Below are 915,551 nucleotides of genomic sequence, written 5' to 3'. Positions count from 1 at the left end.
TCGTCGAGTTGGTTCAGGAGGTCCTGCTGGGTGAGGATCCCCTCCTCGCTGCCCGGTGCGTCCAAGACGAACCGGAAGGAGGCGATCTGGTCCCGAAGGTCAGCCAGGACTTCGTCAAGTGGTAGGGAAGCCGCCCTGTGCTTGGCGGCGCCCTGATCAGCCGGGGGTGTCACGGAGTCCGCCCCATATCCGCTCTCAGCATTTCGATCTGTCGTGCCACCTGGACGACCGCACCGACGACGATGATCGCCGGGGGCCGTACTCCGCTGGCCGTCATGTCGTCCGCCACAGTCGCGAGGCTCGCCATGAGCGTGCGCTGGCTCTGCAGCGTACCGTCCTGGATAACCGCGGTAGGTGTGTCAGGCGACCGACCATAGCGCATGAGGGTGTCGGCGATCACATGCATCCGCTCGACCGCCATCAGGAGTATGAGGGTGCCCTGGGAACGGCCCAGCGCCTCCCAATCCACCGTCGAACCCGCCCCACCCGGAGCGACGTGCGCGGATACGACGTGGAACTCCTGCGCGACGCCGCGGTGGGTCACCGGAACACCGGCCGCCGAGGGAACGGCGATCGCGCTGGTGATGCCGGGGACCACGGTCACCGGGATCCCCGCCTCGACGCAGTGGAGCACTTCCTCGGCCCCGCGGCCGAAGACGAACGGGTCTCCGCCCTTGAGGCGTACGACGAACCTGCCCGCGCGAGCGTGCTCGACCAGTGCCGCGTTGATGTGCTCCTGCGTCATCGAGCGGCCGTACGGGATCTTGGCCGCGTCGATGATCTCGACGTCTCCGGCCAGTTCGTCCAGCAGCTCACGCGGGGCGAGGCGGTCGGTGACCACGACGTCGGCCTGTGCGAGCAGGCGGCGGCCGCGAACGGTGATCAGGCCGGGGTCGCCGGGACCTCCGCCCACGAGCGCGACTCCGACCGGCTTGTGCCGCGAGTGGCGGGCGTTGAGCGTGCCGTCGCGCAGGCCGTCGACGACCGCGTCGCGTACGCCCGCGGCGCGTCTGGGATCTCCGCCGGCCAGTACGCCGACCGTGGTCTCGCCGACCCGTCCGCCGGCCGGGGTCCAGGCGGCGGACGCCTGCGCGTCGTCGGCGCGCACGCACCAGATCCGCCGGTCCTCCGCCTCTGCCGCGACCGCGGCGTTGATCTTGCCGTCGTCGGTGCACGCCTGTACGAGCCAGGCGCCGTCGCAGTCGCCGTCGCGGTACGGCCGCCGCTCCCAGGTCAGCTCCCCGCGCGAGGCGAGGTCCTCCAGGGTCGGCGTGACCTCCGGGGACACGAGCACCACCTCGGCTCCGGCGGCCAGCAGTGCGGGCACACGCCGCTGGGCCACGCGTCCACCGCCGATGACGATGGCGCGGCGCCCGTCGAGGCGCAGGCCGAGCAGGTAGGGGGGCACGATCTGGATCTCCCGGGTCGGGCGGGCACGGTTGCCGGCCATCAATGGTTCCTCAGCCACTATTCAGCCTTCAAGGTACTCGGACCTGGTCAAGCCTTGTCCGCGACACCGGCGGAGTCGAACGTGGCGACCTCGCGCAGCACGCGTACGGCGCTCTGCACGAGCGGGAGCGCCAGGAGCGCGCCGGTGCCCTCCCCGAGCCGGAGTTCGAGATCGACGAGGGGCCGGAGCTCGAGGTGCGCCAGGGCCGCGGTGTGGCCCGGCTCGGCGGATCGGTGGCCTGCGACGCAGGCGTCGCGTACGGCCGGGGCGAGGGCCGCGGCGGCCAGCGCGGCGGCGCCCGCGATGACGCCGTCGAGGATCACGGGGACCCGCTCGGCCGCGCCGCCGAGGATGAAGCCGGCGATCGCCGCGTGCTCCAGGCCGCCGACCTCGGCCAGTACGGCCATCGGGTCGGTGGCGCCATCGAGCCCGGCCCGCGCCAGGGAGGTGGCGACGACCTCGATCTTGCGGGCGTGCGTCGCGTCGTCGATGCCGGTGCCGCGGCCGGTGACGCTCTCGGCCGCGCGGCCGGTGAAGGCGGCGATGAGGGCGGCGGAGGCGGTCGTGTTGGCGATGCCCATGTCGCCGGTGACCAGGCAGCGATGCCCTGCCGCGACCAGGTCGCGAGCGATCGAGATGCCGGCCTCGACCGCCTGGCGCACCTGCTCCGGCGTCATGGCCGGCTCCAGGGTCATGTCGGCGGTGCCGTGCGCGACCTTGTGGGAGATGAGCCCCTCGGCGGGCGGCAGCTCGGCCTTGACGCCGATGTCGATGACGCGGACCTCGGCACCGGTCTGGCGGGCGAAGGCGTTGACCACGGCACCTCCGGCCAGGAAATTCTGCACCATCTGCGCGGTCACCTCCTGCGGCCACGGCGTGACGCCCTGGGCGTGCACCCCGTGGTCGGCGGCGAACACGGCGACCGCCGCGGGCTCGGGCATCGGCGGCGGGCAGACGCCCGCGATGCCGGCCAGGCGCACCGACAGCCCTTCGAGCACGCCCAGCGCACCACGCGGCTTGGTCAGCCGGTCCTGATGCTCGCGGGCGGCGTTCATCGCGCCCTCGTCCAGGGGACGTATCGCGGCGATCGTCTCGGCGATGATGTCCATGTCTTCTCCTCGTTGAAGCGCACTGTGAACCGTAGAGTCGGAAGATCGTTGGGGTGAACCGAGGACGCCCGCGAGCGCGGAGACCAGTGCCGACGTGGTCGCCGGGTCGCGTACGGCGACGCGCAGCCAGTCCGGGCCGAGCCCGGGGAACGTGTCGCCGCGCCGCACGGCGTAGCCTCGCGACCGAAGCTCCTCACGTACGCGCGGAGCGTCCGGCACGCGTACGCAGACGAACGACGCCCGCGCGCCCGGCACGACCCACAGCCCGAGGCCCTCCAGGGCGGTCACGAGGCACTCACGATCCGCCACGAGGCCGCGTGCCCACTCCTCGGCCTCGGCGAGCGCACGCGGGCTCACACAGGCCTCGACGGCCGCCAGCGCGGGCGTGGACACCGCCCACAGCGGCTGTGCCGAGGCGAGCCGCTCGACCAGCTCCGGTGAGGCGAGGACGTATCCCGCCCGCAGCCCGGCCAGGCCCCAGGTCTTGGTGAGGCTGCGGACGACGACCAGGCCCGGCAGGCGCGTGCCCGCGAGGCTCTCGGTCTCCCCCGGCACGCAGTCCATGAACGCCTCGTCCACGACGAGGGTGCGGCCCGCCCGTGCGAGCGCGGCGACGGCCTGCGCCGGGTGCAGGACGGACGTCGGGTTGGTCGGGTTGCCGATCATCACGAGGTCGGCGTCGTCCGGCACCGGCCCGAGCCGGAAGTCCCCGTCGAGCAGCACGCGCGACACCGTGTGCCCGGCGGCCAGCAGCGCGCTCTCCGGCTCGGTGAACTGGGGATGCACGACCACGGCGTGCCGGGGTGACAGGACACGGGCCAGCAGGACGAACGCCTCCGCGGCCCCCGCCGTGAGCAGCACCTCCTCCACGGGACGGCCATGCCGGAGCGCCACCGCCCGCCGCGCCCGCGACGGGTCCGGGTAGGCCGCCAGCCCGGCGACGCTGTCGCGAAGCATGCCGGCCAGCCACTCCGGCGGCATTCCCTGCCGTACGTTCACCGCGAGGTCGACCAGGCCGGGCCCGACCTCGGCGTCACCGTGGTGACGCAGGTCGACGTCAGTGCGCATGGACGTGGGAGGGGTCGTCCGGGTGGTGGTGCGGCTGCTGCGGCGCGCCCACGCGGTCCTCGAAGCCGGGCATCGCGATCCGGTAGACGCACGCGTCGCAGTTCATCCGGATGTCGCCGTGCAGGGTCTCCTCGTAGCGCTCGACGACGAGGTCGGCCAGGCCGTCGCAGTCGCCGATGACCTCGGCGCAGCGCACCTCGGCACCCTCGAAGGCCCGTGCCTCCGAGGCGACGCGGTCCGGCAGCACGCCGGGGAACAGGAAGTAGGGCAGCACCACGATCCGCGCCGCGCCGAGCCGCCGGCAGCGTTCGAGTCCCTCGGGCACAGAAGGCCATGCCAGCGAGACGAAGGCCGTCTCCACCATGGCCAGGCCGCGCCCCTCCCAGAGCAGGCGGGCGGCCTTGCAGACCTCGGCGTTGGCGTCCGGGTCGCTGGAGCCGCGGCCGACCAGCAGCACCGCGGTGTCGGCGCGCTCGGCCGGGTCGAGTACGGCGTCGAGGCGTTCTTCCAGCAGCCGCAGCAGAGTCGGGTGCGGCCCGAGCGGGCGGCCGTAGGAGTAGGTCAGGCCGGGGTGGCGCTGCCGCTCGCGGGTCAGCGCGGCCGGCATGTCGCCCTTGGCGTGCCCGGCGGCCACCAGCACCAGGGGCACCGCGGCGACCCGCCGGTGCCCGGCGCCGTACAGCGAGGCGACGGCGTCGGTCAGCGGCGGCGCGGACAGCTCGATGAACCCTCCGGCCACGTCCACGGGCAGCCGCGTACGCAGCCGCTCGACGAAGCGGCCGAACTCCGCGACCCCCGCCTCATCACGTGTCCCGTGCCCGACCAGCAGCAGCGGCGTCATTCGTCCTCCTCGTCCGGGTGGTAGAGCAGGGCGTTGAGGGCGGCGGCGGCGACGGCCGACCCGCCCTTCTCCGAGACGTTGCTGACGGCGGGCAGGCCGCTCTCGCGCAGCGCCGCCTTGGACTCGGCGGCGCCGACGAACCCGACCGGCAGGCCGATCACCAGGGCCGGGCCGACACCGCACTCGATGATCTCCTCCAGCGCGGTCGGGGCGCACCCGACGACCCAGACCGCGCCCGGCCCCGCCTTGACGTAGGACAGCCGGACCGCCGCCGCGGACCGGGTGAGGCCCTCCGCCTTGGCCAGCGAAGCGGCGGACGGGTCGCCGATCGAGCAGATCGTCTGCCGCGCGGTGATCCCGGCGGCGACCATCGCGACGTCGGTCACGATCGGGGCGCCGTCGCGCAGTGCCCGCAGGCCCTGCCGGAGGTAGGACTCTTCGGTGACCAGGTCGGTGGCGTAGTCCAGGTCGGCGCTCGCGTGGATGACGCGCTCGGTGACCGTACGGGTGAGGGGACGCATCGCGGACAGGTCGACGCGCGAGCGGAGGATCTCCAGGGACCTCGACTCGATCGGGTGGATGGTTCTCATGTCTCCTCGATGGCGTCGGCGGGGCAGACCTCGACGCAGTCACCGCATCCGGTGCACTGGTCGAGGACGTACAGCGGGCCGGTGCCCAGCGCGGCCCAGTCCGCGGACGGACGGATCGCGCGCTCGGGGCAGGTCAGCAGGCACGCGCCGCATCCCGTGCAGCGGCCGGTGATGCGTACGGGAGGCGTACTCAGGCCCATTGATACCCCCTGGGGGTTACAAATCGCCCGGCCACCGTACGGCTCCGGCTCGATCCGACGACCACGACGGTGAACATGTCGACGCGCGCGGGGTCGAGCTCCGCGAGCGTCGTGACGGTCACGGCCTCGTCCGTACGGGTGGCGTTGCGGACGTACCCGACCGGCGTCTCCGGCGGGCGGTGCTCGGCCAGGATGCTCAGCGCCTTGGGCAGCTGCCAGTCGCGCGCCCGGCTGCGGGGGTTGTAGAAGCACACCGTGAAGTCGCCCTCGGCGGCCGCGGTCACCCGGCGTTCGATGACCTCCCACGGCGTGTGCAGGTCGGACAGGGAGATGTAGGCGTGGTCGTGGCCGAGCGGCGCGCCCAGGAGGTTCGAGGCGGCCACCGCGGCCGTGATGCCGGGCACACCGTCGACGTCGATGTCCGTGCCCGCGAACTCCAGGGCCGGGCTGGCCATCGCGTACACGCCCGCGTCGCCGGAGCCGACCAGCGCGACGGCGTTGCCCGCCGACGCCTCCTCCACGGCGGTACGCGCCCGCTCCTCCTCCTGCCCGAGTCCGGAGACGATCACCCGGGTGCCGGGACGGATCAGGTCGCGTACCTGCTCGACGTACTGGTCCAGGCCGACCACGACGGAGGCGCGCTGGAGCGAGGTGATCGCCCTGGGGGTGAGCAGGTCACGTGCGCCGGGACCGAGGCCGATGATCGACAGCCGTCCGCGCGGCGCGAGCCGGGCGACGGCCGCGGTGGCGTTCGCCGACTTGTGCTTCTCGACGAGGAGCGGCGCGCCCGGCCCCGCCGTCAGCAGTGCGGCCGCCTCGGCGACGCTGGGCGTGCCGACCTCGGCGCGTACGACCTCCGACGGGTTGGGCACCTCGACGGAGGCCAGCGCCCCGGCCGGGTGCGTGACGACCTCCCAGCCGCGTTCGCGTGCGACCTGGAGGATGCCCTCCTCGTCGGCCTTCAGGTCGGCGGTGGCGAGATACCGGACCGACGCGGCGGCCAGCCCGCGGTCGGCGAGGACCTCGTCGACCAGCGCGGACACCTCCTCCGCGGTGACGCCGCGCGCCGAGCCGACGCCCACGACGAGGGACTTCGGCCGGTAGACGAGGGCTCCGCCGAACCAGCCCTCGTGGCACATGCAGGCGATCTCGTCATGGTCGGTGACGAGGATGCGGGGAGCGTCCTCGGGCGCCTCCGGTGACACGTTGGGGGGCAGCGGAGGCAGCGGCCAGCCTTCCGCGCCCTCGAGACGCACAGGCTCGCCGGACAGCACCGCGGCGCCGACATTGGCGAGCAGGCCGGGATTGTGCACGGTGAAGCCGAGGTCGGCGCCGTAGGAGTCGAGCGGGGTGACGTTGCTCGCCTCGCTGGCGGTCGTCACGACCGGCGTGCAGCCGAGGACCCCGGTGAGCCGTTGCGCCAGGAGGTTCGCGCCGTGGTGGCCGCCGAGGACGGCGACCGCGAAGGCCATCGACTCGTCCACGCACACGACGGCCGGGTCGGTCGTCTTGTGACCGAGCAGCGGCGCGAGCACCCGCACGGTCGCGCCGACGGCGAGGAAGCTGACCACCGCGTCGCAGGTACGCCACGCCTCGCGCAGGGCGTCGGCGGCCTTCGCCTCGGTGAGCAGGACCACCTCGTCCGGCCAGGCGGCCTGGAGCGTGGCGGCCGCCGTACGGCCGCCCGCGGTGGCCGCGACCACGCCGATCATGAAAGCCTCCCCGCCAGCAGGAACACCGGATTCTGTGCCTCGAGCCGGAACGAGCCGCCCGGCAGGTCGGCGAAGCGCGAGGCCGCGAGCTGCACGCCCTCGACGGCATAGCCCGCGTCGGCGAACAGCCGGCGGGCCGGCGCGACACGGTCGAGGGCGGCGTAGGTGGCGACGACGGTCGGCGGGCGCCGGGCGAGCACGCCGTCGAGCGCGTCCAGCCCTCCGCCGCCGACGAAGGCCGCGTCGGGATCGGGCAGCCCGGCGAAGGCCGCCGGGGCGCTCTCCTCGACGACGCGCACGCTCGCCGGACCGGCGTTGTGCCGGATCAGCTCGCACGCCGCCGGGTCGCGTTCGATCGCGATGACCGCCGCGTGGTGCGCGGCGCACTCGATGCCGACCGAGCCGCTGCCCGCGCCGACGTCCCAGACGAGCATGCCGAGGGTGGGGCGGAGCCGGGCCACGGCGACGGCGCGCACCTCCCACTTGGTGATCATCCCGGCGCGGTGCCGGTAGTCGTCGCCGGTCCAGGCGCGCGGCGGCGCCGCGGGCTGGTTGTGCGTCCGCACCGCCCCGTCGGCGGACCCGTGTACGGCCAGGACCACGTTCGGCTCGGCCCACGAACGCGCGGCGGCCTCGGCCGGCGTGCACCGGGTGACCCGCTCGTCAGGCATGCCCAGCCGTGAGGCGACGTACAGCGTGCGGTCCCAGCCGATGAGCTCGGCGCCCAGCTCGGCCGGGCCGCATCCGGGCGCGGTGAACACGGCGGTCTTGGCCATCGCCCGGCAGGCGTTCACCGCCGTGCGTGGCTCGCGGCCGTGCGCGCTCACCACCACGGCGTCGTCCCACGGAAGGCCCGCCCGCGCGAACGCGCCGGCCACCGAGGAGACCGCGGGAAACACCTCCGGCGTGTGACCGCGCTCGCGCAGGGCCCGCACGATGCCGAAGAACCCCGGGTCGCCGCTGGCCAGCACGACGGCCTCCTCGGCGTCACCGACCTGGTCGAGGGCCGCGGCGACGTCGCCCATGACCACCTGGCGCACGTGCGCCGGCGGGCGTACCGCCTCGAGATGCCGCCGTCCTCCGGCCACCAGCGTGGCCGAGGAGAGGCGGTCCATCGCCCGTTGCGGCAGCGGCGAGCCGTCGCAGCCCACGATCGTGATCATCTGCCGAGCCGCCCGTACATCGCGATCATGCGCTGACCGGTGAAGTCGACCAGCACGACCTGCGCGGCGATGCCCGGACTCTCGGGCGCCGCCGAGGCGGCGAACTCCTCCAGGACCCCCGCGACCCGGCGGCACAGCTCACGCCCGGCGCGGCCGAGCAGCCCCTCGGCCTCCCACAGCTCGTACGCGTGCCGCGCCGTGTTGGCCTCGGCGACCTTGGCGACCAGCTCCCCCGAGCCGCCCATGCTGAGGGTGATCTCGGCGAGCAGGGCGGTGTCGACCCTGGAGCGCGTGTAGTGCGTCATCAGCACGCCCGAGGCGAGCTTGGTCAGCTTGCCGGCCATGCCCACGAACACGACCTGCGTGATGCCGTGCTCCACCGCGCGGCGCAGCGCGGCGCCGGTGAAGTCGCCGACCTCCACGAAGCACACGTCGGGCAGCTGCGGCAGCAGCCGCATGGCGCCCTTCTCCGTACGGCCGCCGGTGCACAGGACGAGCGTCTTCTCGCCCTGCGCGGCCATCACCGCCACCGCCTGCTCGACGCTCGCCCGCCACGACGCCGTCGAGAACGGGCGCACGATGCCGGTCGTGCCCAGGATCGAGATCCCGTCCAGGATGCCGAGCCGCTTGTTCGTCGTCTTACGTGCCATCGTCTCGCCATCGGGTACCGAGATGATGACGCGTACCCCCCGAGCCTTCAGGTCCACCGACTCCCCCACTGCCTGTTCGATCATCTGGCGCGGTACGGGGTTGATCGCCGGTCCACCGAGCTCCAGGCCGAGGCCGGGCTTGGTGACGACGCCGACCCCGATGCCGCCGTCCAGCTCGATGCCCGGGGTCTCCCGCCAGGAGGCGGTCGCCGTCAGCCGGGCACCGTGCGTGACGTCAGGATCGTCGCCCGCGTCCTTGATCACCACTGCCTCGGCCCGGTCGGCGCGGATCAGGCACGAATCCACGGCGAACGTCACGCGTTGCCCGGAGGGCAGCGCCACCTCGACGACGTCCTGCGACCGCCCGGACACCAGCGCCTCCGTGGCCGCCTTCGCCGCCGCCGAGGCGCACGTGCCGGTCGTCCAGCCGGTGCGCAACGCCTTCTGCCGCACCTTCATGGTCCGCGGCATATCGGGCTCGTATGGCGTGTCAGCCACCCCGGAGCACCTTCCGCGCTCCTGCCTCGGCACGCCGGTGACCGTGGAAGTGACCGGGATGGTAGAGGTGCGAGCGGGTGCCGCCCGCCTCCAGGGCCGGGCCGACGAGCACCAGTGTGTGCTTCCACAGCTTGTGCGCGCGTACGGTGCCGGCGAGCTCGTCCAGGCGGCAGCGGACGATCAGCTCGTCCGGCCACGTGCACTGGTACGCCACGACGCAGGGCGTCTCCGGCGGGTAGCCGCCGTCGAGGAGCTCGTCCTGGAGCTGCCGCGACCGTGCCGCCGAAAGGAACAGCGCCATCGTCGTGCCGTGCCGGGCGAACTCGCGTACCTCCTCGCCGGGCGGCATCGGCGTCTTGCCGCCGCCCAGGCGCGTGAGGATCACCGACTGGGCGACCTCGGGGATGGTGAGCTCGCGGCCGACCGCCGCGGCGACCGCGGAGAAGGCCGACACGCCGGGGATGATCTCGGTCTCGAGGCCGAGTTCGCGGCAGCGGTCGAGCTGCTCCTGAACCGCCCCCCAAAGGCCCGGATCACCCGAGTGGATCCGCGCGACGGTCAGGCCCTCGGCGGCGGCGCGCTCGTAGTACGGCAGCACGCCCTCCATGGGCAGCCGCGCCGAGTCGACGATCTCCGCGTCCGGGCCGGCGTGTTCGAGGACGTCCTCGTGGACCAGGCTGGCCGCCCAGATCACCACGTCCGCCTCGGCGATCGCCTTGGCGGCACGGAACGTCAGCAGGTCCGCGGCTCCGGGGCCGGCCCCGACGAAAACGACTCGGCCCATCACGGCCGCCCCCTCGCGTGCAGTTTTCCGCCCAGGCCCGTACGGCGCCCGGGAACGATCAGCGTGGACAGGTACGGGACCGGGCCCTCGATCTCGGCCGCGCGCCTGATGTCCTCACCGGGCAGGCCGAGCCGCGCGCCGTACACGGCGTCGTCCAGCCGGCCGGTGTCGGCGACGGTCGCGAGCACTTCGCCCGCGACCTGCCCGAACTTGTAGGCGATGACCGTGTCGCCCGTCTCCAGCGCGGTACGCAGGCCGCCCGTGCCGCCGGTGAGCGGCAGCAGGTGGAGCGACTCGGTGCCCTCGGCCAGCACGGTGCCGGAGCGGGCGGCCAGGTCCTGCATCGCGGTGACGCCGGGGACGGTCTCGACGACCACCTCCGGCGCGTGGCCGCGTACGGCCTGGGCCAGGTAGGTGAAGGTGGAGTACAGGTTCGGGTCGCCGATGGTGGCGAACGCGACCGTGTCCGCGCCGTCGGCGAAGGCGCGGGCGACACGCTGTGCCGCGGCGTCCCAGGCGTTCGCGCGCCGCTCGGTCACGCCGCCGCGGTCGTTGAGCGCGAAGACGACGCGTTCGGCCGACCCGACGTGGGCGCGCACCACGGCCTCGGCGCGACCCTGCTCGTCCGGCGCCATCACCGGCACGAGCACGAGGTCCGCCTCACGCAGGACGCGTACGCCCTTGACGGTGACGAGCTCGGGGTCACCGGGCCCCACCCCGACGCCGACCAGCCTCACAGCTCCCCCTTGAGCAGACTGAAGAGCACCATGTCGGAGCGGCCGCCCGGCACCAGGCGTGCCTCGCGGAGGACGCCCTCGCGGGTGAACCCGGCGCGCTCGGCCACCTGCTGAGACGCGACGTTGCCGGTGGCGGCCAGCAGCTCCAGCCGGTGGAAGCCGAGCCCGAAGACGTGACGGGCGACCTCGCGTACGGCCTCGGTGACGTAGCCGTTCCCCCGGCCATCGGGCCCGAGCCAGTAGCCCGTCTCGGCCACGCGGCTCTCCCAGTCGGCACGGCCGATCCCGATCACGCCCGCGAACCGGCCGTTCGCGCGCGGCACGATCACGAAGTGGGTCTCTCGCGCGGGGTCGCGGTACGCCTCTTCGACACACCACGTCAGCGCCTTGTCGTGGGTGTACCCCGGCGCCCAGGGCATCCACTTGCGTACCTCGTCGTCCACGGCCGCGAGGGCGTCGCCGGCGTCGCCCGCGGCCGGCGGGCGCAGGGTCAGGCGGTCGGTGCTCAGCGTCGTGGGCTCGAAGCGGGCCATCACAGCTCACTCTCCAGCAGGCTGTAGAGCACGGCGTCGACGTGCCCGGTGCTGATGAGCATCGCCTCGCGCTGGATGCCCTCGCGGGTGAAGCCGGCCTTCTCCGCGACGCCCTGGGAGGCGAAGTTGGTGACCGCCGTGAGCAGCTCGATCCGGTGCATCCCCTTCTCGAACGCGTACGCGGCCACGCCGCGGGTCGCCTCCACGGCGTACCCCTTGCGGCGCGCCCACGGCGCGATCCAGTAGCCGACCTCGACCCGGCCGTCGGTCCAGTCCGTACGGCCGAGGCCGATGGAGCCGGCGAAGCGGTCCCCGGCGACGATGGCGAAGTTCATCGCACGCGCCGGGTCCGGGTGCGCGTGCGTCGTGCACCAGTCGATGGCGGTCTGCTTCGTCTGCGCCGAGGCCCACGGCATCCAGCGCAGGATCTCCGGATCCCGGCTGGCGGTGAGGACGCCCTCCGCGTCCTCCTCCTCGAACGGCCGCAGCAGCAGTCGCTCGGTCTCCAGCAGAACACCCTCATCGAAAGTCATGCGGCCGCCCCCACGAAACGCGTTGCCATCTGAGGTATCCCAGCCCAGTGGAGATGGAGGTAGGAGGCAAGGCAATTAGCCGAGCTGAAACCGTCGGGACCCTCCACCGACCACTGCCAGGCGGGCTCGGAGCCCTCCCCACGCGAGCAGACGGTCCGGTGGAACTCGTGCCCGCGGACCCGCTCGCCCGCCCGCGACACCGGTGAGTCTCGCACCGCCACGGCCTCCCGGTAGCCGAGCGTCAGTCGCCCGGTCATCCGTGCCTCCGCGTCGAGCACGCCGCACATCGGGGCGTCGTCGAGCCGCCGGGCGAGGTAGAGGAGCCCGGCGCACTCGGCGTAGATCGGCCCGCGGAACGCCGCGACGGCACGCCGCAGCGGCTCGTTGGCCGACAGCTCCGCGGCGTAGGCCTCGGGGAACCCTCCCCCGATCACGACGCCGTCGGTGCCTTCCGGCAGCGCGGTGTCGCGCAGCGGGTCGAACCTCACCACCTCGGCTCCGGCCGCCGCCAGCAGCTCGTCGTTCTCGGCGTACCCGAACGTGAACGCCGAGCCGCCGGCGATCGCGATCCGCACGCCGGTCGCGGCGGGCGTCACGACCGTGGCCGGATCCCACGGCGAGGCGGTGACCGGCCCGGCGGTGTGCGCCAGCGCGACGAGGGCCCGCAGGTCGCACGAGTCACCGACGAGCGCGCCGAGGCGTTCGACCGTGGCCAGGGCCTCGGGGCGGCGCTCGGCGGCGGGGATCAGGCCGAGGTGGCGCGACGGCGTGGCCACGTCGTCACGGCGGCGGAGCACCCCGAGCACCGGCAGCCCGGTCTCCTCGACGGCCGCACGGCAGATGTCCTCGTGCCGGTCGGAGCCGACCCGGTTGAGGATCACGCCGCCGATCCGCACGCCGGGGTCGTACGTGACGAAACCGTGCACGAGAGCGGCCACCGAGCGGCCCGCGGAGGCGGCGTCCACGACGAGCACCACGGGCGCGCCCAGCAGCTTCGCGACGTGCGCGGTCGAGGCGAACTCGCCCGCGCCGGCGGCACCGTCGTACAGGCCCATGACGCCCTCGATCACGGCCAGGTCCGCGCCGGCCGCGCCGTGCAGGAACAGCGGCGCGATGAGCTCCTCGGCGGTCAGCCACGGATCGAGGTTGCGGCCCGGCCGCCCGGCGGCGAGCGCGTGATAGCCGGGATCGATGTAGTCCGGGCCCACCTTGTGCGGTGAGACGTCGAGACCTTGCGCGGTCAGCGCCGCGATCAGCCCGGTGGCAACGGTCGTCTTGCCGCTCCCGGACGCGGGAGCGGCGATGACGAGCCGCGGGACCGTCACGCGGCCCTCCGGGCGGGCCTCACCACTCGATGCCCTTCTGGCCTTTCTGGCCGGCGTCCATCGGGTGCTTGACCTTGCCCATCTCGGTGACCAGGTCGGCGATCCCGACGACCCGGGGGTCGGCGTCGCGGCCGGTGACGATGACGTGCTGGTGCCCCGGCCGCGCGGTCAGGGTCTCGACCACGTCGTCGACGTCCACCCAGCCCCATTTCATCGGGTAGGTGAACTCGTCCAGCACATAGAGGCCGTACGTCTCCGCGGCGAGGTCGCGCTTGATCTGTTCCCAGCCCTCGCGGGCGTCCGCCGCGTGGTCCTCCTCGGTGCCGGGCCGCTGGATCCACGACCAGCCCTCGCCCATCTTGTGCCAGTCGACGCGGCCGCCCTCACCGGACTCGCCGAGTACGCGCAGGGCGCGTTCTTCGCCGATGCGCCACTTGGCCGACTTGACGAACTGGAACACCCCGATCGGCCAGCCCTGGTTCCAGCCGCGCAGGGCCAGCCCGAAGGCCGCCGTCGACTTGCCCTTGCCCGCGCCGGTGTGCACGATCACCAGCGGCCGGTTGCGCCGCTGGCGGGTGGTGAGCCCGTCATCGGGCACGCTCGCCGGTCTGCCCTGCGGCATCAGGCCACCACCCTCCGGTCGCGTACGACGTCGGCCAGCCCGTCGGCGGCCAGATCCTCCAGGCGTACCGACTCGGCGCCGAGACGTGCGGCCAGCCGTCCGGCGAGGCCGAGGCGCACCGGGCCACTCTCGCAGTCGACCACCACGGAGGCGGCGTCCCGCAGCAGGTCAGAGGCGCGCAGCGCGTCGTCCAGGGAGCCGTGTGTCGCGCGTCCGTCGGTGACGATGACGAGGAGGGGGCGCCGCGCGGGGTCACGCTGGCGTTCGGTGCGCAGGACGAGCGCGGCCCGCACCAGCCCGGCGGCGAGTGGCGTGCGGCCTCCCGTGGGGAGCTCGCCGAGGCGCCGTGCGCCGGCCTCCACCGAGGAGGTCGGCGGCAGTGTGGTCTCCGCCGAGGTGCCGCGGAAGGTGACCAGCCCGACCTTGTCGCGGCGCTGGTACGCGTCGAGCAGCAGGCTGAGGACCGCGGCCTTGACCGCGCTCATGCGCTTGCGCGCGGCCATCGAGCCGCTGGCGTCGACGACGAACAGCACGAGGTTGCCCTCGCGGCCCTCGCGTACGGGCTCACGGATGTCCTCGGCGCGGATGACCAGGCCGGTGCCGGTGCGGCCGCGCGAACGCTGGTGCGGCGCGGCCGCGAACAACGTCCCGGTCAGGTGGACCGTACGGCTGCCGGGCCGTGCGCCGACCGTGCGCCCGTACGGGGTGCGCGCACGTGACCGGCGGCCCGGCGCGCCCTCGCCGATGCCCGGCACGACGAACAGCCGCGGCCGGTAGACGGCACCGGCCGGGGAGGGCTTCGGCCGGTCGGCGCGGGTCTTCTCGTCCTGGCCGCCACCGGAGAGCGCCTGCCCGATGTCGACCAGGGCGCCCTCGCCCGGGCCGCCCTCGGCGTGCTCCTGCTCCTCGCGACCGCCCGAGCCGGGGCCGTCCGGATCGGGTTCGGGTTCGGGCTCGGTGTCGGTCTCGGACTCGGGCTCCGGGTCGCGCGCGGTCGTCTCGCCGCTCTGATCGTCCAGGTCGAGGTCGGGCGCGGGCCGCGGGGGCGGCACTTTGCCGGGAGGCGGGTCCTCCTCCACGTCGTAGTCGCCGGTGCGGTCGAGAACCTCGTCGAGCGTGTCCTCGTCCAGCCCCGGAGCGTCGAAGGGGTCGCGGCGGCGCCGGTGCGGCAGCGCGAGGCGCGCGGCGAGGCGTACGTCGGCCGGCGTGACGGCGCCGCGGTCGTGCCAGGCGGCGAGCGCGATGGCGGCGCGTGCCATCACGATGTCGGCCCGCAGCCCGTCGACCTCGAACTCGGCGCACACCGCGGTGATCTGCCGCAGTGCGCCGTCCGACAGCACGACCTTGGACAGCCGGTCGCGCGCCTCGCTGATGCGCCAGGCGAGCTCGGCGTCGGCCTGGGACCAGTCCGCCGCGAACGCGGCGGGGTCGGCCTCGTAGGCGAGACGGCGGCGTACGACCTCGGCGCGCTCGTCCGGGTCACGCGTCGCGGCCACCTCGGCGGTCAGCCCGAACCGGTCGAGCAGCTGCGGGCGCAGCTCGCCCTCTTCGGGGTTCATGGTGCCGACCAGCAGGAACCGCGACGCGTGGCGAATCGAGACGCCCTCGCGCTCGACATAGGACTGGCCCATGGCGGCGGCGTCCAGCAGCAGGTCCACGAGGTGGTCGTGGAGCAGGTTGACCTCGTCGACGTACAGCAACCCGCGATGCGCGGCGGCGAGCAGGCCCGGCTGGTACGCGCGGACGCCGTCGGTGAGCGCACGCTCGAGGTCGAGCGAACCGACGAGACGGTCCTCGGACGCGCCCACGGGAAGCTCGACGAGCCGCGCCTGGCGTACCTCGCCGGCGCGGCCGGCCTCGGCGTGCGGACCGTCGGGGCATTCGGGGTCGGGCGCCCCGGGGTCGCAGGAGAACCGGCAGCCGGCGACGACGTCGACGCCGGGCAGCAGCGCGGCGAGAGCGCGCACGATGGTCGACTTCGCCGTGCCCTTCTCCCCGCGCACGAGGACGCCACCGACCGATGGCGACACCGCGTTGATCAGGAGGGCCAGTTTGAGGTCCTCGAGTCCCGCGACGGCGGAGAACGGGTAGCTGTTCACCCGGCGATCGTCCTTTCCTCGGGTTTGCGCGCCCGTAGGTGGCCTGTCATCGGCGGCCGGAGTCTCCTGGCTGCCGGATCGTCGCCCATCCTCGGCCTTCCGGCTCACGCCGTGGCTGTCGGTGAGGAAGAACTTCCCGGTCACAGTTGCGCGACAGCCCCGGAATCGCACCGGGTTCCTCCGCGAACCGCCGATGCACAGCATGACATACGGCCCATCGGTCCTCGACATGCGCACGGAACCGGAGACCTGCGGGCGCCGGATGCTTGAATGAGGCGGTGCTTGAATAGAACGCGTTCTATTTCATGGGAGGCGCGGATGAAGCTCGGCATCAACCTCGGCTACTGGCAGCGGGATCCCGTGGACGACACCGAGACGGTGCTCGCCGCCGAACGCCTCGGCTATGACCAGGTGTTCACCGCCGAGGCGTACGGCTCCGACGCCTTCACCACACTCACCTGGTACGGCGCGCGCACCTCGCGGATCGGGCTGGGCACGGCGGTGACGCAGATGTCGGCGCGCACCCCCGCGGCCACCGCCATGCACGCGCTCACGCTGGACGGCCTGTCCGGCGGGCGGCTCGTGCTCGGGCTCGGCGCCTCCGGCCCGCAGGTGGTGGAGGGCTGGTACGGGGTGCCGTTCGCACGGCCGCTCGCACGGACGCGGGAGTACGTCCGGATCCTGCGCGACGTCTGGCGGCGCGCCGAGCCGGTGACCAATGACGGCCCGCACTACCCGCTGCCGCTGCGCCGCCACAGCCCGGACAGCGGCGTCACCGGGCTGGGCAAGCCGCTGAAGTCGATCGCGCATCCGGTGCGGCCGGACATCCCGATCTACCTCGGCGCCGAAGGGCCGAAGAACGTCGCGCTGTCCACCGAGATCGCGCAGGGCTGGCTGCCGCTGTTCGTGGATCCGAGCCGGATCGAGCCGGTCTTCGGCGAGTCCCTGCGGGGCCGGCCCGAGGGTTTCGAGATCGCGGCGACGGTCACGACGATCGTCAGTGACGACCTGCCGGCCGCGCTGGAGGTCGCGAAGATCCCGCTGGCCTTCTACATCGGCGGCATGGGCGCGCGGGACACCAACTTCCATCTGGACCTGATCGGCCGGCTGGGCTACGCCGAGGAGGCCGCGCGCGTACAGGAGCTGTTCCTGGAGGGACGCCGCGACGAGGCGGTCCGCGCCGTTCCCGACGGGCTGGCGGACGCCATCTCCCTGCTCGGCCCGCTCGGCCGGATCAAGGAGCGCCTCGCTCTGTGGCGGGAGTCCCCCGTGACGACGCTGCTCATCGCGGGGGTCAAGGACGAGCCGACGCTGCGGGCGATCCGGGACTTCGTGCGGGACTGACCGGCCGGGCGTCAGTCCCAGGCGCGCGAGAGCATCCACCCTCCGCTCGCCTCGTCATGGCGCAGCTCGTAGACGCCGATCTCCTTGTCCGGGGTCGCTTCGACCTGCCAGAACTCCCGCGCGGTCGTCTCCTCGGCCTCGGGGTTACGGTCGCGCCACCAGTCGCGCGTGGTCACCCAGTGGTCCAGCACCCGCAGGACGGTGTAGAGGCGGCCGTGCCACACGAACCGCGACGGCCGCCCGTCCACGAGCCAGACGTCCACCGGCTCGCCGTAGGACCGGCTCATGTGGACCTCGTCCATGCGTCTCGCGGACGCCGTCTCGCACCGCTCACTCCGCCCACGCGGGCCGCCTGCCTTCCCGGTCGATCGGTGCCGTGATGCCCGGGGGAAGGCGGGCGTCATCGAACATACGTTCGCATCGGGGGTTTTGGGAAGGGCTCGGCGGGTAACGCTCGGACTCCCCGGCGACCGAGAGGTGATCATCCAGGCCCGCACCACAAGGCGATACCGGCGCGACACCGTGGACGAATCCGGGACACTGACCATCAGACGGCTCTTTTAGGATCGTCCGTACGACACAAAAGGGTGAGCCGCATAGCATTGGACAGGTAAAGTGCCATGTCGTGGCAAGAGGTGCTCGAACGACGACGGTGAGTGACCTCAATTGTCGGGATGACCTGCATAAATGAGGCTCAAAGGTAGTATCGGGCAAAAACTCCGACCATCGCCATCGGGGCTCGCGTACGCTTTAGCGGCGGACGACATCCCTGGGCGAACGATCCGTCGCTCTCCGCCGCCACCGGCCACGACCCTCCATCCCCCTCACCGCTTCCCCTCCCAACCCCTCCCGTCCAGGACGGTCGACCTGGAGGTGCTCGATGTCCGATTCTCAAAGCCCCACGGTCCGCCGGCGCCGCCTGGGCATGGAACTCCGCAGGCTCCGTGAGTCCTCCAGCCTGATGATCGAGGATGTCGCCCGGCACCTCGAATGCTCGATGTCCCGCGTCAGCCGGATCGAGACGGGAAAGTCGGTCGCCCGCATCCGCGACGTTCGCGACATGCTCGACCTGTACGAGGTCGGCGACTCAGGGCAGCGCGAACAGCTGCTCACTCTGGCCAAGGATGCCCAGCAGCGGGGCTGGTGGACCGAGTACGAATCGGTGCTATCTGCCGGTCTGGACACCTATGTCGGGCTTGAGGCGTCGGCGGCCTCGATCCGCTCGTTCCAGACCCACCTCATTCCCGGGCTGCTGCAGACCGAGGAGTACAGCCGCGCGCTGATCAAAGTCGGTCAGCCCACCGAGAGCCCGGCCAACATCGACCGCATGATCTCCCTGCGCCGCAGGCGCCAGGCGATGCTCGCCGAGGCCGGCACGCTGGAGATGTGGGCCGTGCTCGACGAGGCGGTGCTCCGCCGGCCGATCGGCGGCCACCCGGTGATGCGGGCCCAGCTCGCCCGCCTGCTCGAGGTGGACGAGCTGCCGAGCGTCACGATTCAGGTGCTGCCCTTCACCCGCGGCGCCCACCCGGGGCTCGGCGGCGCCTTCACCATCATCGGCTTCCCCGACCCGACGGATCTCGACGTCGTGTACGTCGATTCACCTGCGGGGAACATCTTCCTCGAGAAGGACAAGGACGTCCGTCGTCATACGACGTGGTTCGACCATCTGCGAGCCGCGGCATTGCCGCCCGACGAATCGACCGACTTCATCGCCGCCGTCGCGGACGAGTTCAAAAATACGTCCCCATATCAACGGGGATGACTGTTTCCCACGAAAGGAGCGCGAGGGATGAGTGACGAACCCGATATCACGGACAGTGGCTGGCGCACGAGCAGCCGCAGCTCCCAGGGCGCTGACTGTGTCGAGGTGAACGTGATCGACACCGCGAACGAGCACTGACGATCTGCCCATGACGGCCGGCCGCGAGAGACCTCTCTCGCGGCCGTTCGCGGTTCCGGCCGGTACGGTCGGGGCTCTACCCCCCGAGCGAAGGAGAACGCATGCTGCCCTGGTCGGCCCAGCTCGCCGGACGGATCGGCGAACACACGATCACGAGCGAGCTGCTGCGCGGCAACCCGCTGGGCGACCCGCACGAACGGCCGGTGGAGGTGTACGTCCCGCCGGGCTATGACGACGAGCCGGAGCGACGCTACCCGTCGGTCTACGTGATCCAGGGGTACACCGGCCACCTCCCCATGTGGCACAACCGGGCGCCGTGGCGGCAGCCGTTCCCCGAGCTGGCCGACCAGCTCTTCGCGCGCGGCGAGGCCCCGCCCGTGATCGTGGTCTACGTCGACGCGTGGACGTCGCTCGGCGGCAGCCAGTTCCTGGACTCCCCCGGCACCGGGCGCTACCACTCGTACCTGTGCGAGGAGGTCGTGCCGTGGGTCGACGCGCATTACCGGACCCTGGACGACCGCGACCATCGGGCGATCACCGGCAAGTCCAGCGGCGGATACGGCGCGATGATCACGCCGATGTTGCGCCCGGACGTCTTCGGCGCCCTGGCCACCCACGCCGGCGACGCCCTCTTCGACGTCTGCTACCGCACGGACTTCCCGAACGTCGCACGTGAGCTGCGCGACACCTACGGCGAGCCGGTCGACGCGGCGATGCAGACGTTCCTGGCCGACTTCCGCGGCCGGATCGCCGGCACCAAGAAGACCGACATGGGCTTCATCGAGCAGTACGGCTACGCGGCGTGCTACTCCGCCGACGAGGACGGGACCGTACACCAGCCCTTCGACGACACGGGACAGGTGATCCCGGAGGTCTGGGACCGCTGGCTGGCCTGGGACCCCGTACGCATGGCCGCACGCCCGGAGTACGCCGAGGCGCTCCGCTCGATGAAGGCGATCTGGATCGACGCGGGCACCCGGGATGAGTACTTCCTCGACTTCGGCGCCGTGGCGTTCCGGCGTGCGGTCGAGGCAGCGGGGGTGGCCGACGACTCCGTCTACTTCGAGCTGTTCGACGCCGGGCACGGCGCCATCGAGTACCGCTATCCGCTCGCCCTGGCGTGGCTCGCCGAGCGCATCAGTCCCTGACCTGCCCCGGCAGGCTCGCGCGGAAGACCGTGCCGGACCCGGACAGCTCGATCGGGCCGCCCCGGTGCCCGGCGAAGACGGCCTCGCCTCGGCTCAGCTCCGTCTCCCGGCCGTCGCGGCGCAGCCGCACGTCGCCGTCGGCGCACAGCAGCAGCTGCGGGCCGGCCGCCGGAAGCACGGGGCGCTGCCCGGCGTCGAGACGGGAGAGGCGGAACTCCGGCGCGGGCGTCACGTAGACGTCCTCGCCGGAGTGCCGCTCGGGCTCGACCACACCGGGCGGGCTCGGCTCGAACGACGCGACCGACAGGAGCTCGGGTACGTCGACGTGCTTGGGCGTGAGCCCGGCACGCAGCACGTTGTCCGAGCCGGCCATCAGCTCGACGCCGGTGCCGCTGAGGTAGGCGTGCGGCCGGCGCGGCGGCACGTACAGCGCCTGGCCCGGCACGAGACGCACCTCGTTCAGCAGCATCGCGACGATCACCCCCATGTCACCGGGGTCGCGCGCCGCGAGTGAGGCGTACGGCTCCGGCGCGACGGCACGGGCCTCGGTCACCACGTCCTTCGGGGACGGCCAGGTCAGCAGCGCCTCGACGGCGGCCTTCACGTCTCCCGCCTCGAGCAGGGCGGCCACCGGGCCCAGAGCGGGCACGCGGCCCAGCAGCTCGGCGCTCTCCCGCGGGTCGCGCAGACCGCACAGCGCGTGAAAGTCGCTCAGCGCGCAGAGGATCTCGGGCTTCGGCCAGGAGTCCTTGTAGTTGCGCGCCGGATCGCCGGCCGGAGCCCGCTCCGCCGCGAAGCCACGCTCGGCCTGTTCGCGGTCGGGGTGCACCTGCAGGGACAGCGGCTCGGCCACGGCGAGGACCTTCAGCAGGAACGGCAGCCGTGGCCCGAAGGCCGACACGGACGCGGACCCCAGCGCGGCCTCCGGGTCGGCCGCGATGAGGTCGCCCAGCGCCTGCCCGGAACGCAGCCGCGACGGCGCGGCGGGGTGGGCGCCGATCCACAGCTCGGCCTCGGGCCGCTCGGTGGGCGACGGCCGGCCGAGGAAGCCGGCGAGCACGGTATGCGATCCCCAGGCGTAGTTCTGGATGGGGTTGTCGAGTAGCTCCATGTCAGACCATTTCGGGATCGTGAACCAGGGCGGCGACGCCGAGGAGCCCCGCCTGTCCGTCGAGTTCGGACCGCACGACCTCGGCCCGCCGTACGAAGGCGAGCCCGGCGTAGGTGTCCAGCGCCTCGCGCAGTGGCGGCTCCAGGACGTCCCAGGCGCGAGCCACGCCGCCGCCGATCACCACGCGGTCCAGGTCACAGAGGGCCGCGGCGGACGCGATCCCGGCCGCCAGGGCACGCGCGGACCGCGCGAACGCGGCGATCGCGACCGGATGACCGTCGCGGGCCGCGGCGGCGAGCGTCCTGCCGTCGGGCGGGGAGGCGCTCCAGCCGTTGGCGAGCGCCCAGCGCACCATCGCGGGGCCGGAGGTGATCGTCTCGACGCAGCCGCGCGAGCCGCACGGGCAGGGGTCCCCGTCGAGGTCGACCACCGTGTGCCCGATGTGCCCGGCGTTGCCGGTACGCCCGGCGTACACCCGTCCGTCGAGGATCAGGCCGCCGCCGACGCCCGTCGACACGACCATGCCCAGCATCGCGCGTACGCCGCGGCCGGCGCCGTAGTGGTACTCCCCCACCGCGCCCGACACCGCGTCGTTCACCAGGACGACCGGCCGCCCGGCCAGCAGCTCGGCGAGGCGGTCACGGACCGGGAAGCCGCGCCACCCGGGGATGTTCACCGGGCTGACGGTGCCCGCGACCGCGTCGAGCGGACCGGCCGAGCCGATGCCCGCACCGGACACGTCCTCGCCGCCGATCGCCTCGGTGACGACGGAGGCGAGGGCGGCCCAGACCGCCTCGGCGTCACCGGAGGGCGTCGGGCGGGTCACGAGCGGGCCGAGGGTGCCGCCCGGCCGGACCGGGGCGGCGGCCAGCTTCGTGCCGCCGATGTCGACGGCGAGCACGCCCGGCCCGTTATGCCCTCTGGCCCCGGTGGCTCCGGTCGCCGGCTGAGCGGCCCCGGGCACCGCCGCCTCCCGTACATCTGTCAAGGTCGAAGCTCCAGCACGACCACACCATATGGCTCGATCACCACCTCCTCGTGCACCGGGCCGGAGGGTGTGATCTCGGGCGTGATCTTGAGCTCCGCGTCGGCCTGGCTGACGAGGACGGCGAACCGCGTCCCGTCGGCGCGCACGAGAACGTCCGCCGACACCCGCGGATCCGGGACGGTGACCGGGCGGCGCACCCCGGCGAGCCCGGCGAGCGCGTCGTAGAGCCGGTAGGCGGGGTCGGGGTTGACGCGTGGCGTGACCGCGGCCATGTGCTCCAGCGGATAGGTGCACAGGACGACCCAGCCGTCGCCGTGGCGGCGGCGCAGCACCGCGGGCCGCCCGTGCCCGTCCACCGCGACCACCTCGGCGGTGGTGGGCCGGACCGGCAGGTACGAGCGGCTGTGCTCGGTGCCGGCGGCGCGGAAGGCCAGGGTGGTGCCCTCGGTGAGCGGGCCGAGGTCGGCGGTGAAGGTCAGCTCGACGACGTCGTCCTCGATGGGGTCGGCCAGGCCGTACGTGAGCCGGTGCTCGACGCCGAACATGGCGTTCATGTGGGAGTACCAGGGACCGCGCTGCCAGCCGTGCGATCCCGCGCAGTAGGAGACGTACACCACGGCGCCGCCCGCGGCGAGCTCCTCCAGGCGGTACCAGCCCGGCCCGGTGAGCTGCTTGGCGGACGGGACCAGGTACAGCCGCGCGTCCGGTGCGATGCCGCCGGTCTCACGGGTGAGGCCGACCGGCAGGTCCGCCGCCCGCGCGGTCACGTACGCCTGCCGCAGCGCGCCGAAGACGTCGGTGCGGTCGGCGGCGTGGGTGAAGGAGAACCCCGTGTCCAGGATGGACGGCACGACGAGCGCGGTGTCGGTCTCGGCGCGCTCGCAGGCCGCCAGGTCGATCCGGGCGAGGGTCTCCCCGAACCGGCGCATCTCCTCCAGGGCCGGCTTCGGCGTCCCGTCGACCGTCGTGAGGCCGAAGTGCAGCTCGAACGGGTGATGGCTGTACGGCGGCTGGTCGACCAGGTCGAAGTCGGTGTTGTTCCAGCCGAGCCAGCCGGTCGCCCCGCCGAGCAGGCTGTTGTGCAGGACCTGCCGGTAGTAGTGCGCGGCGTTGTCGTCGGAGACGAAGTCCGAGGAGCAGCCGAACTCCTCCAGCACGACCGGGCGCCCGTACGTGCCGGCCAGCTCGCAGATGAACGCCGTGTTGTAGTGCTGACGGACCAGGTCGTTCTCCATCCGGTACACGTGCGGGCCGACGAAGTCGGTGACGGCGGCCAGGTCGCGTACGGAAAAACCGTTGTCCTCACCGGTCACCTCGACGCCCCAGGCGCCGTCGCCGATCGAGACGGGCTCCTTCGCCCCTCCTGCGCGCACCGCCTGGACCATCAGCCGGGCCCAGGCCGTCACCTGCTCGGTCGGCGCCTTGCCGCCGTAGATGGGCATCTCGTTGGTGATCAGCCAGCCCGCGACGGCCGGATGCCCGGTGTAGCGGCGGGTCATCTCCTCGGCGAACCACGCCTGCCGGTCCACCATCCACACGTCCGCGTAGAGGTCGCGGCCGTCGCGCCAGGCCGGATCCCAGTTCTCCCCGGACATGTGGCCGACGATGAAGGTCGGGATGGTCGCCATACCGCGTTCGGCGTGGGCCTCCAGGAAGTCGCCGTAGTGCCCGGCGAGCGTCTCGTCGATCCGGTCGGGCTCGGGCATGAAGTCGGGCCAGTAGTAGAAGGACCGCGTGGTGTTCAGCCCGTGCTCGCGCAGAACGTCGAGCTCCTCCCGTACGACGCGTGGGTCGTAGGAGCGCCACATCAGCGGCCCGCCGACGCGCGACCAGAAGTTGACGCCGAGCCACGCGGCTCCCGGCAGTTTGGCGAAGTTGCGATGCAAGAAGGTGCCTTTCGGATCAGGACTTGACGGCGCCCGCGGTCAGGCCGTGGACGAGGAAGCGCTGAAGTGCCAGGAAGCCGACCACCACCGGCAGGCTGATGACCAGCGAGGCGGCCATCACCTCGTTCCAGTAGACCTGCGCCTGGTTGGCGTACTCCCGCAGGCCGACCGCGAGGGTACGCGTCGACTGGTCGGTGAGCACCGAGGCGAACAGCACCTCGCCCCAGGCGGTCATGAACGCGTAGATCGCGACCGCGACGATGCCCGGCGCGGCGACGGGCAGGAGCACGCGGAACAGCGTCCGCATCGGTCCCGCCCCGTCCACCCGCGCGGCCTCGTCCAGCTCGCGCGGGATCGTGTCGAAGTAGCCGGCGATCAGCCAGATCGAGAACGGCAGCGCGAACGTGAGGTAGGTGATGATCAGCCCGAGCCGGCTCCCGTACAGCGTGATGCCGGTGTAGCGGTCGATGTTGACGAAGATCAGGAACAGCGGCAGCAGGAAGAGGATGCCCGGGAACATCTGCGTCGACAGCACGACCGTCATGAACGTGCCACGGCCGGCGAACCGGTAGCGGCTGACGGCGTAGCCGGTGAAGATCGCGATCGCCACCGAGCAGACCGTCGCGCAGGTCGCGACGACCAGGCTGTTGATGAAGTAGCGGCCCAGCGGCACCGTGTGCCACATGTCCACGAACGGGCGGAAGGTCACGTGCGAGGGGAACCAGGTGAAGGCGCCCTGGACGTCCTGCAACGGCTTGATCGACGAGACCACCATCACGTACAGCGGCACCACGGTGAAGACCGTCAGGAAGGTCAGCACGATCCGGCGCGCCCAGCGCACCGCCGACGACTCACGCATGACGGCTCCTCAAGCGGCCGGTGCCCAGGTAAACGAGCGTGACGACGAGCAGGACCGCCAGCAGCAGGACGGACATCGCCGAGCCCAGACCGAAGTTCCAGGTGATGAACGAGGCGTTGTAGATGTGGATGGAGATCATGTCCGCGTTGGCCGGGGGCTGGTTGAACAGGATGTAGGCGGTGTTGAAGTCGTTGAACGTCCACAGGAACAGCACGAGCAGCAGCACCCGGTTGACCGGGCGCAGCAGCGGCAGGGTCACCGACCGCAGTTTGCGGACGAACCCTGCGCCGTCGATCGCCGCCGCCTCGTACAGGTCGCCGGGCACGCTCTGCAGCCCCGCGGTGAGGGTGAGGAAGGCGAACGGCCACAGCCGCCAGATGTTGATGATCACCAGTGCGGCGAAGCTGTTGCCGCCCAACAGCCAGAACGGGTGGCCGTGGACCAGGTGCAGCTCGTCCGAGAGCACGTTGTTCACCATGCCGCTGTCGCGCTGGAACATGAACCGCCAGGTGATGACCGCGGTGAAGACCGGCAGCGCGTACGGGACCAGGAACAGGGTGCGCAGGGTCGCGCGGCCGCGGAACGGCTTTTGGAGGAACACGGCGGCGGCGAGCCCGAACACCCAGGCGCCGGCCACGACCAGGACCGTGACGGCGGCCGTGATGAGGAACGAGTGCAGCAGGTCCTTGCCGACCGGGCCGTGAGTGTCCATCGCGACGCGGTAGTTGGTCAGGCCGCCGTACGGCGCCGCCGTCCAGTTGCGGATGAAGAACTGGGTCAGGTGCAGCAGGCTCATCCACACCCCGACGAGCATCGGGATGATGTGAATGGCGAGCTCGGCGATGAGCGCCGGCACCAGGAGGACGTAGGGCAGCAGGTTCCGGGTGGGCCGGCGTCGCCGTCGGCGGGGCCCCCCGGGGGCGCGCGCGGGCGCGTCCCCGGGAGCGGTGATGGTGTCGCTCATCCGCCGGTTTGCATCTTCTTGTTCGCGGCGGTCAGCGCGTTCTTGATCGTCTGATCGTCGACGGTCTTGCCCGAGGCCGCGTCGGCGATGAGCTGCTTGACCGTGTTACCGACCAGGGTCTCGAACTGCGCCTCTTCCGGGATCATCGGCAGGGTCTCGGCGGAGTTCGCGAGGATGTCCTTGAAGGTCTTGATCTCCGGCGTCTGGAACTTCGGGTCGTTGTACGCCTGCGGCACGACGGGCAGCGGGCCGAGCTGGGTGTCGAGGATCTTCTGCTCGTCGGGGCTGGTGAGGAAGTCGACCAGCTTGAGGGCGCCGTCCTTGTTCTTGGTGTTCTTGAACACCCCGATGTTGATGCCGGCGACGTGGCTGCTGACCTTGCGCCCACCTGGCGGCAGCGGGTTGATCACCGGGATCGGAACGACGCCGAACTCGCCCTCTTTCATGCCGTTCTCCGCCAGGCCCTTGGGGGCGTAGCTCTGGATCATCATCATCGCCGCCCTGCCCTTGGCGAAGTCCTTGAGCATGTCGGAGTCGTTGACGTATTCGGCGTTGCTCGGGTTGACGACCTTCTGCCCGGCCATCAGGTCGACGTACTGCTTCACGCCGGCCACCATCTGCGGGGAGTCGAAGCCGGGCTGCCCGCCCTGGAAGAGCTTCGCGCCGTTCTGCGCGCCGAACATGAACGCGAAGTGTGAGCCCTCGGTGTAGCTCGCGCCCTCCATGACGACGCCGTACTGCTTCTTGGCGGGGATCGTCAGCTTCTTCGCGTCGGTGACCAGGTCCTGCCAGGTCTGCGGCGGCTTGAGGCCCGCGTCGGCGAACAGCTTCTTGTTGTAGAAGAGCCCGTACGCCAGGCCGTAGAGGGGCACGAACGCCGGGGGCTTGCCGGCCGCCCCGGTCGAGGTGAGCGTCGAGGGGATGAACTTCGCCTTGCCGCCGACCTTGGCGATGGTCGCGTCGTCGAACGGCTGGAACGCGCCGGTGGCCTGGAGCGAGGCGGACCAGGTGTTGCCGACGTTGACGACATCGGGCCCCGCCCCGCTGGAGGTCGCGGCGAGGATCCGGTTGAGCAGGTCCGGCCAGCCGATCACCTCGAGCTTGACCTTGATGCCGGTCTTGGCCTCGAACTTCTTCAGCTCCGGCCCGAGCACCTGCTGGTCCTGCTGGATGCTGCGCCCCTGGTTGCTCGCCCAGTAGGTCAGCGTCTTCGGCGACGACTTGTCGCTCCCGCCGCCGCTCCCGCAGGCGGCCAACCCCGCTGCGAGCATCACACTCGCCGCCAGTGCCGCGATTCCGCGTGCCTTCACCTTGTGTCTCCCATCAACGGTCAGTCGTGAGGCCGCCCCCGGCCGAGCGCGGACCTGACCTGGACTCCACAGGTGGGATCCGGACCGTTCCGCGTTCCGGTTAGTGCATGGGACCACTAAACCGGTTTAGCGTCAACAGTCCGTCACCGAATCGAACCATTTCAGTCGAGAGCGGTCAAGCTTCCGAACGCCGCGAGAAAGGTGTCCACGAGGCGTGCCTGCAGGTCCGGGGGGAAGTCATCGGGGGCGAACAGCGCCTGCACGACGAGCCCGTGGGCGAACGCGGCGGCGGCCGCGGCCAGTTCACCCGGATCGGCCGGGGCCGGCAGTCGCCCGGCGCGCTGCGCGGCCTCGATGTGGCGGCTCAGCCGCTCACGCCAGCGTTCGTAGCGCGCCTTCTGCCGGGCGGCCAGGGCGTCGTCGCCGAGCGCCCCGTCCCAGAAGCTCACCCACACGCGGCTCATCGCCGTCGTCTCCGGCGTGAGCGGCAGCACGTCCAGCAGCGCGGCGCGCAGCGCCTCCATGCCCTCGTCCGCCGGGACCCGCCGGTCGCGCTCGTCGGTGCGCTCCTCGGCGATCTCCAGGGCGTGGCGGACCAGGGCGCGTTTCGTCGGGAAGTAGTGGGTGAGCAGCCCGGTCGAGGCGCCCATCTCCGTCGCGACGGCGCGCAGGGTCAGGCCGCCGAAGCCGCGGGCGGCGAGGACGCTCCAGACGGCCACGGACACGTCGCGCCGCCGGGCATCGTGGTCACCGGGGGCCGGCATGCGGGTACCTCCTTCTGTCGTCGTGGGCTACGGTACATAACAAACGTTCGGTACGGATCGGAGATCGTCGGATGTTCGCGCACCCTCTCGCCGAAGACGCGGAACTGCGGCCACTAGAGCCGTGGCACGCGGATGAGTTCGCCGCCCACGCCGACCGCTCGCGCGCCCATCTGGCGCCCTGGCTGCCGTGGGTGGAGATCGTCGACGACGTGGACAGCGCGCGGCGGTGGCTCCAGACCTACGCCGACCGGCAGGCGCGGGACGAGGGCCGGCTCTACGGGATCTGGGTCGGCGGCGTGCTGTCCGGAGGCACGCTGTTCCGCGTCTTCGACACCCGGGCCGGCATGTGCGAGCTGGGTGTCTGGCTCGCCCCCGAGGCGGAGGGCCGCGGGCTGGTCACGCGGGCGGCCCGGCACATGATCGACTGGGCGGTCGGCGAGCGCGGCATGACGCGCGTGGAGTGGCGCACGATACCGGCCAACGAGCGCAGCATGGCGGTCGCCCGGCGACTCGGGATGACGCGCGAGGGCGTGCTGCGCGCGTCGTTCCCGCTCGGCGGCACCCTTCACGACACGGTGGTCTGGGCCCTGCTCGCCGACGAGTGGAACAAGGGCGGCTGAGGCGTCACCGGGCCGGTCCGGTGCTGCCGCGCGGCGACAGGACCGCCGTCGCGTGACACTCGCTCTCCACGGGCCGGCCGGTGGCCAGGTCGGCCAGGCGGCGGGCCACCTCCGCGCCGTACCCGGCGATGTCCAGGCCGACCGCGGTCAGCGGCGGATGCACGAGCCGGCAGAGCATCGAGTCGTCCCACGCGACGATGGACAGCCGGTCGGGCACGCGGATGCCCATCTCGGCCGCCACGCCCAGGCCCGCGACGGCCATGACGTCGTTGTCGTACATGATCGCTGTCGGTGGCGCGGAGGAGGCCAGCAGCCGTCGTGTCATCCGCGCGCCCGCGTCGCCGGTGTAGTCGGTGGTGCCGCCCGACGGGGTCACGCCGAGTTCGCGCGCCGCCTCCTGGAAGACCTCCTCGCGCATGACGGAGTGCCAGAGCCCGGGCAGCCCGGCCACCCGCGCGATGCGCCGATGTCCCAGCGCGACCAGGTACTCCATCACCGAACGCACCGGCGCGCACTCGTCGTTCCAGAGTCCCGGCAGATCACCGATGCCCTGCGGGCCGCCCACGACGATCGCCGGCATGCCGAGCTCGGCGAGGACCTTGGTGCGCTCGTCGTCCACGGCCAGGTCGACGACGAAGACACCGTCCACCCGGCGCTCGGCCCACCAGCGGCGGTAGGTCGCCTGCTGGGCGCCCTTGTCCTCGGTGACCTGGAGGAGCAGGGCGATGTCGCGGCTCGACAGCTCGCTCTCGATGCCGGAGATGAGCTGCATGAAGTAGGGCTCGATGCCCAGGGTGCGGGCCGGCCGGTCCACGACGAGGCCCAGCACGCCCGCGTGCCCGCCGGACAGGGCGCGCGCCGTACGGCTCGGCTGCCAGCCCATCTCCTTGGCGATCTCCAGGATGCGGGTCCGGGTCGCGTCCGACACGCCGGGGCGGCCGTTCAGCGCGAACGAGACCGTGCTCTTGGTGACACCCGCCCGCCGGGCGATGTCCGCGATCGTCGGACGCTTCATTCGACCCCAAACCCCGACTTTACTTAACCGGTTTTGCGAAGAGATCTCACTTTAGCCGTTGACCGGTCCGGATGCTCCGCCGGCACTGTGAGATGCGCTGCGGCGATCGCCGGGGCATCCTGTCCGCATGCGGGTGCGCTGTGTCGGAGCGATCGTCCATGACGCCGGGGGCCGCCTCCTGGTCATCCGCCGGGGACATCCGCCCGGCGAGGGCCTGTGGTCGCTGCCGGGCGGCCGGGTCGAGGCGGGTGAGTCCGACGCCGAGGCCGTCGTACGCGAGCTCGCCGAGGAGACCGGATTGCGGGTCGAGGCGGGGCGGCTGGTCGGCCGGGTCGAACGCCCCGGGCCGGGCGGGCTGACCTATGACATCCATGACTACGCGGCGACGGTCACCGGCGGGACGCTGGCCGCCGGCGACGACGCGAGTGACGCCCGATGGACGGCTCCGGAGGAGCTGCGTGGCCTGCCGACGACCGACGGCCTGCTCGAAGCGCTGGCGGACTGGGGCGTACTTCCCTCAGGCAGCGGATGAGGGTGGCCCCTCGCGGGACCACCCTCGCCACTCCTTACACGTACGCGGCCTCGTCGGCGATGTCGACCTGCGCCCGGTCGGGCAGCAGGGCGAGCGCCGTCAGTGTGATCAAGGAGGCCAGGACCATCACCGCCGAGATCGCCCACCAGCCGAAGTCGTGCAGCAGCCAGGTCGCGAGCAGCGGTGCCGGGCCTCCGGCGAACACCGAGGAGAGCTGGTAGCCGATGCCCGCACCGCCGTAACGGAGCTTGGTCGGGAACACCTCGGCGATGAGCGAGGCCTGCGGCCCGTACTGGATGGCATGCGGTATCGCGGCGACCATCACGGTAAGGAAGACGACGATGCCGACTTCGGTGTTGAGCAGGGCGAAGTAGGGGAACGCGACGATCGCCAGCGCGATCGACCCGATCGCGTAGACGCGCTTGCGGCCGAGTGTGTCGCTGAGGTTCCCGAACACCGGGATGAGGATCAGCTCCAGCGCGGCGGCCGCGGCGATCGCGTTCAGAGCGAAGGTCTTGGTCTGGCCGGCGTCCTCCACGATGTAGGTCAGCGCGAACGTCGTGAGGATGTAGAAGGGCATCTGCTCGGAGGCCCGCACCAGGGCGCTGAGCACGATCTCCTTCGGGTGGTGCCTGATGACGTCGGCCACCGGCACCTTCGCGACCTTCTTCTGCTCGACCACCTCGGCGAACAGCGGCGACTCCAGGACGCGGAGCCGTACCCAGAGCCCGATCCCGACGAGTACGAGGCTGAACAGGAACGGGATGCGCCAACCCCAGTCCTTGAACGCGTCCCCGCTCGTCCTGGCCAGCAGCGACATCGCCACGGTGCCGAGGAGGAGGCCGATCGGCACGCCGATCTGCGGCCAGCTCGCCATCAGCCCGCGCCGTTTCTTGTTGCCCCACTCCATGGAGAGCAGGACCGAGCCGCTCCATTCCCCGCCGACCGCGATGCCCTGCAGGATGCGCAGCACGACGAGGATGATCGGGGCCGCGATGCCGATCGAGTCGGTCCCGGGCAGCACGCCGATGAGCGCGCTCGCGACCCCCATCAGCAGGAGGGTGACGATGAGCGTGGCCTTGCGGCCGAGCCGGTCACCCCAGTGCCCGAAGATCGCGGCACCGATCGGCCGGGCGCCGAAGCCCACGGCGTAGGTCGCGAAAGAGGCCAGAGTTCCGGCGTAGTGCGTGGATGAGGGGAAGAAGACATCCGGGAAGACGACGGCCGCCGCGGTCCCGAAAAGGAAGTAGTCGTACCACTCGATCGAGGTGCCCACCACGCTGGCGATCGACGCCATGCGTATCTGTTTCCCTCGCTCCTTTTCGTCGACCGTTCGTGCGCGCCGTGCCTCGCCTGGCTCCAGGACCATGGATTCCTCCTGTCGCCCCCGATTTCGGTAATGCGGGACGTTACCCCCGTTTTGGGCTACAGAAAAGAAGCCGAGCTAACCAATAGTGTCGAATGTGGTGTGGGCTTCCCACACACCCGCGCTCAGCGCAGCGTGGCCGGCAGGTCGCGTGCGTGCAGGACGGTCAGCTGCGACACCGCGCGGGTCAGGACGACGTAGAGCCTGCGCAGACCGGGTGATCGTCCGTCGGCGGCCGGCCCCGCCTCGGCGTCGACGATCGCGGCGGGCTCGACGACGATGACCTGGTCGAACTCCAGTCCCTTGGCCTGGGTGGCGGGGGTGACGACGAGCCGTGAACCGGCGAAGCCCTCGGCCAGCGGCACGTGCTCCGGGCCCTCCTCCGACAGCAGCGCGAGCAGGGCGGGTACGGTCGCGTCGGCCGCGATGAGCCCGACCGATCCCTCCCGCGCGAGGGCCTCACGGCAGGCACGCGCGACCTCGGCGTCAAGGTCGGTGACAGGGCGCATGTCAAGCGAACCGGGCGCGGATCGTACGGACGTGGGGGGCTTCAGATCGGGCGCGATGGAGGGTAGTAGCCGGCTCGCGAAGTCGATGATCTGCCGCGGCACGCGGTATCCGCGGTCCAGCACGGTCCGCTCGGCGTCGGGCTTGCCGAGATGGCGCAGGAGAGTCGCCCAGTCGCCGACCGCCCACGGCGTCGTGCCCTGCGCGATGTCACCCAGAACGGTGGCCGACCCGGTCTCGCACCGGCGCCCGATCGCCCGGCACTCCATCGCCGACAGGTCCTGTGCCTCGTCCAGGACGACGTGGCCGAGGCTCGGCGTGCGGTTGATGAGGTCGGCCGCCTCGTCCACGAGGACCGCGTCGGCGCGGGACCAGCGTGCCGACTTCGGGCCCTTCGCGGGCTTGGCCCACAGCAGCGCCGCCTGCTCCGCGGCGTCGAGCAGCCCGTCGGCCGCCTCGGCGAGAAAGCCGGCGTCGGACAGCAGGCGCATCACGACGCGTACCGGGTCGAGCGCGGGCCAGGCCAGGTCGACCATCGCCTTGACCGGACGGGTGCGGCGCACCGCCTCGTGCGTACGGTCGTCGCACGCCTCACCTGCCGACTCGATCCGGACGAGGATGGCGTGGGCGATGCGGTGGGAGAGCAGGTCGCGGCCGGCGCCGTACCTGACGCCGCGTTCGCGGAGCTCTTCCGCCATCTCGGCGATCTCGTACGCGGGGACGCGCCAGCGGCGGGTGCCGCGGGGCAGTACGAGTGCCTCGCCGGGCTCGCGCAGGTGGCTCCAGATCGCGCGGCGCAGCACCTCGGCCATCCGTGCGTCGCCCTTGGTCCGTGCGGCGGCGGGCTCGTCGCGCACCCTGACCGGGACCGCCTCCAGCAGCCCTTCGAGGGTCCGCTGCCTGACGTCGATCTCGCCGAGCGCGGGCAGCACGCCGCGGATGTAGTCCAGGAACGACGCGCTCGGGCCGATCACGAGCACGCCGCCGCGGCGCATCCGCTCGCGGTGCGCGTACAGCAGGTAGGCCACGCGGTGCAGGCCGACCGCGGTCTTGCCGGTGCCGGGCGCGCCCTGCACGCACAGCGTGTGGTCGGCGTCGGCACGGACGATGTCGTCCTGCTCGGGCTGGATCGTGGCGACGATGTCGCGCATCGGGCCGACGCGCGGGCGCTCGATCTCGTCGATCAGGATCCGCGACTCCGCCGGGGCGGTGAAGTCCTCATCCTCCAGCGCGGTGAGCTCCCCGCTGGAGTAGCCGAACCTGCGCCGCAGCGCCAGGCCCATCGGGTCGGCCGTGCTCGCCCGGTAGAAGGGCCGCGACATCGGCGCCCGCCAGTCGATGACCAGCGGCTCGCCGTCGTCGTCGTGCACGTGACGGCGCCCGACGTACAGGCGCTCCTCGTGGTGGTCCAGCCGGCCGAAGAACAGCGCCGTCGTGGGGTCGTCGCGCAGCGCCTCCGCCCGCTTGCCGAGCTCGAACCTGAGCACCTGCTCCGACACCGGGTCGCCGCCGGCCGCCGACGCGTCGAGACTGAGCACGTTCTGCCGCATCCGGTCGAGTGCCGTACGCGAGCGGCGCAGGTACGCGCGTTCGGCCGCGATCTCCGCGTCGGTGTCCTCGACGTCCTGGGCAGGCATGACGGAACCCCTCGGGTCGGTGTGGGAGCGCGAAATCGCTAACTTAGTACGGAGCGGCGCCCGGCTCACCCCAATTTCCGTCCGCACCGGGTGCGCTATCGTTCGATCTTGGTCGAACCCTCGCTTCAGGAGGTCACATGCGCGCGATCGTCGTCACCGAGTTCGGCGGGCCTGAGGTGCTCCGGCCCGCAGAAACCGAAGACCCGAGTCCGGGGCCCGGTGAGATCGCCATCGACGTCGCGGCGAGCGGCGTCAACTACCGCGACGTGTACGAGCGCACCGGCGCGTACCCCAAGGACCTGCCGTTCATCCCCGGCGGCGAGGTCGCGGGCCGGGTCAGCGCCGTGGGCGAGGGCGTGTCCGACGTGCGGGTCGGTGACGTGGTCGCCACGTCCGCCGTGAACGGCGGCTACGCCGAGCGGGCCGTCGTCGCGGCCGACTACGCGGTCCCGGCCGGCGACGCCGGCCCGGAGAAGGCCGCGGCGGTGATCCTGCAGGGGCTGACCGCGCACTACCTGACCCACTCGACGTACGCCATCAAACCGGGCGACACCGCGCTGGTGCACGCCGCCGCCGGTGGCGTGGGCCTGCTGCTCACACAGCTGGTCAAGCTGCGCGGTGGCCGCGTGATCGGCACGGTCTCGACGGCGGACAAGGAGAAGCTCGCCCGCGACGCCGGCGCCGACGAAGTGGTGCGCTACGACAACTTCGCCGAGGAGGTCCGCCGCCTCACCGGAGGTGTGCAGGTCGTCTACGACGGCGTCGGCAAGACGACCTTCGACGACAGCATGTCCGTGCTGCGTCCCCGCGGGATGCTGGCGCTGTACGGCGCGGCCAGCGGCCCGGTGCCGCCGGTGGACCCGCAGCGGCTCAACGCGGCCGGTTCGCTCTTCCTGACGCGGCCCACGCTCGTCCACTACATCGCCGACCGCGAGGAGCTGCTCTGGCGCTCCCGCGACCTGTTCGACTGGATCGCATCGGGCGACCTCACCGTGCACATCGGCGGCCGCTACCCGCTCGACGACGCCCGGCGGGCGCACGAGGACCTCGAAGCGCGCCGCACGACCGGAAAACTGCTCCTCATCCCCTGACCGCGACGCTCAAAAGTCGCGGTCCGCGTCGAACCAGCTCAGCGCCCGGTCTTTGCTGATCTTCGCGCGGGCCGCCAGCAGGATGACCGCCTCGCCCGCGTCCTCGCGTTCGAGCGCGTCGATGCCCGGCAGCTCGTTGATCGCGTGGACGAACGCGCGAATGCCCTTCTCAGGGTCATCGGCGGCTTCGGCGGCACGGAACGCCTTGGTCGCGCGCCGGGCGCTCGCGGCCGGCCAGGCGCCGAACGGCAGAGCCTGGTCCCGCTCGAACCACCCGGCAGCCCGGAGGCCGGCCACGGACGCCTGCGGCAACGGGTGGTCCTTGAGCTGTTGCCGCAGGTCCCGGCCTGCGGCGGCGTCGATGTTGGAGGCCTCGAAGTCGCGCAGCTCCGGCCAGGTGGTCAGTGCGGGCAGGCCGGTCAGGTCGGGGCAGTCGACCAGTTGCACCCGCCGCAGGTGGGACAGCTCGGCGAGTGCCTTGAGGTTGGTGAGCCGGCCGGACAGCCGCACCATGGTGAGCTGCGGGAACTGCAGCAGGCTCGCGCAGTCGAAGGGCTGCCGCAGCGGTTTGACGCCGACATAGACCGAGGTGGCCTCGCCGAGGGCGGGCAGCGGCGGCAGCTCCGAGGGCGCGGCGTCACGGGAGGTGCTGGTGTCGGGGTAGAAGTACAGGTGCGGGCATGTGCCGCCGGGCGCCGTCTCGGCCCGCAGCCGCGACAGGTCACCTTTCGCGGTGAAGGTACTCGCCGCCGGCGGCAGCACGATCTTCAGCCCCGCGCCACGCAGTGTGACGGTGAGATGATCGATACGAGCCACGCCGGCGTCGGCGGTCACGAGGGTCGTCGGGACCCAGTGGAACTGCTCGATCCGGCGCCGGTGGGACCAGGCGAGAAACCCGACGTCGTTGCCCTGGTAGCGGAGTTCCCGCGGCCAGTGATAGCCGGCGGACCGGGGGAACGCGTCGAAGGCGGTCCAGTCGAGCACGTCATCGGGTCCGACGACCACATCCGGCTCGGCCGCACCGGGCACGACCGGCCCGATGCTGAGGCTGCCTTGTCCGGGCGGGACTTCGATCAGGTGGCTCGCGGGCCCAGTCAGTGATAGCTGGATGTTTTCAGGTCTTACCATCCCACCATCATGGGTGATGGCCGCCCGCGACCGAACATTACGCGGCAATCGAGACACGTGCCGGCCCGCCTTCGGCCCGTGGCAGGGACTGAACACGCCTTGAGAGCCTGCTGTGACGGGGCTGAACGACCGGGCCGGTCATCGAAGTCGCCACAGGTCCTCGCTCACGCGGACCCCGGGCAGCCCCGGAACCGGCGCCGTGACCGCGTCGAGCACGTACCGGTCGTCTTCCTCGTCCATCGCGGCCCGGAGGCGCGTGCCGTCGGCCAGGATCACCGTCCACAGTCCGGGCGGTTCGGTGTCGCCGTACAGCACGTACGCGCCGAAGTGAGCCGCGAAGCGTTCGGCGAACTCCCGGCGGCCGACCCGGTCGGCCAGCCGGCCCTCGATGCCGACGCCGAAACCCATCGCGAAGTGGCCGGAGACCTGCCGGTAGGTGCAGAACGCGGCGAACACCCGGTCCTGCGGGACGTCCTTCAGCTTCTCGACGAGTCGATCTTCATGGCCGACGAACAGCTCACGCTCGGCGATCTCAAAGCAGTCGAGCAGGAACGTCCGCAGCTCGGCCTCCGGGACCCGGCACGACGACAGGCCGTCGTAGCCCGTGGCCTTCGTCTCCGTCACGCCGCCACCCTAGGCCGGCATCCCGCAGGACCACGGGCCACGTCAGACACGCCCCAGGTGCGCCTGCGCGTACCTGCGGAAGGCCGTGACGAGACGGCCGTGATCGCCGGCGCGGGTGGCCAGTACGACGTGACAGGGCTCGACGCCCTCCAGCGGGATCGTGGTGAGGTCGGGACCTCGTAGAGGACCGTGACGTGCAGGTGGTCGGTGGGAAACGGCAGCCGTGCCACCACCGCGTCCACACGATGGTCCAGCAGAGCGGCGCGTGGTTCGTTCCAGGCCAGGTGCAGGGTGCGCGCCGCGGCTTGGCCGGCGGAACGGAGTACGGCCGTGGCGAGCGGGAGGAAAGGCTGGGGGTGGGCCACCCGCAGCAGGCGGCCGGCACCGGGCGGGAGCTCGGCAGCCCGCTGGCCCGCCGTGCTGCCTCCGGAGTTCACCGCGCACGCCAGGCAGGTGCTCGGCCCGGACAAGCTGCTGGTCAGGGGGCTGTCCGTCATCCTGGACACCGACCGCGAACGGGCCAGGGCGACCGCGCGTGAGACCGTGTCGGCCCGCCTCTGGCAGCCGTCGTACGCGGCCGCCCTGACCCGGCTGGGGTACTCCCGGCAGGACATCGCCGAGGTGAGCGACCGGCTGGTGGACGCGGTCGTCGCCCACGGTAACCCGGTCGCGATCGCGGACAAGGTGGCCGAGCATCTCGCCACGGGCGCGGATCACGTGACGCTGCTGCCGCCGATCGGCACCGATTTCGCCGCCGGTGTGGACCAGTTGGAACACCTCGCCCCGGCGCTGGTCGACATCGGTTGATCAATTACGGAACCATGCGGGTCGTCCCACTAGTCTGAGCCTTCGTTGACACAGGAGGGTCGGACGGTTGTGACCGGTAATCACGTGATCGGCCCGTTGCGGCCCAGCGATCCGCAGCAGCTCGGGGCCTACCGGATCGTCGGCCGCCTCGGGCGTGGCGGAATGGGAATCGTCTATCTCGCCGAGAACGAGGGTGGCGAGCGGGCCGCGGTCAAGGTGATCAGCCCGGATCTGGCCGACGACGAGATGTTCCGCGACCGGTTCCGTCGTGAGGTCGAGTCGGCCCGGCGGGTCCGGAGGTTCTGCACCGCGCCGGTGCTCGACGCGCAGCTCGACGGCGAGCCGCTGTTCATCGTCACGGAATTCGTCGACGGCGCCGACCTCGATGAGTTCGTGACCACCAGCGGGCCGATGCGCGGGTCCAACCTGGAGCATCTGGCCGTGGGCGTCGCGACGGCCCTGACCGCCATCCACGGCGCCGGGGTGATCCACCGCGACCTCAAGCCCGCGAACGTCCTGCTGTCATCCGTCGGGCCCCGCGTGATCGACTTCGGCATCGCCCGCGCTCTGGACACGGTCTCCGGCGCGACGCGTACGGGGCAGTTCATCGGCACCCCGGCCTACATGGCGCCCGAGCTGATCTCGGGAGACACGGCGTCGCCCGCCTCCGACGTCTTCGCCTGGGCCTGCGTCGTCGCCTTCGCCGGGACCGGCCGGGCGGCGTTCGACGGGCCGACCGTGCCCTCCGTGCTCTACCAGATCTCCCACGGCGAGCCGGCCTTGGACGGGCTGGACGAGGGCCTGCGGGACCTCGTCGCCCGCTCGCTGGACAAGGACCCGGCCAAACGCCCGTCCGCGCAGGAACTGCTCGACCTGCTCACCGGACGGCCCCACGCGAAGCCCGCCGAGGCCGCCGACACGGTCGGCCGCACCTGGGCCGTGCCGAGCGGCCGGTGGACGACACCGGACGCGCCGCCCACGCAGGCCCTGCCGCCAGGCCCCGCCCGCGACCGGCGCGGCGGCGGGCCGCCGGCCGCGTTCCGGAGGCCGCCGGTGCTCGCCGCCGCCGGACTCGCCGTCGTGCTGGTCGTCGGCGTCAGCGCGTTCCTGCTGTTGCGCGGCCCTGGCGGCCCGCCGAGCAAGACCACCACGCTCTTCTCCGACGACTTCTCCAACACCAGCAGCGGCTGGTCCGGGTCGACCTGGATCTCCGGCAGCGGGTACTCCCAAGGTGGCTACCGCATCGACGCGGGCGACATCACGCCCGTGCGGTGGCAGAAGGCCCCGATCGTGGGAAACGTGCCGGACCGCACCCTGATCAGCACCGACGCGACGGTCAAGGCCGGCCCGCCGTACGGCCAGGTCGCGGTGTACTGCCGCGGTAACGGGAGCGGCAGCCAGTCCTCCTCCTACGACTTCCTCGTACGGGCCGACGGGCAGGGCGCGTTGATCCGCAAGGAGGCCGGGGCGAAGGGGTCGACGGAGCTCGCGCGGAAGCCGTCCGCCGCCGGGTTCGACAAGGGGAAGAAGAACCGTCTTCAGGCCGCGTGCGAGCAGGACGGCGGCAAGATCCGCCTGCGCTTCTGGATCAACGGCGACCTCGCCGCGGAGGCGACCGACCGGGACGGTCCGCTGCCGGCCGGCAACGTCGGCCTGATGGCCAGGTTGGACAACGGCGGAAGCGGCGGCAACACGCAGGCGCTCTTCGACAACTTCGACGTGTCCTCGATCGGCTGACATGGTGTCCGCCCGGGGGGCGACCCCCGGACCCCCGACGTGGGGGCTCCGCCCGCACGCCCCCAGCGGGCCGGGGTCGGAGGGCGGCGTTCAGGTTCGTCTCAGCGGCGTTACTCGAAGACCGGCTCGTAAGCGGTGGTGGGTAGCGCCTGATCGTCGGGTCCTGCGTTGCCCTCACAGCTCGAACCAGTAGGTGAGGCCGCTCTCGTCGGCATTGAAGCCGCAGCGGGCGGAGAGCTGCCGCAGCAGGAACACACCGCGCCTGTCCTCCCGCAGGTCGCAGCCGCCATGAATGGTGGGGACCGTGGCCGCGCCGCCGTCGGTGATCTCTAATCGCAGGCCGGTGGGGATCTCGATGACCACGACCGTGACGGTCGGGCCGTCGGTGTGGATCACGGAGTTGGTGACCGCCTCGCTGGTCAGCAGCAGTGCGGTGGCGGTCTCGGGACGGTCGCCCAGCGTCTTGGCCACGAACCTGCGCGCCGACGCGACCTCGGCGGCGCGACGCGGAAGAGTGATCGAGCCGAGCACGGACCCGCCGGCGGGCCCACGGGCGGGCGTAGTCCGGTCACGGTGGCCTGTTTCGCCTATATCACGACCATCGGCATGGCCGAACGCTGTTTCGCGCATGGCTGTAAACCCTCTCGGGGGCGGCTTTAGGGGGCATAAAGCAACTATGCTGTGAGCATACGACCACAATGTGTGACCATGCAACAGGGGGTCGAGTTCGTCTCGAACATCGGAGTGCCGACGCAGTGAACCTCAATACCCTCCATGAGATCGCCACGATCGCCGACCCGATCGAGCGCGCCTGCGCGCTGGGCCGGGCCATGACCGAGCAACAGAGCCTGGTCGAGGAGGCGGCCCGGATGCGGCGCCAGGCGATCGCCGAGGCCCGCGAGACCGGCCACCGGCTCGAAGAGATCGCCAACGTCCTGGGCGTGTCCCCCGGGCGCATCTCCCAGATGCGCAAGGGGCCGGCGTCCCGCGCTCCGCAGTCACCGGCCGAGCCGAGACCGCAGGTCATCGTGCACCGCGCGCTGCCCAGCGCGACCAGCATGAACGGGCCGGTCACCGCGGCCGAGAGACAGGGCCTGCGCCCCGGCATCCGCATGCTCTACGTCGGCGCCGAGCCGTCCAGCGAGCACGTCGCGACGTGCCTGCGCATCCAGACCGGCGACGAGGTCGTGGTCCGCCGGCGCATGATCTTCGCGGACGAGGTGCCCGTACGCCTGGTCACGTCCTACTTTCGCGCCGACCTGTTCGCCGGCACCTGCGTCGAGCGGCAGGAGCTGATCAAGCCCTCGATGCAGGAGTGCCTGGAAAGCCTGGGTCACACGTTCGGACATGCCGAGGAGACCCTGGTGGCCCGGCCGGCCACGCGTTCGGAGACCGACGCCCTCGAGCTCGAGCCGGGCGAGTGGGCCGTTCAGGTGCTGCGGGCCTCCTACTCCGGCGACGACACCCCCGTGCACATGTCGGAGTCGGTCTGCGCCGCGAGCCGGCACATCTTCACCGTCAGCCAGGCGGCCGGACCACGAGAGTTCTGACTCACATGTAGGCCGTCATCCAGCGGTCCAGCTCCGTGAAGAACTTCTTCCGTACCGGCTCCGCGGACAGCGCCAGGTCGTGCAGGCCACCGTCGACGCGCACGCAGGTCACGTGGGGACCCAGCCGCGTCGACCACCGTGCGATGTCGTCGACGTCGAGTACGACGTCGGCGCCGTTCACGTCGCCGTTCTTGCCCCGTGCGGTACGGGCCGAGGCCATCACCAGGACGGGCACGTCGATCGCCAGCCCGGTGTGCGTCTGCCGGTGTGCCCGCATGACCGCCGACAGCCAGCCCAGGCGTACCGGGAACCCTCTCGCCGGCTTCCAGGCCAGGTCGAAGTCCCACTCGCCGTCATGGTCGCGGTGGATGCTCCGCACGTACGACTCCGACACCCCGGTGGGGAACACCATGGTCGGACGTACCTTGGCCGCGGCGCGTACGAGCGGCCCGACGAGCGCACGCACGGGCGCCGGGACGTTCAGCTCCAGGAACGGGCTGTTGAGGAACAGCCCGTCGACCAGTCCCTGGCCCTTGACCCGGTCCGCCCACAGAGCCGCGATCAGACCGCCGGTCGAGTGCCCGTTGAGGAGCAGTACGTCGTTCTCCTCGCGGATGAGGCGCACCGCCTCGTCGATCTCCGGGAAGTAGTCCGACATGCTGCGCGCGAAGTTCGGGGTCTGGTGCGGCAGCAGCGAACGGCCGTACTTGCGCAGGTCGAGCGCGTAGAAGCTGTATCCGCGTTCGACGTAGAAGTCGGCGAGGTGGGCCTGGAAGAAGTAGTCGACGAAGCCGTGGACGTACAGCACGGCCTTGCGCCCCGGCGCGCGCCGCCGCACCAGCGTCGCCACGACCTCGCCTTCGGCGTCGTCCTCGAAGGTCAGGCGGATCGACTCGTAGTCCGCGCCCAGAACATCCTGTTCGTCCATGGCGGATCAGCGTACGGGCACGACCCGCTCCAGCACCACGAGGGGGATGACGCGGCCGGCGCCTCGTGGCGCCCTTTGCCCGTCTCGGCCACCGGGCAGCCGGTGTTATTCGATCCGTGAAATGGTCGCGATTCGCGACCTCCCACCCATGTCGGGCACAAAGGCTTTCGTTACCCGCCGCTCCGGCACTGGGACGTTTCGAAATTCTCCGTAGGGTTCGATCGCGGTCTCGGCCACGCGGTAACGTCCGGGCGAAACAAGGGCTCGCACGGCAAATCCCGCACAACCGTGCGCGGTTTGTCACGCCCACAACCGGAGGGAATCACCGGCATGCACAATCGCCTCGGAAAAGCTCTTACCTGCGCCACCGTGGTCGCTTCCACGATCGGATTGTTCGCGGTCCCCGCCCAGGCCGCGTCGGCGGTCAAGGCGCCCATGGCGTCTCCCGCCCGCCCCATGTACTTTTCTTATGGCTGTGACGCTGGGCGCGCCTGTCTGAGGCTCAGGGCCAGCGTGGCCAACCCCTGGTGGAACGTGGAACACTGCGGCGACAACCCGATCCACGACTATTACGATTACACCATCGCCAACGGCAATGGATTCTCTGTTTACTACCAGAATGGCACATGGGACTACACCGCGCCGTGGACGCAGCGGACGCTGGACAACACCAACCTGGCCACCATGGTGCACGTGTACTGCTGAGGATCGCTCATGTGACGGCTCGGGGATCACGGGGGTGATGCCGGAGGTCTTGTCGCCTCGGACCCGGTCGGGGCGCGTACGTCTTCTGATTTTTTTCGTGGTGGTGTCGAATGGGGCCGGGTCCGTTCGTAGCCAAGGTGAGAGGCCGGCAACGGGCCGGTCGCCGCTCACCGGAGGCTCACCATGTCCGTCACCACCACCCCGACCGCCACCACGACGACCGCCACCGCCACCGCCGCCCCTGCCAAGTCGCTGATCGCCGGTGGCCTGACCGCGGCGGCCCTCGCCGCCGCGGCGACCGCGACCCTGGCCGCGGTGGGTAAGGCCGCGGGGATCAGCCTGGTCGTCGGCGGCGGGCCGATCCCGGTGTCCGGGTTCGCCGTACTGACCGTCATCTTCTCCACGGTCGGCCTGGCCCTGGCCCTGATCCTGGCCCGTACGGTCCACCGCCCGCGCACCGTCTTCGTCCGCACCACGATCACCCTCACCGCGCTGTCACTGATACCCGACCTGGCCGCGGACGCAGCCGGAGCCACCAAGATGCTGCTCATGTCAACGCATCTGCTCGCCGCCGCGATCGTCATCCCGGCCATCACCCGCCGCCTGTCCGCCTGACCCCAGGGAGTTCGCCATGAAGCAGTACCTGCTCGCCGTCCAGTACGACGAAAGCGCGCCGTGGCCGGCCGAGGCGGATCGGGCGCAGCGGGGCCGTACGACCAAGGTCAACGACGAGATACGGGCCGCCGGTTCGTGGGTGTTCGGCGGCGGCCTGCTGCCCTCCTCCGCCACCACGGTCGTCCGCCCCGGCGACGGGACGACCACGATGACCGACGGCCCGTTCGCCGAGACGAAGGAGCAGCTCGGCGGGTTCTGGGTGATCCGGTGCGAGGACCTGGACCAGGCGCTGGCCTGGGCCGACAAATGCGCACTGGCCTGCGGGTCCCCGATCGAGGTACGCCCGTTCGACGACGAAGGGGAATGAGCACGGATGGATCTGGACGGCGTCTACCGGACCGAGTACGGCCGGTGCGTGGCCACGCTGACGCGTCTCCTCGGTGACATCGGGCTCGCCGAGGAGGCCGTACAGGACGCGTTCGCGGTGGCCCTCCAGAAATGGGACGAGACGCCGCCCAATCCCGGTGCATGGATCGTGACCACCGCCCGCAACCGGGCGATCGACCGCCTGCGCCGCGAATCCACCCGCCAGGCCCGCCACGCGCAGGCCCTGCTGCTGCAGCAACCCGACGAGCCGCAGGAGGTAGGACCCGTGCGCGACGACCAGCTCCGCATGATCTTCACCTGCTGCCATCCGGCGCTGTCGCCGCTCGCGCAGACCGCGCTCACCCTGCGCCTGCTCGGCGGGCTGGAGGTGACGGAGATCGCGCGGGCCTACCTGGTGCCGGAGGCGACCGTATCCCAGCGGATCGTCCGGGCGAAGAAGAAGATCCGCGACGCCGGTATCCCCTACCGGGTGCCCGACGCCGCCGAGCTCCCCGATCGGCTGACACCGGTGCTCACCGTGCTCTACCTGATCTTCAACGAGGGATACACGTCCACGTCGGGCGAGCTGCTGCGGACGGACCTGTGCCGGGAGGCCGTACGCCTGGCGCGGGCGCTCGCCGAGCTGATGCCCGACGAGCCGGAGGTGCTCGGGCTGCTGGCCCTGCTCCTGCTCACCGAAGCCCGGCGGCCCGCGCGGGTGGGGCCATCGGGGGAACTCGTGGTGCTCCCGGAGCAGGACCGGTCGCTGTGGGACCGGGAACTGATCGCGCAAGGGCATGAGCTGGTACGGCGGTGCCTGCGCCGCGACCGACCGGGGCCGTACCAGTTGCAGGCCGCGATCAACGCCGTGCACACGGACGGGCCGGCCACCGACTGGGCGCAGGTGCTGGCGCTCTACGACCAGTTGTTGCGGCACACCCCGTCCCCGATCGTGGCGCTCAACCGCGCGGTCGCCGTCGCCGAGGTACACGGACCGGCGCCGGCGCTGGCCATCGTCGATGAGCTGGACCTGCCGGGCTACCACCTGCTGCCCGCCACCCGCGCGGACCTGCTCATCCGCCTCGGCCGTACCGCCGATGCCGTCGCCGCCTACGACGAGGCGATCGCCCTGGCCACGAACGACACCGAACGAACCTTCCTGGAGACGCGGCGGGCGCGCCTGACGCCGTCCGACGCGCGCCCCACCTGAAGGGATCGCCTTACTAGGCGTTCCCGGCGCTTGCCAGGGCTTCGGCCAGTACCAGTGGGTTGAGGTAGTCGCGGTACGAGACGACCAGGCCGTCCCTGATCCGGAGTACGGCGATGATGGTCTGGTGCAAGGGCGCGCCTGAGGCGATCACGGTGCCGTGGGCGTCGTACTCGACGATCACCACCTCCGGGTCGGTGGTCTCGTGGATCACCGTGTTGCGGTACTCCTCGAACCTGACGAAGCCCTTGGCCTGGGCGGTCAGGAACTCCCGGATCCGCTCGCGGCCCTCGATGCGGCCCGGGACGCCGGCCGGCCGGTACGGCCACTCGATGTGACCGTCCGGGTCGATCAGGTTCACGAACGTTTCGGTGTCCATCTCGCGGCCCGCGCGCAGGACCTGCTCGACGACTTCGCGTGCCGTGGCGGTCATCGCCACTCCCCTTTTCGTTGAACGCTCGTTGATTGAACGACCGTAGAACGAAGGAGAGCGTCGGTCAACGGCCGTAGAATGAAGACGTGACCGAATCGAGCGCCCGCCCGACCCGGGCGCAGCGGCGCCGCCAGACCGAGGAACGCATTCTCGCCGCGGCCCGCCAGATCTTCGCCGAGCTCGGCTACGACCGGACCACGATCCGCGCCGTGGCGTCGGCCGCCGGTGTCGACGCCGGTCTGGTCATGCACTACTTCGTCAGCAAGGATCTGCTCTTCGCCCGTGCCACCGAGGTTCCCGCCGACGAGTTGCCCGGCGGCACCTCGGACGAGGTGGCCGAGGCGCTGCTCACGTCGCTGGGCAGGCGCCTGACCGGCGAGCCGACGGCCTCCCTGGCGGTGCTGCGCTCGATGCTCACGAACGCCGACGCCGCCGATCGCTACCGGGCCGCCGCGGAGCCTCAGCTCGACCATCTCACCGAGGCGATACCGACGCCCGACGCCGACCTGCGCGCCAGCCTGCTGAGCGCGATCGTCCACGGCGTGATCGCCGAGCGATACCTGCTGCGCCTCACGCACCTCGCGGACGCCTCGCCCGAGCAGATCATCGACCTGCTGCGCCCGTGCTTCCAAAGCCTGGCCACACCCCCGCCGCCCGCACTCTGACAGGAGACCGAGATCGCCTCCATCCACCACGAAATCCTGATCGACTCGAGCCCCGAGACCGTATGGGCCGCGATCCGCGACGTGGGCGCCGTACACGAGCGTCTGCTGCCGGGGCGTGTCTCTGCCGCGCACATCGACGGCGACATCAGAACCCTGGTCTACCCGGACGGCCGTACGGTCCGCGAGCTGATCGTCGACATCGACGACGAGACACGGCGGCTCGCGTACGCGGTGGTCGAGGGCGCGCGGGGCGTCACCTACCATCACGCCACGTTCCAGGTCATCGGCGAAGGTGAGCGACGCAGCCGGCTCGTCTGGATCACCGACATCCTGCCGCACACCAGCGCCGAGGGAGCCCGCGCCCGGATCGAGCGGGGTGCACAGGAGATGAAGGAAACGCTGGAGAAAGCCGGTCCTTAGCGGTCCGCCTGTGCGGAGACCACGGCCACACGAGCACCCGGCATCGAGGGGAAACATGGACGAGCAGAGCGTCATCGAATGGTCCGCCGCGGCGTGGCTCAACCCGCCGTTGCATGCGGAGGAGGACGGCGACGCGCTGCTGGTGACCACGCGGCGGGACAGCGACTTCTGGCGTACGACGAGCTACGGCTTCGTCCACGACGACGGGCACGCGCTGCTCACCGCGTTCCCGTCCGGGTCCGCGGTCGAGGTCGGCTTCGTGGCGAACTTCGACGAGCTGTTCGACCAGGCCGGACTCATGATCCGGGTGGACGCGCAGACCTGGATCAAGGCCGGGATCGAGCTCAGCGACGGCCTTCCCCAGCTCGGCGCCGTCGTCACCCACGGACGGTCGGACTGGTCGGTGGCGCCCGTGCCGGAGTGGGCCGGGCGCCGGGTCACCGTACGCGCGAGCCGGGCCGGCGACGCGGTGACGGTACGGGCACGCTGCGAGGACGAACCCTGGCGGATGGTACGGCTGGCGCCCCTCGACCCGGATGCCACCGCGGCGGCCGGACCGTTCTGCTGCTCACCGACGCGCGAGGGCCTGACCGTCCGCTTCACACGCTTCACCAGCGGCCCCGCTGACCAGGCCCTGCACGCCTGACCAGTCGCTCGGCAACTCCGCCACTTCCACGCAGTCGCCCTGCGTGCCATCACTCGTCCAACTGCTCTTTCGCCATGCCGGGGAGGTCATCTGAAGGTCTCCATCAGTTCCTGGATCAGACGGCGAGAGGAGTCTAGGGGCTCTGCCACGGCCCCGATCCGTTCGAACCTCGTCTCGAGTCCGGCCACCTCGGACGCCTCCGGTACCAGTCTGCCCCCGTTGAGCGCCTCGACGTAGGCCACCATCCCCTCCTTGAGCGTCACGATCTTGAAGGGGCCGTCCAGACCGAAGTTGGCACCTGCGGTGTTGGGAACCACTCGCAGGGTCACGTTCGGCAACTCCGAGAGTTCCAGCAGCCGAGCGAGCTGATCTCGCATGACCTCCTTGCCACCGACATGAACCAGCAGAGCGGTCTCCGCGAGTAAGACCCACACGTCGGGCGGGTCCTTCCTCGTCAGCAGGTTCTGCCGGGTCATCCGCGCATTCACGGCACCCTCCACGTCCGGCCATCGACCGGCCGTCAGGACAGCCCTGGCGTACTCGGGCGTCTGGAGCAGGGCAGGTACCAGTTGTCCGGCGTAGATCTTCATCACGGAGGCGCGGACCTCCGCCTCGGTGAAGGACTTGAACCAGTTGGGGTCGTGGCCGAGGCGCGCGTAGTACAGCAGCACGCCGAACAGGCCGCCCGTCCTCCACGCCTCGTCCACCTGGGCGGCCTGGGCGTCGGTGAGCTTCGCCTCGGCGTTCTCCAGTCGGGAAATCGACGAGCGCGCGCAGTTGAGCAGGTCGGCCAGCGCGCCGCCCGACGCACCTTGCTGCATCCGGTGAAACCGCAGCAGGTAGGCCATGAACGCCCACAGCGACGATCGCGGGTCGGGGGACTCGTTGATGTTCATCGGCACAGGCTCCTGGGCGGGGAAGTTCCAGAAATTCCTGGGAATAGTGACACACAATGGCGCGCCGGTGATGCTGGTCCACGAAAGAACGCCATTCGACGATGCGACATATACGGACAGGAGTCCCATTTCACATGCCGGCGCAAAGCGATCCCTATGACGCCCCGGCGATACGGGCGTTCGGGATCATGCTGAAGAAGATGCGGGACGCCGCCGAACTCACCCAGAAGGAATTCGGGGAGACGCTGGGTTACAGCCCGCAGTTCATCGGCCAGATCGAGAGCGCGAGAAACATCCCGTCCAAGACGTTCGCCCAGGACCTCGACACGTACTTCAAAATCGACGGGCTGTTCCTCGAACTCTGGCATCTCATCAAGGACGCGCGCCGCCTGGGGATGTCACCGGCCGGCTTCTCCAAGTACGTGGAGCTGGAGCGGAGCGCCACCACGATCCGTATCTTCGAGTCGCGCTTCGTCCCTGTGCTCTTCCTTACCGGCGACGACGCGGGTGTTCTCGACCGCCCGAATCCGCCGCACGTGTTCCTCGTCATCGACGAAGAGGCGTTATGGCGAGCAGAAGGACCGCGCGAAGGCCGGTTCGCCCATCTGCTGCGGCTCACCGAGCGGCCCGAAATATGCCTCCAGGTGCTGGCGCACGACACCGATTACCCGCCGGCGCACTCCGGGAGTTTCACCGTTTTAGGATTCGACGGCGACAGCGATGTCGTCTACATCGAATCCGCCGGACTGGGCAGCCTGTTCGACACGCCTTCCGCCGTGAAAAGCTGCGTGATGCGCTTCGACCTGCTCCGGGGCCACGCTTACTCGGTCACCGAATCCCGAGCCATCCTGGAGAGAGCGGCCCACTCGCCGGATTCGAGGTCGCCCTCCAACTGATGCCCAGCGTCCTAAGAGAATGACGGGGTATCGGGCCCTCCAGCGGGACGGTGGTCAGGTCGGGACGCAGATGGCCGGCGTCACCGGTCGAGATGGCCACGGCCTGCCCGGCAGCGATGATCTCGTACGTGTCCTCGACGGCCTCGACAAGGGGGCCGTCGGGCGCGCGGCGTCCGTCGGGCCGAGGGTCGACACGCCAGAAGGCGCTCCAGATCGGGTCGGATCTGCGCACCCGGGGCAGGGGCTCGTCGGCGATGTCGTCCAGCGTGACCGACTCCTTGCCTGCCAGGCGGTGCTCGCGTGACAGCACCACCACGCGAGGCTCGTCGTGGAGGACGGTGACGTGCAGGTGGTCCGTCGCGAACGGCATGCGTGCCACCACCGCGTCCACACGGCGGTCCAGCAGCGTCTCGGCGAGCGGCAGGAAGACTTCGCCCACCGGGGTCAGACGGCTGCCCCGAGGCGTGCGGTCCAGCAGACGGGTGCCCAGTTGCTGTTCAAGGCGGTGGATCTGGCGGCTCAGCTCGGCCCCAAGGGCGTGCGGGTCAACGCCATCGTGCCCGGTCCGACCGCCACCGAGCTGAACACGGCGCAGATGCCGATATGGGAACAGCTGACCGCGAGCAGCTACCCCGCCCGGCGCCCCGGCACCGCGGCGGAGATCGCCGATGCCGTGGTCTTCCTCGCCGGCGACGAGGCGTCCTACATTCACCGCGTGCTGCTGCCCGTCGACGGCGGTGCCCTGACCCGCTGACCTCTCGCCGCCCGTCACCTCGCGCCCACGGCTCAGCTCTCACTCGCCCGCTTCGAGGTCGCCCTCCAGCTGAAGGTAGGTCTGCTTGAGCCGGTCGAGGGTCTCCGGGTCGGGCTCGGCCCACAGCTCGCGGTCGGCGGCCTCCAGGAGGCGTTCGGTGATGCCGCGCAGCGCCCAGGGGTTCGACCGCTCCATGAACTCACGGTTCTCGGCGTCGAAGACGTACTCCTCGGCGAGCTTCTCGTACATCCAGTCGTCGACCACGCCCGCCGTCGCGTCGTAGCCGAACAGGTAGTCGACGGTCGCGGCCAGCTCGAAGGCGCCCTTGTACCCGTGGCGGCGCATCGCGGCGATCCAGCGCGGGTTCACGACGCGGGCACGGAACACCCGGTGGGTCTCCTCGCCGAGCGTCCGCGTCTTGACCTGGTCCGGGAGCGCGGAGTCGCCGACGTACGCGGCGGGGCTGCGGCCGGTCAGCGTGCGGACCATGGCGACCATGCCGCCGTGGTACTGGAAGTAGTCGTCGGAGTCGACGATGTCGTGCTCGCGGGTGTCCTGATTCTTGGCCGCGACCGCGATGCGACGGAACGCCGCCTCCATGTCCGTACGTGCCTCGCGGCCGTCCAACCCGCGGCCGTACGCGTAGCCGCCCCACACGGCGTACACCTCGGCGAGGTCGCCGTCGTCGCGCCAGTTGCGCGAGTCGATCAGCGGCAGCAGGCCGGCGCCGTACGCGCCCGGTTTGGAGCCGAAGATCCGGCTCGTCGCACGACGCCAGTCGCCGTGCTGGGCCGCGTCCTCCAGCGCGTGCGCCCGCAGGTGGTTGTCCGGCTCGTCGAGCTCGGCGACGGCCGCGATCGCGTCGTCCATGAGCGAGATGACGTGCGGGAACGCGTCACGGAAGAAGCCGGAGATGCGCAGCGTCACGTCGACGCGCGGACGTCCGAGTTCCTCGCGGGCGATGATCTCAAAACCGGTCACGCGCCGGGACGCCTCGTCCCAGACCGGGCGTACGCCGATCAGCGCGAGCACCTCGGCGATGTCGTCGCCCTGGGTGCGCATCGCCGAGGTGCCCCAGACGGTGAGGCCGACGCTGCGCGGGTACTCGCCGGTGTCGGCGAGGTGGCGCTGGAGGAGTGAGTCGGCGAGGGAGACCCCGACGTCCCAGGAGTTGCGGGACGGGATCGCCTTCGGGTCCACGGAGTAGAAGTTACGGCCGGTCGGCAGGACGTTGACGAGGCCGCGCGTCGGCGAGCCGGACGGTCCCGCCGGGACGTACCCGCCGTCGAGGGCGTGGAGTACCGCGTCGATCTCGCCGGACGTCGCCGCCAGGCGCGGCACCACCTCGTCGGCCGCGAACTCCAGCAGGCGTTCGACCTCCGGCACCGCCGACCCGAGCACCTCGGCGCAGACGGCCGGTGCCTTAGATGCGTCCCAGCCGAGCGTCTCCATGCCGACGACGAGCCGCCGCGCGACGGCCTCGAGCAGGTCGATCACGTCGGAGGCGGTACGCGCCGGGCCATCGGCGATCTCGGCGAGCCCGCCCGCGTTCGCCTCCGCTCCGGGGGTGGCGAGCAGGGTCTTCTCGTCCAGGCCGTACCGCGCGGCGATGGCCGCACGCAGGCCCGGCAGCGCGCCGTGCCGCCCGGCCCAGACCTGGGTGGCCCGCAGCACCGCGAGGACGAGGTTGACCCGCTGTTCGGGATCGGGCGCGTCGCCGAGGATGTGCAGCCCGTCCCGGATCTGCACGTCCTTGATCTCGCACAGGTAGCCGTCGACGTGCAGGACGAACTCGTCGAACGCGGTCGCGTCGGGCTGGTCGTCGATGTGCAGGTCGTGGTGCAGCTGGGCGGCCTCGATCAGGGTCCAGATCTGCGCGCGCACGGCGGGCAACTTGGTCGGGTCGAGCGCCTGCACCGTGGCGTACTCGTCCAGGAGCTGTTCGAGCTTGGCCAGGTCCCCGTACGTGTCGGCGCGCGCCATCGGCGGCACCATGTGGTCCACGATGGTCGCGTGCCCGCGGCGCTTGGCCTGGGTGCCCTCGCCCGGGTCGTTGACGATGAACGGGTAGACGAGCGGCAGGTCGCCGAGGACCGCGTCGGGGGCGCACTCCGCGGACAGGCCGAGGCCCTTTCCGGGCAGCCATTCGAGAGTGCCGTGCTTGCCGAGGTGGACGACGGCGTCGGCGCCGAAGGTCCCGTCGAGCCAGCGGTAGGCGGCCAGGTAGTGGTGCGAGGGCGGCAGGTCGGGGTCGTGGTAGATCGCGACCGGGTTCTCGCCGAACCCGCGCGGCGGCTGGATCATCAGCAGCACGTTGCCGAAGCGCAGCGACGCCAGCACGATGTCGTCGCCATCGGTGTACAGCTCGCCCGGCGGCTCGCCCCAGTGCCGCCGTACGCCCTCGCGCAGGGAGTCCGGCAGCGCCGCGAACCATCGCTCGTAGTCCGCCAGCGGCACCCGCGCGGGCGCGGCGCGCAACTGCTCCTCGGTCAGCCACTCCACGTCGTGACCGCCCGCCGCGATCAGTGTGTGGATGAGCTTGTCGCCGTCGGTCGGATGGTCGCCGACCTGGTAGCCGGCCTCCTTCAGCGCCGCCAGCAGGCGTACCGCCGAGACCGGCGTGTCCAGGCCGACCGCGTTGCCGACGCGTGCGTGCTTGGTCGGGTACGACGACAGCACGATCGCCAGCTTCCGGTCGGCGGGCGGCGTGTGCCGCAGCCGCGCGTGGCGTACGGCGATGCCGGCGACGCGGGCGGCGCGTTCGGGGTCGGCGGCGTACACCGGGATGCCGTCGGGGCCCTCCTCCTTGAAGGAGAACGGCACCGAGATCAGGCGGCCGTCGAACTCGGGGATGGCGACCTGCATGGCCGCGTCCATCGGTGACAGCGCCGCGTCCGAGGCGTCCCAGACCTCCCGCGACGTGGTCAGGCACATTCCCTGGATGACCGGGACGTCCAGAGTGGCCAGGGCGCCCGCGTCCCAGCCGTCCTCGGCCGACGCACCTGCCGCGAGCACCGTGACCACGACGGTGTCGGCGCGGCCGAGGAGCTCCATCAGGCCCTCGTCGGCGGCGCGCAGCGAGCCGCAGAAGACCGGCAGGGCGTTGCCGCCCGCCGCCTCGATCCGCTCGCAGAGGGTGTCGACGAACGCGGTGTTGCCGGACAGCTCGTGGGCGCGGTAGAAGACCACGCCCACGGTCGGCCGCCCCTCGCGTACGACGGGGTCGCCGTGCACGCCGTACGCGGGCATCGCCTGCGGCGGCGCCCAGGGCTCCTCGTCGCCGGGTGACAGCATCCCGGCCAGGAAGCGCGCCAGCTCGCGCAGGTTGCCGACGCCGCCCTCGCGCAGGTAGTCCAGGGCCTCGGTGGCGACGCCGGACGGCACGGTGGACAGGGCCATCAGCTCGGCGTCCGGGCTCGCCTCGCCGCCCAGCGCGACGAGTGGCAGGCCACGTCGCCGCAGGTCCTCGACGCCCTCGCGCCAGGTGCTGAGGCCGCCGAGGAGCCGCAGGACCACGGCGTCGACGCCCTCGCACAGCGCGTCCAGGTCGGCGACGCCGAGGCGGGCCGGGTTACCGGTCGCGTAACCGGCCGAACGAGCCGACAAGAGCTCGGTGTCGGCGGTGGAGAGCAGCAAGACGCGCACGTGTGAGTCCTTCCCTCGGGGGTCCTCGCCCCGGGCCGGGTGCCTATCGCGGACGGCGGGAAGTCTCCTGACTCTCAGGTCATCGCACGGCGGCCCGGACCCCCTCGTGGGGACCGGTACCACCACCCGCGGCCTTCCAGCTCGCCGCCGTGGCCGTATGCGCGGGCTCGCTACCTGATCACAGTTGCGGGACAGCCCCGGAATCGCACCGGGTTCCTTCCCTCGCCGTCGCGGGACAGTCTACGGAGACCAGGGCCCTGCCGATACGTGCCGGATGTCACCCTCCACGGCTACCGTGGGCGCATGAGCGGTACCGGGCTCATCATGGAGCGGGCCGAGGTGACGCCGCCGGCGCACCTGGCGCCGTTCGTCGCGCACTACTCGGGCTACCGCTACGAGGGCCTGCCGCCGGGCACCCACCACGGCCTCCCGTCGCCGTACCTCACGATCGTCATCAGCCTCGGCGCGCCGACCCGTACGACGGTCATGCCCGACCCGCGGCAGGCGCCGGCCGAGTTCGCCGCGCTCCTGGGCGGGATGCACACCCGGGCCGCGCTGATCGAGCACGACGGCAGCCAGTACGGCGTCCAGCTCTCGCTCACTCCCGACGGCGCGAGGTCGCTGCTCGGCATGCCCGCCGGCGAGCTCGCGTCCACGATCGTCCCGCTCGACGGGCTCGCCCACACGCGCATGGGCGAGCTCATCGAGCGCATGGGCGAGGCACACTCGTGGCCCGCCCGCTTCGCCATCCTCAACGAGGTGCTGTCTCGCGACCTCGGCCGGCTGCCGGCGCCTTCGGCCGAGCTGGGCCACGCGTGGCGGCTCCTGACCTCACGCGGTGGCCGCGTCCGCATCGACGACCTCGCACGCGAGGTCGGCTGGAGCCGCCGGCACCTCGGCGAGCGCTTCACCGCGGAGTACGGCCTGAGCCCCAAGGAGGCGGCGCGCGTCATGCGCTTCGAGCGGTCGAAGCTCCTGCTGACGCGGCGCGAACGGCCCGCACTGGCCGCCGTCGCGGCGGCGTGCGGCTACTACGACCAGGCCCATCTGGCGCGCGAGTGGAACTCCTTCATCGGATGTCCGCCGTCGGTCTGGCTGACCGGCGACGACCTCCCATTCATCCAAGACGAGGAGGTGGAGCCTTAGCGACGATAGGGCCATGAGCGATACCAGGATCTGGCCCTCGATCCGCTACTCCGACGCCCACGCCGCGATCCGCTTTCTCATCGACGCGTTCGGGTTCGAACGCGTCGCCGTCTACGAGACCGGCGATCGCGTCGACCACGCCGAGCTCCGCTGGCCTACGGGAGGTGGCGTCATGCTCGGCAGCGCCTCACGCGAGGACAGCTCCATCTCCGGCCTGCCGGCCGGCACCGGCTCGGTCTACGTCGTGACGGACGACCCCGCGACCCTGTTCAAGCGCGCCGTCGCGGCGGGCGCGACCGTCGTCAGGGCGCCGCAGGAGGAGTCGTACGGTCTGGGCTTCACCGTCCGCGACCCCGAAGGGGTCTTCTGGAGCTTCGGCACGTACGCGGGCGCCGGAAGCTGAGCCCGGTCACAGTCAGGGGATGAAGATGTCGGAACGAATCCTTGCCGGCGATCCGTTCGGTGGCCGGCAGCCGACCCAGCACGAACGGATGAGTGGGAAGCCCTGGGACGCGTCGTACCACGACGGCCCCGCGCCCTGGGAGATCGGCGGGCCGCAGCCCGCGATAGCGCGGCTGGTGTACGAAGGCGTGTTCGCCGGAACGGTGCTCGACGCGGGTTGCGGGAGCGGCGACAACACGCTCCACGTCGCCTCCCTGGGCCTGCCGGTGCTGGGCTTCGACGTGGCCGAGACGGCACTGGCGGCCGCTCGGAAGAAGGCCGAGGACCGTGGGATCGAGGTCACGTTCGCCGCCGCCGACGCGTTCCAGCTCTCGCGGTTGGAACGCAGGTTCGACACGGTGCTGGACTGCGGGCTGTTCCACTCCTTCGAGGGCGACGAGCGATCCCGGTACGCGGTGAGCCTGGCGTCGGTGACCGAGCACGGCGGAACCCTTTACGTGCTGTGCTTCAGCGACGACGGTCCCGACACCGGCCCGCACCCGATCAGCCGGGACGACCTGAGAGCGGCGTTCAACCCCGGCAGCGGATGGAACGTCGCCGCCATCGAACCGGACCGGGTACGGACGAGGTACCACGACGAGAACGGCGCACCGGCCTGGCTCGCGACGATCAAACGGGCCTAGACCGCCCTGGCCGGTGCGGGGACGATGACCCTTTTTCATCCTCGGGTGACCTCGTAGCTCTGTAGGACAGCGATGGTCTTGACGAGTGGCCGGCTTTGCCGGGGCTGCAACACAGCTTGCGGAGGAGTCTCCAGGTCTTGATCTGGACATTCGCGCGTTCGCCGGGCCCGCGGAGCTTGGCGTGTGACCGGTTCGCGCAGGATCCCCAGAGGCGGACTGCGGTCAGGCCGTGATCACCGCTGCTCCGCGCGCGGATTAAAAAGGGTCAGTGTATGGCGGCGTTCATCGTGTTGTCGTTGAGTGGGTTGTCTGCGTGTGCTTGGGCTCGGTGGGTGTGGTGGCGCGCCAGTGCTTTTCTGCGGCACGGAGGATGTCGTTGCCGAGTTGTTCGAGGAATCGGCCCGCGGTGGCGAGCCGGGTTCCGACAGCGGTGTCGGTTCCGAAGATGTCGGCGCCGCGCAGGGCGGTGGTGGCGAGTTGCTGGTTGGCGCGGACGCCGACCACCGCGGAGCGAAGGCCCGCGTTTTCGTCGAGGAAGTACCTGTGGCGCCGGCTTTGGCTGTCGCGGCCGCGGCGGATCAGCCCGTGCTGTTGTAGCAGGCCGACCGCGTGCGAGATTGTTGCCGCGCTGACTTGCAGGTGCTGCGCCAGTTCGGCGGCGGTGTAGCTGCCGGTCTCGGAGGTGAACAGGCAGGCCATCACGCTGGCGGCGGTGCGCGGCATGCCGGTCTCGATGATGGCCGCGGTGAGGTCTGCAATGAATGTGGCTGCCGCGCCGGGGTCGGGGCCGCTGCGCTCGCTGGCCTGTTGCGGGGCTGCCGGCGGGCGGGGGCTGCGTCGGGCGCGGTGGGTGCTGGCGAGCTGGGCCAGGTCCGCGCGGTAGCGGCCTGGCCCGCCGTTGCGTGCGACCTCGCGGCTCACCGTCGAGGTGGGACGGCCCAGGCGGCGGGCGATCCCGGCGTAGTCCAGGCCCTGCGCCAAGCCTTCGGCGATCTGCTGCCGGTCGGCTCTGGTCAGCCTGCGTCCTGGCATCCGGCCGGCTCCTCGGCTTCGGTTGTCTGGACGCCAGTATGCGAGCCAGTCGTCAGCCGTTGCAACGGGTGACCTCGGTGTTGCATTATCCGGCATCGTCATTGCAATCACCAATAGTGGCACCGAGCAGCGAAAACGATGCAAATCCGGGAGAGGCGTCGTTGACCGGTGTTTCGCGTCTTACCTAACGTTCGGATCCGGTAGCCGGACGACGGCACTCGGCGGTCTCCCATTGACAGGCGAGGTAACACCATGGCTGAGACCGCCGTCGAGCGGCCACGGACGCGTGCCGAGCGGACGGGGCCGGACACCCCTGGATCCGTTCCACTGCGCGAAGAGCCGATATTTGAGAGTGACCGCGCTTGCGGTGACCTGGTGAGGAGCGATGACATGCGTGCCAAGGGCATCAATTACGACACCGGCTTCACTCCCGGTGGGCGGAGTTCGCGGCCCGTCTTCGACGCTGAGGCCGTGCGGCGGGAGATCCGGGTCATCGCCGACGATCTGCACTGCGATGCCGTGCGGATCACCGGCGGCGACCCCGCGCGGCTGGCGCTCGCCGCCGGGCACGCCGCCGACGCTGGGCTGGAGGTCTGGTTCTCCCCGTTCCCTTGCGAACTGTCCGCAAGGGAGTTGGTGCCGTACTTCGCCGACTGCGCGGACCGCGCCCAGGAAGTGGGAGCAGATGTCTTCGTCGCGGGCTGCGAGTTGAGCCTGTTCGCCGCCGGTTTCCTCCCCGGAGAGGACACCTTCGCAAGGATCAATGCCGTGGCCAGCGACAACCCCGACGCGACCGAGGCATCGGCCCGGCTCGCCGAGATCGCTGCCCGGTTGGACGCCGTTCTGGCCGACATCGCGGCGACGGTGCGCGAACGGTTCCGCGGCAAGGTCACTTACGCCGCCGGAACATGGGAACAGGTCGATTGGGCGCCCTTCGACATCGTGAGCGTCGACGCCTACGGCGACGCCAGCGACGCTTTCCGCCAGGGCCTGCGTGAATACCTCCGGCACGGTAAGCCGCTCGCGGCGACCGAGTTCGGCTGCTGCACGTACCGAGGCGCGGCTGAGCGCGGCGGTTTCGGCTGGGCCATCGTCGACTACGAAGCCGATCCGCCTCGCCTCGACGGCAACTACGTCCGCGACGAGGAGGAACAGGCCCGCTATCTGCGCGAGATGATGGCAGTCTTCGAGAAGGAAGGTGTGGACACCGCCTTCTGGCTCACCTTCGCCGGCTACGAGTTCCCACATCGCACGGATCCGCGTTTCGATCTCGACATGGCCTCCTACGGGGTATGCAAACTCATGCCCGACGGCAGTCTCGCCCCCAAACGGTCCTTCCACGCCATGGCCAAGGCATACGAATGAAACACCGGAGAGCTACCCGGTGAACACCAGATAATCGGCATGACAGGACATGGTGGTGACCTGGCGGAAAGGCGGTGTCAGTGTCCAGCGCGCCGTTGTACGACACCATCGGAGCCACCTGCACCGTGACGCGACGCACCGAGCCCCGTCTCACCGCGCGGTCCTGGGCCGCGCTCGGCGACGCACGGACCGTACTGAACGTCGGGGCGGGCACGGGGTCCTACGAGCCCCCGGCCGCTACGTCCTCGCGGTCGAACCTTCGGTCTGGCTGACCGCGACCACCTGCCCGAGTTCGCCGCCTTGAGAATCCGCAGAGTCCTGGCGTCGCTGAACCCGCTCATCGCCGGAGGCTAGGGCGTCACCACCGGGCAGCCGAGCCACTGCTCGATCCGGCTCGGTGGTGGCGTGGCTCCGTTCGAGACGGCGATCCGCAGGGGTTCGAACGTGCCCCGTGGTCCCTCGGCGGCCAGGCGGGTGAAGAACGCCGACGTGGAGAGCAGGACGCTGGCCCGATGGCGGCGTACGCGCTCGGCCACCACCCGGATCGAACGCTGCCCGGAGTCGAGCACGGCGCTGGCCCCGGAGAAGAGCGGCAGGAAGATCGTGTTGCGGAGGCCGACGGGGTCGTAGGTCTTCGGCACCGAGAAGAGCACGTCGTTCTCCCGCAGGCCGAAGGACTCCATCGCCAGGTAGGCCTGCTCCGGGTCCCCGTGGGCGTACATCGCGGTGTACTGCCCGTACGCGGGAGTGTCGGGGCGGACCGGATACGGCGGGGCGGCTCGCGCCGCGGGCATCGCGGCGGCCAGCTCGGCGGGCGTGAGGTCGCCCGGCCGCCGGCCCGGCGCGCGCACCACCAGGCTCGCCGGCGGCAGCTCGGCCGCCTCCGGGTCGGCGAGCATCGCGACGGCGCCGATGCGCACGGTGCCGAGGAACGCCCAGACGAACTCCATCGAGCCGGGCAGCGCGATCACCACGCGGTCCCCCGGCCCGATGCCGCGGGAAAGGAGCAACGACGCGACGCGGGCCGCGCCGCGGTGCACCTCGCCATGCGTGTAAAGGTCATCGCCGCACAGGAACGCCACCCGATCCGCCCAGCCGAAGGCGTCCGTCCACCGGCTGAGCACCTCCGCCAGATTCGCATCCGGGGATGGTCCGGGCATGCGTGCTCCCCTCCCCTCATGGGCCCCTACGCGACATTAGGCCGGGTCGCGGTGCTGGGACAGACCCGTAGCGTGATCAAATAGATCTCGATGAGGCCATCTGTGGACACCCTTGGGGTTGCGTTGATCGGCTATGGCACCGGAGGTGCCGTCTTTCACGCTCCGCTCATCTCGGCGGCCCCCGACCTGGAGCTGGCCGCGGTCGTGACGTCGAATCCGGAGCGGCAGGCGAGCGTACGCAGCCGCTACCCGGGGGCGCGGATCCTGGAGAGCCCGGACCTCGTCTGGGCCGGCGGATACGACCTGGTCGTCATCACGACACCGAACCGGCAGCACGTCCCGCTGGCACGCGCCGCTCTCGACGCGGGCATCCCGGTCGTGATCGACAAGCCGGTCGCTCCGACGGCCGCCGAGGCCAGGTCGCTCGCCGGCGGTCCCCTGGTGGTCCCGTTCCACAACCGGCGCTGGGACGGCGACTTCCGAACCGTCGCCCGGCTGGCGCACGAGGGCGCGCTGGGCCGGGTCCTGCGCTTCGAGTCGCGGTTCACCCGCTGGCGCCCGCAGATCAAGCCGGGCTGGAAGGAGACCGCCGACCCGGCCGCCGCGGGCGGTGTGCTGTACGACCTCGGCGCCCACCTGATCGACCAGGCGATCACCCTGTTCGGCCCCGTGCGGCACGTCCACGCCGAACTCGACGTACGCCGCCAGCACGCGCAGGCCGCCGACGACGCGTTCGTGGCCCTGACCCACGCGGACGGCGTCCACTCCCACCTGTGGATGAGCGCGATCAGCGCCGATCTGGGCCCGCGCTTCCGTGTCCTGGGCGACGAGGCCGCGTACACGACCTACGGCCTGGACCCCCAGGAGGGGCAGCTGCGTGACGGCCTGACACCCTCCGACCAGGGCTACGGCATCACTCCCCCGGAGTCGTACGGACTGCTGGGCACACCGGGAAAGGCACGGCCGCACCGCACCGAACCCGGCCGGTACCAGGACTTCTATCCCCAGGTCGCCGCCGCGATCCGCGGCGAGGCACCACCCCCGGTGACCCTGGACGACGCCGCGACGGGCCTGGAGGTCATCGAGAAGGCCCTCGCCGGCGCCTCGCGGTAGAGCCGCCCGCCCGGAGCGAGTCACCGGGTCGCTGCCGGTAGGGCGGTTCGTGGACGCTAGGCGGTCGCCCGTCGGACCCGGTAGTCCCAGCGCCTCAGCACTCGGACCACCGTCTCCGCGCCGCTCGGATTGGCGCTGTGGACGAAGATCATGCTGATCTTGAAGGGACGGCCGTCGAAGGCGGCTTCTTCCAGCAGGGTCACGACCGGCATGATGCTGTCGTCGCCGCCCAGGTCGTGGTCCAGCCAGAGCTCGTCGATCTGCCGGCCACGATGCTCTTCGAGAAGCAGGATGCCCTCGCCGCTGCTACGGGCGACTCGCGTGGCCCTTGGCAAGGGGCGCAGGTCGTCGATGCCGAGGATGACCGGCACCCGTGCCTCGCCCACCCCGGCGTTCATCGCGACCTTGAGCCTGCCGGCGCGTTGAGCGAGGGGTGGCCCGGGCCGCCGGGTGCGACGACGGGCAGGCCGGGCGGGGCGCCGGACTCGATGAGGCGCTCCAGCGCGGCGGTGTCGAGGTGGTTCTCCACCAGGTCGCCGAGGGCGTCGAGCTGGGCCTCGCGCAGCGCGGCGAAGTCGGTGTCCGGTGCGGGCGTGAAGGCCCGTCCGGCCGTACGCGCGACGTCCGCCAGGAACGCGCGGCGGAAGCCGTTGTTCTCCAGCGCGCCGTGCCAGGTGGTGCCCCACACCGCACCGGTGCGGCAGCCGTCGAGGAACGGTTCGCCGCCCTCCACGGCCACGATGCCGTGGTGGATCTCGTACGCGTGCACCCGCTCGCCGTACGCCTCGCCGGTGGGCCTGCGCAGTGTCTTGTCCGGGGCGAACTCCACCCGTGCCGGCAGGAGGCCGAGGCCCTCGACCGGGCCCGCGCACGACTCGACGTCGTCGAGGATCTCCCGCGCGAGCATCTGGTAGCCGCCGCAGATCCCGAGTACGGGCCGTCCCTCGCGGGCGCGGCGGGTGATCTCGGCGGCGAGCCCGCGTTCGTGCAGCCAGCCGAGGTCGGAGACGGTGGCGCGCGTGCCGGGGAGCACGACGAGGTCGGCGTCGGCGAGGTCGCCGGGCGTCCTGGCGAACGTGACGTTCACGCCCGGCTCGGCCGCCAGCGCGTCCACGTCGGTGAAGTTGGAGATCCGCGGCAGCCGTACGACCGCGACGCGCAGTGTCCCCTGCCCCTCACGCGGGGGGACCGCGGCGCGGGCGGCGTCCAGCCCGAGCGAGTCCTCCACGTCGAGGCCGAGGCCGTCCAGCCAGGGCAGCACGCCGTACACATCGCGTCCGGTCAGCGCCGTGATCTGGGCGAGGCCGGGCGCGAGCAGCTCGGGCGCGCCACGGAACTTGTTGATCACGAACCCGGCGACCAGCCGCTGGTCCTCCGGCTCCAGCAGCCCCACCGTGCCGTACAGGGCCGCGAACACCCCGCCGCGGTCGATGTCGCCGACCACGATCACCGGCAGGTCGGCGGCGCGTGCCAGGCCCATGTTGGCGAGGTCGCCGTTCCTGAGGTTGATCTCGGCGGGGCTGCCGGCACCCTCGCAGATCACGACGTCGTACTCCGCGCGCAGCCTGGCCAGGCTGGCCGCGACGACCTCACGCAGCCGCGCCTTGTGCTCGCCGTATCCCATCGCGTCGACCTCGGCCACCGGGCGGCCCAGCACGACCACCTGGCTGCGCCGGTCGCTGCCGGGCTTGAGCAGGACCGGGTTCATGTGGGCGGACGGCTCGACACGGGCGGCGGCGGCCTGCATGACCTGCGCCCGCCCGATCTCCGCGCCGTCGGCGGTGACCATCGAGTTGAGCGACATGTTCTGCGCCTTGAACGGCGCGACGCGCACTCCGCGGCGGGCCAGCCACCGGCACAGCCCTGCCGTGAGCACGCTCTTGCCCGCGTCCGAGGTCGTGCCGGCGACCAGAAGCGCACCTCTCATCGCCGACCCCGTCGGAACGCCACCCGCCCGCAGACGGCCAGCGCGGCCGAGGCGAGCACGACCGCGCGGGACAACCGCACCGCGCGGCCGATGTCGGACGGCTCCGGTGCGGTGCCGTCCCCGAGCTCGGGGCGGTGCTCGACGCGGCTCTCGTACACGTTGACGCCGCCGAGCCGTACGCCGAGCGCGCCGGCGAACGCCGCCTCGCAGCGTCCCGCGTTCGGGCTGGGGTGCTCGGCGCCGTCACGCCGCAGGACCCGGTACGCCGCGCGCGGTGAGCCGCCGACGATCGGGGCGCACGCGGCGGTGAGCAGACCGGTGAGCCGCGCCGGCACCCAGTTGGCCACGTCGTCGATGCGCGCGGCGGCCCACCCGAAGTTCGCGTACCGGGGACTGCGATGGCCGACCATCGCGTCGAGGGTGTTCACCGCGCGGTAGGCGAGCAGGCCGGGCACCCCGAGGACGGCCCCCCAGAACAGCGGCGCGACGGCGGCATCGGAGGTGTTCTCCGCGACCGACTCGACGGTGGCGCGGGCGAGCTCCTTCGCGTCCAGGGCGGCCGGATCGCGTCCGCACAGGTGCGGCAGCCGGATGCGGGCGGCCTCCAGGTCACCGGACTCCAGCGCCTCACCCATCGCCCGGCCCTCGCGCGCCAGGGAGGTGCCGCCGAGCACGGCCCAGGTCGCGGCGGCGGTGAGCAGCGAGGTCCGGCGAGTCCCGGCGACGGCGCCTATCCCGGTGGCGCCCATCCCGGCGGCGCCGAGCACGCACAGGCCGGCGAACACCGCGCCACGGGCCTTCGAGTCGGCGTACATTCGGCGTTCGAGCCCGCCCGCGACGCGCCCGAACGCGGCGACCGGATGGCCACGCCGCGGATCGCCGGTCAGCGCGTCCAGAACCACGCCGGCGACCAGACCCCTCTCGATCGTCATGCGACGACCTTAGGCCCGCCGCATGAGTCCCCGCCTCTCGCGGCCAGCTTTCTCGGTCGGCGAAAGTGACGGCAAGGTCAGTGCGAATGAATCGCTTCATGAGCCTCTTCGAGAGAAGATCCCGCCAGGAACGCCGCGACCCCGCCGGCGAAGTTGGCGCACTCGAAGATGTCCTCGTGCGGGCATGCCAGGCCATGGGCGATGGCGGTGCGCGCCACCTGGGCCTGGGCGATCCGCTGGTCCAGCTCGGTGAGCTTGCGTTGGTACAGCTCCCGCCAGCCGTCGCCGGCCGGCGAACGAGACTCGACGAACGCTCTGACCTCCTGCAACGTAAAACCGGCATCGCGCAGCAGCAGGACCACGCCGACCAGCCCGACCGCCGATGGCGGATAACGCCGCTGGCCTGAGACCCGGACCGGCGCCGGTAGCACGCAGAGTTCTTCCCAGTAGCGCAGCGCGGAAGTGGCGACACCCGTGCGGCTCGCCAGCTCGCCGATCGTCAACTGCTCAGCCATTTGACTTCAAGTCTACTTGAAGTCGTTGACTGGCGATCATGCGGACAGCAGGTACATCTCTCAAGCAACGCGCGATCAAATACCTGGTGCGCCAGGCCCATCACCCCCAGGGCGTCGTCGGGTGGGCGAACGGCTGGATGTTCGCTCATCGCCCCTCCAACCGGCAGCGCAACCTCTGGGCGGTGTCGTTGCTGGACGTACGGCCCACCGACCGGGTACTCGAGATCGGCTTCGGTCCCGGCGTCGCCATCGCCGCGCTCGCCGGCCGCGCCAAACGGGGCCACGTCTTCGGCGTCGACCACTCGAAGGCCATGGTCCGGCATGCCGCCCGTCGCAACGCCGCCGCCATCCGCGCCCGCCGCGTGCAGCTCACGCACGCCTCCGTGGAGCGGTTGCCGAGCTTCGGCGATCCGCTCGATGCCATCCTCGCCGTCAACTCCGTGGGGTTCTGGCCCGACCCGGTGGTGCGGCTTCGCGAGCTGCGCCGTCTGCTCCGTCCCGCAGGACGCATCGCGCTCGTCAGCCAGCCCCGCTGCCCAGGCGCCACCCGGGACACCACGGTCCGGGCCGCCCAAGAGCTACGGGACCTGCTCACCGAGGCCGGCTTCACCGACACCCGGGTCAATACCCTCGACCTCGACCCTCCCGTCGCCTGGGTGCTCGCCACCAACCCGACCGACATGACCTCATGACCGCCGGCGGCGCACCGGCCGGGCTCCCGGCCCACATCCGACTCTCCGGGCTCGGACTCGTCCTGCGGGAATGGACCGCTGATGACCTGCCGGTGATGGTCGAGCTGTTCGACGACCCTCAGGTCGGCAACCGGACTCCGCTGCGCTCACCCTTCGACCTGACCGCCGCACACGTCTACTTGGACAAGGCCCGCCAGGACCGCGCCGCCGGCCGTCGTCTCCAACTCGCCATCACCACCGATGGCGACCACCCCAAAGGCGAGATCCTGCTCGCCCGCACCGGCGACCACGGCGGCGACGCCGAACTCGCCTACGCCATCGGCCCCCTCCACCGCCGCCAACGACTGGCCACCCGCGCGGTGCGACTGATCACCGGCTACGCCTACGACGTCCTGGCGATGAGCCAGGTCCTCCTCCGCATCGCCGAACACAATCACGCCAGCGCCGCCGTCGCCCGCGGCGCAGGTTTCGAACTCACCGGCGCCGACCCCATCACCCGAGGCGGCAGCCTCCACGCCTGGCGCCACCGCGAACAGGCGCGCCGCGACGGCTCCCGCTGGTGATCGAGCCCACGGAAAATCCCGGCTTGCGTTGGAGCGCGCTCCAACTTCTATCGTTGCTCCCCGAACGCCGCGCCCAGCCGGCCGAACGACACCGGCTCGAGGTCAACGGCGGCGCGCTGGACGAGAAGATCACGCACTACGAGAAAGCACTGGGGGAACAATGACCCGCGAAGAACGCTACGAGCACGGCCTGAAGGTCCTGCGGGAGATCGACGGCGAGGCCGGGCAGAAGGTCGTCGACTCTCTCGCCGACATCTCGCCCGAGCTCGGCAACCAGGTCGTCTCCTGGGCGTTCGGCGACATCTACGCCCGCCCCGGCCTGCCGCCCCGCGACCGGCAGCTCGTCACCCTCGGCATGCTCACCGCCCTCGGCGGCTGCGAGCCCCAGCTCGAGGTCCACATCAACGCCGCCCTCAACGTCGGCCTCAGCCCGGCCGAGATCGTCGAGGCCCTGCTGCACTCCGCCGTCTACTGCGGCATGCCCCGGGCCCTCAACGCCACCTTCGTCGCCAAGAAGGTCTTCGCCGAACGCGACCTCCTCCCCGTGGTCACCTGACCACGATCGACGGGCCGCGCGGCGGCAGGGGCCTCGGTACGCCCGGCGCCGTGGGGACCTGAGAGGATCACGGGGATCGGGCGAGGGAAGGACATGCGCATGGAACTCACGGCGGAGCCCTGTTCGCCGGTGCGGGTCGAGCACGCCGAGGGCCCGTTCTGGGACGGTGAGAGGTTCGGCTGGGTGGACATCATGGCCGGGCACCTGTGGGTGGCCGGCTTCGACGGCACGGCCCTCACCGATCCCCGGTCCTACGACGTCGGACGCCCGCTCGGCGCGGCCGTCCCGCGTAGCGGGGGCGGCTGGCTCCTCGCCGCCGGCACCGCCTTCCTCTCGCTCGACGAGGACGGCACGGTGACGCCGCTGACCGATGACCTGGCCGACGCGTCCGTGGTCCGGATGAACGACGGCAAGTGCGACCCGGCCGGACGGTTCTGGGCCGGGACGATGGAGTACGACGAGTCGCGGCCCGTCGCGTCGCTGTACGTCTTCGACGGCGCCGTCCGTACCGTCCTGGACGACGTCACGATCTCGAACGGGCTGGCGTGGAGTCCCGACCATCGCGCGATGTACTACATCGACACCCCGACCAAGCGCATCGACGTGTTCGACTACGACGAGCACACCGGCGAGGTGTCCGGACGGCGGACGTTCGCCGAGGTCGAGGGCGGAGATCCCGACGGCATGACCGTCGACGACGAGGGTTTCTTGTGGGTGGCGCTGTGGGGCGGCGGCGCGGTACGCCGCTTCGACCCGTCCGGGCGGCCGGTGGGTACGGTCCGGCTGCCGGTGACGAACGTCTCGAGCTGCTGCTTCGGTGGTCCCGGCGGCGACACTCTGTTCATCACGACGTCGCAGCAGGGGCTCTCACCCGAGCGACGAGCCGCCGAACCGGACGCCGGGCGGATCTTCCGCGTCGAACCGGGCGTCACCGGCAGGCCCGGCACGCGGTTCGCCTGACGCCCGGCACACGCCCCGGTCAGTCGGAGTCGTCGTCTTCGGGCGTGGCCCACCATTCTTCGAAGGAGCGGCAGCGGCCGTCCTCGGCGAAGCGCATGATCCACAGGTCGAGGAACTCCTCGTGGTCCGGCTCGCCGTAGCTCACCTCCACCCGTGCCACGGCCGTGTCACCGTCGACCGCGATGACCTCGCTGGTCAGCTCGAACTCCTCGTCGGGGCCCGTACGCTCCTCGTCCCACATCCGGGCGATCGCCGGCAGGCCGATCAGCGGCGCGTCGTAGGGGCCCTGCGTGTAGGTGGCGTCCTCGGTGAAGCTCTCGGCGAGCGCTTCGGTGCCGGGGCTCCGCCACGCTCGCTCGTAGCCGGCGATCCAGTCGGCCACCCGTTTCTTGTCCATGGGATCAGTGTGACGGATCACCACGTCCGAGAGGACGACGACGTCTGTGAACTATCGGGAGGTGTGAGGGCGAAACGGGCAATGGGGGCGTCACCCTCCACAAGATCGGTGACGAGCTCGCCGACGAGCGGTGCGAACTTGGCTCCATGCCCGGAACAGGGCGAGCAGACGACGATCGGTCCCGACCGGTCCAGGATGAAGTCCTCGCCGGGTGCCCAGGTGTACAGACAGGTCGTCTCCGACCGCAGGGCCGGGTCGAGGCCCGGCAGCCACTCTCGTACGTACGCGAGGGCGCGCTCCCGTGCCTGGAGGTCCACCGTGAAGTCACGGTCGTCGGCGGTGGTCACCGTGCCGTTCACGTGCTCACCGACCTTGAGCAGCGGGCCCTCGGGCAGTGCGTACATCTCCAGCGACTCCGGCGAGGCGCCATGCACGATCGTCGGCCACGGTCCGGGCTCGCGGCGGTCGAAGTAGAAGACCTGCTGCTGGGTCACGGTCAGCGGTGGCAGCGGCACGAGGCCGTCGAGCAGCGGACCCGCCCAGCCGCCGGCCGCCACGACCAGGGTCCGCGCGTGCCAGGTCTCGCCGCCCGCCTGGAACCGCACCCCGTCGTCCGCCGGTTCGAGGCCGTGCACGGGAGTCTCGTACGCCATCTCCGCGCCGCCCGTCGCGGCGAGCCGGACCATCGCCGCCATCGACGCCTCCGGATCGATGACGCCGCCCGACGGATCGTGCACGACGGGCCCGGAGAAGCGGATTCCCGGCCACCGCCGGGCGGCCTCGGCCTGGTCGAGGAGCTCTACGGACACTCCGTGCTCCCGCAGCAGAGCCGCCATGCGCTCGGGCTCACGACCGGGCCCGTGGTCGACGCCGCCGACGCGGTCGAGCAGCGGCTGCCCGGCCTCGGCCGCCAGGCGTTCCCACAGCGGCCCGGCACGGCCCGTGAGCTCGACGTAGAGCGGATCGAGGTACGCGCGGCGGAAGATCCGTGATCGCCCGTGCGAACTGCCGCGCCGATGACCGGCGGCCTGCGCCTCGAAGCCCGCCACGGAATGCCCGCGCCGGACGGCCGCCCACGCGGTCGCCGATCCGGACAGTCCGAGCCCTACCACCGCCACGTCCACGTTCCGCATGGACGAATCCTGCCGGTTCCCCGGCCCGGGACGCGCGGCGGGGTTCGTCCGGCCGCGGACCGTACGGTCAGGCCGCGACCCGCATGTGCTCCCGCGCCCATTCCTCGAAGCCGGTGAGCGGGATGCCGAGGGCCCGCGCGTACTCCGGGCGGGCCGGCTGACCGGCCACGTTCAGCCACTCGTGTGTGGCACCCATCCCTGGCATTCCAGCGGCGAGGGCCTCCTCCTCGGTCATGTCCGGTGCGGACAGCCGCGTGCCCAGGGCGCGCGAGAGGACCTCGGCGATCTCCGTCATCGACAGGTGGTCGCTCGCCAGCTCCAGTTCGACCCCGTCGAACCGCTCCGGCGCGGCGATGGCCGCGGCGGCCGCCCTGCCGATGTCCTCCACCGCGACCAAAGACAGCCGGGTCCCGGGCTTCAGGACGCTCACCAGGCCGCCCTCGATGCCGCGCGGGAACAGGAACGCCATGGACGGAAGGAAGTTCTCCATGAAGAAGCCCGGCTTGAGGAGCGTCCAGTGCGGGAATCCGGCCTCGCGGACCCGGTCCTGGATCGCGCTCTTGGCGCCCAGGGTTGGCTCCATCGAAGCCCAGCGGCCTTCGGCCCAGCCCGGGACCTCGGTGTGCCGGCCGGCGCCGGTGACGGACGTGTGCACGAACTGCGGCACCCCGGCGGCTCTCGCGCCCTCGACGAGGTTGACGCCCTGGGCCACCTCCCCTTCGAAGTCGAAGCCGTCCCCGGCCATGCCGGGCATCTGCACGGAGAAGACGGCGCGTACCCCCTCGGCGGCCCGGGTCACGGAGCCGCGGTCGTGGAGATCGCCGGTGACCAGCTCGGCGCCGAGGGCCTCGACGGCCTTGGCCCGGTCCGTGGCCGGGTCGCGTACCAGGGCGCGTACGGGAACGCCCGCCGCTCGCAGCGCGCGAGCGGTGGCCCCGCCCTGCCTGCCGGTGGTGCCGGTGACCAAGACGGGTGCGGAATCTGCGGACATGGCGCTCCTCGGCTGCTCCTCATAAACGGCGGGGTCCGCCGTTTATGAGGCGATACGATACGGCGGGGCCCGCCACTTAACAACCTGGAGATGACGCCATGCCCGACCGCCGCCGCGCGGACGCCCGGCGCAACTACGCGCGCATCCTCGCCGTGGCCGAGGAGGAGGTCGCCGCCCACGGCGCCGACGCCTCGCTGGAACAGATCGCCCGCACCACGGGAGTCGGCTCGGCGACCGTGCGCCGGCACTTCCCCACCCGCCGCGCGCTACTGGAGGCGGTGTCCCACAAACGGATCGAGGCGCTGCGGGTCCGCGCCCAGGACCTGACCGGCGCGGCCGACAGCCGGGGCGCGCTGCTGGAATGGCTGGGTGACGTCGTCGCCTACTGCGCCTCCGCCCGTGGCCTGGCGGCCGCGCTGGTCTATGACGGGGTCGCGCCCGACCCGGTGCACGACAACTCCTGCTCGGCGATGCTGGAGGAGGCGGGGGACCCTCTGCTGCGCCGCGCCGTACGGGACGGCGCGGTGGCCACAGGCGTGACCGTCGCCGACCTGATCACGCTGGCGGTCGGCATCGTCCTCGCGACGGAGCACCACCCGGACCCCACCGCCGCGGCGGACCGGCTGTTCGGGCTGGCCGTGGCGGGACTGGCCGGACAGGGTCCGGCGGCCACCTGAGCCGGGGGCCGAGGGTTCGCTGCCGCGCCGAGAACGCGGAGTGCGAGGCGATGCACACAAACCCGGTCTGGCAGGGTCGAACCGTGCATATTAAGATACGTATGCACCTTGCATGTAAAGTTTTGAAGGAAGGGGTTCCGGTGATCCCCCACCCCCATGTCTCCCTGTCGATGAACGCGCGATGAACGGGCCCGCAGCGGCCGAGGCCGGGCGTACCCCGCTCGACGAGGTCGCTCTCGGCAGCCTCCTGGCGACGGCGGCCGGTACCGGCCCGATCCGTCTCGTCGGCGCACACCTGCACGACCTCGCCACCCGGCTCGTCGTCGACGGCCTGACCGTCGAGGCCACCGTCCCCGGCCGCCGGCCGGCGCGCGCGCTGCGGCGGGCGCTCAAGCGGGCGGGCCAGCGGACGGCGATCGCACCCGTGGTCGATGACATCGGGATCAACCTGCCCTTCCCCGACTCCGCCGCCGACGTGCTCGTCTGCCGGCTCGACCCGCAGACGTTCCCGTTCCCCCGGCACACGGTCCGCGAGCTGGGCCGCGCCATCGGCCCCGGCGGCATGGTCGTCCTGCTCACCGGCCCGCGGCCACCCTGGCCGTCGGGGCTGGTCGACGCGTGGGCCGGCTCGGCGGGGCTGGTCCCCCAGGTCGAACGCGGCGTCGGAGGCGCGACGCCGTTCGCCGGCGCGGTCTACGAGTCGCGCCTGACGACGTAGGACCCCGCACCACGTCAGTGGTGCGGGGTCCCGGCGAACAGTCGTCACGGGGAGACGGCAGGCGTCACAGGTCCGCCACCACGGGGATGACGTCGCTGCCGATGGCCTCGAGCGGAGCGATCTTCCACACGCCGGCGACGGCGCCGAGGGCGGAGCCGAAGCCCTGCTCGGCGAGCCTGCCCAGACCGTCGACGATCTCGCCGGTCTTCTCCCCCTTCTCTCCCGGGTCGAAGATGAAGTAGCAGGTCTTCTCGATCTCGTCGTAGTCGCGGCCTTCGGCCTCGCAGTGCGCGCGGAGCACGTCGAGCTTGTGCTCCACCTCGGGCCCGGGGAACAGGTTGCACGCCTGGCCGTAACGGGCGACGAACCGCAGCGTCTTCTTCTCGCCTCCGCCGCCGATCATGATCGGCGGATGCGGCTGAGAGAGCGCCTGCGGCGAGTTGAGGGTCCGCGCCAGCTGATGGCGCCGGCCCTCGTACGGCCCGTCGCCGTCACTCCACATCTGCAGGCAGATCTGCAGCGTCTCCTCGAGATGCTCGAAGCGCTCGGCGACCGGCGGGAAGAACAGGCCGAGGGCACGTGCCTCGTCCTCGTTCCATGCCGCGCCGACGCCGAGTTCGGCACGGCCGCCCGACAGGACGTCGAGCGTGGTCACGATCTTCGCCAGCAGGCCGGGGCTGCGGTAGACGGCGCCGGTCACGAGCGTGAGCAGCTTGGCGCGCGACGTGTGCGCCGCGAGGTAGCCCAGCGTGGTGTACGCCTCGAGCATCTCGTGCTCGGCCGGGCCGACGCCCCTGATCTGGAAGACGTGGTCCATGACCGCGATGCGGTTGAACCCCGCGGAATCGGCCGTACGCGCCACCTCGGCCAGCTCCGCACCGAGCTTGGACGGGCCGTTCGGCCAGGTGAAGTCGGGAATCTGAAGTCCGATCTTCATTCGGTCACCTCCTCCTTCAATCCAACCATGTAATCGGGTAAGCCTGTAAGCGGAGGAGCGTCCGAATTTTATGCCGATACTCTCTCCGGCTCCGCCGACGGCTCGCCGAACCTCGCGAGGGCGAGCGCACCGGCCACCGCCAGCGCGAACCCCACGACGGCCACCCAGAGGAAGCCGGCCCGCGTCCCGTCGTCCAGCAGGAGCACACCGACGATGGCCGGCATCAGCGTCTCGGCGACCACGACGGTCGCCGTGGTCATGGTCACCGAGCCGCGCTGCAGGGCGGTCGCGAAGAACAGGAAGGCCACCAGGCCACCGGCCGCGACGACGTACATCGCCGGGTCGCGCAGCAGGTCGAGCGGGTAAAGGCTCTTCACGACCCGTGCGCCGATCGCGACGAAGCCGAACCCGAGACCGGCGGCCAGCCCGAGCGCGACGGAGCGGGCTCGTCCGCGCAGGCGGCCCGCCAGGACTCCCGCGACGGCGATCACCGCGACGCACCCCAGGAGCACGAGCTTGAAGCGCAGGCTGACCGTTGCCGGGTTCTCGTGGCCGGCGGAGAGCCCGAGCATGGCCAGACCCGCGCAGACCGCCGCGACCGCCGTCCACTCCTGCCCGCTGAGCCGTACGTGCAGCACGCGTACGGCGACCACCGCCGTCACGGCGAGGTTGGCCGCGACGGCCGCCTGCACCACGAACAGCGGCAGGGAACGCAGCGCCGCCAGCTCCGCCATGAAGCCCAGGATGTCCAGGCCGGTGCCGAGCACGAACGGCCACTGCCGGAGCAGGCGCACCAGCAGCCGGGGGTCGATGCCCGCGGCCACGGACGTCGACCGTGCGGCGACGGCCTGCAGCACGCTCGCCACGCCGAAGCACACCGCGGCGCCGATCGCGCCCAGCAGGCTCAGCACGACCACGGGACCACCCTCGGCTCGGGGCTCATGCCCCGAGCCTATGGCTCAGGCCGCCTGCCAGAGCGAGGCGTACTGACCTCGGTCGCGCAGGAGCTGGTCGTGGGTGCCGTCCTCGACCACGCGGCCCTGCGCCATCACGACGATCCGGTCCGCGTGGCGTGCCGTCTGGAGCCGGTGCGCGACCAGCACCGTCGTACGGCCGGAGGCGACGCTGTTCATCGCCCGGGTGACACGTGCCTCCGTGGCCAGGTCGAGGTTGGCGGTGGCCTCGTCGAGCAGCAGGATCGCCGGGTCGACCAGCTCCGCGCGCGCCAGGCAGATGAGCTGCCGCTGCCCGGCCGACAGCGAGGCGCCGCGTTCGGCGATCTCGTGCTCGTACCCTCCCGGCAGCCGCATGATCAGGTCGTGCGCGCCGACCGCGCGTGCCGCCGCCTCGACCTCGCCGGCGGAGGCGTCGGGCCGCCCGTACGCGATGTTGTCGTGCACCGTGCCGCGAAACAGGAAGGTCTCCTGCGGCACGTACCCGAGCTGGTGCCGGTACGCGTCCAGGTCGAGGGTGCGCAGGTCGTGCCCGTCGATGAGGATCCGCCCCTCCTGCGGGTCGTAGAAGCGCGCCAGCAGCTTGACCAGGCTCGACTTGCCCGCCCCGGTCGCCCCCACCAGCGCGACCGTCTCCCCGGGCTCGATCGTCAGGTCGACGCCGGCCAGCGCCTCCTCCCCGAGGCCCGGATAGCCGAACCGCAGGCCCTCCAGCCGGATCGCCCCGCTCAGCGGGCCGGGGTCGATCGGCTCGGCGGCGACGGGGGTGGCGACCGGCTCGGCCATCAGGTCGCTGATGCGCGCCATCGACACGCGTGCCTGCTGCCAGTCGTCGAAGACCTCCGACAGCTGCTGGATCGGGGAGAAGAACAGGTTGACGTACAGCAGGAACGCGATCAGCTCACCGGGGGTCAGCGAGTGGGCGCGCACCATGTGGTAGCCGAGCGCGAGCACGACCACCGCCGCGACGTCGGCCAGGAAGTCGACGAAGGGGAAGTACAGCGAGATGAGCCGCTGTGCGGCCAGCCGCGCGTCGACGTAGCCGCGGGTGATCCGCTTGAACTCGGTGTGGCGCCGTCGTTCCTGCGTGAACGCCTGCGACTCCCGTACGCCGGCCATGCTTTCCTGCAGGCTGGCGTTGACGACCGCGATCCGCTCGCGCGCCTCCCGGTACGGCTCGGCCGACAGTCGGCGGAACACCACCGTGGCGACCAGCAGCGGGAGCAGCACGAGCGCCGTCGCGCCGGTCAGCACCGGGCTCATCAGGGCCATCGCCACCGCGACCCCCACGAACGTGAACAGCGACGCGACCGCGCTGATCAGCCCGTCCTGCAGAAGCGAGGCGAACGCGCTCACGTCCGTGGTCATCCGGGTCATGATGCGCCCGGCCATCTCCCGGTCGTAGAAGTCCACGGACAGCCGCTGCAGCTGTGCCCAGACCCGGACCCGCAGGGCGTACATGAGCCGCTCACCGGTGCGTCCCGCCACGAGCGTGACCGTACGGGAGATCGCCAGGTCCACGAGGGCCACGCCGAGGAAGATCCCGGCGGCGGTGAACAGCGCGGACTGCGACCCGGTGAGCACACCGTCGTCGATGCCGTCGCGGGACAGGTACGGTCCGGCGACGCCGGCCAGCGCGTCGAGCACGACGAGCAGCAGGCCGAGCCCCAGCGGCGCGCGGTACGGCCGCAGGAACCGCCAGAGCGTGAAGTTGGGCGCGGGCTCGGACTCGCGGCCGATGTCGACGTCCGGCTCGTCGTCCAGGGGCGGCAGCGCGGCGACCCGCTCGATCATGTCGTCGTGGGAGAACGCGCCTCCCATGCCCGGGTGCCGGGCGGCAGGGGGCTCGGTCGGCGGTGCCGGGTCGAGGTCGGCCTCCAGGTCGTCTCCCTCCCCCGCCAGCAGGCGCCGGTACAGGGGGCAGCGGGCCATCAGCTCGGCGTGCGTGCCGTCGTCGATGACCCGGCCGGCGTCCATCACGGCGATCCGGTCCGCGAGCCGCAGCGTGGAACGGCGATGCGCGACGAGCAGCGTCGTGTGCTCGTGGAGTACGCGGCGGAGGGTCGCGTGGATGCTCTCCTCGACCTTGGCGTCGACCGCGCTCGTGGCGTCGTCCAGCACGAGGATGCGCGGGTCGGCGAGCAGCGCGCGGGCGAGTGCGACCCGCTGGCGCTGCCCGCCGGAAAGCGTCAGCCCGCGCTCGCCGACCACGGTGTCGTAGCCGTCGGGCATCCGCATGATGAACTCATGCGCCTCGACCGCGCGTGCGGCGGCCTCCACCTCCGCGTCGGTGGCCTCCGGCCGCCCGTAGGCGATGTTGTCGCGCAGGGACTCAGAAAACAGGAAGCTCTCCTCGAAGACCATGCCGATCTGGGACCGCAGCGAGGCGAGGGTGACGTCGCGTACGTCGTGGCCGTCGATACGGACGGCGCCGTCCTGCGGGTCGTGGAACCGCGACAGCAGCAGCGCCGCGGTGGACTTGCCCGATCCGGACGCACCCACCAGCGCGACGACCTCACCGGGCTCGATCCGCAGGTCGAAGCCGTCCAGGACCGGCTCGGACCGCCAGAAGCCGAACCTCACCGCCTCGAAGGAGATCTCCCCCCGCAGCTTGGGCAGGTCGCGTGCGTCGGGGGCGTCGGTGACCGCCGGGGTGGTGTCGAGCAGCTCGAAGATGCGCTCGGCTCCGGCGCGCGCCTGGGGCGCGGCGCTGAGCATCCGCGCGATCATCCGCGCCGGGTTGACGAGCAGGACGAGGTAGGAGGCGAACGCGAGGAAGGTGCCGACCGTGATCCGGTCGTGCAGGGCCAGCCAGCCGCCCAGCGCCAGCACGCCGACCTGTCCGAACGTCGGGATCGACTCGAGGAGCGGCTGGTAGCGCGCCTGCATCCGGATGGCGCGCATGCTGGAGCCGTACAGGCCGGACGCCGACTCGGCGAGGCGTTCGAACTCGCGGTGTTCCTGCCCGAAGCCCTTGACCACGCGGGCCCCGGTCACCGCCTGGTCGACGACCTGCGCGACGTCGCCGGTCCGCTGCTGGACGTCCCAGGTGGCCGGGTAGAGCCGGGTGCGCATGCGGTACGCCCCGAGGACGAGGATCGGCAGGATGACCAGGCTGATCAGGGCGAGCAGCGGAGAGAAGACGAACATCACGCCGAGCGAGGCGATCATCAGCACGAGGTTGCTGCTCAGCGCCGGCAGGACGCGCAACACCATGAGCACGAGGCTGATGTCGGAGTTGGCCCGCGAGACGAGCTGGCCGGTGGCGAGCTGCCCGTGCGCCTGCAGGTCGAGGCGTTGCAGCTCGCGGTGGATGGCGCCGCGCAGGCCGTACGAGACCTCCAGCATCACCTTGGACGAGTGGAACCGGCGCGTGCGGGCGGCCGCGAAGCCCACGGTCCCGAGCACGAACAGGACCAGCAGCCACGGGGCGAGCGGGGACTTCGAGGCGAGGATCACGTCGTCGACGACATGACGCTCGACGACCGGAACGGTGGTGCTGACGCCCGCCCAGACCAGGCCCGCGACGAACGTGCGGACCAGGCTGCCGCGCTGCCTGAGCACGAACGGGAGCATCCGGCGGATCCAGCCGCCCTTCCTGACGGCGGGAGCGGCGACGGTACGGGTCGTTGCCGATGTGGCGGCCCGCTCAGCCATCGGCGAGCCGTTCCATGAGGCCCGCGGCCAGCCGGAGCAGCTCGCACTCGGTAGGTGTCAGGCGTTCGGCCATGGCCTTGGCCAGCCACGCTTCGCGCCGCTCGGTGTCCTCGTCGAGCACGGCCATCCCCTCGCGTGTGATGTCGATCCGGACCTGTCTCCGGTCCACGTCGTCCGGGCTGCGGACGATCAGACCGTCGTTCTCGAGCCGGGAGAGCATCCGCGTCAGCGACTGCGGCTGGAGCCGCTCGGCGGCGGCCATGGCCGACGCCGTCATCGAGCCGTTGCGGGCCAGGAGATTGAGCAGGCTGAGCCGGCTGAGGCTCAGCCCGTAACCGACACGCTCGGCACGTAGCCGACGGCCGAGCCGGCTCATCCCCTGGCGCAACACGCCCGCGGTCGCACGGGCCTCATCGTTCCCCACACACTAAGCGAAGCTTATTATTCTTCGGCTGGCAAATGCTTAGTTGTCCTAAATAGCGATTAAATTGTCACGCATTGCGTACTGTTAGGTATATGAGGCGGTCCCGGTGCCTCGTCCGGGGACGGATGCCGGGAGCCGGTCTCAGCCGAGCTGGAAGACCGGGTAACCCGGGGCGATCTCCAGCAGCTTCTCGTCGGAGGCGTCCGGGCCGACTCCGTTGAAGAACATGCCGACCTCGAACTTCCAGCGCTTGAGGTAGGCGCGGAGGATGTCCGGCTTTTCCTCGTCGGCCAGCTCGGTCGCGGTGAAGACCTCGACGCGCCGGCCGATGTGCAGCTCGCCGCCCCCGGACACGCGCATGTTCCGGACCCACTGGGTGTGACCGCGCGGGGCCACGAGGTAGCGCTTGCCCTCGTATTTGAGCAGGTTGACGGGGGTCGTCCGCCATTCGCCACTCTTGCGGCCGCGCACGTAGAGGACCCGTGAGCCCAGCAGGCTGATCCCCATGCGGGTCAGGCCGCTGACCACCTTGCGGGTCGAGCGGTCCAGCAGGTTGTTGCCGACGATGAGGCGGGGTTCGGATTCGGCGGCCATCGGGTGCTCCTAAGCGTTCTGGCGAGCCCTGCGGGAGAGCAGTGCTCTTTCTTGAGAGCAGTGTGCATGGTGCCGCGGGCTACCGTCAAGAGCAGTGCTCTCGGAAAAGATAGGCGCTCTCATGGAAGAGCGAGAAATGCCGCGGACCGGCCGTTCGGTCCGCGACATCGAGGAGGTGGCTCGTCTGGTGTCCCGTTACTCCGGCCCGCGGAACCGCCCGGCGGACGGTGAACTCTGCCGCCGCGTCTCAGCAGGCCAGGGGCTGCGGGCGTGTTCTCGATAGGGGCAGGGGCCTGTCTGGAGCCCACCCGAGTCCACCCACCTGGAGCCCACTCACCTGGAGCCCACTCACCTGGAGCCCACTCACCTGGAGCCCACCCGCCCGGGGGTGCCATCCCACTCTCATTGTCCAGCCAGAACAGCGGCGCGCGACAGTAGAGCGGGGTTCTGTGGATAACCCCGGGTGGCGCCACCCAGGCGCCACCCAGGCGCCACCCAGGCGCCACCCAGGCGCCACCCGGCGACCAACATGACTTCCAGGCAGACCCTAAAGGCGGCTCCACCATGCGGCCGAGTCCGGGGGCAGGTCGCCGGCGTTCATCTCCGTGCTCGACAGTAGGAACGTTCCACTGATGTCGAGTCGTACGGGTTCCCGCCCGAAGTTGACCGCGCACACGAACCCCGGGTCGCGTTCGAAGACCAGGACGTTCTCCGGGCCGTCGAGCCAGCGCAGGACGCCGTCGCCCAGTGCGGGCAGTTCCCTGCGGATGCGCAGCGCGTCCCGGTAGAGCCGTAGCGTCGAGCCCGGGTCGCCCACCTGGGCCTCCACCGTCAGGTCCCGCCAGCCGGGCGGGACCGGCAGCCAGCTCTCGCCGACCATCGGCGGGCTGAAGCCGAACGGCGGCTCGGAGTACGCCCACGGAATCGGCACACGGCAGCCCTCGCGGCCCATGCCGTTGCCCCACTGCGGGTCCAGGAGGTATTTCGCCGGCAGGTCGGTGACCTCCGGAAGACCCAGCTCCTCGCCCTGGTAGACGTAGGTGGACCCGGGCAGCGCCAGCGTGAGGAGTGCCGCGGCCCGTGCCCGGCGCAGGCCGACCTCCCCGCCTCCGTACCGCGTGACGTGGCGCTGGACATCATGGTTGGACAGCACCCAGGTCGTCGGCGCGCCGACCAGGGCCGAGGCGGCCAGCGAGTCGTCGATGACCGCCCGCAGGTCCGCGGCCGACCAGGTCGCCTTCAGGTAGTGGAAGTTGAACGCCTGGTGCAGTTCGTCCGGGCGTACGTAACGCGACAGACGCTCGGCGTTGGGTGCCCACGCCTCCGCGACGCCGACCCCGCCGTAGGAGTCCAGGAGACGCCGCCACGAACGGTGGATGTCGTGCACGCCGTCCTGGTCGAAGTAGGGCAGTTCGGCGTGGCCGAGCATCTGGATCTGCCCCGTGTGACCGGCGTCCGGCAGGCCGTCCGCCTTGACCATGCCGTGCGCGACGTCGATGCGGAAGCCGTCGACGCCCCGGTCGAGCCAGAACCGCATGATGTCCTCGAACTCCGTGTGGACCTCGGGGTTCTGCCAGTTCAGGTCGGGCTGCTCGGGAGCGAACAGGTGGAGGTACCACTCCCCGTCCGGCAGCCGGGTCCAGGCCGGCCCGCCGAAGATCGACTCCCAGTCGTTCGGGGGGAGCTCGCCACGGCCCGGCCGGAAGATGTAACGGTCGCGTTCGGGCGCTCCCGGCCGCGCGCGTACGGCGCTCTCGAACCACGGGTGCGCGGCGGAGGTGTGGTTGGGGACGATGTCGACGATCACCTTGAGGCCGTACCGGTGCGCCTCGTCGACCAGCGACTCCGCGTCGCCGAGGGTGCCGAAGCCGGGATCGACCGCCCGGTAGTCCGACACGTCGTACCCGCCGTCGGCCATCGGCGAGCGGTAGAACGGCGTGAGCCACAGCGCGTCGACGCCGAGCCAGGACAGGTAGCGCAGGCGGCTGCGGACCCCGAGCAGATCGCCCACGCCGTCTCCGTCGCCGTCGGCGAAGCTGCGCAGGTAGACCTGGTAGATGACCGCGTCGCGCGCCCAGAGCGCGTCTCGCGTACAGGGCACGGCCGGATCCGTGAATTGCTGAGTCACTGGCAACTCCGTCAGGACGTGGCGGCACCGGCGTTGAGTCCGGTGACCGACCCCTCTGAAAGAACGACGGCGCGCGTCATCGTCAACACCATCGGGTTGCGCAGAACGTAACAGCGATGAAGCATGATGGAAATACCTTGCAGCAAATTCGCGCAAAACGCTACAAAGCGTCCCCCGCCGCAGGCCCGGTCGAGCCGCGGACCACCAGCTCTGGACGGAACACGAGCTCCGTGTGCGGCGAGCCGACGCCCTTGATCTCATCCAGGAGACCGCGTACGGCGACCAGCGCCATCTCCCGTACGGGCTGGCGGATCGTGGTCAGCGGCGGGTCGATGTAGCCCATCAGCGGTGAGTCGTCGAAGCCGACGACGGAGACGTCCTCGGGGACCCGCAGGTCCTGCCCGCGCGCCGCACGGATCGCGCCGATCGCCATCATGTCGTTGGCACAGCAGATCGCGGTGCACCCGCGGTCGAGCAGCTGACGTGCCGCGGCCTCGCCGCCCTCGATGGTGAAGATCGTGTTCGAGATCCACTGATCCACGTCGGTGACGCCGAGACGGTCGGCCATCCCCTTGCGGTAGCCCTGGGTCTTGCGGATCACCGGGACGAACCTCTCCTGGCCCACCGCCAGCCCGATCCGCCGGTGTCCGAGCTGGGCCAGGTGCGCCACGGCGAGCTCCATGGAACCGGCCTCGTCGCTGGAGACGAACGTGGCATCGACCTCGTCCGTGTACCCGTTGACCAGCACGATCGGCAGACCCCGGTCGGTGAGGCGCTTGTAGCCGCCATGATCGGCCTGGGAGTCGGCGTGCAGGCCGGAGACGAAGATGATGCCGGAGACCCCGCGTTCGAGCAGGAGGTCGGTGTAGTCGTCCTCGTTGATGCCGCCGGGCGCCAGCGCGCACAGCACCGCCGTGTAACCGTGCATCGCCAGGGTGTTCTCGATGACCTCGGCGAAGGCCGGGAAGATCGGGTTGGACAGGTCGGCGACGATCAACCCGATCAGCCCGGCGCGCGGCTGCCGGATCCGCGCGGGGCGTTCGTAGTCGAAGGAGTCCAGCGCCTCGATGACCGCCTCACGGGTCGCGGGCGCGACTCCGGCCTTGCCGTTGAGGACCCTGCTGACCGTGGCCTCGCTCACTCCGGCTTTCGCGGCGATGTCCGCCAGGCGCGTGCTCACAGGGTCGAATGTACCGCCGGAGACGGCCAACGGGGCTGCCGTGCCATGTCCGGACAGCGCACCACTTGCGCAATCTTTCTGAAATCCCTTGCCTGTCGTACGCATCGCCACCGGCGCCGCGGCCATCGGGAAGAAGATCTGGGACTTCGGCGGAGTATGGGTGTCAGCCAACGGTCTCGTCCAGAAAGGCACTCTCATGACGGAGACGGTGACGTGATCGCCGGCGCAGGAGAGCAGACGGACGACGCCGGGCTCGCCACGCGGTTCCGGCGGGATCCGGAGCGGTTCGTCGAGGTTCACGACCGCTACATCCACGACATCTACCGGTACGCCGCAGGGCGGCTGGACGCGCAGACCGCCGAGGACATCGCCGCGGAGACGTTCTGTGTGGCGTTCGGCCTGCGTGACCGGTTCGATCCGGCGCGCGGTGGCCTCCGGCCGTGGCTGTTCGGCATCGCGACGAACCTGGTGGCACGGCACCGGCGCAAGGAGGCCCGCCACTACCGGGCGCTGGCGCGCACGTGGACTGAGCCGACCGTCGGCAGCCACGAGGACCGGGTGGTCGCGGCGGTGGCCGCGCGGCGCATGCAGCCGCAGCTCGCCAGGGCGCTGACGAAGCTGTCGCAGGGTGAGCGCGACGTCCTGCTGCTCGTCGCACTGGGCCAGCTGGCCTACGACGAGGTGGCCGCCGCGCTCGGCATCTCCAAGGGGACCGTGGGTTCCCGGCTCAGCCGCGCCCGCAGGAAGCTGCACGACACACTCGACCAGGAGGCCGTCAATGGATGACCTGCGGATGCTCGGCACACTGCTGGCCGAGCCCGGCCCGACCCCGGAAATGCTCGAGCGCAGCCGGCAGCGGCTACGGGACACGATGCGCGGTCCGATCCGCCGGCGCCGGGCGAGGTGGCCGGCCGCGATGCTCGGGCTGACGGCCGTCGCGACGGCCGTCGCGGTCGCGGTCGCGATCGGGTCGCGGCCGGCTCCGGCGCCCGGCCGTTCTTCGTCGATGTCCGGTCGCCAGGTGCTGCTCGCCGCCGCCGTCAAAGCGGAGGCGAAACCGGCGAGCTCGGGCATCTACTGGCACGTCAAGAGGGTCGACGCCGAGCCGGACGAGCATCACAAGATCGTCGTCAGCACCTACGAGACCTGGACCCGCAGGGACGGCAAGATGTGGAGCCGCGAGGGTTCAGACCGCGTGCAGGCGGCCCGGAAGCGTACCCATTTCGAACTGGGCGGCAAGCGCTACACGTTCGCCCAGCTCCAGCGGCTGCCGACCGATCCGGAGAAACTGAAGGCAAAGGCCAAGGAGGCGCGCAACACATTTCCCGGCATCCTCATCTCCAACCTGGAGGATCTGCTCACCGAGCTGCCGGTCCCACCGAAGGTCCGCGCGACGGCGTTCCGCGCGCTCGCCACGCTCCCCGCCATCCAGAACCTCGGCAAGGTCAAGGGCGGCCAGCATCTGCGGTTCAGCATCGACGGCGCCGGGACCGACATAATCATCGATCCGAAGACGACGAACCTGAGCAACGAGGCCTTCACCGACTTCGGCGGAGAATGGGACTCGATGGGAACCTTCACCTGGACGAGCGAGTGGACCGACGAACTGCCGCGCTAGGGCCGGCCGGTCAGCAGCGGTAGTCGACGGTGGCGGTCGCGCCGGAGGAGAAGGACACCGAGCCGCTGCCGCTGCCGAGGCAGAGGGTGGCGGTGAGGGTCGCCGTCACCCCGGCGGACTGGCCGGCGGACAGGCTGCCGCTGCCGCCGGCGCGGATGCTCCCGTGGGTGCCCGTCACGCGCCAGTCCACCGGGCCGCCCTGCGCGACGACCGTGACCGTGCAGCTGCGGGAGCCGTTCATCGTGCAGCCGTAGACCGCCAGCGTGCCCAGGGCGGGTGGGCCCGGCGGGGGCGGGGGCGGCTGGGCGGGGGCCGACGCGGGTGAGGACGGGGCCGACGAGGGGCGCGGGTGCGGATGCTTGGAGTTCTTGGCGCCCGGGGTGGGGGTGGGCGTGGGAGTGCCGCTCGACGTGGAGGGACTCGGGCTGGGCGAGGTGACGTCGTCGCTGGGCAGCGGTCCGTCCGAGTCCGATGCCGAGGGTTCGCCGGAGGGCAGGGCGCCGGGGCTGGACGCGGCGGCCTGGTCGTCACCGGTGTTCTTGCCGTCCGAACCCGGCAGCGCGAACCAGATCCCCGCGATCACCAGGATCCCGGTCGCGACCGCGGCCAGGACGGGTGGCCAGCGGCGTGAGGTGTCGCCTCGTTCTTCGGGCTCGGCGTCGGCCGGCAGGTCGGCGCGCATCGCGATCGTGGACCGCATGTCGGCGAACTGAGGGTCGGACGCGGTGATGAGGACGTGCTCGCGCAGTTCGTCGGGGGCCGCGGCGAAGGGCATCGCGGTCAACAGGCGTGCGGCGTCGAGTCGGCGTTCGCCGCGCGTGCCGCAGACCGGGCAGCTGGAGATGTGGCGGGAGAGCCTCCCGCTGGTCTCCGCGTCGAGCGTCCCTCCGGGCGGACCCGCCAGCGCCGCGACACTCGGGCAGGCCTCACGCCCGGTCGTCGCCACCATCACGGCGGCGAAGGCGGCGTCGAGTTCGTGCCGGGCCTGCTCGAGGAGCGTCGAGGCCTCCTGCGGCGTCGTGCGCAGGACCTCGGCGAGCTCATCCGCGGCCAGCCCGTGTCGCAGGGAGAGGTCGAGCGCCTCACGTTGACGGCCCGACAGCACCAGCAGCGCGCTGTGCACGAGCCGCCGGGTCGCCTCGTCCGCCTCGGAGCCTCCGGCCTCGGCCGCCCGGTGGCGCTCGGCGTCCGTACGCCGGCGCAGGCACTGCTCACGCGTCACGGCGTACAGCCGGCCGCGGAACAGGCCCGGGTCCGGCAGGTCGCCGATCCGCTCCTGCATGATGATCATCGAGTCGAGCAGGGCGAAGGCGGCGGCCTCCTGGTCACGGAGCAGCACGTGGCAGTAGTCGAACAGCCGTACCGCGTAGAGGTCGTAGAAATGACCCGGTGCGGCTCCGTCGCCGGAGCGCAGTGACTGGACGAGCCACTCGTCGTCGGCCCGTTCGATGATCGGCCAGCCGGCCACATGTCCCCCTGCTGAAGTGCGGGCAAGCCGACGACTCAGACGCCCCATCCGAAACTTCGTTTTCAAGATCCTGCCATCAAAATCCGTCCGATGAAGGTCTAAGCCGTCAAAAAGTGTCGCCGGCCGCTGACCGAACGTGAGCATCGGCCCGTACGGTTCGAAACCACCTCCGCACGAGGACCGGTCCCGTACGGCCCACGCCGCCCGCCTGCGGTGGGAACGCTCCCACGAATTGCCTCCGACCCATTGCGTCGGCGATGTGACGGGCTTAACATTCCGGGCAATCGAAGCGCTTCGACAGGAGCGGGACATCGTGGTGAAGATCTCTGACGTGGCCCGGCACGCCGGTGTCTCACCGAGCACGGTGTCGTACGTGCTCAGCGGCAAGCGGTCCATCTCGGAACAGACGCGCCGCCGGGTCCTGGACAGTGTCCGGGTCCTCGGGTACCGGCCGCACGCCGGGGCACGGGCCCTGGCCAGCAGCCGCTCCAACGTCATCGCCCTCGTCGTGCCGCTGCGCTCGGGCATCCACGTGCCGATCGTGATGCAGATGGCGATCGCCGCCGTCACCACCGCGCGTACCCATGACCACGACGTCCTGCTGCTGACCCAGGACGAGGGAGTCGGCGGCCTGGAACGTGTGGCCGGCACCGCGCTGGTCGACGCGATCATCGTGATGGACGTCGAACTGCACGACGTACGGCTGCCGTTCCTCCGCTCGCTCGACCGGCCGTCGGTGCTGATCGGGTTCCCGGCCGACCCCGCCGGGCTGACCTGCATCGATTTTGACTTCGAGGCGGCCGGCGCCGCGTGCGCCGAGCACCTGGCCGACCTCGGGCACCGGGAGATCGCCCTGATCGGGGCGCCGCCCGCGGTCTACGAGCGTGGCACCGGGTTCGCCGAACGCACCAAGTCGGGCTTCCAGCGCGCGGCCGCCGAACGCGGCGTCCGCGGGCTCGTACGCCCCTGTGACCCCCAGGAGGCGCGGTCGACCGCGACCGAGCTGCTCCGCGACCACCCCGGCCTGACCGGCATCGTCATCCACAACGAGCCGACCATGGAACCGCTCCTGACCGCCTTCCGCGCGGCCGGGCGCCGCGTCCCCGACGACCTCTCAGTGATCGCCATCGCCCCCGACGAACCCGCCGAGCGCCTCGGCCTCACCTCGATCGCCATCCCCGCCGACGACGTCGGCGGACAGGCGGTCTCCCTGCTCATGGCCAAGCTCGACGGGCACGACGTGCCGGGGGCGACGTTGCTCCCGCCGCGGCTCGTCGTGCGTTCGAGTACCCCGGAACCCTGACCCGGCGAGCGCGCCGCACCGCACCGCGAGCGCCGTCGAAGCGCTTCAACAATGAAACGCGCCACCCTGGAGGAACCCGATGTTGAAGACCGGAAAGACGCTCGCGGCGCTGACCGCCGGCATGCTGGCGTTGTCCGCGTGCGGCGGGAACAGCGGCTCCAGTTCCTCTCCCAAGGAGCTGAAGCTGTGGCACTACGAGGGCCCGGACAGTGCCATGGGGGTGGCATGGAACCAGGCGATCAAGGAGTTCGAACAGACCCATCCCGGTGTGAAGGTGAAGTTCGAGGAGAAGGGCTTCGAGCAGATCCAGAAGACGGCGCCGATGGTGCTCAACTCCAAGGACGCCCCCGACATCCTGGAGTACAACAAGGGGAACGCGACCGCCGGCCTGCTCGCCAAGCAGGGCCTGCTGACCGACATGAGCGCCGAGGTCACCAAGCGCGGCTGGGACAAGCAGCTCGCGCCCAACATCGCCGAGACCGCCAAGTACGACGCCAAGGGCATCATGGGCGGCGACAAGTGGTACGGCGTCCCGAACTACGCCGAATACCTTCAGGTCTTCTACAACAAGAAGCTGTTCGACAAGTACGGCGTGAAGGTGCCCACGACCTTCGACGAGTTCACCGCCGCGATGGACACCTTCGCCAAGAAGGGCGTCACGCCGCTGGCCAACGGCGGCGCGGAGTACCCGGCTCAGCAGTACCTCTACCAGCTGGCGCTGAGCAAGGCCGACCGTCCCTGGGTCGACCGGTACGAGCGCTACACCGGCAAGGTCGACTTCCACGACCCGGCCTGGACCTACGCCGCGAACACCTTCTCCGACTGGGTGAAGAAGGGCTACATCGCCAAGAACTCCGTCAGCGTCAAGGCCGAGAACGCCGGCACGTCGTTCATCTCCGGCAAGTACCCGATGTTCTTCTCCGGCAGCTGGTGGTACGGCCGCTTCGAGAAGGAGATCAAGGACTTCGACTGGGACACCTTCCTGTGGCCCGGCACCAAGATGACGCTCGGGTCGAGCGGCAACCTGTGGGTCGTGCCGAAGGGCTCGGAGAACAAGAAACTCGCCTATGACTTCATCGACATCACGATGAAGAAGGACATCCAGAACCTGCTCGCCGACAACGGGGGCGTGCCGGTCGCGGCCGACCCGAACGGCGTCAAGGACCCGAAGAACAAGAAGCTGATCCAGAACTACCAGACCCTCGCCGGCAGCGACGGACTCGGCTTCTACCCCGACTGGCCGGCCCCGGGTTACTACGACGTGCTCGTGGCGGGAACGCAGAAGCTCATCAACGGCAGCGCTTCCCCGGACAAGGTGCTCGACTCCTTCGCCAAGCCCTACGACGAGAACCTCTCCAACATCGGCCACTGAGACCGCGGGGTACGGGCGCGCGGCCCGTACCCCGCACCCGGAGAAGCACCCATGACCCAGACCTTGAGCGTGCCGGCGACGGAGACGAAGCGAAAGCCCGTCGTGCGTCGCCGACGTGAGATGACCTACGCGGTCTACCTCGTCCCCAGTGGCGTGCTGTTCGTCGCCATCATCCTGGTGCCGTTCCTGATGAACATCGGCATCAGCCTCACCCGCTGGGACGGCATCGGAAGGCCGCAGTGGATCGGCCTGGAGAACTACACCCGGCTGCTGTCCGACGGCGAGTTCTGGGCCTCCTTCGAACACAACATCGCCCTGGTCATCGCGATGGCCATCATCCCGGCGGCGATCGGCCTGGTCCTGGCCGCGGTGCTGTTCGACATCATCGCCAAGCGGTTCGGTCCGCGTACGGCCTCGATCCTGCGCGCGTGCATCTACCTGCCCCAGGTGCTGCCGTTCGCGGTGGCCGGGATCGTGTGGTCCTGGATGCTCGCCCCCGACAACGGCGCGCTCAACGAGACGTTGAAGAAGGTCGGTCTCGGCTCGCTGCGCGAGGACTGGCTGGGCGACCCGAAGCTGGCGCTCTACACCGTGATGGGCGTCATGGTCTGGGTCCAGATCGGCTTTCCGCTCATCGTCTTCATGGCCGGCCTTCAGCGCGTCGATCCCTCGCTCTACGAGGCCGCGGAGATCGACGGTGCCTCGTGGTGGCGGCGGTTCTGGTACATCACGATCCCGCAGATCCGCCCCGAGCTGTACGTCGTGCTGCTGATCTGCAGCGTCGCCGCGCTCAAGAGCTTCGACAAGGTCTACATCCTCACGAACGGCGGACCGGGCAACGCGACGCGGGTGCCCGCCTACTACTCCTGGCAGAACTTCTTCGAAAAGACCCAGGTCGGGTACGGCGCGGCGATCGCCACCGTGATGACGCTGATCATCGTGGTGCTGACCGCGGTGCTCCTGCGCCGGCAGAGCAAGGCCGAGGAGGACGGCTCATGACTTCCGTCACCGTACGGCGGCGGACGCCGGGTTCGTACGCACTCCTCGTCTCGCTCATCGTGCTCGCGGTGGTGATGCTGCTGCCGTTCGTCATCATCGCCTTCAACGCGATCAAGTCCCCCGCGGAGTACTCCTCACACGGCCCGCTCAGCCCGCCGAAGAGCCTCTACCTCCAGGGCCTGAAGGACTTCTGGGAACGCGTCGACTTCGGTGGCAAGCTGCTCAACAGCCTGATCATCAGCGGCTCGGTGGCCGTCCTCGCGGTCATCCTGTCGGTGCTGAACGCCTACGCGCTGGGCATCGGCCGGGTACGGGGCCGGGTCTCCATCATGGTGATCTTCCTGCTGGCCAACACCATGCCGCAGGAGGTCCTGGTCTACCCGCTGTACTTCTTCTCCAAGAAGGTCGGCCTGTACGACACCAGGCTCAGTGTGATCATCATCTTCACCGCCATCCAGAGTGCGTTCGGCACATACCTGCTGTCCTCGGTGCTGTCCGCGTTCCCCCGCGAGATCCTCGAGGCGGCACGGATGGACGGTGCGGGCCGGCTGCGGATCCTGTGGCGGATCATCGTGCCGATCAGCCGGCCGACCCTCGGCGTGCTGTTCGTCTTCTTCTTCATCTGGACCTGGAACGAGTTCTTCCTGCCTCTGGTCTTCCTGATCTCCAACGAGAACCAGACCGTGCCGGTGGCGCTCGGTGTCCTGCAGGGCCAGAAAATGATGGACGCCACGATGACCAGTGCGTCCGCCCTGCTCGGCATCATTCCGGCGATCGTCTTCTTCCTGATCTTCCAGCGCACTCTCACCCGCGGCATCACCGTGGGCTCGGTCAAATGAAGGGGCTCGATTGAGGTTCACCGACGGCTACTGGATGCTGCGCGACGGCGTTCAGGCCTCCTACCCGCACGAGGTCCTCGACGTCACCACCGCGCCCGGCTCCTTCAGCGTGTACGCGCCGACGCAGGCGATCCGGCACCGCGGCGACCTGCTCAAGGGACCCGTGGTCACGCTGGACTACTCCTCGCCCATGCCGGACGTCATCGGCGTGACGGTCACGCACTTCGCGGGCGAGGAGGTACGGGAGCCCCGGTTCACCCTGCACGAGGAGGATCCCGGTGCCGTCGTCGAGGCCGACGACGAGGCCGTCGTGCTCACCTCCGGCGCGCTGTCCGTACGGGTCGCACGCACCGGCGACTGGCGCGTGGAGTTCTCCGCCGCCGGCCGGGTCCTGACCTCGAACGGGGCCAAGAGCACGGCCATCATGGAGACCGCGGACGGCGCGCACCACATCCGCGAGCAGCTCGACCTCGGCGTCGACCAGCACGTCTACGGGCTCGGCGAACGCTTCGGCCCGCTCGTCAAGAACGGCCAGAGCGTCGACATCTGGAACGCCGACGGCGGAACGGCCAGCGAGCAGGCGTACAAGAACGTCCCCTTCTACCTCACCGACGCCGGCTACGGCGTCTTCGTGAACCACCCCGGCCGCGTGTCGTTCGAGGTGGCCTCGGAGACCGTCGCGCGGACGCAGTTCAGCGTCGAGGGCCAGACGCTGAACTACTTCGTCATCTACGGCCCGACCCCCAAGGACATCCTGCGCCGCTACACCGCGCTGACCGGGCGGCCCGCGCGGCTGCCCGCCTGGTCGTTCGGCCTGTGGCTGTCCACGTCGTTCACCACGTCCTACGACGAGGCGACGGTCACGAGCTTCATCGACGGGATGGCCGAGCGTGACCTGCCGCTGTCGGTCTTCCACTTCGACACGTTCTGGATGCGGGAGTTCCACTGGTGCGACTTCGAGTGGGACCCGCGTGCCTTTCCCGACCCGCGCGGCATGCTCGAACGCCTGAAGGCGCGCGGGCTGAAGATCTGCGTCTGGATCAACCCCTACATCGCGCAGCGCTCGAAGCTGTTCGCCGAGGGGAAGGCACGCGGCTTCCTGCTCAAGAAGCCGGATGGCGATGTCTGGCAGTGGGACAAGTGGCAGCCGGGCCTGGCCGTGGTCGACTTCACCGACCCGGCGGCCCGCGAGTGGTACTCCGGCAAGCTCGAGGCACTGCTCGACATGGGCGTCGACTGCTTCAAGAGTGACTTCGGCGAGCGCATCCCCACCGACGTCGCCTACTTCGACGGCTCCGACCCGCAGCGCATGCACAACTACTACGCCTACCTCTACAACGAGACCGTGTTCGAGCTGCTGCGCAAGCGGCGCGGACAGGGCGAGGCGGTGCTGTTCGCCCGCGCGGCCACGGCCGGCACACAGGCGTTCCCGGTGCACTGGGGCGGCGACGCCGAGTCGACCTTCGAGGCGATGGCCGAGAGCCTGCGCGGCGGTCTCTCACTCGGCATGTCCGGCTTCGGCTACTGGAGCCACGACATCGGCGGCTTCGAGGGCACGCCGGATCCCGCGCTGTTCAAGCGGTGGATCGCGTTCGGCCTGCTGTCCTCGCACAGCCGGCTGCACGGCAGTGGCTCCTACCGGGTGCCGTGGCTGTTCGACGAGGAGGCCGTGGACGTCCTGCGGCGCTTCACCAACCTCAAGGCGCGGCTCATGCCCTATCTCCAGGCCGCCGCGCGCGAGGCGTACGGCGAGGGGGTGCCGATGATGCGGGCGATGGTCGTGGAGTTCCCCGGCGACCCGGCCGTGACCCATCTCGAACGGCAGTACATGCTCGGCGGGGACCTGCTGGTCGCACCGGTCTTCTCCGCGGACGGGGAGATCGCCTACTACGTGCCAGAGGGCAACTGGACGCACGTCCTGACCGGAGAGCCGGTCGCCGGCGGGCGCTGGGTGCGCGAGCGGCACGGCTTCTCGTCCGTACCGCTGCTGGCCCGGCCCGGATCGGTGATCCCGTTCGGCGCGGTCGAGGACCGCCCGGACTACGACTACGCCGACGGCGTCACGCTGCACGCGTACGCGCTGCCCGACGGCGCGCGGGTGACGACGGAGATCCCGGCGGCGAGCGGTGAGGTCGCGGCCACCTTCACGACCACACGGGACGGCGACGTCATCCGGGTCGTCGCCGAGGGCACCGCCGCGTGGCGGCTGCTGCTACCCGGCGTACGCGGTGCCACCGCCGAGGGCGGCACCATGATCGAGCATGAGTACGGCCTGCTGGTGGAAGCCGGCGGGAACGCGATCACCGTGAGGGGAATCGACCGATGAGCTTCGTATGGGGCGCGGCGACGGCGGCGTATCAGATCGAGGGCGCGGCACAGGAAGACGGACGCGTGCCCTCGATCTGGGACACCTACAGCCGTACGCCCGGACGCGTGTTGAACGGCGACACCGGCGACGTGGCGACCGACCACTACCACCGGTGGCCCGAGGACGTCGAGACCATGAGCGCGCTCGGTCTGGGGGCCTACCGGTTCTCGATCGCGTGGCCGCGCGTCCACGACCAGCGGGGCATCGACTTCTACTCCCGGCTCGTCGACGCGCTGCTCGAACGCGGTATCGCGCCGGTGGCCACGCTTTACCACTGGGACCTGCCCCAGTCGCTGGAGGACGCGGGCGGCTGGGCCGTACGCGACACCGCCCTGCGCTTCGCGGAGTACGCCGAGCGTGTCGGTGCCGCCCTCGGCGACCGGGTGCACACGTGGACCACGCTGAACGAGCCGTGGTGCTCGGCCTTCCTCGGGTACGCGTCGGGCGTGCACGCGCCGGGCCGTACCGAGCCCGCGGCCGCGCTGGCCGCGGCGCACCATCTCAACCTCGCCCACGGCCTGGCCTGCCAGGTGCTGCCCGGCCGCCACTCGGTGACGCTCAACCTGCACCACGTACGCGGCGACGCCGAGGCCGTACGCAAGGTCGACGCGGTGGCCAACCGGATCTTCCTGGGCCCGATGCTGAACGGCGCGTACCCGGCGGACCTGCTGGAGGACACCGCACGGATCACCGACTGGGCCTTCGTCCACGACGGTGACGAGGCCGCGATCGCCGCTCCCCTGGACGTGCTCGGCGTGAACTACTACTCACCGACGCAGGTGCGCACCTGGGACGGCGGCGCGCCCCGCGCCACCGCGGACGGGCACGGCGACGGCGCCGCCTCACCGTGGGTGGGCTGCGACGACGTCGAGTTCGTCAAGCAGCCGGGCCCGTACACCGCGATGGGCTGGAGCATCGACGCCACCGGCCTGACCGAGCTGCTGCTGCGGCTGCGCGACGAGCACCCCGCCACCCCGCTGATGATCACCGAGAACGGCGCGGCGTTCGACGACCGGCTCGACCCCGACGGAAGGGTCCGCGACCCGCAGCGGATCGACTACCTCCGCGACCACCTCGCGGCCGTCGGGCGGGCGATGGAGGAAGGCGCCGACGTACGCGGCTACTTCGTCTGGTCGCTGCTGGACAACTACGAGTGGGCGTACGGCTACTCCAAGCGGTTCGGCATCGTCCACGTCGACTACGCGACCCAGGAACGGACCTGGAAGGACAGCGCCGGCTGGTACCGCGACCAGATCACCGAACTCCCCGATGGACCCTCTTCGACCAGGAGGTCGTCGCCGTGAAACCCCGACCCCGGCTCGCGCTGCTGCCCGCCGCGGCCCTCGTGGCCTCGTTAGGCCTGGCGGTTCCCGCCAGAGCGCAAAGCACCTATCCCTTCCAGAATCCGCGTCTCCCGCTGAACACCCGGGTCGGCGACCTGGTGGGGCGGCTCACCCTCGACGAGAAGGTGTCGCTGCTCCACCAGTACGAGCCGGCCATCCCGCGCCTGGGGATCAAGGCGTTCAAGACCGGCACCGAGGCCCTGCACGGTGTCGCCTGGTCGACGGACGTCCACGACGGCGGCGCCGTCGTGACCGCCAAGGGCACGGTGTTCCCGCAGGCCGTCGGGCTGGCCTCGACCTGGGACCCGGCGCTCGTCAAGCGGGTCGGCTCGGCGGTCGGCGACGAGGCGCGCGGGTACAACACGATCAACCCCGACGTCTGGGGCGTGCAGCTCTGGGCGCCGGTCGTGAACCTCCTGCGCGATCCTCGGTGGGGCCGCAACGAGGAGGGCTACTCGGAGGACCCGCTCCTCACCGGGACGATCTCCACGGCGTACGGCTCCGGGATGGAGGGCGGCGACCCCGGGTACCTGAAGGCCGCGCCCGTCCTCAAGCACTACCTGGGCTACAACAACGAGGTGCACCGCGACACGACGTCGTCGGACCTGCGGCCTCGCGTACTCCACGAGTACGACGAGAAGGCGTTCTCTCCGGCGATCTCCGCGGACGCCGCGACCGGCGTGATGGCCTCCTACAACCTGGTCAACGGACGGCCCGCCACGGTCGACCCGAGCCTGAACGACGCCGTACGGTCCTGGACGCGCAAGGACCTGCTGAACGTCACCGACGCGGGTGCGCCGAACAACCTCACCGGCAGCGAGGCGTACTACGCCACCCAGCCGGAGGCCGACGCGGCGGTGCTGAAGGCCGGTCTGGACAGCTTCACGGTGGACGACACCGACGGCTCGAAGACCGCGGCCGCCGTCAAGTCCGCACTGTCGCAGGGGCTCCTCAAGGAATCCGACGTCGACACCGCCGTGCGGCACATCCTGAGCATCCGGTTCCGGCTCGGCGACCTCGACCCCGACGGCGGGCCCTACGCGAAGATCACCAAGGACGTCATCGACAGCCCGGCCAACCGGGCGCTGGCCCGGCAGACCGCGGACCAGGCCGCCGTCCTGCTGAAGAACTCCGGGCACGCCCTGCCGCTGGACGCCGCGAAGACCAGGAAGGTCGCGGTCGTCGGGCCGCTGGAGAAGACCCTCTACACCGACTGGTACTCCGGCGCGCTGCCGTACAAGGTGACCCCGCTGGACGGGATCAGGGAGCGGCTCGGCGCCGGCGGCTCGGTGACCGACAGCGAGGGCGCGGACCGGATCGCGCTCAAGGACGTCGCCACCGGGAGGTACATCACCGCCGGTACGGGCGCCGGTGCGGTGTTGAAGGAGAGCGCCACCAGCGCGGACACCACCACGCAGTTCGACGCGTTCGACTGGGGCCAGGGCGTGCTGACGCTGCGCAGCGTCGCCAACGGCAGGTACGCCGGGTACAACTTCACGAACTTCGTCAACGACCAGGACCAGCCGAACGGCTGGTTCGTCCAGCAGCAGTTCAAGCTGGAAAAGCAGGACGACGGCACGTACGTCATCCGGTACGCCGGGTACGAGACCGACCAGTCGTGGTTCGGCGACAAGAAGTACGTGGCGGCGGCCACCGACGGCACCCTCACCCTGACCACGGCGGACGGCGCGGCGCACTTCGCCAAGGACACGGTCTCCAGTGGCGTGGACGATGCCGTTCGCGCGGCTCGGGGCGCCGACGCCGCGGTCGTCGTGGTGGGCAGCATGCCGTTCATCAACGGCCGCGAGGACCACGACCGGACCACGATGGCGCTGGCCGAGGGCCAGGAGGCGCTGGTCAAGGCGGTGCGCAAGGCCAACCCGCACACGGTGGTCGTCGTCGAGAACAGCTACCCGACCACGCTGAACTGGGAGCAGGACAACGTCCCGGCGATCCTGTGGACCACGCACGCGGGCGCCGAGACCGGGCACGCGATCGCCGACACGCTCTTCGGCGACAGCGACCCCGCCGGGCGCCTGACCCAGACCTGGTACCGCTCGGACGCCGGCCTGCCGGACATCCTCGACTACGACATCATCAAGTCCGACCGGACCTACCTGTACTACAAGGGCGACCCGCTCTACCCGTTCGGGTACGGCCTGTCCTACACCGCGTTCCGCTACGGGAAGCTGCGCGTGACCTCCTCGGGCGGCCACGTCGACGCGTCGGTCGCGGTGACCAACACGGGGAAGCGCGCGGGCGACGAGGTCGTGCAGCTCTACACGCACCAGCGGACCTCGCGCGACAAGCAGCCGCTGCGGCAGCTGCGCGCCTTCCAGCGGGTGCGCCTGGCGCCGGGCCGGACCACGACGGTGCGGTTGCGGTTCGACGTCGCCGACCTCGCGCACTGGGACGTCACACGGAACCGTCCCGTCGTCGAGGGCGGGACCTATGACGTGATGGCCGGGGCGTCGTCGGCCGACATCCGGCAGCGCGCGACGCTGCCCGTCAGGGGCGAGACCATCCCGGCGCGCGACCTGTCCCGGCCGACCCGTACGGCCGACTTCGACGACTACAAGGGCGTGCGCCTCGTCGACGAGACCAAGGCGCGTGGCGACGCGGTCGGAGCCGCGGACGGCGACTGGGTGAGGTTCACCGGTGTCGCGCTCGGCTCCGGCGCGACGACGTTCACCGCACGTACGGCGGCGACGGCCGCGGGCACCGTCGAGGTCCGGCTGGACTCCCCCACCGGCCCGCTCGCCGGCACCGCCGAGGTCGCCCCGACCGGGGGCGTCTACTCCTACGCCACCTCGACCGCCGCGCTGCACGGCGCGAAGGGTCACCACGATGTCTATCTGGTCTTCCACGGCGACCTGCGCGTGAGCACCTTCTCCCTCCGATAGCCCGAGAGCCGGGCGCCCCGCCTCCTGCCCAGGGAACAGGGCGGGGCGCCCTTCGGAGATCACCGCTATCCGGCCTTCAGGAGCCCAAGGTGGGCACCGCCGCGATCGCGAGCGAGATCGACTGCGGTGGCACGGACGTCGGGCCGCGCGCGGTGTGATGCCCGCCGTACTGCGGTTTTCCACACCCTGAGTCGGCGGGCTTCCTCATGGCGCCGTGACACCGCCGATTCCTAGCGTTACCTGCATGATCGAAGCGAGCGGAGCGGAGCCGGCCGGCGGAATCGCCGGCTGGGCCGCCCACATCATGGAATCCCTCGGAGCACCCGGGACGGGCCTGGCCAACGGGATCGACACGGTCTTTCCCTTCGTGCCCAGTGAGGTGGTCCTGCCGATCGCGGGATTCACCGCGGGCCAAGGCCGGATGAGCGTCGTCGCGGCGATCGTCTGGGCCACCGTCGGCTCGGTCGTCGGATCGCTGGTGGTCTACTACGCGGGCGCCCTGCTCGGCCGCGAACGGACCCGGTCGATCGCCGCACGTATCCCGCTGGTCAGGCCGCACGAGATCGACCGGGCGGAGGCCTGGTTCGCGCGGCATGGCGGCAAGACGGTGTTCCTGGCCCGTATGGTCCCGGTCCTGCGCAGTCTGATCTCCATTCCAGCGGGCATCGAGCGGATGCCGGTCCTGACGTTCGCGGGTCTCACCGCACTGGGCAGCCTGATCTGGAACACGGCCTTCGTGATGGCCGGATACTGGCTGGGCGACAACTGGCGGCTTGTGGAGGAGTACGGCGGATTGGCGTCGAAGGCAGTTTTGATCGTGGCCGTGCTGGCCGCCGGCTACTTCGTGGTGGCCCGGCTGACGCGCTCCGGCGCACGGCACCGGTCGTGACGCGGTTCGTCCGGCACGGCGCGGGCGGCGTCCGCCTCGCCGTCGGCGTGGCGCTGGGGGCGCTGACCTCCACCGCCGAGCTGGTCTTCCTGCTCCTGACGGGTCCGGTCCTCCTGGTCCGCCGCACCCCGCCCCACTTCGTCACGGCCGCCGCCCGGCGGCTCGTACGGATCGAGCGCACGCGCCTGACCGCGCTGCTCGGCGCGGGCGAGAACGGGGAGGCGGGCGATCGCCGGGTGCTCGCCTACCTGGCGGTGCGCTGGCCGGTGGGCCTGCTCGGCGGCGGGGTGCTGTTCCTGCTGCTCTACGGCGCGGTGACGACGGTCGCGGTGCTGGCCGGCTGGCTCTACGGCGGACGGCCGGACGGCATCGCCCCGACCTGGCCGATCCTCGTCTATCTCTTCGCCGCCGCGACCGTCTTGCTCTTCCTGGACCTGGCCGGGCTGGCGGCGGTGGCCGCGTTCGAACGCGGGCTCGTCCGCCGGTTCCTCGGGCCGGACGAGCGGGCGTTGATGCGCGCGCGTATCGCCGAACTGTCCGCCAGCCGGGCCGGGATCGTGGCGGCCGTGGACGCCGAACGCCGGCGAATCGAACGGGATCTGCACGACGGCCTCCAGCAGCGCCTGGTGGCCCTGGGCATGCTGCTCGGACGGGCGCGGCGCAACGAGTCGCGTGACCTGCTCCGGCAGGCCCACGAGGAATCGCGGCGGGCGCTGGAGGAACTGCGGGACATCGCCTGGCGCGTCTATCCGGCGGCGCTGGACGACCTGGGTCTGCGTGACGCCCTCGCCACGGTCGCCGAACGGTGCGCCGTTCCGGTGCGGGTCCACTGTGACCTGCCCGACCGGCCGATCAAGCAGGTCGAGACGGCGGCCTACTTCACCGTACGGGAGGCGGTGACCAACGCGGCCAAGCACTCGGGCGCCACCCTGATCGACGTCTCGATCCTCCGGCGGGGCACCCTGGTGATCGTGATGATCACCGATGACGGAGCGGGCGGCGCCGATCCCGGTGGGGGCGGCCTGTCCGGGCTCGCCCGCCGGGTCGCGGCCCTGGACGGGCGTTTCCGCGTGTCCAGCCCGGCCGGCGGCCCGACCGTCGTGACCGCGGAGCTGCCGTGCGCGTGATCCTGGCCGAGGACTCCACCCTGCTGCGCGAGGGACTCGTACGGCTGCTCGCCGAGGAGGGGCACGAGGTCATCGCCGCCACGGCCGACGCCGAGGCGCTGCTCACCGCGGTCGCGGCCGACCCGCCGGACGTGGCGGTGGTCGACGTTCGCATGCCACCCACCCACACCGACGAGGGCCTGCGCGCGGCGCTGGACATCCGGCGGCGTCACCCGGGCGTCGGCGTCCTCGTACTCTCGCAGTACGTCGAGAAGCGCTATGCCACCGACCTTCTCTCCACCCACTCCCGGGGCGTCGGCTACCTGCTCAAGGACCGGGTCGCCCAGGTCCAGGAGTTCCTGGACGCCCTCGAACGCGTCGGCTCCGGCGGCGCCGCCTTCGACCCCGAGGTGGTCCGGCAGCTCCTCGCCCGCACGACGCACGTCGACCCCCTGAACGACCTCACCGCCCGCGAACGCGACGTGCTCGCCGAGATGGCACAGGGTCACACCAACCTCGCGATCGCCGGCCGGCTGCACGTCTCACGTAGCGCGGTCGAAAAGCACATCAACGCCATCTTCGACAAGCTCAGGCTCCCCCGGGACGGCGGCTACAGCCGGCGGGTCCTCGCCGTACTCCGTTACCTGGGCTCCTGAGCTCGGCGGACGGCGGCCACGCGGTCGTGGAGCGGTTACGATCAGGGGCCTTTGGTGGCTCTGGTGTCTTTGGTGGAAGGAAATCATGTCCGATCAGTACGAGGCGGTATTCGCTCGGTACGACACCGACGGGGACGGTCGGCTCACCGTGGACGAGGTGACCGAGGCGATCGCGGGGATGTTTCCGGCGGCCGAGGTGAACGACCTTTCGGGGATCGTCAAGGCACTGTTCGCCGAGTACGACGTCGATCACGACGGGCTGCTGTCCGTTGCCGAGTTCGTACCGCTGGCCCAGAACCTTCCCGAGCTCGGCTCCTAGGAACGAACGCCCTGGTCACCCGGGCGAGGCAGAGCGCCGAGCCGGACGAGCCCCGTACCACGCGCCGTGGAGCTTCTCACTGGCGGCGATGCGGTCGCGGTGGGAGCGGTGACCGGTACCGCCGTCGGTGCCATGGGCCTGCGGCCGCAGAAGGTGGCGCTGGGGCCGCTGGTCGGCGCCGCGGTCGGCCTGGGGCTCTCGCTCCGGTCCGCGCCGGCGCCGGTGGTGGCCACCACCACGGTGCTCACCTACCGGGTGCTGTCGTCGCTGCTGTTCCGCGACCCGCAGGTGAGCCTGCTGGCCGAGCGGGTCCGCCCCGAAGAGCTCACCTCGTCGTACCGCTTGGTGTACCGGACGCTGGTCGCCCGCCCTCTCGGTCAGGCCAGCCTGCCGATGAACCAGCGAGAGGCACTGCGGGGCGTCCGGGGCCGTATCGACACCATCGCCCCCGGACAGGACGGCGACGTGCAGATCCGTGGCTGGATCCGGTCGTACGCCGACAACGACGAGCCGATCTACGTGGGCATCTACACCTACCGCCACGAGGGCCGCGGGTACGTCAGCGTCGGCTTCCCGGTCCCCCAGGCCAACTTCACCGCGACCCTGCTCCCGCGCGCTCGCCCCGGTGGCGGCCTGGTCCTGACCAGCCGCAGCGGCCTCGACCAGCCCGGCCACTACCTGACCTACGTCGACCCGGACACCAGAGACCTCACCGCCCTGGCGGTCCACGGCTTCGCCGAACAGCTCGACGTCCATGTGGAAGGTGACGAACTGCGGGCCGAGCACTCCTTCTGGGTCTTCGGGATCCCGTTCCTCGTCCTCCACTACCGCATGCACCGAAAGCCCGCCTGACACTGATCTCGTTCAGGTGCCGACCCGGCCGACCGGCTGTTGCCGGAGCCAACTCGCAGCGGTCTCGCGGACCTGTTCGGCGGGGTCGTCCAGTGCCGCGCGGACCACGTCGGCGTACCGGCGGGAGTCCTTCTGCCACCACAGCAGGGACAGGATCGCCAGCCGGCGTACGCTCGCGTCCTCGTCCCGGGTGACGACCTGGCCGAGTAGCGGCAGGACCCGCCGGGCGACGGCCGCACCGAGACCGCGTTCGCCGAGTACGCAGACCGCGTGCCGGCGGATGATGACGTGTTTCGAGGTCAGCCCGCGGATCGCCTCGGGCACCTCCTCGACGGTGATGCCGCAGTACCCCCGGCCGGGCTTGAGCTCCTCAGCCAGCGCGGGGACGTACGCCGGCCGGCGCTCGACGAAGCCCTCCAGGGACCGGTAGTCGAGTCGCGGCGGGGCGACCGCGGAGTCGCGGAAGCCGGTGAACGGTGCGACGACGGCGCCGATCACGACCGCCTCGGGAAGACGGTCGGTCTGATCGAGCACGAGGTCCAGCCGGCCGAGGCGAGACAGCGCTCGGGCCACCCACGACTGGTCGGGCCCTTCACATCGTGTCAGCGCGTCATCCAGCGCCCGTACGACGCGATCGTCGGGCCGGCCTATGTCGGCGAGCAGCTTGGCGGCCTTCCCCACCCGGTCCTCGGCGGCGAGCATGGCGATCAGGACGGGAAACGCCGCCGGGCCGAGATCACGCAGCGCCGACGCGGCCTCTTCGCTGCCGATCGGGCCGCTGAACACCCCCAGCCGTGACGCGTGGAACGCGGCCCGCTCGGCCGGCGGAAGCAGGGCGACCCGCGCGAGCTCGGCCGCCCGCTCGTCGAACCCGGGGAAGTGCCGGCTCACCTCGCTTCTGGGAAGGACGCGCCTCACCAGCGTCTCGTGGTACTCGTCATCGAGAAGCAGCACCACGAAGTCCCGGTCGGTGAGCCCGCTCGAACGAAGGCTCGCCCGCGCCCGCCTGCACACGCGGACGAGCATCCCGAGGTACCTGCGGAACGTCGACGCCCACTGGCGGGTCGTTCCCCGGCAGGCCTCCGCGGTGAGTGCCCGCTCCCAGTCCCGGTCCAGATCACCGGGAAGCCACACGTCGCTGTAGTGATCCCAGTCGGCGGCGCTCCACCGCAGATCCGCCTGTTCCCGTGCGGGAAGCGACGCCAACGCCTCGACGGTGTTCATCCCGAGACAGGGGAGCGCGATCCGGCCATCGGTCTCGCGGTAGATGTGGTCCAGCGCGGCGGCGTAGAACCGTTCGCCAGGGTGCTCGGCGATCGCCGACCGAACGGCCCGCACCAGCGCATCCGTCAACGCGCCCTCGAAGGCCGCCCAGTCGAAGGTCCCTGCCACCCCGCCATCCTGCCCGACGGGAAGCCACTCTCCGACCCCAGCCCGCGGGGGGCGTGGGGGGCGGAGTCCCCCACACCGGGGTTCCAGGGGGTCGCCCCCCTCGGCTAGAACGGGTACGGGGCGATGTCGCCCTGCATGGTCACCCACTGGGTCTCGGTGAAGGCCTCGATGTTGGCCGCCGGACCGCCGGCGCGGCCGCCGGTGCCCGAGATGCCGACTCCGCCGAACGGGGCCGTGGCCTCGTCGTCCACGGTCTGGTCGTTGATGTGCACGATGCCCGAGGGGATGCGGCCGGCCAGGTCCAGTGCCTTCATGACGTCGCGGCTGAGGATGCCGAGCGACAGGCCGTAGTCCGTGCTCCGGGCCAGGTCGGCGGCGTCGTCGAAGGAGGAGAAGACGCTGACCGGCGCTACCGGGCCGAAGATCTCCGTGGTGTACGCCGGGCTGTCCGGGGTGACGTCGGCCAGGACGGTCGGCCGGTAGTACAGGTTCTCGTACGTGCCGCCGGCCGCCAGCCTGGCGCCCGCCTCGACGCTGGCGGTCACCACGGCGTGCACCTTCTCCAACTGGTGCGCGTCGATGATCGGGCCCAGCGCGACGGGCTCGACCGCGGGGTCGCCGACCGGCAGGGCGTCGGCCTTGGCGGCCAGCCGTTCGGTGAACTCACCGGCCAGGCTCTCGTGCACCAGGTGGCGCCCGGTGGTCATGCAGATCTGGCCCTGGTGCATGAACGACCCGAACGCGGCGGCGGACACGGCCAGGTCCAGGTCCGCGTCGTCCAGGACGATCAGCGCCGAGTTGCCGCCGAGCTCCAGGTGGGCGCGCTTGAGGAGGCGTCCGGCCAGCTCGCCGACCTTGCGGCCCGCGGCGGTGGAGCCGGTGAAGGAGATGACCCGCACGTGCGGGTCGGTGACCAGTGCCTCACCGGCGTCGGCGCGGCCGGGCAGCATGTGGAACACGCCGGGGGGCAGCCCGGCCTCCTCGAAGACGCGGGCGAGGACCACGCCACCGGAGACGGCCGTACGCGGGTCCGGCTTGAGGATGACGGCGTTGCCCAGGGCGAGCGCGGGGGCGACCGACCGGATGCCGAGGATCAGCGGGAAGTTGAACGGTGAGATCACGCCGACGACACCGACGGGGATCCGCCGGGCGAGGCTGAGCCGTTTCTTGGCCGTGGGCAGGATCTCGCCGGTCGTGTGCGAGGCGAGCGCGGCCGCCTCGTAACACTCCTGCGCGGCGATGTGGGTCTCCAGCGCCGCCTTGGGCGGGATCGCTCCGGTCTCGCGGACGATCCATTCCTCGATCTCGGCCGCGTGTTCCTCGAAGAGACGGCCGGCGTTGCGGAGCACCGCGGCCCGCTCCTCGAAGGAGGTCTCGGCCCAGGCCGCCTGCGCTTCGGCCGCCGCCGCGGCGGCGGATCCGATCTCGGTGGGGCCGGCGAGACCGGTCCGGCCGAGCTCGATGCCGGTGGCCGGCTCGACCACGCTCAGCTCGCCGGCGGCCGACGCGCCCCAGTCACCGCTGAACACCGATCCGGTCCAGATCTTCTCGTCGAGAAAGCTCATCGTCTCCCTGCCTTCGTCCTCGGTCGAACCAGCCGCCAAGCCGGACGCCGTACCCGAACCGGCCACAGCCTGGGGCTCCTTCAGAGCGGCGCCGCGAACCCGGCGTTCATCGCCAGGCTCAGCGCCTGCTCGGAAAGCGACTGCCCGTCGATCTCATCAGTGATCCGGCCCCGTTGGAATACCAGGACGCGATCACACAAATCGACAAGCTCGGTCAGGTCCGTGGCGGCGATCAGGACGATCTTGCCGTCATTCGCGAGGTCACGCACGATTTCGTGCATTTCGGCGCGTGCGCCCACGTCCACGCCACGTGTCGGGTCGTCGAGGGCGAAGACGGCCGGATCGGCGTCGAGCCACTTGGCCAGGACCGCCTTCTGCTGGTTGCCGCCGGACAACTGCGCGGTGACGTCGTACGGGCCGCCGCGGATGCGCAGCCGCCGGATGAGGTGTTCGGTCCGTTCGACCATCCGCCGCCGGGAGGGCATCAGGCCGTCGCGGCCGAGACCGAGCCGGCGTACCGCGGTGGCGTTCTCCCACAGTGACTGGTCCAGCATCAGTCCCCGGCCCTTGCGGTCGCCGGAGACGTACGCGACTCCGGCGGCGACGGCGTGGCGCGGCGAACGGGGCGCCGCGCCGCCCGGCAGCCGTACCGATCCGGTGGCCGGCCGGGCCCGGCCGCAGACGACGTCGAGCACGGCGAGGTGACCGGCGCCCTGGAGGCCGGCGAGCCCGACGATCTCGCCGCCGGAGGCGTTCAACGACACGTCGCGGAGCCGTCCGGCGACGCCGACGGCGGTGAGCGCGAGCGAGGCGGCGCCGCGCCTGGCCCGCTCGGCCCGCGCGACGGAAGGCGCCGCACCGCCGAGCATCGCGGTGACCAGGGAGTCGACGCCCACCTGCTCGATCTCCTCGCCGGTCAGCACGGTACGGCCGTCCCGCAGCACGGTCACCCGCTGCGCGACGCGCAGGACCTCCTCCAGGAAGTGGGAGATGTAAAGGACGGCCAGCCCGCGTTCGGCCAGCCGCTTGGTGGTCCCGGCGAGCCGGTCGGCGGCCTGCCGCGGCAGCGCGGAGGTGGGCTCGTCGAGGATCAGGACGCGCGGGTCCTGGAGCAGGGCCCGGCAGATCTCCAGGAGCTGCCGGTCGGCGAGCGACAGCGTCTCGACGCGGGCGTGCGGGGACACGTCCAGGCCGAGCTCCTCGAGTACGGGCGCTGCCCGGCGCTCCATCGCCCGCGTGCTCACCAGCCCGAACCGCCGGGGGCCGCCGAACGGGAAGAGGTTCTCCAGCACGGTCAGGTCGCCAAAGGTCATCAGCTCCTGCGACACGATCGCGATGCCGTGCGCGGACGCCTGCCGGGTGTTCGCGAAGCGGACCGGGTGACCGTCCAGCTCGACGCTGCCCGCGTCGGGCCGGACGGCACCAGAGATGATCTTGACGAGCGTGGACTTGCCCGCGCCGTTCTCTCCCACGAGGGCGTGCACCTGCCCGCTCTCGGCGGTGATCCCGGCGTCGTCCAGCGCGGCGACGCCGCCGTAGTGCTTGACGAGACCGGTCGCCGTCAGCATGTCAGCGGGCCTGCGACAGGGGCCTCAAGTTGCCGCCGACGTTGGCGAGGAGCTTGTCGATCTGCGGCTTGTACCAGGCGTAGGCCGCCTCCGGCGACTTCTCCCGCGCGATGACCTCATCGATGTTGCCGCTGTCGACCACCATGCCGGGCGTCTTGAACCAGCCGTTCGGCAGCTTCTTCCCGTCCCGTACGGTCTGGGCCAGGACCGCGGTGGAGATGTAGCCCTTCAGGAAGTGCTCGGGGTCGATGCCCGCGAAGTTGGTGCCGTCCTTGACCGCCTGCAGCGTCTTGGGGTCGACGTCGAAGCCCGCGGTGAGGTACTCCCCCTTCTCCTGCTGCTTGATCTTGGCGAGGTCGTAGCTGTCCGCGTCGCCGACGCCGAGGAAGGCGACGGCGTCCGGGTGCGCGTGCACCTGCGCGATCCACGCGTTGTAGTTCTGCGCCGGGTCGCTGTAGGTGTGGAACGGGCCGAGCGTCTTGATGCCCGGCGCCAGCTTGGCGAACGTCTCCTTGATGCCCTTGACCCGGTTGTCGAGCACCGGCACGCCCGGGTCGGTCTGGCCGATCACGACGGTGCCCTTCGTGTCGGCGCCGAGCTTCTTGACGGCCGCCTGGGCGAGCAGGCCGCCCAGCTCGTAGTTGTCGGTCCCGACGAAGAAACCCACCTTGCTGCCCGGGGTCGGCGCCGTGTCCAGCGCGACGACCGGCACGCCCTGGTCGACGGCCTGCGCCGCGGGGCGGGTGAAGATCGGCGGATCGAGGTTGAACAGGACGACGCCGTCCCGGTGGGTGACGACGAGGTTCTGGAAGAGCTGGACCTCGGCCGGGCCGTCGGTGTTGGGCGGGCCGACCACCTTGAAGTCGATGTTGCCCGCGTGCTGGGCCGCCGACGTCGCCCCCTGGTACATCTCACGGGCGAAGTTCAGGCTGTTGTTCGGTACGGCGATGCCCATCTTGAGCTTCTTCGAGCCCGAGCCCGCCCCGCTGTCTCCACAGGCGGCGGTGAGGCCGAGGACGAGGATCGCGGCGAGGCCGGCCCGCCATGGTGTGCGCTGGTTCATTCGTCGTCTCCTGGCGTACGGGCGGGGGGTCGGTCAGGCGCCGGCGGAACGCGTGCTCCGGAAGCGGCGCAGCAGGGTGTCCGCGCCGACGGCGACGAGAATGACGCCGCCGGTCGCGAAGGTGGTCCAGTTGATCGGGACCTGGAAGAAGGCCAGTGCCGAGGCGACGACACTGAGGATGAGGCAGCCGACGACCGCGCCCACGACCGATCCGCGGCCCCCCGCGAGCGGCGTGCCGCCGATGATGGCCGCGGCGATGGCGGTCAGCTCGTAGCCCTGGCCGACCGTCGGGTCACCCGCCATGAAGAACGCGAGCGAGAAGATCGCCGCCGTGCCCGCCATGAGCCCGGACAGCGAGAGTGCCGCGATCCGCGTGCGCACCACCGGCAGGCCGCTGAACGCGGCCGCCTCGGGGTTGGAGCCGATGGCCCGTACCCGTGCTCCGAACCTCGTACGGGTGAACAGGACGGTCAGCCCGACGACCAGGACGGCGGCGATCCACACCGCGGTGGGAACGCCGGCCACATCGCCGCCGAGGAAGGTGAAGAACGCGTCGTTCTGCGGCAGGTCGGTGATCTGCTTGCCGTCGGCCAGCGCGAGGCCGGCGCCACGGAAGAGCAGCGCCGTGGCGAGCGTGACGATGAACGACGGCAGGCCCATGTAGGTCGTCAGGACACCGTTGAGGGCGCCGAGAGCGGCCGACAGCACAAGGATCGCGAGGAGCGCGAACCACGTGCCGAGTCCGTCCCGGATGAGGACGGCCCCGACGACCATGCACAGGGCGTACATGCCGCCGACGGACAGGTCGACCTCGCGCATGGCGAGCGGGAAGACGATCCCACACGACATCAGCCCGACGTAGACGGTGTTGTGGGTGATCGACAGCAGGTTGCCGGTGCGCAGGAAGTCCGGGTGGAAGATCCCGACCCCGGCCACGATGACGACCAGGACGGCGATCACGCCGAACTCGTCGCGGACGAACCTCCGGTACAGCGGCCGGCTCGTCCTTCCGCCCCCCCGGTACTCGCCGGCGGAGCCGGTCACTGCTGGTGGCATCGCGGACATCGCTCCTCACGGCTCGGCGGGCGGTCTCGGTGGTGCGGTGACACGGTGCGAAGGTGCCGCGAGCATGGACGCATCGGTCCGCACCGACAAGCGGGCCGTTTCATCGAATGGAAACGCGGTGGTACGGCCGGCCGCCACGATTGGCCGCAATCCTGGTCGGCAAAACGGAGACATGGTTGTAGAAAGCCCGCGGTGAGGTTCCGGTGAACGGAACATCGCCCTTGCCGGGGCGTCGGGCGTGCCACAGGCTCGCCACCGTGAGCCGTACCTCAGGTGCCGACCGGGTCGCGCTGGTGACCGGCGCCGCGAACGGACTGGGCCAGGAGTTCTGTGTCGCCCTGGCCGCCCGCGGACACCGAGTGGCCGGGCTGGACGTCGCCGATCTCGCCGAGACCGGGCGCAGGGTCGCCGACTCGTGCGGCGGCGACCGCTTCTTCGGTGTCCGCGCCGACGTGACCGACCCGGCCGCAGTGACGGCGGCCGTGGACGAGATCGCCAAGGACCACGGCGGCCCGCACATCGTGGTCAACAACGCGGGGACCTACCCGGCGATCCCGTTCGAGGACACGACGCTGGACGAGTGGCGCCGGATCATGCGCCTGAACCTCGACGGCCCCTTCATCGTCACCCAGGCCGCGCTGCCCCACCTGAGGGCGGCGGGCTGGGGCCGGATCGTCAACATCGTCTCGGCCGTCGTCTTCCTCGGGCCGCCCGACATGGTCGCCTACACCACGTCAAAGGCCGGCCTGGTCGGCTTCACGCGCGCCCTCGCGAGCGCGGTCGGCGAGGACGGCGTCACGGTCAACGCGATCGCCCCCGGGCTCACCCGCACCACGACCGCGGAACGGACCGTCGGCGCGGACGGCGGGTTCGACCGGGTCCGTGCTTCCCAGATCGTCCCCCGGGTCGAGGAGCCCGGCGACCTGGTCTCGACGCTGCTGTACGTCTGCGACGAGGGGAGCGGGTTCCTCACCGGCCAGACCATCAACGTCGACGGCGGATCCGCGAAGCACTGATGACCAGCGGAGAGACGCGCGTGCTCGCCGGCCTCTGCGAGCTCCTGGTGCCGGGCTCGCGCGCGATCGGACCCGAGCACTACATCGCGCAGGCGGTCACGGGCATGTCCCACAGCGAGGAGGACGACCTGCACGCCGCGATCGGCCTGCTGGCGCCGGCCGTCAGGCAGGGTGTCGACGGACTGGCGCCGCTCGCGCGCTCGGCCGCGTTCGCGCTGGTCAGAAGGCTCGCGATCGAGGCCTACTACGGTGACTTCGCCGTCCACGGCCACACCGGCCCGACCGGCTGGGACGACATCGGCTTCGACGCGCCGCAGGCCCGGCGGCTGCGCAAGGACTGGTCGTTCCTGACCGAGCCGCCGCAAGCGCCCCAGCCGCTGCCGCCGGCGGCCGAGGTCGTGGTGGTCGGCTCCGGCGCGGGCGGCGGCCTGATCGCGGCCGAGCTCGGGCAGAACGGCCACGACGTGGTGCTCATCGAGGCCGGCGGCCTGTATCCGGCCGACACGCACACACGCTTCGAACTCGAGGCGCGGCACCGGCTGTGGTGGCCGGTACGCCACACCGAGGGCGACGATCCCGTCGCGCTGCTCGCCGGCCGCTGTGTCGGCGGATCGACGGTCATCAACACGAAGGTGGCGATGCGCGCCGCCGCGTCCGACGTCGCCGCCTTCCACGAGCGGACCGGCCTGCTCGGCCCGGACGGCGCCGCGTTCTCCCCGGCCGACCTGCTCCCCTGGTACACCGCCGTCGAGCGGCGGCTCGGCGTACGCGAGCGCGCCGACTGGACGCCGAGCGCGTACCGGCTGCGGGACGGGCTGGCGCGTCTCGGCGCGTCGTTCGAGCCGGTGCGGTCCTACACCGACTACAACTGCACCCGCTGCGGCTCGTGCCTGCAGGGCTGCCCGACCAACGCCGGCAAGTCCGCGCTCAACACCTTCATCGCGCCGGCCGTGGCGCGCGGGGAGGTGCGGCTGGTCACCCGCACCACGGTCGACCGGGTGCTGATCTCGGGTGGCGCGGTGACCGGGGTCGTCTGCGAGAGCGGCGTCATACGGGCACGTACGGTCGTGCTCGCGGCGGGCACGCTCGGCACCCCGCGGATCCTGCTGGGCAGCCCGGACTATCTGCGGACCCCGAGCTCGCGGCTCGTCGGCCGTACCATCGGGCTGCACCCCGCCCGGCTCGTCTACGGTCGTTTCGACGAGCCGCAGGACTGTCACCGCGTCTACCCGATCACCGGGCACTGCCTGGACCGCCAGGAGGAGTTCGTCCTGGAGGGCCCGACCATCCAGGACCCGGTCTCGTTCGCCGAAAGCCTGACGGACGAGGATGGCGGACCGCTCTGGGGCCGGCGGCTGGCCGGGGCCGCGGCGGACTACCGGCACTGGGCCGGGCTGCTCGTCATGGCGAACGACGAGAACACAGGCGTGCTCGAACTGGACGTACGCGGCGAGCCGGTCATCACCAAGCGCTTCTCCGCGGCCGAACGCGCCCGGCTGGACGCGGCGCGGGAGTTCGCCGTCCGGGCGCTGCGCGCCGCAGGTGCCCGCGAGGTGCTCTGGACCGGGCTGAGCACCTCACATGCGCAGGGCAGCGTGCCGATGGGCTCAGACCCCCGGCGCTCGGCCGTGGACGCGAACGGCCGGTCGCACGACGTCGCCGGGCTCTACGTCGGGGACGGCTCACTGGTCCCGGCGTCGCTGTCGGTCAACCCATCACTGACGATCATGGCGTTCGCCGCCATGGTCGCCGGCCACCTCGGGAAGGAGCTCACCGGATGAGCGCCCGGCCCGCCGCCCATTGCGCGGCCCCCCTCAGGAGAGAAGGGTTCTGACATGGATGCCTCGCAGGGACCGCCCAAGTCGGTCCTCGCCCGTGGACTGAGCCTGCTGAACGCCTTCGGCCCGTCCGACGTCGACCTGACCCTGACCGTGCTGGCGGCACGCAGCGGCCTGCCCAAGCCCACGGCACACCGGCTGCTGGGCGAGCTGGTGAGCTGGGGCGCCCTGGAGCGTACGCAGGCGGGTTACCGGCTGGGCATGCGCCTGTTCGTCCTCGGTCAGCGCGTGCCCCGGCCGCGCGGGCTGCGCGAGGCGGCGCTGCCGTACCTGGAGGACCTGTACGAGGCGTCCCACCAGAACATCCACCTGGCGGTGCTCGACGGCATCGACACGCTGTTCCTGGAGAAGGTCAGCGGCCGCCGGTCAATGCCGATCATCTCCCGGGTCGGCGGACGGCTGCCGGCGTACTGCACGGCGACGGGCAAGCTGTTCCTGGCGTTCGGTTCACCGGAACGCCTGCGGAGCGTGCTGCGCGCCGGGCTGGCCCGTCACACGCCGCACACCATCACGATGCCCGGCCTGCTCGAACGGGACCTCGCGCGGACGCTCGAACGCGGCTACGGCATCAACCGGGAGGAGTCGGAGATCGGGGTGTCCGCGGTGGCGGCACCGGTCTTCGACCACCGCCGTCGCGTCATCGCGGCGATCTCGATCACCGGCCACGCCAACCGCCTCGACCTGGAGCGCCTCGCCCCCGCCGTACGGACCTCGGCTCTGTCGCTGTCCCGTGAGCTGTCCCACGCGACCGCCAGCGGAACCCTCGTCCTGCCCGCCGTGGAGCCCGCTCCCGTACCGGGGCGGACGGCGCCCTGACCGGCCCCGGTTCACTCGTCGACGACGCCGGGGCGGTCGAGGTGGACGTCCTCGCTCGCCGGGCGGTCGAGATGAGCCGAGACGATCACGTTGCGCGGGTCGGCGTGCCCGCCGCGCCGCGCGGCGTCGCGCACGGAGATCAGGCGGAGTTCGGGCCGGTCGCCGCGGGCCCGCTCCTGTTCGACGGAGCGTCTCACCGCGCGGCGTACCGAGTCGACCTTGAACCAGGCGGTGCTGTGGTCCCGGCGCACCACCTTCACGCGGTCCCCCTCGTTGACGTGCGTGAGCCGGTGGAAGGCGGCCGACCCGCGAGCCGGGTCCACATAGCCGACGATCATCTCCGGGGTGGCTTCGGGCACGATCGCCCGGCCGGGCGCCGCCGGCCGTGACCTCCACTGTTGGGAGACGTGCCGGCGCACGGATCTGACCGGGATGCTCGTGTCGCCGAGCTCCACCCGCTCGGGGCGGGACCATTGCCGTACGGGCGCATGCCCCCTCGACGGCGCACCCTGCAGGTGCGCCATACCGGTGAGCATCGCGACCGCCACCAAGAAGGCGCCTGCGCTTCCGTTCGACACGCAGGGGGCGATACCCGGGCCGGCCGCCAGAGGATCGGATCGCCCGGCAAAAAATGGCTCAACCCCCGGCGAGGGCCGGGATTGGGCCGTTTACGACGCGTCGCATCACGGTCAAGACGCGCACATCGGCGGCGGTGAGTGGCCCCGCGCTCGTCCCGGCACGGTCGCCGGCCTGGTGCGGGCAACGTGCCCGGTGAACCTCACAGCGTCTCCGGGTCCTGGGCGAGCACCGTACGGCCCCCGTCCACGGGCACGGTCGCACCGGTGATGAAGCTCGCGCCGTCGGACAACAGATGCGCCACCGCCGCGGCGACCTCGCCGGGACGGCCCACCCTGCCGAGGGGATGAAGGCGCGCCATCTCGGCCTCGATCCGCGCGCCGTCCCCGCCCGCCAGCAGCTCCGTGTACCGCTCGGTGCCGATCGAACCGGGCGCGACCGCGTTGACCCGGATGCCGTGCGGGCCGTACTCCACGGCGAGCGCCCTGGTCAGTCCCTCGATCGCCGCCTTCGAGGTCACGTACGGCGCGCAGCCCGGCACCGCGCGCACGGCCTGGTGGGAGGAGACGTTGACGATCGAGCCGCCGGCGCCGGCCGCGAGGAACCTTCGCACGGCGGTCGCGCACCCGACGACGGCGAGCGCGAGGTTGAGCTCGATGCCGCGCAGCGTCTCGCTCGTGGGGGTGGAGTCGAACGACGCCGCGTCGCCGAACACCGCGGCGTTGTTGACCCACCCGGCGAGAGGCGCCGCCGCCTGCGCGAGATCGGCCGCCAGCCCGGCGACGGTCTCGTCGGCGGCGTCGCCGGCCAGGCCGACGAGGCGCGGACCGGCGGGGTGAGCGGCGATCCACTCGAGCGCCACCGGGTCACGCTCGATCGCCACGACCGTGTCCGCGTCACCGAGGAGCCGTTCGGCCACCGCCCTTCCGATGCCCCGTCCTCCGCCCGTCACCACGTAGGAACGGCTCATCGCTCTCTCCCTTCGTCATGTACCTCGTTGTAGTGTGGCAAAAAAGTTCGATCGAAGCAGTTCGATAGTCCGGGAGATGCCGTGCCGACCATCCGGGATGTCGCCGGTGAGGCCGGTGTGAGCATCTCGACGGTCTCGCTAGTGCTCAACTCACCCGAGCGGGTCGGCGACGTGACGCGTCGCCGGGTCCTGGCGGCGGTGGACGCGCTGGGCTTCGTCCCCAAGGCCGAAGCGGTCGCGCGGGCGCGTCGCGGAGTGGGACGGATCGGCGTGCTGGCGCCGTACTCCTCCTACCCCTCGGTCGCGCGCCGGCTGACCGGCGTGCTGCGTGCCGTCGGGAGCCGTCCGGTCGAGGTCGTGGTGTTCGACCAGCCGTCCGCCTCGCAGAGCACGTCCCCGCTGCTCGGAAGCCTGCCCGTCACCGGACGGCTCGACGGGCTCATCGTGGTGAGCCTGCCGCTGGAGGACGCCATCGCCCGGCGCCTGCTGGGGCTGGCCACGGTGCTGGTGGACGTACGCCATCCCGGCTTCGACTCCGTGCACACCGACGACGCCGCGGGCGGGCGCCTGGTCGCCTCGCACCTGCTCGCGCGGGGACATCGGCGCTTCGCGTTCCTCGGCGAGACGCAGGAGTCGGACCTGTACGTCTCGCCGTCGCAGCGGCGGCTCGCCGGGTTCCGTGCCGCTCTGGCGGAGCATTCGCCCGCGGTACGGCTCGCCGGGCACGGAGTCGGATCGGCGGTGGCCGCCGCGCGGGAGCTGCTCTCGGCTTCGGACCGGCCCACTGCGGTCTTCGCGGCGGACGACACCCTGGCGGCGGGCGTCATGCGCGCCGCGCACTCGCTCGGACTCGCCGTTCCCGGCGACCTCGCAGTGGTGGGCTTCGACGACGGCGAGCTCGCCGAGGCGCTCGACCTCACCACCGTGCGGCAGCCACTGGAGGAGTCCGGCCGCGCGGCGACCGAGCTCCTGCTCCAGCGCCTGGACGGGCCCGGCGCCCCGCGCTCGATCTCACTGGGGCTCGAACTGGTCGCTCGCGGTTCGAGCTGAGGCCCGCGCTCCAAAGGTGGAATTCGCCGTGCCGCCGGGTCGTTTTCACTGGTGATGACTCCTTCACTGGAAGAGCGACTGGCCGCGGAGCGGCTGAGGACACTGGAGCGCATCGCGGCACTCGACCGCGACCGCACCGGCCTCATCGAGTCCTCGACGTCCACCGGCGTGGACGACGAGCACGATCCCGAAGGCGCCACGATCGCCTTCGAGCGTGCTCAGCTCGAGGCGTTGCTGGACCAGTCGCACCGGCATTTGTCCGAGCTCGACCGGTCGCTGCGGCAACTCGAGGAGGGCGCGTACGGCCGGTGTGAGGTCTGCGGCGACGCCATCGCCCCCGAACGCCTTGCCGCCCGCCCCACCGCCAGCACCTGCATCACCTGCGCCGCCCGCGGCTGACTCTTCTCACGCTCATTTAATGATCGGCTCACCGGAGGCCGACCCCGGTCCCCGACTATGGGGGCATGTCCCTACTTTCCCGTCTACCGTCCCGTAGCTTCGCGTTGCTCGGTCTGCTGGCTGCCACCGGCCTGCTGTACGCCTGGGGGCTCGGCGCCTCGGACTGGGCGAACTCCTTCTACTCGGCGGCCGTGCAGGCGGGATCGCACAGCTGGAAGGCGCTCTTCTTCGGGTCCTCCGACGCCGCGAACTTCATCACGGTCGACAAGACGCCCCTGTCCCTGTGGCCGATGGACCTGGCCGCACGGGTGTTCGGCGTGAACGCGTGGAGCATCCTGGTCCCCCAGGCGCTGATGGGCGTGGCCACGGTCGGCGTCCTGTACGCGACCGTACGCCGGTCGCTCGTCGCGTTCGGCCCTCGTACCGCCACGGGCGGAGCCCTGCTGGCCGGTGCCTGTCTGGCGACGACGCCGGTGGCGGCGCTGATGTTCCGCTTCAACAACCCGGACGCGATGCTGGTCCTCCTGCTGACCCTCGGGGCGTACGCCCTGGTACGGGCGCAGGAGCGGGCGAGCACGCGGTGGCTCATGCTGGCCGCGGCCTTCGTGGGGCTGGGATTCCTGGCGAAGATGCTCCAGGCGTTCCTGGTGGTCCCGGCCTTCGCGTTGGTCTATCTGGTGATGGCCCCGACCGCCCTGCGACGGCACCTGTGGCAGCTGGCCCTGGCGGCGGTGACGCTTGTTCTGTCGGCCGGCTGGTGGGTCGCGATCGTCGCCGCCGTACCCGCGAGCTCGCGCCCGTACATCGGGGGGTCGCAGCACAACAGCGTGCTGGAGCTCGCGCTCGGCTACAACGGGTTCGGTCGCCTGAGCGGGGACGAGACGGGCGGCCTGGGCAACACGAACCAGGACGCCGGTTGGACACGCATGTTCGGCGCGGAGCTGGGAGGCCAGATCGCCTGGCTGCTCCCGGCGGCCCTCGTACTGCTGGTCGCGGGAGTCTGGGCGACCTACGCCCGCCATCGCGCGGACGTGGCACCGTGGTCTGAGCCGCCGCCCGCGCCGGGCCCGGACGTCTCGCAACCGTCCTCTGCCTTGCGCGGCGAAGGCGCTTCGTCCATCGTCCCCGGTTCTGCGGCCGTCGCCTCCTCCGTCGCCCTTGGGTCCACGGCCGCCGCTTCCTCTACCGCCGCCGGCCGCACGACCACCGCGTCCGCTGCCGGTCCCGGCACCGCGACCACGGCGTCCTCGACCGATCCCGGCCCCACCACCACCGCTTCCCCCACCGACCTCGACCCCGCGACCGCCACTTCCCCCACCGACCCCGGCCCAACGACCGCCACTCCCCCCACCAGCCCCGGCCCCACGCACCGCGCGGGCCCTACCGCGGAGCCCGATGTCGTGGCCCGTGCGACCTACTCGGGTCCGTCGTTGCGTACCGACCCGGGGTTGGCAGGGCTCGCGCTGTGGGGTGGCTGGCTGTTGGTCACCGATGCGGTGTTCAGCCTGATGCAGGGCATCTTCCACGGCTACTACACGGTCGCGCTCGCGCCTGCGGTCGCGGCGCTCGTCGGAATGGGTGCGGCCGCCCTCTGGGCGCACGCGGCCGGTGGCCGCCGGACCGGTGCTGGGCGGGTCGATGCTGGGCAGGTCGATGCTGGGCAGGTCGGCGAGCTCGATCGTGCCGACCGGCGCGTACACGATGGGGGTGGGCAGTCGCCCGTTGGGACGCCGGGGTCTCGACCGCGTGCGGCTTCGGCTGGACGGCGTGACGGTACCGCCGCAGCGATCGTGCTCGCGGTCGTGGTCGTGTTGACCGCGTGGTGGTCGTACCGGCTTCTCGGCCGCACCTCGTCGTTCGAGCCATGGCTGCGAGTCCCGATCCTGGCCGCCGGCCTGGTGGCGGCGTGTGCACTGCTAACCGGCCGATGGCTGACGAGCCAGGACGCGACCGACCGGGATCCGGCGGTCCAGAGGCCAACGCGCCAGGAGCCGACGGACCGATGGCCGGCCGACCATGAACCCACCGATCAGGACCACCCGGCCGACCGGGACCCGGCCGACCATGAACCCACCGACCAGGACCCGGCGGACCAAGAGCCGACCGGCCAGGAGCATGCGGGCCGGACGCCGACCGGCCCGGATCTGACCGGCCAGGATCTGAGGGGCCAGGGGACGGTGGACGGTCGACCGTCGCGGCGGCGGCTGACCGGTCGGGTACTCGCCGTGGGTGCCGGTCTCGCGGTCGCGGCCTCGCTGGCCGGACCGGCCGCGTACGCCATCGACACGGCGGCGACCCCGCATCGCGGGGCGATCCCGTCGGCCGGACCATCCGCCGGCTTCGGTGGCATGCGCGGACCCGGTGGTCTCCCGGGCGGTATGCGCGGCGGTTTCGGCGGACCGCCCGGCGGCGGTGCCCGGCAGGGCGGAATGCCCCAGCCCCCGAACGGCCGATTCGGCCCGCCCGGCCAGAACCCGGGCACCGGCGGCGCGGCCCCCGGAGCGGGCGGCATGCGAGGCGGAGGCGTGGGCGGCGGAGCCATGGGCGGCCCCGGCGCACTACTCGACGCGAGCACCCCGAGCGCCGAACTGACCACCCTGCTGAAGCAGAACGCCGGCGCGTACACCTGGGCCGCGGCGACGGTCGGCTCCAACACCGCCGCGGGCTACCAGCTCGCCACGGGCAAGCCGGTCATGGCGATCGGCGGGTTCAACGGCACCGACCCGGCGCCGAGTCTCGCTAGGTTCCAGCAGTACGTACACGCCGGCAGAATCCACTACTTCCTGGCCGGCTCCATGGCACGCGGCCGAGGCGGCGACAGCGGCGGCAGCGACGACGCCCAGCAGATCACCGCGTGGATCGCCCAGACCTTCCCCGCCCGCACCATCGGCGCCACCACCGTGTACGACCTGGGCTGATGATGAACGAAATCCGCCGTGACCGTCACATGGAACCGCCCGGCCCGCCGACTCCGCCACCGGCACCGTCACCCCCCGGCCACGCAGCCGTGAGGATGACGGACTCGGTGGGCCCCCGTCCCCAAAGCCGTACCGAGAGGAACAAGCGCAAACCGAGACGTCGCCGTCACGTACGGTGGTGACCGTCTGTCACGGGCGCAGTGAAGCCGGGTCGACCTCGGAGTCAACCGAAAGCTCCGACATGTCGCCGGATCGTGACGCATCGCCGCAGCTCCAAGGGATACGACAGCGACGGTCCCCGTCAGACCGTCGCGCCCCGAACAGCCTGTGGCGCTTACCGGCCACCGGCATCACATCAACGCTCCGGAGTCCGTACACTCAGATCGATCGACCGGCGCCCATAGCTCAGCCGGATAGAGCATCGGACTTCTAATCCGACGGTCGGGGGTTCGAATCCCTCTGGGCGCGCCACCCTTGCGCTGGAGCAGGAAACGACTGACCTGCGGGTACGCACCCCGAGCCTTCCACGACATATCCGGCACTGTCCGCTCACATCGATCGTCTGTGCCGAATGCGTGCCAGCCTCGTTACGGCACCGAGGTGTCTCTTCTCCCATGGAGATCATCGCCCTGGCCTGGTGACAGGCCGCCGGTGGCCACGTCATCTTGGCTCTCGCGCTTGCGCCAAGCCCACCGGGCCAGGGCGACCGCTCCGGCGATCGATGGCCCGAGCAGGCCCCACACGCCCACGTGGGTCTCGACGGGCAGGCCGAACAGCAAGGCCCCCGCCGCGACGCATAGGAAGAGCGCACCGACACCGATCATGGCGATATGGGTCCGCACGACTGTGTGAAATCCCGACACCGCGAGCACTTCCTGCGGCTTGTGCGGATCGTAGAAGACCTCGATGGCCTCACCCACGCCGGGAGGCTCGTCGCGTCGGACCGGGTGCCTGACTCTCGCCTCGACCTGACCGCCGTCGGCCGTTACGAAACGAACCACCGGCTCAGTGTTACGGCGGCGGATCGGGATTTCCCGAAACCCGAAACGTATCGTCCGCAGCCCACCCACTACGACGGCTTCAACGTGCGGACCCTGCCGATACAACTTCCACTCTTCACGGAGGCCCGTCGATGCTCCGTAGAGGCACACGAATCCCCAGATCCCGAAAAGAACCATGTACAGGTCGTGGACCCAGCCGTGGACTTCCATGCATGCTCCTGTCGGCGGAGTGGTGACTGACGACGGAGCGGGGTAGGTCCACCGTCCACGCCTGTCTGCGGCGACGCAAGCAGTATGCCGAATACACGCCCGAGCGCGACCTCGTTCAATTCACCTGGCATGGGCAGACCTGGCAGCGTCGGGAAATGGTCGGCGGATTCGGTGTCCTTCGTGACAGCAGGTCGATATGGATCCGCTGCAATGTCGGATCGGGATCCACGCCGAGGTCAGTGGCGATCCGTGCTCGCATGGTCTCGTACCGCGCCAGCGCGTCGGCCCGGCGGCCCGAGCGGTCGAGGACGACGAGCAGCCGCGCCCACAACGACTCGCGCAACGGGTATCGGGCCGTCAACTCGCACAGTTCCACCACCAGGTCGCCGTGGCGTCCCGCGGAGATGTCCAGGTCGAGCCGCCACTCCAGCGCGGTCAGATAGCGTTCGAGCAGCCACGGGGCCTCCGACTCCTCCAGCCGGCCGGACGGGACGCCCTCGAACGGCGTTCCGCGCCACAGGTTCAGTGCCTCCACGAGCCGCGCACGTCTCGCCGCGGTGTCGGGTGCGGCGGACGCGGCGTTCACCAACCTGACGAACCGCAGGGCGTCGACGCGTTCGGGGTCGGTGCGCAGGACGTATCCGGCGGGCGTCGAACCGATCGCCTCGGCCCCGAGCGCACTCCGCAGCCGTGCCATGTAGGTCTGCACGCTTCGACGGACGTTGCCGGGTGGGTCCTCGTCCGCCCACACCCCCGTCGCCAGGTGACCGACCGACACGACCTGGCCGGCCGACAGCGCCAGCACCGCCAGTACGGCGCGCAGCCTGCCCGCCGTGAGCGAGACCGGGCTTTCGTTCACCGCCACGTTGAAAGGTCCGAGTAAACCGACGGACAGTTGCCATTCGTCCAGGTCGCGGCTGGACGCCCTGATTTCCGCGTTGTGCGTGTTCATATGCCCCGAGATCCATGCGTGGTGTCGACGGCGGTCCCCTGCGCCTTCACCGATCCCTCCGCCTACGAGATCCGCACGCCCATCGAAGGTGCGTTGCGGCTGTTCCAGCAACAGGTCGGACGAATCTGAACGGGATCGGACGATACGCAGGCCGACCGCGGCGTACGGATCGTTGTCCGCCAGGACCCGCGATCGGCGTCTCCTCCCTTTTCAGGCGCAATTGATCAAAGTTGCGACGACTGGTCAGAATGAGGGGCATGGGCGACGGGGACGGACACGACCGGTCATCGACGAGGGGTGGCGCCACGCTGCCGCCGTCCCGCGACGATGACACGTGCCCGTACCAGGGCCTGGCGCCGTACGAGGCCGACAGCACCGCGTTCTTCTTCGGGCGTGCGCGGGCGACCCGGGACCTCCTTGGACGCCTGGGGCCCCGGCTGGAGGACGGCGGAACCATCCTGCTGGTCTCCGGCGCCTCGGGCGTGGGCAAGTCGTCGTTGCTACGGGCGGGACTGATGCCGGCCATGGCGAAGGGGATGCTGCCGGTCGCCGGGTCGGAGCACTGGCCGTGCCGGCTTCTCACGCTGACATCGAGGCCGCTGACGATGCTCGCCGGCATCTTGGCGGAGGTGTACGGCGAGCGCGCCGAGACGGTACGGGAGCGGTTACGCGAGGAGCCGCACCGGGTTCCGCCCGGGCCTTCGGAACGCCGCCTCCTGCTGGTGGTCGATCAGTTCGAGGATCTGTTCTGCCTGGTCACCGACGAGGAAGAGCGTCAGGCGTTCGTGAGAAGCCTGCACGCTCTGGCGGACGCACCGCACGGAGCCGGAGTGGTCATCGGCGTGCGCGCGGACTACTGGGACCGATGCGCGGCCTACCCGCAGTTCGCCGAGGCCATCCAGGACGGGCAGGTCATCGTCGAGCCGATGACCGAGGAGGACCTTCGGCTGGCCATCACCGGCCCCGCGGCCGCCGCGGGAATGGAGATCGAGTCCGGTCTGGTGGAGACCATCCTGGGCGAGCTGCGCGCCGAGCGGTCCGGCGGGGACCGGGACGAGGCCGGGACCCTGCCCCTGCTCTCTCAGACCCTGCTCAACACCTGGGAAAGACGCGAGAAACGCCTGCTGACCATCCGGGGATTCGAGGAGTCGGGCCGGGTTCGCGACTCCGTGCGCCGTACGGCCGACGCGATCCTCGAGGGGATGCCGGCCGAGGACCGCAAGACCGCACTGAGGATCTTCCGGCGGATGACTCTGATCACTGCCGGCGGCCGGGCGGTACGGCGCAGGGCGACGCTGGACGAGATCCATGCCGCTGCGTCCGCGCGTACGCCGGAACGGCGGGACCGGGTCGAGGCGCTGCTCTTCGCGTTCGCCGCCCAGCGCCTGGTCACCCTGTACGAGGACACCGCCGAGATCGCCCACGACGCGCTCCTGATCGCCTGGCCGACCCTCCGGCAGTGGCTCGAACCCGACCTGACCGCGCAGGCGGTCTACGACCAGCTCGTCGAGGACGCCGCGGAGTGGGCCGAGAACCACCGTGACCCGGCCTTCCTCTATCGCGGAGCCCGGCTGCTGTCCGTGCAGGACGCCCGGTCCCGCTGGAGCCGCGACGCCGACAGCTTTCCGCCGCCCGGCCCCACCGTGGAGGGCTTCGTCGCCGCGTCGGCACAGGCGGCGCGGCGAGCAGGCCGCCGCCGGGGTCTGGTCATGGCCGGTCTGGCGGTGCTGTCGGCTCTCGCCCTTGTCGCGGCCGGCGCCGCAATCGTCGCCGCGGGCAATGCCGATCACCAGCGGCGCCTGGCGGTGTCCCGTCAGCTGGCGGCGCAGAGTGAGGTGGCCGGCGATCCGGAGACCGCCGCGCTGCTGGCCGTGGCCGCCTGGCGTACCGCTCCCACCCCGGAGGCCCGTGTCCGCATGCTCGACGTAGCGGCGCGTCCGGACCGGGGGACCTTGTCCGGACACGGCAGACCCATCACCCAGCTGGCCTTCGGCCCTGGTGGCTCGGTCGTCGCCGCCGGGAGCGATAACGGGCTCGTGTCGCTGTGGGACGTCGCGTCGCACCGGGCACTCGCCCCGCCGATCGTCGCCGCGAAGTCCGGGTGCTCGGCGGGCTTCGCCCTCGCCTTCAGTCCCGCGGGGAAGGTCCTGGCCACGGCCTGCTACCGGTCCCTCCAGTTCTGGGACGTGTCCACGCATCGGCCGCTGGGCCCCGCGCTCGACACCGCGGAGTCGGTGGAGGCGATGGCGTTCAGCCCGGACGGACGGGCTCTCGCGACCTCGGGCTACGAGGGCACCACGCAGGTATGGGATGTGGCCGCACGCCGTCAGAGCGGGACGACCATCGGCCGTCCCAACTGGTCGAACGGCGCCCAGGCCGTCAACGCGGTGGCGTTCAGCCCGGACGGGAAACGCCTGGTCACCGCCGGAGCCGACGACACCGCGCGGCTCTGGGACACCGCCACCCACCGCCAGGTCGGGGACGCGTTCACCGGGCACACGGGCGATGTTCGCGCCATCTCCGTCAGTCCTGATGGGACCACTCTCGCCACCACGAGTGCGGACGGGACGGCGCGGATGTGGAATCTCGCCACCCACGACCAGGTCGGCGAAGCCCTGCGGGATCCGGACGGCAGGGGTGCCTTGCGCGGCTTCCACGACGTGGCCTTCAGCCCGGACGGGAAGAGAGTCATCACCGCGGGGGCCACCGGCTTCACCCGGCTGTGGGACCCCGCCGATCTCCGGCCGGTGGGTCCCGCGCTCGCCGACGAACGGCAACCCGTCGAGCACGTGGCGTTCAGCCCCGACGGGAGACTTGTCGCGGGTGCCGGCGAAGACGGCGTGGTGTTGCTCTGGGACCCGGCGATCCACCGGCAGGCCGGCGCCACGATGTCCGCCCTCTCCGACGTCGTCTTCAGCCCGAAGGGAAGAACCCTGGCCGCCGCCGGTCCCCGGACGGATGCCGGTTCGAGCGACGCGGATCTCGCCGTACGGCTCTGGGACGTGGCGACCCAGCGTCCGGTCGGCCGCTATCTGCGATCCGCGGACGGTCCCGCGTCCTATGTCCACGCGATGCGGTTCAGTCCCGACGAGAGGACGCTCACCACGGCGAGCACCGACGGCACCGTACGGCTGTGGAGCACCGTCACCCAGCGTCAGATCGGCACTCCCGTCTATTCGAACAGGGACGACTGGAGGGTGACCCTCAGCCCCGATGGCAGGCTCCTCGCGTTCCAGCATGGTCTTTCCATCGGGTTCTGGGACGTCGCGGGCCGCCGCGAGACGGGACCCCGCATCACGGTGCCCGGCCGCCTCATCTCGGCGGTGGCGTTCAGCCCCGACGGCTCCACGGTGGCCGTGGCGGGCGACGATCGCGCCGTGCGGCTCTTCGATGTGGCGTCCCGCCGCCGGACCGGGGCCCCGCTGCCCGGCGCCACCGATGGTGCGGGCCCCGACGATCTGGCGTTCAGCCCGGATGGCCGCACCCTGGCCACCACAGCCGCGAACGGCACCGTACGGCTGTGGGACGTCGCGCGTCACCGTCCGATCGGAGCGGCACTGACCGGCCACACCGACGCGGTCTACGCGATCGCGTTCAGCCCCGACGGCACGACTCTCGCCACCGGCTCCGCGGACGACACCCTGCGGCTGTGGGACCTGCGAACCCATCGTCAGATCGGGCCATCTCTGACCGGCCACACCGGCGCCATCGAGAGAGTCGCGTACAGCCCGGACGGACGCACGGTCGCCACCGTCGGCAACGACCGGACCGCACGGCTGTGGAACGTCGCCCTCCCCGCGGATCCCGCCGCCACGGTATGCGCCGACGTGGGCCGCCCCCTCTCGCGTGCCGAGTGGGAGCGCTACATGCCGGACGAGAGGTATCGACGAATATGCCCATGACGCCCCGCTGACGGACGGACCCAGGATGTTCCTTCGAGGTTTCCGGCGACGGACGGGCAAGCCCGTCCCGGAACTCGTCACGTTGTTCCGCTCGACCATCGACGGCGGCCGCCAGGTCCATCCCATCGCGGCCGACTTCCTGGAGCACTTCATGGACGGTGCGGGCGCCTCGAGGAGGATGTCGCCGCGCTGGCTCCGCTCGTTCCGGGTGATCAAGAAGGCCGAACGCCGCAACCAGCGCCGGTTCGAACGGCAGCTCGCGCGGGAGGCGAAGCTGCTTCGCGACGGCACGTCGACCTGGTTCCACGATCGGTGGGACGCGCGGATCAACGCGTTCATCGGCACGGAGCTGTTCTACGTCAGCAGGATGAGCCTGCTGCGCTCGGAAGGCTCGTTCGTGCTGAACCGAGCCGGAGCGGAGGTGCGGGTGTCCGGCACCGTCCGCCACCACTGGTTCGACCCCTATGACTGGGACCGTGGCCGATGGGTCTACATCCCACGGCACGGCTTCGTGCCCATCGCGGTGGGGCGTGAGCTGGTCGAGGCCGACGAGGCACGCAACTTCCTGATGGAGTCGCGGCATGTCCAGACGCTGCGGGGAACGTCCCTGGACCGCCCGTGGCCCCGGCGCGGCCGGACGGCGTTCGCGTGGTCGTCGGTGAGGACGAAGCACCGATGACCACGAGCCGGCCCTGTCCGCCCGACCCCGCCGAGGCCCGCACCGCGACGGACTTCGTCCGGTCGCTGGTGCGGCTCAGGCAGTGGGCGGGCGAGCCGTCGCTCAGCAGGCTCCGGTCCCTCGGCGGCCAGGCGGTGGCCCCGGACGGGACCACCGTCGACGTGTTGCCCAAGAGCACGACGTCCCACGTCCTGCGGCAGACCGACAAGCTTCCGCGGTGGGACTTCGTGAAGGCGTTCGTCACGGCCTCCCTCCGCTACTGCGACTATCCGGCCGAGCAGATCCCCGGCGAGCTCGAACGCTGGCGGGCGGCCAGAAGCGCCCTGGCCGGGCCGGTCGTCCGTACGGCGTCCGCGACGGACACCGAGCAGGGAACAGCGGACGCACCGGCAGAGGCCGGTCCCGGTAGATGGCCTGGGAGGGATCCCGCCGCCGAACTGCTGGCACGGCGGGTGGCCCGCGAGGAGGACAGGGCGCGTAAGGGACTGCTCGGCGGCTACAGCATCGCGCCGGTCTCCTTCGGGCCTTCCACCGACACGATCGCGAGTGCCGACCTGCACTCGATCGGCCGGTTCTTCAGCGGCCTGCGTCCCCAGCGCCTGCTGGTCGTGGGCGACTCGGGGGCGGGCAAGACGGTGGCCGCCATCGAACTGGTGCTGCACCTGGTGGAGCCCTTCATGACCGGGACGCCCGGGCGGATCGTGCCGGTGCGCCTGAACGCGGCCCGATGGACCCTCGGAAGCTCGTTCGAGCCATGGCTGGCCGAGCAACTGGTGCGGGACTTCGGGCTCTCGGCCAAGGACGCGACCCGGCTGGTACGGGACCGCCGGGTGCTGCCGGTGCTGGACGGGCTGGACGAACTGGACCCCGAGCCGTCCATGGGCCCGCCTCGCCGGGCGATCGGACTGCTGGCCGAGCTCAACCGGTACAGCGACCTGTCCGGACGGGGGCCCGGGGCCGTCGTCGTGACCTGCCGCACCGGCCGTCACGCGGAGCTGTCCGAGGCCCGGGCCGGCCTGGACGACGCCGCACGGATCCATCTTCACGACCTGAGCACCGAACAGATCAGCGTGTACCTGCACGCCCGGTGGCCCGACGGCCATCCCTGCGGTGAGCACCGTGACCGCATCCATGCCGCGCTGTCCGGAACCTCGATGATGGCCGTCAGGACCGCCCTCGCCACTCCGTGGCGACTGCTGCTGACCGTCACGGCCGTGGAGTCCGGCGCCGACCCGGCCGAACTCCTCCGTGCCGGCGACGACGATGTTCACAAGGCGGCGGCACGGATCACCCAACGACTGCTCGACGCCTACGTACCGGCGGCGACCGGCCTCAGCCCCCGTACCGGCCAGGGCGCGGCGTACGACCCCGGACAGGTTCGGTCGTGGCTCGTTCAGCTGGCCGCCCACCTGCGATGGCAGGCCGTCCACGCCGCCGAGACGGATCGGCCGCCGCCCGGCATGACCGCGATCGACATCGTCCCCCACCTGCTGTGGCCGATCGGCGGCCGGCGCCGGGTACGGGCGTTGCACGGCCTGTGCTGCGCGGTCTTCGCGGTCATCGCGATGGTGGCCTTCTGGGCGGGGGCGGCCGTCGACCGGCTGGGCGACCTGCGCAACGGGCTCACCGGTCGGCAGGGGCTCACCGTGGCGCTCATGGCCGGGTGGGTCTGCATCGCCACCGGTCTGGCGCTCTCCTCATGGCCGGCCGCCGCCGGCGGGAGAGCCAACGTCTCCCACCGATCGCGCATGATCGGGGGGGTGCTCGGCGCTCTGGCGGGCGGGCCGGTCGGAATACTCGGCGGCCTGGCCGGGCTCGCGCTGACCGGAGGCAGGGTCTTCGGGCCGGTCTTCGCCGTCGGCGCGGGAGCGGGAGGCGGGCTGGTGTTCGGTGCGCTCGCCGGGCTGACCGCCGCCGGGCGGCGGGGAGCCGGGCGCATGACCGTGGCCGAAGCGGTCCGTGCCGCCCCCGTCGCGCTGCTCGGTTTCGGACTGTGCGGTGCGCTCACCGGACTGCCGCCACTGCGGCTCGCACACGCCGGTCCACTGCCACTGGCCGTGGGCGTCACCGGCGCCTTCGCGCTGGCGTTCGCACTCGGCGTCGTCTTCAGGATCGCCACCGGCGGCTGGAGCAAGGACGTGGAGCTGGCCCACCCGCGCGAGGCCCTCCAGCGCAACCCCGCCATCGGTGTCGCCTTCGGCCTCATCGGCGGCGTGGCCGCGTTCCTGGTGTTCGTCATGAACCAGGGCATCGGCGAGTCGGTGGCCTGCGCGCTCGTCGGCGGCGTGACCTTCGGCCTGGCCTTCGGCGCGATCGCCTGGTGCCGCACCATGATCGGTTTGGTCGTCGCCGCCGTACGCGGCCTGCTCCCGCTGCGGTTGTGGACGTTTCTCGACTGGGCCTGCGAGGCCCGGCTCCTGCGCATCAGCGGCGCCACCTACCAGTTCCGGCACCGCGAACTCCAGGACTTCCTCACCCCCGCCGAGGACGACCCCAGGGGGTTCGCATCCGACGCGAACCCCCTGGGCCACCGATCCGGGTAGGTCGACGGAGCTACTGGGGGCAGGGCGAGTCAGGCAGCGTGTTGGTCTCGCTGTAGATGTCCCCGTCGCTCATCCAGCCCCACACGCCGTTGTCGGCCTGGGTCCACTCCCATCGGTTCGGGTGCGGGCCGTTGTTGCTCCTGCGGCCCTCCTTGCGGCACTTGAACCAGCTCGTGGTGGTGTACATGTAGCCGACCACCGTGGGGTTGTCTCCCCGTGAGTAGACCGGCGCCCCGTACCTGTTCTTGCACCACCAGAACGTGCCGGAGAACCAGCAGGACTCCACCTCCCGCGCCCCGGGCTGGGACTGCGCGGACGCCGAGGTGGCGGTCTTCGCTGTCGTCTGCGTGGCGGCGTGCGCCGCGGGAGCGCTCATCGACAGTGCCGCTCCCGTCGTGATGGCACCGGCGGCGATGGCCAGCACCAACGATCTCTTACCTGCCGTCGGTGCCGTTCGTGTTCCGAGCATGTCGGCGGTTCCTTTCTGACGAAGGGAGGAGTGTGTGCCCGCACTCCTGGTGACGCCCTCAGTCAAGGCCCCGGCGCCTTCAGATCTGCTTCAGCCGTGCTTCACCCTCGCCAAGGTCAGGTCGACGCGGATCCAGCCGGGGCCGTCAGCGTAGGAGGGCCTTGGTCTCCAGGTACTCCTCGATGCCGAGGCGGCCGAACTGGACCGCCTCGTCCTCGTCCTTGTAGGGCAGGATCGTCAGGACCGGACCGAAGATCTCCTCCTGGCCGATCACGGAGCCCGGGTCGACGCGGGCGGGCTAGGGAAGCTGGACTCCCACGGCGGTCAGGAAGAGCGCGAAGGCCGCGACCGCCGCCGAGGTACGTGCCGTGTCCAGCCGCTCCCAGCGGCGGATGGTCTCTTTCCAGTCCGCGGGCGGGGCACTGGCCTGCCACTTGTCCAGGATGGCGGCGTTGATGGGGACGGTGCCCGTGAAGGTGGCCAGGGTCCACCCGAGCATCGCGGCCATGGCCGCGCACTGGATGGCGAAGCCGCTGCCGCCTCCGTTCCAGATCGTGACGGCGATGCCGGTCAGCATCGCCGGCAGGTAGACGCCGGGAACCACCAGCCGCAGCGTACGGATCAGGGCCTGGCGGAGCCGGATCGACGGTTGCAGGTCGAGAGTGCCGATGGCGGCGCGTACGCCGAAACGGACCACGAACTCCGCGCCCGCCAGCATGCCGGCGAAGAACAGGTTGATGAGCTCGAGAATGCGCACGATGGTCCCTCAACCCTGTGACCGGTCCGACGTCGGAGTAAAACTACTGTCACTATAATTTTATAGTAGCAGTAATTGTAGGGCGTAGGACTATTCTCTGAGCGTGAGTGCACGAACGGTTGACTGGGCCGCGTTCCGAGCCCCCAGGGGTCCGGCACCCAGTCCCGAGGGGCTGCGTGAGCGCAAGAAGCGCGCGATGCGCCGGCAGCTGACCGACACCGCGACGGAGATGTTCCTGGAGCGCGGCTTCGACGCCGTTCCCATCTCGGAGATCGCCGAGGCGTGCGGCGTCTCGGAGAAGACGGTGTTCAACTACTTCCCGACCAAGGAGTCGCTGGTACTCGACCTTCCGGACACGGTGATGGCCGTGCTGCGGACCGACCTGGCCGAGCCGGACAGGACGCCCGTCGAGGCGGTGCTGCGGATCCTGGCAGAGGATCTGAACGCCATGATCTCCTGGCTGGAGGCGCAGGACGACAAGGCCTGGGCCAGCGCCGCGGTCCGGCGCTTCAGTTTGCTGATCATGTCCACGCCCTCGCTGCGCGCCCACCAGCGCGAGATGCTCGAACGTCTGATCGCCGTGGCCGCCGAGGTCCTGGCCGAGCGAGCCGGGCTCGGCCCCCAGGACCCGGAACCCCAGATCGCCGCGACCGCCCTCCTCGGCCTGTGGCCCGTGCAGTTGCACGCCTGGGGCAAGTACCTGGACGGCATCCGCACCCCTGCACAGGTCCGCGACGCGATCACCGCCGATGTCCATCGCGCGGCCCGGCTCCTCGAGACCGGGCTGGCCACGTTCGCCGACAACGCCCGGCCCCCGAACGCCACGGACACCGCCGTCCGGACCTAGGACGTATCTGACAGGTGGTGCGGGTCGTCTCCGTTGAGGTCATCGCCGCTGGGTGCGGCGAGGTCGGCCAGGTGAGCGGCGCACGGTCGACGGATTCCTGAACCCAGCCGGTGCCATCGATCGCGCCCTGGATCCCCGGATCCGCCGGCACCGCGAACACCCTCTCGGCGGGCACGGCGATGGCCAAGGTGGCGCTCACGCTCTCCTGGTCCACGGTGTGCACGCTCTTTGGCGAGTTCCTTGGCAAGGGTCAGGCGGACAGGCGGCGGGTGATGGCCGGGATCACGATCACGGCGGCGAGCAGATGCGTTGACATGAGCAGCATCTTGGTGGCTCCGGCTGCGTCTGCGGCCAGGTCGGGTATCAGTGACAGCGCGGTGAGGGTGATCGTGGTGCGGACGAAGACGGTGCGCGGGCGGTGGACCGTGCGGGTCAGGATGAGGGCCAGGGCCAGGCCGACCGTGGAGAAGATGACGGTCAGTACGGCGAACCCGGATACCGGGATCGGCCCGCCGCCGACGACCAGGCTGATCCCCGCGGCCTTACCCACCGCGGCCAGGGTCGCGGTCGCCGCCGCGGCGAGAGCCGCCGCGGTCAGGCCACCGAAGATCAGCGACTTGGCAGGGGCGGCGGTGGCGGTGGCGGTCGTCGTGGTGGCGGTCGGGGTGGTGGTGACGGACATGGTGAGCCTCCGGTGAGCGGCGACCGGCCCGTTGCCGGCCTCTCACCTTGGCTACGAACAGACCCGGCCCCATTCGACACCACCACGAAAAAAAATCAGAAGACGGACTCACCCGAGTGCCGTCGCGCTGCCAGGGCGCCGACTCCCGGTAGGCGCGCCTCCGCGATCGCCGGCGGCGGACGGCGATGTGCCGTACGCCGCCGGGTGACTCGCCGAGCCGTCGTTCGGTCCTCGTGCGGTCAGGACAGAGCGGGCTCGTACTCGTCCGAGACCGCACCGGGCACGACGGTGGTGTCGGGCCTGAGGGGTGACGGCTCGACCCGCAGCACCTTGGCCACGGATGCCGGGAGCCACCAGTTGTACTTGCCGAACAGCGAGACCAGGGCGGGCACCAGCAGGGCGCGGACGACGGTGGCGTCGAGCAGGATGCCGGCGCCGAGGGCCGTGGCCATCACCTTGATGTCGGTCTGGTTCGTCGAGGCCAGGGCCGCGAAGGCGAAGAACAGGATCAGGGCCGCGGAGGTGACCAGCCTGCCGGTGCGACCCAGGCCGTACTCCACGGCGTAGGAGGTCGAGCCGTTACGGTCGTACGCCTCGCGCATGCGGGCCAGGATTAACACCTCGTAGTCCATCGAGAGCCCGAACAGGAACGCGAAGATGAGGACGGGGAGCCAGAACGTGATCGCTCCGGTCCCGGCGATCCCGAAGACCGCGTTCGAGCCGTGTCCGTCCTGCCAGAACCAGGTCGAAAGCCCGAAGACCGCGGCCACGCTGAGCACGTTGAGCACGACCGCCTTCAGGGGCAGCAGGATCGAGCGGAAGGTCCGTACCAGCAGCAGGAACGTGACCAGGGCGATCAGCCCGAGCACGTACGGGAAGTTGTCGTAGACCGCCTTCTGGTAGTCGATGACGGTCGCGCCCTGGCCGGCGATGCCGTCGTAACCGGGCAGGTCCCTGGTCGCTTTGCGGACGGCGGTCACCGTCGCCACGCTGGACTGGTCCAGCGTCTCGTGGTCGGGGACCACGACGATGTCCGTGACGCCGCCCCGGCCGCGAGCCGCGACGATCGCCATCCGTACCCCGTCGACCTTCCGTGCCGCGGCGGCGAGGGCCTGGGCGTCCGCGCCGGGCTTCACCAGGAGGTTCATCGGGGTCAGGATCCCCGTGCCGACCCCGTTGTCGCGCAGCGAGACCAAGGTGTCGTGGGCGGCCCCGTTGCGGGCCAGCGCGTCAGAGCCGGTCTGGCCGATCTGCAGGCCGAAGATGGGCGCGATCGCCAGGACGAGTGCGACCAGGGCGGTTCCGGCGGCGAGCGCCGCGAGGCGCCGACCCTCACCATCAAGCCCCGACGGGCGGAGGCCAGAAAGGCCCCGCCGCAGAACGCCGAACCCGACGGCGTGGCCCTCACTCCGCCGGCCGTTCCCGGCCTGCGGTCACGACCAAGGGCCGGATCCCCTGCACGCCGGGACGCCCGCGACGGTACGGCCACCACGCCGGTAAGCCGGGCCGGCGGGAGATGGAACGCCGCCGCGGCGAGCAGATGGCGTACCCGACTTTCCGAACCCTGCTGCGCGGCGGCTCCATCCCGGCCAAGCTGTCCCCCGTGGAGGCCGTCGTACGGGTGCCCGACGACCCCACCGAGGACCGCGGCGGCGGGCCACGGCCCGGCGCCGGATCGCTTTGAACGGCTCCCCCGGTGCCGGCGGGCGACGGGCTCGCGGCCGGGCCTGCCCACGCCGGAAGTCGCTGACACGGACAGACCGGTCGCCAACGTGCTGGAGGTGAGCTCTGTGGCTCTGGATCGAGCCCTAACGGAGTCCGGTACGCCCACGCTGCGGGCGCTGCCGGACCAGGTGGAGCTTCTCCTCCGCCGCCTCGACGTGCCGCCGCGGCTGGCGGCGCACCTGCGAGCCGTGCACGACGTCGCGTACCGGCTCGTCGACCTGCTGGGCCGCCGGTATCCCGGCGTGCGGATCGACCGGGAGGCCGTCATCTACGGCGCCGCCACCCACGACATCGGCAAGTCCGTACGTACGGGAGAGCTCTCCGGGCCGGGTTCGGCCCACGAGGAGATCGGCTACCGGCTGCTGCTCGACCATGGAGTGACGGAGCGGCTGGCTCGCTTCGCCCGTACCCACGCCGAGTGGGCCGGGGCCGACATCGCGTTCGAGGATCTCCTGGTGAGTCTCGCCGACAAGGTCTGGAAGGGTAAACGGGTGCCGGAGCTCGAACAGCTGATCGTCGACCATCTCGCGGCGGCCTCCCGGCAGGAGCCCTGGGAGGTGTTCATGACGCTCGACGACATAGTCGGCGAGCTCGCCGAAGACGCGGACCAGCGGCTCGCCTTCCAGTCGCGGCACCCCGTCACGCCGTGACCCACGGAGTGAACGCGGCCCGGCGGCCGTTCAGTGGTCTCGATCGGTGACCAGGCGGGCGAGCGTCTCGAGCTCCCGTGCCGGGCGCTCCACCGGGGCGATCGACCACAGCTGACACAGCGCGTCCGCCAGCAGTTCGTCGGCCTTCCGCCGGCACCAGACGCGGCCCCCGGCCAGCTCGATGAGCTCGGCGGCGTCCATGAGCTCGTCGTCGGACAACGGCGCGTCCCGGTGGTACAGCGCCGCCAGCGAGTGGCCGGCCGGAGTGTCCGAGGTCAGGGCGGCGACCACCGGCAGCGACTTTTTGCGGTGGCGCAGGTCGGAGTGGATCGGCTTGCCGGTGACCTTGGGGTCTCCCCAGATGCCGAGCAGGTCGTCGACGAGCTGGAACGCGAGGCCCAGGCGCTCGCCGAACACGCGTAGGCGGCCCGCGTGGTCCGGACGCCCGGCGAACCGTGCGCCCAGCTCGCACGCGCATCCCAGCAGGGTTCCGGTCTTTCTCTCCGCCATGGTCAGGCATTCGGGCAGGTCGACGTCCGCGCGGGTCTCGAAGGCGATGTCCGCGCTCTGGCCGTCGACCAGGTCCTGTACGGCGGCGCTCAGCCGCCGCATGCTCTCCGTGGCGGCCGGGTGCTCGCTCCCCGCCAGCACGTCGAACGCCAGCGTCAGCAGGGCGTCACCGCCGAGGATCGCGGCGCCGACCCCGAACGCGGCCCACGTCGTGGGACGGTGCCTGCGGGTACGGTCGCCGTCCATCACGTCGTCGTGCAGGAGCGAGAAGCTGTGCACGAGCTCGATGCCGGCCGCGGCGGGCACGGCCACGGACGGCTCCGCGCCCACGGCCTCGGCCGCGAGCAGGGCGAGCGCGGGCCGGATCGCCTTGCCTCCGGCGGCGACGTCGGTCGGGTCGCCTCGCTCGTCCCACCAGCCGAAATGGTGGCCTGCGATCAGCCGCATCGAGCCGGGCAGCGTGTCGACGGCCGAACGTAATGCCGGGTCGACCATGCCGCGGCTCCATGCGAGTACCTCGCCCGCCGTACGGGCCGTTCGCGACTCACTGGTGGTGGTCATTCGCGCCTCTCGTCAGCGGGAGATTTCGATGTTCTCGAGTACGCCGAGCGCGTCGGGGACGAGGACGGCGGCGGAGTAGTAGGCGCTGACGAGGTAGGAGATGACGGCCTTGTCGTTGATCCCCATGAACCGCACCGACAGGCTGGGCTCGACCTCGTGCGGGATGCCGGTCTGGTGCAGGCCGATGACGCCCTGGTCGTCCGCTCCGGTCCGCATGACGAGCATCGAGCTCGTACGGCCACCGGTGATGGGGATCTTGTCGCACGGGAGGAGCGGCACGCCGCGCCAGGTCGTCACCGAGCGGCCGTGCATCTCGGCGCTGTCGGGATGGATGCCACGCCGGCTGCACTCGCGCCCGAACGCCGCGATGGTCAGCGGATGGGCGAGGAAGAAGTGTGACTTTCGGCGCCGGCTCAGCAACTCGTCCAGGTCGTCGGGGCTGGGCGGCCCGGTACGGGCGTGGATGCGCTGCTTGAGGTCGGCGTTGTGGAGCAGGCCGAACTCACGGTTGTTGACCAGCTCGTGCTCCTGCCGCTCGCGCAGCGCCTCGATGGTCAGCCGCAGCTGCTCCTTGAGCTGGTCCATCGGGCGGTTGTAGAGGTCGGCCACTCTCGTGTGGACCTGGAGGACGGTCTGGGCGACGCTGAGCTCGTACTCCCGAGGCGACAGTTCGTAGTCCACGAACGTCCCCGGCAGCACCGGCTCTCCGACGTGACCCGACGCCAGCGCGATCTCGGCCTCGCCCTGTCTGTTCCGTGGCGGCTTGGGGGCCGCGCGGAGGCGTTCGAGGTGGGTGCGGAGTTCTTCGGAGGCTTCGGTCAGCTCGTCGAAATCGTCGCGGGACAGCGAGAGAACGGTGCAGTGGGTGGCGGCTCTGGCGGTGAAGTCCCACGTGTCCTGCGACCCCGCCAACGCCCGATCACCGAAGTAATCACCATCCGCCAACACCCCCAAAACAATCTCATCACCATACTTACCAACACCAACCCGACTCACCCGACCATGGGCCACCAAAAACACCTGATCCGCAGGCCGACCCACCTCCACGATCACATCCCCGGCATCAAACTCCTGCTGCACAAAACGCCCCGCCAAAGCATTCAACGTCCCCTCATCACCAAACCCCCGCAACAAAGGAAGCTCACACAACTCCGGCGCGACAACACGCACCTCCGAACCCACCGAAGAAAAAGACACCCGCCCATCCCCCACCGCATAACTCAACCGCCGGTTCACCCGATAAACCCCACCCGACGCCTGAACCCACGGCAGCATCCGCAACAACCACCGCGACGAAATCCCCTGCATCTGCGGCGCCGACTTCGTCGTCGTCGCCAAATTACGCGCCGCCGCCGTACCCAAACTCAACGGCGAACTCTCAACACCAATACCCGACTGCGCCGACTCCGTCACGACACACACCACCATTCCGTGCTCGTACCGACCAAGAAATTGCCACCGCGATGACTTCGAGCGGGCATGGGCGCGGAGCAGCACGCCTATCTGACCCGGCGGGCTGCTCCGCGCCTTCGGTCACCCGTTAATCGCGCGTGGATGCGGTTTCTACGTTTTCGAGGATGCCGAGCGCGTCCGGGGTGAGGACGGCGGCGGAGTAGTAGGCGCTGACGAGGTAGGAGATGACGGCCTTGTCGTTGATCCCCATGAACCGCACCGAGAGCCCGGGCTGGTATTCGTCGGGGATCCCGGTCTGGTGCAGTCCGATGACGCCCTGGTCCGCCTCACCGACGCGGAGGAGCATGATCGAGCTGGTCTGGGTGTCGCTGACCGGGATCTTGTTGCACGGGAAGATCGGCACGCCGCGCCAGGCGGGCACCCGGTTGCCGGCCACGTCGATGCTCTGCGGGTAGACGCCACGGCGGCTGCACTCTCGCCCGAACGCCGCGATCGCGCGGGGATGGGCCAGGAAGAACGCCGGGTCCTTCCAGACCGTGGCCAGCAGCTCGTCCATGTCGTCCGGGGACGGTGGTCCGGTGCGTGTGTAGATGCGCTGCTTGAGGTCGGCGTTGTGGAGCAGGCCGAACTCACGGTTGTTGACCAGCTCGTGCTCCTGCCGCTCACGCAGCGCCTCGATGGTCAGCCGCAGCTGCTGCTCGATCTGGTCCATCGGCTGGTTGTACAGATCCGCCACTCTCGTGTGGACCTGAAGCACGGTTTGGGCGACGCTGAGCTCGTACTCCCTCGGCGACAGCTCGTAGTCCACGAACGTCCCCGGCAGCACCGGCTCACCCACATGGCCCGACGCCAGCGCGATCGCGGCCTCGCCGTGCTCGTTCTGGTCACCGGCGGGGCCGGCGCGGAACTGCTCCAGGTGAGTGCGCAAGGTGTCGGACTGGTCGACGATCTCCTGGAAGACCATCCCGGAGAGGGTCAGGACCGTGCAGTGGGTGGCGGCTCTGGCGGTGAAGTCCCACGTGTCCTGCGACCCCGCCAACGCCCGATCACCGAAGTAATCACCATCCGCCAACACCCCCAAAACAATCTCATCACCATACTTACCAACACCAACCCGACTCACCCGACCATGGGCCACCAAAAACACCTGATCCGCAGGCCGACCCACCTCCACGATCACATCCCCGGCATCAAACTCCTGCTGCACAAAACGCCCCGCCAAAGCATTCAACGTCCCCTCATCACCAAACCCCCGCAACAAAGGAAGCTCACACAACTCCGGCGCGACAACACGCACCTCCGAACCCACCGAAGAAAAAGACACCCGCCCATCCCCCACCGCATAACTCAACCGCCGGTTCACCCGATAAACCCCACCCGACGCCTGAACCCACGGCAGCATCCGCAACAACCACCGCGACGAAATCCCCTGCATCTGCGGCGCCGACTTCGTCGTCGTCGCCAAATTACGCGCCGCCACCGTACCCAAACTCAACGGCGAACCCTCAAAACCAATACCCGACTGCGCCGACTCCGTCACGACACACACCACCATTCCGTGCTCGTACCGACTGGGGAAACCGACGGGTGCAGGAATTCAACGGCCGGCCTTTAGGCTCGACCTTGAATTACACCTTTGCTCGCAATCGACGTTACGTTGCGTGTCCCTTTGATCACAATAGGCAATCGCGGGTTCGGCGACACTTTACGGAGCGGCGGCGAACGCCACGCCCGCCCCGGCCGCGATGACGACGACCAGGACGATGAGGACCGTGAGCGTGGCCAGCGGGTTCTTCTTGTGGGGTGGCAGGCCGGCGGCCTCACGGGCGTCCGCACGGCGGCGCGCGGATGCCGTCGGCGGCGGGGGCGGCTGACGCCGTGCCGGCGCGGGCGGCACGGCACGGGCCGCGTTGGGCGCCGACGCGGCGGGGGCCGGACCGGTCGGCGGCCGCGTGGGTGCGGGCGGCACCGGCTTGGGCGGTGGGGTGGGCGAGGGGGGTCTTGGCGATGGCGGCTTGGGCGACGGCGGCCGGGGCGAGGGGGGCTTGGGAATCGGAGGGGGCGCCTGACGGGCACAGAGCCCCGGACCGACACGCGCCCGCACCCGCACGATGCCCAGCACGCCGAGATCGACGCACAGCGGAGGCCCGAGACCGACGCCGACGGACAGAAGCGACGAGGGCGACACGTCCGCCTGGCCTCCCGAAGCCGCAGACCCCACGTCGGCGCCGACGTACAGCAGGCTCGACGACGGCGGCACCTCCGCCAGACCCCCAGGATCCGAAGACCCCACGCCGGCCCCGACGCGCACGAGACTCAACGACGGCGACGTACCCGGCGGGCCTCCCGGATCCGAAGCCGCAGTCCCTGCGTCGGCGCCGACGTACAGGAGCCTCCACGACGACACCTCTGCCCGACCCTCAGGATCTGAAGACCCGACGCCGGCTCCGACGTGCGCGAGACTCCACGACGGCGGCACCTCCGCCCGACCTCCGAGGTCCGAGGCCACAGGCCCCACGCCGGCGCCGGCGTGCACGAGACGCCGCGACGGCGAGACACCCGCCTGGCCTCCCGGATCCGGGGCCACAGGCCCCACGCGAGCGCCCGCACGCAGAGGGCTCGACGGTCGTGACGGGCGGGCCTGGTCGCCGGGATCCGGCGTCGGAGTCCCCAGGCGGGCGTCGGCGTGCACGGGACTCGACGAGGACGCCACACCCCCGGGATTCGAAGGCGCAGACCCCACGCGCGCCCCGACATGCAAAAGGCTCGGCGGCGACGGACTCCCACCGGCCTGACGTCCGGGATCCGAGGCCACAGGCCCCACGCGGGCACCCTCGTGCAGAAGGTTCGACGGCCGTGACGCGCGGGCCTGGGGGGCGGGATCCAGCGTGGGCGTCCCCAGGCGGGCATCGACATGCGCGCGACCCGACGACGGCAGCGCATCCGACCCACCCCCAGGATCCGAAGCCGTAGGCCCCACACGAGCCCCGGCACCCGCGCGACCCAAGGACCGCGACGCATCCGCCCCATCCCGGGGATCCGAAGCAGCGGGCCCCCCACGAGCCCCGGCACGGCCTCGGCGCGACGATCGCGACGCACCCGGCCGATCGCCATGTTCCGGTGCCGGGGAGGTCAGGTGGGCGCCGGCGTGCGGGGGGTTGGACGGCTGTGACGCGCTGGCCTGGGGGCCGGGATCCGGGGTCGTGTCCGCGGCGAGCGCGGGTGTCGCGGTCAGGCCGGTGAGGGTTCCGGCGGTGAGCACGGCGGTGTAGACGGTGCGCATGGTCAGCGGCTCTCCGGGATCTGCTGGAACTGTCGTTGCGCGGCCACGTACGCGTCGGACCTGACGCGCAGGGCGCCGCTGAACACGTGGGAGATGTTGAAGGTGAGGAAGATCCCGACCGCGAGCATGGCCGCCATCACGCCGAGCGGCACGATGGTCATCCCGCGCGGCCGTGCGCCGGCGAGGAACGGGAAGATCCCCACCACCAGGCCCGCCAGGACCGTCATGTAGAGCAGCCCCGCGGGAGGCCGGGATTTGGCGTCCATCGCCCGCTGACCGCGCGCCGCGGACACCGCCTGGACCTGTTCGACCACGGCGTCGCGGTCGTCCTTCTGGTCATCGGTGGCTGCGGGCAGGCCGGCCACTTTCGTGCGCAGGGCGTTCAGCCGCTCCTCGCCCTCGTCGGTGAGCCGGCCCTTCTTCATGTGCCCCCACTCGCGGCCGAGCACGAGGCCCGTGTAACCGCGCAGGTCGGCCTGCACGTCGCGCCCCTCCGGGGCCGGCAGCGCCGAGGCCGCCCAGTACGCCTCGACGAGGGCGTGGCTCTCGGCGTAGGTGTTCTCGCGCGCGGAGTCGGCCGTGGTCCACGGGACGACGATGGCGATCGCGAACACCAGCAGGAACAGCGCCGACAGCATCGAGCCGGCGTGACCCGCGGTCGCGCCGCCGGGGTCGCCGTCGTCCGAGCCGCGCCCGAACCTGCGGAACAGCGTCGCGGCCGCGATGACCAGGCCGACCGCCGCGACGACGGCGAGAATGCATACGAGCATGACCGACTCCATGTCTGGGGGTGAACGGAGGGGGCGTACGCCGACCGGTGGCTGAGCGTTATTTGACTATCACATTAAGTAACAGAGATCGAGCCGTACGTGAACCGGACAACGGCGTCTTTCCGGCGGGATACCTCGCGGCATGCCCGATATCGGGGTGGATGACCTGCTGTGACGTCGCCGGTACGCACCGAGCGCCCGATCGGGGGACTCTCTAACCTTCGCGCGACGTCCGCTTCCGGACATCACACCCCCTGGTCGGCACCCTCAATACGGAATCCCTATTTGTCTCCTAATTACCTGCATTAATCGGGCCCCTCGGGAATGGACCCCGGACGACCGGCGACGCCGGCCCCCAAGCGCACCGGCGGCCGCACGCGGGCCGGCCCGTCCGCCGCACCGCAGGTCGGACGCCCGCCGAGCCGCGAACCGCGGGTCCCGCGCCACCCTGACCGGACCCCTCTGCGCCGACCACGCGCACTCTTGGCGAAAATGTGTTCATTAGTGCATGATGCGAGCACGATTCGCGCACGAACGAGCACGCGTGGAGGCGGGGTTGGCGGATTATCACGTCGAGTCGGAGATCGGCAGTCAGCCGTCGTGCTGGCGAGAGGCGGTCTCCCGGCTCCCGGGGGTACGTGAGGCGCTGCCACGTGACGGCGAGAGCGTCGCGGTCTTCGGCTGTGGCACGTCGTTGTACATGGCGCGCGCGTACGCCGGGCTGCGCGAGTCCAGAGGCCTCGGCGTGACCGACGCCTTCGCGGCGTCCGAACTCCCCTTCGGCCGGCACTACGACCGCCACGTCGCGATCAGCCGTTCCGGGACCACCACCGAGGTACTCCAGGCCGTCGAGCACCTGTCCGAGAGCAGGACGGCCGAGATCACCGCCATCACAGCCGTCCCCGGAACGGGTTTCGCGCCCGGCACCCAGGCCGTCGCCCTGGAGTTCGCCGACGAGCGGTCGGTCGTGCAGACGAGGTTCGCGACCTCCGCGCTGGCGCTGCTGCGCGCCTCCCTCGGCGAGACGGTGCCGTACGAGGACGCCGCACGCGCGCTGGCCGCGCCGCTCGCCCCCGAGTGGCTCGAGGCCGAGCAGATCACCTTCCTGGGCCATGGCTGGACGAACGGCCTCGCGGACGAGGCGGCCCTCAAGGCACGTGAGGCGGCGCGGCTGTGGACCGAGTCCTATCCGGCGATGGAATATCGCCACGGGCCGATCAGCATCGCCCAGCCAGGGCGGCTGACCTGGGTGTTCGGCCTGGCCCCCGACGGGCTCGCCGAAGACGTCGCCGCGACCGGGGCCACCTACGTCACGAGTGACCTGGACCCGATGGCCCACCTCATCGTCGCCCAGCGGCTGGCCGTCGCCCAAGCGCGGGCGAAGGGCATGGACCCGGACCGGCCGCGCTCGCTCACCCGCTCGGTCGTGCTTTCATGATCGTCGCTCTCGACGTCGGCGGCACGTCGATGAAGGGCGCGATCATGGATCGCGCACTGGACCGGACCGCCACCGTACGACGGCCGACCCCGCGTGGTGAGGCCGCCGTCGCCGCGGTCGTCGACTTCGTCGCCGACCTCTTCACGCAGGCGGGCGGCGCGGAGGCCATCGGCGTCGCGGTGCCCGGGATCGTCGACGACGAGACCGGCGTCGCGGTCCATTCGGAGAACATCGGCTGGCACGACGCGCCCTTCCGCGACCTGATCGAGAAGCGCACGGGCGTACCCGTCGCGGTGGGCCACGACGTACGCGCGGGCGGCACCGCCGAGCTGCGGCTCGGCGCGGCGAGGGGGACGCGCAACTCCCTCGTCATCCCGATCGGCACCGGCATCGCCGCGGCGATGGTGATCGACGGGCATCTGTGCGTCGGCAACGGCTTCGCCGGGGAGATCGGCCACATGTCGGTGGGCGCGGACGAGCCCTGTGTCTGCGGCGGCACCGGCTGCCTGGAGGCGGTCGCGTCCGGCCCGGCGATCGCCCGCCGGTACGCGCGACGTACCGGGCACGAGACGACCGCGGACGCGGTCGCGGCCCGGGTCGCCGAGGGCGAGCCGGACGCCGTGGCCATCTGGGCCGAGACGGTCGGCTGGCTGGGCACCGCGCTCGCCGCCGCGACCGTGATCGCCGCCCCCGAGGTGATCGTGATCGGCGGCGGGCTGTCGCGCGCCGGCGACCTGCTGCTGGCGCCGCTGACCGAGGACATCTACGAACGCCTGACGTTCCAGCGCAGGCCGCGGCTGACCACGGCGCGCTTCGCCGACGAGGCAGGGTGTGTCGGCGCGGGACTCTGGGCACTCGACCTGTTGGAGTCGCGATGACGGTGCTGAGTGCGGACAAGGTGATCACCCCGGGCGGGGTCCTCGAGCCCGGCTGGGTGGAGGTCGACGACGGCCGCATCACGGCGGTCGGAGCGGGGGTCCCCGGCCGGTCCGACCTGCACGGCGCGGTGATCGTCCCTGGTTTCGTCGACATCCACTGCCACGGCGGGGGCGGCGCCGCGTTCGACTCCGCCGACGCCGAAGAGTGCGTGCGCGCCGCCGCGTTCCACCGCGAGCGTGGCACGACGACGGTGATGGCGAGCCTGGTCACGGCCTCCCCCGGCGACCTCGAACGCCGTGCGGCCGTGCTGTCCGACCTGGCCGCCGACGGTGTCGTCGCCGGGATCCACTACGAGGGACCCTTCCTGTCCGCCGCCCGCAAGGGCGCGCACGACCCGGCCCTGCTGCGCGACCCGGACCCCACGACGGTCAAGCGGCTGCTGCGCGTCCCGCACGTACGGATGATGACCGTCGCGCCGGAGCTGGACGGCGGCCTCGACGCGCTGCGGCGGGTACGCGACGCCGGCGCGATCCCCGCGATCGGCCACACCGACGCGACGTACGAGGTGACCCGCGAGGCGGTCGGCGCCGGCGCGCGCGTCGCCACGCACCTGTTCAACGGGATGCGCCCCCTGCACCACCGCGAGCCCGGCCCGATCCTCGCCCTCCTCGACGCGCCGGACGTCACGGTCGAGCTGATCGGCGACGGCGTGCACCTGCACCCGGCGATCGTGGCGCACATCACGCGGGCCAAGGGCATCTCGGGGGCGGCGCTGGTCACCGACGCGATCGCGGCCGCGGGCATGTCCGACGGCGACTACGAGCTCGGCGGCCTCGGCGTCGAGGTACGCGAGGGCGTGGCGCGGCTCTCCGGGGGCGGCTCGATCGCGGGCAGTACGGCGACGGCCGCGACGGTGTTCCGCCGCGCGGTACGCGAGTCCGGCATCACGCTGCCCGACGCCGTACGCCTGTCCGCGACCAACCCGGCCATGCTGCTGGGGCTCACGGACCGCGGCTCCGTCTCCCCCGGCCTCCGCGCCGACCTGCTCGTCCTCGACGAGGACCTGGCGGTGCGGAAGGTCCTCACGGGATGATCGTCACGGTCACGCCGAACCTGGCGCTCGACGTCACGTACGAGCCGCCGGAGCTTCGGCCGGGCCACGCTCACCAGGTGCCACGTGCGGGCGGCAAGGGGACCGTGGTGACCGGGACGGACGACTCGGTGGCCGGAGCACGGATGCCGGGGGCACGTACGGTGGTCGTGTCGCTGGGTGCCGAAGGTCTGCTCGCCGTCGCCGGTGAGGAGGTCCACCGGGTGCCACCGCCGCAGGTGGTGACCGGTGATCCCACCGACGCGGGCGACGCCGTGGTGGCGGCGCTCGCCGCGGGCGCGGGGTCGCCCTGGCCGGATCTTCTCGGTGACGCCGCGGCGCTGTCGGCCGCCGCCGTGCTCGCCCCCCTCGCGGGGTCCCATGACTCCGCCGCCTACGAAAGGTTCCGCGCATGCCCCTCGTCTCCACAGGAGAAATAGTCAGGACCGCACGCGGAGTCGGCGCGTTCAACGTCGTCCTGCTCGAACAGGCCGAGGCCCTGATCTCGGGCGCCGAGGCGGCCGGCCTGCCGGTCGTGCTGCAGATCAGCGAGAACTGCGTGCACTACCACGGCACGCTGGAGCCGATCGCGGTCGCGACGCTGGCCGCCGCGCGTACCGCCGAGGTGCCCGTCGCGGTCCACCTCGACCACGCGACCTCCGCCGAGCTCGTACGCGAGGCGGTCGCGATCGGCCTGGGTTCGGTGATGTACGACGCGTCGGCGCTGGACTACGACCGCAACGTCGAGGCGACCGCGGAGGTGACCGCCTGGTGCCATGACCACGGCGTATGGGTGGAGGCCGAGCTCGGCGAGGTGGGCGGCAAGGACGGCGTGCACGCGCCCGGCGCCCGCACCGACCCGGAGGAGGCGGCGCGCTTCGTCGCCGCGACCGGCGTCGACGCCCTCGCGGTGGCGGTCGGCACCTCGCGCGCGATGACCGACCGTACGGCGGCGGTCGACCTGGACCTGATCGCCCGGCTGCGCGACACCCTGCCGGTGCCGCTCGTGCTGCACGGGTCATCCGGCGTGCCCGACGTCGACCTCACCCGCGCCATCGCGGCCGGCATCTCCAAGGTCAACATCGCGACACACCTCAATCGGGTTTTCACCGACGCCGTACGCGGATATCTGGCGAGCAACCCGAACATCGTGGATACGCGGAAATATTTGGCCCCCGGACGCGACGCCGTGGCGCGCGAAGTCGCGCGGCTGCTCGGCGCGGTACTCGCCACTGCCTAACGGAATCCTTAGCCGCAGTGGCCTAGGATCGTCAAGACCCCGGAGGCCCACTGCGGCTGAACCGATCAGCCGAACCCCTTTGGGCGTGTTCGCGAGCTCCGGCAGGTCACGGGGGATGGGTGAAGGTCATTAACGGCGGCATCAGGGGCTGGGGAGCCCGATATGTCTGACAAGAAGGTAAATGGCGGCGACGTAGGCGGGCCCGAGGACGGCGACCCGCGGCGCGATCCGGGCGAAGACGGCGCGACGCCACAAGAAAGCGCGGACAAGGACGGCCCGGGTCCGGCGGACGAAACAACGGCGGACGAATCCACCCAGAGCAATTCCGCCCACGAATCCGCCGAGCCTTCGGGCACCGGCAAGCCTCCGGTTCCCGAGGACGACGACGGCGACAGGTCCGACGGCGAGGACGAGGACGAAGCGCCCGCCGCGAACGCCGCAGAACCCGGCGACACGGACGACACGGACGACACGGGTGAGACGGCCGGTCCGGCGTCCGGGAGCGATCTCGAGCGGACACACCCGGTCTCCGCCGACGAGACCAGGCCGAAGCTGGTGCCGCCGAACGGCGACGGCCCCGAAGGCGAAGACGAGAAGAAGGCGCCCCCAGTCACCCCGGCCGCCCGCGTACGGGTCGCGGCGGCCGCGGCCAAGGGAGCGCCCGGAGGCAAGAAGCCGAAGAAGCAGCAGGACCGCCGCATCAAGTACGCGCGGCGCGCCGCGTACGTGCTCGGTGTCCTCGTGCTGCTGCCCGTCATCGGTTTTGTGATCATCTACCTGATGACGCCGGTCCCCAGCTCGACGCAGCCCACCGCCAAGGCGCAGCAGTCGGTGTTCTACTACAGCGACGGCAAGACCGTGATCGCGCGCTCGGGCGACTTCGACCGCCGCCCGGTCGACCTGAACGCCGTGCCCCAGCAGGTGCGCGACGCCGTCATCTCGGCGGAGAACCGCAGCTTCTACAGCGACTCGGGCGTATCGGTGAAGGGTTCGGCGCGCGCCGTGTGGGCGACGCTGACCGGCGGCTCGCCCCAGGGCGGCTCGACCATCACCCAGCAGCTGGTCCGCAACTACTACAGCGGTCTCAGCCAGGACCGTACGGCCAGCCGGAAGCTCAAAGAGATCATGATCGCGCTGAAGGTGTCGCGCGAGAAGAACAAGGACTGGATCCTCCAGCAGTACCTCAACACGATCTACTTCGGCCGCGACGCGTACAGCATCGAGTCCGCCGCCGAGGCGTACTACGGCAAGCACGTCCGCCAGCTGACGCCCGCCGAGGGCGCCTACCTCGCCGCGGCGATCCAGGTGCCGTCGTACGCGGGTGACCTCACGGTGCCCGGCGCCCAGGCGTACATGCAGGCACGCTGGCAGTACGTCGTGAACGGCATGGTCCAGATGGGCAGCATCACCCCCCAGCAGGCGGCGGTGATGAAGTTCCCCACGCCGGAGAAGCAGAAGCAAAAATCGATCTTCGCCGGTGACAAGGGATACATGGTCAGCCAGGCCAAGGCCGAGCTGCGCACCATGGGGTACACCGACAACCAGATCAACATGGGCGGCTTGAAGATCAAGACGACGTTCGACAAGGACCTCATGGCCGCCGCGCGGCAGGCGGTCCTGAGCAACACCCCGGCCGGCACCCCGAAGAAAGTGCTGACCGGGCTCGTCTCGATCAACCCCTCCAACGGCGAGATCAACGCGTTCTACGGCGGCAAGGACTACATCGACCAGCAGTTCAACAACGCCTTCGACGCCAAGGTCCAGGCCGGTTCGGGCTTCAAGCCCTACGTCCTCGCCGCCGCCCTGACCGACGGCGAGAGTCTCAACACCTACGTCGACGGCAGCTCGCCGCAGACGTTCGCCGGGGTCGCGCTGCACAACGACCAGAACGAGAACTTCGGCATGGTCAACCTCGTCACCGCGACACAGGACTCGATCAACACCGCCTACATCAACCTGGGCCAGAAGGTCGGGCTCGACAAGGTGGTGGCCACGGCGGAGAAGGCCGGGATCCCGGACAAGCAGCTCGAACCGCACAAGGACGCGGCCACGCTGCCGCTCGGGGTCGCGGACGTCAGCGTCGAGCAGCAGGCGGCCGGCTACGCGACGTTCGCCGCCGAGGGCACCTATCACGCGCCCCACGTGATCAAGTCGGTGAGCGACAACGACGGCAAGACCCGAAAGCCGGACGTGACCCAGAGGAAGGCGTTCAGCCAGACCGTGGCGCGGGACGCGACGTACGCGATGCAGCGGGTCGTCGACGCGGGCACCGGCACCAACGCGGCTCTGCCCGACCGCAACGCGGCCGGCAAGACCGGCACGACCAGTGACGGCAAGCAGGTCTGGTTCAACGGGTTCGTGCCGCAGCTGGCGGCCTCGGTGGGGATCTTCCGTACCGACAACAAGCCGCTCAGCATCCCCGGCTACACCATCTACGGCGGTGACCTGCCGGCGAGGATCTGGCGCTCGTACATGGTGCAGGCCGACCGGGTGCTGGACCTGCCGCCCAAGTCCTTCGGCTCACCGTCGGTCTACACCGGCGGCGGTGGCGTGCGGTCGCCCGCCGGGCCGACCGTGCCGCGCCCGCGCCCGTCCGGGTCGCGACCCTCACAGCCCACGGGCGAGCCGACGCATCCGGTGCCGCCGCCGACGGGCGACCCGACCGGGCCGCCGGGCGAGCCGCCGCCGACCGGCGCCCCCCAGCGGCACCGGCAGAGCGACGCCTTCCCGGATCTGTCCGGCTGATCGCGGACCACCCGCCCGAAGCCGCTTTGGGCCTCCTACGAGGCTCAAAGCGGTCACTTCGGGCGGGTGTTGTATTCTCTCCATCAGGTCACGAGCGCCAGCGTCAAGCCCCGGCTAGCTGGCCGGCAACCCTCCGTCCGTGGCGGGGTGCCCCGGGTGATGACCAGGTCCGGCACGATCGTGCCGGGCAAGCGCGGACCCCTCGCGGGGTCCCATGGTCCCGCTGGAGGGCGTGCCTTGTCCGCTGTCATCGATCTCCCGCCCGTTCGTTCCGCCCTGCGCGTCGTCGGCGAGGACGTCCCCGTACCCGTCTCCGCCGGTGGGACGGTGCCCTACTCCAACCTCGACTACGCCGCGAGCGCGCCCTGTCTCGAGGCGGTGCGGAACGCCATCGACACGGCCCTGCCGTACTACAGCAGCGTGCACCGGGGGGCGGGTTACGCCTCTCAGGTGACGACCGACCGGTACGAACAAGCGCGGGACACCGTACGAAACTTCGTCGGGGCGTGGAAGCGTGACGCGGTGGTGTTCACCCGTAACACGACCGACGCGATGAACCTCCTCGCCCACGCGCTGCCCCCCGGCACGACCGTCGTGGTCTTCGAGACCGAGCACCACGCGAGCCTGCTCCCGTGGCAGCGCGGCAGCCGGGTCGTACGGCTGCCGGCGCCCGGGTCCCCGGCGGAGGCGGTCGCCGCGGCCGGAGAGGCGCTGCGGTCGGCGCCGGCCGGTCCGCGCCTGCTCGTCGTCACGGCGGCCTCCAACGTGACCGGTGAGCTGTGGCCGGTCGCCGAGCTCTCCCACGTCGCCCGCGAGCACGGCGCCCGCATCGCGGTGGATGCGGCGCAGGCCGTACCCCACCGGCCCTTCGACATGACCGCGCTCGACGTGGACTACGTGGCCTTCTCCGGGCACAAGCTGTACGCGCCGTTCGGAGCGGGCTGCCTCGTCGGCCGGGCCGACTGGCTGCGCGCCGCCGAGCCCTATCTCCTCGGCGGCGGCGCGACCGCGGGCGTGGACGAGGCCCAGGTGCGGTGGTCCGCCGACCCGCAGCAGCGGCACGAGGCCGGCACCCCGAACGTCCTCGGCGTCGTGGCGCTCGCCGCGGCATGCGAGGCGCTCACCGACTGGGACGCTCTCGTCGCGACCGAGGAGCGGCTCCTGAACCGCCTGCGCGACGGCCTGGCCGCCATCCCCGGCGTACGCGAGCTGTCCCTGTGGGGCGAGCCGAGCCCGCGCGTCGGCATCGTGTCGTTCGTCGTCGAGGGCCGTGACTCACGCGCGATCGCCGTCGAGCTGTCGGACCGGTACGGCATCGGGGTACGCGACGGGAAGTTCTGCGCGCATCCGTTCCTGCGGCGGCTGCTCGCCGACGGATCCGGCGACTGCCAGGGCGGCGAGGGCACCGCCCTGCGCGCGAGCTTCGGCATCGGCACGACCGAGCGGCACATCGACCGGCTGCTGACCGCACTGCGCCGACTCGCTGGCTGAAACACGCATGTCGGCCGCGCGGCACGGCGAGAAGCCGGGGCAGATGTCCGGAGAGCACCCCGCCGTCCCACCCGACTCGGCATACTCCGCAGCACCGCCGGTTTCATCCGGGTACGGTGGACGCCTCCGCAATCGAGCTTCCGGGGGGTGGCGACATTGACCGACGCGTGGGAGCCCGCGAACCAACTCGAGCACCAGCTCCGTGACGCGCTGCGCGATGGCGACCAAGACGCCTACTTCGCACTCGTGAGCGGGGCTGAACTCCACGTTCCACTGCCGCCGGGCGAGGGCGATCCGAACTCCGCCAACCCGGCGGCGTTCACCTGGCCGACGAGCAGTCGCGACGGGCGCACGCATGTGCTCGCCTACACCTCCAGTGAGGCCGGGCAGGCCTGCCTCGGCCCCACCTACCAGCAGTTCGTCCGCATGACGCTGGCCGACATGGCGCGTACGTGGCCGGACCAGGAGTGGTGGCTCGCGCTGAACTCCGGGCTGCCCATCGAGGGCTACCTGCCCGCGTGGTTCATCGGTCAGCTCACCGCGGGCATCGCCCCGATCCCGGGCGAGTCCCCACCACAGGACGTTCCGCCGCCCGCGGCGGAGACAGGGTCCCTCCACGCCGCGCCGCCACTGCCGGACGGCGAACAGGCGCAGACCCCGCCGCCCCTCGCGTCGGACCACGGCGTCCCGCCGGCCCCGCCCGGAGAAGAAGTGCCGCATCCGGGCACGGCCTCGGACGACCTGCTGTCGGTGACCATGCGCGACGTTCCGCCGCTGCGCGCCCACGACGGTGCCGTTCCACCCCCGCCGGCCCACGACGGCGCCTCACTCGTACCCGAGGCGGCGCCGCTCCCCGACGCCGTTCCTCCGCCACCGCCGCAGGCCGTTCCGGTGCCGCCCGCTCCCATGGCGCCCGTTCCGGTGCCGGTGCCGGCTCCGGTCGCGGAGCCGGTCTCGCCCCTTCCTCCCCTGCCGTCGCCGGAGGCCGCTCCGCCGCTGCCGGACGCACCCGTGCCGGATGGGCCGCCGCCGATCGAGCCACGGCCGCTCGACGGGCCCTTCGAGGTCGACGAGTCGCCCGTCGTGCTGCACTTCACCGCGGAGGCGGAGTTCACGCCGCTCGACGCCGAGGAGCGCACGCTTCTCGACGCGGCCTCGCGGGGCGACCGCAAGGAGTTCCTGCGGACCCTGCTGGGCGTACGCCAGATCTGGGTGCCGGTCGTCGAGGGCGGGGACCTGTTGCTGGCCCCCGGACGGCCGGGGTTCCAGTGGTACATGGACGACTCCTCCGGGCGCCCGGTCGTGCCTCTCTACACCGGGCCGGGCCGGATGCGGGACGCGATGGGCGGCCATCCGTTCGTGCTGTCCGATCTCGCCAAGGTGCTGCGGTTCTGGCCGGACCCCGCGCTGGAGCTGGTCATCAACGGCGGCACCGCGATCGGCGCCTCGATCCCCGGTGACCGCGTCACGGGCATGTCGCTCCAGGTGGACGCCGACGCGGCCGCCCGGCTGGCGGACGACTTCCCGGCCCAGAGCGACGCCGAACGCCAGATGTTCGACGTGCGGAGCGACCCGGAGATGGTCGTCAAGGTCCTGCTGGACACCACGGTGTTCCTGCCGGTCTGGAGCCGTACGCCGCCGGCCGTGCAGACGCGGCCCGGCGACGCGGAGTTCCCGTGGTCCTCGGTCCAGGTACACGGCCGCCCGTCCGTACTCGCCTTCACCTCCTTCGACTGGATGAAGGCCGCGGTCGGCACGACCGGCTTCGTCATGCCGACGTTCGCGGAGCTGATCACCGCCTGGCCCGAACACGACTGGTCGGTGTCGGTCAACCCGGGCACCCCCATCGAGGTCGCGCTGTCCGGCGACCAGATCCGCGCGCTCGCCGCCTCGGCGTCGGCTCCGATGAGCATGCCGGAGGCCACGCCGCCGCAGGCCGACGTCCCGCCGGCCGCCACCGAGGCGCCGGGCCTCGAGCCCGCACCTCTGGAGAGCGCACCCACGCGGGCCGGATCCCGCCGGGACGACTCCGGCGGCGCCGCGGACGCGCCCCCCGGCGCCTGGGCGATCATGCAGAAGGTCGTGCCGCACGAACAGGTCGCCTGGCATTTGGAACAGGCCTACGACCGGGTGGCCGGTTTCGTGCACCGGGTCCAGGACGTCGTCGACCTGAACACCCCGAAACTGATCTACGAGTCGCTCGGCCTGCTGCGCGAGGGCTCCCCGTTCGGCCCGGACGACACCGAGGTGCACGTCATCCGCTGGCCGGCGTACCGCTCCGGCCTCTACCGCATCCCCTTCGGCGGCCAGTCCGAGGAGGCGGTGCGAGCCTGGGGCGACAGCGGCTGGATGGTGGAGCTGCCGCCGTTCGGCGGCGACGGCTTCGCACCGGGCAGCGCGGGCAGCATCCGCGAGTACAAGGTCGACAGCATGCGGCTGCCGCACGGTTCGGAGATGTACGCCATCAGCAGCGACGGCTCGGAACGCTTCGTCGCGCGGTACGACGCCGACCGGCTGGCCTGGGGGGACTCAGAGTGATCAGGGACGGGTACACCGCGCGCTGGCGCGGCGTGGACTACGAGGCGGTGCCGGGCGTGGACGGCGAGGTGCGCCTCTACACCACCGCCCCGGCCGAGGGCTTCACCGAGACACGCCCCGGCCGGTTCGTGTCGATCGTCCGTGACGACGCGGTGGAGAGCCTGCACTACGTACGCACGCACTGCACCTGGCGCGGCGAGCCCTTCGTCATCATCGGAGAGCACGGCGGCTGGGTCCGGCTGGAGTACACCGGCGGCCGCGCCCCGGTCGCGGCGGCGCTGGGCTTGGACAACGTCGATGTCGGGGTGTACCAGACGTGGATCTCCAGCGAGGAGATCGAACAACTACGCGAGGAAAACATTTAGGGTTTACCGGGATACAACTCCGCCTGGGCGGTTGATTGCTCAGCCCTTACGTGATCGCATGATTCTTACCTGACCCTTGGTAAGCGTAGGGTCAGTATCAGAAGCGATCGTTGAGGAGGTTGTAGGCGGTGCTCGCACGATCGGTACGAAACCCACTGATCATCACCGTTGGCACAGGAGTTGTCCTGGTCAGCAGCACCGCATCGGCGGCACTGGCGGAGGCGACCCCATCGCCAACGGTAACGCCGCGAACGTCTCCGGGGTCACCATCCTCGTCGCCCACGAAAGCGACCCCGACCCCGTCGGATTCGCCTACCACTCCGCCGCCGCCCAAGCCGGCGCTGCACCTGAGCCTGTCTCGCGCGAGTACCAGCGCGGTCCATGCCGGGACAGCGGTCAAGTTCACCGCACATGTCACCGGTGACAAGCCGAGCGTGTCGGACGTGAAGCTGAGCCTCGGGACAGACTCGAATGCCAGCATCAGTGCGCACTGCACGCTCTCGGCCGGTCTGTGCAAGCTCGGAAACATCGGTAACGGGACGGATCAGGACATCGACTTCACGGTGACCGTCTCTACAAAGATGACGAGCGGGACCGTTCGAGTATCAGGCGAGGCGTTCTCCGGCAGCGTGGACAGCGGAGTCAAGCCGTACTCCCTCAAGGTGACGAAGACGCCGAAGTCGTCCTCGTCGAGCTCCAGTGGGTCGAGTGGCAGTAGCGGATCGAGCGGTAGCAGCGGATCGAGCGGGTCCAGCAATGAGACCACCAGTGGGTCGAACCTGCCGTTGAACTCCGGCAGTACCGGCTCGACGTCCCCGTCGGGCAACCCGGCCGTGCTTCCCTCGATCGCGCCGCAGCAGACGCCCTCGACCGCGCCCGGGCCCGTCGTGCAGAACACCGGCAACACCCAGTCGATGCGCGGCACCGCGGACGACGCCGACCAGCTGACCTTCGAGAAGCTCGCGAGCACGCAGGCCGCCTGGCTGGCCGCGCTGCTGGTGGCGTTCTCGCTGCTGCTGACGCAGGTCCGGCTCGGCCGCGCGGCCGTCAAGGCCCCCCGGGCCCAGGGCGCGCACCGCAGGACCCGGCGCTCCAACGGCGCCCACTGAGACCCGCACACGGGCGGCCACGGCCGCCCGTGTGGCTCCTGGGCGGCGTCCGGCACATGCCTGCCCGCGTGGCGCTCGCCACGAACGCCCTCGGCCGGACGCGTCCTAGCCGCGCATCAGGTCGTGGCAGGCGATCGCGGCGGCCGCGACCACGTTGAGGGAGTCGACTCCCAGGTCCATCGCGCCGCTGCTCATCGGGATGCAGACGGGTTCGTCGGCCTCGCGGAGCCAGCGGGAGGACAGGCCGTCGCCCTCCGCGCCCAGCATGAGTGCGACCCGTTCACCCAGCGGTGCCTTGTCGATCGGCGTCGCCGCCTGATCCGGGGTGAGGGCCAGCAACGAGAACCCGGCCGCGCGCAGCTCGTGCAGGCCGGCGTGCCAGTCCGTCATCCGGGCGTACGGGACGGCGAAGACCGCTCCCATCGACACCTTCACCGAACGCCGGTACAGCGGGTCCGCGCATCGAGGCGACAGCACGACCGCGTCGACGCCGAGGGCCGCCGCGCAGCGGAAGATCGCTCCCACGTTGCCGTGGTCGACGAGGTCCTCCAGCACGAGGATCCGGCGTACGCGCGCGCCGAGCAGGGTGGTCACCGGCGGCAGCGGCAGGCGTTCCATCGACGCCAGGGCGCCACGGTGCACCGGGAACCCGGTGACCGCCTCGGCCACCTCGTCGTCCACGACGTACACCGGAGCCTCCCCGAGCACGTCGGCCAGCGGGGCGGCCCAGCGGCGTGCCATGAGCAGTGACCGCACCGGATATCCGGTCGCGATGGCACGCCGGATGACCTTTTCGCCCTCGGCCATGAAGAGGCCGTGCTCGGCCTCCAGGCTCTTGCGGAGGTTGACGTCGCGCAGGCTGACGTAGTCGGCGAGGCGCGGGTCGGCGGGGTCGGCGACGGGGATCAGGCGAGCCATGCCCCCAGTATCCCGGCTCGGGTCACGGAAGCCGCAGCTGCGCGAAGAGCGCCCGGTGGTCGCTGGCGGGCTGGAGGTAGATCTTCACCCGCTCCACCGCGACACGCTTGTCGGCGAGCACGTGGTCGATGGTGATCGGCGGCCAGGGGCGGAACGTCGGCACGAGCCCCTGCCCGGTCGCGTCGGCCGCGTCGGTGAAGCCCTTGCCGATCAGCTCGCGCAGCGGGGCGTGGTCGAGTGTGGCGTTGAAGTCGCCGGCGACGATGCCGACCTGACCGTGCGGCGTGGCCGGAGGGATCTCACCGATGTCATGCCGCCATCTCGGGGCATCGCGGCCGAGCGGCGCCGGCGGGTGCGCGGCGGTCATGCGTACGGGAGACGTGCCGGGCACCTCGACGGTCGCGCTGACCATGGCGAACGTCGTCGGCCCCCGCTCGGGCAGCTCCTTCAGCGGATAACGGGAGTACAGGCCGCTGCCCTCGGGGCCGCTGCGCGGATCGATCATGCGGTACGGGAGCAGCCCCTCGATGCCGGCCTGGTCGAGGCGGTCGGCCGCGTCCGGGGTGAACTCCTGCACGCTGAGCACGTCGGCGCCGGTGCGGCGTACGAGGTCGACCAGTGACGCGTTGCCGGCCGCACCGAACCTCAGGTTGGCGGTCAGGATCCGCAGCTCCGGGCCTGTCGCGCGCGGCTGCCCGCCGCTGAACGCGCGGGGCAGCACGATCCCGGCGTACACCGCGGCGACGGCCAGCGCGACGCCGAACGCCACCCAGTTGCGGGTCAGCGCGGCGATGGCCAGCGGGATGACCACGCCCGCCGCGACGTACGGCACGATCGCCATCGCCGGGACCAGGACGGAGGAGAGAGAAGAGATCCGGTCCACGCCGACGAGACGCGCCACCGCCCACAGCAGCCAGCAGGCCACCAAGATCCAGGTGATCATCGCCATCCCTCGCCGCCGGGTGACCGGGCGTGACGTCGAATCGTCCTGCGCGGTCGCGAGTTCGGTCATTGCGTTGTCCCCCAGTCGCCGCCCGTAACCCCCGCCCTACTGTGCACGACGAAGCTGAGTCCGGGGTTCAGGTTCGTGCGTATACCGGATCGCATCTTGGCACGCGGCCGAGAACGGGCCCGCGAGAGCGTGCAGTCAACCGGACGTGACCCTAAGGTTTACCCGCCCTGCCGGATGACTCCGCAGTACACGGGCCTGGGAGCCCCTGATCGGCGCGCAGCGGGCGGGCTGCTCCTTTACCACAGAGCAAGGTTCTCAGTCATATCAAGATCGCGTTGACCTGCAATCTCTTCCCTCCTGTCTCTTTGGTCACAGCTTGCAAGGCGACTACAGTTCCGCTCTATATCCACCCATCCATCGCGAAAGAGGACAACCGTGAGCGGACGTCGCCGTAAGGAGATGCCCCCGGGCGGCACGCCCGACGACGGTCGGTCCGGCCGGCCGGTACCCCCGGGGCACGGGAACTCCGGCGACACGGGTCAGTTCGCACCACCGCCGCCAGGGCAGGGCCGACCGCAGGGACAGTACGGCGGCGGAGGCGGTCGCGAGCCGTACCGCGGCTACGGAAACGAACGGAACGACCCGCCTGCGAGCGGTGGATATCAGGGCGGCCCACCCGACGACCGTCCACCCGCTCCCGGCCGTGATGGTCCCGGTTACATCGGACCCGGTCTCGGCAGATCCGGCCTGGGCGGCCTCGGCGGGCCGGGCCTCGGGTCCGGGTCCAGGGCCGGGTCCGGCTATGGCAACCCGGGCTACGGAGGCGGTCCGGGTTACGGCGGCTCCGGTTACGGCGGTTACGGCAACCCGGGCTACGGCAACCCCGGTTACGGCGCCCCGGAGCCGGGTGGACCGGGCGCGGGAGGCCCAGGCCGGGGAGATCCGGGAGGCCCCGGCGGGTCCGGCCACGGCGGTTCGGGCGGCCCCGGCGATGACGACGACGACCGTGACTTCGGCCGCGACGACTTCGGTCACGGCGGGCCCGGCTCGATGCCCAGCGGCGCGGGCCGGCGGCGTGCGGTGCGCCGTCGTTCGCTCAGCACGCTGATCGGCCCGCTGGCCGGCGCGATCGGGCTGGCGATCCTGCTCGGCGCGGGCGTGTACGCGCTGGCCGGCAGCCGCGGGTGCAGCGGCGATTCGGTCCAGCTCAACGTCGCGGTGGCCCCCGAGGTCGCCCCGGCCATGAGTCAGATCGCCAAGTCGTTCGACGACGCGAAGCACTCGGTCGACGGCAAGTGCGTCCAGGCCAAGGTGAAGGCGTCCGACCCGGCCGGGATGTCCACCGTCCTGTCGGGCGGCGGCTCCGTCCCCGGCGAGATCAACCCGGATATCTGGATCCCCGACTCCTCGCTCTGGGTCACCATCGTGCACAGCACGCCCCAGGGTGCGTCGAGAGTGAGCCTGACGCCGACCTCGGTCGCCAAGACGCCGATCGTCGTCGCCACACCGCGGACGTTCGCCACCAAGATCCGCAACCAGGGGATCCGTCCCACCTGGGACATGCTGCTCAAGGCCACGGACGCGCTCTCCGCCGGCGCGGTGAGCAAGAACGACATGCTGCCGGCCGACTCCGTGCACCTGCAGATCCTCGACCCGAACCTCAACGCCGGTGGCATGGCCGCCGTCGTCATGACACACCAGTTGCTCCAGGGCGACCCGAACGCGAATCCGATCTTCACCCAGATCGTGCGCAACGTGCAGAACAGCCTCTCGCCGACGCCTCAGGCGCTGTTCGCCAGCTTCCACCGGCAGCTGCACGGGCGGTCTCCGGTACTGATCGTCCCCGAGCAGTCGGTCTGGAAGTTCAACCAGGGCAACCCGGCCACACCGGCCACCGCGCTCTATCCGAGCGAAGGCCTGCTCAGCCTGGACTACCCGTTCACGCTCGCCACCTCCGACCAGACGAAGGTCCGCGCGGCCGGGCTCCTCGAACAGGCGATGAGCAGCCCGCAGGCCACGAAGGCCGTACAGGCGCTGGGGTTCCGCACTCCCGACGGTCACCCCGGTGACGGCTTCACCGCGAAGAGCGGGCTGAGCCCCCGGATCCCGCGGGCGCTGCCCTCCCCCGGCACCGGTGACGTCACCGACGTCATGCAGGCATGGACCAAGCTCTCGCTGCGCACCCGGATGCTGACCCTTCTCGACGTGTCGGGGTCGATGGCCCAGCCGGTCGGCAAGGGCGTGACCCGGATGCAGGCGACCGCGCAGGTGGCCCAGGGCGGGCTCGCGATGCTGCCCGACGCGACCGACCTCGGCCTTTGGACGTTCTCCACGAACCTGAACGGCAGTCTGGACTACCGGACCGAAGTGCCGATCGGGCCGCTGTCCACGCGGCTCGGGTCGGGGACGCGCCGGCAGGCGATCCTGTCCGCGCTCGGCCGCGTACGGCCCAAACCCGACGGCAACACCGGCCTGTACGACTCCGTCCTCGCGTCCGTGCGCTCGCTGAGGAAGACGTACAAGACCGGGTACTACAACTCGGTCCTCGTGCTGACCGACGGGAAGAACGACGACGACCACGGCATCTCGCTGAACAACCTGCTCGCGACGCTCAAGCGGGAGGCCGACCCGGATCGGCCGGTTATGGTCATCTTCATCGGCTTCGGGCCGGATGTGGACATGGGGGCCATGCAGAAGATCGCCGTACAGAGCAACGGCGAGGCCTACCACGCCCTGAAACCGCAGGATGTGCAGCGAATTCTGCTGGAGACCATCGCCCGCCGTATCTGTGCCCCAGAGTGTCACTGAGAGGTCGACACGACTTCATATCGGTCTAATCATTCGGGAGAGGATTTTCTGGGATTAGTGGTTGGATCCTGTGAACCAGGCTCCTCAGAACGGCGTCTTTAATACGGAGGCCCGACGGGAGCGGGGCGTCGGGCCTCCTTCTTCATCTCCGGGGGCTGTCCGGCATGACACTCTCGGGAGGCTCTTGTGGCCGGTTGGCCCAGTCTCGGTCGTGTAGAGGATCGCCGACTGGCGCAGGCACTGCGCGACGGTGATGCCCTCGCACTCGCGGAGATCTACGACTTCTACGCTCCGCGCCTGTTCGACTACTGTCACGCACTGCTGCGTGACCAGGATCTGGCCGCGGACGCCCTGCACGATTCGCTGATCGCCACGCGGGAGCACATCGGCAAGCTGCGTGAGCCGGAACGCTTCCGCAGCTGGATCTACTCGATCGTCCGCAACGAATGCCTACGGCAGCTCGGCGACCCCGACCGGCCCCAGCAGCGGCACGAGGCGCCCGAGCAGTCCGAGGACGCGTTCCTGGACGCCGAAGAACGTCAGCGGCGCGAAGAGACCCGGCAGCTCGTGCACAGCGCACTGGCCGGGATGGCGGCCCGCCACCGCGAGGCCGTCGACCTGTCCGCACGGCACGACCTGTCCGCCGAGGAGCTCGCCGGAGTGCTCGGCATCTCCACGCAGCAGGCCACGGAGCTGGTCGCCCAGGCACGCGACGACCTGGACAACTCCCTCGCCGCCGCCATCATCGCCCGTACGGGCCGCGGCGACTGCCCGAGCGTCGCGGCGCTCGTGGACGAGGACGAGTGGCCGCTGCCGACGGAGGTCTGCCGCAAGCTCATCCGCCACATCGAGTCCTGCCCGGTCTGCCGTGACCGCCGCAAGCGCAAGGTCTCCACGAACCGCCTCATGCAGGTGCTGCCGGTCGCGGCCATGCCCTCCGACCTGCGGATGGCCGTACTCTCCCTCGCGGAGGCGCCCGACCAGCACGAAAACCGCCTGCGCATCGCGCAGCGCGCCGAGCCGTTCGACGTCTGGGGCTGGCCGACGAGCCTCGAACGCCGCGCCCAGCCGGCGCGCAAGGAGAGCCGGCGCGGCGAGGGCGGCTCGTCCCGCCTGCTTCCCGCCATCGCGGTCGCCGCCTGCGTCATGCTCGTGATCGGCGCTATCTTCCTGCTCACGAGCGGTGGCGACTCGGACGGCTCCAAGAACCTGAACAACAAGGTCCCCGGCGGTGTCGCGGCCGCTCCCAGCGACAGCGCGTCGGACTTCCCCTCGCCGAGCGACAGCGTCGAGCCTTCGCCCTCGAAGTCCAAGCACTCGCCGTCGCCCACCCCGACCAAGAAGACCCCCACGCCGACGCCGACCAAGGCCCCGCCGAAGCCGCCGGCCCCGCCGACCCACAAGCCGCCGACGCACAAGCCCCCGAAGCCGGGCACGCTGTCCGTCAGCACCTGCAGCATGGATGTCGGCGACGACTCGTGCGACATCACGCTGACCGCCCAGGGCGGCACCGTGCATTGGAGCGTCTCGAGCGCCACCGGCGTCTCGGCCTCCGGGAGCGGCACCTTGCCAAAGGGCAAGTCGGTCACGGTGACGGCACACAAGCCCAGCCCGTGCTCGGCGTCGGGTACCGGAACGGTTTCGTTCTCTCCGGGGGGCAGCGCCTCGGTGCAGTACGACTGCCTCCTCGGAGGCTGATCCCGGCGGCATCGGTGTTTACGTGGTCGGGGGCCGAGTGCCAGGATGCGACGCATGACCCCCGATGCCGCCACCTTCAAAGCGGCCCGCGACTTCCTGCTTGCGCGCGCCGACGACTACGAGACCGCACGCAGCGGCTTCCGCTGGCCTGACGCGACGGGTCTCAACTGGGCCGTGGACTGGTTCGACGGTGTGCTGGCCGAGGAGTCTCCCGACGCCACGGCGCTGTGGATCGTCGAGCAGGACGGTTCGGAGGCCAAGCTCACGTTCGCCGAGCTCGCCGACCGTTCGAGCCGTGTCGCGGGCTGGCTGCGGGCGAACGGCGTCGGGCGCGGCGACCGGATCCTGCTCATGCTCGGCAACCAGGTCGAGCTGTGGGAGACGATGCTCGCGGCGATGAAGCTCGGCGCCGTCGTCATCCCGGCGACGACGCTGCTCACCCCGGCCGACATCACCGACCGGATCGAGCGCGGCGGTGTCCGGCACGTCGTCACGCGCGCCGACGACACCGCCAAGTTCGAGGGCCTCACCGGAGACTGGACCAAGATCTCGGTCGGCCCGGCCGAGGGCTGGCTGTCGTACGAGGACGCGGCCGGCGCCGAGCCGTACTCCGGGGGCGACGAGGCCACGCACGGCGACGACACGCTGCTCCTGTACTTCACCTCCGGCACGACCGACAAGCCGAAGCTGGTCGAGCACACCTACGCGTCGTACCCGGTGGGTCACCTGTCCACGATGTACTGGATCGGCCTGCGCCCGGGCGACGTGCACCTGAACATCTCCTCGCCGGGCTGGGCCAAGCACGCGTGGAGCAACCTGTTCGCGCCGTGGAACGCCGGCGCCTGCGTGCTGGTCTTCAACTACACCCGTTTCTCGGCGGCCGCGATGCTCGACGTACTGAAGCGGTGCGAGGTCACGAGCTTCTGCGCTCCGCCGACCGTGTGGCGCATGCTGATCCAGGAGGACCTGTCCGCCTGGCGGCTCGGGCTGCGCACGGTCGTGGCGGCGGGCGAGCCGCTCAACCCCGAGATCATCGACCAGGTACAGAAGCACTGGGGCCTGACGATCCGCGACGGGTACGGCCAGACCGAGACGACGGCGCAGATCGGCAACTCCCCCGGGCAGACGCTCAAGCCGGGCTCGATGGGCCGCCCGCTGCCCGGATACACGATCGCTCTCATCGACCCCGCCACCGGGGAGGAGAGCGACGAGGGCGAGGTCTGCATCGACCTGTCCGAACGTCCGGCGGCGCTGATGGTCGGCTACTCCGGCGACGCCGAGCTCAACGACGCGGCGATGGCCGGCGGTTTCTACCACACCGGCGACGTGGCGACGAAGGACGCCGACGGCTACATCACCTTCGTCGGCCGTACCGATGACGTGTTCAAGGCGTCGGACTACCGGATCTCGCCGTTCGAGCTCGAGAGCGTGCTGCTGGAGCACGAGGCGGTGGCCGAGGCCGCCGTCGTACCGGCGCCCGATCCGGTACGCCTCGCGGTGCCGAAGGCCTACGTCAGCCTGGCGGCGGGCCACGAGCCGACGGCCGAGACCGCCCGCGCGATCCTCGCCCACTGCCGGGAGCACCTCGCGCCGTACAAGCGTGTGCGCCGCGTGGAGTTCGCCGACCTGCCCAAGACGATCTCGGGCAAGATCCGGCGCGTCGAGCTGCGGGGGCTGGAGGGCGGCGAACGCCGTCCGGAGGAGTTCCGAGAGGACGACTTCCCCGATTTGAAGTCATGATCGGCCGACAAACCGTCCGTCCGTAAGTCGAGGTCGTGGCGTCCTGCCGCGGCGTTCCTGTAACGCAGGGTCAGAGCTTCCTGGGCCTTTGCCGAGATAGGTCACCCACCGTAATTGAACAATTCATATTTGCCATCAAAAGCTGCCAATGAGGTCGCTTTTAGTGGCAAGATCCTGTGAACCATCGTTACGAATGGGGCGTCTGCGCCCTCGTGCCACCACCAGTTCAGCAGGAGGACCACGTGGCCGGCTGGCCGAGTATCGACAGGGCCGACGACCAGCGTCTCGCCCAGTCGCTGTATGCGGGTGACGCGACCGCCATGCCCGAGATCTACGACGCGTACGCGCCACGCCTGTTCGACTACTGCCACGTGCTGCTCCGCGACCAGGAGGGCGCCGCACTCGCGCTGCACGACTCCCTGATCACCGCGCAGGAGCGGATCGGCACGCTGCCGGACGCGCGGCTGTTCCGCGGCTGGCTGTACTCCGTGACCCGTAACGAATGCCTCCGGCGCCGCGCGTACGCCGACCCGCCCGCCGAGCGCCGGCGTGCTCCGGAGGCCGCCGGGCTGGAGGCCGACGAGGCCACGCGTCAGCTCGTGCACGCGGCCCTCCTCGTGCTCAACGGCCCGCAGCGAGAGGCGCTGGACCTCTCCCTGAGGCACGAGCTGGACCCGCACGAGCTCGCCGAGGTCCTGGGCGTTTCGCCGCACGACGCGTCCGTACGCGTGGCACAGGCCCGGCACGACCTGGACGACGCGTTCGCCGCCGTCGTCGTCGCGGCGACCGGCCGCGACGACTGCCCGAGCGTGGCCGCGCTGGCCGGCCCGGTCGACGCGCCACTGGACTCCGACACCTGCGCGAAGCTCGCCCGGCACATCTCGAACTGCCCGATCTGCGGTACGCGCGGCAACCGCAAGGTCGCCACCGCGCGGCTGCTGCACGCCATGCCCACGGCCGCCATCCCGGGCGCGCTGCGCTCACGTGTCCTCAGCACGGCGTCCGCCCCCGAGCTCGCGGACCTGCGGGCGACCATCGCGATGCGCGCGGAGCCGCCGTCCGAGCCGGAGGCCGAACCCGAGCCGGAGCGTACGGCGCCGCGTCTCTGGCCGGTCTTCGCGGGGGTCGCCTGCGTCATGGTCATCGTGGCCGCGGTGTTCTTGATGATGCCCGGCTCGGGCCAGCAGAAGACGAGCGGCGAGGCGCCCATCGCCTCCCCGAGCGACTCCTCGTCCTTCTCCTCCGACGACCCGGACCCGTCCGACTCGGCGGAGCCCAGTCCGAGCGACAGCTCGGGATCGCCCACTCCCTCGCCGTCCAAGTCGAGCAAGACCCCCACCCCGGGGGCGTCCTCGAAGCGTCCCGGCGGAGGCCACCAGCAGCCGCCTCCGGCGGCGCCGCAGGGCCCGGGCACGCTGTCCGTGTCGGGCTGTCACATGAACGGCACCCAACACTGCTCGGTGACGTTGACCGCGAGGGGCGGCCCGGTCAACTGGCGTGTGTCGGGCACCAGCGGGAGCATCAGCGCGGGCGGAAGCGGCAGTCTGTCCGCCGGCCACACCGCGTACGTCCAGGTCACCCGGCACGACAGCATCTGCCTGAGCGGCGGCAGCGGCTCGGTGTCCTTCTCCTCGGGCGCCAAGGCTTCCGTCACCTGGAGCTGCTGACCGGCCGGGGCGGGGTTCCGCCCCGGCGTTCCCCGAGTGGCCCTTCAACCGGGCCGCTCCAGGCCGTACGGTCGAGAGCATGAGCCTCAGCGAGAAGGCCGCGCGTCTGCGCGCGCTGCACCGTGACGAACGCCTCCTCGTGCTGCCCAACGCGTGGGACGCCGCGAGCGCACGGGTACTCGCCGACGCGGGGTTCGCGGCGCTCGCCACCGCGAGCTACGCCGTCGCCCACAGCCTCGGGTACGAGGACGGCGAGGGCGCGCCGCCGGAGGAGATGTTCGCGGCGGCCGCCCGCATCACGCGCAGCGTCGACGTCCCGGTCACGGTCGACGCGGAGGCCGGCTACGGTCTCGCACCGGACGAGCTGGCCGGGCGCCTGCGCGAGGCCGGGGCCGTGGGCTGCAACCTCGAGGACACCCTCCACGGCGAGGCGGCGGGCCCTGATCGCGCCCTGGCCGACCTGACGACACAGGCCGAACGCGTCGCCGGGCTGCGGGCGGCCGACCCCGACCTGGTCATCAACGCCCGTACCGACGTCTTCCACGGAAACGCGCTACCCGGCGCCTCGGACGAGGAGATCCTGGAGGAGGCGGTTGCGCGTGGCCGCGCGTACCTCGAGGCGGGAGCCGACTGCGTCTTCCCGATCATGGTGACCGACGAGAGGTCGATCGGCATTTTGGTCGAGCGGATCCCGGGGCCGGTCAGCGTCATCTACCGGCCCGGAATGCCGCCCCTGGCCCGGCTTGCCGACCTGGGCGTCGCCCGGGTGACGTTCGGTCCGGGCCTGCACCGCGTGACCATGACGCTCCTCGGCGACCTCGCCAAGAAGCTGTACGAGGGCGCGGAGCCGTACTAACGCGTCTAGGCCTGTCTCGAAGCCCTCGGTCCGGGCCGCGCCCTGTCTGGAGCTCGCCCTGTCTGGAGCTCGCCCTGTCTGGAGCCCACCCGTCTGGAGCCCACCCGTCTGGAGGTCGCCCCGTCTGGAGGTCGCCCCGTCTGGAGGTCGCCCCGTCTGGAGCCCACCCGTCTGGAGCCCACCCGTCTGGAGCCCACCCACCTGGAGCCCACCCACCTGGAGCCCACCCACCTGGAGCCCACCCACCCGGGGGTGCCATCCCACTCTCATTGTCCAGCCAGAACAGCCGCGGGCGGAAGTAGAGCGGGGTTCTGTGGATAACCCCATGCGGCGCCGCCCAAGGGCCACACGGGCGGCGCCACACGGGCGGCGCCACACGGCTACAGCACGACTATGAGACAGACCCTAGATCGCGCCCTCGTCCAGCACGCGGTGGGCTCGCTCGATGAAGACCGGCACCGACGCGCCGATCTGCTCGAAACCCTCCCCCACCGTCGCCTTCTGCAGGAACCTCGCGTGGATCCCCTCCAGGATGACCGCGAGCTTGAAGCAGCCGAAGGCCACGTAGAAGTCCAGGTCCGCCAGGTCGAACCCGGTGAGCTCGGCGTACCTGCCGGCGAACTCCCTGCGGGTGAGGAACCCGGGCACGCTGGTGACGGTCGACCCGACCGCCGCGGGGGCCCGGTCGGTATCGCCGGCGTCGGCCCAGTACACGAGCGTCAGCCCGAGATCGGACAGCGGGTCGCCGAGCGTGGACATCTCCCAGTCGACGACCGCCGCGATCTCCGGCTTCGGCCGCAGCCGTACGAGCGCGTTGTCGAGCCGGAAGTCGCCGTGGACCAGGCCCGTGAGCCCGTCGGCCGGCAACCGCTCCCCCAGCCGCTTGACGAGCCGGGCGTACGCCTCGTCCGTCCCGCTGCCGGGGTCGGCCGGATGCGATGCCTCCCACTGCCGGCCCCATCGTTTGAGCTGCCGGGCCATGTAGCCCTGCGGGCGGCCGAACTCGGCCAGTCCGGCCTGCTCGACGTCGAGCAGGTGAATGGCGGCGAGCGCCTCCGCGAGGCGCTCGGAGAGCGCGCGTGCCTCCTCGGCCGTGACGTCCACCGCGTCCTCGGGCGTGCGCAGGACGCGGCCCTCGACGTGGTCCATGAGGTAGAACGGCGCGCCGATGACGTCCTCGTCGGTGCACAGCGCGAGGGGCGAGGGCACGGGTACGTCGCTGCCGGCGAGCGCGGAGAGAACGGTGTGCTCACGGCGCATGTCGTGTGCGGTGGGAAGCACGTGGCCCAAGGGGGGCCTGCGGAGTACGACGCGCCGGTCGCCGAGCCGTAGAAGATAGGTGAGGTTCGACCGGCCGCCGGCGAGAAGCTCGATCGCGGTGATCGGCTCCTCCCCGGGCAGTGTCTCCGCCAGCCAGGACGACAGGCGGGGGACGTCGATACCGGGTACTCCGGCCACCTGGTCAGTCATGCGCTCTCCTCGCTCGGCTCACGCGCCTATTAGAACGCGACTCGGTATGCGGACGCGAGCCGCCCCTCGGACGCGTCTGACAGATCCCTGTCCTCCTGCGCGGCGCACGGCCCGGCGGGCACGCTCCACTCGGCCGGATCCGGCCCCGAGGGGGTGGCCGGGAGTCACCAAGGGTACGCACTCGAACCGTCGATGCATCAGAACGGCAGCAAAGGGGGAGGCCAGCACATAACTCCGCAAACTAGACTCGGCCGGACAACGACCCGGCTCATCTCGGAGAACACACCACATTCTTCTTTAGGACCATTCGGGGCCAGCACCACGACCCGACTGGGGGGAACTCATCGTGTCCGACGCATGGCTGCCCGGAGCCGGAAGACTCCATTCCCGACACGACGGCGGCCCGCTGCAGGGCGGTGCGCCACGCGCCGTCTGGCATACCAGTGAGAACGACCCGCTCATGATCTCGGCGCGCTCGGTCGCGTACCGCCTGGAGCAGCGGGGCAGGAACGCCCACGTCGTGTGGAATCCCTTCACCGGCGAGATCATGCAGCTGGTGCCGGCCACCCAGGCCGCCGTGCTGCTTCCGGACGGCATCGGCCGCGAAGGCCGGCGGTGCCTGCAGATCGTCGTGGTCGGGTTCGCACGCGAGCCCTTCACCGGCGGGGCGATGAAGGGCCTCGGCATGATCGTCGACTGGCTCGACGCGTGGCAGGTCCCGCGGCGCTGGCCGGCCGGCGAGCCGCTGCCACCGCCGGAGGCGTACAGCGCCCGCCAGGACCGGCGGCCGTGGGCGCGGGGCGGCCATTTCGGCGTCTCTCAGGTGCCGTACGCCGCCGGGCCCGGGCCCGGCGCCATCGACACCAACCGGATCACCGGCCGCGAGCCGCCGGCGGGCGTGCCTCAGCTGACACTCCCCGGCAGCACCGAGGGCCCGCGCTCGTCCCGTCTCATGTCCTCCGATGCCGTGCAGGTTCCGCTGCCGCCGCCCGTACCGCCTCCCGAACCAGCTCACGTACGAGCGAGCAGCCCGACCTGATCTGGGGCTCGGTCGCGCCTCCGTAGCCGATCACGAGGCCATGGACGCCCGGCGTGACCGCGTGGCGCTCCTCCAGGGTGGCGAGCAGCACACCGCGTTCGGCGGCGCGCTCGGTCACCTCGCCGGTGACCCCTTCGGGGAGTTCGACCACGAGGTGCAGTCCGGCGGTGTCACCCCGCAGGGGCAGGTGCCCGAGCGTCTCGACGACGGCCACGCGCCGCCGCGCGTACTCGGCGCGCATGCGGCGTACGTGACGGTCGAGGTCCCCGCGTTCGAGAAGGATGCGTACGGCCTCCTGGGGCACCACGGCGGTCCGGTCGCTCAGCCGCCCGCGCGTCTCGGCGATCGCCTCGACCAGGTCGGGCCGCGCCACCAGCCAGCCGGCGCCGAGCCCGGGGGCGAGCGTCTTGGACGTCGTACCGAGATAGATCGTCAGGTCCGGGCCCAGGCCGTACAGGGCGGGCAGCGGAGCCACGTCGTAGCGGAACTCACTGTCGTAGTCGTCCTCGACGACCAGAGCGCCGTTGCGCCGCGCCCAGGCCAGCAGCGCCTGGCGCCGCGGCACCGGCAGGCGGCCGCCGAGCGGGTACTGGTGCGACGGCGTGGTGTAGATCAGGCGCAGCCCGCCGGGAAGGGCGTCCACCACCAAGCCGTCCTCGTCCACCGGGCACGGCACGACCTCCGCGCCCCGCGCCGCCAGGACCTCACGCGCGGTGGGGTAGCCGGGCTCCTCGACGCCGACGCGGTCACCGGGCCGCACGATCGTGGCGGCGAGCAGGTCGAGGCCGTTGGTCGCGCCACGCGTGACCAGCACGCGCTCCCGCGAGCAGGCGACGCCACGGCTGCGGCGCAGGTAGTCGACGAGCGCGGTGCGCAGGCCCGGCAGGCCCCGCGGATCCGGCCGGGCCACCGGCGGGACGGTCACCGCCAGCCGCCAGGCGCGCCGCCACGCCGGGGTGTCGAGCCCGTCGACCCACGGGATCCCCGGCCGCAGATCGATGTCGGGCGCCTCGGCGGGCCGGCCGGGACCGCGGTGTGCGGTGCTCTCGGCCCTGACGGCGTCGTCCGTGGCGATGTCGGCGACGTACGTGCCCGAGCCGTGCCGTCCTTCCAGCCAGCCCTCGGCGTAGAGCTGCTCGTACGCGGCGGTGACGACCGTACGGCTGACGCCGAGCGCCGAGGCGAGCGCGCGGCTGGAGGGCAGCCGCTCTCCCGCGCGTACCCGCCCGTCGTTCATGGCCTCGCGCAACTGGCGCCCGACCTGGACGCTGAGCGGAAGCTCCGTACGACGCTCGACGACCACCGGCAGGTCGAACTGGTGCCGCGACAAAGTGGCTTCTCCCTTCGGCGCTCCAGTGGCCATTCTGCGAAGGCCACTTCGATCCTAACCTGAGCGGTATGAGCACCAACGCCGCGCTTTCCGCCACCGAACGCACCCGCATCCGCCGCCTACCCGAACGCGCCGGCAGTGACCGCGACGAGCTGTACGCCATCCTCGACGCGGGCCGTCTCTGCCATCTGGGTGTGATCGTGGACGGCTCGCCGCGCGTCCTGCCCACCGGGTACGGCCGCGACGGCGACACCCTCTACCTGCACGGGTCGACCGGTGCCGTCAGCCTGCGCGCCGAAGAGATCTGCGTCACCGTCACCCACCTCGACGGACTCGTCCTGGCGCGGTCGGTCTTCCACCACTCGATGAACTACCGCAGTGCCGTGATCTACGGGCGCCCCCACCTCGTCACCGACCCGTCGGAGAAGCTCGCCGGGCTGCGCGCCGTGGTCGAGCAGCTGACCCCCGGCCGCTGGGACACCGCCCGCAGGCCGACGCGCAAGGAGCTCGCCGCGACGGCGGTGCTGGCACTGCCGCTGGACGAGGCGTCGGTCAAGACGCGCCAGGGACCTCCCGGAGACGACGAGGAGGACTACGCACTGGACGTCTGGGCGGGCGTGCTGCCGGTGACCCAGTCGTTCGGCGTCCCCGTGCCCGACCCGCTGCTGCGACCCGGGATCCCGTACGACGGAGTGTGACGTCCCCCACACTCTCCCGGGTCTTCGCCGCCGATCTGCCGTCCTCCTCACTCAAAGTGTCCTGACAGGACTTATGGTGAAGGTCATGAACGACCGGCTGGTCTGGATCGACTGTGAAATGACCGGGCTCGACCTGGCGCGCGACGCGCTCATCGAGATCGCGGCCTTGGTGACCGATGGTGAGCTGAACATCCTCGACGAGGGGATCGATCTGGTGATCAAGCCTCCCGAGGAGGCCGTACGCCAGATGTCCGAGGTGGTGCGCGACATGCACACGACCTCGGGCCTGCTCGAGGAGCTGGGCGCCGGCATCACGCTCGCCGAGGCCGAGACGAAGGTCCTCGACTACGTACGCTCGCACGTGCCGGGGGTGAAGAAGGCCCCGCTGTGCGGCAACTCGATCGCCACCGACCGGTCCTTCCTCGCCCGCGACATGCCGGCCCTCGACACCCACCTGCACTACCGCATGGTCGACGTCTCCTCGATCAAGGAGCTGTCACGCCGGTGGTACCCACGCGCGTACTTCGCCAGCCCGGCGAAGAAGGGCGGGCATCGGGCCCTCGCCGACATTACCGAGAGCATCACCGAGCTGCGCTACTACCGCGCGGCGGTGTTCGTCGCCCACCCGGGGCCGGACTCGGACACGGCACGCGCGATCGCCGCGAAGCTCGTTGACTGAGGACCCGCCGGGAACCGCTACAATTCTTAAGGCCGCCAAGTGCGGCACATGGTGGGTGTAGCTCAGTCGGTAGAGCACCAGGTTGTGGTCCTGGGTGCCGGGGGTTCAAGTCCCCTCACTCACCCCATTCGGCGACGGTCCCCCGCGGGACCGTCGTTCTTTTTGCGCCGTGACCTGTAGATCTTCATCCCACTTCGAGCGCGTCACGGCTATGCTCCGGCCTTACAGGCGCCCCCCGGAGGCCGGATGAGTTCGCCCCTTCGAGTCATGGTCGTGGACGGCGACCCCTCCGTCGTCTCGCTGCTCAGAAGCAGCGAAGGGGTTGAAGTGCTGCCTGAGCCCCGCGAGCCCGTAGAGGCCGCGGAACGCCTCAGACCGGACGTGGTCCTGCTGGGCCTGGGCTCGGCCGGCCATACCGCCCTCCTGAGCCGAACGGCCCACGTGTTCGTCCTCTGCCCCGAACCCTCCTCCGCCGTCGCCGCCCTCCGCGAGGGGGCGAGCGGCCACCTGAGCCCCCGCCAGCTGACCGCCGGCAAACTCATCCAGGCCGTCCGAAACGCGGGCCGAGCCCACCTGGGCCTGTCCGCCCGCGAGTCGGAGGTCATGGACCTGATCGCGAGCGGCCGGTCGAACGGAGAGATCGCCCGGGAGCTGTTCCTGAGCGAGAAGACGGTGAAGAACCACGTGAACCGCATCTACGCGAAGCTCTCGGTGACCTCACGAGTGGCGGCCATCACACTGTGGCAGACCGAGCTCTAGCCCTGCGTGTACAGGGCTTCAGACGATTCGCGACCGGTGTTGGGGGGCTGGTAAGGTTACGGACGTCGTAAGCGCCGCTAGCTCAATTGGCAGAGCAGCAGACTCTTAATCTGCGGGTTCGGGGTTCAAGTCCCTGGCGGCGCACCCGTGTTGACCTGGGCATTCTCGATCGCATCGAGAGTGCCCAGTGTTCGTTTTGGGATGGTTTTCGAGCCGTGGGTGCTCGGTGGGTGCTCGGATGTCGTGATCTTGTCGCACTAGATCCGCGCGGCCATCCGACACGGCTTGCGTCGCGCGATAACGGACGGCCCGAAGTGGCCATCATTAGCCGCCGAAATTCGTGACCTGCCTCGTCCGGGCTGCCGTCCCGCAAGCACCTGTGGGGCTCGAAAACCTCGGTCAAGGCTGGTGACCTGCGGCGTTACCGCACGATCATTACAGCCCGTACGGGAGGATCAGCGCTTGTGCTGGCCTCATTCCTATACAAGTCGATCATCTGGTTCGCCCAGTTCGTGATTCTGCGGTTCCGTGCCGACGTTGACAACGAGGTGGAGATTCTGGTTCTTCGCCATCAGCTGGCGGTGCTGCGCCGGCAGGTCGCCAAGGTCAGGACCGAGCCAGCCGATCGGGCCGTGCTCGCGTTGTTGTCTCGGTTACTGTCCCGCGGACGCTGGCCGGCGTTCTTTGTGACACCGGCAACGCTCTTGCGCTGGCACAGGGATGCGGTCCGGCGAAAGTGGACCTACCCGCCTCGTCGTGGTGTGCGACCACCGACAGCCGCCAAGATCCGAACGCTGGTGCTGCAGCTGGCCACCGAGAATCCCTGCTGGGGACATCGGCGCATCCACGGAGAACTCCTCGGCCTGGGCTACAAGCTCGCCCCCAGTACCGTGTGGCTGATCTTAAGGCGGGCCGGAATCGATCCAGCACCCCGCCGGACCGGCCCGACCTGGACTCAGTTTCTCTCCGCGCAGGCCAAGACCGTGCTGGCCTGTGATTTCTTCACGGTCGACACGGTGTTCTTCAAGCGGATCTACGTGTTGTTCTTCATTGAGATCGCCAGCCGCCGGGTCCACCTCGCCGGCCTCACCGCCAACCCGAACGGCATGTGGGTGCTCCAACAGGCCCGGAATCTCGTCATCGACCTGGACGAGCGCGCCGATCGGCTGAGGTTCCTCATCCGCGACCGCGATACCAAGTTCACCACCAGCTTCGACGACGTATTCACCTCGGTCGGCATCAAAATCATCAGGACGCCGCCGCAAGCACCGCGGGCGAACGCGATCGCCGAACGCTGGGTGGGCACCGCCCGCCGCGAATGCACCGACCGATTGCTGATCTTCGGCGAACGCCACCTGCGGGCCGTGCTCACCGAATACAGCCGGCATTACAACCAGCACCGCCCCCACCGATCGCTCCAGCAAGTCGCACCAGAACCTCGCCCCTGCGTGGTCGACATCCAACCCGCACGCGTCACCCGCCGGAAGATCCTCGGCGGCCTGATCAACGAATACTCGCAGGTCGCGTAGCGGAATTAGAGTTTTCGAGCCCCACAGGTGTCCTCCATGAGTACCAACATGCCGCGTGACCTGCGCGGACGCAATTTCCGGCACCCGCAGCGCCGCACCCGGTACGTACGCGTCCGATCCATTGCGGCGATCGTTACTGAGCTGTGCGGTGGCTGCTAGGCGCTGGCGAGCTGGGCCGATGCGCTCTTGCCTGTGCCGGTGGGGGTTTAGCTGACAAACCTTCGCCCATCGTCTCTCGTGCTCGCAGCGCCGAAAAGGCGGGACGCCGAGTTCCGGCCTGCAAGCTACGGCTGAACCTCGCCCACACCTCGGAGATGCCGGGCGGCAGAGGCCCGGCTTCTCCGTCAACGCAGACGGCCGTAATCCGGCCCTCGGCGGAACGGCGGCCCTGTTCGGCCCACTCTTCGGCCACCGGCCGGGCCCAAATGCTTCTCGAGCCTGCCAGCCGAACGTTGGTTCGTCCACGAAACGGCGGACTCTAGCTCAGAGCTCGTGGCCGAGTTTTCGACACCTACAGGCACCAGACCTGGAGCCATTTAAATTTTTTAATAGCTCCTAATTTGAACGAGCAACTCCGAAGGTTCATCGCCGCCATTAGTATAGATATTAATTTCTACTTCTTCCTCACTGACTGGAACGGTCATGCAGATCGTCTCATCGGGATCACAAAACCTCAAGCGCGCACTCGGCAGCGAAAGGTGTCCAGAGAATGCGTGCACGAGATCGGTTGTTACCTCTGACGCCTCAACACACGAAACCATGACTAGCCCGCTAGCAGTTTCTCTAACCCCTACGTACACTGAATCAGGACCGGCATGTATGGATACCGCTGCCGCATCCCAATCTTCATGTGGATCGACACTCTCGGGTGCCGCAATCACCAACAGTCCATGCGAAAACCGGGCCGTGAACGCTCCCAGGTGCACTACATCCGCCTTTTATCTTGGAAGTGGATCAAACTTGTACCAATCCCCCTTGAGCGTTCTCACCATACCGCCTTGCTGGCGAGCGCAGGGCTTACATTGGGGGTATAGCGTCCACGGCCCCTTTGGCGCGAGCTTATTGGGGGGCTGGTGGTCGCCGGTCCAATGGCCGTCGTCATATCCGGATTCTTTGGCATCACAGGTCGAGCAACCGTTCGCCTGACCTGCCTCGTTAACCAAAGTCTGTTCGTGGCCAGGATCGACCCGGTCGCCGCGAGCAGCACTAACACCCTCAGCAGGCCCGTCCGGACCCAGTGTTTGTTGTACGACGCGGCATTCATCTGCGGCGTTATGGACCAGCACGGGCGTGCCGTCTGCCTCCACATAGTAGGTGTGGAGGTTCGCGATGGTGAGGTTGTTGACGGATCGAGGCTCGGTGTAGTGGCGTGTGGCTGTGATCTTGACCGTGTGGCCGGTGACTGTGCGCAAGTGTGTGCCGGCGTGGAGGTCGGTGGCGTTGGTCCAGTGGCCTGAGGGTCTGTGGCCTGGTCGTGTGGTGGTGGCCCAGAAGGGATGTTGGTCGGTGGCGGTGATGGTGGCGGTGTGGTGGCCTTTGTCGCCGTCGGTGTCGATAGTGACGGCGGTGAGATGCTTGGTTCCGTGCCCGCGGATGAGGGCTACGACGGGCTGAGGTTTTGTCTTCCCTGTAACCGGGTCGGTGGCGAGTACTTTATCGCCAATTTTGATCTTGCCTATGGCTTTATGTTTGCCGTTGGCGAGGAGTACGCCGGTATCGGGGGTGAAGCTGTTCGCTGCTGTACAGCCCGCCTTTCTTACAGTGTTGATTGCCTTACGGACGCGGGGGGCTGCTTTGCGGGCTTTGAGCGCCAGCCCGAGGAACTTTCCTAGAAACTTCAGGCCTCCGGCTAGGGCCAAATCCTCTGGGCCTCCATAGAGAGTCGACAACGCGAACACAGCTACACCGAGCATGCTGCGCCACTTATCCATGGTGCTATCGAACGACTAGGCCTTCGATTTCAGCTCGCCCATACAGCTCCTCCCGGACGTTGTCCGGTTGACCGAACGAACACAGCCACAGATGACCCCGCCCCTTGGCTCCACCCTCATTACAAGGGCTTCATCGCTACTACGAGCGGGTCCGCCGGCGCGCCCCGCGACGGCACTCGACCCCTCACGGTTTCCTCCGCTTGGGACACTCCCCATCACCACCCCTGAACAGGGCAGCAGTATCAGGGCACGCCTTCTCCCGTTCCACGCGAAAGCAGCAGATCAAGCTCGCGTCGTCTACCTGCCGGACACCACCTGGCCGGTCAGCGGACATCCGCCAGACTTCGGCTCCCGGATACGGCTTCAGCGACAAGCCCGCCGCGCCGGGTTGGGGCGTCGAACGCATCGCCGCCGCGTGGGCCGCCCTGATGGAGCGGCTCGGCTACGACAGGTACGGCGCGCAGGGCAGCGACTGGGGCACCAGCGTCACCACGTGTCTCGGTCAGCAAGATCCTGGGCACCTGGCCGGTATCCACCTGATCCCGCCGCTCGCCGCCCCCGACCCGGCGACCTTCGGCGACCTCAGCGACACCGAGCGGGCGGCCCTTACCGACCTGGAGCATGCCGGACAACAGGAAGCGGGATACGCCGCCGTCCAATCGACCAAGCCGCAGACGATCGGATACGGCCTGGCCGACTCGCCGGCTGCGCTGTGCGCCTGGATCGTCGAGAAATTCCGCACCTGGACCGACTGCGACGGCCATCCGGAGAACGCGATCAGCAGGGACGAACTGCTCGACAACGTGATGCTCTACTGGCTGCCCGGCACCGGCGCCTCGGCCACCCGGCTCTACTGGGAGAGCTTCCGCCAGGTGCAGGAGTGGTTTAGCCGGGCCACCACCGACACCATCGACGTTCCGGCAGGCTCTTCGATCTTCCTCAAAGGGATCCCGCGCCCGTCCCGCCGCTGGACGGCCAAACGCTTCACCCCATCCGGCACTGGAACGAACTCGGCAAAGGCGGCCACTTCGCCGCCCTGGAGCAACCCGACCTGTACGTCGATGAACTACGTACCTTCTTCCGCCACGTCCGCTGACGGGGAATTCGATTGCCGATTCGCCAGCGCGTCGCCACAATTCCGACCATGGGTCTTGCCGAGTGCTGCCTGCTCGTGACCGGGATGCCGGGAGCCGGGAAGTCGACGGTGACCAGGCTGGTCGCCGAGCGACTGCCGCGCGCGGCACGGCTCGACGGAGACGAACTCAACCAGATGGTCGTCAGCGGCTACGTCTGGGCCCTGGGCGAGCCCGCCGACGAGGCGGTCCGGCAGGTGACGCTGACGCACCGCAACCTGTGCGCGCTGGCCGCCAACTTCGCCGACGCCGGCTTCACCCCCATGATCGACGCGATGGTCCCCACCCGGCGAAAACTGGACTTCTTCCTCGACCATCTCGCACCGCGCCGGGTCCTGTTCATCGTCCTCACCCCGGGCATCGAAGCATGCCGCTACCGCAACACCATCCGAGACCCACAAGACCGCTTCGACTTCGACGACTACGAAACCCTCGAAGCCGACATGAAACGCGAACTCGGCGACGTCGGCTGGTGGTTCGACACCGCGGCCCTCACCCCGGACCAGACCGCCGACCAGATCATCGACCAAGCCCACCACCGCGCCCCTGCGAACTGACCCAGCCTTCCGGTCATCGGCATGAGGGCGCGATCAGCGGCATGTTGGTGCGTTTGATTTTGGCGGCTAGCCTGGCGCAATGCGGTCGGCGGCGGAGCTGCGGCAACGGTGGTTGGACCTTGTCCCATTGATGATTGCTCGGGCCGGTATGTACACAACCAGTGGCGGCGCCGCGGTCGACATCCAACTGCGTGGGTTACTGGCCGACCTGTGTTTCCTCGACGAGCGCGAAGGCGACCTCGACAGCACGCACGAGGTGATTCGTCGTTACGGCAAGCTGGGCGTGGTGGGGCCGTTTGCGGCCATGTTCGGCAATGAAGGGAACTACGTCGCGGAGGTCGCCTCGGTCTGGGCGGAGCAGTTCCACCGCTTGGGCTACCTCCAGGTCGACCGGGTCCTCGATGCACGGGCCTGGGATCAGTTGATCACCGGATTGGCCGAGTGCTTTGACGGCAAGGATGTGCGCCGGAGCGAGGTCGAGGCCACGTTCGGACCACCCAGCCTCGTCGCCGACCGACGCGTACTGTGCTATGCGCCAACCGACGGTTCGGGTTGGGTATTCGTCGACTGCTACACCGAGTGGACCAACCGCTACGTCACCGGGTCCGGACGCTACGAAGGGGAGCGGGACAACGATCCGCTCGTACGGTCCGTCCGGCATCCCACGCAGAGCTTCGAGGCCGGCCTGATCCTGACCTTGTATGGCAAGGTCCTGCGCTGGGGCCCGGGTTGGTGGCAGCAGCAACCGTCTGGCCTCACCGAGGAGCAGCAGGCTATCGCCGTCCAACTGCGCCGCATCGAGGCTGCCGATCCCTCACAGGCGCTCAAGTCTCCTCGCGGACACCCTCGACGCGCCTCGGACATCTGACCCAAACGACCGTCAGCCGCAATGCACTCGTCATCGGCATGAGCGTGGTGCCGAAGCCGCTAGCCAGTAAGGCTATTTCCAGCGCACCGATCACACGGCTCGGCCGGTTCACTCAGCGCCGCCGACATCTTGATCCGTGGTTCCTACTCCATCGCGCGTGCTGTCCGACGCCCCGTGGTGCCTGTCGTCGGTCATGTCATGCCTGCTGCCGGCCACAGGGGGTGGCCCGGCACATCCTGCGCGAACGGTGCGTTCCTGGCCACGTGAACGGGGACTGTACGGTTTTCGGCTCTGTCGCTCTTTCGGTGGTGACGGAGGGTGTTGCGATGCCACGATGAGCCCGGTGCAGTCTTAACGATCTTGTTAAAACCGTGTTTTCTGGGCTGTCGGCCCTGGTCATCGAGGATGTCGCTGACGAGGGCGGCTGATCCGGGTGCGGGCCCGCAGCCGGGAGATTCCCGTAGCGTGCCCGGGATGTGCTGTGGAGACTGTTCATGTCCATGCGTGGTGTGAGCGGACCGTGGCCGATGTTCCGGTCGACGGGCGGCGGGTGGTGGTGGACGTGCGGGTCCGCCGGCTCGCCTGCCGGGACTGGCGGTGCCCCGGCGGACGTTCCGGGAACAGGTCTGTGGGGTGCTGGAGCGTTATCAGAGGCGAACAGTCCGCCTGTCTGCGCAGGTCGGGGCGGTGGTGCGGGAGTTAGCGGGCCGGGCCAGTGCCCGCGTGTTCCTCGCGCTAGGAGTGCAGCTCTCCCGGCATGCAGCGCTGCGGGCTTTGCTGGGTATCCCGCTGCCGGCGGTGGCGACACCGCGGGTCTGGGCTTGGATGACTTTTCGCTGCGACGGTGTCCCGCTCGAAAACTCGGTTCGTACGGTGACCTGGGGTTTTGCTGCGGGATCAGAGCTGCGACTGAGACCATCTCTAGGTGCTGTTATCGCTCGTCTATCGCTTGCTGAGGTGCTTGTTCGGCCTGCTCGCGGCGCTGGTCCGGTCTGACCTGTCCAAGGACGTTGAGTTACTCGTGCTGCGTCACGAGAACCAAGTGCTGCGCCGTCAGGCCGCAGGCCGGCCGCGATGGGATCACACCGACCGGCTCTGGCTCACGGCGCTGTCACGGCTGGTGAACCGCTGCCGATGGGCCGAGATCTTCCCGGTCACCCCGACCACGATCTTGCGCTGGCACCGCAGGCTGGCGGCCCGAAAGTAGACCTTCACCGAACGGCGCCGGCCAGGACGACCCTCCACCAGTGCGTCACTCAAGACGCTGATCCTTCGGATGGCGCGGGAGAACCCGACCTGGGGCCATAGGCGGATCCAAGGTGAGCTGGCGCGGTTGGGGTATACCATCGCCGCTTCCACGGTGTGGGAGATCCTGCACACCGCCGGCATCGATCCCGCGCCGCAGCGGACCGGGCCTAGCTGGCGGCAGTTCCTGGCCGCCCAGGCACACGCGATCCTCGCCTGTGACTTCCTGGTGGTCGAGACGGTACTGCTCAAACGGTTGTACGTGCTGATATTCATCGAGCACGGCACCCGAAGACTGCATCTGGGCGGAGTGACCGCACACCCGACCGGTGCCTGGGCGGTGCAACAAGCCCGCAACCTCACCATGGACTTAGGCGACCGCCTCGAAACGCTGCGGTTCCTCATCCATGATCGCGATCCGCTCTTCACCGCCGCGTTCGCTCATGCGAACGTCGGGCAGGCTGGATCGACATGGTGTGGTCGCTGTTGTACGGCCTGACGCGGAACACTCTCGGTGTGATGTTGCTGCGGATCCGCGGTGACGCCGCCAAGGACATCGAGATCCTCGTACTGCGTCATCAGCTCGCGGTGTTGCGCAGGCAAGTCGACCGTCCGGCGCTCGAGCCAGCAGACCGAGTGCTGCTAACCGCCTTATCGCGCCTGCTGCCACGCGCCCGCTGGAACGCATTCGTCGTAACGCCGGCCACGTTGTTGCGGTGGCACCGTGAACTGATCGCTAGAAAATGGACCTACCCGCACAAGACACCGGGACGGCCGCCGGTCCGCGCCGAGATCCGCCAGCTCGTGCTGCGCCTGACCGCGGAAAATCCGTCCTGGGGGCACAAACGGATCCAGGGTGAGCTGCTCGGGTTGGGTTACCGGGTCGGGGTTGCGACCGTCTGGCGGATCCTGCATCAAGCCGGTATCGACCCCGCGCCACGTAGGATCGACACCTCCTGGACTACCTTCCTGTGCGCTCAGGCGGCCGTTCTCGCATGTGATTTCTTCACCGTCGACACCGTCTTCCTCCAGCGCATCCACGTGTTCTTCGTGGTCGAGATCGCCAGTCGCCGTGTCCACGTCCTGGGCGCAACCCGGCACCCGACCGGTACGTGGTGACGCAGCAAGCCCGGAATCTACTGATGGACCTAGACGATCGCGCCCAAGGCTTCCGCTTCCTCATCCGCGACCGGGACACCAAATTCACCGACGCCTTCGACGCCGTTTTCACGGCAGCCGACATCCGAGTACTGCGCACTCCGCCCCGAGCTCCGAAAGTCAACGCCTTCGCCGAACGGTGGATCTGGTCACGCGCTGTGGCGAGGTGTTCGGTTGGTGATCCAGGTGGCGAGTGCCTGGGTCAGACCTGTGATGTCGTCGCCGACCCAGCCGATGTAACCATCGGGACGGACAAGGGCGGCACCGGCGGGGATTTCGAGTGCCGGGTCGGCCCGGATGATCAAGGGGCCATGCGGGCTGTCGGGCAGCTCGGGTCGGAGCTGGTCGGAAAACAGCAGGATGACCGCGCGGCCGGAGTGCAAGAGCTCAGCGAGCCGCCGCGGGCCGGCATCGGTGGCGAGGGTGGTCTCGGGTGCTCGGGCACCCAGCAGCGGATGGTCGGGCCCGGGTAGCTCGTAGCGCAGCGCCAAACCAGACATCAGCCCGGACAGCCGCGCGACCACGTCAGGGAGTTCGGCGAGGTCGAGCATGAGACCGCGCAGAGCGCTGGACTCGGGTGCGGTGGGGTTCATGATGGCCCGCTGAGCCAGGGTCAGTTGCAGCGACTGCGCGGCGGCGGGGTGTCGTTCGGCATGGTAGCTGTCGAGCAGCCCGGCGGGGGCGTCGCCGCGCAGTTCGGTGGCCAGCTTCCAGCCGAGGTTGGTCGCATCCTGGATACCGAGGTTGACTCCTTGGCCACCGAGCGGGGCGTGGATGTGTGCGGCGTCGCCGGCGAACAGGATCCGGCCGTGGCGGTACTGCTCGATCTGGCGGGTGGCGTCGCTGAACCGGGACCCCGCCAGCACCGCGCGCACCTGCACACGGTCGCTGTGGGTGGCCCGCAACGCTTGAGCGACTTCCTCATGAGTCACCGGGCCTTCGTCGGTCTCGGCGAGATCGGCGCCGGTGCGACCGAACATCATGCGGAACCGGTGGCCCTCGACCGGGTGCAGCAGCGTCCAGCGGTCGCCGGCGTGGTGGACGTAGTCAGAGAAGTGCTGCCCCGGAGGTGGGGTGTCCCCGGTGAGGTCCAGGTCAACCACGGTGGAGCGACTGGTGGCGGGGTGCCCGGGGAATGCGACGTCGCTCAGGCGACGCACGGCGGAGTGCGCGCCGTCACAGCCGACCAGATAGCGGGCCCGCCAGCGACGTTGCTCGGTCCTGATCTCGACACCGTCTTCGTCCTGAGCGACGCCGAGGACCTCGTGACCACGCTCGACCAGCGTGCCGTTCCCGGTCAGCAGGCGTTCGAGGTGGCGTTCGATGCGGCTTTGCCCAATGGCCAAGCTGGCTGGGTAGGGCGTGTTCCACGCGGTGTAGTCAAGCCGCACGGGCAGCCCGGCGAAGTGCCCCACGCGCGACAGAGTCCGGGTCGCCGGGTCGGAGATCTCATCGAGCAGGCCCCGCATGTCCAGCACTTCCGCGGTGCGCGGTTGGATACTGCCGGCCCGGGACTGAGGGTTGGGGTGTTCGGCCTTCTCCACCACGATCGCCTTCGCGCCGGCCAGGGTTAGCTCGAAGGCCAGCATCAACCCGGTCGCACCGGCCCCCACGACCAGAACGTCGGCGTCGATCTCCCCGTACGGGTCTGTCATCGCGAGGGTCTCGGAGTGGTGATGCGCCGGGCGCGGCGGCGGCGGAGTGCGACTTGCAGTGCAACCAGCGCGATGACCAGCACGATGGTGCCGGTGAGGCCGAGGTAGCTGTGAAACAGGAGCGGGACGAGGAACATGAGACTCTCCTTCAGACGTGATGGGTCGCGGGTCCGGGGGTTACCAGGTGACGGGCGGGGTGGTGAGTTCGTCGGTGATGCGATCGGCGTGGACGCGAAGCTGCTGGTGGGACACGGCCAACCGCAGAGTGGGGATCCGACGGAATAGCCGTGTGAACACTTCTTGGAGTTCGATACGTGCCAGGCTCGCGCCGATGCGGTAGTGAGCGCCGTGGCCGAAGGTGAGGTGCTGGTTCGGGGAGTGCTCGATGTCGAACTCGTCGGGGCGCTCGAATGCCCGCGGGTCGCGGTTGGCCGCTCCGGAGCCCGTCTTTGGCGGCATCCGAGGATGCCGCATTGGTCATGCCGGCAAGCCGGTTCGACCAGTCCCGAAGCCGGGTGTGGTCGGCGTATGGCGCGCCGAGTAGTTCGCAGATCACCATGACCGGCAACGGCGTGGACAATTCGGCGTGCAGATCGACCGGCGGGACGGGCAGGCCGCCCAGGATCTGCTCGACCAGATCGGCGACGTGGGTGCGCAGCATCGCCATACGTTTGGCGGAGAACGCCGGCGCCAACAGGCGCCGCACGCGCCGATGCTCGGCGTCAGTGCCTTCGCGTGCGAAGGCCTGCAGCGCCGAATCGTTGACCTTGGCTGCACCGGCCGGGTCCGGGCGGGAACGGGCCAACCGTGGATCCGCGGCCAGGGCCTTGGCCGCGGGGTACCCGCAGACCAGCCATGCGGTATCCCCAACCGGGGTGCACACCCGCGAGACGGGGGCCTGCTGTTGCAGTTGCCGGTATCGCGGCGCCAACGCCAGCAGGTCCTGCCCGCGTGCGAACGGCAGCCGATCCATGCCAAACCCCTCTCCTTGCCGGCGCCGAGAGCCCGCTAAAGTCCCGGTGCGGCGCCATTTTTAACCGAACCATGTACACTCTCTGGTGTACACCGTTGAGGATACTAGAGGAAGTCCGGTGGTGGCAAGGTGAGTAAGGAAAGGTCGAAGGCAACGCGGCAACGGCTGGGCCGCGAAGAGCGCCGAGCCCAGCTCGTGGCGGCGGCGGCCCGCTCGTTCATGCACGCCGGTTTCGCGGCCACCAGCCTGGACGACGTCGCCGCCGCCGCGGGGGTCACCAAAGCGATCATCTACCGGCACTTCGAGTCCAAGCACGACCTCTACCTCGCGGTCCTGCTCGACACCCGCCGACGCATCCGCGACCACGTGCGCGACCCGCAACTCGACGCCGACACCGTGGCAGAACTCGCCCTGGCTGCCCGCGAGGCCCCAGACGGTTTCCGGCTGCTGTACCGCCACGCCCGCCAGGAACCGGACTTCGCCGACTACGTCGACGAACTGGACACCAACGCCACGCACACTGCCGAGACCCGATTGCGTGAACGCATCCCCGACCCGGCCCGACGCCGATGGATCGCCGCCCTCGTGGCGGCCCTCATCTTCGATGCCATCCTGACCTGGCTCGACACCGATCAGCCCGTCGAACCCGACGAACTTGCCCGCACCCTGCAGGCGACCGTGCGGGCACTGACCGCCGCCCAGGCCCCCTCGGCTGAAACCGCGACGTCATGACGACGACAGGGTCGGCGACGGTGTCGGTGTCGGCCCGGGCTGCGGCCAGTGGGACAGCGATCCGCCCGGTGCCCACGCCGATCTCCACACCCCGGCGCCCGGTGATCGCGGCGAGCAGCTGAGCGGTTTGCGCGGCGGCTGGGAAGGCATGTGAGAACTACGCGGCAGTCGTCCGGGAAGGCGTGGGTGTTGTCGTTGTCATCCGTGATGACGTTCCATCCCGCCTGGGTTGCCAGGTCGAGTACGGTGCCGGGCCGCCCGGGTCCGGCCAGTGGTCGTGCGACCAGCGTCACGATGTTCCCTTCTCTCGATTCGACTCGCCATCGCTAGGTCCCTGCGCGGGTGCGGGGGGATCCAGGCTCGACTTGGCGGATGGGGTGAAGGAAGGCCGCGGTTCTCTCCTGTGGGTGCCGAATATCGTGTCACAGAGGCTGATCTGGGGTTTCGCTGTGGTCGGTGGCTCGTCTCCGGCAGGATCGCGAGATGGCACTGCGGTTGTTGTACCTGATCGTCTTACGGGTGTTCGGCTGGATTGCGCTGCTCGCCCGATCACAGGCGTCGAAGGACGCAAAGATCCTGGTGTTGCGCCATCAGCTCGCGGTGCTCCGCCGCCAGGTCGCGACTCCCCGGCCTTCGTGGGCGGACCGGGCGATCATTTCTGCGCTCGCGCGTCTGCTCCCCCGACGCCGCCGGCATCACCTGTTCATCACTCCGCGGACGCTCTTGCGTTGGCACGCCGATCTGGTGAAACGACGTTGGACCTACCCGAAGCGCGGGCCGGAACGACCACCGATCCGACCCACCATCCGAGCCCTGGTGCGCCTGGCCGCCGAGAACCCGGACTGGGGATATCGGCACATCGCCGGGCAGATCGCCAGCCTGGGCCGGAAGGTATCTCCGGCCACCGTTTGAGCGATCTTGAAGAAGGCCGGCTTCGATCCAGCGCCCCGGCGCAGCGACCCGACCTGGGCTCAGTTCCTCAAAGCCCAAGCATCCGGAATCTTAGCTTGTGACTTCTTCAGCGCCGAGACGGTCATGCTCGCGCGGCTGTACTGCTTCGCCGTGGAAGAGCACGCCACGCGGCGGGTCCACGTCCTGGGTGTCACGGCGCATCCAACCGCCGGCTGGGTCGCCCAACAAGCCCGCAACCTGATGCTCGACCTGGGCGATCGGGCCGGCGACTTCCGATCTTGATCACGGACCGAGACAGCAAGTTCACCGCCCTGTTCGATGAGGTGTTCACGACCGAGGGCATCCGCGTGGTGCTCACCGCACCGCAAGCCCCTCGGATGAACGCGATCATGGAACGGCGGGTTGGCAGCGTACGCCGCGAGATTCTCGACCGGATCCTCATCATGAACGAACGCCACTTGCGCACGGTCCTCGCCGAGTACGAAACCTACTTCAATGAACACCGCCCGCACCGGGCCCTGAGCCAAGCCAGCCCGCTGCGAGCGCTGCCCGACTCGGTCGACGCCGACATCAAGGTCACCCGACGAGACCGACTCGGCGGCCTCTTACACGAATACGCCCAGGTCGCATGAGGTGACACGATATTCGGCACCGACACGCGTAGTGTGACACGATTTCGGCACCTACAGGGTTCAGTTTCAGCGCAGTTCATAAGCACTAAGACGCCGCCCCATCGAGTGGATTGCGGCGTCTGAGCACCAGACGTGTATTCGACTTCCTCGCTACCTACGCGAACTTCTCTTGGGTGCATATATAAGAAGCAGGGCTACGCACACGGCGACGACTACTGCCTCCCCCAACAACGACACCCAGCGAGGAAGACCAAATTCTTCCAGAAGGAAGCCGAGTCCGAGGTTGATAAGAAAAGCCACGACTACCGCTACACAGAATTGCTGTACGGAAATATTGCGCTGTCAATTGCCGCGCCGTGACATATTTACGTGACCTTTCTCATTTGATCAAAAATTCTATTCGGCGAAGTACAACCCCGTACCCCAGGCGAGACCAAGGAATCCACCGATGACTCCACCGCCGGCTGCGCCGCCGGCCACTGTAACGGGACCACCCAAAGGCCCTATCCCGCCACCGATGACCGTGCGGGTGCCGAAAACCGCATCCGTGGGCTGTGACCTGCAGGCTCTCCAGAACAGCTGACGAGTACGGACGCGTCACGATGACTCATCGTGCTGTTGCGCCTGCCCTATCTGGCGCTTTCGAGCGTGTTCACGTTGATGCGGCTGCTGCCGATGAGCGACACCGACAAGGACACCGGAGGACCCAAAGATCTGCCCACCATCAGGAACCTTCGAGAGACCTACCCTGACCGCCCCTATAGTTGGTCAGCCTGCCTACACTCGGGAGCTGAGACCGTGCTCGGCGGGTTTGTGCATGATGGGTGCGTGGACATGTCCAGTGGTGAACAGGGCGGCCGCATTGTCGGTGGTGCCGCTGAACAGGCATCCGACGGCGTGTGCACCTTGTCGGTGGAGGCACCCGACTCCGGCCGGCCCGGGGAGTTCGCGTCGATCGGCGAGGCGGTCACCGCCGGGTTGGCGCGGGCGCGTGCGGTGCGGGTGGTGATAGGTCCGGGCACGTATCGCGAGGCCGTGACGCTGCGCGGGCAGGTGGAGCTGGTGTCCGCTGGTGACGGCCCGGTGGAGCTGGTGTGGACGTCCGGCACGGCCCTGCAGGTCTTCGGGTCGGTGCGGGTCACCGGGATCACCATCGCGGGGCCCGCGATCAAGAACATGAGCACGGTCGAGCTGTCCGAAGGGACGCTGGTACTCGACCACGTCGAGCTGCGCCGCGAGGCCGACCAAGCGAGCGGAGGCCTCGAATCCGACGACGGCGAAATCTTGAACCTTGCGTGGGCAAAGTCGCGGACTTCGATGGCCCTGCAGTTTTGCCGGGTCGACGGCGCCCGCGTCGCCTATAGCGCCGGCGCAACGGGCGTGATCGAGCGGTGTGTCTTCACCCGTGCCACCGATGCACAGATCTTCGTCGTGGACGGCGCGAACGTGCAGGTTCGGGACACCACGGTCACTGCGCCGAGCAAGAACGGCGTGTGGATCTCCAACGCCACAGCGATCCTCGAGCGTTGCACATTTGAGGACTGCGGGTGGAACGCCGTGCGGGGCGCCCTGCAGTCCGAGGTGACCGTCTCGGACAGTACCTTCCGCGGGGGCCGTTATCCGGCCGTGGCCTCCACCGACCGGTCGAACGTGACGGTCGTCGGTTGCACGATCACCGGTGATGCCGTAGTTACGAAGCAGGGCGGGCAGCTCACGTTGCGGCGGAGCACGGTCAACCGGCCGGCGATGAGCGGGGCCTACGTGACGACCATGGGCATGGTGACCATCGAGGACTGTTCAATCAGCCAGGCCGGCTCCACCGGGATCACGATCGAACCAACCGGCACCGTCGTGGCCACCAACACGCGGGTTGAGGGCGCCAAGACGGGCGTCGAGGTTAATGGCGGGAGAGGCACCTTAACCGGGCTGACGATCACGGACGTGGTGGAGGCTGGTGTCAACATCGCGCAAGGTGGCCAGGTCGAGGTTGTCGGCGGCACGGTACAGCGATGCGCGACCGGGATAAATGCCGAGAATGACGATAGCCATGTCCTCGTCCGCGGCATGACGATCCTGGACGCGCAGGTCGCCGCAGTCGCCGTGGATTCGGGCGCACGGCTCACGGTGGAGGAGAGCACGGTCGAGCGGAGCGTAGTGGGGTTGGCCGCGAGCGGCTCGGGCAAGCTGACCGTGCGCGGCTGCACGGTGACCGAGACCGCGCGCAGCGGGGTGCTCATGTCCGGCGAGGCGCGCCTGGACGCGCGGCGGCTGGCCGTGCGGTCGAGCGGCGGCGCGGGGTTGCAGGCCAAGGACACCGTGCGGGTGGAGGTGTTGGACAGCGAATTCGTCGACGGTACGGCGGAGGGCGTCCGGATCGACGCCGGGTGCACCGGCCGACTGGTGCGCTGCCGGATCGCCGGCAACGCCGACGAGCCGGTGCTACGCGGCCGACAGGTCCGCATCGAGGACCCGGTCGAGGGCACACCCGAGCAGCGGCGACTGCCGGCGGGCGCCGGTGCGGAGGACGTTCCACCGTTCGTTGCAGACAGGGTGCGGTCGGCGCCGGTCACCATGCCGGACAACATGGAAGAGTTGGACGGACTGGCGGAGCTGAACCAGCTCATCGGGCTTGAGCCGGTGAAGGAGCAGGTCCGCACCCAGATCAACCTGGTTCGCAACGCCAAGCAACGCGAAGCCGTCGGGTTGCCGGTGCCGCCGATCAGCCGGCACCTGGTGTTCTCCGGACCGGTCGGCACCGGCAAGACCACCGTTGCCCGCCTTTACGGCCGGCTGCTCGCCGCACTCGGCGCGCTGGCCACCGGCGAGGTCATCGAAGTCGGCCGTAGTGACCTCGTCGGCCAGTACCTCGGCGCCACCGCGCTGAAAACCAGGGCCGTCGTGGAGTCGGCGCTGGGCGGCGTGCTGTTCATCGACGAGGCGTACACGCTGTCCCGCACGTTCGGCACGAACTCCGACCTCGGCCTCGAGGCCATCGACGAGCTCGTCCGCCTCATGGAGAACCACCGCGATGACCTCGTCGTCATCGTCACCGGCTACACCAGGGAGATGACCGAATTCTTGGATATCAACCCCGGTCTGCGCTCCCGGTTCTCCCGCACCATCGAGTTCCCGGCCTACGACGCCGACGAGCTCGCGCAGATCATCCAGCTGCAGGCGAAGAACCACCACTACCGATGGTCCGACGACGCGCTCGCCAAGATCACCCAGCGCTTTCACCGCGCGCAGGACGCAGACACGCTCGGCAACGCCCGCGACGCCCGCACCCTTTTCGAGCAGACCATCGAACGCCAGGCCGCACGCCTCGCCAACCACCCAGGCCCCACACCCGACCAGCTCACCGAGCTGACCGTCACCGACCTCCCTGAGCCGTTCTGACGCGAAGCAACGCGCATGGCAGCTCGTCAACGATGCACTTCCCGCTTTGGCGCGAGGCTTTTCTGAGCTGGCGAACGATCCGACCATGGAAAAGGTGGTGGATCGAGCTATCAACCTGTGGGGCTCGAAAACTCAGTCTCACGCCGCGATCTGGGGTTTCACTACGGGATCACTATCGGGGCTGGCAACGTCCCGGGGTGCTGTTGTCGATTCTCTACCGGTTGATCCGAGCCCTATTCGGCCTTGCGCTTGCCGAAAATGCCATCCGGGCAGGTAAGAGCTTTGGAGGCCGGCACGGACCCTGTGCCTGCCGAAAACTACATCCGTGCAGGTGAGAGCTGTGATCGCGCGTGTCGGCGCCCCACTGCGGGACGGCTCGGCTGATTGCGTCGGAAGTGTGGTGCCGGGGCGCGGTCGCCGCGGCGTGATGGTTGGCCGTGTTGTTACGGCTGGCGTACCTGACGGTGTCCCGCTCGAATACTGAGTTACGTGGCTTGGCCTGCGGCTATGCGGCGTGGTGGTATTCGTTGATCAAGCCTGCCACGACGGGTTTTGGGCGGATGTGGCGTAGGTCGATGGGTTCGGCCGATCCCCGGATCGGATGGGTCTCGGTGTCTGGAGGCCGTTGGTGTCGGGATTGGTGCGGCCTGTGGCCGTTGTAGTGGATCAGGTACTCGCGGAGCACCAGGGCCAGGTGGCGTTCGCCGACGATCAGGATCCGGTCCAGGAGCTCGCGGCGCAGGGTTCCGATCACGCGCTCGCAGATGGCGTTCATCCGTGGGGTTCGCGGCAGGGTGGTGGTGATCCGCAGTCCCTCGGCTTTGAACACCTCGGCGAACGCGGTGGTGAAGAGCGAGTCGCGGTCGTGGATCACGAATCGCAGGCTGTGGATGCGGTCGCCCAAGTCCATGGTCAGGTTGCGGGCTTGCTGCACCGCCCAAGCCCCGGTCGGGTGCGCGGTCACCGTGTGGGTGCCGAATATCGTGTCACAGGGTTTGATCTGGGGTTTCGTCGCGCTCGTCGGCTTGGCTCCGGCAGGATCTCAGGATGGCTCTGCGGCTGCTGTACTTGATCGTCTTACGGATGTTCGGCTGGATCGCGCTGCTCGCTCGATCCCAGGCGTCCAAGGACGCAGAGATCCTGATATTGAGGCACCAACTCGTGGTGCTTCGTCGCCAGGTCGCCGTTCCCCGGCCGTTGTGGGCGGACCGGGCGATTCTTTCCGCGCTCGCGCGGCTGCTCCCTCGGCACCGTCGGCAGCACCTGTTCCTCACGCCTCGGACGCTTCTACGCTGGCACGCTGAGCTGGTGAAGCGGCGGTGGACCTATCCCAAGCGCGGGCCGGGGCGACCGCCGATCCGGCCCGCGATGCGGGCCCTGGTCCTGCGGTTGACGGCAGAGAACCCGACCTGGGGCTATCGCCGCATCGCTGCCGAGATCGCCGTGCTGGGCCGGAAGATCGCCCCGGCCACCGTCTGGGCGATCTTGAAGAAGGCCGGGTTCGATCCCGCACCACAGCGCGGTGACCTGACCTGGGGCCAGTTCCTCAAAGCCCAGGCGTCCGGGATCTTGGCCTGCGACTTCTTCAGCGTCGAGACGATCACACTCGCCCGCCTGTACTGCTTCGCCGTCGTCGAGCACGCCACGCGTCGTGTCCACGTGCTGGGGGTCACGGCGAATCCGACAGCCGGCTGGGTCGCTCAGCAAGCCCGCAACCTGATGCTCGACCTGGGCGACCGAGCCAGCGACTTCCGATTCATGATCAGAGACCGGGACAGCAAGTTCACTGGGACTGTTCGACGAGGTCTTCAAGGCCGAGCGCATCCGCGTAGTGCTCACCGCTCCGCAGGCACCTCGGATGAACGCCATCATGGAGCGGTGGGTGGGGAGCGTACGCCGCGAACTCCTCGACCGGATTCTCATCATGAACGCCCGCCATCTGCGCAGGGTCCTCGCTGAGTACGAGGCCCATTTCAACACCCATCGTCCACACCGGGCTCTGAACCAGGCCAACCCTGCGCGTGCCGAAAACTACACCCATGCAGGTGAGAGCTGTGATCGCCCGTGACGGCGTCCCACCGCGTGACGGCTCGGCTGATTACGTCGGCAGTGTGGTCCGGGGGCGCGGTCGCCGCGGCATGATGGTCGGCCGTGTTGTTACGGCTGGCGTACCTGACGGTGACGAACACGTTCGCGGTCCTGCGTCTCCTTCCGATGACCGATCGTGACAAAGATGCCGAGATCTTGGCGCTGCGACAGCAACTCGCGGTCCTGGAGCGCCAAATGGGCAGGACGAGAGTCCGGTTCGCACCGACCGACAGGGCATTCCTGGCAGCCCTGCCGCACCGCCTCACGCCGACGCGCTGCACCGGATGCGGCTGCTGGTGCGCCCGGACACGGTGCTCCGCTGGCACCGCGACCTCATCCGGCGTCGGCACGCTGCCCGGTCAAAGCCGAAACGGCAAGGCCGGCCGCCGACGGTGCGTCCCATCCGGGCGCTGGTGTTGCGCCCGGTCCGGGCGAACCCCAGTGGGGGTATCGACGGGTGCACGGCGAGCTGCTCGTGCTCGGGGTGAAGGTCGCTGCCTCCACGGTGTGGGAGATTCTCCAGGACGCCGGGATCGACCCAGCACCCGAACGCGCCGCCAGCACCCGGGCCGCCTTCCTGCGGTCCCAGGCCGACGCGCTGCCGGCGTGCGACTTCCTGGAGACCGTCACCCTGACCGGAGCGCGCTTGTACGTGCTGGCCGTGATCGAGCACCGCACCCGCCAGATCCGCATCCTGGGCGCGACCGCGCATCCAACCGCCGCATCAGGCTGCCCGTAACCTCGTGATGGACTTGGAAGAGGCCCGATGCCAGGCACGGTGGATGATTCGGGACCGCGACGGCAAGTTCCCCGGGCTACTCGACGCCGTCCTGACTGACGCGAGCATCAAGATCGTGCTCACCGGAGTCCGGACGCCACGCATGAACGCGATCATGGAGCGGTGGGTGCTGACCTGCCGCCATGAGCTCCTGGACCGTACCCTGATCTGGAACCGACGCCACTTGCTCCATGCGCTGCGCGAGTTCGAGACCTTCTACAACCTTCATCGCCCTCACCAGGGCATCGCGAACGCCCGCCCGCGCACTCCGCTGCCCCCGCCCATCACCGAACCCGACCAGATCACCCGGCCGGACGTGCGAAGACGCCAACGCCTCGGCGGAATACTCAACGATTACGAAAATGCCGCTTGACCTTCATGGACGGGGTTTTCGGCAGGGACCAGGGTCCGTTTGTAGGTCCAGCGCCGCTTCAGAGGTCGGCGTGCCAGCGAAGCACGGTGCCAGGTGTGACGAGCAGGCCGATCCGCCGGGATCGGGGTAACAACCGTGTCAGCGCTGCGATCATCGCCCGATCGGCCCACGACGGCCGAGGACGTGCGACCTGACGACGCAGCACCGCCAGCTGATGCCGCAACACCAAAATCTCCGCCTCTTTGGAAGCATCCGACCGCGCCAGCAGGGCGAGCCAGCCGAGTATGCGGACGAAGATGAGATAGAGCAGTCGTAGCGTCACAGGGCTCAATCTTGTTCGGCTCGTGCATCGCCCGCCCATCAGACAGGAAACCCCAGGTCACAACTGGTGGCCGAGTTTCCGGCACCTACACGCTTCCGCCGCGTCGAGAAGATCACCCTCATGCTCTCGGGCATGGAATCGGACCGCGGCTTCGGCAACGCCCGATAAGACATCAAGAGGACATCCGGTTCGTCACTGCTGACAGCGGGTGATCGGACGCGAGGACGCTGCCCGCGCGTGACGTACGGGCCGCCGAGTGGGATCGGCTCTACCGGATGGGTTGTGGGTGGGTGAGGTCGGTGATGCTGTTGTCGCCGTCGATGAGGGCCAAGGCGACCTCGGTGAGTTTGCGGCCGTTGTCACGCGCGTAGCCGCGCAGGGTGGTGAACGCCTGGTCCATTGACAAGTCACGGCGTTCGGCGAGAAGGCCTTTGGCCTGTTCGATGATGATCCGGGTGTTCAGCGCGTTCTGGAGTTGCTGGGAGAGCAGATTCTGTTCGCGGGCGGCGCGTTCGGACAAGATGCCGATCGTGGCGACGTCGGCGAAGGCTCGGCCCAGCGCAAGGGTGGTGTGGTTCAGGCCGGTGGGGTCGACGCTGAACAGGTTCAGGGCGCCGATGACGCGCTCCCGCAGGCGCATCGGCAATGCGTGCACCGCGACGAAGCCCGCTTCGGCCGCCGCCGCGGCGAAACGGGGCCATTGCTGCGGCTGCGCGGTCAGGTCGGCACAAGACACCGGCTCCCCCGTGGTGAAACAGTCCAGACAGGGGCCCTGTTCACTTTGCAGCTGGAACAACTCCAGCTGTTTGGCCTGCAGGGTGGATGCGGCGACGAGTTGCAGGCTGTCCTGCTGGTCGGTGAGCAAGATCCCGGCGGCGTCGACCTCCAGCAGGTCCGCGCACCGTTCGGTGAGCGTGTGCAGGAACTCGATGACGTCGAAGTCGGCGACCAAGGTATCGGCCAGCTCCACGAACACGCGCGACAGCTCCTGTTCGCGTGACATCTCCACTCCTCCTTTCACCACATTCTCCTCTTCGCCGTCCCCCGGGTCGAGGGAGCCCACGGTGGTCGGTCAGTCATCGTCTTCGCCGCCGAACCGCAGCTGACGGTCAACGACCAGCTGAGCGGTCTCGGTGATGCTCATCGCGTGCGCGAAGGCATAGGCGCGCAACCGCAGCAGTGCCTCCTCCAACCCGGTGTCGAGCTGGCCGGCGACCATTCCGGTGGCCTGGTAGACCTCCACCTGTCCTCCGGACAGCCCGTCGGGGGGCAACGTCTGCTCGACGTTCGACGTCTGATCAGTGTCGGAACGCGCCTGGCGCAGCACGAGTGTGAGCGCGGCGGAGGTGAAGGCCAGCGCGTCAGCGAGCTGCGCCGGCGTCAACGGCCCCGGCCGCTTTCGGTACAGGTCCAGGACACCGACCCGGATCGCCCCGACCTGCAGCGGAAACGCGAAAACCGCTCCAGCTCCGGCCAGGAGTGCCTCCGGTACGAACATCGGCCAGCGGACCGCGGCGTCGTCTGCGGCCAGGTCGGGAGTCAACACCATCACCCGCTCCGTCCACGCCTGCACACACGGTCCCTCACCCAACGTGAACTGGGTCTCATGCAAAACGCCCGAAATCTTGTCCGTCGCATGAATCAACAGACGCCGATTCACATCCTTTGCCAACCACAACGCGGCCCCATCCAGCCCCAACGCCGGTACGCAGGCAGCGCACACACTCCCCACCGAGACGGTCCCCCCGGCGACATATCTGGTGACCAGCTCCCAGATCCTGTCCATCCGGCCCTCATCCACGCCAGGGTCCCGCGTCCACCGTCATGATCCGCTCACCGTATGCCAGCTCTCAACTCATCCGTCCGCCGATCGCAGGTCGCCTGTCAGAGGGTCTCGCGGGCGATTTGGTCCAGATACCGGCATGCGCTTCGGGCCGTACCGGACTCACCGGAAGTCATACGGCCTCCGCCATTGCGGCCGGGTAATGGCCGATTAAACTCCCTTCACTCAACCTCCGCTCGCTTCGCACGGAAACAGGCAAGCCGAGCAAGCCTCATCACCTGGCCTGATCATCGTCGCGGGGGGTCACCTTTCGGGACGGATTGGACAGTGACTCCCAGGCCCCACCCCACCGACTCAGGGTTCAGCGGTTCGTCCGGTCCGGGATCATCAGCCAGTCCAGTCGCTGTGACATCTCTCGCGCACAGGTGATCAGGGCATTCACGTGATCCGTGGTGTCCTCTGCCCGCCACAGGATCGACCACGGGTAGTGGGTCACCGGTTCGATCAGGGGCCGCCAGGTGGTTCCTGGGAGGGCGGAGATGCAGGAAGCGGGTACGCAGTACAGGCAGCGTCCGGCGGCGACCAGTGCGGCGGCGGCGCGGATGCTCTCCACGGTGCCCTCGTACACGGCGGGAGTGAACCCGGCCGCCCGGCACAGCTCAACCACGAACTGGTTGAACTCCGGCGCCTGGGCGTCCTCGGAGAACAGCAGCGGCTCCTGCGCGAGCGTCGCGACCGGTACACCGTCCAGGGACGCGAAGCGATGCCCGTCGGGCACCAGTACCCCCAGCGGGTCCTGGCGGAACAGGTGCGAGGCCACCCCGGCCGGGGCGAGCGCCGCACGGCCGATCCCCACGTCCAGTCGGCCGTCGAGAAGCCGGTGGTACTGCTCGGGCACGCTGGCCTCGACCTGGTTTATCACCAGATCGGGATGGCGGGCCTGGACCTCCTGCAGGATCTGGGGCATCGATTCGCAGCCGGCGTCGATGATGCCGACCCGCAGCCTGGGCGAGGATTCGACCGCGCTACGAGCGACTTTGGCCGCTCGGTCCACCTGGGCGATGATTTGCCGGGCCTCGACCAGGAATACCGATCCGGCCGCGGTCAGCGCGACATGGTGCGTGCTGCGCTCCAGCAGCTGGACCCCCAGCTCGCGTTCCAGCCGCTGCACCTGCTGGCTTACCGCCGACTGCACGATGTGCTCCCGTGCGGCCGCGCGGCCGAAATGCAGCTCTTCGGCCAGCGTCACGAAATAACGGAGCTGGCGAAGCTCCATACCCGCCACCTCCTTTCCTCACCACAGCGCACCACGACGGTCCGCTTTGTCCATATGTCAGGCCGTCCATACCTGTCTAACCGTCCGGACTCTTCCACTTCCCCCCAAGTCATCGCCCACGCTCCGCGCCCAAATCGGCGTGTCACCAGGGCGAGTGGATGAGTGCCTGTACCAAGATGCCGGTCATGGCCTGGGCTGCCAGCCATCGGCGTCCGGGTGGCATGTGCGCAGCCGGAGCGATGAGCATCCAGGCCGCGTACGGCAGCCAGATCCGTTCTACCTCCCCACGGGTGAGCCCGGCGAGGTCGAGCGTGGCCGCGCCGACCAGCGCGGCAGAGGCGAGCAGCGCGATCCCAGCGTAGGCGCATTCAGCCTGCGGCATCGACCGTCTGATGCCGTGGCGCAGCGACCGGGCCAGCGTCGGTACGGTGTGGGCGACCGCAGGGCCGACGAGCAGGCCGAGGACGGCGAAGTCGCCGATGAGGAAGTAGAGATAGGAACGGCGGCTCGAACCTCCGGTGGCCAGGTAGGCCTGGTGCGTGGCGGCAACGCCGTCCGGCCACCAGAACCCGGCCAGCGTGAACATCGCCGGCACGATCGTCATTGCCGCGAGCACCACGGCGACCACCGGCCATCGCGGCCGGGCCAGGACCAGTACGGCAAGCGGCGTCGCGAAGAGCGGCAGCAGGCCGTAGCTGAGATAGGGCAGGGCGCCGAGCAGCAGGCCCGCTGTGACGGCGCAGACCGTGGCCCTCCGCCGGCTGGGGGCGGGCGGGGCCGCGGCGAGCGCGAGCAGCGCGGTCGCCCAGGTTCCGACCCCGAGGAACAGGGCGTCCATGGTGGTCGCGATCCATACGGCCAGCGGTGCCAGTGCCAGGAACGGCACGGCACGGCGGGCGAGTTCCTCACCGGCCAGGGCCTTGACCGTGACGGCGATGGCGGCGGCCGCCGAGCTGCCGGCGGTGATCACTACGGCGGCCGCCCATCCGGGTCCGTGCAGTCCGGCCGCATCCAGCCCCCACAGGATCAGCGTCGGGCCGGGCGGGTGGCCCTTGACGTGGATCGGGTACTGCTGGGCTTTTTGGGTGAAGGTGGCGAGCCAGCGCAGTGGGTGGTCACCGATCGACGCCAAGCCGTTGGAATACTCACCGGGCTGGGTGATCGGCCCGATGAACCCTGCTGCCCCGTCGGAGATGGCCAGCGCCGAGGCCCACGCGACCGCGGCCGCCCAACCGAGCAGCACCAGGAGCGGCCATCGCAGCCGGCGGGCGAGTACGGGGAGCACGGTGAGGATCAAGACGGCTGTTCCGGCTGCGGGCAGAACCTGCCAGGTGAGCAGGCGTGCGGTGGCGTGCAAGGGTGGCAGGTCGTCCTGTGGCGAACGTCCCGTCCGGTGCAGGACCTCTCCCCAGGCGAAGACTCCCGTGATCAGCAACGCCCAGACCGTCACCGGGACCCACTCGGTCAGGCGGGCATTTCCCGACGTCGGTCGCGCCACCTTCGGAGCATCGAGCCGTGTGGTGGGGATCATCGGAGGTCACGCCCGGCCATGCGGCGGCGGTGCAGGGCGTGTCCGAGTCGGACGGCGTAGATGATGGCGCTGATGGCGAACAGGGCGGCAACCAGCAGGAGCCAGCGGCCCAGGTAGGGCTCCTGGGTACGGCCGGTGGCGGCCAGGTAGGTCTGCCGGCCCTGCTGGATGATTCCAGGGAAGAAGAGCAGGAACAGCAGCCCGGTCCCCAGGGCGGGCACGCGGATGTGGTTCACCGCCGGCACGAGCGGCGCGGTCGTGGCGTGACGCGGCCAAAGTGCGTGTAGCGCACCGGCGAGCGAACGGTCGGCCAGGGCATAGAGGGGGAACACGACGAGGTCGTGGCCGATGACGGCTGCGGCGAACCAGGCGAGCATCACCGGCCACTTCCCATCAGCGCCGGCCTGCAGCGCTGCGTAGCCGGCGAGTGCGAAGCAGCCGATGAGGGCGAGCAGGTGCAGCGGGTTGGCCCCGTAGAACTTCCTGACGGCCGCCAGGGCCTTGCGCACGTCGGGCCTTTTGAAGGTGCTCAGGACTTTATGCATGTCCGGCGCTCCGGAACTCGATGGACCGCACCCACTTGGTGTTGTGCACGCCCGGCAGCGCGGGGACGATGACGCGCGCGGGGTAACCGTGGTCGGCGGGCAGGTCGGCGCCGTTCACCCGCAGGGCCAGGAGCGCGTCGGGGTCGGTCACCTGGTTGGCCTGCAGCACGGCCTGGCTGAAGGTCCCGCCACGTTCGAGCGACCGTACGTGCGCCGAGGCCGGGCGTGGCACGCCGGCGAGTGCGGCGAGGTCACGCAGCCGTACGCCACTCCAGGTCTGTACGGTCGACCAGCCTTCGACGCAGGCGATCGGCAGCCGGGCCGTGTGCTGGGGCATGGCCAGCAGCCGTGCCCGGTCGAGCTGGATCACGCGCGCGCCCGCGACCAGCACCAGCCGCCAGCCCTCGCCGACGTCGGCAGGCCTGATCGACGCCGAGGCCGCGGTGCGGTTGACCGGGAAGTCGGCCGCCGTCTCCCGGTAACCGCCGCGCGGCGCCAGCAGCGCCACCCGGCGAGCGGCTCCGCCGAGGCTCTGCCCGACGGTCAGGACGGCGACGAGAACGCTGCCGCCGCCCACGACGGTCAGGACGCCGCGCCGGCTGATCGTCGCAGGGGCGGGGTCGGCGGCGACCAGCCCTTCGTCATCGAGGGGTTCGGGTCGCGTGTCGGCGCGGGAGGTCCGCATCTCCTCGCGGAACGAACGGGACCGCAGCGCGCGCACCAGGTGCGGAAACTTGATCGTGGCGTGCACGGCGAACGCGGCGAGGAACACCCACGCGCCGTAGAAGTGGGCGGTGTAGAAGCTGAACCCGAACAGGTAGTCGTACTGGATGTTGAGCACACCGGTCGCGATCTCGAACAGCACGCCGCCGACCAGCAACAACAGCGACAGCCGCTCGACGACCTGGGCGAGTGAACGCGCCGGCGGCCACGCGAACAGCTTCGGCACCACCGACCACAGCTTCGCCAAAACGATCGGCACCAGGACCAGCCCCAGCGTGACGTGCGCCCCTTGGTTGAGCCGGTACAGCCACACCGGACGGGTCGGCCAGTCGAAGAACGGCAGCCGCAGCCAGCCGACGTGAGCCGGGAACGCCTGACCGAACCTCGGCGCGTACGCGGCGTACGACAACAGCCCAGTGATGATCACCACGGGCAGCGCCACCAGCAGGACCAGGCCCAGCACCGAGGTCAGCCACGGTCCGCGCAGCGGGCTCCGCCAGGCCTGGATTCTGTCGAGTCCGGGTGGACGGCGCCGTTCCAGGGCGCGCCACAGCGCCGCGGGAAAGCCGTACTCCGCGGGATCCGCAAGCGGTCCGTCATCACCGCGGGACTTCGCGGTGTGGCACCGGCGACCGCCCCTCACGAGGGACACCTGACGAGCTCGGCGAACCACCGACGGTTGCGGGCATAGGTCCTGGTCACCCGCAGTCCTGAGGATGCGGCCAGTTCGGGCAGGGCATCTGCTCCGACGACGGCCCAGGGGAACCAGGAGCCGATGCTGCCCACAGGGCCCCGCAGGCGAGCGGCTCCACGCCACAGGCCGGCACCGTGCCGCTCGATCTCCAGCAGCACGGTGCCTGAAGGCCTCACCATGGAGATCGCGCGGCGCAGCAGCGTTCGCGGTGATCCGCCGATGCCGATGTTGCCGTCGGCGAGCAGCACATGGCGCCAGTGCCCCTCGTTCGGCAGCGAAGCGAACGCGTCACGTTGGAGGGCGGGCGCGCCGCGTGCTCGGCATTGCCTCACCGCACGTGGAGATGTGTCGACGCCCAAGGCGCGCACACCTCTTTCCGTCAGAGCCTGGACGAGGCGCCCCGGTCCGCATCCCAGATCGATGGTGGGGCCGTGGCAGTGTTTGAGCATCCAGTGGTCATCTTGATCAGCGAGCTCATGCCACCGGCCCACTGCCAGCGACATCAGACGTCCGTCGGCCAGCTCGAGGCGACGGGCGTGGCCGCTCAGCGCCGCCTCGAACGGCTGGGGGTCGCTTTCGGTGTCGGTCGTCCGTTGCATCGTCACAGCAGCTTTCCCACTTCGGCGGCGAAGCGGGTCATGGGTGCGGCAGCCGCCACGCGCACTGCATCCTCGACGGTGTCCACGTCGGACAGGGCCGGCAGTAGGGCCAGACGAAGGCCACGCCGGCGCAGCGCCTGCTCGGTACGAGCACCGGTGTCAGGCCGTGACGTCTCGACGCCGACGATCGCGGAAGCGGCTTTCGGATCACGGAGCCCGAGCGCCCACCAGCCGCCGTCATCGGCCGGCCCCAGCACCGCTTCCACACCCGGCGCGTGCAGCCTGCGCCGGCAGGTCTCCAGCAACCCGCGATCGATCTGCGGAGTGTCCATGCCGACCTGCAGGGTGGGCAGGCCGGGCAGCATCGCCGACGCGTCCAGATGCGCCGCTGCGATGCGCTCGCCCAGGCAGGAGCCACGCTGGCGGACGGTCCGCACCTTCCGCAGGGCCGAGGTGAGCTCACTGCCACACCGGACATTGGCCGGATCGCCGGCCAGCGCGAGCACCGTCCGGCCCCCGGGAAGCGCACCCACCGCGTCCAGGGTGTCGAGCAGCGCGGCCGCCGCGATGGCGGCGGCCTGTTCGGGCGTCGCCGGCGGGCACAGCCGGGTCTTGACCCGGCCCGGTACGGGCGCCTTGGCCAGAACCAACAGAATCATCTCCGGTCCCCTCACCCTGCCGGTCGGCCTCGGCTTCGTCACCGGCACGCGACCTTCGTCATGTCGCGGGCGGCTCGAAGGGTTCCGCGGACCGAGCCGGAGACCTTCGACTTTCCGCCGGCCCTGGCCCGATACGGCACGTCGATCTCATGAATTCGCCAGCCCGCCTGGACGGCGCGCAGCAGCAACTCCAGCGGGTAGCCGAACGCCCGATCGGTGATGTTCAGGTCGATGAGCCGCCCGCGGTCGGCCACCCGGATGGGGGCGACGTCGTGTACGGGGGCGCCGCGGTGACGCAGAAGCGCCGCGAGTACGGCGTTGCCGGCGCGGGCGTGCCACGGCTGAGCGGATCGGTCGACCGGGATCCGCCGGCCCACCGCCAGGTCGGCGCGGCCGGCAGCCACGACGGCGGCAAGATCGATGAGCGCGGCCGGGTCGATCGAGCCGTCCGCGTCGATGAACGCGACAAGGTCGGTGGTCGCCCACTGCAGGCCGGTGTGCACCGCGGCACCGTAGCCGCGATGTGATTCGTGGACGACGCGAGCGCCCAGCCCGGCCGCAATCCGGTCAGTGCCGTCGGTGGAGCCGTTGTCGACGACCAAGGCGTCGAAACCTGAGGGCAGTGCTGCGACCACCGCAGGCAGCGCATCGGCCTCGTTCAGACACGGCAGGACCACATCGATACGCATGATGATGATTCGGAGCAACACCGCACGCGGATTGCCCGATCACACGAAACGGCGGGTTTTGATGCTGATCGCCGACAGGTTCAGCCGGTCGATGTGACCGAGGTCCGCAGCGGAGCGGTGGCGAAGTCGCGTAATCCCAGCGCATCTCTGCGCGCGGTGACTGGGGCAGGTCCGTCGACACGACCATGGGATTGACACCACTCGACGGCCTGGTCATGGCCACCCGCTCCGGCAGCATCGACCCCGGCCTGCTACCTCCATCGGCTCCGCATCGGCATCGCCGCGATGGCCGCCTCCCTCAGCGTCGCCCTCGACCCGGCCGCGACGACACCCCCGACGCGGAGATCACCGCCACCGGTGCCGCCGTCCGCGCCTTGCGCGAAGCTGAGCGGGCTGCCCGATCTTCTCCGCCCCTGTTTGCAGGCAGCGCTGCCGTCGAGGGCGGCTCAGATGTCTTTGAGAAGTTCGGCCCGGAGGCCGCTCAGCGCGCGGTTGATGAGCCGGGAGATGTGCATCTGAGACAGGTGCATCAGCTCGGCGATTTCGGTCTGGGTCTTGTTGCCGTAGAAGCGGTGCAGCAGGATCATGCGTTCCCGCTCCGGGAGTCCCTCGAGTAGGGGGCGCAGGGTGACGTGGTCGACGATGTCTTCGATCGCCGTGTCGTTCCCTCCGATGAGGTCGCCGTAGGTCGCGGCGTCCTCATTGTTACCGACCGGCGTGTCGAGCGAGAACGGGCGGTACGCGTCGAACGTACCGACCACCTCGACTGCCTCTTCCACGCCGATCTCGAGGACTTCCGCGATCTCCGGGACGGTCGGCGCGCGATTGTGCTCACGGAAGAAGTCCTGCCGGGCATCACGCATCGCCAACCGGAGCTCCTGGAGGCGGCGGGGCATGCGCAAAAGCCACGTGTGGTCTCGGAAGTGCCGTTTTACCTCACCGGTCATCGTGGGGGCCGCATAAGCCAAGAAACGTTCACCGCGGGCTGCGTCAAAGCGGTTGATAGCCTTGACGAGGCCTAGCATTGCGGCCTGTCGCACATCCTCGAGAGGCTCGTCATGTTGTGCGTATCGCCGTGCAATGCCATAGGCGACCGGTAGATGCATTCGTACCAGCTCCGAGCGGAGCTCCTCTCGCCGCGGGTCCGCGTGTGTCAATGATTTGAGTTCGTTCAACAACGCCTCAGCGTGGCCGTCATCGTAGTCGATTCTGGCAGGCATGCCGACCTCCCTGAGAGGACTTTGACAAAGCAGGTTGGAGACATCGTCCAGGCATGCTGACCGTTCTCTGCCAATTTCTGTAATGGCGGTACGGATGATTCCCTGGTTAAGTCGTGGTCGGTAATCGCACAGGCGCTCGTCAGTGAGGGGAAGGGAACGTTCCGGCCCTAGGGGCCACATCATGGATGGCCCGGTGTGTGGCGCGCCCGATCTGGCAAACGAGACGCCGCTGGTGCTGCTGGACGACCGGTTGGCCGGCATCTAATCAGCAACGCTGCGATGTTGACGGCGAGGGCGAGATGAGCGCGACGTGCATACGATCAGGTAAGCGCGGTGGCGTCAACACGGAAACCTCGAACCTGAGCTCAGACCATCACACGAGCTGATGACCAGGTGATCATCATGTGCTGATGCGTGTTCATTCGGTCGGTCGGCCCGTACATGGAGTGTTCGTTGGCGGCCAACCATGAGGGGATGCCGGGTCTTCGCCAAGGACAACAGACCGACTACCAGCCTGAAAGGCGTCGTGATCGCTTGTGGTGATGGGCCTTGCTCGGATTGCCGGTGGCCGCGGTCGGGTCGGTGGTCTTGGCTGGAGAGTGGTCGGCCGGCCTTCGGGAAGGTCGCGCCGACGTCTTCGGGTCCTCAGATGCGTCGCGGAGCTCCCGAAAACCACTGGCGGTCGTGTTTCAAAGGAGGAGCCACATGATCGGCCTGGAGGATGGCTTGAACTTGGAGGAACTGATGGAAAGGGTGGCCTGCGGTGACAGGGAGGCCTTCGAGCGCATGTACGCGGCGGTGTCCGGACCCGTCTACGGACTGGTGACGCACGTGCTGCGCGATCGAGCTCAATGCGAGAAAGTGACCCAAGAAGTCCTGGTGGAGTTGTGGCAGACAGCGCCACGCTATGAAGCGTCCCACGGCAGCGTGCTGGCGTGGGTAATGTCTTGTACGCATCGCCGTGCGGTCGACCGGAAACGCGCTGACCGAGGCGATCACACCGGTGCGGACGGATCCGCGACGAGCCGGCGTTTGGGCCAGGGCACGGGTGAAGGCGACAAAAGAACAGAGCACCAGCAGGTGCGGGACGGTTGGGACACCCTCACCGAGATACAACGCGAGGCGGTGACGCTGACCTACTACGCCGGCCATACCTACCCGCAGGCCGCCGCTCATCTCCATACCTCCCACGACGCGATCAAGACGTCGCTGCACGATGCCCTGGTGCACCTCGCGACCGCCCGGACCCCCGACGAAGACATGAGCCCACTTGCCTGAGCAGGAACCGGACGGCCCGGAACGCCTGATCAGACAGTGCCAACACTCTCGAAACCTGGCTCCGGCACAGGTTCCGTGGCGGTGCGCGGCGTCAGTCCAGAACCCCAACCTCGCGGCACCGAGACGATGAGGGCCATGAGGTAATCCCCGTTCTCCAGCGTTAAGTCGCCAACCGGCACGATGGGTCATCCAGCACGGACGCGGTCCAAACCCGGCACAGCCCACGCGTAACGGCACGACGCGGGGACCTGATCAGGTTTCACAGCTCGGTCACCGCGGCGGTCGTCGCGTTCTTGGGCGGTCATTGTCGCGGCGCTCGCCGACGAGGCTCGGAGCGCGTTGGCCGGGGCGGCGGACGGCGCTCCTCCCGGTAGCCACGCTCCGACTCCGGCTCACCGCGCTCATACTCATCGCCCTCGTCCTCGTCGTCATAGGCGTCCGACGTCTCTTCACGCTCCGGCACTCGAGGCCGCTCTCGCCGGGCCGAGTCCTTCCTTCTGGCCGGCGCTTCCGGTCCCTCGCCTTCCCCGGGCTCTGTGCCCTTCGTGGTGCCTGGACCCCGCAACGTGTCGGCACGCTGCCGCAGCTTGTCGCTGAACGACTCGATGCCGCTGCTCGCCACCTTCCTCACCACCGCCATGCCCGATTCGACCAAGCGGCCACGAAGATCCCCAGTGAGCTTGTCCAGTGGGCCGCCCAAAGCCGTGTGGTGTAGCAGTTCACTAGGCTCTATGGGAAGTTTGCCCCCGCTGCCGCCGAAAGCGCCAGGAGCACGGCCGACCGGATCTTACGGTTTCGCCCCAGAACGTAACCCCCCACGACGGCGACCGCCATCTGACATCCGCACTTCATGCCCTACTCCCCCCTGCGCGACTCATGATCATGCGAACCTGGCGACAGCGTCCGGATGACGAACGTCGACATGCCACGTAGGGGCCACCAGAGCCACTGGGAAAGATCACCGGATGCCCCGTGGACATCGCGATAGGTCCGTCCCGGGCCCACCTCGCCAGGAACCGGACGCGACCCGCATCATGCAGACACAGCCAGCCGCAGGTCACAGTGTCGTTCAACTCGACTTTACCCCCGCAAATCGGCCAGAGCCGCCCTCGCCCTGATGCGGATCGCATGGCCATCGATTGCGGTGATGACCCCTTCCGGCTGTTACCCGTGCGGCTCAGGTGATGTTGGCTCAGGGGCAAGCGGCCACGAGAGCACGGCTCCTCCTACCGACGATCCGGCCCCGCACCAACCGAATCCGGACGGCCGCTCCGTTGCGAACCTCGACTCACCACTCCTAAGGAGTCGGCCATGGGTGAGACATGAAGACGTATCTGCCTGCGCCGTCGCCGGAGACCGTGCGCGCCGCCCGCGCCTACCTGACACCGCGCCACGCCATCGGCGCGGACCAGATCCTGTGGGACCTCACCGAGCATCCCCTGCCCGACCCGGATGCGATCGACGCGGTCCTCGCCGACTCCGATCGAGCCCAGCAAAGCCCCGGCGACCAAGCCCAAGCCGATGGAGATAGCCGCCGCACGAGTGGTCCTGGGGGCGGCCCCCTGGACATGGACCAGACCGAAGCGCGTCTACTTGATGCCGCACAAGCATCAGCCACGAGGTTCGTGGAGATTTGGTTGGCGTGGCTTCGCGCTTGGTGCCGGTCGGCGACGTGGTGGCGGATAGGTGCCATGGATGAGGTAGTGCATCCCGGCTTCGGTGATCTCGGCCTTCCCCAGGCCACCGCGTCGGGAGACCTTCACCAGGTGCCGGTTCTGCAATACGCAAGCCAGGGACGGCAAGTACACCTCTACCTTCGACGGTGTGCCGCTCGAAAATGGGGTTATGTGGCCTGATCTAGGATTACGCAGCGTTGATATTCGCTGATCACGCCGACGGCGGGCTTTCGGCGGATGGATCACAGGTTGGCCACGTCTCGGATCGGCTGCGTTTCGATGTTCGGGGGCCATTGGAGCCAGGATTGGTGTGCCTCATGCCCGTTCTAGTGGGTTAAGGTACTCGCGGAATATCAGGGCCAGATTGCGTTCGCCGATGATCAGGATCTGGTCAGGAGTTCACAGCGGAGGGTTCCGATGACGCGTTCACAGAGGGCGTTCATCCGCGGCGTATGCCGCAGGGTGGTGATGATCCGCAGGCCTTCGGCCTTGAACACCTCGGCGAACGCGGTGGTGAAGAGCGGATCGCGGTCATGGATCAGAGCCGTAGTGCGCTGATGCACTCGCCCAGCCGCCCTTTCATTGTTCCGTGAGCAGGCGCAGTTCGCCGTTCTGCGGATCGGGTACCGCCGTTCCCAGCGTCGCGTAGGTATTCGAGAGAGCCGCGGGGTCGAGGCTGGTTCAGATCTGGGAGGCCGACGTGCTGGTTGCCGTATTGCGTCTCGCTGAGGATCGCCTTGACCACCTCGGACTGGCGCGCGTCCCATCCGGATATCGCACGAGTGAAGCGGCCTACAGGCCCCGCGGCGACGAGGATCTGGTTCGATATCGATGAATAGTGATCCGCGGGCACCCTGCCCTGACAGCGACTTCCGCGGCGCCGTCGAGGAGATCGGGCACGGCGCGGTGCACGAGCTGCTGACGCCGACCACCTCACGCCCGAACAATCCCCCGTCTTCATCGACGATCCCGCTCTCATCGATTCACTCGACTCACCGCACCACCCACCCGCAGGCGCTTTGCTGCCTAGCAGGAACCACACCATGGACGCGGCCGGTGCCGATGTGACAGGTGAATTGAATTCTGCATCACAGCACCATGGTTTGGGGAGAGATCAAGCCCCTTGGACCTCCACTTAGGTCCGTGCAGGCAGTCTCCTCACCGGCATTGGCGGGTGATCGGCTGTGGTGATGGGCTTTGGCCGGGTCAGGTGTTTCCGACATGACACCGGCGGGCTTGACTGAGAGGACCAGCCGGGCCCGTGCCCGGTCTCCCCAGTATGACGAAGGAACCTGTGATGGTCCCCAACCAGACCGAGGCCCTGGACGCCGCCGCGGTCAGCGCGAACGGCCAGGCGCCACACTGTGAGCACCTCGACGGCCTAACACCGGTCACCCCTCAGACCAGCTTCTGCCCGGACTGCCGGGCCGACGAGGACCGCCGGGCGATCCTGTTGATCTGCCTGACCTGTGGCCGGGTCGGGTGTTCGGACGGTTCACCCAACCAGCACGCCAAGGCCCACTACGAAAAGACCCACCATCCGATCGCCGCGGCCGTAGCGCCGGGCCCGCGGTGGAGATGGTGCTACGTGCACCAGCGTCTGGTCTGACCGGTCCGTTCCCCGGCCCGCAAGAACCGGGTTCATGCTCAGCCCACGCTTGGCTGCCCAGAGCCGCCGTCGCCCCTGATGCAGAACGCATCGTGATCGATTGTGGTGATGGCCCTTTCCGGAATCGGCTGTTTCCCGCATGGCTCCGCTGAGGTTGGCTCAGGGGTGAGCGGACACCAGAGCAGCGCCCCCTCCCACGGGCGATCGGGCGCCTGCCATGGACCGGCCCGGAAGACCTTCCCCTTGCAAGCCTCGACTCATTACTCCGAAGGAGTCGGTCATGGGCACCATCGCCTGGGAACATTCCCGGACTGGTCACCGAGATGATCGCCCTTGCCTCCACCCTCCGAGCCCGCAGACCGATAACCGGCCACCCTGCGACAGGCTCCCGTGCGGACCGTCTATCTCGCTGGGCGAGACGAGCGCGCTCATGACCAGCGGCCCTGAACCGTCATCGGGCCGGCTTCGCCATGGGTGAGGACATGAGGACGTGGCTGCCTGCACCGTCGCCGGAGATGGTGCGCGCCGCCCGCGCCTACCTGACACCGCGCTACGCCACCGGTGCGGATCAGGTCCTGTGGGACCTCATAGAGCATCCCCTGCCCGACCTGGATGCCATCGACGCGGTCCTCGCCGCCTCTGATCGAGCCCAACGAGGCCCCGGCGACCAACCCCAGCCGATGGAGGTGGCCGCCGCACTGGTGGTCCTGGAGGCGGCCCGCCTGGACATGGACCAGACCGAAGCGCGTCTGCTCGATGCCGCGCAAGCATCAGCCATGGGATGGGAACAGATCGCCGCGATCCTCGGCCTCACCGTCGAAGAAGCCAAGGAACGGCACCAGCAGCTCAAACCCCGCCTGGACGAACCCGTCGCCCACGTTCTCCCACCACGCCCTCACGGCCAGACGCACCGGCCCAGAGCCGTCACTCGAACCGGCGACCGCTGAACGTCTGCGCTCCCTGCGACCCGGCAAGACCGACTCCGGCCGAGTAGTCGGCGCACGGTCCTGGAGCATCGGATATTCCGGAGCCTGTCCATCCTCCACCGCCAACCACCACCATCGTTAGGTTGGGCCGTGAGCCGCTCATCGATGGAACGGCAGATGTGGTCCCCACGCCTCGTCCACTGTCAGCGGCAGGCCTCGATCGTGGCAGACACGCTTGACCGCGGGGAGATCGGGACGCGTACCGTACGGCGTCATCACTAGCGCCACGCGCATCCGGATGCGCGGCGAGCAGACGAGCGAACCCCATCTTGCTGATCCGTGGCGGGGAGGACCTCGTCACCGTGGCCGCGCTCGCCGGCCTACTCGCCTGGGGATGCTGAAGGTGTACAGCCACCCACCTCACCTCACCAACGAGGACGAACAGGGCACCCTACGCCGGCTGACCATCGACCGCTGATCGCGCGGGGCTGGTCAGACCCCCGGGCGAGGACACCGTGGGCTGAGGACGCTCACCGGTGAGGGGACCGCGGTGACGAAGAGCCAAAGAAAATCTTATGTGGCCGGAGTAGACATTCGCTGTCGTGCTGGGTAGTGTTCCCGATGTCGCGAGAGAAGAGAACATCAAAGAGGCACGGGAGACAACGAACTACCCGTGGACATGGTGAGCACGACGTCAGGTGCGCTGGGGCTTGGTAACGGTAGGTGGCTCCGGGCAGTGACGGATGGCCCGTTGGACGCGCTGGGGCGAGGTTGGCAGGTCCCAGAAGGTCCGGAAATCTCCGGGTCGCAGTGAAGTGGGAAGTTAGACGTCAGGTGCGCCGGGGCCAAGTTGAGGGAAGTGGCTCCGGGCGGTGGCAAGCGGCCGTCGGACGCGCTGGGACGAGGTTCGTGTTCCAGAAGGTCCGGGCCGGTACGGAAAGGTTTTGAGGAAGATCAGAGGAGAAGGGGAGGGTCATACGCCGTCGGATCGCCCGCTGCCGGTTGTGTTCCGCCGCGCGGGTACCGCAGTCCCATCGGAACGAAAGGTGGTCTTCGGTCACGCTTACGCGATCCCCGCACTCCGCGCCGTCTCAGATGGCCGGTGCGGATACGACAAGCCGACGTCCTCGTCGGTAGATGGTGTTGATACCTAAAACCCTGGGCCCCGGTGCTACGGCACCGGGGCCCTCATGATGTGGAGGTTCAATGGATCAAGCCGAGCAGAGCATGGCCGACAAGTTCGACGATGACGACTACCCCGCCTACACCATGGGCCGCGCCGCGGAGATGCTCGGCACCACCCCGGGATTCCTGCGCAGCCTGGACGAGGCGAAGCTGATCACCCCGCAGCGCTCGCCGGGCGGCCACCGGCGCTACTCCCGCTACCAGCTCCGCCTGGCCGCCCGCGCCCGCGAACTCCTCGACGATGGCACCCCGCTGGACGCCGCCTGCCGCATCATCATCCTCGAAGACCAACTCGCCGAAGCCCAACGACCCAACAACACTCGGTCACTCCAAGATCACTGAACGGGGCGACTCGTTCATGGTGTCGGCCAAGAACTTCTCAGCCGGCGCATCCCGACCGTGGTTGGCGCCATCTCCGCGCCCCGCAGCTCGCTATCGCCAATGCCCGGCCTCGACGCCATCAATGCGATCATCTCCGCCTCCAATCGAGCCCAGCAAGCTCCGCCCGCCGCTGCGGTCCAGTAGCTGCCCGAGGCTGCCGCACGCACAGGAGGTAAATCAGAATGCTCCTGCGGGGAGGTGCGCGCCATGGGAGTTCACGATGGTCCGATGGTGCGGCGCTCGGGCGATGCGACTTCGCGCATGAACCGTGCCCGTTCGCTTGAGCGCGATTTGCTCGCCGGTAGTTTCCTGAGACGTTCCTCGTGACCTCCTCCGTGCGGCGAACGACCGCCAGGCGTCGCTGCGCTTGGCGGTCGGATCGCTGTTGAGGCACTGGAGGCTCAGAGGCCTTCATCTAGGTAGGAGCCGCCAGGTATGAACGATGCCTGGCAGGTTCGGATCTAGCCGATGAGGGAGGAGATGACGGCGCCGGCGGCGCCGATGATTCCGTGGGCGGTGCCGGTGAGGATGCCGACGACAGAGTCGACGAGGCCACCGAGGATGGGTATTCCCATGTCAGATACTCCTTCTTGGAGGGGGCGTTGCATCGATTGAGTGAGGGTGGAAGGCGGGCGGTTATCCGGTGCAGGTAGGTACCGCCGGGGAGCTGCCGACGCAGTTGTTCGTGGTATTGGCACTGATCGGCGAGCTGGTGGTGGTCATGGTGCCGCCTTGGCGATAGACGCCACCGGCGTTCAGGGCGGCGTTGTTGGCGGTCACGGCGGTCTGGGTGAGGGTGGTCGCGGTGGAGCTGACCGCGGCTATGCCGCCGCCCCGGAGCGTTGCGGTGTTACCGGTCATGAACATCGGACTGCCGGAGACGCCGGTGGTCGTCAGCGTCCCCCTCCGGCCGTTGTAGATGCCGCCGCCGCTCAGCAATGCGCTGTTGGTGGACACCGGGCTGTTGGTGAACGTCGCGGCGGGCGCGGTGCCAGAGGGGGTGTCGGCGTTGGCCAGGCCACCGCCGTTGCCCGTGGCGTGGTTGCCACTCAGCCTGCTGCCGGTGAGGGTCACCGCGCCGTGGTTCAGGATGGCGCCACCGTCACCAAGGGCGCTGCCGTTGGTGAGTGCGACCGCTGTGGTGAGGGTGAGGTCACCGGTCGAGCTGACCTCGGCGATACGGAAGGGCAGCAGCGAGGCGCGGCTGATGGTCGCGGGGCCGATCATTTCGATCGGGGTGGTGATGACCGGCAGTGCGTCGGCGAGGCCGCCATGGCTGGAGGTCATCCTGTACGTACAGCCCGACGCCAGGGCGAGGGTGTCCTTGGCCGGGGTGGAGTTGGCGAGGTTGACGGCGGAGACGAGAGCGCTTTCGCTGCACGCCACGGGAATGGTTGTGGCCCACGCCGCGGGCACGAGCGTGATCATTCCCCCAGTGACAGCGGTGGCTCCCACAAGGGCCTGGATGATCGTGCGGTTATGTCGCATAGGGCCCACCGTCCTGCCTGGTGCAGAACGGGGAAATGATCGATAATCAGGTCGGTTATCATGCGAAGCGATAACCGCGCTAAATGCAGCTGCCGGCCACCAGGAAGTAATGATCATTTCATTACGAGACACCTGCCGTGGCATCCGACACCCTTGATACAACGGTCCTGCAGTATAGATCGTAAAAATACACATAGATGCTAAGATCAACGACTCGCACGGATTGCAAATTGGTCTAAATGAAAATTTATCACGCTATTTCCGTACGTGGGCGTTTAGCCCGTTCTTTCGCTACTAGACGGTGCGTTTGACCGTTTTTTGTAGCCAAGGTTTACTAAGAGTGCTTTCCGTGGACGGGACGTCATTTTCGTAGATCGTATAGATGCTGGATAATCGGCCGCTTGGTTGTGACCCGGGGTTATTTGTATCGGTGAGCAGGCGATGCCCAGCAGAGCAGTCGATGCTCGTGGCGTTACGACTGCTCTATCTGACCTTCGTTCGTCTTCTTGGCCGGCTTGTTTGTGGCGCGGTCGGGTGTCCTCGTCTGCGTGCAGGCGCTGCTGGGCGGGATCGGAGCGCCTGCACGTGTCGGTGCCGGTAGCGCTCTGAGCGGGCGAGGATCTCGCGGCGTATGAGGCCGACCCAGCGCCATGATCGCGTTCATGCGAGGCGCCTGAGCAGCGGTGCGCACGACCCGGATGCCTTCGGCGCCGAACACCTCATCGAACAGCGCGGTGAATTTGCTGTCCCGATCACGGATCATGAACCTTCCGCCGCGATCGGGGCAGCACCCGGACCAGCGCTGCGATCATCGCGCGATCGGCCCACGACAGCCGAGGCCGTGCGACCTACCGCACCGAACGTGTCGCCTGGCCGCAAGGAATCAACGCAAGTGGACACATCACCGATGGTCCACGCCAGAACACGGACAGGCGCACTTCCGCTGCCAGGCGCCGCCCGCCAGCCGGCCAGACATTCTCTACTAAATTGGTTCCATTTATAGGGATTGTGAGGGAATATCGGCTCATGGGTGTTGATCTCATCGACGGGTCGTCGTACGAGCGAGACCGTGCTCCACGTGGTGCCGGAGGGATATCACGGCGCAGTCTGCTGCGCTATACGGCCATGGCCGGGGCGGGAGCCGGTCTGGGTCTGGTGGGGGGAATGGCGGGCTCGGCGTCGGCGGACGACACGTCGGAGCCGATCGTGAAGCCGTTGCCACCGGAGCTGTTCACGGTGTTCGGCAGCAACGCAGAGATGAAGTGGGAGGCGATGCAGGGACAGGGATACACCACCCCCATCGACCGATTCTTCGTGCGCGACCACACTCGTACCCCCCTCATCGAGGCCGCGACCTGGCGGTTGAAGCTGTGGGGCACCGGGCTGCGCGGCGCCCCCACGGAGGCGGCCCCGATCGAGTTCGACTACGACCAGCTGCGCAGGCTCCCGGCCGAGACGGTCACGGCGTTCATCGAGTGCACCGGCAACGGCCGCAGCTTCTACACCAGCCAGCAGCAGCAGACGGTCACCGGAACCGCATGGGGCCTGGGCGCGGTCGGCGTCGCCCGCTGGCGCGGCGTACCGTTGCGGACAGTACTGGAGCTGGCCGGCCTGAGCCACCATGCCGTGGACGTCATGCCGCGTGGGCTCGACGACGAGTGGACCGACGCCGGCGTGAACCATGGCCACGTCCGCCGTCCGCTGCCGGTCACCAAGGCGTCGCGGGACGTCCTACTGGCCTATGAGATGAACGGCGAACCGCTGCCACCCGACCACGGCTTCCCCGTACGGCTGGTGGTCCCCAACTGGATCGGCATCGCCTCCATCAAGTGGGTCGGCGACATCCAGGTCTCCGACCACCAACTGTCATCGCCGTGGGACACCCAGTACTACCGGTTGTTCGGCCCCGGTTACCCGGCCGAGGGCAGCCCGCCGATCACCCGCCAGGTCACCAAGAGCGCCTTCGAGCTGCCCCGGCAGGCCCAGCTCAGCGCGGGCCGGACCCACATGCTGCACGGCCGCTCGTGGTCCGGCAACGGCCGGATTCTCCGAGTGGAGATCAGCACCGACGGCGGTACGACCTGGCACCAAGCGCATCGCCAAGAGCAAGAGGGCCACCGTGCCTGGCTGCGCTGGACCTTCCCATGGCGCCCCGCGCACCAGGGCCCCTACGAACTGCTCGCCCGCGCCGTCGACGAGACCGGCCACGCCCAGCCCGACACCGCCCGCTACAACACCCTGGGCTACCTGTTCGACGCCGTCGTCCGGCACCCCGTCACCGTCAGTTGACCTCACCTGGCTCGGCTGATCGCTACACCGGCTCCGGTCCGACTTGGCCCGTCCGGTGTCCCACGCCCGGTCACCCGCGAGACCGCTGACCCGGTAAGCCCGCTGCGCTCAGGTCCCGGACGGCAATCTCCAGTTGAGCACCGTCCCTGCCGAGTGCGCCACCGGTTGTGCTGGCACACGTCGCGGCGCTGACCAGCAGGATCCGGTTGTTCACCGGCGTGACCGTGCTGTCGATGCTCGACCCGGTGCGCGTCGCCGAGGACAACGCGACCGTCGACCATCTCTCCGGCGGCAGGCTGGAGCTGATCGTGGGCAAGGGCGCCGGGCCGGGTGGAACCGGTGTGTGACCGTCCCGAACAAGCGTCACCGAACATCGACGTACAGCGCTGACCTGCGAAACCTCGAAAAACCGCAGGTCAGAACATAATTAGTAAGACCTTGACACGTCGAGGTCATCGCACGTGCGGTCGGCGGCCGTCGACCGGGGCGGCCTTCCCCCAGGCCTGTGGGGTTTCGGACAGGAGCCCTTCGCCATGACCTGCGCCCGACGATGGCCGTGCTGGCGGAACGCTGGGTGCTCGGTGGGTGCTCGGATGTTGCGATCTTGTTGTCCGTCGTAGTGGATCGCTAGCGGTGCGCTTGCCGAAATTCCATCCATGCACGTCAGGCGGCATTGTGCGTGGCTGGCATGTTCAGTGACGGCCAGGCAGTACACCTGCGCTTCGTTCAGCAGGTCGACGGTAGAGAAGTCGGCGACGATGATCGCTCCGGCCTGAGACCGCAGGAACCGCTTTTGTGGGGTCCCTACAACGCGGCGGCTCCGGTGTGCGTCATGCGGGACATTGTTGTACCCGGTGGTAATCGAGGAGGGTTTAGGCAGCTCCAGGCGGGGCCCCGGACCCGGACGTCGCCGAAGGCGCTGGTACGTGGGAGGCTCAGCCGGTGTTCAGTCGTGTCGCCATCGTCAACCGCGGAGAGGCCGCGATGCGGCTCATCCACGCCATCCGGGATCTTTGCGCGGAGACCGGGGCGCGGATCGAGACGGTCGCCCTCTACACCGACGCCGATCGCGACGCGACCTTCGTCCGTGAAGCGGACGTCTCCTACTCGCTGGGTCCCGCCTCGGCCCGCCCGTACCTCGACCATGCCGTCCTGGAACAGGCGCTGGTGGAGACCCGGGCCGACGCCGCGTGGGTCGGTTGGGGGTTCGTCGCCGAGGACCCGGCGTTCGCCGAGCTATGCGAGAAGATCGGCGTCACCTTCGTCGGACCGAGCGCGGAGGCGATGCGCAGGCTCGGCGACAAGATCGGCGCGAAGTTGATCGCCGAGGAGGTCGGTGTGCCGGTGGCGCCGTGGAGCCGCGGCGAGGTCGCCACCCTTGAGGACGCGCTGCGCGCCGGCAACGACATCGGCTACCCGCTGATGCTCAAGGCGACCGCGGGCGGCGGCGGGCGCGGCATCCGTATGGTCGCCTCGGATGAGGATCTGGCGGACGCCTACGTGCGTACCAGCCAGGAGGCGCTGCGCGCGTTCGGCTCCGGTGTGGTGTTCCTGGAGCGCTTGGTCACCGGCGCCCGGCACGTCGAGGTTCAGGTCATCGCCGACGGGCAGGGCACCGCGTGGGCGCTGGGCGTACGGGACTGCTCGGTGCAGCGGCGCAACCAGAAGATCATCGAGGAGTCCGCCTCTCCGGTCCTGGCCCCCGAGCAGGTCGTCGAGCTGAAGGCGTCGGCCGAGCGGCTCGCCGTGGCCGTCGGCTACCGCGGCGCCTGCACCGTCGAGTTCCTCTACCATCCCGGCGAGAAGCTGTTCGCCTTCCTCGAGGTCAACACCCGGCTGCAGGTCGAGCACCCGATCACCGAGATCACCACCGGCACCGACCTGGTACGGCTGCAGCTACACGTGGCGAACGGCGGGACGCTGGACGGCGCCCAGCCGGGCGAGACCGGCCACGCCATCGAGGCCCGGCTCAACGCCGAGGATCCCGACCGTGACTTCGCGCCCGCCCCGGGCCGCATCGCGCGACTGGTGCTGCCCGCCGGGCCCGGCATCCGCGTGGACACCGGCGTCAGCGAGGGCGACAGCATCCCGGCCGACTTCGACTCGATGATCGCCAAGATCATCGCCTACGGCAGCGACCGCCAGCAGGCGCTGGGCCGGCTGCGCCGCGCGATGGCCGAGACCACGGTCATCATCGAGGGCGGCGCGACCAACAAGAGCTTCGTGCTCGACCTGCTCGACCAGCCCGAGGTGATCGACGCGAGCGCCGACACCGGCTGGATCGACCGCGTACGCGCCGAGGGCCGCCTGGTCAGCCACCGGCACTCCGCGATCGCCCTGGCCGCCGCCGCGATCCGGGCCTACCACAACGAGGAGGAGGTCAGCCGCCGGCGGCTGCTGTCCACCGCGCACGGCGGGCGGCCGCAGGTGCAGCACGAAAGCGGCCGTCCGCTGGACCTCAAGCTCCGCGGTGTCGGCTACCGGGTGAGCGTGGCCCGGGTCGGGCACAAGCGGTTCCGCGTCGGCATCTCCGGCGGCGACGCACTGCACATTGTCGACGTCGAGGGCGAGCGGTTCGACGAACACAGCGGCCAGATCGTGGTCAACGGCCGTCGGTTCCGACTGGTGTCGGCGGCCCACGGGCCGATCCACATGATCGAGGTCGACGGCGTCGCGCACCGGATCAGCGGCGACGAGGGTGGCGTCGTCCGCTCCCCCGCACCCGCGTTGGTGGTCGCGACGCCGCTTGCCCTTGGTGACGAGGTCGAGGCGGGCGCGCCGATCCTGGTGCTCGAAAGCATGAAGATGGAGACGGTGCTGCGCGCGCCGTTCCGCGCCCGCGTCCGTGAGTGCCCGGTGTCGGTGGGCAGCCAGGTCGAGACCGGCACGCCGGTGATGCGGCTGGAGCCACTGCCCGACGGGGACGCCGGGCAGGCGGAGCCGGTCGCCGAGACCGTCGAGATCGAGCTGCCCGCGGAGCCCGCTGCGGCATCCGCGGCCGATCGCGTCGAACGCGGCCTGCAGGACCTGCGCAGCCTGCTGCTCGGCTTCGACGTCGACCCGCATGACCGCGGGCGGGTGCTGTCGGCCTATCTGGCGGCGCGCACCGAGCTGGGCGGGCGGCCGCTCGAGAGCGAGCTGGATCTGCTCACGGTGTTCGCCGACCTGTCCGAGCTGAGCCGGAACAAGGCAGGCGGCGAACTCGACGTCGAGCCGGGCAGTCCGGTGCACAGCCCGCGCGAGTCCTTCCACAGCTACCTGCAGAGCCTCGATGTCGAGCGCGCCGGAGTGGGCGAAGGCTTCCAGGCCAAGCTCACCAAGGTCCTCGCCCATTACGGCGTCGCAGGCCTCGACCGTACGCCGGAGCTGGAGGCCGCGGTCTTCCGGATCTTCCTGGCTCAGCAGCGGATGAGCACCAACGTCGCGATCGTGTCGGAGCTGGTGCGCCAGTGGCTAGCCGGCGCGCCGCCGATCGAGTCGCTCAGCGAACGCGCCGGGCTCACCCTCGAGCGCCTGGTCGAGGCCACGCAGGTGCGCTTCCCCATGGTGTCCGACCTGGCCCGCGGCGTGGTGTTCCGCTGGTTCACCCAGCCGTTGCGGCGCCGCAACCGCGCCAGGGTCTACGCCGCGGTGCGTGAGGACCTGCGCTACCTGGACAACAACCCTGACGCGCCGGACCGTGCCGGGCGGATCCAGGCCATGGTGGCCAGCTCCGAGCCGCTCGTCCGGCTGATCGGCCAGTGGATCGGCCGGCTCGGGCGGGACCCCGCGCCGCTGCTGGAGGTGCTGACGCGCCGCTACTACGGCAGCCGTGGGTTGTCCGAGGTCGCCGCGCGGGAGACCGCGGGCTGCCGGTTCGTCACCGCTGAGCACACCGGTGCACACGGCGTGACACGCGTGGTCACCAGCGCCGTCGACTTCGCCGCTCTGCCCGACGCGATCGGTGCCGTCGGCGGTTTCGCCGCCGACGTGGCCGAGCACGGGCTGGTCGCCGACCTGTACGTCACGTGGGAGGACCAGCCGGACGCCGACGCGATGGCGGTGCGTCTCGGACGGCTGCTCGCCGAGCACCCGCAGCCCGCGGGCGTCCGCCGGATCACCACGACCGTCGCCGGCACCAGCGGCGCCGTGATGCACCACCACTTCACCTTCCGGCCCGACGGTGCGGGCTTCGCCGAGGACCGGCTGATCCGCGGCCTGCACCCGCAGATCGCACGGCGCCTGCAGCTGCAGCGCCTGCGCGAGTTCGACCTCACGCGGCTGCCGTTCGCCGACGAGGAGATCTACCTGTTCAAGGCCGTGGCGCGCAGCAACCCGGCCGACGAGCGACTCATCGCGATGGGCCAGGTACGCGATCTGACGCCGTTGCGCGAGGCCGACGGCAGACTGGTCGCGCTGCCCGCGGTGGAGGACGCGATCACCGCATGCCTCGACGCCATCCGCAACATCCAGGTGCAGCGACCCCAGAACAAGCGGTTCGACACCAACCGGATCATGATGTACGTCTGGCCGTCCACCGAGCTGTCCGCCGACGAGCTCAACACACTGGTCCAGCGCGTGCTGCCGACCGGCGCCGGCGCGGGGCTGGAGGAGGTCCAGTTCGTGGCCCGCCAGCGCACCGCCGCGGGCGAGCTGGCCGAGGTCGCCGTGCGGATCACCCTGGACCCGGGACACGGTGCGCGCCTGCACGTCGACAAGCCGTCGACGGAACCGGTGCAGCCGCTGGACGACTACCGCCAGAAGGTGCTGCGCGCGGCCCGGCGCGGGAACGTCTACCCGTACGAGCTGACCGACCTGCTCGCCGGACCGGCGGGCGACTTCGTCGAGCACGACCTCGACGACCACGGCGCGCTCGTGCCGGTGGAGCGGCCGAAGGGCAAGAACTCCGCGGCGATCGTGGCGGGCGTCGTCACGACGCCGACCGGGCGGTACCCCGAAGGCGTTACCCGCGTGGTGCTGCTCGGCGACCCGACCAAGGCGCTGGGCGCGCTGTCGGAGCCGGAGTGCTCACGGGTGATCGCGGCGCTCGACCTCGCCGAGCGGATGCGGGTCCCCCTGGAGTGGTTCGCGCTGTCGGCGGGCGCGCGGATCTCGATGGCCTCGGGCACCGAGAACATGGACTGGGTCGCGGCCGCGCTCAAGCGGATCGTCACGTTCACCCAGGACGGCGGTGAGATCAACATCGTGGTCGCCGGGATCAACGTCGGGGCCCAGCCGTACTGGAACGCCGAAGCGACGATGCTCATGCACACCAAGGGCATCCTGGTGATGACGCCGGACTCGGCGATGGTGCTCACCGGCAAGCAGTCACTGGACTTCTCCGGCGGCGTGTCGGCCGAGGACAACTTCGGCATCGGCGGCTACGACCGCGTGATGGGGCCGAACGGCCAGGCGCAGTACTGGGCGCCCAACCTGCCGGCCGCCCGCGACGTGCTGATGGCACACTACGACCACACCTACGTCGTGCCCGGCGAGACGGCGCCGCGGAAGGCGGGCACCAACGACCCGGTCGACCGCGACGTCTCCGCGTTTCCGCACGCGACCGCCGGTAGCGACTTCACCACCGTCGGCCAGATCTTCTCCGCAGCTCACAACCCGGACCGCAAGAAGCCGTTCGACATCCGTACGGTGATGCGCGCGCTGTCCGACCAGGACCACCGGGTGCTGGAGCGCTGGGCGGGCATGGCCGACGCCGACACCTCGGTGGTGCAGGACGTGCACATCGGCGGCCGGCCGGTCTGCCTGATCGGGATCGAGTCGCGGTCGGTGCCGCGACGCGGCTTCCCACCCACCGACGGGCCGGACACCTACACCGCGGGCACGCTGTTCCCGCGGTCGTCGAAGAAGACCGCACGGGCGATCAACGCGGCCTCCGGCAACCGGCCGCTGGTCGTGCTGGCGAACCTGTCCGGTTTCGACGGCTCACCGGAGTCGATGCGCAAACTGCAGCTGGAGTACGGCGCGGAGATCGGCCGGGCGATCGTCAACTTCGACGGCCCGATCGTGTTCTGCGTGATCTCCCGCTACCACGGCGGCGCGTTCGTGGTGTTCTCCAAGGCGCTCAACCCGAACCTGACCGTGCTGGCGCTGGAGGGCTCGTTCGCCTCGGTACTCGGCGGCGCCCCGGCGGCGGCCGTGGTGTTCTCCGGTGAGGTGAACAACCGCACCGCAACCGATCCGCGGGTGACCGAGCTGCAGGCCCGGATCACGGAGACCAGCGGCGCCGAGCGGGCCGCGCTGGGCACCCGGCTCGCCGAGGTCCAGTCGTCCGTCCGGGCGGAGAAGCTCGGCGAGGTCGCCGCGGAGTTCGACCGGGTGCACAGCATCGAGCGCGCGGTCGAGGTCGGCTCAGTGGACGCGATCATCAGCGCCGCCGAACTGCGGCCGCGGATCATCGAAGCCATCGAGCACGGATCGGCTCCGCGGCTTCCCAAATAACGCGTCCGGCCGTGACCTCCCGGCCAAGCGTGTCACTTCCAGGGCGAAGACGGGCTGCTCGAAGTGGGCCACGCGGGTGATCCTGTACCGCCATTAGATCTGAGTACTGGGTATCCGGATCGTACGCACCGCTGCTCAGGCACCCCGTATGAACGCGATCATGGAACGCTGCCGCGAACTCCTCGATCGGATCCTCATCGTCAACGGCGCGCATCTACGCAAGGTCCTCACGGAATACGAGGACCACTTCAACACCCGCCGGCCACACCGTGCCTTGAACCAGGCCGGGGCGCCCAGACCGTTACCCGATCCTACGGATGCGGACATCAAGGTCATCCGACGAGATCGACTCAGAGGGCTCATCCATGAATATGCCCAGTTTGCATGAGGTGGCTGAATATTCGGCACCGACACGGTGATCAGGGCGCCAGCGCGAGGACATCAGGCACCGAAGTAGGTGAACGCGCCCCAGTCCCGGTGGTTAGAGTGCCGTGCACGGGCATGGACCTGCGCGTGCCGGAAGGCGTCCACCCTGGTGGCGCCGTCGGCGAGGCGGGCGTAGAGCTCGGTGAAGAAGGTGGCGGCCACCTCCGGCGCCACGGGCCACAGCGCCCCTACGACGGCTGCGGCTCCGGCGCGGAGGAACGCCGGCGCCAGGCCGTGCAGGTTGTCGAAGAAGTCGTACCTCAGCAACGCGGATTCGCAGGCGCTCAGCGTCACCAGCTCGGTCCTCCGCAGGTCACGTTCCAGGATCTGATGGGCGTGCAGCGAGCCGCCGGCCAGGTAGAGGCGGGCGAATAGTGGCGCGTCAACGTCCTGTGTCCCATGCGCGGCCAGGTGCAGGTACCGGGAGGTGCCGAGTGCTTCCAGCGCGGCGGCTGGGGTGGCGTCCGGCCCGGTCAGCGCTCGGCCGCCGAACAGCCCGGCGACGCGTTCGGCTTGCTCGTGCAAGGACGGTTCTTCGGGCAATCCGTCCGGCAGACCGCCCGCGGCGCTGGCGATCGCGCACATGGACTGGCTGGCGGACGCGGCGGGAGGCATCCGGAACAGGCACTCCACCGACGGCAGGACGGTCACGATGAAGTGGTCGGCGAGGACGCCGCCGCGGAACGGCAGCAGGTGCAGTGGAAGGAAGTACAGTGCTTCGTTCGGCCAGACGACCAGCCGGGTCCGGCCCGCGTCGGCGAACTCGGCCAGCAGGGCGAGCACCTTGCCGGACAGGAACCTCACGAACTCGGCCAGCTCGTACTCACCGGCCCGGGTGATGTCCCGGTGCAGCGGGTCTTGGAGGAGTTCTCGCCGCATCCGCGCGATGGTGGGCCCGAGCCAGGAGCCGATGATCCTCGTGCTCTCGAAGCCGGTCTCCGCCGGGGTGGACCAGATCGTCTGGGTACGGGACTCGTTGAACCGGGTCGCGTCTGGGCCGGCTACGGGCAGCTCCGCCATCCGGTCCTTGTCCATCATCGTCACGTGGACAGCGGCCACTGACGTCCCGAACGCACCGCAGAGCAGGTTCAGGAGCACCGCGTCAGCGGGCAGCGCCTTCTGCACCTCGGGCAAGGGGCGGAACGGGGCCGCGGCGGCGTGGGCCATAAGCCGGGCGTTGTCCATCCTCTGCGCCTGCCGCTTGAGATTTGCCAGCCGCTGGGTCTCGGTTGATCCACGTTCCTGCTCGGCGTCGTGGAGGAAGGTGCCGATGACCGCCTCGGGGTCTAAGTGCAGGAGCGACCGTATGTCCCACGGGTAGTGAGGGCCGTCGAGGACGATGTCCTTCCTCGGGACGAGCCGGGCGAGGACGCGGAGCATCTCCCGGTCCGGCCGCGTCGGCCCCGGCCGGGCCAGCGCCCCGGCCAGCGCCTGACCCTTGAGGAGGATAATGAACTGGGCTACGCTCACGGCTCCGGAGGCCGTCCTCAGGGCGGACCAGCGTCCCAGCAGCATCTTCAGGGAGTACACGGCGGCTCGGCCGCCGGCCTCGGGCAGGCTCGCGAGCGCCGTACGGACCATCGCCACCAGCGCGGGGAACATCGACGACGCGTCGATACCGGCGATCCAGTCGATGGACAAGTCGGCGACGGCGCTCACCAGCCGGTCGAGTGCGAGCATCGCCAGGTCATGGTTGCCGCTCTGCGTCAGCGTCGTGACCGCCCGGACGAGCAGCAGGATCGTCCATTCGTCCTGCTCGCCGTCCGCTTCGGTGAGCATCGCCCGGATCCGGTGGTTGGTGACCATGACCACGATGCGCGACAACGCAGGCTCGCCCGACCACCGCGCCGCCTCCGCGGCGGCCTCCAGAGAGGCGGGGTGCGGGCTCTCCGCGCCGGACCCGCACACGAGCGCGTGTATCCGGTCGGCTGCCACGGCCGCGAGGGACAGGCCCCGTTCGCTCACCGGCGTCGGCACGGCGCCGAGCAGCCGCTCGCGGCACCCGGCCGGATCATCGGGCAGGCAGTGCGCCGCCGCACGGTCGAGGAACATCCGCTGTGCTTGCAGGTCGGGATCGAGGGCCGTAAGTAGCCACACCGTCTGGACGATCTCGCGGGCCGCGTCCGCCAGCCCAACCTCGGCCAGCAGCCGGAGGAAGGTGACGCCGGTCAGCACCGTGCGGATCCGGCCGTCGGCGGCTGGGTCCAGCCGGGGCAGGAGTATCGGGCGGTCGACACGTCGGCCAGAGGGCAGGAGCACCAGCCGTAGGGGCTCGGCTGCCGAGCGCAGCAACGCCACGGACCGGGCACGTCCGCGAATGACGTACAGCCACAGCAGCCGGCCGCAGGCCAGCGGTTCGCCGTCGGGCGGGAGTAGCGTCACCGCCTTGTCACACCATCGGTCCACGTCGGCGAGGCTGCCGCCGCCGTCGGCGAGGTGCCGGGAGTACGCGGCGAACGCCAGGTGCGTCAGCGCCTCGCCCTTGGCCACACCGGCGGTGCCCTCGGCGGCCGTCGCGAGGTGACGCACAGCACGGCCGAGCCCGACGCCTGGCTCGGGCATCAGCTCCTCGATTTCCGTGTCCGCCGGCTGGCCGGTCGCCCAGCCTCTCGGCAGGGACCAGATCTCACGCAGGCGACGGAGCTCCCGGCCCAGGGTGTATTCGCGAGGGTCGAGGGCCGATTCGAGCGCGTACGGCGCCAGGTGCAGCATCCCGGCGACGAGGTGCCCGGTGGCGGCTGCCGCGGGCCTGGCGGCATCGATCATCCGGTCGGCGGCCTCGTGCGCCCGCCGGTACAGGTCGTGGTCATCCGCGACCATGAGGACTTCGGTGGCCGCTTGCACGAACGCCCGGCCGCTCGCGAACACTGCGGCCGGATCGCCGTAAGCGTGCCTCACGGTCCACTCGTGTAACAGGCCCGCGATCGAGCAGCCGACGGTCCGCGACTCCTTCGCTGCCACCCAGCTCGCTTCGGCCAGGACGGGCACGGAAACGCCTGCGAGCAGCGCCGGGTCTCGCCTGATCCGGCTCAGCGCCTCGCGGGTGGTGATCACGCCGTCTAGGATCATGCCGGACAGTTCCACGAGGGCGGCCATGGCCGCGGCGTCCGGCTCCGTCATGGCCCGGTCAACAGGATCGTGGCGACGCGCGGCGGTATCTCGGCGCGATAGGGCACCATCCCGAACCGCGTCTCCTGCCGGGTGGCGGCCAGCGCGAGGTCGGCACGGCAGGCGGAACCGACCGGCGTCCGCGCCACCAGACTCAGGCGGTATACACCTGCGAGGGCGCGCGCCACGAATGCCCACTCGGCCTGCTTCTCGCCCTCGCCTTCGGCGATCACGTGGTCCGGGCCAGGGGTCTCGCGCGTCATCTCGGCCGTGAAGAACTTGAGGTTCAACCCGATCCGCACCGTAAGGCGCGCGGTGGCCGGAGCTGAGGTGCGCAGCGGGTCCATCGCCCAGATCACGGGCTCCACGGAGCCGTCGTCGGGCTCCGGGCTGAGCATCACCGACAGCCGAGCACCGATCACTGGCTCGGGACCGGTGCGAAAAGTGCAGGTGATCATGACCAGGTGGTAAAGGTACTTGTCCTCGTCCCGGATCAGTGTCTTCGCCGGCTCGGCTTCCAGCCAGGGACTCCCCGGCCGGAGCAGAACCGCCTCGGACCGCCCAATGCTGACCTGCCCGCTAACCCGACGATCACCGGGCCCACCCAGAACATGCCGCCGAACGAGATCCACGTCCGCGCAGGCGACCTCGGGTAATTGTGGAACCTCCATAAATGCCTTTCAGTATCGCCGTCAGAGCCAGATGAACGACCCGGAAAGGTCCTCTCCACTGGCGAGGGTAAGGGAATTCATCGTGAGCCGTCACAGACCAGCGCGAAAGGCAACCGAGGAAAAGGATCACCGGTGAGCGAGTCGGAGGTTTCGGACAGGGGCCGTGCGCCATGCCTGCGCTCGACGATGACCGTGCCAGCGGGATCGTGGGTGCTCGTTGGGTGCTCGGATGTCGTGATCTTGTCGCGCTAGATCCGCGCGGCCCGTGGAGCCCGAAGACCTCGGTCAGGGGGTCGGTGACCTGCGCCGTTACCATACGATCACTGCGGCCAGCACGGCTGGATCAGCGCTTGTGCTGGCCTCATTCCCGTACAAGTCGATCACCCGGCTCGCCCAGTCGTGATCTTGCGGCTCCGCGCCGGCGCCGGCAAAGAGGTGGAGATCCTGGTTCTTCTTGATCAACTGGCGGTGTTGCGCCGGCAGGTCGGCAAGGTCAGAACCGGCCGACCGGGCTGTGCTTAAATATGCGTTCCCCGAGTCAGGCCGACCCTCTCCGCGTGCAAGAAGCCAGACGCACGCGGACGCGGGTCGGGGTCTGCGAATTCGGGGAACGGGGGTTGTGGGGGTGCTGGGTCGAACCCGCCGCCGGCCCCGCCGAGCGCGGCACGCGCTCTGCCTCGCACGGGTACCGTCAACGCATGACCCGCGAGGAAGAGACAGCAGGCACGTCGCTGCCTACCCCAGGGACCGCCGGCGCGCTGCTCAGTGACCTGTTGTGGGAGGTTTCGGCATACGTCGAACTGCTGGGCGAGGCCATGCTCGCCGATCTGCCGATCAGCACGGCTTCGAGCGGGATGCTCATGACCGTCTACGCCGAACCCGGCATCACCGTCGCCGAGATGTCCCGCCGTAAACCGAGAACCCAGCAGGCCATCAGTCAAACCGTCGCCCGCCTCGAGAAACTGGGGCTGATCGAGCGCCGCCTGAAAGCGGGCCGTGGCGTCGGCTTGCACCTCACGGACGACGGCCGGAGCATGGCCGAACAAGCCTTCGACCGCGAACGCTCGGCTGACGAACAGCTACTCGGGATCCTCGGCGAGGAAACCCACGACGCCCTGCGCAAGCTGCTCATTGAAGCGCGCAACCTGCTCCGCCCTGAACGGTAGACACCCGCTGGGCCCGGCAGACAGCCGATGACCATCCTCCCGGGCCTGGACGATGCCATGGACCTCCGCCACTGGAACAGCTCGGCGGCATCCCCAACACAAGACCTTGTTGTAACAAGATCTTGTGTTAAAGTGCTGGCAGAGCCAGGCCGGAGCGCCTGGCCGCCGGAGATCCTGACGCCGGTTGTGGTCTGCGGGAGCACCTTCGACCACGACTTGAGCGCGAGTTGTCTCGTCGCCGACGGCCGTGGCGCACGTAGCTAAGGAGCGTTGTGATGGTCCATGCATCTCTTGTCGACGTCATCAGTCTCGGCGGTCGCCGCGCGGTGGTGACCGGGGCGGGGTCCGGCATCGGGCGGGCGGCTGCCGTGGTGCTCACGAAAGCCGGCGCTTCGGTTCTCGCTCTCGACATCAGCGAAAAGGCTCTTTCGGAAACAAAGGCCATCGCGTTGCAGGTGCCGGACGCGGAATTCGACGCCGCAACAGTCGACGTTTCGGACCCTGCCGCAGTCGACAGCGTCCTTAGCGGGGAAGGCCTCGATATAGTCGTCAACTCGGCCGGGATCATGGCGCCGGAATCGCTGGCGACGACCAGCGGCAAGGACTGGGATCGTGTGCTGGGGGTGAACCTGACGGGGTACTTCAACGTGCTCAAGTCCGCCGTTCCCCGCATGAACCGTCCCGGAAGCGTGATCCAGATATCGTCGATGATGGGCCACATCGGCCTCGCGTTTCCCGCCTACACGGCCAGCAAGGGAGCAATTCTGTCCCTTTCCCGGCAGCTCGCGGGCGAGTTCGGCCCGGCCGGAATCCGGGTCAACTCGGTGAGCCCCGGAATGATCCGGACCGGAATGACGGAGGACAGTCTCTCCAGCGGCGACCAGCGCGATCACATCACCGGACGCACTCCGCTACGCACGGTAGGTGCGCCGGAGGACGTCGCCCACGCGATTCTCTACTTGGCGAGCGACCTGTCGACATTCGTGACGGGCACGGACATCCTGATCGACGGCGGACTGATTTCCACCCTCAATCTGTGAATCCGGCCGTATCGGCAATCGCCGATGGTTGGTTCGCATCGAGTTCTGCCTCGGCCGGGAACGGCCGGCCATCGGAGCAAATAAAGAATGAACAAAAGCTATATGATCTTCGCGTTGGACATCAATACTCGGCCACCACCGTTATTTGTCGCCATGGGCGGCTTGTATCGCACGACTATAGGATCGGTACGTTCACACCGTGATCGAGCACGCCACCCGCCGCGCCCATATCCTGGGTGTAACGGCCAACCCGACCAGGCCATGGGTCACCTAGCAAGCCCGCTGCCTCATGCAGGAACCGGGCGAATGCGTCATCGACATCAAGTTCTTGATCAGGGATAGGGACCTCGAGTTCACCGCCATGTTTGATGGGGTGTTCGGATCCGAGGTCCGCGTACCCCCATCGGGCACTGAACCAGGCCGGCCCGCTTCAGGCTCTTCCAGACCCGGTTGACGCCACGACCAGGCGCCGCGCGTCAGGTCGTGACTCATGCGGCGCCTGGTCGATGCTCAACTGGTCTGTTCGAAGATTGCGCAGGAGTGAAAATGCCAGATGTCGTTGTTGACGTTGCCGAGGCTCCAGGTGAACCAATGAGCACCCTTGGAGTACGTGGGGGTGGTGTAGGTGAATTCCAGGGTTGTGTCGCCGGTGGCGACGGTGACGGGTGTCTGGGCGTCGAGTTGGTATCGGGTGGTCGTAGTGCCAGCCGTGACCAGGTGGAAGACCAGCTTGTAGATGTGGCTCTCGCCGTCGGGTATCCGGACGTAGGGAACGACGACCTGCTGGACCGAGGCCGGTATTACCTTCGGGTCGAAGCCCGCATAGGTCGAGTTGAAGGCCTGGACGCCATAGAGGACCAACTGGGTGTTGGGTGCGTAGACGTGCTGCGGGTCGAGGGTGCCGACCAGCGACCAGCCGGTGGCCTTGGCGGGCGAGACCACCGTCGTGGTCGGAGTGGCGGCGACGTTGACGCCGGCGGCGCCGGCACTCACCGGAAGCAAGCCGACGGTGAGGGTCGCCAGCACGAGGAACGAGGCGCGACGCATCTCAGGCTTGTGGTTTCGAGTTGGTCTTCGCACAGTGGGTCTCCTTCGGAACAACTGGGCTGGCGGCGCCAACCCGACTGCGTTCAGATGCCAGCGCCGCGTCGGCCGGCACATGGTGGTACTGGCGCTTCACCGCCATGGAAAATTCGACAGCGGACGACAGATGTTGTTGGGGATGAGGTGTCGGCATGGTGCGGCGTGGCCGAGGTTGCGGCGGCCCCGGGAAACAGTTCATTCGGGGGTCATTCACAAACTCAGCATCAGGTTTGGCTGATGTCCCTGGCGATACGATGTCCTACGTATCGCTGGCTTCCCGCGTGCGTATCGTTGACTCGCTGAGCAGATCGTGGTCCATCGCGTAACGGACCAACGCGATCCGAGATTCGACACCCAGCCGGGCATAGACGTGCTGCAGGTGAGCGGTTGCCTGCGTGGGCTGATCACCAATCGGCGGGCGCGTGGGTGCCGGATATCGTGCGCCGCTCGAATTTCGCCGAGGATCGGGATCCGGTCCAGGAGTTCGCGGCGGAGGGTTCCGGTGACGCGTTCGCAGATGGCGTTCATCCGTGGCGTCTTCGGCAGGGTTTTGATGATCTATGGCTCTTCGGCTTTGACCACCTCGGCGAACGCGGTGGTGAAGATCGGATCGCGGTCATGAATCAGGAAGCGCAGCGTGCCGAGGCGGTCACCCAGGTCCGTGGCGAGATTCCGGGCCTGCCGCGCCGCCCACGCACCGGTCGGGTGCGCGGTCACTCCGCCGAGGTGCGGTCTTCGGGTGCCGTGCTCGATGAACACCAGCACGTACAACCGCTTGAGCAGCACCGTCTCTACTACCAGGAAGTCACACGCGAGGATCGCGTGTGACTGGGCGGCCACCAACTGCCGCCGGCTCGGCCCAACCCGGCGCGGTGCCGGATCGATGCCGGCGGCGTGCAGGATCTCCCACACCGTGGACGCGGCGATCGGATATCCCAGCCGTGCCAGCTCGCCCTGGATCCGCCTATGGCCCCAGGTCGGGTTCTCCCGCGGTGGCTGCTGGTCCGCCGCGGCCTCGCCCCGAACGACCGAGGCGAGCCGGAGCCGGCGTTCTCCCTGTGCTTCGTTCCTGCGGGCACGACCATGACCGATTTGGTCCGCGTCGCCGACGCCCGCTGGGCGATCGAGGAATGCTTCCAAGGCGCCAAGAACGAGGTAGGCATGGACGAATACCCAGGTCAGACGCTATGAAGGCTGGCACCGCCACATCACCTTGGCCATACTCGCCCACGCCTATCTCGCCGTCGCCGCCGCCCATGCCCCAAGAGCGGCCGCGGTCTCGTCCACCTCACCCGCAGCGCGTGGGCGGCACTCATCATGACGTTCAAAGCCGTACTTTGCCACCGCCTCCGAATTGATAGAGCCCGAGGAATCCCCCATGTACCTCGAAGGTCGCATGGGCGCCCAGGCCGACCGCTGGTGTCTCGATGCTCCCGCGCGTGGTGGTGTCGACAAATTTATGGACTGCGGGGCTCGCCATCGTCGGAACGTCGAGGCTCACACTGCCTTCCAAGGCTTTCCGGGTGTATTTGGGAAGCTTCACGAGCTTCACCCAGACCGTACGGCACCGCGTCGAGCGCCAGACCTGTAGCGTGCCCCCACGCGCGTAGATCTTTCCGTTCTCCCCGCCGGCGACCGGAAACAACTTGATGACCTCACCGCGGGTCTTACCATCGGTCTTTTCGCAGGCACCTCCGCCGACAGATCCGACGACCGGATGGCTCGGCGTACTCGGCCGCGCCGATTCGGCCGGGGGGCTGAGCGTACTTGACATCACCGCGGTCTCACTCGTACACGCCGACGCCAATCCGATCACCGCACCGGAAATCACCAGCTGGGAAATCTTGTCGATCAGGCCATTAGTACTTGAATTGTCCATCGCGCATTTCCGTTCCGTCGTGTCTGCGCGGACAAGCTTCACCACGCCAGGCCATTGCATGGACCGTCGCCGGGGATTCGATGGAAACCGCGGGTGTCGATCCAGCCCATCCGGTCCGTGCACAACAGCAGATGAAGGCCGGAGATGTCACCAGCCAACACCGGATTGGTGCCTGCGGGACCGAGGCGGGATCGGTAGAGGGGGCCCACCGGGCTCCCGTCCCCCACTCGGACCTGCTGCACCGAGAACACTCCGTCGTAGGCGCTTGAGGTCACCGGACGGTCCTGGGCCGCCACGATGATTCGCTTCCCGTCCGGGCTGACGAGCGCCCCCCAGATGTACGGCAGTCGCTTCGACTCGCGCAGCAATACGGCACCGGCGGGCAGGACGCGATGCGCTCCCTTGGTATCCAGCAGCCTCATCTGGGCCGTGCCGTTCACCGGCGGTCCATCGTTCTGGCCGTCAGCGGAATCACGGAAGAGATAGGCGAGATAGCGACCGTCAGCAGTCCACGAGAGGCTGCTGATTCCAGCGGAACCTCCATCTCGCCACCTCTGCCAAGTCCCGGAGCGAATGTCGAGAACCCCGATCCCAGGCGTTCCCCGTTCAGAACTGCACGCACGATAGGCGTACGCGATCCGGTGACCGTCCGGTGAGATCGCGATACCGCCGATCGGAGTCACCGTGACATGTGGAATGTCCCCGCCGGAAAGCTTCGCGAAACGAATTATTCGTCCGACCGCGGAGACCTTCAGCTGAAAGGTATCAATCGCGCAGTCATTGCCACCGGTTGCTTCGGTGAGGACATAGAAGGTCTGGTCAGGGCCAGCAGCGACGTACCGAAACGAAACAGGCATCGGCATCGTTCGGACGTCACTTACTCTGCCCGTCGCCGTGTCCTCGACCAGCAAACGCGAAAGATGGCCCGGGCTCGACTCGGTGTCCGTGGTGACAAGGAATCGCGGCATTCCCGATCCCGTGGCCGGTCCCGCAGCAACGTATCTCCTTGCGATCGCCGAAGCCCCGGTGATCGCCGTCACGACCGCGACCGCGACCGCCACCGGTGTCAGCCACGCTCGGGACCGGCGATCCGTGATGACGGGCGGCGGCCGGTGCTTGTGCTCATCGACGGTCGCGGCGGTCGCGCGGATGGCATCCCGAAGCCGCTCCTCGATACTGGTCATGATTCTTCCCCCAGTTCCCTTGCCAGAGAACTCAACGCCCGGGACATCGTGGATCGGACTGTTCCTGGCCGGATCCCCAGCGTGCGGGAAATCTCGGCATCGGATAGCTCAAGGTAAAAGCGGAGTATCAGAACCTCGCGCTTGCGTCTTGGCAGCCGCCGCAACGCTCCCATCACGTCTCGCTGGTCTTCGCGCAACAGAACCGCAGACTCCGCCGACCACACCGGGCGCTCATAAAAGTGCACATGGCGCCATGCCAGCTTGCGCCGACGAAGCACCTGACGGCAGCCGTTGAGCACGGCGCTCCGGGCGTACGCGAGCAGTTTCGCCTCATCCCGCAGATCAGGCGCCGTCTTGAACATCCGCGCGAATACGTCCTGTACAACGTCTTCCGCGCTCGCCTCATCTCCGAGCATTACGACGCCGAGCCGGATCAACCCGACCTGCTGCTCGCAATACAACTTCAGCAATGACCCGTCGGCGGCTCGCCGCACCCGCGTCGGGGCTTCACCACTCATATCCCGCATCCTTCATATTCGTTAGATGCACGAAGCCCCCGCGATGCTGCCTCCGCTGGGCACCAACGTCAGGATCAACGAGGCGCCGACGGAGGCCGTCACGGCGGCTTGTGGTGACGCACGCTCCGAGATCGGCCCGTCATCCTCGTGGCAGGACGAAGATGACCGACGTTGGTGCGAAATCGGTTCAATACGGACACGGGCGGCGGTAAAGGGTCTGGTGGATTTCGCGATCGCGTTGTCGGCGCCAAACGACCCACGCGGCGTGGCAACGAGGCCATCTCCTGATGCGAACCAAGGGCCACGACCCTTGCCGCAGCGGCTCCATGGTCGCCGGTGTCGGCTCACCAAGGCTTGAACGGGAAGGATGTGCCATGTCGAAGACCTACTTCGGCCGGGTGGCGGCCGGGGCGTTGGTCTCGGCCGGCCTGATCGGCCTGACGGCGACGACGGCCGGGGCGTGCACCGGCACTCACACTGTGGCGATGGTCCACCGCCTGCCGCGGCACCCGTTTCCGCAGGCACATGACCACCCATCATGCTCACCCGCAGCGGACAGCGCCTCTCCCCCGCACAGATCACATCAATGCATGTCGTACAACGCGGACGAGGTTTTCGGCACGCACAGGATCCGGCCGTCTTGGCGCAGGCCGGACCGGGCTCGGCAGCGGTAGCGGCTGGCGGCCGCCGCCGGACGACTCGTCACCGCCGGGAAGGGGGATCTCCCGGTACGCAGACTGGTAGCGACCGGCGCTGGTACGACACCGCGGCCGCGGTGAGCGCCCAGCCGTAGACGCCGAAGGCGAGTGAGGCGGCGCCCCCGAGCCCGATGAGCGTGTACCCGGCCATGGGGGCGTAGACCATGCTGCACGTCCCGTACAGAGCAAGGGTGGGAGCGACGATCCAGGCCGGCACCAGAGGCAGGAAACGTGGCACCCGTCTGCCCGCCAACCCCATGCACCATCGCGGGAACCTCATCCCCCACGGGCGGACCAGACCCAGCAACAGGAAGACCGCGGGGCCTACCAGAACGAGAGCCAGGAGAGCGAAAACGAACAACCGGGGGCCGGGCAGAATGCCCTGGTCGGAGTACAGCTTGTCGTACCAGTGGGTCAGGCCGGCCGCGTGCAGGCCGTGCAGCCCGAGATAGGGCAGGAACGCCAGACAGCCCGCATAGGCGAAGCGGCGTACCCGCTGGGGAGCCGCACTCGGGGCGGGATACGCGACCCGCGCCATGTCGGGAGCATGCTCACGGCCGCACCGCGGGCAGGTGCCCTCCGTGCGGCGCCGCCACGATGTCGCACTCACGGCGAACAAAGCTCCGAGGGCCACCGCGACAAGGCGTTCGGTGAAGGCCGTCCAGTCACTGTTTCCATCGCGGTCGCTCACCGTCCCGGTCAACACCAACTGGATCAGATCGAGGAGCACGAAGCAGCTTCCCGCGAGTGACAGGCCCGCCACGCTCCCCAGCGTCCAGAGCACCGGACGCGGATACGAGCGCCCCAGGGGCGTCCGGTCGCCCGTACGGCGGAGGCGCCCATGAACATCACCGCGGCACCGGGAAGAGCACCGTTCTGGATTCCGATGAATGTCCGGCGGCCCAGGAGTGCGCTCATCAACGCCAGGCACCCGAATCCGATGGCGAGCACGGTCGCCGCGTGATTCACGGCCTCGGGCCGATCTCGCCACGACCGCCACGCCCACCGCCGCCCGAGCGCCTTCGAGGAGTTCGGCACCGTGGCCTCCCGCGGCCGTCGGAGAAATGATCTCCAAGGACCATCACGCATGCCCGCGGGGCTGTCCTCCCTCGCTGAGACGATCCGGCTCACCCGGGAGAGGGGGGCACGCGAGCAAGGACTCGGTGCTCATCCAGCTCAACACGCTCGCCATCCACCGTGACCGGATACACGAGTTGGGAGCTCAGCGTCCGCGAGGCAGAGCCGACGAGGCAGGCAGACGACCGTGCGGGGCGTAACGCTCGTACGAGTGCCGCAGCCGGTAGCCGGTGAGGATCGCGCCATCGATCGCGTAGCGAATACGCCCAGGTCACATGGGGTGACGCAGTATTCGGCGCCCACAGTTCTCAGCGTCGACCGCCAGGACCGCGCCGGGCGCGATTGGGGTTCAGAGGTTTCGGTACGGCCTGCTGAAGAATCCGACCGAGAAGGACACCGACACGCCCAGTCCGGCGACGATGATCACGGCCTCCGGGTCGGCCGTGCCGCCCAGGACGTTCCCAGCGAGTAGCGCGGAGGCAGGGTAGGCGAGACCGGCACAGGTGACCAGCAGGCTCATGACTCTACCCAGCGCTCGGGCAGGCACTGTCTGCTGGAGCATCGTCATGTAGAAGACGTTCACCATCGCTTGCAAGGACGCGGCGGTGAACAGCGCCGCGGTCGCCACCACCAGCGAAGAGCCCACCGGGATACCCATCAGAGCAAGTCCCTCGGCGATGCCGAGGCAGAGTGCGATAAGCCCGCGACGGCGCAGGCGAAGGAGTGTCGGGCCCAGCAGTGCTCCGATGACCGAGCCGCCACCGAGGCCGGTCATCATGATCCCGAACCCGGGGGCTCCGCGGCCCAGCGGACCCTGGGCGAAGCTCGGCAGCGCGACCTCGATCAAGCCGACAGCGGCGAGGTTGAACACGAGCGTGGTCAGCAGGGTCATCCTTACCAGGGGCGAGCTGGACGCATACCGCAGCACCGATCGCCAAGTCCGCAGTCGGTCGCTGTCTTGGACGCCGTCGTTGGCGTGCTGCGCCGCCGTTTCATCGGCTGTTTCGACCGCCGGCCTGGACGGGCGGATCGCCATCAGGGTCAGGCTGGATACCAGGAAGGTAATCGCGTCGATCAGCAGCCCCACACCGCTCTTGAGCGACCCGACGAGCGTTCCACCTAGCCCGGGTCCGGCGATCCTCGACGTGCTCTGCATGATCTGGATCAGGGAGTTGCCTGGAGCGAGCGACTCGGGACGTACGATTTGCGGCAGTACGGCGAACGAGGCCGGCATGAAAATTCCGCCGAGGATGCCGAACGGGACCGCAACCGTGATCATGGCCCACAGGGGGATGTGACCATCGGCGGCGAGCGCGACGAAACCGAGCACGACGAGGGCACGGAGCGCGTCCGCGGCAAGCATCACCGGCCGGGCGCCCACGCGGTCGGCAAGCGCTCCGCCGACCGGGAAGAGGGCCAGCCTGGCCGCTCCGTAGCAGGCCAGCACCACGCCGAGGTTCGCGGGGCCGCCACCCTGGTTGAGCATGACGAATGGCAGTGTGACGAGATAGATGCCGTCGCCAACCTGGGAGAGCAGCTGGCCGATGAGGTACAGCGCGAAGCGTCGTTCCCGCAGCGGAGCCAGCAAGCGGACGGCAGGCTCTCCGGAGGTCACGGCCGTGCCCGCGACACGGGGTGGGCTCGCCGTCACGCGCGCCTACCCTCGGAGGCGGCCGTCCAGGAGGTATCTGCGTATTCGCCTGCCTCGGCGCGCGAGCGGCGGCGACTGATTCGGCGCGCCGACCGCTGAGCGGCCAGGCGATACCCTTCCTGGTCAGCCCGCATGACCAGGATCAGGTTCGGCCTGCCGCCGCACGCGCTTACGGAGGCTCCGTGGTCGCATGTCGGTCCAGGACAGCCTCGAAATGATCGAGGCAGGCCGCGAGGCAGCGGGCCGGGCGGCAAGCGCGGCGACCACACGCTCATAAGGTTGCGCGAAATGTCCGGACAGTGGCGGCACCTTCTCACCAGGTGACGGGCAATGTGTGGATGCCGTAGAGGAGCGCGCCATCCTTGAAGGACAGTTCCTCGACGGGGGCCGCGAGCCGGAGGCCGGGAATCCGGGCGAACAGAGTGTTGAACACGATCTCGAGTTCGACACGGGCCAGGTTCTGGGCGACGCACCGGTGGATGCCGTGGCCGAAGGCCAGCTGATGCCGCGCGTCGCGGTCGAAGTCGAGTTTCTCTGGCTGGGCGAAGACACTGTCATCCCAGTTCGCCGCCGCGGTGGACACGACAACAGCGTCGCCCTTCTTGACCACCATGTCGCCGACCTCGATGTCGGCTTGCGCCACTCGCAGCCCACTCGGATCGGTGATGCTGGTGTGGCGCAGGATCTCCTCCACCGCGCCCGGGGTGCGGCCCGGATCGGCCCGGATCGTGGCAAGCTGCTCGGGGTTCTCGAGCAACAGCACGGTGCCGAGTGAGATCACGTTGGCCGTGGTCTCGTGCCCGGCGCTCAGGAGCGACAGACACAACGCGGCGATGTCCTCCTCTTGGAGGACGCGCTTCTCCTGGTTCTTGGCGATGACCCGGCCGATCAGGTGGTCGCCCGGCGCGGCACCCGACTCCTCGGCCTCCTTCGCCTTCGTCGCCACGAAATCGCTGAGGTAGCCCCGAAGCTTGGCGCCCGACTCCCAGCGTTCGTCCCAGCTGCTGTTCCGGCTGGCCATCACCTTGCTGGCCGATTGGAAGAGCTCGCGATCGTCGTAGGGGACGCCGATGAGTTCACAGATGACCTGCGAGGCGACCGGGCGACAGAGAGCTTCCACCAGGTCTGCCGGCCGGTCGCCGTCCAGCATGACCGTGATGTGATCGTCCACGATTTTCTGCACGCGGGGCCGCAGTTCCTGCGTGCGTTTGTGGGTGAACTCGGGGATCACCATCCGGCTCAGCGCGGTGTGCTCCGGCGGGTCCAGGCTCATGAGGGACGCATTGACGTCTTCCCTCAATTTTCGGGATAGCGGGAGGAAGAAAGGAAAATTAGGGTGTAGCCGGTTCGTAGTGACATTCCCGTTGGCGAGGAATCGGCGGACGTGCTCATAGCGCGTGATCAGCCAGGCGGTCCGCCCGCTAGGCAGAGTGATCTTTGCGAGCGGTGCCCCGGCTCGCAGCTCAGCGTACTGGTCCGGCGGACGCATCGGGCAGGACCGTGGCATGGGGAATGATCGCGGACGGGCGTCGTCCGTGGGCGGGTTGACCATTTTCGGGACTCTCCCCTCGGAGGTGGAACGAACGGCCGCTCGGCCGCTGCGCAGGCCCGCGGGACGTGAGCTGGTTTTGCAGGTTTCTGGCCAACGGTCCCAGTCGACGCCCTCTGCTACCGGGCGCACATGTCGCCGGCCGATCCGTCGGCTACGTCGACATCAGAGTCAATCTCAACGAACGTGCTAAATACGCACGGTGTCACTGCCCCGCTCCGGGGAGGCTTCGGGAATCGCGCAGGACGGGTCCGAGAGCCCCTTCAGCTGGCGGTACCCCATGCCACAACAGTCGCCCGTGATGTCCTCGTCGAGCGCGTCGACTGGATGAGGAACGTCGATGGGCTCGAGACGTGACAGATCAATGGGGTCGACCTCATCGTCTATCCACATCAGACCACCGTCGGTGATCAGATCCAGATGCGCATAGGCCATGTAGGGAACGCGGGACAAGCTCTGGTTGTGTTGTCCGAAACCTAGATGAAGACCGCAACGGCGCTCGTTGATATGAGAGTTCGCGGTGATGTACTCATCGATACCATGATTCGTACCGAGCCCGAACTCGCCGACATTACGACCATTCGGGCTGTCCAAGCAGAGCTGGAACATCTCTTGGAGCTTCGCGTTGTCACAGGTGAGATCACGAGCCTTTCCGGCCTCGATCTCGACTCGGACCGGGTTGTCGGCCAGTTTCGCGTTCAGGTCGCTGATGATATTAGCGTTGTACGCGCCGTCGGCGACCAGGACTCCTTCGACACTGACCGGGTAAGTGGCGATCTCCCCCGCGGGGAGGATGGTGAAGCCACCAGGGCGCCACACACCTCGGTTGCTGAGCCACTGGTACTTCTCACTGTCGAGTTCGACGGTGATGTCAGTTCCGCCCGACGTCGTCACACGTACCCGCCTGGCGCTGTTGACCCGGTGGAGCAACGTGGCATTGAGCCTCGACAACTCCCTAGGACTGACATTGAGCGCCTTGGTGAAGAAATCAGTGGACGCGCTGATGATTCGCAGAATCATGGTCTTGTCCGGCCCGTAGTGGCCCAGGATGGGCTGGAACACGTCGAAGTGCGACATCGTGTCCCGCTCCAGGGTGATGATGACCAACCGGCCCTGCAGCGCGGACCGATCTGGCAGCGCCTCGGCGAGCCGTCCGGCGAAGCTCTCGTCCTCCAACGGAAGCATGGGAACGATGGCAGCGTTGAAGCCGCGATGCTTGAGACCGAGCGCGACCCAGGCAGCGGGCTCGCGGCTGTCAGGCGTGTAAGTGATCACGAGTGTGTCCCCACCCGTGATCGCCACGAAGTCATCCAGCAACGCGTCAACACCCTCGAAGACACGCTCATCGACCATCTGCCCAGTCATTGTCGCTCCCCAAAATTGCGGATCCAAAGTGACGATCTTCCGCCCAAGGCGTCGTGACTCCTCCGGCGTCATGCCGGAGGAGTCACCACTGCTCGCGAGCAACCCGACCGGCGCCTTACCTTTCCCTTAGTGCTCCCGCGCAATAACCGCCGGTTTCGAAATCTCCGGACCTGTGGTAGGCCGCGCACTTATGCCGGTACAAGACAACGCAGCGGGCGAACCCCACCCCGACAGAGTTGGCCTGAGACCCGACCAATCGGACCTACCGAAACCAGGACACGCCCGAACGCGCGGCAGTTGATATTGCGTGAGCACTTACCTTGCGGGCGTCAGCCATGACTCGATGCTCATCGAGTTTCGAGGTACCACGCAATCATCCCGAATTCCATCCGCTGCTCGCCCGTTCCCTGCTCGGGCGAGGGCTCGGACTCGGCCATGGTGGTGAGCAGGTCCTGCAGCTCCCCAGGATGAACCATAACGTCCCCAGAATTAGCCATAACCTGAGCCTCCTTCGACACGAAATCGATGATGTTTCGAACAATACACCCGCACCGTACCAAGGCGGCCGTCAATATCCAAGGCCTCTACATCGCTTTCGCATGGCACGGTGGGCCCTTCACTAGAGATGCTTCGAAAATATGTTAATTGTCTTGACATTGGCCGGGTGTCGATTAACTGTAAAGGGCATTAGTCGAGGTAGCCCAGGCGTAGCGGCGAGACCCACCTAGTTCCCTCCGTCGCCTATTTCGAGGAAGTCGGCCGGCCGGTTCGCTCGCAGGTCCCGGAGCTGCCGACGAGAGGTGAGGTCAAGCTTCTTGAAGATGCGGCCCGCGCCGCGAAGCCCGCCGCACCGATCGCGGCCAGCATGTCGTGCGCGAGACGCAGATGGGTCCGGGCGTCGCCGCGCCTGGACTCACGGCGCAACCACTCCCCATGGGTCAGGTGTGTGCGGGCCAGGTCGACGACACCCTGGGTGTGCTCCAACCGGTAGATCGCATCCTGGTGGACCTCCTCGGCCCCAGAACCATCGCTGAGGAGCGCGCGCGAGGAGAGCTGGACGCCGATCGCCCAGTCGGTACCGCATGCCTGGGTGCGTTCCACCAGGCGCTCCAGCGCCGATTCGGCGAGCCGGGGCTGCCCGCTGCGCGTAGCCGCCTCCACCAGCTCCGGCAAAGTGGCGGCGGATCCCAGTTCGTCGTGCCGGCACGCCGCGCTCGCGGCCTCCAGCGCGACGTCGTAGCGGCCGATGCCGTTGTGCAGCACCGCGTTCGCGTGGTCGATCACGGACAGAACGCGGCCCACACCCCCTTTTACGCAACATGCCGGTCCAGGGCTCGATCAGTGAGGCGATCTGTTCGCCACGCCATGCCCCGAGCATCACGCCGGCCATGGAGGGGACTCCTGGCGGCATGACCGTCCAGGAATGGGCGGGCCGATACGGACGGGCCACGACCTCACCGTCGGTGATCGGGGCCGCCAGTTGATCAAGAACCGATCGCGGAACGCGTTTTCGGACGGCACCGGAGTTGGCCCTGCTCCGAGCGGAACTTGGACGGTCCAAGTGCGCTACATCTATCCATTCGGATAGGACCTTCGAACAGTTGATCCAAGCATGGCCGGCTCCTGCCGCATCGATGCGCGGTCAAGAACCGACACCGCCGCCCAGCTCGATCGCGCGGCGGACGTCGGCGGCATATGCCTCGGGCTGTTCCCAGGCCGCGAAGTGTCCGCCGGCTGGGTGCTCCACGTATTCGCGGACGTTGAGGAATGCCTCGGCATAGCCGCGCGGCGCCGGGAGGAAGTCGTCTGCGAACACGGAGAGTACGGTCGGCGTGTCGACGCGAGGGGCAAGGGCCGGCGGTTCGACGTAGGTGGCGAACGACGTGGCGATCGCGCCGGTGGTCCAGTAGGCGCTGACCCAGGTGAGGATGTCGTCCGGGGTGAAGGCTCCCTCGCCCGACCACGCCTGCAGCTTCTCGGTGATCCACGCGGCGAGCCCGGCGGGAGAGTCACCGAGGGCCACGGCGAGCGTGTTGGGCCGGGTCGACTGCTCGGCGACGAATCCGCCGTTGGCCCGGGACCACTGCCCAGCCTGGGCGGGATAGCCGGCCGCGTCGGGGGCGAGCCTGGCCGGGTCCGCGGTGGCGGCACGGCGCAACGCGACGTTGGTGAGGTGCAGTGACGCCACCCGGTCGGGGTGCTCGGCCGCGAGGATCTCGGCAACGATGCCGCCGACGTCGCCGGCGGACAGCGTATAGCGGCCGTAGCCGAGCTGGTCGAGGGCGTCGGCGACGATGCCGGCGATGCGGTTGGCCGACATGCCGGGGGTGGTGAGCGGCGGCGCGAACGGGAAGCCCGGCAGCGCCGGCACCACCAGATGAAAGTCGGTGAGCAGGGGCAGGACGCGCTCGAAACGCAGCACCGAGTCGGGCCAGCCGTGCAGAAGGACCACCACCGGCGCGTCCGGATAGGCCGACCGCTGGTGAATCAGGCGCAGCTCGGTGTCGCCCGACCTCACCGACCGCCAAGGCAGCCCGTCGATGCGGCGCTCGTGCACGCTCCAGTCGAAATCGTTCGCCCACCGGTCGAGCAGGGCGTCGAAGGTGGCGCCGCCGACGCCGCGGGTGGGGTCGTCGCTCCACGGGACGGTGACGCGACGCCGGTGCCGGAGACGTTCTCGGAGTTCGTCGTTCATGTGTATGAGCATACACATCGATGTGTATGCTCATACACATGAGAACCCGCGATGCCGCCGCCACCCGGCAACGGATCCTCGAGCAGGCGCAGCGCCAGTTCGCCCAGCGAGGGTTCGCGGGGGTCACCGTCACCGGGGTGGCCGCCGCCGCAGGGGTGTCGCCCAACCTGATCACGCGCTACTTCGGTGGCAAGGACGGCCTTTTCCTCGCGGCGACGCGGGTGGAGATCCCGGTCTCGATCTCGATCGAAGGCGACCGGTCCTCGCTCGGTGCGCGGCTCGCCGCGAGCATCGTCACGCGCTGGTTCGACCTGCCCGGCGAGGATCCGCTGCTCGCGCTGCTGCGCGCAGCGGGGGAACGCCCCGAGGCGGCGGAGGCGCTGGCCGCCTTCTACGACACCAACGCGATGGAGCCGCTGCACCGCTACTTGCGCGACACCGGCCTGGACGACGCGAGCGCCCGCGACCGGGCCGCCGCGATCGATGCCTTCGTCGTCGGCGTGCTGACCCGCCGCCGACTGCTGCGGTCCGACCTGGGCGACCGTGCCGAGCTCGAGGAGTGGCTCGGCACGACGATCCAACGCCTCGCCGACGGCTGATACCCGGCACCAGGGCTGGTTCTCCGGCAGAACAACGACATGCCGGCCGGTGCGGGGACGCTGCGCCAGAGTGCTGCGTGGCCTGCGAGGCCTGCTTATCGGCCGACGCCGCGGAGCTCAGTGGGGACTCGGCCGTCGTTCTCGCATATGAGGAAAGGGGCCGGAGTGACCCGGCCCCTTTCGTGATCAGGCGTCGGCTACCGCCGGGCCTCGTAATCGTCCATCGCGCGGCCGAGCTTCGCGAACTTCTCGGTGCGGTTCACCGCAGGCTGGACGGGCGGGTTCATGGGCCGGTTCGTGTCGATGTAGCGCCAGCCGAGGTTGCTGAAGGCGACGATGATGTAGTCACGCTTCGCCTTGCCGGGCAGCGAATGCACGATGCCCGCGTCTCCGGCCGCGAACGCCGTCAGCCCGGTCTTGTGGGCGAACGTCACCTCGGCGGCGTCCTGGCAGGGCTGCGCGGGATAGACGTACTTCCCGTCGGTCGGGTCGTCGTTGACCGTCACGGTCCCGTCGGCGCCGATCCACCGCTGCGCGATGCGCTGCGGCATGCCCTGGGTCGGGTAGGAGTAACCGCAGTAGTTCGTCGTCGACAGGACGTTGTTCCACCCCTGTTCGCCGAGTTCCTTCATGAAGAACGCGCGGGACGAGGCGCTCAGGACGTCGCTGGTGACCGGCTTGCCGTTCGGGGCGGTCCATGCCCGGCCCGACACGCCGTTGATGAGCATCAGCAGCTTGGCGGTGTCGAGCGACGACATCGTGACGTACGGGGACCAGTCGCCGTTGGCCGGGTCGGTGCCCTTCAGCTGCAGCATCTCCAGGCCCATGTCCTGGAACTCCTGGTTGAGCCAGTCGACCCCGCCGTGCTCGTGCATCACCTTGATGAGCGTGCACGCCGCGCCGTTGTCCGAGACGGTGATCATCCGGTCGAAGTACTCGCCGATCGTCCGGGTCGTGGCGCCCTCACACCGGTCGGAGGGCTTCGTCGGCGTGTAGGCATAGGTGTCGCTCAGCTTGATGGCGCCTTTGTCCACCAACTGCATGATTCCGAAGCCGACCATCAGTTTGATGATCGACGCCGGGTAGGGCTCCATGAAATCGAGAGGCGCGTTCTCGCGGCCGGGGACGGTATCGGTCGTTCCCTGCCCGTTGGCGGCGTCCCACTGGTCGGTGTCCCACAGGCGGTACCGGACCGCGGTGGTGTGGAGGTTCTTGTCCACCGGGACGGTGACGCCGTCCTTGTACTTCGGGCTCATCAGGACGTTGCCGGAGGAGAGGGCACGCCCCTTCTTGTCGAGCTCGATGACGGCCACGTCGACCTGCGGTTGCTGATGGATCGTCGTGGCGGCGGCGGCGCTCACCGCGGGCGCGTGTTCCGGGCGCGCCGGTTCGGCCTGCTGCTGAGCACGGAGGGCGCGCGCCTGGGCCGATCCCGGCGGGGTCGTGTCCAGGACGTCGCCGAAGTTCAGCCCGGCCATGGTCTGCTGGAGCCGCTCGGCGAGGTCACCGGACCGGTGCGTGGCCGCGTCGGCCGGTTGAATGAGGGTGGCCGCTAACACTGCCGCGCCGCCGAGCGCGACCAGGCCTCGACCGCGTTTGCGAATTCGATGCAAGATCATCGCGACAGAGTAACCCGAACGTAATCGCCCGTTGAGGCTGTCCGCAAAAGAATGAAAACGTTACTCGCTGGTCTGTGCGACGGGTATCGCCGGTGACGTTGCGGTCGATTGCGCTGGTGCGATTCAGGGAGCGTCGTTCTGGAACTGGAACTGGATCCGCACGGAACCGTCGATCGGGATGATCAGCGTCGAGTTCCCCGCCGACCACACCTCTGGCACAAGGAACATCCGGTCCTGGCCGATCACGAGGAGCCGCAGCCTTCGGTAGCGATACCGGAACGTTTGGCCCTCGGCGTCGGGTAGCCGTGACTCCTCGACGACCAGGCTCCGCAGATACAACCTCTCCTTCGTGTCGAGGATGACGCGCGGTAGGCGGCCGAGATACACCGCCGTGTCCCGTGCCTGGCCCCGTCCGGACCACTGCGCGACCGTCGCGGTGACCCAGAACACGGCAGTCACGATCAGCACGTAGATCATGAAACGGCCGGTCCGTCGTAGCATCGCGCCGGGGTCGGCGTGGGCGGGCGTACGGGTCGCCGGGCCGTCCCAAGGCGCCTCGCCGATGAGGTCGGACAGCCGCCACGCGTACGTGGCGAGTCCGCCGCCGGTGATCACGAGTAGCGGCGTCACCAGGCTGTACGCGGCCCACTCGCGCACCAGTCCGTACGCGAACAGCAACACGATGGCGGCCGCGAGCACCACCGCTCCCGTCACTTTCGCGGCGCCGATGAGTCGCCGGATCCGGCGCGGCGGCAAACCCACGTTCGTGATCCTGCGGTGGATCGCCGCGTGCAGCAGGAGCCCGCCGGCACCGAGCAGCGTCAGCAGCAGGACCGGCACCAGCAGGGGTTGTGGGCTGCGCATGATGTAGTCCTGGGTGCCCAGGCCGATCGTGTCCACGTCGATGCCGAAGTACTCGTACAGCGCTCGGGATGATACGTACCCGAAGTAGAAGAGCAGGGCGCTCAGGATGGTGACCGGTGCTATCGCGGGGGCCCATGATCGGAGCCGTTGCGACAGCCCGCTGTCCTCCCGCTCGCCGCCACCACCGTCATCCATTGAGCGGTGGCCGCTCGCCCTGGGTGGCCATTGCCTCCGGCGACCGTTTGTCTCCGTCCGGGCGCGGGCCGCCTACCCCGCCGGATTCGCCGGGATCCGGTTTCGGCGGGGGGAACAGCGGGATCGTCCTGCCGCCCCGGCCCTTCACGTCCGCGACGAACGCGGCGCATGCCTGCTCGGCTCCCGGCTTGCATCGCACGTCACCGGAGAGCGACAGACTGGTGTCCTGCCGGCCCGTATCGTCGTCGAAGACCAGGGGAACCACCCCGACGTAGCAGGGCACGTCATCCGCCGTGAACGTGAAGCCCCAGCAGGACGGGCCGGCGCAGGAGCCTCCCGATACTTTGAACACGTCGGTTCGATCCACTCGGATCGCAGTCACCTTGGCCGAAATGCCGTCCGGCACGTCACCCAGCAGGCTGATCTTCACACAGTGCGTCTGGTTCACCGTGTCGGTGCTGTTGTCGTTGCTGCCGGTCGGCAACGTCGGTAACCGGGCGTAGGGCCGGTCCACCTTGGGTGCCGGATCGTCGGGGCCGGAGGGCTCCAGAGGCGGCTGCGACTCCGCGCTCGCGACGCCGGACGGCAGCGGGTCCGCGGTCGGGTCGCTCTTGCCACCGCACCCGGTGAGCAGCAGCGAGGACAGCAGGATGGTCACCAAGCCGATCGCGAGGCTTCGTATGGTGCGGGAAAACGTGGGTGCGGCTGCGGCTTGGGAAAACAGTTCATTCGGAGGAGCATTCATCAACTCAGCATCACGGCCGGCCGATGCGCCTGGCGATACGTCGTCCTACGCATCGCCGGCTTCCTGCCTACGTACCGCCGAGCAGCAGGTCACCATCGAGCGGAACGAACGCCCGCGTTCACGTCCGCCGTGTCGGCGGACGGACGTACATGGGCAGACTGAGACCGTAGGCCTGAACCGGTGTCACGGCATACGACCCGACAGCCGAACCGGCGTAGTCTCGCGCGTCGTTGCCTACTACTCCCCGAGCCCGCTCACCAGGTCGGACAGGTTTTTGGGCAAGGCATCTCGGGCCGCGGCCAACCGCGCCGAGCGGTCGCTCGGTCTCGGCGCGGTTGGGTGCCTGGAAGATGATTAATTGTAGATATAAAGCCAGTATAGGTACTGCTTGGTGAATGAGAAATAAGCATACGTGCATTTGTACGGGTAACCTTCACGCTCATACTGCTGACCATCATCCACACAGGATGACTTTTGAGCGTAAAGATTCCCGGTGAACTGCCATGCAGCCGCATGCGCGTCTGGAGCGCTTATTCCAACGGCCGCTATTGAAGCGAGTCCGACACTCGCTAGAAGTGTACGTATGCGCATTCCAATTCCTTCTTTGACGAAGTCGATGTTCGCTGTTTCGCGAGCCAGGCCGTGGCTAGGCGTCGTTATGCCGATATCTCGGCCGCGACGCAGTAGTACTTGACGTAGCCCCTGGTCGGGGAGGTTACGAGATACCAGGCGTTGGAAGTGCCGTAGCAGGCCGTGTAGGTGCCGCCGGCGATGGGATCGCATCCCGAGGCGTACCACACGCCCTTGGTGAGGCTGCCGACTACTTTGCTTCCGGTCGAAGGGGACTGGTTGATGGGAGTGTTGCTGTAGCGGGCCTTGACATGGCAGAGGCTTGAAAGCGGCTTAACCGAAGTGACCGGAGTGGATGTGGCGGCGAATGCGGTCCCGCCGCCGAGCAGTGCCGTTGTGGCGAGGCCGCCGGCGACGACCGAGGCGCGCATGAATGTATTGAGGTGCACGATCGAATTCCTCCTCCATTGACCCGCCGCTCACCGCACGGCAGGAAAAAGATTGTCTTTGTACAGACGCCTAAGATCCCAAGATGCGAGTCACCCTGAGGAAGTGGTCACTCGGCGCCGGCTCAGGCGATCCGCCAGGACGGCGATCACGGCGCTTACGGCACCCGTGCGTATGCGCATCTGCCTGCCCCCTCTGATCACGACGCCTCCCGCTCCCGGCGGAACGGGTCAGGCATCAGTGACCCAACATTCCGCAGGACGCCACAGAAGTGAATCCGGCAAATGACTCAATCAGGAGGCTTCCTACTCACGCCGCTTCCGTGCGTGACCAAGACATCTGACACTGCGGGCCGCCCCACCTGACGATCAGGGATCCGCGCAAGCCGGGCCCGTACCGGCTCACCAGGGTGAGTGGACGACGGCCTGTACGACGATGGCGGTCACCGCCTGGGCGGCGAGCCATCGACGGCCGGGTGCCGGCCGTAGTGCGGTGGCGACGGTCAGCCAGGCCGCGTACGGCACCCAGATCCGCTCTACCTCGCCCCGGGTGAGGCCGGCCAGGTCGAGCGCGATCGTGCCGGCCAGTGCGGCGGCGGCGAGCAGGGCGATGACCGCGTGGGCGCGCTCGGTCTCGGGGAGGGCACGGCCGATGCCGCGGCGTAGCGCACCGGCAAGCGCCGGGACGCTGTAGGCCACGGCCGGGCCCGTGAGCAGGCCGAGCACGGCGAAGTCGCCGATGAGGAAGAACAGGTACGGGCGGCGGCTCGACCCGCCGGTGGTCAGGTAGGCCTGGTGGGTGGCGGCCACTCCGTCGGGCCACCAGAAGCCCGCGAGGGTGAATGCCGCCGGCACGACGAGCATCGCGGCGAGCGCCGCGGCCACCACCCGCCATCGCGGCCGGGCCACGATCAGGACGGCCAGCGGCACCGCGAACAGCGGGAGCAACCCGTAGCTCAGGTAGGGAAGTACGCCGAACAGCGACCCGGCCGCGACGGCGCGGGCGAGGCCCTTCCCCCGCCGATGGTCCGGTGCGGTGGCGGCCAGCGCGAGCAGCGCGGTCGCCCAGGCTCCGACTCCCAGGAACAGGGCGTCCATGGTGGTCGCGATCCACAGGGCCATCGGCGTGAGGACGAGGAACGGCAGCGTCCGGCGGGCGAGCTCCTCGCCGGCCAGGGTCCGTACGGTGATGGCGATGGCCACGGACGCCGAGCTGCCGACCGCGATGATCAGGGCGGCGGCCCAGCCTGGTCCGTGGAGACCGACCGCGTCCAGTCCCCAGAGGATCAGCATCGGGCCGGGCGGGTGTCCCTTGACGTGGATCGGGTACTGCTGGGCCTTCTCGGTGAAGGTGGCGAGCCACCGCAGCGGATGATCACCCATCGCGGCCAGGCCGCCGAAGTACTCACCTGGGGTGGTGATCGGGCCGACGAGTCCCGCCGTGCCTTCGGAGACGGCCAGCGCCGACGCCCACCCGGCCGCCGCGACCCATCCCACCGGGACCAGCAGCGTCCATCGCAGACGGCGGGTGAGCACGGGGGCGACGACGATGATCAGCAGGGCGGCGCCGACGGCCGGCAGGAGCTGCCAGGTCAGCAGCCGTGCCGTCGCGTGCAGCGGCGGCAGCGCGTCCTCTGGTGAGTGCCCGGACCGCCGCAGGACGTACCCCCAGGTGAAGACTCCGGCGATCAGCAGCGCCCACGCCGCGACCGCGTACCATCCCCGCGCACGGGTGGCCGGTGCGGGGCGCGCGCTCTTCGGAGCATGGGGCCGCGTAGTGGGGGTCACCCTTTCGCGGGTCACCGCGCGGTACCGGGCACGGCCGATCCGTACGGCGTAGACGACGGCGCTCACGGCGAACATCGCGGCGACCAGGACCAGCCAGCGGCCGAGATAGGGCTGCTGTGAGTGCCCGGTGGCGGCCATGTAGGTCTGCCGGCCCTGCCGGATGATGCCGGGAAAGAAGAGCAGGAACAGCAGCCCGGCACCCAGAGCCGGCACGCGGATGTGGTTCACCGCCGGCACGAGCGGCGGTGCGGCGGCCCCGCGGCGAGGCCACAGCTTCGGCAGTGCCCGGGTGAGCGAACGGTCGGCCAGCGCGTACAGCGGAAAGACGACCAGGTCGTGACCGATGACGGCGCCGGCGAACCAGGCGAGCATCACCGGCCAGGCCGGGTTCGCGAGGGTCCGCGACGCCGCGTAGCCCGCCAGGGCGAAGCATCCGATCAGGGCGAGCAGGTGCAACGGGTTGGCGCCGTAAAAGTCCTTGACGCTCTTCAGCGTGTCGCGCATGTCAGCCGCTCCGGAACTCGATGGACCGCACCCACTTGGTGTTGTGCACACCCGGCAGCGCGGGGACGATGACGCGCGCGGGGTAACCGTGGTCGGCGGGCAGGTCGGCGCCGTTCACCCGCAGGGCCAGGAGCGCGTCGGGGTCGGTGACCTGGTTGGCCTGCAGCACGGCCTGGCTGAAGGTCCCGCCACGTTCGAGCGACCGTACGTGCGCCGAGGCCGGGCGTGGCACGCCGGCGAGTGCGGCGAGGTCACGCAGCCGTACGCCGCTCCAGGTCTGTACGGTCGACCAGCCTTCGACGCAGGCGATCGGCAGCCGGGCCGTGTGCTGGGGCATGGCCAGCAGCCGTGCCCGGTCGAGCTGGATCACGCGCGCGCCCGCGACCAGCACCAGCCGCCAGCCCTCGCCGACGTCGGCAGGCCTGATCGACGCCGAGGCCGCGGTGCGGTTGACCGGGAAGTCGGCCGCCGTCTCCCGGTAACCGCCGCGCGGCGCCAGCAGCGCCACCCGGCGAGCGGCTCCGCCGAGGCTCTGCCCGACGGTCAGGACGGCGACGAGAACGCTGCCGCCGCCCACGACGGTCAGGACGCCGCGCCGGCTGATCGTCGCAGGGGCGGGGTCGGCGGCGACCAGCCCTTCGTCATCGAGGGGTTCGGGTCGCGTGTCGGCGCGGGAGGTCCGCATCTCCTCGCGGAACGAACGGGACCGCAGCGCGCGCACCAGGTGCGGAAACTTGATCGTGGCGTGCACGGCGAACGCGGCGAGGAACACCCACGCGCCGTAGAAGTGGGCGGTGTAGAAGTTGAACCCGAACAGGTAGTCGTACTGGATGTTGAGCACGCCGGTGGCGATCTCGAACAGGATGCCGCCGACCAGCAACAACAGCGACAGCCGTTCGATGACCTGGGCGAGTGAACGCGCCGGCGGCCACGCGAACAGCTTCGGCACCACCGACCACAGCTTCGCCAAAACGATCGGCACCAGGACCAGCCCCAGCGTGACGTGCGCCCCTTGGTTGAGCCGGTACAGCCAGACCGGACGGGTCGGCCAGTCGAAGAACGGCAGCCGCAGCCAGCCGACGTGAGCCGGGAACGCCTGACCGAACCTCGGCGCGTACGCGGCGTACGACAACAGCCCAGTGATGATCACCACGGGCAGCGCCACCAGCAGGACCAGGCCCAGCACCGAGGTCAGCCACGGTCCGCGCAGCGGGCTCCGCCAGGCCTGGATTCTGTCGAGTCCGGGTGGACGGCGCCGTTCCAGGGCGCGCCACAGTTTCGCCGGGTAGCCGTACTCGGTCTTGTGCGTAGAGGGCATCGTCGGTCGCCGCCGATCAACGCGGCGGTGAGGTCGCGACCGCCGCGCTCACCTGGTGGTCTGTGGTCATACGACTCACCGTAGGTGTCGTCACGCTCACCGAGGGTCCCCCCGGGACGATCCGTAAGGGGTTCGTCAGGCCTGCGAGACCTGGCCGCCGTCACCGGTTCGTAAGGGCACGGGAGGTGAACTGCCAAGCGTCACTCCCGCTGCCATCATGATGACGGAAAGTAAAGCGCCGTCATCACTCCGTAAGGGTCACCGGGCGCCGCAGGGGCATAGCGTCCGCCGCATGATCGATGTCGTACTGCCCTGTCTCGACGAAGCCGCCGCCCTGCCCTGGGTGCTGGGCCGCATGCCGGATGGCTACCGCGCGATCGTGGTCGACAACGGCTCCACTGACGGGTCGGCGGACGTCGCCGCCGCGCACGGAGCCCAGGTCGTGCACGAACCCCGGCGCGGGTTCGGTGCGGCCTGCCATGCCGGGCTGCTCGCCGCCACGAGCGACGTCGTCTGCTTCATGGACGCCGACGCGTCTCTCGACCCCGCCGAGCTGCCCGAAGTGCTTGCCCTGCTCCGCGATGCCGACCTCGCGCTCGGCCGCCGCCGTCCGGTGAAGCGTGGCGCATGGCCGCCGCACGCCCGCCTCGGCAACGCGCTCGTGGCCCGGCGGGTCGGGCTCCGCGACATCGGGCCGATGCGCGCCGCGCGCCGCGAGCCGTTGCTCGATCTCGGCCTGGCCGACCGCCGCTCGGGCTACCCGCTCGAGATGGTGGTCCGCGCCGTAGGGCGCGGCTGGCGGGTCGCCGAGACCGACGTCGCCTACCACCCGCGTACGGGCCGGTCCAAGGTCACCGGGACGGTCCGCGGGACGTTCCAGGCCGTACGCGACATGCGCCGGGTGCTCGAGACCGTCCGATGAACGCCACGTTGCTCGTCATCGCCAAGGAGCCGGTCCCCGGCCGGGTCAAGACCCGGCTCACTCCTCCGTACACGCCGGCACAGGCCGCCACGATCGCCGCCTCCGCGCTGGCCGACACGCTCGAGACCGTCGCACGTACGCCCGCGCGCCGCCGGATTCTCGCCCTTGCCGGAAACCCCGGACCTTGGCTGCCGCCCTGCTTCGAGGTGGTGCCGCAGCGAGGGGACGGGCTCGACGAGCGGCTCGCGAACGCGTTCGCCGCCGCCGGCGGACCCGCCGTGCTCGTCGGCATGGACACCCCGCAGATCACCCCGGCGATGCTCACGGACGCCGCCCGGCGGCTGGAGGACTGCGACGCGGTCTTCGGACCGGCGGCCGACGGCGGGTTCTGGCTGCTCGGCCTGCGCGCGCCGGACCCGAGCATGCTGCTCGGCGTGCCGATGTCACGGCCGGACACCGGCGCGTGCCAGCTTCGCCGTCTCGACGGGCTCCGTGTCGCGATGCTGGAGACCCTGGTCGACGTCGACACGGCCGCCGACGCCGTACGTGTCGCGGCGCAGGCACCCGGCACCCGGTTCGCCGCGGCGGTGAACGCGCCATGATGGGCGGGCTGTACGAGGGTTCGCTCGCGGGCCGGTGCCAGGCCGAGATCGAGCACGCGGACGGGCGGACCGAACGGCTGCCGGTGGACGACTGGTGTGCCGGACGGCCTGGCGACGACGCACTGCTGGACCGCTGCGCCGGGCCGACGCTCGACATCGGCTCGGGGCCGGGCCGGCTCACCGTCGCTCTCGCCGAGCGCGGCCTGCCCGCCCTGGGCATCGACGTCACGCCGTACGCGGTCGAGATGACCCGCGCGGCCGGCGGGCTGGCGCTCCTGCGCGACGTTTTCGACCGCGTACCGGGCGCCGGACGCTGGCAGACCGCACTGCTGGCCGACGGGAACATCGGCATCGGCGGCGATCCGAAAGCCCTCCTGACGCGCGTCGCCACCCTCCTGGACGTGGACGGCCGTGCCATCGTCGAGCTGGGCGACTCGACGCACACCGAACTGCTGCGCCTGCGCGACGGCGGGCGGGTGAGCGAGTGGTTCCGCTGGTCCTACGTCGGCCTCGACGCGATCGACGCGTACGCCCGCGCGGCCGAACTGCGGGTACGGGAGATCTGGACGGACGCGTCACGAACGTTCGCGGAACTGACCCGCTGACGCGCGCGGCGACGGGGCTGCCTATGATCCGCCGCGGTCAGGCTCCGGCGGCGGCGAGGACGCCTTCGTAGTCGTCCAGACAGGGATCGCAGACTCGCAGGTGCGCGGCGACACCGGGGAATCGTTCTTCGGGGCTGCCGCCTGCGAGCCGTTCCTCCACGTAGAGGTCGAGCAGGTCGAAGGTCTCGGCGCAGCCCACGTCGAGGGGGTCCGTCCGCAGGAAGCGGTCCAGAGCTGACCGGCCGTTCATGATCGCCCCACCTCGTCGCGTGTCAGATATCCATTGGCGACCAAGTTCGCGCGCAGCTTACGCCGGGCGTCGAAAAGAGTCTTGTACAGAGCGTTGCGCGTGGTGCCCAGCTCGATGGCGAGCGCGTCCACCGGCATGCCGCCCAGGACGAGGGCCGCGAAGATCGTGCGCTGACGCTCGGTCAACTCTTCGTCGACCGCCCGGCGCACCGCCGAGACCAGATCACGCCCCTCGGCCTGGTCCGCAGGGCGGACACCGAACCGGTCGGGCAGCCGATCCCACTCCTCCTGCTCCAACGGCCACGTCCGCCGCTGCCAGAAATGGCGTCCGATCTTGTTGGCCACCTCGAGCACGACGAACTTGTAGGCCCACGTCGTGAACCGGCTCTCCCCCCGGAACCGGCCGATCTTCGCGATGATCGCGATCACCGCGTCCGCCGCGGCCTGGTGTGCGAGATCGTCGAGTTCGGGCCCCTCGACGCCGATGGCCGCCCGGCGCCGGGACACCTCACCCCGCGCGACCCGCAACAGCAGCTCATGAAGGCTCGCGACCGCCTGTTCACGCGCCGGCCCCGAGCCGGTCAGCGCACTCACCCAGTCGAAGGAGTCCCCGTACGCGACGCGCCGGTGCGCGAGATCAGGTTCCGCCTTACCGGCCGGCTCCGATGGCGACATGGGTCGAGCCTACGGTGCCGCTGATCCGTACGAGCCGCACAGGTCCCCTGGTGACGGGCGCCCTGTGGATCTTACGAAGTGCGTACGCGGGGCGATTCTCCGTAAGCCCCGCCTGTACCGCCGGTGCCAACAGTCGTTGAACGCGTTCCCCCATGAGCAACCGAACGGCAAGGAGCATCGTGAAGACCATCGCCCGTATCGCGATCATCGGAGCCGCCGCAGCAGCGGCGGCCGCATCCGCCGCCCTGCCCGCCTCCGCCGCGAACACCGGTCAGACCGCCCCGGTCTTCGTCCAGACCGACGATCCGAGTGGCAACACCGTCGTCGCCTACCACCGTGCCGCCGACGGCACCCTCACGCGTACCGCCGTCTACCCCACCGGGGGCCTCGGCGGGGTGGCGGCGGGTTCGGTCGTCGACCACCTCACCTCGCAGGGTTCCCTGGCCTACGACCGGAGCAGCGGCCTGCTGTACGCGGTCAACGCCGGCAGCGACACCATCACCGTGTTCGCGGTCCACGGCGACCGGCTCCAGCGCACCCAGATCATCTCCACCGGCGGAAGCTTCCCCAACAGCATCGCCGCACGTGGCGGCCTCGTGTACGTCCTCAACGGGCTGAAAGGCGGGTCCATCCAGGGCTTCACACGCGTCGGGGACCGTCTGGTCCGGGTACCCGGCTGGAAGCGCGGCCTCGGCCTGTCCGAGAACGGCGGCACCCCTGCCGAGGTCGCCTTCACCCCCGACGGATCGAAGCTGGTGGTCACCACGCGGGGCAACGCCGACAGCGTCGAGGTCTTCTCCGTCGGCCTGCTCGGCCCGGCGGCCAAGCCCGTCGTGTACACGAAGGCGGGTTCCGCGCCATTCGGCTTCACCTTCGACGCGCGGGGTCACCTCGTCGTGACCGAGTCCGGGCTGAACGACGTCGCGACCTTCGCCATCGCCCGTGACGGCAGGCTCACCCGGCTCGACGAGGTCGCCACCGGGCAGGCGGCGACCTGCTGGGTCGTACGGAACGGTGACCACGTTTATGCCTCGAACGCGGGAAGCGCCAACCTGTCGCGGTACAAGGTCGGTGGCACCGGCTCGCTGACGGCTCTCGGCGAGACCGCCACCGACGCCGGCACCGTCGACGCGGCCGTCTCGTCCGATGGACGCGACCTCTACGTCCAGACCGGCGCGAACGGCGTCGTCGACGAGTTCCGTACGAGCGCCGACGGCTCGCTCACCCGGATCGGCTCGGTGACCGTGCCGGGCGCCGTCGGCGGAGAGGGCATCGCCGCCGCCTGACCCGTGGTGGTGCCCGCGTGCCCCGCGGGCACCACCCGCTGACGACTCAGACCACTCCTACCAAGGACAGCCTCATGCCGCTCCTTAACCCCGGCGACCGGTTCCCGTCGCTGACCGTCCCGCGTCTCGGCGGCGGTTCACTCGTCCTGCCCGACGCGCTGCACGGCCATTTCGGCGTCGTCCTGTTCTACCGCGGGCACTGGTGCCCGTACTGCAACGCGCAACTGCGCGCCTTCCAGCGCGGGCTGGACGGGCTCGCCGAACTCGACACCAAGGTCGTCGCCCTCAGCGTCGAGAACGAGGCCACCACGCGGGCCCTCGCGGACAAGCACGGCCTGACGTTCCCCCTTGGGCACAGCGCGGACGCGGACGCGCTCGCGGCGGCGACCGGCGCGTTCGTCAACGAGGACCCGGAGTACGTCCAGTCGACGGGCTTCGTCCTCGACGGCGAGGGCAGGATCATCGTGAGCGTGTACTCCAGCGGGGCGATCGGACGGCTTCTGCCCGACGACGTCACCGGCCTGGTCCGCTACCTGCGACAGCACGCGGCCGGCTAGCCGCTCACCGGGTGCCGGGCGGGACGTGATGGGACGTTCCGCCCGCATCCGTGCCCGCGCCCGCCGTCACGCCCCGGCGGGCCGGTGACTCGGAGGACCGGACGTAAGACGGGTGAGCGGTACCGTCGCCAACCCTGTATGACGAGTTCACTCAAGGGCCGCACCGCGCTGGTGACCGGCGCCGGACGGGGCATCGGACGGGCGATCGCACGGGAACTGGCCGAACGAGGGGTAAGCGTGGCACTGGTCGCACGTTCACGCGACGAGCTCACCGACAGCGCCACGTCCGTCCGTGACCTCGGTGGCTCGGCAGTGGTGATACAGGCCGACATCGCCGATCCGGACCAGCTCACCCGGAGCGTGACACGCGCCCGCGACGAACTCGGCGTCGTGGACATCCTCATCAACAACGCCGCCACCGTGTCCCCGCTCGGGCCGAGCGTGAGGGTCGACCCCGCCGACTGGGCGGCCGCGATCGGCCTCAACGTCGTCGCCGTCGCCTCGCTGACCTTCGCGTTGCTGCCCGGGATGCTGGAGCGGAAGTGGGGGCGTGTCGTGAACGTCTCCAGCGGTGTCGTCGCCCGCCCGGCTTCGATGATCGGCGGCAACGCCTACGTCACCGGCAAGACGGCGCTCGAGGCGCACACCGTCAACCTCGCCGCCGAACTGGCCGGCAGTGGCGTCACCGTGAACGTCTACCGTCCCGGATCGGTCGACACCGCGATGCAGGCATGGATCCGCGGCCAGGACCCCGACCGGATCGGCACCGGCCTGCACCGGCGATTCACCCGCTCGTACGACGAGGGCACTCTCATAACCCCGGAACGGTCGGCGAAATCGCTGCTCGACCGGCTCCCGCACGAGGCCACCGGACAGATCTGGGACGTCAGGGAGCCCGGCTGACCCATACTCGCTCCCGAGGCAACGACACCGACCCGTACGAAGAGGTATTCATGACCGCAGTGATCGCGTTCGACGTCAACGAGACCCTGCTGGATCTCCGCCCCCTCGACACCGTCTTCGAAGATCTGCTGGGCTCGGCCGCGCTGCGTGGCCAGTGGTTCGCGCAGATGCTCCAGCTGTCGTTCGTCGGCGGACTGACCGGGGAGTATGTGGACTTCAGCTCCGCCCAGCACGCGGCACTGCGCATGCTGGCCGAGCGGCACGGCCGTGCCGTCACCACGGACGAGGCCACCGCGGTGGTGAGCCGGATGAGCGCGTTGCCGGCCCACGCGGAGGTCGACGGCGCCCTCCGGCGGCTGCGCTCGACCGCGCTCACCGTCGTGGCCCTGGTCAACTCGCTCGAGTCGGTCGCCGAGGCGCAGCTGACCAACGCCGGAATCCGCGAATACTTCGACGGCGTCGTCTCCGCCGACACCGTGAAACGGCTCAAGCCCGCCCCGGAGCCCTACCTCGCGGTCGCGCGGACCTTCGGTGTCGGTATCGCCGACGTACGCCTCGTCGCCGCACACTCATGGGACGTGTCGGGAGCGCTCTCAGCCGGCTGTAAGGCCGCCTTCGTCGCCCGCCCCGGCATGGTCCTGAGCCCACTCGGTGCCCGGCCCGACATCGTCGGCGCGGACATCTCCGAAGTCGTCGACCAGATCATCGCTGCCGACGCCGGATAGCCGCGAGCCGTCACGAGTCGGTGGATCCACCCGACATGACGAGGGTGCGGGTGGGGAACGGGATCTCGATTTCCTCCAGCTGGTAACGCCGGTGAAGCCGCTTGATGAACTCGTGCACGACTACGTACTGGTCGGTGAACTCACGCGTCCGCAGTGTCACCGAGAAGTTGATGCCCGACTCGGCGAACGTGTGGAAGCGCACCGAGGGCACATGGTCATCGACACCGCCGTCCACGCCGGCCATCACCTCCTGGGCCACGTCGACGGTGACCTTCTCCACCTGCTCCAGATCGCTTCCGTAGCCGACGCCCACCTGCACCGTCACGGACAGGTCCTGCGCCGGCCGGTGGTAGTTCGTCAGGATCGCGTCGGCGAAACGCGCGTTCGGGACGATCACCAGGTTGCCGGCGAGCTGGCGGATGGTGGTGTTCCGCCAGTTGATGTCGACGATGTAGCCCTCCTGGTCGCTGTCCAGCCGCACGTAGTCCCCCGGCTGCACCTTGCGCGAGGCCAGGATGTGCACCCCCGCGAAGAGGTTGGCCAGCGTGTCCTGCAGGGCCAGTGCGACAGCGAGGCCGCCGACGCCGAGAGCCGTCAGCAGCGGCGTGATCGACACGCCGAGGCTCTGCAGCAGTACCAGGAGCCCGATCCCGACGACCACCACGCGGACGATGTTCACGAAGATCGTCGCCGACTGCGCGACACCCGCGCGGGCGAGCACGATCGAGGACACGGCACCGGCCGCGAACCGCGCCACCGCGATGGAGACGGTCAGGATGAGAACCGCCACCAGGAGCCGGTCCGCGTCATGCCGGGATCCTGGTCGCAGGTGCACGACCGACACCGACACCCAGAAGCCCAGCACCGACACTGACACCAGAGCAAGGTCGCGCAGCAGCGTGAACAGCAGGTCGTCCCACGCCCAGCGCGTACGGCCGGCACGCCGGGTCAACCAGCCGAGCACCATGCGAAGGCCGAGTCCGATCACCACCGCGGCGACGGCGACGGCCGCGGCCACTGCCAGGCGCTCCCAGTCCGTCGGGTCCGCCACAGGTGCTTCCAGGGTCATTTCAGGAGTAAATTGGATCATCGAGACTTATCATTGCATAATGCAACGATTATGCGTGAATCCGGATGAAGCTCCCAGTCCGGGCGGGCGAACCGGATGCGAGAACACTTCACGTGGCGGACCGGTGCACTGTGCAATGGTTACTCACCTGCCCGGTACACCAGGTAGAACAGGTCTATGGCACAGCACGCCGCCGAGCCGGCACTGAGCGCCGAGCCGCCCGAGGACGACGTCAACGCGGTCACCTCGGCGGTGCTCACGGCGTCCCGGCTGCTGGTGGCGATCTCGGCCCGGTCACTGACGGCCGTCGAGGAACAGGTGACCCTGCCGCAGTTCCGGATGCTCGTCGTCCTCGCCACTCACGGCGAGATGAAACTCGTCGGCCTCGCCGGACGGCTGGCCGTCAACTCCTCGACCGCGATGCGCATGGCCGACCGGCTCAGCGTCGCCGGCCTGATCGACCGCCGGGTCAACCCGGCCAACCGGCGCGAGATCGCGCTACGCCTGACCGAGTACGGGCACCGGATCGTCGAAGACGTCACCGCGCACCGCCGTGAAGAGATCGCCGCCATCGTCACCCGCATGCCGGCCGACCAGCGCACCGGCCTGGTCACCGCGCTGCGCGCGTTCACCGATGCCGGCGGGGAACCCTTCTTCTCGCTGACGGCCCGCGACGCGCTGTCCATCGGCTGGGACTGACCTCCGAGTACGGGCGCCGGCGGGGGCCGGGCACCGTCGTCACCAGCCGCCCATGTACGCCCTCTGTGACAGGTTGCAATGAGATCTTCTCTTGCAGATACCGGACTGATTGATCGTCCGGCCGCCGGAGTTCGCATTGATGACATGCTGAACTCCACGCATGAAGTTGGGACTGTTGAAGGGGGCCGAGATCCTGTTGTAGCCGCCATTGCCGTCGCGTTGGTCGCCACCACCCCAATGGTGATCGAACGCCACGGCCGGAGACCTCGGGATCAGCGCCGCATCGGCCTTGACGTGCGACGACACCCCACCTCCGAACACCACGACCGCAACGGCCATCGCCGCTACAGACGACATATCCACCACTGCCGTGGAGAACAGGCCACTCGCGTGGCGACGGAACATGTCATTGCCTCCCGGCGCACGAATCAACCCCTATGAATCCCCTACATCGCGTACGACGACATACATGCCCCGGCAAGTACTGTTAGCCACACCACAGCGGTCAAAGCGCAGATATTTGCTCGGGCTTTTCCGTCCCAGCGCCGCCACGTGACGCGTCCGGGCGCGACCCGCCTTTACCGCCAAAATCAACCGCAACCGCCCGAAGTTCGCGTCATCGGGGCGCGGGATGTTCTCCCGGATTGCCCGGCTCGGGCATTGACGGACCCTTGACTGCTGGTTAACTTCCAGGAGAGCGCTCTCTGCTCGTCGACACGTGCGCCCCGCCAGCGCCCGGCAAGGGTTCAGGAGCATCCCGCCATGCACGCACGATCAATTCTCCCTGCCGTTCTCCTGCTCATGGTGACAACGTTGTCCTCCATCCTTCTCACCGAGGGCACGGCATCGGCCGCCGCGATCTGCAACAAGTACTGCGACGCACGCGACCCCGCGCAGAGTCCGCAGGACCGGGTGCCGGTGACCGCCACGCTTTCCGGCCGCCAGATCCAGCTGCACTTCGACGACACCGACGCGATGGGCTGGGGATCGGTCGGCAACGGCGGCGCCGGTGACCAGGTGTGGCTGGACCGCTCGATGGACGGCGGCCGGACCTGGAGCGACGGCAGCCGCCTGGGTGCGACGACCGTGCCGTCCGGGCAGGGCGGCTGGCGCACTCTGATGTACAACGTGGACGACTGGAACACCCAGGGCGTCGGCGCGCTGCGCGCGTGCGGCCAGGTGGCGGGCGCCATCGCGTGCACCCCCTGGGCCCGTACGACCTGGAACGCGGGTGACCGGCGCACCGCCGCGGCCACCGCCCTGATGATGTCCTACGACCGGGGCACCAAGCTCTTCGGCGGCAACGGCTGGTGGACCGCCGCCAACGCGCTCACCGCCGTCATCGACAACGTCCGCGTCACCGGGATGGGCAGCTACCGGTACGCCATCGCCGACACCTACGACAGGAACCTCGGCGCGCAGGGCGGCAACTTCACCAACGACTACCTCGACGACACCGGCTGGTGGGGCCTCGCCTGGGTCGACGCGTACGACCTGACCGGTGACGGCCGCTACCTCGCCACCGCGCGTACGGACGCGGACCACATGTTCGCCTACTGGGACGGCACCTGCGGCGGCGGCGTCTGGTGGAGCCAGGCGAAGACGTACAAGAACGCCATCACCAACGAGCTGTTCCTCCAGCTCACCGCCGCGCTACACAACCGCATCGCCGGAGACACGACGTACCTGAGCCGGGCCCAGAACGAGTGGTCGTGGTTCCAGCGCAGCGGCATGATCAACGGCGACCATCTGGTCAACGACGGCCTGACCAGTGGCTGTGCGAACAACGGCCAGCAGACCTGGACGTACAACCAGGGCGTCGTCCTCGGCGGGCTGAGCGAGCTCAACCGGGCCACCGGCGACGCCGGGCTGCTGACCACCGCGCGCACGCTGGCCGACGCCTCCAGCACCAGGCTGACGAGCGGCGGCGTGCTCCGCGAGCCCGGGGAGGGCGACGGCTGCACCGGCGACGGCCCCTCGTTCAAGGGCGCCTACGTACGCGGCCTGGGCGCGCTCAACGGCAGGCTGTCCGGCCATCCGTACGCCGCGACCCTCGCCGGCTGGGCCAACAGCGCGTACACCCACGACCGCGACCCGCTCGACCAGTACGGGCCGCACTGGGCGGGCGGCAGCGGCACGAGCGACTACGGCTGCCAGCAGAGCGTGCTCGACCTCCTCAACGCGGCCGGCTGATCGACGGACGAGGGGCGCCGGCGACGCGGGGGCCGGGTGCGGCCGTACGGGACCGTGCCTCCGGCGCGCCGAACCGGCTAGTGGGGTGTCCACATACGTTCGCCGGGTGTGATCATGCGGCTTTGGGGCGGGGGCGGCCCCAGCGTTGCCCGCGTTCGCTGCGGATGCGGGCGCGTTCGCGGCGTTGTGCGGCCAGGATGTCGGGGTGGCGGGCGTTGGTGTTGCGCCAGCGCAGGTAGGCGTGTAGCCGGCGGGCCAGGACGGTGTGGTTGGGGTGGTCGGAGTTGCCCATCGTGAAGGTCCGCAGAGCCGAACTGGGCTTCGATGGGGTTGGCCCAGGAGGCGTAGGTCGGGGTGAGGCACAGCTCGACCTTGTTCTTCTTGGCCCAGGTGCGGATTGCTGGTGTCTTGTTCGCCGACAGGTTGTCCATGATCACGTAGATCTTGGCGCCGTCGGGGCGGGCTGCCTGGATGGATTTGAGCGCGGCCAGGGAGTGGTCGCCGCCTTTGTGTCTGCGGGTCACGCCCCACGCCTTGGTCATCGCCCAGGGAGTAACAGCCGTGGAAGTAGCGGATGCCGTGGGTGCGGCGGTAGGTGGCGGGCAGCCGGTCCGGCCGTGTCTGCGGTGCCCACGCCGATCCGTGGCAGGGACGGATCGAGAGCGGTCCGAACTGGTCGACTTCCACGTCCGGGTGCGCTGGAAGGAGATCCGGCGGGAATGCAGGATCTGCCGTAGCCGCTCGCGTCCGACATCGATTGTTCGGATGGGGTTGTCGGCCAGGTAGGCGGCGAGTTTGCGGATGCTCCAGTGCGTGAACGAACGCCCCGGCTTCGCCGGGCGTGTGGTGGCCGTCGTGGCGATGAACTCAACATCATCATCACTGATCAGGCGGGGACGGCCTCCCGCCCACTTAGGGTCCAGGGCTGCCAGCCCCGACTCGTTGAACGCATGGATCACCTCCCGGACGGTGTCCTCATCCGCGGCGACCAGCCGCGCGATCGCCGGCACCGGCGTCCCCGACGCCGAGGCCATGATCATCATCGCCCGGCGCACCCGGATCGACTCGTGTTTGCCCCGCCGCACGATCTGGGTCAGCCGCTGACCTTCCTGATCACTCAACCGACGTGCCCGAACCGGTTCTGCCACCCGATGGCCTCACTCTCAACAGCGAACAGGTCGCTACCGACCCTGAGGCCAACAAGCCCCGCCATCACGGACGCCGACCGGCGTGTCACCAAACCCCGTAAACGTTCGTGAACACCGCACTAGGGGCGTGGCCGCAGGTGCTCGCGGAGGAAGGCGATCAGGTGGCCCATCGTCTCCCGGCTCGACCACGGCAGTCCCGATTCCTGGTGGCCGAGGAAGGCGACGTCACCGTGTCCGGCACCCTGAAGCACGTACCGGCGGATCATCCCCTGGCGGGCGCCTCCCGCTGCACCATGGCTCAGCTCTGGAACGAGGCGTGGGTCCTCTGCCCGGACAGCACGCTGGGCCGGCTCACGATGAGTCTGTGCGTCACGGCGGGTTTCGAGCCGAGGATGGCCGCGAGCGTCAACGACATCGGCACCGCGATCGGCCTGGCCGGCATCGGCTGGGGCATCACGATCGCGCCGGAACTCACGCCCGCCGGGTCGGAGGCGAAGCTCGCCCGGATCCCGGTCGACGGGCTGGACACCGTCCGGCACAACGTCGTGATCGTCCGCGACGGCGAACACCTCTCCCCCCGCATGGCCGCGGTGATCGACGCCGTACGCGCGATCAGCGTGGAACCTCATGCCACCGACGCCGGCTAGGCAGGACGTCCGGCTGTGTATAGTCGCCCCTGTCACGCGATTCGAGGAGGTGAGCCCGATGCACACGAACCGTCCTGTCCGGGCACTCCTGATCGCGGCGTCTGTCTGACCCCACGCTCAGGAGCTCGTCCGTCGAGCATCCATGAGCGAAGGAACAATGACAGCCAAGCCTTTCCACATCGCCGTACCCGACGACGTCCTGCACGACCTGCGGACGCGGCTCGCACGTACCCGGTTCACGGCAGTGTCCGACCCCGCGTACTGGGCGGCCGGAGTCGATCCGGGCTACCTGCGTGAGCTGGTCACCTACTGGTCGGACGGGTTCGACTGGCGGGCGGCCGAGTCGGCGCTCAACGCGTATCCGCATCATCTCGCCGAGATCGCCGGCCGGCAGGTGCATTTCGTGCACATACGCGCCGAGCGCGTCGAGGGCGCGCCCGAGCCGTTGCCGCTGATCCTCACGCACGGCTGGCCGAGCAGCTTCGTCGAGATGCTGCGCGTCGCCGAGCGGCTGGCCGACCCGGCGAGCCACGGCGGTGACCCCGCCGACGCGTTCGACGTGGTCATCCCCTCGCTGCCGGGCTTCCTCTACTCCGAAGCACCGCAGGAGCCGTTCACCCGCAGGCGCGTCGCCGAGATCTGGCACACGCTCATGACCCACACCCTCGGCTACCGGCGCTTCGGGGCCTTCGGCGGTGACATCGGGAGCGGGGTGACGCAGTGGCTGGGCGCCCTGTACCCCGAATCGGTCGCCGGCGTCCATGTCACCTCCGCGGTGATCACGACCAACTTCCAGAACGGCCCGCCGACCGCCGACGAGCGGTCGTTTCTCGACGCTCTCGACGCGTACAGCGCGAACGACCAGGGTTATGGGGCGATCATGAGCACCCGGCCGGACACGGTCGCCGCCGCCCTCATGGACTCCCCTGCGGGTCTCGCCGTGTGGATCATCGACAAGTACCGCGACTGGAGCGACTGCGGCGGCGACCTGGAGACCCGCTGGGACAAGGACACTCTGCTGACGGTCGCGACGCTCTTCTGGGCGACCGGAACCATCGGCTCGTCATTCCGGCAGTACTACGACTATCCCCGGAACAGACCGGTCCCGGCGATCACCGTGCCCGCGGCGGTCACCCTGACCAATGAACCGGCGTACATCGGCTACCCGAGGAGCCTCGCCGAACGCCTCTTCGCCGACCTGCGTCACTGGCGCACACCGGAACGTGGAGGTCACTTCATGGCGCACGAGGAGCCCGGCCAGGTCGCAGGCGAGCTGCTGACCTTCTTCCGGCCCCTGAGGTCCGAAGGCTGACGCGCGGCCCCCGCGGCCACCGCGCCGCGGGGGTTGTCATTAAGTGTCGTGTCATCTAATGTCGTGTCATACATCGAGACGGGCGCAATCGCCCGTCCGGCTGAAACAGCCTTGTGTCATGACAGGAGAACCAAGATGAGCTTCCGGATCTCGATCGACATCCAACGCTCGCCCTCGGACGTGTTCGCCTTCGTCGCCGACTTCCGGAACATGCCTCGGTGGTACGAGGCCGTGGAGCGCGTCACGGCGACGACCGCGGGCTCCGCCGGGCAGGGCGCGCGGTTCCAGATGTTCCGGTCGCTCCCCGACGGTCACGCGATCAACGAGGTCGAGGTGACCTCGTTCCAGCCGGAGGAAGAGATCACCTTCACCTCGATCGAGGGCCCGACGCCCTTCCAGTACCGCTACCGGCTCGAAGCGATCTCCGGCGGCACCCGGCTGACGCTCGACGGGCAGATCAGCGCGGAGGGCCTGACCGGACCCGCCGCCCACCTCGGCGGCCTCGCCGAACGGCTCTTCTCCCGTGGGATGAAGACCAACCTGCGCGCGCTCAAGCGAATCATCGAAGCACAGCACGCCGGTGCCTGAGGAACGTCGCTACACGCGGGCCACGGTCCGCGGGCTGTTGTACCCCTCCACCTGTAGCAGCGGGCGGCCCGAGGACAGCGCGCCGGCGGGCCACGAGAGCGTGACGGTCCGTGACTCGCCGGGCAGCAGCCACACGTAATTGTGGCTGTACAGGGTCGGCAGGACGCGCTTGCCGCTCCTGTCGTCCAGCAGTGACAGCCGGACCATCGCCGCGACCGCCGAGCCCCGGTTCTTGATCGTCGCGGTCAGCCCCTGGCGCGAGCCGGAGCGGGTCAGCTGCCCGGCGGAGGCCGAGACCTTGACCTGCCCGGCCCCGTTCAGCGCCTTCATCGCGGCGGGGGTGCGGTAGCGCCAGTAGGTGTTCTCCGACAGCTGCCGCCCCGAACCGTCCTCCAGGGTCAGCCGCAGGAGATGCAGGTCGGGCAGGTCGTCCGTCCAGCCGGCGGTGAACGCCTGCGCCGTGGCCGAGGACGCGACGTCGACCTTCGCGCTGCGGGCGCCGCCGAGCTCCCGGCCGGACAGGTCGTACGCGCGAGCCCGTACGGTCGCGCCCTTGAGCGCACGCGCGGTGTGGTTGACCGCGATGACCTGCCACTTCAGCGGGTCGGCCTGGACGTGCAGAGGCTCGCAGGCCGTGCGCGCCCCGTAGTAGGTGCCGTTGACGTCGAAGTCGTAGTCGTAGGTCTGCCACACCGTGCTGTGCCAGGCCGGGTGCGACATCCACAGCATGAGGCCGCTGGCGTCGTTCCACAGGTTGGCGTTCCATGCCTCGAACATGTTGCGCGTGTTCTCGTAGTTGACGAACTGCGCCTTGCGGGCGAAGTCGTCGAGCCCCTTCGCCGTGTCGAGGCGGGCCTCGATGGCGGCCTTGTAGTTCTGCGGTGCCTGGTTCCCGTGCTCGCTCCAGTCGTGGTAGAACCACGCTCCGCCGATCGGCCACTCAGGCTCGTCGCCGACCATCCGGCGCAGGCTCTCGGCGGTGGAGACGACGGGCATGCCGATCTCGGTGTGGAAGCCGAAGCTGTGGCTGCCGTACGACGAGGGGTCGTAGTACTTCTCCGGCTCGACCCAGTTGTACGGGCCGCCGCCGGTGATGATGCCCCCGGCCGAGTTGTTCTGGTACAGGATGCCGGGGGCCTGCGACTGCACCGCGTCACGCATGCCCTTGTCGATCGCGTCCGGCGGGTTGCCCTCGTTGGCGCCGCACCACACCACGACACAGGGGTGGCTGCGGTAGCGGAGCACGGTGTCGGCGGCCAGGTCGTTGTACGCCTGGTGGTCCGGCGGGTCCATCCCCCAAGCGTTGGGGAAGTCGTTCCACACCAGGATGCCGTGCTCGTCGCAACTGGCGAAGAACTCCTCCCGGTCACTCGAACCGACCCAGTTGCGGATCATGGTGAAGTTCATGTCGCGGTGCATCCGCACCGCCGCGTCCATCCGGGCCGGGTCCATCCGGCGCAGGAGTTCGTCCCACCCCCAGTTGCCTCCGCGGGCGAGGACGCGCGTTCCGTTGACACTGATCTTCAGCGGCTCCGGGGTGTTGGTCACGGACTTCACGTCCGTCCACTTGTCACCGTCGTCGGACACCTGGATCACGTACGTCTTCGGGTACGCCTGCTCCCAGACGATCGTCACCCGGTCGAACCGGCGCGAGGAGTCCAGGTCCACCTGGATCCACTGGTCGTCCTCGTACTCCGACGACCAGCGGCTGCCCGGATTGCCGTCGGTGGCGTTCTTCGCCGGGTTCGACGAGTCCTCGGTCGAGGCCTTGACCGACTTGTGCAACGCGAGGTCGGTGCCCGGATCGGCGCTGTCGACCACGGACAGCGACCACAGTGAGTTGCCCCAGCTGGTGTTCCGCAGGCCGCACTGGATCCGCAGGTAGCGTGCGGTCCGCGCGGCGAAGTCCTCGGTCTGCAGGCTGGCGTCGCCGCTGTTGAAGGGCAGCGGCACCGCGGTGTTGTCGACCGACTCGGCGTCGGTCCAGGCCGAGCCGTCGGCCGACACCTGCACCACGTACGTCTGGGCGTACGCCTGCTCCCACACCAGGTCGACCTGGTCGAACGACTGCACGGAGCCCAGGTCCACCTGGATCCACTGGTCGTCCTCGAACACCGAGGACCAGCGGGTGCCCGGGTCGCCGTCGGTGACGTTGCCGGGCTGGTGGTCGTCCTCGTCCACGGTGGAGGAGGTGGCCTTCGCGTGCTGGGCCAGGTCCGTCCCCGGCCGTGAGCTGTCGAGGACCGAGAGCGTCCACAGTGACGATCCCCACCCGGTGGCGCGTGTCAGGCACCTGATCCGCACGTACTGGGCGTTCTGCCGGCCGAGCGCGACGGACTGGGTGTACGCGTCACCGGTGCTGGTGAACGGCAGCGGCACCTTGGACTCGTAGCCGAACTGGCGGATGCCGAAACGGGTGGTGCGCCGGTCGCTCTCCTTGCCGTCGACCGAGGCGGTCATCGTGAGGTCGTGCAGGTCGGGGCTGCCGAGGCCGTTGGGCCACCACAGCTTCGGGTCGCGCAGCCGCAGCCGGTCGAAGGCGTCCGGGGTGAAGGTGACGTCGACGCTCTTACCGGCCGGGACCGTGACGGCCTGGGAGATCCGTACGTCGTCGAAGGAGGCGGTGACGGTCGTCTTGTGGTCGGACGAGCCGGCGTTGCGGACCGGGACGACGATGGTGAGTTCGGCGGTGGAGGTGTCGGGCAGGCCCGGGAGCGCGGTGTCCACCCGTGCGTCGCCGATCACGACGTGGCCGGTGGACCGCAGCCGTACGTGGTTCCAGATTCCGGACACGCGGTCGCGTACGGCGGGCATCCAGTCCCAGCCGGACGAGGCGAGGTACGTCGGCGAGTTGAGGTTCATCTGCTGGGCTCCGGCGTCCACCCAGGACTCGCCGGCCGGGCCCTTGTCACCGGGGCTGCCGGGGACGGGCATCGGTGTGATCTTCACCGCCAGCGCCTGTTCTTTCGCGGCGAGCAACGACGTCACGTCGTGGGCCGCGCGGGCGAACGGATACGTCAGCCCGCCGACGTGCTGTCCGTTGAGCCAGATGTCGGCCTGGTGGTTGACGCCGTCGAACTCCAGCCAGACGTGACGTCCCGGCCCGGTGGCCAGGCCGCGCGGCAGGTCGAAGTCGCGCTTGTACCACCAGGAGTGGCGCGACAGAGCCTCGGGGATGTGCAGGTTGTTCAGGCCGGCGACCGGATCCGGCAGGTGGCCCTGCTCGACCAGCGAGGCGAGGACCGTGCCGGGGACGGTCGCGGGCAGCCACCGGCTGGTGTCCACCGAGGTACGGGACAGGTCCGCGCCCTCGCCGCCGGCCCAGTCGTCCATGGTCAGCGTCCAGCCCGACTCCAGCGGCACCGTGCCGTCCGAGGCGACCTTCAGCTCAGGGGCCTTGTGGTCGTGCGTCCCCCAGTCGGTCCAGCCGGTGGCGGAAGGCCGGTGGCCCGGCGCGGTGCCGTACACCTCGAAGCCGTTGAGGCCCAGGGGGTTGGGGTTGGAGCGCTTACGGGCCGTCATTCGCACCCACCGGGCGGCGACCGGCCTGTCCAGGTCGATGTTCACGACACCGCCGGTGCCGGCGGTGGTGCTGTGGACGCTCGTCCACGAGTGGTTGTCCCGTGACGTCTCCACGGCGAAGTCGAGCGCGTAGCTCGACAGGATCTCCTTACCGGTGGTGCCGTCGGCGGGGTTGCCCGTGGCGGGCGGCACGAACACCGGGTCCTTCTCGTCGGCCTCGAAGGTGAGGCGGATCGACGTGACCTGACAGTCCGCCTGCAGGTCGACCGAGATCCACTGCGGGTCGCCGTCCGCGGCACGCCATCCGGTCCCTCTCACTCCGGGCGAGGTGATCCTGTCCACGACGAACTCGCCGGGCGTGGGCGCGTAGTCGGTCGAGGAGACCCTGATGGGGCGGTACGCGGCGAGCTCGCCGGGTTGGGCGGGTGCGCTCCTCCGCTCGGCGGCGGAGCTCGTCCCCGGGATCACGGCGGCGAGGCCGAAGCCGGCCAGGAGAGTGGAGCCGGTGGCGAGGACGGATCGTCGAGAGGGGTGACGCAACTGATTCGGCTGATCTGTCATGAACCGGTCCAATCCAAGTACGAGCCCAGCGGGGGGCCTATGACAACGTTGTCATAGGTACGGCTTGGTGTCCGCTTCTGTCAAGACTTACGACTATGTCCGTTTCCGAGGAAAGTGCGCCGCACGGTCTCGCGTGTGACCGGCATCCCGATGCGACGCGCTTCGCCCGAATGGCGCACACGGCGGGGCGCCGGTGACCGATAATGGCCGGTAACCGAGGATCTATCCGGTCCTCGTTCCGGGGGTCGTTGGTCTTTTCGAGTCGCTTCGGAGGCAGGGACGATGGCCGAACAGCGTGCGGACGGGTACACGGTCGACACCACCGCGGGGCTGCGCGGCTTCCGTGACGGGACGTTGGCGAACGTGGCCGGCGGGCTTCCGGACCTGGGGCAGATGATCGCGGCGGCCGGACTGACGCCCGACGCCTTCCCGTCCGTGGTCGCCGGTGCCGGCCGCAAACGCGACGCGACCCTCGACACGATGCTGCGGACGGTACGCGGCCTGACCAGCACCGCCGACGGCCACATCGACGACCTGACCCGTGCGGCCGCCGGCTACGACGGGGCCGAGGACGCCGCGCTCGCCACGGTCGCGGGCCGGGACCCCGCGCCGGGGGCCGACCGGCCCTCCGCCAAGGACCCGAACGGGAGTGTGCCGTCCACCATCCCGGCGGACACGACGTCGCCGGCCGGCGCCGGACCGGACGCCGTCCTCGCCCTGTACGGGCGGCTGGAGAAGCTGTGCGGCGCCCTCGGGCTGGCGAACGCCATCCGGCCGGCCGGCGCCCTGCTCACCGCGAACGTCCGCGACCCACAGCCGTTCGGCGACGCGGCCCGCCGGCTCGACCAGGCCCAGGCGTCGGCGAGCCGGCTCCACGCGGACGTCCCCGCGGGACTCGACCTGCTCGCCGCCGACTGGACGGGACAGGCCCACGACGCGCACCGGGACGCGACGCTGAACACCTACCAGCCACCCCTGGCCGCCTTGCAGGACCATGCCCAGAACCTGGCCTACAAGGACCTGCAGAGCCAGGATGCGCAGCGGCGGTTCCACGACCGCATGGTGATCATCCTCGGCTGGGCGTTCATGGTGCTCTCGGTGTTGATGGCCATGGTCGGGTTCAACTTCATGTTCGCCGGAGCGGTCCTGCGGGGCATCGTTTGGCTGGGGGCCGCGTTCGTCTTCGCGACCGTCGGCGCCGTCAAGGCCCTGTACACCGACTGGCCGGAGTAGAACGCCGCGTCCGGCGACTATTCGATGCCTTGCTCGAGGGCGTAGCGCACCAGCTGTGCCTTGTTGTGCAGCCGCAGCTTGCCGAGCGTGTTCTGCACGTGGTTCTGGACGGTCCGGTGCGAGAGTACGAGACGCTCGGCGATCTCCCGGTACGTCAGGCCCGTCGCGACGAGGCGCAGGACCTCCGTCTCGCGGCCGGTCAGCCGGGGGGTGCCCCGCTCCGGTGAACCGCCGAGGCGGTGGTACTCACCCAGGACGAGGCCGGCCAGGCCGGGCGTGAAGACCGTCTCGCCGGCCGCCGCCGCCCGTATCGCCGTCATCACCTCGTCGAGCCGCGCGGACTTCACGAGATATCCGGTGGCGCCCGCGGTCATGGCCTCCAGAACATTTCGCTGCTCGCCACTCGCGGACAGGATGAGCACGTGGATCGAAGCGTCGGCGGCCAGCAGCCGGCGGGTGACCTCGGCGCCGGGCATGTCGGGCAGCTGGAGGTCGAGCAGTACGACGTCCGGACGGGTCGCGCGGACGAGCCGCAGCGCCTGCGCTCCATCGGCGGCGGTGCCCGCAAGGGTGAAGCCCCGCTCCGCCAGTTTCTCGGCGAGGCCATCGCGCCAGATCGGATGGTCGTCGACGACGAGCACCCGCGGCGGCTCGTCAGTCGCGCGGCACACGAAGCCCCACCTCGGTCCCTTTTCCCGGCGTGGAGATCACATCGGCCTCCCCGCCCACCTCATGGATCCGGCCGACGATCGACTGGGCGACCCCGATGCGGCCGGCCTCGACCGCCTGCGCGAGCCTGCTCGCCGCGAACCCCGTGCCGTCGTCGCGTACGGTCACGGTGACCGCTCCGCCCTCGTCCTCCAGCAGCACCCAGGCCCGGGCGTCCACGCCCGCGTGGCGGCGCGCGTTGCCGAGCGCCTCGCCGGCCGCGGCCGCCAGTGCCTCCGCGGTGGCGTACGGGAGCCACACCGCGTCCCCCGGACAGGAGACCGTGATCCGCCCGCCGGCAAGGGGCTCCAGCAACGTCCGCAGGTCCACCTGCCCGTCGCGACCGGGCGACGGCGCCCCCGTCACCAGCGATCGGAGCGCCTTCTCCTGTTCGGCGGCCAGCCTGGCGAGGTCGGCGGCCTCACCGCCGAGTTCCCGGCCCCGCATGCCGACCAACGCCAGAACCTGCAGGACCGAGTCGTGGATGTCGCGGGCGAGCCGCTCCCGTTCCGCCGTTGCCGCCTCCAGCCGGACGGCGCGATCCGCGGCGGTCTCCGCGCGGAGCACGAGGCGTACGACATGGCCGCCGACGATCCCGGCGATCAGGAGCAGCACGATCCCGTTGAACGTGTTCTGCGGCAGTGCCCGGCGCTCGAGCACGTCCGCGGCCGAGACCGCGGCCGCTCCGGCCAGCCCTGCCCACGGTCCGCCCGCGACGGCGCATGCCAGCACCGAGGCCGCCGCCCAGGAGACCGGCAGAGTGGCCGCACCGTGGTCGATCCGCGCGGCCGTCTCGACCCAGCGGGTGCCGATGACGATTAAGACCGCGACCACCACATCGGCGGCGGCGAGCCAGGCTCTTCGCTCCGGGGACCGCGCGTAGGCGACCGTCGTCGTCGCGGACCAGCCGGCCATGATTCCGAGAACAAGAATCCCGCCCGCGGGATGTGCGTACCGCCCGTAGTTCCCGAAGATCAGTACTCCGGCGTAGACGAGGGTCACAAGGCGGAATACCCCGACCGCCCGCCACATCTGCTCCACCACGGTTGTGACAGTAAAGGCCATTGCCCACCACGCGCGAGAGCGTTGATTCCCCCGTCGCGGTCCGGCACTCGCCCGGGCGGCCGCGAATCACGTGTCGACCCTGAACGGATCGTGTTCGGCCAGCAGCTTGTCCAGGCGCGCCTGGTCCACACGCCCGGAGACGGTGGCCTCTTCCTGCCGGTCTCGCACGCATTTGGCAAGCGTGAACGTGGAGGTCACCGCGTACAGCAGGGCGAGCCCGAGAAAGGCACGTATCCATCCGCCGACCGGCAGATAGGCGATGCCGATCACGCAGGCCGCCAATGACACGCCGAACGAGATGGCCGCCTGGACGAGGAATGCGGGGGTGGTGCTTGACTTGACCGTTGTGCTCATGCCGTCATCGTCACCTCCTACGGCCATCCGCACATGAGCAATAGTGCTCAACTCCGGCCGCCGGCGTGCCCGCCCGTGTGCCGCAGGGCGCGCTCGTGGTGCGGCGGCGCGATTAGCAACCACCCGGACATTTCGTCAGAACGACGGTCAGCGCGGGACAGCATGGCCGACATGACGGATCCGGGTCTAAGATCCCCATCCTACGGGCGGCCGGTCCCGTCTCGAATCGAGCGATATCACGGGTGATGGCACATGGAGCAGCGGAAAACGCCGGTTATGCGATTCGCGGAGCGCGCGATGACGAACGCACCGTCGTACGCGCGGCCCAGTGCCGAGAAGAGCGCCTCGTGACCGCGCCGGAGACCGAAGGCGCACATTCCGGCGCGGTGCCGCTGTACGGGCAGCGCTTCGAGGCCGACACCGAGGCGCTGTTCCGTGAGATGCGGCGCGACCACGGGCCGGTCGTGCCGGTCCTGCTCGAAAGCGGCGACCCCGCGTGGCTGGTCGTCGGCTACCGCGAGGCGCAGCGCGTCCTCTCCGACGGGCAGTTGTTCGCCCGTGACCCGTACCGCTGCCACGGCGCGGAGTACGTGCCACCGCAGGCCGTGGGTTACACGCCCGGCATGCTGATGTTCCTGGACGGGCAGGTGCACGCGCGCCGCGCCGGCGCGGTCGCCGCCGCGCTCGGCGAGGTGGACCAGTTCGGGCTGCGGGCCGACTGCGAGCGGTTCGCCGACCGGCTGATCGACTCCTTCGCCCCCGCCGGTGAGGTCGAGCTCATGGAGCAGTACGCGTACCGGATGCCGGTGCTCGTCATGGGCGGCATGCTCGGGCTGCCCGACTCCGAGCTGATGGGCGTCGCCCAGGACATGAAGACGATGAGTGACGGCCGCGAGGATGCCCTCGACGCGTACGTCCGGTTCATGGCGGTGATGACGAGTCTCATCGAGACCAAGCGCGCGCGGCCGGGGCGTGACGTCCTGTCCCGCCTGCTCGGCTACGCGACCGGAGTCACCGACGAGGAGCTGATCCAGGACATCCTCGTGGTGATCTCCGGCAGCCAGGAGAACACCGCCAACTGGATCGGCAACACGCTGCGTCTCATGCTGACCGACGACCGCTTCGCGCTGACCCTCTCGGGCGGCCGCCGCAGCGTCGGTCAGGCGCTGAACGAGGTGCTGTGGGAGGACACGCCGGTGAAGGCCACCCCGGGCCGCTGGGCGACCGGTGACACCGAGCTCGGCGGCCAGAGCATCCGGGCCGGCGACGTGATGATCGTCGGGCTGGCCGGCGCCAACGCCGACCCGCGGGTACGGCCCGCCGTCCACGGTGACTCGGGCGGGAACCACGCCCACCTCGCGTTCGGCACCGGCGACCACGGATGCCCCCACCCGGCACCGGAACTCGCCGAGGTCATCGCGCATACGGCCATCGAGGTGCTGCTCGACCGGCTCCCGGACCTGCGCCTCGCGGTTCCGGAGGACGAGCTCGAATGGCGGCCCGCCCTCCACGTCCGCGGCCTGTCAGTGCTGCCGGTGAGCTTCACGCCCGCGTACGTCATCGAGGGCGGCTGACCGGCGTACGGCCCGGCGGCCGTACGCGCGTCCGTTCACCCGGCGGGCCGGTCGGCGTACATCGGGCTGAACTCGGCGGGTAGGGCGATCAGTCCGCGCATCCACACGGACGGACGCCATTCGAGCTCATGCGCGGGCACCGCCAGCACGATGTCCGGGAGCCGGTCGACGAGCACCTCGATCGCGGTCTGGACGATGGCCTCGGCGATCTCGCGCGCGGGCTGCGGGCATCCGTGGAGGCCATGGCTGAACGACATGTAGGCCTGGTTTCCGGACGCGTGCGCGTACGAGGCGGGCCGTACCTGTGAATCGGCGTTGGCCGCCGCCAGCCCGAGCACGACCACCTCGCCCTTGCGGATGTGCCGGCCGCCCAGCCGTGTGTCCTGGATGACCCACCGGCCGACGAAGTTCTGGGTCGGCGTCTCCTCCCACAGCACCTCGTTCAGCGCCTGGCCGACGCTGCGGCGGCCACCGGACAGGTTCAGCGCGAACCGGTCGTCGGTGAGCATCAGCCTCAGCGTGTTGCCCATCCAGTCCGCGGTCGTCAGCTGTGCCGCACCCATCGTGAGGAACAGGTCCGACGGGATCTCCTCCGGCGGCAGCCCCGCGGGATGGGCCAGCAGCCGGGACGGGTAGTCCGCGCCGGGTCGCGCCTGCTTCTCCTCGACGAGCCGCCGCATCCGTGCGACCACGCGCTGGTGCGCCCGTACGGCCTCCTCCCCCTCGTCGGCAGAGGCGGCGATGTCCGCGGCCAGGCTCGGCGCGTCGGCCTCGGACAGGCCGAACAGCCGCGCGATGGCCAGCACCGGCAGGCGGAGTGCGTACTGCGCCATCAGGTCGGCCCTGCCGCTCTCGGCGAAGGTGTCGATGAGCTGGTCGGCGATGCGCTCGACCTGGTTCCGCAGCTCGAACTGGTCGACCGCGGCGAGAGCGTCGCTGAGCGCGCCACCGCGCCGCCGATGCTCCTCCCCTTCGGTGAACACCGAGCACGGCTGGTACTCGGCGTACGGTCGCAGCGCCCAGTCCGCGGGGATGTCCTTCCAGGCGTTCCAGCGGCGGGAGTCACGCCCGAAGATCTGGGGATTGCTCGTGACGTGGTGCACCTCGCGGTAGCCCAGCACCAGCCACGCCGGTACGTCGCCCTCGAGCAGGACCGGCGCCACCGGCCCGTGCTCGCGCCTGATCTCCCGGTAGATCGCGGCCGGATCGCTCTGGAACCGCGGCCCGTACAGCCGTACTAAGCCGTCGCCCGCGCTCGGCGCGCCGGGGCGTTCATGCATGTTCTCGACCATTCGTCATCACCCGTGGTACCTGATCGCTCAGGGGAAGGAACGTCCGCCCGCGCGCCGTGGTCAGTGCGCGCCCTCCAGCGCGGTGGACAGTCTGTAGAGGTGGTTCACGAGCGTGATCAGCACGGCCTTGCCGGACTCGCGCTCGCGGGCGTCACAGTCGATCAGCGGCACGTCGTCGGACAGGTCGAGCGCCTTCCGCAGGTCCTCCAGCTCGGGCATCGGTCCGCCGAAGTGGTTGCGGGCCACGATGAACGGCATGCCGTGGTGCTCCAGACGGTCGATGGCATACCAGGAGTCCTCCACCCGGCGGGTGTCCACGAGCACGACGGCGCCGAGGGTGCCGGAGAACAGCCGGTCCCACAGGAACCAGAACCGCTGCTGCCCGGGAGCGCCGAAGAGGTAGAGGACCATCTCGTTGTTCAGGCTGATGCGCCCGAAGTCGAAGGCGACGGTGGTCGTCGTCTTGTCCTGAACGTCTCCCGCGTCATCGATGCCGACGCCCGCCCGCGTCATCGTCTCCTCGGTGCTCAGCGGCCGGATCTCGCTGACCGAGCGGACCAGCGTCGTCTTTCCCACGCCGAATCCGCCGACGATCACGATCTTCAGTCCGTCACTGGCGGTGCTCCGCAACGGCGTACGTGCGGCCTGGTCAGAGCTTTTCAAGTCCAAGGAGCACCTGCTTCAGGGTCGCGGGATCAGGGAGCTTTTCCTTGACGGGAGCCGTGGACGGATGCCGCGCGGTGATCCGGCCGGTGTCGAGCAGGTCGCACAGCAGGATCTTCACCACGCTCACCGGCAGACCGAGCTCCGCGGAGATCTCCACCACCGCCGTCGGGCTGTGGCACATTCTCAGGATCCTGACGTGCTCGGACTGCATGCCCGGCGTGGGATCGCACTCGCTGACGATCAGGGAGACGAGGTCGATCGAGCTCTCGTCCACGCTGCTGCGCCCACCCGTGACGATGTACAGCCGGTCCGGGTTCTCCTTGTCGAGGGGCCGTGAGGTCATCGCGCGCCGGCGTCCTGCTCGGCCTGCCTCGGCTGGGCTATGAGGTACTCCCCGAGCTGTTCGACCAGTTCGTGCATGTTGTGCCCGATCAGGCCGACATCGGCCTCGTCCGAGGCCACGACGGCGAGGTGGGCGCCTTCGCCGGCCTCCACGATGAACAGCAGGCCACCGTGGAACTCCGTCATGGACTGCCGGAGTCCCCCGGTGCCGTCCCCGAACTCCGCGGACGCACCGTAGGACAGGCTCTGGATTCCGGAGGCGATGGCGGCCAGCTGGTCGGCCTTGTCGATGTTCAGCCCGTTCGTGTGACAGAGCTTGAGACCGTCCTTCGACAGCACCAGGGCGTGCCGGGTCTCGGGCGTCCTCTCGAGGAGGTTCTGCAGCAGCCAGTCGAGGTCACGTTCTGTGGTCTTCATCGGGTTCTCGGGGCGATCGTCCGGTGTCGTGCCGGAGGCTCGGCCCCTGCCTCCAATCTCTTGTTACGTGAGTACGTCCTGGCAGGGATAACCGAGGTCATCAGGCGTCGTCGGGCGCCGGCGCGGGTACCCCGCCGCCCGCACCACCGCGGCGGCCGGCCTCGCGGAATGCCCGGAACCTCTCGCCCGGGTCGGTCGCGGGCTTGGCGGGCGCCGCGGGCTCGGCGTCTGCCGCGGCCGCGCTCCGCGGTGCCGCCGCCAGCGTCTCGCCCCGGCGACGCCTCGGCAGCCCGGCGATCACCTCTCCCGTACCGGTGGGGCCGCCGGCCTCCTTGTCCGCGAGGGGATCGGCGTCCCACCGCGCGGAGTCCGGTTCGGACGCCGTCAGGCCGACCGGCGTGGCGTCCGGGGTCACGGTCGCGCCGTCCTCCGCCTCGGCGGGGGACGGCACCTCCGTGGCCGGCTCGGTCACGGGTGCCGCGCCGGCCACCCGGGCGGCGACGCCCGAGGCGCGGGAGGCGGCCGGAGCGGTGCCCGGCCTGCCCTGCGTGATCAGCTGCCGCGGGATCAGGACCACGACGCCGGTGCCTCCTCGTGAGGACGGCCGGAACGAGACGGTCATCCCGTGCTTACGCGCCAGGCAGCCGACCACGGCCAGGCCGAGCCTGGTGCCGGACAGCGTGGTCAGGTCCAGCGCCTCCGACGACACCGTGCGCTCGGCGCGCTCCAGCGCCGAGGGGCTCATCGTCAGCCCGCCGTCCTCGATCGTGACGACGACGCCCGCGTAGACCTCCTCCACGTACACGTGCACGTCCTCGGAGGGAGGCGAGAAGCTCGTCGCGTTGTCCATCAACTCCGCGAGCGCGTGCATCACGCCCTCGGCGGCGTACCCGGCGATCGCGACCGTGCTGGTGGAGTGGATGCGCACCCGCTGGTAGGCGCTGATCCGGCCGACCGCGCCGCGCAGGACGCTCTCCATCACGATCGGCTTGGTCCAGCGGCGGCCGGAGCGGGCGCCGGTCAGCACGGCGATGCTGTCGGCCAGACGGCCGGCCTGGGCGGTGCTGTGGTCCAGTCTCAGCAGGTCGCCGAGGACCTCTTCGTCGTGCCGGTTCTCCATCTCGCGCAGGTCCGCGAGCATGCTGGTGGCCAGCGCCTGTACGCGGCCGGCCGCGTTCGCACAGGCCGACATGGCGGCCGCGCGCATCCGCTCCCCCCTGCCGACCGCGTCGACCAGGGTCTGCAGGATGCGCAACTGTGGGTCGGAGTCCGGCTGCTCGACCTCGGCCAGCGCGGTGTCCCCCGACGCTCCGGAGCGCAGCCGCTTCACGACCGCGGGCAACGTGTCGTCGGCCAGCCGCATGAGCTCCGCCTCTGTCGTCGTCACGCGCTCGCGGAGCCGGCGGGCGGACTCGAAGGCATAGGCGGCGACGGTGACGGCGGCGCAGACGACGAGCGCCGCGACACCGACACAGGCGGTCACGACTCCGCGCTCCGCCGCGGGTACGGCGAACGTCGTGCCGAGCCAGGCGGCACCTGTGACGATCACCGTGGCCAGCAGGATGAGCCGGGCTCGGTCCATGGCCGGGCGGTCCGCTCGCCGCCGGACTGAAGCTTGTGCTGACATCGATCAGGTCCTCATCGGCGGTTGGGTACGGGGTCTGCGCCACGCGCGCCGTGGCCCGCTCCGAGCGACGGAACGCGACCGGCTCGGGCGGTGGCCGGGAGGCCGGCACACACGGTTCGCGCGCCGGCCGGACCGTACGCGGTGATCTCCAAAGGTCGTCGTGCCTGTCCAGTGGCAGTTCTCGGCTTTTTCGGCTTCATTTCCCGTCACAGCGATGACGGCTCGCCGCGACTCGATCCACATGTACGTGGACGTGGGTGGGGAGCACGGCCGGGGAATCGCGCGCTCGGCCGGTTCGGAAAAGCGCATGGGCGTCCCGGAGAAACGGAAGGGCCGTTCTTTGCCGGAGTTCTCAGGTCGACCATTCGCCATCACCCGTGATGCTTGCTCGCCAAAAGACGGGTCGTCTGCCCGTAAAACGGGCATCTTAGACCTCCGCCAGTTGCATCGGCGAGCGTTCGACGGATTGACCTTCGTTCTGACGAAAAGTCTGGTCAGCGGCACTACGGACGTCAATGCGCGGGACGGCGCAAGCCGAAGTCGCCCTCGTCGCCGCCTGTTCATGCCGGTCCTGCTGGACAGGGTCCGACCTGGCTTTTCGCTGAGCGCGGCGGCTCGGGCCCGGCCAGTATCGCAGGCGATCGAGCCGATGGCGATCCTCATCCGCAACCCCGGTCGCCCCGGATGATCACGCGTCGGGTCAAGATCATCGAGGTCGGCCACGGCGGCTCCGGCTTCGCCACGGGGCCGAAAGTGGACATCCGGCTCGTCTCTGTGGCCGTCGCGGCAGAGCGTGCGCTGAGGCCCTCGCGGCATAGGTCCCGACCCGGCGTTCGCCTTCGCCCGACGTGGTCGCGGCGGGCCCGCCGCGGCTGCCATGCCCCGGCCGGATCCGCGGTGATCCGGCGGTCTCCCCAGGTCGGACGGTCGAGCGGCTGCTGCCGGACCGGCGAGAGCCGCATCCGAAAATAATCAAATGTAGCTTTTTGGGAGTTCTGCGCCCATCATTGCGGAGGTTCGTCGGCCCCGCATCTCCCCGCCAGGAGGCGTCGTGCGCTTTTCACTGTTCCGCCAGCCCAGAAAAGTGTTCCTCTGGATCGCCGTACTCGGCCTGACCATTTCTGTCAGCTCAGCCGTCCGCGCCGACACGACGCCCGCCCGCACGGCGGCACCCGCCGCCGCCGCCGCGCACCGTGTGCTGTTCGACAACACCAAGGCCGAAACGGCCGGCAACGCCGACTGGATCATCGGCACCAGCCAGCCCGACCCGCTGGGGCAGGACTCGACCCCGAACGCCGAGACCGACTGGACCGGCGCTCTGTCCTCCTGGGGCGTGGCGCTGCAGAAGACCGGTCAGTACAGCCTGAAGACGCTGCCGGCCGGCAACACGATCACCTATGGGAACACCTCGAGCGCCCTGGACCTGTCCAACTTCGACTCGTTCGTGCTGCCCGAGCCCAACGTCCAGCTGAGCTCGGCGGAGAAGACCGCGGTCATGCGGTTCGTCCAGAACGGCGGCGGGCTCTTTCTCATCTCCGACCACACCGGCAGCGACCGCGACAACGACGGCTGGGACTCCCCCAAGGTCATCAGTGACCTGCTCACCGCCAACGGCGTCGACAACACCGATCCGTTCGGCTTCTCGGTCGACAGCCTGAACATCACCACCGACAATCCGGTCGCGATCCGCGACGGCTCCAACCCGATCATCAACGGCCCGTTCGGCACGGTGAGAGGGAGCATTCTGCGGAACGGCACCACCTTCACCCTGCACCCCGCCGACAACGCGAACGTGAAGGGCCTGGTGTACCTGACCACCGCGACGCCCTCGGGCAACACGGGGGCCTTCCTCGTCAGCAGCACGTTCGGCAGCGGCCGGGTCGCCATCTGGGGTGACAGCTCCACCATCGACGACGGCACCGGGCAGTCGGGCAACACCCTGTACGACGGCTGGAACGACCCCGCGGGGACCGACGCCGCGATCGCGCTGAACACGACCGCCTGGCTCACCGGCGGTTCCACCGGCACGCCCGGCGGGGTCGGCGTCACCAATCCCGGAGCCCAGACCGGGACGGTCGGCACCGCCGCACGTCTGCAGATCTCCGCCTCCGACGGAGCCGGCGGCACCCTGTCCTACCGGGCCACCGGCCTGCCGTCGGGCCTGTCCGTCAACGCCTCGACCGGGCTGATCTCCGGTACGCCCACCACCGCCGGGACGAGCCAGGTCACGGTCACCGCGACCGACTCCACGGGACCATCCGGGTCGGCGTCGTTCACCTGGACGATCAGCGGCGCGGGAGGCGGCGGGACGCAGTTGCTCGGCAACCCGGGCTTCGAGACCGGCACTGCGGCGCCTTGGACCGGCACCGCCAAGGTCATCTACAGCGGGACCAAGGAACCGGCGCGGTCCGGAGCCTGGGACGCCTGGCTCGACGGCTACGGCACGACCACCACCGACACGCTGAGCCAGCAGGTCACCATCCCCTCCAGTGCCCGCTCCGCGACGCTCTCCTACTGGCTCCACGTCGACACGGCCGAGACCGGCACCACGGCGTACGACACGCTGAAGGTCCAGCTCGTGAACGGGTCCGGTACGGTCCTGGCGACCCTCGCCACCTACTCCAACCTCGACCATGTCACCGGCTACGCGCAGCACAGCGTCAGCCTGAACGGCTACGTCGGCCAGACCGTCACGCTGAGGTTCACCGGCACCGAAGGCACGCAGAAGCAGACCTCGTTCGTCCTCGACGACACCGCCCTCACGACCTCCTGACAGCTCGCCGGACCTGGCCGACCGTGGCGCCGCTATCCGAGTGCGTGGTCGCGGGCATAGCGGATCGCGGCGACGCGGTCGGCCGAGCCGGTCTTGGCGAAGATCCGATTGATGTGGCTCTTGACGGTGTGGGCGCTGAGGCAGAGGTCGGCCGCGATATCGGGGTTGGTCATGCCTCGGGCGATCATCGCGAGGATCTCCGCCTCGCGCCGCGTCAACCCGTCGGGGAGCCTCCGCGGGCGTCTCTGCGGTCCCGCGGCCGCGACCAGCGCGGCCTGGACGCCGGGGTCGAGGACCGAAAGGCCGGTGGCGGCGCTGCGCAGCGCCTGGGCGATGTGTTCTCGGCTGGCGTCCTTGGTGAGGTAGCTGCGGGCGCCGGCGCGCAGGGCGGCGAGGACCGACGAGTCGTCGGCGTACGTCGTCAGGACCACGATCGCGACGTCGGGGTGGCTCTGGGTCAGCCGGCGCGTGGTCTCGATTCCGTCGAGTACGGGCATGTGGAGATCGAGAAGGATCGCGTCGGGATGCTCGGCGGCGACCGCGTCGAGAGCGGCCTGGCCGTCGGCCGCGGCGGCCACCACCTCGATGTCGGGGAGCAGGCCGAGCAGCACGACGAGCCCCTCACGCACGCTGGCCTGGTCGTCGGCGACGACGATCCGCAGCGGTGTGGGCCGCCCGGTCACCGCGGGACCTTCGCCATGACGACCCAGTCGTTCCCGTTCCGCCCGGCGCTCAGTGTGCCGTCGAGGAGAAGGAGGCGTTCGCGCATTCCGGTCAGCCCGTACCCGGCGTTCGCCGTGGCGAGTCCTCCTTCGCGGTCGCCATCACCGCCCAGGGGGTTGACCACCACGAGGCTGGTGTCGGCGTCGGCGTAGTCGAGCCGCATCTCGACGGGCTGGTTCGGGGCGTGCTTGGCCGTGTTGACCAGCGCCTCCTGGGCGATGCGGGCGAGCGCGAGGCCGGCGTCGGGCGGCAGCGGGCGCGGCACGCCCTTGACCTCGAAGGTCACTCGTGCGTCGTGACGGAGCCGATGGTCCGCGCTCAGCCTCTCCAGTCCCTCCGGGAGCGGCAAGGTCTCCCCACGGAGGGCCTGTACGGCCCGGCGGGTCTCGCTGAGCCCGTCGGCGGCCATCCGGTGGGCCTGGTCCAGGCGCTCGACCGCCTGTGCCACGTCGTTCCGGTCGGTGAGAACGGCCCGGGTGAGCTGGATGTGGACCCCCAGCGCACCGAGTGAGTGAGCGAGCACATCGTGGATCTCGCGGGCGATACGTGCGCGTTCTTCCAGGGCCGCGACCGCGGCCTGCTCTTCGCGAAGCCGCTCGGACTTGGCGAGCAGGGCGGCCGACTGGTCGGCCCGTACGCGATGAGTGCGCCGGTTGAACCCCATCAGGAGGGCGACGAGCAGGTAGCCGGGGTACTCGACCGTGACCCAGGCGGTCGCGCCGAGTGCCAGCCCCGCCGCCTCGATCGCGGCCACACCCAGCCCCACGACGATCCACCCGGCCGCCAGGCTCGTGCCGCTTCCCGCCGACAGCGCCGCGATGACGCTCAGCACGATGAAGTTCCCGCCCCCCGGTGTCGCCGATGCCACGCCGCACATGACGGTGATGGCCCCGAGGACGTACGGCAGCAGGAAGGCGTAGCGCCCGCCCGAGGTCGCCGGCCGGTCGGCGAGGGCCCACACGACCATGAGGACGGCCGTGACGGTGAACACGGCGATCTGTACGGCGACATCGGCGGTACCGGGTCCGTGGGCGGCGAAGGTGAAGACGCCGACGAGGACGAACCCGACCGCCCGCGCCGTCAGGTTCGCGACCCGCAGCATCCCCCGATTGCCGCTCACGGCCTGGCGGAGATCGCGCGACGCGATGTCACTCACGGGACGCCTCCTTCCGCCGCCCTGGCCGGCCTCCGGGCGTGGCAGGACCGACGGTAACGCAGCGGACCTCCTGGTCCCGGCCCCCCAGGGTGGATTCGCGGTATGAGATTCCGCGCCGCGGCTCATACCGGGCTCATACCGGGGACCCCCGCGAATCAGCCCGGCGGGCTGACGATCCCGCCCGCCGCCCGGGACGACGCTGGAGCCCGGCAGAACCGACCGGAGGAGTCCCCCAGATGTCACCTTTTCCCGCCGTCCGCCCGCGGAGCCGGCCGGCCTCCGGCGGTCGGCCGGCCTCCGGCGGTCGGCCGGCGACGGCCCTGCGCCGGCTGCGCTGGCCGGTGGTGATCGTCTGGGTTCTCGCCGTCGTCCTGCTCGACCCGCTGGCCGGCAGCCTGTCCAAAGTCACCGACGACAGCGCCTCGGCGTACCTGCCGTCCTCGGCGCCCTCCACGCGAGTCGCCCTGCTCCAAGGCGCCGCCCGGCACGGCCAGCCCGAGAGCGGCCAGGCGACCGTGGTGTTCGCCCGCGACGGTGGCCTGACGGGCGCGGACCTGGCGGCGGTCGCCTCGGCGCATGCCGCCGTGGGAGGCCTGGTCGGCCGGGTCGGCGGGCTGAGCGCGCCCGGTACGCCGCAGCGGTCGGCCGACGGGCGAGCGGAGGAGTTCACGGCGACCATCACGACACCGGCCCACGGCTCGTCCAGCGCCGCGGTGCGGGCGGTCCGGCGGGCCGTCGGCGGGGCGGCGAACCGCGGCGGCCTGCGGGTCGCGGTGACCGGGTCGGCCGCGGTGACCGCCGACGGCGGCATCGGGAACACGGCCCCCTTGCTGTTCACGGCCCTGGCGATCGTGGCGCTCATCCTCCTGCTCGTCTACCGGAGCCCGGTGCTGTGGCTCCTTCCCCTGGGCGCGGCGGTCGCGGCACGCGATGTCGCCAAGGTCGCCGCCCACGGCCTCGCCGGGGCGGGGCTGACCGTGAGCTCGCTGTCGACCTCGATCCTCGGCGTGCTGGTCCTGGGCGCGGCCAGCGACTACGCGCTCCTGCTCATCCACCGCTACCGGGAGGAGCTGCGGCACGGTGCGGCCACCGAGGACGCGATGGCGGCCGCGCTGCGTCGTACGCTGCCGACCCTGGCCGCCTCCGCCGCGACGATCACGGCCGGCCTGCTCTGCCTCCTGGCGGCGGAGTCGACCTCCCTGCGCGGCCTCGGCCCGGTCGGCGCCGTCGGCATCATCGCCGCCCTGCTCGCCGAGACCACGCTGCTTCCCGCGCTGCTCCTCCTCTTCGGGCGTGCGGCCGTCTGGCCACGGATCCCCCGCGAAGGCAGGCCTGGACGCGAGATGTCCCGCTTCTGGTCGGGCATGGGCACCCGGATCGCCCGGCATCCCGTACGTATCGCCCTCGCCTCCGTACTGCTGCTCGGAGCCGCATGCGCCGGGCTCGCCACCGTGCGGACCGACAACGATCCGGTGGCCGTCGTGAAGGGTCATCCGGGCAGCGTGATCGGCGCGCGGTTGCTCGCGGAGCACTATCCGGCCGGCGACATCGCCCCCCTCGTCCTTCTCGTCCCGCCGGGCGAGGCGGACACCGCCGCCGAGACGGCACGGACCACACCGGACGTCTTCTCGGTCACGGCGGGAACGCCGGCCGGACGTTACGCCGGCTATTCGGTCAGCCTGTCGGTCCCTCCCTACGGCGCGAAGGGGTCCGCGGCGGTCCAGGACCTGCGCGACCGGCTCGACCGTTCCGCACCGGGCTCACTGGTCGGAGGGGATCCGGCCGTCCAGTACGACACCACACGGGCGGCCCACCGCGACGCTCTCGTGCTCATCCCGCTCGTGCTCGTCGTGATCCTCATCGTCATCGCCCTGCTGCTGCGCGCGATCGTCGCGCCGCTGGTGCTGGTCATCACGACGGCGCTCAGCTTCGCGGCCTCTTTCGGGCTGTCGAGCCTGCTCTGGCGCTACGTGCTCGGCTTCTCCGGCATCGAGGCACAGCTTCCGCTCTACATCTTCGTCTTCCTCGTCGCGCTCGGCGTCGACTACAACATCTTCCTCAGCGCCCGCATCCGCGAGGAGGCCCGGCACGGCGGCACCCGGCAGGGCATTCTTCGTGGACTCGGCGTCACCGGAGGCGTCATCACCGCCGCCGGCACGTCCTGGGAGGCACCTTCGCCGCCCTCGCCCAGCTCCCGTCCGCCCCCATCGCCGAGGTCGGAATCGCCGTCGCCCTCGGTGTCCTGCTCGACACCCTGCTGGTCCGCACCGTACTCGTCCCCGCCGGCCTGCTCATTCTCGGAGAACGCGCCTGGTGGCCCGCGCGACCCTCAGGACCCGGCCAGAGGCGATGACCACGACCATCCACGTCAGGTCGCCGTGGCGAGCCGTCGCAGGGCCAGTTCCGCCAGGAGCGCGGCACCGTCGGTCAGGACCGCGTCGTCGAAGACCGCGTTCGGCGCGTGGTTGTTCGGAGCGGTACGCGGATCGCGGTCCGGCGGGCACGCGCCGAGGTGAAGGATCGCTCCGGGCACCTCCCGCAGGACGAAGGAGAAGTCCTCGGCCGCCGCGATGGGGGCCGGCATCCAATGGAACCGCTCCGCGCCGTACAGCTCGCTCACGGTGGACGCGACGAGCTCCGCCTCGGCGTCGGCGTTGACCGTCACCGGGTAACCGAACGTCTCCTCCAGGGTCACGGTGAGGCCGTGGGCGGCGGCAATGCCGGACACCAGGTCGTGTACACCCGTGCGGACACGTTCTCGCGCCTCGGTGGAGAAGGAGCGCATGGTGACACCGAGCCGCGCCTCGGCCGGGATGGTGCCGGACACGGTACCCGCGTTGAAGGCGCCGACGGTGATCACCACCGGGTCGAAGACGTTGAAGGTCCTCGTCACGAAGGTCTGGAGGGCGAGGACCATCGCACTCGCCACCGGGATCGGGTCCTTGGCCAGGTGCGGCATGGAGCCGTGGCCGCCCGCGCCGGCCACCGTCACCTTCAGGTCGTCGGTGGCCGACATGATCGGGCCACGTCGCGTACGGAACACCCCGTGAGGTGTGCCCGCGGAGTTCACATGGATGGCGTACGCGGCGACGGGTCGCTCGCCGACGGCCTCCAGCACCCCTTCCTCGATCATGTGGCGTGCGCCGGCATGACCCTCCTCACCCGGCTGGAACATGAAGACGACGCTCCCGGCGAAGTCCGTGCCCGAGAGGAGACGTGCCGCGCCCACGAGCATCGCGGTGTGCAGGTCATGTCCGCACGCGTGCATCCGGCCCTCGATCTCGGACGCGTACGGGAGGCCGGTCCGCTCGGTCAGCGGCAGCGCGTCCATGTCGCCACGCAACAGCACGGCCGGGCCCGGCGCCGGGCCGCGCAGCACCGCCGTCACCGAGGACAGCTTCGCGCCTTCGGTGATCTCCACCGGGAGCCCGTCCAGGGCCGCGAGCACCTTCTCCCGTGTGCGCGGCAGCTCCAGGCCCAGTTCGGGCTCCCGGTGCAGGGCGCGCCGGAGGCGTACGAGGTCCTCGTGCAGATCCGCGGTGGTGACGATATGAGCCCCCATCGGCTCAGGCCGCCAGGATCTTGGCGAACTCGGCCGGGCCGGCCAGGTGCGGGAAGTGGCCGCCGCCCGGGAGCACGGTGACGGTGACACCGGGCAGCAGCGACTCCAGCCAGTCGCGGTACGCCGGCGCGAGGTCGTTCCCGGCGACATGGTGGTACGGGACGCCGCGCGCGTAAATGGTGGCCAGCTCGCGGGCGCGGCGGTCGTCGAGTTGCCCGGCCGGACCGGTCATGAGTTCGGCCCAGTACCCGAGGAGGAGGTCCTGACGAGGTGTGGTGGCCGTACGAACGAGCTCACGGGCGGCGGGCGGCAGCTCTTCGATGCCCATCCCGGACAGCAGGCTCTCCCAGACCCGCAGATAGCCGGGGCTCCGCAGCGCCGGTTCGGACCGGCGCAGCAGGGCGGCGAAGGCACCGGCCCACAACGGCTGATCCACGTTGATCACGCCGCGGACCGGATAGGCGGCGGCGTAGCTCGTGGCGAGCGCGCCTCCGTACGAGTGACCGACGACGACCGGCGCGTCGAGCCCGGCCTCGTCCACGGCGTCGTGCACGATCGCGGCGATCTCGTCGAGAGGGTAGGTCGCGCGCGGCGGGGACTCCCCGTGGCCGGGCAGGTCGAAACACACGGTGCGCCGCCCGGGGTCGACGACGGCCAGCTCGCGCAGGGCGGGACCCCACTGCCGCCGGTCATAGCTCAGGCCGTGCAGCAGGACCAGCGGCGGGCGGTCGTCGTCGGTGCCGTGACTGTCGGAGGCGAGCTCACCGAAGTCCGTGGTCATGGGGGTCTCCCGTCGATCGAGGTCTCGTCAGGGAGGCGTAACTCCGGGGTGAACGATCCGTACGTGGCGCCGGTCACACGTTCCAGCGGGCCGGACCGCCGGGGGCCGGCTGGTAGCGCGGGAACCGCCCGGTGCGCAGCGACGCCCGCAGATGGGCGCCGGCCAGCGGCGCGGCCGACTCGACTCTCCGTACGGCCGCCCACAGCGCACGGGTGGCGTTGACGCGGGCGCGTTCGGCCTCGTCGGGAGCGGTGCGCTGCCGGCCGCCCCGCCCGCCGGCCCGCCGTAGCTCGGCCACCAGAGCGGCGCGTTCGGCCTCCACCGTGGCCGCGCGGCCGGCGTCACCGGCCCGGTCCGCCGACTCCAGCCGCTCCTCCAGCGCCGCGAGCCGCTGCCGGTAGGCGCGCCGGGCGGTGTCGTCGAGCACCGGATCACCGGCCGGCACGTGCAGGCCGGCTCCGCCCGCGACGAGGTCGAGCGCCGCGATCTCCCGGCCCGGCGCGGCGAGCAGGGACCTCAGGTAGTGCATTCCGCGCAGGTCGCGCAGCCGGGCCGTCTCGGCGCCGGCTTCGAGCAGCCAGTCGTCACCGTCGCGGATCAGCCGCCACTCGCCCTCCGGTGGACCGAGCGTGGACGTGAACCCGTCCATGCCCAGACGCCGGGCGATCGAACGGGCGCGGGCGAGGTCTTCGGCGGCACCGGCCTGGTCGCCTACGGACCGCGCGCGGGCGGCCAGGGTGCGGGCGAGCCACGGCAGGGCACCGGCTCGCTCCTCGATCGCGATGGCGGCGTCCAGGTGGCGGACGGCATCGCCCGGCCGGCCGAGGTGGGCTGCCAGCCGGCCCAGGTAGTCGTCGACCGGCCCGGTGATCGTGTTGGCCCCGCCCCAGACGACCAGGCGTCCCGCGTACGGCAGCAGGGCCCCGTACAGGGCCTGGGCCGCCGCCGGCTCGCCCACCTGCGACGCGACGACCGCCAGGTCGGCCACGGCGCCGATCCACCGCGGACCGGATCCGGCGAGCACGCTCGGCAGGAGCCGCTCCAGCTCCAGTCCGGCCTCGACCTCGCGACCGGACTCGAGCAGGGACCGGGCGGCCATGGCCTCGTAGAAATGGCCGGGCCTGCGCCGGGCCTGGTCCTGCCAGGGGGCGACGAGCGACGTGTGGTCGCCGCGCAGCGCGGCGACGGCACCTCGCAGCGAGCCGACCAGGCGTTCGGTGTCGGCCAGCCCGACCCGCCGCCCGCGCTCGGCGACCTCTGCCGTGAGCGCCTCCGCGACGTCGAACCTGCCGCGCACGGTCGCCAGCATCGCCTGCCGGGCGGACACCACCACCGCCGTCTCGGCGTCACCGGCCAGCTCGCCGGCGCGGGCGTACGCGGTGAGCGCCGCCTCGGCGGCCTCCAGGTCCGCCAGCTCCGCGAGGGCGGTGAACCTCCAGAACAGCCCGCGCCGCTCGGCGACGTCGTCGCCCGCGCGCCGGGCCAGCTCGACGATCTCCGACGCGGCGGTGAGGCGCTCACGGGCCGCGGCCGGGTCCCACAACGCGTGCAGGCCGGAGTCCCGGACCTCGGCGAGCGTGCCGGGCGCGCCGCTCGCCCGTGCGAGCGCGACCGCCTCCTCGACCAGCGCGCGGCGGCGGGCCCCGGCCGACGGGTCGCCCAGCAGCTCACGGCCGAGACGGGCCAGAACCCGTGCCCTGACCTCGGGCGGCAGGGACCGGCCGGCCGCCTCTTCCAGCAGGCGGAGCAGGCCGACGTCGAGCTCGAGGAAGCCCGACCGCGACGGTGCCGTCAGCGCCAGCCGCACCACGGCGCCGGGGCCGTCCAGACCGGCGACCTCATCGGCGAACGCGAGCGCCGCACCGGGCAGACCTCCGGAGACGAGCCACAGCGCGTGCACCGCCTCGGCGGACAGGCCGGGGACGAGCGCGGCGAGCTCGGGTTCGGCCAGTCCGCCGAGCCGGAGCTCGGATCCCAGCCCCAGCGGTTCCTCCGCGGTCGCCACGACCATGACGGGGCCCGAACCGAGCCGGGGCACCAGGAACGCCAGCGACTCCACCGCGTCCGCGCCGGCCCGGTCGACGTCATCGACCACGACCAGGCGGGGCCCGCCACCGGCGTCCGCTCGCGCGCGGCGGTCGAGGTCCGGCCCTGAGCCCCCGGGCGATGGACCTGCCACGTCCAGCAGCTCTTCTCCGGTGGTCCGGCCCGGACCGTCGGACGTCCCCGCCACCCAGTGCACCGGGATGCCTCGTGCGCGGGCCAGGGCGGCGGACGCATGGACGAAGGCGCTCTTACCGGCCCCCGCCGGCCCGGTCACGACGAGATGGCCACCGGCCCCGGCCGCACCCTGCCGCAGCAGCCGTTCGACGGCGGCGAGCTCTCTGCGCCGGCCGATCAGTTTCACGCGCCCACAGCGTACCGACCGGCATCTCTACCGGTCAGGGCCGCCGCCGGCCCACGGCACCCGCGTACGAGAGCGGCAGGGGTGGGACGCCGCGATGACGCTCACGGCGGTGAGCTGCCGGCATCCGGATCCCGCATCGGGTCGGTCGGGATCGCGACGAGCAGGGACGTGCCCTCCCCGGGCGGGCTGGTCACCGAGATACGGCCGTTGAGCGCCTCGACGCGGTCCTTCAGGCCGACGAGGCCGGTTCCGCCCGAAAGATCGGCTCCGCCGCATCCGTCGTCGCGGATCGACAGCCGTACCGTCTCGTGTTGCAGGTCGAGGTCGACGCACACCTCGGAGGCGTGCGCGTGCTTGACGATGTTCGTCAGCCCTTCGGAGACGGTGTAGAAGACGGCGACCTCGACGCGTTCGGGGAGACGGCCCTTGACGCCGCCCATCCGCAGGCGCACGGGGATGGGCGAACGTCGCGCGAGCGAGCGTAGTGCCGGGGGCAGACCGGACCGCGTGAGGATCGGCGGGACGATGCCGCGGGAGACCTCCTGCAGGTCATCGAGGATGTCCGACAGATCGTGCACCAGGCCGTCCAGCAGTTCCCTGAGCGGTACCTGGTCGGGCCCGTCGGCGGCGTTGCGCAGCTTGAGAGCCAGGGTGACGAGCCGCTGCTGGGCTCCGTCGTGCAGGTCACGCTCGATGCGCCGCCGGCTCTCATCGGCGGCCGCGACGACGCGTGCGCGGGAGCTCAGAAGATCGCTGCGGCTCTGCGCGTTGGCGATCGCGCTACCCACCAGCCCCACGAACTCCTGCATCCGGTCCTCGGTGACGCCGTACGCCGGTTCCGCGTTGATGCAGTGGATGATCATTGCCCCCCACACGCGTCCCTCGACCTTCACCGGGCAGCCCACCACGCAGCGGAGGTTCATCAGGCGCGCCCAGTGGCCGATCGCGGTGGTGTTCCGCTCGTAGTCGTTCATTCGCGCCGGCCGCTCGGTGCTCCGCACGGTGCCGGTGACGGTGCCCTCCTCGATCGGCCAGTGCCCGTCGAGGGGCGGCATCACCTGGGGCACGCCCGGGTCGTTCCAGTACGCGACGACGTTGGCCGTGTCATCGGGCTCGAATCGGACGATCACGGTGTGAGCCGCGTCGAGCACATGGCCCACCTCGGCGGCGACGGCCGTGAAGACCTCCGAAGGCGAGCTCCCGCAGGCGACGAGCGTGGCGACACGGCGCAGGGCCCCCTGCATGTCCGCGACCTGCTGGAGCTTGGCCTGGCTCGCCGCGAGTGAGGCCACCATCGTGTTGAGCTGCCTCTTGAGGGCACCGACCTCGCCCGGCGACGCCTCCGGCGTCCTGGCCTCGGCACCGCTCTCTTCCCGGTCACCGGCCACGAGAACGACGCGACGCACCGGGCGGGCGATGACCCTTGTCACGTAGACGACGAGGAGGAAGATCAGCAGGATCGCGATCACCCCGGTCAGGGCCACGGCGACGGCGGTCTCGCGGCCGGTGACGGCCGAGCGTCGCTCGGCGGCGTCGGCGACCGCACGCTGGGTGTTCTCGAACGTGGTGCCCTGTTCACGCAGGGTCGCCAGACGCCGTGTCCCCTCCCCCCTCTGCAGTGCGGACCGCAGGATCGCGGACCGCGCCGAGAGCGGACTGTTCTGGGCCGTCGTCACGAGCGGGCCCAGATAGCCGCGCACGTAGGCGTCGTCGGCCTGGACGAGCCGCCGGGCGGCTGCAGCCTGACTCTTACTCCCCCGGAACGCCCCCACCTTGGCCTCCGCGGCGTCGAAGGCGGACCGGGCGGCATCGTATTCCCGCAGAGACTCCTGGTCGCCGACGAGGGCGAGGGTCTGGGAGTCGGCATCGAGGTCGAAGAGGAGTCGTTCCAGCCGACCGGCGGAGATGAGAGCCGCCGTGGAGTCGCGCGCGGCCGTGTCCGCGTCGCGCATCTCGGTGATCACCCGGGACAGGGCGCCGAAGGTGATGGCCGACAGCAGAGCCATCACGCCGCCCGCGAGGAGGATCCGGAACGCCGGCCCCCGGCGCCGGACGTACCTCAGCCCTTGTGCCAGTGCGCGCATTCTCACGGATCTTCCCGGCCGTCAACGACCTGGCGGGCCCGCACGAGGATCCTCTCCTTCTTGGCGGGGAGGGGGACGGACAGGCGGCCGGCCGCCGGGTCCAAGGCTCATCGAGGGACGAGTGATCGCGACTCCCCATCATCGAACGGTCACCCGAGCCCGGGTAATGCCGAAATGTTCCTCCATGCGGGACCTGCCGTGTATCGGCCGATCGGGCAGGTTGTTGCGCTCGATCCCGCCGTGCCACCGCAGGAACGGGCGGGATGCCGCCGGTCGCCCTCCCGCGCCCGGAGACGGCACGCCGAAGGACCATCGCGTACGGCTCGGTGCGCGGGAGTTCGTCGTCGCCGGCCCGGTGTTCCGGTCCGGCCGGTGTCATAAGGGCGTAACACCTGCCCGGACGGGGGATATGACGTTGCCGCCGATCTGCTAGCGCTGTCGCGGCTACCGGTCGACGTAGGCGATGGTCTGCGGGCCCTCCGGCAGGACGCACACCGATGCCCCGTCACCCGCCGCGGCCAGGGCGGCGGAGACGCTGTCGCCGACATCGTCACAGGACCGCAGGTGCGCAGTTCGCAGCGCCGCCTCGTCGAGGTACGGGCTGAACACCTGGACCGAGGCACGGGCCAGGATCCGGGCCAGGATCTGCACCTGCCACTGGTCCGGAACCGTCTCCGCGCGGGCGGCGATCCGCGCGAGCAGCTCTTCGGCCGACCCGGCCGACGCGAGCACCTCGCGGAACGACCCGTGATCGGGAAAACCGTCCCGGCACTCGGCCGCGCAGATGATCACACCACCGGGCCTGACGACCGAAGCGGCCGCCGACATGCCCTTCACCGCCTGGTAGAGATTCTGATCGAGCGGATAACCCGAATTGGACGTGACGACGACGTCGTACGACCGCGGCACCGGGACCATCGCGGTCTCCCGTACGCGCCGCCGCGCCGCCGCGTGCATGGCCAGGATCTCCCCTCCGAACGCGGCCACCACGCGCTGGCTCCTGTCGAGGATGACATCGAGGCCGAAGTCCACTCCCGTCCCCACCGCGATCGCCCGGACGTCGTCGTGCACGGGGTTGCCGTCGCACACCCCCCAGGTCGCCGACGGGTCGCCGATCCGCCGCGCGTCGTGCAGAGTCAGCACGGTCCGCAGGCCGGCCAGTCCGGGGGCGACCAGCTTCGGGCCGCCGCTGAAACCGGCGAAGAAGTGCGGCTCCACGAAACCCGTCGTGATCCGGACGTCCGCCTCGACCCAGTCACGATTGAGCCAGACCGGCACGTCGGCCCCGTAGCGCCCGCGCCACACCAGCGTCTCGTCGGCCCGCGCGTCGTGGTTGACGATGCGCAGCGTACGGGCGAGCTCGTCACCGAACATCGCCCGGATCTCCTCGGGCGTGTTGCCGCGGTGGGTTCCGGTGGCGATCAGCACGGTGATGTCGTCCGTACGGACGACGCCCTCGAGCTCGGCGAGGATCGCCCTCAGCATCGGCTCTCTCGGCTGCGGGCGGGTGGCGTCACAGACCGAGATGGCGACCGTCTGTCCGGGACGCACGACGGACCGCAGGTCCGGTCCGGCGACCGGCCGGCGCAGGGCCCCGCGCAGCGTCGCATCGACGTCGGCCGCCGCGTCGATCCGCCGCGGCTCGATCACGGTCGTACGTGACCGGGGAAACCGCACCGGGAGTCCGCTGTCGCCGAAGGCGAGGGTCACCTCGTACGGCTCGTCGTGTGCGGGCATCAGGATCGGGATCCGGTCGTGGCGGCGTCCGGGAACGAGTCGATCATCGAACTCTCCGATCGGGTGAGAGCGCTGCGCCGGTCCGGTAGCCCGTCTACGGGGCGTATGCGGGGCTCCAACCTATGCCGACCCCCAGCGCGGGTGTGACGCCCGCCGCGATGGAGTCGCGCGGAGACGTTATTGACCCCCCCTTTACCTGACAATTACGATCTGCGGGCCCCGACCTCGCCACCGAGGAGTGCCATTGCGGTCGAACAAGCCAGTCCCTCGGAAACACCGGCCCAGGAAATCGGCGGCCATCGCCGCGCTGACATTGACCGTTTCCGCACTGACGATGGTCGGCCCGGCCGCGGACGCGGCCCCCGCCTCCCCGAAGAACTGCAGCGCCGACCCGGGCAGCCACCTTTCCTCGGTCCCGAGTCCCGAGAAGTTCTTCGGCTTTCCCCTCGGTAAGGGCCAGCAGCGTGTGGTCACGACGGAAGAGATCCGCAAGTACGTCGAGGCCGTGGGCAGGGCGTCCGATCGGGTGGTCACCGGCACGATGGCGCACAGCGCGTCCGGACAGTCGCTGCCGTACGCGATCGTGTCGGATGAGGATCAGGTACGTCCTGGGCGGCTCGACAGGATCGCCGAGCAGATCCGGGAACTGCGCGACCCTCGCAGGCTGAGCCCGGCCGCGGCGGCGCGCATCGCCAGGGACACTCCGGCGATCGTGTGGGTGACGGGCAACGTCCACGGCGGCGAGAAGAGCGGCGGCGACGCCGCGCTCAAAACGCTGTACGAGCTGGCCGGCGGACTGTCGTGCGACGTCGCGAAGCGCAACCACGATCTCGTCACGGTCATCGTCCCGACCCAGAACCCCGAAGGCCGCGACTCCGGCCGCCGGACGAACGACTACGGCTTCGACCTGAACCGCGACTGGTTCGCGCGGTCGCAGCCGGAGACCGACGGCAAGGTCGCGATGATGCGCGGCTATCCGCCGCAGGTCTACGTGGACGCCCACGAGATGGGCGGCTCTCAGTACTTCTTCCCGCCGAACGCCGACCCGATCCACCATGAGATCGCGAGTGAGGACGTCGACTGGATCAACCGCATCGGGAAGGCGAACGCTGCGGCCTTCGGCTACAACGGCGCCTGCGGGGGCGCGGTCACGACGGAGTGCTACTTCAACTACGAGTCCTACGACCTTTTCTACATGGGCTATGGCGACACGGTGCCGACGACCGGGTTCGGTGCCGCCGGCATGACGTTCGAGAAGGGCAGCGCCTCCGCCGTCGAGGACAGGGTCCAGCAGCAGTTCAACACGCAGTGGGCCACGACGGGCTGGGCCGCCGACAACAAGCACGAGCTCCTGAGCGGCTATTACAAGATCTGGAAGGACGCGCTGGCCGAGGGCAAGGACGGCGCCCTCGAGCCGAACGAGGTCGTACAGCCGGCCAACGAGGTCCGGTTCCCGGTGCCGGACATCAAGATCCGGTCCTACTTCCTGCTGCCCGACCGCCAACTCGGCGACACGCGCCGGCTGGTCGAGCGGCTGCGCGGCATGGACGTCGAGGTGTACCGGCTCAAGAAGGCGGTCACCGTACCGAACGCCCGTATCTTCGGCGGTCGCAGCGCCAAGGGACTCAAGGTCCCGGCGGGGGCGTACTGGATCCCCATGGCACAACCGCAGAAGCACTGGATCCAGGCCCTGATCGGTGAGGATCCCTACGTACCCTTCCCCTACTTCTACGACGTCTCCTCGTGGAGCAACCCGCTGCTCTCGGGCGTCGACACCGTCTACACCGGGGACCGGCTCACGCCCAAGGCCGACCGGGTCGGGCGGATCGACGGCGGCATCGGCGTCCGCGCCCCCGCCGGCGGAGCGTACGCCTACCCGCTGGACTCCGCGGCCGCGTCCGAACTGACGTTCAAGCTGCTCGGCCGTGGCGTCGCGCTCACCCGCGACCTGGCGACCGGGGTCGTGAGCCTGCCGGCGAGGGCGATCTCCCCGGGCGCGCTGGACACGCTGGCCCGCCCGCTCGGCGTGACGGTCGACGGGCGCCGGCGACCCGCCTCGGGTGTCGCGCTGCGCAGGCCCGACGTGGGCCTCTTCGCCGGCACCGGCATCTCGACCACGTCGGGGTCCTACGGCGAGGCGCGCTACGTCCTGGGGTCACGCTGGGGCCTCGACCTGACGCCGGTGACCACCGCCGACATCAACGACGGCACCGCGGCGTTCACCGGGCGCACCGTCCTCCTGATGCCGGACGGCGGCAGCTCGAACGCCGGCCTGACCGCCCAGGGCCTGGCCAACCTGAAGGCCTGGGTCGAGAAGGGCGGCACCTACGTCGGGCTGCGCAGCGAGGGCACCCGGGTCGCGCGGACGGCCGGGCTCACCTCGACGACCGAGAAGGCGCCGCCGGCCGACTACACGGTCATCGGCTCCCACTTCCGGGTCGACGCGGACACGACCAGCCCGGTGGCGCTCGGGCGCCCGCGGGAGGACTTCCAGTTCAACAACTCCGACCCGATCCTGACCCCGACCCAGACCGGCACCAACGTGCTGCGCTACCCGGCGGACGACACGTTCTGGTCCAACGGCTACACCGTGGGGGCCGACGCGCTGAAGGGCACGGCGGCAGTGGTCGACGAGCCGGCGGGCGCCGGAAGCGCGGTGCTCTTCGCCTTCGACCCGCTGTTCCGCGCCTACAACGAGGTCGGCATCCACCTGGTGGCCAACGCGCTGCTCGCCGGCGCGCCGGTCCAGAAGGCGGTACCGGCGACTCCGGGAGCCGGTGCCGACTCCCTGCGAGCCGCGGCGGCCAAGGCCCCGGTACGCGCGGATCTCGGCGGCGAGTGGCGGCCCATCACCGTCCAGGTGGCCAAGGCCGACCTGGCGCGGGCCGAGACCGTCATCGGCCGTTACACCGACACCGCGAAGTCCGCGGTCGCCGGCGACTCGGCGTACATCACGATCCCGAACCCCGGAGGGCTGTCCGCCCACGAGCACCCGTTCCTGCGGGACATGGTCCGCGCCCTGCACGACACGGGCGTTCCACTGCGCTCACTCGTGGCGTGACGGAGGTCTGACCGGTCGTGAGACGGACATGCCTGGCCCGGGTCGTACCCGGGCCAGGCATGGAGGGTCCGCCCGCCTCTCAGCGGTGCGGGATCTCGTGGTTGGCCTGGAACAGCCCGTCCGGGTCGACGGCCGTGCGGATCCTCAGCAGCTCCTGCCAGGCCGAGGTGTCGAATCCGGTCGACGGGTCGACGGGTTCCTCCTGGAAGTTCAGGTACTGCCGTCCGCGTGAGTAGGGCGCCATCGCGTCGACGACCCGCTCGCAGTCGGCGATGGTCTGCTTGGCGGACTCGCCGACCATCATGCCGCCGGCGATCAGCTGGTACCGGCCATCGAGCTTCGCCAGGGCGCCCGCACCGGGATGCGGACGGCCGAGCGCGCCGCCGAGCTGGCGGAGTTCGGCCCCCAGGAAGAGCGAGCTGCCCGAGTCCGCACCGGCGACCTCGACCAGCCGGTCCACGGCGGCCTGCGGGAACTCGTCGAGGAGCGAGGAGCGCCCACCGCCCGGTGTGGGCTGTTCCGGATCCATGTGCAGTCGCATCAGTGACGCGGCCGGCACCCTGCCGAAGGTGTCGATCTCCGGTGACAGCTCCCGCAACGGCGCCAGGAACCGCTCCGCCTCCGCGTCGTCGGCCAGTACGGCGCCGTCGATGACGACCAGGTCGCGGCCGCGGAACGGCTCGGGAATCTCCGGGATCGGCGGAAACCGCAGGTGCCGGTAGGACGTGGTCACCGCGTCGGGCGCCTCGGCCGCCCAGGGCGCCCATCGGCTGAGTACCCGGTGCGCGTCGCGCAGGTCCCAGACCAGCATGCCGGCGTAGGCGGTCTCGATCGGATGGAGCGTGAACTCGATCGCGGTCACCACCCCGAAGTTGGCGCCGCCTCCCCCGCGTACCGCCCAGAACAGCTCCGGCTCGTGCCGCGCGTCGGCCCGGACCAGCGAGCCGTCCGCGGTGACCAGCTCGACGGCGGTCACGCTGTTGGCGGCCAGCCCCAGCGATCGGGCGTACCAGCTGACACCTCCTCCGAGCGAGTAGCCGATCACACCGGTGTCCGGCGACGATCCGTGCAGGGCCGCCAGGCCGTGCCTGGCGGCCTCCTCCACGATGGTCGGCCACAGCTCGCCGGCCTGGACTCGCGCCCGGCGGGCGTCGGGGTCGATCTCGACCCCGGTCATCCCGGACATGCGCATCAGCACGCTGCCGCTCAGGTCACCGAACGCGTGGGCGTTGTGGCCCGAGCCCAGCGGGGCGACGCGGAGCCCGGCCGCCGCGGCTGCCCTGACCACGGCCGCGACCTCTTGCACGTCATGCGGAAAGGCCACCGCGGCGGGACGCAGGTCGACTGCGAGCGCCCACGTCGTACGGGCACGGTCGTACTCATCGTCGCCGGGCAGGTGGATCCCCCCGCCCGCCAGCCCTCGCAACGACGACGGATCCCCGCCGGCCCCACCCGGCAGCATGGTTTCGCTGGTCAATTTCGGTCCCCCTGATTCACGCGTCCATCCACGGGATGAACGGTCCCCTCGGTCATTTCGCGCGTCGACTCTTACGGATCCAGGGAACGGTGAACAGGGGCAGACCTTGCCCCGGCTACGGCGCGGGCGGGCGGCCCATGCCGTCAGTGTGCTCGGCCGGCGTGGGCCGCCATGAGCTCGCGCAGCTGCCCGGCCGCACGGCTGCCGGGCGCCGCGGTGAAGACGACGAGCAGTTGCCCGTAGCCGTCGTTCTCGAGGATCTGGCATTGCAGGTCAAGCGTGCCGATCACGGGGTGCACCAGGGTTTTGGTGCCCGATCGGCAGAGCGCCGTTCTCTGCTCCTGCCACAGCCGCTCGAACTCGGCACTCTGGGAGAGCAGCGTCCTGATGAGCCGGTCCGCACGTGGGTCACCGAGGTGGACGGACCGGGCGCGCAGCTCGGCGATCCGGGCGCGGCCCTCCTCCTCGTGTTCCTCGGGCGGATGGATCGACCGGGAGGACGGGTCGGTGAACCAGCGGTACGTGCTGTTGCGCGCATCACCGGTATGGACGGAGTGGTCGCCCAGCAGGGCGATGGCCGCCGGGTTCTGGACGAGGGTTTCGCCCAGGGCCGTCACGACCATGGCCGGGGACTCCCCCAGGCCATCGACGAGCTGACGTAGCGCAGGGGCGACGTCCTGGCTGGGAGCGGGCCGCGGGGGTGGTCTGCGGTCGCAGACGCGGTACAGGTAGTCGCATTCGTCGGCGGTCAGGCGCAGCGCCCGCGCGATGGCGTCCAGGATCTGCGGCGACGGCGGCGCGACGCGCGCCTGCTCCAGGCGCCGGTAGTAGTCGGCCGACATGGCGGCCAGCGCGGCGACGTCCTCACGCCGCAGCCCCCTCGTGCGCCGCCGAGGCCGGGCGCCGATCCCGATCTCGTGCGGCTGCAACGCCGCCCGGCGGGCGCGCAGAAAGGCGGCCAGTTCCTCCGAACTCACCCCGTCATTGTCGCCGCACCTCCCATCGCCCGCGCGTCCGGGGCATGATCGGCCGGAATATGCCGTCCGGGAGGTCAGAACAGGGTCGGCTGTGACGGCTCGCTCGTCGTACGCCGGCCGTGCAGGGCGAACTTGTCCTCGATGGCCTCGTCCGGGTCCGGCAGGCCGTATCGGGCGATCACCGGGCGGATCCGGTCGCTCAGCCGGTCGCGGTACCACCGCGGTGTCTCCGAGCCCTTGGAGTAGAGGTCGCCGTAGTCCCGCATGAGCTCGGGATGCTCATCGCGCAGCCAGCCGAAGAACACGTCCTTCACCCCGCCGGACAGATAGAGGGGCGTGTAGAGAACGCTCGTCGCGCCCGCCGAGACGACCGCGTCGACCAGCTCGTCCAGTTGTTCGGGCCGGTCGGTGAGCATGGGCAGGATGGGCGAGAGGAACACCGTGGCCTCCATGCCGGCCTCCCGGATGGCGCGCAACGTGGCCAGCCGCGCCGCCGTGGTCGCCGTTCCGGGCTCGACGGACTGCTGCAGCCGCTCGTCCATGAACGAGATCGACATGCCCAGATGCACCGTGGTGACGGCACTCGCGGCGGCGAGACGCTCCAGGTCGCGGCGGATCAACGTGCCCTTCGTGAGGATCGAGAACGGCACCCGGAACCCCGCGAGCGCGTCGATGATGCCGGGCATCAGCGCGTAACGGCCCTCCGCCCGCTGGTAGACGTCGGTGTTGGTGCCGAACGCGACCCGCGGAGGTGGCTTTCTCTTCCTGGCGAGCTCCTCACGCAGCACCTCGACGATGTTGACCTTGACGATGATCTCTCGGTCGAAGTCGTCCGCGATGTTCAGCTCGAGCCTGGTGTGGGTGGGGCGGGCGAAACAGTAGCGGCACGCGTGGGTGCATCCGCGGTACGGGTTGATCGTCCATTCGCCCGGCAGCATGCGCGCGTCCGCCGGCACGTGGTTCAGCGCGCTCTTGGCCAGGATCTCGTGGAAGGTGACCCCCTGGAACTCGGGGGTGCGCACGCTGCGGACGAGGGACGACAGGCGCGCGAGACCGGGAAGGGTGCCGACGTCGACGGCGTCGGTACGCTGCGCGTCCCATCGCGTCGTCGCGCGCGTGCGGGAACCGCGGTCGTCCTCGGAAGCGGCCGGCATGTCCTGCTCTCCTTCCAACGGGACCTGGTGGTCCAGCATAGAAGAAACCCCCGACAGAACCTGAAGCAGTCCATCCCGGTCAACACTGTCCACGTTCCTCGCCAGTGTGGACTTTACGGTCCGGTCGGTCGCTCCGCACACGACGGACTCCGCGGCCTCCTCCGCGTCACGTGGGGAGGCCGCTATCTCGCACCCTCGTCGATCTGGACCGGGTACCCCGAACGCAGCACGGCGACGGTCGACGGCGGCGTGATGACGCGGGCGTCGCCGCGAACCGGGCGTGGGCGGCGGGTCCGGTAGCCCGCCTCCGTCCATTCGGCCAGCCGCGCGCCCACGACGACCGCCGGTCCACCCTCCGCCAGAACGAAGGTGCCGTCCGGCAGGTCGCCCCACGGGAGTTCGTGAAGCCGGCGGCGGCGCGTACCCCTGACGAGACGCTCGCCGTGGAGCCGCGCGTTCATCTGCTTCGCCGACGGCGGCTCGCCGCCGAGTTCTTCGGCCCATGCGGCCTGGTAGGCCTTGTAGGCGCCGTAGCGGCACTCCCCGCACGGACGGTGCCCGGCGGCGAAGGAGACGGCCTCGTCGTGGAAGAACAGCCAGGTGAGACGGCGCGGGCGCCACTGCTCGTCGTGCCGCTCCTTGAACCGCAGCGCACAGGTGATCCATAGGTCGCCGCCGTGGAAGCGGACGATCTCGTGGCCGGAGTGGAGGTTTCCGCGATTGCCCGTCCAGGCCCCGCGAAGAGGTATCGCCTCGATGTCGCCCAGGGGGGTGACACGGTTCCGGTACGGCACTTCGCTCGCCCCCCAGCCGGGCGAGACACTCGCCCGACGCCTCATAGTGGACTATTTGGTCCCACTCGCTGGAGCCTACCCGATGGGGTCTCCAAGTGCCCGCCGCCGGTCTTACAGGGCCTCTGGGCTGCGATGATGCCCGAAATGATGGGATAGCCTACTGGAGTGCAGCTCCGGCAGCTGGAGTCGTTCCTCGCCGTTGTCGAGGAGGGACAGTTCGCGCGAGCGGCAGCGCGGCTGTTCTTGTCACCCCCGGCGGTGACCGGCCACATCCGCCAACTCGAACGCGAGCTGGGTACGCCGCTCCTGCGTCGTTCGCCGGTCGAGCTGACGCCGGCGGGCATACGCCTCGTGCCGTACGCCCGCACGATGGTCTCCGCCGCCGAGGCCGCCGGCGACGTCGTCAAGGACACCGGCGAGGACCGCGAGGGGACGCTACGGATCGGGGTGATGACACCCGGTGCGACCGAGCTGACCCCTGCCATCCTGCGGTCCTTCTCCAGGGCGCAGCCACAGGTCCACCTGACCGTCGAGGGCCTGGGCTTCACCGACTTCACCTCGGCGGTGATCGAAAACCGGGTGGACGCCGCATTCGTACGCCCGGCCCCTCAGGACGAGCGCGTCACCACGGACGTGCTGACGCTCGAACCCCGCGTGGTCATCGCACCGGCCTGGGGCGAACTCGCCGACGCGGACGGCCTGTACCTCAGCGACATCCTCGACCAGAACTTCGTCCGCTTTCCCGACTCCACGCCCCGTGCGCTCACCGACTACGGCACCTTCGCCGCGGCGCGTAACGGCACCCCGCCCAAGTGGGCCGCGGACCAGGCGGGGACCGCGCAGGACCTGATGACCGGCGTCGCCGCGGGATGGGGAATCGCCGGCACGCTGTACTCCCTCGGGCGTTTCTATCTCGCGCCCGACATCTGTTGCCGGCCGATCCTCAACGCGCCGTGGGAGGCCAGCGCGCTGGTCACCCGCAGGGATGACCCACGGCCGCAGGTGGAGGCGTTCCGCCGGGTGGCCCAGCTCCTCGCCCGTACCCTCGGGCCCAAACTCCTGCCGACCTCCCCGCCGCCGGTGCCCGGTCCCCTGAGCGAGCCGGGCCCCGGTGGCCGGACCTCTCACGGGCGGTAGCTGCAGAATCGGCCGGTGTGGATGGTCGCGCGGAGTTCGTCGCCGATGGCGCGGTCGGCCTCGCCCACGCGGGTGAGAGCGCGCCGGATGGCCTTTCCGACGGCGACGCGTGCGCGTTCGGCACTGCCGTTGAACCGGCGGTGGCGACCGCCGATCCCGGTGGCGGAGGTCAGCTCGGCGATCAGCCAGTCACGTTCGGCGCGTACGCCCGCGACGCGTTCCAGATCGTTCATCGACTCCAGTTCTTCGATCTCGGCCTCGAGGTCGGTCAGGCGCTGCTTGTACTCACGTCGCGCCACCTCGTCGAGCACCGGCTGGTGGGATTCGGAGCGGGCCGTCGCCGGGTCGGCGGGCTGCGGCCCCGCGGCGAGGTCGACCGCGGGGATCTCGTAGCCCGGGTTGGCGAGCAGAGTCGCCAGGTGGCGCATGCCCACGCTGTCCTCGACGAGCGCGGTCCGGCCGTTCATCTCCATCCGCCATCGCCGGCCCCGGCGCTGGCATTCGACGCGGGCGGCCCACCTGCCCGGATTGCCGTCCGAGCCGGGCGCGGGCATGTCCATCGCCTCCGCCTCCCGCGTGGCCAGGGCCAGTTCGCGCCGGGCCACCTCGTCGCCCGTACCGTCGCGTAACGCGAGCGTCTGGCCGAGGCGCGTACGCGAGAGGACGGTGGCGGGCCAGTGCCCCAGGATGAGGTTGCCGCGGATCGCGAGGTGGAAGTGCTCGACGGCGCGATCCAGGTCGCCGGTGGTCAACGACGCCACACCGAGGCAGTGGTGCACCGAACCCAGGCATGAGACGCCCAGGCTGGTGATCACCGGCAGTCGCGCGAAGGGGGCGAGCAGGGTGTACGCCTGCCGCGACAGCTCGGCGTCATCGAGCAGGTTCGCCGCCTCGACGACGCTGTACATCGACGCCAGCCAGCTGCTCGATCGGGGCAGGTCCGCCAGGCTCCTCCCGCACAGCCTGGCCAGCGCGCTCGTCGCCAGGCGCCGGTCTCCCGAGGTGGCCGCGGCCACGGCCAGGCCCGCCAGCGCGGAGTTGTCGACCTCGCTGAGCGTCGGGGAGTTCACCAGCTCCGCCAGCGCGGGGACGAACTCGCTGATGCGTCCCTGGTACCAGCGGATGGTGCCCAGCTGGGCCGCGAACCACCCCGTCGTGTCGACGTCGCCCGCGGCCGCTCCGCGATCGGCGCAGGCCGCCGCCAGTGCCTCGGCCTCGGCGAACCGGCCGTCCCGTATGGCGAGCATCGTCTCCATCGCGCCGACGATGAACCCGATCGCCAGGTGCCCCTCCTTCTCCAGCTGGCCGCGGAGCTCTTCCAGGCTGCGCAGGGCGTGCGGGTCACCGTTCCCGAACAGGTCGGCCGTCCGCCACATCAGGCCCATCAGCAGGTCACCGCGGCGCGCCGTTCTCGACGCTTCGGCGATGAGGTCCTGGGCGAGTTCGAGCCGCAGGGCCCCGTGCTCTGGGCCGAGGACACAGTGGTGTGCCAGGCTCAGCGCCTCGGCCAGTGACACCGGATCACCGGCGCCGCGGGCCTCCGCCACGAGGGCGAGGATCGCGCTCTGGCCGCCCCCGCGATAGTCGTCCTCGCCGGCCAGCCTGATGCGCAGCCGGAACGCCAGCGAGGACTCCGGGTCGATCAACCGTAAGGCGCGTCGCTGGCGTTCCCGCACCATCGCCGCGTCCGCCGCCGTGCGGTGCTCGTGTACCCAGAGACCTCCGAGTCCGAGCGCCGCACGCGCCATCCTGCGCTCGTCGCCGCGGCGCTCGGCCTCGCGATGAACCGTGTCGAACCATTCCCGTCCGGCCCGCAGATCTCCCTCGACGAAAAGCGCCTGTTCTCCGGCCAGGAGACACGCTTCAAGATCGTTTTCCTGCACGGCCGAACTCGCCTCAAGACTCCGTGACCCCGTCAAAGACCTACCCCCCGGCAATCGGTCCCCAGCACGTTCTCGATTCCTGGTGAGTGAGGCAGATAATGGCCCCCCGGCCCTCTGTCCACCCACACCGGACATCACGGGCACGGATCATTCGGCGATTCGGTTCAATGGCGGCAAGCGCGCCCTTCCCCATCAGAGACACCCGCCCCGATCCACGTACGCCCGCTCTCGGTGCAGGTCAGGCAGTGCTTACCGGCCTCCGGGCACCGCCGTGAGCTGCGGACATCCCCCGCTGGCCGACCCTGGCCGCTAACGCATCTTGACTTGTTTACCGTAAAAGGGTGAATACATCTCATTTATCCTTTTCGCGGTCTTTCGGCATATGTCAGCCCACATCCGTCCACTCCGGGAGGCCCCGATGACGATCACGCGCACGCCGACCTGGGGAAGAGGGCGGGGAAAGTGGGTCGTCATCCCCATCGCCGGCGGCGCAGGCCCAGGGAGCCGACACCCTGACCCCGTTGCGGGCCGAGTGGTTCACCAGCAGTACATGGACGACCAGTTCAACTCACCGCTGCCGGTGAACGTCACCCCCGGCCGGGCGTGGATCACCAGCACGAGCGGTGGGTCCGTCACCGTCACGGTGACGAAGTGGCTGGGCGGCCCGCAGCCGACGCTGAAGTCACCGAAACTTCAGGCCGCGGGCCTCCGCGAGGGTGCCGAGACACTCACCGTCAGCCGGACGACCGAGGTGAGGCGGTTCTCGGTGGACATCGCCGGCAACGTCGAGAACCACTACCGGCCGGATGGGAAGGACACGAGGTACCGCCACCAGGTCGTACGGGTGAGCGGCCCGTAGCCGGCCGGGTGGAGGCCGCAGGGCCGGGTCAGCAGTACCAGTTGACGGAGGCGCTCGCGCCGGAGGAGAAGGAGACCGAGCCGCTACCGCTGCCGATGCAGATGGTCGCGTCGCGGGTCACCGTCACGCCCGTGGACTGGCCGGCCGCGAGGCTTCCGCCGCCACTCGCGCTGATGTCGCCGCGGACACCGCTCACGCTCCAGTTCACCGGGCCGCCCTGCGCGGACACCGTGACCGTGCAGGTACGCGAGCCGTGCATGGTGCATCCGGAGACCGCCAGCGTCCCCGGCGCGGGCTGGCCCGGCGGAGGCGGGCCGCCCTGCGACGGAGGTGCCGACGTCGATCGCCCCGGCGGGTGCTTGCGCGTGCTGTGCTTGGAGGTCGGGGTGGGCGTGGGGCCACCGCTCGAACCGGACGGCGACGGGGTGGGAGAGGTGGCATCGTCGCTCGGCGTCGGCGCGGCGGAGTCCGCCGGGGAGTCGGCGTCGGAGGGGCTGCCACCGGGACTGGACCCGATGGCCTGGTTGTTGCTGGTGTTCTGGCTGCCCGAGCCCGGCAGGACCAGCAGGATCCCGCCGATGATCAGGACACCGACGGTGACCGCGACCGCGACGGGCCAGAAGCGTGAGGTGTCGCGCGGCTCCGGTTCGGGCTCGACCTCGGACGGTGGCTCGGCGCGATTGACGATCGTGGCACGCAGGTCCGCGAACTGCGGGTCGGCCGCGACGCTGAGGACGCGGTCGCGCAGGTCCGCGGGGATCGCCGCGTAGGGCATCGCACTCAGCAGGCGCGTGGTCGCGACCTTGCGATTGCCGCGCACCCCGCAGATCGGGCAGTTGGTGATGTGGCGGGCGAGCCTGCGGCAGGTCTCCGCGTCGAGCCGCCGGCCCTGCGGGCCCGCCAGCGCCGAGACGCTCGGGCAGTCCTCGCGCCCGGTCGCCGCGACCACCACGGCGGCGAAGGCGTCATCCAGGTCGTGGCGGGCCTGGGCGACGAGCACCGAGACGTCCTGCGGCGCCATGCGCATGACCTCGGCGAGCTCACCTGGGTCCAGCTCGTGCCGGAGCGCCAGGTCGAGCACCTCACGCTGACGGCCGTTCAGCACCAGCAGCGCGGAGTGTACGAGCTGCCGCGTCGCCTCGTCCGTCTCGAGGCCGCCCACCGCCTCGGCCGCCCGGCGGCGCTCGGCCGGCACCTCGGACTGGGCGCGGCGGCGCAGGCACTCATCACGCGCCACCGCGTACAGCCAGCCGCGGAACAGGCGAGGGTCGGTCAGTTCGCCGATGCACTCCTGCACGATGATCATCGAATCGAGCAGGGTCAGGGCCGCGGCCTCCTGGTCGCGGAGCAGCACATGGCAGTAGTCGAACAGTCGTGCCGCGTAGACGTCGTAGAGATGAGCCTGCGCGGCCACATCGCCGGAGCGCAGCGACTGAACGAGCCACTGGTCCTCGGCCCGTTCGATACTCGGCCAGCCGGCCACATGTCCTCCTGCTGAACTGAGGGGAAGGCGAGGACGCAGAGGCCTCATCCCGAACTCGGTTCTGGAATCCTGCCATCAAACCCTCTCTAGTGCAGGTTTAAGCCGTTAAAGGTGCCGCTACGGCCTCCCGCCGACCCCGTCCTGGGTGATATCGGGCCTTGCAGTAGCTTTACCGGTCGAACGTAGGAGGTAGTCCGTGACCGGACAGCGCGCGCTCATCACCGGTGGATCACGAGGTGTCGGTGCGGCGGTGGCCGCGCGGCTCGCGGCGGCCGGCCTCACCATCGCCGTCCACTGCCGGTCCGACATCGCCGCCGCCGAAGGCGTCGTCGCCGGCCTGCCGGGCAGCGGCCACATCGTCGTCAGCGGCGACATCGGCGATCCCGAGCAGGTCGAGACGTTCGTCGGGGAGGCCGTCTCCGGGCTCGGTGGCCTGGACGTCCTCGTCAACAACGCGGCCATCCACACGGACCAGCCGATCGCCTCGACCTCCTACGAGCAGTGGCGCGCCGGCTGGCGGCGCGTCATCGACGTCAACGTCCACGGCACGGCGAACGTGACCTGGTGCTTCGTCGACCACCTGCGTACCCGGCCCGAGGGCCCCGACGGCGGACGGATCATCAACGTCGGCTCGCGTGGCGCCTACCGCGGCGAGCCCAACGCGCCCGCGTACGGAGCCAGCAAGGCGGCCGTGCACTCGATGGCGCAGTCGCTGGCGGTCTCCCTGGCCCCGTACGGCATCGGCGTCGCCGCCGTCGCACCCGGGTTCATCCGTACCGACATGGCCGGGCCGATGCTCGCCGGGCCGGCCGGAGACGGCATACGGGCGCAGAGCCCGTTCGGCCGCGTCGCCGAGCCCGACGACGTCGCGTCGGCCGTGGCCTGGCTCGCGCTCCCCGGTTCGCTGTGGGCCAGCGGCGCGGTGATCGACCTCAACGGCGCCTCCTACCTCCGGTGAAACACCACGCGTAGCCGGCCCCAAGCGTCCCGGGAGCTCATTTCGGGCCGTAGATAAAGTGTGTTATGCGCTTGAGTCCGTTGGCGCTGCTCCAGCGTCGTACTCATCCCCGCCGCACCATCGGGGTGCTCGCCGCGGTCCTGTTCGTCGCCGCGGAGACCTCACTGGCCGCTCTGCTCCCCACCGCCACTCCTGTCCGTACGCTCGACCTGATGTACCTGCCCGGCATCCTCGTGGTCGCGTCCTGGTGTGGCCTCGGGCTCGGGCTCCTCACCGCGCTGGCCAGCACCGTCGCCTTCGATCTCTTCGTCACCGAACCCGTGTGGAGCCTGCGGCCCACCACGGGCGAGTTCCTGGCGACCCTCGCGATCTTCCTGGTCATCGCGCTGCTGACCGGTGCGATCTCCGCCCTGACCCGATCTCTGGCGGCCAAGGCCGACGCGTGGGGGGACGCCTCCCTCTGCGCGGAGCTGGCCGGGCTGCTGCTGCGCACACCGGACCTCACGGCGGCGCTGCCGATCGCCGCGCACCATGTGGCCCGCGTGTTCGGGCTGCCGTGGGCCTCGATCGAACCCGGCGTGATCCCCTCCGACAAGGCGTACTCGACGCTCCCGCTGTGCGACGGCAGCGTGCAGGCCACGCTCATCGTCCCGGCCGGCCTGGCCGAGCCGACGCTCCAGCGTCTGCGGGACCGGGCGGTGCCCTCGCTGGAGTCGCTGCTGCAGGCGGCCATGGAACGCGAGCACGTCACGACCACGGCGCGGCGCAACTACGAGAGACTCCGCCAGATCGCCAACGAACAGGCCGCGCTGCGCAATCTGGCGACGCTCGTCGCGCACAGCGTCCCGCCGTCGGACGTGTTCGACGCGGTCGCCCGCGAGATGAGCCAGGTCCTGGGGACCGAACACACCGTCATCGCCCGCTACGAGGAGGACGGTTCGACGCTGATGACCGCCGGCACCTACAACTACGAGGAGATCGTGGCCTCCGGAACACGCCTCGCACTCGAGAAGGGGACCGTCTCGGACCTGGTGTTCCGTACGAGGGCTCCGGGACGGATCGATGCCTACCGGGGCGACGGCGCACTCTCCCGCAGGCTGCGCGAGCGCGGGGTCTTCTCCTCCGTCGGCTGCCCGATCATGGTCGGTCAGGAGCTCTGGGGCGTGGCGATCGCCTCCTCGAGTACGCCCCAGCCGCTCCCGGCCGACACCGAGGAGCGCATGCTGGAGTTCACCGAGCTCACGGCGGCCGCCATCGCGAACGCGCAGAGCCATTCGGACCTGATCGCCTCCCGCGCCCGCGTCGTCACCGCCACCGACGAGACACGCCGGCGCATCGAACGCGACCTGCACGACGGGACCCAGCAGAACCTCGTCTCGATCGGGCTCGAGATGCGGGCGATCGAGGCCGCGATGCCGCCGGAACTCGAGCAGCTCAGGGACCAGCTGTCCGCCACCGCGCGTGCCGTGGACAACGCCGTCGCGGAGCTGCAGGAGATCTCGCGCGGCCTGCATCCAGCGATCCTCGCCAGAGGCGGCCTCAAACCCGCGCTGACCGTGCTCGCCCGCAGATCCCCCATCGCGGTCCAGCTCAGCCTGCCTCCCGTGTGCCCACTGCCGGAACGGTTCGAGGTGACGGTCTACTACATCGTCTCGGAAGCCCTGACGAACGCGACCAAGTACGCCCACGCGAACAAGGTGTACGTCGACCTCACCATCGCCGAACTGCTGATCCGGCTCTCGATCCGCGACAACGGGCTCGGCGGGGCCGACCCGGCTCGCGGCTCCGGCCTCACCGGCCTCACCGACCGCGTCACCGCACTCGGGGGGCGAATGGAGATCATGAGCCCGGCCGGAGGCGGCACCACGCTGCTCGCCGAGATCCCCTACGCGAGCGAGTGACCGTTACCCGGGGGCCGGGATCCCGCTCGCCGAGGCCATCCGGCCCAGCGCCCGCCTCAGGAGCGCGGCCTCCTCGGCGGTGAGCCCGCCCAGGAGCTCCTCGTCCGTCTCGCCGGCCAGCCGCACGGCCGTGCGCCGGAGGCCGTGCCCGTCAGGAGTGAGCTCGATGAGCTGCCGGCGGCGGTCGACGGTGTCCCGCACGCGCCGCAGGGCGCCGAGCTCCTCCAGCTCGTCGAGCATGTCGACGACGACGCTCGGCGTCACGCCGATGGTCCTGGCGAGCGCCAGCTGAGCCTGCGGCCCGGCGGTCAGGAGCTCCAGCACGGCGCAGTGCCGGGGGCGCAGCCCGAACGGCGCCAGCCGGTCGGCGAACCGCCCCGTCGCGGCCTGTCCCAGCTTGCCCAGCATGAACGCGACCGTCCCGGTCACCGACTCTTCCACCGTCACGGAGCCGATGTTACAGTGGCCATATGATTCGGCAGCCGAATGATATGGCACCCAAACGAAGCGTGAGGCTCCTGGCCGGAGGCGTCATCGTCGCCAACGTGATCGCCTCCGGCTACCTGACCTTCGCCGGACTGGTCGACCCGGGCGGCCTGGGGCCGGGCGGGGACACCACGGCGGCCAGGACGTACGCGGCGTATGTCGCCACCCGCGGCCTCGTCCTGCTCGGCGCGCTCATCTGGTTGAGAGCCGTACGGGCATGGCGGTCGCTGGGGCTGGTGTTCACGCTCAACGCCGCGGTGCAGATCGGGGACGCCGCGATCGGCATCGCCCACCACCAGCTCGCCCAGACCCTCGGGCCGGCCGTCTTCGCGGTGCTGCTCCTCTGGGCGGCCCGTCCACTGGGCGGCCTCACCTGGAGGCCCGGAGAGGGAGCCCGCGACCGGCCGTCCGCGCCCACTCCCGGGTAGCGGGGCCCGCGGCATGTCACATCCCCCTTCTCCGTCCCGTCCCGTCGGTAATGAACGGAGAAGGAGAGGACACCATGGGCACGTTCGACCCGTTCGTCGAGCAGAAGGTCTCCCTGCTGACCACCTACCGAAGAGACGGCACACCCGTGCGGACCCCGGTCGACGTCGTAGTCGTGGACGGGCGGGCCTACTTCCGCACCTTCGACGCGTCCTGGAAGGCCAAGCGCCTCGCGCACACCGAGAAGGTGGAGATCGCCCCCGGCAAGGAGGCGACCGGCCCGGCCGTCTCGTGCCGCGCCCGTCCACTGGAGGGCGCCGAGATCGTGCCGGTCCGGCGGGCGCTGGGCGCCAAGCATCGGATCCGGCAGGGCCTCCTCGTCCCTGCCTTCCACCGGATGAAGCACTACACGACGCTCTACTACGAGCTGGTCCCCCAGGCCGCCGGCGCATCCGCCTGACGACCCTTACGCCGCCGGGGCGCGGCGGACTCCAGGGCCCGGGTCGTGGTCGTCGAGGTCGCCGCGCCCGGCCGAGGTACACTCGGCCGGAAGTATTGAACAGATCGGTCTGATCGAATAGTAGACCGCTCTGTTCAATCGCGACAAACCGGAGCTTCACCCCCATGGCGATGCCGCTTCGACCAGGTATTTTTCCCTTGCCTAACGGCGGAAGCCGAGTTCAGGGCATCACTTGACAGGAACAGACAACCCTGTCTATTTTCTGATCACATCAGCCAGATAGACCGATCAGTTCAAAAGGTGCCACGACCATGACCAGCACGACCTCCAGCCCGCCCGGCACCGCCGTCCCCGCAGGAGACCACGTGCGACATCCGGTCACGCGAAGGCCGGCCGCGGCCCTGGCGCTTCTGGCCTCGATCATCGTGTCCCTCCTCGCCGCCTCCAGTGCCCCGACGCCCCTGTACGCCGTCTACCAGGGCGAATGGGGCTTCAGCCCGATCACCACCACCGTCGTGTTCGGCGTCTACGCCATCGCCGTGCTCGCCGCGCTCCTGGTCGTGGGGAGGATCTCCGACCACCTCGGCCGGCGGCCCGTGCTGCTCGCCGCCCTCATGGTCCAGGCCGCGGCGATGCTCGTCTTCGCGAGCGCGGGCGGTGTCACCGCGCTACTGACGGCCCGCGTCATCCAGGGCCTGTCGACCGGGGCCGCGTTGGGCACCGTCGGCGCGGCCATGCTCGACATCGACCGGCCGCGGGGCACCATCGCCAACTCCGTCGCACCGGGGATCGGCACGGCATCCGGCGCGCTCGCCTCGGCGCTGATCATCCGGTACCTCCCCGCCCCGACCCACCTGGTCTACCTCCTGCTGCTCGTGGTGTTCTTCCTGCAGGCCGCCGGCGTGACACTGCTGCGCGAGACGGTGCGGCCCGAGCCCGGGGCGATCGGCAGCCTCGTCCCGCGGATCGCCCTCCCACGCCAGGTACGCCGCCAGGTCGCAATCGCCGCCCCGGTGCTCTTCGCGGTCTGGGCGCTGGCCGGTTTCTACGGTTCGCTCGGCCCCGCGCTCACCGGCACCCTCGTTCACTCGCACTCGCCCCTGTACGGCGGCCTGAGCCTGTTCGTCCTCGCCGGCGTCGCCGCGGTGGCCGTCCTCGTCCTGCGCAACGCGCCCACACGTACCGTCCTGTACACCGGGGTCCTCACGCTGATCGCCGGTGTGGCCGTCACGCTCATCTCGGTCGACGCGGGTTCGGCGGCCGGCTTCTTCGCGGGCAGCGCGGTGGCCGGCGTCGGTTTCGGCAGCGGTTTCCAGGGCGGCATCCGGCTGGTCGTGCCGCTGGCCCGCCCGCATGAGCGCGCCGGCGTCCTCTCCCTCCTCTATGTCGTCTCCTACCTGGGCCTGGGGGCCCCGGCCGTCCTCGCAGGCGTCCTCGTCGTCCACTTCGGCGGCCTGCTCACCACGGCACGCGAGTACGGGATCGCCATCATCGTCCTCGCCGCCGTGGCACTGGCCGGCCTGCTGACCTCCAAGCCCTCCGCCGCCCGCGCCTGACCCCCGGACGACCAGGCGCACATCCCGGCGCGAGTGACGGGACGAGGGCGCCCGGGCGCAATACCCTAGACAGGTCTGTCTGAAAGGAGCGGGCCGTGCCGACAAGAGCCGCCGCCAAACCGTCCGTACGCGAGCGCCTGCTGAACGCCGCCAACGAGCTCTTCTACCGCGAGGGCGTGCAGACCGTCGGCATCGACCGCATCGTCGAGCACGCGGGCGTCGCCAAGGCCTCGCTCTACAACACCTTCGGCAGCAAGGAAGAGCTCGTCCGCGCCTACCTCGAGTCCCGCCACGCCCGTACGAGCGAGCGCATCAACCGGTCACTGACGCGCTTCCGCACCCCGCGCGAGCGGCTGCTCGGGGTCTTCGACGCACAGGGCGAGCTGTTCACCGACCCCGCGTTCAACGGGTGCGCCTTCGTCAGGGCCAGCGCCGAGGCCACGCAGGGCGGATTCATCCTTCAGGCCGCCGACGACTACCGCGCCTGGGTGCGGACCATGTTCACCGACCTCGCCAAGGAGGCCGGGGTGGCCGATCCCGACGCCCTGGCCCGCCAGCTCCACCTCCTGTACGACGGTGCGAGTCTGTCGGCCCGGATGGACCGGGATCCCTCCGCGTCCACCACCGCCCGCGACGCGGCGACGGCGCTGTTCGACGCCGCGCGCAAGGTGGAGAGCGACTGAGCGGTCCTTACTCCGCGCCGTACCCACGGGCCGGTAGGCTGCGGCCGGTCAACCCCCCGGTCCAGTGAGGGATCCCCCCGCCATGTCATCGAGCGTCGAGCGGTCCGCCGAACGTCTGGTGTTCTTCAGCGACGCCGTCGTCGCGATCGCCCTGACCCTGCTCATCCTGCCGTTGGCCGACGTGGTCCCTGAGGCCGCCGCCGAGCACACCGAATCGCTCAAAGTGATCACCGAGAACCAGTGGAAGATCTACAGCTTCCTGCTGAGCTTCTTCGTCATCGGCCGGCTGTGGATGTCGCACCATCGGCTCTTCGAGCAGATCAAGTCTTACAACCGCTGGCTGCTGAACGTGAACCTGTGGTGGCTGCTCACCATCGTGGTGCTGCCGTTCCCCACCGAGATGATCGGCGGGTTCGACGACGACCGCTTCACGGCGATCTTCTATATCGCGACGATACTGGCGGCCGACGCGTGCTTGATGGGCATGGTCCTGATAACCCGCAGGGACCCCGACGTCGCCAGGAACCCCGGTGGCGTGCCCGACCCGCAGTTCTTCATGGGGATGTTCAACCTGGGCCTTCTCGTCCTGGCCCTCGTGCTCGCGACCTTCGTGCCCGGCGTCCGCTATCTCGCGCTGCTGCTGCTCCTGCTGAACCTTCCGGTCGCCTGGGTCTACCGGCGCCGGATCCAGAACACGCAGGCCTGACGACCCGGGCGCTCAGTCGTCCTCTGGCGTACGCGGCGGCCCGTCGTGCGCCTCGACCAGCGCGAACACGTCGCCTGAGAGCGTCGGGTGAGGCGGTCCTCGCGGCGCTGCTCCGCCGTTGCGGTCCGCACGTCGTCAAGACAGGTCTCCAGCGGATCGTCACCCCGGTCGGTCAGGACGACGTGGAAGGCACCATCCGCCAGCGGTGGATCTTCACAGTTTCCGCACAGGCCGTCCAGATGATCTGCGCGGCCGGCTTCTAGGGTCGGGTCATGCGGCGGATCTTTGTGGTCGATGCGACTTCAACGCGCCAAAGCCTTACTCGATAAGAGGTTGTTTTGAACACTGAAAGCTCGACCAGGCTGAACCGCGTTCGATGGTTGGGCTGGATCGCCTTGTCTCTTTGGGTTCTGGCGATGATGCTGGCCGCGTATTTCACCTGTAAAACCACAGTAGTCTTGCGGGCAGTCGCTAAAGAATCGATTTTCTTGCCAGGCTTGTTCTTGCTTTTTCTGCTGGGACTTCTTCTTCTGGCAGGTCATTCGATGGTCACCGAATGGCGGGCCCCTAGATTTATGCGGCCCGGAACTTGGAATCGCGTTCTCGGCTGGCTTATGGTTATCGCCGCCATCATCGCAGCACTGCCGAGCTTGTATGTTTCCGCATTTATCGAAACGATCGCCGGGGCGCGGTTGGACTGCGCTCCCATCATACCGGGTCCACGACCCCCATCTTGCGACTCGCCCACTACGGCCGAAGAAGTGGCGTTCGGTTTCTGGCTGGGGACCGCCGCGATAACAGTGGTGCTCATCGGGGCATGCGGTGTACTGGCCCACAGATCCCGGGTCGCGGCGCTCGCTCCGATACCTGTACTCGTCACGGGCCTTGTATCGGCGTTGTATCTCTGCCGTTTCACGTACTTCCTGATGGCTTAATGGTGCAACGGAAAGGCGACTTCGTGGGTCGCGCTACGACAGCACGCTCCTACCGGGAATCGTCTACGCCGAAGGCTTCGGCGTGTTCGTCTCCGTCAGGCCTACGAACATCGTCCGGTGCAGCTGCACCACGTGCTCACGTGCGACGCCGGCCGCGGCCGCCAGGTCGCGGCGGCGGATCGCGGCCACCAGGGCGCGGTGCTCGTCATTGGACCGGCGGAGCGTCTCCAGGGGGTAGGGCAGGTAGTACCGGTACAGCTCACGCAGGACCGCGCCGTAGGGCTCGGTAGCCGAGTCGACGCCGGTCGCGGCGGCCACGGCGAGGTGGAACCGCTCGTCACAGCTGTGGAACTCCGCCCAGCTCGGCGCCCGGTCCATCTCCTCCACCAGGCGGTCGAGCCGATCGACCTCCGCGTCTCCCGCACCCACCGCCGCCAGGTACGCGATGCCGCACTCCAAGGTCAGCCGGTGGTCGATCAGCCGGTGCACGTCGGCGGCGGCCGAACGATAGGCGTCCATGGCCTCGACGGCCCGCCGGGCCGGGCGTTCGGCGACGAGGGTGCCGCCGTTCCTGCCCCGACGGCGTTCGAGGAGCCCGTCCTCGCACAGGGAGACGAGCGCTCGCCGGACCGTGATCTCTCCGACGTCGAGAGCCTGGGCGATCTGGCCGGTCGCGGGCAGGCGCTCGCCCGGGACGAGCAGCCCGAGGTCGACGGCGAGCGCGATCCGGGCACGCACCGTGTCCAGTGCCGAAAGCCGCCGGATGCCGTTGAGCGCCGGGCCGCGAAGCCGCGCGGCCGCCTGCTTTCCGCCCGGATCCGGTACGTCGAGGGGGGCGGGCATGAGGGTCACTCTAACCACGCGGCGATGGATCCGTTGACGCGCGATCTTGGATAACTGCTCAACTTGCTCTATTTTGTCGCCAACAGGACACGGCGTACGCGCTGCCGACCGGAAGAGCAGGTGAAACGTGGCCCGACCACTGCCCGTCGCACTGGCCCAGCTGCCTCCGCGTCCGGCCACGGCACCGATCTCCGGCTTCGCCCGCGAGGTCGAGGACCTGCTCGCGCGGTTCCCGCGTACGCGCGTGCTCGTCTACCCGGAGCTGCACCTGTGCGGCGTCGACACGGCGCGCGGCGAGGAGAAGGAACAACTCCAGGAGGCGGCCGAGCCGCTGGACGGACGACGCGTGGCCGCACTCGCCGAACTCGCCGGCGACCTGGGCATCTGGCTCATCCCGGGCAGCGTCTGCGAACGCGGCGACGCGGGCGAGCTTTTCAACACGGCGCTGGCCTTCTCCCCGGAGGGCCGCCTCGCCGCGTCGTACCGCAAGATCTTCCCGTGGCGGCCGTACGAGCCGTACGTGCCCGGCGACCGGTTCGTCGTGCTGGACCTCGACGGGATCGGCCGGGTCGGCTTCGCCATCTGCTACGACGTCTGGTTCCCCGAGGTCGCCCGGCACCTGGCCTGGATGGGCGCCGAAGTGATCATCAACCCGGTGATGACCACGACCAGGGACCGTGCTCAGGAGCTGGTCCTGGCCCGCGCCAACGCCATCGTCAACCAGGTCTTCGTCGTCAGCGTCAACACCGCGGGGCCGGTCGGCATGGGACACAGCCTCGTGGTGGACCCGGAGGGCGCCGTGCGCGCCGAGGCTCCGGGCGACGCCGCGGCGGTGCTGGCCGACGTACTGGACCTGGACGACGTCACGCGTGTGCGGACCCATGGCACCGCCGGGGTGAACCGCATGTGGGACCAGTTCACCGACGCCGACGCCCCGATCGCGCTCCCCCTGTACGAGGGCCGGATCGACCCTCGCCGATGGCATCCCGCCGGCCACCCTGTGCCCCCGGCCGAGACCCCCTGAGGCACTCCCCCGCCCATCCCGCATCACCGTCGCACGGAGCCGTTCAATGGAGACCCCCAGCACGCTCACGCGGAGCCTGACGCTCCGATCCGTCGTCCTGTTCGGCCTCGCCTACATGACCCCGCTGATCGTCCTCGGCACCTTCGGCGTCGTGGCGACCACCACCGACGGCGTGGTTCCGACCGCGTACCTGCTCGCGCTCGTGGCCATGCTCTTCACCGCCTACAGCTACGGGCGGATGGCGGCCGCCCATCCCGTCGCCGGCTCCGCGTACACCTACGTCCGGCGGGCGATCGACTCCCGCATCGGGTTCCTCGTCGGCTGGGCCACGCTGCTCGACTACTTCTTCCTGCCCATGGTCATCTGGCTCATCGGCGGCGCGTACCTGCAGGCGAAGTTCCCGGGGGTGCCCTTCTGGGCGTGGATCCTCGCCTACATCGTCGTGACGACCGTCCTGAACCTGCTGGGCATCAAGACCGCCGAACGGGTCAACGACCTGCTCATGGTCTTCCAGATCCTGGTGATCGCGATCTTCGTCGTGCTGTCGCTGCGGCACGTCGTGCACGTGGGCGGCGGGTCGGCGATCGCCGGGAGCACGCCGTTCTTCCACCACGGGACGACGCTGTCCGGCATCTCGGACGGAGCGGCGATCGCGGCCTACTCCTTCCTCGGCTTCGACGCGGTCACCACGCTCACGGAGGAGACGGTCGACCCGAAGCGGACGATGCCCCGCGCGATCCTGCTCACCGCGCTGATCGGCGGCGCCATCTTCATCGTGGTCGCGTACGCCACCCAGCTCGCCCACCCCGGAAGCGCGTTCAAGGACTCCAGCTCGGCGGCCTTCGAGATCGCAAAGACGATCGGCGGGGACCTGTTCTCCTCGATCTTCCTCGCCGGGCTGGTCGTGGCCCAGTTCGCGTCCGGGATCGCGGCGCAGGCCAGCACGTCCAGACTGCTGTTCGCGATGGGCCGCGACTCGGTCCTGCCCCGCAGGCTGTTCGGCTACGTCCACCCGCGCTTCCGCACCCCGGCCTTCAACATCCTGCTCACCGGAGTGGTCGGTCTCATCGCGCTCCGCCTCAACGTCGCGACCTCGACGTCCTTCATCAACTTCGGCGCCTTCACGGCCTTCACCTTCGTGAACCTGAGCGTCATCGCCACTTTCGTCCGCGGACGCAGGTCCGGCTCCGGCGGCCGGCTGCTGCCCAACGTGATCGTCCCGGCGGTCGGCGCCCTGGTGGACATCTGGCTGCTGGTCCACCTCGACGGCCGGGCGCTGACCCTCGGCCTGATCTGGCTCGCCCTGGGCATCGCGTACCTGGTGTACCTGACCAGGGGTTTCCGCGTCGCGCCTCCCGAGATGGAGTTCAACGACGACGTGCGTCCGGCTGAGCCGGCGGCGGCCGAACATCCTGGGGAGGGCTGAACACCACGTCGACGTCGAGCCCGCCACCGGGCCGGGCCCGCGCGGAGAGGGTGGCGTCGTGGGCATGGGCGATGGCCTGGACGATGGCCAGGCCCAGTCCGTGTCCGCCGGTCCCGCCGACCCGCTGACCGCCCAGCTGCTGGAACGGCTGGAAGAGGCGCTCGACCTGGCCGGGCGGGATCACCGGGCCGGTGTTGCCGACGAAGACGCCGGGCCGCCCGGCGTTCGCCGTGATCGCGATCTCGACACGGCCCCCGGTCACGTTGTGGCGGAGCGCGTTGTCCACCAGGTTCGCCACCAGGCTCTCCACCAGGCTCGGGTCGCCGGCCGCCGGGGCCGGGGTGAGGCGGGCGTCGATCCGTACGCCCCGGCGCCCGGCCTCCGCGCGGCGGGCCTGGACCACGTGCGCGGCGACCTCGGCCAGGTCGAAGGGTTCGCGCCGCTCGATCCCCCGCTCACTGCTCGCGAGCGTGAGCAGTGCCTCGATGAGGCGTTCCTGCTGTTCGCCGAGGGCCAGCACCTCCTCGCACGCCGATCGCAACGCCTCCGTCGTGGCATCACGGTCGGCGAGCGCCACCTGGAGCAGGGCACGCTCGGCGGTCAGCGGGGTGCGGAGTTCGTGAGAGGCGTTGGCGACGAAGTGCCGCTGTGACGCGAATGACGCCTCCAGCCGCCCGAACAGGTCGTTGAGGGTCTCCCCCAGCTCCTTGAACTCGTCGTGACGGCGGCCGAGCCTGAGCCGCCGGTGCAGGTTGCTGGCGGAGATGTCCTGGGCGGTCGCCGTGATCATACGCAGGGGGCGCAGGAACCTGCCGGCGATCAGCCAGCCGAGCACGAAGGAGACCAGGACCATGACGGCGAGGCCGATGCCGGAGGCGGCGAGGACCCGGTGGACGTGCGGCTCGGGCAGGGCGGGATGGGGTGCACCGATCTGGAGCCCGGCGGGTTCCGTGTCGTTGACCTGCAGGATCGGGATGGCGAGCAGAGCCGCGCCCGAGAGGAAGAACGGCCCCGCGTAGAGCAGGGTGAGCTGGATCCGCAGCGTGAGGCGGGGAAGGCGGCGCCGCGGTCCCCCTGTCCGGGTCATCACACGTCTCCGATCCGGTATCCGCCCTCACGGACGGTGTGGATGACGGGCGGGTCGCCGAGCTTGGCCCGCAGCCGCCGGATGGTCGTCTTGACCGCCGTGGTGAACGGGTCCGCGGCCTCGTCCCAGGCCCGCTCGAGCAGCTCTTCGGCGGAGACCACCCGGCCGGCCGAGGCCAGCAGGCACTCCAGGACGGCGAACTCCTTCGGGCTCAGCTCCAGGCGCCGTCCCGCACGCGTCGCGACCCGGCGCGCGGAGTCGAGGGTGATCTCACCGCATTCGAGCGTCGGGGGCAGCGCCTCGGCGCGACGGCGCCCCAGAGCACGGACGCGGGCGACGAGCTCGGAGAAGTCGAAGGGCTTCGGCAGATAGTCGTCGGCGCCCAGACCCAGGCCGTCCACGCGCTCCCTGACCGTGCCGGCGGCGGTCAGCATCAGCACCCGGCTCGGGGAGTCGCCGGCGACGATCCGGCGGCAGACCTCGTCACCGTGCACCCCGGGCAGGTCACGGTCCAGCACCACGACGTCGTAGCGGGTGACGGCCAGCCGCTCCAGCGCGTCGTCGCCGTCGAGGACCACGTCGACCGCCATGCCCTCGCGGCGCAGCCCGGTCCCGATCGTCCGGGCGAGGATCTCGAAGTCCTCGACGACCAGCACTCTCATTCGCGGTCCCTCCCGCCGGCCCGGCGCGTCATGGGTCTCACGATGCCAGTCCGCCGGTGTCGGCACGGTGTCGGTGGGCGGCGCGGGCACTGACACCGGGCTGACACCGCCGGCGGCGTACAACGACCTTCGTAGCGTCATCCATCGGCGGAAAAGGACCCTTACATGAGCGATGCGACGATCGTCGTCAACGGCCTGCGCAAGCGTTTCGGGCCGGCCGTCGCGCTGGACGGAATGTCGTTCACCGTCCGGCCCGGGCAGGTCACGGGCTTCGTCGGCCCCAACGGCGCCGGCAAGTCCACCACGATGCGGGTGATCCTGGGCCTGGACGCGGCCGACGCCGGCAGCGCGCTGGTCGGCGGACGGCCGTACCGGAGCCTGCGGCGCCCGCTCGGCCACGTCGGGTCGCTGCTGGACGCCGGCGCGCTGCAGCCGAGCCGTACCGCCCGCAACCACCTGCTGTGGCTGGCACACTCCCAGGGCCTGACCGACCGGCGGGTCGACGCGGTGATCGAGCGGACCGGGCTGCGGACGGTGGCCCGGCGCCGCGCGGGGGGCTTCTCCCTGGGCATGCGGCAGCGGCTGGGGATCGCCGCCGCGCTGCTGGGCGACCCGCCGGTGCTGATGATGGACGAGCCGTTCAACGGCATGGATCCCGAGGGCATCGTGTGGATGCGCGGGCTGCTGCGTTCGCTCGCCGCCGAGGGCCGCGCGGTCCTGGTGTCCAGTCACCTCATGGGCGAGTTGCAGGACACCGCCGGTCACCTGGTGGTGGTCGGCCGCGGGAAGGTGATCGCCGACGCCGGCGTGGCGGAGCTGCTGGCCGCCGCGTCCGGTGACCGGGTGACGCTGCGCACCACGGCATCGCCGGAGGCGGCGACCGTGCTGACGCGGGCGGGCGCCACGGTCGCCGCCGGGCCGGGCACGTTGACCATTACCGGGCTCACGGCCGAGAGGGTCGTGGCGCTGCTCGGTGAGAGCCGCATCCCGTTCTCGGAGGTGTCGGCGCACCAGGCGACGCTGGAAGAGGCCTACCTGGAGCTCACCCGCGACTCGGTCGAGTTCCACTCGATCGCCGGGACGGGGGCCGCTCGATGACCGCCGGCACGACCGCGATGGAACGCGAGGACACCGGGACCGGGCACGACGGTTTCCTGCGGCTCGTACGCGCCGAGTGGACCAAGTTCCGTACCGTACGCGGCTGGGTCATCGGCATGGTGGTCGCGGCGGGGGTGATCGTGGCCCTGGGACTGCCCCCCGGGCGCCAAGGGTCCTGCGGGCAGAACGGCCCGGGGTCCGGCTGCTCCCTTCCGGTCGGGCCGGGCGGGCAGGAGGTGACGGACGACTTCACCTTCGTGCACCGCCCGCTCGCCGGAGACGGCGGCATCACCGTACGGGTGGCCTCGCTGACGGGTCTGCTCCCCGGCTCCGGCGACGGACCGGCGGACGCCGAGAGCACCCGCCCCGGTCTCGTGCCGTGGGCCAAGGCCGGGATCATCATCAAGGACGGCACCCGGCGCGGATCGGCCTACGCCGCGATCATGGTCACCGGCGCCCACGGCGTACGGATGCAGTACGACTACACCCATGACACCGCCGGGCCGCCCGGAGGCGTCTCCGCGGCGTCCCCCCGCTGGCTGCGGCTGACCCGCTCCGGCGAGGAGGTCACCGGCTACGCCTCATCGGACGGCACCCACTGGACCAGGGTCGGCAGCGCACGTCTCGCCGGGCTGCCGGCGACCGTACAGGCCGGACCGTTCGCCACCTCCCCGCAGTACACGGAGGCCATCAACAAGGTCCTCGTCAGCGGGGACGCCTCCGCCCCCAGCCAGGTCACCGCCGCAGTGGACCACCTGACGCTCCAGGGTGCCTGGCCCACGGCCACCTGGACCGGCGCGGGCTCCTTCTCCGACGGGTCGCCGCTCCAGCGCGGAGGCTTCCAGCGGACCGCCGACGGGTTCACCGTCACCGGATCCGGCGACATCGCGCCCGCGGTGCCCGGCGCGGCGGGCCTCGGCACCACCATCACCCAGACGCTCGTGGGCACGTTCGCCGGACTGATCGCGGTGGCCGTCATCGCCACGATGTTCATCACCGCCGAGTACCGGCGCGGGCTGGTCCGTACGACCCTGACCGCGAGCCCGCGGCGCGGCCGGATCCTGGTGGCGAAGGCCGCCGTGATCGGCGCCGTGACGTTCGTGACCGGGCTGGCCGCCGCCGCCATCGTCGTCGCGTTCGGGCCGGGGATACTGCGCGCCAACGGCGTCTACGTCCACGCGGCGACGACGTTCACCGAGGTACGCGTGGTGGTGGGCACCGCCGCGCTCCTGGCCGTCGCCGCCGTGCTCGCCCTGGCCCTCGGCACGATGCTGCGGCGCAGCGCCATCGCGGTCACCGCCGCCATCGTGGTCATCGTCCTGCCGTACCTCCTCACGATCACCGGCCTGCCCACCGGCGCCGCGCGGTGGCTGCTGCGGATCACGCCGGCGTCCGCCTTCGCCGTACAGCAGAGCACTCGGCAGTACGCCCAGGTCGACAACGTCTACACCCCGGCGGACGGCTACTTCCCGCTGGCACCGTGGGCCGGCTTCGCCGTGCTCTGCGCCTGGGCCGCGCTCGCCCTGGGCCTGGCCGTCCTGCTGTTCCGCCGGAGGGACGCATGAGGCCGGCGGGTATGCGCCGCGCGCTGCACGCGGAGTGGACGAAACTGCGCACCGCGCCGGGCACGGTCTGGCTCGTGCTCGCCGTCATCGCGCTGACCGTCGCGATGGGCGCGGCGGCGACGGTCTCGTGCCCCGGCGATGGCTGCGCCGTGGACCCGGCCAGGACCAGCCTCTCCGGTGTCGAGCTCGGCCAGGCCGTCGTCGCGATCCTGGCCGTGCTGGCGATCGGCGGCGAGTACAGCACCGGCATGATCCGCGTCACGCTCACCGCCATGCCGCGCCGGACCACCGTCCTGGCGGCGAAGGCGGCCGTTCTCAGCGGCGTCGTGCTGGTCGCTGGGACCGTCTCCGTACTCGCGTCCCTGCTGGCCGGGCGGCTCATTCTGCCCGGCCCGCACCCCTCTGCGGGAGACGGGTCCGTCCTGCGCGCCACCGCGGGCTCGATCCTCTACCTGGCCCTGATCGGCCTGCTCAGTCTCGGAACCGCGATCGCCGTACGTGACCCCGCGACGGCCATCGGCAGCGTCCTCGGCCTGCTCTACCTCTTCCCGATCATCACCCACGCGGTCTCGGATCCGGACTGGCAGCGGCACCTGGAGCAGATCGGCCCGATGAGCGCGGGACTCACGGTCCAGGCCACCACCCACCTGAGCGGCCTGCCCATCGGCCCCTGGGCGGGCCTCGGCGTGCTCGCCATCTGGGCCGCCGCATCGCTCCTGTTCGCCGGGCTCCTGCTCCACCTGCGCGACGCGTGAACGAGGGTCACGCGTTTTTGCCGGTCTCCTCGAGCCGGTGGAGTGCCTCGTGGAGACGTGACCAGGCGATGAACACGGGCCCGTCGCCCTCGCCCCGCTCCGCCGGTGTGCCGGCGTCAAGGCAGACGGGCCGGTACGCGTGGACCGCGCGATGAGCGGGCCCCGTGAGCCGGTCGAGAGGAGCGTCGGGGCCGAGGGTCGAGAGGGTCTCCACCTCCTGGAGAAGAGGGGCCAGGCGCGCGGCGGCCTTGTCGTCCGGCGGCGCCAGCCGGACGGCATGGGTCAGTCCCGCGACCGCCGCCCTGAACACGTGCTCGTCCTCAGCCATCGGCATCACCCGACAGTACGCCGGGGGCGAGGAATCCTCCACGACGCTGCATGCCCTTGAAACCACACGTAAGGTACATTTCCGCACGATTCCTCTTTTATTGCCGTAGGTGGCGGTCACCCAGCAGATCGTCATAACAAATGCGGATCGGTCTACGATCAACCGGCCGTCGGCCGTTAGCCGCCTTTAGGCTGTCTTTGCTTTCTGCGATTCGCGGCAAAGACCCCAGACAGAGGAACGCAATGAACTGGTACTTGGCGGTACTCAAGAACTACGCCGGCTTCAGCGGCCGGGCACGGCGCACGGAATACTGGATGTTCGTCCTCTTCAACGGCATCATCGTTCTGATATTGGACGGCATCGGCCTGGTGCTCAAGCTGAGCACCTACATCGGCGGGGCCTACAGCCTTCTGGTACTGATCCCGAGCCTCGCCGTGGGCGTCCGGCGACTGCATGACATCGGCCGATCCGGATGGTGGCTGCTCATCGGCCTCATCCCGGTGGTCGGCTGGATCATTCTGATCGTCTTCGCCGCCAAGGAGGGCGAGCCGGGCGAAAACGCCTACGGCCCGAACCCGAAGCTCGCCTCGCCGGTGGGTTGAGTCCCGCCCCTTCAGTGCGCGGCCGAGGGGCCGGGGAATCGCTCCTGGCTCCTCGGTCAGGGGTCGGGCCTGCCCTCTCTCCAGGCCCCTCGGTCAGGTCGGGGCGGCGGTCCCGCTGCCATCGGTGAGCATTTCCTGGATTTCCTCGATCCGGCCTGCGTCCGTGACCCGCACCGGAATCCCCGTTGGCATCCGCGGCGACCCGCACTGTTTCTCCGGCGAACATGGCCGGGGTCGTTCGGGTCTTCCTTTCCGGTGGACAGACCTGGAAGATGTGTCGCGCGGCGGCGTTGCCGTGTCGTGCTCCCGCAATCGCGCGCGATTCCCCGCGAACAATGCCCGCTCGAATTCCGAGAGAGGCACCTCCGCGGAGGGCGGTGAGACCGACGGCGAACTCACCGGCAGTCGTGCCGGTCTCCGTGCCCGGCCCCCTCTCCCGACGGTTATCTGCACCATCCCCCTCCCCGCGCCAGGACGAGTGCGCTTCTTCCGAGCTGGTTCCGAGCTGGTTCCGAGCGCGACCCGGGACTGCGCGGGGATGCCGGCCCCACCCACCCACCGACGCGACGCCTTCCCGGCCGGATCGCGCCCCGGACCTGGGGGTCCCCATGAGGGGCGGCGGCCCGCCGCAACCCGACCTGCACAGCCCTTGTCCCGCACATGAACAAGCGTTTATTCTCTGCGGATACCGACCAGTCGGTATGGCTTCTTGCAGGCCGAACACGTCCGTCGGGGGACCGTGCTGACTTCGAGGTGATGCGTCATGGCACCTGCCGCGCTGGAACTCTCCGGCGTGCGGGTCCGGTTCGACGGTCTGGTCGCCCTGGATGACGTCTCGCTCGAGGTCCCCCAGGACCACGTCGTCGGCGTCATCGGCCCGAACGGCGCCGGCAAGACGACGCTGTTCAACGTCGTCTGCGGCTTCGTACGACCCGAGGACGGTGAGCTGCGGCGGAACGGCACCCGAATGCACCGGCACCGGGCCCATGACCTGGCCGGTCTGGGCATCGGCCGTACGCTCCAGGGGCTCGGCCTCTTCCCCGGCCTGACCGTTGCCGAGAACGTCATGGTCGGCGCGTCCTCCCGCGCGAAGGCCGGGTTCCTCTCCTCGTTGTTCGCCCTGCCACGCGCCGACCGGGACGAGGCCGCGCTGCGGGAGCGGGCGCTCGAGAAGCTGGCCGAGGTGGGCGCACCGGACGACATCGCCGACCGGCGGCCCGACGAGCTTCCGTACGGGACACAGAAACGGGTCGCCCTGGCCCGCGCGCTCGCCTGCGACCCGGAGCTGGTCCTGCTCGACGAACCCGCGGCGGGTCTGTCCGTCGAGGAGATCCATGAGCTCGGCGGGCTCATCCGGCGCCTGCGGCGGTCCGTCGTCCTCGTCGAACACCACATGGACCTGGTGATGGAGATCTGCGACGAGGTGGTCGTGCTGGACTTCGGCAAGGTCATCGCCCGCGGTACACCGGCCGAGATCCGCGACGATCCGGCGGTGATCGACGCCTATCTGGGCGAGGAGGTCGCCGCCGAGGCGAACCGCGAACCGGGCGCCGTCCCCGAGCCGAACCCCCTGAGCGAATGAGTGAGATGGACGCGACGGCGAACATGCTCGAGGTGGAGGACCTCACCGTGGCGTACGGTGCGGTCCGCGCACTCAGCGGGGTGTCGCTCTCCGTGCCGCGGGGAAGCGTCACGGCGGTCCTCGGTGCCAACGGAGCGGGCAAGACCACCTTTCTCCGTACTCTCAGCGGATTGCTGCGCCCCCGCTCGGGGCGGGTCGTCCTGGACGGCCGCGACATCGCGCGTACCCCGGTGGAGGACATCGTCCGCGCGGGCCTGGCCCACGTCCCCGAAGGCCGCGGGGTCATCGTCGAGCTCACGGTCGAGGAGAACCTCCGGCTCGGCGGCCTCATCCGGCGGACGGCGGCACGGAGCGCCGACGACGGTCCGCGGTGGTCGCTGGAGAACGTGTACGAGCTGTTCCCACCGCTGCGGGAACGGGCCCGGCGCCAGGCCACGACGCTGTCCGGCGGGGAGCGCCAGATGCTGGCCATCGGACGCGCATTGATGAGCAACCCCCGCCTGCTGCTGCTCGACGAACCCTCGCTCGGCCTGGCGCCACGGCTCGTCGCCCAGATCATGGCCGTGCTGCGCCGCATGCGGGACGAGCGGGGCCTGACCGTACTGCTGGTCGAGCAGAACGCGCGGAGCGCCCTGTCCATCGCAGACCGCGCCATCGTCCTCAACCTCGGCACGATCGCCATCGACAAAGACGCCCGGCTGCTCGCCGGCGACGATCAGCTACGCCACGCCTACCTGGGGTTCTGAGATGCTGCGCTTCGTCAACCTGACCCTGGCCGGAATCACGGACGGCATGGTGTTCGCCGCGGTGGCGCTCGCGCTCGTGCTGATCTGGCGTGCCACCCGGATCGTCAACTTCGCCCAGGGCGGCATGCTGATGTTCACCACGTTCCTCGCCTGGACCGTCGTGCAGCACGGAGGGTCGTACTGGCTGGCCCTCGCCGCCGCCCTCGCCTCGGGCCTGGTGCTCGGCGCCGTGGTCGAGCGGTTGCTGATCCGGCGCGTCGAGGGCGGGCCTCCGCTCAACGCGGTGATCACCACGCTGGGGTTGCTGATCCTGCTGCAGGCCGCCGCGGGCATGATCTGGGGCGGCACCCCGCACTCGTACCCCCCGGCGTTCACCATCAGGGGGTTCACCCGCGATCTCCTGCTCTCCCCCTCCGACCTGTTCGTCGTCGGCGCCGTCGCGGTCGTCGCCATCGCCCTGCTGCTCCTGTTCCGCCGTACCGACGTCGGCCTGAAGATGCGGGCGGCGGCGTTCGCGCCCGAGGTCGCGCGGCTCCTCGGCGTACGCGTCGGGCGGATGCTGACGCTGGGATGGGCGCTGGCCGCACTGGTCGGCTCGCTGGCCGGCGTGCTCATCGCGCCGTCGGTGTTCGTCGGGCCGAACCAGTTCGACTCCGTGCTGGTCTTCGGCTTCACCGCCGCCGTCATCGGCGGCCTGGACAGCCCGGCGGGTGCCATCGCCGGCGGCGTCATCCTGGGCTGCGCGCTCAGCTACGTGTCGGGCTACGTCAGCTCCGACATCGTCACCCTCGGCGCCTTCGCGGCGCTGATCACCATACTCATGATCCGACCGGCCGGCCTGTTCGCGGGCAGGGCCGGGCGGCGGGTCTGAGAGGAGCGTCGTGCAGGAGCGTGCCGTAATGGGCAGACCTCTCCCGGCCGTGCTGCGGCCCACACTCGTCCGCCACGCGGCGCTGGCCGTGCTCGCCGCGCTCGCGCTGTACGTGCTGACGAACGTGCTGGGGGCGTACCGCGACCTGCAGATGGCCCAGGCGGCCTACTTCGCCTGCGCCGCCGTCGGGCTCACGGTGCTGACCGGCCTGAGCGGGCAGATCTCGCTCGGCCAGGGCGCGTTCATGGCGATCGGCGCGTACACGACGGCGCTGCTGATCAATGGCTGGCACTGGCCGCTCGCCGCGGCGTTGTTCGCCTCCGCGCTCGTGTCGGCCGCGGCCGGCCTGTTCGTCGGGGCCGCGGCGGCCCGGCTCCGCGGTCCCTACCTGGCGGGCGCGACGCTCGCGCTCGCGGTGGGCCTGCCGGAGCTGGCGTCCTACGGCCCGCTCACCAAGCACCTCGGCGCGCAGAACGGCATGTCCATCTCGCCCGCGCCGCCACCGCTCAGCCTGGGCGAGACGTTCCCCCTCGAACGCTGGCAGGCGTGGATCGCCTGCGGTGCCACCGTCATCACGATGTTCCTGCTGGCCAACCTCACCCGCAGCCGCTTCGGGCGTACGTTCCGCGCCGTACGCGACGACGAGATCGCCGCGTCCCTCGCCGGAATCCATGTCGCGCGCACGCAGGTGCTCGCCTTCGTCGTGGCCGCCGCCTGCGGCGGGCTCGGCGGCGGGCTGCTCGCGTTCGTCACCACACTGGCGGCGCCCGGGGCGTTCACCATCACCCTGTCGCTCCAGCTCGTCAGCGCGATCATCCTCGGCGGGCTGGGCAGCCTGGCGGGCGCGATCTGGGGCTCACTGATCCTCGTGCTGGTGCCGTCCTGGGCCAGCGACGTCGCGCAGTCGGCACACCTGTCGCACAACGTCGAGTCCAACCTGCCACTCGCGATCTATGGACTCGTCCTCGTCGTCGTCATGCTCGCCTTCCCCGCAGGCGTGCAAGGGGGACTGCGAGCCCTTTTCGGACCGATTCTGGCCCACGCTAGGAGAAGCCAATGATCAAACGCATGATCGCCGGTCTGGCCGCGATGACCCTTGTGGTCGCGGGGTGCGGTTCCGGTGGCAACGACACCGGAGGCGACAAGAACAAGGCCTCCGCCCCGGGCATCACGGCCACCACGGTGACGATCGGCAGCCACCAGCCGCTGACCGGGCCGGCCGCCCCCGGGTACAGCGAGATCTCCCCCGCGTCGAAGGCCTACTTCGACTACGTCAACGCCAACGGCGGGATCAACGGCCGAAAGATCGTCTACAAGTACGTCGACGATGTCTACAACCCCACCACGACCGTGGACGTCGTGCACCGGCTGGTGCTGCAGGACAAGGTGTTCGCGATCTTCAACGGCCTCGGCACCCCGACGCACACGAAGGTCGTGGACTACCTCAACGCCCAGCGCGTACCCGACCTGTTCGTGGCCTCCGGCTGCGGATGCTGGGACCAGGCCGCCAAGCACCCGTACACCTTCGGCTGGCAGACCGACTACATCCGCGAGGGGAAGATCCTCGGGCAGTACATCAAGCAGAACTTCGCCGGGAAGAAGGTCGCCTACTTCTACCAGAACGACGACTTCGGCCAGGACGGCGTCAAGGGCCTGGACATGTACATCCCGAAGGACCAGGTCGTCAAGCGCGAGTCGTACCAGCCGACCAACACCGACGTGAGCCCGCAGGCCCAGGCGATCGCCTCGTCCAAGGCCGACGTCGTGGTGCTGTTCAGCATTCCGGCGTTCACGGCGCTGTTCCGGCTGGCGTCGCTGAAGCTGGGCTTCAAGCCGCAGCTTGCCGTCAGCAACGTCGGCTCGGACCCCACCACGCTCAGCGGGCTGCTGGAGAGCTTCGCCAAGAAGGGCGGGGCCAAGGTCGAGGGCAACCCACTGATCCAGGGGATCATCACCGACTCGTACGCGTCGCCCGCGGGCGACACGGCGAACAGCTGGACCCAGCTGTTCAAGAAGATCCACGCCACCTACATCCCGAAACTGCCCTTCGACGGCAACGTCACGTACGGGATGTCGGCGGCGTACACGTTCGTCCAGGCGTTGAAGGCGGCCGGCCGCAACCCCACCCGTAAGTCCCTGGTCGACGCCGTCGAGAAGGGCGGGTTCACCGGTGCCGGCCTGGTGCCGTTCGCGTTCTCGAAGGACTCACACGCCGGCTACGCGGGCGCCCAGATCGGCAAGATCTCCGGCAACACCATCGTGTTGAGCGGCACACCGCTGACCACCGACGACGGCACGGGCGCGATCCAGCCGTACACGACGCCCCAGCCGCAGGCCCCGGCCAACGGCATCCCCGCCGGCTGACCGTCCGCACCGCCGGGCCACTGCCGGCGGGATCCACGTGAAACGGCCGCCTCGTCATCGCTGATGGCGAGGCGGCCGTTTCAACGAAGGCCCGCGAGCACGGTGAAAGCCATTGAGCGTCGCCACCGGGATCCGTAGTCTCGTTGATCGTCCGCATTCGACGCCGGCTCACCGCCCTCCGGGAGACACCACCATGGGCATGACCGCCTCTGACATGATCACCTCGGTACCGAGCGTCTACGGAGCCACGACCTCGGCGAGAGCCGCCGTCCTCGCGGCGGGCGCCGCCCCCTTCGCGATGAGCGCCGCCATCCTCTACCCGCTCACGATTCTGGTCGCGGTACCACTGGCCGCGGCCGTGTCGGATCCCGCGCAGATGTGGCACGCCGGGGAAAGGTACGGCGACGTCGCCACGCTCATTCGGACGGCGAGTTCGGAGATGACGAGGGCCGTGGCCCGGCATGCCGGCGCCGACAACTGGAGCGAGCGAGGCAAGGACGCGTTCGTCGCGACCAGAGTCACGCCCTACCAGAACAACCTCGAGCAGGCCGCCGCGATGTACGACGACATCCAGCACACGCTCAAAGGATGTGCGGTCGCGTACGTGGGGGCGGGCCTGTCGTCGGCGGTCATCGGAGCGACCGCTCTCAGCTTCGTGTCGGGCGTGGTCGCCCTCGCGGCCGTCCCCGGTGCGAACGGGGCCGCCGCCGTCGCGGCCAACGGCGGACTGGCCCAGGCGATGAAGTTCGCCAGAGCCCTGGCGACCGGCCTGAGCAAGGTCAACGGTTTCGCCGAAGCGAATCTCAGCCGCCTCCTCGCACGGTTCAAGGTCCTAGTCCCCGTCGCGGGCGTGGCCAGTATGACCGGGGAGATCAACTACTTAATGGGTGACGCCGACCACGCTTTCGAAGGCACCCAGACGACCCTGAGCTGGCCCAGGCAGCTCCCGGCCGGTGCCACCATGCCGGCCGGCTACCGTGCGGCCGGCGCGGCCGACAAAGACGCGATCAAGAAGATCAGGCCCGAGTCGATCAGAGCGCTGGGCAAGGATCTGGACGCCGGTGCCGCGGAGACGCTGGGCAAGGCGTACGAGCAGGCGCGCGGCAACGACGTCGGCTACCCGGGCTTCGGCGTCGTCGGCCTCCACCTCGCCCACTCTCACAGCGTGCTGCGTGACCACGCCGCGCAGCAGCTCGCGGCGTCCCGTGACACCCCGGGGACCTGGCTGCCCGGCCTGCGGACCCACGCCGACAACTGGATCTTCGCCGAGCAGGCGAACGTGAAGGCCACCAAGCACGCCGGCAGGTGAGCACTTGTGAGCACTTCGCGGCGGACATCCCCGGCCGGTCAGTGCTCCGTGCGGGTGATGGCGGTCTCCACGCCGGCGACGCGGTCGGCGAGCAGGCCCAGGGCGCCGATCGCGCGGCTCATCGGGTCGTCCTCGTCGCCGCCCAGGGCCTGCGAGCGCAGGAACGCCGTCTTAACCTCCGCCCACCGCGCGCTCTGTTCCGCGGTCAGCGTGCCTCGCAGCTCGGCCAGTTTGAGCAGGTTGGCCTCGGCACCGGCGGCGAGGGTCTGCGCCTCCCCCAGGTAGTGGTCGTCGATGACGGCCTCGAGCTCGGCCTCGTTCATCACCGGCACGATCCGTTCGGCGAGCTTGTTCATGTTCCGGTACGACCCCTGCAGCTGGAACGGCGGCTCGGTCCGCGACGCGTCGCTGCGCGCCGCCGAGGCGATGTAGGCCTGGTTGCAGGCCAGCACCACCTGCTGCACCCGCAGCAGCCGGCGCAGCACGGCCAGGATCTGCTGCAGCTCGGTCGCCGAGTACGGGTGGGTGAGCCGGTCGGCGGTGACCGTCGTGTCGCCCCGCGCCAGGCGTACGAGGAGCTCGACGTCGGCGCGGTCCCGGGTGGACAGCGGCGCGAGCACCGGGTTGGAGGTCAGCGCGTTCTCCACGTAGCTGAGCGCGAACAGCTCCTCGCGGCCGGACAGCACGTCGCCGAGGTTCCACACGTCGGCACGGTTGGCGAGCATGTCCGGGATGCGGAACCGCTGCCCCGACTCGGTGAACGGGTTGCCCGCCATGCACACCGCGAACCGCTTACCGCGCAGGTCGTACGTGCGGGTGCGGTCCTGCCAGACGCCCTCCATCCGGCGCTGCGCGTCGCACAGCGAGATGAACCGTTGCAGCAGCTCGGGTGAGGTGTGCTGGATGTCGTCCAGATAGAGCAGCACGTTGTTGCCCATCTCCAGCGCGAAGGAGATCTTCTCGACCTCCTGGCGCGCGGTGGCGTTCGGCGCCTCCGCCGGGTCGAGCGAGGTGACCGACTGGCCGAGCGCGGGGCCGTTGACCTTGACGAACATCAGGCCGAGCCGCCCGGCGACGTACTCCATCAACGTGGTCTTGCCGTACCCGGGCGGCGAGATGAGCAGCAGCAGGCCCATCTGGTCGGTGCGCTTGGCGTCTCCGGTCGCGCCGAGCTGCTTGGCCAGGTTGTCGCCGATGAGCGGCAGGTACACCTCGTCCAGCAGCGCGTTGCGGACGAACCCGCTCATCACCTTGGGCCGGTACTCCGTCAGCCGCAGCCGTGAGCGTTCGGCGGCGATCAGTTCGCCACGCCGCCTCTGGTACGCGCGGTACGCGGGCACCCGCTCGGCGCGGAACCGGTGGGTACGCGTCAGCACCTCGTCGAGCCGCAGCGTCAGCCGCCGCCCGGTGACGCGCGGGTGCGTGCCCAGCAATCCCTCCACGGTCGCGGTCAGCTCGGCGGAGGACTCATAGCGCGGCAGTGACCCGCACAGCTCGATCGCCACCGCCTCGGCCAGGTCGTCGGCGGGGGCGTTCCCGGCCTTCAGGTACGAGCTCAGCCAGGCCTCGACCAGCTGGTGGCGGGCGGCCAGGTCGTCGCCGAGCTCGCGCAGATCCTCGCCGAACCCCTCGGAGCCGCCGAGCGCCCGGCGGAAACCGTCCAGCACCGACCGCGCCCCCGCTCCGGTGACGAATCCTCCCCGGGAGGCGGCCAGCTCCTCGAACAGGTACTCACCGGCCAGATCCTGCCCGCCGGGCAGCCCGCGGCCGGCGGCGAAGGACGTGACGGCGCCGGTCAGCTCGGCGCGCAGCTCGCCGACGGCGGCCGCGTCGCCGAACGCGTCACGCGCCCGTGCGAGGGACCGGGCCCGCGCGGTCCAGGACGTACGGGCGGGCTCGGTGGTGCCGTGCGCCCAGAACAGCTGCGCGGCGGCGCGTGCGCCCGGCGGGTAGCGCAGCAGGCCGGCCCCGGTGTGGAGCCACAGCAGCGCGTCGAGGATGAGTACGGCGTCGCGGTCGTGGACGCCGCGCTCGTAGCCCTCGTCGTAGCGGGCCTCGGCCACCCGGCGTACCTCGGTGAGCAAGCCGCCCTCCTCGGCCGCCGCACGGCGGAGCACCTCCAGCGAGGCTCCGGCGAGCAGGTCGGCGGCCAGGTGCTCGGCGCGGTACACCTCGGGCGTCTCGGAGACCAGCAGCTGGTCCCAGTACGGCCGGGTCGCCTCGAACGCCGGATCGCGCACCGGCAGCCGGTAGTCCGTCCCGGTCACCGCGTACGCCATCGTGTCCTCGTACGGCACCAGCGTCAGGTCGACGGGCTGGGAGTTGACCGCGAACCGGTGCCGGCCGAGGCGGATGGTCTGCCCGTCGCCGTCGTACAGGTCGACGCGGTCCCGCAGGACCCGGCCGGCGTCCTGGCGCGCGGCCTTGAGCCGCCCGTCGAGCTCCTCGGCGCGCACCGGGTCGCCGAGGGCCCGCAGCTGGTCCGCGACGCCGCGGACCTTGGCCACCATCGGGTCCGCGGCGAAGTAGGTGTTGATGTCATCCAGGGAGTCCAGCTCGCCGACCCGCCGCCGCACGCCGGTCAGGATGCGCTCGGCGGACTCGGCCAGCCGGTCGGCGCGGCGTACCTGTTCGTCGAGCAGCGCCTGCTTGCGCGCGGAGAACGCCTCGTAGACCTCCTCGCGCTTGCCGGCCAGCTCGGTGACGAAGTCGTCGAACTCGGCGAACCGCGAATCGAGGTTCTCCAGCTGGAGCATCATGCGGCCGAGCTGGTCGTCGCAGTGCTCGGGGGTGCCGGCCATCGCGAGCGCGGCGGTGACGGCCTGGCCGAGCAGCGCGAACTCGGCCGCGAAGGCGGCGCGGCCCTCGACGTCGAGGAGCTCGCGGCGGCGGGCGGTCAGGCTCGCCTGCGCCTGGTTGATCTCGGCGAGCACCTCCCCGATCCGTTCCAGGATCGAGGTGCGCACCACGGCGTCGGCGATGTCGAGCGAGCCGACGACCTCGATCAGCGTCTCCAGGCCGTGGGTCTGCTCGGCCAGCCGTTCGCGTACGGGCCCGGCCTCGGCGACCGTCGCGATCGCCTCGGCCTCGGCGACGAGCCGGCCGATCTCCTCGTGGTAGCCGGCGAAGGCGTCCGCGCCCTGAAGGAAGGCGATCGCGCGCCCGCCGGTCGACTTCAGCTCGTCGGTGAGCTGCCCGGCCAGCTCGTCGATCCTGGCGGTGTCCGCGTACCGCATCTCGCGCAGCGTCACCAGCCGGCCCTGCGACCGGCGCAGCTCGGCGAGGCGGGTCACCCACGCGTCGGCGGCCGACGGCGAGTCGCTCCTGGTCCGCCGGATCAGACCGATGATCTGCTCGGCCGCCTCGCCGAGCGCGCCGGCCGCCTGTGCGGTCAGCCGCTGGACGTTCTCGAACTCCTCCAGCACCTGCCCGGCGGCGGTGCGCACCCCGTCGAGCGGCTCGCGCAGCCCCTGCTCCTCGACCCAGAAGTAGTGGTCGAACGCCCGGTCGCAGGCGGCGAGCAGCGCCTCGAAGACAGCCGCGGACGGCTCCGTCTCGGCCACCGAACGGGCGATCGACAAGCAGTCGGAGATGCCGCGTACGAGGTCGGCGTTGCCGATGCGCTCCAGCGGCCCGGCGCCGACCGGCTGCGCCGCCGCGTAGGCGTCGGACAGAAACGGCGTCTGCCACACCTGCATCTGGTGCACCCGCGTGGGCTCGTTCCCGTTGGCGCGGAACACGACCATCGTGCCGTCGTCGTACAACGAGTAGCCGTGGCAGGTGATCGGGGTGGCGACCTCCTTGCGGATCACGTTGTACGGCAGCAGGAGATACCGGCCGGCCTCGCGGGCGTGGAAGACGTACAGCACGTCCTCGCCGTTGGTGGACCGGACGAACCGCTCGTACTCCAGCCGGTCCGTTTCGGTGTCGAAGGTCTTGACCGCCCCGGTGACCAGGTAATAGCCGCCGGGGAAGATGATCCCGTGGTCCTCGGGCAGCCGGCGGCACGCCTGCCCGATGCCGTCCAGGCGTACGACGTCCTTCGTGCGGGTGTTGAAGACCAGGTACCGCCAGGCCTCCTCCTTGTACGGCCGGATGCGCAGCAGGATCAGCGCGCCGACCCGGGCATGGTGCACCTCCGCGTCGGCGAGGCTCTGCAGCGGCTCGTCCACCGGCTCGCGGTAGATGCCCTCGCCGGTCTCGGTGTTGTTCTCCACCTTGACGGTCAGGTCGCCGCCGACGGTCTCGACGAACACCTCGTCCTCGATGGAGATGTGCGGATGCCGGCCGAGCACGTGGTCGTCGCGGGTCGTCTCGGTCCACGTGAAGTCGTGCGAGGGCGGGAAGACGTGGTCCGGCTCGCCGAGGTTGTCGTGGTAGACGACGGTGCCGTCGGAGCCGACCTTCCAACGGAGCACCCGGGTGTCGTGCTCGGCCTCCAGCCCGGTCTGGAAGACGGCCAGGAGCTTGCCGTCCAGGTGCCGCAGCTGCAGCAGCCGGCTGTCGCGGTAGTAGCGGTACAGCTCGCCGAAGTCGCGTTCGAACTGCGGGTCGCGCAGGAGGCCGGACTCCGCGGTCTCGAACCGGAACTCCTCCCCGTCCCGTACGAACCGGTGCAGCGCGAACACGTCGTCCACCGACGTCTCCGGCTTGAGCCCGATGAACACGTTGTAGCCGAACAGCAGCAGGTCGCCGACGGCCGCGATGTCGCGCGGCACGCAGTTGTGCTCGGTACGGATCCGCTCGGCGCCGACGAGCCGCAGCTCGGTGCCGCCGAAGATCTCCAGGCGGCGGGCGTTCAGCGCCTCGGCCCGGCGGATCAGCTCCTTGGCCTGCTCGCCCAGGCGGGCGCGGAGCACCTCGAAGGTGCCCGCGTCCAGCCTCGGCTCTTCGTTTTTCTCGCTCACTGGTCGATGACGGCGACGGACGAGACGGCCGCGTCGGCGACGCCGAGGCGTTCGGCGTGGTCGAGTAGTTCCTGTGCCTTGGCGCCGTCGGCGCCGCCGCCCCTGATGCGCTGCATGAGGAGGGCTGACAGGGTCAGGTTCTTCACGTCGTCGGTGCTGACCGAGCCGAGCAGCCGGGTGAGGTCATCGGGGAAGCTTCGGTCGCCGTTCAGCCATGGCTTGGCGAGGCTGCGCGCGACGTCGGAGTGCTCGACGAACCCGTCCATGCCCTTGCCGACGCTGATCGCGCCGACGACCTTGTCGAAGAACATGGTGTCCCCGCCGACGATGTCGATGTCGGCCTGCTCCAGGGCGGTCGCCAGCACTGTCGCCTGTTCTTTGGCGACGTCTCCCTGGACCTCGATGCCGGCCAGCCGGATCTCCTTCTCGGCCTCCAGCCGCAGCCGGTACTCCTCGTGTCCCCGGGTGGCGTCGTCCATCGCGGCCATGCCGGCGGCCTTGTCGGTCAGGCCCTCCGCCTCGGCCTTCATCTTCTCGCGGATCCCGTCGGCCGCGGCGAGGGCCTTCTGCCGGTCCACGGTCGCCTCCGCGCGGCCGACCTTCTCGATGGCCTCGGCGTCCCGCTCGCGCACCTGGACGTCGGCCAGGCCCGCCGCGGCGGTCTCGGCCTGGATGCCCTCGGCCAGCCGGATCTTGGCACGGGCGTCTAGCTCGGCGGTCTGCTGCCGTGCCTCGGCCATCAGGAGCACCTCGCGGGCCCTGAACTTCGCGGCCTCCTCGGCGGCCTCGGCGGCCTTGATGTCCTTGACCAGGCCCTCCTGCGCCTCGGCCTCGGCCTGGATGATGACGGCCTGGCGCGTACGCTCGGCCTCCTCGACGACGCGGAGCTTCTTGATGTTCTCTTCCTGCTCGGCGACCGTCTTCTCCACCGCGATGCGTTCGCGGATGACGTCGGCGATCTCTCGCTTCTCGCCTTCGACCTCTTTGTCCTTGGCGATACGGGACAGCTCGGTCTCCCGCTCCCGCGCGATGACCTCGAGCATCCGGTCCTTCTCGATGCGCTCGGTCTCGACCGCGATGACGCGCTCGTGGTTCTTCTCCGCGACGGCGATCTCCCGGTCGCGGTTCTCCTTCTGGATGCCGAGCTGCTCGTCGGTACGGAGGTGCGCGCTCTGGGAGGTCAGCCGCTCCTCGGCCTGCACCTTGGCGATCTCGGCCTCCTCGCGGGCCCGGATGGTCTCGATCTCACGCTTCTTCTTGACCTCGGCCTCGGCCTGCCGCCGCTCCAGCTCCAGGATGGCCTCACGCGCGTCCACGTTCTGGCGCGTGATCTCCTTCTCCTCTGTGCGCTGGAACTCATTGGTACGCACGTGCTCGATCGCGGTCAGCTCGGTGATCTTGCGGATGCCCTGCGCGTCGAGGATGTTCGTGGGGTTGAGGCTCTGCAGCGGCGTCTGCTCGAGGTGGTCGATGGCCGCGTCCTCGAGGTGGTAGCCGTTCAGGTCGGTGCCGATGATCTGCACGATCTGGTCGCGGAACTCATGCCGGTGCGTGTACAGGTCCACGAAGTCCATCTGCTTGCCGACGGTCTTCAGCGCCTCGGAGAACTTCGCGGCGAACAGCGTCTGGAGCGTGTCCTCGTGGCTCGCCCGCTGCGTGCCGATGGCCTGGGCCACGGCGATGACGTCTTCCAGGGTCTTGTTGACCCGGACGAAGAAGGTGATCCGGATATCGGCACGGATGTTGTCGCGGCAGATCAGACCCTCGTGGCCGGCCCGCTCGATCTCGATCGTCTTGACCGAGATGTCCATCACCTCGGCCTTGTGCAGGATGGGCAGCACGATCGCGCCGGTGAACGTGACGTGCACCTTCTTGATTTTGGAGACGATCAGCACTCGTCCCTGCTCCACCTTGCGGAACAGCCGGAGCAGCACGATGACACCGGCGAGGACGAGCAGAATGGCGGCGAGCAGCACGCCGAGCCCGATGAACAGCGAATCCATCAGTGGTCCTTCTTGCGGGGGGATTTTCGGTTAGCGAGGTGGACGATGGGGGTCGAGTTCCGCGTCGTACGGCATCACCCAGAAGAACTCGCCGTCGGCGTCGTAGTCGAAGATCAGTGCGGTGTTACCTGCTTTGAGGGCGGCTTCGTCGTCCCGGTTCCGTTGCTGGCGCACTTGGATGACGGCGGCCGATCCGTCGGCGGCGCGGACCTCCGCCTGACCGAACACCAGGTCCACCCGGCCCGTACGGATCACGCACATCCGGCCGACGAAGTCCCGCCTGGTGGGAACCTGCTCTTCGGTGAGCATGCGCCGCAGCGGATGCATCAGCAGCCGGGTGATCAGGGCGGACGCGAGGACCGCTGCCGCCAGCACGCCGGTGGCCGGGAGGGATCCCGACAGGTCCGTGCGGTGCAGGAGGACGGTCCCGGCCAGCCCGGCGAACCAGGCAAAAAGGACGAAAAGCGAGATCACGACGGTGGCGACGAGGCCGAACATGACGTCGAGCACACCGAAAGCGATCAGCAGCCAGTAGGCGAGTACCACGATGAGGAGCAGGCCGAAGAATGCCGCCGGAAACTCAGTTGCCGCCCGTACGAATTCCGTCATCCCCGCGCCTCCCCCGGCATGCCTGTAGTCGTTGCCGACCAGGCTTCCCGGCGCACCAAGAAGGAACTTTACATCTCCGGAAATTGCCCGGTATGTGATTTATGCGACAGAGCGCCGTTTCGGCCGACCGTTTCTCAGGCGGGGATGTCCCACAGCCGTACGGTGCCGTCCTCGCCACCAGTGGCGAGAGTCCTGCCATCCGGGCCGAACGCCAGCACCTTGCTCAGGCCGCCGGTGGTGAAGGAGGCCACGGCCTGTCCCTTGGAGACATTCCACAGCACCACCGGGTCGTTGTCGCTCGCGGCGAGTGCCGTGCCGTGCACGTCGAATCCCACCGCGCCGAATCTCACCAGGCCGGGCCGGTCTCCGCCAAAGGTCGCGATGGGCAGCGCACTGGCCACGTCCCACACCTGCGCCGCGCCGGAGCGCAGTGTGATCACGCTCTTTCCGTCCGGGCCGAAGGCGAGGCCTGCCACGAAGGCCGTGACATCGGTCACCAGGGTGGCCCGGAGCTTACGGGTGGACACGCTCCAGACCCGTACCGGGTTCGAACCCGAGCCTCCGCTGGCGAGCAGCTTGCCGTCCTGGCTGAAGGCCATGACCTCGATACCGTTGGTGTGGCCGGCGAGGGTGCCGACGGAGGCGCCGGTCGCCCGGTGCCACAGATGGATCCGGTTGTCGTAGCTCTTCTCCGCCGCGAGGCCCCAGGCGGTGGCGAGGGTCTCGCCGTCGGGGCTGAACGCCAGACTGTAGGACGGTCCGTTCTCAGTGATGGTCCCCCCGAACTCTCCGGTGGCCACACCCAAGAGCCGCACCTTGGAGCCGCCCTGCTTCGATCCGCTCTCGACGGCGACGACCTTGCCGTCGGGGCTGAGTGCCAGGCGGGTGGCGCCGGCCTCGTGACCGCTGAGCGTGCCCATGGAGCGGCCGGTCGCCGCATCCCACACGCCCACCGCCCCGCCGTTACCCACGGCGGCGACGAACTTTCCGTCCGCGCTGAACGTCAGGTCGCCGATCGGGCCGCCGAGGCCATGGAGAACGACCTTGGCCGCGTGGGGAGCGCTGCTCGTGCTGCCACCACTCGGGTGGTGGTGGCCGGGCAGCGACAGGATGACGATGGTGATGGCCAGTACCACCGCGACGGCGCCGGCCAGGAGGATCTTGGCGCGGGTCGGGGTCAGGAGGCCTGGTCCACCGGCCGGGGCGGGAGCGGCAGCGCGGCCACCGCGCCCGGGCGCGGGTACGGAACGCGGTAGTGCCACCGGCTTCGGCACAGGTGCGGGCTCTGGCGGGGGTGTCGGCCCTGGAGGCGACGCGGGCTTCGAAGGCTCGGGCTCCAGCTCCGAGGCGGGCTCAGGCGTGGGTACCGGCTGTGGATCGGGTACTCGCGGCGTCTCGGCGGGTGGCTCGGGTGGCCGGATGAGGAGGGACTCCAGGTGTGCGGCCGCGGCGGACGAGACGGCCTTGCTGTCGTCGTCGGCGAGGCCGCGGATCTCCGTGAGGACCTGCGCCCGTACGGTGGCGTTGCCGACGCGGTGGAGGTGGGCCAGGCCGTCGAGGACGGCGAGCCGGTCCTTGGCGAACGGGCTCTCGATCGCGTTGCGGAGGTAGGCCGGCAGGGTCCAGTTGACGTTCCTAGCGATGATCGTGCGGCCCTCGACGTTGTCCTGCTTCTTCGGGCGCTGCTGCGGCATCTCCGCCACGACCCGCTCGTAGACGTAGCCGTACAGCTCGTCGATGGTGATGTCGCCGTCATTGTCGAGGTCGGCGCTGCCGTCGCGGAGGCCGGCCACGAGATAGCGGGTGAACACCGACTGCGTGGCCTCGCCCTGCGCGCGGTCCCCTTCGAAGGAGTACTGCGTGGCGTCGGAGGCGGTCAGCACCGTACGGCCGCGGCCCTGGAAGCGTTCGAGGGTGTGCACGGCGGTGTCGGCCTTGGCGGTGCGGCCCGCGGGGAACGCGCCGCTGTAGCAGCAGTCGAGGACCAGCACCTTCTGCCGCGAGACGCAGCCCTCCATCGCCTGGTCGACGTGTTCGGCGGGCAGACCGGTGAACAGCAGGCTGTCGCGGCGGGTGTTGGTCATCGCGAGATACAGGCGGCCGTCGTCGTCCTTCAGGCCGTGGCCGGTGAAGTACAGCAGGGTCAGGTCGTCGTGGCGCCGGTCGCGGTAGAAGTCGCCGATGGCCTCGCCGACCCGGTGGTGCGGCTCGTTGATCAGCGTTGTGACCTCGAACCCGGCGATGTCCGGATCGCGCAGCACGGCGGCGAGCGCCTCCGCGTCGTGCGCCGGCGCGGTCAGTTGCCGCAGCCCGGTGTCCTGGTAGCGGTACGTGGCGATCAGCAACGCCAGCCGGCGGCCCATCGCGTCAGCCACCCGAGTGACGCCGGACGAAGGCGTCGAGGAGTTCTTGCCGCTCCGCCGCGGAGGCGCGTTCGAGCTCGATCGTGTCGCCGTCGATCGTCATCGATATCCGGTGCCGCCCCGACTGCCGGTCCAGCCAGTCCCGTACCGTGCCGACCAGCGTGGTGAACACTCCGCCCGAGGCGCTGAACGCCACGACCAAAGCCCCCAGCGTGACCGGGTCGGTGCCCTTCGCCCCCTCGGGAGGCGGCCCGGCGGTGACCGGCGAGACGGCGGTGGCGTCGAGTCCGGTGAGCTCACCGCGCAGCCGGCGGACCAGCTGCTCGGCCCGCTCGGGGTCCACCTCGGGATCCACGTGGACGACGAGCGAAAGGCTCGTCATTCCGCGGGCGCCCCCATTGTCACCGCTCATCATCCGGCCCGCCCCAGCCAACATTTCCCGTATGTGTTGCGGATCCTTTCAGGAAAGGGCCGCGACGTGAAGTGAACTTCCTGGCACGGCGCCGAAAGTGGATTTACGGACGGCCGAGATGCGGGCGAGAAGGCCTGCCAAATTCAGTGCGAACGGTTCGCGCGTACGGAGACTTCCTGCCGGAAACGCCGGGGAGCCTCCGTACGCGCGTCGTTTGTCGGTGGCACCGCGGGGTCAGAAGATGCGGGTGAGTTCGCTGGCCGGTCCCGATGAGCACAGGGTGGCGTTGGCGGTCAGTGCCCAGCTGCCGCCGACGTCGATGTCGGCTTCGTAGTCGTTGGCGGCCGGGACTTTGGCGGTGTGCTGACCTGACCAGGTTGAATGCGGCGCCATAACTGGAGCGTCGGATTCGTAGTGGTACTCGTAGCGGGTGTCACCCGCGCCGTTGATGTAGACGCTCCACGCGTACTCGACGGCGGGTGGACTGACGGTGAAGCCGGTTTTCATCTGGTACTGCAGGTGGGTGGAGGTGTTGTTGAGTTCGACGTGGGCGGTGCCGCAGTTCCCGCGCACGGTCACGTCCGGAGTGGGGTGTGCCTGCCGGGCGGCGAGGGCGGCGCGAGCGCGTTGGTAGCCCGCGGTGCTGATCGTGATCTGCTGGCCGTTGTCCAGCGTGACGACGGTGGAGGCGCCCGCGGTCCGCGCCTGGCGGATCTGGTGAGCCGTCATCTCCATCGTCACGACTTTGGTGCCGGACCGCGCGGTCCCGGGCCTGGTGGCGGTGGGCACACGATCCTGGGCGTGTGCGGTGGCCATCGTGGTGGCCGTCGTGGTCATGACTGCGCCGGAGACAAGGACCGCCGCGGCAGCGGCAGAAACCTTCTTCAACATCCCTCCTGGGGGGCAGTGGGGGTATCGCACGAGCCGATTGCCGTGCGGCACCCAAGGCGACAGCGCTGCTCGATGCGCTCTCGTCCTGGTGACGAAGCCCACCACCGTGAAGTCGGCGACGACAGAGTCAGATGACTTAATTCGCGCGGACGCCTGGGGAATGTAGGCCGTCTTCCCGTCCCGGAGCGGGAAGGCACACGAAACGGCCGCCTCCCCATTGCTAATGGTGAGGCGGCCGTTTACCGAGACGAGTTTCCTCTACCTCTTGGATCGGTCAGCGGAGGAGACGATGTCGGCTCCTCCGGGTTCCGCGGTCGGTCAGCCCGGGAGGACGTACTCCGCGAGTCTCGGTGAAGTGCTGCCGACGAAATCGGTCGTGCCGAGGTAGACGGCGCGGATCCGATGGATCCCGGGGGAAAGCGCGGACGTGGTGAGGACCGCGTGCCCCGCGCCGTCAAGAGCGACCGCGCCGAGGATGACCTTCCGGCCGTCGGCGAACACCACCAGACCCGTCGGTACGGCCGTACCGGTGGTGGCCTTCACTGTGGCGCCGAAGCTCACGGGCTGGCCCACCGGTACGGAGTTCGCCGATGATGTCAGCGTGGTCGTGGTGCCGGTGGCCGATTTGGCACAGCTCGGGCGGGTGATCGTGTCACTGTCCAAGGTGACCGCGGCGCTGCGTGCCAGCGCCCGGCCGTCAAGGATCACGCCCGTCGTGACGGTGATCGATGCCTGCGCCATGATGTTCCCTCGCAGGGTGGAGTCGGTTCCGAGCGTCGCGGAGCTGCCGACCTGCCAGAACACGTTGCAGGCCTGGGCGCCGTTGACGAGGTTCACGCTGCTCGCCGATGCCGTGATCAGCGTGGACGCGGCCTTGAAGATGAACACGGCGTTCGGGTCACCCTGAGCGTCGAGGGTCAGCGTTCCGGTAATGCCGAACGTGCCCGCAGGAGAGTCGTACACGCCGGGTGTCTTGGTGGTGCCGCCGAGTTCGACGGGGACGGTCTCGGTGGCCGGGCGTGCCGCGGCGTCGTCGTACGCGGTGGTCAGGTCGTTCTTGGCCTGCAACGCGACGGCGTCGGCAACATGTTCGGCTCCGTTCACCTGCCCGGGAGGAAAGCCGGTCACCGAGGTGCCCGGACTCAGCCCGAGATCGCCGGTGACCGTGGTGGGGCCCGTGTTGGTGACGGCTTCCCCTCACGAAGGCCGATACCGGAACGCACCGTCGGCCCCGAGAGCGCGCCGAGACTCATCGACACGGCCGTCTCCGGCCGCCTGGCGCGTGACCGCACACGACCGATCCACACGGCCGTGCGGTCACGGATCTGCCCGATGCTCCTCCGAATGGATCTCTGTAAGCGGCGGACAACGGCCCTGGAGCGGCTCTTGTTCGGAGCGAAATGTGAGCGCCCCCGGGCTCACCAGGCAATCAAATTGGGCATTCCACGCGGGAATGGGATGGTCGTCACGCGGCGGCTCGCGATATCGATGCGGTGAGCACTGCGCCGTAGGTCGTCGACGAGTAGCAGCGCGGTACCGCTGGGATCCCGGGTGAGGGTGGTGAAGACCCAGATGAAGTTGCCGCCGGAGCGGAACGGCTGCTCGTACAGCATCCGCACCGGCCGGCCCGTCCGCGCGTCCACCTCCAGGACCTGTGTCGACCGGTGGCCGCCGGCGCGATGATCCGCGATCAGATAGAGGCTCTGGCCGTCCGCGCTGAGGACGGGAGTGGTGTACGTGTGGACGGCGGTGTCGACCAGCACGAGGTGGGAGTCCGCCACGAGATCGTGGCCGGCGTCGGTGTCGAGGATGCGGATGATGGAGGGATGCGCGGCCGACGCTCGGAGCACGAAGGCCAGGTGCCGCCCGTCCGCCGCCCAGGACAGGTCACCGACCCCGCCGGCCTCTGAGGTCCGGAAGGCGGTGCGCCGCCCGTTGGACAGGGTCATGACGTCGATCCGGGCAGGGCCATCCGGCCGGTCGTCCCGGCGGACGGGGAAGGCGACGCGCGTCCCGTCGGGCGAGACGGCCAGGAACGATGCCTCAACGCCTGATGACGGGAGATCCCGCACCCGGGTCAAGGCGCCGATCCGACCGCTCCGGTCGATCCGCAGCCGGTAGAGGGACGCGAGGTCCTGGTGCTCGAGGACGACGTAGAACACGTTCGGGTCCGCGGTCGCCGAAAGGCGCGTCCACTCGCCACCGGCCGGAGGTTCTCGCGTCGCGGTCACCTTGCCGGTCTGGACGTCGCGGACGGTCAGCTCATGGATATGGTCACCGCCCGAGACGTTGGCTATGAAGTACCGAGCGGATCCGCCGCCGAGCGTGTCTGGAGCCGGCGCCCGATCTCGCCTGGCCACCACGCCCGCCACGACGATCAGAAGGATCGCGACGGCCACCGCGAGCGGGCCATAGCGCCGGACACGGCGCCGCGACCGGACCGCCGCGGTGCGCTGCTCCGATTCTTCCTCGGGCTGTACGAGTTCGGCGACCGCGGTGAGGGCGCTGCGCAGCCGGTCCTCTGTGGTCATGTGCCCTCCTTGAGCAGTTCGCCGAGTGCGCCGAGCGCACGGGCGGCGGTGGACCGGACGGTGGACGGGCTGATGCCCATGATCTCCGCGATCTCCGCGTCGGACAGGTCGAGGTAGTACCGCAGGACCAGGACCTCCCGCCGGCGATGGGGCAGGTGCTGGAGCGCCTCGACCACCTCCCGATGGTCTTCGCGCACCAGCGCGGCCGACTCCGCCGACCAGATCGGCGGGTCGGGCAGGATCCCGATGCGGCGGATGAGCGACCGGCGGCGGTGCACCATCCGGCAGCCGTTGACGACCGAGCCGCGCACGTAGGCCAAGGCGCTCGCGACGTCACGCAGCTCCGCCCAGCGCGAATGCAGTCCGGCGAACGCGTCCTGCACAACGTCCTCAGCGGTCGCCCGATCGCCGATGAGCAGTACCGCCAGACGAAGCAGGCCCAGCCGGTGCATGGTGAACACCGACCCGGCGTCCGCCGGGTCGGCCACGTCCCCCTCATTCCGATCCATGTTCTATAGATGCACGGGCACCCCGTCTGCTGCTCGGAGGCGACGACTATTTCGCAGGGCCTCGCGGACGCGTACGGACATGGGGCTGGGACGCCGGGCCCGGGATGGGCCGGGCGTACGACGCCGGCCGGCCGCGCGTGGAGCGCGACCGGCCGGCGGGGGGCGTGAGTCAGTCGCTGGAGCCGAAGGCCGCGTCGAAGGCGGTGGACGGTGGCTCGATGGCGGCCAGCCGTCGCACGTACGCGAGGGCGTCGGGCGCGCCGGTCAGGCGGTCCATTCCGGCGTCCTCCCACTCGATCGAGATCGGGCCGTCGTACCCGATGGCGTTGAGCGCGCGGAAGCAGTCCTCCCACGGCACGTCGCCGTGTCCGGTCGAGATGAAGTCCCAGCCGCGCCGCAGGTCGGCCCACGGCAGGTGGGACGCGAGGCGTCCGCGGCGGCCGTCGCCGGTGCGGACCTTCGCGTCCTTGCAGTCGACATGGCGGATGCGGTCGGCGAAGTCGAACAGGAAGCCGACCGGGTCCAGGTCCTGCCAGACGAAGTGCGACGGGTCCCAGTTCAGGCCGAACGCCGGGCGGTGGCCGATCGCCTCCAGCGTCCGTACGGTCGTCCAGTAGTCGTAGGCGATCTCGCTGGGATGCACCTCGTGCGCGAAGCCGACGCCCACCTCGTCGAAGACGTCCAGGATGGGGTTCCAGCGGTCGGCGAACTCCCGGTACCCCGCCTCGATCATCGACTCGGGGACCGGCGGGAACATCGCGACCGTGTGCCAGATGGGCGATCCGGTGAAGCCGACGACGGTGGGGACGCCGAGCCGGGCGGCGGCACGCGCCGTGTCCTTCATCTCCTCGGCGGCGCGGCCACGTACGCCCTCGGCATCGCCGTCACCCCAGATACGGGACGGCAGGATGCCCTGGTGCCGCTCGTCGATGATGCTGTCGCAGACGGCCTGGCCGACCAGGTGGTTCGAGATCGCCCAGACCTTGAGGCCGTGCTTTTCCAGGATGTCGAGCCTGCCCCGCACGTACGTGTCGTCGGTGAGTGCCCGGTCGACCTCGAAGTGGTCGCCCCAGCAGGCGATCTCGAGCCCGTCGTAGCCCCATCCGGAGGCGAGCCGGCAGACCTCCTCGAACGGGAGGTCGGCCCACTGGCCGGTGAAGAGCGTGATCGGACGCGGCATGGTTCCTCCAGTGACGATTGCGAGATCAGGCCTCGACGTCGGTCCAGACACCGCGGTCGGACGCGCTGCGCGCGACCGCGGCGAGTACGCGTTGCACCTGCAGGCCGTCCTCGAAGGACGGGGACGGGTCGGTGCCGGAGGCGATCGCCTCCACGAAGTCCTTCACCTCGTGGGTGAAGGTGTGGTCGTACCCGAGCAGGTGACCCGGCGGCCACCAGGCGCCGGCGTAGGGATGGTCCGGTTCGGTGACGAGGATCCGGCGGAACCCTGCCGTACGGGAGTCCTCGGTGTTGTCGTAGAAGGACAGCTCGTTCATCGCCTCGAAGTCGAAGGCCAGGCTGCCCGCCGAGCCGTTGATCTCCAGGCGCATCGCGTTCTTGCGGCCGGTGGCGAAGCGCGTCGCCTCGAACGAGGTGAGGGCGCCGCCCGACATCTTGCCGATGAACAGCGCCGCGTCGTCGACCGTCACCGTGCCCTGGCCGAGGTTCCCGGACGCGGCCGCGCCCAGGCCCGCCGACGCGCCGGCGAGGGGACGCTTGCGGATGAAGGTCTCCATCAGGGCGCTGACGCCGGTCACCTGGTCGCCGGCGACGAACTGGGCGGCGTCGATGATGTGCGCTCCGATGTCGCCGAGCGCCCCCGAACCGGCCTTGTTCACGTCCAGCCGCCAGACCAGCGGGAACTCCGGGTCGACGATCCAGTCCTGGAGGTACTGCGCGCGTACGTGGCGGATCGTGCCGAGCCGGCCTTCGGCGACCATGTCCCGGGCCAGGGCCAGCGCGGGGACACGCCGGTAGTTGAAGGCCACCATCGAGCGCACGCCGTTCGCCCGCGCCCGCTCGGCCGCCTCCGCCATCTCGACGGCCTGGGCGACCGTGTTGGCGAGGGGCTTCTCACAGAGCACGTGCTTGCCGGCCTCGAGTGCCGCGACCGCGATCTCGGCGTGGGTGTCGCCCGGGGAGCAGATGTCGATGATGTCCACGTCGTCCCGGCGGATCAGCTCCCGCCAGTCGGTCTCGGCCGCCCCCCAGCCCAGGCGTTCGGCGGCCGCCGTCGCCTGGTCGCGTGACCGGCCGGCCAGGGCCACCATCACGGGTGCGCCGGGCAGGTCGAAGAAGGCGCCGGCGTTCCGCCAGGCATGGGAGTGTGCCCGTCCCATGAAGGCGTAGCCGACCATGCCGACCCCGAGGGCCGGCTTGCTTTCGTGCGTCATTGCCGTCCTTTTCCCGATGACGAACCTGGCTCCCGCCGATGCCGCGGGCCCGCCGCCACCTGCGGCGGGCCGGACATCGCTCTCACTCGAAGGCGAGCGGGAGGTAGGTGTCGACGTTCTCCTTCGTGACCACGGCGGAGAACAACGTCATCGATGTGGGGATCTCCTGTTCGGCCAGGTCGCCCATGGCCTTGCCCTGCCCGAGCAACCGGGCGACGCGTACCGCCGAGGCGGCCATCGTCGGCGGGTACAGGACCGTCGCCTTGAGCACGCTGTCGTCCTTCTTGATCGAGTCCATCGCGCTCTTGGAACCCGCGCCGCCCACCATGAAGAAGTCGCTGCGGCCCGCCTGCTTGATCGCCTGGAGCGCGCCGATGCCCTGATCGTCGTCGTGGTTCCACAACGCGTCGAACTTCGGATGCGCCTGGAGCAGCTCGGCCATGCGCGCCTGACCCGTCTGCACGTTGAACTCCGCGGCCGCCCGGCCGACCTTCTTGATCTGCGGGTAGTTCTTCAACGCGTCGTCGAAGCCGCGCGTACGGTCCTGGGTCAGCGGCAGTGTGTCGATCCCGGCCAGCTCCACCACGGTGCCCTTGCCGTTCAGCCGCTTGGCGATGTAGTTACCCGCGTTCAGGCCCATACCGTAATTGTCGCCGCCGATCCAGGTCCGGTACGCCTGGGGTGTGTCGAAGACGCGGTCGAGGTTGATGACCGGGATGCCCGCGGTCATCGCCTTGCGGCCGGTCGGTGTCATCTGCTTGCCGTCGGCGGGCAGAATGATCAGGACGCCGACCTTCTGGTTGATGAGGGTCTGGATCTGGCTCGCCTGCTGGGCCGCGTCGTTCGAGCCTTCGGTGATCTTCAGGTCGACGTCGGAGTACTTGCCGGCCTCCTTCTTGGCGTTCTCGTTGATGGCGTTCAGCCAGCCGTGGTCGGCCTGCGGGCCGGCGAACCCGATGGTGACCCTCTTACCGGGGGCCGCGTTCGCGCCGGTGGCGGCCGCGGTGCCGGCGTCCTTGCTCTCGGGCTCGGCGTTGCTCGTACAGGCGGCCGCGAGCGCGCCGGCACCCGCGAGGGAACCGCTGAGGAGGAAGCCTCTGCGGCCGAAGTCGCGCACTGGTCGAGTCATGATCGTCCTTTCGACACCTGACATAAGGGGGGATGGGGCGGCGGTCAGACGGGATCGGCTCCGGCCCGGCGTTCGGCGACCAGACGCTGGACGAGGACGGCGATCACGATGATCACGCCCTTGGCGACCTGCTGAGTCGCGGTCGTGAGGTTGTTGAGGGTGAAGATGTCGTTGATCGTGGTGAAGACGAGCACGCCGAGGACCGAGCCGACCAGCGTGCCGCGGCCGCCGGAGAGCAGGGTCCCGCCGATGATCACGGCCGCGATGGCGTCGAGCTCATAAAGGTTGCCGTTCGCCGACGTGCCGCTGGCGGTGAGGACGATCAGCATGAGGCTGGCGACCCCGCAGCACAGCCCGGACAGGACGTACAGCAGCAGCGTGTGCATCCGTACGTTGAGCCCGGCGAGGCGTGCGGCCTCCTGGTTGCCGCCGATCGCGAAGGTACGGCGCCCGAACGTGGTGCGGTTCAGCACGACCCAGCCGACCACCACGACGGCCGCGAACATGATCACCAACGGTGGGATCCTGCCGAAGAGGAAGTTGTCCTTGTAGCCGAGGTTCACCAGCGTCTGGTTGTCGGCGTTCAGCGTCTGGGTGTGCCCGGAGGAGATGTTGATCGCCAGACCCCGCGCGCTGGCCAGCATCGCGATCGTCATGATGAACGCCACGATCCGGCCGTACGCGATCATCAGGCCGTTGACCAGGCCGCAGCCGACCCCCACCGCGAGCGCGCAGAAGATCACTCCGCCGGTGCCGTACAGCTGGGTGGCCTGGGTCGTCGCCCAGACCGTCGCGAGTGCCACGATGGCGCCCACCGACAGGTCGATCCCGCCACCGATGATGACGAAGGTCATGCCGACGGTGATCACGCCGCTGACGGACGCCAGGGTGAGGATGACGACGACGTTGTCGTAGGTGAGGAACTCCGCGGGCTTGGTGAAGGAGCCGGCGAGGATGAGGAGCACGAGCACGCCGAGCAGGCCGAGGTTGCGTACTTCCAGCAGCGGAAGACGGAACCTCCCGCGCGCCGTACTCTCCCGTGCCGCCGCCTCGACCCGTGCCTGTTCATCCGCCGGCGGCGCCGGAGCGTCGGCCGGGGGATCCGCGCGTACGCCCTCGGGCCCGTTCATGTTGCCCACCTCGTTCGCCTCCGGTCCGCTCTCCCCGCCGTACATGGCTGGGCGACGTAGCGCCCCTCCGGCTCTCTCACCGTCGGCTCCCTTCCATGACGAGGTCGAGCACCTGGTGCTCGTCGAGTTCTCGTGCGTCGTCCTCGCGGAGTACGCGGCCCTCCCGGATCACCAGCACGCGGTCCGCGAGCCCGAGCACCTCGGGGATCTCGCTGGAGACCAGCACGATCCCCACGCCCGAGTCGGCGAGCCGCCGGATGAGCGCGTACAGCTCGGCGCGGGCACCGACGTCCACACCGCGCGTCGGCTCGTCGAGAAGCAGCAGCCGGCAGCTCTTGAGCAGCCATCGGGCGAGAAGCGCCTTCTGCTGGTTGCCACCCGACAGCGTGCGGATCGGGCGGCGCGGATCGTCCGGGCGGATGTCGAGCGCCCGCACCTCGCGGCGCGCGTCCGCCAGTTCCCTCTTGCGGTCCAGCCAGCCCAGCCGCGAGTAGCGCCGCAGGGACGCGAGGCTGACGTTGCCCGTGACGCTGTCGAGCAGGAGCAGGCCCTGGGACTTGCGCTCCTCCGGTGCCAGCCCCATGCCGGCGCGTACCGAGGCGACGACACTTCCCGTACGGACCGCCCGTCCGTCGAGGGTCACGCGGCCGGCCGACGGGCGGCGCGCCCCGTACACCGTCTCCAGGATCTCCGAGCGTCCCGCGCCCACCAGCCCGGCGAGGCCGACGATCTCCCCCGCGCGTACGGAGAAGGACAGGTCGTCGAACACGCCGGGCAGCGACAGCCCCTCCACGCGAAGGACCTCAGCCGCACCCTCGTTCGGCTGGGTCCGGGGCGGGAAGACGTACTCGTAGGCGCGGCCGGTCATGTACGCCACGAGGGTGGCGGTCGGCGTCGTACGTGCCGGCAGCCCGGCCGCCACGGTCCGGCCGTCCTTCAGGACGGTGACCCGGTCGCCGACCTCGCGGATCTCCTCCAGCCGGTGCGAGATGTAGATCACCGCGACGCCCGCGGCGGTGAGCTGGCGGATGACACGGAACAGGTTCTGGACTTCGTCGTGGGCGAGTGCCGCCGACGGCTCGTCCATGACGATCAGCCGGGCGTCGTAGGAGAGCGCGCGCGCCATGCTGACGATCTGACGGGCCGCCGCGGACAGCCGGCCGACCTCGGCCGCCGGGGAGATCTCCGCGTGCCCGAGCCGCCGGAGCAGCTCACGTGCGGCGCGGTTCATCTCGCCGCGCCGGGTGAAGCCGAACGCCGACTGCTCGTGGCCGAGGAAGATGTTCATCGCGACCGACAGGCCGCCGACGAGGTCGAGCTCCTGGTAGATGGTCGCGATGCCGAGGCGCAGTGCCGCGGTGGGGCTGGTCAGATGCGGGGTCTGGTCATCGCGCCAGACGATGTCGCCCGAGTCCGGCTGGTGAGCTCCGGACAGGACCTTCACGAGCGTTGACTTGCCGGCGCCGTTCTGGCCGAGCAGGCAGTGGACCTCGCCCGGCCGTACCTCCAGATCGACTCCGTCGAGTGCTCGCACGCCCGGGAAGTCCTTGACGATTCCGCGCGTGACCAGCAGGGGCGGTTCAGGCACGAAGGCCCTCCCTCATCCGGCAGTTCTGGATCTAGGGGATGTCCTGAGTAGCGGCGAAGATGTGGTCGGAGATGAGCCGGGTGGCCCCGATGACCCCGGCGGTGTCGTTGAGTTCGGACAGCACGATCGGCAGGTTCCCCGTGGCCAGCGGCGGGGAGCGGCGGTAGACGACACTGCGGATCTCCGCGAGCAGGATGTGCCCGAGTCCGGCGACTCCCCCCGCGATGACGACCAGGCCGGGGTTGAAGAAGCTGATGAGCCCGGCGAGGACGTGCCCGACGCGGCGCCCGCCCTCACGGACCATTCGCAGCGCCTCCGGGTCACCGGCCGCCACGGCGGCGGCCACGTCTCGCGCGGTCACCTCGCCCGTCTGTTCCAGCCGCTCCGCGAGGAAGGGGGAACGCCCGGAACGGGCCACGGCGGTCGCGTCCCGCGCCAGGGCGGCGCCGCTGAAGGTCGCCTCCAGGCAGCCGACGTTCCCGCAGACGCACGTCGGGCCTTCGTCGTCGACCTGGATGTGCCCGATGTCGCCGGCGCTGCCGGTCATGCCTCGGTAGACCTTGCCGTCCACGACGATCCCGCACCCGACCCCAGTGCCGATCTTGAGGAGCAGGAAGTCCTCGACCGAGCGTGCCAGGCCCGCGTGCAGCTCACCGAGCGCCATGATGTTGACGTCGTTGTCGACGAGGACGGGACAGCCGAGCCGCTGGCTGATCACCTCGCGGACGGGGAACCGGTCCCAGCCGGGCATGATCGGCGGTACGACCGGCACACCCTCGCGGAAGCTGACCGGTCCGGGCACCCCGATCCCGGCGCCGTGGATCTCATCCACCAGCCCCTGACCGCGCAGCTTGCCGAGGAGGTCCAGCGCACGGTCGAGCACGATGTCCGGCCCGTCGCGCACGTTGCACGGCATGGCCAGGTGACCGAGGATCTCCAGCTCGCCGTTCATGACGGCGACGTCGATGGAGGTGGCACCGACGTCGATGCCGACCACGCGCAGATGCCTTGAGAGCCGGACGATGCTGGAACGACGGCCACCACGGGAGGCGGCCAGCCCGGCCGGTTCGATGAGCCCGAGCTCGACGAGCCGGTCGGTCTCGACGGCGAGCTTGGACCGGGAGAGGCGGACGACGTCACCGAGCTCGGCCCGCGAGCGCGGACCGTCGTCTCGCAGCAGGCGCAGCAACTGCGCCTGGTGCACGTTCTCCGGCCTCGCCGTCATTCGCGTCACGCCGTCCTCCGGGGGGTTGTGGCGTGGACGCTACCTAGCTTTGTCGGATCTGAGAAGACCTATTCATTTATCTGGACATACTTTTTCCTTTTTGAGGACAAAGCGTAACGCGGGGCCTCTCCGAAGCGATGCGACTGGGCCTATCGGGGGTAGGGCCGTAGTCGAGGGGATGTGGGACGGCGCCCGCCGATTCGAGGGGGAAAGAGCATGAGACGCAACAAGTCCGCCGAACGCGATGTTGAACCCGACGAGGGCGTGGCCACCAGCCGAGAAGAAGGTGGCGTGCCCAACCCTGAGCACCCTGACCAGCACACGACCACCGGCACCACGCCGAGCGAGGAGTTCGTCGGTCGCGTCGCCGGGCAGGACGTCGGCTACGCGGAGGAGACCGGCGCCGAGCGCCGTTTCGAAGCGTCGCGGTCCGACGAGGAGTCCTGAGGCACTCCGAACACGCGCGATGCCCCATCCGGCGCCCGCCGGTCAGGTGGCCGCTCGCCGCCGGAGGGGTCGCGTTCATCCCAGGAAAGCGCACCCGGCCCAGGCGCCCGGTGATGAGGCGCGCGGTTACGGACTCAGCAGGTGTACGGCGGTGCGGCGGGTGGCGAGGGCGACGGCGCCGAGGACCTCGGCTCGGTCGCCGAGACGGCCGGCGGTCACCACGACTCCCTGGCTGATCGCCGACGGCAGTCGTCTCGCCAGGATCTCGCGGACGCCCTCCAGCAACGGGGGGCCCGCGGCTGCGATCTTGCCTCCGATGATCACCAGCTTGGGGTCCAGGACCGCGCAGATGCCGGACAGGGCGCGGCCGATCGTGCGGCCCGCGTCGGTGATGACGCGGTGGCAGCCCGGGTCGCCGGCCAGCGCCAGTTGGACCACCTCGGCCAACGTGGTGTCCGGGCCGCGGCTGTGCGAGACCGCGCCGACGAGCGCGCGTGTGCCGACCACCGTCTCCAGGCAGCCCCGGTTTCCGCACCGGCAGACGTACCCTCCGTCCACCACCGCGACGTGGCCCAGCTCCCCCGCCGCGCCTGCCGCGCCCTCGTACGGCCGGCCGTTCAGGATGAGGCCGGCGCCGACGCCGTCCGACAGCATCAGGTAGATGAGGTCGTCGGCACCACGGCCGACGCCGAACGTCCACTCCGCCATCGCGCCCAGGTTGGCGTCGTTGCCCACGTGGACCGGGACGCCGACGCGGTCCCGCAGCTGCGCGGCGATGTCGATGTCGGTCCAGTCCCGCAGCATCGAGGGCGTGCGCAGGGCGTGTGACACGAGCTGTACGGGCGCGGAGACCGCGACGCCCATGCCGATGACCCGGCCGACGTCGTGACGCGCGACCAGCTCCAACGCCGCGTCGGCGACGTAGGCGAGCGAGTCGGCCGGCAGGTGGTCGACGTCGATCTCGCGCTGGCGTTCGCCCAGCACGTCGCCGGACAGGTCCGCTAGCACCACGCGTACGCCCTCGTGGCCGAGGTGGACGCCGAGCACGCCGCCGCCATCGGGGCTGAGGGCCAGAAGCGTGGCCGGGCGGCCGCCGCCGGGAGACGGGGCAGGTGGTTCGGCGGCCCGCTCGCTGAGTACGCCCTCGGACAGCAGCTCCGCGACGAGGCTGGAGACGGTCGTCCGTGACAGTCCGGTCGTACGGGTGATGTCCACTCTGCTGATCGCGCCCCGTTGCTGCACCGTCTCCAGTACGCGAAGACGGTTCCGTGATCGCAGGGACTCGAGGGAGCCCGGGGCGCTCGTCATGATCCCCAGGCTAGAGGGAGTTTCTCCGTAACACGGATAAATTATGGCTGCATTTCGCTCAAGTTACTCATTGACGCGGATAAACCCCACTCTTAGAGTCCCGGTTGTTGATGACCGGATCGTCGGGAGCGCGCCGGTAGAACAACCCGCCTACTGGGAGTGCACATGCACAGGAAAGTGTTCGCGATCATCGCGTCCGGGGCGGCCATGTGCTGCGCCGTCGCGTTGGGCGCGCCGAACGCGACGGCGAGTCCGCCGGTGCGGAAGGCCGCCACGCCGATATACCTCGATCCGCACTATCTGCCCGCGGAGCGGGCGGCGGATCTGGTCTCGCGTCTCACGCTGGCCGAGAAGGCGCAGCAGATGAACAGCAGCTCGGCCCCTGCCATCCCCGCACTGGGCGTGGCCGCCTGGGGCTGGTGGAACGAGGCGGCCCACGGCGTCGCCCGGCAGCAGACCAACACGGGCGCCAACCCCCCGATCCTGACCAACACCACGTCCTACCCGGTCGACCTGTCGCTGGGCAGCACGTGGAACCCGGGCCTGGTGCACGAGGAGGCCGGCCGGATCTCCGACGAGGCCCGCGACGTGGCCCCGAACAACACCCAGGACCTGGACTACTACTCCCCGACCGTCAACCTCGCGCGGGACCCGCGCTGGGGGCGCAACGACGAGACGTGGAGCGAGGACCCCACGCTCACCGGCTCGCTGGCGTCGCAGTTCGTCAACGGGCTGCAGGGTCAGGACCAGAACGGCAGGCTGCCCGCGTCGGCGCACGGCTACCTCAAGGCCCTCGCCACGATCAAGCACTTCGCCGCGAACAACAGTGAGTTCAACCGCCGTACGGGCTCGTCCGACATGGACCAGCGCACGCTGCGGGAGTACTACACGGCACAGTTCCGCGACATCATCCAGAACAGCGACCCCGGCTCGATCATGAGCTCGTACAACGAGGTCAACGGCGTCCCGGCGGCCGCGAGTGTCCAGCTCATGGACACGCTGGCCCGTCAGACGTTCGGCTTCGGCGGGTACTTCACCTCCGACTGCGACGCCGTCTACGAGATCCAGGCCGGCCACCACTGGCAGCCGCCCGGCGCGCCCGCGCCCCTGGACCAGTACGGGCGGACCGCGTACGCGAACTCCGCCGGTGAGGACCTGGACTGCAACCAGGGCTACCACGACGCCTACAGCTACGGGAACACGATCCCGACCGCGATCGCGAACCACATCACGACCCAGACCGATGTGTACAACGAGGGCGACGTCGACGTCTCACTCGTCCGGCTCTTCACCGCCCGCATCGAGACCGGGGAGTTCGACTCGGAGACCACGGTGCCGTGGGTACGGGCCGCACGCGCGCGCCTGGCGCCGGGCACCTGGACCAACGCCGACACCAACAACGCCGTCACCGAGACCCCCGAACGGCTCGCCCTCGACCAGAAGGTCGCCGACCAGAGCCTCGTCCTGCTGAAGAACGCGGCCGTCACCGGCAAGAGCGTGCTGCCGCTCAAGGTGCCCTCCTCCGGCGCGTACCGCGTCGCCGTGATGGGTGCCTACGCCAACCCGTCGTCGCTGTACCTCGGCGGCTACTCCAGCACCCAGGGCTCCGCGGGCATCGCCAAGGAGGTCAACGCCTATCAGGGTGTGAAGACGGCGATCCAGAAGGCCGACCATGACGCCGTCGTCGACTACTACCCGGGCGTCACCGGCACCAAGCTGGACACGGTCGACCCGGCGTCCGTCGCGGCGGCGAAGAACTACGACGCCGTCATCGTCGTCGCGGGCACCGACCAGAACACCGCCGACGAGGACTCCGACCGCACCACGCTCGCCCTGCCCGGAGCACAGTCCGCGCTCATCAGCCAGGTCGCGGCGCAGAACCCGCACACGGTCGCGTACCTGGAGACGATGGGGCAGGTCGACACGAGCGGTTTCGAGTCCCAGGTCCCGGCCATGTTGTGGAGCTCCTACAACGGGCAGCGTCAGGGTGCCGCGCTCGCCGACGTGCTGCTCGGCACGGCGAACCCGAGCGGCCGCCTGCCGTTCAGCTGGTACCGCACCCTCGACCAGCTGCCCGCGATCGGCGACTACGCCATCCGCCCGACGGCGACCTCCGACGGCCGTACGTACATGTACTTCACCGGCGATGTCGACCACCCGTTCGGGTACGGGCTGAGCTACAGCGACTTCACCTACTCCCACCTGCGGGTCGACCGGCACACGGCCGACGCGAACGGCACGCTGCACGTCACCGCGGACGTCACCAACCATGGTTCGGCGGCCGGTGACACGGTGCCGCAGCTGTACGTGAGCACGCCGTTCGCGCCGGCCTCGGCGCAGCGGCCCATCAAGCGGCTGGAGGCGTTCCAGAAGGTCACGGTGGCTCCCCACCAGACCAAGCGGGTCGCGTTCGCCGTGCAGGTGCCCAAGTTCGCCTTCTACGACGAGACGGCGAAGAGGTACAAGGTCGACCCGGGCACGTACGAGTTGCAGCTGGGCACGTCGAGCGCCGACATCGTCGGGAAGGCGTCCGTACGGGTCGGCGGCACGCTGCGGCCGACGCCGTCGGTCGTCACCGCCAAGCCGGTGCAGGCCGGTGACGCCGCACAGGGTGTCGCCCAGCGCGTGATGTTCGCCAAGAACACCACCGTGGATCCGCAGCTCACCGTCTCGATGCAGGACGAGAGCATCTACGGCTATCTCACCAGGGGATCGAGCGTCGCCCTGCCCAAGGGCCTGACCACGACGTTCCGCAGCAACCGCCCGCAGGTCGTGCGGGTGGATCGCGACGGGACGATGCACACGGCCGGCGCGGGCATCGCGACGGTCACCGCCACGGTTCACTACAACGGAAGGTCCGCCTCGACGACCTTCGTCGTCCGCGTCTCCTGACCGGCGGCCGGGGACGGATCGCCGCCGTGCGCTCCGTCCCCGGCCCGTCGCCGTGGCGCTCGCGCCTTCGGGCGCGCCCGCCGGCCGCCGAAGCCTCGCCGGACGCCCTCGCGCAGTCCTCGCGTCGAGGCGCGGATCGACGCCCGCTTCTCCCGCAGCGCCGCGCGAGCCGCACGGGCGCGGCCGGCGACGGTGAATCCGAGCCGGCGTACCGGCTCCGCGGCCGTACGGCAGGCCATGAGCATCCGCGATCCCGCGTAGCCGAACACGGCGCCCATGACCTCGCGGACGGCGACGGCCGCACGCCGGACCGGGGACAGCGCCACGCGTACCGTCCGTACGACCGCCGACCCGATCCCGGCCGCACACCTCCCGGCGTACGCGCCGGCCCGGCGCAGGGCCGCCCCGCTCAGCCTCGCGGCCGCGCGCAGTGCCCGCCCGACCGGGCCGAAAAGCCACCGCGCCCCCAGGCCGAGCACCCTCATCCCGCCGCGAAGCACGCGGAAGGCGGCCACGCATGCCGCTCTGACCCCGGCCCAGGCCCTGCGGAACGGCCACGCCAGGACACGTCCGACGGCACGCAACGCGACCGCCAGCCGGATACCGAACACCCGCAGGCCCGCCCAGGCGACACGGAACGGCCATGCCAGACCGCGGCCCAGGAACCGCAGCACGACCGCCGCGGAACGCCCGAGCGCCCGGAGACCGACCACCAGCCGTACGCCCACCGCGCGCAGCCCTCGCCAGCCGATGCGGAGGGGCCACGCCAGCACGCGCGCCACGGCGCGCAGGCCGATCGCCAGCCGGATGCCGAACACCCGCAGACCCGCCCAGGCGACACGGAACGGCCACGCCAGGCCTCGGCCCAGAAGCCGCAGCACGATCGCCACGGAGCGCCCCAGTGCCCGGAGACCGACCAGCAGCCGTACGCCCACCGCGCGCAGGCCGCGCCAGGCGATGCGTACGGGCCGCAGAAGAACGAGGAGGACCCGGCCGAGGGCGCGCAGGCCGATCCCCAGCCGCACGCCGATCCCGCGGAGCACGGCCCAGCCGGCGCGGAACGGCCACGCCAGGCCGCGGCCGAGCGCCGGCAGGCCACGGGTCACCGTCAACCGGACGAGGTCCCAGGCGAAGACGAACGGCAGCAGAGGAATGGACAGCACCCGCGCCACCGGGCCCGGCTCGTACTCGTCCCGTCCGTCCGGCTCGGGTTCGTCCGGCCAGTCAAACAGTGCCATCGCGCTTCTCCTCCGCGTCGAGGAGCCGGTTCAGGTGCTCCATCCGGGTGAGCGAGCCGGAGCCGGTCCGCTCGTCCAGGTCACGCAGGGCCTGCACGGCCGAGTCGCGCAGGGAGTTCTCGTCGACGGGCGGCTCGGTGACCTCCTCGGGCGCCGGCCGTTCGAGCGTGCCGGCGAGACGGGAGACCGCGTCCGCGCGCTCGGTGACGTACTCCCGCTCGGCGGGGCTCTCGGGCCGGCGGCCGCGCAGCAGGCCGGCGACCTCCAGCAACGCCTGGTGCGCCGATTCGAGGGCGTCGGCGGCGAGTCCGTCCCCCGTGGACCGCTCGACGCGGCGGTAGGCGCGGATCAGGCGACGGGTCTCGTGGTGCCCGGCGTCGAGGAGCGTTCCCTGCCCCATGACCTCACGGATACGGCGCAGCGATCGCGCACGTACGATCCGCGTCCAGACGTGGTGCAGGGGCAGGATCAGGCCGAACGCGGCGCAGGCCACGCCGAGCCCAAGGAGCCAGGTCGGCAGGCGGGCGACGAGGGCCGCGACGGCCAGCGCGGCACCGCCGCCGATCAGCACGGCGTCGAACGCTCCCGGGGTGTCACGTGGAGCCTCGCCGAACAGCTCGTCCAGCACGTCGTCGATCTCGTCGCGCCGCTGCTCGGGCGGAAGCTCGATCAGGGGTCCGGGCCGGTGCGGCACCACCAGGAGCTGGGAATGCCGTGATGTGTTTTCTGCGTCCATTTGCGCCTCCGCACCCCGTATGACGGCGCCTCACGCAAGCGGGTTCCCCGCTACTCCTCGATGGCTCCGCCGATGCGCCGGAGGTGCCGGCGGAAGGTGTAGGAGGGATCGGCGGCACGCCGCGCCAGGTAATCCGCGAAGTCCGTCTGCCGGCGCAGCGTGTCGCCCGCGCGGATCCTGCGCGCCTGTTGGCGCTCGGTGTCCCGGATCCCGGCGGCGGTCGCGAGTACGCGCTCGGCGTGCTCGGCGGCGACGAACAGCACGCCGTCCTCGTCGCCGAAGACGACGTCGTCCGCGCTCACCCGGTGTTCCCCGAACCGGGCGCTGACCAGCGCCTCGGGCTCCTGCTCGTCCAGGCGTACGGGGCCTGGGGGGTGGCTGCCGTAGCTGAAGACCGGGAGCCCGATCTCGGCCAGCTCCGTGGTGTCGCGGTGCAGTCCCCACACGACCACGCCGGACGCGCCCGCCGCCTCGGCCTCGAGCACGGCCAGGTCGCCCACGCACGCCTCGTCCTGGCGGCCGCCGTTGTCGACGACGAGCACGTCGCCCGCCTCGGCCCGGCCGAACGCCTCCAGGAACACGTCCACGCTCCCGTAGTGCCGGGCCGGCAGCACGCGGCCCGCGACGCGGTGTCCGGGCACGACCGCCGCCACACCCGGCGGCGCGGCGCGCAGCGGCACGTCGCACCGGAGACAGGCGTCGGCGACCAGCGGTGTGGACAGCTCGGCGAAGGCCTTCAGCATGGTGTCCATCTTCGCCTAATAGCCCACGTATTTGCCGCCATGGAGCAGGTTGCGGATGCCGGGCACATTGGCGAGCGAACCGTGGTACCTCTCGAGGGCGTACCTCGTTCCGGCGATGATGTTGTCGACCGGGTTCCAGATGTTCGTGTGGCCGGGCAACGCGTGCTCGTTGAAGGTCCCGTCGATGGTCTGCATCAGCCCCTTGGACGGATGGCCGGCGTCGTAGTTGCTGTCCCAGAGGTTGATCGAGTTCGGGTTTCCGCCCGATTCGTACTGGATGATGGTGGCGATGTAGCTCGCGTCGTCCGGGCCCAGGTTGACGCCGTTCTCCCGCAAGATCTGGATCGCCTGGTTGATCCAGTCGGCGACCTTGCCGCTGGGCCGCTGCATCGGAGGCCCTCCGCTGGGCCCGTAGCCGCGGTGCGCGCCACCGCCGCCGTTCCCCCCGCCGCCTCCGCCCGGGCCACCCTTCCCGCCGTTCCCGCCCTTTCCGCCGTTCTTCGGCATCAGCTCGGCGAGCTCTTTCGTCAGGCCCGTGTCGACTCTGGTCGCCCGGTAGACGGCGGCGTTGATGCGGACCTGGCAGGCCGACGCGTGGTTGTTGACGCTGTTGACGTCGGCGGCCGGCTTGCCCTTGGTGAGGTTCTCCGGCACCGTCACGACGCCGTTTCCGTCGACGTTGAAGCCGGCCTGCTTGGCCTCGGCCACGGCGGTGAGGAGGTCGTTCTGGTCCTCCTCGAAGTCCTGGCCGGCCGTGACGAGCACGGTCTCGACCGTCTTGAGCTGCTCGGCCGAGATCGACAGGTTCGTCTGCGTGTGGGCGACCTTGCCCCGGGCGAGCTCGGAGGTGAGTCCGCTCCAGTGGGGTTCGGCGATGTGCTTGCCGACCTTGTCATCGAGGTAACCCGCGTGTTCGAGCGCCGCGTCGGCCCAGTCCTTCCATGCCGCGGCGCTCTGGTGGAACATCGCCGGGTTCGCGTCCCTGAGCTGAGCGAAGGTGACCACGCCGTCATATCTCCTGGTTCGACAGGCCCGGCGCCGGATATCTGGCCGCGTCATCCGTCCGTTGCTCGGCGAGGGAATAGGTCGCGTGGTTCTGCCCCAGCCGGCTGCCGATCCCGTGAATCTCGTCGGCATGGCCGTGAAAGTGATCCGAAAACCGCCCATGGCAGTCCGTCAGCGCGGCCGCGAAATTCATCTCCTCATGGCCGCTCGCGGCGGCCACGCATGCGGGTTGCAGCTCGACGGTCTTCTTCCGCAGGCCGTGCGCCGTCTCGACCGCGCCTTCGACCGCCTCCGACAGTCTGCCGCGATGCACATACCACCCGACGCCCTCATTGTCGGTTGCCATGGCTCATCCCCCATCCGGGTGTCTTACGGAGATCACACCGGCCTGAGTTTCCTCCATTACCGGTGTTAACCGATCTTAATCCCGTGCTAATGGATGAGCCGTCACTTCAACGAACACACGGCCCCGCCGGACCTGCCGGCGGGGCCGTGTGGGGATCGCTCAGGCGTCAGGCGACGCTGAGGTCGTCGGCGTAGACGTTGCCCTGGGCGTACCAGCCGTGGACGTAGACCGTCACCTTCCCGGTGGAGTCCGTGGTGAACGGAACCGTCAGCTTCGTCCAGCCGGTGGACGACGCCCAGGTGCTCGCGTTCGCGCCGCCGGAGACTCCCAGGTACGCGTAGCCGCCCTGGACCCAGCCGGTCAGCGTGTAGGCGTGGTTCGCCTGCAGCGTCAGCGACTGGTCGCACTCACCGGTCTGGCTCGCGGTCGCCGCCACCTGCAGGGCATGGCTGCCCGAGTGCACCGGCGAGTTCACGGCCGTACCGCCCGGCTGGCAGGTCCAGGGGGTCAGGCCCGACTCGAAGCCGCCGTTGACCAGGGAGCCGCCACCGGAGCCGTTGACGGTGAGGGTGAACGTGGCGCTGTGGCTTCCCGAGCCCGCCTTGCCGGTGACCGTGATGGGGTAGGTCCCCGGCGCGGCCGCCGACGTGGTGGTCAGCTTCAACGTGGACGAGCCGCCCGCGGTCACCGAGGCGGGGCTCAGCGACGCGGTGACGCCCGAGGGCGCGCCGCTCGCGGTCAGTGCGACCGACTGCGCGGAGCCGGAGGTCACGGCGGTGCTCACCGTGGCCGAGGCGGAGCCGCCGGGGTTGACGGCCGCCGAGGACGGCGACGCCGCGACCGAGAAGTCGTTCACGGGTGTGCCGCCACCGCCGCCGGTGAACGGTTCGAACGTGTGGCTGAAGTACCAGGTGTCCTGGGCGATGCCCGAGCAGGTACCGGAGCCGCCCGTACCGGGGCATCCGCCGTTGTCGCGCTGGAGGGCCCAGATCGACAGCGTGTTGATACCGGTGCTCACGGCCCAGTTCTCCACCTGCGTGGCGTTGGCCGTGGTGAACGTCTCGGCCGCCCCGAAGTCGTCGATGCCCGGCATCTCGGTGACACCGATCATGCTCCACAGCGCCGCCGAGCTCTTGCCCGGGTACAGGGACGCGAGCTGGCCGTGCAGGCCGGTGGCGGCGGTCTGCGTGTCGTTGGCCATCTGGTGGCTCGCGTTGTCGTAGTAGTCGAACGTCATCAGGTTGACGACGTCGATCCGGGCGTTGTTGGCCACGGCGCTCTGCAGGACGGCGAGCCCGTCCGACGAGAGCCCGCTGGTCGTGGTGGGCAGCGTGTAGGAGAACTGCACCGTACGGCCGTTGGCGGCGGCCCAGTCCTCCACCTGCTTGACCGCCTTGTTGCGCCGGTCGATCCCGGCGGGGTTCTTCAGCGAGTTGTCCTCGGTGTCGAGGTCGATCCGGGTGATGTCGTAGGTCGTGATGACCTTCTCGTAGGCGGCGGCGATCTGACCGACGTCGGTGCAGCTGTCGGCGATCTCGGTGCCGGTGTTGTCCGCGGTGTAGCCGCCGAAGGAGGGGATGACGTCGCCGCCGGCCGACTTGAGCGAGGAGATCGAGGTTCCGAACGTGGACGAGGCGATCGGGGAGCCCGTGTCGCCGTTCCAGAGCGGCGTACACGATCCCTTGGAAGCGGTCTGGATGAACGCCATGGTCAGGTACTTGACACCGGACTGCTGGGCGAGGGCGGCCGGGTCATCACCCATCCATGCCTCGAAGTAGGGGGCGTACACATGGCTGGGAAGTGGCGCGGCGCTCGCGGCGGTCGAGCTGACCGTGACGATGCCGAACGCGGCGAGAATCATGGCGGTCGTGGCGAGGACCGCACGCAGGGGCGTACGTGGTCGCATGAACACTCCAGCAACAGGAGGGGTGACGAAAGAACCGGCGCTCCGTCCTGGGGCAGACGGAACGCGTCGAACCCCTGGCCGGGGCCAGGAGGGAACGTCACAGGAGTTGGGCGAACAGGGCTGCGGATCCGCGTGGGCACCATGGTCAGACCCGCCGACGCTTCTGTCAAGGTTCTTAACAGTTTCGTCGGCGGGTCAGGACGATCATGGTGCGGCGGATCCGGCCCGGCCGCCCGGCCCCTCCGGAGTCGTTTCGGCCCGTCGGAGGGCCGTTCACGTCACCGACCTGGGGTCAGTCCGTGTCGGCGGCCCACCATTTCACCAGGCGACGCCACCAGCGGGCCGGCGTCGGGGGCGCCGGCGCCTCCTGCGCCACGGGCGCGGGGGCGGGAGCGGGAGCCGCCAGCGTCTCCAGTGCGTCGGCGTCGTCCCGTTCGTCGGCGCGGGACGGTCCCGCGAACGGATCCGGCTCGGGTTCGGGGAGCGCCGGGAAGCGTACGGGCAGCGAGGACAGGGCGCGCTGGATGAAGCCGGGCCGCCAGGTGAGCTCGTCGACGGGGACCGCGAGCTCCATGTCCGGCAGCCCGTCGAGGAGCTTCTCGATGGCGACCGTGGCGATGATGCGCGCCTGCCCCTGAGCCGGGCACGTGTGCGGCCCGATGCCCCACGCCAGGTGGGCGCGGTTGCCCGCCCGGTGCTCGGCGAGGGTCGACGGGTCGTTGTTGGCCGCGGCGAAGCTGATGACGACCGGCTCGTCGGCGGGCAGCTTCACTCCGTGGAAGTCCAGCGGCTCGAGCGGGTAGGTGACACCGAAGTTGGCGAGCGGCGGGTCCGTCCACAGGACCTCTTCGAGCGCGTCCTCGACGGACATGCTGCCGCCGGACAGGTCACCGGCGAACCGGTCGTCGGACAGCAGCAGCCGCAGCGCGTTGATGATGAGGTTCTGCACGAGCTCACTGCCCGCGCCGATGATCATCACCAGCTGGTGCGCCACCTCCTCGTCGGTGAGCTCGCCCGGATGGTTGAGCAGCCACGTGGTCAGGTCCTGGCCGGGCTGCTCGCGCTTGAGCGCCATGAGCTCCAGGACGGCCAGGCCGAGCGTCATGTTCGCCTCTTCGGAGTTCTCCCACTTGAGAACCTCCTGGATGGCCGCGACCATCCGGTCGCCGAGCTCGGCCGGGCACCCGCACAGCTCGTTGAAGACCTGCAACGGCAGGATCAGGGAGTACTCGGTGCGCAGGTCCGCCTCGCCCTGAGGGCCGATCTGGGCGATGAGCCGGTCCGCGCAACGCTCGACGAAACCGCGCAGGATGTTCTGGTCGACCCGGTCCAGGGTGTCGGTCACCGCGTCCCGCAGCCGGGCACGGAGAGGATCGTCACTCAGGTGGCACGTCGGCCGGTAGGCCATGATCGGCAGAATCGGGCAGTCGGACGGGATCCCCTGCTGCCACCGGCGGGCGTCACGGGGAAACCTGTCCATGTCACGCAGGATCTCCAGCGCGACGTCGTAGTCGGTGACGAGCATGCCGGGCACGCCCGGGGACAGCTCGACCGGCGCGACGGGCCCGAACGAGCGCAGCCTGCCGTACACGCTTTCGGGGTCGGCGGCGAACTCCGGCCCGTACAGCGAAGGAGGGCCGTCCGTCGTGGGGTCATCCGTCATCGCGCCGTCCGGCGACGCTGCCGGACAGGAATCGGGCGAGGTCATGTGTACTCCTGATCGGTGCTGCGAGCGGGGGGCCGAACGCGGAGCGGTCGGCGCCCGGTGCTGTGGATCAGGGTCAGAAGTCGGAGGCGATCACCGGGCCGCCGGACCGAAGTCGGCAACGTTACAGTTTGTGATCTTGCCGTCGCAAATTGATGCCGAGCCTGACAGAACGCCTGACACGACTAATACGGTGCGGTATTAGGCCATCCGTTTAGCCTGGTGAGAGAAGACCGAATCAGATTCAGATACTCCCCGAAAAGGTGTCACAGCGGGATGGCGCGCCCGTGTCGTACCCGGTCGAGAACCACTGCTGCCGCTGCGCGGAGGTGCCATGCGTGAAGGTCTCCGGATCCGCGCTCCCCCGCGCACTCTTCTGGATGCGGTCGTCGCCGACGGCCCCCGCGGCGTCCAGGGCGTCCGCGATGTCGGCACTGCTGAACGGCTTGCTGAAGAACCCGGTCTGTACGGCGTGCTTGGCCCAGACCCCGGAGTAGCAGTCGGCCTGCAGCTCGAGGCGTACCGAGCCGCTCGACGCGCCCTGGCGGCTGTCGCCCACCTTGCGCATGGTGCCGAGCGCGTCCTGCACGTGGTGGCCGTACTCGTGCGCCACGACGTACGCCTGCGCGAACGGCCCGCCCTTGGCGCCGAACTTGTCATGGAGTTCCTGGAAGAACCCCAGATCGAGGTAGACGCGTTTGTCGCCCGGACAGTAGAACGGGCCGACCTCGGCGGTCGCCGCGCCGCAGGCCGTACTCGTCGAGCCGCTGAACAGGCGGGTCGGCGCCACGGTGTAGTCGGCGCCGCTGTCGGCGAACTCCTTCTTCCAGTACGCCTGGACGCTGTTGACCACACCGACGATGCGGCAGTCATCCGACTGGTCGGCGTCGGCACCGGTACGGCACTTCGAGGACAGGCTCCCGGTGGGTGGGGCGCCTCCGCCTCCGCCTCCGTCGCCGCCGATGATGTGCCCGGGATTCACCCCGAATATCAGGGCCAGAACCAGGCCGACCAGCCCGACCGCACCCCCGCCGAAGGCCATCCCGCCGATCGGCATCCCTCGCGAGTCCTCGACCTGTGATGCGTCGAGCTGGGCGTCGTCGTCGAAATCCACGGCGGTCCTCCTGATCCCGTCGGCCGGCACGCCCGGCCGTCATCACGACGCCTCGATCCCCGATGAGGGACGAATCTAACGCCGCCCGTCGCACCGGGATGATTCACCGCGGCCGAAACTCACGAACAGGCCCAGGCGGCGACGGAGAACGCGGGCGCGCGGGTGGCGGATATCCGGCGGTGTACGCGGTTTCGCCGCGGGCTCAGCGGCCTTTGCGAGCCACGGCGGTCCAGCCGGCGTCCGTGGCGTATTCGCCGCCTTCCGGACGCCATTCGTGGAGCCGCACGACCCCGGGGTCGACGATCTCCAAACCGTCCAGGAGCGCGGTCACCTGCTCACGGGTCCTGGCCACGAAGGGAGCGCTCGCCGACCGGTAGGCGTCTTCGACCTCCAGGTTGCGGTGTTCCTCCACCGCGGCGTGGGAGATCACGAGCGGGCTGCCGGCCGGGACCGCGTCGCGGTACCGCCCTATGACGCCGGCCGGGTCCTCCTCGTCGGGCATGAAGTGGAGTACCGCGACGAACAGGACGCACACCGGCAGGTCGAAGTCGATCAGCTCGCGCACCCGCGGGTCGCTCAGCACGGCCTCCGCGTCACGCAGGTCCGCGTCGACGACGGCCGCGTCGCCGTCGCCGGTGAGCAGTGCCCGGCCGTGGGAGGTGACGACGGGGTCGTTGTCCACATAGACGACGCGCGCGCCGGGATGGACCGACCGGGCGATCTCGTGGACGTTGCCCTGCGTGGGCAGGCCCGCGCCCAGGTCGAGGAACTGTTCGACGCCGCGCTCGGCGGCGAAGCGTACGGCACGCCGCAGGAACTGACGGTTGGACCTGGCCACGCCGGCCACGCCGGGGAGCGCCCGGCCGACCTCCTCGGCCGCGCGCCGGTCGACGGCGAAGTTCTCCTTGCCGCCGAGGAAGAAGTCATACATCCGCGCCACACTCGGCACCTGCGGATCCGGCCCGGCGTCCGGAGCGCCGGCGGCCTCGCTCATCCGATGTCCCTCATGCGGTGCCTCTCATCGAGCTACGCGGGCCACCCGTCCGGGACAGAACTTTAGGGCGTGTCTGACAAATCCCTGTCCTACTGCGCGAACGCGATCTGTCAGACACGCCCTGACGCGGGCGGGCCGGGCGCCCGCGTCAGAGCCCACGCTCGCCGGTCAGCGCAGCGGCGCACCGCACGCGTGCAGGTGCCGGAGCGCCTGGGCGTACGACTCGACCAGGCTCTCCTCGGTGTACGGAAGGCCGGCGAGCTCGCAGTAGGCACGGATCAGCGGCTGGGAGCGCCTCAGGTGCGGGCGCGGCATGCTCGGGAAGAGGTGATGCTCGATCTGGTAGTTGAGGCCGCCCAGGAACCAGTCGGTCACCCGGCCACCGCGCACGTTCCGTGAGGTGAGGACCTGCTTGCGGAGGTGGTCCCACTGCTCGTCCGGACCCGGGGCGGGCATGCCCTTGTGGTTGGGCGCGAACGCGGCGCCCAGGTGGACGCCCAGCAGCGCCTGGTGCACGAAGAAGAAGAGGACCGCCAGGGCGGGAGACATCATGGTGAAGAGCAGCCCGAAGTAGAGGGCGAAGTGCACGGTGAGCAGCACGGCCTCGACCCGGGCCCGGTCACGCTTGCTGCGGTTCTCGCTCCTCAGCTCGCCCGCGACCGAACGAATGCTGGTCACCTTGAGGTTGATGCCCTCCAGGAGCAGCAGGGGGATGAAGAGCCGCCCCTGGTGGCGCGTGAGCCAGCCGACGAATCCTCCGCGCCGCGCCATCGCCTGTTCCGGCGTCCAGATGAGGACGCCCACGCCGACGTCCGGGTCCTTGTCGGTGTGGTTCGGGTTGGCGTGGTGCCGGTTGTGCTTGTCCGTCCACCAGCCGTAGCTCAGCCCGATCAGGAGATTGCCGATCAGGAATCCCAGGAGGCGGTTCACCTTCCGGGTGCTCCCGATCTGGCCGTGCCCGGCGTCGTGGCCGATGAAGTAGATGCGGGCGGTGAAGACGGCGGCCGGCAGGGCCAGCGCGAGCTGCCACCACGAGTCTCCGACGAACGCGACGGCCACCCAGACGGCGGCGTACAGCAGCAGGTCCACCCCGATCAACCGCACGTAGTACCCGGGACGCCGGTTCAGCAGCCCCTCGTCGCGGATCTGGCGTATCAATGGCTGGAAGCCATGCCTGGTCAGGGTGCTCTCTGGCATTTACGGAGTCCTCTTCGCAGTGGGGAGCGGACGCGACCTGACCCAGGGCACAGCGGTGCCGGGAATATGGTCCGGTGAGCCGCCGATTCCATTGGGTCTGCATAAAACCATAGAAATCGTCTGGCCCGGAGATCGAACCGGTCAGCCCCCCGAAACGTGGGAGGCAGGCCCCACCCTGACGGTGGTGCTGCCGACACCTTCGAAACGGGCGCTCGCCGGGAGAATCCACGTCACCGTACTCGTCAATTCGCGGGCGATGAAGGTTTTACAGGCACTGAACTGCACTTTTCTCATTTTTTAATCGGCGGGCACCGGGCGAGACGCCGGTCCGGCGGGCCGCCGCAGGGGGGTTCCCGCGTAGATGAACATCAGGTTTCGCGCTCGACCGGCGGGGACATGAGTTCAGCGCAGGGGGCGCGTCCGGCGGGCGGAGCGCCCGAGAGCGCGACGGGGACCGGCGAACACGATCGAGTTCGGCGCGAGGGTCTCGCGTTCTGGCGCGTTTCCCGCATCGCGAAGGAGCCTCAGATGACCGAGCACGAGCACACCCCGACGCCGGACCTGGTCACCGAGCACCCCGAGCAGATCCCGGGCTACACCTACGGGACGGACGCGGCCTCCGACGCGCCGCTGACGATGGAGGAGCTCGACCGGCTCAAGGAGGCGGTGTGGCTGACCGCCGACGACGAACAGGCGCTGCGCGAGGCGGCCGGGATCCTCGCCGACCAGGCCGATGACATGGTCACCGCCTACCGTGCGCGGCTGCACGAGCAGCCGTGGCTGGCCCCGTACTCCGGCCATCCCGACGGCACGCCCAACCCGGAGTACGGCGCCGCGTCGAAGCCGCGCTTCGACCGGTGGATCATCGACGCCTGCACGCGTCCCCTGGACCAGGACTGGCTCAACTACCAGTACGAGATCGGCCTACGGCACACGAAGGCGAAGAAGAACAAGACCGACAACGCGGACTCGGCGGACCAGATCCCGCTGCGCTACCTACTCTCCTTCACCGCGGTCGTCATCGCCACCGCCCGCGACTACCTCGGGGCCAAGGGCGCCTCGGCCGAGCAGGTCGACCGCATGCATTCGGCCTTCACCAAGTCCGTCATGCTCCACGTGACCGTCTGGACCCGCGCGTACGTCGACCCCGCCAACTGGTAGGCCGTGGGCCAGCCGCCGTAGCGCGACCGCCCAGGCGATGGCGGCGGTGGCGACGACCAGCAGCCCGGCGCCGACTCCCAAGCCGGCCGCCAGCACGCCGACCACGGCGGGACCGATGACCACCGAGGTCTGCCCGGCCATCTCCAGGAAGGAGTTCGCGCGGATGAGGTCCGGCCCGGTGAAGACGTCCCGTACCGCGACCGTCAGCGCGGACTCGAAGAAGACCCCGGCTCCGGCCGCCGCCGTGGCCAGCACCAGGATCACGGCCACGGACCGTACGTGCGTGAGGCTCAGCAGGAACAGCGCCACGAAGATGGCGGCCCGCACGATGTCCATCGCGACCAGCAGCAGCCACGGGTCGGTCCGGTCGACGATCGGCCCCGACGGCAGGCCGACGAGCAGGTAGCCGATGGTGCGCGGCGCCGAGGCGAGGGCGGTGAGGAGGGGGCTGTGGGTCAGCCCCAGGACCAGCAGCGGGATGGCCAGGACGGCGAGCCCGTCGCCCAGCAGCGACACGGCCTGCCCGGAGAGAAAGACCCGCGACCCGATGGCCGGCACCAGACCGGTATTTCCGCGTTCGGGCGAAGGCATCCCATCGGCGGCCGGCCGGATCCGGCGGCACGGGGCGCGCTCACGCGAGCGCGCCGAGCGCCTCGTCGCCGCGGCGCTCGAGGCGCCACAGCGACCGGTAGACGCCGGGCCGGTCCAGGAGCCCGGCATGGCTGCCGCGCTCGACCACGCGGCCGGCGTCGAGCACGACGATCTCGTCGACCGCGTCCAACCCGGCCAGCCGATGCGTGACCAGCAGGGTGGTACGCCCACGGGTGGCCGTCAGCAGGTCCGCGGTGAGCTCGTCGGCGGTCGCGACGTCCAGGTGCTCCGCAGGCTCGTCGAGCAGCAGGATCGGGAAGTCGGCGAGCAGCGCGCGGGCCAGCGCGATGCGCTGCCGCTGGCCGCCCGAGACCTGGGCACCGTGCTCGCCGACGTGGGTGTCCAGGCCACGGGGCAGTCCCTCGACCCAGTCCAGCAGGCGTGCGCCGCGCAGTGCGTCGCGTACCTGCTCGTCGGTGGCGTCGGGGCGGGCGAGCCGGAGGTTCTCCCCGACCGTCGTGTCGAACACATGCGCGTCCTGGGCGCACAGCCCGACCACGCGGCGTACGTCGTCGCCCGCCAGCGCGCGAAGGTCCACGCCGTTCAGCGACACCTCGCCGCCGGCCGGCTCGAGCAGGCGCAGCAACACGGCCGTGAGCGTCGTCTTGCCCGAACCGCTCGGCCCGACGACCGCGTACCGCCGCCCCGGGGTGAGGTCCAGGGACACGCCGTCGAGGGCGTACGGCCCCCCGGGTGTCCACCGGGCACGCAGATCCCGTGCGCGCAGGACGTACGGCGCCGATGGTGGTTCCTCCGGCCGACCGGGCTCGCGCACGGGCTCGTCCCGGTCGAGTACGGCGAAGACACGGGTCGCGGAGCGGCGGACCCGCTCCAGGTACTGCGCGGCTAGCGGGAGCCCGGCCACGGCCTCGAACGCGGCCAGCGGCAGCAGTACGACCACCGCGAGCAGCACCCCGTCGAGGCGCCCGGACCGTACCGCCGGCACACCGACGGCGAGCCCGCCCCAGACGGCGAGTCCGCCCGCCAGCGCCGAGACGGCCGCACCGGCGCCGGCGGTCGCCGCGGAGCGTGCCGCCGCCCGGGTGGACTCCCGGTCCAGGCGCGCGGCCTCGGCCAGCCGCTCCGGCGCGGCACCGTACGCCACCAGCTCGGGCGCGCCCCGCAACGCGTCGACCACCTGCTTGGTCAGCTCGCCGCGAAGGTCGGTGCCGCGGCGTTCGGCACGTCGCGCCACGGTCGCGGACAGCCAGGGGGCCAGGACGCCCGCGACCAGCAACGCCGCCAGCAGCACCGCTCCCGCGGACGGGAGCAGCGCCCAGGCGAGGCCGGCCGACGCGCCGCCGACGACGACGGCGACCGCGCCGGGCAGCAGGGCACGGAGGTAGAGGTCCTGAACGGCGTCGACGTCGGCGACGACCCGTCCGAGCAGGTCACCGCCGCGCAACGTCCCCAGCCCGGCCGGGACGAGCCGTTCGAGCCGCTCGTACACCCGTACCCGCAGGGCGGCGAGGATACGGAAGGTCGCGTCATGGCCGGTCAGCCGCTCGGCGTAGCGGAACACTCCGCGTCCGATCCCGAACGCGCGCACCGCGACGATCGCCACCATGAGCATGAGCACCGGCGGATGCTGGGCGGCACGTGAGATCAGCCAGGCCGAGGTGGCCATCAGCCCGACCCCGGCGCCGGATGCCAGCGTGCCGAACAGGACGGCCAGCGCGAGGCGGCCGCGTGCCGGCCGCGCCGACGCGACCAACCGCATGAGGCTCATGCCGCCACCCCTGCGGGCTCGACCGGGACCGTACGGCCGGCCAGGGCGGCGAGCGCTGGCCGGTGTGCGACGAGAAGCACCGTGCGGCCGTCCGCGAGGCGCCGTACGGCCTCGACGACGGCCGCCTCGCTCTCCGCGTCGAGGTTCGAGGTCGGCTCGTCGAGCAGCACCAGCGGCGCATCGCGCAGGAAGGCACGGGCCAGCGCGACGCGCTGCCGCTGTCCGGCGGACAGCCCGGTGCCCCCTTCGCCGAGCGGCGTGGCGAAGCCCTGGGGGAGCGTCTCGACGAACTCCAGCGCACCCGCGTCCCGCGCCGCGCGCCGTACGTCCTCATCGGTCGCGTCCGTACGGCCCAGCCGGATGTTGCCGGCAACGGTGCCGGCGAACAGGTACGGCCGCTGGGGCACCCAGGCGATCCGCGCGCGCCACGCGTCCGGGTCCAGGTCGGCCAGGTCGGTCCCGTCGACGAGCACGCGTCCGGCGTCGGGGCGTACGAACCCGAGAAGCACGGCGAGCAGCGTCGACTTGCCGGCCCCGCTGGGACCGGTGAGGGCGACGATCTCGCCGGGACGCACCGTGAGCGAGAGATCCTCCACCGCCGGGGCGTCCCGGCCCTCGTATCGCACCGTCACCCCGTCCAGGCGGATCGTCGCGCGCGACGGGTCGGGGACGTCGGTCCGGGTGCCGGACGCGGGAAGCGGCGTCTGGACCACCTCGAAGATCCGCTCCGCGGCCGCGAGTCCCTCGGCACTGGCGTGGTACTGCGCGCCGACCTGGCGCAGCGGAAGGTAGGCCTCCGGCGCGAGGATCAGGACGAGCAGCGCCGTCCGCAGGCCGATGTGCCCGTCGACCAGCCGCAGTCCGATCGAGACCGCGACCAGCGCGACGGAGATCGTGGACAGCAGCTCGAGGACGAGCGCGGACAGGAACGCGACCCGAAGCGTCGCCATGGTCGCCCGGCGGTGGCGGTCGGTGACCTCGCGGATCGCGCGGGCCTGGGCCTTGGCCCGGCCGAAGACCTTGAGCGTCGGCAGGCCGGCGACGACGTCGAGGAAGTGGCCGGCGAGCATGGCCAGCGCCCGCCATCGCCGGTCCATCTTCGCGCTGGTGGACAGCCCGACCAGGATCGCGAAGACCGGGATGAGCGGCAGGGTCACCGCGACGGTCAGCGCCGAGATCCAGTCGCCGAGCAGGATCCGCGCGCACACGGCCGCGGGCACCGTGACGGCGAGCACGAGCTGGGGGAGGTAGCGGGAGAAGTAGCCGTCCAGCGCGTCGATCCCCCGCGTGGCGACGGTGGCGAGCTCCCCGCCGCGCTCGCCCGAGAGCCACTGCGGGCCGAGCCGCATGACGTGGTCGAGGAGCCGGCCGCGCAGCTGCGACTTGACCGCGGCCGACGACCGGTGGGCGGCGACCTCCTGCAGCCACACGACCAGGGCACGCGCGGCGACGACCCCGAGGAGAAGCAGCATCGGCGTACGGAGGTCCGCGAGTGAGGCACCGCCGAGGAAGGCCCGGCTGATCGTGTCGGCGAGCAGCGTCGCCTGGGCGATGACCAGACCGGCGGTGGCGGTGCCCAGCGCCACGGACAGGGCGAGATAGGCACGGGTGGTCCGTGCGTACTTCAGCAGGCGGGGGTCGAAGGGCCTCACGCGACCGGCCTCGGGATGTGGTGTGTGCCGATGCGCCTGCGGAACACCCAGTAGGTCCAGCCCTGGTAGAGCATCACCATCGGGGTGAACGTCAGCGCGACGATCGTCATGATCTTCAGCGTGTACGGGGAGGAGGCGGCGTTGCTCGTGGTCAGGCCGTTCGCGGCGTCGAGCGTGGAGGGCATGACGTGCGGGAACAGCGCGAGGAACAACGTCGCGACGGCGAACGCGATGGCCGTGCCGGTACCGGCGAACGCCCAGCCCTCACGGCCGCGGGCGCCGGCGACGGCGGCTACGGCCAGCCCGGTGACGGCCGCCGCCACGGTGAGCCAGGTGACCGGCTTGCCGTACAGGAGCTGGGTGAGCAGCAGGAAGAGCCCGCCGACCGCGATCGCGGCGGTCACCATGACGCGCGCGGCCCGGTTGGCCCTGCGGCGTACGTCCCCGGTCGTCTTGAGTGCCACGAAGACGGCGCCGTGCAGGACGAACAGGGTCAGCGTGGTGAGCCCGCCGAGCAGGGCGAAGGGGCTGAGCAGGTCGCCCAGGGTGCCGGCGTACTCATGCGCGGCGTCGAGCGGCACGCCGCGTACGAGGTTCGCGAACGCCACTCCCCACAGGAACGCCGGGACGACGCTGCCCCAGAAGATCGCCCGGTCCCAGCGGCGGCGCCAGCGCGCGTCGTCTCGCTTGCCGCGGTACTCGAAGGCCACACCGCGCACGATCAGCGCGAGCAGGATCGCTAGCAGCGGCAGGTAGAAGCCGCTGAACAGCGTGGCGTACCACTCCGGGAACGCCGCGAACGTGGCGGCGCCGGCGACGATGAACCACACCTCGTTCCCGTCCCAGACCGGGCCGATGGTGTTGATGAGGACCCGGCGCTCGGTGTCGTCGCGGCCCAGCACGGGCAGCAGGACGCCGACACCGAAGTCGAAGCCCTCCAGGAAGAAGTAGCCGGTCCAGAGGAAGGCGATGATGATGAACCAGACGGTCGTGGTGGCCATGGCCTGCGCTCCTCTCAGTAGGCGAATGTGAGCGACTGCTCGGAGTCGGCACCGTCCCCGCCTGGCGGCGCCAGGACCTCGGTCTCAGACGGCGGCCCGGCCTTGACGTAACGCACCATCAGGCCCGCCTCGATGACCATCAGGACGCCGTAGAGCGTCGTCAGCGCGATGACCGAGATGAGCATGGATGTGGCGCCGACGGTCGGGGAGACACTCGACGCGGTCTTCATGACGCCGTAGACCGACCAGGGCTGGCGGCCCATCTCGGTGAAGATCCAGCCGGCGGAGTTGCCGACGAACGGCAGCGCCAGCGCGAGCACGCCGACGCGCCACACCCAGCGGTTCGACGGCAGGCGCCCGCGCCGGAGCAGCCACAGGCCGAGGAGGGCGATGAGCGCGGTGAGGAACCCGACGCCGACCATGATCCGGAAGTTCCAGTAGGCCAGCGGGATGACCGGCCGGTAGTCCCCCGGACCGTACTTGGCCTGCTCCGCCGCCTGTACGTCGTTGATCCCCTGCACCCGGCCCTTGAAGCTGCCGGTGGCGAGGAACGACAGGAGCCGCGGCACCTTGACGCTGTAGACCTCCCGTCCGCCGTCGAGCGTGCCGACGGTGAGGATCGAGAACGAGGCCGGCTGTTCGGTGGAGTACAGCGCCTCGGCGGCGGCCATCTTCATCGGCTGCTGCGCGGTCATGACCTTGCCCTGGACGTCGCCGGTGATGGCCACGCCGACCGCCGAGACGAGCGTGACGACCAGGGCCATCTTCAGCGACGACCGGAAGACCTCGACGTGCTTGCGCCGTGCCAGGTGCCAGGCGCTCACGCCGACGATGAACAGGCCCGCGGTGACGAAGGCGGCGGTGATGGTGTGCGGGAAGGCCACCAGCATCGTGGAGTTGGTCAGCACGGCCCAGAAGTCGGTGAGCTCGGCCCTGCCGGTGGCGCCGCTCAGGTGGTAGCCGACCGGGTGCTGCATCCACGAGTTGGCGGCGAGGATGAAGTACGCCGACAGCAGCGTCCCGAAGGCGACCAGCCAGATGCAGGCCAGGTGGATCCTCTTGGGCAGCCGGTCCCAGCCGAAGATCCAGAGCCCGAGGAAGGTCGACTCCACGAAGAAGGCGAGCAACCCCTCGATCGCCAGCGGTGCGCCGAAGACGTCGCCGACGAACCGGGAGTACGCGCTCCAGTTCATGCCGAACTGGAACTCCTGCACGATCCCGGTGACGATGCCCATCGCGAAGTTGATCAGGAAGAGCTTCCCCCAGAACTTGGTGGCGCGGAGGTAGTCGGTCCTGCCGGTACGCACCCAGGCCGTCTGCAGGCCGGCGACGAGCGCGGACAGGCCGATCGTCAGGGGAACGAAGAAGAAGTGGTAGACGGTCGTGATGCCGAACTGCCACCGGGCGATGTCGAGCGGGTCCATCCCGCGGCCTCCCCCATTGTTCACTACGCGACGTAGTACTACGCCACGTAGTAGATACTACGCGCCGTAGTACTACCGCGTGTAGTAAGAAGGATCACAGCGCGGGCGGTGGCGGCGCGGGCTACCGGCTGACCGGGATCCGCTGGAACTCCTGCTGCGCCGCGATGAACGCGTCCGGCCTGACCCGCAGGCCGCCGCTGAAGACGTGGGAGACGTCGAAGCTGAGGTAGACACCGAGGCCGAGCAGCGCGGCCATCACCCCCAGCGGGATCATCGTCATCCCCCGCGGCCGTGCGCCGACGAGGAACGGGAAGATCACCGTCATCAGCCCGGTCAGGGCGGTCAGGTAGAGCAGCGCGGACGGCGGCCTCGTCTTCGCGTCGAGGGCGCGCTGACTGCGAGCCGCGGAGATGGCCTGGAACTGGTCCAGGACGGCGATGCGGGCGTCTTCGGCCTGGTCGCCCCGTACGCGCAGGTCGATCACCTCGGTACGCAGCGTGTCCAGGCGCGCCCAGCCGGCCGGATCGAGCCGGCCGTGCTTCATGTCGCTCCACTCGTTGCCGATGACGAACCGGACGTAGTCCCGCATCCCGGCCTGCACCCGGGGTCCGACCGGGGCGGGCAGCTCCGCCGCCGACCAGTACGCACCGACGACCGCCTGGCTCTCGGCATGGGTGTTCTGCCGCGCCGCGTCGGCGGTGGTCCACGGCACGACGATGGCGATCGCGAACGCCATCAGGAACAGCGCGGACAGCATCGCCCCGGTGTGCTTGGACGTCGTGCCGTCGTGCTCGCGGTCATCGGAGCCGTGTCCCCACTTCGCGAACAGCCGCGCCGCCAGGATGACCACGCCGACCGCCGCGACCACGGCGAGGAAGCTGACGAGCATGAGCGGCTCCGTAACGTCACGACGCGTGGAAGGGGCGCCACAGGCCTGTGGCTTACCGTCATTTGACTATCACGGCCAGTGACAGAGGTGAAGTCCGAACGGACCGGAACGGGAGACCGCATCCGGCCTCGGGCTCCACGCGAAGAACATCCGGATCGGCCGCATCGCGGACCGGCCCTTTTCGGCGTCAGCGGCCATTTACACAATCCCCGGATTCGGAAGATAATCGACCTTTCGATCATCTTTCCCGGGAGATGAAGCGATGGACAGCAAGGCGCGGAAGGCGCACTTCCTGGCGCAGAGCGGCCGGAAGGAATTGACCCCCAAGCAGCAGAAGCGCCTGCGCAAGAAGGAGAACAAGCTGCTCAGCGGCAGGAAGCGCAGGTAACGCCTCCGGCGTACCTCGCCATTCCGAGGGAGGCGGCCCCCTCTCGCGGGGGGTGTTTCCCCCTTCTCGCCTCCCGATCCTTGTCAGTGTGAACACCACACTGAGATCGCCCGAAGCGCACGACGACCTGCGGGCCGTTCGACGGACCGCCTACGCCGCGTTCGCCTGGGTGATGGTCTTCCTCGCCTGGCACGTCGTCTGGGTCGCCACCGGTCTCGCGGTCCCGTCCACCGCGGAGCACCACGGGGGAGCGCGTGTGCTCATGTGGGTGTCCACGGTGGTCGTCCTCGTCATGGTCGCCGTCGGGACCGTGCTTCCGCTGGCACTCGCCCAGGCGTGGGGCCGCCGGATCCCCCGGCCGGTGCTCGTCTCCGCCGCGTGGACCGGATGCGTCCTGCTCGGTGCCCGCGGACTCGCGGGCGTCGCCGACGACGTCGTCCGCGCGACCGGGATCCTGCCGAACGGGCTCACCGGGCTGACGATGGAAGAGGTGTCCGGCACGGCGCACCCTTCGGGCTGGGAGGTGCTCGCCGGCGGCAGCACCGATCTCCTGTTCACCGCCGGCGGACTGGCATTCGGGCTGGCGGCCATCGCCTACCAGCGCGCCGGGCACCGCCGGGCCTCGTAGCGAGCAGGCTCCACCGCCGAGACGATTCTCAATCGGGTTGTCAAGGCGGTGTGGGGTCATGCGGCCTTGGTGGTCGGGGGTGTGAGTTCGTAGCAGCGTCGGTCTCGGATGAGGGCCCATAGGACGTTGACGCGTCGTCGTGCGAGGGCGAGGACGGCTTGGGTGTGGAGTTTGCCTTCGGCGCGTTTGCGGTCGTAGTAGGTGCGGGATTCGGGGTTGTAGCGGACGCTGATCAGGGCGGATGTGTAGAAGACGCGGTTGAGGTCGCGGTTGTAGCGGCGCGGGCGGTGGCGGTTGCCGCTGATCCGGCCGGAGTCGTGGGGGCGTGGGGCCAGGCCGGCGTAGCCGGCGAGGTGGTCGGCGGAGGCGAAGGCGGTCATGTTTCCGCCGGTGGCGGCGAGGAACTCGGCGCCGAGCAGCGTCCCGATGCCGGGCATGCTGGTGATCACTTCGGCCAGTTCGTGGCGGGCGAACCGGTCTTCGATCAGCGCGTCGGTGTGCTCGATTTGCTCGGTGAGCCTCAGGACATGCTTGGCGAGTTCGGCTGTCAGTCGTGCGGCCATGTGTTCGCCGGGCAGGACGGCGGTCTGGGATTGGGCTGCGCGGATGACTCGGTCGGCCAGGTCGGCGGCGCCTTTGCGTACTCCGTTCTCGCGGAGCCAGGACGTCAGCTTCTCCGGGGTCAGCCCGCGGATGGCGGCGGGGGTGTTCGCGCCGGTGAGCAGGATCAGGGGGCCTTTGTGGGCCAGGTCCAGGGCGCGTTCGATGGCCGGGCAGACGTTCAGGAGTTGGTCACGGAGCCGGTTGATCGCCCGGGTCCGGTCGGTGACCAGGTCTTGGCGGTGGGCCACCAGCATCCGCAGCTCGGTGATCAGCCCATCCTCATCAAGCACCGGCCGCAGATCGCGGCGCATCCGGGCCTGGTCGGCGATGACGGCGGCGTCGCGGGCATCGGTCTTGCCCTCACCGCGGTAACCATCGGCCGCCCGGTTGACCATGTGACCGGAGAGGTAGAAGACCTTCTGGCCATCGGAGAACAGCAGCGTCACCAACAACGTGGCGCCTCCGGTGCGCACATCGATCGCCCAGATCACCTCGCCGGCCAATGCGCAGACCTCGGCTATCAACTCCAGCAGGTCGGCCTCATCATTGGCCACCCGCCGCGACAGCAGCCGCCTGCCCTCAGAATCGATCACCACCGCGTGATGATGAGCTTTGCCGATGTCCACACCGGCCCACACCTGCTGCAACGCCGTCTCCCTGGCTCGACTTGCCATCTGTTCCCGAAGACGACCTCGCCGGCGCATCCCTACACAGCGACGTGTTCGCAATTCTCAATCAGCGGCCAGGGTCGTCGCAGGGGCACCGGGCGGCCAATCGTCCCAAGCCACAAGCGGCAGACGGCAGACAGCCACACCCGGCACCCCCGGGCGCCAGCACCCTACGACGGCCCGAGCAACCCACGATCAAGGTAGGGACGGCAGACGGGGCCGGCACCCTGGCGGGCTCGCGAGACCGGTGCCGATGGGTCAGCGGGACGCCTTCACGGCGTGCCGCGTCTCGGCCGCGGAGTCGCCCAGCCGGAGCGCCAGGGCCGGGCACATCTCGATCGCCTGCCGGGCGTCGCCGACGAGCCGTCGCGGTACACCCGCGTTCGAGATGACGGGGAAGCCGTGCTCGTCGAGCTGGATCAGCTCCGGGACCAGGTGCTTGCACAGGCCGTGGCCCGCGCAGCGCGTCCAGTCGACCGTCATGCGAAGGCCGGTCTCCTCGGCCTCGGCGGTCTCCATCGCGATGAGGTCCTCGGCGATGGGGAGCGACCCGCGTACGGGACGCCCGCAGGTGCCCTTGGCCAGGTGCACCTTGACGTCGGCGGCGAAGGTGCTGAGCGCCGACGTCACGAACCGGGCCGAGCCGTCCGGGTGTTTGCAGGCACCCCGGCCGACCACCGTCTGGGTCCCCTGGGACACGGCGGACAGCGCTTCGGTGGTGGACCGGCCGGCCACGAGGCTGTTCAGGGACCGCGCGATGGCGGGCAGGCCGAGGCGGCACGGTCCGCACTGCCCGGCCGACTCGGCGCCGAGGTAGGCCGCCACCCGTGCCACCTCGCCGAGCGGGCAGACGTCCTCGCCGAGGGTCATGATGACGCCGGCGCCGAGGGCTCCGCCCGCCCGTCCGATGCTCTCGCGTGAGACGCACGCACGGTTCGCGGCGGCGGGGGTGATCCACGCGCCGTGGTAGCCGCCGACCAGGACGCCCTGTCCGGTCGTGGCCTGGCCGAGGTCGAGCACCTGCGCCATGGGCACGCCGGCCGGTGCCTCGATGACACGGGGGAGCCCGTCGGCGCCCCAGACGGTCAGGAGCACCGTGCCCGGTTCCTCGGCCGTCCCGACCGCCGAGTACAGATCAGGGCCGAGCTGTGACACGAGGGCGAGCTGCGCGTACGTCTCGGCGTTCGACAGGAGCGTGGGCAGGCCGTCGACGCCACGGTCCGCGGCGCGTACCTTGCGGCCGGGCGGCAGCGCCGGGCCGCCGTTGACGCCGTTGACCAGTGCCCCGCCCTCGCCCGTGACGAACCGCTCGGGCAGCTGGACCAGGCGTACGAAGTCGCGCAGCCCGCTCTCGAGGACGGCGCTGCGCAGCGAGCGCGCCGCCGGTCCCGTGTCGGTGAGCCCGATGACGACCTCGCGTGCGCCCATCGCCTTCGCGGCGAGCATGGCGCCGTCGAGGATCAGGTGCGGCGTATGGGCGAGCAGGAACTTGTCCTTGGCGCTCGCCGGCTCGCCCTCGGTCGCGTTGACGAGGACCACGGGCTGGCAGTCGCGGGTGCGGGCCGTACGCATCACCGCGGTCAGCTTGCGGGCGAACGGGAAGGCCGCGCCGCCCCGGCCCCGCAGGTGCACCGCCTCGGCGATGGCGGTCAGGTCGCGCAGGCGCCGCTGGCGGAACTTGCCGTGGATGGCCCGGTGGGTGGCGCCGTCGACGCGCTGAAGCTTGTCGAGCCCACGCCCGATCCGTATCGGGTTGAGATACCGGAACTCCGTCATCGTCGATCACCGATCCAGCCGGCCGTCTCGTTGCGCAGCGAGGTCCAGAACTCCGCGTCCGGCACTTCGTCGACCGGCGGCGAGCTCCCGCGCGGGGTCGCCGCCTGGGCCGCCGTGCGCTCCGGCGCGCGGGCGCGGAGCATGCGCCGGTCCCGCGCCAGCCGCGGGAGCCGGCTCGCCGCCGCGGCCATCACCAACACGAAGCAGATGACGTAGCTCCAGGTCACCCACCACTTCGGGGGCCGGCCCGCGTTGAGCCCGTGGATCATCGCCAGCGGCCACATCACGTACGCGAGGACGTGCACGGCACGCCACACCCAGGGCCGCGAGCCGCTGACGAAGCGGCCGCGTGCCAGCCCGGTGGCCAGCACCACGATCAGAAGATCACTCGCGATCGTGCCCAGGCCGACGTACAGGACGCGGCCGTGGCCTCCGGCGAACGGGATGACGGCGTCCAGGACCGTCGCGTGCGCCTCCATGATCTTCAACAGGATGTGCGCCACCAGGAAGCCGACGGCCATCAGCGCCATGGCGCGGTGCACCGCCTGGGCGAGGATGCGGAACCGGATCGGCACGAGGCGCTGCGCCGCGCCGACACCCGCCGCGACGGTCGCCGTCAGCGCGACCAGCGCGAAGACACCCGAGAAGAACTCCAGGAAGTCCTGGAGCCACATGACCGCGGCGGCGCCCGCGTGGGTACGCGACGCCACGACGGCGCCCATCAGGAGCAGCAGCGTGATCAGCAGGGGCCAGAGCCGGCGCCCGGTGTCACGGGCCGCCGTCTCATGTCTGGTCATCGATGCCCTCGGGCGGGATCTGCGGACCCTTCGGCGACTTGGTCGGTGAGTGCTTCGGGCTCGGCTCCGGTGTCGGCGACGTGATGACGCCGAAGTTGAGCAGGGGGTTACCGGCCTCCACCCGGAGCCCGTCGCGCTCGGCGAAGATCTCCGAGGTGCTCTGGTGCAGGGTCCAGCCGCCGAGCTTCACCCCTTCGAGCGGAAGCGGGCCGTCGACGTTCCGCAGGCCGAAGCGTACGAGGCGGTGCGGCGCCTGGCCGCCTCCGCACGGCTGGTCGGTGCTCGTGCGTCCGAGGTAGTCGCCCTGCTGGACCAGGCTGCCGTCCGGCACGTCGGTGATCTGGTCCAGCTGGTAGTACACCGCGGCGGTCCCGTCGTCGCCGATCACCATGACCAGGCCGTGGTCCGGGCTGGAGGAGCACAGGCGGTAGAGCCGCCCCGTACCGGCGGAGAGAACCCGCCCGTCTCCGCCGTCGAAGGAGGATCCGAGTTCGGCGGGCAGCAGGGTCCAGGACTGACCGGCGCTCCAGGGCAGCATCAGCCCGTCGTCGGCCGGGTCCTTGGGGGACTTGGCCTTCACGGGCGTGACCTTGGCCTTCTGGGACGCGGACTTGGCGGACGCGTCGTAGCGCTCCAGTGCGGTCCGCTCGCCGCCGGGCAGCACCGAGGTGGGCGCCTCACGCAGCAGGGCGGGGAAGTCCGGGGTGCCGGCCAGCGCGATCTTCCAGCTGTCGCCGGTGGCGTGGGCCAGGTAGAGCGAGGACTCCGGTACGGCGGTCGTGCCCTGCGGAGGAGGGATGACCTCGGTGCCGAACGCCCAGCGGCGCTGTGAGCCGAACCGGTTGACCCGGACGACCGGGGCCGCGATCTTCTGGGCGCCGTACTCATGCCGCGCGACGGGCCCGCGCTCCTTCAGCGCGACCTGCTGGACCAGCTTGTTCAGGACGTGCGCGGGGCTGACCGGCTTCGGGCTCGGGCGGTGCTTGGAGGGTTTCGGCCGTGGCTTCGCGTGCCCCGGTCCCTGCGCCACCGGCTGCCGGTGCACGGAACCGACGGGGAACATCTTCTGCTCGATGATGACGGCCAGCATCATGCCGACCGTCACCACGACCACCATCCCGAATCCGGAGACCCGGTTGGCCAGGAAGAGAACGGAGCCGAACCTGGATGACGGACCAGATTCCGCGGCCTTCCGATGTCGGCTGGGCATCGCCCACCTCTCTACGAGAAATGTGATCCGAACCGATGAGCCTGGAGTGTACGAGTTTGAGGTGTTTTGCGGCACTAAAGATCACTAAAAAGGTCTTGGCAACTTGCGTGACCCCGGTTACGCACGGGAGCAGGGGTCCACCGGTGTCACCACCGGCAGGACCCCTGCCCCGTGCGGAACCGTTGGCCGGTCCCGTCGGATCAGTGCGTGAAGACCTGGAAGTCCGCCGCTCTGACCTGGCCGGAGATGGCGGCTCCGGTCACGCAGTCGGTCGGGACGTTCGGGTCGTTCGTCTGCTGGCCCGCGTAGTCCGGGTTGCCGCTGCACTGCGACGCGGCGACCTCGAAGCGCAGATGGGTGGCCGTGGTCCTCGGGATCGTGAAGGACCGCATGGTCAGGTTCGGCGCCACCGGCCGCGGCCTGGCCGCCGGGAAGGCGTCTCGCGGACTGGTGTACGCGAGCCGGTAGTCCTTCGCCTGCGAGCAGTCGACCGTGGCCGTCGCCGTGCACGCGAGCACCTTGAACGACCGCAGCGCGGTGAAGCGGTTCTGCGTGGCGGTGTCACCGCCCGGGTCCTGCGCGTTCGCGGGCCGCAGCAGCCCGCTGACCTGGACCCGCCGCACGTGCTGCGGTCCCTGTCCGGCGAGCCGCACCGTGACCTGCTTGCCCGCCACCGGCGTGGCCTGCGCCCCCAGGGAGGCCCAGGTCGTGCCCTCGTCGTCGTCGATGAGGGCGCCGAGGTCGACGCCGTCACCGGTCGCCGTCGCGCCCGCCGCCGCCGAGGCGACGTTGCGCGAGAGCCTCACCTGCACCGTACGGTGCGAGCCGGACGACACGTGGGCGGTGAACCGGGTCATGCCATGGCCGGGAGCCTGGGCGACGAAGGAGTAGTTCCCCGCCACCATGGCGGCCGTGTCCGTGAGGGCACTGGCCGCGTCGGTGTCCGCGACCGGCACCGCGCGTGCCTGGTAGTCGCCGACGAAGACCCGCGCGTTCGGCACCTGGGCACCGGTGTCGTCCACGACGCGGAAGCGTACGGCGGCGTTCCTGGCCTTCGGCGAGGCGAAGCCGGGCGTCGCGTCGGTGTCGGCGTTCGTGTTGCTGACCGCGCCGTCACCCATGCCACGCCCGGCGAAGGTGTTCCACAGCAGGTCCTGGTCGGCTCCGCCGAAGCGGAGCTGGTCCGCGGCGAGCATCGCGTCACGCGCGTCCAGCATCGACACGTCGCCGTTCGCCATCAGCAGCCAGGCGTCGTAGACGAGCTGGATCCACCGCCGGTCGCCGGGGCACCTGGCGACAGGTGTCCTCCCCTCGGCGCACGACTTGCTCAGGGCGGTGCTGCCCGCGCCGTACCGCTTGATGAACGCCTGGCGGAGGTCGTAGTTGACGCCGTTCCAGATCTCACCGTCGGCGTGCACCTCGGGGCCGGTCAGGTCGAAGCCGAGGTCGCTGTAGTTCAGCGGATTCTTGGAAAGGTCGTAGTCGCGGATGCCGCGCACCTTGTTGCCCGTGACGTACTGGCCGGTGACGAACGGCGACTGGCCGTGCGGGACGAGGTCGTTCGCCGCGAGGTACTCCATCGCGTCCAGGTCGGACCACGACTCGCCCATCGAGCCGGCCTGGAAACCGCTGAGGCCGCGGTCCGGGCCGGCCACCATCCGGTTGGAGATGGCGTGGGTGTACTCGTGACCGATCACCGACATGTCGTAGTCGCCGTCAACGCACGGGGAGTAGAAGGAGCCCGCGATGGCCTGCCAGAGGTACATGTTGGTGGTCGGTGGCATGCCGTCAGGTCCGGTGGACTGGTTGGCGTTGTCCCGGATCAGGCTGGTCGCGACCCGCGCGCCCGACTGGGAGTTGCCGTGCTCCGGGTCGGCGCCGAGGCCGCCCTTGCCGAAGTTGTCGTCCTGCATGTTCCATGCGGTCTCGGTGAAGCCGAGGTTGTAGGAGAAGTCGTGCATGCGGTTGTGCATGGCCTGGAGGTTCGTGTCCGCGGCGTCGATGTCATTGCGCTGCGGGCTGTCGAAGGCGGCCGGTGAGCACTTGGAGGCGTACCACTGGTTCGTCCAGGGGTAGGTGTACTCACGGTCCGGGCTGGGGGTGGCGAACCCGGCCAGGTTGAAACCCCGGCCGGTGGCGTCGAGCCAGTCCTGCGCGGCCCACTCGTTGTTGCCACGGGTGGTGTGCGTCGACTCGGTCGCGCTCACGCTCGGGTCGACGTCCCAGGGCAGCGGCGAGGCCGGGTTGCCGACGACGCGGTCACAGCCGCGCGTCTTCGTGAAACACCAGGTCTCGCGGGTGTCGCGAGAGCGGTAGTCCGCCGAGGGGTTCTCCGGGAAGGCCTTCCACTGCGGGTCGTCGGCCTCGTCGACGACGTTGTCCTCGCGGATGAGGACGTCGCCGGACCGGGCGTCGACGTAGCTGGTGTAGGCCTGCGCGCCGTTCGGGTCGTTGTCGCTGACGGAGACCTCGTAGGCCGCGCGTACGCCGCCCTGCGGCATCGGTACCGCGACGGGCTTCACGCTCTGCGTGCCGCTCAGCCCGTCGGCCGAGAAACGGCTCCAGCCGCCGGAGGATCCCTCGGCGGTGACGGTCCCGCCGTTCAGGGCCGCGTCCCGTATCGCGTTCTGCAGCGCCTGCTTCTCGCTCAGCGTGGCCGGGGCGGGGGCCGGGGCGTCCGGGGCCAGCGTCGAGCTGACCAGGTAGACCTTGCCGCCCGCGACGCCGACCGCGGCCAGTCCGTCGTAGCCGGCCGGAAGGTCACCGAAGTGCTGCCTGAGCAGGACCGACGATCCCGCGCCGATCGGGTTGACCGCCACGACCTCGAGGGAGTCGGCGGCCTGCTGCGACAGCCCGAGCAGGTCCCGGTGCTGCGCGATGTACGTGCGGGCCGCCGTCGCCGGGTCGGCGGGCAGGCCCTCGGCCAGCGCCTTTCCCTGGGGCGTCAGGTTGGCGGGCGTGCCCAGCCTGTTCCACCGTGCGGTGACCTTCTGCCGTACGGCCAGCTCGCGCTGGGCCGCGGACGGGGCGCGCAGCCCCGGGCGCAGGTCACGGTCACCGGCGCTCTGATGGTGCGACGGGTCCTTCGGCACGCCTGGTGGAGCACCGGCCGCCACCCCGTTCATGCCGACGCCGAAAAGCGCGCTCACCGCCGCCACCGCGATCAGTCGACGGGTCCTTGCTCTGCTGCTTGCTCTGCGCACGGCTGTACCACCTCAGGGGTCACGAAAGACGGGGGAAAAGAGCGGCAATCGCGATCGGCCTATCAGGCACTTCGAATACAGCGGGCTGGCTGCACGGTTGGCCGTGTCCACCCGCGGGACGGTGCGGAGGAAATACGTTACGTCGGCGCGGTCTGATGAATAATCCGCAACCTGACGCCGCCGCCTCCCTTCACGCCCGGTAAATCCGTGGGGAGCATAAGGCGGCGATAAATGAGCGTCAACGCTCGAAATCGAGAACAAATGATTACTGGTAGTCATAACCAGAGGTCAGGACCGTAACGGACCCATGACTCTACGAACGCGGCCGGACTGTGCCATCGTGATCCGACAACGAGCGCTTGGAGGGGCGAATGCGTGCTCGCCATCTGCGCTGGAGCGCCGTAGTGATCGGTCTGCTGATCACTGGATGTGACACCGCGCAGCCCGGGAGGCACGAGGACTGCGTGCCCGTCTCCACGCCGGGCACGGCGCGTCCGCCGAACGCCGAGGCGACCGGCCTGCTCGCCCTGGGGGTCCCGAAAGGCCAGGTCGGCTCGTACAAAGGGGCGGGTTATGTCGTCCTGGTGCCCGACTACGGAAAGGGCGTCGACCCGGCGAACCGGCGGAGGATCGACCAGACGAGCCCTGGAGTTCCCGGCGAGCCCGCGAGCCGCGGCGGCTTCGGCGAGGCGGTCGCCACGGGCGACTTCGACCACGACGGCCATACCGATCTGGCGGTCGGCACGACGGGCGTCGGGCGCGGGCCCATCCACCCGGGCTCGGTCACGATCGTGTTCGGCGCCCGCGGCGGCTCGTACGGTCAGGCGGTCACTCTTGCCGTGAGTAAGGACTGCTGGTCGTTCGGCGGCATCCTTTCCGTCGGCGATTTCAACAACGATTCCTTCGATGACCTCGCGGCCGAATGCAATGCTGGCACGGTCCAAGTGATTTATGGCGCGGCCCACCTTCGCCTGCGCTCGCCCGAACGCGCCGACCTCGACTCGGGTCCTAAGGAGCCGGCGGGAATCACCGGGCTCGCGACCGGCGACGTGACCGGCGACGGTTACGACGACCTCGTCGCGGAGACCGGCGTCGACGACCCGGCAGACGCGGGGTACGAGATCAACGTGATCGCCGGTTCGGCGCGCGGCCTCACGCCGAAGAGCGGCAAGGACCTTAGCCCCCGTGTTGAGAACCTGACCGACCTGGGCGTCGGCGACGTCGACCGGGACGGCCACGCCGACGTCGTCGTGAAAAACGGCTCCGAGGTCACCGTCTATCCCGGCACCTCACGCGGCCTGGACACGGGCGGCGCCTACGTCGGTTTCCGTAACCGAGGGCTCATCAACTCCCTGGCGGTGGGTGACGTCAACGGCGACGGCCATGCCGACGTGGCCCTGGGGGCCGCACAGGGCGTCGGAGGGGTCACGGCGGGCTCGGTCACGGTGCTCTACGGAGGGGCGAGCGGCATCTCCGGCACCGGCGCGCAGGTGATCGCGGAGGGGAAGGACGGCGCCCCCGGCGTGGCCGGGGACCGAGACGGTCTCGGCAGGACCGTGGCCCTCGCCGACCTCGACGGCGACAGCCGGGCCGAGCTCGCCGCGTCGGCCCCGGCGGAGGGCAACGGGCGCGGTGCGGTCATGGTCCTGCGCGGGACGGCCGCCGGGGTCGGCACGCGGGGCGGGGTCATGATGTGCGGCGCACCGCACACGAGCCTCGGCGGCGTACTCGACGGCCGTCCGTATCCGTAGTCAGACGACCGACACGCGCATCTCACCGATGCCGCTGATCCGGGTGTCCAGCACGTCGCCGTGGCGGATCGGCCCGACGCCGGGTGGCGCTCCGGTGAATATGAGGTCGCCCGGAAGCAGCGTCATCATCCTCGACGCGTAGGAGACGACCGCCGGGACGGGAGTGATCATCTCCTTGGTCGTGACGTGCTGGCGGTGGTCGTCCCCGTTGACGACCAGGTCGATCTGGAAGCCGCCCGGGTCGCTCGCCTCGTCGCTCGTGGTGATCCACGGCCCGACCGGGCTGAAGGTGTCATAGCTCTTGCGCCGCGAACGGTCCCCGGTGCTGCGGACGGTGATGTCGAGCCCGATCGTGTACCCGAACACATGGGCGAGGGCCTCACGCTCGGGGATGTCCTTGCCTCCCTTGCCCACGACCACGACGAGCTCGGACTCGTGGTGGATCTCGTGGCCGGCCTCGACCTCGGCGGGCGGCAGGACGATGTCCTCGCGCGGCCCGCTCATCGAGGACGGCGCCTTGAGGAAGACGTCGAAGTTCATCATCCACGACTCGACCCCGCCGAGCGTCCGTTCCTGTACGCCGTGCATCTCCTCGACGTGCGCCGCGTAGTTGCTGGCACAGGCCACGATCTTGGAGGGGTTGAGCGCCGGGGCCAGCAGCCGTACGCCCTCGGCCGGACGTGCCGTCCCACGGGCCGCGGCCTCCTCCAGGCCGGGGCGTACGGCGTCGAAGTCCCGGCAGAGCCGCCGCCACCAGCCGGCCGTCAGCGGGTCGGCGTCGTGCGGCCACGGCAAAGCCTCGGTCACGTCGACGATCCCGTCAGCGGTGACGGCTCCGAGACGCCGGTCATCGAACAGGGCGAGCTTCACGGTGCTCCTTGTTTCACTGGGGGACGAAGGTGGAGGTGACGTCCTGCGGCGCGTCGAGGGTCTGCTCGCGGTAGATGCCGAGCGCGCGCAGGACCGGTGCGTCGCCAAGGGTGAACAGGTCGGCCGTCTCCTCGGCACGGTGCTCGACGGCCGACCAGGACGGGACGACGAACATGTCGCCGTGCTGCCAGTCGAACCGCTGGCCGTCGATGACGCTGTGCCCGGTGCCGCGGTGGACGACGAAGATCTGGTTGCCGGAACGCCGGTACGGGGTCGTGGACCGGCCGGCGACCAGCCGCCGCATTCCGCAGGCGAGGGTCGGCAGCACGCTCGCGCCCGAGCGCGGGTTGGCGTACTCCACCGCGACCGTGGCGGCGTCGGGCCGTGCGGCGGCGCGCCGGTCCAGCTCGGCGGCGGTGTCCGTCCAGCGGTAGACGAGGAGGGGTGAGGCGGTCTGGTCGAGCGCCTCGGTGACCTGGTCGTCGGCGAACCTTCCCTCGGCGGTGCCGTACGCCGCCACCGACCGGTTGTGCGCTCCCTCGATCGGCTGGCTGTTCTCCGGGTGGGGCTCGAAGAAGATGCCGTCCAGGGCCTGGATCATCGGCAGGTCGAGGCCGTCGAACCACAGCATGGACGCGTCCGAGGTGCTGGAGTGGTCGTGCCAGGCCCAGCCCGGCGTGAGGACGAGGTCCCCCGGGTGCATGTCGCAGGCGTCGCCGTTGACCGTGGTGAAGACGCCCTCCCCCTCAAGGACGAAGCGGATCGCCCCCGGCGTGTGCCGGTGCGCGGGCGCCGTCTCGCGTTTGCCCAGGCACTGGACCGCGCCCCACAACGTGCCCGCGGCGTACGGCTGCCCGCCCAGGCCGGGGTTGCGCAGGCTGAGCACGCGGCGCTCGCCGCCGCGCTCGACCGGGATGAGGTCGATGGCGCGTTCGGCGAGGGGCCGGTAGGTGTTCGCGGACCACAGCCACGGCACCGCCTTCGGGCGGGGAACCGGGGTGAGCAGCTCGCCGGTGACGGTCCACAGGGGAGCCAGACCGACGGCGTCGACGTCGCGGTAGAACGCGTCCAGTGCCTGGTCGGTGTCTATCGTCATGGGGAGGGGACCTTCCATCCGGGGGGTTCAGGCGGCCACGGGTGCGGTGAGCACTCTCGACCGGCCGCCCAGGCTGAGCGCGACCAGGCCGCCGATCGCGGCCGCCACGGCGACGGCGACGAACAGCACCGTGTTGTCGTCGTGGAACCAGCCGAGCAGCCAGCCGCCCATGTACGGGCCGAGGATCGCGCCGACGCGGCCGACGCCGAACATGGCGCCCGTACCGGTGCTGCGCACATGTGTCGGGTACGACTGGGCGCACAGGTTGTTCAGCACGAACTGGCCGCCGACGATACCGAACCCGGCGACCACGACGAGGACGATGTTGATCACTGTGGCGTGGATCGCCGCGATGAGCGCCACCGCGACCGTGGCCAGCGCGAGCAGGTAGACGAGTCCGCGCCGCATGTTCGTCCAGCCGCGGTCGTCGAGCAGCGCGATGAACAGGCCGCCGGCGACGCCTCCGATCTGCAGGAACGCGCCGAAGGAGAACGAGGTGCCGAAACCGTTGCCGCGCGCCTCCATCAGCGTCGGCATCCAGCCGGACAGGCCGTAGATGTCGAAGAGCACGAGGAACGCGCAGGCCCACAGGGCGATCGTGGTGCGCCGGTACTCGTTCGACAGCAGAGTCTTGAAGATCTCCACCGTACGGGCACGCTCACTCGGCCGGACGAACCGGACACCGGCGTACGCCCGGTCCCGGCGCGCGCGGGAGAGCACGGCGCCGGCCTGCTCGTGACGGCCGCGCATCACCAGGAACTGCACGGATTCGGGCAGGGTGAACCACAGGACCAGCGCGAGCGGGATGGACAGGCCGCCGAGCCAGTACAGGACCTGCCAGCCGTGGGCGGGAGTGAGCCAGATCCCGGCGGCCGACGCGAGCACGCCCCCGAAGGCGTATCCGGAGATGCCCAGCGTGCCCATGCGGTTGCCGCTGGCGGCCGGGGTGAACTCATTGATGTACGCGGTGCCCAGCGGCATGATCACCCCCAGGCTCAGGCCGGTGATGCCGCGCAGTGTCACGAACGCGGCGAACGAGTCGGCCAGCGTGGCGGTCAGCACGCTGAACACCCCGGCGAACGACAGCGCGAACAGGAGCACGGGCCGGCGACCGTACCGGTCCGCGATCGGTCCGTGGGCGAGGGCGCCGACCGCGAACCCGATCAGCCCGGCGGACACGAGGAAACCCGTCTCGCTGTGGCTCAGGCCCCACGGCTTGACGACGTAGTGGATGACGTAGGACGGGTTGAGCGTGTCGTACCCGTCGAAGATCGTCGCCGCCATGATCGAGACGATGAGGGACCAGTGGAACGGCGACATGGTTGCGGAGCGGAGCTCTTCGCGGGCGTCCGGCTGGTTGCCGGGGCCGGCGTCGGGGGCGGCCATGGGAGCCTCCTTGACCGTGATGGGGGGCGGTCCGGGGTCGGTCAGGACATGGATGGTTCGGTCACTTCGGGTCCGTGCAGCCCGGCGGGCGGGACGCCGATGCCGAACCGCCGCACGCTCTCCAGCAGCGAGACGCGCCGCAGCCAGGTACGGGCACGGGCGGGGTCGGCGGCGATCGCGCGCAGCTCGGCCTGGTTGTGGCGGCGGAGCGTCTCGTCCCGTTCCCGCATTCGCTGGGTGTTGCGCTCGGTGTCGGCCTGCACGTACTCCAGCGCGATGCGGCGCCGGCGCTTCGCGAAGGCGTCGAACTCGGCCTCGGCCTCGGCGGCGGTCGCGCCGCCGCGTACACGGACCAGGCGTCGCGTCAGGTCCATCGCGTCGTGGATGCCGCTGTTGAGTCCGACGCCGCCCATCGGGCTGTTGATGTGCGCCGCGTCGCCGACCAGGAAGGCGTTCCCCCGCCGGAACGCGCCCGCCACCCGCTGGTGCACGCTGTAGATCTGGTGGTCGACGATCGGGTAGCCGTCCGCGCGCGGCGCGACCCCCTGCAGGCGTTCCTGGAGGACCTCGGGCCGGGTCGCCTCTTCGGCCGAGACCTCGGGGGGCACCGGCCACAGCACCCGCCAGGACTCGGGGGTGCGCAGGATGAACAGCCACTCCTCGGGGTCGGCGACGTAGTTGACCTCGGCGATACCGGGCAGCTGCTCGCGCATGTCGACCGTGGTGCTCACGATCAGGAAGCGCTCGGTGTAGGTATGGCCCTCGAACGGGATGGCGAGTGACTTGCGGACCGAGCTGCGCGGGCCGTCGGCGCCGATGAGGTGGGAGGCGCGGAGCGTACGCCGGCCGTCCGGGGTGTCGATGGTGACCTCGATGCCGTCGTGCCGTTCGGCGTGCCCGGTCGGTTCGGCTTGTTCGGCTTGTTCGGCTTGCTCGGTCGGAACGAAGCGGGAGCCGAACAGCAGGTCGGCCCCGTCGTCCTGCCGCAGGCGGTCGTAGAGGAAGCGGACCAGGTGCTGCTGGTTGATCTGGAGCCGGTACGGATACCGGGTCTCGTCGGCCAGGAGTCCCAGGTCGAACTCGGCGACGAGGCCCTCGGTCCGGTCGCGGAACTGGTACTTGGGCACCACCAGACCCTCGTCGTGCATCCGCCCGGTGATGTCGATCTCTTCGAGCAGCTCGAGCGTGGCCGCGTGGAAGGTGGACGCCCGCCAGTCCGGACTCGGCCGGGGCGCGGCCTCGACCACGGTCACGGGGACGCCCTGCCCCACGAGCGCGGCGGCGGCCGTCATGCCGACCGGCCCCGCGCCGACCACGACCACCGGGAGATCGGTTCTGTTCGGCATGAACGGCACAGTACGAAATCGTTCTACCGTTTGGAATAGCTGTCGTTATAGTTCCGCTATGCCGAATCCAGACCGCCTCAGTTCGGTCGACAACGCTCTGCGGCTGCTGCAGCTGATCGGAGAGCGGAAGGTCATCCGCGTCGCCGAGGCCGCCGAGACCCTGGGAACGGCGCGTTCCACCGCCCATCGCCTGCTCACCGCCCTGCGCCGGCACGGGTTCGTACTCCAGGACAAGCCGAACGGCGTCTACCGTCCGGGGCCGGTACTCAACGAGATCGGGCTGGCCGCCATCGGCGGCATCGACATCCGCCGCGTCGCCCGCCCGGTTCTGGAGGACCTGCGCGAGCGGACCCAGGAGACGATCAGCCTCAGCCTGCTCGAGGGCCGCGACATCCGCTTCATCGACTGCGTGGAGAGCCCCCGCGCGGTACGGGTCGGCAGCCGCACCGGCGTCGTCCTGCCGGCGAACTGCACGGCGGGCGGCAAGTCGCTCCTGGCCGCCATGTCCCCTGCCGAACTGAACCGGCGCTACACGGGACACGAACTCCCCGCCCGTACGCCATCGTCGATCGCCGGCTGGGACGGACTCATGGACGAACTGGCCGAGATCCGGCGCACGGGCTACGCGCTCAACCTGGAAGAGGGAGAGAGCGGCATCTGTGCGGTGGGTGCCGCCATGCGCGACCTGACCGGAGCCCCGCTGGCCGCGATCGCCGCCGTGATCCCCACAGGCCGCATGCCCACCGCGGACGCGGGCCGAGCCCTGGCCCCCTACGTGACCGACGCCGCCCACACCGTCGAAGAACTCCTCCGCGCCGAACTGTGACCCCCTCACCGCAGAGCGAGCGAAGCTGAACGTGCCTGCCCCCCCGCGGGCCCACGCGGGGCCGGCACGGCATGGCGCGGCCCTGGCCCTGAGCAGCCACCAGCCGCCGATCGCCACCGCGATCCCCGACGCCGCACGCCCGCCACGGACAATGGCCGAGCCCGCACCCCTGCGTGACCGACGCCGCCCGCACCGTCGAAGAGCCATCAGACAGAGGCGATCGCTCGGCCAGAGCCCGAGGCGGAAACCGGCCCGTCGCGGAGGCGAACAGCCCGCCGGAGCGGGGGCGGAGGCCGGTGGCGACCGGCTGTGGCCCGCCGCCGGATGGGCGCGGGCCTGTCGGTTTGACCGTGACCGCACGTGGAGTGGTCCAGGGTGGTCGCTGCGGCCCCGTCCGTCCTTCACCGGTCGTGTGCGGGGCCGGGGTGCAGACCATCGCCGGCGTACCCGCCTCCAGCGCCTCCTCCGCCTTCATGAACACGGCCCGCCACCCCTGCGTACGCCGCGTCGCGGTCGCGGCCGCCTGTCCGGCCGACGTGGCGGAGCGGTTCGCCGACTTCCTGGACGGCCACGGCATCGAGGTCGTCGCCCTGCCCTGCCCGGGAGGCCGACCGCGTAGCCGGTGCGGCGGGGGTCAGGTGTTGCCATGGCGGGCGCGTGACATCTAACATTTCAGTCATGGACACCTTAGGGCCCGTCAAGCGCACGCTGCTACGTGAGTCGGCCTATCTGGCGATTCGCGACGCGATCGTCCGTGGTGAGATCGCTCCCGGGGCGGCCGTGCGCGACGCGGATCTCGCCGCGCGGCTCGGGCTCTCCCGCGCGCCGGTGCGTGACGCGTTGTCCCGGCTGGCCGGCGAAGGGCTGGTGGAGACCAAGCCCCAGAGCTACACGCGGGTGACGCCGCTCGTGCCGCGCGACGTGCGGGACGCCGCCGCCGTCGTCCGCGCCATGCACGAGCTCGCGGCGCGGACCGCGGTGCCGCTGCTGACCGCCGACGACATCGCGGCGATGCGGGCCGCCAACCACCGGTTCGACACCGCCGTACGCGACGGTGACGTCGACGCGGCCATGCGGGCCGACGACGAGCTGCACGACGTCCTGGTACGCGCCACCGCCAACCGCGCCGTCGCCGCGACGGTCGAGCGCTACACCCCGCTGATCCGCCGGCTGGAACGCCTGAAGTTCGGGCCGTCCGAGGGCCGTCTGTCCGTCACCCTGCACGACGAACTGATCGACGCCTGTGTTGCCGGCGACATCGAGACCGCGGTCCGCGTCACCGCGCGGATCTGGCGGTCACTCGAAGACCTCGCCGACGCCCCCATCCCCACCGACGACCGCTGACCCCGGCCCCCGCTGACCCCGGCCCCCGACGACGACCATCGCGACCGGCCTCCCCCGACTCCCGCACCCCCACACCACCGACCGCCTCGGCAACATTGCCGGCCCGCCCTCGGGCCGCCCCTGGGCGCCGCCGCCCACCTACCGCTACGGGAGTTCAGCATGTCGATCACATCGTTCGAGCGGTACCCGTTGCTGTTCGGCCCCTCCCCCGTACACCGGCTCGAGCGGCTGACCGGCCACCTGGGCGGCGCCTCCGTCTGGGCCAAACGCGAGGACTGCAACTCCGGGATCGCCTACGGCGGGAACAAGACGCGCAAACTGGAGTACCTCGTCGCCGACGCCCTCGCCAAGGGCTGCGACACGCTGGTGTCGATCGGTGGCGTTCAGTCGAACCACACGCGTCAGGTCGCCGCGGTGGCGGCGCGGGCCGGGCTCGGCTGCGTACTCGTGCAGGAGAGCTGGGTCGACTGGCCGGACCCGGCCTACGACAAGGTGGGCAACATCCTGATCAGCCGGCTGGCCGGCGCCGACGTCCGCCTCGTACGCGCCGGGTTCGGCATCGGCGTCAAGGAGAGCTGGGAGCGTACGCTGCGCGAGATCGAGGAGAGCGGCGCAAGGCCCTACGCCATCCCCGCCGGCGCCTCGGATCATCCGCTGGGCGGCCTCGGTTTCGCCGGCTGGGCCTGCGAGCTGGCCGAGCAGGAACGCGAGCTCGGCGTCTTCTTCGACACCATCGTGGTGTGCTCGGTCACCGGCAGCACCCAGGCGGGCATGGTCGCGGGCTTCGCCGCGCTGCCGGAGAACGGCCGACGCGTGATCGGCATAGACGCCTCCGCCGAGCCTGGTGCGACCCGCGAGCAGATCACCCGCATCGCCCGCAGCACCGCCGCGAGCATCGGTGTCGGACGTGAGCTGCGCGAGGACGAGATCGAGCTGGACGAGCGCTACCACGCCGGGACATACGGCATCCCGGACGAGGCGACCCTGGACGCGATGCGCCTGGCGGCGCGCACCGAGGGCATGGTGACCGACCCGGTCTATGAGGGAAAGTCCATGGCCGGCCTGATCGACCTGGTGACCCGCGGCGAGATCGGCAGGGACAGCACCGTCCTGTACGCCCACCTCGGCGGGCAGCCCGCACTCGACGCGTACAGCACGCTCTTCTCCTGAACGGACCGGCCGGCTCCATGCCGCCGCCTTTCAGGTGGCTCGCACGTTGTGCTTGGCGCCGAGATGGTCATAGACGGGGACCTTCTGCAGGAGCCAGACGAGGGCCACGCCCAATCCGGCTCCGATGATGAGCGGCACCGGAGCGGGCACCCAGCCCCGCACCACCGGGATCACGGCGAGGCAGGTGAGCGCGGCCGTCCCGGACAGGGCGAGCGCGACCTGCCAGGTGCTGAGCCCGAGCCGGCGCAGGCGGTGCGACACGTGGTCCGTCCCGCCCAGCATGAGCGGCCGTCCGGCGCGATGCCGCGAGACCATCACGACGCAGGTGTCGACGGTGGCGACGAAGGTCACCATGAGCGGCCCGGCGACACTCGCGTGGTGGGCCGGAGACGCGAAGACCAGCAGCGCCGACGCCGCGATGACGAACCCGATGAACAGTGACCCCGCGTCGCCCATGAAGATCCGCGCCGGCGTCCAGTTGTGCGGCAGGAAGCCGGCGCAGCCGCACGCGAGCGCCAGCAGCAGCGCGACGGCACCGCGCTGTCCGACCATCAGCGCCGGAAGCGCGAGCGCGGCCGCGGTCACGCAGCCGACGCCGGCCGCCGCCCCGTCCATGTTGTCGAGCAGGTTGAAGGAGTTGGTGATGACGACGATCCAGAGCATCGGGACGATGTAGTCCAGCCAGTTCCCGAAGATCTTCACGTGACCCCCCGAGGCGACGACCGAACTGGCGGCCAGTCCCTCCACGAGCAGCCGGAGGGAAGGGGACAGCGGCCGGAGATCGTCGGCGAGACCGAGCAGGGCGATGACCGCCGCGGCCACCAGCACGGTCAGGATGCGCGCGTCTCCCCCGCCCACGGCGGCGGCCGCCGGACTCAGCACGCCGACGACGATGACGACTCCGCCGAGATAGGGCGTCGGGTGCTGATGGCCCTTGCGCGCACCGGGCCGATCGGTCAGAGCCAGCTTCACGGCCAATCTCCGCACGAACTCGGTCAATCCGCCGACGATCGCGAAGGCCACGAACCCCACCCAGGCCATTGGCATTTCACTGATCTCTCGTCGACACCGGAACCTCTTCGATCCTGTTACCGCACGTCGCCACGCACAAAACACGGTCGCATCGATAACCGTGCCGAGCCGAATGAACGGCCCGCCGAATACCGGCTCCAGATCCCTCACCAGCGGACATCTCGTGTCACATTACGCCTGAAACATGACATCACATAAAGGATTTCCAATTACGGTCAAGACTTGTGGACTATTAATAGCCGAACTCACATGCTAGTCTGCGATCTTACTTTATTGAAACAGCAGTGGATTTACTGGATCGCTGCAACGAAAGTCGATTCCACAGGAACAAATGTCCATATCATTCGGGGGAGCCTGATGCGTTCGGGAAATAGACGATTCGGCGGCACCGTCGCCGCCACCTTGGCACTGGCGGGGATTCCCGCCACCGCTACCGCGGCACACGCCCGTCAGGTCGTGAACGTGCCCTGCAGCACGCCGTCGCTGATCTCCGCGATCAACACGGCCAATACCGCCGGCTCGGGCACACTCCTCCTGGCCTCGCACTGCACCTACCTCCTGACCACGTCCAACGGGGTGGGGCGAGGACCGGACGGGCTGCCGCTCATCACCGGGAACCTCAACCTCATCGGAGGAAACTCCACCACGATCGCCAGGTCCTCGACGGCGGTGGCGTTCCGCATCGTCGAGGTCGCGTCCGGGGCCGTACTCGGGCTGCGGAACCTGTTCATCTCCGGCGGCAACGCCGACGCGACGATCCCCACGAACGACACCGGGGGCGGCATCCTCAACTCCCGCGGCACCGTGTTGCTGAACCACGTGACGCTCACGGGCAACACCGCGGACAGCGGCGCCGGCTTCTCCAATGACAGCGGTCGCGTCGACGTGGCGAACACTCTTGTTCAGAACAACACCACCCGCGCCGGCGGCGGTGGCGGTGGCGGCTTCTACAACGATGGCTCTCTTACCATCGAATTCAGTATTCTCCGGGCCAACCACGCCAACACGACCGGCGGTGGCATTTACAACGGGCAGGGCGGAAGAGCCCAATTTGTCAACGTGACGGCGGACGCCAACACGGCCGGCACCAACGGGGGCGCGTTCTTCAATGCGACGGACGGCAGGCTCACGCTCATCCGCACCCTGGTCAATCGCAACATCGCCACCAGTGGCGGCGGGATATTCAACGCCGCCATCGTCGGCCGGGTCTCACTCGTCACCAGTATCGTGACCACCAACGCGCCGAACAACTGCGCTCCTCCGGGCTCCGTCCCCGGGTGCATCGGCTGAGACTGGCGTATAAACCACCACACGACGTGCGTCGGAGCATGAATGGGCCCATGTTCCGGCGCACGTAATAAATGGCACGGAGGACGCTGATTCGAATGGCTGACTTCCGCACCGGCGACGCCACGGGCGTCCGGACACCCAGGCCTGACACGGCGGCCCACCCGGCCCCCGGCGGAGGCCCGGCCCGGGTGTGCCTCCTGGTCGGCCAACTCGGCCTCGGGGGGACCGAGAAGCAGGTCGTCCTGCTCGCCAAGGGCCTGCGCGGGCGCGGGATCGACGTGAGCGTGCTGCTGCTGTTCAAGGGCGGCCCCAGAGAGGACGCGCTCCACGCGGCCGGAGTGCCGGTCCTGCACCTCGGTTTCGCCGCCGGCATCGGGCCGCGGACGCTGCTGGTCAACACCGGGGCCTTCGCCCGGCTGGTGCTACGGCTGCGGCGGCTCCGTCCCGACGTCCTTCACGCGTTCCTCTTCCACAGCTACGTGACGGCCGCGCCGGCCGCACGCATGGCGGGGATCAGAGTGCTGATTGCGGGCCGCCGGAGCCTCGGTGACTTCAAGCGGGACCGCCCGGTGCTGCTGGCGGCCGAACGCCTCGCGACGCGCATGACCGACCTCCTCGTGGCCAACGCGGAGGCCGTCGCCATGGACACGCTGCGCCAGGAGCGGGTACGGCCGGACAAGATCACGACCGTGTACAACGGGCTGCCGGACAGCGCCTTCGAACCGGCCGATCCGGCGGCGCTCACCACCGCCGTACCCCTGATCCTCTGCATCGCGAACCTCAACCCGGACAAGGGTCACCGGTTCCTGATCGAGGCGGTCGCGCGGCTCCGCGACCGGCAGCGTACGTGCACGCTCGCCCTGGTCGGCGACGGCCGCGAACGCCGGGCGCTGGAGGACCAGGCCGCCCGGCTGGGCGTCGACGTGCGGTTCCTCGGGCACCGCACCGACATCGAGTCGCTGCTGGCGCGTGCGGACGTCGTGACCCTGCCGTCCCTGCACGAGGGCATGAGCAACGCCGTCATGGAGGCCATGGCCGCCGGACGCCCGGTGGTCGCCACCGACGTCGGCGGAACGGGCGAGCTGCTCGACGGCCGCGGGATCCTCGTGCCCCCGGCCGACTCCGGGGCACTGGCCGACGGGCTCGCCCAGATCCTCGATGACCCCGCGCTGGCCGCGCGTCTCAGCGCACGTGCGCGGGACTGGAGCCTGGAGCACCTCCACGTCGACGCGATGGTCGACCGCCACGTCCACATCTACCGAGAGCTCCTGGAGAGCCGATGTGCGGAATAGCGGGAGTCGTATCGACCGACACGCCCGACGGCGGGCTGGTCCGCCGCATGTGCGACGCGCTCATCCACCGCGGCCCGGACGGTGAGGGCTTCCACTCCGACGAGCACGCGGCCCTGGGCATGCGCCGGCTCGCCATCATCGACGTGGCGGGCGGGGACCAGCCGGTCTTCAACGAGGACCGGACCGTGGCGGCCGTGCTCAACGGTGAGCTGTACAACTTCGCGTCGCTACGAGAGTCACTGCGCGACAAGGGGCACCGCTTCCGCAGCGAAGGCGACACCGAGTGCCTCGTCCACCTGTACGAGGAGTACGGCGACGGGCTGATCGACCGGCTGCGCGGCATGTTCGCGTTCGCGATCTGGGACGCGCCCAGACGGCGCCTGCTGCTCGCCCGCGACCGCGTCGGGAAGAAGCCGCTGTACTGGAGATCGCACGGCGGCTCGCTCGTCTTCGGATCCGAGCTGAAGGCGCTGATGCAGGATCCCGCCATGCCGCGTGAGGTCGACCCGGTGGCGCTGCACCACTACCTGACCTACCAGTACGTACCGGCGCCCTGGTCCATCCTGCGGGACGTGCGGAAGCTGCCGCCCGGGCATCTCCTCGTCTGGCAGGACGGCTCGCACGAGGTCCGCCCGTACTGGCGCCTGGACTGCACGCCGCGCCGGGTGACCGATGAGCGGGAGGCGGCCGAAGAGCTCCGCGAGAAGCTGCTGGACGCCACCCGCGTACGTATGGTCAGCGAACGCCCGCTGGGCGCGTTCCTGTCCGGCGGCCTCGACTCGTCGGCGGTCGTGGCGGCCATGGCCCGCCAGACCACGGGCCGGGTCAAGACGTTCAGCATCGGCTTCGACGAGCAGGCCTTCGACGAGCGGCGCTACGCGCGAAGGCTGGCCGAGTGGTACGGCACGGACCATCACGAGCTGGTGGTCAGGCCGTCCGCGATCGATGTGCTCCCCGCGCTGGCCTGGCACTTCGACGAACCGTTCGCCGACTCCTCCGCCATCCCCAGCTACTACGTGGCCAAGATGAGCGGCGAGCGCGTCACCGTCGTGCTCAACGGCGACGGCGGGGACGAGTGCTTCGGCGGCTACCGCCGGTACGTCGCGATGGCGCGGACCCAGCGGATCTCGCTGCCGGCGGCACTGCGTCCGCGGCTCGGACGTCTCGGCTCCCAGCTCGTCTCACGCGGCACCCCGCAGTCCTCACTGTGGAAGGCCGGCCGGGTCCTGGAGCTGCTCAGCCATCCGCTCTCACGCCGCTACGCGCGGATGATGTCCTACTTCTCGCCCGAACAGAAGTTCGCGCTCTACTCGGACGCCCTGCGGGAACGGCTCGCCGGAGTGGACAGCTACGAGATCATGGACGCGTCGTTCGCGGCCTCACGTGCCGGCTCCGGGATCGGGGCCATCATGGACGTCGACGTCAACACCTATCTTCCGGGCGACCTGCTGGTGAAGTCCGACATCACCACCATGGCGAACTCCATCGAGGGGCGCTCGCCCTTCCTCGACCACCACCTGATGGAGTGGGCGGCCGGGCTTCCCGCCGACCTGAAGATCCGGTCGGGCGTGACGAAGTACCTGCTGAAGCATGCCGTCGCCGAGTGGCTCCCTCCCGAGCTGGTCAACCGCCCGAAGATGGGATTCGGCGTGCCACTCGCGGCGTGGCTGCGTACCGAGCTGCGCGACCTGTCCTGGGACCTGCTCACCGACCACACGGCACGCTCACGTGGGCTCTTCCGGCCCGAGACGGTCACCCGCCTCCTTCGTCAGCACGACGAGGGAACCGACCACAGCCCGCGGATCTGGGCGCTCATCCAGTTCGAGCTGTGGCACCGCATCTTCGTGGACGGGGCTCATTCGCAGGCCACCACGGCGATCGCGGCGGGCGCGGACCACTGGCGATCGTGATGACGCCGGCGCGCGATGCCGGACGGCCACTGCGGATCGCGCTGTCCATCGGCTCTCTCCAGGTCGGCGGCACCGAGTCCCAGCTCGTCAAGCTGGCGTCGCGGCTCGCGGGCCGTGGCCACGACGTCCACGTCATCGTGGTCTGCCGCGGCGGCCCGTACGAGGCGAACCTGCGGAGCCTCGGGATTCCCACCCGCGTCTTCGGCTACGGGGGGCTGCGCCTGCGGGACGAGACCGGCAGGCGGTCCCTGCGGGTACTGATCACCGAGACGCGCAAGCTCCTCGCGATCTGGTCCCATCTGAGACGGCTGCGGCCCGACGTCTGTCACGCGTTCCTGTTCACCTGCTACACGCACGTGCTCCCGCTGGCCTGGGCGGCCGGCGTCCCCGTACGGGTCAACGGCCGCCGCGGCGCGGCGCCTCCGAGGCCCACCGGCCTCCTCCGCGCGGTGCTGGACTTCATCGGCCACCACTCGTCGACCCTGTACCTCACCAACTGCCGCGCCCAGGCGGAGAGGCTGGTACGCGAGGAGAAGGTGCCGCCCCACCGCGTCGAGGTGATCGCGAACGGTGTCGAGCCCCACGAGAGGCGCGCGGACCCGTCCCGCCGGCCGGCGCGGGGGATCGTCGTCGCCAACCTCATCGCGTACAAGGGTCACGCCGACCTCATCGAAGCGCTCGCCCTTCTCGCGACGCCGCCTCCTCTGTCGCTCATCGGTGAGGGATCCGAGCGCGACCGGCTCACCGAGCTCATCGGGGCACGCGGACTCGACGACGTCGTGACCCTCGCCGGAGCGGTGCCCGACGCGAGGGATCTGCTGGAGCACTACGAGTTCGCGGTGCTGCCGTCCCACGGCGAAGGGATGCCCAACGCCGTCCTGGAGGCGATGGCGGCCGGCCTCCCGGTGATCGCCACCGCGGTCGGGGGCGTTCCCGAGATCGTGTCCGACGGGGTCACCGGAATCCTCGTACCGGCGCGCGCACCGGCGGACCTGGCCGCGGCGATCGAGGCGATCGCCGGCGATCCGCTGCTGCGGTCGCGGATGGGTACGGCCGGCCGCGAGCACGCCGAACGCCTGAGCGTCGACGAGTGCGCCGTACGGCACGAATCCGTGTACCGGACGCTGCTGCGGTGAAGACCCAGATTCGTCAGGTCGCGCACACCGTCGTCATCCGCGCGTGCCTGATGGTCATGGGCGCGGTCAGCGGTGTCGTGATCGCCCGTGAATTACAGCCCGAGGGACGCGGCGCCTACTACGTGATCGCGACCATCGCCGCGATCACGATCTCGGTCGGTCACCTGTCGATCGAGCAGGCGCACGTCTGGCTCTGGTCGCGCACCGCGGACCCGCGCAAGCTCGCCGCGAACAGCCTGGTGCTCGGGCTCGTCGTGGGCGCCCTGGCGGCGGTCGCGGCGGCGGTGATCGTCTGCGTGCTGGGGCCGGGCGTGATCCCGGTGGCCGGCTACGGCATGCTCGCGCTCGCGCTGTCGGCCATCCCGGGCGCGATGGCGGTGCTCTACCTCAACAACATCCTCGTGCTGCGGTCCCAGGTGCAGGTCGTGAACCGGGGGGCGTTGCTCGGCGGCTCGCTGCAGTGCACGGTGCTGCTGCTCCTGGCGACGACGGCCGGGATGTCTCCCGGCCTGGTCATCCTGCTATGGGTGTGCTCCGTGACCACGCCGCTCATCGTGCTCGTGCCCGCGGTCCGGCCGAGGTTGCGTGACTGGGAGCCGTCCCTGGCCCGTCAGGCCGTCGGGAGGGGCCTGCGCTACCACCCCGGGCTCGCCTCGCTGTTCCTGCTGTTCCGCTCCGACATCCTGATCCTGGACGGGATGACGACGACGGCAGCGGTGGGCCTCTACTCTCTCGCGGTCAGCCTCGCCGAGCTCACGCGCCTGGTCACGGACGCCATCGCCCAGATCGCGCTCCCCCGGCAGATGAACACCGGCCACGACGACGCCGCCGCCGCGACCATGGCGGTCACCCGCCTGACGACGGTCGTCGCGCTGGTCTCGGTCGGCCTGATGTGCGCCACGGCGCCCTTCCTGATCCCGGTCATCTACGGGTCGTCGTTCCGCGGCAGCGTGACGCCGCTTCTCATGCTGGCTCCCGGGCTGCTGGCCCTCGGCGCCACCCGGCCGATCGGCGCCTTCCTCCTGCGGCTCGACCGTCCGGCGCTCGCGTCGTCGATGTCCGTGGCGGCACTCGGACTCAACATCGCGCTGAACCTGGTGCTCGTGCCGCTCTACGGCATCGCCGGCAGCGCGGCCGCCTCCAGCATCGCGTACGCCACGCTGGCCGGCCTCCAGACCGCGTGGTTCCTGCGCGCCACCGGCGCCGGCGTACGGGACCTGCTTCCCGGCCCGGCCGAGATGGAGTGGGTGCGAAGCAGGTTCACGCGGCTCTCAGGCCGGACCTCCTGAGACGTGCGGGCGTCCCGAAACGCGTTCGAGGACGTACTCGTTGCAGCCGATGCCACCGGCACACGTCTTCAGGTGGCGCAGCTCGAAGCCCCGCTCGTGCATGAAGGCGAACACCTCCTCCGGCTTGGCCACCTCGAAGGGGTAGCCGCCGACCCAGTCGACCAGGTCGTGCCTGGCCGACATGCCGCGCGCGCGTGGCGGCCGCGAGAGGACCGGGCCGGTGCCGCGTACCAGGCCGATGAGGCTCGCCAGCGGCCGCCGCCGGTGAAGGTAGGCGGCACTGCCCAGCACGAGCAGCCGCCGCGCCAGCGCGCCGGACTTGTTGTAGCGGTGCTTGACGCGCCGCCACATGCGGCTCTCGAGCCCCTGGTCGTTGTAGATGGAGATGTACAGCAGGCCGCCCGGCGCAACCAGGCGGGCCGCGATGTCGGTGGCGCGCCACAGGTCACCGGTGTGGTGCAGCACGCCCCATGAGTAGACGATGTCGAACCGGCCGAGCGCGGCGACGGTCTCCTCGTCGAGGATGGATCCCTGGCCGACGGTCCACTCTCCGCCGTCGCCGAAGCGCCTCCGCAGCTCGAGCGTCGCGGCGACCGACTCGGGGTCGTAGTCGAAGGACCGGACCCGCGCGCCCATCCGGTTCGCGGCGAGTGAGAACAGGCCGCTCCCGCATCCGGCGTCCAGGAAGGTGCGCCCGCTCAGGTCGGTGGTGTCCAGCGGCCCGCTGAGCGAGGCGATGGCGGCGTTGATCCGCTCCTCGTCGACCAGTTCGACGAAGGCGCGCCAGTTGCTGCCGAACGCGAACCGGTCACCCGCGAGGATCTCCTGGCTACCGTCGATCATGGTCAACTCCCTCTGCCGCGTCCGATCCCTGCGGCGGCGCCGAGTCCGGCGGCCGTCATGCCGCCGTGTCGCATCGCCGCCTTTCCCTGGGCACGGACTCTCTTTGATCGCGCGTCCAGAAGATGCCTAGGTCGTGTGGCCTGATGACCAAACTTTTGATCATCGCTACTTAGCCTGATGTAACTATGTGATCACGAAGGGTAGTCACGCTTCCGCCGACCGCCCAGGATCTCGAGAGGGCGTGTCATGGCAGACAGCACCAAGACGAGGTATTTGGTGACGGGTGGCGCCGGGTTCATCGGCTCCTACCTGGTCAACGCTCTGCTGGCCCGTGGTGACTCGGTGGTCGCCCTGGACAACCTGACGACAGGGCGGCTGGCCAACCTCGACGAGGCCAGCAAGGCTCCCGGCTTCCACTTCGTCCATGGATCCGTGCTCGACGAGCTCATGGTCGACGAGCTGGTGCACCAGTGCGACGTCGTCGTGCACATGGCCGCGGCCGTGGGGGTGCGGCTCGTGGTGGAACAGCCACTGAAGTCGCTGACCACCAACATCCGCGGCTCGCAGGTCATGATCGAGGCGGCGCACCGCTACCGCCGCAAGATCCTGATGACCAGCACCAGCGAGATCTACGGGAAGAACTCGCTAGGACCCCTGCACGAGACGGCCGACCGCATTCTCGGCAGTCCTTCGATCGTGCGCTGGGCGTACAGCACGGCCAAGGCGGTCGATGAGATCCTCGCCAACTGCTACCACCGCGAGCGCGGCCTGCCGACGATCGTGGTGCGGCTGTTCAACACCGTCGGCGCCCGGCAGAGCCCGGCGTACGGCATGGTCATCCCCCGGCTGGTGCGGCAGGCGCTGCGGAACGAACCGCTGACGGTCTTCGGCGACGGCCGGCAGACCCGCTGCTTCGCCCACGTGCTGGACGTGGTGGAGGCCCTGCTGCAACTGCTGGACAACGACGCCGCGATCGGGCAGACCTTCAACATCGGCTCGTCCGAGGAGATCAGCATCGGCCGGCTCGCCGAGACGATCATCGCGGCGTGCGGGAGCGGGTCGAAGATCGAGCTCATCCCCTACGACGAGGCCTACGGGGCCGGCTTCGAGGACATGCAGCGAAGAGTCCCCGACACGACGAAGCTGCGCACGCTGACCGGATGGGCGACCCGGCACACACTCGCCGACGTGCTGGAGGACGCCATCAGCGAGGCGCGCATCGAGGCGGCGCCCCGGCCCGACCTGGTCTCCTCGTGAGCGGCGGCGAACGCATCCGGGTGATGCGCGTCCTCACGCGGATGAACGTCGGCGGTCCCGCGCTCCAGGCGAGCGTCCTCATGCGCGGGCTCGACCCGGAGCGGTTCGACCAACGCCTCTACACGGGCCTCGTGGAGCCGGGCGAGGCCGACTATCTCGACCTGCGCGCGGACGATGTCAGAGCGCACCGGATGCCCCGGCTCGGGCGCTCGGTGCGCCCGGCCGACGACGCACGCGCCATCGCGTCGCTGGTCGCCGAGATGCGGAGATTCAGGCCGCACATCGTGCACACCCACATGGCCAAGGCCGGGACGCTCGGGCGTACCGCGGCCGTGCTGGCGCGGGTACCGGCGCGGGTGCACACCTACCACGGTCATCTGCTGTACGGCTACTTCTCTCCCGGCAAGACCCGGCTGGTGGTGACCACCGAGCGGCTGTCCGCCCGGCTGTGCGACCGCCTCGTCGCGGTCGGCACGCGCGTACGCGACGAGCTCGTCGCCGCCGGCGTCGGGAGGCGTGGCCAGTACGTCGTGGTGCCGCCCGGCACCACGCTCGGGCCGCTCCCCGACCGCGCCTCCGCGCGGATGGCGCTCGGGGTGCCCGGAGAGGACCCGGTCGTCGCGTTCGTCGGCCGGCTGACCCGGATCAAACGACCCGACCGCCTGGTGAGCGTCGCGCGTGAGGTTCACCGGCGCGTCCCCGGCGCCCGCTTCGTCATCTGCGGAAGCGGGGACGCGACCGCCGAGGTCGAGGCCGCGGCGGGCGAGCTCCCCCTGCGCATGGTGGGCTGGCGCTCCGACGTCGAGACCGTGTACGCGGCGGCCGATCTCGTGCTGCTCACCTCGGACAACGAGGGCATGCCGATCTCACTGATCGAGGCGGGGCTGGCCGGTGTCCCGGTCGTCGCGACGCGGGTCGGGAGCGTCGGTGAGGTCGTCGAGGACGGCGTCACCGGGCTGCTCGGGCCGTGCGACGCGGGTGAGCTGGCCGACCGCGTGGCGCGGCTGCTCCTCGACGAACCGCTGCGCCGGGAGATGGGGCTGCGGGCACGCGCGCGGACCGCGTGGCGGTTCGGCCCCGACCGCCTCGTCTCCGACGTGGCCGGGATCTACACGTCAATCGCCGAAGAACGGGGCTGGTGGCCCGTTCGAGAGAAAGAGGAAGCCCGATGAGAGTTCTTGTCACCGGGGGTGCCGGGTTCATCGGCGCCAATCTCTGCCGGGAGCTCGCGGCACGGCCGGAGATCGACCGGGTCGTCGCGCTCGACGACCTCAGCACGGGCCGCGCCGAGAACCTCGACGACACCGGCGTCGAGCTGGTGCGGGCGAGCATCCTGGACGCCGACGTCCTCACGCGGCTCGTGGGCGACACCGACGCGGTCGTCCACCTGGCCGCCCGGCCCTCGGTGCCCCGGTCGCTGGCCGATCCGGTGGCCAGTCACGACGTCAACGCCACCGGGACGGTACGCGTCCTCGAGGCCTGCCGTCGCGAGTCGGTCCATCTGGTGGCGGCCTCCTCGTCCTCGGTCTACGGCGATGTGCCGCACCTGCCCAAGCACGAGGACCTGCCGACGCGGCCGCTCAGCCCGTACGGTGCCAGCAAGCTCGCGACCGAGGCGTACACGCTGGCGTACGGGGCGAGCTTCGGCCTGCCCGTGCTGGCGTTCCGTTTCTTCAACGTGTACGGCCCGCTGCAGCCGGCCGGCCACGCGTACGCGGCGGTGATCCCGACGTTCATCGACGCGGCACTGCGCCGCGAGCCGCTCCTCATCCACGGCGACGGGGAACAGACGCGCGACTTCACGTTCGTCGGCACCGTGACCGGCGTGCTCACCGACGCGGTCCTGCGACGCGTGACGAGCGGCGAGCCGGTGAACCTGGCGTTCGGTACCCGTGTGTCGCTCCTGGAGCTCACGCGGCGGCTGGCCGTCGTGCTCGAGGAGCCGGTCGAGGTACGCCACGGCCCGCAGCGCACCGGGGACGTGCGGGACTCACAGGCGGCGGACGAGCGCCTCTGCCGGTTGTTCCCCGCCGCCACGGCGGTTCCGCTGGACGCCGGTCTCGAACGGACGGTGGCCTGGTTCCGCGGGCGGCCCGCGTACGCCGGGAGCGCGGCGACGCTCTGACCTGCCTTTCAGTCCGCTCAAGAACAGGACCCGCGACCGACGCGGGCGATCACGCCGGGGGCACAATGAGTGAGTCACGAAACAACCGGGTCATCGAATGGGACCTTGCCGTCATCGGCCTGGGGTATGTGGGGATGCCACTGGTCCGCGAGGCCGTCCGCTCCGGGATGCGCGTCGCCGGACTCGACGTCGACTCGACCCGGGTGAACCTGCTCAACGCGGGCACCTCCCACGTGGACGACCTCACCGACGGCGACGTCGAGGCGCTTCTCGCGCAGGGGTTCCGCGCGACCACGGACGAGAGTGTCCTGGCCTCCGCCGACACCGTGGTCATCTGTGTTCCCACACCGCTCGACGAGGATCGGCGGCCGGACCTCGGTGCGGTGATCGGTGCCGCCGAGACGGTCGCGCGCCACCTGAGTCCCGACACCCTGGTCGTGCTGGAGTCCACCACCTGGCCCGGCACCACCGAGGAGGTCATGCGCCCGCTGCTGGAGAAGAGCGGCCTGACCGCCGGGACGGACTTTCACCTCGCCTACTCACCCGAGCGCATCGACCCGGGCAACCCGGTCTATGACCTGCGCAACACCCCGAAGATCGTCGGTGGTGTCACCGGCGCGTGCCTCGACCGCGCCATGGGCTTCTACGGGAAGCTGGTGGAACAGGTCGTGCCGGTGCGCGGTACGCGTGAGGCCGAGATGGCCAAGCTGCTGGAGAACACCTACCGGCAGGTCAACATCGCCCTCGTCAACGAGATCGCGGTCCTGTGCGACGAGCTGGCGATCGACGTGTGGGACACCATCTCGGCGGCGGCGACCAAGCCGTTCGGCTATCAGGCGTTCCGGCCCGGCCCCGGCGTGGGCGGGCACTGCATCCCCATCGACCCGAGCTATCTGTCCCATCGCGTCCGGCGGCTCGGACGCCAGTTCCAGTTCGCCGAGCTCGCCCAGCAGGTCAACGACCATATGCCCGCCTACGTGGCGGAGCGTGCCGTCCGCATGCTGCACCGGCACGGACGCTGCGCGAACGGCGCCTCGGTGCTCCTGCTCGGGGTCACCTACAAGCCCGACATCGCGGACGGGCGCGAGTCACCGGCGACGCCGCTGGCACGGCGGCTCCGCGCCGCCGGGGCCGACGTCGGCTACTTCGACCCGCTCATCGAGGACTGGTCGGCCGACGGCGAGGCCGTACGGCGTGTGCACGACCTCGACGAGGCACTCGCCTCGTCCGACCTGGTGATCCTCCTGCAGCCGCACCGCTCGTTCGACCTGTCGCACATCGCCGTGCGCGCCCTGCTGGTGCTGGACACCCGGGGGGTGCTGTCGGCGTCGGAGACCGTCGAGCGGCTCTGACCGTCAGCGCCCGCCGGCCAGCCGCGCCAGCGCGGGCACATGGGCGCGGAGGTAGGCGGCGACCTGGACGCCTCCGGGGTCGTCGTAGTGCGTCGTGTCCGGCCGGAAGTCCACTCCGCGCACCGGAGCGCAGGGCGGGCCGCCGGGGCAGGCGAGGGGTGCGACGTCCACCACGCCGACCTGGTGACGAGCCGCCCACCGGACGTAGAGATCCCGGAGCTTCTCCACGCTGGGCCCCGGCCCGTCCAGCCGGTGCGGTGCGGAGCGTTCGTACCAGAGCGGCAGGATGACGACGACCCGCGCGCCGCCGCGGGTGATGCGCCCGAGGGTGTCGTCCCACTGGGCCATCACCCGTCTCCCCCATTCCGTGGAGCCGGACGGCACCTCCCCCTTCCCGTCGGCTATGGACCACATCTCGGTGATCGAGTGCCACAGGATGATCTTTGGGGAGAACCGGGCGACCACCGCCCGCTGCTTGTCCGTGACGAGCTTCGGGCAGGCGCCGCCACGCAGCGGGGCGATCCGGTCGTGGATCCTGGAGATGAGCTGGAGTGTCCCCACGGGGCAGCCGGACAGCGCGCCGTCCACGATGCGCACACCGCGTGGCCCCAGCTCGCGCGCGAGGTAGTAGGCGTAGTCGCGCGCCACCGAGTCACCGATCACGGCGACGGTCGGGGCGGTGTCCGCCGCCGGTGAGCCGGTCACGACGAAGGGAGCGGCGTCGCCGCCCCGCGGCGTGGGCTTCGGCAGGTTCATGTGATGCGGCGGACTCGGGTCCGCCCGCGCGGCGGAGAGCGGCAGCACGCCGGCGAGCAGGGCCAGCGAGAGCCGGCGAAGGGTGCGTCCGGCCATCACTTTCATCGCCTTTCGTGTTTTCCGTCATCTCCTCGCGGAATAGGCGCCACCTTAGCCGCCCGGCGAGTTCGATCCGCGCACCACACATATGAGGCGATTCCTCGTAGAAGGCGATATTCGCGTGGCGCAGGTCTTTGACGATCTACTGACGCGAAATGGTGCCGCGATTTGCTTGCCAGAATCCGAACTCGCATAAATTGGATGCGCGTAAGTCAGCACCACGGGGGTTCAGGTGGCCATCGGACGTTCTTCCACTCATGCGAAGATCGGCGCCTGCGCGCTCGCCGTCGCCCTGGCGCTGGGCGGTTGTTCCCGGCGAGCCGGGGAGCCGACACGACCGGCCGGCGCGCCCGTGCCCGTCGGCGCGGCGTCACTGTCACCGGAGGTCCGCGGGCTGACGCTGCTCGTGGTGGGTGACTCCTGGGCCAGGAATCTCGGCGTCGGCGCCGCGGACGCGGACCGCGACCGGCGCAACGTCGTGGTGAACGCGGGCGAGCCCGGCTGCGGCCTGATGCAGCCGGTACGTATCCGCAGGCAGGGCAGGATGATCGCGGCGCCCGCCGAGTGCAACCGGTGGCCCTCGCGCTGGCACGACCTGGTGACCAGGTACCGGCCGACTGCGGCGCTGCTCGAGGTGGGCTACTGGGACGGCCAGGACTCCCAGCAGCTTCCCGGGCAGAAAGACGTCAGCTCCATCACCGCGCCGGGCTTCCGGCACAGGTTCGACACGCAGATCGACCGGGCGATCGGCATTCTCAGTGCCGGCGGCGCCACGGTCTACCTGCCGACGGTCATCGACAACGACGAAACGAGCCGGGCCAACTCCGATGCCATGAACGCCGCGATCCACGCCGCGGTGACGCGGAACCCGCACGCCTCATTGCTAGATCTCCACGGCCAGCTGTGCACCGCGGCAAAAGTCTGTCCGCGTAAAGCCGCGGGTATTCAGGTCTATGACGACACGGGGCATCCATCGGGCGCCGCACACGATCGGCTCGGCAGCTGGATTCTCAACTTCATTCACGCCGACCTGTCCAATCGGGGAAAGAACGGCGGCTCGTCCTGAACAGAAAGGTATTTCCATGACCATTCGCACCGCGGCTCTCACACTCGCGGGCGCCGGTGTCCTCGCGTCCGTGCTCACTCCCGTCGCCGGCGCCCACGCCGACAACTGGCGCTTCGTCCGGGTCTACCGGGCGCTCAGCGCGTGCCAGACCGCCGGCCACGGCCTGGTCTCACGCCGCCAGGCGCGCGAGTACCGCTGCGAGAACGACTATGACAAGGCCGGCGTCCCCGTCCTCGACCTCTACGCGCGCTGACGCGCCCGCGGCGCGGCGCTGGCAGGCCTGAGTGATCGAATCGACCAAGGTGGGCGGCGCCCCGCCACACAGTCGCGCGCGCCACGACAAGGGGCGGATCGGCGCCGTCGAGGGGCTGCGCGCGGTCGCCGTGGCCGGGGTGATCGCCTTTCACTTCGGCCTCGGTGTGCCCGGCGGGTTCCTCGGCGTCGATCTGTTCTTCGTCATCTCCGGCTACGTCATCACCCGGCTCCTGCTGATCGAGTGGCACCGGACCGGGTCGATCGACTGGCTGAGGTTCTGGGCCCACCGGGCGCGGCGCCTGCTGCCGGCCGTCCTCGCCGTACTCATCGTGGTGCAGCTGTGGCTGCGGGCGGGCGCCCCTCCCGAGCTGCGGGCCACCACCGACGACCAGACGGTCGCGGCGCTGGCGTACGTCTCGAACTGGTACGCGATCGCCAAGGACGTGAGCTACTGGGGCGCGCTCACGGACAGCGCGCCGCTGACCCATCTGTGGTCACTCGCGGTGGAGGAACAGTTCTACCTGGTTTGGCCGCTGCTGCTCATCGGCGTACTGACGCTCACCCGTTCCCGGCGCGTCCTGGCGGCGGTGGCCGGCGTGGGCGCGGTGGCCTCGTACGGCGCGGCCGGCTCGCTGTTCGCGTCCGAGGGCGTCGACCGCGCCTACCTCGGCACCGACGCGAGGAGCGGGGCGCTGCTGCTGGGCGTCCTGTGCGCGCTGGCCCTCACCCGCCCCGCGCCCGGCCCGGACGGCTCCTGGGACCGGCCGCCGCCACGCCGCCTGCTCACGAGGTCCGTGTTCCTGCCGGCCGTGGCGGCTCTGGCCGTGCTCTGGTCCGTCGCCGGCATCAAGAGTCCCTGGCTCTACGAGGGCGGCCTCGTCGTCGCCGGCGTCTCGGCCGCGGTGGTCATCGCCTACGTGGTCACGATGCCCGGCAGCCGGGCGGCGCGGCTGCTCGGATCCTGGCCGATGGTCCGGATCGGCCGGCTGAGCTACTCCCTCTACCTGTGGCACTGGCCCGTGCACATCTACGCGATCCACACGGCGCACGCCGGACGCCCTCTCGTGGTGGCGGCCGAGCTGGCGGCGACACTCGTACTGGCCACGCTGTCGTTCACTCTGATCGAGAAGCCGACGAAGAAGATCGTCCGCCCGGTCGCACTGGCCTCACCGCTACTCGCCTGCGCGGCCCTCGTCTTCTGCAGCGCGGTCCTCGCCCAGCCCAAGCCTCCTCCGGAACAGGAGACCGGTGTCGTCGTGCACGGCCATCCCTAGAGGGGGTGCCGGCCGCGGCGTGGTCTCGTCGCCCAGGACGGGAGCCAGGCCGTCTCGGGGAGCGGTGTCAGGCCGCCGAAGTGGTCGATGATCGCCCGGAGTCCTGGGTGCGGGTTCGTCCTGGGGAAGATGAGCGAGAGCGGGTACGCGAGCGTCGGATTCACGATCGGGATGCGGCGCAGGTCGTAATTCGCCGGCCAGATGTACCGGTCGCGCGCACCTACGAGAGTGGCCACGTCCGCGGAGTCCGCGAGAGTGTCGAGGAGTACCTCGTTGCCGAAGTTCGGGCCCGCGGCGTCGACGCGGAGGTCGAAGTCGGTCGCGAGCTGATCGTAGAAATCCGCCCATTCGCTTCGCGGCGCGATTCCCGGCACCCAGATCCGGTGGCCACGCAGCCGGGGTGGTGTCAGTGTTCGTGCGGAGGCGAGCGGGTGTCCCGGGCCGACGAGGAGTTCCAGCGGGGAGTCGAACGCGTGGATCATTCGCACGTCGCGCGGCAGCGTGGCCGGGTCGGTGACCGTACGGAACGAGGCGTCGATGTCGCCCGCCTGGACGGCGGCGACCGCCACTTGCGGGTCGTCGACCCTGAGGACCACCACGTCGAGGTCGACGCCGGGGTGTGACCGCCAATAGTCGTGCAGGACGACGGCCTGCGCGGATCGCAGCCCGAGAACGTCGATCCGAAGGGCACGCGAGCCCGGTCTGATCGCGGTGATGGCGCGATCGGCACCCGTGACGATGTCCCGGGCGTGCGGGAGGAAGGCCTGGCCGTCGAGTGTCAGCTCGACCCCCCGTGCGGTGCGGGTGAACAACCGGACGTCGAGTTGGCGCTCAAGCGTCGCGATCCGCTTCGACACGGCCTGCTGCGTCACGCCGAGCTCGTCGGCCGCGTGCCGCAGCTGCCCGAGCTCGGCCGCGCGGACGAAGGATCGCACCGCCTCGGTATCCATCGATGCAGCCTACGAGTGCCCAACCGATCGTTGTGGCTCGCCCGGGAGCCGGTTGTTTGATCCCGCGATGCTGTGGCTGATGCGATTCGGGGACCCGAACATCGGTTGTCGCGAGGGAGTCGCATGCGCGTGCGGTTGGGGCGTGATTTCGGCCGGCTGTGGTCGGCCTACGCCGTCAGTACATACGGGACGTGGATCGCCTTCGGGGCGTTCCCGCTGATCGCGGTCCGGGTGCTGAACGCGCCGGCGTTCGCCGTCTCGCTGCTGGAGGCGGCCGGGCTCGCCGTCGCGGCGATCGTCGCCTTCCCGCTCGGGCCGTGGGTCGAGCACCGGGCCAAGCGCCCGGTGATGGTCGCGATGGACCTGATCAGGTTCGTCGCGATGGCGAGTGTTCCGGTCGCGTACGTCCTCGGCGTGCTGTCCTACGGCCAGTTGCTGGTCGTCTCGGTCATCTCCGGGACCGCGAGCATCGCCTTCACCGCCGCATCGGGCGCGTACCTGAAACATCTCGTCCGTGGCGACCACCTTCTTGTCGCGAGCGGAAGGTTCGAGGGCACGAGCTGGGTGGCGACCGCGGCGGGTCCGCCCCTCGGTGGCGCGCTCATCGGGTTGCTCGGCCCGGTCATCACGGTCATGGCCGACGCCCTCAGCTACCTGCTGTCCGCGCTCGGGGTCCTGCGCATCCGCGGAGGCGACGTCGCGACACCCCGCGACCGGGCCACCGGGTTGCGCGCGGCCGACCTTCTCGCCGGCTGGCGGTTCATCCTCCGCGACCGCGCGCTACGGCGCCTGTTCCTCAACTCGATCCTGGTCAGCGGCCTGATCATGGCCACCGCCCCGCTCCTGTCCGTCCTCCTGCTGGGCCGGTACCACTTCCCGGCCTGGCAGTACGGTCTGGCCTTCGGCATCCCGGCGCTCGGCGGCTTCGCAGGCGCCCGCCTCTCCGCACGCCTCGTGACCCGCTACGGCCGGCACCGGGTCATGATCGTCTTCGGCCGGCTGCGATCGCTCTTCCCGCTCGGTCTCGCGTTCATCCGTCCCGGCGTCTCCGGACTCCTCACCGTGATCATCGTCGAGGGCCTACTGATCACCTGCATGGGCGTGTTCAACCCGATCTACGCGACAGAACGCCTGCGGCGGACTCCCGCGGATCACGCCGCCCAGGTCCTCAGCACCTGGAGTGTCAGCAGCAAACTCCTCCAGGCCGCCCTGATGGTGATCTGGGGCGTCCTCGCCACGCTCACCGGTCCGCTCACCGCGATCACCATGTCCGGCGTTCTCCTGCTCGCCACCCCGCTCCTGCTGCCCCGACGGACGCACCTGTCCGGCCCCGAGTGCAGGGGCGTTGCGCCCGGTGGTGGCCCGGATCCCGGCGTACACGACGTGACCTGCGTCGGCGAGCGCGCGGCCGGTCAGCGCCCCGAACCCGCTGGAGGCGCCGGTCACGATGATGGTCTTCGGCATGGCTGGACTCCCGGGATCCGATCAGATGAAGCTGATGACGCTGCGGCCGTGTGAGGCCCCGGCGTCCATGGCCTCCAGGGTGGCCTGGGCATCGTCCAGGCCGATGGTGGTGACCTGGGGAATGATGTCGTGGACGGCCGAGAACGCGAGCGTGTCCCGCAGGTCGTGCGGCGAGCCGGACGGTGAGGCCATCACCCGCAGCCGGTTCAGCACCATCGGCTGGGTCGGCAGCTCGAGCGGCTCCCCGCTGTACCCGCAGAGCAGCAACGTCCCGTCCGGTGCCAGACCGCCCAGGGTGGCGGCGGCCGCCGATGTCGACGGCGCCGCGTTCAGCACGAGGTTCGCCCCGCCGTCCCATGCCTTCAGGGCGGGGGCGGGGTCGGTGTCCTCGGTGGCGACGAACAGCTCGGCCCCCAGGGCCTTGGCGTTCTCCTCGCCCCGGCGTGAACGGCCGACCACGGCGACGCGCGCGCCCAGCGCCACCGCGTAGCGGATCGCAAGGGCGCCGATGCCGCCGGCGCCGATCACCGCCACCCGCGATCCCGCCACGGCCCCGCCCAGCCGGAGCCCGTTGAACGCGGTGAGCCCGGCGCACATCAACGGCGCCGCGGTGACCGGATCCAGGCTCGCCGGGAGCGGGGTGACGAAACCGGCCTTGAACACTGCGTACTCCGCATAGCCGCCGTCGACCACAACGCCGGTGATGCGCTTTTTCGGGCACAGGATCTGCTCGCCGCGTACGCAGTAGTCACAGTGCCCACACGAGTCGTACAGGAACTGGCCGCCCACCGCCGTACCCACCGCCGGCCAGGACACCCCCTCCCCCAGCGCCTCGACCACGCCCGTGACCTCGTGTCCCGGGATGACCGGAAAGCGGGCGAAGGGGTAGTGGCCGTGCAGCAGGTTCAGGTCCGAGAAGCACACGCCGCAGGCGGTCACCCGTACCAGCAGCTCACCGGGGCCCGGCTCGGGCACGTCCCGCTCGGTCAGCGACAGTGGGGCGTCGACTCCGGTGGCGACGGCAACACGCATGAAGAACTCCAGAGAATCGTCAGGTATCCACGTGGCCGCCGATGACCCTCCCCAGGATCGAAGCGACGGCCCGGCGGCGTGGCCGTCCGTGGTCGAGTCTTCCGCCTTCGCGGGCACGGTGTCCAAGGCCTCTTCCGGCATGATCGATACGCTTGGAGCATTGATCGGCCGTACGAGGCAAGGGGGGACGCCACGTGGAGCCGGACCTGGACCTCCGCAGGCTGCGCTACTTCGTCGCCGTGGCCGAACGGCTCCATTTCGGACAGGCCGCCGCGGCGCTGCACATCACCCAGCCCGCGCTCTCCCGTCAGATCCAGCAGCTCGAACACGACGTCGGCGTCGAGCTGTTCGCGCGTACGAGCCGGGAGGTGACGCTCACTCCGGGCGGCGAACAGCTCCTGCGCGACGGCCTGCGGCTGCTGGCCACCGCGCACGGTGCCCTGGAGCGCACGCGTCACGCCACCGGGATGCGGACGCTCACCGTCGGATTCATGCTCGGCGTGAACGTCGATCCCGCCCTGCGGCTCTTCCGCGAGCGTCACCCGGAGGTCGACCTCCAGCTCCAGCGCCTGCGCTGGTGGAACCAGGCCGAGACGCTGCTCGACGGACGCGTCGACGTCGGGTTCGTTCGCTTTCCCGTGGCCTCGCAGGGGCTCGGCCTGCTGCCGCTGTACACCGAGCCGCTGACCGTCGCGTTGCCGTCGAGCCACCCGCTGGCCGGCCGCCCGTCCGTCCGCCTCGCCGACATCGCCGGCGAACGCGTGCTCCGCTACGCCGACGCCCCACCCGCGTGGAACGCCTTCTGGAGCATGGACCCGCGCCCGGACGGCACCCAGCCCCGGCACGGGCCCGCCGTACGCGACATGGAGGAGATCGTGGAGTACGTCCGCGCGGGAAGCGGCGTGGCGTTCCTCCCGGGCCCGATCGCCGCCGCGTTTCCCCGGCCCGACGTCGCGTACGTCCCGATCACCGGCGTCCAGGCGGGCCAGATCGTGCTGGCCTGGGAGGCGGCGCGGGACTCCTCCCTCATCGAAGCCTTCGCCGAGGCCGCCCAGCAGGCGACCCGCCCCGAGCCGCTCTGACCGCCCGGCGAGGGTCACTGCGGCCGGCGTAGTCCCGCGATGAGGAGCTGGGCCAGCCGGCGCGCGTCGTAGCGGGGACTGTTGCCCGCGCCCGCACAGAGGCCCCCGACGCCGCGCATGAGCTCGTAGGCGTCCGGGCCGGAGCGGATCTCGCCGGAGCCGGCCGCGGCGTCGAGCAGCTGGGCGCAGACGGGCTCGAGCCGCTCGAGGAAATAGGAGTGCAGGGGGTCGAAGCAGGGATCATCGGACTGCAGCACGGCGGCGAGCCCCTGCTTGGTGACGAGGAAATCGACGAAGAGGTCGATCCACCGCCCCAGTGCGGCGTGCGGAGTCGCGCCGGCCGCCAGGAACGCGGGACCGGCCTGCGCGAGGGCTTCGACCTGGTGCCGGTAGACCGCGATGATGAGGTCCGCTCGCGTCGGGAAGTGACGGTAGATCGTGGCCGTCCCGACGCCGGCCCTGGCCGCGATGTCGCGGATCGGCGCTTCCACACCGGACGTGACGAAGATCGCGGCGGCCGCGTTGAGAAGGGTCTCCTTGTTGCGTCGAGCGTCCGCCCGCTTGGGCCTGACCCCGCGCCCCGCGTCCTCGTTCACCGCGTCCTTCTCTCGCTGCCCGCGCTTGCTAAACGGGACACTGTCCCATATCGTCCAAAACCGGGACGATGTCCCGTTTTCTTCATGATGCCAGATCAGGAACCCGGCGACCACGCCACGCCCAGCCGGCTTCACGAAGCGATACATCGATGCGAAACGCGCGGACGGAGCGAGAACCATGTCGACATATCTGCTAGTCCACGGTGCCTGGCACAGCGGTCGGTGCTGGGAGCGAGTGGTCCCGTCGCTCACGTCGGCCGGACATCGGGTGCTCACGCCGTCACTGACCGGCTACGGCGACAAGGCGCATCTGCTCGGCCCCGAGGTGGGGCTGGACACGCACGTGGACGACATCGTCAGGCTGATCATCGAGGAGGACCTCACCGAGGTGATCCTTGTGGGACACAGCTACTCCGGGCTGGTCATCTCGTCCGCGGCCAACCAGGTCCCGCACCGGATCGCACATCTGGTCTACCTCGACGCGATGGTCCCGGAGGACGGCGAGACCGCGGCCGACGTCCTGCCCGTGACCCAGACCCTGATCGATCTCGCCGTGAAGTCCGACAGTGGCTGGCGGGTTCCGCCGCTCCCCGAGGCACCACCACCCTCGGGCCTGTTCGGGGTCACCGACCCGGCGGACGTCGCCTGGCTGCGCACGATGCTGTCGGATCAGCCGGTGCTCTGCCTCCAGCAACCGGTCCGGCTGGACGACCCGGCCGTGGACGCGATCCCACGGACGCACATCCACTGCACCGTCGGCAAGCCGGACGGCTTCGCCCGGCGGCCCGTCCCCGCGGTACAGCCCAACGGCACGCCGGCACAGGTACGGGAGCTCGCGACCGGCCACGACTGCATGATCACCATGCCGGTCGCGCTCGCCGAGCTCCTGCTCGAGCTGGGCTGAACCGTTCACGCGGCGCCGGCCGCATCGGGGACCCATCCGGACGAACCACGCGTGGCCCTGACTCGGTAAGCCGCGCCCGGTCGTGACCTTGACAGACCGGTCATGAAATCGGACGATCACACAGACATCGGATCTATCTCCGTGTCGAGACGTCCGTTCGGCCTCCGGAAGGCCGGTGGGTGCGGAGGTGATCGGATGTCCTTTCCTGGGCGAGCAGGAGGTCCCATGCGAGGACGCGCAGGCCGGTTCGTGCTGGCCGTCGGCGTGATCGGCGCTCTGATGGTCCCGGCGACGGCGGCACCCGCCGCACCCGTACGGCAGAGGGCCGGCTCCGATCCCGTCCCGGTGTCGCTGGGCGGCCTCCTCGACAACGACGGCATCGGCGAGAGTCCCGGCCAGGCCGACTTCGACGGCAGCACGTACTCGTTCCCGGCGGACCAGGTGCCCGCCGCGGGCACGGTGACGCTGGGCGGTGTTCCGTACGACTTCCCGCCCACCGCCGGCGACGACAACGTCGTGGCGCTGGGGCAGGACGTCACCGTCGCGCAGGGTCACTACCTCGGCGCCTACCTGCTCGGCGCGTCGAGCTACGGACCGGCCGGGGGTACCGCCACGGTGCACTACGCCGACGGCGGCACGAGCCAGGCGCCGGTCAGCGCGCCGGACTGGTATTCCGGTGGCACCGGAGTCATCAACGCGTCCCACCGGTTCAGCCCGACGGAGACGGACGCCCATCCGGTCTCGATCTTCCCGATCTTCCTGTCGATGGACCCGGCGCGTGAGGCGACCTCGGTCACCCTGCCGAGCACCGCCAAGCCGGTCGCGGGCACGCCGAGCATGCACGTCTTCGCACTGTCCCTCCAGCCCGCCGTGCAGGGCTATGCCGTACGGGTCGGCGACGCCGCGTCGACCACCAAGACCATGCCGGCGCCCGGCGGACAGCAGGTACAGGTCGTCCAGGCGACCGTGCAGAACCTCGGTGACCAGTGGCTGCGGCCCGGCCACACCGCGACGGTCACCGTGGAGGCCGCGGGCGTGCGCACCGTCGCCCCCGCGACGCTCGACTGGCTGGCGCCGGGCGACGCGCAGCGGGTCGAGATCGGGATCGAGGCGTCGAGCCCGGCACCGCCCGGTACGCCGGTGGCCGGAAAGGTCATCGCACGCGTCGGCGATGACACCTCGGCCGGTCAGGACCTCACCCTGCACGTCGGCATCCCGCCGTACGAGGCCACCGACGCGTCGCTGGGACAGCACCAGGCACCTGACTGGTTCGACAACGCCAAGTTCGGCATCTTCATCCACTGGGGCCTCTACTCCGTGCCCGCCTGGGCACCGGTCGGCCAGGAGTACGCCGAGTGGTACTGGCAGCACATGAACGACCCGAACGACCCGACCTACGCCCACCACGCGCAGACGTACGGCGAGGAGACGGACTACGACTCCTTCATCCCGCAGTTCACCGCGGCCAAGTTCGACCCGGAGGCGTGGGTGCGGCTGTTCCAGGACGCCGGGGCGAAGTACTTCGTGCTGACCGCGAAGCACCACGAGGGGTTCTCGCTGTTCGACACGGCGGTGACCGACCGCGACTCGGTCGCGATGGGCCCGCACCGCGACCTGGTCGACGCGCTGTTCAAGGCCGACCGCGAGTACACGCCGGACGTGCACCCGGGGCTCTACTACTCGCTGCCCGAGTGGTACAACCCAGCCGATCCCTGGATGGGCCACGGCCCGCAGAACCCCTACACCGGGCAGCCGGTCCCCTACATCGGATACAAGCCGGTGGGCGACTACGTCACCGACTACCAGGCCCCGCAGATGGAGGAGCTGATCCACCAGTACAGCCCCGACGTCATGTGGTGTGACATCGGTACGCCCGCCGCGCCCCGTTCGGTGTTCGCCGACTTCCTCAACCACGCGGCCCAGCAGGGCGACCAGGTGACCTACGACGACCGGTGCGGCATCCCGACGCATGACTACACCACGCCCGAGTACGCGAAATACGGCGACACCGTCGTGGCGAAGTGGGAGGCCAGCCGCGGGCTCGACCCCCGCTCCTACGGCTACAACGCGGCCACTCCGGACGACGCGTACATGACCGCCGAGGAGGCCGTGCAGGACCTCGTGGACATCGTGAGCAAGAACGGCAACTTCCTGCTCGACATCGGCCCCCGCGCCGACGGCACGATCCCCGAGGTGATGCAGGACCGGCTGCGCCGGATCGGCGCGTGGCTCAAGGTCAACGGTGAGTCCGTCTACAACACGAGCTACTGGTCACGGCAGGCGTCCGCGGGCGATGACATCCGGTTCACCGTCGCGCAGAACAAGGCGTTCTACATCACCTCGCTGAAGCGGCCCGGCGACCAGGTCGTCGTGAACGCACCCGTGCCGATCCAGGCGGGCCAGCAGATCAGCCTGCTCGGATACGACGGCGAGCCGCTGCACTGGACCATGGAGGACGGCACGTTGAAGATCGATGTCCCGGCCGCGGCCCAGAGTTCCGGTCAGTACGCATGGGTGTTCAAGGTGAAATGGTCATAGCAGCCGACCTTTCGGGCGTCGTCCCCTATCTTTGATCATCGACAGGCCGGATGACATATCAGGGGGAGGCGTCATGTCCGAGGACGAGCGGGTCCCCCCAGACGTCGACGTGACCGTGCCCAGCATCGCCCGGGTCTATGACTACATGCTCGGCGGCAAGGACAACTTCGCCATCGACCGGCAGGTCGCCGAGATGACGCTGAAGATCGTCCCTGAGGCCCCGATCACGTCCCGTGCCAACAGGGACTTCCTCCAGCGCGTCGTCCGCCATCTGACCGAAGAGATGGGCATCCGGCAGTTTCTCGACTTCGGCTCCGGTCTGCCCACCCAGGGAAACGTGCACGAGATCGCCCAGCGGATCGCCCCGGAGACGCACGTGGTCTACGTCGACAGCGACCCGATCGTTCTCACACACGGCCGTGCGCTGCTCGCCCGTGACGGGACCACCGCGATCGTGGAGGCCGACATCCGCCGGCCGGAGGCGATCCTGAACCACCCCGAGGTCCGGCAGCTCATCGACTTCGAACGGCCCGTCGGGCTGCTGTTCTTCGCGATCCTGCACCACCTCAACGACCACGAGGATCCCGCGGGCATCGTCGAACGCGTCGCCGGCGCGGCCTCCGCGGGGAGCCACGTGGCGATCACCCACTTCCACAACCCGGGCGCGGAGCATCCCGAGGTCGCCGAGCAGGCCGCCGCGAGCGAGAAGCTCTTCAACGAACGCTTCGGCACCGGGCGATGGCGGACGCGCGAGGAGATCCTCCGGTACTTCGAGGGCCTCGAACTCCTCGAACCGGGGCTGGTGCCGTTGCCACTCTGGCGCCCGTACCCGGAGGGCGATCAGCAGATCGGCTCCACCGCCGGTGGTCTGGTCCCGATCCACCGCGCCCTCGTAGGCGGGGTCGCCCGCAAGGCCTGAGCCGACGCTCTCGCCTGGCGAGGGGTTCTGTTGTCGGGCAGCAATTGCCCCGGTATCGTGGCACTCTCGGTAGCAGACTGGCGGGCTTTCCGCTCGGGGTGCGGGAGCGTGCAGGCGGTTGCGGGGTCAGGGAGCGGACGTGGCATGGGGTGATGCGCCCTCCTCAGGGGCGAGTCACGTTGCCGTTCCTTCTCACTCAGGCGTGGCGTCGCGCCGTGTCCTGATCAGAGCCAGGTGCTCCCCCCGCGCCCACGACGATGAAAGGCCTGGTGGCAGTGCGGACTGTTGATCGATCCCTCTTGCCGCTGGTGGGTCAGGACGCACTCGAGATCCTGTTGATCGAGGACGACCTGGGGGACGCGCTCCTCGTCCAGGAGTTCCTCGACGACGGGGAGCTCGACGCGCGCATGATCGTGGCACGCAGCTTCGGGGAGGCGCGGCAGCTGCTGGCCGCCGACGCGACCGCCTTCCAGTGCGTGCTGGTGGACCTGTCGCTGCCGGACGCGGACGGCCTGGACATGTTGCGTGAGGTGCTCGGCCTGGCGCCGCGCGCCGCCGTACTCGTCCTGACCGGGCTCAACGACGCCCAGGTCGGGGTGTCCGCGGTCGCCGCCGGCGCAGAGGACTACCTGGTCAAACAGGAGGTCGACGCGCCGCTGCTGGCCCGCGCGGTCCGGTACGCGATCGAACGCAAGCGGGCCGACGAGTCCGAGCGCGAGCTGGCCGAGGCGCGCATCCTGAGCCGGGAGAACACCCGCCTGGCGCGGGGTCTGCTCCCCGTGCCGCAGTTGCAGGACACGACGCTGCGCCATCACAGCCGGTACCGCCCGGGCCGGCGGCGCGCGCTCCTCGGCGGCGACTTCTACGACACGATCGAGACCGCCGACGGTGCGGTCCACCTGATGATCGGCGATGTGAGCGGGCACGGCCCCGACGAGGCGTCACTCGGGGTCCGGTTGCGCATGGCGTGGCGCACTCTGGTGCTCGCGGGTCTCACGGGTGGCGAGTTGCTCGACACGCTGGACCGGGTCCTGACGCTGGAGCGGTGGACCGAGGAGATCTTCACGACCCTGTGCATGATCACCATCCATCCGGATCGGCGGCGCGCGACGATGTACCGCGCCGGGCATCCACGCCCCCTGCTGTTCAACGGCTCCGGCGTGGAGGCGCTGCCGGAGGATCCGTGCGGCCCCGCCCTCGGGCTGTTCGCCGACGCCGAATGGCCGGTCGCCGTGATCGAGCTCCAGAGCCCGTGGGCGCTGATGCTCTACACCGACGGCCTGATCGAGGGCCGGATCGGTGACGGCTCACGGCGGCTCGACACCGAGGGGCTGGTGGACCTCACCCGCCGGGCTCTCCGCCAGGGCATGACCGGGCACGATCTGATCGACACGCTGGTCACCGACGCCGAAGACCTCAACGGCGGCGTGCTCACCGACGACATGGCCATCCTGCTGCTGAGCGGAGGACACGAGTGACGACGACCGGCGAGAGCCTGGACGCGCCCGCGCCCGAGGTGCGCATCGTCGGGCCGCCCATCATGGTCCCGCGCACGGACGCGGACGATAGAGGCCGGCTGGGCCGCGTACGGATCGGGCAGTGGTTCAGCCTCGGCGGCCTGATCGTGGCGATCCTGCTGATCTCTTCTCTGGCGGTGGCCGGAGTCGCGATCTACCGCCAGTCCATGATCCGCGACACCGTCACCGAACGCATCGTCCCCGCGGCGCTCCTGCAACCCCAGCTGAGCGGCGCCATCGGCCAGCAGGACACGGCGATCCGCGCGTACGCGGCCTCCGGGGACCCGGCCTCGCTCGCCACCTACCGCCAGAAGATCGCCGAACAGGCCCGTACCTCGGCCACCATGCGGCGCCTCCTCGGTGGTGTGCCCGGCGCCGACCGCTCGCGCGCGGACGTCGCGGCGCTGGACGCGGCGGCGGCGGCCTGGCGTACGAAGTACGCCGATCCGCTGGCGGCGACGGTACGCCAGGGCACGAAGAGCTCCTCCCCCGACTTCGGCGAGCAGCCGTTCGCCGAGATCCGCAGTACCAACGCGGCGCTGCAGAAGGACCAGACCGCGCTGTACGGCAGGTTCGCGGCCCGGCTGAAGGCCAGGGCCACCGACGTCTACTGGTCCCTGGCCATCGCGGTCCTGATCACGGTCCTGTCCGCGCTCGGACTCGCGTGGCTGATCCGCCGGGCGGTGCTCCGCCCGCTGTCGGCCCTGGAGAGCAGCGTCGGGGCGGTGGCCCACGGCGACTTCGCCCATCCCCTCGACGTGCACGGATCGGTGGAGTTCGTCGAGCTCGCGAGCATCGTCGACGGCATGCGGCAGCGCATCATGGAGGAGTGGCGTTTCACCTCCGAGGCACGCCGCCGGCTGGACGACCAGGCCACCGAGCTGCGCCGGTCCAACGCCGAGCTGGAGCAGTTCGCGTACGTCGCCAGCCACGACCTGCAGGAGCCCCTGCGCAAGGTGGCAAGCTTCTGCCAGATGCTCGAGCGCAAGTACAGCGACAAGCTGGACGACCGTGGCCGCCAGTACATCGACTTCGCCGTCGACGGCGCCAAGCGGATGCAGGTGCTCATCAACGACCTGCTGAACTTCTCCCGCGTCGGGCGCCTGGAGCGACGCGAGCAGACGGTCAACATGCAGGCATGCCTGGACCGTGCCCTGTACAGCGTGTCCCAGCTGCGCGAGGAGACCGGGGCGGAGGTGACCGCGGACGAGCTGCCGGCGCTGCCCGGTGACCAGACCCAGTACACCCAGCTCCTGCAGAACCTCATCGGCAACGCCCTGAAGTTCCACGGCGAGGAGCCACCGCGGGTGCACATCGGCGCCCGCCGGGACGGCGAGATGTGGGAGTTCTCCTGTTCCGACAACGGGATCGGGATCGACGCCAAGTACGGCGACCGGATCTTCCTCATCTTCCAGCGCCTGCATCCTCAGGACGTCTACACCGGGACCGGGATCGGCCTGGCGATGTGCAAGAAGATCGTCGAGCACCACGGCGGCCGGATCTGGCTCGACGTCTCCGAGCCCGCCGATCCGGAGCACCCGGGTACGACCATCCGCTGGACCCTTCCCGCTGGAGATGACGATGACTGACCGCTCGCAATCCATCGAGGTGCTCCTCGTGGAGGACGACCCGGGCGATGTGCTCCTGACGAAAGAGGCGTTCGCCGACAACAAGGTCAAGAACAACCTCAACATCGTCAGCGACGGCGAGGAGGCCGCGGCCTACCTCCGCAGGCAGGGCGTGTACGCCAACGCCGCCCGGCCCGACCTGATCCTCCTCGACCTCAACCTCCCGCGCAAAGACGGCCGCGAGGTGCTCAGGGACATCAAGGCCGACCCGGAGCTGCGCTCCATCCCGGTCGTGGTCCTGACGACGTCGGAGGCGGACGAGGACATCCTCAACAGCTACGCCCTGCACGCCAACGCGTACGTCACCAAGCCGGTGGACTTCGACAGCTTCATCCGGATAGTGCGCCAGATCGACGACTTCTTCGTGACCGTGGTGAAACTGCCCCGCTAGGGCCCCTGCTTTGCCGCCGGGGCCGGAGTTAGCCTGGTCGGCATGCAGGAGATCACCGCCACCACGCAGGGCAAGATCCGCGGGCTGCCCGTCGACGGGGTCATGGCGTTCCTCGGCATCCCGTACGCCGACGCGCCGACCGGACCCGCCCTGTTCCGCGCGCCGGCACCGGCGCCGGCCTGGGACGGCGTACGTGACGCGGTCACGCTCGGCCCGACCGTGCCGAGGCCGCCCTACCCGCGACCGTTCAACGAGCTGCTGACGGACCCGAACATCGCGGGTGGCGAATGTCTCAACGTGAACGTCTGGACGCCCGATCCGGGCGCCCGCGGTCTGCCGGTCATGGTCTGGATCCACGGCGGTGCGTTCGTCTACGGGTCGAACGCGGTCCCCACCTGCGACGGACGGGCGTTCGCCAGGGACGGGGTCGTCCTGGTCAGCGTCAACTACCGGCTGGGCGCCCCCGGGTTCGCGCTGCTGCCCGGCGCCCCGGCCAACCTCGGCGTCCGTGACCAGCTGGCCGCGCTGGCGTGGGTGCAGGACAACATCGCCGCGTTCGGCGGCGACCCGGGCAATGTGACGATCTTCGGCGAGTCGGCCGGCGCGATGAGTGTGACCACATTGGTGGCGGTCGCCGCAGGCGGCGGCCTGTTCGGCAAGGCGATCGCGCAGAGCGGCGCCGGCCACATCGCCGTCACCAGGGACGACGCGGCACGCGTCACCGCGGAGCTGGCGGCGCGGCTCGGCGTCGAACCGACCGCGGAGGCGTTCGCCGCGGTGGACGTGGACCGGCTGATCGAGGCACAGCGGTCGATCTCCGAGGACACGACCACGAACCCGGACCCCGCCGTGTGGGGTCAGTCCGTCGTGGACTCCGGTATGGCCTTCCCGCCCGTTCTGGACGGCGAGCTGCTCACCGCCCGGCCGATCGACATGATCAGCGCGGGTACCGGCCACGACATCCCCATGCTGGTCGGCACCACCACCGACGAGTACCGGCTGTTCATCGCGTCGACGGACTACCTCGACGCGATCACACCGGAGCTGGCCCGCGGCGTGCTGGCCCTCCACGGCTACGATGCCGCGATCGCGGACACCTACAGGGGCAACCGCCCGGACGCGTCGGCCGGTGACGTCCTCGCCGCCATGACCACCGACTGGTTCTTCCGCGTCCCGGCGATCCGGCTGGCCGAGGCACGCGCGGACGCGCCGAGCCCCACCTACGCCTACGAGTTCGCCTGGCCGACGCCGGTGGGCCGGCTGGGCGCCTGCCACGCGCTGGAGATCGCTTTCGTCTTCGACACGCTTGAAACGCCGGGCACGGACCTGCTGACCGGCCCGAATGCCCCGCAGACGCTCGCGGACGACATGCACGCCCGCTGGGTGGCCTTCGCCGAGAACGGCGACCCGGGCTGGCCGGCTTACGCCCCGGAGACCCGCGCCGTGATGACGTTCGACGGCGACGACGCCCGCGTGGTGCACGATCCGCGGGCCGACGAACGCCGTCTCTGGGACGGGCTCGTCTGAGCGGTGCTTCCGGGCCCCCGACGGGGGCCCGGCTCGGCTACCGGCTCAGGGGTAGGCGACCACGTTGCTCGGTCCCTGGTAGGCCGGCGTCACCGGGTCACCGACCCCATTGATCACGTGGTCGATCGTCCCCGCCTTGTTGAGTGACACGGTGAGCAGGTCGTGCATCCGCACCCCCGGCGCCGCCGGTACCTCGAAGGCGTTCGTCGCGTGCAGGCTCGGGTCGACGTTGGTGTAGATGTAGCTGCCCAGGCCCCATGCCGCGTGCGTACGCACGCGGTCTGCGACCTTGTAGGCGGCCCAGCCGTCCACTCCGTGGTGCTGCCAGGCCGTCTGGTCGGGCGCGTCGTAGGGCAGCTCGTTCTGGAAGAACACCGTCCGGCCGCGCTCGCCGTTCCACACAAGGTTGTACTTCTGGTAGTGCTCGACGAACAGACCGGTCGCGGTCACGTCGTCGCCGTTCACGACGACGCCGGTGCCGGCCGTGTTCCGCGTCCACCCCACTCCGGTGCCGTGGTCGGCGCGCCACGCCCAGATGTCATCGAGGATCGTGTGGTCGCTGTTGACCTGGAGGCTGGTCGCCGCCTTGCCCAGGTGCGGGCCGCCGACGCGGAAGAAGACGTCCTGCAGAGCGGTCGGGTCGGTCGCGCGCGACCCGCGCCTGGCGTGCGGCGTGCCCACCCGCAGCAGCGCCGGGGACTCGACCGGCCCGGCGTCAATGGTCAGCCCGGCGATGTCGACGCCCGGTACGTCGGCGACGGTCAGGGCGACGGCGCCGTGCTGCGCCGTCAGCGTCGGCAGGCCCAGTCCCAGCACCACGGTGCCGGCGCGCTTGACCGCGATGCTGCGCGCGACGTCGTAGACGCCCGGGGTGAACAGCAGGTCGCGCCCCTGCGCGAGCGCCGAGTTGATCTTCGCGATGGAGTCCGAGGGGTGCGCGACGAAGAAGTCGCGCAGCGGCAACGAGCGGCCCGGGGTCCTACCGGTCTGCCACGTGGTGCCCTTGGAATCCCGCGCGGCGCTCGGAACGAAGACGTTGTACGCGCCCGAGCCGTCGAGGTAGAGGTAGGGCCTCTCCTTCGATACCGGAGTGGTCGCCAGCGTCGTGTACGGCGGGCTGGGGAACGACTGCGCCGGCGCGCCCGTCACTCCGGAGAAGACCTGGTTCCAGACGCCGTTGCTCCAGCCTCCGATACTGCTGTCGCGCGTGTAGAACTGCTGCTGCGACCCGTTGGTGATCGATGCCGCGACCGCGGAGTCGGCGATGAATCCGCCGCTGGCGTACTGCGGCCCGGCGGTGCAGTAGTCCATCAGCGTGGTGTTCCCGGTGATATTCACCCGGCGCAGCGGCGCCGCCTGCGACACCGCCCAGAACTCCGTGTCCGCGCGGCACCCGGACCCACCGGCCGGGTTGATGGTCAGGTTCGACAGCGAGCGCCAGAAGTTGACCAGCGCGATGCAGTTGTCCGGCGCCAGGCAGCGGTTGAAGACGTCGACCGAACCGTTGATCGTCACGTCACCCGGCGACCGGCCGAGGCCGGCGACCTCGGTGTAGTAGCCGACCTGGAACTTCAGCGGATCGGCCGCGGACCCGTACACGCCCGGCTTGAACAGCAGCGCGTAGCGCTGGGTGCCCATCTCGTTGTCGGCCTGCTGCCGGCCGACCGCGTCCACGGCCGCCTGGATGTCCGCCTGCGGCATGCCGGGGTCGAAGACGAGCACGTTAGGGCCCAGGCCCGGGACGGCCACAGACGGTGCCGCGGCGGCGGCCCCGCCGGGGAGCACGGCGGCCAGGAGAACGATGACCAGGGCGGCGGCGCCCATCACCCGGCGGGACAGGAGTCCGGGGCGGCGATGCCCCGTATCGGTCGTGCGGCCTCGCGCCGCGCGGGTGTGCATCGCGAATCTGCCTGCCTCTGCTCTCGGCGGAGCTCCGCCCGCGGCATGCGGAACGGATGTGACCGCGGCGACAATTTAAGCCATGAGATAAGTCGTGACCAGAGGGCGGCGCAGATGCGCGAGGCGAGAGACGTCCTTTTCTGAAGACGAGCCGGCTGCGCGGCTTTCCCGCCATCAGGTGGGCGTTGAGGAAAGGCCGCGACGGCGAGCCGGCTGGGTGGCTCGCCGCCGCGGGTGTGCTCCCCCCTCAGGGGGTGATCTTGAGGGCGTCCACGATCCCGACCGAGGTGGTCTTGTTGACGATCTTGATCGTGTGGGTGCCGGCCGCCAGCCCGGTCTTGTGGTAGACGGTCTGCTGTGACTGCCGGGCGCCGCTCACGTTGAGGTTGACGTTGGTCTGGAAGACGTTGTCGATGTAGACGTCGACGTTGCCCATGTCACCGTTCTTCTCCGACAGGTAGTCGACTCCGGTGCCGGTGAACGTGTACTGCGCCGTCGCTCCGTTCGTGTAGCTGTAGTGCACGTCGTCGTTGAAGTCGCCCAGCCCGCGGCCGCTGCTGCCGAACCAGTTGGCGTCGTACGTCAGTGCCGTGTCGTTGACCGTCCCGCTCGTGGTCTTGCCCAGGCCCAGCGTGGAGCTCGTGTTCTTCAGCGACTTCACGTCCTGGTTCGCGCTACCCGTGAGCCGGGTGGACGAGTAGGAGCTCAGCGGCTTGGCGGTGCGCTCCACGACGTACACCGTGTTCGCCGCCGTGCTGAAGGTGATCTCACCGCTCGACGAGGTCGTGATGATCGCGTTGTCGGAGGCCCTGCGTACCCGTACCTGCTGGGTCCCCCACGGGTTGACCACCGTGGCGGAGTTGCCGTACAGGCTCTTGAGGCCGACGTACTTGATCTCCCCGCCCTCGCGTTCGGAGCTGACCTGGAAACCGTTCTTGGCCAGCAGCGTGAACTTGCCCGCGAACGAGGAGTCCGACGGCACCGCGGGGAACACCCGGATCTTGTCGTTGTAGCTCTGCAGCAGCGACTCGTTCATCACCGACAGGTGCACACCGAGGTACTCGAAGACGCCGTTCGTGTTGGCGGTCAGCCCGTTGGGGAAGTTCTGGTACTTCTGCAGCATCGTCTTCATGCCGTTGTACGCCTGGTCGCCCAGGCCCAGCCGGGCCGCCTGGATCGCGTCGTTGGCCCACACGTTGTCGTACGGGAACGGCCGCTTGTTCCAGGTGTTGAGCGCCGTCTGGTAGTCCGGCGCTCCGATCCCGGTCGTGTTGTAGGGCCAGATCGCCTCCGACGCGACGTTCTCGTCGTTCCTCGTCTGGGCGATCGGCGGCGTGTGCGGCAGGTACGCGCTGCCGTCGGTCGGGTACGGCGCCAGGTTGTCCAGGATGCTCTGCCACTGGCTCCGCAGGTCGGCGTCCAGGCCGAGGGTCTGGCTCGCCTGGATGGTCACCGGGAACAGGCTTTTCACCGCGGCCAGGTCGGTGATCGCGCCCGGGACGCTCCAGTACGTCTCATGCGCGTTCGAGCTGGCCATGTTGTACTTGCCGCTGCCGTCCTTGGTCAGCTTGGCGGCGTAGAAGCGTACGACGTCGCGCATGAACGGGTAGGCGGTGTTGCGCAGGTAGGTCGCGTCGTTGGTGTACCGGTACTGCAGGTACATGTTGAAGGCGGCCTCGGTGCCCGTGGACAGGATGTTCTTGGTGTAGTCGCTGCCCACGGTCCCCCGTGCGTTGCCGTCCCAGCCCATGGTCTCCGGCACCCACAGGGCGTCCACGCCGTACCGGGTGTTCGTGTACGACTTCAGCGCGGCGTAGTTGCGGCTGTAGAGGTTGTTGAACGTCTTCATCAGGTCGGTGTGGTTCGAGGCGAGGAACGAGTTGTAGACGTCGCGCTGGTTCCAGTACCAGTAGGCGTTGCTCCACTTGGTCTGGTCACCGGTGGAGCGGTAGACGCCGTTGATGAAGTGGAACGGGTAGTTGCCGTACCCGCCCGAGGCGATCATGTACGTGGCCAGGTAGTAGATGTTCTCCATGTAGTCCGCGTCGCCCGAGCTGTTCTGGTACGACACGAAGGACTTCTGCCAGAAGCCGTGCCAGAAGTTCTTGTAGTTGGCGAACGTCGTCGCGTATCCGGTGTTCTTCACGGAGGAGAGCTGGCTGCGTGCCTGGGCGACCGAGTCGTGGTTCGAGGCGTTGAGCCGGCTCGCCGCGGTGAACCAGATCGTGTAGCTGGAGGACGGCGTGATGTTGAGACGCACCTTCGAGCCGTTCACGGTCTGGCTGGTGTAGTTCGCGCCCTCGACCGTCGCCGCGAGCGTGTAGCCGAAGTTGTTCGCGTCGGTCTGGCCACGGCTCAGGCCCACGCCGCTGGAGTCGGCGAAGGTGGAGTAGGTCTTCCAGGTGTTCAGGTCCGGCACGTCGGCGACGTTGCTGACCGTGCTCGGATCCCACAGGCTCAGGTCCAGCGCCACGCTGGAGACGTTGCTCCGGCCGTCTTCGACGTGGATGCCCATGACCTCCGAGTTCGGCGATCCCATGACGGTCACCGTACGGTTCGAGTCGTACTTTGTCGTCAGCACTCCGTCGTACAGCGACAGCCGCTGCTGGTAGGTGGAGTAGCCCGTGTCCATACCGGGATTGGAGTACAGGTTGACCAGGCCGGCCGCGTACGCCGACTGCTCGGACAGGTCGGCGCCGGAGACCTGCATGGTCAGGCCGTTCTGACTCCAGGCCATGGCGCCCGTACGGCCGTTGCCGACGGTGAGCCCGTACGCGGGGTTGGTGTTGGGCCGGTTGTAGACGATGTCGTGCTTGGCCAGGTAGCTCGCGTAGTCGACGCTCAGGGCGCCGGTCGAGCTGTCGAAGGCGGCGTCGGAGGTGGAGGCCAGTGCCGGGGCGATGGCCACGACGTTCACGGTCCCGGCCACCAGCGCGAGGAGCGCCAGCACGTACCGGATCGGGTGTCTTCCGCGGGTGTTCATGTTTTTGCCCACCACATCAGTTCTGAATGAGGTCGAACTCTTCCCATGGCCCGATGGCCGTGCGGTTCGCGATCAGGGGTGCCGCGCCCGCGTTCTCCGCCGTGACGTAGTCGTTGTTCGCGTTCGCCCGCAGGCTGACGCTGCCGTCGCCGTTGTGGACGAGCGCGAACGTCTCCCACTGGCCGATGGCGCCGCGGTTGGCGGCCAGTGCCGCCGCGCCTCCGTTCTCGGCGGTGACGTACTGGTTGTTGGCGTGGGCCCGCAGCGCGATCGCGCCGCCGCCCTGGTCGATCTCGTCGAACTGCTGCGCCGTGCCGACGCTCGTGCCACTGGCGATCAGCGGCGCGGTGCCGTCCGCCGTGACGTACCTGCCGTTGGCGTGGGAGCGCAGGCTGATCACCGCCCCGGCCGGGGGATGCTCGGCGACGCCGAGGACGTAGGTCAGCTGGGCGCTGGTGAACTCGGGCTGCAGCGTGCTGGAGGCCGATGCCTGGACCTGGAAGCGGCCGGGCGCCGAGACCGTGCCACCGCAGCCGGCATTGGGCGTGCCGACGTGCGTGGAGGTGTCGGTGTTGCCGGTCACGGTCCAGTCGCGTACGCCGTTGACGGCGTACCCGTAGCCCATGTGCGCGCCCTGCAGCGTGTTGCCGGTCACCGAGGCGCCGTAGTTGGTGCCCGTCCCGCAGCCCCACACCTGCGGCCCCATGGCGATGCCGACCTTGATGAAGGCGCTCTGGGCGTTGATGGTGTTCCCGGTCACGGTGGTGCCGGTGTAGTTGCCGTTCATGGGCGCGTAGTCGACGAGGTTGATGCCGCCGAGCAGCGTCCGGGACTTCGCCACGATCGTGTTGTTCTTCACCGACGAGCCGGGCGCACCGAAGATCACGATGCCGCCGTCGGTGGCGTCCTGCACGGTGTTGCCCTGGACCGTGCTGGTGCCGCAGGCCAGCGAGATGCCGTCGGCCCACGTGCCGCTGGGCGTGTCGGTGCCGGCCGGGCCGATGGTGTTGTTCAGGATCTTCGCGCCCTGGCAGGCCGGGGTGCTGTTCGTGACGGGGCCCTCGATGATGTGCAGCGTCGACCAGCTACGGGTGTCGTGCGCGTAGACGTTCTGCACGGTCTGGTTCGAGCCGGAGGCGCCCATCTCCATCAGCGCGCCGCCGTCGAGGCGGCCGAGGACGGGACGGCCACCGTCGATCTGGATGTTCTCCACCGTCACGCCGGACTGGCCGTTGCCGTTGATCGCCGTGGTGAGCGAACCTCCGACCTTCAGGTTGGCGCGGTTGGCGTCCGTGGGCAGCCCTTGAGTCTCGATCACCTGGTTCGGGGCGGTGAAGGTGACCGGGTTGGTGAGGGTGAAGACGGCACCGGGGCACAGGACGGCGGTCGCGCCGGTTCCTGAGAGAGCGGCGTTGATGCCGGCCTCGGTGCCGGAGGGGATGCAGGCGGCGGCGCCGGCGCTCTGCACGGTCCCGGGGACGACGAGGGTGGCGGCGGCCGCCACCAGCATGGACAGGTACTTGACCGATCTTCGGCCAGCAGTCATCACGCGATCCTCTCTGGCGGGTACGGGGATCGTGATGGGCCTTGGTCACCCACCCTGGGCCGTGCGGGGACCGAGGCGGGAAAACAGGTCGCTGACGAACATTGCTCGGATATTTCTCAACAGTCAAGACTGTTTGCTGTTTCGGATCGTCTTGTTGCTCGAATCCGCCAGGAAGTTGCGCCATCCCAGGCGGGACACGGCCTGGTGGGGGTACGCGAGTGGTGTGCGATGCCGATCAGTATCTCCGAAAGGTCGGCAATCCACACCCTTGAGGAGCCTCAGACCTCGGATGTCTGCGGTCGCGGTGGCGATCGCCGTCCCGGCTTCGCGCCCGGCTTCGGGTGGACTGTGATCGACGGTGCCGGTCCCCGCTGGATTCGAGGAGCGTCAGCCGGCTGCGCGGCCGGTCACCTTCCGCAGGCCCTCGTCGATGGCCGTGACGGCGGCCCGGCTCTCCTCGCCGAGGTCGTGGCGCAGGGCGACCCAGGCGGCCGTGTTGTAGGTCAGCCACACCTTGCCGGCCTCGTCCTCCCAGGCCAGGGCCTTCACCGGGAGGTCGATGCCGGCGGTCTGCCGATCCTGCATCAAAGGTGTTCCGCCCCGTGGATTGCCGAAGATCAGAAGCTCCGTCGGCCGCAGGGACATCCCCGCCTCCGTCGCGCCGGCCGCGTGGTCGACGCGGGCGAACACCTTCAGGCCCGCGGCCGTGACGGTGGCGGCGAGCCGGTCGATCGTCTCAGGTACGGAGTGGCCGCTCTCCACCGTGACCAGGCCGTTCTCGCTCATATGAGGTTCCTTCCCAGCGGGGGAGTCTACTCACGTCACCGGTGCCGGCCGGGGATCCTCGTCCGGCAGCGATACGCCGGCGCGCCGGTCGAGCAGTGCCAGGAGCGGCGCGGTCATGACGGTGGTCACGAGCGCGACCAGGACGAGCACGCTGAACACCCGGGACGAGACGATGCCGGCCGCGAGGCCCACGTTGAGCGCGATCAGCTGCATCAGGCCACGCGCGTTCATCAGGACGCCGATGCGTACGGCCGAGTCGTAGGGTTCGCCGACGGCCCTCGCGGCGACGGTGCACGCGACGAGTTTGCCGGCGATCGCGACGACGACGCAGCCGAGGGCGAACAGCAGGACGCTCGCGTTGTTGAGCAGCGCGAAGTTCGTGTTGAGCCCCGAGTAGGTGAAGAACAGCGGCAGGAACACCACCCGGCCCAGCGGCGTGATCACGGCCATCACCTGCTCGGTCTCGGCCGTACGCGGAAAGACCATGCCGAGGGCGAACGCGCCGAACACCGCGTACAGGCCGATCCGGTCGGTGTACCAGGCGGCCAGCAGCAGCGGCACGATGGCGACCAGCAGCAGCGTCTCCGGGGAGAAGCGGGGAGCCAGCACGCGCCCGAGGCCGCGGTGGACCACGATGAGCAGACCGACGAACAGCAGGGTGCCGCCGACGGCGAGCAGGACCGGATGCAGGCTCGCCGACGCCAGGCTGAGCACGGCGGCCAGCAGGATCCAGGCGACCGCGTCGTCGATCGCGCCCGACGCGAGCGCGACGGCGCCGAAGTGGGTTCCGGCGAGTCCCCGCTCGGTGATGATCCGGGCCATCATCGGGAACGCGGTGATGGCGACGGCGACACCGACGAAGAGCGCCGTGACGAAGAAAGGTGTTCCGCGCACCGACACGTCGAACCAGCCGCGCGCGGCGACCACGAGCCCCACCGCGAGCACGCCCGGTACGAGAATGCCGGCGGCCGCGATCGGACCGGCCGTGCCGGCCAGGCTGCGCAGCCGGCCCACGCGCAGCTCGTACCCGCTCTGGAACATGAACACGACGAGGCCGATCTGGCCGACCACGTAGAGGACGGGCCGCAGCGCCTGCGGGAAAAGGTAGGTCTCGGCGCCCGGCCACAGCTGCCCGAGCAGGGACGGGCCGAGGATGACACCGGTGATCATCTCGGCCACCACCGGGGGTTGCTGCGCGCCGCGGAGCAGCAGGGCGAACACGCGGCAGGCCACCAGGATGACCACGATGGCGAGGAAGAAGACAGGGGCGAGTTCGGTGTTGGTCATGTCCCGCTCTCCTCGATGTCGTACGCGCTTCAGCCGTGGTCGACCGGGCAGGCGCTCCGGCGCGGCGCGCCGTCCAGTGGATGGGTGGCGAAGTGGTTCGTGCACAACTTGAGACGGCGTGCGTCGAGCACCATCCAGGTGCCGAGCACGAGCTGCATGACGCTGCGCGTCACGTCCTCGTACCGGTCGCGGACGCGCATGACGGCGAGCGCCGTGCGTACCCGCCACGCCGGTGGCCGGTCCTCGGCGTCGAGCAGCAGGCAGGGTGCCCGGTGCGGGATGGAGCGCGTGTGCGAGACGGACGAGCGCAGCCGATAACGGCGCAGGACCACGCGTGTCACCGCGCGCATCGCGATCGGCGAGAGCCGCCACGCCGGGCACGACCGGTTGGCCGCGACGCCGAACGGGATGTGGTGCGCGTTCTTGACGGACCGCCCCTCCCACCGGCCGGGGTCGAACCGGTCCGGGTCGGGCTGGCCGAGCCGCTCGTAGGCCGGGTAGTTGAAGCAGACCACCGAGCCCGCCGGGATGACGGCCGGTCCGGCGTCGATGTCGGCGGTGGTGATCCGGTGCGCGATGCCGAAGAGCGGATACTCGCGCAGGACCTCCTCGAGAACGTGGCCGAGGTACCGCGCGTGCGGATCGGACACCAGCCGTCGCTGGACATCCGGATGCTGGGCGATGGCCAGCAGCAGGTGCGCCATGCCCTCGGAGGACTGGACGACGGCGGTGTTGAAGAACGTGCCCTGCAGGTAGTACGCCTGTTCCTGGGGCGTGAGGACGCCCGGCAGCCGGTGCGGCACGTCACCGGCGTCGATCCGCCTCCGCAGATACCGGGTGAGGCGGTCGCGGCGCCGCATGTGCCGCAGGCCGGTGCACTTGAGCGAGCTGACCACGTCGTCGGCGTTGCCGACGATGAGGTCGCGCGCGGTACGAGGGCAGGGCTCGCGGAAGACCACTTCGTAGAAGAACTCCGCCCACACCGGCATCATCAGGTCGCGCAGCCGGGTCACGGTCAGCGGTGCGCCGGGAAGCTCCCGCAGCACCCGCTCCGTGGCACCGGCCGCCAGGTCCTCGATCGAACGGGTCGGCATCGACAGGATCTCCCGCGTCGTACGGGCGACCTCGTCGTACCGCGGCCCGGCCTCGAGATGCTCCTGGTGGACCTCGGGTCCGGGCGCGAGCCAGTACCAGAACAGGTCCGACAGCGCGGCTCCGCGGCTCCTGCCGTTCGCCGCCGGATCGGCGTAGACGCGCTCGAACACCTCTGAGCCCGCCGCCACGCCGCCGAGCTCGCCGGGCAGCGTCACCTCGTCGTCGCCGTTGACCCTGGTGAAGATGCTCACTCGCAGCGCGACCACCGACCGTGGCAGCCAGCGCTGGACCACCCACAGCGCCACGCCGGCCGCTCCCGCCCCGAGCAGTGACCTCACCGTGGCGCCCCTCGCCGCGTGACCAGATCGCCGGTCAGGTCGCCGGGCGACGCGGCGCCGCACAGCGCCATCGTGTGCACGAGCTCGTCGCGCAGGAGTTCCAGGACCTCGCCGACGCCCTTCTCTCCTCCGGCGGCCAGGCCCCACAGGACGGGGCGTCCCACGCCGACCGCCGTGGCGCCCAGCGCGAGTGCCATGACGGCGTCGGCGCCGGACCGGATGCCGCCGTCGAGCAGCACGGGGATCCGGCCGCGTACGGCCTCGGCCACCGCCGGCAGGGCGTCCACGGTCGCGGGGGCGACGTCGAGCTGGCGGCCGCCGTGGTTGGACACGAGCACCGCGTCGACGCCGTGCCGCAGTGCCAGCCGCGCGTCCTCGGGATGCAGGACGCCCTTGACCACGATCGGCAGGTCCGTACGTGCCCGCAGGCGGTCGAGGTGCTCCCATGTGAAGGCGCCGGACATCTCGATCGGGCGTACGCGGTCCGCGCCGCCGGGCAGGTCGCGCATGTTCTCGGCATACAGCCCCGGCGGCAGGTCGTGGAAGCCGTTGCGGTCGTCGCGGCCCCGGCGGCCGAACACCGGCGAGTCCGCGGTGACCACAAGGGCGGTGCACCCGGCGCGTTCGGCCCGGCGGACCAGCGCGGCCGTGACCTCGGGGTCAGGTTGCAGGTAGAGCTGGAACCACACCGTGGCGTCCTCGCGGATCTCGCGCGCCTCCGCGACGACGTCCGCGACGGGCGTGGTGGCGGCCGTTCCGGTGACCAGGACGGTGCCCGCCGCCGCGGTCGCCCGCGCGGTCGCGCGCTCACCGCCGGGATGGGCGAGCCGGTGGAACGCCGTGGGCGAGACGAAGATCGGCATCTCGCAGGCATCGCCCAGCAGGGTCACCGCGGTCGATCCGCCCGTGGTGTCACGGAGGATGCGGGGCAGGAGCGCCAGCCTGCCGAACGCCTCCTCGTTGTCGGCCAGCGCGACTTCGTCCCCCGCTCCACCGGCGAAGAAGTCGTAGTGCACCGGGTCGAGGAGCTCCCTGGCGCGCCGCTCGAACCGGGCGAGCCCCGTCATCCCCGTGCGCCGGACGCCTCATCGCCCGGCAGTGCCTGCTCCAGGAAGGCGAACAGCGGCGCGCGGTGCACGGTCTCGTGCGTCCACTCGTTCTCCAGGTTCTCGGTGATGTGGTGCTCGCCGACCTGCGTGCCCGCGCGGTAGTGCCGTAGCACCGGATGCAGGTAGCGGCCGTCGAGGGCGTTCCCGGCGTCGTTCTGGGCGATCCGCCGCCCGTTGATGTCGAACGGGTCGAGGCGGTCGTGGTCCTTGCCGTACTCCAGCGTCACGACCAGGTGGCCGTCGACCTCGCCGAAGAACCCGTCCTTGACGGCCGTCTCCACGAGGTCGACCGGGATCTCGGGCCAGTACCGCGCGGTGCCGTCCGGCGCCACCGTCACGACGTCGCCGAGGAAGGCGAACAGCTGCCACAGCGCGGACGTGCGGTTGACCCGCTCCAGCACCGCCTCGCCGACCGCCGCCGGTGTGCCCGCGAGCTCGTCGTGCGGCCAGGTCTCGCCGTGGTGGCGCCGCTCCAGGATCCGGTGCAGCGCGCGGGCGCCGTAGCGGAAGCCGTGGATGAAGCCGCTGGTGGACCTCTTGAAGTCACGGGGCTGCGTGATCGTCCCGGCGAAGTACAGGCCGGGCACGTTGGTCGACTCCCACTCGGGGGTCTGCGCGGGGAAACGGCCGCGGATCACCATCTCGGGGCGGCACTCCGGCTCGAAGATCGAGGCGTCGAAGCGGAACCCGGTCGCGGCGATGACCCGGTCGTACGGGATGTCCTTGGTGACCTCGTCGGCACGCGAGAAGCTGACCGTCACCAGGTACGACGCGTCGGCCCGGCGCTCGATGCCCAGGATGTTCCCGTCCAGGATCGCGTTCTGCGACTTGAGCTGGTAGGTGTCCAGGAAGTTGTTGTTGACGGCCCGCAGATGGCCCACGAAGTGCGTCTGCCAGGCCATCCTGATCGAGCTGGGCCCCGCGACATGGATGACCGACGCGGTCTCGACGAGGTTGTCGGCGGTCTCGAACGCCGAGTTGCCCTTGCCGATGATCAGCACCCGCTTGCCGGTGAACTCGGAGGGGTCGACCGACACGTCCGAGTACAGCTCCGCCGTCTCGATCCCGGGGATGTCGGGCACATAGGGCCGGGAGACCCCGGTCGCCATGATCACGTGCTTGGCGCGGATCACGGCGCCGTCGTCGGCCACGGCCTCGAACACCTCGGGCCGGCCGATCCGCGCGATATTCGTGCCATAGCGGATCGCCAGTCCGTGCTCGCCGGCGAAGTCGGCCAGATAGCGGACCATGTCGTCGGCGGCGGGAAAATACCGCGGCGAGTAGTCCGTGAACAATGGCGCGGCTTCGTCACTCAGCAGAGAGTTCCAGTCCATTCTCAGGTTGAGTTCAGGATCGTCCCAACCGGTGTGGACCTTGTTGATGGAGATCAGCTGGCGGTGCCGGGGGAAGCTGGTGAAGAACGTGCCCGGCGCCGTCCCCCGCTCGACGATCAAATAGTCACGACCCGATCGCTGCAGGTAGTAGCCCAGTTGGAGCCCGGCAGGCCCCGCTCCGATGATCAGATAGTCGAGGACGGAACCCTCTGGCACGGCCAACGCCTCCAAGATTGTTGAACAGTCAATCTTTGAGCCGTCAACAAAGTACTCTTGTTTGCGACATATGCCAAGAGGCAACTTTTCCCTGAGTCAAGGCCGCGGATAAAGGACCAGCAGAGCGCGTTTATCCGGCTTACCGCTGGGTGCCATCGGGGCCTCGGGGACGAACTCGATGGTCTGCGGCACGCTCGACTCCCCGAGCGCGTCACGGACGGCCGCGGACAGGACCGCCCTGTCGGGCACCCGCCCGTCACGGGGGACGACGAAGGCGTGCACCGCCTCGCCACGGCGATCGTCCGGCGTGCCCACCACGTACGCCTGGTCGACGTCGGGCAGCGAGGCGAGCACCTGCTCGATCGGCCCGGCGTAGACCGGCAGGGCGTCCACGATGATCACGTCACGCGTACGTCCGCTCAGGTGCAGGAACCCCGCGTCGTCGAAGTGACCGAGGTCCCGGGTCCGTACCCAGCCGTCCACGAGCACCTCGGCGGTCTGGTCCGGATCCCGCCAGTACCCGGTCATCTGGTACGGGCTGCGGGCGAAGATCTCACCGTCCCGTATGTCGATCTCGACGCCCGACTGGGGCCGCCCCACGGCGTCCAGGACGCCTGCGGCGATGTCGGCCGGTGTCAGGAGGGCCAGGTTGCCGGTCTCGGTCTGCCCGTAGGACTGGAACACGACCGGGCCGAGCCGTTCGGCCGTCTCGGCGAGCCGGTGCGGCGCCAGCGGCGAACCGGAGACGACCAGCGCCCGGAGGCTTTCGGTGTCCACGGGCTTCTCGCTCAGTGCGGTCAGCATCTGGTAGAGCCGTGGCACGTTCATGATGGACGCGCTGATCCGCAGGCGTTCGATCACATCGGGGAACAGCGGGCCCTCGCCGAGCTCCGGGATCACCGCCGTGCCGCCGTGCAACAGGCAGAGGGCGGCGAAGTCCTGCACGACCGCGCTGGCCAGGGTGCCGAAGAGCAGGTACCGGTCCATGCGCGCGGCGAGGTCGGCCGTCGCGGGACCCCACGCGCCGCCCCAGGACCAGTGCGCCGACATCGCGGCGTAGGTCTGCGCGCAGCCCTTGGGCCGCCCGGTGCTGCCGCTGGTGTGGATGAGCCGCGCGACGTCCTGCGGGCGCGCGCGCACGTCGACGGGCTCGGCCGGGCCACGCAGCAGCTTCGCGACGGCCTCGTCCGTGAGCACCTGCTCGACGCCGCCGTCGATCAGGTGGCGCTGCTGCGCCCGGCTGAGACCGGGACGGACACCGAGGACCCGGCAGCCGGAGGCGTACCCGGCGAGGTAGGCGGCGAGCGATTCGGGGCTGACGCCGAGCTCCATGGCGACACCGCTGCCGGGACCGAGCCCGGCGGCGCGCAGCCCGGCCGCCACCTTGCCGATCATGGCGAGCAGCTCACCACGCGTGACCGTGCGCGGTCCGTGCTCCACCGCGATCCGGTCCTGGTCCGTCAGCAGCACCTGGATCACCCTGTCGGGGAAGGACATGATCCGCAGTGTCGGACAAACCGGCCGGTATCACCAGGGGTGCCCGTGGGGCGGAAGGGCCGCGGGACCGGGCCGGGCGGTGCCTCGCCGATGCCCGTCCCAGGTCAGCGCCCAGGCGGGCCAGAGGCCGACAATTTACGTAAAATGCACGCAATGTACAGCGGCGAGTGAGGCGGTACGGCATGCGCGTGGTCGCGGTCTTTGCCGTCTTGGGCGTGCTCACGGCGTGTTCGGGGGATCCCTCCCCCGCTCCCCGTCCATCCCGCCCGGCGGTCTCCCGGCCCGCGCCGAGTCCGACGGCCGCCTGGGTCGTGGGCCAGTGCGTGAACGCCTCGTTCGACGGCAGGAGCGAGCCCCCCACGACGGCGGCGCTCCCGTGCGCCGCTCCCGGCGCGGCCTCCGAGATCATCAAGGTCGTCGGCGAAGGCCGCGGCCCGCTGGACTGCACGAGCCGTACCGACGGGATCCTGCGGGCACCCACCGGCGGCTCGGTGTGCCTCCGCAACCGCGCCGCGCCCCATCCCGGCGACCCGGGTAAGGGCGGCGGCATCCTTCGCGTCGGAGACTGCTTCTACGCCGCGGACGGATCCGACCCGGAGGAACGGCCGTGCTACGACCGTCACGGGCCCGGCAGGATAAGAAGCTTCCTGAAGAAGAAGTCGCAGTGCCACGACAGCCAGGGTTTCCTCGACGGCTACTACACGACGAAGCGCGACGACCCCAAGCTGCCGATCATCTGTCACGGAGAAGGGGAGGACGTCGAGGACCCGGGGCCGGAGTTCCAGGTCGGTGAGTGCGTCAAGAAGCCCAGGACCTACAAGGGCCTGTTCCCCGGCTCCACCTCGATCAGTGGCCTGGACACCGTCGGCTGCGGCGCGAAGTCCGCCTGGGCCAAGGTCGTCGCGAACGTGACCATGAACTGCCCGGCCGGGGCCACGCAGTCGGTCACCGACATTCACCACTACCCGAGCACGACCTGCCTGCGGAGGCTGTAGGCCACGGTCACTCACGGCGCCTCACTCACGGAGCCCGATCCCCTCGACCGGGCGCGTCCGCAGGACCCGCCGGACCGGTACGGCCGTCGCCGCGCCGCCGAGCAGGACGACGCCGCCGATCACGGCCACCCAGCCGGCGAGCGGGATGTAGGGCGTCGGGGAGCCGGTGATGCCCTTGACCATCGGGATCAGGGTGGCCGCCGCGATCGCGGCGCCGACGACGAGCGCCAGGCCGAGCAGCAGCACCTGTTCCAGCCGGACCATGCTCAGGACCTGCGGCCGCGTCGTGCCGGACAGCCGCAGCACCGCGAACTCGCGGCGCCGGCCGAGCGCGTACATCGCCAGGGTGTTCACCGCCGCGATCACCACGTAGATGAGGAGCACGCCGACGACCATCTGGTTCGTCCAGGCGTTCGCCACCATGTCCTTGCCCAGGCCGACCTGGTACGCGTCGCGGGCCAGCAGCGCGGAGCCGGGCGCGAGCCGGTCCAGTTCGGCCCTCACCGCCGTGACGGCCTGGGCGCGGTCGGTCGCGACGAGCACCGCGTCGTCCAGACCTGAGGTCGTGTGCGGGAGCAGCAGGTCGTGGGGGACGGTCAGCTGGGCGAAGCCCAGGCCACGCCGGTAGATCGCGACCACGCGCAGGTTCACCGGCGCGCCGTCGCCGAACCAGCCCGTGAACCGGCCGCCGACGCGCAGGTGCAGGGCCTGCGCGGTCAGGGTGTCGACGGCGACGGTGTCCCCGCTGAGGCCGGCGAGGGCGCCGCTGGTGACGCCCAGGTTCATCGTCCGTGCCAGGCCGGCCGCGTCGACGCCCTGGGCCGAGAAGTCGGTGAGCCCGAGCCGCGGCGTGAAGATCGTGCTGTGCACGACCCTGGTGGCGGCCGAGACCCCGGCCGTACGTCGGATCGCCTCGGTCACGTCCGGCCGCAGTCCCGGCCCGGCGGAGGTCACCACGTGGTCGGCGACCAGGCCCGCGCGGCTCTGCCCGGCGGCGACGTGGAGCTCGGAGGTCTGCACGAACCACAGCGAACCTCCCAGCGCCACCGCGAGGACCAGCGAGCTCACCACGGCCGAGAGGCGGCGCGCCGAGGCGGCCGTGTTCGCGGCGGCCAGCCGGCCGGTGACACCGGCCAGGCGCAGCAACCGGCCGAACGTCGCCGCGGCGGCGCGGATCAGCAGCGGGCTCAGCAGCGCGACCGACACCACCAGGGTGAACACGGTGGCCACCGAGGTGCCGGCCGCGCTGTCGCCGCTCACGGACGCGGAGACGAAGCACAGGGTGATCCCTCCGGCCAGCGCGACCAGTCCGAGTACGGCTCGTACGATGCCGAGGCCGCCGCGCTCGACGGTCGTCTCCGCGAGCGCCTCCGTGGGCTGGATCCTGCTGGCGCGCAGGCTGGCGGCCCAGGCCGCGACGACCGCGATGAGCAACGCGGCGCCGGTGGCGACGAGCGGTGGCAGCCAGGACAGGTGCGTACGGAAGGAGTCCGGGACCATGCCGCGCGAGACGTACTCCTCGCGCAACCGGTCCGCACCCGCCAGACCCGGCCAGATGCCCGCCACACCGGCGAGGACGCCCAGTGCCGCGGCCTCACGGATCACCATGCGGCGCACCTGGCGAGGGGTGGCGGCGAGCGCGCGCAGCAGGGCGATGTCGCGGTGCCGCTGCCGGACCGACAGGCCCACGGTCCCGGCGATGACGAGGACGCCGATGAGCAGCGCGCATCCTCCGAAGACGCCCGACACGGCGATGACGAACTCGCGTCCGTTGCCGACGTCGGTGGACTCGACGCTGCCACGCGAGGCACCGGTGTAGACGCGGGGGTAGGCGCCGGACAGCCGGGCGGGATCCGGCGGGAGCGCCCGGCGTACCGACGCGGCCAGGGTCCCGGCTCCGACACCCTGTTCGGGAAGCACGCCGATGACCTCGGTGGCACCCCCGGACAGGACGCGGGCCTCGGCGTCGCCGACGAAGATCGTCGGGGTGCGCGGGGCCGTACCGGTGGGCGCGGCGATGCCCCCGACGGTGAACGCCCGGGGCCCGGAGGCGAGTCCGAGCCGTACCTGGTCGCCCGGCTTCGCCCCGATCCGGGCGGCGAATGCCTCGTCGAGCACCACCTGGTCGTCGCCCGTGGGGGCCGCCCCCGTCCGCAGCGTGAACGGCGCGAGCGGGGCCGCCGACCACGGGTGCACCTCGACCGGTGCCGTGCCGCCGCCCGCGGCGACCTGCGCCGGTACCGCGATGTCGGCGACCGCAGCGCGTACGCCAGGGGCCGCCGCGATGCGACCGGGCAGCGACGCGTCCAGGCTCCCCCGCTTGAGCAGCGGCAGGCTCTCGGTGTCGCGGTCGTCGCCCCTGCCCTCGGTCATCCGCAGGTCGGTGGTCGCGACGAGAACGGGAGCGGCGGCATAGCGGGCGGTCGTGCCGTGGAAACGGATCCCGGACTCGAGCATCGCCCCGCAGGTCGTCACGATCCCGACGGCGAACCACAGGGCGAGGAAGGTCGCGAGCATGCTCGCGGGACGCTGGGTCAGCATCCGCCAGGCGATCCGCATCATGAGGAGACACCGCCTCGTGCGCCCAGGCGTGCCAGATGGTCGGCGATCGCGGCCACGCCCGGCGCCGGCAGGTCGTCGACGACCCGCCCGTCGGCCAGGAACACCACACGGTCGGCGTACGAGGCGGCCACCGGGTCGTGGGTGACCATGATGACGGTCTGCCGGTCGGCGTCGACCGCCTGACGGAGCAGCGTCAGCACCTCCGCGGCGGTGCCCGTGTCCAGCGCGCCGGTCGGCTCGTCGCAGAAGATCACGTCCGGGCGCACCGAGAGCGCGCGGGCGATGGCGACACGCTGCTGCTCACCACCGGACAGCTGCGCCGGGCGGTGCCGCAGCCGGCCCTCCAGGCCGACCCTCCTGACGATCTCGGCCAGCCTTCCGCGGTCGCACCGGGTGCCGGCCAGGCGGGAGGGCAGGAGGATGTTCTCCCGTACGTTCAGCGCCGAGACGAGGTTGAACGCCTGGAACACGAAGCCCACGTGGGAGCGGCGCTGCTTGGTGAGGGCGGTCTCGGACAGCCGCGCGAGGTCGGTCCCGGCCAGCCGCACCGTGCCGGCGCTCGGCCGGTCCAGGCCCGCAGCGCAGTGCAGCAAGGTGCTCTTGCCCGATCCGGACGGCCCCATCACCGCGGTGAACGTGCCGCCGAAGAAGTCGATGTCACCGATGTCCAGCGCGCGTACGGCCGAATCGCCCCGGCCGTGGACCTTCCGCACACCGCGAAGCGACACGGCGACGGGTACTCCGGCCGCGTCACTCGGCGGCTCGGCCGCTACCCGTCCGTTCGGGGATGGCACGTTCACTTGCTCTCCGCTCCACTGCTCCTCGCGGGTTTCGAGGAAGCCAGAACCGACGCTAGGTCCCGGGTGGTGACGGCCACGATGGAGCGATCCCCCGAATCGGACTGGTGTTACCCCCACACGGCCCCATCCGGATGGGGCCGTTCCCCGGCCAAAGGCCCTGGTCACCGGGTCGGCAACGGCAGGAGGTCCTCCGGCGGGTAGGACGGGGAACAGGGGGCAGCCTGGTCCCGTACGGGGGGAGACCGATGCGACGAGTCGCGCTGGAAGAGGCGTTCTGGTTCGACGGACTGGCCACGCCGAGCTCCTTCAGGGAACTCCGCCGGCAGTACAGGACGGAGACGCTGGACCGGCTCGCCCGCAGGCTGACGGACTTCACCGAGTACCGGCTGCCCGAGATGGACGAGTACGGCGTCGACGTGCAGGTGCTCGCCCTAGCCTCGCCCGGCGTCCAGATGCAGCCCGACCCCGATGTCGCCGCCGACGACGCGCGCCGGGCCAACGACTTCCTCGCCGAGACGATCGCCGGGCACCCCACGAGGTTCGCCGGGCTGGCCGCGCTGCCCCTGCAGGACCCGGAGCGTGCCGTCCTCGAACTGCGTCGCGCCGTCACCGGCTTCGGGCTGCGCGGAGCGCTCGTCAACGACCACACTCTGGGCCACTACCTGGACGAGGAGCGGTACGCCGTCGTCTGGGCGGAGTTGCAGGACCTCGACGTCCCGCTCTACCTCCACCCGGGAGCCGTACCCGCTGACCGGTGGCACGTGCTCGAGGGCCGCCCGGAGCTGCATGGCGCGACGTTCGCCTGGGCCGCCGCGACGGGTGGGCATGCCATGCGGCTGGTCTACGGAAAGGTGTTCGACCGGTTCCCACGGGCGAAGGTGATCCTGGGACACATGGGCGAGTTCCTGCCGTTCCAGCTGACACGCTTCGACGCCCGGCACCGCGACCTCGCACTGGAGCGGCCGCTGGACCGGCTGCCTTCGGAGTACTTCGGGGAGAACATCAAGATCACCACGACCGGCGTCTACTCCCACGCCACGCTGATCGCCGCGATACGGGCGGTGGGCATCGACAACGTGATGTTCTCGATCGACTACCCGTTCGAGCCCACCGAGGAGTCGGTGCGGTTCCTCGACACGGCCCCCCTCACCCCCGGCGAACTGGCGCTCGTCGCCCACGCCAACGCCGACCGCCTCCTCCGCCTGAGTCCCTGACGGCTCGCTCAGAGCGCGCCGGTCGGCGGGTGGGCCGCCTCGATGAGACCGGCGGCGGCGAGGGCGACGTGGTCCTCCCACGGGCGGGCGATGACCTGGACGGCGATCGGCAGGCCGTCTTGGGTGCCCACGGGGACGGCCACGACCGGGGCGCCGGTCAGGCTCCACGGCAGCAGCCACTGGTAGTCGCCTTCGGCCGACTCGCGCCAGAGTGGTACGGGACCCTCGGTGGCCGGGGTGACCAGGACGTCGATCCCGGCGGTGGCGGCCAGCATCCGGCGGCGGAACCGGTCCCAGTCCCACAGCAGTCCCGCGTGCTCCGCGCCGGTCAGGCTCGTACGGCCCCAGTGGCGGCGGGTCAGCTCCAGCGCCTCGTCGCGTACGTCCGGGAGCCGCTCCGCCGTGATGACGGCACCCGCCTCGGCCAGCGCTTTCACCGCGCGTGTCATCGGTTCGTCGCCCGTGGTGATGAGGCCCACGCGGAGGCGGCGCGGCTCGATCGCGGCCGGGTCGCCGAGGGGGACCGGAGGCGCGCCGGCGTCCATGCCGTCGGGGCCGGCGATCAGCGGGAGTACGGCGGCGAGATCGGCCACGGACGCCGCCAGCGGGCCGATCACGGTACGGCCGTCCTCCAGCGCGCCGGCTCGCGGGAAGTGGCCGGTCAGCGGCACTCGTCCGAAGGTCGGCTTCAACCCCGCCACCCCGCACCACGCGGCGGGCAGCCGGATGCTGCCGCCCGAGTCGCTGCCGAGCGCCAGCGGCGCGACTCCGGCCGCGACCAGGGCCGCGCCCCCCGATGACGAACCTCCCGGCGCCCGCGACGGATCGCGCGGGTTGCGCGTGTGTCCGTACCGGGCGTTGTCGGCCATGGCCGTGCTGATGGCGATGACGATCGCACCCTCGGCGCGCAGGCGCGCGACGGCGGTGGCGTCGCGTACGGGCCGGCGCCCGTCGGCGCCCCGATCGCGGCGGGTCGCTCCCGAGACCGGCAGGCCCGCCACGTCGATCCAGTCCTTGACCGTGTACGGGACGCCCTCCATCGCTCTGGCCCGCCCGGCCCGTAACCGCCGGTCGGCGGCCTCGGCCTCGGCCATGGCGGTCTCCGGGTCGGTGGCGGCCACCGCGCCGATCAGTGCTCTCTGCCGTTCGAGCCGGTCCAGCAGCTCACTCATCAGCGCGGTCGCCGTACACCGGCCGGCCCGCAGATCCCGTGCGAGTCCCACCACAGTCCGCATCGCCTCAGCATCGGCCGATCCGGCCGGCATTGCCACCGTGGACGGCTAAAGGTGGTCGGTCGTGTCGCCTTGGAACTCGCGTACCTCGACGGGGATCGTGGTTGCGCGGGCGAGCTTGCGGCCCCACTCGATCGCGGTGTCGAGGTCGGGTGCCTTGATGATGGACAGCCCGCCGACGTGCTCCTTGCCCTCGACGTACGGGCCGTCGGTGGTGAGCACCTCGCCGTCCTGGAGGCGCGCCACCGTCGCCTGGTCCGGATCGGTCAGCCCTCCGCCGAAGACCCACGCGCCGGCGGCCTTGAGTTCCTCGTTGAAGGCGCCGACGTCGCGCATGATGGGTTCCATCCGCTCGGGTTCGAGTGGGCCTCCGTCGGGCTGTTGAACGCTCAAGATGTAGTGCTTCATCTTCGTCGATCCTCCTCAGGGGGGACGGCCCTGCGCCGCTCCCTATCTTCCACACGAACGGGCCTGCGCCGGATCGACACCCTGAGCGAAACGTCTTGCGCCGGTGAGCCCTTGGCCGCGTCAGCCCCTGTCGGCCAGCCACGGATAGCGGGCGGTGTCCTGGGCGGCGTAGTCGGGGTCGAGATAGATGAACACGCGCTGGATCTTCCAGTCGCGGATTTCGAACACGTCGCACCAGCGGCCGGCGGCCCACTCCGGTAGACCCGCACGCCAGGGGCCGTCCCGGTGTTCGCCGTGGCTCGTTCCCTCGCAGACCACGACGTCGCTGCCGGAGAACACCCAGTTGAACTGCGAATAATGGTGCTCGATAGCCTTGATGGTCGCGCCGACGTCGCCGAAAAGCCGTCCGACCTCCTCTTTCCCGTTGGCCAGACCCCATTTCGGGAAGTAGACCTGGGCATCGTCGGCGAACAGATCAAGAATGCTGTCGCCGGTCGACGTGACTCCCCCATTGTCGAATGCCTTCAGGTATTCCAGCGCTACTGATTTGCGTTGTTCGTCGGTCATCGTGCCCGTGGTCAGGGTCATTCCTGCGCTCCGATCGTGATGCCGGAAAATGCACCTCGCGAGGATTATCGGCACCCGTGAAGTAAAGATCAATAGATCGCGATGCCGGGAACCCCCGGGGCCGGCGACCCCTGGCGCGGGGGCCGCAAGGCGGACACGGACCGTGGTGGCACCGTCGCGCACCCTGGACCAACAGGCCGTCATCCTGCGAGACGGCCGCCCGCCCCGGCATCGCGCGGGGCCGCGCCGACACCCCGGCGACGCGGCTCGTCGGCGCCGTCTACCTGCACGGACGGCCACCCGGACGGCCTCGCCACGCGCGGACGGCGCGGCGCGCCTCGTATCAAACATTATCGAACAATTTATCTGTTATGCGTCTAAATATTGACGTTTCAATTACGCATAACCGACGATTTCCGCCATGCGAATGCCTCCTCTCGCCTGCCTCGCCGCAGGTGCGCTGCTGGTCGGTCTCATGGCCGCGCCGGCCGAAGCGACGACGGTCGAACCCACGACCGCCGTCGCGGCGACGGCGACGGCGGCGGCGGCCCCGGCCACCGCCACGGCGCACAAGCCGTCCGCCATCAACGACCTCGCCCGTACGCCGTACCTCGGCTGGAACACCTACTACGGGCTCGGCTCGACCTACGACTACGACACGATCAAGAGCGTCACCGACTCGCTCGTCAGCCGTGGCCTGAAGGCCGCCGGCTACCGGTACGTCTGGCTCGACGGCGGCTGGTGGTCCGGCACCCGCGACGGCCAGGGCGCCATCACGGTCGACGCGAAGCAGTGGCCGTCGGGCATGAAGGCGGTCGCCGACTACATCCACAGCCGCGGCTTCAAGGCCGGCATCTACACCGACGCGGGCAAGGACGGCTGCGGCGGCACCGCCCAGGGCAGCTACGGCCACTACCAGCAGGACGTCGACCAGTTCGCCTCCTGGGGTTATGACGCCGTCAAGGTCGACTTCTGCGGCGGCACCAACATGCACCTGGTCCCGGCCGACGCGTACGGGCAGTTCCGCGACGCGCTGCTGGCCAACAGCAGCCACCGGCCGATGCTGTTCAACATCTGCAACCCGTTCACGCCCGGCGCGGCCGGCCCGGGTGACCCGCCGCCGGAGCGCTCGGTCTACAACTCGTACTCGTTCGGCCCGACCACCGGGAACTCCTGGCGTACCGACACCGACGTGGGCTTCGTGCACAGCGTCCAGTGGTCGGACGTACTGCGGAACATGGACCACGACGCCGCACACCCCGAGGCGGCAGGCCCCGGACACTGGAACGACCCGGACTACCTTGGCCCGGAGCTCGGCATGACGGCCGGCCAGGCGCGGGCACAGTTCACGATGTGGTCGGTGCTGGCCGCGCCGCTCATCGTCGGAAGCGACGTACGCAGCCTGTCCCAGGACACGATCGACATGCTGACCAACCGCGACGTGCTCGCGGTCGACCAGGACAAGCTCGGCGTCCAGGGCACCAAGATCGCCTCTCAGGGGTCCGGCGACGTGTGGGTACGGCGGCTGGCCAACGGTGACCGCGCGGTGGCCCTGCTCAACCGCGGCGGTACGCCGCTGACCATCGCGACCTCGGCGTCGGCGGCGGGCCTCGGCCACGCCTCGCAGTACACGTTGGACGATCTCTGGTCGCACACGCGTACCGAGAGCGCCGGCACGATCCGGGCGACGGTGCCACCGGGCAGCGCCGTGCTCTACCGGGTCTCCACCGGGGCGCACCCCGGGCTCGCGCCGTCCACCACCCTGGGCGCGCCGACCGTACCGGCGACCCCGGGATGGACCGGTGAGCTGGCACTTCCCGGCAAGGCCACGGACGTCACGGCCGGCTTCACCAATGACGGGCGTACCCCGGTCACGGACGCGAAGCTCTCTCTCGAGGCGCCGTCCGGCTGGACCGGCGCGGGCCAGGCACCGGGCGGCGGCACACTGCCGACGGGCCGTACGCTGACCGCCCGCTGGCAGCTCACCGCGCCGGCAGGCACCCTGCCCGGCCGGTACGCGCTCACCGTCAAGGTCGCCTACAAGTGGGGCGGGAAGCACACCGAACAGCGGACCGCGCAGCTCATGGTCCAGGTGCCCTCCATCCCGCCCGGCGGCTACGGGTACCTCAGCGACCAGCCCTGGCTGGACGCGAGCAGCGGCTGGCAGGTCCCCGCACCGGACGCGAGCGTGGGCGGCAACCCCATCGCGATGGGCGGCACGTCGTACGACCGCGGGCTGGGCGTCGCCTCGCCCTCGGCCGTCGACTACTACCTCGGCGGCAACTGCACGCGCCTGACCGGCACCGTCGGCATCGACGACGCCGTCAACGCGGTCGGGCCGCAGGGTGGCACGGCGTCCTTCACGGTGAAGGCCGACGGCCAGTCCCGGTACGAGAGCGGCAACGTCGACCGTACGGCGACGCATGATTTCAGTGCCGACCTGACCGGGGTGCAGGTGCTCAGCCTGCAGGTCGGCGACGCCGGCGACGGCGGGTACAACGACCGGGCGGACTGGGCCGGGCTCAAGCTCACCTGCGGTACGGCCCCGGCCGCCCCGTGGCCGTCCTTCGCCACGCCGTCATCCGCGACGGCCACCACCGCCCACGACGGCTACCCGGCGTCGGCCGCGATCGACGGCCGTCAGGCCACGATCTGGCACGACGAGTTCAGCCCGCAGGCACCGCTGCCGCAGTCGATCACGGTCGACCTCGGTCAGGTACGCGGGGTGGACGGGCTGACCTACCAGCCGCGACTGGACGCCGGCACGACCGGCACCATCACCGGCTACCAGGTCGAGGTCAGCTCCGATGGTTCGGCGTTCACCAAGGTCGCCGACGGCCAGTGGAACGACGACAAGGAACTGAAGTGGGCGGCGTTCACCTCGGCCCAGGCCAGGTACGTACGGCTGACCGCGACCTCGGGTAACGGCGGCTACGCCTCCGCCGCCGAGATCCGCCTCCGCCAAGGCTGACCCATTCAGGATCGAATGGTCGCCATGCAGTCCCCGGCCCTCGCGTGAGGGTCGGGGACTGCATCGCTTTTCAGCGGATCGCTCAGGCTTCGCGTGGCTCTTTGGGAGGTGGGCCCTGATCTCCATTCCGGCATCCGCGGCGGACAGCTCTCGGATTACCAGGGTCAACCCGGCGATCGGGCGTACCTGGCCGATGGTGCCAGGCGGGGGCTTCGGCAACTCCTTCAGTGAGACCGCCCGCTTCATCGGTCCGGCTGTCCTGGCGCGCGACGTGCCGTACGGATCGGCGCGCGTGACCGGGAGGGCCAGAAGCGCGTCGAGGTGCCCGGCGAGCACAGCGACGGCGCGGTTGAGGGCAACCCCGGCGCGCTGGCGGCGGGGATGCCCGGGTGTCCGTCAACGAGCCGATGTCCGGGTCACGGGCCACGCTGGCACCGCTCAACCTCGGCATCGACACCCTCTTGCGGAGAGTCGTCATTGTCGTGGCGTCCTGGCACCAACGCGTTTGGGACCTGGTCGATCCCGTCCGAGTGGCCGGAGCTAACCCTCTCCCCGAGCTTCCGGTGGAGGCTGACGTAATCGGCTGGCATCCGGTCCAGCTCGGCGACGCCGCGCGTAATGGCGGTAACCATGTTCCTTTTCCAGGTTGTGCCAGCGGCACAGTGGCTGTCCGTTGTCCAGGTCGGTACGGCCGCCGCCGGCCCATGCCCTCTTGTGGTCGATGTCGGCCCATGCCGGCGGCCGGTCGCAGCCCTCTGCCGCACACCCGGCGTACACAGCAAGGTAGATGTCGCGTTGGGCCGGGGTGAACAGCCGTCGAGTGCGTCCCCAGTTCAGCGGCTGTCCGTGCGTGGTGAATCGATCGATGACCCGGCCGTCGGGACCGAGGTGGATCTTGCTGATGATCGCGTGATGACGGCGGAGCATCTCCCGGATCTGTGTGGCCGAGATGACGCTGCCGTACTCGGTGCGCCCCGGGGGAGCCTGTACGGCCGGAACACCGGGGTCGAGCGTGGCCGGAGTCGCGATCAGATGAACCCGCACCGGCGCGCCGCCCCGTTCGCGGTATCCATGGCACCCTGCGGTTTTCAGTGCGACCTCGCATGCCGCCACCAGGCCTTTCAGGCGGCGGTGTCCTGGGCGGCTCTCCCATCGTGGGCTGCCGGGATCTGGACGGGGAGCGAAGGCATCGATCGTCTTCTCCAAGATGGCGAAATCGGCCGCACCGAGGTCGCCGCGCAATACTCCTACGCCGTCCATCGTCTGGCCGATGTCCAAAAACGACTGACGTTCGATCTGGGCCCGCCGCCGCTCGGCATTCTCGCCGTTCAGTGTCAGCGCGACGCGGGCGGCGGCCTTGCGCAGCTGGCCCGGAGTCACCTCACCGGCCGCCTCGAGCAGGATGGGCTGCGCGATCTTCGCGATCCTTTCCGGAGTCCAGCCGGAAGCCGTGTCCGGAGCCGTCGTTTCCGGAGGCATTGTGTCGGGAGGCATTGTGTCGGGAGGCATTGTGTCTGCGGCCTTGTCGACGCCTTCGGCGATGGTGGCCACATCGCCGAACTCGATCTCGCCCGACTCGAAAACGGCGCGGGTTTCGTCCAGCAGGTGGAGGCGGGTCGCCGATGTAGCGAGCTGCTTCGCCTCCCACGGCCGCAGGCGACACCGGTGTCCTAGCCATGCTTGTAGCGATGGCGCGCCACCGGATGCGGGGCCGCCCAACGCCTCGAATCGCGCCAGCCGCCGTACCGCTTCCAGCTGCAGTTCGCCGACGGCTCGCAGGATCCGCGCGCACTCTTCGCCGAGCCCGTCTGTGCTGTACGCGTCGAGGTCACAGGCGGCAAGCTCGGTCAACCCGGCCCGGATCAATTCCAGGGCCGAGGTCGCCGAAGCTACGCTGCCCGAACTCATGTTCGAATGTTACTACATGCAGTTGCTCGATCGCATCCTGTAATTGAGGGCCGAAGTGTCCGCACCGACTTCGACAGGGGCGCAGGGCTGAAGCGGGTCACGCGAGTACCACTATCGCCGATCGACGGGATGGTCCCCGACCTCCAAGTGCGGGCTGTCGGGGACTGTCCCGGGGATGCACACGAAGGACTTTGAGCCTACGCGTGACCCTTTTCGGCGACGGCGATCTCGACGCACTCGCCGCCGTTCTGGCCACTGCGGGTCGACTTACGCCAGTCGTAGCTGTTCACGCGTCGGCCCTTTCGGCAACGGCGACCTCGACGCAGGTACCGCCGTTCTCGCCACTGCGAGTCGACTTACGCCAATCGTAGCTGTTCAGGTCCATCTCTCCTCGATCACCTTTCGGATGAAATCGATTGATTCTTCTTGGGAGAGCGCGAACGTCCTGATGGCCTCCCAGGCGGCCAATAGCTCAGCGATGTCCTCGCGGCTGCTCGTGACGATGCCTCGGATGATGGTTTCGACGTATCCCACCTCGGAGCCGTCGACGGTAGCGATGTTGAACGCGCCCGTAGAACGGGGGTTCTTCTCCGATCGTACGATCTGCAGCGTGAGACGCGGCCCCACGGATGCGATCAAATGCTCCAATTGGGCTCGCATGATTTTCACCTCGCCGCGTGTCCGGTAGAGCACCGCTTCGTCGAGCACGACATGCAGGGTGGGCGGGTGGTCCCTCGCCAGGATCTTCTGACGAGCCATGCGCTGGTCGACGGCCGCCTGATCAGCCGGGAGCAGCGCACGCGCGTACTCCTCCGTCTGTAGAAGGCCGGGAACCAGGGCTAGTTCGAAGGTCCGGAGAACGTCTGCCGCCGCCTCCTCGTCCACCCACTCGCGGAACCAGCCCGGCAGGCTCTCTCCGTCGAGTTGCTCGTAGACGTTCATGAGCGCGCCCGGCGGTACGCCCAGTTCGTGTTCGAGCGCGGTCACCTGCTCGGGGCGTGGGCGTAACTGACCGTTCTCGACGTTGCTCACCCACCCGTTCGTGTACCCGAGCGCACCGGCCAGCCCTTTCTGCGTGACGCCGGCCGCGTCCCGGAAGGTGCGTACCAAACGCCCCAAGGTGATGAGCGTCGGACTCCGATGCTTTGTCATATTGCCCCTTTCGCCGGATTCCACTGCGCCAAAAGTGTCTCAACGCCATTCCACTCCCAGGCACGAATGTGTGGGGAACTCGGTGGAAGGCGTTGAACCATTTCGATCGTAGAGCGCTCGGGCCAGTCTGTAGGGACGTATTCCGACAGGAGCACTTTATGATCACACCGACTCCGGAGGCGCGGGAGAGCGCCGACCGCTACGTCGACCGGCTCGTCGCCGCGTGCAAACTCAAGGGCTTGGTCACGGAGGTCATCGAGCCATCGACAAAACTCAAGATCGGCGCCTTGGGCGGCCACGCGCTGATGGCCGAGGTCATCTCCCTCCGCCCGGACGAGAACGAGGCGCTGGCCTGGCACTGGTCCTGGGGCGGGCCGATCTGCGCGGCCGGGGACATCGAGTACGCCGTCACGTCGATCCTGCACGTCATCTCGGACGCCCCGTGAAGTCCACCGGCTCAGGCGACGATCTGCTCAGGCCGCGTGAGGCGGCGCAGTTGTTCGGCGTCCGCCCCGCGACACTCGCGCAATGGTCACGCCAGGGCAAGCTCGCCGCGTTGTGCACCCCGGGAGCGCACCGCCGTTATTCACGCACGCAGATCAACGGAATTCTGAGCGAATACCCGAAGGCCACCGAGCCGGAATGGACCAACGGCGGCCGATCGGCCGGCAAGGGAATCACAGAGAAGGGCGGACGATGAACATGGGCGCGAACAGCGGCTCAGGAATCTGGTGGAATCCCGATGCGCCCGCCATCTGGCTCGGACCCCCGTCACCCGACTCACCCCGGCCGGCATCCGACGCCGACGCCTCGGGCGAAGACGAGGACACCTGACGCGATGGCCACCCCGTGACCAGCGGATCGCTGGGTGGTGGGGGAAATCCCCCAGCTGAAGTCGGGCGATTGCCTCGTTCCCCGCGATGTCCTGGGTTCGTAGCGTGACATCCATGACCGAAATGGGGAGTTCCTGTGATTGAGGCTCGTGGATTGACCAAACGCTACGGATCCACCGTCGCCGTCGACCGGCTCGACTTCGAGGTACGGCCCGGTGTCGTGACCGGATTTCTCGGCCCGAACGGTTCGGGGAAGTCCACCACGATGCGCATGATCCTGGGCCTGGACGAGCCGGACGCCGGAGACGCGCGGATCGGCGGGCGCCGGTACCGCGAGCTGGGCTGGCCGCTGCGCGAGGTCGGGGCCCTGCTCGAAGCAAGGGCGTTTCATCCCGGCAGGTCCGCCCGGTCCCACCTGAGGGCGCTGGCGGCGGGTAACGGTGTCCCGGACCGCCGGGTGGAGGAGGTCCTCGGCACGGTCGGTCTCGCCGGCGTCGGGCGGAGAAGGGCGGGGGCGTTCTCCCTCGGCATGGCCCAGCGGCTCGGTATCGCCGCGGCGCTGCTCGGCGACCCCGGCGTGCTGCTGTTCGACGAACCGGTCAACGGGCTGGACCCGGAGGGCATCCGCTGGATCCGCGACCTGCTGAAGTCGCTGGCCGCCGAAGGCCGTACGGTCTTCGTCTCCAGCCATCTGATCAGCGAGGTCGCGCTGACCGCCGAGCATCTCGTGGTGATCGGTCAGGGACGGCTGCTGGCGGACACGTCGGTCGCCGAGCTGACCGCCCGGTCGGCCTCGCTGGAGGACGCGTTCTTCGAGCTGACCCGTGACAGCGCCGAGTACCGAGGCGATCCGGCGATACGGGGCGGCGACCTCGCCGTGCCGAGAAAAGGAGGGACGTCATGACCACCGCGACGTGGGAGTCACGCGTACCGGCCGGGCACTACCGGTTCCGGCATGTGGCGCGGATGGAGTGGATCAAGCTGTGGAGCCTGCGCTCGACGTGGTGGACCCTGGCGATCACCTTCGCCGGCGCGGTCGGCATCGCCGTCGTCGTGGGAGCCAAGACCAAGGACGCGTCCGGTGACCTGACCAACAACGCGCTCGCCGGCGTAATCCCCGGGATGCTCACGATCGGCGTCCTGGGCGTGCTCGTCATGACCGGTGAGTACTCCTCCGGCGCGATCAGGTCCACCCTGGCCGTGGTACCCCACCGGCGGTTGCTGCTGGCCGCGAAGACCGCGGTGTACGGGGTCTCGGTGCTGGCGGTCGGAGAGGCCGGGGCGTTCATCGCGTTCCTGGCCGGCGGGGCCGCCCTGCCGGCCAGGGTGCCGGCTCCTTCACTCGGCCAGCCGGGCGTGCTGCGAGCGGTCGTGCTGACCGGTGTCGGGCTGTGCCTGATCGGGCTGCTCGGTCTCGGTATCGGCGCCATCGTCCGGCACACCGCCGCCGCCATCTCCGTACTCGTCGGCGGGGTGTTCGTGGTGGCGCAGTTCATCGCCATGATCGCCCGGCCGGTGATCGGATACGTTCCGATCTCGATCATCGGGGGCTCGCTCAGCGCGGTCACGCCACAGAGCGACGCGCAACATCACCTCCTGTCGGCGTGGTCCGGGCTCGCCATGCTCTGCCTGTACGCCGCCGTCGTGCTGGGGACCGGGGCATTGCTCCTGGTCCGCCGGGACGCCTGAGCGGACAATGGACGGATGAGCGCAGTGGCCACGGACCCGCCGAGTGCCGGGAGAACGCTCACCGCGTTCGTGACGGCGCCCTTCACACGCCGTGCCCGGGCCGAGCTGTCCTACCTCGTCGTCGTGGCGCCGATCGGCATCGCCGTGCCGGTCGGCGCCCTCGCGTTCCTCATGATCATGGGGTTCCTCGCGCCCGGCCCGGCCAAGCCGGAGAACGTCTCGTTCGCCGGCGTGGCCGTCGGTGCGGTGGTGCTGCTCGTTCTGGCGACCCGCCTCGCGCGGCGGCTCGGCTCGTTCCATCGCCGTCTGACGGCCCGGCTGCTCGGCGAGCGGGTCGAGGAGCCACCGTCGTTCCGTCCCGGCCGGGGCGTCCTCGGCCGGCTGGACCCCAGGCTCCGCGACGGCGCCGGCTGGCGCGCCGTGGCGTACCTGCTGCTGAGAGTGCCGGTCGCGGTGCTGGGGCTGTACGCCCTCGAGTACTGGGTCACCGGGTTGGCCAACCTGAGCTACCCGTTGTGGTGGGGGCTGTTCCGCAACCACCCGCCCGGTGTCCACCTGAGTCCGGTCCCGTTCCTGACGCCGCTTCGGACCCGTCCGTTCCACATCACCACCTACCCGGGGACGCTTCTCGTCTGTGCCGCAGGCGCGGCGTCGCTGCTGGTCGCGCCCTGGGTGAGCAGGGCGGTCGTGCTGGCGGACCGGTGGCTGACCCGCAACCTGCTCGGGCCCGGCAGGCTCACGCAGCGGGTCCGCGACCTGGAACAGACCCGGGCCCAGGCGGTGGACGATTCCGCCGCGCTGCTGCGCCGGCTCGAACGCGACCTCCACGACGGCGCGCAGGCCCGGCTGGCCGCGCTCGCGATGAACCTCGGCCTGGCCAAGGAGAAGCTCGGCGACGACGGCCCCGAGCTCGCCCAGATCCGCGAGCTGGTCGAGGCCGCCCACCAGGGCGCCAAAGACGCGCTCGGCGAGCTGCGCGACCTGGCCAGGGGCATCCACCCGGCGATCCTCGACACCGGTCTGCCCGATGCGCTGGCCGGCCTCGCCCTCGGCAGCGCCATCCCGGTCGAGGTGACCACCGACGTCCCCGACCGGCCCACACCCGCGATCGAGACGATCGCCTACTTCTGCGCGGCCGAGCTGCTCGCGAACGCCGTCAAGCACAGCCACGCCAAAACGATCACGATCCACCTGGCCGAACCGAACGGGTGGCTGCTGCTCACCGTGGCCGACGACGGCATCGGCGGGGCCGACCCGGCTCGCGGCACCGGCCTGTCCGGACTCACTCATCGCGTCGGTACCGTCGACGGCCACATGGACATCGCCAGCCCGCCCGGCGGGCCGACCCGCGTCAGCATCCGGCTGCCGCCGCACGCGTGAAAGCATCCGGAACATGCGTGTCGTGATCGCCGAAGACGCCGCGATGATGCGGGAGGGCCTCATCCGGCTGCTCGCCGACCGTGGCCACGAGGTATGCGCCGCCGTGGCCGACGGCGAGGCGCTGCTCACCGCCGTGGCCGAGCACGGTCCCGACGTCGCGGTGGTGGACATCCGGATGCCGCCCACCCACACCGACGAAGGGCTGCGCGCCGCCATCGCCATCCGTCGCGACCATCCGGCGACCGGGGTGCTGGTCTTCTCCCAGTACATCGAGCCCAGGTACGCCGCCCGGCTGCTCGAGGGCGGTGCCGCGAAGGTGGGCTACCTGCTGAAGGACCGGGTCGCCGACGTGGCCGACTTCACCGACGCGCTGACCCGGGTCGCCGAAGGCGGCACCGCGCTCGATCCCGAGGTCGTCGGCCAGCTCCTCCGCGCCGGCCGGCCCGGCCTGGACACACTGACACTCCGCGAGCGTGAGGTGCTCGCCCTGATGGCCGAGGGCCGGTCCAACGCCGGCATCGCCGCGAGCCTGTTCATCTCCACCGGGTCGGTGGAAAAGCACGTGGCCGGCATCTTCGCCAAACTCGGCCTCCCGCCCTCGCAGGGCGACAATCGCCGGGTGCTGGCGGTCCTGCACCACCTCCGATCGTGACACGAGACACCCGCCCTGGGGTCAGCCCTTGTGCTGTACGCGGTAGTCGCTCGGGCTCACGCCGTGGACCGAGCGGAACTGCCGGGAGAAGTAGAACGGGTCGGCGTAGCCGAGCGCGCGGGCGATCTCCGCGATGGGCTGGTCGGTGGTGTCGAGCAGCTCGCGGGCGCGCGACATCCGCAGGCGGGTCTGGTACTGCAGGACCCCGGTTCCGGTCGCACGGCGGAACAGCGCCGCGAAGTGTGACGGGCTCAACTGCGCGAGGGCCGCGAGCTCGGCGACGCTGATCCGCGTGGCCAGGTGCTCACGGAGATACTGCTGGGCCTGCTGGATCGCGTCACTCCTGCTCGCGGGTGCGCCCGTCCGGTCGGCGGCCAGCAGGGCGAGCAGATGCCACGCCGAGCCGGCCGCCGCCTGGCGGCTGCGGACCGAGTCGTCGCGCTCCATGCGGCCGAGGGCGTCCTCGACCAGGGAGACCGCCTGGTACAGGTCCCCGACGCGTACCACCGGCCTTTCCGTACCGGCCAGCACCGCGCCGACCAGCTCCGCCACGTCGGCGCCGCCGAGATGCAGCCACCAGATCGTCCAGGGCAGGTCGCCGGCGGCGCCGTACGAATGGGGCACGCCGGCCGGGATGACCAGAGCCTGACCGGTCTCCACGTCGTACCGCCCCGAGGGCAGCCGGCACCATCCCGCGCCGTCGGCGCAGACGATCACGATGGCCTGCGGGCTGCCCTCCGTACGGCTCCGCAGGTGGTCAGCTGCTGCGGGAAAGTAGCCGCAGTCGGTGACCAGGAGACGCGAGGTGACCGGAAGCCCGAGCGCCTCACGCATCAGCGGACGCGCGAGCACGTTGATCCGCTCGCCGGCGAAACCCTCGATCCGTGGCATGGCGTCATGTTCGCGGCCGATCGTCGTTTCGTCCAGGGAAACCGTTCCTTCGCACATTCCGGCGTGTCCGGGCACCTTCGTAGGCTCAGGCCATGCCGACCGACCACAGCAGGTTCGACCTGCCGCCCGTACCCGAGGAGCAGCGCGGCGAGTCGGTGGCGGTCTGGCGCGAGGACGTGCTGATCGACACGTACGAGCCGGCCGCCCCGGACGCCTACCCGGCGTTCCTGGAGGCCAGGGTGTACCAGGGCTCGTCCGGCCGGGTCTATCCGCTGCCGTTCTACGAGCGGATCTCCGAGACCAAGGCGCCGATGCGCTGGGACGCGGTGCACCTGGAGAACGCCTGGCTGCGGCTGATGATCCTGCCCGCCCTCGGCGGCCGCATCCACGTCGGGTACGACAAGACCGCCGGCTATGACTTCTTCTACCGCAACAACGTGATCAAGCCGGCGCTGGTCGGGCTGGCCGGGCCGTGGATCTCCGGCGGGGTGGAGTTCAACTGGCCCCAGCACCACCGGCCGGGCACGTTCCTTCCCGTCGACGTCGAGATCGAGCACGAGCCGGACGGCGCCGTGACCGTGTGGTGCTCCGACCACGACCCGCTTTCCCGGATGAAGGGCATGCACGGCGTACGGCTGCGGCCCGGCAGCGCCGTCGTGGAGCTGCGGGTGCGGCTGTACAACCGGACCGAGGACGTGCGGACGTTCCTGTGGTGGGCCAACGTCGCGGCGCACGCGAACGATGACTACCAGTCGTTCTTCCCCACGGACGTGCGTTTCGTGGCCGACCACGCCAAACGGGCGATGACCACCTTCCCGCGCGCCGAAGGGCGTTACTACGGGATCGACTATCCGGCGCGGGCCGTGGACGGCGGCGACGGCGACCGGCTGGACTGGTACCGCAACATCCCGGTCCCGACCTCGTACATGTGCCTGGGCAGTGAGGACGACTTCTTCGGCGGGTACGACCACGGCGCGCAGGCGGGCTTCGTGCACTGGGCCGACCATCGCATCGCGCCGGGCAAGAAGCAGTGGACCTGGGGAAACGCGCCGTTCGGCTGGGCGTGGGATCGCAACCTCACCGACGGCGACGGCCCGTACGTCGAGCTGATGGCCGGGGTCTTCACCGACAACCAGCCGGACTTCTCCTTCCTCGCCCCGGGCGAGACGAGGACCTTCAGCCAGTACTGGTACCCGATCCAGCGGATCGGCCCGGCACACCAGGCCAACCTGCACGCCGCGGTCAGCCTGACGCTCGGCTCCGGCTCCGTACGCGTCGGCGCGGCGGTCACCGCCATACGCCCCGGCTGCGTGCTGCGGCTGCGAGGCACCGGCGGTGACCTCCTGTGGGAGACGACGACGGACCTGGCGCCCGGCTCACCTCTCGTGGCGGACGTCCCGTTGACCGGCGCGTACGACGCCACGGACCTGGAGCTGACGGTCGAGCACGAGGGCACGACTCTGATCGCGTGGCGCCCCCGTACCGCCCCCGCCGGGGTCACACCGCCCGAGCCCGCCACCGAGCCGCCGGCGCCCGGCGAGATCGCCTCGGCCGACGAACTGTACGTCACCGGCCTGCACCTGGAGCAGTACCGCCACGCGACGCGGTCCCCGGAGCCGTACTGGGAGGAGGCGCTGCGCCGCGACCCGCACGACTTCCGCTGCGCGATCGCGCTCGCCGCCCGCCGCCACCGCGACGGGGCCTACGACCAGGCGGAACTCCTGCTGCGGCGGGCCGTCGACCGCCAGACCCTGCGCAACCCGAACCCCTACGACGGCGAGGCGTACTACCGCCTGGGGCTGGCCCTCATCCGGCTGGACCGGCACGCGGAGGCGTACGACGCGCTGGCCAAGGCGTCCTGGAACTCCGCCTGGCGGGCCCCGGCGCACTGGGCGCTGGCCCGGCTGGACTGCCGGGAGGCGCGGTGGGACGCCGCCCTGGACCATCTCGACGCGGCGCTGTCCGCCGAGGCGGGCCTGCTCCAGGCGCATGACCTGCGGGTCCTGGTGCTGCGCCGGCTCGAGCGTGCGACGGAGGCGGACGCCGGGCTGGCCGCGGTACGCCGGCTCGACCCGCTCGACTGGTGGGCCCGCGACCTGGCCGGCCTGCCGCTGGACTGCGACGCCCAGACCTGTCTCGACATCGCCCTGGAGTACGCCGCCGCCGGGTTCACTGCCGATGCGCTGCGGGTCCTGGACCGAGCGGAGGAGCGCCTCGCCGAGGAGTCCGAGGTCACGGGCGCCTGGCCGCACCCGCGGTCGGGGGCCGGGCCGCTGCTCGCCTACCACCGCGCCGACCTGCTTGCCGGACGGGGCGACGAGGACGGTGCCCGCGCCGCGGTGGCCGCCGTACGCACGCTCGAATACTGCTTCCCGAACCGCCCCGAGGACGCGCTCGTGCTGTCCCGCGCGCTCGACCGCGACCCGGCCGACGCGCGCGCGGCCTCGCTGCTGGGCGACTGGCTCCACCACCATCATCGCCACGACGACGCCATCGCCTGCTGGCGGCGGGCCGTCGAGCACGACCCGTCCGACGTCGTGGCCTGGCGCAACCTCGGGGTCGCCGCCTTCAACGTCCACGGCGACACGCCCGCGGCCATGGCCTGCTACGACCGCGCTCTCGCCCTCGCGCCGGGCGATGCGAAGCTCTGGTACGAGTCGGACCAGCTGGCCAAGCGCACCGGCACTCCGCCGCGGGAACGCCTGACCCGGCTGGAGGACCGCCGCGACACCGTGGCGGCCCGCGACGACCTGACCATCGAGTACGTCCTCCTGCTCGTGGCCACCGGCCAGGCCGGCCGTGCCCTCGACGTGCTGACCGGCCGGCGTTTCCAGCCCTGGGAGGGCGGCGAGGGACAGGTCCTGTACGCCTGGGAGCAGACCCGGCTGTCGCTGGCCCGCGCCGCGCTGACGGCAGGCGACGCCGATGGGGCCGAGACCCACGCGCGCGCCGCGCTGGAGCCGCCCGAGACCCTGGGCGAGGCCCGCCACCCGCTGGCGAACTGCGCCGACCTGCTCCTCATGCTCGGGGACGCGCTCGCCGCGGCCGGCCGGCCCGAGGCGGCCCGTGATGCCTGGACCGCGGCGGCGACCGCGGACGGGGACTTCCAGGAGATGAGCACCCGGCCGTACAGCGAGATGACCTACTTCTCCGCTCTGGCCTGGCGCCGGCTGGGCAAGGACGGCGAGGCCCTGGTCGACGGGCTGGAGAGCTATGTCGCGGAGCTGAGGTCCACCCCGGCCCGTATCGACTACTTCGCCACGTCCCTGCCGACGATGCTGCTGTTCACCGACGACCTCCAGGCGCGGCACGAGACGACGGCCACCTTCCTGGAAGCCCAGGCCGCGGAGCTGCGCGGGCGGCGGGACGAGGCGCGGGCCGGGATCGCGACGGTGCTCGGCCGCGACCCGAACCATCTCGCGGCCATCACGTTCGGCGCGCGGTCGTGCGCCTCGTACCGGCACATCCACGTCGGTCCGGCATGCGCCGGGTGACCCCTGACAATTCCCTGTGAATCCGCCGGGCGTTCCCCTCGGCCTCTTCCCTTCGAGCCTGGTGGGCGGCGTTCGCGTGCCGCCGGGCTCCCAGGAATCGCCCAGGTCTTCCCAGAGCGCGGTCAACCTGCGGCAACAGTCTGAGGACCTCCACCGACCGGAGGGACCCACCGCCATGCCGACCACGATCGACCGGCCGAGCCGGCTCACCAGGCCGCCCGCGGCCAGATTCGCGGGCGCCGTCCGCTCGGAGTGGACCAAGCTCCGCACGCTGCCGTCGACGGCCTGGACCGTCCTCGTGGCGGCGGCCCTGGGAGTGGGGTTCGGGGCGCTCCTGAGCTACGCGGGCGGGCGGAAGTACACGACGCTCGCACCGGCCGACCAGGCGAGCTTCGACCCCACGGCGACCAGCCTCAGCGGGCACGTCATGGCGCAGCAGGCCATCGCCGTGCTGGGCATTCTCGTCATCACCTCCGAGTACGCGACCGGCATGATCAGTACCAGCCTCACGGCGGTGCCCCGGCGTGCCCGGCTGCTCGGCGCCAAGGCGATGGTCCTCGCCGTCGTCGCGCTCGCCGTGAGCGAGGTGATCGGGTTCGGCATGTTCTTCACCGGGCAGGCCGTGCTGGCCGCTCAGGGCGTTCCCCACGCCGGCCTGGGCGAGCCGCACGTCCTGCGGGCGGTCATCGGCGCCGGCCTCTACCTGGCCGTCGTCGGGCTGCTCGGCGTGGCCGTCGGAACGCTCGTGAGGGCCACGGCGGGCGCGGTCGCGACCATGGTCGCGGTCACGCTGCTCGTGCCGATATTCGCGACGGCGCTGCCCGAGTCCTGGTCCCGCGTCGTGGGACGGTTCTGGCCCACCATGGCGGGCCAGCAGATCATGGCCGCCGGGCACGGCGCGCACGCGCTCGGGCCGTGGGCGGGGTTCGGGCTGCTGTGCGCGGCCGTGGGCGTCGTCCTCGGCGCCGCGCTCGTCGTCTTCGGGACCCGCGATGCGTGAGGTCGTCAGGGCGATGTCCGCGGTCGCCGCCGCGTACGCCGCCATGGGCGTGGTCGCGATGTCCGGACTGCTGCTGCTCGGCGCCGACGGCGTGGCCCGGCTCGCCGTGGCGACGGTGACGATGGCGGGCGGCGGCGGCATCGACGTGACCGGCGAGCTGCCGCAGGCACAGCGGCTGGGGGCGAGCCTGCACGGCGGGCTCGACGTCATGCCGCTCGGTGTGTCGCTCGCCGGGGTCCTCGTGCTGGTCGTCGCGCTCCGGCGCCCGGCGGCGTCCCCGCGCGCGCTGGTGGTCCGGCTGGGCACCGCGGCGGTGGCGTTCCCCGCCGTTCTCACTCTGTCGGCGTCCGCCGGGCACGGCCGGCTCGCGCTCGGCCGACCCTGCGTGCACGGCCCGTACGGCCTGTCGGGATGCGCGACCGACGACCGCGCGCCGGCCGGCGGGCTCACGCTGGACTACCACCCCGACCTGGGACGGACCCTGCTGGGCGGGCTGGTCTGGGTGCTCGTGGTGCTCGCCCTGGTGGCCCTCCTCCAGTGCCGGCCGGACGCGCGGGCCCTTCGCCTGCCCGCGGCCCTGTCCTGGATGAGGCCGGCCGTCTCGGTCTCGGCGACGGTGATCCTCTGCGCGGCACTGGCCGTGGAGGCCGCGGGCCTGCTCGTCGCGCTCGTGCACGGGCCGAAGGCGGCCGGCGCGGTCGTGCTCGTGGCTCCCAACGCGGCCTTCGCGGCGTTCGGCATGGGCATCGGGGTCCCGTGGTCCGCGGCGCGCTCGACGCCCGGAGGTCCGGTCGCCATGACGGGCATCGCGCACGGCCAGGCATGGCTGCCGCCGATCGCGTTCGCGGTGACGACCCTGGCTGTCATCGGCGTGCTCACCGCCGCGCGTACTCCCGTCCCGCCCGGCGTGGCGTGGCGGCGGGTGCGGGCGGCCCGGCTCGGCCTGCCCCTGGGGGTGCTGAGCGCCGGCATGACCGCGGCGGCCGGAGCGTCGGCCCACCTCGGCGTCTCGGTCTTCGGCTTCGCCGTCACCGTCCTCGGCCTGCGCTGCGACGGTGACATCCTGGTGGCCCTGGCACTCGGATCGGCCGCCGGCGCGGTCGCCGGGACCACGGGATGCCTCCTGCTGGACCTCGGCCGGCAGGCGACGACGGACCGGGTGAGGACGGCATGGAACTCACGGAAGACGCCGACGGTGTGATCAGCCTTCTCGTCGTCGACGACGAACCCGTCGTGCGGGAGTTGCTGTCGGCCAGCCTGCGGTTCGCCGGGTTCGCGGTCACCTCCGCGGCCTGCGGGCAGGAGGCGGTGGCCCTGGCCGTACGCGAGCCTCCCGACCTCATCGTCCTCGACGTGATGCTGCCCGACATCGACGGGTTCGAGGTGGTCCGGCGCCTCGGCGAGCGCGCCGTCCGTACGGCCGGCGGCCACGTCCCGGTCCTCTTCCTCACCGCTCGCGACACCACCCAGGACAAGATCGACGGGTTGACCGCCGGCGGCGACGACTACGTGACCAAGCCCTTCAGCGTGGAGGAGCTGATCGCCCGCATCCGCGCGATCCTGCGACGCGTCGGCGGACGCGGCGGTGACGAGACGCTGACCGTGGCCGATCTGGTGCTGGACCGCGAGGGGCACCAGGTACGCCGGGCGGACCGCCCGGTGCGGCTGTCCCCCACGGAGTTCCGGCTGCTGCTCTTCCTGATGGAGAACGCCGGACGCGTCGTGTCGAAGACGCAGATCCTGGACCGGGTCTGGCAGTACGACTTCGGCGGCGACGAGAGCATCGTCGAGTCCTACATCAGCTATCTGCGCCGCAAGATCGACACCACCGGGCCCAAGCTGATCCATACCGTGTGGGGCGCGGGATACGTCCTGCGCAGGCCGGCCCCATGACGGCCGTCGCACGGACGGCGCGGCGGCTGACCCGGATCTCGCTGCGCGCCCGGCTCCTCGCGATCGCCATGGTCCTGCTGGTCGCGGGGCTCGTGGTGAGCAACCTCCTCGTCATCGGCGCGCTCCGCGGCCATCTGGAGAAGCGAGTGGACGAGCAGGTGCGGCCGCTCGCGACGGCGTTCTCCCGCCTGCCTCCCCAGGTGGTGCCGCCGGATCGCACTCTCTCGCGCGGCCTGACCGGGCGCAGCGACCTGCTCACCGACCTCTACGTCGCCCACCTCACCCAGGACGGCACGATCGACGCCGTTCTGCGCACGACCGAGTCCGGACGGCCGCGGCTCCCCCGGCTGGACCCGGCGGCGGTGGCGGCACGCGACGGCCGCCCGTTCGAGGTGGCGGGCCGTGGTGGCGGCGACCGGTGGCGCGTGGTCGCCCTGCGGCATGCCTCGGGCGGCAGTGTGGTCGTGGCGGCCTCGCTGCACGGCGTCGACGCCACGATCGGGCGGCTGCGGGCCGACTGCGCGCTCATCGGCGTCGGCGTGCTGGTGCTGCTCGGGACCGCGGGCTGGTTCGCGGTACGCGCGGGGCTGCGTCCGCTGCACCGGATCGAGGCGACGGCGGCCGCCATCGCCGGCGGGGACCTGTCGCACCGGATCCCCGACCTCGCCGCGCCCGGCACCGAGGTCGGCCGGCTGTCGGCGGCGCTGAACGGGATGCTGACGCAGCTCGAAACCGCCTTCGACGCACGCGCCGGCTCGGAGGCGAGGATGCGCCGTTTCGTCGCCGACGCCAGCCACGAGCTGCGTACCCCGCTGTCCGGCATCAAGGGCTTCGCCGAGCTCTACCGCATGGGCGGCCTGCCGGAACGCTCCGACGTCGACCGCACCATGCTCCGGATCGAGAGTGAGGCCACCCGGCTGGCCCGGCTGGTGGAGGACCTGCTGCTCCTGGCGCGGCTGGACGGCCACCACGGCAGCGGCGACCTGCCCCTGCACCCGGCGCCGATGGACATGCGGACCCTGGCCGCCGACGCGCTCCACGACGTACGCGCCTTGGATCCGGGCCGCCCCGTGCGCCTGACCGGCCTGGACGGCGGCCCGTCCACGACCGCGCCCGTGCTGGGAGACGAGTCCCGGCTGCGCCAGGCCGTGACCAACCTGGTGGGCAACGCCGTCACCCACACTCCGCCCGGCACTCCGGTGCGCATCACGGTCGGCACCGAGGGGACCGAGGCGGTCCTGACCGTGGAGGACGACGGTCCGGGGCTGACCGGCGAGCAGGCGTCGATGGTGTTCGAGCGGTTCTACCGGGCCGACGCCTCCCGGACCAGGACCGGCGAGGGCGGGGCCGGGCTGGGTCTGGCCATCGTGGCCTCGGTGGTGGCCGCGCACGACGGGCGGGTCGAGCTGAGGACGGCGCCGGGTGAGGGCGCGGTCTTCCGCATGGTCCTGCCGGCCGCTCTCTTGGACGACACCGCCTGAACGTCGCGAGATCTGTGCGATTCTGTGCACCGGCGACCGAAAGGTGGCGGCTGCGATGTACGTCGAGGAATCCGGCGACGGGCCGACCGTGGTGCTGCTGCACGCGATGGGGTTCGCCCACGACATGTGGGATCCGCAGTTCGCCCGGCTCGCCGACCGCTTCCACGTGGTCGCCCCGGACCTGCCCGGATACGGGCGTACTCCCGGGCCCTTCTCCTTCGACACCGCCGTGCGCGAGCTGACCGGTCTGGCCGCGGCCGGCCCGGTCCACCTGTGCGGTGTGTCGCTCGGCGCCAGGGTCGCGCTGAGGTTCGCCGCCGAGCGTCCGGCGGCGGTGGCGAGCCTGTTCCTGTCCGGATGCGGCGTGCGCGCGCCGCGCGGGCTGGCTGTCCGGCGGGCGGCCCTGCGGGCCGTGCCGGAACGCTTCTTCACGCGCGAGAGCACGGGCGCGGGGAAGGCCGTGACGCTCCAGTCGTGCCTCGCGCTGGCCGGACTGGACCTGTCCGGCTGCCCGCCGAAGGTCGGCGCGCCCACGTTGGTCACCTGCGGGTCCAAGGACACCGCGTACCTCGCGGACGCGCGGGAGCTGGCGGCCGGCATCGACGGGGCGGAGCTCCGCGTGATCGCTGGCGTCGGGCACGTCTGGAACCGCGAGCGTCCCGAGCTGTTCACCCGCACCCTGCTGGAGTGGGTGCTCGCCGCGGAGCGCCGGCGTTAGGTCCCGGCGGTCAGCGGGTTCCGCAGGGTGGGCGGTACGGGCGGTCGGGCAGGTAGTGGTGCCATTCGGCCCTGGTGATCGGGGTTCCGGCGACCGCGCAGAGCTCGGTCTCGGCCTGCCCGGCGTCGGTGTTCCACAGGTGTACGGTCGCGCCGACGCCCGCGGTGACGAGGATGGGCCTGCCGGTGTCGAACACGTCCGTGTAGAGAGCGTCGGCGGATCCGCTGAGGGTGGCGAGGGCCCGCGGGTGGCGCGGGTCGCTCACGTTCCACAGCCAGGCGGTCCCGTCTCCCGCGGTGGCCGCGAGGAGGCGGCCGGTGCCGTCGAAGACGACGGACCAGACGTAGTTGTCGGGGCCGGTCAGCTGCACGGGGAGGGCGCGCGGGTGGCGCCGGTCGGTGACGTCCCACAGCAGCACCTTGTTGTCCGCGCTCCCGGTGGCCATCGTCCGGCCGTCGGGGCTGAACGCGGTCGTGAACACGTAACGGCTGTGGCCGGTGAGCGGGCGCCCGAGCGGGGCCGGGTGCCGCGGGTCGGCGACGTCCCACAGGTAGACGTGGGAGTCGGCGCTGCCGGCCGCGAGGGTGCGGCCGTCCGGGCTGAAGGCCGGTGCGTAGGCGTAGTTGGAGGGCCCGGTCAGGGGCGGTCCCGTACGGACCGGATGGCGGGGGTCGCTGATGTCCCAGAGCCACACCTTCTTGTCGTTGCCGGCGGCGGCGACGAGACGGCCGTCCGGCCGGAACGCGAATCCCTGGATGATCCCGGCCGGGCCGGTCAGCCGCGTCGGCAGCGGCGCGGGGTGGGCGGGGTCGGCGACGTTCCACAGCTGGGAGCCCCCCTCGATGCCGCCGATCGCCAGCGTCCTGCCGTCCGGGCTGAGCCCGCTCGCGCCGGAGGCGTGGCCGACGCGTACCGCGTCGTGGATCGCCGGGCCGAGGGGTAAGGGGTGGCGCGGATCGGCCAAGCTCCACAGCTGCGCGGTGCCGACGGAGGAGGCGGTGGCCAGAAGGTGGCCGCGTGAGCTGACGGTGGTGGAGAAGATGTCACCGCTCTCCGCCTGGACGACCGGTCCGGGCAGGTCCCAGATCCGGGCGGCGCCGTCGGCGGCGCTGGTCGCCAGGGACCCCGCGCCGAGGAACACCACCGCGGTCACCGGTCCCGGATGCGGCAGCGAGGTGGCGTGCGCGTGGGTGGCCACGTCCCAGATCCACAGCTCGCCGTCGGAGGCGGCCGCCGCCAGGGTGGCGCCGCCAGGGGCGAACGCGACGGAGTTGACCCAGCCCTTGGGGCCGGTGAACGGCCTGCCGAGGGGCACCGGACGACGGCCGGTCAGGTTCAACAGCCGTACGGTGTCGTCGGCGCCGCCGGCCGCGAGGGTATGGCCGTCCGGGCTGAACGCCACCGAGAAGACCGACTTGGCCGAGACCTTGAGCGCGGCGCCGAGCGGACGCGGACGGGCGCCGAGCCGCCACAGCCGTACAGAACCACCCGCCGATCCCGCCGCGAGGGTGCGCCCGTCCGGGCTGAAGGCGACGGACTGCACGGCGCCGCCGGGCCCGGCGAGCCGCCGCCCGAGGGGTACGGGCCGTGCCGGGTCGCTCAGGTCCCAGAGCCCGACGGTCCGGTCCGCGCTGCCGAGGGCGAGGGTACGGCCGTCCGGGCTGAAGGCCACGGAGTACACGGTGTCGCGGGCGCCGGCGAGCAGGCCACCGTCACGTACGGTGTCGCCGTCGAGCCGCCAGAGGCGTACGACGCCCCCGCCGCCTCCGCCGACCAGCAGCCGTCCGTCAGGGCTGAACGCCACGGAGAAGACGGTCTCGGGCCCCTGCAGCGGGCGCCCGACCGGGGTGGGGCGGCTCCGGTCGGCGAGGTTCCACAGGCGTACGGTCCGGTCGGTGCCGCCGGTGGCCATCCGATGCCCGTCGCGGGTGAACGCGACGGTCTGCAGGACGCCCGGCGAGCCGAGCACCCGGGTCACCGAGGGTCCCGAGGAGGACTCCAGCAGGCTGGACCGGGCCTCGCGCGTCGGCGCGACCCGGTAGGCGGCCAGCGAGAGCTGCCCGGCCAGGTCCACGTCCTTGGCGCGCAGCTTGTCCGCCTCGACCGCGACCCGCCGGGAGATCGCCACGTCGCGTTCCTCGTCGGCGTGTACGCGCTGGCGGAACGCGACGACCGCGAGCACGCTGGCCACCAGGGACAGCCCGAGCAGCACGGCCAGCAGCTCCTGGCGGTGGCGGCTCCGGCTGCGGGCGGACCGCTGCTCCGCGCGTTCGTGGTCGAGGCTCGCCGCCAGGAACTCCCGCTCCAGGGCGTTGAGGTCGGCGGCGTGCCGCGTGTCCTCGGCCCACTCGGCGGCCTCGGCGAGACGCACCGTCCGCAGGAGGGTGCTCGGATCCTGACGGGACTCGCGCCACACCTCGGCGGCGAAGGACAGCCGGCGGTGGGTGCGCAGGCCGACCCGATCGGCGTCGAGCCAGGCGCGCAGTCTCGGCCAGGCGGCCAGCAGTGCCTCGTGGACGAGGTCGAACTCATCGGTGGCCACGGTGATGAGCCGCTGGTCGATGAAGTGGTCGAGAACCTCGATCACCTCGTCGCCCGGCGGCAGCTGGCCCAGCGTGACCCGGCGGCGCGTGTCGCCGGTGTCATCGGCGATGTGCACCAGCCGCAGGAAGATCTGCCGGGCGATCCGCTGCTGTGCGGAGCTCAGCCCGGCATAGGCCGACTCGGCGGTGCGGGCCACCGCTCCGGCGATGCCGCCGCTGTCCTGGTAGTCGGCGATCGTCAGCCCCCGCCGGTGGCGGCGCAGCCAGGTCGCCAGCAGCGCGTGTGACAGCAGCGGCAGGGCGCCGGCGTCATGGGCCGCCTCGGACCCCTGGTCGTGGGCCGACGCGCGAAGGTCCTGGAGCAGGAGGTCGGCGAGGCCGTCCTCCAGCGTCAGCCCGGCCTTCTGGGCCGGCCCCACGATCGCCCGGCGGAGCTCGGTCTCGCTCATCGGCCCCACGACCACCTGCGCGGTCTGCAGGATGCGGGCCAGCTCGCGGTGGCGCAGCGCCCGTGCGTAGAAGTCGGCGCGCAGCCCGATGACGACGAGGGCGGACGTCCGCGCGACGGCCTGGAGCGCGGTCAGGAAGGCGACGCGCTCGGTGTCCGTGCAGCCGTCGGTGAACACCTCCTCGAACTGGTCCACGATGACGACGAGCCGCCCGCCGGCCTCGCCGGTCGCCGAGGCGGACACCGCCTGCTCGGCGAGGTCGGCGGCACGCGCCGGGTCGCCGCGTACCCCGTCGACCACCTCGTCCGTACGCCCGGCGAGGTCCGCGAGCCTGGCCGCCAGCTCGCCGAGCGGGTCCGCGCCCGGGGTCAGGAGCAGCGACGGCCCGTGCAGTGCGGGGATCAGCCCGGCCCGCAGCAGGGACGACTTTCCCGAGCCCGAGGGCCCGGTCACGGCGAGGATGCCGTCGGCGGCCCGCCCTTCGAGCACCCGCGCGACCAGGGTGGCGGTCAGCGCGTCGCGGCCGAAGAACCACTCGGCGTCCTCCGGCTGGAAGCTCGCCAGCCCCAGGTACGGCGCACGCGTCTCCGCCGTGCGCCGGCCGGGACTGCGGCGTACGCGCCGCAGCGCCTCACTCCAGCGCGCGACGGACTCAGAGTCGGTCACCCCGCAGGCGCGCAGGATGCCGGGCAGCCGCGCAGGTCTCAACGGCGGCAGATGGCGGCCGGCGAAGTAGTCGCCCATGGTGCCGACGGGCAGTCCCGTCGCCTTGGCGACGTCGCGTACGGTGAGCCCGGCCAGCTCCCGTAATCGGGTCAGCTCGCCCGCGAAGTCACGCCGGGTGACGATCCTTGACGGATCGGGCGGCTCGGCTCCGTATCGCGGTTCGCCGGTCATGATCCCTCTCACCCATGGTGACGAACGGGTCGCGGACCGAGCAGACGCGTGTACGGCCTTGTACGGATATTGGGCCACCCGCTGGTTCGAGGACTCATGCGTGTTCTCCTGCCTGTATCGGACCGGAACACGGGGGTCGGAGTTCCAGCTCGTCATCGGCGCGGGGTGCGCCCTGTCGGAGGCGCAACCAAGTCCACCGCATCGCACGACTTGGTTCCGTGGCGAGTGACACAGCGCCGGAGGTCTGTCCTGTTCCGGTCGCAGTAGTGGCACACGGACGGGAGTGGCCATGAAGCGGGACGAAGAAGACCTGCGTTCGGGCGGGGACGGGTACGCGATGGAACGAGGAGGCACATGGTTTCACGGTCCGGTCAGGACCCAGGGGGACTTCATCGCCGGAGTCAAGGTGGTCCATCAGGCCGCGCCACGGATCGCGCCGCCGATCTGGCAGCTGCCGATGGCGCCGGACACGTTCGTGGGCCGGGAGGCGGAGCTGTCGGCGATGGACGCCGCACTGCGCTCGGCCGGCTCGCGCTCGTCGGTCACCGTCGTGGAGATCCACGGCATGGCGGGGGTCGGCAAGACCTCACTGGCCGTCCAGTGGGCGCACCGGACGGCGGGCAGCTTCCCCGGGGGCCAGCTCTTCCTCGACCTGCAGGGCCCCTCGGCCCAGCGGGCGCTGCCGCCGAACCGGATGCTGTTCTGGCTACTGCAGGGCCTCGGCATGGCCTCCGTCGACATTCCGGCCGACGAGGTGCCGCGTGCCGCGCTCTACCGGTCCCTGCTCGCGGACCGCAAGGTCCTGGTGGTCCTCGACAACGCCGCGAGCGCCGAGCAGATCACGCCGCTGCTGCCCGGGGGCGCGGGCTGCCTCGTCGTGGTCACCAGCCGCACGCACCTGGCGGGGTTGGTCGCCCGGTACGGCGCGATCTCGGTGCCCGTCCACCCGCTCTCCTTCGAGGACTCACGTGAGCTCACCAGGCATCTGCTCGGCGCCGAGCGCAGTGAGGCCGAGCCGCAGGCCGCGGCCGACCTGGCCGAGTCGTGCGCGCGGCTGCCGCTGGCCATCAGGATCGCGGCCGCCGGGCTGGCGACGGGGCCCTTCTGCTCGGTGGCCGAGCTGGTCGAGGAGCTGACCGGCGCCAGGCTCGACACGCTGGAGATCGACGGCGACCCGAGCCTGGCGATCCGCTCCGCCTTCGCCGTGTCCTACGAGAACCTCGACTTCCAGCAGCGCCGCGCCTTCCGGATGCTCAGCCTCATCCCGGGCCCGCACTTCGGCGTGGAGAGCGTCGCCGCGCTGCTCGACCTGTCCGTCCCGGCGGCACGGCGGCTCGCCTACCGGCTGGTCCGCAAGCACCTGGTCGAGCAGCGCACGCCCGGCCGCCTGCGACTGCACGAGCTGCTCAGGGAGTACGCCGGTGAGCGGCTCGCCATCGAGGACGGCGGAGAGAGCGACGCGGCGATCCGGCGGCTGCAGAACTGGTACCTGACCTCCGCGCGCACCGCCGCGGCGGCACTGGGCGAGAAGCCGGCGAGCCCTCTCGACGTGCCGGCCGCGCTCGCCCCGGCGGGCGGCATCGAGGCGTGCCTGGCCTGGTTCGACGCCGAACGCGCCGGCCTGGTCGCCACGACCCGGCAGGCCTCACGGATGGGCGAATGGGCGCTGGCCTGGGGGCTGGCCGACGCACTGTTCGCGTTCCTGCGGCGCGGCAGGCACAACAGCGACAACATCGAGATCCACGAGCTCGGCCTGGCGGCGGCGCGTTCGGCCGGTGACCGCTGGTCCGAGGCGCTGATGCTCGACCATCTCGCCGTCGTACGGTGCGACCTGGGAAGGTACGCCGAGGCATCACAGGACGCCCAGGCCGCGTACCAGATCTTCACGGAGCTGGACGAACACCTGCGGGCGGGCTGGGCGCTCAACACCATGTCCCGGGTCGAACGCTCGCGCAGCCGTTACGACAAGGCACTCGAACACGGCACCAAGGCCTTGAAGATATTCTTCGCGGCCGCCGACCGGCACGGCGTCGCCGAGGGCCTGGAGAAGATCGCGCAGGTCCACTGGCGGCAGTCGCGCTACCGCGTGGCGCTGGGCTATGCCCGCGAGTCCCTGCGCATCCACCGTTCGCTCGCCAACGTGCCCGGCGAGGCCGACGCGCTGGAGACGGTCTCGCGCGCGCTGCGCCGGCTGGGCCGCTGTGCCCCCGCGCTGCGGTACGCCGAGCGCGCGCTCGCCGTACGCGAACGGATCGGCGACCGCCGCGGGCAGGGAGAGGCGCTGGACACCCTGTCCCGCGTGCTCCGGCGGCTGGGCCGCTCGGCGGACGCGCTCCGCTGCGCGGGAGACGCCCTGCGCATCCGCGAGGACGTGGGCGACCTCGCCGGGATGGCGATGAGCCTGTGCAGCCGGGCGCACATCCTGCGCAAGCTTGGCGACTACCCGGCCGCGCTCCGCAGCGCCTTCGAAGCGCTGCGGATCTGCCAGGAGATCTCCGACGAGCACCGGGAGGGTGAGTCACTGGCGACGATCGCCACGATCCAGCACGACTCCGGAAAGTACGACGAGGCGATCGGCCATGCGCAGCGTGCCCTGGCGATCCGGCGGCGGATCGGCGACAGGTACGGCGTGGCCTCGGCGCTCAACACCATCGCCATGGTCGAACACCGGCTCGGGCGGCACGCCGACGCACGGCGCGACGCCGAGCACGCACGCGACCTGCAGAAAGAGATGAAAGACCGGTACGGGCTCAGCGAGTCACTGAACAACCTCGCCGAGATCGAGCGCAGCGCCGGCGAGTACGCCGCCGCCCTCGCCCACGCGCGTGCCGCGCTCGCCATCCGCGGCGAGAGCGGCGACCGGTTCGGCGTCGGCGAGAGCCACGGCACCATCGCGCGGATCCAGTGCCGTACCGGCGACAACCGGGGCGCGATGGAGAACGCCAGGACGGCGCTCCGCCGCCAGCGCGACATCGGCGACCGGTCCGGGCAGGGGGTGACGCTGGACGTCCTGGCGCAGATCCACATCCGCAGAGCGGAGTACCGCGAGGCCACCGCGCACGTCGAGGAGTCGCTGTGGATCCGCCAGGAGACGGGGGACCGACGCGGCATCGCGGAGAGCACCGCGATGATGGCGCAGATCCTCTGGCACCAGGGCTCCTACGACAAGGCACGCGCACGGGCGGAGGAGGCACTGGCCATCCAGCGGGAGATCGGCGATCTCGGCGGGGTCAGCCACACGCTCTACGTCCTCGCCCGCGTCTTCTCCCGGTCGGCGCGCTATGACCGGGCGCGTGCCTGCGCACTGGAGTCCCTCGCGATCTGCCGGCGCACCGGTGACCGGTACGGCGAGAGCGACGACCTGCTCACTCTGGCCCACATCAACCGCAGGCAGGCCAGGTACTCCGAGGCGCTGCGGATCGCGCGGGACGCTCTGCGCATCAAGCGGGAGATCGACGACCGGGCGGGTGAGGCGGAGTCACTGGCGCTCATCGGGCGCGTGCACTGGCACCTGGGCCACCACGAGGACGCCCTGCGCGACCTGGACCTGGCCCTCGGCATCCAGCGGGCGGCCGGCGACTCGTACTTCGAGGCGGAGACTCTGCGCACGATCGGGCTCATCCACTGCGGCTCGGCCCGCTACTCCACCGCGCTGGACCGGCTCACGGCGGCGCTGCGCATCGAACGCGGCATCGGCGACCTCGCGGCCGAGGGCCGTACCCTCAACGCGCTCGCGACCGTCTCCCGCTACCAGGCGGCGTACCTGAAGGCCGTCCGGCACGCGCGCAAGGCGATCCAGATCCAGCAGACGATCGGCGACCGGGGCGCGGAGAGCGGCGCGTGGGACAACCTCGCGCGGACCAACTACCTGCTCGGGCGCTGCGAGAAGGCACTCGGCTACGCCGAACGGGCGCTGCGCATCCGTACCGAGCTCGGCGACCGCCGCGGCCAGGCCGAGACGCTGGACACCCTGTCGCGCTGCCACCGCCGGCTGGGCCGCAACGAACGCGCGGTGGCCCTCGCCGAACAGGCCCTGACCCTGCACCGGAAGATCGGCCACCGGCGTGGGGAGGCGGAGAGCCTGTGCACACTCGCCCACGCGCGCTGGCGGCTCGGCGACCAGGAGACGGCCTTGGCCAACGCACGGGAGTCGCTGCGCATCCGGCGCGAGACGGGCGACCTGCACGGCCAGGGCGAGGTCCTGGACCTCATGGCCCGGATCCACCGGTTCTACCGGCGCTACCGCTCCGCGCTGGACCTCGTCACCGAGGCACTGGCCCTGCGCCGCGAGATCGGCGACCGGCACGGCGAGGGCGACTGCCTGAACACCATGGCACGGCTGATGCGACGGACCGGCGACCTGGACCAGGCACGCTCCTACGCTCGGCGGGCACTCACCGTACGCGAGGAGATCGGCGACCGGCGCGGCACCGCCGACACGCTCGACAACATCTCCCGCATCCACGGCCAGGCCGGCGAACACGAGCAGGCCCGCCACCACGCACTGGGCGCACTGGAGATCCAGACCGACGTCGGCGACGAGTGGGGACGGGGCCTGAGCCTGCTCCAGCTCGGGAGGATCCACTGGGCGCTGTCCCTGCGGGACCCGGCGAGGGAGTACTTCGCCCAGGCGATGACGGCCTGCGAGCGGACCGGAAACGGGGAGGGCGCGGCGGAGGCCCGGCAGTGCCTGACCTCCATGACGGACCGCGTGACGCCGCCGCGGACGGCCACCTGTGCCGGCGGTACCGCCGAGTTCCCCGCACGAAAACGACGACAACGGAGGTGAGCCACGTGCTCGACAACTGGCGACGGCGCGGCGTGGTCCCCACGGCCCGCCACGATCTGACCATCACCCGGGTACGGCCGCTGGACACCCTGCACCGGCCGGCCTGGTCCTCGCTGAACTGCTCGGTCCTCTACACCGACGTGGCGGGCTTCAGCGCCCCCGTACGGACCGAGGCCGACCGGCAGGTGGTCCGCGACCGCCTCTATGACCTGCTACGCGGCGCTTTCGCGGACTCGGGCGTGTCGTGGGCCGCCTGCTACCACGAGGACCGGGGCGACGGCGCCCTGGTGATCGTCCCCCCGGAGGTCCCGACACGGGCGGTGGCCGACCCCCTGCTCGCGCTGCTGGCGGCCGAGCTGCGCCGCCACAACCGGCGGGCCGCCGCACCGGTACGGATCCAGCTCCGCGCCGCCCTGCACGTGGGCCCGGTGTCCCGCGACGCGGAGGGCCTGAACGGAGACGCCATCATCCACACGGCCCGCATGCTGGACGCACCCCCACTGCGCGAGGCCCTGCGAGCCGCGGAGGCCGACCTTGCGTTCATGGCCTCGGCCCACGTGTACGAAACCGCCCTCAGAAGCGACGCGGGCCTGCTCGACCCGGCGACGTTCACCCAGGTGAGCTTCCGGGTGAAGGAGTCCCAGATCACCGCCTGGATGCACGTGGCAGGCTCACGCCCCGGCACGGCCGTCGCCGAGGCCGCCCCGCCACCGGACACCGGCCGCCCGCCGTCTCCCATCACCCACTTCCACGACCAGGTCAACGTCGACGGCGACTTCGTCATCGGCACCAAGTTCGTCGACCGCGCCCGGCCACCAGTGAACCGGACATAGCACTACAAGGTTTGACGAAGGACAGTCAAGGCGCACATAGTTAGCTGGATCGGTCAGATGCGCATGGCGCGCCGTGTCCTATGGGCTGGTGAGGCGTGGCAGTCAATCGAGGGCCGTCCGGCACAGAGTGGCCGGCCACTCTCGATGTCGGCGCTCTCCTCGCGACCGGATGGCGACCGACCCCGTTCCGTGAGTTCGTCGTCAAGATCCACAGCCGGTGCGACCTGGCCTGCGACTACTGCTACATGTACGAGATGGCGGACCAGCGGTGGCGGGATCAGCCGTATCGGATGTCACCGGAGATCGTCGACCGGGTCGCCGCGCGGATCGGTGAGCACGTACAGGCCCACGACCTGCCCTCGGTCGAGCTCGTCCTGCACGGCGGAGAGCCGCTGCTGGCCGGTCCCGACCTGATCGCTCACGCGGTGCGGTCGGTCCGGCGAGCCGCCGGACCGGCCGTCGAGACCGGCGTCTCCATCCAGACGAACGGGGTACGCCTCGGCGCCTATCTGGACCTGTTCGACGCGCTCGACGTACGGGTCGGCGTCAGCATCGACGGCGACGTCTCGGCGCACGACCGGCACCGTCGTCACGCCAACGGCCGCGGCAGCCACGACGCGGTCGCGCGGGCACTCGACGCGCTCGGGTCGGCACGCCATCGGCACCTGTTCGGCGGCCTGCTGTGCACGGTCGACGTCGCCAACCCGCCGGTCGCCACGTACGAGGCCCTGCTGAGCCACGCCCCGCCGAAGATCGACTTTCTCCTCCCCCACGGCAACTGGTCCGCACCGCCGCCGGACCGCGAACCGGGCTCGGCCGAGACGCCGTACGCGGACTGGCTGATCGCCGTCTTCGACCGCTGGTACCGCGCACCGCGCCAGGACACCGAGATCCGGCTGTTCAGCGAGATCATCCAGCTGCTGCTGGGCGGCACGTCGTCCAGCGAGGCGGTGGGCCTGTCACCGGTCGGCGTGGTCGTGGTCGAGACCGACGGCGGCATCGAACAGTCCGACATGCTGAAGTCCGCCTACGACGGCGCGTCAGTGACCGGCCTGCACGTCCTGCGGAACTCCTTCGACGACGCACTGGCCCTGCCGTCGATCGCGGCGCGCCAGATGGGCGAGCTCGCCCTTTCCTCCGAGTGCCGCGCCTGCGGGTTACGCCGCGTCTGCGGCGGCGGGCTCTATCCGCATCGGTACCGCGCCGGCGACGGCTTCGCCAACCCCTCGGTCTACTGCCCCGACCTGTTCCGTCTCATCACCCATATCCGGCATGAGATCGCCGCCGACCTCGAAGGCCGCCGCGACACCGTGTCCCCAGAAGGGCGGCGATGAACCTCCGACCGCATCGGCTGTCTCGTGAGATGTTCGCCGCGCTGGCCGCGGGTGGAGGGGGGAAGTCCGCCGTCGCCGCGTTGGCGGACGTGGAGTACAGCAAGCGGCTGCTGCTGTTGCGCGGTGTCGTGGAACGGTCCGCGCGCTCCGGGCATCCGGCGGCGGCCGAGGCGGCCCGCGGCTTCCAGGTACTCAGCGACCTCCAGGAGAAGGCTCCCGCCGCGGTCGACACGGTGCTCCGTTACCCGTCCACCGGCGCGTGGGCGCAGCGTACGGTCCGCGGCCTGCTCTCCCACGGGGAGACCCGTTCACCGGGAGCCACGCCCGGCCGGCTGGAGGCCCTGGCCGCCGCGGCGGCGATTCGCGCGGGCGTACGGATCGCGGTCGGGGTGACCATCGAGGACGGCCCTCTGTCACTGCCGTCCCTCGGCACCGCGGATCTCCCGCCCGGCCGCGCGGTGGTCCACGTGGGCGGCGACGGCGCCGAGATCACCACCGGGGCACGGACGGTGCGGGTCCCGGCGGACCCTCACACCGACGCACCGGGCTGGCGCGGTCTGCGGCGGCTGACCGCCCGGTCCTGCGGCCGGCGGCTCGACCTGCTCATCGACGACCTCGATCCCTACCGCATGCCGACGATGGACAACGTCACGGACCGCCTCGACGCGCGGGAGATACGCGCGTGGGCCGGGGCGTTCGGGCCGGCTTGGGAGATGCTGGTCCGGAACCACGCGACGGCCGCCGGAGAGATCGGCGCCGGACTGCGCGTGCTGACGCCCCTGGCACCCCCCGGCCACGGCCAGGTCAGCGCCTCCGCACGCGACACGATCGGTTGCGCGGCGATGTCCACTCCGCCCAGCGCCCGTGCGATGGCGGTGACCCTCGCGCACGAGATCCAGCATGGCAAGCTCGCGATGCTCCTGGAGCTGGTCGACCTGACCAGGCCCGACGACGGCAGCCGCTACTACACGTCGTGGCGGGACGATCCCCGCCCAGCGAGCGGCCTGCTCCAGGGTGCGTACGCCTACGTCGGCGTGACGGGCTTCTGGCTGCACCAGCGCGCACACGAGACCGGCACGGCGGCGATGGAGGCCCACGCCGAGTTCGCCCGATGGCGGGCGGCCGCGCATCTGGTCACCCGCACGTTGCTGAGCTGCGGACGGCTGACGGAGGAGGGGACGGACTTCGTCACCGGGATGCGGCGCACCTTGCGCGGCTGGGCGGACGAACAGGTGCCCGCGGCCGCGACGGCGCTCGCCCGGCGGGACGAGGAGGACCACCGCGCGCGCTGGCGGCACCGCAACGGCGAGATCCGGCTGCCCTTCGCCGCCGGGCTGCCCTGAGCCCGGTCAGATCGGCGGAGGGTCGAAGTCGAAGTCGAGGTGCCGGCCTTCCCGCGCGACCTTGGTGTCGGGGTGGTCGTCACCGAGCACGTCGTCGTACGCGGGGTAGGTCTTGTCGGCCAGGTCCGCGGCCTCGGCCGCCGCGCCGACGGCACGCAGGTCGATGATGAGGTTGGCCGCGCACCCCAGGGTGAGGGGGTGCCGTTCGCCCAGGACCGTGCGGGTGCGGGTCAGCGTGTCCTCGCCGAGCTCGCGTGCCTCTTCGAACTTGCCCAGCGCGGCCCGGTCGCTCGCGAGGTTGGTGGCGACGGTCAGCGCGTAGTGGTGGTCACGGGTGAGCTTCGCGTCGAGGCCGGTGAGGCACGTGGTGTTCAGCTCGTGCGCGCGTTCGGCCTCACCGGTGACCCGGTAGAGCAGCGCGAGGTTGCCCATGCAGCACAGGTAGAAGGGGTGCTGCTCGCCGTACACGTCCGGGTAGCGCCTCATCGTGTCGTCCGCGAGGGCGAGCGCCTCGTCGAACCTCGCGAGCACGCGATAGACGTTGGACAGCCCCATGGCCGCGGCGAGCGTGTCCGGGTTGTTACGGCCGAACAGCCGGGTGCAGCGCTCGAACACGTCCCGCGCCATCTCCAGCGCCTCGTCGTAGGCCGCCGTGCGGCGCATCGCGATGGCGAGGTCCTTGCTGGTGCGTAGCGTCCAGTGGTTCTCGACTCCCAGCTCCTGGCGGCCGAACTCCAGTGCCTCCTCGCCCAGGTCACGGGCCGTCGCGTACGCACCACTCTGGCGGACCACCCGGGCCAGGCCACACCACGACGCCAGTTCGTCGGTCTTGTTGACGCCACTGGTGCTAGGCGCCTGGCGCTGCTGGTTGAAGGCCACCAGGTGGAGCTGGCGGGACTCCTCATACTTGCTGAGCAGGCCGTAGTCGAGAGCGAGGTTGTTGACCATGCGCAACGTGCGCGGGTCGTCCTCGCCGAGCCGCGCCACGTGCTGGTCTCGTGCCAGCTCGTCGTGGTCCCTGGCCTCGGCGAATCTGCCGAGCGCGCGGAGATCGCCGCCGAGGCCACCCAGGAAGGTCAGAACATTGGGGTCGTCGTTACCGAACGCCTGCCGAGCGCGGTCGAGCACCGACCTGTCGATCTCGGCGGCCTCGTTGTACTGCCCCACATCGCGGAGCACGTCGGCGAGGAACCGCTGTGCCTGTAGAACACGGAGGTCGTGGTCCGCACCCGGCTCGCGCTTCCACTGTTCGATGAACGTCTCGACAAACGTCCGGGCATAGTCCCAGTTGCCGGACCGATAGAGGTAGCGAACCATGTTGAGGGCGAAGTCCCTCACCTCTGGATCGGTGCTCTCCGCCACGCGTGCCGGAAGCACGTGGGCGATCAACTCGTTGAACCCCAACCAATGGGCCTCGTCGTTCGGGTCCTCGGGGGCGTTCTTGGCGAGCAGCATCTGCACTTCTCGGCGGAAGAGGTCCCCCTCCGCCTCCTCAAGCCCCTCACGAAGGAGTGCCTGCACCAGCCGGTGTACCTGGATGGTGCGGCTGGGCAGGTCGACTCGCGCAAGCGCGAACCGGCCGAGCTCCCGGATGGCCCGCATGAGCAGAATCGGATCCGCAAGAACGGTGCCGAGCAATGGTCTGGTCCCCTGCCCGAAACGCCGGAACATGTCGCGGGGGATCGGCTCCGCTCCGAAGAAGGCACAACAACGCAGCAGCTCGACGGCCTCTGGAAGCTTGTCTCCCAACGCGGACACCGAGAGCGACCACGCCGCCGTCATCGAATGGGGGTACTCCGACGGCTTGCTTTCGGCCATCAGCTCCGCTGTGCGCTTCCTCAGCAGGTCGAGGTAGTCATCGACCGAGACACCGGTCTCCGCCTGCAGCGCGCCGGCCTGCTCGAGCGCCAGCGGAAGATCGCCGAGTTCGGTGGCCAGACGATGAGCGTCCGTATCGCTCATCGTCGCCGACACCCGGCGCTGCAGGAACGCGACGCTCTCTTCGCGCCTGAACACGTCGACCTGGAGCGTGTCGACCACGCCCTGCCACAAGTGGTTTCGTGAGGTGATCAGCACATGACCAGTGACGTCGGGATCGCCCTCCGGCAGCAATCCCTCAAGGTCCTCCGGCTCACCGACGTTGTCATAGATCAGCAACCAGCGGTCGAATGGCTCGCCCTTACGCAGAGCTTCCAGCACCGCGTCGGCTGCCTCGCCGATGCCGGTAGCTGTGGCGGACGGAAGGTCGAGGTAAGGCGCCAGACCCGCTAGGGAAGGCCGTACCAGCATCGGCTGATCGGCTGGCACCCACCACACGAGCTGGTACTCCGACTGGTAACGATGGGCGTACTCGGTGACCAGCTGAGTCTTTCCAACGCCGCCCATGCCCTGGAGCGCGTGAGAGGTGATCTTCAGCGAGTTCCCAGCGTCGGGGTCGCGAGGAGCCACGTCGCCAAGAAGGGGTAGAACCGCCGTCTTCGTCCGGATCCTGTCATGGAGTTGCCTGAGCAGGTCGTCCCGGCCGGTGAAGTTGATGTTACGGCCCGGCACCTTGCGACCCCAGACCTCAGGAGCCGCTCCCCAACCGGGCTCTTGCGAACTCGTCACCGCGCGCCTTCCACCGGGCCAACAATTTTAGCGAACATCCTAGGGATGTTTCCTTGCCACCGCGACGACCGACAAACCTCCCACCAAACCGCCACGTGCCACATAAATCCCTGAAACAGCACGTGCAACCACTAATGCGTCAATAACTCCACCTGGCCCGGTTCGCTGGGCACCGAAGGAAGGATCACCATCACCTAACGAACGGAGTTTTACCTGCGCAGGTATGCATTGGCACGGTCCGACAGGCGATGCTGTGCAGATGGATCGCCAGCGGCCTCGGCCTGATCCGGCCAGGTTCCCCCGTCGTACAGAGGGGAAGGTATTGGATGGGTGCACCACACACGGTCAGAGGAAGCACATGTACAAGGACCCTGACGCACTCGAGGGCTGGTTGGCGAATCTGGCCAAAGTGTCCCTTCGCGAAGTTGCCCGCGACCCCTCGCTCCGCCCCGTCCTCAAGCATGCGGTCGAACGCATACTTGAGGACGAGCTTGGAGACGCTCAGGCTGGGTTCCAGAACCGGATCTGATCCGCGATGCGGGTACCACGATGCGACGTCCACCGAATCAGATTCGATACGACGGGATAGCGGGGGGGCGTCTCGTCGCAAGGCATACACCGGGTCCGTCCGCCAGATGGGGCGGGGGGAGCTGGCAAGGTGGCGGCAGTCCGCCGCAACGGTCGCGGCATCCGCCGAAAGCTGGCTAGGATTTGCCGGTCGTCACCGCCGAGCCTGGGCCCTATACGTGGATTTCTCCGACCATATTCTCAGGGCGAGCCACCTTGCTGGCCGCCCTGATACCCATGAAGCGTCGGCCGACGGCTCGCCAGCCGGTGAATACGCTTGTTCCGACCCCGGCTCCCACACTCGCTCGCGACATCGGACGGGATCGCCCTCATGACGGTCACCACCCTGACCAATGGCGTGGACCGAGTTCCGTATGTCGGCGTTCGTCCTTTTAGAGCGGAAGAGAACGCCCAATTCCACGGCCGCGATCGCGAGGGCTCCGAAGTCGCGGCCCTATGGCGCGGTAATCCGCTGACTCTGCTCACCGGCGCGGCCGGCACCGGCAAAACGTCCTTGATCAGCGCCGATCTGCTGACGCGTGCCGGATCCGTCGGAGAGGTCCTGCCCATCGGGCGTCTCGTGCGGCCCACGTCCGGGCCGATCGCGGCTCTGCCCGCGCACAACCCGTACTCCCTCGCGCTCCTCGCGTCGTGGTTCCCGGCCGAATACGTCAGCACGCTCGCGGGCCGTACGCTCGCCGACCTCGTCCGGCGCCGCTATCCCCAGACGGCCCAGTCCGGCGGACGGCCCGCGTTCGCCGTGGTCGACCAGGCCGAGCAGCTGTTCGACGCGGTCGCCCGGCAGGCCGAACGCTCGGCGTTCCTCGCGGAGCTGACCGAGGCGCTGAACCGGCTCCCCGGCCTGCGGCTGCTGGTCGCGGTGCGGGACGGGCACGCCGACGGATACCGCCTGGCGGACCCCGCCGTCTTCACCCTGCGGCCGTTCGACCGTGAGTCCGCGACCGAGGCGATACGGCGGCCCGCGCTGGCGGCCGGGCGGCCCTTCGAGGCCGGCGCCGCCGACGTGGTCGTCTCGGGGGTGAACGGTGCCACGGCGACCGCCGTCGAGCCCGTCCTCCTGCAGGTCGGCTGCTCGCGCCTGTGGTCCTCACTCCCCCGTGCGACACCGCTCATCGGCCGCGACGACGTGACGAGGTATGCCGACTTCGACCGCTGGCTGGCCGACTTCTGTGGTGCGGCGGTGGCGCGGACCGCCATGGACCACGACGTCGATGCCGGGCTCCTCATCTCCTGGCTGCGGCGTACGTCCGGCCTCACCCTGCGGTCCGCCCTCGACGCCGGCATCCCCGCGAGGGCGTTGCGCGCTCTGGAGGACCGCCACGTCCTGAAGGCCGGGGACGACGGCTACCGGCTCCAGCACGAACGGCTGGCGGGCCCGCTCCGCGGACTTCGCGTCTCCGACCTCGGCCCGCCACTCGCCACGACCGGGGCCGAGCAGCTCATGCTGACCACGCAGGCGCTCGGCGACGACGACTTCGACCAGGCACGGCGCCATGCCGAAGAAGCCCTGCGGCTCAGCGGCGACGACCTGCGGGCCCGTGCCCAGGCGGAGTCGGCCCTCGGCGACATCGCCTTCCTGCGCGGCGACCACGAGGCCGCCGAGTCCCACTACGAGACGGCCGCGGAGTTCTCCGAGACCTTCGCCGACCCGCAGGTCGTCAGCAGACTGCTGACGGCCGTCGGCCGCACCCTGCTGGCCCAGGAACGCGAGGCCGAGGCGGTGAACCGCCTCCGGGCCGCGGTACGACGGCAACCCGGCGACCTGACCTTCCAGATCGAGCTCGGCCGTGCCCTGTCGCGCAGCGGGCAACTGCGCACCGCGGTGGCCGTGCTCAGCGACGTACTCGCCGTCAACGGCGACACGCCCGACGCGCTGCAGGCGCGCGGCGAGCTGTTCGCCGATCTCGGCCAGGCCACCGAGGCCCTGCGCGACCTCGACCGCGTACGGTCCTCCGGGCGGCCGGTCGCCCGCGCCGCCCGTGCCCTGGCGCTCGCGACGCTGCGGGACCACTCCGCGGCGCATGCCGAGATCGACGCCGCCCTCGCCGACGCGCCCGGCAACGGGCCGGTGCTGTTGTACGCCGCGCGTGCCCTGGAGTTGGAGGGCGACCGCGCCGCCGCGACCGAGCTCGCGCACCGGGCCGGTGCGGCCACCGACCCGCCACTCTCGCGCCCGCAGCGGGCCGAGGTTCAGCGCCTGCTGCGTCCCGACCCGGACGCCCCGCCGGGCTGAGCCGTACGGGCCTGGGCCTCGAACCCGTCCAGGGCCTTTTCGAACTCCGCCAGGTCGGGCTTTTCCTGGAGCACGCCACGCGAGGTGTCGTCGCGGTCCATCAAGGCGGTCTCCGCGACGAACCCGGCCAGTTCGTCCGCCTCTCGGGCAAGGTCACGGCCGGCGGTCACGAGCGCGTCGCCTGCCAGCAGCGCCAGCTCAGAGGCGTGCTGGTTGACGATCGCGGCCTGTTCCTGGATGGCCGACAGCCGGACGTCCATGTCCGTGCACCGGCCGATCTTCGCGGTGACCACGATCTGCAGTCGCAGTTTTCTCGCCGCGGCCATGAGATCGGCGCACGTGCGGTCGTGTGCGCGCACGCGCTCCTCGGCCATCAGGCGTTCGTTCTTCCGGCGTTCGTTGCGCGCGCCGATCCCCTGCGTCATGCCGATTCCGCCGAGAGCGGCCAGCACCGAACCCAGCGTGGTGACGAGACTGGCCGCCACGGAGACCTCTGGCATATCCGGAGTCTGTCATCAAATCCTGACGAGGCGAGACGCCATTTGTCACATTGGCCGCATGGGCCCGAGGTCAGGAGACGCGCGCCGCCTTGAGTTTTGCGGCGTTCTCCTGGGCCTCGGCGAGGCGTTCCGCGCCGGCGCCGGCGCCGAGGATCTGGCCGATCTGGTCGACCTCGATGGTCCTGCCGCCGGCGCCCCAGCTCCCCTCCGGGATCTCGACGATCACGGTGTAGAGCCGCAGCAGGTACGCGGGCGAGATCCGCAGGTCGCCTCGCATGACCTCCGAGCCGTCGTCGCCGAGTACCTCGACGAAGGACCGGGCGACCGCGGCCTGCAGGGCGTCGCGGTGTGCCTGGTCGAAGAAGGCGGCGGCCACCAGGGCCTCGACGATCCAGAAGACCTTGTCCGGATGCCGGGTCAGGGGCCTGCCGCCGGGGAAGCAGTTGTGCAGGGCGATCTCGTCGAACACGACCGGTGTGGCGTCGATGCTGTTCTCGGTCACCGGATCGAGCTCCTGCGCCATCACGCCATAGGCGAGCGACGCGGCCAGCTTTTCCTTCTGGTCGGCGGTGAACGCACCTGCGGGATGGGTGATGCGAAGGAAAGGCATCATCGGCTCCTTTCGTGTGCACTGTTCAGCAACGCTGAAGTGACGAAAGGGAGGCGCATCCACCAGCCTAGACGGCGGGTTCGGCTAGGCGGTCAGCAGGCTCGGGCGCAGGTGGGCGGTCTCGTTGACGCTCTGCAGGCTCCAGCGGCCGGCCGAAAGGCGCACCCGGGTGATGGACGCGTGCGCGGGCCGGACGAAATAGTCCCGGTCGAGCGCGAGGGTGTCGGCCAGGTGGGCGTTGATGACGCCGCTGTGGCAAACGACGGCCACCGTGCCGCCGGTCCGCCCGGCGGTGACCTCGCCGATCGCGCGGCGCACGCGGGCGCGGAAGGCCGGGTCGAGTCCGGGCTGGACCAGGGACTCCCACCGGCCGTCGCAGGCGAACCGGGCGGCGGCGGCCCGCCAGGCCCGCTCCTCGGACGTGCCGTCGGCCTCCCGGTACACCGCGACCTCTCGCAGGTCGCGTACGGTCCGCACCGGGGCGCCGAGCATGCCGCCGAGGATCCGCGCGGTCTCCTCGGCGCGTACCAGGTCGCTGCCGTAGATCGCGTCGACCCCGTCCAGCGCTTCCGCCACGGCCTCGGCCTGCCGGCGGCCGAGCGGGCTGAGCGGCGGGTCCAGCGACTCCTCCGGGCGGCGCTCGCCCTCCGGCAGGGGCTGGCCGTGCCGGATGAGGATCAGCTCCAGCTGATCCGATCCCCAGGACGTCGCAGCGGCGATCGCCTCGTCGATGATGCCGGTGATCGTGGCGGGATCGGCGTGCGGCATGTCGTCTCCTAGTGGTGGATGCCGGCCGGCTTCGTGGGGCCACCGTCGTAGGGCCAGTTCAGCCGGTACGCGTGCCGCGCCATCCGTTCGAGGGCGGCCAGCCGGTCCGGGGACGCGTAAAGGTGCAGGTCGGCCAGGGACTCACCCGGGGCGAGAAACGTCCGCAGCCAGTCGGTACGCGGTGGTTCCGCAGGCCGGCCCCAGGTGCACCAGTCCTCCGGCGAGCCGACGAACTCGTGCCGTTCCTCGTCGCGGCGAGCGGTGATCGCGATCGGTGAGGCGCGGTGGTACTTCTCCTCCCCCGGATGCGCGTCCACACGGCCGTGCGTCCCGGAGACCTCGGTGGTCAGGTTGAACACCACGGCGGGGCCGTCCAGCACGTAGGTCACGTGCCAGATGTCGAACGGCACGACCATGACGTCGCCCGGCCCGCAGATCTGTTCGTACAGGAACGCGCGTCCGTCACCGGTGCGGCCGCCCACCAGCATGAGCACCCGGCCGGTCAGCGTCTGGAATATCTCCAGCTGCCCGGGGAGGTTCCAGTGCCCGGTCGAGCGGAACGGCTCGCCGCCGGGCAGGATTCCCGGCTGGTACACGACGAGGTCGGCGAACAGATGGTCACGGCTCTGCGCCCGGTCATGGGCGGGCGTGCCCGCGGTGACGCAGCGCCCGCTGTTCTTCCGCCTGGGCGGCAGGAAGTCGCGGAAGGCGTGATAGAGCACCGGGTCGTACCCCTGGCCGTGCCGCGCGGTCACCGCCGCGACGTCGGCGAAGTAGGCGTCGGTACCCAGCAGGTCCGACAGGCTGCGGTACGCCGGGGCGCACCGCTCGCCGTCGACCGCCACCTCGCCGCCGGGTCCCGTCGTGATGCCGGGAACGCCCAGCGCCAGCGGGCCACCGCCGGTCACCTCGCCACCGGCGGCGCCGATGATCTCGCGTTGACGCAGGTGCCGGCGTACCAGCTGTGTCATCGATCGCCGATGAGCGGTCATGGTCTCCATGGCGGGCTCAGAGGGCGGTCAGCCGTGCCAGCCAGCCGGTCGCGTTCTGGCCGAGCAGCGACTCGCGCCCCGCGACCTGTTCGGCCGACACCCCGGCGCCGTTCATCGCGTCGAGCATGGTCTGGGCGGTGCCCTCGACGTCGAAGGGCTCGACGGGCGTCACGTGCCCGGCCAGCTCCTCGTACGCGCCGGCGTTCACCGACAGCAGCAGCGGCGCCTGTTCGCCGAGGTAGAGCGCCTCCTTGGCGACCAGGTTCATCCCGTCCAGCGTGGGGTTGACGAGGGTCAGGTCCGCGCCGGACAGCGCGGCCACGACGCAGTTGCGGGTGGTCGCGAGGTCGGGATAGACGAGCGAGACGGCCGGTCTGGCGGGCAGGCCGAACCTGTCGTTGATGCGGTTCACGATCTTCTCGCACTTGCGCTGCAGGTCCCGGCTGCGCTCGGTGGTACGGCTGGGCGGGGTCGCCACCGCACAGAACCACCACTCGTCGGCCAGTCCGGGCTTGCGCTCCAGCAGGCTCTCGTACGCGGCGAAGCCGCGCGGCAGGTTCTTCCACAGGTCGATGCGGTCGGCCCGGACGATCATCTGGCGGCCCTCCGAGAGCCCGTGCAGGTGCTCCCGCCACAGGGCGGTGTCCGGTTCGCCGCGTATCCGCTCCACGGTCGCGATGTCGAGGGGGAACGGCGCGACGGCGATCCGGGTCTCGTGCCCTTCGAAGACCACACGATGGTCCTCGACCTCGCAGCCGGGCAGGAACCGCGCGCAGCAGGCCTGGAACGCCCGTGCCCACCGGGTGCTGTGGAAGCCGGCCACGTCACAGCGCAGCAGGGAGGTGAGGATCCGGTCGCGGATGCGCGCGGGCAGCAGGCCGAAGTAGTCGGGGTCGCACCACGGCAGCCCGTGGAAGAAGGCGACCTGCCCGCCGCCCTCCGGGCGTGGGCCCAGCATCTCCGGGACCAGGAACAGGTGGTAGTCGTTGATCAGGACGAGCTCGTCCGGCGAGTGCGTCATCAGGGTCGCCAGCCGGTCGGCGTAGGCACGGTTCACCGTCTCGTAGCCGTCCCATGCCGCCGCGAACCGCCGGTCGAACATCGGCTCGCGCACGGTGTCGAACAGGTAGTGGAACAGCCACAGCATCAGCCGGATGCCGATCTCGGTGTAGTGCTGCTCGATCACCGGCTTGGGCTGGCGCACCTGGTGCAGCCGTACCCCATCGGGCAGCGAGGTCACCTCGACCGGCTCGCCGGCATCCGCGGCGCGGTCGTCCGGCGCACCATACGTGGGGGCGGTGCACACCCAGTCGCCCCCGTTCTCGCCAAGCAGCGTGACCAGCAGCGGAACCAGCCCACCGGGCGAGCGCGGCAGCAGGCCGACTCCGTCCTGCCACCGGGGCGCGCTGTTGCTGCAAATGATCAATCTCATGCGCTGTCCATCCTCTGGTCTCCGCCGGACTCGCGGCGGGATCGATGCTCCTGAAGGCCGATGAGGTCGTCCGCGACGGCATCCGGCACCTCATCGTCGAAACGGGACACGCGCCCATACCGGGCTGCCAGCAGACTGGACACCGCCATCACCAGGCCGAACGCGACGTACATGAACCCGAGGCCCCGTCCCTGGCCGGTGCCGACCACCGCGCCGGCGGTACCGGCCAGCCGGCCGTCGGGGGCGAGCCACGGCCCGAAGAGGTGGGCCCACAGCGGGACCAGCACGGCGAAACCGATCGGGATCGTCGACCACGAGATCACCTGGTTGACCGCGAAGACCCGGCCCTGGAACCGCTGCGCCACCTTGACCTGGACGATCGTGGAGTACGTGCCGCGCACGATCGCCAGGCAGAACAGCATCCCGGCGAGGCCGATGGCGACGACGACCAGCGAGGGACGCAGCCCCATCAGCACGCCGAAGCCGCCCTGGACCGCGGTGCCGAGCACGACCACCCGCATCCGGCGGCGTACCGGCCCACCCCAGATCACCATGGCCAGCCCGCCGAGCGCCGCGCCCGCACCGCCCGAGACGATGACCGGGCCGACCGAGGACAGGCCGGCGAAGGAGAGCACCAGGGGGGAGACGGCGACGAGCATGGCGGACAGGAAGAGCGTCTGCGCCGCGAAGTAGGCGAGCATCGCGCGGAAGCCCGGTCGGTCCAGCGCGTAGCGCAGGCCACCGAGGATCTCGGTGCCGAGGGGCTCACGCCGCCGCAGGGGCAGCGCTCCCGGGAAGCGCACGGCCAGCACCACGACGACGGCCACGGCGAAGCTCACCAGGTCGATCGCGAGTATCCCGCCCAGGCCGACCGCGGCCATCAGGCCGACGGCGAACAGCGGGGCGGCGAACTGGGCGATGCCGGTGAACATCTCCACCACGCCGTTGGCGTGCCCGAGATAGCGCTTGGGCACGAGCTGCGGCACCGCCGAGGCGTACGCGAGCCGCTGGAAGGTCAGCGCCACCGACAGCCAGGCGACCAGGGCGTACACGAAACCGATGCGCAGCGAGCCGGTCCCGTACAGCAGGGCCACGGTGCCCACGGCGGCGCCGGACGACGCGTCGCCGGCGAGCATGACGAGCCGCCGCCGTGACCGGTCGACGACGGCGCCTGCCAGCGGCGCGGCCAGTACCCCGGGCATGATGGCCAGGACGGACAGGATGGCGTACTGGGTCAGCGAGCCGACCTTCAGATAGGTCCACAGCGGGATGGCGAACTCCGTCACCGCCGAGCCCGCGATCGAGACCAGCTGGCCGAGCGAGATCGCCAGGAACCGCGCCATGCCGGGCTGAACACCGGATTCCGGCTCGGCTGCTTCCGGCGCCGTCACCGGAGCGCCGTCGGACACGCCCGCGACCCACCACCGGGTGTGCGCGGACGGGCTCGGGCTCAGGGTGCCGCCGGCCAGTGCCGTGTGGGTGCCGGCGATGATCTCGGCGAGCTCGCCGGCCCGGTGCTTGAGGAAGAAGTGACCGGCCTCCGGCAGCACCACCAGAGCCGCACGGTCGGCAAGGAAGTGCCACTCGCGGTAGCGCTCCTCGGCGAACTCGGTGACCGGGTCGCGTTCGCCGACGACCGAGATGACCGGGCAGCGCAGCCGGGCGCGCCCGCCGTCCTGCCAGGTGCTGTAGTAGGCCTCGGCGGCGTCCCCGTCGTGCCGGATGTTGCGGGCGATGAAGGCGATCTGGTCGGCGTCGAGGCCGCCGAGGTCCGCGCCCATCGAGGTCAGCCAGTTCACGGTGGCCCGGTCGCTGCGCAGCGACTCCCGGCCGGCGATCCGGATGAGCCGGTCGAGTACCCGGCCGCGCGGGCGCGCGAACGGATAGGTGGCGCCCAGGTAGAGCGCGGCCGGCTCCCGGCCGGCCTCCTGGAGCCGCAGCGCGATCTCCACCGCCAGCGCGCCGCCGACGCCGCAGTGCCCGTACAGCACCACCGGTCCGGGTACACGCTCCTGGATCTCGGCGACGCACGCGGCGGCGACCTCGGCCAGCGGCCGCGTCTCCTCCAGCCGGCCCAGGTCATGGCCGGGTATCGCGACCGAGTACAGCGAGCAGTCCGGGCCGATCGCCTCCGCCAGCGGCCGGTACACGATCGCGCTGCCGCCCCCGTAAGGGACGCAGACCAGGGACATCCGGCTCGTGCTCGCCGGCGGGGTCAGCTCGTGCAGCAGCCCCGCGTGCTCCGGCGCTTCGGCCGTACCCTCCGCGAGCCCGGCGAGGCGCCGGACCGTCCGGTGCTGGAACAGGTCCATGACGCTGATCGGCCGGGCGTCCGGCGGCAGCACGCCGCGCTGGCGGGCGACCACGCGTGCGGCCAGCAGCGAGTGACCGCCGAGGTCGAAGAAGTCGTCCGTGGCGCCCACCCGCGCGACGCCGAGGGCCTCTCTCCAGATCTCCGCCAGCGCGACCTCCACCGGCCCTTCGGGATCGGGTGAGTCCGGCGGCTCCGGGCGTTCGGCCGCATGTGGCCGTGCCACTGCGCGCGCCGGAGTCGGGGCGACGCCGAGCTCGGACAGCAGCGTGTCCGGGTCGGCGCAGCCCGCGGTCAGCACCTGCTCCAGGTCCGTGGCCAGCTCACGTACGGTCGCGGCCTCGAACAGGTCGGCGTTGTAGACGAACTCCGCCTGCGCTCCGTCCCGCCCCCAGGTGACCTCGAGCGCCAGGTCCACCTGAGCCGTGCGGTGGTCCAGCTCGTACGGGCCGACTTCCATGCCTTCGAGGGCAAGGTCGGCCACGCTCGCCGGGTCCAGCCGGAACATCGCCTGGAACACCGGCGTACGGCTCAGGTCGCGGGGCAGGTCGAGCTCGCCGACCAGCCGGTCGAAGGGCGCACCGGCGCTCGAATAGGCCGCCAGCGCGGTGGCGCGTGTGCGCGCGACCAGGTCGCCGAAGGACGGGTCGCCGGAAAGGTCGCCCCGCAGCGCGAGCGTGTTGACGAACAGGCCGATGAGGGGTTCCAGCTCGACCTCGTCGCGTACCGAGACGGGCGTGCCCACACAGATGTCGTCCAGGCCGCTGTGGCGTGCCAGCACCGCCTGGTAGGCGGCCAGGACGGTCATGAACAGCGTCACGCGCCGCGTCCTGGCGAACCGCGTCACCTGCTCGCACAGTCCGGCCGGAAGACGGTGTCGCACCGTGGCGCCCCGCGACGTGCGTACCGGGGGCCGTGGCCGTGCGCCGCGCAGGTCCAGCGCCGGCACTCCCGCCAGCTGACCGCGCCAGTAGCCGAGCGCGGTGTCCGGACCGCCGGCATCGCGGCGCTGCCACAGCGCGTAGTCGGCGTACTGGATCGGCAGTGCCGGCAGCCCCGGCTCGCTCGCGGCCCGGTAGAGGGCGCTCAGCTCGTCGCACATGAGCCCGAGCGACCAGCCGTCGGCCACGATGTGGTGGACGACCAGGCACAGCACGTGCTCGCCGTCGCCGAGGCGCACCAGGGTGGCCCGCAGCAGCGGCCCCCGCGCCAGGTCGAACGGCGTCTCGATCCGCTCGACGAGCAGGTCGCGGACCCGTCCTTCTTCGCGGTGCTCGACAGGCAGGGCCACCGGCGCGGGCGGGTCGATCACCTGGACCGGGACGCCGTCCGTGGCGGGAAACCGGGTGCGCAGGCTCTCGTGCCGCGCGACCAGGTCCGACAGCGCGTGGGCGAGCAGGTCCGTGGCCAGCGGGCCGTGGATGCGCCGGGCGACGAACACGTGGTACGCGGTGTCGGAGGGGTCGAGCTGGTGCAGGAACCACAGCCGTTCCTGTCCCCACGACAGTGGCAGGTCCCGCTCGCCGGGAGGACGCGGCGCGATGACGGGCGCGTCGGGCAGCATGCCGGCCGTCATGTCGGTCTCCTGTTCATCGGATGGGCCCCGGTCAGGCCTGGAGCCGGCTCGCGGCCGCCACCACGCCCGAGACGGTCGGCGTGTCGTAGAACACCTGCAGCGGCAGATCGAGCCGCAGCCGGCGGCGCATCCGGGTGGCGATCTGCGTGATGGTCAGCGAGTGGCCACCGAGGTCGAACAGGTCGTCGTCGGGCCCGAGACCCTCGACGCCCAGCACCTCGGCCCAGATGGCGCGCACGTCCTCGACCAGCTTGTCGTCGGCGGGTGCGGCGGACGCGGCGCCGGCGGCGCGCGGTACCGGCCGCCCGGCCAGCGCGGCGTGGTCGAGCTTGCCGTTCGCGGTCACCGGCAGGCCGTCCACCACGACGAACGTGGCCGGGATCATGTAGTCGGGCAGGCGGGCGGCGAGGAAGGTGCGGAGCGGGCCGGGCCGCACGTCGTCCTCCGGGCCGGAGACCACGTAGGCGACGAGGCGCCTGTCGTCCTCGGCACCGGCGACGACCACGGCGGCCTGGGCGACGTCGGGGTGGGCCAGGAGGGCCGCCTCGACCTCCCCCGGCTCGATCCGGTTGCCGCGCAGCTTGACCTGCCGGTCGATCCGGCCGAGGTAGTCCAGGTCGCCGTCCTCGCGCAGGCGTGCCAGGTCCCCGGTGCGGTAGAGCCGCGCCCCGGGCACGAACCGGTCGGGGACGAAACGTTCGGCGGTCAGCTCCTCCCGGCCCAGGTAGCCCAGGGCCACGCCGGGGCCGCCGATCAGCAGCTCGCCCGGGACCCCGGCAGGCACCGGGTTTCCCCATCGGTCCACCACGTACAGACGCATGTTCTGAATCGGGCGCCCGATCGGCAGCCGCCGCCGGCCGGCCACGAGCCCGGGTTCGCAGCGCCAGGAGCTGACGTCGATGGCCGCCTCGGTCGGGCCGTACAGGTTGTGCAGCTCACCCGGCATCCGCCGCAGGAACTCGGCGGCGAGTGCCGTCGTGAGCTCCTCGCCGCTGCAGATGGTGCGGCGCAGGCTCGCGCACGACTCGGCGTCCGGCTGTTCGAGGAAGACGCCGAGCATCGAGGGCACGAAGTGCACGGTCGTGACGCGCCGTTCGGTGATGACCTCGCGCAGGTACGCCGGGTCGCGGTGCCCGCCCGGGCTCGCCATCACGAGCCTGGCGCCGGTCATCAGCGGCCAGAACAACTCCCAGACCGAGACGTCGAAGCCGATCGGCGTCTTCTGGAGCACCGTGTCGTCGGCGCCCAGCGGGAAGGCCCGCTGCATCCAGTCGAGCCGGTTGCACAGCCCACGGTGGCTGTTCAGCACGCCCTTCGGCGTCCCGGTCGACCCGGAGGTGTAGATGAGGTACGCGGGATCGCCCGGCCCCGCCGCGGGCTCGAGGTCCTCGGCGGACCGTCCGTCCGGCGCGTGTTCGAGCAGCACGGCGCGTACGTCCGCGCCGCCCAGCCTCGGGGCCAGCAGGCTCGCGGTCAGCACGAGCTTCGCGCCGGCGTCCGTCAGCATGAACGCCAGCCGCTCGTCGGGCTGGTCCGGGTCCAGCGGCAGGTACGCCGCTCCGGCCTTCAGCACGGCGAGCAGGCCGATGACGAGGTCGGCCGAGCGGCGGGCCAGCACCCCGACGACCCCGCCGGGGCGCACGCCCTCCTCACGCAGGAGGTGCGCGAGCCGGTTCGCCCGCGCGTTCAGCCCGGCGTAGGTGACACGCTCGTCGCCGGACTCGACGGCCGTCGCGTCCGGCGTGCGCCGCGCCTGGGCGGCGATCAGCCGGTCCACGGTGGTCGTGTCGGGATAGTCCGCGCCGGTGTCGTTCGCGTCCACGACCACCTGCCGCCATTCAGCGGCGGTGAGGAGCGGGAGCCCGGCCAGCGACTGGTCCGGGTTCTCGGCGGCGGCACGCAGGAGGGTGCGCAGATGTCCGGCGATCCGCCGTACGCCGTCCGTGCTCACGGTGCCGGGCCGGAACTGCAGCGAGGCGGTCGTGCCGTCCGGCGCGTCCACGATCTGCAGGTGCAGCGTCTCGCGAGCGGCATGGTTGAAACGCGTCCAGTCGACCCTCGCGGTCAGCGCTCCGTGCCATCGCGGCGCCTCCGCGCGCCGGCGGTAGCTGACCGAGACGGGCGCGAGCGCGAGACCGGCCGGCACGCCGCCCGCCGCCCGGCCGAGCGGGACGGCGCGCACCGCGTAGAGCTCGCGCAGAGTGTCCCGTGTCGCGCGCGCGGCGTCGCCGAAGGCGGCATGGGCGTCCAGGTCCCCGGTGACCGGCAGCTGGTTGACGAACATGCCGATCCGGTGCCGTGCCGGCTCGGTGCGCGTGCCCAGGTCCACCGCCACGGTCACCGGGTCGTTGCCGTACCGCAGCAGCACCGCACGCAGGCCGGTGAGGAACAGCTCGAAGCGGGTCACCCCGATCCGCGTCGCCGCCTCACCGATCGCGCGGGACAGCCCGGCGTCGATGCCGACGTCGACCGACTCCGCACCGTCTCCCCCGTCCGCCGCGTCCGTGCCCGGCAGGACGACATCGCCCGCGGGGCTCCACCGGCCCGCCCAGAACTCCCGCGCCCCGGTCTCGTCCGGCCGCCCGAGGGGTTGTTCCGGCAATGGCGGCAGGTCCGGCGCGACGCCGTCACAGGCCGCCCGGTAGCCGGCCGCGAGCTCGGCGACCAGGATGTCCTTGGAGCCGCCGTCGAACACCAGGTGATGGGCGACCACGACGAGCACGTGGCGCACGGCGTCCAAGGTCACGAGCGTCAACCGGCACAGCGGACCCCCGTCCCGTACGAACGGGCGGACCGTCTCCTCGTCGACGCGCCGCCACGCCGCCTCGGACCGCCGGTCCTCGGGCAGCGCGGACAGGTCGACCACGTCCAGCGCCGGCTCCGGCGAGGGCGCCAGGTAGGGCACGCCGTCGCTCACCCGTACCGTCGTCGCCAGCACCGGATGGCGGCGCACCACCGCCGCACAGGCGGACCGCAGCGCCTCGACATCCAGCTCGCCCTCGAACTCGATGGTCAGCGGAAGGTGGTAGGCGGTGCCCGTCTGCCCGAACTCCTCGGTGAACCAGACTCCGGCCTGTTCCGGCGACATCGCGGTGGCTTCGCTCATCGGCTGCTCCCTGCCGGAGTGAGGGGGGACCCGCCGGTCGGCTCGGACCGGTCCGGATCGTCCTGGGCGGTCGCGTGGGCGACCGCCGTCATGAGGTCGTCGGCGAGACGCCCGACGATGCCGGCGGCGAACGCGTGGCGGTTGTAGGTCAGCCGCCCCTCGATCCTGCCGCCGGCCAGTTCGGCCAGCTCCAGCTTTGGCACGCCCCGGTCCTCGCCGGGCAGCGTCCAGGTCCACACCAGACCGTGCGGCAGCTCGAACGCCTCGGAGATCAGGCCGGGGAAGTGCGGCGCGCCGGGCCACCGGCTGAACGGGATCTCCACCGGGTACGGGACGCCGGCGCCGAACTCGGCGAACGGGTACGCCTGCCGGTCGGTCGCGGTCAGCAGCCCGTCGCGCAGCCGCTCGACCAGCAGGCCCAGCGGCGGGTCGTCGCCGACCCCGACCCGTACGAGCAGCGACTGGGCCAGGCAGCCGACGGCGGTCTCGAACTCCGGCCGGGCGCGGCCGGTGACCGGCGTCAGGGCGACGAACTCGGTCTCGCCGGTGTGCCGCGCCAGCACCGCGAGCCAGCAGGCGGCGACCAGCACGAACGGGCTCGTCCGGTACCGCTCGGCTGCGGCGCGCAGCTCGGCGGCCTGGTCGAGGTGGAACAGATGCGAGGCCGCACGGTAGGTGCGTGCCGGGCGGCGGCCGGGGAAGCGCTCGACCGCGGGCGGTGCGCCGTCGAGCTCCGCCCGCCAGAGCGGCCGGGTCCGCGGCCACTGCCGGCGGTTCCAGTCGAGCACCTCACCGCTCTGCGTCGCGGGCGGCAGCCATGGCGCGTGGCCGGTCCGCAGCGCGGAGTAGAGCAGCCCGAGCTCGCGCAGGAGGATGCCCATCGACCAGCCGTCCACCACGAGGTGGTGGACGGCCAGCGCGGCGATGTGGTCCTCGGCGTCGACGCGTACCAGGACCGCGCGGACCAGCGGCCCCTGCTTCCAGTCGAAGGACCGCGCCACCTCGGCGGACACCAGCTTGGCCGCCTCGTGGCGACGGTCGGCCGCCGTCGTGCCGGTGGCCGTACGGGTGACGAGCTCGGGTGGCAGCTCGTCCAGGACGGTGGCGGTCCAGCCGTCGGGGCCGCGGCCGAATCGCGTGCGCAGGGCGTCGTGCCGGCGTACCAGCGCGTCCAGGGCGTCGGCCAGAACGGCCGCGTCGACCTCCTCGTGGATGCGCACGGCCACCTGCATCGGGCCGACGTCGCGTGGCGGTTCGAGCTCGTGCATCCAGTTCAGCAGGTGTTCCTGAAGGGAGCCGACAGGGTTCTCGCCGCGATCGTCGCCCGGCGTCATCCCGGTGCCGGCCGCGGGCCGCGCCTCGTCGATCCACGCGGCCTGACCGGCCAAGTCGGGGCGGTCGAAGACGAGCGCGGAGGGAATGCTCAGGCCGAACGCCTCCCCCGCCAGGGTGGCGAGCTGCGCCGCGCGCATCGAGTCGCCGCCGAGGGCGAAGAAGTCGTCGGCGGTGCTGACACGGCCACCGCCGAGGAGGCGGGTCCACAGCCGCGCCAGCGTGGTCTCGGTCGGCGACTCCGGCACCGGTCCGTCGCGGCGGGCGCCCAGGGCCAGCATCGCGCGCAGCTCTCCCTTGACCACCTTTCCGGCGGCGTTGTAGGGCAGCGACTCGGTGAACCGGATCCGTGCGGGCAGCTCATGCCGGCCCAGCCGGTCCGCGAGGAAGGCGCGCAGGTCCGCCTCGGTCACGTCGCCGGCGGGTACGACCGCGGCGGCGAGGACCTGGCCCAGCACCGGATGGGGGACGCCGACCACCGCCGTCTCGGCGACCGCGGGATGTTCGTGCAACGCGGCCTCCACACGGAGCGTGGACACCGCGAGGGCACCGGACTTCACGACGTCATCGGCACGGTCGACCAGGTGCAGGTAGCCGTCCGCGTCCTGGTATCCCAGGTCGCCCATCGCCACCCAGCCGTCGGCGAACACCCGCGTCCCGGCCGCCAGGTCGTCGTGGTACCCGCGCGGCGGTGCGGCGGAGCGGAGCCAGACGGCACCGGTACGGCCGGCCCGTACGTGCCAGCCGTCCTCGTCGGTGATCCGGACGTCGCCGGGCCGCTCGGGCCGGCCCAGTGCGCCCGGCCGGTCCGGGTCGAAGACCATCGTCAGCTGGGCGGGAGCGGCCTCGGTGGAGGTGTAGCTGTTGGTGAGCGTGGCGCCGGGCAGCGCGCCGGTCAGCGCGAGCGCCACCGCCGGCGGCAGCGCGGCCGCGGTGGACCCCAGGAGCAGGACGCTGGAGAGGTCATGACGCTCGGGGATCCTCCGGTTGACCAGCTCGATGGCCATCGACGGGACGACGAAGACGCTGCCGATCCGGTACCGCTCGACCAGCGCCCCGAACTCCTCCGCGTCGAAGCCGGGCGCGATCACCGTCGTCGGGGCCGCCACGAGCGCGTTGACCAGCATCGTCTGGGCGGCGTTGGAGCCGAGGGCGAACGCGTGCAGGCAGTGCCGCGAATGCGCCAGCGGCCGGCGCCGTGGCGCCGGATCGAGTCCGTACGTCAGGTTCGCGTGCGTGGCGGCGACGCCCTTGGGGATCCCGGTGGTCCCGGACGTGTGGAGGATCTGCGCCGGGTCGCCCGTGCGTACCGTCACGTCGATCGGGCCGCCGTTCCGGTCCAGCTCGCCGATGCCGGCGAGCCAGCCGGGGGTGGCCGGCACGGGACCGGACCGGCCGTGCACCGTGCCCGCGACGCCGCACCGTACGAGCAGCTCCGCGATGGTGGCGGCACCGAGATGGGCGCCGAGCGGGACGGCGACGCCGCCCGCCTTCTGCACCCCGCAGTACGCGACCGCGTAGTCGATCCAGCCGTCGGCCTCGAAGACGAGCCCGACCGGGTCGCCGTTACGCAGGCCGCGGTCGCGCATGCCCCAGGCCACGGCGTCCGAGCGCCGGTCCCACTCCCGGTACGTCAGCCGGTCGCCGTCGGCGAGCTGAAGCGCCACCCGGTCAGGGTCGACCGCGGCGCGTGCCGTCAGCAGCGCCGGGACAGTGCCGGACCCGGCCGTACGCGTGGCGGTCCGCGTGTGCGTCCCGGACTCGGACACGTGAGCACCGTCCGTCAAGACGATCGCCTCCTCGTCACGGGCCGTGGCACCGCGAGCGATGATCGTTTCAGGAGTACCGTGCATGCATGTTATGCATACCAGTTGTCTAACAGTCAACCGGTGGACTTCAACTGATTGATTTGAGTCGGTATGCGCCCTGGCCGGACGGCGGCGGTCACGTCTCTTCCACGAGGGCGGCGGCCGATCCGGTTCACCGAGGCGCCGCTCCGCAGGTCCCGCCGCGCTTCCTGTCACCTTTTCCGGGTCTGATGCGTCAGCGTTGAGAGTCATCTGGGGAAGGGATGCGACGTGACGCCCGAGGACTTTCTGGCCGTCGAGTTCGAGGGTCACCGCCACCACCTGAACGCGGTCGCCTACCGCATGCTCGGTTCGCTGACGGAGGCCGAAGACGCCGTTCAGGAGGCGTGGCTGCGGCTGGCCCGCACAGACGCGGGCGATATCGGCAACCTGGGCGGCTGGCTGACCACGGTGGTCGGCCGGGTCTGCCTGGACATGCTGCGCGCACGGAAAAGGCGGAGTGAAGAGTCGCTGGAGACGCGTCTGCCGGATCCGGTGATCAGCCGTGAAGACGCCGTGGACCCGGAGCAGGAGGTGCTCCTGGCCGACTCGGTGGGGCTGGCACTGCAGGTGGTGCTGGAGTCGCTGACTCCGGCGGAACGGCTGGCGTTCGTGCTGCACGACATGTTCGGCCTGCCGTTCGAGCAGATCGCGCCCATCGTGGACCGCACGCCCGCGGCGGCCAAGAAGCTCGCCAGCCGGGCGCGTCTGCGGGTCCGCGGGGCGGCCCCGAGCCCCGACCCCGATCTGGCCGGTCAGCGTCGCGTGGTGGACGCGTTCGTGACCGCCGCACGCGGTGGCGACCTCGACGCGCTGCTCGCCATCCTCGATCCCGACGTGGTGCTGCGCGCCGACGGCGGCGCTCTCACCGGCGGCATGAAGATCACCCGAGGTGCCTCGACCGTGGCCGGACACGCCGCGGCCTTCCGGCGCGCGGTCACCGCGGTGGTCTCGCATCCGCTGCTGGTCAACGGAGTCGCCGGCCTGGCCAACACCGTCGACGGTGAACCGATCTCCGTGATGAGCTTCACCGTCGTCGACGGCAGGATCGCCGCGATCGACATCCTGTCCGACCCCGACCGTCTGTCCCGCCTCGACCTGGCCGGCCTCACCGGCTGACCAGGTCGTACGGCGCGGCGGTCACCTCCTCCCGCTCACCGTCGTCAGAGGAGTGACAACGAACAGACGCTCTCAAGGAGACAGACCGTGGAAGCACGCATGAAGCATCCGGCCCTCGTCCTGCCCGACGCGATGCCGGCGCTCATGAGCCTGAGCAAGTCCACCGAGCAGGCGGGGCTGCCGAAGGCCACCGCGGACCTGGTGGCGCTGCGGGCGAGCCAGATCAACGGGTGCAGCGTCTGCGTCGACATGCACGCCAAGGACCTGCGCAAGGAGGGCGAGAGCGACGACCGGCTGTTCGCGGTGGCCGCCTGGCGGGAGTCGTCGTACTTCACCGACGCCGAACGCGCGGCTCTCGCGCTGACCGAGGCGGCCACCCGCCTGGCCGACAAGGCCGACGCGGTGCCGGACGAGGTCTGGGACGATGCCGTCGGCCACTACTCCGAGTCCGCGCTCGCCGCTCTGCTGATGACGATCGCCACCATCAACCTGTGGAACCGGCTGAACGCCGCCACCCGGCAGATCGCGGGCGCGGCCCGCTAGGCGTCGCCCCGCCGCGCGAAGGGGTCCGCCCCGCGCACATGCCGTACGCGGGGCGGATCGTCGCAGCTCGGCGGCTCAGTCCTGCTGGGCGCGGTGCCGGTCCTCGCCGCCGTCGTAGTCGGTGTAGGTGTAGGGGTTGGGGACGCGCTCGGCGGTGGGGAGCTCGGGGGTGAGGCTCTCCTGCCAGGCGTCCTCGCCCATGGTGGAGCGCGCGTACTCCACGGTCCGGCCGACGGCCTCCTTGGCCGCGGTCAGGTCGACGCCGACGAGCCGGTGGTCGTGCTTGACCACGCGGCCGTTCACGAGCACCGTGTGCACGTCGCCGCGGCCGGCCTGGTAGACGACGCTGCCGTACGGGTGGAGCAGGGGGTACATCGCCGGGGAGTCGTCGTTCTTGATGAGGACGATGTCGGCCTTCTTGCCCGGGGTGAGGCTGCCGATCGCCGAGTCCAGGCCCAGCACCTTCGCGCCACCGATCGTGGCCCAGCGGACGACCTCCTCGGCGCGCAGCTGGTTGTGGACGACGGTCTCGCCGCGCGCGTGGGCCTCCAGGTGCTCACGCGAGCGGTCGGCGGACAGCGTCGCGCGCATCGCCGAGAACAGATCGGCGCTCCACCAGACGCTGGTGTCCATCGACAACGACACCGGGATGCCGTGCCGGCGGATCTCCCAGGTGGGCGGATAGCCCTGACCGGCGCTCTGCTCGCTCTCGGTCGAGACCGACACGGCTCCGCCGGTCGCGGCGATGCGCTGGTAGGAGTCCTGGCTGAGGGTGGCCGCGTGGACGTAGGTGACGTCCGGCGTCATGAAGCCGTTCTCCCACATCAGCGCGATGCTCTGGTCGTTGGTGGCGCCCCAGACACCGGCGTGGGTGGTGACCCGCAGGCCCAGCTCGCGCGCGGCCTCGAACGCCGCCTTCTCCGGGAACTCCGGATCGGCGGTGACGTCGAAGGCCAGCTGCAGTCCCAGCTTGCCGCCCGAGGAGTCGAAGCCGCCCGCGAAGCGGCGGAACTCCGGGCTGTTCGCCCACTCCCAGGGGGCGCCGAGCAGGTTCCCGTACGCGAGGACGAACCGGCCGGGCGAAGCGCGCAGCGCGTCGGCGGCGGCCTCACCGTGCTCGATCGTCTGCAGCCCGTGCGACCAGTCGAGCGTGGTCGTGACGCCTGAGTCGACCGCCTCGATGGCCGACAGCACGTTCCCGGCGTGGACGTCCTCGGGGCGGAAGATCTTTCCCCAGGTCAGGTAGTAGAAGACGAAGTACTGGCTCAGCGTCCAGTCCGCGCCGAGGCCGCGCAGCGCCGTCTGCCACATGTGCCGGTGCGTGTCGACCATGCCGGGCATCACGATGCCCCCGGCCGCGTCGATCTCGACGGCACCGTCGGGCGCCGCGATGTCACGTCCCACCTCGGCGATGGTCTCCCCGACGACCAGCACGTCACCGCCGTCGATGAGGCCGGCCTCGTCCATCGTGAGCACGGTGGCGTTGCGGAAGACGACCGGCCGGCCGTCGTTGACGGCGGCGATCTGGTCTGGGTTCATGTCAGGCCCGCATTCAGGTGGAGATGTCGGGATAGGGGAGGCTGAAGTGCGCGAGCTTGGCGGCGTAGTCCAGCTGCATGCCCAGCGGCTCGTCGAAGTCGCGTTCGAACATCGCGATCCACAGCGTCAGAGTGAGGAAGCAGTGCGCGCCCATCCCGAACAGCGCCACGTGGTCGTGCGTACGCAGTGCCTGCCGCTCGTCGTCGGTGAACGCCAGCCAGGTCGTGCGCTCGCCGCTCGGCAGGTTGAGGATCTCACCGGCCTTCTCGGCCTCCCACCAGGCGACGGTCCCGGCGGGATCGTCCCGGTAGCGCTCGACCAGCTCGGGATCCCGGTCGATCGAGTAAAGGAACTTGTTCACCAGGTACTTACTCATGCTTTCACCCCGTTCGGATACCAGGTGAAGTACGCCTCCATGGTGTGGAACAGGTCGAGGTTGTCGGCGTAGTCGGCCTTCTTCCCCTCGGCGATGCCCATCATCAGCATGAAGTCCATGAACCCGTGCGTGGCGTTGCCCGGAGCGTGCAGGCTGTCGAGGGTCACCTCGGCCAGGCAACCTTCGAGGTCACCGTTGGCGATCCACTCGACCGCCTTCGCGTCGAACTCCGGATCGGGCCCGTGCGGGCCGAACTGCCGCGGCCCGCCCAGCTCCAGCGACAGATGCCCGGTGCCGATCACGGCGACGCGCAGGTCGCTCGGCCAGGCGTCGATGAGCTCGCGGATCGTGCGGCCGAGCTGCACGAAGCGTTCCGGGCGCGGCAGCGGCGGGGCGAAGATGTTGGTGTAGACCGGCACGATCGGCAGGTCGTTCTGCGGCCGCACCGTGAAGATCGGGCACGTGATGGAGTGGTCCACCCGCAGCTCGTTGCTGAACGCCAGGTCGAAGCCGCGGTCGATGCCCTCGCGCAGGAGGTAGCCCGACAGCTCCTCGTGCCCCTTCAGCAGGAGCTTGGGGAGGCCGAACTCGCGTTCCTCGTTGTAGTAGTTCGCGTCGTAGAAGGGCGCCTTGCCGATCAGGAACTGTGGCATGTTGTCCAGCCACAGCTGGTGAAAGTGGTCCGAACCGACCATCACCAGTACGTCCGGGCGTGCGCGCGTCAGCGTCTCCCGGTAGGCCTCGACCTTGCGGATCCATTCCGCGGCGAACGGCGGCGCCTCCTCGGCGGGCAACCGGCTCGTCCGGTAGTAGAACGGATGGTGCGTCGTAGCCAGAATCGCGACGAGCTCGGCCATCGATCCTTCCTCCTCACGCCGCTCATCCCCAATGCGGACATTCGTCCGGTCAGCGGCGTACCGGAACGATGTCCTCTCGACCCGAACCGTGTCAAGAGGCATGGCCGGGCTCCCACCACCCCCGAGCGGCCGGGCGGCCGCTGTGCGACCATGCTCCCGAGTGTGCACCTCGTCCCCGTGAGGTGCCGGCCCCAGGGAGGCCCGTGATGGCAGGACGCGGCACCGGCCCCGACTTCGTCGAGGCGCTCGCACGCGGACTGGACGTCCTGTCCTGTTTCGACGCGCGGCATCCGCGCATGACACTGACCGAGGTCGCCGCAGCGGCCGGCCTGGCACGCCCGACCGCACGCCGCCTCCTGCTCACGCTACGAGAGCTGGGCTACGTGCGCACCGACGGCAACCTGTTCACCCTCACGCCGCAGGTGCTGCGCCTCGGCACGTCGTACGTGAGCGCGCTCGGGCTGTGGGACATCGCACGGCCGCACCTGGAGGACCTCGTCACCCGGACCGGGGAGTCATCCTCGATGTCCCAGCTCGACGGGTCGGACATCGTCTACGTGGCCCGCGTCTCCGTACCCAAGATAATTACGTTGCGGGTGGAGATCGGCACGCGCTTCCCCGCGCTGCCGACCTCGCAGGGCAAGGTCCTGCTGGGGGCGCTCGACGCCGACTCGCTGCACCGCGTGCTCGCCGAGCCGAGCCGGTCGGGCCTGCCACCCTTCCTGCCCCGCGACGCCGCCCGGATCGAGGAGGAGCTGCTCGCGGTACGGGCGCGCGGGTGGGCCCTGGCGGACGAGGAGCTGGCGCCGGGCATCCGCTCGGTGGCGGCCCCCGTACGCGACGGGAACGGGACGGTGCGCGCCGCGATGAACGTCACGGTCCACGCGGCGGAGACCAGCCTCGACGTGCTGGTCGGCGAGCACCTGCCGCGGCTGCTGCGCACGGCCGGCGACGTCTCGGCGGAGTGGGCGCTCTGGCAGTCACGGCCGCACGCCGAGGTCGCCGTGGACCGGAGCGCCGGGTAGCCGGAGCCGTGTGCCGGGCCTGACGGTGGTGAGTCCGGGGTCGGTCAGTGCGGAAGCTCGACCGACAGGTGCGGAGTCAGCGCCCGGAGGAAGTCCGCCGCGTCGAACATGGCTCCCGCCGAGGCCACGCCCACCGTCCGCGTGTGCCCGGCCAGGATCCGCCGGACGGCCTCCACCACCAGTGGTGCGGTGACCGCGTAGATGTCCTGGCCACGGGCCGTGGCACGTCGCTCGACGCCACCCGCGCGGACCACGACGTCGACGACGAAGATCTGGTCCGAACGCCCCGATGCGTCGACCGCCTCCGGCGCCGGCGTGTCCTCCCTGGCCAGGTCCCTCGCGGCCTCGACGGCCATGTAGGTGCGGACTTCGGGCACGGCCAGGTGGCTGGGAACGGTGACGACGTCGGCCATCGTGAACTCCGCGATCACCGCTCGCCGGCCCAGCGGCTCCGGAAAGAGCCAGTCCTGCTCTGATGCCTGGTCGTCGTGGTACTCCAGCGCGCCGCCGGTGAACCGCACCCGGCGCCCCGAGCGGCGCTGATGGGACACCTGACCCGCCGCCCGGGTGCCCGCCGTGGGATGCCAGCTGCTCAACCCGTACGCGATGTGCGCCACGTCCGCGGCGGTCCACTCCCCCATGGCCGCGGTCACCAGCAGGTCGCCCAGCCCACCGTAGAAGGCCATCGCCGGCACCACGGGCGTGCCGGTCCTTCGCGCTGCCTCCGCGTAGTCGGCGAACATCGAGGCGTTCGCCTCGATCTCCGCCGCGACGTCCACGTACGGGATCCCCGCGCGCAGTGCCGCCTCGACCACGGGGCCTCCCGTCACCGCGAACGGTCCTGCACAGTTGACGACGGCCGCCGCGCCGGCGAGGGCCCGGTCCAAGGAGCCCGGGTCGGCCACCGTGGCCGGCCGCACCGCCACCTGGCCCCACTCCTTCGCCAGCACCTCCAACCGGGCCGCGTCACGGCCGGAGACGACAGGGGCGAAGCCGCGCTCGAGCAGTTCGGCGACGACGAAGCGTCCGGTGTGCCCCGTCGCTCCGTAGACCACCACCGCATCCATGGTTCCCCCGCTCTCGATGTTCTGAGGAGTCCACTCTCGCCGGGCGAGGGACCGGATCGTGAGGGTCCGGAACGACATCATGCGTACACTTTCGGACATGCACACTGTCGCACTGGCGACCGCCGGTCGCCTGCTGCACTTCGAGCTGGCAGTGGCGTACGAGATCTTCGGCACGCCCCCGCGCGAAGCCACGGGAGGCTGGTACGACGTACTGCTCTGCGGGCCCGTACCGGTGCGGGTCGGCCCGTTCGTGGTCGAGCCCGACCACGGGCTGGAGCGCTTGGTCAGCGCCGACACCGTGATCGTGCCCGCGTATGCTGACATCGACGACCCGCCGCCACCAGAGCTGATCGAAGCCGTACGCGCGGCCCACGAGTCGGGTGCCCGGGTCGCCTCCCTCTGCACCGGGGCGTTCGCGCTCGGCGCCGCGGGCCTGCTGGACGGCCGGCGAGCCACCACACACTGGGCTCACACCGCGGAGCTGAGTGCCCGCCATCCGCGGGCCGTGGTCGACCCGGACGTGCTGTACACGGACAACGGCAGCGTGCTCACCGCCGCGGGGAAGGCCGCCGCCGTCGATCTGTGCCTCCACCTGATCCATCTCGACCACGGCGCCACCATCGCCAACACGGTCGCCCGTCGCCTCGTCACGCCGCCACATCGGCCCGGCGGCCAGGCTCAGTTCGTGGCCACGCCGATGCAGGTCACGGGTGACCACGTGCTTGCCGACCTGCTCGCCTGGGTCCAGCAACGGCTGGACCAGCCGCTGACGGTCCCGGACATGGCCCGGAGGGTGAACACGAGCCCCCGCAATCTCGGACGGCAGTTCCGTGCGGTGACCGGGCAGACCCCGATTCAGTGGCTCCTGACCCAGCGCGTACGCCGCGCCCAGGAGCTGCTGGAGGCCACCGACGAGAGCATCGAGGCGGTCGCCCTCGCCACCGGCATGGGTACCGCCACCACACTTCGGCGCCAGTTCAAACGGATCGTCGGCGTCCCGCCTGACAGCTACCGGCGCTCGTTTCACAGCGCGAAGCCCGCCTGATCGGGCGCGGCCGTCCTGATATCCCGGTGCACGGTTTGACAGATCACGCCCGGCACGACGACAGTTACGGACACTCGTCCGTATAGCGGTTGGGAGCCTGTCATGTCCGCACCCGGATCCGGAAACTCCGGTCCGCTGTCCGGCCTCGTGGTCGCCGACTTCTCCCGGGTGCTGGCCGGCCCGTACTGCACGATGCTGCTCGCCGACCTGGGCGCCGAAGTGATCAAGGTGGAGAGCCCGGCCGGGGACGACACCCGGCACTGGGTGCCGCCCCGGCGCGGTGACATGGGCACCTACTTCCTCGCGGTGAACCGCAACAAGCGCTCCATCGCGCTCGACCTGGCCGATCCCGCCGACGCGGAGGTGGCGCACGCCCTGTCCGCGCGCGGCGACGTGTTCATCCACAACTTCAAGCCCGGCGGTCTCGCGAGGTTCGGTCTCGACTACTCGTCGGTGGCCGCGCGCAACCCCGGTGTCATCTACTGCTCGATCAGCGGGTTCGGCTCGGCCGAGGGTGCGTCACTGCCCGGCTACGACCTGCTCGTCCAGGGCATGTCGGGGCTCATGAGCCTGACCGGCAGCCCGGACGGGTCGCCGTACCGGTCCGGCATCTCCGTCTTCGACGTCATGACCGGGCTGCACTCCGCGCTGGGCATCCTCGCGGCGCTCCACCACCGCGACGCGACCGGCGAAGGCCAGCACATCGAGACCAACCTGCTGTCCACCGCGCTCTCGACGATGGTCAACCAGGTGTCGGCCTACATCGCCGGCGACGTGGTCCCCCACCGGATGGGCAACGCGCACCTGAGCCTCTTCCCGTACGAACCGCTGCCGACCGGCGACGGCGACCTCATCGTGGTCGCGGGCAACGACGGGCAGTTCCGGCGGCTGTGCGCGGCGCTGGAGGTGCCCGGCCTGGCCGACGACGTGCGGTTCGCCACGGTGGAGGGGCGCAACGACAACCGCGAGCAGTTGCGGCCGCTGCTGCTGGAGCGGCTGGCGACGCGGTCCGCGCAGGAGTGGTTCGACGTGCTGTCCGCGGCGGGCATCCCGTGCGGGCCGATCAACGACGTACGCGGCGGTGTGGAGCTCGCCGAGCGGCTCGGCCTCGAACCGGTCGTACCGGCCGGCGACGTGCCCACGGTGCGCAACCCGGTCCGCATGTCCGCCACCCCGGCACGCTACGAGCTGCCCCCGCCGGCCCTGGACGCCCACGGCGACGAGATACGCGCCTGGCTGGGACTCTCCGGCGACGACGCCGCCACGACCGACGACGCCGGCACGAACGATTCTGCGAAAGGACCCACCGCGTGACCACGCCCGCGTTCCCCACCTCGCTCGGCACCTCGACACCGACCACCATCACGCTGCTCGGCCAGGACCTGGCGGCCGACCTGATGGGGAAGGTGAGCTTCGGTGAGCTGGCGTACTGGCTCATCACCCTGCAGCGCCCGACGCCCCAGCAGTCACGGCTCTTCGAGACGGTGCTGCTCGGCCTGGCCGACCACGGCTTCACCCCGACCGCGATCGCCGCCCGCCTGACCTACCTCAGCGCGCCGGACGCGATCCAGGGCGCGGTGGCCGCCGGCCTCCTCGGCGGCGGTTCCCGGTACCTGGGCGTGACCGAGGACACGGGCCGCTTCCTCGCGGACGTCCTGGCCTCGGCCGATTCACCGCCGTCCGACGAGGCCGGCTGGGACGCCCTGGCGACGCGCGCCGTGACCGAGCGGAAGGCGGGCGGCGGCTTCGTACCGGGGCTGGGCCATCCGGTCCACAAGGAGGGCGATCCGCGTACTCCGGTCATCATCCGCGTCGCGCGGGAAGAGTCGTTGTACGGCCCGCACCTGGCCCTGTTCGAGGCGATCGGCCGCGTCCATCCGGCGATCCTCGGCCGGACCCTTTCCCTCAACGGCGCGGGTGTCAGCGGTGCCGCCCTCGCCGACCTCGGCCTGCCGATCGAGCTGCTCCGCGGCGCCGCACTCCTCGCGCGCTGCGCCGGGCTGCTCGGTCACATCGCCGAGGAGATCCGCCGCCCGATCGCCGACTCGGTCTACCGCACCGTCGACCGGGGCGCGGAGTACGTGGCCCCCTCCGACTAGACGGCCTCGGCGAACGCGAGCACGCCCCGCTGGAACTCGGCCGGCTGCTCGATGTGGCCGAAGTGGCCGCTGTCCTTGAGTTCGAGCAGCCTCGCGTGCGGTATCCCCGCGGACAGCTCGTGAGACCACACCGGCGGGCAGACGAAGTCGTGATCTCCGACGATCACCAGGGTGGGCACCTCGATGGCGCCGAGCCGGTCGCGTACGTCCCACTGTTCGGGCTTACGTGCCGGGTCGTAGGTGACCTCCACCGCCGGGCGGGCGCCCAGGTCCCCGACCGTCCTGCGGAAGTCCGCGAAGTAGGCGGGCCAGACCGCATCCAGGTAGTGCCGGTGGGAGTCGCGGTCGTGGACGACGTACTCGCCGGCCCTCCGCGCGCTCCACATCCGGCCCGCCTCGACGGCCTCCGGCCGCTCCGGCCAGCGCTCGACGAACGCGGTCATCTGGCGGTCCGCCTCGTCCCTCAGCAGCGAGGAGGAGACCGGTGCGCCGTCGTACACGACCAGGCCGCGAACCCGTAGCGGAAAGGTGATCCCGTACTGGAGGGCCACGAAGCCGCCATGTGAGTGGCCGAGGAAGATCACGTCGGTGACGTCGAGCCGTTCGAGCAGCAGAGCGGCGCGGCGCGCGTACTCCGGCACGCCGTAGTCCCCGCCGGGGAGCAGACCGCTTCTTCCCGTGCCGACCGGATCGAGATAGACCATCGTCAGGTGCTGCTCCAGCGGCGGCATCCGCAGATAGTCGGCGTGCATGCCGGGCCCGCCGGAGTGGACCACACAGATCGGGCCGCTGCCGGCCACCTCATATGCCTGGCGAACGCCCTCGATCTCGACCGTGTGCCACCCGGTGGTGAGTTCCGCTGTCGACATGCCGACGATCGTACGTGTGCCGCTTTCACCGGTAATGTGCCGATGACCAGCAGCGTGACACAAGGGGGGACCATGACCGCCGGAATCCCGGCCGTCCTGGCCGAACGTTCAGAGGCCGAGGCGTTGTACGACTTCGAGACCGGCGCGCCCGCGGGTGTACGTGCCGCCCTGGGCATGGAGACGCTCCGCGTCGGCGGCGGGGTCGCGCTGTCGATGCGCGAGGACACCACGCAGTTCTGGAGCAAAGGACTGGGATTCGGCTTCGATGAGCCGGTCACCGCCGAGCTGATGGGACGGATCTGCGACTTCTATCGGTCACAGCGGCCCCCGGTGGCCGTACTCCAGCTCGCCCCTTCGGTACTGCCGGCGGACTGGGACGAGATCTGCGCGAAGGAGAACATCACCGCCGGGTCGGCCTGGGTCAAGTGCGTCACCGACGTCGAGACGGCCCTCGCCCACATCGCCCGGCGCACGCCGCTCGCACCGGAGCTACGGGTCGGCCCGGTGACCCCCGCCGATTCGTCCGCGTGGGCGTCGGTCATGATGCGCGTCTTCGACATGCAGGGGCGGCATCTGGCGGAGATGACAGCCGAGTCCGCCCTCCGCCCGGGCTGGCACCCGTACGCCGTCTGGCAGGGCGAGGAGATCGTCGCCACCGCCACCATGCACGTCTACGAGGACGCCGCCCAGTTCTTCGGCGGCGCGACCTTGCCGAGCGCACGCCGGCGAGGCGCCCAGACGGCCCTGATGGCCGCACGGGCCGAAGCCGCACACGCCGCGGGCTGCCGCTGGCTGGTCGCCGAGACGGGAGCGGAGCAGCCGGGCGAGCACAACTCCTCCCTGCACAACATGTTCCGTACCGGCTTCGACGTCCTGTACGAACGCCGAAACTGGATCTGGCGCCCGGACGGCCGGTGACCCGCCATCCTCGAACGCGTGGCCCGCACGGACGCCCGCCGGGGGCTGTGGCATATGGCACCCACCGGCACGAACTCCTGTGTGACGGTGCAACAACTGAGTGTTAGCCCATCGTTCGTGGTACTTCTACCGAGCTAGCCCGGTACCGGTGGCTTTGGCGTGGCTGCAAGCTGGTGTCAGGTCACCGGAGATCGTTGGCCGGCCGAAAGCCGGTGGGGCGGCAGAAAGGGGACGCCATGACGGCCGCGGCTTCGTCCACCGGGCCAGGACAGTCACAGTTGGCTGTCTGGTCCGAGGGCAAAAAGCGGCTGCGCCCCCTGACGGTGCAGGCGGCGTTGGTGTTGGCGGTGCTGGCGCCCGCGGTGGCCGAGGGTGGTCTCTGGGTCCGGCACCCACTCACAACCGTTGTGAACTTACTGGTAGCCGCGGGGGCTGTCGGAGCAGGGGCGCTCCTGGCAACGGACGGGGACCAGCGAGTCACGGGATACGTGTTGATCGCCTCAGGGGTGGCGCGTCCGCTTGGTTGGGCGGATGAGTGGGTGTCGGGCCCGGGACCGCTGTACGCGGCGGTGTTCGGGTATCTGTCCATCACCCTCAGTGCGTGGGCGCTCCTGCGCTATCCCGCACGAGGGCTGGGCTTCATCCGGCGGCGGTTCATGGCGGTCCTGGCCGCCTGGCTGATCGGGGTGCCGGTGATCGAGGTGTGCGTCGCCCGGCCGCAGTGGCTCGGGGACGAGAACGCCACCTCCTCGACGTGGTGGCCCTACCTCTGGACGAGCCGGCCCGCCTTCGACGTCATCTCCAACGCGCTGATGGTCGGCTCCGCGCTCCTGGCCATCGGATTCCTCGCGCTGATGCTGCGCCAGCTGCGCGTGGGGGGCCGGCGCGAGCGAGCGGTACGGCTGCCGGTGGCCGCCGCGGGCATGCTCGCGGCCGTCGTCGCGGGCGTCGTCGTCGTCGTGACCTCGGTCGCCGGACCGCACGAGGAGGTGTTCGCGATCGAGGGCATGGCTCAGCTGGGGGTGCCGATCGGGTTCCTGGTCTCGTTCGCGCAGCAGCGGATGACGAGGTTGTCGACGATGGTGACGGTGTTCGACAACACCAACCCGACCACCCACCTACTGCGTCAGGTGCTGCGTCACAACCTGCGCGACCCCAAACTCGACCTGCTGGTCTGGTCGGACGCCGACCAGACCTACCTGACCGTGGACGGCGGGCCGGCCGACATCGGATCCTCCCTGGCCGGCCGCCAGGCCATACCGGTGATGGGGCACGGCGGCCGGCCGCTGGCGGTCGTGGTCACCGAGTCCGACGCGGCCGGCGACGCCGACCTGGTCGACGCCGCGGTGGCGATCAGCAGGCTCGCTCTTGAGAACCTCCTGCTGTCGCGTCGTCTCCTGACCGCGGACTACGACGCGCGTCAGGTCATCGTCGCCGACCTGCACGACGGAGCACAGAAGGATCTGTGCGCGCTGCGCGTGGCGTTGTCCAAGCTCGGCTGCGCGGAACCCGAGGCCCTGCCGGGCCTCGTGGAGACGGCCGACAGGCTCGTCGTCAACGCGCTTCGTGAGCTGCGTGACCTGGCTCATGGCGTCTACCCGCACACCCTGACCCACGCCGGACTCGCGGCGGCCATCGAAGAGACCGCGGACGAGCTCGACCTCATCGTCCACCTCACCGCACCGGAGCACCGGCTGCCCGCCACGGTGGAGAAGACCGTCTACTTCTTCGTCAACGAAGCACTGACCAACGCGCACAAGCACGCCGGCACGATCCGGCTCCAGGTGGAGGTCAGGCAGTCCGGAGGCGTCGTCATCGCCGAGGTGCGCGACGACGGCACCGGAGGAGCGGACGGGAACGGCCCCGGACTCGCGCGGCTACGCGACCGCATCGAGGCCCACGGCGGCCGCCTGCAGATCTCCAGCCCGCGCGGTACCGGAACCCATGTCGTGGCGAGGATCCCATGCGTGTGATCATCGCCGATGACGTGCCCATGCTCCGTGACCTGTACCGGCAGAGCATCCAGTCCCTCGGCGTGGACGTGGTCGCCGAGGCGGCCACCATCGCCGAGCTGCTGGTCCTCGTCCGCAGCCACCGTCCCGACGCGGTCCTCGTGGACATCAACTTCGGCGGCCACCTGGGCCGCCCCCGAGACGATGACGGCCTGCACGCGGCCAAGCGGCTGCGCGCCGACGACCCGCTGCTGGGCATCGTGATGTTCTCCGTCCACATGACCCCCGCCTATCTGCGCCGCATCACCGAGATCGGCGACGGCACGCACATCGGCTACCTGGGCAAGGAGCGCATCAAGGACGCGCACACGATCGTCGACGCCCTGACCCGCGTCACCGCCGGTGAGACGGTCATCGACACCGCGCTCGCCGAGCAGATGCTGCGGACCCGACGCGTCCAGGATCCGATCGCGCGACTGACGGCGCGGCAGAGACAGGCCCTGGAGCTCCTCGCCCAGGGACGCACGAACAAGGCGATCGCCGAGCAGATGAACGTCGCGGTCCCGACCGTCGAGGCGTACCTCAGCGAGGTCTTCAAGACCCTCGACATCCCCGTCTCATCCGATGACCACAAACGTGTGCTGGCCGTCCTGGCCTGGCTGCGCAGCGCGGGAGCGGGCCCCTTCGGCACGCACACTGACCAGCCCTGACGGACGTCTGGAGTTCGGCCAAGGAGGCCTGATGGGACGGGCGATCGGCATCGACCTGGGCACCACGTACTGCGTCACGGCGGCCGTACGATCGGGCCGGCCGGAGGTGCTGTGGAACCGCGAGGGCGACCACCTGACGCCGGCCGTCGTCCTCTTCCACGGGCGCGGTCAGGTGCTCGTGGGCAAGACCGCCAAGCACGCGACCCGTGACATCCCCGCCGACTGCGCGGAGTTCGTCAAGCGTCAGCTGGGCAACCCCGACTGGGCCTTCGTCGACTCCCATGGCGGAGCCCACGGCGCCGAGAAGGTCTCCGGCCTGATCCTGCGGCGGCTTGCCGATGACGCCGCCGAGGTACTCGGGGAGGAGGTCAGCGATGTCGTGATCAGCGTGCCCGCCTCGTTCGACGACGCCTGCCGCAAGGCGACCAGGGAGGCCGGCGAGATCGCGGGGCTCAACGTGCTCAAGCTGGTCAGCGAACCGGCGGCGGCGGGGATCGCCTTCGGCGCCACGGGCGTGGAGCCCGGCACGCTGATGGTGTACGACCTCGGCGGCGGAGCGTTCGACGTGACCGTGATGCGCGCCGAGGAACACTCCCTACGTGTCATCGCCACCTCCGGCGACCGCGGCCTGGGCGGCTTCGACTTCGACAACGTCCTGATGAGTCACGTGGCCGCCGAGGTGCGGGCACAGTCGGGTCCGGACCTGTTCGACGGCGGCCGGCGCGAGGCCGAGCTGCGGGAGAAGTGCGAGCAGGCCAAGTACGCGCTCAGCCGTACCCACCAGACCCGGCTCTTCTTCAGTGACACGCGGAACAGCTACACCGTCGAGGTCACCCGCCTGCGGTTCGAGCTGATGGTGGAGGACCTCGTACGGCGTACGGCGCGGATCGCCGAAGACGTCCTCCACGACGCCGGCCTCTCCTGGGCCCAGATCGACCGCATCCTGCTCGTCGGCGGTGCGACGAGGATGCCGATGGTCCGGCGGATGGTCGAACGCCTGTCGCGCCGGAGTCCCGACACGAGCGTCGATCCGGACGAGGCGGTCGCGCTGGGAGCGGCGATTCTGGCCGACCTGGAGACCGGGTCGCCCCGCACACCGACGTCGCAAGCCGGATCCAGGACGTGACCGCCGCCCGCTGTTTCTTCTCAGGCCTTCCGGCCCACGCCGGCGAGCTGCCATCCGGTCGGCTGCTTCTGTATCCGGTCGGGACGCCACAGCGTGGGGGGTACGAGGCCCGGGTCCACTAGGACGAGCTCGCCGAAGAACCCCTCGATCTCCTTGGACGTACGCGCCGCCATCGTTATCCCCATCGACTCGGCGAACCCGGCGGCTATCGCGTGCTCCTCTTCGGACACTCCGCCGGGGTGGTAGTGGGACAGCACCAGGTGACTGCCCGGCGGCACGGCGGAGACGAACGCGTCCGCGATCCCACCCGGATCTTCGTCGTCGCTCAGGTAGTGCAGGAGCGCGGTCATGAGTATCGCCACGGGCCGCCCGAAATCGATCCGCGCCGTCACCGCGGGCGCGGAGAGGATGTCGCGCGGCGAGCGGATGTCGGCCAGCAGCGCGGCCGCCACGTCGGAACTGGACAGCAGCGCCTGGTAGTGGTTGACGATGACCTGATCGTTGTCGACGTAGACGACCCTGGCGGCCGGGTCGACCGCATGGGCGAGATCGTGCACGTTGCCGCGTCCGGGCATCCCGGCGCCGAGGTCCAGGAACTGCCGGATCCCGACGGAGAGCAGATGGCGTACGGCCCGGCGCATGAAGCGGCGGTTCTCCTCCACGGCCACCAATACGGTGGGGATGGCCTCGCGAATCTTCTCTGAGGCTTCCCGGTCAACGGAGTAATTGTCCTTGCCACCGAGCGCATAATCGAACATCCGCGCCTCGTTCGGCACGGTCGTATCGAAACGTTTCGGCGTTCGGTCACGGTCGGTGATACCTTGACCTCCGGGTCCACATGGATTACGGAAGAGTATAGAAGTCCCAAACTCAACAGTGTCAACACTGTAACGCGCCGTATAGGGCCGATTTTCGGGCGCTCTAATAAGCCCGATTCCCGCGTTCAGTCCGGCGGGATAGGGCCCACGGGAAGATCATCAGGCGGCCTTGGGCCGGTCGCCCGGGGTGCCGACGCCGACTACGGCCTTAACGAACGGACCCCCGAACCCCTACGCGCGAATGACCACCGTGACCGCCGGAAGCACCCCAGGGCACCCACGCGAACCTCACGAACTGACTGCCCAGCCCCCACGCTGGAATGGCCATCGTGACCGGCGGAAGATCGGCGGCCCGACTCCGCCGCCCCGCTTCCCAGCCGCGGCCGCCAATAGGGACGCGACCAAAAATGCGCGGGACCCGGTGGCGTGACGCCGCCGGTGGGGTGCCTCTCCGCCACCGCGGCGCTCATGTCGACGCGGGGCTTGATGTACCAGGGGCCGGCCTCTCCCCCGGGTAGGCGCTCGCGCCGATCCATGCGTGGATTCGTGTGGAGAGCGCTCGCACGGAGCTCGGACGGATGCCGGAGCGGCGGGTGCTAAGCCGGCCATTCTGCGCATCGTCGCCGAGCACGGCCCCGACGCGTCTGCGGGCGGCTCGTGCCGCACCCGGCCACGCCCGGCCGGCTCGTCGACCGGCTGGCCCGCCAGGGGCTCGACGAGCTCACACCGAATCCCGCCGACCGGCAGGCCCAGCAGGGGCTCATCGAGCTCACACCCGATCCCGCGTACCGGCTCGACGCGGCCGGCCTACGCCACCGCACCCACACACGCCGGCGCTACGAGGCGTACTCCCCGGCACACCCTGCACCCGCTCCGCCGACCGACTCACACCACAGCGACCACCCACACCCCGCGACGCCGCACCATCCGCCCGGCCCGGCCGCCAGGCGCGTCCTCGTGCCTGCCGCCAACGCCGCCTTCGCGCCCGTCATGGAGTGGCCTCCTCACGCCGGCTCGCGTGTGCTTCCTCTCCCGGTCCCGGAGCGTTCTCTCCGTCGGTGCAGAACCCCTTCATCTCCTCGGTGAACGACAGCGACGTGCGATCCGGAGAACCCCCGGCGGCCTCCGTGACGCTCGTCGTGTCGTTCACCGCCCCCTTGCGCCGGCCGTCAGGTGGCCGGCGGACGGCCGGAGCACTCGCGGCCGGATCGCGACGAAGGGTCCGCACCCGCCCCACCCTGCCCGCGGGCCCCCGCCGACCATGACCACGCCCGCTGCAGCTCTCCCTGCCAAGGCACCTCCACGCCGACCTCGGCGACCGCCGGTACGCGGGGCGCCGGCCGGGTCACGTGGTCTGGGCAGCGCTCGTCCGCACCGCGCCGACCGCGGCCATCATCAACGGCCATGCCCGGTGGAGCTCCGGCTGCCAGGTCGTCCAGTCGTGGTAGCCGTCCCCGTAGATGTGGGTGGTCGCCGGGATGCCCAGCCGCTTCAGCCGCTTGACGAAGGACACCGTCGTGGCGCCGCAGAGGATCTCCTGGGCCTCGATGCCGTCGTTGCCCGGCGCCGGGTGGTCGTACGGGCCCGGGCGGCCCGTCAGGCCGCTGGCGATGTACATCCCCGTCCCGCGGAGATGAGGGGCCTGGACATAAGGGTCGTTCGCCTCCCAGTTCGCGCGGTCGAGAGTCGGGTCGCCCCAGATACGGAAGGGGTCGTAGCGTTCGCTCGCCTCCAGCAGGATCAAGGGCGGGATACCCGTCTGGGTGAGGTGGAGTATTCCGCTGAGTGAGACCGCGTACCGGAACATGCCCGGATGGCGGGCCGCATACTTGATCGCGCCGTAACCACTCGAGGAGATGCCCATCGCGGCGCGCGCGGTGCTCGCGTGATAGTCGCGTTCCATCAGCCGCGTCAGCTCGCGCGTATGGAATGTCTCCCATTTCGGGGGGCCGAAAGCGCCGTGGTTGCGCCAATCGGTGAACCAGCCGGAATAGCCGGTGTCGGGCATGACGACCATGACCCCGTATTCGGCGGCGAGGCTGGCGATGTCCGTACTTCGTGTCCAGGAGACGTATGTGTCGCGGCCTCCGTGGTAGGCGTAGACGACCGGCCAGGTGCGGGTCGCCGACCGTGACCAGCCGCGCGGCAGGAGCACGCGGACCGGCGCCGTCGTGCCCAGTGCGGGCGAGGACACCGTCAGGTCGACCTCGCGACCGCCGAGCCACCGCTCCCCCGTGACCCTCGCGCCGTCGGCCGTGGCGGCCGGTACGGCGGCGAGCGCACGGCCCGCGGCGCCGGAGACCACGGCCATCACGATGATAACGACACCCACACTTGCGAATCCGCGCATGAAAAACCGGCCACACAAGGCACGCACATTCGACTCCATTACCTTAGTCAGTTTCACCACAAGGCAGAGAACCGTATCGTGAAATGGCGAAACCACAGAACCGGCCAGACCGAATAGGTGTGTTTTGCCACAGTTAATCGGAATAATGAACGGACAATTAGGTACCCAACAACGAGGATGAGGAATGTATCTTCCGGGGACGTCACCGCCCGCTTATCCTCGGAGGGCCATCAGCCGCGACACAAAATCAGAGGCCAGATACTGATCGTCATTTCATAGCGAAGTCGCGCAAGTAACACGGGGGTGTGCATGGCGCTGGAGGATCGTTGTGGCGAATTCTCGGACGGGGAGACCCTGATCGAGCGAGTCACCCGGTGGGCCGAGCGAAAGCCGGACACACCCGCCTACACCTTCGTGGACTACGGCACCGTTCGCGAGGGGCGGAGCACGACGCTGACCTGGTCCGAGGTGCACCGCCGAGCGTGCTGGACGGCGGCGCGGCTGCGCCGGTCGGCGAATCCCGGCGACCGCGTGGCGCTGCTGCTGCCGTCGGGCCTGGACTACCTGACCACGATGCTCGGCGCCTTCTACGCACGTGTCATCGCGGTCCCGCTGTTCTCCCCCGAGCTGCCCGGCCAGCACGAACGCCTGATCCGCGCGTACACCGACGCCGACCCGGCGATCGTGGTGACCGTCACCGAGGCGCTGCCCGCCGTCCAGGCCTTCCTCGACGGCGCCCCGCCGCCGCGCGACCTGGTGACGGCCGACACGATCGAGCCGACGGACTGGGAGCCGGAGCCGGTGCCGCCCGACGAGCTCGCCTACCTCCAGTACACCTCCGGCTCGACCCGCGACCCGGCCGGTGTGCAGATCAGCCATCGCAACATCACGGTCAACGCGCGCCAGCTGTGGGCGCACTTCGGGGTCGGCGCGCGGCGCCCGGTGGCGATCGTCAGCTGGCTGCCGCTCTTCCACGACATGGGCCTGGTCGCCACCCTCGCGGCGCCGATCGTGCACGGCGTGCAGGCGCGGTTCACCGACCCGATGTCGTTCATCCGCAACCCCTCCCGCTGGCTGGCGATGATCTCCGTCCACCGCAACGAGGAGGTCTTCACCGCGGCACCCAACTTCGCCTACGAGTACTCCCTCGGCCGTTCCGCCGCCGCGGAGGGGCTGGACCTGCGGGGGCTGCGCTGGTGTCTCAACGGCGCCGAACCCGTACGCGAGAGCACGCTGCACCGTTTCTCCACCACCTTCGCCGCGGCCGGGCTGCGGCCCGAGGCGTCGACGCCCTGCTACGGGCTCGCCGAGGCGACCGTCTTCGTCACCGCCGCGCACGGCGACACCCCGCCGAAGGTGATCACCGTCGATCCCCAGAGGCTGTCCGAAGGCGTCCTGCGGCTCGCCGCCTCGGGCGACGAGCGCGTCGCGGGCCTGGTCTCGTGCGGGACGCCGACCGGGCAGTACGTCGCGGTCGTCGACCCGGACAGCTGCTGTGAGCTGCCCGACGACCGTGTCGGCGAGATCTGGGTACGCGGGCCGAACGTCGCGCGCGGATACTGGCGCAAGCCCGAGCACAGCTCCGCGACCTTCGGCGGATGGCTCTCCGGACCGGCCACCGGCGTTCCGGCCGGGCCGTGGCTGCGCACCGGCGACCTCGGCGCGGTCCACGAGGGTGAGCTGTACGTCACCGGCCGGCTCAAGGACCTGATCATCGTCGACGGCCGCAACCACTTCCCGCAGGACATCGAGGTCACCGTGCAGGAGGCGCACCCGGCCATCCGCCCGGACCACGTGGCCGCGTTCTCGATCCCCGGGCCGGATACCGAACACCTCGTCGTCGTCGCGGAGCGGTCGCGCCGCGCCCAGACCGGCGGGGCCGACGCGCCCGATCCGGACGAGGTGCGCCGGGTCATCCGCACCGCGGTCGCCGCCGTCCACGACGTTCCGCTGCACGACCTGGTCCTCGTGCGGCCCGGGGGCGTACCCCGTACCTCCAGCGGCAAGGTGGCCCGTAGCGCGTGCCGGGAGCGCTACCTGTCCGGTGACCTCCCCATGGCGTAAACGTGACCCCCGGCCCCACCTGGTGCGGCCGGGGGTTCGCAAATCCCTACTGGTAGGTAATAGACGGCGTCTCCCGCACGGTGCTCTACTGAGGGCGATCGAACGAACGCAAGCCGTGTCCGATGTGACAACACCCGGCACGCATGGAACCTCAGCTCCCTTCCCCCCACAAGGTAGGCGGTAGCGGCTCACCACCCTGGTGTGAGCGGCCCGTGCGTCAGCCGGCCACCGGTCGCGGCTCCGCGTGGAACCGCTTTCAGGGGCCCCCGTCATGCCGGGCCCCGCCGTGGGGGGTACGAAGATGCCGACTGCCGATCGCCATGACGCCGGACGCGACGAGATCGCGCGTTTCCTGACCGAAAGCATCGCCGCACGCTGCCACGTCGCCGCCGGAGAGATCGACCCCGACCGCCCGCTCGCCGAGCTCGGAATGACCTCACGCGACTCGGTGGCGATCGTGGGCGAACTCGAGGATCTCGTCGGCCGTGCGCTCCCGACGATCCTGCTCTACGAGTACCCGACGATCACCGCGCTGGCCCGTGAGCTGGCCGCACCTCCCGGCGAGACGACGGCCGTGCGGTCCGGGCCGGACCGCTGCGAGATCGCGGTCGTGGGGCTGGGCTGCCGCTTACCTGGCGGCATCGCCGGGCCGGGGGCGTACTGGGATTTTCTGCTCGAACGCGGAGACGCGATCCGCGAGGTGCCGGACGACCGATGGGAGGACGGGTACGAGCCGGCGAGCCGGCTCGGCGGGTTCCTCGACGACGTCGCGGGGTTCGACTCGCGGTTCTTCGGAATCACTCCGGACGAGGCCGACGCCATGGACCCGCAGCAGCGACTGCTGCTGGAGGTCGCCTGGGAGGCGCTCGAGCACGCGGGCATCGCCCCCGCGTCGCTGCACGGCAGCCGTACAAGCGTGTTCGCGGGCATCTCGGTTCCGGAGTACGCCTTCCTGACGGCCGCGCCGGGTTCGGAGGTGTCGCCCTGGACGACGACGGGCGGCGCGCTGAGCATCGCCGCCAACCGGCTGTCGTACCTGCTCGACCTGCGCGGGCCGTCGATGAGCATCGACACCGCGTGTTCGTCCTCCCTGGTCGCGACCCATCTGGCCGTACGGTCCCTGGGAGCGGGCGAGAGCGACCTGGCCATCGTCGGCGGTGTCAACGTGCTGCTCTCGCCGATGATCACCCTGACGTTCGAGCAGGCGGGAGGGACGGCGCCGGACGGCCGGTGCAAGGCGTTCGACGCCTCCGCGAACGGCATGGTCCGCAGTGAGGGCTGCGGCGTGGTGGTCCTCAAACGGCTCGGCGACGCCCACCGCGACGGCGACCGGGTCCTCGCCGTCATCCGCGACACCGGCATCAACTCCGACGGCCGTTCCAACGGACTCGTCGCCCCGAACCCCGAGGCCCAGGAGGCCCTGCTGCGGGAGGTCTACTCGGGCCTGGAGGCGCCGGACTACGTCGAGGCGCACGGTACCGGCACCCTGCTCGGCGACCCGATCGAGGCGCACGCGCTCGGGACGGTGCTGGGCCGTGACCGCGCGACACCACTGCTGATCGGCTCGGTCAAGAGCAACCTGGGGCACCTGGAGCCCGCCTCGGGAGTGGCCTCGCTGATCAAGACCGTGCTCGCGCTCTGGCACCGGACCATCCCGCCGAGCCTGCACTACCACCGGCCGAACCCGCACATCGACTTCGAGGGACTGGGCCTGAAGGTCGTTGCCGAGCAGACGCCCTGGCCGCCTGGGCCCGGCCGGGCCGGGGTCTCCGCCTTCGGCTTCGGTGGCGCGAACGCCCACGTCGTCCTCGCGGCGGCGCCCGCCGCGCCGTGGACCGTACGCGCGACGCATCCGGTGCACACGCTCCTGCTCTCCGACGTGTCCCCCGACCGGGTCACCGAGTACGCCGGCCGGCTCGCCGACGGGCCGGACGATCCCGCGGAGGCCGCGCACACCCTCGCCCGCCGCTACGGTCGCGGACGGTTCGGGGCCGCCGTGGTCGGGCGTGCGAGCGCCGCTCTCACCGAGGGCCTGCGGGCACTCGCGGCGGGCCGGGCACACCCCGCCGTCGTGACCGGGGTGGCCGCCGGCGACGGGGCACCGGTATGGGTCTTCTCCGGGTACGGCGCGCAGCGGCCGGGTATGGCGCGGACGCTGCTCACCGACGAACCCGCGTTCGGCGCCGCGATCGAGCTGCTGGAGCCCCTGGTCCAGGCCGAGGCCGGCTTCTCCGTTTGGGAGGCCCTGGACGGGGCCGGCGAGCAGGGCCCCGCCGAGACCATGATCACGCTGTTCGCCGTCCAGGTCGGGCTGGCGCGGCTCTGGCAGGCGTACGGCGTCGAGCCCGCCGCCGTCATCGGTCACTCCAGTGGCGAGGTCGCGGCCGCGGTCATGGCCGGTGCCCTGTCCTTGCGCGACGGCGTCAAGGTCATCACGGTCAGGGCCCAGCTGCTGGCGGGCATCACGGGCGGGGGTGCCATGGCGGTGCTCGGCGTGCCGGGTGAGGAGATCGCCCAGCTGTGCGCCGGCTGCCCGGACGTGTACGTGGCCGTGCTCGCGTCACCGCGGCAGACGGTCATCACCGGTGCCGCCGAGCAGATCGCCGCCGTGATCGGCCGCGCGGAGCGGCGCGGGCTGCTCGCCCGCCGGGTGCGGGCCGAGGGCGCCGGCCACTCCCCTCAGGTCGAACCTCTCCTCGACCCGCTGCGGCAGCGCCTCGAGGACATCCACCCCACGACGCCCCGCGTCGCGTTCTACACGACCACACTCGGCGACCCCTGGCAGGTGCCCGTCTTCGACCGGAACTACTGGGCGGCGAACCTGCGGAACCCGGTCCGGCTGGCCGGCGCCGTGGGCGCGGCGGTGGCCGACGGCCACCGTACCTTCGTGGAGGTCTCGGCCCATCCGCTGCTCGCGCACGCGCTCGCCGACACCGCCGAGGACGCACTCATCCTGCCGACTCTGCGGCGGGGCCCGGAGGGCGAAGAGGCCGCCGACGACACCGTCACCTTCCACACGCAGCTCGCCGCCCTCAGGATCAGCGGGCTCCCCGTCCAGCCGCCCGCCGACGGCCAGGTCCGCGACGTCCCGTCCCCGCCCTGGCGGCACGAACACCACTGGACGCGGGCCCGTGCGACGCGGCCGGCCGGGCATCACCCGCTGCTCGGCGCACACGTCGAACTGCCGAGCCACCGGCACGCCTGGAGCGCGAACGTCGGCGGCGACCGGCTGCCCTGGCTCACTCTGCACGGCACGTCCATGCTGCCGGCCGCCGCGTACGCCGAGATCGCGCTCGCGGCCGGCGCCGCGGCCCTGGGTACCGAGGCGCCGGTCCTGACCGGTCTGCGGCTCGAACGGCTTCTCCCCCTGGACGACGATTCGACGATCACCACGACGTGCACGCCCATGGGCGTCGCCACGTCCAAGTGCCGGATCGAGATCCAGACTCGTACCATCGCCGGGGGCTGGACACCGCTCGCCACCGCGACCGTGACCTCGGTGGCCGGGGAGACGGCCGGCCGGACGTACACCGGCCGCACCGCGATCCTCCCGGCCGAGCGCGGTGACCGGCGTTTCCGGGTGCACCCGATCGTCCTGGACCGGTGCCTGGCCTCGTTCGGCGCCGAGTGGACCACCGTCGCGATCGGGCGGCTGCGGGTGCCGGGCGCGACGGGTGACGGCGGGTCTTGTGAGTTCGAGACGCCGCGGCCCAGAGCCGACGGCTCGGCCGTGGCGGCCCTGCGGCTCGTGAACGAGGCCGGAACGGTGCTGCTGGAGGCACGAGACGTCGAGCTGCGCCGGATCCCGGCGGGCGCCGTGCCGGTGCCGTTGTCGGCCAAGCTCGTCGAGGCCGCCTGGGAGCCGGCACCGGCGCCGGCGCCGCGGCCGCCGGACGGGAACGCGGCCTGGCTGGTGCTCTCCGACCTGGAGGACGCGGACGCCGCGGCGATCGCCGACGGACTGGGCGACGCCGGCCGGTACGTCATCCGCCGGCGTCTGGAGGAGGAGTTCCGCGAGACCGGTTCGCTGGACGTGGTGGTCGTCGTGCCCGCCAGACTGGGCGACGAGGCTCTCCTGCTCGCCCTGTCCGGGCTGGTCCGGACGCTGCCGCCGGTGAACCGGCTGTGGATCCTCACCCGGCGGACGGCCGCGGTACGCGACGGCGAGGCCGGTGAGCCGGGGCAGTCCTTCGTCCGTTCCCTGACGCGTGTGCTCGCGTTCGAGCACTCCGCCCTGCGGGCGACCTTCCTCGACGTGGACGATCCGGCCTCGGCGCTCGCCGAGCTGCTCGGCGGCGACGCCGACACCGAGGTCGCCTGGCGTGACGGCGTCCGGTACACGTCACGGCTCCGCACCGTACGGCTGGGCGGCACTCCGGTGCTGGAACCGGTACGCCACGGAGGCGCGTACCTGATCAGCGGCGGATACGGAGGGCTCGGCCTGGTCGCCGCCCGGCGCCTGGCCGAGCGCGGGGCCGGGCGCCTGGTGCTCTCCGGCCGGTCCGGGCCGGGCCCCGCCGCCCAGCAGACCATCGAGGAGCTCCGCGCGTTCGGCACCGAGGTCGCGATCGTGCTCGGTGACATCGCGGCACCGGGCGTGGCCGAGCGGATGGTCGCCGCCGCCCGCCGGAACGGGCTGCGGCTGCGCGGGGTCGTGCACGCCGCCGGGGTACTGGACGACCGGCTCGTGAACGAGCTCGGCCCCGAGGACCTGCGCCGCGTCTGGTCACCGAAGGTCGACGGCGCGGTCCGGCTGCACGAGGCGACCAGGCGGTTCCACCTGGACTGGTGGCTCGTGTACTCCTCGGCCGCCGCGCTGCTGGGCTCACCGGGCCAGGCGGCGTACGCGGCGGCCAACGCACGCACGGACGCGTTCGTGGACTGGCGCCGGGCACACGGCCTGACCGGCGGGACGATCAACTGGGGTCCGTGGGCGGAGGTCGGCGGCGTCGCCGGCCTGACCGTCGCCGCGCTGGACCCGATCACGCCGGAGGAGGGCGGTGACGCCCTGGAGGCGCTGCTGGCCCATGACCGGACCGCCACCGGGGTGATCCGTTTCAACGTGGTCCGTGCCCTCGCGGCGTTCCCCGAGATCCGGCACCGGCCCTACTTCGCCGCGCTGGTCGGCGCCGCCGCCGGCGCTCCCGCCGATGACGACTGGCCCGGGCCGGAGGCGCTGCGCGACGCCGACGGGCCGACCGCGCGGCGGCTCGTGAACGGCCGGGTACGGGCCCGGGTCTCGGCGGTCCTGGGCTTCCCGCCCGATCCCTCCCGGCCCCTGACCGAGCTGGGGCTGGACTCTCTCGTGGCGGTCCGGATCAAGAGCACTCTGGAGCACGACCTCGGCGTCACGGTGGCCGCCTCGGACCTGCTGAGCGGCCGGAGCCTGGAGGATCTGCAGGACGACCTCTGCCGCCGGCTCGGCCTGCCGGAGACCGCCGCCGACCCGATCGCGCTCCGCCACGTCGTGCGGCCCATCACCGGCGCGGCGCACCGGCCTTCCGCCGAACCGAAGCTGCCGCCCTTCTTCTGCCTGCACCCGGCCGGTGGCGACACCGGGGTCTACCGGCAGCTCGCGACGCTGCTCGGCGAGGACCTGCCGTTCCTGGGGCTGGACCGGTTCCGGGACGCGCCCGAGGTCGAGGAGCGCGCCGACCGGTACATCGCGATGATCCGCGCGGTCCAGCCCCAGGGGCCGTACCGGCTCGGCGGCTGGTCCTTCGGCGGTGTGCTCGCCTACGAGATCGCCCGCCGGATCGGCGGCGTCGAGCTGGTCGCGCTGATCGACGCGGGCGTACCCAAGAAGGTGGAGAACCCCATCGAGACCACCGCGCGCCGCTACGCCGACTTCGGCGAGTACCTCACCTCGACGTACGGGGTCTCGGTCAGGCTCGGGTTCGAGGAACTCGCCGCGCTCGGGGAGGACCAGCAGCTCGCGCTGGTCATGGAGCGTACGAAGCCGGTCATGGAGCAGCTGCCGCCGGCCGTGGCGGTACACCAGTTCACCTCACACCAGGACACCCGGGCGCTCGAGCGGTACCGGCCGGGTCCCTACTACGGACGGGTCGTCCTCTACCGCTCGACCGAGCCGACGCCGTGGGCGGTCCACGACGCGCGCTACGACCTCGACGAGGCGAACGGCTTCGGCGAGCTGTGCCCGGACCTGGAGATCGTCCCGATCCCGGGTGCCCACCATCTGAACCTGCTCGATCCACCGGCGGTGCGGATCATCGCCGATCACCTGGGCGAAGTGCTCAGGGCGCCGCGGACCGAGCCCGCGTGATCAGTCAGTGATACGGGAAGGCCATCGATGTCCGATCTGACACAAGCGGTCCTCGCCGGGGCCGAACCCGCCGAGCTGCTCGCCTGCGAGCTGCCCAGCTGGTTCCGCGCCGCCTACACGCTCAGGGACGAGACAGGAATCTTCGCCGGCGAGTCCGACAAGGACGTACGCCGCTCGGTCCACGTGGGCTCGGTCGAGATGCCCGAGCTCGCCCCGGACGAGGTGGTCGTCGCGGTGATGGCCTCGTCCGTCAACTTCAACAGCGTCTGGACGGCGGTCTTCGAGCCGGTCCCGACGTTCGCGTTCCTGCACCGCCGTGCGCGCGAGGGGCGGTGGGGAGCGCGGCACGACCTGCCCTACCACGTCATCGGCTCGGACGCCGCCGGCGTCGTGGTCCGTACCGGCGCGGCCGTACGGCACTGGTCGGCCGGCGACCGCGTGGTCGTCTTCCCCGGGGTCATCGACCCGGGCGACCCCGCGTCGCAGGACGACGGGCTCCTGGCCGCCGAGCCGCTCGCCTGGGGGTATGAGACCAACTTCGGCGGCATGGCCGAGTTCGCGATCGTCAAGGGCAACCAGCTCATCCGCAAGCCCGAGTGCCTGACCTGGGAGGAGGCCGCGGCGAACACGCTGTGCGCCGGGACGGCGTACCGGATGCTGGTCGGCGGGCACGGCGCGCGGATGAAGCAGGGCGACGTGGTGCTGATCTGGGGCGCCACGGGCGGCCTGGGCGGGTACGGGGTGCAGTTCGTGCGCAACGGCGGCGGGGTCCCGGTCTGCGTGGTCGGCTCGGAGGAGAAGGCCGAACTCGTCCGCGCGCTCGGTGCCGAATACGTCATCGACCGCAGCACGCTCGGCCTCGGCGAGCAGGGTCTTCGCGACCCCGCGGCGTGGCGGGCGATCGGCGGCCTGGTCCGGGGCCTGGCCGGCCGGGATCCCGACATCGTCTTCGACTACCTCGGCCGGGAGACGTTCACGGCGTCGGTCTGGCTGGCCGCGCGGGGCGGCTCCATCGTCACCTGCGGGTCGAGCACCGGGTACTGGCACGAGTACGACAACCGGCATCTGTGGATGAAGGTCAAGCGGATCATCGGCAGTCACGGCTGCACCTACCACGAGGCCGTCCAGACCAACCGGCTGATCGAGCTGGGTATGGTCACGCCGACGCTGTCGAGGACGTACGCGCTGGAGGACGCGCCGGACGCCCTGCGCGCCGTTCAGCTCAACGAGCACGTCGGCAAGGTCGGCGTGCGGTGCCTCGCGCCGTCGGACGGGCTCGGCGTCGCGGACCCCGAGCTCCGCCGCCGGATCGGCGAGGAGCGGCTCGGCGTCTTCCGCCGCGCCGGACACCCGATCGGCCGGTGAGCGGGAGACCTTCCGCCGACGGCGGATTCGCCGGGCGCGCGGGGCCACCGGCCCGCCGCCCGGCGGGCCGGCCGGGCCTGGATCCGTACGGGCCCGGCCGGCCCCCTTCTTTCACTCAGGCGCCGGGGGCGGCGTGGACGCGGTCGCCGCCGACGTAGGTCTGGAGTACGCGCGTCGCGCCGATCTCCTCAGGCGGGCTGGCGAACGGATCGCGGTCGAGGACCACCAGGTCCGCCAGCTTGCCCGGCTCGATCGTGCCGGTGTCGTCGAGATGGTTCACGTACGCGCTGCCCGCGGTGTACGCGGCGAGAACGGTGCCGAGGTCGAGCCGCTGTTCCGGTAGGAACGCCGGGGTGCTCCCGTCGGCGCCGGGGGCCCTTCGGTTCACCGCGACGTGCATACCCTTGATCGGGTCGGCGCTGCTGACCGGCCAGTCGCTGCCGGCCGCGAGGGTGGCGCCCGCCCGGAGCAGGTCGCCGAACGGGTACTGCCGTGCCGCGCGCTCAGAGCTCAGGAACGGGATGGTGAGCTCGTCCATCTGCGGCTCGTGCACCGCCCAGAGCGGCTGCAGGTTGGCGGTCGCACCGAGCACGCGGAACCTCGGCACGTCGTCGGGGTGGACGACCTGCAGATGCGCGAGGTGGGGCCGGGTGCCCGTCCAGCCGTTGGCGCGCCGTGCCGCCTCGACGGCGTCGAGCGCCTCGCGTACCGCACGGTCGCCCAGAGCGTGGAAGTGCACCTGAAAGCCGTGCGCGTCGAGTCGGGTGACGTGGTCGCACAGGGCTTCGGGCGCCACGAACGAGATGCCGGAGTTGCCGGAGGCACGGCCGTGCCCGTCGAGGTACGGGCCGAGCATCGCGGCGGTGTGGTTCTCCGCGATGCCGTCCTGCATGATCTTCACGCTGGTGGCGCGCATCCGGCCGCCGCTCAGCCGTTCGCGCCGTTCGAGCAGCTCGGGGATCTGCTCCGCGCCGCGCTCGCGGTCCCACCACAGGGCGCCGACGACGCGTGCGGTGAGCAGTCCCTCGCGTTCCGCCGTGAGGTAGGCCGGCGTCGCGTCGGCGGTCAGCGGGTTGCCGCCGACGATGGCGTCCTGCCAGGCGGTGATGCCGTACGAGTGCAGCAGTGCCTGGGCCCGCAGCAGCGCGGCGACGAGGTCGGCGGCGGCAGGACGCGGCACGAGGTCGCCGACCAGCCGCATCGCGCCCTCCTGGAGCATCCCGGCCGGGCGGCCGTCCGCGTCGCGCTCGACGCGGCCGTCCCCCGGGTCCGTGGTGGCGGCGGTCAGCCCGGCGAGTTCCAGGGCACGGGTGTTGACCCAGGCGCCGTGGTGGTCGCGGTTGACGAGGTAGGCGGGCCGGTCCGGGACGAGGTCGTCGAGCTGCTCGCGGACCGGGGTGCCGCCGGGGAACGCCTCCAGGGACCATCCGCCGCCGGTGATCCAGGGCAGGCCCGGGTTCGCGTCGGCGTACGCCCGGATCCGCCCCCGGTACTCCTCCAGGGTCACCGCCCCGGTGAGGTCGCACTGGCCCAGCTCCATGCCGCCGCCGACCGGGTGGACGTGGGCGTCCTGGAAGCCGGGCACGAGCAGCCGCCCGGCCAGATCGATCACCTCGGTGCGCGGCCCGATCAGCTCCCGTACGTCGTCATGGCCGACCGCGACGATCCGGTCCCCCCGTACGGCGACGGCCGTGGCGCGGCTACGCGCGGCGTCGGCGGTGTGCACCGGACCACCGGTGAAGACCAGGTCGGCGGCGTCCATCGGCGTTCTCCTCGTCCTGTCGGGGACCTGTCCGGGTACTCCCATCGTCCATCGGCGGGATGGGGGCGGCGCGGGGCCCCTAATTGGTTTGCCAAACTGTCGGTGCCCTCGGCCATCATGTGTTGTGCTAGCTAAAGCTGCACATAAGTGCACTATCGGGCGAAATCTCACGATTGGAACACGGAATTGAGCGCGCTCTCATCACCCCAGGTGGCGGACGGCCCACCGAAGGCGACATCGGGAGGGCTCGATCGGGGCGTGCTCGCGGTCGCCATGGTCGTCGTCCTCGGCGCCATCATGTCGATCTTGGACGTGACGGTCGTCAACGTCGCCATCAACCGGCTGGCCACGGAGTTCGACTCCCCGCTGTCCACGATCCAGTGGGTGGCCACGGGCTACACGCTGGCCCTGGCCACGGTCATCCCGGTCACCGGCTGGGCCTCGTCCAGGTTCGGCACCAAACGTCTCTACATGATCTCCATCGCACTCTTCGTGTGCGGCTCGGCGCTGGCCGGCATGGCCTGGTCCGCCGAGTCCCTGATCGTCTTCCGGGTCCTGCAGGGCCTGGGCGGCGGGATGATCATGCCGGCCGGCATGACGATCCTCACCCAGGCCGCCGGCCCGAAGCGGGTCGGCCAGGTGATGAGCATCGTCGGCGTCCCGATGCTGCTCGGCCCGATCTGCGGCCCGATCCTCGGCGGCTACCTGGTCGACGACGTCTCGTGGCGCTGGATCTTCTTCATCAACCTGCCGATCGGCATCGTCGCGCTGTTCCTGTCCGCCCGGATCCTCAAGCGTGACACCCCCAAGCCGGGCGAGCGTCTCGACCTCCTCGGCCTCCTGCTGCTGTCACCCGGCCTCGCCCTGCTGATCTACGGCCTGGCCACGGGCGCCCAGCACAGCGACTTCAGCTCGACCGAGGTCCTGGTCACCACGATCACCGGAGCGGTGCTGGTCGTGCTCTTCACGATCCGCGCACTGATGGCGACCAACCCGCTGATCGACCTGCGCCTGCTCAAGCGCCGCTCGGTCGCCGCGGCGCTGGGCACGATGGTGCTGTTCATGTGCGCGTTCATGGGCGCGATGCTCCTGCTCCCGCTCTACTACCAGGTGGTGCGGCAGGAGAGCGCCCTGGCCTCGGGCCTGCTGCTCGCCCCGCAGGGCTTCGGCGCGATGGTCACGATGCCGATCGGCGGCAAGCTCACCGACCGCGTCGGCCCGGGCCGGGTCGTCCTGCTGGGCCTGGTCATCGTGATCGCCTCGGTGGCGACCTTCACCGGATTCCTCCAGGCGGACACGTCGTACTGGATCCTCGGATCGATCCTGTTCGTCATGGGCCTGGGCATGGGCCTGACGATGATGCCCACGATGGCCGCCGCGATCCAGACGCTGGTCCACGACGAGGTGCCGCGGGCCAGCACGATGCTGAACATCTTCCAGCAGGTGTCGGCGTCCGTGGGCACGGCGCTGATGTCGGTGCTGCTGGCCACCAGCCTGGCCGACAAGCTCGGCACACCGTCGGGTGGTGGCCTGTCGGCCACCCAGCACGTCACGCCCCAGGTCATCCAGAAGATCGCCGGCCCGATGGCGGACGCGTTCCAGCACACCTACTGGTACGCCGTGGGCCTGCTCACCCTGGCGTTCATCCCGGCACTGTTCCTCCCACGCCGCACCCCGGACGCCACGTCCGCCGACGAGGCCCCTGCCGAGATGCCGCTCCCGATCCACTGACGCTTTCCCCACGCACGTCCCGGCCCCGCGACCGCCACGGTCGCGGGGCCGGCCCTTTCCCGGGCGCCCGAATTTGCACCCGACCGCGCCGATGTCCAGCAACCGGTCCACCAGTTCACGCGGCCGCATGCCGTATCCCGCCTCGGCGTCCACCGTGACCGGCACCGCCCCTGCGACCCGCCCGGCCGTTCGGCTCGACGCCGAGCTGGTCTGTGTCGCCACCGCTCTGGTCCTGCCGGGTTGTGATTCAGAGCGCCGGTGGATGCGCGTAGCGCCCGGGCGGATCGGGCATTGGTTCCCGCGTCTGCCGGGCCAGTCCGAATACAACCGCCAGTCGCGCGCTCTGGCTCAGGTTCTGGTTTTGGTCGCGTTGTGGCCGGCCAGAGCAACTCCCAGCTGGCACGACGCTCACGCTGTTCGGGTTCGGGTTGGGGCCGGGCGCGCGGGCGCGCGGGCGCAGGCGGGCAGGCGGGCAGGGCGATGCTGGCCGGTTGCGGTTGATGGATGGCGCGCTGGTGCGCTCCGGCGCCTCACGCGCCATGGTGAACCGCTCGCAGATGGGGGAGATGGCCGGCTACGGGCATGATGCCTCCAGCAGGCTTTCTACTGGAGCACCAAACTGATGCTCATCACCATGGCGGACGGGACGGTGACCGCGTTCAGCCTGGCCCACCCCAAAGAACCCGGGCGAACGCGAACAGGCCCTGCATCTGCTCCACGTCCACCAGATCGCCGCCGGCGACTGCCCGATCGTGTGTGACAAGGGTTTTGCCGGAGCAGGGATCGGAAAGCCGACCTGGGACATCCGCTCATCCGCGCCCCGGGATGGCGAGCCACCCCAGTTCAACGTCTTCCCGGCCTGGCTATGCCAACAAATCGAAGCGAACCTTGAAGGACCAAGTCGGCCTCGAACGCCACGCCGCGCGCACCACCGAAGGCCACTGGACACGGGCATCCCAGCGGATCCTCGCCCTCAACGTAGCCATCTGGCACAACCGGCTCATCGACGCACCCATCAAACGATCACTGATCGCCTACGACCACTGACCGACCCATCCCCATCAACGATCCGGGGGCAACCGCGGTCTCGGGGATCGTTGATCGTCCGGTGGGGCGTCCGGCCGATCAGGTGCGGTCGTGGAGAGTGACCTGGTAGCCGTCGGGGTCGGCGAAGGTGAACGTCCGGCCGAAGGGGCCGTCGATCGGTGCGGAGACGATGGTGTGGCCGTCGGCGGCGAGAGCATCGTGTATGGCCTGGACGTCTGTGGCGTGGAGCCAGATCGCGGCACCGATGCCGGGCTGGGCGACGGATGCGAGATCGGTGCCGGGAATGACGTCGCGGAGCGCGAACGCGATCGGCTTCGTCTCGAAGACGACGGCATGCGGAGGCCCGGCCTGAGAGCGGACGAGGCCCAGGTACTGCTCGTAGAACGCCTGCGAAGTGTCGAGGTCGCGCGCTTGGAGCGAGATGAAATCGGGGCCGGTCGCGGGCATGATGATGCTCCTTATTCGTGTCAGTTTTCTGACACAGCTCAATCTATGTCAGAATGCTGACATGAATCAAGTCGGTGTCGACCTGGAGACGTCACTGGGCTACCTGCTGAAGGAGGCGTCGAGCGCTCTGCGAGCCGCCATGGAGGAGGTGCTGCGGCCGCTCGGGATGAACGTGACGCGCTACTCCTGCCTCGAACTGCTGGCTCAACGACCGGGCTTGTCGAACTCCGAGCTCGCGCGGGGCGCGTTCGTGACACGCCAGTCGATGAACGTGCTGCTCCAGGCCCTGGAGCGAGAGGGCTACGTGACCAGGCCCGCGGAGGCACCCGTCGGGAAGGTTCTTCCGACACGGCTCACGCCTCGCGGGCGGCGGAGCCTGGAGAAGGCGACCGTAGCGGTCCGGTCCGTCGAGGTCAGGATGCTGGCCGGCATGACCGAGACCGAGCAGTCAGGCGCGTTCCGGATCCTGCAGAGCATGATCCATTCCCTGCGCGACGGCGACGGCGACGGCGGCGCATAGCCCGCCCCCCGGCGCACGTCTCGTCCCGCCCGGACAGGAGTGCGGCCGAGCGTGAAAATCCGTGCCGGCGACCTCGAGAACCGGCACACCCTCTTCTGCGGTGAGCCCCAAATTCGGATATTCGGCCCCAACTCGCCTCCAGATCGCCCCGCTCTCCCACGCGGGAGACGCGAAGACCATTAGGTTGAGGGCGTTCCGCCAAGCACCCCGGCTCGCGCGCGGCGGCATCAGGCGCACGGGTGGCGTGGGCCGCACACATTCTCCGAAGGGCTGATACGACGTGCCGGCTGAGCCCACGGCAGAGTGGCCCGCCTCACTCGACGTCGCGAAACAGATCGCGGACGGCTGGAGTCCCACCCCGTTCCGTGAGTTCGTCCTCAAGATCCACAGCCGCTGCGACCTCGCGTGCGACTACTGCTACATGTACGAGATGGCCGACCAGAGCTGGCGCGGCCGGCCGCGCCACATGTCGGCCGACGTGGTCGCGAACACGGCCGCCCGGATAGCGGAACACGCCCGCGACCATGGCCTCACCTCGATCGAGGTCGTCCTGCACGGCGGCGAGCCACTGCTCGCGAGCCATGACCTCATCACCGACATCGTCACGACGATCCGCTCCAGCGCCGGGCCGGAGGTGGACGTCCGGCTGAGCCTGCAGACCAACGGCGTACGGCTCGCGTCCTACCTCGACCTGCTGGACAAGCTGGACGTGCGGGTGGGGGTCAGCATCGACGGCGACGCCGTGGCCAACGACCGGCACCGCCGGTATCCGCACGGCGGAAGCAGCTACGACGCGGTCGCGGCCGGCCTGCGGCTGCTGTCCACGCGCTTCCGGCACCTGTTCGGCGGGCTGCTGTGCGCGATCGACGTGGCCAACCCGCCGCTCGCGACGTACGAGGCGCTGCTGGAGTTCGATCCACCGGCCATCGACTTCCTGCTGCCGCACGGCAACTGGTCCGAGCCACCGCCCGGCCGCGTCCCGGGCTCGGCCGCGACACCGTACGCCGACTGGCTGATCGAGATCTTCGACCGCTGGTACGCCGCCCCACGGCAGGAGACCCGGGTCCGCCTGTTCAGCGAGATCATTCACCTACTGCTCGGCGGGGCGTCGGCCAGCGAGGCGATCGGGCTCTCCCCTGTAACGGTCATCGTCATCGAGACCGACGGAAGCATCGAGCAGTCGGACATGCTCAAGTCGGCGTATTCGGGTGCGCCCGAGACCGGCCTGCACGTCGCGCACGACCCCTTCGACACCGCGCTCATGCTGCCCTTCGTCGCGGCGCGGCAGGTCGGTGAGCTCGCCCTGGCGGACGAGTGCCGCCGCTGCGCGGTACACCGCGTCTGCGGCGCCGGCCTGTACGCGCACCGGTACCGTCCGGGCTCGGGTTTCGCCAACCCCTCGGTCTACAGCCCGGACCTGTTCCGGCTGATCTCCCACGTATCGAACGTCCTCACCACCGATCTGTCCGCACGCGCGAATGGGAACGCATGAGCGTCGACTTCCACCAGCTGCCCCGCGAGCACGAAGCTGACCGGAATTCTCGACATCGTGCAGTTGTCGCGGCCGGACAACGGCTCGCGCTACTGCGCACCTGGCGCGACGACCCGCGTCCGGCGAGCGGTCTGCTGCAGGGCGTCTACGCCTTCTGGCAGTAACCGCCTTCCGGCGTCGCGAACGCGCAAGCGGCGCGACGGGCCACGCGGACAGCGAGTCGCCCGCTGGCGCGAGTCGGCCTGCCTGGGCGCCGAGACACTCCCGGCCAGCGGCCGCCTGACGACGCCGGCGATGAGTTCGTCTCTGGCGTGCACACGACCCTGCTCGGCTGGCAGCACGACCCGGTCCCGGCGGAGGCGCTGGACCAGGCGCGGCGCGAGAACGAACGACACCGGACATCGTGGCGACGGCGAACTGGCGAAATTCCCGTACCCGCCCGCTGACGGCACCCTCAGATCAGCGGCGGGTCGAAGTCGAAGTCAAGGTGCCGCCCTGCCTTGGCGGTCCGCACATCCGGATGGTCGGGATACAGCACCCGCTCATAGATGGGGAAGGTCACCTCGGTGAGGGCCGCCGCTTCTTCGTCCTCGCCCAGGGCCCGGAGATCGGCGATCAGGTTGGCAGCACATCCCAACGCGACCGGATGCTCCTCCCCCAGCATGAAACGCACGCGTCCCAGCGTCTCGGTCCCACGAGCGCGGGCTCCCTCGAGATCACCGAGCGCCGCCAGGTCACTCGCCAGGTTGATCGCGACGTTGAGTGAGTAGTGGTGGTCAGGCCCGAGTTTGTCCTCGAGCCCGGCCAGGCTCCTTTCGTCGAGTTCACGCGCCGCGTCCACGTCATTCTTCATGCGATGGAGCAACGCGACGTTTCCATCGCAGGCAAGGGTGTAGGGGTGGTGGGATCCGTAGACCGGGGCGTAACGACGCGTCGTGTCCATGGCCCGAGCGAATGCCTCGTCGACGAGCCCCGCGCTTCGCTCGGCGTTGGCCAGGCAGGTCGCGGCGGCCAGAGTGTCGGGGTTGTCGAGGCCGAACAATCGCCTGGACCGCTCATGGACCTCGCGGGCCATCTCCAGGGCCTGCTCGAACGCACCCGCCCGCCGCAGCGCGATGGAGAGGTCTCTTTGGGTGCGAAGAGTCCAGAAATGCTCCGCTCCCAGCTCCTGGCGCCCATATTCCAGCGCGTCCTCACCGAGATCACGAGCGACCGTGTATTCGCCGTGCTGCCGGATCACGCGAGCGAGGCCATTCCACGAGCTGAGAATTTCGACCTTGCTCGCTCCGGAGGACGGCTCGCGCTGTTGCATGTAGACGGCCATATGAAGCTCTCTGGCCTCCCGGTACCGGCCAACGAGGCCGAAGTCCAGGGCCAAGTTGTTGATGCTGCGGAGCGTCCATGGATTCTGTTCACCGAAGACCCGCACGTGCCGGTCGCGCGTGTCCTCATCTCGTTCGACGGCTTCGGCGAACCGTCCGAGGGCGCGCAGGTCGGCTCCGAAACCGCGCGCGATCGTCAGCGTGACCTCGTCATCCTCGCCGAAGATCTCCTGCGCCTGGGCCAGCGCCGCTTCGTCGGTCTCTGCCGCCTGGGCGTAGTCCCCGAGCTCGCGAAGGATGTCGGCCCGATGACTCTGTGCGGTCAGGAGCAGACGGTCGTTGCCTTCTCCCGTTTTGTCTTGCCAGCGGCGTAGGAAGTCCTCCACCATCGACTGTGCCGCCTGACGGTTGCCGGACTGGTAGAGGTACCTCACTACTTTGAGGACGAAATCTCGCACCGAACGGTCGTCGCTTTCGATGACCCGGGCCGGCTCCAGATGAGGCACCAGCTCGCCGAAGCGCGGCCACTGCCCGCCCTCATCGGCTCTCGGCGGGGCGCCCCGTACGAGCAGGATGTGCACGTCATGGCGTAATGACGCCTGGTCGGCCGCACCTACCTGCTCACGGAGCAGCGCCTGGACCAGCCGGTGAACCTGGATGGTCCGGCTCTCCGAGCTCACCCTGGCGAGCGCGAAACGGCTCAGCTCGCCCACGGCCCGGGTCAGCATGATCGGGTCCGCGAGCACTGAGCTCAGCAGAGGGCGGGTCAGCCCGCTGGAACGGCTCAGGATGTCGCGCGGGACCGGGTCCGGGCCGAAGAAGGCCAGACAGCGCAGCAGCTCGACCGCCTCGGGAAGCCGGGACTCCAGTGTCGCGACCGACAGACTCCATGCGGCGGACATGGAGTTGGGGTAATCGGCCGGCCGATTCTCGTCCATGAGCTCCCTCGACCGCTCACTCAGCAGACCGAGGTACTCGTCGACCGACATTCCCGTCTCGGCTTTCAGCGCGGCGGCCTGCTCCAGGGCGAGAGGCAGGTCGCCCAGAGCGGCGGCGAGGCGCTCGGCCTCCGACTCCGTGATCGCGTTGGGGACACGCCTCCGGAGGAACTCCACGCTCTCTTCGCGCCGGAACACGTCGATCTCCAGCGTCTTGACCCGGTCGCGCCAGCTGTAGTTGCGCGTCGTGAGGAGCACATGCCCGGGACCGGTAGGTATCAGGCCCGTCAGATCCTCTGGTTCGATCGCGTTGTCGAAGACGAGCAGCCAGCGATCATAGGGGTCTCCTTTGCTCAGCGCGTCGAGCACGGCCTGCGCCGCCTCGTTGGTGCCGCTGACAGAGGAAGGCGGCAACCCGAGCCGGGGCGCGAGCGAGGCAAGAGACGAGCGCACGAGCGCCGGCTGGTCAGCGGGGATCCACCAGACGAGGTCGTACTTGGAGCCGTACCGATAGACGTACTCAACGGCCACCTGGGTCTTGCCCACACCTCCCATGCCCTGAAGCGCGTGGGAGGTCGTCTCGCCGATTTGCCTCTCGGAACTGGGCAGGACCGCCGTCGCCGCGTCACCGATGCGCGCCCGGAGGAGTTCGAGGAGCTCGGATCGTCCGGTGAAGTTCTTGTTCTGAGCGGGTACTCCGCCCCAGATCTCCGGCGGTCGACCACGCTCACTGGAAATGGTCACGCCTGTACCTCCGCCTGGGCCGCTGGTTCGATTATGCGGCCATCATAGGCGAATACGCCATACGGGCCATGACCAGCAATTCCTTGTCCGGTAGGATCTACCGCCCCAATCGGTATGCCGCGAAGTCGCGAGACACTTCGAGGCTGGACGAAAGCCGCCTTTTACGAAAATCGGACACCCCGAAATCTTTCCACCGATCGCGGGCTCGGCGGCGGGCCAGTAGCCACCACGCCGGTGAACTGCGCTAAGTGGGGCCCCGGTATCATGAGGCTCACCAGTTCCAGACACCACAAAAGGGACCAAATGAGCGACGATGCCCCACTGGCCACTCGTGATCTGCCCTACCTCGCCGGCAGGTCTCTTCGCGAGCTGCGCCGAGCCACTGAGAGTCCGCTTGACCTAGCTCTGAGCCGCATACTCGAGGAAGACAAAGCCACGAGCGGAGCGTCTGCGGGCTTCCAGAATCGCATGTGAGCCAGGGGTGGTCACCGCCGGGCCGCCAGGGGGCGAGGAGGCTGACGGCTCGCGCCCGGACTAATTCGCTCTTCTCCGGACGATCCACCCAAACTCGGAGGCACGGCACCTGTCCGGTGCTTTCCGGACTGAGCGCGAAAGCCGGAGGACTCTGTCGTTCTGGTTATTGCGCGATCGTCCGGATGGCGCCCTGGTCCTCCGACGTTGCTTTTAGATCTTGCTCTATCGGGGCTCGTTCTCGTTTGCTGGGATCAGAGCCAGATAGGGAAAGGCCTCATCCTCATGTTGCTGAACCAGGCGTACACCGGTATCCGAAAAGCCAAAAATTGGCCGTCGGTAATGGGACTCACGACGCCCCGGCCGAGGCCCCCGCCGCGATGGACCTCCTCCGGTGCTGTGCGTTCTTCGGCGCCGGCCCCATCCCGCTCGAGTCGCTCGAGCGCGGACGCTACTTCCCCGAGTCGGCGCTGCACACCACGCTCCTCGATCCGATTCTGAGAAGCCGGGCCATCGGCGCGCTGGGACGTACGGCCCTCGTCCGGGTGAATCCGGTGAGCCGGACCATCCAGATCCACCGCCTCGTGCAGGGCGTCGTACGCGACGGAATGTCCGAGGCGGACGCGGAGCGGTCACGGCATGACGTTCATCTGCTCCTCGCCGCGGCCGATCCCGGCGACCCGGACGACTTCGACAACTGGCCACGGTACGAGGAGCTCCGCGGCCACATGGACCCGTCCGACGCGGAGGGCTGCCGGCACGTGACCGTACGGCGGCTGGTCCTCAACATGGTCCGCTACCTGCGCGTCGTCGGTGAGCCCGTGGCCGCCCAGACCCTCGCGGACCGGGCACTCGACCGGTGGCCGACCACGGACTCCGGCGACGCGGAGGCGCTCGCCATGAACCTGGCCATCAACCGGTCCAAGGTGGATGCCCTGGTCGCCCTCGGCGAGTACGAAGAGGCGTTCGCGCTCAGCCGGTCCTCTCTGGAGGCCAGATCGGGTGACGAGAACCCGGACACCGTCATCCTCGGCAGGTCGACCGGGGTCGAGCTGCGCTGGAAAGGAGATTTCGCGAAGGCGCTCGAAGCCGACGAAGCCTCCGTGGACGCCCATACACGCATCTTCGGGCGCGATCACCCGCAGACCTTCATGGCGACCAACAATCTCGCCGTCGACCACGCCCTCAACGGCCGGTACGGCAAGGCCGTCCAAGAAGACGAGAAGGTCTACCGCGACTGTCTGACCTTCTACGGCCGCAATGACCACCCCGCCGTGCTCGTCTACCAGAACGCGATGGCGCGGAGCATGCGGCACGCGGGTCACTATCGCGAGGCGCTCGAGTCGGCCGGACAGGTCTATGAGGGATATCGCTCGCTCATCCGCCGCAGGATCCTCAGGGAGGACCACCCGTGGGTCCTGGTCCATGGAAACGACCTCGCGGCGGCACGCAGAGACGCGGGGGGCACGAATGCCCTCTCGCTGGCATCCGACGTCCACAACCGATGCTGGCGGATCCTGGGCGTGGACCACCCGCAGACGCTCGCCACGGCCATGACGCTGGGAAGCATCCTGCGGGGTGCCGGCCGTTATTCGGACGCTCTGGACGTCCTCACGGACGCGGTACGGCGTTATGAGTCGAAGCTGGGTGCCGACCACCCGTACACCCACGCCTGCGGGGCGAGCCTGGCGGCCACCCGGCGTCAGGACGGTGCGCCGGCGGCGGCGACCGGACTGATCGAGAGTGCGCTGACCGGGCTCCGCGGCGCCCTCGGTGACGACCACCACTTCACGCTCATCGCAATGATCACCCATGCCGGCGCACTCGCGGATCTCGGCGATCCGCAGGCCGCGCTGGACGTCGGACGCGAAGCGCTCGACGGGCTGCGGCGAACGCTCGGCCCCGACCATCCCCACACGCTCGCCTGTGCGGGGAACCTCAGTCTGGTCCTGTCGGATCTCGGCGGTGAGGAGGAGGCGGCGACTCTGCGCGCCGACACCCTCGTCCGCTACCAGCGGTCGCTCGGCGAGCAGCATCCCGCCGTCTCCCTGTTCCTGCAGCGCCGCCGGCTCGACGTCGACTTCTCTCCCGTACCCATCTGAGACGGACGGCCGGCCATCGCGCCGACGGCCTGGTCAGGACCCGGCCGAGCAGCCCGGGGTGGAGTGCAGGCGCTGGTCGGAGCGGTACTGCAGGAGGAGCACCGAGCGTACGGGGCCGTCCAGGGCCGTGTAGCCGTGTGGCAGCAGCGCGTCGAAGCCGACGTAGTCGCCCGGGCCCAGTTCCACCTCGCGGCCGTCGACCCGGACGCCCAGCCGGCCCGCCTGCACGATCGTGTGTTCGGTTCCCAGGTGGCCGAGGGAGTCCTGCCGCGACCGGACCACCTGGTCGTACACCTCGAAGACCGTGTCGCCGGTCACGATGCTGCGCAGCGGGTGCAGGTCGACGCCCTCGCCGCTCAGCGCCTCGACCTCGGCGGCACGTACGACCGTCAGGCCGTTGCCCCGGCGCTGGTCGAGCAGGTCCGAGATCGGCACCTCCAGCGCACGGGACAGGCTGAAGACCGTCTCGATCGTGGGGTTGCCCGCGCCGGCCTCCAGCTGCGAGAGCGTCGCCTTGCCGATCTTCGAGAGGCGTGACAGCTCGGACAGCGACAGATTCCGCCGCGTACGGGCGTGCCGGAGGTTGGCGGCAAGCAGCTCTCGCACCGACTCATCCGTCACGACGCCCGGCCTCTCGTTCGATGTATCGAACCACCATAACGACCAGAACCGTTGACACCTCCACAAATCCGTACATAGCGTTCGGGTCATCGAACGAGGCGGGTGGGACATGCGGGCCGTCGTCATGGGCGCCGGGATCATCGGCATCGCGTGCGCCCGTGAGCTGGCACTGGCCGGTGCCGACGTGACGATCGTCGACCGGGGCGGTGCCGCGGCGGCGACCACCGCGCACGGTGAGGGCAACATCCTGCTCTCCGACAAGGGTCCCGGACCCGAACTCCGGCTCGCCCAGCTGTCCCGGCGCCTGTGGCCCGCGCTGGCGGACGAGGCCGCCGAATGGGAGCCCAAGGGCGGCATCGTGGTCGCCACCACCGACGCCGGTGCCCGCGGCCTCCTGGCCTTCGCCGCCGCCCAGCGGGACGCCGGCGTACGGGCCGAAGAGCTGGACGCGACCGCGCTCGCCGCCGCCGAACCCCACCTCACCCGCGACGTCACCGCGGCCGTCCACTACCCGGAGGACGCCCAGGTCCAGCCGATCGGCGCGGCGACCGCCCTGCTCACCGCCGCACAGCGGGCCGGGGCCGTCGTCCGTACCGGCTGCGAGGTACGCGGCGCGGTCACCGGCAAGGGACGGATCACCGCGATCCGTACATCCGCCGGGACGCTGGAGGCGGACGTCTTCGTCAACGCCGCCGGCCCCTGGGCGGGCGAGCTGAGCCGCAGGCTCGGCGCCCCGGTCGGCGTACGGCCCCGGCGCGGCGAGATCCTGGTGACCGCGCCCCTGCCGCCGACCGTCTTCCACAAGGTGTACGACGCCGACTACGTGGGGGCGATCGGCAGCGACGCCGAAGAGCTCCAGGCATCCGCCGTGGTGGAGTCCACCCGCGCCGGGACGATCCTGCTCGGCTCCTCGCGCCGCCTCGTCGGGTTCGACGACCGGCTGCGGACCGAGGTGCTCTCGGCCATCGCCGCACGTGCGCTGCGGCTGTTCCCCGGGCTGGCCGGTGTCCCGGTGATGCGGGCGTACGGGGGCTTCCGGCCGTTCGTCGCGGACCATCTTCCGGTCATCGGCGCCGATCACCGCCGGCCCGGTCTGTGGCACGCGACCGGTCACGAAGGGGCCGGGATCGGCCTGTCGACCGGTACGGGACGCCTGCTCGCCGACCTGGTCACGGGACGGACACCGGAGATCGACGCCAGGCCGTTCCGCGTGGACCGGCCCGCCGTCGGAGGGGACCGATGAGGATCACCGTGGACGGAGAGACCCTCGCCGGCGAGGCGGGGCAGACCATCGCGGGCGTACTCCTCGCCGCCGGCCGCCGGTCGTGGCGCCGGGCGCCGTCCGGTGCTCCGCGCGGCGTCTTCTGCGGCATCGGCGTCTGCTTCGACTGCCTCGTCATCGTCAACGGCGTACGCGACGTGCGCGCCTGCCGCCGCCGGGCGCAGGAGGGCGACATCGTGACCACCCAGTCCCGTACGGAGGCGCCGTGACCGGGCGAAGCCAGGGCAGGCACAGTCCCCCGGCGAAGGAGGGCAGGTGAGCCGGCACGTCGTGATCGTCGGTGCCGGGCCGGCCGGGCTCGCCGCCGCGTCCGCGGCCCTGCGCGCCGGTGCCGAGGTGACGCTGATCGACGCGGCCGACCAGGCCGGCGGTCAGTACCACCGGATGCCACCCGACACCTACAGGCCCTTCCGTGTCCTCGACCGCTGCGACTGGTGGCCCGAGAGCAGCGTGTGGTCGCTGGAGCGTCACGACGAGCGCCGTCCGCCTCGCGTCCACGTCCTGACCGGTCCCGCCGACGGCGACGGAAGACGGCGCCGCTTCCTCGATCCCGACGCGCTCGTTCTCGCCCCCGGCGCGCACGACCGTACGCTGCCGTTCCCCGGCTGGGACCTGCCGGGCGTCTTCACCGCGGGAGCCGCGCAGGCGCTGGTCAAGGGCGAACGCGTCGTCGTCGGCGACCAGGTGCTGGTCGCCGGCTCCGGACCGTTCCTGCTGCCCGTCGCCGCCTCTCTGCTGGAGGCGGGCACACGGGTCCGTGAGGTCCTCGAGGCGAACCCGCCCCGTACCGTGCTCCGCGGCTGGGGCCGCCGGCCGTGGGAGCTCGCCGCCCAGCCGGACAAGGCCGCCGAGCTCGCCGCGTACGCCGCCCGGCTCGCCCGCCACCGCGTGCCGTACCGCACGGGACGCGCCGTCATCGAGGCGCGCGGCGACGGGCGCGTGGAGGAGGCGGTGACCGCACGCCTCCGCGCCGACTGGTCGGTGGTTCCCGGCACGGAGCGGACCTTGAGCGTGGACGCGGTGAGCGTCACCCACGGCTTCACCCCGCAGCTCGAACTCCCCGTCGCCGCGGGCTGTGTCCTGCGGGACGGGTTCGTGCTGGTCGACGGCGACCAGGCGACCAGCAGCCCAGGGGTGTACGCGGCGGGTGAGGTCACCGGGATCGCCGGCGCTCCGGCCGCACGCGCCGAGGGGCTGGTGGCCGGGTGGACCGCGGCCGGCGGGCCGCCCTCGGAGCTCCGCCTGACACGCCGCCGCCGGGACCGCGCACGCGCCTTCGGCCTGCGGCTGGCCGCCGCGCATCCCATCGGCCAGGGCTGGCCCGGCTGGCTGCGGCCGGACACCGTCGTGTGCCGCTGCGAGGAGACCAGCTACGAGAGCCTGTGCCGCGCGGCATCCGAGAACCCCGCGGCCCGCGCCGTGAGGCTCGCCTCCCGCGCCGGCCTGGGCCCCTGCCAGGCCCGGATCTGCGGCCCGACCGTGGCCGAGCTCAGCCCAGAGTCCCCGGACCCGCACCACCGTCCGATCGCCCAGCCGATCCGGCTCGGCGAACTCGCGGCCCGAAGCGAAGCCGCAGAAAAGGAGAGCACTCCGTGAACACCCAGCTCGGCGGGGTCATCGTGGCCACCGCGCTCCCGTACCGGCAGGACTCCTCGGCGCCCGCCGGGCTGGCGGTCGACTACGACCGGTACGCCGAGCACTGTCGCTGGCTGGTCGAGAACGGCTGCCGCGGCGTCGGCCCGAACGGCTCACTCGGGGAGTACTCCTCGCTGACGGACGAGGAACGGCGCCGCGTCGCGCGTACCGCGATCGAGGCGGTCGGCGGGTCCGGTGTCGTCGTGGTCGGCGTGCACGGGCCCGGTTCACACCAGGCGCGGCACTGGGCGGAGCTGGCCGCCGAGGACGGGGCGGACGGGGTGCTCTGCCTGCCTCCCACGATGTACCGGGCGAGCCGCGCGGACGTCCTGGCGCACTTCGAGGCGGTCGCCTCGGTCGGCCTGCCGGTCATGGTCTACAACAACCCGATCGACACCAAGGTCGACCTGACACCGGACCTGCTCGGGGAGATCGCGCAGATCGACAACATCGTCGCGGTGAAGGAGTTCTCCGGGGACGTACGCCGGGTCCTGGAGATCCGGGAGAAGGCGCCGAACCTGGCCGTCGTCGCCGGCGCGGACGACGTGACGCTCGAAGCGCTGCTGATGGGGGCGACCGGCTGGTTCGCCGGCTTCCCGAACGTCTTCCCCGCCGAGTCGGCGCTGCTGTACGAGCTGGGCCTCGCGGGGCGGCTGGAGGAGGCGCGTGCGCTGTACGAGCCGCTGGTCGCGGCGTTCCGCTGGGACTCGCGTACGCAGTTCGTGCAGGCCATCAAGCTGGGCATGGACCAGATCGGCCGGTACGGCGGCCCGTGCCGTCCCCCGCGCGGCCCGCTCAGCGACGAACACCGCGCCCAGGTGACCGCCGACATGGCCCGCGCGGTCGCGGCACTGGAGGAAAGGCGGGTGTCCCCGTGAGGTCCGTCCGTACGATCAGTGCCGTCGACTCGCACACCGAGGGCATGCCGACGCGTGTCGTCACCGGCGGCGTCGCGCCGATCCCGGGCGCCACCATGGCCGAACGCCGCCGATACGCCGTGGAGCATCTCGATGACCTGCGGAGGTTCCTGGTCGACGAGCCGCGCGGGCATTCGGCGATGAGCGGGGCTCTGCTCCAGCCGCCGCTCTCCCCCGACGCCGACTGGGGTGTGGTCTACATCGAGGTGAGCGGCTTCCTGCCGATGTGCGGCCACGGCACGATCGGGGTGGCGACGGTCCTGGTGGAGACCGGGATGGTCGAGGTGACCTCGCCGGAGACGGTCGTACGCCTCGACACCCCGGCCGGCGTGGTCGAGGCGCGGGTCGAGGTCCGCGACGGCCACGCCGAGCGGGTCACCCTGCGCAACGTCGCGTCGTTCGCGCTGGGCCACGACCTGACCGTGAAGGTGCCCGGCCTCGGCGAGGTCGGCTACGACATGGCGTACGGCGGGAACTTCTACGCCATCGTGGCGCTGGACTCGATCGGCCTGCCCTTCGACCGCGCCCACAAGGACGACATCCTGAAGGCGGGCCTGGCCATCATGGCGGCGATCAACGAGCAGGACCCGCCGCGCCATCCGGCCGACCCCCTGATCGGCGGCTGCAAGCACGTGCAGTTCCTGGCCCCGGGCTCGGACGCACGACACTCCCGCAACGCGATGGCCATCCATCCGGGCTGGTTCGACCGCTCCCCGTGCGGCACCGGGACGTCGGCCCGGATGGCGCAGCTGCACTCGCGCGGTGAGCTGCCGCTGAACACCGAGTTCGTGAACGAGTCCTTCATCGGCACCCGCTTCACCGGACGCCTCCTCGAGACGACCACGACCGGCGGCGTGCCGGCCGTGGTCCCGGAGTTCTCCGGCCGCGCCTGGATCACCGGCACGGCGAACTACCTGCTCGACCCGGCCGACCCGCTCCCGAACGGTTTCGTGCTGTGAGCCGTGCGGGTCACGCGGTGGCCTCGGCGGCCTCGACCTCGCGGTTCCACTCGGCCTTGCTTGCGCGCCAGCCCTCGTCGTCGGCGCCGAGGCGCCAGTAGCCGGAGATGGACAGCTGCTCCAGCGGGATGCCGCGCTCAACCCGCAGGTGGCGGCGCAGGCGCTTGACGAAGCCCGCCTCGCCGTGGACGAAGGCGTGCACGGTCCCGGACGGGAACTCCAGCTCCTGTACGGCCTCGACCAGCGCCTCGCCGGCCGGGGCCTCTCCGCGGTGCAGCCAGACGAGCTTCGCGTCGCCGGCGGTGATGAGCTCCTGCTCCTCGCCCGGTCCCGATACCTCGACGAAGACGCGGGCCGGGGCACCCTCCGGGAGGGCCTCCAGCGATGCCGCGATGGCCGGCAGCGCGCTCTCGTCCCCGACGAACAGGTGCCAGTCCGCGTTCTCACTGGGTGCGTACGCACCGCCGGGGCCCATGAACAGCACCTCGTCGCCCGGCTGGGAGCCCGCGGCCCACGGTCCGGCCAGCCCCTCGTCGCCGTGGTAGACGAAGTCGATGCTCATCTCGAGCGCGTGCGGGTCCCAGGTGCGCACGGTGTAGGAGCGCTGTCGCGGCCAGTGCTCGCGTGGCAGGTCACGGTGGACGACGTCCATGTCGAACGGGTCCGGATAAGTGACACCCGGTACCCGGAACAGCAGCTTGACGTAGTGGTCGGTGAAGTCACCGGCGCCGAAGCCGGCCAGACCCTCACCGCCGATCACCACGCGGATCATGTGCGGGGTGATCCACTGAACTCGCAGAACCTGCGCCCGGGTCACTTTCCTCTTCTTGCGAGGCTTTTCGTTCGCCATTGATCACTCCTCAGGGGTACTTAGGTAAACCTAACCCTTACCGGTGAGTGATTGTCGTCCAGCGTCCGGCTGAACGGCCGCGCCGAGACCCGCGCCGAGGAGGTCGGCGATCTCGGGGAGCTCGAACGTGGGCAGTCCGACGTCGCGCCAGTACGCGTGGTTGAGCAGGGCCGCCGCGAACGTCGTCGCGGCGGCCGTACGGCGCCGCTCGGGTACGGCGGGGTCGTCGAGGGCGCCGTCGACGGCCTGGCGGATCAGGCCGATGAGCCGGGAGTTCATCTCGGCCAGGGCGCCGCTGACCTCCGGATGCGTGGCCGCCTCGCGGAACAGGATGAGGCGGGAACCGGAGGACCGGGAGTACCAGACGTCGAAGTCCGCGGCGACGTTCATGAGGGTCGCGGCGACGTCGCCGGGGACGACCTCGGCCTCCAGGGACGCGATCTCATCGACGGGGACGCGTTCGACCAGGGCCAGCAGGATGTCGATCTTCCGGGAGAAGTAGTGGAAGACGAGGCCCTTGTAGACGCCGGCGCGCTCGGCGATCCGCGACGTGGGGGTGGCGTCGTACCCCTCCTCGGCGAAGAGGGCCTGCGCGGCGTCGAGGATGCGGGCCCGGCTGTCCTCCGCCGACCGAACACGTGAGGTGCCAGGCATGGATCCCTCTTTCGCGACGCGCCGAGGGGCCGGGCTGCCTGCCCGGCCCCTCGTCAGCCTACGGTTCGTCAGTGCGGGATGGCCCGGCGATGCACCAGGTCGCCGGTGAGGCTGACACTGAGGCCCGCCAGCACGGCGACGACGCCGACGATCCAGGAGGTCCACGCCGCGCCGCTGAGGCCGGTGTAGGAGATCACCCAGGGGGCGACGAAGAGGAGCACGCCCCAGAGAGCGGCCAGGTAGGGAGCCGCGCTGAGGGCCGGCCGGGCGAGGGAGGCGAGGCTCATGACCACGAGGAGCACGCCGAGAATGATCAGCGAGGCGACGGCGCCGCCTTCGTGCGTGGTGCTGACCCAGATCGGGGATAGGGCCGCGTACAGCCCAGCGACCAACGCCACCCAGTCCTGCCATCGAGTCCAGGCTTTCATGAATGCCCACCTCCATCTCACTTGACTGGCCGGACGGTCAATCATTTGGTTGTAACTGGTCGCCCGGTCAATCAATTCCGCAAAGGAGTGGGTGACGTGTGTCACAGGGGAAGAGGATCGACTCACGTGCCGGTGCACGCTAGGCCAGCCAGGTTTTCCACAGCCTCAGCGCCCTCTTGCCACGGAAATACGCAGGCCAGAAGGATAGGAGTGGGCTGGCGCCCCCAGGGCGGGCGGGGACCACCACGGGCGGGGACCACCACGGGCGGGGACCACCACGGGGGCGGCTTGGTTCAGAGGAGGCTCCCGTACAGGTCGCGGGTGCGGGCGGCGATTCGTGGCCAGGAGAAGTGGTCGACCGTACGCTGCCGCCCGGCTAGGCCCATCGTGGTCGCTCGGGACGGGTCGGCGATCAGGGCGGTGATCCGTTCGGCCAGGTCGGCGACGAAACGGCCAGGATCGACCGGGGTGCCGTCGGCGAGCTGCTCCACCGGCACCAGCAGGCCCGTCTCGCCGTCCGCGACCACCTCGGGGATGCCTCCGGTGGCCGTCGCCACGACCGGGGCCTCGCAGGCCATCGCCTCCAGGTTGACGATTCCCATCGGCTCGTAGATCGACGGGCACACGAAGACGGCCGCATGGCTCAGCAGCTGGACGACCTCGGGGCGCGGCAGCATCTGCGCGATCCAGATGACGCCGTCGCGTTCGCGCCGCAGCCCGTCGACCAGTTCCTTGACCTCGGCGGCGATCTCCGGCGTGTCCGGCGCCCCGGCGCACAGCACGAGCTGCACCGCGGGGTCGAACGACCGAGCCGCCCGCAGGAGATAGGGCAGCCCCTTCTGACGCGTGATCCGCCCCACGAACACCACGGACGGGCGGTCCGGGTCGACGCCGAAGCGGGTGAGCACGTCGGTGCCGTGGTCGGGCGCGTACTCCACCGTGTCGATCCCGTTGTGCAGGACCGTCACGCGTGACGGGTCGACCTCGGGATAGCAGGCGAGCACGTCGCGGCGCATGCCCTCGGACACGGAGACGACGGCGTCGGCCGCCAGGATCGCGGTGCGCTCGGCCCAGGAGGAGATGGCGTAGCCGCCGCCCAGCTGTTCGGCCTTCCACGGCCGCAGCGGCTCGAGACTGTGCGTCGTGACCACGTGCGGGATGCCGTGCAGCAGTTTGGCGACGTGCCCGGCCAGGTTGGCGTACCAGGTGTGGCTGTGCACGAGGTCCGCCCCCGCGCACGCGGCGGCCATCTCCAGGTCGACGCCCAGCACCTGCAGCGCGGCGTTCGCCGTCTCCAGGCCGCCGGGTACGCGGTAGCCGGCCACGCCCGGCTCGCCCCGCTCGGCGCCGAAGGCGTGTACGCGGACGTCGCAGATCGCGCGCAGCTCGCGGGCGAGGTACTCCACGTGGACCCCCGCCCCGCCGTAGACCTCGGGTGGGTACTCACGGCTGAGCAGATCAACGCGCATGTTCGTAGCGTAGAGCGAAACATCCCGTTTCGTCTGTTCCTGGGGTCACTCTAGCGGCTATCGTCACGTCATGGCGACGCCTCAGGTCCTGTCGATGGTGCTGGCCGGTGGCGAGGGCAAGCGACTCCTGCCGCTCACGGCCGACCGCGCCAAACCGGCCGTGCCCTTCGGTGGCATGTACCGGCTCATCGACTTCGTGCTCTCCAATCTCGCCAACGCCGGCTACCTCAAGATCGTGGTGCTGACGCAGTACAAGAGCCACAGCCTCGACCGCCACGTCTCCCGTACGTGGCGCATGTCGACGCTGCTCGGCAACTACGTCACGCCCGTTCCGGCCCAGCAGCGCCTGGGCCCGCACTGGTTCGCCGGCTCGGCCGACGCCATCCTGCAGAACCTCAATCTGATCGAGGACGAGGGCCCCGACCACGTCGTGGTCTTCGGCGCGGACCACATCTACCGCATGGACCCGCGGCAGATGGTCGACCAGCACGTGCAGTCCGGCGCCGGCGTCACCATCGCGGCGATCCGCCAGCCCCTGGCCCTCGCCGACCAGTTCGGTGTCATCGAGACAGGCCCGGACGGCATCAGCGTCTCGGCGTTCCGCGAGAAGCCGAAAGACGCGGCGGGGCTGCCGGACGCGCCCGACCAGATCTACGCGTCGATGGGCAACTACGTCTTCGACCGCCGCGTGCTCGTCGACATCGTGAGACAGGACGCGGCCGACACGTCGAGCCGGCACGACGTCGGCGGGGACATCATCCCCAAGCTGGTCAGCGCCGGAAAGGCGAACGTCTACGACTTCGCCGACAACCTGGTGCCCGGCTCCACCGACCGCGACCGCGGCTACTGGCGCGACGTCGGCACGCTGGACGCCTTCTACGAGGCGCACATGGACCTCATCTCCGTGCACCCGATCTTCAACCTCTACAACCGGCAGTGGCCGATCTACACGGGGCACGACCCGCTGCCGCCGGCCAAGTTCGTCTTCAACGAGGAAGGGCGGCGCGGGTACGCGACCGACTCGATGGTCTCCCCCGGCGCGATCCTGTCCGGGGGCACCGCCGAGCGCTCCATCCTGTCCCCCGGCGTCCACCTGGACTCCGGCGCCGCGGTCTGCGACTCGGTCCTCATGGACGGCGTACGCATCGGGCACGGCGCCGTCGTCCGACACGCGATCATCGACAAGAACGTCGTGGTCCCCGACGGCGCCCGGATCGGCGTCGACCTCGAGCAGGACCGGGAACGCTTCACGATCACCCCGACCGGCGTCCGGGTGATCGAGAAGAACCAGATCATCGAGGGCTGATCGGAAGGCCCGGACGCGGGACGCGGCCAGGCCTTCCGGGCACCGGCGGCGGCAGCCGGTACGGGGGACGGCCTCAGGCCTTGTGGACCGTGTACGCCAGGTGGGTCACCCCGTTGCCCTCGACGACGGCCGGGCCCTCCAGCCGGACCGGCGCCTTCGCGAGGTTCTCGAACCAGCGGATCCCGGTGCCGAGCAGGACCGGTACGAGGTCGACGTTGATGGCGTCGAGCAGACCGGCGTCCAGGCACTGCTGGGCGATCTTCGAGCTGGCGACCACGACGTTCTTGTCACCGGCGGCCTTCCTGGCGAGTTCCACCGCGGTCTCCACCGAGTCGGCGAAGGTGAAGGTCTCGGTGTGCGGCCAGTCGGCGGGCGGCTCGTGGGTGACCACGATGATCGGGACGCCCAGCGGGTGCGTGCCGCCCCAGCCCTGCGTGATGTCGAACAGGTGACGGCCGGCGATCAGCGCGCCCACTCCGGCCATGGCCTCACTCATGTAGTCCGCGCTGGCCGGCGACACCCGGAACGTCGCCCAGTCCACCGCGGTGGGGACCTCGACGTCCCCGCTGCCCATCCAGCCGAACAGCTGGTCGATCCCGTCGGCGGTGTCGGCGATGAATCCGTCCAGCGACATCGACATGTTGGCGATGACCTTGTTCATTTCGATCTCCTTTTTCGTCGTTGCCCCCAGACTCGGGCCTGCGGCGCCGCGGAACATCGGCCAGCCGGCCGATGTCGGCTTCGCCCCTGGCCGACCCCTTGCTGGCAGACTGAGCCGCGATGTCCTCCGATCAGGCTCACCACAATCTCCCGGCGCCGCTGACCAGCTTCATCGGCCGCGAGGCGGAGCTCGACGCGATCGCCGGCGCGCTGCGCGACGCGCGGCTGGTCACCGTCGTCGGCCCGGGTGGCTGCGGCAAGACCCGGCTGGCGGCCGAGGCCGCCAGGCGGGCGGCCGCGCACCGGCCCGACGGGGTCTGGTGGGCCGACCTGACCGGCACCGCCGACCCGCTGGTCGTACCCGAGCTGCTGGCGAGCGCGGCCGGCGTCCTCCTGGCCACGGACCAGGGCGCGGCCTCCTCGCTCGCACGCCAGCTCGGGGACCGCCGGATGCTCCTGTGCCTGGACAACTGCGAGCATGTCGTCGCCGCGGCGGCGGAGCTGGTGGTCGAGCTCGTACGCACCTGTCCGGGAGTGACGGTGCTGGCGACGAGCCGTGAACCTCTGGGTGTCGCGGGCGAGGTCGTGTGGCGCGTGCCGCCGCTCAGCGGCCAGGACGCGATCGCCCTCTTCCACGAACGGGCGGAGCACTCCCCCGCGTCCGACCAGGCACGCGCCGCCGTCCGTACGGCATGCGCCCGGCTGGACGGCATCCCGCTGGCGATCGAGCTCGCCGCCGCGTGGTCCGGCACGCTGTCCGCCCAGGAGATCCTGCAGGGACTGGACGACCGGTTCTCGCTGCTCGTCCAGGGCCCGCGCGGGGTGGCGGCGCGCCACCAGACCCTCGCCGCGTCGATGGCCTGGAGCCATGACCTGCTGGAGGAGGCCGACCGCGTCCTGTTCCGCCGGCTGGGGGTCTTCCATGACGGAGCGACCCTGGAGGCGGTACGCGGCGTGTGCGCGTTCGGCGGCCTCGACCGGGCCGCGGTACCGGCCGGGCTGCGCCGTCTGGTCGACAAGTCACTCGTCGTCGCGGACACCCAGGGCAGCACGGCGCGTTACCGGATGCTGGAGACGATCCGGGCGTACGCCGTGGCCCGGCTCGACGCCTCCGGCGAGCCGGACCAGGTCCGCGACCGGCACCTCGCGACGTACCTCGCCCTCACCGAGGAGGCCGCGCCGCTGCTGACGCGGGACAAGGACGCCTGGCGCGCCGGGATCGGCGCCGAGCGCGAGAACCTCCGTGCCGCCGTCGAGTGGGGCCTGGCGGCCGAGGACCCCGAGTACGGCCGCCGGCTCGCGGCGGGCCTGCCCTGGCTGTGGCACCTGAACGGGCGCGGCCACGAGGGGCTCGCCCTGTTCCACCGTGCCATCGCCCGTGGGGCGGACGACCGTACGGAGCTGCAGGCCCGGTTGCTGACCGGGCTGGCGCTCATCGCCGACACCACCCATCCCGTCGGGCTGGAGTACGACGCGTCGCAGGCCGCGCTCGAGATCGCCACCGAGGTCGGCGACGTGTCCAGCGCGTGCCTCGCCCGTCTCCTCAGCGCGGTCGGGGTGTTCTACCTGGACTTCGAGACCGCCTGGTCGCTGGCCGAGGCGGCGCGCGAGCAGGCGCGGGAGATCGGCGACGGCTTCGTGGCCGACGGTGCCACCGCGCTGATGGGGATCATCCTGCACATGCGCGACGAGCACGGGGACGCCGCCGCCCTCCTGGGGGCCGCCGTCGAGGGGCTCGTGCGGCGGGCCGACCGCGGTGTCGCCTCGACGGCGATCGGGTTCATGGCGTGCAGCGCGCTGTACACCGGCGACGTCGCCGGCGCCCGCGAACTCGCCCTCGACGCCGTGCGTACGGCCAGGCCGCTCGCCGACCACCACCGCGTCGGGTCGGCCGGAAGCGTGCTGGCCACCGTGGAGCTGGCCGCGGGCCGGCTCGATGACGCGCGTGCGGCCCTGGGCCCGATGATCCGGCTGGTGGAGGGCGCCGAATCGCCGCCGTTCGTCCCCGGGCTGGGGCGTGCCATGGGCGAGCTGCTCGTACGGTCGGGCCGGCCCGGCGAGGCGGTCACCTGGTTCGAACGCGAGACGAACTGGCTCGACGGTGACGTCATGACGTACCTGGCGCCCCAGACGCTGACCGGGCTCGCCGCGGCGCTGCGGGCCACCGGCGAGCCGGAGCGGGCGACCGCCGCGTGCGAGCGGGCGCTGGCCGCGGCCCGGAGGATCGGGATGCCACGGGTGGTGGCGGACGCGCTCGAGCAGAGTGCCCTCCTCGTGGCATCGGCGGATCCCGTACGCGCCGAGGGCCTGCACCATGAGGCACTGGCCCTGCGTGCCGGCCACGGCCTGTGGTTCTCCTGCGTCGACGGGCTGGAGGCCCTGGCGGCACTCGCCGCACGGTCCGATGCGTACACCGAGGCGGCACGGCTGCTCGGCGCCTGCGACCGGGCCCGCGAGGAGATGGGCCGTCCGCGGGCCGGCGCGGACGCCTCATCGCGCGAGAGGGCGGGAACCACGGCGTACGACGACGCGTGGGCAGAGGGCCGTACGCTCGGCCTGCGCGAGGCGGTCGACTACGCGCGCCGTGCCCGTGGCAGGCGGGCCCGGCCGTCGAGCGGGTGGGCGAGCCTCACCCCGACCGAGCAGAATGTCGTGCGCCTGGCCGCCGAAGGACTCAGCAATCCGGACATCGGGGCGCGGCTGTTCATGAGCCGCAGCACGGTCAAGACGCATCTCTCCCACGTCTACGCCAAGCTCGGCGTCACCAACCGGACCGAGCTGGCCTCCATGGCCGGTCCGCACCTCGCGGACCGCTGACCGTACCGGCTCAGGCGCCGGTGACGCGCCGCTCGACGCGCAGCAGGTACTCCTTGCGATCGAGCGGATTGTGGTCGGTGCGCGGCCGGCACGGAACCACGCCGCGCACCGGCTCGTACCGGTCGAAATCGCACTCCAGCAGGCCCTCGCCGCGGGTCAGTGCCGGCAGCCTCCGCTCCAGGTCGTGGACGCGCGCGGCCGGGATCTCCCCCTCCACCACGCACACCGACCCGCCGACCTCCGTGGTGCGCGGCACGGCGCGCAGCCCGAGCAGCACCGGCACCAACGCGCCGTACGTGTCGCCGGGGATCTCCAGACGGAACCGCTGCAGCGGCTCGTACACCGTGGTGCCCGCCCGCCGCAGCGCGTCCATCAGGACCAGGGGCGTCAGGTTGCGGAAGTCACCGGCGGTGCTCGACATGCTGCCGTCGAAGGTGCCATGGGAGTGGCTCTGCCGCGGCCAGTATCCCGAGTGCGTCATGGTGACGGTGCAGTCGGTGACCTGCCAGCCGTGGACTCCCTGCCGGAGCGTCTCGTGGACGGTCTCCTCGACCGCCTTGACGAAGGAGTACGGCAGCGACCCGAGCTCCGCTTCCAGCCGGAACCGCACACCGGATCCGATGGCGGCCCGGTCGACGCGCAGCCCGACCGTGGCGAGAAACGGGTTGGGATCCTTGTCGATCACCTCGAAGGCCGCACCGGAGCCGTTCGGCCGTTCGACGCAGATGGTCGTCGTCTCGCGGAATCCGGCATCGACGCCGAAATCGTTCGCCAGCGTCGCCTGGATGACCTCCTTCTGCACCTCACCGTAGAGCGAGACGGAGATCTCCTGGCGGATGTCGTCCTGCCGCAGGTCGATCAGCGGATCCTGCTCGGCGAGCCGGGCCAGTGCGGCGTGCAGCCTGCCCTTGTCGGCCATGTCGCGGGGGACGACGACCGTCTCCAGAGTGGGCGGCGCGAAATGGTGGTCCGCCTCGGCGGCGGGCGACGCCCCGATCGTGTCGCCGATCCGTACGTCGGCGAGTCCCCAGAGCATCCCGATCCGTCCCGCCTCGACGGACGGGCGCCGGACGACCGAGCCGCGGTCGAAGACGTCGATCGCGGTGACCTTGGCCTCGTCGTCCGTGCCGAAGCACAATCGCTCCCGTACGCGTACGGTCCCGGTGACCATGCGGACATAAGCCACCTTCTCCCCGGCCGGCCCGCGATCGACCTTGAAGACGGTGCCCGAGACGGGAGCGCACGCGTCGCCCTCGGCGGCGGGCAGCAGCTCCGCGATGCCGGCGGTCAGCGCGTCCACGCCCGCGCCCGTGATCGCCGATCCGAAATACACCGGATGCACCAGACCCCGCCCGACCTGCGCCGCGAGCGCTCGTCTCAGGCGTGAGGAGGAGACCGTCCCGTCGTCCACATAGGCGGCCAGGAGATCGTCGTCGTGGTCGGCGAGCAGGTCGGCGAGCCCGGTCGTGAACGCCGCGTCGGCCGGGCCGTACGGCGTGGACGCCGCGCCGTGGGTGCCGAGGCCGCGCACCGAACCCATCGCGATGATCGCGGGCGTCAGCCTCCCGGCGATGCCGCGGAGTACAGCGTCACAGCGGGCGCCACCGCGGTCGATCTTGTTCACGAAGATCAGCGTGGGGATGCGCAGCCGCCGCAGCGTACGCATCAGGACACGGGTCTGCGCCTGCACGCCCTCGACCGCGGAGATCACCAGCACGGCACCGTCGAGCACGCCGAGCGCGCGTTCGACCTCGGCGATGAAGTCCGGGTGACCGGGCGTGTCGATGAGGTTGACCGTGACGTCGCCGACCACGAACGACACGACGGCGGACTTGATCGTGATGCCGCGTTGCCGTTCGAGCGCCAGAGAATCGGTCTGGGTACTCCCGTCATCGACGCTGCCGATCTCGTCGATGACACCGGCGGCGAACAGCAGCCGCTCGGTCAGGCTGGTCTTACCGGCGTCTACATGCGCCAAAATCCCCAGGTTCAACGTGCGCACTGCGTGTCATGTCCTCCGCGTAGGCGAATATCCCTTTCTGTGTGGACATGAACGTTCCGCGCATTTGCTTCTCCCTGGTTCGACGCTCGTCGCCGGAATTACAACAGGCACCCCACCTGCGAGGCAACCGAATTAGCTCCCGCCACGCGTCCGTGCCCGGCGCCGGCGAGCGGCGCCGGGGAAACGGCTATACGCGTTCGAGCACGACGACCGGAATCTCGCGGTCGGTCTTCTTCTGGTACTCGTCGTACTGAGGCCAGGTCTTCGTCATGGTCTTCCACATCTCCGGCTTCTCCTCCGGCGAGGCCTTGCGAGCGTGGGCCTTGAACCGGTCACCCAGCACCTGGACCTCGACGTTGGGGTCGGCCTCGATGTTGTGGAACCACTGGGGCGGCTCGTCGGCTCCGCCCTTGGAGGCGACGATCAGGTAGTCGTCACCGTGCTGCTGGTAGATCAGCGGGGTCGTGTGCTGCTGACCGCTCTTCCTGCCGGTCGTCGTGAGAAGCAGCGTCACCGTGCCCTGCCACTCGTGCCCCTCAGCACCATCGGTCTCCCGATAGCGCTCGACGTGCTCGCGACCGTACAACATGTCATCACCTCTACTGGTCTGGGATCTTCTCGTTACAACCGTTCAGCGGTGAAGATCCTTCCCTTGCGTTCCCCGCGCGGCAGGTGATCGCCGATACTGGCCTCGTGAGCGCCGACGAGACCGGTTCGTTCCAGTTGGTCGAGGAGTACGGTCCAGCGTGGTCACCGGGTGTCTTCGAACGGGGCACCGACGGTCCGCTGGTGATCCTTGCCGGGGTGGACGGCTCTCCGACGGCCATGCGAGCCGGTGCGTACGCCGCGGGGCTCGCCCGCCGCCAGCACTCCCGGCTCGTGCTCGTCTACGTGGCCGCGCCGTCGCTGTGGGCGGGGATGTCGCCCGGTCCCGCCGCGGCCGCGCAGGAGCAGCTGTTCGACGAGCTGATCACCGACCTGCGCACCCAGATCCAGGAACGCGCCGCGGAGATCCAGGTACCCGTCACCTTCGCGGTCCGCCGGGGTGACGCGTTCGTGGAGCTGCGCGACGCGGCGACCGAGATCCACGCGGACATGGTCGTGGTGGGCGCCTCCGAGCAGGCCGGGCACCGGCTCATCGGCTCGGTCGCCTCCCGCCTCGTCCGCTCCGGCCGATGGCCGGTGACCGTGGTGCCGTGAGGGAGGCCGGCGGCGCCGTCACATCGGCCGTCTCGCATCGGTCATCACTGTGACGGACGACGACGGAGGAATGTGATGGACGAGGACCTGCTGCTGGCCGAGCGGTTCGAGGAGAACAGAACACATCTGCGGGCCGTGGCGTACCGCATGCTGGGCTCCCTGAGCGAGGCCGACGACGCCGTACAGGAGGCGTGGCTGCGGCTCAGCCGCTCGGGCACCGACGGCGTGGAGAACCTCGGCGGATGGCTCACGACCATCGTCGCCCGGGTGTGCCTGAACATGCTGCGCTCACGCGGCTCGCGGCGTGAGGACTCTCTTGACGTGCACGTACCGGACCCCGTCGTGAGCGTCGGCGAGCCCGATCCCGAGCACGAGGCACTGCTGGCCGACTCCGTCGGCCTCGCACTGCTGGTGGTGTTGCAGACGCTGACGCCGGCCGAGCGGCTGGCGTTCGTGCTGCACGACATGTTCGCCGTGCCGTTCGAGGACATCGCTCCCATCGTCGAGCGTTCTCCGGCCGCGGCGCGGCAGCTCGCCAGCCGCGCACGCCGCCGGGTCAAGGGTACGGCGCCCGCCCCCGAGACCGACCTGGTCCGCCAGCGCGAGGTGGTCGAGGCGTTCCTCGCCGCCTCGCGCGGCGGAGACTTCGAGGCACTGGTCGCGCTGCTCGACCCCGAGATCATGCTGCGCTCCGACGCCGGTGCCTCGCCGGTCACGACGATCATCCGCGGCGCCCGCAACGTGGCCCGGCAGGCACTTTCCTTCGAGCGCCTCGCGCGCTTCGCCCGGCTCGCGATGGTCAACGGGGAGTTCGGTCTCGTCACGGCCCCTCGTGGCCGGCCGGCCGCGGTCATGGGCTTCACGATCATCGACGGCAGGATCACCGAGCTCAACATCCTCGCCGACCCCGAACGCCTCGACCGGCTCGACCTGGTCTTCGCGCACGACTGACCGGCCGCAGGACGCGAAGCAGCGGTGCTAGAACCCCGGCAGCGGGGGTAGTAGGGCGCCATGTGTTCATGGCGACAGCAGGTTGAGCGTCGATTCGCCGAGGTCAGCGGGCTGAGCGTGCCGCTGCCGGGCGGCGGTTCGACGCGTGAGAGATGGTCGGTGTTCGCCCGGCTGGCCGGGGAGGATCTGTCCCTGGCGCGGCTGAGCGAGGGTCACTTCGACGCGCTCGCGATCCTCGACGAGCTGCACGGTCCCGAGCCCGCCGCCGGTGAGCTCTGGGCCGTGTGGGCCGCCAAGCCGGCCGGCCTGGAGGTCGCGGGCGACCGGATCCGCGGAGTGAAGCCGTACTGCTCGGGAGCTCGTGTCTGCACGCGCGCACTCGTCACGGCGGGCGACCGGTTGTTCGCCGTCGATCCCGGCGAGCCCGTCGAGGGGACGTGGCCGGCGACGGGGATGGCCGCCAGCGACAGCCTCGACGTCCGCTTCGACGACGCGAACGCCCAGGAGGTCGGGCCGCCGGGGGGATACACGGGCCGCCCCGGCTTCCACCACGGCGGGATCGGTGTCGCGGCGGTCTGGTACGGCGGCGCGCGTGCGGTCGCCCAGGCCCTGCTCGGCACCGGCGAACCCCACGCGCTCGCACACCTGGGGGCGGTGGAGATCGCGCTGACGTCCGCGCGCGAGGCGCTGGAGCGCGCGGCCGCCGAGATCGACGAGGACCCGCTCGACCGCAAGCAGCGGGCGGCCGCGCGGGCGCTGCGGGTACGATCCCTGGTCGCCGAGGTCGCGGCCGAGGTGCTGGACCGTACGGGCCGTGCGCTGGGCGCGGGGCCGCTCTCCCGTGACGAGGCGCACTCCCGCAGGGTCGCGGACCTGACGGTCTACATCCGCCAGCACCACGCCGAACGCGATCTGGCGGCCCTGGGCGGACTGGTCACCGGGGAGACGTGGTGAACCCGATCGACGCGCCCGGCACCGCCGAGGACGAGTGGCGGGCCTGGGACGGGTTGCGCGAGCTGCCGGTGCTCGATCCGTCGGGATGGCGCAGCGTGGTGGTGCTCGCCGCCCACCCCGACGACGAGGTGCTCGGCGTCGGCGGTCTGATGGCCCTGCTCGCCGACCGCGGCGTACGGCTGCGGCTGGTCGCCGTCACCGACGGCGAGGCGTCCCATCCGGGACAGGAGATCGCGGCGCGGCGGATCGCCGAGTCGGCCGCCGCGCTGGCGCACGTCGGTGCCTGCGAGACCGTACGGCTCGGACTGCCCGACAGCGGCGTACGTGACGACGAGCTCATGCGACGGCTGCCCGGACTCGTCGAGGGCTTCGACGCGTGCCTGGCGCCGTGGGAGAAGGACGTGCACCCCGACCACGAGGCCGTCGGGCGTGCCGCCTCGGCATGCGGTGTCCCGGTGTGGCAGTTCCCCATCTGGACCTGGCACTGGGCATGGCCCGGCGATCCGCGGCTGCCGTGGGACCGGGCCGTACGCGTGCCGCTGCCGCCGGCCGTCGCCGAACGCAAGCAGGCGGCGATCGGCTGTTTCACCAGCCAGTTCGAGGAACCGGAACCGATTCTGCCGCCCGGGGTCCTCGCACACTTCGCACGCGATCAGGAGGTGCTCTTCCGTTGACGCTCGGCCCTGAGTACTTCGAGAAGGTCTACGCCTCGTCCGAGGACCCGTGGGGCTTCACGAGCCGCTGGTACGAGGAACGCAAGTACGCGCTGAGCCTGGCGATGCTGCCACGGCGCCGCTATACGGAGGCGTTCGAGCCGGGCTGCTCGATCGGTGTCCTGACCGCGCTGCTGGCCCCCCGCTGTGACCGGCTGCTGTCCTGGGACGTCTCTCCCGAGGCCGTACGGCAGGCGCGGGAACGTGTCCCCGGCGCCCGGGTGGAGCGGGCGGCGATCCCGGGCGACTGGCCGCCGGGTTCCTTCGACCTGATCGTCTTCTCCGAGGTGCTGTACTACCTGGGCCCAGAAGACCTCAGCCGTGTGCTCCGGCTGGCCGCCGGGTCGCTGGCGCCGGACGGCACCCTGCTTGCGGTGCACTGGCGGCATCCCGTCGCGGACTACCCGCTGACCGGTGACGAGGTGCACGCCGCCCTCGCGGGCACCGGCCTGTCCCGGCTCGCCGAACACCGGGAGGCCGACTTCATCGCCGAGGTCTACGTGAACGGTGCCCCGGTCTCGGTGGCCACCGCCGAGGGCCTCACGTGATCGCAGGCGTGGTCGTGCCCGCGCACAACGAACAGGAACTGCTGCCCGCCTGCCTGGCCACCCTCGGCGGAGCCGTGGTCGTCGTCGTCGCCGACGCCTGCACCGACCGTACGGCCGAGGTCGCCCGGCGCCACGGCGCCACCGTCCTCGAGATCTCCGCCCGCAGTGTCGGGGCGGCGCGTGCGGCGGGGGTGCGCGAGCTGCTGCGGCGCGGAGCGTCGTGGGTGGCCACCACCGACGCCGACACGTTGGTCCCGCCCGGCTGGCTGGACTCCCACCTGCGGTACGCGGCGCGGGGATGGGACGCCGTGGCGGGCACGGTCACGGTCACCGACTGGAAGGGGCATCCGCCCCGGCGGCCCGCCGCGTACACCCACCACTACGCGAACGACCGCTCCCCCGTGCACGGCGCCAACCTCGGCTTCACCGCGCGCGCGTACGTGGCGGCCGGCGGCTTCCCGTCGGTCTCCACCGGAGAGGACCGCGCGCTCGTCACCGCGATGGAGCGCACCGGGCATCGCGTGCTGCGCACCCCGCGCGTCAGCGTGATCACCTCGGCGCGCACCCACTACCGGGCGCCGTACGGCTTCGGCCACCTGCTCACCACGCTCGGGAACTGAGCATGGGCCCGCCCCTTACGGGACGGGCCCACGTTGGGCGGGGACAAAGGTGTTTCAGCTCACCAGCGATACCAGCGGCCACGGCTCCCGGACGCGCCGGCGCCGCGGAACACGAAGCCGAGCAGCCAGAGCACGAGCAGGATGATGGCGATCCACCACAGAGCCTTCAGGGCGAACCCCGCACCGAACAGGATGAGCACGAGTAGCAGAACGAGTACCAAAGGAATCATTTTTCAACCTCCCGGCCCGCGTGTACCCCCGGTAAAGCCTTGTATGCACATTTGTCGATCACTGATTTTCCGACCCGGGACGGACGGTACGAGAGGGTCGGCGGGGCGGCCGGATCGTGGGGCGCCTCCAGCAGCCAGGTGCGATACCCAAGCGCGGCCAACCGGACGAATGGGACGCGCTGCGGCCGTGACCGGCCGCGTGTGACCGGGTGACCTGCGCGTCAAAGCCTCACCCGGGGGGTACGGCCTCCCCATGCGAATCGGTGTACTCGACGTCGGCTCGAACTCCGCCCATCTGGAGATCGTGGACCTGCGACCCGGCGAGCCTCCGCGTCCCGTCGCATCGGTGAAGCACCCGACGCTGCTGGCCGAGGCCATCAATCCCGACGGACGGATCCGTCCGCCGGCGGTCGACCGGCTGGTCTCGGCCGTCGCCGCGGCCGCCGGGTCGGCCGACGGCGAGCAGGTCGACGAGCTGATCGCGTTCGCCACCTCGACGGTCCGCGACGCCGCGAACCGCGAGCCGATCCTCGCTCGCGTGGCGGTCGAGACGGGCGTACGGCTTGGATACCTGTCGGGACGTGACGAGGCGCGGCTGACGTTCCTGGCCGCGCGCGACTGGTACGGCTGGTCCGCGGGGCCGATGCTGCTGCTGGACATCGGCGGCGGCTCGATGGAGATCGCCTACGGCGACGGCGAAGAACCCGCGCTGGCCCTTTCGCTGCCGCTGGGCGCCGGGCGGCTGACCCGCGACCACCTTCCCGGGGACCCTCCGCGCGGCAAGGACGTGCGCCGGTTACGCCGTCACGTCTACGAACGCCTGGCCACCGTCTGCGGCGAGGTCCGCGCCCTGCCGGCCCCGCGCCGGGTGGCCGCCACCTCGAAGACCTTCAAGCAGCTCGCCCGGCTGACCGGCGCACCGCGGACCAATGCCGGTCCATACGTGGCCCGCACACTGCGCCGCGACCTGCTGCGCGCCCAGATCCCGGTGCTCGCCAAGGCCGACGACCGGCACCGGGCGAGGCTGAAGGGCGTCTCGAGGTCACGTGCCCACCAGATCCTGGCCGGCGCGATCGTCGCCGAGGCCCTCATGACGACCCTTCGCCTCGAGACCGTGGAGGTGTGCCCCTGGGCGCTGCGCGAGGGCATCGCGGCCCGCCGGATGCGCGCGATGCCGGCTCCGGTGGCCGACGACCTCAGCGGACTCGTCCAGAGGTCGTTCGGCGCGCACCGCCACGGCGACCTGCTGACCGCGATGTTCCCCGGTTCTTCCCGGTAGCGTCACTCACTCCTCTTCGAGGAGCATCGTCTTGAGGTCGGCGAGGCTGCGGCTGATCAGGCGGGAGACGTGCATCTGGGAGATGTCCATCAGCTCGGCGATCTCGGTCTGCGTCTTGTTGCCGAAGTACCGGTACAGCAGGATCGTGCGCTCCCGGTCGGGCAGCTTCTCGATCATCGGGCGCAGGGCGTTGCGATCGACGACCAGCTCGATCTCCGGGTCCTCGTCGCCGATCAGGTCGCCGAGCGTCTCGCCACCGTCCTCGTCGCTCACCGGGGAGTCGAGTGACACCGGACGGTACGCGTCGGAGGCGCCGATCACCTCGATGGCCTCCTCCTCGGAGACACCGAGGAGCTGGGCCACCTCCGCCACCGTCGGGGCCCGGCCGTGCTCCCGCAGGAACTCCTGGCGGGCGCCCCGCAGCGCGAGCCGGAGCTCCTGCAGCTGGCGCGGCATCCGCATGGTCCAGGTACGGTCACGGAAGTGCCGCTTCACCTCGCCGGTCATCGTGGGGGCGGCGTACGCCACGAAGCGCTGGCCGACCTCGGGGTCGAAGCGGTTGATGGCCTTGACCAGGCCCAGCATGGCGGCCTGCTCGATGTCCTCCTGCGGCTCACCGCGGCGCGCGTAGCGGCCGGCGATGTAGCGGGCGAGCGGGACATGCATCACGACGAGCTCGGAGCGGATCTCCTCACGTCTCCGGTCCTGCGGCTCCAGCCGGGACAGCTCGTTGAGCAGCTCCTCGGCTCGGCCGTCGTCAAGGTCATGTTGCACGGGCACATCCTTCGGGCGGGTAAAGCATTGTCAGCATGCAACAGTTGCCAAACGGCAGTCAATATCACCCTGCGTACGGTCGCAATTACTCTGAGTATCGGGCGCCGAGTGTGAGACGTCCCGGTCGGGTAGTGCGTCTTCATCGACTTCCGGCGACGAAGGAGACATCGTGCCCAGGTCACAGATCAAGGACGAGAAGACCTACCAGAAGCTCCGCGAGCAGGGCGAAAGCAAGGAGAAGTCCGCGCGGATCGCCAACGCGGCGGCGGGCGGCTCACGCTCCGCCGTCGGCAGGAAGGGCGGCGAGAGCTCGCCCTACTCCGAGTGGAGCAAGGAGGACCTGGTCAAGCGGGCGCGCGAGATCGGGATCAGAGGCAGGTCCACGATGACCAAGGCCCAGCTGGTCAAGGCCCTGCGCCACCACTGACGAGCTCCCCCTCGGGCCGCGCCTCCCGGAACGGCGGCGCGGCCTGACGGCGTCCCGTGCCGCAGGTCGCGGCGTGCCCCGTCAGGCCCCATCCGTACGGCGTCCGCGGGCGCGGGCCAGGCCGCCCGTGGCGAAGGCCACCGCGCCCGTCCCGTCGACGAGCGCGACACGCCGCCAGCCGGGCAGGAGGGCGACCGCACCGGCACAGGTCGACGCGTGCAGCAGGTCGACGACCGCACCCGCTCGCAGGGCGCCGCGCGTCGGGCGGGCCAGCTCGAGGCCGCCCTGGAGCAGATGGCGGGTGCCGAGCACGCGCAGCACCCCTACCTGTGACCGCGTCGCCGGGCGGCCCGTGAGAGTCCCCACCACCCGGCCGGGCATCACGGTGAGCACGCCGCCCCAGGCCAGGCGGGCCATCGGCATGAGGTTCACCGGAGACGGCCGCGCAGGAGACCCAGGCCGGTCAGGCCCAGCGCCGCCCCGGCGGCCATGGTCAGGCTGCCCCGGTGCTCCGCGGCCCACAGCTGGTAGCTGCGCGAGTGGGAGCGGTCGTCGAACCTCCCGTGGGCGCCGAAGTCGTGGCCGTTCTTGCCGTCCGCGGGCTCCCAGAGGTTCGCCGGCTGGTCCGGGTCGCGCGGGCTGTCGGTCTGCTGCGACTTGAACCCGGTGCGGGCGAGGTAGCGGTCCAGCAGGCCGGGGATGACGCGGTTGGCCAGAAGAGTCGCGACCGTGCTGCCGCCGACCCAGTACTCACGGCGCCCCGGATGATCGGCGGCGTAGACCAGGGCGCGCGCGGCCACCTCCGGCTGGTAGATCGGGGGTACGGGCTGCGCGTGGTTGGGCAGGCGGGACTCCACCCAGTCGAACTGCGGGGTGTTGACCGCGGGCATGTGCACGATCGTCGTCCGTACGTTGCTGTGCCGGTGCAGCAGTTCGGTGCGCAGCGACTCGTGGAAGCCCTGTACGGCGTGCTTCGCGCCGCAGTACGCCGACTGCAGCGGGATGCCGCGCTTGGCCAGGGCCGACCCGGTCTGCACGATGGTGCCGTGGTCGCGCGGCAGCATGCGGTCCAGCGCCACCCTGGTGCCGTAGACGAAGCCGAGGTAGGTCACCTCGGTGGTCCGCTTGAACTCCGCGGGCTCGATGTCCACGAACTCGGAGAACACCGAGCTGAACGCGACGTTGACCCACACGTCGATCGGGCCCAGCACGGCCTCCGTACGCTCGGCGGCGGCGCGTACCTGCTCGTAGTCGGCCATGTCGGTGGGGATCGACAGCGCCTCGCCGCCGGCCGCGCGTACCTCGTCGGCGGCGGCGTTCAGCCCGGCCTCCCCGCGCGCCAGCAGGGCGACCTTCGCCCCCTGGGCACCGAACAGCCGGGCCGTCGCCCGGCCGATGCCTCCACTCGCGCCGGTGACCACCACGACTCGCTCCGTGCCCATGGACTCCCCTTGATCATTGCCGTTCGTCACACGAGAGCGCCTACCCGCGGTCCCCGGTGTCATGCGCCGCAGGCCGTCCGGCATAGCGCGGCGCCTCCAGTCCAAGCACGAGGAGACACGCGCGCGGCCCACGCCTCCGCCGCACGCCCGAGCCTGGCATCCTGGCGGCCAGTGGACCGATGTCGGCGGCCGCCGACCGGATCAAGGACGCGGCCACCGGGCGAGGAAGGGACTGAGATGAACACGGTGGACCTGCTGACCGACGCCTTCGGCCGCGTGCGCGAGAACGTGCACGACGTCGTCGAGGGGCTGACCCCGGAGCAGCTCGGCGCCCGCGTCGACGACGCGAACTCCATCGTGTGGCTCATCTGGCACCTCACCCGCGTGCAGGACGACCACATCTCCGAGGTCGCCGGGGCCGAGCAGATCTGGACCGCGCGCGGGTGGAGCGACCGGTTCGGGCTGCCGCTGCCCGTCACCTCCACGGGGTACGGGCACGACTCCGAGCACGTCGCCGCGGTACGCGTCGACTCTGCGGACCTGCTCACCGGGTACTACGACGAGGTGCACGAGCGGACCATCGACTACGTCCGCGGCCTCACCGAAGCCGACCTCGACCGCGTCGTGGACCACGCGTGGAACCCCCCGGTGACGCTGGGCGTCCGGCTCGTGAGCGTCATCGACGACGACACCCAGCACGTCGGGCAGGCGGCGTTCGTCCGTGGCGTCATCCTCGGGCGCGCCGGCGCTTGAGGCTCCCCCGGCGACGCGCGCCGGGTAATAGGACGGCACCCAACAACCTTTCTTAGGTCTGGCATAAGGCTCTCTTAAGGTCGCCGACCAGAACACATCTCCAAGTGAATCGAAATAGCGCCAGGTCAGCGGCCTGGCGCTATTCTGTCTGCCTTCACGCGAGTGTTGACAGCTCGACAAGGACATGTTTTCATCCAGCTCGTTAGGAAACTTACCTAACGAATGGCGACACCCTCCGCACCCCCCGCCGCCACTCATTCCGTCTGCGGTAACCGCGTGCGTTGTACGCACGCGGTTCACGCCTGCACAGACCGACAGGAACGGTGACTCTCAATGCCCCGGAAATCCGTTCGGTGGACGATCCCCGCTGTTCTCGCCCTCGCCGTGGGAGCGGCCCCCATCGCGTTCGGCTCCCACCAGCACACCTCCGGCACCTCCGTGTCGCTCCTCGCGAACACCAAGGCCGCGGCCGTCGACCTCACCGACCCCCACGAGAAGGACATCGCCATGCAGGTGGTGTCCAGCGCCGAGAACTCCTCGCTCGACTGGAAGGCGCAGTACAAGTACATCGAGGACATCGGTGACGGCCGCGGCTACACGGCCGGCATCATCGGGTTCTGCTCCGGTACGGGTGACATGCTCGAGGTCGTCCAGGCGTACACGGACGCGGAGCCCGGCAACGTCCTCGCCAAGTACCTGCCCGCGCTGCGCAAGGTGAACGGCACCGACTCCCACTCCGGGCTCGACCCGAACTTCCCCGCCGACTGGCGCAAGGCCGCCACGGACACGGTGTTCCAGCAGGCCCAGGACAACGAGCGCGACTCGGTGTACTTCAACCCCGCGGTCCAGCAGGCGAAGAGCGACGGCCTGCGCGCGCTCGGTCAATTCATCTACTACGACGCCATTGTCATGCACGGCCCCGGAAACGACGCCTCCAGCTTCGGCGGAATCCGCAAGGCCGCCATCGCGAAGGCCAAGCCCCCGGCGCAGGGCGGCAATGAGACGACCTATCTGAACGCGTTCCTCGACGCTCGGAAGGCCGCCATGAAACGCGAAGAGGCGCACAGCGACACCAGCCGTGTCGACACCGAGCAGCGGGTATTCCTCAACAACGGAAACCTCGACTTCACCCCACCGCTGAGCTGGCACGTCTACGGCGACGCGTACACGATCAGCAAGTAGGAGACTCCGGCGGTGGGTAACGGCTTCCCGGCCCGTACCCACCGCCGGGTAGTCCCCGCTCCCGGTCTCAGCCGGCCGAGGTGCGGAAGACCGGCCAGCCGATCTCGGTCCGCCACGCGGCGGCGTCGCCGGTGTCTCTGGGGCCGACCAGGTAGTACTCACGTACGGGCCCGGCGACCGCGAGCGCGTGCTCGGCGACGTACGTGCCGAGGGCGCCGTAAGAAATGTCGATGTCGTCGTGCGGCCCGCGGTGCACGGTCACGGCCAGCTCCGCCGCCGGGACGACGAACGGGTGGACGCGGCCGGCCGCCGGTGGCTCGGCCACCGGGACGAACACCACCGCCTCACCGCGCTCATCGGTGAACAGCGCGTTGTCGTACAGTCCGCCACCGGGCCCGGAGGGCTCCAGGTGGAGCCCTCGCAGGACCTGCTCGAGCTCGGTCATCGCGCCGTCGTACCAGCCGAGCACCTCGCCGAGGTCGACGGTCGAGCGGATCGCGGCGACCGTCATCGGCGGCGCCGCCCGCAGCTCGACCTCGATCGGCGGCCGCGCCGGCCGTAGCAGCCGGCGCAGCGACGTCACCGCGGACCTCGTCTGGTCGAGCTGCTCCTCCAGCCGCGCGAGATGACCGGCTATGAGCGCGCTTCTGGCGTCCGGGTCGCCGGTCGCGAGCACCGCGCCGATCTCGCGTACGGGCATCCCGAGGTCACGGAACCGGCGGATCACCTGCGCCTCGGGCACCTGCGCCGTCGAGTAGTAGCGGTAGCCGGTGTGCGGGTCGACCTCGTCCGGTTCGAGCAGCCCGGCCTCGTGGTAGCGACGCAGTGTCTTCACGCTGAGGTGCGTGATCTGGGAGAAGTCACCGATCGTGAGGCCCTTGCGCATACCTCACACTCTGGCCCCTCCCCCGGGGGGAGGGTCAAGCCGGTTGACCCTCCCCCCGGGGGAGCCCTGACGGTGGTGCCTCATCTGCCGAAAGGGACCGAAATGACCATCAGCGACTCGCTCGCCGGGCGGCGCGCGCTCGTGACCGGGGGGAGCAAGGGCTCCGGCGCCGCCATCGCGGCGCGCCTGGCCGAGGCCGGGGCGACCGTCATGACCACGGCCCGTACGGTGCCCGGCGGCCCTACGGATCCGGACCTGTTCGTGGCGGCCGACGTCAGCACCGCCGACGGCACGCGTGCCGTGATCGACCGGGTGGGTGAGCGGTTCGGCACGCTCGACATCCTGGTCAACACGGTCGGCGGCTCCCACGCGAGCGCCGGGGGCTTCGCCCGGCTGAGCGACGAGCAGTGGCAGGAGGAGCTCGACCTCAACCTGCTGTCGGCCGTACGCCTGGACCGCGGACTGCTGCCCGGGATGATCGAGGCCGGGTCGGGCGCGGTCGTGCACGTGTCCTCGATCCAGCGCCGCATGCCCCTGTTCGAGGCGACGCTCGGCTATGCCGCGGCCAAGGCGGCACTGACGGCGTACAGCAAGGGACTCGCGAACGAGGTCGGGCCGAAGGGCGTGCGGGTCAACACCGTGGCTCCCGGCTTCATCCGGACCGAGGGCGCGGAGGGCCTCGTGGACCGCATCGCGCGGGGCGAGGGCATCGGCCGGGACGCGGCGTTGCAGCGGGTCATGGACTCGCTCGGCGGCATCCCCATCGGCCGGCCGGCGGAGCCCGCCGAGGTGGCGGAGCTGGTCGCGTTCCTGGTCTCGGACCGGGCGAAATCCATCACCGGTGCCGAGCACGTCATCGACGGCGGCACCGTACCCACCATCTGAAGGAGATGTCATGAACGAGCTCATCCAGCGCTACTTCGACCTCGCGGTCGCCTCCGACCTTTCGCCCTACTTCGCGCAGTTCGCCGAGGACGCGCTGGTCGAGGACGAGGGCCGGGAGCGCCGGGGCATCGACGCCATCCGAGCGTGGCGCGGTGAGGTGCCCCCGGTGGAGTACGCCATCAAGGACGTCGTGCCGGACGGAGCCGGGGAGACGGCGCGCGTCGACATCGCGGGTGACTTCCCGGGCAGCCCGGTGTGCCTGACGTTCCACTTCGAGTTCACCGCGGACGGACGGATCTCGGTCCTCACCATCCGGCCGTGACATCGCCGGGGTCAGGCGTGACCGCCCACGGTCACCGTGCCGATGGCCGGCCGCGCCCTGGCCTCGAGGATCTCGCCGACGCGTTCTGCCTGGTGGCCGAGCTCGTCGTGCTGCGCCGCGGTGAGGCGTACAAGGGGCTCGACGGTGATGTCGACGTGGCGGCCCGAGCGCCGCTGGTGCCACAGCCCGGCGACGGCGCCGTCGACCACGAGGACCTGGAAGTTCCCGCGCAGGGCGCGATCGGCGGCGGGACCGGGATAGAGCAGCTCGGGCGGCTGGTTGCCGACCCGGTACGCGTAGCCGTCGAAGTAGGGCAGCAACCGTACGCACCGGGGCGGCTCGGGCGGCACGTCCAGGTCGCCGGCGGCCACCCAGGCGGAGTGGCCCTCGACCTCGACCCGCTGGAGCTCGCCGGCGAGGGAGTCGAAGAGATCGTCCGCCCAGCGGGCCGGGGCGCCTAGCCAGTGCGCGAACCTGCGCGGCGTGGCCGGGCCGTACGCGTGCAGGTAGCTCCGCACCGTCCGCGCCAGGGCGGGCCGTTCGGGAGCCGGCTCGAAGCCGGGCAGCCACCGGCGCGGGCTCGTGTAGGTGACCTTGCGGCCGCGGTTGGGGCCGAAGCACAGCACGCCCCGTGTCCCGGCCAGGTGCATGACCTGGCGCCAGCGCGGCCACATCGTCTGGAAGGCGGGCATGACCAGGTCTCCCGCCCAGGGGCCGGTGGCCTCGACCACGGCCTCGCCCAGCTCGTCGACGGTCAGCTCGGCGTCGCTCAGCGCCGTACCGATCGCCTCGATGACCTGCGCGGTCCGCTCCCCCGTCATTCGTACGTGTTCGGGGAACGGACTCGGCGAGGCCGGCACCGCCGACAGTGCGGCGACCCAGATCGGCAGGTCCCGGGTGGGAAGGACATGCACGGTGCCGCGCGGCCCGAACGTCTTGACCAGGGTGTGCTCGTCCCAGAGCGCCGTACGGACGTCGGCACGCGTGGCATCGGCGGTGCGCAGTCCGATCGCGAGCTCGGCGGCCGACAGCACCTGCGCGTGAGTGCCGGCCATGGCGGCCACCGCGGCGGCGGGCCCGGCATGCGCCGCGGACAGCCCATGACGCGCCAGCCGCCGGGCGCACACCTCACTCCACGAGAGACGCGGAACGGATTCGATCCCCATGACCGCACGGTAGGACGAATTCAGGTCACTTTCCGTCCTCACCGGGCGTTCGAGGGGTCGTGGTCGTCATGCGGCAGGATTCGCCGCGACCGGGTCGCCCGGTCGATTACCCGGCACGTAACGCGGGTGCTTCCGCGCGGTGCGCACGGCCTTGTTCGTTCGCGGGTGGCGACGGACAATGGCGGCGACGAGCGCCGAGTGGGGCGAGCCGGACGACGCAAGGTGAGCATCGTGACCGCACTGATCCTCATCGTATTTCTGGCCTGCGTTCTCGTGGGCGGCCTGGAGCTGTTCGCCGTGAGGCGCATCCGGGATCTGGCGGAGCGGAACGCGGAGCTCCTGGACCGGCTCGAACAGCGTGAGGGCGAGCTGCAGGACCACGAGCGGCGACTCTGGGAGCTCGCTCCCAAGAGCGAGGTCGACGACCAGTTCGCCGCGGCCGAGATGGTCGCGGACCAGCGGCACGACGAGGTCATGCAGGACGTCTCGTCGTTACGGTCGGCGGTCGAGGCCGTACCGGAGCAGCTGAGAGATCTCGAGAACGAACACACGCGGTCACGCGACCGGGCCGACAGGCTCGCGGCCCACATCGACGGGTGGGAGGCCAGGCTAGGTGATCTCTGGAAGGCCATACCCGCCCCGTTCGACGAGTCCAGGCTCGACGTCCTGCGCAGGTCGATCGAGGGCGCCCTGGCAGCCGGCCTGACGAAACAGCAGCTGAACCTGGACGCACTGGAGAACAGGCTCCGCGTCGTGGAGCGCTCCTGCGACCGGCTGGGCCAGCGGTTCGACGATCTCGAACGCACCGCACGCGAGGACGGTTCCCTGGCCCAGGCACTGGAGTCGGTCGAGCGGATCGCCGGTGCTGCCTTCACCTGCGTGAAGGAGATGCGGGAGGAACGTGTGGCGACGGCCGGCGAGGTGACGGTCCGCGCCGCCCTCCGCGTGGAGTCCGCGACACTGCGGAACGTCCTCGTGCTGCTGTTCGAGGAGTACGTGCAGGCCGGCGGAGCGACGGTACGGCTCAAGTGGGGCGCCGCGGATACGCTGCGCTACTACGTTGGGATGCGCGATCTCGGTGCCTTCGAACAGGACTGTGCCGCGGCGATCCGGACCTTCCAGGATTCCGTGACGTCCGCCGCCCAGGAGTCCGGCAAGCCGACCCCACGCGACCCGTTCTTTTCGATCCTGCTCAGCCTGGCCCAGGCCGAGTCCGCCTTCGCGCTGCTGGGTCCCCTGGTCATCGCCCGGAACGGGGAGGTGTTCGGCTGCGGCCTCCTCGACCGCGAGGGAATGCGCGCGTTCGACGTGGAGCGGTGCCTGGGCGATCCCAGTGCCGTGCCCGACGAGATGAACCGATGGTCCCCGGGCGCATTCGTGGACCTGTCCTCCCTGACCCGCGCCTCCTCCGCCGCCTGACGGCTACGGGACGCGAAGACGACCGGTGTTCCGGCGGGCGCCCGGTGACGGCCGGGTCGGCAGGAGTGCGGCCGGCAGCAGGCCCAGGGCGGTGAGTCCGGCCAGGACCGCCAAGGCAGGCCCTCTCCCCGGGGCCATACCCAGCGGCATCATGGTGGCCGCGACCGCGATGCCGAAGGCCGGGCCGATGTTCATCGCGGTCTGCTTCAGCCCGCCCACGACGCCGGCGTACCCGGGCGGCGCGTCGCCGACGACGGTCCCGGTCGTGGTGACCATCACGGTCGCGAACCCGGCGCCGAGCACGGCGAAGGTCGCGCCGGTGACGGCCCACGCCGGGCCGAGCCGGGACATTCCCACGATCCCGAGGACGACGAGGAGGATGCCCGCGACCACGGTGCGGCGCGGGCCGTACCGGCGTAGCGCGGCGCCGGCCACGGGCGCGCCGAGGACCATGAGCGCGGTCAGCGGGAGCACCCGCAGGCCGGCGGCGAACGGGCCGAGCCGGAGTACGTCCTGGAGGAAGAACGTGGCCACGAACAGCGCGCCGAACATGCCGCAGGTGGTGACCAGCAGGATCGCCATCGACGCCATCACCGGTACGGAGCGCGCCACGACCGGCGGCACGATCGGATGCGCGGTACGGCGTTCGCGCAGGACGAGCGCTGCCGCGAGGCCGATGACGGCCCCGGACCCGAGCAGTGTCGGAGCGGCGGTCCACCCGCGCGACGGTACGCCGACGACCGTGTGGACCAGGACCGCGAGCGCGGCCGCGAGCAGTGCGGCGCCGGTGAGGCCGATCCGCCGAGGTTCGGTACGTGGGGGCGCCGGAGACCGCACCGCGAACGTGAGCGCGGCGATCGCGAGCGCCACCGGGACGTTGACCACGAACACGGCTCGCCAACCCAGGTGCGCGACGAGCGCGCCCCCGAGTACCGGGCCGGCCGCCGCGGCCACGCCGATCGCGCCGGTCCGGATGGCGACCGCCGTACCCAGCCGGCCCGCAGGGTAGGCGAGCCTCAGGAGCGCGAGCGTCGCCGGCTGGAGGAGTGCGCCGAACACGCCCTGGACGACGCGCAGCCCGATCACCCAGCCGACGCCGGGCGCGAGAGCGATGCCGGCCGAGGCGGCGCCGAACCCGAGCACGCCGGTGAGCAGCAGCCGCGTGTGCCCGTACCGGTCGCCGAGCCGTCCCGCGATGACGAGGAGCGCGGCCACGGCGAGCAGATAGCCGGTGCTGGTCCACTGGACCTGCGCCACGCTAGCGCCGAGGTCACGGCGCATGCCGGGCTGCGCGACGATCAGAACCGTGCCGTCCAGCGCGACGATCATGGCGCCGGCAACGCTGACCAGGAGCACCACGCGTCGCCGTACGGTCTCGGCCCCTGTCACGAGCCCGTGGGGCCGAGGTGAGCGTCCAGGGCCGCCCCCACCAGCAGGTCGAGCCGGTCACCGTCCGGTGGCGCGCCCAGGGCGAGTCGCAGGCTCCCCCATCCCCACAGCTGGGCGATGCCGTGCAGGTTCGACCAGAGCGCGGCGGCCGTCACGGCCGGCGGCGGGACCGCGCCGGCCCGCTCCGGCCGGCATCGGGCGACGAGCCCGACGAGGAGCTCGAAAAGCGGCAGGCTCGAGTCCCGCAGCCGCGGCCGGTCCGAGGCGTGCTTCTCGCTGTCGAGCAGATCGTGCCGGAACATCAGCTCGAACATGCCGCGGCACTCCAGCGCGTACGCGACGTAGGTCCGTCCGAGGGCCTCCAGCTGGGCGCGCGGCGAGGAGACGTCGCGGGTCGCCGCCGCGAACCGTGCCCCGAGATCCGCGAAGCCACGGCGGGCGATCGCGGAGAGCAGGGCGTGGTGGGTCGGAAAGTACCGGCGCGGCGCCCCGTGCGACACGCCGGCCCGCCTGGCGATCTCACGCAGGCCGAGCGCGGCGGATCCCTCGGTCATCACCAGGTCCACTCCGACGTCGACGAGCCGGTCGTGGAGAGATCCCTCAGCTTCCATAGACACTGTCTACCACCCGCACGTAGACAGTGTCTACCGCGCGGGCGGCCAGGCGCCGCGTGATCGTCTGGGGCAAGTCGGGACCGGTGGAGGGCTCCTGCCCGGCCAGAAGGGGTACGTGCTGGGTTAGGGGCGTTCTTGCCGGGTACCGGCGGCAACAACGGCCCGACCACGAACGCAGGGGAAGGAGGCGCGGTGAGCGAGCCCGCGAACACCCGTCCGTACCAGGCGGTGGCCCACGATGGATCATCCACGGACGGCGCCTCGACCGGTGAGCTCGTCGCGCAGGCGAGCCGCCAGATCAGTGATCTCGTCCGTCAGGAACTCAACCTCGCCAAGACCGAGCTCGTCGACAAGGGCAAGCACTTCGGACTCGGCACCGGGCTGTTCGGCGGCGCCGGAGTCTTCGCCGTCTACGGCGGAGCGGTACTCCTCGCCGCCGCGGTCGCGGCCCTTTCGCTCGTGTGGCCGGTCTGGCTCGCGGCGCTCGTCATCGGCGTGGCGCTGCTGGTCATCGCCGGGATACTGGCCCTGACCGGACGCAAGCAGTTGCGCCGCGCGGTGCCGCCCATGCCCGAGCAGGCCGCCGCCTCGGTGAAGACCGACGTTCACGAGATCAGGGACCATCTCAGTGAGAGGCATCGATGATGGCGCAGGACACGCCCGGCGGGGATCGCCAGGTGACGGCATCCGACGCGAAGGATGACCGGGAGCAGCTCATCGCGGGGATCGAGCAGACTCGCCACGACCTCGCGGAGACGGTGGAGGCGCTGGCGGCAAAGGCCGACGTGGCCTCGCGCGTCCGCGGCAAGACCGCCCAGGTGCGCGGGCAGATCGGCGGGAAGTTCAGCACGCTGACCCGTACGGCGCGCGACCGGGCGCCGGGCGTGCGCGACCAGGTGAGCAAGGCGGGGCGGGTCATTCCCGAGCCGGCCCGCCGCACCGTGACCGAGCGGCCCGCCGTCCTGTACGCCGCGGCCGGAGCGTGCGTCGCGGCCGGGCTGTGGATGTGGCGGATGGGCGGGAGACGACCGTGAGCAAGAGCTCGAGCAAGTCCGACTCGATCTCCAGGCCGGTGTCGGCGGCACTGGGCATGGCCGGTGGCCTGATCGCCGGAATGATCTTCAAACGCACCTGGAAGCTGGTCGCCGGGCAGGAGGACACGCCCGACGCCGGCGACCTGGACCGGGGATGGGCCGAGGTGATGATCGCCGCTACGTTGCAGGGCGCCATCGCCGGTGCGGTGAAGGCCGCCCTCAACCACGGCTACCTCGTCCACCGCCAGAGCGAACCGGACGACGGCGAGGACGACTGAGGTATCCCGCGCCGCCCGCGTGAGAGCCTGACATACGCGATATGTCCGAGGCTCGGAGCGGTGCGATGAGAAGAACAACGGTGCGGGTGCTGGCCTGCCTGCTCGGCCTCGGCGTGGCCGCGGGCCTCTACACCCTGGGACGCGCGAGCGCCGGGCGGCACCCGGACCCGAAGGCCGAGTACGCGCGCGGGCTCGACGCGGGCCGTGCCCAGGGAATGCGGGAGGGCCGCGAATCCCAGGAGGTCGGCGCGCTGGCACCGGGCGTACGCGACGGCGCCAAGGCGGCGTTCGACGACGGCTACAAGGCCGGGGCGAACGACGTCTTCACCGGTTACGACGGCGGCTGGGCCTACTCCACGCCGTACCTGGTCACGCTCGCGCGTGGCGGGACCGGCATCACCTATCGGTTCGCCTCACGTACGCCGCTCCGCGCCGGCACCGGCTACTTCCTCTGCCCGCACGCGCCCGGGTGGTGCGAGCAGCCGCGCGTCAGTCGATGAGCGCCTGGTTGACGAGCTGCCTCAGCCGCGTACGGATCGGATGCGTGCTGGACGGGAGAAGCTGGGTGAGGAAGACGGCGGTCACCTGCTCGGCCGGGTCCACCCAGAAGACCGTGCTCGCCGCGCCGCCCCAGTTGAACTCGCCCGCGGAACTCAGTGTCTTGGTCTTCGCCGGGTCCTGTACGACCGCGAAGCCGAGCCCGAAGCCGACGCCACCGTAGGAGACCTCGGCGAACACGGGCCGGCCGAAGTCCTCCAGGTCGGCGTCGCCGGGCAGGTGGTTGCGGGTCATGTACGCGACGGTGCGCGGGCTCAGCAGGCGTACGCCGTCGAGCTCGCCGCCGCGCAGCAGCATCTGGGTGAACCGGTGGTAGTCGGCCGCGCTGGAGATCAGCCCGGCCCCGCCGAGCAGGACGCGGGGCTTGCGGAACTCGGCGCCGCGCATGTCGACCGGCACGGCACGGCCGTCCGGGCCCGGCGTGTAGAGCGAGGCCATCCGGTCCGCGCGGTCCTCGTCGATGAAGAAGCCGGTGTCGGTCATCCCCAGCGGGCCGAAGATCCGATCGTCTAGGAACCGGTCCAGCGGCTGCCCGGAGACGACCTCGACCAGCCGACCCAGCACGTCGGTGGCGACGGAGTAGTTCCACTGCGAGCCGGGCTCGAAGAGCAGCGGCAGCCCGGCCAGCCGGTCGACGACCCCGGCGAGGTCGAGGCCGCGCGGCGTACCGCGATCGAAGCCGGCGTTCCGGTAGATCTCGTCGACGACGCTGACGTGCTGGAAGCCGTAGACCAGGCCGGCCGTGTGGGTCAGGAGGTGCCAGACGCGCACCGGCTCGGCCGCCGGGCGGGTGATGGGACTCGCCGCGATCCCCTGCTCGTAGACGCGCATGTCGGCGAAGGAGGGGATGAACCGGCTGACCGGGTCGGTGAGCTCGAACGCGCCCTCCTCGTACAGCATCATCGCCGCGACCGAGGTGACCGGCTTGGACATCGAGTAGATCCGGAACAGGGTGTCGGTCTCGACCGGGGCCCCGGAGGCGAGGTCACGCGAGCCGTACGTGGACAGGTGCGCGATCTCGCCGCGGCGGCTGACCAGCGCCAGCCAGCCCGGCAGCCGTCCGTCGTCGACGTAGGGCGCGAAATGAGCCTCGATCCGGCGCAACCGGCCGGCGTCGAAGCCGACCTCCGCCGGGTCGCACGTGACCTTCAGCTCACCCATCGCCGCCTCCGCCCAGCCGGATCGTGGAATTCTAGAACAGCATTCCACGATCTGGGGTCACACGACAGTCCCCCGCCATCACGGCCGGAGATCAGCGAGGCGGCACGACCTCGGCGTGGCGGTTCCGCCAGAGCCACACGACGTCACGGCCGAAGGACCAGCACAGGAGGGCCAGCGCCGACGCGACGGCGACGTAGGCGACCGGGCGTGGCGCGACGTCCGCCGCGGCGAAGACCAGCACGATCCCCTGCATCGCGGCCACGGTCTTGCCCGCCCTGGTGCCCGGTAGCGAGGCGCGCAGCCACGGCACGGCCCAGCCCGCCGCCACGAACGCGTACCTCATAGCCCCGATCGACAGCACCCACGCGCCGAAGGAGTTCGCGACGAAGACGCTCAGCACCAGGATCAGGAACGCGTCGACCTCCATGTCGAAGCGCGCTCCCAGCGGCGACGCGGTGCGCGTGCGGCGCGCGACGTGACCGTCGACCGCGTCCAGGGCCAGGGCGGCCGCGGCGATGACGATCAGCGTGGTGACCGACTCCCGCTCCATGAGCGTCTGCGCCACGATGGCCGTCACGCAGCCGACGAGTGTCGCCCGTGCCAGGGTCACACCGTTGGCCGGGCCGAACGACCGGGTCCGCGACCTGCGCAGCGCCGACCGGAGGACCGCCCACATGACCACGGCGTACACGGTGCCCGCCAGCCATCCCGCGAAGCCGAGGCAGACGCCCGCCGCCCACAGAAGCATCAGCAGGGTGAGCTGAGCGCCCAGTCCTGCGGCCGGTGCGCGGCCGAACGGGACCCGCAGATCTTGTGTGACCACCAGGTCTCCCGGAGCAGAAAGATGGAGTTAACCAGTGCCGCGTATCGTACCTGGGCAGCCCGGACGCCCTAAAGATCCTGGAAGTCGACTATCGGGGGAGAACACGATGGAGTACGCCGCGCGCGCCTTCTGGCTGCGTGCTCCCGGCCAGGGCGAGATCCGGCCGACGGCCCTGCCGGGTCCCGGCCCGGACGAGGTGCTGGTACGCAGCCTGTACTCCGGGGTGAGCCGGGGCACCGAGACCCTCGTCTTCCGCGGTGGCGTGCCCGAGAGCCAGTACGACCTGATGCGCGCGCCGTTCCAGGAGGGCGACTTTCCCGGGCCGGTCAAGTACGGCTACCTCAACGTGGGCGTGGTCGAACAGGGGCCGTCCGCGCTGCTGGGCCGCACCGTCTTCTGCCTGTACCCCCACCAGACCCGCTACGTGGTGCCGGCCACCGCGGTGACGCCTCTCCCGGACGGAGTCGCCCCGGAGCGTGCGGTGCTGGCGGGGACCGTCGAGACGGCGGTGAACGCCCTGTGGGACGCGGCACCGCTGATCGGTGACCGGGTCTCCGTCGTCGGCGCCGGGATGGTCGGCTGCTGCGTGGCAAGGATCCTCGCCGGGATGCCCGGCGTACGTGTCCAGCTGGTCGACGCGAATCCCGCACGAGCGGCCGTCGCGGACGCGCTCGGCGTCGGTTTCGCGCTGCCCGAGCAGGCCACGGAGGGCCGCGACCTGGTCTTCCACGCCAGCGCCACGGAAGAGGGCCTGACCCGGTCGCTGGAGCTGCTCACCCCGGACGGCACGGTCATCGAGCTGAGCTGGTACGGCGACCGGCGGGTCAGCCTGCCGCTCGGCGAGTTCTTCCACTCGCGCCGTCTCGTCGTGCGCGGCAGCCAGGTCGGCGCGATCCACCCGGCCCGGCGTGCGCGGCGTGACTTCGCCGACCGCCTCGCGCTGGCCCTCGACCTGCTCGCCGACCCCGCCTTCGACGCACTCATCACGGGCGAGTCCGCGTTCGAGGAACTGCCCGATGTGATGCCACGTATCGCCGCCGGTGAACTTCCGGCGCTTTGTCACCGTGTCATGTATGACGCGGCAGAAGCCGACCCAGGAGAGTGAACCGTTGTTCAGCGTCACCGTTCGCGACCACGTGATGGTCGCCCACAGCTTCCGCGGCGAGGTCTTCGGCCCGGCGCAGCGCCTGCACGGCGCGACGTTCGTCGTGGACGCGACCTTCCGCCGCGCCGAGCTCGACGCCGACAACATCGTCGTCGACATCGGACGCGCCTCCGAGGAGCTCGGCGCCCTGCTCGGGGAGCTCAACTACCGCAACCTCGACGACGAGCCCGACTTCAAGGGCGTCAACACCTCGACGGAGTTCCTGGCCAAGGTCGTCGCCGACCGGCTCGCCGAGCGCATCCACGCCGGTGCCCTGGGCGAGGGAGCGCGCGGAGTGGCCGAGATCGCGGTCACCCTGCACGAGTCGCACGTCGCGTCCGCGGGTTTCGAGCGCCCCTTGTGAGCGGCGCCCCCGTCCACGTCGTCATGCCCGGTGACGTCGACGACCCGGCCGTGCCGAGCGGGGGCAACACCTATGACCGCCGGGTGTGCCAGGGCCTGGCCGTGGACCGGCCCGTGCACGAGATCGCGGTACGGGGCGCCTGGCCGCGCCCCCGGGACGCCGAACGCGAAGAACTCGCCCGGTCGCTCGCCGCGCTGCCCGACGGCTCGCTCGTCATCGCGGACGGGCTGGTCGCCTGCGGCGTCCCCGAGGTCGTCGTCCCGCAGGCACGCCGGCTGCGCCTGGCCGTCCTGGTGCACATGCCCCTGGCCGACGAGGCCGAGCCGGGTGGCGACCTGGACGCGCGCGAACGGCGGACGCTGACGGCCGTCGGCGCGGTCGTGACGACCAGCCGGTGGTCCGCGCGCCGGCTCGTCGCCCATCACGGGCTCGACGCAGGCCGGGTCCACGTCGCCGCGCCGGGTACCGACCCGGCGCCGACGGCACCCGGCACCGACGGCGCGTCGCAGCTGCTCTGCGTCGCCTCGGTGACCCCCCTCAAGTCCCAGGACGTCCTGGTGGAGGCCCTCGCGACCATCACCGACCTGGCCTGGAACTGCGTCTGCGCCGGAGCGCTGAGCCGTGCCCCGGCCTACGTCGCGCGGTTGCGGCGGCGGATCGCCCGGCTCGGCCTCGACGAACGGGTACGGCTGATCGGGCCGCAGACCGGCGAACGGCTGGCGTCGGCGTACGCCGGGGCCGACCTCGTGGTGCTGGCCTCACGTGCCGAGACGTACGGCATGGTCGTGACGGAGGCGCTGGCACGCGGGATACCGGTGATGGCGACCGCCGTGGGCGGTGTGCCGGAGACCGTGGGCGACGCGGGCGGTGACCTGCCCGGTGTCCTGCTGCCTCCCGGAGACCCATCGGCCCTCGCGGAGGCCCTGCGCCGCTGGCTCGGCGAGCCCGGGACGCGCGACCGGTTCAGGGCCGCGGCACGTCGCCGGCGGGAGGAGCTGGACGGGTGGGAGACGACATCGCGGGCGCTGAGCGGCGTGCTGGAACGTCTGCGGCGGGAGCCGGGCGCATGAGCATGGCCGCCGCGCCGTACTGCCCGCCGGAGTGGCTGGCGCTGCGCGAGGGCGCCGACGCCGCGGCCCGTGCGACCGCGCTGGTCGCCCCGCTGCGCGCGTACCTGGGTGACGTCGGGCGGGCGGTCATCCGTGATCTGGGCTGCGGCACCGGGTCGATGGCGCGCTGGCTGGCTCCCCTCCTGCCCGGCCCGCAGCACTGGATCATGCACGACCGCGATCCGGTGCTGCTCGCCCATGCCGCCGCGAGCGTGGTGGACGGCCGTGCCGTCACAGTGGCGACCGAGCGGCGCGACATCACCGGGCTCCGCGGGGACGACCTCGCCGGCACCTCACTCGTGACGGCCTCGGCGCTGCTGGACCTGCTCACGGCCGTCGAGGTGGACCGGCTCGCCGCGGCGTGTGCCGGGATCCCCGCCCTGCTGACCCTGTCCGTCGCCGGGGAGGTCGAGCTCACTCCGGCCGACCCGCTCGACGCCGAGATCCACGCCGCCTTCAACGCGCACCAGCGTCGCGTCACCGGCGGACGCCGCCTGCTCGGCCCGGACGCCCCCGCCGTCGCGGCCGAGGCGTTCGAACGTCATGGCGCGGTGGTTCGCGAACAGGCCAGCCCGTGGCGCCTCGGCGCGGACCGGTCCGCGCTGACGCGAGAATGGCTCTCCGGCTGGGTCGACGCCGCGTGCGCCGAGCGACCGGACCTGGCCGTCCCGGCGGAGGACTACCGGCGCCGGCGCCTTGAGGCGTGTGCCGGGGGTGAGCTGCGCGTCGTCGTCCAGCACCGCGACCTCCTCGCGCTGCCGGCAGCGTGAGCCACGTGCGCTCCCTGACGCGGGCCGTCTGGCCATGGCTGCGGCTTCTCATCGGCGCGGGCATCCTCGCGGTGCTCCTCTGGCGGCTGGGCACCGATGCGTTCCTGAACGGCCTGCGCGTGATCGACGCCCCGGCGGTCCTCGCGGCGCTCGTGATCGGCCTGGTGACCACGGTGGCCGGCGCCGCGCGCTGGTGTCTCGTGCTGCGCCGCCTGGGCGTGGGACTGCCGTTGCGAACGGCCGTCGCCGACTGCTACCGCGCGGTGTTCCTCAACACGGTGCTGCCGGGTGGCGTGCTCGGCGACGTCCACCGCGCGGTCCGGCACGGCCAGAGCTCCGGTGACGTCGCGCGCGGCGTACGCGCGGTGGCGATCGAACGCAGCGGCGGGCAGGTCGTCCTCACGGCGGCCGGGGTCGCGGTGCTGTGGGCCCGGCCGTCCATCGTCGCGGCCGCGGGCCGGCATCTCGTCGCGCCCGTGCCGGTCGCGGTCGCTTGCGCGCTCGTCCTGGCGGTCGTCGCGGTGATCCGCTGGGGGCGGCACACCGCGGTCTGGCGCCGTGTGGCCGCCCCTGTCCTGACCGACGTACGCCGCGGCCTGCTCGCCCGCGACACGTGGCCGGGCGTCATGGCCCTGTCGGTGGCGGGGCTGCTCGGGCACGTCACGCTCTTCCTGATCGCCGCGCGCGTCGCGGGCTCCTCGGCGCCGGTCTCGCAGTTGCTGCCGCTGATCGTGCTCGCGCTCTTCGCGATGGGGCTGCCGGTCAACATCGGCGGATGGGGACCGCGGGAGGGCGTCTCGGCCTGGGCGTTCGCCGCAGCCGGGCTAGGAGCGGCCGAGGGGGTCACCGTCGCCGTGGTGTACGGCGTGCTCGCCTTCGTCACGGGCCTGCCCGGTGCCGGAGTACTCATCTTCGGGAACCTCGCCCGCCCGGAGGTCCAGCTCGAAGAGAAGGTCCTCACCGAGTACGAAGCGCCGCGACGGTGCGCGTAGCGCCTCGCTCATCCTGGCAGGGCCGGGAAAGCGCAGGCCGGGCACGCCGTCACCCACGAGCACCGGCGCGATGGTGACGTACAGCCGCTGCAGGACCTTGGCGTGGAGGAAACGCGAGACGGTGACGCCGCCGCCCTCGATGAGGACCCGGCCGAGGCCACGCTCGGCGAGCACGTCCAGCAGGCGCCCCGGCTCGAAGCCGTTCTCGCCGCCGGGGACCTCGATGACCTCGACGCCGTCGATGGCGTGCTCGGCGGTACGCCGGCCCTCGGCCAGGATCCACAAGGTCGGTGCGGAGCCGTCGGTGAAGAGCCGCCTCCGCCGCAGGACGCGGCCGCGATGGTCCAGCAGCACACGCACCGGGTTGGAGCCCGAGCAGGCGCGTACGGTCAGCCGCGGGTCGTCGGCGATGGCGGTCCCGGCGCCGACGACGACCGCGTCGGCGAGTGCGCGGAGCCGGTGCAGGTGAAGACGGTCCTCCTCGCCCGTGACGTAGACCGCGTCGCCGGTACGGGTCGCGATGAAGCCGTCCATGCTCTGGCCGAGCTGGGCGAACACGTGACGAGGACCGCCCAGGCACAGGGGAACGTAGAGTTCGGCGAGGTGTTCGGCCTCGGGCGAGGCGTCGTGCTCCCACCGCCACGTGCCGTCCTTGCCGCGGACGAGCCCGGCCTGCCCGGCGTCCCGCTCGGTCCGTACGCCGAGCAGCCGCTCCCATGCCTGTGCGGCGCCGAGTACGTGGCCGGTCTCGCCGTCGATTCTCATCTGGCCGCCTCTCGTCGCTGCCCGGAAGCCCGGGTGGACGGGCGTAGTGTATGACTCTCCCCCGTTTGGGGCCTTACAGGCCGTCGAGGCCGGATGCGGCCTTCGGAGGCGCGATGACCGATCTCGAGCGTTTCCAGCACCCGCGGTTCGCGCGAGCGTACGAACGGATCAGCGGTGTCTCCGACGCGCGGGGTACCGCCGGACACCGCGCCCGGCTGCTCGGCGCGGCGAAGGGTCGCGTCATCGAGATCGGCGCGGGCAACGGCCTGAACCTGCGCCACTATCCCCCGGCCGTGACCGAGGTACTGGCCGTCGAGCCCGAGGACCGGCTCCGCGCCATGGCACGGCGTACGGCGGAGAGCGCGCGGGTGCCGGTCACCGTCGTGGCCGGGCACGCCGGCGCCCTGCCGGCCGGGGACCGGACGTTCGACGCCGCCGTCTTCTCCCTGGTGCTCTGCTCGGTCCCGGACCCGGCCGACGCCCTGGCGGAGGCCCGTCGCGTGCTCCGGCCCGGCGGGCGATTGTTCTTCTTCGAGCACGTGCGTTCGGAGCGTCCGGTCCTCGCCCGCCTCGAGGATCTCGTCTCTCCCCTGTGGTCACGCGCCGCGGGCGGCTGTCACCTCAACCGTGACCTGGCCACGGCGATCCGCACCGCCGGCTTCCGGATCACGCAGATCGAGCGGTTCGACCACCGGCCGGTGCGGTTCGGCCCCGCCGCCCACATCCTCGGGACCGCCCAGGCCTGAGGATTCACATGCGGGTGCGGGGATGGTGGCGGCGAGGGCAGGTACGCGCGCGGGCCAGGAGGGTCTGGATCTGGACCACGGCGTGGGCCGGATTTCGCAGGCGGGCGGGGAAGGGCAGGCGTACGTCGCGGCTGCCGCCGGCCCGCTGGAGCCGGAGCACGACGCCGTAGCGGTCGAGCCGCAGCGGGTCCACGCGCGTGACGCCCTGCAGCAGCCGCACGTCGACCAGCTGCGACAGCAGCTCGACCGCGTCACCGTGGGCGCCGGCGAGGTGGGTGAGCATCTCCGCCTCGGTCTCGGCGAGCGGGTCCGGCTCGGCGCGGGTCAGGTCGTCCAGGTCGATGTCGACCATCCGGCCGCCCTGTTCCAGCTCGACGAGCGCGACCTCGAAGCACAGCGCCACGGGCTCCGTACCGAAATGTTCGCCGGCCGATTCGCCGGCCGCGGCGAGCCAGCCGCCCAGGACGACCTTGGCCCGGATCCGGTCCGGGACCGCGACCGGTGCCACGTCGGTGAACTCCACCGTGGCGGCCACGTCGCCACCGGGCGCATGCGCGACCTCGTGGCCGAGGTGACTTCCGGCCGGGGCACGAACCAGCAGGCGGTCCGGTGCCTCGACGGAGTGCAGTCCGACCAGCTCGACCCGGTGTCCCTCGGTCGTCAGGGTCAGCGACTTGGCCGCCGCGAGCACGGAGCGGACCACCTCGGCGGCGGTCGGCTCGGCCGGGAGATCGGCGGGAACCTCGGGGTGCGGATCGATGGCGGACATCCGGCCTCCTTAAGTAAGGTAAGCCTAACCTTAGTCTCTGGAAGGACATTCGTGAACCGGTCCCGCCCGAAAGCCAAACGCTCCCGCGCCCTGGGGATCCCCCTCACGCCGAAGTGCGTGAAGTACTTCGAACGCCGCCCGTACCCACCGGGCGTGCACGGACGCGGGCGCAAGCAGCTGTCGGACTACAAGACGCGCCTGCTGGAGAAGCAGCGGCTGCGCGCGCAGTACGACGTCAGCGAGAGGCAGCTGCGCCGCGCGTTCGACCGCTCGGCGCGTGGCACCGGCAAGACCGGCGAGGCGCTGATCGCCGACCTGGAGACGCGCCTGGACGCACTCGTCCTGCGCGCCGGCTTCGCCCGCACGATCTACCAGGCGCGGCAGTTCGTCTCACATCGGCACATCCTGGTCGACGGTGCCCGCGTCGACATCCCCTCCTACCGGGTACGGCCGGGCTCAGTGATCACCGTCACGGCGCGCAGCCGCACCCGCCCGCCGTTCGTGGAGGCCGCCGCGGGCGCCCACGCACCGGAACGCATCCCCGGCTACCTGCGGGCCGACCACACGACACTGGTCGCGCAGCTCGTGCGCCGCCCCGAGCGCGAGGAGATCCCGGTCACCTGCGACGAGCAGCTCGTCGTGGAGTACTACTCGCGTTAGCCGCGCAGGACGTCCGGCACCGGGACGCCGAGGTACCCGAGCAGGCTCGCCAGCTTGCGGTCCAGCTCGATCCCGACCTCGGTGATCCCGGGGTCGCCGAAGCTGCGGAAATGCGTGCTCGGCTGGTCCACGGCGAACCACACCGTCTCATCGCCGTCCTCGTAGATCGCCGTACGCAGCGGCGCACAGAGCATGACCGCCGGATTGCGGGTGTACATCCGCTGCGCGATCGTGTGGTTGCCCATCAGGTACTCGACGCATCTCCAGCGGTCCCCGGCGAGCCGCATGAGCGCGGTGGCGTCGAAGTCCCAGTAGCGGATGAAGTCGTACGGAGCGTTCTCGTCGGTCATCCGCAGGACGGCGTCCCACTCGGCGCCGGACCGTACGAGCTCGCCCAGCCGTCCGGCGTCGAGCTCGGGCACCGCGCGTTCGTAGCGGCCACGGAAGTCGCCGAACTCCGAGCCGACCGCGACTTCCAGGCGGTTCACCTCGTGGACACTGCTCCGTATCGGCTCAGTCCGCAACGTCATCATCTCTCCAGGTTCGGGTTCGGCGCCGGATCCCCCCGGCACAGATCGTCATACCCGTCTTCATCGATGAGGGCATGGCCTCCCGTCGCGGGCGGTTCATCGTGGTGTCGGGCCGCGTTCGCGCGGCCGAACGCCGCGGCCGACAGGCTGCGCGTGGCAGCCGCCTCGCGCCATCCGCGCCGGTCATCGGCCCGGTAACGCAACCCGACGCTTTCTCCGAGCCTCATGGAGGACTCGATGCTCGCCCGAACCACGATCGCCGCCGGACTCGCCACTGGGGCCCTCGCCCTGGGAACGGGACTCGTGCCCGCCGTCGCATCGCCGCCCGCACGCACCGCGCCCCAGGCCGTGCGGGCGGCGGTCGCCGACCCGCCGGTGCTCACCGCCACCCTCGCCCGCTCCTACGACACCTTCGACGCCAACCAGGCCGTCGCCGTCGACAAGAGGTACTTCTACGTCGTTGACAACCGCAGCATCACCAAGCACGACCGGGCGACCGGCAGGCCGCTGCTCCAGTTCGTCTCCCCGGACGACGGGCCGATCATCCACATGGACAGCGCCGCCGTCGTCGACGGGAAGCTGTACACCGCGCACTCCAACTACGACGACTCCCCGATGGAGAGCTCGATCGAGGTCTACGACACCAAGACGATGCGGCACATCCGCACGTACGGCTTCGGCATCTACCGCGGATCGCTGACCTGGATCGACCGGCACGACGGCGCCTGGTGGGCCGGCTTCGCGAACTACGACGTGGTGCCGGACGGGCAGACCCAGCCGTACGGTCAGACCTACAACACCCAGATCGTCAAAATGGACGACGACTTCCAGGTCGTCGGGTCCTGGACCATTCCCAAGAAGATCCTCGACCGGTTCAAGCCGATGAGCAACTCCGGTGGTTCGTGGGGGCCCGACGGGCGGCTCTGGCTCACCGGGCACGACCTCGGCGAGGCGTACGTCATGAACGTCCCGGCCGCGGGTCCGGACCTCGAATGGGCCGCCACGGTGACGTTGCCGAACGTCGAGGGCCAGGGCATCGCCTGGGACCGCTCGGGAGACCGGCCCACCCTCTGGGCGATCAAACGCTCGACCAAGCAGGCGCTGAGCTTCGACGTCCCCTACCGGTCGATCGAGGACCCGGCGAAGCCGGACTGGCAGGTCCTCGGCCCCGGCCACTTCCAGCAGTAGGACGGCTCTCGGGCCAGGTGATCAAGCCACTGACTTGGGACGGAGCGGCCATCCTCACTTCATAACTTTTATCAAGGCCATTAAGAAGCCTTTTACCAGGGCAGTGGCCCTCTTGACGGGTTGATTTTCCCCGGGTTAAATCACGCCATGAATTAAGCCCCAGACCGCGTGGAGACCAACCCCGGCCCCGCCAGAGCCGACCGGTCTCCACTCCCCCTCAGGAGACGATCCATGAGATCCCTGCCCCACCCCCGCGCCGCCACGGCCCTCTGGGCCCTGGTCCTGGCGCTCACGGTCATGCTGGTCGCGCCACCGCGGCCGGCGCACGCCGCGGACGGCCTGATCTCCCAGGGCAAGGCCGCCACCGCCTCATCCAGCGAGAACGCCGGCACCGCGGCCTCCAACGCGGTGGACGGCGACACCGGCACGCGCTGGTCCAGCACCTTCAGCGACCCGCAGTGGCTCCAGGTCGACCTGGGCTCCTCCGCCACGATCAGCAAGGTGGTGCTCAACTGGGAGGCCGCGTACGCGAGCGCCTACCAGATCCAGGTGTCGGCGAACGGCAGCACCTGGACCACCGTCTACTCCACGACCACGGGCGCCGGCGGCACCGAGACGCTCAACGTCAGCGGCACCGGCCGCTACGTCCGGATGAACGGCACGGCCCGGCACACCGCCTATGGCTACTCGCTGTGGGAGTTCCAGGTGTACGGCTCCGGCGGCTCCACCACACCGCCTCCGGGCGGCGGCGGTGACCTCGGGCCGAACGTCAAGGTCTTCGACCCGTCGATGTCGAGTGGCACCATCCAGAGCCAGCTCGACTCGGTCTTCAGCCAGCAGGAGAGCAACCAGTTCGGCTCCCAGCGGTACGAACTCCTGTTCAAGCCGGGCAGCTACAACGTCAACGCCAACATCGGCTTCTACACCTCGATCGCCGGTCTGGGACGCAACGTCGACGACGTCAACATCAACGGCGCGGTCAACGTCGACGCCGGCTGGTTCGGCGGCAACGCGACGCAGAACTTCTGGCGGTCGGCCGAGAACATGTCGGTCACCCCGTCGGGAGGCCAGGACCGCTGGGCCGTCGCCCAGGCGGCACCGTTCCGCCGCATGCACATCCGCGGCGACCTTCGCCTCGAGCCGAGCGGGTACGGCTGGGCCAGCGGCGGCTACATCGCCGACTCCAAGATCGATGGTTCGGTCCTGCCGTACTCCCAGCAGCAGTGGCTCACCCGTGACAGCCAGATCGGCGGCTGGGGCAACGGCGTCTGGAACATGGTCTTCTCCGGAGTGGACGGCGCACCCGCGCAGAGCTTCCCCAACCCCCCGTACACCGTGCTGAACAACAGCCCGGTGACCAGGGAGAAGCCCTACCTGTACGTCGACTCGTCCAACAACTACAACGTCCTCGTCCCGAACCAGCGGACGAACTCCCGTGGCACCACGTGGTCAGGCGGCTCGACCCCGGGTACGTCGATCCCGCTCAGCCAGTTCTACGTCGCCCACCCGGGTGACAGCGCCGCCACCATCAACGCCGCGCTCAGCTCCGGCCTGAACCTGCTGTTCACTCCGGGCATCTACCACGTCAGCCAGTCGATCAACGTGACGCGCGCCAACACCGTCGTGCTCGGCCTCGGCTACGCGACGATCATTCCGGACGGCGGCGTGACCCCCATGACGGTCGCCGACGTCGACGGCGTCAAGCTCGCCGGGCTGCTCTTCGACGCGGGAACGACGAACTCCCCGGTGCTCCTGCAGGTCGGCCCGAGCGGCTCGGCGGGCACGAGCCACGCGGGCAACCCGACCTCGATCCAGGACGTCTTCTTCCGCATCGGCGGCGCCGGCGCGGGCAAGGCGACCAACAGCCTGGTCGTGAACAGCAGCAACACGATCATCGACCACATCTGGGCCTGGCGCGCCGACCACGGCACCGGGACCGGGTGGACCGTCAACACCGCCGACAACGGCCTGACCGTCAACGGCAACAACGTCACGGCGTACGGCCTGTTCGTCGAGCACTACCAGAAGTACAACGTCGTCTGGAACGGCCAGGGAGGCAAGACGATCTTCTTCCAGAACGAGCTGCCGTACGACCCGCCCAACCAGGCCGCGTACATGAACGGGGGCACCCGCGGCTACGCGGCCTACAAGGTGGCCGACAGCGTCACCAGCCACGAGGCCTGGGGCCTGGGCAGCTACTGCAACTTCGACGTCGATCCCTCGATCGTCGACGAGCACAGCTTCGAGGTCCCGAACAACTCCGGAGTGAAGTTCCACGACCTGCTCACGGTGTCCCTCGGCGGCAAGGGCATCATCAACCACGTCATCAACAGCACCGGAGGCGCCGCGCAGGGCACCGACACGGTTCCGGTGAATGTCGTCAGCTACCCCTGACCGACCCGCCGGCCGGCGTGTAAGCATGGATGAGCATCGCCGGCCGGCCCCACCTACGCCGGTCCGCGCCCGCCATGGCAGGGCGCGGACCGGTCACCCGGCCCGCCGTACGGGGAGCACGACGAGACGGTTGATGATCAGCGAGGGCAACCGCTCCAGCGAGTCCGCGGGGACGGCCAGCGCGAGATCGCCGAAACGCTCCAGCAGGGCACCGAGTGCGATCCGGGCCTCCAGCCGGGCCAGCGGGGCGCCCAGGCAGTGGTGGACGCCGTGCCCGAACGCCAGGTGGCCACCGTCGTCACGGGTCAGGTCGAGCACGTCGGGGTCGGCGAAGCGCGCGGGGTCGCGGTTGACCGCCAGCAGCGCGATCACGATGTTCTCCCCGGCCGGGATCCGCTGCCCGGCCACCTCGATCGGCTCGGCGGTGATGGCCGGGACCGGCGCCTGGGCCGGTGAGTCGAAACGCAGGAGTTCCTCGACGGCGGCGGGCAGCCGGTCCGGCTCCGCCCGGAGCAGGGCCAGCTGGCCGGGATCGGCCAGCAGTGCCTTCACTCCGTTGGCGATCAGGTTGACGGTCGTCTCGTGCCCGGCGAGCAGCAGCAGCTGCACCATCGAGGTCAGCTCGTCCTCGCTGAGGCGGTCCTCCCCGTCGCGGACCTCGACCAGCGCCGACAGCAGGTCGTCGACCGGCTGACGGCGCTTGTCCGCCAGCAGGAGGTGCAGGAAGTCCACGAACTCCCCGGCGGCGCGGGAGTACGCCTCGTACCCGACGAAACGCCCGGCCAGCAGGGGCCCGGCCCAGCCGCGGACGGCCGCGTGCGACTCGCTCGGGACGCCCAGCAGCTCGCAGATCACCGTGATGGGCAGGGGCCCCGCGAACGCGTCGATCAGGTCGGCCTCGCCGTCCGCCTCCAGCGTCTTCGCCATCCCGTCGAGCAGGTCCGCGCAGATCCGCTCGATCCGCGGCGCGAGCCCCTCGACCCTGCGCCGGGTGAACGCGGCCGAGACGAGGCGGCGCAACCGCGTGTGCGCGGGCGGGTCGGTCGTCAGCATGTGGGAGTTCAGCGCGGAGTAGAGCGCCGCGGGCATCTCCTCGCCGTACGGCGAGTTCGACGCGCCCTCCCTGATCACGCGCGGGTCGGTCAGGACGGCTTTCGCCTCCGCGTAGCCGGTCACCACCCACGCGTCCGCGCCCGTTGCCAGCGTCAGGTGGTGCACCGGGCCGCGGGCGGCCAGCTCGGCGAGCGCCCGATGACGGGCACCGTCACGGACGGCCAGAAAAGGATCGTCATCGGTCGTCATGCGGGCGATCTTCCCACGGCGGAGCCTGTCTCGAGATCCCCTCTGCGGGGGACTTCGAGACAGGCCCCAGGAGCGTCAGCGGGCGGCCGTGGCCGACTCGCGACCGCGTCCGCCGCGGGCGAGAAAGTCGGCCAGCGGCAGTGTCGCGGCCCCCACCGTGACCGCGTCCGGCCCGAGAAGGCCCAGCTCAATGGTGGTACGTTCGACGGGATGGCGGAGGGCGTACGCGGCGGCGGACCGGCGTACCGCCGGAAGGAAGTGCCGGCCGAGGAGCAGCCCGGCCCAGCCGCTGAGGATGATCCGCTCGGGGTTGAAGAGGTTGACCAGATCCGCGATTCCCGCACCGAGATACTCGGCGGTCTCATCGAGCAGTGCGACCGCCTTCTCGTCGGCGGCGTCGGCATGGGCCAGGAGCGTGGCGAGCGCCGTCTCCTCGTCCGCGTCGCCCACGTCGCCGCCGATCTCCGCCCAGCGCTCCAGGACCGCCTCGGCGCTGACGTACGCCTCGAGGCAGCCCACCGCCCCGCAGCGGCAGCGCCGGCCGCCGACCTGCAACACGGTGTGGCCCCACTCGCCCGCGCTGCTGTGCGCGCCACCGTACAGGCCCCCGTCGGTGATGATGCACGCGCCGACGCCGGAGCCGATCAGGGCGATGACGGCGTGACGGGCACCGCGTCCGGCCCCGAACCACACCTCGGCCTGGCCGAGGGTCTTGGCCCCGTTGTCGATGAACAGCGGCACCTCCTCGGGCAGCCCGCCGGAGGCCCGCAGCAGGGACTCGAGCGGCACGGCGTCCCACCCGACGGTCTGGCCGTGCACGACGGCGCCGCCGGGCGAGCTGCGGTCGACGATGCCGGGCACACCCACGCCGACCCCGAGGAGCCGGCTCGGCGCGACGTTCGCGTCGTGCAGCACGTCGGCCAGCGCGCCGCGGATGTAGCCCACGATCCGGTCGACGTCGTAGCCGTACCGCGCGAGCGGCCGCTCGGCGCGGGCGAGCTCGGTCAGCGCGAGGTCGAACAGCTCGACGCGCACGCGGGTCTCCCCCACGTCGACGCCGATCAGGTACGCGCTGCGACGGGCGACGCGCAGCAGCGTGCGCGGGCGCCCTCCGTCGGAGTCGACGGAGCCGGCCTCCTCCAGCAGCCCGTCCGCGGTCAGCTCGGCGACCACGTTGCTGATCGAGCCCGAGCTGAGGCCGGTCGCCGGCGCGAGCTCCTGCCGGCTCAGCGGGCCGTCGAAGTAGAGCTTGCGCAGCACGGCCGAGCGGTTGGTACGCCGAAGGTCGCGTACGGTGCGCTTCTCGCGATCACTCATCCCGGAACATCCTCCCCGATCACAATCACGCAACCTACCGGCCCCGCTCTTGACGCGAATCTTCCGTCACGTCTTAACTCATAACCTAAATTAAGCTTCCTGGCTTATGCGCCCCGGAGGGCCCCTGACCATGAGACGGATCACCGCTGCGATCGCAGCCATCACCGCCATCACCACCCTCGCCGGGTGTGGCGGTGGCACCGCCACCGGTAACGGCGGTAACAAGGCTCCCAAAACGCTCACCTACTGGGCGAGCAACCAGGGCAAGAGCCTCGACGACGACAAGCAGAAGCTCACGCCCGAGCTGCAGAAGTTCGAGAAGCAGACCGGGATCCACGTCAAGCTCGAGGTCGTCGGCTGGCCGGACCTGCTGAACCGCGTCCTGACCGCCGCCTCCTCCGGCCAGGGCCCCGACGTGCTCAACATCGGCAACACCTGGTCCGCCTCCCTGCAGGCCACCGGCGCCCTGATGCCCTTCGACGACAAGGCGTTCACCGCGATCGGCGGCAAGGACCGCTTCGTGGCCTCCGCCCTGGGCTCCACCGGCGCCGCGGGCAAGCCTCCGGCGGCCGTGCCGCTCTACTCGCTGGCCTACGGCCTGTACTACAACAAGAAGCTGTTCAAGGACGCCGGCATCGCGGGCCCGCCGGCCACCTGGGCCGACCTGGTCGCCGACGGCAAGAAGCTGTCCACCGGCGGCAAGCACGGCCTGGCCATCGAGGGCGCGAACAACGCCGAGAACATCCACCACGCGTACATCTTCGCCAAGCAGCACAACGGTGACTTCTTCGACGCCGCCGGGAACCCGACCTTCACCTCCCCCGGCGCGGTCGCGGGCGTCAAGCAGTACATCGACTTCATCGCCAGTGACAAGATCACCGCTCCGGGTAACGCGGAGTACGCGCAGAACCAGTCGCTGCAGGACTTCGCCACCGGCAAGGCCGGGATGCTGCTCTGGCAGGCGGCGGGCGTGCAGCTCGCGCAGCGCGGCATGAAGCCCGAGGACTGGGGCGTCGCCCCGGTGCCCGTGCAGTCCGGCACTCCCGGACAGGGCGCCAACGTCGACACGATGGTCGCCGGCATCAACCTGGCCGTCTTCAAGAACACCCAGAACCAGGACGGCGCGCTGAAGTTCGTCAAGTTCATGACGAGCGACGAGGAGCAGAAGATCCTCAACGGCAAGTACGGCTCGATCCCGGCAGTGACCTCGGCCCAGTCGGACCCGCAGTTCTCCAACCCGGAGCAGGCCGTCCTGCGCCAGGGCCTGGCCAAGAGCGCCGTGGCCCTTCCCCAGGTGCCGAAGGAGTCGCAGTTCGAGGACCTGGTGGGCACCGCGCTGAAGGACCTGTTCGCCGACGCCGCCGCCGGCAAGCCGGTCACCACCGAATCCGTCCAGAAGCGCCTCGAGAAGGCCCAGCAGCAGATGACGGGCTGACACCTTAATGGCCGCAACCACCGGCACGACCGCGCCGAGCCAGGGGGAGGACTCCGTCCCCGGCTCGGCGCGGGCGCGCAAGAAGCCCCGGCGCAGCTACTCGGTAGGCCGGAGCGCCGTCCCGTACCTTCTCGTCCTGCCCGCCCTGCTCATGGAGCTGCTGATCCACCTGGTGCCGATGGTCGTCGGCGTCGTGATGAGCTTCAAGGAGCTGACCCAGTTCTACATCCGCAACTGGGGAGCAGCCCCCTGGAAGGGGCTGGGCAACTACCGCGTGGCCGTCGACTTCAACGGCGCGATCGGCCACGCGCTACTGCACTCGTTCCTCATCACCTGCGCGTTCACCGTGCTCGCGGTGGGGTTCTCCTGGCTGCTCGGCACCACCGCGGCGATCCTCATGCAGGACGCCTTCCGTGGCCGCGGCTTCCTGCGCGCGCTGTTCATGACGCCGTACGCGCTGCCGATCTACGCCTCGGTCATCATCTGGGCGTTCATGCTGCAGCACGACAACGGCCTGGTGAACCACGTGCTGCACGACCAGCTGCACCTGAGCGACAAACCGGCCTTCTGGCTGATCGGCAACAACAGCTTCGTGTCGTTGGTCGTCGTCTCGGTCTGGCGCAACTGGCCGTTCGCGCTGCTCGTGATCATGGCCGGCATGCAGAACATCCCCGATGAGCTGTACGAGGCCTCGGCCATCGACGGCGCCGGCATCTGGCAGCAGATCCGCCGGATCACCATGCCGTCCCTGCGCCCGATCAACCAGGTGCTCGTCCTGGTGCTGTTCCTGTGGACGTTCAACGACTTCAACGTGCCGTACGTGCTGTTCGGCCAGTCGGCACCCCCCGCGGGCGACCTGATCTCCATCCACATCTACCAGGCGTCGTTCCTCACCTGGAACTTCGGCTCCGGCTCGGCCATGTCCGTGCTGCTGCTGCTGTTCCTCCTCGTGGTGACCACGGTGTACCTGGCGTTCACCTCACTGAGGGGCCGGAGGACCAGCAATGCCTAGCGGATACCGGTCGCCGACCGCCAAGCCGATGTCGTTCATCTGGACCCGGCGGATCGTGCTCACCCTGATCGCGATCTTCGCGGCCCTGCCGGTGTACGTGATGATCAGTACGTCGCTGAAGCCGCTCCAGGACGTCACCGGGAAGTTCCAGTGGATCCCGGGCCACCTGACGCTGCGCCCGTACGTGGACATCTGGCACACCGTGCCACTGGCCCGCTACTTCGTGAACTCCACGATCGTCTCGGCCGCGGCGACGGGCCTGTCGGTGCTCATCGCGGTCTTCGCCGCGTACGCCGTGAGCCGCTACAAGTTCAAGGGCAAGCGGATCTTCACGATCACCGTCCTGTCCACCCAGATGTTCCCCGGCATCCTGTTCCTGCTGCCGCTGTTCCTGATCTTCGTCAACATCGGCAACGCCACCGGGATCGCCCTGTACGGCTCGCGTGCCGGGCTCATCATCACCTACCTCACCTTCTCCCTGCCGTTCTCCATCTGGATGCTGGCCGGCTACATGGAGTCGATCCCCAAGGGCCTGGACGAGGCCGCGATGGTCGACGGTTGCGGGCCGCTCGGCGCGCTGTTCCGCGTCGTGATCCCGGCCGCGGTCCCCGGCATCGTCGCCGTCGCCGTCTACGCCTTCATGACGGCGTGGAGCGAAGTCCTGTTCGCCTCGGTCATGACCAACGAGACCACCCGAACACTCGCCGTGGGCCTCCGCGGCTACTCCACCCAGTACGACGTCTATTGGAACCAGGTCATGGCCGCATCGCTGGTCGTCAGCGTGCCGGTGGTCGCCGGGTTCCTGCTCCTGCAGCGCTACCTCGTCACCGGCCTCACCGCCGGCGCGGTCAAGTGAGGGCAGCGGTCACCGAACCGGAAGGGCAGCTCGTGTACGACCTCACCTCTCTCCCAGCGGACTTCGCCTGGGGTGTGGCCACCGCCGCATACCAGATCGAAGGCGCCGTAAAGGAGGACGGCCGATCGCCGTCCATCTGGGACACGTTCTCGCACACCCCCGGAAAGATCGACGGGGACGACACCGGCGACGTCGCCTGCGATCACTACCACCGATGGCCCGAGGACATCGCGCTCATGAAAGAGCTCGGCGTCGACTCGTACCGCTTCTCCATCGCCTGGCCGCGGGTCGTCCCCGGCGGTGACGGCCCGGTCAACCCGGACGGCCTCGCCTTCTACGACCGGCTCGTCGACGGCCTCCTCGAGGCCGGCATCACGCCCTACCCGACGCTGTACCACTGGGACCTGCCGCAGGTGCTCCAGGACCGCGGCGGCTGGGCTTCGCGTGAGACGGCCGAGCACTTCGCGGCGTACGCCTCCCATGTCGCCGCGGCGCTGGGCGACCGGGTCACCGAGTGGGCCACCCTCAACGAGCCGCTGTGCTCGGCGTGGATCGGCCACCTCGAAGGGAAGATGGCGCCGGGCCTGACCGACATCGCGGTCGCGGTGCCCGCGTCATACCACCTGCTGCTCGGCCACGGCCTCGCCACGCAGGCCATCCGCGCCAACGCCCCGCACGCGCGGGTCGGCATCGTCAACAACCTGGGCTACGCGGAGCCGGCGTCGGACTCGGAGGCCGACGTCGCCGCCGCACGGCGCGCCGACGGCCACACGATCCGCTGGTGGCTCGACCCGGTCCACGGCCGCGGCTTCCCGGCCGACATGGTCGAGGTCTACGGCGTCGACCTGCCCGAGCGTCCCGGGGACCTGGAGACGATCGCCGCGCCGCTCGACTGGCTGGGGCTCAACTACTACTTCCCCACCACCATCGCCGACGACCCGGCCGGGCCGCCGCCCTTCATCCGCGAGGTGCAGCACCCCGGCGTACGCCGCACCGCGATGGACTGGGAGATCCGCGACGAGGGCCTCGAAACCCTGCTGATGCGGCTCACCGAGGACTACGGCGCGCAGCGGATCCACGTGACCGAGAACGGTTCGGCCTGGCCGGACGTCGTCGGCCCCGACGGGGAGGTGGACGACCCCGAGCGGGTCCGCTACCTGGAGGAGCACCTGGCCGCCTGCGCACGCGCGGTACGCCGGGGCGCACCGCTGGCCGGGTACTTCGCCTGGTCCCTGCTGGACAACTTCGAGTGGGCGTACGGGTACGACAAGCGCTTCGGGCTCGTCTACGTCGACTACGAGACGCAGCAGCGGATCATCAAGGGCAGCGGCCGGCGGTACGGAGACCTCATCCGCGCCCACCGCCGCAACGGTGAGCGCGCCGCCTGACCCCTGTTCGCGTCACGGCCCGGCGGAACCACTCCGCCGGGCCGGTCTGTTCCTCACCGGCCGCGGTAGCGGCTACTTTTGGGCGAATGGATGAGAACCGAGCCCGACGGGTCGTGGACGCACTGCGCGACCGGGGCATCAACGCGCACCTGCTGAGGGCCGGCGTCGGCCAGTTCGGCGTACGCGTGTCGCTGCCCGGCGGCCGCGAGGCCGAGTGGGACACCGACGGCACGGCCGGCCTGGAGGCCCAGGTGATGCGCGACGGGATGCTGGTCGGTTTCGTGCCCAGGATCGAGGGATCGGCGGAGTTCGACGAGGCGCAGGTCGTGGACGCCATCGCGCGGACCGACTACGAGCAGCCGGAGGCACGGCAGCGGCCGGTCGCTCCCCCGCCGGCCAAGCCGCTGCCCCGCGAGGGCGGGCTGTTCCGCCGCTTTCTCGACGGCTTCCGTTACCGCTAGGGCGGGCGCGGCACGTCTCCGTGCGGAAGGGTGCCAATGAAGGACGTCGTGCCGGGACCGGCCGGTCACCGGGACAGGGACAGGTGGAACGCGAAGTACGCAGAGCGCACCCGTCCCTCTTTCGCCGCCCACCGGCTCGCGGTACGCGCGCTGTCCCTGCCGCTGCCGGAGGGACCGGTCCTCGACCTGGCGTGCGGGACGTCGGGCAGCGCGCTGCTGGCCGCCGCACGCGGACACCGCGTGGTCGCGGTGGACCTGTCGGAGGTGGCGCTCGGCCTGCTCGGCGAGGAGGCGGCCCGCCGGGGGCTGGGCGACCTGGTCACGCTCGTCCATGCCGACCTGCGGTCGTGGCGGCCACGGCCGTCCGGCTGTTCGCTCGTGCTGTGCACCGGGTACTGGGACCGGGAGCTGTTCGCCTCGGCCGCGGAGGCGGTGCGGCCCGGTGGCGCGCTGGTCTGGGAGGCACTCACCCTGGAGGCGCGGCGGGAACGGCCGCACCTTCCCGCCGCATGGTGCCTGGGGCCGGATGAGCCGGCGTCCCTGCTCCCGGCCGGCTTCACCGTCGCCGACGCCCTGCCGCCCAGCGCCACCAAGCGGGGGATCCTGGCCCAGCGGACCTGACGACCGCCCGCGCTCGCCGTCGGTGGTGGCCGCCTGACGGGTCGCGCCGGCGCTGGATCTCCGGCCGAAGCCTGCGGAGAGGACGGCCTCCGGCCTGGAGCCGGTCGGCGAGCCCAGTGGGCCCAGCCCGGCATCGCCGCGTCTCGCGCGCCGTCCTGCGGGCGGCAGGGTGGGCCTCAGGCGTGCGGTGGGCGGCCGGCGGGGCCGGTGTTAGGAGCGCTAACCGGCGCCGACAGCAAAGCATGCTGGTCAGCGACCTGCGCGGACTCTAACGTCGAGGGATCCTGTCGCCCCCGCCGGTGTCGCCCGACCTCGCCCCCGGCATGCGAGGAGCCTTCATGACCCCCAGCACCGAAAGCACGGCCCCCCACGACCGGCCCCGTACGGCGCCGGTGTTCGACGTCGGCATCGACGAGCGTGTGCCGGTTCCCGGTGCGATCGGCCTGGGCGTGCAGAACATCCTGGGCATGGCCGGACTCCTGATCTTTCCGGCGCTGATCGGCACGGCGTTCAAGCTGTCCCCCGCCGACGTCGCCTACCTGTACGGGGTCACCTTCATGACCTCCGGCCTGGTGGTGATCCTGCAGTCGGTGTTCCTGCTGCGGCTGCCGATCGTCCAGGGGCCGTACGCGGGCTCGCTCGCCGCGCTGCTGGCGGTCGGCCACGCCAAGGGCGGAAGCCTCGGCTCGGCGTTCGGCTCGATGGTGGTGGCGGGCATGATCTGGTGTGTGCTCGCCCTGCCGCTCAGGCGGTTCGGGCTGATCACGCAGCTGAGCCGGTTCGTCCGCGATCCGATCATCTCGGCCGTCATCGTCTTGATCCTGGCCACCCAGCTGACGAGTACCGCCCTGCCGAACTGGCTCGGAACGCCGCAGAGCCCGGGCTTTCCCAGCGTCAACCTGGTCGCGGGTGGCGTCGGCGCGGTGCTGGTCATCGCCCTGACGGTGCTGCCGCGGGGGCGGCTCCTGCGCCGGCTCGCGGTCCTGGTCGCGGTCGTGGCCGGGACCATCGTGTACGCGATCTTCGAGCCCACCTCGTTCGGCGAGGTCGGGCGGAACGTGGGCGTGGTCGTGCCCAAGTTCTTCCCGTTCGGCTTCGCCGTCCACGGTGACCTGGTGCTGATCTTCTTCATCACGCTGTTCCCGGCGATCGTCGAGAGCATCGCGACGTACGACATCGTGGCCGGCTGGGGCGGGCAGGACCTGTCCGGGTACCGCGTGTCGCAGGGGGTCTTCGGCGAGGTCCTGGGCAGCACGATCGGCGCGATCTTCGGCGGGATGTCGACGCTGGCGTACCCGGACAACATCGGCCTGCTCCGCGCGACCCGGGTGGGCTCGCGGTACGTCACGCTGACGACCGGGATCATCCTGCTCGCCCTCGGCGGCCTCGAACCCTTCGACCGGTTGCTGGAGGCGGTGCCGCTGCCGGTCCTCGCGGCCGTGGGGACGGTCCTGTTCGGAGTGCTGTTCGCGAGCGCGATCGACGTCCTGGGCGGCGTGCGGTGGACGCGCGAGAACCTCATGCTCGGCGGCGTCCCGTTCATCACCGCGATCGGCGGCCTGTTCATCCCCGAGCCGACGCTGCAGGCGATGCCGATGGTGATGCGGCTGATCTTCGTTCAGCCGATGATCCTCGGGACCGTGCTGCTCATCGTCTTGAAGGCGGCCTTCGGCCTGCGGCGGCTGCGGGACCGTGACCTGGAGGACCGGGTCATGGGCCGCGCGGAGCCGGCCGACACGACGGCGTAGTGCTCGTACGGCCGCCCCTAGTGGCAGGGGAAGCCGAGGAAGTGCCGGGCGTCGTGGACGAACTCGTGGATGTACATGTTGTTGCCGAAGACCGAGGTCGCACCCTGGTCGACGCCGATGAAGTAGTACACCCCGAGGCAGAAGGCGACGGTGCCGAAGAGCCAGAGCGCCGCCCGCGCCTTGGGTACGACGACCGGCGTGGAGCGGGTGGTGGGCAGAGTGGACATCGTCATGTGGTGCCTCCTCAGGGATCCTGCGTCCCTCGTACGGGCTTCAGACAGTGGAGGGTCTGACTCACCACCCCGCTACCGGGATGGAACACAGTGGCGCGACCGTGCCGGTTTTTCACCGGCTTCCTCCTAACCATCACGTTCGTCCGGATCGTACGGGCGTACTCGACGGCCGTCAATGCACGCGATGCTGGGACCCATGACGATTCGCCTGGTCATGATCACCCACGCGCCCACCGCGGCGACGCGGGAGTCCCGCTTCCCCTCCGACGACCCCCTCGACGCACGCGGCGCGGAGAGCGCGGCGGGTGCCCGGGGGGCGTTGCGCCGCTTCGACCGGGTGCTGCGGGGCCCGGAACGACGTTGCGGCGAGACGGCCGCGGGGCTTGGCCTGGACGCGCTCGTGGATCCTTCACTGGCCGATCTGGACCTGGGAGCGTGGCGCGGCCGTACGCTTTCTGAGCTGGAGGCGTCCCAGGCGATGGAGCTCGGCACGTGGCTGACCGACCCGGACGCGGCGCCGCACGGAGGCGAGTCGCTGTCCTCGCTGATGGACCGGGTGGCGGGCTGGCTGGGCGGGCTGTCTGCCGAGCGGGCACGGATCGCCGCCATCACCCATCCCGCGGTCGCGCGCGCCGCCGTACTTCAGACGCTCGGCGCCCCGCTGAGCCGCTTCTGGCGCCTCGACTCAGCGCCCCTGACCCAGACCTGGCTGACCCACCACGGCGGCCGCTGGCAGCTCCGCGAGACCGGCCACCCCCTCACCGCGGACGACGACGCCTGAACGCCCGCCCGGCCCCGTACCCCGAAGCCGCCAGGGGCCCGGTCAGACGGCCACCACGGCGTCCGTGATGAGCCGTACCGCGCCCGCCGGGTCGCTCGCAGGGTGCGCCTGGGCCCGGCTCGCGCCCCAGGCATAGACGTCGCCGCCGTCCCGCGAGGTGAGCTTGACCCGAAGCGCGATGCCCCGGTGGTCCCCCGGCCAGAACACCTGGAGTTCCGGCTCGTACCGCGAAGGCAGCACGAAGGTCCCCCCGTACGCCACCAGATGGTGAAACGTCGTCAACGCCGCCCTGATACCGATCTCGGCGAGAGACTGGCCGACCATCTCCAGCAGCCGTGCGTGGTCCTCCGCGACGCTTTCTGAGATCTGTTCTCGCCTGCTCCTCGGTGCCGCCTTGCCGATCACCATCTCGGCACGCGCGTCCATCGGCCACCCTTCCCGTCACGGACTGTACCGACCTGGTCGCTTCCGGTGTGACCAGGCGACGCTAAGGGCGAGCACCCGGGAACGACCCGCAACGCGGTGAGGGTAAAGAGTCCGCACTCGAGTGCGGGTCAGAGGACTCCCGCCCGGTGGGCGAGGCCGCGGAGCTCCGGGGTGCTGACCCGGTGTTCGCGCCGCACGAGCTCGGTGAGCAGCTCGTTGGTGCGCGAGTCGTAGCGGACGAGCTCGGGCGATACCTGCTCGGCTCTCAGGAGCGTGTTGACCGCCGCCGCGTCCTTACGCCGCAGACCGTACGCGCGCGCGAGGTCAAGGAGCACCTGGGCACGGCGGCCGAGCAGGCCGGGCCCGAGGCGATCGACGTCCAGGGACTCGCCGCGTCTCAGTGCCGAGTCCGCGTCTCCGAAGGCGACCGCGGCCGAGACCTCGTGGATGGCGACATTGGTCGGGCCGAAGGCGGACCAGAAGTCGTTACGGTCGCCGCCGAGCCGCCCGGCGAGCTCCTGCGCCGCCTCCAGGTGCCGCGCGGTGCCCGCACCGTCGAAGCGTGCCGCCGCCGCGGCCGCGGCGGCCAGGTAGAGCCCGCCGTGCACGGACAGCGCGGGTGGCCTGGCGCGACGTGACGACGCCGCGAGGGCGTCGGCCGTACGCAGCAGAAGGTCTTCCGCCTGTTCCGCCCGCCTGAGACGGATGAGGACGTAACCGAGCCGGTAGGCGCTCACGGCGGCGAGGAGGGGACGCTCGGCGGCCTCGGCGGCGGCCACCGCCCGGTCGGCCGCCGTCCAGGCGAGCTCGGCCTCCCCGACACGGCTGAGCGTCATCGTCGCCGAGTGGTAGACGAGCGCGCGTACGGTGTCGGCCGCCCGGCGGTCCGCGGGGGCACATGACGAGCGGGCCTCCTCGACGGCGTCGATCAGACCGGGTAACAGCCGCCCGGCCTCGTCGTACCGTGCCGCCTGGTAGAGACCGTTGGCCCGCCGCATCTCGTGGCTCAGCCATCGCAGCGGCGGCCGGCGGCCCGTGGAGACACGCCCGTGGACGACGCGGGGAAGGGCTCCGTAGTGCGTCATCGCCTCGCGGATGGCCGCGACCGGCTCGTACCTCACCACCTCCGCCGCCGTCTCGCCGGGGATGAGCCGGCTCACCTCGACTCCGAGGATCTCGGCGAGCCGGACGAGCACCGAATGCCTGTCGACCGAGCGGTGCCCGCGCTCCACCTGGCTCAACCAGCTCTCCGAGCGGCCGACGAGCTGGGCCAGGACGGCCTGGCTCAGGCCGCGCCGGCGCCTTTGGCGCGCGATGCGGCGGCCGATCTCTTTACGCGCGTCCAACGGCATGCCTCTCGCCGAAGCCCATGTCAACCGTCCAGCAGTGTGTGAAGCTCGGTGAGGATCTCCTCCCAGGGTGGCATACGGGCGCCGGGTGAGGCCGCCGGATCGAACAGCACCCGCACTCCCATCGCGCGGAGCGCCTCCAGATTGGGGGCAAAGGCGGCATGGCGCGCCAGGGCGTCCTTCAGCAGCGGCGCCGCCACGATCGGCAGCCCGAAGCCGGTCAGCTCGCACAGCAGCCCGACCACGAACGTGTCGGCGATGCCGTTCGCCCATTTGTTGATCGTGTTGAACGTGGCCGGGGCCACGATCACGGCGTCGGCCACGGGTAATTCGTTCGGCTCGTCCGGCATCCGGAAGTCACTCCGCACGGGCGTACCGGTCAGCGCGGAGAGCCGCTCCGTATCGACGAAACGCCGGCCCATCGGCGAGGTGACCACGCAGACCCTCCACCCGGCATCCCGCGCGAGCCTGACGAGCGTCTCGGCGTCCGAGGCGGCCGGAGCCGCGCAGACGACGACGTACAGGACCCCCCGGTACGGGTCATCGGTCACGACGCCGACCTTAGCCCCGCGACGGGCGATATGTGACCGCGATCACTCCAGAACCGCCGTCTCGTTTTCGCCGGGGCGTCGGAAACCCGCTAGGCGCCGGAAAGGCGTGCCAGTGCCTCCGGGGCCTCGTCGATCGAGTCGACCAGGGCGATGCGCGAGGCCATGGTGCGGCCCCGCGCCAGGGCCCGCAGGAGCGGCCACGCGGGCAGGGTGCGGGTCCAGTGGGCGTGGTCGACCAGGACCATGGGACGTGGTGCGCCGCCCGACTCGTAGTAGTTCGGCGTGGTGGTGTCGAAGATCTCCTGCACGGTGCCCGCCGCGCCCGGCAGGAAGACGACGCCCGCGTCACAGCGCGCCAGCAGGCCGTCCTCCCGTGTGGCGTTGGCGAAGTACTTCGCGATGTGGGGCGCGAAGACGTTCGACGGCTCATGGCCGTAGAACCACGTCGGCACGCCCACGGAGGTGCCTCCGCCGGGCCAGCGGTCGCGTACGTCGAAGCCGGCCAGGGCCCAGTCGGTGACGGAGGGCCGGAAGGAGGCGACCTTGGCCAGGGCGTCCAGCGCGTCCGTCAGCATCGGCTCGTCGAAGGGAGCCGCGTAGGCGCCCAGGTTGGCCGCCTCCATCGCGCCGGGGCCGCCGCCGGTGGCCACCATGAGTCCCGTACGTGCCAGGGCACGGCCCAGCCGGGCGGCGCCCGCGTACGCGTCTGTGCCGCGTTCCATCGCGTGACCGCCCATGACCCCGACGACGCGCTCGCCGTCGAGGAGTTCGTCGAAGGCGTCGGAGACGGCGTCGTCGTGGATGCCACGAAGCATCGAGGCGAAGATGTCGCCCCTGCCGCGGGTGCGCAGGAACCAGTCGTACGCGCGGGCGTCGGGCGTCGCCGGGTAGCCGTCGGCGAGTCCCTCGTAGAGCGACTCGGGGCTGTAGAGACGGCCGCGGTAGGGGTCGAGGGGCACGTCCGGGACGGGCGGGAAGACGAGCGCGCCGTTCGAGCGGACATGGGCGGCGGCCGCCGGCTCCATCGGGCAGCCGAGGAAGACCGCCTCGGCGGTGTCGGCCGACAGCAGGACCGGGGTACGGGTCGTCAGGTCGACGGACTGGACGCGGTGTCCGCGCAGGGAGCCGGCCGCGGCGACGCGGTCGAACTCCTCCAGGGTCTCGATCTCGTGGTCGTTCGGTGGCAGCACGCCTCGTACGGTAACGCCTGTGAGATGCCGCTATACGGGGGGTCGCTCGCCGCGCGCGCGGATCAGCGGGAGGAAGACCTCGTCGACGATCTCGATGATCGCGGCCTCCGGGATCGGGTCCTTGGTGAGCAGCATCTCGTGGCGGAGGAGATCGGCCGGGAGGGTGGTGATCCGCCGGTTGACGGCCTCGATCCGGATCTCGCCGCGGCGGGCCGCGCGTTCGAGGATGGTGCCCATCACGCCGGTCATGATCTCCCGGACCTCCGGGCCGAGGTCGCCGGCCTCGGCCATCAGGCCGTGAACGAGGTCCGGGCCGAAGTCGGAGAAACGCCGGACCATGCGCCGTAGCAGGGCGAGGACGTCTTCGCGCAGGTCCCCGGTGTCGGGGATGTCGTCGGCGATGGCCGTGAAGCGGTGGCGCGCGGCGGCCAGCACGAGCTCGGCCCGGTTGCGCCATCGGCGGTACAGGACCTGCTTGCCGGTCTGTGCCCGCTCGGCGACGCCCTCCATGCTGAGGCGCGCGTAGCCGACGGCTGTCAGCTCGTCCCAGGTGGCACGCAGGATCGCGGCCTCGAGCTCGGTGCCGCGCCGGCGCGTCGCCCTGGCGCCGTCTCCCTCGGAGCTCAAGCGAATCCCCCTTAAGAGACCTTGCGTCTCCTATCGAGACAAGCCTACACTTCCGCCACTAGAGACGTTGCGTCTCTTATTCCTCGGGGAGGTACACGCCTTGACCACCACGGAACGAGCCGACCGGCTGGACCCGGCGCTGCTGAAGCTCGCGCTGATCCTCGTCGTCGGGGCGATGGCACCACTGCTGGACAGCACGATCGTCAACGTCGCCATCAACGCGCTGGGCCGCGACCTGCACACCTCCCTGGCGGCCGTCCAGTGGGTGATCACCGGCTACCTGCTGGCACTCGCGATGGCGATACCGGCGACGGGATGGCTGGTGGAGCGGTTCGGCGCCAAACGGATGTGGATGATCTCGCTGGTGGTGTTCCTGGCCGGTTCGATGCTGTGCGGGGCGGCGTGGAACACCGGGTCCCTGATCGCCTTCCGGGTGCTCCAGGGAGCCGGTGGCGGGCTGATGCTGCCGATCATGCAGACGCTGCTCCTGCGGGCGGCGGGCGGACGCCGGCTGGGACGCCTGATGGGCACGATCACCATCCCGGCGCTGGTGGGGCCGATCCTCGGCCCGGTCATCGGCGGGCTCATCGTGGGCGGCGCGAGCTGGCGGTGGATCTTCTACGTCAACGTCCCGGTCTGCGCCTTGGCGCTGGTGCTGGCCTGGCGCGGCCTGCCGCCCGACGGCTCCCGCGACCGGGGTCACCGCCTCGACCTGCTCGGCCTCGTGCTGCTGTCCCCCGCCCTGGCCTCGGTCATCTACGGGCTTTCGCAGGTGGGCGTCCGCGGCAGTTTCGCCCACCCCGCGGTCATCGCCCCGCTCGCCCTCGGCGTGGCACTGCTGGCGGCCTTCGTCACACACGCGCTGCGCTCGGACGAGCCCGTCGTGGACCTCCGGCTGTTCCGCGTACGGTCGTTCGCGGCCTCCTCGACCCTGCTGTTCCTGTCCGGGCTGTCGATGTTCGGCGCGATGCTGCTGCTGCCGCTGTACTACCAGCAGGTCCGCGGCCAGGGCGTGGTCGCCGCCGGCCTGCTGCTGGCCCCTCAGGGCCTGGGCAGCCTGCTCACCCGCGGACCGCTGGGGACGCTCATCGACCGCGTCGGGCCGCGGCCGGTGGTCCTCGCCGGCACCGTGCTCACCGCGCTGGGAACGCTCGCGTACACCCAGGCGGGCCCGCACACCAGCGAGCTCCTGCTGGCCGCCTCACTCGTCGTACGCGGCGCCGGCCTGAGCGGCGCGACGATCGCCGTGATGGCCGCCGCGTACCAGGGCCTGGCCCCGGCCGACATCCCGCACGCCAGCAGCGCAACCCGGATCATGCAGCAGGTCGGCGGGTCGTTCGGCGCCGCGGTACTCGCCGTCGTGCTGACACGACAGCTGGCCGGCCACGCCACCGGCGCCGCGGCGTTCGACCGGGCGTTCTGGTGGTCACTGGCCTTCACCGCGCTCGCCGTCGTCCCCGCACTCCTGCTGCCAGGCGTCCACCGTGAACGGGAGGCGCGTTCGGTCGTCCCTAGTCGAACATGATCACCAGGCGGCCTCGGATTCCGCCTGCCTCCAGGGCGCGGTGGGCGTCGGGGGCGTTCTCCGGCGGGTAGGTGTGTGCGACGCGGAGGGTGACGTCGCCGGTTCCGGCGAGACGTCGCAGCTCATCGAGCTTGTCCCACTCACGTGCGTACTCGCTGACCCAGACCGGGTGGACGGTGATCCCGCGCTCGGTCTCGCCCTCGAAACCGCGTACCACCGCGATCGCGCCCCCGTCACGGATCGCCGGCAGGACGGGTGTGCCGATGACCGCACCGTCGGCGACGGCGTCCACACCGTCGGGCGCCACCTGCCGGATGCGCAGGGCGACCCCGTCGCCCCGGGCGACGATCATGTCGGCGCCCAGGCGGCGTACGAGTGGCTCGTCCTCGGGCGAGGAGTCCGCGACGACGCGCAGGCCGCGGGCCTTGGCGAGCTGGACCACGTAGCCGCCGTACGCTCCGGCGGCACCGGTGACCGCCAGCGTACGACCGGGCTCGAGCGCGAGCAGGTCCAGCGTCAGCTGTGCGGTCAGGCCGTTCATCGGCAGCGTGGACGCCTCGGCGTAGCTCGCGCCGACCGGCATCGCGGTGGCCGAGTCGGTCGGCACGATGACGCGCTCGGCGTACCCGCCGCCGAGGCTGCTGCGGGGCAGGGTGATGGCCATGACGTCGTCGCCGACGGACTGGCGGGCGCCCTCGCCGACCTCGTCCACGACCCCGGCCACGTCCATGCCGGGGACGTACGGTGGCTGCCGGTCGCGCAGCGCCGCACTCGTCACGCCGGCGCGGAACAGGGTGTCGGTCGGGTTCACGGTCGCCGCGTGCACCCGGATGCGTATCTCGCCGGCCGCGGGATGGGGGTCGTCGAGTTCGACGACCTCCAGTGCCTCGGGCCCGCCGAATCGTGTAACGCCTACTGCTCTCATGATCTTCACAACCTGCCCATCTCGGACGTGATTACACCGCCTACGCCCGCAACGCCGACCGGCAGGGTGGGGTTCGCCGCCGGCGCTCGTCGGGCCCCGTCCCGGATCGGTCACCGGACGGGGATCCAGGCTAGGGTCGACCCGGTGATCGCCGGGGTCGCCTGAGCGGAGAGTCGTGCAGCCACCGTATCCACCCCCGCCCCAGCCCGCGCCGCCTTCCGGACGACGGGTTCCCCTCGTCGTCTGGGTCGCCGCCGGAGCGTTCGCCCTCCTCATCGCGGCCGGGGCCGTCATCCTGCTGATCGCGTCGCGACCGCCCTCCGATCCCAAGGTGAAGGGGACCCTCCAGCTCCGCAAGGTCCTCACCAGGACCGACGGGGCGTGCACGGGGAACACCTCGCCGGACACAGTGGCCTCGGAGAAGAACGACGCCTGCTACACCCTCGGCGAGGGCATGACGATCACCAGGGTGAAGTCCGTCGACATGCGGGTGGAGAGCGGGAACGGCTGGAGCGTCGAGTTCGACCTGCGGCCGGAGGACACCGGACGCCTGAGCGCCCTGACCACTCAGCTCGCCCGCGAACAGCCACCCCGTAACGCGCTGGCCACGGTCTCGAACGGCCGCGTGATCTCGGCTCCCGAGGTGACGGAGCCGATCACCGGCGGCAAGCTCACGCTCTCCGGAAACTTCAGCCGCGCGGAGGCCGAGCGGTACGTCAAGCTGTTCGGTTAGTTCTGCTTCGCTTCGACTGACCGGCGCCGTTCACAGCAGCAGTGGCCCGGCGCCTTTGACGGTGCGAATGATCGGGGCGGTCTCCATGGCGGTGATGGCCTTGAGTGGGGCGAGTCGTTCGGTGAGGTAGTTGCTCAGGCCGAGTGGGTCGCGGCAGTTCAGTGCCGCCACCAGATTGGTGGGCCCGGTGGTGAGTGCGGCGAAGGCGATCTCGGGATGCCTCGTCAGCGCCTCGCCGACCCCGACCACACAGGCCGGCCGCGCGGCGATCCACAGGCGCGCCTGGGTACCGAATCCGACTGCCGCGGGCGCCATGTCGAGCTGGTAGTTCACGATTCCGCTGCGGCGCAGCGCATGCATGCGGCGTTTCACCGTCGTCTCTGACCAGCCGGTCGCCGAGGCGAGTTCGGCATAGGGCGCGCGACCGTCCAGACTGAGCACCCGCAGCAGCGCCTTGTCGCCGTCATCAAGCTCAACCGGGCCATCGTCGGTCAGGATCGGCGGGGGCCGCAGTCGGCCGGCCTGTTCGGGGGACAGCCATGCCAGGCCCTGCCAGCCGCCCGGCAACACGAAACCCCGCAGCAGAAGGTGGGCTGCGACCGACACCACCCGGCTCGTGCGGGGCAGTTTGTCCAGCAGCAGGGCGTCCTGGTCCTGGGTGCTGCGGGTCTGCACAGTGCAGGACACCTCGGTGCCGCCCGACAGCAGATACACGAAGGAGGTGTCGTCGCGGGCAGCCAGAGCCCTGGCGACCGCTCCGGCCGCATCCGGGGTGCAGCGCAGCCGGATGGTCCACTGGACGTGGCCCAGCCGACGGCCGTCGACCGCGCCTACCACCCGCAGCACGCCCTGGCCGCGCAACCGCCGATAGCGGCGGGCCACGGTGTTCTCCGAGACCTCGAGCACGTCGGCGATCGCCCTGAAGGAGGCACGGCCGTCGATCTGCAGCGCGTGAATCACGCCTCGATCGACGGTATCCATCCTGGAATCACCATTCAGCGACGGTTTCCGGCGATACTACCTGCCTGGCTGGGCCTCGGTCGCTGCCGGGAGTGACGCTGGTCGTGTGACAGACAACAGACCCATCCTTGTCATCGCCTCGACCGGAAACGTCGGTCGCCAGATCGTCACCCAGCTGCGGGAGGCCGGCTATGCCGTCCGGGCCGTCACCCGTAATCCACGCACGGCTGATTTCCCGTCCGACGTCGAAGTGACCGGCGGCGATCTGTCCGCACCCTCCACCATCGCGGCCTGCCTCGACGGCGTCGACGCGGTCTTCCTGCTCTGGCCGCTCCACACCGGAAAGCGCCTGGCGGCCGTGGTGGACGTCATCGCCCGGCGGGCCCGCCGACTGGTGTTCCTGGGCACGGGCGGCGTTCCCGACCTCAGCTTCGCGGAGCAGGAGAAACTCGTCCACGGCCGCGGAACCGAGTCCACCGTGATCAGGCCGAGTACCTTCGCGGTGAACACGCTGTGGTGGGCCGACCAGATCCGGGCCGGCGACGTCGTCCGAGGAGCCTATGGTGCGCTTCGGATGTCCCTGATCCACGAGGCCGACATCGCCGCTGTCGCGGTCCGCGCCCTCACCGAGCCCGGACACCACGGTGTCACGTATGCCCTGACCGGCCCCGAGGCACTCACCCAGGTCGAACAGGTCCGCGTCATCGGCGACGTACTGGGCCGGCCGCTGCACTGGGAAGAGCTCACCCGCGAACAGGCTCGCCGGCGTCTGCTGGCAGACGAGACCTTCCCCGACTCTTTCGTCGACGTGCTCCTCGACGGCTATGCCGACATGCTCGCCGGGCCACCGCTGGTCCTCACCACCACCATCCACGACATCACCGGAGCCCCGGCACGATCACTGCGCCAATGGGTCACCGACCACGCCGCCGACTTCACCTGACGGCTCCGCCCCGCCCGCCCCGGCGATGAGCACTTGGCGGCACCCGATTCACCAGGCGGTGGCCGGCGAACAGGTCCGCCGCGGCCGCGCAGAGCGCGATCAGCACGAACGCCGTGACGACGAGCAGCGCGTGGCGGAACGCCACCGCCCAGTCGCCGTGCGAGGCGGTCACGGCCGCGAAGAACACCGCGCCGACGGCGGCGATGCCCACCGCGGTGCCGATGCGCTGCCCGGTCTGCAGGACGCCGGCGGCGCTGCCTCCACCCTCCGGCGGCACCTCGGACAGAGTGAGCGCCTGGTTCGGGGAGATCACCAGGCCGCTGCCGATCCCGCCCACCAGCAGGGGAATCGCCGTGGCCAGTGCCGCATGCCCCCCGGGCACCGCTCGTACGGTGAGGAACGTCGCGACCAGGCCGACGGCCACGAGGATGAGACCGCTCGCGACCAGCGACCGGCCGAACCTGGAGACCATCCGGCCGCCCACCGTCGACCCGGCCGCCGACCCGAGTGCGAACGGTGTGATCGCCAGCCCCGCGAGCAGCGCGCTGTAGTGCAGGCCGTTCTGCAGGTAGAGGGTGAAGATGAAGAAGATCGAGGTGAATCCGGCGAAGTAGAGCAGCGCGATCGTCACGCCGAGCGCGTACGACCGGTGCCGGAACAGCGTGAGGTCCAGCAGCGGCTGGTGGTGCCGGCGCTCCCAGCCGAAGAACCCCGCGAGCACGACGAGGGAGGCGGGGACGAGCAGCCACTTCCCGTTTCCGCGCCACTGCTGGTCCTGCACGAACGGGAGCAGCAGGCCGACCACGCCGACGCCGAGCAGGAGGATCCCGATCGGGTCCAGGCTCTCGTGGCGGCGGCCCGGCCCAGGCGTGGGCAGCAGGCGCCAGGCCAGCGGCAGTGCGAGCAGGCCGACCGGCACGTTGACGTAGAACACCCAGCGCCAGCCTTCCTGCGTACCGGCGAGCGAGATCAGTGCCCCGCCGGCGAGCGGCCCCGCCGCGGTCGCGATTCCGATCGTGGCCCCGAGGACACCGAACGCGCGGCCACGCTCCCGGCCGCGGAAAAGGATCTGGATCAGCCCGGCGATCTGCGGGTTGAGGATGCCGCCTGCCACCCCCTGCACGAGCCGCGCGACGACCAGCCAGAGGATGCCCTGCGCGATCCCCGCGGCGGCGCTGGACAGGGTGAACAGCGCCAGCCCGAACATGAACACGGCCCGCCGGCTGCGCGCGTCACCGAGGCGCCCGGCGGGCACCAGCGCGAGCCCGAACGCCACCGCGTACCCGCTGAGGATCCACTGCAGGCCGTCCGACGACGCTCCGAGACCGGACTTGATGGACGGCAGCGCGACGTTGACGATGCTGACGTCCAGCAGGGTCATGAACGCCGCGACTAGGCAGACCGCCAACGCCGGCCAGCGCCGCTCGGTCCCGCCCCCCGGCCTCGTGAGTGTTCCGTCGGACAAGCTTCGACACTCCTCTTCCGATCTTCAGGGCCGGCCTCGGCGGCCCAGCGCATACCGCACGTGTCCTGGGATTTCCCTCAATTCAGTCCTACCCGCCTGCGTCCGAGCATGCGCACCTGCACCGCCCGGCCGTGGACGGAACCCCCGGGCAGGGCGGTGCGGCGGGAGCGGACCGGCCCGCGCCGGCACCTCCGGCAGGCCTGCCGCCGGCCGGGCGGTGCGGCATGGGTACGGCCAGGGGCTTCTACCCTGGACCGATGCGCACCTTGTCGACGGCACGGCTCGAGCTGAGGTCCTGGGAAGAAGGCTTCGAGGACGACCTGTTCCGGCTCTCCTCCGACGAACGGATGATGCGGTTCATCGGGGACGGGCGGCCCTGGAGCCGTGAGCGCACCGCCGAACGGCATCAAGCGTGCCTGCGGCACTGGGAGCAGTACGGCTTCGGCTGGCGCGGGATCTTCGACCGCGGAGACTTCGCCGGCGTCGCGGCCCTCAACCGGCTCGGCACCAAGGTGCCCGGCATCGAGGAGGACGCGATCGAGATCGGCTGGTGGGTCGCGCCGGAGGCATGGGGCCGCGGCCTGGCGACCGAGACCGCCCTCGCGCTGCGCGACGACGCCTTCGGCGAGCTCGGCGCACAGCGGCTCGCCGCCCGGTACCAGCCCGGCAACGAGGCCTCCGGCCGCATCATGGTCAAGATCGGCATGCGCGCGTACGGCGACACCGTCGGCACGGCCGGCGAGCCGGTACGCGTGTGCGAGCTGCGCCGCGCCGACTGGGAGGCGCTGCGGCCGTGACCGTACGGCCCCAGGTTTGACCGCCGGGACGACCGGGCATTTCGCAAGCTCGTCAAGCCGACCGGCATGACGAGAGGAGGCTCCCCATGAGCGACCGGACACCGAACCGCCCGGACGGCGACCCCGCCTCGGTGAGGCGGGAACCCCAGGTCCTGGGCAGCGAAGAGCTGATCGTGTACGAGGCGATCGCGACCATGCGGCGCCCCATGCGGACCGAGGACCTGATCGCCACCACCGGCCTCGATGAGCGGATCGTACGGGCCGCGGTCGACCGTCTCGCCGAACTCGAAATGATCGTCGCCGGCGACGGCGGCGCGACCGTCGGCCCGAACCACTGGGACGTACGCGGCGCGCAGTGATCGGCGGGCATCCTCGACCTGCTCGAAGTCCGCGGACCTGACCGTCCTGGCGGTGCCGCCGGTGTGCCTGGCGCCCGGTGGACCCGCCGTGTACGCGCGGCGGGTCACCGGGGAGATGGTCAGGTCACCAGCGATACCAGCGACCGCGTCGGCCACCTGCGCCCGCGCCTCGGAAGACGAAGCCCAGGAGCCACAGGATGAGGATGATGATGGCGATCCACCAGAGCAGCTTGAGGGCGAAGCCCGCGCCGAACAGGATCAGCACCAGGAGCAGGACGAGCAGCAATGGAACCATTTGTCAGTCACCTCCTGTCCGCATATGCCCCGCTATACGGGGGTTCATGCCCGAATAGGTGATCTAGGGCGACCCGAGCCGCGATGCCCGCCGGACCTGCGGGGACGGCCAGAGGTCGGCGGGCGAAGTGCTGGAGGTCGTAAGCGGCCGAGGCGGGACGCGGAGCCCGGCGGGGCTGAGGGCACTCAGTTCTCCGGTGTGCTTCTGGCTCTGATCAGTTTCGGCAGCATGTACCACAGCATCAGGTACAGCAACGTGATCACGACGGCGATGCCCGCCGCCCACCCCAGGCCCGCCACGACGTCCAGGACCAGGAACATCGCGCCGATGATGGCGACCAGCAGCGCTCCCAGCCCGGCTTGGGCGAGCGTGGAGGCGGTGCGTACCAGCTGGGGTTTGCGTCCCTGCCGGAACACCTGCCGATGGTCGCTCACCGGCGCGATCAGCAGGGCGGTCGCCGTCGCGGCGGCCACGAGCGTGATCACGTAGACGACCTTGTCCAGGTCACCGACCTCCCCGAAGCGGTTGGTGAACGGCAGGGTCAGCAGGAAGGCGAACAGGATCTGCACGCCGGTCTGGGCGACGCGCAGCTCCTGGAGCAGTTCGATGAAGTTACGGTCCCAGCGCTCCAGGCCGGTCTCGTCGCGCCGGCCCTCGGTGTCCGTCACCTCGCCTACGATCCGAGCTTGCGCAGCGGCTTGCGCCGGCCGGCCTTCTTCGCCGCGGCGGGCAGCCGCTCCAGTACGCGTGCTCCCTCGCGGTGTTCCACCTCGGTGAGGCGGCCGGCGATGAAGGTGTCCGCCGCGGGGGTGTCCGGGCGGTCGGTGGTGGCGGCCAGCCGTTCGGCGGCGACGACGCTGTCGTGGTGTGCGCCGAGGACGTCCTGGAGGCGTTCGGCCCGCCGCGCCAGCTTCGCGGCCGGCGAGCCCAGCGAAGAGGCCGCCTCGGCGATGTACCGGGCGCGTTTGGCCGCCTTGCGCGTGCCGTGCAGCGCGACGTCGCGTTCCTGGCCGGCGGACAGGCCCTCGGCTCGCTTGTAGCGCTTCATCATCTTGCGCCACGTCCTCGCCACGAGCTTCGGCGTCTCCTTCTTCGCCGAGCGGCCGGCGCGGGCGTTCAGCGGCGGTGCCGCGAGGAAGGCGTCCAGGGCGTCGAGCAGGTCGTAGTACCGCTGCGACAGCAGGGTCTGCCTGACCCGGTCGCGTGCGCGGTGCTCCTCGTCCGCCATGGCGAGGAGCCAGGCCGGGCTCTGGTGCGCGCCGGGCAGGTCCGCGAGCCGGCGGTCGAACCGCGCGCCCTGCACCTCGAGGTCACGGACCTCGCCGAGCTCATCGGCGAGCCACTTGAGCTCGGCGTCCAGAGTCGGGATCCGCGCCTGCTCGACCAGGCGCCGGTGCGTGCGCAGGATGCTGCGGATCCGGCGTATGGAGACCCGCATCTTGTGCACCGAGTCGTCGTCGCTCTCGGCCAGCCGGACCCCCGGGTCGTACGTGAGCAACTGCTCGACCTGCTCGCCCAGGTACGTCACGAGGACGTCGCCCGCCGTGCGGGTCGCGGTGGACCGTACGAGCGGAACGACGTCGTCGTCCAGCGCCCGCGCCAGCTTCGACGCGACCTTCGACTCACGCGCACCGGAGTCGCGCAGGTGGTCGCCGATGCTCTCCAGCAGCTCCCCGGAGCCGTGGACGGCCTCGACCTCGATCTCCCGCCAGCCCAGCAGGCCGACCTCATGGCCGTCCTGGCTGAGCCGCCGCGCGCTCACGGTGTCGTCCGCCAGCTCCGCGAGGACCGTCCCGTCCTCGGCCAGCAGCCCGCGCTCGGTACGGCGCGTCTCCAGCTCCGCGACCCGTACCAGCGGGCGGCCACGTACGTGGGCGGCGACGAGGTCGGTCAGCTCGGCAGGGACGTCACGGACGCCCGCGTCGAGCGGCGCCCGGATCTCCTGCCGGGTGTTCTTGGCGATCGGCAGCTTGAGGTGCCATCCCTCATCCGTGCCGCCCTGGCGGCGGCGCAGCGTAATTCCGCGTGCGGCCAGCCGCAGGTCCTCGGTGTCGAAGTAGGAGGCCCGGAGTGTGTGCGTCCGCGGCGGGCCCACCTCCGCGCATCCGGCGACCTGCCGCATGTCGGGTAGGGCGAGATCGGCTTCGGCGTCGTACTTGCGTTCCAGCTCGATGTGGCGTGCCACAGTCTCTCCTCCATCAAGAGTCGGCACTTATCGACCTACCCGCGCATACAGCCTCAAAAGTGAACTTTTCGCGAGTTGGGTCTACTCCGGTGGCAGGAGGGGACCGAGTGGTCCGAGATCGAGGTTCAGGTCGCGTGCGTCGATGTCGAACCGGTCCTGCAGCTCCTTCATCGCCTCCTCCAGGCGCATGAGCGCGAGCCCCAGCTCCTCGACCTTGGCCTCGGGCAGGTCTCCGGAGTCGACCCGGCGCAACGCCTGCCGCTCCATCAGCTGACGCACCAGCTCGACCACGGTGAGCACGAGGCGCACGAGGTCGCGCTGTACCTCTTCGGCATCGGTCTCCAGCCGGTGCGGAAGCCGGTGAGCTCGCCGTTCCTCCCCGCCGTACGCCTCAGTGGCACCACGTCGCGGGCCCCGGCCGCTCACGGCCTCGGGTCCTCCCAGGTCACCACGCCCTGAAGAGGCTCGTCCTCCACGGTCTCGCCCCGGATCAGCTCGCCCTCGACCATGCGGCTCATCTCCGGGCGGATCGAGGCGATGACCGCGCGCAGGGAGATCCGTACGAGGTCGACGTCCGCGATCGAGATGGTGACGTCACCGGTGATCACGACGCCACCGGCGAGCAGCCGGTCCAGCAGGTCCACCAGGGCGATTCGCTGGCCTCTGGCGGGCACGGGCCCGCGTGGCGCCGGAAGGTCGCTCAGGACTCTGTCCACGCTTCCTCCTCAGTCGCGAATGAGTAGGGCGCCCACGGACCCGTGAGCTGCAACCGGATCTCGGGTCGCTCCCCGGCCAGGCTCGTCACGGCCGCGCGGAAGGCCTCCGCGCGCTCGTTGTCGACGAGATAGGCGGCGTTGAGGACCATCCATCCCCGCTCACCGCTCAGCTGCGGGTCCTGGGGCCGGTGCAGGCGCCGGTCGGCGGCGAGCGCGCAGAGCTCGTCGTCGATCCGCTCCGCCAGCAGGAGGATCTCCTGGCGCGCCTCCTCCTCCGTGTGCCGCTGCGCGCTGCGCCGCCGCAGGTACGAGGCGCCGGGTCCGGCGCCGGCGACCTCCTCCTCTTCGGCCTCGGCGGCGGACGCGGCCAGGCCGAGGTCCGCGTACGCCTTCACGCCCCACTCCGTACGCCCGGTGATCCGCTCCAGCGCCTGGGTGAACTCCGCACGTCTCTCGCGCAGTGCCGAACGCGCCCGCTCCTCGGTCCGGTAGACCGTGGCCAGGCCGAGCGGGACCGTGACCGCGTGCTCGGCGGCGGCGTCGACGACGGCATGGTGGGCGCGGGCCGTCGACTCCAGCCAGCCGAGGTCCTCCAGGTTGTGCCGCAGGGCCTCCTCGCCGAACTCCGCCAGGCTCACCGAACTCGTCACCGCGGCCAGTCCCTCGTCCTCGATGACCTGTACGGACGCCCCGCTCACGCCGGTGACCCGCGCCATCGTCGCGCCGGACAGGCCGCGGCTCACGCCGTAGACGTAGATCCCGGTCTCAGCCACGCTCGTCCTCCTCCAGCGGGCGGCGCCTCGGTCCACGCCAGTCCTCGTCGCGGTAGACGGCCCGTCGCTCGCGGCGTTCGACGGCCGGCCGATCGCGGCGGTCGACCGGGGGCCGCGTCTCTTCGTCTTCGTCGTAGTTCTCGTCGTACTCGTCGCCGGCCTCCAGGGCGGCGATCCGGTCACGCAGCCGGCGGTTCTCCTCGACCATCTCGTTGTGCCCGTAGGAACCGGAGGAGAGCGTCGGATCGTGCTCCCACCAGTCGATCCCCATCTCCTTGGCACGGTCGACGGACGCGATCACCAGCCGCAGCTTGATGGTCAGCAGCTCGATGTCGAGGAGGTTCACCTGGATGTCGCCGGCGATGACGATCCCCTTGTCGAGCACCCGCTCGAGGATGTCGGCCAGGTTCGCGGACTCCGGCCGCCGTGCCGGCGAGGACGACCGTCCGAACCCGCTCAGCCCCTGGCCCGTCCTCGGTTCGGTCATGGGACCTCCTTCGCCGGAGGGGAGACCAGGATGCCGCGTTCGCCGGTCATCTCTCCCCTACCTGGCAGCGTGTGTAGCGCTTGACGCGCCGGTAGGCGACCAGCTCGCCCTCGGCGTCCAGTTCGGCCTCGTACACGGCCAGGATGTCGGTCGAGTCGGGAATCCGCCGGGTCTCCACGACCTCCACACCGATCACCCAGCCGCCGCGGTCGGCCCGTTCGAGCGAGACGATCCCCTCGGGCTCCTTGCCGGTCATCGTGGCCACATGGTCGGCCGCGAGCTCGGCGGCCTTCTCCCCGCTCGGCCCCCTCGCGCCGGTCTCCGTACGCTCGCGGCTCTCGGGCTCGCGCCTCTCAGGCTCGCGCCTCTCGGGCTCGCGCCTCTCGGGCTCGCGCCTCTCAGGCTCACGGCTCCGGGGCTCGGGCCTCTCGCGCGCACGCATCTCGCGCACGCGCCTGTCCGGCTCCCGGATCCGGGGATCCCTCAGCTCCCGGTCATCGGGGCGGCGGGAATCCACTGCCGCCCTCCGGCGCCCCCGACCGCCGCGCCATCATGCGGCTCAGCAGCTCGTTCTCCAGCTCCGTCGCCTCCTCATCCGACAGCAGCCCCGCATCACGGGCCTCGCCGACCTCGAAAAGCTGCCGGCGGATCGAGGCGGGGTCATACATCTGCTGTTCCGCCTGTTCGAGAATGCGTTCCGCCAGCCAGGCGACGCTGCGCACAGGTGCGAGCGGCAGGGTCAGCAGGCCGGTCAGCAGTCCCATCGGTCAGGTCCCTTCCTCGGGAGGAGCCGGGACGAAGTCGTACGGCGCGAGCGGCCCGATCATGCGCAGCCGCACACGGCCGGCCCAGCGTTCGCCGAGCTCGTCCACGGCGTCCTCGAACGCCGGCAGGTCACGGTCGGTGACCAGGAACGCCGCGTCGGCCGCGGTGTCCTCGCTGGTCGGCGTGCGCAGCGACACGGCCTCGGAGAGCGGCTCGAGCGCGCGCACCAGAGCCTCGCTGTCGACCTGGCGCTTCTCGTCGAGCGCCTTGACGATGAGCTCACCCAGCCGGATCCGGTCGTAGTACGCCGCGTCCTCCGGCAGCTCACGGATCCTGTTCCGCAGCTGTGCCGCCTCCGGGTCCTCTCCGATCACCTCGCGGAGCACGGCGTCCTCGACGTAGACCCCGACGACGGCGAACTCATGCGTGCCTTCGAGGTCGTCGAGCACGGTCTCGAACCAGTCGTGGTACGGGATCAGCATCTCCTCGACCAGCGCGTCCGCGGTGGTGACCACCGAGCCGAACCTCAACGGCAGCACCGTCGTGTCCGCCGCGACCGCCTCGACGACACCCTCGTGCGCGAGCAGGTCCTCGCGGGTGCCGAGCGCCTGCCCGGGAGAGATCTCGCTGACCAAACCCGCCAGGCCGCCGTGGCGTACCAGCGACACCTCTTCGCCGGCGACGCCGTCCATGTCCCCCGGCAGCCGGGCGTCGTCGCGGACGATCCCGTACACGTAACAGGCCGGGGCTTCCCCGACGGAGCGCTGGGTGGTCTCGCTCTTCGGCCGTGTCTTCACCGCTCACGCTCCCTCCGCGGGGGCCGTCGACGCGGCTCCCGGCGTTCCTCCCGGTCCTCGGACCGATCGTGCAGGACCTCTTCGACGGTCTCCTTCGCCGCGTCGAGAACGCCCTTCGTCTTGCCCTTGGCTCCCCCGTGTGTGCCCTTCTCGGTCAGCTCCCCCACCAGGCCGGGCAGGTCCTTGCCGCCCTTCTCGTAGAGGTCGAGACGGTTGGTCGCCTCGGCGAAGCGGAGATAGGTGTCGACGCTCGCCACCACGATGCGCGCGTCGATGGTGATCAGCTCGATTCCCACGAGCGACACACGAACGAAGGCGTCGATGACGAGGCCCTTGTCCAGGATCGTGTCGATCACGTCCACCAGCGCACTTCCCGACGAGCGCTGGACCCCTCCGGAGGATCCTTCGTACGGAGAGACAGTCATGAGGCCTCACCTTCGTTCGGCTCCGCGCCTACAGGTTCATTCAGGCTCTTCTTCGCGATCGCGGCGCCGCCGCGGTCTCCGTGCCGGGGCCGGCTCATCGTCGCCGCCCTCATCGGCCGGCCGTCGCCGTCGAGACGGCCGCCGCGGCCGTTCGTCCTCGTCGCCCGTACGCCGCCGCGACGGCCGTGCGCGGGACCGCTCACCTTCGGCGGTCGCACGGCGCCGCCGCCTCGGCCGTTCCTCGGGCCCCTCTTCGGACTCGCCCTCGGGTTCTTCGGCCTCGGCCGCCTCGCCGGGTTCCTCCTCGGGCTCCTCAGGCTCCTCGCCCTCCTCGCCCTCCTCGGCCCCCTCTTCCGGCTCTTCGTCGCCGGTCTCTTCTTCCTCGCCGCCGGCCTCTTCGTCCTCGCCCCCGGCGTCTTCCTCCTCGCCGCGGCCCTCTTCCTCCTCGCGGGGCTCCTCTTCCTCATCGCGCGCCTCGGACTCCTTCTCGCGAGCGCGCTTCTCCTCCTCCTCCATCGCCTCGTCGTGGGTCTTGACGACCTCGCCCTCGCGGATCTCACCCCGCCAGCCCTCGATCTCGTCGGCCTTGAGGACCGCGTGGACCATCAAGTGGCGGCGGAAGTGCTTGAACTCCAGCCGGGCGCGCCGTCCCGGGGCCCGCCAGAGGTTCCCCGTGTGCTCGAACAGTCCCTGGGGGTGGTACTCCATCACGAGGGTGATCCGGGTCAGGTTCGGCGCCAGCTCCGAGAAGCTCACGGCTCCGTCGACGTACCCCTTGGCACCCTTGGAGCGCCAGACGATGTGATCGTCGGCCACCTGCTCCTGAGTCGTCGCTTCCCAGCTGCGGTGGGACCAGAAGACCTGCGCCTTCCAGTTGGACTTCTCCTCCGAGGGCCGTTCGACGTTCTCGACCTTCTTCATGAAGGACGAGAAGTCCTCGTACTGGGTCCACTGGTTGTACGCGAGGCGGAGTGGCACGCCGACGTCGATCGTCTCGACGATGCTGGTGATCTTGCCCTTCTTGCCCTTGCCACCGCCGAACAGCTTCTTGACCTTTTCCTTCACCCCGGTCATACCCGCGCCGAGCGCGGCGCGTAGTGGCCCCTTGCCCTCGGTCAGCGCCGTCAGGCCCGACACTGCGGCCTTGACCCCGGGTCCGCCGCCGCCCTCGCCCCCGACCTTCTCGAGCAGCCCGCTGCTGAACTCGTTGACCTTGGCGCTGACCTTGTCCCCCACCGAGGCCAGGATCTTCTCCGCGAACGCCTCCAGCAGACTCTTGGCCTCCTGGGCGAGCCTCTGTGTGGGCAGTTCCTCCGTCAGTTCCGCGCTTTCCTTACCGAGGTTCTCGCTCGTCATCTCTGCCTCCCTCCCTTGGGCATTTCGCTCAAGGTCACGGGTCACGCACACGTGAGCCCGGGGGGCGCAACGAGAACCCCCTCGGATACACCCCGGTCCTGGCGGCGTTGATGTTCAGTTACCGCGGCGACCGTCCCCTTCTCGGGCGTTCCTCTTCACGCCGCGGGGCTCGCCGGCGCGGCTCCGGCCGCGAGGACCGCGCCGGGGGACGACGACGCCGCTCCGGCTCCGGCTCGCTGTCCTCCTCTTCCGGCTCGTCGTCCTCACGGTCGTAGTCGTCCTCGTACTCGTCCCCGTCGTCCTCGTCTTCATCGCGGTCGTCGTCGTACTCGTCCTCTTCGTACTCGTCCTCGTCGTACTCCGGCTCACGCGTACGGCGGGACGGCTCTCCCCGGTCTCGTTCGCCGCGGCCGGGCTCCTCACGCTTGCGCCGGGAGGGTTCGCGCCGTGGCCGGGCGCGCTCCTGCTCCTCCTCGGCCTCCTCTGGCGCCTCGCGACCCTTCGTGCCCGTTCCGCGCAGCGTGTCCGCGCGCTCCTGCAACCGGTCGCTGAGGGAGTCGATGCGGTTGCTCGCCGCCTTCTTGGCCACGTTCATACCGGCGTCGACGAGCTGGCCGCGTAGGTCTCCGGTGAGTTTGTCCAGCGACCCGCCCAGAGGCGTCTTCTTCAGGAGGTCCTCGGGCCCAATCGGGAGCTTGCCTCCCGCCGCAGCCGTGAGCGCCAGGAGGATCGCCATCCGGGTCTTGTGGCTCCGCCCCAGGACGTAGCCACCGACGACCGCGACGGCTATCTGACTTCCGCACTTCATGCGATCTCCCCCCGTACGCGACCCAGGATCAGCAGAACCTGGCGGCAGTGGCGGGAAACGGTCTTCCTGGCCGAGGCCGCCGGGCCGCGGATGAGATCAACGGCCGCCCCGTGCCCCATCGGGCCCGTCCCGGCGCACGATGATCGATGACCGCCAGGGAGCGGGCGCGGACCGTGTCGTAATGACGCGGCCGACCGCGGGTCGCGGTGTGTTTTGTATCGACTCTACCCTCGCAATTCGGGTTAGAGCAGGTCAGCGCCCCTTCGCGGGGTTTCTTTGCAAGGTCTTCACGTATGGGATGAGCCGGACTTCTGGTGGCACGCGTGACGCGTGGGGAAAACCTCCGGAGACCAAAATTCCGCCCAGGGCAGGTCCTGGAATCTCCCTCCCGCGATGAGAATCCGGCCGGAGGCGGGCCGCTGTTCCTCGCCTACAGGCCGATGAAGGGCCGGCTCACCAACGGCGGCGCCGACGCGCCCTTGGCCAGCGGGCTCTCGGCGGGCTCGAGCGGGATCTCGACGAGCACCGACGTACCGCCGCCGGCCGGGCTGACGACCTCGATGCTGCCGCCGAGGGCCTCGACGCGGTCCTTGAGACCGACCAGTCCGGAGCCACCGGACAGGTTCGCTCCGCCGCGGCCGTCGTCGTGGATCGAGAGCCGTACGGTCCGGTGCTCCATCACGAGGTCGACCCTCACCTCGGACGCGTGCGCGTGCTTGACGACGTTCGTCAGCGCCTCGGAGACGGTGTAGTAGACGGCGACCTCGACGCGTTCGGCGAGGCGCCCGATGACGTCCGTGCTCAGCTCGACCGGGACGGGTGAGTGCCGGGCGAGCGACCGGAGCGCGGGGCGCAGGCCGCTCCGCGTGAGGATCGGGGGGATGATGCCACGCGAGACCTCCTGCAGATCGTCCAGCACGTTGGCCAGGTCGTGGACGAGGCCGGAGATGTGCTCTCGGAGGCGTCTCTGACCGGGCGCGACGGCGGTGGTCTCCAGAGTGCGCAGCTTGAGGGCGAGGGTGACGAGCTGCTGCTGCGCGCCATCGTGCAGGTCGCGCTCGATGCGCCGGCGGCTCTCGTCCGCCGCCGCGACCACACGGGCGCGGGAGGCGAGGAGGTCACTGCGGCTCTGCGCGTTCGCGATCGCGGTGCCGACGAGCTCGACGAACTCCTGCATCCGGTCCTCGGTGACCCCGGGCATCGGCTCGTTCTCCAGTGAGTGGATGAGCATCGCACCCCAGACCCGTCCTTCGACCTTCACCGGGCAGCCGACCACACAGCGGATCCCTACCGCGTGGCTCCAGATCCCGATCGCGCTCGTGGCGCGTTCGTAGTTCTTCATCCGTGCCGGCCGTTCGGTCGTCAGCACGGTCGCCGTGACGGTGCCGCTCTCGATCGGCCAGTGCCCGTTGAGCGGTGGCATGACCTTGGGAACGCGAGGATCGTTCCAGTAGCCGACCACCCTCGCCGTGTCGTCGGACTCGAACCGGATGATCTCTGAGTGATCCGCTTCCAGGACGTGGCCCACCTCGGCGGCGACGGCGTCGAACACCTGGGTCGGCGAGACACCGGTCGCGACGAGGGTCGCGACGCGCCGGAGCGCTCCCTGCTCGTCCGCGACCCGGCGAAGCTGGTCACGGCTGACCTCCAGCGAGCCGACCATGGTGTTGAACTTGGACTCGAGCAGGCCGATCTCCCCGGGTGACGTCTCGGGCATCCGTACGGTGAGGTCGCCCTTGGCGAGCCCGCCGGCCACGAGGGCGGCGTGCCGGACCGGGCGGATGATGACTTTGGTCAGGTAGGTGATGAAGAAGCCGATCAGCAGCAGGGCGCCCGCCGCCGAGATCGCCGCGGTGACGGTGGCGCTGCGGGCGGCGTCGATCGCCTCCTGTTCCGAGACGGCGGCGATCTTGCGCTGGGCGTTCTCGAAGCTCTCGCACTGGTTCCGCAGCGCCGCCAGACGCTGCAGCCCCTCGCCCTTCTCCAGCATCGACCGCGCGGCCGCGGGATCGCTCTTGGCCGCGTTCGTCAACGGGATGAGGTAGTCGCGCATGTACGCGCTGTCGGCCTGCACGATCTGATGGGCCCATCTCGCCTGGGCCGCGTCCACCGTGGCCGACGCCCGCTCCAGGTCCGCCTCGCGTGCGGGCAGAGCGGCACGGTCGGCGGCGAAGTACCGGTCGAAGCCGGGGGCCTTGGTGACGATGAGGCCGCGTGACTCGGCGTCGAGGCCGAACATCAGCTTCTCCAGCCGGTCGGCGGAGACGAGGGCGGTCTTCGCGTGGCGCGCGACCGTCCCGGCGTCACGCAGGCCGGTGATCGCCATGAACAGGAGCGCGAACGCACCGACCATGAGGACGGCCATGACGCCGCCCACGAGGACCATCCGGTAGGTCAGCCCTCGCCGTTGGGCGACCTTCCACCATCCGCTCGGCATGCGCGGTCTCACGGGCTCACCCCCCGACCAGGACAGGACTGATCTTCATCTCCGATTGCGGCGTGCTCGCCTCGCCGACGGCGACGTGGAGGAGCGCGACGCCGGGCCGGAGATGACCGGCCGGGCAGGGATCCTTCTGTTCTCGTCGGGGCGGGGTCGATGGTCGCTTCCTTACTCGGACATTCACCAACGAACTCAGGGGGCGATGCCGTTCATACTCCTCGACGCATCCACGGCCCCGTATCGGCCATATGGGCAGGTTGTACGGCTGACCGGGGTTGACCGGAGGGTGCGTGGGTCACGCCGGCAGGTGCCGGAACGGCCGTCCGCGGGGACGGCCCGAGGGTCCGGTACGGGCCGGCCGGGTATCCGTGGAACCCGCCGCCACACGGCCACCTCCACCGGGCGGCCGGGGCCGGCGCCCTGCCCGGATGGGTGATACGGGGCCACCCCCGGACAGGCATAACCCGCTTTGACCTGCGGACATCAGCCTCCAGACCGGGCACATCGGGGGAATATGGCGCGCGAAGCGGGGGCACTTAGAGGTATTTTTCGTATCTACCCCCCAAGCCCTCTCCCCCAGGAGAGGCAGCCGCTCGCCCCGGTCCTTCTCGACAGAGAGAGTTTGCGTGTGCTGATCCGCCTCCTGCGCGCCCACCTGCGCCCGTACCGGAAACCGCTGGCCCTGGTGGTCGCGCTTCAGCTGGTGCAGACTCTGGCGACGCTCTACCTGCCGACCCTGAACGCCGACATCATCGACAACGGGGTGGTGAAGGGCGATACGGGCTACATCATGCACACCGGCGTCATCATGCTCACCGTGGCCCTCGTGCAGATCGTCTGTGCCGTCTGTGCCGTCTACTTCGGTGCCCGTACCGCGATGGCCCTCGGCCGCGACGTACGGTCGGCCATCTTCAACCGGGTCCAGGAGTTCTCGGCGCGCGAGGTGGGGCGCTTCGGTACGCCGTCGCTGATCACGCGGACCACCAACGACGTGCAGCAGGTCCAGATGCTGGCGCTGATGACGTTCACCATGATGGTGTCGGCACCGATCATGGGCGTCGGCGGCATCATCCTGGCGCTCAACCAGAACGTGAAGCTGTCCGCGCTGCTGCTGGTCGTCGTGCCCGTGCTCGGCGCGGTCATCATCCTGATCATCACGCGGATGCGGTCGCTGTTCCGCCTGATGCAGGACCGCATCGACACGATCAACCGGGTGCTCCGCGAGCAGATCACCGGCGTACGGGTCATCCGGGCGTTCGTGCGTGACCGCCCGGAGCAGGAGCGGTTCGCCACCTCCAACACCGAGCTGCTGCAGGTCTCGCTCGGGACCGGACGCCTGATGGCGCTGATGTTCCCCACGGTGATGCTGTGCGTCAACGTCTCCAGCGTCGCCGTCCTCTGGTTCGGCGGGCACTTGATCGACGGCGGGTCGATGCAGGTCGGCGCGCTGACCGCGTTCCTGAGCTATCTCATGCAGATCATGATGTCCGTGATGATGGCGACCTTCATGTTCATGATGGTCCCGCGCGCCGAGGTGTGCGCCGAGCGCATCCAGGAGGTCCTGGACACCGAGTCCAGCGTCGTGCCGCCGGCCGAGCCCGTGCGCACGACCGAGGTACACGGGCGGCTGGAGCTGCGGGACGCCGAGTTCCGGTACCCGGGTGCCGAGGAGCCCGTGCTCTGCGGCGTCGGGCTCGTCGCGCAGCCGGGCGAGATCACCGCGATCATCGGGTCCACCGGCAGCGGCAAGACCACGCTGCTCAACCTCATCCCGCGTCTCATGGACGTCACCGGCGGTGCCGTGCTCGTCGACGGCGTCGACGTTCGCCGGTTGGACCCGGAGGTGCTGTCGGACGCCGTGGCGTTCGTACCGCAGAAGCCGTACCTGTTCTCCGGGACGGTCGCCTCCAACCTGCGCTACGGCAAGCCCGGCGCCACCGACGAGGAGCTCTGGAAGGCCCTGGAGATCGCGCAGGGCCGCGCCTTCGTGGAGAGCATGGACGGCGGGCTGGACGCCAAGATCGACCAGGGGGGCACGAACGTCTCCGGCGGGCAGCGGCAGCGCCTGGCCATCGCGCGCGCCCTCGTGCGGCGGCCCGAGGTCTACCTGTTCGATGACTCGTTCTCGGCCCTGGACTACGCGACCGACGCCGCCCTGCGGGCGGCACTGGCCGCCGAGACCGCCGAGGCGACCGTCGTCATCGTCGCCCAGCGCGTCTCCACCATCCGGCACGCCGACCGCATCGTCGTGCTCGACGAGGGCCGGGTCGTCGGCACCGGCACCCACAGCGAGCTGATGGACACCAACGAAACCTACCGGGAGATCGTCCTCTCCCAGCTCACCGAGCAGGAGGCCGCATGAGCTCCCCCGCCTCTTCCGGTTCGGGGTCCGGTTCCGGCGAACGGCCGGTACCCGGCCGCGGGCCGGGGCCGGCACCGGGTACGGCCCGCGGACCGGCGGCGTTCATGGCCGGCCGGTCGACCGAGAAGTCGCTGGACTTCGGCGGATCGAGCCGGCGACTGCTGCGCATGCTGCGGCCCGAGCGGCCGCTCATCGCCGTCACGCTGGTGCTGGCCGTCGCGAGCGTCACCACGACCGTGCTGGGCCCGCGGATCCTCGGCCAGGCCACCGACCTGATCTTCGCCGGTGTGATCGGCCGCCAGGCCCCGGCCGGTGCCACCAAGGCCGAGGTGGTCGCCCGCCTGCGGAACAACGGCCAGGGCACCCTCGCGGACCTGCTCAACTCGGTGAACTTCGTGCCCGGGCACGGCATCGACTTCGGCAAGGTCGGCATGGTGCTGCTGACCGTGCTGGCGCTCTTCCTCGTCGCGGCCGTCCTCGGCCTGCTGCAGGGACTGCTGACCACCACCATCGTCCAGCGCTCGATGTACCGGCTGCGCGAGCAGGCCGAGACCAAGCTGGCGCGGCTCCCCCTCGGCTACTTCGACCGGCAGCCGCACGGCGAGATGCTCAGCCGGGTCACCAACGACATCGACAACCTGGCCCAGACGCTCCAGCAGACGCTGAGCCAGATCCTGACCTCGCTGCTCACGATCGTCGGCGTGCTGACCATGATGATCGTCATCTCCCCGCTGCTGGCGATCATCGCGTTGGTGACAGTGCCGGTGTCGGTGCTGGTCGCGGCCAGGATCGGCAAGAAGGCCCAGCCGCAGTTCGTCAAGCAGTGGGCCACCACGGGCCGCCTCAACGGGCACATCGAGGAGATGTACACCGGGCACTCGCTGGTCAAGGTCTTCGGCCGACAGAAGGAGTCGAGCGAGGTCTTCGCCAAGCACAACGACACCCTGTACGCCTCCAGCTTCCGCGCCCAGTTCATCTCCGGCATGATCCAGCCGGCGATGATGTTCATCGGCAACCTGAACTACGTGCTCGTCGCGGTCGTCGGCGGTCTTCGGGTGGCCTCGGGCTCGCTGTCGCTGGGCGAGGTGCAGGCGTTCGTCCAGTACTCCCGGCAGTTCACCCAGCCCATCACGCAGGTGGCGAGCATGGCCAACCTGCTGCAGTCCGGCGTCGCCTCGGCCGAACGCGTCTTCGCCCTGCTGGACGCCGAGGAGCAGGAGCCCGACCCGGTGAATCCGGTCCGGCACGAGGACGTACGCGGTCGGGTGGCGTTCGAGCACGTCTCGTTCCGCTACAAGCCGGACATCCCGCTGATCGAGGACCTGTCCCTGGCGGTCGAACCGGGCCAGACGGTCGCCATCGTCGGCCCGACCGGCGCCGGCAAGACCACGCTGGTGAACCTCCTGATGCGCTTCTACGAGGTCACCGGCGGCCGGATCACGCTCGACGGCGTCGACGTCGCCGAGATGACGCGTGAGGACCTGCGCGCACGCACCGGGATGGTGCTGCAGGACGCCTGGCTGTTCGGCGGCACCATCGCCGAGAACATCGCGTACGGGGCGGAGGGCGCGAGCCAGGAGGAGATCGTGGCGGCGGCGCGTGCCACGTACGTCGACCGGTTCGTCCGCACCCTGCCGGACGGCTACGACACGGTCATCGACGAGGAGGGCGGGAACGTCAGCACGGGTGAGAAGCAGCTGATCACCATCGCCCGTGCGTTCCTCGCCAAGCCCGCGATCCTCATCCTGGACGAGGCGACCAGCTCGGTCGACACCCGCACCGAGGTCCTGATCCAGCACGCCATGAACTCCCTGCGTGAGGGACGTACCAGCTTCGTCATCGCCCACCGGCTGTCCACCATCCGCGACGCCGACCTCATCCTCGTGATGGAGTCGGGCAGCATCGTCGAGCAGGGCACGCACGACGAGCTCCTCAAGGCCGAGGGCGCGTACGCGCGCCTCTACGCGGCCCAGTTCGCCCAGGCCGTGGTGGAGGTGGACTGACGCGTTCTAGAGCTCCAGGACCGCGGGCGGCTGGGCCAGCTCCGAGGCGGCGGCGAGCTTGGGGCCGAGGTCGCGGGCGAGCGTCGCGGCCAGCGTACGGAAGGCACGTACCTCCGGGCGCGGGTCGTTCCTGCGCGTGGCCAGCGCGCTCTGCTCCCACGGCGCGTCCAGGACCGGCACGAAACGGATGCCCGGCCAGTGGTAGAGGCGCGAGAAGGAGTACAGCGCGGCGCCCGTACCCCGGCCGGCGGAGACGCTGGTGAGCACGTCCTGGATGGTCTGGGCCTGGTCCACGCCGCAGCGGGGCGGCATCCCGTTGCGGGCGCAGGCGAAGTACAGGTAGTCGGTGAAGACCCGTGGAGCGCCCTTCGGAAGGCCGACGAACGGCAGGTCGAGGACGTCCGTCAGTCGTACGGACTCCGCGTCGCCGACCGGGTTCGCCGACGGCACGATGAGCACGCGGGGCTCGGTGGTGAGCACGTCCACGCGGAGGCGTTCGTCGTCGGGCGGCGGGCGTACGAAGGCGACGTCCACCCTGTGCTCGGTCAGGGCGGTGGTGTGCTCGGCGAAGCTCAGGCTCTCGACGCTGATCGGTGTCTGGGGCTGTGCCTTGCGGAACGCTCGCAGGATGGCGGGCGTCAGCTCGGCCGAGCCGGGCGCCATCACACCGACGCGCAGGGGCAAGGGGCTGTCGGTGTGCAGGTCGGTGACCGCGTCGGAGGCGGCGTTCGCGGCGGCGAGCATGGTCCGGGCATGGGGTACGAGACGTTCGCCCGCCGGCGTCAGCGCGATCGGTGAGCGTTCGAGGAGCTGGACTCCCAGTTCGCGTTCGAGCCGCTGGATATGTCCCGTCACCGCTGGCGGCGACAGGAACAGCCGGGTGGCCGCGCGGGCGAACTGCCCTTCCTCGACGACCGCCAGGAACGACGCAAGCTGCCGTAGTTCCACAGATTCAACGTATGTGACCCGACACCCCTTTCCGCACTCGGATTAACCTTTCGTGAACTTTGTCGGGTTCTGGGGCCAGGCCGCGTATACCGGAACTGTGACCGCGAACGCACTCCCCAAGCGCCGCGCCGTCTCACCGGACGCAAGGGTGTCCCCGAGGCCTGGCGCCGGGCCGGCGACCGACCACAGGTCGGCCCTCCGGCCACGGTGCCGTGCACGCCGGCGTCCGTACCCGGCCAGCGGCTCGTTCGCCGTCTACGCGGCGGGTTCTTCCACCGCTCGTCGCAAGCTCGCCCACCACCGCCACCACCCTGCCCTGGTCGCCCCCGCAACGGCGCTCGCGCCCCCACGCTCGCTGTGCCAGGGTCCGCCGCACGTGGTGGCGGTGGTGGGCGTTCGGACCTAGGACAGCACCCAGCCACCGTCGACGCACACGGTCTGGCCGGACATGAAGGAGCTGTCGGGACCGGCGAGGAAGCTGACGACGCCGGCGATGTCCTCGGCCACGCCGCGCCGCCGGAGCGACTGGACCGCGAACGCGTTGCGCTCGGCCTCCTCCGGGTCCGGCGTGGTCTCGATCTCCTCTTCGGTCCGTATCGCGCCCGGCATCACGGCGTTGACGCGTACTCCGGCCGGGCCCAGGGCACGCGCCATCGAACGCGTGAATCCGAGGAGCCCCGCCTTGGTCGTGGCGTACGGCACCGAGTCGGCCTTGCCGACCCGGGCGAGGACGCTGCTGACCGTCACGATGGCGCCGCCCTCGATCGGATCGGCGAAGGCGCGCCGCGAGCAGAGGAACGCGCCACGGAGGTTGACGCCCATGATCCGGTCCCAGTCGTCCACGGTGATCTCGTTCCAGGGTGCGCGCCTGGTCACCATGGCGTTGTTCACGAGGACGCCGACCCTGCCGAGCTCGGCCTCGCAGCGCCCGACCATCGCGTCCACCGCGCCGGCCTCGCTGACGTCGGCCGCATAGACGGCGGCCGTCCCGCCCTCGTCCCGTATCTCCGCCGCGACCTGCTCGGCCAGGGCGACCATCCGCTCCTCCGGCCGGCTGTTGATCGCCACGGCCATCCCGTCGCGCGCGAGGCGGCGGGCGGTCGCGGCCCCGATCCCGCGCGACGCACCCGTCACCAACGCCACCTGCTTCGCCATCCGGCCGGCCTCCTTCCGATCGGCCCCCGGAGTCAAGGGTCTCCGAAAAAGCGGACGAACCGGTAGATCGCCCCGCAGGAACGATAGCCGCCGAGGTCACGGCCCTGCCACGCCCTCACGGACATGTGATCGATTTTTGCATCCAAATGTTTGGCTCTTGCGTTGAGTTGTCAAGAAATCTAACCTCTGTGATGCGTCCCACATGCCTCCCCCAGGCACGTGCCCCCTCCAAGCGTCGCCGCCTGCCCGGCGGACGGCGCTGTTCACGACGAGAGGCGCAATGAGACCGAAGTACGTACGCCTGCGCTTGGTCGCAGCAACCGCCGCGGTGAGCCTGTTCGCGGCGCTGGGACTGGCGTCACCCGCGATGGCGTCGGCCAAGCCCGCAGCGGCCGCCGACACGAACCTGGCCGCCGGCAAACCGATCACGGCCTCCTCCCACGTCTACGACTTCGTCGAGACGAACGCCAACGACAACAATGTCGGCACCTACTGGGAGAGCGCCGGCGGCGCCTACCCGGCCACGCTGAGCGTCAACCTGGGCGCGAAGGCCACCATCAGCTCCGTCGTCGTCAAGCTGAACCCCGATCAGATCTGGGGCACGCGTACCCAGACCATCGAGGTGCTCGGCCGGGCGGCGCACTCGGGCAACTACACGAGTCTCGTCGGCGCGCAGTCCTACACCTTCAACCCGTCCTCCGGCGCCAACACCGTGACGATCCCCGTCTCCGCCACGGCAGCCGACGTCCAGCTGAAGTTCACCACCAACTCGGGCGCGCCCGGCGGCCAGGTCGCGGAGTTCCAGGTCATGGGCTCGCCGGCACCGGCTCCCGATCTCACGATCAGCGACATGTCATGGACCCCGGCGTCACCGGTGGAGACGGACTCGATCTCGCTGCGGGCGACGGTGAAGAACACCGGCACCGCGGCGTCCGACGCGACCAACGTCAACTTCTACCTGGCCGGCCAGAAGGTCGGCACCGCGTCGGTCGGCGCACTCGCGGCGGGCGCGTCCAGTGCGGTGACGGCGTCCATCGGGACCCGTAATGCGGGCACGTACCAGCTCACCGGCAAGGTCGACGAGGCCGACACCGTCCTGGAGTTGAACGAGAGCAACAACTCCTACACCAACCCGTCGTCGCTGGTGGTCGCGCCCGTCGCCAGCTCCGACCTGGTCGCCTCGTCGGTGAGCTGGACACCCGGCAACCCGGCGAGCGGCAACAACGTGTCGTTCAGCGTGGCGGTGAAGAACCAGGGCACCGTCGCCTCGGGCTCGGGCTCGCACGGCATCACGCTCACGCTGCTCGACGCGAACAACGCGACCGTGAAGACGTTCACCGGCTCGGTCAGCGGGACCATCGCCGCCGGCGCCACCGCCGGCACGGTGACCCTGGGCTCGTGGACCGCCGTCAACGGCAAGTACACCGTCAAGGTCGTGCTGGCCAACGACACCAACGAGCTGCCGGTCAAGCAGGCGAACAACACGAGCACCACGCCGTTCTTCGTCGGCCGCGGCGCGAACATGCCCTACGACAGCTACGAGGCCGAGGACGGCGTCCTCGCCGGCGGTGCCACCGTCGTCGGCCCGAACCGTACGGTCGGCGACCTGGCCGGTGAGGCCTCCGGACGCCGGGCGGTCAAGCTGGCGAGCACGGGCAGCAGCGTGGAGTTCACCACCAAGGCCAGCACCAACACGCTGGTCACCCGGTTCGCCATGCCGGACGCGTCGGGCGGCGGCGGGATCGACTCGACGCTGAACATCTACGTCGACGGCACGTTCCTCAAGGCGATCGACCTGACCTCGCACTACGCGTGGCTGTACGGCAACGAGACGGGGCCGGGCAACTCACCGGACTCGACTCCGCGCCACATCTACGACGAGGCCCACGTCATGCTCGGCACGACCGTGGCGGCCGGCCACAAGATCCGGCTGCAGAAGGACGCGGCCAACTCGGCGGCCTACTACTCGATCGACTTCATCAACACCGAGCAGGTCTCCCCGATCGCCAACCCCGACCCGTCCAAGTACACGGTGCCCACCGGGTTCGCCCAGCAGGACGTGCAGAACGCCCTGGACAAGGCCCGGCAGGACCCGACCCTGACCGGCGTCTACCTGCCCGCGGGCACGTACCAGACGTCGAGCAAGCTGCAGGTGTACGGCAAGGCGCTCAAGGTCGTCGGCGCCGGGCCCTGGTACACGCAGTTCCAGGCACCCACCGGGCAGGAGAACACCGACGTCGGGATCCGTGCCGACTCGACGGCGAACGGCTCGACGTTCTCCGGCTTCGCCTACTTCGGCAACTACACCTCGAGGATCGACGGCCCCGGGAAGGTGTTCGACTTCTCCAACGTCGCCAACGACACGATCGACAACGTGTGGGTCGAGCACATGGTCTGCATGTACTGGGGCGCCAACACCGACAACATGACCATCACCAACTCGCGGATCAGGGACACGTTCGCCGACGGCATCAACATGACCAACGGCAGCACGGACAACCTGGTCAGCAACGACGAGGCCCGGTCCACCGGCGATGACAGCTTCGCGCTGTTCTCGGCCATCGACTCGGGCGGCGCCGACGAGAAGAACAACGTCTTCCAGAACCTGACCGCGATCCTGCCGTGGCGCGCGGCGGGCCTCGCCGCGTACGGCGGCTACGACAACACCTTCAAGAACATCTACATCGCCGACACCCTGGTGTACTCCGGGATCACCATCAGCTCGCTCGACTTCGGCTACCCGATGAACGGCTTCGGACCGGACCCGACGAACTTCAGCAACATCTCGATCGTGCGGGCCGGCGGCCACTTCTGGGGCTCGCAGACCTTCCCCGGGATCTGGCTGTTCTCGGCCTCGAAGGTGTTCCGCGGCATCCGGGTGAGTGACGTGGACATCATCGATCCGACCTACTCCGGAATCATGTTCCAGACCAACTACAGCGGAGGCCAGCCACAGAACCCGGTCACCGACACGGTGCTGACCAACATCACGATCAGCGGCGCGCACAAGAGCGGAGACGCGTACGACGCCAAGTCCGGGTTCGGGATCTGGGCCAATGAGCTGCCCGAACCCGGCCAGGGTCCCGCGGTCGGCTCGGCCACCTTCAACAACCTCAAGCTGAGCGACAACGCGGTGGACATCAGGAACACGACGTCCACCTTCACGATCAACGTCCAGTAGAGGGAGGCGGCGCGCCCCGGCACCTTCGGGTGCCGGGGCGTTCGCCTGCCCCCTGCGGGCAGGGCACCACGACCCTTTGGCATGATCGGGTCAGTGGTCGAAGGAGCGTGGGCCGGATGGACGTTCGACTGATCACCGCGGATGGCGTCGAGGAGCGTTCCGCCGACGAGCTGGCGGAGCTGCTCGCCGCCGGGGACGGCCTGGTCTGGGTCGACATTCCGAGCTGCGACGCCCGGGGCACGCAGGTGCTGACCGAGGTGTTCGGCTTTCACCCGATGGCGATCCACGAATGCGTCGAGCGCAACCGCGTGGCCAAGATGCACGCGTACCCGGATCACGTGTTCGTCGTCCTGCACACACCGGAGCGGGGCGAGCGCGGTCACGTGCACTACCTCGAGCTGGACCAGTTCGTCGGACGGAACTACCTGGTGACCGTGCACGGTCCCCTCAACCCGGTGGTCCCTCCGGAGGCGGCGCTGCGCGAGACCGCCGCCGTCCTGCGTCGGATCCAGGCCGGGCGGCTGCGCCCGGCCACTCCGTGGGAGCTCTCGCACGCGATCGTCTCCGCCGTGACCCGCAGCCAGGAGGCGTACGTCGAGACGGTGACCAGCGACATCTGGCGGCTCGAACAGCAGGTCACCGGCGGGAACGTCGACGACCCGGAGGAGTTCCTCAACGAGCTGTTCCGTGCCCGCCACAGCCTGCTCGCGGTCCGCACCATGGGCGCGCTGGGCGCGGGGAGCTATGAGCGGATGAAGAGCCTCACCCGCATCTCGGCGGCCGGGCGCCCGCTGGTGACCGACATGGCCGACCAGCTCGACCGGATCCGCGGCGTCGCCGACGGCGAGCGCGAGTACCTCCAGGGCGTGATCGAGTTCTACCAGACCGTCCTCACCATCAAGGCCACGCTGATCGGCCAGGCGCAGACGGAGGAGGCCAAGCGGCTGACCGAGGCCAGCTACGCCCAGAACGAGGAGCTCAAGAAGATCTCCGCGTGGGCGGCGGTCTTCTTCGCTCCCACCCTCGTCGGCACGGTCTACGGCATGGACTTCGACCACATGCCCGAACGGCACTGGGTCGACGGCTACCCGTTCGCGCTCGCCCTGATGGCGCTGGGCTCACTCGTGCTGTACCGGATGTTCAAACGCCGCGGCTGGCTCTGATCAGCCCGCGCGGGTGGCCGCCTCCTCCAGGGCGCGGCGGGTCAGGACGCGTGCGAGGTGGCGGCGGTAGTCCGGGCCGGCGTTGCGGTCGGCGAAGGGCGAGGTGCCCTCGGCCGCCTGGGCCGCGGCGTCCGGGATCGCGGCGCCGTCGGCCAGCGCGCGCTCGACGGCCGTCGCCCGCAGCGGCGTCGACCCCATGTTCACCAGCGCCACCGACTCGCCCTGGACGACGACGGCCACGATGGCCCAGTCGATCGCGCGGCTGGTGAGCTTCTGGAACGACCAGGCCGGCGAGGCCGGTCGTGGCAGGCGGATCTCGGTGAGCAGCTCGTCGGGTTCCAGCGCCGTCTCGAACGGGCCGCGGAAGAACTCCCCCGACGGAATCTCACGTACGCCCGACGGCCCGGAGACGACCAGGACCCCGTCCAGGGCCAGGACGACGGCCGGCACGTCCGAGGCGGAGTCGCCGTGGGCGATCGAACCGCCGATAGTGCCGCGGTGGCGCACCTGGGGGTCTCCGACCTTGCCCGAGGCGTTGGCGAGCAGCGGCAGCTCCTCGGCGAGCAGGTCGGAGTGCTCGAGGTCGTGGTAGCGGGTGAGCGCGCCGATCGCGATGTGGTCGTCCTCACCGCGGATGTAGGACAGGTCGGGCACGCGGCCGATGTCGACGAGGAACTCCGGCACGGAGAGGCGCAGCTTCATCAGCGGGAGCAGTGAGTGCCCGCCCGCGATGACCTTCGCGTCGTCGCCGTGCTCGGCGAGCAGGCTCAGGGCCTCCTCCGCCGTACCGGCGCGCCGGTACACGAACCGTGCGGGGATCATCGGATGCCCTCCGCCGCGGACAGGATCGCCTGGACGATGTTGTGGTAGCCGGTGCACCGGCAGAGGTTGCCCTTCAGAGCCATGCGGACCTGCTCCTCGGTGGGATCGGGGTTCTCGCGCAGCAGTGACGTCGCCGCCATCACCATGCCGGGGGTGCAGAACCCGCACTGCAGCGCGTGCTTCTGCTGGAAGGCGTTCTGGACCGCGTCCATCTCACCGCCGTCGCCGGCCAGCCCCTCCAGGGTCTCGACCTCATCGCCGTCGACCTGCGCCGCGAGCACGGTGCACGACTTGACCGACTCGCCGTTGACGAGCACGGTGCACGAGCCACAGGTGCTCGTGTCACAGCCGATGTTGGTCGCGGTGAGGCCGACCACGTCCCTCAGGTGGTGGACCAGGAGAGTGCGGTCCTCCACCTCGTGGCTCGTCTTCTCGCCGTTGACAGTGATCGTCACGTTCACTGGGCGGTCCTCGCTTCGTTGATCGCGGTCCAGACGCGCTCGGGGGTCGCGGGCATGTCGATGTGGCGGATGCCGAGGTGGGCGAGCGCGTCCACCACCGCGCTCTGTACGGCCGGGGTGGAGCCGATCGTGCCGGCCTCGCCGATGCCCTTGACGCCGAGAGGATTCGCCGACGTGGGCGTCTCCATCGCCACCAGCTCGAAGCTCGGCAGCTCGGCGGCGGTGATGAACGTGTAGTCCATCAGCGTGGCGGTGACCGGGTTGCCGTACTCGTCGTAGGCCACCTCCTCGTAGAGCGCCTGCGCGGCTCCCTGGGCGATGCCTCCGTGCCGCTGGCCCTCGGCGAGGATCGGGTTCAGCACCGGTCCGGCGTCGTCGACGGTCACGTGCCGTACGAGACGCGGTCTGCCGGTCTCGAGGTCCACCTCGACGACCGCCACGTGCGCGCCGAACGGGAAGGTCGCCTGGTTCGTGGCGAACTTCGTGTCCGCGGACAGCCCGTCCGGGCCGGCGCGCTCGGCGAGCCGCGCCCAGCTCACGCCCTGGCCGGGTACGCCGCGTACGGTCCAGGTGCCGCTCTCGACGTCGAGGACGAGGTCGGCGGGGTCGGCCTCCATCTCGTCCGCCGCGAGCTCGCGGGCCCGCTCCTTGACCTCCACCGCGGCGTTGTGCACCGCGGTGCCGCCGAGCTGGAGGGACCGGGAGCCGAAGGTGCCGACGCCTTCCTTCAGCACGTCGGTGTCGCCGTGCCGCACCGTGACGCGGTCCATCGGGATGCCGAGTTCGTCCTGGACGAGCATCGCCCATGCGGTCGCGTGGCCCTGCCCGTGCGGGGAACTCCCGGTCCACACCGTCACGGTGCCGTCATCGTGCACCGAGAGCCGTGCCGTCTCGCCGGCCTCCGGGCCTCCTCCGGTGATCTCCACGTACGTGGAGACGCCGATCCCGAGCTGGAGCGGGTCGCCGCGTTCGCGGCGCCGTCGCTGTTCGGCCCGCAGTTCCTCGTAGCCGGCGGCCTCGAGCACGGTATCGAGCGCCTTGGCGTACTCGCCGGTGTCGTACGTCGCGCCGGTCTTGGTGGTGAACGGGAACTTGTCGGGGGCGACGAAGTTGACCCGGCGCACCTCCGTCGGGTCCATGCCGATCTCGGCGGCGAACAGGTCCATCGCCCGCTCGATCGCGGCGGTGGCCTCCGGGCGGCCCGCGCCGCGGTACGCCCCGATGGGCGTCGTGTTGGTGAGGACGGCGCGGTAGGCCGTCTCGATCCGCGGCAGGTCGTAGACACCGCCGGCCATCAGCATCGTCAGGTTGGGGAGCATCGTGCCCAGGCGGATGTAGGCGCCGCAGTCCTGGACGATGTCCAGCCGGTAGGCGGCGACCCGGCCGTCCCGGCTGCCGCCGATGGTGACGGTGTGCCGCTGCGCCCGGCCGTGGGACATGCCCATGAGGTTCTCGTTGCGCGTCTCGACCCAGCGGACCGGGCGGCCGAGACGGCGTGCGGCCCAGCCGACCACGATCGTCTCCCGGTCGGCCCCGATCTTGGCACCGAACCCGCCGCCGACGTCCGGCGCGACGACGCGAACCGCCCCGGGGTCCAGCCCGAGTCGTCCGGCCGTCTGGTCGCGGACCCCGTGGACGTTCTGCGTGCTCACCCAGAGCGTCAGCCGGTCCTCGGCCCACCTGGCGGCGGCGGCGCGTACCTCCAGAGGCGCGGCGGCCACGCGCTGGTTGACGATGGTGCGTTCCACGACCACCTCGCAGCCGGCGAACGCCGCGTCGTCGAACGACTCCGCGCCCCCCTTGCCGACCACGTTCGAGTCCGAGCCGGGAAAGAGCAGTGTCTCGTCGCTCAGCCCCTGCTGGACGCCGATGACGGCGGGCAGCTCCTCGTAGTCCACGCTGACCAGCTCGGCCGCGTCCTCGCCCTGGTAGGACTCCTCGGTCAAAACGATCGCGACCGGCTCTCCGGCGAAACGCACCACGTCCACGGCGAGCAGCGGCTCCGCGCCCGCGGCACCGGACTGGTCCGGGATGTCGTCGAGGTCGCGCGCGGTCAGCACGGCCACCACACCCGGCTCCGCCAGAGCCGCGGAGACGTCGATCTCGGTGATCCGGGCGTGGGCCATCGGGCTGCGCACGAAGGTCGCGTACGCCGCACCCTGGAGCTCGGGCAGCCGCAGATCCTCGAGGTAGATCGCACCGGCGGTCAGCAGGCGCGGGTCCTCGGTGCGTACGACGCGGGTGCCCAGAATGCTCATTACCCCTCCGAGATCACGGGTCGAGGCACCCAATCCTATGAATTTCAGACATCAGGGAGGAAAGCGGGTGTCCCTTCTTCTAGCGATCATTTCACTCTAGAGCTCGACGCGACCACAACCCCGCGCGGCGTCGGGGTACGGCCGTCCCGGGTACGGGGAGCGACGCCCGGCGGATGGTGCGCGAAGTGACGGAACATGGTTCAGGTGACCTGAGGTTCGGCCCGAATCGCCGGGAACAGGGCCCGGGCTGCCGGGTCCGGCCGTCACCTCGCATCCTTCGGCGGGGAGTCTCCGGAGCGTGCCGCACGCCGGAGCTCATCACCGGCGGTCGAACTCGGCCCGTACTCCCAGGAGGCGTACCGGCCGGCGTGTGGTGAACCGGGCGAGAGCGGCGAGGGCGGCCTGTTCCACCGCGCTCCCGGTCGCCGCGGCGACGGCCTGGCCGTGCGTCCGGGTCGTGAACGGCACGAAACGCACCTTGACCACCACACGGGCGACCGGGCGATCCTCGGCCGCGCACTCGTCCGCGACCAGGCGCGCGAGGCGCTCGACCTCCGCGCGCACCTCATCCCAGTCCTCGAGGTCACGCTGGTAGGTGACCTCCCGGCCGCGGGAGCGCGCGACGTACGGCGTGCCGGTCACCGGCGAGGAGTCCTCGCCCCGGGCGATCCGGACGAGCCAGGGCCCGGTCGCGGGGCCGAGGTGCCCGGCGAGCTCGCCCGGATCGGTCTCGGCGAGCCGCCGTACGGTGTCGATGCCCAGCTCGCGGAGGCGCCCGGCGGTCTTGCGCCCGATCCCCTGCAGCGCGTCGGTCGGCCGGTCGCCGAGTACCGCGAACCACGTCTCGCCGGTCAGCCGGAAGACGCCGCCCGGCTTGCCGAAGCCGGTGGCCAGCTTCGCCTGCAGCTTGTTCTGCCCGATGCCGACGCTGCACTCGAGGCCGGTCGCCTCGCGTACCCGCCGCCGGATCTCCGCCGCCTCGGCCTCGGGGTCGTCGGTGTCGACGGCCAGGAACGCCTCGTCCCAGCCGAGCACCTCCACGACCGCGGTGGAGGCGCGCAGGGTCGCCATCACCTCGGCGGATGCCGCCTCGTAGGCCGGCCGGTCGACCGGGAGGAACACGGCTTCGGGGCACCGCCGCGCCGCCGTACGAAGGGGAAGGCCGGAGTGCACGCCGTACTCGCGGGCCTCGTAGGAGGCCGTGCTCACCACGCCGCGCTTGGCGGGGTCACCGTCGCCGCCCACGACGACCGGGCGGCCGCGCAGCTCGGGATCGCGCAGCACCTCGACCGCGGCCAGGAACTGGTCGAGGTCGACGTGCAGCACCCATGAGGTCACACTCCATCTTCACCCGCGACTGGTCAGGCGGCGAGCATCTCGGCGGTCACCTGCCACAGGCGCTCCGCCGCCTCGGGGTCGAGGGCGTACGGCGCGACGCCGGTGCGCGTGCCCGGCCGGTTGGGCTCGGCCTCGGCGCAGTCCTCGAAGTAGCGCCCGCCGACACCGTCGAGCAGCGGCGACGCCGCGACCAGAACGGACGTGGCCGCGCCTTGCTCGGGGGTCTTCCACCGCGCGCCACCGCCGCCGGCGCGTGCGCGCGCCCGCTCGATCTCCTCGTCGCTGACGTAACGCTGCAGGTTGGTACGGATCGCGCCGGGCATCAGCGCGTTGACGGTGATGCCGTCGCCGGCCCAGCGCCGGGTCGCCTCGACGGCGAACAGGACGTTCGCGGTCTTGGACTGCCCGTACGCCGACCACGCCTCGTACGGGCGCTCGCGGAAGTGGATGTCCTCGAACACGATCGGCGAACGCAGGTGGGCGCTGGAGCTGACCGACACGACACGCGCGCCGCCGGCCGCCGCGAGCGCGCCGTGCAGGCCCGTGGCGAGGGCGAAGTGGCCGAGGTGGTTCGTGGCGAACTGGAGCTCCCAGCCCTCCGGCGTGTGAGCCTCGGGGGAGGCCATCACGCCGGCGTTGCCTACCAGGATGTGCAGCGGGCCGTCCCACGCTTCGGTGAGGGCCTGCACCGATGCCCGGTCGGCGAGGTCGAGATCGGCGACGAGGACCTGCTTGTTGCCGGTGGTCGCGATGACGTCCTCGGCGGTGCGCTCCCCGGCCTCGCGGTTCCGTACCGCCAGGGTCACCTCGGCGCCGGCGCCCGCCAGCGCTCGCGCGGTCTCGATGCCGATGCCGGAGGCCCCGCCGGTCACGATGGCGCGCCGGCCGGCGAGGTCGACGCCGTCGAGGACCTCGGCGGCGGTCGAGGCGAAGGAGAAGGGCGTGGTGATGCGTCTGGAGTCGGTCATGGTCTTCCCCGTCCCGCCAGGTCGTGCGTACGGCAGATCCAGCGGCTAGTATGTGAAACGGAGGAACCTCCGTTAAGGCCTCCACTCTAAGCGGAGCTTCCTCCGATTAGCAAGTGACGTCTTCGAAGGAGGAGCCATGCCGGCCACCGGCCCCCGCCCGCTGCGTGCCGACGCACGGCGCAACCGTGACCGCCTCCTCGACGCCGCCGTCCGCGCGTTCTCCCAGCTGGGACCCGACGTCACCCTCGACGCGATCGCGAAGGACGCGGGCGTGGGCATCGGCACGCTGTACCGCCACTTCCCGACGCGCGAGGCGCTCGTCGAGGCCGCGTACCGCAACGAGCTCGCCCGGCTGTGCGAGGCCGCGGCGGATCTCCTGGAGAAGCTGCCGCCGGACCAGGCCGCGCGTACGTGGATGGACCATTTCGTCGACTACATGACCACCAAACGCGGCATGGCCGACGCGCTGCGCGCGGTCATCGCCTCCGGCGGAAACCCGTTCTCAGAAAGCCGGGACCGCCTGACCGACGCGATCGCGACCCTCCTGAAGGCCGGTGTCGCCACCGGAACCCTGCGCGCGGACATCGAACCGGCCGACGTGCTCGCGGGCCTGGGCGGGATCTCGCTCACCGCCGGCGAGCCGTCCCAGCGCGACCAGGCCGGCCGCCTGCTCGACCTCCTGATGGACGGCCTCCGCTACCGCGCCTGAAGCCGGGCCGGCCTCACGCGGTGACCTCGGCGATCCTGCGGCGCAGGTAGCGGCGTTCGGCGTCGGTGGTCACCAGGCCGAGCGCCTCGCGGTACGCGTCCGCGGCCTCGCCCGTACGGCCGAGGCGGCGGAGCAGATCGGCGCGTGTGGCGGGCAGCAGGTGGTAGCCCTCCAGCGCCCCCGAGGCGGCCAGCGTGTCCACCAGCGCCAGGCCGGCCACCGGGCCGTCGGCCATGCCGACCGCGACCGCGCGGTTCAGCTCCACCACCGGCGAGGGCACGAGCCGTACGAGCCGCCCGTACAGCGCGGCGATCTGGGGCCAGTCGGTGCCGGCCGCGCCGGCGGCGGTGGCGTGGCAGGCGGCGATGGCCGCCTGCACCTGGTAGCGGCCCGGTGCGCCCCGTCGCAGCGCGCCCTCGAGCAGGGCGACGCCCTCCTCGATCTCGGCGGTGTCCCACCGGCCACGGTCCTGGTCCTCCAGGGTCACCAGGTCACCGGCGGCGTCGAGCCGGGCGGCGCGCCGGGCGTCCTGCAGCAGCATGAGCGCGAGCAGGCCCAAGGCCTCGGGTTCGTCGGGCATGAGCGAGGTGAGGACGCGGGCGAGCCTGATGGCCTCGGCGCTGAGGTTCTGCCGGACCAGGTCGGCTCCGGCCGTCGCCGAGTAGCCCTCGTTGAACAGCAGGTACAGCACGGCCAGCAGCGCGGGGGTGCGTTCGGGCAGCAGGTGCGCCGGCGGCACCCGGTACGGGATCCCGGCATGGCGGATCTTCTGCTTGGCCCGGGTCAGCCGCTTGGACATCGTCTGCTCGCCGACCAGGAAGGCACGCGCGATCTCGGCGGTGGTCAACCCGGCCAGCGTGCGCAGGGTGAGCGCGACCTGGGCCTCCGGCGCGAGCGCGGGATGGCAGCAGGTGAACATCAGGCGCAGGCGGTCATCGGGGACGCCGGTGTCGTCGAGCTCGCGTTCGGGTTCGGGTTCGGGTTCGGGTTCGGGTTCGGGTTCGGGGGACAAGATCGCGACCTCCCGTAGCTTGGCGGCGCCGACCGCCTGACGACGCAGCCGGTCGACCGCGCGGTTGCGCGCGGTGGTCGTCAGCCAGGCGCCGGGCCGGCGCGGGATCCCGTCGCGCGGCCAGCGTCGCAGGGCCAGCGCGAAGGCGTCCTGCGCGCACTCCTCGGCCAGGTCCCAGTCGCCGGTGACCCGGATCAGAGTCGCGACGACCTGCCCCCACTCGTCGCGAAACGCCTGCGCGACCGCGTCGGTCATGTCGCCGCCGCCGTGACCGGGGGTGGCCTCGGTGTCCCTCACTGAGTCCTCCTCGTACCGTCCTACCCGTACGACGAACGGGAAGCCGCAGAACGGACAGGGCCCGGGGCCCTCTAGGGTCTGTGTATTAGTCGTGCTGTTGCCGTGCGGCGCCGCCTGGAACCACACGACGTTATCCACAGAACCCCGCTCTACTTCCGCCCGCCGCTGTTCCCGCTGGACAATGAGAGTGGGATGGCACCCCCGGATGCTCTTATGTGGTGTCAAGTGGCGGCTGGTAGCTGTTTGTTGGTGGTGTTTGTGCTGGTGAGGGCTTTGAAGAGTTCGCGTGCGAGGTAGCGTTTGAGGCAGCGGATGATCTCGGGTTTGGGTTTGCCTTGGCTGGTGCGGCGTTGGACGTAGGTTCGGGTTCGGGCGCAGTGGCTCATGCGGGTGATGGTGATCAGGTAGAGGGCGCGGTTGGCTTGGCGGTCTCCGCCGCGTGAGAGCCGGTGCCGGGTGGTCTTGCCACTGGAAGCAGGGATCGGGGCCACCCCGCACAGAGCGGCGAAGGCGGCTGGGGTGGTGAGGCGGTCGGGGTTGTCGCCGCAGGTGATCAGCAGCTGTGCGGCGGTCTCGACCCCGACGCCGTAAATGGCGAGCAGGTCGGGGCGGGTCTGGGTGATCAAGGCTTTCAGGTGCAGGTTGAGACCATCGATTTCGGTGGTCAGGTGCTGGTGGCGGTGGGCCAGCGCGCGGAGGGCGTGTTTGGTGGCGTGGAGCGGGTCGGTCAGGTCGGTGCCTGGGCGCAGCCGTGCGCATGCGCTGATCAGTGCCGGGGTGGGTTTGCCGGTGAGGTGTTCGCGAAGTTGTGCCGGTGCGGTGACCAGCACGGCTCGTAGTTCGTTGATGGCTGCGGTGCGGGCCTTGATGGCTCCGGTCCGGGTCAGGTGCAGCACCCGGATCGATTCGGCGATCCCGTCGTTGCCTTTGGGCAGTGCGCGGGCGCGGCCGGCCAGCACCGCATCAGCGGCGGCATAAGCATCCAACGGATCGGACTTACCGACACTGCGGCGCTGACGGCGGTCGGGCCGGTTCACCTCCACCACGGTGACACCTTCACCGCGCAGGTACCGGGTCAGGCCCGCTCCGTAGGAGCCGGTGCCCTCCACCCCGACCGCGTGGATCCGGCCGAAGCCTTCCATCCAGGCCAGCAACCGCGCATAGCCCTCAACCGTGGCGGGAAACTGCGCGTCCGCGATCCGGCCGCCGTTCATCAACTCCACCGCGGCGTGATGGGTGTCGTGGTGGGTGTCGACCCCACCCACGACCCGCCGCTTGTCCGGTCGCCTGCTCCTGCGTGCCATCCTGAACCTGCCAATCCTCGTGAGGGAAACGAGACGTGGCACGCGCTGGGCCGGTGCATCGGACAGACCAGTGATGAGGCTCCTAGGCCGAGCTCTTATCAAGTCACGGCACCGGCCCAGCGCACACCCCGCAGACACACCAGCACGGCCGACAGATCCGGGGAAAGACACTCACTCACGAGGTCGGGCGGGCAAAGAGCCAAACCACACCAGCATCGCCTGCCCCACCATTCTCACTGGCGGGCGGGCTCCAGGCGGGTGGGCTCCAGGCGGGTGGGCCCCAGGCGGGTGGGCCCCAGGCGGGCGGGCCCCAGACGGGCGGGCCCCACGACAGGCGGGCCCCACGACAGGCGGGCCCCACGACAGGCGGGCCCCACGACAGGCGGGCCCCACGACAGGCGGGCCCCACGACAGGCGGGCCCCACGACAGGCGGGCCCCACGACAGGCGGGCCCCACGACAGGCGGGCCCCACGACAGGCGGGCCCCACGACAGGCGGGCCCCACGACAGGCGGGCCCCACGACAGGCGGGCCCCACGACAGGCGGGCCCCACGACAGGCGGGCCCCACGACAGGCGGGCCCCACGACAGGCGGGCCCCACGACAGGCGGGCCCAGGACGGGGTGCGGGGCGGGGCCCCAGGACGGGCGGGCCCCAGACCGGGGCGGGCCCCAGACGGGTAGGCCCCCACGACGGGCGGGCCCGACCGAGGACTTCCAGACAGGCCGTAGGGCTCTAGGCGGCCGCTCGATCGAGGAGTTCGCGGACCAGCGCGACGACCTCGTCCGGGGTGAAGTCCATGGCGTTCTCGCCGACGGTGATCTCGAAGGCGCACTGGCGCGGGTCCGGCAGGGTGCGTATCCGCGGGAACAGCTGGACGCCGCTCTCCGCGAGTATCGCCGCGCCGGCACGCTCGACCGCACGCGCGGGCGCCGGTAGATGGACATGGAAAAGCGGCGTCTGCGGCGGCTCGGGACACGTACGTGCCGCGCCGTCGGCGTTGATCGCCGCGGCGATCGCGAGTGCGTGGTCGCGGAAGGCCGGCATGCGGGGCGGGATCGTGTCGAGACCGGCCAGCGCGGTCAGGGCCAGCGGCCACGCGTCGGGGATCGCGCCGCCTAGCCGCGCACGCCACACACCGGCCGCGGCCACCGTTGCCGCGTCACCGGCCAGAACGGCGCCGCGAGTGCCCTGCAGGCCCTTGTAAAGGGAGACGTAGACCGTGTCGAAGATCCCGGCGATCTGGTCGAGAGGCCGGCGGTAGTAGGTCTGCGCCTCCCACAGCCGTGCTCCGTCCAGGTGCGGTGCGGCGCCGCCCGCCCGTGCGACGGCGACCTGCTCCTCCAACGCGTCCCACTCGGGAAGCAGGCCGCCGAGGTCGCGCTGGGGCAGTTCCCACAGCACCGCGGCCAGCGGCTCGCCGACCGCCCTCAGGTCGACGGCGGTCATCAGCTCGTTGGGGTCCCCGGCCCGGTGGAACCACAGGCCGTGCACCGCGTTGTAGCCCTGCATCTCCCACCGGTCGAGGTGACAGTGCGGATGCGCGGCGAACCCTCGGCGCCCGCTGCGCTCGGCGTGCACGCGCAGCGCGGCCTGCTGCGCCATCGTCCCGCTGGGGAAGAACAGCGCGGCCTCCTTGCCCAGCAGGCCCGCGATCCGCCGCTCCAGCACCGCCATCGGCCCGTCCGGTCCGTCGGGCGGTGTGTCGGCGTCCACGAGCTCGAGCATCCGCTCGAGCACGACGCGTGGCCCGCGGCGAATCGGCGCGTGCAGGAACAGGGACCGCAGTACCTGCGGAGACGTGTCACTCACCAGCGCAGTATCGGCTTTGTCGTGAACGACCCGCAATGCCTTGTTCGCGGTCAGGCCGGACGCCACCCGGCGCTGGGTGGCGGCCAGGGCGGCGGGGTGGGCCACCCGGCGGACGACGGGCCGCCGCGTGCGGTCAGCCAGCCCAGGAGCTCGTGCGCCGGGGCGCTGACCTCGGGGCCGTCGCCCAGCCGTACGTCCACGTCGAGGTCGGTGGCGCGGACGCGGCCGGCGGCCAGGCCGCCGTCGAGCCTGATCGCGTCCAGCGTCTCGGCCAGCTCCCAGCGGACGTACGCGAGCGGCCAGTCCGTGTAGACGTAGCCGAAGTCCAGGTCGATGTGGTGCGCCTGGATCTCACGCCACCGCCGGTTGAGGACGAACCAGGCCGGATGGGCCCAACCGGCGCGAGCTTTGATCATGGACTGCCAGGCGACCTCGGGCATCGTGGCGGCCTGCAGCGCGAAACGCTCGACCGCGATCCGCAGCTCGGCGCGCAACTCGTCGCCGGGGCGGCCGGAGTTCGCCTCGATGCCGGCGTCACGGGACTCGTTGCTCGGATACTGCGGGTGTTCCGCGCCGGTACGCGCCCATTCGAGCAGGTTCCAGCACGAGTCGGTGTTGCGTACGAGGTGCGCGAGCACGTGCCCGCGGCTCCAGCCCGGCAGCCTCGACGGGGCACTCAGATCCTGGTCGGTCAGCTTCTCCGCGGTCTCCATCAGCCGCTCGCTCGCCTGGTCGATCTCCGCGAGCGTCGTGCGCACGTCCTCCACGAGTCTCTCCTCCCGACGCCGTGCCCATGATGCATCATCACGCGCCCGGCGGGCCGGGCGGGCCACGGTCGCGGCGGGAATTCCCAGGCCAGAGGGCACGGAATGACCCGGGGAAGCACTTTCACCATTGCCGGAGAATGCGACCGCATTCGATGGGCCAATGGCCCTCCGCACGGCCGCAAACGCCGCCGTGTTACCGAAACGTTATGCATTACCGGCTGGTAAAACTTCGGCACGCGAGTTAGCTTACCGGTCAGTAACCTCTTGTGTGATCTGCTTCACACTTGTGGCGCGCCGTCCCCTGCCTCCACGCCCCCGGGAGGAACCGTGCTGCCCCACCCTCGGCCCCTACGCTCGCTACTCGTCATCGCCACCGCTTTCCTGAGCGGCGGCCTCGTCCTCGCGAACCCCCTCAGCGCAGGCGCCGCCGGCCCGGTCGACGCCGCCAAGGCACTGGCCGCCCCCGACCTGCCCGGCGCGAACAACTGGTCCTGCAAGCCCAGCGCCGCGCACCCGCGCCCGGTCGTCCTCGTCCACGGCACATTCGCCAATGGCACCGTCAACTGGCTTTCTGACGCTCCCATTCTCGCGTCGCGCGGCTACTGCGTCTTCGCGCTCACCTACGGCGCCAAGGCCGGCGTTCCGGTGCTACGCGCCATCGCGCCGGTGGCCGATTCCGCCGCGCAACTGGCCACGTTCGTCGATGGCGTCCTCGCCGCGACGGGGACGTCTCAGGTCGACATCGTCGGGCATTCCCAAGGTGGAATGATGCCGCGCTATTACCTGAAGTTCCTCGGCGGCGCGGGCAAGGTGCACACCCTCGTCGGCCTGGCCCCGTCGAACCACGGCACGACGCTGAACGGGCTCGCGATCCTGGCCCAGGCGTTCCCCGGCGCGATCGACGTCCTCAACTCGGCCTGTCCCGCCTGCGGCGACCAGACCATCGGGTCCAGCCTGCTCGCCCGGCTGAACTCCGGCGGTGACACCGTGCCCGGCGTCGCGTACACGGTGATCTCCACCCGGTACGACGAGGTCGTGACGCCGTACTCGTCCCAGTTCCTCAGCGGAGGCGGCACGCACAACGTGACGCTGCAGAACCTGTGCGCGGTCGACCTCTCCGAGCACGCCGCGATGGCCTTCGACCCCATCGTCCTGCACGAGACCGAGAACGCCCTCGACCCCGCGCACGCCACCAAGTCCACCTGCCTGTCCCACGGCTGACCCACGCCCTGAGCCCCGCGACGCGGATGCCGGGAGTCCCTTCACGGACTCCCGGCATCCGCGCTCCGGCCGGAGATCAGGTGATCCAGCCGTTCTTCCGTGCCACGTTGAGCTCGTGCCGCGCCTCTCGGGTGTCCAGCATCTCCAGGCCTCTGATCGCCCAGAACTGCAGCGACTCGTCGTCGCTCTCCAACTGGCCGGCGAGGACGCGCAGCGCGTCCGGTGACCGGGCCTCGGAGATGAGTTCGAGAAGCCAGCAGCGCAGCTCGTCGTTCTCCTCCCGCGGGAATTCGGCGATGAGTTCGTCCACGTACGCGTCCGCGTGCTCGCGCAGGAAGTCGAAGCCGCGGGTGCTGAGCCGTGCGTCCTGGCTCCGCATCGACTCCAACGCCTGCGCGAAGCGCTGGTTGGTCATCAGGTCGTCCTATAAGTCAGCACGAATACCGGCGCACCGCATCGTAGATGACACCTCGGACAAAACCCCTAGCCCGAGATCGGAGCCGCCCAGTCGAGCTGCCGGACCAGCTCCTCTTCCGGGACGCCGGCCGGCCCCGCGGGACGCGGGCGTGCCGGGCTCGGGGCACGGCCGGCGGTGAGCCGGGCGCTGTTGGCGATGTTGTGCTCGACCCGCGGGCGGCGCAGCAGCTCGTACGTCTCCAGGGCCGCGTCCATGGACGGCGCGTCGCGCAACGCCTTGGCCAGCACGATCGCGTCCTCCAGCGCCATCGATGCGCCCTGGCCGGTCGCCGGTGAGGCCGCGTGCGCCGCGTCGCCGATCAGCAGCATGCGCCCGGTGCGCCAGCGCTCGACCGCGGGCAGGTCGCAGGCGTTGGTCACCATCAGCCGGTCGCCGGTGGCGGCGACGATGTCCGCGGCCGGCGTGGCGTCGGGCCGTAGCAGCGCCACGAGCCATTCACGCCACAGCTCGGGCGCGGTGGCGGCGATCCGCTCGGCCGGCAGCTCCTCGCCGGGCACGCGCGCGAACCAGTACGTCTCCCCCGCGGGCGAGACCGCGTGCCCGAACGCGGCCCCGCTGCCGCGGATCATCTCGATCCGCTCCGCCTGGCCGTACGCGACGGTGGTGTAGCCGTAGAAGACACGCTGCCCCGCGTACCGCGGTGGCGCGCAGCCCGGGTCGATGAGCGAGCGCGTGACGGAGTTCAGGCCGTCCGCGCCGATGAGCAGCTCGCCGGTGGCCGTGGATCCGTCACCGAAGACGGCCGTCACCGCTCCGGAAGCCTCGGTCGCGGAGACGAGCCGCTTTCCGTGCCGTACGACGATGCCGCGCCGGAGCACCTCGGCCCGCAACGCCGCGCACAGCTCGGCACGGCGCAGGCAGCGATAGCGGGTCAGCGGGTCCTCGTGCAGTCCCAGCGGGACGGTGGCGACCTCGGCCCCGGTCGCGGCGACGACGCGCATCGTGGTGAGCGGGAACCCTGCCTCGGCGACCACCGGGGCCGCGTCGACCTGGGCGAGCGCGACCATCCCGTTGCTCGCGAGGGTGAGGAACGCGCCGAGGTCCTGCCCGCTGGACGGATGCGCCTCGTACACGACCGGCTCGGCGCCGGCCTTGTGCAGGGCCAGCGCGACCGCGAGCCCTCCGACACCGCCACCGACGATCAGAATCCGCGCCACCCGGCCAGTGAACCAGGCCCGGCACGCCCCGTCAGGCGATCAATCGGCGGAGGCTCGGTAGAACGCGGCGTGGTCCGGTTCGAGCGGTGTGTTGCCGAGGATCAGGTCCGCGGCCTTCTCGGCCACCATCATCACCGGCGCGTAGATGTTGCCGTTGGTGATGTAGGGCATCACGGACGCGTCGACGACCCGCAGCCCTTCCAGACCGTGCACGCGCATGCTCGACGGGTCCACGACCGACAGCGGATCCGTGCCCATCCTGGCGGTGCAGGACGGGTGCAGCGCGGTCTCGGCGTCCCGCGCGACCCAGTCGAGGATCTCCTCGTCGGTCTGGACGCCGGGTCCGGGCGACAGCTCCCCGTCGTTGAACTCCTCCATCGCCGGCCGGTTGAGGATGTCGCGGGCGACGTGGACCGCCTCCACCCACTCGCGCCGGTCCTGCTCGGTGGACAGGTAGTTGAAGCGCAGCGCCGGGTGCTCGTCGGGGTCGGTAGAACGGATCTTGACGGTGCCGCGGGTGTCGGCGTACATCGGCCCGACGTGGACCTGGTAGCCGTGGCGGCCACCGGGCGCCGAGCCGTCGTAGCGGATCGCGATCGGCAGGAAGTGGAACATGAGGTTCGGGTAGGCGACCTCGGCGTTGCTGCGGACGAAGCCGCCGCCCTCGAAGTGGTTGGTCGCGGCGGGCCCGGACCGCAGGAACAGCCACTGCGCCCCGATGAAGGGCCGCTTCCACTTCGCCAGCGCCGGCTGCATCGAGACCGGCTGCTTGCACGCGTACTGGACGTAGACCTCGAGGTGGTCCTGGAGGTTCTCCCCCACGCCCGGCAGGTCGGCCACCACGTCGATGCCCAGCTCACCCAGCTCGCCGGCGTTGCCGACGCCGGAGAGCTGGAGCAGCTGCGGGGTGTTGATGGCGCCGCCGCACAGGATGATCTCCTTGCCGTACACCTCGCGTGTCCCGCGGCCCTTGCGGTAGCGCACGCCCACGGCGCGCTCGCCCTCGAACAGGACCTGGGTGGCGTACGCGCGCGTCCGTACGGTGAGGTTCGGGCGGCCCATCACCGGGTGCAGGTAGGCGCGCGCCGCCGAGAGGCGGCGGCCCCGGTGCACGTTGCGGTCGAAGGCGGCGAAGCCCTCCTGCCGGTAGCCGTTGACGTCCTCCGTACGCGGGTAGCCGGCCTGCTCGGCGGCGTCGAAGAACGCCTCGAACAGGGGGTTGGTGGCCGGCCCGCGCTCCAGCACCAGGGGGCCGTCGTGCCCGTGCCACTCGTCGTCGCCGGCCAGGCAGTTCTCCAGGCGCTTGAAGTAGGGCAGACAGTGCGCGAAGTCCCAGTCCTTCATGCCGTCGTCGCCGGCCCAGCGCTCGTAGTCCAGCGGGTTACCGTGCTGGAAGATCATCCCGTTGATGCTGCTGGAGCCGCCGAGAACCTTGCCGCGCGCGTGGTAGATCCGCCGGTCGCCCATGTGCGGCTCGGGCTCGGACTCGTACTTCCAGTCATAGAACCTGCTGCCGATGGGGAAGGTCAGCGCGGCCGGCATGTGGATGAAGACGTCCCACCGGTAGTCCGGCCGGCCCGCCTCCAGCACCAGGACCCGGTGCGCGGCGTCCGCCGACAGCCGGTTGGCCAGCGCGCTGCCCGCCGAGCCTCCGCCGACGATGACGAAGTCGTACTCCTCCCGGCTCACAGCGTCTCCCCGACAGGGACCGCGGCCTCCCGCTGGGTGTGCGGAAGCGTCCACGAGCGGCGGACCAGCAGCATGATCCCGCCGATGACGACGATCAGTGCGCTCGTCAGCAGGGCGCCCCACTGGTAGTACCAGTGGTCGGTGCCGTAGACGGCGCCGCGCGGCCAGAAGAGGTTGATGATCATGCCGATGCCGTAGAGCACCGCGAACGCGTTCACGACGACGCCGAAGCGGCCCATCTTGAAGAAGGGTCCGTGGCCCGTTCCGGGCCACTGCCCGCGCAGGCGCCGCAGCAGCATCGGGGCGGTGACCAGCAGGTACGGGATGTAGAACAGGATGATCGCGGTCGAGGTGAGGACGAAGAACGCCCGCTGGTTGCCGATGTTGATCAGCAGCACCACGACGGTGAGCAGGCCCGTGATCAGGGCGGGCACGACGGGGGTCTTCGAGCGCGGCGAGACCCTGGCGATGGCCTCGCCGAAGGGCAGCCGGCCGTCGCGGGCCATCGCGAAGATCATCCGGATCGCGGCGGTCTGGACGGCGAGGCAGCAGACGGTGATCGCGATCGCCGAGCAGATGAGGAAGATGTCGCCGAGCGTGTTGCCGAGCGTGGACTTGAGCAGGTACGGCATGCCGGAGACGCTGAGCTCCTTGGCGTGGATGTTCCCCACCGCCATCATGCCGACCAGCATCAGCAGGCCGCCGACCACGAAGGCCGCGGTGATCGCGCGGATGATCGCGCGAGGGGCGTGCTTGCGGGGCTCACGCGTCTCCTCCGCGAGCGAGCCCGCGGTGTCGAAACCGTAGAAGACATAGGCGCTCATCAGCGAGGCGACCAGGAACGCGCCGAGGTAGCCGAGAGAGTGGCCAGAACCCGTGCCGGCAGTCTGGAACACCACCTGCGGGCCGCGGCGGATGTGGATCGCCAGGGCGATGATCAGGAGGATGATTCCGCCGAGCTCGACCGCGACACCGAAGTTGTTGATCTTCGCCATCACCTTGACGCCGACCATGTTGATGATCGTGGTGAAGACGACGAGCCCGAGACCCAGGATGATCGCGTTCTCGGCGCCGCCGGGCGTCGACGTCGCGCCGATGTCGTCCTTACCCCCGACGATCTGGAAGCCCGACCAGACCTGCGGAAGGATGATCTGGTACGCCACGGCGACCGCGGCGGCGGTCACGACCGCACCGATGATCATGATCCAGCCGGCGAACCACGAGGTCACCGGCCGCGCGATCTGCTTGGACCACTGGTAGACCGACCCTGCGAGCGGATACTGGCCGGCCATCTCGGCGAAGCAGAGCGCCACCGCGAGCTGCCCGACGAACACCAGCGGCCAGGTCCAGATGAACGCGGGTCCGCCGGAGCCGAAGCCGAAGAAGAACAGCTGGAAGACCCCGGTCATGATCGAGATGTAGCTGAACCCGGAGGCGAAGCTGGAGAACGACCCGAGGGAGCGTTCCAACTGCTGTTTGTAGCCGAACTCGGCGAGGTCGGCGATATCGGCACTGCCGTCGATCTGTGGTTGGGGATTCACGGGGAGTGATTCGCCATGGACTGCCATGGCAGCTCCTTTGTTCGGTCAACGCCGCTCAGCCGGAGAACCAGCGCATCGGCTGGGGAGCGGCGTTGTGGTAGATGTGCTTCTTTTCCTGGTATTCGTCGAGCCCGGAGGGCCCCAGCTCACGGCCGACTCCCGATTTGCCGAAGCCGCCCCATTCGGCCTGCGGGAGATAGGGGTGAAAGTCGTTGATCCACACGGTGCCGTGCCGCAGCGCCGCCGCGACCCGCTCCGCCCGGCCCGCGTCCGCCGTCCAGACCGCGCCGGCCAGGCCGTAGTCGGTGTCGTTGGCGATACGTACCGCCTCTTCCTCGGTGCCGAACCGCTCCACGGTCACGACCGGCCCGAACACCTCCTCGCGTACGACCGCCATGTCGCGGGTGCAGTCCGCGAGCACGGTCGGGCGCAGGAAGAACCCGTCGGCGAGCGCCGGCTCCGGCGGGCGCATGCCGCCCGCGAGCAGCGTCGCTCCGTCGGCGATGGCCCGCTCGATGTGGGCCTCGACCTTGGCGCGGTGCTCGGCCGAGACCAGGGGCCCGCACTCAGAATCCGGGTCCAGTCCGCTGCCGAGCCGGATCCGGTCCGCACGCGCGGCCAGTTCGGCGACGAACCGGTCGTGGAGCTCCTCCTGCACGATCAGCCGTGAGCCGGCCGAGCAGACCTGCCCTGAGTGCAGGAACGCGCCGGTGAGCGCGTAGTCGACCGCGGTATCGAAGTCGGTGTCGGCGAACACCACGTTGGGGTTCTTGCCGCCCAGCTCGAGCGCCACCCGCCGTACGCCCTTGGCGGCGGCCGCCATGATCTCCTGGCCGGTGGCGAGGCCGCCGGTGAACGAGATCAGGTCGACGCCCGGATGGGCCACCATGGCCCGCCCCACGACGTCGCCGCGGCCGAGCAGGAGGTTGACGACGCCCGGTGGGACCCCGGCCTCCTCGACCAGCTCGACGAGTGCCACCGTGGTGAGCGGGGTGAGCTCGCTGGGCTTGATCAGCGTCGTGTTGCCGGCCACCAGCGCGGGGGCGAGCTTCCACGACATCTGCAGCAGCGGATAGTTCCACGGCGCGATCAGCGCGCAGACGCCCACGGGTTCGTGCACGATCCTGCTGATGACGTTCGGCAGGCCGGCGTCCACGACGCGGCCGGCGTGGGTGCCCGCGAGCCCGGCGTAGTAGCGGAAGACCGCGGTGACGTCGTCGACGTCGGCCTGGCCCTCCTTGAGGGTCTTACCGGTGTCGAGGCTCTCGGCCCGAGCGATCGTCTCCCGGTCCCGTTGCAGCAGGTCCGCGATGCGCGAGAGCGTACGGCCACGCTCGACGGCGGGCGTCTGCGGCCAGGGGCCGGACACGAAGGCGGAGCGGGCGGCGGCCACGGCGCGGTCGACGTCATCGGCGGTGGCTTCGGCGACGGTGTCCAGCACGCTCGCGTCGAAGGGATTGAGGGTCGGCGACGTCGTGTAAGACGAGGAAGCCGTCCACATCCCATCGATGTAGAGGTCCTTGATGCCAGTTTCCTCTCCGTTTACCCCGTCGCTCCCCTTGCGTACGTTTGTACACAAGTCGCGTGACCAGTGTCAATGCGCGACCTGCGACGTTATGAGAGCGAGAAGTAGCTGAGGGAGACTCTGGTTCATGTCGACGCGCGGGCATTTCGGCAGGCGGGGCCGCGGCCCGACCGACCCCGACCGGCGGGAGCGGATCGCGAACGCCGCGATCGCGGTCGTGGCCGAACGCGGGATCGAGGGCGTCACCCACCGCGCGGTGGCCGCGGCGGCCGGCGTGCCCCTGGGTTCCACCACCTACCACTTCGCCACACTCGACGACCTGCTGGTCGTCGCACTGCACACGGCCGCCGACCACAACATCGCCCGGCTGCGCGAGTGGGAACGCGGCCTGCGCCCGGACGCCGACCTCGCCGTCGCCCTGGCCGACCTGGTGGTGCGCGGGCTCACCGAGGAGCGTGCCCAGACCGTCGTGGAGTACGAGCTGTACGTCGCGGCGCTGCACCGGCCGTCCCTGCGGCGAGCGAGCGTGGGGTGGGACGACGCCTTGGTGGAGCTGTTCGCCTCCCGCACGGACGACGTCACCGGGCAGCTGCTCGCGGCGACCTTCTGCGGCCTGCTGATGCAGGCCCTGCTGGCCGACCCCCCGCCCGCGCATGAGGGGGTGGAGGCGATCTTCCGCCGAGCACTCCGGGGCCCGACGCCGGAATCGCTCTAGATACCGCTCGTGGTACAGCCGGAACCGCCCGGCGGCCGTGCCGTCACCTCGGTACCGCGGCGAAGCCCTCGATCTCGACGGTCAGCTCGGGCGTGGCGAGCGAGTCGACCACCATGAGCGAGTGGGCGGGCCAGTCGCCGCCGGGGTACCAGGCCGCGAAGACCTCCTCGCGCGCGGCGCGGCAGCCCGCGAGGTGCTCGCGCGCCGAGACCATGGTCACCAGCTTCACGAGGTTCTCCGGACCGGCGCCGAGCGAGTTGAGGAGCACACCGATGTTGGCGAACGCCTGACGCGTCTGCGACTCCCCGTCCGTACCGGCCAGTGTGCCGTCCTCGAGTACACCGACCTGACCGGCGATGAAGATCAGCTCATGGTCGGGCGGCGCCGCGGCCAGGTGGCTGTACTGCCCGATCGGTGCGGCCAGACCGTCCGGACTCCAGCGACGAATCATCTCTCCAAAATGGCACACCCTGACCGGGCCCACGCATCCGGCACCATGTCAGCCGAGGCGGATGTAGCCGGCGAACCGGCCGGTCGTCCCCTCGCGCCGGTAGGAGTACAGCTCGGGCGTCTCCATCGTGCAGCGCCCGTCGTGGCGGACGTCCTCGACGCCCTCGGCGGCGAGTTGCGCGGCGATGCCGGCGCGTACGTCCAGGGCGGGTGTGCCCTGCCGGGTCGTGGACCGCGACTCCGGCAGCACCGCCGAGACCTCGTCGCGCAGCTCCGCGGAGACCTCGTAACAGAGCCCGCAGGCGTTCGGCCCGACCAGGGCCGTCATCCGCGCGGGGTCCGCGCCGTGCCCGGCCATCGCGCGTACGAGCGCGGGCACCACGCCAAGGGTGGTGCCGACCCGCCCGGAGTGCGCGGCGCCGACCAGACCGGCCTCCGCGTCGGCGACCAGCACCGGGGCACAGTCCGCGACCAGCACGCAGAGAGCCAGATCGGGAATGTCGGTGAACACCGCGTCCAGCTCCGGCGGCGTCTCGCCGAAGGGCTCGGTCACGTACGCGACGTCGGCGCTGTGCACCTGCCGCATGTAGACGACGCGCCCGGGGGCCACGCCGAACTCCAGCGCCGTCTTGTCGCGGTTCTCGCGTACCGCCGCGGGGTCGTCGCCCACCGCCCCGCCGAGGTTGCGGCTGTCGTACGGTGCGTCGCTGACGCCACCGTGCCGATCGCTGATGACCATGTGAACTCGACCGGCCGGCTTCATCACAAGACTCCTCACCCCGATACGTCGCCGCAGAGATTACCAAGCGGCTCAGCCACGGCCGCGGCCTCCGTGGCGGCCTCGGTGCCCGTCGTCCTGCGCCACGTGGACGGCCGGGGAGCCGCCCTGGCAGTCGACCGTCACGGCGAACTCCTCCTCCGCGGACTCGAAGGTGAGCGAGGAGGAGGTCGCCGGGCCGCGATCGAAGCCGTCCGTGTGGAACCCCTGGGCCGGGGTGGCCGCGAGGATCGTCACTTTCCCGCCTTCGCAGCGGGCCGTCACCGTGCCGCCGCCGCGGGCGGCCAGGTTGCGGGTCACGCCCGCGGCCGTGGACGCGGCCGGCGAGGGAACGGGGGCCGAGGGGGTACGCGTGACACCGGCCCGGCTCAGGGCGCGGTGCACCGCGTCGTCGTCCAGCGGGCGCACGTTCTTGCCGGTGATCCCGTCCTCGAGGACGTCGATCGCGGCGATCCCCGCGGTGGTGGCGGCGCCTCCGACCACGAGCCAGCTGACGATGCCGAGAATGACGCGCCGGTTCATTCCGCCATCATGACCTCTCGACCTCTAAGACGGGGTTAAGGCGCTAATAAGGCGCGTCCGGCCACAAGCGGGGTCGTACCGGTACCGGTTACCGTGCACATGTGCCCCAGGTGCTCATCGTCGAGGACGACAACCAGATCCGCACCTCACTGGTGCGGGCGCTCAGCGAACAGGGCCATGCGGTCTCGTCCGCGCACACCGCGATGAGCGGGCTGCGGCAGGCCGTCGAGGACCGCCCGCATGTCGTGGTGCTGGACCTCGGACTGCCCGACCTGGACGGACGCGAGGTCCTGCGCATGCTGCGAGCGGTCAGCCGCGTACCCGTGATCGTGGCGACCGCGCGCGACGACGAGGAGGAGATCGTCCGCGTGCTCGACGCCGGCGCCGACGACTACCTCATCAAGCCGTTCGGCGCGGCCCAGCTGGAGGCCCGCATCCGTGCGGTGCTGCGGCGCGCCACCGAGCAGGAGACCAGTCCCTCGATCACGATCGGCGGGCTGACCGTCTCGCCGCGGGCGCGCGAGGCGGTCCTCGACGGCGTCACGCTGGACCTCAGCCCGAAGGAGTTCGACCTGCTGCACCATCTCGCCGCACGGCACGGCGAGGTGGTCACCAAACGGGACCTGCTCACCGAGGTGTGGCGCGTGCCGTACGGCGGAGCGGACAAGACGGTCGACGTCCACCTGTCCTGGCTGCGCCGCAAGCTGGGCGAGACGGCGCAGCAGCCGCGCTACCTGCACACCGTACGTGGCGTGGGCGTCAAGCTCGTCGTCCCCGGCCCGTGAGACCGCGATGAGACGCCGGCTCACCCTGCTCGTCGCGGCGACGACCTCCCTGGTCGTCGTCGCCTTCCTGGTGCCCTTGGCCCTGCTGGTGCGGATGGTCGCCGTCGACCGGGCGGTCGGCGTGGCCACGCTGGAGGTCGAGTCGCTCTCGTCCCTGGTGACGACGGCGGACCGGAGCTCCCTCGCCCTGACGCTCGAATCTGCCGGCGCGAACGGCGGTCCGCCGATCACGGTCTTCTTCCCGGACGGCAGCACGGTGGGCGCGTCCGCACGCCGGTCGGCCGCGGTCGACCTGGCCGCGCAGGGCAACAGCGTCACGGCGCGCGTCCCCGGTGGACGGGAGATCCTCGTCGCCGTCCAGGGCACGCCGGGAGGCACCGCGGTCGTACGGACGTACGTGCCGGACAGCGAGCTCGGGCGCGGCGTCAGGCGTGCCTGGCTGATCCTCGGGCTCCTCGGGGTCGTGCTGCTCGGGCTCGGCCTGCTGGTCGCCGACCGGCTCGCCCGCTCTCTGGTCCGCTCGACGCGCGACCTGGCTGCGGTGTCCCACCAGCTCGCCGCGGGACGGCTCGACGCGCGGGCCGGGCCGGGCGGCACGCCGGAGCTGGGCGAGGTCGGGGCCGCGCTCAACCACCTCGCCGGCCGCATCGAGGAGCTGCTCGCCCAGGAACGCGAGACCGCGGCCGACCTCTCCCACCGGCTGCGTACCCCGCTGACCGCGCTCCGCCTCGAACTCGAGTCGCTGCACGACCCCGAGGAGGCCGCGCGCGCGGAGGCGTCGGTGGAGAGCCTCGAACGCGCGGTCAGCCAGATCATCGCCGACACGCGCCGCCCCGCGCGTACCGAGGCGGGGCGGTGCGACGCCGCGGAGGTGGTCGCGGACCGGGTGAGGTTCTGGGCCGTACTGGCCGAGGACCAGGACCGCCAGCTCACCGCGCCGGCCGCCGGCGGGCCGCCGCTGCCGGTCTCCCTCTCCTCCGACGACCTCGCGACCTGCGTCGACGCCCTGCTCGGGAACGTCTTCGCGCACACGCCCGAGGGCACCGGGTTCGCGGTGGGCCTCGAACCACGTCCCGGCGGCGGTGCCCGGCTGACCGTCTCCGACGACGGCCCGGGGTTCGCCACCTCCGACCCGCTGGAACGCGGCGTGAGCGGGGCGGGCTCCAGCGGGCTCGGCCTGGACATCGTCCGCCGCACCGCGGAGTCCTCAGGCGGCTCGTTGTCCGTGGGCGGCTCGGCGTCCGGCGGCGCCCTCGTCACGCTCGATCTCGCGGGGGCTCAGGCCGGCTGACGAGGCCGGGCACCTCGGGCCGCGAGGGCGTGCTCGACCGCGGCGACCACGCCGCCCGGGACGGCGGATCGCGCGGCGGCCGGCAGGCCGTCGACGGTCGCCACGAGACGCGCGAGAGGGCGGGCGGATCCGACCTGCCCGATCAGGGGACCGAGGAGTTCCGCGGTCGCTTCCGCGTCGTGCCACGCGCCGGCCTTCAGCTGTGCGTGGAGGAGAACGCACAGGTAGAGGAAGCGATCCCGGGCCGCGTGGTCCGGTGCGGCCGCGAGGGCGCGCTGCACGGGATCGATCGCCGCCCTCCAGTCGCCGAGACCGCCGAGCATCGCCCCGGTGGCGTGGTCGAACCCGCGCTCGGAGATCCACCATGACCACGCCGGGTCGCGGGCGCCGGTCCCCTCGTGGAACAGGCCGACCGCCGTGTCCATCGCCTTGAGCGCCATGGACCGCAGGCCCATCTGGGCGTAGGCCCGTGCCATCCTGAGCCGGAACATCGCGCCGAGCCGGGGCGTGAGGCCACCCCGATCCAGGACCGGCCGTACGAGCTCCAGTGAGCGCTGGGGACGCCGCAGGTAGGTGGCCTGCAGGCTCAGGTTGTGGATGACGAAGAGTTCCATCGACCGGTCCCCGGCAAGCCGCGCTAACTCGAGGGCCTCACGGTTGCGGGCCAGGGACGCGGAATGGCGATTCGCGTCGCACAGCAGCCAGCCGGTGAGTTCGGCCAGCTCGGCCACTGCCGCTCGCAGGTCGCGGCCGGCTCTCCGGTCGTGGGCGCCCGGCATCAGCATGGCCTCGGCGTCTGGAGAGCCCGCGTCGCGAGAACCGACGTCCGGTCGCCACCGGAGGCCACATCGAGGCCGACCAGCCGCCGCACCGACTCGCCGATGGCCACGACCTCGTCCGTGCCGGCCAGCACGTCCGTACCGAACCGGGCGGACTCCCCAGGAAGTAAGAGGCTGATCGTTCGACCGTACGCCGCCGATCGCCCGCCGGTCGAGAGCCTGCGGACCCGGACCACTCCTAGAGGGCGAGGCCGACGGCGGTGGCCTGGAGCAGGCGGGTCAGGCGTGGTTCGAAGTCGAGTGCGACGTGCCCCCAGCGGGGATTCTGGGCGTAGAGCTCGGCGAGGGTGGGCGTGGGGTGGGAAAGCTGCCAGAGATTCGCCGTCAGCCCCAGCGCGACGGTGAGGAGTCCCTGCACCTGGGCGGTGGTCATCGTGCCGGCGGCGGTCAGGGCGTCGACGATGGTGTCGTAAGCGGCGAAGGAACTGGTCTTGAAGCGCCGGGCGCGCTCGATGCCGACCTCGCCTTCGAGGCTGAGCGGTACATGGGTGAGCAGGTCGCAGAACAGCGGCTGCGCGGCGAGGGTGGTGGCGACGGCGGCGGCGATCTGACCCGGGGCGAGGTCGCGGACGTCGGCGAGGTGGGCGGTGAGGAGGTCACGCCACTGGTTCCAGCCGCGTTCGGCCAGTTCGAGCAGGAGTTCTTCCTTGCTGTCGAAGTAGCGGCGGACGGCGGAGGGGTGCAGGCCGGCGGCCTCGGTGACGGCCGAGAGAGTGATGTGGCGGACCCCGCCGCGGTCGGCGGCCAGGGCACGAGCGGCGTCGAGGAGGTCTTCGGCGCGGCGGAGTTTGGCCTCCTGTGAGCGGGCCCGGCTGTGCATCTTCCCACCTTAACGCTAGCAGGATGCGTTAAGCGGCCGGACACGTTAACGTAGAGATAACGCAATTCGATTGCGTTGAGCGCTCGCGGCCGTACCGGGGGCGCGGCCGACGATGAACGGAGCCCGTCCCCATGCCGAAGGTATTCCTGGTCACCGGTTCCTCCCGTGGCCTGGGCCGCGAGATCGTCACTGCGGCCCTGGCCGCCGGACACCGGGTGATGGCCACCGCCCGCGACCCGCGAGCCCTGGACGATCTGGTCGCCACCCACGGCGACCGGATCCGCGCCGCCCGGCTCGACGTGACCGACCCCGGTGCCGCCGAGCAGGTCGTCCGTGAGACCGTCGACGCGTTCGGGCGCCTGGACGTCGTGGTCAACAACGCGGGCCAGGGCGACCGCGCCTCCCTGGAGGACACCACCCTGGAGGCGTTCCGCCGCCAGATCGACACCAACTTCTACGGCACCGTCCACCTCAGCCGGGCCGCCCTGCCCGTCCTGCGCCGGCAGGGCGGAGGCCACATCATCCAGATCTCCTCCGTCGGCGGCCGGATCGCCAGCCCGGCATGACCGCGTACCAATCCGCCAAATGGGCCGTCGGCGGCTTCTCCGAGGTCCTCGCCACCGAGGTCGCACCCCTCGGCATCAAGGTCACCGTCCTGGAACCCGGCGGCATGCGCACCGACTGGGCCGGATCGTCCATGCACACCCCGCCCGTCAGCGGCCCGTACCAGGCCACCGTCGGGGCCGCCGCGGAAGCCATGCGCGACTTCGCCCAAGAGGCCAACGGCGACCCCGCCAAGGTCGCCCAGGTCGTCCTCACCGTCGCCGGCCTCGACGAACGCCCGCTGCGCCTGCTGCTGGGCACTGACGCCTACGCCTATGGACGCGCGGCCTGGTCCCGGCGCCTGGAGGAGGACGAAAGGTGGGAGCACCTGAGCATCTCCACCGACCACGACCAGGCGGAGGGCGACGGCGCACGGTGGCTCGGCGAGCGTGACGCCGGCCGGGTTTCTTAGCCGGGCCTTAGGGATCTCGCAGCGCGGCACTATCGTCCTTCGGGCGAGTCTCTCCTCATGCGGTCCCCACGGGACGGGGGCCGAATGCGAGGAGGGTTTCGAATGCGCAAGAAGGCAGCCATCACCACGGGCGTGGCAGCCGCCGTTCTCAGCGGTGGACTGGCGCTCGCGTTGAACGGGGGCGGCACGGCCTCGGCCGCAGGAACCACGGCCGGCACCAGCGCCGTCTCTCAGGTACGGCCGACCAGCAGCCCCACGGTGACGAAGATCAGCCGTTCGGAGGCGGAGCAGATCGCGCTCACGGCGGTCCCCGGGGGCCGGGTCACCTCCGCCGAGCTCGAGAGCGAGCACGGGGCTCCGGTCTGGTCGGTGCACGTCACCAAGGGCGGCGTACGGCACGACCTGGACATCAACGCCTACACCGGCAAGGTCATCAGCGACCGGGACGACCACGCCCGGCCCGCCGCGCCCGAGCGCCGTCACGACCGGGCGCGCGAGGCGGAACACCGGCACGGCGAGGCCGAACCCCGCGACGACCACGCCCGTGAGGCCGAGCACCGGCACGGCGAGGCCGAGCCGGGCGACGACCACGGACGGCACGGCGAGGCCGAGGACCACCACGGCGGCGATGACGGCCACCGCGGACGCGGCCGCTGACGGACACCCCCGGTGAAGGGCCCGCCGCCCCCGCGGCGGGCCCTTCGCACGACGGCCACGCGGCGCCGACCGCCCTCGGGGCGATATCGGCGCCCGTGGCCGTTGTGGCATTAAAGAGCGAGTAATCATCTGCGCCCGTATTTCCCGGCCGACGCGATCACCCTGGGGCCACGGGTATGCCTCCCGGTGCCCAGCCCCAGGAAGTGTCCGCCGCCGGGCGGCCCGACGGCCAGGAGCGCAGTTGAATGTCCCATCACGGTAGCGACGGACCGCCCGAGCGTACGGTCGGCGGTGCCGGTCGCGTCACGCTGATCCTGCTGGTCGTCGTGGTCATCGTGGGCGGTGTGCCACTACGGGCCGGCGCGACGCTGGTCACCGATGGCAGCGGGAACGGAAACGGCCGGAACAACAGGAACTCGATCACCGTCAACAGCCCGGAGTACAACCACGGCATCCAGCACATCACGAACACCAACGCCAGCGGGATCACCAACACCCAGGCATCCTTCTGCAAGAAGAAGTTCCGGCATTGCCGGATCAGCCAGCGTCTCAACGTCTTCGGGCCCTGAGGCCCGGCCTTTGGCCAGATCGGCCGCTTTGGCCGCGCGTCATGACAACGGCGCGGTAATAATCTCCTCCCGGATCGGCGCGGTCACGATCAAGGTCTCTGCGCGGGGTAGCCCCTCCAACGGACTGGGCAATCCCCGACGCACAAAGGCCATGAGGAATGATCCATCATCTTGTCGCCGCTTCCGCGCTGACGGGCAATGCGCTGTTCTCCGCGCACACGACGAACGCCACGAAGTACCCGAAGGCGGCACGAAGGCCGGCGGCGATGGCTCGCGACGGGAGCCATCACCACGACGGCAACGGCCATCACAACCGGAACATCATCTCGGTGCGTAGTCCCACCCACAACCGCGGCTACCAGCACACGAACAACAGCAACGCCGGCGGGACGAACCCCGTGCAGAACGCGCTCTGCCGCCATGTCACCGTCTGCACGATCACCCAGAAGGTCAACATCATCCAGCCGACGCCGCCCGCGTCGGCTCCCGCCACGCCCGTCCAGGCCCTGCTGGAGCCGGTCGTGCCGCAGCGGATGGCCGAGCCCGAGATCCAGACCATCCCGCGTCCGGCCGAGCGTCACGTGCGCGGGCCTTTCATGTACATGGGCGCGGATGGATTCGTCCTGATGGCACCCGGCTCGACCGCACCCGCCACTTTCGGGTCATCGGCGGGCGGCGGGTTCCATATCCCGCTGGGCTTCTTCGGCTGATCGGGGAAGAGAAAAGACGGGGCAACAAACGGCCCGAAGAGATGAAATCGGCGATGCGCGTACGGTCACCGGGTAAGTAGAGGAACGCACTCGATATCCGCGCGGACCGATCCACACCGACCAATCCGCGCGGGCTGATCCGCACGGGCCACCGCCGGGGCGCCCGCCGTTCTCGCGCCGAAAGGAACCACTAATGGCAGGGATCGGGAACGGCGGGCTCCTCCTGGTCCTCACCCTGGGCACCTGCCTCGTCGCGTCGCCGCGGGCGTACGCCGACACCAACCACAACGGGAACGGCACGTACAACCACAACGCGTTCTCCATCCGCAGCCCGACCCGCAACGGCGGCGTCCAGGCCATCTCGAACGCCAATGCCGGCGGCCGGAGCTCCAGCCGCAACGCGCTGTGCAGGAGGACGCACTTCTGCCATATCCACCAGAGCGGCGCTTACGGCCCCTGACCGGCCGTGTCCTGTCCTTCGAAGGTGTAGACCACGCCGCCGTCCCTGCGCTCGGGCACCACCGGGACCGCTCGGCCGGTGCGCCAGGACAGGTCGGCGGCGGTGGCCAGGTCGAAGGCGGCGAGCGCGTCCAGGCCGGTGACCGCCGGAGCGGTGTCGTCGCGGACGCAGCGGGCGAAGGCCTCCATCTCCTCGGCGTACGCCAGTGGGTAGCGATCCTCGAAGTCACGGTTGAGGCCATAGGTGGACGCGCCCGGTGTCAGCCACTCGTAGTGCCGGCGCTGCGGCCGGTCGATCCGCGTCGTGGCCAGCTCCCCCATTACCTCGGTCGAGCATTCGTAGCCGTAGCCGGCCGCCCGGCTGTTGTCGATCACGCCCAGCGCCCCGCTCTCGAACCGCAGCACGACGAGGGCGGTGTCGATGTCGCCGATCGCGCGGATCGCCGGGTCCGCGAGTGCCGACCCGTACGAGCTGACCTCGACGATCTCGCCGACCATCCAGCGTGCGGTGTCGAGGTCGTGGATGGTGACGTCCACGAAGAACCCGCCGGAGCCGGCCAGGAACTCCACCGGCGGCGGCTTCATGTCGCGCAGCGACGTACGGAACAGGTACGGCTCGCCCATCTCGCCCGCGTGGATACGCCCGGTCGCCGCCACCCAGTCGGGGTCGTACCGCCGATGGAAGCCGACCTGGAACTTCACGCCGGTCGTCCTGACGGTCTCGACCGTCCGTACGGTCGCCGGCCGGTCGAGGGCGATCGGCTTCTCGCAGAAGACGTGCTTGCCGGCCCGTGCCGCGCCGATCACCAGGTCGCTGTGAGTGGCGGTGGGGGTGGCGACGGCGACCGCCTGAACGGTGTCATCGCCGAACACCTCGTCGAGGTCGGTCGTCCACGGCACCTCCAGCTCGGCGCCCACCGCGGCGGCCTGACGGGGGTCGGCGTCGGCCACGACCGCGAGCTCGGCCGACCGGCAGCGCGCCGCGAGGTTTCCGGCGTGGATCCGGCCCATCCGGCCCAGGCCGACCAGGGCGACTCGCACCTTCGTTCTCATCGGGCTCCTCGTGTCGGGGGGTACCCGTACAGGCTGCCACCCCGAAGGTGCCGCGCCCGGTCAGGACGACGGTGCGAGCTGGAGGCTGAGGCAGAAGCAGGCTCCTCCGCGGTCGCCGGGCTCGTAGTGGGCCTCGCCGCCGTTGGCGCGGGCCAGGCTCCGGACGATCCAGAGCCCGAGCCCCGACCCCTCGGTCTGCCGCTTGACGCCGGTCTCGCGGGTGAAGCGGTCGAACAGGTGCGGGACGAAGTCCTCCGGGACGCCGGTCCCGCTGTCCTGCACCCGGACCTCGATCCAGCCCTCCTCCTCGGCCACGCGTACCTCGATCGGCGGACGGCCGTACGCGAAGGCGTTCTCCAGGCAGTTGACGAGCATCTCGGACAGCTCGTCGCGGTTCACGTGCGCGCTCAGGGCGGGGGCGCACGAGACGCACACCTCACCGGACCTGTCGCCGAACTCCGCCAGCCGTTCGAGGGTGAGCTCGAGGACGGGTACACGCTGCAGGGGCGCCCGTGCGAGGTCGACGTCGATCCTGGAGGCGGTGAGAAGCTTGGACACCATGGCCTGCAGGCAGGTCGTACGGTCGGCGATCCGGTCGATGACGTCGGTCCGCTCTTCCGCCGTCAGCGTGCCTCCGGGGTCGCGCAGTGCCTCGGTGAGCGCGCTGATCGTCGCCAGCGGGTTGCGCAGCTCGTGGGCCACCACCGCGGCGGTCGTGTGCTGGCGTTCCAGCGCCTGCTGGAGGTCCTGTTCGGCGCGCCTGCGCCGCGTGACGTCGCGGAGCGCCGCCACGTGGAGACGCTGGCCCTCCAGAATCGTGCTGGTCACGCGCATCTCGACGATCCGCTTGCCGCCATCGGGCAGCATCAGCTCCACCTCGGTCGCGCCGCCGGCGACGATCGGGTAGCCGAACTGGGTGCCGAGGAGCACCTCCGCGTGACGGCCGAACAACTCCTCCGCGGCGGGGTTGCAGACCTGGATCCGGCCCTCGGCGTCGACCGCGACGATTCCGTCGGCGGAGGCCGAGATGATCGCCTGCTCCGCGTCGGCCCGCAGCGAAAGCATGGTCCCCGCCTCTTCGCGGCCTGTCCGTGTGGTCTCCATTGATCGATCCCTATGTCCCGATGCCACTGTCGGAAGCGGCGCTTTCCGGCTCGGCGGGCCAGGGCGGATGTTCGGTGAGCGCGGCGCTCCCGGACAGCACGTGGGCGACCCTGGGCAGCGGATCGCCGATGTGCATTCCAGCACCGTCGACGGTGACCTGCCTGATGGCATGGTCCTGACTGCTTCCCCGTACCTGGAGCACGGCGATCGCGCGCTGGATGTCACCGGTGCGCTCGACGTAGCGGAGCATGATCATCACGTCCGTGACCCTGGCCATCTCGACCGGGCTCGCCTGCGACCCGCCCGGCGCGGCCGAACCGAGCGGCGACGTCGTGATGAGCGTGGTGATCTCGCGCTCGCGGAACACCGCCGTCAGCGCGATGACAAAATCGATCAACGACCGTGCCGAGACGACGCGTTCCAGCGAGGAGAGTGTGTCGATCACGACACGGGTCGGCGCGAAGTCCGTGACGGCCTGCCTGAGCCGCAGGAAGTGGTCCTCGACCGAGGCCGCCTCCGGATAGTCGGCGATCACTCGCAGCCGTCCCGCCGCCTCCATCGCGTCGAGGTCGAGGCCCAGGCTGCCGGCGTCGCGGACGAGCTGACCACGGGTTTCGTCGAAGGTGCGGAACAGGCACCGGCCGCCGTCGGCCATCGCGGCGTTCGCGAACTGCAGCGCGGCCAGCGTCTTGCCCACCCCGGTGGGGCCGGTGAGCAGCGCGATCGCGTCACGGAACAGGCCGCCGCCGACCATGCGGTCCAGCTCGGGATTGCCGGTGGAGACCCGGGTGTGCGAGGCGCGTTCCAGCCCGCCGGTGATGCCGAGAGGGATGACGACGAAGCCCTCCCGTGTGTCGATCGTGAACAGCCACTCGCCGGTGCGGTGCGGGATGCCGCGGAACTTGACGATCTCGACGGTCCGGCGGCGCCGCTCGTCGCGCAGCACGTTGCGGAGCACGATGACGTTGTCCAGCACGAACTCCTCGACGGAGTACCGCGAGAGCCCGTCGTACTCCTCGAGCCGTTCGGAGGTGAGCAGCAGCGTGACGTCGAGCGACTTGAGAGCGGCGACGATGCGTACCAGCTCGTGCCGGATGAGACCCGGGTCGTGAAAGCGGCTGAAGATCGAGCCGAAGGAGTCGAAACTGACCCGGCGCGCCTCGCTCCGGCGCACCGCGTGCTCGATGCGGGCCATCAGCGCGCCGAAGTCGTACGCGCCGACGGTATGCACGTCCACGCCGATGTCGGCCGAGGCGTCGACGAAGACCCACAGGCCGTCCGCCTCCCACTTCTCGATGTCGAAGCCGAGGGAGATCGCGTTCCGGCGGATCGCGCCGGCGGTCTCCTCCGCGGTCACGAAGACGCCGGCCTGGCCGAAGCCCAGGATGCCGCGGGCGAGGAACTCGATCGCGAAGAGTGTCTTGCCGCTGCCCGTCGTGCCGGTCACGAGCGTCGGACGGCCCGCGGGGAGCCCGCCCAGGGCGATGTCGTCGAAGCCGCTGATGCCGGTGGGCAGCCGCTGCACGGGCCCGCCGCGGGACATCACGGCCTCCTTTCCGACAGCACGTCCTCGCGGTCGGGCAGGCCGAGTACGGCCGCGGCCCGGCCATGGTCGGACAGATCGCCGATCACCCTCAGCTGGGGCAGGGGTTCGAGCCGTACGACGGTGGGGGTGGCCAGGATCCGCGCCTGCTCCGTCAGGTCCGGCCGCTCGAGGGCGTCGATGACCTCGATCGCGTGCCGGTTCGGAAGACGGGACTCGCAAAGGAAGCGCAGGTTGGCGACGGCCGCCTCGGATCTGGCGGTCCGCCCGGCAACGTAAAGCCTGAACGCGAAATCCGTCATAAGTGGGGTCCGCTTTCGACGTTTCTCCCTCGTAACGACCGGCCGCCCCCATATCAAGGCAGTTGTCTGGGTACGTTCGGAGATGTCCTGTTTCTCGCCCTACCCACACCATCAGGTTCGGACACTCGTCCTGACCAGCGGCCACAGGGGCGCACTTGGAGGCTGCTCAGCCATGGGCCAAGCACAGGTCGGGGACCGGCATGCCCCAACACGCGTACTGCTGGTGGAGGATCAGCGGACGCTGGCCGAGGCTCTCGTGATCGCCATCGACGCCCAGCCAGACATGGAGTGCGTGGGCGCGGCGGAGTCGGCCGAGGAGGCACTTGTCATCGCGGGCGCGCGGCGCCCGGACGTCGTGGTGATGGACATCCACCTGCCGGGGGCCGACGGGATCGCCGGAACCCGGCGGATCAAGGCGGTCCGCCCCGAAGCCCGCGTCTTCATCCTGACCGCCGATGCCACCCCGGAACTCTTCGCCGACGCCGTCGCGGCCGGTGCGGCGGGCTTCCTGTCGAAGGGCGGGCCGTTCCCCGACGTCCTCGCGGCGATCCGTACGTCACCGGGGGGACGGGTCATGATGGCGGCCGACACGTTCGCGGCCCTGGTGGCCGAGGTCCGTGGTGGCAGCTCCGGTCAGGCCGGCGACCGGCAGGACTGGACCTGCCTGACCGGCCGGGAGAAGGAGGTCCTCGCGCTGATGAACGAGAGTCTGGGCGCGCAGGCGATCGCCGAGCGCCTCGGCGTGAGCCCGCACACGGCGCACAGCCACATCAAGCGGGTCATGGCCAAGCTCAGAGCGCACACCCGCCGCGAGGCGATCGCGGTCGCCACCCGTAAGGGCCTGCTCCCCGGCCGGGGATAGACGCCCCTTCGATCTCGTGGCAGCGGCCGGAGGCCGGGCCATCGGCCCGGCCTCCCTCGTCGCCTTCGCGGATCCGCCCAAGCCCGGGGGCCCTACTCGGCGTCGAGCGCGAAGGAGCCGAACTCCAGGCCTCCGGACCGCTCGTAGGTGTGGACGGTGACGCCGGCTCCGGTCGTCCTCGTGTCGACGTGGCGCAGGGCGGCCGGTACGGTCCCGGATCCGAAGAGACGCTTGCCGCGGCCCAGCAGCACGGGATAGACGAAGATCCGGTATTCGTCCACGAGGTCGTTCTCGATCAACGTCTGGATGAGGCCGGCGCTCCCGTGGACCTGCAGGTCGCGGCCCGGCCTGCTCTTCAGCTCGGTGATCTCCTTGACGATGTCGCCCTTGAGCAGCGTCGTGCCGGCCCAGTCCGCGCTGTCCAGGGTCGTGGTCGCGACGTACTTGGGCAGGCTGTTGAGCTTCGAGGCGACCGGGTCGTCCTCGCCGGTCACGTGGGGCCAGTACGCCTCGAAGATCTGGTAGGTCCTCCGCCCCAGCAGGAACGCGTCCACCGTGTCGAACCAGGCCGTGACGTAGCGGTTCATGTCCTCGTCGGCGAACGGCACGAGCCAGCCGCCCAGGTCGAAACCGTCGCTCGGGTCCTCTTCCGGACCGCCGGGGCCCTGCATGACTCCGTCGAGGGACAGGAAGGTCGTCACGGTCAGCTTCATCGGTGCTCCTCAGCCAGGGGGCAGGCCCGTCCTGCCAGTCGGCCGGCCCCATCGGCTTACGTACCGGGTGATCTCCCGGTCCGTGCCCTCGAGGTCGACGTGCCCCAACCTTCACACCGACAAACTTTTTTGTCAAGACCTTCTTAGTTGTCGGATACGGCGCCGCAGGGGAAAGCTCCGGGCGTTCTCCCCCGTGTCGTACGCCGCCGCCGGGGGCTAGCGTGGAGGGCGCGACGCGGGCTGGGCGCCCGGCCACCCCGCCGACGGGCTCAGGGCGGTCCATGGGCTGTCACGGGAGGCGCTGGCGAGGCGGCCGCTCATCGTCCTGCTGGCCGCGAACGTCATCTCCCTCACCGGCAACGTGCTCTCGACGCCGGCCGTGCCGTGGTTCGTCCTGATGACGACGGGCAGCCCGGCGCGCGCGGGACTGGCGGCCTTCGCCTCGACTCTGCCGGTCGTCATCTCCGCGACCTTCGCCGGCACGCTGATCGACCGGCTGGGCCTGCGGCGTTAGAGCGTGCTGTCCGACCTGGGCAGCGGGCTGATCGTGCTCGTGATCCCGGTCCTGCACCTCACCACGGGGCTCTCGTACGAGTTACTCCTGGCGCTGTTGTTCGTCCGGTGGCTGCTGGCCACGCCCGGCGAGACGGCACGCGAGGCCCTGATCCCCGACCTCGCCGGGCGCGCGCGCTTCACCATGGAGCGGGGCCACCGCCGCGTACGACGGCGCCTACCGGGGCGCCAAGATGGTCGGGGCGCCCTCGCGGGAGTGCTCATCGTCTGGCTGGGCCCCAGCAACCTCCTGCTCATCGACGGATCGACCTTCCTGGTGTCGGCGGCCCTGATCCGCTTCGGCGTTCCCCGCCGGGATGCCGTTCGGCGGTCTGCTCGCCGGCGCCGGCACCGAGCTGTCGGGGCTGTCCGTCACGCTCGTCGTGTTCGCGGGCGTCTACCTGCTCGCGTCCGTCCCGCCGTTCACCGGCCAGGCCTGGCGCGGGCCGGGTCGCCGGACCGGGGGCGGTTTCGGGCGAATGGCGCCCCGGCCCGCTCACGTACGGCGCCGGTTCCCTCGCCGTCGCCGGCCGGGTCCGTGGTGACGCTCACGGCCCCGGATCGCCGGGTTCCGGGCGCTCGGCACCGTTCGCGGGCCGTGACGCGTCACGGGCGGCGGCCTCCTCGAGAAGGTCGCAGGCGATCTTCAGCAGCCGGTCCACGTCCACGACGGGCTTCTGCAGGTACTCATTCGCCCCGCCGGCAAGGGCCTTCTCCCGCTCTCCGGGGATGGCCTTGGCGCTGAGGACGACGATCGGCAGGTCGGCGTACCGGCGGATACCGCGGATGGTCCTGATGGCCTCGTAGCCGTCCATCACCGGCATCATGATGTCCATCAGGACCAGGGAGACATCGGGGGTGCGCTGCAGGATCTCGATCCCCTCCTGACCGTTCAGCGCGTAGATGACCGGCAGGCCGACCCGGCCCAGGAGCCGGGTCAGCGCGATGACGATACGGATGTCGTCGTCGACGATGAGGATCCTGCCCGACAGCATCCGGGCGGCGCGTTCGGCGTTCCACTCGCGCAGGTGCGTCGTGATCGCCGGCGAGTCGTCCTGCCCCTGGTCGTGGTTCCAGCGCATCGCGTCCTCGGGTGCCGCGAGGGCGGCCCGCTCGGGCTCTCCCGCCGGGGCGAGCAGGTCCGGCTCCGCCGCCGGACCGTGACCCGGGTGGACGACCGGGACGTACAGGGTGAAGGCACTGCCCGCACCCGGTTCGCTCCGCACGGCGATACGGCCGCCGAGCAGGGTGGCGAGCTCCCGGCTGACCGACAGGCCCAGCCCCGTGCCGCCGTACTTGTGGCTGCCGGCTCCGTGTGCCTGTTCGAAGGCCTCGAAGATCGTGCCGAGCTTCTCGCCCGGGATGCCGATCCCGGTGTCCTCGACCGTGAACGCGATGATGTCGCCCAGCTCGTACGGCATGCAGTGGAGGTCGGCGGGGCGCTCGACGCGCAGCGTGACCCGGCCCTCCGGGGTGAACTTGATCGCGTTGGACAGCAGGTTGCGCAGGATCTGCTGGAGCCGCTGCTCGTCGGAGAACAGCTCGCCCGGCGCGTCCTCGGCCACCTGGACCTCGAAGTCGAGGCCGCGGTCGACGGCCATCGGACGGGACGTGGCGTTCACGTAGTCGAGCAGCGTCACCAGGGCCAGCTTCTTCGGCCGGATGTCGAGACGGCCCGCCTCCACCTTCGACAGGTCGAGGATGTCGTTGATCAGTTGGAGCAGGTCGGACCCGGACCGGTGAATGCTGGTCGCGAAGGTCACCTCCTCTTCGGAGAGGTTCTCCTGGGCGTTGTCGGCCAGCAGCCGCGCGTAGATCAGCATCGAGCTGAGCGGTGTGCGCAGCTCGTGCGACATGTTCGCGAGGAACTCGGACTTGTACTGGGAGGAGGAGGCCAGCAGGGCCGCCTTCTCCGCGAGCTCCTCGTTGGAGCGCTGGAGCTCGGCCTGCTGTCTCTGCAGCTCGTCCGACCTTTCCTGTAGCTGGGTCGCGAGGCCCTGGGACTCGCCCAGCAGCACCTCGGTACGCGCGTTGGCGATGATGGTGTTGAGCGCGACCCCGATGGTGTTGACGAACTGGTCGAAGAAGGCCAGGTGCACGTCGGAGAAGCGGGAGAACGAGGCCAGCTCGATGATGCCGAGCAGCTTGTCCTCGTACAGGATCGGGATGATGACGATGCTGGCCGGAGCGGCGTCTCCCAGTCCGGAGCCGATCCTGACGTAGTCCGCCGGGATGTCCTCCAGGAGCAGCCGCCTCTTCTCCAGGGCGACCTGCCAGACGAGGCCCTGGGCCAGCACTCCGGTGCTCTCGGTGGTCGCGCCCTGCAGGCCGTACCCGGCGATGAGCGCGAGCCCCCGCGCATGGCCGACCGGCCGTCCGGTCCAGTCGCCGTCGGCCTCGGTGTCGGCGAGGAAGAACGCGCCGTACTGCGCGTTCACCAGCGGCGTGAGCTCGCGCAGGATCAGGTCGGCGACCTCGACCAGGTCACGGTGGCCCTGCATCAGACCGGCGAGACGGGTCAGGTTGGATTCGAGCCAGTCCTTCGCGCGGGTGGTCTCGCGGAGGTTGGAGACCATGAGGTTGATGTTGTCCTTCAGCTCCGAGACCTCACCGTGCGTCTCGACCGTGATGTGGCGGGACATGTCGCCCTGTGCCACCGCCGAGGTCACCTCGGCGATCGCGCGGACCTGCGTGGTGAGGTTGCGGGCCAGCTCGTTGACGTTGGTGGTCAGCCGCTTCCACGTGCCGTGCACGCCCTCGACCCGGGCCTGACCGCCCAGCCGGCCCTCGCTGCCGACCTCGCGGGCGACGCGCGTGACCTCCGAGGAGAACGACGAGAGCGTGTCGACCATCGTGTTGATGGTCGTCTTGAGTTCGAGGATCTCGCCGCGGGCGTCGACGTCGATCTTCTTGCCCAGATCGCCCTGCGCGACGGCCGTCGCGACCTGGGCGATGTTACGGACCTGCGAGGTCAGGTTGTCCGCCATGAAGTTCACGTTGTCCGTCAGGTCCTTCCAGACCCCCGACACCCCGCGCACCTGGGCCCGGCCGCCGAGATCGCCCTCCGTACCGACCTCCCGCGCCACGCGCGTGACCTCGTCCGCGAAGCCCGACAGCTGGTCGACCATCGTGTTGACCGTGGTCTTGAGCTGCAGGATCTCTCCCTGCGCGTCAACGGTGATCTTCTTGGACAGATCACCGTTCGCCACCGAGGTGGTGACCTGCGCGATGTTGCGCACCTGCGACGTCAGGTTCGAGGCCATGAAGTTCACGTTGTCGGTCAGGTCCTTCCAGACCCCCGAGACCCCGCGCACCTGCGCCTGGCCGCCGAGGTTGCCCTCGGTGCCGACCTCGCGGGCGACGCGCGTGACCTCACCGGCGAACGCCGAGAGCTGGTCGACCATCGTGTTGATCGTGGTCTTGAGTTCGAGGATCTCGCCGCGGGCGTCGACGTCGATCTTCTTGCCCAGATCGCCCTGCGCCACCGCGGTCGCGACCTGGGCGATGTTACGGACCTGCGAGGTCAGGTTGTCCGCCATGAAGTTCACGTTGTCCGTCAGGTCCTTCCAGACCCCCGACACCCCGCGCACCTGGGCCCGGCCGCCGAGATCGCCCTCCGTGCCGACCTCGCGGGCGACACGTGTCACCTCACCGGCGAACGCCGAGAGCTGGTCGACCATCGTGTTGACCGTGGTCTTGAGCTGCAGGATCTCCCCCTGGGCGTCAACGGTGATCTTCTTGGACAGATCACCGTTCGCCACCGAGGTGGTGACCTGCGCGATGTTGCGCACCTGCGACGTCAGGTTCGAGGCCATGAAGTTCACGTTGTCGGTCAGGTCCTTCCAGACCCCCGACACGCCCCGCACCTGGGCCCGGCCGCCGAGCCGTCCCTCCGTACCCACCTCTCCGGCCACGCGCGTGACCTCACCGGCGAACGCCGACAACTGGTCCACCATCGTGTTGACGGTCAGCTTGAGCTCAAGCAGCTCACCGGTCGCCTCGACGGTCACCGACCGGGTCAGGTCGCCGCTGGCCACCGCCTTGGTCACCACGGCGATGTCGCGCACCTGGGCGGTGAGGCGGTCGGCCATGGTGTTGACCGCCTCGGTCACGTCGCACCAGGTGCCCGTCAGGCCGCGCACCCTGGCGCGCCCGCCCAGGCGTCCCTCGGTGCCGACCTCGCGGGCGAGCCGGGTCACCTCGCCGGTGAACATCGACAGCTGGTCGACCATCTGGTTGATCCGCTGTGCCAGCCGCCGCAGGTCACCGCGCATCGGGTGGTTGCCGTCATTGAGGTCCATGCGCTGGGTGAGGTCACCGTCGGCGACCGCGTCAAGGACCCGCTTGGCGTTCGCCGCGGGTACCACCAGCGCCTCGATCAGGGTGTTCGCCGACTCCACGCCCGCGGTCCAGCATCCATGGCCGGGGCCCGTCGACAACCGCTCGTCCATCCGTCCGTGCCGGGCGACCTCGTGGGCCACCCGGCTCAGTTCGCTCGCGAAGTGTTCGTTACCGTCCGCGATCTGGTTGAACGCGCGGGCGAGATCGGCCGCGATGCCCTCGTTCCCGGCGGGCAGCCGTACCCGGAAGTCGCCGTCGCGAAGGGCCGGCATCGCCGCGAGCAGCGGCCGCAGTTCGCTGACGTGGACCCACCCCTCACCGGGTGGATGCGTCACATCCTTGACAGTCGTCACGCCCACGCAGAAGTCCCCCTAATGGCGAGCAGACGTAGCCCGTTCGCCACTACGTCGGTCGGGTGTCGCCCTGACGACCTCGGGCTTACGTACCGCGCGCCGTCTCCAGAAATGGGACGCGCTCACGCGGTTCACGCCGGATCGCGAGCCGGAACGCCGGACGGGAAAGGTGGTAGAGGAGCGAGGGCATCGGCGGTGGCCCGCGACCGCCGTCCGGCGGGCGGAGTTGGACGAACCGCTCTATCCGTGCCCTTCGACAGAAGGACGTGTCCAGGGCGCTGGGCCCGGGAGATGAAGCCGTGGTGAGCCGTGCCCTGAGGCCGGCTACGTCGCTTTCGACGACGATTCCCCCCGTCGCCGCACAGGGACGAGATTAGAGGACAAGCCAATATATGGCGAGTACATCGTTACACTTTGCCTGGTTTTTGCTGATCATCTATACAATGCGTGATTACTAGCCTGATTAATCGTCAGACATCTAAATATGCCTTCTTTTCGGGTCTTTTCGTGTGCGTGTCACACACGAGGACCCCGGGCCGCAGCAGCGGCGTTTCCGCTGGTGGTCGCGGGTGTCGAGTATCATTGACCTGGCGATGGCAGGACACAGGCTGCCCGAGGTCGGGCGCGAGAGTAACGGTCCGGTTTCCCCTCGGGGGCGCGTGATCGTGGCCGACGATGACGTATTGCTCCGCGAGGGCGTGGCGAGTCTCCTGACCCGCGAGGGCTTCGACGTGGTGGGACAGGCCGGTGACGGCACCCGGCTGCTCGAACTCGTCCGCGAGCACGTTCCCGACCTGGCCATCGTGGACGTGCGCATGCCCCCGACCGGCACGACCGAAGGGCTGCAGACGGCGTCGGAGATCCGCAAGGAGTTCCCCTCGATCGCCATCCTGGTGCTGTCCGCCTACGTCGAGGTCGAGCACGCCCTGGAGCTGCTGTCCAGCGGCAACCGCATCGGCTACCTGCTCAAGACGCGGGTCACCGACGTGGCCGAGCTCATCGACGCCCTCGACCGGATCTCCAAGGGCGGTTCGGTCATCGACCCGTTCTTGGTGCAGCGGCTCTTCGCGGCCCACCGGCGCGGTGACCCCCTGGCCAAGCTGAGCGCCCGCGAACGCGAGGTCCTCGCGCTGATGGCGGAGGGCCGGTCCAACGCCGGCATCGTCCACAAGCTGTGGATCACGGAGCCGACGGTGGAGAAACACGTCCACAGCATCCTGACCAAGCTGTGCCTCCCGGAGACGACCGCGGACCATCGTCGCGTCCTCGCGGTCCTCGCCTTTCTCAATGCCCGGTAGAAATGACCGCGCACCGCGCCGTGGGTCAGCGCGGCGGGGGCGAGCCTGCCGTGGTCAGCAGGGCATCGGCGGCCGATCGGGCGTGGCGGAGGGGTGCGCGGTCGTTCAGCAGGGTGCTCTGCGCCAGCGCGCCGTCGAAGAGGATCGCGAGCCGGTCCGCCAGAGTGCCGGGATCGCTGACGCCGGCCTCGCGGGCGGTCTCCCGTATCAGCTCGCGGAAGGCGCGTTTGTGCTCGGCGGCCAGCCGTCTCGCCGGGTGGCCGGGGTCGGCGATCTCGGCGGCGGCGTTGGCGTACGGGCAGCCGCGGAACGGGCCCTGGCCTGCCTCCCCCAGGTCGTCGAACAGGCCCAGCAGCCGGTCGCGCGGGGCCAGGTCCGTACGCGTCAGCACCTCTTCTCGCGGCAGGAGCCGCTCCTCCTCGAATCGCCGCAGGTACGCCGCGACCAGCTCGTCCTTGCCTTCGAAGTGCTGGTAGAGAGTGCGCTTGGAGACGTGCGCGACCTCGGTCAGTTCCCCGATGCCGGTGGCGTTGATGCCCTGTTCGTAGAACAGCCGCGTCGCCGTCTCGAGGATTCGGCCCCGAGCCCCGCGGCCCCCGCGGCTCTGCCGGACCGGCGCTGAAGGTGTGGTCACACCCACTATGGTACCGATCGTTTTACTTCGCCGCGAACTCCTGTTAGCTTCGAGGTACAACGATCGGTTTACCTTCCGTGGAGGAAGCATGCGTTACACGACTTTCGGCCGCCGGACCGGACTGCGCGTCTCGGAGTACGCGCTGGGTGCCGGCAACTTCGGCACCGGCTGGGGCACCGGGACCGAGCGCCCGGAGGCCCAGAAGGTCTTCGACCGGTTCGCCGAGGCGGGCGGGACCTTCATCGACACCTCCGACGGCTACCAGGTCGGCCAGTCCGAGGAGATGCTGAGTGGGTTCCTCGCCGCCGACCGCGACCACTTCGTGCTGGCCACCAAGTACTCCAACGGCACCTGGACGCACGACGGGAAGCCGGACATCTCCCGGCTCGGAAACAGCCGCAAGGCCATGATCGCCTCGGTCGAGGCGAGCCTGCGGCGCCTGAACACCGACTACATCGATCTCTACTGGGCGCACTTCCCGGATGAGATCACGCCGACCGAGGAGATCGCGGGCGCCTTCGACGACCTCGTACGCTCCGGCAAGATCCTCCACTGGGGCCTGTCGAACTTCCCCGCCTGGCGGGTGTCGCGCGCCGCGACGCTGGCCGACCTCAGGGGCTGGTCACCGACCGCCGGCATCCAGCTCGAGTACAGCCTGGTCGAGCGGACCGCGGACCGGGAGCTGTTCCCGATGGCCGAGTCGCTCGGTCTCGGCGCCGCCCTCTGGTCGCCGCTCGGCGGCGGGCTGCTGACCGGCAAGTACCGGAAGAGCGACGCGGGACGGCTGTCCGAGTGGGGCCGCCTGGTTCACACCGAGACCAGCGCGCAGAAGACCGCGACCGTCGACGCCGTACTGGAGATCGCCGCCGAGATCGGTGCGGCACCGGCCCAGGTCGCGGTCGCCTGGCTGCGCGAGCGCGCGGCCCGCGCCGCGACGACCCTCGTGACGATCATCGGTCCGCGTGACACCCGGCAGCTCGACGACTACCTCGGCGCCCTCGACGTCGAGCTCACCGACGCGCAGTTCACCCGGCTCGACGAGGTCAGCGCCGTGCCGCTCGGCATGCCGCACGACGTCGTCGCCGCGCAGCGGAACATCCTCCTGGGCGGCGACGCGAGCCGGGTCATCCGGCCCGCGATCCCGGTCAGCTGAGGCGGCGCCGCTGGGCGGCGTCGGCCGTCAGCACGGTGTCGAGCAGGCCGGGAAAGAGCGCGTCGAGGTCCTCGCGGCGCACGACGCTCATCTTGGCCGTCCCCCGGTAGACCTGCCGGATCAGGCCGGCCTCGCGGAGCACGCGGTAGTGGTGGGTCGAGGTCGACTTGGTGACAGCGAGGTCAAGGGCCGAGCACGCCGCCTCCTCGCCGTCCGCCAGGCCCGCGAGGAAACGCACGACCTGAAGGCGTACGGGATCGGAGAGCGCGTGGAGCACGGCCTCGAGCCGGATCTCCGCGCGTACGGGGTGGTCGAGAGTCCGGGCGGTCGCGGTCGGCACGGGCGGATCCCTTCGGAGCTGGTTCCGCCATTGTACGACGGTCTTCGTAGTTTGATACATTACGTACTACGACGTGTTTCGTACTAAGACGCCGAGACGAACGGAGTACGGCCGTGAGTGCGTTGTTCGAGCCCCTGAAGCTGCGAAACCTGACCCTTCCCAACCGGGTCTGGATGTCACCGATGTGCCAGTACTCCGCCGCCGACGAGGGACCGGACACGGGGGTCGCCGGCGACTGGCACCTCGCGCACCAGGCCGCCCGCGCGGTGGGCGGTGCCGGTCTGATCATCACCGAGGCCACCGCGGTCAACGCCGAGGGCCGGATCAGCCCCGCCGACCTCGGCCTCTGGAACGACCGTCAGCAGCAGGGGCTCGCCCGCATCGCCGCGTTCCTGCGCGGCCACGGCGCGGTGCCCGGCATCCAGCTCGCCCACGCGGGACGCAAGGCGTCCACCGAACGCCCCTGGCGCGGCGGGCGGTCCATCCATCCGGACGACCCGTACGGCTGGCGGCCGGTCGCGCCGAGCCCGGTCGCGTTCCGCGACGGCGACCCGGTACCGGCCGAGCTGAGCCGCGACCAGATCCACGGCATCGCCGCCGACTTCGCCGCGGCCGCCCGGCGGGCCCTGGACGCGGGCTTCCAGGTGGTCGAGATCCACGGCGCGCACGGCTACCTGATCCATGAGTTCGTCTCCCCGCACACCAACCACCGCACCGATGAGTACGGCGGCTCGTTCGAGAACCGGATCAGGTTCGCGCTCGAGGTGGTCGACGCCGTACGTGCGGTCTGGCCGGCCGGGCTTCCGGTGTTCTACCGCGCGTCCGCGACGGACTGGCTGAGCGAGAACCCGGGCGACGACCGCGAAGGCTGGACCACGGCCGACACCGTGCGCCTGGCCAAGGAGCTGCTGGCCCACGGCGTCGACCTGCTCGACACCTCCAGCGGGGGAATCGCGCCCGGAGCGGTCATCACCACCGGACCCGGCTACCAGGTGCCGTTCGCGGCACTGGCCAAGGCCGAGACCGACCTGCACGTCGCGGCGGTCGGGGAGATCACCGAGCCCCGGCAGGCCGAGGAGATCATCACCTCCGGGCAGGCCGACGCGGTGTTGCTGGCCCGCGAGCTGCTGCGCGACCCGTACTGGCCGAACCGCGCCGCGCGTGAGCTCGGCGCCGAGCCGACCTGGCCGGACCAGTACGCGCGCGCCGTCTGAGCCACGGCGAGGACCCTCACCCGGCCGGGCCCGGGTCGGGCCGGACGATCGGTGGTATACGTGGCGCATGGCATGGGGCATCGGCGACGTTCCGCAACCCGGCAGCCGGCCCGCCGCACGACCGCTGCTGTACCTCGACATCGACGGCGTGCTGAATCCTCTCGCGCCAACGGCCCCCGGCGGCTTCGTCGAGCACCGCGCCGACGTGCTCACCTTCAGGGTCTCCTCCGCCCACGGCGACTGGCTGAAGGAGCTGGCGGAGCACTACGACCTCGTCTGGGCCACGACCTGGGAGCGTCTCGCCAACGAGCATCTCGGTCCGCTGCTCGGCCTGCCGGACCTGCCGGTCGTGGAGTTCTCCGCCTACCGCCGGCGACGTGGCGATCCGCGGTTCCCGATCATGCAGCTCTTCGAGACGCGCAAGTGGGCGCCGATCCTCCGCCACGCCGACGGCCGCCCGTTCGCCTGGATCGACGATGTCATCCCCTCGCGGATCAGGCGTCAGGCGTGGCCCTACCGGGGGATCCTGCTCGTTCCGGTGGACCCCGGCGCCGGGCTCACCCGCCGTCACGTGGACCGGCTGCTCTCCTGGCCACGGGCGGTCAGCGCAGCTCGGCGGCGGTGACGAGGCGAAGCTGGGCGTCCACCCAGGCTCCGGCCATCGACTCGGGGTCACCGGTCCGGCAGGCGGCCAGGAAGGCGGTGAGCAGCGCCGCCGAGGTGGCCAGTCCCACTCCGCGCAGCCCGGCGGCGGCCTCCTCGACCCTCGCGTGCACCCCCGGGGTGGCGTGGCGCAGGCCGCGATGGGCGATCTCGGCGAGTGTCGTCAGGGCGGTGTCCAGGGCCGCGCCGAGCCGGTCCGGACGGCGGCCGGCGTAGGCGTACAGGTCCGTACCCCCGTCTCCCGGTGCCAGGTCGGGAACGGTGACGCCGTCCGTGGTGAGGACCGCGACCGGGTCGATCACGAGGGTTCCCCGGTCGCGGCGCAGGGCGCCGCTGACGAAGCGCGGCTCGCCGCGGTCGCCGCCCAGCGCGGCGGCCAGCGCGTCCAGGGCGCCAGGGCACTCGCTCCGGTACTCCGCCGACACGGTCGCGGTGCCGCCGGCCGGATCGACGACGAGAGCCTCCAGGCGCTGGTCGCCCGGATCGTAGCCAAGGGCGCGTACCTCCGAGATCCGTACGACCCGGACGAACTCGGCTTCGACCCGCGCCCGGATCAGCCGGGGCGGCAGGTCCGCCAGCGCGCGTCCGGCGGCGGCGAGGTCCTCGACCACGACCGAGGCGGGCAGGCTCTGCCAGGACGTTCCCACCGGGGTGACCGTCGTCTTGGCGATCCGGCCCGCGGCGATGTGCACGACACGGCTGGCGCTGCGGGAGGCGGACTCGGAGACCAGGTTGCCGGTGGCCAGCGCCCCCAGCGTCGTCCTCGCCACCCGGCGTCCGGCCAGCTCGTGGCCGGTCGCCCCCCGGTCCCGCTCCGCGTCCCAGCGCCGCCGGAGTACGAGGACGGTGCCGTCTCCGGCATGCGTGAAGAACACGTCCGCGACGCGGTCGTCCAGGGTGCCGCCGATCCGGCAGCCGAGCCCGACGAGCCGGATCCGGCTCAAGGGCGTCCGCCCCGGCACATCGGCGCCCAGGACCTGGGAACGTGACCCACCACCGGCCACCGCCCGCTGCCTCGCGTGCAGCTCGGTCAGCAGCGTCGCGTAGCGCGTCGCCTCGTACCGGGCGCCACGGTCCGCGTACGCCGACAGCTGGCCGGCGAGGTCGTCCAGCGCCCCGGCGGCCCAGTGCAGGCCCTGGCCGGCGACGTTCTCACTCATCCGGCGCAGTGCGGCGCCGAGCACCGGCCCGGCGTGCATCGCGCCGGCGAACAGCAGCTCGGTGGCGAGCTCCACGGCGGGCTCGATGCCGGTCCGCTCCGCCGAACCGGGGGACGGCCCGCCCACGTCGAGGCGGAGCTCCCGGTCGGTCAGTCCTCGCTCGTCGGCCGCGCGGAACGCCCACACGGCCAGCGCGATCGCCTCTCCCCGGTCCGGGCCGGTGGCGTCGGTGTGGGCGTAGCCGAGCTCTCCCGGCACCAGGAAGCGGACCGTGCAGGCCGGCAGGTCCACGCGCGGCGGAGAGCCCCGATCGAGGTGCGCCGGATACCCGGCGGCGAACCGCCGGCGCGCCGCGGTGACCGTACGCGCGCCCAGCACCTGCCGCAGCTCGTCATCGCCGATGCTCCCGGGCGACCACTCCTCCGTCGTCTCCTCGGGCCGAGCCTCCCCCTGCGTCTGACGCTGGTACGCCAGGACCAGGCCGATCCGGTGACGGCAGACGCCCGTCGCCGGGCAGGTGCAGGTGGCCGTGTCCAGCCCGGCGCCCACCGGGAACGCCGCCTCGACGTCGTCGGCGAACCGGGCGCGTACGGTGCCGTCCTCGTCGGCCGACACGAGCGGTACGACACCCGCGTCCAGCTCCTTGGCCGCGCGCTTGACCAGTCCCCGGTTGGCCAGCGCCACGAGGACGTCGGTGTCGAGGGCGAGCAGGTCGGTGCGGATCACCGGCTGAGCCGTTCCGCGACGAAGGCGGCCAGCTCGCCCGGTGTCATGGCCCCGACATGGGCGCCGGCGTCGGCGAGGCGTTGCGCCAGTGCCCGGTCGTAGGACGGGTTCGCCTCCTCGTCGAGGGCGGCGAGCCCGAGGACCTGTGTGCCCTGATCGGCGAGGCGGGCGACGGTCCGTACGAGCCGATACTCATCGCCCCCTTCGTAGAAGTCGGTGATGACGACGAGGATCGACCGGCGCGGATTCTCGATCAGGCTCGCTCCGTAGTCCACTGCCCTCGCGATGTCGGTGCCGCCGCCGAGCTGCACCTTGAGCAGGAGCTCGACAGGGTCGGCGACGTCGGCGGTCAGGTCCACCACGTTGGTGTCGAAGGCGACGAGGTGGGTCTTCAGGCCGGGCAGGCTCCACAGGCACGCGGCCGTGACGGCCGAGTGGATGACCGACCCGGCCATCGACCCCGACTGGTCGACGATCAGCACGAGCTGCCACTGGTCGAGGTGGCGCCGGACGCGGGAGACGAACCTCGGCCGCTCGATCAGGAGCCGCCGCTCCTCGGGCTGGTAATGCGCCAGGTTGGCACGGACCGTGGCGTGGAAGTCGAAGTCGCGCGCCTGACGGAACCGGCTCGGCCGCCGCGACCGGGTGCCGGAGAACGCCTGCCGCACCTCCGGGGCGAGCTTCTTCATCAGGTCGCGGACGACGGTCTCGACGATGCGGCGGGCGAGGCGCAGGACCTCGGGGTTCATCAGGTGCTTGGTGCGCAGCACGGCGCGCAGCAGCGTGGCGTTCGGCTCGATGCGGGCCAGGACCTCCGGGTCGGTGACCACCTCGTGGATCTCGTAGCGTTCGACGGCGTCCCGCTCCAGCCGCTCGATGGTCTCCTTGGGGAACAGCCGGTGGATGTCATCGAGCCAGTCGACCGTGGTCAGCACCGACGGGTCCGAGCCGGCGCTCCGGGTGCCCCCGCGCCGTACGCCACGGCGGCCCAGGTCGGGGTCGCGGCCGTAGAGCCAGTCCAGCGCCGCGTCACGCGCGGCGGCCTCGGCGCCCAGCCCGCCCGTGCACTGCTCGGCGGGCGCGCCGAGGACGAGCCGCCAGCGTTCGAGCCCCGGATCCGTCATGGGCGAAGCCCCTCCCTGGTGAGCAGCCGGCTCACCTTCTCTTCCAGCAGCTGTGCCTCGGCGATCAACAGCGGGTCCGCCGTCGTACGGAGCAGGGCGCGGGCCGATCCGGTCAGGTCACGGCGCTCCAGCAACCGCTGGGCGATCAGCTGCCGTTCGCGCGGCGGGAAGTACCCGAAGGCCTGGCGGAGCGCGGGCAGCCCGGGCAGGAACTCCGGCATCGAGGTGATGAGGTCGTCGAGCACCTCCAGCACGCCGGAGGTGCCTGCCAGCACCTCGTCTCTGGCCAGCGCGAACAGCCCGGAGAGCCAGTCGCCGAGCGTGTCCGCGCCGGCCACGCCGCGCAGGGCGCGTACCGGATCGCCGGACGCGCCGAGCGACCACCCGAACCCGAAGGCCGCACCGCGCAGGTCCGGCGGCGCCGTACGGTCGGCGCCGATGCGCGCCATCACGTCCAGCGCGACGTCCCGCCCGGTCGTGAGCACCTCGGGCGCGTGCAGCAACGCGTCCCTGGTCGCGGTGAGCGCATGGAGCCTGGCCCGGTCGGCCGGAGCGGGGCCGCCGTGGATGCCTTCGGCGAGCCACAGCAGACGGGTGACCGCGCCGTCGATGACCGTGGCGTACATCGGGCTGTTCGCGGTCCCCAGGACCCGGTCGTGCCGCCAGAGTCCGAGCACCATGGCCAGCGCCTCACCCAGCGGGCCCGGCTCGCGCGCGCCGGCGATGCCGGCCGCGATCAGTTCGGCGATCCGCTCGGGCAGATCCGTGATCCCGCACAGGGCGGCCGCGAACAGCACCCCGGCGAGCCGTCCGGGCTCGGTCCCTGCCTCGGCGATGCGTTCGGCGAGCACGGCGGCCGCGGCGTCGCGGAGGGTGCCGCCGTAGGCTCCCGCCTCGATCAGGGCGGCCACCCTCGCGTCGTGGGCGGTGAGCACCCACTGCTCGTCGAGCACCGGGTCCGCCCCGGACGACGGCCCCGACCGACGCTCGAACCCGGGCACGCCCAGCGCGACGAGCCGGTGCAGGGCATGGCTGCGGTCCAGGTCACCGGCGAGGGTGAGGTCCAGGTCGACCTCACCCTCGCGGTCGAGACCCAGGCGTAGCAGCTCCGCGTCCACGTCGTGGACGAGCGGCGGAGCGGGTGTGCCCGGATGCAGACGGCCCACCCGGTCGCCGCTCAGCGCGGCCACCATCTCCACGACGACGGGATGCGCACCGGGAGCGAGCGAGGCGCGGCGGGTCCACGGCAGCGGCTGGTCCAGGTCGTCCGAGACGAGCGCGCTGACCAGCCCGTCGAGGATGTCGGTACGGGCCGGATGCGGGTGACCGCGCAACCGGGCCAGCCCCTCCGAGAGTGTGCGCGCCGCGATCAGATCCGCGGTCGACACGCTCTGCCCGCGTCCGCGGAGCCGGGTGGCGACCGCCTCGACCAGCCCGTCGGCGGCGGCCTTGGCACCCTGCGCCCACAGCCGCTGGTAGTACTCCGGCGAGGGCATGCCCGACCGGTAGCCCGAGAAGGCGTCCAGCCGCCGGAACGAGTAGGGCACCAGATAGCTCCCGGCCACCGAACCCTCCAGCGGCCGCGGGACCTCCGGCCAGGAGGGCTCCGGCGAGTCCCCCACGGCCGGTCGCTCCGTCAGCGCGAGGATGGCGGGCCGGTGGAAGCCGCCGGTCACGACCACGACCGGCCGGTCCCCGGCGTCCGCGACCGCCGCGCGCACCCATCCGGCCATGTACTCCTCGCGTGCGGTGTCCTCCTCGCCCGCCGCGGAGTCGCCGCGTACGAGGTCGAAGTAGGTGGCCAGCCGCTCCTCCAGCCCGTCGTCCGGCTCGACCTCGACCAGGCGGTCCCACAGGGCGTCCACGTTGTCCACGGCGAACGCCCGGCACAGCCGCTCGGCCGCGTCGGCATAGCGCTGCTCCGCGTCGGCGTACCGGTTACGGCGGCCGGCGAGGGCCGGATGCCAGGCCGGCAGGTCGATGAGGCGTACCTCGGCGCCGCAGGAGCGGCCCGCCGTGATCGCGACCCATTCGGGTGAGTACTCACAGAACGGGGCCCACGACAGGTGCGAGCGGTCCTCGTCCCGGTAGTGGCTGAAGACCGCGATCGGCAGCTCGTGGCCGAGCAGCAGCTCGTCCAGCCGGTCGTTGATGTCGGCCGGCCCCTCGACCAGCACGTACGCCGGGCGCAGCGACTCTATGGTCCGGCCGACGAGCCGGGCGCACGCGGGGCTGTGGTGGCGGACCCCGATGAGATGAGCGGGCATCAGCCGGGGAGCAGGTGCCGGGCGTCGTGCAGGGCCTTCCACTGCTCGCCGCGCCTTCGCGGCGCCTGCTGTTCGAGGTAGCGGCGCAGCCGGGCAAGGTCCTCGGCGTCGTCCTTGGCCGCCGTGCCCGCCAGGCAGGCGACGATGTCGGCCGCCGTGCCCGCCTCGCCGCGCAGGAACCAGCCGCGCAGCCCGACCGCGTGCGCGACCGACACGGTCTCGGCGGTGCTCATCACGGCCGACAGCCGGTCCATGGACCCGCCGTCCGCGGTCATTCCCGCCCGCAGCTCACGGAAGGTCGCGACCAGCACCTCCAGGACGTCACGCCGTGGCGGCACGGTGACGCCCGAGCTCTCCAGCAGCCCGCGCGCCTCGGCCTCGACGAGGTCCAGCTCGGTGGCGAAGTCCGCGATGGGGAAGACCGTCTCGAAGTTGAACCTGCGCTTCAGCGCCGCGCTCATCTCGTTCACTCCGCGGTCGCGGGTGTTGGCGGTGGCGATCACGTTGAAGCCCTGGCGGGCGAAGACCATGCCGTTCGCGTCGCCGAGCTCGGGGATCGCGACCACCCGCTCGGACAGCAGCGACAGCAGCGAGTCCTGCACCTCCAGCGGGCAGCGGGTGATCTCCTCGAAGCGGACGATCTTGCCTTCTTCCATCCCGCGCAGCATCGGGGCGGGCACCAGCGACCGTGGTGACGGCCCCTCGGAGACGAGCAGCGCGTAGTTCCAGGAGTACTTGATCTGGTCCTCGGTGGTGGCCGCGCCGCCCTGGATGGTGAGCGTCGAGGTGCCGCTGACCGCGGCGGCGATGAGCTCGGACAGCAGCGACTTGGCGGTACCCGGCTCGCCGACCAGCAGCAGGCCACGGCTCGTGGCCAGGCTCACGAGCGCACGGTCGATCAGCGACGGGTCCCCGACGAACTTGCGCCGGATCCCCTGTCGTTCGTCGCCGACGATGAACCGGCGGGCCGCCTCCAGGCTGAGCCACCAGCCGGGCGGGCGGTTGCCCTTGTCCGTCTCCCGCAGCCTGGCCAGCTCGTCGGCGTACCGGATCTCGGCGGGTGGCCGCTGGAGGTTCTCTTCTGTCATTCAGATGCTCCTGGACATGGTTCAGCTGGTCAGCTCGGTCAGGTCGGCGATGACCTCGGAGGCCGCCACGGGGTCGAGGTCCCCGAAGCGGACCGGGTTCGCGTCGCGGCGCCCCCAGCCGTCCGGATGATCCGAGATCTGGATCGAATGGAGTTCGTGCTCGGGGAAGATCTCCGGGGACCCCACCGCGATGCCCGGGTCCAGGCCGATCACGACGAAGCGTCCCTCACCGGCCGCACGTGAGATCGACCCCTGTATGCCGGCGTCCTGGGGGGATTCGCGCGCCCAGCCGTGCCGCTCCAGCCCGAGCACCTTGCCCGTCGTCACGGTGACGCCTTCGAACCGCGTGAGGCGTGAACCGGCCCGCTCTTCGTCGGTCAGTACGTACACGGCCCGGCCGAGCTGCGGGAACGGCTGAAGGATCTCGTAGTCGGCGAACACCTCCGACCAGGCGTCGAGCGAGCCGGCGAGGTCGAGCGGGTGGGCCAGGCGTACCCGGGCGCCGTCGGGTGGCGCCAGCGCCCTGTCCTCGACGTCGGCGAGAGTACGGTCCTCGGCGACGCGGAACGCCGTGCCGTCACTCAGCCAGACCAGACGCCGGGCGACGTGCCAGGTCAGAGGATGACGCACGAACAGGTCGGTGAACTCGGCGACCGACCAGTCGCGCCGCTCCACCAGGGCCGTCTCCAGCCGCCGGATGAGGTCACCGGCGACCGTGCGTACGTCCTTCTTCAGGTCGGCGAACCGTTTGCGCGCCGCAGTCGCCGGCCCCGCGTCGTCACGGGCGCCGGGAGCGGGGAGGGCCTTGCGGCGCTTGCCGCCCTCATCCAGAACGTAGGGCTTGAGCTGCTCGTCGAAGCCGACCACGAAGCGGCGCGGCCCGTAGTCCAGGACCATGCTGCCGTCCTCGTCCAGCCCGAAGTCCGGAACGAGCCGGTCCGCGAGCTGCTCAGGGGTCAGCCCGAGGCCGTCGGCGACCTCCTGGATCTTCGACCGCGCCTGCTCCTTGAGGCCCTTGAACTTGATCCGCTGGGCGATCCCGTTCAGGTGCATCAGCGCGATCTCGGTGCCGATCGCGGCGAGCACGTCAAGGCCCGCGACCGCCTTCGAGTGACCGCCCTCCCCTGGCCAGGCGTGGATGACCGGCGTGAGCCGTCGCACGGTCTCGTCGTCACCGATCCACCCGAGCCCGGTGAGCGCCCAGCCGTCCTTGGCCGGCATGCCCCCGGCCTGCCACTGCAGGAACACCGCCCAGCCGAACTCCGCGAGCGAGGCGCGGTCGCAGGTCTCACGGACGGTCTCCAGACCCGCGTACTCCATGCCGGGACGGGAGATGCTCAGCATCGTGAGGATGTGGCCGGCGGCCTCCGGCGGCAGCGCCCGGGTGCGGTCGCCGAGCAGCACCTGGGGCAACCGCGACGGTTCCAGCCATGAACCCGGCTTGGGCAGCCGGGCCGGGAGGTTCTCGAGCGGGTCGGCGGCGAGCAGCGCGGCGACGACCGTCGCGGCCTCGTCGCCGTACTCGCGCGCCACCTCGATGACGGCCTGGTCGCCGTGCACCGAGGCGACGTGTCGCAGCGCCGCCTCCGCGCCCGTCCGTGGCGGGCCTACCGTCCCTACCGCGTCGGGCACCAGCAGCCGGACCGCGGCGACGCCGTGCCAGGCGAACCAGGTGGTCGCGGTCCTGCGCACGGACTTCAGCCGGGCGAGCCAGTCGGCCATCAACCGGGCCACACGGGCGTCGAAGAAGGGCAGCAACAGCACGCCGCAGACCGCCGGGTTGTCCTGGGCGGCGATGTCGAGCACCGTCGGCAGAGCGTCGAGCTCGAACCTGGCGATGACCGTCTTCATCCACACCTCGGAGCCGTAGAGGGGTGATGGCCTCCAGCCGGGGACGAGCGGGCGGAGCAGGTCCTGCGGGCCGTTGACGAAGAGGGCGACCTCCCACATGTAGTTCAACTCGCGGTCCTGGTATCGGCGGATCACGGCCGGCCAGTCATTCTCGCGCAGGTGGAAGTAGTCCGAGGCGCCGTTGGACCACTCCTCCCGGCTGCCCTCCACCCAGGTGACGGCGGCCTCGGACGGTGGTTCCAGGCCGGTGATGACGACCGGTTTCACCGCCTTGGGACGCCGCGTCCACGGCGGGGTGGCGAGGAGCGGGGGCAGTACGGCGGCGGGCGCGTCCTCCACCCGGTCCGGCTTTCCGGCGGTCCGGTCCTCGTGCAGGCGCTCGATCGCCTCCCGCACTTCCGGCGGGAGGCCGGGGAGCGCGGCCGCGGTCAGGTCCGGGTTGGCCGCCACGTGGCCGGTCAGCAGGTCCCGTACGGCCGAGGCGTTCGGCGACGTGCCGGCGCCGGCCTGGGCCAGCAGCCGCAGTGCGCGTACGGGGTAGCGCTTCATCGCCTCGAGCACGGCGGGCTGGACGTGCTTTTGGTCGAGATGGTCCACCATCAGCTGGAACGCCTCGTCCGTGGGCAGCCGGCTCAGCACGCTGACCGCCACCTTGCGCTCGTCCGCCCAGTTGAAGGCGTTGTCGAAGGCGCTGGTCAGCAGCTTCACGACGTCCATGCCGACGACCTCGATCAGCGTGGCGATGACGCCACGTGAGTACTGGCCGAAGCCGACCCCCACGTGCGCGGTGAGCGCGGCGAGCTGCTCGGCCGAACCCACGGAGCAGAACAGCATGGTCCGCAGGGCGTCGTCCTGCCGCCCTGCGGCGCAGCACTCGTCCACCCAGTCCTTCTCAGTCGGGACCAGGTAGGACACGATCACCCGCTGGGCCTGGGTCCGCCGGTGGCCGGCGAGCGCCTCGACCGCCGCACGGTAGTCCGCCTCGCCCGCGTCGGCCAGAATGTCGCGCAGCCGGTCCGCGACCGGCTGCCAGGCCCACCGCCAGAAGGCCCGCTGGCCTGCGAGGCCGGCCCGGAGCCGGCACGTGCGCAGCCGCCGGTTGCCTCCTGGGTACCACGGCTGGACCGCGACGTCGCCGAGCTCGGCCATGGCCTGGACGGCGAAGGCCAGGCCGTGCGCGGACACCCACGCGTCGGCGAAGACCGCAGGGCTGTCGACGTCGGTGTGCTCATCGCCGTCGGGCTCGCTCAGGATCAGCGCGAGCGCGGCGGCGCCGCGCGGAGTCGCACGGCCGGCGAGGTGGGCCCGTACGTCTTCGGCCAGTAGCCGGTCGCTCTCCGGGTCGTCCACCGCCTGCGCCGTACGCGCCGCGGCACGCTCGGTCCACTCTTGTACCTTCTCGGCCGCCCGGTCGTTGATCTTGACCGGAGTCCCGGGGAGGCCTCCGCGCCGGCGGCGCAGGACCCGCCGCCAGGACGACGGCATCTCGAAGGTGTGCTCATCGGGAAGTTCGATATCAGCGCTGTTCATGCTGGGAACCCGGCTCCTGGCTCGTAGGGGGTCGATGCTCAGCTGGTCAGCTCGGTCAGGTCGGCGATGACCTCGGAGGCCGTCACCGGGTCGAGGTCCCCGAACCGCACCGGGTCCTCGTCGCGCCGCCCCCAGCTGTCCGGATGGCCCGCGATCCAGATCGAGCCGAGTCGCTGCTCGGGGAACACGTCCAGGGCTCCCATCGCGATGCCCGGGTCCAGGCCGACCACGACGAAGCGTCCCTCACCGGCCGCACGTGAGATCGACCCCTGTATGCCGGCGTCCTGGGGGGATTCGCGCGCCCAGCCGTGCCGCTCCAGCCCGAGCACCTTGCCCGTCGTCACGGTGAGGTCCTCGAACCGCGTGAGGCACGAATCGGCCCGCTCTTCGTCGGTCAGTACGTACACGGCCCGGCCGAGCTGCGGGAACGGCTGAAGGATCTCGTAGTCGGCGAACACCTCCGACCAGGCGTCGAGCGAGCCGGCGAGGTCCAGCGGGTGGGCCAGGCGTACCCGGGCGCCGTCGAGTGGTTTCAGGGCGTCGTCCTCGACGCCCGCGAGAGTACGGTCCTCGGCGACGCGGAACGCCGTGCCGTCGCTCAGCCAGACCAGACGCCGGGCGACGTGCCAGGTCAGAGGATGACGCACGAACAGGTCGGTGAACTCGGCGACCGACCAGTCACGCCGCTCCACCATCGCCGTCTCCAGCCGCCGGATCACGTCACCGGCGACCGTACGTACGTCCTTCTTCAGGTCGGCGAACCGCTTGCGCGCCGCCGTCGCCGCCTCCGCGTCATCGCGCGCGCCGGGTGCCGGCAGGTCCTTGCGGCGCTTACCGCTCTCGTCCTCGACGTACGGCTTGAGCCGCTCGTCGAACCCCACGGTGAAGCGGCGCGGCCCGTAGTCCAGGACCACGCTGCCGTCCTCGTCCAGCCCGAAGTCCGGAACGAGCCGGTCCGCGAGCTGCTCACGGGTCAGCCCGAGTCCCTCGGCGACCTTCTCGATCCGCTCCCGCGCACGCTCCTGGAGCGCTTTGAACTTGATCCGCTGGGCGATCCCGTTCAGGTGCACCAGCGCGATCTCGGTGCCGATCGCGGCGAGCACGTCGAGACCCGCGACCGCCTTCGTATGACCGCCCTCGCCCGGCCAGGCGCGGATGACCGGCGTGAGCCGTCGCACGGTCTCGTCGTCACCGATCCAGCCGAGCCCGGTGAGCGCCCAGCCGTCCTTGGCGGCCATGCCGGCCATCCGCCAGCCCTCGAACACCGCCCAGCCGAACTCCGCGAGCGACGCGGGGTCGCAGGTCTCACGGACGACCGCGAGCCCCGCGTACACCTCGCCGGGCCGGGAGATGCTCAGCATGGTGAGGAGATGACCGACGGCCTCCGGCGGCAGCGCGAGGGTGCGGTCGCGGAGCAGGACCTGCGGCAGCAGGGCGGGGTCCGCCCACGCGCCGATCTTGGGCATGCGGGCCGGGACGGTGTCCAGCGGGTCGGCGGCCAGGAGTGTCCCGACCACCGCCTCCGCCTCCGCACCGTGGCTTCGCGCGGCCCGCAGGACCGTGGCGTCGTCGTGTGCGGAGGCGATGGCCCGCAGCGCTGCCTCGGCGTCCGCGCGTGCCCGGCCGGTCACGCCGACCGCGTCCGGGACCAGCAGCCTCGCCGCCTCGCCGCCGTGCCGCCCGAACCACGCGAGCGCGGTCCTGCGACCCGACTTGAGCCGGACCAGCCAGTCGGCCATGAGCCGGGCCACGCGGACGTCGACGTAGGGAAGCAGCAACGTCCCCGGATGCGTGCGATTCGTGACGGCGGCGTCGAGCACGGCGTCCAGCACCGCGAGCTCGTATCTCGCGACGATCGGCTTCATCCAGCTCTCCACGTCCCAGTCGTAGCGCGGCCTCCAGCCGGGCAGGAGCGGGCGTACGAGGTCTTCCGGACCGTGCAGGAAGAGGCCGACCTCCTCGTGGCCACGGAGCATCTCGGCTTGGGGGTCGTGGTAGCGCCGGACGGCCTCGTCCCAGTGCTCACTCCGCCAGTGCGAGTAGTGGGCCGGCGCGACGGCCCACTGCTCCTTCTCCCCTGGCGCCCACGAGACGCGGGACTCGGCCGGCGGCTCCATGCCCGTGATGACCACCGGCTTGGCGGTCCTGGCCTGACGCGCCCACGGCGGGTCGGCGAGCGGGCGGGGCAGGGACCCGGGCGAGGCCGCCTCGATCCGCACCAGCTCGGCGGTCATCCTCTCCACGGTCTCCCGTACCTCCGCGGCGAGGCCGGGAAGCGCGGCGGCGGTAACTTCGGGCTCGGCGAGCAGGTGGCCGGTCAGCAGCCGCCGGGCCGAGGCGGTGTGCTTGGACGATCCGTCGCCGGCCTGGGCGAGCAGGCGGAGCGCGCGTACCGGATAGCGCCGCATCGCCTCCAGCAGCGCGGGCTGGACGTACTTCTGGTCGACCCGGTCCAGCATGGACTGGAAGGCCTCGTCGCTCGGCACCTGGCTCAGCACGCCCAACGCCAGCTTGCGGATGTGGGCGGAGTCTTCGTCCAACGCGCCGACCAGCATGGGAGCGATGCTCGTGCCGACGCCCTCGGCCGTCGTGGCGAGGACGTCCAGCGCCCACTGGTCCCATCCGAGCCTGGCCTGCGACCCCAGCGCGGCGACCTGATCGGCGGAGCCGAGCGCGCAGAAGAGAAGAGTGCGGTCGGTGGCACTGTCGCGGCCGACCGGCGGGGTGGCGCAGCACTCGTCCACCCAGTCCTTCTCGGTCGGCAGGAGATAGGACACGACGAGCCGCTGCGCCGTACCGCGGCGGTGACCGGCAAGTGCGCCGACGACCTCCTGGTAGTCGCGTTCCCCGGCGCAGGCCAGCAGGGCGCGCAGCCGCGCGGCGGCCGGCTGCCAAGGCCAGCGCCAGCCAAGGTACTCCCCCGCCGGCCGGGACCGGAGGTAGAGAGTGTCCGGGTGGTTCCGGCCGGGGCTCCATCCGATCGTGAACTCGGCCACCTCCGCGACGGCCCGTGCCGCGAACACCAGGCCGTGCGTCTCGACCCACGCGTCGGCGAACCGCGACACCTCGATGGTGCGCTTCACCATGACCATCGCGCCGATGAGGGCGGCGCCGCGCGGGGTCTCGTCGCCGTCGAGTTGCGCCTGGGCCTCCTCGACGAGACGTGCGTCGCTGTGGGGGTCGTCGAGTATCCGGCGGAGGAGCTCGGCGAACTCGCGGATCGCGCCCGCCACCTCACGTGCCGCGTCCTTGTCGGCCTCGGCCGTCGGGCGGGGGATCCCGCCGCGTCGGGGGTGAAGGACACGGCGCCAGGAGTCCGGGAGCTCAAAGGTCTCCTCGTCCCTGGCCTGGTACGGCTTCGGTACCTCTTCCGCTTTCTCCGCGACGACCGTTTCCGTAATGGCGTTCTCGGGAGTTCCGGCGACCTCGGAGTAGCCTTTCTTCTCCTTCTCGGCGATGACACGCCGCAGATAGGACTCGGCCTTGGCGGCGGAATCAAACTCTTTGACCGTCGTCTGGCCGTTCGTTCCTATTCGCCCGTATCTACTGGTGACCGCGGTGCCGCCCAGTCCGGCTTCCCAGAACTTCTCCGATTTGCCACCGACGAATTCCCAGCGCCGCACCGTGCCTCCACAGACGTCCAGCCGATCGTGTTGCCGACACCGTAACGAACGGGTCCGACATTTCTCGTATCAGCCGTAAAAATGGCATACGTCCGTGGTCAAACGCCAAGGTCGAGGAGGACTTTGGAGGCGGCCGTACGGTCACCGGCGAGGTCGAACGCGGCCCGCGCCTCGGTCAGGGGGACGGTGTGGGTGATCACCGGTTCGACGTCCAGGCCGGCGCCGAGCAGGCCGAGCGCCGCGTCGAACTCGGTGTCGAAGCGGAACGCGCCCGCGAGGTGGAGCTCGCGGGTGATCACGGTGCTCGCCACGAGCCCGACCTCCCCCGGCGGAAGCATGCCGAGCATGACCACGGTGCCCGCGCGGCGTACGGTGCCCACGCAGTCGGCGAACGCCGACGGCGCGCCGGACGCCTCGATCGCGACGTCCACCTCATCGGGCCAGGCGGCCCGGTCGCCGGCGCGTACGGTCGACGTGGCGCCGACGCGTGCCGCCAGCGCGAGCGCCTCGTCGACGAGGTCGACCGCGATGACCTCGGCGGCACCGGCGTGCCGCAGCGCCGCGACGACCAGGCAGCCGATGGGACCGGCCCCGGTCACCAGGACCCGGCGGCCGCGCACCTCCCCGGCCCGGTGTACGGCGTGCAGAGCCACCGAAAGCGGCTCGGTGAGTGCGGCGAGGCGTAGCGGGAGTCCCGGTGGCAGGGGGCGTACCTGCCCGGCGGGGACCACGATCCGCTGGGCGAAGCCGCCCTGGACGTGCGGGACACGGGCGGCGCTGCCGAGATAACGCGTGGCGGCGCAGACGTTGCGCCGCCCGGCCCGGCACTCGCGGCACTCGTCACAGGGGGTGGCCGGATGGATCGCCACCGGGGTGCCCGGCGGCGGCGCGTGCGTGCCGTCGCCGTCCATCGCGACGCGGCCGGCCACCTCGTGGCCGAGGATCATGGGCTCGACCACGCGGAAGTCGCCCACCCTGCCGTCGTGGTAGTAGTGCAGGTCGGTCCCGCAGATCCCGCCGAAGGCGACGTCGACCGCGACCTGCCCGGGACCGGGTACGGACGAGGCGACCTCGTCCACGCGCAGGTCACCGGCTCCATGGACGACACAGGCACGCACTGGCTCACTCTCCTAGGCGTCGTACTCCAGTTTGAACTCGGCCAGGACGACGTTCAGCGAGCCGGAGGCGTTGTGGGCGACCCGGAGCCCGAGCGGGACGTCCGGGGAGACGAAGATCGCCCAAGCCTTCGCGAAGCACTGCATGCCCGGGGACGCGCGGCGGTGTTCGGTGCAGGTCGTGTCGAGCGTGCCCAGCGGGTCGCGGGCGAACTGGTCGCGCAGCTCGGTCGCCTCGTCGCCCGAGGCGACCTCCCACTGGATCATCGCGTACAGCCGGCCCCACGACTCGTGCGCGGGCCGGATCAGGGCACTTGCCGGATCGGCCGGGAAGGGGTGCGCCGTGCCGTCCCAGGTCTCGGCGTGCATGTCGTCGGCGTCGTAGGACTCCGCCGCCGCGTACGGGAACGGCACGAGGTGGTAATCCTCACCGGGGGTGACGGACAGTGGGCCGCCGTCCTTGGCCGCGTCGAACTTCAGTGAGCAGACGTGCGTCGCCATGCATCTCCTCCGTCGGCCGGGCTGCGTACGGGGTGCCACCGTACGGACATTGCCGGAGATCGACGTACATAACGCATCACTTGATCTGTTGGATCGCCCAATCGGCCCACTCCTGTCGCATGGCGTTGAAGCGCAGCCCGTACTCCAGCGCGATCCGGCCGTACACCGCCAGGTCGCCGTCCTCCCAGTCGATCGACCGCTCCAGCTCTCGCAGGTCGGCGCTCTCCTCGGCGAACAGGGTGCTCAGGTCGGCGAGGTACTCGCGCGCCCGTTCGTGGCTCACCACTCCGAGGAAGAACACCCGGAGCAGCACCTCGCTGCGGCCTTGGTGCTGCGGCTCGGTCTCGGTCAGCCAGTGGCGCAGTTCGGCGAGCCCCTCGTCGGTGAGCGCGTACTGCTTGCGGCCTCGCGGACCCTCTGCCGCGACGGCGATCAGACCGGCCTCGGCGAGCTTGTTGAGCTCGGTGTAGAGCTGGCTCTGTGTGGCGGGCCACACGTTGGCCAGTGAGGTGTTGAAGAGTTTGAGCAGGTCATAGCCGCTGGCCGACCGATCGACCAGCAGTCCGAGCAGGGCATGGCGAAGACTCATGAGAGCGATTCTACCTTCCAGTGTTGACATGTCGAAAGTGGAGCTTCTACTCTCGACATGTCAGAATAGGAATGTCACAAGGAGCCCTCCGATGATGTACGTCCGCAGCTTCCTTCCCTGGATCGTCTACGCCGTCGTGCCGTCGGGCAGCTGGCAGTGGGGAGCGCTCGCCGCCCTCGTCGTCGCGATCGCCTCGATCGTCGTGCAGACCCGGGCCGGCCGGGGCGCCGACGCGATCACCATCGAGATCGGTTCCTCGGTCTTCTTCGCGGCGCTCACGGTCATCGCCTTCGCCGACCCGGACTCGGGCCTGCACCCCTACTCCGCCGCGCTCGCCAACGGGACGCTGGCCCTCATCGCCGGGATCTCCCTGGCGATCCGCAGGCCGTTCACCCTCGGCATCGCCAAGCAGACGACGCCGCGTGAGTTCTGGGACCTGCCCGAGTTCCTCAAGATCAACATGATCATCACGTCCGTCTGGACCGCGTCGTTCGTCGTGTCCGCCGTCGCCGCGACGCTCATCGCCCACGCGGGCGGGAACGTGGCCGCGATCGTGACCGTCCAGGTCGCCGGTCTCGCCATCCCGATCGTTTTCACCAAGCTGTACGTCGCCCACGTCGAGGCCAAGGTCAAGGCCCTGTTCAGCTGACCTGCCCGCAGTCGATCGAGTCACAAGGAGCATTCGATGCCACCCGCACACCTGGCCGGGAACTACGCCCCCGTCACCGAGGAACTCACCGCGTACGACCTGCCCGTCACCGGCCGTGTCCCGGACACCCTGAACGGCTGGTACCTGCGCAACGGCCCCAACCCGCACGACGCCGCCTCCGGCCACTGGTTCTTCGGCGACGGCATGATCCACGGCGTACGTCTCGACGGGGGCCGCGCCACGTCGTACCGGAACCGGTGGGTCCGCACCAAGACCTTCACCGACGATGTCCCCCTGCGCGACGACAAGGGCAACCTCGACCTGGCCGCGGGTGTCGCCAACACCCACGTCGTACGGCACGCGGGCCGTACGCTCGCCCTGGTCGAATCCTCCTTCCCGCACGAGATGCACCTGTCCGGGTCCGGTCCCCTTCCTTCCGGAGCCTGCGACCTGGACACGGCCGGCCCGTACGACTTCGGCGGCAAGCTGACGACCGCGATGACGGCGCACCCGAAGACCTGTCCGCTCACCGGGGAGATGCACTTCTTCGGGTACGGCATCGAGGCGCCTTACCTGACCTACCACCGGGCCGACGCGAACGGTGACCTGGTCGTCAGCCGGCCCGTCGAGGTGCCCGGCCCGACGATGCTGCACGACTTCAACCTCACCGCCGGGCATGTCGTCTTCATGGACCTGCCGGTCGTCTTCGACATGGAGCTGGCCTTCGCCGGCACCATGCCGTACCGCTGGGACGACGGGTACGGCGCCCGCCTCGGCGTCCTGCGGCGCGACGACCCGTACGGGACGGTCCGGTGGTTCGACATCGACCCGTGCTATGTGTTCCACCCGCTCAACGCGCACGACGACGGCGACCGGATCGTGGTGTACGTCATGCGCTATCCGGAGCTGTGGCGACGTGACCAGAACGCCGTCAACCAGCGCCCGACGCTGTGGCGCTGGACCATCGACCTGACCACCGGGACGGTGTCGGAGGAGCAGGTCGACGACCGCGCCGCCGAGTTCCCGCGTGTCGACGACCGTCTCGTGGGCCTGGACGCCCATTACGGGCACGCCACGGCCGTCGGTACGGGCGACGACCGTGAGTCGGGCGCGCTGCTCCGCTACGACCTGCGCACGGGCGCGGTGGTCGAGCACGACTTCGGCCCCGGCAGGTTCCCCGCCGAGGCGGCCTTCGCCCCCGCCGACGACTCACCGGGCGGCGCCGGCTGGCTGGTGACGTACGTCTACGACGCCGCCACCGACCGCAGCGACCTGGTCATCCTCGACTCCGCGGACCTGAGCGCCCCGCCGGTCGCCACGGTCCATCTTCCCGGCCGCGTCCCCTACGGCTTCCACGGCAGCTGGCTCGCCGACCTCTAATCTCGCCCGGCGGTCATCCGCCGGGGCCCCGTGCGCGTCACATATATGGCGGTTTCGTTAACCCGGGCGACCGCCTCCCCCGCTCCACTCTTCCGGGCAGGGGAACAAGGACGGGGACAGTCATGCTTGGCGGAAACAGCTTGCGAGCGGCGGTCGTGGGAACGATCGCCGCTCTCGGCCTCACCACCGGAGTGGTTCCAGCGGTCGCGGCCGACACCGGGACCTGGCGCATCGCCTACGCGGGCAACCGGCCGACCGGTTATGAGGCACTGAGAGCGACGGTCGCGACCGGACCGGCGGACGCCTGGGCGTTCGGCGGGTCGCTGACGACCGACGGCCAGTGGTCCCCGGTGGCGCGCCGCTGGAACGGACGGTCGTGGACCGGAGCCACCCTGCCGGCCGGCCTCCAACGCGGGATCACGGCCGCCGACGCCACCGGGCCGGGTAACGTCTGGGCGTTCGCGGGGGGCGACGAGGCAGGCGACGCGTACGCGCTCCGCTGGAACGGTCAGCGGTGGAGCGTCGCCCAGCGATGGCCCGGCAGCGACATCCTGTCCGACGCGGCGGTGCTGAGCGCGCGTGACGTGTGGGTCTTCGGCTCTTCCCACATCGGCCCAGGAATCGGCACCTGGCACTACGACGGCCGCTCCTGGAAGCAGGTCGAGACGCCGGACGGGCAGTTGGCACGGGCGAGTGCCGTGGCGCCCGACGACATCTGGGCCATCGGCACCGATGACGTCGGCCGCGACAACGTACTCTCCCGATGGGACGGCCGGACGTGGACGCGGGTGGACGTTCCAGGTCTGCCACAGGAAGAGACCCACTTCGCGGAGTTCCACGCGATCCACGCGACGTCGCCACAGGACGTGTGGATCGTCGGTGACGAATACCGGACGAGCGGTGACGACTGGAGCTACACGCCCCTCGCGCTGCACTTCGACGGGCACTCCTGGCAGCGGCTCGATCCGCCCTCCACCGGCCAGGGCATCCTGGGCGACGTGACCTCCGACGGCCACGGCGGGGTCTGGGTCACGCCCTCGGTGGACGAGCCGTACGACGCTCCGGAGCTGCTGCACTACGCGGACGGGCAGTGGACCGAGGTACGGCCTCAGCGCCCGGACGGAAAGGTGCTCCGGGTGAACGACGTGACCACCGTGCCGCACAGCGGCTCCACCTGGGCGGTAGGCGAGGTGTTCCCCGCCGACCGGAACACCTCCGACGGCGCCGTCTGGGTGAACGGGCCCTTGCCGCGCTGACCCACCGAGGACGGTGAGGGGCCTGGACCCCTCACCGTCCCGCCGGGGCGCTCACGCCATCGACACGAGGCGGGCGCCGCCGTCCGTTTCGATCACCGTGCCGGTGAGGTTGGGGTTCGTGGCCGCCAGGACCACCGCCTCCGCCACGTCCTCCGCGGTCGCGATGCGCCGTACCGGGAGCGCCTGGGCGGCCTGGGCGAAGTACTCCCGCCGCGCGTCCTCGGGCAGAGCGCTCCACCAGGGCGTGTCGACGAAGCCCGGCGAGACCCCGTTGACCCGTACGGGCGCGAGCTCGGCGGCGAGCGGGCGTACGAGGGCCTCGACGGCACCGTTGATCGCGGCGACACCGGCGGTGCCGGGCATGCCGGTACGGGCCGTGATGGCACTGAGCAGCGTGATCGAGCCCGTGGGCGCAAGGTAGGGCAGCACCGCCTGGACGGTGGTGAGGTGACCCCAGAACTTGGCGTCGAAGGCCCGGCGCAGCATGCCGAGATCCAGATCCGCGATGGGGCCCGGCCCCTCCCTCCCGCTCAACGCGACGACGAGCCAGTCGACCGCCCCGATCTCCGCGGCGACCGCCCCGATCGCGGAGCGGTCCCCGCCGTCGGCGCGGTGGCCGGTGATCGTGGGATCGGTGGCCGCGAGATCGGCGAGCCCTTTCTCGCCGCGTGCGGCGACGTGGACGGCCGCTCCCGCCTCGCGGAGGCGGCGTGCGGTGGCGAGCCCGATGCCGGAGGTTCCTCCGACGACCAGCGCGGTGCTGACACTCATGATCGCTCCCAATTTCGAACCGTTACGTCTCGTCTCGAATCAAGCTAGCATGGCTCCGTGAACGATCAACCGGGACGCCCAGGTCGCAAGCGCAGCGAGGAGAGCCGGCTCGCCATCATCGCGGCGGCGGTGGAGCTCACCCTCGAGGTCGGTTACGCCGGACTCACGATCGAGGGGATCGCGGCCCGCTCCGGCGCGGGGAAGCAGACGATCTACCGCTGGTGGCCGTCAAAGGCCGACGTGCTCCTGGACGCGCTGGTCGCCAAGGCGGAGCTGCACATCCCGGTGCCGGACGAGGGGACGTACGAAGCCGATCTGCGCGCGTTCCTCGGCTCCACCTTCGCGCTCGGCAGCCGGCCGCAGGTGGTCGACCTGCTCCGCGCGCTGATGGCCGAGGCGCAGATCGACTCGGAGTTCGGCGAGCGGTTCCGCGAGATGTTCCTCAGGCACCGCCGGGACGCCCTGGGGACGGTCCTCGACCAGGCACGCGTCCGCGGTGACCTCCCCGCGAGCCCGCCGCCCGAGACCGCCATCGACATCGTGTTCGGCACCCTCTGGTACCGGATACTCGCCACCCGCAGGGACGTCGACCAGCAGCTCATCGAGGAACTGATCGCCCTGCTGACCAGGAGAGACAGATGACCGACCAGCGAACGATCCTCATCACCGGAGCGACGGACGGCCTCGGCCGCGCCCTCGCCGGCCACCTGGCCTCGACCGATCCAGGTGCCACTCTCATCCTGCACGGCCGGGACCAGGGCCGGCTCGACGCCGTCGCCGACGGCATCCGGGGCGTACGGCGGCCGATCACGCTGCGCGCGGACCTGGCCGAACTCGACCAGGTGCGCCGATTGGCCGATGAGGTACGCGGCGCGACCGACCGGCTGGACGTGCTCGTGAGCAACGCGGGCATCGGCGGTGGCCTGCCCGAGGGGCGCGAGCGCGGCACGAGCCGCGACGGGTACGAGCTGCGCTTCGCCGTGAACTACCTGGCGGGGTTCCTCCTCACGCTCGAACTCCTCCCGCTGCTGCGCCGGTCGGCGCCGGCGCGGATCGTCAACGTCGCCTCCCTCGGCCAGTACCCGATCGACTTCGACGACCTCATGATCGAGAAGGGCTACAGCGGCGGCCGCGCGTACGGCCAGAGCAAGCTCGCCCAGATCATGTCGGGTTTCGAGCTGGCCGCGCGGATCCCGGCCGCCGAGGTCACGGTCAACAGCCTGCATCCCTCGACGTACATGCCGACCAAGATGGTCCTGGCGGAGCGCGGCCGCAGCATCGACACCCTCGAGGACGGCGTCGCGGCCACCGACCGGCTCGTCAGCGACGAGAGCCTGGCGGCCACCACGGGCAGGTTCTTCGACCGGACCCGCGAGGCCGAGGCCGGCGCGCAGGCGTACGACGCCGCGGCACGTACCGAGCTGTGGAACCGCAGCCTGAAGCTCGTCGGCCACGCCGACGTGACTCAGTGAGCCGGCGTCCAGGAGTCGCCGACCGCGAGGCGCCGCGCCACCTCGATCAGGGCGCCCGCGGATGGGGAGAGCGAGTCCTGGCGCCAGACGAGCTCGAGGTCCACCGAGGGCAGGTCGTCGAGGATGTCGAGGCTCACCGTCCCGGTGGGCGGGTCGTCGCGGAGCGAGCGCGGCACGACGGTGAAGCCCTCCCCCGTACGTAGCCGGTCGTGGCGGGCCTGCGGTATCGGGCTCTCCCAGGCGTCGAACCGCTCACCGGTGTGCGTGAGCGCCGCGAGCACCGCGTCGTAGGAGTCCGGCGCGACGTGGCGAGGGAAGAAACAGAACGCCTGTCCCCGCAGGTCCCGCAGATGGACCGCCTCGCGCGACGCCAGCGGATGCCGCTCGCCGAGGACCACGGCGAGCGGCTCGCTTCGCAGCGTCTCCCGCGCGTACATGTCACGGTCCGGGATGCCGCGGGCGAGGACGACGTCGACGCGCTCCTCGCGCAGTGCGTGGTCCAGCTCCGCCGACCATGCCTCGCGTACGTCGACCTGGACCCCGGGGCGTTCGTCCGCCATCACCGCGAGCAGGTGCGGCAGTGTCTCGTGCGCCGCGCTGGGGATGTAGCCCACGCGCACCAGGCCGGTCTCCCCGCGGCCGGCACGCCGGGTGTCCTCGACCAGACCGGTGGCGGCGGCCAGGACCCGTCGCGCCGACTCGACGAACACCCGGCCGGGCTCGGTCAGCCGGGTCGGCCGCCGCTCGAACAACCGGACGCCCAGCTCGCGTTCGAGGTCGCGGATCTGCCGGCTCAGCGGCGGCTGAGCCATGTGCAGGCGCTCGGCCGCCCGCTGGAACCCGCCCTCATCCGCAACCGCGACGACATACCTCATAAGACGCAAATCGACCACCACGCCAACACGGTATGCCCCTTGCCCACCAGGCGTGTCGGTGCCCATGCCTAGGCTCGGCAAAGGCGTGGCGAGATGCGGAAGGCGATCGTCGATGAGCCCTCAGGACGAGGTGATGGAGCGGGTCGGGTACGCGGCTTCTACCCCTCGCTGCATCTCAACCTGGCCGAGGACTACCGGCGGTTCGGCGAGCCGGACAGGGCGCGGCACCATCTCGCCGAGGCCGGACACCGGGCCGGCGCGCTCGGGGACGACGATTACGGCAATGGCATACGGGCGGCCCTCACCCGCCTCGCGACCGCCTTTCGGGGTCCTGAGACAGCCATTCTTGAAAATGGCAGCATTGCATGGCGGCCGGTCTCGGACCCGGCCGCCATGCGTGCCCTTTGTCAGGCCTCAGAAAGGCTCATCCGGCGGCCTTCGAGGTCGACGGCGAGGATTCTGACCCGAATGCCGGCGCCGACCTCCGGCGGGGCGGACCAGGTGTCCCGGTGCAGCAGACCGTGGATGCCGTCTCCCACCTCGACGAACGCACCGAAGGGAACGACGCTGCTCACGTGCCCGTCGACGACCCCGCCGACGGCGTGGGCGGCCAGGAAGTCCTGCCAGGTCTCCAGCGAAACCGGGGTATGCGGCTGACTCATGTGATCACCTCCTCTCCGCACACGTCGTTTCGCGAAGCGCGGAGATCCGGCGGGCCGCGGGCCCGCCCGGCGATCAAGGCATTGCCGGAGAACTCTCTCGCTCGTGGCCCATGGCCGATCCGGCAATCACGTTCTTTACGTTAGCAAATATGCCCGGCGCCGTTCAACACCCACTTCGAGAATTGAGGCGATACCCGAGAGGTATGCGCGCGGGACTCAACCGGTCTTTGTGCTCCCTCTGTGCCGTCGCCAAGACTGGTCACCGCTTACCTCACCACGGTCAATCGGAGATTTCACCATGTCCTTTCTCAGCAACGCCGCGATCGCGGCCGCCCTGGCCGCGATCCTCGCCGGCACGCCCGCGCTCGCCTCGGCGCCTCCGGTCGGCGACCCGCGGGTCCTGGTCCACCTGGACCAGGCCACGGGTCAGCAGCCGGAGAACATCGCCCTGGAGCCGGACGGGTCCGCCGACCTCACGTTCGCCTACACCGGCGAGATCGCACGGGTCGACCTGACCGGCCGGGTCCGGATCGTCGGACGGATCCCCGTCCCCGGCGACGGCGACGTCCCGGGCGACCACCACAAGATCTTTCTCGGCGGCATCGTCCGTGCCCCGGACGGCGCGCTCTACGTCACGGTGTCCACGGGCACTGCGGGCGGCACCGGCGTCTACCGCGTCCGGCCTGGTACGGCCCCCGTACGGATCGCCGCGCTGCCGGCCGACGGCTTCCTCAACGGCATGGCCGCCGACTGGCGGACGGGGAGGCTGTACGTCGCCGACTCCGCCCACCCGGTGATCTGGAGTATGCCCGCCGGCGGTGGCGCTCCCGCGGAGTGGGCCACCGGCGACGTCCTGACGCCCGCCGGAGGGTTCGGCGCCAACGGCGTCAAGGTGCACGGCGGAGCGGTATGGGTGTCGAACATCGGCGCCGGGACCCTGATCCGCATCCCGATCGGACGGACCGGAACCTCCGGCGCCCCGAGCGTGGTCGCGAAAGACCTCGGGCCGGTCGACGACTTCGCCTTCACCGGCGGCGGCCGTACCGTGCTCGCGGCCGTCAACCAGGAGAACAAGGTCGTGATGATCGATCGAAGCGGCCGGGCCGAAGACGTTCTGACCTCGGCGGACGGTCTGGACAACCCCACGGCCGTGGCGGTGCGCGGCAAGGACGTCTACGTCACCGACGGCGCGTACTTCGGCGGCGGCGACCCCAACCTGCTGATCGCCTCCCTGCGGGACTGAGCCCCCGTCATTGACAGGCGGAGCTGAAGAGCCCCGGCTCGACGCCGGACCGCCGGGCCGGGGCGGCGGTTCCTGGCGATCTCGATGCCGGCCGCGAGCGCGCCGCAGACCATAGGAGCGCAGGTCAGAGGCGGTAGCGGCGGTCCTCGTCGGTTACCCTCGTGCTCTGCGGTGGTCCACCGGGTCGACCGGAGTCCGCGGCGCGAAGTCCCCCGGGAGAGGATCGCTCGTCCATGAGTCGCAAGGTGATCAGCAACCTCATGCTGGCCCAGGCCTGTCTGTTCGGCGGGCTGCTGATGTGCGTCGTGCTCAAACCGCACGGCCTGATCGCCAACGACGGCATCAGCTACTACGGCACCTTCCGGCGGACGGTCGTACCGTACGCCATCGCCCTGATCGGCTCCGGCCTGTTCACCTGGCGTGCCCTCTGCTGGGCGGCACCGGCCTGGCCCGCGCCGCCCTACATACGCGGGATGGCGAGCGGTCTCGCCGCGATGTCGGCGGGCGTCGTCCTGACGCCGTACAGCGTGAACCTGATGTTCGACTGGGTGCACACGCTGCTCGGCGCCGCGGTCTTCGTCCTCCAGCTCGCGCTCGGCGCGCGGTTGCTGGGCTGGACCGGCGGCGACTCGTGGGCCACGTGCCTCCTCCTGGCGCAGTTCGCGAGCGGCGTCTTCTCCGCGATCTTCGTGCTGCCCGAGCATGGATTCCTCATCCAGGGGCAGCTCGCGTTCCAGCTCGCCTTCGCCGCGCTACTGATCAGGAGTGTGCGACTGCTCATGCCGGAGCCGGCCACCCAGCCCGGCTAGGTCCTCGCATGAGCCCGGGTTCGAAGACGGCCGATATCGACGTGCTGGTGTCGACGTTCAGGTGAATGCCGCGATGTGGTCGGCGATGAAGGTGCGCAGCGGGCGCGGCGCCGCGCCGGTGACCGATGCGACCTCGTCCGACAGCCATGCCGCGTCACCCTCGGCGACCAGCCCGAAGGCCTGGGCGTTGGAGGTCGCGACCGTCTCGGGCACGCCCGCCTGGACCATCGCCACCCGGTGCTCGGCGGGAGTGGTCCGGCGGTAATCGACCGTGTGTCCGAGCGCCTCGGACAACTCCTTGGCGACGTCGTTGTAGGTGATCAGGTCCGGCCCGGTCAGCCAGTACGTCCGGCCGGCGTGTGTCCCCGGCGAGGCGGCCACCTTCACGGCGGTCGCGGCGACGTCACGGGCATCGACCATGCCGACCTGGCCGTCGCCGGCGGACATCAGGAACCCGCCTGACTGTTTGATCATCGGAGCCAGGGTGAGGAGGTTCTGCATGTAGGCGTTCGCCCGCAGCAGCGTGTAGGAAAGTCCGGCGGTCAGCAGATAAGCCTCGATCCGCGCCTGACCGCGACGGCGCTCGACCGGGGAATCGGCCGACGCCTTGCTCGTGATCTTGACGATGTGCTGTACGCCCTGGCGCACGGCGCCGGCGATGACCGCGATCTCCTGGGCGGGCACGGCCGGGCTGACCAGGATGACGGTCTCGATGCCGCGCATGGCCGCGTCGAGCGTGTCCGGGCGGTCGAAGTCGCCGGTGACGATCTCGACGTCGGCTCGGGGCGCGCGGGACGCATCGCGTACCAGCGCTCTCGTGGACTGGTGCTGCGCGCCGAGCAGCCGGACGGCTTCGGAGCCCACCTTTCCGGACGCGCCGGTTACCAGAATCATTGATGTTCTCCCTCGTAGGCGGGTCGCAAAAGGTCAGAGTGCGGAGGCGCGTCCGGCGTCGACGGCCGGGACGGTGCCGGTGATCGGCCGGGCCTGCCCGCCCTGGCGGCTGGAAAGCCGCACGACGGCGCGGCCGATGCCCGAGGTTCCACCGGTGATCAACGCGGTTGTCGGTTCGGAAGCCATGGCCACGCTCCGCCAAATTGGATTGGGCTATCCAATCTAGGATGGCTAAGATTGGATCGTCAAATCCAGTTTCAGGGGTGAGCGGATGTCAACGCGGACAGCGCGGCAGGACGCGCCGAGCACCAAGAAGGGCCGCGCGACCCGCGACCGGATCATCGCGGCCGCAGCGGATCTGATGTACCGGCACGGAGCGGCCGGCACGAGCACCCCGGCGCTACGCGACGTCGCCGGAGTCAGCTCATCGCAGATCTACCACTACTTCGCCGACAAGGACGATCTCACCCGGGCGGTCATCGCCTACCAAACCGAGGCGATCCTCGCGAACCAGGCCCCCTTGCTGGCCCGGCTCGACAGCCTCGACGCCCTGAAGGCATGGCGCGATGTCGTCGTCGACGCTGCCCGGCAGTACGGCGGCACCGGGGGCTGCCCGCTCGGCAGCCTGTCCAGCGAACTGTCCGACCACGACCCACAGGCACGAGACGCCCTGGCCGCGAGCTTCACCGCGTGGGCCACGGTAATCCGCGAAGGCCTGCTCGGCATGCTCGCCAATGGCTCCCTGCGCCCGCAGACCGACGCCGACCAGCTCGCCCTCGCGCTCCTGGCCGCCGTCCAGGGCGGGCTTCTGCTCGCCCAGGCCCAGCACACCACCGACGCCCTGGAAGCCGCCATCGACACCGTGATCGCCCACATCCACGATCAGGCGACAGCGCGATAGACGGATCCTGCGGTGCCGTGTTACGCGTCCTAAGGGCCCGTCTTTCCGGGCGCGCACGCGGCGGCGCGTTCGAGGAGCACCCGGCGTTCGCGTTCGTTGCGGGTGAGTGCGGCCGCTCGCTCGTACTCCGAACGCGCCTCGTCGGAGCGGCCGAGCCTGGCCAGGAAGTCGGCGCGCACACTCGGCAGGAGGTGGTAGCTCTTCAGCGCGGGCTCCCCGGTCAGCCGGTCGGCGAGCTCCAGGCCCTCGGCCGGACCGAAGGCCATGCCGAGCGCGACCGCGCGGTTCAGCTCGACGACGGGCGAGGGCGTGAGGCGTGCGAGCGCCTGGTAGAGCGTCGCGATGCGGGCCCAGTCGGTCTCCTCCGGGGTCCGCGCCTGGGCGTGGCAGGCGGCGATCGCGCCCTGCAGGACGTACGGGCCGAGGGGCGCGCCGGCCCGCTCCGCCCGTAGCAGCGCGGCGAAACCACGGCGGATGAGGAGCTGGTCCCAGCGCCCGCGGTTCTGCTCCAGCAGCGGGATCGGCTCGCCGGAGGGCCCGGTGCGCGCGGACGAGCGCGACGCCTGGATCTCCATGAGCGCGACGAGGCCGTGGACCTCGGGCTCCTTCGGGGCGAGCTCGGCCAGGACGCGGCCTAGCCGCAGCGCCTCCGCGCAGAGCGCGGGCCGCATCCAGTCGTCTCCGGCGGTGGCCGAGTATCCCTCGTTGTACACCAGGTACAGCACCTCGAGCACCGACGAGAGCCGGGCGGCGCGCTCGGCCTCGGGCGGCACCTCGAAGGGGATCCGCTTCGCCGAAAGCGTGCGCTTGGCACGGACGATCCGCTGGGCGACGGTCGGCTCCGGCACGAGGAACGCTCGGGCGATCTCGTCGGTGGTCAGGCCGCCCAGCAGGCGAAGGGTCAGCGCGACGCGCGACTCGGTGGACAGGACCGGGTGACAGGAGATGAACATGAGGCGCAGGACGTCGTCGCCCAGGTCGTCGTCGAGCGCGGCGTCGATCTCCGCCTCGGCCGTGTCCGGGCCGGTCTCCAGCTCGTGCCCGAGTTGCTCCTGTTTCGTCTCCAGGCGCTTGTTCCGGCGCAGGAGATCGATCGCCCGGTGCTTCGCGGTGGCCATGAGCCAGGCGCCCGGATTATCCGGGACGCCAGACTCGGGCCATTTTTCCAGCGCGACGACCAGCGCGTCCTGCGCGAGCTCCTCGGCGACGCCGACGTCGCGCATCATCCGGGTCAGGCCGGCGATGATCCGGGCCGACTCGAGCCGCCACACCGCGTCGATCGCGCGGTGGGTATCCGAAGCGGTCACGCGACCGATCAGAGCACCGGTGCCCGCTCCGGCGCAAGCCGTAGGGGCATCGCGTGACCTGGCCCGTCCCGCATGACGACGGCCATGCGGGACCGCGAGATCACGGGCCGAAGACCTGCCGGATCTCGCCCTCGCCGTCTCCGACGATCTTCCAGAAGCGCTTCGAGAGCTCGACCGCCTCCTCCTTCGACCTGACGTCGATCAGGGCGAAGCCGACGACGGCCTCCTTCGCCTCGGCGAACGGGCCGTCGGTCACGGTGATCTCGCCGCCGGAGTTCTTGATGTGGATGCCGTTCGGGTCGAGCCCGCCGGTGGCGAGCAGCACCCCGGCCTGGGTCATCTCCTCGATGAACTTGCCCATCTCGATCATGAGGTTCTCGTCGAGCGGGGCCGCCGTGGCCTGTGGGTCGCCCGTCGTCATCAGCAGGAATCGCATCGCCGTGTCTCCTTGTGCAGTGGTCCTAAGGCGGGTCCGGCCCGGCCTTTGCCTACGCGTCGAACGGGACGCGTGCGGATCGACACGTCGGCCGAGATTTGTTTCCCCGCCGAAGAAATCGCCCGGCATGTCGATCCTGGCGCCCCTCGTTCGACGCGTGAACACGAGGACGGGTTGAGACGCGACCCGGCCGGCATCCGGAAGGACCCACGACATGAGCACAGCGACCCGCTCAGCGCCCACGACGAACCGGCGACGCGCCACCGACATCACGCTGTGGACGGTCCAGATCCTGCTGGCGGCCTTCCTGCTGTTCGCCTCGGCCGCGCCCAAGTTCGCGGGCCAGCGGGACGCGGTGGAGACCTTCACCAAGATCGGCTGGGGCCAGTGGTTCCGCTACCTCACCGGTACGTGCGAGGCGGCCGGCGCGATCGGCCTGCTGATCCCCCGGCTCGCCACCCCGGCCGCGATCGGCCTGGTCGGCGTCATGATCGGTGCGGTTCTCACCCAGCTGCTCGTCCTGGCCCCGGTGTGGGCACTGATGCCGGCCGGGTTCGCCGTCCTGTTCGTGATCATCGCGCGGTACCGGCGCCCGCAGGCGACCGCCCTCCTCGACCGGTTCGGGCTCTGACCGGGCCGGGGGCGTACGGGCGGCCCGTGAGCTCCAGCGGGCCGCCCGTTCGTCCCTGAGGACGGCGATACGGCACAATGGATCCCGCAGCAGGTGATGGGGCTCACCTCCAACCGCGGATCTCCGCTGACGGTCCCTGGCCAAGGTCAGGGAGGCACCATGCCCGTACACCGCCCGCAGCCCGGCCCCGCGATCCCTCCCTACGGGACAATGTCGTGATGTCGCACGGCCCGATCGACCCCGACTCCCCGCCCGCCGGTTCCGGCGTGGGCCTCGACGGCGAGCAGCCGGACGTCTTTCGCGCAGGGCGCCCCTCCCGGCGCGATCGCCGGCTCGACGTCCTGGCCGCGATCGCCCTCGGCGGCGGGCTGGGCAGCGTGGCGCGCTATCTCATCGCCACCGCCATGCCGGTGCACGCGGGCCACTTTCCCTGGGCGACCTTCCTGATCAACCTGAGCGGGAGCTTCGCGCTCGGCATCCTGATGGTGTTCGTCCTGGACGTCTGGCCGCCCCGTCGCTACGTACGTCCGTTCGTGGGGATCGGGATCCTGGGCGGCTACACGACCTTCTCCACCTTCGCCGTCGAACTCCGCGGTCTCGCCGGAAACGGCGCGTGGGCGCTCACCGGCGCGTACGCCCTGAGCAGCCTCGTCGGCGGTGTGGCGGCCGTGTGGTGCGGCATCGCGCTGGTCCGGCTCATCGCCGGACGGCCCGTCAGACGGGGAGAGAAAGGACGGAGCACATGAGATCGCAGGGCCGCGCACGCCGGTTGACGATCTTCATCGGCGAGACCGACCAGCACCACCACCGGCCGCTGTACACCGAGATCGTGCACCGGGCGCACGAGTACGGGCTCGCGGGCGCCAGTGTCTTTCACGGCATCGAGGGCTACGGCGCGTCCTCCCACATCCACACCAGCCGGATCCTGTCCCTCAGCGACGACCTGCCCGTCGCCATCGTGATCGTCGACACCGAGGACAAGATCGACGGCTTCCTGCCCGCGCTCGACGGCCTCATCGACGAGGGACTCGTGATCATCGACGACGTCGAGGTCCATCGCTACGCGGGCCGGGCGAAGGGCGGCTCGTCGTGACCGTCATCCTGGTCTTCCTCGGCGGGACCATCGGCGCCCCCGCCCGCTACCTCCTCGACCGGGCCGTCCAGCGGCGCCACGAGAGCGTCTTCCCGTGGGGGACGCTGACCGTCAACCTGATCGGCTGCCTGGTGCTGGGCGTGCTCACCGGCGCCTCGCAGTCGCTGCCCAAGGATCTGGTCGTCTTCGCCGGCACCGGCTTCTGCGGCGCCCTCACGACCTTCAGCACGTTCGGCTTCGAGACCACGCGCCTCCTCGAGGAGGGCTCGCTCCTCGAGGCCGGGCTGAACGCGCTCGGGAGCCTGGTCCTCGGCGTGCTCGCGGCGGCCCTCGGATACGCCGCCGGTGTCGGACTGTAAGCGTTGCGGGCCGTACGGCCGCAACGTCAGTGACCAGAGAAACGCCTGGTCATCCCCCTGACGACGGGGATTCGCGCAGGTCGTCAAGGCACTCCTGGCCACCGTAGAGTGACAGGCACGGCCGAACCGCCTTACCGTCTGTAATCGCCGCTCCGGGGGGATGATCAGTGAGCGAGCGGGCGACACGCCCGAAGCGATCGGGGACCGATCCGCGAGGTGGACTGACCCGCCGCATCGTCTTCGCGAGCGGGATCGTCGTGCTGCTCGCCATCGGCGCGTACTCCCTGCTGTTCTCGGTCATCCTCGACCTGAGAAAGTCGGCGGGCGTCGCGAACCACGCCAAGGCGATCATGGCCTCGGCGAACCGCCTGCAGAGGCTGGTGACCGACCTCGAGACCGACGTGCGCGGCTTCGTCATCACCGGGGACAGGAGGCTTCTGGCGCCCCTGAAGGACGCCCAGTCCGACGCCATCACCGAAGGCCGGACGCTGGAGCGCCTCACCGCGGAGAACGACCCCGCCCAGAGCTCGCGGGCGCAGGAGATCGTGCAGAACACCGAGACGTACGTCCGCGAGTACTCGATCCCGCTCGCGTCGGCGATCCAGCAGGAGCCCGTGTCCGCGCGGTCGCTGGCGACGATCGCCGAGGGAGAGCAGCGGCTCGCACCGCTGCGCACGCAGTTCGACGCCTTCATGGCCGCGGAGAACGATCTGATCCAGTCCCACGAGGGGCGCTCCACGGCGGACGCGGCCCACGCCACGATCATCGCGGCGGTCGGCGCGGGCGGGGCGTTGCTGCTCCTGCTGCTCTTCTCCGGCTACCTGACACGTGCCATTCTCCGCCCGGTCCGGCGTACCTCCGCCATGGCCAGCAACCTGGCCGGCGGCGACCTGTCGGTACGGATCCCCGAGGTCTCACGCAACGACGTCGGCGTACTCGAACGCACCTTCAACGTGATGGCCGGCTCGCTGCAGGCGGACCGCCAGCAGCTCCGGCGGGTCGTGGAGGAGCAGGGGGCCCTCCGCCGGATCGCGACGCTCATCGCCCGCGGCGTCTCCCCGAGCGAGATCTTCACCGCGGTCGCCAGCGAGCTGGGCCGGATTCAGGGGATGGAGTACGCGGTCGTCAACCGCTTCGACCCCTCTCTGGTCGCGACCGCGGTCGGCCACTGGACCTCGCCCGGCGCCCCGGACATCATGCCCCCGGTCAACGGCCGCTGGCCGGTCGAGGAGCAGAGCGCGGCGGCCGAGATCGTCCAGACCCGCCGGCCGGCGCGCGTCAACACCGACGAGGCCACGAGCACGATCGGGGTCTGGTCGCGGGTGCACGGGATCCGCTATGTCGTGGGCTGCCCGATCACGGTCGGCGGGCACCTCTGGGGCATGATCGCGGTGTTCTCGCTCGACCCCGAGCCGCCTCCCAAAGACACCGAGGAGCGCCTGGTGGAATTCGTGGAACTCCTGGCCACCGCGATCGCCAACGCCGAGAACCGCAACGAGCTGCTCGCCTCTTCCGCACGGATCGTCGCGGCCTCCGACGAGGCGCGGCGACGTATCGAGCGCAACCTCAGCACCGGGCCGCAGCGGCGCCTCACGGCTCTCGGGAAGGAGCTGCTGGAGACGGACGGGATCATCGACCCCGAGCTCTTTCACCTGAAGGAGCAGCTGGCCGGGACCGCGCGAGGCCTGGACAGCGTGCTGGACGACCTGCGCGAGATCTCCCGCGGCCTGCACCCGGCGACGCTCTCGCGAAGCGGCCTCCGCCGTGCCCTCGAGGCGCTGACCCAGCGGTCGGAGGTGCCGGCCAAGCTCGGTGTGCACATCGACCGGAACCTGCCCGACCACATCCAGGTCGCCATCTACTACACCGTCTCCGAGGCGCTCACCAACGTGGCGAAGTACTCCCACGCCACCGTCGTCAACATCGACCTGACCCTCGAACACGCCACCCTCAAGCTGCGGGTCAACGACAACGGCATCGGCGGAGCCGATCCCACCCGCGGATCCGGACTGTTCGGGCTCAAGGACCGCATCGAGTCGCTCGGCGGGACGATCCGGGTGATCAGCCCCACCGGGGGCGGCACGTCGCTGCTCGTCGACGTGCCCGTCCCGACGAGCTGATTCCGGCCACTTTCTGACCTGTGTCGCGTGCATGATGAGGGCATGGCCAACACGAGCTCTCGGACCCTGCGGCTGCTCTCGCTGCTGCAGACCCACCGCTACTGGCCGGGTACCGAGCTCGCCGGCCGGCTCGGGGTGTCCGTACGCACCCTGCGGCGTGACGTCGACCGGCTAAGGGAGCTCGGCTATCCGGTCGAGGCCCATCGCGGTGTGGCCGGTGGTTACCAGCTCGCCCCCGGCGCCGCGTTGCCGCCGCTCGTGGTCGACGACGAGGAGGCGGTGGCGCTCGCCATCGGGCTGCGGGCGGCCGCCCAGGGCGCGGTGGCCGGCATCGAGGAGTCCTCGATCCGCGCCCTCACCAAGGTGGTGCAGGTCATGCCCGCACGTCTGCGCCGCCGGGTGGACGCCTTGCGGGTGGCCACGGTGCCCGCGGTGTGGAGCACCGGGCCGACCGTCGACTCGGGCGTGCTCACGACCGTCGCGCAGGCCTGCCGTGACGAGGAGCGCCTGCGGTTCTCCTACACCGCGCATCGCGGCGAGCGCACCGAGCGGCACGTCGAGCCGCACCGGCTGGTCTCGCTCGGCCGCCGCTGGTACCTCGTCGCGTACGACCTCACCCGGCACGACTGGCGCAGCTTCCGCCTCGACCGGCTCGCCGATCCGGCCGGCACGAGCGTACGTTTCCGCCCGCGCGAGCTGCCGGCCGAGGACCCGGCGGCGTTCGTACGCGCCGGGATCGGCAACATCCCCGCTCCGTACACCGTCGAGGCGGTCGTGCACGCTCCCGGAGACCAGGTGCGCGCGCAGGTCGGCCAGTGGGCGACGGTCGAGGACCTCGACTCCGGACGCTGCCGCATGCTGATGACCGCGGACTCCTTGGACTGGCCGATACTGGCACTGGGCACCGTCGGCGCCGAGTTCGAGGTGGTCGGCTCGCCCGAGCTGGTCGAGCGGATCCGTGAGTGGGGCGCCCGTTTCGCCCGCGCGACCGCCGGGCTCCCACCGGCCACGGCCACCCCGGATTCCGCCCATAACGGTTGAACCGCCTCCTGTGGTCTTCCGTGTAGGTAATAAACAGCACCACCGATCCGTCGCCGGAGGGCGGGCCGGTGCTCGCAGCAGTGACCGGATCATCCGGCACCGTACTGAAAGGCCCCTGGATTGCCGTTCTTCACGCGTTTGCGCCGTCGACCGGCCCAGGGTACGGAGCCATCGCCGGACGCCGTCGAGGGCGGCGGTCACCGGTCGAGAGGGCGCACCGTCGCGGGATGGGTGACGACGGCGCTGGCCTGCGTGCTCGTGCTGTTCGCCCTGATCGCGCCGAACCAGATCACCCGCTTCACCCCTGAGGCGTTCGTACGCATCCCGCTGGAGGGACTGCTCGGCGTCGCCCTGGTCCTGATCCTGCCGGGGAGGGCGAAGCGGGTGGCGGCGGTGATCATCGGAGTGATCCTCGGGCTGCTCGCCATCGTGAAGATCGTCGATATCGGCTTCTCCACGGTTCTGGCCCGGCCGTTCAACCTGGTGTTCGACTGGTCCCTGTTCGGCTCGGCCAACCAGTTCCTCTCGGCATCGGTCGGCAGGGCGGGCGCGATCGGCGCCGGGATCCTGGCCGCGGTCCTCGCCGTCGGCGTACTCGTCCTCATGACGCTGGCGGTGCTGCGCCTGACCCGCCTCGTAGTCCAGCACAACACCAGCGCGACCGGCGCCGCGACTCTCCTGGGCGTCGCGTGGGTGACCTGCGCCGCCCTGGGCGCACAGCTCGTCCCGGGCGTGCCGGTCGCCGGCGTCGCCGCGGGCCGCCTGCTCCAGGTGCGCAGGAGCCTGGAGGACCGCAAGGAGTTCGCCAAGGAGGCCTCCGTGGACGCCTTCGGCGGCGTCCCGTCCGACCGGCTTCTGACCGGCCTGCGCGGCAAGGACGTCCTCCTCTCCTTCGTCGAGAGCTACGGACGCGACGCGATCGAGGACCCGAGGTACGCCTCCGAGGTGGGCGCCGTCCTCGACGCCGGAAGCAGCCGGCTGCGCGCGGCCGGGTTCGCCTCCCGCAGCGCGTTCCTCACCTCACCGACGGCGGGCGGCGGCAGCTGGCTGGCCCACTCCACGCTGCTGTCCGGACTGTGGATCAACAACCAGCAGCGCTACAACAGCCTGGTGTCGAGCGACCGCCTGACTCTCTCCAAGGCGTTCGAGGGCGCGGGCTGGCAGACGGCCGCCGTGATGCCGGGCACCACCACCGCCTGGCCGGAGGCGAAGTTCTACGGGTACGAACACGTCTACGACCGCTGGACCATCGGGTACCGCGGCCCCCGTTTCAACTGGGGCACCCCGCCGGACCAGTACACCCTGTCGGTCTTCCAGCGCACCGAGCGGGCGAAGCCGAAACACCCGCCGGTGATGGCCGAGATCCCCCTCGTCACGAGCCACGCGCCCTGGGCCCCGACCCCGTCCGGCCTGGTCGACTGGAAAACCGTGGGCGACGGCACGGTCTTCGGCCCGATGGCCGCCGCCGGCGACAAGCCGGAGGACGTGTGGCGCAGCCCGTCGCGAATCCGCACGGCGTACCGGCAGTCGATCGAGTACTCGCTGAACGCCCTCATCTCCTACGTGCAGACCTACGGCGATGACAACCTGGTGCTCATCTTCCTCGGCGACCACCAGCCGGCCCCGCTCATCACCGGCCAGAACGCCGACCGGGACGTGCCGATCACCATCGTCGCCCGGGACCCGGCCGTACTGGACCGGATCTCGACGTGGGGCTGGCAGGACGGCCTCAAACCCGGCCCGCACGCCCCGGTCTGGCCGATGAACGCCTTCCGCGACCGCTTCCTGACCGCCTTCGGCTCCCAACCCCAACCCACGCGCTGACCGCCTTGTAGGCCCGTTCTGGGAGGCCGCCCGGGGGTCGCTCTGGGGGGTGCTCGTGACTTGACTAGGACCTGGCAACAGGTCCCGTCACTGTCTGTCCGCTCACCGGCCCGGCGCGTACCACCTCACGTTCGCTACGGAGGTGGCAGGTCAAGGCACGTGCGGATGGAAGGCCCAAAAAGCGGCGGATCGTGGGCGGCCTCGACACCCACGCCGACGCCCATCACGCAGCGATGGAGCTGATGAACGGCACCAGGATCGCCGGTGCACCCTTCCAGGCCACGGCGAGGACTATGAACAACTACGGGAGTGGACGCGCTCGTTCGGGCGGCCACACAGCGCCGGGATCGAGGACACCGGTACCTACGAGGCAGGCTTAGTCCGCTACCTGCCCAACCAGGGCGCCGACGTCATCGAGGTGAACCGGCCCGACCGCCCCCAGCGCCGCAACCTGGGCAAGTCCGACCCACTGGACGCCCACGCCTACGCCACCGCAGACGCGGCGCCCGCCGGTCGCGCCCGTGCGTCACCCAAGACAGCGACGGCATCGCGGAATCGACTTAGGCCGTGCACCTGACCCGGGCCGACGCCACGAAGGCCCCGCACCACCTGCATCAACGAACCACGAAGCCTACGGTCACCAAACCCACCGAACCGCGCGAACGGACAGCGGGCATGTCCACCCAGACGCTGACCACCGTATGCACACGGCTCCGCCCCGCCGCAGATGCCGCCCGCCCTGTAAGCCCGCCCGCTCTTGGGGGCCATCCTGGGGCCGCCCCCTAAGCCCCGCCCTGTAAGCCCCGCCCTGTAAGCCCCGCCCTGTAAGCCCCGCCCTGTAAGCCCCGCCCTGTAAGCCCCGCCCGCCCTGGGGGGCCGCCCTGTAAGCCCCGCCCGCCCTGGGGGGCCGCCCTATTCCCATTGTCCAGCGACCCCCAAGGCGGGGGAAGACGACCGGGGCGGATGTGGATAACTCTCGCGGGTGGGCGATCAGTGTGCAGGTGGCTGGAGGCGGGCCAGGAGCAGGGTCGCGTCGTCCGTGCTCACGCCCGTGTGCAGGTGTTTCACGATTTGGTCGCAGGCGGTCTCCAGGTCGTGCGGCGCCTCGGACAGGAGGGCACGGATCTCGGCCAGGCCCGTGTCCATGTCGCGGGTGCGGTGTTCGACCAGTCCGTCCGTGCACAGGATGAGCGTGCTGTTCTCCGGTACCTGGATCTCCATCGCCTCGTAGCTGGCCTCACCCACCCCGAGGGGAAGGCCGGGCGGCAGGTCGATCAGTTCCGACGAGCCCTCTGCGGTTGCGAGGATCGGCGGGACGTGGCCCGCACGGGCGATGGTGACGCGTCCGCCGGCCGGGTCGCAGAGTGCATAGATGCACGTGGCGAACTGCGCCGTCGTGAGTTCCTGGGCGATCTCGTCCAGGTTTCGCAGCAGGTCCGCGGGCGGCAGGCCCAGCCTGGCCAGGATGCGTACGGCGGTGCGCAGCTGGCCCATGACCAGTGCCGCGGTGGTGCCGTGGCCCATCGCGTCGCCGACGACCAGTGCGACCTTTCCGCCGGGGAGCGGAATGGCGTCGTACCAGTCGCCGCCGATCCGGCTGGTCTGGCCGGCGGGCAGGTAGCGGTGGGCGATCTGCATTCCGGGCGGTGTCTTCAGTGCCACCGGCAGCAGGCTGCGCTGGAGGATCTTAGAGGTGCGCCGTTCCCGGTCGTACAGGCGGCCGTTGTCCATGCACACGGCGGCGTGGTCGGCGAGCCGGTGGGCGAGGTCCGCCTCCTCGGCGGTGAAGGGCGCGGCACCCGGCCGGCGGGCGAGCACCGTGAAGCCCATGACGGTCCCGCGCGCGATGAGCGGGACGGTCAGGAAGCTGTGGAGGCCGAGGATCTCGTTGAGCGAGGGCCGCACCGACAGGCGGTCTCTGAGCCGGCCCATGGTCTGGGTGTCCAGGGAGGTGAAGGCGATCGGGCGGCCGGTGCTCATGCTGCGCACGATGCTCGTGTCGACCGAGTAGGCGATCACCTCGTCCGGGGGGAACGCCGACGCCCAGTCGTGTGGGCGCCCGTCGGCGACGCGCAGTGCCATCCGGCGTACGACGACGCGTGACTCGGTCTCCTCGTAGGAGGGCACCTGGTCATCGACCAGCAGGCGTTCGAGCACGTACACGCCGGCGCCGTAACAGAGGCGTGAGGTGAGGGCGTCCGCCAGCTCGCGGGCGGTCTGCCGCAGGTCCAGGGTCGCGCCGATGCCCAGGACCACCTGGTCCGTGGCGGGAGCGTCATGCCGGGGCAGCGCGCTGACCCCCACCGTCACCCGGCCCTGGATGTCGGTCATCGGCTCCCAGCGGAACTCCACCGGGACGACGTGCCCGTCGCCCAGTCGTAACGGCAGCAGGGCCGTCGAGGCCGTGCCGGTCGCCGCGCCCGCGATCGCCGTCGTGACCGCCTCGCGGTGCTCGCCGTTCAGCATCACGTCGCACATGTCGCGGCCGCGGACCTCGGCAGTCGTCCTGCCGAAGAGTTCGGCGGCCGCCGGGCTCCAGCGCAGCACCCGGCCCGTCGCCGCCACGGCTAACGTGGCGAGCGTGGTCAGTCCGAGCGCCGCCGGGGCGGTGCGGACGCTCGCGTCGACACCTTGCTCCATGGTCGCGCGGGCCTCCCTGTCCGCTCCATGTAGCCGTGGCACCAGATCCTCCTATGAGCGGGCATGAGGGAGCAACGCCACACGCTGGCGAATTCGGGAACTATATACGGATATGCCGCGCGCACATCGACCCGTACGCCCCAACCATCTAGGCTTGATCACGACCGGGCTTTCCAGTGTGGTCACGGCCAGTCAGTGACCCCTGACACGAATGGCGGACAGGTGGAGCACGAAAGCTGGGCACCCCCCGAAGTCGATGTGGAACGCGCCAATGTCGCCCGGGTATACGACGCCCTACTGGGCGGTTCACACAATTTCGCCGCCGACCGCGACGTGGCGAGCGCGCTCACCGCGATCGAGCCGACCGCGCGTGACGCCGCACGAGCGAACCGCGCGTTTCTGGGCCGGGCGGTGAAGTTCCTGGTCGACGCGGGGATCCGGCAGTTTCTCGATATCGGATCCGGCGTACCGACCTCGGGAAATGTCCACGAGATCGCCCAATCCGCGGCTCCGGAGTCCCGGGTGGTCTACGTCGACACCGACCCGGTCGCCATCGCGCACAGCCGGTCGATCCTGGCCGGCAACGACCGGGCCACGATCGTGCACGCGGACCTACGCGAACCCGAGCTGATCCTCGCCCACCCGGACGTGACCAGGCTCATCGACTTCGACCAGCCGCTGGGCCTCCTGCTCGTCGCCGTCCTGCACTTCATCACCGACGAGGAGCAGCCGGGCGACCTGGTGAAGCGCCTCACGGCCGCCACGGTGCCCGGAAGCTACCTCGCCCTCTCCCACGGCACACTCGACGGACGTTCCAACCAGGTCGTCGAGGCGGTGGAGAAGCTCTACTCGCGCGCCTCGGCGCCCGGCAGGCCGCGCGACCACGCGAGCGTCGAGACGTTCTTCGACGGCCTGGAGCTGCTCGACCCCGGCCTGGTGTACCTCCCGCTGTGGCGTCCCGCCGAGACCGACGTGCCGTTCGAGCACCCCGAACACTCCTGGGGGTACGCGGGCGTGGCCCGCAAGACCTGACCGGAGGCCGCCTACCAGAGGGACATCGACCGGGTGAGGATCCCGGCGAGGTCGTCCTCGGTCGTCTCCCGCGGCGAGGTGGCGAGGAGCCGCTGCTGCTTCAGCGTGCCCGCGACGAGGTCGGTGACGTCGGCGTCCGTGTAGCCGACGTCCGCGATCCCGTTCGGGATCCCGATGTCACGCATCAGGCGGATCAGCACCGAGGGCAGGTACTCCGCCGGGTCGCCGCTCCGGTCGAGCCGGGGTTCGAGCAGCTCCGCCGCGCGTACATGCCGGTCCGGTTCCGCCTCGAAGGTGAACCGGAACGCCTCCGGTGCGGTGAGGGAGACCGCCATGCCGTGCGGCACCATCGGCTCCTCCCGCGGGTAGCCGGCCGGATGGAAGTCCCTGACCTGGCCGGCGATCGGGTACGCGTTGGCGTGCGGGATGTGCACGCCGGCGTTGCCGAAGCCCAGGCCGGCGAAGGTCGCGGCGAGCGCCATCTCGCCGCGGGCCTCCGTGTCGTCCCCGTCGCGTACGGCGGTGCGGAACGAGCGTGCGACCAGCGCCAGGGCGCGCTCGGACCACATGTCGGCGACCGGGTTGGCGCCGCAGTACGGCACCCGCTCCTCGGGCCGCTTGCGCTCGAAGGAGGTGTAGGGCCGGGCCGTGTAGCTCTCCAGCGCGTGACAGACGATGTCCATGCCGGCCGAGGCCGTCACGCCCGACGGCTGGGTACGGGTGAGGTCGGGGTCGACCACCGCGAGGGTGGGCCGCAGGCGCGGATGGCTGATGCCGGTCTTCACCCGAAGATCCAGGACGTCGAGCACGCAGACGGTCGTGCTCTCCGCGCCGGTTCCGGTCGTGGTCGGCACCGCCACCAGCGGGTTCAACGGCCGCGCGGGGGCACGTCCCGCGCCGATCGGCGGGTTGAGGTAGTCGGCGAGGTCGCCGTCGTTGGTGGTCAGGAGGTTGATGGCCTTGGCGGTGTCGATGCTGGATCCCCCGCCGACCGCGACGAAGGCGTCCCAGGGCCCCGAGTCCCGCGCGTACCCGATCGCCTCGCGCATCCCGGCGTCGGTCGGCTCGATGCGTACGCCGTCGAACACCTCCGCCTCGATCCCGTACGCCTTCATCTGCTCGGCGATCCGCTGGGGAGCGCCCGTGGCGGCGACACCCGGGTCGGTGACGACCAGGACGCGGCGCGCCCCGTACTGGCCGAGGTCGTAGCCGATCTCCGCGGAGGACCCGGTGCCGAACTTCAGCAGCGGCGCGCCGTACGTGAAGACTGATTCGGGATTACTCGGGACGGAAGCCATATTTTGGATCCTCCGGATCGCGGCGTTCCATGTCAACGGCGGTGTCGGCGTTCTGTCAGCGTCGGCGCCTAGCATGGTCGGTCCCCGGCCAGGCTCGCCGAATCGACGGAGATGGTGCCCAGATGAGCGAGACCGTGAGCGGCACATCACACCGGTTCGAGGAGCTGGAGCAGCACCGGGTCGAGCTGACCGGCTACTGCTACCGGATGCTCGGGTCGGCCTTCGAGGCCGAGGACGCCGTACAGGAGACGCTCGTACGCGCGTGGCGCGGCCTCCATCGCTTCGAAGGGCGCGCCGCGCTGCGGTCCTGGCTCTACCACATCGCCACCAACGTGTGCTTCGACCTGCTCAAGGGGCGGCAGCGCCGTGCGCGCCCGATCGACCTGGGTCCCGCCTGGGCCCCCGACTCCCCGCTCGGCCCGCCGCTCGCCGAGACCACGTGGGTCGGGCCGGTCCCCGACTCCAGTGTCCTGGCGGCGGCCGGCGGTGACCCGGCCGAGCAGGCCGTGTCCCGTGAGACGGTCCGCCTCGCGTTCGTCGCCGCGCTGCAGCACCTGCCGCCCCGGCAGCGGGCGGTGCTGATCCTGAGGGAGGTGCTGCGCTGGACGGCCAAAGAGGTCGCCGAGCTGCTCGGCACCACCTCCGCGTCGGTCAACAGCGCGCTCCAGCGAGCCCGTTCCACGCTCGGCGAGCGCGGCGTCAGCGACTCCGACCCGGTCCGGCCGATGGACGACACGCAACGCGAGCTGGTCACGCGCTACGTCGACGCGTTCGAGCGGTACGACCTGGACTCCCTGGTGTCGCTGCTGCACGAGGAGGCGACCCAGTCGATGCCGCCGTACGACCTGTGGATGCGCGGCCCCGAACGCATGCGCGCGTGGTGGAGCGGACCCGGCATCGAGTGCGAGGGCTCACGCCTGGTCCCGATCGCGGCGAACTCCTCCCCCGCGTTCGGGCAATACCGCCCCAGCGGCCCGGGCGGCCGGTTCGAGCCCTTCTCGGTGCACGTCCTCGAGCTGACCGGCGACCGGATCACGGGACTCCACTACTTCATCGAGACCGGAGGCCTGTTCTCCCTGTTCGGACTGCCGCCGCACCTTTGACTCCTCGTACGGCGCCGCGGTTCAGTCTTTGTGACCTTGCTCCGCTTCGAGCGGGGGGTTCATCAGATATTCGTAAAGATCCTCGGGCGTCGCTTCGCGGCTGGAGGCATCGACGCGCTTGTTCCACGCCCGCATGATCTTTCGGTGTTCGGCCCGTGCCTCTTCGTCACGGATGAGGTCGCGACGGTAGGCGGGAAGGTCCATCGTGGCGAGGTTCCAGGAGTCGGGGCCGCAGGCCATGTTCTTCCGGATCGTCACCCCGCCGTTCTCAAGGCTCGTGGGGAAGTTGCTGCACACCAGCGGACGGTGGGCGTAAACACCGCACCGGGCCTTGCCGGAAGCGATCTCCATGAGGAGCACGCAGGCGCCGGTCTCCGGTATGCGCTGCAGGCAGAGTTTCTTCGCGGGCCCGCCCGCCCGAAGGCGGAAGCCCTCCTTGTCGGTGTCGATCAGCCTGACGAAGTCGCCCGGATCCATGGCGGCTCCGTCTGCGAGCACCCGGACATCCCTGGCGGTCACCCCGACGACGTACGAGCGGCAGCATTTGCCACCGCAGTCGGCACAGCCGGCGACATTGGCACCACTGCCGTTCACGCCGTCGCCTCCTCTGGCCACGCGGCGCCGGCCGTGCGGGCCGTCACCGCCTCGAGCAGATAGCGCTGGAAGTCCTCGATGTCGGACTCCGAGCCGGACTCGGCCGCCAGCGCGTTCCACCGCGCCACGATCTCGAACCACTGGTCGCGGTCGGCCGACCAGGTGCGCAGGGCTTCGGTCAGCGCCTCCTGGTCCAGATCCTCCAGCTTCCACTCCCGGCCGTCATCTCCGGGCTCGGGACGTATCACCGGGGCGCCGTCCTTCGTGTCGGCCGGGAAGATCCGGCAAGAGATCGGTGCGATGTCTCCAAGGCCGCAGCAGCTGACGCCGCTGGGAGTACGGACCGAAAAGACGCACCCGTGAGTGGCGTTGGCAAGCTTGAGGAAGACCCGGCGCCGACCCTTGTCGAGGACGATTCCCGTGGGGTCGCCGGCCACGGCGGGCGCGGTCTGCGTGAAATGCCATGGTTCCAAGGCAAGCGCACGAGAGATCCGGACGATGTCCGCCCCAGTCACAAACCGGGCACCACGCGCACAGCGGGTCTTCGCCCGGCAGGCCTGCCACTGGGCACGCGCGCTCGGCGACCTGTCCGATATCAACGCCTGGCTCCCTTCGCCGTGGGGTGCTGCACACCTGCCCCCTTTCGGCATACGGAGCCGAACGTCTGACGGTTCACTCCAGCACGCACAGCGGAGAACCTTTCCCGTGGGAGTCCCCCGGTTCGCAGCCGGGTGCTCGGTCCGGTGAGCCGCGGTACGTGCATGGGGCAGGAGTCGAACCTGCACAGCGCGAAGCGGGCGGTTTACAGCCGCTTGGTCTCACCGGTGACCAGGCCCATGCTCAGGGTGATCAGGGGGAATCGAACCCACCATCTCCGGGACCACAACCCGGTGTGCTGCCGTTGCACCATGAACACCACGGCGTCCCGTCGGGGGGCCGCTGTACCCTCAGCCGGAGTCGAACCGGCGGCCTCCCGCTTCGGAGGCGGGCGCTCTGTCCACTGAGCTACGAGGGCGGGAGAACACGCTCCGGCGGCTGGACTCGAACCAGCATTACGCGGGTAACAACCGCGCATCCTGCCGTTGGATGACACCGGACCAGTGGCGCAGGTGGGATTCGAACCCACGATCTTCGGCGTATGAAACCGACGGGGACGGCCGAGCTCCCCCACTGCGCTTCGCGTAGCCCCTGCGGGACTCGAACCCGCTCCCCGGAGTTGAGAACCCCGGAACCTAACCCGTAGTCGAAGGGGCCATGACCTGCACGTAGTACCGCCACAAGGATTCGAACCTTGACCTTCGCGTTCTGAGCGCGACACCTCTACCAGTTGGGCTATGGCGGCAAGAAATCCGTACGCTCGGCGGGACTCGAACCCGCACCTCCGGCTCCTCGGGCCGGTGCCTCTGCCGATTGGGCTACGAGCGTTCAAAGCCGCCACCCGGTGCCGACCCGGGCCGCCCGCCTTACGAGGGCGGGGTCACAAGCCGTGTGCGGCGGCGGAGCTCCCAGGCAAGGATTCGAACCTCGCTCTCGTGATCCAGAATCACGTGTCCTTCCGACTGGACGACCCGGGAACGCAGCACCTCCGCCAGGACTCGAACCTGGGGCCTCCCGCTCCGCAAGCGGGCGCTCTCTCCACTGAGCTACAGAGGCAGGGCGCGGCACACGAAGGCCGCGCGTAATCAGCGCGCTGTTGAGTTGTCAATTCACGTGCCATCGCCGAAACGAGAAGGCAATGCATGGGCGGCAGGAGTCGAACCCGCATTCCGCCGGACTTGGAAACCGGTCGCCTATCCGCTGGCTCACCCATAAGAAAAGCCGCCTGGGACGTTGTCCTCAGGCGGCCTCCGATCAGGCGGTATGCCTTACCCGGAGGTCTCCGCGAGGACAGCACGCAGCTCATATCGCATGCGCTGCGACAGATGCCATAGTGCGGTATTCACGTGCGATCCCCTCCTTGCCCGATCTCTTGCTTCCATTCTATGGCCCATCCCGCCGAGAGCAACGTATTTAACCGGCGTACACGAATGGGATGCGCCGGCGGCCGAACGGGTTCCCCGTCACCTGCGGCTCGCGTAGCGTCGACTACTACCTGTTCGTCCGCGGTAGGGTCAGTGGGGGCCGTGAGTGGCAGGACTTCCGGCGCGAAGAGCGCCGCTGCGGGCGCCGGCAGGCACGCCGCGAGCTGCGCCTCTGTCACGGCGAAGACTGAGAGCGTATTGAACTGGTCTCAGTGGATGTGTTCCAGGGTTCGAGGTCCGGGGCGGGTTACCGGATGACCGCGGGCCAAGGGCATCGAGACATGGTGGTGATGGCGGCCCACACGGCCTGTACGTGCAGCACACCGATGCCGTTCTGCCACGCCTGCTGCTCGACCTCGACTACATCGTCCGCTGGGTCCATCCGCTCCCACCAGAGAAGCGCTTCAGCTTCTGGGTGTCCCCGGCGACACTCGTCTTCGAGGGGCGCCCGCTCAAGCCACGACCGTCATCCGGTCGCGAACCAGATCTCGAACACGCTCTGCGACACGGCACCGTGTATCGGAGAAGCCGCTCCTATCCGTCCAGTTGCTCGAGCGTCGCGATGGACGGCTTCTCGGTGCGGCTCAGCTCGCGTGCCGCGTCCTCGGCGGACCGCAGCACGCGTACCGCGTTGCCCCACGTGAGCTTGGCCAGCTCGGCCTCGGTCCAGCCGCGGCCGAACAGCTCCGCGATGAGGTTCGGGTAGGTGGAGACGTCGTCGAGACCGTCCGGTGTGAACGCGGTGCCGTCGAAGTCGCCGCCGATGCCGATGTGGTCGATGCCGGCCACCTCGCGCATGTGGTCGAGGTGGTCCGCGACCGTCGCGGGGGTCGCCACCGGCCGGGGGTTGTCGGCCTCGAACGCCTGGTGCACCTTCATCGCCTCCGGCGAGGTGTCCAGGTGGTCCAGGCCGTTGGCTCGCATGTTGGCGTCGGCCGCCCGGCTCCACTCGATGGCCTCGGGCAGGACGAACTTCGGCACGAACGTCGCCATCGCCAGGCCGCCGTTGGCCGGCAGCAGGGACAGCACGTCATCCGGGATGTTGCGCGGATGGTCACAGACGGCGCGTGAGGACGAGTGCGAGAAGATCACCGGCGCGCGGGTGACGCGCAGCGCGTCCCGCATGGTGTCGGCGGCGACGTGTGACAGGTCGACCAGCATGCCCAGCCGGTTCATCTCGCGTACGACCTCCTCGCCGAAGCGGGTGAGGCCGTTCGCGGCCGGCTCGTCGGTGGCGGAGTCCGCCCACGGCACGTTGTCGTTGTGGGTGAGCGTCATGTAGCGGACGCCCAGCGCGTACAGGCCGCGCAGCGTCGCCAGCGAGCTCGCGATGGAGTGGCCGCCCTCGGCACCGATCAGGGACGCGATCCGGCCGTCGGCCCACGACGCCTCCATGTCGTCGGCGGTCAGCGCGAGACGCAGGTCGCCCGAGTAGCGCGCCGCCAGCGCGTGTACGCAGTCGATCTGCTCCAGCGTCGCGCTGACCGCGCTGTCGCCCTGCAGCGAGGACGGCACGTACACCGACCAGAACTGCGCGCCGACGCCACCGGCGCGCAGGCGTGCCAGGTCGGTGTGCAGGCGTCCGGTCTGGTCGGTCGCGATGTCGAACCGGTCGAGGTCGTACCCGGCCTCCATCCGCAGCGCCCACGGGAGATCGTTGTGCCCGTCCACCACGGGGTGGCCGGCGAGCAGCGCGCGGGCGCGGTCCAGAGCTTCGGGGTCGGCGGTGTACGTCATCGGTGTGCTGTCCTCACTGACGGAAACGGCTGGGGCCAGGGCTGTCCGGCGGGTACGCCCTAGACCAATTCTGATACGGCGGTCAGCAGCCGCTCGACGTCGGACCGGTCGTTGTAGTGCACGAGCCCCGCGCGTACGGCGCCGCCGTGGTCGCGGATGCCCAGAGCGGCGGTGAGCTCCCAGGCGTAGTTGTGCCCGCTCCAGACGTTCACCTTCCGGGAGGCGAGGTGCTCCGCCACGGCGCGCGGCGTGTACCCGTCGACGGTGAAGTACGCCGTCGCGGTACGGCGCCGGGGCGCCCCGATCAGCCGTACGCCGGGGAGCGCGGCCAGGCCCTCGAGCAGATGGGCCAGCTCGGCCTGCTCGTGCGCCTCGACCGCGCTCATCGAGGCCAGGAGGCGCTGCCGGCGATCGCCCTGGGCGTCCGGGTCGAGCCCGGCGAGGTGGTCGACGGCGGCGGCCACTCCCGCGAGGTCGGCGAAGGCCGCGGTACCCGTCTCGAAACGCACCGGCACGTCCGACGGCGCGGACGCCAGCTTGTCGGGCTGGAGCGTCTCGAGCAGCTCCGGCGCGGCCACGACCGTACCGAGGTGCGGGCCGGACCACTTGTACGCGCTCGTGGCGTAGAAGTCGGCGCCGAGCGAGGCGATGTCGATCGGGGTGTGCGGAGTGGCGTGCACGCCGTCGACGTAGGCGAGCGCGCCGGCCTCGTGTGCCCGCTTCGTGATCGCCGCGACGTCGGGCATCGTGCCGAGCACGTTGCTCGCGGCGGTCACCGCGACCAGGCGCGTCCGGTCGCTCAGCAGCGCGTCGTACTGTTCGGCCGGCAGCTCACCCGCGGGCAGGTCGACCTCGGCCCACCGGACGGTGGCACCGGCCCGTTCGGCCGCCTGTACCCACGGCCGTACGTTCGCGTCGTGGTCCAGGCGGGACAGCACGATCTCGTCGCCGGGCCGCCAGGTACGGGACAGCGTGTAGGCGAAGCGGTAGGTCAGCGTGGTCATGTTGGGTCCGACGACGACGCCGCGAGGGTCGCCGCCGACCAGGTCGGCGAAGGCCTGGCGGCCGGCCGCGACGATCGCGGCGGACCGGTCACTGGCCGGGAACGCTCCCCCCTCGTTGCCGATACCGCCGCGGTAGACGGCCGAGATCGCCTCGATCACCGACTCCGGAACCTGCGTACCCGCCGCACCGTCCAGATAGGCGTAGCCGTCGCGTAGCGCAGGGTAGGCCGCGCGAATCGATACCAGGTCCAAAGCCATGTCCACTCCGTTCTCGCCCAAAGCATGAGAAAGCACCCGTACGGTCAGCCTCTCTCGTACCCGCCGCCGAAGGAAAGCCGGGTCCTCCGATGCGAATGAAATCGGCGGTTCGGGTCATACTCGCGTGGAGCTTCGAGCACGGTGGAGCCCCGAGCACCACGGAGGATCAGATGGTCTTGCCCGGCGTTCTGGCGTTGTTCGCCGGCGCGATCCTGACGTTCGCCGTCCACGGCCACGTCGGGGACGTCGGCGTCAACACGATCGGCGTCATCACCATGGCCCTCGGCTCCGTCATCCTCATCGCGGGCCTGCTCCGCATGAGACGCGGCCGTGGGCGCGGTCGCGGCCGGTCGGGGCGGCTGGTGGCGAACGCCCAGGACCGCGTCTACCGCACCAGCAAAGGCAAGATCATCGCGATGATCATCGCGGTGGTCTACATCGTGTCGCCGATCGACTTCATCCCCGACTTCCTGCTGCCGGTGGGCGTGGTCGACGACGCGGGGGCGTTCGGCTGGCTGCTGTTCGCGATCGGCCAGGAGATGTCGCGCAAGCGTGCCCAGCCGCAGCGATCGCCTCAGGTGCCCCAGCCGCAGCCGCCACGGCAGGTGCCTCCGCCGAAGCGCTAGCCGCCGTAGGGCCGGGTGATGATCTCCAGTTTGTGGCCGTCCGGGTCGTCGAAGTACGCGCCGCGGCCGCCGTCGAGGTGGTTGATCTCTCCGGCCTCATGGTGGGCGGGGTCGGCGTAGTAGGGGATGCCGGCCTCCTGGATGCGCGCGAAGATCTCGTCGAACTCCTCTTCCGACACCAGGAACGCGTAGTGCTGGGGTACGACCCGGTTCGCGCCGGCGTCCATGAAGTCCAGCGTGACGCCGTTCGCGGTCTCGACCGGCAGGAACGGGCCGAACGGAGGGCTGACCTTCAGCCCCAGGATGCCGGCCACGAACTCCGCGGCGGCCACCTTGTCACGTGCCGCGACGATGGTGTGGTTCAGCTGGATCGACATCGGTGCTCCCCCCTGGCACGGTGCTGTCTCCTCCCAGGTTGTACCCAGGCGTGCCCCCCGCTCCCGTCCACGGGCAGGATGTCGGGGTGCGCATACGGCCGATCTCCCCCTCCCTGCTCGTCGAGGAGCTGGCCGACCGCATCGCGTCGGCCGCCGGGGCGGAACGGCTGCGGGTGGTCATCGACGGCGCGCCGCCGGCCCGGCCCGGAGACCTGGCCGACGCCCTGACCGGTCCGCTGCGGCTTCGCGGCCGCGAGGTCGTACGCGTGTCGGCCGTGGACTTCCTGCGGCCCGCGTCGCTGCGCTTCGAGCGCGGCCGCACGGACCCGGACGTGTTCTACGACGAATGGCTGGACTCCGCGGCGCTGGTACGTGAGGTCCTCGGCCCGCTCGGGCCGGGCGGCTCGGGCCGGGTGCTGCCCGCTCTCCGGGACAGCGTGACCGACCGTGCCGTACGGGCTTCGTACGTCACGCTGCCGCCCGGCGGGGTGCTCCTCCTGGACGGCGCCCTTCTGCTCGGCCGCGGGCTGCCATTCGACCTTTCGGCGCACTTGTGGCTGTCGCCGGGAGCGCTCGCGCGTAACACCCCTGCCGAGGACCGCTGGACACTTCCCGCGTACGCGCGGTACGAAGAGGATCGGGTCGCCGACCTCGTCATACGCGTAGACCACCCGGACCGTCCCGCCGTTGTCGAGTGACCCGCAATTGTTATTGCATTCCCCTTATATAAAATTCTTAATTGTGATATGATAGGGAAAAGGCAAGGTAGATTTTTCTGTCGTGATGAATGACGGAAACCCCAGCGAGACCGCCATGCTCGCCGCCGCCGCACGCGCGGCCCATCTGATCGTCGACGAGGCGCCGCCCATCTTCGCCGACACCCTCGCGTACACGCTCCTGGGCGACCGTGCCGAGGAGTTCGTGTCCTACCACCGCCTCCACGGCACCCATCCCGTACTCTCCGGCGCGCGGGCCGCGGCCGCCACCCGCAGCCGCTACACCGAGGACCTGCTCGCGGACGGTGTGACCCAGTACGTGATCCTCGGCGCGGGACTCGACACCTTCGCGTACCGGTCGGGCGGCGGGGTACGCGTCTTCGAGGTCGACCACCCCGCGACCCAGCAGTGGAAACGGAAACTGCTCGCCGACTCGGGCACGACGGTCCCGGACACCGTCACGTACGTCCCGGTCGACCTCGAACACGAGTCGCCGGCGGACGGCCTGGCCGAGAACGGCTTCGACCGCACGCGGCCCGCGCTCGTGAGCTGGCTCGGCGTGGTCATGTACCTCACCCCCGAGGCCGTCGGCGAGACGCTCACGGTGGTCGGCGGGTTCGCGCCCGGCACCGAGCTCGTGCTCGACTACATGCTCCCCGCGGGCCTGCGAGACGCCGCGGGCGACGAGTACGTCGCCCTCGTCGCACCGGTCGCGGCCGAGCGCGGCGAGCCGTGGCTGAGCTACTTCAGCCCGCCGGAGATGGCCACGCTGCTCGGGGAGCACGGCTTCGACGTGGTCGAACAGCTGAGCCAGCTCGACGCGGTCCCCCCGGTCCTGTGGGAACGCACGGACGGCCTGCGCCCCGCCCGCCTGTCCATGCTCGCCCGCGCCGCCGTACGCGGATAAGGCGCACATCGCGGTGACGCCCGGACCGTACGGAGGCCCCCGTACGGTCCGCTGTCCCGCGGGCACATAAATGGGCGATGATGAACACGCCCCGACTTCCCCCGAACGCCCGCGGAGCCGACGTGTCCGAGTCGTTGACCTACGTCGACGCACTGAAAATTCTTGGCGATCGCCAGAGCCGGCTCATCGGCCTCCTCGACGGCGTGATGTCGGCGGGGCTGGCGACGTGGGCCGCGACGGCCTGGACCATGGGGGCCGACCCGTCGGCCCCCATGAACCTCTTCGACCTCAAGGACGAGGTGGTCAGGTTCGGCCACGAGTCGGTGCGCCGGGTCTCCGAGCGCCGCAACGGCCTGTCGCGGTACGACCGCACGCAGCGGCTCGCCGCGGCGCACGCGGTGCTCGTCGTGTCCTCCTACTTCGAGACCCTGGACCGTACGAGCCTGCCGCTCACCCCCGAACGCCTCGCCGCGACGGCGGGCGAGCGCCTCACACACGGCGGCAGCCCGCCGAAGGGGTACGTCGACCTGATCGACGGTCTGCTGACCGACCGGCTGCCGATGCCCGAGCCGCACGTGCCCTACGCACGTACGCGCGAGGCGATCGAGGCGGTCTACGAGCTCATGTCACGCCGCCTCGCGACGCTGATCCGCGCCGCCCCGGCGTGGGAGTCCCTCGCGGGGCGCGAGCGCACCCGCGCGCTGGACACGGTCCGCAAGATGCCGCCGCAGGCGCTCACCACGTACGACGACGCGTTCCGCCGGCTCGCCACCGACAACCGCGAGTTCGAGGTCTGGGCGAGCTTCACCGAGGCGGCCGGGCTGAGCGCCGGGCTGTCGGAGGTGGGGCGGCTGCTGAGCGAGATGGCCGGTGAGCGTCCGGGCGACCGGCCGCGCAGCCATCTGATCCGCACATATCGCGCCGCGCTCGCCGACCCGGTCGTCGCCACCGGGCACGCGCCGGAGTGGGTCGCGCTGCCCACGCTCGGCGAGGCGTACGTCAGCCCGCGCTGCAAGGCGGCCGAGGTACGTCCGGGTGACGCTCCGTCCGGACAGGAGTGGTGGGCCGCCCAGGAGCCGATCCCGTACGTCGAGACGTTCCTGGCCGGGTTCCTCACGCTGCCGCGTGCCGTGCAGGCACCGCTCGTCGTGCTCGGCGAGCCGGGGTCGGGCAAGTCCAAGCTGACCGAGGTCCTCGCCGCGCGCCTCCCGGAGCAGGACTTCCTGCCGATCCGGGTCGAGCTGCGCGACGTCGAGGCCGAGTCGCTGATCCAGGAGCAGATCGAACAGGCGATCTTCCGCCAGGCCGGCGAGCGTGCGGCCTTCCACGACCTGCTCGACGCGGCTCCCGGCGCGCTGCCGGTGGTGATGCTGGACGGGTTCGACGAGCTGCTGCAGGCCGCCGGCGTCAACCGCTATGACTACCTCGAGCAGGTACGCGACTTCCAGCGCCGCCAGCTCGCCCTCGGCCGTCCCGTCGTCGTCATCGTGACGAGCCGCACGGTCGTGGCCGACCGGGTGCGTTACCCGGCGGGAAGCATCGCGCTTCAGCTCCAGCCCTTCAGCGACGACCAGGTGCGTCAGTGGCTCGACGTCTGGAGGCGCCACAACGCCGACATCCTCAAGAGCCGAGGGCTGCTCCCGCTGACCGCCGAGGCCGCGCTGTCCCACCGGGAGCTGGCACGCCAGCCCCTGCTCCTCCTCATGCTCGCCGTCTTCGATGCCACCGAGAACGCCCTGCTCAACGGGGATGCCAGCCTCGGACAGGCCGAGCTGTACGAGGCGCTGCTGATGGACTTCGCGCTACGGGAGATCCGGAAGTACCCCGGCAACCAGTCCCTGTCGCTGAGCGCGCAGCGCAAGCTCGCCGAGACCGAGCTGGACCGGCTGGCGGCGGTGGCGCTGGCGATGTTCGCCCGTGGCCGCCAGAGCGTCAGCGACAGCGAGCTGGACCGCGACCTGGCGCTCCTGCGACCCGAGCCGAACGGTGCCGAGCCGGACGCCGACGAGGCCGCCCTCAGCCTCGCGCAGCGGGCCATCGGCCGGTTCTTCTTCATCCACCGCTCCGAGGCGCACGCGCGTGGCCATCGGACCCGCACGTACGAGTTCCTGCACACGACCTTCGGGGAGTTCCTGGTCGCGTGGCTGACCAACCGCGCGCTGGCCGACCTGGTGGCCGTGCACGACCTGGTCCGCAGCCGGTCCACCGCCGGCGGGCGGCTCGACGACGGGTTCCTGCACTCGATCCTGTCGTTCGCCTGCGTCGCCGAACGCGTGCCCGTCGTCGACTTCCTCGCGGCGATCTTCGGCGGGCTGCCCGACACGGCGCGCGAGAGCTACCGCGAGCTCCTGCTGGAGATCCTCGACGGCGCGCTGTACCCCCATCCGAGCCGGTCCTACCCGGCGTACGAACCGGCGCGGCACACGCTCACCCGGCGCCTGGCCGCCTACTCCGCCAACCTCACGGTGCTGCTCGTCCTGCTGTCCGGCAAGGGCGGGCTCGACGTCCGCACGATGTTCCGCGGCACGGGCGCCGCCGTCGAGCGCTGGATCGAGCACAGCCACCTATGGAAGTCACAGCTGACGGCCTCGGAGTGGAACGGCCTGGTCAACACCCTGCGCGTACGGGCGAGCCGGGACGAAGCGACCGTCGACGTCACGTTGACACGCGAGGACGGCTCGCCGGCACGCCTGCTGGACGCCTTCGTCATCTCCCCGCACACCGCGCGGCTGGAGCTCACCGACTATGACGTGCTCCTCTCCCACGACCCGGCGGAGTCGTTCGACCTGAGCACCCCGGCCGGCACCGAGCTCGGGTTCGTGATCCGCAAGATGGCGTTCCTGCCCAACTGGCGCATGGGGATGCTGCTGCTCCAGGCCGTCCCGTACTTCCGTGCGATGGGCGACCAGGTCCGCTGGCGTCAGGGCGAGGACGGCGCGGTCCTGCCCGCCTACCTCCTCTCTCTGCTGGACTACAGCGGGGACACGCCCGCGTGGGAGCGCGCCCAACGCTACGCTCCGTGCCTCGAGGTGCTGGAGGAGTTCCCCGGCCTGGAAAAGCAGGTCCTGCTGCGGCTGCGCGACGACGCACGCACGCTCCCCATCGCGACGACCGTCGACCTGCTGCGCGAGGTGAGCCGCGTTCCGCCGTCGGAGGCCTACATGGACGTCGTGAACGACCTGTGGGCCAGGAACTCCGGCAAGACCAGCCCCGGCATCGGCGGGAGGGGAATGCTCATCGCGCTGGTCCGGTCGCTGCACCAGAAGTGGCCGGACGCCGACCTGGACCGCATCACCGCCGCCCTGCGCACGGCCGCGTACGGCAGACGCCGCCCGCCGGACTCATAGGGCCTGCCTCGAAGTCCTCGGTCTGGGCCCCACCCGGTCTTGGGCCCCACCCGGTCTTGGGCCCCACCCGGTCTTGGGCCGCGTCCGGTCTTGGGCCCGTTAGGCCTGGGCCCCGTCAGGCCTGGGCCCCGTCAGGCCTGGGCCCCACCCGTCTGGAGCCCACCCACCTGGAGCCCACCCACCTGGAGCCCACCCGCCCGGGGGTGCCATCCCACTCTCATTGTCCAGCGGGAACAGCGGCGGGCGGAAGTAGAGCGGGGTTCTGTGGATAACGCCGCCCAGGCGCCGCCCAGACGGCGGCCACACGGCGGCCACACGGCGGCCACACGGCGACAGCATGACTTCGAGACGGACCCTGGGCGTGTCCTGGTCGTCTGCGGGTGGGGGGCGCGCCGCGCGAGGGCGGTTGAGGGATCTTGGTGGTCGGCCGGTCGCTCACCAAGATCCACTAAGTGGGACGATCTGGACGTGGCCGTACCTCCCCCCACCCGGATTCTGCGCAGCGCGGTCGGGACCGTGCTCACCCTGCTGTTCGGCGCCACCCTGGTGCTGATCGGCGTCATCCTCGTCACGTGGATCGCGCCGGGCGGAGCACGTGACCTGCACGCCTACGAGGCGGCGCCGCGTTGTCCGGCCGCTCCGGCCGCGCCCGCCGAATGCCGCTGGACACAGGAGTTCACCGTGTCCGGCGTCCGGCTGACCCGCAGCAGGAGCGAGTCGGACCGTGCGTTCCTGACGGGCGCGGACGGGGTCAGACGGGAGACGTTCTACGACTCCCGTGGCCCCGTCCTGGACGCCCTCGACGAGGGCGACCGGGTCACCGGCACCATCTGGCGCGGCTTCGTCACCGAGATCGCGGCGGAGGGCGACTCCCAGAAGACCCAAGACGCCCCCGCCGACATGCGCGCGCGTGGCTTGATCGGTGCGCTGCTCACCGTCCCCTGCGGCCTCCTCATGACGGCCGCGTGCGCCTGGCGGCTGCTCCGCCGCCGCGCCGTCCCGGACCCGACGCCGGGCATGGTCGCCGCACTGGGACTCGCCTTCGCACTGTTCGCCGGCGGGCTCATCTCGCCGGTCCTGCTGGGCAAGAACGGCGAGAACCTCTGGATGGTGGCGGCCGTCTGGCTCCCCATCGCCATCCTCATGGCCGCCGCGGCGCGCCTTTACGTCACTCGCAAGCGCGCCCCGGAGACCGTGACGATCTAGGACTACCGAGCCCTAGACCTGGCGGAGTGCGCGCTGGGTGAGTTTGATGCCGAGGCCCAGGCCGAGCTGGAGCAGCAGGCCCGCTCCGCAGGCGGCGGCGACGGCCATCGCGATCGGTTCGGCGACGGTGAGGAGTAGGCGTATCGCCTCGGCCAGGTCACCGGGCGCGGTCAGCGGCGGAATGCCAATGATGATCGTCATGACGACCTCCCTGGCGCCGTACCCGTCACGCGTCAGAGGTGCGCATGCCGGGTGCGACGAGTCGATGCCGGTCTGGCGACCGGCGGGGACGGCTGCTGTCGGGACTCAACCCGTCTCACCTCCTCGCGACATGCGGAACGCCTCGGAATGAGGCGGTAATTTCAGTGAAACCGCAGTTCAGGGCCTTGTCAAACGATTACGCAAAAAGGGAGCTGCGGCTTCGGCGCGCAGGGTAGGGCACTGCCATGTCCGCTGGCTACGGCGGGGGCCTGCCCACGCTGAGGCGCTCTCCGGTGCGGCGCGCGATGGCTCGCGGGTCCATGTTCCGCCGCCTCGACTGGGTGCTGTTCAGCGCCGTCCTCGGGTTGACCTGGCTGGGCACGCTGCTCGTCTGGTCGGCGACCCGGCCCGGACTGCTCCAGGCCGGGCGCGACCCGGAGAGCTACCTGAAGAAGCATCTGCTGACCGTCGCGGTCGGCCTGACTCTCGCGCTCGCGGTGTCGATGCTGGACTACCGGCTGGTCCGCGCGTACGCGCCCATGGTGTACGCGGCGTCCTGCGTCGGGCTGGTGGCGGTGCTCACGCCGCTCGGCTCGACGATCAAGGGGCATCATTCCTGGATCGAGGTGGGCGGCGGCTTCCAGCTGCAACCGGCGGAGTTCGGCAAGGTCGGGCTGGTGATGGTGCTCGCGGTGCTGCTCGGTGAGCCGCGTGAGGGCCACACCGAGCCGAGCACCGGCGACCTGCTAGCCGCGCTGACGCTGGCCGGGCTCATCGTGGTCCTGGTCGTCATGCAGCCCGACCTGGGCACCACTATGGTGCTCGCGGTGCTGATCCTGGCCATGGTGGCGGTGTCGGGGGTGTCGAAGCGCTGGCTGTTCTCGCTGGTCGGCGCGGGGGTGGCGGCTGCGGTCGCGGGCTGGCAGCTGCGGGTGCTCAAGCCGTACCAGGTCGACCGGTTCATCGCCTTCGCCTACCCGGCCGCCGACCCGAAGGGCGTCGGCTACAACGCCGCGCAGGCACGGATCGCGGTGGGTTCGGGCGGCGCGTTCGGCCGCGGCCTGTTCCACGGGCCGCAGACCGCCGGCCACTTCGTGCCCGAACAGCACACCGACTTCATCTTCACCGTGGCCGGGGAGGAACTCGGCTTCGTCGGCTCGGCGCTGATCGTCGCGCTGCTCGGGGTGGTGCTGTGGCGGGGGCTGCGGATCGCGATCAACTGCGAGAACAGCTTCGGCGTCCTGCTCGCCGCGGGCGTGGTCTGCTGGCTGGGCTTCCAGGCGTTCGAGAACATCGGCATGTGCCTCGGCCTGATGCCGATCACCGGTGTGCCCCTGCCCTACCTGTCGTACGGCGGGTCGGCGACCCTCGCCAACATGGTCGCCCTGGGCCTGCTCGAGGCCGTCCACGTACGCCAGCGCACGTTCGTCTGAGGACTCAGGGACTCACAGGCCGGCGAAGACATCTCGGACGCACCGCCGGAGCCAGACATGGGCGGCGTCGGTGTCGTAGCGGCGGTGCCAGGCCATCGCGAGCGGCACGGACGGCACGTCTATCGGGAAGTCGAAGGCGACGAGCCCCAGCCGATCGATGAGCGGCGCGTGCAGCCTCCGGCCGGCCCGCCCGACCAGGTCGGTCGTCAGCAGGATGAGCAGGGCCGAGGAGAACGACGGCGCCGAGGCGACCACCCGGCGCCGCAGCCCGTGCGCGGCCAGAGCCGCATCGATCGGCCCCTCGAGCCGGCCACGCCGTGAGGTCGTCAGGTGCTCGGCGGCGGCGAACCGCGCAAGCGTGATCTCCCCGGTGAGCAGCGGATGCCCGGCGCGTACGACCCCGACGCCCGGGTCGTGCAGGAGGGGTTCGACCACGACGTCGGGCGATCGGTCGGCGATCACTCCGATCTCCAGGTCGATCCGGCCCTCGCGCAGCGCGCCCGAGTCGGCGGCGCCCTCGGGCAGCGAGCGGATGGAGACGCCCGGCGCCTCCCCGCGCATCCGGGCGAGCAGGGCCGCCGCCGCGACCGCGGTGACCGAGTCGTCCGCCTGGAACGTGAACGTCCGGTCCAGCGTCGCGAGGTCGAGGGCCCGCTCGGTGAACACGGTGCTGGCGCGTTCGACGAGCTCGTGCACCTCCGCGTGGATGGCCAGCGCCCGCGGTGTGGGCACCATCGCCCGGCCCGAGCGCACCAGCACCGGGTCGCCGAGCGCCTTGCGGATGCGCGCGAGCGTACGGCTCATGGCGGGCTCGGACAGGTGGAGGCGCGCGGCGGCGGCGCCGACGCTCTGCTCCTGGAGCAGGACGTCGAGGGACACGAGAAGGTTCAGATCGAGCTTGGAATGCGTGCCGTGCATTTCTCACCTGCGAAAGATGCATTTGAAAGCAGATCACCTGGCAGCTTACGTTGTGACGCGTTCAGCGTCTCGCCCTCGGAGGTTCCCGTGACACTGCAAGCCGAGCTGAGCCCGCCGGAGGCGGGACACCCGCGGCGCACCGCGATCCTGGGGTTGATGTCGGCCTGCGCGACGATGACCATCGCCCTGGTCGCCGCGATCAACCTGGCCATCCCGAAGTTGTCCGCGAGCACGCTGCGGCCCTCCTCGGCCGAGCTGTTGTGGATCATCGACGCGTACGTCCTCGTGTTCGCCTGCCTGCTCATCCCGGCAGGGGCCTTCGGCGACCGGCACGGCCGCAAGGGCGCGCTGCTCGGCGGCCTCGGCCTGTTCGCCGTCGGCTGCCTGGTGTGCGCGCTGGCGCCCGGCGTCGGCGTGCTGCTCGCCGGGCGGGTGGTCACCGGCGTCGGCGCGGCCCTGGTCATGCCCGCGACGCTCTCACTGTCCATCGGTGCGTTCCCGCCCGCGCGGCGGCCGTACGCGATTGCCACCTGGACCGCCGCGACGGGTCTCGCGGGCATCTTCGGCAACATCGGCGGCGGCCTGATCCTTCAGTACCTGCCCTGGCGGGGCTGTTCTGGGCGATGGTGCCGATCATGGCCGTCCTGCTGGTGCTCACGGCACGGCTCGCGCCGCGCTCGGACCGGTACCACGCCGACCTGGACCTGACCGGCTCGGCGCTGCTCATCCTCGCCTTCGCCGCGCTGCTCTACGGGATCATCGAGGGGCCCGAGCAGGGCTGGTCGGGCGGCACCGTGCTCGGCGCCTTCGCGGTCGCCGCCGGTGTGTTCGCGGCCTTCACGGTACGTGCGCTGTGCGTGGAGCACCCGCTGATCGATCCCCGGATCTTCCGCGCCGCCCGGCTGCGGGCGGGGGTCATCGGCGTCGGGATCGGGTTCTTCGGGCTGTTCGCGCTGTTCTTCGTCAACGCCCAGTTCCTGCAGTACGTGAAGGGCTACTCGCCGGTGCTCACGGGCGTCGCCATCGGCCCGCTGGCGCTGGGCATGATGTTCATCTCGCCCCGGAGCGTCGGCCTGGCCGGCCGGTTCGGCGGGCGCCGGATCGTCACGTCGGGCATGGTGATCATCGCGGGCGGCCTCGCACTGATGTCGTTCGCCGGGCCGCGGACGCCGTACCTCCTGTACGCGCTGTTCCTCCTGGTCATGTCGCTGGGCATGGGCCTGTGCGTGCCGACGCTGTCCACGGGCGTCATCGGCGCGCTACCGCACGGCCGGGCGGGGCTGGGGTCCGGCCTGAACGGCGCGGCGCGGGAGATCGGCAGCGCGCTCGGGGTGGCCGTGCTCGGCACGATCCTCACCGTACGGTTCACCGCCCGGCTGCCCGGAGGCGCCGGGGCGCACTCGCCGGGCGAGGCGCTCGCACGGTCCGGCCACAGCGCCTCTGCCGTGGCCGCGTTCGCCGACGCCGTCGCGGCCGGCTACCGGGTGGTGGCGCTCGTCGTGCTGCTCGCCGCGTTCCTCGTCGGGATCTGGTTCCGTCCCGAGACCGTCCGTTGACGAGATCCGGCATCTCGGCAGCGGAATGCGGAGAACGCGACGATGGGGTGTCGGATCCGGGCAGAGGTGTTCGTTGTCCGTATGAACGGTGCCCATGAGGAGCGCCCCGAGTCACAGGAGATGATCCGAGATGCGGTACCCGGTTTCCGTGATCTTTGTCGAGGTGCGGCCGTTCCTGTGAGCGCGATCGACGCCCGAGAGGCGATCACCCGGGCCCACCACGAGGAGTGGGCGCGCGTGGTCGCGACCCTGACCAGGCGCTTCGGTGACCTCGACATCGCCGAGGAGGCGGCGGCCGAGGCGTTCGCGACCGCAGTCCAGCGGTGGCCCGCCGACGGCGTACCCCCCAACCCCGGTGCCTGGCTGACCACCACCGCGGGCCGCAAGGCCATCGACCGGATCCGGCGCGAGAACAAACGCGACGACAAGCACAAGGAGGCTCTGCTGGTGTACGACGACGACCCGCCCGAGCGTGCCGGCGCCATCGCCGACGACCGGCTCCGGCTGATCTTCACGTGCTGTCATCCGGCGCTGGCGATGGAGTCCCGCCTGGCGCTGACTCTGCGCATGGTCGGCGGTCTGACCGTGCCCGAGATCGCCCGCGCCTTCCTGGTGGCCGAGACCGCCATGGGGCAGCGGATCACCCGCGCGAAGGCCAAGATCAAGGCGGCCCGCATCCCCTATCGGGTGCCGGCCGCGGAGGATCTGCCGGGCCGCGTCTCCGGCGTACTCGCCGTCCTGTACCTCGTCTTCAACGAGGGCTACCTGGCGACCGGCCCCGGCACCGATCCCGTACGCCACGACCTGACCGCCGAGGCGATCCGGCTCACCCGCCTGATCCGTGCCCTGATGCCGGACGACGGTGAGGTGGCCGGGCTGCTGGCGCTGATGCTCCTCACGGAGGCCCGCCGCACCGCACGGGTCTCGGCCGGCGGCGAGCTGGTCGCCCTCGACGAGCAGGACCGCGGGGCCTGGGACGCGGCGCTGATCGCCGAGGGTCATCGGCTGGTGCGCGAGCGCCTCGCCGCTGCCGCCGCCGGGGTGGCTCCGTGTCGCTACCAGATCCTCGCGGCGATCAACGCCGTGCACACCTCCGCCCGCGACATACGCGACACCGACTGGTCGCAGGTCCTCGCCCTCTACGACCAGCTCATCCGCCTCGACCCTTCGCCGATCATCGCCCTCAACCGTGCCGTCGCCGTCGCCGAGCTCGACGGCCCGCAGGTGGCGTTGGCGGCCGTCGACCGGCTCGAGGACGAGCTGGCCGGCTATCACGCCTACCACGCGACCCGCGCCGACCTGCTGCGCCGGCTGGGCCGCGGTCATGAGTCGCGCGCGGCCTACGACAAGGCCATCGAGCTGGCGGGCAACACCGCCGAGACCGCCTACCTGAAACGCCGCCGTGGCCAACTGGGGCAGTGATCTGGTTCCGTCCCGAGGCCGACTCATCTATAGTCACGACATATCTCGACTTGGAGGTCAGGATGGTGAGCGTACGGAGCGCGGGCAAGGCCCTGCTCGACCGGCTGTTCGTCCACGGCACGGTCACCGCGACGGACCTGGTCACGCCGCGGATGCGCCGGATCGCGATCGCCGCGCCCGGCCTGGGCTGGACCCCGGGCCAGCACATCCGTCTCGTCGCCGAGGGCCTGGTCACGCGCCGTACCTACTCCGTGTGGGACTACGACGGCTCCGCGCTGGAGCTGTACGTGCTCGACCACGGCGACGGGCCCGGCGCCCGCTGGGCCCGGTCCGTACGGCCGGACCAGGAGGTCGTCTTCACCAAGCCGGAGGGCGCCCTGGTGACCCGCCCGTCCGCGTACCACCTGTTCGCCGGCGACGAGACCGCCGCGGTGGCCTTCGGGCCGATGCTGCGCGCGCTCGGCGCGGACGCCTCCGCGTACGGCGTGATCGAGGTGGACACCCCGGCGGACCGGCTCCCGATCGACCTCACCTGGCGTTTCCGCGAAGGCGCGTCCGCCGCCTCGTCGGCCACGCTCGTCCAGGCCGTCCGCGAACTGGACCTCCCGGACGAGCCGGGCACCGCCTATCTCGCCGGCGAGGCCCGCACCGTCCAAGCCGTACGTGCCCATCTCGTCGGCGACCGCGGCTGGCCACGCCGCTCGGTCGTCACCAAGCCGTTCTGGACTCCCGGCAAGAAGGGTATGGAGTAGTTTCAGGGAGGACTTTGACCAGGAGGTTCGATGTCAGCGGCTGACCGGACGCGTCGGTCGCCGTTGGCGTGCCTGCTGATCGCCCTGGTCGTCGCGTTCGGCCTGAGCGGCGCCGCCCAGGCCGGCGCCGCCGCCGATCATGGTCATCCGGTGGTGGCCACCGCGACGGGCGGACAGGGCCCCCAGGCCATCCTCGATCTCCACGCTCAGCCCCGGCCGGGCGAACACCGCCAGACCGGCACCGGGGCGGGACTCCTGTCCGCCCTGGTCGTCGTCCTCCTGGCCGGTCGCCGCCGGCTCCTGTCCCCAGGACGTGACGTACTCCCGGCCTCCGGACGCCCTGCCTGCGGCAGCCGCGCGCCACCCGTGTCCGCGCCGGCATAGGCGGACGGCCCCGGGAGGGCCGCCCGTCGATGGCGGCGTCCCGGTGTCCCGGTCTCCGGAGGAGACCCTCACTACTCCGGGTGGCCACGCCACCCGGCGATCTTCCGTGGAGATGACTCCATGACCGTTCTGTTCACCATCATTTTGATCATCTCCGGCTGCGGTGTCGCGCTGCTCGCCTGGATGTTCCGCCGGGACGACTCCCGGCTGGGGATGGCCGCACTGGGCGTGCTGATCGCCGCCAACGTGCTCGCGATGGTCCACGCGGCGCTGGACGCCTGACGCGCGTATCGCCCCTCACCCCCGGAATACGGCCGTGACCCGCGGCCTACTCTGGGAGTGAGGGGCCAATCGCCGCGTTCGCGTCACTGCCCCGGCCCCGGGACCTACGCGGACCTGATCGGGGGGAAGACACATGACTTCGCCGGATGAGAAGCAGCGGCAGCTGGACGTCCATCGGGTCGATCCCTGTGCGGGCGTGCTCACCACGGACCAGGGGATCCCTGTCGACGACACCGACAACTCTCTCCGGATGGGCGAGCGTGGGCCGACGCTGATGGAGGACTTCCACTTCCGCGAAAAGATCACTCACTTCGACCACGAGCGCATCCCGGAGCGTGTCGTCCACGCACGGGGCGCCGGGGCGTACGGGCACTTCCAGGTCTACCAGTCGCTGGCGGACTACACGAGCGCGGAGTTCCTGCGGGACGCGTCGGCGAGCACGCCGGTGTTCGTGCGCTTCTCGACGGTCGCGGGGTCCCGCGGATCGGCGGACACCGTACGGGACGTGCGCGGCTTCGCCACCAGGTTCTATACGAACCAGGGCAACTTCGACCTCGTGGGCAACAACATGCCGGTCTTCTTCATCCAGGACGGGATCAAGTTCCCGGACTTCGTCCACGCGGTGAAGCCGGAACCGCACAACGAGATCCCGCAGGCGTCCTCGGCCCACGACACGCTGTGGGACTTCGTGCAGCTCCAGCCCGAGACCACGCACATGATGATGTGGATGATGTCGGACCGCGCGCTGCCGCGCAGCTTCCGGATGATGCAGGGATTCGGGGTGCACACGTTCCGGCTCGTCAATGACGCCGGGGTGGGCACGTTCGTGAAGTTCCACTGGAAGCCGCGGCTCGGCACGCACTCGCTGGTGTGGGACGAGACGCAGAAGGTGGCCGGGAAGGACCCGGACTTCAACCGCCGTGACCTGTGGGAGGCGATCGAGGCCGGCCAGTATCCGGAGTGGGAGCTGGGCCTGCAGCTCGTGCCCGAGGCCGACCAGGACCGGTTCGACTTCGACCTGCTCGACGCCACCAAGATCATCCCGGAGGAGCAGGTCCCGGTGCTGCCGGTCGGCCGCATGATCCTGGACCGCAACCCGGACAACTTCTTCGCCGAGGTCGAACAGGTGGCGTTCCACCTGGGCAACAGCGTGCCCGGCATCGACTTCACCGACGATCCGCTGCTGCAGGCACGGCTGTTCTCCTATCTGGACACACAGCTCATCCGGCTCGGCGGGCCCAACTTCCCGCAGCTGCCGGTGAACCGGCCGATCGCGCCGGTGCACAACCACCAGGTCGACGGCTACCACCAGACCGAGATCACCAAGTCCCGTACGACGTACCACCCGAACTCCCTGGGCGGCGGCTGCCCCGCCCTCGCCGAGGCGGGCGCGTACGTCCACTACCCGGAACACGTCGCCGGCGACAAGATCCGCAAGCGCGCCGGGAGCTTCGCCGACCACTACTCCCAGGCCACGCTGTTCTGGAACAGCATGAGCGCCTGGGAGAAGGAGCACATCGTCGCGGCGTTCCGGTTCGAACTGGGCAAGGTCGAGCACCGGCACGTACGTGAGGGCGTGGTGGCCAACCTGAACCGCGTCGACCACGACCTCGCCGTCATGGTCGCCGAGGGCGTCGGCGTCGAGCCGCCGGACCGGGCGGTGAGTGAGAACCAGGGCCTCAGGTCACCCGCCCTGAGCCAGGCGAACACCACGCACAGCCCCGCCACCCGGAAGATCGCGATTCTGGTCGCGGACGGCGTCGACGCCGACGACGTGGAGATGGCGTGGGCCGGCCTGTGCGACCTGGCGGCGAACCCGGAGATCCTGGCCGCGAGGGACGGCACCGTACGTGCCGCCGACGGAGCACTGGTGAAGGTCACCCGTGCCCTGCCGACGGTCGACTCCGTGCTGTACGACGCGCTGCTGATACCGGGCGGAATGGACTCCATCCGCACGCTGTCCCAGGACGGGAAGGCGGTGTACTTCGTCACCGAGGCGTTCAAGCACTACAAGGCCATCGGCGCGCTGGGCGACGGCGTCGAGCTCCTCCTGACCGCCCGCGTGCCGTGCGAGGACCGGCACGGCCACCACGAGGGCGTCGTGATCGGTGAACGGTCGGACGGGGTCTTCATCAAGGAGTTCGCCGACGCGGTGGCGACCCATCGCCACTACGAACGCGAGGTGGCGGCCGTACCCGCGTGAGCGGAATTGGGAGCGGCCCCGACCTTACGGGTCGGGGCCGGCTCTCGTCGTACGGGGGTTGCTTACTTCTTGGGCATCATCAGCGTGTCGATGATGTACACGGTGGCGTTGGCGGTCTGGACGTTGCCGCAGACCACGTTGGAGTCGTTGACCTTGTAGGACTCACCCGAGCCGCTGGTGGTGACCATGCCGCCCTGGAGGGTCTTGAAGCTGCCGCTGCCCAGGGCGTCGGGGGCGACCTTCTGGCCGACGACATGGTAGGTGAGGATGCTCGAGAGCGTCTTCTTGTCGGCGAGCACCTTGGCCAGGGTCTTCTTCGGGATCTTCGCGAACGCGTCGTTGTCCGGCGCGAACACCGTGATGTTCTGCGCGGAGTTGAGGGTGTCCACCAGGCCGGCCTTCTTGACCGCGGTGACCAGCGTGGACAGGGCCGGGTTGTTGGAGGCCGCGGTGGCCACCGGGTCCGCCGACATGCCGGAGAAGCTACCCTTGCCGCTGCTCGGCACGGCCGAGCAGCCAGCACCGAAGGGCTTGTCGGACATCGCGGCGCTGGACGTCGCGCCAGCGGCCGGAGCGGACGCGGTGGACGAGGAGGACGAGGCGCTGTCGTCGCTCTTGCTGCCACCGCAGGCCGCGCCGCTGAGCAGCAGACCGCCGGCGACCATACTTACGGCCAGAACACGGGTCTTCACGTGACTTCTCCTTCTGATTGATTTCATGAACCGAACAGGCCAGGTCGTCAGGTGACCGTGACCACGACCGAATGCCAGCCAGTCGCCCCGTTGGGGATGATTGGCACGCGTTTCTGGGGCTGGACGGTGCCCGTGCCGTCGGTGGCGCGGACCTCCAGCCGATGTGAGCCGGGCGCGGCGTCCCACTCGAGGACCCACTGGCGCCAGGTGTCGATACCGGGGACCGGCGCGAGCTCGGCCCGTCGCCACGGCCCGTTGTCCACGCGGACCTCGACCACGTCGATCCCGCGGTGCTGCGCCCACGCGGTGCCCGCGATCGGCACCCGACCCGCCTTGACCTGCGCGAACGATCGCGGCACGTCGATACGGGAGAGCGTCTTGATGGGCGCCTGCTCCGAATAGCCGCGCTTGGTCCAGTACGCCCTGTCCGTGGAGAACCGGGTGACCTTGAGATCGACCACCCACTTGGTCGCCGAGACGTAGCCGTACAGGCCGGGCACGATCATGCGGGCCGGGAATCCGTGCGCGACCGGGAGCGCTTCACCGTTCATGCCGACGGCCAGCAGTGAGTCGCGGCCGTCCATGATCGTCTGGATCGGCGTGCTGATCGTGAACCCGTCGGTGGAGCGGCTGAGGACCTGGTCCGCGCCGGACCGTACGCCGGCGCTTCTGAGCAGAGCGGGCAGCGAGGCGCCCAACCAGCGGGCGTTGCCCGCGTACCTGCCACCGACCTGGTTCGAGACGCAGCTCAGCGTGATGTCGCGTTCGAGCATCGGTTGCCTGAGCAGGTCGTCGAAGGACAGCTCGACCGGGTGGTCGACCATGCCGTGGATCCGCAGCATCCAGTCGTGCGGGGAGACCTGCGGGAGGGTCAGGGCCGTGTCGACGCGGTAGAAGTCGGGGTTGGGCGTGACGAACGGCGTCATGCCGGGGACGCGGATCTGCGCACCGTTCGGGACGGCCTTGGCCGTGGAGACGGGCCTGGGGAGCCGTACGTTCTTGCGCGCGGCGCCCACGTTGTCGCGCGCCAGCAGGAGCCGGCCGCCCAGGCCGCTCGCGCCGGCGACGGCGACCGCTCCGGCACCGGTGAGGAGAAGACTCCGCCGGCCGGTGCCGGACGGGCCCTTGGGTTCGTCCCGGTTCGCGATCTCGTCGGAAGGCTCTCCGCCGCCGCTGGAGACCACAGCCCGACTGGGCACTTTGACCTCGCCGGCTCCGCTGGGCACCTTGGCCACGTCGGGCGCGGGAGTCTCGTCCGGCACTCGCGGGTCGGTCTCCGGGCTCGCTTTCGTCCGCCTCGCCGGGGCCGTCGCGAGGCCGGCGCGTGCCATCGCACGGACGAGGAGGGTGAGGGCGGCCATGCCGGCCAGGCCGCCGGCGATCGACGGGACGGCGGTGATCCAGTCGTTCGCGGGCCGGGTCACGGCCGAAACCGCGCCGAGCGCACCAAAGGCCATAAAACCGATCAGGCCCGGCACCAGACGCTTTCTCGCCACGATTCCGATCACAATCGCGAGAACCGCGATGCCGGCGCCCAGACCGATCAGAAGAGCAAGTTTGTCATTAGTACCAAAATGCCGGATCGCAAACTCTTTGAGCCACTCCGGGGTCAAAGTGATGCCGACCGCACCCACCGCGATCACGGGTGATGCCTGCGCACCTCCGGCGAAGGCCGCGAACAGCTCGGCGATTCCCAGCGCGACGCCTCCGGCGAGAACGCCGGCGACACCGCCTACCGGATGACCGATCCATTTCGCTTTCACATCGGTTATTCGGGGGCGAGCGCGCCGCGGTTTGGTGCGGATTCAATATTTTTTCTGCGCGCGACCCGAACAGCGCCTGAACTGGACGGTCAGACTTCGATGACCTGGAGGCTGCCGATGCCCCGGAGGTGGCAACGCGACCCGGCGAGCGTGATCGGGACCGTGTCGAGACGCATGTCGGCCACCCGCGCGGCGTAGCTCGGCGCGAGGCCGCCCAGCGGTATCGGGATCGTCCAGGGCTCGATGGGACCGGGGACCTGGGCGCCGGGGTTGTCGAGCGCCATGAGCCACTGCCCCTCGACGAGCGCGAGCGTGAACTCCGCCGTACGCGCGACCACGCACGCGTGCCCGCCGAGCGGTGTCACCCCCTCGTACGCTCCGTCGAGGCCGAGGTGGTGCACCCGCCAGGTGCCGTCGTCGGCGGACTCGGCGCACACCGAGACGCCGGTCGGGCCGACCGCCGCGCTGTGCGCGCGGCCGGGTACGAGGCTGCTCCATCTCCGGTCGCCGGTGACCAGGTCGATCGCGTGGACCCCGGTGTCGCGGGCGGCGGAGGCGTACTCATAGTCGTGCTCGCCGCGGTCGGTACGGTCGAAGGAGGCCAGGTCGACCGCGATGAGCGCGTCGCCGGCCCGGCCCGCCAGGACGTACCCGCCGGTGTCGGCGGACCATCGGGCCGCCCCGGTGGCGGCGTTCCGGCCCACCCACGTCTGCGCCGGGCCCGGCCGGCCGTAGTCGGGTGAGGTCGCGCCGACGACGGTGTCGCCGCTCGCGTGGAGCAGCCATTCTTCGCTGCTCCAGCGGTAGTGCTCCTCGCCCCAGAGCCGGTACGTGATGCCCTGGCGCCGGCCCTGGCGGTACAGCCACGAGCACAGGTAGCCGTCGTCGTCCAGGGCACGGACCGCGACGCGGAGCTTGCTGCCGATGTCGTACGCGACGATGTCGTAGGGATCATCGTCGGGCAGCTCGTCGACCGCGCGTACGCTGCCGTCCCTTCTGACTCTCATGACCTGCAAGGACGTGTCGTGCTCGTAGACGGGGAAGACGATGTCACCGCCGGGGGCCGTACTGATCTCCCCCGGCTCTATCTCCCGGCCGCTGGCCTTGCGGCTCAGCCGGAAGCGCTCACCGTCGCCGTCGATCGCCTGCAGGATGGGCGCCTCGCCCATCTCCTGACCGCCGGCGCCGCCCGTCAGCAGAATCAGGTCATCGCTCACCACGGGAGCCGCCGACCAGCCGCACTTGGACTCGATCACCGGGTAACGCGGTCCGTTACCGAACACCACACGATTATGTCTCCGCGACGGAGATCCTGGTACGGCGCCCTCGCAATGGGGCTCTCGGCGCCACGTGGCCCAAACGCCGCGTACGCGACAGGGCAGGGCAATACCCTTCCCTTGCCGATTGATGAACCCGCGGGTCAGCATCCGCGTCCCATCACCGGGCAGGGACGAATCAGGGACCGGTATTCAGGGGGCGGTATGAGCGGACTCGACAGGCGCCAGGCGTTGCTCACCGTCGCTGCCGGTGCTGTCGGGCTCCTGGCCGGTGGCGGGCCCGTGGTCGTACGCGGACTGCAGCCCGATCCGGCCCCCAGGACACTGAGGGCGCGCCGCACGGCCGCACACGGCCCTCCGCCGGACCCTGGATACGCGCACGGCCCAATGCAGGCGCTGCAGCGCCCGGCTCACGGCCTGAAGGACATGTCGCCGCCCGCCCCGCCCACGGCAGTGGCCCTGACCATCGACGACGGGCCGCACCCGACCTGGACGCCGAAGATGCTGGACCTGTTGGCGGAGTTCCGTGTGAAGGGGACGTTCTCGCTGATCGGGGAGCAGGTCGCCGAGTACCCGCAGCTGGTCAGGCGCATCGTGGCCGACGGCCACCAGGTGTCCGACCACACGATGACCCATCCACTGAACCTGCCGCAGCTGTCCGCGGCCAAGATGAAGGTCGAGATCGGCGACGCGCACGACCGGGTCGCGCAGCTGACCGGCGTGGCGCCGAAGTTCTTCCGCTCCCCCGGCGGCGCCTGGTCCACCCAGGTCCTCGACACGGCCGCCGAACGCGGCATGATCTGCATCGACTGGGCCGTCGACCCCCGCGACTGGGCACGCCCGGGTACCAGCCGGATCTCCAGCGCCCTCCTCGCCTCCAAGCCGGGCGACATCCTGCTGTGCCACGACGGCGGCGGCGACCGCTCCGAGACGATCGAAGCCCTGCGGAACGTCATCCCGACGTTGCAGAAACGCGGCCTCACGTTCGTCGCCCTCTGACCGCTCGCCTGCCGTCCCCGGGGGTCAGCTGAAGTAGTGGCCCTGTTCGATGTCCTCGATGAGGCCCGGGTGGGTGGGCTTCCAGCCCAGGAGATCCTGGGTGATGGTGCTGGAGGCGGGCATGTCGGTGCCGAGGAGGCGCACGAGCATTCCTCCGAACTCCTCGGCGGGCAGCGACCGGGCGGGCAGGTTCAGATGCCGGCCGATGGCCTCGGCGATCTCACGGATGCGTACGCCTTCGTCGCCGACGGCGTTGAGCACCGCGCCGGCGGGAGCCTTCTCGACGGCCAGCCGGTAAAGACGCGCGGCATCCTTCACGTGGACGGCGGGCCAGCGGGAGGCCCCGTCGTCGACGTAACCGGAGACGCCTCTGGCACGGGCCGCGGTGATCAGCTGGGGGATGAAGCCGTGGCGTTCTCCCTGGCCGTGCACCGAGCGGGGCAGCATGACCAGAGAGGTGCGCACGCCCCTGTCCGTGGCCGCGAGCGCTGCCCGCATGTTGGTGATGCGTGCCGCGATGGGCCCGGCGGCGATGAGTTCGTCGCGTTCGGTCGCGGTCCGGCCGGGTGTGACGAGCGTCGCGCCGGAGATGAGCAGGGGCTTACCGGAGCCGGCGAGGCCGGCGGCGAACGTCTCGATGGCCATGGCATCGGTCCGCGTCGCGGCCTCGGTCACGCTGGGCACGACGAAGGCCAGATGGATGACGCCGTCACTGTCGAGGGCACCGGCGCGCAGCACGTCGGTGTCGTTCAGGTCGCCGCGCAGCACCTCGGCGCCCCTGTCGGCGACCGCTTTGGCGGAGGCGTCCGAGCGGGCCAGTCCGAGGACCTGGTGGCCGGCACTGATGAGTTCGGGGACGACGGCCGAGCCGATCCAGCCGGAAGCGCCGGTGACGAAGACGCGCATGGGGATTCTCCTTGGTCGTGCCTCAGGTGGATGAAGATGCGCGGCCGTGGAGGCCGCGGCCGGAGTGCCGATGCGATCCGGTCGCATCAACTCTAACACCGCCATGCGACACCGTCGCATCACTGCTCGCCCGCTGATGCGATCCAGTCGCCTCGCTTATACTGTCCGGGTGAGCAGATGGGCGCCGGACGCGCGTGAGCGCCTGGAGACCGCCGCGCTGGGCCTGTTCGTGGAGAACGGCTACGAGGAAACGACCGTCGCGCAGATCGCTGATCGCGCCGGCTTGAACCGCGCCACGTTCTTCCGGCACTTCGCCGACAAGCGGGAGGTCCTGTTCGGCGGTGAAGACGTGCTGGCCGGGCTGTTCGCCGACGGCATCCGTGCCGCCTCACCGGATGCCACGCTCACCGAGTGCCTGCAGGCGGCGTTCGCGGCCGCCGAGGTCGCGATGACCCCGCAGCAGCGGGCCAAGGCCGCCCAGCGCGTGCTGGTGGTCGCGGCGAACAGCGAAGTGCAGGAGCGGGGGCTGCTCAAGCACGCCCGGATCGCCAGGTCGATCAGCGCCGCCCTGCGCGAACGAGGTGCGGACGAGCTGACAGCCCGGCTGGGGGCGGAAGTCGGGATGCTCGCGTTCTCGGTCGCCGTCGAGCGCTGGATGTCGTCGGGCGACGACGAACCGTTCCCGGTCCATGCCGCAGCGGCCTTGAACGACCTGCGGGTGCGTGTGGCCGAGCTCGACTCCCCGTCCCGCCTGCCGGCCTGACCTGAGTTCGGCGGGACGCGAACGACCGGCCCACTCGTGCCTGGAGGACCTCGCCGATGGCGACCTTGCGGGGCGCGGGACGCGGCTGACGTCGCTCGGCACGGCAGTCCGCGGTCAACCGGCGGGTACTCACCCGAGGCCGCACGATTGCGACGGACCTCGCGCGACACGCCCGAGGGATCCCGACTAGTGAAGCTGCCACCGCCAACCGAGGGTGATGCCTCAGCCGCGGTTGACACGGGGGTCCTGGGGGCGGCCACGGTGTCCAGTACGGGCAGAAGGTTCTCGCCCACTGCCGCCCGACCGCGTTGGGACGTGGCCAGGGGGACGGCGTTCGACGCGCTGGGGCTCGGGTTCGTCAGGTGCGGTCAGTTCGTGGCAAGCGGTAGCAGGTCTCTCCGGGCCGGTGGTGTTGCGGCATTCGGGGGTCGCGTCATGGGTCTCGGCTCGGCTCCGCGGCGATGCCGAACGGTTTCCCGTCGCAGAGTGTGGGTTCCGTGACCGGAGGCGGGGCCGGGGTCTCGTCTCCTTCGATACGCGCGGCGTACCTGAGGAGCAGGTCGAGCGCGTGCCGCAACTCGGCCTGCTCGGCCGGCAGGGTGTCGGCGAACGATGACGCGATGGCCCCCGGGTTGAACGCCGCCGAAGCCGACCCGGCCGGCGGACCCGTGACGGGATCCACCTCGACCCCGGCCGCCGGCCGGGGCGGGAAGATCGGCCCCAGCTGCCTCGGACTCTCCCGCGCGGGGTCCTCGGCCCCCTGCGCCTGATCCCGCGCGGCCGTCTCCCGGCGCCGGGAGACGGCACGTTCCCGAGCCGCCCTCCGCCGGCCGGGCTCACCCCGCACGCCCTCGCCCTCGCCGGAAACCGCCCGCTCGACCTCGCTCTTCGGCTCCACACCACGGAACCCCACCCCATCGCGAGCCGCCCCCCGCCCACCCGGGACACCCCGCACACCCCCACCCTCACCGGAAACCCCCCGCTCCACCCCACCCTTCGGCTCCACACCACGGAACCCCACCTCGTCCGGAGGATCCGCGTGCGGCCGGGGCACCGACGGGTCTCGCGCGTCATCGCGGTCCGTCTTGCGGCCGCCGGGCACGTTCCGGCGCCTTGCGCCGTCCTGCCCTTCCCTGTGGCCGGGCGGTGGCACCATGCGGGCCGCCTTCTGCTGCTCCTCCACACGGTCGCGCGCGCTCTCCCCGCGTCGCGCGCCGTCCGCCGCACGCTCACCCTTCGGAGAGACCACCCGCCCACGCCGCGTGCTGCGGCCACCGGGCATCTCCCGCCCCGCCCCGGGCTCAGCCGGCACCGCACGGCCGCGCGTAGTCCCGGCCCGGCCTGCCTCGTCCCCCACGCCCTCGCCCTCACGGGGCACCGCCCGTCCGCGCCGGGGATCGCCGGGACCGGGCTTCTCGTGGCGGTCCGCGTCCTCGCGTCCGATCGGTGTCGCGGCGCCGCGGGTCTGCCGGCGTTCGGTGGTGCGGTCGCGTGGGCCTTCGCGGCGGCGGGCGCCGTCTCCCGTGTCCTCGCTCAAGGACGACAGGGCTCGGCCGCGGCCGTCCTGGCGCCTTCCGGTGCGTTCGCCCGTGGCCTCCCGGCGAGGCCCCTCCCGGCCGGGCCCGTACGGCGAACGTCCGCCTGGCGCCGCGTCGTGGCCTACGTCCTCGTGCTCTTCCCTGCGGTCGCGAGCCTCTTCCCTGCCCGCTCCACCGCTCGTCCCACCCCTCCGCGACGCGGCGACCCGTCGTCCGCCTTCCTCGCCTTGACCGCGCGCCGGGTCTTCTGACGCGCCCTGACGCGGCGCCGCACCCCGCCGCACGCCCGTGCGGTCGCGGGCCTCGGCCTCGCTCGGCTCGCGGCGGCGCGTGGCCGAGTCGCGATGTGCGCCCTCCACAGGGCGATCGTGGGCCGCCTCCCGGTCACGGGACGCTCGCGGGTCCTCGGGTCCTCCCCCGGGGCCGCAGGTCCTCTCCCGGCTTTCCGGCACCTCTCGGGAACCCCTGCGGTCCCGTCCATCCTCCGTACGCCGCCGGGGCGGCCGGGCAGGGTCCGCCCCATCCCAGGCCGCCGCCGTTCGATCGCTTGCGTCCTCATGCGACCCCGTACGTTCCCGCGACCCCGTACGCTCCCGCGCGGCAGGGCGGCCGGCGCCGTCACGCGTGTCCTCGTGGCGGCAGTCGCCCGGCCGATGACCCCCCTGGCGGTCCTCGCCATCGCCCCACGCGTCGTCGGAAAAGGCGCCGAACTGTGCCGGCAGCCTGCGGAAGTGCCGTGGGATCCCCAGCGTGAGCACGTACCCCCACAAAATCATGAGGTTGCGGTAGATGTCGTACCGCTCCCGGTCGTCGGCCTTGAACACCGCCAGCGCGAAGAGCATCGCTTCACCGAGGATGAGCAGTAGTCCCCACGACGCCACGACCACAATGACCGATGCCAGGACGAACTCCGTGAAGTGGACCTCGGTCGCCGACTTACCGAACACATGCCCGTCCGACACCGCGCCGCACAGCCAGTAACCCGGACCCAGCAGTCCCCCGGCGACATAGAGGATGAGCCGGCAACGCCGCGCGCCGCGACGGCGCACCCGGTCCCGCTCCGGCGGCCCGGAGTGCCGGGACCTCTGCGCCTGGTCACCCACGACCGCCACCGGCTGCAGGGTCCGGTCCGCCGCAGGCACCGGACGCGCACCGCGCCACGGCCGACGAGGAAGGACGTGCGGCACGGCCTGATAGCACCTTGGAGTCGCCACGACGATTCATAAATCGCAGCGAAATGGTCATCATTGCCATTTCATCACAACTCCTGCATAGGGCCTAGTCTGCGAGAGCGAATCGGGACAAGTTAGGTCAGGTAAGAGAACTGGCCGACGGGTTCCCGCGTCACCGACGACGACAAGCGCAACGGCGGGGCGACGACGGGGGTACGGCCTTCGGTTTTCAGTTGTTCGGCTCGACTCACTCTCACCTGGATTCCTGCCTCGAAAACGACCAAGGAAATCCAGGCGCCATTGCCCGGCTTCGGAAAGTTAATCGACGACCGCTTCTTCAGGCACACTTTATACGTCACTCTACGTGACGCCACAGATGCGGCAGAGCCGGATAAATGGTGCGCCATAGCCCCGCATACATCCCAGCCCTCCCGTACGCCGCCTCACCGAACGTCACCAGCGCCCGTTTAGGACACACGCGATTGTTCGCGTTGCTAATGACATCACCCTCGGCGTCGGCGCGATTACACACCGTCAATATCGAGCGGCGTGAGCTCCGGCAGATTTCCCATCTCCGGCAACGCCTCGACCAGGCACGCGCCGGCCGGCGAACATCGGCGTGCGTCGCCGACTCGGGGCCATTATGTTCGGTTGGATAGTCTGGTGATCATGTCTAGGTATGAGCCGGTTCCGGACGGGGCGGATTCGTCGGACCAGACGACATCGGGGATCGACGTCAACCACCCGCACGCGGCCCGCATGTACGACTACTACCTGGGCGGCAAGGACCATTTCGAGGCCGATCGGGTGACCGCGGAGAAGGCGCTGCAGAGTTGGAGCGCGGTCCGTACGGGCGTCCGCGAGAACCGCGCCTTCCTCGGCCGCGCCGTGCGCTATCTGGCCGAGGAGGCGGGCATCCGCCAGTTCCTCGACATCGGCACCGGCCTGCCCAGCGCGAACAACGTCCACGAGGTGGCCCAGAAGGCCGCACCGGACTCCCGCGTCGTCTACGTGGACAACGACCCGATCGTGCTCAGCCACGCCAAGGCCCTGCTCACCGGCACCCCCGAGGGACGCACCGCGTTCATCGAGGCGGACCTGCGCGAGCCGGAGAAGATCCTCACCCACCCGACCACCAAAGATGTGCTCGACTTCGACCAGCCGCTGGCGTTGCTGCTGGTGGCGGTCCTGCACTTCATCCCGGACCGTGACGACCCGCGAACCGTCGTCCGTACGCTGGTGGACGCCCTGCCGTCCGGCAGCTACGTGGTCTCCTCCCACGTCACGCCCGAACACGACCCGGAGGCCGTACACGGGCTGGAGGAGTCGTACTGCACCGCCGGCGTACCCGCCCAGGCGCGCCCGATGGAGGACTTCGTCCAGCTCGTCTTCGACGGACTCGAGCTCATCGACCCGGGCGTGGAGATCGTGTCCGACTGGCGGCCCGAGTCCTCCGGCCCCCGCCCGAGCGCCGTCGAGGTCAGCAACTACGGCGGCGTCGCGCGCAAGCGGTGACGGCTCAGCCGGCCGCTCTGTGCTCCACCCACGCGCGTGACGCTTTCTTCATGTCCTGGGTCCACTGGGGAGCGCCGGCGTCCGGTATCTCCGCCCACCGTCGCGCGCTCGCCCGCGCGAACACCATGAGCGCGTCCGCCGGCGCGTCATGCCAGGCGGGCACGTCCGCGAACACCCGCTCCGCCGCCTCCGCGCCATGCCCGTTCGCGATCAGCCGCAGGACCATGCATGCCGGGGCGATCCAGCCGGGTCCCCGTGTCGGCCACGCCCAGTCGACGAGCAACGCACGGTCGCGGGTGACGAGCACGTTGAGCGGGCTGTAGTCGGTGTGGAGAAGCCGGTCGCCTTCGAGCCACTCCAGCTCCGCGGGCCCGTCCACGTACGCCCGCCAGCGATCTTCGGCGGGCTTCACGGGCAGGTCGGGACACCGCAGCGCCCCCAGCTCCACCAGGGTCGCCGCGATCTTCGCCAGGTCCGGGGAACCGGGACGGTAGTCGGCGTGCCGGCCGTCCACCGCCTCGAACCCCAGCACGTCCCACTCACCTTCGACCCGCCACAGCAGCCGAGGCGACAGACGGGTGACGTACGGGTTGACCAGCGCTTCCATGTCCTGCGTCCCGCGACGCCGATGGTCGCGGCGCATCCCCTTGACGAACACTGGTCCGGTCTCGGTCGTGAGCACCGCCGCCAGCGCGGAGTTGAGCCCTTCCGACACTGTCTTCGCCGAGGAGACCGTCCCCGTGCGCCGCTCGATCGCTTCCCTCGTGCCGCGGGGAAGGTCCTCCCAGTGGACGTGCTCAACCACCGGCCCGCCTCCCCGCGACCGCCACGACGGCCATCACTCTGTGACGGTGTGGCCCGCGTCCCGCAGGGCCGCCACGGCGTCGGCACGCCGGTCGAGCGGTACGAGGACGAGGTCGGCGTGGAAGGTCGAGGCGACGAAGACGGGGACGTCCGCCCCGGCGAGCGGGCCGATGAGCGCGGCGAGCATCCCGGGTATGTCGAGGCCGTGCGCGGTCTCGCCCCCGTAGAGTCCGGCCCAGAGCCCAGGCGGATCCGACGCGTCGGTCGCGCGTACGACCGTGAGCCCTTCCGGTGCCCGGACCAACGCCACCCACGAGTCATCGGAGGGCATCCGCGCCTCCGGAAGGTGTTCGAGAATGAACCGCGAGGGCAGAACACGCAGACTCTGCGCGGGCGACGAACTCATCCGACCAGGCTAGTCACTCACTTTCGGTGACGGCCACCTCGACACAGTCACCCTGCTGGGTCCCGCTGCGGCTGCTCTTGCGCCAGACAGGAGAACTCATCCCATCGCCTCCACGATCTGAATGATCAACTCTCGGGATTGATCCTCGGGCAATGCTTTCTGCCCAATGCGGTCATACCGCGTTACGTATGATCGCACCTCTGTTGTGGAGGGCACCAGCCTTCCTCCGCCTGGGGACTCCGTGAACGCCACGTCGCCTCCCGCACCCGTCATGATCTTGAAGCTACCGTCCAGCCCAGGATGGGCTCCGGCCGACCTGGGGATGATGCGTAGTCCGATGTTCGTCCTTTGCGACATCTCAAGGATGTGGGCGAGCTGCTTCCGCATCAGCTCCGATCCGCCGATGTTCCAATGCAGGACATTCTCGGACAGCAACACGAGTATGAGGGGTGGGGGGTCCCGCTCAAGGATCGCCTGCCGGGCCATCCGTTCCGCGACAAGCTCCTCGACGTTCGGTTCTCCACCCGCTGTGAGCAACTCGTGCGCGTACTCCGGAAGCTGGAGCAGACCCGGGATGACCGACGCCTCGTAGACCTTGATTACCGAGGCTTCAGACTCAAGGCCGACGTGCTGCTTGAACCAATTTGGATCATGGCCTAAGCGGGCGTACCAGAGCATCGTGCCGAAGTGGCCGCCGGTGCGCCAGCGTTCGTCCAGGGCCGCTGCCTGGCCTTCGTCCAGTTTGGCCTCGCCGTTCTCCAAGCGGGAAATGCTGGAGCGTGCGCAGTTGATCAGTTTCGCGACCGCGTCGCCGGACAGGCCGCGCTGGGTGCGGTAGAGGCGCAGGTCGTGGGCGAGCCACGCCCACATCGACGACTTCGGGTCCGGTGATGGCTTCGGGAGCACGGCCCACCTCTGAGTTGTCCTGGGTCTTCCGGGGCTGAAGAGGAACGGCGACAGATTAACGCGCCCCTTGCATTCTTGTGCGCAGTTCACGACGGAAAAATCGAGATCCAAGGAGGGCAGAGGATTGCGCCCGACGTCTGAAGTACAGGCCGCCACCGAAGAGACGGTACTGCGGCCTGATATCACGGAGAACCGGACGTACCGATTGCCTCTCCCCCCGCATCCGATCGCGGCCGAACAGGCACGTATATTGATGCGTCTCGCCCTCGCCGACTGGAATATTCTCGACATTATCGACAACGCTCTCATCATTACCGCCGAGCTCGTCGCAAATGCGGTGAAGATTGGCGACGTCTTCCACCTCACCCTCTCCCGGCAGGGCCGCACCGTGCTCATCGAGGTCTGGGACGGCAGCGAGGCGTGCCCCGACCGCCGGCGGCGGTCCGTCGAGCGCGTGGACGGCCGCGGCCTGCTGCTGGTCGAGGCGTGTTCCAAGGACTGGGGCTGGCGGTTGGAAGACCACGGCGGCAAGACCGTCTGGGCCATCGCGGGTGACGACGGAACCGACCCCGGACCCTGCTCCGACCTGCGGATGTGACCCGCCTAACCCATGATCGTCCCGGCCCTGAGTGCGCTGTGGCCACCGCCGGAAACCCCCCGAATCCGGCGCCGGCCACGGGGAAGCGGAGCGGCTCAGGGCCGGGGCCCGAAGCAGGAAGCTCCCCCATGCAAGAAGACCTGCTGAGACCACGCGAGGTCGCCGCCATCTTCGGCGTCCGTACCCCCACGATCGCCCGATGGGCCCGCGAGGGCAGGCTGACACCATTGCGTACGCCCGGCGGCCACCGCCGCTACAGCCGCGCGGCGGTGCGCGACGTGCTGACCGCCGACAGGGCCGCCGCCGGCAGGGCCAGAAGAACTGCGGGACCCACCGGGCTTGAGTCTCAAGTGACTTGAGACTTCATAGTGGCGCGGACATCCCCTTATAAGGAGCCACCATGACCCCGCCCATTTCCGAGTCCACCGTCTCTTCCCACGGCGTAGACATCGCCGTCCGCGACCACGGCGGAAATGGCCGGGCGGTCGTCCTGCTGCACGGCGGCGGCCGGACCATGGACGACTGGCGGGCGGTGGTGCCGGGGCTGAGCGAAGCCGGGCTGCGCGTCGTCACCGCCGATCTGCGCGGGCACGGGCGTTCGGGTCCGGGGCCGTGGTCGTGGGCGGCCGCGATCGACGACCTCACCGCCGTGACCGCCCAGACGGGACTGGAGAGCCCGGCCGTCGCGGGGCACTCGCTGGGCGGGATGGTCGCGGCCGTCTGGGCGACCCGGCACCCGGAGTGCCCGCTGGCCGTCAACCTGGACGGCCACACCAACCCCACCGGCCCGTTCGAGGGGATCGACGAAGACGCCGCGCGCCGTACGATGCGCGCGTTCCTCGACGCGTCGCTGGAAACCGCCGGCGACCCCGCGCTGACCCGGCTGATCGAGGAGTTCGACGCCCTGGACCTGCTCGGCACGTACGCGGCCACCCGGTGCGAGCTGGTCGTGGTGTCGACGACCGGGACCGGCGTGGAGCGGCTCCTGCCGCCCGAGGTCGCCGAGGCGTTCGCGGCGTACCGGCGGGGGTTCGCCCGCGCGCTGACCGCCGTCGCCGCCACCACGCCCCTGCTGACCCTCGTGGACCTCGCCACCGACCACGACGTACACCTGGAGGCCCCCGATGACGTCGCCCGCCTCATCCTGGACCGCCTGACATGAGCCTGCGCACCATCGGCCAGGTCGCACGGCTCAGCGGCCTTCCGGTGCCGACCGTGCGGTTCTACTCCGACGCGGGCCTGGTGCCGCCGGTCGACCGTACGCCGGGCGGATACCGGCTGTACGACGAGGAGGCGCTGAGCCGTCTCGAACTCATCCGTACGCTCCGTGACCTCGGTGTCGACCTCGCCACGATCACCCGTGTGCTCACCGGCGCGCGTACCCTCGCCGAGGTCGCCCGCCGCCAGGCCGAGGCGCTGGAGACCCAGATCCAGACCCTGCGCGTGCGCCAGGCCGTCCTGGCGTACGTCGCCGCGCGTGGCACGGACGCCGCCGGGCTCGCGCGGGTCAACCGGCTCGCCCGGCTCTCCGACGAGCAACGCCGCGTCCTCGTCTCCGACCTCATCGACGAGGCGGCAGGCGGGCTGGACCTGGAGCCCGGCTTCGCCGCCCGCGTACGGCTGCTGCCCGGCCTGCCCGCCGAGGCCGCGCCGGAACAGATCGAGGCGTGGATCGAGCTGGCTCATCTCGTCGGCGACGCCGGCTTCCGCGCCGGAGTGCGGCGAGCGTTCGAGCGGCACGCCGCCGACCGTGCCTCCGGCGCCGACCGGGGCGACCCGGAGAGCTGGCGGCGGGCCGAGAACGCCGTCCTGAAGCTGGCCGGAGCGGCGCGAGACCGGGGTCTCTCGCCGGTCTCCGCCGAGGCCCGGCCGGTCGCCGAGGAGCTGGCCGCCGTCTTCGCGGCGGCGCACCGGCGCGAGGACGACGCGGAGTTCCGCGCGTGGCTTACCGGACGGATCCGCGTCGGTGCCGACCCGGATGTCTCCCGGTACTGGCGGCTGCTGGCCCTGGTCAACGGCGAGGAGGGCAGGCCCGATCCGGTTCCGGCCGCGCGCTGGTTCCTCGCTGCGCTGACGGGTCCGTGGCGCGACAATGGCGCCATGCGCATCAGAGCGGTCCGCGATGACGAGCTGCCGATCCTGCGGGACATCGAGTGGGCCGCCGGAGAGTCCTTCCGTGCCATCGGCATGCCCGAGATCGCCGATGACGAGCCGTTCCCGCTGGACGTTCTCGCGGGCTACCGGCGGGCCGGGCGTGCCTGGGTGGCGGTGAGCGACTCCGACCGGCCCGTCGCGTACCTGGTCGCGGACCTGGTCGACGGCAACCTCCACGTCGAGCAGGTCTCGGTGCACCCGGACAGCGCGAGACGCGGCGTGGGCAGGTCGCTGCTCGACCATCTCGCGGGGCTGGCCACGGCCGACGGCATCGCCGCCCTGACCCTCACGACGTTCACCGAGGTGCCGTGGAACGCCCCGTACTACGAGCGGTGCGGGTTCCGGTGCCTCGACGAGGCCGAGCTGACTCCGGGGCTGCGGGAGCTTCGCGACCGCGAGGCGGCGCACGGCCTGCACCGCTGGCCTCGCGTGTGCATGCGCCGTGACCTCTGATTTCTGTCGGTGAGCCCGGGCAGACTGGCACGGACTCGAAGGGGAGCCATGTCACCGATACAGCTCGAGCCGTGGGCCGACAAGGACCTTGTCCTGCTCCAGCGGCTCAACACACCCGAGATCTGGGCCCACCTGGGCGGTCCGGAGACCGAGGAGCAGGTGCTCAAACGGCACGCGCGCTACCTCGAGATGGAGACGGGCGCCGGGGGCATGTTCACCGTCGTCCTGGACGGCGCGACGGCCGGCAGCGTCGGCTACTGGGAGCGCGAGTGGCAGGACGAGACGGTGTACGAGACCGGGTGGAACGTCCTGCCGGAGTTCCAGGGCAAGGGCGTGGCGACCGCGGCCGCCAAGGCGATCATCGACCGCGCCTCCGCCGCGGGGAGACACCGGTGGCTGCACGCGTACCCCTCGGTCGACAATCCCGCGTCCAACGCGATCTGCCACAAGGCGGGCTTCACGTTCGCCGGGGAGCATGACTTCGAATTCCCCAAGGGCAGCTTCATGCGCTGCAACGACTGGCGCCACGAGCTGTAGACCCCCGGCGAGGCGGGGTGCATGTCGGACGATTCCGTGATGCACGCTCCGCTTACGGTTAGGCTCGTACCGTGACGATGGGGAAGGGTGAGTTCCTCGGCGGAAAGTACGTCCTGATCGAGGTTCTCGGCGAGGGAGCCATCGGAGTCGTCTGGCGGGCCCACGACGAGTCGCTCGGCCGTGACGTGGCGATCAAGGAGATCCGGTTCCCGGCCGGCCTCGACGACGAGCAGGTCGCCTCCCTCACCGCCCGTACCCTGCGGGAGGCACGCGCCGCCGCCCGGCTGAGCCATCCCGCGATCGTCACCGTGCACGAGGTCGTCCACCAGGACGAGCGGCCGTGGATCGTGATGGAGCTCGTACGCGGCCGCACTCTCGCCAAGATCGTCAAGGCGGACGGCCCGCTGCCGCCGCGGCAGGTGGCGCGGATCGGCGGTCAGCTCCTCGCCGGGTTACGCGTCGCCCACGCGGCCGGCGTCGTCCACCGGGATGTGAAGCCGGCCAACGTGATGCTCGACGGCGAGCGTGCGGTGCTGACGGATTTTGGCATCGCGGCACTCGACGGCGGCACCGTGCTCACCCAGACGGGCGCGATGCTGGGGACGCCGTCGTTCATGGCGCCGGAGCAGGCGCGTGGCCACTACGCGACGCCGGCCTCGGACCTGTGGTCGCTCGGCGCGACGATGTACGCCGCGGTGGAGGGCCAGCCTCCGTTCGACGGGGAGACGGTCGCCACGATTCTGGTCTCCATGCTCACCGCCGACCCGCCCGCGCCCCGGCGTGCGGGGCCGCTCATCCCGGTGATCGCCGGTCTGCTGGCCAAGGAGCCGGGCATGCGGCTGTCCGCCGACGACCTCGCCGGCCACCTCGCACGCATCGCGAGCGGCGACCGCGAGATCGTACAGATCGAGCCGCCCAGTCCCCCTGCGCCCCTCCCCCCACGGCCGCGCCGCCGTGTGCGTGCCCTCACGGCCGTGCTCGCCGTCGCGATCATGCTGACCGGCGCGGCGGCGGTCTGGCTCCCCCGGCGCTCCGACCCCGCGGCGCGTCCCCGTACGGTCTCCTCCAGCGCCCCGGTCGTGCACATCGGGATCCACTTTCCGTCGGTACGCCTGAAGTCGGCCACCAACATCTTCTCGGTGGAGTTCAGCCCGGACGGAAAGACACTCGCGTGCGCGGGCTCGGACGGCACGATCGAGCTGTGGGACGTACGGCGGCGGGTCCAGCTCGCGCAGTTACCCGGCCACCAGGCGCCCATCGAGGAGGTCCGGTTCAGCCCCGACGGCAGGCTGCTGGCCACCGCGGGCGACGACGACACCGTGCGCCTGTGGAACCTCGCCACGAACACCCAGGTCGCGTCGCTGACCGGGCACCGGTCGGAGGTCTGGACGGCCGACTTCAGCCCGGACGGGTCGCTGCTCGCGAGCGGCTCGAAGGACCACACCATACGCATCTGGGACGTACGTTCGCGCCGGACGATCCATGTGCTGCGCGACCATCGCGACGCCGTGACGAGCGTGCGGTTCAGCCCGGACGGGTCATCGCTGGCGAGCGGGTCGTGGGACAAGACCGTACGGCTGTGGAACACCCGGTCCTGGACACAGCACGCGGTGCTGACCGGCCACGCCCAGGCGGTGCACTCCGTCGCGTTCAGCCGGGACGGCAGGACACTGGCCAGCACCGGGGAGGACGGGCGGGTCCTGCTGTGGAACGTCGAGACCCGGCTCGGCTCGGGGGTGTTCACCGGCCACAAGGGACTGGTCGACTCGGTCGCCATCAGCCCGGACGGCCGTACGGTCGCGAGTGGCGGCAAGGACCACAAGGTCATGGTCTACAGCGTCGTCACCAACACGAGGATCGCCGTCCTGGAGGGCCACACGGGCCAGGTCGACTCGGTGGAGTTCAGCCCGGACGGAAAGACGCTGGCCACAGGTGCCGAAGACCGCTCCGTCCGGCTGTGGGATCTGACCCGCTGACGCACCCGGGGCCCGACCGGGCGAGGGCGACCGAGCGTGGTTGCCGCCCTCGCCGGAGTCGGAGCGTTCGTATACCCGTCACGTGCGAGTCCGAACATCCCCTTACTTGCTCGGCTCAGGCGCCTTGCAGGAGATCTTCGGGTTCACGCCGGTGTAGTTGAGGGGTCCGGCGATGATGGTCACGATGAGCGTGCCCGCCTGCGAGCAGTTGTTCGGGCCGTGACTGTAGTAATGACGCTGACCCGCGGCGATGGCGCCGATGATGAGCCACAAGAGGATCACGGCAGTGGTGATCTTCATTGCTACCTCCAAGGACTATGTCCGCTGGTCCGCGGCCACCGACGCCGGGTGTGGCGCGCGCCGGATTTAACCAATGATCAACGGTTGTTGGTCTTCGACGCCGCCTTGATACCCAAATTTTTGCGAATTAGGACAGTTGTACCGCCTGATCATGGACAGATCGCTCTGCCGGCCAGGCCTTGATGGCGTCCATGCTGGTCACAGGCGTTGACCGGACAGAAAGAAGGCATCATGCGTCGCAGGGGCATCAACTACGACACCGGGTTCTTCCCCGGCGGCAGGCTCTCGCGCGAGCGGTTCGACCGCGAGACCGCGGGTCGCGAGATGGCCGTCATCGCCGACGAGTTGCACTGCACGGCCGTACGGATCACCGGAGGCGACGCGGAGCGGCTGGCGGTCGCCGGGCGGTGTGCGGCCGAGGCCGGGCTGGAGGTCTGGTTCGCCCCGTTCCCCTCCGACCTGACGCCCGGGGAGATGCTGCCCTTCTTCGAGGACTGCGCGGACCACGCGGAGGAGATCCGCCGCGGGGGCGCGGAGGTCGTGTTCGTGACCGGCTGCGAACTCAGCCTGTTCGCGGCCGGGTTCCTGCCGGGTGAGGACATCTTCGGCCGCCTGGAGGGCGTCATGTCGGGCGACCCGGCGGTCCGCGCCGCGTTCGGCACGCTGACCGCGAAGGTCAACGAGTTCCTGGCCGAGGCGGCGGCCGCCGTACGAGGGCGGTTCGGCGGGCAGGTCACCTACGCGTCGGGGACCTGGGAGGACGTCGACTGGACGCCGTTCGACATCGTCGCCGTCGACGCCTACCGCGACGAGTCGAACGCCGGAGGTTTCGCCGGCGAGCTGCGCCGCCGGGTCACGTCGGGCAAGCCGGTCGTGGTGACGGAGTTCGGATGCTGTACCTACCGTGGCGCGGCCGGCCGCGGGGGTACGGGCTGGATGATCGTCGACCGCGACGCCGAGCCGCTCCGTATCGACGGCGCCTACGTACGCGACGAGTCCGAACAGGTCACGTACCTGCGGGAACTCCTGGAGATCTTCGAACAGGAGGGAGTGGACGGCGCCTTCTGGTTCACCTTCGCGGGGTACGGTCTGCCGCACCGGGCGGACCCGGAACACGACCTCGATCTCGGCTCGTACGGCGTCGTGAAGGTCGGCGAGGACGGCGTGAGCCAGAAGCCGAAAGAGGTCTTCCACGCGCTCGCCGCCGCGTACGCCCGCTGACGTCATGGCGGCCACCGGCCGATTCTGTCGGCGCCGTTTGCCACCATGCCTCGCATGCCCATCACCGATGACTCCGTGACATTAGGGCCCGCCGCTCGCAGGGCACTGACGGTGATCGCCGCGAACGACTACTACGCCAGGCCCGGACCGGACGACTGGGAGACGCTGGCGGCCTCGGAGTACGCCGTGTTCGCGCGACAGGCGCTCGACGCGGCCGCCGCGCGGGGCGCCGCGGTCCAGTCGGGCGAGCTGCCGTACGCGGCGGACAAGGCGTTCACCGGGGACGAGGTCGGCGTGCTCGGCCGCGCGGTGCGCGTGGCGCTGCTGCGCGACGAGCCCTGGCTGCCCGAGCTGCTCGGACGGCTGCTGCCCACGATCGCGGTCGCGCCCACCGCGGCGAAGACCCTTCCGTCGCAGGCGCTGCTGTTCGAGGTGGCCCGTTCGGCACAGGAGTTCCCGACGCCCGAGGCGGCGTCCGCGCTGCGCGAGGTCCGCAAGATCGTCCGGCACCGCGGTGTGCCCGTCCAGCTCGATCGCAACCTGAAGAGGATCGACGCCGCGCTCGCGGACCGGCCGGAGGCCGCGTTCCGGCTGCCCGACCTCGGTTTCGGAGCCGACGGGGCGTTCCGGGTGACGGCGGGCGCGTACGAGGGGACGGTCACCGTCGCCGGCGAGGTGAGCCTCACGTGGCGGCGGTCCGGCGGCGCGGAGCTGCGCGGTGTTCCAGCGGCGGTCAGGCGCGAGCATCCGGACGAGCTCGAGGTGCTGCGCGACCTGGTCAAGAAGGCCCGTGCCCACGTCGCCACGGCCACCCGGGCACTGGAGGGCGGGCTCGTCGCCTCGGCTCCGCAGCCCTACGAGCAGTGGTGTGCGTTCGCCGGGCATCCGCTCGGGCGGCCGCTCGCCGAGCGTCTCATCTGGGAGGTGGAGGTCGCTCCCGGCGAATGGCGGGCCATGCTGCCCATCGGCGGCGAGCGGATCGACTCCGCCGGGCGGCCACTCGATGCCGTGGGTGAGGTACGGCTCTGGCATCCCGTGCGCGCGTCGATCGAGGAGATCCGCGCCTGGCGGGACCTGCTGACCGAGCGCGGGATCCGCCAGCCGTTCAAGCAGGCGTTCCGGGAGATCTACCTGCTCACCCCGGCCGAGCTGGAGACGCGCGACTACTCCAACCGGTTCGCCGCGCACCTTCTCCGTTACCAGCGCCTGTACGCGCTGTTCAAGGCCCGCGGCTGGACGACGACGATGCTCGGGCCCTGGGACGGCGGCGACGAGGCCGGCGCGACCCGTGAGCTGGCCGGGCGGCGGTGGCGCGCCCGGTTCTTCCACTCCTACGCCGAGCAGGGGCTGGACCTGGCCTCGACGGACCAGGTGCGGTTCGAGTGCCGCACCGGCGGCACCTGGGGCGAGGTGCCGCTGGCCGAGGTGCCGCCGGCCGTGTTCAGCGAGGCCATGCGCGACGTCGACCTGTTCGTGGGGGTCACCTCGATCGCCGCCGACCCCGAGTGGTCCGACCGGGGGGCGGACCGCTACCAGGCCTACTGGCAGCGCGAGAGCTTCGGCGAGCTCAGCGCGACGGCGGACGTACGCCGCGACGCGCTGGCCCGGCTGCTGCCGCGCACCAGGCTCGCCGACCGTACGGAACTGACCGACCGGTTCCTGCGCGTCCACGGCTCGCTGCGCACCTACAAGATCCATCTCGGGTCGGCCAACATCCTCATGGAGCCGGACGACGCGTACCTGTGCATCGTGCGGTCGCCGTCCGGCACCGACCGGGTCTTCCTGCCGTTCGAGGACGAACGGCTGGCGCTGATCATCAGCAAGGCGTTCCTGCTCGCCGACGACGCCGCGATCGACGACCAGACCATCCTGCGGCAGATCAAGCGAGGATCCTGATGGCGACTCTGGCGCTGCTCGACGAGACCGCGACCGGGGGGCGGCTGGCCGAGTCCACGCTGACCGGTCTGCCGGACCGGATGACCGTACGCGAGCTGGTCCGGCTGCGGGTACGCGAGGAGGTGGCCCGGCACAACGCGGCGCCGTCGCGCCACTTCACCGGCCTGGTCCGGCCGGACGACGCGGAGGCCGAGGCGAACGGCTACCGGCTGCGCGAGGCCCGCCGCCTCGACTGGGAGCGCCAGGCCGACATCGCCGAGCGCGCGTTCGCCCACAACGGCTTCATCGTGTTGGCCGGCGACCGTCAGGTGGAGTCCCTTGAGGAGGTCGTCGACCTCGAGGTCCATACTGAGCTGGTGTTCATCAAGCTCGTCCAGCTCGTCGGAGGCTGACCCATGCTCGAGCGCGTCGACCTCGGCGAGATCCCCTACGACGAGGCGAGCACGCTGATGGCGGGGTGGGTCAAGGAGCGCCGCGAGGGCCTCGCCGGCGACCGCCTGTTCCTGCTGAGCCATCCTCCGGTGATCACCTACGGGTCGCGTACGGCCGCCGCCGATCTGCCCGCCGACCTGGGGATCCGCACCGTCGAGGTGGACCGGGGCGGCTACGCGACGTACCACGGGCCGGGGCAGCTGGTCGGCTACCTGGTCGCGGACATCGGAAGGGGCGGGCCGGTGGACATCGTGCGGTGGATGGAGAACGGCATCGTCGACGCGCTGGGCCGGCTCGGGTTTCCGGCGCTCCGGCGTGACACCCTGCCGGGGGCCGCCAGCCTGGTCGGCGTCTGGACTCCGGAGCACCACAAGGTCGCCTCCATCGGCATGCGGATCCGGCACGGGATCACCAGCCACGGCTTCGCCCTGAACGTCGATCCCGACATGACCGCCTTCGACACCTTCACCGTCTGCGGGCTGCACGACGTGACGATGACCTCGCTGCGCCGCATGGCGGCCGAACGCCCGCTGCCGCCGGACGCGGAGATCCGGGACGTGCTGTCCGAGGTGCTGATCGAACGCTCTACGTCGTGGGTCCGCTGAACTCCCAGACGCTGAACGCCCCGCCCTGCGGATCGAGGAGCGCCGCGATCGGCCCGACCGGCGTGGCGATGGGGCCGTGCACGATGGTGGCGCCGAGCGTCTTGGCGTACTCCGCGCTCTCGACGGCACTCGCCACCGAGAAGTAGGCGATCCAGCGGTTCGCGGCGCCCTCTCGCTGCCGCGGGATGATCCCGCCGATCATCTGCTCTCCCGCGACCAGGCCGGTGAACGGGGACCCGTCCAGGTCCACGATCGTCGTGGTGAGGCCGGCGGCGCGTTCGTAGAAGGGCAGCGCGGCGTCATGGTCGTCGGTCATCAGCTCACTCCAGATGAACGCGCCCTCCTCCTGGACCACCGTGGCGCCGATGTGGCCGCCCGCCTGCCAGAGTCCGAAGGTCGCGCCCGTCGGGTCCACGGCGTACGTCATCCGGCATTCGCCGGTGACCTCCTTCAACGGTGTCCGCAGCCTGCCGCCGTTCGGCTCGATCCTGGCGGCCGCCGCGTCGATGTCCGGGACGTTAAGGAAGGTGGTCCAGGTCGCCGGGGCCGGGCCGCCGGCGATCGCGGCGACGAACCCGTCGTTCCTGACCGCCCATGCCTCTCCCGGCGTCGTCCGTTCGCCGAACGTCCAGCCGAACAGCCGCCCGTAGAAGACCCTGGCGGCCTCCGGTGCAATACCCCCGCCGGACAGCTCATGATCATCTTCCAGTAGCATCCCTTTCGCCGGTTCGGGAGCGAATGAGCGATGCCTTTCTCATCAAACCGACCGGCATCTGTTCTTCGGCCGTACCTCGACACGTCTCGCCGCGAAAGAATTCCCTGGAACCGCTTTCCCGACGGCATCGTCGAAAACCCGTCCGGCGGCTCGGGGATGACCCGGGACCGCTGATATCCGATCGCGTGGCCGCCATTCCTGGAAAGCCGGATCAGTGGCCGCGTCCCCCCGTGCGAGGAGATATCCATGAAGTCGTTCGGCCGGCGCCTGCCGTTGGTGGCCCCGGCGGTCGCACTCGCCCTGGCGGCCGTTGGAGTGACGGGAACGGCACGGGCGGCCGACGCGTCGATACCACCCCCGGCGACGCCGTCGTCCACCCGACCCCTTCCACCATGGCGCCCAAGCTCGCGAGGTCGGCGACGGCCGCGGCTCCGGCCTCGGGGAAGCTGTCGCTGACCGGCCAGTACCAGGACACCAACTACAACTGCGTCCCCACGTCGGCGGCGATGAGTCTGTCCACCTTCGGGGTCTCCGTCAGCCAGGACACGCTCGCGACGGCGATGGGCACCACCGCGGCGAACGGGACGTACGGCAACCAGGCGCTCCCCGTCGTCAACGGCTACGTGGACCCGCTCGGTTACAGCTACGGCTTCTCCGACGCCTCGACGGCGTCGAGCATGATGTCGCAGGTCTCCTATGACGTCGGCGTGCTGAAGCGGGCTCCCATCCTCGGCGTGTGGATGGAGAAGCTGCCCTGGAACGCGGGCATGAGCGGCAGCAAGGTCGGCCACGCGATCATCGCGTACGGCTACGACAGCGCCGCCGGGACGATCACCGTCTGGGATCCGTGGAAGGCCACGGGCGGCGCGCACACCATCGCGGCCACCAGCCTCGCCGCGGACATGCAGGCGAGCGGCATGTACACGGTCACCGGCCACACCGACGCCGATCTGGCGAGTCTCGGCGACCAGACCGGTGACGGCACCGCCGACCTGGTCGCGGCCGACCGGGCGAGCGGGCAGCTGTGGCTCTACCCCGGCCCGACGTTCGCCGCCGCGGACCGGCGCCTCATCGGCACGGGCGGCTGGAACGGCATGGCCGACCTCACCGGCATCGGTGACCTGACCGGGGACGGCAAGCCCGACCTGGTCGCCACCAAGACGGCCGACGGGACGCTGTGGCTCTACCCCGGCGACACGAACACCCTGGGCACCCGCATCGAGATCGGCACGAGTGGCTGGAACGGCATGGCCGAGCTCACCGGCATCGGCGATCTCACCGGGGACGGCAAGCCCGACCTCATCGCCGCACAGAAGTCGGACGGGACGCTGTGGCTCTACCCCGGCGGCACGAAGGCGCTCGGCACCCGCATCAAGATCGGCACCAGCGGCTGGAACGGCATGAACAAGCTGACCGGTGTCGGTGACATCACCGGGGACGGCAGGCCCGACCTGATCGCGGTCGGCAAGTCGGACGGCACGATGTGGGTCTACCCCGGCGCCGACAAGGCCGTCGGCGCCCGCACGCAGCTCGGCCCCTCCTGGAACGGCATCCGCTCGCTCACCTACACCGGCGACGTCACCGGCGACGGCGTGTCCGACCTGATCGGCGTGCAGAGCAACACCGGCGTGATGTACGTCTACGCGGGCCGCCCGACCGGGTTCGCCGCACGCGTGGAGCTCACGCCCGGCTGGAACGGCTGAGCCCCGCTGCGACGACGGCCCCGCGCTCGGCGACCTTGCGCGGGGCCGGCCCCCAGCACCCGGCCCACGTCGTAGAGCTTGTGCCTCATCGCCGCTGCCGGTCCTCGCCGGCCGCGATCATCTTCTGTATCGCCTGACGGGTCACTCCCAGCTCACGGGCGAGGTCGGCCTGGGAGAAACCCTCGGCCAGCAGAGTGTCGATGAGCCGCCGTCGCTCGCGCGCCAGCTCCTGCGCGAGACGCGTATGTTCGATGGCCGCGGCCCGTACCTCCTTCACCTTGGCGATGAGTTCTGCGTGCTGCGGCGACTCGATGTGTTTACTCATGGAGCCAGAATGACAACCCCCGGTTGTCATTGTCAACCCCCCGTTGTCACGTCTTCCTGGGCCGGTCGCAGGACGAGGCGCTCGCCGAGGTCGGCCTCGACCGACTCCCGGCTGTAGAGGAGCGGGAACGCCTCGTCGGCGGCCCAGCTCTCGAACAGGTCGTCGTAGTGGGGGGTGCCCGGGACACCGGACTGGCCCGGGGAGTTCATCGCCACCGAGTCGTCCCAGGATCCGACGTCGATGACCAGGCGGAACGTCGCGCCGGCCGTCTGGACGAAGTCCGGGGCGTACGAGGTGGCGCCGACGGTGTCGCCGCTGCCGCCCCGTGGCGCCGGGCCGGCCGAGGTCCAGTCCCGTTCGCCCAGCCGCTGGGTGAGCGGATGCCGGGGCTCCGCCCGGTGCAGCCTGCCCCACGCCCACGACGACGGGTCCGGGCCGAGCAGCCCCTCGACCTCGGCCATCGCGTCCGCGAGCGTGGAGACCACGATCCCGCTCACGTCACCGGAGAACAGCAGGCCCAGGTCCACGCGCGCGTCGCCGGCCAGGTCCTCGGCCGGCAGGACGCGGGTCAGGGCTCCGGTGCGCTTCTCCGGTGGGAGGAGCCGGCGGAGTTCCGCGCCGAGTACGGCGGGGCGCAGGTGGCGGCGGTACCAGACCTCGAACAGCGCCGCCGCGGCCGAGTCGGCGGACAGCGTCGCGTCCCAGTCGCGCAGCAGGGCGAGGGCGGTCACGACGCGTTCGTCATCGCTGGTCAGGTGCGTGAGCAGCGACTGGATCCGGCGCGCGGGGATGCTGACGTAGTCGGTCTGCAGCCGGAGGCAGTCCTCGACCGTCCAGCCGGTACGCGAGCCCAGCTCCTCGGCGATGCGCTCGTGCCGGAACGGGGCGTACCAGTCGTAGGACACCGTGTGGGGGTAGCCCTCGGGGAGGTTCAGCTGGTTGGCGGTCGCGAACCAGCCCTGCTCCGGGTCCCGTACGGAGGGCAGCTCGTCCACGTCGTAGAAGCCGTCCCACTCGTACCGGCCGTCGCCGGGCACGGGCAGGGTGCCGTCCCAGTTCGGGCGTTTGGGTACGAGACCGGCCGGTCGCCAGCCGATGGTGCCGTCCGGCGCGGCGTACACCTGGTTCTCTCCGGGCGCGCCCCAGCGGTTCATCGCGGCGACGAAGTCATCCGGGCCGCTCGCACGCATGTAGTCCATGCTGCCGAGGTAGGGCGCCATGCCGGGCTGCAGCCAGGCCGCCCGTACGGCGAAGGCGGCGTTCCGGTCGGCGCGTGAGTGGATCACCGGGCCGTGCCGGGTGAACCACAGGTCGACCTCGACGGGTTCGCCGCCGCGTACCGGCACCGTCTCGCGTACGAGCTCCATCGCCTCCCAGCGTCCCCGGTAGGCGTACTCGCGGCGGTCGGCGGGGTTGGTCCGGTAGACGTACAGGTCCTCCTGGTCGATGGGGAAGATCGTGAGTCCGAAGGCGATCCGCCCGTTGTGCCCGATGGAGATGCCGGGAAGCGTGGGTTCGCCGGCGCCGATGACGTCGATGCCGGGGGCGGACAGGTGCGCGATGTAGCGCAGCCCCGGCAGCGAGACGGCGCGGTGCGGGTCGTTGGCGAGCAGCGGGCGCCCGGAGGCCGTACGTGAGGAGCCGATCACCCAGTTGTTGCTGCCGTCGAGGCCGGGGCGCGGCGCCTCGCCGGGGCCCGGGAACGGCGCGGTCGCCAGCCGGTACACCCGCAGCACGTCGTCCGGGATGGCGGAGAGGTCGAGTCCTGGCGGTACGCGCAGGGCGTGCTCCGGTTCGCGTACCCGCCGCAGGTCCTCCACCTCGGGGCCGTAGTCCCGCAGGGTCAGCGCCCGCGCGACCTCCTCCTCCAGGTTGTAGAAGAGCCCGTGACCGCGGATCCGCGCGACGTCGGACGGCTCCCAGTGGGAGGGCAGGTAGTCCAGGGCCTTGAACTCGGCCGGCAGATGGGTCTGGTCCTTGCGGCAGAGCTCCACGAACGCGTTGATGCCCTTGACGAACGCGCTGGTCACACGCTTGGTGTCCGAGCCGTACGCCAGCCACTCGGCGTGCATGTCGCCCCGGTAGAGGAAGAGGCGTGCGGCGCGGTCGCGTTCGAGGTACGCCGCGCCGAAGACCTCCGACAGCAGCCCCAGCCCGCGACGGCGCCACAGGTCGATCTGGAACAGCCGGTCACGTGCGGCGTTGAAGCCCTGCGCGACGAAGAGATCGTCCTGGGAACCGGCGTACACGTGCGGCACGCCCCAGCGGTCGATGAGGATCTCGACGGGCGACGCGAGCCCGTTGACGACGAACGTAGTGGCCACGTGGCCTGACTATCCGAAAAGCCCGGTCCGCCGCAATAGTCACTCGTCCGTTCACCAGGTCGTTGTCGGGGCGGCAGGGAAACCAGGCGATCAAGAGGGGGATATGTGCGTATCGTTCCTTCGGTCCGAATCGACGCAGGCTTCGTGAACGAGAGGTGGATCCCGTCGTGACCTACCGCGACCAGGACGCGGAACGCCGCGGACAGCCGGTCCGCGCGCTCGGCGACAGCACCGGCGAGCGCGCCGCGGTGTCCCTGATCGGCCTCGCGATGCTCGCCCTGGCACTGATCGGCATGTACGTGTCGTTCCAGACGGTGTACGCGTACGTGCATCCGTGGTTCCGCGACACGGCGTGGGCGGTGCCGATCTCCATCGACGTCGCGATCCTGGTCTTCTCGGCGGCCGACCTGCTCCTGTCGTACTGGCGCATGGCCAAGCCGTCGATGCGGCTGATCCCCTGGGGCTTCACGGCGGCGACCATCTGGCTCAACTGGCAGGCCGGCGGCCCGGTACCGATCCGCATCGCGCACGCCGCGATGCCGGCACTGTGGGTGCTGTTCTGTGAGTACGCGAGACATGTCCTGGCGGCGCGCGTGGGCCTGGTCAACGGCGCCCGGATGGAAAAGGTCCGCCGCTCACGCTGGCTGCTGGCCCCGGTGTCCACGGCCCGGCTCCGCCGCCGGATGATCCTGTGGGAGATCACCTCGTACCGGCGGGCCCTGGAACTGGAGGCCGAACGCCGCACCGAGATCGCCCGCCTGGAGATGGCCCACGGCCGGAGGTGGCGCCGCCACGCCCCGGCCCCGGACCGCTTGGCCCTGAAGCTCTCGGCGGTGGCCCCGGCCGAGCTGCTGCCGTCGCTGACGGCGAGCCTCGCCACGGTGCCTGCGGTGCCTGCGGTGCCTGCGCCTGTGCGGGCCGTCCCGCCGCCGGTGGCCGAGCCGTCGGACATCACCAGGCCGGACCTGCCGCGCGTGGACCCGGAGATGACAGGGTTCGCCGAGACGGCTCCGGAGCCCAAGACCGCCTCCGGAGGAAGCGCCCGGCAGCGCGCCGCGGCACTGCTCGCCAACGAGCCGGACATCCCAGGCACCGAACTCGCCCGCCGCCTCAACGTCACCACCGGCTACGGCCGGCGCCTCCGCTCAGAACTACTGAACACCACGACCGGTTATCGCTGAGCACGAAGACCGCGCTCGGCCCGACCGAGTGGTCTAGAACTTTCAATGAACGCGCGGGTGACTTCGGGAAGCCGCGGAAGGGCACCGTGCCCGAGGACGGCGGCTCGGGCACGGCGGGCGATGCTCGTCAGGTCGCGTTCGACGGGGTGGTGACCAGGACCTTGTACGCGTAGCCATGCACGCCCGCGTACAGGAAGGTTCCGTCGGTGAGGATCGAGGTGTCGTAGTCGCCCGCGCCGACCGTGGACGTCAGTAGCTGGCCGTACTGGACCGTGCCCGTCTCCGGAGTCAGCCGGTATACATGACCGTTCGAGCCGGCGAACAGCCGTCCGTCGAGGCTGAGGACGCTCACCTCCTCGTAGGCCAGGGTGCCGCCGACCGAGCGGCTCCAGGCATAATCGCCCCAGTCGTTCAGCCGCACGCCGTACGCGTAGCCGTGCACGCCCGCGAACAGGTACGTCCCGTCCGTCGCCATGCGGGTCACGTCGCCGCCGACGTCCGTGGTCAGCTGGAGGGATCGCAGGATCTGGCCGGTCGCGGGGGCCAGCTCGTACACGTAGCCGTCCGAACCGGCGAACAGCCGCGTACCCGAAACGAAGACGTTGACCTCCTCGTACGCGAACGTGCCGCCGAGGTTGTCCGGTGTCTCCCAGGTGGTGGTCCAGTCGCTCAGCCGCACGCCGTACGCGTAGCCGTGCACGCCTGCGAACAGGTACGTCCCGTCCGTGGACACGCGGGTGACGCCGCCGCCCAGGCTGGAGGTCAGTTCGGTCGAGTGCAGGACCGCTCCCGTCGTGGGGGCCAGTTCGTACACGGAACCGTCCGAGCCGGCGAACAGCCGCGTACCCGAGACGAGGAGGTTGACCTGCTCGTCCAGGGTGCCGCCGAGATTCCGCGTCGTCTTCCAGGCGTACCCGCTCCAGTCGTCCAGGGCGATGGCGTACGCGTGGCCGCTGACCCCCGCGTACAGGGTCGTGCCGTTCGTGGCCAGTGACGTGGTGTCGCCGTCCGTCGTCAGCCGTAGCGTGTGCAGGACCGCGCCGCTGTGGGGGTCGAGCTCGTAGACGTAGCCGTCGGAGGCGGAGAAGAGCCGGTCGCCGTGGAACAGGGAGTTCACCGGGTAGAACCCCGAGCCGGGCAGGCTCGCGGACCACACGCTGGTGAAGTCCTGGTCCTGCGACACGAGCCCCAGGCGCGGGGAGGCGAGCCCGAGCAGCGCCGTCTTGATCGTGGGCCCGAACTCGCCGAACCGGTCCATGCAGAAGGATTTCTGCGTCGTGGCCCAGGTCTCCAGGCTGTGCAGGTGGTCCCGGTCCGGGCCGGCCTTAGTGGGGAAGTGGGCGCGGATCTGCGCGGTCGTGATCGACGTGGTGCCCGTCCCGAGGATCTCCAGCAGCGCTTCCTGCGACAGCTGCGCCGTCTCGCTCGTGGCCTGGACCCCGGCACCGCCGTTGGCGCCGCTCAGCAGGGTGCTGTCACCCCACAGCTCGTACGGCGTCGTGCTCGCCGCCGAGCTCGCCCACACGGAGTTGTCGTTGTAGTAGTCGTGCAGCGTGGCCGAGCCGAGCTGGGCGACGGCGCTGGCCAGGAACGTCAGGTAGTTCTTGTACGCGGCGAGCTGGTCGACGGGACCGTCCGCAAGGATGCCGCTGCCGACGACGCGGTCGACGAGGCTCGCGGCCTCCTGGTCGGTCTGCGGGTCGTTGGAGGGTCCGGCGAAGGACGGGTCGTACAGCCACCGGCCGGCCAGGGACGGCTGCCGGGCCTCGGTGATGTTCTTGATCGCGTCCCAGTCGGCCACCGGCAGCAGCGTCTGCTGGGCGGCCCACTCGATGAACCACTGCATGATGAGCGTCTTGTTGACCAGGTGACCGGCGGCGAACGAGTCCTCCAGGAAATGGTCGGCGTACCCGTGGTGGACCCAGGCACGGCGCGCCATCTCGGGGTCGCCGGTGGCGTGCGCCTGCGCGGCCAGGTCGCGGGCGATCAGGTGGGACGCCTGCCAGCGGTACCAGGAGAACGGGGCGAAGTGGCACGCGTTGCGTGCGAGGAGTCCCTGGTAGTGGTTCTGTCCCACGGAGCCGAGACCGATGGTCAGCGTGTCGAGCGCGGTGGTCTCGACGATGTTGTTGACCAGGCTCAGGCTCCACGGCTCGCAGGCGGCCTGCGCGAAGGTGACGTTCGGGTTGCCGCCGGTGAGCAGCGAGGTGAGCTGGTTGAAGCCCTCCTGCCGGATGACCTGGAGGATCGGCAGCACGATCGTGGGGTCGACGGTGTCCAGCGCACCCGCGTCGGCGAGGTAGTCGGGCAGGGCGTTCAGCTCTCCGTACGTCACCAGCAGGTTGCCCGGTCCGAGGCGCAGCGTCCTGATCCAGGGGCACTTGGCGTTGATGTCGCTCTCGGTGACCTGTTCCGGGTCGTCCTGCCACAGGGTGAGCAGCTCGATCTGGTTGCCGAGGAACTGCCCTCGCGTGGGTCCGTTCGTGGAGACGGCGACCAGGTCGGCGGTCGGCGCGTCGCCGAGGAGGCGGTGCTCGAAGGAGACGTGGCGCTGGATCACGGGAACACGTGGCGGGCCGTACGCGGTGCTCGGCGCGCGGCGACCGGCGAGGATCCGGTCGGCGCATCGGTCGGCGTCGCGTTCCCAGGGATCATCGTGCGTGTTGTCGTCGAGGCTCCTGGCGCCGGCCTGCTGGGCGACGTGCGCGGCCTCGTGTGCGAGCAGCCATAACCCCTGCGGGGTGTCGGGCGCGTAGGCACCGTCGCGGAAGAAGACGTCGGAGCCGTACGTGAACGCCTCGGCCCCCAGCGTCCGCGCCAGCCGATCCGCGACCGGCCCGGTGTGCACGCGCATCAGCGACAGATCCGCGCCAAGCCCGCGCTCGAGCCTTTTTCGCAGGTAGGTGGGTAGTGCTTCCGTGACCCCGTTCGCGATCCCTCGTGCTAACGCCCTGCCGTCGTTCGCCACCGTGTTCCCCTCTCACCTCGCCATGATTTGTTCGGAATCATGACGGTCTGAGCGCGGTCAAGATAGAGGGATCCTCCGCGCCCCGGACTGCTCCTGCGGGTGCCGACAGTGCCCGGGGACTGCCCGGCGGGCGTCACTCGGGCCGGCGGGTGAGCTCTTTCGGCTGGTCAGGCTTGATACCGAAGGGCACTGTCTCCGACAGGGATCGCTGTAGATTGAGCGTATGACCGCCGAGTTCTTGGAGCCTGTCGGACCGCGAGACCCGGGGGACGACCCGGCCGCGATCTTCGAGCTGCTTCCGGAGTCACATCGTCCGCAGTTTCGCGCCGAGTACGACCAGGCGCTCGACGCCGCGCATGATCTCGCCCGGTTCACACAGGTACGGAGCCTGCTCAGGCAGTGGCGGTTGCGCGCGATGGCCTATAACCGGCCGGGATACGAGGAAGCCGCCCAGGACGCTCTTCAGGGGCGCATGGATGCCTTCGTCCGGTACAGCCCACCGGACTGGGACGGCCGGGTGTGACCTACAAGTTCGACGGCTTCCACGGGCGTGCTCTCTACGAGCTGAACGGGTTGCCCGAACACGTGAGGAACGGCCCTCTGGTCGAGCGTCTCCTCCAGCTTCTTGAAAGTCCCTGGGACGCGGTGCCGGAACGTCCGGGCCAGTCGATGGTGCGGCATGCCTTCTTCGGTGAGGACGACCAGGGGATGCTGACCTTTGTCGTCCACGACCAGACCGAGACGCTGCGGATCGTCGACATCCTCTGGGTGGGATGACACATCTTGCTGCGGCACCGCGCCGGAAATCAGCGCCTCATCACCTCCGCCGGCCGCCACCGTCACATCCCCGTGGAACACCACGGCCCCCGCCGACGAAACCCACGGCTACGGTCATGCCAGCGGAACGGGGCGGGCGGGGGAGACCATGGATAGGCAAGGCTGGTACGGAGTTCGTTGCATCATCCGCTGGCCGCAAATGATCGAGCCGTCCTACGAGGAGAGCATCACCGTCTGGCACGCGACCTCGGGTCAGGCGGCGTACACGGGTTCGCCGGCGACGTAGGTCGCCTTCACCGGGATTGATGCGATGCCGTGCGGGTCGATGGTCAGGGGGTTCTCGCCCAGGATGGTGAAGTCGGCAAGGTAGCCCGGGGCCAGGCGTCCCCTGGACTCCTCGGCTCCCTCCGCCGCGGCCGAGCCCAGCGTGAAGATTCGCAGGGCCTCCTCCGCGCTGACCCGCTGCGACGGGCCGACCTGCTCGCCGTCGTCCGACCCCGTGCGGGTGACCATCGACTGGATGCCCAGCAGCGGCTCGTACGGGCCGCAGGGGTAGTCCGAGGATCCGGCGACGGTGATGCCCGCGTCCAGGAAGGACCGGTGGGCGAACATCCACTCCGTACGCGAGGCGCCGTACCAGGTGTTCAGCGCGCCCCCGTGGTAGGCCACATATCCGGCGAACGGTACGGCGATCGCGCCCAGTGCCTTCATCCGGGACAGGATGTCCGGGTCGATCACCGAGCAGTGCTCGATGCGATGCCGCAACCCCGGCCTCGGCTGCTCACGCTGCGCGGTCTCGAACGCGTCCAGGACCAGGCGGATGGCCGCGTCGCCGTTCGCGTGCACGCCGATGCGGTTGCCGTCTCCGTGCACGGTGCGTACGGCCTCGAACAGCTCGTCCGTGGGCGTCGTCTGCAGCCCGTGGCCACCCGTGTCGGCGTACGGCTCGGACAGCAGGCACGTACGGCCGCCGATGGCGCCGTCGACGAACGCCTTGACGCCGACGAACCGCAGCAGGTCGTCGCCGAAGCCGCTGCCGACTCCCAGGGCGCGCGCCTTCGCGTAGTGGTCGATCGACAGCAGCATGCCCACCCGCATCGTCAGCAGGCCCTCGTCGCGGGCGCGCCGCAGCAGCGCCACGTCGCTCGGGGCGATCAGCGCGTCGCAGATCGACGTCAGACCTGCCGCGTGCCACCGGCCGACGGCGCGGGTCAGGCCGCGGAGCAGGTCATCCGGCGCGCTCACCGGCAGCGGCGACTCGCCGCGCGCCGTCGCCGGGTACAGGACGTTCATCAGGGCGCGTTCGACCAGCCGGCCGTTCAGGCGGCCGTCCTCGTCCCGGCCGTACTCGCCGCCGGGCGGGGGCGACGAGGACTCGTCGATGCCCAGCTCGCGCAGGGCGCGGGAGTTCACGACGCCCCAGTGCCCCGCGACCTGCACGACGATCGCGGGGTTGTCCGGGGCGACCCGGTCCAGGTCCGCTCGGGTGAGCCGGCCGGTCTTGGCGTCGTCGTAGCGGCTACCGCGGATCCAGGCGCCAGGCCCGGCGGCGGCCGCCTCCGCGCCGACGCGGGCCAGCAGGTCTCCCACGTCGTTCACCGTCGCGGCCGACAGGTCGAGATGGAGCAGGTCCTCGGCCGCGTTGGCGAGGTGGATGTGCGCGTCGTGCAGGCCCGGGATGACCGTCGACGCACCGAGGTCCACCTCCTCGGCGCGCGGAAAACGGTCGCGGAGTGAGGCCAGGTCCCCGACCGCGCGGATCCGGCCCGCGTCGACGGCGAACGCCTCGGGCTCCGGGCCGCCCTGCTGCGACACGATGTGGGCGGCGTGGAACAGCACCGGCATGGACTCGAAGATCACGACGTCTCCCCCGCGGTGGCAACGACCCGAACGTCGGGCCGAGCGTACGACACGCACGCGTTCACGATCAGGCCGATCACCCCGTACGGCGGGCCGGGCGACGAGGCCACCGCGATCAACACGTCGCCACCTGGGGTTGAAAGGTCTCTTGTAAAGTCCTCCGATCCCGGGTCTTGAATCGGCTCCTCCGCTGTGCTTGGTTGGAGCCGTGCCGCATAGTAAAGAAACCTTACCAAAGCCCTGTCAGCCGATCTGAGGCAATCTCGTCGGCCATCACATTCCTCCACCCGCCAGTGGAAAGAACACCGAGGAAAGGACAGGTACGGATGAATGCTGGGTACAGACCGGCAAAGATATTCGCGCTCGTCGTCTCACTGCTTCTTCTGATCGCCGCACCGGCATCCGCCCAGGCCGTGCGGCAGTCCAAGGCCGCCGCGGCCGCTCCATTCAAGGTTCTCGCCTTCTACACCGGCCCCGCCGAAGGCGACGCGGCGCACGTGAGTTTCGAGACCGAAGCCAGAACGTGGTTCCCGAAGGCCGGCAGCCAGAACAACTTCACATTCACGGCGACGACCAACTGGGACATGCTGAACACCCTCACCGCATCGCAGTACCAAGTGGTGATGTTCCTCGACGACGCGCCGCACAGCGCCGCGCAGCGGACCGGCTTCCAGAAGTACATGCAGAACGGCGGTGCGTTCTTCGGATTCCACGTCTCCGCGTTCACGACCAACGGATCGGAATGGGACTGGTTCTACAACCAGTTCCTCGGCACCGGCAACTTCGAGACGAACACCTGGGGCCCGGCGACGGCCATCCTCGACAACGACGACCCTAGCCAGCCCGCGATGCGCCGGGTGCCGGCGAAATTCACCTCCGGGTCCAGCGAGTGGTACAGCTGGCAGCACGACCTGCGGCAGAATTCCAACATCGACATTCTCGCCTCGGTCGATCCGGCGAGCTTCCCCCTGGGCACCGACTCCAGCCAGTCCTGGACGGGCGGCTACTACCCGATCCTGTGGACCAACAAGAACTACAAGATGCTGTACGCGAACTTCGGCCACAACGACATGAACTACACGGCCAACATCCCGACGTCGTCGACTTTCGCGAGCCCGAGCCAGGACGCGTTCATCATCGACGGGCTGCTGTGGCTCGGCGGCGGCGCGCAGAGCGACCAGTCGACCGACCAGGTCTCCCAGAGCAGCTGGTTCACCGTGGTCAACGCCACGAACGGTAAATGCGTGGACGCCCGTGGAGCGGGGACCACGAGCGGCACTGTGATCCAGCAGTACACGTGCAACAGCAGTACGGCGCAGAACTTCCAGTTCCAGTACGTCGACGGTCCATATCTGCGGATCAACAACCGCAACAACCCCGTCGAATCCCTCGACGTGACCAACAAGTCCACGGCCGACAACGCGCCGATCCAGTTGTGGACCTACAGCGGTGGCAAGAACCAGCAGTGGCAACTGGTGCCGGAAAGCAGCGGCGCCTACCACATCGTCAACCGCAACAGCGCTGCCGGACAAGGACATATGGAGTGCCTGACCGTGCCGGGATCATCGACGGCCGACAGTGTTCAGCTACAGCAGGCGAAGTGCTCCGGGGCCGCGTCCCAGTCCTTCAAGCTCGTGGCGCAGTCCTGACCGATTGACGCGATCGTCTGATGGCCTTTCCCAGCAATGCGGGGAAGGCCATCAGACGATGTCAAGCCATCGGCCATCCCCAGGCCCGTTGTTCGTCACGATCTGTTCATTCCGTGCTTCCGGCGCAGCTACGACCTGTGACATGCGGGCCGTCTAGGGTCATTTGCCATCCCTTGACCACACTTTTGCGGAGAACGGTGGCGGATGGCATCCCGGCTGATCTTGCATATAGGCCTGCAGAAATCCGGCACGACGTACCTCCAGGAGCTCATCGCGAGCGGCGCCGAGGAACTGGCCGAGGCGGGCATCGTCTATCCGGTGTCACCGGCCGGCAAGCGGCGCCGTCGTACCGAGAACCACGAATGGGCCTCCTACGGGCTGCTCGGACCGGAGTACCCCTGGGTGTCCGAACAGCGCGCGACGGCGGAGAAAGGGGCCTGGAAGGCCCTCGAACGCCAGGTCGCACGCACGAAGGGAACGGTGTTGCTCTCAGCCGAAGCGCTTTCGGTGATCCGCGCGCCCGGCATCCGCACCCTGCTCGACCGGCTCGGTGTGGGTGACGTCGAGGTGGTGGTGACCGCGCGAAGCCTGAGCAGATCGCTGCCGTCCCTGTGGCAGCAGCATGTTCGTAACGGCCGGCGCTTGGGATTCGAGCGCTACATCGACATGCTGGGACAGCAGAGGCGCCTGCCGAAGGCGCGGATCGAGGAGGACGTCGACCTGCACCTGTGGCGGGCGTTCGCGATAGGCCGTCTCTCACGCCGGTGGGCGCGTGAGGTCGGTGGCTCCCGCGTACGCGTGGTGACGAGCCCGGGACGGCCGCCGGAGCTGTTGTGGACGCGCTTCGCTGCGGCCATCGGCGTGCCCGGCCTCACCTTCCGTTCCTCCGACACCAACGACGCGGCCCGTCCGGTGCACACCGGGCTGACCGCCCCCGAGGCCGTCGTCCTCACCTCCCTCAACTCGGCCCTGGCCACGGCCGGCTGGCCCTCGGACCAGGCGCGGCGGCTGCGCGACGCGATCCTGACCGACGGTTTCCAGCCGCGCGCCGAGCGCGGGCCCCGGATCACCATCCCGGTGCGCTGGCGCTCGTGCGTCGCGGAATGGAGCTCCGAGGACGTCGCCGACCTGCTGGACAGCGGCGTGACCGTCGTCGGGGACGTCGCGGACCTGCGCTCCGAGCCGGAGCGGGAGGACGTCGACCCGCCGACGGTCGAGGAGGTCGGTGCCGCAGGCGCGGCGGCCCTCCTCGCGGTGGGCAACGGGAAGGCGATGGGCTCGTAGGTGAGTCGTCGTCTGCTCGCGGCCGCCCTGGCCCTGCTCGCCATCACCGGCTGCGCCGCCACTTCCAACGCCCACACCCGGCCCCCGTCCGCCCGTACCGCACACGCGACGGCCTCCACGCCCGCGGGACCCACCGCACGGCCCAACTTCGTGTTCCTGCTCACCGACGACCTGGACTCCGCCGAGACCTCGGTGATGCCGAACCTCAAGTCGCTGATCACCGACCAGGGCACCACGCTGTCCGACTACAACGTGAGCGTGTCGTGGTGCTGCCCGTCGCGGTCGACCACGCTGCGCGGGCAGTACGCGCACAACACGACGGTGTGGAGCAACACCGCGCCCAACGGCGGCTTCGGCCGTTTCTACGGCAAGGGTCTCGAGGACTCCACCATCGCCACGTGGCTGAAGGGCGCGGGGTACCGCACCGGGCTCTTCGGCAAGTACCTCAACGGCTATCCGGAGCAGGCCCCGGTCGGCAAGAAGTACATCCCGCCCGGCTGGACCACCTGGGACGTCCCGGCCTCGGGCTCGCCGTACCGCCAGTTCAACTACACGCTCAACGACAACGGCAAGCTGGAGTCGCACGGGCACAAGGCGAGCGACTACCTGACCGACGTGCTCAACCTGAAGGCGCGCAAGTTCATCAGCGCGCCCTCACCGAAGCCGTTCTTCGCCTACCTGGGCGTCTACAACCCGCACGCCCCGGCCACCCCGGCGCCGCGGCATGCCAAGCTGTTCAAGGGCGTCAAGGCGCCGCGCACGCCCTCGTACAACGAGAAGGACCTCACCGGCAAGCCCACCGAGGTACGCCGCCTGCCGCCGGTGTCCAAGGCCGAGGCGAAGACCTGGGACTCGCTCTACCGCAACCGGCTGCGGTCGCTGCAGTCCGTCGACGACATGATCGGCGACCTGGTCAACACGCTGAAGCAGTCGGGGCGGCTGGACAACACCTACTTCGTCTTCACCTCCGACAACGGCTTCCACATCGGCCAGCATCGGATGCCGCCGGGGAAGAACACCGCGTACGTGGAGGACACCCGCGTCCCGTTCGTCGTGCGCGGCCCGGGGGTGCCCGCCGGGCGCACCGTCGACAAGCTCGCCGGCAACGTCGACGTGGCCCCGACGATCGCCGACCTGGCCGGGGTGAAGAGCCCGGGATTCGTCGACGGCCGGTCGCTGGCGCCCTTGATGCGGCCGGGCACGCCGAAGACGTGGCGGCAGGTGTTCCTGCTGGAGCACGGGCACGGGCCGGGCACGCAGCCACCGCTCAAGCCGCCCAAGAACGGGGTGCTCGAGCCACCCGAACTCCTGTCCCCGTCGACGCGCGAGAGTTTCTACCTCGCGCCGTACGAGGGGCTGGACACCGGCCGGTACTTCTACGTCGAGTACTCCACCAAGGAACGCGAGCTGTACGACCTGGCGACCGATCCGAACGAGATGCACAATCTCGCGGCGGACCGTTCACCACCGATCCAGGCACTGATCGCGAAGTTCTCGGCCCGCGTACGCGCGTTGCGCAAGTGCGCGGGGAAGACCTGCGTCGCCGCCGAGGACGCCCCGTGACCAACGGCATCCGCTGAGTTGATCGTGTTCCGTCAGGCGGCACAGATCATGTCTTGACCAGTGTAAACTTGTGATCATTCGAACCTGTGTTCGAGAATGCCTGACCATGCGCGATGCCCGTCAGCTTGATCACTACCCGTCCGGCTCCCATCGGGTCGAGGCTCAGAACCCCTGGGTCTGGATCCGCCACAAGGGCGCGTGGCGCAAGGGCGCGATCCACTGCTGGTACGTCCACGGCGACGTGTGGATGGCCTGGATGCAGCACGAGGATCCGGCCCCCGACGTCCCGTGGGCCCGGTGGGGGCTCTACCACTACGACGGGGCGACGATCCGCCGGCGCCACACGCCGGCGGCCCGTGCGATGGTCGAGCTGCCGGGCGGGGACGGCCGCGCCCGGTACACCACGCTGCTGCGCGACACCGGCTACAGCGTCCAGGCGTACCGGGAGGAAGCCGGCGCCCCGGTGACCCTGCTGCTCGGCTGACGGCGGCGCCCGTCCAGTGGATATTGTGATCTCGTGACGACGGTCTCGCGGACGGATGAGGCCGGCGCGGCTCCGCGTACGGCCCAGCCCCGGCATCTCATCGTGACGGTCTATGGCCTGTACGCCCGCGCCGATGGTGGCTGGCTCTCGGTCGCGTCGCTGATCGAGCTGCTCGCCGCCCTCCGCGTCGACGAGCCGGCGGTGCGCTCATCGATCTCACGCCTCAAGCGGCGTGGCATCCTCGTCGCGCGGCGGCACGGCGGCGCGGCCGGCTACGAGCTGTCCGACGACGCCCTGGCCATCCTGCGTGAGGGTGACGACCGCATCTTCCGGCGCGAGCGGGCGACGCTGGCCGACGGCTGGATGCTGGCCGTGTTCTCGGTGCCCGAGACCGAACGCCACAAGCGGCACATCCTGCGCTCGCAGCTGACCAGGCTGGGGTTCGGCACCGCCGCGCCGGGCGTGTGGATCGCGCCGGCGCATCTGCACGACGCGACCACCGACATGCTGCGGCGGTTCGAGCTCGACTCCTACGCCGACCTGTTCCGCGGCGACCACCTCGCGTTCGGCGACCTCGCCGCCAAGGTACGCGCCTGGTGGGACCTGGACGAGCTCGAACTCCACTACCGGGAGTTCCTCGACGCGCACACGCCCGCCCGGCGGCGGCGCGGCACGCCGCAGGCGCGCGAGGCGTTCGCCGACTACGTGCGGGTGCTCACCGACTGGCGGCGCCTGCCCTATCTCGACCCCGGCCTGCCCGCCGAGCTCCTCCCCGAGGACTGGATCGGGATTCGCGCGGCGGATCTGTTCTTCAGCCTCAGGTCGCGGCTAGAGGAGTCCGCGCGCGGGTACGTCGCCGGCATGATCACCGGGTGAGCGCGGCGACGCCCTGCACCTCGACCAGCGCCTCGGCATCCCACAGACGGCTCACGCCGATACCGGCCATCGCCGGGTAGTCCGTGCCGGCGAGCCTGCGCCACACGGCGCCGATCTCCCTGGCGTGCGCGCGGTAGTCGTCCATGTCGACGATGTAGACGGTCATGCCGACCAGGTCGGGTGGGCTCCCTCCCGCCGCGGCGAGCGCGGTGAGCACGTTGCTCAGGGCCTGCTCGAACTGCCCGACGACGCCGTCGCCGACGATCCGGCCGTCCGCGTCCAGCGCGGTCTGCCCGGCCAGGAACACCATCCGGTGCGCGTCTGTGACGACCGCGTGCGAGAAGCCGGAGGGACGTCCCAGCTCCGGCGGATTGATCCTCTCGATCATGACTGCACCGCACCTCCGTCGACGTTGATGCCCTGACCCGTGATGGCGGCGCTGCGTACGCACAGGTCGACCGCGTCCGCGACCTCGCCGGTCGTGATCAGCCGGCCGATCGGCTGCTGCCTCACCAGCGCCGCACGCGCCTGCTCCTCCGTACGGCCCGTCTTGGCGGCGATGCCGGCCACCGTGTGCCCGGTCATCGGCGTGTCCACGTAACCGGGGCAGATCGCGTTCACGGTGACGCCGGTGCCGGCCAGCTCCGCTGCGGCGGAACGCACGAGGCCCAGCACGCCGTGCTTGGCGGCGGCGTACGCGCTGATGTACGGCGCGCCACGCTTGGCGGCGACCGACGCGATCACCACGACGCGGCCCCAGCCTCGCTCGGTCATCGCGGGCACCGCGCGGCGCAGGAACCGGAACGGCGCGGTGAGGTTGAGGTCGAGCATGTGCTGCCAGTCCTCGTCGGTCGTACGGGCGAGCGGCGCCGAGACACCGGTGCCCGCGTTCAGCACGAGCACCTCGACCGGCCCCCACTCGCGTTCGACGGCCCCGAACACCTCGTCCACGGCGGCCGGGTCGGTGACGTCGCCGGGCACGGCCAGCGACGGGCCCGGCAGCGTCCCGGCGACGGCCTCGAGCCCCTCGCGGCCACGGGCGTTGAGCGCGACCCGGTGCCCGTCGGCGGAGAGCCGGGCCGCGATGACGCCGCCGATGCCGCGACCGGCTCCGGTGACCAAGCACGTTCTGGCTGTCATGATCACAGCGTGGCAACCATCGTTACGGTCGTCAACAGAACGCAATATATTGTCTGATTGACGGTCGTACGAATTCCGACATACCCTCGATGCGTACCTTGATGTGGGAGGAGATGGGCGGCGTGCGCATCGCGGTGCTCGGCGGCGGCCCCGGCGGCCTGTACTTCGCGGCCCTGGCCAAGCAGCTCGACTCCCGGCACGAGATCACCGTCTGGGAGCGCAACGCCCCGGACGACACGTTCGGCTTCGGCGTGGTCTTCTCCGACGAGACGCTCGGCGGCATCGAGCACGCCGACACCGAGATCTTCGAGGCCATGCGGCAGGAGTTCGCCCGGTGGGACGACATCGACGTGCACTACCGGGACACGGTGTTCACCTCCGGCGGCCACGGGTTCGCGGCGATGAGCCGCAAGCGGCTGCTCGGCATCCTCCAGGCCCGGTGCGCGAGTCTCGGGATCACCGTCCACTACCGCACCGAGGCCCCCGACGTGGCGCTGCTGTCGGAGGAGCACGACCTGGTGGTCGCGGCCGACGGGGTGAACTCCACGGCGCGCGCCCGGTACGCCTCGACGTTCGAGCCTCGCTTGGAGACGCGGCGCTGCAAGTACATCTGGCTGGGCACCGACCTGGTCTTCGACGCCTTCAAGTTCCACATCCTCGACACCCCGGCCGGGGTCATGCAGATCCACGGCTACCCGTACGGCCGCGACGCGAGCACCTTCATCCTGGAGGTCCACGACGACGTCTGGCGGCGTGCGGGCTTCAGCACCGCCTCGGGACTGGCCCCGGGCCAGAGCGACGAGCGGTCCATCGAGTTGATCCGCTCGCTGTGCGCCGAGGTGCTGGAGGGTCACCAGGTCTTCGCCAACAACTCCCGGTGGACGAGCTTCACGGCCGTACGCTGCGAGACCTGGCACCACGGCAACGTCGTACTGCTCGGTGACGCCGCGCACACCGCGCACTTCTCCATCGGGTCCGGCACGAAGCTCGCCATGGAGGACGCCCTGGCCCTGGCCGCCTGCCTGCACGAGCAGCCCGGCGTACGGGAGGCCCTGACCGCGTACGAGAGCGAGCGCCGGCCCGTGGTCGCCTCGACCCAGCGTGCCGCCCAGGCGAGCCTGGAGTGGTTCGAGAACATCGGCCAGTACACCGAGCAGGATCCGCGGCAGTTCGCGTTCAACATCGTCACGCGCAGCCGCCGCGTGACCTATGACAATCTGCGGATGCGCGACCCGGAGTTCGTCGCGGACCTGGACCGCTGGTTCGCGACGGGCCTGCCGGACGTACGGCCGCCGATGTTCCAGCCGTTCCGGCTGGGCGGGCTGGAGCTGGCCAACCGCGTGATCGTCTCCCCGATGGACATGTACTCCGCCCGTGACGGCGTGCCGGGCGACTTCCACCTCGTGCACCTGGGCGGCAAGGCGCTCGGCGGGGCCGGGCTGGTGATGACCGAGATGGTGTGCGTGTCGCCGGAAGGCCGGATCACGCCGGGCTGTACGGGCATGTACGCGCCGTCGCACGAGGACGGCTGGCGTCGCGTGGTGGACTTCGTGCACGCCTCGACGTCGGCGAAGATCGGCCTGCAACTAGGGCACTCCGGGCGTAAGGGCTCGACGCGGCTGATGTGGGAGGGCATCGACCAGCCGCTGCCGGAGGGCAACTGGGAGGTCTGCGGCCCCTCGGCGATCCCCTACTCGGCGGTGAACCAGACGCCGCGTTCGCTGAGCGTGGACGAGCTCGCCGTCATCCGCGAGCAGTTCGTCGCCTCGGCGCGGGCCGGGGCGCGTGCGGGCTTCGACCTGCTGGAGCTGCACTGCGCGCACGGCTACCTGCTGTCGTCGTTCCTGTCGCCGCTGACGAACCGGCGTACGGACGCCTATGGCGGCTCTTTCGCCGCCCGGCTCCGCTACCCGCTGGAGGTCTTCGACGCCGTACGCGAGGTCTTCCCTGGACCGATCACCGTACGGATCTCGGCGACCGACTGGTACGACGGCGGGATCGACGCGGAGGACTCCGTGGAGATCGCGCGGGCGTTCGCCGAGCACGGCGCCGCGGGCATCGACGTCTCGACCGGGCAGGTCGTCAGCGAGGAGACGCCGGCGTTCGGGCGCAGCTACCAGACCCCGTACGCCGACCGGATCCGGAACGAGATCGGCCGCAAGTACGGCACCGCGGTGATCGCGGTCGGCGCGATCTCCTCCTACGACGACGTGAACTCCATCATCATGGCCGGCCGCGCCGACCTGTGCGCACTCGGCCGTACGCACCTGCACGACCCGCAGTGGACCCTGCACGCGGCGGCCGAGCAGGGTTACGCGGGACCCGGCGCCCGGTGGCCGGACCCGTACGCCGCGGGCAGCCGCCCACCGCAGGGCGGCCGCGCCGAGGGCCCGCGACCGCGACTCCAGCTGATCCGCGAAGGCACCCGGAAGACGGCACACGCGCGCTGGCGACCGAGTTATCCACACCCGTCCTGAGGGTCTACCAGCACCTTTGCCGAGCCCTGGACAATAGAAGTGGGGTCGGCGCCCCCAGGGCGGGCGGGGCGTGAACGGGCGGGGCGCGGACCGGCGGGGCGCGGACGAGCAGGGCCTGAACGGACCGGGCGCGGACGGGCGGGGCGCGGACGAGGAGGGCCTGAACGGACCGGGCGCGGACGGGCGGGGCGCGGACGAGCAGGGCCTGAACGGACCGGGCGCGGACGGGCGGGGCGCGGACGAGCAGGGCCTGAACGGACCGGGCGCGGACGGGCGGGGCGCGGACGAGCAGGGCCTGAACGGACCGGGCGCGGACGGGCGGGGCGTGGACGAGCAGGGCCTGAACGGACCGGGCGCGGACGGGCGGGCAGGGCCTGAACGGACGGGGCGGGCGCGGACGGGCGGGGGGCGGCGTGATGACCGCGCGGACGAGCGACGCGCGGACCGGCGCGGCGCGGACCGGCGGGGCGTGAACGGGCGGGGTCTAGCGGCCCTGCCAGCGGGGCTGGCGTCCTGCGTTGAACGCAGCGTGGAACTCCGCGTAGTCCTGGCCGTTCATCAGCAGTGCCTGGGTCATCGCGTCGAGCTCCAGTGCGCCGGACAGGCTCATGTCCTGTTCGCGGGTGAGCAGTGACTTGGTCTGCGCGTACGCCTGGGCGGGGCCGCTCGCCAGGCGTGCCGCCAGCTCGCCGACGGCGCCGTCCAGGTCCTCGACCAGGCTGCTGATCAGGCCGATGCGCTCGGCCTCCTCGGCGCCGATGGTGTCACCGAGCATCAGCAGCCGGGTCGCGTGGCCTAGTCCGACCAGCCGGGGCAGGAGGTAGGCGGCGCCCATGTCCGCGCCGGAGAGCCCGACCTTGGTGAACAGGAACGCGAAGCGCGCGGCAGGGGTCGCGACGCGGAAGTCGGCGGCCAGCGCGATGACCGAACCGGCGCCCGCGGCCATGCCGTGCAGGGCGACGATGATGGGGATCGGGCACTCCCGCATCGCGCGGATGACCTCGCCGGTCATCCGGGTGAACTCCAGCAGTTCACGCGAGCCCATCTTCAGCGTCTCGCCGATGATCTCGTTGACGTCGCCGCCCGAACAGAACGCCCGCCCCTCGCCGCGCAGCACCAGGACGCGCGTGTCACCGCGCTGCGGCAGCTCGGCGAGCAGGTCGCGCAGGTCGGCGTACGCCTCGAAGGTCAGCGCGTTGAGCTTGTCCGGGCGGTCGAGGGTCACGGTCGCGACGCCGTCCGCCCGCTCGAGCCGGAAGTGCCGCCAGTCCTCGGTCAGCGGAACGGATCCGCGGTACGGACTCATGAGGCCTCCATCGTCGGAGCCGCGTCTACTGGATCGTTCGCCTCGCTCGCGATGGCTACCGCCTCCAAGCCGCCGGGCCACGTATATCGACGCAGATTATCACGGCATATCGCGGACTATTGACTGTCGTCAGAGAAAGTGAATACTGGTACGCATAGTCGGACATTCCGGGAAGAGGTGCTCGCGATGCCGCTCTCCCCCTCGGCACACGTCGACACCTTCTGCCGTGATCGCCTTCCCCCCGTCGATCAGTGGCCGGAGCTGCACTTCGACCTGCCCGAGCTGACCTATCCCGAGCGGCTGAACTGCGCCGAGGAGCTGCTGGACGCGTCGGTGCGCCGCTTCGGCGCCGACCGCCCGTGCCTGCGTACGCCGTCGGAGACCTGGACGTACGGTGACCTGCTGCGGCGGGTGGACCAGCTCGCGTGGGTGCTGGTCGAGGACCACGGCCTGGTGCCGGGGAACCGCGTGCTGCTCCGCGGCCCGAACAACCCGTGGCTGGTCGCGGCGTGGCTGGCCGTGCTCAAGGCCGGCGGGGTCGTGGTGACCACGATGCCGCTGCTGCGGCCGGTGGAGATCGCCGCGCTGGTCGAGATCACCGAGCCGGACCTCGCCATCTGCGACCACCGGTTCACCGAGGACCTGGCGACCGCGGCGCCCGCGCTTCCCCTCCTGGTGTACGGCGGGGAGCTGGAGGCGCGGTGCGCCGCGAAACCCGCGCCGTTCCCCGCGGTCCCGACCGCCGCCGACGACGTCGCCCTCCTGGCCCCCACCTCCGGCACCACCGGGCGGCCCAAGGCCACCATGCACTTCCACCGCGACGTGATCGCCATCGCCGACACGTTCTCCGCCCGGGTGGTCGCGCCGCGACCGGACGACGTCTTCACCGGCACGCCGCCCATCGGCTTCACCTTCGGCCTCGGCGGGCTCGTGGTCTTCCCGCTGCGGGCCGGCGCGTCCTCGCTGCTCCTGGAGCGGGCGAGCGCCTCCGAGCTCGCCGACGCGATCGCCGCACACGGGGTGACCGCGCTGTTCACCGCGCCGACCGCGTACCGGGCGATGCTGGCGGCGGGGAAGGCACCCGCACTCACCGGGCTGCGGCGCTGTGTGTCGGCCGGCGAGCACCTTCCGCCTGCCGTATGGGACGAGTTCCACCGCGCCACCGGGATCCGGATCATCGACGGGATCGGCGGCACCGAGATGCTGCACGTGTTCATCTCCGCCGCCGACGACGACATCCGGCCGGGCTCGACCGGCCGGGTGGTGCCGGGCTACCGGGCCGCCGTGCTCGACGAGGAGGGCTCGCCGGTGCCCGACGGCGTGCCCGGCCGGCTGGCCGTCACCGGGCCGACCGGCTGCCGCTACCTGTCCGGCGACCGCCAGCAGGCGTACTCCCAGGGCGGCTGGAACATCACCGGTGACACCTACATCCGCGACGCCGACGGCTACTACTGGTTCCAGGCCCGCAGCGACGACATGATCATCTCGGCCGGGTACAACATCGCCGGCCCGGAGGTGGAGCAGGCGCTGCTCGGCCACCCCGATGTCATGGAGACGGCCGTGGTCGCGGCGCCGGACCTCGATCGCGGCTCGGTCGTCCAGGCGTTCGTCGTCCTGCGCGACGGAGTGACCGGCGACGCGGCCAAGGTCGCCGAGCTGCAGTCCCACGTGAAGGCGGTCATCGCGCCGTACAAGTACCCGCGCCGGATCGAGTTCGCCGCGTCGCTGCCGAAGACGGCCAGCGGCAAGCTCCAGCGCTACCGCCTCCGCGATCTCGCCGCCGGCTTGACCTAGAGACGACTCTAGGATCCAGACTCCCTCCCATCGCCCGTGAGTCACGGGCCGTACGGGAGGAAACACATGCGCTACCGCACGATCGGCCTGAGCCCGGCGACGCGTCGCGAGGTCAGCGTGCTGAGCCTGGGCGCCATGCGCTTCGGCACGACCACCGACGAGGCGACCTCGTTCGCGATCCTGGACCGGTACGTCGAGGCCGGCGGCACGTTCGTCGACACCGCCAACAACTACGCGTACTGGGTGAACGGCACGCAGGGCGGAGAGAGCGAGGCGCTGCTCGGCCGCTGGCGCCGCGACCGCGGGATCGGCGACGAGGTCGTCATCGCCACCAAGCTCGGCGGGCGGCCGGCCGCCCCAGCCGGTTCCCTCAGCCGCGACATCGAGGGACTCTCGGCGAAGGTCATCAGGGAGTCCTCCGAGCGCAGTCGCGAACGTCTGGGGATGGACCGGCTCGACCTGCTGTACGCGCACGTCGAGGACCCCTCGGTGCCGCTGCAGGAGACCGTCGAGGCGTTCGGCGAGCTGGTGGCCGAGGGCGCGGTCGGCCTGCTCGGCGCGAGCAACCACTGGTCCTGGCGGGTCGAGCGGGCCCGGCACCTCGCCGAGGCTGCCGGCCTGGCGGGCTATGAGGTTTTGCAGTACCACCACACGTACCTGCGCCAGCGGACCGACCTGCCGACCCTGCGGTCACCGGACGGCGACCTCGGTGTGACCTCCGGGGACCTGCTCGCCTACCTGCGCGACGACCCCGGGCTCACCATGGTCGCCTACTCCCCGCTGCTCACCGGGTCCTACGTACGCGAGGACCGGCCGCTGGGCCCGGAGTTCGACCATCCCGGTACGCCCTCGCGTCGCGCCGCGCTGAAGACGGTGGCCGAACAGACCGGCGCCACCGCCAACCAGGTCGTGCTGGCCTGGCTGATGGGCGGCGAGGTGCCGGTACTCCCGCTGGTCGGCGCCTCCTCCGTGGCGCAACTGGAGGAGAGCCTGGCGGCGGTGGACCTGGAGCTGACGCCGGAACAGCGTGCCACTCTGGACACGGCCCGCTGACCAGAAGTCCGGTCGGTAAGCGGCGAGGAACCAAGGGCAGCGCCGTGCTCACCGTCATAGGTGGAGCCGGACCTCGCCGAGCCGCCCGGTGAGGAAGTCGCGTTCGACGTCGTTGTCGCTGAGGATCAAGGCTTCCTCGTACGCCTCGGCCGCCTGTGTCCACTGGTGCAGCTGCCGCAGGAAGTCGGCGCGGGCGGCGCTGAGGTAGCCGTAGCCGGCCAGCGCCGGATCGGCGGACAGCGGCGTCAGCGCGTCGAGGCCGGCCTGCGGGCCGTCCCGCAGGCCTACGGCCACGGCGCGGTTGAGCTCGACCACCGGTGAGGGCCACAGCTGGAGCAGGACGTCGTAGAGCCCGACGATCTCTGTCCAGTCGGTGTGCCGCCACGTCGGTGCCTCGGCATGCACCGCGGCGATCGCGGCCTCGACGGCGTACCTCGTCGGCGGTCGGCGGCGCAGCGCGTCGGTCAGCAGGCCGATCCCCTCGTCGATCAGCCGGGAGTCCCAGCGCGTGCGGTCCTGCTCCGAGAGCAGCAGGAGCCGTCCGGTGGCGGACAGTCGAGTACCCGTGCGAGCGTCGATGAGCAGCATGAGTGCGAGTAGCGCGCTGATCTCGGCGTCATTCGGCATGAGCAGGTGCAGCATGCGCGCCAGGCCCAGTGCGCAGTCCACCAGGTCCCGGCGGACAAGACGCGCGCCGACCGGCGCGGTGTGGCCGGTGGTGAAGATCAGGTGTACGACCTCGAGGACGGCGCCGACGCGTTCGGCGAGCTGGTCCGGCGACGGCACGCGGTACGGGATCCGGGCCACGGTGATCTTCTTCTTGGCCCGGGTGACCCGCGCGGCCATGGTGGACTCCGGCACCAGGAACGCGCGGGCCACCTCGGCCGTCGACAGCCCGCACACCAGTCGCAGCGTCACGGCGATCTGGGCGTCGCGGGACAGAGCGGGGTGACAGCAGGTGAAGACGAGCCGCAGGCGGTCGTCATCGAGGGCGTCTTCGGGGCCGGGCACCGACTCGTCCGCGACGAGCCGCGGCAGTGCCCGCTGGAGCACCGCCTGGCGGCGCAGCACATCACGGGCCTGGTTGCGCGCGGCGGTCGTCAGCCAGGCACCGGGGCGATCGGGCACGCCCGAGGACGCCCAGCTCCGCAACGCCTGCGCGTACGCCTCCTGTACGCACTCCTCGGCCAGGTCGAGGTCCCTGGTCAGGTGAGCGGTGGTGGCGAACACCCGGGCCCATTCGCGGCGGTGCGCATCCGCGACCGCCGCGACGACCTCATCACTCATCCGTGATCCACGACCGGGCGGATCTCCACTCCGCTGTGGCCGGCAGAGGCCTCGTACAGCCGTGCGGCCAGCCCCATCACCTCGTCGAGGTCGCCGGCTTCGACCAGGTAATAGCCGCCCACCGCCTCCTTGGTCTCGAGGAACGGTCCGTCCGTCGCGGTGGGCCGGCCCGCGGGGTCCGCGCGCAGCGTGGTCGCCACGCTCGCCGGCTCCAGCTCCCGGGCGTCGAGGACCGCCGCCCCGGCCGCCGCGACGAAGGCGCGATGACCCTCGTCGAGCTCCTGCCGCTCCTGAGCGGACATCGCGGCCCACTCCCGCTCGTCGCCGTGGATGAGGAGCAGATACTTCGCCATGTCGACCATCCCATCGTGAGGAACCCTGTTGGGCTCTCCTACTAGTGCGACGAGCGGGACGAGGCCCGTATCGACACCCGTGGAAAGAAACCGACTGGATTTCTGGAAAGCCGCCTAGCCCAGGTAGTCGAGCTCCAGGTGCGCGGACACCACCCAGTTGGGCATGTCGACCACTTCGGAAATCTTCAGGTCGGCGGCGACGCTGGCCAGCAGGTACGCGTCGGCGGCGGACAGGCCCGTGCGCCGTACGACCTCACGTACGAGGGCACGGGTGGCCTCCTTCGCCGCCTCCATCAGGTCCGGGCCGACGCCGGTCGTCGCCAGTGCGGCGCCGGTGCGGTGGGTACGCGGGTGCGTCTCGATGATCGGCGTGCCCGGCGCCTCGCCGGGGAGCACCTCGACGCGCAGCCGCACGACCGCCTCGGTCTCCACGCCGGTGCCGGCGACCTCGCCGTCGCCCATCGCGGCGTGCGCGTCTCCCAGGGAGAGCAGCGCGCCGTCGACGCCGACCGGGAGCACGAGCCGCGCTCCGGGGCCGATGTGGCGGACGTCGAGGTTCCCGCCCCAGCGGCTCGGCGGGACCATCGGGTGCGGGCCGGGCTCGGGCGGTGCGACGCCGATGGTGCCGATCATCGGCACGACCGGTACGGACACGCCCGGCAGCAGCTCGGCGCGACCGTCGGCGATCGTGGAGATGCGCAGGTACGGGTCGGGGAAGTCCTCGGCGAGCAGGCCGAAGCCGGGGATGCTGGCGGTCCAGCCCCACGACCCGACCGAGATCTCCAGGATGTCGATGACCAGCGCGTCGCCCGGCCGCGCGCCCTCGATCGCGAACGGGCCGGTGACCGGGTTGACCCGGCCGAAGTCGAGGCCGGGCACGTCGGCGGCGGTCGAGCCGGCGTGCAGCTGGCCGTCGCCGGCGTCGGCCGTCTCGACGGTGATCTCGTCGCCGGGGGTGATCGTGGCGATCGGGGCGATGTCCCGGTCCCAGGTGGCGTGCGTCTCGGTGCGCTTGACGTGCATTCAGTCCTCTTGTTCGTTCAGTCGTGCTCGGCGATGAAGGCGGCGACGGCCTCCAGGCAGGCGTCCTTCTCCTCCACATGGGGCATGTGGCTGGAGTTCTCGAAGATCTGCCACCGCACGTCGGGGATGCGGTCGGCGTACGGCTGGACCACCTCGGGCGTCGCCTCGTCGTACCTTCCGGAGATCAGGAGCGCGGGCGCCGTGACGCGGTCGAGCCGGTCGATGATGGTCCAGTCCTTCAGCGTCCCGACCACGTGGAACTCGCTGGGTCCGTTCATCGTGTGGTAGACGGTCGGGTCCTCGTCCATCGCCGCGAACGTCCGCGCCACCTCCTCCGGCCAGGGGATCCGGCAGACGTGACGGTCGTAGAAGACACGCGTCGCCGCCGCGTACTCCTCCGAGTCGGTCGTGCCGGCCTCCTCGTGCCGCAGCAGTGTCGCCTGTACGTCGGCGGGGAGCTGTTCCCGCAGCCCGTTGGCGGCGGCCAGCCACAGCTCCATCGAGGCCGGCGAGTCGGCGATCACGACGGACCGCAGGCCCACGGGCCGGGTCACGGCGTGCTCGGCGGCGAGCATGCCGCCCCAGGACTGGCCCATGACGTGGTACCGGCCGGCGATACCCAGCTCGGCGACGAGGTTGTCCAGCTCCGCCGTGAACAGGTCGACGGTCCAGAAGTCCGCGCCCTTGTCGGGCAGGTGCGTGGACCCGCCGTTGCCGAGCTGGTCGTAGTGGATGACCGCCCGGCCCGTGTCGGCCAGGCCGGTGAGGGAGTCGAGGTAGTCGTGCGTGCAGCCGGGACCACCGTGCACCACGACGAGAGGGGCCTTGTCCGCGTCCAGCGATCCGGTCACGCGGTACCACGTCCGGTAGCCGCGAAAATCAACGTGTCCCTCGGTCACCGGCAGACCCTCCTGTGGGGTGCGGATAATGCTCACCGCAGCATAGGAGGGAAAAGGTCCGGTTTCCAGACCTTAACCGACGGTAAGCCACGAGAGCGTACGCACGTCGCCGCATCGGCCGGGTATGTAGGCGGCATGCCGATTCTCGTTGGCACGTCCGGATGGCAGTACAAAGACTGGCGGGGACTGCTGTATCCGCCGGGGCTGGCGCAGAACCGGTGGCTGGCGACGTACGCGAGTGGTTTCGGGACCGTGGAGAACAACAACGCCTTCTACCGGCTGCCGGCCCCCGAGCTGTTCGAACGCTGGCGCGACCTGACGCCTCCGGACTTCGTGATGGCCGTCAAGGCGAGCCGCTACCTGACCCACATCAAACGCCTCGTGGAGCCGGAGGAGCCGGTCGAACGGCTGATGAACTCGGTGCGCGGCCTCGGCGACCGGCTCGGGCCGATCCTGGTTCAGCTCCCGCCCACGCTGCGGGCCGAGCCGGAGCGGCTCGACCGCTGCCTGCGCGCCTTCCCTCCGGGCGTACGGGTCGCCGTCGAGCCCCGTCATGTCTCCTGGTGGACCGACGAGGTACGCGGCCTGCTGACCGAGCGCGGCGCGGCGCTGTGCTGGGCCGACCGGCTCGGCCGGCCGGTGACACCGCTGTGGCGGACCACCGGGTGGGGGTACGTGCGGTTCCACGAGGGTGCCGCGAGCCCCTGGCCCGAGTACGGCGACCAGGCGCTGCGCAGCTGGGTACGGCGCGTCGGCGATCTCGACGACGTGTACGCCTACTTCAACAACGACCCCGGCGGCGCCGCCGTACGCGATGCGATCCGATTCGCCGGGTTCGCCCGCGCCGCCGGACTGCGGGCCGGCCGTACTCCCGAGCCGTCCCTCGCGCGGGCCTGAGCGGCCCGTACCTGCAGCGGTCACGGGCACTCACGTCAACGTCCGGCGGGCCTGATGGTCGAGAAATTGACGCGAGCGAGAACTGATCATGACTGATGTCCGGGCATACCGGGTTCATCACACCAAGGATCGCCCGCTCGGAGGAGCGGTCCCGTACCTAGGAGCATCACGATGGGATTCTTGCGCTCGCGCCGCCCGATAATGCCCCTCGCCATCTGGGCCATGACCGCCGCCCTCGCGTACGCGGCGGGCAAGCGTCAGTCGATCGGCCGGAAGGCCGGCGAGCACGCCAAGGCAAAGGCGTTCAAGCGCCGTGCCCGTAAGGCCGCGGCCCGGTCGCGGGCCTGATCCGAACCTGCCCCACGCACTTTCCGCACCGATCGATCGTCAACGAGGGTCCGTCCGCCGCACGCGCCCCGCGGCCGCACCGGCGGACGCCCCGCGGTCACCGCCGTGGGCCTCGACCGGCCGGATCGGCGGATCCCGGCGAAGGATCACGGCCGCCGGGAGGTCGGCCCCGCCGATCGCCGGCCGCCGAGAGCAGCTGAAGCTTTTCATGGCTCTCGCTGCCCGGCACGGCGGTGAACACCAGCAGTGCCTGTGACCGGTCGGGGTCGACCAGGGTCTGGCGGTTGAGCTCGAGCACGCCGAACTGTGGATGCTGGATACGGGTCGGCTCGCAGTACGGGCCCATGACGGGATGTTCACGCCAGATCGCGGCGAACTCCGGGCTGGCAGCCAGCAGGACCTCGACCATCGCGGCCGCGCGCGAACCGTTGCCGTCGCGGGCGTACGCGGCGTACAGGCCGGCCGCGATGAGGCGGCCGTGCATCGGGTGGTCCTCCTCGGGATAGACGAACCGCGAGACCGGGTCGGTGAACCAGCGGAAGTGCAGGCTGCGTGCCATCCCCGTGTAGCCGCTCTCGTCGCCCAGCAGCGCGACCGCGAGCCGGGTCTGCCTGAGCGTCTCGCCGAGATGGCTCATCACCTGCGCGGGGGTGTCCTCCAGCCGGTCGAGGATGCGCATCACCCCGGGGTTGATGTGATCGTCGCGTAGGACTCGCCGCGGGACGGCATGGCCGGCGAGGCGGAACAGCTGGTCGCGCTCGTCGGGGGAGAGGCGCAGACCGCGGGCGATCGCGGCGAGCATCTGCTCGGACGGGTTGGGCCCGCGCTGCTGCTCGATCCGGCTGTAGTAGTCGGCGGACATGCCGCACAGCGCCGCGACCTCCTCACGGCGCAGCCCGCCGGTACGGCGGCGCTGCCCGCGTGGCAGCCCCACGTCCTCGGGTTGCAGTGCCTCTCGCCGCGTCCGCAGGAAGCCGGCGAGCCGGACCCGGTCCATGAGACGAGTCTCCCCTCGGGCCCCTCGCCCGCGGAATCCGACCCCGGCCGGCCGCTCGGAGCCGCCCCGCGGCGGCCTCACGGGCCGGCCCGCAGGCGGCGCGGGGGTGGCTCAGGAGGTCCAGCCGGGGTCGCGGCCCGCCAGGCCGAGAGCGCGGTCGATGACCGAGGCCGACGGGGAGACCGCCACCTCCGGCCCGAACGCCCCGTACTCACGTGCCATGCCGGCCATCGACGAGACCTGGTCGAACAGGGCCAGGGCCAGATCGTCGTCGAGGGTGAGCTTCTGGCCGCTCGCCACGGCCAGGTCCCAGGCGTGCAGCAGGAACTCGCCGAACACGAGGCCGCCGAGCATCTCGGCGGGCATCTGCATCTGCCCGGAAAGGCTGCTGGTGCCCTCCCAGGCGGCCGGCTCGGACCAGGCCGCTGCCGCGGCGCCCGCGCCCTCCGCGTACCGGTCCGCCCAGCCGGGCTCGGCGGTGATGTCGCGGGTCTCGTCGGGTGCGCCCGTACCCGGCTGCTTGAGGGCGGCGGCCCGCGCACGCCCCGTCATCCAGCCCGACAGGTGGCCGAGCAGGGCGCGTACGTCGTACTCGGGGCACGGCGTGGACCGGTCGAGCGTTTCGGGCCCGAGGCCCCGGACGACCTCGTTCGAAGCGTCGGCCGCACGAACCATCAGCGTCCGCAGTTCCATGAGTCTCTCCCTCCAGGTGACAGACGGCCCAACGTAGTGACGTACCGGCCAGGCGGTCTTGAACAAATGCGACACTGACGGCATGACGGCAGGCGGCCAGGCTCACCGCGGCGGGCGGGGCATCCTGAACCGCCGTACGGCATGGGAGCGCTTCCAGGTGGACCGCCGGACGCCCGCCGATGACCTCGTCGGAGTCGCCGACTACCTGTGGATTCTTACCTGGGATCTTCGCGGCCGTGAGCCGCACCGGCAGCGGGTCCTGACCCACCCGGTGGTGAACATGACGTTCACGACCGGCGGGCGTGCGCGCGTCGTCGGAGTCGTCCGCGACGTGTTCACCGAGACGATCGAGGGCCAGGGCCGCGTCGTCGGCGTGTGCTTCCGGCCGGGCGGGTTCCGGCCGTTCCTGGACGGGCCCGTGTCCGCGATCACCGACCGGTTCACGCCGGTCGAGCGGATCTTCGGCCCGGAGGCGCGCACCGTCGCGGACGCGATCATCGCCGAGCCCGTGACGGACCGGGCCGTGGCGCTGCTGGAGGACTTCCTGCGGTCACGCCTGCCGGAGACGCCGGACCCGATGGCCGCCGAGGTGATCGCGATCGTGGAGCGCATCGCCGCCGAGCCCGCCCTGCTGCGGGTGGACGAACTGGCCGGGGGCCTGGGCATCGGGACGCGGCGGCTGCAACGGATCTTCGCCGAGTACGTCGGCGTGGGCCCGAAGTGGGTGATCCGCCGCTATCGGATGCAGGAGGCGGCGGAGCGCGCCGGAAAGGGCGCCGGCGTCGACTGGGCGGCGCTTTCCATCGAGCTCGGCTACGCCGACCAGGCCCACTTCACGCGCGACTTCTCCCGTGCGATCGGAACCTCCCCCGCCCAGTACGCTCGGGACTGCTGACCGCAGCGGTGACCATCGTGCGCGGCGGCCTCACATAGCATGAAAATCGATCTAATCGGCAGGAGGACTTTCCAGGTGAGCCCCGCTAGCGCACCCAGCCGCGCACTGCTGTTGGAAGGCATTCACCCCGACGCGGTCGCCGGTCTGGAAAAGAACGGCTACGCCGTCGAGACCGTCGCGCGAGCCCTCGACGAGGACGAGCTGATCGCCCGGATCGGCGGCGTCGAGCTGCTCGGCATCCGCTCCAAGACCAGCGTCACCGAGGCGGTGCTGTCCGCCGCGCCGGACCTGCTCGCGGTCGGGGCGTTCTGCATCGGCACGAACCAGATCGATGTGGCGTCCGCGTCCGAGCGGGGCGTCGCGGTCTTCAACGCGCCGTTCTCCAACACCCGCAGCGTCGTCGAGCTGGTCGTCTCCGAGATCATCGCCCTGACCCGGCGGCTGTTCGACAAGAACGCGGGCATGCACGCCGGCATCTGGGACAAGTCCGCCGAGGGAAGCCACGAGGTACGCGGACGGCGGCTGGGCATCGTCGGGTACGGCAACATCGGCAGCCAGCTGTCGGTCCTCGCCGAGAACCTCGGCATGTCGGTGTTCTTCTACGACACCGCCGACAAGCTCGCGCTGGGCAACGCGCGCCGCTGCTCCAGCATGGACGAGCTGCTGGCCACCGTCGACGTCGTGACGCTCCACGTGGACGGCAGGCCGGGCAACAGCGATCTGTTCGGCGAGGCGGAGTTCGCGCGGATGCGGCCCGGCAGCCTCTTCCTGAACCTCTCGCGCGGCTTCGTGGTCGACCACCAGGCGCTGCGCCGCCACATCGAGTCCGGGCACCTGTCGGGCGCGGCCATCGACGTGTTCCCCGACGAGCCCAAGGCGCGCGGCGACGAGTTCGTCTCCGAGCTGCGCGGGCTGCCCAACGTCATCATCACGCCGCACATCGGCGGGTCGACCGAGGAGGCGCAGCAGGACATCGGCCGGTTCGTCGGCGGCAAGCTGCACGACTTCGTCTCCACCGGCAACACCGCGCTCAGCGTGAACCTGCCGGCCGTGTCCCTGGCCTCGCAGTCCGGCGTCCACCGGCTGACGCACCTGCACCGCAACACCCCCGGCGTGCTCGCGACGATCAACAGCGTCCTCGCCGACCACGACGTCAACATCGAGGGCCAGCTGCTCGGCACGCGCGGCGACCTCGGCTATGTGATCACCGACATCGGCAGCCAGTACACCCCGGATGTGATCGGCCAGCTCCGTGAGCTGCCGACGACCGTCCGGCTCCGCCTTCTGTCCTGAGCCTGTACGCGAGACGGCGCGCCCGCCGGTCCCCGTACGGGACCGGCGGGCGCGCCGTTGCTCGAGTGGGGTCAGTCGGGGAGGTTGAGCTCGGGAGCCGCGTTGAGCTCTGCCTCCTCAGCGGCGACGGCCGCGTCGACCTCGGCGCTGGTAACGGCGAGCCGCACCGCGACGAAGTAGGTGATCAGGGCCCAGACCGCGACCAGGATGATGTCCCACCAGTCGGGGATCTTGCTGTTGCCGCCGTACCGGCCCAGGGCGCCGATCACGAGCAGGCCGACGAACCACGGCCAGATCCAGGCGGAGGCCTTCCAGTTCAGCGAGTCCCGCTCTGCCGCGGGCGTCGTCGCCCTGGTGATCGCAAAGATGATCAAACCCAGGACGGACGCCAGCCCGAGCTTCCACTCAGCCTGGAAGCTCGACCAGTAGATGATGAGGTTGGCCGAGACGAACGCGATCGGTGCGAGCAACTGATGAGCGGGCAGGCGGTACGGCCGCACTCTTTCGGGGTCGCGGAGCCGCAGAGCGCGCAGCGAGATCGGCGCGAAGGCGTACATGATCGCGGTGGCCGAGGTGACCAGGCCGACCAGCGACTGCCAGCTCGGGAAGGGCAGGAAGGCGATCTCACCGACGATGAACGCGATGATGATCGAAACGAGCGGCACGCCCTTCTTGCTGACCTGCGCCACCGGCTTGGGGAGCGCCCTCTGGCGTCCGAGGGCGTAGGACAGGCGGGAGGACGTCGCGGTGTACACCAGGCCGGTGCCCGCCGGTGAGATCACGGCGTCGGCGTACAGCAGCCACGTCAGCCAGGCGGCGCCGGCGCCGGTCGCGAGCGTCGCGTACGGGCCGAAGTCACCCTTGCCGATCGGATTGGCCCAGCCGTGCGCGAGGTGGCTCGGGTCGAGCGCGCCGATGAACGCGATCTCCAGCAGGATGTAGACGATGGTGCCGATCACGGTGGCGGTGATGACCGCGCGGGAGACGTCCTGCTGTGGCTTCTTCGCCTCACCGGCCAGCTGGATCGCCTGTTCGAAGCCCTGGAGGGCGAAGACCACACCCGCCGGTAGCGCCGCGAAGATGCCGTGGGCACCGAAGGGCATGAACCCGCCGCCGGCCGTGAAGTTGCCCGAGTGGAACGTCAGCAGCAGCAGGACGACGATCGTGATCAGCGGGATGGCCGTCTTCCACACCACGGTGATCGAGTTGGACTCCGACAGGAGCTTGACCCCGACGATGTTGATCACGATGAACAGGAGCATGAAGACGGAGGCGATGAGCAGCCCGGTGCCGGTCAGCGTGCCGTCCTCATGCAGCATGGTGACGTTGTTGTGCACCCAGCTGATGTGGTCGGAGTAGGACAGCGTCGCCTCGACCTCGATCGGGGCGATCGACACCGCCTGCAACCAGGCCATCCACCCCGCGCTGAAGCCGGCCATCGGCCCGAAGACGAAGGCGGGGAAGCGCGCCGTGCCGCCCGCGATCGGGTAGGCGGCGCCGAGCTCGGCGTGTACGAGGGCGAGCAGGGCCAGCATGATCGCGGCCAGGACCCAGGATAGCAACGACGCGGGGCCGGCGAGCTTCGCCGCCGTCAGTGCCCCCAGCAGCCAGCCCGACCCGATGATCGAACCCAGGGACACGAACATGAGTCCCCAGAATCCGACATCTCGGCGCAGATGTCGCTCTGAGCCGACTGCGCCTGTCGTGGTGGTCGCCATACTGCCTCCATAAGCAGGGGTTCATCCGGGGCGCGACACGCGCGCGTACCGCCTACGGCGCTACCGGGCAGGGGGGTGACCGGCGGCCGGTTACGGACCGCAGAGCGCGAATACTGGGGGGAGACTAAGCCCATCCGGACCCCCGCGCAACGGATGAAAGTCCTGGCCAAGGCCTATTTGGTCAATCTGAGACCCAACTCATTCAAGTCTTGGCAAAGTCAAAGTAAAGGCCGATTGAGACTCTGCGTGACGGGAAGATCGCTTTGTTCGGCGTGAGGTTGAAGTCCACGAGACATTCGAACTCATGTTCGATAGAGTATGGACATGAGGCGTCGAACGTGCGATCACCCGGTCCAGGTCGAGATCCGCGGCGACATTCCGGCGTGTTTCCGTCAGGACGACTGCGACTACGAGGTCATCACCTTCCTCAAGATGCTCGCCCTGCGCCGCCCGCAGGACGACGTGGACACCCAGCTCTGGCAGGTACGTGCCCGGTCGTCCTGCACCCCGGAACGGACGTACGAGCTCGAGTGCGACCACGGTCGCTGGCGCATGACGGCCATCTGGAGCTGACCGGACAGGCTTGGGCGCATGACGACGATCGGACGAGGCGGCCTGATAGTTTGACAATCCGGAAATAACGCCACGTTTTCCGGCGAGAGTGCACGAAGCGATCGGGAGTTTCCCGCGTAGATTGGCGCATATCTCCCCGGGGACCTGGAGGCAGCAGGTGACCGAGCAGGCATGGTTACCGCAGGGCGTCGACGCACACCGTCCTACGGACGCGAGGGTTCACGACTACGCGCTGGGCGGTAAGGACAACTACGCCGTTGACCGTGCTTACGCCCACAAGCTGCTCGCATTGGCGCCCGAGCTCAGCCGGCCGCCCGTCGAGAACGCCAAGTTCACCCGGCGCGTGATCCGGCACCTGCGCGACATCGGAGTCCGCCAGTACCTGGAGCTCGGCTGCGGCCTGCCGCGCCGGGGCAACGTGCACGAGGTCGCCGGCCCGGACTCGACCGTCGTCTATGTCGACTACGACCCCGTCGCCGTCAGCCACTACCGGGCCGTCCTCTGCGGAAACGACTCGGCGGGCGCGATCCACGCCGACGCCACGAAGCCCGGCCAGATCCTGTCCAACCCCGTGGTCCAGCAGCTGATCGACTTCGGCAGACCGGTGGCCGTACTCATGACGTACATGCTCCACCTCATCGCCGACGACAAGGACCCGGCCCGGATCCTGCGGGAGCTCAGCGCGCCGCTGGCCGCCGGCAGTCACCTGGTTCTCACCCATGTCACCGGCGAGGAGGTCTCGGCGGCCGAGGTGGAGGCGCTCTACGCGGTGTGCGCGGAGCTGAGGGAGCCGGTGACGCTGCGCGGGCGTGCCGCGTTCACGGCGCTGTTCGACGGCTTCGACCTGCTCGCGCCGGGCATCGTGCCGGCCCCCGACTGGCGTCCCGACCGCCCCTACCGCGCACCGACCGGCTGGGTGCTGGCAGGCGTAGGACGCAAGCCATGACGCCCCTGATCGCGGCAGCCCGCCTTTGTCGCGGAGGGTCCTGCCGTTTTCTCACGCGCTGACAGGGAGTTCCTTCCCGATCCGCCCCCACGGTGCGGGAAGGAACTCCCTGTTCATCGGCCCCGGCGGTCCACGCCTGGGCAACACGCTCCGCGGGTAACCCGCGATGCGTCCGTACCGCTCCCGTTCGCGCCCGTCCCCCGACAGGGCGCGGGAGAGCGATCACCGCACTAACGCCCTCCCCAGCGATTCGGCGACGGGTCACCAGCCGGCTTTACGCTGTGAAACACAGCGGCCATCATCACCGGCCCCAAACCCCCCTCTCGTCACTGGCTCGTCGGCGTTGGACCGGCGGCGTGAACCCCCCAGCTCACTCCGCGCGGGCATCGAGTATCGTCAGAGCGATCCAGCGAATGCCGCCCTCCGGTTCCCCGGAGATGATCCGGCCCCCCGTTCATCTGCCTCAAGTGTCGCCGCCGGCCGCGGCCTCGGCTAGATACGGATTCACGAATTACTTCTCCTCCGCGTCGTGGAAATCACGGGAGGCCCCCTTGGGAGAACGACGGCCATCGGATGACTCCTCGGCGTTGGACGACGCCGACTGGCGGCAGCTCCACGAGATATGCCTTGCCGTCGTGGAGGACCTGCCCGGTCTCGCCGCGATCATCACGGACCGCATCCGGGCCGAGAACCCCGTCTACGCGACTCTCCCCTGGGAAGAGCACGTGAGGTTCATCTACGAACAGGCGGAGGAACTCCTCGCGGGCCTGGCCGAGCACCGCCTGCCCACACGGGAACAGGCCGCCGCCAGAGAGCTCGGCAGCCGCCGGGCCCGGCAGGGTCTGCCCGTCGAGGTCCTGCTCTCCTCGTACCACATCGGTTACCAGGAGGTATGGAACGCGCTGCTGGTCAAGGCCGGCGCGGACGAGGAGGAGCTGCCCCCGGGACTCGTCAGGCTCGTCACCCTGATGTGGAGCTGGCTGCGGCTGAGCAGCGGTGCGGCGGCCGACGCCCACCAGGAGACGCTCAGCTCCCAGCAGGCCATGCAGATCAACCTGACCCACCGTTTCCTGCGAATCCTGCGCGGCGGCGACACCCACTCCGAGGAGGCCACGCACCTCGCGCGCATCCTGTCCTTCGACCCGGACGGGACCTTCCAGGCGTTCTGTGTTCCTTCCGCGTCGCTGCCGGAGCAGGATCTCGTCCACCTCCAGCAGCGGCTCGCCCGCCACAGGGGCACGGTCCAGTCCGCGAACCAGGGCACCGCGACGATCATCGTGTGCCAGAACGTGGCGAGTGATGCCATCACCGACACCATCCACGAGAGCCACCCCGACCTGCCCGTCGGCGTGGGCCTACGCAGGCTGAGCCTGACCGGTGCCGCCGCGAGCATCGTGGACGCGGAGCGTACGTCCGCCCTCGCCGCACAGACCGGCGGAGTCGTCGACTTCCAGAACGAATGGCTGTTCGCCACCCTGCTCACCCACCGCCGCGAACTGGCACCCCTGTTCCAGACCGACCAGAGCGTCACCGGCCTGCCGGAGCATCTCGGCGCGGCGGTCCGCGCCTACGCCGATCACGGATTCTCGGTGACGGCCGCCGCCCGTGCACTGCACATCCACCCCAACACGGTCACCTACCGCCTCGACCGCTGGCACCAGCTCACCGGCTGGACCCCACGCACCCTCGACGGCCTGATGAAGTCACTTCTCAGCCTCAGCCTGTTCCCCACCCCCGAAGACCCCTCGGCGACCCACGTCCCGGAGTGACGGCTACGGCGCGGGTCCGGGGCGGGGTCGGCTGGTCTAACAGGGACTGTGGGCTTTAAAGGCGAAGGTGGGTCGGAGGTGGGTGTGGGAACTCAGAGGTGCTGGGGTTAGAGGTAGAGGTGGTTGGGAGTCAGAGGTGGTTGGGGTTGAAAGTGACAGTGGCGATGAACGGCGGGCGAGGGCGTAGGTCGGCGCGGAACGCGACCCGAGCCAAGCACAACCTGATCTGAGCGAAGCGGACCGAAGATGAGCGGGGGCGGAACGCGACCAACCGAAGCCCGACCGGACCCAGCCCATCCAACCCGACCGGCCCCGATCCCAGCCCGAGCCCGGACCCGCCCAAGCAGGTCCGAAGCAGAGCCGGAAACGGAGGTCGTAAATGAGCGCGGAGCAGGAGCGGAACGCGACCTGACCGAAGCCCGGCCCGACCCGAACCCAAAGCAGACGAAAGCCAAGCCGACCGGCGCCCCGAGCCGAGCGGGATCTGAGCCGAGCGGGATCTGAGCCGAGCCTGACCGGAGCTGAGCCCACCTGGCTTCGAATGAAGTGCCGGCGGAGTGGGTGAGAACGGGTTGGGAGCGGAACATGACGCGGCCGAACCCCGACCCGAACGGATGGCGGGGTGACGACGCCGCTGGTGCACGACAAGACCCGGCGAGCTACCCGATCACCTGCCCCACGACTACCTGCCCAACCCCCACCTGACCGCCTGCCCGGCCAACCGTGCGGCCGGCGCGGGAGGCGTTCACTGGTGCTCTAGGCGCAGAGATCATCCTGATCGGGGACATACCGCAGCATTCGCACCAATCCGCCGTTCGCCTCACTCCGAAATACCTGTGAGCCGAGCGAAGCGATGGGGAGCAGATGCGGATAGCGGTCATCGGTAGTGGCGTGGCGGGGCTCACCGCGGCGTACGTGCTGGCCCGGAACTCTGACGTGACCCTCTACGAGGCCGACGAGCGTCTCGGCGGGCACGCGCACACCCATGACGTCGGTGGGCTTGCCGTCGACTCCGGGTTCATCGTGCACAACGACACGACGTATCCCCTGCTCACAAGGCTCTTCCGCGAGCTCGGCGTCCAGACGCAGCCATCCGAGATGAGCATGTCGATCCGTTGTCATGGCTGCGGTCTGGAGTACGCCGGCGGACGAGGGCCGGGGGGGCTCCTCGTCCGCCGGCCGGGCCTTCGCTACCTGCGGATGCTCGCCGAGGTGCCGCGCTTCCACCGCGCCGCCCGTGCCGTGCTCGATGACGGCGCACACGAGAGTCCGCCCCTCGGCGAGTTCCTCGACGGCTACTCCCCCTACTTCGTCGCGCACTTCGCCACGCCTCTGGTCGCCGCGGTGTGGTCGTGCTCGCCCGCCGACGCCATGCGCTACCCGGCGCGGTACCTGTTCTCGTTCCTGGCCAACCACGGGATGCTCTCGGTGACCGGTGCGCCGCAGTGGCGGACCGTCACCGAGGGCAGCCGCTCGTACGTCGACCGGATCGCCAAGGAGCTCACCTCCGTCCGCACCGGCGAACAGGTCCGCGAACTGCGGCGTACCCCCGGCGGCGTCACGTTGCGGGCCGCGGGGGACACCGAGGACTTCGACGCCGCCGTCGTGGCGACCCACCCCGACCAGGCCCTGCGCGTTCTCGCCGAACCCACGCCGGCCGAACGGGACACGCTGGGTGCCTTCCGGTACTCCCGCAACGAGGCCGTGCTGCACACGGACGGTTCGGTGCTGCCGGAGCGCGCCCGCGCCTCGTGGAACTACACGATGCCCTCCTGCGTGGCGAGCGCCGACCGGGTGAAGGTCAGCTACGACCTGAACCGCCTGCAACGGCTCGAGACCTCGCAACCGCATGTCGTCACGCTCGGCGAGGAGATCGCGGAGCGGCACGTCCTCGCGCGCATGGTCTACGAGCACCCCGTCTACACCCCCGAGTCCGTCGCCGCGCAGGCACGGCTGCCGGGGTTGGACGACCGCAGGATCGTGTTCGCGGGCGCGTACCACGGCTGGGGGTTCCACGAGGACGGCTGCCGCTCGGGCGTCGAGGCGGCCCGCGCGCTCGGTGGTGTCTGGTGACGGCCTCGCTGTACGCCTGCCAGGTCACGCACGTACGCGCGGCACCGCTGCGCAACGCGTTCACGTACCCGGTGTACCTGTGGCTCTTCGACGTCGACCATCCGCCGCGCGGCTTCCTGCCCGGCGACCACTTCGGCGGCCGCACGCTCCGGCAGGGGCTGACGGACTTCCTCGCGGGGCGCGGTGTCGGGCCGGTCGGACGGATCCGGATGCTCGCCCAGCCCAGAGTGCTCGGCCACGTCTTCAACCCGCTCAGCCTGTACTGGTGCGAGGCCCCTGGCGGGACGCACGTGGTCGCCGAGGTCCACAACACGTACGGCGAGCGTCACGGCTACCTCCTGCGGCCCGGACAGACCCGGCTCGACAAGGAGTTCTATGTCTCACCGTTCTATCCGGTCGACGGGAGGTACCGGATGAGCCTCCCCGAACCCGGCGAGAACCTCGCCGTCACCGTGACCCTGCACCGGGCCGGCGACCGGCCCTTCGTCGCGACCGTACGCGGCGAGCGCACCCGCGGACGTGTCGTACGCCGGGCGCTCGCGACGCTGGCCGTACCCCTGCGCATCCGGCGCCAGGGCATCGGCCTGTACCTGCGTGGACTCCCACGGAAGGAGAGACCCAGTTGAACTGGCCGGACATCGAGCGAGTGCCGCACTCGGCCGTCCGCGCCGCCGTGGCACGGCGGCTGTTCGCCCGCGTCGCCGCACGCCTGTCACTGGAGGTCGAGCTGCCGGACGGCGTCCGCCCCGGCACCGGACCGCGCATCGTCTTGAGGCGGCCCGGCGCGTTCTTCCACCGGCTCGGCGTGGACGGGCTGATCGGCGTCGGCGAGTCCTACATGGCGGGCGACTGGGACGCGCCGGACCTGCCCGCGCTGCTCACCGAGCTCGCCGCGCGCATGAGCACACTGGTGCCGCCACGCCTGCAGTGGATACGCCGCTGGTATGCCAGGCGCATCCCCGATGACGGCTCCATCGCCGCGGCCAGGCAGAACATCCACCACCACTACGACCTGTCCAACGACCTGTTCGCCGCGTTCCTGGACAAGACCATGACGTACTCCAGCGCGCTGTTCGCCGACGGCGACACCCTGGAGGACGCGCAGCGGCGCAAGATCGACCGGCTGCTCGACCTGGCGGAGGTCGGCCCGGGGAGCCGCGTGCTGGAGATCGGCACCGGCTGGGGCGAACTGGCCATCCGTGCCGCCGCCCGCGGCGCGCGCGTCGAGTCGATCACGATCTCCGAGCAGCAGCGCAAGCTGGCCATCGAGCGGGTCGCCGACGCCGGGTACGCCGACAGTGTCGCCGTCGAGCTGCGCGACTACCGCGAGGCCGAGGGGTCCTACGACGCGATCGTCAGCGTGGAGATGGTCGAGGCGGTCGGCGAGCGGTACTGGCCGGTCTTCTTCGCGACCCTCGACCGCCTGCTGGCCCCCGGCGGACGGGTCGCGCTGCAGGCGATCACGATGCCGCACGACCGGATGCTCGCCACCCGTGACACCTACACCTGGGTGCAGAAGTACATCTTCCCCGGCGGCCTGCTGCCCTCGGTCGAGGCGCTCGAACGGGCGATGTCCGCGACCTCGCTCCGGCTGGCCGGGCAGACCCGGTTCGGCCAGGACTACGCGCGTACGCTGCGGCTCTGGCGCGAGCGGTTCGAGGCGGCCGACGTCGAGGACCTGGGGTTCGACGCGATCTTCCGCCGCATGTGGACGTTCTACCTGGCCTATTCCGAGGCCGGGTTCCGCTCCGGATACATCGACGTCCGGCAACTGCTCCTGGAGAGATCCCCATGACCGTCGCGGCCAAGCTGGAACCACTTCTGGAGACGCTGTTCGGCGGCGAGCCACCGGTGCGCGTACGCGCCTGGGACGGCAGCGAGACCGGTCCGGACTCCGGCCCCGTCCTCGTGCTGCGGTCGCGGCGTGCCCTGCGCCGGATCCTGTGGAGTCCGGGCGAGCTCGGCCTGGCACGTGCGTACGTCACCGGCGACCTCGACGTGGAGGGCGACCTCGCCGAGGGCCTGCGGGCCGTCTGGGCGGGACGCCCGGCCGCGCCGAAGGTGCCGTGGGTACGTGCGCTCGCGCTGGCCGTACGGCTCGGCGTGGTCGGTCCGCGGCCGCTGGCGCCCGAGTCGGAGGCACGGGTCTCCGGCCGCCCGCACACTCTCCTGCGCGACCGGGCCGTGATCGCGCACCACTACGACGTCCCGGCCGCGTTCTACGAGCTGCTGCTGGACGAGTCGATGGCCTACTCCTGCGCGTACTTCGACGATGACGACCTGGCGAAGGCACAACGCGCCAAGCTCGGCATGATCTGCCGCAAGCTCGGCCTGCGGCCGGGCATGCGGCTGCTCGACGTCGGCTGCGGCTGGGGTTCGCTGTCGATCCACGCGGCCGCCGAGTACGGCGTGCACGTCACGGGTATCACGCTGTCCGAGGAGCAGGCGGCGTACGCGCGTTCCCGCGCCGACGGGCTCCCGGTCGAGATCCGGGTCCAGGACTACCGCGAGACCGACGACGGCCCGTACGACGCGGTCGCCGCCATCGAGATGGGCGAGCACGTCGGCGCCGAGAACTATCCGATCTTCGCCGCGCGGCTCCACGACCTGGTGCGGCCGGGCGGGCGGGTGCTGATCCAGCAGATGTCGCGGCACGCCGGCGCGGCGCCCGGCGGCGGCCCGTTCATCGAGACCTACATCGCGCCCGACATGCACATGCGGCCGGTCGAGGACACGGTCGGGCTGCTGGAGGATGCCGGGCTGGAGATCGAGGGGCTGCACGGGCTGCGCCAGGATTACGTGCGCACCGCCGAGGCGTGGTCGCGGAACCTGGAGGCCCGCTGGGAGGACGCGGTCCGCCTGGTCGGTGAGGAGGGCGCCCGCGTGTGGCGGCTCTACCTCGCGGGCGGCGCGCTGGCGTTCGAGCAGGAGCGGATGGGCGTGGACCAGATCCTCGCGATCCGGCAACCGGCAGAGGAGACTTCATGATCTTCGGTTGGACTCTCGCGACCGTCGTGGTCGTGCTGGCCGTGACGTTCGTGGTCGCCCGCTCACTGGGCCGGCACAACGTGATGGACGTCGCCTGGGGCCTGGGCTTCGCCGCCGTGGCGGTGGTGGGGTACGCGACCTCGGACGGCGACCACGGCCGCCGGCTGCTGGCCGTCGCGCTGACCGCGATCTGGGGCGTACGGCTGGGCGCGCACATCGCCTGGCGTTCGCGCGGGGGCGAGGAGGATCCGCGCTATGCCGCGCTCCTCGACCGCGCGCCGGGGAGCCGCGACGCGTACGCGCTGCGCAAGATCTACCTCACGCAGGGGCCGATCATGTGGTTCGTCTCGCTGCCGGTGCAGGTGGCGATGCTGGAGAAGGGTCCGATCGGCGTCGCGGCGTGGATCGGTGCCGCGCTCTGGCTCGTGGGTTTCTTCTTCGAGACGGTCGGGGACCGGCAACTGGCCCGGTTCCGCGCCGATCCGTCGAGCCAGGGTCAGGTGATGGACCGGGGACTGTGGCGGTACACCCGGCACCCGAACTACTTCGGCGACGCGTGCGTGTGGTGGGGGCTGTTCCTGATCGCCTGCGACCACTGGGCCGGGCTGCTGACGGTGCTCTCGCCGGTGGTGATGACGTTCTTCCTCGTCAAGGGCACCGGCAAGCCGCTGCTCGAGAAGGGGATGCGCAAGACACGCCCCGGGTACGCGGAGTACGCGGCGCGGACGAGCGGCTTCCTCCCCTTGCCACCACGGCGTCTGCCACCACGGCGTTCCGTCTGATGGAATTCTCTTCTGTCATGTAGAATTCCGGCATGTTCGACCTCAGCGGGCGGACCGCCCTGGTCACCGGGGCGCGTACGGGCATCGGACGTGGCATCGCGGCGGGGCTGGCGCGGGCCGGGGCCGACCTCGTGCTGCACGGTCACCGCGACGACCTCGACGAGGTCGAGGAGGAGGTCGTACGTGCCGGCCGGCACGCCCGCCGCTGGGTGCTCGACCTTTCCGACCCGGCACGGGTCGCCGAGGCGGCGGCCGGCCTGCCGCCGATCGACATCCTGGTCAACAACGCCGGCATCATCCGGCGGGGCCCGGCGCTGTCACAGTCGGCGGCCGACTGGACCGACGTGCTGGCGGTCAACCTCGACTCGGTCTACTTCCTGACCCGCGCCGTGGGCGCCGGCATGGTGGAACGCGGCTCGGGCAAGGTCATCATGGTCGCGTCGCTGCTGTCCTTCCAGGGCGGTCTCAACGTCGCCGGCTACACCGCGAGCAAGCACGCCGTGGCGGGCCTGACCCGCGCCCTGGCCAACGAATGGGCCCCGCACGGCGTCCAGGTCAACGCCATCGCCCCCGGCTACATCGTCACGAACAACACGGACGCGCTCCGCTCCGACGACGAACGCGAGGCGGAGATCCGCGCTCGCATCCCCGCCGGCCGCTGGGGCCACCCGGAGGATCTGGCGGGCGCGGCCGTCTTCCTGTCCTCCCCCGCCGCCGACTACGTGACCGGCCACATCCTGGCGGTCGACGGCGGCTGGATGGCCCGCTGAGCAGCGGGCCGTTCAGAGGCCGGCGGGAGCGCTGAGGATAGGCTCTGCCTGTGGTAACACGGACCGGCGGTGGCTCCATCGACAAGGCGCTCACGGTGCTCGAAGCGCTCGCGGAGCATCACCGGGTGACCGACATCGCGGCCGGCACCGGACTGCCGAAGTCGACCGTGCACCGCATTCTGCAGTCGCTCGTCGACCGGGGGTTCGCCCGCGCCGACGGCAGCGGCGGATACCTGCCCGGCCCCCGCATCCTCACGCTCGCCGGCAAGGTGATGAGCCGCTTCGATCCCGCCCAGCACGCCGACTCGGCGCTCCAGCGCCTGCGCGACCGGACCGGGTTCACCGTGCACTTCGCCGTCCGCGGCGGCGACGAGGCGGTCTACGTGCGCAAACTCGAGGGCCTTCGCCCGTACCAGATGGCCTCCCGGGTCGGCATGAGCATGCTCCTGCACTCCACCGCGATCGGGAAGGCGGTCCTCGCCCAGCTGCGCGACGACGAGGTCACCGCGATCACGTCGCGTACCGGTCTCGCACGCCGCACCCAGCACACGATCACCGGCCTGGACGCGCTGCTGGGCCATCTCGCCGAGGTGCGGCGCCGCGGCTACTCGGTCGACGACGAGGAGAACGAGGCCGGCATCCGCTGCGTCGGCGCTCCGGTCTTCGACCACACCGGCACCGTCATGGGCGGAATCTCCGTCTCGGGCCTGGCCTTCGAGGTCGCCCCGGACGACGAGACGCTGGGACTACACGTCGTCACGGCCGCCCGTGAGGTCTCCCTCGCCCTCGGCGCGCCGTCCTAAGGCTCACGGAGCCGGCGAGCCGAGGTCGCAGACGGAGAGATGGCCGTACCGGTCGCCGATCCGGTAGTCGCACGGGTCCTCGGACCGGTACCAGGACGGTGCCGGGTCACGCTCGTGATGGTGAACCCTGATCGCCGTGGCGGTCACGGCGCACGTGGCCGAGATCAGTGCGCAGATCATGCGGACGCGGAACCTGTTCTGCGGGGCCATGCCGGATTAGAGGGCCGTCGGCACCTCGCCGGTTTCACCGTCGGGCCGGCGTCTTCAGTCGCCGGACAGCAGGGCCTCGATCTCCGCGGCGGTGGCGACCCGGCCCGTACCGCCCTGGCCCGCCAGGGACACTGAGGCCGCGGCGGCGCCCCCGCGTACGGCGTCCACGAGGGACGCCCCGCGTGCCAGGCGGGCGGTGAGGACCCCCGCGAACGCGTCACCCGCACCGGTCGCGTCGACGACGACCGGCGCCGCGACGGCCGGGACGTCGTACCTGTCCTCCGCCGTGGCGATGTGGACACCTTCGGGACCCCGCGTCACGGCGGCGGCAGCGGCGCCCAGCCCCAGGCAGAGGGCGGCCGCGCGCTCGGCGTCCGCGGTGTCGAGCAGTGCGACGCTGTCGGCCGGGCAGGAGGGCGTGACCAGGGCGGCATGCGGCGCGACCTTCTCCAGGATCTCCCGCGCGGCGGTGGCGGTCGTCAGGCGGCCGCGGAAGTTCGGGTCGTAGACGACCTTGCCGCGGGCCTCCTCGGCGGCGGCCACGACGGCGGCGGCACAGGAGTCCGACAGGGCGGCGGTGATCCCGCTCAGCAGCACCGCGCCGGCCCCCGCCACCGGGGCGGCCGTCACGTCGGCGGGCGACAGGCGCGAGGCCGCGCTGCCGAAGCGCATGTAGGCGAAGGCCCGCTCACCGTGCGGGTCCGCGCCCACGGCGTACGCGCCGGAATGTCCTGGTCCGCGCCACATCCAGCGCGTGTCGATGCCGTGGGAGGCCGCGAAGGCGATCAGTCGCTCACCGAACTCGTCCTCCCCGGTGCGCGTGACCAGGGCCACGTGCGCGCCGGTGGCGGCGGCCGCCACGGCGGCGTTGAGCGCGTCGCCGGAGAAGGACAGCCGGAACGTGTCCGCGCTGGTCAGGGCCTCCGAGGCGGAGAACTCGACCAGGGGTTCGCCGATGACGACGACCTCGGGCCGCTCCCTCATGAGGGCTCCCCTTCGAGCAGCTCGCGTACGGCCTTCGCCGGATCCGGCGCCTTGACCAGGTCGGAGCCGACGCCCACCGCGTACGCGCCGGCCGCGAGGTAGTCGCGGACCTCGCCCAGGCCGATCCCGCCGGTCGGGACGATCCGCGCCCCCGGCAGCACGGCCAGGACCGAGCGCAGGTAGGCGGGGCCGCCGACGTGGGCGGGGAACAGCTTCGCGATGCCGCGCCCGGACGCCGCGGCGACCTCTGCCGGGGTGAAGCCGCCCTCGAGGAACACCGTGCCCGTCTCGTCCGCGAAGGCGCGGACCGCCTGGGCCGGGTACGGGCTGACCAGGAAGTCGGCCCCCGCCTCGACCGCGCGGCGCGCGTCCTCGCCGGTCGTCACGGTGCCGGCACCGAGCACCGCGTCGGGATGCGCACGGCGCAGACCGGCGAGTGCCTCCGCCCAGCCCGGGGTGGTGGCGGTGAGCTCGACGACGCCGAGTCCGGCGCCGAGAAGCGTCTCGGCCGCCCGTACGGCGCTCGCGGCGTCGGAGGTCCGCAGCACGGGCAGCAGGCGCGCCGCCGCGATCGCCTGCTCGATCTCGTCGTGGTCCATCCTGGCCCCTTCCGTTCCGCTGTACGGGACGTCGTTCTACATTATGAAGGATGCGAGGTCAGAGGCGCGAGGGTGGGGGTGATCGGCTTGTCGCTGGGCCCGGCACCTCCACAGGCCAGGCCGGCCGGGGGAAGCGCCGTCTGCCGGCGTGCCGTGCCTGGTCTTCGGCGCTTGGGCGCCGTTTCGACGTGCTCGCCGGCAGGTCAGCGGTGGCGGAGCATGGCGGTGGTCAGGACCGCGCGTAGATCGGGGGGCATCTCGGCGCACAGGAGCACGGCCATGTCGTTGCCGGGCGGCGAGGAGGACAGGCCGACCTTCACCCCGCGTGCGTCCACCAACTCGGCGCCCTGCTCGATGGGGCGGACCGTGCCGATCAGGACCAGGCCCTGCCGGACGACGATCCGGTCGTCGGCGTAGTGCCGGAACTCGTAGCGGACGGCCGTCTCGCCCTGGCGGATCTGGACCACCTTTTTCGCGACCTTGGCCCGCCAGAGCGTATGACCACGCGCGTTCTTCAGCTTGACGCCGTCGTGATAGGTCTTCGCCATGGCCACCAGCCGGCCGCGCTTGGTGTATCGGCCCGCCTTGCCCGCGATCGTGACCTTCGCGCCACCGAGCCGGCTGGTGATCGTCGTCACGCCGTTGCGCCAGACGACGGCCACTAATGATCCGTTGGGGCGGCCGGTGACCCGCAGGAAGGCCGGCAACGCCGTGGCGGAGGGCTGAATGGAGATCGAGGGTGCCGAGGAGGTACGCGCAGCGCCGCCATTGCCGCATCCGGCGAGCACGACCAGCGCTACCACCAGCAGCCTCTTCACCGGGCCTCCCGAACGATGGCCGGATGTCGTCATCGGCGGCCCCCGGAGCCATGCTTGCGCGCACGCGCCGGAACCCACGTTATCCACCACCCGTTTGGTGCGTACGGTAGCGGATTGGAGCATTCCAGGGCAGCGCTCTCCGTGACTCTGTGGGGCACTTTTTGTAATCGGCCCGGTCAGCGACTCCGCGGTCCGGGGCGGCCCGCCTCCTCGGCGGCCTCGTCCTCGCGAGCCCTGCCGTCAGGGGCGTGGGCGGCGATCCAGTCGCCGACCCGCGTGATCAGCCGACGGGTGGCGGCACCCTCGGCGTGACCGAAACCGGGCTCGATCCACAGCTCACGCGGCTCGGCCGCCGCGGCGTACAGCTGCTCGGCGTGCTCGACCGGCAGGAACGGGTCGGCGTCGCCGTGCACCACCAGGAACGGCACCGGGGAGATCTGCCCGGCGACGAGGTAGGGCGCCTCGGGCTCACGCACCCATCTGCGCGAGGTGATGCGCGTACGCCGCGCCAGGCGTACGGCGAGCCGGCCGGCCCGCCGCTCGATCGCCCAGTGCGCGCGGCGCATCGGCTTGGTGTCGCGGTAGTACCAGCGCGCGGGCGCACTCACCGAGACCACGACGTCCACGCCGCCGAGCAGGGCCGCGTGGCGGATGACGATCATGCCGCCCATCGAGAAACCGACCAGGGCCACACGTTCGTACCCGAGATGGCGCGCGTGGCGTACGGCCGCGTCCACGTCGAGCACCTCACGGTCACCGACGGTCGACAGGCCGCCGGAACGGCCATGCCCGCGAAGATCGATGGCGATCACGCCGCCGACGCGGGCCAGCTCGGCGGCGATCCGGCGGGTCGCGGGCTGGCGCCAGGTGCCGGTGAAGCCATGGGCGAGAACGACGCACAGTCCGTCGTCGCCGGCCAGGTAACCGGCGTCGATGCGTACGCCGTCCATGGAGTACAGGGTCAGGGGTTCGACATTCACATCCTCCATGGTGCCGTCCCCGACCCCGCGCCGACGAGCGCCGTGTGCTCGCTCACCGGCTGATGTAGTCGACCAGCTGCTCGCGCTCGGTCTCCAGCTCGGAGATCGCGGACTTGACCACGTCGCCGATGCTGACGATGCCGATGAGCTCGTCGTCGCGTACGACCGGCACGTGACGGATGCGGTGCTCGGTCATGATGGCACGCAGGTCCTCGACCTTGTCGCCCGGCGCGCACGTACGTACGGTCGCCGTCATGATCGAGGAGACCGGCGCGTCCAGCAGGCCGGCGCCTCGATCGTTGAGGCGGCGTACGACGTCGCGTTCGGAGGCGATGCCCTCGATGGTCGTCCCGTTCGAGGAGACGACGACGGCGCCGATGTTGTGCTCGGCAAGCAGCGCGAGCAACTGACGGACCTTCGCGTCCGGTTCGATGGTCGCGACTTCTCCGCCCTTGCTGCGGAGGATCTCTGAGATACGCATGGTGCTCTCTCCCGACTCGCAGTGACCGGCATCACTACGTTAACCATCCCCGCTCCCGCGGCAAAGGGCACAAGTCAAGACAAGATCACAAAGTCGGGGTCAGTGGTGAGTGGTGAGGTGCCCGTACACGATGGTGTTGCCGGTGTAGTGGTGGCCGACGAAGTCTCCGCCGCAGGTGATCAGGCGTAGACCGGCGAAGCCGACCTCGCCGTACACACGCTTCGTCGGGAAGTGAGCCTTTGACACGCGCTCGACAGAGTCCACGGTGAACGCCGCCACCGCGCCGTCCTTGCGGGTGACGTCGACCTTGTCCCCGGGCTTGAGCCGGCCCAGCTTGTAGAAGACGGCGGGGCCCTTCTTGGTGTCGACGTGCCCGACGATCACGGCCGGCCCGCGCTCGCCCGGCGTCGGCCCCTTGTCGTACCAGCCGGCCAGCTGCGCCTCCTTCAGCGAAGGCACTTCGAGCGTGCCGTCGTGTGCGAGCCCGAGAGACAGCAGCCGCGAGTGGATCCCGAGCCGCGGGATGTCGACCCGCGTCGGCTTCGACGCCGCGAGCGCGGGCCCCGGCGGCGGGCTCGCGGCCCCCGGCCGTGCCGCACCCGGAGCAGGCTGCGGCGGCCCGGAGTTCTGACATGCGTCGAACCCCAGGACCGCCGAGCCCGCCGCGATCAGGGCGGCGGCCGCCCCGGTGAGGAGGCGGCCGCCACGCGGTCGTGCCGGTGAATCAGGAACGGGCACTGGCCTGGAGACGCCGGCGGGCGAGCGGAAGAAGGCCCGCACCGCCGACCAGCAGGGACAGCCCGGCCAGACCCAGAGGAGCGTTCATCCCCTGAGTGCCACCGAAACCGCTCCGCACCGCGCCCATCGGGACGTAGTGACGACGCGGAGGCGGAGGCGCGTGCTCCACCCTCACGTGGCCACCGTGCTCACAGCAGGCGCTGTTGTGCTCGGAGGCGTAGTCGCCGCCGCCGTGGCCGTCGTCATCGTCGTCGTCGTCGCCGTTCTCCTCTCCACAGCCGTTGGCCAGGCCGCCGATGTGGCCACCAACGCCACACAGGCCACCCCGGCCGTGGTGCGAGCGGTGAATGCCGCCGATTTCGGCGTCGCCGCCCTCGTCGCCGTCGCCGTCGTCATCGCCGTCGTCGTCGTCACCCTTGGGAAGCGCCATGATGTGGTGCGTCCCGGTGTGGAGCACACTCTGGTGCGCTCCGAACCCCGTCTGGTGCACTGCCCCGAGTCCGCCTGCCGTGGTCGCCAGGGCGAGCGCAGGTGAGGCCAAGCCGATGGTCAGTGCGGCCGCTGAAGCGGTTGTCAGGGTCATAGTCTTGACCCTCATGGGTCCCCCCTTGATGTCAGCGGCAGCCCGGACTCCTCCCGGCTGCCGGCATCGCCACCGCCCCCCTCATTCCCGCAATGCGGGCAGTACGACCAAGATCACTATCCTCTTGAGCTAATGATTACGGTGCAGATCATGCGCCTTAGGAAAACGGCCGATTTCGTCCACCGCGAGAAGTGGATTAGCGTTTCTTGTCCGTCTTGTTCGGGGGTCAGCCGGTCGTCACGTAAAAGGCCGTTGTGGCCTGGTAGACGATGAGACGAGATGCTGGCCGCCGCTTTCGGCGCTTCGCCAGTGCGACAGGGAGCGACATTTGGCGGCAATTGCCGGCCGGGGGCTTGGCGGTGTGACGGGGGCCGGCTCTTGGTCCTCGGCCGTCGATGCGAGGCGCCGTACCCCATAGTGGACAGGTGCCGCTTTTCGCCTTGAAATCGCTCGGCTCGTGGCGTGCGGGGAGTGAGTTTTTCAGAGGCCAATCACCGCATAAAGCGGTGCGGGACTACTCGAATGCCGTATCGGCCCCGATAACCACCCGGTGGAATGGCGGTGGGCGCCGGACGCGCCTGGTCGCCCGGTCACGTGGTCGGGTCGTCGCGTGGCCGCGTCGTCGCCCGGTCACGTGGCCGCGTGGTCGCGTGGTCACGTCGTCGCCCGGTCGCGTGGCCGCGCGGCCGCGTCGTCGCCCGGTCGTGGCGATGGCGACGCAGAGGCGCGCCCCAGACCGCCGAGGCCACGCACGACCACGGGTGAGCGCGCGACCCGGTCAGGTGGCGTCCACCGTCAGGCGCGCCGCGTGATGGCGTAGGTGGCTCCGCTCGGATCGCCGAAGGCCACACCGAGACCACGCCCGGTGCCGCTTACTCCAGGACACGCAGCGATGGTGACGCGCGCGGCCCCCGAACCGGCCGGGGCCACATGCGAACACGCGACCTGGCCACCTGCCACCCACCCCCAACACACCCTGCGATCGCGACGGAAGCCGCACCCCGACCGGCCGAGGCCGCACGCGAACGCGCGGCCAGGTCACATGCCGGCCGCCGTCAGGGCGCGCTGCGGTGGTGGCGCAGGTGGCTCCGTTCGGATCCGCGGAGGGCGCGTGGGGTGTCGCGGTCGGCTCCGCGTCCGTCGTCGTGCCGGCCTTCGCGCCTCCCGGCCCGTACGGCCGCCCGTCCGCGTCTGCCGGCCCCCACCGCCGCCCGTCCCCGTCTGCCGGCTCGTACGGCCGCTCGCGCGCGGCGGGGGCTGCGCCTCGTGTCTCGGCCGGGCCTCCCCGGCCGGCCACGGCCGGTGCCTCGCTGGGCCGGACGGCTTTCCGGCCAGCCCTCGCGGACGTTCGTGCGGTGCTCGACACGCAGGTGGTCCAGCAGGCGGTCCAGGTGGACGAGCAGTTCGCCGCGGAGCGACCACTCGGTCGGGTCCTCCGCCGACATCCGCAGCAGGGTCTCGGCGAGGCGGTCGCGGTGGCGGTGGGCGCAGTCGAGGTACTTCCTCAGCTCGTCCTCCGCCTCCCCCGTGTCCCGCGCGACCTCCGAACGGATCATGCGCCCGTACGCGCGCATCGCCGCGGCGAGGTCCTCGAGCATGCCCGCGAGGTGTTCCTGTGCCGTCCGCCCGAACGCCGGGTCCTCCGGCCCGCGCGTGCTGTCCGCGATGGAGCGCGCGAGGCCCCGGATGGTGACCCAGTTGTGCTCCAGCGCCTCGAGGCCCGTACGGAGCGCCACAGACGCGTGCGGGAGGCCCGTCGCCCTTGGGTTCAGGCGGAGGCTGTCCTCGGCGTCGCCCAGCGCGCGGTCGACGCGGCCGAGTTCCTTTCCTAGGGTCCGCGCCCGGCTCAGCCAGCCGACGGTCTCCTCGTGGGACGGCGTACGGCGCAGGCCGGAGGCCATCTCGTCGAGCAGGCCGCCCATGCCGCGTCCGAGCTCCTCCAGTGCCTCCTCGGCGGGCTGGACACGCAGCGGGGACAGGACCAGACCGGCGACCAGACCGGTGGCGGCCCCGATGAGAGTCTCGACCACCCGGTCGGTGGCGTTCACGCCCGTTGGCAGGGACAGGATCAACATCGCGCTGATCGGCACCTCCAGGACATGCTCACCGAGGCGAAGCAGGTGGCCCAGGACGAGCGCGGCGCCGATGGCCAGGCCGAGGCTCCACCAGGTGAAGCCGAGCCCGAAGGCGAGCACCACGGCCAGCAGGACGCCGCCGACCACGCTGCCGATCCGCTGTGCCGCGCTGCGTACCGTGCGGTACAGGCTGACCTGCAGCACCAGGAGTGCGGTCAGCGGCGCGAGCGTCGGCCGTTCGCTGGTGCCCGGCACCAGCAGGGCGATGAGGTAGGACGCGGTGGCGGTCGCGGTCAGCCGGCCGACGAGCGCGGCCGTCGGCTGGGCGCGCCGGCGTACGAGTTTGAGGGGTTCGGTGACTCTGGAGACAGGCTGAGGCGTCATAGGCATCACAAAGGGGTCTTGGACTTACGGGGGACGAGGCCCGAACGGGCCACCCAGAGTCCATCGCCCTCAGCTCCGCCGGTATTCCCCTGGCGCTCAGGCGACGCGCTCGAACACCGCCGCCAGACCCTGGCCACCGCCGATGCACATCGTCTCCAGGCCGTAGCGCGCCTCGCGGCGGCGCAGTTCGTACAGCAGAGTGGCGAGGATGCGCGTGCCGGTCGCGCCGACCGGGTGGCCGAGCGAGATGCCCGAGCCGTTGACGTTGAGCTGGTCGAGGCTGGGGAGCTTCCACTCGCGGAGTACGCCGAGGACCTGGGCGGCGAACGCCTCGTTGAGTTCGATCAGGTCCATGTCGTCCAGGCTGAGACCCGCCCGGCGCAGTGCCTCGGCCGTGGCGGGTACGGGGCCCAGGCCCATGAGGTGCGGCGGCACGCCGGCCACCGCCCACGAGACGAGCCTCGCCTGCGGGGTGAGCCCGAGTGCGTCCGCCCGCTCGCGCGTGGTGACGAGGCAGACGGCGGCGCCGTCGTTCTGGCCGCTGGAGTTGCCCGCCGTGACGGTCGCGCCGTCGACGCGCATTACCGGCCGCAGGCCGGCGAGGCGTTCGAGGGTCGTGTCGGCTCGTGGGTGTTCGTCGCGGTCGATGACCTGCGTGCCCTTGCGGTCGCTCACCTCGACCGGCACGATCTCGTCGGCGAACCGGTCCTCCTCCTGGGCGGCGACGGCCAGCCGGTGCGAGCGAAGCGCCAGTTCGTCCTGCTCCTCCCGGCCGATGCCGTACTGCGCGCGGACGTTCTCCGCGGTCTCCAGCATGCCGCCGGGCACCGGATGGTCGCGGCCACCGGCGGTGACCCGGGCGCGCGCCAGCCGGTCGACCAGCTTGATCTCCGGGCCCGGCCGCCCCCAGCGCAGGCCGTCGGCGGAGTACTCCACGCCGCTCATGCTCTCGGCGCCGCCCGCGATGACGACGTCGCTCGCACCCGTGGCCACCTGCATGACCGCGTTGACCACCGACTGGAGGCCCGAACCGCAGCGCCGGTCGATCTGGATCCCGCCGACCTCCACCGGCAGCCCCGCGTCGAGTGCGGCGACCCGGCCGATGGCGGGCGCCTCGCCGTTCGGGTAGCAGTGCCCGAGGATGACGTCGCTCACCTCGGCGGGGTCGACGCCCGTACGGTCGACCAACCCGCGGATCACGGTGGCGGCCAGCTCCGCGGCGCTCACGTCGCGGAAGACGCCGCCGAATCGGCCCACGGGCGTACGGACAGGAGAGCAGACCACAACATCGCGCATGTTTTGCACCTTATGGGACATTCATCGGCGCGCCCCAGCGTCTTCCGGCTAGTGGAAGGCCGGGAGGCCGGCGCGTGCCGCGTCGATCGCCGCGGAGAGGCACCGCTTCTCGCTGGCCGCGCGGTCCCCGGCCGAGGGCTGTTCTTCGGTGTACTGCATCCGCAGGACGACGTTGCGGTAGCGGACGGTGGCCTCGCCGACGGCGACGTGCACGTCGCGGTCGATCCAGTACCGCTCGAACGCCGCGTCGCCCAGGCCGGTGACACGGCGCAGCGACCGGGTGTCGGGGGTCAGGTCCTTGACGGCCTGCTTCCACTGCGCCTCGTAGGACCAGATCGTCATGCCGGTCGCCTCGCCGTGCATGTACTTGGGCAGGAAGGCACGTGCGTCGACCTGGACGGCGCGGAAGCGGTGTCCCTTCGAGAGTGAGAACTTGCAGACGCTGGCGGTCTCGGCTCCCATCCTGTCCACCTTCGGACTGGCGGTCGGCACGAACCTTCGTACGGTGGCGGCGGGCAGGACGTCACAGGCCGTGGGGATCGTCGCGAACACCGGCGGCTGTGCCTGCTGGGCGGGCGCGCTCGGAGACGCCTTGGGCTGCGTCGGCGGGTGGGTCAGCGTGGACTGGACCTTGGGCCGTACGTCGCCGCGGCCGAACGTGAAGATGCCGATCGCGGCCAGGGCGATCGCCGTGAACACCGCGACGACCGCGCCGGCCACACCCGACCGGCGTGTCTTGACCTTGGGCGCCTCCGGCGGGGAGTACACCCGGTGGAAGGGCTCCGGTAGCCGCGGCAGACCCAATCCCTCTCCCTCCCCGGCAGGCTCGGGACGCTCGCTCGTAGAGAAGGTAACCGGAGGCCGTGCCGCGAATCCAGACTCCCTCTCGGTCGATGGCGGTGCTGCCGCCGGCCTGTGACGGGTGGCCATGCCGCTCCTTGGTTCCTCCGGGGGGCGCCTGCGGCGCCGGCTTCACGTACCGGTGCCGGTGACGCCCCGGGGGCGGGGGTCCTGTCGATTGTCGGTCCCAAGAGACACAATTCGAATGTGCTGCTTACGGAGATCGCCGAAACCTCCCGAGCTGTGGCGGCCACCTCGGGCCGCCTTGCCAAGCGCGAACTACTCGCCGACTGCCTGCGCCGCGCCTCACCCGGCGAGGTGGCGATCGCGGTCGCCTACCTGTCCGGTGAGCTGCCCCAACGCCAGATCGGTGTCGGCTGGGCGGCCCTGCGAGACCGCCCCTCTCCGGCGGCGGAGCCGGCCCTTTCGGTGGCCGAGATCGATGCCGCTCTCACCCAGATCGGGCAGGTCTCGGGTAAGGGTTCCGTGGCTACCCGGAAAGCCCTTTTGAGCGATCTGTTCGCCCGTACGACGGCCGAGGAGCACGGTTTCCTCCTCCGGCTGCTCTCCGGCGAGCTGAGGCAGGGCGCGCTCGACGGGGTCATGGCCGAGGCCATCGCCGCCGCGGCGAAGGTCCCCGCGGCGGAGGTACGCCGGGCGGTGATGTTCCGCGGGTCACTCGGCGCGGTCGCCGCCTCGGCGCTCACGTCGGGCAGCGAGGGCCTGCGGGGGTTCGGCTTGGAGGTGGGCCGCCCGGTGAAGCCCATGCTCGCCGCGAGCGCCCCCTCCGTCGAGGCCGCGATGGAGAAGGTCACGCCGGCGGCCGTCGAGTGGAAGCTCGACGGCATCCGGGTGCAGGCGCACGTTCTCGACGGGGAGGTCCGTCTGTTCACCCGCACGCTGGACGACATCACGGCACGGTCGCCCGAGGCGGTCGCCGCGCTCGGCGCCCTGCCCGTACGCAGCGCGGTCTTCGACGGCGAGCTGATCGCGCTGCGCGACGACGGCCGGCCGCATCCGTTCCAGGTGACCTCGGCACGAGTGGCGAGCCAGGGATCAGGGGTGCCCGCCGTGCCGCTGTCGGTGTTCCTGTTCGACGTGCTCCACCTCGACGGCACCGACCTGATCGACCGTCCCGGCTCGGAACGCAACGGGGCTCTGACCGGGGCCGTGCCCGAGCCGCTGCGGATGCCGCGCCTCGTCACCGAGTCGGCCGAGGACGCGACGGCGTTCTTCCAGGACGCGCTGGCCCACGGCCACGAGGGCGTGCTCGTGAAGTCGCTGGACACCCCGTACACGGCGGGCCGCCGCGGTGCCGGCTGGATCAAGGTGAAACCGAGGCACACGCTCGACCTGGTGGTGCTCGCGGTCGAATGGGGCCACGGCCGGCGGCAGGGCAAGCTGTCCAACCTGCATCTGGGCGCCCGCGACCCGGAGTCCGGCGGGTTCGTGATGCTGGGCAAGACGTTCAAGGGCCTGACCGACGAGATGCTCGACTGGCAGACCGAGCGCCTGCTCGCCCTGGAGGACAGGCGCGACGACTGGACCGTGCACGTACGGCCGGAGCTCGTCGTGGAGATCGCCTTCGACGGCGTGCAGCGGAGCAGCCGCTATCCGGGCGGCCTGGCCCTGAGGTTCGCCCGGGTGCTGCGCCACCGCCCCGACAAGTCCGCGGCGGAGGCCGACACGATCGAGAGCGTCCGCGCCACCGCGGCGTTCTGAGCCGGACTCAACGGGCACGACCGGCACGGTGGAGGGCGAGGACGGTCAGCGTCGCCGGACCGCGCCGCAGCACGCCGTCGTCGAGCGGCACGCATCGCACTCCGCCGTGACCGCGCAGCCCGCGGAACGCCCCGGGCGCGAGCACGACGTCCATCCACGCGCACGGTTTCGCGGGGCGGTGGGCCTGGAAGCGGACCTGGCCGTCGCCGGAGTCGAGCGCGAAGACCGCGCCCTCGAAACGCGCGCCGTGCTCGTCGCGGCCGGAGGCCAGTTCGTCGACCGGAAAGCCGCGCAGCACGATGTTGCGGCGCACGAGCAGAGGGTCGGGTGCCGAGGCGAGGCCGAGTTCTTCGCCGAGGTCGTCCAGCGCTCCAGCGTCGAACACGGTCACCGCCGCCTGGCGATGAGCGGCGTGGTTGAAGTAGCGGTCGCCGACCAGGCCCAGACCGGCGCGCACCTCTACGTGATCACGGGCCACCGGAACGGGATCGGGCCGTGGTCCGTCGCCGGGGCGTCCCTCGAACGCGTGTACCGGGGAGACGAAGAGGGCCACGATCTCTACCGGTTCGGGCTCGAAAGGGCGGCTGTGCACGGGGATGACTTTACCGACGTCAGGGGTGGGGGCGGTCCGGGATTTCGTGCGGTATCCGGCCAGGTGGGATGGGGTCGCGGCGCCGGTGGTCTGCTTCCGGGGTACGGCGGCCGCGCTGTGCGCGGGGGTGGCTCGAGTGGGGGTGCTCGGGTGGGGAGCGCCCCGGTGGGCAGCGGCCGTAGCGGTCAACGTACGGACCGGACGCCCGGGACGCGCCGGGCCTTACGCGCCGGAGCCGCGCAGGCCCCCGGTGTGGTCCAGTCGAGGACGGCCCACAGCTAGGTCGTTCTCGACGGGGGTGTCGGGTGAGCGCGGTCCTGTGCGGCGGCTGGGATGGTGCGCTCGCCTTGGCGGTACCCGAGCTGGGGGCGCCGGTCCACCGAGGTGGCGGGCTGGGTGGCGGGGCTGGGTGGCGGGGCTGGGTGGCGGGCTGGGTGGCGGGGCTGGGTGGCGGGGCTGGGTGGGCGGGGCTGGGTGGCGGGGCTGGGTGGCGGGGCTGGGTGGCGGGGCTGGGTGGCGGGGCTGGGTGGCGGGGCTGGGTGGCGGGGCTGGGTGGGGGCTGGGTGGCGGGGCTGGGTGGCGGGGCTGGGTGGCGGGGCTGGGTGGCGGGGCTGGGTGGCGGGGCTGGGTGGCGGGGCTGGGTGGCGGGGCTGGGTGGCGGGGCTGGGTGGCGGGGCTGGGTGGCGGGGCTGGGTGGCGGGGCTGGGTGGCGGGGCTGGGTGGCGGGGCTGGGGATGCTATCCCGAGGCCGCGGGGGCGCGTCGGGTCATGATCGTTGGTCGGGTATTACTTGGTCGTATGGGCCTTAAGGAGTTGTATCCGCCGATCGAGCCGCATGACTCCGGGCTCCTCGATGTCGGTGACGGCAATGAGGTCTACTGGGAGGTCTGCGGGAATCCCGTCGGCAAGCCCGTGGTCTTCCTGCATGGTGGGCCGGGGGGTGGTCTCCTGCCCGGTTTCCGCCGGTTCTTCGATCCGGCCGCGTACCGGGTCGTGCTGTTCGACCAGCGCAACTGCGGGCGCAGCCGGCCGAGTGCCGGGGACCCGCGGGTCGTGCTCGAGCACAACACCACCCCGCACCTGGTCGCCGACATGGAGCGGCTCCGCGAGCAGTTGGCCATCGACCGCTGGATGGTCTTCGGCGGAAGCTGGGGCAGCACCCTCGCCCTCGCGTACGCGCAGGCACACCCCGGCCGTGTCACCGAAATGGTGCTGCGCGGCATCTACCTCGTCCGCCCGTCCGACGAGAGCTGGTCGTTCACCCCGACCGGCGCCGCCCGCCTCTTCCCGGCCGAGTGGACCGCGTTCCGCGACGCGATCCCCGTCGGCGAGCGGCACGACCTGGTCGCCGCCTACGGCCGTCGCATCGGCGACCCGGATCCCGCCGTCCACCTTCCCGCGGCCCGCGCGTGGATGGGCTGGGAGTTCTCGGCCAACACCCTGCTCCCCGTCGACCCGCCGGAGCTCGACGACGCCACCATCCTCACGTTCGCTCGCATCACCCACCACTACATCAGCAACGGCGGGTTCCTCCCCGAGGAGGGACTTCTGGCGGGCATCGACCGCATACGACACATTCCCGCCGTGGTCGTCAACGGCCGTTACGACATGAAGACACCGCCCGACCAGGCATGGGCTCTGCATCAGGCCTGGCCCGAGGCCGAGTTCCACATCGTCGAGGACGCGGGCCACGGCGGCTCCGAACCCGGGACCCGTCACCACCTGATCGATGCCACCGACCGCTTCCGTCCCTGAACACCGGTCCCATCCCTGAACACCGCAGGGACGTTCCCGGACCGTGGTGGCCACGGGCCCGCCGTCGCCGCATGGCCCCAGGGCATCCCCGGCGGCCGGGCCGCCACCTCCGGGCCGCCACCGCACGGACTCGCCACCACACGGACTCGCCACCACACGGACTCGGCACGATGCCGCCGGCCAGGCGGCAAGCCAGGAGTCCGGTGCCGCCCGGTCACCCGCATCGACCGTCGAAACGCCGCCACTACACCCGGCGCGATCTGCGGAGCCGGGCTCCGCGAGCCCCGTTCCGCACGCGGGTCGTAAGGGCCACTCCCCGCGTCGTGTGGGCGCGGGCCTGCGTTAGGGGTCGCGGTGGGCGAAGAGAACGGGCCCTGCCCGAACGTGGGCTGGAGGATCAGCGACGCCGCCACTACACCCGACGCGATCTGCGGAGGCGGGCTCTGCACGCCCCGTTCCGCACCCGGGTCGCAAGGGCCACTCCCCGCGTTGTACGGGCGCGGGCCTGCGGTAGGGGCTGCGGTGGGCGAAGAAGAACGGCCCCTGCCCGAACATGGGCGGGAGGATCAGCGACGCCGCCAGCGGTGGTCCTGGAAGATCAGGTCGTGGCGCCCGGCGATGAACTCCTGTACCCAGATCTTGACGCGGATCAGCGGCCGCCGGAGGCGTTCTTCCCGGCGTAGGGCCCGGCGCAGTTTGCGGGTCTCCGTCCCGTATCTCCAGCGGGCCCAGGGCGAGCCCGGCCGGGCCAGCCGGATGGCGCTCACCACCAGCACCACCGGCAGGAACAGACCGAGCAGGCCCGTCCAGATCTTGCCCTTGAACAGCGTGACGATGGCCAGCGCCAGGTTGATGAGCAGGTTGGCGAGGACGAGCAGGAACACGCCGGTCGGGACCGTATGGTCCGGGCCCAGGTCGTGGACGTCGCTGAAGCCGATCGGGCGTACGCCGACCAGGATCAGGCCCGTCACGGCCAGGGCGATGAAGACCGCGTCGATCGACGCGCGGCCCTCCTCCATCCAGTAGACGTCACGCAGGTGCAGGATCAGCGCGAACTCGTCCAGCACCAGGGCCGCGCCCACGCCGAAGACGCTCGCCGCGGCGGCGTACCAGATCGTGTAAGCGTCCGGGATCGACAAAGCCGACACCCCGCCGACGAGCATCAGCACCACGCCGAAGACGACATGGTGAATGTGCAGGTCGCCGACCTGCACATTTTTGAACCACCAGCGGACTTTTGCCCTGATCAGCCGCACGTTGATGCGTACCGCCACAAAAGAGACGATGAACGCCACAAAGAAGCAGAACAGCGGCAGTCGGCCGGTATCAATTATCCGTTGCGCGAAGAACTCCCCCACGTTTCGCCCCCGAGTTCGTACACCCTCATCATGACCCATTCCGGCCGTCGGTGACGATTGACACTGGGGGAAATACCAGGTCAGCGAAGTCTAAAGGTACTCAGCCGTTGAGGCGCACCGGGTTGACCAGGTCCGCGTAGATCAGTAGGGCACCCATCGTGATGATCACGGCGGCCATGGCATAGGTCAACGGGAGCGCCTTGGCGACGTCCACGTGTCCCGGGTCGGGCCGGTGGGCCAGCCGGGCGATGCCACGCTTCAGGCCCTCCCACAGCGCGCCCAGGATGTGGCCGCCGTCCAACGGCAGCAAGGGCACGAGGTTGAACATGCCGATGGCGAAGTTGACCGTGCCGAGCATCATCAGGAAGAAGGCGAACTTGTCCAGGCCCGGCTCGTCGGAGGCGGCGATCTCACCGCCGATGCGGCTCGCGCCGACCACGCCGATCGGCCCGTTCGGGTCGCGCTTCTTGTCGCTGAAGGCGGCGTTCCAGACGCCGACCATCTTCTTCGGCATGTTGATCAGCGAGCCGACCGTGCGCGTCGTCAGGTCCGTCATGGCACTCACGACCGTGCCCGGGCCCTGGCGTTCGCGGGCGCTGGTCGGCGTGATGCCGAGGAAGCCGACCTTCTCCGTCTTGTCCGGATCGGTGAGCGACTGCATCTCGTTGGTCGTGACCTGCACACTCAGGGCCAGGTCCTGGCCACTCCGGCGGACGACCACCGGCACCGTACGGCCACCGGAGGCGCGGATCAGCTCCTGCAGGCTCGTGTAGGACTTGACCTTGTGACCGTCGTAGGACTCGATCCGGTCGCCGGGCCGCAGGCCCGCCTGGACCGCCGGGGTCACCGGGTCGCTCGCGGTGCAGTCGCGGCCGGCCTGCGCGGCCGGGATCGCGCACTTGGACACCGCGCTGATGACCGGCTGGTAGGCCGAGACGCCGATCCCCATCACCACGATGCTGATGAACACGAACGCGAGCACGAGGTTCATGAGCGGCCCGGCGAACATGATGATGACCTTCTGCCACCACTTCTTGCGGTAGAAGACGCGGTCCTCGTCACCAGGGCCGACCTCCTCGAGGGAAGCGCCGCGCGCGGACTCGATCAGGGACTGGAAGGGACCGGTCGAGGAGCCCCGCAGCGTGCCCTCCGCGTCACCTCGGCGCGGCGGCAGCATGCCGATCATGCGGATGTAGCCGCCCAGCGGGATCCACTTGACGCCGTACTCGGTCTCGCCCGTGTGCCGCGACCACATGGTCGGGCCGAAGCCGACCATGTACTGCGGCACCCGTACCCCGAACAGCTTCGCGAACGACAGATGGCCCAGCTCATGCAGGGCGATCGAAGCGAGCAACCCGAAGAAGAAGACGACGATGCCCACCACGAACAGCCAGCTCATGCGTTCACGCTCCACATCCGTCGTGCCGGAGGCGCGCCGGAGCAGCGGACGGCCCCGGGATCCCCAGTCGCATAAGCGTATGCCGTAAAACCAAACTCATGTCAGGAAGCCCCGCAGCAGTGCTCCGGTGCCCTCGAGATGTTCGGCCACGGCGCGTCGCGCGGCGTCCGGGTCGCCCGCCAGGATGGCGTCGACGATCGCGGCGTGCTGCACCGCCGCGTGCTCGATGTTGCGCTGCAGGACGGGGATCGCGCCCAGCAGGTCGTTGAGGCGCATCCGCGCGTCGGCGCCGGCCGCGGCCAGCAGCGGCGATCCGGTGAGCTCGCCGATGGTCAGGTGGAAACGGGTGTCGAGGCGCCGGTAGTCGCCGGGCTCGGCCTGGTCGGCCGCCCGCAGGCAGTGCCGCAGCCGCTCGACCTCCTCCTCGGTGAGCCGGCGGACGGCCAGTGCCTGTGCCGCGCCGGTCTCGACCGCCATCCGGAACACCAGGGCGTCGCTGAGCTGGGCCCCCATGCCGGCGGCGACGCGTTCGAAGTCGCCGTGGCGGGGCTGCGGAGGCCGGTACGTGACGAACGTCCCACCGAAGCGGCCACGCCGCGACTCGACGTACCCCTCGTGCTGGAGGGCGCGGATCGCCTCGCGGAGGGTCACCCGGCTGATGCCCAGGCGTGGGGCGAGCTCGCGCTCGGGCGGCAGCCGCTCGCCGAGGCCGACGACGCCGAGCTTGATCGCCTGCAGCAGCCGCTCGACCGTCTCCTCGAAGGCGTTGCCCTCGCGCACCGGGCGGAAGACCGCCGAGGCCGTGAGGTCGACCGGCCGATCGCTCAACGCGGGCCGCCTTCATCCATGCCGATCAGAGTAGGGCCTGCCTCGAAGTCTCCGTCCGTAGGACAGCGGGACTTCGAGCCAGGCCCCTGTGAGCGGACGGCCGGGCGGGTCGCGCCCGGCCGCCACAGGTCACGCCGGTGCGGGCCCCGGGTCCAGGTCGCCGGACTCCACGACGGTGTCCGCGGTGCCTGCCTCCTCGACCGTACGACGGGGGCCGGTGAACCAGCTGCGCGCCGACAGCAGCCACCAGCCGCCCACGAGGATGAGGAGGGCGCCGAGCGCGATCGGCGCGTAGTTCACCGCACTCCAGCTCCACGCCTTGTTGCCGGGTACGCCGGCGGGGGCGAGCGGCATGATGAAGTAGATCGAGATCACGATGATCTCGATCACCGCGATCCAGCCGAGCACCTTGTACTTCGACCCCAGCGTCCACGGGCCCGGCCGGAACCGGTCGCCCATCCTCAGCCGCAGGTAGATCGGGATGAGGAAGGCGAGGTACAGGCCGATCACCGCGATCGACACGACGGCGTAGAACGCGACCGGCGTGCCGGTCGGGCTCTTGTACAGCGCCGGCAGGGTGAGCACGAGCGCCGCGATGGTGCCCATGATGATCGCGTTCACCGGCGTGCGGTTGCGGTTGACCTTCGACCACAGCCGCCAGCCGGGGATGCCGCGGTCACGCGAGAAGGCGTACGTCATGCGGGACATGCTCGTCACGCAGCTCATGCCGCAGTAGAACTGGCCGACCACCGAGACCGCGATCACGATCTTCGCCAGTGTCGGGCTGAGCGCGCTGGTGAAGATCGCCGTGACGGAACCCGCCGCGGCGTTGACGCCCTTGGTGTCGGTCGCGGCGAACAGGAAGGACAGCAGGAGGATCCAGCCGCCGATGGCCGAGTAGGCGATGGACCGCCACAGGCCCTTGGCCGCCGACGTCGCCGCGTCCTTGGTCTCCTCGGAGACGTGCGCACACGCGTCGAACCCGGTGATCGTGTACTGGGTCAGCAGGAAGCCCAGGGGCAGCACGTAGAACCAGTACGTCCCGCCCGAGAAGCCGGAGTTGTTGATCCGCTCGGTGAAGACGAACTTCAGGCTCTGGTGCGAGTCGGGGCCGAAGATCAGGATCAGCACGATCAGCGCCACGCCGAAGACGTGCCACCAGACCGAGATGTTCTGCAGCAGCGCGACCAGGTGGTGACCATAGATGTTGATCAGCGCGTGCAGCACCAAGATGATCAGGAACAGCAGGAAGACGAAGCTCAGGCCGCCGTCCCATCCCTTGTGCAGCATGCCGAGCAGCACGTTGAGGAAGGTCGCGCAGCCGTAGTCGACCGACGCCGTCACCGCGACGAGGCCCACCAGGTTGAGCCAGCCGGTGAACCAGCCGTGCACGGGCCGGCCCATGGTGGCCGCCCACCAGTAGATGCCACCTGCGGTCGGATAGGCCGAGACCAGCTCGGACATGCAGAAGCCGATGATCAGGATGAAGCCGGCGATGAGCGGCCAGCCCCAGGTGATGGCGATGGGGCCGCCGTTGTTCCACGCCTGCCCGAATGTCGTGAAGCAGCCGGCCAGGATGGAAATGATGGAAAAGGAGATGGCGAAGTTGGAGAAACCGCTCCAGGACCGTTCAAGCTCCTGCGAATAGCCGAGCTCGGCGAGTCTCTTTGCGTCTTCGTCGAGGTGAGTGGCCATCAAAGCCTCCTCGAATCGTGGCGAGGGATGGGGGTCGGGGACCGGCGAGGAGCTCCGGTCCCGTGCCGGCGCCGGGAGCTGGTCCCGCCGCCGACGTCTTCGGGTGAGCCGAGACACCGGCTCACGTGACGGCTCTCCCCCGATGAGCCGTCAGGTCGATCAGCCTGCCGAGGTCCGGGTCGGTGAGGTCGCGCAGCGCCTGACCCCACTTGTCCGCCGCCTCGGCGTCGTAGTCGAACGCGGCGTCCGCCGCCCGGTGCGACAGCAGGCCATGGTGGATCGCGAACCACAGCGTCCACGTGAAGTTGGAGACCAGGAGGTAGAGCCGTACGCGGGCCAGCAGCGCGTCCGACATCGCGTCGCCGAAGTACGCCGACGCCAGCACCTCCACCCGGGAGGGCTCGAAGTCACCCTCGGCGGCGATGTCGCCGAGCTCGAAGGCGGGGTCGTTCATGCCGGACAGCTGGTAGTCGATGATGCGCACGTCGCGCCCGTCGTCGATGAAGTTCTCCGGCAGCAGGTCGTTGTGGCACGGGACGGCGGGCAGCGGCACGCGTTCCATGGCGCGTTCGATCACGGCGAGCACCGGCAGGTGGTCGGCGTAGCCGTCGGGGACCGGCAGGCCGTGTTCGCGGCACCGGCCGAAGAGCTCCTCGGCCTTGCGGAAGATGCTGAAGTGTCCCGCGAACCCCATCGGCCCGTCGTGCAGACGGCGGCAGGCCGCCGCGAGCCGGGGAATCATCTCCGGGCGCCGCACGTCGTCACGGGACAGCGTCGCGCCGTCGATGTACTCCAGCACCATCGTGTCGCCGATGACGTACAGGACGGCCGGGCCCACGCCGGAACGGGCCGCGCGGATGGTGTTCTGGATCTCCAGCCGTGCTGGGACGCCGAGTCCGGCCGCGCTCACCGCGGGATCGAGCACCCGCATGACGTACGGCACGCCGCCGGCCTCGACCCGCAGCACGTGATGGCTGAGGCCGCCCTTCAGCGTGGTGCAGGCGATCGCGCCGCCGGAGCCGAGCCCCGCTTGCGCCATGATCTCCGCCACGCCAAGCGCCATCGTCCGTCCAACGGTCGCGGTCGCATGGACTGCCCTTAACCCATTCGAAACATTCGAGCAGCCCAGCCAGCTGATGTTGTTCCGGAAGTCTGCGATCAGCGCCGGTCGGCGTCAAGAGGGCGCGAAAAGTTTATTCGGTCGACCTTTATCCCTTTTGGTATGTCCAAAAAAGTGCTAGAAGCGAGGTCCGTGAGCGAGCGAAGCGAGTGAACCAGCAAACACAGCACCCTGGTCACTTCCCCGACGGAGGAGGCCACATGACCGAGGAAACGGATGACACTCTCCGGCGTAGGGCGTGGGAGGGCGTCGCCGACGCGATCCGGCAGGGCGGGTACGGTCCCGGCGGCCGGCTGCCGCCCGAGCGCGAGCTGGCCGACCGGCTCGACGTGAGCCGCTCGACGCTCCGCCTGGCCCTGCACGATCTCGAGCGTGCCGGGATCATCCTGCGGCGGCCCGGCCGGGGCGGCGGCACGTTCGTCGCCGCGCCCAAGGTCGAGCGCGACCTCGGCAGCTTCGCCGGGCTGGGCGAGTACATCCGCAGGCAGGGTCTGGTCGCGGGCGCGCGGGTGATCGCGGTGGCGCTGGCCGCGGCCGAGCCGTCCGTGGCCGAGGCCCTGCGGCTCGGAGCCGCCGAGCCGGTCGTCGCGATCACCCGGGTACGCCTCGCCGACGGCGAGCCGATCGCGCTCGAACGCTCACGCTTCCCGGCCGGGCGCTTCCCCGGGCTGGCCGAGCAGGCACTGGGCGGCTCGCTCTATGACCTGCTGCACGAGAGGTACGGCGAGGCGCCGGAGCGCGCGGTCGAGCGGATCGAGCCGGTGGCCGCCGAGGACGAGGCCGCCGCCCTGCTCGACGTACCGGCGGGCACCCCGCTGCTGGCCGTCGAGCGCGTCGCCTACAACCGGGCCGGTGAGCCCATCGAGCACGCGACCGACCTGTTCCGCGGCGACCGTACCCGCGTCGTCGTCTGGACCAACCCCCCGGAGGACCGACCGTGACCGCCAGCAGCCTGCCCGCACGGGCCCGCATAGTGATCGTCGGCGGTGGCGCCGGCGGGACGAGCATCGCCTACCACCTCGCCGAGCTGGGCGAACGCGACGTCGTCCTGGTCGACCGCGCCGACCTGACCAGCGGCTCGACGTTCCACTCGGCCGGCCTGGTCGGGCAGCTGCGGTCCGACCCCACGCTGACCCGCATGAACATGTACTCCGTGGAGCTGTACCGGCGGCTCCAGCGGGGAGAGAACCCTCCGGGCTGGGTCGAGTGCGGCGGCATCCGCCTCGCCGGGACTCCCGAACGGATGGAGGAGATCCGGCGCCAGGTCGGCTGGGCGGCGGCGTACGGGCTGCCGCTGGAGGAGATCTCCGCCGGGGAGGCGAAGCGGCTGTTCCCGCTGATGAGCACCGAGGGCGTGCTCGGCGGGGCGTACCTGGCCACGGACGGCTACCTGGACCCCTCGCAGCTGACGTACGCCCTGGCCGCGGGCGCACGCGCGGGCGGCGTACGGATCTTCACCGGCACCCGCGTGCTCGGCGTCGGCGTCGAGGACGGCCGGGTCACCGGGGTGCGCACCGACCGGGGCGACGTCGAGGCCGAGATCGTCGTCGACTGCGGCGGGATGTTCGCCGCCGAGATCGGGCGGATGGCGGGCGTACGCGTGCCGGTCGTGCCCATGTCGCACCAGTACCTCGTCACCGAGCCCCTGCGCGAGCGCGACGGTACGCGGCTGCCCACTCTGCGCGATCCCGACAACCTGCTCTACTTCCGTGAGGAGGTGGACGGCCTGCTCATGGGCGGGTACGAGCGCCGCTCCGCGCCCTGGGCGCTGGACCGCGCCGACCAGGACGCCATCCCGGGCGACTTCAACGGGCGGCTGCTGCCCGAGGACTGGGACCGGCTCGAGGAGATCACCGCCAACTCGCAGCGGCGCGTCCCCGCGATGGCCGACGCGGGCATCCGCAAGCTCATCAACGGACCGGAGGCGTTCACGCCGGACAACGAGTTCTGCCTCGGCGAGACGGAGGTCGCGGGGTTCTTCGTGGCGGCGGGGTTCTGCGCGCACGGCATCGCGGGCGCGGGCGGCATCGGCCGCGTCATGGCCGAGTGGATCGTGGCGGGCGAGCCCTCGATGGACGTCTGGCACATGGACATCCGGCGGTTCGGCGCGCACTACCGGTCGCCGTCGTACACCCGCAAGCGCACGGTCGAGAACTACGAGACCTACTACGACATCCCTTATCCGGACCGCGAGCGGTCGGCCGGGCGCCCGCTGCGGGTCTCCCCCGCGTACGGCCTGCATGCGGAGCTGGGCGCGGTCTTCGGTGAGAAGGCCGGATGGGAGCGCGTCGAGTACTACGCGTCGAACGCCGGCGACGGCGGCTCGCCGCGGCCACGCGGCTGGGCCGGGCGCGGCTGGTCCCCGGCGATCGGCGCCGAGCACGCGGCGGCGCGCGAGTCCGCGGCGCTGTTCGACGAGTCGTCGTTCGCCAAGATCGAGGTGACCGGGCCGGGCGCCGCCGAGCTGATGGAGTGGCTCTGCGACAACGAGGTGGCCCGCGCGGTCGGCGCCGTGACGTACACGCAGTGTCTGAACGCCCGTGGCGGCATCGAGTGCGACTTCACCGTCACGCGTACCGGACCGGAGGCGTTCCTGGTCGTCACCGGCACCGCGTTCGGCACTCGTGACCTGGCCTGGATCCGTACGCACGCGCCGCACGACGGCTCGGTGCGGGTGGCGGACGTGACCGGCGCGTACGCCTGCTTCGCGCTGTGGGGGCCGCGGTCCCGTGAGCTGCTCGGCGGCCTGACCCCGGCGGGTCTCGGCAACGCCGACTTCCCGTACCTGTCGTCGCGGGAGATCACCGTCGGGGATGTCCCGGTGCGGGCGCTCCGCGTGACGTTCGCCGGCGAGCTGGGCTGGGAGCTGTACTGCTCCAGCGAGTACGGCGCGGCGCTGTGGCGGACGCTGGCGGCGACCGGCGCCGTGCCCGGCGGCTACCGCGCGATCGACAGCCTGCGCCTGGAGAAGGGCTACCGGGTATGGGGTGCGGACCTGTCGCCGGACGTGACGCCGTACGAGGCGGGGCTCGGCTTCTGCGTACGGCTCGGCAAGCCCGGCGGTTTCCTCGGCGCCGCCGCACTCGCGGAGGCCCGCGAACGCGGGCTGACCCGGCGGCTGCGCTGCCTGACGCTCGACGACCCACGGGCGGTGTGCCTGGGCAACGAGCCGGTACGCGTGGGCGGCGAGGTCGTCGGCCGGGTCACCTCGGGCGGGTACGGCTACACCGTCGGGCGCTCGATCGCCTACGCGTACCTGCCCGTCGCGGCCGGCGAGGTGGGCACCAAGGTCGAGGTGGGCGTCTTCGGTACGTGGGTCCCCGCCGTGGTCGCACGCGAGCCGCTGTACGACCCATCCGGCGGTCGCGTACGCGCGTAGGCCTGGTCAGCTCACGGCGGCGTCCAGCGATCGTGTGAGGCGCTGGAGGATGTCGCTGAGCGTCCGCACCTCGTCGGCCTTCAGACTGGCCGCGGTCGCGATCTTTTCCGTAACCTCCCGGGCGGGCTCGCGGAGCTCTTCGCCGGCGGCGGTGAGGCGGATGACCACAGAGCGCTCGTCGCTCGTGCTGCGTTCACGGGTGATGAGGCCCGCGGCTTCGAGGCGTTTGAGAAGTGGTGAGAGTGTGCCGGAGTCGAGTCGCAGCAGCGCCCCGATCTCCTTCACGGTCAGGTCGCCACGCTCCCAGAGTGGGAGCATGACCAGGTACTGGGGGTAGGTCAGCCCGGTTTCGCGCAAGACGTCGCGGTAGACCGCGTTGAAGGCGCGCGAGGTGTTCTGCAACGCGAAACAGATATGCAGGGCGAGGCGGAGCGGGTCGTGCCGCGCGAAACGTGGTTCCGTTCCTGCTGCGAAACGGACATCGGCTCCCCTCCAGACCCGCCGCAGGGGGGGCGTTTAGGGTGCCGTGATGGCGGAGGACTACTGGAACCACAACGTTCACTACCATCCGCTCCTGCTCGGCGCGGTTCCCGAGCCGTGCCGCAGGGCACTCGACATCGGATGCGGCGACGGGCTGCTGGCCCGCAGGCTGGCCGCGCGTGCCGACGCGGTGACCGGCGTGGACGTCTCGGGAGAGATGATCCGGCTGGCCCGTGAGCGGAGCGCGAGGCTGGGCAACGTGACCTTCGTCGAGGCGGATCTCCTCGGTGAGGAGCGGGGCCCGTTCGGATCGGGTGAGTACGACTTCGTCAGCGCGGTCGCGTCCATCCATCACGTTCCTTTCGCCCCGGCGATCCGGACGATCGAGCGTCTGCTCGCTCCCGGCGGCCGTACGGTCATCGTCGGGCTGGCGCGCAACGCGTCTCCGCTCGACTGGGCGCTGGGGGTCCCGGGGGTCCCCGCGGCCCGGTGGCTCGCGCGACGGAACGGCGGCGAGACCACCCCGGCCGGTATGCCGATCAAGATGCCGGCCATGAGCTGGGGCGAGGTCCGGCGGGAGGCGCGCCGCCTGCTGCCCGGCTGCCGGTTCCGGCGGCATCTCCTCTGGCGCTACTCGCTGACCTGGGAAAAACCCGACGAAGACGGCAGGTGATCGAATTGACCGGCGGAGGACTGTCCCCGAAGGGACTCGACCGGATGCGCGCCGTGATGGCCGGGGCCGTCGAGCGCGGAGAGGTGCCCGGCCTGGTCGCGCTGGTGTACCGGCGCGGCGAGACGCACGCGGTCGCGACCGGCACGACTGCGGTCGACGGCGACGTGCCCGTGGGCCGCGACACGATCTTCCGGATCGCGTCGCTCACCAAGCCGATCACGGCCACCGCGGCGATGATCCTCGTCGAGGAGTGCCGGCTGCGGCTCGACGACCCGGTGGACGACCTGCTGCCCGAGCTGGCCGACCGGCGCGTGCTGCGGAGCATCGACGGGCCGCTGGACGACACGGTGCCCGCCGAGCGGCCCGTGACCGTGCGCGACCTGCTGACCTTCCGGCTCGGGCTGGGGGCGATCTTCGCGCCGCCCGGGACGTACCCCATCCAGCGGGCCCTGGCCGAGACCGGGATCGACCGCGGCCCGGACGGACCCCCGTACGCCGCCGATGAGTGGATCGAGCGGCTCGGCGCGCTGCCCCTGGTGCACCAGCCGGGAGCGGCCTGGATGTACCACACGTCGGCGGACGTGCTCGGGGTGCTGATCGCGCGTGCCGCCGGCCGGCCGCTGGACGCGTTTCTGCGTGAGCGGATCTTCGAGCCGCTCGGGATGACGGACACCGGCTTCCACCTGGCGGCGGACAAGCTCGACCGGATGGCGGTGAGCTATCAGACCGACCTGGAGACCGGTGCGATCGTGCGCCGTGACGACCCGCGCGATGGCGCGTGGGACCGCCCGCCGGTCTTCCTCTCCGGCGGTGGCGGCCCCGGGCTGATCACGACCGCCGACGACTACCTGTCCTTCTGCCGCATGCTGCTGAACAGGGGCCGGTACGACGGGGGCCGCATCCTGTCCCGTCCCGCGGTCGAGCTGATGACCACCGACCACCTCACGCCGGCACAGAAGGCGGGCAACGAGATCTTCCTGGGCTCGGGCGGCTGGGGCTTCGGCCTCGCGGTCGACTCACGGCGCGACGACCTGGCCACCCGGCCCGGCCGGTTCGGCTGGACCGGCGGCCTGGGCACCAGCGCGTACACCGACCCGGCGGAGGGGCTGGTCGGTGTCCTGCTGACCCAGCGCGCGATGAGCTCACCGCGACCGCCACGCGTCTTCCAGGACTTCTGGACCACGGTGTACGCGGCGATCGACGACTGATCACGTACGGACTCTTGACACGGCACAGCTCAGACGCCTCAATGGTCCCAAACCGAACCATTGCCCGCCGCTCCGGGCGGCCCGTCACCCCGAAAGAGCGCATCGTGCCGAACCGAGGTCTGCTCACTCTGGAGCAACTGTGGGTCGAGGTGGAGGCGGAGCGGATCGACACGGTCCTCATCGTCGTCACCGACATGCAAGGACGGCTGCAGGGCAAGCGCCTGTCGGCCAGATTCTTCCTGGAGGAGGTGGCGGCGCACGGTTCGGAGGGGTGCAACTACCTGCTCGCGGTCGACGTCGACATGAACACCGTGGACGGGTACGCCATGTCCTCGTGGGAGCGCGGGTACGGCGACTTCGTCATGCGCCCGGACATGGCCACGCTGCGCTGGATGCCCTGGCACGAAGGGTCGGCCCTAGTCTTCGCCGACTTGACCTGGGAGGACGGGAAAGACGTCGTGGCGTCGCCGCGGCAGATCCTGCGGCGCCAGCTCGACCGGCTCGCCGAACGCGGCTGGGGCGCGTACGTCGGCACCGAGCTGGAGTTCCTGGTCTTCCAGGACTCCTACGAGGACGCCTGGAACCGCCGCTACCAGGGCCTGACGCCGGCCAACCAGTACAACGTCGACTACTCGATCATGGGCACGTCCCGCGTCGAGCCGCTGCTGCGCCGGATCCGCAACGCCATGGACGGCGCCGGGATGTACGTCGAGTCGGCCAAGGGCGAGTGCAACCTCGGCCAGCACGAGATCGCCTTCCGGTACGCCGACGCGCTCAGCACCTGCGACAACCACGTGCTCTACAAGACCGGCGCGAAGGAGATCGCGGCCCAGGAGGGCATGTCGATCACGTTCATGGCCAAGCCGAACGAACGTGAGGGCAACTCCTGCCACGTCCACATCTCGCTGCGGGCCGACGACGGCACGCCGGTGATGTTCGGGGACGGGCAGCACGGGCTCTCGCCGATCGGCGAGCGGTTCATCGCCGGGCAGCTCGCCTGCATGCGCGACTTCACCCTCCTGTACGCGCCGAACGTCAACTCCTACAAGCGGTACGCGCCGGGATCGTTCGCGCCGACCGCGATCAAGTGGGGCATGGACAACCGGACCTGCGCGCTGCGGCTCGTCGGCCACTCGGGCATGTCGCTGCGCATCGAGAACCGCGTGCCCGGCGGCGACGTGAACCCCTACCTGGCCGTGTCCGCGCTGATCGCCGCCGGCCTCCACGGCATCGACAACGAGCTGACGCTGGAGGAGGCGTACGGCGGGAACGCCTACACCTCCGGCGCCGACCAGGTGCGTCCCACTCTGCGCGAGGCCGCTGAGGACTGGACCGGCAGTGGGCTCGCCCGTGCGGCGTTCGGCGACGAGGTCGTGGACCACTACGCGAACAACGCGCAGGTCGAGCTCGCCGCCTACGACCGCGCGGTGACCGACTGGGAGCTGTTCCGCAACTTCGAGCGCACCTGATCGGGGATCCGTGAACTTCCAGGTGATCAATCCGGCGACCGAGGAGGTCGTCGAGTCGGTGCCGATGGCGGGCGCGGAAGAGGTCGACGCCGCCGTCGCGCGCGCCGCCACGGCGTACGAGACCTGGCGGCACGTGGCGCCCGGCGACCGTGCCCGGCTGCTGCGCGCCTTCGCGGACACGGTCGACGCCCACCTCGACGAGCTCGCCGAGATCGAGGTCGTCTCGGCCGGGCATCCGATCGGCCAGGCCCGCTGGGAGGCCGGGAACGTCCACGACCTGCTCCTGTACTACTCGGCGGCGCCGGAGCGGCTCTTCGGGCGGCAGATCCCGGTGGCGGGCGGGCTCGACGTGACGTTCCAGGAGCCGCTGGGCGTGGTCGGCGTGATCGTGCCGTGGAACTTCCCGATGCCGATCATGGGCTGGGGCATGGCCCCGGCCCTCGCCGCCGGCAACACGGTGATCGTCAAGCCCGCGGAGGCGACGCCGCTGACCGCGCGCCGCATCGGCGAGCTGGCCCTGGAGGCGGGGCTGCCCGAGGGCGTGCTCCAGGTCGTGCCGGGCGAGGGTCCCGTCGCTGGACAGCGGCTCGTCGAGCATCCCGGCGTACGGAAGATCGTCTTCACCGGGTCGACACGGGTGGGCAAGCAGATCATGGCGGCGTGCGCGCCCCATGTGAAGCGGCTCACGCTGGAGCTCGGCGGCAAGAGCGCCAACATCGTCTTCGCCGACGCCGACCTGGCCAAGGCCGCCGCCACGGCGCCGTACGCGGTCTTCGACAACGCGGGACAGGACTGCTGTGCCCGCTCGCGCGTGCTCGTGGAACGGAGCGCGTACGACCGGTTCATGGAAATGCTGGAACCCGCCGTGCGCGGCGTACGCGTGGGCGACCCGCGCTCCGCGGACACCGAGGTCGGGCCGCTGATCAGCGCCGCTCACCGGGAGAAGGTCCGGGGCTTCGCCGGCGACGGCGTGGCCTTCCAGGGAAGCTGTCCCGAGGGGCCGGGCTTCTGGTTCCCGCCGACGGTGCTGACCGGCAACGGGCACGGCTGGGACGAGGAGATCTTCGGGCCGGTGGTGAGCGTGCTGCCGTTCGAGGACGAGGCCGACGCCCTGCGGATCGCCAACGACACCGCGTACGGGCTCGCGGGCTCGATCTGGACCCGCGACGTGGGCCGGGCGCTGCGGGTGGCGCGGGGCGTCGAGGCGGGCAACCTGTCCGTCAACTCCCATGCGTCGGTCCGCTACTGGACCCCGTTCGGCGGGTTCAAGCAGTCCGGGTTCGGGCGTGAGCTGGGCCCGGACGCGCTCGGTGCCTTCACCGAGACCAAGAACGTCTTCATCGCGAGCGACTGACGTCTTTCGTCTTTCGTCACTCATCGAATCGGAGGGTCAATGCAGCGCCTGCAGGACCGCGTCGCGGTCGTCACCGGGGGTGCCAGCGGCATCGGGCTGGCGACCGCGCGGCGTTTCGCCCAGGAGGGCGCGAGGGTCGTCATCGCCGACCTCGACGAGACGACCGGTACGGGCGTCGCGGAGGAGGTCGGCGGGCTGTTCGTCCGTGCCGACGTCACCAGCGAGGACGATGTGCGGGAGATGTACTCCTTCGCCCATCAGGCGTACGGCTCGGTCGACATCGCCTTCAACAACGCCGGGATCTCCCCTCCCGAGGACGACTCGATCCTCACGACCGGTCTCGACGCCTGGCGTCGCGTGCAGGAGGTCAACCTGACCAGCGTGTACCTGTGCTGCAAGTACGTCATCCCGTACATGCGATCGCAGGGGCGTGGCTCGATCATCAACACCGCCTCCTTCGTGGCGGTGATGGGCGCGGCGACCTCCCAGATCTCCTACACCGCCTCCAAGGGCGGCGTGCTCGCGATGTCGCGCGAGTTGGGCGTGCAGTTCGCCCGCGAGGGCATCCGGGTGAACGCCCTGTGCCCGGGGCCGGTGAACACCCCGCTGCTGCAGGAGCTGTTCGCCAAGGACCCCGAGCGCGCGGCGCGGCGGCTGGTGCACATCCCGGTGGGGCGGTTCGCCGAGGCGACCGAGATCGCCGCCGCGGTGGCGTTCCTGGCCAGTGACGACGCGTCGTTCATCACGGCTTCGGAGTTCCTGGTGGACGGCGGGATCTCCGGCGCGTACGTGACCCCGGTCGGGTGAGCGCGCCCGTCATCGGCATCACGGCGTACGTCGAGCAGGCCCGGTTCACCGTCTGGGACATGCCGGCCACGCTGCTGCCGCACGCGTACGTCTCACAGATCGTCCAGGCCGGCGGGCAACCCGTGGTGCTGCCGCCGGCCGGGGACCCGTCCTCGGTGCTCCCCCGGCTTGACGCGCTGATCGTGGCCGGCGGCGGCGACATGGACCCCACGACGTACGGGGCCGCGCCGCGTCCGCGTACCGGCCATGTCCGGGACTTCCGCGACTCCGCGGAGCTCGCGCTGGTGCGTGCCGCGCTCGCGCGTGACCTGCCGTTCCTCGGCATCTGCCGGGGCGCGCAGGTGCTCAACGTGGCTCTGGGCGGAACGCTCCACCAGCACGTGCCGGACGTGGTCGGCCACGACCGGCACTGCCCGACGCCGGGGCGCTATCACCGGTTTCCGGTCACGGTCGCGCCGTCCTCCCGGCTCGCCAAGGCGCTGGGCGCGGAGACGGTCACGGTCGCGCACTACCACCACCAGGCCGTCGACCGGCTGGGCACCGGGCTGACCGCGACGTCGTGGTCGGACGACGGCCTGGTCGAGGCCGTCGAGGTCGAGGACCGTCCGTTCGCGCTGGGCGTGCAGTGGCACCCGGAGGCCGACGCGGACGTGTCGCTCCTCTCGGCGCTGGTCGACGCGGCCCGGGGTCACTGAAGGGTCAAGTTACGGTCACACAAAAATCATCTGGTCCCGGTGTGACGGCGTGTCACGCTTTTATCGGTTTCCGTGAGCAGACCGGTGATCGGCGTGACCTCGTACGCCGAACGGGCCCGCTGGGCGGCATGGGACATGCCCGCCAGCGTCGTGCCCCAGCGTTATCTCGACAAGGTCCTCGGTGCGGGGGCCACGCCGGTGATCCTGCCGGCCGTCCCGGACATCGCGGGCGTCCTGGCCCGGCTCGACGGGCTGCTGCTCGTCGGCGGCGGTGACCTGGATCCGATGCGGTACGGGGCGATCCCCCATCCGAAGAACAACCGGGTCAACCTCGTGCGCGACGATGCCGAGATGGCCCTCATCGAGGAGGCGCTCCAGCAGCGCCTGCCGATCCTGGGCATCTGCCGCGGGCTACAGCTCCTCAACGTGGCCCTCGGTGGCACGCTCCACCAGCACGTACCGGACGTGGTGGGCCATGAGAGGCATTCGGGCGGCGACGGGGTCTTCACGCGTCACGACGTGCACCTGAACCCGCGCTGCGTCCTGTCCCGCGCCCTGACCCGTACGACGCTGGAGGTCTCGAGCCTCCACCACCAGGCGATCGACCGGCTGGGCACGGGCCTGACCCCGTGCGCGTGGTCGGACGACGGGCTGATCGAGGCGGTGGAGCTGGAGGGCCACCCCTTCACGGTCGGCGTGCAGTGGCACCCGGAGGCCGACGAGGAGGTCGGGGTGTTCACCGCCCTGGTCGCGGCCGCCGCCGCTCCGCTGCCCGCCATGTGAGCCCGCGAGGCCCGTCCGTGAGCATCGATACTTGGATTACGTGAGGCAGACAGAGGCTTTCTCAGATTTCCGGTGGCGCCGGCTCGCGATGGGCACGGCCGCGGCCGCGACGCTCGTCGCCTTGGCGCCTTCGTCCGCGGAGGCAGCGATTCCGAACCTCGATCCACACTCCGCACCGTCCGCCGTACGGCCCGGCTCGGCCGGCGCGCTGGGGCCGCTGGCCGATATCGCCGTACGGCCCGGCTCGGCCGGCGCGCTGGGGCCGCTGGCCGATATCGCCGTCCAGCGGATCCTGCTGGGCGACAAGGTCGCCGAGGCGAAGTTCGGCACCGACCAGCCGATCGACGACCCCGCCCGTGAACAGCAGGAACTCGACGCCGTGGCCGCCATGGCGTCGAGCGAGGGAATCGATCCCGACGCGAGCGTGCGCTTCTTCCAGGCACAGATCGAGGCGAACAAGGTCGTGCAGCGTGGTCTGTACGCCCTGTGGACCAAGCACCCCGAACTCCGCCCCAGCGAGCGGCCGGACCTCGCCACCGAGGTCAGGCCGGAGCTGGACCAGATCACCACCGAGATCATTCAGCGGCTGAAGGCGACGCAGGACGTCCGTGGGGACACCGCCAGGTGCCGGTCGCTGCTCCTCGACGCGAAGCCGTCCGCGGAGCTCCGGTCCCGGCTGGACGCACTGCACCGCAAGGCGCTGACGGTCGCGCTGCGGTCCGTGTGCACCTCGGACTGACCCTCCCCGGCGCTCGCGTCGCGGCGGGCGGCCCTCGCACCGGCCGCCCGCCGTGCCGTCAGACCCGTACCCCGCGGACCGCCTGGGTGACCAGGGGCAGGTCGAACTCCCCGTTCGCGGTCTCCGGGGTCTCCCGCAGATAGCGGCGAACGCGGTCGAGCAGCTCGGCGCGCTCCTCGCCGGACAGGACCAGTACGTGGGAGTGGGTCCCGACGGTGCCGGCCATCGACTCGGCCGTGCGCCGCTGGATGTTCGGGAAGTCCTCGTGTTCCAGAGCCGGGAACTCGGGGCTCGGCTCGAGCCTCGGCCGGTCCTGCCAGCGGCTGAAGACGACCCCGCTCTGGGACACCTCCTGCAGCCCGCTCACCCAGGGGACCCGGTCGTCCTCGTGGTTCCACAGCCCGGCCAGCACACCGCCGGGAGTCAGCACGCGTGCGATCTCCGGGAACGCGCGCTCCGGATCGAACCAGTGGATCGCCTGGCCGACGACGACCGCGTCCACCGACGCGTCGCCGAGGGGAATCCGCTCGGCGGTGCCCGCCAGCGCCCGTACGCCGGGAAGGAACCGGTGGAGCTCGGCGAGCATCGCCTGGTCCGGCTCGACGGCCACGACCTCCGCGCGCGTACGCAGCAGGCCCTCGGTCAGCTTGCCGGTGCCGGCGGCCAGGTCGAGGACGCGCAGGGGCGTACGGGCCTCGACGGGTTCGAGCGCCCACCGGATCGCGGCATCGGGATAGTCGGGCCGCTCGGCGGCGTAGGCGGCGGCCTGCCCGCCGAACGACGACGCCCGGCGCGCGGTGACGTCCGCAGGGGTGTCGGGAGATGCGTCCATGTCCCCACGGTAGTGACCCGCCGTGCCGGTGGAACGCGTCGAGGGACCGATCGATCATGGTCCACGCCGCATTCGGCCGGTGCGCAACAGGACGTAAGTACTACGTAACCGGAAACCAGCCGGATTGGACTGGACGGTCCTCTTCGTCCGGGGCAGGGTGGCGGACGGCCGCGCAGCCGGCGGCCTCGCCTACCGCGCCACGGGGATGTGCTGTGGAAACCGAAGCAACCGGTCACGAACCGCTGGTCCTCGACCCGACCGCGCGGCGACGAGCCGCGGAGGAGAAGATCCTGCACGCGGCCGAGGGACCGGTCCTCGTCGACATTCTCGGCGAGCGTGCGTGGGCGGTGGCCGACCCCGACCTGCTCTCACGCCTGCTGGCGGACCGTCGCGTGTCGAAGGATCCACGACAGCACTGGCCGCGCTTCATCGAGGGCGAGATCGTCGGGAAATGGCCGCTCTACCTGCAAGTATCCGTCGACAACATGTTCACGGCGTACGGTAAGGCCCATCGGCGGCTGCGTCGCCTGGTCTCTTCGGCGTTCATCGCGCGCAGGCTCGAAGCGCTGATCCCCTCGGTCGAACGGAACACCGCCGACCTCCTCGACGGCCTCGCCGATGCCGAGGGGACGGTCGACCTGCGAGCGGCGTACGCGGTCCAGTTGCCGGTCCGCGTGATCAGCGACCTTCTCGGCATTCCGCATGAGATGCGCGCCCGGTTCAAGGAGACCATCGACCGGATCTGGAACACCACCGCGACGCTCGAAGAGGCGATCGCCGCCACCGGGGACGTCTATGCGATGCTGGACGAACTCGTCCGGATCAAGCGCGCCCAGCCCGCCGACGACATGACCAGCACCCTGATCGCCACGCGGGACGACGAGAGCGGCGGGACCGCGCTGACGGAACGGGAGCTGATCGACACCCTCCTCCTGGTGACCGCCGCCGGCTACGAGACGACCGTGAACCTCATCGACTCGGCCATCACCGCGCTGCTGGCCGACCCGGCACAGCTCGCCCACGTACGGGAGGGCCGGGCCACCTGGGATGACGTCGTCGAGGAGACGCTGCGCTTCGCCGCACCCGTCAGCCACATGCCCATGCGCTACGCGGTCGAGGACATTGCCGTGCCGGGCGGGACGATCCGCGAGGGCGAGGCGATCCTGCCCGCGTTCGGCGCCGCGAGCAATCATCCGAAACACCAGGGCGAGTCCGCCGGCCGGTTCGACGTGACACGGGCGGACAAGTCACACCTCGCGTTCGGGCACGGAGTGCACTTCTGCCTCGGAGCCCCGCTGGCACGGGCCGAGGGTGCCACCGCAGTCGGCGGCCTCTTCGCGCGGTTCCCTTCCGTACGCCTCGCCGTGCCCGCGGCCGAGCTCGAACCGGTGTCCAGCATCCTCGGCAACGGCCACGTCGCGCTTCCGGTCCACCTCTTCGGCCGGGACAGGGACCTGGGGCCTGTCTCGAAGTAATTCGGTTCGGAACGCTCCGGGATCTTCCCGTAGCCTCGCGAGATGAGTTCTGGCAGTCCAGCGGTCTCGTCGACTGATCAGTACCTGGCGTCACTGGCACGTAAGCGCATGGCCGCGGGTGCGCTGTTCCGGGACGCGGCCGGCCACGTGCTGCTGGTCGAGCCGACGTACAAGCCGACATGGGAGATCCCGGGCGGCATCGTCGAGGAGAACGAGTCACCGACGGCCGCGTGCCGCCGCGAGGTGTTCGAGGAACTCGGCCTGGACCGGCCGGTCGGACGGGTGCTGGCGATCGACTGGGTGCCGCCACGGCCCGAACGGACCGAAGGACTGATGCTCGTCTACGACGGCGGAGTCCTGACACCCGACGACATCAGGGCCATCCGGCTCCCCGCCGACGAACTCGCCTCGTACGCTTTCGTCGAGCCGGAACGGGTCTCCGAACGGGCCGGCGCACTGCTCGGCCGCCGCATAGCCGCCTGCCTGGACGCGATGGCGACACAAACGGCGATCTCGCTGGAGAACGGCCAACCGGTCGCCTGAGGTCGCCCGTGATAAATGCGCCGTACGGACCGAGGACCCTTTCTCAGCTCGCCCCCGCCTCGGCCGTGGAGGCCTCGATGAGCTCGCAGTCTTCGGACCGGATGGCGTCGACGACCGCGATGAGCTCGGCGGGCGGCGCCGTCAGTCTGCGGGTGCGCTTGCCCATCCACCCACCGCGGGACAGGACGGTCGCCGCCGTGCTCCCGTCGGCCCGTCGTACTTCGTGGCGCATCTCCCATCGTGCGCCGTCGGCGGACAGGCCGGTCACCTGGCATGTCACCTCGACCTCTTCGGCCAGGAAGACCTCGCGCCGGTAACGGATCTCGTCGGAGAGCAGGACGGGGCCGACCTCGGCGCCGAGAAATCGGCGTGCGTCCCAGCCTGACTGCTGGAAATAGGCGATGCGGGCGTGATTGGCATACTCCAGATACCGGGTGTTCCGCAGATGCCCGTTCACATCGACATCGTCCCAGCGGACTTCCAGTTTCTTCACGTACGTCTCCGGCATCCGGCGACCCTACTCGGACCGGCCGGCCTGGCGGTCACCCTGACTCCTCCGGCGGCGGCCGGCTTCCGCTAACGGGAGCCGTCGGTCGAGGTCACGAGCGTGACCTCCTCCAGCCGCTCGAATCTGCCGTCCTCCGCGCGGCTGCCGAACACGTACGACTCGCGCACCTGCGAGGTGCCATCGGCCATCTCGACGGTGAGTACATGCCGATCCGCGTAGGCGCGTCCGTCGGTCAGCTCGTCCAGCATCTCGATCCTCACCGAGCGAATCGCGGTACGGATGCGGGTGAGATTCCGCGCCACCTCGGCCCAGTCGGCCCATGTGCCGTCGGTGCGTTGCCGGTAGGCAGGGACGAAATGCCTGGCCATCACCTCCTCCACCGGAGTGTCCCGCTCGTTCAGCAGTTCGTTGAGTACCACCGTCATACCTGTCATCGGACCTTCTCCCGTCTCTGGCGTTCCATCGACTGAACCAGCCCAGGCGCGTACGCCACCATGCACGATCGGCCCGGCCGCATACGCGGGTGTCCTGAGTCCGCACGAGTACCATCCGGGCGTGGACGTGATCAGCGAAGCCATCGGAAGCGTCCGTGCCGGACGTGCCAACGGTCGCCGGATCAATGAGTCGGGAGCGTGGGGTATACGTTTTCCCGGCTTCGCGGGGATCGGTTTCCATGTCGTGCTGCACGGCCGGGGCTGGCTCGTCGCCGAGGGGATCGAGCCGGTGGCGCTGCGTCCGGGCGACGTCGTCGTGGCCCCGAACGGTGCCGAACACGGCCTCTGCCATGCCCCCGCCCGGCTCAAGGACCTGCCCGCCGTGACGACGACCGCCGAGCCGTGGGATCCTCGGCCGGCCGATTTCGCGTTCCTCTGCGGCGCGTACCGCCTTGACCGGGGTCAGATCCACCCGTTCCTTGACGCGATGCCGAACATCATCGTGGTGTCGCCCGACTACGAGGGCCATCCGGAGCTGCGATCGCTGGTCGGCCTTCTCGATGACGACGTGGCGGAGGCGCGCCCCGGCAACGGGGTGACCCGGTCCGCGCTGGTCGATCTCATGCTGGTGCACGTCCTGCGGCAGTGGCAGGGGACGGCGGACTGGGCTGCGGTCACCGACCCGGCCATCGCCGCCGCGCTGCGTGCGATCCACGGCCGGCCACAGCACCCGTGGACGGTGCAGCGGCTCGCGAAGGTCGCCGGGATGTCACGGACCCCGTTCAGCAGCCGCTTCACCGCCCTGGTCGGCAAGCCACCGATCACGTACCTGACCCACTGGCGCCTGGCCTACGGCGCCCGCCTGCTCCGCCAGACCGAGGATCCACTGGCGGCGATCGCCCGCCGGGTCGGCTACTCGACGGAGTTCGCCTTCGCCGGCGCGTTCCGCCGCGAGTACGGTGTCGCCCCCGGTCGTTTCCGCAACCACCCTGATCCCATCCCCCGGCAACCGCGAGCCGCGCCTCACCGATCGCGGCCGGCGCCCGCCAGGCCCTAACACGCGATGACGCTGACGGCGAGGCCGCCGCGTGACGTCTCCGGCATAGGCCCCTTCCTCGCGGTCGCCACCGCGCGAGGGGAGCCGCCCCGGGGCTCGGCGTGTGGTCACACCGCCAGGGCCCCGCCTACGAAGGTGCGTTCTGGCGGAGACGCCACGAGTTCCACCATGGTGCCGGCGCGGAGTCCCTCGCCAAGGACGTGTGTGATCGCCTCGGTCAGGGCGGTGCCGAGGCGCGTGGTGATCTCGGCGGCGTCGGGGCGTTCGAAGACGCCGGCGCGGACGCCCAAAGTCACCGAGGCGTTCGTGTCCACGGCCTTGCCGCCCTGGGCGAAGCGGCCTGCGGAGACTCCGGCCAGGCGGATGGTCACCAGGTCGCGGGCCCATTCGCCGTAGACGTCGACGATCGCCTCGGTCAGGGCGGTGACGAGTTCGGGCTCGTTACCGGTCAGCCTGTTCTCTGGAAGGTGGACGGTCAGATGCGGCACAGTGGACCTCGTTCTCTTTGACCATAAAGGCTTTAGCATCAAAGGTATATGGGAGATTCGCGCCGATGTCCACGGAAACGGATGGTCCTGCCGTTGATGAGGCCGTCCGCACGCTGCTGCTGCTCATGCCACGGCTCGTCGGCCGCGCCAAGCGCCTGCCCATCCCCCGGGCGCTTCAGGCCCTTGACCTGGCACCGCGCCATCTCGCGCTGCTTGCCCACCTGGAGTACGACGGTCCCGCCAGCGTCAACGAGCTCGCCGCCCGGCTGGAGGTGGCCCCGACGACCGTCAGCCTCATGGTCAGCGAGCTGTCACGGCCGGGCGTCCTGCGACGCACGGTGGATCCCGCCGACCGTCGCCGCCACATCATCGCCATCGCCCCCGCCCACACCGCGACGATCGGCCAATGGCTTTCTGGCAGTGCCTCCGCGTGGGAACGCGTCATGGGCGACCTCGAACCCGCCGAACGCGCCACGGTCATCACCGCTCTGCTCGCCTACGAGGCCGCCCTGGAGCCGCGCCCAGAGCGACGAGCCACTCAAGCGCCGCTCTGAAGACGATCGACCTGGAGGGTTCGGCCGCACTTATTGGAAGAACTAGGTTGTCCCGCATGATCGATGGCGCTCCTCTCACCGACCTGATCCAGGAAGGCCGCACTGCTCCTGCGGTGCCCGCGCGGATCGGCCGCCACGACGTCCTGGTGGAGAGCGGCTGGGTGGGGACTTTCGTGTACCGGGTCCGCGGCGATCGGGTCCTGGTGGTCCATGCCAACAAGGGCTACCGAGACGATGTCGTGGGTGCGCTGCTGGACGCCGTGGACGATCTCGCGGACGCCGACGACCTCGGTTCGATCGTTCGGCCGCGCCCGATCGAGGTTCCGGGGTTCGCGCTGGATCGGGCCGTCCTGCTCGGTCCCGGACACACCGACTTCTTCAGGGACGGTCCGTTGGCGGACATCGGGACGCAGGTCATCCCGGTGCATCGTTCCGAGGTCGTCGATGGTGAGGAGTACGAGGCCTGCCGGCCGGGCATCATCGGCAAGAACCTGGCCATCCGGCACTACGACTGGACCCGTGAGCCGTCGCCGAGGGCGGACGTGCGGCGCCTTGACGATGGCGTGGGCGGCCTGTATCGACGCAACCGTCGCAGCCGCAGGAGTTCGAAGCCCGCACTGGTGCAGGCAAGGGTGGTGTTGGAGCGGAATCTGCCCGCCCTGCTGGACGATGTCCAGTTGTCGGTCATGGACACACGCGGTCATGATCTGCGGCTGCGCCGCGATTGGGACCGGCTGCGCGGCACGCTCCAGATCCCCGGTAAGGCCGAGGCCGTCGATGTGGACATCTCCCGGCTTTCGGCCTGGGCCGTCTTCGGCCCGCTGTTCGGCGGCGCCGACTTCGAGCCCGCCGCATTGGAGACGCGGCAGCCGTCCGAACACATGCTGATGATGCACGTGAATGACGGCGAGCGCCGGCGCCACGACCAGGACGGCCACCCCGCTTCCCTGGAGGAGTGCCTGCTGTGGCTGGACGCGCTCGCGCCCACGGACGGCAACTACCTGATCTTCACCGGAAGGTCGGAAGGCATCGTCCAGATGAGGTGGCAGGGGCCCGGCGAGCCGAGGCTCTGGCTGGAGACACCCGAGCCCGCCCACCACCGTTCCCGGGGCCGGTACGTCACGCGCGACGAGGCCGTGACCATGATCCAGGCTCTGGCCAGAGAGGACGACGTGGCCGTGGATGACCTGGGCGATCTGGAGACCGTCACCTGGGATCCCGGCACCGGCGCGCGATGAGCGCCCCGGTCAGCATTCGATGACGTTCACGGCGAGGCCGCCGCGTGAGGTCTCCTTGTACTTGTCGAGCATGTCGCGGCCTGTGTCGCGCATCGTCTTGATGGCCTTGTCCAGCGACACGAAGTGGCGGCCGTCGCCCCTCAGGGCCAGGCGTGAGGCGCTGATGGCCTTGATGGAGGCGACCGCGTTGCGCTCGATGCAGGGCACCTGGACCAGGCCGCCGACCGGGTCGCAGGTCAGGCCCAGGTTGTGTTCGATGCCGATCTCGGCGGCGTTCTCCACCTGCTCCGGTGTGCCGCCGAGGATCTCCGTCAGGCCTGCGGCCGCCATCGCGCAGGCCGAGCCGACCTCTCCCTGGCAGCCCACCTCCGCGCCCGAGATGGAGGCGTTCTCCTTGATGATGACGCCCATGGCTCCGGCGGTGAGCAGGAAGCGTATGACGCCCTCGTCCGAGGCGCCCGGGACGTACTTGTCGTAGTAGTGCAGCACGGCCGGGACGATGCCGGCGGCGCCGTTGGTCGGGGCGGTGACGATGCGGCCGCCGGCGGCGTTCTCCTCGTTGACCGCCAGGGCGAACAGCGTCACCCAGTCCATCGCCTGCAGGGGGTCGGTGCCGGTCTCGGTGACCAGTTTCGTGTGCAGTTGCTGGGCGCGGCGGCGTACCTTCAGGCCACCCGGGAGCAGGCCCTCGCGCGTGCAGCCGCGTTCGACGCTCTCTTGCATGACGCGCCACAGCTCGAGCAGGCGAGCGCGGATCTCCGCCTCGTCACGCCCGAACGCCTTCTCGTTCTCCATCACCAGCGCCGGGATCGACAGGCCGGTCTCGCGGGTCAGGTCAAGAAGCGAGGCGCCGGTCGCGAACGGGTACGGCACCTCGGTGTCGTCCGGCTTGATGCGGTCGGCACCGGTGGCGTCCTCGTCGACGACGAAGCCGCCGCCGACCGAGTAGTACACCTTCTCGCGCAGCGGGGTGTCCGAGGCATCATGCGCGGTGAAGCGCATGCCGTTCGGGTGGTGGGGCAGTGACTTCTTTCGTTCGAAGACGAGGTGGTCGCCGACGACGAAGGGCACCTCGTGGTCGCCGAACAGGCGGATGACACCGCTCGAACGCGCGGCGGCCACGCGGGCGTCCACGCCCGAGACATCGACCAGCTCCGGTTTGTCGCCCTCCAGGCCCAGCATCACGGCCTTGTCGCTGCCGTGCCCCTTGCCGGTCAGGCCGAGCGAGCCGTACAGCACCACACGTACCGACGCGGTCTTCTCCAGGAGGCCGTCGTCGGAAAGGCCGAGCGCGAAGCGGTGGGCCGCCGCCATCGGCCCGCCCGTGTGCGAGCTGGACGGGCCGATACCGATCTTGAACAGGTCGAAGACGCTGATCGCCATTACTTCGCCACGGCGCTGCGGGCCTCCATGGCCTGCTGGTAGAGGCGCCCGGCGCGGTAGCTGGAGCGTACGAGCGGGCCGGACATGACGCCGACCAGGCCGATCTCCTCGGCCTCCGCCTTCAGCTCGACGAACTCCTCCGGCTTGACCCAGCGCTCGACCGGGTGGTGCCGGGGCGAGGGACGGAGGTACTGGGTGATGGTGAGCAGCTCGCAACCCGCGTCGTACAGGTCGCGCATCGCCTGGGAGATCTCCTCGCGGGTCTCGCCCATGCCGAGGATGAGGTTGGACTTGGTGACCAGGCCCGCCGAACGCGCCTGTGTGATGACCGAGAGCGACCGTTCGTACCGGAAGGCCGGGCGGATCCGCTTGAAGATCCGCGGGACCGTCTCCACGTTGTGCGCGAGGACCTCGGGGCGCGCGGAGAAGACCTCGGCGAGCTGGGAGGGTACGGCGTTGAAGTCGGGGATGAGCAGCTCGACGCCGCAGCCGGGCAGCCGGGAGTGGATCTGGCGGACGGTCTCGGCGTACAGCCAGGCGCCGCCGTCGGCCAGGTCGTCGCGGGCGACGCCGGTGATCGTGGCGTACCGCAGGCCCATCTGCTCGACGGAGTCGGCGACGCGCCGGGGCTCGTCGGGGTCGTACGCGGCGGGCTTGCCGGTGTCGATCTGGCAGAAGTCACAGCGGCGGGTGCACTGGTCGCCGCCGATGAGGAAGGTGGCCTCGCGGTCCTCCCAGCATTCGAAGATGTTGGGACAGCCGGCCTCCTGACACACCGTGTGCAGACCCTCGCTGCGCACCAGGTCGGTCAGCTCGCGATACTGCGGGCCCATCTTCATCCGGGTCTTGATCCAGGGCGGCTTGCGCTCGATCGGGGTCTCGGCGTTACGCGCCTCGACCCTCAGCAGCTTGCGGCCCTCCGGGGCGATGGTCATCAGTTCACATCTCTCACAAACTGGGATATAGCGGGTGCCGCTCGGCCAGGTCGCGTACCCGGGCCGACAGCGCGGCTGAGTCGAATGACGGCTGGAGAGCCAGCGCGATCACGTCGGCGACCTCGGCGAAGTCCGCCTCCTGGAAGCCACGCGTGGCCAGTGCCGGCGTGCCGATCCGCAGACCCGACGTCACCATCGGGGGGCGCGGGTCGTTGGGTACGGCGTTGCGGTTGACGGTGATGCCGATGTCGTGGAGGCGGTCCTCGGCGTCGCGCCCGGTCAGCTCGGACTCGACCAGGTCGACCAGCACCAGGTGCACGTCGGTGCCGCCGGTCAGGACCTTGACGCCCGCCTTGGCGGAGTCCTCGCGCAGGAGCCGCGAGGCGAGGGTGCGCGCACCCTCGACCGTACGGCGCTGGCGCTCGGCGAACTCCTCCGACGCGGCGATCTTCAGGGCGACCGCCTTGGCGGCGATGACGTGTTCGAGCGGGCCACCCTGCGTGCCCGGGAACACCGCGGAGTTGATCTTCTTGGCGAACTCCTCTCGGCAGAGGATGAGGCCGCCACGAGGCCCGCACAGCGTCTTGTGCGTCGTGGTCGTGACGATGTCGGCGTGCGGCACCGGCGAGGGGTGCAGGCCCGCGGCGACGAGCCCGGCGAAGTGCGCCATGTCAACCATCAACAGCGCACCGGTCTCGTCCGCGACGCGGCGGAACGCGGCGAAGTCGAGCCGGCGCGGGTACGCCGACCAGCCGGCGACGATCATCTTCGGCCGGTGCTCGTGGGCCAGCCGGGCGACCTCGTCCATGTCCACCAGGCCGTCGTCGCCCACGTGGTACGCGGCGACGTTGAACATCTTGCCGGAGTAGTTGATCTTCATGCCGTGGGTCAGGTGGCCGCCGTGCGCCAGGTCCAGGCCCAGGATGGTGTCGCCGGGCTGCAACAGCGCGAAGTAGACCGCGATGTTGGCCTGCGCGCCCGAGTGCGGCTGCACGTTGGCGTGGTCCGCGCCGAACAGCTCCTTGGCGCGGTCGATCGCCAGTTGCTCGGTCACGTCGACGTACTCACAGCCGCCGTAGTAGCGCCGACCCGGGTAACCCTCGGCGTACTTGTTGGTCATCACCGAGCCCTGGGCCTCGAGCACGCTCACCGGCGCGAAGTTCTCCGAGGCGATCATCTCCAGGGTGGACTGCTGGCGGTGCAGCTCGTCCGCGATCGCCGCGGCGACCTCCGGGTCGGCGTCGGCAAGAGAGGCGTTGGTCAGGCTCATCACGCCTCCTCGATCAGCTTGGAGTACGCGGGGGCGTCGAGCAGGTCGGGGGCGTCGCCATCCGTACGGATCTTGAACAGCCAGCCCTCGCCGTACGGGTCGGCATTGATCACGGCCGGGTCCTCCTCGACCGAACCGTTCACCGCCACGACCTCTCCCGTCACCGGTGAGTAGATGTCACTCACCGACTTGGTGGACTCCGCCTCACCACAGGGCTCCCCGGCCTCGACCGACGCGCCCTCCTGGGGCAGCGAGACGTAGACGATGTCACCGAGGGCGTCGGCGGCATAGGCGGTGATCCCGATGGTGACAACGCCTTCGGCGGGCTCGGTAATCCACTCGTGCTCCTCCGTGTAGGAAAGCGTCTCGGGAACGGTGCTCACGGGGTCCTCCTATAGAAGGGCAGGGCGACCTTGTCGACCGGCTCGTTTTTGCCGCGGATGTCCACGTAAAGATCGGTGTCTTCGGTGTGACCCGCGTCGATATAGCCCATGGCGATGGGCTTGCCCAGTGTCGGGGATGGCGCGCCGCTGGTCACGACTCCGCACGGCGTGCCGTCTGATCCCACGATTTCGTACCCGTGCCGGGGCACCCGGCGCCCCTTGGCCACGAGTCCGATGAGTGTGCGCTCAGGCGTCTCGTCGGCCAGCGCGGCTAGTGCCGCACGGCCCACGAAGTCGCCCTTGTCGAACTTGATGGTCCTGCCCAGACCGGCGTCGTACGGGGTCGTCGCGGTCGTGAGCTCGTTGCCGTACAGCGGCATCCCGGCCTCGAGGCGCAGCGTGTCACGCGCGGACAGCCCGCACGGCCGCAGCTCGTCGCCGCCCGCCTCGGTGAGCGCCTCCCACACGGTCACGGCGTCGCTCGCGGGGACGAACAGCTCGAAGCCGTCCTCGCCGGTGTATCCGGTACGGGCGATCAGGGCGTCGATCCCCGCCACGGCACCGGGCAGGCCCGCGTAGTACTTCAGGTCGGCCACCGGCGCGTCGGTGAGCTTGCTCAGGATCGCCTGGGCCTTCGGCCCCTGGACGGCGACCAGCGCGTACGCGTCGGAGCGGTCGTCGACGGTGGCGCCCTCGAAGCCATCGGAGCGTTTGACCAGCTCGGAGTGGACGAGGGCGGCGTTCGAGGCGTTGGCGACGACCAGGAAGGTCTCGGCGGCCAGCCGGTAGACGATCAGGTCGTCCAGCACGCCGCCCTGCGGGTCGCAGATCATCGTGTACCGCGCCCGGCCGACCGCGAGCGCCGACAGATGCCCGATGAGCGCGTGGTCGAGGGCGGCCCCGGCCTGGGTCCCGGTGACGAAGATCTCCCCCATGTGGGAGAGGTCGAACAGCCCGGCGCTCGTGCGTACGGCCTGGTGTTCGGCGGTCTCGCTGCCGTAGCGCAGCGGCATCAGATAGCCGGCGAACTCGGTGACGGTGGCGCCCAGGTCCTCGTGGACCTCGGCGAGTGGTGTCTTCTTGGTGTCCGGAGCGGACATCGCGGCAGGCTCCTTATCGCGCAGGCGCTCACGTACTGGCGGGTCTCATCGTCCCACTGGCACGCGGCATGCGGTTTCGGCGCCTCCCCCTCTGTCATCGGTGCCTGAGAGCTTCACCCGTGAGGGCTTGCACCTTCGGCGGGAGCGTCGCTCCGCTTTCCAGAGGTCGCCTGGTCCACGCGGTTCTCTTCGCCTGAGAGGTTCCGGGGAGGATTTGCTCCTTCGGCGGCCCGGGCTGGCGGCCCGGGCGCTCTCCCGCGTGGGATCAACGGCTCTGGCCAGGCTAGCAGCGCCCGCCGTCGCCGCGATAGTGGCGCGTTGGCGCACGCGATCCGCGGCGGACCGGCTCGGTCCGCCGCGGATCGTGATCATCGGCTCCGTCAGCGTACGAAGGACACCTCCGGGTACCGGGGCGACGGCCCGTCGAGCAGGCCGTCGTCGCGACCGCGCAGGTGGCGGTCGAAGAAGGCGGCCAGGTACGCGCGCTCGGTCGCAACGGCGCGCGCCGGGTCGATCCAGCCGATGTCCTCGTACGCCGCCTCCGACGGCAGGCCGATCTTGCTCAGCTGCGGCACGAGGGACTCCATGTCGGTGTAGCTGTGGTGCTTCGAGCCGCGCAGGTGAAGGTCCAGCTTCGGGCCGTCGCTGTTCGACCAGAGCGCCTCCCACGACCGTACGGTGTGGTGGTCGCTCGCCTGGCTGCCCATGAGCAGGAACGGCCGCCTCAGCCCGTCCTCGGCGAGCGGTGACAGGCCGGGACCGCCGTCGTCCTGGTCGAAGCCGAGCGTGCCGTCCAGGTCCGCGGCGGCCGCGACCCGCGGATCGTCGTGCATGGTCTGCAGCGCGGTGAAGCCGCCCGCCGACTGGCCGAACATGCCGATCTTGCCGGGATCGAGCGCGGCACCGAGTCCGTTCGGGAGCGTGGGAAGCCGGTCGAGCACGAAGCGGGTGTCGGCCACCCGTACGCTCACCAGCTTCTTCAGCGTGGACAGGATGTCCCCGTCCACCGGCACTTTGAAAGGCTCGACCCGGCCGCCGGGGAACTCCACCTCGGACGCGTCATAGGTGTGGTCGATCGTCACGACGACGTAGCCGCGGGAGGCGAGGTCCTCGGCGAGCGTCGTGCCCAGCGTCCGTGGGTCGCCGAGGCCGGGCGAGTACAGCACGACCGGATGGCGGCCGGCCTGGACGGGAGCGTTCGCGTGGGAGTGCGTCAGGGTGGCGCCCCAGGGCACCTTTCCCGGGGGGATGCCCCAGCCCTCGTGCACGGGTGTGCCGAGGGACTCGTCGAAGTGCTTCGCCGCGGCCGGCGACATCTGCGGCGCGACCGGGTACGCGCCGGCGTCGCTCGCCGGGTAGAAGGCACTGACCATCAGCTCCCGGTACGGCTGCGCGGGCACCCAGGGATCGGGCCGCGAGTGGTCGACCAGGCGCAGCGCCACCGTGCCGACCGCGTACGGGCCGGACGGTGCCGGCAGTACGAGCCTTGTGAGCCCGGGGGCGCCGGTCTTCGGGGTCACGGCCGATGAGACGGCGGGACCCGCCGTGACCAGGGCGCCCGTGATCAGGCCGCCGATGAGCAGTCGTGTGACGCGGGACTTTCGCATGGGATGGAGACCTCCGGATCGGGTGTCTCTCATGCTGCTGAGCCGCGCGCGTCCGCCCAATGGGGTCACCACGCGAGCGGGGGTTCGGTTGTCCCCACCCAGGGCCGAACCGAGTGATGTGCCGTTACTGTTCCGGCATGGTGTGCTGGTCTGCGGGCGAGGAATACGGGGCCTTCGGAGGAACGGATCGGAAGGCGGGCCCTGCACAGCGTGGGGCGTCCGCACGAAGCGCTGGAGATCGACCTGCGCGGTGACGGCCGCGCGGAGATCTCGGCCGGACACCCGGCGCGACTGTTCGTGCGCGGCGGGAGCGTGTGCCTGGCCACGACGGGTCGTGACGGCGGAGACCCCCACGTACTGGCCGATCACGACGACGGCTGGTACGACACCGGAGACCTGGCCGTTCCCGACGGGCGCGGCGGGATCAGGCTCGTCGGCCGGACGGCCGACCGGAGCTGCTCCGCCGCTGGCTTCGCGGCGAGACCGAGCTGCCCTCACAGAGTGCGAAGTAGCGCGGTCCGGGTCGACGGTGCCGTGCCCGATGCGAAACGCCGTGCTCAGCCGTGGGAGCACCACTGGTGACACGTCGGCGACGGCGTCCAGGGCCGGTGGCTCATGGTCGGCCGCCAGTGCGGTGACCGCCGGTGCCGGCCGGGTCTGTTCAGGTGGGTGGGCGTCCCCAGCAGCGTCTGCTGCGGGCGGGGCGGCACGTGCCATTCGCCGAGTTCGGTGGCGTAGCCGGCGTTCAGGGCGTACTGCACGCCGACGATCTTGGCGGTTCTGGGCACGGCGAAGACGATGTAGCCGGACTTGACCTGGCCGCGCAGCAGGCTCACGACGCGGGAGAAGCCCGGGCCCGCCGACACCGTCGCCACGGTCGGGTCATAGGCGTGACCGGCGGTGTCGATGACCTTCGCGCCGAAGGTGGGGCTGTCGTGGTACGGCGTGATCCCGACGTTCTTGAACACGAACCGCACTGCCGCGAACCGCTCCCCCTTGCGAGGGTTCTCGAACGCGCCCTGGCCGACGGCGGTGGAGACGACGTCCTTGACCTTGACGGCGAGCTTGAGGGTGCCCGCCCCGTTCGCGTCGTCCACGCCGGTGAGGATGATCGCGGTACCGACGTTCGCCTGGTGGACACGGAGCGGGGTGCTGGTGGGTTCCGGGTTCTTGGCCGTCTGGGCGGCCGTTCCGCAACCGGTGAGCAGCGCCATCAATCCGGCGGCGAGAACCAGCCTCCGCACGTCGCGGTCCCCCATCGACTCAGAATCGAGTGATCAGGATAGGGGTGACGGGTGGCCGGGGACAGCGATATGGCCACGCCCGGCCTGCCCGGGTTCGGCCGATCCCCGGGGCGCTCTGTCAGCCCGTCGCGGCCAGGCGGCGTACGGCTAGCTCGGCCAGCAGGGCGGCGCCGTCGGCCAGCACCGCGTCGTCGAAGACCGCGTTCGCCGCGTGGTTGAACGGCGCGCTGCGCGGGTCGCCGCCGGGCGGGCACGCGCCCAGGAAGGCGTACGCCCCCGGCACCTCGTTCAGGAGGAAGGAGAAGTCCTCCGCCGTGGTCATCGGGTTCGGTATCCAGGCGAAGCGTTCGGTGCCGTAGAGGTCGCCGACGGTGCCGGCGGTGAACTCCGCCTCCGCCGCGGTGTTCACTGTCGCCGGATAGCCGACCTCGTGTTCGACGGCCGCGGTGAGGCCGTGCCCCGCCGCGATGCCGTTCACCAGCTCCCGCAGTCCCTCGTTGACCCGTGTGCGGGCCTCGGCCGAGAAGGACCGAATCGTGACGCCGAGCAGCGCCTCGTCCGGGATGATGTTGGACACCGTGCCGGCGTTGAAGCTGCCCACCGTGAGCACGACCGGGTCGAAGACGTCGAAGGCACGCGTCACGAAGGTCTGCAGCGCGGTCACCATCTCGGCGGCGGCCGGGATCGGGTCCTTGGCGAGGTACGGCTGGGATCCGTGACCGCCCGCGCCGCGCACCGTCACCTTCAGCTGGTCGGCGCCGCCCATGATGGTGCCGCGCCGGGACAGGAAGGTGCCGCCCGGCATGAGCCCCGAGGCCACGTGCAGTGCGTACGCGGCGACGGGCCGCTCGCCGGCGGCGTCGAGCACGCCCTCTTCGATCATGAGCCGCGCGCCGGCGAATCCCTCTTCGCCCGGCTGGAACATGAAGATGACGCTGCCCGCGAAGTCCGCCCCGCACAGCAGTCGCGCCGCGCCCGCGAGCATCGCGGTGTGCAGGTCGTGGCCGCACGCGTGCATCCGGCCCTCGATCTCCGACGCGTACGGAAGGCCGGACTTCTCGGTGAGCGGCAGTGCGTCCATGTCGCCGCGCAGCAGGACGACCGGGCCCGGGGACGACCCGCGCAGCACCGCGGTCACGGAGGACAGCGCCGTGCCGGTGCCGATCTCCAGTGGCAGCCCGTCTAATGCGGCGAGCACCTTCTCCTGGGTACGCGGGAGTTCGAGTCCCAGCTCGGGTTCGCGGTGCAGGTCACGGCGGAGCCGTACGAGGTCGTCCTGGAGGTCGCCGGCAGCAGCACGCAAAGTGGACATGCCACGTCACACTACGCGGCGCTCCCATGCGGGGATCTCACGCTTCATCCGGAAGTCCACGACGCCGCCGAGGTCCTCGCGGTTCAGCGTGGTCCGCAGCCGGACCATCGCGTCGTCGCGGATCCGCCACGCGAGCTCGCCGAGGTCGACCTCGGCGTCGCACATCACCCGTACGCGTACCGAGGGGCGGCGGGCGCTACCGGAGAGCCGGGTCCGTACCCGGCGCACTCCCGGATAAGACGTGACGTCCGCCGAGATCGCACGGGTCGCGACGCGGGCGGCCATCCGGGTCGCCCCGGCGCGCGCGTCGCCCATGGCGAGCCGCCGCAGCGTACGGGACCGCCACTGCGCTGCCAGCCAGCCGGTGCCCAGCACCGCGACGGTGAGGGCGCAGGCCGCCACCGCCGGCCAGAACCACGGGTTTTCAGCCATCTTCTGTGACATCGCCCCGGTGACCACGGGACGGTCGGGCCCGAACGCACCGAGGCCGCCGGCCAGCGTCGTACCCCCGGCCACCAGTAGCACCAGGCCGGTCAGGGCCAGCCAGACGCGGTTCCACATCGTTCTTCCCTTCAGCTCTTACGGCAGGCGACGCGCACGGCGACCTGGGGAACCCGTACGGGATCCAGGTCCTCCAGCCGGTCGCGTACGGCGTCGGCGACCAGCTCTCCGAGGTTTCCCGCGTTGTGGAAATCGGTGACGGCGCGGATCTCCACCCGCGGCCGCAGCCGTCCACGGAGCCGCACGGTCGCGGTGTGGACGCCCGCCACCGCCAGGGCGGTGCAGTGCAGGTCCGCCCGCAGTGACGACCGGCCGAGCCCCGTGATGAACCTCGGGTCGTCGCCGGCCAGCGGCGCCGTTCCGGTACGCCCGGGCAGCACCGCGGCCAGGACGAGCGACAGGCCGGCGAGCAGCAGCCCGCCGCCGGCGGCCATCAGCTCCGGATCGCTCCAGGTGAGCGTGTGCAGGAACCGCACGGTGATCTCGGGATGGAGGACCGGATGGCCGAGCCGGGCCGAGATGACCTGCGCGGCGACGATCGCGCCGGCGACCGTCAGCAGCGAGGCGGCCAGGCTCGCCGGCAGCACCCGGCGTGGCCGGAAGGCACGCACTGCCGCACGGCAGCCGTCGGAGCGGTCCTGGACCTCACCTGTCGCAACGAGTCGATCACGCACCGTGGTATTAGACCATGTCCGGCCGGGTGAGGCCGCCGTCGGCAGGTCAGCGGAGCACCACGGTCCGGTCGGCGTTGATCAGTACGCGGTGCTCGGCGTGCCAGCGGACCGCGCGGGCCAGCGCGAGGCACTCCATGTCGCGGCCCACCGCCATCAGCTCGGCCGGCCCGTGCGTGTGGTCGACGCGCGCGACCTCCTGCTCGATGATCGGTCCCTCGTCCAGGTGCGGGGTCACGTAGTGCGCGGTGGCGCCGATGAGCTTGACGCCGCGTTCGTGTGCCTGGTGGTACGGCTTGGCGCCCTTGAAGCTCGGCAGGAACGAGTGGTGGATGTTGATGATCCGGCCCGGGAGCTTGCCGCACAGGTCGTCCGAGAGGATCTGCATGTAGCGGGCGAGCACGACGAGATCCGCCTGGTAGTGCTCGACCAGCGCGAGGATCTCGGCCTCCTGCGCCGGACGGCTCTGCCCGCTGACCGGCAGGTGGTGGTAGTCGATGCCGTACGACTGGGTCAGCGGCCGCATGTCGGGGTGGTTCGAGGCGACCGCCACGACCTCGATGCCGAGCAGGCCCGAGCGCTGGCGGTAGAGCAGGTCGTTCAGGCAGTGGCCGTACTTGGAGACCAGGATCAGCACGCGGGAGCGTACGGCGAGATCGTGAAGGTGCCAGTCCAGCGCGAACTCCGGTCCGAGGACGGTGAACGCCTCGGTCAGGGCGTCGCCCAGGCCCTCCGGCGCGTCGAACTGCGTCCGCATGAAGAACCGCCCGGTGCCGCGGTCGCCGAACTGCTGGCTCTCCACGATGTTGCAGTCACGCTCGGCCAGCACCCCGGAGACCGCCGCCACGATGCCCGGACGGTCGGGGCACGACAGCGTCAGTACGTACTCCGTCATGACACGAGCCTACGGGGGACTTACCGGACCTGTGACCATCCCATGACGTTCGGTACTGCTCCGCAGGCCACGGGAGTTCCCTCCGCCGCGTGCCAGCAACGGGCAAAGGACTGGCGACAGGCGGCTCGGGCGGGCGGTGCGTCCCCCGGGCACCGTCCATACTTCACCGGGCCGACGAGAGCATTTAACTCGCCCGGCGCGGGGGCGACTCGGCCGGCGGGCATCATCGCCCGCGCCATGTCGCGTACTCACGGCTGGGAGACGATCGTTGCTGAAACGCATCGCCGCCGTACTGGCACTCATCGGCGCGGGCCTGAGCTGCGCCTCCTGTCCTCCGGCCTCGGCGTCGCCTCCGCCTGGACACGCCGTGCTCATCGGGGTACCCGGGCTCGAGTGGAGCGACGTGAGCCCGTCGGCCACGCCGAACCTGTGGCGCCTCGCGCAGGGCGCCGCGGCCGGGCTGCTGTCGGTACGCGCGGTCGGCCGCCTGACCTGCCCGGCGGACGGCTGGGTGACGATCTCGGCGGGCGCGCGGTCGGCCGCCGGTCCGTACTGCGACAGGCCGGTCAGCGTGACGCCGGACGGCGAGGGCGCCGTGGTCGGTGAGGTCGCCGAGATCCGCCGGATGAACAAGGGGTTCGGGCCGGTGGGCCTGCTGGGCGACGCCGTGCACCGCTCGGGCGGCTGCACGTCCGCCGTGGGCGCCGGGGCGGCCCTGGCCGCCGCCGACACCTCCGGACGTGTCGACCTGTACGCACCCTCGGCCGCCGCCTTCTCCGGCTGGGCGCGATGCCCGGTCACGGTCGTCGACGCCGGCCAGGTGGGCCGCTCCGCGCGTAGGGAGGCCGCGCGCCGGGCGGACGCGGTGGTCGGGTCGGTGCTCGCCCGTGTCCCGGCCGGGAGCGACGTCGTGGTGGCGGGCGTCTCCGACCACGGCCGCACCCCGCACCTGCGGCTCGTCCTGGCGACCGGGCCGGGGACCGCCGGGCGGTATCTGGGCTCGGACTCCACGCGGCGCGCGAACATGGTGATCCTCCCGGATCTGACCGCGACCCTGCTGACCTCGGCGGGGATACCGGCGCCCGCGCAGCTGATCGGCACGCCGCTGCTGCCGGACGCCGTACGGCCGGCGCTGCTCGCCTCCGTCGCGGACCTGTCCTCCCAGGACGTCGCGGCGCAGACCCAGCGGCGGCTGCTGCCGCGGTTCTTCGCCGGGTTCGTGATCAGCCAGATCCTCCTGTACGCGGCCGCCGCGCTGGCGCTGCGGCTGCGGTGGTCCCCGCGCCGTCGCCGCCGGATCCTGGCCGCCACCCGCGTCACCGCCCTGGTCGCCGCCGCGGCCCCGGTCTCGACGTACCTGGTCAACGTCATGCCGTGGTGGCACCGGTCGCACCCGCTCCCGTGGCTGGTGGCGGGCATCACGGCGTGCGACCTGCTGGTGGTCGCCCTCGCGGTGAGCGGGCCGTGGCGGCGCACCATCCTGGGGCCGGGCACGGCCATCGCGTCGGTGACCGCCGCCGTGCTGGGCATCGACCTGCTGACCGGCAGCGACCTTCAGCTGAACAGCCTCATGGGCTACTCGCCGCTCGTCGGCGGGCGCTACTACGGGATGGGGAACATCGCGTTCGCGGTCCTGGCCACCTCGACGCTGCTGGCCGCGGCGGGAGTGGCGCAGTGGATCTCGCCCCGCTGGGGTCGCCGGCCGGCGGTGGCGGCGGTGCTCGTCATGACCATCACCGCGGCGCTGCTGGACAGCTGGACGGCGTGGGGAAGCGACTTCGGCGGCCTGATCGCCTTCGTACCGGGTCTCGCGACGACCGCCCTGCTGGTCGCCGGCCGCCGCGTGTCGTTCCTCCGCCTGCAACTGCTGCGCGCGACCGGGATGGCGATCGTCCTCGGCGTCGCGTACATCGACCACCTGCGCCCGCCGGCCGAGCAGACCCACATGGGCCGGTTCTTCGACCAGCTCGTGGAGGGCGACTCCCTGCCGTGGCTGGAACGCAAGTTCACCGCGATGATGCACACGTTCGGCAACCTGACGCTCATGCCGGTGGTGGTGGCCGGGTTCCTGTTCGTCCTCCTGGTGTTGCACCGGCCCGGCCGCGCGGGCGCCGCCGGGCTGGTCCTCGCGTACGAACGCGCGCCGATGCTGCGCGCCGGGCTCTCCGGGGCGTTCGTCACGGCGCTGGTCGGCGGGGCGGTGAACGACTCCGGCGTCGCGGTCCCGGCACTGGCGCTGGCCGTGGCGGTGCCGCTGGCTCTGGCCGCCGCGATCTTCGCCCTGCAGGCCGCCGACGAGCCCGAGCCGCAGGGCGCCGGCGCCCTGGAGTCCACCGCCCGTCCGGCCCCCGCCCTGCCGATGCGCCCCGCCGAAGGCTGAGTCCCTCATCCGAGGTCAGGAGCCGGGGCCTCCTGTTACGTGAACACTTTTCATATTCGATGGATTTGTGGCACGCTGCGGGGATGACGTTGCGGGAGCGATACGACCTGGCGACGGCTCAGCTGGAGCCGCCGTTCGCCATCGTCGACCTGGAGGCGTTCCGCGCCAATGCCGCCGACCTGGTGCGCCGGGCGCGAGGAAAGCCGATCCGGGTCGCCAGCAAGTCGGTTCGATGCCGTGCGCTGCTCGAAGAGGTCCTCGCGATGGAGGGCTTCGGCGGCGTCATGGCGTTCACGCTGCCCGAGGCGCTCTGGCTCGCCTCCGAGGGGCTCAGCGACGACATCCTGGTCGGCTACCCCACCGTCGACCGCACCGCGCTGGGCGAGCTCGCCCGCGACGAGCGGGCCGTCGCGACGGTCACGGTCATGGTCGACTCCATCGCCCACCTCGACCTCATCGAGAGCTGCGCCAAGGGCTCGGACCTCGACCGGCCCGTACGTGTCTGCATCGACATCGACGCCGCGTGGCGTACCGCCGGCGGCCGGGTACGCATCGGCGTGCTCCGCTCCCCCGTGCGTACCGCCGACGAGGCCGCCGCGCTCGCCCACGAGATCGGCCGGCGGCCCGGACTGCGGCTGGTCGGGCTGATGGCGTACGAGTCGCAGATCGCCGGAGTCGGCGACAACCCGCCGGGCAAGCCGCTGTTCTCGCGCGCCGTCCGTTTCGTCCAGGCCCAGTCGCGCGTCGAGCTGGCCCGCCGCCGCGCCGCGATCGTCAAGGCGGTCCGTGCCGAGGCCGACCTGGAGTTCGTCAACGGCGGAGGCACCGGCAGCGTGGAGAAGACCGCGGCCGAGGTCGCGGTGACGGAGGTGGCGGCGGGATCGGGCCTGTACCAGTCCGTCCTGTTCGACCACTACACCAACTTCTCCGGCCGCCCGGCCGCCCTGTTCGCCCTCCCCGTCGTACGCCGGCCGGCCCCGGGCGTGGTCACCGTGCTGGGCGGGGGCTACCTCGCCTCCGGGATCGGCGACCGCAGCCGCATGCCGCAGCCGTTCCTGCCGCCCGGCCTGCGGTTCGACCCCAAAGAGGGCGCGGGCGAGGTACAGACGCCGCTGATCGGCAGCGCCGCCGACAAGCTCGAGATCGGCGACCGCGTCTACTTCCGGCACGCCAAGGCCGGCGAACTCTGCGAGCGCTTCGCCCACCTCCACCTGATCGAGGGCGACCGCGTCGCCGGCACCGTCCCCACCTACCGCGGCGAGGCCAAGACCTTCCTCTGACCGGCGGCCTGTACCGAAGAGGCCGGGAACCCCGCCCGATCGGTCAATGCCCGCGGGGCTCCGAGCCGACGGCCGCTGGGCGGCTTGCCATGGCGCGTATGGTCATAGCTCAGTCCGGAATCCGGCCCGGTGGGGAGACACCATGGGTCATGCCGAAAATGGGGTCGCTCCGCCCGGCCGCGCACCCGAGCCACTGCTGCGTGACCCCTGCGCCGAACGCGGTGCGGCCGGTCATCTGCTGCATCCCGGCAACGGCGGCCTCGACGTCTTCCTCGCCGGCACCGTCTTCATGGACATGATCTTCACCGGGCTGCCCGGCCTGCCACCGCCCGGAACCGAGCTGGTCACCGATGGTCTCGGGTCGGCGCCCGGCGGGATCGCCAACATCGCGGTCGCCATGAGCCGGCTCGGGCTCAACGTCGGCCTGGCCGCCGCCTTCGGGGACGACATGTTCGGGTCCTACCTCTGGCGCACCCTGTCCGAGCAAGAGGGCGTGGGCCTGGACCACTCACGCAGGCTGCCCGGCTGGCCCACGCCCGTCACGGTGTCGCTCGCCTATGACTCCGACCGCAGCATGGTGACCTACCACCGGCCCATGCCGGCGCTCCCGGAGGAGTTCATCGGCAGGCCGCCCGCGGCGCGCACCTGCTTCCTCGACCTCGACCGGCCCATCCCGACCTGGGCGGAGTCGATGCGCCGTGACGGCTCGACCGTGGTGGCCGACGTCGGCTGGGACCCCACCGAGACCTGGTCCACCGACGTCCTCGACCGGCTCGGCCTGGTCGACGTCTTCCTCCCCAACTCCATCGAGGCCATGGCGTACACCCGTACGTCCACGCCGGAGCTCGCCCTGGACGCGCTGGCCGAGCGCGTACCCGTCGTCGTGGTCAAGCGCGGCGCCCAGGGTGCCATCGCGGTCGACGCGATCACCGGCGAGCGCGCCGCGGCCCCAGCGCTGCCGATCGAGGCACTCGATCCCACCGGCGCCGGAGACGTCTTCGGCGCCGCCTTCGTCTACGGCACCCTCGCCGACTGGCCCTTGCTGGAGCGGCTCCGCTTCGCCAACCTGTGCGCCGGCCTGTCCGTCCGCCACCACAGCGGGTCCCTCGGCTCGCCCTGCTGGGGTGACATCGCCGCCTTCGGCGAGGCCGGTGAGCTGCCCGAAGAGATCCTCCGCGAGTACGCCTTCATCGTCCCCTACATCCCCGAGGCCGCGCCGGAGTCGGTCGCCCGCGCCGAGCCGACCGTACGCGGAGCCTGGTAAAACCCGCCCGCACCACTGGACCGCTCCGTAACGAACGCGGACACTGCCATGAGGATCTTGAATAGCGCGCGCCCCCATGGCAAAGGAGCCCGTTATGCGGAAACCGATCATGGTCCTCGCCGCGGCGCTGGTCGCCGTGTCCGCCTGTGCCCCCGGTTCGGGCAACGCCAGACCGACGCAAAAACCCCCGAGCGCGGTCAGCACCGACATCGCGAAGGCCGGACCGGTGACACTGACCGTCTGGGACCAGGAGGTCCTCGGCGGCCAGAACGAGCAGATGCAAAAGCTCAACGCGGCCTTCCACGCCGAGTACCCGAACGTCACGATCAAGCGCGTCTCGCGGTCGTTCAGCGACCTGGAGAAGACGCTGCGGCTCGCCCTGTCCGGCGACAACCCGCCCGACGTGGTCGAGGCCAACCAGGGTTACGGCATCATGGCCGCGCTGGTCAAGGCCGGTGCGCTCGCCTCCCTCGACGGCTACGACAAGGTGTACGGCTTCCGCAAACGCTTCCCCGCCGGGGTCTCCCAGCTCAACAGCGTCACACCGGACGGCAAGACGATCGGCTCCGGCAGCCTGTACGGCGTCTCGATGACCGGTGAGGCCGTCGGCATCTACTACAACACCGACAAGCTGGCCAAGCTCGGCGTACCGGCACCGGCGTCGTGGGTGCGGTTCGAGCAGGACCTGGCGCTGGCCAAGAGCAAGGGCGAGACCCCGATCTACTTCGCCAACCTGGAGAAGTTCCCGGCGATCCATGAGTTCGGCGTGCTCCTCGGCCAGACGGCCGACAAGGGCGCGCTGCGGAACCTGGTGTTCGGCCGGGGCGGCGCCTGGACCGACGCGCCCGTGGTGGCGGCCGCGAGCGAACTCGCCGGCTGGGCCAAGAACGGCTACTTCCCCAAGACCGCCAACGCCGGCAGGTACAACGACTCACCGGCCGCCTTCGCCAAGGGCGACGGAGTGTTCCTCATCGGCGGCCCGTGGTTCGCCGCGGACCTGGAGAAGAAGATGGGGGCCAAGGTCCGCTTCATGCTGCCGCCGCCGGCGAACGTGGGCCAGGGGCAGCCCTCCACGCTCGGCGGGCCGGGGCTGCCGCTCGCGATCACGTCCAAGTCCCGGCATCCGGACGTCGCCGCGGCGTACCTCGACTTCATGACCACGCCGCAGGCCATGGACGTCGTCACCCAGACGGGCGGGCTGGCCGCGGCCAAGCCGGCGAGCGCCGAGCCCGCCACCCCGGTGGGGCGCGACGTGTTCGGCGCGTACCGGGTCGCCAGCGACGACGACATCCTCGTCCCGTACCTGGACTACTCCACGACGACCTTCCTCGACACCCTCGGCGCCGCGCTGCAGGAGATCATCGCCGGCCGCAAGACGCCGCAGGAGGGCATGCGGGACGCCCAGCGCGACTACGCCGCCTTCCTGGCCAAGAAGTGAGCGTGCGTCACCCGGGCGAACCACGGCGCATCGGCTACCTGTACGTCCTGCCGGCGTTCGTGGTCTACGCGGCGTTCCTGCTCTGGCCGCTGCTGCACGGCGCGTACCTGTCCCTGTTCCGCTGGGACGGCCTCACGGTCGGCACCTGGGCGGGTCTCGGGAACTACCGGCAGGCGATCAGCGACCCGCAGCTGCGCGGGTCCTTCTGGCACGCCGTGGTGCTGCTGTTCTTCTACGCGATCCTGCCCTGCTGCATCGCGTTCGTACTGGTGTCGGCGATGTCGCGCTCACGGCCGCGCGGCATGACGTTCTTCCGTACGGTCCTGTTCCTGCCGCAGGTCGTGGCGATGGTGGCGGTCGCGGTGGCCTGGCAGTGGATCTACTCCGACCACGGCCCGATCAACGGCACGCTGCGGTTCGCCGGCCTGGGAGGCCTCACGCGCGGCTGGCTCGGCGACTTCACGTGGGCGCTGCCGTCCGTCGGGCTCATCGGCACGTGGGTGGAGATCGGGCTGGCCATGGTGCTGTTCCTGGCCGGCGTGCAGAAGATCCCACGGGAGCTGTACGAGGCCGCGCGCGTCGACGGCGCCGGGGCCGTGCGTGAGTTCTTCGCCGTGACACTGCCGGGACTGCGGCGCGAACTCGCCATCGCGCTGACGCTGACCACGGTCGCCGCGCTGCGCAACTTCGACCTGATCTACCTGACGACGGGCGGCGGGCCGGGCAACGCGACCAAGGTGCCCGCGTACGAGGTCTACAACCGCACCTTCAACACCGGAGAGGTGGGGCTGGCCTGCGCGATCGGCATCACGATCGCGATCATCGTCTTCGTGGTCACGGCCGTCATCAACCGCGTCGTCGAGGGCCGCCCATGACCTCCCGTACCGAGCGCCTCACGACGTACGCCGTGCTGGGCCTGTTCGCGGTGATCGCCGTCTTCCCCCTGCTCGCCGTCGCCGAGCAGGCGATCGGCCTGTCGCACCCGACCTTCGGAGCGTTCACCGAGGCATGGCGGCGCGGTCACTTCGCCAGGTATCTGACCAACAGCCTCATCGTCGTCACCGTCGTCGTGGTGGTCGCGTCGGTGCTGTCGATCCTGGCCGGGTACGCCCTGGGCACCATGGAGTTCCGCGGCGCGACCACGCTGTTCTACGTGTTCCTCGCGGGGCTCATGGTGCCCACCGAGGCGATCGTGATCCCGCTCTACTTCGACCTGCGCTCGGTCGGCCTGGACAACACCCTGCCGGGCCTGATGCTGCCGCAGATCGCCCAGTCGGTCTCGTTCGGCGTCTTCTGGATGCGCGCCTACTTCCGGTCGGCGCCACGTTCGCTGGTCGAGGCCTCGCGCATCGACGGGGCGTCGAGCTGGACCACGCTGCGCCGGGTGCTGGTGCCGGTCGGCCGTCCCGCGATCCTCACCATGATCGTGCTGATCGCCATGTGGACCTGGAACGAGTTCCTGCTCGCCCTCGTGATCATCAACGCGAACGAGGACCGCCGTACGGCACCGCTCGGCCTGTCCGTCTTCCAAGGCCAGCACCAGACCGAGTATCCGTTGCTGATGGCCGGCGCGCTGATCGTCGCCACACCGGTCGTCCTGGTCTATGTGTTCCTCCAGAGGCACTTCATCGCCGGGATGCTTTCGGGGGCTATCAAGGAATAAGGGGAAAACGTACGCTCAATCGGTCGAGCCTTGATCGCCTGGAGGAGTTGAGGTCGATGCGCGGCGGACTCGTATCGCCGATGGTGCTCGCCGCCGGCATGGTCCTCTCTCTCCTTCCCGCCGCAGCGCCGCCGTCCTCGGCCCGGCACCCGCAGTCGCCGCAGGCCGGGCCGGGCAGGATCGCGCCGATCAAGAGCGCGTACGACCAGCCGGCGCACGGCCGGCCGGGCTCTCTCCCAGAGACGGCCACCGCGGACGCGGCCGCGCGGCGCACGCACGCGCCGGACGCCCGCGGTCCCCGGCCGACGGGCCTGGACGTCCTGTTCGTCGGCGCCCATCCCGACGACGAGTCGAGCGACCTGTCCACGTTCGGCCAGTGGAACGAGCAGCGTCACATCCGGACCGGCGTGCTGACCATCACCCGCGGCGAGGGCGGCGGCAACGCGGTCGGCACGGAGGAGGGGCCAGCTCTGGGCCTGCTCCGGGAGGCCGAGGAGCGTAAGGCCGTCGCCGCCGCTGGCATCACCGACATCGACTATCTCGACAAGGCGGACTTCTATTACACCGTCAGCGACCAGCTCACCCGCGACGTGTGGGACCACGACTCCACGCTCGCCAAGGTGGTCCGTCTCGTACGGGAGACACGGCCGAAGGTCATCACGACCATGACGCCGTCCCCGATTCCGAGCCAGCACGGCAACCACCAGGAGGCGGGCCGCCTCGCGGTCGAGGCGTACTACCTGGCCGCCGACCCGAAGGCCTTCCCCGAGCAGCTCGGCAAGGAGCACCTGCGCACCTGGCGCGCCGCCCGCCTGCTCCACCAGGAACACCTCGTGAAGAGCGGCACCGGACCGGCGTGCGAGTCGACGTTCACCCCCACGGACGCCAGTGCCGACGTGTACGGCGTCTGGGCCGGACGTGCCTCGCGCCAGGGGAAGACCTGGGCGCAGATCGAGGCCGAGGCGAGCCGCTTCTACGCCAGCCAGGGCTGGGCGAACAACCCGGACGCTCCCGGCGACCCGAACAAGATCGGCTGTGACTACCTCACCCAGGTGGACAGCCGCGTGCCGTTCACGCGCGGGAACCACGACCCGGCCGCGGCGCTCGAGGGCGCGGTCTACCCGGCCGCCGGTGGCCTGCCGCTCGGCACCGAGTTCTACCTGACCACGAGCGGCTTCGACATGGCCGCCGCCGAGCCCTTCACCGTCACGGCGCACGCTCCCGCGGGCCACGTCGGGCTGAGCCTGCCCTCCGGCTGGAAGGCCACCGGTTCCGGCGACGTACGGCACGGCACCGCGAAGTTCACGGTCACCCCGGCCGCGACCGCCGGCCGGGCACGCATCGGCGCGACCGTGACCACCCGGCACGGCAGCGGGACGACCGGCCGCGCCGTCGAGGTGGAGAACCCCGTCACCGGCGTGCAGCAGCCACTGCCGCGGGTGTCCGACTTCGACGCGTGGGCCCGTTCGGAGGGGGTCCAGCAGCTCTCCGGCCGGGTCAAGCGGGTGCTCACCCTCGCGTCCGGCGGCTCACGTACGGTGCGGGTGGATCTCACCGACACCACGGACCAGGCCCACCAGGGCACCGTGTCGCTGAACCTGCCGAAGGGGTTCACCGCCGACGCCGCGAGCAAGCCGTACGACCTGGCCGCCGGGCAGACCGGCTCGGTGACCTTCACCGTGCGCGACACCGACACGTCGCTGCCGACCTCCAACCAGGGCGGCACCGCCGGCGACTACGACTACACGATCAGCACGACGACGCAGGGTGCGGCCACGGACGTCTCGAACGCCGCGCTGGAGCTCGTACCGCGGACCGCGATCCCGCAGGCCGTCAGGGCCCCGGCCGTGGACGGCCTCGACTCCTCCGGTGAGTACCCCGGACCGCCGCTGGACCTGTCGCGGCTGTGGGAGGGCACGCCGTGCGCGTCGGCCGCCGACTGTTCGGCCACCGGCAAGGTGACCTGGTACGACGACGCCCTCTACGTGCTCGTCCAGGTCACGGACGGCAAGCAGGGAAGCGCGCTGGACCCGGCCGACTGCAAGCGGCACTGGCGCACGGACTCGGTGGAGATCGGGCTCGACCCGCGCGGTGACGCCGAGAACACCTCGACGACGTTCAAGACCGGCATCCTCCCGTTCACCGCGGGCGGCGGCCCGTGCTTCGAACGCGACGCCGACAACCACCAGGGCCCGGGTGCGGAGACGGCGCCGGGCATGGAGGTCGCCTCGTCGGTGCCGTCGCCGTACGCGGGCTACACGGTCGAGACGAAGATCCCGCTCGCCGACCTGCCCGCCGCCGTGGACCCGTCACGGCTCGCGATGGACATCTTCGTCTACGACTCCGACACCACCGACAGGACCGGCCAGACCCGCATCGGCTGGTCGACCTGGGGCGGCGTACAGGGCGACCCGTACCGCTGGGGCCTGGCCACCCTGCCCGGCTACACCCCGCCGCCCGGCCGGCCCACCACCGCGCCTCCACCGGTGATGCCGAAGACCGCCGCGCTGTCGGTGAACTCCCCGCAGTCGATCATCCAGGCCGCGGCGACACACGTCCCGCTCGCCGCCGGACCGGCGGCGCCCGCGTCCGACACCGTACGGATCGCCGGCCGGCCGACGGTCAAGGACGGGTCGGTGACCTTCCGGCTCCGTGCCACCGGCCCCGGGGTCGCGTACGCCTATGTCTGGGACGGGGAGATCCTCGGCCGGCGGACCGTCGACCTCGGCGCCGGGACGCACACCGTCACCGTCCCCGGTACGAGCGGCACTCTGGCCGTGGCGTTCGCCGCCGGGAAGGGCGGCACCACGAGCATCGCCGCCGGTCTCGGCTGAGGGCTGGGGCACCGGTGTCGATAGGCCCGGGTTGGTTCAGGACTGTTCGAGGACGAAGATGGCGCGCGTGTCCGGTGTCAGGGCACGGAACACGTGTGGAAGGTCCCCGGGGTAGCTGACGTAGTCGCCCGGCCCCAGGGCGATCGGGCCGTCAGGTGGCCCGGCCTCCGCGCGGCCGTCCGTGACGATCACGTGTTCGAGGGTGCCGGGCAAGTGGGGTTCGGAGAGGCGCGCGCGGCCAGGGCGGGCGGTGATGCGGTAAATGTCGGCGCGGGTGCGGGGGGCGCATGCCGCGAGCAGTGTCGCCGTGTAGTCGGCGTCCTCGGCGCGGGTGGTGAAGCCCTCTCCGGCGCGCACGATGCGGACGGTCGGGGTCGGCGGGGCGACCAGATGGCTGAACGGCACGCCGAGCGCGACGCTGAGCGCCCACACGGTTTCGACGCCAGGGTTTCCCGAACCGGCCTCTAGCTGGGACAGTGTCGCCTTGCTCAGGCCGGCCTGGCGTGCGAGCTCGCTCAGCGAAACGCCGATGCGCATCCGCTCACGTCGTACCGCGTGGGCGATGGCTTCCACCGGTGACGTCATGCGCGAATCCCCCCTCTTGCGAGTCGGCCGGCCCACTGATTGTTCGGTAAACTGAACATTCAGACGAAATAATAAACAGATGGAGTCTTGTGAGCGACCTTAACGGGGCGCACGCCCTGGTACGAACCCTGGTGGCCAGCGGCGTCGAGGTCTGCTTCGGCAACCCGGGTACGTCCGAGATGCACTTCGTCGCGGCCCTCGACACGCTCCCGGCGATGCGCGGCGTTCTCTGCCTGCACGAGGGGGTCGCCACCGGCGCCGCCGACGGGTACGGACGGATGGCCGGCCGCCCGGCCGCAGCCCTCCTGCACCTCGGCCCAGGCCTGGCGAACGGCATCGCCAACCTGCACAACGCCCGACGCGCGCACTCCCCGGTCCTCGCCATCGTCGGTGATCATGCCACCGATCACCAGCAGCTCGACTCTCCTCTGCAGTCCGACATCGACGCGCTCGCCCGGTCGGTCTCCTCCTGGGTACGCCGTTCCGGCTCGGCCGACGACCTCGGCCCTGACGCCGCCGCGGCCGTCGCGGCGACGATGGGCGTCTCCCGCGATGCCCCGGACCTGGATGCCGGGGACCTGGACGCCCCGGACCGCACGGGAACCTCCGGCTCGGTAGCGACGCTGATCGTGCCCGCGGACGCCTCCTGGTCGCCGGGAGCCCGGCCGGCGGACCCGGTGCCGGCCCCCGTACCCGCGGCCATCGGGGCCGACGCCTTCCGAACCGTGGCCGCGGTGTTGCGCTCGGGCGAGCCCGCGGCGCTCGTCCTGGACGGCGCGGCGCTGAGCGAGGCCGGCCTGCGTGCCGCCGACCGCATCGCCCGCGCCACCGGGACGCGCCTGTTCTGCCCGACCTGGCCCGCCCGCTGGCGCCGGGGAGCCGGCATCCCGGCGGTCGAGCCATTCGCCTACCGCGGCGAGGACGTCGTTGGTCAACTACGCGACGTGCGGCATCTGATCTTGGCCGGGGCCCGCCCCCCGGTGACGTCGTTCGGCTATCCAGGCCGGTCCGGGGCGTTGACCCCACCCGGCGCCCGCGTGCACCGGATGGGCGCCGACATCATCGCGACGCTGACCAGGCTGGCCGCGATCGTCGCCCCGGACATCGCGCCGGTGCCCGCGACGCTCGCCCGGCCGGCGATGCCCACCGGCCCGCTGACGAACCGGACCTGGGCCGAGGTGGTCGGCGCGCTGCTACCGGAGAACGCGATCGTGTGCGACGAGTCGATCACCGCAGGCATGGGCACGCTGCCCGCCGCGACCGCCGGCGCGCCCGCCCACGACCTGCTCGGCCTCACCGGGCTGGCGATCGGCCAGGGCCTGCCGCTCGCAGTCGGCGCCGCCATCGCGCGCCCGGAGCGGCCAGTGATCTGTCTGGAGGCCGACGGCAGCGCCATGTACACGCTGCCGGCACTGTGGACCCAGGCCCGCGAGCACCTCGATATCACCACGATCATCCTCAACAACCGGTCATACGCGATCCTGCGCGCGGAACTCGAACGGGTCGGTGCCGCGACGACCGGCGGCGCGTCCGCACGCATGCTCGACCTGTCGAACCCGAACCTGGACTTCGTCGCCCTCGCCACGGGAATGGGCGTTCCCGCCACCAAGGCCACGACCGCGGAGGAACTCAGCACGCACCTCGCCGCGGCCTTGGCCACACCGGGGCCACATCTGATCGAGGCCGTGCTCGGATAACGTCCACGGCCTTCTTCGCCGCCTTCGGTCCGGCTCGGTGACATCACCGTCTCGACCGGCACGGCGTCCCTCACCTTGTGACCTACGAAACCCGACCTGTCCTTGCCGACGCCACGGCAGGAACCCGTGGCATCGATGTCACGTGCGGCGTCTGCGCAGAAGGAGCCGTACGGCGACACCGGTGACGAGCAGGCCGGCGCTGATCAGCACCGGGCCGGTGAGCGGGCTCATCCGCTCCGCGGATTCGCGGCGGACCATCGCCCGGATGTCCGAGGCGACGTGGCCGGCCTCTTCCCTGGCCTTGGCCGTCCCACGCTGCGCGACGCGCTTGGGGCTCAAGCGCTCGGCAAGCAGGTCGATGCTGCGCGCGAGTTCTTCGCGCGTGCGCTCGATCTCGCGCTCTATCGCCGCGGGGTCGCGGGTCTTGTCGGCCATCACGTGTCGAACCTCCTGCGGCTCACGGGCGAACGCATTCGATCAGTGTGTCAGGAACAATCCCGCGACACCGCTTCCTGACCACTCTGTACCCGATCCCATTGCGGAGGGATCCTGACGAGTAGGGTTGGCCTAGCCTCGACGGAAAGGTGGTCCCGTGACGGAACAGCGGCTCGAACCCGGGGATGCGGCCCCGGAGTTCACCCTCCCCGACGCGGACGGCAAGCCCGTCTCGTTGTCGTCCTACCGCGGACGGCGCGTGGTCGTGTACTTCTATCCCGCCGCGATGACTCCGGGCTGCACCAAAGAGGCGGTCGGCTTCCAGGACCAGCTCAAGGCTCTCGACGCGGCCGACGTCGCCGTGCTGGGCATCTCCCCCGACGAGCCCTCGAAGCTGGCGAAGTTCCGCGAGCGCGACAGCCTGGCCTTCCCCCTGCTCTCCGACGCCGACACGAAGGTCCTTCATGCCTACGGCGCGTACGGCGAGAAGAAGCTGTACGGCAAGACCATCGTGGGTGTGATCCGTTCGACGTTCATCGTGGACGCCGACGGTAAGGTCGAAAAGGCCTTCTACAACGTGAAGGCGACGGGCCACGTCGAACGCGTCCTGCGGGAGCTCGGCATCTGATTCGCCCGTACGAGGGGCCGTAGTCCAATCAGGCAGGAGACACGCGACTTAGGATCGCGCCAGTGTGGGTTCGAATCCCACCGGCCCCACTGTGCCTGCCCGGGGGGCGACCCCCGGAGTCCCCCGACGCGGGAGCCCGCCCCCCGAGGTCGGGGGACGGACGCATCCGGCCAGGCACCGAGGAAGGTGCGTCATGCGCGGTCCGGCTCTTTCGGCAGTTCGACGCGGACGCCACCGCCCTTTTCCCTCCGAGCGGGAACTGGTGATGGATGCGCGCCGCAATCTCGCCTATTGGCTCTTCCTCGCGGACGATTCGGCCGCCGGCCTCCCGTACCTCGAGTCTGTCGTCTCCGATCACGAACAGCTGCTCGGAGCCGGCGACCATCGCACCCTCGCCGCCCGCACCGCTCTTGCCCACGCGTTGGGACGGAGCGGACAGGTCGGCGAGGCACTCCTCCTCACCCAGCAGGTGTCGGCGGCCTGTGCCGATCACCTCCCGAACACGCATGAGATCGCGCTCAACAGCCGGTTCGAGACGGCCATGTGGTCCGCGGTGGCGGGCATGCTCGAGAACGCGTCCGCCGAGTTCGAAGCCCTTCGCGATGACGCGGTTCACGCGTACGGCCCCGGCCACCTGCTTGTGCGAGCCTGCGACCGGCAACTCCGGACGGCCGGTACGGCCACCACCTCCTGGCCCCGGCCGGTCCGTTGGTGAACCGGATGTGGCGCGCTCGCGTGATGTCGCCTTCGCCGGCGGGGCATCAGGCCCTCTGGTGCAGGCATCATCGACGGTATGGCAGCGATAGAGGTGGTCCTCGGCGACATCACCCGCGAACAGACCGATGCCGTCGTCACCGCGGCGAACGAGTCGCTGATGGGTGGTGGCGGGGTGGACGGCGCGATCCATCGCGCGGCCGGTCCGCGGCTGGCCGAAGCGGGAGCGGCGATCGGCCCCTGCCCTCCGGGTGACGCTCGGGCGACACCGGCGTTCGACCTCGGTCCCCCGGTCCGGCATGTGATCCACACCGTCGGCCCCCGCTGGGAGGGCGGCGCACACGGCGAGGCCGATGTCCTGGCCTCCTGCTATCGCCGCTGCCTCCGGCTCGCCGACGAGCTGGGCGTGCGCAGCATCGCGTTTCCCGCCATCGCGACCGGCGTGCATGGGTTCCCGGCCGAGGAGGCGGCTCGGGTCGCGGTTTCGGCCATCGCGTCCGCATCGACCTCCGTACGGCAGGTCAGGCTCATCGCCTTTGACGAGACGACCCGTGACCTGCTGGCGGCCGAGCTCGCTCGATCCACGTCACGTGCCGCCGACTCCACGCTGCTGGCACAGCTGGACACCACGGCCGAGGGGGCCGATGCCTGGGGCCGGCTGGTGGCCGTCGCCGGCGAGTTCGCCGCCCTGCCGCAGGCCGATGGCGACTTTCACTGGACGCCGACGACAGAACGGCCGGACGGCGTCATCACCGTCGGCTATCCGGTCTACGGCGAACGGGTCCAGCGCGCCCGCCGCGCGCTCGTCGACGTGGGCGCGGTCACCCCGGCCTACCCCTGGATGGATCAATATCCCCTAACCGTGCCCGACGATGGCGTGCTGCCTCCGGCCGATGCCATCCGCATCGCCACCGCGACGGTACGCGGCGAGCGTTTCTGCGACGGGACGATCGGCCAGGCGCTGGAGCAGGGCACATTGCAGGCCGTCCTCACCTCGCTGTCCACCTGGTACCGCACCCGGGCAACCGGTGGGTGAGTCCGCGACGCGGGGCACTCCCGCCCGGCTACGTCCCGGGCTCCGGGGTCTGGAGGCCATCCCAGGACCAGTGAGGGACGGGCAGGCCACTCGCGACGCGGGATCCGCGAGGTGAGTAGGACATCACCTCGTCCACGGCCCATTCCATGTACGCCCGCAGGGCGGCCCTGAGGTCGGCGTCGCCCGGCATGCCCGCGTCATCGATCGCCTGGACGAAGCAGGTGACGAAGCGTTGCCCCAGGTCGGTCTCCGCCCCTTGGGCGGCGTGGATCCCGAGCATCGCCGAATGGCCGCCGCACGAACGGGAGTACAGGTCAGGACCACCGAACACCTCGGCCCAGTAGCTCGCCAGCCTCTGCACATGCTGGGGATGACCCGGGTGGGAGAACGGATGGCTCAGCACCGGATCCCGCAAGCAGCGTTCGTGGTGGGCGGTCGCGAGGGCGAGGAACGCGGGCGTTCCGCCCGCGAACGCGAAGATCGATGGTCGCGCCATCGTCTGAGAGTACGCCCGGCTCAGCCGGCGCCGGACGGGCGGCTCCGCGGGTGCCCGAGCCGCAGCACGATCACCAGGGCGGCCGCCGACAGGGCCGCGACCACGCACGTGAAGGCGACGGCGGCGTTGCGCAACCCCAGCGGTGTGACGGCGAGGCCGACCAGGATGACGGGCAGCGAGACTCCCACGTACGCCACGACGAAGAGGCTGGCGACCGTCTGAGTGCGTTCGGAGGCGGGGCTCGCCGCGGTGATCGCCGCGACGCTCGCGCGGAAGCTGAGGCTCTGGCCGACCCCGACGGTGACCGTGCCGAGGACGAGAAGGGCCAGCGAGCCCTCCAGGAGCGCGGCGGCGATGGCGGCCAGACCGGCGATCAGGATCACGCAGCCGATCGGCAGCGCGAGGCGTACCGGCACCCGGGCCAGGCCGATCTGGGCGAAGGCCGATGAGGCGAACATGGCGAAGACGACCATGCCGGCCAGTGCACGGCCCGGGAGGTGAAGGACGGTCGCCAGGATGCCCGGCTCAATCGCCGCCACCAGGCCGAAGACGGCGAACGAGGCGAAGACCGCGATGGCCGCGGGTACGAACGCGGCACGCGCGGACACAGCGACCCCGGGCCGCTGAGGGCGCGGCAAGGCGGTACGCCGGCTGGACACCGTCTCCGGTGCGAGCATCACGGCGAACATCGCCACCGCCACGAGCACCAGGTCCACGACGAAGGGCAGCTCCAGCGGCCGGGACGCGTACTGGGCGAGCAGTCCGGCCAGCAGCGGCCCGCAGCTCAGCCCGAACATGTTGACCGCCGCCGCCAGCAACGCCGCGCCGGCGCAGCGCCGCGGCGGAAGGAGTTCGACCAGGGTCACCGTCGCGGTCGCCGCGACCAGTCCGGCGGAGAGCCCCGACAGCAACCGGGCGGCCAGGAGTACGGGAAGGCCCCCCACGAACAGGAAGCCCGCCGCGCTGAGCCCCGAGAGCGTCAGGCCGGCCAGCAGCATCGGGCGGCGGCCCAGCAGGTCCGAGGCGCGGCCGAAGAGCAGGAGCGCGGCGATCACGCCGGCCGCGTACACCGCGAAGATGACCGTCGTCAGCATGTCGCCGAAGCCCAGACGCTGCTGGTAGAGCGGGTACAGCGGCGTGGGCAGGGTGGTGCCGAGCATGACGACGCAGAAGGCGAACGCCACGCAGGTCACCCCGATCGCCGACCGTACGTTCCATGGGAGCGCCGGTCGCCACGCCGTCACCGAAGACCCTCCCCCCGAGGCGCCGCACGCGGCGAGTGCGGCCTGGGGCCCCCGCCCCGGCCCCACGTTACCGTCCGCCCCGGCGGTGACCTCGGGGTAGTCTCACGCGCGTCAGGGGAAGGAGGCCCGGCCGTGAGTCACATCCGCAACAGACGGCGCGAGGTCGCGCTGTGAGCGCCGAGCCCCTGGAAGACCTGCTGCGCCGCCTGACGCCACAGGTGCTCGGCGCGCTCATGCGCCGGTACGGTGCCCTCGACGCCTGTGAGGACGCCGTGCAGGAGGCGCTGCTCGCCGCCGCCACCCAGTGGCCCGAAGAGGGCGTCCCGGACAATCCGCACGGCTGGCTCGTCACCGTCGCCACCCGGAGGCTGGTCGACTGGATCCGCAGCGACAGCGCCCGGCGCCGCCGCGAGGACACCGACCTGCTGGCCACGCCGCCGTCCCTGCGAGTCGCGCCCCCGGCCGACCAGCCGGGCAGCGGCGATGACTCCCTCACGCTGCTGTTCCTGTGCTGCCATCCGGCGCTCTCGCCACCCTCACAGATCGCGCTGACCCTGCGGGCGGTGGGCGGGCTGACCACGGCCGAGATCGCCCGTGGGTTCCTCGTACCCGAGGCGACCATGGCGCAGCGCATCAGCCGCGCCAAACAGAGCATCCGCAAGGCCGGCGCGACGTTCACGATGCCGCCGCCCGGCGAGCGCGCGGAGCGCCTGCGCGCGGTGCTGCACGCGCTGTACCTCATGCTCAACGAGGGGCACACCACCACCGCCGGGCCCTGGCTCCAGCGCCACGACCTGACCCGTGACGCTTTGCGGCTGACCCGCCTGCTGCGGCGGCTCCTGCCCGAGGACGGCGAGGTGGCCGGGCTGCTGGCGCTCATCCTGCTCACGGAGGCGCGCCGCGACGCGCGTACCCGCCCGGACGGCTCCCTGGTCCCGCTGGCGGAACAGGACCGCGGCCGCTGGAAGCAGGAACTCATCGCCGAGGGCGTCGCCATCGTCACCGAAACGCTGCCGGAAGGCGGCACTCTCGGCCCGTACCAGATCCAGGCGGCGATCGCCGCGATCCACGATGAGGCCGCGAGCGCCGAGGACACCGACTGGCCGCAGATCCTCGCGCTCTACCGGGTTCTGGAGACCCTCGCGCCGGGCCCGATGGTCACGCTCAACCGGGTCGTCGCGCTCGCCATGGTGCACGGCCCGAAGGCCGGGCTCGAGGCCCTCGACCCGCTCGAGACCGACGAACGCATGGCACGCCACCACCGGCTCCACGCCGTACGCGCCCACCTGCTCGAGATGGCCGACCGGCCGGACGACGCACGTGAGAGCTACCGCACCGCCGCGCGGTACGCGACGAGCACCCCCGAGAAGCGTTACCTCGAGGGCCGTGCCGGTGACCTCGCCGATCGTTCCGATGGAAATGTCCGACCCGGCGCCTAGTGTTGCAGTCGGTGCGTGGCCGCGCCGGGGAGCATGGTCGCCATCTTGACCAATCGGCGAGGGGACCGGCCCGTGACCACGACCGACACGGACACCAGGTCGCGCCGTGCCGCGCTCGGCGGCTTTCTGAAGGCCCGCCGGGGGCGGCTGTCGCCCGAGGACGTCGGCCTTCCTCCGGGGCCGCGCCGCCGCACTCCCGGGCTGCGCCGCGAGGAGGTGGCGCTGCTGGCCGGCGTCGGGATCACCTGGTACACCTGGCTCGAGCAGGGACGCCCGATCAACGCGAGCGGCCAGGTGCTCGACGCCGTCGCCCGTACGCTGCGGCTCGACCGCGCCGAGCGCGAGCACCTCTACCGGCTCGCCGAGGCGACTCCGGTCCGCACCTGGGCCGACTCCACCGCCGTGCCCGAGGTGCTGCGTGACATCCTGCACGGTCTGGACCCGCTGCCCGTCGCGCTGGTCAACAGCCGCTTCGACGTCATCGAGTCCAACGAGGGGCACCTGGCCCTGTTCGCCGAGTGGCACAGCCTGCCCTGCGTGCACAAAAACCTCCTGTGGTGCTGCGTCACCGAGCCGCGTGCGCGCGAGCGTTTTCTCAACTACGACCAGGAGGTCTCCCATCTCGTCGCGCGGCTCCGCTCGGGGTACGGCCGGCATGTGGGCGATCCGTCGTGGGAGGAGGACATCCGCCGCCTGCTCGAGCTCAGCCCGGAGTTCGCCGAGCTCTGGGCCCGGCACGAGGTGGCGGAGCCGACGGACCGTACGCTCCGGTTCCGGCATCCCGTCGCCGGGGAGCTGACCTTCACCGCGACCGAGCTGACCAGCCCGGTCGCTGCCGGGCTGCGCTTCCGGATCTACACGCCGCAGGATGAGCCGACCCGTGAGCGGCTTCCGCTCACCCGACCGGCTCCGTAGCGAACGCCTCGTCTTCGCGCATCGGGCCTCCTCGTCCGGAAATTTTGGGAGTAGACTCCTATTTACGAGTTAACTTCTAAACGGAAGTTGAGTTCATGCCGCTCCTCGGTGCCCGCCGATGGTGGGCGGTCGGCGCGCTGGTGCTCGCGGTGCTGGCCGTCGGCTTCGACGTGACGATCCTCAGCCTCGCGCTGCCGGCCCTGGCCACCGGCCTGCACGCCTCCACCTCCGAGCTCCAGTGGTTCGTCGCCGCCTACACGCTGGTGTTCGCCGCCGCGATGATCCCGGGCGGCATGCTCGGCGACCGGTTCGGCCGCAAGAAAATGCTGCTCATCGCCCTGGTCGTCTTCGGCGCCAGTTCCCTCGCCGCCGCGTACGCTCCGTCGGCGGGTGCGTTCGTCGCCGCGCGTGCGGTGCTCGGGCTCGGCGGTGCCGTGATCCTGCCGATGGTGCTCGGGGTGGTTCCCACGCTGTTCGCGGCGGAGGAGCGGCGGCGGGCCATCGCGACCGTGATGGCCGCCACGATGCTCGGGTACCCGGTCGGGCCCATCCTCGGCGGTTGGCTGCTCGGCCACTTCTGGTGGGGTTCGGTCTTCCTCATCAACGTGCCCGTGGTGGTCCTCGCCCTGGCCGCGACCGTCGCGTGGCTGCCGGAGTCGCGCGACGCGCACCCGCGCCGGATCGACGTACCCGGCATCGCGACCTCCAGCGCCGGCCTCGCCGCCCTCACCTACGGCGTGATCCAGGCAGGCCAGTACGGCTGGGGAGACCCGACCGCCGCAGGCCCGCTCCTGGGCGGCGCGGCGGCGGTCGCCTGCTTCGGGGTCTGGGAGCGTCACGCCCGTGAGCCGCTGGTCGACCCCACGCTGTTCCGCTCGGCGCCGTTCACCGTGGGCACGCTGCTGAGCACGGCGGTGAGCTTCGCGATGTTCGGCGTGCTCTTCGCGGTGCCGCAGTACTTCCAGGCGATCCTCGGCGCCGACGCGATGGGCGGCGGCGTGCGGCTGCTTCCGATGATCGGCGGAATGCTGGCCGGCGCCGTGGTCGCCGACCGGGTCGCGGTACGTGCGGGCGCGCGTGGCGCGGCCTGTCTCGGGTTCGCGCTCATGGCGGCCGGCATGTTCGCCGGCGCCACGACCTCGGCGGGCAGCGGATACGGGCTCGCCGCCGCGTGGATCACGGTCGCGGGACTCGGGCTGGGATTCGTGATGCCGGTCGCGATGGACGCGGCCATCGGCACGCTGGGCGAGGAGTCCAGTGGTGTCGGGTCCGCGCTCATCCAGGCCGTGCGCATGGTCGGCGGCAGCTTCGGGGCGGCGATCCTCGGTTCGGTCCTCAACGCCGGCTACCGCGGGCACGTCGACCTCGGCGGACTGCCGCCCGCCGCGGCGCACGCCGTACGCGAGGGCGTCTACGGCGGACTCGCCGTCGCGCATGACGCGGGATCGGCGGCGCTGGCCGGCTCCGTGCGCGCCGCGTACGTACACGGCATGGACGCGCTGCTCGTCGTGTGCGCCGGGCTCGGGGTGCTCGGCGCACTGCTCGCCCTCCTCCTGCCGGCTCGGCCCGAGGTTGGGACCATTGGGTCCGAGCGGCCAGAATCAGAGCATGAGGCAGCTGTCTGAGGACGACCGGCCCGGACTCCGGGAGCGGAAGAAGGCCAGGACCAGGGCCTCCATCCAGGAGCACGCGGTGCGCCTGTTCCGTGCCCAGGGCTATGACGACACCACGGTCGAGCAGATCGCCGAGGCGGCCGAGGTCTCCCCCAGCACGGTCTTCCGCTACTTCCCGACCAAGGAGGACCTGGTCACCTCCGATGAGTACGACCCGATGCTGATCGCCGCCTTCCGCGCGCAGCCATCCGGGCTGGGGCCGGTCCCGGTGCTGCGGGGCGCCCTGCGCGAGATCTTCGCCGGTATGTCCGCCGCCGAGCTCGCCCTGCAGCGCGAACGCATCCTGCTCACCCTGTCCGTGCCCGCACTCTGGGGCGCCAACCTGGCCAACCTCATCGAGACGCTGCGGATGCTGACCGAGCTGGTGGCCACGCGTCAGGGCCGCCCCAGGGACGACATCGCGGTCCGCACGTTCAGCGGCGCGGTGTTCGGCGTCATGGTGGAGGTGATGTTCCGCTGGGCCCAGGAGCCGGACATGGACATCCCGGCCGAACTCGACCGCTCGCTCGCCCAGCTCGAGACCGGCCTGCCGCTGCGCGAGGACTGACCTCGACCTTGTCTTCCTCGTCTGACCGTTCCCTCAGAAGCCGCCGGTCCCGTTGGGTGTGCCCAGTCCGGTGGGGCCGTCGTAACCGGTCCCGGCCGTGCACAGGTACGTGCCGCCGCAGCTGCCGTTCGAGCCGGACGTGACGTCGAAGAGCGAGGACGTGTGGGCGTACGGGTAGGAGCCGTACGTCGTGCTGCCGGTGTTGCCCGCCAGCGCGTACACGCTCGCGACGATCGGCGAGGACGCGCTCGTGCCGCCGACGGCGGCCCAGCCGTCCAGGCCCTGGACGAGGCCGAGTGAGATCAGCAGGTCACAGAACGAGCTGGTCCCGCAGTTGTTGTAGGTGTCGTACACGGCGACACCGGTGGCCGGATCGGCGACCGCCGAGACGTCCGCGACCGTCCGCTTGGCGCAGCCGGTGTCGTGCTGCCACGACGGCTTCGGCTCGTACGCCGAGCAGCCCGAGCCCGCCCCTGACCAGGCGGTCTCGGTCCAGCCGCGGGTGTTGGACGCCTTCTTCAGCGTCGTACCGCCCACCGCCGTGACGTACTGGGAGGAGGCCGGCCAGCTGACGCCGTAGCCGGAGTCGCCGGAGCTGGCCGTCACCTCGACACCGGCGTGGTCGAAGTGAGCGTCCGCGGCGAGGATGGTCGAGTCCTCCGCGCCTCCGTAGCTGTTCGAGATCGCCACGACGCCGCTCGTGGCGGCGGCGGTGTCCACGGCCGTGCCGAGCGGCTCGGTGTCGGGGGTGTTCGCCTCGACGAGCAGGATGTGGCAGTCAGGGCAGATCGCCGAGACCATGTCCAGGTCGAGACTGATCTCCTCGGCCCAGCCGTAGTCCGGCGCGGGAAGCGGCGACGCCTGGCCGTTCTGGTTGACCTTCTTGAAACAGCCGTTCGCGGTCGTACACGGCGGCAACCCGAACTGGGAGCGGTAGACGGCCAGGTCGGACTCTGCCCTGGGGTTGTCCTGCGCGTCGACGATCGCGACCGTACGGCCGTCGCCGTGCAGGCCGGACAGCTTGTACGCCGACTGGAGGTCGGCCGGCAGCAGGCCGGTGGGGCTGGTGACGGTGAGCGGGGCGATCTTTCCGTTGCTCGCGCGGTGCGCGCGGATCCGGCCGAAGCAGTGCAACCGCCCCGCGCTCGTCGCCGAGGCGCACCCGAACCCGACGCTGAGCGGTGCCGCACCGACCGCGGCGCCGGCGGAGGGGGCGGACGCCAGGGAGAAGACCATTGTGAGGAGAGCGGCAAGGACGATCGCGGATCTTTGGCGGGGGTTCAATCCGGCCTCCTGGGGCGAACTGGATCTTTATCCCGAACGCGGCGAACACGCGTCGTCGCGGCACGGTCACATCGCCATAAATCACCCTGACAACACACGCAACGCGAAACTAACTCATACAGCCAGGCGGTCAACCATCTGGCCGGAACCGGTAACAGAGCCCCCCGAACACAGCGGGCGGGCGGCGGTGGTCAGCGGGAGCCGCGGGTGAACAGGCCGGTGAGGCGCTCGGCGAGGAGGAACGGGTCCTCGCCGCCCAGGCGGGCCAGCCGACGCATGACAGCCGGGGAGATCCGCGACATCGCGTACGCGCCCCAGGCCCCGGCGGTCACCGGCACCAGCGGGCGGTCGCGTTCGATGGCGTGGATGATGGCCTTCGCCGCGGCCTCCGGGCCGGGGGCCAGGCGGGCCGCGAGGCGTTCGGTCAGCTCACGGCGTTTCGTCTCCTCCGCCGCGTCCGCTCCCGCGTAACGCGTCGCGCGGTAGATGCCGGTGGCGATGAAGCCCGGGCAGACGACGCTCACGCCGACGCCCGTACCGGAGAGCTCCGCGCGCAGGCTCTCGCTGAGCATGAGCACGCCGGCCTTGGTGGCCCCGTACGCCGGCAGCATCCGGCTGGGCGTGTACGCCGCGGCCGAGGCGACGTTGACGATGTGCCCGCGTCCGCGGCCGGCCATCTGCGGGCCGAAGAACAGGCATCCGTGCACGACGCCCATGAGGTTGACGTCGACGATCTGCCGCCAGTCCGCGATCGAGTGGTCGAAGAACGATCCGCCGACGGCGATGCCGGCGTTGTTGACCAGGATGGCCGGCGCTCCGTGCTCGTCGCGCACCCAGGCCGCGAAGTGTTCCATCGCGGCGGCGTCGCCCACGTCGACGGCGTACGGTATGCCCGCCTCGCCGGCCCGCTCCGCGTCGAGGTCGGCGCAGATCACGGTCAGGCCGCGCGCGCCCAGGGCCAGCGCGGTCGCCCGCCCGATCCCGCTCGCCGCTCCGGTAACGACCGCCACGACTGTCACGCCCTCGATCGTACCGAGAAAGCGATATTCCCTATTTAACCGGTTGACTTTGTTGGATTTGTTGCGGAACATGAGCGCGTGAGTACAGGTCAGTTCCTCGTGATGCGCCTGCACGTCGACCTCCGACGGCAGGCCAGCGCACTCTGTGCGCCGACCGCCTGAGTCCCCCGCAGCCAAAGCCATCGGCTCCTCCGGAGCGACCGGCCACCTCGCACATCGAAACTCACGCTCAAAGGGTCCTTTCTCCATGTCCTCACCTGCCCTCGATCTGGGGCCGGCCCGGCGGACCGCTCGCCCGAGCCGGATCCGCGTTCCCCGAACGGCCGGCTTGCTCCGGCTCATCAGCCCGCTCGTCCTTCTCCTCCTCTGGCAGGCCGCCAGCTCCACCGGACTGCTGCCCGAACGGCTCATCGCCGCGCCGGTGAAGATCGCTCGTACGGCGGTAGACCTGACCAGAGCCGGGACGCTCCCGGACGCGATCGCCGTCTCACTGCAGCGCGTCGTCGAGGGTTTCGCGATCGGTGCCGTGGCGGCGATCGTCCTCGCGCTCGCCGCCGGGCTCAGCCGACTCGGTGAGAACGCCATCGACCCGCCCATGCAGATGCTGCGCGCGCTCCCGTTCTACGGGCTGATCCCGCTGTTCATCCTCTGGTTCGGGATCGGCGAGACGCCCAAGGTGGCCCTGGTCGCCCTCGGGGTCGCGTTCCCGCTCTACCTCAACACGTTCGCCGGTATCCGGGGCGTGGACGGCAGGCTCGTCGAGGCCGGCCGGACGCTGCGGCTCGGCCCTACCGCGCTCATCCGGCACGTGATCCTGCCGGGCGCGCTCCCCCAGACACTGGTCGGGCTGCGGCAGAGCCTCGGGGTCGCCTGGCTCGCGCTCATCGTCGCCGAGCAGGTCAACGCCGACTCCGGACTCGGCTGGATGATCAACGACGCCCGTGAGTTCATGCGCACCGACGTGATCGTGGTCGGCCTGATCGTCTACAGCGCGCTCGGGCTGCTCACCGACGCCCTCGTACGTCTCATCGAGAGAAGGGCACTGGCATGGCGACGAGCCTTCCAACCCGCGTGACCGCGCCGGTGGCCGGTGTCGCCACCACGGTCGCGAGCACGCGTGGCCTGAGCCGCGCCTTCGACGGCCGGAGCATCCTCGACGGTCTCGACCTCGACATCGAGCGGGGAGAGTTCGTGGCGCTGCTCGGCCGCAGCGGCTCGGGCAAGTCCACTCTGCTGCGCGCGCTCGCCGGCCTCGACCGGGGCACCACCGGGGACCTGACCGTACGCGGCACGGTCTCGGTGGCCTTCCAGGAGCCGCGCCTGCTGCCCTGGAAACGCGTGATCGACAACATCGCCCTGGGGCTGGACGGCAGGGCCTCGAAGGACAAGGCGCGCGCCGCACTGGAGGAGGTCGGCCTCACCCCGCTCGCCGGAGCCTGGCCGCTCACGCTGTCCGGCGGCGAGGCCCAGCGCGCCTCCCTGGCACGCGCCCTCGTACGCGAGCCGGGGCTGCTTTTGCTCGACGAGCCGTTCAGCGCCTTGGACGCGCTGACCCGGATCACCATGCACCGGCTCGTCCTCGACCTGTGGACCCGCCACGCCGACGACGGCGGGCGGCTCAGCGTGCTCCTGGTCACCCACGACGTGGACGAGGCCCTGCTCCTGGCCGACCGTGTCCTCGTCCTCGGCGAGGGCCGCATCGCGTACGAGTCGCGCGTCGAGGCCGAACGGCCACGGCGGCCGGCCGATCTGATCGCCCTGCGCGGCGAGCTGCTACGGCAGCTCGGCGTCGAGGAAGGAAACTCATGAAAAGGCTGCTCCTCCCCGTGCTCGGAGCCCTTGTCGCCCTCGCGGGGTGCGGCGGGTCGGGCAGCGGTGACGCCGCGGCGATCCGCAAGGACGGCTCGGTCGACCTGACGAAGGTGACGCTGCACGTCGGCGACCAGAAGGCCGGGTCACAGGCCCTGCTCCAGGCCGCCGGCGAGCTCAGCGGCGTGAAGTACAAGGTCACCTGGTCGCAGTTCACCTCCGGGCCGCCGCTGCTCGAGGCGGCCAACGCGGGCGCGATCGACATCGGCGCGGTCGGCAACACCCCGCCGATCTTCGCCGCCGCCGCCGGATCGAAGATCAAGATCGTCGCGGCGGGCGACCAGAACCTCGCGGCGCAGGCCATCCTCGTCCCCAAGACCTCCGCGATCCATTCGATCCAGGACCTCAAGGGCAAGAAGATCGCGCTGGCGAAGGGGAGCTCGGCGCACGCGCTCCTGTTGGGCGTGCTGAAGAAGGCCGGGCTCACCTTCGGCGACATCCAGCCGCAGTACCTCCAGCCCGCGGACGCGCTGTCGGCCTTCAGCTCCGGCCGGGTGGACGCCTGGTCCATCTGGGATCCCTACACCGCGCAGGCCCAGGCGCAGACCGGCGCCCGCACCCTGGTCTACGGCAACGGCTTCGGCACCAACTACCAGTTCAACGTCGCCGCGGCCAAGGCGTTGAAGGACAAGGCGAAGGTCGCGGCGATCCGCGACTACCTGACCCGGCTGGACCGCGCCACGGTCTGGGCCGCGACCCACCAGGACCAGTGGGCCAAGACGTGGTCCGCGCAGATCGGGCTGCCGCTTCCCGTCGCCCAGGTCGCCGCGCACCGGCGCGTCACCAAGCCGGTCCAGCTCGACGACACCGTCATCACCGGTGAGCAGCAGCTCGCCGACGCGTTCTCCGACGCCAAGCTCATCCCCGGCCGCCTGAAGATCGGCGACTTCGTCGACCGGCGCTTCAACGACACCGTTCCCGGAGGCTCGTCATGACGAAGTTCCACTGGTTCCTGCCCACGAGCGGTGACGGCCGCAACCTCGTCGGCGGCGGTCACGGGGCCGCCCGGCGCGGGGTGCAGCGCCCGCCGGACATCGAGTACCTGGCGCAGATCGCGCGGTCGGCCGAACAACTCGGCTTCGAGGGCGTCCTCACCCCCACCGGCACACAGTGCGAGGACGCCTGGCTGACCACGGCCGCGCTGACCCGCGAGACCGAGCGCCTGAAGTTCCTCGTCGCCTTCCGTCCCGGCGCGCTGTCCCCGACGCTGGCCGCGCAGATGGCCGCGACGTACCAGCGGCTCTCGCGCGGCCGGCTGCTGCTCAACATCGTCACCGGCGGCGAGCGCACCGAGCAGGCGCGCTTCGGGGACCATCTGTCCCACGACGAGCGCTACGCGCGTACCGATGAGTTCCTGTCCATCGTGCGCGGCGCCTGGAGTGGGGAGCCGTACGACTTCAAGGGTGACCACTACCAGGTCGAGGGCGCGACCGTCTCGGCGGCGCCGGACCCGATCCCCGAGCTGTACTTCGGCGGCTCCTCTCCCGCGGCGGGCCCGGTGGCGGCCAGGCACGTGAACGTCTACCTGACCTGGGGCGAGCCGCCCCAGCAGGTCAAGCAGAAGATCGAGTGGATCCGCGGGCTGGCCGAGGAGCAGGGACGGCGGCTGCGGTTCGGCATCCGGCTGCACGTCGTGACCCGCGACACGGCCAAGGAGGCCTGGGTCGCGGCGGACCGCCTGCTCGACGACCTGGACCCGGCCGAGATCGCCGCCGCCCAGGAGGGCCTGGCCCGCAGCGAGTCGGTGGGCCAGAAGCGGATGCGGGCCCTGCACGAGGACTTCCGCACCGGCGGGTCCGCCCATGACCTAGAGATCTACCCCAATCTCTGGGCCGGAGTGGGCCTCGTACGCGGAGGCGCGGGTACCGCGCTCGTCGGCAGCCATGGCCAGGTTGCCGAGCGCATCGCGGAGTACGCCTCGCTCGGCATCGAGGAGTTCGTCCTGTCGGGGTACCCGCACCTGGAGGAGGCGTACTGGTTCGGCGAGGGCGTGCTGCCCGAGCTGAACCGCCTCGGCCTGCGCGAGGACGCCGCGTGAGCGCCCCGTCGAAGGCCGGCACCACCACCCGCCACGGCACGCGCGTCGTCGTCCTCGTGGGCAACCCGCGCCCGGCCTCACGTACGCACGCGGTCGCCGCCCAGGCCGCACAGGCGCTCGCGCCCGGCATCACGCCCGAGATCATCGACCTGACCGCGCTGGCTCCCGTACTGCTCGGCCCGCACGCCTCGGTGGCGCTGGAGGACGCCGTCGAACGCGTCACGTCGGCCGACCTCCTGGTGGTCGCGAGCCCGACGTACAAGGGCACCTACACGGGTCTGCTGAAGGCGTTCCTCGACCGGGTGCCCTCGCTCGGCGGCGTCACTGCGCTGCCGCTGCTCGTGATGGGCTCGCCCCGGCACGCGCTCGCGGTCGAGGTGCACCTGCGCCCGCTCCTCGTCGAGCTCGGCGCGACCGTGCCCACGCCGGGGCTCGCCGTGGTCGAGTCCGAGCTGGGGCGGATCGAGGAGATCCTGGCCGAGTGGGCGGCGGCCGTACGACTACCGGAAACGGCAGGCGGTCGATGAACACCCGAGTGACGCAGAAGCCGATCGTGGACGCGAACCGGTTCCGGCTCGCACTGGGCCGGCACGCCTCCGGCGTGGCCGTGATCACCGGGCCGGGCCCGGTGGGACTGACCGCGACGTCGCTGACCTCGGTCAGCCTGGACCCCCCGCTCGTGTCGTTCTGCGTCGACCGCGCGTCCACGACCTGGCCGGACCTGCGGCAGGCGCCGGTCTTCGGCGTCAACGTGCTCGCCGGCGACCAGGCGGCGACCGCGTCGCGTTTCGCCGTGCGCGGCATCGATCGTTTCGGGTCGCCCACCCGTTGGCGAACGGGCCCGTACGGGGTGCCGATCCTCGGCGGAATCACCGTTCACCTGCTGTGCGAGCCCTACGACACCATCGCGTTGGGTGATCATTGGCTCGTGGTCGGAATCGTGATTGGTACTGAGCTGGGTACGTCCGGTGGGCCGCTCCTATACCATCAGGGCCGGTACGGCGGGTTCGACCCGCATCCCGACTGAGCCTGACGAAATCGGTATGGGTGAAGGCATCGTCACGCTGAGTTCATGGCCTTATGCTGTATGTGCCTGCCGATCGCCGCGCGGGGTGGAGCCTATGGAGAGCTGGTTCGCCGAACGATCCGTCGGCAAGATGCTGCCCGGAGACCATGCGTGGTTCTCCTACTCCAGTCGTGAGGAGCAGGAGCACGTCGTGGGCACCTTCCTCCGCGACGGGCTGATGACCGCGGACAAGGTCATCTACATCACCGATGCCGATCCGCGGGATCTGCCGGGCCTGCGGACCACCCGCGAGCTCAATCCCGAGACCTACCTGCGCACGGGGCAGCTCGCGATCCTTCCGCGCGCGGAGGCATGCCTGACCGCCGGGGTCTTCGATCCCGCGCGGATGGTCGCCTCTCTGGAAGACGTGCTGGCCCGTGCCGAACGGGACCGGTTCCGCGGAGTCCGTGTGACGGCGGACATGACCTGGGCGATCCGGCAGCGGAGCGGCCGAGACCGAGTGCTGGACTGCGAGGCCGGGTTAGACGCGGCCATCGCACCCAGCACCACGGCGATGGCGATATGCCAGATCGACCGGCGCTCCTGCACACGCGACGAGCTCACCGCACTCAAGGAGACACACGAGGTTCTCGTGGGCGCCGATCCAGACTTCGACGATGGAGTCCTGACCATAACCCGCACGTTCTCGCCACGCGGCCTGCATCTCAAGGGCGAGCTGGACGGCGCGCGGCACACCGTGTTCGCCGAGGCCCTGCATGCCGTGACGGCGCTGGGCGGCGACATTCACCTCAATGTCCGTGACCTGAGGTTCATCGACCTGGGCGCGCTGAGCATGATGGCCGGCGCGGCGATGCGCATGGCCGCGCACGGCAGCCTGATACTCGACGATCCCTCACCCGACCTCACCGAGGTCGTACAGCTCGTCGGAGGGCCGATGCTCCCCTGGCTGAAGATCGGCAACGGTGAGGCGTCGTGACGATGTCCCCCCACAGCGACTCCCCCCACACCAGGCTCGTCCACCGGGCCATGCTCCACTCCGGCGACGAGTCCTATCTCGCGGCGGCGATACCGTTCCTGGTCGAGGGGCTCGAGGCCGGCGAGGCCGTACTCGCCGTCATCCCGGCCGCCACCGAGGTCAGGCTCCGCCACGCGCTGGGCGCTCGCGCCGACGCCCTGGAGTTCCGCGACGCCGCCCACTGGTACTCCCATCCGACGCGCACCATCGCCGCCTACAGCTCCTTCATCGACGACCATCCCGCGACGCGCATCCGCGCGCTGGCCGAGCCCGGCTGGAAGGCCCGCACGCCCGCCGAGATCGCCGAATGGACCCGGTACGAGTCGATCGTCAACCAGGCGTTCGCCGACGTGGACGCGGCCGTGCTGTGCATGTACGACCGGCGCCTGATCGCGCCGGACGTCCTCGACGGCGTGCTGCACACCCACCCCGAGCTGGTCGGCGGCGCCGGCCCGCACGTCAACGACGCCTACCGCGATCCTCACGCGGTCTACGCCGAGGTCGACCGCCCTCCGCTGCCCCCGGTCCCGCCGGACGCACGCGCGATGCCGGTCGACAGCATCGACCTGTGCGCACTACGGGCCTTCGTCGGCGGCCACGCCGAGGACCACGGCATCACGTCGGCCCGCCTGCACGATCTGCTCGTCGCCACCACCGAGGTCGCCACCAACGCGATCCGGCACGGCCTCCCCCCGGTCACCTGCCGCACCTGGGCCGACGGCGGCGACCTGGTGGTCGACGTGACGGACGGCGGCCACTGGCGGCCGGAGGGCCTGCCGGGCTTCCTGCCTCCGGACCCCCTGGTACGCGCGGGCTTCGGCCTGTGGGGCGTCCGCATGCTGTGCCCGCTGGTCCAACTCCGCACCGGCCCGACCGGCACCGACATCCGCCTGCGCGTCCCACCCCGTTAGGGCGTGTCGTTCTTTTTGGGGACTACGCCTCTATCTGGTGTGCATCCCGGCCGGGATGCCGATCCTGTGGGCACTGGCCGATCCCAAGCTCGGTGAACGGGAGGTGCTGGACGCGATGCTCACCGTCGATGCCGACCTGGTGCGCGAGCGGCCAGGCCTGTTGCTGATCAGCGACAAGGGCTCACATCCAAGTCCTTCGAACGGTCACTGTCCACACCGGGCATCACGCTCCTGCGGCCCTCCCGCAAGGACGAGATCAGGCGAGCCGGCGAACCGATACTCAAAAAGGTCCGCCAGCTCATCGAATCGGTGAACGACACCCTCAAAGGCCAGCTCGACCTGGAACAACACGGTGCACGCACCGTCGAGGGCGTCGCCGTACTTGTCGCGCAACGCGTGCCGGCACCGGCCGCCGCGATCTGGCACAACTTCCAGACCGGCCAAGCGATCACCCGCTCACTGACCGCCTACGATCACTGACCACATTCGGAAAGACTCGTCTAGCCCGGATCGAGCGACACGAACAAACAGAACCCGGCCCCGAACACGAGGATCAGCCTGCTCTGCCAACCATGGCCTGAAAACGAGGACTAACTACTCAGACCACTTAGTTCTCGTTTTCGGCGAGCCTGATCATCCGATCCTTGCTCGCGTGGAACAGTTCGGCAAAGCTCGGGTACTCCTCGGCCTCCCCGTATTTGGGCGCGAACTCGTAGGCGCTCCACTCGCCGTCCGGGTGAATCGTGGTGGGATCGAGCAGCCACAAATCCTCACCGCTGGTGATCACCAAGGCACGCCGGAACAGCGCGAGCAGCTCATTGGGCTCGCTGTCCTCCTGCTCCACCTCGGCGTAGACGCCGATCAGGTCCTCACCCATGCCGGTGTTGCGCAGCCAGTCAATCTCGGCGCAAGGACTGACCTCATCGACCCACCCGCCGACCCCCTGCCAGCCGTCGGTGACGGTCAGGAAGGCCCGCAGGCTGGGCGGGAACCGGATGCCCAGGCGCTGCTCGGTGGCCGCGATGGTTCGCACGTCCACGGGCGCGGCACCCAGCCAGTGGCTCTCGATCTGCTCGGCGGTCAGGCGTGGGCGTACGTACTCGTTCGCGGTCCGCACATACACCCCGCCGTACTCGACCAGATAGGCACGCCAGTCCTCAGCGGTGCGCGGCGCATCCCCAACAGACATGTCCGTCACATCAGCGTTCCTCTCCTCCGAGAAGTTCCACGCGTCATTCTGGACCAGCGGCCACCACGGCACCCGCATCGGCGCGCGACACCGGGGAATCCACCCCCGAAGGACTTACGACTCAGACCACTAAGGCGTGTGGTCGTCCGGAGGATCCAGGGCGAAGCCGTGCAGGAGGAGGTCGGCCACCTAGGCCCCGATGAGCTCCGGAGCGGTGCCGAGGCTCCGGGCGAACCTCAGTGCGATCCGGAGGGTGCCGGCGATGGCCTGGGGCAGCAGTTCCGGCGGCAGGTCGGATCGCAGGCGGCCCTGCCGCCGTCCTCGCCGTACGAGCCGCGAGGACCGCCTGTTGCATGGCTCTGGCCTGGGGCGGAGTGGAAGGGCGCCGGACGTCCGACGGCAGGGGTTGCAGGTCGGTTCCGACGGACAGCAGCGGATAGCGCTGGGCGATGGCGGCCCTTTCGATGATGAGAGTGCGCAGTGCGCCCCACGGGATCCAGGTCGTCTCCCAGCGGATCGGGGATGACCTGCTGGGCCTCGGCCGCGGCGGCCTCGAAGATCGCACGGCGTAGTGCCTCGCGGTCGTGGTAGCGGCGGTAGACGGTGAGCCTCGCCACGCCCGCCTCGTCGGCGATGCGCTGCATCGTGGCCTTGGGGTCCTCGGCCAGGCCTCGTGCCGCCGCCTCGAGGATGAGCCGGTCGTTGCGCAGGGCGTCGGAGATCGCCACCCGCGACGGCGCGGATTAGTGTCCGGCGGCCTTGACCTGGCCAGACAAGGCTGAAGAGGTTCTCCAAGTCCTTCGCACCGTGGGCGCAGGGGTGCCGGTCAGGATGAGGCGACGGCGCGCTCTGGGGCCAAGCGCCAGGCGCGCCTCGACGGTGCCTGACGCGCGTCGGTCGCCGACCTCGCGTACACCCCGCCGCCAAAGGCCGACGTGATCAGAGCGCGCCGCCGGGCACCTCCGGCGCACCCGTACCGCACTCACCGAGGCTCCGCGCGAACGTGAGCCAACACCGGCCCACACCCGCGCGGGTGGGTTCACGCGTGCAGGCGGGCGGCGAGGGCGCGGAAGGCCTTGCCTCGGTGGCTGATGGCGTCCTTTTCGTCCGGCGACAGCTCCGCCGTCGTACGGGTCTCGTCGTCCGGGACGAAGATCGGGTCGTAGCCGAAGCCGTTGGTGCCCCGGCGTTCGCCGATGACGTGGCCCGTCAGGTGGCCCTCGACCGCGTCTTCCTCCCCCGACGGCCACGCGATGGCGGCCACGCACACGAAGCGGGCGCCCCGGTGCTCCGGCGCGACGTCGGACAGCTGGCCGAGCAGCAGGTCGAGGTTGGCCTCGTCGTCGCCGTGCCGGCCCGACCAGCGGGCCGAGAAGATCCCGGGCATTCCCCCCAGCGCGTCGACGCACAGGCCGGAGTCGTCGGCGACCGCGGGCAGGCCGGTGTGCGCGGCGATCGCGCGGGCCTTGAGCAGCGCGTTGCCCTCGAAGGTCAGCTCGGTCTCCGGGACGTCCGGAGCGTCGGGGAACTCCTCCAGGCCGACCACGTCGATATCGTCCAGGATCCGGCGGAGTTCGACGATCTTGCCCTGGTTACGGGTGGCAAGGACGATCTTCACGAGCCCAGGGCCTCCTGCTGGATCCGTGTGAGGTCGGCGCAGCCGCCGGCCGCCAGGTCGAGCAGCGCGTCGAGCTCGGCACGGTCGAACGGCTGGCCCTCGGCGGTGCCCTGCACCTCGACGAAACGGCCGTCGCCGGTGCACACGACGTTCATGTCGGTCTCGGCCGCGACGTCCTCCTCGTAGCACAGGTCGAGCCGGGGCTCCCCGTCCACGATGCCCACGCTCACGGCGGCGACCGAGCCGACCAGCGGGCTGGTCTTGATCATCTTGCGGTCGCGCATCCAGGAGATCGCGTCGGCCAGGGCGACGTACGCGCCGGTGATCGCGGCGGTACGCGTGCCGCCGTCGGCCTCCAGGACGTCGCAGTCGAGCAGGATGGTGTTCTCGCCCAGGGCCTTGTAGTCGACGCAGGCCCGCAGGGACCGGCCGACGAGCCGCGAGATCTCGTGCGTACGGCCACCGATCTTGCCTCGGACCGACTCACGGTCGTTCCGGGTGGTCGTCGCCCGCGGCAGCATGGCGTACTCGGCGGTGACCCAGCCGAGGCCGGAGTCGCGGCGCCATCGCGGCACCGAGCTCTGCACCGTGGCGGCGCACAGGACGCGCGTGCCCCCGAACTCCACGAGGACCGAGCCCTCCGCGTGGGTGAGCCATCCGCGACGGATGGTGACGGGGCGAAGTTGGTCAGCGAGGCGATCATCGGGTCGTGCCATGCCGCCAACCCTATCGAGACCGGACCGCCGCTCGCGGCGGCCCGTCTCACGGTCACTACAGGTCGTACACGGCCCCCTGACAGGCCAGCTCGATCTGGCCCCGGTAACCACTGGCCTTCGCCTCCGCGAGACTGTGGCCGTTGTCGTTCCAAGGCACGAGATGGGTGAGTACGAGCCGTTTCGCGTCCGCCCGCGCGGCATGCTCGCCCGCCTGCCGTGCGGTGAGGTGCAGGCCGCCCGGCAGGCCCGGACGCTCCAGCAACGACGCCTCGGCCAGTAGCAGGTCGACGCCGTCCGCGAGATCGACCAGAGCGTCACACGCACCGGTGTCCCCGGAGTAGGCGAACGCCACTCCGCCCTGTTCGACGCGGAAGCCGTACGCCTCGACGGGATGGTCCATGGACGCGGCCGTCACGGTGAACGGCCCGAGTTCGAAGGTGCCCGGGGCGAGGGTACGGAAATCGAACGCTTCCGACATGCCGGGCTCGGGATCGAGGTCGTACGCGCGTGCCATCCGCGCGGCGACACCGGTCGGCCCGTATACCGGAATGCGCGGTTTCAGCCCATCTGGGGCGTATCGGCGTGCGACCCAATAACCACAGAGATCTAGGCAGTGATCCGCATGCAAATGAGTAAAAAGGATCGCATCGATGTCATAGAGGCCGATATGGCGTTGCAGTGCACCAAGGGCCCCGCTACCGAGGTCGAGCAGCAGCGAGAAGCCGCCCGACTGGACGAGATAGCAGGACGCCGGGCTGTCCGGTCCAGGAAAACTCCCCGAACAGCCGATCACCGTTATCCGCACGGGCCGGCCTCCTCACGTCATCCAAGGGCGGGACAGGCCGAACCATGCCGAATGGACATGCGGCACGGCATTCATCGGCCGTCGCCGATGGCCGACAGCGTGGGCACACCCTTGTCTTTGTGCGTCATCCACCTGGACCGACGCTCCCCTCTCCAGTGTCCCGCGGAGGAGTTCTCATGCCGAGAACGAAATTTCCACGGGGGCTGATTCGACAAGCCCGATCTCCGGGCCGAGGAAGCGGCGGCCGAGTGCGCCGAACGGCGCGGGATCCCCTGTCGCGAGAAACCGATGACGCGGTTCCGGGGAGCCCTCGGCGCGGGCCAGGCGGCGGTCCTGCAGCACTCGATACACATCCTTGGCGGTCTCATCGGCACTCGATACCAGCGTTACCCCGTCTCCGGCGACATAGGAGATGACGCCGGTAAGCAAGGGGTAATGCGTGCATCCGAGGATGAGCGCGTCACAGTCCGCGTCGAGAATCGGCTCCAAATACTCCCGTGTGACGTCGAGAAGTTCGTCGCCCATAGTGATGCCCCGCTCCACAAACTCCACAAAACGCGGACATGCGACGCTTGTCAGTGTCACATGAGGCGCAGCAGCGAAAGCATCGTCATATGCGCGGCTCGTCACCGTCGCACGAGTCGCGACCAATCCCACCTTTCCCGTGGTCGTCGCGCTCACCGCCGCGCGCACGGCGGGCTGGATGACTTCGACGACCGGGACCCGGTATCGCTCACGCGCGTCGCGCAGCACCGCCGAGCTCGCGCTGTTGCAGGCGATCACGAGCATCTTCACGCCTTCTTCGACGAGATGGTCCAGCACCTCGAGGGCGTTCGCGCGTACTTCGGCGATCGGCTTGGGCCCGTACGGGAACCGTGCCGTGTCGGCGACGTACAGCAACGGCTCGTTGGGCAGCTGGTCGAGGATCGCGCGGGCGACCGTGAGCCCGCCGACCCCGCTGTCGAAAATCCCGATCGAAGCGTCAGACATGACCACACAGGCTAGAGAACACATGAGGGAACGCCGCCCCAATGCGCTGCATGTCACACGGGTATTTCCACGGGCCGGAGGTCCCGCGTGCGCCCTTAGCGGCGATTACGTCCTGAACGGGCGATCTGGCGGCTCTGGGCGACGAGCTTCCCCGCGGAGTCCCAGACCTCGACCTCCTCGTCGAACCATCCGTCGCTGACGAGGCGGCCGGACGCGTGCAGGGCCAGCCATCCGGGCGCGGGGACGGCCCGCATCTGCCAGGTCAGCTCGACGGTGGGCGACCAGCCGGACGGCCCGAGGTTGAGCACGACGGGCGGCAGCGCGTCAACGGCGAGGGCGAGCAGTATCCCGTCCGGCTCGTACGGCCGGCGCAGGCGGAAGTAGGAGCGCATCTCCGGCCGTCCACTGGGCTGCCCGTCGAGCCAGCCCATCGTGGCCCCGTCATAACGCATGTCGACCTGTGCCGCGAAGCCGGACAGGCCCTGATGGGTGTACGTGACGCACTCGTCGAGCGGCGGGAGATCGTCGACGGTCGCCGAGTAGAGCGGCTCGGCGCCGCCGTCGAGAGTGCCGCTGGTGATGAGGGCCTCGACGAGAGGCTGGTCATCCTGGATGAGCGTGACACGCGCCACATCGGCCGTACGCCCGGACTTGCGCGTCTCGACGTGGATCCCGGCGGGCCCCGGGCGCGCCACCCGCAGGAAGTTCGTGCTGGTGGAGATCGGGTGCGGGCGGCCGGCCGCGTCCAGCGCGGCACGCGTCAGCACGGCCATCAGGTAGCCACCGTTGAGTGCCTGCTCGAACCCGTACTCGGCGTCGAGCTCGGCGGAGTAACGGCCCTCGCCGATGCGCTGGACCGCTGTGGCCTGGTCGAAGCTGCCCACGTTCGCACCCACCCCAGAATATTAGAACCCAATTCGGTACGAACCTTACCGTCCCGGCCGTCGGGCCGGCATCAGGCCTCCGCCTGCGCGGCCACCGCCTCACGCAGGGCGTCATAGCCCACTCCGAGGTTGACCATGACGTCGTGGGCCATGCCCTCTCCGAGGGTGAACAGGCCCAGGGCGAGATGCCCGGTGCCCACACTTTCGGTGCCCGCACGCAGCGCCTCGCGCAGCGAGTGGCGCAGTGCGGTCAGGGCCAGGCGGGTGAAGGGGGTCTCGTCGGGGAGCGGGTCGCCGGCCGGGATGCCCACACGCCCGTCGATGGCGGCACGCAGGGTCGCGGGGCCGGCGCCGCAGGCGGCCAGCGCGCGGGTCGCCGGGTCCTCTTCGCGCGCGGCGAGGGCGAGGAGAAGGTGTTCGGTGCCCAGGTAGGTCTTGCGGCGGCGGCGCGCCTCCTCGCGGGCCTCGCCGACCGTCTCGCGCAGACCGTCGGTCGCCCGATCCCAGAAGCCGGGCCGGTCGGCGCCCCCCTCGCTGGGGATGAACCTCTTCTGCACCGCCTGCCGGGTCACCCCCAGCCGCGTTCCGATGTCGGCCCAGGAGACGCCCTCACGGCGGGCCTCGTCGACGTAGAAGCCGACGAGGTTCTCCCCGAGCTCGTTGACCCGGGTCGCCAGGTCGACGGCCCGGGTGAGCCGGTCGAGAACGGGCGCCGTCTCCAGGCCCGTACGCACCTGCTCGATCAACACGTCCAGAGTCAGTGTGGAATCACCCATGTAGGCAACTTTAAGTTGCCCTCTCGTATAAGGCAACCCCAAGTTGCCTAGGCCCAGAGCTGTCCCTCGAGACGCTTCTCCGCCTCGCCGAGCGTCCCGTCGTACGCGCCCGTCGAGAGGTACTTCCAGCCGCCGTCCGCCACGATGAAGGCGATGTCGGCGCGCTCGCCCGCCTTGACCGCCTTGGCCGCCATGCCGAGCGCCGCGTGCAGTGCGCAGCCCGTCGAGACGCCGGCGAAGATGCCCTCCTCCGCGAGCAGCTCGCGGGTGCGCCGCAGGGCGTCCTCGGACGTCACCGAGAACCTCGTCGTCAGCACCGACTCGTCGTACAGCTCCGGGATGAAGCCCTCGTCGATGTTGCGCAGGCCGTACACCAGCTCGCCATAGCGCGGCTCGGCCGCCACGATCGCGACGTCCGGCACCCGCTCGCGCAGGAACCGCCCGACGCCCATGAGCGTGCCGGTGGTGCCCAGCCCGGCGACGAAATGCGTGATCGAGGGGAGGTCCTCCAGCAGCTCGGGGCCGGTCGACTCATAATGGGAGCGCGCGTTGGCCTCGTTGCCGTACTGGTAGAGCATCACCCAGTCGGGGTGCTCGGCGGCCAGCCCCTTGGCGACGCGTACGGCCTCGTTGGAGCCCCCCGCCGCCGGCGACGGGATGATCTCGGCGCCCCACATCTTCAGCAGCTGGGTGCGTTCGGCCGAGGTGTTCTCCGGCATCACGCAGATCATCTTGTAGCCGCGCAGCCGGGCGACCATGGCGAGTGAGATGCCGGTGTTGCCGGACGTGGGCTCCAGGATCGTGCAGCCCGGCGTCAGCAGGCCTTCCTTCTCCGCCTTGTTGATCATCCAGAACGCCGGCCGGTCCTTGACCGAACCGGTGGGGTTGCGGTCCTCCAGCTTGGCCCACAGGCGTACGTCGGCCGCCGGGGACAGCCGCGGCAGGCCGACCAGCGGTGTGCGGCCGAGCGAGTCGAGCAGCGAGTCGAACCGCACGTCAGCCGCCCGCGACGGCGGGCAGCACCGTGACGGTGTCACCGTCGGACACCTGAGTGTCCAGCCCGCCCAGGAAACGCACGTCCTCGTCGTTGAGGTAGACGTTCACGAACCGGCGCAGACCCTTGTCGTCGACCAGCCGCTCGCGCAGACCCGGGTGGCGGGCCTCCAGGTCGGCGATGAGCTCGTCGAGGGTGGCCCCGCCGGCTTCGACCGCCTTCGCGCCGTCGGTGTAGTTACGCAGAATGGTCGGGATGCGAACCTCGATCGCCATGGCGATGTGTCTCCTTCGTCGTACGGACCCCGGCTACCGCCCAGGCCAACGCGGCGGGCCGTTCGGGGATTCCAGGCTGAGGGACGAGCCTTAGGGCGTGTCTGACAAACCCTCGTCCGGCTGCGCGACGTCCAGGCGGCGCCTCGCCGCGTTGTCGTCGGTCGCCAGCCAACACCAGGCTGACTCCCTCCTCCGCCTTGCGACGCACCACCTGGACGCCGCCCGCTACGAACAGGATTTGTCAGACACGCCCTAGTGACAGTCGTAGACGATCTCGGCGCGGCTATGGCCGAACAGGAAGTTCTGCACAGGGGCGACGACATGGCCGCGTCCGCGGCGTCCGGCCATCATCGTCGTCACGTCAATCAGTTTACCGAGTCGGAACCCTGGGCCTCCACGATGGTGACCTCCTCCTCGGTCACCTCGCCGTCGACGATCAGGTAGGACCGGAAGTCGGTCGAGCCGGCCTCGCGCGTGGAGACGAGCACGTAGTGCGCGTTCGGCTCGGAGGCGTAGGAGATGTCGGTACGCGAGGGGTACGCCTCGGTCGCCGTGTGGGAGTGGTAGATCACGACCGCCTCCTCGTCGCGGTCGTCCATCTCCCGCCACACCTTGAACTGCTCCATCGAGTCGAACCGGTAGAAAGTGGGCGAGCGCTCGGCGTTCTCCATCGCGATGAACCGCGTCGGCCGGTCCGAGCCGATGGCGCCCGCGACGACACCGCACGCCTCGTCCGGGTGGTCGGCGCGCGCGTGCGCGACGATCTGGTCAACGATGGCCCGCTCGATCGTCAGCATGCGCAAAAGGGTATCCACGCCCCGGCGGGCGTGCCGTCACCAGAGGGCGCGTACGAGGCTCTCCTGCAGGTAGGTCAGCCAGTCGTAGGCCGCGTACCCGGCATTGCGCGGATCGTCCCAGTCGAACGTCCGCATCTGCTCCAGCGTCTCCTCGGTGATGTCCAGGCGGGTGCCGAGCGCCAGCCGCAGATCATTGAGCGCCCGCAGCCAGGCCTGGGCCTGCTCGGCGTCCAGGTAGACCTTGCCGCCCTCGCCGAGCGTCTCCAGCACGGTCTCCGCCGCGGCACGCTTGCCGTCACGCAGGCCCGCCTCGGTGTAGCGGCGGAACTCCGCGGACGCACCGTGGTCCTCGCTGTAGGCGTCGGGGAACAGCCGGGCCAGAACCGGGTCCTCCGGCACCGAGGTGTTGTCGGACAGCTTGAGGTCCGGCATCCCCTCGAACTTCTCGGACTCGGCGACCTCGCCGATCAGGTCGAGGAGCTGGCCGACGAGCAGCCGTACGACCGCAGCCTCCTCCGAACCCATACGCAGGCAGACCCGGCCACCCGAAGCGCTGGTGAAGCCGCCGTTCATCACACGTCCTGCTTGACGGTCGCCCAAAGGCCGTAGGAGTGCAGGATCTCGCAGTCGCGCTCCATCTCCTCGCGGGTGCCGCTGGAGACGACCGCACGACCTTTGTGGTGCACGTCCATCATCAGCTTCTCGGCCTTCTTCTTGGAGTAGCCGAACACGGCCTGGAACACGTACGTCACGTATGACATGAGATTGATGGGATCGTTCCACACGATCGCCACCCACGGACGGTCTGGCCGTACGTCCTCGGCGGCGTCCGGTCGATCGAGCTCGACGGGAGCCGTGGTCACGTTGGTGCCTCCTTAACGGGAGCTCCCCTCAATCATCGTGCACACATTCACCGTAATCTGCCACTCGTGGATCATTCGACGACGGCCCTGCTGACCGACCGCTACGAACTGACCATGGTGCGCGGCGCCCTCGCCAGCGGCACCGCGGCACGCCGCGCGGTCTTCGAGGTGTTCGCCCGCCACCTTCCCGCGGGGCGGCGGTACGGCGTCGTGGCCGGGATCGGTCGCTTCCTCGACGCGCTGGAAGCGTATCGGTTCGACGACCCGGCGCTGGAGTTCCTGATCTCCCACGGCATCGTGGACGAGCCGACGGCCTCGTGGCTGTCGTCGTACCGGTTCTCGGGCGATATCTGGGGATACGGCGAGGGTGACCTCTACTTTCCCGGCTCGCCGATCCTCGTGGTGGAGGCGGGGTTCGCCGACGCGGTGATCCTGGAGACGCTCGCACTGTCGACCCTCAACCACGACACCGCCATCGCCTCGGCCGCGTCCCGCATGGTGCACGCGGCCGCGGGCCGCCCGATCATCGAGATGGGCTCCCGCCGTACCCACGAGATGGCCGGGGTGGCCGCGGCACGCGCGGCGTACCTGGCGGGCTTCACCTCGACCTCGAACCTGGAGGCGGGCCGGACGTACGGCGTGCCGACGGCGGGCACCAGCGCGCACGCGTTCACGCTGCTGCACGACGGCGAGCGGAACGCGTTCCGCGCCCAGCTCGACGCGCTGGGCAAGGAGACGACGCTGCTGGTCGACACGTACGACGTGGCGCGCGCGGTCGCGGTGGCGGTCGAGCTGGCCGGCCCCGGGCTCGGCGCCGTACGGCTCGACAGCGGTGACCTGGCGGAGACGGCGCACGAGGTACGCGCCCAGCTCGACGGCCTGGGCGCCGAGAAGACCCGGATCATCGTGACCGGGGACCTGGATGAGTACGCGATCGCGGGCCTGGCGTCGGCGCCGGTCGACGGGTACGGCGTCGGCACGTCGCTGGTCACCGGGTCGGGTGCGCCGACGGCGGCCCTGGTCTACAAGCTGGTGGCGCGGGCGGAGTCGGAGGACGGCCCGCTACGCCCGGTGGCCAAGCGCTCGGTCGGCAAGCCGAGCCGTGGCGGGCGCAAATGGGGGGTACGGCACCTCGGCGAGGACGGGAAGGCCATCGCGGAAGTGGTCTCCACGAGCGAGCCGGACCCGGGCCCACACGACCGGTCGCTGCTGACACCGCTCGTACGCGACGGCGAGATCATCGGTCGGGAGCCGGTGGCCGCGGCGCGCGCCCGGCACGAGCGCGCCATGGCCGAGCTGCCGCCGCGCGCCTTCCAGCTGTCCCGTGGCGACCCGGCCGTGCCGACCGACTTCCGCTGAGGCCGTCCTTCAGCCGTCCGGTTCGGTGTCGCCGGGGTCGATCCAGATGAGGCGTACGTCACCGTCGCGGCGGACCAGCTTCGGCAGCCGGGCTAATGAGCCGGCGCAGAGCAGGCTCGGCGGCCCGCAGCCGTCCGCGGGCACGTAGGCGACGGCTTGGTCGTCGAGGGCCAGGCCCCAGCCGAGGACGACACCGTCGTCGTGGTCGACGTCGAGCAGGCAGATCGCGAAGCGGCGCGGGGCCGCCTCGGCGGAGAGTTCGGTGAGCTCTTCGAGCAGTCGTTCCTGGATGTGTCCGACGTTTCCTTCGAGCATGACGACTCCGTCCGGTGGGGGTGAACACCTTCGGTGCGATCTGGCTGCGTTTTCCTTGTCGCTGAAAACGATCGCAGCGAAGTGTGGTGATCACAACGCGATCTCCAGGTCGGCCCCGATGATGTTTCCCCGGTCCGCCGGGGTAGCTTCCCTCGTGTGGGGGGATCACTCCCGGGGAGGGGTGCCATGAGCAGCAGAGCATTGATCATCGTGGACGTGCAGAACGACTTCTGCGAAGGAGGCTCGCTCGCGGTGTCGGGCGGAGCCGAGGTCGCGGCCGCGATCTCCTCCTACGTCGCCGCGCATCGCGGGGAGTACGCGCACGTCGTCGCCACCCGCGACTTTCATCTCGACCCCGGCGACCACTTCTCGGATCATCCGGACTATGCCGACTCCTGGCCGCCGCATGGTGTGATCGGCACGCCCGGGGCGGACTTCCATCCCAATCTCGACCTGGCGCCGATCGAGGCGGTGTTCAGCAAGGGCGAGCACGGAGCGGCGTACAGCGGCTTCGAGGGGACGTCCGACGACGGCACTCCGCTGGGTGAGTGGCTGCGCAAACACGAGGTGACCGTGGTCGACGTGGTCGGCATCGCCACCGACCACTGCGTACGGGCGACCGCACTGGACGCCCGCGGCGCCGGCCTGGCCACGCGGGTGCTCCTCGGGATGACGGCCGGTGTGGCGCTCCCGACCACCGAGCGCGCCCTCGCCGAGCTGGGCGACGCGGGGGTACAGCTCAGCGGCGAGCCGCTCGTCGCTCCCTGAGCGCGGCTTCTCCCGGTACGTTGCGTCTCATGCGTAACCCGATATATCTGCTGATGGGTGTCTCCGGCAGCGGGAAGACCACGATCGGCGCGATGCTGGCCGGACGGCTCGGCTGGACGTACGCCGAGGCCGACGACTTCCACCCGCCGGCCAACGTGGAGAAGATGCACGCGGGCATCCCCCTGACCGACGAGGACCGCCGGCCGTGGCTCGAGGCCACCGCGGCGTGGATGAAGGACCAGACCGCCCCGGCCGTGGTGACGTCCTCGGCGCTCAAGCGCAAGTACCGCGACCTGCTCCGCTCGGGGCGGCCGGACCTGCGGCTGGTGTATCTGGAGGGCAGCCACGAGCTGATCGGCAACCGTCTCGCCGCGCGGCATGGGCATTTCTTTCCGAAGCAGCTGCTGGACAGCCAGTTCGCCGACCTGGAGGCGCCGGGCCCCTCGGAGGACCCGCTGGTCGTCTCCATCGACGCGGCGCCGGAGCAGGTCGTTCAGGAGATCATCGATCTGGCCGGTCTGAAGACCTGACCAGGTCCACCCGGATCGTGAGCAGCTCCGTCCCGAGGAGCCGGACGAGCATCCCGCTGGCCCTCGGGAGCCAGTTGAGCCTCTGCCTCGGGTCGTCGTCGGGCATCAGGTGAGCGGTGCCCGTATGCCTCGCCAGGGGCCAGGACCGGGGGGAGCTGTCCGCCGGTGCCGACCTCGATCTCATGGTGGACCAGGTCTACGGCGTGCTGTGGTACCGCCTCCTGATCGGCCACGCTCCGCTCGGCGCCGACCTGGCCACCCGGCTGACCCACTCACTCACCGCCCCCTGGCCACCCGGCTGACCCACTCACCCACCGGCCTGGCAACTTGACGACGCGCTCACTCACCCACCCCTCGCTACCCGGATGACCCACTCACCCCCGGCCCCTGGCACCCCACTCACCCACCAGCCCCTGCCACACGCACCGGAACTGTCGGGGTCATCTGCCAACATCGGTGAATGTTGAGCGTCGGAACGATCGTGATGGGCGCCGCGGACGTACGGCGTGCGGCGGACTTCTGGATCCGGGCCCTGGACTACGTCCCCCGGGATGGCGTGGAGGACGACTGGACCGTGCTCATACCCGCCGACGGCCCCGGTCCGAGACTGGCGCTCGGTCTCAGCACTACGCCGGTGCAGGAGCACCCACGGGTCCACCTTGATCTTTATGCGGGCGATGCGGCGGACCAGGCCGCCGAAGTGGCGCGGCTGATCTCCCTCGGCGCCGAACGAGTCGACTGGGACCTGTATCCGGACGACGCCGACTTCGTCGTGCTCGCCGACACCGAGGGCAACCGCTTCTGCGTCATCGACACCGGCCACCACTGAGTCCGCATGCGGGACGGAGCCCGTGACGTCCACGACACCGCGTACGCGCTCCCAGCCGACCAGCCATCCACACACCCAGCCCGCCGCTACGCATCGTGCCGCTGACGGCGGCCGGCCCGCGACAGGCCACCGAACGCGTCCACGCCCCGGCCACCACCACCCGACAGCGGGCAGGCCCTTACCGCCAGGTCGGCACGACCCCCACCAACCCGCCGCCAGGCATCATGCCGTTGACGACGGCCCGCTGCGCGGCAGGCCCACCGAACGCCCCCATTTCCCGGGCGCCACCACCCGACGGCAGACAGGCCCACCGCCAGTTCGGCACGACCAGCACGACGCCACCAGCCCGCCGCTAAGCATCGCGCTGTCGACGACGGCCCGCATCGCGGCAGGCCACCAAACGCCCTCACCTCCGACAAGCGCAGGCCCTACCGCCAGTTCGACACGAACAGCACGATTCCACCCGTCCACATCAACCCGCCGGCCTGCCCTGACCGGGCCGGGCGGCGGATCATCAAAGCGCGGATGCCGCGGTGTTGGGGCCTGGCACGGGCAGCGGGGCTAGTCGCGGGTGCGGGGCTGGGGACGGGCGGCCCATTCGCGGACCTTGGCGATGCGTTTGCGTACGTCCTCGGCGCTGGCCTGAGCCGACGGGGGGCCGCCGCACATGCGGCGGAGTTCGGCGTGGATCACGCCGTGGGGCTGGCCTGTGCGGTGGTGCCAGGCGCCGACCAGGCCGTTGAGCTCCTTGCGCAGTGCGTGGAGGTCCTCCGACGCCGTGCGGTCGTCCTTGCTGGCCGTCCCCCGTTTGCCGCCCTTGCGCTGGGCGGCCAACTGCTCCGCCTGGCGCTGCTTGAGCAGGCTGGTGACCTGGTCGGGCTCCAGCAGGCCCGGGATGCCGAGGTAGTCCTCTTCTTCGGCCGAGCCGGGCGCGGCTCCCATGCCGAACTCGCCGCCGTCGAACACGACGCGGTCGAAGTGGGCCGACGCCTCGACGGTCTCGAAGGGGAGTTCTTCGCCCACGTCCGGGTTGTCGCGCTTGCGGTTGGCCTCGGCTAGCAGATCGTCGTCCAGGCCGTCCTCGCGGACCTTGCGCTCGAGGACGTGGTCGCGTTCGGTCTCCATCTCCGACGCGTGGCCCATGAGGGTGGGTACGGACGGCAGGAAAACCGAGGCGGTCTCGCCGCGCCGCCGCGCACGGACGAAGCGGCCGATCGCCTGGGCGAAGAACAGCGGGGTCGAGGTCGACGTGGCGTACACGCCGACCGACAGCCGGGGGATGTCGACGCCCTCGGAGACCATGCGGACAGCGACCATCCAGCGGTCCTCCGACTCGCCGAACTGCTTGATCTTGCGGCTCGCCGAGGGGTCGTCGGACAGCACCACGGTCGCGCCCGCGCCGGTCACGTTGCGGATCATCTTGGAGTACGCGCGTGCGGTCTCGTGGTCGGTGGCGATGACCAGGCCGCCCGCGTCCGGGACGCCGCGGCGTACCTCGGTCAGGCGGCGGTCGGCGGCGGCGATCACCTGCTGCATCCACTCGCCCTTGGGGTCGAGCGCGGCCCGCCAGGCCTGTGACATCTGGTCCTGGGTCAGCGGCTCGCCGAGCGACGCGGTGATCTCGTCGCCGGCGCGGGTGCGCCAGCGCATCTCGCCCGCGTACGCCAGGAAGATCACCGGGCGGACGACTCCGTCGGCGAGCGCGGGGCCGTAGCCGTAGGTGTAGTCGGCGCGGCTGCGGCGTACGCCACCCGGGCCCTCTTCGTACAGGACGAAGGGGATCGGGTTGATGTCCGTGCGGAACGGCGTGCCGCTGAGCGCCAGGCGCCGCGCGGCCGGCTCGAACGCCTCGCGGATGGCGTCACCCCACGAGCGGCCGTCGCCCGCGTGGTGCACCTCGTCAAGGATCACGAGGGTCCGGCGGTTTTCCGTACGGCCGCGGTGCAGCGCCGGGTGCGCGGCGACCTGGGCGTAGGTGACCGCGACGCCGACGAAGTCCTTGGCCGTGCGGCCGTGGGCGTTTTTGAACTCCGGGTCGATCTTGATGCCCACCCGGCCGGCGGACTCGGCCCACTGGCGCTTCAGGTGCTCGGTCGGGCACACGACGGTGATGCGGTCGATGATCCGGCGGCCCATGAGCTCGGCCGCGAGCCGCAGCGCGAAGGTCGTCTTACCCGCGCCGGGCGTCGCGACGGCGAGGAAGTCGCGGGGTTCGGTCCGGAAGTATTCCTCCAGAGCGCCTTGCTGCCAGGCGCGTAGAGCGGGGGCGGTACCCCAGGACGCCCGGCCCGGAAGGGCGGGAGGGATGTCGGATGCGGCAAACGTGCTCACGGTGAAAAGAGGCTACCCGGAGGCACTGACAGGACATGCCGAGCGTGACGTGATCCACAGGAACCCGCGGTGCTCGTGTTAGAGGCCGTCGCGGGCGGCGCGCGCGTAGCGAGCGGTGTCCAGGTGGTGCCTGACAAGGCGGAGGAGGTCGGCCTGGTTCGGCCGTCGACCGACGACGACGCGGCCAGGCGCCGCCTGGACACCGCGCAGTAGCGCGGTCCTGCCCGCGCGGCCTCCTAACGGGCCCGGCGCGCCGCGCGACCGGCCTGAACTGCACGGTAGGCGGCCCACATCGCCCGGATGCGCAGGCCCTGGCCCGGCGTGAAGGACGTCATGCAGGTGTCCCACGCATAGTCCATGAAGTTGTGCACCGGATCGGTGCCCGGCTGCGGGCAGGTGTCCTTGGCCGCCGGGCAGTTCTGGGTGGGCAGCGACTCGTACGGTGTGTCGTCCACGCCGTCGCCGGGGGGCCGGCAGCCGTTCTCGAACGGGTGGAACAGGCCCAGCCAGTGGCCGATCTCGTGCACGGCCGTGTAGCCGCGGTTGAAGTGCTCGAGCTGCCCTCCCGGCACGCTCCGGTAGTCGACCACCACGCCGTCCGTCGTGGGCCGCGAGCGGTACCACTGCGGGAACGATGAGAAGCCGAGCACGTCCGTGCCGACCGACGCGGTGTAGAGGTTCAGGGTGCCTGGACCGCCGCGGGAGAGCGCGCCGAGCAGCTGGGACTGGTAGTCGTGCGGCCGCTCGAACCACCGCGGGTTCGTCACGACGTCGGCGGCGACGAGCCGGAACGACACGCCCGTGTCGGCGCCTCCGGTGGTCCCCCCGTACGCGGCGTTGAGGTTGTTCAGCTGCTGGTCGATGACGGCGCGGCTCAGCAGGCCGGTACGCCCGTCGGTGACGACGTGGAACCGCACGGGCACGACGAGTCGCCCCGCGAGGCGGCGGCTCGCCTCCAGCTGCCGCTCACCGGCGACGCCGTATCTGCGGCGCAGCGTCGAGGTGAAGTCGCGCAGCATCGCCCCGACCTGTGGCGAGGACAGCGCGTCCGGATCACGTGGCCGGCCGGCCACTGCGGCCGACGCGTGACGCAGGCACGCCGTGCCGCCCGCAGGGCGTGCGCAAGTGCTCGAGGGCACCGTCGCACACGACGCCAGAACGACTCCGAACAGCCCGGACAGGACTCTCCGCCTCATTGGATCCCCCCGAGACGGAGAGGCTAGCCCTCAGGCTCGCGAGGATCGCCCGACGCGCGGGTCCATCACACCGATTTGACGGTCACTCGTCGCTGTCGTCGCCGGACATGGATTCGTAGATCTCCTTGCACTCCGGGCAGACGGGGTACTTCTTGGGGTCACGGTTGGGCACCCACACTTTGCCGCAGAGCGCGATCACGGGCGTGCCGCTGACGGCACTCTCCATGATCTTGTCCTTCTGCACGTAGTGCGCGAAGCGCTCATGACCACCGTCGCCGTGGGAGAGATCAGGGCGGGTGTCACTCTCAGGAAGGATCTTCGTACTCACGGGCTCAGTTTAGTGACGGATCCTCGGGAAAGGTCGCGACGAATGCCAGATCGCCGCCCTGACGTCGCAGAACGTCGTGCCAAAGGCGCTCCGGATCGTCCATGAACGCATCCCCTGGCTCGGCCGGCAGGACGTACCAGGCACCCTCGTCGACCTCTGACCGGAGCTGGCCAATCCCCCATCCGGCATAACCGGCGAAAACCCGCAGCTTCGTGAGCTCGGTGGCGAGCAGCTCCGGAGGCGCGTCCAGGTCGACCAGCCCGACCCGCGCGACCGCCGGGCTGCCGCCGAGCGCCCGCCACCCGAGGGGCTCGTCGGTGCCCGGGACGTGGGCCAGGGCCAGCGCGCTGTCGAGTGCGACGGGGCCGCCCTGGAACACCACGGAGGGGCCCGTCACCAACTCTGACCAGGGCGGGAGTATCTGGTCGACGGGTACTTCGGTCGGCCGGTTGAGCACCACGCCGAGCGTGCCGCCGTCCTCCTCGTGCTCCACGAGAAGGACGACGCTGCGCCGGAAGTTCGGATCGGCCAGCTGGGGCGTCGCGACGAGCAGCCTGCCCGCGATTATCCCGTCGTCCATGCCCCAATCATCCTGTCCCGAAGCTCGCATGCGAACAGTACGCGGCCGAGTACGTCGGTTACGTGCCCTTGGCGCCTGGGTAATCGGCAGAATACGGGCCTAGATCAAAAACTAGATCACCCAGGTGTGCCCCCCACCACCGGAGGACCCCGATGCAGCTTTCCAGGGTCGCCATCGCGGCCATTTTCTTGGTCGTCGGGGCGCTCATCCTGATCCCCATGCTGATGGACAGCTCGTCGCCCTCACAGCTCACGAGCGCCACACCTTCGCCCCAGACCACGGTGTCCCCGTCGGTCTCCCCCTCCAGGTCCGCCAAGCCGTCCCGCACGCCCACGCACAAGCCGAGCCCCACCCGGTCGACCAAGAAGCCTGTGACGGCGCCGTCGGTGACGCCGGCCGCCCCGCTGCGGGTCTCCATCGGCACCGTCCGGTGCCCCGGCCGCAGCGTGCTCGTGTCGGTCACCAACCACGGCGACGGGACGGAGGACTACGCGATCACCACGGACGGCTCGATCTCCGTGGCCGACCGCATCGCGCCGGGCACCACGCGCAGGTCCACGCTGACCGTCAAGGAGGACCACGCGACGACCATCGCGGTCACGTGGCACAACATCCCGGTCAAGAGCCTGGACCGTACGGCACACTGCGTCCGCAACGCCCCGGGCCACGCGCTGCCGCACACCGGCCCGGACAGCGGGATGATCATCGCCAGGATCGCGACGGGCGTCGCCGCCATGCTCACCGGCCTGATCATCTTCTGGTACGGCCGCATCTGGCCGGGCCGCCGCGACAAGATGTTCGACGACGCGAAGTAAGAGCCCGCCGCGCGGGTTCCGAAGAGCCCGCGCGGCTCCAGGGCGTCAGCGCGACGCGGTCGCCGCCTTCTGCACGGCCGCCGCGACGGCGTGGGAGACGTCCGGGTGGAAGACGCTCGGCACGATGTAGTTCGGGCCGAGCTCCTCGTCCGTCACGACCGCCGCCAGGGCGCGTGCGGCGGCGAGCAGCATGTCCTGGCTGACCGTACGGCTCTGCGCGTCGAGCAGGCCGCGGAAGACGCCCGGGAAGGCCAGCACGTTGTTGATCTGGTTGGGGTAGTCGCTGCGGCCCGTGGCGACCACCGCGGCGTGCTCACGCGCCACCGCCGGGTCGACCTCCGGGTCGGGGTTGGCCAGCGCGAACACCACGGCGCCCTCGTTCATCGTGGCGACGTCCTCACCGGTGAGGATGCCGGGGGCCGAGACGCCGATGAAGACGTCCGCCCCGCGTACCGCGCCGTGCAGGTCGCCGGTGTAGCCGTCGGCGTTGGTGTTGTCGGCGATCCAGCGCAGCGACTCGTCGAGGTCGTCGCGGCCACCGTGGACCGCGCCGTGGTAGTCGCAGACGACGACGTGCTTGGCGCCGGCGTGCAGCAGGAGCTTCAGCACGGCGGTGCCCGCGGCGCCGGCACCGGCCATCGCGATGCGGACGTCGGCGAGGTCTTTGCCGACCACGCGCAGGGCGTTCGTGAGCGCGGACAGCACGACGATCGCGGTGCCGTGCTGGTCGTCGTGGAAGACCGGGATGTCCAGCAGGTCCCGCAGCCGCCGCTCGACCTCGAAGCAGCGCGGCGCGGAGATGTCCTCGAGGTTGATGCCGCCGAACGCCGGCGCGATGATCTGCACCGTACGGACCAGCTCGTCGGTGTCCTGGGTGTCCAGGCAGATCGGCCAGGCGTCGATGCCGGCGAACCGCTTGAACAGCGCGGCCTTGCCCTCCATCACCGGCAGCGCCGCCTCCGGCCCGATGTTGCCCAGGCCGAGCACGGCCGAGCCGTCGGTGACCACGGCGACGCTGTTGCGCTTGACGGTCAGGCGGCGTACGTCTTCGGGGTTGCGGGCGATCGCCAGTGAGACGCGCGCGACACCGGGGGTGTAGGCCATGGACAGCTCGTCGCGGTTGCGCAGCGGCACCTTCGACTGCATCTCGATCTTGCCGCCGAGGTGCATCAGGAACGTCCGGTCGCTGACCTTGTGGATCGTCACCCCGTCGACCCGCTCCAGCGCGTCGACGATCTCCTGGGCGTGCTCGGTGTCGCGTGTGGCGCAGGTGACGTCGATGCGGAGCCTGTCATGCGCGGCGGGCGTGAGGTCCAGAGCCGTGACGATGCCACCGGCCTGCTCCACCTCCCCGGTGAGCTGGCTCACCGCACGGCCGCCCGCCGCGACCTCGAGGCGTACGGTGATCGAGTAGGACACGCTGGGCACGGTCGCCACGTCAGCTGCTCCTTTGCCAGGTCCGGGGGGCTCCGCCCGTAATGGTGTCACTCACCAGGGAGCATCCGGCCCGCAGGGCTGGTCTTCTAGGGGATGGCGAGCGCGGCCGTCACGATGATGTCGGCACAGGCCGCCGCCGCCAGCCGCGTACTGTCGATGACCAGATCATAGAGCGCCGGGTCGGCTGGGTCGGCGCGATAAAAGTGCTTCACGTAGGCCGTGCGGGCCCGATCGTTGTCCTCGAGGAGCCGCTCGGCGTCCTCGGCGGACAGATCCATGGACTCGGCCGCGTTCGCCAGACGCCGCTTCCTCGGGCCGTCGAGGCGTACGTGCAGGGCGGCCGGATGGCCCGCGAGGACCAGCTGTGAGGCCCGGCCGAGGATGACGCCGCCGCCGTGCTCGGCGATCTCCTTGATCACCTTCTCCGTGCGGACGAGGAACTCCTCGTCCGGCACGAAATGCCGTGGGGCCAGATAGGAGTCCACGCCGCCGAGGGTGATGTTCGGGAGCCGCGCGGCGTTGGACAGGATGCGGCCGAGGCCGTGCTCGGTCCGGTCGTCATGGGCGAGCGCCTCCTCCAGCGTGCACCCGATGTCGGCCGCGACCGTGTAGGGGATCGCACGGTCGACGAAGGGCGTGCCGAGACGCTCGGCGACGGCGGGGCCGATGACACTGCCCCCCGCGCCGAACGTCGCGGAGACCGTCACGACTCCGGCCATAACAGGATGATTCCCGCTCTGTGCCGGTCAGAACAGCGCGGACGCGAGTCTGCGGCGCGCCTTTCCCACGCGGGGGTCGTCCGGCGGAAGCACCTCGAACAGCGCCAGGAGGTGCTTGCGCACCGACTCGCGCTCGTCCCCGGAGGTGCGCCGCACCGCGCCGATGAGCCGGTCGAACGCCTCGTCCACCCGTCCCTCGACGAGGTCGAGATCGGCGACGCTGATCTGCGCGGCCGCGTCGGCGGGCCGGTCGGCGGCGTCCTTGCGTGCCTGCTGCGGGTCGTACGCCTCGACCCTGCGCTGCAGCTCGACGAGGGCCAGACCGCTCTTGGCGAACCCGTCGTTCGGCTTCGTCTCGAGGATCTTCCCGAACGCGGCCGCGGCCGCGTCGAGATCGCCCCGCTGCAGGGCGGCCTCCGCCTCGTCCTGTACGGGGTCGCCGGCCGGCTGCGGCGCCTCGCCGTCACCCGTCTCGGCCGCGTCGGCGCCCTCGGGCATCAGGCCCTGCTCGCGCAGGGCGTCGAAGAGCTGGTCCAGCACCTGGCGTACCTGCGGCTCCGGCGCGGCGCCGTTGAGCACGGGCAGCATCTGGCCGGCCACGACGGCGGCGACGAACGGGATGCCCTGCACGCCCATGCGGCTGAGCTGCTGGCCCAGACCGGGGTTCGCGTCGATGTCGACCTTGGCGAGCAGCCAGCGGCCGGCCGCCTCGTTCGCGAGCTTCTCCAGGATCGGGCCGAGTTGCTTGCACGGCTGGCACCAGTCGGCCCAGAAGTCGACGAGCACCGGGACGTCGCGCGACCGGTCGATGACCTCGGCGTTGAACGTGGCGTCCGTCACGTCGATGACGGAAGAAGAACCGCCCGTGGCTGCGGGACGCTCCTGCGCCCGCTTCGCCGCGGCCTGCCGGGCGCCCAGATCGATGGCGCCGTGCAACGAGAAGTCCGGTGACGTCATGCATCCATCCTGCCGCATACACCGCCGAATGCGCACGAGCGGCCACCCGGTAACCACCCGCGCCGCGCCTGTCCCGCGCGCCGGGAGCCTCGGGTCCGGGTCGTGGGGACAGGTGAGGTGCGCCGTGCGGGTACCGGCGTACACGGAGCCCGGCGGCGGCCGGGCGGGCGCCTGGAGGTCCCTGCGATCGACCTCGCGAACGCGGAGACGCCCCGCGCGGTCTTCGCGGGGGCGTCTCGGCGTACGGCGGTCGTTCTACGGCGTCCTGCCGGCGAGACGACCGCTCGCGTCAGAAGCGGGCGGGATCGGATCAGAAGCGGGCGGGCTCGGAGTAGCTTCCCCACTCCTCGCGGAGCGCGCCGCAGATCTCGCCCAGCGTCGCCTCGGCGCGTGCGGCGTCGAGCATGGCGGGGATGAGGTTGCCGTCGGTGCGGGCCACCTCCGTCATGCGGGCCAGCGCCGCGTCGACGGTGGCCTGGTCGCGCTCGGCACGGCGGCCCGCGAGCACGCGGTTCTGCTCGCGCTCGACCTCGTGGCTGACCCGCAGGATCTCCAGCGGCTCCTCGATGCTCTGCGTGTGGACGTTGACCCCGACGATCTTCTTCTCGCCCTTCTCGAGCTGCTTCTGGTACGTGAAGGCGGCGTCGGCGATCTCGGCCATGAACCAGCCGTCCTCGATGCCGCGCAGGATGCCGCCGGTCATCGTGCCGTCCGGGCTCATGTCCTTGATCCGCGCGAAGATCTTCTCGGCCTCGGCCTCGATGCGGTCGGTGAGCTCCTCGACGTACCAGGAACCGCCCAGGGGGTCGACGACGTTCACCACGCCGGTCTCCTCCATGATCACCTGCTGGGTGCGCAGGGCGATCTCGGCGGCCTTCTGGCTCGGCAGCGCCAGCACCTCGTCCAGTGCGTTGGTGTGCAGGGAGTTGGTGCCGCCGAGGACCGCGGCGAGCGCCTCCACGGCGGTGCGCACGACGTTGTTGTCGGGCTGCTGCGCGGTCAGCGACACCCCGGCGGTCTGCGTGTGGAAGCGCAGCCACTGGGCCCTGTCCGACGTCGCGCCGTAGACGTCGCGCAGCCAGCGGGCCCAGATCCGGCGGGCGGCACGGAACTTGGCGATCTCCTCGAAGAAGTCGAGGTGGGAGTCGAAGAAGAACGACAGGCCCGGCGCGAACTCGTTGACGTCGAGTCCCCGTGACAGGCCGAGCTCGACGTAGCCGAACCCGTCGGCCAGCGTGAAGGCGAGCTCCTGCGCGGCCGTCGAGCCCGCCTCACGGATGTGGTAGCCGGACACGCTGAGCGGCTTGTACGCCGGGATCTCGGCCGCGCAGTACTCCATCAGGTCGCCGATGAGGCGCAGATGCGGCTCGGGCCCGAACAGCCACTCCTTCTGCGCGATGTACTCCTTGAAGATGTCGGTCTGCAGCGTGCCGTCCAGACCGCGGATGTCGGTGCCCTGCCGCTCGGCCGCGACGAGGTACATGCAGAAGATCGGCACGGCCGGGCCCGAGATCGTCATCGACGTCGTGGTGTCGCCGAGCGGAATGCCGTCGAACAGCACGTCCATGTCGGCGGCCGAGTCGATCGCGACGCCGCAGTGTCCGACCTCGCCCAGTGACTTCGGCTCGTCGGAGTCGCGGCCCATCAGCGTCGGCATGTCGAAGGCGACCGACAGCCCGCCGCCGCCGGCGGCGAGGATCATCTTGTAGCGCTCGTTGGTCTGCCGCGCGTTGCCGAACCCGGCGAACTGGCGGATGGTCCAGGACCGCCCGCGGTAGCCGGTCGCGTACAGGCCACGGGTGTAGGGGAACTCCCCCGGCCAGCCGATGCGCTCGAACCTGGGGTCGGCGGCCGGCGGTCCGTACACCGGCTCGACCTCCGTGCCCGACAGCGTCGTGAAGTCGGCCTCCCGCTTGCGCGAAGCGTCGAAGCGCTCCTGCCAGCGACGGCGACCCTCCTCGATGTCCTGCATGTCCATGGGCACGCTCCTCCGGTGTCTCCTCCAGGATACTAGGACGTCCTAGTATTTTGGGAAGAGGCAGCCGAGGGCGGTCTGAACGAGGTCTCAGTCCTGGAAGTCGCCCGCGTCGACGCGGAGCGAGCGCAGGACATCGAAGATCTTTCCCTGGTCACCGGCGCCGTACGTGCCGAGGCCGAAGTCCGCGGCCATGAGGTCGCGTGTGGCACGCTCCACGGTGTCCCGGCCGCTGTCGGTGATCTCCGCCAGCACGCCGCGGCCGTCGCGCGGGTTGGGGCGCCGGGAGACGTAGCCCTGCCGCTCCAGCCGGTCGATCGTGTTGGTCACGCTGGTCGGGTGCACCATCAGCCGCTCGCCGATCTTGGACAGCGGCAGCGCGCCGGAGCTGCTGAACGTCAGCAGCACGAGCGCCTCGTAGCGGGCGAAGGTGAGTTCGTACGGTCTCAGCAGGGCGTCGAGCTCGGCGATGAGGATCGCCTGGGCTCGCATGATCGATGTCACCGCGAGCATCGCGGGTGAGTGCCCCCAGCGGCGTTCCCAGAGGTCCCCGGCGCGGGCGATCGGATCGAAGGCGAGGTTGAGCGGCTTGGCCACCTGGACACGTTAGCGCCTACCCGGCAAGCAACTGAGCAGGCATCCGACATTTGCCGAACTATATCCACAATTGTTTCCTGAATACTCCCCGAATCATTGTCGGCGACACCGGCGGCCCTAACAACGCTGACAGTCATCACCAAGGCAAGTTATAGTTCCGTTGTCGGTGTGTGCGGCGACGGCAAAGGGGGGCGTCGACGCAGCCGTTCATCGGGCTGATCCGTTCCGTCCTCGAGCACACACCGCGATTTCGGGGGGTTTAAATGATCGCGGATTTTTCCACGATCGTGGCACGGAACATGGGTATCCGCCACAGGGGGCGGTGGATCCTGCGTCCCACCACGTTCGGCATCACCTCAGGGGTCGTCGGCCTGGCCGGTCCGCCCTGTTCGGGCAGGTCTGCCCTGCTGGAGACCCTTGCGACCCTGCGCCGGCCCAGCGTGGGCGAGCTCGAACTGCTCGGGCACGACGTGACCGGCGCGGCCGGCCAGCGCGCCGTACGCGCCCGGCTGGGGTTTCTGCCTGATCGGTTCGGCTGGGCCGCCGGAGTGACGGCCCGCGAGTTCGTCGCCTACGCCGCCTATTTCAAAGCCACGCCGAACCACGCGGTCGATGCGATTTTGGAACGATTTGAATTGTCCGATGCCGCGGAATTGGAGATGGATATGCTCCCCGCGGATCTGCGGCTGCGCACGGGGCTGGCGGCCACTTGTGTCCATCAGCCGGATCTGGTTTTCCTGGACGAACCACTGCACTCCATCCCCGACTCCGAACGCGACGAACTCATCGGCCTGTTGCGCGGGCTCGCCCCGACCGTGGTCGTGACGGCGCCGGACGCCGCGGAGCTGACGGGATGGTGCGACCGCGTGTTCACCATCGTCCGTGCGCGCCTCATCGAGTCACTGGAGGTCTCTCGATCGTGGTCCCAGGTGCCGGCCGGTGTCTGACCTGGGGCGGGTGCTGCGGATCGATGCCCGCCGCACCGCCCCGTTCCTGGCCGTCCCGGCTCTGGCGCTGCTCGGTGCCGTGGCGGCCTGGCGTGCGCTGCTGCCCGGCGTCGCCTACTGGGACGACGCCGTCGCCGCGCTGTTCGCCTCGGTACGCGTCCTGGGCCCCGCGTCGGCGGCGCTCGCCGCCTGGGTGGCGCTCCGCGAGCACCGCCTCGGCTACCTCCGCGGCCTGAGCGCGCGCTCGCCCGCACTCGGGCCGCTGCTCGACCTCATGCTGCTCGGCGTCGTCACGCTGACCGCGTACGCCGCGGTGGCCACCGTCGTCGTCATCAAGACCCTGCTCCACGTCGAGGCGGGACACCCCCAGGTGGCCGGCCTGCTGGCCGGAGCGCTCACACTGCTCGTCTACACGGTGATCGGTTACCTCGCGGGCCGTGCGGTGCCCCACCTGCCGACGGTCGCGGCGGCCGCCGCCGTCACCTACCTGTGGGGGGTCGCACGCCCGGGCACCTGGACGTACCTCCTGCCCCCGCCGGGCGTCGAGCACATCCACCCGTTCGCGGGCCTCCGCACCGAGCTCCTCGCCGCACAGGCGCTGTGGTCGCTCGGCCTGGGCGCGCTGCTCGTGACGTGCTACCTGCTGGCGCTGACCCGGCGGGCGCGGCTCGCGTTCCCGATCGTCGCGGCCGCCGCCGTCATCGTCATCACCACCCTGTGGATCCACGCCCAGCAGCGCGCGCCGCTGGCCCCGCGCGCCTTCGAGTACTCCTGCCGCCAGTGGCCGCTGACCGTGTGCGTCCACCCGGCACTGCGTACGGCGCTGCCGTCACTGGAGGCCGCTCTGACCCCTCTCGCCACGCGCCTGAGCGGCACGCCGGGCCGGTTCACGCGGGTCGAGCACCGGCCCGACAACGACTTCCCGCGTCCGGCGCGCGGCGTGGTCTACATCCACCTCAGCGATCTTTCGCCGGGGTACGAACACCGCGCCGAGCAGGAGATCCAGATCAGCCTGCTCGACGCACGCACCTGCGGGAACCCCACGCACGCCACGGGTGTGCGCTACACCGCGCTGGTCTCCGCGTGGCTCCTCGACGAGGCACCGCCGCGGCTGAGCGACGTCACCGCCGCGCGCGACTTCGCCGCGTGGGCCGAGGTGCGGCGGCGCCACTGGCTGCGCACGCACTACCTGCGCTACCACTCCTGCACTCTGCGCGGCCGCGACTTCCGCGTGGTGTGAGCCGGGCTCAGCGGCCCGTGGTCAGGAGTAGGCCGCCAGTACGGCATGGAGCTCCTCCAGCAGCCCGAGCACGTCCTCCCGCGTCTCCGCGTCGAACGCCGCCTCGACGGCGGTGGCGGCACCGCCATCGGTCAGCCAGGTCAGGACCTGGCGGTGCGCGACGCTCCCGCGGTCCCAGAAGGCGTCGGCGAGCCGTGGGCCGCGCGTCCACTCCACGCCGTACAGGACGAATTCACGCAGGTGCCGGACGGCGCCGGCGTCCGGCAGGCCGCCCCAGTGGTCCAGGAACGGCGTCAGGTCGGCACGGGCGGCGCCCAGGCAGCACAGGACCGTCCCGGCGTCGGGGTCGGCCGGATGCCGCTCCAGCGTGTCCGCCCACCACGCGGTCAGGAACGCCTCGATCGCCGCGCGCTCACCGGCCGGCCAGGCGTGCCAGCCCGCGGCGGCCACCTTGCCGAAGACGATCGCCGGGTCGGGGTAGCCGAACGCGTCGGCGGCCGCGCACTCCAGCAGCCTGGGCAGGAAGTAGCGGAACTCCTCGGCACCGCCCCAGGTGCTGATCGCCTTGGCGGCGTAACGCGCGAGGGCGTCCGCGGGCAGCGAGCGGACCGGCCCGTCGAGGAGGGGACGGTCCTCCTGCGGCGCGACACAGTGCGGGCAGCCCGGCACGCGTGCCGGGCGCCGTACGTGCCCGAACGCCGCGTAAAGACCCTCGACGGCCTCGTGCCGGTGCCCCATCATCCCAGGAGCATGACGCTCGTCTCCGATGTTGACTAGGGTCAGGCCGTGGACTGGAGCATGCTGACATGCGCCCGTAAGGGGCACATCACCTACGCGCCGGACGAGGCCGCCCTGCGCGACCGGCTGCACGTCGAGACGCCGGCCGGTGAGGCCTGGCGCTGCCTGCGCTGCGGCACCTATGTCCACGGTGAGCCGCACGGGCACGGACCGGCCGAGCAGGCGCCGCTCGTCCCGCGCGGGCGTGAGCTGCGCGACGCGTTCATCATCCGGTTCTTCGCGCTCGAACGCGTGATCCGCGGCCTGGTGATCGCGGCGGCCGCGTACGGCGTGTGGCGGTTCTCCGCCCACCGGGGCTCCATCGAAAAAATCTTCGAAAAGGACATCCCGCTGCTGAAGCCGCTGGCCCGCCAGGTCGGCTGGGATCTCGACAACTCCCACATCGTGGAGAGCATCCGGCACGTCTTCAGCGTCAAGTCCACCACCCTGACCTGGTTCGCGATCGGGCTGCTCGCGTACGCCCTCATCGAGCTGATCGAGGCCGTCGGACTGTGGCTGCAAAAGCGGTGGGGCGAGTACTTCGCCGTGGTCGCCACCTCCTTCGGCCTGCCGCTGGAGATCTACGAGCTGACCGAGAGGATCACCGCCTTCCGCATAGGAGCCCTGGTGATCAACCTCGGCCTCGTGGTGTACCTCCTGGTGTCCAAGCGGCTGTTCGGGATCCGCGGCGGGAAGGAGGCGTACGAGGCCCACCGGCGTGGTGAGTCGCTGATCGAAGTCGAACGCGCCGCCGTCTCTCCGCACACCGAGTCCGCTGGGTGACTTCTTAGGTTTCTGGGGAACACCGGGGGGTGAACAATCCCCCCAGAGGTGATGAGAATGTCGCACTCGGAAGCATCCGAGGATTCACGCATATCCGAGCGGCCGCGCCGGCCCATCCTGCGCGCGATCGCCGTCGTCGTCGTCATGATCGCTCTGGTCTACGCGGGGCTGGAGGCGGCGCACAGGCTGCCGCACTGGCTCAACCCGTTCGGCGAGACGACCAAGGACCGCAGCGCGCCCGTCGTGCTGAACTCCATCCAGAATCTCTCGCGGTACGAGGCGGCGACCGGCAACTACCAGGTCGTGGTCGACCTCGAGAAGGACGCGAAGTTCCTGCCCGGCCAGCTACGCGGCGAGCGAACCCTGTTCGTCGGCAACGGCAACGTCGACGCCTACGTCGACTTCTCCCACATCGGCAACGGCGCCCTCACGGTCGACAAGGCGCACAACACGGTGACGGTGCGCATGCCCCACGCGCAGCTGGAGAAGACCAACCTCGACCCGAAGCACAGCTACGTGTTCGCGCGCCAGCGCGGGCTGTTCGACCGCTTCGGTGACTTCTTCAGCTCGAACCCCAACCAGCAACAGCAGCTCTACGTCCTCGCGTCGCAGAAAATCCAGGACGCGGCGAACTCCAGCGGTCTCACTCAGCGTGCCGACGCGAACACGAAGCTGATGCTCACGAACATGTTGAAGGCATTGGGCTTCAAAACAGTTACCGTGACCTTTGCCACATCTCCCTGAACCTTAGGCGAAGGATCACCGGGGGAATACCTCACTAAGAGGTGTGGTTGGGGACGAGTCGGGGTGATGGCTGTGTCGATCGCAGCAGAGACGTTTACGCTTTCGCGCGACCCGGTGGCGCGGCCGACCTGGCCGTTCGCGCTACCGGTCGGGCTCGCGGCGGTGGCCGTCGCCATCCCCGCACTCGCCCCCGGCCTGGGTGACCGGCCGGCTCACCTGCTCGTCGGCGACCTGTTCCCCGGCGGGCAGGAGCTGTTGCTGGCACTGATACTGCTGGCCGCCGCGCGCGGCCTCCTGCTCCGCCGCCGCGTGGCCTACTACGTCGTCCTCTCCCTCACCGTGCTGTCGATGCTCGACGCGGTGGGCACGCGCGACCTCGGCCGGGCGCTGATCCTGGTCCCGGCCACGGTCGCCCTCGTGCGATACCGCCGTGAGTTCTCCACGGTCCCGAGCCGGGTCCGCGCCGCCGTACGCACCGGTCTGATCACCTACGGAGTGGCGATCGGGTACGGCCTCGCGGTCATGATCGCCGAGCGCAACCACATCACGCCGGGCGTCACCGCGGGTGATGCCGGCCGGGAGATCCTGTCCGGGCTCAGCGCATCGGGGACCGGACCACTGCACTTCGACGGCTCGCCCGACCGCTGGTTCGAGGCCAGCCTCGGCATCCTGGGTGGCGGCGGTCTGCTCGCGATGCTCATGGCGCTGCTCTCACCGGCGCCCGCGCCCCCGGTCGGCAGCGACGAAGAACGCGCCGAGGTCGCGCGTCTGGTCGACGCCGACGAGTCGGACACACTGGCTCCGTTCCTGCTGCGCGGTGACAAGTCCTACGTCTTCAGCCCCGATCGCCGCGCCGTGATCGGCTACCGCGTCCTGTTCGGCGTCGCGGCCGCGGGCGGCGACCCGGCGGGCGACCCGCGCTCCTACCCCGACGCCGTGGCCGAGTTCGCGGCGCTTGCCCGCCGGTCCGGCTGGCGGATGGCCGTGCTCGCCGCACGCGCCGACCTCATGGACCTGTGGGCCCCGTACGGGATGCACTCGGTCGGGATCGGCGACGAGGTGCTGCTGGCCACCGGTGAGTTCGGCCTCGGCGGCCGCAGCATGCGCAACGTGCGCCAGGCGGTACGCCGCACGCACAACGCCGGCGTGACGACCGAGGTCGTCCAGGAGGGTGCGCTGAACGAGCCGGACCGCGCCGAACTGCGGACGCTGGCCACCGACGCGATGGGCGGCACCGAGGAGCGCGGCTTCTCGATGAACATGGACGGGCTGCTGACCGGACGCCACACGTTCCCGGTCGTCGTGGTCGCGCGCGACGCGGACGGTACCGCGGCGGGCTTCCAGCGCTACCTGCCCAGCGCCTCCGGACGGCGCCTGTCACTCGACGCGATGCGCCGCGCGCCGGGATCGGCCAACGGCCTCAACGAA

821 protein-coding genes, 15 tRNA genes, 18 pseudogenes and 5 riboswitches (2 of these 859 only partly in view) are annotated in these 915,551 nt (G+C 70.6%); of the genes and pseudogenes, 414 read left to right on the top strand and 440 right to left on the bottom strand.

The annotated features are described in order from the left end of the window. The 17 genes and pseudogenes from FB559_RS25420 to FB559_RS25340 all read right to left on the bottom strand — a co-directional run. On the bottom strand, positions 1-65 hold the start of the coding sequence (locus FB559_RS25420; protein WP_246122028.1) for a GTPase family protein. Its footprint begins 1,552 nt before the window's first position; 65 of the gene's 1,617 nt are visible here — the first part of the coding sequence; it begins with the start codon at positions 63-65; the stop codon falls past the left edge of the window. A gap of 104 nt (positions 66-169) precedes the next feature. Then, complete coding sequence (cobA, locus tag FB559_RS25415; protein ID WP_141958301.1) at positions 170-1,450, bottom strand: uroporphyrinogen-III C-methyltransferase; 1,281 nt, start codon at positions 1,448-1,450, stop codon at positions 170-172. A gap of 47 nt (positions 1,451-1,497) precedes the next feature. Further along, positions 1,498-2,490 (bottom strand): annotated as a pseudogene (cobT, locus tag FB559_RS46480) (nicotinate-nucleotide--dimethylbenzimidazole phosphoribosyltransferase); the annotation flags it as partial. Positions 2,491-2,619: 129 nt separating this feature from the next. Beyond that, a pseudogene (cobC, locus tag FB559_RS46475) lies at positions 2,620-3,627 on the bottom strand (Rv2231c family histidinol phosphate aminotransferase CobC); the annotation flags it as partial. Continuing rightward, on the bottom strand, positions 3,617-4,468 hold the full coding sequence (locus FB559_RS25400) for a sirohydrochlorin chelatase (protein ID WP_141958299.1): 852 nt from the start codon (positions 4,466-4,468) through the stop codon (positions 3,617-3,619). The pseudogene cobC and the gene FB559_RS25400, both read right to left, overlap by 11 nt. Continuing rightward, positions 4,465-5,058, bottom strand: a complete 594-nt coding sequence (locus tag FB559_RS25395) for a precorrin-8X methylmutase (protein ID WP_141958297.1) — start codon at positions 5,056-5,058, stop codon at positions 4,465-4,467. Before FB559_RS25395 ends, FB559_RS25400 begins: the two co-directional genes overlap by 4 nt. After that, positions 5,055-5,258, bottom strand: coding sequence for a 4Fe-4S binding protein (locus tag FB559_RS25390; protein ID WP_141958295.1), 204 nt, complete (start codon positions 5,256-5,258; stop codon positions 5,055-5,057). Before FB559_RS25390 ends, FB559_RS25395 begins: the two co-directional genes overlap by 4 nt. Continuing rightward, on the bottom strand, positions 5,249-6,970 hold the full coding sequence (gene cobJ / locus FB559_RS25385; RefSeq protein ID WP_141958292.1) for a precorrin-3B C(17)-methyltransferase: 1,722 nt from the start codon (positions 6,968-6,970) through the stop codon (positions 5,249-5,251). The genes FB559_RS25390 and cobJ overlap by 10 nt, the downstream gene beginning before the upstream one ends. Continuing rightward, on the bottom strand, positions 6,967-8,133 hold the full coding sequence (cbiE, locus tag FB559_RS25380; RefSeq protein ID WP_141958290.1) for a precorrin-6y C5,15-methyltransferase (decarboxylating) subunit CbiE: 1,167 nt from the start codon (positions 8,131-8,133) through the stop codon (positions 6,967-6,969). Before cbiE ends, cobJ begins: the two co-directional genes overlap by 4 nt. Beyond that, a complete protein-coding gene (locus FB559_RS25375; RefSeq protein ID WP_246122024.1) occupies positions 8,130-9,281 on the bottom strand; it encodes a cobalt-precorrin-5B (C(1))-methyltransferase in 1,152 nt (383 codons plus the stop codon). Before FB559_RS25375 ends, cbiE begins: the two co-directional genes overlap by 4 nt. Further along, on the bottom strand, positions 9,274-10,065 hold the full coding sequence (gene cobM, locus FB559_RS25370; protein ID WP_221640183.1) for a precorrin-4 C(11)-methyltransferase: 792 nt from the start codon (positions 10,063-10,065) through the stop codon (positions 9,274-9,276). The genes FB559_RS25375 and cobM overlap by 8 nt, the downstream gene beginning before the upstream one ends. After that, positions 10,065-10,802 carry a precorrin-2 C(20)-methyltransferase gene (cobI, locus tag FB559_RS25365; protein WP_141958287.1) on the bottom strand — a complete coding sequence of 246 codons (738 nt, stop codon included), beginning with the start codon at positions 10,800-10,802 and terminating at the stop codon, positions 10,065-10,067. Before cobI ends, cobM begins: the two co-directional genes overlap by 1 nt. After that, positions 10,799-11,335 carry a GNAT family N-acetyltransferase gene (locus FB559_RS25360; RefSeq protein WP_141958285.1) on the bottom strand — a complete coding sequence of 179 codons (537 nt, stop codon included), beginning with the start codon at positions 11,333-11,335 and terminating at the stop codon, positions 10,799-10,801. The genes cobI and FB559_RS25360 overlap by 4 nt, the downstream gene beginning before the upstream one ends. Next, positions 11,335-11,868: a GNAT family N-acetyltransferase gene (locus FB559_RS25355; protein WP_141958283.1), complete on the bottom strand. Its 534-nt coding sequence runs from the start codon at positions 11,866-11,868 to the stop codon at positions 11,335-11,337. Before FB559_RS25355 ends, FB559_RS25360 begins: the two co-directional genes overlap by 1 nt. Further along, a complete protein-coding gene (locus FB559_RS25350) occupies positions 11,865-13,193 on the bottom strand; it encodes a cobyrinic acid a,c-diamide synthase CobB (RefSeq protein ID WP_141958281.1) in 1,329 nt (442 codons plus the stop codon). Before FB559_RS25350 ends, FB559_RS25355 begins: the two co-directional genes overlap by 4 nt. A gap of 19 nt (positions 13,194-13,212) precedes the next feature. After that, positions 13,213-13,815, bottom strand: a complete 603-nt coding sequence (gene cobO, locus FB559_RS25345) for a cob(I)yrinic acid a,c-diamide adenosyltransferase (RefSeq protein WP_141958279.1) — start codon at positions 13,813-13,815, stop codon at positions 13,213-13,215. After that, on the bottom strand, positions 13,815-15,914 hold the full coding sequence (locus FB559_RS25340) for a magnesium chelatase subunit D family protein (RefSeq protein WP_141958277.1): 2,100 nt from the start codon (positions 15,912-15,914) through the stop codon (positions 13,815-13,817). Before FB559_RS25340 ends, cobO begins: the two co-directional genes overlap by 1 nt. Before the next feature lie 37 nt (positions 15,915-15,951). Then, positions 15,952-16,121, bottom strand: a riboswitch (cobalamin riboswitch). A 111-nt stretch (positions 16,122-16,232) separates the two neighbouring features. Here FB559_RS25340 and FB559_RS25335 point away from each other — a divergent pair. Beyond that, on the top strand, positions 16,233-17,258 hold the full coding sequence (locus FB559_RS25335) for an LLM class F420-dependent oxidoreductase (RefSeq protein ID WP_141958275.1): 1,026 nt from the start codon (positions 16,233-16,235) through the stop codon (positions 17,256-17,258). Between the two features lie 11 nt (positions 17,259-17,269). Here FB559_RS25335 and FB559_RS25330 read toward each other — a convergent pair whose 3' ends face one another. Continuing rightward, positions 17,270-17,545 (bottom strand): DUF6504 family protein, encoded by a 276-nt coding sequence (locus FB559_RS25330; RefSeq protein ID WP_141958273.1) that lies wholly within the window; start codon positions 17,543-17,545, stop codon positions 17,270-17,272. A gap of 593 nt (positions 17,546-18,138) precedes the next feature. On the opposite strand from FB559_RS25330, the gene FB559_RS25325 reads away from it, so the two are divergent. From FB559_RS25325 to FB559_RS25315, 3 genes are all read left to right on the top strand, one after another. Continuing rightward, positions 18,139-19,023 carry a helix-turn-helix domain-containing protein gene (locus FB559_RS25325; protein ID WP_141958271.1) on the top strand — a complete coding sequence of 295 codons (885 nt, stop codon included), beginning with the start codon at positions 18,139-18,141 and terminating at the stop codon, positions 19,021-19,023. A gap of 27 nt (positions 19,024-19,050) precedes the next feature. Then, positions 19,051-19,161 carry a DUF397 domain-containing protein gene (locus tag FB559_RS25320; protein ID WP_141958269.1) on the top strand — a complete coding sequence of 37 codons (111 nt, stop codon included), beginning with the start codon at positions 19,051-19,053 and terminating at the stop codon, positions 19,159-19,161. A 101-nt stretch (positions 19,162-19,262) separates the two neighbouring features. After that, positions 19,263-20,309 (top strand): alpha/beta hydrolase, encoded by a 1,047-nt coding sequence (locus FB559_RS25315; protein ID WP_141958268.1) that lies wholly within the window; start codon positions 19,263-19,265, stop codon positions 20,307-20,309. Here the strand turns inward: FB559_RS25315 and manA are convergent. From manA to FB559_RS25280, 7 genes are all read right to left on the bottom strand, one after another. Further along, positions 20,299-21,420, bottom strand: coding sequence for a mannose-6-phosphate isomerase, class I (gene manA, locus FB559_RS25310; RefSeq protein ID WP_141958266.1), 1,122 nt, complete (start codon positions 21,418-21,420; stop codon positions 20,299-20,301). The genes FB559_RS25315 and manA overlap by 11 nt on opposite strands. A gap of 1 nt (position 21,421) precedes the next feature. Continuing rightward, complete coding sequence (locus tag FB559_RS25305; protein WP_246122022.1) at positions 21,422-22,408, bottom strand: ROK family protein; 987 nt, start codon at positions 22,406-22,408, stop codon at positions 21,422-21,424. Next, entirely contained in the window at positions 22,405-24,294 is a 1,890-nt protein-coding gene (locus tag FB559_RS25300; protein WP_221640182.1) for a glycoside hydrolase 5 family protein, read from the bottom strand. Before FB559_RS25300 ends, FB559_RS25305 begins: the two co-directional genes overlap by 4 nt. 16 nt (positions 24,295-24,310) lie before the next feature. Continuing rightward, positions 24,311-25,153 carry a carbohydrate ABC transporter permease gene (locus FB559_RS25295; RefSeq protein WP_141958264.1) on the bottom strand — a complete coding sequence of 281 codons (843 nt, stop codon included), beginning with the start codon at positions 25,151-25,153 and terminating at the stop codon, positions 24,311-24,313. Continuing rightward, positions 25,146-26,117, bottom strand: coding sequence for a carbohydrate ABC transporter permease (locus FB559_RS25290; RefSeq protein ID WP_141958263.1), 972 nt, complete (start codon positions 26,115-26,117; stop codon positions 25,146-25,148). The genes FB559_RS25295 and FB559_RS25290 overlap by 8 nt, the downstream gene beginning before the upstream one ends. Then, on the bottom strand, positions 26,114-27,427 hold the full coding sequence (locus FB559_RS25285; protein WP_221640181.1) for an ABC transporter substrate-binding protein: 1,314 nt from the start codon (positions 27,425-27,427) through the stop codon (positions 26,114-26,116). The genes FB559_RS25290 and FB559_RS25285 overlap by 4 nt, the downstream gene beginning before the upstream one ends. 161 nt (positions 27,428-27,588) lie before the next feature. Then, the gene (locus FB559_RS25280) at positions 27,589-28,191 is read right to left on the bottom strand and encodes a TetR/AcrR family transcriptional regulator (RefSeq protein WP_141958261.1); all 603 of its coding nucleotides are present in this window, start codon (positions 28,189-28,191) and stop codon (positions 27,589-27,591) included. Positions 28,192-28,262: 71 nt separating this feature from the next. On the opposite strand from FB559_RS25280, the gene FB559_RS25275 reads away from it, so the two are divergent. Continuing rightward, positions 28,263-28,811, top strand: a complete 549-nt coding sequence (locus tag FB559_RS25275) for a GNAT family N-acetyltransferase (RefSeq protein ID WP_141958259.1) — start codon at positions 28,263-28,265, stop codon at positions 28,809-28,811. A 4-nt stretch (positions 28,812-28,815) separates the two neighbouring features. Here the strand turns inward: FB559_RS25275 and FB559_RS25270 are convergent, their stop codons facing one another. Further along, a complete protein-coding gene (locus FB559_RS25270; protein WP_141958258.1) occupies positions 28,816-29,826 on the bottom strand; it encodes a LacI family DNA-binding transcriptional regulator in 1,011 nt (336 codons plus the stop codon). Between the two features lie 127 nt (positions 29,827-29,953). Between FB559_RS25270 and FB559_RS25265 the strand changes: the two genes are divergently transcribed. Beyond that, positions 29,954-30,358, top strand: a complete 405-nt coding sequence (locus FB559_RS25265; protein WP_141958256.1) for an NUDIX hydrolase — start codon at positions 29,954-29,956, stop codon at positions 30,356-30,358. Positions 30,359-30,392: 34 nt separating this feature from the next. Here the strand turns inward: FB559_RS25265 and FB559_RS25260 are convergent, their stop codons facing one another. Then, entirely contained in the window at positions 30,393-31,727 is a 1,335-nt protein-coding gene (locus tag FB559_RS25260; protein WP_141958254.1) for an MFS transporter, read from the bottom strand. 122 nt (positions 31,728-31,849) lie between these two features. Further along, positions 31,850-33,868, bottom strand: a complete 2,019-nt coding sequence (locus FB559_RS25255) for a HelD family protein (protein WP_141958252.1) — start codon at positions 33,866-33,868, stop codon at positions 31,850-31,852. A 137-nt stretch (positions 33,869-34,005) separates the two neighbouring features. On the opposite strand from FB559_RS25255, the gene FB559_RS25250 reads away from it, so the two are divergent. After that, complete coding sequence (locus FB559_RS25250; protein ID WP_141958250.1) at positions 34,006-34,959, top strand: quinone oxidoreductase family protein; 954 nt, start codon at positions 34,006-34,008, stop codon at positions 34,957-34,959. 9 nt (positions 34,960-34,968) lie between these two features. Here the strand turns inward: FB559_RS25250 and FB559_RS25245 are convergent, their stop codons facing one another. Further along, the gene (locus FB559_RS25245) at positions 34,969-36,087 is read right to left on the bottom strand and encodes a hypothetical protein (RefSeq protein ID WP_141958248.1); all 1,119 of its coding nucleotides are present in this window, start codon (positions 36,085-36,087) and stop codon (positions 34,969-34,971) included. A gap of 138 nt (positions 36,088-36,225) precedes the next feature. Beyond that, on the bottom strand, positions 36,226-36,711 hold the full coding sequence (locus tag FB559_RS25240) for a hypothetical protein (protein ID WP_141958247.1): 486 nt from the start codon (positions 36,709-36,711) through the stop codon (positions 36,226-36,228). 330 nt (positions 36,712-37,041) lie between these two features. Here FB559_RS25240 and FB559_RS25230 point away from each other — a divergent pair, with 330 nt between their 5' ends. Both FB559_RS25230 and FB559_RS25225 read left to right on the top strand, forming a co-directional pair. Beyond that, positions 37,042-37,518 (top strand): LLM class oxidoreductase, encoded by a 477-nt coding sequence (locus FB559_RS25230; RefSeq protein ID WP_185792639.1) that lies wholly within the window; start codon positions 37,042-37,044, stop codon positions 37,516-37,518. A gap of 69 nt (positions 37,519-37,587) precedes the next feature. After that, positions 37,588-39,255, top strand: a complete 1,668-nt coding sequence (locus FB559_RS25225; protein ID WP_141958243.1) for a serine/threonine-protein kinase — start codon at positions 37,588-37,590, stop codon at positions 39,253-39,255. Positions 39,256-39,429: 174 nt separating this feature from the next. Here the strand turns inward: FB559_RS25225 and FB559_RS25220 are convergent, their stop codons facing one another. Next, entirely contained in the window at positions 39,430-39,786 is a 357-nt protein-coding gene (locus FB559_RS25220) for an ATP-binding protein (protein ID WP_141958241.1), read from the bottom strand. 224 nt (positions 39,787-40,010) lie between these two features. Here FB559_RS25220 and FB559_RS25215 point away from each other — a divergent pair, with 224 nt between their 5' ends. Beyond that, positions 40,011-40,805, top strand: a complete 795-nt coding sequence (locus FB559_RS25215; RefSeq protein ID WP_141958239.1) for a GntR family transcriptional regulator — start codon at positions 40,011-40,013, stop codon at positions 40,803-40,805. Position 40,806: 1 nt separating this feature from the next. Here the strand turns inward: FB559_RS25215 and FB559_RS25210 are convergent, their stop codons facing one another. After that, positions 40,807-41,733 (bottom strand): alpha/beta hydrolase, encoded by a 927-nt coding sequence (locus FB559_RS25210; protein WP_141958237.1) that lies wholly within the window; start codon positions 41,731-41,733, stop codon positions 40,807-40,809. Positions 41,734-42,063: 330 nt separating this feature from the next. On the opposite strand from FB559_RS25210, the gene FB559_RS25205 reads away from it, so the two are divergent. The 4 genes from FB559_RS25205 (at position 42,064) to FB559_RS25190 (ending at position 44,629) form a co-directional block, all read left to right on the top strand. Then, entirely contained in the window at positions 42,064-42,438 is a 375-nt protein-coding gene (locus FB559_RS25205) for a hypothetical protein (protein ID WP_141958235.1), read from the top strand. A 183-nt stretch (positions 42,439-42,621) separates the two neighbouring features. Next, positions 42,622-43,053, top strand: a complete 432-nt coding sequence (locus tag FB559_RS25200) for a DUF6069 family protein (protein WP_141958233.1) — start codon at positions 42,622-42,624, stop codon at positions 43,051-43,053. A gap of 16 nt (positions 43,054-43,069) precedes the next feature. Next, positions 43,070-43,420 carry a YciI family protein gene (locus FB559_RS25195; RefSeq protein WP_141958231.1) on the top strand — a complete coding sequence of 117 codons (351 nt, stop codon included), beginning with the start codon at positions 43,070-43,072 and terminating at the stop codon, positions 43,418-43,420. Positions 43,421-43,426: 6 nt separating this feature from the next. Further along, positions 43,427-44,629 carry an RNA polymerase sigma factor gene (locus FB559_RS25190; RefSeq protein ID WP_141958229.1) on the top strand — a complete coding sequence of 401 codons (1,203 nt, stop codon included), beginning with the start codon at positions 43,427-43,429 and terminating at the stop codon, positions 44,627-44,629. 13 nt (positions 44,630-44,642) lie between these two features. Here the strand turns inward: FB559_RS25190 and FB559_RS25185 are convergent, their stop codons facing one another. Then, a complete protein-coding gene (locus tag FB559_RS25185; RefSeq protein WP_141958227.1) occupies positions 44,643-45,059 on the bottom strand; it encodes a nuclear transport factor 2 family protein in 417 nt (138 codons plus the stop codon). Positions 45,060-45,145: 86 nt separating this feature from the next. On the opposite strand from FB559_RS25185, the gene FB559_RS25180 reads away from it, so the two are divergent. From FB559_RS25180 to FB559_RS25170, 3 genes are read left to right on the top strand one after another with little or no spacing between them, the layout of a single operon-like run. After that, positions 45,146-45,724: a TetR/AcrR family transcriptional regulator gene (locus FB559_RS25180; protein WP_141958225.1), complete on the top strand. Its 579-nt coding sequence runs from the start codon at positions 45,146-45,148 to the stop codon at positions 45,722-45,724. A gap of 12 nt (positions 45,725-45,736) precedes the next feature. After that, positions 45,737-46,144, top strand: a complete 408-nt coding sequence (locus FB559_RS25175) for an SRPBCC family protein (protein ID WP_141958223.1) — start codon at positions 45,737-45,739, stop codon at positions 46,142-46,144. A 55-nt stretch (positions 46,145-46,199) separates the two neighbouring features. Then, positions 46,200-46,790: a DUF1349 domain-containing protein gene (locus FB559_RS25170; protein ID WP_141958221.1), complete on the top strand. Its 591-nt coding sequence runs from the start codon at positions 46,200-46,202 to the stop codon at positions 46,788-46,790. Between the two features lie 86 nt (positions 46,791-46,876). Here the strand turns inward: FB559_RS25170 and FB559_RS44105 are convergent, their stop codons facing one another. Beyond that, on the bottom strand, positions 46,877-47,815 hold the full coding sequence (locus tag FB559_RS44105; protein ID WP_185792392.1) for a helix-turn-helix domain-containing protein: 939 nt from the start codon (positions 47,813-47,815) through the stop codon (positions 46,877-46,879). A 59-nt stretch (positions 47,816-47,874) separates the two neighbouring features. On the opposite strand from FB559_RS44105, the gene FB559_RS25160 reads away from it, so the two are divergent. After that, complete coding sequence (locus FB559_RS25160; protein ID WP_185792391.1) at positions 47,875-48,582, top strand: helix-turn-helix domain-containing protein; 708 nt, start codon at positions 47,875-47,877, stop codon at positions 48,580-48,582. Here the strand turns inward: FB559_RS25160 and FB559_RS25155 are convergent. Continuing rightward, positions 48,515-49,021: a LysR substrate-binding domain-containing protein gene (locus FB559_RS25155; RefSeq protein ID WP_246122563.1), complete on the bottom strand. Its 507-nt coding sequence runs from the start codon at positions 49,019-49,021 to the stop codon at positions 48,515-48,517. The two genes, FB559_RS25160 and FB559_RS25155, sit on opposite strands and share 68 nt — an antisense overlap. 51 nt (positions 49,022-49,072) lie before the next feature. Here FB559_RS25155 and FB559_RS25150 point away from each other — a divergent pair, with 51 nt between their 5' ends. Then, positions 49,073-49,336, top strand: a complete 264-nt coding sequence (locus tag FB559_RS25150) for an SDR family oxidoreductase (protein ID WP_221640564.1) — start codon at positions 49,073-49,075, stop codon at positions 49,334-49,336. A 39-nt stretch (positions 49,337-49,375) separates the two neighbouring features. Here the strand turns inward: FB559_RS25150 and cobN are convergent, their stop codons facing one another. Beyond that, positions 49,376-52,981, bottom strand: coding sequence for a cobaltochelatase subunit CobN (gene cobN / locus FB559_RS25145; protein WP_141958217.1), 3,606 nt, complete (start codon positions 52,979-52,981; stop codon positions 49,376-49,378). A gap of 60 nt (positions 52,982-53,041) precedes the next feature. Further along, positions 53,042-53,200, bottom strand: a riboswitch (cobalamin riboswitch). 84 nt (positions 53,201-53,284) lie between these two features. On the opposite strand from cobN, the gene FB559_RS25140 reads away from it, so the two are divergent. Genes FB559_RS25140 through FB559_RS25130 form a run of 3 tightly spaced genes read left to right on the top strand, consistent with a single transcriptional unit; the run spans position 53,285 to position 55,212 of the window. Then, positions 53,285-54,127, top strand: coding sequence for a helix-turn-helix domain-containing protein (locus FB559_RS25140; RefSeq protein WP_221640180.1), 843 nt, complete (start codon positions 53,285-53,287; stop codon positions 54,125-54,127). A 13-nt stretch (positions 54,128-54,140) separates the two neighbouring features. After that, positions 54,141-54,530, top strand: coding sequence for a VOC family protein (locus FB559_RS25135; protein WP_141958215.1), 390 nt, complete (start codon positions 54,141-54,143; stop codon positions 54,528-54,530). Between the two features lie 25 nt (positions 54,531-54,555). Continuing rightward, entirely contained in the window at positions 54,556-55,212 is a 657-nt protein-coding gene (locus FB559_RS25130; protein WP_221640179.1) for a class I SAM-dependent methyltransferase, read from the top strand. Between the two features lie 35 nt (positions 55,213-55,247). Here FB559_RS25130 and FB559_RS45745 read toward each other — a convergent pair. Beyond that, a pseudogene (locus FB559_RS45745) lies at positions 55,248-55,408 on the bottom strand (IS5/IS1182 family transposase); the annotation flags it as partial. An 86-nt stretch (positions 55,409-55,494) separates the two neighbouring features. Beyond that, complete coding sequence (locus FB559_RS45740) at positions 55,495-56,244, bottom strand: GbsR/MarR family transcriptional regulator (RefSeq protein WP_141958213.1); 750 nt, start codon at positions 56,242-56,244, stop codon at positions 55,495-55,497. 390 nt (positions 56,245-56,634) lie between these two features. Here FB559_RS45740 and FB559_RS25115 point away from each other — a divergent pair, with 390 nt between their 5' ends. Next, positions 56,635-57,609, top strand: coding sequence for a glycoside hydrolase family 113 protein (locus tag FB559_RS25115; protein WP_141958211.1), 975 nt, complete (start codon positions 56,635-56,637; stop codon positions 57,607-57,609). Between the two features lie 350 nt (positions 57,610-57,959). Here the strand turns inward: FB559_RS25115 and FB559_RS25105 are convergent, their stop codons facing one another. Further along, a complete protein-coding gene (locus FB559_RS25105) occupies positions 57,960-58,769 on the bottom strand; it encodes an AMP-binding protein (RefSeq protein ID WP_141958209.1) in 810 nt (269 codons plus the stop codon). A 102-nt stretch (positions 58,770-58,871) separates the two neighbouring features. Here FB559_RS25105 and FB559_RS25100 point away from each other — a divergent pair, with 102 nt between their 5' ends. Further along, a complete protein-coding gene (locus FB559_RS25100; RefSeq protein WP_246122013.1) occupies positions 58,872-59,882 on the top strand; it encodes a Gfo/Idh/MocA family protein in 1,011 nt (336 codons plus the stop codon). A 56-nt stretch (positions 59,883-59,938) separates the two neighbouring features. Here FB559_RS25100 and FB559_RS25095 read toward each other — a convergent pair whose 3' ends face one another. The 4 genes from FB559_RS25095 to FB559_RS25080 all read right to left on the bottom strand — a co-directional run bounded on the left by FB559_RS25095 (position 59,939) and on the right by FB559_RS25080 (position 63,256). Next, positions 59,939-60,280, bottom strand: a complete 342-nt coding sequence (locus tag FB559_RS25095; protein WP_141958205.1) for a cyclic-phosphate processing receiver domain-containing protein — start codon at positions 60,278-60,280, stop codon at positions 59,939-59,941. Then, positions 60,277-61,809 carry a cobyric acid synthase gene (locus FB559_RS25090; RefSeq protein WP_141958204.1) on the bottom strand — a complete coding sequence of 511 codons (1,533 nt, stop codon included), beginning with the start codon at positions 61,807-61,809 and terminating at the stop codon, positions 60,277-60,279. The genes FB559_RS25095 and FB559_RS25090 overlap by 4 nt, the downstream gene beginning before the upstream one ends. Then, positions 61,806-62,741, bottom strand: a complete 936-nt coding sequence (locus FB559_RS25085) for a cobalamin biosynthesis protein (RefSeq protein ID WP_141958202.1) — start codon at positions 62,739-62,741, stop codon at positions 61,806-61,808. Before FB559_RS25085 ends, FB559_RS25090 begins: the two co-directional genes overlap by 4 nt. 77 nt (positions 62,742-62,818) lie before the next feature. Beyond that, positions 62,819-63,256, bottom strand: a complete 438-nt coding sequence (locus FB559_RS25080) for a MerR family transcriptional regulator (protein ID WP_141958200.1) — start codon at positions 63,254-63,256, stop codon at positions 62,819-62,821. A 38-nt stretch (positions 63,257-63,294) separates the two neighbouring features. Between FB559_RS25080 and FB559_RS25075 the strand changes: the two genes are divergently transcribed. The 4 genes from FB559_RS25075 (at position 63,295) to FB559_RS25060 (ending at position 66,027) form a co-directional block, all read left to right on the top strand. Continuing rightward, positions 63,295-63,948, top strand: a complete 654-nt coding sequence (locus tag FB559_RS25075; protein WP_141958198.1) for a class I SAM-dependent methyltransferase — start codon at positions 63,295-63,297, stop codon at positions 63,946-63,948. Next, positions 63,945-64,511, top strand: a complete 567-nt coding sequence (locus FB559_RS25070; RefSeq protein WP_141958196.1) for a GNAT family N-acetyltransferase — start codon at positions 63,945-63,947, stop codon at positions 64,509-64,511. The genes FB559_RS25075 and FB559_RS25070 overlap by 4 nt, the downstream gene beginning before the upstream one ends. A gap of 160 nt (positions 64,512-64,671) precedes the next feature. Further along, the gene (locus FB559_RS25065; RefSeq protein ID WP_141958194.1) at positions 64,672-65,067 is read left to right on the top strand and encodes a carboxymuconolactone decarboxylase family protein; all 396 of its coding nucleotides are present in this window, start codon (positions 64,672-64,674) and stop codon (positions 65,065-65,067) included. A gap of 99 nt (positions 65,068-65,166) precedes the next feature. After that, the gene (locus FB559_RS25060) at positions 65,167-66,027 is read left to right on the top strand and encodes an SMP-30/gluconolactonase/LRE family protein (RefSeq protein ID WP_221640178.1); all 861 of its coding nucleotides are present in this window, start codon (positions 65,167-65,169) and stop codon (positions 66,025-66,027) included. Between the two features lie 19 nt (positions 66,028-66,046). Here FB559_RS25060 and FB559_RS25055 read toward each other — a convergent pair whose 3' ends face one another. The 3 genes from FB559_RS25055 to FB559_RS25045 form a co-directional block, all read right to left on the bottom strand. Beyond that, complete coding sequence (locus tag FB559_RS25055; protein ID WP_141958190.1) at positions 66,047-66,424, bottom strand: YybH family protein; 378 nt, start codon at positions 66,422-66,424, stop codon at positions 66,047-66,049. A 17-nt stretch (positions 66,425-66,441) separates the two neighbouring features. After that, entirely contained in the window at positions 66,442-67,557 is a 1,116-nt protein-coding gene (locus FB559_RS25050) for an FAD-dependent oxidoreductase (RefSeq protein ID WP_141958188.1), read from the bottom strand. Positions 67,558-67,624: 67 nt separating this feature from the next. After that, positions 67,625-68,548, bottom strand: coding sequence for an NmrA family NAD(P)-binding protein (locus FB559_RS25045; RefSeq protein WP_141958186.1), 924 nt, complete (start codon positions 68,546-68,548; stop codon positions 67,625-67,627). 98 nt (positions 68,549-68,646) lie between these two features. Between FB559_RS25045 and FB559_RS25040 the strand changes: the two genes are divergently transcribed. Together FB559_RS25040 and FB559_RS25035 are read left to right on the top strand one after the other, a co-directional pair. Next, positions 68,647-69,225 (top strand): TetR/AcrR family transcriptional regulator, encoded by a 579-nt coding sequence (locus tag FB559_RS25040; RefSeq protein WP_141958184.1) that lies wholly within the window; start codon positions 68,647-68,649, stop codon positions 69,223-69,225. A gap of 181 nt (positions 69,226-69,406) precedes the next feature. Further along, positions 69,407-69,943, top strand: a complete 537-nt coding sequence (locus tag FB559_RS25035) for a methyltransferase domain-containing protein (RefSeq protein ID WP_141958183.1) — start codon at positions 69,407-69,409, stop codon at positions 69,941-69,943. Positions 69,944-70,007: 64 nt separating this feature from the next. Here FB559_RS25035 and FB559_RS25030 read toward each other — a convergent pair whose 3' ends face one another. From FB559_RS25030 to FB559_RS25000, 7 genes are all read right to left on the bottom strand, one after another. After that, positions 70,008-70,880: an LLM class F420-dependent oxidoreductase gene (locus FB559_RS25030; RefSeq protein ID WP_141958181.1), complete on the bottom strand. Its 873-nt coding sequence runs from the start codon at positions 70,878-70,880 to the stop codon at positions 70,008-70,010. A 68-nt stretch (positions 70,881-70,948) separates the two neighbouring features. Then, on the bottom strand, positions 70,949-71,797 hold the full coding sequence (locus FB559_RS25025) for a hypothetical protein (RefSeq protein ID WP_141958179.1): 849 nt from the start codon (positions 71,795-71,797) through the stop codon (positions 70,949-70,951). Positions 71,798-71,839: 42 nt separating this feature from the next. Continuing rightward, the gene (locus tag FB559_RS25020; RefSeq protein WP_141958177.1) at positions 71,840-75,490 is read right to left on the bottom strand and encodes an ABC transporter ATP-binding protein; all 3,651 of its coding nucleotides are present in this window, start codon (positions 75,488-75,490) and stop codon (positions 71,840-71,842) included. Beyond that, complete coding sequence (locus FB559_RS25015; protein WP_221640177.1) at positions 75,483-75,914, bottom strand: MarR family transcriptional regulator; 432 nt, start codon at positions 75,912-75,914, stop codon at positions 75,483-75,485. Before FB559_RS25015 ends, FB559_RS25020 begins: the two co-directional genes overlap by 8 nt. A gap of 141 nt (positions 75,915-76,055) precedes the next feature. Next, positions 76,056-76,508, bottom strand: coding sequence for a nitroreductase family deazaflavin-dependent oxidoreductase (locus FB559_RS25010; RefSeq protein WP_141958175.1), 453 nt, complete (start codon positions 76,506-76,508; stop codon positions 76,056-76,058). A 547-nt stretch (positions 76,509-77,055) separates the two neighbouring features. After that, complete coding sequence (locus tag FB559_RS25005; RefSeq protein WP_425455081.1) at positions 77,056-78,642, bottom strand: glycoside hydrolase family 13 protein; 1,587 nt, start codon at positions 78,640-78,642, stop codon at positions 77,056-77,058. Positions 78,643-78,796: 154 nt separating this feature from the next. Further along, positions 78,797-79,816: a LacI family DNA-binding transcriptional regulator gene (locus FB559_RS25000; RefSeq protein ID WP_185792390.1), complete on the bottom strand. Its 1,020-nt coding sequence runs from the start codon at positions 79,814-79,816 to the stop codon at positions 78,797-78,799. 213 nt (positions 79,817-80,029) lie between these two features. Between FB559_RS25000 and FB559_RS24995 the strand changes: the two genes are divergently transcribed. Together FB559_RS24995 and FB559_RS24990 are read left to right on the top strand one after the other, a co-directional pair. Next, a complete protein-coding gene (locus tag FB559_RS24995) occupies positions 80,030-80,602 on the top strand; it encodes an RNA polymerase sigma factor (RefSeq protein WP_141958171.1) in 573 nt (190 codons plus the stop codon). After that, complete coding sequence (locus FB559_RS24990) at positions 80,595-81,434, top strand: CU044_5270 family protein (RefSeq protein ID WP_141958169.1); 840 nt, start codon at positions 80,595-80,597, stop codon at positions 81,432-81,434. The genes FB559_RS24995 and FB559_RS24990 overlap by 8 nt, the downstream gene beginning before the upstream one ends. 10 nt (positions 81,435-81,444) lie before the next feature. Here the strand turns inward: FB559_RS24990 and FB559_RS24985 are convergent, their stop codons facing one another. Continuing rightward, positions 81,445-82,902 carry an RNA polymerase sigma factor gene (locus tag FB559_RS24985; RefSeq protein ID WP_141958167.1) on the bottom strand — a complete coding sequence of 486 codons (1,458 nt, stop codon included), beginning with the start codon at positions 82,900-82,902 and terminating at the stop codon, positions 81,445-81,447. A gap of 316 nt (positions 82,903-83,218) precedes the next feature. Between FB559_RS24985 and FB559_RS24980 the strand changes: the two genes are divergently transcribed. The 12 genes from FB559_RS24980 (at position 83,219) to FB559_RS24925 (ending at position 97,851) form a co-directional block, all read left to right on the top strand. Continuing rightward, complete coding sequence (locus tag FB559_RS24980; RefSeq protein WP_221640478.1) at positions 83,219-84,205, top strand: LacI family DNA-binding transcriptional regulator; 987 nt, start codon at positions 83,219-83,221, stop codon at positions 84,203-84,205. A 79-nt stretch (positions 84,206-84,284) separates the two neighbouring features. Continuing rightward, a complete protein-coding gene (locus tag FB559_RS24975; protein ID WP_141958166.1) occupies positions 84,285-85,577 on the top strand; it encodes an ABC transporter substrate-binding protein in 1,293 nt (430 codons plus the stop codon). A gap of 51 nt (positions 85,578-85,628) precedes the next feature. Continuing rightward, positions 85,629-86,576: a carbohydrate ABC transporter permease gene (locus tag FB559_RS24970; protein WP_141958164.1), complete on the top strand. Its 948-nt coding sequence runs from the start codon at positions 85,629-85,631 to the stop codon at positions 86,574-86,576. Beyond that, entirely contained in the window at positions 86,573-87,415 is an 843-nt protein-coding gene (locus FB559_RS24965; protein WP_141958162.1) for a carbohydrate ABC transporter permease, read from the top strand. The genes FB559_RS24970 and FB559_RS24965 overlap by 4 nt, the downstream gene beginning before the upstream one ends. A gap of 10 nt (positions 87,416-87,425) precedes the next feature. Then, on the top strand, positions 87,426-89,741 hold the full coding sequence (yicI, locus tag FB559_RS24960) for an alpha-xylosidase (protein ID WP_141958160.1): 2,316 nt from the start codon (positions 87,426-87,428) through the stop codon (positions 89,739-89,741). Next, positions 89,738-91,087 carry a GH1 family beta-glucosidase gene (locus FB559_RS24955; protein ID WP_141958158.1) on the top strand — a complete coding sequence of 450 codons (1,350 nt, stop codon included), beginning with the start codon at positions 89,738-89,740 and terminating at the stop codon, positions 91,085-91,087. The genes yicI and FB559_RS24955 overlap by 4 nt, the downstream gene beginning before the upstream one ends. Continuing rightward, positions 91,084-94,029, top strand: a complete 2,946-nt coding sequence (locus tag FB559_RS24950; protein ID WP_141958156.1) for a glycoside hydrolase family 3 protein — start codon at positions 91,084-91,086, stop codon at positions 94,027-94,029. The genes FB559_RS24955 and FB559_RS24950 overlap by 4 nt, the downstream gene beginning before the upstream one ends. A gap of 244 nt (positions 94,030-94,273) precedes the next feature. Beyond that, positions 94,274-94,918: a DedA family protein gene (locus tag FB559_RS24945; protein WP_141958155.1), complete on the top strand. Its 645-nt coding sequence runs from the start codon at positions 94,274-94,276 to the stop codon at positions 94,916-94,918. Beyond that, entirely contained in the window at positions 94,915-96,045 is a 1,131-nt protein-coding gene (locus FB559_RS24940; RefSeq protein ID WP_141958153.1) for a sensor histidine kinase, read from the top strand. Before FB559_RS24945 ends, FB559_RS24940 begins: the two co-directional genes overlap by 4 nt. Beyond that, a complete protein-coding gene (locus FB559_RS24935; RefSeq protein ID WP_185792387.1) occupies positions 96,036-96,680 on the top strand; it encodes a response regulator transcription factor in 645 nt (214 codons plus the stop codon). The genes FB559_RS24940 and FB559_RS24935 overlap by 10 nt, the downstream gene beginning before the upstream one ends. An 85-nt stretch (positions 96,681-96,765) precedes the next feature. Beyond that, on the top strand, positions 96,766-96,999 hold the full coding sequence (locus tag FB559_RS24930; RefSeq protein WP_141958152.1) for an EF-hand domain-containing protein: 234 nt from the start codon (positions 96,766-96,768) through the stop codon (positions 96,997-96,999). Positions 97,000-97,065: 66 nt separating this feature from the next. Next, positions 97,066-97,851 (top strand): hypothetical protein, encoded by a 786-nt coding sequence (locus FB559_RS24925; RefSeq protein ID WP_185792386.1) that lies wholly within the window; start codon positions 97,066-97,068, stop codon positions 97,849-97,851. A 12-nt stretch (positions 97,852-97,863) separates the two neighbouring features. Here the strand turns inward: FB559_RS24925 and FB559_RS24920 are convergent, their stop codons facing one another. From FB559_RS24920 to FB559_RS24900, 5 genes are all read right to left on the bottom strand, one after another. Further along, the gene (locus tag FB559_RS24920; protein ID WP_141958149.1) at positions 97,864-99,243 is read right to left on the bottom strand and encodes a DUF4303 domain-containing protein; all 1,380 of its coding nucleotides are present in this window, start codon (positions 99,241-99,243) and stop codon (positions 97,864-97,866) included. Positions 99,244-99,347: 104 nt separating this feature from the next. Next, entirely contained in the window at positions 99,348-100,808 is a 1,461-nt protein-coding gene (locus FB559_RS24915; protein WP_141958147.1) for a benzaldehyde dehydrogenase, read from the bottom strand. A gap of 80 nt (positions 100,809-100,888) precedes the next feature. After that, complete coding sequence (locus FB559_RS24910) at positions 100,889-102,376, bottom strand: sugar ABC transporter ATP-binding protein (RefSeq protein ID WP_141958145.1); 1,488 nt, start codon at positions 102,374-102,376, stop codon at positions 100,889-100,891. A gap of 1 nt (position 102,377) precedes the next feature. Then, on the bottom strand, positions 102,378-103,439 hold the full coding sequence (locus FB559_RS24905) for a sugar ABC transporter substrate-binding protein (RefSeq protein ID WP_141958143.1): 1,062 nt from the start codon (positions 103,437-103,439) through the stop codon (positions 102,378-102,380). A 33-nt stretch (positions 103,440-103,472) separates the two neighbouring features. Beyond that, the gene (locus FB559_RS24900; RefSeq protein ID WP_221640176.1) at positions 103,473-104,495 is read right to left on the bottom strand and encodes an ABC transporter permease; all 1,023 of its coding nucleotides are present in this window, start codon (positions 104,493-104,495) and stop codon (positions 103,473-103,475) included. 266 nt (positions 104,496-104,761) lie between these two features. Here FB559_RS24900 and FB559_RS24895 point away from each other — a divergent pair, with 266 nt between their 5' ends. Genes FB559_RS24895 through FB559_RS24885 form a run of 3 tightly spaced genes read left to right on the top strand, consistent with a single transcriptional unit; the run spans position 104,762 to position 108,174 of the window. Next, positions 104,762-105,520, top strand: a complete 759-nt coding sequence (locus FB559_RS24895) for an SDR family NAD(P)-dependent oxidoreductase (protein ID WP_221640175.1) — start codon at positions 104,762-104,764, stop codon at positions 105,518-105,520. Further along, complete coding sequence (locus FB559_RS24890; RefSeq protein WP_141958139.1) at positions 105,520-107,301, top strand: GMC family oxidoreductase N-terminal domain-containing protein; 1,782 nt, start codon at positions 105,520-105,522, stop codon at positions 107,299-107,301. The genes FB559_RS24895 and FB559_RS24890 overlap by 1 nt, the downstream gene beginning before the upstream one ends. 54 nt (positions 107,302-107,355) lie before the next feature. Then, on the top strand, positions 107,356-108,174 hold the full coding sequence (locus FB559_RS24885; protein WP_141958137.1) for an IclR family transcriptional regulator: 819 nt from the start codon (positions 107,356-107,358) through the stop codon (positions 108,172-108,174). Between the two features lie 11 nt (positions 108,175-108,185). Here FB559_RS24885 and FB559_RS24880 read toward each other — a convergent pair whose 3' ends face one another. Together FB559_RS24880 and FB559_RS24875 are read right to left on the bottom strand one after the other, a co-directional pair. Then, positions 108,186-108,752 (bottom strand): class F sortase, encoded by a 567-nt coding sequence (locus FB559_RS24880; protein WP_141958136.1) that lies wholly within the window; start codon positions 108,750-108,752, stop codon positions 108,186-108,188. Positions 108,753-108,952: 200 nt separating this feature from the next. Further along, positions 108,953-109,720 (bottom strand): SDR family NAD(P)-dependent oxidoreductase, encoded by a 768-nt coding sequence (locus FB559_RS24875; protein WP_141958134.1) that lies wholly within the window; start codon positions 109,718-109,720, stop codon positions 108,953-108,955. Between the two features lie 81 nt (positions 109,721-109,801). Between FB559_RS24875 and FB559_RS24870 the strand changes: the two genes are divergently transcribed. The 4 genes from FB559_RS24870 (at position 109,802) to FB559_RS24855 (ending at position 114,558) form a co-directional block, all read left to right on the top strand. Beyond that, a complete protein-coding gene (locus FB559_RS24870; protein ID WP_141958133.1) occupies positions 109,802-110,770 on the top strand; it encodes a LacI family DNA-binding transcriptional regulator in 969 nt (322 codons plus the stop codon). 54 nt (positions 110,771-110,824) lie between these two features. Beyond that, positions 110,825-111,169: a TraR/DksA family transcriptional regulator gene (locus tag FB559_RS24865; protein WP_141961902.1), complete on the top strand. Its 345-nt coding sequence runs from the start codon at positions 110,825-110,827 to the stop codon at positions 111,167-111,169. A gap of 65 nt (positions 111,170-111,234) precedes the next feature. Continuing rightward, the gene (locus FB559_RS44855) at positions 111,235-114,087 is read left to right on the top strand and encodes an ArnT family glycosyltransferase (RefSeq protein WP_221640174.1); all 2,853 of its coding nucleotides are present in this window, start codon (positions 111,235-111,237) and stop codon (positions 114,085-114,087) included. Positions 114,088-114,481: 394 nt separating this feature from the next. Next, positions 114,482-114,558 (top strand) — tRNA-Arg (locus FB559_RS24855). Positions 114,559-114,674: 116 nt separating this feature from the next. Here the strand turns inward: FB559_RS24855 and FB559_RS24850 are convergent. Together FB559_RS24850 and FB559_RS24845 are read right to left on the bottom strand one after the other, a co-directional pair. Continuing rightward, a complete protein-coding gene (locus tag FB559_RS24850) occupies positions 114,675-115,298 on the bottom strand; it encodes a DUF3592 domain-containing protein (protein ID WP_141958131.1) in 624 nt (207 codons plus the stop codon). A gap of 115 nt (positions 115,299-115,413) precedes the next feature. Beyond that, the gene (locus FB559_RS24845) at positions 115,414-116,250 is read right to left on the bottom strand and encodes an AfsR/SARP family transcriptional regulator (RefSeq protein ID WP_141958129.1); all 837 of its coding nucleotides are present in this window, start codon (positions 116,248-116,250) and stop codon (positions 115,414-115,416) included. A 257-nt stretch (positions 116,251-116,507) separates the two neighbouring features. On the opposite strand from FB559_RS24845, the gene FB559_RS24840 reads away from it, so the two are divergent. The 3 genes from FB559_RS24840 to FB559_RS24830 are packed head-to-tail and all read left to right on the top strand — an operon-like array spanning position 116,508 to position 123,374. Further along, positions 116,508-120,152, top strand: coding sequence for an nSTAND1 domain-containing NTPase (locus FB559_RS24840; protein ID WP_185792385.1), 3,645 nt, complete (start codon positions 116,508-116,510; stop codon positions 120,150-120,152). Between the two features lie 25 nt (positions 120,153-120,177). Then, on the top strand, positions 120,178-120,831 hold the full coding sequence (locus tag FB559_RS24835) for a hypothetical protein (RefSeq protein WP_141958124.1): 654 nt from the start codon (positions 120,178-120,180) through the stop codon (positions 120,829-120,831). Continuing rightward, positions 120,828-123,374 (top strand): NACHT domain-containing protein, encoded by a 2,547-nt coding sequence (locus FB559_RS24830; RefSeq protein ID WP_141958123.1) that lies wholly within the window; start codon positions 120,828-120,830, stop codon positions 123,372-123,374. The genes FB559_RS24835 and FB559_RS24830 overlap by 4 nt, the downstream gene beginning before the upstream one ends. Before the next feature lie 10 nt (positions 123,375-123,384). On the opposite strand, the gene FB559_RS24825 is transcribed toward FB559_RS24830, so the two are convergent. The 3 genes and pseudogenes from FB559_RS24825 to FB559_RS24815 form a co-directional block, all read right to left on the bottom strand. Next, the gene (locus FB559_RS24825; protein WP_221640173.1) at positions 123,385-123,843 is read right to left on the bottom strand and encodes a hypothetical protein; all 459 of its coding nucleotides are present in this window, start codon (positions 123,841-123,843) and stop codon (positions 123,385-123,387) included. Between the two features lie 145 nt (positions 123,844-123,988). Beyond that, positions 123,989-124,123: pseudogene (locus tag FB559_RS24820) on the bottom strand (aldehyde dehydrogenase family protein); the annotation flags it as partial. Between the two features lie 18 nt (positions 124,124-124,141). Further along, entirely contained in the window at positions 124,142-124,600 is a 459-nt protein-coding gene (locus FB559_RS24815) for an anthrone oxygenase family protein (protein ID WP_141958118.1), read from the bottom strand. A 103-nt stretch (positions 124,601-124,703) separates the two neighbouring features. On the opposite strand from FB559_RS24815, the gene FB559_RS24810 reads away from it, so the two are divergent. Beyond that, complete coding sequence (locus tag FB559_RS24810) at positions 124,704-125,447, top strand: TetR family transcriptional regulator (protein ID WP_221640172.1); 744 nt, start codon at positions 124,704-124,706, stop codon at positions 125,445-125,447. Between the two features lie 250 nt (positions 125,448-125,697). Here FB559_RS24810 and FB559_RS24800 read toward each other — a convergent pair whose 3' ends face one another. Both FB559_RS24800 and FB559_RS24795 read right to left on the bottom strand, forming a co-directional pair. Further along, a complete protein-coding gene (locus tag FB559_RS24800) occupies positions 125,698-126,129 on the bottom strand; it encodes a DUF6069 family protein (protein WP_141958116.1) in 432 nt (143 codons plus the stop codon). A 239-nt stretch (positions 126,130-126,368) separates the two neighbouring features. Beyond that, entirely contained in the window at positions 126,369-127,277 is a 909-nt protein-coding gene (locus FB559_RS24795) for an MMPL family transporter (RefSeq protein ID WP_221640171.1), read from the bottom strand. 392 nt (positions 127,278-127,669) lie between these two features. On the opposite strand from FB559_RS24795, the gene FB559_RS44100 reads away from it, so the two are divergent. Beyond that, entirely contained in the window at positions 127,670-127,813 is a 144-nt protein-coding gene (locus FB559_RS44100; protein ID WP_185792384.1) for a hypothetical protein, read from the top strand. Between the two features lie 106 nt (positions 127,814-127,919). Continuing rightward, positions 127,920-128,504, top strand: a complete 585-nt coding sequence (locus tag FB559_RS24790; protein WP_246122009.1) for an HD domain-containing protein — start codon at positions 127,920-127,922, stop codon at positions 128,502-128,504. Positions 128,505-128,534: 30 nt separating this feature from the next. On the opposite strand, the gene FB559_RS24785 is transcribed toward FB559_RS24790, so the two are convergent. The 5 genes from FB559_RS24785 to FB559_RS24765 all read right to left on the bottom strand — a co-directional run bounded on the left by FB559_RS24785 (position 128,535) and on the right by FB559_RS24765 (position 135,041). Next, positions 128,535-129,575 carry a family 2 encapsulin nanocompartment cargo protein polyprenyl transferase gene (locus FB559_RS24785; protein ID WP_141958108.1) on the bottom strand — a complete coding sequence of 347 codons (1,041 nt, stop codon included), beginning with the start codon at positions 129,573-129,575 and terminating at the stop codon, positions 128,535-128,537. A 12-nt stretch (positions 129,576-129,587) separates the two neighbouring features. Continuing rightward, positions 129,588-131,003, bottom strand: a complete 1,416-nt coding sequence (locus tag FB559_RS24780) for a family 2B encapsulin nanocompartment shell protein (RefSeq protein ID WP_141958106.1) — start codon at positions 131,001-131,003, stop codon at positions 129,588-129,590. A 112-nt stretch (positions 131,004-131,115) separates the two neighbouring features. Then, the gene (locus tag FB559_RS24775; RefSeq protein ID WP_246122008.1) at positions 131,116-132,528 is read right to left on the bottom strand and encodes a family 2B encapsulin nanocompartment shell protein; all 1,413 of its coding nucleotides are present in this window, start codon (positions 132,526-132,528) and stop codon (positions 131,116-131,118) included. 165 nt (positions 132,529-132,693) lie between these two features. Next, positions 132,694-132,957 carry a hypothetical protein gene (locus tag FB559_RS24770; protein ID WP_185792383.1) on the bottom strand — a complete coding sequence of 88 codons (264 nt, stop codon included), beginning with the start codon at positions 132,955-132,957 and terminating at the stop codon, positions 132,694-132,696. 1,316 nt (positions 132,958-134,273) lie between these two features. After that, positions 134,274-135,041: a bestrophin-like domain gene (locus FB559_RS24765; protein ID WP_141958099.1), complete on the bottom strand. Its 768-nt coding sequence runs from the start codon at positions 135,039-135,041 to the stop codon at positions 134,274-134,276. A gap of 556 nt (positions 135,042-135,597) precedes the next feature. Here FB559_RS24765 and FB559_RS24760 point away from each other — a divergent pair. From FB559_RS24760 to FB559_RS24720, 9 genes are all read left to right on the top strand, one after another. After that, positions 135,598-136,479: an SIS domain-containing protein gene (locus FB559_RS24760; protein ID WP_246122006.1), complete on the top strand. Its 882-nt coding sequence runs from the start codon at positions 135,598-135,600 to the stop codon at positions 136,477-136,479. Further along, a complete protein-coding gene (locus tag FB559_RS24755; protein ID WP_141958097.1) occupies positions 136,476-137,357 on the top strand; it encodes an ROK family protein in 882 nt (293 codons plus the stop codon). The genes FB559_RS24760 and FB559_RS24755 overlap by 4 nt, the downstream gene beginning before the upstream one ends. Then, positions 137,354-138,451: an N-acetylglucosamine-6-phosphate deacetylase gene (gene nagA / locus FB559_RS24750; protein ID WP_141958095.1), complete on the top strand. Its 1,098-nt coding sequence runs from the start codon at positions 137,354-137,356 to the stop codon at positions 138,449-138,451. Before FB559_RS24755 ends, nagA begins: the two co-directional genes overlap by 4 nt. After that, entirely contained in the window at positions 138,448-138,888 is a 441-nt protein-coding gene (locus tag FB559_RS24745) for a PfkB family carbohydrate kinase (RefSeq protein ID WP_141958093.1), read from the top strand. The genes nagA and FB559_RS24745 overlap by 4 nt, the downstream gene beginning before the upstream one ends. Continuing rightward, positions 138,861-139,688 carry a class II fructose-bisphosphate aldolase gene (locus FB559_RS24740; RefSeq protein WP_141958091.1) on the top strand — a complete coding sequence of 276 codons (828 nt, stop codon included), beginning with the start codon at positions 138,861-138,863 and terminating at the stop codon, positions 139,686-139,688. Before FB559_RS24745 ends, FB559_RS24740 begins: the two co-directional genes overlap by 28 nt. 162 nt (positions 139,689-139,850) lie before the next feature. Beyond that, positions 139,851-142,433: a transglycosylase domain-containing protein gene (locus FB559_RS46300; RefSeq protein WP_141958088.1), complete on the top strand. Its 2,583-nt coding sequence runs from the start codon at positions 139,851-139,853 to the stop codon at positions 142,431-142,433. 86 nt (positions 142,434-142,519) lie between these two features. Continuing rightward, positions 142,520-142,633, top strand: a riboswitch (SAM riboswitch). A 37-nt stretch (positions 142,634-142,670) separates the two neighbouring features. Beyond that, entirely contained in the window at positions 142,671-143,924 is a 1,254-nt protein-coding gene (locus FB559_RS24730) for an aminotransferase class V-fold PLP-dependent enzyme (RefSeq protein ID WP_141958086.1), read from the top strand. Positions 143,925-144,071: 147 nt separating this feature from the next. Then, entirely contained in the window at positions 144,072-146,462 is a 2,391-nt protein-coding gene (locus FB559_RS24725; protein WP_141958084.1) for an SseB family protein, read from the top strand. Then, positions 146,459-146,827, top strand: a complete 369-nt coding sequence (locus tag FB559_RS24720) for a hypothetical protein (RefSeq protein WP_141958082.1) — start codon at positions 146,459-146,461, stop codon at positions 146,825-146,827. The genes FB559_RS24725 and FB559_RS24720 overlap by 4 nt, the downstream gene beginning before the upstream one ends. Before the next feature lie 97 nt (positions 146,828-146,924). Here FB559_RS24720 and FB559_RS24715 read toward each other — a convergent pair whose 3' ends face one another. Together FB559_RS24715 and FB559_RS24710 are read right to left on the bottom strand one after the other, a co-directional pair. Continuing rightward, positions 146,925-147,110, bottom strand: coding sequence for a hypothetical protein (locus tag FB559_RS24715; protein ID WP_141958080.1), 186 nt, complete (start codon positions 147,108-147,110; stop codon positions 146,925-146,927). A 261-nt stretch (positions 147,111-147,371) separates the two neighbouring features. Next, positions 147,372-147,725, bottom strand: coding sequence for a hypothetical protein (locus FB559_RS24710; RefSeq protein WP_141958078.1), 354 nt, complete (start codon positions 147,723-147,725; stop codon positions 147,372-147,374). On the opposite strand from FB559_RS24710, the gene FB559_RS24705 reads away from it, so the two are divergent. Further along, positions 147,715-147,936, top strand: a complete 222-nt coding sequence (locus FB559_RS24705) for a hypothetical protein (protein ID WP_141958076.1) — start codon at positions 147,715-147,717, stop codon at positions 147,934-147,936. The two genes, FB559_RS24710 and FB559_RS24705, sit on opposite strands and share 11 nt — an antisense overlap. Before the next feature lie 105 nt (positions 147,937-148,041). Here the strand turns inward: FB559_RS24705 and FB559_RS24700 are convergent, their stop codons facing one another. Together FB559_RS24700 and FB559_RS24695 are read right to left on the bottom strand one after the other, a co-directional pair. Then, on the bottom strand, positions 148,042-148,854 hold the full coding sequence (locus FB559_RS24700) for a TrmH family RNA methyltransferase (RefSeq protein ID WP_141958074.1): 813 nt from the start codon (positions 148,852-148,854) through the stop codon (positions 148,042-148,044). A 22-nt stretch (positions 148,855-148,876) separates the two neighbouring features. Further along, positions 148,877-149,866: an endonuclease/exonuclease/phosphatase family protein gene (locus tag FB559_RS24695; protein ID WP_221640170.1), complete on the bottom strand. Its 990-nt coding sequence runs from the start codon at positions 149,864-149,866 to the stop codon at positions 148,877-148,879. A gap of 375 nt (positions 149,867-150,241) precedes the next feature. Here FB559_RS24695 and FB559_RS24690 point away from each other — a divergent pair, with 375 nt between their 5' ends. The 5 genes from FB559_RS24690 (at position 150,242) to FB559_RS24670 (ending at position 158,575) form a co-directional block, all read left to right on the top strand. Beyond that, on the top strand, positions 150,242-152,614 hold the full coding sequence (locus tag FB559_RS24690) for a substrate-binding and VWA domain-containing protein (protein WP_141958072.1): 2,373 nt from the start codon (positions 150,242-150,244) through the stop codon (positions 152,612-152,614). A 186-nt stretch (positions 152,615-152,800) separates the two neighbouring features. Further along, positions 152,801-154,312 carry an RNA polymerase sigma factor gene (locus FB559_RS24685; RefSeq protein ID WP_141958070.1) on the top strand — a complete coding sequence of 504 codons (1,512 nt, stop codon included), beginning with the start codon at positions 152,801-152,803 and terminating at the stop codon, positions 154,310-154,312. A gap of 54 nt (positions 154,313-154,366) precedes the next feature. Then, positions 154,367-156,052, top strand: coding sequence for an AMP-binding protein (locus FB559_RS24680; protein WP_141958068.1), 1,686 nt, complete (start codon positions 154,367-154,369; stop codon positions 156,050-156,052). Between the two features lie 242 nt (positions 156,053-156,294). Beyond that, positions 156,295-157,719, top strand: coding sequence for an RNA polymerase sigma factor (locus FB559_RS24675; RefSeq protein WP_141958066.1), 1,425 nt, complete (start codon positions 156,295-156,297; stop codon positions 157,717-157,719). A 79-nt stretch (positions 157,720-157,798) separates the two neighbouring features. Then, positions 157,799-158,575, top strand: coding sequence for an isocitrate lyase/PEP mutase family protein (locus FB559_RS24670; RefSeq protein WP_141958064.1), 777 nt, complete (start codon positions 157,799-157,801; stop codon positions 158,573-158,575). Positions 158,576-158,980: 405 nt separating this feature from the next. On the opposite strand, the gene FB559_RS24665 is transcribed toward FB559_RS24670, so the two are convergent. Next, positions 158,981-160,045 (bottom strand): phosphotransferase family protein, encoded by a 1,065-nt coding sequence (locus FB559_RS24665; RefSeq protein ID WP_141958062.1) that lies wholly within the window; start codon positions 160,043-160,045, stop codon positions 158,981-158,983. Positions 160,046-160,391: 346 nt separating this feature from the next. Between FB559_RS24665 and FB559_RS24660 the strand changes: the two genes are divergently transcribed. Continuing rightward, positions 160,392-161,084, top strand: coding sequence for a hypothetical protein (locus FB559_RS24660; protein ID WP_141958060.1), 693 nt, complete (start codon positions 160,392-160,394; stop codon positions 161,082-161,084). Here the strand turns inward: FB559_RS24660 and pdxR are convergent. Then, positions 160,996-162,414 carry a MocR-like pyridoxine biosynthesis transcription factor PdxR gene (pdxR, locus tag FB559_RS24655; protein ID WP_246122004.1) on the bottom strand — a complete coding sequence of 473 codons (1,419 nt, stop codon included), beginning with the start codon at positions 162,412-162,414 and terminating at the stop codon, positions 160,996-160,998. The two genes, FB559_RS24660 and pdxR, sit on opposite strands and share 89 nt — an antisense overlap. Positions 162,415-162,482: 68 nt before the next feature. Here pdxR and FB559_RS24650 point away from each other — a divergent pair, with 68 nt between their 5' ends. The 6 genes from FB559_RS24650 to FB559_RS24625 all read left to right on the top strand — a co-directional run bounded on the left by FB559_RS24650 (position 162,483) and on the right by FB559_RS24625 (position 166,079). Beyond that, positions 162,483-163,112, top strand: a complete 630-nt coding sequence (locus tag FB559_RS24650; RefSeq protein ID WP_141958055.1) for a pyridoxamine 5'-phosphate oxidase family protein — start codon at positions 162,483-162,485, stop codon at positions 163,110-163,112. Positions 163,113-163,197: 85 nt separating this feature from the next. Continuing rightward, positions 163,198-163,791, top strand: a complete 594-nt coding sequence (gene orn / locus FB559_RS24645) for an oligoribonuclease (protein ID WP_141958053.1) — start codon at positions 163,198-163,200, stop codon at positions 163,789-163,791. A 51-nt stretch (positions 163,792-163,842) separates the two neighbouring features. Next, positions 163,843-163,918: transfer RNA gene (locus FB559_RS24640), tRNA-His, on the top strand. 119 nt (positions 163,919-164,037) lie between these two features. Then, positions 164,038-164,550 (top strand): response regulator transcription factor, encoded by a 513-nt coding sequence (locus tag FB559_RS24635; RefSeq protein ID WP_141958051.1) that lies wholly within the window; start codon positions 164,038-164,040, stop codon positions 164,548-164,550. 71 nt (positions 164,551-164,621) lie between these two features. Beyond that, positions 164,622-164,694 (top strand) — tRNA-Lys (locus tag FB559_RS24630). Positions 164,695-165,014: 320 nt separating this feature from the next. Next, the gene (locus FB559_RS24625; RefSeq protein ID WP_141958049.1) at positions 165,015-166,079 is read left to right on the top strand and encodes an integrase core domain-containing protein; all 1,065 of its coding nucleotides are present in this window, start codon (positions 165,015-165,017) and stop codon (positions 166,077-166,079) included. A gap of 938 nt (positions 166,080-167,017) precedes the next feature. Here the strand turns inward: FB559_RS24625 and FB559_RS24620 are convergent. Then, complete coding sequence (locus FB559_RS24620) at positions 167,018-168,010, bottom strand: polymorphic toxin-type HINT domain-containing protein (protein WP_141958047.1); 993 nt, start codon at positions 168,008-168,010, stop codon at positions 167,018-167,020. 104 nt (positions 168,011-168,114) lie between these two features. Here FB559_RS24620 and FB559_RS24610 point away from each other — a divergent pair, with 104 nt between their 5' ends. From FB559_RS24610 to FB559_RS45725, 4 genes and pseudogenes are all read left to right on the top strand, one after another. Next, a complete protein-coding gene (locus FB559_RS24610) occupies positions 168,115-169,185 on the top strand; it encodes an alpha/beta fold hydrolase (RefSeq protein WP_342780960.1) in 1,071 nt (356 codons plus the stop codon). After that, complete coding sequence (locus FB559_RS24605) at positions 169,155-169,700, top strand: AAA family ATPase (RefSeq protein ID WP_141958043.1); 546 nt, start codon at positions 169,155-169,157, stop codon at positions 169,698-169,700. Before FB559_RS24610 ends, FB559_RS24605 begins: the two co-directional genes overlap by 31 nt. Before the next feature lie 148 nt (positions 169,701-169,848). Further along, positions 169,849-170,568, top strand: coding sequence for a hypothetical protein (locus FB559_RS24600; protein ID WP_141958041.1), 720 nt, complete (start codon positions 169,849-169,851; stop codon positions 170,566-170,568). Positions 170,569-170,939: 371 nt separating this feature from the next. Beyond that, positions 170,940-171,413 (top strand): annotated as a pseudogene (locus tag FB559_RS45725) (transposase family protein); the annotation flags it as partial. A gap of 235 nt (positions 171,414-171,648) precedes the next feature. Here FB559_RS45725 and FB559_RS44850 read toward each other — a convergent pair. Next, complete coding sequence (locus FB559_RS44850) at positions 171,649-171,828, bottom strand: hypothetical protein (protein WP_221640168.1); 180 nt, start codon at positions 171,826-171,828, stop codon at positions 171,649-171,651. Between the two features lie 16 nt (positions 171,829-171,844). Between FB559_RS44850 and FB559_RS44845 the strand changes: the two genes are divergently transcribed. Both FB559_RS44845 and FB559_RS24585 read left to right on the top strand, forming a co-directional pair. Beyond that, a complete protein-coding gene (locus FB559_RS44845; protein WP_246122002.1) occupies positions 171,845-172,312 on the top strand; it encodes a hypothetical protein in 468 nt (155 codons plus the stop codon). A gap of 20 nt (positions 172,313-172,332) precedes the next feature. Further along, positions 172,333-172,932 (top strand): hypothetical protein, encoded by a 600-nt coding sequence (locus tag FB559_RS24585; RefSeq protein ID WP_221640167.1) that lies wholly within the window; start codon positions 172,333-172,335, stop codon positions 172,930-172,932. Between the two features lie 188 nt (positions 172,933-173,120). Here FB559_RS24585 and FB559_RS24580 read toward each other — a convergent pair whose 3' ends face one another. The 3 genes from FB559_RS24580 to FB559_RS45720 are packed head-to-tail and all read right to left on the bottom strand — an operon-like array spanning position 173,121 to position 175,085. Beyond that, positions 173,121-174,626, bottom strand: a complete 1,506-nt coding sequence (locus tag FB559_RS24580; protein WP_141958039.1) for an FAD-dependent monooxygenase — start codon at positions 174,624-174,626, stop codon at positions 173,121-173,123. After that, positions 174,623-174,763: a hypothetical protein gene (locus FB559_RS44095; protein WP_185792380.1), complete on the bottom strand. Its 141-nt coding sequence runs from the start codon at positions 174,761-174,763 to the stop codon at positions 174,623-174,625. Before FB559_RS44095 ends, FB559_RS24580 begins: the two co-directional genes overlap by 4 nt. A 40-nt stretch (positions 174,764-174,803) precedes the next feature. Beyond that, a complete protein-coding gene (locus FB559_RS45720; protein WP_246122000.1) occupies positions 174,804-175,085 on the bottom strand; it encodes a cytochrome P450 in 282 nt (93 codons plus the stop codon). Between the two features lie 127 nt (positions 175,086-175,212). Between FB559_RS45720 and FB559_RS45715 the strand changes: the two genes are divergently transcribed. The 6 genes from FB559_RS45715 to FB559_RS24560 all read left to right on the top strand — a co-directional run bounded on the left by FB559_RS45715 (position 175,213) and on the right by FB559_RS24560 (position 181,271). After that, positions 175,213-175,638: a hypothetical protein gene (locus tag FB559_RS45715; protein WP_246121998.1), complete on the top strand. Its 426-nt coding sequence runs from the start codon at positions 175,213-175,215 to the stop codon at positions 175,636-175,638. 156 nt (positions 175,639-175,794) lie between these two features. Next, positions 175,795-176,331, top strand: a complete 537-nt coding sequence (locus FB559_RS24570; protein ID WP_221640166.1) for a TetR/AcrR family transcriptional regulator — start codon at positions 175,795-175,797, stop codon at positions 176,329-176,331. A gap of 483 nt (positions 176,332-176,814) precedes the next feature. Next, a complete protein-coding gene (locus FB559_RS44840; RefSeq protein WP_221640165.1) occupies positions 176,815-177,243 on the top strand; it encodes a hypothetical protein in 429 nt (142 codons plus the stop codon). 6 nt (positions 177,244-177,249) lie between these two features. Then, the gene (locus FB559_RS44835; protein WP_221640164.1) at positions 177,250-177,525 is read left to right on the top strand and encodes a hypothetical protein; all 276 of its coding nucleotides are present in this window, start codon (positions 177,250-177,252) and stop codon (positions 177,523-177,525) included. A gap of 41 nt (positions 177,526-177,566) precedes the next feature. Beyond that, positions 177,567-177,875, top strand: a complete 309-nt coding sequence (locus FB559_RS44830) for an integrase core domain-containing protein (protein WP_221640163.1) — start codon at positions 177,567-177,569, stop codon at positions 177,873-177,875. A 612-nt stretch (positions 177,876-178,487) separates the two neighbouring features. Continuing rightward, complete coding sequence (locus FB559_RS24560; RefSeq protein WP_141958037.1) at positions 178,488-181,271, top strand: right-handed parallel beta-helix repeat-containing protein; 2,784 nt, start codon at positions 178,488-178,490, stop codon at positions 181,269-181,271. A gap of 505 nt (positions 181,272-181,776) precedes the next feature. Here the strand turns inward: FB559_RS24560 and FB559_RS24555 are convergent. Beyond that, positions 181,777-182,235 carry an integrase core domain-containing protein gene (locus FB559_RS24555; RefSeq protein ID WP_221640162.1) on the bottom strand — a complete coding sequence of 153 codons (459 nt, stop codon included), beginning with the start codon at positions 182,233-182,235 and terminating at the stop codon, positions 181,777-181,779. 83 nt (positions 182,236-182,318) lie between these two features. Here FB559_RS24555 and FB559_RS24550 point away from each other — a divergent pair, with 83 nt between their 5' ends. From FB559_RS24550 to FB559_RS44815, 4 genes are all read left to right on the top strand, one after another. Then, positions 182,319-183,230 carry a helix-turn-helix domain-containing protein gene (locus tag FB559_RS24550; protein WP_221640563.1) on the top strand — a complete coding sequence of 304 codons (912 nt, stop codon included), beginning with the start codon at positions 182,319-182,321 and terminating at the stop codon, positions 183,228-183,230. Continuing rightward, positions 183,130-183,339, top strand: coding sequence for an integrase core domain-containing protein (locus FB559_RS46830; RefSeq protein WP_221640161.1), 210 nt, complete (start codon positions 183,130-183,132; stop codon positions 183,337-183,339). The genes FB559_RS24550 and FB559_RS46830 overlap by 101 nt, the downstream gene beginning before the upstream one ends. A gap of 477 nt (positions 183,340-183,816) precedes the next feature. After that, on the top strand, positions 183,817-184,098 hold the full coding sequence (locus FB559_RS44820) for a hypothetical protein (RefSeq protein WP_221640160.1): 282 nt from the start codon (positions 183,817-183,819) through the stop codon (positions 184,096-184,098). A gap of 43 nt (positions 184,099-184,141) precedes the next feature. Then, positions 184,142-184,510 carry an integrase core domain-containing protein gene (locus FB559_RS44815; protein WP_221640159.1) on the top strand — a complete coding sequence of 123 codons (369 nt, stop codon included), beginning with the start codon at positions 184,142-184,144 and terminating at the stop codon, positions 184,508-184,510. A 58-nt stretch (positions 184,511-184,568) separates the two neighbouring features. Here FB559_RS44815 and FB559_RS24540 read toward each other — a convergent pair whose 3' ends face one another. From FB559_RS24540 to FB559_RS24495, 10 genes are all read right to left on the bottom strand, one after another. Then, a complete protein-coding gene (locus FB559_RS24540; protein WP_141958035.1) occupies positions 184,569-184,832 on the bottom strand; it encodes a hypothetical protein in 264 nt (87 codons plus the stop codon). Positions 184,833-185,100: 268 nt separating this feature from the next. Continuing rightward, entirely contained in the window at positions 185,101-185,835 is a 735-nt protein-coding gene (locus FB559_RS24535) for a GAF and ANTAR domain-containing protein (protein WP_141958033.1), read from the bottom strand. A 69-nt stretch (positions 185,836-185,904) separates the two neighbouring features. Beyond that, positions 185,905-186,618, bottom strand: a complete 714-nt coding sequence (locus FB559_RS24530; RefSeq protein ID WP_141958031.1) for a GAF domain-containing protein — start codon at positions 186,616-186,618, stop codon at positions 185,905-185,907. Between the two features lie 358 nt (positions 186,619-186,976). Continuing rightward, on the bottom strand, positions 186,977-187,891 hold the full coding sequence (locus FB559_RS24525; RefSeq protein WP_141958029.1) for a LysR family transcriptional regulator: 915 nt from the start codon (positions 187,889-187,891) through the stop codon (positions 186,977-186,979). Between the two features lie 142 nt (positions 187,892-188,033). Beyond that, the gene (locus tag FB559_RS24520; RefSeq protein WP_141958027.1) at positions 188,034-189,389 is read right to left on the bottom strand and encodes a hypothetical protein; all 1,356 of its coding nucleotides are present in this window, start codon (positions 189,387-189,389) and stop codon (positions 188,034-188,036) included. 29 nt (positions 189,390-189,418) lie between these two features. Further along, entirely contained in the window at positions 189,419-189,967 is a 549-nt protein-coding gene (locus FB559_RS24515) for a hypothetical protein (protein WP_221640158.1), read from the bottom strand. Further along, on the bottom strand, positions 189,960-191,333 hold the full coding sequence (locus tag FB559_RS45710) for a molybdopterin-dependent oxidoreductase (protein WP_141958025.1): 1,374 nt from the start codon (positions 191,331-191,333) through the stop codon (positions 189,960-189,962). The genes FB559_RS24515 and FB559_RS45710 overlap by 8 nt, the downstream gene beginning before the upstream one ends. Further along, positions 191,330-191,983, bottom strand: coding sequence for a methyltransferase domain-containing protein (locus FB559_RS24505; RefSeq protein ID WP_141961893.1), 654 nt, complete (start codon positions 191,981-191,983; stop codon positions 191,330-191,332). Before FB559_RS24505 ends, FB559_RS45710 begins: the two co-directional genes overlap by 4 nt. 2 nt (positions 191,984-191,985) lie before the next feature. Beyond that, the gene (locus tag FB559_RS24500; protein ID WP_141958023.1) at positions 191,986-192,642 is read right to left on the bottom strand and encodes a TIGR04282 family arsenosugar biosynthesis glycosyltransferase; all 657 of its coding nucleotides are present in this window, start codon (positions 192,640-192,642) and stop codon (positions 191,986-191,988) included. A 38-nt stretch (positions 192,643-192,680) separates the two neighbouring features. Continuing rightward, on the bottom strand, positions 192,681-193,331 hold the full coding sequence (locus tag FB559_RS24495) for a glycosyltransferase family 2 protein (RefSeq protein ID WP_141958021.1): 651 nt from the start codon (positions 193,329-193,331) through the stop codon (positions 192,681-192,683). Between the two features lie 164 nt (positions 193,332-193,495). Here FB559_RS24495 and FB559_RS46825 point away from each other — a divergent pair. After that, positions 193,496-193,585, top strand: a pseudogene (locus tag FB559_RS46825) (hypothetical protein); the annotation flags it as partial. 192 nt (positions 193,586-193,777) lie between these two features. Here the strand turns inward: FB559_RS46825 and FB559_RS24485 are convergent. Further along, positions 193,778-194,551 carry a SigB/SigF/SigG family RNA polymerase sigma factor gene (locus FB559_RS24485; protein ID WP_141958019.1) on the bottom strand — a complete coding sequence of 258 codons (774 nt, stop codon included), beginning with the start codon at positions 194,549-194,551 and terminating at the stop codon, positions 193,778-193,780. A 705-nt stretch (positions 194,552-195,256) separates the two neighbouring features. Here FB559_RS24485 and FB559_RS24480 point away from each other — a divergent pair. Then, positions 195,257-195,829 carry a sigma-70 family RNA polymerase sigma factor gene (locus FB559_RS24480; RefSeq protein ID WP_141958017.1) on the top strand — a complete coding sequence of 191 codons (573 nt, stop codon included), beginning with the start codon at positions 195,257-195,259 and terminating at the stop codon, positions 195,827-195,829. A gap of 1,322 nt (positions 195,830-197,151) precedes the next feature. Then, positions 197,152-197,685, top strand: coding sequence for a hypothetical protein (locus FB559_RS24475; protein ID WP_141958016.1), 534 nt, complete (start codon positions 197,152-197,154; stop codon positions 197,683-197,685). Between the two features lie 200 nt (positions 197,686-197,885). Here the strand turns inward: FB559_RS24475 and FB559_RS24470 are convergent, their stop codons facing one another. Next, positions 197,886-198,068, bottom strand: a complete 183-nt coding sequence (locus FB559_RS24470; RefSeq protein WP_141958014.1) for a hypothetical protein — start codon at positions 198,066-198,068, stop codon at positions 197,886-197,888. Positions 198,069-198,802: 734 nt separating this feature from the next. On the opposite strand from FB559_RS24470, the gene FB559_RS24465 reads away from it, so the two are divergent. From FB559_RS24465 to FB559_RS24455, 3 genes are all read left to right on the top strand, one after another. After that, entirely contained in the window at positions 198,803-199,114 is a 312-nt protein-coding gene (locus tag FB559_RS24465) for a UBP-type zinc finger domain-containing protein (RefSeq protein ID WP_141958012.1), read from the top strand. 515 nt (positions 199,115-199,629) lie between these two features. Then, on the top strand, positions 199,630-200,061 hold the full coding sequence (locus tag FB559_RS24460; protein WP_141958010.1) for a hypothetical protein: 432 nt from the start codon (positions 199,630-199,632) through the stop codon (positions 200,059-200,061). Between the two features lie 1,185 nt (positions 200,062-201,246). Next, the gene (locus FB559_RS24455; RefSeq protein ID WP_141958008.1) at positions 201,247-201,567 is read left to right on the top strand and encodes a MerR family transcriptional regulator; all 321 of its coding nucleotides are present in this window, start codon (positions 201,247-201,249) and stop codon (positions 201,565-201,567) included. Positions 201,568-202,242: 675 nt separating this feature from the next. On the opposite strand, the gene FB559_RS24450 is transcribed toward FB559_RS24455, so the two are convergent. Both FB559_RS24450 and FB559_RS24445 read right to left on the bottom strand, forming a co-directional pair. Then, positions 202,243-202,992, bottom strand: a complete 750-nt coding sequence (locus FB559_RS24450) for a hypothetical protein (protein WP_141958006.1) — start codon at positions 202,990-202,992, stop codon at positions 202,243-202,245. 574 nt (positions 202,993-203,566) lie between these two features. Then, positions 203,567-203,857: a hypothetical protein gene (locus FB559_RS24445; RefSeq protein WP_141958005.1), complete on the bottom strand. Its 291-nt coding sequence runs from the start codon at positions 203,855-203,857 to the stop codon at positions 203,567-203,569. Between the two features lie 263 nt (positions 203,858-204,120). Between FB559_RS24445 and FB559_RS24440 the strand changes: the two genes are divergently transcribed. The 4 genes from FB559_RS24440 (at position 204,121) to FB559_RS24425 (ending at position 212,209) form a co-directional block, all read left to right on the top strand. After that, positions 204,121-205,383, top strand: coding sequence for a sulfite oxidase (locus FB559_RS24440; protein ID WP_141958003.1), 1,263 nt, complete (start codon positions 204,121-204,123; stop codon positions 205,381-205,383). A 146-nt stretch (positions 205,384-205,529) separates the two neighbouring features. After that, positions 205,530-205,730 carry an LLM class flavin-dependent oxidoreductase gene (locus FB559_RS24435; RefSeq protein WP_281286340.1) on the top strand — a complete coding sequence of 67 codons (201 nt, stop codon included), beginning with the start codon at positions 205,530-205,532 and terminating at the stop codon, positions 205,728-205,730. Between the two features lie 595 nt (positions 205,731-206,325). Beyond that, a complete protein-coding gene (locus tag FB559_RS24430; RefSeq protein WP_141958000.1) occupies positions 206,326-211,821 on the top strand; it encodes an ATP-binding protein in 5,496 nt (1,831 codons plus the stop codon). A 106-nt stretch (positions 211,822-211,927) separates the two neighbouring features. Beyond that, positions 211,928-212,209, top strand: a complete 282-nt coding sequence (locus FB559_RS24425) for an integrase core domain-containing protein (protein ID WP_342781026.1) — start codon at positions 211,928-211,930, stop codon at positions 212,207-212,209. Positions 212,210-212,262: 53 nt separating this feature from the next. On the opposite strand, the gene FB559_RS24420 is transcribed toward FB559_RS24425, so the two are convergent. The 3 genes from FB559_RS24420 to FB559_RS44090 form a co-directional block, all read right to left on the bottom strand. Continuing rightward, positions 212,263-215,367: a CHAT domain-containing protein gene (locus tag FB559_RS24420; protein ID WP_141957996.1), complete on the bottom strand. Its 3,105-nt coding sequence runs from the start codon at positions 215,365-215,367 to the stop codon at positions 212,263-212,265. Next, complete coding sequence (locus FB559_RS24415; protein ID WP_141957994.1) at positions 215,364-215,987, bottom strand: hypothetical protein; 624 nt, start codon at positions 215,985-215,987, stop codon at positions 215,364-215,366. The genes FB559_RS24420 and FB559_RS24415 overlap by 4 nt, the downstream gene beginning before the upstream one ends. A gap of 348 nt (positions 215,988-216,335) precedes the next feature. Next, complete coding sequence (locus FB559_RS44090) at positions 216,336-216,488, bottom strand: hypothetical protein (RefSeq protein WP_185792378.1); 153 nt, start codon at positions 216,486-216,488, stop codon at positions 216,336-216,338. Positions 216,489-216,724: 236 nt separating this feature from the next. Here FB559_RS44090 and FB559_RS24410 point away from each other — a divergent pair, with 236 nt between their 5' ends. Together FB559_RS24410 and FB559_RS24405 are read left to right on the top strand one after the other, a co-directional pair. Then, a complete protein-coding gene (locus FB559_RS24410; RefSeq protein ID WP_185792377.1) occupies positions 216,725-217,192 on the top strand; it encodes a MarR family winged helix-turn-helix transcriptional regulator in 468 nt (155 codons plus the stop codon). Positions 217,193-217,467: 275 nt separating this feature from the next. After that, on the top strand, positions 217,468-218,232 hold the full coding sequence (locus FB559_RS24405; RefSeq protein WP_141957991.1) for an SDR family NAD(P)-dependent oxidoreductase: 765 nt from the start codon (positions 217,468-217,470) through the stop codon (positions 218,230-218,232). 510 nt (positions 218,233-218,742) lie between these two features. On the opposite strand, the gene FB559_RS24400 is transcribed toward FB559_RS24405, so the two are convergent. Then, entirely contained in the window at positions 218,743-219,279 is a 537-nt protein-coding gene (locus FB559_RS24400; RefSeq protein ID WP_141957989.1) for a hypothetical protein, read from the bottom strand. A 462-nt stretch (positions 219,280-219,741) separates the two neighbouring features. Here FB559_RS24400 and FB559_RS46820 point away from each other — a divergent pair, with 462 nt between their 5' ends. Further along, a complete protein-coding gene (locus FB559_RS46820) occupies positions 219,742-220,143 on the top strand; it encodes a hypothetical protein (protein ID WP_141957987.1) in 402 nt (133 codons plus the stop codon). A 162-nt stretch (positions 220,144-220,305) separates the two neighbouring features. Then, positions 220,306-220,636: pseudogene (locus FB559_RS46815) on the top strand (IS701 family transposase); the annotation flags it as partial. Between the two features lie 3 nt (positions 220,637-220,639). Here FB559_RS46815 and FB559_RS24385 read toward each other — a convergent pair. From FB559_RS24385 to FB559_RS24345, 9 genes are all read right to left on the bottom strand, one after another. Then, a complete protein-coding gene (locus FB559_RS24385) occupies positions 220,640-221,239 on the bottom strand; it encodes a hypothetical protein (RefSeq protein WP_141957985.1) in 600 nt (199 codons plus the stop codon). Continuing rightward, the gene (locus tag FB559_RS24380) at positions 221,233-222,378 is read right to left on the bottom strand and encodes a beta-propeller domain-containing protein (RefSeq protein WP_141957983.1); all 1,146 of its coding nucleotides are present in this window, start codon (positions 222,376-222,378) and stop codon (positions 221,233-221,235) included. Before FB559_RS24380 ends, FB559_RS24385 begins: the two co-directional genes overlap by 7 nt. Continuing rightward, the gene (locus FB559_RS24375) at positions 222,375-222,896 is read right to left on the bottom strand and encodes an RNA polymerase sigma factor (RefSeq protein WP_141957981.1); all 522 of its coding nucleotides are present in this window, start codon (positions 222,894-222,896) and stop codon (positions 222,375-222,377) included. Before FB559_RS24375 ends, FB559_RS24380 begins: the two co-directional genes overlap by 4 nt. Before the next feature lie 702 nt (positions 222,897-223,598). After that, on the bottom strand, positions 223,599-224,378 hold the full coding sequence (locus tag FB559_RS24370; protein ID WP_141957979.1) for a hypothetical protein: 780 nt from the start codon (positions 224,376-224,378) through the stop codon (positions 223,599-223,601). 642 nt (positions 224,379-225,020) lie between these two features. After that, a complete protein-coding gene (locus tag FB559_RS24365) occupies positions 225,021-226,259 on the bottom strand; it encodes an MFS transporter (protein ID WP_185792376.1) in 1,239 nt (412 codons plus the stop codon). A 376-nt stretch (positions 226,260-226,635) separates the two neighbouring features. Next, positions 226,636-227,811, bottom strand: coding sequence for a cytochrome P450 (locus tag FB559_RS24360; protein ID WP_221640156.1), 1,176 nt, complete (start codon positions 227,809-227,811; stop codon positions 226,636-226,638). Between the two features lie 249 nt (positions 227,812-228,060). Beyond that, a complete protein-coding gene (locus tag FB559_RS24355) occupies positions 228,061-229,236 on the bottom strand; it encodes an aminopeptidase (RefSeq protein WP_141957973.1) in 1,176 nt (391 codons plus the stop codon). A 741-nt stretch (positions 229,237-229,977) separates the two neighbouring features. Further along, entirely contained in the window at positions 229,978-230,520 is a 543-nt protein-coding gene (locus FB559_RS24350) for a hypothetical protein (RefSeq protein WP_141957971.1), read from the bottom strand. 358 nt (positions 230,521-230,878) lie between these two features. After that, positions 230,879-231,931: an epoxide hydrolase family protein gene (locus tag FB559_RS24345; protein WP_141957969.1), complete on the bottom strand. Its 1,053-nt coding sequence runs from the start codon at positions 231,929-231,931 to the stop codon at positions 230,879-230,881. Positions 231,932-231,969: 38 nt separating this feature from the next. Here FB559_RS24345 and FB559_RS24340 point away from each other — a divergent pair, with 38 nt between their 5' ends. Beyond that, complete coding sequence (locus FB559_RS24340) at positions 231,970-232,530, top strand: TetR/AcrR family transcriptional regulator (RefSeq protein ID WP_141957967.1); 561 nt, start codon at positions 231,970-231,972, stop codon at positions 232,528-232,530. 197 nt (positions 232,531-232,727) lie between these two features. Here FB559_RS24340 and FB559_RS24335 read toward each other — a convergent pair whose 3' ends face one another. The 6 genes from FB559_RS24335 to FB559_RS24310 form a co-directional block, all read right to left on the bottom strand. Then, a complete protein-coding gene (locus tag FB559_RS24335) occupies positions 232,728-234,149 on the bottom strand; it encodes a serine hydrolase (RefSeq protein ID WP_141957965.1) in 1,422 nt (473 codons plus the stop codon). Positions 234,150-234,272: 123 nt separating this feature from the next. Next, positions 234,273-235,208, bottom strand: a complete 936-nt coding sequence (locus FB559_RS24330) for a hypothetical protein (protein ID WP_141957964.1) — start codon at positions 235,206-235,208, stop codon at positions 234,273-234,275. Then, positions 235,201-235,953: a hypothetical protein gene (locus tag FB559_RS24325; protein ID WP_141957962.1), complete on the bottom strand. Its 753-nt coding sequence runs from the start codon at positions 235,951-235,953 to the stop codon at positions 235,201-235,203. Before FB559_RS24325 ends, FB559_RS24330 begins: the two co-directional genes overlap by 8 nt. Positions 235,954-236,609: 656 nt before the next feature. After that, positions 236,610-236,972 carry a hypothetical protein gene (locus FB559_RS24320; protein WP_141957960.1) on the bottom strand — a complete coding sequence of 121 codons (363 nt, stop codon included), beginning with the start codon at positions 236,970-236,972 and terminating at the stop codon, positions 236,610-236,612. 399 nt (positions 236,973-237,371) lie between these two features. Beyond that, positions 237,372-239,261: a hypothetical protein gene (locus tag FB559_RS44080; protein ID WP_185792375.1), complete on the bottom strand. Its 1,890-nt coding sequence runs from the start codon at positions 239,259-239,261 to the stop codon at positions 237,372-237,374. 1 nt (position 239,262) lies between these two features. Next, entirely contained in the window at positions 239,263-240,579 is a 1,317-nt protein-coding gene (locus FB559_RS24310; RefSeq protein WP_141957959.1) for a molybdopterin-dependent oxidoreductase, read from the bottom strand. A 292-nt stretch (positions 240,580-240,871) separates the two neighbouring features. Between FB559_RS24310 and FB559_RS24305 the strand changes: the two genes are divergently transcribed. From FB559_RS24305 to FB559_RS24295, 3 genes are read left to right on the top strand one after another with little or no spacing between them, the layout of a single operon-like run. Further along, positions 240,872-241,501: a glycosyltransferase family 2 protein gene (locus FB559_RS24305; protein ID WP_141957957.1), complete on the top strand. Its 630-nt coding sequence runs from the start codon at positions 240,872-240,874 to the stop codon at positions 241,499-241,501. Beyond that, positions 241,498-242,103, top strand: coding sequence for a TIGR04282 family arsenosugar biosynthesis glycosyltransferase (locus tag FB559_RS24300; protein ID WP_141957956.1), 606 nt, complete (start codon positions 241,498-241,500; stop codon positions 242,101-242,103). The genes FB559_RS24305 and FB559_RS24300 overlap by 4 nt, the downstream gene beginning before the upstream one ends. Beyond that, the gene (locus tag FB559_RS24295; protein ID WP_141957954.1) at positions 242,100-242,708 is read left to right on the top strand and encodes a class I SAM-dependent methyltransferase; all 609 of its coding nucleotides are present in this window, start codon (positions 242,100-242,102) and stop codon (positions 242,706-242,708) included. The genes FB559_RS24300 and FB559_RS24295 overlap by 4 nt, the downstream gene beginning before the upstream one ends. A gap of 37 nt (positions 242,709-242,745) precedes the next feature. Here the strand turns inward: FB559_RS24295 and FB559_RS24290 are convergent, their stop codons facing one another. Both FB559_RS24290 and FB559_RS24285 read right to left on the bottom strand, forming a co-directional pair. Beyond that, entirely contained in the window at positions 242,746-242,958 is a 213-nt protein-coding gene (locus tag FB559_RS24290; protein WP_141957953.1) for a hypothetical protein, read from the bottom strand. Next, on the bottom strand, positions 242,955-243,632 hold the full coding sequence (locus FB559_RS24285) for a sigma-70 family RNA polymerase sigma factor (protein ID WP_141957951.1): 678 nt from the start codon (positions 243,630-243,632) through the stop codon (positions 242,955-242,957). The genes FB559_RS24290 and FB559_RS24285 overlap by 4 nt, the downstream gene beginning before the upstream one ends. A 179-nt stretch (positions 243,633-243,811) precedes the next feature. On the opposite strand from FB559_RS24285, the gene FB559_RS24280 reads away from it, so the two are divergent. The 4 genes from FB559_RS24280 to FB559_RS24265 all read left to right on the top strand — a co-directional run bounded on the left by FB559_RS24280 (position 243,812) and on the right by FB559_RS24265 (position 247,103). Beyond that, a complete protein-coding gene (locus tag FB559_RS24280) occupies positions 243,812-244,918 on the top strand; it encodes a lactonase family protein (protein ID WP_221640155.1) in 1,107 nt (368 codons plus the stop codon). A gap of 74 nt (positions 244,919-244,992) precedes the next feature. After that, positions 244,993-245,475, top strand: a complete 483-nt coding sequence (locus FB559_RS24275) for a redoxin domain-containing protein (protein ID WP_141957947.1) — start codon at positions 244,993-244,995, stop codon at positions 245,473-245,475. 138 nt (positions 245,476-245,613) lie between these two features. After that, entirely contained in the window at positions 245,614-246,378 is a 765-nt protein-coding gene (locus FB559_RS24270; RefSeq protein ID WP_141957945.1) for an SDR family NAD(P)-dependent oxidoreductase, read from the top strand. A gap of 50 nt (positions 246,379-246,428) precedes the next feature. Then, a complete protein-coding gene (locus FB559_RS24265; protein ID WP_141957943.1) occupies positions 246,429-247,103 on the top strand; it encodes a haloacid dehalogenase type II in 675 nt (224 codons plus the stop codon). Between the two features lie 10 nt (positions 247,104-247,113). Here the strand turns inward: FB559_RS24265 and FB559_RS24260 are convergent, their stop codons facing one another. Continuing rightward, positions 247,114-248,172 carry a mechanosensitive ion channel family protein gene (locus tag FB559_RS24260; protein WP_141957942.1) on the bottom strand — a complete coding sequence of 353 codons (1,059 nt, stop codon included), beginning with the start codon at positions 248,170-248,172 and terminating at the stop codon, positions 247,114-247,116. A gap of 177 nt (positions 248,173-248,349) precedes the next feature. Here FB559_RS24260 and FB559_RS24255 point away from each other — a divergent pair, with 177 nt between their 5' ends. After that, complete coding sequence (locus FB559_RS24255; RefSeq protein ID WP_141957941.1) at positions 248,350-248,871, top strand: MarR family winged helix-turn-helix transcriptional regulator; 522 nt, start codon at positions 248,350-248,352, stop codon at positions 248,869-248,871. A gap of 39 nt (positions 248,872-248,910) precedes the next feature. Here FB559_RS24255 and FB559_RS24250 read toward each other — a convergent pair whose 3' ends face one another. Beyond that, positions 248,911-249,276 (bottom strand): hypothetical protein, encoded by a 366-nt coding sequence (locus FB559_RS24250; RefSeq protein WP_141957940.1) that lies wholly within the window; start codon positions 249,274-249,276, stop codon positions 248,911-248,913. 408 nt (positions 249,277-249,684) lie between these two features. On the opposite strand from FB559_RS24250, the gene FB559_RS24245 reads away from it, so the two are divergent. After that, positions 249,685-251,064 (top strand): glycoside hydrolase family 76 protein, encoded by a 1,380-nt coding sequence (locus tag FB559_RS24245; RefSeq protein ID WP_221640154.1) that lies wholly within the window; start codon positions 249,685-249,687, stop codon positions 251,062-251,064. Between the two features lie 112 nt (positions 251,065-251,176). On the opposite strand, the pseudogene FB559_RS46470 reads toward FB559_RS24245, so the two are convergent. Further along, positions 251,177-252,212: pseudogene (locus tag FB559_RS46470) on the bottom strand (helix-turn-helix domain-containing protein). A gap of 107 nt (positions 252,213-252,319) precedes the next feature. Here FB559_RS46470 and FB559_RS24235 point away from each other — a divergent pair. The 3 genes from FB559_RS24235 (at position 252,320) to FB559_RS24225 (ending at position 254,759) form a co-directional block, all read left to right on the top strand. Beyond that, positions 252,320-252,859, top strand: coding sequence for a LysR family transcriptional regulator substrate-binding protein (locus FB559_RS24235; RefSeq protein ID WP_141957938.1), 540 nt, complete (start codon positions 252,320-252,322; stop codon positions 252,857-252,859). Positions 252,860-253,016: 157 nt separating this feature from the next. After that, positions 253,017-254,171, top strand: coding sequence for an epoxide hydrolase family protein (locus FB559_RS24230; protein WP_141957937.1), 1,155 nt, complete (start codon positions 253,017-253,019; stop codon positions 254,169-254,171). Positions 254,172-254,306: 135 nt separating this feature from the next. Then, the gene (locus FB559_RS24225; RefSeq protein ID WP_141957936.1) at positions 254,307-254,759 is read left to right on the top strand and encodes an SRPBCC family protein; all 453 of its coding nucleotides are present in this window, start codon (positions 254,307-254,309) and stop codon (positions 254,757-254,759) included. A gap of 9 nt (positions 254,760-254,768) precedes the next feature. On the opposite strand, the gene FB559_RS24220 is transcribed toward FB559_RS24225, so the two are convergent. Beyond that, positions 254,769-258,842: a discoidin domain-containing protein gene (locus FB559_RS24220; RefSeq protein ID WP_141957933.1), complete on the bottom strand. Its 4,074-nt coding sequence runs from the start codon at positions 258,840-258,842 to the stop codon at positions 254,769-254,771. A gap of 282 nt (positions 258,843-259,124) precedes the next feature. Here FB559_RS24220 and FB559_RS24215 point away from each other — a divergent pair, with 282 nt between their 5' ends. Beyond that, positions 259,125-260,075 carry a hypothetical protein gene (locus tag FB559_RS24215; protein ID WP_141957931.1) on the top strand — a complete coding sequence of 317 codons (951 nt, stop codon included), beginning with the start codon at positions 259,125-259,127 and terminating at the stop codon, positions 260,073-260,075. Between the two features lie 17 nt (positions 260,076-260,092). On the opposite strand, the gene FB559_RS24210 is transcribed toward FB559_RS24215, so the two are convergent. The 3 genes from FB559_RS24210 to FB559_RS24200 form a co-directional block, all read right to left on the bottom strand. Continuing rightward, positions 260,093-260,746, bottom strand: coding sequence for a response regulator (locus tag FB559_RS24210; protein ID WP_141957929.1), 654 nt, complete (start codon positions 260,744-260,746; stop codon positions 260,093-260,095). After that, entirely contained in the window at positions 260,730-261,827 is a 1,098-nt protein-coding gene (macS, locus tag FB559_RS24205; RefSeq protein WP_246121990.1) for a MacS family sensor histidine kinase, read from the bottom strand. Before macS ends, FB559_RS24210 begins: the two co-directional genes overlap by 17 nt. Positions 261,828-261,914: 87 nt before the next feature. Next, positions 261,915-262,202: a YiaA/YiaB family inner membrane protein gene (locus FB559_RS24200; protein WP_141957925.1), complete on the bottom strand. Its 288-nt coding sequence runs from the start codon at positions 262,200-262,202 to the stop codon at positions 261,915-261,917. Between the two features lie 347 nt (positions 262,203-262,549). Here FB559_RS24200 and FB559_RS24195 point away from each other — a divergent pair, with 347 nt between their 5' ends. Then, complete coding sequence (locus FB559_RS24195; protein ID WP_141957922.1) at positions 262,550-263,776, top strand: cytochrome P450 family protein; 1,227 nt, start codon at positions 262,550-262,552, stop codon at positions 263,774-263,776. 35 nt (positions 263,777-263,811) lie between these two features. Here the strand turns inward: FB559_RS24195 and FB559_RS24190 are convergent, their stop codons facing one another. The 5 genes from FB559_RS24190 to FB559_RS24170 form a co-directional block, all read right to left on the bottom strand. Further along, entirely contained in the window at positions 263,812-265,056 is a 1,245-nt protein-coding gene (locus tag FB559_RS24190) for a cytochrome P450 (protein ID WP_141957920.1), read from the bottom strand. A 72-nt stretch (positions 265,057-265,128) separates the two neighbouring features. Next, entirely contained in the window at positions 265,129-265,731 is a 603-nt protein-coding gene (locus FB559_RS24185; RefSeq protein ID WP_425455080.1) for a GTP-binding protein, read from the bottom strand. Then, a complete protein-coding gene (locus FB559_RS24180) occupies positions 265,718-266,077 on the bottom strand; it encodes a DUF742 domain-containing protein (protein WP_141957916.1) in 360 nt (119 codons plus the stop codon). The genes FB559_RS24185 and FB559_RS24180 overlap by 14 nt, the downstream gene beginning before the upstream one ends. Next, positions 266,074-266,493, bottom strand: coding sequence for a roadblock/LC7 domain-containing protein (locus FB559_RS24175; RefSeq protein ID WP_141957914.1), 420 nt, complete (start codon positions 266,491-266,493; stop codon positions 266,074-266,076). The genes FB559_RS24180 and FB559_RS24175 overlap by 4 nt, the downstream gene beginning before the upstream one ends. Positions 266,494-266,593: 100 nt before the next feature. Next, positions 266,594-268,075, bottom strand: a complete 1,482-nt coding sequence (locus FB559_RS24170) for a sensor histidine kinase (protein ID WP_141957912.1) — start codon at positions 268,073-268,075, stop codon at positions 266,594-266,596. Between the two features lie 205 nt (positions 268,076-268,280). On the opposite strand from FB559_RS24170, the gene FB559_RS24165 reads away from it, so the two are divergent. Next, positions 268,281-268,808: a hypothetical protein gene (locus FB559_RS24165; RefSeq protein ID WP_141957910.1), complete on the top strand. Its 528-nt coding sequence runs from the start codon at positions 268,281-268,283 to the stop codon at positions 268,806-268,808. Positions 268,809-269,171: 363 nt separating this feature from the next. Further along, positions 269,172-270,893, top strand: a complete 1,722-nt coding sequence (locus FB559_RS24160) for an Ig domain-containing protein (RefSeq protein WP_246121989.1) — start codon at positions 269,172-269,174, stop codon at positions 270,891-270,893. Positions 270,894-270,925: 32 nt separating this feature from the next. Here the strand turns inward: FB559_RS24160 and FB559_RS24155 are convergent, their stop codons facing one another. Both FB559_RS24155 and FB559_RS24150 read right to left on the bottom strand, forming a co-directional pair. Further along, a complete protein-coding gene (locus tag FB559_RS24155) occupies positions 270,926-271,576 on the bottom strand; it encodes a response regulator (RefSeq protein ID WP_141957908.1) in 651 nt (216 codons plus the stop codon). Then, complete coding sequence (locus tag FB559_RS24150; protein ID WP_185792373.1) at positions 271,573-272,772, bottom strand: sensor histidine kinase; 1,200 nt, start codon at positions 272,770-272,772, stop codon at positions 271,573-271,575. The genes FB559_RS24155 and FB559_RS24150 overlap by 4 nt, the downstream gene beginning before the upstream one ends. Positions 272,773-273,008: 236 nt before the next feature. On the opposite strand from FB559_RS24150, the pseudogene FB559_RS46295 reads away from it, so the two are divergent. Further along, positions 273,009-274,916: pseudogene (locus FB559_RS46295) on the top strand (MMPL family transporter); the annotation flags it as partial. 17 nt (positions 274,917-274,933) lie between these two features. After that, the gene (locus tag FB559_RS46810) at positions 274,934-275,125 is read left to right on the top strand and encodes an MMPL family transporter (protein ID WP_425455120.1); all 192 of its coding nucleotides are present in this window, start codon (positions 274,934-274,936) and stop codon (positions 275,123-275,125) included. 15 nt (positions 275,126-275,140) lie between these two features. On the opposite strand, the gene FB559_RS45685 is transcribed toward FB559_RS46810, so the two are convergent. The 5 genes from FB559_RS45685 to larA all read right to left on the bottom strand — a co-directional run bounded on the left by FB559_RS45685 (position 275,141) and on the right by larA (position 283,343). Next, positions 275,141-276,334 (bottom strand): M20 metallopeptidase family protein, encoded by a 1,194-nt coding sequence (locus tag FB559_RS45685; RefSeq protein WP_141957902.1) that lies wholly within the window; start codon positions 276,332-276,334, stop codon positions 275,141-275,143. 4 nt (positions 276,335-276,338) lie between these two features. Continuing rightward, positions 276,339-277,115 carry an alpha/beta fold hydrolase gene (locus FB559_RS24135; RefSeq protein ID WP_141957900.1) on the bottom strand — a complete coding sequence of 259 codons (777 nt, stop codon included), beginning with the start codon at positions 277,113-277,115 and terminating at the stop codon, positions 276,339-276,341. 73 nt (positions 277,116-277,188) lie between these two features. Continuing rightward, on the bottom strand, positions 277,189-279,522 hold the full coding sequence (locus FB559_RS24130) for an AAA family ATPase (protein WP_141957898.1): 2,334 nt from the start codon (positions 279,520-279,522) through the stop codon (positions 277,189-277,191). A gap of 101 nt (positions 279,523-279,623) precedes the next feature. Beyond that, the gene (locus FB559_RS24125) at positions 279,624-281,606 is read right to left on the bottom strand and encodes a GAF domain-containing protein (RefSeq protein WP_141957896.1); all 1,983 of its coding nucleotides are present in this window, start codon (positions 281,604-281,606) and stop codon (positions 279,624-279,626) included. Positions 281,607-282,050: 444 nt separating this feature from the next. Then, complete coding sequence (gene larA / locus FB559_RS24120) at positions 282,051-283,343, bottom strand: nickel-dependent lactate racemase (protein ID WP_141957894.1); 1,293 nt, start codon at positions 283,341-283,343, stop codon at positions 282,051-282,053. A gap of 313 nt (positions 283,344-283,656) precedes the next feature. Between larA and FB559_RS24115 the strand changes: the two genes are divergently transcribed. Next, on the top strand, positions 283,657-286,404 hold the full coding sequence (locus tag FB559_RS24115) for a M14 family zinc carboxypeptidase (protein ID WP_221640153.1): 2,748 nt from the start codon (positions 283,657-283,659) through the stop codon (positions 286,402-286,404). 79 nt (positions 286,405-286,483) lie between these two features. Here FB559_RS24115 and FB559_RS24110 read toward each other — a convergent pair whose 3' ends face one another. The 4 genes from FB559_RS24110 to FB559_RS24095 form a co-directional block, all read right to left on the bottom strand. Beyond that, a complete protein-coding gene (locus tag FB559_RS24110) occupies positions 286,484-287,881 on the bottom strand; it encodes an FAD-binding oxidoreductase (RefSeq protein ID WP_221640152.1) in 1,398 nt (465 codons plus the stop codon). A 143-nt stretch (positions 287,882-288,024) separates the two neighbouring features. Continuing rightward, entirely contained in the window at positions 288,025-288,858 is an 834-nt protein-coding gene (locus FB559_RS24105; protein ID WP_141957892.1) for a helix-turn-helix transcriptional regulator, read from the bottom strand. A 74-nt stretch (positions 288,859-288,932) separates the two neighbouring features. Beyond that, a complete protein-coding gene (locus FB559_RS24100; protein ID WP_141957890.1) occupies positions 288,933-290,012 on the bottom strand; it encodes a radical SAM protein in 1,080 nt (359 codons plus the stop codon). Positions 290,013-290,194: 182 nt separating this feature from the next. Then, positions 290,195-290,806, bottom strand: coding sequence for a hypothetical protein (locus tag FB559_RS24095; RefSeq protein WP_141957888.1), 612 nt, complete (start codon positions 290,804-290,806; stop codon positions 290,195-290,197). 165 nt (positions 290,807-290,971) lie between these two features. Here FB559_RS24095 and FB559_RS24090 point away from each other — a divergent pair, with 165 nt between their 5' ends. Beyond that, complete coding sequence (locus FB559_RS24090) at positions 290,972-291,943, top strand: LysR family transcriptional regulator (protein ID WP_141957886.1); 972 nt, start codon at positions 290,972-290,974, stop codon at positions 291,941-291,943. Here FB559_RS24090 and FB559_RS24085 read toward each other — a convergent pair. Then, positions 291,931-293,826, bottom strand: a complete 1,896-nt coding sequence (locus FB559_RS24085; RefSeq protein WP_141957884.1) for a hypothetical protein — start codon at positions 293,824-293,826, stop codon at positions 291,931-291,933. The genes FB559_RS24090 and FB559_RS24085 overlap by 13 nt on opposite strands. A gap of 550 nt (positions 293,827-294,376) precedes the next feature. Here FB559_RS24085 and FB559_RS24080 point away from each other — a divergent pair. Beyond that, positions 294,377-294,685 (top strand): hypothetical protein, encoded by a 309-nt coding sequence (locus FB559_RS24080; protein WP_141957882.1) that lies wholly within the window; start codon positions 294,377-294,379, stop codon positions 294,683-294,685. Between the two features lie 28 nt (positions 294,686-294,713). Here FB559_RS24080 and FB559_RS24075 read toward each other — a convergent pair whose 3' ends face one another. Next, positions 294,714-296,168: an RNA polymerase sigma factor gene (locus tag FB559_RS24075; protein ID WP_141957880.1), complete on the bottom strand. Its 1,455-nt coding sequence runs from the start codon at positions 296,166-296,168 to the stop codon at positions 294,714-294,716. Between the two features lie 196 nt (positions 296,169-296,364). On the opposite strand from FB559_RS24075, the gene FB559_RS24070 reads away from it, so the two are divergent. Beyond that, on the top strand, positions 296,365-297,126 hold the full coding sequence (locus FB559_RS24070; protein ID WP_141957878.1) for an SDR family NAD(P)-dependent oxidoreductase: 762 nt from the start codon (positions 296,365-296,367) through the stop codon (positions 297,124-297,126). A 65-nt stretch (positions 297,127-297,191) separates the two neighbouring features. Further along, a complete protein-coding gene (locus FB559_RS24065) occupies positions 297,192-299,027 on the top strand; it encodes a GAF domain-containing sensor histidine kinase (RefSeq protein WP_141957876.1) in 1,836 nt (611 codons plus the stop codon). 3 nt (positions 299,028-299,030) lie between these two features. Here the strand turns inward: FB559_RS24065 and FB559_RS24060 are convergent, their stop codons facing one another. Further along, positions 299,031-299,474, bottom strand: coding sequence for a MarR family winged helix-turn-helix transcriptional regulator (locus FB559_RS24060; RefSeq protein WP_246121987.1), 444 nt, complete (start codon positions 299,472-299,474; stop codon positions 299,031-299,033). Between the two features lie 44 nt (positions 299,475-299,518). Between FB559_RS24060 and FB559_RS24055 the strand changes: the two genes are divergently transcribed. The 6 genes from FB559_RS24055 to FB559_RS24030 all read left to right on the top strand — a co-directional run bounded on the left by FB559_RS24055 (position 299,519) and on the right by FB559_RS24030 (position 304,279). Continuing rightward, on the top strand, positions 299,519-299,941 hold the full coding sequence (locus FB559_RS24055; protein WP_141957874.1) for a hypothetical protein: 423 nt from the start codon (positions 299,519-299,521) through the stop codon (positions 299,939-299,941). Between the two features lie 74 nt (positions 299,942-300,015). Continuing rightward, complete coding sequence (locus FB559_RS24050) at positions 300,016-300,399, top strand: PPOX class F420-dependent oxidoreductase (protein WP_141957872.1); 384 nt, start codon at positions 300,016-300,018, stop codon at positions 300,397-300,399. Positions 300,400-300,710: 311 nt separating this feature from the next. Beyond that, positions 300,711-301,955, top strand: a complete 1,245-nt coding sequence (locus FB559_RS24045; RefSeq protein WP_185792372.1) for an MFS transporter — start codon at positions 300,711-300,713, stop codon at positions 301,953-301,955. A gap of 95 nt (positions 301,956-302,050) precedes the next feature. Then, a complete protein-coding gene (locus FB559_RS24040) occupies positions 302,051-302,638 on the top strand; it encodes a TetR/AcrR family transcriptional regulator (protein WP_141957870.1) in 588 nt (195 codons plus the stop codon). Positions 302,639-302,720: 82 nt separating this feature from the next. Then, positions 302,721-303,344, top strand: coding sequence for a TMEM175 family protein (locus FB559_RS24035; RefSeq protein ID WP_141957868.1), 624 nt, complete (start codon positions 302,721-302,723; stop codon positions 303,342-303,344). A gap of 338 nt (positions 303,345-303,682) precedes the next feature. Further along, positions 303,683-304,279 (top strand): hypothetical protein, encoded by a 597-nt coding sequence (locus tag FB559_RS24030; RefSeq protein ID WP_141957866.1) that lies wholly within the window; start codon positions 303,683-303,685, stop codon positions 304,277-304,279. 63 nt (positions 304,280-304,342) lie between these two features. Here FB559_RS24030 and FB559_RS24025 read toward each other — a convergent pair whose 3' ends face one another. Next, complete coding sequence (locus FB559_RS24025) at positions 304,343-305,122, bottom strand: FadR/GntR family transcriptional regulator (protein ID WP_141957863.1); 780 nt, start codon at positions 305,120-305,122, stop codon at positions 304,343-304,345. 127 nt (positions 305,123-305,249) lie between these two features. Between FB559_RS24025 and FB559_RS24020 the strand changes: the two genes are divergently transcribed. Together FB559_RS24020 and FB559_RS24015 are read left to right on the top strand one after the other, a co-directional pair. Next, the gene (locus tag FB559_RS24020; protein ID WP_141957861.1) at positions 305,250-306,146 is read left to right on the top strand and encodes a carbon-nitrogen hydrolase family protein; all 897 of its coding nucleotides are present in this window, start codon (positions 305,250-305,252) and stop codon (positions 306,144-306,146) included. Between the two features lie 46 nt (positions 306,147-306,192). Beyond that, positions 306,193-307,572 carry an APC family permease gene (locus FB559_RS24015; RefSeq protein WP_141957859.1) on the top strand — a complete coding sequence of 460 codons (1,380 nt, stop codon included), beginning with the start codon at positions 306,193-306,195 and terminating at the stop codon, positions 307,570-307,572. Here FB559_RS24015 and FB559_RS24010 read toward each other — a convergent pair. Together FB559_RS24010 and FB559_RS24005 are read right to left on the bottom strand one after the other, a co-directional pair. Next, entirely contained in the window at positions 307,514-308,659 is a 1,146-nt protein-coding gene (locus FB559_RS24010; RefSeq protein ID WP_141957857.1) for a sensor histidine kinase, read from the bottom strand. The genes FB559_RS24015 and FB559_RS24010 overlap by 59 nt on opposite strands. After that, positions 308,659-309,321 carry a response regulator transcription factor gene (locus FB559_RS24005; protein ID WP_141957855.1) on the bottom strand — a complete coding sequence of 221 codons (663 nt, stop codon included), beginning with the start codon at positions 309,319-309,321 and terminating at the stop codon, positions 308,659-308,661. Before FB559_RS24005 ends, FB559_RS24010 begins: the two co-directional genes overlap by 1 nt. Positions 309,322-309,486: 165 nt before the next feature. On the opposite strand from FB559_RS24005, the gene FB559_RS24000 reads away from it, so the two are divergent. Genes FB559_RS24000 through FB559_RS23990 form a run of 3 tightly spaced genes read left to right on the top strand, consistent with a single transcriptional unit; the run spans position 309,487 to position 312,739 of the window. After that, positions 309,487-310,419 carry an ATP-binding cassette domain-containing protein gene (locus FB559_RS24000; RefSeq protein ID WP_141957854.1) on the top strand — a complete coding sequence of 311 codons (933 nt, stop codon included), beginning with the start codon at positions 309,487-309,489 and terminating at the stop codon, positions 310,417-310,419. Next, positions 310,416-311,984, top strand: coding sequence for an ABC transporter permease subunit (locus tag FB559_RS23995; RefSeq protein ID WP_141957853.1), 1,569 nt, complete (start codon positions 310,416-310,418; stop codon positions 311,982-311,984). Before FB559_RS24000 ends, FB559_RS23995 begins: the two co-directional genes overlap by 4 nt. Continuing rightward, positions 311,981-312,739, top strand: coding sequence for an ABC transporter permease subunit (locus tag FB559_RS23990; RefSeq protein WP_141957851.1), 759 nt, complete (start codon positions 311,981-311,983; stop codon positions 312,737-312,739). Before FB559_RS23995 ends, FB559_RS23990 begins: the two co-directional genes overlap by 4 nt. A gap of 7 nt (positions 312,740-312,746) precedes the next feature. Here FB559_RS23990 and FB559_RS23985 read toward each other — a convergent pair whose 3' ends face one another. Then, positions 312,747-313,073 carry a hypothetical protein gene (locus tag FB559_RS23985; protein ID WP_141957849.1) on the bottom strand — a complete coding sequence of 109 codons (327 nt, stop codon included), beginning with the start codon at positions 313,071-313,073 and terminating at the stop codon, positions 312,747-312,749. 236 nt (positions 313,074-313,309) lie between these two features. Here FB559_RS23985 and FB559_RS23980 point away from each other — a divergent pair, with 236 nt between their 5' ends. The 7 genes from FB559_RS23980 (at position 313,310) to FB559_RS23950 (ending at position 320,541) form a co-directional block, all read left to right on the top strand. Continuing rightward, positions 313,310-313,669, top strand: a complete 360-nt coding sequence (locus FB559_RS23980) for a DUF805 domain-containing protein (RefSeq protein ID WP_141957847.1) — start codon at positions 313,310-313,312, stop codon at positions 313,667-313,669. A gap of 763 nt (positions 313,670-314,432) precedes the next feature. After that, the gene (locus FB559_RS23975) at positions 314,433-315,251 is read left to right on the top strand and encodes an ABC transporter ATP-binding protein (RefSeq protein WP_141957845.1); all 819 of its coding nucleotides are present in this window, start codon (positions 314,433-314,435) and stop codon (positions 315,249-315,251) included. Then, the gene (locus FB559_RS23970; protein WP_246121985.1) at positions 315,248-315,997 is read left to right on the top strand and encodes an ABC transporter ATP-binding protein; all 750 of its coding nucleotides are present in this window, start codon (positions 315,248-315,250) and stop codon (positions 315,995-315,997) included. Before FB559_RS23975 ends, FB559_RS23970 begins: the two co-directional genes overlap by 4 nt. A gap of 1 nt (position 315,998) precedes the next feature. After that, positions 315,999-316,868 carry a branched-chain amino acid ABC transporter permease gene (locus FB559_RS23965; protein WP_141957843.1) on the top strand — a complete coding sequence of 290 codons (870 nt, stop codon included), beginning with the start codon at positions 315,999-316,001 and terminating at the stop codon, positions 316,866-316,868. Between the two features lie 28 nt (positions 316,869-316,896). Then, a complete protein-coding gene (locus tag FB559_RS23960; protein ID WP_141957841.1) occupies positions 316,897-317,928 on the top strand; it encodes a branched-chain amino acid ABC transporter permease in 1,032 nt (343 codons plus the stop codon). Then, positions 317,925-319,232: an ABC transporter substrate-binding protein gene (locus FB559_RS23955; RefSeq protein WP_141957839.1), complete on the top strand. Its 1,308-nt coding sequence runs from the start codon at positions 317,925-317,927 to the stop codon at positions 319,230-319,232. The genes FB559_RS23960 and FB559_RS23955 overlap by 4 nt, the downstream gene beginning before the upstream one ends. 199 nt (positions 319,233-319,431) lie before the next feature. Next, a complete protein-coding gene (locus FB559_RS23950; protein ID WP_141957837.1) occupies positions 319,432-320,541 on the top strand; it encodes a hypothetical protein in 1,110 nt (369 codons plus the stop codon). Positions 320,542-320,579: 38 nt separating this feature from the next. Here the strand turns inward: FB559_RS23950 and FB559_RS23945 are convergent, their stop codons facing one another. The 16 genes and pseudogenes from FB559_RS23945 to FB559_RS23875 form a co-directional block, all read right to left on the bottom strand. Continuing rightward, positions 320,580-325,448: a DNA repair ATPase gene (locus FB559_RS23945; protein ID WP_141957835.1), complete on the bottom strand. Its 4,869-nt coding sequence runs from the start codon at positions 325,446-325,448 to the stop codon at positions 320,580-320,582. Beyond that, on the bottom strand, positions 325,445-327,451 hold the full coding sequence (locus FB559_RS23940) for an SPFH domain-containing protein (RefSeq protein WP_141957833.1): 2,007 nt from the start codon (positions 327,449-327,451) through the stop codon (positions 325,445-325,447). Before FB559_RS23940 ends, FB559_RS23945 begins: the two co-directional genes overlap by 4 nt. Positions 327,452-327,481: 30 nt before the next feature. Continuing rightward, complete coding sequence (locus FB559_RS23935) at positions 327,482-328,060, bottom strand: hypothetical protein (protein WP_141957831.1); 579 nt, start codon at positions 328,058-328,060, stop codon at positions 327,482-327,484. Positions 328,061-328,194: 134 nt separating this feature from the next. Then, positions 328,195-330,435, bottom strand: a complete 2,241-nt coding sequence (locus FB559_RS46290) for a caspase, EACC1-associated type (protein ID WP_141957829.1) — start codon at positions 330,433-330,435, stop codon at positions 328,195-328,197. Next, entirely contained in the window at positions 330,428-330,805 is a 378-nt protein-coding gene (locus FB559_RS23925; protein WP_141957827.1) for an effector-associated constant component EACC1, read from the bottom strand. Before FB559_RS23925 ends, FB559_RS46290 begins: the two co-directional genes overlap by 8 nt. 264 nt (positions 330,806-331,069) lie before the next feature. Then, positions 331,070-331,672 (bottom strand): hypothetical protein, encoded by a 603-nt coding sequence (locus FB559_RS23920; protein ID WP_141957825.1) that lies wholly within the window; start codon positions 331,670-331,672, stop codon positions 331,070-331,072. Positions 331,673-332,044: 372 nt separating this feature from the next. Further along, on the bottom strand, positions 332,045-332,389 hold the full coding sequence (locus FB559_RS46285; RefSeq protein ID WP_425455119.1) for an Ig-like domain-containing protein: 345 nt from the start codon (positions 332,387-332,389) through the stop codon (positions 332,045-332,047). After that, positions 332,381-332,908, bottom strand: a pseudogene (locus FB559_RS46280) (ice-binding family protein); the annotation flags it as partial. The pseudogene FB559_RS46280 and the gene FB559_RS46285, both read right to left, overlap by 9 nt. A gap of 236 nt (positions 332,909-333,144) precedes the next feature. Next, the gene (locus tag FB559_RS23910; RefSeq protein WP_141957823.1) at positions 333,145-334,257 is read right to left on the bottom strand and encodes a TolB-like translocation protein; all 1,113 of its coding nucleotides are present in this window, start codon (positions 334,255-334,257) and stop codon (positions 333,145-333,147) included. Next, positions 334,254-334,745 (bottom strand): SigE family RNA polymerase sigma factor, encoded by a 492-nt coding sequence (locus FB559_RS23905; RefSeq protein WP_246121983.1) that lies wholly within the window; start codon positions 334,743-334,745, stop codon positions 334,254-334,256. Before FB559_RS23905 ends, FB559_RS23910 begins: the two co-directional genes overlap by 4 nt. Positions 334,746-334,935: 190 nt before the next feature. Further along, on the bottom strand, positions 334,936-335,946 hold the full coding sequence (locus FB559_RS23900; RefSeq protein WP_141957819.1) for a sugar phosphate isomerase/epimerase family protein: 1,011 nt from the start codon (positions 335,944-335,946) through the stop codon (positions 334,936-334,938). Positions 335,947-335,971: 25 nt separating this feature from the next. Continuing rightward, positions 335,972-337,159: a Gfo/Idh/MocA family protein gene (locus FB559_RS23895; RefSeq protein ID WP_141957817.1), complete on the bottom strand. Its 1,188-nt coding sequence runs from the start codon at positions 337,157-337,159 to the stop codon at positions 335,972-335,974. A gap of 82 nt (positions 337,160-337,241) precedes the next feature. Beyond that, positions 337,242-338,288, bottom strand: a complete 1,047-nt coding sequence (locus tag FB559_RS23890; protein ID WP_141957815.1) for a substrate-binding domain-containing protein — start codon at positions 338,286-338,288, stop codon at positions 337,242-337,244. 44 nt (positions 338,289-338,332) lie between these two features. Further along, complete coding sequence (locus tag FB559_RS23885) at positions 338,333-339,418, bottom strand: ABC transporter permease (protein WP_141957813.1); 1,086 nt, start codon at positions 339,416-339,418, stop codon at positions 338,333-338,335. Between the two features lie 76 nt (positions 339,419-339,494). Next, positions 339,495-341,006: a sugar ABC transporter ATP-binding protein gene (locus tag FB559_RS23880; RefSeq protein WP_246121981.1), complete on the bottom strand. Its 1,512-nt coding sequence runs from the start codon at positions 341,004-341,006 to the stop codon at positions 339,495-339,497. A gap of 31 nt (positions 341,007-341,037) precedes the next feature. Further along, positions 341,038-342,231 carry an ROK family transcriptional regulator gene (locus FB559_RS23875; protein WP_141961885.1) on the bottom strand — a complete coding sequence of 398 codons (1,194 nt, stop codon included), beginning with the start codon at positions 342,229-342,231 and terminating at the stop codon, positions 341,038-341,040. 216 nt (positions 342,232-342,447) lie between these two features. Here FB559_RS23875 and FB559_RS23870 point away from each other — a divergent pair, with 216 nt between their 5' ends. Further along, entirely contained in the window at positions 342,448-342,678 is a 231-nt protein-coding gene (locus FB559_RS23870) for a hypothetical protein (RefSeq protein WP_141957811.1), read from the top strand. 126 nt (positions 342,679-342,804) lie between these two features. On the opposite strand, the gene FB559_RS23865 is transcribed toward FB559_RS23870, so the two are convergent. Then, a complete protein-coding gene (locus tag FB559_RS23865; RefSeq protein WP_141957809.1) occupies positions 342,805-343,986 on the bottom strand; it encodes an ROK family transcriptional regulator in 1,182 nt (393 codons plus the stop codon). A gap of 165 nt (positions 343,987-344,151) precedes the next feature. Here FB559_RS23865 and FB559_RS23860 point away from each other — a divergent pair, with 165 nt between their 5' ends. Next, positions 344,152-346,878 (top strand): glycoside hydrolase family 3 C-terminal domain-containing protein, encoded by a 2,727-nt coding sequence (locus tag FB559_RS23860; RefSeq protein WP_185792371.1) that lies wholly within the window; start codon positions 344,152-344,154, stop codon positions 346,876-346,878. Here FB559_RS23860 and FB559_RS23855 read toward each other — a convergent pair. From FB559_RS23855 to FB559_RS23810, 10 genes are all read right to left on the bottom strand, one after another. Beyond that, a complete protein-coding gene (locus FB559_RS23855) occupies positions 346,830-348,116 on the bottom strand; it encodes a hypothetical protein (RefSeq protein WP_141957808.1) in 1,287 nt (428 codons plus the stop codon). The genes FB559_RS23860 and FB559_RS23855 overlap by 49 nt on opposite strands. Then, on the bottom strand, positions 348,103-348,852 hold the full coding sequence (locus FB559_RS23850; RefSeq protein ID WP_141957806.1) for a hypothetical protein: 750 nt from the start codon (positions 348,850-348,852) through the stop codon (positions 348,103-348,105). The genes FB559_RS23855 and FB559_RS23850 overlap by 14 nt, the downstream gene beginning before the upstream one ends. Before the next feature lie 50 nt (positions 348,853-348,902). Further along, positions 348,903-349,604, bottom strand: coding sequence for an RraA family protein (locus FB559_RS23845; protein WP_221640150.1), 702 nt, complete (start codon positions 349,602-349,604; stop codon positions 348,903-348,905). A gap of 6 nt (positions 349,605-349,610) precedes the next feature. Next, positions 349,611-350,600, bottom strand: coding sequence for a transglycosylase SLT domain-containing protein (locus FB559_RS23840; protein ID WP_221640149.1), 990 nt, complete (start codon positions 350,598-350,600; stop codon positions 349,611-349,613). Positions 350,601-350,604: 4 nt separating this feature from the next. Next, the gene (locus FB559_RS23835; protein ID WP_141957802.1) at positions 350,605-350,946 is read right to left on the bottom strand and encodes a hypothetical protein; all 342 of its coding nucleotides are present in this window, start codon (positions 350,944-350,946) and stop codon (positions 350,605-350,607) included. Between the two features lie 166 nt (positions 350,947-351,112). Further along, positions 351,113-352,852, bottom strand: coding sequence for a carbohydrate binding domain-containing protein (locus tag FB559_RS23830; protein ID WP_141957800.1), 1,740 nt, complete (start codon positions 352,850-352,852; stop codon positions 351,113-351,115). A gap of 292 nt (positions 352,853-353,144) precedes the next feature. After that, positions 353,145-354,560 carry a cytochrome P450 family protein gene (locus FB559_RS23825; protein ID WP_141957798.1) on the bottom strand — a complete coding sequence of 472 codons (1,416 nt, stop codon included), beginning with the start codon at positions 354,558-354,560 and terminating at the stop codon, positions 353,145-353,147. Positions 354,561-354,801: 241 nt separating this feature from the next. Then, positions 354,802-355,671 (bottom strand): KPN_02809 family neutral zinc metallopeptidase, encoded by an 870-nt coding sequence (gene ypfJ / locus FB559_RS23820; RefSeq protein ID WP_141957796.1) that lies wholly within the window; start codon positions 355,669-355,671, stop codon positions 354,802-354,804. A 202-nt stretch (positions 355,672-355,873) separates the two neighbouring features. Next, positions 355,874-356,665 (bottom strand): SAM-dependent methyltransferase, encoded by a 792-nt coding sequence (locus tag FB559_RS23815; protein WP_141957794.1) that lies wholly within the window; start codon positions 356,663-356,665, stop codon positions 355,874-355,876. Positions 356,666-356,833: 168 nt separating this feature from the next. Beyond that, positions 356,834-357,862, bottom strand: coding sequence for a fatty acid desaturase family protein (locus tag FB559_RS23810; protein ID WP_141957792.1), 1,029 nt, complete (start codon positions 357,860-357,862; stop codon positions 356,834-356,836). A 528-nt stretch (positions 357,863-358,390) separates the two neighbouring features. Here FB559_RS23810 and FB559_RS45665 point away from each other — a divergent pair. Then, positions 358,391-359,023, top strand: a complete 633-nt coding sequence (locus FB559_RS45665; protein WP_246121979.1) for a protoglobin domain-containing protein — start codon at positions 358,391-358,393, stop codon at positions 359,021-359,023. Positions 359,024-359,050: 27 nt separating this feature from the next. On the opposite strand, the pseudogene FB559_RS23800 reads toward FB559_RS45665, so the two are convergent. The 6 genes and pseudogenes from FB559_RS23800 to FB559_RS23780 form a co-directional block, all read right to left on the bottom strand. Further along, positions 359,051-359,614 (bottom strand): annotated as a pseudogene (locus tag FB559_RS23800) (MFS transporter); the annotation flags it as partial. A 40-nt stretch (positions 359,615-359,654) separates the two neighbouring features. After that, a complete protein-coding gene (gene cydC, locus FB559_RS44800; RefSeq protein WP_221640148.1) occupies positions 359,655-361,403 on the bottom strand; it encodes a thiol reductant ABC exporter subunit CydC in 1,749 nt (582 codons plus the stop codon). Next, a complete protein-coding gene (gene cydD, locus FB559_RS44795) occupies positions 361,400-363,055 on the bottom strand; it encodes a thiol reductant ABC exporter subunit CydD (protein WP_221640147.1) in 1,656 nt (551 codons plus the stop codon). The genes cydC and cydD overlap by 4 nt, the downstream gene beginning before the upstream one ends. Beyond that, positions 363,052-364,056 carry a cytochrome d ubiquinol oxidase subunit II gene (gene cydB / locus FB559_RS23790; protein ID WP_141957787.1) on the bottom strand — a complete coding sequence of 335 codons (1,005 nt, stop codon included), beginning with the start codon at positions 364,054-364,056 and terminating at the stop codon, positions 363,052-363,054. Before cydB ends, cydD begins: the two co-directional genes overlap by 4 nt. A gap of 14 nt (positions 364,057-364,070) precedes the next feature. Then, positions 364,071-365,480 (bottom strand): cytochrome ubiquinol oxidase subunit I, encoded by a 1,410-nt coding sequence (locus tag FB559_RS23785; RefSeq protein ID WP_141957785.1) that lies wholly within the window; start codon positions 365,478-365,480, stop codon positions 364,071-364,073. Between the two features lie 121 nt (positions 365,481-365,601). Further along, the gene (locus FB559_RS23780; RefSeq protein WP_141957783.1) at positions 365,602-366,369 is read right to left on the bottom strand and encodes a bestrophin-like domain; all 768 of its coding nucleotides are present in this window, start codon (positions 366,367-366,369) and stop codon (positions 365,602-365,604) included. Between the two features lie 262 nt (positions 366,370-366,631). Between FB559_RS23780 and FB559_RS46275 the strand changes: the two genes are divergently transcribed. Together FB559_RS46275 and FB559_RS23775 are read left to right on the top strand one after the other, a co-directional pair. Further along, positions 366,632-366,757: a hypothetical protein gene (locus tag FB559_RS46275; RefSeq protein WP_281286284.1), complete on the top strand. Its 126-nt coding sequence runs from the start codon at positions 366,632-366,634 to the stop codon at positions 366,755-366,757. Positions 366,758-366,845: 88 nt separating this feature from the next. Beyond that, positions 366,846-367,385, top strand: a complete 540-nt coding sequence (locus FB559_RS23775; protein ID WP_141957781.1) for a hypothetical protein — start codon at positions 366,846-366,848, stop codon at positions 367,383-367,385. Between the two features lie 56 nt (positions 367,386-367,441). On the opposite strand, the gene FB559_RS23770 is transcribed toward FB559_RS23775, so the two are convergent. The 5 genes from FB559_RS23770 to FB559_RS23750 all read right to left on the bottom strand — a co-directional run bounded on the left by FB559_RS23770 (position 367,442) and on the right by FB559_RS23750 (position 375,588). Next, entirely contained in the window at positions 367,442-368,662 is a 1,221-nt protein-coding gene (locus tag FB559_RS23770) for an IS110 family RNA-guided transposase (RefSeq protein WP_246121622.1), read from the bottom strand. 252 nt (positions 368,663-368,914) lie between these two features. Next, positions 368,915-370,432, bottom strand: coding sequence for an NADH-quinone oxidoreductase subunit NuoF family protein (locus tag FB559_RS23765; RefSeq protein WP_141957779.1), 1,518 nt, complete (start codon positions 370,430-370,432; stop codon positions 368,915-368,917). Then, a complete protein-coding gene (locus FB559_RS23760) occupies positions 370,429-371,229 on the bottom strand; it encodes a ferric reductase-like transmembrane domain-containing protein (protein WP_141957777.1) in 801 nt (266 codons plus the stop codon). The genes FB559_RS23765 and FB559_RS23760 overlap by 4 nt, the downstream gene beginning before the upstream one ends. After that, positions 371,216-372,439: a hypothetical protein gene (locus FB559_RS23755; protein ID WP_141957775.1), complete on the bottom strand. Its 1,224-nt coding sequence runs from the start codon at positions 372,437-372,439 to the stop codon at positions 371,216-371,218. The genes FB559_RS23760 and FB559_RS23755 overlap by 14 nt, the downstream gene beginning before the upstream one ends. 200 nt (positions 372,440-372,639) lie before the next feature. Then, positions 372,640-375,588 carry a M36 family metallopeptidase gene (locus FB559_RS23750; RefSeq protein WP_221640146.1) on the bottom strand — a complete coding sequence of 983 codons (2,949 nt, stop codon included), beginning with the start codon at positions 375,586-375,588 and terminating at the stop codon, positions 372,640-372,642. Positions 375,589-376,013: 425 nt separating this feature from the next. On the opposite strand from FB559_RS23750, the gene FB559_RS23745 reads away from it, so the two are divergent. Further along, positions 376,014-377,393 carry an FG-GAP-like repeat-containing protein gene (locus FB559_RS23745; protein ID WP_141957773.1) on the top strand — a complete coding sequence of 460 codons (1,380 nt, stop codon included), beginning with the start codon at positions 376,014-376,016 and terminating at the stop codon, positions 377,391-377,393. Here FB559_RS23745 and FB559_RS23740 read toward each other — a convergent pair whose 3' ends face one another. The 4 genes from FB559_RS23740 to FB559_RS23725 are packed head-to-tail and all read right to left on the bottom strand — an operon-like array spanning position 377,394 to position 382,091. Next, positions 377,394-378,263: a fumarylacetoacetate hydrolase family protein gene (locus tag FB559_RS23740; RefSeq protein WP_141957771.1), complete on the bottom strand. Its 870-nt coding sequence runs from the start codon at positions 378,261-378,263 to the stop codon at positions 377,394-377,396. It lies immediately after the preceding gene. 13 nt (positions 378,264-378,276) lie between these two features. Continuing rightward, positions 378,277-379,359, bottom strand: a complete 1,083-nt coding sequence (locus FB559_RS23735; RefSeq protein WP_141957770.1) for a cupin domain-containing protein — start codon at positions 379,357-379,359, stop codon at positions 378,277-378,279. 27 nt (positions 379,360-379,386) lie between these two features. Beyond that, complete coding sequence (locus FB559_RS23730; RefSeq protein WP_141957768.1) at positions 379,387-380,745, bottom strand: MFS transporter; 1,359 nt, start codon at positions 380,743-380,745, stop codon at positions 379,387-379,389. A gap of 41 nt (positions 380,746-380,786) precedes the next feature. Beyond that, entirely contained in the window at positions 380,787-382,091 is a 1,305-nt protein-coding gene (locus FB559_RS23725; protein ID WP_141957766.1) for an FAD-dependent oxidoreductase, read from the bottom strand. A 58-nt stretch (positions 382,092-382,149) separates the two neighbouring features. Here FB559_RS23725 and FB559_RS23720 point away from each other — a divergent pair, with 58 nt between their 5' ends. The 4 genes from FB559_RS23720 (at position 382,150) to FB559_RS23705 (ending at position 385,431) form a co-directional block, all read left to right on the top strand. Continuing rightward, positions 382,150-382,917, top strand: coding sequence for an IclR family transcriptional regulator (locus tag FB559_RS23720; protein ID WP_141957764.1), 768 nt, complete (start codon positions 382,150-382,152; stop codon positions 382,915-382,917). A 425-nt stretch (positions 382,918-383,342) separates the two neighbouring features. Further along, positions 383,343-383,585 (top strand): aspartate racemase/maleate isomerase family protein, encoded by a 243-nt coding sequence (locus FB559_RS45660; RefSeq protein WP_141957762.1) that lies wholly within the window; start codon positions 383,343-383,345, stop codon positions 383,583-383,585. Positions 383,586-383,595: 10 nt separating this feature from the next. Further along, entirely contained in the window at positions 383,596-384,261 is a 666-nt protein-coding gene (locus FB559_RS23710) for a GntR family transcriptional regulator (RefSeq protein ID WP_141957760.1), read from the top strand. A 159-nt stretch (positions 384,262-384,420) separates the two neighbouring features. Next, entirely contained in the window at positions 384,421-385,431 is a 1,011-nt protein-coding gene (locus tag FB559_RS23705) for a 1-aminocyclopropane-1-carboxylate deaminase (protein ID WP_141957758.1), read from the top strand. A 30-nt stretch (positions 385,432-385,461) separates the two neighbouring features. On the opposite strand, the gene FB559_RS23700 is transcribed toward FB559_RS23705, so the two are convergent. Beyond that, the gene (locus FB559_RS23700) at positions 385,462-386,403 is read right to left on the bottom strand and encodes an MraY family glycosyltransferase (RefSeq protein ID WP_185792368.1); all 942 of its coding nucleotides are present in this window, start codon (positions 386,401-386,403) and stop codon (positions 385,462-385,464) included. 333 nt (positions 386,404-386,736) lie between these two features. On the opposite strand from FB559_RS23700, the gene FB559_RS23695 reads away from it, so the two are divergent. From FB559_RS23695 to FB559_RS23675, 5 genes are all read left to right on the top strand, one after another. Continuing rightward, a complete protein-coding gene (locus FB559_RS23695; RefSeq protein WP_141957754.1) occupies positions 386,737-387,753 on the top strand; it encodes a hypothetical protein in 1,017 nt (338 codons plus the stop codon). A gap of 95 nt (positions 387,754-387,848) precedes the next feature. Further along, entirely contained in the window at positions 387,849-389,045 is a 1,197-nt protein-coding gene (locus tag FB559_RS23690; protein WP_185792367.1) for a glycosyltransferase, read from the top strand. After that, positions 389,033-390,955 (top strand): asparagine synthase (glutamine-hydrolyzing), encoded by a 1,923-nt coding sequence (gene asnB, locus FB559_RS23685; RefSeq protein ID WP_141957750.1) that lies wholly within the window; start codon positions 389,033-389,035, stop codon positions 390,953-390,955. Before FB559_RS23690 ends, asnB begins: the two co-directional genes overlap by 13 nt. Next, positions 390,955-392,091: a glycosyltransferase gene (locus FB559_RS23680; RefSeq protein ID WP_246122553.1), complete on the top strand. Its 1,137-nt coding sequence runs from the start codon at positions 390,955-390,957 to the stop codon at positions 392,089-392,091. The genes asnB and FB559_RS23680 overlap by 1 nt, the downstream gene beginning before the upstream one ends. Further along, on the top strand, positions 392,088-393,380 hold the full coding sequence (locus FB559_RS23675; RefSeq protein WP_141957745.1) for a lipopolysaccharide biosynthesis protein: 1,293 nt from the start codon (positions 392,088-392,090) through the stop codon (positions 393,378-393,380). Before FB559_RS23680 ends, FB559_RS23675 begins: the two co-directional genes overlap by 4 nt. On the opposite strand, the gene FB559_RS23670 is transcribed toward FB559_RS23675, so the two are convergent. Continuing rightward, the gene (locus tag FB559_RS23670; RefSeq protein WP_141957743.1) at positions 393,363-394,223 is read right to left on the bottom strand and encodes a class I SAM-dependent methyltransferase; all 861 of its coding nucleotides are present in this window, start codon (positions 394,221-394,223) and stop codon (positions 393,363-393,365) included. The two genes, FB559_RS23675 and FB559_RS23670, sit on opposite strands and share 18 nt — an antisense overlap. Positions 394,224-394,469: 246 nt before the next feature. Between FB559_RS23670 and FB559_RS23665 the strand changes: the two genes are divergently transcribed. From FB559_RS23665 to FB559_RS23650, 4 genes are all read left to right on the top strand, one after another. Next, positions 394,470-395,480 (top strand): NAD-dependent epimerase/dehydratase family protein, encoded by a 1,011-nt coding sequence (locus tag FB559_RS23665; RefSeq protein WP_141957741.1) that lies wholly within the window; start codon positions 394,470-394,472, stop codon positions 395,478-395,480. Further along, positions 395,477-396,652 (top strand): glycosyltransferase, encoded by a 1,176-nt coding sequence (locus FB559_RS23660; RefSeq protein WP_246121977.1) that lies wholly within the window; start codon positions 395,477-395,479, stop codon positions 396,650-396,652. The genes FB559_RS23665 and FB559_RS23660 overlap by 4 nt, the downstream gene beginning before the upstream one ends. Continuing rightward, on the top strand, positions 396,649-397,605 hold the full coding sequence (locus FB559_RS23655) for an NAD-dependent epimerase/dehydratase family protein (RefSeq protein ID WP_141957736.1): 957 nt from the start codon (positions 396,649-396,651) through the stop codon (positions 397,603-397,605). Before FB559_RS23660 ends, FB559_RS23655 begins: the two co-directional genes overlap by 4 nt. Before the next feature lie 65 nt (positions 397,606-397,670). Then, positions 397,671-398,957 (top strand): nucleotide sugar dehydrogenase, encoded by a 1,287-nt coding sequence (locus tag FB559_RS23650; protein WP_141957734.1) that lies wholly within the window; start codon positions 397,671-397,673, stop codon positions 398,955-398,957. 3 nt (positions 398,958-398,960) lie between these two features. On the opposite strand, the gene FB559_RS23645 is transcribed toward FB559_RS23650, so the two are convergent. Beyond that, complete coding sequence (locus FB559_RS23645; protein WP_141957732.1) at positions 398,961-399,809, bottom strand: SGNH hydrolase domain-containing protein; 849 nt, start codon at positions 399,807-399,809, stop codon at positions 398,961-398,963. 235 nt (positions 399,810-400,044) lie between these two features. On the opposite strand from FB559_RS23645, the gene FB559_RS23640 reads away from it, so the two are divergent. From FB559_RS23640 to FB559_RS23630, 3 genes are read left to right on the top strand one after another with little or no spacing between them, the layout of a single operon-like run. Beyond that, entirely contained in the window at positions 400,045-400,878 is an 834-nt protein-coding gene (locus tag FB559_RS23640) for a DUF459 domain-containing protein (protein WP_141957729.1), read from the top strand. Between the two features lie 16 nt (positions 400,879-400,894). Beyond that, positions 400,895-401,131, top strand: coding sequence for a hypothetical protein (locus FB559_RS23635; RefSeq protein WP_141957727.1), 237 nt, complete (start codon positions 400,895-400,897; stop codon positions 401,129-401,131). Positions 401,132-401,162: 31 nt separating this feature from the next. Further along, on the top strand, positions 401,163-402,407 hold the full coding sequence (locus FB559_RS23630; protein WP_141957725.1) for an acyltransferase family protein: 1,245 nt from the start codon (positions 401,163-401,165) through the stop codon (positions 402,405-402,407). Here FB559_RS23630 and FB559_RS23625 read toward each other — a convergent pair. Next, positions 402,404-403,357: a LysR family transcriptional regulator gene (locus FB559_RS23625; protein WP_141957723.1), complete on the bottom strand. Its 954-nt coding sequence runs from the start codon at positions 403,355-403,357 to the stop codon at positions 402,404-402,406. The genes FB559_RS23630 and FB559_RS23625 overlap by 4 nt on opposite strands. A 123-nt stretch (positions 403,358-403,480) precedes the next feature. Between FB559_RS23625 and FB559_RS23620 the strand changes: the two genes are divergently transcribed. After that, positions 403,481-404,875: an MFS transporter gene (locus FB559_RS23620; RefSeq protein ID WP_221640145.1), complete on the top strand. Its 1,395-nt coding sequence runs from the start codon at positions 403,481-403,483 to the stop codon at positions 404,873-404,875. Here the strand turns inward: FB559_RS23620 and FB559_RS23610 are convergent. Next, positions 404,843-405,853 (bottom strand): alcohol dehydrogenase catalytic domain-containing protein, encoded by a 1,011-nt coding sequence (locus tag FB559_RS23610; RefSeq protein WP_141957721.1) that lies wholly within the window; start codon positions 405,851-405,853, stop codon positions 404,843-404,845. The two genes, FB559_RS23620 and FB559_RS23610, sit on opposite strands and share 33 nt — an antisense overlap. A 194-nt stretch (positions 405,854-406,047) precedes the next feature. Between FB559_RS23610 and FB559_RS23605 the strand changes: the two genes are divergently transcribed. Further along, positions 406,048-406,935, top strand: a complete 888-nt coding sequence (locus FB559_RS23605) for a LysR family transcriptional regulator (RefSeq protein WP_141957719.1) — start codon at positions 406,048-406,050, stop codon at positions 406,933-406,935. A gap of 14 nt (positions 406,936-406,949) precedes the next feature. Here the strand turns inward: FB559_RS23605 and FB559_RS23600 are convergent, their stop codons facing one another. Beyond that, positions 406,950-407,531, bottom strand: coding sequence for a TetR/AcrR family transcriptional regulator (locus FB559_RS23600; protein ID WP_246121975.1), 582 nt, complete (start codon positions 407,529-407,531; stop codon positions 406,950-406,952). A gap of 178 nt (positions 407,532-407,709) precedes the next feature. On the opposite strand from FB559_RS23600, the gene FB559_RS23595 reads away from it, so the two are divergent. The 7 genes from FB559_RS23595 (at position 407,710) to FB559_RS23565 (ending at position 416,955) form a co-directional block, all read left to right on the top strand. Next, positions 407,710-408,435, top strand: a complete 726-nt coding sequence (locus tag FB559_RS23595; protein ID WP_141957715.1) for an alpha/beta hydrolase — start codon at positions 407,710-407,712, stop codon at positions 408,433-408,435. 225 nt (positions 408,436-408,660) lie between these two features. After that, entirely contained in the window at positions 408,661-410,973 is a 2,313-nt protein-coding gene (locus FB559_RS23590; protein WP_141957713.1) for an alpha-L-fucosidase, read from the top strand. A gap of 73 nt (positions 410,974-411,046) precedes the next feature. Continuing rightward, positions 411,047-411,892 (top strand): SAM-dependent methyltransferase, encoded by an 846-nt coding sequence (locus FB559_RS23585; protein WP_141957711.1) that lies wholly within the window; start codon positions 411,047-411,049, stop codon positions 411,890-411,892. Positions 411,893-412,200: 308 nt separating this feature from the next. Beyond that, positions 412,201-413,370, top strand: coding sequence for a PP2C family protein-serine/threonine phosphatase (locus FB559_RS23580; protein ID WP_246121974.1), 1,170 nt, complete (start codon positions 412,201-412,203; stop codon positions 413,368-413,370). Further along, a complete protein-coding gene (locus tag FB559_RS23575; protein WP_246121972.1) occupies positions 413,367-414,998 on the top strand; it encodes a sensor histidine kinase in 1,632 nt (543 codons plus the stop codon). The genes FB559_RS23580 and FB559_RS23575 overlap by 4 nt, the downstream gene beginning before the upstream one ends. Further along, positions 414,991-415,428, top strand: coding sequence for a response regulator (locus tag FB559_RS23570; RefSeq protein WP_141957707.1), 438 nt, complete (start codon positions 414,991-414,993; stop codon positions 415,426-415,428). Before FB559_RS23575 ends, FB559_RS23570 begins: the two co-directional genes overlap by 8 nt. A 42-nt stretch (positions 415,429-415,470) precedes the next feature. After that, positions 415,471-416,955, top strand: coding sequence for a carboxylesterase/lipase family protein (locus tag FB559_RS23565; protein ID WP_141957705.1), 1,485 nt, complete (start codon positions 415,471-415,473; stop codon positions 416,953-416,955). Between the two features lie 45 nt (positions 416,956-417,000). Here FB559_RS23565 and FB559_RS23560 read toward each other — a convergent pair whose 3' ends face one another. The 9 genes from FB559_RS23560 to FB559_RS23520 all read right to left on the bottom strand — a co-directional run bounded on the left by FB559_RS23560 (position 417,001) and on the right by FB559_RS23520 (position 431,045). Continuing rightward, on the bottom strand, positions 417,001-418,854 hold the full coding sequence (locus FB559_RS23560; protein WP_221640144.1) for an adenylyl cyclase: 1,854 nt from the start codon (positions 418,852-418,854) through the stop codon (positions 417,001-417,003). A gap of 247 nt (positions 418,855-419,101) precedes the next feature. After that, complete coding sequence (locus FB559_RS23555) at positions 419,102-421,837, bottom strand: glycosyl hydrolase family 95 catalytic domain-containing protein (RefSeq protein WP_221640143.1); 2,736 nt, start codon at positions 421,835-421,837, stop codon at positions 419,102-419,104. 16 nt (positions 421,838-421,853) lie between these two features. After that, on the bottom strand, positions 421,854-423,383 hold the full coding sequence (locus FB559_RS23550; protein WP_141957703.1) for a fascin domain-containing protein: 1,530 nt from the start codon (positions 423,381-423,383) through the stop codon (positions 421,854-421,856). 387 nt (positions 423,384-423,770) lie between these two features. Then, a complete protein-coding gene (locus tag FB559_RS23545) occupies positions 423,771-424,169 on the bottom strand; it encodes a DUF302 domain-containing protein (RefSeq protein ID WP_141957701.1) in 399 nt (132 codons plus the stop codon). 30 nt (positions 424,170-424,199) lie between these two features. Continuing rightward, positions 424,200-425,456, bottom strand: a complete 1,257-nt coding sequence (locus tag FB559_RS23540; protein ID WP_141957699.1) for a cation:proton antiporter — start codon at positions 425,454-425,456, stop codon at positions 424,200-424,202. Between the two features lie 29 nt (positions 425,457-425,485). Continuing rightward, positions 425,486-426,889 carry a cytochrome P450 gene (locus FB559_RS23535; RefSeq protein ID WP_141957698.1) on the bottom strand — a complete coding sequence of 468 codons (1,404 nt, stop codon included), beginning with the start codon at positions 426,887-426,889 and terminating at the stop codon, positions 425,486-425,488. Continuing rightward, entirely contained in the window at positions 426,886-427,956 is a 1,071-nt protein-coding gene (locus tag FB559_RS23530) for an alpha-hydroxy acid oxidase (RefSeq protein ID WP_141957696.1), read from the bottom strand. Before FB559_RS23530 ends, FB559_RS23535 begins: the two co-directional genes overlap by 4 nt. Further along, complete coding sequence (locus tag FB559_RS23525) at positions 427,953-429,548, bottom strand: NAD(P)-binding domain-containing protein (protein ID WP_141957694.1); 1,596 nt, start codon at positions 429,546-429,548, stop codon at positions 427,953-427,955. The genes FB559_RS23530 and FB559_RS23525 overlap by 4 nt, the downstream gene beginning before the upstream one ends. Positions 429,549-429,644: 96 nt before the next feature. Further along, on the bottom strand, positions 429,645-431,045 hold the full coding sequence (locus FB559_RS23520) for a class I adenylate-forming enzyme family protein (protein WP_141957693.1): 1,401 nt from the start codon (positions 431,043-431,045) through the stop codon (positions 429,645-429,647). A 323-nt stretch (positions 431,046-431,368) separates the two neighbouring features. Here FB559_RS23520 and FB559_RS23515 point away from each other — a divergent pair, with 323 nt between their 5' ends. After that, positions 431,369-432,040: a hypothetical protein gene (locus tag FB559_RS23515; protein WP_141957691.1), complete on the top strand. Its 672-nt coding sequence runs from the start codon at positions 431,369-431,371 to the stop codon at positions 432,038-432,040. Positions 432,041-432,061: 21 nt separating this feature from the next. On the opposite strand, the gene FB559_RS23510 is transcribed toward FB559_RS23515, so the two are convergent. Continuing rightward, entirely contained in the window at positions 432,062-434,602 is a 2,541-nt protein-coding gene (locus FB559_RS23510; protein ID WP_141957689.1) for an ABC transporter permease, read from the bottom strand. Further along, positions 434,599-435,402, bottom strand: a complete 804-nt coding sequence (locus tag FB559_RS23505) for an ABC transporter ATP-binding protein (protein WP_342780955.1) — start codon at positions 435,400-435,402, stop codon at positions 434,599-434,601. The genes FB559_RS23510 and FB559_RS23505 overlap by 4 nt, the downstream gene beginning before the upstream one ends. Positions 435,403-435,647: 245 nt before the next feature. Between FB559_RS23505 and FB559_RS23500 the strand changes: the two genes are divergently transcribed. Continuing rightward, entirely contained in the window at positions 435,648-436,616 is a 969-nt protein-coding gene (locus FB559_RS23500) for an amidohydrolase family protein (RefSeq protein ID WP_141957687.1), read from the top strand. Positions 436,617-436,624: 8 nt separating this feature from the next. Here FB559_RS23500 and FB559_RS23495 read toward each other — a convergent pair whose 3' ends face one another. The 3 genes from FB559_RS23495 to FB559_RS23485 form a co-directional block, all read right to left on the bottom strand. Next, entirely contained in the window at positions 436,625-437,851 is a 1,227-nt protein-coding gene (locus FB559_RS23495; protein WP_185792366.1) for an amidase, read from the bottom strand. A gap of 45 nt (positions 437,852-437,896) precedes the next feature. Next, on the bottom strand, positions 437,897-438,256 hold the full coding sequence (locus tag FB559_RS23490) for a YciI family protein (RefSeq protein ID WP_141957683.1): 360 nt from the start codon (positions 438,254-438,256) through the stop codon (positions 437,897-437,899). A gap of 120 nt (positions 438,257-438,376) precedes the next feature. Then, complete coding sequence (locus FB559_RS23485; RefSeq protein ID WP_141957681.1) at positions 438,377-438,844, bottom strand: nuclear transport factor 2 family protein; 468 nt, start codon at positions 438,842-438,844, stop codon at positions 438,377-438,379. Between the two features lie 400 nt (positions 438,845-439,244). On the opposite strand from FB559_RS23485, the gene FB559_RS23480 reads away from it, so the two are divergent. Further along, positions 439,245-441,794, top strand: a complete 2,550-nt coding sequence (locus FB559_RS23480; RefSeq protein ID WP_141957679.1) for an NPCBM/NEW2 domain-containing protein — start codon at positions 439,245-439,247, stop codon at positions 441,792-441,794. 540 nt (positions 441,795-442,334) lie between these two features. Here the strand turns inward: FB559_RS23480 and FB559_RS23475 are convergent. The 4 genes from FB559_RS23475 to FB559_RS23460 form a co-directional block, all read right to left on the bottom strand. Next, positions 442,335-443,702 carry an HNH endonuclease signature motif containing protein gene (locus FB559_RS23475; RefSeq protein WP_141957677.1) on the bottom strand — a complete coding sequence of 456 codons (1,368 nt, stop codon included), beginning with the start codon at positions 443,700-443,702 and terminating at the stop codon, positions 442,335-442,337. 197 nt (positions 443,703-443,899) lie between these two features. Continuing rightward, complete coding sequence (locus FB559_RS23470) at positions 443,900-443,992, bottom strand: DUF397 domain-containing protein (RefSeq protein WP_185792365.1); 93 nt, start codon at positions 443,990-443,992, stop codon at positions 443,900-443,902. Next, positions 443,989-444,087: a DUF397 domain-containing protein gene (locus tag FB559_RS46805; RefSeq protein WP_141957673.1), complete on the bottom strand. Its 99-nt coding sequence runs from the start codon at positions 444,085-444,087 to the stop codon at positions 443,989-443,991. Before FB559_RS46805 ends, FB559_RS23470 begins: the two co-directional genes overlap by 4 nt. Beyond that, positions 444,078-444,812 (bottom strand): helix-turn-helix domain-containing protein, encoded by a 735-nt coding sequence (locus tag FB559_RS23460; protein WP_185792364.1) that lies wholly within the window; start codon positions 444,810-444,812, stop codon positions 444,078-444,080. The genes FB559_RS46805 and FB559_RS23460 overlap by 10 nt, the downstream gene beginning before the upstream one ends. Before the next feature lie 200 nt (positions 444,813-445,012). Here FB559_RS23460 and FB559_RS44070 point away from each other — a divergent pair, with 200 nt between their 5' ends. The 6 genes from FB559_RS44070 to FB559_RS23435 all read left to right on the top strand — a co-directional run bounded on the left by FB559_RS44070 (position 445,013) and on the right by FB559_RS23435 (position 449,408). After that, positions 445,013-445,300, top strand: coding sequence for a hypothetical protein (locus FB559_RS44070; RefSeq protein ID WP_185792363.1), 288 nt, complete (start codon positions 445,013-445,015; stop codon positions 445,298-445,300). Continuing rightward, entirely contained in the window at positions 445,297-445,554 is a 258-nt protein-coding gene (locus FB559_RS44065) for a helix-turn-helix domain-containing protein (protein ID WP_185792362.1), read from the top strand. The genes FB559_RS44070 and FB559_RS44065 overlap by 4 nt, the downstream gene beginning before the upstream one ends. Before the next feature lie 269 nt (positions 445,555-445,823). Next, positions 445,824-446,591 (top strand): ABC transporter ATP-binding protein, encoded by a 768-nt coding sequence (locus FB559_RS23450; protein ID WP_141957668.1) that lies wholly within the window; start codon positions 445,824-445,826, stop codon positions 446,589-446,591. After that, positions 446,588-447,376 (top strand): ABC transporter permease, encoded by a 789-nt coding sequence (locus FB559_RS23445; protein WP_141957666.1) that lies wholly within the window; start codon positions 446,588-446,590, stop codon positions 447,374-447,376. The genes FB559_RS23450 and FB559_RS23445 overlap by 4 nt, the downstream gene beginning before the upstream one ends. 15 nt (positions 447,377-447,391) lie before the next feature. Beyond that, positions 447,392-448,756, top strand: coding sequence for a sensor histidine kinase (locus FB559_RS23440; RefSeq protein WP_141957664.1), 1,365 nt, complete (start codon positions 447,392-447,394; stop codon positions 448,754-448,756). Positions 448,757-448,769: 13 nt separating this feature from the next. Next, complete coding sequence (locus FB559_RS23435) at positions 448,770-449,408, top strand: response regulator transcription factor (protein ID WP_141957662.1); 639 nt, start codon at positions 448,770-448,772, stop codon at positions 449,406-449,408. A gap of 21 nt (positions 449,409-449,429) precedes the next feature. Here FB559_RS23435 and FB559_RS23430 read toward each other — a convergent pair whose 3' ends face one another. Next, positions 449,430-450,299, bottom strand: coding sequence for an AraC family transcriptional regulator (locus FB559_RS23430; RefSeq protein ID WP_141957661.1), 870 nt, complete (start codon positions 450,297-450,299; stop codon positions 449,430-449,432). Between the two features lie 92 nt (positions 450,300-450,391). Between FB559_RS23430 and FB559_RS23425 the strand changes: the two genes are divergently transcribed. From FB559_RS23425 to FB559_RS23400, 6 genes are all read left to right on the top strand, one after another. After that, positions 450,392-453,793, top strand: coding sequence for a tetratricopeptide repeat protein (locus FB559_RS23425; protein WP_141957659.1), 3,402 nt, complete (start codon positions 450,392-450,394; stop codon positions 453,791-453,793). Between the two features lie 175 nt (positions 453,794-453,968). Then, positions 453,969-454,793, top strand: a complete 825-nt coding sequence (locus FB559_RS23420) for an ABC transporter permease (RefSeq protein WP_141957657.1) — start codon at positions 453,969-453,971, stop codon at positions 454,791-454,793. Then, on the top strand, positions 454,786-455,994 hold the full coding sequence (locus FB559_RS23415) for a streptophobe family protein (protein WP_141957655.1): 1,209 nt from the start codon (positions 454,786-454,788) through the stop codon (positions 455,992-455,994). The genes FB559_RS23420 and FB559_RS23415 overlap by 8 nt, the downstream gene beginning before the upstream one ends. Further along, positions 455,964-456,686 carry a response regulator transcription factor gene (locus tag FB559_RS23410; RefSeq protein ID WP_141957654.1) on the top strand — a complete coding sequence of 241 codons (723 nt, stop codon included), beginning with the start codon at positions 455,964-455,966 and terminating at the stop codon, positions 456,684-456,686. The genes FB559_RS23415 and FB559_RS23410 overlap by 31 nt, the downstream gene beginning before the upstream one ends. Further along, the gene (locus tag FB559_RS23405; RefSeq protein WP_141957652.1) at positions 456,683-458,167 is read left to right on the top strand and encodes a sensor histidine kinase; all 1,485 of its coding nucleotides are present in this window, start codon (positions 456,683-456,685) and stop codon (positions 458,165-458,167) included. Before FB559_RS23410 ends, FB559_RS23405 begins: the two co-directional genes overlap by 4 nt. Before the next feature lie 55 nt (positions 458,168-458,222). Continuing rightward, positions 458,223-458,885, top strand: a complete 663-nt coding sequence (locus FB559_RS23400) for an alpha/beta fold hydrolase (RefSeq protein WP_141957650.1) — start codon at positions 458,223-458,225, stop codon at positions 458,883-458,885. A gap of 10 nt (positions 458,886-458,895) precedes the next feature. Here FB559_RS23400 and FB559_RS23395 read toward each other — a convergent pair whose 3' ends face one another. Next, positions 458,896-462,774 (bottom strand): nSTAND1 domain-containing NTPase, encoded by a 3,879-nt coding sequence (locus tag FB559_RS23395; protein WP_185792361.1) that lies wholly within the window; start codon positions 462,772-462,774, stop codon positions 458,896-458,898. 289 nt (positions 462,775-463,063) lie between these two features. Here FB559_RS23395 and FB559_RS23390 point away from each other — a divergent pair, with 289 nt between their 5' ends. The 4 genes from FB559_RS23390 to FB559_RS23375 all read left to right on the top strand — a co-directional run bounded on the left by FB559_RS23390 (position 463,064) and on the right by FB559_RS23375 (position 471,073). Then, the gene (locus FB559_RS23390) at positions 463,064-467,563 is read left to right on the top strand and encodes a tetratricopeptide repeat protein (protein ID WP_141957646.1); all 4,500 of its coding nucleotides are present in this window, start codon (positions 463,064-463,066) and stop codon (positions 467,561-467,563) included. A gap of 5 nt (positions 467,564-467,568) precedes the next feature. Then, entirely contained in the window at positions 467,569-468,396 is an 828-nt protein-coding gene (locus FB559_RS23385; protein WP_141957644.1) for a hypothetical protein, read from the top strand. Between the two features lie 95 nt (positions 468,397-468,491). Beyond that, positions 468,492-469,730 (top strand): FxsB family cyclophane-forming radical SAM/SPASM peptide maturase, encoded by a 1,239-nt coding sequence (locus tag FB559_RS23380; protein ID WP_141957642.1) that lies wholly within the window; start codon positions 468,492-468,494, stop codon positions 469,728-469,730. Continuing rightward, a complete protein-coding gene (locus tag FB559_RS23375; RefSeq protein ID WP_141957640.1) occupies positions 469,727-471,073 on the top strand; it encodes an HEXXH motif domain-containing protein in 1,347 nt (448 codons plus the stop codon). Before FB559_RS23380 ends, FB559_RS23375 begins: the two co-directional genes overlap by 4 nt. 6 nt (positions 471,074-471,079) lie before the next feature. Here the strand turns inward: FB559_RS23375 and fxsT (FB559_RS23370) are convergent, their stop codons facing one another. Beyond that, positions 471,080-473,623: an FxSxx-COOH system tetratricopeptide repeat protein gene (gene fxsT / locus FB559_RS23370; protein WP_246121956.1), complete on the bottom strand. Its 2,544-nt coding sequence runs from the start codon at positions 473,621-473,623 to the stop codon at positions 471,080-471,082. Between the two features lie 955 nt (positions 473,624-474,578). On the opposite strand from fxsT (FB559_RS23370), the gene FB559_RS23365 reads away from it, so the two are divergent. Further along, on the top strand, positions 474,579-476,501 hold the full coding sequence (locus FB559_RS23365; RefSeq protein WP_342780954.1) for a tetratricopeptide repeat protein: 1,923 nt from the start codon (positions 474,579-474,581) through the stop codon (positions 476,499-476,501). Here the strand turns inward: FB559_RS23365 and FB559_RS23360 are convergent. From FB559_RS23360 to FB559_RS23325, 8 genes are all read right to left on the bottom strand, one after another. Further along, on the bottom strand, positions 476,459-477,001 hold the full coding sequence (locus tag FB559_RS23360; RefSeq protein ID WP_141957634.1) for a hypothetical protein: 543 nt from the start codon (positions 476,999-477,001) through the stop codon (positions 476,459-476,461). The genes FB559_RS23365 and FB559_RS23360 overlap by 43 nt on opposite strands. A 70-nt stretch (positions 477,002-477,071) precedes the next feature. Continuing rightward, the gene (locus tag FB559_RS23355) at positions 477,072-477,614 is read right to left on the bottom strand and encodes a tautomerase family protein (protein ID WP_141957632.1); all 543 of its coding nucleotides are present in this window, start codon (positions 477,612-477,614) and stop codon (positions 477,072-477,074) included. 81 nt (positions 477,615-477,695) lie between these two features. Further along, positions 477,696-478,379: a histidine phosphatase family protein gene (locus tag FB559_RS23350; RefSeq protein ID WP_141957631.1), complete on the bottom strand. Its 684-nt coding sequence runs from the start codon at positions 478,377-478,379 to the stop codon at positions 477,696-477,698. 8 nt (positions 478,380-478,387) lie between these two features. Further along, on the bottom strand, positions 478,388-479,350 hold the full coding sequence (locus FB559_RS23345) for a cupin domain-containing protein (RefSeq protein WP_141957629.1): 963 nt from the start codon (positions 479,348-479,350) through the stop codon (positions 478,388-478,390). A gap of 37 nt (positions 479,351-479,387) precedes the next feature. Then, entirely contained in the window at positions 479,388-480,803 is a 1,416-nt protein-coding gene (locus tag FB559_RS23340; protein ID WP_141957627.1) for a trehalose-6-phosphate synthase, read from the bottom strand. After that, positions 480,800-484,690 (bottom strand): MFS transporter, encoded by a 3,891-nt coding sequence (locus FB559_RS23335; RefSeq protein ID WP_246121947.1) that lies wholly within the window; start codon positions 484,688-484,690, stop codon positions 480,800-480,802. The genes FB559_RS23340 and FB559_RS23335 overlap by 4 nt, the downstream gene beginning before the upstream one ends. A gap of 31 nt (positions 484,691-484,721) precedes the next feature. Beyond that, on the bottom strand, positions 484,722-487,796 hold the full coding sequence (locus tag FB559_RS23330; protein WP_141957625.1) for a non-ribosomal peptide synthetase: 3,075 nt from the start codon (positions 487,794-487,796) through the stop codon (positions 484,722-484,724). Further along, entirely contained in the window at positions 487,793-490,981 is a 3,189-nt protein-coding gene (locus FB559_RS23325) for a class I adenylate-forming enzyme family protein (protein ID WP_141957623.1), read from the bottom strand. Before FB559_RS23325 ends, FB559_RS23330 begins: the two co-directional genes overlap by 4 nt. A gap of 225 nt (positions 490,982-491,206) precedes the next feature. Here FB559_RS23325 and FB559_RS23320 point away from each other — a divergent pair, with 225 nt between their 5' ends. Both FB559_RS23320 and FB559_RS23315 read left to right on the top strand, forming a co-directional pair. Further along, positions 491,207-492,094: a sigma-70 family RNA polymerase sigma factor gene (locus FB559_RS23320; protein WP_141957621.1), complete on the top strand. Its 888-nt coding sequence runs from the start codon at positions 491,207-491,209 to the stop codon at positions 492,092-492,094. Positions 492,095-492,181: 87 nt separating this feature from the next. Further along, entirely contained in the window at positions 492,182-492,637 is a 456-nt protein-coding gene (locus FB559_RS23315) for a carboxymuconolactone decarboxylase family protein (RefSeq protein ID WP_141957619.1), read from the top strand. A 75-nt stretch (positions 492,638-492,712) separates the two neighbouring features. Here FB559_RS23315 and FB559_RS23310 read toward each other — a convergent pair whose 3' ends face one another. The 3 genes from FB559_RS23310 to FB559_RS23300 are packed head-to-tail and all read right to left on the bottom strand — an operon-like array spanning position 492,713 to position 495,409. Further along, positions 492,713-494,176 (bottom strand): amidohydrolase family protein, encoded by a 1,464-nt coding sequence (locus FB559_RS23310; RefSeq protein ID WP_141957617.1) that lies wholly within the window; start codon positions 494,174-494,176, stop codon positions 492,713-492,715. A gap of 13 nt (positions 494,177-494,189) precedes the next feature. After that, positions 494,190-494,552: a hypothetical protein gene (locus tag FB559_RS23305; protein ID WP_141957615.1), complete on the bottom strand. Its 363-nt coding sequence runs from the start codon at positions 494,550-494,552 to the stop codon at positions 494,190-494,192. Beyond that, positions 494,549-495,409 carry a DODA-type extradiol aromatic ring-opening family dioxygenase gene (locus tag FB559_RS23300; RefSeq protein ID WP_141957613.1) on the bottom strand — a complete coding sequence of 287 codons (861 nt, stop codon included), beginning with the start codon at positions 495,407-495,409 and terminating at the stop codon, positions 494,549-494,551. Before FB559_RS23300 ends, FB559_RS23305 begins: the two co-directional genes overlap by 4 nt. 206 nt (positions 495,410-495,615) lie before the next feature. Between FB559_RS23300 and FB559_RS23295 the strand changes: the two genes are divergently transcribed. Beyond that, on the top strand, positions 495,616-496,434 hold the full coding sequence (locus tag FB559_RS23295; RefSeq protein WP_141957611.1) for an IclR family transcriptional regulator domain-containing protein: 819 nt from the start codon (positions 495,616-495,618) through the stop codon (positions 496,432-496,434). Between the two features lie 44 nt (positions 496,435-496,478). Here FB559_RS23295 and FB559_RS23290 read toward each other — a convergent pair whose 3' ends face one another. Beyond that, the gene (locus FB559_RS23290) at positions 496,479-497,582 is read right to left on the bottom strand and encodes a saccharopine dehydrogenase family protein (RefSeq protein WP_342780953.1); all 1,104 of its coding nucleotides are present in this window, start codon (positions 497,580-497,582) and stop codon (positions 496,479-496,481) included. Between the two features lie 16 nt (positions 497,583-497,598). Here FB559_RS23290 and FB559_RS23285 point away from each other — a divergent pair, with 16 nt between their 5' ends. The 3 genes from FB559_RS23285 (at position 497,599) to FB559_RS23275 (ending at position 500,645) form a co-directional block, all read left to right on the top strand. After that, entirely contained in the window at positions 497,599-498,546 is a 948-nt protein-coding gene (locus tag FB559_RS23285) for a helix-turn-helix domain-containing protein (protein ID WP_141957609.1), read from the top strand. A 102-nt stretch (positions 498,547-498,648) separates the two neighbouring features. Further along, complete coding sequence (locus FB559_RS23280) at positions 498,649-499,860, top strand: CaiB/BaiF CoA transferase family protein (RefSeq protein WP_141957607.1); 1,212 nt, start codon at positions 498,649-498,651, stop codon at positions 499,858-499,860. Continuing rightward, positions 499,857-500,645 (top strand): citryl-CoA lyase, encoded by a 789-nt coding sequence (locus FB559_RS23275; protein WP_141957605.1) that lies wholly within the window; start codon positions 499,857-499,859, stop codon positions 500,643-500,645. Before FB559_RS23280 ends, FB559_RS23275 begins: the two co-directional genes overlap by 4 nt. Here the strand turns inward: FB559_RS23275 and FB559_RS23270 are convergent. Then, positions 500,642-501,514 (bottom strand): alpha/beta fold hydrolase, encoded by an 873-nt coding sequence (locus FB559_RS23270; protein WP_141957603.1) that lies wholly within the window; start codon positions 501,512-501,514, stop codon positions 500,642-500,644. The two genes, FB559_RS23275 and FB559_RS23270, sit on opposite strands and share 4 nt — an antisense overlap. A gap of 72 nt (positions 501,515-501,586) precedes the next feature. Between FB559_RS23270 and FB559_RS23265 the strand changes: the two genes are divergently transcribed. The 4 genes from FB559_RS23265 (at position 501,587) to FB559_RS23250 (ending at position 506,220) form a co-directional block, all read left to right on the top strand. After that, positions 501,587-502,432 (top strand): GNAT family N-acetyltransferase, encoded by an 846-nt coding sequence (locus tag FB559_RS23265; protein WP_141957601.1) that lies wholly within the window; start codon positions 501,587-501,589, stop codon positions 502,430-502,432. 539 nt (positions 502,433-502,971) lie between these two features. Further along, positions 502,972-504,405 (top strand): sensor histidine kinase, encoded by a 1,434-nt coding sequence (locus tag FB559_RS23260; RefSeq protein ID WP_185792360.1) that lies wholly within the window; start codon positions 502,972-502,974, stop codon positions 504,403-504,405. Then, the gene (locus FB559_RS23255; RefSeq protein ID WP_141957598.1) at positions 504,396-505,094 is read left to right on the top strand and encodes a response regulator; all 699 of its coding nucleotides are present in this window, start codon (positions 504,396-504,398) and stop codon (positions 505,092-505,094) included. The genes FB559_RS23260 and FB559_RS23255 overlap by 10 nt, the downstream gene beginning before the upstream one ends. Before the next feature lie 31 nt (positions 505,095-505,125). Beyond that, entirely contained in the window at positions 505,126-506,220 is a 1,095-nt protein-coding gene (locus tag FB559_RS23250) for an Hsp70 family protein (RefSeq protein ID WP_185792359.1), read from the top strand. Between the two features lie 20 nt (positions 506,221-506,240). On the opposite strand, the gene FB559_RS23245 is transcribed toward FB559_RS23250, so the two are convergent. The 3 genes from FB559_RS23245 to FB559_RS23240 form a co-directional block, all read right to left on the bottom strand. Then, positions 506,241-507,038: an SAM-dependent methyltransferase gene (locus FB559_RS23245; RefSeq protein ID WP_281286337.1), complete on the bottom strand. Its 798-nt coding sequence runs from the start codon at positions 507,036-507,038 to the stop codon at positions 506,241-506,243. A gap of 988 nt (positions 507,039-508,026) precedes the next feature. Then, positions 508,027-508,188: a hypothetical protein gene (locus FB559_RS44060; protein ID WP_185792357.1), complete on the bottom strand. Its 162-nt coding sequence runs from the start codon at positions 508,186-508,188 to the stop codon at positions 508,027-508,029. 195 nt (positions 508,189-508,383) lie between these two features. Further along, positions 508,384-509,370, bottom strand: coding sequence for an alpha/beta hydrolase (locus FB559_RS23240; RefSeq protein ID WP_246121945.1), 987 nt, complete (start codon positions 509,368-509,370; stop codon positions 508,384-508,386). 327 nt (positions 509,371-509,697) lie between these two features. Between FB559_RS23240 and FB559_RS23235 the strand changes: the two genes are divergently transcribed. The 3 genes from FB559_RS23235 to ccrA all read left to right on the top strand — a co-directional run bounded on the left by FB559_RS23235 (position 509,698) and on the right by ccrA (position 519,100). Further along, positions 509,698-511,452: a fatty acyl-AMP ligase gene (locus FB559_RS23235; protein ID WP_141957594.1), complete on the top strand. Its 1,755-nt coding sequence runs from the start codon at positions 509,698-509,700 to the stop codon at positions 511,450-511,452. Positions 511,453-511,753: 301 nt separating this feature from the next. Next, entirely contained in the window at positions 511,754-517,735 is a 5,982-nt protein-coding gene (locus FB559_RS23230; RefSeq protein WP_185792356.1) for a type I polyketide synthase, read from the top strand. 27 nt (positions 517,736-517,762) lie between these two features. Next, positions 517,763-519,100: a crotonyl-CoA carboxylase/reductase gene (gene ccrA / locus FB559_RS23225; RefSeq protein ID WP_141957592.1), complete on the top strand. Its 1,338-nt coding sequence runs from the start codon at positions 517,763-517,765 to the stop codon at positions 519,098-519,100. Between the two features lie 115 nt (positions 519,101-519,215). Here the strand turns inward: ccrA and FB559_RS23220 are convergent, their stop codons facing one another. Next, entirely contained in the window at positions 519,216-520,862 is a 1,647-nt protein-coding gene (locus FB559_RS23220; protein ID WP_141957591.1) for an amidohydrolase, read from the bottom strand. Between the two features lie 210 nt (positions 520,863-521,072). Between FB559_RS23220 and FB559_RS23215 the strand changes: the two genes are divergently transcribed. Then, positions 521,073-522,593: a DHA2 family efflux MFS transporter permease subunit gene (locus tag FB559_RS23215; protein WP_246121943.1), complete on the top strand. Its 1,521-nt coding sequence runs from the start codon at positions 521,073-521,075 to the stop codon at positions 522,591-522,593. Between the two features lie 127 nt (positions 522,594-522,720). After that, a pseudogene (locus FB559_RS46800) lies at positions 522,721-523,640 on the top strand (IS982 family transposase). A gap of 78 nt (positions 523,641-523,718) precedes the next feature. Here FB559_RS46800 and FB559_RS23200 read toward each other — a convergent pair. Continuing rightward, entirely contained in the window at positions 523,719-524,087 is a 369-nt protein-coding gene (locus FB559_RS23200) for a VOC family protein (RefSeq protein ID WP_141957590.1), read from the bottom strand. A gap of 61 nt (positions 524,088-524,148) precedes the next feature. Here FB559_RS23200 and FB559_RS23195 point away from each other — a divergent pair, with 61 nt between their 5' ends. The 3 genes from FB559_RS23195 to FB559_RS23185 all read left to right on the top strand — a co-directional run bounded on the left by FB559_RS23195 (position 524,149) and on the right by FB559_RS23185 (position 526,263). After that, a complete protein-coding gene (locus tag FB559_RS23195) occupies positions 524,149-524,607 on the top strand; it encodes a MarR family winged helix-turn-helix transcriptional regulator (protein ID WP_141957589.1) in 459 nt (152 codons plus the stop codon). Positions 524,608-524,887: 280 nt separating this feature from the next. After that, positions 524,888-526,099: an FxsB family cyclophane-forming radical SAM/SPASM peptide maturase gene (locus FB559_RS23190; protein ID WP_246121941.1), complete on the top strand. Its 1,212-nt coding sequence runs from the start codon at positions 524,888-524,890 to the stop codon at positions 526,097-526,099. Beyond that, positions 526,096-526,263, top strand: coding sequence for an HEXXH motif-containing putative peptide modification protein (locus FB559_RS23185; protein WP_141957588.1), 168 nt, complete (start codon positions 526,096-526,098; stop codon positions 526,261-526,263). Before FB559_RS23190 ends, FB559_RS23185 begins: the two co-directional genes overlap by 4 nt. Before the next feature lie 290 nt (positions 526,264-526,553). Here FB559_RS23185 and fxsT (FB559_RS23180) read toward each other — a convergent pair whose 3' ends face one another. Continuing rightward, a complete protein-coding gene (gene fxsT / locus FB559_RS23180) occupies positions 526,554-529,103 on the bottom strand; it encodes an FxSxx-COOH system tetratricopeptide repeat protein (RefSeq protein ID WP_141957587.1) in 2,550 nt (849 codons plus the stop codon). 656 nt (positions 529,104-529,759) lie between these two features. Between fxsT (FB559_RS23180) and fxsT (FB559_RS23175) the strand changes: the two genes are divergently transcribed. After that, positions 529,760-531,676, top strand: coding sequence for an FxSxx-COOH system tetratricopeptide repeat protein (fxsT, locus tag FB559_RS23175; protein ID WP_246121939.1), 1,917 nt, complete (start codon positions 529,760-529,762; stop codon positions 531,674-531,676). A 33-nt stretch (positions 531,677-531,709) separates the two neighbouring features. On the opposite strand, the gene FB559_RS23170 is transcribed toward fxsT (FB559_RS23175), so the two are convergent. Then, positions 531,710-532,282, bottom strand: a complete 573-nt coding sequence (locus tag FB559_RS23170) for a helix-turn-helix domain-containing protein (protein ID WP_246121937.1) — start codon at positions 532,280-532,282, stop codon at positions 531,710-531,712. A 124-nt stretch (positions 532,283-532,406) separates the two neighbouring features. Between FB559_RS23170 and FB559_RS23165 the strand changes: the two genes are divergently transcribed. From FB559_RS23165 to FB559_RS23145, 5 genes are read left to right on the top strand one after another with little or no spacing between them, the layout of a single operon-like run. After that, positions 532,407-533,540, top strand: a complete 1,134-nt coding sequence (locus FB559_RS23165; protein WP_141957584.1) for an NAD(P)/FAD-dependent oxidoreductase — start codon at positions 532,407-532,409, stop codon at positions 533,538-533,540. After that, positions 533,537-533,788 (top strand): (2Fe-2S)-binding protein, encoded by a 252-nt coding sequence (locus FB559_RS23160; RefSeq protein WP_141957583.1) that lies wholly within the window; start codon positions 533,537-533,539, stop codon positions 533,786-533,788. Before FB559_RS23165 ends, FB559_RS23160 begins: the two co-directional genes overlap by 4 nt. Positions 533,789-533,834: 46 nt before the next feature. Further along, a complete protein-coding gene (locus FB559_RS23155; RefSeq protein ID WP_141957582.1) occupies positions 533,835-535,175 on the top strand; it encodes an FAD-dependent oxidoreductase in 1,341 nt (446 codons plus the stop codon). Beyond that, a complete protein-coding gene (locus FB559_RS23150) occupies positions 535,172-536,092 on the top strand; it encodes a dihydrodipicolinate synthase family protein (RefSeq protein WP_141957581.1) in 921 nt (306 codons plus the stop codon). Before FB559_RS23155 ends, FB559_RS23150 begins: the two co-directional genes overlap by 4 nt. Then, positions 536,089-537,090 carry a proline racemase family protein gene (locus FB559_RS23145; RefSeq protein WP_141957580.1) on the top strand — a complete coding sequence of 334 codons (1,002 nt, stop codon included), beginning with the start codon at positions 536,089-536,091 and terminating at the stop codon, positions 537,088-537,090. The genes FB559_RS23150 and FB559_RS23145 overlap by 4 nt, the downstream gene beginning before the upstream one ends. Before the next feature lie 10 nt (positions 537,091-537,100). On the opposite strand, the gene FB559_RS23140 is transcribed toward FB559_RS23145, so the two are convergent. The 4 genes from FB559_RS23140 to glgA form a co-directional block, all read right to left on the bottom strand. Then, complete coding sequence (locus tag FB559_RS23140) at positions 537,101-537,940, bottom strand: siderophore-interacting protein (RefSeq protein WP_141957579.1); 840 nt, start codon at positions 537,938-537,940, stop codon at positions 537,101-537,103. A gap of 30 nt (positions 537,941-537,970) precedes the next feature. Beyond that, entirely contained in the window at positions 537,971-538,594 is a 624-nt protein-coding gene (locus FB559_RS44790; protein ID WP_221640142.1) for a TetR/AcrR family transcriptional regulator, read from the bottom strand. A 68-nt stretch (positions 538,595-538,662) separates the two neighbouring features. After that, on the bottom strand, positions 538,663-539,022 hold the full coding sequence (locus tag FB559_RS23130; RefSeq protein ID WP_141957578.1) for an SPW repeat domain-containing protein: 360 nt from the start codon (positions 539,020-539,022) through the stop codon (positions 538,663-538,665). Positions 539,023-539,315: 293 nt separating this feature from the next. Beyond that, the gene (glgA, locus tag FB559_RS23125) at positions 539,316-540,491 is read right to left on the bottom strand and encodes a glycogen synthase (protein WP_141957577.1); all 1,176 of its coding nucleotides are present in this window, start codon (positions 540,489-540,491) and stop codon (positions 539,316-539,318) included. Between the two features lie 70 nt (positions 540,492-540,561). Here glgA and glgC point away from each other — a divergent pair, with 70 nt between their 5' ends. Further along, a complete protein-coding gene (gene glgC, locus FB559_RS23120) occupies positions 540,562-541,797 on the top strand; it encodes a glucose-1-phosphate adenylyltransferase (protein ID WP_141957576.1) in 1,236 nt (411 codons plus the stop codon). A gap of 73 nt (positions 541,798-541,870) precedes the next feature. Here the strand turns inward: glgC and FB559_RS23115 are convergent, their stop codons facing one another. Then, the gene (locus FB559_RS23115; RefSeq protein ID WP_141957575.1) at positions 541,871-542,458 is read right to left on the bottom strand and encodes a dihydrofolate reductase family protein; all 588 of its coding nucleotides are present in this window, start codon (positions 542,456-542,458) and stop codon (positions 541,871-541,873) included. Between the two features lie 119 nt (positions 542,459-542,577). Here FB559_RS23115 and FB559_RS23110 point away from each other — a divergent pair, with 119 nt between their 5' ends. Next, a complete protein-coding gene (locus tag FB559_RS23110; RefSeq protein WP_141957574.1) occupies positions 542,578-545,274 on the top strand; it encodes a helix-turn-helix transcriptional regulator in 2,697 nt (898 codons plus the stop codon). Between the two features lie 10 nt (positions 545,275-545,284). Here the strand turns inward: FB559_RS23110 and FB559_RS23105 are convergent, their stop codons facing one another. Further along, entirely contained in the window at positions 545,285-547,276 is a 1,992-nt protein-coding gene (locus FB559_RS23105; RefSeq protein ID WP_141957573.1) for an elongation factor G, read from the bottom strand. Between the two features lie 187 nt (positions 547,277-547,463). Beyond that, entirely contained in the window at positions 547,464-547,865 is a 402-nt protein-coding gene (locus FB559_RS23100; RefSeq protein ID WP_141957572.1) for a nitroreductase family deazaflavin-dependent oxidoreductase, read from the bottom strand. Between the two features lie 104 nt (positions 547,866-547,969). Here FB559_RS23100 and FB559_RS23095 point away from each other — a divergent pair, with 104 nt between their 5' ends. From FB559_RS23095 to FB559_RS23070, 6 genes are all read left to right on the top strand, one after another. Continuing rightward, positions 547,970-548,476, top strand: coding sequence for a universal stress protein (locus tag FB559_RS23095; RefSeq protein WP_246121933.1), 507 nt, complete (start codon positions 547,970-547,972; stop codon positions 548,474-548,476). A 75-nt stretch (positions 548,477-548,551) separates the two neighbouring features. Next, entirely contained in the window at positions 548,552-549,427 is an 876-nt protein-coding gene (locus FB559_RS23090; RefSeq protein WP_141957571.1) for a sigma-70 family RNA polymerase sigma factor, read from the top strand. Between the two features lie 60 nt (positions 549,428-549,487). Continuing rightward, positions 549,488-550,381: an acyl-CoA dehydrogenase gene (locus tag FB559_RS23085; RefSeq protein WP_141957570.1), complete on the top strand. Its 894-nt coding sequence runs from the start codon at positions 549,488-549,490 to the stop codon at positions 550,379-550,381. After that, a complete protein-coding gene (locus FB559_RS44785) occupies positions 550,378-551,055 on the top strand; it encodes a PIG-L deacetylase family protein (protein ID WP_246121931.1) in 678 nt (225 codons plus the stop codon). The genes FB559_RS23085 and FB559_RS44785 overlap by 4 nt, the downstream gene beginning before the upstream one ends. Continuing rightward, entirely contained in the window at positions 551,052-551,642 is a 591-nt protein-coding gene (locus FB559_RS23075; protein WP_221640141.1) for a class I SAM-dependent DNA methyltransferase, read from the top strand. Before FB559_RS44785 ends, FB559_RS23075 begins: the two co-directional genes overlap by 4 nt. Next, positions 551,639-552,262 carry a glycosyltransferase family 2 protein gene (locus tag FB559_RS23070; RefSeq protein WP_141957567.1) on the top strand — a complete coding sequence of 208 codons (624 nt, stop codon included), beginning with the start codon at positions 551,639-551,641 and terminating at the stop codon, positions 552,260-552,262. The genes FB559_RS23075 and FB559_RS23070 overlap by 4 nt, the downstream gene beginning before the upstream one ends. A gap of 59 nt (positions 552,263-552,321) precedes the next feature. On the opposite strand, the gene FB559_RS23065 is transcribed toward FB559_RS23070, so the two are convergent. Beyond that, positions 552,322-552,492 (bottom strand): DUF5670 family protein, encoded by a 171-nt coding sequence (locus tag FB559_RS23065; protein ID WP_141957566.1) that lies wholly within the window; start codon positions 552,490-552,492, stop codon positions 552,322-552,324. Positions 552,493-552,745: 253 nt separating this feature from the next. On the opposite strand from FB559_RS23065, the gene FB559_RS23060 reads away from it, so the two are divergent. Next, the gene (locus FB559_RS23060; protein ID WP_141957565.1) at positions 552,746-553,771 is read left to right on the top strand and encodes a Ppx/GppA phosphatase family protein; all 1,026 of its coding nucleotides are present in this window, start codon (positions 552,746-552,748) and stop codon (positions 553,769-553,771) included. A 6-nt stretch (positions 553,772-553,777) separates the two neighbouring features. Here the strand turns inward: FB559_RS23060 and FB559_RS23055 are convergent, their stop codons facing one another. Continuing rightward, positions 553,778-554,545, bottom strand: a complete 768-nt coding sequence (locus FB559_RS23055; RefSeq protein ID WP_246121929.1) for a SigB/SigF/SigG family RNA polymerase sigma factor — start codon at positions 554,543-554,545, stop codon at positions 553,778-553,780. A 169-nt stretch (positions 554,546-554,714) separates the two neighbouring features. On the opposite strand from FB559_RS23055, the gene FB559_RS23050 reads away from it, so the two are divergent. Then, on the top strand, positions 554,715-554,972 hold the full coding sequence (locus tag FB559_RS23050) for a DUF7218 family protein (protein WP_141957563.1): 258 nt from the start codon (positions 554,715-554,717) through the stop codon (positions 554,970-554,972). A gap of 81 nt (positions 554,973-555,053) precedes the next feature. Here FB559_RS23050 and FB559_RS23045 read toward each other — a convergent pair whose 3' ends face one another. Both FB559_RS23045 and FB559_RS23040 read right to left on the bottom strand, forming a co-directional pair. Beyond that, a complete protein-coding gene (locus FB559_RS23045; protein ID WP_141957562.1) occupies positions 555,054-555,395 on the bottom strand; it encodes a hypothetical protein in 342 nt (113 codons plus the stop codon). A 5-nt stretch (positions 555,396-555,400) separates the two neighbouring features. Beyond that, positions 555,401-556,414 carry an SDR family oxidoreductase gene (locus FB559_RS23040; protein WP_141957561.1) on the bottom strand — a complete coding sequence of 338 codons (1,014 nt, stop codon included), beginning with the start codon at positions 556,412-556,414 and terminating at the stop codon, positions 555,401-555,403. Positions 556,415-556,651: 237 nt separating this feature from the next. Here FB559_RS23040 and FB559_RS23035 point away from each other — a divergent pair, with 237 nt between their 5' ends. Both FB559_RS23035 and FB559_RS23030 read left to right on the top strand, forming a co-directional pair. Further along, positions 556,652-557,167 carry a mycothiol transferase gene (locus FB559_RS23035; RefSeq protein ID WP_141957560.1) on the top strand — a complete coding sequence of 172 codons (516 nt, stop codon included), beginning with the start codon at positions 556,652-556,654 and terminating at the stop codon, positions 557,165-557,167. Positions 557,168-557,500: 333 nt separating this feature from the next. After that, positions 557,501-558,349: a chitosanase gene (locus FB559_RS23030; protein ID WP_141957559.1), complete on the top strand. Its 849-nt coding sequence runs from the start codon at positions 557,501-557,503 to the stop codon at positions 558,347-558,349. Between the two features lie 67 nt (positions 558,350-558,416). Here the strand turns inward: FB559_RS23030 and FB559_RS23025 are convergent, their stop codons facing one another. Next, positions 558,417-559,235 (bottom strand): MerR family transcriptional regulator, encoded by an 819-nt coding sequence (locus FB559_RS23025; RefSeq protein WP_141957558.1) that lies wholly within the window; start codon positions 559,233-559,235, stop codon positions 558,417-558,419. A 102-nt stretch (positions 559,236-559,337) separates the two neighbouring features. Between FB559_RS23025 and FB559_RS23020 the strand changes: the two genes are divergently transcribed. Together FB559_RS23020 and FB559_RS23015 are read left to right on the top strand one after the other, a co-directional pair. Continuing rightward, a complete protein-coding gene (locus tag FB559_RS23020; RefSeq protein WP_141957557.1) occupies positions 559,338-560,120 on the top strand; it encodes an SDR family oxidoreductase in 783 nt (260 codons plus the stop codon). A gap of 10 nt (positions 560,121-560,130) precedes the next feature. Then, positions 560,131-560,442, top strand: coding sequence for a nuclear transport factor 2 family protein (locus tag FB559_RS23015; protein WP_141957556.1), 312 nt, complete (start codon positions 560,131-560,133; stop codon positions 560,440-560,442). Between the two features lie 11 nt (positions 560,443-560,453). Here the strand turns inward: FB559_RS23015 and FB559_RS23010 are convergent, their stop codons facing one another. After that, a complete protein-coding gene (locus tag FB559_RS23010) occupies positions 560,454-561,608 on the bottom strand; it encodes a winged helix DNA-binding domain-containing protein (RefSeq protein ID WP_141957555.1) in 1,155 nt (384 codons plus the stop codon). Between the two features lie 231 nt (positions 561,609-561,839). Between FB559_RS23010 and FB559_RS23005 the strand changes: the two genes are divergently transcribed. Further along, on the top strand, positions 561,840-563,027 hold the full coding sequence (locus FB559_RS23005; protein WP_141957554.1) for a hypothetical protein: 1,188 nt from the start codon (positions 561,840-561,842) through the stop codon (positions 563,025-563,027). A gap of 3 nt (positions 563,028-563,030) precedes the next feature. On the opposite strand, the gene FB559_RS23000 is transcribed toward FB559_RS23005, so the two are convergent. Then, complete coding sequence (locus FB559_RS23000; RefSeq protein ID WP_246121927.1) at positions 563,031-564,416, bottom strand: MFS transporter; 1,386 nt, start codon at positions 564,414-564,416, stop codon at positions 563,031-563,033. Then, positions 564,413-565,027, bottom strand: a complete 615-nt coding sequence (locus FB559_RS22995) for a TetR/AcrR family transcriptional regulator (RefSeq protein ID WP_141957553.1) — start codon at positions 565,025-565,027, stop codon at positions 564,413-564,415. Before FB559_RS22995 ends, FB559_RS23000 begins: the two co-directional genes overlap by 4 nt. 195 nt (positions 565,028-565,222) lie before the next feature. Between FB559_RS22995 and FB559_RS22990 the strand changes: the two genes are divergently transcribed. From FB559_RS22990 to FB559_RS22975, 4 genes are all read left to right on the top strand, one after another. Further along, positions 565,223-565,675, top strand: a complete 453-nt coding sequence (locus FB559_RS22990; RefSeq protein WP_246121925.1) for a phage holin family protein — start codon at positions 565,223-565,225, stop codon at positions 565,673-565,675. Between the two features lie 32 nt (positions 565,676-565,707). Beyond that, complete coding sequence (locus FB559_RS22985) at positions 565,708-566,064, top strand: DUF3618 domain-containing protein (protein WP_185792355.1); 357 nt, start codon at positions 565,708-565,710, stop codon at positions 566,062-566,064. Then, positions 566,061-566,342, top strand: coding sequence for a DUF4235 domain-containing protein (locus tag FB559_RS22980; protein WP_246121923.1), 282 nt, complete (start codon positions 566,061-566,063; stop codon positions 566,340-566,342). Before FB559_RS22985 ends, FB559_RS22980 begins: the two co-directional genes overlap by 4 nt. A 65-nt stretch (positions 566,343-566,407) precedes the next feature. Beyond that, positions 566,408-566,842: a hypothetical protein gene (locus FB559_RS22975; protein ID WP_141957551.1), complete on the top strand. Its 435-nt coding sequence runs from the start codon at positions 566,408-566,410 to the stop codon at positions 566,840-566,842. On the opposite strand, the gene FB559_RS22970 is transcribed toward FB559_RS22975, so the two are convergent. Together FB559_RS22970 and FB559_RS22965 are read right to left on the bottom strand one after the other, a co-directional pair. Then, a complete protein-coding gene (locus tag FB559_RS22970) occupies positions 566,832-568,061 on the bottom strand; it encodes a serine hydrolase domain-containing protein (RefSeq protein ID WP_141957550.1) in 1,230 nt (409 codons plus the stop codon). The two genes, FB559_RS22975 and FB559_RS22970, sit on opposite strands and share 11 nt — an antisense overlap. A gap of 91 nt (positions 568,062-568,152) precedes the next feature. Further along, the gene (locus FB559_RS22965) at positions 568,153-568,884 is read right to left on the bottom strand and encodes a CDP-alcohol phosphatidyltransferase family protein (RefSeq protein WP_246121921.1); all 732 of its coding nucleotides are present in this window, start codon (positions 568,882-568,884) and stop codon (positions 568,153-568,155) included. Between the two features lie 106 nt (positions 568,885-568,990). Between FB559_RS22965 and FB559_RS22960 the strand changes: the two genes are divergently transcribed. Genes FB559_RS22960 through FB559_RS22940 form a run of 5 tightly spaced genes read left to right on the top strand, consistent with a single transcriptional unit; the run spans position 568,991 to position 573,263 of the window. Continuing rightward, positions 568,991-569,989, top strand: a complete 999-nt coding sequence (locus FB559_RS22960; RefSeq protein ID WP_141957549.1) for a zinc-dependent alcohol dehydrogenase — start codon at positions 568,991-568,993, stop codon at positions 569,987-569,989. 4 nt (positions 569,990-569,993) lie between these two features. Continuing rightward, entirely contained in the window at positions 569,994-570,392 is a 399-nt protein-coding gene (locus FB559_RS22955; protein WP_141961868.1) for a 6-pyruvoyl trahydropterin synthase family protein, read from the top strand. Continuing rightward, entirely contained in the window at positions 570,389-571,462 is a 1,074-nt protein-coding gene (locus FB559_RS22950; RefSeq protein WP_246121919.1) for a glycosyltransferase family 4 protein, read from the top strand. Before FB559_RS22955 ends, FB559_RS22950 begins: the two co-directional genes overlap by 4 nt. Continuing rightward, positions 571,459-572,271 carry a class I SAM-dependent methyltransferase gene (locus FB559_RS22945; protein ID WP_141957548.1) on the top strand — a complete coding sequence of 271 codons (813 nt, stop codon included), beginning with the start codon at positions 571,459-571,461 and terminating at the stop codon, positions 572,269-572,271. The genes FB559_RS22950 and FB559_RS22945 overlap by 4 nt, the downstream gene beginning before the upstream one ends. Before the next feature lie 5 nt (positions 572,272-572,276). Beyond that, the gene (locus FB559_RS22940) at positions 572,277-573,263 is read left to right on the top strand and encodes a lysylphosphatidylglycerol synthase transmembrane domain-containing protein (RefSeq protein WP_221640140.1); all 987 of its coding nucleotides are present in this window, start codon (positions 572,277-572,279) and stop codon (positions 573,261-573,263) included. A 102-nt stretch (positions 573,264-573,365) separates the two neighbouring features. Here the strand turns inward: FB559_RS22940 and FB559_RS46795 are convergent. Further along, positions 573,366-573,797 (bottom strand): annotated as a pseudogene (locus FB559_RS46795) (RibD family protein); the annotation flags it as partial. Positions 573,798-574,141: 344 nt separating this feature from the next. Between FB559_RS46795 and FB559_RS22930 the strand changes: the two are divergent. After that, a complete protein-coding gene (locus tag FB559_RS22930; RefSeq protein WP_141957546.1) occupies positions 574,142-574,774 on the top strand; it encodes a class I SAM-dependent methyltransferase in 633 nt (210 codons plus the stop codon). 4 nt (positions 574,775-574,778) lie between these two features. On the opposite strand, the gene FB559_RS22925 is transcribed toward FB559_RS22930, so the two are convergent. After that, entirely contained in the window at positions 574,779-575,543 is a 765-nt protein-coding gene (locus FB559_RS22925; RefSeq protein ID WP_141957545.1) for a DUF2470 domain-containing protein, read from the bottom strand. A 51-nt stretch (positions 575,544-575,594) separates the two neighbouring features. On the opposite strand from FB559_RS22925, the gene rpsD reads away from it, so the two are divergent. After that, positions 575,595-576,203, top strand: a complete 609-nt coding sequence (rpsD, locus tag FB559_RS22920; RefSeq protein WP_141957544.1) for a 30S ribosomal protein S4 — start codon at positions 575,595-575,597, stop codon at positions 576,201-576,203. On the opposite strand, the gene FB559_RS22915 is transcribed toward rpsD, so the two are convergent. Together FB559_RS22915 and FB559_RS22910 are read right to left on the bottom strand one after the other, a co-directional pair. Next, entirely contained in the window at positions 576,200-576,691 is a 492-nt protein-coding gene (locus tag FB559_RS22915) for a DUF302 domain-containing protein (RefSeq protein WP_221640139.1), read from the bottom strand. The two genes, rpsD and FB559_RS22915, sit on opposite strands and share 4 nt — an antisense overlap. Before the next feature lie 41 nt (positions 576,692-576,732). After that, complete coding sequence (locus tag FB559_RS22910; RefSeq protein WP_141957542.1) at positions 576,733-576,960, bottom strand: hypothetical protein; 228 nt, start codon at positions 576,958-576,960, stop codon at positions 576,733-576,735. Between the two features lie 10 nt (positions 576,961-576,970). Between FB559_RS22910 and FB559_RS22905 the strand changes: the two genes are divergently transcribed. After that, complete coding sequence (locus FB559_RS22905) at positions 576,971-577,921, top strand: hypothetical protein (protein WP_221640138.1); 951 nt, start codon at positions 576,971-576,973, stop codon at positions 577,919-577,921. 231 nt (positions 577,922-578,152) lie between these two features. After that, complete coding sequence (locus tag FB559_RS22900; RefSeq protein WP_141957540.1) at positions 578,153-580,315, top strand: discoidin domain-containing protein; 2,163 nt, start codon at positions 578,153-578,155, stop codon at positions 580,313-580,315. Between the two features lie 93 nt (positions 580,316-580,408). Here FB559_RS22900 and FB559_RS22895 read toward each other — a convergent pair whose 3' ends face one another. Both FB559_RS22895 and FB559_RS22890 read right to left on the bottom strand, forming a co-directional pair. Then, a complete protein-coding gene (locus tag FB559_RS22895) occupies positions 580,409-581,617 on the bottom strand; it encodes a cytochrome P450 family protein (RefSeq protein WP_141957539.1) in 1,209 nt (402 codons plus the stop codon). A gap of 75 nt (positions 581,618-581,692) precedes the next feature. Next, a complete protein-coding gene (locus FB559_RS22890; protein WP_141957538.1) occupies positions 581,693-582,934 on the bottom strand; it encodes an ROK family transcriptional regulator in 1,242 nt (413 codons plus the stop codon). Between the two features lie 130 nt (positions 582,935-583,064). On the opposite strand from FB559_RS22890, the gene FB559_RS22885 reads away from it, so the two are divergent. The 7 genes from FB559_RS22885 to FB559_RS22855 all read left to right on the top strand — a co-directional run bounded on the left by FB559_RS22885 (position 583,065) and on the right by FB559_RS22855 (position 590,455). Continuing rightward, entirely contained in the window at positions 583,065-584,369 is a 1,305-nt protein-coding gene (locus FB559_RS22885) for an ABC transporter substrate-binding protein (protein WP_141957537.1), read from the top strand. A 7-nt stretch (positions 584,370-584,376) separates the two neighbouring features. Further along, positions 584,377-585,381, top strand: coding sequence for a carbohydrate ABC transporter permease (locus FB559_RS22880; RefSeq protein WP_141957536.1), 1,005 nt, complete (start codon positions 584,377-584,379; stop codon positions 585,379-585,381). Further along, entirely contained in the window at positions 585,374-586,237 is an 864-nt protein-coding gene (locus FB559_RS22875; RefSeq protein WP_141957535.1) for a carbohydrate ABC transporter permease, read from the top strand. The genes FB559_RS22880 and FB559_RS22875 overlap by 8 nt, the downstream gene beginning before the upstream one ends. Continuing rightward, entirely contained in the window at positions 586,234-587,625 is a 1,392-nt protein-coding gene (locus tag FB559_RS22870; RefSeq protein ID WP_246121917.1) for a GH1 family beta-glucosidase, read from the top strand. Before FB559_RS22875 ends, FB559_RS22870 begins: the two co-directional genes overlap by 4 nt. Before the next feature lie 86 nt (positions 587,626-587,711). Next, the gene (locus FB559_RS22865; RefSeq protein ID WP_141957534.1) at positions 587,712-588,086 is read left to right on the top strand and encodes a hypothetical protein; all 375 of its coding nucleotides are present in this window, start codon (positions 587,712-587,714) and stop codon (positions 588,084-588,086) included. A gap of 36 nt (positions 588,087-588,122) precedes the next feature. Next, positions 588,123-588,707 (top strand): class I SAM-dependent methyltransferase, encoded by a 585-nt coding sequence (locus FB559_RS22860; protein WP_141957533.1) that lies wholly within the window; start codon positions 588,123-588,125, stop codon positions 588,705-588,707. A gap of 338 nt (positions 588,708-589,045) precedes the next feature. Further along, positions 589,046-590,455: a uracil-xanthine permease family protein gene (locus FB559_RS22855; RefSeq protein ID WP_185792354.1), complete on the top strand. Its 1,410-nt coding sequence runs from the start codon at positions 589,046-589,048 to the stop codon at positions 590,453-590,455. Between the two features lie 17 nt (positions 590,456-590,472). Here FB559_RS22855 and FB559_RS22850 read toward each other — a convergent pair whose 3' ends face one another. Beyond that, positions 590,473-590,688: a CbtB domain-containing protein gene (locus tag FB559_RS22850; RefSeq protein WP_221640137.1), complete on the bottom strand. Its 216-nt coding sequence runs from the start codon at positions 590,686-590,688 to the stop codon at positions 590,473-590,475. A 196-nt stretch (positions 590,689-590,884) separates the two neighbouring features. On the opposite strand from FB559_RS22850, the gene FB559_RS22845 reads away from it, so the two are divergent. Next, positions 590,885-591,469: a histidine phosphatase family protein gene (locus FB559_RS22845; protein ID WP_141957531.1), complete on the top strand. Its 585-nt coding sequence runs from the start codon at positions 590,885-590,887 to the stop codon at positions 591,467-591,469. Between the two features lie 42 nt (positions 591,470-591,511). On the opposite strand, the gene FB559_RS22840 is transcribed toward FB559_RS22845, so the two are convergent. The 5 genes from FB559_RS22840 to FB559_RS22820 form a co-directional block, all read right to left on the bottom strand. After that, positions 591,512-591,895 (bottom strand): hypothetical protein, encoded by a 384-nt coding sequence (locus FB559_RS22840; RefSeq protein ID WP_141957530.1) that lies wholly within the window; start codon positions 591,893-591,895, stop codon positions 591,512-591,514. A 128-nt stretch (positions 591,896-592,023) separates the two neighbouring features. Continuing rightward, entirely contained in the window at positions 592,024-593,247 is a 1,224-nt protein-coding gene (locus tag FB559_RS22835) for a helix-turn-helix domain-containing protein (protein ID WP_141957529.1), read from the bottom strand. 20 nt (positions 593,248-593,267) lie between these two features. Beyond that, positions 593,268-593,795, bottom strand: coding sequence for a flavoprotein (locus FB559_RS22830; RefSeq protein ID WP_141957528.1), 528 nt, complete (start codon positions 593,793-593,795; stop codon positions 593,268-593,270). Between the two features lie 89 nt (positions 593,796-593,884). Next, the gene (locus FB559_RS22825; protein WP_141957527.1) at positions 593,885-594,985 is read right to left on the bottom strand and encodes an LOG family protein; all 1,101 of its coding nucleotides are present in this window, start codon (positions 594,983-594,985) and stop codon (positions 593,885-593,887) included. Between the two features lie 30 nt (positions 594,986-595,015). After that, positions 595,016-595,612, bottom strand: coding sequence for a TetR/AcrR family transcriptional regulator (locus FB559_RS22820; protein ID WP_141957526.1), 597 nt, complete (start codon positions 595,610-595,612; stop codon positions 595,016-595,018). 100 nt (positions 595,613-595,712) lie between these two features. Between FB559_RS22820 and FB559_RS22815 the strand changes: the two genes are divergently transcribed. Next, complete coding sequence (locus FB559_RS22815; RefSeq protein WP_221640135.1) at positions 595,713-597,137, top strand: MDR family MFS transporter; 1,425 nt, start codon at positions 595,713-595,715, stop codon at positions 597,135-597,137. On the opposite strand, the gene FB559_RS22810 is transcribed toward FB559_RS22815, so the two are convergent. Next, complete coding sequence (locus FB559_RS22810; protein WP_141957525.1) at positions 597,124-598,062, bottom strand: quinone oxidoreductase family protein; 939 nt, start codon at positions 598,060-598,062, stop codon at positions 597,124-597,126. The genes FB559_RS22815 and FB559_RS22810 overlap by 14 nt on opposite strands. Before the next feature lie 175 nt (positions 598,063-598,237). On the opposite strand from FB559_RS22810, the gene FB559_RS22805 reads away from it, so the two are divergent. Then, positions 598,238-598,795 carry a SecDF P1 head subdomain-containing protein gene (locus FB559_RS22805; RefSeq protein WP_141957524.1) on the top strand — a complete coding sequence of 186 codons (558 nt, stop codon included), beginning with the start codon at positions 598,238-598,240 and terminating at the stop codon, positions 598,793-598,795. Between the two features lie 30 nt (positions 598,796-598,825). On the opposite strand, the gene FB559_RS22800 is transcribed toward FB559_RS22805, so the two are convergent. After that, positions 598,826-599,776: an Lrp/AsnC family transcriptional regulator gene (locus FB559_RS22800; RefSeq protein ID WP_141957523.1), complete on the bottom strand. Its 951-nt coding sequence runs from the start codon at positions 599,774-599,776 to the stop codon at positions 598,826-598,828. A gap of 85 nt (positions 599,777-599,861) precedes the next feature. Between FB559_RS22800 and FB559_RS22795 the strand changes: the two genes are divergently transcribed. Then, positions 599,862-600,698 carry an NAD(P)H-binding protein gene (locus tag FB559_RS22795; RefSeq protein WP_141957522.1) on the top strand — a complete coding sequence of 279 codons (837 nt, stop codon included), beginning with the start codon at positions 599,862-599,864 and terminating at the stop codon, positions 600,696-600,698. Here FB559_RS22795 and FB559_RS22790 read toward each other — a convergent pair. Then, positions 600,691-602,163: an MFS transporter gene (locus FB559_RS22790; RefSeq protein ID WP_246121907.1), complete on the bottom strand. Its 1,473-nt coding sequence runs from the start codon at positions 602,161-602,163 to the stop codon at positions 600,691-600,693. The genes FB559_RS22795 and FB559_RS22790 overlap by 8 nt on opposite strands. 257 nt (positions 602,164-602,420) lie before the next feature. On the opposite strand from FB559_RS22790, the gene FB559_RS22785 reads away from it, so the two are divergent. Both FB559_RS22785 and FB559_RS22780 read left to right on the top strand, forming a co-directional pair. Beyond that, the gene (locus tag FB559_RS22785; protein ID WP_185792353.1) at positions 602,421-602,960 is read left to right on the top strand and encodes a GNAT family N-acetyltransferase; all 540 of its coding nucleotides are present in this window, start codon (positions 602,421-602,423) and stop codon (positions 602,958-602,960) included. Positions 602,961-603,046: 86 nt separating this feature from the next. Continuing rightward, the gene (locus FB559_RS22780; RefSeq protein ID WP_141957520.1) at positions 603,047-603,319 is read left to right on the top strand and encodes a hypothetical protein; all 273 of its coding nucleotides are present in this window, start codon (positions 603,047-603,049) and stop codon (positions 603,317-603,319) included. Between the two features lie 124 nt (positions 603,320-603,443). Here FB559_RS22780 and FB559_RS22775 read toward each other — a convergent pair whose 3' ends face one another. The 8 genes and pseudogenes from FB559_RS22775 to FB559_RS45640 form a co-directional block, all read right to left on the bottom strand. Beyond that, the gene (locus tag FB559_RS22775) at positions 603,444-603,614 is read right to left on the bottom strand and encodes a hydrophobic protein (RefSeq protein ID WP_141957519.1); all 171 of its coding nucleotides are present in this window, start codon (positions 603,612-603,614) and stop codon (positions 603,444-603,446) included. A 185-nt stretch (positions 603,615-603,799) separates the two neighbouring features. Continuing rightward, the gene (locus tag FB559_RS22770) at positions 603,800-604,282 is read right to left on the bottom strand and encodes a DUF6328 family protein (protein ID WP_185792352.1); all 483 of its coding nucleotides are present in this window, start codon (positions 604,280-604,282) and stop codon (positions 603,800-603,802) included. Positions 604,283-604,287: 5 nt separating this feature from the next. Beyond that, positions 604,288-605,799, bottom strand: a complete 1,512-nt coding sequence (locus FB559_RS22765; RefSeq protein ID WP_185792351.1) for a CYTH and CHAD domain-containing protein — start codon at positions 605,797-605,799, stop codon at positions 604,288-604,290. An 81-nt stretch (positions 605,800-605,880) separates the two neighbouring features. Next, positions 605,881-606,225, bottom strand: coding sequence for a gas vesicle protein K (locus FB559_RS22760; protein ID WP_141957517.1), 345 nt, complete (start codon positions 606,223-606,225; stop codon positions 605,881-605,883). Then, positions 606,222-606,515, bottom strand: a complete 294-nt coding sequence (locus FB559_RS22755; protein WP_141957516.1) for a gas vesicle protein — start codon at positions 606,513-606,515, stop codon at positions 606,222-606,224. The genes FB559_RS22760 and FB559_RS22755 overlap by 4 nt, the downstream gene beginning before the upstream one ends. Continuing rightward, positions 606,500-607,288 carry a GvpL/GvpF family gas vesicle protein gene (locus FB559_RS22750; RefSeq protein WP_246121905.1) on the bottom strand — a complete coding sequence of 263 codons (789 nt, stop codon included), beginning with the start codon at positions 607,286-607,288 and terminating at the stop codon, positions 606,500-606,502. The genes FB559_RS22755 and FB559_RS22750 overlap by 16 nt, the downstream gene beginning before the upstream one ends. Then, positions 607,281-607,775 carry a gas vesicle protein gene (locus FB559_RS22745; RefSeq protein ID WP_141957515.1) on the bottom strand — a complete coding sequence of 165 codons (495 nt, stop codon included), beginning with the start codon at positions 607,773-607,775 and terminating at the stop codon, positions 607,281-607,283. The genes FB559_RS22750 and FB559_RS22745 overlap by 8 nt, the downstream gene beginning before the upstream one ends. A gap of 46 nt (positions 607,776-607,821) precedes the next feature. Continuing rightward, a pseudogene (locus FB559_RS45640) lies at positions 607,822-608,094 on the bottom strand (gas vesicle protein GvpO); the annotation flags it as partial. Here FB559_RS45640 and FB559_RS46790 point away from each other — a divergent pair. After that, positions 608,033-608,182 (top strand): annotated as a pseudogene (locus FB559_RS46790) (pentapeptide repeat-containing protein); the annotation flags it as partial. The pseudogenes FB559_RS45640 and FB559_RS46790 sit on opposite strands and share 62 nt — an antisense overlap. An 87-nt stretch (positions 608,183-608,269) precedes the next feature. On the opposite strand, the gene FB559_RS22730 reads toward FB559_RS46790, so the two are convergent. The 6 genes from FB559_RS22730 to FB559_RS22705 form a co-directional block, all read right to left on the bottom strand. Next, the gene (locus FB559_RS22730; RefSeq protein WP_141957514.1) at positions 608,270-608,539 is read right to left on the bottom strand and encodes a gas vesicle protein GvpG; all 270 of its coding nucleotides are present in this window, start codon (positions 608,537-608,539) and stop codon (positions 608,270-608,272) included. A 3-nt stretch (positions 608,540-608,542) separates the two neighbouring features. Beyond that, positions 608,543-609,337, bottom strand: coding sequence for a GvpL/GvpF family gas vesicle protein (locus FB559_RS22725; RefSeq protein ID WP_141957513.1), 795 nt, complete (start codon positions 609,335-609,337; stop codon positions 608,543-608,545). Then, positions 609,334-609,762 (bottom strand): gas vesicle protein GvpJ, encoded by a 429-nt coding sequence (gene gvpJ, locus FB559_RS22720; RefSeq protein ID WP_141957512.1) that lies wholly within the window; start codon positions 609,760-609,762, stop codon positions 609,334-609,336. Before gvpJ ends, FB559_RS22725 begins: the two co-directional genes overlap by 4 nt. A gap of 36 nt (positions 609,763-609,798) precedes the next feature. After that, positions 609,799-611,118 (bottom strand): SRPBCC family protein, encoded by a 1,320-nt coding sequence (locus FB559_RS22715; protein ID WP_141957511.1) that lies wholly within the window; start codon positions 611,116-611,118, stop codon positions 609,799-609,801. Between the two features lie 118 nt (positions 611,119-611,236). Further along, positions 611,237-611,926, bottom strand: a complete 690-nt coding sequence (locus FB559_RS44055) for a hypothetical protein (RefSeq protein ID WP_185792350.1) — start codon at positions 611,924-611,926, stop codon at positions 611,237-611,239. A 430-nt stretch (positions 611,927-612,356) separates the two neighbouring features. Further along, entirely contained in the window at positions 612,357-614,375 is a 2,019-nt protein-coding gene (locus tag FB559_RS22705) for a sensor histidine kinase (protein WP_141957510.1), read from the bottom strand. Between the two features lie 619 nt (positions 614,376-614,994). On the opposite strand from FB559_RS22705, the gene FB559_RS22700 reads away from it, so the two are divergent. Together FB559_RS22700 and FB559_RS22695 are read left to right on the top strand one after the other, a co-directional pair. Continuing rightward, positions 614,995-616,728, top strand: coding sequence for an ABC transporter ATP-binding protein (locus FB559_RS22700; RefSeq protein ID WP_141957509.1), 1,734 nt, complete (start codon positions 614,995-614,997; stop codon positions 616,726-616,728). After that, complete coding sequence (locus FB559_RS22695) at positions 616,725-618,731, top strand: ABC transporter ATP-binding protein (protein WP_141957508.1); 2,007 nt, start codon at positions 616,725-616,727, stop codon at positions 618,729-618,731. The genes FB559_RS22700 and FB559_RS22695 overlap by 4 nt, the downstream gene beginning before the upstream one ends. A 6-nt stretch (positions 618,732-618,737) precedes the next feature. Here the strand turns inward: FB559_RS22695 and FB559_RS22690 are convergent, their stop codons facing one another. Together FB559_RS22690 and FB559_RS22685 are read right to left on the bottom strand one after the other, a co-directional pair. Next, entirely contained in the window at positions 618,738-619,679 is a 942-nt protein-coding gene (locus tag FB559_RS22690; RefSeq protein WP_141957507.1) for a LysR family transcriptional regulator, read from the bottom strand. Between the two features lie 402 nt (positions 619,680-620,081). Continuing rightward, a complete protein-coding gene (locus FB559_RS22685) occupies positions 620,082-620,834 on the bottom strand; it encodes an SDR family NAD(P)-dependent oxidoreductase (RefSeq protein ID WP_141957506.1) in 753 nt (250 codons plus the stop codon). Between the two features lie 280 nt (positions 620,835-621,114). On the opposite strand from FB559_RS22685, the gene FB559_RS22680 reads away from it, so the two are divergent. Together FB559_RS22680 and FB559_RS22675 are read left to right on the top strand one after the other, a co-directional pair. Then, positions 621,115-624,015 carry a CARDB domain-containing protein gene (locus tag FB559_RS22680; RefSeq protein ID WP_246121904.1) on the top strand — a complete coding sequence of 967 codons (2,901 nt, stop codon included), beginning with the start codon at positions 621,115-621,117 and terminating at the stop codon, positions 624,013-624,015. A 116-nt stretch (positions 624,016-624,131) separates the two neighbouring features. After that, positions 624,132-625,178: a magnesium transporter CorA family protein gene (locus FB559_RS22675; protein WP_141957504.1), complete on the top strand. Its 1,047-nt coding sequence runs from the start codon at positions 624,132-624,134 to the stop codon at positions 625,176-625,178. Here FB559_RS22675 and FB559_RS22670 read toward each other — a convergent pair whose 3' ends face one another. From FB559_RS22670 to FB559_RS22650, 5 genes are all read right to left on the bottom strand, one after another. Further along, complete coding sequence (locus FB559_RS22670; protein WP_141957503.1) at positions 625,179-626,000, bottom strand: FAD binding domain-containing protein; 822 nt, start codon at positions 625,998-626,000, stop codon at positions 625,179-625,181. Further along, positions 625,997-626,455, bottom strand: coding sequence for a (2Fe-2S)-binding protein (locus FB559_RS22665; protein WP_425455079.1), 459 nt, complete (start codon positions 626,453-626,455; stop codon positions 625,997-625,999). The genes FB559_RS22670 and FB559_RS22665 overlap by 4 nt, the downstream gene beginning before the upstream one ends. A 2-nt stretch (positions 626,456-626,457) precedes the next feature. After that, on the bottom strand, positions 626,458-628,719 hold the full coding sequence (locus FB559_RS22660; protein WP_141957501.1) for a xanthine dehydrogenase family protein molybdopterin-binding subunit: 2,262 nt from the start codon (positions 628,717-628,719) through the stop codon (positions 626,458-626,460). A 318-nt stretch (positions 628,720-629,037) separates the two neighbouring features. Beyond that, positions 629,038-630,057 carry a DNA polymerase IV gene (locus tag FB559_RS22655; RefSeq protein WP_141957500.1) on the bottom strand — a complete coding sequence of 340 codons (1,020 nt, stop codon included), beginning with the start codon at positions 630,055-630,057 and terminating at the stop codon, positions 629,038-629,040. A gap of 23 nt (positions 630,058-630,080) precedes the next feature. Continuing rightward, complete coding sequence (locus FB559_RS22650; RefSeq protein WP_141957499.1) at positions 630,081-631,025, bottom strand: SDR family NAD(P)-dependent oxidoreductase; 945 nt, start codon at positions 631,023-631,025, stop codon at positions 630,081-630,083. 136 nt (positions 631,026-631,161) lie between these two features. Here FB559_RS22650 and FB559_RS22645 point away from each other — a divergent pair, with 136 nt between their 5' ends. Next, positions 631,162-631,734 carry a TetR/AcrR family transcriptional regulator gene (locus tag FB559_RS22645; RefSeq protein WP_141957498.1) on the top strand — a complete coding sequence of 191 codons (573 nt, stop codon included), beginning with the start codon at positions 631,162-631,164 and terminating at the stop codon, positions 631,732-631,734. Positions 631,735-631,747: 13 nt separating this feature from the next. Here the strand turns inward: FB559_RS22645 and FB559_RS22640 are convergent, their stop codons facing one another. The 4 genes from FB559_RS22640 to FB559_RS22625 all read right to left on the bottom strand — a co-directional run bounded on the left by FB559_RS22640 (position 631,748) and on the right by FB559_RS22625 (position 636,925). Next, entirely contained in the window at positions 631,748-633,043 is a 1,296-nt protein-coding gene (locus tag FB559_RS22640) for an RNA polymerase sigma factor (protein ID WP_342780951.1), read from the bottom strand. Between the two features lie 221 nt (positions 633,044-633,264). Continuing rightward, positions 633,265-634,308, bottom strand: coding sequence for an IS110 family RNA-guided transposase (locus FB559_RS22635; RefSeq protein WP_246121902.1), 1,044 nt, complete (start codon positions 634,306-634,308; stop codon positions 633,265-633,267). A gap of 773 nt (positions 634,309-635,081) precedes the next feature. Further along, a complete protein-coding gene (locus FB559_RS22630) occupies positions 635,082-636,158 on the bottom strand; it encodes a threonine aldolase family protein (protein ID WP_221640133.1) in 1,077 nt (358 codons plus the stop codon). Between the two features lie 50 nt (positions 636,159-636,208). Beyond that, the gene (locus FB559_RS22625) at positions 636,209-636,925 is read right to left on the bottom strand and encodes a maleylpyruvate isomerase family mycothiol-dependent enzyme (RefSeq protein WP_141957496.1); all 717 of its coding nucleotides are present in this window, start codon (positions 636,923-636,925) and stop codon (positions 636,209-636,211) included. Positions 636,926-637,252: 327 nt separating this feature from the next. Between FB559_RS22625 and FB559_RS22620 the strand changes: the two genes are divergently transcribed. After that, positions 637,253-638,146, top strand: a complete 894-nt coding sequence (locus FB559_RS22620; protein ID WP_141957495.1) for an esterase/lipase family protein — start codon at positions 637,253-637,255, stop codon at positions 638,144-638,146. A gap of 76 nt (positions 638,147-638,222) precedes the next feature. Here FB559_RS22620 and FB559_RS22615 read toward each other — a convergent pair whose 3' ends face one another. From FB559_RS22615 to FB559_RS22595, 5 genes are all read right to left on the bottom strand, one after another. Further along, positions 638,223-638,561 carry a HEAT repeat domain-containing protein gene (locus FB559_RS22615; RefSeq protein ID WP_221640132.1) on the bottom strand — a complete coding sequence of 113 codons (339 nt, stop codon included), beginning with the start codon at positions 638,559-638,561 and terminating at the stop codon, positions 638,223-638,225. 68 nt (positions 638,562-638,629) lie between these two features. Then, a complete protein-coding gene (locus FB559_RS22610; RefSeq protein ID WP_141957494.1) occupies positions 638,630-639,781 on the bottom strand; it encodes an FAD-dependent oxidoreductase in 1,152 nt (383 codons plus the stop codon). Between the two features lie 39 nt (positions 639,782-639,820). Further along, the gene (gene betA / locus FB559_RS22605) at positions 639,821-641,470 is read right to left on the bottom strand and encodes a choline dehydrogenase (protein ID WP_141957493.1); all 1,650 of its coding nucleotides are present in this window, start codon (positions 641,468-641,470) and stop codon (positions 639,821-639,823) included. Continuing rightward, positions 641,467-643,038, bottom strand: coding sequence for an amino acid permease (locus FB559_RS22600; protein ID WP_141957492.1), 1,572 nt, complete (start codon positions 643,036-643,038; stop codon positions 641,467-641,469). The genes betA and FB559_RS22600 overlap by 4 nt, the downstream gene beginning before the upstream one ends. Before the next feature lie 28 nt (positions 643,039-643,066). Further along, a complete protein-coding gene (locus FB559_RS22595; protein WP_221640131.1) occupies positions 643,067-644,512 on the bottom strand; it encodes an aldehyde dehydrogenase family protein in 1,446 nt (481 codons plus the stop codon). Between the two features lie 151 nt (positions 644,513-644,663). Here FB559_RS22595 and FB559_RS22590 point away from each other — a divergent pair, with 151 nt between their 5' ends. After that, on the top strand, positions 644,664-645,251 hold the full coding sequence (locus tag FB559_RS22590) for a TetR/AcrR family transcriptional regulator (RefSeq protein ID WP_141957491.1): 588 nt from the start codon (positions 644,664-644,666) through the stop codon (positions 645,249-645,251). A gap of 43 nt (positions 645,252-645,294) precedes the next feature. Here FB559_RS22590 and FB559_RS22585 read toward each other — a convergent pair whose 3' ends face one another. From FB559_RS22585 to FB559_RS22575, 3 genes are all read right to left on the bottom strand, one after another. Then, a complete protein-coding gene (locus tag FB559_RS22585) occupies positions 645,295-645,702 on the bottom strand; it encodes a RidA family protein (RefSeq protein ID WP_141957490.1) in 408 nt (135 codons plus the stop codon). A 48-nt stretch (positions 645,703-645,750) separates the two neighbouring features. Beyond that, positions 645,751-646,440, bottom strand: a complete 690-nt coding sequence (gene pgeF, locus FB559_RS22580; RefSeq protein WP_246121901.1) for a peptidoglycan editing factor PgeF — start codon at positions 646,438-646,440, stop codon at positions 645,751-645,753. A 72-nt stretch (positions 646,441-646,512) separates the two neighbouring features. Then, positions 646,513-647,001: a hypothetical protein gene (locus tag FB559_RS22575; protein ID WP_141957488.1), complete on the bottom strand. Its 489-nt coding sequence runs from the start codon at positions 646,999-647,001 to the stop codon at positions 646,513-646,515. 101 nt (positions 647,002-647,102) lie between these two features. Between FB559_RS22575 and FB559_RS22570 the strand changes: the two genes are divergently transcribed. Together FB559_RS22570 and FB559_RS22565 are read left to right on the top strand one after the other, a co-directional pair. Continuing rightward, positions 647,103-647,786 carry a response regulator transcription factor gene (locus FB559_RS22570; protein WP_141957487.1) on the top strand — a complete coding sequence of 228 codons (684 nt, stop codon included), beginning with the start codon at positions 647,103-647,105 and terminating at the stop codon, positions 647,784-647,786. A 7-nt stretch (positions 647,787-647,793) separates the two neighbouring features. Continuing rightward, entirely contained in the window at positions 647,794-649,077 is a 1,284-nt protein-coding gene (locus tag FB559_RS22565) for a sensor histidine kinase (RefSeq protein ID WP_141957486.1), read from the top strand. On the opposite strand, the gene FB559_RS22560 is transcribed toward FB559_RS22565, so the two are convergent. After that, a complete protein-coding gene (locus tag FB559_RS22560) occupies positions 649,065-649,862 on the bottom strand; it encodes an NsdA family TPR-like regulatory protein (protein ID WP_141957485.1) in 798 nt (265 codons plus the stop codon). The genes FB559_RS22565 and FB559_RS22560 overlap by 13 nt on opposite strands. A 232-nt stretch (positions 649,863-650,094) precedes the next feature. After that, complete coding sequence (locus FB559_RS22555) at positions 650,095-650,736, bottom strand: TetR family transcriptional regulator (RefSeq protein WP_141957484.1); 642 nt, start codon at positions 650,734-650,736, stop codon at positions 650,095-650,097. 131 nt (positions 650,737-650,867) lie between these two features. On the opposite strand from FB559_RS22555, the pseudogene FB559_RS46785 reads away from it, so the two are divergent. From FB559_RS46785 to FB559_RS22530, 5 genes and pseudogenes are all read left to right on the top strand, one after another. Further along, positions 650,868-651,751, top strand: a pseudogene (locus FB559_RS46785) (SDR family NAD(P)-dependent oxidoreductase). Between the two features lie 102 nt (positions 651,752-651,853). Beyond that, positions 651,854-652,408 carry a PepSY domain-containing protein gene (locus FB559_RS22545; RefSeq protein ID WP_185792349.1) on the top strand — a complete coding sequence of 185 codons (555 nt, stop codon included), beginning with the start codon at positions 651,854-651,856 and terminating at the stop codon, positions 652,406-652,408. Positions 652,409-652,653: 245 nt separating this feature from the next. Beyond that, entirely contained in the window at positions 652,654-652,977 is a 324-nt protein-coding gene (locus FB559_RS22540; protein WP_141957482.1) for a hypothetical protein, read from the top strand. 158 nt (positions 652,978-653,135) lie between these two features. After that, the gene (locus tag FB559_RS22535; protein WP_141957481.1) at positions 653,136-653,687 is read left to right on the top strand and encodes a hypothetical protein; all 552 of its coding nucleotides are present in this window, start codon (positions 653,136-653,138) and stop codon (positions 653,685-653,687) included. Positions 653,688-653,880: 193 nt separating this feature from the next. Beyond that, positions 653,881-654,147: a hypothetical protein gene (locus tag FB559_RS22530; RefSeq protein ID WP_141957480.1), complete on the top strand. Its 267-nt coding sequence runs from the start codon at positions 653,881-653,883 to the stop codon at positions 654,145-654,147. Here FB559_RS22530 and FB559_RS22525 read toward each other — a convergent pair. The 4 genes from FB559_RS22525 to FB559_RS22510 are packed head-to-tail and all read right to left on the bottom strand — an operon-like array spanning position 654,135 to position 658,148. Beyond that, positions 654,135-655,199, bottom strand: coding sequence for a Gfo/Idh/MocA family oxidoreductase (locus FB559_RS22525; protein ID WP_141957479.1), 1,065 nt, complete (start codon positions 655,197-655,199; stop codon positions 654,135-654,137). The two genes, FB559_RS22530 and FB559_RS22525, sit on opposite strands and share 13 nt — an antisense overlap. Positions 655,200-655,259: 60 nt before the next feature. Beyond that, positions 655,260-656,303 (bottom strand): PAS domain-containing sensor histidine kinase, encoded by a 1,044-nt coding sequence (locus FB559_RS22520; RefSeq protein ID WP_185792348.1) that lies wholly within the window; start codon positions 656,301-656,303, stop codon positions 655,260-655,262. A gap of 10 nt (positions 656,304-656,313) precedes the next feature. Beyond that, a complete protein-coding gene (gene kaiC, locus FB559_RS22515; protein ID WP_141957477.1) occupies positions 656,314-657,846 on the bottom strand; it encodes a circadian clock protein KaiC in 1,533 nt (510 codons plus the stop codon). Further along, on the bottom strand, positions 657,846-658,148 hold the full coding sequence (locus FB559_RS22510) for a circadian clock KaiB family protein (protein ID WP_141957476.1): 303 nt from the start codon (positions 658,146-658,148) through the stop codon (positions 657,846-657,848). The genes kaiC and FB559_RS22510 overlap by 1 nt, the downstream gene beginning before the upstream one ends. A gap of 172 nt (positions 658,149-658,320) precedes the next feature. Here FB559_RS22510 and FB559_RS22505 point away from each other — a divergent pair, with 172 nt between their 5' ends. Then, positions 658,321-659,010 (top strand): response regulator transcription factor, encoded by a 690-nt coding sequence (locus FB559_RS22505; RefSeq protein ID WP_185792347.1) that lies wholly within the window; start codon positions 658,321-658,323, stop codon positions 659,008-659,010. A gap of 92 nt (positions 659,011-659,102) precedes the next feature. Here the strand turns inward: FB559_RS22505 and FB559_RS22500 are convergent, their stop codons facing one another. Then, positions 659,103-659,723 carry a dihydrofolate reductase family protein gene (locus FB559_RS22500; RefSeq protein ID WP_141957474.1) on the bottom strand — a complete coding sequence of 207 codons (621 nt, stop codon included), beginning with the start codon at positions 659,721-659,723 and terminating at the stop codon, positions 659,103-659,105. A gap of 361 nt (positions 659,724-660,084) precedes the next feature. Here FB559_RS22500 and FB559_RS22495 point away from each other — a divergent pair, with 361 nt between their 5' ends. Both FB559_RS22495 and FB559_RS22490 read left to right on the top strand, forming a co-directional pair. Beyond that, positions 660,085-660,237: an MFS transporter gene (locus FB559_RS22495; protein ID WP_141957473.1), complete on the top strand. Its 153-nt coding sequence runs from the start codon at positions 660,085-660,087 to the stop codon at positions 660,235-660,237. Positions 660,238-660,592: 355 nt separating this feature from the next. Further along, positions 660,593-660,820: a hypothetical protein gene (locus tag FB559_RS22490; protein WP_141957472.1), complete on the top strand. Its 228-nt coding sequence runs from the start codon at positions 660,593-660,595 to the stop codon at positions 660,818-660,820. Between the two features lie 3 nt (positions 660,821-660,823). Here FB559_RS22490 and FB559_RS22485 read toward each other — a convergent pair whose 3' ends face one another. Next, positions 660,824-664,888: a HAMP domain-containing protein gene (locus FB559_RS22485; RefSeq protein ID WP_141961856.1), complete on the bottom strand. Its 4,065-nt coding sequence runs from the start codon at positions 664,886-664,888 to the stop codon at positions 660,824-660,826. Between the two features lie 746 nt (positions 664,889-665,634). On the opposite strand from FB559_RS22485, the gene FB559_RS22480 reads away from it, so the two are divergent. Beyond that, entirely contained in the window at positions 665,635-666,267 is a 633-nt protein-coding gene (locus FB559_RS22480; RefSeq protein ID WP_342780950.1) for a response regulator, read from the top strand. A 25-nt stretch (positions 666,268-666,292) separates the two neighbouring features. Here the strand turns inward: FB559_RS22480 and FB559_RS22475 are convergent, their stop codons facing one another. Then, positions 666,293-666,901 (bottom strand): TetR/AcrR family transcriptional regulator, encoded by a 609-nt coding sequence (locus FB559_RS22475; RefSeq protein ID WP_221640128.1) that lies wholly within the window; start codon positions 666,899-666,901, stop codon positions 666,293-666,295. Between the two features lie 88 nt (positions 666,902-666,989). On the opposite strand from FB559_RS22475, the gene FB559_RS22470 reads away from it, so the two are divergent. Beyond that, entirely contained in the window at positions 666,990-668,054 is a 1,065-nt protein-coding gene (locus tag FB559_RS22470) for an aldo/keto reductase (RefSeq protein WP_141957469.1), read from the top strand. Here the strand turns inward: FB559_RS22470 and FB559_RS22465 are convergent. Continuing rightward, positions 668,047-668,394, bottom strand: coding sequence for an ArsR/SmtB family transcription factor (locus tag FB559_RS22465; protein ID WP_246121899.1), 348 nt, complete (start codon positions 668,392-668,394; stop codon positions 668,047-668,049). The two genes, FB559_RS22470 and FB559_RS22465, sit on opposite strands and share 8 nt — an antisense overlap. A gap of 113 nt (positions 668,395-668,507) precedes the next feature. On the opposite strand from FB559_RS22465, the gene FB559_RS22460 reads away from it, so the two are divergent. Together FB559_RS22460 and FB559_RS22455 are read left to right on the top strand one after the other, a co-directional pair. Then, on the top strand, positions 668,508-669,608 hold the full coding sequence (locus tag FB559_RS22460) for an NADH:flavin oxidoreductase/NADH oxidase (protein WP_141957467.1): 1,101 nt from the start codon (positions 668,508-668,510) through the stop codon (positions 669,606-669,608). A 67-nt stretch (positions 669,609-669,675) separates the two neighbouring features. Then, complete coding sequence (locus FB559_RS22455; RefSeq protein WP_141957466.1) at positions 669,676-670,233, top strand: HAD domain-containing protein; 558 nt, start codon at positions 669,676-669,678, stop codon at positions 670,231-670,233. Here FB559_RS22455 and FB559_RS22450 read toward each other — a convergent pair. From FB559_RS22450 to FB559_RS22410, 9 genes are all read right to left on the bottom strand, one after another. Further along, a complete protein-coding gene (locus FB559_RS22450; protein WP_141957465.1) occupies positions 670,211-672,157 on the bottom strand; it encodes a hypothetical protein in 1,947 nt (648 codons plus the stop codon). The two genes, FB559_RS22455 and FB559_RS22450, sit on opposite strands and share 23 nt — an antisense overlap. Beyond that, positions 672,154-673,281: a VWA domain-containing protein gene (locus FB559_RS22445; protein ID WP_141957464.1), complete on the bottom strand. Its 1,128-nt coding sequence runs from the start codon at positions 673,279-673,281 to the stop codon at positions 672,154-672,156. The genes FB559_RS22450 and FB559_RS22445 overlap by 4 nt, the downstream gene beginning before the upstream one ends. Continuing rightward, on the bottom strand, positions 673,278-675,548 hold the full coding sequence (locus tag FB559_RS22440) for a DUF5682 family protein (RefSeq protein WP_141957463.1): 2,271 nt from the start codon (positions 675,546-675,548) through the stop codon (positions 673,278-673,280). Before FB559_RS22440 ends, FB559_RS22445 begins: the two co-directional genes overlap by 4 nt. Continuing rightward, positions 675,548-676,636 carry an ATP-binding protein gene (locus FB559_RS22435; RefSeq protein WP_141957462.1) on the bottom strand — a complete coding sequence of 363 codons (1,089 nt, stop codon included), beginning with the start codon at positions 676,634-676,636 and terminating at the stop codon, positions 675,548-675,550. The genes FB559_RS22440 and FB559_RS22435 overlap by 1 nt, the downstream gene beginning before the upstream one ends. Positions 676,637-676,657: 21 nt before the next feature. Next, positions 676,658-680,017 (bottom strand): DUF4132 domain-containing protein, encoded by a 3,360-nt coding sequence (locus FB559_RS22430; RefSeq protein WP_141957461.1) that lies wholly within the window; start codon positions 680,015-680,017, stop codon positions 676,658-676,660. A 38-nt stretch (positions 680,018-680,055) separates the two neighbouring features. After that, positions 680,056-683,640 carry a DUF4132 domain-containing protein gene (locus FB559_RS22425; RefSeq protein ID WP_141957460.1) on the bottom strand — a complete coding sequence of 1,195 codons (3,585 nt, stop codon included), beginning with the start codon at positions 683,638-683,640 and terminating at the stop codon, positions 680,056-680,058. Positions 683,641-683,738: 98 nt separating this feature from the next. Beyond that, positions 683,739-684,758 (bottom strand): L-idonate 5-dehydrogenase, encoded by a 1,020-nt coding sequence (locus FB559_RS22420; RefSeq protein WP_141957459.1) that lies wholly within the window; start codon positions 684,756-684,758, stop codon positions 683,739-683,741. 12 nt (positions 684,759-684,770) lie between these two features. Further along, entirely contained in the window at positions 684,771-685,256 is a 486-nt protein-coding gene (locus FB559_RS22415) for a hypothetical protein (RefSeq protein WP_246121897.1), read from the bottom strand. A 76-nt stretch (positions 685,257-685,332) separates the two neighbouring features. Then, positions 685,333-685,845: a PadR family transcriptional regulator gene (locus FB559_RS22410; RefSeq protein WP_141957458.1), complete on the bottom strand. Its 513-nt coding sequence runs from the start codon at positions 685,843-685,845 to the stop codon at positions 685,333-685,335. Between the two features lie 91 nt (positions 685,846-685,936). Between FB559_RS22410 and FB559_RS22405 the strand changes: the two genes are divergently transcribed. From FB559_RS22405 to FB559_RS22395, 3 genes are all read left to right on the top strand, one after another. Continuing rightward, entirely contained in the window at positions 685,937-686,494 is a 558-nt protein-coding gene (locus tag FB559_RS22405; RefSeq protein WP_141957457.1) for a hypothetical protein, read from the top strand. A gap of 36 nt (positions 686,495-686,530) precedes the next feature. After that, positions 686,531-687,874: a carotenoid oxygenase family protein gene (locus FB559_RS22400; RefSeq protein WP_141957456.1), complete on the top strand. Its 1,344-nt coding sequence runs from the start codon at positions 686,531-686,533 to the stop codon at positions 687,872-687,874. A gap of 140 nt (positions 687,875-688,014) precedes the next feature. Continuing rightward, positions 688,015-689,130: a hypothetical protein gene (locus tag FB559_RS22395; protein WP_141957455.1), complete on the top strand. Its 1,116-nt coding sequence runs from the start codon at positions 688,015-688,017 to the stop codon at positions 689,128-689,130. A 51-nt stretch (positions 689,131-689,181) separates the two neighbouring features. On the opposite strand, the gene FB559_RS22390 is transcribed toward FB559_RS22395, so the two are convergent. Then, positions 689,182-689,901: an SDR family oxidoreductase gene (locus tag FB559_RS22390; RefSeq protein WP_141957454.1), complete on the bottom strand. Its 720-nt coding sequence runs from the start codon at positions 689,899-689,901 to the stop codon at positions 689,182-689,184. A 57-nt stretch (positions 689,902-689,958) separates the two neighbouring features. Between FB559_RS22390 and FB559_RS22385 the strand changes: the two genes are divergently transcribed. Continuing rightward, positions 689,959-690,543 carry a TetR/AcrR family transcriptional regulator gene (locus FB559_RS22385; RefSeq protein WP_141957453.1) on the top strand — a complete coding sequence of 195 codons (585 nt, stop codon included), beginning with the start codon at positions 689,959-689,961 and terminating at the stop codon, positions 690,541-690,543. Further along, entirely contained in the window at positions 690,540-691,373 is an 834-nt protein-coding gene (locus FB559_RS22380) for an SDR family NAD(P)-dependent oxidoreductase (protein ID WP_141957452.1), read from the top strand. Before FB559_RS22385 ends, FB559_RS22380 begins: the two co-directional genes overlap by 4 nt. Here FB559_RS22380 and FB559_RS22375 read toward each other — a convergent pair. Further along, positions 691,367-692,248, bottom strand: a complete 882-nt coding sequence (locus tag FB559_RS22375; RefSeq protein WP_185792345.1) for a LysR family transcriptional regulator — start codon at positions 692,246-692,248, stop codon at positions 691,367-691,369. The two genes, FB559_RS22380 and FB559_RS22375, sit on opposite strands and share 7 nt — an antisense overlap. Positions 692,249-692,655: 407 nt before the next feature. Continuing rightward, on the bottom strand, positions 692,656-692,910 hold the full coding sequence (locus FB559_RS22370; protein ID WP_221640127.1) for a S1 RNA-binding domain-containing protein: 255 nt from the start codon (positions 692,908-692,910) through the stop codon (positions 692,656-692,658). A gap of 298 nt (positions 692,911-693,208) precedes the next feature. Between FB559_RS22370 and FB559_RS22365 the strand changes: the two genes are divergently transcribed. Then, a complete protein-coding gene (locus tag FB559_RS22365) occupies positions 693,209-694,153 on the top strand; it encodes a hypothetical protein (protein ID WP_141957450.1) in 945 nt (314 codons plus the stop codon). Positions 694,154-694,386: 233 nt separating this feature from the next. Then, complete coding sequence (locus FB559_RS22360) at positions 694,387-694,962, top strand: hypothetical protein (RefSeq protein WP_141957449.1); 576 nt, start codon at positions 694,387-694,389, stop codon at positions 694,960-694,962. A 57-nt stretch (positions 694,963-695,019) separates the two neighbouring features. Here FB559_RS22360 and FB559_RS22355 read toward each other — a convergent pair whose 3' ends face one another. Continuing rightward, positions 695,020-695,856 (bottom strand): NmrA family NAD(P)-binding protein, encoded by an 837-nt coding sequence (locus FB559_RS22355; RefSeq protein ID WP_141957448.1) that lies wholly within the window; start codon positions 695,854-695,856, stop codon positions 695,020-695,022. Positions 695,857-695,889: 33 nt separating this feature from the next. Beyond that, positions 695,890-696,042 carry a hypothetical protein gene (locus tag FB559_RS44050; protein WP_185792344.1) on the bottom strand — a complete coding sequence of 51 codons (153 nt, stop codon included), beginning with the start codon at positions 696,040-696,042 and terminating at the stop codon, positions 695,890-695,892. Positions 696,043-696,127: 85 nt separating this feature from the next. On the opposite strand from FB559_RS44050, the gene FB559_RS22350 reads away from it, so the two are divergent. Continuing rightward, a complete protein-coding gene (locus FB559_RS22350; protein WP_141957447.1) occupies positions 696,128-696,757 on the top strand; it encodes a TetR/AcrR family transcriptional regulator in 630 nt (209 codons plus the stop codon). Positions 696,758-696,786: 29 nt separating this feature from the next. On the opposite strand, the gene FB559_RS22345 is transcribed toward FB559_RS22350, so the two are convergent. Continuing rightward, positions 696,787-698,064 (bottom strand): RNA polymerase sigma factor, encoded by a 1,278-nt coding sequence (locus tag FB559_RS22345; RefSeq protein WP_185792343.1) that lies wholly within the window; start codon positions 698,062-698,064, stop codon positions 696,787-696,789. Positions 698,065-698,164: 100 nt separating this feature from the next. Further along, on the bottom strand, positions 698,165-698,500 hold the full coding sequence (locus FB559_RS22340) for a YciI family protein (protein ID WP_141957446.1): 336 nt from the start codon (positions 698,498-698,500) through the stop codon (positions 698,165-698,167). Positions 698,501-698,714: 214 nt separating this feature from the next. On the opposite strand from FB559_RS22340, the gene FB559_RS22335 reads away from it, so the two are divergent. The 7 genes from FB559_RS22335 (at position 698,715) to FB559_RS22305 (ending at position 705,568) form a co-directional block, all read left to right on the top strand. Next, positions 698,715-699,131 (top strand): DoxX family protein, encoded by a 417-nt coding sequence (locus FB559_RS22335; RefSeq protein WP_141957445.1) that lies wholly within the window; start codon positions 698,715-698,717, stop codon positions 699,129-699,131. 218 nt (positions 699,132-699,349) lie between these two features. Continuing rightward, complete coding sequence (gene crcB, locus FB559_RS22330; RefSeq protein ID WP_141957444.1) at positions 699,350-699,877, top strand: fluoride efflux transporter CrcB; 528 nt, start codon at positions 699,350-699,352, stop codon at positions 699,875-699,877. Then, entirely contained in the window at positions 699,874-700,224 is a 351-nt protein-coding gene (locus FB559_RS22325; RefSeq protein WP_141957443.1) for a DUF190 domain-containing protein, read from the top strand. The genes crcB (FB559_RS22330) and FB559_RS22325 overlap by 4 nt, the downstream gene beginning before the upstream one ends. Then, positions 700,221-700,583 carry a fluoride efflux transporter CrcB gene (gene crcB / locus FB559_RS22320; protein WP_141957442.1) on the top strand — a complete coding sequence of 121 codons (363 nt, stop codon included), beginning with the start codon at positions 700,221-700,223 and terminating at the stop codon, positions 700,581-700,583. Before FB559_RS22325 ends, crcB (FB559_RS22320) begins: the two co-directional genes overlap by 4 nt. Positions 700,584-700,750: 167 nt before the next feature. Next, complete coding sequence (locus FB559_RS22315; RefSeq protein ID WP_141957441.1) at positions 700,751-702,703, top strand: CHASE3 domain-containing protein; 1,953 nt, start codon at positions 700,751-700,753, stop codon at positions 702,701-702,703. 42 nt (positions 702,704-702,745) lie between these two features. Beyond that, positions 702,746-703,744: a helix-turn-helix transcriptional regulator gene (locus FB559_RS22310; RefSeq protein WP_141957440.1), complete on the top strand. Its 999-nt coding sequence runs from the start codon at positions 702,746-702,748 to the stop codon at positions 703,742-703,744. Between the two features lie 231 nt (positions 703,745-703,975). Beyond that, entirely contained in the window at positions 703,976-705,568 is a 1,593-nt protein-coding gene (locus FB559_RS22305) for an alkaline phosphatase family protein (protein WP_141957439.1), read from the top strand. Between the two features lie 990 nt (positions 705,569-706,558). Here FB559_RS22305 and FB559_RS22300 read toward each other — a convergent pair. Beyond that, positions 706,559-708,208 carry a SpoIIE family protein phosphatase gene (locus FB559_RS22300; protein ID WP_141957438.1) on the bottom strand — a complete coding sequence of 550 codons (1,650 nt, stop codon included), beginning with the start codon at positions 708,206-708,208 and terminating at the stop codon, positions 706,559-706,561. A 222-nt stretch (positions 708,209-708,430) separates the two neighbouring features. Here FB559_RS22300 and FB559_RS22295 point away from each other — a divergent pair, with 222 nt between their 5' ends. Then, positions 708,431-709,240, top strand: coding sequence for an SAM-dependent methyltransferase (locus tag FB559_RS22295; protein WP_246121895.1), 810 nt, complete (start codon positions 708,431-708,433; stop codon positions 709,238-709,240). 11 nt (positions 709,241-709,251) lie between these two features. On the opposite strand, the gene FB559_RS22290 is transcribed toward FB559_RS22295, so the two are convergent. Next, positions 709,252-710,538, bottom strand: a complete 1,287-nt coding sequence (locus FB559_RS22290; RefSeq protein WP_141957436.1) for a hydroxyacid-oxoacid transhydrogenase — start codon at positions 710,536-710,538, stop codon at positions 709,252-709,254. A 122-nt stretch (positions 710,539-710,660) separates the two neighbouring features. Between FB559_RS22290 and FB559_RS22285 the strand changes: the two genes are divergently transcribed. After that, positions 710,661-711,641 carry a sigma-70 family RNA polymerase sigma factor gene (locus tag FB559_RS22285; RefSeq protein ID WP_141957435.1) on the top strand — a complete coding sequence of 327 codons (981 nt, stop codon included), beginning with the start codon at positions 710,661-710,663 and terminating at the stop codon, positions 711,639-711,641. Between the two features lie 21 nt (positions 711,642-711,662). Here the strand turns inward: FB559_RS22285 and FB559_RS22280 are convergent, their stop codons facing one another. From FB559_RS22280 to FB559_RS44040, 13 genes are all read right to left on the bottom strand, one after another. Next, positions 711,663-712,235, bottom strand: coding sequence for a YkgJ family cysteine cluster protein (locus FB559_RS22280; RefSeq protein ID WP_185792342.1), 573 nt, complete (start codon positions 712,233-712,235; stop codon positions 711,663-711,665). Further along, positions 712,232-712,708: a hypothetical protein gene (locus FB559_RS22275; RefSeq protein ID WP_221640126.1), complete on the bottom strand. Its 477-nt coding sequence runs from the start codon at positions 712,706-712,708 to the stop codon at positions 712,232-712,234. Before FB559_RS22275 ends, FB559_RS22280 begins: the two co-directional genes overlap by 4 nt. Positions 712,709-712,993: 285 nt before the next feature. After that, a tRNA-Tyr gene (locus FB559_RS44045) sits at positions 712,994-713,075 on the bottom strand. Positions 713,076-713,078: 3 nt separating this feature from the next. Next, positions 713,079-713,152: transfer RNA gene (locus FB559_RS22270), tRNA-His, on the bottom strand. 25 nt (positions 713,153-713,177) lie between these two features. Beyond that, positions 713,178-713,250: transfer RNA gene (locus FB559_RS22265), tRNA-Arg, on the bottom strand. 11 nt (positions 713,251-713,261) lie between these two features. Then, positions 713,262-713,332: transfer RNA gene (locus tag FB559_RS22260), tRNA-Asn, on the bottom strand. Between the two features lie 4 nt (positions 713,333-713,336). Beyond that, positions 713,337-713,412, bottom strand: a tRNA-Met gene (locus FB559_RS22255). 5 nt (positions 713,413-713,417) lie between these two features. Continuing rightward, positions 713,418-713,489: transfer RNA gene (locus FB559_RS22250), tRNA-Glu, on the bottom strand. A 15-nt stretch (positions 713,490-713,504) separates the two neighbouring features. After that, a tRNA-Leu gene (locus FB559_RS22245) sits at positions 713,505-713,577 on the bottom strand. Positions 713,578-713,587: 10 nt separating this feature from the next. Further along, a tRNA-Leu gene (locus FB559_RS22240) sits at positions 713,588-713,660 on the bottom strand. Positions 713,661-713,737: 77 nt separating this feature from the next. Continuing rightward, positions 713,738-713,809 (bottom strand) — tRNA-Gln (locus tag FB559_RS22235). Positions 713,810-713,815: 6 nt separating this feature from the next. Beyond that, positions 713,816-713,888, bottom strand: a tRNA-Arg gene (locus FB559_RS22230). 85 nt (positions 713,889-713,973) lie between these two features. Then, positions 713,974-714,045: transfer RNA gene (locus FB559_RS44040), tRNA-Trp, on the bottom strand. Positions 714,046-714,267: 222 nt separating this feature from the next. On the opposite strand from FB559_RS44040, the gene FB559_RS22225 reads away from it, so the two are divergent. Then, positions 714,268-714,447: a hypothetical protein gene (locus tag FB559_RS22225; RefSeq protein WP_141957432.1), complete on the top strand. Its 180-nt coding sequence runs from the start codon at positions 714,268-714,270 to the stop codon at positions 714,445-714,447. Between the two features lie 56 nt (positions 714,448-714,503). On the opposite strand, the gene FB559_RS46265 is transcribed toward FB559_RS22225, so the two are convergent. The 3 genes from FB559_RS46265 to FB559_RS22215 all read right to left on the bottom strand — a co-directional run bounded on the left by FB559_RS46265 (position 714,504) and on the right by FB559_RS22215 (position 717,255). Beyond that, on the bottom strand, positions 714,504-714,638 hold the full coding sequence (locus FB559_RS46265) for a hypothetical protein (RefSeq protein ID WP_281286280.1): 135 nt from the start codon (positions 714,636-714,638) through the stop codon (positions 714,504-714,506). A 152-nt stretch (positions 714,639-714,790) separates the two neighbouring features. Continuing rightward, entirely contained in the window at positions 714,791-715,993 is a 1,203-nt protein-coding gene (locus FB559_RS22220) for a dipeptidase (RefSeq protein ID WP_141957431.1), read from the bottom strand. A 59-nt stretch (positions 715,994-716,052) separates the two neighbouring features. Further along, a complete protein-coding gene (locus tag FB559_RS22215; protein WP_141957430.1) occupies positions 716,053-717,255 on the bottom strand; it encodes a cysteine desulfurase-like protein in 1,203 nt (400 codons plus the stop codon). A gap of 170 nt (positions 717,256-717,425) precedes the next feature. Here FB559_RS22215 and FB559_RS22210 point away from each other — a divergent pair, with 170 nt between their 5' ends. Next, the gene (locus FB559_RS22210) at positions 717,426-717,881 is read left to right on the top strand and encodes a YkvA family protein (RefSeq protein ID WP_141957429.1); all 456 of its coding nucleotides are present in this window, start codon (positions 717,426-717,428) and stop codon (positions 717,879-717,881) included. On the opposite strand, the gene FB559_RS22205 is transcribed toward FB559_RS22210, so the two are convergent. After that, positions 717,878-718,258, bottom strand: coding sequence for a VOC family protein (locus tag FB559_RS22205; protein WP_141957428.1), 381 nt, complete (start codon positions 718,256-718,258; stop codon positions 717,878-717,880). The genes FB559_RS22210 and FB559_RS22205 overlap by 4 nt on opposite strands. An 86-nt stretch (positions 718,259-718,344) precedes the next feature. Between FB559_RS22205 and FB559_RS22200 the strand changes: the two genes are divergently transcribed. The 4 genes from FB559_RS22200 to FB559_RS22185 all read left to right on the top strand — a co-directional run bounded on the left by FB559_RS22200 (position 718,345) and on the right by FB559_RS22185 (position 724,434). Continuing rightward, positions 718,345-718,956, top strand: coding sequence for a nucleoside/nucleotide kinase family protein (locus FB559_RS22200; RefSeq protein WP_141957427.1), 612 nt, complete (start codon positions 718,345-718,347; stop codon positions 718,954-718,956). Between the two features lie 85 nt (positions 718,957-719,041). Next, a complete protein-coding gene (locus FB559_RS22195; protein ID WP_141961852.1) occupies positions 719,042-719,881 on the top strand; it encodes a class I SAM-dependent methyltransferase in 840 nt (279 codons plus the stop codon). Between the two features lie 122 nt (positions 719,882-720,003). Further along, entirely contained in the window at positions 720,004-723,228 is a 3,225-nt protein-coding gene (locus tag FB559_RS22190) for an NACHT domain-containing protein (RefSeq protein WP_141957426.1), read from the top strand. 468 nt (positions 723,229-723,696) lie between these two features. Then, the gene (locus FB559_RS22185) at positions 723,697-724,434 is read left to right on the top strand and encodes a hypothetical protein (RefSeq protein WP_141957425.1); all 738 of its coding nucleotides are present in this window, start codon (positions 723,697-723,699) and stop codon (positions 724,432-724,434) included. A 12-nt stretch (positions 724,435-724,446) separates the two neighbouring features. Here FB559_RS22185 and FB559_RS22180 read toward each other — a convergent pair whose 3' ends face one another. After that, positions 724,447-724,635, bottom strand: coding sequence for a hypothetical protein (locus FB559_RS22180; RefSeq protein ID WP_141957424.1), 189 nt, complete (start codon positions 724,633-724,635; stop codon positions 724,447-724,449). Between the two features lie 245 nt (positions 724,636-724,880). Here FB559_RS22180 and rodA point away from each other — a divergent pair, with 245 nt between their 5' ends. Next, positions 724,881-726,068: a rod shape-determining protein RodA gene (rodA, locus tag FB559_RS22175; protein ID WP_141957423.1), complete on the top strand. Its 1,188-nt coding sequence runs from the start codon at positions 724,881-724,883 to the stop codon at positions 726,066-726,068. A 12-nt stretch (positions 726,069-726,080) separates the two neighbouring features. On the opposite strand, the gene FB559_RS22170 is transcribed toward rodA, so the two are convergent. Beyond that, on the bottom strand, positions 726,081-726,986 hold the full coding sequence (locus tag FB559_RS22170) for a LysR family transcriptional regulator (protein ID WP_141957422.1): 906 nt from the start codon (positions 726,984-726,986) through the stop codon (positions 726,081-726,083). Here FB559_RS22170 and FB559_RS46780 point away from each other — a divergent pair. The 6 genes and pseudogenes from FB559_RS46780 (at position 726,972) to FB559_RS22145 (ending at position 733,585) form a co-directional block, all read left to right on the top strand. After that, positions 726,972-728,542, top strand: a pseudogene (locus FB559_RS46780) (MFS transporter). The gene FB559_RS22170 and the pseudogene FB559_RS46780 sit on opposite strands and share 15 nt — an antisense overlap. A 177-nt stretch (positions 728,543-728,719) precedes the next feature. Further along, positions 728,720-729,964 carry an RNA polymerase sigma factor gene (locus FB559_RS22160; RefSeq protein ID WP_246121894.1) on the top strand — a complete coding sequence of 415 codons (1,245 nt, stop codon included), beginning with the start codon at positions 728,720-728,722 and terminating at the stop codon, positions 729,962-729,964. A 62-nt stretch (positions 729,965-730,026) separates the two neighbouring features. Beyond that, entirely contained in the window at positions 730,027-730,716 is a 690-nt protein-coding gene (locus FB559_RS22155; protein ID WP_141957421.1) for a siderophore-interacting protein, read from the top strand. 30 nt (positions 730,717-730,746) lie between these two features. Continuing rightward, the gene (locus tag FB559_RS22150) at positions 730,747-731,100 is read left to right on the top strand and encodes a hypothetical protein (RefSeq protein ID WP_141957420.1); all 354 of its coding nucleotides are present in this window, start codon (positions 730,747-730,749) and stop codon (positions 731,098-731,100) included. 120 nt (positions 731,101-731,220) lie between these two features. Next, on the top strand, positions 731,221-731,382 hold the full coding sequence (locus tag FB559_RS44035; protein WP_185792341.1) for a hypothetical protein: 162 nt from the start codon (positions 731,221-731,223) through the stop codon (positions 731,380-731,382). 133 nt (positions 731,383-731,515) lie between these two features. Continuing rightward, positions 731,516-733,585, top strand: coding sequence for a catalase (locus FB559_RS22145; protein ID WP_141957419.1), 2,070 nt, complete (start codon positions 731,516-731,518; stop codon positions 733,583-733,585). A gap of 62 nt (positions 733,586-733,647) precedes the next feature. On the opposite strand, the gene FB559_RS22140 is transcribed toward FB559_RS22145, so the two are convergent. The 3 genes from FB559_RS22140 to FB559_RS22130 form a co-directional block, all read right to left on the bottom strand. After that, on the bottom strand, positions 733,648-734,277 hold the full coding sequence (locus FB559_RS22140) for a fasciclin domain-containing protein (protein ID WP_246121892.1): 630 nt from the start codon (positions 734,275-734,277) through the stop codon (positions 733,648-733,650). Between the two features lie 47 nt (positions 734,278-734,324). Further along, the gene (locus FB559_RS22135) at positions 734,325-735,773 is read right to left on the bottom strand and encodes a molybdopterin-dependent oxidoreductase (protein ID WP_246121890.1); all 1,449 of its coding nucleotides are present in this window, start codon (positions 735,771-735,773) and stop codon (positions 734,325-734,327) included. Positions 735,774-736,129: 356 nt separating this feature from the next. Further along, positions 736,130-737,323: a hypothetical protein gene (locus FB559_RS22130; RefSeq protein WP_141957417.1), complete on the bottom strand. Its 1,194-nt coding sequence runs from the start codon at positions 737,321-737,323 to the stop codon at positions 736,130-736,132. Positions 737,324-737,521: 198 nt separating this feature from the next. Between FB559_RS22130 and FB559_RS22125 the strand changes: the two genes are divergently transcribed. Continuing rightward, complete coding sequence (locus FB559_RS22125) at positions 737,522-738,316, top strand: polysaccharide deacetylase family protein (RefSeq protein WP_141957416.1); 795 nt, start codon at positions 737,522-737,524, stop codon at positions 738,314-738,316. A gap of 24 nt (positions 738,317-738,340) precedes the next feature. On the opposite strand, the gene FB559_RS22120 is transcribed toward FB559_RS22125, so the two are convergent. Then, the gene (locus tag FB559_RS22120) at positions 738,341-739,222 is read right to left on the bottom strand and encodes an SDR family oxidoreductase (protein WP_141957415.1); all 882 of its coding nucleotides are present in this window, start codon (positions 739,220-739,222) and stop codon (positions 738,341-738,343) included. A gap of 169 nt (positions 739,223-739,391) precedes the next feature. On the opposite strand from FB559_RS22120, the gene FB559_RS22115 reads away from it, so the two are divergent. Continuing rightward, positions 739,392-739,985 (top strand): TetR/AcrR family transcriptional regulator, encoded by a 594-nt coding sequence (locus tag FB559_RS22115; protein WP_185792340.1) that lies wholly within the window; start codon positions 739,392-739,394, stop codon positions 739,983-739,985. A gap of 433 nt (positions 739,986-740,418) precedes the next feature. On the opposite strand, the gene FB559_RS22110 is transcribed toward FB559_RS22115, so the two are convergent. Beyond that, a complete protein-coding gene (locus FB559_RS22110) occupies positions 740,419-742,635 on the bottom strand; it encodes a hypothetical protein (RefSeq protein WP_141957413.1) in 2,217 nt (738 codons plus the stop codon). A gap of 729 nt (positions 742,636-743,364) precedes the next feature. Here FB559_RS22110 and FB559_RS22105 point away from each other — a divergent pair. After that, positions 743,365-744,210 (top strand): SAM-dependent methyltransferase, encoded by an 846-nt coding sequence (locus tag FB559_RS22105; protein ID WP_141957412.1) that lies wholly within the window; start codon positions 743,365-743,367, stop codon positions 744,208-744,210. 4 nt (positions 744,211-744,214) lie between these two features. Here the strand turns inward: FB559_RS22105 and FB559_RS45635 are convergent, their stop codons facing one another. Genes FB559_RS45635 through FB559_RS44030 form a run of 4 tightly spaced genes read right to left on the bottom strand, consistent with a single transcriptional unit; the run spans position 744,215 to position 746,326 of the window. Continuing rightward, the gene (locus FB559_RS45635; protein WP_141957411.1) at positions 744,215-745,015 is read right to left on the bottom strand and encodes an aminoglycoside phosphotransferase; all 801 of its coding nucleotides are present in this window, start codon (positions 745,013-745,015) and stop codon (positions 744,215-744,217) included. A gap of 33 nt (positions 745,016-745,048) precedes the next feature. Then, complete coding sequence (locus FB559_RS22095) at positions 745,049-745,420, bottom strand: ACT domain-containing protein (protein WP_141957410.1); 372 nt, start codon at positions 745,418-745,420, stop codon at positions 745,049-745,051. 13 nt (positions 745,421-745,433) lie between these two features. Next, positions 745,434-745,520, bottom strand: a complete 87-nt coding sequence (locus FB559_RS46775) for a DUF397 domain-containing protein (RefSeq protein ID WP_141961849.1) — start codon at positions 745,518-745,520, stop codon at positions 745,434-745,436. Further along, on the bottom strand, positions 745,517-746,326 hold the full coding sequence (locus FB559_RS44030; protein ID WP_185792339.1) for a helix-turn-helix domain-containing protein: 810 nt from the start codon (positions 746,324-746,326) through the stop codon (positions 745,517-745,519). The genes FB559_RS46775 and FB559_RS44030 overlap by 4 nt, the downstream gene beginning before the upstream one ends. 124 nt (positions 746,327-746,450) lie before the next feature. On the opposite strand from FB559_RS44030, the gene FB559_RS44025 reads away from it, so the two are divergent. The 6 genes from FB559_RS44025 (at position 746,451) to FB559_RS22060 (ending at position 752,044) form a co-directional block, all read left to right on the top strand. Further along, a complete protein-coding gene (locus tag FB559_RS44025; RefSeq protein ID WP_185792338.1) occupies positions 746,451-746,924 on the top strand; it encodes an ATP-binding protein in 474 nt (157 codons plus the stop codon). 128 nt (positions 746,925-747,052) lie between these two features. Continuing rightward, positions 747,053-747,283, top strand: a complete 231-nt coding sequence (locus FB559_RS22080; RefSeq protein WP_141957408.1) for a helix-turn-helix domain-containing protein — start codon at positions 747,053-747,055, stop codon at positions 747,281-747,283. Positions 747,284-747,324: 41 nt separating this feature from the next. Beyond that, a complete protein-coding gene (locus tag FB559_RS22075; protein ID WP_141957407.1) occupies positions 747,325-748,086 on the top strand; it encodes an alpha/beta fold hydrolase in 762 nt (253 codons plus the stop codon). Next, positions 748,083-749,531, top strand: a complete 1,449-nt coding sequence (locus FB559_RS22070) for a GNAT family N-acetyltransferase (protein ID WP_141957406.1) — start codon at positions 748,083-748,085, stop codon at positions 749,529-749,531. Before FB559_RS22075 ends, FB559_RS22070 begins: the two co-directional genes overlap by 4 nt. Before the next feature lie 48 nt (positions 749,532-749,579). Further along, complete coding sequence (locus tag FB559_RS22065) at positions 749,580-750,068, top strand: GNAT family N-acetyltransferase (protein ID WP_141957405.1); 489 nt, start codon at positions 749,580-749,582, stop codon at positions 750,066-750,068. Positions 750,069-750,145: 77 nt separating this feature from the next. After that, positions 750,146-752,044 (top strand): WD40 repeat domain-containing serine/threonine protein kinase, encoded by a 1,899-nt coding sequence (locus FB559_RS22060; protein WP_246122544.1) that lies wholly within the window; start codon positions 750,146-750,148, stop codon positions 752,042-752,044. A 102-nt stretch (positions 752,045-752,146) separates the two neighbouring features. On the opposite strand, the gene FB559_RS22055 is transcribed toward FB559_RS22060, so the two are convergent. Next, positions 752,147-752,344, bottom strand: a complete 198-nt coding sequence (locus FB559_RS22055) for a hypothetical protein (protein WP_141957403.1) — start codon at positions 752,342-752,344, stop codon at positions 752,147-752,149. Positions 752,345-752,575: 231 nt separating this feature from the next. Here FB559_RS22055 and FB559_RS22050 point away from each other — a divergent pair, with 231 nt between their 5' ends. From FB559_RS22050 to lipB, 4 genes are read left to right on the top strand one after another with little or no spacing between them, the layout of a single operon-like run. Next, positions 752,576-753,565: a glycoside hydrolase family 113 protein gene (locus tag FB559_RS22050; protein ID WP_141957402.1), complete on the top strand. Its 990-nt coding sequence runs from the start codon at positions 752,576-752,578 to the stop codon at positions 753,563-753,565. A gap of 54 nt (positions 753,566-753,619) precedes the next feature. Beyond that, positions 753,620-755,461 (top strand): DUF4132 domain-containing protein, encoded by a 1,842-nt coding sequence (locus tag FB559_RS22045; RefSeq protein ID WP_141957401.1) that lies wholly within the window; start codon positions 753,620-753,622, stop codon positions 755,459-755,461. Next, the gene (locus FB559_RS22040) at positions 755,461-755,853 is read left to right on the top strand and encodes a hypothetical protein (protein WP_141957400.1); all 393 of its coding nucleotides are present in this window, start codon (positions 755,461-755,463) and stop codon (positions 755,851-755,853) included. Before FB559_RS22045 ends, FB559_RS22040 begins: the two co-directional genes overlap by 1 nt. Positions 755,854-755,856: 3 nt before the next feature. After that, positions 755,857-756,498 (top strand): lipoyl(octanoyl) transferase LipB, encoded by a 642-nt coding sequence (gene lipB / locus FB559_RS22035; RefSeq protein ID WP_141957399.1) that lies wholly within the window; start codon positions 755,857-755,859, stop codon positions 756,496-756,498. On the opposite strand, the gene FB559_RS44020 is transcribed toward lipB, so the two are convergent. Continuing rightward, on the bottom strand, positions 756,479-757,213 hold the full coding sequence (locus FB559_RS44020; RefSeq protein WP_185792337.1) for a VOC family protein: 735 nt from the start codon (positions 757,211-757,213) through the stop codon (positions 756,479-756,481). The genes lipB and FB559_RS44020 overlap by 20 nt on opposite strands. Before the next feature lie 392 nt (positions 757,214-757,605). Here FB559_RS44020 and FB559_RS22020 point away from each other — a divergent pair, with 392 nt between their 5' ends. After that, entirely contained in the window at positions 757,606-758,916 is a 1,311-nt protein-coding gene (locus FB559_RS22020; protein ID WP_185792336.1) for an FG-GAP-like repeat-containing protein, read from the top strand. An 85-nt stretch (positions 758,917-759,001) separates the two neighbouring features. Here the strand turns inward: FB559_RS22020 and FB559_RS22015 are convergent, their stop codons facing one another. Further along, positions 759,002-759,241, bottom strand: a complete 240-nt coding sequence (locus tag FB559_RS22015; RefSeq protein ID WP_141957395.1) for a TrfB-related DNA-binding protein — start codon at positions 759,239-759,241, stop codon at positions 759,002-759,004. A 32-nt stretch (positions 759,242-759,273) separates the two neighbouring features. After that, entirely contained in the window at positions 759,274-761,565 is a 2,292-nt protein-coding gene (locus tag FB559_RS22010) for a penicillin acylase family protein (RefSeq protein WP_141957394.1), read from the bottom strand. A gap of 167 nt (positions 761,566-761,732) precedes the next feature. Between FB559_RS22010 and FB559_RS22005 the strand changes: the two genes are divergently transcribed. Next, entirely contained in the window at positions 761,733-762,746 is a 1,014-nt protein-coding gene (locus FB559_RS22005; RefSeq protein ID WP_141957393.1) for a DUF2637 domain-containing protein, read from the top strand. A 127-nt stretch (positions 762,747-762,873) separates the two neighbouring features. Here FB559_RS22005 and FB559_RS22000 read toward each other — a convergent pair whose 3' ends face one another. Then, positions 762,874-765,714, bottom strand: a complete 2,841-nt coding sequence (locus tag FB559_RS22000; protein WP_141957392.1) for an eCIS core domain-containing protein — start codon at positions 765,712-765,714, stop codon at positions 762,874-762,876. Between the two features lie 223 nt (positions 765,715-765,937). Here FB559_RS22000 and FB559_RS21995 point away from each other — a divergent pair, with 223 nt between their 5' ends. Next, positions 765,938-766,237, top strand: a complete 300-nt coding sequence (locus FB559_RS21995) for a DUF6247 family protein (RefSeq protein WP_141957391.1) — start codon at positions 765,938-765,940, stop codon at positions 766,235-766,237. After that, positions 766,234-766,491 carry a hypothetical protein gene (locus FB559_RS21990; protein WP_141957390.1) on the top strand — a complete coding sequence of 86 codons (258 nt, stop codon included), beginning with the start codon at positions 766,234-766,236 and terminating at the stop codon, positions 766,489-766,491. The genes FB559_RS21995 and FB559_RS21990 overlap by 4 nt, the downstream gene beginning before the upstream one ends. 252 nt (positions 766,492-766,743) lie before the next feature. Here FB559_RS21990 and FB559_RS21985 read toward each other — a convergent pair whose 3' ends face one another. Continuing rightward, on the bottom strand, positions 766,744-768,351 hold the full coding sequence (locus FB559_RS21985) for an amidohydrolase (RefSeq protein WP_221640123.1): 1,608 nt from the start codon (positions 768,349-768,351) through the stop codon (positions 766,744-766,746). Then, positions 768,348-768,473, bottom strand: coding sequence for a hypothetical protein (locus tag FB559_RS46260; RefSeq protein WP_281286278.1), 126 nt, complete (start codon positions 768,471-768,473; stop codon positions 768,348-768,350). Before FB559_RS46260 ends, FB559_RS21985 begins: the two co-directional genes overlap by 4 nt. Before the next feature lie 204 nt (positions 768,474-768,677). Between FB559_RS46260 and FB559_RS21980 the strand changes: the two genes are divergently transcribed. From FB559_RS21980 to FB559_RS21960, 5 genes are all read left to right on the top strand, one after another. Beyond that, positions 768,678-770,000 carry an RICIN domain-containing protein gene (locus tag FB559_RS21980; RefSeq protein WP_141957389.1) on the top strand — a complete coding sequence of 441 codons (1,323 nt, stop codon included), beginning with the start codon at positions 768,678-768,680 and terminating at the stop codon, positions 769,998-770,000. A gap of 204 nt (positions 770,001-770,204) precedes the next feature. Further along, entirely contained in the window at positions 770,205-771,284 is a 1,080-nt protein-coding gene (locus FB559_RS21975) for a hypothetical protein (protein WP_141957388.1), read from the top strand. Further along, complete coding sequence (locus FB559_RS21970; RefSeq protein WP_141957387.1) at positions 771,285-772,847, top strand: sulfatase family protein; 1,563 nt, start codon at positions 771,285-771,287, stop codon at positions 772,845-772,847. A 106-nt stretch (positions 772,848-772,953) separates the two neighbouring features. Next, positions 772,954-773,331, top strand: a complete 378-nt coding sequence (locus FB559_RS21965) for a hypothetical protein (RefSeq protein WP_141957386.1) — start codon at positions 772,954-772,956, stop codon at positions 773,329-773,331. A 33-nt stretch (positions 773,332-773,364) separates the two neighbouring features. Next, entirely contained in the window at positions 773,365-774,207 is an 843-nt protein-coding gene (locus tag FB559_RS21960; RefSeq protein ID WP_141957385.1) for a PaaX family transcriptional regulator, read from the top strand. On the opposite strand, the gene FB559_RS21955 is transcribed toward FB559_RS21960, so the two are convergent. Both FB559_RS21955 and FB559_RS21950 read right to left on the bottom strand, forming a co-directional pair. Then, the gene (locus FB559_RS21955; protein WP_185792335.1) at positions 774,197-774,595 is read right to left on the bottom strand and encodes a RidA family protein; all 399 of its coding nucleotides are present in this window, start codon (positions 774,593-774,595) and stop codon (positions 774,197-774,199) included. The two genes, FB559_RS21960 and FB559_RS21955, sit on opposite strands and share 11 nt — an antisense overlap. Then, the gene (locus FB559_RS21950; protein WP_141957384.1) at positions 774,592-775,347 is read right to left on the bottom strand and encodes an SDR family NAD(P)-dependent oxidoreductase; all 756 of its coding nucleotides are present in this window, start codon (positions 775,345-775,347) and stop codon (positions 774,592-774,594) included. Before FB559_RS21950 ends, FB559_RS21955 begins: the two co-directional genes overlap by 4 nt. A gap of 122 nt (positions 775,348-775,469) precedes the next feature. On the opposite strand from FB559_RS21950, the gene FB559_RS21945 reads away from it, so the two are divergent. Next, positions 775,470-777,824, top strand: coding sequence for a bifunctional salicylyl-CoA 5-hydroxylase/oxidoreductase (locus FB559_RS21945; protein ID WP_141961846.1), 2,355 nt, complete (start codon positions 775,470-775,472; stop codon positions 777,822-777,824). A gap of 484 nt (positions 777,825-778,308) precedes the next feature. On the opposite strand, the gene FB559_RS21940 is transcribed toward FB559_RS21945, so the two are convergent. Next, positions 778,309-779,130: an enoyl-CoA hydratase family protein gene (locus FB559_RS21940; RefSeq protein WP_141957383.1), complete on the bottom strand. Its 822-nt coding sequence runs from the start codon at positions 779,128-779,130 to the stop codon at positions 778,309-778,311. Positions 779,131-779,316: 186 nt separating this feature from the next. Between FB559_RS21940 and FB559_RS21935 the strand changes: the two genes are divergently transcribed. Together FB559_RS21935 and FB559_RS21930 are read left to right on the top strand one after the other, a co-directional pair. After that, positions 779,317-780,924 (top strand): AMP-binding protein, encoded by a 1,608-nt coding sequence (locus FB559_RS21935; protein ID WP_141957382.1) that lies wholly within the window; start codon positions 779,317-779,319, stop codon positions 780,922-780,924. A 66-nt stretch (positions 780,925-780,990) separates the two neighbouring features. Then, entirely contained in the window at positions 780,991-781,977 is a 987-nt protein-coding gene (locus tag FB559_RS21930) for an aldo/keto reductase (protein ID WP_141957381.1), read from the top strand. 54 nt (positions 781,978-782,031) lie between these two features. Here FB559_RS21930 and FB559_RS21925 read toward each other — a convergent pair whose 3' ends face one another. From FB559_RS21925 to FB559_RS21910, 4 genes are all read right to left on the bottom strand, one after another. After that, entirely contained in the window at positions 782,032-783,264 is a 1,233-nt protein-coding gene (locus tag FB559_RS21925) for an RNA polymerase sigma factor (protein ID WP_141957380.1), read from the bottom strand. Beyond that, entirely contained in the window at positions 783,261-783,617 is a 357-nt protein-coding gene (locus tag FB559_RS21920) for a YciI family protein (protein WP_185792334.1), read from the bottom strand. The genes FB559_RS21925 and FB559_RS21920 overlap by 4 nt, the downstream gene beginning before the upstream one ends. 114 nt (positions 783,618-783,731) lie before the next feature. Continuing rightward, positions 783,732-784,640 carry an acetamidase/formamidase family protein gene (locus tag FB559_RS21915; RefSeq protein ID WP_141957378.1) on the bottom strand — a complete coding sequence of 303 codons (909 nt, stop codon included), beginning with the start codon at positions 784,638-784,640 and terminating at the stop codon, positions 783,732-783,734. A gap of 17 nt (positions 784,641-784,657) precedes the next feature. Then, a complete protein-coding gene (locus FB559_RS21910; protein ID WP_246121879.1) occupies positions 784,658-785,539 on the bottom strand; it encodes a proline iminopeptidase-family hydrolase in 882 nt (293 codons plus the stop codon). Between the two features lie 135 nt (positions 785,540-785,674). Between FB559_RS21910 and FB559_RS21905 the strand changes: the two genes are divergently transcribed. Both FB559_RS21905 and FB559_RS44015 read left to right on the top strand, forming a co-directional pair. Then, entirely contained in the window at positions 785,675-786,436 is a 762-nt protein-coding gene (locus FB559_RS21905; RefSeq protein WP_141957377.1) for a DUF72 domain-containing protein, read from the top strand. A 171-nt stretch (positions 786,437-786,607) separates the two neighbouring features. Further along, the gene (locus FB559_RS44015; RefSeq protein ID WP_185792333.1) at positions 786,608-786,784 is read left to right on the top strand and encodes a hypothetical protein; all 177 of its coding nucleotides are present in this window, start codon (positions 786,608-786,610) and stop codon (positions 786,782-786,784) included. Positions 786,785-786,881: 97 nt separating this feature from the next. Here FB559_RS44015 and FB559_RS21900 read toward each other — a convergent pair whose 3' ends face one another. Together FB559_RS21900 and FB559_RS21895 are read right to left on the bottom strand one after the other, a co-directional pair. Next, entirely contained in the window at positions 786,882-787,781 is a 900-nt protein-coding gene (locus FB559_RS21900; RefSeq protein WP_141957376.1) for a helix-turn-helix transcriptional regulator, read from the bottom strand. A gap of 111 nt (positions 787,782-787,892) precedes the next feature. Further along, a complete protein-coding gene (locus tag FB559_RS21895; RefSeq protein WP_141957375.1) occupies positions 787,893-788,474 on the bottom strand; it encodes a TIGR03086 family metal-binding protein in 582 nt (193 codons plus the stop codon). A gap of 82 nt (positions 788,475-788,556) precedes the next feature. On the opposite strand from FB559_RS21895, the gene FB559_RS21890 reads away from it, so the two are divergent. Then, a complete protein-coding gene (locus tag FB559_RS21890; protein WP_141957374.1) occupies positions 788,557-789,369 on the top strand; it encodes a helix-turn-helix domain-containing protein in 813 nt (270 codons plus the stop codon). A 75-nt stretch (positions 789,370-789,444) separates the two neighbouring features. Then, on the top strand, positions 789,445-790,662 hold the full coding sequence (gene serA, locus FB559_RS21885) for a phosphoglycerate dehydrogenase (protein ID WP_246121877.1): 1,218 nt from the start codon (positions 789,445-789,447) through the stop codon (positions 790,660-790,662). Positions 790,663-790,733: 71 nt separating this feature from the next. On the opposite strand, the gene FB559_RS21880 is transcribed toward serA, so the two are convergent. Continuing rightward, entirely contained in the window at positions 790,734-792,380 is a 1,647-nt protein-coding gene (locus FB559_RS21880; RefSeq protein ID WP_281286277.1) for an APC family permease, read from the bottom strand. A 324-nt stretch (positions 792,381-792,704) separates the two neighbouring features. Here FB559_RS21880 and FB559_RS21875 point away from each other — a divergent pair, with 324 nt between their 5' ends. The 10 genes from FB559_RS21875 (at position 792,705) to FB559_RS21835 (ending at position 803,084) form a co-directional block, all read left to right on the top strand. Next, positions 792,705-792,953: a hypothetical protein gene (locus FB559_RS21875; RefSeq protein WP_141957371.1), complete on the top strand. Its 249-nt coding sequence runs from the start codon at positions 792,705-792,707 to the stop codon at positions 792,951-792,953. 157 nt (positions 792,954-793,110) lie between these two features. Further along, positions 793,111-793,899 carry an SAM-dependent methyltransferase gene (locus tag FB559_RS21870; RefSeq protein WP_185792332.1) on the top strand — a complete coding sequence of 263 codons (789 nt, stop codon included), beginning with the start codon at positions 793,111-793,113 and terminating at the stop codon, positions 793,897-793,899. A 551-nt stretch (positions 793,900-794,450) separates the two neighbouring features. Next, on the top strand, positions 794,451-795,668 hold the full coding sequence (locus FB559_RS21865; protein ID WP_141957369.1) for a PucR family transcriptional regulator: 1,218 nt from the start codon (positions 794,451-794,453) through the stop codon (positions 795,666-795,668). A gap of 864 nt (positions 795,669-796,532) precedes the next feature. Further along, positions 796,533-797,741 carry an NAD(P)/FAD-dependent oxidoreductase gene (locus FB559_RS44755; protein WP_141957368.1) on the top strand — a complete coding sequence of 403 codons (1,209 nt, stop codon included), beginning with the start codon at positions 796,533-796,535 and terminating at the stop codon, positions 797,739-797,741. Further along, positions 797,738-798,367: a DUF1365 domain-containing protein gene (locus FB559_RS44750; RefSeq protein ID WP_221640122.1), complete on the top strand. Its 630-nt coding sequence runs from the start codon at positions 797,738-797,740 to the stop codon at positions 798,365-798,367. The genes FB559_RS44755 and FB559_RS44750 overlap by 4 nt, the downstream gene beginning before the upstream one ends. Beyond that, entirely contained in the window at positions 798,364-799,536 is a 1,173-nt protein-coding gene (locus tag FB559_RS44745; RefSeq protein ID WP_221640121.1) for an SAM-dependent methyltransferase, read from the top strand. The genes FB559_RS44750 and FB559_RS44745 overlap by 4 nt, the downstream gene beginning before the upstream one ends. Continuing rightward, positions 799,533-800,729 carry an SAM-dependent methyltransferase gene (locus tag FB559_RS21850; RefSeq protein WP_141957366.1) on the top strand — a complete coding sequence of 399 codons (1,197 nt, stop codon included), beginning with the start codon at positions 799,533-799,535 and terminating at the stop codon, positions 800,727-800,729. The genes FB559_RS44745 and FB559_RS21850 overlap by 4 nt, the downstream gene beginning before the upstream one ends. After that, positions 800,726-801,511 carry a DUF1295 domain-containing protein gene (locus FB559_RS21845; RefSeq protein WP_141957365.1) on the top strand — a complete coding sequence of 262 codons (786 nt, stop codon included), beginning with the start codon at positions 800,726-800,728 and terminating at the stop codon, positions 801,509-801,511. The genes FB559_RS21850 and FB559_RS21845 overlap by 4 nt, the downstream gene beginning before the upstream one ends. Before the next feature lie 32 nt (positions 801,512-801,543). Then, on the top strand, positions 801,544-802,281 hold the full coding sequence (locus tag FB559_RS21840; protein ID WP_141957364.1) for an SDR family oxidoreductase: 738 nt from the start codon (positions 801,544-801,546) through the stop codon (positions 802,279-802,281). Positions 802,282-802,331: 50 nt separating this feature from the next. Further along, positions 802,332-803,084: an IclR family transcriptional regulator gene (locus FB559_RS21835; RefSeq protein WP_141957363.1), complete on the top strand. Its 753-nt coding sequence runs from the start codon at positions 802,332-802,334 to the stop codon at positions 803,082-803,084. 3 nt (positions 803,085-803,087) lie between these two features. Here FB559_RS21835 and FB559_RS21830 read toward each other — a convergent pair whose 3' ends face one another. The 11 genes from FB559_RS21830 to FB559_RS21780 form a co-directional block, all read right to left on the bottom strand. Further along, on the bottom strand, positions 803,088-803,294 hold the full coding sequence (locus FB559_RS21830; protein WP_141957362.1) for a hypothetical protein: 207 nt from the start codon (positions 803,292-803,294) through the stop codon (positions 803,088-803,090). A gap of 54 nt (positions 803,295-803,348) precedes the next feature. After that, positions 803,349-804,278 (bottom strand): PfkB family carbohydrate kinase, encoded by a 930-nt coding sequence (locus FB559_RS21825; RefSeq protein ID WP_141957361.1) that lies wholly within the window; start codon positions 804,276-804,278, stop codon positions 803,349-803,351. After that, positions 804,275-804,877 (bottom strand): bifunctional 4-hydroxy-2-oxoglutarate aldolase/2-dehydro-3-deoxy-phosphogluconate aldolase, encoded by a 603-nt coding sequence (locus tag FB559_RS21820; RefSeq protein WP_141957360.1) that lies wholly within the window; start codon positions 804,875-804,877, stop codon positions 804,275-804,277. Before FB559_RS21820 ends, FB559_RS21825 begins: the two co-directional genes overlap by 4 nt. 203 nt (positions 804,878-805,080) lie before the next feature. Then, positions 805,081-805,695, bottom strand: a complete 615-nt coding sequence (locus tag FB559_RS21815; RefSeq protein ID WP_141957359.1) for a hypothetical protein — start codon at positions 805,693-805,695, stop codon at positions 805,081-805,083. 176 nt (positions 805,696-805,871) lie between these two features. Then, positions 805,872-806,684 carry an alpha/beta hydrolase gene (locus tag FB559_RS21810; protein WP_141957358.1) on the bottom strand — a complete coding sequence of 271 codons (813 nt, stop codon included), beginning with the start codon at positions 806,682-806,684 and terminating at the stop codon, positions 805,872-805,874. A 43-nt stretch (positions 806,685-806,727) separates the two neighbouring features. Beyond that, positions 806,728-807,156 carry a CBS domain-containing protein gene (locus FB559_RS21805; protein WP_141957357.1) on the bottom strand — a complete coding sequence of 143 codons (429 nt, stop codon included), beginning with the start codon at positions 807,154-807,156 and terminating at the stop codon, positions 806,728-806,730. A gap of 99 nt (positions 807,157-807,255) precedes the next feature. Then, positions 807,256-807,894, bottom strand: a complete 639-nt coding sequence (locus tag FB559_RS21800) for a class F sortase (RefSeq protein WP_185792331.1) — start codon at positions 807,892-807,894, stop codon at positions 807,256-807,258. Beyond that, a complete protein-coding gene (locus tag FB559_RS21795; RefSeq protein WP_141957355.1) occupies positions 807,881-808,492 on the bottom strand; it encodes a hypothetical protein in 612 nt (203 codons plus the stop codon). Before FB559_RS21795 ends, FB559_RS21800 begins: the two co-directional genes overlap by 14 nt. Positions 808,493-809,532: 1,040 nt before the next feature. After that, positions 809,533-810,936 (bottom strand): FUSC family protein, encoded by a 1,404-nt coding sequence (locus FB559_RS21790; protein ID WP_185792330.1) that lies wholly within the window; start codon positions 810,934-810,936, stop codon positions 809,533-809,535. A gap of 96 nt (positions 810,937-811,032) precedes the next feature. Further along, complete coding sequence (locus FB559_RS21785; RefSeq protein ID WP_141957353.1) at positions 811,033-812,232, bottom strand: acetyl-CoA C-acetyltransferase; 1,200 nt, start codon at positions 812,230-812,232, stop codon at positions 811,033-811,035. A 48-nt stretch (positions 812,233-812,280) separates the two neighbouring features. Then, on the bottom strand, positions 812,281-813,036 hold the full coding sequence (locus tag FB559_RS21780; RefSeq protein ID WP_141957352.1) for a hypothetical protein: 756 nt from the start codon (positions 813,034-813,036) through the stop codon (positions 812,281-812,283). A 243-nt stretch (positions 813,037-813,279) separates the two neighbouring features. On the opposite strand from FB559_RS21780, the gene FB559_RS21775 reads away from it, so the two are divergent. Continuing rightward, on the top strand, positions 813,280-814,794 hold the full coding sequence (locus tag FB559_RS21775; RefSeq protein WP_141957351.1) for an ATP-dependent DNA ligase: 1,515 nt from the start codon (positions 813,280-813,282) through the stop codon (positions 814,792-814,794). Positions 814,795-814,801: 7 nt separating this feature from the next. Here FB559_RS21775 and FB559_RS21770 read toward each other — a convergent pair whose 3' ends face one another. Beyond that, on the bottom strand, positions 814,802-815,386 hold the full coding sequence (locus FB559_RS21770) for a molybdenum cofactor biosysynthesis protein (protein ID WP_141957350.1): 585 nt from the start codon (positions 815,384-815,386) through the stop codon (positions 814,802-814,804). 798 nt (positions 815,387-816,184) lie between these two features. On the opposite strand from FB559_RS21770, the gene pip reads away from it, so the two are divergent. Further along, positions 816,185-817,141 carry a prolyl aminopeptidase gene (gene pip / locus FB559_RS21755; RefSeq protein ID WP_141957348.1) on the top strand — a complete coding sequence of 319 codons (957 nt, stop codon included), beginning with the start codon at positions 816,185-816,187 and terminating at the stop codon, positions 817,139-817,141. Positions 817,142-817,707: 566 nt separating this feature from the next. On the opposite strand, the gene FB559_RS21750 is transcribed toward pip, so the two are convergent. From FB559_RS21750 to FB559_RS21730, 5 genes are all read right to left on the bottom strand, one after another. After that, on the bottom strand, positions 817,708-818,499 hold the full coding sequence (locus tag FB559_RS21750) for a hypothetical protein (RefSeq protein WP_141957347.1): 792 nt from the start codon (positions 818,497-818,499) through the stop codon (positions 817,708-817,710). A gap of 100 nt (positions 818,500-818,599) precedes the next feature. After that, positions 818,600-819,898: a M50 family metallopeptidase gene (locus tag FB559_RS21745; protein ID WP_141957346.1), complete on the bottom strand. Its 1,299-nt coding sequence runs from the start codon at positions 819,896-819,898 to the stop codon at positions 818,600-818,602. Between the two features lie 96 nt (positions 819,899-819,994). After that, positions 819,995-820,726 carry a FadR/GntR family transcriptional regulator gene (locus tag FB559_RS21740; RefSeq protein WP_141957345.1) on the bottom strand — a complete coding sequence of 244 codons (732 nt, stop codon included), beginning with the start codon at positions 820,724-820,726 and terminating at the stop codon, positions 819,995-819,997. A gap of 129 nt (positions 820,727-820,855) precedes the next feature. Next, positions 820,856-822,421, bottom strand: a complete 1,566-nt coding sequence (locus FB559_RS21735; protein ID WP_141957344.1) for an amino acid permease — start codon at positions 822,419-822,421, stop codon at positions 820,856-820,858. 121 nt (positions 822,422-822,542) lie between these two features. Further along, on the bottom strand, positions 822,543-823,484 hold the full coding sequence (locus FB559_RS21730; RefSeq protein ID WP_141957343.1) for a phosphotransferase: 942 nt from the start codon (positions 823,482-823,484) through the stop codon (positions 822,543-822,545). Positions 823,485-823,741: 257 nt separating this feature from the next. Here FB559_RS21730 and FB559_RS21725 point away from each other — a divergent pair, with 257 nt between their 5' ends. Beyond that, complete coding sequence (locus FB559_RS21725; protein WP_141957342.1) at positions 823,742-824,482, top strand: GntR family transcriptional regulator; 741 nt, start codon at positions 823,742-823,744, stop codon at positions 824,480-824,482. After that, positions 824,479-826,920 (top strand): GcvT family protein, encoded by a 2,442-nt coding sequence (locus FB559_RS21720; RefSeq protein WP_246121875.1) that lies wholly within the window; start codon positions 824,479-824,481, stop codon positions 826,918-826,920. The genes FB559_RS21725 and FB559_RS21720 overlap by 4 nt, the downstream gene beginning before the upstream one ends. Positions 826,921-826,926: 6 nt before the next feature. Here the strand turns inward: FB559_RS21720 and FB559_RS21715 are convergent, their stop codons facing one another. Beyond that, complete coding sequence (locus FB559_RS21715) at positions 826,927-827,322, bottom strand: MarR family winged helix-turn-helix transcriptional regulator (protein ID WP_246121873.1); 396 nt, start codon at positions 827,320-827,322, stop codon at positions 826,927-826,929. A 127-nt stretch (positions 827,323-827,449) separates the two neighbouring features. On the opposite strand from FB559_RS21715, the gene FB559_RS21710 reads away from it, so the two are divergent. The 8 genes from FB559_RS21710 to FB559_RS21675 all read left to right on the top strand — a co-directional run bounded on the left by FB559_RS21710 (position 827,450) and on the right by FB559_RS21675 (position 835,128). Continuing rightward, on the top strand, positions 827,450-828,073 hold the full coding sequence (locus tag FB559_RS21710; RefSeq protein WP_141957340.1) for a class I SAM-dependent methyltransferase: 624 nt from the start codon (positions 827,450-827,452) through the stop codon (positions 828,071-828,073). Beyond that, positions 828,070-829,281, top strand: a complete 1,212-nt coding sequence (locus FB559_RS21705) for a serine hydrolase domain-containing protein (RefSeq protein ID WP_246121871.1) — start codon at positions 828,070-828,072, stop codon at positions 829,279-829,281. Before FB559_RS21710 ends, FB559_RS21705 begins: the two co-directional genes overlap by 4 nt. Positions 829,282-829,382: 101 nt before the next feature. Further along, complete coding sequence (locus FB559_RS21700; RefSeq protein ID WP_246122542.1) at positions 829,383-830,750, top strand: glutamine synthetase family protein; 1,368 nt, start codon at positions 829,383-829,385, stop codon at positions 830,748-830,750. A gap of 10 nt (positions 830,751-830,760) precedes the next feature. Beyond that, positions 830,761-832,104, top strand: a complete 1,344-nt coding sequence (locus FB559_RS21695; protein ID WP_141957338.1) for an aldehyde dehydrogenase family protein — start codon at positions 830,761-830,763, stop codon at positions 832,102-832,104. A gap of 39 nt (positions 832,105-832,143) precedes the next feature. Beyond that, entirely contained in the window at positions 832,144-832,911 is a 768-nt protein-coding gene (locus tag FB559_RS21690; RefSeq protein ID WP_141957337.1) for a 3-oxoacyl-ACP reductase, read from the top strand. Next, positions 832,908-833,606, top strand: a complete 699-nt coding sequence (locus FB559_RS21685; RefSeq protein WP_141957336.1) for a gamma-glutamyl-gamma-aminobutyrate hydrolase family protein — start codon at positions 832,908-832,910, stop codon at positions 833,604-833,606. The genes FB559_RS21690 and FB559_RS21685 overlap by 4 nt, the downstream gene beginning before the upstream one ends. 72 nt (positions 833,607-833,678) lie before the next feature. After that, complete coding sequence (locus FB559_RS21680; protein ID WP_141957335.1) at positions 833,679-834,389, top strand: gamma-glutamyl-gamma-aminobutyrate hydrolase family protein; 711 nt, start codon at positions 833,679-833,681, stop codon at positions 834,387-834,389. A gap of 40 nt (positions 834,390-834,429) precedes the next feature. Next, the gene (locus tag FB559_RS21675) at positions 834,430-835,128 is read left to right on the top strand and encodes a chorismate mutase (RefSeq protein ID WP_221640120.1); all 699 of its coding nucleotides are present in this window, start codon (positions 834,430-834,432) and stop codon (positions 835,126-835,128) included. 58 nt (positions 835,129-835,186) lie between these two features. On the opposite strand, the gene FB559_RS21670 is transcribed toward FB559_RS21675, so the two are convergent. Beyond that, the gene (locus FB559_RS21670) at positions 835,187-835,960 is read right to left on the bottom strand and encodes a class I SAM-dependent methyltransferase (RefSeq protein WP_141957334.1); all 774 of its coding nucleotides are present in this window, start codon (positions 835,958-835,960) and stop codon (positions 835,187-835,189) included. A gap of 212 nt (positions 835,961-836,172) precedes the next feature. Here FB559_RS21670 and FB559_RS21665 point away from each other — a divergent pair, with 212 nt between their 5' ends. Both FB559_RS21665 and FB559_RS21660 read left to right on the top strand, forming a co-directional pair. Next, positions 836,173-837,435: a cytochrome P450 family protein gene (locus tag FB559_RS21665; protein ID WP_246121869.1), complete on the top strand. Its 1,263-nt coding sequence runs from the start codon at positions 836,173-836,175 to the stop codon at positions 837,433-837,435. Positions 837,436-837,477: 42 nt separating this feature from the next. Next, positions 837,478-837,978, top strand: a complete 501-nt coding sequence (locus tag FB559_RS21660) for an NUDIX domain-containing protein (RefSeq protein WP_221640119.1) — start codon at positions 837,478-837,480, stop codon at positions 837,976-837,978. Between the two features lie 43 nt (positions 837,979-838,021). On the opposite strand, the gene FB559_RS21655 is transcribed toward FB559_RS21660, so the two are convergent. Both FB559_RS21655 and FB559_RS21650 read right to left on the bottom strand, forming a co-directional pair. Further along, complete coding sequence (locus tag FB559_RS21655; RefSeq protein WP_141957332.1) at positions 838,022-838,486, bottom strand: acyl-CoA thioesterase; 465 nt, start codon at positions 838,484-838,486, stop codon at positions 838,022-838,024. Positions 838,487-838,554: 68 nt separating this feature from the next. After that, entirely contained in the window at positions 838,555-838,911 is a 357-nt protein-coding gene (locus FB559_RS21650) for a hypothetical protein (RefSeq protein WP_221640118.1), read from the bottom strand. A gap of 130 nt (positions 838,912-839,041) precedes the next feature. On the opposite strand from FB559_RS21650, the gene FB559_RS21645 reads away from it, so the two are divergent. Then, the gene (locus tag FB559_RS21645) at positions 839,042-839,977 is read left to right on the top strand and encodes an AraC family transcriptional regulator (RefSeq protein WP_141957330.1); all 936 of its coding nucleotides are present in this window, start codon (positions 839,042-839,044) and stop codon (positions 839,975-839,977) included. Between the two features lie 107 nt (positions 839,978-840,084). Here the strand turns inward: FB559_RS21645 and FB559_RS21640 are convergent, their stop codons facing one another. After that, positions 840,085-840,465, bottom strand: a complete 381-nt coding sequence (locus FB559_RS21640) for a tautomerase family protein (protein WP_141957329.1) — start codon at positions 840,463-840,465, stop codon at positions 840,085-840,087. Between the two features lie 65 nt (positions 840,466-840,530). On the opposite strand from FB559_RS21640, the gene FB559_RS21635 reads away from it, so the two are divergent. Next, entirely contained in the window at positions 840,531-841,019 is a 489-nt protein-coding gene (locus tag FB559_RS21635) for a MarR family winged helix-turn-helix transcriptional regulator (protein ID WP_141957328.1), read from the top strand. 56 nt (positions 841,020-841,075) lie between these two features. Beyond that, a complete protein-coding gene (locus FB559_RS21630) occupies positions 841,076-842,257 on the top strand; it encodes a hypothetical protein (RefSeq protein WP_141957327.1) in 1,182 nt (393 codons plus the stop codon). Positions 842,258-842,266: 9 nt separating this feature from the next. Here the strand turns inward: FB559_RS21630 and FB559_RS21625 are convergent, their stop codons facing one another. The 6 genes from FB559_RS21625 to FB559_RS21600 form a co-directional block, all read right to left on the bottom strand. Then, positions 842,267-843,640: an L-serine ammonia-lyase gene (locus tag FB559_RS21625; RefSeq protein WP_141957326.1), complete on the bottom strand. Its 1,374-nt coding sequence runs from the start codon at positions 843,638-843,640 to the stop codon at positions 842,267-842,269. Continuing rightward, a complete protein-coding gene (gene lipA / locus FB559_RS21620) occupies positions 843,640-844,575 on the bottom strand; it encodes a lipoyl synthase (RefSeq protein WP_141957325.1) in 936 nt (311 codons plus the stop codon). Before lipA ends, FB559_RS21625 begins: the two co-directional genes overlap by 1 nt. A gap of 13 nt (positions 844,576-844,588) precedes the next feature. After that, complete coding sequence (locus FB559_RS21615) at positions 844,589-845,845, bottom strand: serine hydroxymethyltransferase (RefSeq protein WP_141957324.1); 1,257 nt, start codon at positions 845,843-845,845, stop codon at positions 844,589-844,591. Further along, on the bottom strand, positions 845,845-846,228 hold the full coding sequence (gene gcvH / locus FB559_RS21610; RefSeq protein ID WP_141957323.1) for a glycine cleavage system protein GcvH: 384 nt from the start codon (positions 846,226-846,228) through the stop codon (positions 845,845-845,847). The genes FB559_RS21615 and gcvH overlap by 1 nt, the downstream gene beginning before the upstream one ends. After that, on the bottom strand, positions 846,225-847,328 hold the full coding sequence (gene gcvT, locus FB559_RS21605; protein ID WP_141957322.1) for a glycine cleavage system aminomethyltransferase GcvT: 1,104 nt from the start codon (positions 847,326-847,328) through the stop codon (positions 846,225-846,227). The genes gcvH and gcvT overlap by 4 nt, the downstream gene beginning before the upstream one ends. Before the next feature lie 81 nt (positions 847,329-847,409). Continuing rightward, a riboswitch (glycine riboswitch) is annotated at positions 847,410-847,497 on the bottom strand. Position 847,498: 1 nt separating this feature from the next. Beyond that, positions 847,499-847,596: riboswitch (glycine riboswitch) on the bottom strand. A 112-nt stretch (positions 847,597-847,708) separates the two neighbouring features. Beyond that, positions 847,709-848,935: an alpha/beta hydrolase family protein gene (locus tag FB559_RS21600; RefSeq protein ID WP_141957321.1), complete on the bottom strand. Its 1,227-nt coding sequence runs from the start codon at positions 848,933-848,935 to the stop codon at positions 847,709-847,711. Between the two features lie 210 nt (positions 848,936-849,145). On the opposite strand from FB559_RS21600, the gene FB559_RS21595 reads away from it, so the two are divergent. Further along, positions 849,146-849,517: a hypothetical protein gene (locus FB559_RS21595; RefSeq protein ID WP_221640117.1), complete on the top strand. Its 372-nt coding sequence runs from the start codon at positions 849,146-849,148 to the stop codon at positions 849,515-849,517. Here FB559_RS21595 and FB559_RS21590 read toward each other — a convergent pair. The 5 genes from FB559_RS21590 to purU all read right to left on the bottom strand — a co-directional run bounded on the left by FB559_RS21590 (position 849,493) and on the right by purU (position 853,558). Next, the gene (locus FB559_RS21590; RefSeq protein ID WP_141957319.1) at positions 849,493-850,194 is read right to left on the bottom strand and encodes a DUF4352 domain-containing protein; all 702 of its coding nucleotides are present in this window, start codon (positions 850,192-850,194) and stop codon (positions 849,493-849,495) included. The two genes, FB559_RS21595 and FB559_RS21590, sit on opposite strands and share 25 nt — an antisense overlap. 103 nt (positions 850,195-850,297) lie before the next feature. After that, complete coding sequence (locus tag FB559_RS21585) at positions 850,298-851,491, bottom strand: M20 metallopeptidase family protein (protein ID WP_141957318.1); 1,194 nt, start codon at positions 851,489-851,491, stop codon at positions 850,298-850,300. Positions 851,492-851,497: 6 nt separating this feature from the next. Beyond that, on the bottom strand, positions 851,498-852,052 hold the full coding sequence (locus tag FB559_RS21580) for an Asp23/Gls24 family envelope stress response protein (protein ID WP_141957317.1): 555 nt from the start codon (positions 852,050-852,052) through the stop codon (positions 851,498-851,500). 11 nt (positions 852,053-852,063) lie between these two features. Next, complete coding sequence (locus tag FB559_RS21575) at positions 852,064-852,666, bottom strand: DUF6286 domain-containing protein (RefSeq protein WP_141957316.1); 603 nt, start codon at positions 852,664-852,666, stop codon at positions 852,064-852,066. 46 nt (positions 852,667-852,712) lie between these two features. Beyond that, positions 852,713-853,558: a formyltetrahydrofolate deformylase gene (gene purU / locus FB559_RS21570; protein ID WP_141957315.1), complete on the bottom strand. Its 846-nt coding sequence runs from the start codon at positions 853,556-853,558 to the stop codon at positions 852,713-852,715. Between the two features lie 268 nt (positions 853,559-853,826). Here purU and FB559_RS21565 point away from each other — a divergent pair, with 268 nt between their 5' ends. The 7 genes from FB559_RS21565 (at position 853,827) to FB559_RS21535 (ending at position 864,417) form a co-directional block, all read left to right on the top strand. Beyond that, positions 853,827-855,938: a hypothetical protein gene (locus tag FB559_RS21565; protein WP_141957314.1), complete on the top strand. Its 2,112-nt coding sequence runs from the start codon at positions 853,827-853,829 to the stop codon at positions 855,936-855,938. 83 nt (positions 855,939-856,021) lie between these two features. After that, a complete protein-coding gene (locus FB559_RS21560) occupies positions 856,022-857,218 on the top strand; it encodes an amino acid deaminase/aldolase (protein ID WP_141957313.1) in 1,197 nt (398 codons plus the stop codon). A 142-nt stretch (positions 857,219-857,360) separates the two neighbouring features. Then, positions 857,361-858,482, top strand: coding sequence for a carbohydrate kinase family protein (locus tag FB559_RS21555; RefSeq protein WP_141957312.1), 1,122 nt, complete (start codon positions 857,361-857,363; stop codon positions 858,480-858,482). Positions 858,483-858,576: 94 nt separating this feature from the next. After that, positions 858,577-859,920 (top strand): ABC transporter substrate-binding protein, encoded by a 1,344-nt coding sequence (locus FB559_RS21550; protein WP_246121866.1) that lies wholly within the window; start codon positions 858,577-858,579, stop codon positions 859,918-859,920. A gap of 2 nt (positions 859,921-859,922) precedes the next feature. Further along, a complete protein-coding gene (locus FB559_RS21545) occupies positions 859,923-860,795 on the top strand; it encodes a carbohydrate ABC transporter permease (protein ID WP_246121864.1) in 873 nt (290 codons plus the stop codon). Beyond that, positions 860,792-861,583, top strand: a complete 792-nt coding sequence (locus FB559_RS21540; RefSeq protein WP_141957309.1) for a carbohydrate ABC transporter permease — start codon at positions 860,792-860,794, stop codon at positions 861,581-861,583. Before FB559_RS21545 ends, FB559_RS21540 begins: the two co-directional genes overlap by 4 nt. 56 nt (positions 861,584-861,639) lie before the next feature. Next, entirely contained in the window at positions 861,640-864,417 is a 2,778-nt protein-coding gene (locus tag FB559_RS21535) for a sugar-binding protein (RefSeq protein WP_141957308.1), read from the top strand. Between the two features lie 36 nt (positions 864,418-864,453). On the opposite strand, the gene FB559_RS21530 is transcribed toward FB559_RS21535, so the two are convergent. Next, positions 864,454-865,002 carry a helix-turn-helix domain-containing protein gene (locus FB559_RS21530; protein WP_141957307.1) on the bottom strand — a complete coding sequence of 183 codons (549 nt, stop codon included), beginning with the start codon at positions 865,000-865,002 and terminating at the stop codon, positions 864,454-864,456. A gap of 89 nt (positions 865,003-865,091) precedes the next feature. On the opposite strand from FB559_RS21530, the gene FB559_RS21525 reads away from it, so the two are divergent. Then, positions 865,092-866,699, top strand: a complete 1,608-nt coding sequence (locus tag FB559_RS21525) for an acetolactate synthase large subunit (RefSeq protein WP_141957306.1) — start codon at positions 865,092-865,094, stop codon at positions 866,697-866,699. 138 nt (positions 866,700-866,837) lie between these two features. Here FB559_RS21525 and FB559_RS21520 read toward each other — a convergent pair whose 3' ends face one another. Next, a complete protein-coding gene (locus FB559_RS21520) occupies positions 866,838-867,134 on the bottom strand; it encodes a DUF3618 domain-containing protein (RefSeq protein WP_141957305.1) in 297 nt (98 codons plus the stop codon). A 157-nt stretch (positions 867,135-867,291) separates the two neighbouring features. Between FB559_RS21520 and bcp the strand changes: the two genes are divergently transcribed. The 4 genes from bcp (at position 867,292) to FB559_RS46465 (ending at position 869,512) form a co-directional block, all read left to right on the top strand. Further along, a complete protein-coding gene (bcp, locus tag FB559_RS21515) occupies positions 867,292-867,762 on the top strand; it encodes a thioredoxin-dependent thiol peroxidase (RefSeq protein ID WP_141957304.1) in 471 nt (156 codons plus the stop codon). 13 nt (positions 867,763-867,775) lie between these two features. After that, positions 867,776-867,851: transfer RNA gene (locus FB559_RS21510), tRNA-Leu, on the top strand. A 104-nt stretch (positions 867,852-867,955) separates the two neighbouring features. After that, positions 867,956-868,477: a hypothetical protein gene (locus FB559_RS21505; protein ID WP_141957303.1), complete on the top strand. Its 522-nt coding sequence runs from the start codon at positions 867,956-867,958 to the stop codon at positions 868,475-868,477. 78 nt (positions 868,478-868,555) lie between these two features. Further along, positions 868,556-869,512 carry a macro domain-containing protein gene (locus FB559_RS46465; protein WP_141957302.1) on the top strand — a complete coding sequence of 319 codons (957 nt, stop codon included), beginning with the start codon at positions 868,556-868,558 and terminating at the stop codon, positions 869,510-869,512. A gap of 28 nt (positions 869,513-869,540) precedes the next feature. Here FB559_RS46465 and FB559_RS21495 read toward each other — a convergent pair whose 3' ends face one another. Further along, entirely contained in the window at positions 869,541-870,008 is a 468-nt protein-coding gene (locus tag FB559_RS21495) for a group II truncated hemoglobin (protein WP_141957301.1), read from the bottom strand. Between the two features lie 20 nt (positions 870,009-870,028). Continuing rightward, on the bottom strand, positions 870,029-871,252 hold the full coding sequence (locus FB559_RS21490; RefSeq protein WP_246121862.1) for an MFS transporter: 1,224 nt from the start codon (positions 871,250-871,252) through the stop codon (positions 870,029-870,031). A gap of 170 nt (positions 871,253-871,422) precedes the next feature. Here FB559_RS21490 and FB559_RS21485 point away from each other — a divergent pair, with 170 nt between their 5' ends. The 4 genes from FB559_RS21485 (at position 871,423) to FB559_RS21470 (ending at position 875,826) form a co-directional block, all read left to right on the top strand. Beyond that, entirely contained in the window at positions 871,423-872,691 is a 1,269-nt protein-coding gene (locus FB559_RS21485) for an RNA polymerase sigma factor (RefSeq protein WP_141957300.1), read from the top strand. 72 nt (positions 872,692-872,763) lie between these two features. Beyond that, the gene (locus FB559_RS21480) at positions 872,764-873,606 is read left to right on the top strand and encodes a helix-turn-helix transcriptional regulator (protein WP_141957299.1); all 843 of its coding nucleotides are present in this window, start codon (positions 872,764-872,766) and stop codon (positions 873,604-873,606) included. Positions 873,607-873,701: 95 nt separating this feature from the next. Further along, positions 873,702-875,231, top strand: a complete 1,530-nt coding sequence (locus FB559_RS21475) for a DHA2 family efflux MFS transporter permease subunit (protein WP_221640115.1) — start codon at positions 873,702-873,704, stop codon at positions 875,229-875,231. After that, complete coding sequence (locus tag FB559_RS21470) at positions 875,215-875,826, top strand: acyl-CoA-like ligand-binding transcription factor (RefSeq protein WP_141957298.1); 612 nt, start codon at positions 875,215-875,217, stop codon at positions 875,824-875,826. The genes FB559_RS21475 and FB559_RS21470 overlap by 17 nt, the downstream gene beginning before the upstream one ends. Before the next feature lie 33 nt (positions 875,827-875,859). On the opposite strand, the gene FB559_RS21465 is transcribed toward FB559_RS21470, so the two are convergent. Further along, entirely contained in the window at positions 875,860-877,110 is a 1,251-nt protein-coding gene (locus FB559_RS21465) for a S53 family peptidase (RefSeq protein ID WP_221640114.1), read from the bottom strand. A gap of 191 nt (positions 877,111-877,301) precedes the next feature. Beyond that, a complete protein-coding gene (locus FB559_RS21460) occupies positions 877,302-878,129 on the bottom strand; it encodes an SDR family NAD(P)-dependent oxidoreductase (RefSeq protein WP_185792329.1) in 828 nt (275 codons plus the stop codon). Between the two features lie 78 nt (positions 878,130-878,207). On the opposite strand from FB559_RS21460, the gene FB559_RS46770 reads away from it, so the two are divergent. From FB559_RS46770 to FB559_RS46765, 10 genes and pseudogenes are all read left to right on the top strand, one after another. Next, a complete protein-coding gene (locus tag FB559_RS46770) occupies positions 878,208-878,291 on the top strand; it encodes a putative leader peptide (protein WP_141961837.1) in 84 nt (27 codons plus the stop codon). Positions 878,292-878,376: 85 nt separating this feature from the next. Further along, positions 878,377-879,204, top strand: a complete 828-nt coding sequence (locus tag FB559_RS21450; protein WP_141957296.1) for an ABC transporter permease — start codon at positions 878,377-878,379, stop codon at positions 879,202-879,204. After that, entirely contained in the window at positions 879,177-879,938 is a 762-nt protein-coding gene (locus tag FB559_RS21445) for an ABC transporter ATP-binding protein (protein ID WP_141957295.1), read from the top strand. Before FB559_RS21450 ends, FB559_RS21445 begins: the two co-directional genes overlap by 28 nt. Then, positions 879,935-880,933: an ABC transporter substrate-binding protein gene (locus FB559_RS21440; protein ID WP_141957294.1), complete on the top strand. Its 999-nt coding sequence runs from the start codon at positions 879,935-879,937 to the stop codon at positions 880,931-880,933. Before FB559_RS21445 ends, FB559_RS21440 begins: the two co-directional genes overlap by 4 nt. Continuing rightward, positions 880,930-882,036, top strand: coding sequence for an LLM class flavin-dependent oxidoreductase (locus FB559_RS21435; protein ID WP_141957293.1), 1,107 nt, complete (start codon positions 880,930-880,932; stop codon positions 882,034-882,036). The genes FB559_RS21440 and FB559_RS21435 overlap by 4 nt, the downstream gene beginning before the upstream one ends. After that, positions 882,033-882,563: an NADPH-dependent FMN reductase gene (locus FB559_RS21430; protein ID WP_141957292.1), complete on the top strand. Its 531-nt coding sequence runs from the start codon at positions 882,033-882,035 to the stop codon at positions 882,561-882,563. The genes FB559_RS21435 and FB559_RS21430 overlap by 4 nt, the downstream gene beginning before the upstream one ends. Next, complete coding sequence (locus tag FB559_RS21425) at positions 882,560-883,063, top strand: flavin reductase family protein (RefSeq protein ID WP_141957291.1); 504 nt, start codon at positions 882,560-882,562, stop codon at positions 883,061-883,063. Before FB559_RS21430 ends, FB559_RS21425 begins: the two co-directional genes overlap by 4 nt. Before the next feature lie 94 nt (positions 883,064-883,157). Next, complete coding sequence (locus FB559_RS21420) at positions 883,158-884,039, top strand: MEDS domain-containing protein (RefSeq protein ID WP_185792328.1); 882 nt, start codon at positions 883,158-883,160, stop codon at positions 884,037-884,039. Positions 884,040-884,041: 2 nt separating this feature from the next. Then, entirely contained in the window at positions 884,042-884,989 is a 948-nt protein-coding gene (locus tag FB559_RS21415) for a sensor histidine kinase (protein WP_246122530.1), read from the top strand. Next, positions 884,898-885,469: pseudogene (locus tag FB559_RS46765) on the top strand (IS982 family transposase); the annotation flags it as partial. The gene FB559_RS21415 and the pseudogene FB559_RS46765, both read left to right, overlap by 92 nt. 127 nt (positions 885,470-885,596) lie before the next feature. Here FB559_RS46765 and FB559_RS21405 read toward each other — a convergent pair. From FB559_RS21405 to clpS, 13 genes are all read right to left on the bottom strand, one after another. Further along, positions 885,597-886,256, bottom strand: a complete 660-nt coding sequence (locus tag FB559_RS21405) for an SMI1/KNR4 family protein (protein WP_221640112.1) — start codon at positions 886,254-886,256, stop codon at positions 885,597-885,599. Positions 886,257-886,414: 158 nt separating this feature from the next. After that, positions 886,415-886,906, bottom strand: a complete 492-nt coding sequence (locus tag FB559_RS21400) for a TetR/AcrR family transcriptional regulator (RefSeq protein ID WP_141957288.1) — start codon at positions 886,904-886,906, stop codon at positions 886,415-886,417. Positions 886,907-887,217: 311 nt separating this feature from the next. After that, on the bottom strand, positions 887,218-887,796 hold the full coding sequence (gene rdgB / locus FB559_RS21395; protein WP_141957287.1) for an RdgB/HAM1 family non-canonical purine NTP pyrophosphatase: 579 nt from the start codon (positions 887,794-887,796) through the stop codon (positions 887,218-887,220). Then, complete coding sequence (gene rph, locus FB559_RS21390; RefSeq protein ID WP_141957286.1) at positions 887,793-888,512, bottom strand: ribonuclease PH; 720 nt, start codon at positions 888,510-888,512, stop codon at positions 887,793-887,795. The genes rdgB and rph overlap by 4 nt, the downstream gene beginning before the upstream one ends. A gap of 55 nt (positions 888,513-888,567) precedes the next feature. After that, complete coding sequence (locus FB559_RS21385) at positions 888,568-889,317, bottom strand: MBL fold metallo-hydrolase (protein WP_141957285.1); 750 nt, start codon at positions 889,315-889,317, stop codon at positions 888,568-888,570. Positions 889,318-889,491: 174 nt separating this feature from the next. After that, positions 889,492-890,307: a glutamate racemase gene (gene murI / locus FB559_RS21380; protein WP_141957284.1), complete on the bottom strand. Its 816-nt coding sequence runs from the start codon at positions 890,305-890,307 to the stop codon at positions 889,492-889,494. A 95-nt stretch (positions 890,308-890,402) separates the two neighbouring features. Further along, complete coding sequence (locus FB559_RS21375; protein ID WP_246121860.1) at positions 890,403-891,203, bottom strand: thioesterase family protein; 801 nt, start codon at positions 891,201-891,203, stop codon at positions 890,403-890,405. Between the two features lie 59 nt (positions 891,204-891,262). After that, on the bottom strand, positions 891,263-891,967 hold the full coding sequence (locus FB559_RS21370) for a Clp protease N-terminal domain-containing protein (RefSeq protein ID WP_141957283.1): 705 nt from the start codon (positions 891,965-891,967) through the stop codon (positions 891,263-891,265). A 47-nt stretch (positions 891,968-892,014) separates the two neighbouring features. Beyond that, complete coding sequence (locus FB559_RS21365) at positions 892,015-892,962, bottom strand: PLP-dependent cysteine synthase family protein (protein WP_141957282.1); 948 nt, start codon at positions 892,960-892,962, stop codon at positions 892,015-892,017. Between the two features lies 1 nt (position 892,963). Then, complete coding sequence (locus tag FB559_RS21360; RefSeq protein WP_141957281.1) at positions 892,964-893,236, bottom strand: MoaD/ThiS family protein; 273 nt, start codon at positions 893,234-893,236, stop codon at positions 892,964-892,966. A 365-nt stretch (positions 893,237-893,601) separates the two neighbouring features. Beyond that, complete coding sequence (locus tag FB559_RS21355; RefSeq protein ID WP_141957280.1) at positions 893,602-894,033, bottom strand: M67 family metallopeptidase; 432 nt, start codon at positions 894,031-894,033, stop codon at positions 893,602-893,604. A gap of 36 nt (positions 894,034-894,069) precedes the next feature. Continuing rightward, positions 894,070-894,606, bottom strand: a complete 537-nt coding sequence (locus tag FB559_RS21350; protein WP_141957279.1) for a DUF2017 domain-containing protein — start codon at positions 894,604-894,606, stop codon at positions 894,070-894,072. Beyond that, positions 894,606-894,896: an ATP-dependent Clp protease adapter ClpS gene (gene clpS, locus FB559_RS21345; protein WP_141957278.1), complete on the bottom strand. Its 291-nt coding sequence runs from the start codon at positions 894,894-894,896 to the stop codon at positions 894,606-894,608. The genes FB559_RS21350 and clpS overlap by 1 nt, the downstream gene beginning before the upstream one ends. Positions 894,897-894,962: 66 nt before the next feature. Between clpS and FB559_RS21340 the strand changes: the two genes are divergently transcribed. Next, complete coding sequence (locus FB559_RS21340; protein WP_425455078.1) at positions 894,963-896,255, top strand: nicotinate phosphoribosyltransferase; 1,293 nt, start codon at positions 894,963-894,965, stop codon at positions 896,253-896,255. A 9-nt stretch (positions 896,256-896,264) separates the two neighbouring features. Here the strand turns inward: FB559_RS21340 and FB559_RS21335 are convergent, their stop codons facing one another. After that, positions 896,265-896,570, bottom strand: coding sequence for a hypothetical protein (locus FB559_RS21335; protein WP_141957276.1), 306 nt, complete (start codon positions 896,568-896,570; stop codon positions 896,265-896,267). A gap of 186 nt (positions 896,571-896,756) precedes the next feature. Between FB559_RS21335 and FB559_RS21330 the strand changes: the two genes are divergently transcribed. The 4 genes from FB559_RS21330 to FB559_RS21310 all read left to right on the top strand — a co-directional run bounded on the left by FB559_RS21330 (position 896,757) and on the right by FB559_RS21310 (position 898,697). After that, positions 896,757-897,338 (top strand): isochorismatase family protein, encoded by a 582-nt coding sequence (locus FB559_RS21330; RefSeq protein WP_141957275.1) that lies wholly within the window; start codon positions 896,757-896,759, stop codon positions 897,336-897,338. 29 nt (positions 897,339-897,367) lie between these two features. After that, positions 897,368-897,868: a gluconokinase gene (locus FB559_RS21325; protein WP_221640111.1), complete on the top strand. Its 501-nt coding sequence runs from the start codon at positions 897,368-897,370 to the stop codon at positions 897,866-897,868. Positions 897,869-897,984: 116 nt separating this feature from the next. After that, positions 897,985-898,170: a TetR-like C-terminal domain-containing protein gene (locus FB559_RS21315; RefSeq protein ID WP_141957273.1), complete on the top strand. Its 186-nt coding sequence runs from the start codon at positions 897,985-897,987 to the stop codon at positions 898,168-898,170. A 158-nt stretch (positions 898,171-898,328) separates the two neighbouring features. Then, positions 898,329-898,697 carry a VOC family protein gene (locus FB559_RS21310; RefSeq protein ID WP_141957272.1) on the top strand — a complete coding sequence of 123 codons (369 nt, stop codon included), beginning with the start codon at positions 898,329-898,331 and terminating at the stop codon, positions 898,695-898,697. Between the two features lie 561 nt (positions 898,698-899,258). On the opposite strand, the gene FB559_RS21305 is transcribed toward FB559_RS21310, so the two are convergent. After that, positions 899,259-901,028 (bottom strand): DEAD/DEAH box helicase, encoded by a 1,770-nt coding sequence (locus tag FB559_RS21305; protein ID WP_141957271.1) that lies wholly within the window; start codon positions 901,026-901,028, stop codon positions 899,259-899,261. A 69-nt stretch (positions 901,029-901,097) separates the two neighbouring features. Here FB559_RS21305 and FB559_RS44010 point away from each other — a divergent pair, with 69 nt between their 5' ends. Beyond that, on the top strand, positions 901,098-901,241 hold the full coding sequence (locus FB559_RS44010) for a hypothetical protein (RefSeq protein ID WP_185792327.1): 144 nt from the start codon (positions 901,098-901,100) through the stop codon (positions 901,239-901,241). Between the two features lie 23 nt (positions 901,242-901,264). Here the strand turns inward: FB559_RS44010 and FB559_RS21300 are convergent, their stop codons facing one another. The 3 genes from FB559_RS21300 to FB559_RS21290 form a co-directional block, all read right to left on the bottom strand. Beyond that, on the bottom strand, positions 901,265-902,224 hold the full coding sequence (locus FB559_RS21300) for a zinc metalloprotease (RefSeq protein ID WP_141957270.1): 960 nt from the start codon (positions 902,222-902,224) through the stop codon (positions 901,265-901,267). Between the two features lie 82 nt (positions 902,225-902,306). Beyond that, on the bottom strand, positions 902,307-902,552 hold the full coding sequence (locus tag FB559_RS21295; RefSeq protein WP_141957269.1) for a DUF3039 domain-containing protein: 246 nt from the start codon (positions 902,550-902,552) through the stop codon (positions 902,307-902,309). A 4-nt stretch (positions 902,553-902,556) separates the two neighbouring features. Beyond that, positions 902,557-903,132, bottom strand: a complete 576-nt coding sequence (locus tag FB559_RS21290) for a YqgE/AlgH family protein (protein ID WP_141957268.1) — start codon at positions 903,130-903,132, stop codon at positions 902,557-902,559. Between the two features lie 152 nt (positions 903,133-903,284). Between FB559_RS21290 and FB559_RS21285 the strand changes: the two genes are divergently transcribed. Continuing rightward, positions 903,285-903,947 carry a hypothetical protein gene (locus FB559_RS21285; RefSeq protein WP_141957267.1) on the top strand — a complete coding sequence of 221 codons (663 nt, stop codon included), beginning with the start codon at positions 903,285-903,287 and terminating at the stop codon, positions 903,945-903,947. Positions 903,948-903,992: 45 nt separating this feature from the next. Here the strand turns inward: FB559_RS21285 and FB559_RS21280 are convergent, their stop codons facing one another. From FB559_RS21280 to FB559_RS21260, 5 genes are all read right to left on the bottom strand, one after another. Then, the gene (locus FB559_RS21280) at positions 903,993-905,384 is read right to left on the bottom strand and encodes an NAD-dependent malic enzyme (RefSeq protein WP_141957266.1); all 1,392 of its coding nucleotides are present in this window, start codon (positions 905,382-905,384) and stop codon (positions 903,993-903,995) included. A gap of 86 nt (positions 905,385-905,470) precedes the next feature. Beyond that, a complete protein-coding gene (locus tag FB559_RS21275; RefSeq protein ID WP_141957265.1) occupies positions 905,471-906,103 on the bottom strand; it encodes a cytidylate kinase-like family protein in 633 nt (210 codons plus the stop codon). Between the two features lie 27 nt (positions 906,104-906,130). Continuing rightward, complete coding sequence (locus FB559_RS21270; protein WP_141957264.1) at positions 906,131-907,060, bottom strand: tetratricopeptide repeat protein; 930 nt, start codon at positions 907,058-907,060, stop codon at positions 906,131-906,133. A 310-nt stretch (positions 907,061-907,370) separates the two neighbouring features. Then, positions 907,371-909,038: a coenzyme B12-dependent isobutyryl-CoA mutase large subunit gene (icmA, locus tag FB559_RS21265; protein ID WP_141957263.1), complete on the bottom strand. Its 1,668-nt coding sequence runs from the start codon at positions 909,036-909,038 to the stop codon at positions 907,371-907,373. Between the two features lie 87 nt (positions 909,039-909,125). After that, positions 909,126-909,632: a MarR family transcriptional regulator gene (locus FB559_RS21260; protein WP_141957262.1), complete on the bottom strand. Its 507-nt coding sequence runs from the start codon at positions 909,630-909,632 to the stop codon at positions 909,126-909,128. A gap of 263 nt (positions 909,633-909,895) precedes the next feature. Here FB559_RS21260 and FB559_RS21255 point away from each other — a divergent pair, with 263 nt between their 5' ends. Both FB559_RS21255 and FB559_RS21250 read left to right on the top strand, forming a co-directional pair. Next, positions 909,896-910,579, top strand: coding sequence for an ATP-binding cassette domain-containing protein (locus tag FB559_RS21255; protein ID WP_141957261.1), 684 nt, complete (start codon positions 909,896-909,898; stop codon positions 910,577-910,579). Further along, on the top strand, positions 910,572-911,819 hold the full coding sequence (locus tag FB559_RS21250; protein ID WP_141957260.1) for a hypothetical protein: 1,248 nt from the start codon (positions 910,572-910,574) through the stop codon (positions 911,817-911,819). The genes FB559_RS21255 and FB559_RS21250 overlap by 8 nt, the downstream gene beginning before the upstream one ends. Positions 911,820-911,840: 21 nt before the next feature. Here the strand turns inward: FB559_RS21250 and FB559_RS21245 are convergent, their stop codons facing one another. Beyond that, positions 911,841-912,560, bottom strand: coding sequence for a hypothetical protein (locus FB559_RS21245; RefSeq protein WP_141957259.1), 720 nt, complete (start codon positions 912,558-912,560; stop codon positions 911,841-911,843). A 45-nt stretch (positions 912,561-912,605) separates the two neighbouring features. Between FB559_RS21245 and FB559_RS21240 the strand changes: the two genes are divergently transcribed. The 3 genes from FB559_RS21240 to FB559_RS21230 form a co-directional block, all read left to right on the top strand. Continuing rightward, positions 912,606-913,379, top strand: coding sequence for a DUF2127 domain-containing protein (locus FB559_RS21240; protein WP_221640110.1), 774 nt, complete (start codon positions 912,606-912,608; stop codon positions 913,377-913,379). Positions 913,380-913,436: 57 nt separating this feature from the next. Then, positions 913,437-914,123 (top strand): DUF4230 domain-containing protein, encoded by a 687-nt coding sequence (locus FB559_RS21235; protein WP_185792325.1) that lies wholly within the window; start codon positions 913,437-913,439, stop codon positions 914,121-914,123. A gap of 72 nt (positions 914,124-914,195) precedes the next feature. Then, on the top strand, positions 914,196-915,551 hold the 5' portion of the coding sequence (locus FB559_RS21230) for a bifunctional lysylphosphatidylglycerol flippase/synthetase MprF (RefSeq protein ID WP_185792324.1). Its footprint extends 372 nt past the window's final position; 1,356 of the gene's 1,728 nt are visible here — the first part of the coding sequence; the start codon lies at positions 914,196-914,198; its stop codon lies off the right edge, out of view.

It is taken from the genome of Actinoallomurus bryophytorum, from assembly GCF_006716425.1.
Lineage (GTDB): Bacteria > Actinomycetota > Actinomycetes > Streptosporangiales > Streptosporangiaceae > Actinoallomurus > Actinoallomurus bryophytorum.
The sequence above is the reverse complement of the archived record's forward strand: the minus strand, read 5'-3'. Positions and strand labels throughout refer to the sequence as shown.

What these genes read in the sequence shown, in the direction of transcription:
- cobA (WP_141958301.1), bottom strand. Translation starts at nt 1,450, where the DNA reads ATGGCCGGCAACCGTGCCCGCCCGACCCGGGAGATCCAGATCGTGCCC.
- FB559_RS25400 (WP_141958299.1), bottom strand. Translation starts at nt 4,468, where the DNA reads ATGACGCCGCTGCTGCTGGTCGGGCACGGGACACGTGATGAGGCGGGG.
- FB559_RS25395 (WP_141958297.1), bottom strand. Translation starts at nt 5,058, where the DNA reads ATGAGAACCATCCACCCGATCGAGTCGAGGTCCCTGGAGATCCTCCGC.
- FB559_RS25390 (WP_141958295.1), bottom strand. Translation starts at nt 5,258, where the DNA reads ATGGGCCTGAGTACGCCTCCCGTACGCATCACCGGCCGCTGCACGGGA.
- cobJ (WP_141958292.1), bottom strand. Translation starts at nt 6,970, where the DNA reads ATGATCGGCGTGGTCGCGGCCACCGCGGGCGGCCGTACGGCGGCCGCC.
- cbiE (WP_141958290.1), bottom strand. Translation starts at nt 8,133, where the DNA reads ATGATCACGATCGTGGGCTGCGACGGCTCGCCGCTGCCGCAACGGGCG.
- cobM (WP_221640183.1), bottom strand. Translation starts at nt 10,065, where the DNA reads ATGGGCCGAGTCGTTTTCGTCGGGGCCGGCCCCGGAGCCGCGGACCTG.
- FB559_RS25360 (WP_141958285.1), bottom strand. Translation starts at nt 11,335, where the DNA reads ATGGCCCGCTTCGAGCCCACGACGCTGAGCACCGACCGCCTGACCCTG.
- FB559_RS25355 (WP_141958283.1), bottom strand. Translation starts at nt 11,868, where the DNA reads ATGACTTTCGATGAGGGTGTTCTGCTGGAGACCGAGCGACTGCTGCTG.
- cobO (WP_141958279.1), bottom strand. Translation starts at nt 13,815, where the DNA reads ATGCCGCAGGGCAGACCGGCGAGCGTGCCCGATGACGGGCTCACCACC.
- FB559_RS25335 (WP_141958275.1), top strand. Translation starts at nt 16,233, where the DNA reads ATGAAGCTCGGCATCAACCTCGGCTACTGGCAGCGGGATCCCGTGGAC.
- FB559_RS25330 (WP_141958273.1), bottom strand. Translation starts at nt 17,545, where the DNA reads ATGAGCCGGTCCTACGGCGAGCCGGTGGACGTCTGGCTCGTGGACGGG.
- FB559_RS25325 (WP_141958271.1), top strand. Translation starts at nt 18,139, where the DNA reads ATGTCCGATTCTCAAAGCCCCACGGTCCGCCGGCGCCGCCTGGGCATG.
- FB559_RS25320 (WP_141958269.1), top strand. Translation starts at nt 19,051, where the DNA reads ATGAGTGACGAACCCGATATCACGGACAGTGGCTGGCGCACGAGCAGC.
- FB559_RS25315 (WP_141958268.1), top strand. Translation starts at nt 19,263, where the DNA reads ATGCTGCCCTGGTCGGCCCAGCTCGCCGGACGGATCGGCGAACACACG.
- manA (WP_141958266.1), bottom strand. Translation starts at nt 21,420, where the DNA reads ATGGAGCTACTCGACAACCCCATCCAGAACTACGCCTGGGGATCGCAT.
- FB559_RS25295 (WP_141958264.1), bottom strand. Translation starts at nt 25,153, where the DNA reads ATGCGTGAGTCGTCGGCGGTGCGCTGGGCGCGCCGGATCGTGCTGACC.
- FB559_RS25290 (WP_141958263.1), bottom strand. Translation starts at nt 26,117, where the DNA reads ATGAGCGACACCATCACCGCTCCCGGGGACGCGCCCGCGCGCGCCCCC.
- FB559_RS25280 (WP_141958261.1), bottom strand. Translation starts at nt 28,191, where the DNA reads ATGCCGGCCCCCGGTGACCACGATGCCCGGCGGCGCGACGTGTCCGTG.
- FB559_RS25275 (WP_141958259.1), top strand. Translation starts at nt 28,263, where the DNA reads ATGTTCGCGCACCCTCTCGCCGAAGACGCGGAACTGCGGCCACTAGAG.
- FB559_RS25270 (WP_141958258.1), bottom strand. Translation starts at nt 29,826, where the DNA reads ATGAAGCGTCCGACGATCGCGGACATCGCCCGGCGGGCGGGTGTCACC.
- FB559_RS25265 (WP_141958256.1), top strand. Translation starts at nt 29,954, where the DNA reads ATGCGGGTGCGCTGTGTCGGAGCGATCGTCCATGACGCCGGGGGCCGC.
- FB559_RS25260 (WP_141958254.1), bottom strand. Translation starts at nt 31,727, where the DNA reads ATGGTCCTGGAGCCAGGCGAGGCACGGCGCGCACGAACGGTCGACGAA.
- FB559_RS25255 (WP_141958252.1), bottom strand. Translation starts at nt 33,868, where the DNA reads ATGCCTGCCCAGGACGTCGAGGACACCGACGCGGAGATCGCGGCCGAA.
- FB559_RS25250 (WP_141958250.1), top strand. Translation starts at nt 34,006, where the DNA reads ATGCGCGCGATCGTCGTCACCGAGTTCGGCGGGCCTGAGGTGCTCCGG.
- FB559_RS25245 (WP_141958248.1), bottom strand. Translation starts at nt 36,087, where the DNA reads ATGGTAAGACCTGAAAACATCCAGCTATCACTGACTGGGCCCGCGAGC.
- FB559_RS25210 (WP_141958237.1), bottom strand. Translation starts at nt 41,733, where the DNA reads ATGGACGAACAGGATGTTCTGGGCGCGGACTACGAGTCGATCCGCCTG.
- FB559_RS25205 (WP_141958235.1), top strand. Translation starts at nt 42,064, where the DNA reads ATGCACAATCGCCTCGGAAAAGCTCTTACCTGCGCCACCGTGGTCGCT.
- FB559_RS25200 (WP_141958233.1), top strand. Translation starts at nt 42,622, where the DNA reads ATGTCCGTCACCACCACCCCGACCGCCACCACGACGACCGCCACCGCC.
- FB559_RS25195 (WP_141958231.1), top strand. Translation starts at nt 43,070, where the DNA reads ATGAAGCAGTACCTGCTCGCCGTCCAGTACGACGAAAGCGCGCCGTGG.
- FB559_RS25190 (WP_141958229.1), top strand. Translation starts at nt 43,427, where the DNA reads ATGGATCTGGACGGCGTCTACCGGACCGAGTACGGCCGGTGCGTGGCC.
- FB559_RS25185 (WP_141958227.1), bottom strand. Translation starts at nt 45,059, where the DNA reads ATGACCGCCACGGCACGCGAAGTCGTCGAGCAGGTCCTGCGCGCGGGC.
- FB559_RS25170 (WP_141958221.1), top strand. Translation starts at nt 46,200, where the DNA reads ATGGACGAGCAGAGCGTCATCGAATGGTCCGCCGCGGCGTGGCTCAAC.
- FB559_RS44105 (WP_185792392.1), bottom strand. Translation starts at nt 47,815, where the DNA reads ATGGGACTCCTGTCCGTATATGTCGCATCGTCGAATGGCGTTCTTTCG.
- FB559_RS25160 (WP_185792391.1), top strand. Translation starts at nt 47,875, where the DNA reads ATGCTGAAGAAGATGCGGGACGCCGCCGAACTCACCCAGAAGGAATTC.
- FB559_RS25140 (WP_221640180.1), top strand. Translation starts at nt 53,285, where the DNA reads ATGAGCGGTACCGGGCTCATCATGGAGCGGGCCGAGGTGACGCCGCCG.
- FB559_RS25135 (WP_141958215.1), top strand. Translation starts at nt 54,141, where the DNA reads ATGAGCGATACCAGGATCTGGCCCTCGATCCGCTACTCCGACGCCCAC.
- FB559_RS25130 (WP_221640179.1), top strand. Translation starts at nt 54,556, where the DNA reads ATGTCGGAACGAATCCTTGCCGGCGATCCGTTCGGTGGCCGGCAGCCG.
- FB559_RS45740 (WP_141958213.1), bottom strand. Translation starts at nt 56,244, where the DNA reads ATGCCAGGACGCAGGCTGACCAGAGCCGACCGGCAGCAGATCGCCGAA.
- FB559_RS25115 (WP_141958211.1), top strand. Translation starts at nt 56,635, where the DNA reads ATGCGTGCCAAGGGCATCAATTACGACACCGGCTTCACTCCCGGTGGG.
- FB559_RS25105 (WP_141958209.1), bottom strand. Translation starts at nt 58,769, where the DNA reads ATGCCCGGACCATCCCCGGATGCGAATCTGGCGGAGGTGCTCAGCCGG.
- FB559_RS25095 (WP_141958205.1), bottom strand. Translation starts at nt 60,280, where the DNA reads ATGAACGCCGGGGTGGGCGAGGCACGGGTGCCGGTCATCCTCGGCATC.
- FB559_RS25090 (WP_141958204.1), bottom strand. Translation starts at nt 61,809, where the DNA reads ATGAGAGGTGCGCTTCTGGTCGCCGGCACGACCTCGGACGCGGGCAAG.
- FB559_RS25085 (WP_141958202.1), bottom strand. Translation starts at nt 62,741, where the DNA reads ATGACGATCGAGAGGGGTCTGGTCGCCGGCGTGGTTCTGGACGCGCTG.
- FB559_RS25080 (WP_141958200.1), bottom strand. Translation starts at nt 63,256, where the DNA reads ATGGCTGAGCAGTTGACGATCGGCGAGCTGGCGAGCCGCACGGGTGTC.
- FB559_RS25075 (WP_141958198.1), top strand. Translation starts at nt 63,295, where the DNA reads ATGCGGACAGCAGGTACATCTCTCAAGCAACGCGCGATCAAATACCTG.
- FB559_RS25070 (WP_141958196.1), top strand. Translation starts at nt 63,945, where the DNA reads ATGACCGCCGGCGGCGCACCGGCCGGGCTCCCGGCCCACATCCGACTC.
- FB559_RS25065 (WP_141958194.1), top strand. Translation starts at nt 64,672, where the DNA reads ATGACCCGCGAAGAACGCTACGAGCACGGCCTGAAGGTCCTGCGGGAG.
- FB559_RS25060 (WP_221640178.1), top strand. Translation starts at nt 65,167, where the DNA reads ATGGAACTCACGGCGGAGCCCTGTTCGCCGGTGCGGGTCGAGCACGCC.
- FB559_RS25055 (WP_141958190.1), bottom strand. Translation starts at nt 66,424, where the DNA reads ATGGACAAGAAACGGGTGGCCGACTGGATCGCCGGCTACGAGCGAGCG.
- FB559_RS25050 (WP_141958188.1), bottom strand. Translation starts at nt 67,557, where the DNA reads ATGCGGAACGTGGACGTGGCGGTGGTAGGGCTCGGACTGTCCGGATCG.
- FB559_RS25045 (WP_141958186.1), bottom strand. Translation starts at nt 68,548, where the DNA reads ATGTCCGCAGATTCCGCACCCGTCTTGGTCACCGGCACCACCGGCAGG.
- FB559_RS25040 (WP_141958184.1), top strand. Translation starts at nt 68,647, where the DNA reads ATGCCCGACCGCCGCCGCGCGGACGCCCGGCGCAACTACGCGCGCATC.
- FB559_RS25035 (WP_141958183.1), top strand. Translation starts at nt 69,407, where the DNA reads ATGAACGGGCCCGCAGCGGCCGAGGCCGGGCGTACCCCGCTCGACGAG.
- FB559_RS25030 (WP_141958181.1), bottom strand. Translation starts at nt 70,880, where the DNA reads ATGAAGATCGGACTTCAGATTCCCGACTTCACCTGGCCGAACGGCCCG.
- FB559_RS25020 (WP_141958177.1), bottom strand. Translation starts at nt 75,490, where the DNA reads ATGGCTGAGCGGGCCGCCACATCGGCAACGACCCGTACCGTCGCCGCT.
- FB559_RS25010 (WP_141958175.1), bottom strand. Translation starts at nt 76,508, where the DNA reads ATGGCCGCCGAATCCGAACCCCGCCTCATCGTCGGCAACAACCTGCTG.
- FB559_RS24990 (WP_141958169.1), top strand. Translation starts at nt 80,595, where the DNA reads ATGGATGACCTGCGGATGCTCGGCACACTGCTGGCCGAGCCCGGCCCG.
- FB559_RS24975 (WP_141958166.1), top strand. Translation starts at nt 84,285, where the DNA reads ATGTTGAAGACCGGAAAGACGCTCGCGGCGCTGACCGCCGGCATGCTG.
- FB559_RS24970 (WP_141958164.1), top strand. Translation starts at nt 85,629, where the DNA reads ATGACCCAGACCTTGAGCGTGCCGGCGACGGAGACGAAGCGAAAGCCC.
- FB559_RS24965 (WP_141958162.1), top strand. Translation starts at nt 86,573, where the DNA reads ATGACTTCCGTCACCGTACGGCGGCGGACGCCGGGTTCGTACGCACTC.
- FB559_RS24955 (WP_141958158.1), top strand. Translation starts at nt 89,738, where the DNA reads ATGAGCTTCGTATGGGGCGCGGCGACGGCGGCGTATCAGATCGAGGGC.
- FB559_RS24945 (WP_141958155.1), top strand. Translation starts at nt 94,274, where the DNA reads ATGATCGAAGCGAGCGGAGCGGAGCCGGCCGGCGGAATCGCCGGCTGG.
- FB559_RS24930 (WP_141958152.1), top strand. Translation starts at nt 96,766, where the DNA reads ATGTCCGATCAGTACGAGGCGGTATTCGCTCGGTACGACACCGACGGG.
- FB559_RS24915 (WP_141958147.1), bottom strand. Translation starts at nt 100,808, where the DNA reads ATGAGCTTTCTCGACGAGAAGATCTGGACCGGATCGGTGTTCAGCGGT.
- FB559_RS24910 (WP_141958145.1), bottom strand. Translation starts at nt 102,376, where the DNA reads ATGCTGACGGCGACCGGTCTCGTCAAGCACTACGGCGGCGTCGCCGCG.
- FB559_RS24905 (WP_141958143.1), bottom strand. Translation starts at nt 103,439, where the DNA reads ATGAACCAGCGCACACCATGGCGGGCCGGCCTCGCCGCGATCCTCGTC.
- FB559_RS24900 (WP_221640176.1), bottom strand. Translation starts at nt 104,495, where the DNA reads ATGCCACCAGCAGTGACCGGCTCCGCCGGCGAGTACCGGGGGGGCGGA.
- FB559_RS24890 (WP_141958139.1), top strand. Translation starts at nt 105,520, where the DNA reads ATGACCAGCGGAGAGACGCGCGTGCTCGCCGGCCTCTGCGAGCTCCTG.
- FB559_RS24885 (WP_141958137.1), top strand. Translation starts at nt 107,356, where the DNA reads ATGGATGCCTCGCAGGGACCGCCCAAGTCGGTCCTCGCCCGTGGACTG.
- FB559_RS24875 (WP_141958134.1), bottom strand. Translation starts at nt 109,720, where the DNA reads ATGAGCCGTTCCTACGTGGTGACGGGCGGAGGACGGGGCATCGGAAGG.
- FB559_RS24865 (WP_141961902.1), top strand. Translation starts at nt 110,825, where the DNA reads ATGACTCCTTCACTGGAAGAGCGACTGGCCGCGGAGCGGCTGAGGACA.
- FB559_RS44855 (WP_221640174.1), top strand. Translation starts at nt 111,235, where the DNA reads ATGTCCCTACTTTCCCGTCTACCGTCCCGTAGCTTCGCGTTGCTCGGT.
- FB559_RS24850 (WP_141958131.1), bottom strand. Translation starts at nt 115,298, where the DNA reads ATGGAAGTCCACGGCTGGGTCCACGACCTGTACATGGTTCTTTTCGGG.
- FB559_RS24845 (WP_141958129.1), bottom strand. Translation starts at nt 116,250, where the DNA reads ATGAACACGCACAACGCGGAAATCAGGGCGTCCAGCCGCGACCTGGAC.
- FB559_RS24840 (WP_185792385.1), top strand. Translation starts at nt 116,508, where the DNA reads ATGGGCGACGGGGACGGACACGACCGGTCATCGACGAGGGGTGGCGCC.
- FB559_RS24835 (WP_141958124.1), top strand. Translation starts at nt 120,178, where the DNA reads ATGTTCCTTCGAGGTTTCCGGCGACGGACGGGCAAGCCCGTCCCGGAA.
- FB559_RS24830 (WP_141958123.1), top strand. Translation starts at nt 120,828, where the DNA reads ATGACCACGAGCCGGCCCTGTCCGCCCGACCCCGCCGAGGCCCGCACC.
- FB559_RS24825 (WP_221640173.1), bottom strand. Translation starts at nt 123,843, where the DNA reads ATGCTCGGAACACGAACGGCACCGACGGCAGGTAAGAGATCGTTGGTG.
- FB559_RS24800 (WP_141958116.1), bottom strand. Translation starts at nt 126,129, where the DNA reads ATGTCCGTCACCACCACCCCGACCGCCACCACGACGACCGCCACCGCC.
- FB559_RS24795 (WP_221640171.1), bottom strand. Translation starts at nt 127,277, where the DNA reads ATGAACCTCCTGGTGAAGCCCGGCGCGGACGCCCAGGCCCTCGCCGCC.
- FB559_RS44100 (WP_185792384.1), top strand. Translation starts at nt 127,670, where the DNA reads ATGGCGTACCCGACTTTCCGAACCCTGCTGCGCGGCGGCTCCATCCCG.
- FB559_RS24785 (WP_141958108.1), bottom strand. Translation starts at nt 129,575, where the DNA reads ATGACCACCACCAGTGAGTCGCGAACGGCCCGTACGGCGGGCGAGGTA.
- FB559_RS24780 (WP_141958106.1), bottom strand. Translation starts at nt 131,003, where the DNA reads ATGGTGGTGTGTGTCGTGACGGAGTCGGCGCAGTCGGGTATTGGTGTT.
- FB559_RS24765 (WP_141958099.1), bottom strand. Translation starts at nt 135,041, where the DNA reads ATGCTCGTATGCATTCTCGCCGTCGTCGCGGCGGTCGGCCTGGTCATC.
- FB559_RS24755 (WP_141958097.1), top strand. Translation starts at nt 136,476, where the DNA reads ATGATCGTCGCTCTCGACGTCGGCGGCACGTCGATGAAGGGCGCGATC.
- nagA (WP_141958095.1), top strand. Translation starts at nt 137,354, where the DNA reads ATGACGGTGCTGAGTGCGGACAAGGTGATCACCCCGGGCGGGGTCCTC.
- FB559_RS24745 (WP_141958093.1), top strand. Translation starts at nt 138,448, where the DNA reads ATGATCGTCACGGTCACGCCGAACCTGGCGCTCGACGTCACGTACGAG.
- FB559_RS24740 (WP_141958091.1), top strand. Translation starts at nt 138,861, where the DNA reads ATGCCCCTCGTCTCCACAGGAGAAATAGTCAGGACCGCACGCGGAGTC.
- FB559_RS46300 (WP_141958088.1), top strand. Translation starts at nt 139,851, where the DNA reads ATGTCTGACAAGAAGGTAAATGGCGGCGACGTAGGCGGGCCCGAGGAC.
- FB559_RS24700 (WP_141958074.1), bottom strand. Translation starts at nt 148,854, where the DNA reads ATGGCTCGCCTGATCCCCGTCGCCGACCCCGCCGACCCGCGCCTCGCC.
- FB559_RS24695 (WP_221640170.1), bottom strand. Translation starts at nt 149,866, where the DNA reads ATGACCGAACTCGCGACCGCGCAGGACGATTCGACGTCACGCCCGGTC.
- FB559_RS24680 (WP_141958068.1), top strand. Translation starts at nt 154,367, where the DNA reads ATGACCCCCGATGCCGCCACCTTCAAAGCGGCCCGCGACTTCCTGCTT.
- FB559_RS24670 (WP_141958064.1), top strand. Translation starts at nt 157,799, where the DNA reads ATGAGCCTCAGCGAGAAGGCCGCGCGTCTGCGCGCGCTGCACCGTGAC.
- FB559_RS24665 (WP_141958062.1), bottom strand. Translation starts at nt 160,045, where the DNA reads ATGACTGACCAGGTGGCCGGAGTACCCGGTATCGACGTCCCCCGCCTG.
- FB559_RS24650 (WP_141958055.1), top strand. Translation starts at nt 162,483, where the DNA reads ATGAGCACCAACGCCGCGCTTTCCGCCACCGAACGCACCCGCATCCGC.
- orn (WP_141958053.1), top strand. Translation starts at nt 163,198, where the DNA reads ATGAACGACCGGCTGGTCTGGATCGACTGTGAAATGACCGGGCTCGAC.
- FB559_RS24635 (WP_141958051.1), top strand. Translation starts at nt 164,038, where the DNA reads ATGAGTTCGCCCCTTCGAGTCATGGTCGTGGACGGCGACCCCTCCGTC.
- FB559_RS24620 (WP_141958047.1), bottom strand. Translation starts at nt 168,010, where the DNA reads ATGGATAAGTGGCGCAGCATGCTCGGTGTAGCTGTGTTCGCGTTGTCG.
- FB559_RS24605 (WP_141958043.1), top strand. Translation starts at nt 169,155, where the DNA reads ATGGGTCTTGCCGAGTGCTGCCTGCTCGTGACCGGGATGCCGGGAGCC.
- FB559_RS24600 (WP_141958041.1), top strand. Translation starts at nt 169,849, where the DNA reads ATGTACACAACCAGTGGCGGCGCCGCGGTCGACATCCAACTGCGTGGG.
- FB559_RS44845 (WP_246122002.1), top strand. Translation starts at nt 171,845, where the DNA reads ATGGCGCGGGAGAACCCGACCTGGGGCCATAGGCGGATCCAAGGTGAG.
- FB559_RS24585 (WP_221640167.1), top strand. Translation starts at nt 172,333, where the DNA reads ATGTTGCTGCGGATCCGCGGTGACGCCGCCAAGGACATCGAGATCCTC.
- FB559_RS24580 (WP_141958039.1), bottom strand. Translation starts at nt 174,626, where the DNA reads ATGACAGACCCGTACGGGGAGATCGACGCCGACGTTCTGGTCGTGGGG.
- FB559_RS44095 (WP_185792380.1), bottom strand. Translation starts at nt 174,763, where the DNA reads ATGTTCCTCGTCCCGCTCCTGTTTCACAGCTACCTCGGCCTCACCGGC.
- FB559_RS45720 (WP_246122000.1), bottom strand. Translation starts at nt 175,085, where the DNA reads ATGCCGCCAAAGACGGGCTCCGGAGCGGCCAACCGCGACCCGCGGGCA.
- FB559_RS44840 (WP_221640165.1), top strand. Translation starts at nt 176,815, where the DNA reads ATGGCACTGCGGTTGTTGTACCTGATCGTCTTACGGGTGTTCGGCTGG.
- FB559_RS24550 (WP_221640563.1), top strand. Translation starts at nt 182,319, where the DNA reads ATGGCTCTGCGGCTGCTGTACTTGATCGTCTTACGGATGTTCGGCTGG.
- FB559_RS46830 (WP_221640161.1), top strand. Translation starts at nt 183,130, where the DNA reads ATGAACGCCATCATGGAGCGGTGGGTGGGGAGCGTACGCCGCGAACTC.
- FB559_RS44815 (WP_221640159.1), top strand. Translation starts at nt 184,142, where the DNA reads ATGATTCGGGACCGCGACGGCAAGTTCCCCGGGCTACTCGACGCCGTC.
- FB559_RS24535 (WP_141958033.1), bottom strand. Translation starts at nt 185,835, where the DNA reads ATGTCACGCGAACAGGAGCTGTCGCGCGTGTTCGTGGAGCTGGCCGAT.
- FB559_RS24530 (WP_141958031.1), bottom strand. Translation starts at nt 186,618, where the DNA reads ATGGACAGGATCTGGGAGCTGGTCACCAGATATGTCGCCGGGGGGACC.
- FB559_RS24525 (WP_141958029.1), bottom strand. Translation starts at nt 187,891, where the DNA reads ATGGAGCTTCGCCAGCTCCGTTATTTCGTGACGCTGGCCGAAGAGCTG.
- FB559_RS24515 (WP_221640158.1), bottom strand. Translation starts at nt 189,967, where the DNA reads ATGCATAAAGTCCTGAGCACCTTCAAAAGGCCCGACGTGCGCAAGGCC.
- FB559_RS24505 (WP_141961893.1), bottom strand. Translation starts at nt 191,983, where the DNA reads ATGCAACGGACGACCGACACCGAAAGCGACCCCCAGCCGTTCGAGGCG.
- FB559_RS24500 (WP_141958023.1), bottom strand. Translation starts at nt 192,642, where the DNA reads ATGATTCTGTTGGTTCTGGCCAAGGCGCCCGTACCGGGCCGGGTCAAG.
- FB559_RS24495 (WP_141958021.1), bottom strand. Translation starts at nt 193,331, where the DNA reads ATGCGTATCGATGTGGTCCTGCCGTGTCTGAACGAGGCCGATGCGCTG.
- FB559_RS24485 (WP_141958019.1), bottom strand. Translation starts at nt 194,551, where the DNA reads ATGCCTGCCAGAATCGACTACGATGACGGCCACGCTGAGGCGTTGTTG.
- FB559_RS24480 (WP_141958017.1), top strand. Translation starts at nt 195,257, where the DNA reads ATGATCGGCCTGGAGGATGGCTTGAACTTGGAGGAACTGATGGAAAGG.
- FB559_RS24475 (WP_141958016.1), top strand. Translation starts at nt 197,152, where the DNA reads ATGAAGACGTATCTGCCTGCGCCGTCGCCGGAGACCGTGCGCGCCGCC.
- FB559_RS24465 (WP_141958012.1), top strand. Translation starts at nt 198,803, where the DNA reads ATGGTCCCCAACCAGACCGAGGCCCTGGACGCCGCCGCGGTCAGCGCG.
- FB559_RS24460 (WP_141958010.1), top strand. Translation starts at nt 199,630, where the DNA reads ATGGTGCGCGCCGCCCGCGCCTACCTGACACCGCGCTACGCCACCGGT.
- FB559_RS24455 (WP_141958008.1), top strand. Translation starts at nt 201,247, where the DNA reads ATGGATCAAGCCGAGCAGAGCATGGCCGACAAGTTCGACGATGACGAC.
- FB559_RS24445 (WP_141958005.1), bottom strand. Translation starts at nt 203,857, where the DNA reads ATGATCCGTGATCGGGACAGCAAATTCACCGCGCTGTTCGATGAGGTG.
- FB559_RS24440 (WP_141958003.1), top strand. Translation starts at nt 204,121, where the DNA reads ATGGGTGTTGATCTCATCGACGGGTCGTCGTACGAGCGAGACCGTGCT.
- FB559_RS24420 (WP_141957996.1), bottom strand. Translation starts at nt 215,367, where the DNA reads ATGACGGAGCCGGACGCCGCGGCCATGGCCGCCCTCGTGGAACTGTCC.
- FB559_RS24410 (WP_185792377.1), top strand. Translation starts at nt 216,725, where the DNA reads ATGACCCGCGAGGAAGAGACAGCAGGCACGTCGCTGCCTACCCCAGGG.
- FB559_RS24405 (WP_141957991.1), top strand. Translation starts at nt 217,468, where the DNA reads ATGGTCCATGCATCTCTTGTCGACGTCATCAGTCTCGGCGGTCGCCGC.
- FB559_RS24400 (WP_141957989.1), bottom strand. Translation starts at nt 219,279, where the DNA reads ATGCGTCGCGCCTCGTTCCTCGTGCTGGCGACCCTCACCGTCGGCTTG.
- FB559_RS24380 (WP_141957983.1), bottom strand. Translation starts at nt 222,378, where the DNA reads ATGACCAGTATCGAGGAGCGGCTTCGGGATGCCATCCGCGCGACCGCC.
- FB559_RS24375 (WP_141957981.1), bottom strand. Translation starts at nt 222,896, where the DNA reads ATGAGTGGTGAAGCCCCGACGCGGGTGCGGCGAGCCGCCGACGGGTCA.
- FB559_RS24360 (WP_221640156.1), bottom strand. Translation starts at nt 227,811, where the DNA reads ATGCGTCCGCCGGACCAGTACGCTGAGCTGCGAGCCGGGGCACCGCTC.
- FB559_RS24355 (WP_141957973.1), bottom strand. Translation starts at nt 229,236, where the DNA reads ATGACTGGGCAGATGGTCGATGAGCGTGTCTTCGAGGGTGTTGACGCG.
- FB559_RS24345 (WP_141957969.1), bottom strand. Translation starts at nt 231,931, where the DNA reads ATGAACGACGAACTCCGAGAACGTCTCCGGCACCGGCGTCGCGTCACC.
- FB559_RS24340 (WP_141957967.1), top strand. Translation starts at nt 231,970, where the DNA reads ATGAGAACCCGCGATGCCGCCGCCACCCGGCAACGGATCCTCGAGCAG.
- FB559_RS24335 (WP_141957965.1), bottom strand. Translation starts at nt 234,149, where the DNA reads ATGATCTTGCATCGAATTCGCAAACGCGGTCGAGGCCTGGTCGCGCTC.
- FB559_RS24330 (WP_141957964.1), bottom strand. Translation starts at nt 235,208, where the DNA reads ATGGATGACGGTGGTGGCGGCGAGCGGGAGGACAGCGGGCTGTCGCAA.
- FB559_RS24325 (WP_141957962.1), bottom strand. Translation starts at nt 235,953, where the DNA reads ATGAATGCTCCTCCGAATGAACTGTTTTCCCAAGCCGCAGCCGCACCC.
- FB559_RS44080 (WP_185792375.1), bottom strand. Translation starts at nt 239,261, where the DNA reads ATGCGCGACACGCTGAAGAGCGTCAAGGACTTTTACGGCGCCAACCCG.
- FB559_RS24310 (WP_141957959.1), bottom strand. Translation starts at nt 240,579, where the DNA reads ATGCCCTCTACGCACAAGACCGAGTACGGCTACCCGGCGAAACTGTGG.
- FB559_RS24305 (WP_141957957.1), top strand. Translation starts at nt 240,872, where the DNA reads ATGATCGATGTCGTACTGCCCTGTCTCGACGAAGCCGCCGCCCTGCCC.
- FB559_RS24300 (WP_141957956.1), top strand. Translation starts at nt 241,498, where the DNA reads ATGAACGCCACGTTGCTCGTCATCGCCAAGGAGCCGGTCCCCGGCCGG.
- FB559_RS24295 (WP_141957954.1), top strand. Translation starts at nt 242,100, where the DNA reads ATGATGGGCGGGCTGTACGAGGGTTCGCTCGCGGGCCGGTGCCAGGCC.
- FB559_RS24290 (WP_141957953.1), bottom strand. Translation starts at nt 242,958, where the DNA reads ATGAACGGCCGGTCAGCTCTGGACCGCTTCCTGCGGACGGACCCCCTC.
- FB559_RS24285 (WP_141957951.1), bottom strand. Translation starts at nt 243,632, where the DNA reads ATGTCGCCATCGGAGCCGGCCGGTAAGGCGGAACCTGATCTCGCGCAC.
- FB559_RS24275 (WP_141957947.1), top strand. Translation starts at nt 244,993, where the DNA reads ATGCCGCTCCTTAACCCCGGCGACCGGTTCCCGTCGCTGACCGTCCCG.
- FB559_RS24270 (WP_141957945.1), top strand. Translation starts at nt 245,614, where the DNA reads ATGACGAGTTCACTCAAGGGCCGCACCGCGCTGGTGACCGGCGCCGGA.
- FB559_RS24265 (WP_141957943.1), top strand. Translation starts at nt 246,429, where the DNA reads ATGACCGCAGTGATCGCGTTCGACGTCAACGAGACCCTGCTGGATCTC.
- FB559_RS24260 (WP_141957942.1), bottom strand. Translation starts at nt 248,172, where the DNA reads ATGACCCTGGAAGCACCTGTGGCGGACCCGACGGACTGGGAGCGCCTG.
- FB559_RS24255 (WP_141957941.1), top strand. Translation starts at nt 248,350, where the DNA reads ATGGCACAGCACGCCGCCGAGCCGGCACTGAGCGCCGAGCCGCCCGAG.
- FB559_RS24250 (WP_141957940.1), bottom strand. Translation starts at nt 249,276, where the DNA reads ATGTTCCGTCGCCACGCGAGTGGCCTGTTCTCCACGGCAGTGGTGGAT.
- FB559_RS24230 (WP_141957937.1), top strand. Translation starts at nt 253,017, where the DNA reads ATGACAGCCAAGCCTTTCCACATCGCCGTACCCGACGACGTCCTGCAC.
- FB559_RS24225 (WP_141957936.1), top strand. Translation starts at nt 254,307, where the DNA reads ATGAGCTTCCGGATCTCGATCGACATCCAACGCTCGCCCTCGGACGTG.
- FB559_RS24220 (WP_141957933.1), bottom strand. Translation starts at nt 258,842, where the DNA reads ATGACAGATCAGCCGAATCAGTTGCGTCACCCCTCTCGACGATCCGTC.
- FB559_RS24215 (WP_141957931.1), top strand. Translation starts at nt 259,125, where the DNA reads ATGGCCGAACAGCGTGCGGACGGGTACACGGTCGACACCACCGCGGGG.
- FB559_RS24200 (WP_141957925.1), bottom strand. Translation starts at nt 262,202, where the DNA reads ATGAGCACAACGGTCAAGTCAAGCACCACCCCCGCATTCCTCGTCCAG.
- FB559_RS24190 (WP_141957920.1), bottom strand. Translation starts at nt 265,056, where the DNA reads ATGCATGAACGCCCCGGCGCGCCGAGCGCGGGCGACGGCTTAGTACGG.
- FB559_RS24180 (WP_141957916.1), bottom strand. Translation starts at nt 266,077, where the DNA reads ATGACCTCACGGCCCCTCGACAAGGAGAACCCGGACCGGCTGTACATC.
- FB559_RS24175 (WP_141957914.1), bottom strand. Translation starts at nt 266,493, where the DNA reads ATGAAGACCACAGAACGTGACCTCGACTGGCTGCTGCAGAACCTCCTC.
- FB559_RS24170 (WP_141957912.1), bottom strand. Translation starts at nt 268,075, where the DNA reads ATGGACCGAGCCCGGCTCATCCTGCTGGCCACGGTGATCGTCACAGGT.
- FB559_RS45685 (WP_141957902.1), bottom strand. Translation starts at nt 276,334, where the DNA reads ATGGGGGCTCATATCGTCACCACCGCGGATCTGCACGAGGACCTCGTA.
- FB559_RS24135 (WP_141957900.1), bottom strand. Translation starts at nt 277,115, where the DNA reads ATGACCACGGACTTCGGTGAGCTCGCCTCCGACAGTCACGGCACCGAC.
- FB559_RS24125 (WP_141957896.1), bottom strand. Translation starts at nt 281,606, where the DNA reads ATGCGCGCACTGGCACAAGGGCTGAGGTACGTCCGGCGCCGGGGGCCG.
- larA (WP_141957894.1), bottom strand. Translation starts at nt 283,343, where the DNA reads ATGCCCGCACACGACGAGCCGTACGAGGTGACCCTCGCCTTCGGCGAC.
- FB559_RS24100 (WP_141957890.1), bottom strand. Translation starts at nt 290,012, where the DNA reads ATGCCGGCCGCTTCCGAGGACGACCGCGGTTCCCGCACGCGCGCGACG.
- FB559_RS24080 (WP_141957882.1), top strand. Translation starts at nt 294,377, where the DNA reads ATGGACGACCAGTTCAACTCACCGCTGCCGGTGAACGTCACCCCCGGC.
- FB559_RS24065 (WP_141957876.1), top strand. Translation starts at nt 297,192, where the DNA reads ATGCGCTTGAGTCCGTTGGCGCTGCTCCAGCGTCGTACTCATCCCCGC.
- FB559_RS24055 (WP_141957874.1), top strand. Translation starts at nt 299,519, where the DNA reads ATGGCACCCAAACGAAGCGTGAGGCTCCTGGCCGGAGGCGTCATCGTC.
- FB559_RS24050 (WP_141957872.1), top strand. Translation starts at nt 300,016, where the DNA reads ATGGGCACGTTCGACCCGTTCGTCGAGCAGAAGGTCTCCCTGCTGACC.
- FB559_RS24045 (WP_185792372.1), top strand. Translation starts at nt 300,711, where the DNA reads ATGACCAGCACGACCTCCAGCCCGCCCGGCACCGCCGTCCCCGCAGGA.
- FB559_RS24035 (WP_141957868.1), top strand. Translation starts at nt 302,721, where the DNA reads ATGTCATCGAGCGTCGAGCGGTCCGCCGAACGTCTGGTGTTCTTCAGC.
- FB559_RS24025 (WP_141957863.1), bottom strand. Translation starts at nt 305,122, where the DNA reads ATGCCCGCCCCCCTCGACGTACCGGATCCGGGCGGAAAGCAGGCGGCC.
- FB559_RS24015 (WP_141957859.1), top strand. Translation starts at nt 306,193, where the DNA reads ATGGAGACCCCCAGCACGCTCACGCGGAGCCTGACGCTCCGATCCGTC.
- FB559_RS24010 (WP_141957857.1), bottom strand. Translation starts at nt 308,659, where the DNA reads ATGACCCGGACAGGGGGACCGCGGCGCCGCCTTCCCCGCCTCACGCTG.
- FB559_RS24005 (WP_141957855.1), bottom strand. Translation starts at nt 309,321, where the DNA reads ATGAGAGTGCTGGTCGTCGAGGACTTCGAGATCCTCGCCCGGACGATC.
- FB559_RS24000 (WP_141957854.1), top strand. Translation starts at nt 309,487, where the DNA reads ATGAGCGATGCGACGATCGTCGTCAACGGCCTGCGCAAGCGTTTCGGG.
- FB559_RS23995 (WP_141957853.1), top strand. Translation starts at nt 310,416, where the DNA reads ATGACCGCCGGCACGACCGCGATGGAACGCGAGGACACCGGGACCGGG.
- FB559_RS23990 (WP_141957851.1), top strand. Translation starts at nt 311,981, where the DNA reads ATGAGGCCGGCGGGTATGCGCCGCGCGCTGCACGCGGAGTGGACGAAA.
- FB559_RS23985 (WP_141957849.1), bottom strand. Translation starts at nt 313,073, where the DNA reads ATGCCGATGGCTGAGGACGAGCACGTGTTCAGGGCGGCGGTCGCGGGA.
- FB559_RS23980 (WP_141957847.1), top strand. Translation starts at nt 313,310, where the DNA reads ATGAACTGGTACTTGGCGGTACTCAAGAACTACGCCGGCTTCAGCGGC.
- FB559_RS23975 (WP_141957845.1), top strand. Translation starts at nt 314,433, where the DNA reads ATGGCACCTGCCGCGCTGGAACTCTCCGGCGTGCGGGTCCGGTTCGAC.
- FB559_RS23970 (WP_246121985.1), top strand. Translation starts at nt 315,248, where the DNA reads ATGAGTGAGATGGACGCGACGGCGAACATGCTCGAGGTGGAGGACCTC.
- FB559_RS23965 (WP_141957843.1), top strand. Translation starts at nt 315,999, where the DNA reads ATGCTGCGCTTCGTCAACCTGACCCTGGCCGGAATCACGGACGGCATG.
- FB559_RS23960 (WP_141957841.1), top strand. Translation starts at nt 316,897, where the DNA reads ATGGGCAGACCTCTCCCGGCCGTGCTGCGGCCCACACTCGTCCGCCAC.
- FB559_RS23955 (WP_141957839.1), top strand. Translation starts at nt 317,925, where the DNA reads ATGATCAAACGCATGATCGCCGGTCTGGCCGCGATGACCCTTGTGGTC.
- FB559_RS23950 (WP_141957837.1), top strand. Translation starts at nt 319,432, where the DNA reads ATGACCGCCTCTGACATGATCACCTCGGTACCGAGCGTCTACGGAGCC.
- FB559_RS23940 (WP_141957833.1), bottom strand. Translation starts at nt 327,451, where the DNA reads ATGGATTCGCTGTTCATCGGGCTCGGCGTGCTGCTCGCCGCCATTCTG.
- FB559_RS23935 (WP_141957831.1), bottom strand. Translation starts at nt 328,060, where the DNA reads ATGACGGAATTCGTACGGGCGGCAACTGAGTTTCCGGCGGCATTCTTC.
- FB559_RS23925 (WP_141957827.1), bottom strand. Translation starts at nt 330,805, where the DNA reads ATGACGAGCCTTTCGCTCGTCGTCCACGTGGATCCCGAGGTGGACCCC.
- FB559_RS23920 (WP_141957825.1), bottom strand. Translation starts at nt 331,672, where the DNA reads ATGACCACGACGGCCACCACGATGGCCACCGCACACGCCCAGGATCGT.
- FB559_RS23910 (WP_141957823.1), bottom strand. Translation starts at nt 334,257, where the DNA reads ATGACCACAGAGGACCGGCTGCGCAGCGCCCTCACCGCGGTCGCCGAA.
- FB559_RS23900 (WP_141957819.1), bottom strand. Translation starts at nt 335,946, where the DNA reads ATGCCGCGTCCGATCACGCTCTTCACCGGCCAGTGGGCCGACCTCCCG.
- FB559_RS23895 (WP_141957817.1), bottom strand. Translation starts at nt 337,159, where the DNA reads ATGACGCACGAAAGCAAGCCGGCCCTCGGGGTCGGCATGGTCGGCTAC.
- FB559_RS23890 (WP_141957815.1), bottom strand. Translation starts at nt 338,288, where the DNA reads ATGACTCGACCAGTGCGCGACTTCGGCCGCAGAGGCTTCCTCCTCAGC.
- FB559_RS23885 (WP_141957813.1), bottom strand. Translation starts at nt 339,418, where the DNA reads ATGAACGGGCCCGAGGGCGTACGCGCGGATCCCCCGGCCGACGCTCCG.
- FB559_RS23875 (WP_141961885.1), bottom strand. Translation starts at nt 342,231, where the DNA reads ATGACGGCGAGGCCGGAGAACGTGCACCAGGCGCAGTTGCTGCGCCTG.
- FB559_RS23870 (WP_141957811.1), top strand. Translation starts at nt 342,448, where the DNA reads ATGAGACGCAACAAGTCCGCCGAACGCGATGTTGAACCCGACGAGGGC.
- FB559_RS23865 (WP_141957809.1), bottom strand. Translation starts at nt 343,986, where the DNA reads ATGACGAGCGCCCCGGGCTCCCTCGAGTCCCTGCGATCACGGAACCGT.
- FB559_RS23860 (WP_185792371.1), top strand. Translation starts at nt 344,152, where the DNA reads ATGCACAGGAAAGTGTTCGCGATCATCGCGTCCGGGGCGGCCATGTGC.
- FB559_RS23855 (WP_141957808.1), bottom strand. Translation starts at nt 348,116, where the DNA reads ATGGCACTGTTTGACTGGCCGGACGAACCCGAGCCGGACGGACGGGAC.
- FB559_RS23850 (WP_141957806.1), bottom strand. Translation starts at nt 348,852, where the DNA reads ATGGACGCAGAAAACACATCACGGCATTCCCAGCTCCTGGTGGTGCCG.
- FB559_RS23845 (WP_221640150.1), bottom strand. Translation starts at nt 349,604, where the DNA reads ATGGACACCATGCTGAAGGCCTTCGCCGAGCTGTCCACACCGCTGGTC.
- FB559_RS23835 (WP_141957802.1), bottom strand. Translation starts at nt 350,946, where the DNA reads ATGGCAACCGACAATGAGGGCGTCGGGTGGTATGTGCATCGCGGCAGA.
- FB559_RS23830 (WP_141957800.1), bottom strand. Translation starts at nt 352,852, where the DNA reads ATGCGACCACGTACGCCCCTGCGTGCGGTCCTCGCCACGACCGCCATG.
- FB559_RS23825 (WP_141957798.1), bottom strand. Translation starts at nt 354,560, where the DNA reads ATGACCTCGCCCGATTCCTGTCCGGCAGCGTCGCCGGACGGCGCGATG.
- FB559_RS23815 (WP_141957794.1), bottom strand. Translation starts at nt 356,665, where the DNA reads ATGAGCGAGGCCGCCGGCGCTCCGGACGCCGGGCCGGATCCGCAGGTG.
- FB559_RS23810 (WP_141957792.1), bottom strand. Translation starts at nt 357,862, where the DNA reads ATGCCAGAGAGCACCCTGACCAGGCATGGCTTCCAGCCATTGATACGC.
- FB559_RS45665 (WP_246121979.1), top strand. Translation starts at nt 358,391, where the DNA reads ATGACCGAGCACGAGCACACCCCGACGCCGGACCTGGTCACCGAGCAC.
- cydC (WP_221640148.1), bottom strand. Translation starts at nt 361,403, where the DNA reads ATGAGCCTCATGCGGTTGGTCGCGTCGGCGCGGCCGGCACGCGGCCGC.
- cydB (WP_141957787.1), bottom strand. Translation starts at nt 364,056, where the DNA reads ATGGCCACCACGACCGTCTGGTTCATCATCATCGCCTTCCTCTGGACC.
- FB559_RS23785 (WP_141957785.1), bottom strand. Translation starts at nt 365,480, where the DNA reads ATGGACCCGCTCGACATCGCCCGGTGGCAGTTCGGCATCACGACCGTC.
- FB559_RS23780 (WP_141957783.1), bottom strand. Translation starts at nt 366,369, where the DNA reads ATGCTCGTCAGCTTCCTCGCCGTGGTCGCGGCGGTCGGCGTGGTCATC.
- FB559_RS46275 (WP_281286284.1), top strand. Translation starts at nt 366,632, where the DNA reads ATGGACAGCAAGGCGCGGAAGGCGCACTTCCTGGCGCAGAGCGGCCGG.
- FB559_RS23770 (WP_246121622.1), bottom strand. Translation starts at nt 368,662, where the DNA reads ATGGCAAGTCGAGCCAGGGAGACGGCGTTGCAGCAGGTGTGGGCCGGT.
- FB559_RS23765 (WP_141957779.1), bottom strand. Translation starts at nt 370,432, where the DNA reads ATGACGGAGTTCCGGTATCTCAACCCGATACGGATCGGGCGTGGGCTC.
- FB559_RS23760 (WP_141957777.1), bottom strand. Translation starts at nt 371,229, where the DNA reads ATGACCAGACATGAGACGGCGGCCCGTGACACCGGGCGCCGGCTCTGG.
- FB559_RS23755 (WP_141957775.1), bottom strand. Translation starts at nt 372,439, where the DNA reads ATGCCCAGCCGACATCGGAAGGCCGCGGAATCTGGTCCGTCATCCAGG.
- FB559_RS23745 (WP_141957773.1), top strand. Translation starts at nt 376,014, where the DNA reads ATGCGTGCTCGCCATCTGCGCTGGAGCGCCGTAGTGATCGGTCTGCTG.
- FB559_RS23735 (WP_141957770.1), bottom strand. Translation starts at nt 379,359, where the DNA reads ATGACGATAGACACCGACCAGGCACTGGACGCGTTCTACCGCGACGTC.
- FB559_RS23730 (WP_141957768.1), bottom strand. Translation starts at nt 380,745, where the DNA reads ATGGCCGCCCCCGACGCCGGCCCCGGCAACCAGCCGGACGCCCGCGAA.
- FB559_RS23725 (WP_141957766.1), bottom strand. Translation starts at nt 382,091, where the DNA reads ATGCCGAACAGAACCGATCTCCCGGTGGTCGTGGTCGGCGCGGGGCCG.
- FB559_RS23720 (WP_141957764.1), top strand. Translation starts at nt 382,150, where the DNA reads ATGCCGAATCCAGACCGCCTCAGTTCGGTCGACAACGCTCTGCGGCTG.
- FB559_RS23710 (WP_141957760.1), top strand. Translation starts at nt 383,596, where the DNA reads ATGGACACCTTAGGGCCCGTCAAGCGCACGCTGCTACGTGAGTCGGCC.
- FB559_RS23705 (WP_141957758.1), top strand. Translation starts at nt 384,421, where the DNA reads ATGTCGATCACATCGTTCGAGCGGTACCCGTTGCTGTTCGGCCCCTCC.
- FB559_RS23690 (WP_185792367.1), top strand. Translation starts at nt 387,849, where the DNA reads ATGGCTGACTTCCGCACCGGCGACGCCACGGGCGTCCGGACACCCAGG.
- asnB (WP_141957750.1), top strand. Translation starts at nt 389,033, where the DNA reads ATGTGCGGAATAGCGGGAGTCGTATCGACCGACACGCCCGACGGCGGG.
- FB559_RS23680 (WP_246122553.1), top strand. Translation starts at nt 390,955, where the DNA reads ATGACGCCGGCGCGCGATGCCGGACGGCCACTGCGGATCGCGCTGTCC.
- FB559_RS23670 (WP_141957743.1), bottom strand. Translation starts at nt 394,223, where the DNA reads ATGATCGACGGTAGCCAGGAGATCCTCGCGGGTGACCGGTTCGCGTTC.
- FB559_RS23665 (WP_141957741.1), top strand. Translation starts at nt 394,470, where the DNA reads ATGGCAGACAGCACCAAGACGAGGTATTTGGTGACGGGTGGCGCCGGG.
- FB559_RS23655 (WP_141957736.1), top strand. Translation starts at nt 396,649, where the DNA reads ATGAGAGTTCTTGTCACCGGGGGTGCCGGGTTCATCGGCGCCAATCTC.
- FB559_RS23650 (WP_141957734.1), top strand. Translation starts at nt 397,671, where the DNA reads ATGAGTGAGTCACGAAACAACCGGGTCATCGAATGGGACCTTGCCGTC.
- FB559_RS23645 (WP_141957732.1), bottom strand. Translation starts at nt 399,809, where the DNA reads ATGGCCGGACGCACCCTTCGCCGGCTCTCGCTGGCCCTGCTCGCCGGC.
- FB559_RS23635 (WP_141957727.1), top strand. Translation starts at nt 400,895, where the DNA reads ATGACCATTCGCACCGCGGCTCTCACACTCGCGGGCGCCGGTGTCCTC.
- FB559_RS23625 (WP_141957723.1), bottom strand. Translation starts at nt 403,357, where the DNA reads ATGGATACCGAGGCGGTGCGATCCTTCGTCCGCGCGGCCGAGCTCGGG.
- FB559_RS23620 (WP_221640145.1), top strand. Translation starts at nt 403,481, where the DNA reads ATGCGCGTGCGGTTGGGGCGTGATTTCGGCCGGCTGTGGTCGGCCTAC.
- FB559_RS23610 (WP_141957721.1), bottom strand. Translation starts at nt 405,853, where the DNA reads ATGCGTGTTGCCGTCGCCACCGGAGTCGACGCCCCACTGTCGCTGACC.
- FB559_RS23595 (WP_141957715.1), top strand. Translation starts at nt 407,710, where the DNA reads ATGTCGACATATCTGCTAGTCCACGGTGCCTGGCACAGCGGTCGGTGC.
- FB559_RS23590 (WP_141957713.1), top strand. Translation starts at nt 408,661, where the DNA reads ATGCGAGGACGCGCAGGCCGGTTCGTGCTGGCCGTCGGCGTGATCGGC.
- FB559_RS23585 (WP_141957711.1), top strand. Translation starts at nt 411,047, where the DNA reads ATGTCCGAGGACGAGCGGGTCCCCCCAGACGTCGACGTGACCGTGCCC.
- FB559_RS23570 (WP_141957707.1), top strand. Translation starts at nt 414,991, where the DNA reads ATGACTGACCGCTCGCAATCCATCGAGGTGCTCCTCGTGGAGGACGAC.
- FB559_RS23565 (WP_141957705.1), top strand. Translation starts at nt 415,471, where the DNA reads ATGCAGGAGATCACCGCCACCACGCAGGGCAAGATCCGCGGGCTGCCC.
- FB559_RS23560 (WP_221640144.1), bottom strand. Translation starts at nt 418,854, where the DNA reads ATGCACACCCGCGCGGCGCGAGGCCGCACGACCGATACGGGGCATCGC.
- FB559_RS23555 (WP_221640143.1), bottom strand. Translation starts at nt 421,837, where the DNA reads ATGAACACCCGCGGAAGACACCCGATCCGGTACGTGCTGGCGCTCCTC.
- FB559_RS23550 (WP_141957703.1), bottom strand. Translation starts at nt 423,383, where the DNA reads ATGACTGCTGGCCGAAGATCGGTCAAGTACCTGTCCATGCTGGTGGCG.
- FB559_RS23545 (WP_141957701.1), bottom strand. Translation starts at nt 424,169, where the DNA reads ATGAGCGAGAACGGCCTGGTCACGGTGGAGAGCGGCCACTCCGTACCT.
- FB559_RS23540 (WP_141957699.1), bottom strand. Translation starts at nt 425,456, where the DNA reads ATGACCAACACCGAACTCGCCCCTGTCTTCTTCCTCGCCATCGTGGTC.
- FB559_RS23530 (WP_141957696.1), bottom strand. Translation starts at nt 427,956, where the DNA reads ATGACGGGGCTCGCCCGGTTCGAGCGGCGCGCCAGGGAGCTCCTCGAC.
- FB559_RS23520 (WP_141957693.1), bottom strand. Translation starts at nt 431,045, where the DNA reads ATGTCCTTCCCCGACAGGGTGATCCAGGTGCTGCTGACGGACCAGGAC.
- FB559_RS23510 (WP_141957689.1), bottom strand. Translation starts at nt 434,602, where the DNA reads ATGATGCGGATCGCCTGGCGGATGCTGACCCAGCGTCCCGCGAGCATG.
- FB559_RS23500 (WP_141957687.1), top strand. Translation starts at nt 435,648, where the DNA reads ATGCGACGAGTCGCGCTGGAAGAGGCGTTCTGGTTCGACGGACTGGCC.
- FB559_RS23495 (WP_185792366.1), bottom strand. Translation starts at nt 437,851, where the DNA reads ATGCGGACTGTGGTGGGACTCGCACGGGATCTGCGGGCCGGCCGGTGT.
- FB559_RS23490 (WP_141957683.1), bottom strand. Translation starts at nt 438,256, where the DNA reads ATGAAGCACTACATCTTGAGCGTTCAACAGCCCGACGGAGGCCCACTC.
- FB559_RS23485 (WP_141957681.1), bottom strand. Translation starts at nt 438,844, where the DNA reads ATGACCCTGACCACGGGCACGATGACCGACGAACAACGCAAATCAGTA.
- FB559_RS23480 (WP_141957679.1), top strand. Translation starts at nt 439,245, where the DNA reads ATGCGAATGCCTCCTCTCGCCTGCCTCGCCGCAGGTGCGCTGCTGGTC.
- FB559_RS23475 (WP_141957677.1), bottom strand. Translation starts at nt 443,702, where the DNA reads ATGAGTTCGGGCAGCGTAGCTTCGGCGACCTCGGCCCTGGAATTGATC.
- FB559_RS46805 (WP_141957673.1), bottom strand. Translation starts at nt 444,087, where the DNA reads ATGGACCTGAACAGCTACGATTGGCGTAAGTCGACTCGCAGTGGCGAG.
- FB559_RS44070 (WP_185792363.1), top strand. Translation starts at nt 445,013, where the DNA reads ATGATCACACCGACTCCGGAGGCGCGGGAGAGCGCCGACCGCTACGTC.
- FB559_RS23445 (WP_141957666.1), top strand. Translation starts at nt 446,588, where the DNA reads ATGACCACCGCGACGTGGGAGTCACGCGTACCGGCCGGGCACTACCGG.
- FB559_RS23440 (WP_141957664.1), top strand. Translation starts at nt 447,392, where the DNA reads ATGAGCGCAGTGGCCACGGACCCGCCGAGTGCCGGGAGAACGCTCACC.
- FB559_RS23435 (WP_141957662.1), top strand. Translation starts at nt 448,770, where the DNA reads ATGCGTGTCGTGATCGCCGAAGACGCCGCGATGATGCGGGAGGGCCTC.
- FB559_RS23430 (WP_141957661.1), bottom strand. Translation starts at nt 450,299, where the DNA reads ATGCCACGGATCGAGGGTTTCGCCGGCGAGCGGATCAACGTGCTCGCG.
- FB559_RS23425 (WP_141957659.1), top strand. Translation starts at nt 450,392, where the DNA reads ATGCCGACCGACCACAGCAGGTTCGACCTGCCGCCCGTACCCGAGGAG.
- FB559_RS23420 (WP_141957657.1), top strand. Translation starts at nt 453,969, where the DNA reads ATGCCGACCACGATCGACCGGCCGAGCCGGCTCACCAGGCCGCCCGCG.
- FB559_RS23415 (WP_141957655.1), top strand. Translation starts at nt 454,786, where the DNA reads ATGCGTGAGGTCGTCAGGGCGATGTCCGCGGTCGCCGCCGCGTACGCC.
- FB559_RS23410 (WP_141957654.1), top strand. Translation starts at nt 455,964, where the DNA reads ATGGAACTCACGGAAGACGCCGACGGTGTGATCAGCCTTCTCGTCGTC.
- FB559_RS23405 (WP_141957652.1), top strand. Translation starts at nt 456,683, where the DNA reads ATGACGGCCGTCGCACGGACGGCGCGGCGGCTGACCCGGATCTCGCTG.
- FB559_RS23400 (WP_141957650.1), top strand. Translation starts at nt 458,223, where the DNA reads ATGTACGTCGAGGAATCCGGCGACGGGCCGACCGTGGTGCTGCTGCAC.
- FB559_RS23395 (WP_185792361.1), bottom strand. Translation starts at nt 462,774, where the DNA reads ATGACCGGCGAACCGCGATACGGAGCCGAGCCGCCCGATCCGTCAAGG.
- FB559_RS23390 (WP_141957646.1), top strand. Translation starts at nt 463,064, where the DNA reads ATGAAGCGGGACGAAGAAGACCTGCGTTCGGGCGGGGACGGGTACGCG.
- FB559_RS23375 (WP_141957640.1), top strand. Translation starts at nt 469,727, where the DNA reads ATGAACCTCCGACCGCATCGGCTGTCTCGTGAGATGTTCGCCGCGCTG.
- FB559_RS23365 (WP_342780954.1), top strand. Translation starts at nt 474,579, where the DNA reads ATGACGGTCACCACCCTGACCAATGGCGTGGACCGAGTTCCGTATGTC.
- FB559_RS23360 (WP_141957634.1), bottom strand. Translation starts at nt 477,001, where the DNA reads ATGCCAGAGGTCTCCGTGGCGGCCAGTCTCGTCACCACGCTGGGTTCG.
- FB559_RS23355 (WP_141957632.1), bottom strand. Translation starts at nt 477,614, where the DNA reads ATGATGCCTTTCCTTCGCATCACCCATCCCGCAGGTGCGTTCACCGCC.
- FB559_RS23350 (WP_141957631.1), bottom strand. Translation starts at nt 478,379, where the DNA reads ATGCCGCACGCCGATCCCGCCACGATCACCGGCATCATCGACGAGGCG.
- FB559_RS23345 (WP_141957629.1), bottom strand. Translation starts at nt 479,350, where the DNA reads ATGACACAGCTGGTACGCCGGCACCTGCGTCAACGCGAGATCATCGGC.
- FB559_RS23340 (WP_141957627.1), bottom strand. Translation starts at nt 480,803, where the DNA reads ATGAGATTGATCATTTGCAGCAACAGCGCGCCCCGGTGGCAGGACGGA.
- FB559_RS23335 (WP_246121947.1), bottom strand. Translation starts at nt 484,690, where the DNA reads ATGACGGCCGGCATGCTGCCCGACGCGCCCGTCATCGCGCCGCGTCCT.
- FB559_RS23330 (WP_141957625.1), bottom strand. Translation starts at nt 487,796, where the DNA reads ATGAGCGAAGCCACCGCGATGTCGCCGGAACAGGCCGGAGTCTGGTTC.
- FB559_RS23325 (WP_141957623.1), bottom strand. Translation starts at nt 490,981, where the DNA reads ATGCACGGTACTCCTGAAACGATCATCGCTCGCGGTGCCACGGCCCGT.
- FB559_RS23310 (WP_141957617.1), bottom strand. Translation starts at nt 494,176, where the DNA reads ATGAACCCAGACCAGATCGCCGCCGTCAACGACGGCCGGCCGGTCGTC.
- FB559_RS23305 (WP_141957615.1), bottom strand. Translation starts at nt 494,552, where the DNA reads ATGAGTAAGTACCTGGTGAACAAGTTCCTTTACTCGATCGACCGGGAT.
- FB559_RS23300 (WP_141957613.1), bottom strand. Translation starts at nt 495,409, where the DNA reads ATGGCCGAGCTCGTCGCGATTCTGGCTACGACGCACCATCCGTTCTAC.
- FB559_RS23295 (WP_141957611.1), top strand. Translation starts at nt 495,616, where the DNA reads ATGGCAGGACGCGGCACCGGCCCCGACTTCGTCGAGGCGCTCGCACGC.
- FB559_RS23290 (WP_342780953.1), bottom strand. Translation starts at nt 497,582, where the DNA reads ATGATGTCGTTCCGGACCCTCACGATCCGGTCCCTCGCCCGGCGAGAG.
- FB559_RS23285 (WP_141957609.1), top strand. Translation starts at nt 497,599, where the DNA reads ATGCACACTGTCGCACTGGCGACCGCCGGTCGCCTGCTGCACTTCGAG.
- FB559_RS23280 (WP_141957607.1), top strand. Translation starts at nt 498,649, where the DNA reads ATGTCCGCACCCGGATCCGGAAACTCCGGTCCGCTGTCCGGCCTCGTG.
- FB559_RS23270 (WP_141957603.1), bottom strand. Translation starts at nt 501,514, where the DNA reads ATGTCGACAGCGGAACTCACCACCGGGTGGCACACGGTCGAGATCGAG.
- FB559_RS23265 (WP_141957601.1), top strand. Translation starts at nt 501,587, where the DNA reads ATGACCGCCGGAATCCCGGCCGTCCTGGCCGAACGTTCAGAGGCCGAG.
- FB559_RS23255 (WP_141957598.1), top strand. Translation starts at nt 504,396, where the DNA reads ATGCGTGTGATCATCGCCGATGACGTGCCCATGCTCCGTGACCTGTAC.
- FB559_RS23250 (WP_185792359.1), top strand. Translation starts at nt 505,126, where the DNA reads ATGGGACGGGCGATCGGCATCGACCTGGGCACCACGTACTGCGTCACG.
- FB559_RS23235 (WP_141957594.1), top strand. Translation starts at nt 509,698, where the DNA reads ATGGCGCTGGAGGATCGTTGTGGCGAATTCTCGGACGGGGAGACCCTG.
- FB559_RS23230 (WP_185792356.1), top strand. Translation starts at nt 511,754, where the DNA reads ATGCCGACTGCCGATCGCCATGACGCCGGACGCGACGAGATCGCGCGT.
- ccrA (WP_141957592.1), top strand. Translation starts at nt 517,763, where the DNA reads ATGTCCGATCTGACACAAGCGGTCCTCGCCGGGGCCGAACCCGCCGAG.
- FB559_RS23220 (WP_141957591.1), bottom strand. Translation starts at nt 520,862, where the DNA reads ATGGACGCCGCCGACCTGGTCTTCACCGGTGGTCCGGTGCACACCGCC.
- FB559_RS23200 (WP_141957590.1), bottom strand. Translation starts at nt 524,087, where the DNA reads ATGCCCGCGACCGGCCCCGATTTCATCTCGCTCCAAGCGCGCGACCTC.
- FB559_RS23195 (WP_141957589.1), top strand. Translation starts at nt 524,149, where the DNA reads ATGAATCAAGTCGGTGTCGACCTGGAGACGTCACTGGGCTACCTGCTG.
- FB559_RS23185 (WP_141957588.1), top strand. Translation starts at nt 526,096, where the DNA reads ATGAGCGTCGACTTCCACCAGCTGCCCCGCGAGCACGAAGCTGACCGG.
- fxsT (WP_246121939.1), top strand. Translation starts at nt 529,760, where the DNA reads ATGGCGCCCTGGTCCTCCGACGTTGCTTTTAGATCTTGCTCTATCGGG.
- FB559_RS23165 (WP_141957584.1), top strand. Translation starts at nt 532,407, where the DNA reads ATGCGGGCCGTCGTCATGGGCGCCGGGATCATCGGCATCGCGTGCGCC.
- FB559_RS23160 (WP_141957583.1), top strand. Translation starts at nt 533,537, where the DNA reads ATGAGGATCACCGTGGACGGAGAGACCCTCGCCGGCGAGGCGGGGCAG.
- FB559_RS23140 (WP_141957579.1), bottom strand. Translation starts at nt 537,940, where the DNA reads ATGGCGAACGAAAAGCCTCGCAAGAAGAGGAAAGTGACCCGGGCGCAG.
- FB559_RS44790 (WP_221640142.1), bottom strand. Translation starts at nt 538,594, where the DNA reads ATGCCTGGCACCTCACGTGTTCGGTCGGCGGAGGACAGCCGGGCCCGC.
- FB559_RS23130 (WP_141957578.1), bottom strand. Translation starts at nt 539,022, where the DNA reads ATGAAAGCCTGGACTCGATGGCAGGACTGGGTGGCGTTGGTCGCTGGG.
- glgA (WP_141957577.1), bottom strand. Translation starts at nt 540,491, where the DNA reads ATGCGCGTTGATCTGCTCAGCCGTGAGTACCCACCCGAGGTCTACGGC.
- glgC (WP_141957576.1), top strand. Translation starts at nt 540,562, where the DNA reads ATGGCGACGCCTCAGGTCCTGTCGATGGTGCTGGCCGGTGGCGAGGGC.
- FB559_RS23115 (WP_141957575.1), bottom strand. Translation starts at nt 542,458, where the DNA reads ATGAACAAGGTCATCGCCAACATGTCGATGTCGCTGGACGGATTCATC.
- FB559_RS23110 (WP_141957574.1), top strand. Translation starts at nt 542,578, where the DNA reads ATGTCCTCCGATCAGGCTCACCACAATCTCCCGGCGCCGCTGACCAGC.
- FB559_RS23100 (WP_141957572.1), bottom strand. Translation starts at nt 547,865, where the DNA reads ATGTTGTACGGTCGCGAGCACGTCGAGCGCTATCGGGAGACCGATGGT.
- FB559_RS23090 (WP_141957571.1), top strand. Translation starts at nt 548,552, where the DNA reads ATGGACGAGGACCTGCTGCTGGCCGAGCGGTTCGAGGAGAACAGAACA.
- FB559_RS23085 (WP_141957570.1), top strand. Translation starts at nt 549,488, where the DNA reads ATGTGTTCATGGCGACAGCAGGTTGAGCGTCGATTCGCCGAGGTCAGC.
- FB559_RS23065 (WP_141957566.1), bottom strand. Translation starts at nt 552,492, where the DNA reads ATGATTCCTTTGGTACTCGTTCTGCTACTCGTGCTCATCCTGTTCGGT.
- FB559_RS23060 (WP_141957565.1), top strand. Translation starts at nt 552,746, where the DNA reads ATGCGAATCGGTGTACTCGACGTCGGCTCGAACTCCGCCCATCTGGAG.
- FB559_RS23045 (WP_141957562.1), bottom strand. Translation starts at nt 555,395, where the DNA reads ATGCCGATGGCCCGCCTGGCCTGGGGCGGCGTGCTCACCGTGATGCCC.
- FB559_RS23040 (WP_141957561.1), bottom strand. Translation starts at nt 556,414, where the DNA reads ATGGGCACGGAGCGAGTCGTGGTGGTCACCGGCGCGAGTGGAGGCATC.
- FB559_RS23035 (WP_141957560.1), top strand. Translation starts at nt 556,652, where the DNA reads ATGAACACGGTGGACCTGCTGACCGACGCCTTCGGCCGCGTGCGCGAG.
- FB559_RS23030 (WP_141957559.1), top strand. Translation starts at nt 557,501, where the DNA reads ATGCCCCGGAAATCCGTTCGGTGGACGATCCCCGCTGTTCTCGCCCTC.
- FB559_RS23025 (WP_141957558.1), bottom strand. Translation starts at nt 559,235, where the DNA reads ATGCGCAAGGGCCTCACGATCGGTGACTTCTCCCAGATCACGCACCTC.
- FB559_RS23020 (WP_141957557.1), top strand. Translation starts at nt 559,338, where the DNA reads ATGACCATCAGCGACTCGCTCGCCGGGCGGCGCGCGCTCGTGACCGGG.
- FB559_RS23015 (WP_141957556.1), top strand. Translation starts at nt 560,131, where the DNA reads ATGAACGAGCTCATCCAGCGCTACTTCGACCTCGCGGTCGCCTCCGAC.
- FB559_RS23010 (WP_141957555.1), bottom strand. Translation starts at nt 561,608, where the DNA reads ATGGGGATCGAATCCGTTCCGCGTCTCTCGTGGAGTGAGGTGTGCGCC.
- FB559_RS22995 (WP_141957553.1), bottom strand. Translation starts at nt 565,027, where the DNA reads ATGGAAGCTGAGGGATCTCTCCACGACCGGCTCGTCGACGTCGGAGTG.
- FB559_RS22975 (WP_141957551.1), top strand. Translation starts at nt 566,408, where the DNA reads ATGAGAAGAACAACGGTGCGGGTGCTGGCCTGCCTGCTCGGCCTCGGC.
- FB559_RS22970 (WP_141957550.1), bottom strand. Translation starts at nt 568,061, where the DNA reads ATGGGTGAGCTGAAGGTCACGTGCGACCCGGCGGAGGTCGGCTTCGAC.
- FB559_RS22960 (WP_141957549.1), top strand. Translation starts at nt 568,991, where the DNA reads ATGGAGTACGCCGCGCGCGCCTTCTGGCTGCGTGCTCCCGGCCAGGGC.
- FB559_RS22945 (WP_141957548.1), top strand. Translation starts at nt 571,459, where the DNA reads ATGAGCATGGCCGCCGCGCCGTACTGCCCGCCGGAGTGGCTGGCGCTG.
- FB559_RS22930 (WP_141957546.1), top strand. Translation starts at nt 574,142, where the DNA reads ATGACCGATCTCGAGCGTTTCCAGCACCCGCGGTTCGCGCGAGCGTAC.
- FB559_RS22925 (WP_141957545.1), bottom strand. Translation starts at nt 575,543, where the DNA reads ATGTCCGCCATCGATCCGCACCCCGAGGTTCCCGCCGATCTCCCGGCC.
- FB559_RS22910 (WP_141957542.1), bottom strand. Translation starts at nt 576,960, where the DNA reads ATGAGGCTCGGAGAAAGCGTCGGGTTGCGTTACCGGGCCGATGACCGG.
- FB559_RS22905 (WP_221640138.1), top strand. Translation starts at nt 576,971, where the DNA reads ATGCTCGCCCGAACCACGATCGCCGCCGGACTCGCCACTGGGGCCCTC.
- FB559_RS22900 (WP_141957540.1), top strand. Translation starts at nt 578,153, where the DNA reads ATGAGATCCCTGCCCCACCCCCGCGCCGCCACGGCCCTCTGGGCCCTG.
- FB559_RS22895 (WP_141957539.1), bottom strand. Translation starts at nt 581,617, where the DNA reads ATGACGACCGATGACGATCCTTTTCTGGCCGTCCGTGACGGTGCCCGT.
- FB559_RS22890 (WP_141957538.1), bottom strand. Translation starts at nt 582,934, where the DNA reads ATGAGTGATCGCGAGAAGCGCACCGTACGCGACCTTCGGCGTACCAAC.
- FB559_RS22885 (WP_141957537.1), top strand. Translation starts at nt 583,065, where the DNA reads ATGAGACGGATCACCGCTGCGATCGCAGCCATCACCGCCATCACCACC.
- FB559_RS22880 (WP_141957536.1), top strand. Translation starts at nt 584,377, where the DNA reads ATGGCCGCAACCACCGGCACGACCGCGCCGAGCCAGGGGGAGGACTCC.
- FB559_RS22875 (WP_141957535.1), top strand. Translation starts at nt 585,374, where the DNA reads ATGCCTAGCGGATACCGGTCGCCGACCGCCAAGCCGATGTCGTTCATC.
- FB559_RS22865 (WP_141957534.1), top strand. Translation starts at nt 587,712, where the DNA reads ATGGATGAGAACCGAGCCCGACGGGTCGTGGACGCACTGCGCGACCGG.
- FB559_RS22860 (WP_141957533.1), top strand. Translation starts at nt 588,123, where the DNA reads ATGAAGGACGTCGTGCCGGGACCGGCCGGTCACCGGGACAGGGACAGG.
- FB559_RS22855 (WP_185792354.1), top strand. Translation starts at nt 589,046, where the DNA reads ATGACCCCCAGCACCGAAAGCACGGCCCCCCACGACCGGCCCCGTACG.
- FB559_RS22850 (WP_221640137.1), bottom strand. Translation starts at nt 590,688, where the DNA reads ATGACGATGTCCACTCTGCCCACCACCCGCTCCACGCCGGTCGTCGTA.
- FB559_RS22845 (WP_141957531.1), top strand. Translation starts at nt 590,885, where the DNA reads ATGACGATTCGCCTGGTCATGATCACCCACGCGCCCACCGCGGCGACG.
- FB559_RS22840 (WP_141957530.1), bottom strand. Translation starts at nt 591,895, where the DNA reads ATGGACGCGCGTGCCGAGATGGTGATCGGCAAGGCGGCACCGAGGAGC.
- FB559_RS22835 (WP_141957529.1), bottom strand. Translation starts at nt 593,247, where the DNA reads ATGCCGTTGGACGCGCGTAAAGAGATCGGCCGCCGCATCGCGCGCCAA.
- FB559_RS22810 (WP_141957525.1), bottom strand. Translation starts at nt 598,062, where the DNA reads ATGAGAGCAGTAGGCGTTACACGATTCGGCGGGCCCGAGGCACTGGAG.
- FB559_RS22800 (WP_141957523.1), bottom strand. Translation starts at nt 599,776, where the DNA reads ATGGATACCGTCGATCGAGGCGTGATTCACGCGCTGCAGATCGACGGC.
- FB559_RS22785 (WP_185792353.1), top strand. Translation starts at nt 602,421, where the DNA reads ATGCGCACCTTGTCGACGGCACGGCTCGAGCTGAGGTCCTGGGAAGAA.
- FB559_RS22780 (WP_141957520.1), top strand. Translation starts at nt 603,047, where the DNA reads ATGAGCGACCGGACACCGAACCGCCCGGACGGCGACCCCGCCTCGGTG.
- FB559_RS22775 (WP_141957519.1), bottom strand. Translation starts at nt 603,614, where the DNA reads ATGGTTCCATTGCTGCTCGTCCTGCTCCTGGTGCTGATCCTGTTCGGC.
- FB559_RS22745 (WP_141957515.1), bottom strand. Translation starts at nt 607,775, where the DNA reads ATGACCGAACCGAGGACGGGCCAGGGGCTGAGCGGGTTCGGACGGTCG.
- FB559_RS22730 (WP_141957514.1), bottom strand. Translation starts at nt 608,539, where the DNA reads ATGGGACTGCTGACCGGCCTGCTGACCCTGCCGCTCGCACCTGTGCGC.
- gvpJ (WP_141957512.1), bottom strand. Translation starts at nt 609,762, where the DNA reads ATGACTGTCTCTCCGTACGAAGGATCCTCCGGAGGGGTCCAGCGCTCG.
- FB559_RS22715 (WP_141957511.1), bottom strand. Translation starts at nt 611,118, where the DNA reads ATGACGAGCGAGAACCTCGGTAAGGAAAGCGCGGAACTGACGGAGGAA.
- FB559_RS44055 (WP_185792350.1), bottom strand. Translation starts at nt 611,926, where the DNA reads ATGAAGTGCGGAAGTCAGATAGCCGTCGCGGTCGTCGGTGGCTACGTC.
- FB559_RS22695 (WP_141957508.1), top strand. Translation starts at nt 616,725, where the DNA reads ATGAGCTCCCCCGCCTCTTCCGGTTCGGGGTCCGGTTCCGGCGAACGG.
- FB559_RS22685 (WP_141957506.1), bottom strand. Translation starts at nt 620,834, where the DNA reads ATGGCGAAGCAGGTGGCGTTGGTGACGGGTGCGTCGCGCGGGATCGGG.
- FB559_RS22680 (WP_246121904.1), top strand. Translation starts at nt 621,115, where the DNA reads ATGAGACCGAAGTACGTACGCCTGCGCTTGGTCGCAGCAACCGCCGCG.
- FB559_RS22675 (WP_141957504.1), top strand. Translation starts at nt 624,132, where the DNA reads ATGGACGTTCGACTGATCACCGCGGATGGCGTCGAGGAGCGTTCCGCC.
- FB559_RS22670 (WP_141957503.1), bottom strand. Translation starts at nt 626,000, where the DNA reads ATGATCCCCGCACGGTTCGTGTACCGGCGCGCCGGTACGGCGGAGGAG.
- FB559_RS22660 (WP_141957501.1), bottom strand. Translation starts at nt 628,719, where the DNA reads ATGAGCATTCTGGGCACCCGCGTCGTACGCACCGAGGACCCGCGCCTG.
- FB559_RS22650 (WP_141957499.1), bottom strand. Translation starts at nt 631,025, where the DNA reads ATGACCGACTCCAGACGCATCACCACGCCCTTCTCCTTCGCCTCGACC.
- FB559_RS22645 (WP_141957498.1), top strand. Translation starts at nt 631,162, where the DNA reads ATGCCGGCCACCGGCCCCCGCCCGCTGCGTGCCGACGCACGGCGCAAC.
- FB559_RS22615 (WP_221640132.1), bottom strand. Translation starts at nt 638,561, where the DNA reads ATGACCAACCAGCGCTTCGCGCAGGCGTTGGAGTCGATGCGGAGCCAG.
- FB559_RS22600 (WP_141957492.1), bottom strand. Translation starts at nt 643,038, where the DNA reads ATGGCAGTCCATGGCGAATCACTCCCCGTGAATCCCCAACCACAGATC.
- FB559_RS22595 (WP_221640131.1), bottom strand. Translation starts at nt 644,512, where the DNA reads ATGTGGACGGCTTCCTCGTCTTACACGACGTCGCCGACCCTCAATCCC.
- FB559_RS22590 (WP_141957491.1), top strand. Translation starts at nt 644,664, where the DNA reads ATGTCGACGCGCGGGCATTTCGGCAGGCGGGGCCGCGGCCCGACCGAC.
- FB559_RS22585 (WP_141957490.1), bottom strand. Translation starts at nt 645,702, where the DNA reads ATGATTCGTCGCTGGAGTCCGGACGGTCTGGCCGCACCGATCGGGCAG.
- pgeF (WP_246121901.1), bottom strand. Translation starts at nt 646,440, where the DNA reads ATGGTCATCAGCGATCGGCACGGTGGCGTCAGCGACGCACCGTACGAC.
- FB559_RS22575 (WP_141957488.1), bottom strand. Translation starts at nt 647,001, where the DNA reads ATGAACCGGCGCGTCATTCTCGGCATCGTCAGCTGGCTCGTGGTCGGA.
- FB559_RS22565 (WP_141957486.1), top strand. Translation starts at nt 647,794, where the DNA reads ATGAGACGCCGGCTCACCCTGCTCGTCGCGGCGACGACCTCCCTGGTC.
- FB559_RS22560 (WP_141957485.1), bottom strand. Translation starts at nt 649,862, where the DNA reads ATGCTGATGCCGGGCGCCCACGACCGGAGAGCCGGCCGCGACCTGCGA.
- FB559_RS22555 (WP_141957484.1), bottom strand. Translation starts at nt 650,736, where the DNA reads ATGCACAGCCGGGCCCGCTCACAGGAGGCCAAACTCCGCCGCGCCGAA.
- FB559_RS22545 (WP_185792349.1), top strand. Translation starts at nt 651,854, where the DNA reads ATGCGCAAGAAGGCAGCCATCACCACGGGCGTGGCAGCCGCCGTTCTC.
- FB559_RS22540 (WP_141957482.1), top strand. Translation starts at nt 652,654, where the DNA reads ATGTCCCATCACGGTAGCGACGGACCGCCCGAGCGTACGGTCGGCGGT.
- FB559_RS22535 (WP_141957481.1), top strand. Translation starts at nt 653,136, where the DNA reads ATGATCCATCATCTTGTCGCCGCTTCCGCGCTGACGGGCAATGCGCTG.
- FB559_RS22530 (WP_141957480.1), top strand. Translation starts at nt 653,881, where the DNA reads ATGGCAGGGATCGGGAACGGCGGGCTCCTCCTGGTCCTCACCCTGGGC.
- FB559_RS22525 (WP_141957479.1), bottom strand. Translation starts at nt 655,199, where the DNA reads ATGAGAACGAAGGTGCGAGTCGCCCTGGTCGGCCTGGGCCGGATGGGC.
- FB559_RS22520 (WP_185792348.1), bottom strand. Translation starts at nt 656,303, where the DNA reads ATGGAGACCACACGGACAGGCCGCGAAGAGGCGGGGACCATGCTTTCG.
- kaiC (WP_141957477.1), bottom strand. Translation starts at nt 657,846, where the DNA reads ATGTCCCGCGGCGGGCCCGTGCAGCGGCTGCCCACCGGCATCAGCGGC.
- FB559_RS22510 (WP_141957476.1), bottom strand. Translation starts at nt 658,148, where the DNA reads ATGACGGATTTCGCGTTCAGGCTTTACGTTGCCGGGCGGACCGCCAGA.
- FB559_RS22505 (WP_185792347.1), top strand. Translation starts at nt 658,321, where the DNA reads ATGGGCCAAGCACAGGTCGGGGACCGGCATGCCCCAACACGCGTACTG.
- FB559_RS22500 (WP_141957474.1), bottom strand. Translation starts at nt 659,723, where the DNA reads ATGAAGCTGACCGTGACGACCTTCCTGTCCCTCGACGGAGTCATGCAG.
- FB559_RS22490 (WP_141957472.1), top strand. Translation starts at nt 660,593, where the DNA reads ATGCCGTTCGGCGGTCTGCTCGCCGGCGCCGGCACCGAGCTGTCGGGG.
- FB559_RS22485 (WP_141961856.1), bottom strand. Translation starts at nt 664,888, where the DNA reads ATGCCGGCCCTTCGCGACGGCGACTTCCGGGTACGGCTGCCCGCCGGG.
- FB559_RS22470 (WP_141957469.1), top strand. Translation starts at nt 666,990, where the DNA reads ATGCGTTACACGACTTTCGGCCGCCGGACCGGACTGCGCGTCTCGGAG.
- FB559_RS22455 (WP_141957466.1), top strand. Translation starts at nt 669,676, where the DNA reads ATGGCATGGGGCATCGGCGACGTTCCGCAACCCGGCAGCCGGCCCGCC.
- FB559_RS22445 (WP_141957464.1), bottom strand. Translation starts at nt 673,281, where the DNA reads ATGACGGATCCGGGGCTCGAACGCTGGCGGCTCGTCCTCGGCGCGCCC.
- FB559_RS22440 (WP_141957463.1), bottom strand. Translation starts at nt 675,548, where the DNA reads ATGCCCGCTCATCTCATCGGGGTCCGCCACCACAGCCCCGCGTGCGCC.
- FB559_RS22435 (WP_141957462.1), bottom strand. Translation starts at nt 676,636, where the DNA reads ATGACAGAAGAGAACCTCCAGCGGCCACCCGCCGAGATCCGGTACGCC.
- FB559_RS22430 (WP_141957461.1), bottom strand. Translation starts at nt 680,017, where the DNA reads ATGAACAGCGCTGATATCGAACTTCCCGATGAGCACACCTTCGAGATG.
- FB559_RS22415 (WP_246121897.1), bottom strand. Translation starts at nt 685,256, where the DNA reads ATGGCGACGCACGTCTGCTCACTGAAGTTCGACGCGGCCAAGGACGGC.
- FB559_RS22410 (WP_141957458.1), bottom strand. Translation starts at nt 685,845, where the DNA reads ATGAGTCTTCGCCATGCCCTGCTCGGACTGCTGGTCGATCGGTCGGCC.
- FB559_RS22405 (WP_141957457.1), top strand. Translation starts at nt 685,937, where the DNA reads ATGATGTACGTCCGCAGCTTCCTTCCCTGGATCGTCTACGCCGTCGTG.
- FB559_RS22400 (WP_141957456.1), top strand. Translation starts at nt 686,531, where the DNA reads ATGCCACCCGCACACCTGGCCGGGAACTACGCCCCCGTCACCGAGGAA.
- FB559_RS22390 (WP_141957454.1), bottom strand. Translation starts at nt 689,901, where the DNA reads ATGAGTGTCAGCACCGCGCTGGTCGTCGGAGGAACCTCCGGCATCGGG.
- FB559_RS22380 (WP_141957452.1), top strand. Translation starts at nt 690,540, where the DNA reads ATGACCGACCAGCGAACGATCCTCATCACCGGAGCGACGGACGGCCTC.
- FB559_RS22375 (WP_185792345.1), bottom strand. Translation starts at nt 692,248, where the DNA reads ATGAGGTATGTCGTCGCGGTTGCGGATGAGGGCGGGTTCCAGCGGGCG.
- FB559_RS22370 (WP_221640127.1), bottom strand. Translation starts at nt 692,910, where the DNA reads ATGAGTCAGCCGCATACCCCGGTTTCGCTGGAGACCTGGCAGGACTTC.
- FB559_RS22365 (WP_141957450.1), top strand. Translation starts at nt 693,209, where the DNA reads ATGTCCTTTCTCAGCAACGCCGCGATCGCGGCCGCCCTGGCCGCGATC.
- FB559_RS22360 (WP_141957449.1), top strand. Translation starts at nt 694,387, where the DNA reads ATGAGTCGCAAGGTGATCAGCAACCTCATGCTGGCCCAGGCCTGTCTG.
- FB559_RS22355 (WP_141957448.1), bottom strand. Translation starts at nt 695,856, where the DNA reads ATGATTCTGGTAACCGGCGCGTCCGGAAAGGTGGGCTCCGAAGCCGTC.
- FB559_RS44050 (WP_185792344.1), bottom strand. Translation starts at nt 696,042, where the DNA reads ATGGCTTCCGAACCGACAACCGCGTTGATCACCGGTGGAACCTCGGGC.
- FB559_RS22350 (WP_141957447.1), top strand. Translation starts at nt 696,128, where the DNA reads ATGTCAACGCGGACAGCGCGGCAGGACGCGCCGAGCACCAAGAAGGGC.
- FB559_RS22340 (WP_141957446.1), bottom strand. Translation starts at nt 698,500, where the DNA reads ATGCGATTCCTGCTGATGACGACGGGCGACCCACAGGCCACGGCGGCC.
- FB559_RS22335 (WP_141957445.1), top strand. Translation starts at nt 698,715, where the DNA reads ATGAGCACAGCGACCCGCTCAGCGCCCACGACGAACCGGCGACGCGCC.
- crcB (WP_141957444.1), top strand. Translation starts at nt 699,350, where the DNA reads ATGTCGCACGGCCCGATCGACCCCGACTCCCCGCCCGCCGGTTCCGGC.
- FB559_RS22325 (WP_141957443.1), top strand. Translation starts at nt 699,874, where the DNA reads ATGAGATCGCAGGGCCGCGCACGCCGGTTGACGATCTTCATCGGCGAG.
- FB559_RS22310 (WP_141957440.1), top strand. Translation starts at nt 702,746, where the DNA reads ATGGCCAACACGAGCTCTCGGACCCTGCGGCTGCTCTCGCTGCTGCAG.
- FB559_RS22300 (WP_141957438.1), bottom strand. Translation starts at nt 708,208, where the DNA reads ATGGAGCAAGGTGTCGACGCGAGCGTCCGCACCGCCCCGGCGGCGCTC.
- FB559_RS22290 (WP_141957436.1), bottom strand. Translation starts at nt 710,538, where the DNA reads ATGGCTTCCGTCCCGAGTAATCCCGAATCAGTCTTCACGTACGGCGCG.
- FB559_RS22285 (WP_141957435.1), top strand. Translation starts at nt 710,661, where the DNA reads ATGAGCGAGACCGTGAGCGGCACATCACACCGGTTCGAGGAGCTGGAG.
- FB559_RS22225 (WP_141957432.1), top strand. Translation starts at nt 714,268, where the DNA reads ATGCGCCGGCGGCCGAACGGGTTCCCCGTCACCTGCGGCTCGCGTAGC.
- FB559_RS46265 (WP_281286280.1), bottom strand. Translation starts at nt 714,638, where the DNA reads ATGGACCCAGCGGACGATGTAGTCGAGGTCGAGCAGCAGGCGTGGCAG.
- FB559_RS22220 (WP_141957431.1), bottom strand. Translation starts at nt 715,993, where the DNA reads ATGACGTACACCGCCGACCCCGAAGCTCTGGACCGCGCCCGCGCGCTG.
- FB559_RS22215 (WP_141957430.1), bottom strand. Translation starts at nt 717,255, where the DNA reads ATGGCTTTGGACCTGGTATCGATTCGCGCGGCCTACCCTGCGCTACGC.
- FB559_RS22210 (WP_141957429.1), top strand. Translation starts at nt 717,426, where the DNA reads ATGGTCTTGCCCGGCGTTCTGGCGTTGTTCGCCGGCGCGATCCTGACG.
- FB559_RS22205 (WP_141957428.1), bottom strand. Translation starts at nt 718,258, where the DNA reads ATGTCGATCCAGCTGAACCACACCATCGTCGCGGCACGTGACAAGGTG.
- FB559_RS22195 (WP_141961852.1), top strand. Translation starts at nt 719,042, where the DNA reads ATGAATGACGGAAACCCCAGCGAGACCGCCATGCTCGCCGCCGCCGCA.
- FB559_RS22180 (WP_141957424.1), bottom strand. Translation starts at nt 724,635, where the DNA reads ATGACGATCATCATTGGCATTCCGCCGCTGACCGCGCCCGGTGACCTG.
- rodA (WP_141957423.1), top strand. Translation starts at nt 724,881, where the DNA reads ATGTCCGCTGGCTACGGCGGGGGCCTGCCCACGCTGAGGCGCTCTCCG.
- FB559_RS22170 (WP_141957422.1), bottom strand. Translation starts at nt 726,986, where the DNA reads ATGCACGGCACGCATTCCAAGCTCGATCTGAACCTTCTCGTGTCCCTC.
- FB559_RS22155 (WP_141957421.1), top strand. Translation starts at nt 730,027, where the DNA reads ATGGTGAGCGTACGGAGCGCGGGCAAGGCCCTGCTCGACCGGCTGTTC.
- FB559_RS22150 (WP_141957420.1), top strand. Translation starts at nt 730,747, where the DNA reads ATGTCAGCGGCTGACCGGACGCGTCGGTCGCCGTTGGCGTGCCTGCTG.
- FB559_RS44035 (WP_185792341.1), top strand. Translation starts at nt 731,221, where the DNA reads ATGACCGTTCTGTTCACCATCATTTTGATCATCTCCGGCTGCGGTGTC.
- FB559_RS22145 (WP_141957419.1), top strand. Translation starts at nt 731,516, where the DNA reads ATGACTTCGCCGGATGAGAAGCAGCGGCAGCTGGACGTCCATCGGGTC.
- FB559_RS22125 (WP_141957416.1), top strand. Translation starts at nt 737,522, where the DNA reads ATGAGCGGACTCGACAGGCGCCAGGCGTTGCTCACCGTCGCTGCCGGT.
- FB559_RS22120 (WP_141957415.1), bottom strand. Translation starts at nt 739,222, where the DNA reads ATGCGCGTCTTCGTCACCGGCGCTTCCGGCTGGATCGGCTCGGCCGTC.
- FB559_RS22105 (WP_141957412.1), top strand. Translation starts at nt 743,365, where the DNA reads ATGTCTAGGTATGAGCCGGTTCCGGACGGGGCGGATTCGTCGGACCAG.
- FB559_RS22095 (WP_141957410.1), bottom strand. Translation starts at nt 745,420, where the DNA reads ATGAGTTCGTCGCCCGCGCAGAGTCTGCGTGTTCTGCCCTCGCGGTTC.
- FB559_RS46775 (WP_141961849.1), bottom strand. Translation starts at nt 745,520, where the DNA reads ATGAGTTCTCCTGTCTGGCGCAAGAGCAGCCGCAGCGGGACCCAGCAG.
- FB559_RS22080 (WP_141957408.1), top strand. Translation starts at nt 747,053, where the DNA reads ATGCAAGAAGACCTGCTGAGACCACGCGAGGTCGCCGCCATCTTCGGC.
- FB559_RS22075 (WP_141957407.1), top strand. Translation starts at nt 747,325, where the DNA reads ATGACCCCGCCCATTTCCGAGTCCACCGTCTCTTCCCACGGCGTAGAC.
- FB559_RS22070 (WP_141957406.1), top strand. Translation starts at nt 748,083, where the DNA reads ATGAGCCTGCGCACCATCGGCCAGGTCGCACGGCTCAGCGGCCTTCCG.
- FB559_RS22065 (WP_141957405.1), top strand. Translation starts at nt 749,580, where the DNA reads ATGTCACCGATACAGCTCGAGCCGTGGGCCGACAAGGACCTTGTCCTG.
- FB559_RS22060 (WP_246122544.1), top strand. Translation starts at nt 750,146, where the DNA reads ATGGGGAAGGGTGAGTTCCTCGGCGGAAAGTACGTCCTGATCGAGGTT.
- FB559_RS22055 (WP_141957403.1), bottom strand. Translation starts at nt 752,344, where the DNA reads ATGAAGATCACCACTGCCGTGATCCTCTTGTGGCTCATCATCGGCGCC.
- FB559_RS22050 (WP_141957402.1), top strand. Translation starts at nt 752,576, where the DNA reads ATGCGTCGCAGGGGCATCAACTACGACACCGGGTTCTTCCCCGGCGGC.
- FB559_RS22045 (WP_141957401.1), top strand. Translation starts at nt 753,620, where the DNA reads ATGCCCATCACCGATGACTCCGTGACATTAGGGCCCGCCGCTCGCAGG.
- FB559_RS22040 (WP_141957400.1), top strand. Translation starts at nt 755,461, where the DNA reads ATGGCGACTCTGGCGCTGCTCGACGAGACCGCGACCGGGGGGCGGCTG.
- lipB (WP_141957399.1), top strand. Translation starts at nt 755,857, where the DNA reads ATGCTCGAGCGCGTCGACCTCGGCGAGATCCCCTACGACGAGGCGAGC.
- FB559_RS44020 (WP_185792337.1), bottom strand. Translation starts at nt 757,213, where the DNA reads ATGCTACTGGAAGATGATCATGAGCTGTCCGGCGGGGGTATTGCACCG.
- FB559_RS22020 (WP_185792336.1), top strand. Translation starts at nt 757,606, where the DNA reads ATGGCGCCCAAGCTCGCGAGGTCGGCGACGGCCGCGGCTCCGGCCTCG.
- FB559_RS22015 (WP_141957395.1), bottom strand. Translation starts at nt 759,241, where the DNA reads ATGAGTAAACACATCGAGTCGCCGCAGCACGCAGAACTCATCGCCAAG.
- FB559_RS21995 (WP_141957391.1), top strand. Translation starts at nt 765,938, where the DNA reads ATGACCGCCGAGTTCTTGGAGCCTGTCGGACCGCGAGACCCGGGGGAC.
- FB559_RS21980 (WP_141957389.1), top strand. Translation starts at nt 768,678, where the DNA reads ATGAATGCTGGGTACAGACCGGCAAAGATATTCGCGCTCGTCGTCTCA.
- FB559_RS21975 (WP_141957388.1), top strand. Translation starts at nt 770,205, where the DNA reads ATGGCATCCCGGCTGATCTTGCATATAGGCCTGCAGAAATCCGGCACG.
- FB559_RS21965 (WP_141957386.1), top strand. Translation starts at nt 772,954, where the DNA reads ATGCGCGATGCCCGTCAGCTTGATCACTACCCGTCCGGCTCCCATCGG.
- FB559_RS21955 (WP_185792335.1), bottom strand. Translation starts at nt 774,595, where the DNA reads ATGATCGAGAGGATCAATCCGCCGGAGCTGGGACGTCCCTCCGGCTTC.
- FB559_RS21950 (WP_141957384.1), bottom strand. Translation starts at nt 775,347, where the DNA reads ATGACAGCCAGAACGTGCTTGGTCACCGGAGCCGGTCGCGGCATCGGC.
- FB559_RS21940 (WP_141957383.1), bottom strand. Translation starts at nt 779,130, where the DNA reads ATGAGTCCGTACCGCGGATCCGTTCCGCTGACCGAGGACTGGCGGCAC.
- FB559_RS21935 (WP_141957382.1), top strand. Translation starts at nt 779,317, where the DNA reads ATGCCGCTCTCCCCCTCGGCACACGTCGACACCTTCTGCCGTGATCGC.
- FB559_RS21930 (WP_141957381.1), top strand. Translation starts at nt 780,991, where the DNA reads ATGCGCTACCGCACGATCGGCCTGAGCCCGGCGACGCGTCGCGAGGTC.
- FB559_RS21925 (WP_141957380.1), bottom strand. Translation starts at nt 783,264, where the DNA reads ATGAGTGATGAGGTCGTCGCGGCGGTCGCGGATGCGCACCGCCGCGAA.
- FB559_RS21920 (WP_185792334.1), bottom strand. Translation starts at nt 783,617, where the DNA reads ATGGCGAAGTATCTGCTCCTCATCCACGGCGACGAGCGGGAGTGGGCC.
- FB559_RS21915 (WP_141957378.1), bottom strand. Translation starts at nt 784,640, where the DNA reads ATGCACGTCAAGCGCACCGAGACGCACGCCACCTGGGACCGGGACATC.
- FB559_RS21905 (WP_141957377.1), top strand. Translation starts at nt 785,675, where the DNA reads ATGCCGATTCTCGTTGGCACGTCCGGATGGCAGTACAAAGACTGGCGG.
- FB559_RS44015 (WP_185792333.1), top strand. Translation starts at nt 786,608, where the DNA reads ATGGGATTCTTGCGCTCGCGCCGCCCGATAATGCCCCTCGCCATCTGG.
- FB559_RS21900 (WP_141957376.1), bottom strand. Translation starts at nt 787,781, where the DNA reads ATGGACCGGGTCCGGCTCGCCGGCTTCCTGCGGACGCGGCGAGAGGCA.
- FB559_RS21895 (WP_141957375.1), bottom strand. Translation starts at nt 788,474, where the DNA reads ATGGAACTGCGGACGCTGATGGTTCGTGCGGCCGACGCTTCGAACGAG.
- FB559_RS21890 (WP_141957374.1), top strand. Translation starts at nt 788,557, where the DNA reads ATGACGGCAGGCGGCCAGGCTCACCGCGGCGGGCGGGGCATCCTGAAC.
- FB559_RS21880 (WP_281286277.1), bottom strand. Translation starts at nt 792,380, where the DNA reads ATGGCGACCACCACGACAGGCGCAGTCGGCTCAGAGCGACATCTGCGC.
- FB559_RS21875 (WP_141957371.1), top strand. Translation starts at nt 792,705, where the DNA reads ATGAGGCGTCGAACGTGCGATCACCCGGTCCAGGTCGAGATCCGCGGC.
- FB559_RS44755 (WP_141957368.1), top strand. Translation starts at nt 796,533, where the DNA reads ATGCGGATAGCGGTCATCGGTAGTGGCGTGGCGGGGCTCACCGCGGCG.
- FB559_RS21850 (WP_141957366.1), top strand. Translation starts at nt 799,533, where the DNA reads ATGACCGTCGCGGCCAAGCTGGAACCACTTCTGGAGACGCTGTTCGGC.
- FB559_RS21845 (WP_141957365.1), top strand. Translation starts at nt 800,726, where the DNA reads ATGATCTTCGGTTGGACTCTCGCGACCGTCGTGGTCGTGCTGGCCGTG.
- FB559_RS21840 (WP_141957364.1), top strand. Translation starts at nt 801,544, where the DNA reads ATGTTCGACCTCAGCGGGCGGACCGCCCTGGTCACCGGGGCGCGTACG.
- FB559_RS21830 (WP_141957362.1), bottom strand. Translation starts at nt 803,294, where the DNA reads ATGGCCCCGCAGAACAGGTTCCGCGTCCGCATGATCTGCGCACTGATC.
- FB559_RS21825 (WP_141957361.1), bottom strand. Translation starts at nt 804,278, where the DNA reads ATGAGGGAGCGGCCCGAGGTCGTCGTCATCGGCGAACCCCTGGTCGAG.
- FB559_RS21820 (WP_141957360.1), bottom strand. Translation starts at nt 804,877, where the DNA reads ATGGACCACGACGAGATCGAGCAGGCGATCGCGGCGGCGCGCCTGCTG.
- FB559_RS21810 (WP_141957358.1), bottom strand. Translation starts at nt 806,684, where the DNA reads ATGGAGGATGTGAATGTCGAACCCCTGACCCTGTACTCCATGGACGGC.
- FB559_RS21805 (WP_141957357.1), bottom strand. Translation starts at nt 807,156, where the DNA reads ATGCGTATCTCAGAGATCCTCCGCAGCAAGGGCGGAGAAGTCGCGACC.
- FB559_RS21795 (WP_141957355.1), bottom strand. Translation starts at nt 808,492, where the DNA reads ATGAGGGTCAAGACTATGACCCTGACAACCGCTTCAGCGGCCGCACTG.
- FB559_RS21790 (WP_185792330.1), bottom strand. Translation starts at nt 810,936, where the DNA reads ATGACGCCTCAGCCTGTCTCCAGAGTCACCGAACCCCTCAAACTCGTA.
- FB559_RS21785 (WP_141957353.1), bottom strand. Translation starts at nt 812,232, where the DNA reads ATGCGCGATGTTGTGGTCTGCTCTCCTGTCCGTACGCCCGTGGGCCGA.
- pip (WP_141957348.1), top strand. Translation starts at nt 816,185, where the DNA reads ATGGGCCTTAAGGAGTTGTATCCGCCGATCGAGCCGCATGACTCCGGG.
- FB559_RS21745 (WP_141957346.1), bottom strand. Translation starts at nt 819,898, where the DNA reads ATGAGCTGGCTGTTCGTGGTGGGCATCGTCGTCTTCTTCTTCGGGTTG.
- FB559_RS21735 (WP_141957344.1), bottom strand. Translation starts at nt 822,421, where the DNA reads ATGGCCACTCACCTCGACGAAGACGCAAAGAGACTCGCCGAGCTCGGC.
- FB559_RS21730 (WP_141957343.1), bottom strand. Translation starts at nt 823,484, where the DNA reads ATGGCGCTTGGCGTGGCGGAGATCATGGCGCAAGCGGGGCTCGGCTCC.
- FB559_RS21725 (WP_141957342.1), top strand. Translation starts at nt 823,742, where the DNA reads ATGACCGAGGAAACGGATGACACTCTCCGGCGTAGGGCGTGGGAGGGC.
- FB559_RS21710 (WP_141957340.1), top strand. Translation starts at nt 827,450, where the DNA reads ATGGCGGAGGACTACTGGAACCACAACGTTCACTACCATCCGCTCCTG.
- FB559_RS21690 (WP_141957337.1), top strand. Translation starts at nt 832,144, where the DNA reads ATGCAGCGCCTGCAGGACCGCGTCGCGGTCGTCACCGGGGGTGCCAGC.
- FB559_RS21670 (WP_141957334.1), bottom strand. Translation starts at nt 835,960, where the DNA reads ATGGACGCATCTCCCGACACCCCTGCGGACGTCACCGCGCGCCGGGCG.
- FB559_RS21660 (WP_221640119.1), top strand. Translation starts at nt 837,478, where the DNA reads ATGAGTTCTGGCAGTCCAGCGGTCTCGTCGACTGATCAGTACCTGGCG.
- FB559_RS21655 (WP_141957332.1), bottom strand. Translation starts at nt 838,486, where the DNA reads ATGCCGGAGACGTACGTGAAGAAACTGGAAGTCCGCTGGGACGATGTC.
- FB559_RS21650 (WP_221640118.1), bottom strand. Translation starts at nt 838,911, where the DNA reads ATGACGGTGGTACTCAACGAACTGCTGAACGAGCGGGACACTCCGGTG.
- FB559_RS21635 (WP_141957328.1), top strand. Translation starts at nt 840,531, where the DNA reads ATGTCCACGGAAACGGATGGTCCTGCCGTTGATGAGGCCGTCCGCACG.
- FB559_RS21630 (WP_141957327.1), top strand. Translation starts at nt 841,076, where the DNA reads ATGATCGATGGCGCTCCTCTCACCGACCTGATCCAGGAAGGCCGCACT.
- FB559_RS21625 (WP_141957326.1), bottom strand. Translation starts at nt 843,640, where the DNA reads ATGGCGATCAGCGTCTTCGACCTGTTCAAGATCGGTATCGGCCCGTCC.
- lipA (WP_141957325.1), bottom strand. Translation starts at nt 844,575, where the DNA reads ATGACCATCGCCCCGGAGGGCCGCAAGCTGCTGAGGGTCGAGGCGCGT.
- FB559_RS21615 (WP_141957324.1), bottom strand. Translation starts at nt 845,845, where the DNA reads ATGAGCCTGACCAACGCCTCTCTTGCCGACGCCGACCCGGAGGTCGCC.
- gcvT (WP_141957322.1), bottom strand. Translation starts at nt 847,328, where the DNA reads ATGTCCGCTCCGGACACCAAGAAGACACCACTCGCCGAGGTCCACGAG.
- FB559_RS21600 (WP_141957321.1), bottom strand. Translation starts at nt 848,935, where the DNA reads ATGCGAAAGTCCCGCGTCACACGACTGCTCATCGGCGGCCTGATCACG.
- FB559_RS21590 (WP_141957319.1), bottom strand. Translation starts at nt 850,194, where the DNA reads ATGGGGGACCGCGACGTGCGGAGGCTGGTTCTCGCCGCCGGATTGATG.
- FB559_RS21585 (WP_141957318.1), bottom strand. Translation starts at nt 851,491, where the DNA reads ATGTCCACTTTGCGTGCTGCTGCCGGCGACCTCCAGGACGACCTCGTA.
- FB559_RS21580 (WP_141957317.1), bottom strand. Translation starts at nt 852,052, where the DNA reads ATGTGGAACCGCGTCTGGCTGGCCCTGACCGGCCTGGTGCTACTGGTG.
- purU (WP_141957315.1), bottom strand. Translation starts at nt 853,558, where the DNA reads ATGACGGAGTACGTACTGACGCTGTCGTGCCCCGACCGTCCGGGCATC.
- FB559_RS21560 (WP_141957313.1), top strand. Translation starts at nt 856,022, where the DNA reads ATGACGTTGCGGGAGCGATACGACCTGGCGACGGCTCAGCTGGAGCCG.
- FB559_RS21555 (WP_141957312.1), top strand. Translation starts at nt 857,361, where the DNA reads ATGGGTCATGCCGAAAATGGGGTCGCTCCGCCCGGCCGCGCACCCGAG.
- FB559_RS21550 (WP_246121866.1), top strand. Translation starts at nt 858,577, where the DNA reads ATGCGGAAACCGATCATGGTCCTCGCCGCGGCGCTGGTCGCCGTGTCC.
- FB559_RS21540 (WP_141957309.1), top strand. Translation starts at nt 860,792, where the DNA reads ATGACCTCCCGTACCGAGCGCCTCACGACGTACGCCGTGCTGGGCCTG.
- FB559_RS21535 (WP_141957308.1), top strand. Translation starts at nt 861,640, where the DNA reads ATGCGCGGCGGACTCGTATCGCCGATGGTGCTCGCCGCCGGCATGGTC.
- FB559_RS21530 (WP_141957307.1), bottom strand. Translation starts at nt 865,002, where the DNA reads ATGACGTCACCGGTGGAAGCCATCGCCCACGCGGTACGACGTGAGCGG.
- FB559_RS21520 (WP_141957305.1), bottom strand. Translation starts at nt 867,134, where the DNA reads ATGGCCGACAAGACCCGCGACCCCGCGGCGATAGAGCGCGAGATCGAG.
- FB559_RS21505 (WP_141957303.1), top strand. Translation starts at nt 867,956, where the DNA reads ATGCGCGGTCCGGCTCTTTCGGCAGTTCGACGCGGACGCCACCGCCCT.
- FB559_RS46465 (WP_141957302.1), top strand. Translation starts at nt 868,556, where the DNA reads ATGGCAGCGATAGAGGTGGTCCTCGGCGACATCACCCGCGAACAGACC.
- FB559_RS21495 (WP_141957301.1), bottom strand. Translation starts at nt 870,008, where the DNA reads ATGGCGCGACCATCGATCTTCGCGTTCGCGGGCGGAACGCCCGCGTTC.
- FB559_RS21475 (WP_221640115.1), top strand. Translation starts at nt 873,702, where the DNA reads ATGCCGCTCCTCGGTGCCCGCCGATGGTGGGCGGTCGGCGCGCTGGTG.
- FB559_RS21470 (WP_141957298.1), top strand. Translation starts at nt 875,215, where the DNA reads ATGAGGCAGCTGTCTGAGGACGACCGGCCCGGACTCCGGGAGCGGAAG.
- FB559_RS21450 (WP_141957296.1), top strand. Translation starts at nt 878,377, where the DNA reads ATGTCCTCACCTGCCCTCGATCTGGGGCCGGCCCGGCGGACCGCTCGC.
- FB559_RS21445 (WP_141957295.1), top strand. Translation starts at nt 879,177, where the DNA reads ATGGCGACGAGCCTTCCAACCCGCGTGACCGCGCCGGTGGCCGGTGTC.
- FB559_RS21440 (WP_141957294.1), top strand. Translation starts at nt 879,935, where the DNA reads ATGAAAAGGCTGCTCCTCCCCGTGCTCGGAGCCCTTGTCGCCCTCGCG.
- FB559_RS21435 (WP_141957293.1), top strand. Translation starts at nt 880,930, where the DNA reads ATGACGAAGTTCCACTGGTTCCTGCCCACGAGCGGTGACGGCCGCAAC.
- FB559_RS21425 (WP_141957291.1), top strand. Translation starts at nt 882,560, where the DNA reads ATGAACACCCGAGTGACGCAGAAGCCGATCGTGGACGCGAACCGGTTC.
- FB559_RS21420 (WP_185792328.1), top strand. Translation starts at nt 883,158, where the DNA reads ATGGAGAGCTGGTTCGCCGAACGATCCGTCGGCAAGATGCTGCCCGGA.
- FB559_RS21415 (WP_246122530.1), top strand. Translation starts at nt 884,042, where the DNA reads ATGTCCCCCCACAGCGACTCCCCCCACACCAGGCTCGTCCACCGGGCC.
- FB559_RS21405 (WP_221640112.1), bottom strand. Translation starts at nt 886,256, where the DNA reads ATGCGGGTGCCGTGGTGGCCGCTGGTCCAGAATGACGCGTGGAACTTC.
- rph (WP_141957286.1), bottom strand. Translation starts at nt 888,512, where the DNA reads ATGGCACGACCCGATGATCGCCTCGCTGACCAACTTCGCCCCGTCACC.
- murI (WP_141957284.1), bottom strand. Translation starts at nt 890,307, where the DNA reads ATGTCTGACGCTTCGATCGGGATTTTCGACAGCGGGGTCGGCGGGCTC.
- FB559_RS21370 (WP_141957283.1), bottom strand. Translation starts at nt 891,967, where the DNA reads ATGGGTGATTCCACACTGACTCTGGACGTGTTGATCGAGCAGGTGCGT.
- FB559_RS21360 (WP_141957281.1), bottom strand. Translation starts at nt 893,236, where the DNA reads ATGGCGATCGAGGTTCGCATCCCGACCATTCTGCGTAACTACACCGAC.
- FB559_RS21355 (WP_141957280.1), bottom strand. Translation starts at nt 894,033, where the DNA reads ATGCTGACGATCGAGCGGGCCATCGTTGACCAGATCGTCGCGCACGCG.
- FB559_RS21350 (WP_141957279.1), bottom strand. Translation starts at nt 894,606, where the DNA reads ATGAACGGCGGCTTCACCAGCGCTTCGGGTGGCCGGGTCTGCCTGCGT.
- FB559_RS21335 (WP_141957276.1), bottom strand. Translation starts at nt 896,570, where the DNA reads ATGCTCGAAGGAAACGTCGGACACATCCAGGAACGACTGCTCGAAGAG.
- FB559_RS21330 (WP_141957275.1), top strand. Translation starts at nt 896,757, where the DNA reads ATGAGCAGCAGAGCATTGATCATCGTGGACGTGCAGAACGACTTCTGC.
- FB559_RS21325 (WP_221640111.1), top strand. Translation starts at nt 897,368, where the DNA reads ATGCGTAACCCGATATATCTGCTGATGGGTGTCTCCGGCAGCGGGAAG.
- FB559_RS21310 (WP_141957272.1), top strand. Translation starts at nt 898,329, where the DNA reads ATGTTGAGCGTCGGAACGATCGTGATGGGCGCCGCGGACGTACGGCGT.
- FB559_RS21300 (WP_141957270.1), bottom strand. Translation starts at nt 902,224, where the DNA reads ATGAGGCGGAGAGTCCTGTCCGGGCTGTTCGGAGTCGTTCTGGCGTCG.
- FB559_RS21290 (WP_141957268.1), bottom strand. Translation starts at nt 903,132, where the DNA reads ATGGACGACGGGATAATCGCGGGCAGGCTGCTCGTCGCGACGCCCCAG.
- FB559_RS21285 (WP_141957267.1), top strand. Translation starts at nt 903,285, where the DNA reads ATGCAGCTTTCCAGGGTCGCCATCGCGGCCATTTTCTTGGTCGTCGGG.
- FB559_RS21275 (WP_141957265.1), bottom strand. Translation starts at nt 906,103, where the DNA reads ATGGCCGGAGTCGTGACGGTCTCCGCGACGTTCGGCGCGGGGGGCAGT.
- FB559_RS21270 (WP_141957264.1), bottom strand. Translation starts at nt 907,060, where the DNA reads ATGACGTCACCGGACTTCTCGTTGCACGGCGCCATCGATCTGGGCGCC.
- icmA (WP_141957263.1), bottom strand. Translation starts at nt 909,038, where the DNA reads ATGGACATGCAGGACATCGAGGAGGGTCGCCGTCGCTGGCAGGAGCGC.
- FB559_RS21255 (WP_141957261.1), top strand. Translation starts at nt 909,896, where the DNA reads ATGATCGCGGATTTTTCCACGATCGTGGCACGGAACATGGGTATCCGC.
- FB559_RS21245 (WP_141957259.1), bottom strand. Translation starts at nt 912,560, where the DNA reads ATGATGGGGCACCGGCACGAGGCCGTCGAGGGTCTTTACGCGGCGTTC.
- FB559_RS21235 (WP_185792325.1), top strand. Translation starts at nt 913,437, where the DNA reads ATGTCGCACTCGGAAGCATCCGAGGATTCACGCATATCCGAGCGGCCG.